Origin of the sequence: Pseudomonas sp. NUPR-001, assembly GCF_052147955.1 — a bacterium.
Classification (GTDB): Bacteria; Pseudomonadota; Gammaproteobacteria; order Pseudomonadales; family Pseudomonadaceae; genus Aquipseudomonas.
Map to the genome: position 1 here is coordinate 1980006 of NZ_CP197353.1, position 922746 is coordinate 2902751.

The following is a 922746-nucleotide window of genomic DNA, read 5'->3' on the forward strand; positions in this document are numbered from 1 at the left end:
TTGCGTTTGTTGCACCGCCGACCACTTATCAGTCGTCCAGCGGTAAAACCGTTGCGGCGGGTGATGTAGACCTGTTGGTGCGGGCGTTGTCGATGGGCAAGCTGCACCACGCGATGATGGGTACGGCTGCTGTGGCCATCGGTACTGCTGCAGCCGTGCCTGGCACGCTGGTGAACCTGGCGGCCGGTGGTGGTGAGCGCAGCGCAGTGCGCTTCGGTCACCCGTCAGGCACCCTGCGTGTGGGGGCTGAGGCGCGTCAGGTGAACGGTGAGTGGACGGTGACCAAGGCGATCATGAGCCGCAGTGCTCGCGTGCTGATGGAAGGGTGGGTGCGGGTGCCTGGTGATGCGTTCTGACCGGTAGGAGCGGGCTTGCCCCGCGATTGCGGTGTGTCAGTCGCATTGCTTCGCGGGGCAAGCCCGCTCCCACAGGTAGTGCAAAACAGTTGCTCCCACAAGAGCTAAAAAAAACCCCGCCAATTGGCGGGGTTTTTTTTACGCTAGGTCAGCTTAGGCTTGAACAACCGGGATCTTGGCGTTCGCAGCAGCTTCACGGAACTCGGCGATCTGGTCGAAGCTCAGGTAGCGGTAAACGTCGGCAGCCATGCTGTCGATGTTCTTCGCGTATTCCATGTACTCTTCGACGGTTGGCAGTTTGCCCAGGATCGAGGCAACAGCCGCCAGCTCGGCAGAGGCCAGGTAGACGTTGGTGGCGTCACCCAGGCGGTTCGGGAAGTTACGGGTCGAGGTGGAAACCACGGTCGAACCGGTCTGCACACGTGCCTGGTTACCCATGCACAGCGAGCAGCCTGGCATTTCCATGCGGGCGCCAGCTTTGCCGTAGATGCCGTAGTAGCCTTCTTCGGTCAGCTGGTGAGCGTCCATCTTGGTTGGCGGAGCCAGCCACAGACGGGTAGGGATGCCACCTTTGACCTTGTCCAGCAGCTTACCGGCAGCGCGGAAGTGACCGATGTTGGTCATGCACGAACCGATGAACACTTCGTCGATCTTCTCGCCCTGTACGGTCGACAGCAGACGCGCGTCGTCCGGGTCGTTCGGCGCGCAGAGCACAGGCTCTTTGACGTCGGCCAGGTCGATTTCGATGATCTCGGCGTATTCGGCATCCTTGTCGGCTTCCAGCAGCACTGGGTTGGCCAGCCAGGCTTCCATCGCCTGAGCGCGACGCTCCAGGGTACGTGGGTCGCCGTAGCCTTCGCTGATCATCCAGCGCAGCAGGGTGATGTTCGACTGCAGGTACTCGGCAATAGCCTTCTCAGGCAGCTTGATCGAGCAACCGGCGGCGGAACGTTCAGCCGAGGCGTCGGACAGTTCGAAGGCTTGTTCGACGGTCAGTTCGTCGAGGCCTTCGATTTCCAGGATGCGGCCGGAGAAGGCGTTGATCTTGCCTTTCTTCTCGACGGTCAGCAGGCCTTTCTGGATGGCGTAGTAAGGGATGGCGTGTACCAGGTCACGCAGGGTGATGCCTGGTTGCAGTTTGCCCTTGAAGCGCACCAGTACCGACTCCGGCATGTCCAGTGGCATCACGCCAGTGGCTGCGGCGAAGGCGACCAGGCCGGAACCGGCCGGGAAGGAGATGCCGATCGGGAAGCGGGTGTGCGAGTCACCACCGGTACCGACGGTGTCCGGCAGCAGCATGCGGTTCAGCCAGCTGTGGATGATACCGTCGCCTGGGCGCAGGGAAACACCGCCACGGGTGCGGATGAAGTCTGGCAGGGTGTGGTGGGTGTTGACGTCGATTGGCTTCGGATAGGCTGCAGTGTGGCAGAACGACTGCATCACCAGGTCAGCAGAGAAGCCCAGGCACGCCAGGTCTTTCAGTTCGTCACGGGTCATCGGACCGGTGGTGTCCTGCGAGCCGACGGTGGTCATCTTCGGTTCGCAGTAGGTGCCAGGACGTACGCCTTTGCCTTCTGGCAGACCGCAAGCCTTGCCGACCATTTTCTGCGCCAGGCTGTAGCCCTTGCCGGTGTCGACCGGGGCTTCAGGCAGCTTGAACAGATCGGTTGGGCCCAGGCCCAGCTCGGCACGGGCTTTTTCGGTCAGGCCACGGCCGACGATCAGCGGGATACGGCCGCCAGCGCGGACTTCGTCGAGCAGTACTTCGGTTTTCAGCGCGAAGCTGGTGACCAGCTCATCGCTGCCGTGACGACGGACTTCACCTTTGTACGGGTAGACGTCGATGACATCGCCCATGGCCAGGTCGGTGCAGTCGAATTCGATCGGCAGGGCGCCGGCGTCTTCCATGGTGTTGTAGAAGATCGGAGCGATCTTGGTGCCGAAGCAGAAACCGCCGCCGCGCTTGTTCGGCACGTACGGGATGTCGTCGCCGAAGAACCACAGTACCGAGTTGGTCGCGGATTTACGCGAAGAACCGGTACCGACCACGTCACCAACATAGGCAACTGGGAAGCCTTTGGCTTTGACTTCTTCGATCTGCTTGAGCGGGCCAACCGAGCCAGGTTGCTCAGGGTTGATGCCGTCACGGGCCATTTTCAGCATGGCCAGGGCGTGCAGCGGGATGTCAGGGCGCGACCAGGCGTCCGGGGCAGGGGACAGGTCGTCGGTGTTGGTTTCGCCTGGCACCTTGAAAACGGTCAGGGTGTACTTCTGCTCGATGGCCGGGCGGGCGGTGAACCACTCGCCAGCAGCCCAGGATTCCAGCACGGCCTTGGCGTGAACGTTGCCGGCCTTGGCTTTTTCAGCCACGTCGTGGAACGCATCGAACATCAGCAGGGTGTGCTTCAGTTGCTCGGCAGCGACGGCGCCCAGTTCGGCATCGTCCAGCAGCTCGACCAGGGTGGCAATGTTGTAGCCGCCCTGCATGGTGCCCAGCAATTCGGTGGCGCGTTTGCGGTCGATCAGTGGCGATTTGGTTTCGCCCTTGGCGACGGCAGAGAGGAAGCCGGCCTTGACGTAGGCAGCTTCGTCCACTCCTGGTGGAACGCGGTTGGTGATCAGGTCGACGAGGAAGGCTTCTTCGCCAGCAGGCGGGTTCTTCAGCAGCTCGACCAGGCCTGCGGTTTGTTCGGCGTTAAGCGGCTGGGGCACGATGCCCAGGGCGGCACGCTCTTCGATGTGTTTGCGGTAGGCTTCAAGCACAGTTATTACCCTCATCAGTGGTCCCAAATGGGTGTCCGGGACGCTCATCCAGAATTTTCGGCACCCCTGCGCAATACGGCTTTTTGGGCCGCGTAGCCAGGGTTGCAGGAAATCCTTACAGAAGCTGCTTTCAAAGTTTTACGCCTGTAGAACGGAGGCTGATGAGGGCTGGCGCGGGACATGCGACGGGCGAATATCCCGGGCCAACGCCGTTCTACCGGATGAACTGTGCTCGTGACGCTTTGAAAACAGCTTCTAACGGACATTGGCGCCTTAAAAAGGCCGGATGATTCTACGGTAAAAACTCGATAAAGGTAAGGCGGGGCAGATGACTTTAGCGGGTGACCCCCGTTAGACAAAGGGCTAACATGACAGCCTGTTCCATCGTCCAGTTGTTGATTTTTTCATGTCCAATCAGTCAATTAAAACGCCTTGTGTCGGCCTCTGCTCCACGGTTTACGGGGACTTGGTGTGCCGTGGCTGCAAGCGTTTTCACCATGAAGTGATCAACTGGAACGGCTATAACGAAGACGAAAAGCGAGCCGTGTGGCTGCGCCTTGAGCAATTGCTGGTGCAGGTCATGGTGGCCAAACTTGAGGTCTTTGATGCCGCGCGCCTGCGTCATCAACTTGAACAGCGCACCATCCGCTTTGTGCCGCACCAGTCCGAGTATTGCTGGGCTTATCAGCTGATCGCCCGTGGCGCACGGGTTATCCGTGATCTGGAAGCCTACGGCATGGTGTTGCTGCCGGAATTTCGTGACTGGGAGTTACCGCAGTTGCGAGATGCCATTGATCGGGAATTTTTCTTGCTGTCCGAGGCTCACTACCAGCGTTATATCGCGCCGGGGTTTCTCAAGGATGCTTTGGGTTGAAAGCATCGCGGGGCAAGCCCGCTCCTACAGGCGCTTGTAGGAGCGGGCTTGCCCCGCGAGCAAATCTTCAACCTTGCGCCAGTTCCGTCAGGTGCACTTTCGCCTCTTCCGACTTAAGCACCAGCACATCGCATTCAAGCGAATCAAGCACCACCTCGGCGGTATTGCCAATCAGCGCCCCGGAGATCCCGGTGCGGGCCACCGTGCCGATCACTGTCACCACCGCGTCGTACTTGCTGGCGGTGTAGGGGATCAGCACATCCGCCGGGCCTTCGGCGACATGCAGGCGTTCATCGTTGATATCGAACTCGGCCTGGAACGCCGCGCATTCTTCGCGGTAGCGCTGTTCGATGGTTTCCTTCAATTGATAGACCGGATCGGCTGCCGACAGCATCGGTGAAGGGTGGGCGCTGATCACGTGGAGATTGCCCTTGGCCAGGTTGGCGATTTCATAGCCGTGGTCGATGATGTTTTTGTGCAGCAGGCGGTGCGCTTCGTCATGGTTGCCGACATCCACCGCCGCCAGGATCACCCCGCCAGTCCAGGGACGTTCAGTCTTGACCATCAACACCGCGCAAGGGCATTGACGCAGTAATTTCCAGTCCGACGGGGTGAGCAGGGCCTTTTTCAACGGGTTGTCCGGGCGGTGCTCCTTGATCACCAGCTCGCAGCCTTCGGCTTGCTGCACGTCGACGATCGATTCGTGCAAGGTATCGTGCCAGGCCTGCTCGTAGGTCACGTTGTCGAAGCCGTCATCATGCAGCTGACTGCAGAGCAGGCTTAGCAGGGCGCTGTGGTCGTGCTTTCTGTCGCACATCAGCAGGTGCAGGCGTGCGCCGGTGGCGCCGGCGATCAGTTTGGCCCGGGTTAGCGCACGGCTGTGAGCGTGTTCGGGGTCGAGTACCACCAGGATGCTGCGGACGGCTTGCATGAGCGTGAACTCCCTTCAGAAATGACGACCGATGTCTGACTATAGTCGGCGCCAAGTGCAATGGGCGTTGATATGTATCAAGCATAGATCACTGGTGATCGCCGCTGCTGCCGGTATAATCGCCGGCCTTGCCGTTTGCCCTGCCTGTTTGTGAGCCTATGCACCTTATTCCCGAAATCGATGCGTTCCTTGCTTGCCGTACTCCCGATGCCTGGGTCCAGGCGGCGCTTGCCGATCAGGAAACCCTGCTGATTGACCACAAAAACTGTGAGTTCAAGGCTGCCAGCACGGCACTGAGCCTGATGGCCAAGTACAACACGCACCTGGACCTGATCAACATGATGTCGCGCCTGGCCCGTGAAGAGCTGGTGCACCATGAGCAGGTGTTGCGCCTGATGAAACGGCGCAAAATCGCCCTGCGCCCGCTTTCGGCCGGGCGCTATGCCTCTGGCTTGCGCCGGGTGGTACGTACTCACGAGCCGGTGAAACTGGTGGATACCTTGGTGGTTGGTGCCTTCATCGAAGCGCGCAGCTGTGAGCGCTTTGCTGCCCTGGTGCCGCATCTGGACGAAGAACTCGGCAAGTTCTACCACGGCCTGCTCAACAGCGAGGCGCGGCATTATCAGGGGTACCTGAAGCTGGCTCATCAATACGGTGATGCGGCTGATATCGAGCGGGTGGTGGAGAAGGTCAGGGCGGTCGAGGCTGAGCTGATTACTACCCCGGACGAAGAGTTCCGCTTCCACAGTGGTGTTCCTGCTTGAGTTGATCGGGGGGCAAGCCCGCTCCTACAGGTTGGCACCACAGCAGGTCGGAGCAACTGCCTTGCACCACCTGTGGGAGCGGGCTTGCCCCGCGATCCTGTTCCAATTTCCTCAGACAAACCAGTCAGTGCAACCCCGCCGCCTTGCACGCCTCGACAAAAGTCGCGCCGTTTTTGTCCATGGCGTCCTTGACGATCTGGTTGGCTTTTACCAAAGCCGGGCTTGGCTTGGCCCACTGCTCTGGCGGCAGTGGCTGTGACCAGGCCTGCACCTGTTCCGGCAAGGTTGGGCGGCCTACGCGATGGCCCCATTCGGCGAACATGTAAGGCATTTTCCAGAACACCACGACCCGACGTATGTACCAGAAGCGTAAGGGCCATGGGCTGCGTTTGGGGTAGCCATACCGTTCCCGTTCTTTGGCAGACAGGTCGGCGCCGACGTCGTTCATATGGCACCTTCTGCGTGCATCCTTACGTTCGAGCTCGAAGGTATGCAGTCCTTCGTAGGGCTTGAGCCGGTCGCCAGTCGCGATGAGTCCCATGGCGACAAGCAGCGGGCTGGGTGTATCCACCAACTGCCCGTCTTCCATGTAGTTGCGGATCGCCGCCCACATCCCGAGGGAATGGGCATCACTGGGTTGCCCCATCAGCAGGAACTGCACTTTGTCCTGTTCCTCGTCCTCCAGGCCCATGCCAAAGGTGTACTGGCGGGTGGCGCCGTAGCTGGTGACGCCCTGGGTGGTGGCGACCCAGGCGACCACGCTTTCCCAGGGGACGATCAGCACGCGATGGGTTTTGCCATCGACGTAACAGACTTCGCGACGTTGGCGGTTGAAGCGGACGGGGTAGGTTTTGGCGGCTTCGTGGACGCTGGAAATCATTCCGTATAAATAAGCACCGAATGGGAGAATGCCGAGAAGGGCTGTTGTGGTGAAAGTCAGTAAAGCATCACCGATAATGTCGAAGAACTTTCGGTCGATTTCAGGAGGGCTTAAAGCGACGAGCAAGATGCAAATAAGGACCGGTGCGATAAACGCCGTGAACAAGAGCATCCAGATTCCTGTGGCGAATATTTTTCCTTGCTCAACCATCCCCCAATTACTGCCGCCCAGCTCTAGATAAGTGTCGTTCATCTCTGAAAAGTTACGGCGCGATGACTGCACTTGCCCGGTGTAAACCGGCAGGGGCGACAGGAACAGGGTTTCATTCAATCCCCTGACCCGGATCTCACCGGCGCAGGGCCGCTGACTGCGAATGTCCTGTTCAGGTTCAGTGCTGGTGAGTTTGTTCTGGCGTTTGAACAGTTTCCTAAGCATTGTCTTTGACCAACCCCGCCGCCTTGCAGGCCTCGACAAAGGTCGCGCCGTTTTTGTCCATGGCGTCCTTGACGATCTGGTTGGCTTTTACCAAAGCCGGGCTTGGCTTGGCCCACCGCTCCGGTGGTAGCGGCTGTGACCAGGCCTGCACTTGTTCTGGCAAAGTTGGGCGGCCTACACGATGACCCCATTCGGCGAGCATGTAGGGCATCTTCCAGAACACCACGACCCGGCGCATGTACCAGAAGCGCAAGGGCCAGTGCGACCGCTTGGAATAGCCGTAGCGCTCCCGCTCCTCGTCGGTTAAATGGTCGCCGCCATCATCCAGGGCGCCCAGCCCGCGAGCGTCCTCGCGTTCGACATAGAACGTATGCAGCCCCTCGTAAGGTTTGAGTCGATCTTCACTTGGAGTCAGCCCTGCCAAGGCAAGTATTGGGTTAGGCGCATCCACCAGTTGCCCGTCTTCCATGTAATTGCGGATCGCCGCCCACATCCCGAGGGAATGGGCATCGCTGGGTTGCCCCATCAACAGGAACTGCAATTTGTCTTGTTCCTCGTCCTCCAGGCCCATGCCAAAGGTGTATTGGCGGGTGGCGCCGTAGCTGGTGACACCCTGGGTGGTGGCGACCCAGGCGACCACGCTTTCCCAGGGGACGATCAGCACGCGATGGGTTTTGCCATCGACGTAACAGACTTCGCGGCGTTGGCGGTTGAAGCGGACGGGGTAGGTTTTGGCGGCTTCGTGGACGCTGGAAATCATTCCGTATAAATAAGCACCGACCGGGAGCAGGCCGAGTAGGGCTGTTGTAGAGAAAACCAGTAAAGCATCACCGATGATGTCAAAGAACTTTCGGTCGATTCCCGGAGGGCTAAAAGCGACGAGCCAGAGGCAAGCAACAACAGGAACTACAAATGCAATAAATAAAAGTAGCCAAATCCCTGTGGCGAATATTTTTCCTTGCTCAACCATCCCCCAATTACTACCGCCCAGCTCCAGATAAGTATCGTTCATCTCTGAAAAGTTACGGCGCGATGACTGCACCTGCCCGGTGTAAACCGGCAGGGGCGACAGGAACAGGGTTTCATTCAATCCCCTGACCCGGATCTCACCGGCGCAGGGCCGCTGACTGCGAATGTCCTGTTCAGGTTCAGTGCTGGTGAGTTTGTTCTGGCGTTTGAATAGCTTCTTAATCATCGATCGCCACCAACTCTTCTTGTTTGAAAAGCCAGAAAGGCGCTTTGCCCGTCCCAGGAGGCATGTGCTCTACCGATTCGAGTCGATAGGTGCCTTTGGTTTTGATCTCCACGGCATAGGCGCGGGTGATGTACAAGTTACGCAAGACAAAAGTGGTGTAATGGAGCAGGTCGCGTTCAGCTTCCAGCTGGTAGGCGATGGTGAAGGCCAGGGCAAAATCGGAAGTTTGCTGGGAGTCGTAGATCGGAAGGTGCAGGGTGAGTGCCTCTGCTCCTTTACTGGCAACGATACAGCGCGTGCCCCATATGGCGGAGCTTTCTTTCCAGCGCAGTGGCGGCAGGCCGGGATTGTAGGGCTGGTATATGTATTTCTCACGGCCCTGTTCGTAAGCCTGCAACTGCAACTGGCGTCGATCCATCTCATTGGTGCTGATACCGGGTAGCACCAGCTTCAGATAAGTCTGCTTGTCATCGCGGATCAGTTCACAGCTCGGTTTCTGTACGACCTTGGCCAGTTCGCTCCATTCGTCTTGCAGAGTGCGCTGCCTGGATTTATTACCCCAGTTACTGGCTTCGACCCACGCTTGCAGGTCATCCAGGTTGAAGTAGTTGTATAAACCCTCACCCAGCAGTTGCAGGGCGGTGGCAATCAGGCCTATCAGATTGGCGCGTGCGCTGATGGCCAGCAGCCGTGGGCTAGCCTCGGCCCATGCAAGAGCGCGCAGCTCCGCCGGCGTTTGCAGAACGTTCTTGACAATGGAGCCGGTGTGTTTAGCTGCCCAGGCATTGGTGCCAACCAATATCCCATCGCCGGTTATTTGCAGTGTGGAGGCACTTAGTGCCTTGTAATTGCCTGTGGCCAAGGCTTTACCCCATTGCTGCGAGTGTTTGCCCAAGTCGAACAGGGCGGCGACCCCGCCAGTTGTAAATGCAAAGTAGCCTGCAATACCGCTCCAGCGACCTAATCGGCTCATGGAATGTAATTTGCCGGCAGCACTTTCCATTTGTTTGATATGAGCTAGAAAAATCGTAAGGGAAAGTCCTTGCACCGCAGCAAATCCAGCGGCCGAAAGGCCCACGAAAGACTCAGCAAAAGTCCACCAGTCAGATCGCGAAGCAGTTGTTTTACTAGCAATTGTGCTGACCGCCTCAATAAACTTCAGCCCCTGAATCACAAACAACGTCAACGCGATCCCGTCACCCTTCGACGTCACGACCCCTATCATTGGTTTGTTAAAGGTCCCAGTTGCCCGAAAATCCCGCGCCGTCTTGCTCATCTCTGCACGCAATTGCGGATCCAGGCCATCAATCACTGTGCCAATTTGCGCCGGACTGACGCCTCCGACGGTCAAGGCACCTGCCAGTCTGTCTTCCAGGGGTAGCAATGCGGACTTCAGCAGGTTGATACGCTGGTTATAAGGTGCTTCGCTGCCCGGCAGAGAGATGCCTGAGGATTGCTGCCGCAGCTCACGATTACGCAGTCGGTAGGTTTCGTTGAGCTGACTGCGCAGCTTCATCGACTGGTCACGGACCTCATTGAATGCCGTCAATTCTGCTACCGAGGCCGCGCGCAAGGTCAGGCCTTTGCGGGAAAACTCACGCAGCAGCTGCAACCGCGCTGGGGCTTCGGCATGGCGAATGTAGTCGTTTGGGTCAATGTTCTGCGCTTGTTTGAAGGTGTTGTGAGCTCTTTCCAGTCGATCAGCAATCTTCAATTGATACGCCGGGATATAGGCCCCTTCCAGCATGCTCTGCAATCCCACGAACTGGGTATTGAGCCGGGTGTAATTGGGCAGGCGCTTGGCCATCAAACTGTGGAACTGATTGCTCAGGACATTGATGCCACCCAGGCTGTCCGGGGCTGACAGCACGTTGATGGTGAACTGGCTCAGTTCGGCCAGTTTTTTCGCCACGTCGGTTTGTTCGGCCACGGTCAGGGTGTCGAGCCCCGGGACCACTGTCAGCAGGTTGCTCTTCAGGTAGGTCGCCAGTTTTTCCGTGGCGGGTTGGTCGGCGCACATCGCTGCCACGCACACGAACTCGGTTTCCAGGCGGTGCTGGATCTGTTCGTCGAGGGTGAAGTCGTAATACCAGGCGGCGCGGTGAAATAGCCCGGCGGTGAACAGTGTGAGGCGGTCTTCGCGGATGTTCTGCAGGCGCGTATGCCAGTGGCTGAGCAGGTTTTGCTCGGTCAGGACAAAGGCTTCCATCGCGGGGCGGTCGACCAGGTCGTCGATACCGCGCTGGCCGATTTCGCTGCCGTGCAACGCGTGCCAGCTCTGCATGCTGAGGGCGTTGAGGGTGCTCCGGTGTTTTTCATACAGCGCCTGCCCGAGGGCATCCTTCATTTCGATGAAGGCCAAGGCGTAGGGGTTGACGAGCGCCGCGCGGCGCCAATGTTCATCGGGGCCGAAGATGCCTGGATCCTTGTGGTCGCGACGGGCCTGCAGAAAGATGTAGATGCTCGTTTGTTGCCGCTCGTTGGTGTCGTCGCGCAGCGCCCGCACCGCAGGATCGGTTTTACTCAAGGCATTCAGGCGCGAGGCGTTGACGTCGTACAAGGACTGGATGTATGTGCCACTGAGGTACTTGGCCTGACGGCGGTCATCGGCACTCCACTGTTCGATCCAGTCCGCCACTTTCAACTGCGCGGCGGCCAGGTCGCGCATCACGCCAATGTCATCGCGCAGCACCAGGAACAGGTAATCATCCTGGTAGGCGCCGAGCACTGTGCTGGTCAGCGTTTCAATCGCGGTGTCGGCAAACAGGGGTTGGTCTTCCCAGTGGTAGGCCTGTTTTTCCTCGGGATGAACGCCGTCGGGGAAGGCTTTGGACGGTGGCAACTGGGTGACGCCAGCGGCGTCAGGTACCTGGGCGTTTTCTGCCACCTCGGCCAGCCATTTTTCGGCCTGCACTTGGCTCAGCAAGTTGGCGCCGCCACGGCGCGGGCAGGCGGCCTGCAGGTCGATGCGCTGCATCAGCTGTTGGCGATCGGCCTTGGACTTGAGCACTTGCGCGCATTTGAAGGCCGTCCACTGAATTTCCGAATAACAGGCGTACAGGGTGTGGCTGCGGGGGAACACCAGGTGTGGCTCACCCACCGCGGTGGTGCGGGTGTCGGCGCCGACCTCGCTGCTGTGCCAGAGCAGCTTGCTGATCTGGCCGTTCTCGACGCTGTACTCATGCAGGTAACCGCTGCTGCCGTCGACGATGTACAGGTAACCATCGCGCAGCAGGCGGATGCCCAGCGGCTGGCTGTTGATGTTCAGCGGCATGCTCAGCTCGCTGGCCGGGTCGAGGTGTTCGACCAGCCCGTAGCGCAGCGGCAACAATTGCAGCTTGCTGTTCATCAACGGGCAGGCGCCGAGGGGCGAGCGTACGTCCTTGGCGCTTTTGGCCATGGCGGCGGTGTTGGCGTTTACTTTGAGGGGTTGTTGTGCAGTCATGACAGGCTTCCTTGGCGCTCAGTGGCCCGGCGTTCGGCCAGTTCGGCAGCACGCTTGACCCGGGTCAGTGGGGTGTCTGGCGTCGATTGGGTCAGCAGTTGGACGATGTCTTCGCTGATGGGTTGACCGGCCAGATAGCCGTGAACATTTGCGTAGAGGGTCAGCTCCTGGTCCGAGCAAAAGCCGAGTTGATAGGCTTCCTCCATCATGCTGTGCACAGACTGACGACGCTCAGCCGCTGTCTGCGTTGCCAGGAAAGCCGGGAAGTGCAGGTGCAAGTGCTCACTCACGGCAGAAACAGCAGTGCGAAACTCGACGTTGCCGAGCGCGGTAAGCTCCTCGTCGGTCAGGCGATAGCGCTTGGGTTCGGCGTTGGCCTGAGCGGCTTGGGTGTATTGCCACCAGCAGCCCTGCACGCCATCCGGCAGGCAGACGTGGCTGACAGGGCCGAACCAGCGGGCGCTGTGCGCCTGTTCGGCCATGGCGAACAGTGGCTGCATGACCGCAGGGTCAGCAATGCGCGGCATCACTTCGACGCCCTCAGCCTGTTCCACGCTGAGCAAATGACGCCAATGCTTGCACAGCGTGAACGCCTCGACGTCACTGAACAGCAGATAGCCCCATTCGCGGGCAGCGTGTTGTTGAAAGTGCGCCAGCAGCGGGTCGTCGCGGCCGTTAAGGACGACCAGGCAAGGGGAGATTTCACACAGCTCATGCCAGCGTGTGTGTCGGTACAGGCAATAAACTGAGTTGCTCCAAGGGTGCAGATGTTGCTGCAGGCCCGGCAGGCTGACACCGTCCAGAAGCAGGTAGGCGGGCGTTGCCCAGGGCAGATCGTGCGGCAGGGGCGGCATCTCATGCATGGCTTTGCTCCTGTTGTGCTTGCACAGCCTGGCACACGACACAGAGCGACTTTTTGTTCAGCAGGGCCACGTACTGCGTTTGCGCCAGCACGGGTGCCCGCAGTTCTGCCAGTTCTGCAGGCAGTGCTTGCCTTACGGCGAGACCGGCCAGCGCAGCCCCGCCGATCTGGATTTCGGTGCTGCTGAAAATCCCGCCGGGGCCGATGACGATATGCTGGCCACCGCCGTGCAAACTGATGCTGCCCTCGGCGCTCAGAACCACATGGGCTCCGGCCTTGATATGCACTTGCTGACCGGCATCGATCACCAGCGTTTGCCCGACCTGGGTATGACTGCTGTCGGCGACGTGCAGGTAGTCGTTGGCTTGCAGCTCGGCTTTACGGTCGCCGGTCACTGTGTGCTGTTCTTCAGCTTCGAGCATTACGATGCTGTTGCCCTTGATGGTTGCCCGCCGCTCGTTACCAACTTCCAGACGGCTGTCGTTCTCGATTTTTTGCTCCATATCGCGCTGGGCACGCAGGTAGATCAGCTCCTGACCGCAGCGGTCTTCGATCGACAGTTCGTTGTAGCCGCTGCTGTCCGGCGTGCTGCGGCTGCGCAACACGCTCTTGGTCTTGTTGGCGGGCAAAGGGTAGGGCGTTGGTGTGAGCTTGTTGGCAATGCAACCGCTGATCAGCGGCTGGTCGGGGTCGCCCTCCAGATAGGTCACCAGCACTTCCATGCCGATGCGTGGCACCGTCACTGCGCCAAACCCCGGACCCGCCCAGCTGGAGGCCACCCGCAACCAGCAACTGCTCTTTTCGCTGTTCAGTTCGGCGCGGTCCCAGTGGAACTCGACTTTGACCCGGCCGTATTCATCACAATAGATTTCTTCACCTTCCGGGCCGGTGACCCGGGCGGTCTGGCAGGTCAACTGCGCAGGACGTTTGACCAGCGGCGGGCGGTAGAACACGTCCCACGGTGTGGCGCTGAAGCGGTTGCGGTAGCCCTGGCTGAAACCGTCTTCGGGCAAGTTTTCGATGTTGGCCGACTCTTCCAGCACCTGCGGCTGTTTACCTTCGTGGCTGACACTGAGCAACAGCCACAGGTCGTTGTAGGCTTTGCGCGGGTGCTCGCTCAGTTCGAAAAAGTGGCCGCTGCGCAGCAAGGGCTGGTCGCTGCTGCCTTCGGCCAATTGATAGTCGGTGCGGTGCCGTTCCAACGCCTGACGAGCAAGCTGTTTGCTGCGTTCTTCGCTTTCGTTGGGGACCGGGTAGTGGTAGTCCTCAAGGGCCGGGCTGAAGTCGGCGCTGGCCTGTTTCTCCAGCAAACGGCTGGGACGCTGAAAATCATAGGTGCGTTGGGTCACCTTGTTGGTACGGGTGCTGAAGCGCTGGCTGAACTGGCTGACCACTGGGTGCTCGGCGACCATACCGGCCCCTTGCCGAAAAGGCGTTGCACTGAGCTTGGGGAAAAACGTCTGGTGGTCGCTGAACTCCAGGTGGTGGCCCTGGGGGCTGTGCTGGTGAAACCAGGCAATGCCCTCTTCGCTGCAGAGCCTTGATACAAAGCTGAAATCCGACTCCGCATACTGCGTGCAGTATTCACGTTCGCTGCAGTTGCTGACATGAAACGTGAAGGCATCGGCCTGAATGCCGTGCCCTTGCAGCACCTCGGTGATGATCTGCGGCACCGTCTTCTGCTGGAAGATCCGCTGCTGACGACTGAACTGCAGGTAGTGCAGCGCGGGTACCAGGGTCAGTTGATAGTGGGTCAGGCGGGTACCGGGTTCGCCGATCAAAACATCTTCGATGTGGCCGTGAATGCCTTCGCCATTGTCGCCAAAGCGCAGGAATGCCGGCTGGCCAATCAGGCTGTCGAGGTCGAAGTCTGGGTGCTCGCTGACCAGATCAACGGTAATCGCATACAGCTGGCTGATGGCTTCGGTACCGTGAAAGGCCAGGACTTTGAAGTCGTTGCGGACGGAGGGAATCAGTAGATCGAACTGCGCGCTGCTGGCTGAAGTGGGCATAGGTTTTTCCTTAAACGGGTGAGAAAAACAACCCGGAAAGCTACCCAGTTTTCGTTTGGAAATATGTCAGACGCTTCTGAAAATGTGGGGGCGGCGGTGCGGCGATCTGGCTTGCCCCGCGATAGCGAGGTGGATGACAAATCGCTATCGCGAGGCAAGCCCGCTCCTGCCGGTGGTGGGGTAGTTTGGTGAAAATACAAAGCAAGCTAATTAATGCTTTGCCGTTGGCTGCCTAAGCAGTAACATAATGTTACTTACTGCCTAAGCAGGTATCTCCGCTCATGCCCCATTTCACCCCCGAAAACTTCCAGACCTGCACCATCGGCATGCTCCTTGGCCGTGCTGCGCTGGTCAAAGACCGCATTCTCGACAGCCACCTGCAGGCCTTCGGTGTGACTGCCGCGCAGTTCAAGGTGTTGATCATCGTCGCTCAGTACGGGGTCGATACCCCCGCTGAACTGTGCCGCTATCTGGCGCTGGACAGCGGTTCGATGACGCGAATGCTCGATCGCCTCGAGCAGAAAGACCTGATCGTGCGGCGGCGCTGCCCTGATGATCGGCGCCAAGTGCGCCTGGGCCTGAGCGAGGAGGGGCAGAAGCTCGCCGACCAGCTGCCACAGATAGGTGCGTCGGCCATGAACGAGTTGGTTGGCGTACTCGCCGCCGACGAACTGGCGACTCTGGAGCAGCTGTTGGGCAAGGTGCTGCTCGCCGCCGGTGACACCCTGACAGCCATGCGCATAGGTGCAAAATGAGCGCCACAGACGAAAACGCCAACACGGCGCAAGACCTCAACAACAGCCGCAAACGCAAAACCTGGCTGCTCGGCCTGGCGCTGCTGGTCGCGCTGGGCGGTGCTGGGGTGTGGGCCTGGCACGAGCTGTACGGGCGCTGGAGTGAAGAAACCGACGACGCCTACGTTAACGGTAACGTGGTGGAAATCACCCCGTTGGTGACCGGTACCGTGGTCAGCATCGGCGCTGACGATGGTGACCTGGTGCATGCCGGTCAGGTGCTGATCGCCTTCGACCCCAGCGATGCCGAAGTCGGCCTGCAGGCCGCTCAGGCCCAGTTGGCCCGTGCCGTGCGTCAGGTGCGCGGGCTGTACAGCAATGTCGATGGCATGAAGGCCCAGGTCGCGGCGCGTCAGGCCGAGCAGACCAAAGCCCTGGAAAACTACAACCGGCGCAAAACCCTGGCCGCGAGCGGTGCGATTTCGCTGGAGGAGTTGTCCCACGCCCGTGACGATCTGTCTTCAGCGCAGAATGCGTTGCTCAGCGCCAGGCAGCAGCTCAATACCACCACGGCGCTGGTCGATGACACGGTGGTGTCTTCCCATCCGCAGGTGATGGCCGCCGCCGCCGAGTTGCGTCAGGCCTATCTGGCCGCGTCGCGCACCACCCTGGTGGCGCCGGTGACTGGCTATGTGGCCAAGCGTACCGTGCAGCTGGGGCAGCGTCTTGAGCCGGGTACGGCGACCATGGCAGTGATTCCGCTTGATCAGCTGTGGATCGACGCCAATTTCAAGGAAACGCAGTTGCGCAATATGCGTATTGGCCAGCCGGTGGATATCGTTGCCGACCTGTACGGCAATGAGGTCAAGTACAACGGCACCATCGACAGCCTGGGCGCAGGCACCGGCAGTGCGTTCGCGCTGTTGCCGGCACAGAACGCCACCGGCAACTGGATCAAGATCGTTCAGCGTGTGCCGGTGCGTATTCATATCAATGCGCAGCAACTGGCCGCTCATCCGTTGCGTATTGGTCTTTCGACCCAGGTGACGGTGGATCTGCACGATCAGAGTGGTCCGGTATTGGCTCAGGTGCCACCACAGCAAGCGTCGTTCGCCACGCAAGTCTATGACCGTCAATTGGTCGAGGCCGATGCCATGATTGCGCGGCTGATCCACGACAACAGCGAAGGCCCCAGCAAGACGGCGCAGCGATGAGCAGCAACGCCTCATTCAGCCCGCCGAGCCTGCTGCTGACCACCATCGGGCTGTCGTTGGCGACTTTCATGCAGGTGCTCGACACCACCATTGCCAACGTCGCCTTGCCGACCATTGCCGGCAACTTGGGGGTGAGTGTCGAGCAGGGCACCTGGGTCATCACCTCGTTCGCGGTCAGCAATGCCATTGCCTTGCCGCTCACTGGCTGGCTGAGTCGACGCTTTGGCGAGGTGAAGCTGTTTATCTGGGCGACACTGCTGTTCGTGCTGGCGTCGTTCCTGTGCGGCATCGCGCGTTCGATGCCCGAGTTGGTGGGCTTTCGCGTGCTGCAAGGCATTGTTGCCGGGCCGTTGTACCCGATGACCCAGACTTTGCTGATCGCCGTATACCCACCAGCCAAGCGCGGCATGGCCCTGGCATTGCTGGCCATGGTAACGGTGGTGGCGCCGATTGCCGGGCCGATTCTGGGCGGCTGGATCACTGACAGTTACAGCTGGCCGTGGATTTTCTTCATCAACGTACCGATCGGCCTGTTCGCGGCAGCAGTGGTGCGCCAACAGATGCGCGCGCGGCCGGTGAGTACGGCGCGCCAGCCCATGGACTATATCGGCTTGCTGACCTTGATCATCGGCGTTGGTGCCCTGCAGATTGTGCTCGATAAAGGCAACGATCTGGACTGGTTCGAGTCGAGTTTCATCGTGATCGGCAGCCTGATCTCGGTGGTGTTCCTGGCCGTCTTCATCATCTGGGAGCTGACTGACAAGCACCCGGTGGTCAACCTGCGCCTGTTTGTGCACCGCAATTTTCGCATTGGCACCATTGTGCTGGTGTTCGGTTACGCCGGATTTTTCGGGATTAACCTGATCCTGCCGCAATGGCTGCAGACGCAGATGGGCTACACCGCTACCTGGGCCGGGCTGGCAGTGGCGCCGATAGGGCTGTTGCCGGTGCTGATGTCGCCGTTTGTCGGTAAGTATGCCCACAGGTTCGACCTGCGTTTATTGGCCGGGTTGGCGTTTCTGGCGATCGGCACCAGTTGCTTCATGCGCGCAGGCTTCACCCATGAAGTGGACTTCCAGCATGTTGCTCTGGTGCAGTTGTTCATGGGGATTGGTGTGGCGCTGTTCTTCATGCCGACTTTGAGCATCTTGCTGTCGGACCTGCCGCCCCATCAGATTGCTGACGGTTCAGGACTGGCAACTTTTTTGCGTACGCTGGGCGGTAGCTTCGCGGCGTCGCTGACCACCTGGATCTGGATTCGCCGGGCTGATCAGCATCATGCCTACCTGAGTGAAAGTATCAGCACCTATGAGACTGCCACCCGTGAAGCGCTCAATCATCTGGGCGGTGCCAGCGCACAGTCTTATGCGCAGTTGGAGCAGATGCTCAACAGTCAGGCCTACATGATGTCGACGGTGGACTATTTCACCCTGATGGGCTGGGTGTTTGCCGGTTTGATTTTGCTGGTGTGGCTGGCCAAGCCGCCGTTTGCGGCCAAGGCGGGTCCGGCGTCAGCAGGGCATTGAGCAGTGGGAGCGGGCTTGCCCCGCGATTGCGGTCTGTCAGGCACACCGCATCGCGGGGCAAGTCGGGTCGCCGCACCGCCGCTCCTACAGAAAGGCAAAAGGCTGCAACTGAAACCCTTGCTCATCCACCTGCAAGGCCCAACCCTGACGATCCCAGTCCCCCAGCACGATTCGCCGTGCCGGTTGCTCATCGATCATCAGTTTGTGAATGGCCGGGCGATGAGTATGCCCATGCACCAATGTGCGCACGCCATACTCCGCCATGATCCGCGGCACTTCCTCCGGGGTCACGTCGACGATGTCGTTGGCTTTCATCCGTGTTTGGGCCCGGCTTTCACTGCGCAGCTTGCGTGCCAGCTTTTGCCGGGTACTCAACGGCAGGTGACGCAGAATCCACAGGCTCACCGGGTTGCGCAGATAGCGGCGCATTTTCATGTAGCCGATGTCCAGGGTGCACAGGCTGTCGCCATGCATCAGCAACACCGACTCACCCCCCAGGCGTACCACGCTGGGGTCGGCCAGTAGGGTGGCGCCTGCGGCTTGGCAAAACGCTTCGCCAATCAGGAAGTCGCGGTTGCCATGCATCAGGTAGACCTGTGTGCCGCTGTCGCTCAAGGCGCGCAGGGCCTGGCAGATTCCGCGCTGGAACGGGGTCATGGCATCGTCGCCGATCCACGCCTCGAAAAAGTCACCGAGGATGTACAGGGCTTCGGCATGCCGAGCCCGACCTTCGAGCAGATCTAGAAACGCCCGGGTAATGTCCGGGCGTTCTTCTTGCAGGTGCAGATCAGAGATCAGCAGTATCACTCAACGATCTCGGCTTTCTCGATGATCACGTCTTCAACCGGTACGTCCTGGTGGCCAGCTTTGGAGCCGGTGGCGACTTTCTTGATGCTGTCGACCACGTCAGTACCTTCGGTGACTTTACCGAACACGGCGTAGCCCCAACCCTGCACGTTTTTGCTGCTGTGGTTGAGGAAAGTGTTGTCGGTGACGTTGATGAAGAACTGCGCCGAGGCCGAATGCGGCTCCATGGTACGGGCCATGGCGATGGTGTACTTGTCGTTGCTCAGGCCGTTGTCCGCTTCGTTCTGGATGCTTGGGCGCTTGTCTTTCTTTTCTTTCATGCCTGGCTCGAAACCGCCGCCCTGGATCATGAAGTTGCCGATGACGCGGTGGAATACGGTGTTGCTGTAGTGGCCAGCGTTGACGTATTCGATGAAGTTGGCCACGGTGATCGGGGCTTTTTCGGCATTCAGTTCGATAACGATGTCGCCGTGATTGGTGCTCAGTTTGACTTTGGACATGCTGGAATTCGCTCTTTCAAGGCATTCGAAAATGGGGTCGCGCAGGTTCGCGATACACACCTGACGCACAGTCTACAGCCCGCGATACGTAATTCGCGGCAGTTTTTTCGCGTTGCCTGCCGAATATCGCGCCAGTTTGTCGGCCCGAAGCTGTCGGCAGCTCGACCGCTTCGGCTATGATAAGCGCTTTGATTCAGTCGGCCTACCCAGGCCGTGTACCGGTATTCAAGGATCCTATGAGCAAGCCCACTGCCGACACCGCTGCCAACGCCGCTGCCAAAGGTGCCCCCGCTGTCCCTGCGAACTTCCTGCGCCCGATCGTGCAGGCTGACCTGGACTCGGGCAAGCACAGCAGCATCGTCACCCGTTTCCCGCCAGAGCCTAACGGTTACCTGCACATCGGCCATGCCAAGTCGATTTGTGTGAACTTTGGCCTGGCCCAGGAATTCGGCGGCGCCTGTCACCTGCGTTTCGATGACACCAACCCGGCCAAAGAAGACCAGGAGTACATCGACGCCATCCAGAGCGATGTGAAGTGGCTGGGCTTTCAGTGGACCGGCCCGGTGCGCTATGCCTCCGAGTATTTCGACCAGTTGCACGACTGGGCGGTAGACCTGATCAAGTCGGGAAATGCCTACGTCTGCGACCTGACCCCGGAGCAGGCCAAGGAATACCGTGGCAACCTGACCGAGGCGGGCAAGAACAGCCCGTTCCGTGAGCGCAGCGTCGAGGAAAACCTCGACCTGTTCGCGCGGATGAAAGCCGGTGAGTTCAAAGACGGTGAGCGCGTGCTGCGGGCCAAGATCGACATGGCCTCGCCGAACATGAACCTGCGCGACCCGATCCTCTATCGCATTCGTCATGCCCACCACCACCAGACCGGTGATAAGTGGTGCATCTACCCCAACTACGACTTCACCCATGGTCAGTCGGATGCCATCGAAGGCATTACCCACTCCATTTGCACCCTGGAGTTCGAAGGCCATCGTCCGCTGTACGAATGGTTCCTGGAGCACCTGCCGGTACCGGCCAAGCCGCGCCAGTACGAGTTCAGCCGCCTGAACCTGAACTACACCATCACCAGCAAGCGCAAATTGAAGCAACTGGTCGATGAGCAGCACGTCAATGGTTGGGACGATCCGCGCATGTCGACCCTGTCGGGTTTCCGTCGCCGCGGCTACACCCCGGCCTCGATCCGCAACTTCTGCGAAATGATCGGCACCAACCGCTCTGACGGTGTGGTCGACATGTCGATGCTCGAATTCAGCATCCGTGACGATCTCGACCGCACCGCACCCCGCGCCATGTGCGTGCTGCGTCCGTTGAAGGTGGTTATCACCAACTACCCGGAAGGTCAGGTCGAAAACCTCGAACTGCCGCGTCACCCGAAAGAAGACATGGGTGTGCGTGCACTGCCGTTCGCCCGTGAAATCTACATCGACCGCGACGACTTCATGGAAGAACCGCCAAAAGGCTACAAGCGTCTGGAGCCGGCCGGTGAAGTGCGCCTGCGTGGCAGCTACGTGATCCGTGCCGACGAGGCGATCAAAGATGCTGACGGCAACATCGTCGAGCTGCGTTGCTCCTACGACCCGGACACCCTGGGCAAGAACCCGGAAGGCCGCAAGGTCAAGGGTGTGATCCACTGGGTGCCGGCTGAGGCCAGCGTTGAGTGCGAAGTGCGCCTGTACGACCGTCTGTTCCGCTCGGCCAACCCCGAGAAGACCGAAGACGGCGGCAGCTTCCTCGACAACATCAATCCCGATTCGCTGCAGGTGCTGACTGGTTGTCGTGCGGAACCTTCTCTGGGCCAGGCCCAACCAGAAGACCGCTTCCAGTTCGAGCGCGAAGGCTACTTCTGCGCCGACCTGAAAGATTCCCAGCCGGGTCGCCCGGTATTCAACCGGACTGTGACCCTGCGCGATTCGTGGGGCAGCTGAGGAACGCTCGTGCTTAGCATTTACAACACACTTAGCAAGACCAAAGAGGTTTTCAAACCGCTCGACGGCAACAAGGTACGGATGTACGTCTGCGGCATGACCGTGTACGACTTCTGCCACCTGGGCCATGGCCGCAGCATGGTGGCGTTCGACCTGGTCACCCGTTGGTTGCGTTACAGCGGCTACGACCTGACTTATGTGCGCAACATCACCGACATCGATGACAAGATCATCAACCGGGCCAACGAAAACGGCGAATCGTTCGAAGCGCTGACCGCGCGCATGATCGATGCGATGCACGAGGATGAGCGCCGTCTGAACATCCTGCCGCCAGATCAGGAGCCGCGTGCCACCGACCATATCGCTGGCATGCACGCGATGATCCAGACCCTGATCGACAAGGGGTATGCCTACGCGCCGGGTAACGGCGACGTGTACTACCGGGTCGGCAAGTTCGTCGGTTACGGCAAGCTGTCACGGAAAAAGATCGAAGACCTGCGCATCGGTGCGCGTATCGAGGTCGACGAAGCCAAGCAGGATCCACTCGATTTCGTCCTCTGGAAGGGCGTCAAGCCGGGTGAGCCGAGCTGGGAGTCGCCGTGGGGCCCAGGCCGTCCGGGCTGGCACATCGAGTGCTCGGTGATGTCCACCTGCTGCCTGGGTGAGAGCTTCGATATTCATGGCGGTGGCAACGACCTGGAGTTCCCGCACCACGAGAACGAGATCGCCCAGAGCGAGGCCGCGACCGGCAAGCAGTACGCCAATTCGTGGATGCACTGCGGCATGATTCGCATCAATGGCGAGAAGATGTCCAAGTCCTTGAACAACTTCTTCACCATTCGCGATGTGCTCGACAAGTACCACCCTGAAGTGGTGCGTTACCTGCTGGTGTCGAGCCACTACCGCAGCTCGATCAACTACTCCGAAGACAGCCTGCGCGAGTCCAAGGGTGCCCTGGAGCGCTTCTACCATGCCCTGCGTGGTTTGCCGCGGGTCGAGGCCAAGGGCGGCGAGACGTATGTCGAGCGCTTTACCGTGGCGATGAACGACGACTTCGGTACGCCGGAAGCCTGCGCGGTGCTGTTCGACCTGGTGCGTGAGATCAACCGTCTGCGTGACAGCGAACCTGAAACCGCCGCTGGCCTGGCAGGGCGCCTGCGTGAGCTGGCGGGCTTGCTCGGTGTGCTGCAACTGGACGCCGACGACTTCCTGCGCGCGGGTGCTGAAGGCAAGGTTGATGCGGCTGAGGTCGAGGCCTTGATTCAGGCGCGTTTGCAAGCGCGAGCGGACAAGAATTGGGCCGAATCGGATCGCATTCGTGACCAGATCACCGCCATGGGAGTAGTGCTGGAAGACAGTAAAGGCGCTACCACCTGGCGTCTGGCTGACTGACCTTTCGCGGGGCAAGCCCGCTCCCACAGAACCGGTGGGAGCGGGCTTGCCCCGCGATTTATTTGCCCTAACTGACTACTCCAGTCCTGCAGTGCAACACCAACCTCGCGCCACCCAGCTCACTGGCTCCTACCTCCAGCACAAACCCATGCAGGTCAGCGATCGCCACAACGATCGACAGCCCTAGCCCGAATCCTGAATGCCGATGGCCTTCCTCGCTGCGGTAAAAACGCTTCAGCACGGCGTCCCGCTCGTCAGCGGGAATCCCAGGGCCGCTGTCTTCCACCGCAATCTTCAGCACGCCTGCCTCATTGTTGGCGTGCATGCGCACCTGGCCGCCCGCCGGGGTGAACTTGATGGCATTGCTCAGCAGGTTGGACAGTGCCTCGAACAACAGTTCGCGATCACCATGAAGCGCTGGCAGTTGTGCTGGCAGGTCAAGATCCAGGCGGATGTCGCCATCTTCAGCCAGCGGCAAGTAAAAGTCGTGCATTTCCATCAGTAGAGCATGAGGGTCAAGTTCGACGAACCCGGCGCGGCGCTGACGATTCTCCAGTTCACTGATGCGCAGCAAACCACGAAAGCGCGCCATCAACGTATCGGTTTCACCAATTGCCTGCTCCAGCGCTTGCGCTTGGGGTGAGTCGTCTCCGGCCTGCTGGCGGATGCGGTACAACTGGGCGCGCAGGCGGGTCAGTGGCGTGCGCAGGTCATGGGCGATGTTGTCACAGACCCCCTTGACCTCATGCATCAGCCGCTCGATGCGGTCGAGCATGGCGTTGACGATGGCGGCGAGCATGTCCAGCTCATCGCGGCGCTGCGACAACGGCAGGCGCTGGGTCAGGTCGCCGGCGACGATCTGTTCGGCAGTGGCCTGAATGGCGCGGATGCGCTTGAGGGGGCGGCGGCGCAGCAAATACCAGCCAGCGATGCCGGGGATGATGGTCAGCGACAGCCCCCAGAGCAGGGCATGCAGAATGATCCGGGTGACGACAAACAGCGAGCCGTTATCGCGTACCAGCACCAACCAGCGACCATCGCGCACCTTGATCGCCACCGCGTCACAGCTGTCGCGCGGCAGGTGCGGGTCGTCGGCATCCAGGCAGCGGCCCAACTCGTGGATCTTGCCGTCCAGACCGAGGTCGGTCGGAACCTGGCGAATCTGTCCGCCCAAAGGGTTGAACTGAGCGTCGAACAGGCCATAGGCATCGAAGCTGCGTTCTTCGAAGGCCTGGCTGGCGATCAGCGCGTCGTCCAGCTGTTTGCCACTCATGTGCGCGAACAGGTGCTGACGCTGCAGCAACGAGTGGCGGGTGAGTTTGTTCAGGTAGCCCGACACTTCAAAGTACAGCACCCCCATGAGGATGCTGCTCCAGGCCACAAAGAGAAAACTGTACAGCGCCAACAGGCGGCTGGTTGATGAACTCCACCCTTTAGACGGGTTCGGCAATGGCATAGCCCGAGCCCCGCACGGTCCGAATCAGCGGGGTTTGGCCAGCGGCATCGATTTTCTTGCGCAAACGGCCGATATGCACGTCGATCAGGTTGGTACCGGGGTCGAAGTGATAGCCCCAAACCTCCTCGAAAATCATCATCCGGGTGATTACCTGACCGGCATGGCGCATGAGGAATTCCAGCAGCTTGTATTCGGTGGGCAGCAGGTTCAGCGACTGTTCGCCACGCTTGGCCTCGTGGCTGATCAAGTCCAGTTCCAGATCCGCCACCTGCAGGCGGGTCTGCGCCATGGGCACGCTGTTGCGTCGCAGCAGCACTTCCACGCGGGCCGCCATTTCGTCGGAAGCGAACGGCTTGGTCAGGTAATCATCGCCGCCGGCACGCAGGCCGCGGACCCGTTCGTCGACATCCGACAGCGCACTGATCATCAGGATCGGCGTGGTGATCTTCAGGTTGCGCAGGGTGGTGACGATGGTCAGGCCGTCAAGCTCGGGGAGCATACGGTCAAGGGTGATGAGGTCGTAGCCTCCGGCGATAGCCTTGGCCAGGCCTTCACGGCCGTTGTCGGCCCAATCCACTTCCAGACCATGGCTGGAAAGCTCGGCGACGATCTCCTGAGCGGTCACGGCGTCGTCTTCGATAGTCAGTACGCGGGGCATGCTATTACCTGGGCGGCGGGTAGAGACTTGATTGTGCCAAAGAATAGGCGGTGCCCGGGTTAAAGAAAAATTCATCTTTGTAGCCATCGCGGGGCAAGCCGGCTCCTACAGTAGGAGCGGGCTTGCCCCGCGATGTGGTTACATCAAACCTTGACGATCCAGCCCGCCGGGCCTTCGATGTCGCCGCTCTGGATGCCAGTCAGCTCGTTGTAGAGCTTCTGGGTCACCGGGCCGACTTCGCTTTCGCTGTAGAACACGTGCAGTTTGCCGTTGTATTCGATACCGCCGATCGGGGTGATCACCGCCGCAGTGCCACAAGCGCCGGCTTCGCTGAACTGGCCGATCTTGTCGATCAGTACATCACCTTCGATCACTTCCAGGCCCAGGCGCGATTGCGCCAGTTCCATCAGCGACAGACGGGTGATGCCCGGCAGTACCGATGGCGATTTCGGGGTGATGAACTTGTTGTCCGGGGTAATCCCGAAGAAGTTGGCCGAACCGACTTCCTCGATCTTGGTGTGGGTCAGCGGGTCGAGGTAGATGGCGTCGGCGAAGTTGGCTTTCTTCGCTTCGGCGCCCGGCTGCAGGCTGGCGGCGTAGTTGCCACCGACCTTGGCCGCACCGGTACCTTGCGGGGCCGCGCGGTCGAAGCTGGAAATCTGGAAGTTGTGCGGCTTCATGCCGCCCTTGAAGTACGAGCCGACCGGGATGGCGAAGATCGAGAAAATGAATTCCGGTGCGGTGCGCACGCCGATGTTGTCGCCCACGCCGATCACGAATGGACGCAGGTACAGGGCACCTTTGCCGTGTGGCGGTACAAAGCGTTCGTTGGCCTTGACCACTTGCTTGCAGGCCTCGATGAAGGCTTCGGTCGACACTTGCGGCATCAGCAGGCGGGCACAGCTGCGCTGCATGCGCTGGGCGTTCTGGTCAGGGCGGAACAGGTTGATCGAACCGTCCTTGCAACGATAGGCCTTCAGGCCTTCGAAGCACTGCTGGCCATAGTGCAGGGCGGTCGAGCCTTCGCTGATGTGCAGCACGTTGTCTTCAGTCAGGGTGCCCTGGTCCCACTCGCCGTTGCGGAAGTAGGAAAGGTAGCGCTTGTCGGTCTTGATGTAGTCGAAGCCCAGCTTGTCCCAGTTAATGCTTTCGTTACTCATGGCACCCTCGAATCGGTTTGCATATGCCTGCATGCTCAGGCGTGTGTTATTGCGCACGCAGCCACGATAATACATCCCGTGCGGATCGGGAACGCCCAGTCATAGATTGGACCTTAGTTGCAGGCAAAATCTTCATGAAAGCGCCAGCGCAGTGCCCTGGCGCGTGATTTTCACAAGATTTTCAGGGTGATGATTGCTGTTGGTGCACGGCTCGTTTAAATTGCGATTAATTCTCAGTCGCGTATTTATTGCTATGTCCGTTTCCAGTGCTGCCCCCGTGTCGAGGTTGACGATCGGTGCCCTCTACAGTGATCACCATCGCTGGCTGGTGGGCTGGCTGCGTTCGCGCCTGGGCTGCTCGCAGCAGGCGGCGGACCTGGCGCAGGACACGTTCGTGCGCTTGCTGGTGGCCGATCGCGCCCAGCGTCTGCAAGCGCCCCTGCAGGAGCCTCGGCACTTTCTGGTGACCGTGGCCCGGCGCGTGATGGTCGACAGCTTCCGCCGTCGCGCGGTGGAGCAGGCGTATTTGCAGACGCTGGCCGAGCAGCCGGAAATCCTTGTGCCTTCGCCGGAAGATCAGCTCATGCTGATCCAGGCCCTGCAGGCGATCGATGCCATGCTCGACGGCGTGGGCGCGCGGGCCAAGCGGGCGTTTTTGCTGTCGCAACTGCAAGGCCTGGATTACAAGGCCATTGCCAGTGAGCTGGGCGTGTCGGTCAGCTCGGTGACCAAGTACGTCGCCCGGGCGACCGAACACTGCTTGTTGTATGCGCTGGAGCACGGCTTGTGATCACTGCCGAGCAACGCCAGGCCCTGAGTGAAGCGGCAGACTGGTATGCCCGGCAGAACGTGCCAGGGCACAACCCGCAACTGCGTGTGCAGTGGCAGCACTGGAAGCAATGCAGCGAGGTCAACGCTTGGGCCTGGCAGCGGGTAGAACGGCTGCAGGCGCAACTGGGCGGTGTCGACGGCGCGCTGGCCGGCGAAGTGTTGGCCCGTGCCACGCGTGCACCGCTCGATCGGCGCACCCTTTTGCGCTGCCTGTTGCTGGGCGTGGGCGCAGGGGCGCTGGGGTTGGGCGGCTATCAGCAGGCGCCGGTATGGCTCGCCGATGCGCGTACCGAGCGGGGGCAGCGGCGAACCCTGACCTTGGCCGATGGCAGCCGGGTAACCCTCAACACCTCGAGCGCCGTCGATGTGCAGTTCGATGCGCAGATGCGCTGCGTCGTCATGCGTCAGGGTGAAGTGTTGATCGAAACCGCCAAGGATTCCCGACCGTTCTATGTGCGCAGCGCCGAAGGCCAGATGCAGGCGTTGGGTACGCGCTTCATCGTCCGCCAACACCCGGGCATCACCGACCTGGCGGTGTTGGAGCATGCGGTGGCGGTCACCACCGGTGGCACCCATGCCAAACAGCGGATCGAGGCCGGGCAGGGGGTGCGTTTCGATCAGCAAGGCATCGTTGACCTGCGCGTGTTGCGAAGCGGTGAAGGGGAGTGGGTCAAGGGCCACCTGCTGATCGACGGCTGGCGTCTGGATCGTCTGCTGGCAGAGTTAGGCCGCTATCGGCCGGGCTATCTGGGCTGTGCCGAGGAGGTTGCTCATCTGCAACTGTCAGGCAGCTTCCCGTTGGACAACACCGATCAGGCACTGGCCGCTATCGCCCGCGCGGTACCCGTGGACATTCGCCAGCACACCCGCTTTTGGACCCGTGTAATGCCACGCGCTTGAGGCGGATAAAAAAACTTGCCCGGGCGTTGTCGATTTCTCGCGGTTGATACGACTCCCATGAACAAGATTAATTCTCGTTCATCTTTTGCAACAGGAGTCAGCATGTCCCGCGCCACTCATCCCCCTGTCACCCGGCCGCATCAGGCATTCATGAAAAAGCCATTGGTCGTGGCATTGCTTGGTGTTGCACTGCTGGCTCATGGCAGTGTGCTGCAGCCATTGCTCAGTAGCAGCGGGCAGGCGGGTGCTGCAGAGCAGCAGCGCCATTATCAGATTGGCGCCGGGGCGTTGGGCGAAGTGCTCAGCCGCTTTGCCGGTGACGCGGGCGTGGTGTTGTCGTTCGACAGCAGCCTTACGGCGGGCCGTCAGAGCCCGGGGCTGGTGGGCAGCTACAGTGTGGACCAGGGCTTCGCCCTGTTGCTTGGCGGCAACGGCCTGGTGGCGGTGCGCAATGCCGATGGCAGTTATTCGCTGGTGGTCAGCGGTGACGGGCAAGCGATGGAGTTGGGGGCGATCAGCATCTCCGGCAAGGCGCCGGGTTCGACCACCGAAGGCACTGGGTTGTACACCACCTATTCGTCGAGCAGCTCGACCCGCCTCAACCTTACCCCCAAAGAGACCCCGCAATCGCTGAGTGTGATCACCCGCCAGCGCCTGGATGACCAGAAGCTGAACGACCTGACGGAAGTGATGGAGGCCACCACCGGTATTACCGTGACCCGAGTCGGCGTTGGCGCAGAGAATGACACCTACTGGTCGCGCGGCTTTCAGATCAACAACTTCGAGATCGACGGCGTGCCGACGGCGTCACGCCTGGACATCACTACGCAGAACACTGCGATGTATGACCGGGTCGAAATCGTACGTGGTGCGACCGGCCTGATCAGCGGCTCCGGCACGCCCTCGGCTACCGTCAACCTGATTCGCAAGCGCCCGACTGATGAGCCGCAACTGAGCTTCACTTCCGAGGCCGGTAGCTGGGATCGCTATGGTGTGGGCATGGATGTTTCCGGTCGCCTGACCGAAAGCGGCAACGTGCGCGGCCGTTTGGTGCTCGATTACAAAGACCAGGCTTCCTGGGTCGATCACCTGAAAAGCGAGGGGCAACTGGTCTACGGCATCACCGAGTTCGACCTCAGCGAATCGACCTTGCTGACCCTGGGTTTCAGCTATGTGAAGAACAATGTCGAACGCCCGCTACGCACCGGTTTCCAGACCTTTTTCAGTGATGGCAGCCGCACCGATTTCGGCCGTTCGGCCAACAGTGCGCCCGACTGGGCCTATAACGACCGGGCCATGACCAACCTGTTCGCCTCGATCGAACAGCAGTTCGATAACGGTTGGAATGCCAAGCTGGAAGTTGGTCATTCGCAGAACGAATTCGACGAACTGATCAACTACATGAACGGCTCGATCGACCGCGAAACAGGCAGCGGCGCGTTCCTGTACCCCAACCGCTGGTCGGGCAAGCCGCGTCAGGATAACGTCGACGCCTACCTGACCGGCCCCTTCAGCCTGTTCGGTCGCGAGCATGAGTTGATCACCGGTCTGACCCTGTCGCGTTACCGCGAGAATACCCCCAACCATGGTGGCTGGTTCGGCCCCTGGACCGGCTACGACGGCACCATCGACAACATTTACACCTGGGATGGTGAAGGCCCGCGTCCCGATACCACCCCCATTGGCAAAACCTACATCGAAGAGAAACAGTACGCGGCCTACATGACCGGGCGCTTTAACCTCACCGATGCCACCCACCTGATTGTTGGCGGGCGGGTCACCGACTGGAAGCGCACCAACGATGTACGCACCTACGCCGACCCGGCCAGTGACAGCAAAGATGAAGAAACCCGCAATGGTGTATTCCTGCCCTACACCGGCCTGGTCTACGACTTGACCGACCAGTGGTCGGCGTACGCCAGCTACACCAAGATTTTCAACCCGCAGTACTACGGGATTGAAGACGTCAACGGCAAACCGCTGGATCCACAGGAAGGTACCGGCTACGAAGTAGGGGTCAAGGGCAGCTTCAATGAAGACCGGCTCAATGCCAGCCTGGCCCTGTTCAAGCTCGATCAGGACAACCTGGCGGTTTATGTACAGGACAACTATTACAAGGCTGAGCAAGGCACCACCACCAAAGGGGTGGAACTTGAGCTCAGTGGTGAGTTGAGTGAGGGTTGGCAGGCGTCGGCAGGCTATGCCTACAGCGTCAGTACCGACAGCGACGACAAGCGCATCGTGACGCAGATTCCGCGTCATGGTCTGAAGGCCTTCACCAGCTACCGCTTGCCAGGCGCCTGGGATCGATTGACTGTCGGTGGCGGGGTGAACTGGCAAAGCAAGACGGGTCAGGACCTGCATAACCACACTCAGGGCAGCTACGCCCTGACCAACCTGATGGCGCGTTACCAGATCGACGAACACCTGAGCGCCTCGCTCAACGTCAACAACCTGTTTGACCGTGAGTACTACAGCTTTGCCGACAGCTGGAGCGTGTACGGCGCGCCGCGCAATTTCATGGCCAGCCTGAAGTACACCTACTGACCAACGGTATACCAGCGGGCATTGACCGGCTGGTCAGCGCGGAGCAGTATAAAGCCATCAAGGTTTGCCTGCTGACCTCGATGCGTACCACGACCACCGCCAATCGCGATTCGGGTACCGATGATTCACCTTAAGGCAGTAGGTAAAACAAGGCCCCGTCCAGCAATGGACGGGGCCTTGTCTATTTAGGCCTTCGCCGATTCAGCCTTCAATCTGCTGACAAAAGCGCAGCCGGTTGCCAAACGGATCGGCGATCTCCATCTGTAACCCCCAGCCAACCCTAACGGCTTCAGGGCGCGAATAGCCGTAGCGCTTGGCGACCAGTTCGTTCTGCAGGGCGATGATGTCTTCGACCCGGGCAAATACCGTCGAGCCGGGTGTCGCGTCGCCGTGATGCTCACTCAAGTGCAGGATCAACCCGTCACGGTGCACTTGAGCATAGAGAGGCAGCTCAGGCTCGAAACGATGTTCCCAATCCAGTGTGAAACCGAGGAAGTCCAGGTAGAACTCCTTGGCTTTATCAACCGAAAAAATGCGCAGAACTGGAATGGCAGGGGCGAGGTGCATTCAGAGGATTCCATGTAGGAGCGGGCTTGTCCCGCGAAACAATACAACTGAAAACCCTCAATCACTAGGCAGGCCTGCATCTTATCCATGCCGTAGCGCAATATTGCTTTAAACCCAATGTCAGGGTTTCATGGTGCCCACTGCGCGGTTTCGCGTGAATGGCGTGCAATGAGACTTGATATGAAAACCCGTTTTAAACAATGTGATGTGCCTGAACTGCGTATGCCCAGCATCAACCAACAGTCGTCGGTGGTGAGCGCATGATTGAAGTCACTGAAGTTTCCATTGCCCAGCTGCGAGCTGCGCTCGAGTCTGGCCAGACCACGGCGGTCGAGCTGGTGCAGGCTTATCTTGCCCGCATCGAAGCCTATGACGGCCCGGCAACTGCTACCGCGCTCAACGCCGTGGTGGTGCGCAACCCTGAGGCGCTGGCAGAAGCCCAGGCTTCCGACGCGCGGCGCGCCAAAGGCGAAACCCTGGGGCCGCTGGATGGCATTCCTTACACCGCCAAGGACAGCTACCTGGTCAAAGGGCTCACCGCCGCCTCCGGTAGCCCGGCATTTGCCGAGCTGGTTGCCTACCGCGATGCTTTCACCATCGAGCGTCTGCGCGCGGCTGGGGCCATCTGTCTGGGCAAAACCAATATGCCGCCGATGGCCAATGGCGGGATGCAGCGCGGCGTGTATGGCCGCGCTGAAAGCCCGTACAACGCCGACTACCTCACAGCACCGTTTGCCTCGGGTTCTTCCAACGGCGCCGGTACTGCCACTGCCGCCAGCTTCTCGGCGTTCGGCCTGGCGGAAGAAACCTGGTCGAGCGGGCGCGGTCCGGCATCCAACAATGGCCTGTGTGCCTACACGCCTTCGCGTGGAGTGATCTCGGTGCGTGGCAACTGGCCACTGACGCCGACCATGGACGTGGTCGTGCCTTTCGCCCGGACCATGGCCGACCTGCTGGAAGTGCTCGACGTGGTGGTCGCCGAAGACCCCGATACCCGTGGCGACCTGTGGCGCATGCAGCCCTGGGTGCCGATTCCGAGCGTTGCCTCGGTGCGTCCGGCGTCCTACCTGGAGCTGGCAGCCGGTGCTGCAGCCTTGGCAGGCAAGCGCCTGGGTATCCCGCGCATGTACATCAATGCCGACCCCGAAGCAGGCACCAGCGAAGCGCCCGGTATTGGCGGGCCGACCGGCCAGCGTATCAACACCCGGCCGACCGTGATTGCCCTCTGGGAAGCCGCACGCAACGCGTTGGAAGCTGCAGGCGCTGAAGTCATCGATGTAGATTTCCCGCTGGTGTCCAATTGCGAAGGTGATCGCCCTGGCGCGCCGACCGTGTTCAACCGTGGCCTGGTGTCCAAGGAATTCCTCCACCATGAGCTGTGGGACCTGACCGCCTGGGCCTTCGATGATTTTCTCCAGGCCAACGGCGACCCTAAATTGAACCGTCTGGTCGATGTCGACGGGCCGAAGATCTTCCCGCACGACCCTGGCACCCTGCCAAACCGTGAGGGCGATCTGGCTGCGGGCATGGACGAGTACGTGCGCATGGCCGAGCGTGGCATTACCCCGTGGGACCAGATCAGCACCGTACCGGACGGCCTGCGCGGGCTGGAGAAAACCCGACGCATTGACCTCGAGGAGTGGATGGATCGCCTCGGGCTCGATGCCGTGCTGTTCCCGACCGTCGCTGATGTGGCACCGGCCAATTCCGACGTTGACCCGGCGTCGGCGGATATTGCCTGGAGCAACGGCGTCTGGGTTGCCAATGGCAACCTGGCCATTCGTCATCTGGGTGTACCGACGGTCACCGTACCGATGGGCGTGATGGCTGATATCGGCATGCCGGTCGGCCTGACCTTTGCCGGCCGGGCGTATGACGATTCGTCGCTGCTGCGCCTGGCGGCGGGGTTTGAGGCGACTGGCTCCAAGCGTCTGGTGCCACCGCGTACGCCGCCATTGGTCGCGAAGTAAGCAAAGCGGGCGGGGCAGGCTCCTGCATCCGGCCCTGCCGGTGGGAGCAGGCTTGCCCCGCGATTTGCTATGCCGCGCCAGATCGCGGGGCAAGCCCGCTCCCACCGAGTTAGGGGCAATCGGTGAAAAGCAAAATATGTTGGGTGCGCGAATGCTGCGACAGAACTGTCGTGGACGTAGATTGGAATAGAAGAAGAAAATGGCAGGGGCGGCTGGATTCGAACCAACGCATGGCAGGATCAAAACCTGCTGCCTTACCGCTTGGCGACGCCCCTGTAGCTGTAGCGACGAGTGTCTGGCACTCGTTTGAATAGAGGTTATTCACTGCCGTTGCAGGAATGTGCGGAAATTTACCAACTTTTCTGCCGTCTGGGAAGAGCCAAATCACATAAATTGTTTTTAAAACAGCCGGTTACTGTTGCTGCCGGTCAGGCATCATAGTGTTTACCCCATCCAGCAGGAATTTTTTCATGGCCAACCACGACATTACCTTCGTTCCAGACCCTGACCCGGAGTCGATCTCCAGCGATGTTACCGGCTTCGGCGGCATACTGGTTTCGACTCAGATTCCGACCCGTGCCGATGGCAGCCTGGAGCTGGGCGATATCACCTTGCAGAGTGAATGCACCCTGCAAGCGCTGAAAGTGGCCCTGGAGCGTGCCGGCAGTTCCATGGACCGAGTATTGCACTTGACCATTTACCTCACCGACATGGCAGATCGTGCCGCGTTCAACGAGGTTTACCAGCGTTTCTTCGCCAAACCGTGGCCAGTGCGCGCAGCGGTTGGCGTGGCCTCGCTGGCGGTTGAAGGCATGCGCGTGGAAGTAACGGCAATGGCCGCCAAAGCCTGAACCCTTGTGGGAGCGGGCTTGCCCCGCGATTGCGGTGTGTCAGCCAGAGAGCATCGCGGGGCAAGCCCGCTCCTACAGGCGGTTTCGCGCTACAATGCGCGCCTTGACCGTGACAAGCCTGACTAAAAAAACATGTCCTTACCCAAGCATCACCTGGAACTGCTCAGCCCTGCCCGCGATGTGGCCATCGCCCGCGAGGCCATTCTGCATGGCGCCGACGCCATCTATATCGGTGGCCCAAGCTTCGGCGCCCGCCACAACGCCTGCAACGAGGTGAGCGATATCGCTCAGTTGGTGGAGTTTGCCCGGCGCTACCATGCCCGGGTGTTCACCACCATCAACACCATCCTCCACGACAACGAACTGGAGCCGGCGCGCAAGCTGATTCACCAGCTGTACGATGCCGGTGTCGATGCGCTGATCGTCCAGGATCTGGGGGTGATGGAGCTGGATATCCCGCCGATCGAGCTGCATGCCAGTACCCAGACCGATATCCGCACCCTGGCGCGGGCCAAGTTTCTCGATCAGGCCGGTTTCTCGCAACTGGTGCTGGCGCGTGAGCTGAACCTCAAGGAAATCCGCGCCATCGCCGATGAAACCGATGCCGCCATCGAGTTCTTCATCCATGGTGCGCTGTGCGTGGCGTTCTCCGGTCAGTGCAATATTTCCCACGCCCAGACCGGCCGCAGTGCCAACCGTGGCGACTGCTCGCAGGCCTGCCGCCTGCCGTACACCCTCAAAGACGAGAAGGGTGGGGTGATTGCCTACGAAAAACACCTGCTGTCGATGAAAGACAACAACCAGAGCGCCAACATCCGCGCCCTGGTCGAAGCCGGTGTGCGTTCGTTCAAAATTGAAGGGCGCTACAAGGACATGGGCTATGTGAAGAACATCACCGCCTATTACCGCCAGCGCCTGGATGAAGTGCTCGAAGACCGTCCGGACCTGGCCCGCGCGTCCAGCGGCCGTACCGCGCACTTCTTCGTGCCGGACCCAGACAAAACCTTCCACCGCGGCAGCACCGACTACTTCGTCAGCGAGCGCAAGATCGACATCGGTGCCTTCGACTCGCCGACCTTTACCGGTCTGCCGGTAGGTGTGGTAGAGAAAGTCGGCAAGCGCGACCTGCAGGTGGTCACTCATGAGCCGCTGTCCAACGGCGATGGCCTCAACGTGCTGGTCAAGCGTGAAGTCGTGGGTTTCCGCGCCAACATCGCCGAGCCCAAGGGCGAGTTCGATGAAGACGGCGAAAAGCGCTACCGCTACCGGGTCGAGCCCAACGAGATGCCCAAGGGTATGCATCAATTGCGCCCTAACCATCCGCTGAGCCGCAACCTCGACCACAACTGGCAGCAAGCGCTGCAGAAGACCTCTGCCGAGCGGCGCATTGGCCTGAAATGGTCGGCCAGCCTGCGTGAAGATCGCCTGCAACTGACCGCTACCAGTGAAGAGGGCGTCAGCGCCAGTGTCAGCCTGGACGGCCCGTTCGGCGCGGCCAACAAGCCTGAGCAGGCACTGGAACAGCTGCGTGACTTGCTGGGGCAACTGGGCACCACCCAGTACCACGCCACCGACATCAAGCTGGATGCGCCACAGGCGTACTTCATTCCCAATTCACAGCTCAAGGCGCTGCGCCGTGAAGTGATCGAGGCGCTGACCACTGCCCGCGTCGAGGCCCATCCTCGGGGCAGCCGCAAGGCCGAAAGCAACCCGCCACCGGTGTACCCGGAGTCGCACCTGTCGTTCCTGGCCAACGTCTACAACCAGAAGGCGCGCGATTTCTATCACCGTCACGGCGTCAAGCTGATCGACGCGGCGTTCGAAGCCCACGAAGAGAAGGGCGAAGTGCCGGTGATGATCACCAAGCACTGCCTGCGCTTCTCCTTCAACCTGTGCCCTAAACAGGCCAAGGGCGTCACCGGGGTGCGCACCAAGGTGGCACCGATGCAGCTGATTCACGGTGATGAAGTGCTGACGTTGAAGTTCGACTGCAAGCCGTGCGAGATGCATATCATCGGCAAGATGAAAGGCCACATCTTCGACCTGCCACAGCCAGGCAGCCAACCGGTGGTGGGCCATATCAGCCCGGAAGACCTGCTGAAAACCATCCCGCGCGCACCGCACTGAGTGAGCACGAGCGCGACGTCACGGCGTCGCGCTCAGCCGCGCAATTCCATGCCGGCCTTGTCCAGCAACCAGCTGCGAAACGCCTGCAGCGCAGGCAGCGCCTGGTTGCGCGGTGGGTACACCAGGTAGTAACTGCGGGCGCTGGCAAAGGGCGGGGTGGGGCTGCTCAGCTCGCCGCTGGCCAGTTCGTCACTGATCAGAATGCGTGGCACCAGGCCGATGCCAATGTCGGCGCGCACGGCCTGGATCAAATGCGAGGTCAACTCGAAGCTCGGCCCCAGGCGCATGGCCTGGTGCGCCAGGCCGTGGTGGGTGAACCATTCACCCCAGGCATTGGCATTGTTGGCGACACTCAACAGCACTTGCTGGCTGATGGCTTTCGGGGTCCAGGCGGGCAGGCTGGCGGCCAGGGTCGGTGACAGGATCACGCTCAATTCTTCTGCGTGCAGGCGGTGGCAGATCAGTCCCTGCAGTTCATGGGTGGCAACGACGATGGCGGCATCGATGCCGCTGGTGGCGAAGTCCACCGGTTCAATCCGTGAATTGATGTGCACCAGTACTTCGGGATGGCTGCGGTAAAACGCGTGCAGTCGTGGCAGCAGCCATTTCGAGCCGAAGGTCGGCAGCGTTGCCAGGCGCAAACTGCCGCCACCGGCCTGGTGGGCAATGGCGTGCAAGGTGGCGCTGCGCACACGGCCGAGGGCCTCGCTGATTTCCCGTTGGTACAGGCGGCCGACCTCGGTGAGTTTGACTGTGCGGCCTTCGCGGCGGAACAACGTCACCCCCAATTGCTGCTCCAGCGCCTGCACCTGACGGCTGACAGCGCTCTGGGTCAGGGCCAGTTCCACGGCGGCGCGGGTGTAGCTTTCATGGCGCGCCGCGGCTTCAAATGCCAGCAGCAAGGACATCGACGGGGTGAGATTGCGGTAATTCATTCGTAAAAGTCATCAAAGGCTGCGGGAATATCCGTTTGTGCCTGGCGCCAGGCTGCGGGATCATTGGCATCATCCACTACCTGGCCGTGTACTGACCATACCGTTTCAGCAAGTATTCCTGATTAGCCTGACATAAATGAGGCCATCCCCCGATGATCGCCCGATTGACCGGCACTGCACCGGCCACGCTGTACCCTGATTTCCTCGAAGCCCTGCGCGCTGCCGGTTTCCGTGGCCAGCTCAGTGCCGACTACGCCACCCGCACCGTACTGGCCACCGACAACTCGATCTACCAACGCCTGCCGCAAGCGGCGGTGTTCCCGCAGGACGCCGACGATGTGGCGCGAGTTGCGACGCTGATGGCCGAGCCGCGTTTCAAAGACGTCAAGCTCACGCCGCGTGGCGGCGGTACCGGTACCAACGGCCAGTCGCTGACCGACGGCATCGTCGTCGACCTGTCGCGGCACATGAACAGCATCCTTGAAATCAACGTTGAAGAGCGCTGGGTACGGGTTCAGGCCGGTGTGGTCAAAGACCAGCTCAATGCCGCGCTCAAGCCCCATGGCTTGTTCTTCGCCCCGGAACTGTCGACCTCCAACCGCGCCACCGTTGGCGGCATGATCAACACCGACGCCAGCGGCCAGGGCAGTTGCACCTACGGTAAAACCCGCGATCACGTGCTCGAACTGCACAGTGTGCTGCTGGGCGGCCAGCGCCTGCACACCCGGCCATTGAGCGACGCTGAACTGGAGCACGCTTGCGCTGAACCTGGCCGCGCCGGTGAGGTGTACCGCACCGCCCGGCAGATCCAGGAGACCCAGGCCGAACTGATCGAGCAAACCTTCCCCAAGCTCAACCGCTGCCTGACCGGTTACGACCTGGCGCACCTGCGTGACGAACAAGGCCGTTTCAACCTCAACAGCGTGCTGTGTGGCGCCGAGGGCTCGCTGGGCTACGTGGTCGAGGCCAAGCTCAATGTGCTGCCGATACCCAAGTATGCAGTGCTGGTCAACGTGCGTTACACCAGCTTCATGGACGCACTGCGCGACGCCAACGCGTTGATGGCGCACAAGCCGCTGTCGATTGAAACGGTAGACTCCAAGGTGTTGATGCTGGCGATGAAAGACATCGTCTGGCACAGCGTCGCCGAGTATTTTCCGGCCGATGCCGAGCGCCCGACCCTGGGTATCAACCTGGTGGAGTTCTGCGGTGACGACCCGGCTGAAGTCAATGCGCGGGTGCAAGCCTTTGTCGCCCACCTGCAGGCCGACAAAGGCGTCGAGCGTCTGGGGCACACCCTGGCCGAAGGTGCTGAAGCGGTAACGCGGGTCTACACCATGCGCAAGCGCTCGGTGGGCCTGCTGGGTAACGTCGAAGGTGAAGTGCGGCCGCAGCCGTTCGTCGAAGATACCGCAGTACCGCCAGAGCAACTGGCGGACTACATCGCCGACTTCCGCGCCTTGCTCGATGGCTATGGCCTGGCCTACGGTATGTTCGGTCACGTCGATGCCGGCGTGCTCCATGTGCGCCCGGCGCTGGACATGAAAGACCCGGCCCAGGCCGCGCTGGTCAAACCGATTTCCGATGCCGTGGCTGCCCTGACCCTGCGTTACGGTGGTCTGCTCTGGGGTGAGCATGGCAAAGGCCTGCGCTCGGAATATGTGCCGGAATACTTCGGTGAACTGTACCCGTCGCTGCAAGCGCTCAAGGGCGCCTTCGACCCGCACAACCAACTCAACCCCGGCAAAATCTGCACCCCGCCCGATAGCGCCCAGGGCCTGATCAAGGTCAACGAAGCGCCGATGCGTGGCGACTTCGACCGCCAGATCGACGAGCGCGTGTGGCAGAGTTTCGGCAGTGCCGTGCACTGCAACGGCAACGGCGCCTGCTACAACTACGACCCCAACGACGCCATGTGCCCGTCGTGGAAAGCCACCCGTGAACGTCAGCACTCGCCCAAGGGCCGTGCCTCGCTGATCCGCGAATGGCTGCGCTTGCAAGGCGCCGCCAACGTCGATGTGCTGGCCACCGCCCAGGGCAAGCTCAACTGGCTCAAAGGCCTGCCGGCGCGGCTGCGCAACAACCTGGCGCGCAACAAGGGGGAAGCGGACTTCTCTCACGAGGTGTACGACGCCATGGCCGGTTGCCTGGCCTGCAAGTCGTGCGCGGGGCAGTGCCCGATCAAGGTCAACGTGCCGGAATTCCGCTCGCGCTTCCTCGAGCTGTACCACGGGCGTTACCAGCGGCCGTTGCGCGACTACCTGATCGGCTCGCTGGAGTTCAGCATTCCGTATCTGGCCTACGCTCCCGGTGTGTACAACGCGGTGATGGGCTCGAAATGGGTGAGCAAGCTGCTTGAGCGCCATGTCGGCATGCTCGACAGCCCGCTGATCAGCCGTTACAACTTCCAGGCCACCCTGACGCGCTGCAACGTGCGCGTGGCCAGCATTCCGGCCTTGCGTGAGCTGACCCCGGCGCAGCGCGAACGCAGCATCGTGCTGGTTCAGGATGCCTTCACCCGTTACTTCGAAACCCCGGTGCTGGCGGCGTTCATCGACCTGGCCTATCGCCTCGGGCATCGCGTCTACCTGGCCCCCTACAGTGCCAACGGCAAGCCACTGCACGTGCAGGGCTTCCTCGGTGCTTTCAACAAGGCGGCGATTCGCAATGCCCGTGAGCTCAGTGCCTTGGCGGAATGCGGTGTGCCGCTGGTGGGGCTGGACCCGGCCATGACCCTGGTGTATCGCCAGGAGTACCTGAAGGTTCCGGATCTGGGGGCATGCCCGAAGGTATTGCTGCCTCAAGAGTGGTTAATGGAGGTACTGCCTGAACAACCGACCCGGGCAACCACGACCTACCGTTTGATGGCGCACTGCACAGAGAAAACCAACGTCCCGGCAAGCACGCGGCAGTGGGAACAGGTGTTTAGCCGCCTGGGCCTGAAACTGACCACCGAAGCTACGGGTTGCTGCGGGATGTCCGGTACCTATGGTCACGAGGCCCGTAACCAGGCCACCTCGAAGACCATCTTCGAACAGTCCTGGGCGACCAAGCTGGACAAGGAAGGCGAAGCCTTGGCTACCGGCTACTCGTGCCGCAGCCAGGTCAAACGCCAGGCCGACCGCACCTTGCGCCATCCGTTGGAAGTGCTGCTGCAACAGCTGAGCAGCTAGCCTGTAGGAGCGGGCTTGCCCCGCGATGCGGTGTGTCTGATAAACCGCGATCGCGGGGCAAGCCCGCTCCTACCAAGGTCAAGCCTGGAAGGTCACGTAGACCTTCTTGCAGGTGGTGACAACTTCCCAGATCCCGGTGAAGCCCGCCGGAATGACGAAGCGATCACCGGCCTGAACCACTTTCACATGGCCGTTCTGGTCATGAATCAGCGATTGGCCACTGAGGATTTCGCAGTACTCATCTTCGCTGTACACCACCTGCCAGCGCCCCGGCTGGCTTTCCCAGATACCGGCATTGAACTGGCCATTGGCACTGCAAAACTGATTGTGTGCCGATTGCTCAGGATGGCCGCTGATCAAGCGTTCAGGCCTGGGCAGGTAGCGTTCGCCAGGGGTGTTGTAGGTGAAGTCAGCAATGTCTTTTATCAGCATCACACATCCCTCAGAGTTTGATCCAGGTGGCCTTCAGCTCGGTGTATTTGTCGAACGCGTGCAGCGACTTGTCGCGGCCATTGCCCGACTGTTTGAAGCCGCCGAACGGCGCGGTCATGTCACCACCGTCATACTGGTTGACCCAGACACTGCCCGCACGCAGCGCCTTGGCGGTGCGGTGCGCTTTGCTCAAGTCGGCCGTCCAGATGCCCGCCGCCAGGCCATAGGGCGTGTCGTTGGCAATCCGGATCGCTTCTTCGCAGTCCTCGAAGCTGATCACCGCCAATACCGGGCCAAAGATTTCTTCCTGGGCAATGCGCATGTCATTGCGAACATTGGTAAACACGGCTGGCTGCAGGTAATTGCCACCGGTTTCTTCCAGCACCTGGTGGCCGCCGTAGGCGCGGGTCGCGCCTTCGTCTTCGCCGATCTGGATGTACTTGAGCACGCTGCGCAGGTGCTGGGTATCGACCAGCGCACCGACCTTGGTGGCCGGGTCCAGTGGATGACCAGGCTGCCAGTTTTCCAACTCGGCAATGACCATGGCGGTGAAGCGCTCTTTGATCGAGGCTTCAACCAGCAGACGTGAACCTGCAGTGCAGACTTCTCCCTGGTTGAAGGCAATGGCGCTGGCTGCCGCCCGTGCCGCCGCCTGCAGGTCGGGGGCGTCGGCGAAGACGATGTTCGGGCTTTTGCCACCGGCTTCCAGCCACACCCGTTTCATGTTGGATTCGCCAGCAAACATCAGCAGTTGCTTGGCCACGCCGGTTGAACCGGTGAACACCAGGGCGTCGATGTCCATGTGCGTTGCCAGGGCCTTGCCGACCACCTGGCCGCGGCCCGGCAAGACGTTGAACACCCCGGCAGGAATACCGGCGTCTACGGCCAACTGGGCCAAACGGATGGCAGTCAGCGGCGACTTGTCGGACGGTTTGAGAATCACCGAGTTGCCAGCCGCCAGGGCCGGGCCGAGTTTCCAGCAGGTCATGATCAGCGGAAAATTCCACGGCACGATAGCTGCTACCACACCGATCGGTTCGCGGGTAATCAGCCCGAGTTCGTCGTCGGCGGTGTTGGCCACTTCGTCGTAGATTTTGTCGATGGCCTCGCCATTCCAGCGAATCGCGCGCGCAGCGCCGGGGACGTCGACACTCAGCGAGTCGCTGATCGGCTTGCCCATGTCCAGGGTTTCCAGCAGCGCCAGGTGCTGGATATCAGCCTCGATCAGTTCGGCGAACTTGAGCATGACGCGTTTGCGCTCCACCGGTGAGCGCCGTGACCAGACGCCTGAGTCGAACGCCTGGCGCGCAGCCTTGACGGCAATCTGCGCATCTTGCGCATCGCACTGGGCGATATGCCCGAGCAGGCGGCCGTCAATCGGACTGATGCGTTCAGCACTGGCGCCAGCGCGCGCGGCGCAGTACTCACCATTGATAAAAGCGCGGGTCTCGGCGCTGAGCGCGTCGGCGCGGGCGATCCAATCATGCAGTTGCAAGGGCATAGAGAATTCCTGTGGTTTTTATTTTGCGCAAAATATGCTGGCGTTGAGCTGCTGATTCAGCATATAAATTTGCAAGATTCTGCGCAATGCAACGATTAAAAAATAAAAAATCTACACATGCGCAAAAATCTGACTTAGCATTTGCTCATTCCTGCCTATAAAAATCACAAAACGAGGGCGATGAAGATGGAACAGGTTTCCATAGGCGCACAGCCACACGCGGTACTGGCAAAAACCATTCGCTGGTGGGACGGGGTGGCGATCACCCTGAGCTTGCCGGCGGCGTTGTTCGTAGGGCTTGGCTACTCAATCGGCGCGATTGGAGCCTGGGCCGCGATTGTCTTGTGGGCGGTGATTGCCGCCGTGGCGGTATTGCACAACTGGCTGTATTCGGAGATGGGCGCAATGTTTGCGGAGAAGTCCGGCGGCATTGCCCTTTACGCCAACGAGGCGTGGAGCAAGCGCGTGCCCAGCTTCGGTCCGCTGGCCACCTATGCCTACTGGTTCGCCTGGGCCACCGCCCCGGCCATCTGGGGGCTGGCGGTGGCGCAGATCCTCTCGGAGCAGTTCTGGCCCGATGTCACGTTCAGCTATGACCTGGGCATTGTCTCGCTGGGTTTGCCGCAGTTCATCGCCTTGGGGGTGGCGCTGTTGTCCTGGGCCTTGAGCATGATCCAGCTGCGTTTCACCATGGTGATCCTCACCGTGGCCGGGGTGTTGCTGATGATTCCGGTGCTGATTTTCGGCAGCAGCTTTTTCACCTTTGAGGCCTGGTCGACCAGCAGTTTCACCTGGCGTACCGGCGAGGGCATCAGCGGTGTGCGCACGGTGTTGGCCTGGTTGTTCATCATGGCCTGGTCGGCGTATGCGGTAGAGGCGTCGGCTTCGTTCATTCCCGAGTTTCGTGACACCGTCAGCGACACCCGCAAGGCGTTGCGCATTGCTGCGCTGATCCTGCTGCTGGTGTTTACCCTGACGCCGTTGGGCCTGGCCGGGCTGCTCGGCGAGCAAGTACTGATCGACAAACCCTACGGTTTTCTCCAGGCCGGCGCGCAGGTGCTGTTTGGTGGTGGCGCGGCGCTGATTACCCTGGTGCTGATTGCCGGCATCCTGGTGCTCTCGGTGATGGGCACGGCCGATGCGGGCAGGGCGCTGTACCAGAGTTCACGTGATGGCCTGACCGTGCGTCAGTTCGGCACCCTCAACCGCGCCGGTGTCCCGGCTCGGGCCGTCACCGTGCAGTTGCTGATCAACGTGTTGCTGGTGTTGCTGGTGGGCAACCCGCTGGCGGTGATCGTTGCCGGTAATGTTGGCTACATTCTTGCTCACTTGCTGGCGGTTTCCGGTTACGTAGTCCTGCGTCGCGACCGGCCGGATGCGCCGCGTCCGATTCGCCTGTCTCGGCGCTGGACAAGCATTGCTATCGCTTTGGCCCTGTTCGACGCCTTGATTCTGCTGGTGGGCATGACCAGTGCTGCGATTACCGGCTATGGCGGCCTCAAGGAAGTGCTGATTGCCGTCGCGGTGCTGGCCATCTCGCAAGCGCTGTTCTGGTTGCGTCGTGTGCAAGACCGCAACGCCGGCCAAACCCACGCCGTTCACAAAGCGCCCTGACTGACTAAAACTTCTCCCGAAAAGGAACATCCCCATGACGCAGCTAACGTGCGCCGTGCGTACTTTCTTGTGCCTTGTTTTTGCTTCGGCCAGCGTCCTGCTGCCTTGGTCGCAGGCTCAGGCCATCACCCTCAGCGAGGCGTTCAGCCTGCAGTTGGACGTCAGCGCGCTCAGTGATTACCGCTCCCGCGGTATCTCCCAGACGCAAGGCGATCCGGCCCTGCAGGGCGCGGCCACGCTGATGCACAGCAGTGGTGCGTACCTCGGGGCCTGGAGCTCCAACGTCGACTTTGGCTATGGCAGCAGCACGCGCCAGGAGCTGGATTACTACCTGGGGTACTACTGGCAGATCAGCGATGACATCGCCCTGGACGTCGCCTATTACGATTACACCTACCCACGGCAGAGCGACCTGAACTACAGCGAGTATTACGCGCAGTTGTCGGCGTATGGCGTGAGCCTGGGCGGCTATTACTCGGACGACATCGCTGGCGATCAAAGCATGCTGTACAGCTACCTGGGTTACACCGCGGCGCTGCCGTTGGACGTGGCGCTCGACCTGCGTTACGGCCATGCCGATTACAAAGACCCGATCTGGATATCGGCTTCCGGCAGCACGCGCAACAGTTATGACGAGTGGGAGGTGAAGCTGAGCAAGGAACTGTTCGCCCTGACCTGGTCGCTGAGCTACATCGACACCGACCTGTCGGCGGCCGAGTGCGCCAACTACATGGGTTTTGATGATGTGTGCTCGGCGACCGTGGTGGCTGCAGTGAGTGCGTCGTTCTGACGGTGCCTTCCCGGGGTGTCCTGGCACCCCGGGTATTGCGCCAAGCAATGGGAGTCGTGGTGATGGGGTTTGAACCTAAGGTGCAGCAAGCGCACGACGAGGTCGATCAGTTGCTGGCTGCCTGGCAACTTGAAAAGCAGGTGTGGCAGACGCTGCTGCTGACCCTGACGGAAGGCACTTGGGAGCTGGAAGTGGTCAATGGCGACCCGCGCCATCCGCGCAATCAGATGCGCTGGAGCGACCCGTTCTGCAGTTTGTTGGGCTACAGCCGCACGGAATTTCCCGATGGCTGGGACAGCTATACACGGGTCACTCACCCGCAGGACATGCCGCGGGTGATGCAGTCATTCAATGCACTGCTCACCAGCACTGATCCACAGGCCGGGTATGTGGTGGAGTACCGCATGCAGCACAAAAGCCACGGCATGCTCTGGTTTCGTGAGCGCACCCGCTGTTTGCGCAATGAGCGCGGCCAGTTGTTGCGCATTGTCGGCGCCGTACGCTGCATTGCCGATGAAAAAAATGCCGAGGCGGCGCGCGCGCGTGAGCAGGCCTCGATCCAGGCCACCTATGGGCAAATTGCGCAACTGGTGGCAGTGATCAAAGGCATTGCCGACCAGACCAACCTGTTGGCCCTCAATGCTGCAATCGAGGCGGCACGGGCGGGCGAGCAGGGCAGGGGCTTCTCGGTGGTGGCCGACGAGGTCAAACAACTGGCACGGCGCACCCGCAACGCAACCCAGGAAATTCAGGACATGCTGCATAAAAGCCGGGAAAAACTCACCAGCGGATCGCCTCGCTAGCACGTCGACAGATCATGTAGGGCCGGGGCAAGGGCGGTATTTTTGCGCTGACGCTTATCTGTTAGCCTTGGTTTTTTGCGCGGCGATGTTTCCCGTCGGGCACTGCCATCGAGAACCCCTATGCCAATTACATCCCTCGACCCTCTGGACATGGACATTGTCCGCGAGCTGCAAGAAGACGGTCGTCGCGCGTTTCGCGAAGTGGCCCGCAACCTGTCGGTGCCTGAGGCCACGGTGCGTACCCGGGTCAAGCGCCTGCAGGATCAGGGCATTCTGCAAATCCTGGCGTTCACCAACCCGGCCAAGCTGGGCGAAGCCAAGCTGGCGCTGATGTTCGTCAACGTCAGCCCGCAGGATCATGATCGGGTGGTCGATACCCTGGGGCGCTGGCCTGAGGTCAGTTACTTGTCGACCACCATGGGTACTGCCGATATCTGCGTACAGGTGCTGTGCAGTGACAACGACAGCCTGTGGCGCCTGAAGCAGCGCATTCGCTCGCTGCCCGGCACCGAAGAAGTGCGCATGATGCAGGAAGTCAAAGTGCACAAGATCCGCTTCACCATCCCCGGCGGCGAGATCGACCTCTAACCTGTAGGAGCGGGCTTGCCCCGCGATAGCGATCTGTCTGTCACATCGCTTCGCGGGGCAAGCCCGCTCCTACCGGGATACCCCCCAACCCTCCCTTGTCTTTGATGCCCTGCACAGGTGCGTCCGGCTTTGCCGTGCGCTGCGCAAACCCGCGATCCTAATGGGTTTTCACTCGCACCATGCGCACCAAAATTCATCATGTGTTGCGCAAAGTAATTTTAGTTGTAAAAAAATGATGATTTTGCGCAATGTTCGTGGTTAATATTGACTCGTCGCAAGCAGTTATAAAAATAAAGCGGATGAGGTGTTTGCCATGCAACAGTGCCCTACTGGCGGTGAGCCGCAGGTTGAGTTCGAGAAGTCCATTCGCTGGTGGGATGGTGTCGCCATTACCCTCAGCTTGCCCGCTGCGTTGTTTGTCGGTCTGGGCTACTCCATTGGCGCCATTGGTGCCTGGGCCGCCATGGCCCTGTGGGCGCTGATTGCGGTCATCGCCGCGCTGCACAACTGGGTGTACTCGGAAATGGGGGCGATGTTCAGCCACAAGTCCGGCGGCATTGCCTTGTACGCCAACGAGGCCTGGAGCCAGCGCTTTCCGTCCTTGGGCCCACTGGCCACCTACGCATACTGGTTTGCCTGGGCCACCGCACCGGCGATCTGGGGCCTGGCGATTTCGCAGATTGTCACCGAGCAGTTCTGGCCAGACGCGCGCTTCACCCTCGACCTGGGTCTGCTCCAACTCGACTTGCCGCAGTTGATTGCCCTCGGCGTGGCCCTGGTGTCCTGGGCCTTGAGCATGATTGAACTGCGTTTCACCATGATCCTGATTACCCTGGCCGGTGTGTTGCTGATGATCCCCGTGGTGATCTTCGGCAGCGCCTCGTTCTTCGCTGCGCCCTGGAGCAGTGCGTCGTTCAGTTGGCACCTGGGCAGCGGCGTCGAAGGCTTGCGCAATGCGTTGGCCTGGTTGTTCGTGATGGCCTGGTCGGCGTATTCGGTCGAGGCCGCAGCCTCCTTCATTCCGGAATACCGCAACACCGTCAGCGATACCCGCAAGGCGTTGCGCGTGTCGGCGCTGATTCTGCTGCTGGTGTTCACCCTGGCCCCCCTGGGCCTGGTCGGCCTGCTCGGCGAGCAGACGCTGATCAACCAACCCAATGGTTTTCTGCAAACCGCAGCGAATGTACTGCTCGGCGGCGGGGCGGCATTGATCACCGTGTTGCTGATCGCCGGCGTCATGGTGCTGGCAATCATGGGCACTGCCGACGCTGCACGTGCCCTGTACCAAAGCGCCAGGGACGGGCTCACCGTGCGCCAGTTCGGTGTTCTCAACAAGCGCGGCGTACCGGCACGAGCGGTGACTTTGCAACTGGCCGTCAACATCGCCCTGGTGCTGTTTGTCGGTAACGCCCTGGCGGTGATTGTCGCCGGCAACGTCGGCTATGTGCTCGCCCATCTGCTGGCGGTCAGCGGTTTCGTCATGCTGCGCAAGGATCGTCCGCAGGCGCCGCGGCCCATTCGCCTGTCGCAGCGCTGGGTTGTGATCGCTGCGGCCCTGGCGTTGTTCGATGGCCTGATTCTGCTGGTCGGCATCACCAGCGCATCGGTCACCGGTTACGGCGGTTACAAGGAAGTGGCCATCGCCATCGCAGTCCTGGCGGTCTCCCAGCTGATGTACCGCTGGCGTCAGCACCAGGACCGCGCTGCGCCACTGGCACTCGGTAGCCAGTACTCCTGAGCGGCGTTGTAACCCCGCAACGCACGACCTTACTTTGATAGAAGGACCCTCCCATGAGTCATTCCAGCTCATATGGCATCGCTTGGCCAAAAAACAGCCCGGTGGCGGTTTCGCTGACCTTCGACGTGGACGCTGAAGCCGGTTTGCTGGGCGACAGCCCGACCTTCGCCAGGCGCCTGACCAGCCTGTCCGAAGGCCGTTTCAGCGTGACCCGCGGTGTGCCACGGATTCTTGAAATGCTGGCGCGGCACCAGATCAAGGCGTCGTTTTTTGTCCCCGGCTACACCGCCCAGCAGCACCCGGGGTTGATCGAGACCCTGCTCAAGGACGGCCACGAAGTTGGCCATCACGGTCACATGCACCTGCGCAGTGACAAGGTTTCGGCCCAGCAGCAAGTGGATGAAATGGGCCTCGGCCTGGAAGCCCTGGCCCGCGCCGGTGCACCGAAACCTGCCGGTTACCGCTCTTCGTCCTGGGAGCTGACCCCGGAGACTTTCGACCTGGTGATCGATAACGGCTTTAGCTACGACTCCAGCTGCATGGGCGATGACCGCCCGTACATCGAGACCTTCAACGGCCGCTCGATCATCGAACTGCCCGTGCATTGGTCGCTGGATGACTGGCCGATGTTCGGCTGGAGCATCGACAACGGCGGCAACTTCACCCACCCGCGCACCCTCAGCGAGGTGTGGCTGGCGGAGTACGAATCGGTGCGCCGCGAAGGCCGCCATACCAGTTTCACCATGCACCCGGAAGTCATTGGCCGTGCGGCGCGCTTTGCCCAGCTGGAGCGTTTTGTCGAGCGACTGGTGAGCGATGGCGATGTCTGGTTCGCCCGTCTGGATGAAGTCGCCCGGCATGTGGCGCCACACTTGGAGCAGCAACGATGAGCTATCAATTTCGCTCGACCCTGACCGATCCTTACGGCCGTGGCCGCGAGTTTGGCGAGTGCCACAGCGCGCAGATCCGCGCTTCGGTACAGGCCTACCGCGGCCTGTTCGAACGCACTGCTGGCGCTACCGTTGACCTGTTGGCGCTGGGCACAGAAGCCCTGCAACAGATTGCCGCGTTCGCACCGCCCCTGCACGAAGAAATCCGCGGCATGGCCGAGGGCAGTGGCATCGATGTGCGTGAGATCGGCGCGATCAACGCCCGTACGGAAGTGCTCGCTTACCTCAGTCGCCAGCGCAGCGCGGGCGCCGGTGAAAACCTGCGCGGCGAGTGCTCGACCATCGCCTATGTCGATCCTGCCGCCGCCGCGCCCGTCACCTTGCAAACCTGGGACTGGTACTCGCAATTCGCCGGCCAATGGCTGGTCTGGGAAATCCCCCATGGCAATGGTCGTGTCACTACTACCGTCACCGAGTACGGCATCGTCGGCAAGATCGGTGTGAACAAACATGGCCTCGGCGTGCATTTCAACATTCTTCACCACCGTAGCGACGGCGCGCGGATCGGGGTGCCGGTGCATGTCGCCTCGCGCTGGCTGCTCGACAGCACATCCGACTTCAACGATGCCTTGCAACTGTTGGCCGCTGCCGACTTCTCGGCGTCCAGCTCGCTGACGGTGCTGGCCTCCAAAGCCGGGGAGGCGGCCGCAGTTTCGGTGGAGATCTACCCCGAAGGCCCGGCCTTTGTGTTCCCCGATGAACACGGCCTGCTGCTGCACACCAACCATTTTCTCGACCCCAAGGCGGCGCAGGGCGACACCGAGTGGGGCGTTTACCCCGACACCCTGGTGCGCCATCAGGTGCTCAAGCGCCGCCTGGGTGGCCGGACCGGCCTGAGTGTCGAGCAGTTGCTCACGGCCATGAACAGCCATCTCGGCAGCACCGGCGCCCTGTGTTGCCACCCGGACCCGGCGTTGCACAGCGATCAGTACCAAACCCTGGTCACCGTCGCTATCGACGTCGCGGCCGGCACCCTCAACGCTTTGGCCGGTGGCCCCTGCGCCCACCTCAAGGCCCAGTGAAACAACCTTCGCAAACCCGCATCAGGAGCTCGTCATGCTGAAACTCAAACGCGTCGACAACATGGACATCCTCACCAACAACGTACAGGAGCTGGTGGATTTCTATCACGGCATCCTCGGCCTGGGCTTTTTCCTGCCCTACGTGGCCGAAGAGCGTTGGGCTGCCATCGATTGCGGCAACCTGACCCTGTACATCTTCCACACCGAGCACCAGGGCCAGGTCGAGCGCCGCACCGCGGTCAACCTGGAAGACGCCCCGGGTTTCGACTCCTTTGCCTTTGAAGTCGAGAACCTGGATGAAGCCATCGCCTACCTGGACGGCAAGGTGCAATGGGTCACCGCCCAGCCGATCGCCTGGCAGCACCCGAACGGCACGCACTACCGCTACCGCCCGATGTTCGACCCGCAGGGCAACATGCTCTACGTCACCGAACCGCACAAAGTCGGCGTTTGAGAGGGGGTGCAACCATGAGCGTTTCTGCAGAACACGCCAAGCAGGCGCCGCAAGCGGTACTCGAGCTGGCTGAAGCCGCACAGAAATTTACCGGCCGTGTGGCCTTGGTCACCGGTGCCGGTCGCGGTGCCGGTCGCGCCCATGCCCGACTGCTGGCCGCCCGTGGCGCCACGGTGGTGGTCAACGATATCGATGAGGATGTCGCCCGGGCCACGGCGGCCGATATCTGCGAAGCCGGTGGCAAGGCCATTGCCCTGGCTGCGGATATCACCCAGAAGGTCGCCGCCGAAGCACTGGTTCGCCAGACCGTGGCGCAGTTGGGCCAGCTCGACATCCTCGTGCACAACGCCGGGATGATCTATTCGCTGACCGGCCTGGAAGCCACCGACGACGACAACTTCAACCAGTTGCTGGCGATCAATGTGCATGCGCCGTTGTACCTGACCCGTGCGGCGCTGCCAGCGCTGCGCAACAGCAAGGCGCCGCGGGTGATCTTCATCAACTCGCAGTGGGGGCAGGTGCCTGATGGCCATTCCTACGCCTACATGGTGTCGAAAACCGCGCAGTTGGGGCTGATGAAAACCCTGGCCAAAGAGTTTGTCGGCGAGGGCATTTTGGTCAACGCCATCACCCCGGGCGCCATTCTCACGCGCATGGTGCCAGAGGAATACGTCGAGGGCGAGAAAGCCAACATCCCCTTGGGGCGACTGGTTCACCCGGAAGAAATTGCGGCAGCGGTGGCCTTTCTGGCCAGCGATGAAGCGGCCTTCATTAGCGGCCAGGTGCTGGCGGTCAATGGTGGTGCGCTGGTGGTGGGTATTTAAGTTAACGGCTTTGGTGAGGACATAATAATGACCCATAAAATGACTCAACGTCAGCGTGCTGAAGCGGCCATGCGTCGGCAGTGGTTCCCGGTGGCGCGCAGTGTCGACCTGGCAACACCACAATCGGCGACCCTGCTCGGCCAGCGTCTGGTGGTGTATCGCACCGAGTCCGGCCAGGCGGTGGTGCAAGATGCACGCTGCCCGCACCGCGGCGCCGACTTTGCCTTGGGCAAGGTCCACGGTGAAAGCATTGCCTGCCCGTATCACGGCTGGCGTTTCGCGGCCGAAGACGGCAAGTGCAGCCACATTCCGTCGCTGGAAGACCAATGCAAGATTCCACCCCAGGCGTCGATCAAGACTTACCCGGTGGTGGAGCGCTTCGCGCATATCTGGACCGCCCTGGAAGACCCGATCCAGCCGATGTACGACCCGCTGCAATGGCAAGGCCTGGACTTCGAATGGCTGGCGGCCGAGCCGCTGCTGTCACCTACCGGGGTAGCGGTGGCGGTGGAAAACTTCCGCGACGTGGCGCATTTCCCGTTCGTCCACGAAGTGTCGATGGGGCCGACGCCGCATGTGGTCGAGCCGCTTAACGTCCGCCGCGAAGGCCTGGATATCGTCATGCAGCGGCCCTTGCACGCCGGTGAAGGCGAGTGGGCCAACGACGGCGATTGCCTGATGTACTACCACTGCGCCGCGCCGGGTTTCTCCAGCATCACCTACGACTATGAGCGCCTGGGCAAGCGTATCGTGGCCGGCTTCCCGTCACCGGTGGCCTATGACGATGTGAAGATCTTCTGGGGTGTGGCCAACCATCGCGAGTTCAAAGGCGCTGACTTGGAAGAAAACCTGCGCATCGAGGAAATGGTGTACCTCGAAGACATGCCGATTGCCGCCGGGATCTTCCCGCGTGAAATCGACTGGGACGGCATCTTTGTCGAGCATTCGGTGCCGGCCGACCTGTTCACCTTGAACTACCGCCGCGCCTTCCGCGCCTTCATGGACCTGGCCGTCCCCGAAGGTAGTGCAGCCCCGGCCGGGCAGTGGAGCCCGGTATGAGCCGCGCAGGTGAACAACGCAGCGTATTGATCAGCGGCATGCGCCTTGAGGCTGAAGGGGTGATGTCGCTGGAGCTGCGGGCCGACGACGGGCAACCGTTGCCGGCCTGGGAGGCCGGTGCGCACATTGATGTGCACCTGCCGTCGGGCAGCGTGCGCCAATACTCCCTGTGTGGTGATCCGCATGATACGCAATACCTGCGCATTGCCGTGCTGCGTGAAGACAAGGGACGCGGTGGCTCAAGGGAAGTGCACGACAGCCTGCGCGTCGGTCTGTCGATCCGTATCAGCACGCCGCGCAATGCTTTTGCGCTGGCGCCGGCCGAGGCTTACCAGTTTGTCGCCGGGGGGATCGGTATTACCCCGATCCTGCCGATGATCCTGGCCGCGCAGCGCGCCGGTAAACCCTGGCATCTGGTGTATGGCGGCCGCTCGCGGCGCTCGATGGCGTTTCTCGAAAAACTCTTGCCGTATGCCAGCGAGCAGGTGCAGATCCTTCCGGCCGATGAATGTGGCCTGCTGGATCTGCAGCGTATCGCCGAACGTGCGGCGGCCGGCGCCGAAACCTACAGCTGTGGCCCGGGCGTGCTGCTTGACGCCTTGACCGAGGTTTTCCAGGCACAGGAACTGGCGCCGCGTTTGCATCTGGAGCGCTTCAGCGCAGCGCCGTTGCCGGTGAACAGCGCGGCGGGGGAGCTGACCGTGGTACTGGCGCGCAGTGGCCGGGAAATTGCCGTAGCGTCCGATTGCTCGATCATGAATGCACTGCGCGCCAGCGGCGTCGATGTGCCGTCCTCGTGCGAGCAGGGTGTGTGCGGCATGTGCGAGACGCGGGTACTGGAAGGCGACGTCGACCACCGCGATATGTTGCTGACGGCCGCCGAGCAGGCTTGCAACAACGTCATGATGGTCTGTGTATCCAGAGCCAAAAGCGCAAAGCTGGTGCTCGATCTGTAATTTTTGACTCAAGGTAGGAGCGGGCTTGCCCCGAGATTGCGGTTTGTCTGCCACATCGCATCGCGGGGCAAGCCCGCTCCCACCCCATCCCACCCCCCAACCCCTTCATAAATCATCTGTCTTGGCATGAGGATTCCTGTCTCTATGCTTTCAATCTGTATTCTCGAAACCGACGCATTGCGCCCCGAGTTGGTGGCCGACTTTCACAGCTACGGTCAGATGTTCAAGCGACTCTTTGAGCAGCAACCGGTGCCTGCACGCTTTGAAGTCTTCAACGTCGTGGAAGGCCACTATCCGGCCCCGGCACAATCCTTTGATGCTTACCTGGTCACTGGCAGCAAAGCCGATGCCTTCGGCGACGCCTCCTGGATTGTGCAGTTGCGCGCCTATCTGCTGGCCCGTTACCAAGCCGGGGATACGCTGCTGGGCATCTGTTTCGGCCACCAACTGCTGGCGTTGTTGCTCGGTGGCAGCTGTGGGCGGGCGCCACAGGGCTGGGGGTTGGGTGTGCATCGCTATGCGCTGGCGGCGCCGCAGGCGTGGATGACTCCCGCCGCGGCAACGTTCAGTGTGCTGGTGTCGCATCAAGACCAGGTCAGCCAACTGCCGCCGGGCGCAACGCTCCTGGCCAGCAGTGCATTCTGCCCGTTGGCCGCTTATTGCGTCGGTGATCAGGTGTTGTGCTTTCAGGGCCACCCGGAGTTTGTCGAGGACTACGCCGGCGCGCTGATGACCTTGCGTCGCGACCAGCATGAGCCCGTCTTGTATGAAAGCGCCCAGGCCAGCCTGGCAAGCGGTCACGACGGTGCATTGATCGCGCAGTGGATGATGCAATTTGTAGCCCTGCGCGTCGCTGCAACGGTGTAGTAAAGGCGTTACAACCAGCGGCTGTCGCGGGTGAAGCCAATGGTGATCCAGCGGTCAGGCCCTTCGCGGCCGATGCCGCTGGCAATCTCACCGCGCACCTCATCCAGTTGGTGGACGGTCCAGACGTTCATGCTTTCCGGAATCTGGATATGGATCTCGACAAACAGCCCGCGACCGATCTGCACCGCCGAATGGCTGAAGGCCTCGAAGCCGTAGCGTTGGCTCATGCGCGTCATCAGCGTACTGACCTGTTGATCCAGTTCGCTGGGGGTGATCTTCAATACTTGCCGCAGCGCTTTGATCACCGCCTTGGCCGGGCCTGGCATCAGCGCGATCGACAGCACCGCAAGAATGCCGGGGTCGATGTACGGCGTGAGGTAAGCGTAAGCGCTGCCTTGCAAGGCATAGCCAATCAGAAAGGCGGCCAACAATGACGCGGTGATGGAAAACGACATCCACCAGCTTTCTACATCCAGTGCAATCAGCTCGGAATTGACCTTACGGTTACCCCGCAGGGTGTAGCGGTGCATCAAGGCGCAAATGGCTGCAGTAACCGCCGAATAGGCAATCGCACTGTCGAACACCAGCTCATGACCGCCGTGCACCAAGGCGCTGACGGCATTGGCAAAGGCATACACACAGAGCATCAGCAAGACACTGCCATTGAGGGTCAACACCAAGGGCTCGATATGCCAGTAACCGGTCTGGAATCGGCGGCCGACGCCTTTGGCCAACAAGCGGGCAACCAGCAACGACAGGAACGCCATGCTCGAATCGATGGCATTGAACAGGCCATCGAAAACAATCGACTGAGAGCGGCAATACAAACCAAAGCCGATGCCGCTGGCGGCCATCAAGGCAGTGACCAGGATCGACACCTTGAGCAGGTGTTGCTCATATTTCTGGGGGCACAGAGACGGGGATTTCGGATGGGATAGCATGGCAGGCACGGCACTTTGTTGTGGCTTTTGTAGCCACAATGCTAAGGGCGGTGATTGCGCGTGTAAATGTTTATTCTGGTTTGTGTTGCGCAAAATAAACAAAAATAAATTTAATTGTTAATTTTGCGCAGATTTTATTGTCGCTTGCCGCTCTCAGCGCTTCAGCATCAAATCATGCAAAACACCAAACCTCAGCCCCGGCTCAGACGGCATCATCTCGGTAATGCCAAACGCTTTGAATGCCGCTAGGGTAATGGCCAGCCCCGCTGGCAGCACGCTATGACGATGCGGCTGTAGCCCTGCCAGACGCGTGCAGTCTACGTGACCGGCCTGTTGCAGGACGATCGACAGACGCAGCAGGCCACGGTAGGTGATCCCGCCTTCGCCGCAGTCGTTCAAGGCGTTGGCCCTGAGTACTTTGGCCAGCATGCGCGCGGTACCCGACGAGCCGATAGCTTGCTGCCAGCCCAGGTGACGGTAGCGGCGGGCGACCTTTTCAAACTGCAAGGTGGCCGTGCGTTCAGCGTCGAGCATGGCTTGGGCGCACACGCGACCTTCGGGGAAGAAGCGCGTGCTCCAGGTGCCGCTGCCAATGGTCAGGCTTTCGCTGAGCAGGGCTTGTTCGCCCCGGCCCAGGATCAGTTCGGTAGAACCACCGCCGATGTCCACCACCAGGCGCATGGTGTCGGCAGCCGGAATGCGATGGCTGACGCCGGTGTACACCAGCTTGGCTTCTTCTTCACCGGAGATCACCTCGATGGGAAAGCCCAGGTGGCGTTGCGCGTCGCTTAAAAACAGCCTGGCGTTGGCCGCTTCACGCACGGCACTGGTGGCCACCGCGCGGACACGTCCGGGCTCGAAACCACGCAGTTTTTTGCCAAAGCGTGCCAGTGCCTGCCAGCCGCGATCCAGTGCCAGCTCATCGAGGGCACCGCCCTGCAGGCCTTCAGCCAGGCGCACCGGCTCGCGCAAGGATTTCACCTCTTCGATGACCCATTGGCGGTTCCGTTTGACCGGCTGGCCGATCATCATGCGAAACGCATTCGACCCCAGGTCAACGGCTGCAAACAGGGAGGTGTCGCTTTTCATCGAGTGGTCCTTGCTCAATCATCAGGTGCGATGATTTTCCACTCGATTGATGACGCGAAGATGACAGGCTGTGGGAACACGTCCTGTGTGGGAGCGGGCTTGCCCCGCGATGGCGGCGTGACAGGAAGACCGCTATCGCGGGGCAAGCCCGCGCCTACCGTAGGTGTTAGAGGGGGGAGATTGTCCCGAGTGCACCGATGCCAATGGCCAGCACCAGAAAACCAACGACGAAAAGCGCAAGCTTGCCCATATGAACTCCGAATTGACCAGAAAAGAGGCAACAGGCGCCGCAGATCACTCAGCTACCTGATCAGGCACGCGGTGGAAGCGGCCTTGTAGGGCCTTCATTGTCGGAGTGTCAGGGTTTTCGTTACAGATGCAGATGGTCGAGAAAAAAGCGTATCAGATGAAAAACACCCCACGCTGAGCTGCCAGCGTGGGGCGTTTTTCTCGGTGCTGCTGTGTTTACCTCAGGTCAAAACGGTCCAGGTTCATGACCTTGGTCCAGGCGGCAACGAAATCCCTGACGAACTTGTCGTTGGCATCGCTGCTGCCGTACACCTCGGCCAGCGCTCGCAGTTGTGCATGCGAGCCAAACACCAGGTCGACACGGCTGCCGCTCCATTTCAGCTCGCCGGTTTTGCGGTCGCGGGCTTCATAGCTGTCGTTGGCGCTGGAGGTCGGTTTCCACTCCACGCTCATGTCCAGCAGGTTTTTGAAGAAGTCGTTGGTCAACTGCCCAGGCCGATGGGTGAACACCCCTTGCGCATTCTGGCCAACGTTGTTGCCCAGCACCCGCAGACCACCGATCAGCACCGTCATTTCTGGCGCGGTGAGGGTCAGCAACTGCGCCTTGTCGACCAGCAGTGCTTCGGCTTTGACCTTGACTCCGGCTTTGACGTAGTTGCGAAAGCCATCGGCAGCCGGTTCCAGCAACGCGAAGGACTCGACATCGGTTTGCGCTTGCGAGGCATCGGTGCGACCGGGAGAGAAGGGCACCACCAGGTTGTGGCCGGCGCTTTTCGCCGCTTGTTCCACGCCTGCGTTGCCCGCCAGCACGATCAGGTCGGCCAGGGAGATTTTCTTGCCGCCGCCCTGGGCGTTGAAGTCGTTCTGGATGCCTTGCAGCTTGCTCAGCACTTCTGCCAGTTGCGCAGGCTGGTTGGCTTCCCAGTCTTTTTGCGGCGCCAGCCGCAGACGACCACCGTTGGCCCCTCCGCGTTTATCCGAACCACGGAAGCTCGATGCGGCCGCCCAGGCGGTCGACACCAGTTGCGCCACCGACAGCCCCGAGGCCAGGACCTTGGCTTTGAGCGCCGCGACATCGGCGTCACCGACCAGGGCATGATCGACCGCCGGGATCGGGTCTTGCCACAGTAGCTCTTCGTTGGGCATTTCCGGGCCAAGGTAGCGCGACAACGGACCCATGTCGCGGTGGATCAGTTTGTACCAGGCACGGGCGAAGGCGTCCGCCAGTTGATCGGGGTTGTCTTTGAAGCGTCGGGCGATGGGCTCGTAGATCGGGTCGAAACGCAACGCCAGGTCGGCGGTCAGCATCCGCGGTTCCTGTTTTTTCGACGGGTCGAATGCGTGCGGAATCTGCCCTGCGCCAGCGCCGCCTTTGGGGCGCCACTGGTGGGCGCCGGCCGGGCTCTTGGTGAGTTCCCACTCAAAGCCGAACATGTTTTCCAGGTACTCGTTGCTCCATTGCGTCGGCGTCGAGGTCCAGGTCACTTCCAGGCCGCTGGTGATCGCGTCGGGGCCTTTGCCGCTGCCGAATTTGTTGCGCCAACCCAGGCCTTGTTCCTCCAGGCCGGCCGCTTCCGGTTCGGCGCCGACGTTATCGGCCGGGCCGGCACCGTGGGTTTTGCCGAAGGCGTGACCGCCGGCAATCAGCGCCACGGTTTCTTCGTCGTTCATGGCCATGCGGCCAAAGGTGTCGCGGATGTCTTTACCGGAAGCAATCGGGTCCGGGTTGCCTTCAGGGCCCTCGGGGTTAACGTAGATCAGGCCCATCTGCACCGCGGCCAACGGGTTTTCCAGGTTGCGTTCACCGGAGCCGGTGCGACTTTCCTGTTGGCTGGAAGAGGGTTCGGCCACCAGCGGTACATCGCCCGGCGGCTGTGCTTTGCCATAACGGGTGTCGCCGCCCAGCCAGACGGTTTCCGAGCCCCAGTACACGTCTTCATCCGGCTCCCACACATCGGCGCGGCCACCGGAGAAACCGAAGGTCTTGAAGCCCATGGACTCCAGCGCCACGTTGCCGGTGAGCACGATCAGGTCGGCCCAGGAGATGTTCTTGCCGTACTTCTGCTTGATCGGCCACAGCAGGCGCCGGGCCTTGTCGAGGCTGACGTTGTCGGGCCAGCTATTGAGCGGGGCGAAGCGTTGCTGGCCGGAGCCGGCGCCGCCACGACCATCACCGATACGGTAGGTCCCGGCGCTGTGCCAGGCCATCCGGATGAACAACGGGCCGTAGTGGCCGAAGTCGGCGGGCCACCAGTCCTGGGAGTCGGTCATCAGCGCCCGCAGGTCTTGCTTGAGAGCGGCGAAGTCGAGGCTTTTGAACGCGGCGGCGTAGTCGAAGTCCTCGTCCATGGGATCGGAGAGGCAGGAGTGTTGGTGCAGGATCTTCAGGTTCAGCTGGTCGGGCCACCAATCACGGTTGGTGGTGCCACCGCCAGCAGCATGGTTGAACGGGCATTTTGACTCGTTTGACATGACTGTTTCACCTCTGGATGGACTCACCCCACAATCCGACCCGTTTCAACCACTGGGTAGAGATGAGTGAAATCAATGACATAGGTTCAAGGCCAGCGGTTCGATCAACGAATCGGGGATGGCCATCACGGACGGTTCAGCGTAGCGGCAATCTCGTTATCGGACAGGTGGAGCACGGCGGGAGCGACGGCTATAGCCGCTGTGTTAGCGCCCTCCCAGAAACCATCCGGCCGGATCAGTGCAGCGATAAATATAGGCTAGACGTGGCGAAGAGCGAGGGCTAATAGCGCCAGTATTGCGGGCTGATAGACAGACTCTTTCAGGCGCGGGCAGGCGACAAGCAAATATGACTAAGCGTGGCAACACTGCTATTCCTAGGCTCTGTACGAAAAGTTTTGTAGGAGCAACTGTCTTGCACCACCTGTGGGAGCGGGCTTGCCCCGCGAATTCAAGCTTTGCTGCCGCGTTTCGGCAGATCGCGGGGCAAGCCCGCTCCCACAACGATGTAGTACTTTTCGTATAAAACTTAAGCGTTGATGCTTTGGGATAACCGTTGATGCTGGTCGTCGAACAGTTACGCAAATCGTTCCCCACTGCCCAGGGCCCGTTGCCGGTGCTGCAGGGCGTCGACTTGTGTCTGGCGCGAGGCAGTAGCCTGGCGCTGATGGGCGAATCCGGCAGCGGTAAAAGCACCTTGCTGCATTTGCTGGCGGGGCTGGACTGCGCCGACAGCGGCAGCATCCTGATCGACGGTGAACCGCTCGACGGTCGTTCGGAATCGGCCCTGGCGCGCTGGCGCCGGGAAGGTATCGGCCTGGTGTTTCAACATTACAACCTGATCAGCAGCCTCAACGTCGCGGCCAATCTCGCTTTTCAGGCCAGGCTGGCCGGACGTCACGACCCCCAGTGGCTGGATTACCTCACTCAGCAGTTGGGCCTGATGCCGCTGTTGCAGCGTTATCCGGAGCAACTGTCTGGTGGCCAGCAACAGCGTGTGGCGATCGGCCGTGCGCTGGCTGCACGCCCGGCGTTGCTGCTGGCCGATGAACCGACCGGCAGCCTCGATGAAGCCAGCAGTGATGAAGTCTTGGCGCTGATGCTGCAATTGGTTGGCGAAGCCGGCAGTAGTGTATTGCTGGTCACTCACAGTCCGCGTTTGGCCGCACGACTGCAGCGGCGCTGCGTGTTGCATGCCGGCCGTGTGCAAGCCGGGCCGGTTTGATGAACGCGCTACGGCTGACCTTGCAGGCGTTGCTCAGCTACTGGCAACGCCACCGTCTGCAGTGCTTCAGCATCCTCACCGGCTTGTGGCTGGCCACCGCGTTATGGACTGGTGTGCAGGCATTGAACAGCCAGGCACGTACGGACTACGCCCGCGCTAGTGCATTGTTGAGCGGCCCAGCACACGCGCAACTGGTCGCGCGTGACGGGCAGCGCTTCGATCAGTCGCTGTACCTGCACCTGCGCAAGCTCGGCTGGGCGGTGTCGCCAGTGCTGGAAGGGCGCTTGCGTGTGGCTGGCAAGCAGCCGGTGACGGTGCGCCTGATCGGCATCGAGCCGCTGAGCCTGGCACCCGCCACGCAGATTGCCGGTACGCAGGTGTCCGACTTCGCTGTAGCAGCGTTCATCAACCCGCCGGGGCAAGCCTGGGTCGGCCCGGACACCTTGCGGCAATTGGGGGGCAGAACTGGCGAGCCAGTCCTCAGCAGTGAGGGGCAAGCGTTGCCGCCGTTGCTGCTGCAGGCGCAGTTGGCGCCGGGCATCATTGTCGTGGATATCGGCCATGCGCAACGCTTGCTCAACGCTCCGGGGCAACTGTCGCGGTTGTTGTTGGCGGACAACAAATCGCCGTTGCCCGCAGCGATTGCCATGCAATTGGAACGTCAGCCATCCAGCGATGACGGTAGCCTGCAGCGCCTGACCGAGAGTTTTCACCTCAACCTCTCAGCCCTTGGCTTGTTGGCCTTTGTGGTCGGGCTGTTTATCGCCCATGCGGCCATTGGTCTGGCGCTGGAGCAACGCCGTGGCCTGATTCGCACTTTGCGTGCCTGTGGGATCAGCCGGGGCACGCTGCTCGGCGGCCTGGCCTTGGAACTGGGTGTGTTTGCCGTGTTGGGCGGTGTGCTTGGCGTGGTCAGCGGCTACCTGTTGGCGGCGATGCTGCTGCCCGATTTTTCCGCCAGCCTGCGAGGCCTGTACGGCGCACAAGTGGCCGGGCAGTTGAGCCTGCCGGGCAGCTGGTGGTTGACCGGTGTGATGGTGAGCGTGCTGGGTGCACTGCTTGCTGGGGTCAGCAGTGTACTGCGTGCCGCGCGGTTGCCACTGCTAGCACTGGCCCAGCCGCAGGCCTGGCGCTTGGCCCAGGGGCCGTGGTTGCGGCGCCAGGCGCTGGTGGCGGGGTTGTTGCTGTTAGTCGCGTTTGCCTGTTGGCGATTCGGTAACGGTCTGCCCAGTGCCTTCCTGATGCTCGCCGCGCTACTGCTGGCCGCTGCGCTGCTGTTGCCGGGTACGCTTGAGCTCGCCCTGGCCGCAGGGGCGCGTGGCCGTCGTCGGCCGTTGACGCAATGGTTCATTGCCGATTGCCGGCAGCAATTGCCGGCCTTGAGCCTGGCGCTGATGGCCTTGCTGCTGGCCCTGGCTGCCAGTGTCGGCGTCGGCAGCATGACCGAGGGTTTTCGCAAAACGTTCACCATATGGATCGATCAGCGCCTGGCCGCCGACCTTTACGTGACGCCGCGCGACAGTGAGCAGGGCCTGCAAATCAGTGACTGGTTGCGTCAGCAACCGGACGTTACCGCGGTGCTGCCCAGCTGGAGTCTGGAGCTGCGCGTGCAAGGCTGGCCGGTGCAGGTGCAGGGCATCGTCGATTATCCCGGCTACCGCACCCGCTGGCCGCTATTGGAGCGCAGCGCACAGGCCTGGGCGCAGTTGGCCAGCGGTGAGGGGCTGATGCTCAGTGAGCAACTGGCCCGACGTTTGGCGGTGAAGGTGGGCGAGCGCCTTGCGCTACCGCTTGAGCCTGCGCAACACATGACGGTGGTGGGTATCTACGCGGACTATGGCAACCCCAAGGGGCATGTGCTGGTCAATGCCGACTGGCTGCGCGGGCATCGGCCAGTGGCGGCGCTGGGCGCTATCAGCGTCAATCTGCCTGCCGAGCGGGTGCCGCTGCTCAAGGCGCAGCTGCAGTCGCGTTTTGCGCTGGATGACAGCCGCGTTGTCGAGCAAAGCACTTTGAAACGCTGGTCCACCGAGGTTTTCAGCCGTACCTTTGCCGCCACCTCGGCGCTCAACAGCCTGACCCTCGGGGTTGCCGGTATCGCCTTGTTCATCAGCCTGCTGAGCCTGGGGCAGCAGCGTCTGGGGCAGTTGGCGCCGCTGTGGGCACTGGGGGTGCAGCGGCGGCAACTGGTCTGGCTGGCGTTGGGGCAAACGTTGATGTTGAGCACCCTCACGGTGGTGCTGGCGATACCCTTGGGGGTGTTGCTCGCCTGGTGCCTGGTGGCTGTGGTCAATGTGCAGGCTTTTGGCTGGCGCTTGCCGTTGCAGGTGTTCCCCGGGCAGTTGCTGCAGTTGGCCGTGCTCGGGGTGGTGACCAGCCTGCTGGCCAGTGTCTGGCCGTTGTGGCAACTGGCGCGGCGTCAGCCGGGCGAACTGCTGAGGCAATTTGCCGATGAGAGCTGAAACTTGCGGGTTGCTGAGCCTGTTGCTGCTGGTCGGGTGTGATCAACCTGAGTCGCCTGGCAACGGCTTTGCCGGGCTTGGTCAGCAGGCCAATACGTTCGCGCAGGTAACGCGTAATCAGCCCTTGGTTTTTCCTCGTGACCATGGCCCGCACAACGGTTTTCGTATCGAGTGGTGGTACATCACCGCCAACCTGCAAGACGCCCAGGGGCGCGCCTGGGGCGCGCAATGGACCTTGTTCCGCTCGGCACTGCGCAGTGGCGCGGAAACCGCCGGCTGGGACAGTCCCAACCTGTGGCTGGGGCATGCCGCGCTGACCGGACCGGGCGGCCACCAGTCCAGTGAAACGGCGGCGCGTGGCGGGGTGGGGCAGGCGGGTGTCGAAGCGCAGCCGTTTCGGGCCTGGATAAACGACTGGTCGCTGCAGGGGGACGATGGCATCGAGCACCTGCAGATGAGCGCGGGTGGTCAGGGCTTTGCCTACCGTCTGAACCTGCGTAGCGGCGGCCCGCTGGTGTTGCACGGTGATCAGGGTTACAGCGAAAAATCTGGCCAGGGTCAGGCGTCTTACTATTACAGCCAACCGTTTTACCGGGTCAGTGGCGAGGTTGAGCGTGATGGACAACGAGTTGCCGTCACCGGCAATGCCTGGCTCGACCGCGAATGGAGCAGCCAACCGCTGGCGGCCGGGCAGTCGGGGTGGGACTGGTTTTCCCTGCATCTGGACAGTGGCGCAAAAGTGATGCTGTTTCGCGTACGTGAGGCCAAGGGCAGGGGGTATTACGCTGGCACTTGGGTTGATGCTGCTGGGAAAAGCCAGGCGCTCAAAGGGGAGCAGATAGAGCTGCAGCCGCTGGCCTGGACCCCCCAGGAAAACGGCAAGCAGCTGCCGACGCGCTGGCGGGTGCAGGTGCCCTTGCATGAGCTGGATGTGCAACTGGATGCCGTGGAGCCCAAGGCCTGGATGAACACCCGTTTCCCTTACTGGGAGGGACCGGTGCACATCAGCGGCAGCGTCGCCGGCACCGGCTACCTGGAAATGACCGGCTACTGACTACCCTCGGTAGGAGCGGGCTTGCCCCGCGATGCGATGTGACTGGAAGCTCGCTATCGCGTGGCAAGCCCGCTCCTACCAGGGTGGTCATTGCAGCAGTGCAGCGGCTGTGAGCAGTTCGTACAGGCCTTCAGGGACCAACCGCCCCTCGGTGCCGAAGCTTGAGCTATCACGCCAGGTCGCTGTGAACGCGGCACCATCGGACTCATGACCCATCAGCCAGGGCTGCTCGTACAGGCTCGGGTCGCTGAACTGTGCATCGTATACCTGAACAAACTCATGCCCCGGTTTGCCCGCGTAGGTGAAGATGCTTTCTAGAGTGCCGAGTAGTCGCAGCGCCTCGATCGGCTGGTTCAGCTCTTCCTGCACCTCCCTGACAATCGCATCCGCGCTGCGCTCACCGAATTCGATGCCGCCGCCGAGAGGGCGAAACAGGGTCTGCTGTGACTCGGAGTCGTAGAACGAGTTGACCAGAATCTTTCCTTGATGATGAAAAACACACAGGGCAAGGCCACGAATGCGGTGCTCTGACATGCAGCAAATTCCATTTGAGAGTGAAGGGCGCGCGACGATACGCCTGAGGCTGCCAATAGGCAATTGCCAGCGGCTCGGTGCAGTCAGTCGCTGTCATTGTTATGGCGTCAGAAATATATACCCATGATAAACAAAGGAATTTATACTCCGCCCGCTTCTGGCGTGGCACTTGGCCATCAAGCCGGCACGAAGCCCCGCATGGAAGCGCATTCACCTCGATTTTTAAGGAAGAAAAGTGGCTGTCGTCAATCTACAAAAAACACTTATCGCACTCGCCATCACTGCAGCAGCGCAATCGGTTTCTGCTCAAACCCTGTCGCTGACCAACGCCGGTATCCAGGTCGACAACGCTTCCTATGCCGACCACGTTGAGGTCAACGGTTCGTTCACCACGACCAACAGTGACCTGGACGCTATCGAATTCAACAGCGTTTCGTTCGACAAAGACCTGATCATCAATGCCACCGTCAATGCCAACGGCACCAACGCCGATGGCCTGGACCTGTCGCAAGCAGGCGAGGACGAAATCCCTTCGTCGTTCGGCCCGGCCACCGAGATTTTCGGCAACCTGGTGAACAAGGGCAGTATTTCGGTAAGCGGCGATGGCGTCTCGGCCATGCTGGTTGACCCGGCCATTATTCACGGCAATCTGGTCAACGAAGGCACCCTGAGCGTCAAGGGCAATGAGTTTGAGGGTGACGGTATCCGTGCCCTGGAATTCTCCGGCCAATCGGAGCTGCACGGCGATCTGATCAACGCCAGCAGCGGCCAGATCCTGGCCAGCGGTGAGAACGCCAAAGGCATTCTGCTTGAAGGCGGTGAGATTGATGGCAAGCTGATCAACAACGGCCTGATTCACGTCAGCGGCGAGAACGCCACGGCGCTGGACGCCACCTCCAATGAATACCAGTGGGGCGGTACGTTCTACAGCGACCGTGTCGATGTCGGTGGTATTGAAAACAACGGTCGCATTATTGCCAGCGGCGCCGATGCCGTCGGCGTAGCGCTCGATGGTGTCAGCTTCACCTCGTCGTCTGCCCAGTTTGTAAACACCGGCCTGATTCAGGCCACTGATGCCGCCATCGAAATCGGTGGCTTCGACCTCGATGGTGAGGGCCAGGGCGGTGCACTGACGATCGTCAACCGTGGCACCATCGTTTCTGAAGACGAGGCCATCGACGCTTCTGAGGCTTCTGATACCGTCGTTCTGGATTGGCAGGGCGGCGCCATCACCGGCAACCTGATCGATCTGGATCGTGTGTATGTCACCGGCGATGCCGTGTTCAAAGGCACCAACACCGATGCCGATGGCTACAATATCCGCATGTACGAAAACGGCCCGGTGATGGTCGGTAGCGAAGGTACTGCAGGTCATCTGCAACTGGCCAACCCGCACACTTCGCTGCAGGGCGAGCTGGTCGTTGCCAATGGTTCTTCGCTGGACTTGAACCTCAGCAGCGCAACCGACGCCGGCAAGGCTGTGTTGAACGTTGAGGGTAAAGCCACCTTCCAGAAAGGTTCGCAAATCACCCTGGCTGCCCAGGGCAACGATTTCACCGCCAAGGGCAGCACCTACACCCTGATCGATGCCGACGCGCTGGATAACCAGACCGAAGCCGGCAAGCTGGTCAGCAGCCGTTCCTCGTTGCTGAACGTCGACACCTATGTGGTCGAGGGCAATCAGGTGGTTGCCACTGTCACCGGCAAATCGTCTTCGCAAGTGGGCGAGGTGATCGAGAGCATCGGCGGTTCGGGCAACGCCCAGCGCGCCGCTTCGGCCTTCAGCAGTGTGGCCACTGAACTGGCCAGCCTGAACCCGCAGGACAAAGTGTTCCAGGCATACGTCAATGCCTCGCAGGACGCCGAAGCCCTGCGCACCCTGGCTGAGCAACTGACTCCTGAAGTCAACGGCGGCGCAACTCAGGCGGCCACCACCGGCCAGACCCTGATCAGCAACGTCACCAGCGGTCGTACCTCGGCGGCGCGCGGCATGTCCTCGGGTGAAGGCTTCAAGGAAGCCGGAGTCTGGGTACAAACCCTGTACAGCGATGCCAGTCAGGACCTGCGTGACAATGTCGTTGGCTACAACGCTCACAGCCGCGGTATTGCCGTAGGCGCCGACGGCAAGCTCAACGACCAGCTGACCCTGGGTGTGGCGTACAGCTACCTGAACACCGACGTGAACGGCAAGAGCGGCGACAAAACCAAGGTCGATGGTCATGCCTTCACCCTGTACGGCGGCTTTGAGCAAGGTAACTACTTTGTCGACGGCAGCCTGACCTATGGTCTCAACAGCAACGACAGCAAGCGCAGCATTGCCGACACCACGGCCAAGGCCGATTACGACAGCACGCTGTTCGGGGTGAACCTGGTCGGTGGTTACACCTACCGCGTGTCGCCGTCGATGCTGGTCGAGCCGCGCATCGCTGCCCGCTACAGCCGTGTTGATATCGACGGCTACCGTGAAAAAGGCAGCTCTGCTGCACTGAAGGTCGAAGAGCAGCGCTTTGAAGTGGCTGAACTGGGTGCGGGTCTGCGTGTTGCCGGCAACTTCCCGCTGGGCAGCGGCACGCTTGAGCCACAAGCTCAGGTCATGACCTATCACGACTTTATCGGCGACCGCGTCAGCAGCACCTCGACCTTCGTTTCCGGTAACACCCCGTTCGTGACCAGCGGTGCCAGTGCGGTACGCAACAGCTACGAAGCGGGTATCGGTGCGGACTATCACCTGGGTGCTGTGACCCTGGGTCTGAACTACGACTACGTCGGCAAGTCTGACTTTGATGCCAACACCGTCACGGCCAAAGTGCGTTACGACTTCTGATGGCCATTGCAAAGCTCAGCCTGCTCCGGTGGGCTGGGGTTTGCCTGCGAGGCACGGCACTGTTGATCAGTGCCGTGCTCAGCGGCTGCCAATCCCCACAACAGGCGTTGCAGGCCTTGGCCGCTGCCCATGGGCAGCGTCTGCAGGTATTGGCCACTGAGCCTTTTCCGTTGGCGATGGTCAGCCCCCTCACATCCCAGCCCCCGGCGCGATTACGCGTCTATCTGGAAGGCGATGGCCGTGCCTGGGCTACCGCCACACAACCAAGTCTCGACCCCAGCCCCCGGCACCTGCTGGTGGCGCAATTGGCGCTGGATGACCCGACACCCGCGGTCTATCTTGCCCGCCCTTGTCAGTTCGTCAGCGCGCCGCACTGTACACCGGCGATGTGGACCGATCGGCGCTTCTCCGAAGCGGTCGTTGCCAGCATGAGCCAGGCACTGGACCTGCTCAAAACGCGTTATCACAACCACGACTTTGAACTGGTGGGCTACTCGGGTGGTGCCGCTGTGGCGCTGCTGTTGGCGGCCCGCCGTGATGATATTGCCCACGTGCAGACACTGGCGGGTAACCTCAGCCCGGCACAGTGGGTGCGCCTGCAGCAGCTCGCACCACTACGCGGTTCACTCGAACCGCTGGACTATCGCCAGCGCCTGGCGTTGATCCCACAGCGCCATTTGTTTGGTGCTGATGACCGGGTGATTCCACCGGCAATCGAAGGCTATTACCGTCAGCAACTGGGGCCTGGTGCCTGCCTGGAAACCGCGGTAATAGCAGGTGTCAGCCATGAGAGCGGCTGGCAGCAGGCTTGGCAGCACTGGCGCGCACAACCGGTCGCTTGCGCGCCAAAGTTTAGCGCCGACTGATCTGAGCGTTAGAAAAGCAGGGTCTTACTACCGTTCCTTCCGTGCCACCTTACGCCTCGAATGGAGCGAGACCCGGATGTCTCACGCCTGGGAAGGCTTGGTTGATCCCGGTGTCTTGAGTGATTTGTCATCACCCTTGGACAGTAGGAGATAACAATAATGATCAAGACTCTGAAATTCGCAGCGCTGGTAACGGGGTTAGCAGCTGCCAGTCACGGCCTTGCGGCCGATCTCACCATCGTATCGTTCGGTGGCGCCAACAAAGAGGCCCAGGTAAAGGCCTTCTACAAACCCTGGCAGCAAGCCAGCGGCAGCAAGATTATTTCCGGGGAATACAACGGTGAAATGGCCAAGGTCAAGGCCATGGTCGACACCCGCAGCGTGTCGTGGGACGCGGTGGAAGTGGAGTCTGCCGAGCTGGCCCGCGGTTGTGATGAGGGTATGTTCGAAACCCTCGACCCGGCACAGATCGGCCTCGACAGCAAAGACTTTGTCCCGGGTGCGATCCAGCCCTGCGGTATTGGCTTCCTGGTTTACTCGACGGTGTTGGCCTACAACGCCAGCAAGCTCAAAGAGGCCCCCACCGGCTGGAAAGACTTCTGGGATGTCGAGCGTTTCCCCGGTAAGCGCGGGCTGCGCAAGCTGGCCAAGTCGACCCTGGAATTCGCCCTGATTGCCGACGGCGTGGCGCCGGGCGAGGTGTACACCCTGCTGGCCACCGAGGCCGGTCAGGATCGCGCGTTCGCCAAACTCGACCAGATCAAACCGCACATTCAATGGTGGGAAGCCGGTGCCCAGCCACCGCAGTATCTGGCGGCAGGGGATGTGGTGATGAGCTCGGTGTACAACGGGCGTCTTTCGGCAGAGCAGCGCAAAACCTACGACCTGAAAATCGTCTGGTCTGGTGGGCTGTACGAGTTCGACTCGTGGGCGATTCCCCGTGGCGCTTCGCGTCAGGAGAAAACCCGCGAATTCATTGCCTTCTCGCTTGAGCCGCAGCAGCAGAAGAGCTTCGCCGAGCACATCGACTACGGCGCCGCCAACCTGCAGGCGATGGGCCTGCTCGACAAGGCACGCATCGCCGAGCTGCCCACCGCACCTGAAAACCTGGCCCAGCAAGTGCCGGTAGATGCACTGTTCTGGGCCGATCATGGCGAGCACCTGGAGCAGCGCTTCAACGCCTGGGCCTCGCGCTAACCCCCCTCGGTAGGAGCGGGCTTGCCCCGCGATGGCGATCTATCAGTCACATCGCATCGCGGGGCAAGCCCGCTCCTACAGTGGCATTCTGTATTCGATTACGCCGGGCTTTTCGGCAATCCAGTCGTACAGCCGTTGGGCGGTCTGGTTGCTCTGCTGGGTGTGCCAGTAAAGCCGCCCACAGTGGTTTTCCCGCGCTTGGCCTTGCACGTATTCGATCAGCTGTTTGCCGATCATCTGGCCGCGTACGCTCGGGCACACGTAGAGATCTTCCAGGTAGCAGAAATCGTTCTGGCTCCAGGTCGAACGGTGAAACACGAAGTGGACGAAACCGAAGATGTTCTCAGCATTTGCAGCCACCGCGCAGTGCACCGGTTCGCGGCTGTCGAAGAACCGTTCCCAGGTTGTCCTGGTGGTCTGCGTGTCGATTTCCACTTTATAGAACGCTTGGTACTGCGCCCAATATTCGCACCATGTGGCGAAGTCTTTTTGCGCTACTGGGCGCACCGATAAAACCTGTTGTACGGCAGTCATATTCACTCCTTGTTGACGTTGAAAAGGCTGATCGGGAGCGGTTTTATAACGTGGTAATGGCCTGTATAAGCCATCCACTTATCAAGATAAGGGCAGACCACTTTTCTGGCGTCGGAGCGCTTTTTAACGCAGCCCAGGGCGGATAGAATCGAGCGGCTTTCATCATCGGGCAGAGCGCATGGCAATCGCATTCGAGCTGGACACGTTGAAGATGCGCATCAACGATGCGCAGTTTCAGCAGCTGGATTTGCACCAGCGTATTCAACGGGCGTTGCGTGCGCTGATCCTGGAAGGTGCCCTGCGGCCCGGTACAAAGCTGCCAGCAACCCGGGCATTGGCGACATCGCTCGGGGTCGCTCGCGATACGATCGAAAATGCCTATGTGCAACTGCATCGCGATGGTTTCATCGTGCGCCGCGCAGGATCAGGCAGTTACGTCTGCGACAGCCTGGGCCCGGCGTTACGCGGCGCAGCCCGGCAGCGCTTCAAGGCGCACGAGGTGCAGCACAGGCACGCTGCGCCTGGTGACGGTCTTAGCCAACGTGGGCGAATGATCTTCGAGACGGGTGGCGTCAGCGACCAGCAGCAGGTCAAGGCATTCGCCACTGGCTTGCCGGAAACCCGCAACTTTCCGATTGAGGTGTGGGAGCGCCTGCAGCGTCAGGTGGTGAAAGACTATCGCGCGCAGATTCTGCTGCACGGCGACTCGCAAGGTGCAGAACCGCTGCGCAAGTCGATTGCCACCTACCTGAACCTTGAGCGCGGCGCGCGATGCTCGCCTGAGCAGATAGTGATTTTGAGCAGCACCCGCCAGGCCCTGTTTCTGTGTGCGCAGTTGCTGGTCGATAGCGGCAAGCCGATCCTTATGGAAAACCCGGGGTATTACGGCGCCCGCAAGGCGTTCCAGACGGCTGAAACCAGGGTCTTGCCGATTGCCGTCGACGCCTCGGGGCTGCGCACCGATCTCCTGCACGCCGACCGCAGTGGCGCCCCTTGCGTTTACGTGACGCCATCGCATCAATACCCCACCGGCGTCACACTGTCTCTGGAACGCCGACTGGCGTTGATCGCCTGGGCGGCGCAGAAGGGCAAGTGGATCATCGAGGATGACTACGACAGCGAGTTTCACTATGAAGGGCAGCCCACGGCCTGTGTGCAGGGCCTGGATAACGACCAGCGCACGCTGTACGTCGGCACCTTCAGCAAAACCCTTTTTCCAGGCTTGCGCATGGGCTACATCGTGCTGCCCCCTGAACTGATCAAACCCTTCACCTATGCCCGCAGCATGATGGATGGTCATACCCCGCAGACACTGCAATTGACCCTGGCGCGGTTCATGGAGGACGGGCATTACAACGCGCATGTCCGGGCCATGCGCAAACTCTACGCTGAGCGCCGAGCTGTTTTGCTCGATGCGATTGCCAGGTACCTGGGGGGCATCGTCACGGCCCTGCGTCCACCTGGGGGCTTGCAGATTCCCTGTTTGCTGCATGCCGGGTGGTCAGAACAAGAAACGATCACCAAGGCTGCCAGAGCCGGCATCAAGCTGTCCGGGCTCAGCCGTCTTTACGCCGGCGATGAGCCGAAAGAGGGCTGGTTGCTGGGTTACGCGTCGTTGACGGCGCATGAGATCGAGTCGGCGGTGATACGTCTTGCCCAAGTGCTGCGGTCATAACCGGACTGTCAGTTGCCGGGTTCAGGTTCAACGATATCCAGCTCGCCCAGTATCGTCAGCAAAGCATCGACCTTGGGCAGCAGCTGTTTGCGCCGTGGCCAGAGCAACGTCAGCGCCAGGCCGGCGGGTTGCAGTTCAGGCAAGACAATTTCCAGCTCACCGCGCTTCAGTTGTTCGTGTATCAACCAGGTTGGCATTTGAGCCACACCCAGCCCGGCGCACACCGCCTGGACTTGTGCATCCACATCGCCCAAGGCCATCCGGAACGGTACCGATCGCCAACTTGAATGGCCATCTGCGGTGGTGAATTGCCAGGGCTTGGTGCTGCCATCGACGCGCTCATAAAGGATGGCCCGATGCTGCAGCAGCGCTTCCACACTGTCGGGTTTACCAGCTTTGGCCAGGTAGGCCGGGGATGCACAGAACACCATGGCCTCACGTCCCAGCTGACGACACGCCAACGAGGCGGGCAGCTCATCTGTGCCACCGATGCGTACCGCCACATCGACGCCTTCTTCAAACACATCAACAAAGCGGTCTGAGAAGGTCAGGCTCAACTCCACCTCAGGGTGCATCTGGCAAAACGCGATCAGACGCGGCATCACACACAAGCGGCCGTAGGTACTGGGCAGTGCCAGGCGCAGGCGCCCGGAGGGGATGCTGCGCTGGGCGGCCAGCACCGATTCCGCTTCAGCCAGCTCTTCGAGAATTCGCATGCAGGTCTGGTAGTAAGCCTGGCCGGCATCGGTCAGGGTCAAGCGCCGGGTGGTGCGTTCAAGCAGTTGCGAACCCAGCCTTGCCTCCAGGCGACTGACACTTTTGCTGACTGCAGAACCCGTCACATGCAGCTGTTCTGAGGCAGCTGTAAAGCTGCCCCGGTCGACGCTGGTGACAAACGGGATGATGTCCTTGAGGCGTTGATCATGCATCAATTGATGAATCCAGTTCGTTAATCATGTGAATTAATGCCAGAAATCAGAAATTGATTCTCCAGTAGTCTACTCATCAATACCGATCTGGAGAAACCAGCATGCAGAAAAAAGCCTTGATCGTAGGTATCAGTGGGGTGATTGGCCGTGCTCTGGCAGAAAAGCTGATGCACGAGGGATGGCAGGTGTACGGCCTGTCGCGTGGTCGCGCAGCCGTACCGCAAGGCTGCACCAGCCTGGTGGCCGACCTGACTGATGCGCCAGTGGTCAGCGAGGCACTCAATGCGATTAAACCGGATGCACTGTTCTTCAGCGTCTGGGCCCGCCAGGAGAATGAAAGCGCCAATATTCGGGTCAACCGTGCCATGGTCAGGCATGTGATCGATGCGCTTGGCGACCGGCTGCTGGGTGCCCACGTCGCGCTGATTACCGGCCTCAAGCATTACCTTGGGCCTTTTGAAGCCTATGGCCAAGGCGTTGTGCCCGTCACGCCGTTCCGCGAGGAGCAAGGCCGCCAACCGGTCGATAATTTCTACTACGCGCAGGAAGACGAACTGTTTGCCGGTGCCGAAAAATATGGTTATCGCTGGAGCGTGCATCGTCCTCACACCATCATCGGTTACGCCTTGGGCAATGCGATGAACATGGGCCAGACCCTGGCGGTGTACGCCACGTTGTGCCGCGAGAATGGCTGGCCATTCATCTTCCCGGGCTCGGCAGAGCAATGGCATGGGGTGTCCGATGTGACCAGCGCCAACCTGCTGGCCGAGCAATTGCTCTGGGCTGCACACAGCCCGGCAGCGGCGAACCAGGATTTCAATGCCGTCAACGGCGATGTGTTTCGCTGGAGCTGGCTGTGGCCGCGCCTGGCCGCGTACTTTGGTATCGCGTGGCAGGGTTATTCGAGCCAGATAATGCCGTTGGAAGGGCGGATGCAAGGCGCAGAGGCGGCCTGGACGGCGATTGCCAACAGGTATCAGCTTCGGGAGCCGGACATTAGCAAACTGGTTTCCTGGTGGCATACCGATGCCGATCTGGGGCGGCCCATGGAGGCGTTTACCGACATGAGCAAAAGCCGCAAGGCCGGCTTTAGCGGTTACTGCAGCAGCCTTGATGCATTCACCCAGCTGTTCGACAGGTTGAAGCAGGAAAGGATCATCCCGGATGCCGGTTAGGTTGCAGCTAGGAATAGCTCCATCTGTGGGAGCGGGCTTGCCCCGCGATTGCGATCTGTCAGCCAAATCGCATCGCGGGGCAAGCCCGCTCCTACAGCGAGTGTGATCAAGGGCTATTAGCGCGTGCACGGCATGATGTCGATGTGCTACAACTCGCGGCTTTCAGATGCCCTTTTCGCCAGGAAGTAACGTGATGAGCTCTACGGAATTGATCGACTTTGTTACCGCCGATTCGCTGACCAGCCTGCTGCAAGACGCCGGCTGCCGGGTTAACCGCAGTGGCCAGGGTGGGGTGGAGCAATTGCTCACGGCCAGCCAGGGCATCGGCTTCAGCCTGCGCTTTGGCAACCCAGGCCTGGAGGCGGGGCGCTATCTGGATTTCATCTACAGCTGCGCCCTGCACATTCAGGGGCAATTGCCCGAGGGGCTGGTCAATCAATGGAACGCCTCGCGCCGCTTCGCCCGGCTGTCGGTGCAGGGCGGCTTCCTGGTGATGGAAATGGACGTGGTGGTCGCCGACGGCGTCAGTCACAAGAGCCTGTTGGGGAGCCTGGTGCTGTGGGATCGCCTGCTGCAGGAAGTGGTGACTTATCTGCGTGATTACAAGCACACGGCCGCCGACGTGGCGCCGGCTGCAGCGGAAGCTACTTCGTGAGTCGTCGCGTGATCCTGGCCAGCCTGGGTGTGCTGGCCGTAGCGGTCGCGGCAGCGTTGGTTTTGCGTCCTGGTAAGGCACCGGAGGCTAGCGTGACAGCGGCCACTGCTCCGGGCAGCGAAGCCGTGGCGCGGCTGGGCGATCAGCAGGTAGATGCCAACGACCTGAACGCGCTGTTTGAGCAGTTGCCCGAGGCGTCGCGCCAGCAATTGCGCGGCGACCGTGCAGCACTGGAAACCTGGCTGCGCGCACGCCTTGCCGAAAAGGCCCTGTACCAACAGGCCGAGGCGGCAGGCTGGTCGCAACGCCCGGAGGTGCAGGCGCAGACCCGTGCGGCGGTCGAGCAGATCGTGTTGCGCGGCTACCTGAGCTCGTTGACCCAGGCACCGCAGGACTATCCGAGCGAGCAGGCGCTCAAGCAGGCCTATGAGGCCAGCAAGGCGACGCTGCAGGTGCCGGCGGTGTATCGGGTGAGCCAGATTTTCCTTAGCGTGCCAGACGAGCAGGCAACACAAAGCGTGCGCAATCAGGCTCAGGCCTTGAGCAAGCGCGCCCACGCGGCCGGTGCCGATTTTGCCGAGTTGGCCCGTACCTATTCGCAAGACCCGGGCAGTGCCGCACGCGGTGGCGATATCGGGCCACAGCCGCTGGCGCAACTGTTGCCGGAAGTGCGTGGTGTAGTGCCGCAACTCAAGGTCGGCGAAGTCAGCGAACCGCTGCAGAGCACGTTGGGCTTCCACATCATCAAACTCACTGAAACGCAGCCGGCACGGCTCGCCACGTTCGATGAAGTCAGTGGCCAGCTACGCGAGGCGCTGCGAGCGCAGCGCCAGGAACAATCGGCCAAGCAGGTGGTGGATGAAGTGCTCAGCCGTTCGACCTTGAGCATCGACGGCGCTGCACTGAACAAAGCACTCGAAGCGCAACGCTGACTCTCCCGGCCACCGGGCCGATTTCCCGCGAAATATCTGCATAAACAGGGGGGCAACCCCCTGTTCAGATAGTGGCTATTTGATGTAAAAAGGCCACCTTATAAAAATTCCCATTGCCAAGGCCAAGCTTTTCGACTGTCGCAGATTTGCCCAGCGTGCGTTTTGCGGTGGCTGTCTGCGTGTTCAAGGATGAATCGCCAAGCCACATCTGGAGTCGTGTGTGGACAGTCAAACCCCTTCCGTTCTGCGGGCACGTCGTAATCCGTTGTCCCTGGCCGTCAGCCTGGCCACCCTTGGCATTATCGCAAGCCTGAGCAGCGCACCTGCATCTGCCGGTTGCACGCCGTTCTTTCCGCTTGACGGTGCAACCGTGACCTGTAACAACACCGACCAGCAGAGCTACTTCAGCTCGGCCAGCAATCTCACGGTCAATATTGCGCTAGGTTCCATTCTCAGTTCGGCGCTAGATGGCGTACCGGTCATCCAACTGAGCGGCAACAACACCAACATTGCCAACAACGGGGACATCTCTCCGACCCGCAGCGGGCAGCGGACGCAGTTGACCACCGGTTTGAGGGTCGGTAATGCCAACGCGCAGAACATCTCCATCCTCAACAATGCCTCCGGCTGGATTTCCGGCACCAGTGGCAACCTCGGCAGCTCCATTGTCAACCTTGACGGCATGGCGATTGATGCACGGGCTGGCGCCGGTGGCAAGGTAACCATCGTCAACAACGGCACGATCCACGCCGACCGGATCGTCGGGGCAACGCTGGATGCGGCCGACATGCCGAACGTGGCGGTGCACGGTGGGGCCCAGGTCGAGATGACCAATACCAACCAGCTCTACGGCCGGGTGGCGTTCGAAGCGTCGACGCAGGGCAATACCTTTACCAACAGCGGAATGCTGGTGGGCAGCCTGTCCATGGGCGCGGGCAGCAGCAATACCTTCAACGCCATTACCGGTTCCATGGTGTCCACTGGCGGTGCCATGAGCACGCACTCGGTGACGGTCGCCTCCAACCCCAATCTGGTGTTCGCCGCGCCCGGCATCGTCGATGGGGGCGCCGGTGGCAGCAACACCCTGTCGCTGCAGAACGCCATCGGCGGCGGCTCGGGCATCGCTGGCAGCGGGACGATCTCGGCGGCGAACTACATCAACTTCAGCAATCTGCTGGTGAAAAGCGGTACCTGGCAAGTCAACGGGGCACTGCTGACCGGTGCCAACAATAGCGCGAGCCTCACCGGCGGGAAGCTGCGGGTGAACAATAACGCAGTGTTCGGTAATGCTAACGTCAGTGTCGATGGCGCCACTCTGGCCACCAGCGGCGTGGCGGTTACCCTGGCAAACGCGATTACCCTGGGTGCCAACGGCATGACAGTCGATACCGGCAGCGCTGAGTACCTGACGCTGGAGGGGACAATCACTGGCACCGATAGCAGCGCGACGCTGATCAAGAACGGTGTGGGTGAATTGACGCTCAAGGGCGCCAACAGCTATGCCGGAGGTACTCAGTTGTCGGCTGGCAGCCTTATCGTCGGTAATAATCAGGCACTGGGCTATGGGCCGTTGACCGTTTCCGGTGCGGCCACCCTCGCCAGTAGCCAGTCGGTTGTGCTGAACAACTTCGTCAACCTCAACAGCAACTTGACTGTGACCGGTGCCAATGACCTGAGCTTGAACGGCCCCATCTTCGGTGCGGGGGGCAAGCTGATCAAGGCTGGCAGCGGTAATCTGACGCTGGCAGCACCCGTTTTCAGCATGTACGAAATCGAGCTCGACAGTGGCTCCCTGACCTTGTCAAACATCGCTGGCCCGATGAGCAATAACCCGCTCACCGTCACCGGCAATAGCCGTCTTATGATTGAAGGTTTCTCGCCGCTCTACCAAAACAGGCTTGCGATCAACAGCGGTGCCACGCTCGACTTCAACACCCCTCAGCTTGTGCAAATGCTAGGGGTTATTTCCGGTGCCGGTGGTCTGACCAAGACGGGTGTGGGTGAGTTACTGCTGTACCAGAACAACACCTTCTCCGGCCTGGTAGACGTGCAGGCGGGTCGGCTCACAAGCCTTGCCTTGAATGGGTTGGGCATTAACTCCAGCCTAAATATCGCCAGCGGTGCCAGTGTCAACCTGGGCACAGAGACCACGATCAATGCGTTGAGCGGCAGCGGCGAGCTGTTGAGTAACGGTACCCTCAGCGTTGGCAGTGGTAATGCCAGCTCTACCTTCACCGGTACTATCGTTGACTCCAGCACTACTACGCTGAACAAGGTCGGCAGCGGAACCCTGACCTTGGGCGGCAATTCCAGCTTAAACGGCAACCTTCTGGTCAGCGGCGGTGGCCTGCACCTGAACACCGGTGCCAGCGTGGCGAGCAACCTGGTTATCGTCGACAACGGTGCCCGCATCAGTGGTACGGGGGCTTTCACCGGCAATGTGAACATCAACAGTGGCGGTCGCCTGCAGGTGGGTTCGGGTGGCACGTTGTCGGTTGGCAGCCTGAACCTGGGCAGCGGCAGCATTGTCGACTTTGCCCTCGGCGCGCCGTCGCTGACGCCGCTGATCAGCGTCAGCAACAACTTGGTGGTCAATGGCGCGCAGTTCAATTTCAGCGACTTGCCGGACATCGACAACGGCACCTATCGCCTGATCAGCTCTAGCAGTCCGCTGGCCACCGCGACTGTAGTGCTCGGCTCCTTGCCAAGCGGTTTCCTGCCAGGCGAGATCACCCTGCAACTCATAGGTGGAGACTTCAACCTCATCGTCAACTCGCAGTCCCTGCTCAACCAGTACTGGGATGGTGGCGGCACTCACGGCAACGGCGTGGTCGACGGCGGCAGCGGGGTATGGAACAGTCTTGACAGCAACTGGACCAAGGCCAGTGGCAACCCGATCAACACCTGGAAAGGCGTTTCGGCGGTGTTCCAGGGCAACGCCGGCCAGGTGCTTATTGAAGGAAATCAGTCGGCCAGCAGCCTGCAGTTCAAGACCGACGGCTACACCCTCAGCTCAGCGGTGGGCGGGCAGCTCAGCCTGGTCAATGGCAGCGGCGGCTCGACCCTGGTGAACCTCGACTCCGGCGTTTCGACCCTGATCGACGCGCAGGTCGGCGGTACCGGCACGCTGGAAAAAACCGGCGCCGGGACTTTGGTGCTGGCCGGCAACAACAGCTACAGCGGCGGCACCGCGCTGAGCGCCGGAACCCTGACCGTGCGTCGTGACACGGCGCTGGGCAGCGGCGCCCTGAGCCTTGCCAGTGGCACTACGCTGCGCGCCGATAGCGCCGATGTACAACTGAGCAATGCAGTGTCGCTCAACGGTGCGGCCAATATTACCGTCGATAGCGGTCGCACCCTGAGCCTCAACGGTGCGCTCGCAGGTGCCGGTGACCTGTTCAAGCTCGGGAGCGGCAGCCTGGTACTCAATGGCAACAACAGTCGGTCGGGCACTACCTGGCTGAACAACGGTGGCCTGGTACTGGGCAGCAATACCGCACTGGGCTCGGGTTCGCTCAACACCCTCGACAACACCACCCTGGACAGCGGTCTGGCCGGCGTGCAGGTCGGCAACAATGTGGCGATCAGCGACAACCTGACCGTCCTCGGTAGCCGCGACCTGGCGCTCACCGGCACGGTGTCCGGCATCGGCACCCTGATCAAGAACGGTGGCAGCACGCTGAACCTGACGGGCGCCAACACCCTGAACGGCTCGCTCATGCTCAACCAGGGCACACTGCGCCTGGGGCAGAATACGTCGCTGGGCAATACCCTCTTGGTTGTTGGCGGCGTCTCCACGCTGCAATCGACGGCAAACATCGCGGTCAACAACGCCGTGGTGCTCAACGCCGACCTGACCGTGAGCGGCAGCAACGACCTGAGCTTGGCTGGCCCGATTTTTGGCGCTAGTGGGCTGGTCAAAGACGGCAGCGGCAAACTGGCCCTGACCGGACCCAATGCCTACCTGGGCCAGACCCACCTGAAGGCCGGTGCCCTGGAACTGGGCAACGCCCAGGCGCTGGGGCTCGGGCGTTTGACTGTCACCGGTGCTGGCGCATTGCAAAGCACCAGTGCCCTGACCCTCGGCAACGCTGTCGACATCAGCGGCGAGTTGACTGTACAGGGCAGCAACAACCTGACCCTGGCCGGCTTCCTCACGGGCAGCGGCGACCTGATCAAGACCGGCAGCGGCACCCTGACGCTGAGCGGCGGCGATGGTTTCCTCGGTGACTACACCATCAACAGCGGCCGTCTGCTCAGCACCTCTGCCATCGCCCTTGGCGAGCCGGGCGCGATCAACGTCGCGAGCGGTGCGACCTTGCAACTGGCTGCCGGGGCCAGCAGCGGCCAGCTCAACGGCGCCGGTAACGTGCAGCTCGACGGCGGCCAGTTGCGCCTCGGTGCGGGCACCTTCAGTGGCGTGCTCAGTGGTAACGGCGACCTCTACAAACAAGGCAACGGCACACTACTGCTCAGCGGCAACAGCGCGCTGGGCGGTGCGACCACGGTCGCTGGCGGAATCCTGCGGGTGAACGGCAGCCTGGGCAACGGCAGTGTTGCCGTGCAAAACGGCGCGACCCTGAGCGGTAACGGCACCTTGGGCGGGGCAGTGAGCGTGGCCAACGGCGGCCACCTCAATGTCACCAGCGGCTCGGTATTGAGTCTGGGCGCGCTGGCGCTTAGCAGCGGCTCGCACCTCGATGCGGCGCTGGGCGCTGCGACGCCGGGGGCGGCAGGCCTGGTCGATGTCGAGGGTAATCTGACCCTCGACGGTCAACTCAATATCAGCGATACCGGCGGTTTCGGTATTGGCGTCTACCGCCTGTTCGACTACGGCGGCGCGCTGGTTGATAACGGCCTGGAATTGGCGACCTTGCCTGCCGGTGTTCCGCTCAACGAGCTGGAGGTGCAGACCAGCCTCGCCAATCAGGTCAACCTGGTGGTCGGTGGCGCCACCGATATCCGCTTCTGGGATGGCAGCGAGCTGAGCGGCAACGGTAGCATCGAAGGTGGCACTGGTGTCTGGAATGGCAGCCACAGCAACTGGACCACGGTCAACGCCGGCCTCAATGGCGCCTGGAACAGCAGCTTCGCGGTGTTCGGCGGCGCGCCAGGCACCGTCAGCGTGGACGGCGTACAGAGCGTCACCGGTCTGCAATTTATCAGCGATGGTTACCACCTGGTCGACGGTACCGCAGGGCAGCTGCAACTGGTCAACAGCAGCAGCGGTTATACCTTCGTGCGTGTCGACAGCGGCAGTACTGCCACGCTCGATGTGAGCCTGGGCGGCAGCGGCATTCTGAGTAAAATCGACAGCGGTACCCTGGTGCTCAATGGCGTTAACACTTACCTCGGCGGCACCCGTCTGAATGGCGGTACCCTGGTGCTTGGCAATAATGCGGCGTTGGGTAGCAGCAGCTTAAGCATTCAGGATGGCACCACCCTGGACAGCAACCGTGCCGTGGACCTGGGCAACCAGCTGGTGCTCAACGGTAACCTGAACCTGGCGGGCAGCCATGACGTGGCGTTGAACGGCCAGGTGATCGGCAACGGCGGGCTGGTCAAGAATGGAAGCAGTACCCTGACGCTTGGCCAGGCCAACAGCTACGACGGCACCACCTGGCTCAATGCCGGCAAGCTGGTGCTGGCTGATGCAGGTGGTCTGGGCAGCAGCCAGCTGAGCGTGGACGCAGCGGCGAGCTTCGATACCAGCAGTGCCATGACCGTCAGCAACGCGGTCGACGTCAGCGGCAACCTGACCCTCGACGGCAGCCACGATCTGACCTTGAGTGGCGTGCTCAGCGGCACTGGCACCTTGGTCAAGCAAGGCAGCAGCGTGCTCGACCTGAGTGGCAACAACACCTTCAGTGGTCTGTACCAGATCGACAATGGTCGCCTGAACGTACTGGGCAGCAATCTGTCGGGCATCGCGCAGGTCGCCGTCGGCGCGGCCGGTAGCCTCGGCATTGGCGTCAGCAGCACACTGAGCCAGCTTGACGGACAGGGCGCCATCGTTCTGGCCAACAACAGCTCGCTCAGCCTGGGGGGCGGTAGCTATGCCGGCGCCATCAGCGGCAACGGCACCCTGGTCAAGACCAGCAACAACAGCCTGACCCTGAGTGGCAACAGCACTATCAGCGGCAGCACCTACGTCACCCAAGGCAGCCTGTTGGTGAGCGGGCAGGGCGTGCTCAGCACGTCCTTGCTGAGCGTCGGCAGCAGTGCCAGCCTCGGCGGCAACGGCAGCATCGACGGCGCGGTGAACATTGCCGATGGCGGTCATGTGTTGGTCAGCAGCGGTAATACGCTGACCACCGGCAACCTGACCCTCAATGCCGACAGCAATCTCGATGCCGCGCTCGGCGCCGCCGTACCGGGCGCTGCCGGTCTGCTCAAAGTCAATGGCGATCTGGTGCTCGACGGCAAACTCAACGTCACCGACATCGGCGGCTTTGGCCTGGGCGTGTATCGCCTGATCGATTACACCGGCAACCTGAGCAACAACGGCATGTTGCTCGGCAATGTCCCTGCGGGCGACTTGCAATTGCAGACTAGCATCGGCAATCAGGTCAACCTGCTGGTCACCACACCCGGCACCAACGTGCAGTTCTGGGACGGTGCCCAGCAGCTTGCCAACGGCGCCATCGATGGCGGCAGCGGCACCTGGGGGACCGGCAGCAACTGGACCAACGTCGATGGTTCGGCGAACCAGCCATGGGCCAACAGCTTCGCGGTGTTCCAAGGGGCGGCAGGCAGCGTGACGGTCAACGGCGAACAAACGGTGACCGGCATGCAATTCGCCAGCAGTGGCTATCGCTTGCAGAACGGCAGCGCCGGTTCGGTGAAACTGGTCAACGGCGCGCAGGGATATGCGGCGCTGCGGGTCGATCCGAATGCCACCGCCACCCTCGACGTGGCCCTCACCGGCAACGGCACACTGGCCAAGTTTGATACCGGTACGCTGGTTCTCAATGGTGCCAACAGCTACACCGGCGGTACCCAGCTCAACGGCGGCACGCTGGTAGTCGGCAACAGTGCTGCGCTAGGCAGCGGCAGCCTGACGGCCGCAGGTGGCACTACGCTGGACAACAGCAGCGCGCTGACCCTGGGCAATGCCATTACCCTCAACGGCGCACTGACCCTGGCTGGCAGTCACGATCTCGGTTTGAGTGGCGTGATCAGCGGCAGCGGTTCGTTGATCAAGCAAGGTGCGACGACGCTGACCTTGAGCGGCGACAACACCTTCAGCGGGGCGCTGAACATCCTCGACGGCAACCTGATCCTGGTGGGCAACAACGCTCTGGGCAACGCCAGCCTGAACGTCAGCAACAGCGCCGCGGTCAGCGTCGGCGGCAGCACGCTGCTGGACGCCCTGAGCGGCAGCGGCGATCTTGCCCTGGTGTCGGGCAGCCAGTTGCAGGTGGGCAGCAACAATGCCAGCAGCGTCTATGAAGGCAGCCTCAACGGTGCGGGCAGTCTGATCAAGGCCGGCAGCGGCAAGCTGGTGCTCAATGGCCAGTCCAGCGTTGGCGGCAGTACCCAGGTCAACGCCGGCAGCCTGATCGTTGGCGGCGCGGCGGGCAGCAGCGCGAGCCTGGCCAGCAATGTTCAGGTCGGCAATGGTGCGCTGCTCGGCGGGCACGGCAACATCCACGGGCGCGTTGACCTCGCCCGCGGTGCCACGCTCAATCCCGGCAATTCCATCGGCACCCTGCGGGTCGACGGTGACGTCAACCTGGCTGCGGGCTCGACCCTGGAAATCGAAGCCAACCCCGATGGCCGTTCAGATCGGTTGGTTTCCACCGGCACTGTCAGCCTCGGCGGCGCCAGCCTCAAGGTGCTCGCAGGAGCGGGCGACTGGGCGCCGAGCACGCGCTACGGCATCATCCAGGCCGCCGCGCTCAACGGTACCTTCGCCGATGTCAGCAGCAACCTGGCCTTCCTCAGCCCCGAGCTGGCCTATTCGGCAACCGGTGTGCAACTGACCCTGGAACGCAACGACGTCAGCTTCGTTTCGGTGGGCCGTACCTTCAACCAACGCGCGGCCGCCAGCGGCGTCGAGTCGTTGGCCAGCGGCAACCTCTACAACGCCATCAGCGCGCTGACCGTCGAACAGGCGCAAGCCGCCTACGACAGCCTGTCCGGCGAACTGCACGCCAGCACCCAGGGCGCGCTGTTCGATGACAGCCGCTATGTGCGTGACACCATTGGCCAGCGCCTGCGCGCGGTTCAAGGCCAGGCCGCCGCCGACGGCGTGCTGCACACCGACGCCGACAGCGGCATCACCTTCTGGCTGCAAGGCTATGGTGGCTGGGGCGACAGCCGTGGCAACAGCAACACGGCGGACATGGACCACAACAGCAGCGGCACCTTGCTCGGCGTTGACCTGCCGGTTGGCGAGCACTGGCGTGTAGGTGTGGCCGCAGGCTATGGCAACAGCAAGCTGGACGTCGATGCGCGCAATTCCTCGGCCGATATCGACAGCACCTCGCTGAGCCTGTTCGCTGCCGGTCAATGGGATGCGATCAACCTGCGCCTGGGCGCCTCGCACGCCTGGAGCGACATTGACAGCAGCCGTCACGTGCAGGCTGGCACCATTGCCGAGCATGACAAGGCCAGCTATGACGCCAAGACCACGCAGATGTACGGCGAACTGGGTTATGCGATCTCCGCAGGCGACTTCAACGTCGAGCCGTTTGTGGGCCTGGCGCACGTCAAGGTGGACAGCGACAGCTTCACCGAACACGGCGGCAGCACGGCATTGCGTGGCGAAGGCGAGAAGGACGAGTTGACCTACAGCACGCTCGGCCTGCATGCCTCGACGCCGTTGACCACGGTCGCGTCGGTACCGCTCGCGCTGCAAGGCACGCTCGGCTGGCAGCATGCCTTTGACGACCTCGATGCACAGCGCCAGCTGTCGTTCGCCGGTAGTCAGGCCTTCACCGTCAAGGGCACGCCATTGGCCCAGGACACCGCCGTGGTGCAACTGGGTGTGACCGCGCAGGTCGCCAGCGGCACCACCGTGGACCTTGGGTACTCCGGACAGTTCGGTGACGGCTATAAGGACAACGGTGTGCGTCTGGGCTTGAACGTGAGCTTCTAAGTGCTATGCGAAAGCCCGCTGTTACCAACAGCGGGCTTTCGCACACATCGCCCCCCGTCGTTAGTTATTCCGCCGCGCCGTGCGCCTGGCGACGCCGGCCACGCTGACCGGTGTCAGCGGGCGACCAACCACCGCCTGGGCGTCAGGTATAAAGCTATGTACGCCCGGAATCGACAGCGCCTGGCCCACCTCCAGCGCGCACATCAGCACCAAGCCGGTCAGCAGGAAACCGCACGATTTCAGCAAGAGGTTCATTTGACTTTTCCTCGCACAAAATTGCTGGGCAAGTCCTCGGTGTTGGGAAGGTCTTTGAGCTCGATTTTCTTCGCGTTCGTCGAGTTGTTGAAAACGAAATCATCGGGCGCAACGCCATCGCCACTTTTCCAGTCACTCAACTGAATACTGTACTGCGGGCTTCCGGTAATTTTTTTCGAGGTGATGGAGTACCGGCACGGGTAGGGCTTATCGCCTTGGGCGATCCATATTTGCCAGTCCACCTCTTTTTTTCTGAACGCCAGGTGATCGCACTCAACGCCACCGATCACACCGCTGCCCAGGTCTTTGATGTTGTTCACGCCGTCCATCAATTGCGCTTGCGGGTTGGACATGAACAAGTCTGCGCCGGGAAGCGGCCGGTCGTATTTTTCTCTCAGCACGTCGAGCAAATGGTCGAGGGTGCCCGGCACCTCCACCTGTGCGTAAATATTCTTGCCCTTGCCGAGCAGGGTCAGTGTTTTGCCATCAAACAGCATCTCGACGTCGGCAAAGCCACTGGTGCGCGAGTTGCGGATTTTATCGGGCCGGCTGATCACCACAGCGCCGGAGCCTGCCAGGGCAAGTCGCTGTTGATCCTTGGTCACCACTTCCAGAATCGTGTCGTAGCTGAACGATAGGTTCTTTTGCGCAGACATGTAGTCGGACATGTTCTTAAGCAATTGCTTCGCGTAGGCCTCATCGGCCTGCGTGGCAGTCGACAGGCACAGTCCGATGATCAAACTGACCGCTGTTACAGACACCTTGGCTGAACAGGGCTTGAGGTACTGTCGGAGGATGGTGTTCATGAGGGCACCGCTTCGGGTTTGCGGATAAGTAACTCTAGCCCTCGCCCAGAACGCCAGGCTGCTTATTCTCCGACCGCTCATCTGAGGATGCGCGAGCGTCGCCTGGTCAGGATTCTGCTGATAGCTACGGGTGATGATCCGCCGCGAAATCGGCTTCAGTGCGCGCCTGCAAACGCCCCGTGCGACAGGCTAGCTGGAAGCGTTCGAAGTCGTCTTCGTTCTGCTTGGCGTAGCCTTGGGCGTATTGGTACAGCGCATCGGCCAGGGCATCGCTCTTACCGATGTAACCACTGATATACGGGGCGCAGCCTGAAGCTTTGGCGTGGGCATGCGCCAGGGCGCGCCCGCAGGCTCTGGCGTAGTCGCAAAAGGTCTGGTCGTCGAACACTTCCAGTTCGGCCGAAATCTTCATGTCGCGCAATTGGCGTACGTAGAAGTGACGACCGCTCGGGCCGGTGGTCCAGCCAAGGAACAGATCGCTGGCCGCCTGCATCAAGCGTTGCCCTTCAACGACCCGCTGGCCTTGATGCTTGACCCGTAAGCGGGTGTCTAGGTAGTTGGCGATCACCGAGCGGCGCGCTTCCTTGAACTGCAGAAACAGCGGCGCTTGCTGATCGTCGGTGAACAGGCCGACCAGGCAGCGGGTACCGACACTGCCGACACCCACCACTTTGAAGGCCAGGTCATGGATGTGAAAGCGTGAGAACAGCTCGCGGCGGTCAGCCTGCAACGTGGTTCGATACTCACGCAAACATTTGTTCAGGTACTTGCGCCAGTCTGGCAAACGCAGCCAGTCATCATCGATGTCGAGCAGCGTGCTGCTGCCATGCAGATGGAAAATCTCTGGCAAATCGTCGCGAATGATCAGGCGACCCTTGGCGTCGCGGTCGGTGATTTTCGGCAGCAGTTCGGCATGGTTGCGTCGTTCGGCTTTGGCAATGGCGCGGTCTACATGCTCGAGCGCACTTTTGCTTGCCTGGCTGCGTAAAACATCGAAGTCGATGGCGTCGTACCAGGTGTCCAGCGCGCTTTGTTCGGCGCATTCCAAAAGCGCGTCCTGATAGGTGCGTACCACCTGGCGGCAAACGGTCTCTGCCACTGAAGCGCTATGACGCAGGTCGCGGGCAGCCACCAGAAAACTCGCCACCAGGCGTTTCAGATCCCACTCCCAGGGGCCGGGATGGGTTTCGTCAAAGTCATTGACGCTGAACAGCAGGTTGCGCTCCGGAGTGGCGAAACCGCCAAAGTTCATCAGGTGGCAATCGCCACAGATTGGCGACACCAGGCCCATGTTCGTTGTGGTTGAAAGGTCGTGCGCCTGCAGCAAGGCATTGCCGCGGTAGAAGGTGAACGGCGACACCAGCATGCGCCCGTAGCGCAAGGCGACCAGCGACTCGACGCGGCCCTCACTTGACGCCTTGATCAGCGGGATCGGATTGCGCTTGACCTTGCCCAGCGCCGCCTGAGCGCTGCGTGGGCACTTCTTACGCGCCGCCTTGCCTTGCCTGAAACGATCGTTGAGCGTGGTCATCAGGACACTCCGCCGAGGCTGTTCACCCGGTAGGAGCGGGCTTGCCCCGCGATTGCGGTGTGTCTGATAAACCGCAATCGCGGGGCAAGCCCGCTCCTACCGGCTATTCGTCAATATCCAACTGCAAGTTGTAGTACTTGCTCTGGTCCGGGGTAAAGGTCACGACCATTCCGGTACGGCTGCAGTTGAGGGTCAGCTCTGCCGTAGTGTCGATCTGCAGGTCTTCACCGCGCAAGCCTTGCCACTGCGCAAGGTATTTGAGTGAGCCGAATTTTTCCCGCTTCTTCAAGGTCCGTTCTACACCACCTTTCCAACCCAGTACCGGCAACTCGCCGGCAAGGCAGCGTTGGGCGATTTCGGGGTGCTTCAGTGCACGTTCGCGACCAATTTCCCAGCAGCGGATCAGACCGTTGTCCGGGCCCTGCCAGGTGTCGATCCAGGTGAGCGTCGGGCGCAGTTCGAGGTGGATCGGGCGATGGACAATACGGCTCATACAGCCTCCCTGGCTGTTTGTTTTTGTAGGGGGTAGCGGATGCTACTAATTGGCCACTATTGGTGTCCAGCGCTGAGTACACACAGATACTGTCGACGCCAGATTGCAGGGTAGACCAAGCACAGGCATTTTCCCGCAACGCAAGTGCGGATCGTTGTTCACGGGCTGAGTAACTACGGTGCATGTAAAAGGGGGAGCAAAACGATTTGTACAGCCGGCTCAGTAGAACTGTCCTCTTGCAGAGGTCGGTGAGTGTCAGATTTCGGCAGTTCGATAACGAACACACGCTGATCGCTAACACCTCCCAACCGGCTCAATAGCTGGCGAACTTCGTGGGCTCGGTAGTTTACAAGGTCACGTTTGCGCGCAGACGCCGCTGAATTATCCAAGACACCAAAAATCAATACCCCAGCCGTGGGATCTGCCCGAAGTTTTTCCAGCGTGCTGGCAATGACAGCCAGCGCTTCGTTCGTCAGGCCAGACATGTCGGCCTCCAGGCTAACCGGGGTTAGCGTAGAGGGGCGCAGAGCGGGGATAGTGCCTTCAGTTGCAAATTCTGATGGCCGTTGTGGGGCGTTTACTGCGGATGAAAATACGGCAATGCTCACCAGGGTAAAAAGCCCGATCAGTAACACCATATTGATGGTGGTACGAATTCGGAAGTGCAGGCGGGTGAAGGCAGACCAGTTACCGATATCTGTCAGGATCTCATGGCGAATGTAGTACGCCTCTTTGTCTTTCTCCTCCCCAGTTCGTTGATAGAGCTCCCAGGCGTCGTCCGCGCGTGACTCCAGTTCTTCAAGGGTATTGATACCCGCAGGTAGTAGCTGATGCTTGTACCTTTCGAATTCTTTTCTGAGCGCCGAGAGTTCACGGCGTGTATATCGTTCCTGGCCATCCAGGTTGAAGTTCTGGTGTAGCGCTTCAGGGTAAGAAAGATCCGGCTGCAGGGACCGTAATAACAGGCGTAAGGCAATAGCAACAAGGGTGATAGTCAGGAGCAGGCTGATGGAAGCGACCCACCATTGTGTGGAAAACACCGCGAGTGCTCCATAGCCTGAGAACGGCGTCCCCGCCATCATCACACCGGCAATGCTGCCAAACACCAGGATCAACGTCTTGACGTTATCACGCAGGTTGGCTTTAGCCGTGATATAGGCGTCTGCGGTGGCCATAGGAAACCTTCGGATTACTCTGAGGGCATTTGCAGCAAGCGGATGCCAGTCAAACCGTTTTGCTGATCTCTAAGTGCTTCCTGAAGCGTTTCCAGTTGTTCTGGAAGTTGCAAGGCGTTTCGATCAATGCCGATGTCAAGAACATAGGGTTGGTTGTGGCCGCCGGTTAACCGGTACTGTTCATTGGCCAAGATCTGCTCAAGGTTGCTTTTTGACATATTGGCTATGTCACTGAGCGCGACAACGGCTTGTGTATCCATGTTGCTGCAATCGAATAGCTCAGGTAAGTCATCTTCGTCCAGATCATTGACGGTGAAGATCCCGATAACAGAGGGGCGTACCCGTGGGCGACCAATATCAGACGTTTTGTCTCCGCCCATTTGCTGGCTAACCGATCCGTTTGCGCCCGGAGAGGTAATGACGTCAGTCACCTTTGGTGGAAGGGGCACCTCGAGTGTTTCGCCATTGCACTGGATTCTGATGGTGTCGTAACGGGTAAAGGAATATTTGATCGTCATCGCAACACCCATTTGTCTCGGACATTATGAGTATTTGAATGGACAGATAATGGCAGACTGCCCTTGGTGCTTGTATTTAAGGCAAGCATGAAGGGAGTGGAAGTCAAGCCAGAGGCAGCCCGTCAATGATCAGACGGGCTGTTTTGGCTAGATTGAATTGTTATTGATGTAATAGGTAAAGTTTCAGCGTTTATCGCTGCACGGCCCAGTAGTCATGCAACGCCCGCGCAGCCGGCTCGATCGCCGCCACACGTTGACGGTGCAACACCACATCCAGATCTACCGGCAGTTCGAAATTGTCCTGCTCGGCGCAGTCGGTGATTTTCTGCAGTTGCAGGGCCAGGCCTTCGGGCAACTGCGGCCAGTTGCTGATCGACACACCACGCACATAGCCAAAGCACCATTCCTCGGCCAGGGTCAGCGGTTGGCCGTTGTGTTCGGTCTGGTCGAAGCGCGCACTGAAGGCGCCAGAGTCATTGGCCAGTTGGCTGGCCAGGTTGTTGAGGTGCTTGATGCTCAGGTCGATGAATTGCCGGCATTCTTCGGGGCTTTCCCATTGTGGCGTCTGGCCGCCCCAGATGGCCGGGAACCACTCGCTGATATCGAGCTGCGCGGGGCCCGAAACCAGTGCCGTGCAGAAGCCATCCAGCTCAGACATGTTGAGCACCGAGTGGTCGTCGCCGTACTTGAGCAGGGTGTCGTCGATGAACGTCAGCTCGCTGGCGGTGAGGGGGGCGATGGGCATGGAGGGGCTCCTTGGCGGGGTAGGCGGGCAAAAAGGCGGGGAGGATGGCCCTTTGCAGCAGATTTTTCCAGTGCTCGGTGCGCGTTGCCAGTGGAAGTTTAATTTTCTGTCAGCCTCATTCGTTCTCTTGGGTAGCCACCGTACGCACGCTGTGCCGCGGGCCCATTCAATTCAGGAGACAGGCAATGACATCCGTATTCGATCGCGACGACATCGTGTTCCAGGTAGTGGTCAACCACGAAGAACAGTATTCCATCTGGCCTGACTATAAGGCAGTACCGGCCGGCTGGCGCACCGTTGGCAAGCGTGGCCTGAAGAAGGAATGCCTGGCTTACATCGACGAAGTCTGGACCGACATGCGCCCGCTGAGCCTGCGCCAGAAAATGGCCGAAACCGCAGCATCGCACTGAGGGCCGCGGGGTGTCGTCACTGACCTTGTTGTGCCTGCCGTATTCGGGCGCCAGCGCCATGGTCTACAGCCGCTGGCGCCGCACGTTACCGGCGTGGATCAACGTGCGCCCTGTGGAGTTGCCCGGGCGTGGTGCGCGCCTGGGCGAGCCGCTGCACACCGATATGCACGCCTTGGCCCGGCAGTTGGCCAGTGAGCAGCGTCTGGCTGCCCACCAGCCGTATGCCTTGCTCGGCCACAGCCTTGGAGCACTCGTGGCGTTTGAGCTGGCCCATGAGCTGCAGGCGTTGGGCTGCCCGTCGCCACTGGCGCTATTTGCCTGCGGCACGGCGGCGCCGACACGCCGCGAAGACTACGACGGTGAGCTGTGGCGCGAGCCAAGAAGTGACGCCGCGCTGATCGAGGAGTTGCGCAGGCTCAAAGGCACCCCGGAAGAGGTCCTGGCCAATCAGGAACTGATGAGCCTGACCTTGCCGGTACTGCGTGCCGATTTTCTGCTGTGCGGCCGTTATGCCTATCGCCAACGCCCGGCCTTGCATTGCCCGCTGCATGTGTTGAGCGGCGAAGAGGATCGTGCCACAGAGACGCAGTTGCTGGCCTGGCGCCGCGAGACGCTGGGTGATTTTTCCCTGGAGACCTTTCCCGGCGGTCACTTCTTCCTCCATGAACATGAAGCGCGCGTGCTCGGTGTGCTCAGTGCCGCACTGGAGCCCCATCGAATGTCGGCCTGATCCTGTCTTGACGTGACCGCCAGCGCTGGGCGAGCCTTGGTGGCTCAATCACGACGCAGGTGCAGGGAATGTTGATCAAGGCGAACCAGGCCAGCTTGCTGGTCATCGATGTACAGGAAAAACTCATTGGTGCCGTCAGCGACCCGGCCGGCACGCTGGCGCGCACTCGCTGGCTGATGGCTGCCACCGCTGAGCTGGGGCTGCCGACGGTGATTTCCGAGCAATACCCCAAAGGTCTCGGCCCGACAGTCGCGGCGCTCAAGGAGGCATCGCCCGATGCCCGGATCGTGGAGAAACTGCACTTTTCCTGCGTCAGCGCCGAGTGCCTGCCGGCGTCCTTGCTGGCCCGTGAACAGGTGATCGTCTGTGGGATGGAAACCCATATCTGTGTGTTGCAAACCGTGCTCGGCCTGCGCGAATTGGGTAAGCAGGTATTCGTGGTCGAAGATGCCTGTGATTGCCGCGGTGCTCACAACCAGGCCGCAGGCATTGCGCGGATGCGTGACGCTGGCGCGCAGATCGTTACCCGCGAAATGGTGGTGTTCGAGCTGATGGAAATCTCGAGCCACGAACAATTTCGGCACATCAGCAAGACCTACATGGTTGGCGAACAACCCTGAACCGCCGAGGGTATTACATGCACGTCAGAGGTTTGCTGCTGGGCGTCGCCGTGCTGTTGACGGTACAAGGCTGCGTGACGCAGCGCGAGGCACCAGAAACCGATCCGGCCAAGGTGCAGGCGCAGATCCTGCGCTTGTTGCCTGCCGCCACCAAAGACCGTGAAGGCTGGGCGCGGGACATCCAGACCGCCTTCACCGCGCAGAAGATCACCCCGAGCCGCTCCAACCTGTGCGCCGTGCTGGCCGTGACCGAGCAGGAGTCGACCTTTCAGGCCGACCCGCAGGTGCCCGGCCTGGGTCGTATCGCCCGCCAGGAGATCGACCGCCGGGCTGCCAGCCTGCACATTCCCCAGATGCTGGTAAATGGCGCCCTGCAGACCCGCTCACCGAACGGCAAAACTTACAGTGAACGGCTGGCGGCGGTGCGCAGTGAAAAGCAGCTCAGTGCGATTTTCGATGACCTGATCGGCAGTGTGCCGATGGGCCGCACCTTGCTCGGCGACCTCAACCCGGTACGTACCGGCGGGCCGATGCAGGTCAGCATCGCCTTTGCCGAGCGCAACGCCCGTGACTATCCCTATAGCCATCAAGGCACGATTCGCCAGGAAGTGTTCAGCCGCCGTGGCGGCATGTACTTCGGCATCGCTCACTTGCTGGGTTACCCCAGTCATTACGAGCGCCAGTTGTACCGCTTCGCCGATTTCAACGCAGGCTGGTATGCCAGCCGCAATGCCGCGTTCCAGAGTGCCTTGAGCCGGGCCAGTGGGGTGCAGTTGGCGCTGGATGGCGACTTGATCGCGCCGGGGGCGATCCTGCCGGGCAACACCGAGAAAGCCGCGCGGCGACTGGGTGAAACGCTAGGCCTGCGTAACCCGAGCATTCGCGACCAGCTGGAGAAGGGTGACAGCCTGGAATTCGAAGACACCAAGTTGTACAGCGGCGTCTATGCCCTGGCGGAAGGCAAGCGGGGCAAGCCGTTGCCCCGTGCGCAATTGCCGGGGATCGAGCTGAAAAGCCCGAAGATCACCCGCAAACTGACCACGGCCTGGTTTGCCAACCGCGTTGATGAGCGATATCAGCGCTGCATGAAACGGTAGGGCTGTAGGAGCGGGCTTGCCCCGCGATTGCGGTTTATCGGACACACCGCATCGCGGGGCGAGCCCGCTCCCACAACAAGCCCCCCACAAGAAGACAGTTGTTCCCACCACCTTAGGTGAATACGGACGCATTTTCGGAAGCGTCTGACATCTTTCCCAATTAGAACTGGGTACTTTTTCCGGGTTGTTTTCCTCACCCGTTTAAGGAAAAACGTATGCCCATTTCGGCCAACCGCGCGCCTTTCAAATTATCAATTCCATCCGTCCGTAATGACTTCAAGGTCCTGGCCTTTCACGGCACCGAGGCCATCAGCCAGTTGTATGCGATTACGGTCGAGCTGGTCAGCGAGCACCCTGACTTCGATCTCGAGAGCCTGCTCGGCCAACCGGCGTTCCTTCAGTTTGGCGCCAGTGGCGAAGGCCTCCACGGCCACATCGAAGATGTCCTGGCCGGCGAGTCTGGCACTCGCCTGACCCGTTATCAACTGACCCTCGTACCCGCGCTGCACTACTTGCAGCTCAGCTACACCCCGCGGATCTTCCAGCAACTGACGGTGCCGCAGATCATCACCCAGGTACTGCAGGGCCACGGCATTCAGGCCGACGCCTTCACCTTCAATGTCAGCACCTGCAGCGAACGTGAATACTGCACTCAATACTTCGAAAATGACTATCAGTTTATTTTGCGCTTGTGCAGCGAAGAGGGCATTGCCTGGCATCACCTGCATAGCCCAGAGGGGCATCACCTGGTGTTCAGCGACCACCAGACCTTCTTCCCCAGGCTCGGCGCCACGCCCTACCGGCAAGGCGCCGGCAGGGTCGCCGAACACCCGGTGGTCAGCCAGTTCACCCACGGCCTCAGTAGCCGCACCAACACGGTGACGCAGCGCGCCTATGACTTCGAGCGCCCCAGCCGCCTGCTGGAAAAACAGGCCCGCGCCGACGTCGGCCCGGCCCTTGAAGACTATCGCTACCCAGCACCCAACGAAACCGAAGAACGCAGCAAACAGCTTGCCCGCCTGGCCCTGGAACGGCACCGTGTCGACTACGCGTCGGGCGAAGGCAGCAGCGACCAAGCGCAACTGCGCAGCGGTCACTTTTTCGACCTTACCGAGCATCCGCGCAAGGCCTGCAACAACCTCTGGCTGTTGCTCAGCGTCAGCCATGAAGGCAAGCAGCCCCAGGTGCTGGAGGAGTCGGCCAGCATCGATAGCCCGCCGAGCAAAGACGGCTTCAGCCAGGGCTACCGCAATCGCTTCAATGTCATCCCCTGGGATGTGTTCTACCGCCCACCACTGGTCAAGCGCCCGGCACAACTGGTCGCCCAGACCGCCCGGGTGACCGGGCCCGAGGGTGAAGAAATCTATTGCGACGAGTACGGCCGGGTGAAGGTCGAGCTGCACTGGGACCGCGCCGAGTTGAACAGCGACAAGAGCAGTTGCTGGCTGCGGGTGGCGTCGGGTTGGGCGGGCGCGGGTTATGGCGCGGTCACTGTGCCGCGCATCGGCATGGAAGTGCTGGTGACCTACCTGGAAGGCGACCCCGACCAGCCGCTGATCAGCGGGTGCATTGCCAATAAGCTCACAGCAACGCCTTATCCCTTGCCCGCCAACAAGACCAAGACCGTGTTGCGTAGCCGCAGCACGCCCGGCAGTGGCGGCTTCAACGAATTGTCGATCGACGACCGCAGTGGCCAGGAACTGATCTACCTGCGTGCCCAGCGCGACCTGGAACAAAAGATCGAGCACGACAGCCGCCTGGACGTCGGCAACGACTGGCGGGAAACCATCAAGGGCAACAGCATTTCAGTGCTCGAAGCTGAGGAACAGCGCACGGTGAGCGGCGACCGCAAGGTCGAACTCAAGGCCGACGATCACCTGCATGTCGGTCAGAGTAGCTACACCCAGGTCGGGCAAACGCTGGTGATTGAAGCCGGTCAACAGGTTCACTTTACTGCGGACCGCGATGTGGTGCTCGATGCGGGGGGCGGCCTCAGTCTGAGCGGCGGCGGGCAGCATATCGTCCTCGGCCCCGGCGGTATCTTCAGCAGCACCGAGATTCAACTCGGAGGTGCGCCCATCATCGGCACCGCAGCGGCACCGAAGTTGCCCGGCGAGCTTGACGGGCTAGCGACACCGCCGTCGCTAGAGACCTCGTCGCAGGGCAAAGCACTGGTGCGAAATGAGCCCTGGTGCGAAATCTGTGAACAGAAGACGCAGGACAACGCTCAGTGACTAGCGCTCCCCAAGCCAATTACCTGTTGATCGATGGTGCCTTGCGTGCCGATGCGCTGGCCAGTCTTTACGCCCTCGCCGAGCCGGTTGAGATCGAACCGCTGTACCTGGGTACCCGCTGGACCGAACTGAAGCACCTGGGCCCATTGTTGGTTGCGGTTGCAGATTCATCCACGCTGATCGGCGAAACCTGGCAACGCGCTGGCCAGCAGGCTGACGCCAGCCTGTTGTACAGCCAGGCGCCGCTGCGCGCGGTAGCCGATCATTTGCGACGTTTCATTGCACCTGCCGATGCACAGGGCAACAAGGGCTTGCTGCGCTTGGCCGATCCCTTGGTGGCGCGGCATTGGCTAGGCAGTTATCAAGACGCGCAGCGGGATGCTGTGCTCGGCCCGATTCAAGCCTGGCACTTGCCGCCAACACCACATGCCTGGGTGCTCGATGCGCCCCCTGAGTGGCTGACATTCACACGCTCGGCAGCGTCCCCAACATGGGTGGATGAATACGCCCGGTTCGCCGACGCACAAATGCAGGCGCTGGATCAGGCCGCGCGCTGGCGCTTCAAAGAGCGGTTGCACCAACGGCTCCAACACAGTCATTCCCAGCCACTGGCGCGCATCGAGAACGCCCGGTTGTCGCGCTGGCTCGATGAGCGTGTGGAAGAAGCACAGGCCTGGGGGCTGGTCAGCCAGCGCAGCCTCGCGATCTGGGTCGAGTACAGCCTGCGTTGGGGCGAGGGCTTTGCCCAGAACCTTCAATCGCCTTACCAGCGATGGCTGGCGCGTACCCCCAGTGCGCTGAAGCTCGCCCCGGAACTGCATATCCAGCAAATGGATAGCGACTGCCTGCACCTCACCGTGAACAAGGACGTGCAATGAATACTGCCGTAACAGAAGCCGAACTGAACCAGGCCCGGCGCAACCAGGAATTCACCAACGCGCCGCTGGGCATCGGCAAATGCGCCTTCCGCCACCCCGAAGTGTCGATTTTCCCAGTGCGCTATGCACTGGACGAATCACCGCACAGCAAAGGCAGCAACCAAGGGCCCAACCCGCTGCCCAAGGGCTGGACAGGCAAACTTCCCGCGCTGCACACCCGCAGCTACACCCTGCGCCAGTTGCGCGATGGCTGGCTGTACGTGTGGAACAGCAGCGACCAGACCTTCCATGAATACCAGGTCAGCGGTGAGCGTTTCACCCGCCACCTGTGGACCGACGTCCAGCTGTATCAGGATGCCCGCCACAACCCGAGCGAAACCCAGCCGTACCTGCTGTACCCGCGGCGCAGCCAGTTGCGCATCGCCTACTCGCCGGTGCAATGGACCTGGCGGATGTGCGAACTGATGCGCAGCAACCCTGCCGCCCAAAGCCGGTGGATGCGCGCGCTTGATCTGCCGGCGTATTGTGCCAGCGGCAAAACCGAGCATGGCGGCGATATTACTGAGCTGGGCAATGACGTCGCGGATATTTACGTCTTCGGCGCCAGCGCACCAACCTTCACCAGCACACTGTTGCCGACCACCGCCGGCGAGCCGGGCCAGCCGTACAAACCGGCGTTCGAAGAAGCCTTGGTGCGCGGTCGGGTGCCTGAGCAGGACACCGCGCTGTACATCGCCCTGGACGACCCGTTGGCCCTGATCGACGACCTGAGCATGAACCTGTCCGGTCGCCTGCAGGAACAGCAGCAGTTCGACAGCGTGCACCAAGCCAGCCTGGAAAGCGCCCTGGCCGTCGAGCGCTTGTGCGGCTTTGATACCGAAGCCTTTTTCCCCAAGACCCTGCACGACCCGCTGCAGCGCCAGGCCTACAGCGACGACCTGTACCGCCTGCTGGGCACCTTTGACGAGCTTGAACGCGCCAAGGACATGGTCCCGGCCGAGGAGGAACAGCTGGTGATGATGGGCGCGGCCAAGGAAGTCAGCGCCGCCCAGGCCCGCTTCAAGCAGACTTGGGGGCATCTGCCGGCCCACGCGGATTGGCAAGCCGCCCTGGAAGAATGGAACGCCAAGCGCTTATGGCGCGAAGACGTGCGCTTTGATGACCTGCGTCGTTACCTGAGCGAGGTCCGCGTCGAGGCGCAACAACTGCAAGCGCATTGCCAGCGCAGCGAAGCCGACCTGCTCACCTGGCTCAATCGCCTCAGCCCCAGCGCCGAAGCGGTGTACCACGACACCTGCAATCGCGAGCAGGCCCGCCAGTTGCTGGAAACCGCGCACATGCTCTACACCTTGCTCGGCAATGGCCAGCAAGGGCAACAGTGGCTGTGCCAGCAGGCCGAGCGCCCGAGCACCCTGTTTGGCCTGGCACTGTTCAACTTCAACGCGGAACTGGCCAGCCTGATCCGCACCCTGTCGCACAACTTCACCACCTACGGCACCCTTGACGACCAGGGCCGTCAAGGCGATGGCAGCAGCGGGGCGCTGACGCCGTCTTCGTCAGGCGACGCCACCAGCATGACCACCCGCGTCAATGAACTGAAAGCGGTGTTCGACCTCGAAAGCGTGCGCAGCAGCCGGCTGTACCAGACCCTGAGCAGTGTCACCCGCGAAGCCATGAGTAGCCTGATCGAGGTCGCCAACCACCAGGCCCGCGAGGCCTGGCACGGCCTGAGCGGCTTGCTGCTGCCGGCGATGAAACAGCACACGGCCTTTGCGCTCGTCGCGACCCAGGTGCTGATCTCCACGGAAATCGCCAGCACCACCCAACTGCTGTTCAACCCCGCCTACCCACGCGCGTTCCAGGCCTGGTTGCTGCACGTGCAAGCCCTGAATAACCAGATCGCGGGCGTCAAACGTGTGCTGCACACTCCCGGTCGGGTGCACGACCAGCGCGCCGCGCGTCGATCGCTGCAGATCCTTGAACAACAGCGGCAAGCGCGGTTCCTCGAACGTCCCATCCAGATCATCGCCAAAGCTTCGGGCAGTACCCGCTTGGAGGTCAGCTTGTGGCAAATCAACCACTGGTTCGAAAACCTCGGCCAGAACGAAGTGACGGCACAACTGAAACTGCTGGGCACGCGTGAATACCTGACGCGGACCAAAACCTGGATGGCGCAGAACCTCGGCAGTGCCCTGCCGACGGTGCTGGTGGGCCTGAACGCGTGGAACCTGTGGAGCAGTGCCCAACAGGCGCAAAACGACGGGCAGTTCACTGCGGATGAATGGCGCGTGATGGGGGCGAATGCGGCGTATGCGGGGAATGCGCTGGCGGCGTTGTGGGTTGGGCCGGCTTGGAGTCGGGCGGGGGGGATGGTTGGGAAGTTGAGCGATGAAACGCGGAAAGTTGCCCAGGCAAGCTACTCGGCATGGCTTGCAAAGTACAAAGCTGCCTCCGCAGGGAGCGCCCAAGCTGCGACGGCAAACGAATTTGCTACGGTGTCGAAAGGTCTGATTTTACGCACGGTGACGTGGGCTGCGCTGGGGGCTGTTGCGGCGGGTCTTGAGGCGTGGCAGATCTCCGAAGACATTGGCAGAGCCACCAGTGAGGAAGAGGAAAAATTGCTCACATGGAAGCTTCGCATTGTTAAAGGAATGGGGCTTGTTTCCACGGGCCAATTAATCGGTGCAGGCCTCGGCTATTGGTTGAGTTTCTCCTGGGTAATGTCGACGCCAGTGACGATCATTATTGCGCTGCTGGGTATTGCCTATTTTCTGGTCTCAATGGCCGCCAACCGTTTCAAGCGCGAGGGCCTGCGTTTGTGGCTGTACCGTTGCAGTTGGGGGCGTGGGTCAATCCCAGAATGGCGGGGTGACGGCAATCATCTCAAGCAGATGCACGCGTTGCTGGAAACCTTGCAACGCCCGACGGTAGTGGGAAGAGCCTTTTATAAAGACGGTGAGCGTGCCCTCAGGAGGTGGCTGGGCTTCTGGGTGCAGATTCAAGTGCCGACAGCGTTGGCCGGTAAAGAGTTGACCCTACAACCGACGGTCGTGAACCGGTGGACGTTGGAAGAAAACCTCACGGACTTCGAGCACAACAGGTTTTACGATCAGTTTCTAAATGGCCATTGGGTCGATCCGAAGCTACTGGGAGAGTTGCCCAGTGTTCCGGGCAACAGCCTGAGCTTATCCGACTTCACTTACACCCCGCAGGATCAACACCGCCTATGGCAAGTTTGGATCAATGATCCGACGGATAATCCGCTTCTCGAGATGGAGGTTAAATACCCGTCCGGTGTGTGGCAGGGCTCAAGCGGCCACAGTTACATGTTCCGGTTGGCACTGAAATGGGCGGCGAGTGAAGCAGACCGAGTCAAGTCTGCCGTAAGCGGGGAACTGCGGGAAAAAGATTCTGTTGTGATTTATAGTCAGTCCAGCAAATTAACGAAGCTGGTAGTCCCTAACTCAAGTGGTGGTTGAGCAATAATATGTTAAGTTTCAATAAGCCACTCGAGCTGCCGTCGCAGCTTGAGTGGAAGTTTGCGCATGAGCCAGAGCTGTTGGGCTGGACGATTCGGGCGCGTGATTATAATACGGTTGTGGCTAATGGCATGTTTGCTTTTATGTCTGTGCTGATAGTGTTTGGGGCTTATAGTGTGTATTCGATGCCGGCTCCAGGCGAGGGGGTGTTGTTCAGGATTGTAGTGGCTTTTTGTTTTTATTTGATCATAACTTGTGCAGTTCTTAGTATGACTCATCAAAAAGTGAATTTTGCCTATCGAATTTCTGGCTCTGGAGTTGAGTATTGTGTTTGGAAGGATTTTCCGGAGTGGGCTTTAACATTTTTAAAATGGCTTACAGGGATAACGGCGGTCATTTTTCTTTTCATAGCGACTATCGATCCTTCATTTTTGTTGGGTGCGTTGTTAGGTCCAGGGGGGATGGGGTTGACGTACCTTTCGATGGCGCACTCAAAAAATTACCGGGAAATGCATACCCGATACCATCACTATGCATTTAAATGGGCGGATTTTACGCAGCTTGCCATTGCAAGCAATCGAGAGGTGGTCGATTTGAAATACGCAATAACCATGGAAGGAGATGACTTTGAAACCCGTTGGAGTTTGAACATTTTTTGCAGGAGAAAGCAGAAAGAAAAAGTAGCGGAGATCATAAGGCCTTATCTTTCTCCGGACGTTCCTTTCATCAGGGCCAAGGTCAACGTTCCGCTCAGTACTGATTGACGGAACAAACACTCCAAATGGGTACGCCAGGAAGGCGACTGATTTCTGGGTGCAGATTCAAGTACCGGCAGCGTTGGCCGGTAAAGAGTTGACCCTGCAACCGACGGTCGTGAACCGGTGGACATCGGAAGAAAACCTCACGGACTTCGAGCACAACAGGTTCTACGATCAGTTTCTAAATGGCCATTGGGTCGATCCGAAGCTACTCGGTGAGCTACCCAATGTTCCGGGCAGCAGCCTGCGCTTAACCGACTTCACTTACACCCCGCAGGATCAACACCGCCTATGGCAAGTTTGGATCAATGATCCAACGGATAACCCGCTTCTTGAGCTGGAGGTTAAATACCCGTCCGGTGTGTGGCAGGGCTCAAGCGGTCACAGTTACATGTTCCGGTTGGCGCTGAAGTGGGCGGCGAGTGAGGCTGACCGAGTCAGCGATGCCGTTAGTGGGGAGTTGCGAGAAACAGACTGTGTTGTGATCTATGGCCCGTGCAGCAAGCTGTTGAAGTTGTCAGTCCCCAATTCAAGTGATGGTTGAGTTTAAACATGTTCATTTTTAATAAGCCCCTTGAGCTACCGCCGCAGCTGGAGTGGAAGTTTGCGCATGAGCCTGAGTTGATGGCGTGGACGATTAAGGCGCGGAATTACAATATATTTGTGGCTAACGGCATGTTTTTGTTTATGGCTATTTTTATATTGGGGTGTGCATTCGTTATGTACTCTGTGTATGAGGGAATGGATCAGCCGTGGCGAACGTTGTCATGCGTTTTTTTTTATACTCTTATGTTGTCTGTGACTTCATCTATGACCCATCAACGTATAAGTTGCGTCTATCGACTTACTGAGTCCGGGTTGGAGCACTGTGAGTGGAAGGATTTTCCAAAATGGGCGTTGACATTTCTGAAGTGGTTAACTGGTGTGGCGGCGGTTGTTTTTGTTTTCATGGCGACCATTGACCCATTATTTCTACTCGGCGCGCTAATAGGGCCGGGAGGGATAGGCTTGACGTATCTTTTGATGGCAAACTCAAAAGAGTACCAGGAGCTGCAAACTGAATATCACCACTTTGCATTTAAGTGGGCTGATATAGAGCGGCTCGCTGTTGTGACCAATAGAGAGATCGTAGAGTTCAAGTATGGCGTCGTCTTGAAGGGTAAGGACCATATTACACATGGCGGGGTTAATGTGTTTTGTAAAAGAAATAAAAAAACAGAGGTGGCTGATCTTATTAGGTCTTATCTTTCTCCAGATATACCGTTCATCAAAACCAAGGCTGACGTACCGCAGTATTAATTGAAGAGGCGATGCTGCCACTGAAAGCAGGGGAGGGCCTTTATCTAATGGCGGTGGCTGTACGCTGCGGAAGTGGCTGGATCTGTGCGCTTCTGGCATCGCCTCGCGGGGCAAGCCCGCTCCTACCTGTAGGAGCGGGCTTGCCCCGCGAGGCGATAAACGGGCCAAACCCGCGTCTACCAATGGACTCAGGTTTTGCGGGTGACCAGCGCGTTGACGACTTGCTCGATACCGGCCTTGAGCCCGGCAACGGTGTCTGGCGCACCGGTGTCGATCACCACCAGCCTGGCGCCCGATGCCGTGATCACATCCAGTACGGCCTGGCTTGGCTGTTTATGGTGCAGCACCAAGGCCACGTCCTGGCCTTTGAGCTCATCGCCCAGGCGTTTCAGGGCAGCAGCATCCCATTGATCGTCGGCCACGCGCGGGTGATCGATCAAGTCCAGGTTCAGGCCGCTGATCAGGTAGTCCAGGCGTTCGGAGAGGTTGACCACGCTGAGGTTGTCGGCGTCGGCCAGGCGCGACTCGCTGCTGGCGCTCAGCTCCAGCAACTGGCGTTTGAAGGTGGCCAGGTTGGCCTGGATCTTCGGCTGTTCGCTCGGGCTCAGGCGGCCGAGGTCGTTGGCCAGTACGTCGGCCATGCGTCCAAGGTTGCTGGGGTTGAGCCAGGGGTAGGCGGCAAAGGCGTTGTTGCCTTGCACGGCGATCCCCGGCAGTGCGCCGTCTACCGGGCGCGCGGCGTCGATTTCAACGATGCGGATGTTGCTGCGTCGCGCTACCGGGTACAGCGGGTCGTCGCTCCAGATCGAACGCAGGGCAATTACCGCATCGGCCTGGCTTGCGGCCTTTTGCAGGCTCGCAGCACCACGACCGCTGAAGTACGACGGCTGCCGCGACGCGGGAATGTTGGCCGGCGCGGCGCGCTGCAGGGTGACCGAGGTGCCGTCGAGCAGGGCGCTGGCCAGGGCGTGGGTGACCGGCAGTGAAGCCAGTACGGTAACGCCGGCGTGTTGCTGTACCGCTGTCGGTGGGGGCTGGGCCACGCTCAAGGCGGGCAGGGTGGCCAGCGCCAGGGCCAGGCACAGGTGTTTGAGTTCGAAGGTCATGCCGGGTTTCCTTGCAGGCGTGGAACAAGGCCGCGGGCCAGGGCGGCGAGGGCGAAGCAGCAGCCGGCGACGAGGATGATCGCCGCGCCCGAAGGCACCGGCAGGTCAAAGACGATCGGCAGCAAGATGCCCACTAGGGTGCTCAGGGTGGCGATCACTACCGAGGCCCAGAAGAAACCTTTGAGCGACTGGCTGATCAGGCGCGCCGCCGCCGCCGGAATCACCAGCAGGGCGCCGACCAGAATCGCACCAATGACTTTCACCGCCGCGACGGTGACCAGGGTCACCAGCACCACAAACAGGTAGTCCAGGCTCTTCACCGCCACCCCGCGTACCGCTGCCAATTGCGGGTTGAAGCTGGCGAGCATGATGCGGTTGTACAACGGCAGGGCCAGGGACAGCACCAGCGTACCGACAATGCCGAGTACCAGCAGGTCCTGGCCGCTGACAGTGAGCACCGAGCCGAACAGTACGTTTTCGAGGATGTGCACGTTGATCTTGCCGGCCAGCATCAGCAGCAGGCTGGCGCCCAGGGCCAGGGACACCGAGAGGAACACGCCGATCAGGGTGTCGGGTGACAGCCCGGTACGGTTGCGCAAAAAGTTCAGCAGGATGCCGAACAGCAGGCAGTAGCCGAACAGGCTGCCGTAGGGGCCGGTGTAGGGTTCACCGAGCAGGATGCCGATGGCCACGCCGGTCAGCGCGGCGTGGCCAACAGCTTCGGAGAAGAAGGCAAAGCGCTTGACCACCACCAGGGTGCCGAGCCCGCCAAGCACCGGGCCGATCATCAAGCCCGCCAGCAAGGCGTTGACCACAAAGCCATAGGCCAGGGCTTCAGGCAGGTAGCCAGCGCTGGCCCAGCCCTGGATCAGCAGGCGAATTTCTTCGTAGTTCATCAGGCGATGCTCTCGCTGCGGGGATGGATGGAGAACAGGCTGAGCAGGCGCTCCGGTGTCAGCGCTTGTTGCGGTGGGGCATCGAACAGCACCCGGCGGCTGAGTCCGGTGACCTTGTCGGCCAAGCGCGCCACGGCTTGCAGGTCATGCTCGATCCACAGCACCGTGGTGCCAGCGGCGCGCCAGTCCAGCAGCAGGCGTTCGAACACCTGGATGCCGGCTTCGTCGAGTGCCGACATCGGTTCATCCAGTACCAGCAATTGCGGAGCCGGGATCAGGCCCTGAGCCAGCAGCACACGCTGGCGTTCACCGCCCGACAGCGCGCCCATGCGCCGTTTGCGTTTGTCGAGCATGCCGACCCGCTCCAGCGCCGCATCGATGGCTGGGGCCACCTTGCGCGATAGGCCTAAAAACGCCGGGCGCCGCTGGCACATGGCAGCCATGAAGTCATCGACAGTCATGGGCAGGCCGCGGTCGAACTCCAGGGCCTGGGGCACGTAGCCGATGACTTGGGTATCGCCCGGCCAGGTCAAGGTCAGTTGACCCTGATGGGGCATCTGGCCGAGCAGGGTTTTCACCAGCGAACTCTTGCCGCCACCGTTGGGGCCGACCAAGGCATGCACGCTGCCAGCGGCGACCTTGAAGCTGACCTGATCGAGAATGCGCGTACGGCCCAGGGTCAGGTCGATGGCGGCGAATTCGATACCTGGCCCGCGGGCCTGGGTAATGACGGTTTCAGCCACGGTCATGCCTTGGACTCCTTGATCGCCCGCACCACGGTGTCGAGGTTGCGCTTCATCTCGACCTCGTATTTTTCCTTGCTGTAGTCGCCGTAGGAGATGTGGGTCAGCGGGTAGATCTTCACCCCAGACTCACGCTGGATGGTTTCGACGTAGGCCGAAGGGAAATCCATCTCCGAGAAAATCACTTTCACGTCCAGGGCTTTGAGCTGGTCGATGGTTTTCTTCAGCTGGCTCGGGCTGGGTTCGATGCCGTGGGCCGGCTCGACCACAGCGGTGACTTCCAGGCCGAATTCACGCACCAGGTAGTCGTAGGCGGCGTGAATGGTAGCAACGCGAAATTCCGCCCCGGGTGCTTCGGTGACCTGGGCCAGGGCGTCGGCGCGCAGCTTGCGCAGGCGCTTGGCGTAGGCGCGGGCGTTCTGGCTGTAGTACTTGGCGTTGTCCGGGTCGAGCTTGCCCAGCTCGCGGGCGATGTTGTTGACCTGGGCGATGCTGGCACTGATCGACAGGAAGGTGTGCGGGTTGACTACCTTGCCCGCACCGCGCGCCGCTACCCCGGTGGCCGCCAGCAGCGGCACGTTGGTGTTGGATTCGATCACGGTGATCTGCGGCTTTTCGCTGGCGGCGATCATGCGGTCGGCAAAGTCATCGTGACCGATGCCGTTGAGCACCACCACGTCGAGGCTGCCGATGCGCTTGATGTCTTCGGCGCGCGGCTCGTAGGCGTGGGGGTTGAAACCGGCCGGAATCAATGGCACCACCTCGGCTTTGTCGCCGACGATGTTGCTCACGTAGCTGTAGTACGGGTGCAGGGTGATGCCGATGCGCAGCGGTTTGCCCTGGCTGTCAGCCTGGGCCAGCACGGGCAGGGTACAGGCAAGCAACACAGTCAAAAGACGACGGGCGAGGCGGGAGCGAAACATGGGGCGTCCTTGGGTCAGTGGCGATGCTGGCGGGTGACGCCGGCGTCATAGTGGGCGGCGATCTGCTGCCAACCGGCGCCGATCAGGGCGGTAGGGGAGAGGTCGGTGGGTACGCTGGCGTCAGCTTTGCGCTGCAGCCAGACGTCGGCAGCGCCGTCATGGGCGGCAGGCACCAGCAGCAGGAAGCTACCCGCCACCGTGGCTGACTGGCTCAGGCCCAGGTAGGCCTGTTCGCCCAGGCGCTGCCACTGGTGTTCACCTCGGCTGGCGCTGCTGGCGTCCACAACGAACGGCGGGAAGCCTTCTTCGGCCAGCACAGCAACGTCGAGCAGGCCTGGCTGTTCTTCGCGGCGCAGCTGGATTTCTTCGAACGCCACCCGCAGGTCGGCGTACACACCTTGTTCGGCCGCGTTGAGGTCACGGCGGGCATCGAGCTGGTGGGCTTCGATGCTGACTTCGTCGTGACGCTCGCCGCGCAGGGCGACAATGCCGGCAGCCACAGCCAGAATCAGCAGGCTGACCAGCAGCACATACAGGGTTTCATGCCCGGCACCGGCCGGGCGTACCACTTGCACCCGGCTCATTGCTCGATATCTGCGTAGTCGATTTCCACCACGTGGCCGGGGCCGGCGTCGAACAGCACGTAGAACTCGCCTTCAGGGCGCTTGAAGGTCAGTTTGGAGTTCTCGCCAAGCTTGCCCGGCACAAGGATTTCTTCGTTGTAGCCGATCACGTCGAGGGTCACGCCCGGTGCGCCGCTGCCATCGGAAAAACCGCCGGTGCATTCGATCTGCCCGCCGTCGATCGGCTTGCATTCGCACATCGGGTTGTGCGCCAGCGCCGGGCTTGCCGCACCCAGCAACAACGGCAGCAGGAGCAGCCTGCGGGCCTTGGACATCATGATTTGCCTCCTTGTTGTTTCAGCCAGGCGACGGTGGCCGGCGATGCCTTGCTCAGGGGGATCGACACTTGTTGCATGCTGCCGTCCCAGCCTTCGAAGGTCAGCCACAGATCGGCGTCGGGGGATGTCTTGACCGGGATGTTGACCACGCCGGTCATGCGATACGGGGTGCCGGAGAACAATGCACCGGCGGCGCGTAGGCTGCGCGGCTTGCCCACCCGCAGGTACACCGCCTTGACGTCGGTGCAAGTGCTGCACAGGGCAATCTTGAACTGTTTGAAGTAGCCGGCCGGGCCGTCGGAGCGCGGTGCTTCGTCGAAGCGCTCGGCAATCTGCACGCTCCACTTGCCGGCCGTCAGCTCACCCAGCTCGCGCTCGCCCAGGCCGATTTCGCCGCGGTTCATCGAGGCTTCATGCAGGTACTTGGGCATCAGCCCGAGCGGTATCAGCAACAGCAGAATGTTCAGGTGAAAGCGCCATTTGAGCCACCACCGCCGCAGCGGGCTTTGCTCGATCACTGCTGCCTTGCTCATAGGCTGGCCTCCGAAGGCGATGGGCTGGTCGCGGTGTCCTTGCGTGGGGTACGCGCTTCACGCTTGAGCGCGGCAGCGGTGGCCTGGGCGGTGCGTTTGGTCCAGATCAACAGGCCGCTGAACACCATCATGCACAGCAAAATGCCGAAGAACGCCCAGATCAGCTTGACCCACAAGCCACCGAAGTCGCCGGTGTGCAGGGGGCGCATGGACTCGGTGACAAACTCCAGGGTCGAGCGGTCGCCGACCATGAACGAAGCCTCGACCTTGTTGTTGAACGGGTTGACGTTGACGGTCTCGAACATCAATGGATACCAGCCGCGCCCGCCCATGTAGTAGTGCGAATAGGCATTGCCCGGCAGGCTGATGAACGACACCTCAAGGCCCGGGAACTGCTGCATGGCGGCGCGCTCGGCGTCATCCAGGCTCAGGCGCGGCGGTACTTCGCCGTTGGCGGTGCGCGGCACGTCTTCGCGGGAAATCGCCGGTACGATCGGTTCGCTGGAAATGGTCACGTGGTTATCGGCCAGAATCGCCTGGATCAGAAACCAGATGCCGGTGACGGAAATGGTGGCGATAAACCAGATCGACCAGATGCCGCTCAGGCGATGGAAGTCGCCCCAGAAGATTCGCGCGCCTTGGCCCAGGCGCAGGGTCGGCTTGAGAAAGCCCTTCCAGAAACGCTTGTACACCACCAGCCCGGTGACCAGCGAAGCCAGCATCGGCAGGCCGAGCAGCGACACCAAATACCAGCCCCAGCTGTAGCCGTTGGTGAACGGCACCAGCCACCAGCCGTGCAGGGCACGGGTGAAGGCCTCGAAATCGAAGGTCGGGCTCTTGCCCTGGATCACTCCGGTGTAGGGGTTCACATACAGGATGGGCGAGGTGCCATCCGGGTAGGTGACGCTGGCGGTGAGGGCGAAATGGTCTTCGCCGGGGCGGCTGATGTAGTTCACCGCCAGGTCTGGCTCGGCCTTGAGCATGGCGTCGTAGGCTTGCTGGTAGCTCAGCAGGGGGCTGTCATCGCTGGGCTTGTTGGCACGCACATCCGGGTTGGCCAGCCACACGATCTCCTGGCTCAGTACCGCCAGGGTGCCGGTGACGCAAACGATCAGGACGAAGAACCAGATGGGCAGCGCTAGCCAGCTGTGCACCAGGAACCAGAGTTTTGAGCGGGACTTTTTCGACATGAGTACAGGTCTTGTTTCGAAAAAAATGGGGGCGATGCAAAGCATCACCCAGGCGTCGAGCACGGTAGGTGGTCGGTGTTGTTCTCTATATAGGACGAATGAGAATCGAAAACCTGCTAGTCAAAATGCAAAAAAATATTTCAAAGCGTCTGGCCCGGGGGTTTGCACAAGGGCTAAATCCATCGAATTGAGTTTCGTTCCTATCTGCATACGAGTGCTCCAGGCACTACGCGTGAACAAGAAGGAAGAAACCCAGCATGAAACCCGAAGACGCCGACAAGCTAGCCCGTCGCTTTATTGCCTTGCCGCTGGAAAAGCGCCGAGTGTTCCTGCAGGCCTTGGGCCGGGAAGGGGTGGACTTCGCCATGCTGCCGATTCCGGCCGGTGTCGACAGCCCGCAACGCGCGTTGCCGTCGTACGCCCAGCAGCGCATGGGCCTGCTGTGGTTGCTCGACCCGCAGGGCGCCGCCTACAACCTGCCCGGTGCGGTGCGTTTGCAGGGCGAGCTTAACGTCGAAGCGCTGAAGGCGGCCTTCGAAGCGCTGGTGGCACGGCATGAACCGCTGCGCACCTTGTTCAGCCTCGATGATGGCGTTTGGGCTCAGTGCCTGCAGCCTGCCGGGCCACTGGCGCTGGTTCGTCATGATTTCGCCGATTTGGCCGAGCGCGACACTCTCCTCGCCGAGTGCATGGGCGAGCAGGCGCGCCTGCCGTTCGACCTGCACAAGGGGCCGCTGCTGCGCGTGTGCCTGGTGCGCATGGCCGCGCAGGAGCATGTGCTGCTGGTGACCTTGCACCATATCGTCGCCGATGGCTGGTCGATGAATGTGCTGATCGACGAGTTCAGCCGCCTCTACGCCCAGTGTGTGGCCGGTGCTGCGCCGCAGTTGCCGGCACTGCCGATCCAGTACGCCGACTATGCCCTGTGGCAGCGCAGTTGGCTGGAATCGGGCGAGTTGCAGCGCCAGCTGGAATACTGGACGGCGCAGTTGGGTGACGAACAGCCGGTATTGGAGCTGCCCACCGATTTTCCGCGCCCGGCCAGCCCCAGCTATTGCGGAGTTCGCCTGGAGTTCGCCATTGCGCCTGCGTTGACCCAGCGCCTGCGCAGCCTGGCTCAGCAGCAGGGCGTGACCCTGTTCATGCTGTTGCTGGCGTCCTTCCACACCTTGCTGCACCGCTACACCGGTCAGTGCGACATCCGCGTCGGCGTGCCGGTGGCCGGGCGCAACAAGGCCGAGACCGAGGGGCTGATCGGCCTGTTCGTCAATACCCAGGTGTTGCGTGCGCAGCCCGCCAGTGACTTGCCGTTTACCGCGCTGCTGGCCCAGGTCAAGGCCGCCGTGCTTGGCGCCCAGGCGCACCAGGAGCTGCCTTTCGAACGCTTGGTCAACGCCCTGCAGCAGGAACGTGACACCAGCCATTCGCCGCTGTTTCAGGTGCTGTATAACCACCAGCCCGTTGTGGCCGATGTCGAGCAGTTGCACATCGTTGACGGCCTCAAGGCCTCACGGCTGGAGCTGGGTGGGCGCACCACGCAGTTCGACCTGGCCCTGGATACCCTGGAAAAATCCGGCGCCCTGCATGCGGCACTGACTTACGCCTGCGACCTGTTCGAGCATGCCAGTATCGAGCAACTGCGCGGCCATTGGCTGAACCTGCTGCACGGCATCGTCGATCAGCCGCAGGCGCGTCTTGGTGACCTGCCGCTGCTCAGCGGCGAAGAGCGTCAGCGCCAGCTGCTGGACTGGAACAACACGGCCCACACCTATGCCGACGGCCCCTGCGTGCATTGGCTGATCGAAGCCCAGGCCGTACGCACTCCGGATGCTCCGGCGCTGGTGTTTGCCGCAGAGCAGTTGAGCTATGCCCAGCTCAACGCCCGTGCCAACCGCCTGGCACATCGGTTGATCGAGGCGGGTGTCGGGCCGGAAGTGCTGGTCGGCATTGCCCTGGAGCGCTCATTGGAAATGGTCGTAGGGCTGTTGGCCATCCTCAAGGCTGGCGGTGGCTATGTTCCTTTCGACCCAGACTACCCGGCCGAGCGGCTGGCCTATATGGTCGAAGACAGTGGCGTACAGCTGCTGCTGACTCACTCGGCGTTGCGCGAGCGTCTGCCGCAGCAGGCCGATCTGCAGGCATTGTGCCTGGACACGCTCGACACCGCAGGTTACCGCGACAGCAACCCGGCGCATGGCAACAGCGCACACAACCTCGCTTACGTGATCTACACCTCTGGCTCCACGGGTCGCCCGAAAGGTGCGGGCAACAGTCATGGGGCGTTGTTCAACCGCCTGGCCTGGATGCAGCAGGCTTATGCCTTGAGCGCAACTGACAGCGTGCTGCAGAAAACCCCGTTCAGCTTCGACGTTTCGGTGTGGGAGTTCTTCTGGCCGCTGATGGTCGGCGCGCGCCTGGTGGTGGCGCAGCCGGGCGCCCACCGCGACCCGCAGCAACTGATCCGGACCATTGTCGAGCAGCGCATCAGTACCTTGCACTTTGTGCCATCGATGCTGCAGGCATTCATTCATGAACCGGGTGTCGAAGCTTGTAGCAGCCTGCAACGCATCGTCTGCAGTGGCGAGGCGTTGCCTGCCGATGCCCAGGCTCAGGTGTTTGCCCGTTTGCCGCAGGCCGGGCTGTTCAACCTCTATGGCCCCACCGAAGCGGCGATCGACGTCACCCACTGGACCTGTGTGGACGATGGCCGCCACAGCGTGCCGATTGGCCGTCCGATTGCCAACCTGCGTACCCATATTCTCGACGCCGAACTCAACCCGGTGCCGACGGGCGCGGCGGGGGAGTTGTACCTGGGCGGTGTCGGCCTGGCGCGTGGTTACCACCGCCGCCCGGCGTTGACCGCCGAGCGTTTCGTGGTCGATCCCTTTGGCTCGGGTGAGCGCCTGTACCGCACTGGCGATCTGGCCCGCTACCGTCAGGATGGCGTGATCGACTACCTCGGGCGCCTGGACCATCAGGTGAAAATCCGTGGCCTGCGTATTGAGCTGGGTGAAATCGAGGCTGGCTTGCTGGCCCACCCGGCGGTCAAGGAAGCGGTGGTGCTGGCTCAGGACAACAAACAGTTGGTCGCCTATCTGGTGCTCAGCCAGGCCAGCGCGGATGCCCAGGCGATTAACAGCGAACTGCAGGCGCAACTGCTCACGCACCTTCCGGCGTTCATGGTGCCGGGGTTTTTCTTGCACCTGGAGCGCCTGCCGGTTACCGCCAACGGCAAGCTCGATCGCAAGGCATTGCCCCGCGCGGGTGCTGTACGTCAGCAGCGCTTCGAGGCACCGTGCAACGAGCGCCAGAAACTGCTCGCGCAGATCTGGCAACAGCTGCTGAACGTTGAAACAGTGGGGCTGGACGACAATTTCTTTGCCCTGGGCGGCGATTCGATCATCGCCATTCAGCTGGTCAGCCGCGCCCGCCAGGCCGGGCTGCGCCTGACCCCGGCCGATGTCTTCAAGTATCAAACCCTGCGCAGCCTGGCAGCCGCGGTCGAGCTTGCGCCGCAGGTGCTGATCGAGCAGGGGCCGCTGCACGGTGAGGTGGCCCTGACCCCGATCCAGCATTGGTTTTTCGAGCAGGCCATACCGCAACGCCAGCACTGGAACCAAGGGGTGCTGCTGACCCCGCGCCAACCCCTCGACGCGGCCGTGCTGGAAGCGGCCTTGCAGGCACTGGTGGTGCAGCATGACGCTTTGCGTCTGCGTTATCGTCAAGTCGATGGTCAGTGGCAGCAGGCGCATGCCGAGGCGGTGCCGTTGACGCTGTGGCGGCGTCAGGCCAGCTCGGTGCAAGCATTGCGCGAGCACTGCGATGCCGCCCAAACCAGCCTCGACCTCGAACATGGCCCGCTGGCCTGTGCGCTGTTGGTCGACATGGCCGACGGCAGTCAGCGCCTGCTGCTGGCCGTGCATCACCTGGTGGTGGACGGCGTGTCCTGGCGGGTGCTGCTCGAAGACCTGCAACAGGCTTACCGCCAACAGGCCTTGCCGCCGAAAACCAGCGCTTACCAGCATTGGGCCGCACGCCTGCGTGATTACCTGCCACGCGCCGAAGCGCAACTGCCGTTCTGGCATGCCCAGCAAGCGGCTGCCCTGCCACACGATCACGCGCACGGCCGCTGCGTGAATGCCAGCGCCTGCTCACGCACCTGGCGCCTTGATGCGGCGCGCACCCGGCAACTGCTGCAAGGCGCGCCGCAAGCCTATCGCACTCAGGTCAACGATCTGCTGCTGACCGCCCTCGGGCGCGCGGTGTGTGGCTGGAGCGCTCAGGCCGATTGCCTGGTGCTGCTCGAAGGCCATGGCCGTGAAGCCTTGTTCGACGACGTCGATCTGAGCCGCACGGTCGGTTGGTTCACCAGCCTGTTCCCGCTGCGCCTGAGCCCGCTGGGCGAGGTGGGCGCAGCGTTGAAAGCGGTGAAAGAGCAACTGCGTGCGGTGCCAGACAAAGGTATCGGCTACGGCGTGCTGCGCTACCTGGGGGCTGCGCCGCTACCGGCCCAGACCGGCATTCTGTTCAATTACCTCGGTCAGCTCGACCAGCAGTTCAGTGACGACGCGCTGTTTGTCCCGGCCAGCGAAGGCAGTGGCCGCGCCCAGGACCCGCTGGCACCGTTGGCCAGCGCGTTGAGCCTGGAAGGGCAGGTGTTCGACGGCGAGCTGCTACTGGAATGGCGTTACTGTGGCGAAACCTTCGAGGCCTCGACCATCGAGCGTCTGGTTGAGGCCTACGCGCTGGAACTGACGGCTTTGCTCGATCATTGCCTGACCCCGGGTCTGGCCGGTGTGACGCCGTCGGACTTCCCCCTGGCAGGCCTCGATCAACAGCAGCTCGACGCCCTGAATCTCGAGTGGGCGACGGTCGAAGACCTCTATCCGTTGTCGCCGTTGCAGCAGGGCATGCTCTTTCACAGCCTGTACGAAACGCAGGCCGGCGCCTACATCAACCAGTTGCAGGTGCGCATCGACGGGCTCGATGTCGAGCGTTTCCGCGCCAGCTGGCAGGCTGCCCTGGCGCGCCATGAAGTGCTGCGCAGCCGCTACTACTGGGAAGGCCTGGAGCAACCGCTGCAGGCCATTGCCCGGCGAGTTGAGGTGCCGCTGCGGGTGCTGCCGGGCAGCGGGCAGTCGCTTGCGGCCATGGCTGAACAACAGCGCAGCGAAGCGTTTGAGCTGAGCAGCGCGCCGTTGCTGCGCCTGCTGCTGGTTCAACTCGGCCCGGACAGCTACCAGTTGATCTACACCAGCCACCACATCCTCATGGACGGCTGGAGCAACGCCCAGTTGCTGGGCGAAGTGCTGCAGCACTATGCCGGGCAGGTGCCTGCCGGCCATGCCGGACGCTACGCCGACTACTTGGGCTGGCTGCAACAGCGCGACGCAGCGCAGGATCAGGCGTTCTGGCAGGCCCAGGTCGAGGGGCTGGAGTCGCCAACCCTGCTGGCCGAAACCCTGCCGCGGGAGGCAACTGCGGTGGGCTATGGCGAGCTGAAGCAGGTACTGGATAGTGCCTTCAGCCAGCGTCTGAATGACTTCGCCCGTGAGCAACAGGTAACCGTCAACACCCTGTTCCAGGCGGCCTGGGCGTTGCTTCTGCAGCGCTACAGCAACCAGGCGCATGTCGCGTTCGGCGCGACTGTGGCCGGGCGGCCAGCGCAGTTGCCGGGCATCGAGCAGCAGGTCGGCCTGTTCATCAATACTTTGCCGGTGGTTTGCGCACCACGGCCAACCCTGAGCGTTGCCGCCTGGTTGCAGGAAGTCCAGGCATTGAACCAGCGTCTGCGCGACTACGAGCACACTCCGCTGCTCGACATTCAGCGCTGGGCCGGGCAGCAGGGCGCGTTGTTCGACACCTTGCTGGTGTTCGAGAATTTCCCGGTGGCCGAAGCACTCAAGCAGGGTGCGCCCGCAGGCCTGCGATTCTCCTCGGTGAGCAATCACGAACAGACCAGTTACCCGCTGACGTTGGGTATCGAGCAGCACGCCAGCCTCGACCTGACCTTCAGCCACGACCACCAGCACTTCAGCGCGGCGCAGGTTGCTCAGCTGTGCGATGGCCTGATCGGTCTGCTGCAGCAGTTCGTCGCTAACCCACAGCAGCCGTTGGCGAGCCTTGGCCTGCTCACCGCGCAGGCACAGCGCGAGCGTCTGGCGCTGTGCGGTTCGGCTGATGACCAGGCGGACAGTGCGCTGCTGGTACACCAGCGCTTCGAGCGTCAGGCCGCTGCCACACCAGAGGCACTGGCGCTGATCAGCGCTGACCAGCAGTACACCTACGGCCAACTCAACGCCCGCGCCAACCGCCTGGCGCACCGCTTGCGTGAATGCGGTGTCGGCCCCGGCCAGCGCGTGGGGCTGGCGGTGCGCCGTGGCCCGCTGATGATTACCAGCCTGCTGGCGGTGCTCAAGGCCGGTGCCGCCTATGTGCCGCTTGACCCGGATTACCCGGCCGAGCGCCTCGCCTACATGATCGAAGACAGCGCCCTGAGCCTGCTGCTGATGCAGCCTGGCCTGGTGCAGGTGTCAGCGGGTGTTGCCTGCTTGCTGCTGGATGCGGGTGACGACTGGCTGGCCGAGTATCCGCAACACAACCCGAAGAACCTGGCCGCAGCCGGTGATCTGGCCTACCTGATCTACACCTCTGGCTCCACCGGCCTGCCCAAGGGCGTGTCGATCGAGCACGCGGCGTTGCGTGAGTTCTGCGTGATCGCCGCCGACTACTCGCAACTCAGCGCTGAGGATCGGGTGTTGCAGTTCGCCACGTTCAGCTTCGACGGTTTCGTCGAACAGTGCTACCCGCCGCTGTGCGTGGGGGCCTGCCTGGTGCTGCGCGGCGACGAACTGTGGGACACCGCCACCCTGTACCAGCAGATCATTGCCCATGGCGTCACGCTTGCCGACTTGCCCGCTGCCTATTGGTTCCTGTTGGCCCAGGATTGGGCGACCAGCGCGCCGCGCAGCGCTGGGCGACTGCGTCAGGTACACGTGGGCGGCGAGGCGATGTCGGCCGAAGGCCTCAAGCTCTGGCACGCTGCCGGGCTCGGGCATGTGCGTCTGCTCAACACCTACGGGCCGACCGAGGCGACGGTGGTGTCCAGCACCCACCTCTGTACCCTGGCGGACAGTCAGGGCGCGATCCCCATCGGCCGTGCGCTGCCGGGCCGTGCGCTGTACATTCTTGACGGGCATGGCCAGCTGGCGCCAACCGGGCTGGCTGGCGAGTTGTGCATCGCCGCAGAGGCGGGGCTGGCGCGCAACTACCACGGGCGGGCAGCGCTGACGGCTGAACGCTTTGTGCCTGATCCTTTCGCCAGCCGCCCAGGCGCGCGCCTGTACCGCAGTGGCGACCTGGCGCGAGCGCGGGCTGACGGGGTGGTGGAGTACATTGGCCGCGCCGACCACCAGGTGAAAATCCGTGGCTTCCGCGTCGAGCTCGGTGAGCTGGAAGCGCACCTGCAAGCCTTGCCGATGATTCGCGAAGCCGCAGTGCTGGTGCATGACAGCGCCACCGGCAAGCAATTGATCGGCTATGCCGTGCCGGTCGTGGCAACGCAAACCAGTGCTGAACTGACTGCCGAAGTGCGCCAGGCCCTGCGTGCGCAACTGCCCGATTACATGCTGCCGAGTCAGGTACTGGCGTTGCCAGCGCTACCGCTCAACCGCAACGGCAAGCTCGACCGCAAGGCCCTGCCAGCACCGGAGCCGATGGTGGCGGGCAACAGCGAGCCGCTGCGTGGCGAGCTGGAGCAGCGCATCGGGCAGATCTGGCAGCAGGTGCTGCGGGTCGAGGGCCTGGGGCGCGAGGACAACTTCTTTGAGCTGGGCGGACACTCTTTGCTGGCCACCCAGATCGTTTCCCAACTGCGTCAACAGCTGGGGCTGAGCGTGCCGCTGCGCAGCCTGTTCGAACACCCGCGGCTGTGCGACTTCGCCGCGCAGGTGCAGGCACTGGCCGGGCAGGGCGCTGCGCTGGCGCGACCGCCCATGCAACGTGTCGAGAGCGCAGGGCGCAAGCCGCTGTCTTTTGCTCAGCAGCGCCTGTGGTTCCTCTGGAGCCTGGAACCGCTCAGCTCGATGTACAACATGCCCGGCGCCTTGCGCTTGCGCGGCGCCCTCGACCACGCTGCCTTGCAGCGTGCTTTCGAGGTGCTGGTAGAGCGTCACGAAGTGCTGCGCAGCACCTACCACGAAGCCGACGGCAGTACCTGGCAGCAGGTGCGCGATGACCTGCCGCTGACCCTGCGCCATACCGACCTGCGTGGCCTCGGCGATGCCGAAGCGGCTGCCCGTGCACTGGCCCGTGAAGAAGTGGCGCAGCCGTTCGACCTGGCCAATGGCCCGCTGCTGCGCGTGCACCTGCTGCAGCTGGCGGATGACGATCATGTGTTGCTGCTGACCCTGCACCACATCGTCGCCGACGATGGCTCGTTCCGGGTGCTGATCGACGAGTTCGTCAGCCTCTATCCGGCGCTGAGCCAAGGGGCCGAGCCGACATTGCCGGGCCTGACCTTGCACTATGCCGACTTCGCAAGCTGGCAGCGTCAGTGGCTGGAGCAGGGCGGCGAGCTGCAGCGTCAACTGCAGTACTGGCAGGCGCGCCTGGGTGAACAGCCAAGCGTGCTGGAACTGCCGCAGGACCCGAACGCCGCGCCATCCGCCGACGGCCAGGGCGGCAATAGCCACTTCACCTTCAGCGCCGAGCAGAGCGCGCAGTTGCGCCAGTTCGCCCGCCAGCGCAACCAGTCGCTGTTCAGTGTGCTGCTGGCGGCGTTCAACGTGGTGCTGCAGCAGCGCACCGGCGAGCATCGCCTGCGCATCGGCACCGACATCGCCAACCGCAACCATGCCGAGCTTGAGCGCATGGTCGGCTTCTTCGTCAACCAGCTGGTGTTGCAGGTGGATGTGGACGCCGGGCTCTCGGTGCCGCAGTTGCTTCAGCGCTGCCGTGAAGCGGTGGTTGAAGCCTCCGATCACCAGGACCTGCCGTTCGAACGCCTGGTCGAGGCCTTGCGCCTGACACGGCGCAGCGGGCGTTCGCCGCTGTTCTCGATCAAGTTGATCCACCAGGAGGGCGTCGGCCGTCTGCCGTCGATGGGGGGCCTGCAGGTCGAGGATTTTCCTTCCGGGCGTCAGGCCGCCGAGCTGGATCTGGTGGTGGCGTTCTACAACGACGAACAGCACCTGCACCTGAGCTTCGAATACCCACCGGAGCGCTTTGCTGCCGCCACCTTGGAGGCGATGTTCGAACAGCTACGTGCGGTGCTGCAGGCGCTGCTCGACGGTGCCGGCGCGTTGCACGAACTGAGCAGCGCCGCCGAACGGGTCTGGCGCGAGCATCAGGCGCAGCAGAGCAGCCAGCGTGCCGAGCGCCTCAAGGGCCTGCATCCGATCAAGCGGCGGCGCTCCGGCGCTGCCCTGTAATCCGTCTATTCACCGTTTTTGCTGGCGGCTCCGCTGAGCCGCCACGGCCTAGTTCCAGGAGGGGTTATGTCTGCAACATCAACGCCATCGCGACCCATGCGCGGCGCGCGCAAGAGCATTTCCACCGATTCGACCAGCCTGGTCAGCTTCCGGCCATTGTTCGAGCACGGCGGCTTGCCGTTGCTGTGCACGCCGAATGTGCCGGGGGTCAATCTGATCGAGTGGTCGGCGCAGAACCGCGATCTGATCCAGCAGCAGTTGCACAACGGTGCGTCGATTCTGTTCCGTGGTTTCGACGTGGCCGACATCGACCAGTTCAACCGTTGCATCGATGCGATTTCCGGTGGCGCCCTGCAGTACCTGTTCCGCGCTTCGCCGCGCACCCAGATCACCGGGCAGTTCAATATCTACAGCTCCACCGACTACCCGTCCGGCGAGCGGATTTTTCCGCACAACGAGCACTCCTACTCGCCAGTGTTTCCGTTGCACCTGTACTTCTATTGCGACACACCGTCAGAAACCGGTGGCGAGACGCCGCTGGGCGATACTCGCCAGATCCTTTCGCGGATCGATCCAGACGTGCGCGACGCCTTTGCCCGCAAGGGCATTCTGTATGTGCGCAACTATGGCGACGGCATGGGCCTGCCCTGGCAAACCGTGTTCCAGAGCGAAGTGCGCAGCGAAGTCGAAGCCTACTGCGCGCAGATCGGTGTTGAAGCCGAATGGAAATCGGGCAACCGCCTGCGCACCCGCCAGCGCGGCCCGGCCATGGTCCGCCACCCGCAGACCGGCGAGCGCGTGTGGTTCAACCACGCCACCTTCTTCAATGCCCTGACCTTGCCCGACAGCATCCGCGACAACCTGCTGCGCGAGTTCGGCCCGCTGGACTTGCCACAGAACACCTTCTTCGGTGACGGCACGCCGATTCCCGATGACGTGGTGCGCCACCTGCAGCAGATTTACCGCGACGTCATGGTCGAGTTCGCCTGGCAAAAAGGCGACGTGGTGCTGCTCGACAACATCCTCACCGTTCACGCGCGCAATGCCTTCACTGGCCGCCGGAAAATTCTCACCGCCATGGCCATCGCGCAGAAAAGCGCCGAGCTGGCACTCGATCAAGGAGCCTCTGCATGACCACTTCCAACCCTAGCGGTGAGATCTTCCAGACCTCGGCCCAGCAGGCGCTGGCACTGACAGCACAGGGCGCCGCCGAGCGTCCCGGTCAGGCGTGGGTACTGCTTAGCCTGGCGCAGCTTGCGGATACCACGACCCTGACCCAGGCACTGCGCACCCTCGGTCAGCGCCATGAAGTGCTGCGCACGGTCTACCGCCGTTTGCCGGGCATGAGCTGGCCGGTGCAGGCGGTGCTGAGCGAAGCGCCGGTGCGTACCCATGCCAGCGCCGACCAGCACCAGGCCCTGGCCTGGGCCTGCGAGCAGGTGGCGGGTACGGAGGAGGTGAGCCTTGCCGTCAGCACGGTGGCCGGTCCGCAGCCAGCTGTGCTGCTGCTCGGCGTTGCCGCCAGCTTCGACCGCAGCACTTTGCTGGCGCTGGCCAACGAACTGCGCGCGCTGTGCGAAGGCCGCACGCTGGCCGACAATGAAGAAGAACTGCAATACGTCGACTTCGCCGCCTGGCAGCAAGAGCTGCGCGAAGAAGCGCTCGGCCGCCAGGGCGCGGCCTTCTGGCAGGAGCGTGTGCGCGGCTATCAACTGCCGCATCGTTTGGCGTTCGAAACGGCCAGCGAACCGGGCCTGGCCCGCCATCGTGCCCAGGCGCCCTCGACCCTGGCCAGCCAGGACCCGACCCGCACGCTGACCTTGTGGGCTGCCTTCCTGGCGCGTATCAGCCAGCAGGACCGCGTGTTGCTGGGCGTCGCGGTAGACGGTCGCAATGAAGAACTGGAAGGTGCCTATGGCGCTTACGCCCGCAGTTTGCCGGTGGCGTTCGACAACCGCCGCAGTGCCAGCCTCGATGAACTGAGCACCGAAGTGGCCGCGAGCCTTGAGCAATCGCGCTCCTGGCAAGACTGCCTCAATGAGTTCGAACTGGGCCTGTGCCGCTATGGCTTTGCGGTGCGCAACGACGCCTTGAGCACGGGTGTGCTGGCGCTGGAAGTCGAGGCACCTGCTGAGTTGCTGCGTCTGCAGTTGACGCCGGGGCAGGCCACCCTGGATGCCCGCGCCGATGCCTTCGAACCGGCCGCACTGCAGGTGCTGCTGGGGCAGTTCCTGATCTTCGCCGACCAGGCCCTGAAGGCGCCCACGCAGGACTTGGGCCAAGCCACGCTGCTGGATGATGCCAGCCGCGAGGCGCTGCTGACGGCATTCAACCAGCGGGCTGCTGCATTGCCGCAGGCGCGCACCCTGCATTCGCTGTTTGCCGAGCAGGCCCGGCAACACCCGCAGCGCATTGCCTTGAGCGTGGCGGGTGAGCGCTTGACCTACGCCGAGCTGGATTGCTTGTCCAACCAGGTGGCCAATACCTTGCGGGCGCAGGGCGCCGGGGCCGATCAGGTGGTGGCGGTGTACGGTCAGCGCAGCCGCGAACTGGTGGTGGCCTTGCTGGGGATTCTCAAGGCCGGTGCTGCCTACCTGCCGCTGGACCCGAATTACCCGGCCGAGCGCCTGGCGTTCATGCTCGCCGATGCGCGGGCCACGCAGCTGTTGACCAGCATGCCGTTGCCGGTCGCCTGGCAGCAGGTGCCCGCATTGAGCGTCACCTCACTGCAAGCCGGCAGCGCGGTGTGGTCGGCCAGTGAACAAGCGCTGGACGCAGGCACCGAGGCAGGCAATCTGGCTTACGTGATCTACACCTCCGGCTCCACCGGCAAGCCCAAGGGGGTAATGGTCAGCCACGCCAATGCCGTGGCCTCGACCCTGGCCCGTGGCCGCTTCTACCGCGAGCCGCTGACGAACTTCCTGATGCTCTCGTCGTTCTCCTTCGACAGCTCGGTGGCTGGGGTGTTCTGGGCCTTGAGCCAGGGCGCGACGCTGACCTTGCCGGATGAGCACAATCACAAAGATCCCCAGCAATTGGCGGCGCTAATCGCCAGCGAAGGCGTGTCGCACTACCTGACCCTGCCGTCGTTTCACGCGCAGATTCTGGAGTACCTCGACGCGCCGTCGCTGCGCTGCGTGATCGTCGCCGGTGAAGCCTGCGCCACAGAGGTGCTGCAACGTCACAGCGAGCGCCTGCCCGGGGTTGCGCTGGTCAACGAATATGGCCCGAGTGAAGCCACGGTATGGTCCACCGCAGCCTACCTCGACCCGCTCGATCGTCACGGCATTGCCATTGGCAAGCCCATCGACGGCCTGCGCGTGCACCTGCTCGATGCGCAGCTGGAGCCTGTGGCGGTCGGCCTTGAGGGCGAGCTGCACGTGGCTGGCGCTGGCCTGTGCCGTGGTTACCTGCAGCGTCCGGCGCTGACTGCCGAGCGCTTTGTCCCCGACCCGTTCGCCCGCGAACCGGGCCAGCGCCTGTACCGCAGTGGCGACCTGGCGCGCTACCGCATCGACGGCCAGATCGATTACCTGGGGCGGATCGACCAGCAAGTGAAAATCCGTGGTTTTCGCATCGAACTGGGCGAAATCGAGAACGCCCTGCGCGGCGGCCGCGGGGTCGAGGATGCGCTGGTGATCGCCCGTGATACACCAGCGGGTAAACAATTGCTCGCCTTCGTCGTTTCTACTCAGGAAGGCCATGAACAACTTGGCCTGGACCTGCACAGCCACCTGTCCCAGACGCTGCCCGAGCACATGCTGCCGGCGCGTATCCGGGTACTGGAACGCTTCCCGCAGACCCCTAACGGCAAGCTCGACCGCAATGCCCTGTTGGCCCTGGACAGCCGCCGCAGCCAGTACATCGCACCACGTACCGAGCTGGAGCAGACCCTGGCCGCGATCTGGGCCGAGGCCCTGCAGGTGGAAAAAGTCGGCGTGCACGACAGCTTCTTCGAGCTGGGCGGCCATTCCCTGTTGGCAACCGCGATCCGTACCCGGATTCAGGAAGCCCTGGGCCTGACCATTCCACTGCGGGTGTTCTTCGAGGGCGAAACCCTCGAACGCCTGGCAGAAGAAATTCAAGCATTGCGTGAGCAAGCCGGTAAACAGCACAACACAGTGGACTCCCTGGAGGCGCTGTTCGACGAGGTTGAAGCACTATGAATGCGGTACCGGACAGAATGCTGGCGCTGGCGCAGCGCTTTTCAGGGATGTCGGTCGAAGCCCGGCAAGCCTTGCAAGGCAAAATGCGTGAGCAGGGCCTGAGCCTGGAAGCCTTGCCGATTCCGCCACGCGCGGCCGGCCTCGATGTGCTCCCGGCGTCTTATGCCCAGCAACGGCTGTGGTTCATCTGGCAATTGGAACCCCAGGCCAGCGCCTACAATCTGACCGGTGCCTTCCGCTTGCGTGGCGCGCTTGACCGTGCCGCGCTGGAACACACCCTGGCCGCGCTGCTGGCGCGCCATGAAGTACTGCGCACCACCTTCCGCCTTGACGGAGACAGCGTGCAGCAGGTGATCCATGCCCGCATGGCGTGCCCGCTGGTGCAGGTCGATGCCGACCCGGCCGGCCTGCAAGACGCCATCGCGGTGGCCGCCCAGGCGCCGTTCGACCTCGAGCACGGGCCATTGCTGCGTGCCCGCCTGATTCGTCTGGGCGAACAAGAGCATGTGCTGGTGCTGACGCTGCATCACATCGTCACCGATGGCGCTTCGCTGCCGATCCTGATCGAAGAATTCACCCGCCATTACGCCGCCTTCGCCAGCGGTCAGGTGCCGCACTTTGCGGCGTTGCCGATCCAGTACGCCGATTATGCGCAGTGGCAACGGCTGTGGCTGGAGGCGGGCGAGGGCGAGCGCCAACTGCAGTACTGGCGTGAACAGCTGGGCGACGAGCATCCGCTGTTGACCCTGCCGCTGGACCACAAGCGTCCGCCAGTGAGCAGCCAGCAGGGCGCGAGCGTCGCGCTGCAGGTGCCAGCGACCGTGCTTGACGGCCTGCGCGGGGTGGCCCGTGACCAGGGCTGCACCGTGTTCGTGGTGTTGCTGGCCTCGTTGCATGCCTTGTTGCATCGCTGCAGCGGTGAGCGCGACATCCGCGTCGGTGTGCCGATTGCCAACCGCACGCGCAAGGACGTGCAAGATCTGCTCGGCTTTTTCATCAACACCCAGGTGCTGCGCAGCCAGCCTGAAGCGCATCAGCCGTTCAGCAGCCTGGTCGAGGCGCTCAAGCACGCTGCGATTGGCGCTCAAAGCCATCAGGATGTGCCGTTCGAACAGCTGGTCGATGCCCTGCAAACGCAGCGCAGCCTGAACCAGAGCCCGCTGTTTCAAGTGATGTTCAACCACCAGCAGGCTGCTGCCGATAACGTCGGGCGCTGGCAGTTGCAAGGGCTGGAGGTGGAAGTGCTGGGCTGGGAAGAGCGCAGCAGCAAGTTCGACCTGATGCTCGATACCGTCGAGCAGGCCGATGGCCTGAGCGCCGCGTTCACCTTTGCCACCGACCTGTTTGAAGCGGCCACCATCGAACGCATGGGCCGGCATTGGCTCAATCTGCTGCGCAGCGTAGTGCGTGACCGGCATGCTGCGCTGGGCGATCTGTCGCTGCTCGATGCCGATGAACAGGCAGCGACACTGGCGCAGTGGAACCCTGCAGCAATGCATTACGCGCCGGGCGCGTGCCTGCACCAACGTATCGAGCAGCAAGCCGCACAGCGCCCTGAGGCCACGGCGGTGGTCTGCGAAGGCCAGCGCCTGAGCTACGGCGAGCTGAACCGCCAGGCCAACCAACTGGCCTGGCGCTTGCGTGAACGCGGCGTCGGCCCCGACGTGCTGGTCGGTATCGCTTTGCCACGCTCGGCGCAGATGCTGGTCGGCTTGCTGGCGATCCTCAAGGCGGGCGGTGCCTACGTGCCGCTGGACCCGGACTACCCGCAGGAGCGTCTGGCCTACCTGATCGAAGACAGCGGTACGCGCCTGGTGATCAGCCAGTCCGATCTGATCGAACGCTTGCCATTGCCTGAGGGCGTGCACACCCTGTTGCTGGATGAATCCACCGAGTGGCTGGCGGCCGCCCCGCAGCATGACTTGCCGAATCTCACCCGTATCGACAACCTGGCTTACGTCATCTATACCTCCGGCTCCACTGGCAAGCCCAAGGGCACCTTGCTGCCGCATGCCAACGTCTTGCGCCTGTTCGACGCCACCCAGCAATGGTTCGCCTTCGACCAGCACGATGTCTGGAGCCTGTTCCATTCCTATGCCTTCGACTTCTCGGTGTGGGAGATTTTTGGTGCGTTGCTGTATGGCGGCACGCTGGTGGTGGTGCCGTACGCGGTCAGCCGCTCGCCGCAGGATTTCCATCGCTTGCTGCGCGAGGAGGGCGTGACGGTGCTGAACCAGACGCCATCGGCCTTCCGTGCGCTGATCGAGGTGGCTTGTGCTGCCCGTGATCAAGGGCCGTTGGCCCTGCGCACCGTGGTGTTTGGCGGTGAAGCGCTGGAGGTCAATGACCTGCGTCCGTGGTTCGAGGCCTTTGGCGACCGCCAGCCGCAACTGGTGAATATGTACGGCATCACCGAAACCACCGTGCATGTGAGCTACCGGCCCTTGAGCCTGGCCGACCTTGATGCCGGCAACAGCAGCCCGCTTGGCCTGCCGATCGACGACCTTAGCTGGTACTTGCTCGACAGCCGTCTCAACCCGGTGGCCAAGGGCTGCGTTGGTGAGCTGTATGTCGGTGGCGCGGGCCTGGCCCGTGGTTATCACCAGCGTCCGGACCTGACCGCGACACGCTTTATCGCCGACCCGTTCGCCACGGTGCCGGGCGCGCGCTTGTACCGCACCGGCGACCTGGCGCGCTACAGCGCCGATGGCAGCCTGGAGTACATCGGTCGTATCGACCATCAGGTGAAGATCCGCGGGTTCCGTATCGAACTGGGCGAGATTCAGCGTTGCCTGCAGAACCATCCGCAGGTGGCCCAGGCCCTGGTGCTGGTGCACGAAGCCAATGGCAGCAAACAGCTGGTTGGCTATCTGGTGGCCAAGGCCGGGGTCGAGGCCGGTAGCAGTACTTTCCGGCAGGGCTTGCGCGATTTCCTGCGCGCGGAACTGCCCGACTATATGGTTCCGGCGCACCTGATGCCGCTGGACGCCTGGCCGCTGACCAGCAACGGCAAACTTGATCGCAAGGCCTTGCCGCTGCCGGGCGCAGAGCGGGTACACAGCGCCTGGCAGGCGCCGCAGAATGCCCTGCAGGCCGAGCTGGTCAGGCTCTGGGAAGAAGTACTCAAACGCGCGCCCATTGGCATTGACGATAACTTCTTCGAGCTGGGCGGCGACTCGATCATCTCCATCCAGTTGGTCAGCCGTGCGCGGCAAAGCGGTATTCGCTTCAGCCCCAAAGACCTGTTCCAGCACCAGACTGTGCAAAGCCTGGCCCGGGTGGCGGTGCGCAGCGGTGCCGTGCAGGCCAGCCAAGGCCCGGTGCACGGCGCCGCGCCGCTCACGCCGATTCAGCACTGGTTCTTCGAGCAGCCAATCGCGCAGCGCGCGCACTGGAACCAGTCGGTGCTGCTCACCGTGCGCCAACGCCTCGATGCGCAGCGCCTGGGTGAAGCCTTGGCTGCGGTGCTGCAGCAGCACGATGCCTTACGCCTGCGTTTTACCTACGCAGATGGTCAATGGCATCAACAGCACGCCAGCGATGCCGGTGAGCAAGCGCTGGTGCAAGTCGCCCAGGCGGCCGATGCCGACGCCTTGCTTGCCCTGTGCAACCAGGCCCAGGCCAGCCTCGACCTGAGCCAGGGGCCGCTGCTGCGTGCCTTACTGGTGGACATGGCCGACGGCAGTCAGCGCTTGCTGCTGGTGGTGCATCATTTGGTGGTCGATGGCGTGTCGTGGCGGGTGCTGCTTGAAGACTTGCAGTTGGCCAGTCAGCAGCAGCCCCTGGCGGCCAAGACCAGCAGTTATCAGCACTGGGCGCAGCGCCTGCAACAGTATGCACAGAGCCCCGCGCTGCTGGCCGAGGCGACGTACTGGCATGAACAGTACCGCGAGGTGCAGCCACGCCTGCCGAGCCGGGCGGTGGACACACCGGCCGCCGAGCAGATCCTCGCGGTGGAAACAGCCCTCGATGCCGACAGCACCCGCCAATTGCTGCAACAGGCCCCGGCGGCCTATCGCACGCAGATCAATGACCTGCTGCTGACCGCGCTGGCGCAGGTGATCTGCGCCTGGACCGGTCAGGCGTCAACGCTGGTGCAGCTTGAAGGCCATGGCCGCGAGGAGCTGTTCGACGACACAGACCTGAGCCGTACGGTTGGTTGGTTCACGTCGATCTTCCCGGTCAAGCTGACCCCGGCCGTTGAACCGGGGGCAAGCCTCAAAGGCATCAAGGAACAACTGCGAGCGGTGCCGCACAAGGGCATCGGTTTCGCCATTCTGCGCTACCTGGCGGATCAAGGTCTGGCGGCACTGCCGGCACCGGCGATCACCTTCAACTACATGGGCCAGTTCGACAGCAGCTTCGACGCCCAGGCCGCGTGGCAACCGGCGCTGGAAAGCGGCGGCAACGAGCAGGCACCGGGCAGCACGGTGCTCGAAGGGCTGAGCATCAACGGTCAGGTCTACGAAGGCCAACTGCGCCTGAGTTGGTCGTTCGACCCGCGCCGTTTCGAGGTCGCGCAGGTGCAGGCGCTGGCCGATGCCTACGCTCAGGCTCTGCGCGCACTGATCGCCCACTGCCTGGCCAGCGACGGCGGGCTGACCCCGTCTGACGTGCCGTTGGCCAGGCTCAGCCAGCAGCAGTTGGATAACCTCGCGCTGCCTGCCAGTGCCATCGAAGACCTGTACCCGCTGTCGCCGATGCAGCAGGGCATGCTGTTCCACAGCCTGTACGACGAGGAGCCCGGTGCCTATGTGCATCAGTTGCGCCTGGATGTCGAGGGCTTGCAACTGGAGGCGCTGCGTCAGGCCTGGCAGGCCACGCTGGACGCCCATGACACGCTGCGCGCCAGCTTCCTCTGGGGCGATCGCTACAAGCAACCGCTGCAGTTGATTCGCCGTCAGGTCGAACTGCCGCTGCTGCTGGCTGACTTCCAGGGTCAGCCGCGCAGCGCCCTGGACGCTTTCGCCGAGGCCGATCGCCAGCGCGGTTTTGACCTGGCCGCAGCACCGCTGCTGCGGGTCAATGTGTTGCGTACCGATGCCCAGCGCTACCACCTGATCGTCACCCACCACCACATTCTGCTCGACGGCTGGAGCACCTCGCAGTTGCTCGGCGAAGTCATGCAGCGCTACGCCGGCATAACCCCGGCCGCTGCCGCTGGGCGCTATCACGATTACATGGCCTGGCTCGCCGCCCAGGACCCACAAGCGGCGGAGGCCTTCTGGAAAACCCAGCTGGGTGAACTGCAAGAGCCGACGCTGCTGGCCAACTGCACGCAAGGCGTCGCCGCCGCTGGTTTCGGTGAGTACTTCCAGGTGCTCGACCAGGCCGCCAGCGAGCGCCTCGGCCAGTTCGCCCGCCAACACAAGGTCACCCTCAACAGCCTGCTGCAGGCGGCCTGGCTGTTGCTGTTGCAGCGCTACAGCGGACAGGACTGCGTGGCCTTCGGCGCCACCGTCGCCGGGCGCCCGGTGGAACTGCCGGGTATCGAGCAGCAACTGGGCCTGTTCATCAACACCTTGCCGGTGATTGCCAGCCCGCACCCGCAGCAGTGTGTGGTGCAGTGGGTGCAGGCGATCCAGGCGCAGAACCTGAGCCTGCGCGAGTTCGAGCACACGCCGCTGGCCGAGGTGCAGCGCCTGGCCGGGCAGGGCAACCTGTTCGACACCTTGCTGGTGTTCGAGAACTACCCGCTGGCCGAAGCCCTGCAACAGGGGCCGGACACCGGCCTGCGCATCCTCGACGTCGAAGGCCGCGAACAGACGCACTTCCCGCTGACCATTTCGGCCGACTTCGGCGCGCGCCTGTCGCTGCGTTACAACTACGCCCACGCCGCCTTCAGCGATGACTTCATTGCCCGTGTGCACCAGCACCTGTGCAACTTGCTGCTGGCCATGGCCGCAGCGCCGGAGGAGCTGCTCGGCCGCCTGGAGCTGCTGGCAGCGCCGGAGCGTGAGCAGCAACTGCAGAGCTGGAACGCTACTGCCGTGGCTTACCCGGCCATGCAGCCCGTGCAGCGCCTGTTCGAGCTACAGGCCGAACGCACCCCGCACGCGCCAGCCCTGGTGTTCGGCGACCAGCAACTGAGCTATGCCGAACTCAACCAGCGCGCCAACCGCCTGGCACGGCGCCTGCGCGAGCAGGGGGTCGGCCCTGAGGTGCTGGTGGGGATTGCCGCCGAGCGCTCGCTGGAGCTGGTGATTGGCTTGCTCGCCATCCTCAAGGCCGGCGGCGCCTACGTGCCGCTGGACCCGGACTACCCGGACGAGCGCCTGGCCTACATGATCGAGGACAGCGGCATCAACCTGCTGCTGACCCACAGTGATCTGCGCGAGCGCTTGCCTCTGCAGGCCGGGGTGCAGGTGCTGTGCCTGGATCAGCTGGACCTGAGCCACGGCGATGACGCCAACCTGGCGCTGATGCTGGACGGCGCCGGGCTGGCCTACATGATCTACACCTCGGGCTCTACCGGGCGACCCAAGGGCGCTGCCAACCGCCACGATGCCTTGTACAACCGCCTGGTGTGGATGCAGGCGGCGTACCCGATCGGTGCTGGCGACACGGTGCTGCAGAAAACCCCATTCAGTTTTGACGTGTCGGTGTGGGAGTTCTTCTGGCCGCTGATGGTCGGTGCGCGTCTGGCGCTCGCCGAACCGGGGGCGCACCGCGATCCGGCAGCCTTGGTGGCGTTGATCAAGCGTCATCAGGTCAGCACCCTGCACTTTGTGCCGTCGATGCTGCAGGCCTTTGTCCGCGACGACGGCGTGGCCAGCTGCGCCAGCCTGCGTCAGGTGATCTGCAGCGGCGAGGCGCTGCCAGCCGAACTGCAACGCCAGCTGTTGCGCGTGCTGCCGTGGGCCGCGCTGTACAACTTGTACGGCCCGACCGAGGCGGCAATTGACGTCACCCATTGGACCTGCCGCGACGATGGCAGCCACAGCGTACCGATCGGCCAACCGATCGCCAACCTGCAAACCTATGTGCTGGACAGCAGCTTGCAACTGCAGGCGGCAGGCTGTATCGGCGAGCTGTACCTGGGCGGTGTCGGGCTGGCCCGTGGTTACCACCGGCGCCCAGGGCTGACCGCCGAGCGCTTTGTCGCTTCGCCGTTCGCTGCCGGTGAGCGTTTGTATCGCACCGGCGACCTGGCCCGTTACCGCGCCGATGGCGTAATCGAATACGTCGGGCGCATCGACCACCAAGTGAAAATTCGCGGCCTGCGCATCGAACTGGGTGAAATCGAGGCGGCACTGCTGGAGCAACCGGGAGTTGGCGAAGCGGTGGTGCTGGCACTGGACATCGGCAAAAGCAAGCAACTGGTGGCCTACCTGGTGCCGCATGCGCACGGCTATTCGCTCGATGCCTTGAAGGCGGCCCTGGCAGAACGCCTGCCCGAGCACATGCAACCGGCACAATTGATCGAACTGGAGGCGATGCCGGTCACCGCCAACGGCAAACTTGATCGGCGTCGCCTGCCGGTCCCGCAGGTGCGCAGCCAACAGGGCAGTGCGCCACGTACGGCGCTGGAGGCGAGCCTGCTGGCGATCTGGCAGGCGCTGTTCGAACGTCAGGACATCGGCATCGAAGACGACTTCTTCGAACTGGGCGGTGACTCCATCGTCTCGATTCAGGCCGTGGGTCTGGCACGCAAGCTGGGCCTGGCGATCACTCCGAAACAGGTATTCAGCCACCCGACCATCGCCGCGCTGGCGCAGGTTGCCGGGCAGGCTGAGGCGGAACCTGCTCCCGCTCCGGCACTCGCCTCGGTGACACTCGACAGCGCGCAGCTGCAGGCCCTGGGCCTGAGCGCCGAACAGGTGGAAGACGCGTATCCGCTGTCGCCGATGCAGCAGGGCATGCTGTTCCACTCGCTGCAGGACGGTGACGACGGCCTGTACGTCAACCAGATCGAAGTCGGTGTGGTCGGTGCCGACCCAGAGCGCATGCAGGCAGCATGGCAGGCAGTGGCCACCCAGCATGCGATCCTGCGCACGGCGTTCCTCTGGGAGGGCGAGAAAGAGCCGCTGCAGGTGGTGCTGCGCGACGCGCCGGCGCTGCTGACGCTGCTCGACTGGCGCGAGCGCGACGACACTGCCCAGGCGCTGCGCGAGCTGGCCGACAGCGAGCGCGCAAACGACTTCAGCCTCGGCCGTGCACCGCTGCTGCGCGTGCTGCTGGTGCGCACCGACGCGGCACGCTACCGGCTAATCTGGACTTACCACCACATCCTCATGGACGGCTGGAGCGTCTCGCGACTGATCGGCGACGTGTTGCGACACTACAGTGGCGAAGCGTTGCCGCCGGTGGCCGAATACCGCCACTACATCGGTTGGCTCAAGCAGCAGGACCCGGCCCGCAGCGAAGCGTTCTGGAAGGCTCGCCTGGCTGAGCTGGAAGGCCCGACCCATCTGGCCCGCGCGCTGCCGGTGAAGGCACCGGGTGAAGGCTACCGTGCGCTGTACACCCAGCTCGATGGCGACCAGACCGCACGCCTGACGCAGTTCGCGCAAAGCCAGCGGGTCACCCTCAACACCCTGGTACAGGCGGCCTGGCTGCTGTTGCTGCAGCGCTACAGCGGCCAGCGCACGGTGACCTTTGGCGCCACCGTGTCGGGCCGCCCGGAAACCCTGGAAGGTTCCGAGCAGATGCTCGGCCTGTTCATCAATACCTTGCCGGTGGTCAGCACGGTGCCGACGGAGCAAGCGGTGGGTGACTGGCTGCGCGAGGTGCAGGCCTACAACCTGCAGATCCGCGACCATCAGCACACCCCGCTCAGTGATATCCAACGCTGGGCCGGGCAGGGCGGGCAGGCGCTATTCGACAGCATCATCGTGTTCGAGAACCAGCCGGTGGACCGCACCCTGCGCGAGTGGGACGGCGAGTCGCTGCGCTTTGAAGACGTTTCTGACTTCGGCCTGACCAGCTTTGCCATGGACTTGATGGTCAGCGTCGATGATGGCGGCTTGCGCATCGAATACATGCACCAGTGCGAGCAGTTCGACCTGGCCACCGTGGAGCAGTTGCGCGGGCATATGGAAAGCCTGATGCAGCGCCTGTGTGACGACCCTGCGCAGGCGGTCGGCTGCCTGGGTTTGGTGGCAGGTCAGCCGCTGCAATTGCAAGCGGCTCCAGCGCCGCAGCCAGCGATCCCGGTGCACCGCTTGATCGCGCGGCGTGCCCAAACTCAGCCAACGCACCCGGCCCTGGTGCTGGGAGACGACGTGCTCGACTACGCCACGCTCGAGCGCCGTGCCAATGCCCTGGCCGTGCAATTGCGCGCACTGGGTGTCGGTGCGGAAACCGTGGTCGGCGTGTTCATGGAGCGCTCGCTGGAGCTGGTGGTGTCGCTGCTGGCCGTGCTTAAAAGTGGCGGCGCCTACGTGCCGCTGGACCCGGACTACCCGGCCGAACGCCTGCGCTACATGATGGCCGATGCTGGCATGAGCGTGCTGCTTACCCAGCAGCGGTTGCAGGCGCGGGTCAGTGTCGAGGCCTCGGTGGAGTGCCTGGCGGTGGATCAACTGGATCTGGGCACAGACGTTGATGCTTCGGTCCTGCCAGAGGTCGACGCTCAGGGGCTGGCGTATCTGATCTACACCTCGGGTTCCACCGGCAAGCCGAAGAGCGTGGCCGTTTCCCATGGCCCGATCAGCATGCATGTGCAGGCGATCGCCGCACTGTACGAGATGGACAGCAACGAGCGCGAACTGCACTTCATGTCGTTTGCCTTCGATGGCGCCCATGAGCGCTGGATGACCGCGCTGATCAGTGGCTCGACCCTGGTGATCCGTGACAACAGCCTGTGGACGGCCGAGCAGACGCTTGAGGTGCTCGCCCGCCAGCGCATCACCGTGGCCTGTTTCCCTCCAGCCTACCTGCTGGAATTGGCCGAACACGCCGAATCCCTTGGTGTGGCGCCGCCGGTGCGAGTCTATTGCTTTGGCGGTGATGCGGTGCCTGATGCGACCTTCGAACGGGTCAAACGCAGCCTGGCGCCGAAGTACCTGGTCAACGGCTACGGCCCAACCGAAACCGTGGTCACCCCGCTGCTGTGGAAGACCCCACTGGCGGGCAGTTGCGAAGCCATGTACGCACCGATCGGTAAAGCAGTCGGTGTGCGTACCTTGTACGTCCTCGATGGCGATCTCAATCCGTTGCCGACAGGCTTCGTCGGTGAGTTGTACATCGGCGCTGAAGGCGTCGCTCGCGGCTACCATCAGCATCGCCAGCAAACCGCCGAACGCTTCATCGCCGACCCGTATGGCGAGCCGGGTTCACGTTTGTACCGCACCGGCGACCTGGTGCGCATGCGCAGTGATGGTGTGGTGGATTACGTTGGCCGGGTCGATCATCAGGTCAAAGTGCGGGGCTTCCGCATCGAGCTGGGCGAGATCGAGGCACGGCTGCGCGAGCAGGCGGGTATCAAGGATGCCCTGGTGGTGGTGCGCGACAGCGCGCAAGGCCGTCAGTTGATCGGTTACGTGGTTGCCGCTGCCGAGGCCGGGCTTGACCGCCGCCTGTTGCAAGCCCTGCGCGAGAGCCTGCCGGACTACATGGTGCCCGCCCAAGTGGTGGTGATGGCGCAGTTCCCGCTGACCCCCAACGGCAAGCTGGACCGAAAAGCACTGCCCGATCCGGACTTCGCTGCCCGTGAGCACGTCGCCCCAGGCACGCCGCTGCAAGCAGCGCTGGTGCAGATCTGGCAGCAGGTGCTGGGCATCGAGCAGGTCGGTATCACCGACAACTTCTTCGAGCTGGGCGGCGACTCGCTGCGCACCTTGAAGGTGATCTCGCGGGTGCGGGCGATGCCAGAGCTGGGCTTCGAGCTGAAGCTGCGCGACATGATGGCCAAGCCCACCATTGCAGATCTCACAGCCGAGCAGCCCCACACCGCGCAAGCGCCGCAGGCCCTGTTGCTGCTCAATCAGCCGGTGGCCGACAGCGCGCCGTTGTTCTGCCTGCATGCCGGTTTCGGCACCGTGTTCGACTACGAGCCACTGGCGCGGCGCCTGGAAGGGCAGCGTACGGTGTATGGCGTGCAGTGCCGGATGTTGCTGGACCGCCAGTGGCAGGACCGCTCGCTGGAACAGATGGCCCTCGATTACACCGCTACCATCCGCGCCAAGCAGGCGCAGGGCCCGTATCACCTGGCCGGCTGGTCGCTCGGCGGTGCCCTCGCGGTGCTGGTGGCCCGGGCGCTGGAGGCTCAGGGCCAGGCGGTACGCTGGCTGGGCTTGATCGACAGCTATGTGCCGCTGGAAACACAGCACGGCGACGACGATTGGCGCGCGGATCTGCAAGCTTTCCTCTGCGCCACCCTGGGCATGGACGCGGCGGCCGTAGAGCCGGTGCTGGCAGGGCATCAGCGCATCGACGCGCAGCAGGTGCCCGAGCTGATCGCCGGGGTGATTCAGCGTCAGCCTGATCAGGCGGGAGGCTATGCCTTGCTGGGGGCTGAAGAACTGGTGCACACCTTTGTCGTCAGCGAACGCCTCAAACAGCTGTCGCGTGAGCTGGCAGCGTTGCCGCAGGTGCGCGCGCCGTTACGCTGCTGGTGGGCCAGCGGCAACCCGACTGCCGAGCGTGCCGCGCTGGAAGCGCAGCAAACGCGCATCGTGCAAACCCAGGTGGTGCAGGCCAGCCATTACGACATCCTGCATCAGGCAGACTGCCTGCAAGGGCTGTTGGCGAGCCTGGAAACCGAGGTGGTTACCGAAGGCTGAGCCGTCGATTCGGCACGTTGCAGTAAATAGCCACGCTCGACTTACGTTAGTGAGTCGAGCGTGGTTTTTTCTGGAGGCCGAACAATGCCATTGCACCCCGATATTGAAGGATTTCTCGAACTGGTCGAACTGGGTCGTCTGACCGGCAAGAGCCAGCCCATGCACGAGCTTACGCCGAAGGAAGCTCGGCGGCAGTTCGACAACACCTCGTTGCTGCTCGACAGCACGCCGGTGGGGCAGTTGGAGGTCACGCAACTGATCATTCCCAGCCGTGACGGCCAGCAACTGGCAGCGCGCTGTTACCAGCGTGCGGTAGCCGAGTTGGCGCCGCGCCCGGTGCTGCTGTACTTCCACGGCGGTGGTTATGTGGTCGGCAGCCTGGATTCCCATGACACCTTGTGCCGACGTTTGGCCTTGGCCGGTGATTTTGCGGTGGTGTCGGCGGATTACCGCCTGGCACCGGAACACAAGTTCCCGACCGCCTTCAACGATGCCGAAGATGTGGCGTTGTGGCTGCTGAGCGAGGGCGCCCGGCATGGGCTGGATGCGGCACGGGTGGCGTTGGCCGGTGACAGCGTGGGAGGCAGCCTGGTGGCGGCGCTGGCGATGCGTGCGGCGTTGATGCCGCAGCAGTTGCCCTTGCAGCCGCGCGTGCAGGTGCTGCTGTATCCGGTACTCGATGCGGCGCAGGAGCGGCCGTCGCTGGAGCGCTTTGCTGAAGGGTATCTGTTGGAGAAGGAATCGTTGCGTTGGTTTTACCAGTTGTACGAGCGTGAGGTGGCGGATCGGCTCGACTGGCGCTTTTCACCGATCTACGCGCCGCTTCCGGGCCAACTGGCGCCGACGTTGTTGTGGTTGGCCGAGTACGACCCGTTGCTGGATGAAGGGCTGGCGTATGCCGAACGGCTGCGGAGGGCGGGGTTGGAAATCAGCTGCGAGGTCAAGGCCGGGATGACCCATGACTTTGCCCGCATGGGCGAGGTGGTGGGCGAGGTGCCGGGGATGTTGGTGACGTTGGCAGGGTTGATTGGCGAGCGGTTGCGGGGCTGAAACAGCATCGCGGGGCAAGCCCGCTCCCACCGGTTCGGTAGGAGCGGGCTTGCCCCGCGATGGGGACGCCAAATCAGTACGAAGCGCGCAAGGTCAGGGTCAGGTTACGTGGATCGCCATAGAAGTTCGAACCCCAGGCACTGTCGACGCGGTCGTAGTACTTGCGGTCAAAGATGTTGTTGGCCGTCAGGGTAGAGCTCAGGTTCTCGTTGAACTTGTAGCCGACCTGGGCCGTGGAAACGGCATAGCCAGGCTGCACGAAGTCAACACCACTGCGGGTGTAGGAGGTCTCGCTGACCACCCGGGTACCACCGGCCACATGGAAGCCCTTCAGTGCACCGTCGAGGAATTCGTACTTGGTCCACAGGTTGAAGTTGTGCTTCGGTGTGATGGTGCTGAACTGGCTGCCCTTTTCCACGTTGTTGGTGGTGTCGTCTTCCAGCAACTTGGTCATGGTGAAGGCGTAACCGGTGACGATGCTCCAGTTGTCGGTCAGGTTGCCGGTCAGCTCGGTTTCCCAGCCCTGGCTACGCGCCTTGCCGCTGGCTTCGTAACCGTTCACGCCGTTCCACTGCGAGCGGTTTTCGTCGAAGATCTGGAACATTGCCAGCGACGCATTCAGGCGGCCATCGAGCAGCTCCTGTTTCAGGCCCACTTCATATTGTTTGCCCTTGTGCGGGCCAACCATCGAATTGCCGGTGGCGTCGGTATCGCTCTGCGGTTTGAACACCTCGGTGTAGCTGGCATAGGCCGACAGGTCCGGGGTCAGCTTGTAGGTGATGGCACCATACGGAATGACCTTGGCATTGATTTCGGTAGATGGCTCGCCGAAGTTCTGGAAGAAGGTGTTGTGGTTTTTGGCGTCGGCATCGAACCAGGTGGTGCGCGCACCGAGGATCACGTCCAGCTCGTCGGTGATGTTGAGCTTGGTACGGCCATAGACGCCGTATTGATGGCTCTTGGAATAGTTGAACTGGGTATGCGGCATGTCCAGGTGCGGCAGGTTGTTGGCGCCATCGATGCCGGTGGGAAAGCTGTCTGCCCAGCCATCCTGGTTGATGTCGACCGAGCCGTAGGTGAACGCTTTGTCCAGGTGCTGGTATTCGCCACCGAGGGTGAACTCGTGGGTACGACCGGCAAAGGTGAATGGCCGGGTGACGAAGCTGTCCAGGCCCAGGGTTTTGATCCGGGTGTAATAGGAATACATCGACGACTCGGCCAGGTTGGTTGCTGGGTCGACGACCCAGGTGGTCCAGCTGAACTGGCGGTTCGGTGTGCGCGCGTCGCGGTAGGTCAGCGAGGTTTTCCACTGGCCGCCGTCATCCAGCGCATGGTCGAGTTCGGAGAACGCCTCCCAGGTCTCTTCCTTCATCTGGTTCCACTTGGCATCGACATAACGCGAGCGCGACACGTCGAGCAGGGTGCCGTCGGCATAGGCGGGCAGGCCGAACGCCGGGGTGGAGTTGTTCTTCTGGTAGGCGCCGCCGAACGCCAGGGTGGTGTCCGGGTTCAGGTCCATTTCCAGGCGACCGTAGAACATCGGGCGCTCGTTCTGCACGTAGTCGACGTACGATTTGTTGTTCTCGTAGGCGGCGACGGCGCGGCCGCGAACGGTACCAGCGTCGTTCAGCGGGCCGGTGACGTCGATCATGCTGCGGTAGTGGTCGTAGGAACCGGCACCGAGCTCGCCATTGAGGGCGAACTTGTTCAGGGCGCGTTTACGGACCAGGTTGATGGTACCGGCGGGTTCACCGGAACCGGCATACAGGCCGCCCGGGCCGCGCAGCACTTCGACGCGGTCGTACATGGCCAGGTCGAAACTGGTGGCCATGTCGCCCTGGCCGGTGATCTGCGAAACGCCATCGACCTGCACCTGGTCAACCAGGAAACCGCGCATGTACACGTCGTTGAGGCTGGAGCCGGTGTTGTAGGTCTTGATGGTAGCGCCGGTGACCTGGCGCATCGCGTCCTGCAGGTTGTTCATGTTCTGGTCATCCATGCGCTGACGGGTGACCACGGTCACCGACTGCGGGATGTCTTTGAGGCGCTCGGTGCCTTTGCCAATGGTCACGGCCTGGGCCGCATACGAGTGCGTGCCTTCAGACATGGCGCTGTAAGCCTTGCCGTCGATCTGGACGTTCCCCAACTCCAGAGCGTCGCCGCTCGACGGGCCTTGCAGGGTGACCTGAGTGCCGTCGAGGGTGTAGCGAATGCCAGTGCCCTGCAGCAGCATGCGCAGTGCCTGTTGCGGCTCGTAACGGCCGTTGATCGCCGTGGAGCGTTTGCCGCTCACGGTGTCCGGGCTGAAGAGGATCTGCAGGTTGCTCTGCTGACCCAGTGCCTGCAAGGCCGAACCCAGTGGCTGCGACGGGATGTTCAGGTTGATTTCCTGCGCCTGGACGATGGCTGCGCAGGGCAGCATAAGGGCCAGGGCCAGCGGTGACAGCGTGTGTTTGACAGACATCGCGTTTCCTTTGAAGGAACTTATTTTAAGTGAATGAGAGTTGTTCGTGTTTAAGAGACGCATCGCCTGGTAAAAACCGGAAAAACTTTTTCACTGCCAGGTGAAATCGCGCGCCTGAGGGCTCAGGCGCGTTCGGTCAGAGGATGGAGCTGGCCACCACGGACCTCGATCAATTGGTCGGCGAGGTCGAAGTAGCGGTCGTCGTGGGAGATGACGATGACGGTTTTGCCCTGGCGTTTGAGGTCAGGCAGCAGCTCGGTGTAGAACACCTTGCGAAAGGCCGGGTCCTGGTCGGCGGCCCATTCGTCGAACACTAGCACCGGGCGTTCGTCGAGCCAGGCATGCAGCAGCGCCAGGCGTTTGCGTTGGCCGGTCGAAAGGTCGGTGGTGCTCAGGGCGCCATCGCGGATGGTCACTTTATGCGCCAGCTCCAGGCGCTCCAGGTAGGCCTGGGTGTGCTCCGGCAGCACGCCTTTACGCTCGAGCAATTCCTGGAACAGGAAAAAGTCGGCGAACACCGTGGTGAACAACTGGCGGTAGTCGTCGCGCTGATCGGCACCGACCTCGCGGCCATTGAGCAGTACCTCGCCGGCCTGCGGTGAGTACAGGCCCAGCAGCAGTTTGATCAGGGTGGTTTTGCCGCTGCCGTTGTGGCCGACGATAAACAGCAGTTCACCCGGTTCGACCTTGAGGTTGAACGGGCCTATGGTAAACGGCGGCAAACCGTCGACGCTGGGGAAGGCATAGGCAACGTCGCGCAGCTCCAGGCTGTGCAGGGCCTGGCGCGGTGCGGTCTCGCGGTCGGGCAGCAGGAACGGCTCGGGGGTGGAGAAGCTGGCGTTCATCTCGGCAATGCGCTTGAGCGCCACGCTGTTGCGGCTGATCAGCGGCAGCAGGCTGAGTACCGATTCCATCGGGCCTTTCATGAACAGCAGGGTCATGACGAAGCCGCTGAGCACATCGGCCGGCACCGCAGTGCCCCAGGTTTGCACGGCCAGGCACAAGCCGATGACGATGAAAAACAGCAGCGAGCCAAAGGTGCTGGCGCTGAGGAAGATGTTCACCGAGCGAATCTGCAGCGCGGCGATGCGCTGCACCGTCGGCACCACCTGCTGCTGGTACAGGTTGCGGCGACGCTGGCGGTGCATGCGCAGTTCCTTGGCGCCCTCGGCCATGCTGCGGTAGTACTTCTGCAGCTGGTCTTCCTCTTCACGCGCTGCCTCGAAACCGCTCATGCCGTAGCCGCGCGCCACGTACTGGGCAATGCAACCGAGCACCACAGCGGTGGCGGTGATCAGGAACAGCGACAGGTCGAGTAATGCCAGGTAGCCGAGGCAACCGAGGGTCACGGTCAGCGACACAATCAACTGCGGCAGCCCGAAGGTGAAGTCGCTGACGGTGTCGATGTCGTGGGTCAGCACCGGGATCAAGCGGTGGCTGCGGTAGCGCTCCAGTTGCTCGATCGGCGCGCACAGCACCTTGCCGCCCAACGAAATACGCAGGCGCGCAATCACGTGCTGGCCGACATAGTTGGTGCCGATGTTCGAAGCGATCGCGCAGCCCAGCGCCAGGGCGCAGAGCCCGGCAAAGCCGAGCATCACCGCACTGCCGATGGTGTCGCCGCTGTGCATCAGCGCGTTGATCCGGGCCAGCAGCGCGGTGACGCTCAGGCCACCGACAATGCCCAGCACAATGGATATCGCCAGCATTGGCAGCAGCGGGCGCAGGATCGCCAGCAGTTCACGGGAAGTAGCCTTGGTCGAACTCATGAAACGTCCTCGAATACGGGCGCGGAGGCGCTCAGGCGCCGGTCATTGCCGCGGCTTCACGCAGCGCGGGACGCTGGCTCGACAGCGCCTGGTACAACGACTGGCCGATCTCGTTGGCGCGCATTGGCAGCACCGAGAGCAAGGTGTCGCTCAGACCGTGGGAGTTCTCGCAGAAGCCTTGCAGGTAGACCGCTGCCTGCAGGTCGTCGCTGGCCAGGGCGCGGTAGTCGCGGTCGACCACGAAGTCGTGCAGGTGCTGTTGCAGCGGCGCCAGCAGCTCGCGGTGCGAGCGACGCTCGTAGCCGGTGGCGAGGATTACCGCGTCGTAGCGGTGGGTCTGCAACTGGTGGGTGGCGAGGTCTTGCAGGGTCAGTTCGATGCCTTGTGCGGTGGCGGTGGCGCTGTCCACCTGGCGACGGCAGAGCACGGCGTGACGGAACTGATGCGCGACTTTCTGGCGGTAGAGAATGCCGTAGATGCGCTCGAGCAGGTCGATATCGACCACCGAGTAGTTGGTGTTGTGGTACTCGTCGATCAGCTTCTTGCGCTCAGCCTGCGACTGGTTGAACACCAGGTCGGTGTATTCCGGGGCGAACACCTCGTTGACGAACGGGCTATCGTCGGCAGGCTTGAGGGCCGAGGCACGCACGATCATGTCGACCTTCACCGACGGGTAGCTGTCGTTGAGGTCGATGAACGCTTCGGCGGCGCTCTGCCCGGAACCGATAATAGCGATGCGCATCGGCTTGCCTTCGGCGCAGGGCAGGGCTGCCAGGCTGCTCAGGTAGCGCGAATGGTGGAACACTCGTGGGTCGCCTTTGAACGCGGCGAAGGTGGCGGGTACTTTCGGGGTGCCGCCGGTGCCGACCACCACAGAGCGGGTCAGGCGCCGTTGCTCCTGGCCGTTGCCGTCACGCGAGATCAACGCCAGGTGCTTGATGCGGCCGGCGTCCAGCACCGGCTCGATGCGCAGCACTTCTTCGCCATACACCGCCTGGGTGGCGAAATGGTCGGCGGCCCAGCGCAGGTAGTCGTTGTACTCCAGGCGGCAAGGGTAGAAGGTGCCGAGGTTGATGAAGTCGACCAGGCGCTGCTTCTGGTGCAGGTAATTGACGAAGCTGTAGGGGCTGGTGGGGTTGCGCAGGGACACCAGGTCTTTGAGGAAGGAAATCTGCAATTCGCTTTGCGTGGCCAGGGTGTTGCCGTGCCAGCGGTAGTCGCGCTGTTTGTCGATGAACAGCGCATCGAGGGCGTAGCCGTTGGTTTCGGCCAGTTCTTCCAGGGCAATGGCCAGGGCCAGGTTGGAGGGGCCGAAGCCTACGCCGATCAGGTCGTGGAGGGTTTCGCGGGTGCGGTTCTGGCTCATGGGGCAATTCCTCGGGTTGTCGGAGGTGGGGCGCCTGGCGGCGCCCGGGTCCTGCACACGTACACCGATAGAACGAGCCGTCAGCCGTGGAATTTAGCGTTGTTGTCAGCGTGCAATTCGCGCACGACGCGGAAACTGATCCAGTCGCCGCGATCTTCAGGGTAGGTTTGGTTGCGATTGGCGGAACGCGAGAACACCGGTGCCTCGCCCCAGTCATTACCGCGCAATTGCATCAGTTCGCAGTGAGGTTCTTTCCAGGCGCTGCCATCGCTGGGTGCGCCGACGTAACTGTCGTGGTAGCAGTCGGCGGTCCATTCGTAGACGTTGCCATGCATGTCGTACACCCCGAAGGCGTTGGGCGCAAAGCTGCCTACCGGGGCGGTGTAGCTGAAGCCGTCCTTAGGGCCGTAGACGTTGGCGTGCTGGCTGATTTCGTAGTCGGCGCCCGGGTCCATGGGGAACGGGAAGGGGCCGGTGCTGCCGGCACGGGCGGCATATTCGCGCTCGGCCTCGCTGATCATCCGGTAGGTGTGGCCGGTTTTTTTCGACAGCCAGGCCACATAGCCCTCGATGTCTTTGTAGCTCATGCACACGGCAGGGTGACGGTCGGCGGTTTTCGGGTCGATCTTGTAGCTGGGGATGCTGTTGGTGCAGCGTCGGCCAGGGCGGTCGTCGCCGTCGGCAATCACCGTGCCGGTCTGTTTCAGGTACGCCTGCCATTCACCGGCGGTGACATGAAAACGGCTGATGGCGAAGGTGTCGCTGAACGTCACCAGGTGCATCGGGCCCTCGTCGGGCTGACGCCCGACTTCGTTGTCCGGACTGCCCATCTGGAAGCTACCGGCGGGTAGCACGACCATTTCCGGGCAGTCTTTGCAGTCTTTGAACACCTCGCCGGGCTTGTGCTCGTGAGCGGCATAGGCGGGGGTGGCGAGCAGGCAGCCGAGCAGGCCCAGCAGTGCCAACGGGCGTGACAGGTTCATGGACATCGTGCGGTTCCTTGCGTTGATGGGTTCATAATTTTTTTTGCAGCAGGGCAAGGGCGCGATCGATTTCCTGCTCGTTGTTCAGCAGCCCCGGCGCGGTGCGGATCACCGGGCCGGCATCGCGATAGACGGCATCGACCATCACCTTGTTTTCGATCAGGTAGTTGGCATACGGGTCCTGGTCTTCCTGCTTTTTGACCCGGAAGAAGGTGAAGCCGGCCGAATGCTCGCTGCTGAGCGGGGTCACCAGCTGCAACTGCGGCAGGTCCAGCACCCGTTGTTTGAAGTAGTCGTTGAGCTGATGAATACGCGCTTGCACATCGGCCTTGCCCAGTTGCAGGTGCAGCTCGAAGGCCTTGCCCACCGACCAGCGATGTTCAAAGCTGTGGTAGCCGCCAGGGGTCATGATGGTGGCGAAGTCTTCGTCTTCGGAGAAGGTGGCAAAGGTCGGCACCAGGTGGGCTGGCATTTTTTCCGTGGCGGCGCAGATCAGCCCGGTGCCGCGCGGGCCGAACATCCACTTGTGGGTGCCGGCGATAAAGTAGTCGCAATTCAGCTCGGCAAAGCGCATGTTCTCGACGCCAAAGCCATGCACACCGTCGACCACGAAGATGATGCGGCTCTGTTCGTCACGGTTGCGGTTGTGCTTGCGCACCAGCTCGCCGATCTGGCCAATGGGCAATTTGACGCCGCTGCCTGAGTGCACCCAGGTCATGCCCAGCACGCGGGTTTCGGGGCGGATGGCCTGGTCAATAGTGCTTAGCACCTGGTCGGTGGAGATGTTCCATGGGTCATCGAACAGGCGCAGTTTGCGTACCTTGGTGCCCTGGCGCTTTTCGCGCAGGTCGAAGGTGGTGTTGGCCGAATAGTGTTCGTGTTCGGTGGTGAGGATTTCCTGATGTGCGGCCAGCTGCAGGCCGCCATAGATCATGCCCAGGCCTTCGGTGGTGCTGCCGGTCAGGGCGATCTGCCGGGGTTTGACCTCCAGGTAGCGGGCCGCCCAGTCGCGTACTTCGGCTTCACGCTTCCATTCCGACTGGCTGTGCCAGTCCATCCACTTGGCCGGGTTGCGGTCCAGCTCGGCGCGGTAATGGTCGATGCTGTCCTGCACCGGTTTCGGGTGGGTGGTGATCAGAAAGTTGGAGAAATGAATCACCTCAGGCGTCTGCGGGAACAGTTGGCGCAGGTTGCGCCACTTGTCTGCGCCGTTCAGCGGCAGTGCAGGGTTTGCGGCCAGGGCCTGGGGTAGCAAAGGCAGGCTGGCCGCGAGCAGGCCTGCGTGTTTCAAAAAGGTACGGCGATGGGTCATGAAAGGGCGTCCAGATCAAGGCTGAGTGGTGCTGGCGACAGGGTGTGCGGCTTTCTGTACCTGCTCCCAGACGCGCAGGAAGTTCCCGGCCCAGAGCTTGGCAATATCGGCTTCGGAATAGCCGCGGGTGAGCAGTTCGGCGGTGACGTTGCGGATTTCGCTGACATCCTTCCAACCATTGACGCCGCCGCCGTCGTTGAAATCGGAGCTGATGCCGACATGGTCGATGCCGACCTTTTTCACCGTGTAGTCGATGGCGTCGGCAAAGTCTTTGAGGGTAGCTTTCGGTTCTTCGTCGACGATGCCGTACAGGCTGCCGGCGTATTCGCCAAAGCGCGACTCAGGCCAGATGGCGATTACCGCATCGCCCGGCATCAGCGCGTTGGCCAGGCCTTGCAGCGGTTGCAGGTCGAACTTGGCGCGCATGGCTTCGAGCTTGTCCAGGGTTGGCTTGCTCAAGGGCTTGAGGTAGGTGCCGAAGGCCACCACCTGGATCACGCCGCCACTGTCTTTGATCAGCTGCATTTCTTTGTCGCTGAGGTTGCGCGGAATATCTACCAGTGCGCGCGGCGCCGAGTGTGAGGCAACCATCGGGGTACGGCTGAGGCGGGCGACATCCTCCAGCGCCAGGGTCGACATCTGCGAGACATCGATGATCACGCCCAGCGCGTTGAGGCGCTTGACCGCTTGTTCGCCCAGCGGTGACAGGCCGCCGAGGGCATCGGCGGTGTCGTTGAAAAATGGCAGCGGCCGCGAGGAGTCGGCCCAGTCGTTGTTGCCGGTGTAGCTGAAACCGAACATGCGCATGCCACGCGCTGTCCACAGGTCCAGCTGCGACAAGTCGTGGCCCAGCGGGTAGGCGTTGAGCATGCTGATGAAGATCGCGAACTTGCCTTCGCCGTTGAGTCGACGGAAATCGTCCGGGGTGTAGGCGATCCCCACCTGGTTGGGGAAGTCGCGGACCATGTTGCTGATGATCTTGTAACGCACTTCCTGCTGATGCCGAGCTTCGTCGACAAAGCCAGGGGTCGGGCGGTGCGGGGCATTGGGGCCGTTCCACAGCTCTGGCCAGCCGAACAGGGTGAGGGCCGCGCCGGACAGGCGGCCTTTACCGGCTTTGACCAGATCGAACTGGCCTGGCCCGTCCTTGTCGATTTCGTTACCGGCGCTGCCCAGGTCCAGTGGCACGGTGACATGGCTGTCGAACGACAGCATGTGCTCGTGCAGGGCGTTGGCTTGCTCAACGATCTTGCCCGGGTAGCCGGCGTTCTGTTGGGTGTAGAAATAACCGGTTGCGGCGGCGCCCACGGCGACTGCCAGAACAAGGGGCAAGCCGATATACAAGGCTTTGCGGGAACGGGGCTTAGTCTTGGTCATTGCCATCTCAACGCTGAGCGGATTGGAACGGCTTGCCCGGCGCGTGGGGGTGCCAGGGGCAAAGCTCGGGTATCAGGAGGGACGAGTGGCGGGGCGCCAAATTTAGGTGAGGCTAACGTCCGCCGGTAGGCGCGGGCTTGACCCGCGATGGCATTCGTCCTGTCACACCGCATCGCGGGACAAGCCCGCTCCTACACTCAAGTTGCGCGAGTGCTGGCCGATAAACAGGCAAACCCATCGATCAACAGGAAGATCAGCGTATGGTTGGCATCACTGCCGTTTCGAACATTGGCGCCGCTGCGAACAGCGCGACCCTCGGGACCGTCAGCATCAATGGCGGCCTACAGAACCCAGCGGTGCCGGCAGAAGGCGAAGCGGGCACTTCGCCGCTGAGCTTTTCCGGTATTCAAGACGGAAAAAAAGCCCAGTCCAGCGCCGCCAGCGAAAGCAGTGAGAGCTCCGAGCCGGCTCATATCCAGCAACTGCGCAAGATGATCGAGAAACTGAAAAAGCAATTGGCCGAACAGCAGAAACAATTGCAGTCGATCATGACCAGCAAGATGGAAGCGACCGCCAAGGCGACCGCGGTTGCTGCTGCGCAATCAGCGGTCAGTACCACCATGGGCGCACTCATGACAGCCACCGCGCAACTGGCCGAAGCCCTGTTGAAAGGTGGTGGCGGTGGTGCGGGCAGCATGGTCAGCACCAGCGCGTGAAGGGCGGTGGGCCTGGCGCCGCGCGCACAGGCCCTGGTGTTCAGTCGGCAGGACGGTTCTGGCTACGGTCGGATTTGTAGCGCATGGCCACGGCAGGCGCCGGTTTGGTGCTGCCGGTTTCTAGCCATTGGCGCATCCGGCTGGCGTCGGCGAAGTGGGTGTACTTGCCGAAGGCATCGAGAATCACCATCGCCACCGGACGATTGTCCATTTTCGTCAGCAGCACCAGACAGTGGCCGGCATCGTTGGTAAAGCCGGTTTTGGTCAGGTCGATGTCCCAATTGCTTTTGTTGACCAGGTGGTCGGTGTTACGAAAACCCAGGGTGTAGTTGGGTTTGCTGAACGCCACCGTCCGCTCGCGGGTGGTGCTCAATGCGCGCAACATCGGGTAATTGCGCGCAGCCATCAGCAGTTTGCCCAGATCGCGGGCGGTCGAGACGTTGCTGGCCGACAGCCCGGTGGGTTCGACGTAACGGGTGTTGCTCATCCCCAAGGCTTTGGCTTTCGCGTTCATGGCCTTGATAAAGGCGTTGTAGCCACCTGGGTAGTTGTGAGCCAAAGTCGAAGCGGCGCGGTTTTCCGACGACATCAACGTGATCTGCAGGGTTTCCAGGCGGCTGAGCTGGCTGCCCAGGCGGACCCGCGAATACACGCCTTTCATTTCCTTGTTCTGGGCGATGGTCATGGTGAGCATTTCATCCATGTTCTGCTTGGCGTCGAGCACCACCATGCCGGTCATCAGCTTGGTCACCGAGGCGATAGGCAGCACCCGGTCGGCATTGTTGGAGTACAGCACTTTGTTGGTCTGCAGATCGATCAGCAGAGCAGCGCCGGAGGCCAGGTGCAACTTGGCAGGATCACGTTGCACTTGGGCAGGGGGTTGCGCAGCAGTGGCCGTAGGGACAGTCGCGGTACTGGTGAGCAACAGCAGCAGGCTTAGAATCGAAAGGGAGGTTTTCACGTCGAGGCTCACTAAAAGTTGGTATTTCGTTGGCTGTGCAAGGGTTTTCCCCCAAAAAAACGCTCGCATTCTGGAGTATGGCCTAGAGTCTGTCGATTGGCCTGTGATCGTTGGGGCAAAGATGAAGGAAATTTAATGCTGTACCTGGACAGAATGCCCGAGCTGCCCAGCAATGAATGCCAGGTGCATGCCTGGCATGAGGCACATCGTGGCATAGGCGTGTCGGCAGTCGTACTGAAGGTGCGGGCGAAGAAAAAACAGCCTGATGATTTTGAAGGTCAAATTTAGTGTTGGGGGCATGCAAATAGCCAAGAGCTATTCGGCGGGGGACTTTTATTTGCTTTTGAAGTCTGGGATGGTTGTATCTGGCGTTGCCAGAGAGGGCACGAAACCAGTGCCCTTCTTTGTGGCTTTGTTAGTTTTGCGCCTGTGTAGGCCGGTGATTCATGAGAATGTCTTGCTTGCGTTTAGCTTCTGGCAAGTCATTGATGCAGTAGTTTATGTAGTAAACGTGGAAAATGAATGTGTAAAACGCATTCATGCGAAGATCAATTTTATGCTCGTTAAGAGCGTATTCTTGAAGCGACGATCTTGCTTTGAAACTCCAGACGATATAGAGCACCGCGCTGGAAATTGTCAAAATGCCAGAAATAATATCAAACGCTTCCTCGCCGGTGCTGGCCAGCACGCCGCTAAGGCCAACGCAAACAGCCAGCCAGATAATGTAGGCGTCGTCTACAATCGGTTTTTTAGTAATGGATGCGATCGTTGGGGAATTTTGTACAGCCATAGTATTGAATAAATTCCGCCGGTGGCGATTGTCAAAAGCACAAGATTTAAAGTTTTTGTGTCTATGGTGTCTTTCAGTTCGGTTATTGACGACATGAAGCTTCCTTACTATTGTGGTTGATAAATGGGGCGAATCTAGTTTCTATTTCTAACCATTTATAAGTGCACGATACCGTTTTGCCATTATGGTGTCCACCCGTTGAGTTCGTTAACCCCGTCCGCTCCTCGAGTTTCGTGTGAAGCCGGATTCGGGGCTTGTCGCTCCAATCGGGTTTGGGGGAAGTCTCCTTACTTGCTTTGGCAACTAGAGCGTCTAGGGCAGCATTGCAGTGTCCCGCAACCAGTGCGTGAGATCGGCATCGCAAACAGAGTGGGAGCGGGCTTGCCCCGCGATAGAGGCTTGCTTGCTACATCGTTTCGCGGGGCAAGCCCGCTCCTACCGAGATAAGCTCGTCAGGCACCTCCCCTCGCTTCGATAGGTGCTTGTGGCTTACAGCAGTTGGCCAATAAAAAGCCCCACCAAAAGGCGGGGCAAGGGCTGTGCGGAGCAACGCACGATGAATCTGGTGGGCCTTTTACGCGTGAAGGCTGTGGTCTTGCAGTTGGCAAGCCAGGGACTGCGCGGCGCTCAGGGAGGTCAAAGGCCCGGAAATGGTTTCGCCATTGCGAGTCAGGTACCACACCACCAGCAGGCCCAGTTCTCTGAACGGGGCAGGAACGGCGCTGCCGATGACGGACATGATGGTGATAGGGGTCATGGGACTCTCCTGCGATTCATGGGGCTACCTTACGTCGCGTCGCTGGCGGTTTGAAATCGACCGAGGTGATAGTGCTCATCACTGATATCGACCCGGCGGTGCATAATGCGCAATCGATTGCGAAGGAGAATCCAGTGCCCCACGTTCCCAGCAAAGACACCGTTCTGTGCATTTCCCTGGCCGGTCGCCCCGGCACCTTTGGTGTGCGCTTTCACAACCACCTGTATCAACAGCTGGGCCTGGACTTCTACTACAAGGCCATGACCACTCACGACCTGCCGGCTGCGGTGGCCGGGATACGCGCGCTGGGCATTCGTGGCTGTGGCGTGTCGATGCCGTACAAAGAGGCTTGTATGGCATTGGTCGACGAGATCGACCCGTCGGCGGCGGCCATTGCCTCGATCAACACCCTGGTCAACGACGGCGGCCAGCTCAAGGCCTACAACACCGACTACCTGGCCGTACGTCAGTTGCTGGAGCAGCATCAACTGGCGCCAGACACCGCGTTTGCCCTGCGTGGCAGTGGCGGCATGGCCAAGGCGGTGGCTTGTGCGTTGCGTGATGCTGGCTTTACGCAGGGCATCATTGTTGCGCGCAATGAACAGGCCGGGCGGCAACTGGCTGACAGTTGTGAGTATCGTTGGCAGGCTGAACTGGGTGATCTGTGCCCACCCATGCTGATCAACGTGACACCGATTGGCATGGCCGGCGGCATTGAGGCTGAACAGCTGGCGTTCAGTCGTGAGGCGATTGCTGCGGCACAGGTGGTGTTCGATGTGGTGGCGATGCCAGCCAGGACACCGTTGATCATCGAGTCCGAAGGGCAGGGCAAGGTGGTGATCACGGGATTGGAAGTGATTGCTTTGCAGGCCTTGGAACAGTTTGTGCTGTATACCGGTGTACGGCCTACGCCCGAGCAGGTGGCGCAGGCGGTAGATTTCGCCCGCGCCTAGCGAGCAGCTCCTGTGGCAACTGACTTGTTCAGTGGGAGCAACTGTCTTGATCATCCTGTGTGGGAGCGGGTTTATCGAGGCGTCGAACTGAACTGGTCAAGTAATCCTGGACACCCGTTAAGGTTTACGCCGCCAGCTTCTCTGCCTCGACCGGCGACCGGTATCCGTTGTAGCTGTGAGGCCTAGTGGTGTTGTAGCGGGTGATAAAGCGCTGCACATCCATTCGGGCCTCATGCTCCGAGTCGTAGCCATCTTCGGGTACCCACTCAGATTTCAGGCTTCCAAAAAACCGCTCCATCGGGGCGTTGTCCCAGCACTCGCCTTTACGGCTCATGCTCTGCCGGTGCCCATGCTCGCGCAGCTCATTTCTGAACTTGTGGCTGGTGTACTGACAGCCTTGGTCAGAGTGAAATAGCACACCCTTGGGGCGTCCGCGCAGCTCGGTTGCCATGCGTAAGGCCGCGCAGGTCAGTTCAGCATCCGAGATCATCGAGAACGACCAGCCGACAATCCGCCGTGCAAACAAGTCCAAGACAGCCGCGAAGTACAGCCAGCGCTTACCAGCCTTGATGTACGTTACATCTCCGCACCAGACCTCATTTGTCGCCCGCACATCGAATTGCCGTTTGAGCTCGTGCGGTGCGGTCAGGGCTTCAACGCCTGAAGATTTGTATTTGTGGCGTCTGCGTTGACGGCTGCTGATCCCAGCTTCTTGCATCAGGCGGCGCGCCTTGAAGCGGCCGACTGGGTGTCCACTGGCTTGCAGCATCTTGGCCAAGGTGCGCGAACCTGCCGCCCCTCTCGACTCACGATGATGTCTGATCAACTGGGCCTTGAGTTTTTCCCGTCCGGGGTAACGCCGGTCCTTACGCTGGCGCCAGCAGTAGAAACTGCTGCGGCTGACCCCAAGCACCCGACAACACTCATTAACGCCGTATTGCTCACCCAGCTCATCGATCAACGCGAGTGATCTTTGGCGTCCAAAAGCAGGAGAGCGCTGGCCTTTTTTAGGATTTCGATATCCCGGTCTTTCTGCTTGAGCAGGGCTTTGAGCCGTTGGATTTCCTGCTGGTCTGCCGTTATTGCCTTGGCACCCACAGGGGTTAAGCCTTGACGCTCCTGGCGCAGTTGATCGACCCAACGACGCAACGCTGTAGGGCCAATGCCTAAACTGGCACAGACCTGTGGAACTGATTGGCCTTCGTCCAGCACCATGCTGGCCGCCTGTAGCTTGAAGTCACTCGAGTAAGAATTACGCATATCCAAACACCTCAGGTTTGGGCGCCATCATAGCGCCCGATTGAGGTGTCCAGGATCATTAGGCCAGTTCAAACCGCCACGAACACGGGCGGAGCCCGTGCCATCCACCGCAGTGTTTGCTTCGCGGGTAAATCGGGTCGCCGCACCGCCGCTCCCACAGATAGGGCAGCAGGTCTTGGCAAGCGGCCTGACGGATTCCGCCTTGGGTAACGGGGTTAGTTCAGTCATCAAAAGATATCAAGAGCAGCGACTACAGTGATACAGGATGCTTCCTGTGTGGTCCTGGGATATTTCCTACATAACGTATCTGTGAAATACGATATAAATAGAAAAATTAAGTTATTTACTGAATAGAAGAAATGTCGGCCAGCGAACAACTGGTTTTTCCTCTGTCCTCGTTCCCTGCAAATAACCGTTGATGATCGCAACGGTCGCAGACGCCTCTTGGTGATTTTCAACGCTACGGACTTGTTCGAAGGGTCTTTAGGTGTCTTGTGTGGAGGTTAAATGGATCGGTTTGTCGAAGTGTCCCTGTCTTTTCCCGTTATTATTTTTAGCTTCGTTCTATGCGTTGCTATTATTTATTGGGTTGTCGCTATCTTCGGCGTCGCTGAAGTTGAGTCGTATAATGTCGACGCCGATGGAGTATTCGATGGATTAGGCGGGTTGTTGATGAGGGCTGGACTTGATGGCGTTCCTCTTACCATAGCATTCACCCTGGTATCACTGTTTGCATGGTTGGGGATTTACCTTCTCGATATATATTTCCTAGAACACATTCCATCGGGAATTGTATCTTTGATTGCTGGTCTCAGCGCTTCCGCTGTAGCGGCGGTTGTAGGAACGTTCATTGCAGGATTACTGCTTAAACCATTGCGCCCACTGTTCAAGAAGATCGCTGCACCCACCGCAAAATCAATAATCGGTCACATCGCAACTGTTCGAAGCGGTTCGGTTACCGGCGAAGAGGGTGTGGTCATTCTTGAAGATGGTGGCGCTGGCATGATCCTCAACGTCCGCACAATGAACGGCGCAACTTTCCTCCGCGGTGACCGGGTGGCGCTACTGGAGTATCAAGCGGAGAGAAACTGCTACATCGTTATTGGCGAAGAAGACTTCAATCGTTAAGACGACCCTGACTAATACTGCTTAGGAAAAATACACTATGAATGATTTAATTGCTCCATTCTTCATTGGGATCGTGGTGGTTGTTGTCTTGCTGGTTGGCTCGCTCGTCATGTTCAAGGCTTTTTATCGCAAGGTTGACCAAGGCATTGCCCTGATCGTGAACGACCTTTCATCCCACCCAAAGGTCCATTTCACCGGCGCGATGGTCTATCCGATCATCTATCGTGCTGAGGAGATGCCTCTGCGTCTGGTCCCAATTGAACTGTCACGCCGGGCTAATGAAGGCCTGATCTGCCAAGACAACCTACGCGCCGACATCGATGTTGTGTTCTACGTTCGCGTGAATGAAAGTGCAGATGACGTACTGAAAGTTGCAAAGGCTGTTGGTGTTCAACGAGCGTCTGATCCTAGGGCGATTCGTGAGCTGTTTCAGGCCAAGTTCAGTGAAGCCCTCAAGTCGGTCGGGCGTCAGCACGACTTGCTGGATCTGTTTCAGAACCGCCTTAAATTTCGCGACGATATTGTCACGGCCATCGGTAAAGACTTGAATGGCTACGCGCTGGAGGACGTCGCAATTGACCATCTCGAGCAAACTCCGCGTGAACATCTTGACCCCAACAACATCATTGATGCCCAAGGCATCAAGACCATTGTGGAGTTAACTTCTGCGCAGAACATCAATACTAATGAAATTGAGCGAACGCGTGATCTGAAGATCAAAGAGCAGAACGTTGACTCCAAAGAGAAAGAGCTGGAGCTTGATCGTCGTCAGGCTGAAGCTCAGGCGAAATCCAAGCAGGAAATCGCCGAGTTGCAAGCGCGCGCTGAGTCGGCCTCTGCGATCGTAGTGCAAGAGACTCGCCTCGCAACCCGCCAAGCCGAGGTCGACACCGACACCAAGATCCAAGTGGCAGAGGAGGGCCAGACCCGTGAGGTGGAGTTGGCCTCGGCCTCTCGCCGCGCTGCCGTTGTTGTTGTCGAGGAAGGTGTGAACAAGGCTCGCTTGTTGGCAGAGGTCGAAAGCAAGCGTGAAGTGCAGTCCCGGCAGATCGATGCCGATGGCGAGGTCGAGAAGAAGAAAACCGAGATTGCGGAAGTCGTTCGTGAACGAATTGCGATCGACAAGACGGTTGCGATTGAAGAAGAAGCCATCAACGAAGTTCGTGAAGTCAGCGCGGCCGACCGGCTGCGCCAGGTCCGTGTGATTGAAGCTGAAGCTAAAGCACAAGAAAGCAAGGTTTCCACGGTTGCAATGGCCGAGGCCGAAGCTGAGTCGGCAGAGTACCGTGCACGTGCAGTGACCACCACGGCCGAAGCTAAAGCTCAAGAAAGCAAGGTTGCGACGGTTGCAATAGCCAAGGCCGAAGCTGAGTCGGCAGAGCACCTTGCACGTGCAGTGACCACCACGGCCGAAGCTGAACTGGATGCAGCGCAGAAAGGTGCTGAGGCCAAGAAAGCAATCGCGCAGGGCGTCGAGGCTGAAGCTGCTGCCCCAGGCCTGGCCGAGGCCAAGGTTCGTGTCGCAAGTGCCGAGGCTATCAAGGCAGTGGGTACTGCAGAAGCTGAGGTCACCGAACTTCGAATGGCATCCGAAGCTCGCGGCCGTACTGCCTTGGGTGAGGCCAACGCAGCAGCCACCAAAGCTGAAGGTCTTGCTGAGTCAGCGGTGATTGAGTCGCGCTACACCGCAGAGGCGAAAGGTCTAACTGAGAAGTTCCAGGCCCTCAATAGTCTCAGCCAGGAGGCGCGCGCTCACGAAGAGTTCCGCATGGAACTGCAATCCACTCAAGAACAAGTGCTTGCTCAGGTTGCTGTGTCAAAAGACATCGCTCAGGAAAGCGCTGCCGTCCTGGCGGCGGCTTTGGAAGGTGCCAAGGTCGAGATCATCGGCGGTTCGGCTACCAACGTGTCCGAGCAACTTGCGGCCGGCCTGGGTATCGGCAAATTGTTCGATGGCATGGGCCGTAGTCCTATTGTGCAGGGCGCCATTGGTGCGCTGGCTAGCCGTGGTGCGGCTACGAAGCCTCCAGTGGCCCCTCGCTCCGAGCCTAAAGCAGCGTCCTAGGCGTGTCTCACTCCCGGTTCGCCGGGAGGTTTTATTTTCTCTATCGGATGTGGCATGCCCTCGACTTGAGCGGACATACCCCTTCCAATTCAGCCGAACAGGTCAGGGGCACATATGTCGGATCTCCAAAGCCAAACCGCCACACCCGCTGCTCTGGATAAAGCAGTCGCGCAAGGTGGTGCCTATGAGGTGCTGAATAAGCGACTCAAGGATCAAGGGCAGCGTCTCACGGTGGCGGCCGACACGTTGAATACACAGCGGTTGGCAGAGTTTGGCGAAACCCAGATGAAAGTTCTGGGCAGGGTCCGAATCCGGACTGAGAACAACTGCACTGCCCGCGACATTGTACGGGTGGGTGACAGCCTGCTGTTCGGCTACAACGTCTTCATTGGTCTGAAGCAAGATACGGCCGTTGGCGACGTTTTTTCTTTGTACAAACTGTCCGGCACCGAGGCCGGATACGAGGCTGAGCCAGCTCCGATCGCTGATTCGTTCCTTAACCAGCCAGCATTCGTTCGAGACTTCACTGAACTCTACACCTACTACAAGAGCACCAAGCTCCTGCAGCTGGCTGTTCGTGACGAGAAACTCCTCGCAAGCTTCCAGATCGGCGAAAAGCTAACTGACATCCGTGTGTTCCGCTGGGCTATTACCGAGGCCGGTACCAAAGTCACGTACATTGATAGCCGTGGTGCGCAGGATATGTCGCTTCCGGCTCAGTTTGACTTTGAATGGCAGAAGTCCAGCCGCGATAGGGTTGTGACCGGAAAGCATGGCCACATCAACATTCTTGACACCGTATTCGTCGATACCATCGGTGGCGACCTCACCATCAAGATTGAGAACAACACGCAGGCTGGTGAGGGCATCTACTCGGAGCCCGTCAACGATCCCAATCAATCGTTGAGTGACGGTCAGTTTGAGTATGCGAGGTTAGGAAGCCTGCTCCTCCTCAAAATTCTTCCCTATCGGGAAACCGAATGGCGATACATCGTCTTCAATACGGTGACCCGTAAGGCATTGCGCATTGACGCAATTGGCCAGGCCTGCCTGCAGCTTCCAGAAGACCATGGGATTATCTTCCCGGGCGGTTACTACCTTCAGAATGGTGACCATAAAACCTTCGACCAGGATATGAAAGGCATGCGCTTTAAGCGCTCCGCTCGAAGCCCCAATGGTGAAGACGTTCAATATTCGTTCTATGAGCCCGTGCACGGCAGATCTGCGCTGTTGACCTACAACATGATCACCCGAAGTCTGCAGAATCCTCTGCTCGGTCATGGATACGCGCGTCTGGAGGATGGCCGAATGGTCATTTTCTCTGCTGAAGGAGTTGAACCCACTCGCGTTCACCCTATGGTTGTGTGGGCGACACCGTTCTACACAGATGAGTTTGCGGCTAGCCAGGCCCCTCGTGACGGTTTCATCGGCAGAATTGGCAATGCCGATCTTGTCCGTGGCATCTCAGACCTTCATGAACTCGTGCGTGACATTGAAACCCCGGCTGTGAGTGTGCAGCGGTATAGCAAGCTGTGTCAGAGCACCAGAAAGATTCTCGATGCCTATCACTGGCTGAACTCATCGGAGGTCCAGGGTCTTGGTTCACTACTGCATGACGTGTCTGAGACCAGCGAGCAGATCCTCGACGAGTTTGAGAAGGTTCAAAGCATTCGCCGTCAATCGGATGCGGCTCTGGCAGACGCTGTCACCGCACAGAAGAAACTTCTGCTACGGGTTCGGTCGGGAGGTTGGAAGGCGGTTCAAGAATACGTCGAAGCGCTCAACGACCTCGGTAGGCACCGTGGCCACCTCCTGACCATCCGGGATCTGCGCTACATCGACACCGCTCAGGTCGACTCGATGGAGAGTGAGCTGCTGTTGGCACAAGACCAGGTGGGCACCAGCACTGCTACGTTCCTGGCAAGCCCTGCCGCTCTAAAGCCATTTTCTACCCAGCTTGAGACCCTCGAAACTCAGGCGTTGGCAGCTCGAACCGTTGTACAGATCAAAGAGCCGCTTGAGGGGCTGGCCAAGATGGCCAGTGACCTCGACATGCTCTCGAAGCTGATGGCCTCACTGAAGATCGATGATGCCACCCAGCGCACTGAGATCGTCGACGCAATTTCTGAAGTTTACTCACGATTGAACCAGGTGAGAGCGAAGGCCGACAAACTCCGCAAGAGCATTGGTTCTGCCGAAGCAGTCGCCCAGTTCGGCGCGCAGTTCAAGCTGTTCGGGCAAGCCATTACTAACGCCCTGCAGCTTGCAACAGATCCGGAGCGCTGTGATGACAATCTGTCCAGGCTCACTGTCCAGCTCGAGGAACTAGAAAGCCAATTCGCAGAGCATGAAGAGTTTCTGACCAGCATCCTGGACAAGCGTCAGGAGATGATCGAGACCTTCGAGTCACACAAGCAAAGCCTGTTGGATGAGCGGAGTCGGCGAGCTCAGGCAGTGGTCGAGGCATCATCCCGGATCCTTGAGAGTCTCCCACGGCGCGTTGCGCGGCTAGAGGGTATGGAAGCGCTCAATGCATTCTTTGCCTCCGACCCCCTTATCCTCAAAATCAAGGATATGGCCAGCCGCCTTCGTCAGCTCAAGGACTCCGTTAAAGCAGACGACGTCGAATCTCAGCTTAAGGCCGCCCGGGATCAAGCGGTTCGGTCGCTGCGTGACAATACCGAGCTTTTTGACGAGGGCGGGAATGTAATCAAGCTTGGGCCTCGGCACCGCTTCAGCGTCAACACCCAAGACCTTGATCTCACCCTGATGCCCCGCGGGGATACCCTTAACTTGCACTTGACCGGCACGGACTTCATGGAGCCGCTGGACAATGCAGCGTTGCTGGAATTAAGGCCATTCTGGACGTCCAGCGTCGAGTCAGAGTCCTCCACGCTGTATCGAGGAGAATATCTGGCTGGCCAGGTGCTGGAAGCCGCTGATGCTGGCCGTGATGGTTTGAAGATCGAAACGCTTGAGTTCCTGATTCAGTCTCCCGATGATTTGACTAAAGCTATTCGCGATTTTGCAGCCCCGCGATACAAGGAAGGCTACCAGAGGGGGATTCATGATCATGATGCTGCCTTGATCCTGGCCCACTTGCTTCCCTTGCGCGTTGCTGCCGGCAACCTTCGGTATGGCCCAGACGCTCGCGCACTTGCAGCCTTGGCTTGGGCGAGAGTGCTTGACACGGATGCACATAGTGCCAGGCAATGGTGTGAGCTGTCCCGTTCCGCTCGCCAGATTCGCAAGGCCTTTGGTACATCCGATAGTTTTGCCGATGTGATACCGGTGATCGTGGCCTGGCTGAAGGTATTCCTGGTAGAACAAGCGATTCCTGCGACCGACTTTGTATGCGCTCAAGCTGCTGAGTATCTGGCTGAAACCCTCGTTTCAACTGATGGCTCTGTCACGTTTAGCTCATATGCCAAAGTACTTCACGATCAGCTGAAGGCGCACTTGGAGAAGACTGATACCTGGAAGGATTACAACGGCACGATCGAAGCCCTGAATGGGGAGATTGGAGCAGCATTTTCTCTATCCATCCGCTGGTTTACCGGGTTTGTGGGTAGTGATCCTGCGATTGCCCATTTGAAAGCCTTTATCAGGGAGGCCGCAGTAATTTCGCTGTTGCCCGATGATTTGCGGCAGTTCAGTGATGTCGAATATCGTGCTCAGGTGACCGGCCTGCTGGGTGAGCACGAGCTACTGCAGGGCGGTGCCTTAGCGGTTGGCGTGGACGACTTCAGTGAGCGCTTTGCTCGACACACGACTGAATTCCTGCCGCAATTGCAAAAGTACAAAGCGTTGCGCCAGTCCATCCTTCAGGCAGAGAAGGCGAGCCTGCGTCTCTCTGAGTTCAAGGCACGTCCTCTGAGCTCATTCGTAAGGAATAAGCTGATCAACGATGTGTACCTTTCGGTCATCGGGGATAATTTGGCCAAGCAGATGGGTGCCGTCGGCGAGAACAAGCGAACCGACCTGATGGGCATGCTGTTGCTCATTTCCCCACCTGGGTACGGAAAAACCACGCTGATGGAGTATGTGGCCAGCCGTTTGGGTCTGATCTTCATGAAGATCAACGGTCCAGCCCTTGGTCATGAAGTCCGGTCCCTGGATCCGGCTCAAGCCCCTGATGCAACCTCTCGCCAAGAGCTCGAAAAGCTCAACCTCGGCCTGCGCATGGGCAACAACGTCATGTTGTATGTGGACGACATTCAGCACACAAACCCCGAGTTCTTGCAGAAATTCATCTCTCTGTGCGACGGCACTCGGCGAATTGAGGGCGTGTGGAAGGGTGTCACCAACACCTATGACATGCGCGGCAAAAAATTCTGCGTTGTGATGTCAGGTAACCCGTACACGGAAACTGGCGAGGTGTTCAAAATCCCTGACATGCTGGCCAACAGAGCAGATATCTACAACCTTGGTGACACCCTCGGCGGGATGGAAGACACCTTCGCGTTGAGCTACATCGAAAACGCGCTGACATCCAACGCGGTGCTCGCTCCGCTGTCCACCCGTGACATGAAAGACCTCTACCTGTTTGTCGATAATGCTCAGGGCAAGGCATTCACCGCCAGCGACCTGAGCCATGCCTACAGCTCGGCCGAGGTGAGTGAAATCACGGACGTGCTTCACCGTCTGCTTCAAATCCGCGATGTGGTCATGGCGGTCAACAAGCAGTACATCGCAAGTGCGGCTCAAGCTGACAAATACCGTACCGAGCCGCCATTCAAGCTTCAGGGCAGCTATCGGAACATGAACAAGATGGCTGAGAAAGTCTCGGCCGTGATGAACGCCCAGGAGTTGCTGCAGGTGGTTGCAGATCACTACCAAGGCGAGTCTCAACTTTTGTCCGCCGGCTCCGAAGAGAACCTGCTGAAGCTTCAAGAGATCCGCGGTTTGCTCACCCCAGACCAGGCCTCTCGTTGGGCCCAGATCAAGCGCGACTTCCAGCGCAGCAAAGCGATGGGGGGTGATGAAGACGTAGGCGGACGGGTTGTTGCCCAGCTCCACGACATTGGAGAGAGCCTGAGAGCGCTTGGCTCGACCTCCAAGCCTGGCGTCGACGCCCACGAAAACCACTTCACTATCTAACAGCACATTTGTGGCAGGAGTTCTCAGGTGACCATTTGGAAAAAGCTCGTTACCGCCTTGCGTGGTGGTGCATCGGAAGTTGGCGAGGCCATCGTCGATGTAAATGCAATTCGCATCCTGGAGCAAGAGCAGCGCGATGCTGATGCTGCGGTACTGAAAGCACGTAACAGCCTGATAGAAATCAAGGCCAAGCACAAAATGTCCCTGCAGCGCCTGGAGGCCTACGGCTCTGATATCTCCAGCTGGGAAAACAAGGCCATGGCAGCCCTGAACAAGGGGGCCGAAGATCTGGCTGTCGAGTGCGCCAATAAGGTTGCCGAGATCGAAGGTTTGCGTGATCAGGAGAAAATCCTGGCTAATCAGTTCGGCAAGCAAGTTGAGATGCTCCACGCTCAGGTTACCAAGGCTGACACTCAGATCAAGGGACTGAAGCAGCAGATTGAAATGACCAAAGCGCGTGAGGTTGTCCAGAAAGCTCGTGGTGCTACCGCCACTGCTACTTCCGGTGCGAGCAGTAAGGTTGCCACCGCAGTAGATTCCTTAACCCGCATCAAGCAGCGTCAGGACGAGCAAGACGCCCGTATGGAAGCGGCTGAAGAAATGGCGGATGCAGCCAATGGCGGCGATCTGGATCGCCGCCTGCAAGAGGCAGGTATCGGTACCAAGCCCAATGCCGGTGGCGATGTTCTGGCCCGCCTGAAGGCAAAGAAGAGCAACAGCGCGCAGTAATACCCTGCGGGTAAGACGGCCGGGACCTGGCCCTGCGGGCTAGGTTCTGAGGTGCGGGAGCGGCGGTGTGCCTGCCTGACTTGTGTAGCGATGAAAAGGTTGTCAGTTACATCCTGTCGCGGGGCAAGCCCGCTCCCACAGTTCTTGGTGAGGGGCTCTACTCCAGCGCTGCCAAGCGCTCTTCCAAGGCGGCAATCCGCGCCTCCAGAGCTTCGATACGCTCCAGCGACACCGAACCACCAGCACTGCGCTCCGGCCCTTGCTGGCGTGCAGCAAGGATGGCGTCGATTTCTGCCGGATCACCCAAGGCATGGGTGTAGCGGTCTTCGCGCTGCCCGGCCTGACGCGGCAGGTGCAAGGCAAAGCCGCGGGCGATCAAGCGCTCCAGCTGATGCAGCACCTGCTCGGCGTCTTCAAACTCGTGCATGCGGCTGCTGCGGGTCAACAGTTCGTTGATGGTTTGCGGACCGCGCAGGAACATCAAACCCAACAGCGTCACTTGCGCCGGTACCAGCTCGAGTGCCTTGTCCACGCGCTGCTCCCAGCGGTCGGCACGGCTGCCCATCTGCAGACGGGTCAGGCCTTGGCCTTCAAGGGCGCGCAGGGCCTGGCCGACCTGGCCTTGGCTGAGGTTCATCACCGGCTCACGGCTGGTTTTCTGGTTGCAGGCCAGCACCAGGGCGTTGAGGGTCAGCGGATACGTTTCCGGGCTGGTGGCCTGTTTTTCGATGAGGGAGCCGAGCACACGGATTTCGGTGCTGTTGAAGCGGGCTTCGGAGGAGGATTCGATAGCGTCGGACATGGCCCTGTCTCTGTGCAATGTAAGGCCTCTAGCCTAGGTGCGCGACAGGGTAAAACACAAGCAGCCGGTGCAGGACGCACCGGCTGCGGGTCAACTTCAGGCAGCTTTGCGCTCTTCGCCCATGCACGCGGCGGCGGTGAACAGCACGTCGGTGGAGGAGTTCAGCGCAGTTTCTGCCGAATCCTGCAGTACGCCGATGATGAAACCTACGGCAACAACTTGCATGGCGATTTCACTCGGAATACCGAACAGGCTGCATGCCAGCGGGATCAACAGCAGCGAGCCACCGGCAACACCCGAGGCACCACAGGCACAGACAGCAGCCACCACGCTGAGCAGGATCGCCGTAGGGATGTCGACGGCGATGCCCAGGGTGTGAACGGCGGCCAGGGTCAATACGGTGATCGTGGTTGCAGCACCGGCCATGTTGATGGTTGCGCCCAGTGGAATCGATACCGAATAGGTATCTTCATGCAGGCCCAAACGCTCGCTCAAGGCCAAGTTGACCGGAATGTTGGCGGCCGAGCTGCGGGTAAAGAATGCGGTGATGCCGCTCTCGCGCAGGCACAGGAACACCAGCGGGTACGGGTTGCGGCGGATTTTCCAGAACACGATCAGCGGATTGACCACCAGCGCCACGAACAGCATGCAGCCGATCAGTACGGCCAGCAGGTGCAGGTAGCCGAGCAGGGCGTCGAGGCCAGACTGCGCCAGGGTCGAGGCGACCAGGCCGAAAATACCCAGCGGGGCGAAGCGAATCACCACTCGCACGATCAGGGTTACGCCGTTGGACAGGTCTTCGACCACGGTGCGCGTGGTTTGCCCGGCGTTGCGAATGGCCACGCCGAGGCCGATGGCCCAGGCCAGAATGCCAATGAAGTTGGCGTTCATCAGGGCGCTGATCGGGTTGTCGACCACGCTGAGCAGCAAGCTTTGCAGCACTTCGGTGATGCCGCCCGGTGCGCTCAGGGCGACGTCCGAGGTGCTCAAGGCCAGGCTCGACGGGAACAGCATGCTGGCAACCACCGCAACCACCGCCGCCGCGAAGGTGCCGAGCAGGTACAGCACCAGGATCGGGCGAATATGGGTTTCGGTGCCGTGTTTATGGTTGGCGATAGACGCCATGACCAGAATAAAGACCAGGATCGGCGCCACTGCTTTCAGGGCGGAGACGAAAACCTTGCCGACAAAGCCCAGGCTCAAGGCAACGTCGGGGGCGATCAGGGCCAGGGCGATACCGGCCACCAGGCCGATCATGATCTGTAGTACCAGGCTGGTACGGTTCAAGAGTTTCAGAACAGGTGTCATGTCGGGTGTTTCTCAGTCTTGTAGAGGGCAGTCAGCCCATTGCCACGCCGGAAAATAAGGGGCGTCAGGCGATCAGGGGCATGAAAGGGGCGCGACTTTAGCACAGCGCGTCACACTTGGTCCTTGCCCTGTGTCAGACGGTAGGGTGGGGGTGTAGTATGCGCGCCCCTTGTAAACGGCCTGGCGCCGTCGATGTCTAGAACGCTGGAGTGTAGATGTTATTGCCGATTCTGTTGCTGGCGGCGGCCGGCTTCACTGTGTTGACCACCGAGTTTGTGATTGTCGGGTTGTTGCCGGGGATCGCCCGTGACTTGGCGGTCAGTGTGCCCCAGGCCGGGCTGCTGGTGACGCTGTTTGCCTTTGCCGTGGCCTGCTTCGGCCCGTTTCTGACCGCCTGGTGCGCGCGTTTCGAGCGCAAGCGCCTGTTTGTCGGGGTGCTGTTGCTGTTTGCCGCCTGTAATGCCCTGGCGGCGTTGGCGCCAAACATCTATGTGATGGCGGTGGCGCGGCTATTGCCAGCCTTGGGCTTGCCGGTGTTCTGGGCGCTGGCCAGTGAAACGGCAGTGGACATTGTCGGGCCCGCGTACGCCGGGCGGGCGATTGCCAAAATCAGCTTTGGCGTGGTGTGTGCCACGGTGTTCGGTATTCCGGTCGGCACGTTGGTGGGCGATGCGTTGGGCTGGCGGGCGGCGTTCGCCTTGCTGGCCGTGCTGGCACTGGCCAAAGCGTTGCTGCTGTACCGCTACCTGCCGCATACGCCGCGGCAAAGCCAGGCCACTTCGCTGCGCGGGCAGTTTGGGGTGCTGCGCAGCCGCCTGTTGCAGGGGCATGTGCTGCTCTCGGTGCTGGTGTTCAGCGGCATGTTCACCGCTTACACCTACCTGGCGGACATCCTGGAACGCCTGGCCGGGTTCGATGGGACGCGGGTGGGCTGGTACTTGATGGGCTTCGGCGCGGTGGGGCTGATCGGCAACAGCCTGGGCGGGCGTGCCGTCGATCGCCAGCCATTGCTGGCTTCTGCCGGCTTTTGCGCGTTGCTGCTGGTCGGGCTGATTGTTTTGGTACCCAGCATTCATTCAACCTACGGTCTGATCGCTGCGCTGGCCCTTTGGGGGCTGAGCCAGGCGGCGCTGTTTCTGGTCAGCCACGTTCGCCTGATCAAGGCGGCCCCGCAGGCACCAGCCTTTGCCGCCTCATTGAACATCGCCGGTGGCAACCTGGGCATTGGCCTTGGGGCAATCATTGGCGGCCGGGTGATCGATACTGTCGGCCTGGCCGGGCTTGGTTACGCCGCGGCCGTATTGATCGGTGCTTCGGTGATACTGGCGCTGGCATTGATGCGCATGCGCAGCGCCACGGTTACCAGTTGAACAGTTGGCGGCGGGCGCCTTCGGTGATCGCGATGATGCCGGGGTGTTTGACCTTGCGTTCCACCGAAATGGCGTAGAACGACTCGATCACCGCGTCGGTCTCGCCGATTCGTTCTACGCCGTACTGGCGGCAGACTTCATCGGCAATCACGCTGGGGCCGATGAAGATACCGCTGCCGGACTGGCCGAACGCCTGCATCAGGGCGCTGTCATCGAATTCACCGACGATGCGCGGCTGAATCTGCTGCTCGGCAAACCAGCGTAGCAGACGGCTGCGCACCACGGTTTCCTGGCCGGGAATCAGCAGCGGGGCGTGTTGCAGACAGGCGGGAAAGTCCTTGCCCAGTTCCGCCGCCAGCGCCGGGGTGGCGAAAAAGCTGATGCCGCACTCACCCAGGCGCTGGCTGTAGCCCTTGATGTCGAGGTGGCTGGGCATGGGGCTGTCGGAGATCACCAGGTCCAGGCGCTGAATCGCAAGGTCAGCCAGCAGGCGTTCGAGTTTGTCTTCACGGCAACTCAGGCGCAGGGCGTCTTCCATGGCCATGGTTGGTGCCAGCAGGCGGTAAACGATGGATTTGGGCACCACATCGGCCACCCCGACCCGAAACAGAATCTGCTGTTCATCCGGGCGAGTGCGCAGCATTGCCTCCAGTTCACCGCCAATCTGAAACATTTGCTCGGCATACGTCAGCGCCTGGCGACCACTTTCAGTCAGTTCCAGTTGGCGCCCAACCCGGCGAAACAGTTCGATGCCATAGGTCTGCTCAAGCAGGCTGATTTGTCCGCTGATGGTCTGTGGCGTCAGGTTCAGTTGCTCGCCGGCCCGCACGATGCTGCCGGTGCGCGCCACCACCCAGAAGTAATGCAGCTGTCGGTAGTTGAGCATGGCGTTTCCCGAATCGAAAAAACCGAAGTATAACTGCTGAAAATACGAATTTTCCTGATGTATCGAGATATTTAGAATCCCCAGCCATCACGGTGCCACTGACTGGGCGCTGATCATCGATACGGAGAACCACAGATGCTGTACCTGAAATCCATCGGAACACCCCTGGTGTTATTGTTGGCCCTGTTTGCCATGAGCGGCTGCGAGCAGGCGGAGAAGTCTGCCCAGCAGGTGCTCAACCAGGCGGCAGAGTCTGCCAAGGAAGCCATCGATAAAACCAACGAAGCTGCCCAGCAGGCCCTGAGCGAAGCCACGGGTTCGGAGGGCGAAAAGGCCGCTAAACCCGAACGCGACGACAGCAGCAAAGAAATCTGACCCACCCCTTACCTCGATGCAGGAATGATTCATGGAATACTTGTTGGAACTCGCTGCAAGCCCGACCGCCTGGGTAGCCCTGGCCACCCTGGTGGCCATGGAGATCGTGCTGGGCATCGATAACCTGATTTTCATCTCTATCCTGACCAACAAGTTGCCCGAGGAATACCGCTCCAAGGCGCGTCGTATCGGTATCAGCATGGCGCTGGTGATGCGCTTGGGTCTGCTCAGCACCATCGCCTGGATCGTGCAACTGACCGAACCTGTGTTTGAGGTGTTTGACCATGCGTTCTCGTGGAAAGACATGATCCTGATTGCCGGTGGCCTGTTCCTGCTGTGGAAGGCGACCACTGAAATCCACGAAAGCGTCGACCCGCGTGCCAAGGAAGAAGCCAAGGCGAGCTCCACCGTCACCCTGGGCTTCGCGGCTGCGATTGGTCAGATCCTGTTGCTGGACATCGTCTTCTCGATCGACAGCATCATCACCGCCGTGGGCATGACCGAGCACCTGCCGATCATGATCATTGCTGTAGTAAGTGCTGTAATCGTGATGCTGGTGGCGGCCGACCCGCTGGCCAAGTTCATCAACGACAACCCGACCGTGGTGATGTTGGCCCTGGGCTTCCTGATCATGATCGGTATGACCCTGATCGCCGAAGGCTTCGGCGCCCACGTACCGAAAGGTTATGTGTATGCGGCGATGGCGTTCTCTACTGCGATCGAAGCGCTGAACATCATGGCGCGCCGGGCGCGGATCAAGCGCGAAGCGGCTGAGGGTTGATGTAAATCGCGGGGCAAGCCCGCTCCCACAGGGGGAACCTGGTGGGAGCGGGCTTGCCCCGCGATGCTTTTAACGATCAATCAATGCGCTTGAGCATGCCGACGGCTACGCCGCGTCGGTACTGCCTCGGTGGTTTTTTTCGGCAAGGTATGGTGCGGGTGGTGGCGGCGGGCAATCCGCAGCACGCCCCACAGCATGGCGGCGGCGACGCTTAGCCAGGCGCCTACCAGCATGAGAATGGCCATTGTCAGGCTCATGTATGCCTCCTCAGGTCCCTGGCCAGCCCTAGATGCTGGCCACGCGGACACCCCTAGAGTCTAGCCCACGCCAAGTTGCAGGCTATTGACCGATAGTCTAGCCCTTTGCACTGCTTTGTTCTAAGACGCCTTCGCTCTATACCCACGCGGCTTGCCGGCCTATGATCGCACCCCAGGGCCGGGCGCTGTCTGCCGGGCATCAGCACAAGCGAGTGTTCATGCTGCCACTGTCTATCACGTTTTCTGCAATTGCCCCGCAGCGCCTGCTGGTGGCCTGTACATTGGCCCTGGCCTTGGCCGGTTGTGCGAGCCAGCCTCCCGCGCCGATCAAAGGCCTGGCGCAACGGGTGGAAATCGGTTCAGTACCCTTCTATCGCGGCAATGCCAACCAGAGCGCGCCGATGGCCCTGGCGGCGATCCTGTCGCAACAGGGCGTGCGCATTACCCCAGGCTTGCTCGAACAACCCCTGGGCCTACCGCAGGGTATCGACAAACTGCAGAGCGCAATGCAGGACGTTGCCCGCCAGTACGGCATGGTGGTTTATCCGCTGGAGCCAAAGCTCAACGCCTTGCTGATCCAGGTGGCCGCAGGCAACCCAGTGTTGCTGCGTTTCGAGGAAGGGGCGGGGTTCTGGGGTGAGCCGCGTTATGCCTTGCTGGTCGGCTACGACCGTTACAAGCAGCGGGTGTTGCTGCGGGCAGGAAACAATCGACGGCTGCTGATGGATTTTGACGACTTCACATCAGCCTGGAACAAGCAGGGGAGTTGGGCAGTGCTGGTGCAGCAGCCGGGCCAGTTGCCGGCTGAAGTTGACCGTCAGCGTTGGCTGAAGGCGGCCAATGACCTGGCCCAGGCGGGCCAGGAACAAGCGGCCCGCCAGGCCGTCAGTGCCCTGGGGCAGTGACGGCGCGGGCGAGTAGCGCTTAGAAGCCCAGACGGTCGCGCAGGCTGTAGTACCAGGCACCGAGGGCGCTGAACGGTACGCGCAGCATCTGGCCACCCGGGAACGGGTAGTGCGGCAGTTCGGCAAAGGCGTCGAAGCGCTCGGCCTGACCGCGCAGGGCCTCGGCCAGCACCTTGCCCGCCAGATGGGTGTAGGTGACGCCGTGGCCACTGCAACCCTGGGAGTAGTAGATGTTGTCGCCCAAACGGCCAACCTGCGGCAGACGCGACAGGGTCAGCAGGAAGTTACCGGTCCAGGCGTAATCGATTTTCACGTCTTTGAGCTGCGGGAAAGCCTTGAGCATCTTCGGACGGATGATCGCTTCGATGTTCGCCGGGTCACGCGCGCCGTACACCACGCCACCGCCGAAAATCAGGCGTTTGTCGCTGGTCAGGCGGTAGTAGTCGAGCAGGTAGTTGCAGTCTTCGACGCAGTAGTCTTGTGGCAGCAGGCTGCGTGCCAGTTCTTCGCCCAGCGGCTCGGTGGTGATCACCTGGGTGCCGCACGGCATGGACTTGGCAGCCAGCTCTGGTACCAAGCCGCCAAGGTAGGCGTTACCGGCAACGATGACGAACTTGGCGCGTACTTTACCTTGTGGGGTGTGGACCACCGGGTTGGCACCGCGCTCGATGCGTACGGCTGGCGATTGCTCATAGATCTTGCCGCCCAGCGACTCGACCGCAGCGGCTTCGCCCAGGGCCAGGTTCAGCGGGTGGATGTGGCCGCCGCTCATGTCGAGCATACCGCCCAGGTACTGGTCGCAATTGACCACTTCACGGATGCGCTTCTGGTCCATCAGTTCCAGCTGGGTGTGGCCGAAACGTTCCCACAGGCGCTTTTGCGACTCCAGGTGACCCATTTGCTTGGCGGTCAGGGCGGCGAACACGCCACCGTCTTTGAGGTCGCACTGGATGTTGTACTTGGCGACGCGGTCACGAATGATGCGACCACCTTCGAAGGCCATCTGACCGAGCAGTTGTGCCTGCTTGGGGCCGACAGTGCGCTCGATGACATCGATGTCACGGCTGTAGCTGTTAACGATCTGGCCACCGTTACGGCCAGAGGCACCGAAACCGACTTTGGCGGCTTCCAGTACGGTCACGCTGAAGCCATTCTCCAGCAGGAACAAAGCGCTGGACAGACCGGTATAGCCGGCGCCGATCACGCAGACATCGGTCTGTACCTCTTCCTGCAGCGCCGGGCGCGGCGGTACCGGATTGGCCGATGCGGCGTAGTAGGACTGAGGGTAGGGGGTATTGGCCATGCTGCGAAACCTCTGTTTTATATTTTTTACGACTGTACCGATGCTATCAATAATAATAAACACCCGCTAGTCGTCTGTTGAAAATCCTTTACTCCGGCTTTTCACAAATATTTTTAAGATTCAGTGGCTTAGCGTGAAAAAAAGAGTTGACACGATTTGTTGAATCCGTAGAATGCCGCCTCACAGCAGGCACATAGCTCAGTTGGTTAGAGCACCACCTTGACATGGTGGGGGTCGTTGGTTCGAGTCCAATTGTGCCTACCAAATCAAATCCGCCCCTGCTGGCGGTACCAAAAAGGCGATCCGAAAGGGTCGCCTTTTTTGGTTTCCCCTGTGGGAGCGGGCTTGCCCCTCTCTCAAGGACCGGCTATCCGAAGAACAGCCTGTATAGACAGCACCGCTAGAATTAACAGGGGGATAACTTTCATGCGTATTGCTTGTAAGGAGTCCTACAATGAAGATGCTATCTTCACTGGCGCTGGTGATGGCAGCCGGATGGATCTCAGGTTGTGCTACAGGGCCTGATCATCAACGGGTCAGCCTCCCGCTGAATGCAACTCAGGACAACGCCGGGCAGATCGCTCATGCCAGCCTGGTGGCGATGGGCAGCAAGACGGAAATCCGGATCGCTGTCAGTGGTGTGCCTGATTCAACGACAATTCCTGCTCGTCTCTACACCTACCTCTACGCGGGCGGGTGCGGCGGTCTGAGTGAAAAGCCAGCTTACTCGATGAATCAAACCGTGCGGTCAGATCTCCATGGCTCTGGCATGGAGTTGGTGAAGGTCGCACCCTTGTCACTCGATAGTCTGCGCTCGGGCAACTTTGCCCTGGTGGTGCGCGGTAGTGCTGCAGACGGCAATCACGACTTGTTTTGTGCCAATGTGATCTAACCCCGGTGGGAGCGGGCTTGCCCCGCGATGCGATGTGACTGGCACACTGCAATCGCGGGTCAAGCCCGCTCCTACCGAAGCGTTAAGCGTTGCGCTTGACCACCAGGGTGAGGATGTCGTAACTGGCGCACAGCTCGCCGTTCTGGTTGGTCACTTCAACGTCCCAGGCCACTACACCTTGTGGCTCGCCTTTCGGACTGACTTTGCCCTGGTCAATCTTGCGTTTGCAGGTCAGGCGCGCCTGGATGGTGTCGCCGATGCCCACCGGGGTGATGAAGCGCAGGGTGTCCAGGCCGTAGTTGGCCAGCACCGGGCCAACGCCAGGGGAGACGAACAGGCCGGCAGCCGCTGACAACACGAAGTAGCCGTGGGCGATACGCTTGCCGAACTGCGAGTCCTTGGCGGCGATGTCGTCGAAGTGCATGTAGAAGTGGTCACCCGACAGGCAACCAAAGTTGACCAGGTCTGCCTCTGTCACGGTGCGACGGTGGGTCAACAGCGATTCACCAATCTGCAGGTCTTCGAAGTGACGACGGAACGGGTGTACTTCGCTTTCGTAAACCTTGGCACCGCGTACATATTCACCGGTAACCGCCATCAGCATGCTCGGCGAACCCTGGACCGCGGTGCGCTGCAGGTAGTGCTTGACTGCACGCAGACCGCCAAGCTCTTCGCCGCCGCCCGCACGGCCCGGGCCGCCGTGTTTGAGTTGCGGCAGTGGTGAGCCGTGGCCGGTGGATTCGGCGGCCGATTCGCGATCGAGGATGTGCAGACGACCATGCAGCGCTGCAGCGGCAGGCACCACTTTGGCGGCAACGCGTGGGTCTTTGGTGATCAGGCTGGCAACCAGGCTGCCTTTGCCGCGGGCGGCCAGGGCAATGGCTTCGTCGAGGTCGTCGTAGCCCATCAAGGTGCTGACCGGGCCGAACGCTTCGATGTCGTGCGCACCACCTTCGGCGTGCGGGTCACGGCTGCGCAGCAGGGTCGGGGCGAAGAACGCACCTTCGTTGACGCCATCGCCGCGCGGGGCGAAGCCGTCGCGGGCACCGAACAGCAAGTCACTCGATTGCAGCAGGGCTTCGACGCGCTCGGCGACGTCAGCCTGTTGGGCGTGCGAGGCCAGTGCGCCCATGCGCACGCCTTCTACCGACGGGTCACCGACCACAACCTTGGCCAGGCGATCGCGCAGGCGCTCGGCAACGGCGTCGAGGTGTTTGGCTGGCACGATGGCGCGGCGAATCGCGGTGCACTTCTGCCCGGCCTTGGTGGTCATTTCACGGGCGACTTCTTTGACGAACAGGTCGAACTCTTCGTCGTCCGGGGTGACTTCCGGCGCCAGGATCGCACAGTTCAGCGAGTCGGCTTCGGCGTTGAACGGTACAGAATTGCGTACCAGGTTGGCGTTGACGCGCAGCTTGGCGGCAGTGTCGGCGGAACCGGTGAAGGTCACCACGTCCTGGCCCTGCAGGCGGTCGAGCAGGTCGCCGGTGCCGCCGATGATCAGTTGCAGGCTACCGGCGGGCAGCAGGCCGGATTCGTCCATCAGGCGCACGGCCGCTTCGGCCAGGTAGCTGGTGGCGGAGGCCGGTTTGACGATGCACGGCATGCCGGCGAGGAAGCTTGGTGCGAACTTTTCCAACATGCCCCAAATCGGGAAGTTGAAGGCGTTGATGTGCACCGCCAGGCCGCCGCGCGGCACCAGGATGTGGCTGCCGGCAAAGGTGTTGCCCTTGCTCAGGGGAATGACCGGGCCTTCATGCACGACGTTGCCGGACGGCAGCTCACGGCTGCCGACGCTGGCGTAGGCGAACAGGGTGCCGGCGCCGCCTTCGATGTCGATCCAGCTGTCGGCACGGGTCGCACCGCTGTGGTGGGACAGCGCGTACAGCTGTTCCTTGCGCTCGAGCAGGAACTTGCCGAGGGCCTTGAGGCGCGCCGCGCGCTGCTGGAAGTCCATCGCCATCAGTTCGGCGATGCCGCGCTGACGGGCATGGGCGACGGCTTCGGCGAAGTCCAGGGTTTCTTCGTGGGTGCAGGCCAGCGGCTGGCCGTTGATCGCGCTGCGCAGCGACTGGGCACCGTGCTGGCCGATCCAGCGGCCACCGATGAAGCTTTGCAGGGTAGGGGTGTTGATCATTACAAACTCTCCAAGGTGTCGGGGTGGCCGCACCGCAAGCCCTACCAGAGGGCCAGGGTGTAGCCGAGAATCAGGCGGTTCTCGTCAACGTCGGTGGTCAGCCCGTTGCCGGAGCGGAAGGTGACGTTGCGCCAGCGCAGGCTCACGTTCTTGAGCGGGCCGCTTTGCACGACGTAAGCGATGTCGCTGTCGCGTTCCCACTCTTCGCCGTGATCGCCGCCGCTGGTTCGGGCGTTGCTGCCGTCGACGTAGCGGGTCATGAAGCTCAGGCCCGGTACGCCGAGGGCGGCGAAGTCGTAGTCGTACCGCAGTTGCCAGGCGTCTTCCTCGGCACGGGTGAAGGTGTTGAAGGTCACCAGGTTGACCGAGTAGGGGTCGCCGCCGTTGAGGAACGGGAAGGCACTGTCGCCGGACATGCGCTGCCCGGCCACGCTGAAACGATGGCCGCCGTGGCTGAGGCTGAGCATGCCGTTGAAGTTGCGGTTATCGACGACCCCCGCGCGGCGCTGGCCGTCTTCACTGCTGTCGAAGTAACGCAGGTCGCTGCGCAGGCTGAAGCCGCCGCCCAGGGGCAGGGTGTGGATCAGGCCGACGAAGTGCTGGCGGTAGATGTCTTCCAGCTTGCCGTAGTAGTAGCTGACGGCAAGTTGCGGGTTGATCGCGTAGCTGCCGCCGGCAAAGTCGAAGGCATCGCTGGTGGCGGCGCCGTAGCCGATGTCATCGCGGCCGGAAGAATCGCGCAGGTTGACGCGGGTCAGGCGGCCACCGTTGAGGGTCAGGCCGTCGAACTCTTGCGAGGTGAGCATGCCACCCTGGAAGGTCGACGCCAGCAGGCGGGTGTCGTTATAGGTAACCACCGGCAGCAGCGGCTGCAGGGTGCCGACCCGCAGCACGCTTTTGGAAGCACGCAGTTTGCCAGTCAGGCCCAGCTCGCTGTAGTCGTCCACCGGTTCGTGGCTGTTCGGGCCGAAAGGCAGCAAGCCGGTGCCACGCCGGTCGCGGCTGGAGTCCAGTTTGATACCCAGTTGGCCGATGGCGTCGACGCCTACGCCAACAGCACCTTCAGTGAAGCCGGACTCAAGCCGTGCGGTAAAGCCTTGCCCCCATTCCGCGGCCTTGGCCTGCGGCGCGCCGCTTTGGCGGAAGTCGCGGTTCAGGTAATGGTTGCGCAGCTCCAGGGTGCCTTTGCTGTCTTTGATGAAGTCAGCCATGGCCAGCGGTGAGATGGCCAGGCCAAGCGCCGCCAGCAGCGGCGCAGGGGAACGGAAATCGATCATTGTTTTTATGCTTCCGTTGAATCAGTGGCGGCTGGCGGCGGCTGCGCCGATGCCGGTCATCGAACGAATGAACTGGGCCAGGTAACGGCCGCGTTCGGCTTCTGCGCGAGGCGAACGGTCGGTGACCGAGAACGCCCAGGCACCGAGGAATGCCAGGGTCATGGAGAACAAGGCCGGGTTCGAATAGGGGAAGAGTGCGTGCTCGTGGTGCAGCACACCGACCCAGACCACCGGGCTCAGCACCAGCAAGATCACCGCAGAGGCCAGGCCAACCAGGCTGCCAGCGACCGCGCCACGGGTGGTCAGGCCTTTCCAGAACATCGATAGGAACAGCACTGGGAAGTTGACCGAGGCGGCGATGGCCAGCACCAGGCCGGACAGGAAGGCAATGTTCTGCGTCTCGAACAGCAGGCCGAGAATCACCGCCAGCACACCGATGACCAGGGTGGCGATGCGCGACATGCGCATTTCTTCGCGCTCACTGGCCTGGCCTTTGCGGATCACGCAGGCATACAGGTCGTGGGCCACCGCCGAAGCGCCAGACAGCGCCAGGCCAGCGACCACGGCGAGGATGGTGGCGAAGGCCACCGCCGAGATGAAGCCGAGGAACAGGCTGCCACCTACGGCCTGGGCCAGGTGCACAGCGACCATGTTGCCGCCGCCGATAATGGCGCCGTTGACGTCGCGGAAGCTCGTGTCGGTACCGACGATAACGATGGCGCCAAAGCCGATGGCAATCAGCAGTACATAGAAATAGCCGATGAAACCGGTGGCATACAGCACGCTCTTGCGCGCTTCGCGAGCGTCCTTGACGGTGAAGAAGCGCATCAGGATGTGCGGCAGGCCGGCGGTGCCGAACATCATGCCGACCGCCAGCGAAATGGTATCGATCGGGTTACCCAGCAAACCGCCGGGGGCCATGATCGCCTGACCTTTGGCATGCACGGCAGCAGCACCAGCGAACATCGCTTCGGTGCTGAAGTTGAAGTGCTTGAGCACCGCGTAAGCCATGAACGTGGCGCCCGACAGCAGCATCACCGCTTTGATGATCTGTACCCAGGTGGTGGCGAGCATGCCGCCGAAGGTCACATAGAAGACGATCAGCACGCCAACCAGCAAGACCGCCTGCAGGTAGCTGATGCCGAACAGCAGTTCGATCAGCTTGCCGGCACCGACCATCTGTGCCATCAGGTACATCAGCGCGACGATCAAGGTGCCGACGGCGGCAACGATGCGGATCGGGCTTTGTTCCAGGCGATAGGAGACCACATCGGCGAAGGTGTACTTGCCGAGGTTGCGCAGGCGTTCGGCGATCAGGAACAGGATGATCGGCCAGGCGGCGACCACACCCAGGGAGTACAGCAGGCCATCGTAACCGGCCATGAAAATCATCGCCGAGATGCCCAGGAATGAAGCGGCGCTGATCATGTCACCGGCAATTGCCAGGCCGTTCTGCAGGCCGCTGATGCCGCCGCCTGCGGTGTAGAAGTCACTGGCCGAGCGGGTGCGCAGGGCGGCCCAGCGTGTGATACCAAGGGTGAGCAGGACGAAGACCAGGAACATGCCAATGGCGTTCCAGTTCAAAGGTCGCGCAACGGTTTCGCCGGCCAGGGCAGCACCGCTGGACACCAGGCCTGTGGTCAGCAACACGAGCGAAGAGCGTTTCATGCCTGGCTCTCCTGCTGCAGTTTCGCGACCAGCGGGTCGAGCACCTGGTTGGTCTGCTGCACGTAGAAAGCAGTGAGCGCGAACGACAGCACAATCACCGCCACGGCCACCGGAATGCCGAGGCTGGTGGCGCCACCGCTAAGCGACTGGCTGAGCACGCCGGGAGCAAAGGCCATCACCAGCACGAAACCGTAATAAATGGCCAACATCGCCAGGGTCAGTGTCCAGGTCAGACGCTGCTTGCGCCGCACCAACTGGATGAAGTCCGGATGCTGCCGGAGACGTTCGTGGTCTTGTAGGTTCATGCGTTCACGCTCTCTTTTTATGATTGTTGAGACAGTGTGTTCGGGGCACAGCACATTGCGGCCTGTGCAGGCGCCGCCACTGGGCAGCGCCTGCACAGGCGGTGGCGCTTACAGCTGGTCGAAGTCGAGGACCACCTTGTCGCTGATCGGGAAGGCCTGGCAGGACAGCACGTAGCCGGCCGCCACTTCGTAGTCTTCCAGGGCGAAGTTGCTGTCCATTTCTACTTCGCCTTCGATCACCTTGCACTTGCAGGTCGAGCACACCCCGGCCTTGCACGAGTAGGGCAGTTCGGCGCCGTGTTCGTTACCGGCGTCGAGCACGCTGGCACTGTTGCGCGCCAGCTCGAACGACAGCTCGCGACCGTCGCTGATCACGGTGATCTGGCTCTTGGCGCTGTCGATCTGGGCGGCGGCCTGGCGTGCTTCGCGCTTGTGCGTGCTGCCCACGGCGGCGAACAGTTCGAAATGAATGCGCTCGGCCGGCATGCCGTTGGCCTTGAGCTGATCACGCACGGTTTCGGTCATGGCCTGCGGGCCGCAGATGAAGGCGGCGTCGAGGGCCTTGACGTCGAGCCAGCGGCTGAACAGTTGGGCGCACTTGTCGGCGTCGATGCGGCCGTTGTAGAGGTCAACGTCCTGCTGCTCGCGGCTGAAGATGAAGATCAGGTTGAGGCGTTGCAGGTAACGGTTTTTCAGGTCTTCGAGCTGTTCGCGAAACAGCGCCGAGTTGCTCGAACGGTTGCCGTAGAGCAGGGTGAAGCTGCTGTGCGGTTCGCGTTCCAGAGTGGTTTTGATGATCGACAGAATTGGCGTGATGCCGCTGCCGGCGGCCACTGCCAGGTAGTGGCCCTGGTGTGCCGGGTCGAGCGGCACGTAGAAGTGTCCGGACGGTGGCATCACTTCCAGGCTCTGGCCGGCCTTGAGGCTGTCGTTGGCGTAGGCCGAGAACAGCCCGCCGGGCACGCGCTTGATGGCGACGCGCAGTTCACCGTCGTTGACTCCGGTGCAGATCGAGTAGGAGCGGCGCACTTCCTGGCCTTCAAGTTGGGTGCGCATCACCAGGTGCTGGCCCTGGGTAAAGCTGAAATCGTTGGCCAGTTCGGCCGGTACGTCGAAGGCGATCGACACCGCGTCGCGGGTCTCCGGGCGTACTTCTTTAATCTTCAGGCTATGGAACTTGCTCATTTTTTTGTCTCCGGCAGCACGCTGCTCAGATGCACTTGAAGTAGTCAAAAGGCTCACGGCACTCGATGCAGCGGTACAGCGCCTTGCAGGCGGTGGAGCCGAATTCGCTGAGGCGTTCGGTGTGTGCGCTGCCGCATTGCGGGCAGCACACTTCATAGCGTTCACCCAGCAGGCTGCGCTTGCTGGCGCTGCCGGCCGGCGGGGCGATGCCGTAGGCGCGCAGGCGCTCGCGGCCGCTGTCGCTGATCCAGTCGGTGGTCCACGCCGGGGTCAGCCGGCGCTCCAGTTGCGGTGCGGCGAAGCCCGCTTGTTCCAGCGCTGTGGCGATGTCTTGCTCGATCACCTCGGTGGCCGGGCAGCCGGAGTAGGTCGGTGTGACCACCACATGCAGGTGGCCGCCTTGCCAGTCGAGGCCGCGGACGATGCCGAGCTCGACCACGCTGACCACCGGCACTTCCGGGTCCATCACCGCGTCGAGCACGGCCCAGGCCTGCGCCAGGTCGTTGGCCTGGAGCGGGCGCGCGCCGCGGTCGCTGGTAATCAGATCACCAGGTTGCATCGGGATAAGCTCGCGGCAGGAACTGCATCTCAGCCAGGAGGATGCCGAGGTGTTCGCTGTGCAGGCCACGACGGCCGCTCAGGTAGAAGTAACTGGCCGCTGGCGGTACCGGCAGGGTGGCACGGGCGAACACATCGGCGACCTTGGCGCGCCAGGCACTGGCAACCTCGTCTGCTGCTGCCGCGACACCGGCCTCGGCCAGGCGTTGCTCGACGTCGTCGCCGTTGACCAGCTCGACGCTGAAACGCCATACCTGGTCGATGGCCGCCAGCATGCGCTTGTGGCTTTCTTCGGTGCCATCACCCAGGCGCTCGACCCACTCGCCGGAGCGGCGCAGGTGGTAGGTGACTTCCTTCAGGGCCTTGGCGGCGATACCGGCGATGCGTTCATCGCTGGAGCTGCTCAGGGCGTGCAGCACCTGGAAATGCCAGGCGTCGTAGAGGAACTGTTTGACGATGGTGACCGCGTAGTCGCCGTTGGGTTGTTCGACCAGCAGCAGGTTGCGGTAAGCGCGCTCGTCACGGCGGTATGCCAGATCGTCGGCGTCGCGGCCGTCAGCCAGCAGCTCGGCGGCGTAGTCCAGCCAGTTGCGCGCCTGGCCGACCAGGTCGAGGCCGACGTTCATCAGCGCCAGTTCTTCTTCCAGTGCCGGGGCTTTGCCGCACCATTCGCACAGGCGCTGGCCCTGGATCAGGGCGCTGTCGCCAAGGCGCAGCAGGTATTGAATGAGGTCATCGTGTTGGTTCATGGCTATGGCCTCACATGTGCCCGACTTCAGCCGGCAGCTCGTAGAAGCTGGCGTGGCGGTAGACCTTGTCTTCCGACGGTACGAACAGCGGGTCTTTTTCGTCTGGCGACGAGGCGGTGATCAGCGCCGACGGCACCACCCACAGGCTCACACCTTCGTTGCGGCGGGTGTACAGCTCGCGCGCGTTTTCGATGGCCATCGCCGGGTCAGCAGCATGTACGCTGCCGACGTGCTTGTGATTGAGGCCGTGCTTGCTGCGCACGAACACTTCGAACAGGGTCCATTCGGACATGGCGGGACTCTCCAGATCAGGGGCGGTTCAAGCGGCGTCGCGCTTGGCTTGTTGTTGTTTTTTGCGGGCGTGGGCGACAGCGGCTTCGCGCACCCAGGCACCGTCCTCGATGGCCTTGCGGCGGGTGGCGACGCGTTCGGCGTTGCACGGGCCGTTGCCTTTGAGCACTTCGTAGAATTCTTCCCACTGGATGGCGCCGAAGTCGTAATGACCGCGTTCTTCGTTCCACTTCAGGTCCGGGTCTGGCGCGGTGCAGCCCAGCAGTTCCAGTTGCGGAATGGTCTGGTCGACGAAACGCTGGCGCAGCTCATCGTTGCCCTGGCGTTTGATTTTCCAGGCCATCGACTGGGCGCTGTTAGGCGAGTGTTCGTCGCTGGGGCCGAACATCATCAGCGCTGGCCACCACAGGCGGTTGATTGCGTCCTGGACCATGTCCTTCTGCGCCTGGGTGCCTTCTTGCATCATGGTCAGCAGCAGTTGGTAGCCCTGGCGCTGGTGAAAGCTCTCTTCCTTGCAGATACGGATCATCGCCCGCGAGTAGGGGCCGTAGGAGGTGCGCTGCAGCACCACCTGGTTGACGATTGCCGCGCCGTCGACCAGCCAGCCCACCGCACCCATGTCGGCCCAGCTCAGGGTTGGGTAGTTGAAGATGCTCGAATATTTGGCTTTGCCGCTGTGCAGCTTGGCGATTTCTTCGTCGCGGTCGGCGCCGAGGGTTTCCATTGCGCTGTACAGGTACAGGCCGTGGCCGGCTTCGTCCTGGATCTTGGCCATCAGCTGCAGCTTGCGCTTGAGGGTTGGCGCGCGAGTGACCCAGTTACCTTCCGGCAGCATGCCGACGATTTCCGAGTGAGCGTGCTGGGAGATCTGGCGGATCAGCGTCTGCCGGTAGGCGTCGGGCATCCAGTTCTTCGCTTCGATCTTGATCTCGGCGTCGATCTTCTCTTGGAAGGCGCGCTCCTCGGGCGACATCTCATCCAGCGCTTTGACCCGCTTAACGCCGGTCTCAACCAGTTGTGCGTACATGCTGTGTCTCCAGCCTTTTATAGGTTTGTCGGGAGGCCTTGGCCATGGCTGTATTTTTAAATGATACAAAAACAAATATCAAACAAAAAATTGTGTGTCGCATAATATTTTTGTATCACATCGCCGGTGGGAGCGGGCTTGCCCCGCGATCGCGGTTTGTCAGGCACACCGCATCGCGGGGCAAGCCCGCTCCCACCGGGCAAAAAAAAAGCCCCGCCGAGGCGGGGCTGAAAGAGGAGTGGGTCGAGCTCAGGCGCGTTTGTCGTAGACGTGGCAGGCCTTGCCTTCCGAGCGCTTCAGGCTATGGCAAGGCTGGATCAGCACGCGCGCGCTGATACCGATGTAGGTCTTGATCTGCTTGCTCAGTTCATTGCCAATCAGCTTTTGCTGGTCGGCATCCAGGCCTTGCAGGTCATGCTTGAGCTCAACGTGGACGTCCATGCCGTCGAGGTTGCCATTGCGATACAGATGTATCTCGTAGTTCTCTGAAAGCTGTTTTATTTTAAGTACCTGCTCCTCGATCTGCGTCGGGAACACGTTGACTCCGCGGATGATCAGCATGTCGTCGCTGCGTCCGGTGATCTTGTCGATCCGGCGCATCGGCCGTGCCGTGCCCGGCAGCAGGCGGGTGAGGTCGCGGGTGCGGTAGCGGATCATCGGCAGCGCTTCTTTGCTCAGCGAGGTGAACACCAGCTCGCCGTATTCGCCGTCGGGCAGTACCGCGCCGGTGACCGGGTCGATGATTTCCGGGTAGAAATGGTCTTCCCAGACGGTCGGGCCGTCTTTGCTCTCGGCGCATTCCATGGCCACGCCCGGGCCCATGATTTCCGACAGGCCGTAGATGTCCAGGGCAGTGATGCCCATGCGCTCTTCAACGGCCCGGCGCAGCTCGGCGGTCCAGGGTTCGGCGCCGAAGATGCCCAGGCGCAGCGCCAGTTTGTGCGGGTCGAGGCCCTGGCGCTCGATCTCGTCGGCGATGTTGAGCATGTACGACGGGGTGACCATGATGATGTCCGGCTGGAAATCACGGATCAGCTGGACCTGCTTCTCGGTCTGGCCGCCCGACATCGGAATTACCGTGCAACCCAGGCGCTCGGCACCGTAGTGCGCGCCCAGGCCACCGGTGAATAGGCCGTAGCCGTAGGAAATCTGCACCTTGTCGCCACGGCGGCCGCCGGCGGCGCGGATCGAACGGGCGACGACGTTGGCCCAGGTGTTGATGTCATTCTGGGTGTAACCGACCACTGTCGGTTTGCCGGTAGTGCCGCTGGAGGCATGCAGGCGCACGACTTCTTCCATTGGCACGGCGAACATGCCGTACGGGTAGTTGTCGCGCAGGTCGTTCTTGCCGGTGAAGGGGAACTTGGCGAGGTCTTCCAGCGACTTCAGGTCGTCCGGGTGCAGGCCCAGGCTGTCGAAGCGCTGCTTGTACAGCGGTACATTCTCATAGGCGTGCTTGAGGCTCCAGCGCAGGCGATCGAGCTGGTGCTGGCGCAATTGATCGATGCTCGCAGTTTCCATCGGATCAAGCAGGGACGTGTTGATAAGCATATTCATGGCTTCACTCGAATTGTTTTTGTGCAGGGCCCGCACGCAGGCCTTTGAGTGCTGATGAGCAGAATAACCCCAGGTGGCTGAAGTGTCAGAGCCGCTCGATAATCAGTGCAATCCCTTGACCAACGCCGATGCACATGGTGCACAGTGCATAACGGCCTTGGCGTTCTTCCAGTTCGTGCAGCGCGGTGGTGACCAGGCGCGCGCCGCTCATGCCCAGCGGGTGACCGAGGGCGATGGCGCCGCCGTTCGGGTTGACCCGCGCGTCGTCGTCGGCCAGGCCGAGTTCACGCAATACCGCCAGTCCCTGGGCGGCGAAGGCTTCGTTGAGTTCGATGACGTCCATATCGGCCAGGCTCAGGCCGGCCAGTTCCAGTACCTTGCGCGTGGCCGGCACCGGGCCGATGCCCATCAGCCGCGGCTCGACGCCGGCAGTGGCCATCGCCACCACCCGGCCACGGGCCTTGAGGCCATGGCGGGCGGCGGCTTGCGGGCTGGCCAGCAGGAGCGCGCAGGCGCCATCGTTGACCCCCGAGGCATTGCCTGCGGTGACGCTGCCGCCCTGGCGGAACGGCGTACCAAGCCTGGCCAGTTGCTCCAGGGTGGTGTCGCCGCGTGGGTGTTCGTCGTGCTCGACACGTTTGGCCGGGCCTTTGCGCTGAGGGATTTCTACCGCCACGATTTCCTTGGCCAGGCGGCCGTTGGCTTGCGCGGCGGCGGCCTTTTGCTGACTGCGCAGGGCGAAGGCATCCTGGTCGGCACGCGAGACATTGAAGTGGGCGGCGACATTCTCTGCGGTCTCGGGCATCGAGTCGATGCCGAATTGCTCCTGCATCAGCGGGTTGACGAAGCGCCAGCCAATGGTGGTATCAAAAATCTCTGCGCTACGGCCGAAGGCTTGTTCGGACTTGCCCATGACGAACGGCGCGCGCGACATCGATTCAACCCCGCCCGCGATCATCAGCCCGGCTTCGCCACAGCGGATGGCACGGGCGGCGCTGCCGATGGCGTCCAGACCGGAACCGCACAGGCGGTTGAGGGTGGTGCCCGGCACGCTGATGGGCAGGCCGGCCAGCAGCGAGGCCATGTGCGCAACGTTGCGGTTGTCTTCACCGGCCTGGTTGGCGCAGCCGTAGATCACGTCGTCGATGGCGCTCCAGTCCAGCTGCGGGTGGCGCTGCTGCAGGGCCTTGAGCGGAACCGCACCGAGGTCATCGGCACGCACGCTGGACAGGGCGCCAGCGTATCGGCCGATCGGGGTACGGATGGCGTCGATGATCAGAGCATCATTCATTTACGGTCTCCTGTGCCAGCACGGTGCCGCGCACTTTGTAGGACTTGCCACGGAACAGGGCGATCAACTGGCCGCGCTGGTTTTCAATGCGTACGTCGTAGTTGCCGGTGCGCCCGCTGCGGCTCAGTTCGCGGGCGTACGCGGTGAGGGTGTCGCCCAACTGCGCCGGGGCGACGTAATCGATGCTGCAGCCGATGGCCACGCAGGCGTCGTTGTAACTGTTGCAGGCGAAGGCAAACGCCGAATCGGCGAGGGCAAACAGGTAGCCGCCGTGGCAGGTGCCATGGCCTTGAATCATGTCTTCGCGCACGCTCATGCCCAGTGTGGTCTGGCCGGGGGCTACCGACAGCAGGCGGATACCCAGGCGTTGGCTGGCGGTATCGCGCTCAAACATGGTTTCGGCGCAGCGGGTGGCGAGGTCCAAGGCTTGGTGATTAGTCATGGAAGCGTCTCCCTTCGGCGACCAGGCGGCGCAGCAGCAGGGAAGGGCGATAGCGCTCTTCGCCGTAGCTGGCTTGCAGGTTTTCCAGGGTGCGCAGCACGCCGGACAGGCCGATGCTGTCGGCCCAGGCCAGTGGCCCCTGGGGATAATTGACCCCGGCGCGCATCGCCAGGTCGATGTCGGCGGCACTGCCGACGCCTTGCAGTACGGCATCAGCGCCTTCGTTGGCGAGCATGGCTACGCTGCGCAGCACGGCCAGGCCGGGCAGGTCGGCGAGCTGACTGACCTTGAGGCCCGCGCGCTGCAGCAAGGCCACGGCTTGGTCGCGGGCGTTGTCGGACGTGTCGGCGGCGCAGGCGATGGCCAGGCGGCTGGCCTTGGCATAGTCCAGCGCCAGGTCGATCAGTACCAGGTTGCGCAAGCCGTCATCCTGAGCACGCTGGCTGGCCAGGCGTCCGTCAGACAGCGCCAGCACGGCATCGCCAACTCGCAAGAGGCCGCAGCCGTCACGGCGAACCACGCTGACGCCTGCGTCCTGCAGGCGTTGGATCAGCGCCTCGGCGACACCCAGGCTGCCTTCTACTACCAGGCTGTTTACCGCAGCGCTGCTGCTCAGTTCGACTGGCTGCGGACGCTCGGCGCCTTCGGCGTAGTTATAGAAGCCATGACCACTCTTGCGACCGAGACGACCGGCGTCCACCAGCTCCTTCTGGATCAGCGAGGGCTGGAAGCGGAAGTCGCCGTAATAGGCTGCGAATACCGAACAGGTCACCGCGTAGTTGACGTCATGACCGATCAGGTCGGTCAGTTCGAAGGCGCCCATGCGAAAGCCGCCAGCGTCACGCAGCAGGGCATCGAGGGTCGCGCAGTCGGCGGCACCTTCCTGCAGCAGGCGCAGGCTTTCGGCATAGAACGGCCGGGCCACGCGGTTAACGATGAAGCCCGGGGTGGATTTGGTGTGCACCGGCTGTTTGCCCCAGGCGCGCGCGGTAGCGTACAGGCGCTCGGCCAGTGCCCGTGGCGTGGCCAGGCCAGAAACGATCTCGACCAGCGCCATCAGCGGCGCCGGGTTGAAGAAGTGCATGCCGATGACCCGCTCGGGGTGGGCAAGGCCCGCCGCCAGGCTGGTGATCGACAGTGACGAGGTGTTGCTGGCAAAGATGCACTCGGCGCTGCACAGCGCCTCCAGCTGGCGCAGCAGGCCACGCTTGACCTCAAGGTTCTCGACGATCGCCTCGATCACCAGACCGGCGTCGGCCAGTGCCTCGATCGCGTCGGCCGGCTGCAGACGGGCCACGGTGGCGGCGCGCGCCTCGGCACTGAGTTTGCCTTTCTCTACCAGCTTGCCGAGCTGGCGGTCGATGCCGTCGATGGCCTGGGCGGCGGCGCCGGGGCGGGCGTCATGCAGTTTTACCGGGTGCCCGGCCTGCGCTGCCACTTGAGCGATGCCCGCGCCCATGGCGCCGGCACCGATCACCGCGACGACGGTACTGAGGTTGAGTGCGCTCATGACTTAGCGTCCCTTGAAGGTGGGGGTGCGTTTGGCCATGAATGCGCTGACACCTTCGCGGTAGTCTTCGCTGCGTCCGGCCAGGCGCTGCAGGTCGCGCTCAAGGTCGAGCTGCTCATCGAAGCTGTTGCTCAGGCTGGCGTTCAGGCTGCGCTTGATCAGCGCCAGGCCGTAGGTTGGCTGGGTGGCCAGATGGCGCGCGAGCTTGAGTGCTTCAGCGCGCAGTTCGGCATCGTCCACCACTCGGTAGATCAACCCCCATTGCTCGGCCTGTTCGGCGCTCAGGCGCTCGCCGAGCATCATCAGCGCTTTGGCGCGGGCGTTGCCGACCAGGCGTGGCAGGGTCCAGGTTCCACCGGAATCAGGGATCAGGCCAATCTTGCAGAAGGCCTGGATAAAGCTTGCCGAGCGTGCGGCCAGTACCAGGTCGCAGGCCAGCGGAATGTTGGCACCGGCGCCAGCGGCAACGCCGTTGACCGCGCAGATTACCGGCATTGGCAAATCACGCAGGGCACGGATCAGCGGGTTGTAGAACTGCTCGATGGATTGACCGAGGTCTGGTGCGTCGGCACCCGGGGCGACATTACGGTCGCTGAGGTCCTGGCCGGCACAGAAGCCACGGCCTTCGCCGGTCAGCAGCAGCACACGCACCTCAGGATTGTGCCGCACCTGTTTGAGCGCTTCGCGCACTTCAGTGTGCATCAGCGTGTTGAAGCTATTGAGTTGTTCCGGGCGGTTGAGGCTCAGGCTGGCAACGCCGTCCTCGATGGCAAACAGAATGTGCTGGAAATTCATGGCTGGGGCGCTCTAGGGATAACCAGGGAAGGGGCGGCCAGGCTTACTGGCCGGTGAATTCGGGGCGGCGCTTGGCCTGGAAGGCGGCGATGCCTTCGTTGCGGTCGGCAGTGCCGGCCAGCACGGTGAAAGCGTGGCGCTCGAAGCGCAGGCCGCTGGCCAGGTCAGTGTCCTGTGCCTTGAGCAGCGCTTCCTTGGCCAGGCGCACGGCCAACGGTGCCTTCTGGGCAATCACCCGGGCGATGGCGATAGCACGGTCAACCGTGAATTCAGGTTGGGTCACTTCGCTGATCAGGCCGGCACGCTGGGCAAAGCGCGCATCGATGGCCTCGCCGGTGAGCACCATTTGCATGGCCAGCGACTTGCCGACTGCGCGCAGCAAACGTTGGGTGCCGCCAGCGCCGGGCATGATGCCGAGGTTGATTTCCGGCTGGCCGAAACGCGCATCTTCACCGGCGATAAGGATGTCGGCGTGCATCGCCAGCTCGCAGCCACCGCCCAGGCAGAAGCCGTTGACCGCAGCGATCAGCGGCTTGGAGAAAGCGGCGATGCGCTGCCAGTGGGCAACGCGCGGGTCATTGAGGATGCCGACCAGGTCGCGTTCGGCCATTTCCTTAATGTCGGCACCAGCGGCGAAGGCTTTGCGACTGCCGGTGATGACCACGGCGCGGGTCTCGGGATCGCGTTCGGCCTGTTCCAACTCCAGCGCCAGTTCACCGAGCAGCTCGGTGTTCAGGGCGTTCAGCGCTTCCGGGCGCTGCAGGGTGATCAGGCGGACGCCCGCTTCAGGGGCAAGGACGGCAAGGGTGCGAGGCATCGAACGCTCCTCAGGCTGCACGCACGGCTTGGTTAGCCGGCTCGTTATTGGGTGTCGCAGCGCGTTGGCGCAGCGCCGTCGGGGGCGCCTGCCAGGCTGCATTTTTTCGAGTATACGCACAAAGCGATACAAAACAACAACCAAAAATATCAATAGCGTGTCTTATTGTGCGCTGTCATGGCATGCCGTGGTGGGTAGGAGAGGTGCTCGACGCCTTGCTAAAGTGGCGTTCTAGCAGGCTTTTTTCCGGGTTTTAGGCGGATTCATCGACTTGATGCAAAATTCCGATACAAGATTTCTTTACATCTAGCAAAAAAAGCGTTGTGATACAGAAAAACAAATTACGCGTATCGCTTTCTGTAGCTTTTCGCCCTTGTCGTGTGTTTTTCGAGGAATTGACTCATGTCGTCCACTGCTACCCATGCCGCGCTGGAACTGTTCGACCACCACCGCGAGACGCTCGACCGCGCGCTGCAGGCAATTGCCGAGCGCGGCTACTGGTCGCCGTACAGCGAACAGCTCAAGCACTATCCTGCTGCAGCCGTCGAAGGTGCACAGGCGGCATTCGAGGCCTTGCTCAATCGACCGTTCGCCTTGCACGGCCCGGCGGCGGTGAGTGAGGTTGGCGGCGAGCGTTCGCCCTATGGCTTTGACCTTGGGGTGCGCTACGCCCAGTACGACGCCGAGCAGTTGCTGGCGCGTCAGCAGCAGGCGCTGCCGGCCTGGCGCGATGCTGGCCCGCAGGCGCGGGTTGGCGCGTGCCTGGAGATCCTCCAGCGCCTCAATACCCTGAGCCCGACCCTGGCCCATGCGGTGATGCACACCACTGGTCAGGCGTTCATGATGGCCTTCCAGGCCGGTGGCGCGCATGCCCAGGACCGTGGCCTGGAGGCCGTAGCCTATGCCTGGCGGGCGATGGCCGAGGTGCCGCAGGCGGCGCAGTGGGTCAAGCCGCAGGGCAAACTCGATCCGCTGCAATTGGACAAGCGCTGGCACATCGTGCCGCGTGGCCTGTCGCTGGTGGTCGCCTGTTCGACCTTCCCGACCTGGAACACCTACCCGGGCCTTTTCGCCAGCCTGGCCACCGGCAACCCGGTGCTGGTCAAGGCGCACCCGGCAGCAATCCTGCCGGTGGCGATGAGCGTCAACGTGGCACAAGAGGTGCTCGCCGAGCTGGGCTTCGACCCGGCGCTGGTCAGCCTGGTGGTCGATACCCCGCAAGCGCCTGTGGCACAGCAGTTGGCGCTGGATCCGCGGGTCAAGCTGGTCGACTTCACCGGCGCCAATGCCTTCGGTGAGTGGCTTGAGCGCAACGCGCTGCAGGCCCAGGTCTTCACCGAGAAGGCCGGGATCAACACGGTGATCATCGACAGCACCGCCAACTTCAAGGCCGTGGCCAAGAACCTGGCGTTCTCCCTCAGCCTGTATTCCGGGCAGATGTGCACCACCCCGCAGGCTATTTATGTGCCGCGCGGCGGCATCCGCAATGGCGATGAACAGCTGAGCTTCGCGCAAGTGGCCGAGGCCTTGGCGGCAGCGATCACAGGCTTTCTCGCCGACAATGACCGCGCCTGTGCGGTCCTCGGCGCTATCCAGTCTGAGGCGACTGCTGCGCGTATCGACAGTTGCCGCGCGCTCGGCGAGGTAGTGCTCGACAGCGAAGTGCGCGAGCATCCGCAATTCCCGGCTGCGCGGGTGCACACGCCGCTGCTGCTGAAAGTTGATGCGGCGCAGCGCGATGCCTATTCACAAGAGCGCTTCGGCCCGATCGCCTTCATCATCGCCACCGACGACAGCGCGCACAGCTTGCAACTGGCCCGCGAAGTGATCGCCAGCCAGGGCGCCATGACCCTGGGCGTGTACTCCACCGACGAAGGCTTCCTCGCCGAGGCCGAAACACTGGCGCAGGACGTTGCCGTGGCGCTGTCGGTAAACCTTGACGGCGGTGTGTTGGTCAACCAGTCGGCGGCCTTCAGCGACTTCCATGCCACCGGTGGCAACCCGGCGGCCAATGCTTCGATCAGCGATGGCGCGTTCGTCAGCCGCCGTTTCGTTATCGTCCAGAGCCGCCGTCACGCGGCCCAATGAGTGCATTGTCATGACTTGCTATAGCCTTGACGGCCTGACCCCGGTGGTCCATCCCAGCGCCTATGTGCACCCCTCGGCGGTGCTGATTGGTGACGTGATTATTGGTCCTGGTTGCTACGTTGGCCCGTTGGCCAGCCTGCGCGGTGACTTCGGGCGCATTGTTCTGGAAGAGGGCGCCAATATTCAGGACACCTGCGTGATGCACGGTTTTCCCGAAAGCGACACGGTGGTGGGGCGCAACGGTCATATCGGCCATGGCGCGGTACTGCATGGCTGCCGCATCGGTGACGATGTGCTGGTCGGGATGAACGCGGTGGTCATGGATAACGCGCAGATCGGCGCGCGCTCGTTCGTGGCCGCCACCACCTTCGTCAAAGCCGGCTTCACCTGCGACGCGCAGTCGCTGGTGCTCGGCTCGCCGGCGGCGGTCAAGCGACGCCTCAGCGACGAGGAGGTGGCCTGGAAGCTCGCGGGTACTGAGGAATACCAGCGTCTGGCCCAGCGCTGTGCGCAGGGGCTGGTGGCTTGCGAGCCGTTGCCAGAGGTTGAAGCGGGCCGTCCGCGGATCAGTGCCAGCACCTTGCGACCCAAGGGGGCCGGGCAATGAGCCGAGCGCTGAAGGCCAGCGCCGATGGCCAGGCCTGGCGCTCAGGGGGTATATTTCGCAGCAACTCCATGCCCGGTCTTGTCATGACGTCTCTTGCGCCCCTCAATCAGTTGATTACCCGTTTCCAACAGCAGACCCCGCTGCGTGCCAGTTCGCTGATCATCACCCTCTACGGTGATGCCATCGAACCGCACGGCGGCACGGTATGGCTCGGTAGCCTGATCCAGTTGCTCGAGCCCATCGGTATCAACGAGCGGCTGATTCGTACCTCGATTTTTCGCCTGACCAAAGAAGGCTGGTTGAGCGCCGAGAAGGTTGGCCGGCGCAGCTATTACAGCCTCACCGGCACCGGTCGGCGGCGTTTCGAGAAGGCGTTCAAGCGGGTTTACAGTTCCGCACTGCCGGCCTGGGATGGTTCCTGGACCCTGGCACTGCTGACGCAACTGCCGCAAGACAAGCGCAAACAAGTGCGCGAAGAACTGGAGTGGCAAGGTTTTGGTGCAATTTCACCGGTAATGCTCGCCTGTCCGCGCTGCGACCGCGTCGATGTCACCGCGACCCTGCAAGACCTGGACGTACTGGAAGACACCATCCTGTTCGAAACTGCCGCCCAGGATGTACTGGCCTCAAAGGCCCTGCGCATGCAGGTGCGCGAGAGCTGGAACATCGAAGCGCTGGCGGCGCAGTACAGCGAGTTCATCCAGCTGTTCCGGCCCTTGTGGCAGGCGCTGCGCGAGCAGGACAGCTTGCAGCCGATGGACTGCTTCCTGGCCCGAACCTTGCTCATTCATGAATACCGCAAGCTGCTGTTGCGTGATCCACAGTTGCCTGACGAACTGTTGCCCGGCGACTGGGAAGGGCGTGCGGCGCGGCAACTGTGCCGCAATATCTACCGTCTGGTGTGTGTCAAAGGCGAAGAGCACCTGAGCAGCGCGCTGGAAACCGCCGACGGCCCGCTACCGGAGGTCGGAGAAAGTTTCTATCGGCGCTTCGGTGGGCTTAAATAGACAACTGGTTGTGTAAGAATCACGTGAAAATGCAATAATCTGGGCGCGCCAGAATGGGCGCCCGGCAAATAATAAAAATATCAGTGAGGCCTGTAACATCATGATGACTGCAAATGCACTCAGGGCAGACCGTTTTGATGAATGGCTGCAGAACATCAATCAGGCCTGCGGCCGTTTCTGCGCCCAGACCCTGGGGCCTGACTTTGCCGGCTCGGTAAAGGAGCACAAGGCCGGTGCGCTCAAGGCCAGTTTCGTCGATGTTACTCAGGCCCGCCTCTATCGCACCGGGCGCGAGGTCGAGCAAAGCGAGAACCGGCACTTTTTCGCCGCGTTTCAGTTGCAGGGCCAGGCGGTCATGGAGCAGGGCGGCAACCGCGTCATGCTGTCGCCTGGCGACATCACCCTGATCGACGCGACCTTGCCCAGCGACTTCACTTACAGTGACAACTCCCGCCAATTGTCGTTGATCCTGCCGCGGCACCTGGTCGAGCACAGTCAGCGTTTCAGCAACATTCGCTGCGCACAGCGCATCGATGCCCGTTCGCCCATCGCCTTGCTGGCCAACCGTCTGGTGCTGGAAGCCACCCGCCACGACAGCCTCAGCCTGCAGGAAAGCGAAGCGACCCTGGAGGCGATCATCAGCCTGTTGCGCCCGGTGATTGGCAGCACCGAAGCGGATCCGGACGTGCATGAGCGGCTGTTTCGCAAAACCATTGCCTTCATCGATGAACACATCCGCAATGAGGAGCTGTGCCCGGAACTGTTGGCGCGAGAGGTTGGCGTGTCGGTGCGCGGCTTGTACCGGATGTTCTCGAAAAAGGGCCTGGTGGTGGCGCAGTACATCAAGAACCGCCGCCTGGACTTCTGTGCCGAGTCCCTGCGTCATGGTGGAGCGGAGCAGAAGCTCTCTGCCTTGGGGTATGCCTGGGGTTTCTCTGACGCCAGCTACTTCTCTACCGCCTTCAAAGCCCGCTTTGGCGTAGCGCCGGGCGAGTACCGCAAGCGTTACCAGCACTGATTCACGGGCTGCCCCATCTCCGCCCTGAAGTGCACTACACACCTGCATCCGGCACGGTGGGAGCGGGCTTGCCCCGCGATTTGCTGTATCGCGCCAGATCGCGGGGCAAGCCCGCTCCCACCGGGCCGGTACGGCCACCCCAGCCAATGAGTTGCCAGTCGTGTTGGCAGTACAACCAATACGACTGGCAGGCAGAAAAAAACCTTCATTGACCACTCCGGTTTAAATCGACATGTCAAAAGCCAACGATCCGCCTTGAGCGGTCGCAGGCTTCCCCGTGGCAGGAGACTCAGCGGGCAATGTGGATGCTCAGGTCAGAGGTTTCAGTTCCATGCATAACAACAAGATTCGCCAGTGCCTGGCTGGCTTTACCGTGCTAGCGCTGTTCCAGGTGGCTCAGGTGCAGGCTGCGGCCTGTGTGCCTGCCGCCGTGGAAACCGGCAGCAAACTGTTCGCCAGGGACTGCTCGGTGTGCCATGCGGTCAAGGAAGGCGTGACCGGCATGATGGGGGTCAACCTCCATGGTGTGGCAGGCCGCACCTCGGGCACTTTCCCCGGTTTCAGCTACTCGCAGGCGATGAAAGACAAGGCCGTCGCGTGGAAAGCCGAAACCCTTCAAGCCTTCATCACCCAGCCACAGGCCTACGTGCCAGGTACCTACATGCCTTACATGGGCATGGCTTCCGCTGACGAAAGCGCCGCAGTTGCCTGCTTCCTGACCCAGAAGTGATCGGTCGGATCGGTTCAATGAATGATGAGGAATGAGTATGAGCAAGGTTGATGTACTGCCGCAGGTCGCGGCGTTTCTGCAGCGTCGGCACGGGTGCTTCATCGATGGTCAGTGGGTGGTGCCTGAAGGCAGCAGCTCGCCGGTACTGAACCCGGCAACCGGCGAAACCATCGCCCAAGTGGCTGACGCCAGCGCCGAGCTGGTCGACCGTGCGGTGCAGTCGGCACGCAAGGCGCACGAAACACGAGTCTGGTCGGGGCTGCGCCCGGCTGATCGCGAGCGCATTCTGCTGCGCTTCACCGCCCTGGTCGAAGAACACGGCGAAGAACTGGCGCAACTGGAAACCCTGTGCCAAGGCAAATCGATCAACATGGCGCGGATGCTGGATGTCAACGCTACCGTTGAGTTCATGCGCTACATGTCCGGCTGGGCCACCAAGATCGAAGGGCAGACCCTCGACGTCTCCATCCCGCTGCCCGAAGGCGCACGCTACACCGCCTTTGCCCGCCGCGAGCCGGTGGGAGTGGTTGCCGGTATCGTGCCGTGGAACTTCCCGCTGATGATCACCACCTGGAAGCTCATGCCCGCGCTGGCCACCGGCTGCACGGTGGTGATCAAGCCGTCGCCGGAAACCCCGCTGACGGCCCTGCGCCTGGTCGAGCTGGCCATTGAGGCCGGTGTGCCTGCTGGTGTGTTCAACCTGGTGACCGGTGCAGGCAACGTCGGCCAGGCACTGGCCTCACACAAGAACATCGACAAGGTGTCGTTCACCGGTTCCACCGCGGTGGGCAAGATCGTCGGCGGCGTTGCCGTGCAGAACATGACCCGCTTTGCTCTGGAGCTGGGTGGCAAGAACCCGATGATCATTCTGGCCGATGCCGATATCGACAAAGCCGTGCAAGGTGCGCTGCTGGGTGGCCTACTCAACAACGGCCAGGTGTGCGCGGCTGCTTCGCGTTTCTACGTGCACCGCTCGCGTTACGACGACTTCGTGGCCGGTCTGGCGGCGGCGGTGTCCGGCATGCCGATCGGTGCTGGCATGGACACTACTGCGGTGGTTAACCCACTGGTCTCGCGCAAGCAGCAGCAGAGCGTGCTCAAGCACATCGAAACCGCCAAACAAGAAGGTGCGCGCGTGGTTGCCGGTGGCGAGCTGGTCGACAGTGCCGGCTTCTATGTACAGCCTACCGTGCTTGCCGATGTTGACCACAGCATGGCGGTGTCTCGTGCTGAAGTGTTCGGTCCGGTGCTCTCGGTGATTCCGTTCGATGACGAGGAACAGGCCATTGCCATGGCCAACGACAGCGAATACGGCCTGGCGGCCAGCCTGTGGACCAACGACCTGACCAAGGCGATGAACCTGGTGCCGCGTATCGAAGCCGGTACCGTCTGGGTCAACGCCCATGTGCTGCTCGACCCGAACATGCCGTTTGGTGGGGTCAAACAGTCGGGTATGGGGCGTGAGTTTGGCCGCAGTGTGGTTGAGGCTTATACCGAAATTAAATCGGTGTGCATCGCGCACTGATTGTTGAATGCTCTTTTGCGGCAGGCCTTGGGCCTGCCTTTTTTTTGCGGGGCTTTTCACGGATTGTCGGGGGGAAGGGTTGGTTTTGGCGTTGAGGGCTGTGGGCTTATCCATTTGGAGGGGTGGCTGTGCTGGCCCTACCGGTGGGAGCGGGCTTGACCCGCGATGCGATGTGACTGAATAGCCGCAATCGCGGGGCAAGCCCGCTCCCACCGTGCCAGGTTTTCCGTTTCGCTATTTGAAAGCTGCATCAGGTTTGTTTCTGTGCAGCCAATTCAGCCTCACGCTCGGCGATGGCGATTTCCAATTCGGGGGAGCGCTTGGCCCACTGTTCGGGCGGCAGTGGTTTGGACCACTCGATGATGGCGGGGTAGGTCAGGCTTGGAGGCGGGTTCAGTTTCCAGCGCTCAATAACGTCTATAAGTAGCGTGTTGAAAATGAAAATCCCGCAGAAACCTTCCCAAATCAGGGTGATGAACCAGCCCCTTAACTTTGCAGCCTTGACGAGGTCGTCCAGGTACGTCCCCCATATACCTTTAGATCTGTCGAAGCGTGCAGTCAGATCTTCAACGGCGTCCGGTCCAACTTCCATGTAACTGCGGATGCACTCCCACAACGCCATGGCGGTGGTGCCGCCACCACAGTTGAAGCCCATTGAATAATGTTTGTGTTCGTCCTTGGCCTGCGGGTCGGGGTTCTCAAAGCCGATGACCAATAAGCCCATCGTGACTTTACCCCCCTGACTGACCGACGAATGTTGCGTCGCCGCTGCTGTCACGCTCTCCCAGGGGACAATCCAGTACTCGCCATCCGCCTGCGGTATGCACACTTCGCGGCGTTGTCGATTGAAACGCATTGGTAAAGGCGTTTCGCGGCACAGACCCTGGATCAAAAGAAAAGTAGGAATACCAGTAATACAAGCCCCCAAAATCAGCGCGTCAGGGTCGTTGAAGAAATAGGCCAGCCCCAAAAACAGCATCACCATTGGCCATAGCACCATTACTGCCGAACCGATGTTGTAATTGCTGATATCAAGAAATACCTCGTTCTTGCGCCAAATGATGTTGAGCACATCAGAAGGTTTTCTGCCCGTAGGAATAGGCAGCGGGGCCAAATAGTCATTGCGCGAAAATAAACGTTTTTTCGTCGTACCTGCTGGTGGCGTACTCATGTGTTGTCCTTGGGTTGCAGGTAATGGGCACCGGGAAGGCCTGCGCCGAGCTCGAATTTCGGCATCTGGTCCAGTTCTGGAGTCGGGTCGTTCAGGGTAAAGGCCACGCCCCGCTCACCGCCGATAAAGGTTCCGGCACCCAGCAGTGCGGTTAGGGGGGTGCGGTACCACAGACGCAGGGATAGGGTGCGCGGTTTTGATCCCAGGACACCCCATTCGGTGTTGAAAGGACCACTGAGGCGCAAGCCTTCGCCGTCTTTGGCCGGTATCCAGCTACAGGTGCTGCTGGGCAACCAGTGCGGTGTCATGTTCCGCCAAGGCTTGGCCTCTCGGTGTTCGCTGGGCGGGCGGTGTTTGGTCAAGTAATCGGAGAGCTGGCTATCCCATGGATCCCCCATCAGGCTCAGCCGCAGGTAGGCGCTACCGGGCTCGGCCCCGGGCAAGTCGATGGTCAGGGAATCGATGGTGCTTTCGCCGCCCAACCCCAAGGGACTAGGGTAAAAGCCCATGTCCAAGTGACCCTTTATGCTGACTTGAACGCAATCGTCATGGCGCTTGTCCCCACGGTGGGAGCGGGCTTGACCCGCGATGCGATGTGACTGAAGAGCCGCTATCGAGGGGCAAGCCCGCTCCCACCGAGCCAGGTTTTCCGTTTCGCTATTGTTTCCGCCGGGGCACACTGAAGGCTGCATCAGGTTTGTTTCTGTGCCGTCCGCGCAGCCAATTCAGCCTCACGCTTGGCGATGGCGATTTCCAATTCAGGGGAGCGCTTGGCCCACTGTTCGGGCGGCAGTGGTTTGGACCATTCGATGATGGCGGGGTGGGTCAGATCAGGCGGATGCGACAACTTTAAGTACTGTAGTTTTTCCGCGAGGTATGTCCCCAGCATCGTAATACAGAATATTCCCCACATAACCTGCAGCAGATTCCCCTTGCGTAAATCGGTGATGATCGAACCGATCTGCGTTTCTTCGTAGGGTGCAATACCTACTCGGCTGTCAGGTACTGCATCTGGTCCTATTTCCATGTAGCTGCGGATACACTCCCATAGCGCCATGGCGTCGGTACCACCGCCACAGCTGAAGCCCATTGAAAAATGTTTGTGATCGTCTTTGGCCTGCGGGTCGGGGTTTTCAAAACCGATGACCAATAAACCCATTGTGTTTCTACCTGCTTGACTCACCGACGAATGTTGCGTCGCTGCTGCCGTCACGCTTTCCCAAGGGACGATCCAGTACTCGCCATCCGCCAGCTGTACGCACACTTCACGGCGTTGCCGATTGAAACGCACGGGTAAAGGCGTTTCGCGGCACAGGCCCTGGATCAAAAACAAGGTGGGAACTCCAACGATGATAATTGCCCCCCCCAGCATTAGAGGGTCAGGTGTGATGTAGTACATCAGTGCAAACAGCATCACCATTGGCCATAGCACCATCACTGCCGAACCGATGCTGTAGTTGCCAATATCGATATATGCCTTGTTCTTGCGCCAAATGGTGTTGAGCATGTCACAGGGCTTTTCGCCGGTAGGAATGGGCAGCGGGGCCAAATAGTCATTGCGCGAAAACAAGCGTTTTTTCGTGGTACCTGCTGGTGGCGTACTCATGTGTTGTCCTTGGGTTGCAGGTAATGGGCACCGGGGAGGCCTGCGCCGAGCTCGAATTTCGGCATCTGGTCCAGTTCTGGAGTCGGGTCGTTGCGCAGGGCAACGACGCCTGAGTGGTCATTCAGGGTGAAGGCCACGCCCCGCTCACCGCCGATAAAGGTTCCGGCGCCCAGCAGTGCGGTTAGGGGGTTGCGGTACCACAGACGCAGGGAGACGGTGCGCGGTTTCGATCCCAGGACACCCCATTCGGTGTTGAAGGGACCACTGAGGCGCAAGCCTTGGCCGTCTTTGGCCGGTATCCAGCTACAGGTGCTGCTGGGCAACCAGTGCGGTGTCATGTTCCGCCAAGGCCTGGCCTCTCGGTGTTCGCTGGGCGGGCGGTGTTTGGTCAAGTAATCGGAGAGCTGGCTATCCCAAGGATCCCCCATCAGGCTCAGCCGCAGGTAGGCGCTACCGGGCTCGGCCCCGGGCAAGTCGATGGTCAGGGAGTCGATGGTGCTTTCGCCGCCCAACCCCAAGGGACTAGAGTGAAAGCCCATGTCCAAGTGGCTCTTCATGCTGACTTGAACGCTATCGTCATGGCGCTTGTCCCCACGGTGGGAGCGGGCTTGACCCGCGATGCGATGTGACTGAAGAGCCGCTATCGCGGGGCAAGCTGAACTGGTCAAGTAATCCTGGACACCCGTTAAGGTTTACGCCGCCAGCTTCTCTGCCTCGACCGGCGACCGGTATCCGTTGTAGCTGTGAGGCCTAGTGGTGTTGTAGCGGGTGATAAAGCGCTGCACATCCATTCGGGCCTCATGCTCCGAGTCGTAGCCATCTTCGGGTACCCACTCAGATTTCAGGCTTCCAAAAAACCGCTCCATCGGGGCGTTGTCCCAGCACTCGCCTTTACGGCTCATGCTCTGCCGGTGCCCATGCTCGCGCAGCTCATTTCTGAACTTGTGGCTGGTGTACTGACAGCCTTGGTCAGAGTGAAATAGCACACCCTTGGGGCGTCCGCGCAGCTCGGTTGCCATGCGTAAGGCCGCGCAGGTCAGTTCAGCATCCGAGATCATCGAGAACGACCAGCCGACAATCCGCCGTGCAAACAAGTCCAAGACAGCCGCGAAGTACAGCCAGCGCTTACCAGCCTTGATGTACGTTACATCTCCGCACCAGACCTCATTTGTCGCCCGCACATCGAATTGCCGTTTGAGCTCGTGCGGTGCGGTCAGGGCTTCAACGCCTGAAGATTTGTATTTGTGGCGTCTGCGTTGACGGCTGCTGATCCCAGCTTCTTGCATCAGGCGGCGCGCCTTGAAGCGGCCGACTGGGTGTCCACTGGCTTGCAGCATCTTGGCCAAGGTGCGCGAACCTGCCGCCCCTCTCGACTCACGATGATGTCTGATCAACTGGGCCTTGAGTTTTTCCCGTCCGGGGTAACGCCGGTCCTTACGCTGGCGCCAGCAGTAGAAACTGCTGCGGCTGACCCCAAGCACCCGACAACACTCATTAACGCCGTATTGCTCACCCAGCTCATCGATCAACGCGAGTGATCTTTGGCGTCCAAAAGCAGGAGAGCGCTGGCCTTTTTTAGGATTTCGATATCCCGGTCTTTCTGCTTGAGCAGGGCTTTGAGCCGTTGGATTTCCTGCTGGTCTGCCGTTATTGCCTTGGCACCCACAGGGGTTAAGCCTTGACGCTCCTGGCGCAGTTGATCGACCCAACGACGCAACGCTGTAGGGCCAATGCCTAAACTGGCACAGACCTGTGGAACTGATTGGCCTTCGTCCAGCACCATGCTGGCCGCCTGTAGCTTGAAGTCACTCGAGTAAGAATTACGCATATCCAAACACCTCAGGTTTGGGCGCCATCATAGCGCCCGATTGAGGTGTCCAGGATCATTAGGCCAGTTCAAGCCCGCTCCCACCGAGCCAGGTTTTCCGTTTCGCTATTTGAAAGCTGCATCAGGTTTGTTTCTGTGCCGCCAGTGCAGCCAATTCAGCCTCACGCTCGGCGATGGCGATTTCCAATTCAGGGGAGCGCTTGGCCCACTGTTCGGGCGGCAGTGGTTTGGACCACTCGATGATGGCGGGGTAGGTCAGGCTTGGAGGTGGGTTCAGTTTCCAGCGCTCAATAACGTCTATAAGTAGCGTGTTGAAAATGAAAATTCCGCAGAAACCTTCCCAAATAAGAGTGATGAACCAGCCCCTTAACTTTGCAGCCTTGACAAGGTCGTCCAGGTAGGTCGCCCATATACCTTTAGATCTGTCGAAGCGTGCAGTCAGATCTTCAACGGCGTCCGGTCCAACTTCCATGTAACTGCGGATGCACTCCCACAACGCCATGGCGGTGGTGCCGCCACCACAGTTGAAGCCCATTGAATAATGTTTGTGTTCGTCCTTGGCCTGCGGGTCGGGGTTCTCAAAGCCGATGACCAATAAGCCCATGGTATTTTTACCCGCTTGGCTTACCGACGAGTGTTGTGTCGCTGCGGCCGTCACGCTTTCCCACGGGACAATCCAGTACTCGCCATCCGCCTGAGGTACGCACACTTCGCGGCGTTGTCGATTGAAACGCACGGGTAGAGGGGTGTCGCGGAAAAGCCCCAATATAAACAAAAATACACCGGGGGCCATAATAATTGCACCCATTATCAAAGTAACTTGACTGTCGTCAGTATTGAAGTTTCGGGTGAAGTAAGCGATGGTTAAGAACAGCATTACCATCGGCCACATCACTAGCACTGCCGAACCGATGTTGTAATTGCTGATATCAAGAAATACCTCGTTCTTGCGCCAAATGATGTTAAGCACATCAGAAGGCTTTCTACCCGTAGGAATAGGCAACGGGGCCAAATAGTCATTACGCGAAAACAAACGTTTTTTCGTGGTACCTGCTGGTGGCGTACTCATGTGTTGTCCTTGGGTTGCAGGTAATGGGCACCGGGAAGGCCTGCGCCGAGCTCGAATTTCGGCATCTGGTCCAGTTCTGGAGTTGGGTCGTTGCGCAGGGCAACGACGCCTGCGTGGTCATTCAGGGTGAAGGCCACGCCCCGTTCACCACCGATAAAGGTTCCGGCGCCCAGCAGTGCGGTTAAGGGGTTGCGGTACCACAGACGCAGGGAGACGGTGCGCGGTTTTGATCCCAGGACACCCCATTCGGTGTTGAAGGGACCACTGAGGCGCAAGCCTTGGCCGTCTTTGGCCGGTATCCAGCTACAGGTGCTGCTGGGCAACCAGTGCGGTGTCATGTTCCGCCAAGGCCTGGCCTCTCGGTGTTCGCTGGGCGGGCGGTGTTTGGTCAAATAGTCGGAGAGCTGGCTATCCCATGGATCACCCATCAGGCTAAGTCGCAGGTAGGCGCTAGCGGGCTCGGCCCCAGGCAAGTCGATGGTCAGGGAGTCGATAGTGCTTTCGCCGCCCAACCCCAAGGGACTAGGGTAAAAGCCCATGTCCAAGTGGCTCTTCATGCTCACCCGGGGGGTATAGAGGATGTTGTACAGGTGGTTGAGTTCGGCTTGTTGGGCTTTGGCTGGAATAGGCCCCAGATTGCCTGCCCGCAGTTTTGACCAGCAACAGCCGCTGAGGAAATTCTGCGTCGGTGTTTGTTGAAACAACCAGGTGATCAGGTACAGCACGCCCAGCGCGACGATGATCCAGTTCAGCGGGCCCATGAACAGTGAATAGCGCATGATGGCAACTTCAACTTCCACTAAACCGGCTAAGGCTTTGCCCGTCTGCACTACTCCCAATAGTGCCTGAGCCCCATAGGCCGCTATCTGGCCCCCGACCACGGTCTGACGCATCTCTAGCCATGGGTCGACCCGAGTCTGGGCACTTTCTAGCTGACCTTTCAGGGACTGGAATTCTGCAAATGCTGCACGGGCGGATAATCCACCAATCACCCCACCAAACAGGGTCAGGGTGGGGGTCGGAGCTGAACGAAATAGGAAGCGATCTTTTCCAAGCCCCTTGCGCACCTGATTATCAATCACCGCCGTCAGCGCGGCAGCGGTATACAAAGTCGTGGAAACAGTGTCTTTAACACGCTGATCGTCCATCCCCTCCAAAGCCCCAGCCTGACTCAGGTAATTACTCGCATTCAGCGAATTCAGCAGCAAAACCAACAGTGGCACCACCCCACCGCTATTGGTCACAAAGGGGGAACCAGCAATCCGCTTCACGTGCCCGCCACCAATCGCTTTCCCGGTATCACGCGCCCAGCGGGTCAACCCTTCGGCGTTTTCCCCGAGCAACCGCCAGAGCCGTCGGCCACCCTCGGTCACTGACTGCAAACGCGTGCCGCTGCCCAGGCGCTCAACGATGAACACGCCGAGCCAGGCGCTGCTGAAGGCGTTGCCGTCTTTGAGCAACAGCAAGGCCGCCGCCAGGCGGTTGACCAACACGCTCCACGAATGGGGGGCGTGTTGGGCCATGTTTGCCAGGTCGTCCAGAATCAACTTGCCCAGTGGCGCCAGGACTTGGCGGGTGGCGTCGAGGTTTTCGGCGGCCAGCGCTGTCAGCAGTTCGCCCAGGCGTGTGGAGGTGTTGAGGGCGGCATCGAGCGAGGGCGTCCAGGCACGGAACAGGTGAGTGAGGGCACCACCATCGGCAGCACGCACGTAGTCGGCGTATTGTTCGGCGCCATGGGTGCGGATGCACTGGGCGGTCAGGCAGGCGGTGGCCAGTTGGGTCAGCCATTGGCGGTGGTCGCGGTCGTGGTAGTCGACAAACCAGGTGCCGTTGTTTGAGCGCTTGAGGAATACGCCCCGGTCACGATACAGGGCGGTATGGCGTTGTTCGACATGCTGGAAATGCGCGGGCGCGGTGGTATCAAGCCAGGTGTTCATCGCCTCGAGGTCGATGTATTCAGCGACCTTGTCGCTGAGGAAATCGTTATCGAGGTTTGCCTGTTTTTTCTCGCGGTATTGGCGCACCAGTTCTTGCGCGTCGTAGTACAGATCTGCCGGAATAAAGGCCCTCACCGGTGCAAGGATTGCGGCAATGCGCGCATCGCGGGCATCGGCTTCAGCCTGGGTGGGGTGACCACCGTAACGGCGCGCCTGGGTTTCCGCTTTAAGTTCAGCGTCCAGTTGGTGCTGGCGATCCCGGGCGTCGAGCATGACCTTGCCCTGTTCAGGCGTGAGGCTGAAGCCGCGGCCCCTGTAGCTGTAGTTGAGCGTACCCGCCAGTTCAGCACCGTCTTCGCTGACCAGGCTGCGCACAAACCCGCCGACGCTCAGGCGCAGGTTGTTGTCGCCGACCCACTGTTCGTGTCGCGCTTCCACCCACTCTTGCTCATGGTTGATATCACGCAGTACGCCGAGGTCGTCGTCCAGGCAGGCAAACACCGGGTACCAGCCTTTGGCCTGGGCCTGGGCGCTTTCCAGCCAGTCCCGGGTGCTTTGCCCCTGCCATGCTTCGGCACTCCACTGGCCCGGCGCCTCGTCACTGGCCTCGGGGTGTTGGTGGATGAAATTTTCCCGTTCACGGGCGCGGTGCATCGCCTTGGTGTAGGCATCGATAGTGGCGGTGGTGGGTTCTTTCATGACCGCCGCCCCCAGCGCGGCGGTGTCGTCATCACCGTTTTTGTAATCGGCCTTCAACGCGCGGGCGTAGGTGGTGGGGATCAGTTCGGCGATGACCTGATCGGCGCAGCTCAGCGGTGGGCAGTGCGGCGCCTGCAGCTCGTTGGCCACCGTGCGCAAGGCGATGCGGCGCATGTGCGTGTTGCGCAGGGCATTGCTGGTGCTTAACGCCTCGCACTGTTCCAGGGGCAGGGGGTATTCGCAGTAGAGCATCCAGGCGTCATGGACTTTTGCCAGGGCCAACCCCGCCAGGGTGCCTTCGATCAAGCGGGTGTCGTCTTCGTCCAGCGTTTGTTCGCTGAGCAAACCGTTCTGCCCGACGGCATAGCGCTTGAGCGGGCCCTGGTGTTGCCACAGGTAGAGAAAGCCGCTGCGCAAGCGGCGAGCCGCCAAGGGATGGCTGCGGGTGGTAACGCCGGGGGTGCAACTGGGGTGGGCTGCGGGTTCTTCGGCCAGGGCATAGCGCACCGGGACCACGAACAGGTCAGGTTTACTGGCAAGGCAGGGCGTGATGTAGCTGTTGATATCTTCGTGGGGCAGCGCTTTGGCGGCGCGGTCGGCCTGAGCCAATCGGTCGACCATTGCCAGTTTTTCTGCACTCATGCGATCAGTTCCTTCTCGGTGAGCAGTTGGCGTTGAAGCTCGGCACTTAGGTTGTCGAGACGTTGTGCAGGCAATACGCCTTTCTTGTCCAAGATCCGGCGGTAAACCGCGTGGTCTGCCGCGTTAGGGAATTCGTCGCCTAGCACGGCGCGAAGGTTGGCCCAACACGTGACTTGATCGACGGCGCTGTAGCCGTGGCGCTCAGCGCTGCACTGACAATCCAAAGCCCACTGCTGTTGTGCAGCGAGATCCAGGCCTTGCAGACGCTGGGGAACGTATTGCTGGCAATGCTCGATCAGTTGCTCGGTCAGGCGCTGGCGTTTGGCACCGTTCAAATGCGCCACCTGTTCGGGGGAAAGGAATAGCCAAGGCTTATCCCTGTACTGCGCGATGGGCTGCTCAGGGCTTTCCTGGCGAATGATCCCGCCGGGGTACAGCGACTCCGGCAATGAAATCAGGCGGATCGGCCCCATCAACCGATCCCGCTCCCGGGGTTCCAGGCCTGCCAGCCATAGGTGCGTGATTCGGGGGTCGTAGTAACGAAAGAACACGCTGACGTCACCCTCGACGCGGACGTGAACCAGGCTGCGCAGGTGCTGCATTAGCACTGACTCTTTCGCCTCGGACTCCAGCCAAATACCCGACGTCTCATTCCACTCCTGGGCAAAATGCAGTGCTAGCGGGCTGCCCGGAATAACCGGCACCAACACCGGGCTCACCGCCAGCAGCGCGCGGTACGCCGTGTGTTGATACAGCGATTGATACGGTGTACTGCCGGTAAGCGCCAGCAGGCGGCCCGGCAGGTTATCGATCAGGGCACCATCGAGCAGTAGATAAGCCTGATTCATGGGTTCGGCTCCGCCAATTTTTGACAGGCGGCACAGAAAGGGGCGGCTTGCTGAGCGGTTTGTATCAATGTCGCTTGTTGGTCAACCAGCGACAACGCAGGCGGCGCCTCGGTGGCTATCGGTGCAACTGGCAAAGCCTGCTCTACGGGAGTCCCCAAAATCGGCGCGCCACCCAGAACGATGGGTACGCTACTGAAAACACCCCCAGGCCCGATCACAATGTGCTGACCACCACCGTTCAAACTGATGCTGGCCCCGGCATCGAGCACCACCTGGGCTCCGGCCTTGAGGTGCACTTGCTGACCGGCATCGGTCACCAGCGTTTGCCCGACCTGGGAATGACTGCTGTTGGCGACGTGCAGGTAGTCGTTGGCTTGCAGCTCGACTTTACGGTCGCCGCTCACCCTGTGCTGCTCTTCAGCTTCGAGCATCACGATGCTGTTGCCCTTGATGGTTGCCCGCCGCTCGTTACCGACTTCCAGGCGGCTGTCGTTCTCGATCTTTTGCGCCATATCGCGCTGGGCCCGCAGGTAGATCAGCTCCTGACCGCTGCGGTCTTCGATCGACAGTTCGTTGTAGCCGCTGCTGTTGGGCGTGCTGCGGCTGCGCAACACGGTCTTGGTCTTGTTGGCGGGCAAAGGGTAGGGCGTTGGTGTGAGCTTGTTGGCAATGCAGCCGCTGATCAGCGGCTGGTCGGGGTCGCCCTCCAGATAGGTCACCAGCACTTCCATGCCGATGCGCGGCACCGTCACTGCGCCAAACCCCGGACCCGCCCAGTTGGAGGCCACCCGCAACCAGCAACTGCTTTTGTCGCTGTTCAGCTCGGCACGGTCCCAGTGGAACTCGACTTTCACCCGGCCGAATTCATCGCAGTAGATTTCTTCGCCCTCGGGGCCGGTGACGCGTGCGGTCTGGCTGACCAACACCGCTTCACGGGTGACCAGCGGCGGTCGGTAGAACACGTCCCAGGGAATGGTGCTGAAACTGTTGCGATAGCCTTGGCTGAAGCCGTCTTCGGTTTGCCCGCCGCTGTTGGCTGACTCCTCAAACACCTGCGGCTGCTTGCCTTCGTGGGTCACGCTGAGCAGCAGCCACAAGTTGTTGCAGGCTTTGCGCGGGTGTTCGATCAGGTCGAAAAAATGACCGCTGCGCAACTCGGGTTGATCGCTTGTTCCTTCGACCAGTTGGTAGTCGATCCGGTGCCGCTCCAAGGCTTGGCGGGCCAGCCGTTTGCTGTGCTCTTCAGTGTTGAAGGGTATGGGGTAGCGGTAGTCTTCAAGGACAGGGCTGAAGTCGGCGCTGGATTGGCTTTCCAGTAACCGGCTCGGGCGTTTAAGGTCATAGTCGCGGTGAGTGACGCGGCTGGTACGTGTGCTGAGGCGTTGGGAGAACCGGTTGACCACTGGGTGCTCGGCCACCCTGCCGCTGTCCTGCTGAAAAGGCGTCGCCCCGAGTTTGGGGAAGAAGGTCTGATGGTCGGTGAACACCAGTTGGTGGCCATCGCAGCTATGCTCGTGGTGCCAGGCAATGCCTTCTTCGCTGCATAGCCTCTGGATGAAGTCAAAGTCAGAGGCATCGTCATACTGCGTGCAGTATTCGCGTTCCGGGCTGGGGCTGACATGGAAGGTAAAAGCATCGGCCTGAATGCCATGCTCCTGGAGCACCTGGGTAATAATCTGCGGCACGCTCAGTTGCTGGAAAATCCGCTGGTTGTGGCTGAACTGCAGGTAATGCAGGGCCGGGACCAGGGTGAGGTGATAGCGGGTCAGGCGTGTGCCCGGCTCACTGATCTGGGCGTTTTCGATCTGGCCGTGGAGGCCTTCGCCGTTGCGGCCGAATTGCAGGAAGGCGGGTTGGCCGAGCAGGCTTTCGATAGCGAAGTTGGCGTATTCACTGACCAACTCCACCTGAATCGCGTACAGGGAACTGATGGTTTCAGTGCCGTGGAAGCCCAGGACCTTGAAGTCGTTGCGAACTGAAGGGATTTCTAGCGTAAAGTGCGCAGTGTTGGCAGGCATGTGTTTTTCCTTAAACGGGAAGAAAATCAACCCGGAAACACTACCTGGCTCTGCTGGGAGATGATGTCAGACGCTTCCGAAAATGCGTCGGCATTTATCGATGGTGGGGGCTACTGATTGGAGGCCTTGCCCGAGTGACCGTTGACCAAGAGGCCAGCGCGCCGCCACTGGGCAAGACTGTTGCTCTACCGTGTGAGTGTGGATTACAGGTCCAGCACCAGGCGTGCTGAACGTGCGCGCGACACGCAGAGCATGATGCTTTGCTGTGCGGCTTTTTCGTCATCGCTCAAGTACTGGTCGAAGTGCTCGGCTTCACCTTCCAGGATGGCGGTTTCGCAGGTGCCACACACACCTTCACGGCACAGGCACTCGACCTTGGCAGCCTTGGATTTCTCGATGGCCTGAAGAATGCTCATGCCTTCTTCTACCTGCAGCTCAATACCTGATTGCGCCAGTACCACGGTGAAGGCAGCACCGCTCACCGGTGCGGCGGCGAACTGTTCCCAATGCACGCGCTGCTCGGCAATACCGGCCTTGGCGGCCGTGGCGATCACGGCATCGATCAACGGCTTGGGCCCGCACACGTACAGGTGAGCATCGTCAGCCAGGTTGGCGCACAGGGCGCTCAGGTCAAGCTTGCGATCCAGGCTGTCGATGTAGAAGTGGGTGTTGTCGGCATGTGGGCCGCTGGCCAGTTGCTCCTGGAACGCACCGTGCTCCGGCGCGCGGAAGGCGTAGTGCAGTTCGTAGCCGGTGGCGCCGCCTTCGAGCTCGTGCAACTGGGCCAGGAACGGGGTGATGCCGATGCCGCCTGCGATCAACACATGGCGACCGGCAGTGGGGTCGAGGGCGAACAGGTTGTTGGGCGAGGAGATGGTCAAGCGGGTGCCAACCTGCACCTGCTGGTGCATGAACGCCGAACCGCCTTTGGACTGCTCTTCCAGGCGCACACCGATCTGGTAGCTGCGGGTGTCGCGCGGGTCGCTCATTAGCGAGTAAGCATTGCTGAGCTGGCTGCCATCAGCGCCCTGCATCTGTACGATGACATGGCTGCCGCCGGTGAAGGCGGGCATTGGCGCGCCGTCTTCGCGGGCCAGGGTGAAGCGCTTGATCAGCGGCGTAGCCTGTTCGACTGCGGTTACCTGGACGCTGAACATTTCATATTTGTTGGCCATGATTCACCTCGACTGCAAGGGCGCGCGGCAGGCCCTGCCGCGTCCCGAAACCCGTGTTCGCTCAAACGGCGAGGCACAGGTATTTGATTTCCAGATAATCTTCGATGCCGTATTTGGAGCCTTCACGGCCCAGGCCCGATTGCTTGATGCCACCGAACGGCGCGACCTCGTTGGAGATCAAGCCGGTGTTGACGCCGACCATGCCGTACTCCAGTTGCTCGGCGACCTTGAACACCCGGGCGATATCACGGCTGTAGAAGTAGGCGGCGAGGCCGTACTGGGTGGCGTTGGCCAGGGCGATGACTTCGGCGTCGCTGCTAAAGCGCACCAGCGCTGCCACCGGGCCGAAGATTTCCTCTTCCAGCAGTTCCATGCCCGGGCCGATATTGGCCAGCACGGTCGGCTCGAAGAAGTTGCCACCCAAGGCATGCGCCTGGCCGCCAAGGACCAGTTCGGCGCCTTTGCCGACGGCGTCGTCGATCAGGCTGCGCACCTTGGCCACTGCCTTGTCGCTGATCAGCGGACCGATCTGCGTGCCTTCGGCGCTGCCATGGCCGACGCCCAGTTGCTGCACACGCTCAATGAAGCGTTGGCTGAACTGGTCGTACACGCTGTCGTGGATGTAGAAGCGGTTAACGCACACGCAGGTCTGACCGGCGTTGCGGTACTTGGCGATCAGTGCGCCTTCGACTGCCGCCTCGATGTCGGCATCGTCAAAGACAATGAACGGCGCGTTGCCGCCCAGTTCCAGGCTGACTTTCTTGATGGTTTCAGCGCACTGGCCCATCAATAGGCGACCCACTGGCGTGGAACCGGTGAAGCTCAGCTTGCGGACCGAAGGGTGGCCCGTGAACTGCGCGCCAATTGCCGGTGCATCACCGGTTACTACGCTGAACACGCCGGCCGGTACGCCGGCACGTTCGGCCAGTTCAGCCAGGGCCAGGGCGCAGTAGGGCGTTTCGTTGGCGGGTTTGACCACGATGGTGCAGCCGGCGGCCAGGGCAGGGGCGACCTTGCGGGTAATCATCGCTGCCGGGAAGTTCCACGGCGTGATGGCGGCGCACACGCCGATGCCTTGCTTGATTACCAGCAGACGCTTGTCATTGGCCGGGCTTGGAATCACGTCGCCGTAGATGCGTTTGCCTTCTTCGGCGAACCACTCGACGAACGATGCGGCATAGCGAATTTCGCCCAGGGCTTCGTGCAGCGGTTTGCCCTGTTCGAAGGTCATCAGGCGTGCCAGGTCCTGCTCGTGTTCGAGCAGCAGTTCGAACCAGCGGCGTAGAATCTGCGCACGTTCTTTGGCGGTGCGCGCGCGCCAGTCGCCCAAGGCGGCTTCGGCCGCTTCGATGGCGCGGACCGCTTCGGCACCAGCCATCAGCGGCACGCTGCCGAGCACTTCACCGTTGGCCGGGTCGGTGACCGCCAGGCTGCGGCCATCATCGGCGTCGCACCAGCGTCCGGCGATGTACGCCTGCTGGCGGAACAGCTTATTGTCATTGAGTTTCACGCAAGGCACTCCGAAGGCCGCCGCAGGCTGTGAAGCCTGCGGCGCGGGTTATCAGTCGTTGAGGTGGGCGACGGCGATCAGGTTGTGGAAGTGGGCGATGCCGTGCTCGCTCATGCCGCTGCGCTCACGGTCAGCCATGATCCGGCCCTGGCCACGGTAACCGCGGGACTTGAGGCCCTTCTGCACGCTTTCGACCAGACGCAGGTCTTCAGGGCGGAACACTTCGCGGTACCAGTCGATCAGCTTCTGCTGCTCTTCGGTGATGTCCTTGTTGAGGAAGTAGATGTCGTAGTGCTGCAGGGTGGTTTCAGCGTCAACCGGGAACTCGTAGATCACGGTCATGAAGTTCGCTCCTGGCGGCACGTTGAACATGGTGCACGGCCAGGCCCAGAAACCGGCGAAGGAGGGGTCTTTGACGTCTTCGTCGAACTTGAACGACTGCTCCGATGGCTTGGCCAGACCGTACTGCAAGGTCCAGTTGCCGAACATGGTGTGGCTGTACTGGCCAACGTCGACCGAGTCGGAGAAACCAGGGTGAGCCGGAGCGCAGTGGTAGCACTCGAGGTAGTTGTCGACGATCGATTTCCAGTTGGCTGGCGTGTCGCTGACAAAACGCGCGGCCAGGTGCAAGTCGTCGATCACTGCGCAGGCTTCACGCATACGCTTTTGCAGACCTGGCAACTGGTCTTCTACCGAGCCTGCTTCCATGTCCATGTTGATGAAGATAAAGCCTGCGTACTCTTCGACGCGCAGTTGCACCAGCGACGAGTTCTCTTTGTCGAAGTTCACCACGTTGTCGCAGTTACGGGCGTGGGCCAGGTCGCCATCGAGCTTGAAGGTCCAGGCGTGGTAAGGGCAGGTAATGACGTTCTTGGCCTTGCCGTTGCCGCTGAGCAGCTGGTGACCACGGTGCGGGCACACGTTGTAGAAAGCGCGCAGCACGCTGTCGCGACCGCGCACAACGATGATGCTCTCGCCGATCACTTCGCGGGTGATGTAGGCGTTGTTTTCTGCCACTTCACTGCGGTGGCCGACGCAGATCCAGCTGCGCGCGAAGATGTTTTCTTTCTCGTGCTCGAACACTGCCGCTTGGGTGTAGAAGCTGGCAGGGATGGTGAACGCCTCTTCGGCGTTGGCGCAGAAATCGGCGGGCAGGCGTTTGAAGTCATTCATGATCAGGTCTCACAAGCTCGGTTTTTTAGTTATCAGTTAACGTGTATCTATCAGTTAACAAGCAAGGCAAAAAAATTTGTCTGGTGGGAGCGGGCTTGCCCCGCGATGCGTCATGGCTGACACACCGCGATCGCGGGGCAACCCCGCTCCTACAGCGGGTGTTTAGTGCACGGCAGCAGCGCTGCGTGGGGCCTGGTGTTGCGGCTCCTCACCGGCCATACGCGCCGCTTCTTCTTCAATGCGGTAGGCCGGTACCTGGCCGTAGTCCTGGATCATCCACTTGAAGAAGCCATAGATCTTCACCAGCAGGATCACCATGAACGGGATCGCGGTCAGCACCACAGCGGTTTTCATGGTCGACAACGAGGCCTTGGCAAACAGCATGGCCAGCGGCACCAGGGTCAGCACCACACACCAGAACAGGCGATGGGTTGGCGTCGGGTCGTCGCCTTCGCTGAGGTTACGGGTGCTGGTCGCGGCTACCGCATAGGCGGCAGCGTCCATGTGCGATGCACAGAAGATCGCCATGATGAACAGGTACACGCCAAGGAACACCTGGCCCCACGGCAAGGCAAGCAACAGGTGGGTCACGGCCGACTCACCGCCTTGTTCGCTGAGCATTTTCGGCACGTCCACGGCACCGCTGATGAACTGGTGCATGCTGTAGCTTTCCAGGGCGCCGAAGAAGAACCAGCAACCGAAGCTACCACCGAGCAGCAGGGCGAAGACCACTTCCTTGATCTGCCGGCCGCGCGATACGCGGGTCACGAACATCGCCACGCCTGGAGCGTAGGACACCCACCAGAGCCAGTAGAACACGGTCCAGTTACGGGTGAAGGCACCGTCGCCGGCCGGGTCGGTGAACAGGCTCATGTGCACGTAGTTCTGGATCATCAGACCCACGGCATTGGCGGTGTTGTTGATGGTGAACTGGGTCGGGCCGACCAGCAGCACCACCGCTGCAAACACCAGTGCGCCGATGCACACCATTTTGCTCAAGCGCTGCAGGCCGCCATCAATACCGATGTAGGAACTGAGCGAGAACATGATTGCCACCGCACCGATCACCATCAACTGCACGGTGAAAGTGTCCGGGGTGCCGGCCAGGTCATGCAGGCCGCGGGTCAGGGTCGAGGCGGTGAGGGCCAGCGATACGGTCAGGGCACCCATCATGGTCAGCAGGAAGATCAGGTCGACGGTACGGCCGACAGGGCCAGTGGCCTTGAAGCCGGTAACCGCTTCAACGATCGAGGCCAGGTTCAGGCCGCTTTTCTTGCGGACATGGAAGTGATACGCCATCGCCAGCGACGCCAGGGCGTAGATCGACCAGGCACTGACGCCCCAGTGGAAGAACGAGTAGCTGATACTGTACTCAAGCGCCTTGGGCGTCGCCGCGGCGATGTTCAGGCCAGGGGTCTGGTAGTAGTAAGCCCATTCCATCACCCCCCAGTACAGGGTCGAGGACCCCATGCCGGCGCAGATGAACATGAACACCCAGGTCGCCGTGGCGTACTCGGGTTTACCACTGCCAAGGCGGATGTTGCCGTATTTGCTGAAGGCCAGGTACAGCACAGCCAGGGAACTACCGAACACCAGCACTTGAACGCTGGTGCCAAAGGTGCGGGTAGACAATTCGAACAACTGGTTAGCGGCGCTTTCAGCTTCGCTAGGGAATACAGCAAGGCCTATTACAGTGAGCAGCACGGCAATCAAACTCACAGCAATCAGGAACACATCAATCTTTTTATTTTTGTGCGACATCATCGTCTCCTGGACGTTGGCGTACTTATCTATACCCGGCAGGCGTTCCGGGGTGTTGCGGTGTAGCTCCTTCCTTGGTTTGTTAACTTAGGGTTAACGTGAATCTTTTGGTTAACAGATTCTGCATTCAATCGTTGCCGCTCGCAAGAGGGAAGGGGCCGGTTTGTCAGACAATTCTGATAATCGGCCCCCACTCATCACGCTTCGATCAATGCAGTGATCGCCTGACCCACTTCCTGGGTCGACTTGCTGCCACCCATGTCGCGGGTGGTGTTGCCGCTGGCAATGACTTGCTCAATGGCCTTGAGAATGTCGTCATGCGCGGCGCGATAGCGCGGGTCACTGCCGTCATTGCCGAGGAATTCGAGCATCAGCGCACCGGACCAGATCATCGCGATCGGGTTGGCGATGTTCTTGCCGAAGATGTCCGGGGCCGAGCCGTGCACCGGTTCGAACAGCGACGGGAACTTGCGCTCGGGGTTGAGGTTGGCCGATGGCGCGATGCCGATGGTGCCAGCGCAGGCCGGGCCGAGGTCGGAGAGGATGTCGCCGAACAGGTTCGACGCCACCACCACATCGAAGCGCTCCGGCTGCAGCACGAAGCGGGCGCAGAGAATATCAATGTGCTGCTTGTCCCAGCTGATTTCCGGATAATTGGCAGCCATGGCGGCGGTGCGCTCGTCCCAGTACGGCATGCTCACGGCCATGCCGTTGGACTTGGTGGCCGAGGTTACGTGCTTGCGCTCGCGGGTTTGCGCCACATCGAAGGCGTACTTGAGGATGCGATCGACACCACGGCGGGTGAACACCGACTCCTGCAGGACGAACTCGTTTTCGGTGCCTTCGAACATGCGTCCGCCCAGCGACGAGTACTCGCCTTCGGTGTTCTCGCGGATCACCACGAAGTCGATATCACCGGGCTCGCGACCGGCCAATGGGCACGGCACGCCGGGGAACAGGCGCACCGGGCGGATGTTTACATACTGGTCGAAGTCGCGGCGGAACTTGAGCAGCGAGCCCCACAGGGAGATGTGGTCCGGGACCTTGTCTGGCCAACCGACGGCACCAAAGTACAAGGCGTCGAAGCCCTTGAGCTGCTCGAACCAGTCGTCTGGCATCATCTTGCCGTGGGCCAGGTAGTAGTCGCAGCTGGCCCATTCGAAGAATTCAAAGCTGATATCCAGGCCATGCTTGCGGGCAGCGGCCTCGACCACGCGGATACCTTCAGGAAGTACTTCGATGCCGATGCCGTCGCCAGGGATCGCAGCGATTTTGAATGTCTTGCTCATGAGGGGCGCACTCGTTGTCTAGGGAACAGGTGCGGCTCATGCTATAAGGGCTTGATTCAGAGATAATCTCGCCATTCATAGATTCTTAGTGCACAAAACGTGAATAATCTACCGAGCCTCGACGACCTCAATATTTTCTTGCAAGTGGCCAAGCGTGCCAGCTTCGCCGCCGTGGCCGACGAACTGGGCATGTCGGCGGCGTTCATCAGCAAGCGCATTCGTGTGCTTGAACAAACGCTGGAGGTGCGCTTGCTGCACCGCACCACCCGGCGGGTGACGGTGAGCGAGGAGGGCGAGCGGGTCTACCAGTGGGCGCAGCAGATTTTCGATGCTGTGCAGCGTATGGGCGATGACATCAGCTCGCAGCACCGCGAACCAGCCGGGCAACTGCGGATTGCCAGCAGCCTGGGCCTGGGGCGGCGGTTCGTGGCGCCAGCCTTGTCGGAGCTGGCCGAGCGTTATCCGCGCCTGGACATTCGCCTGGATGTGCATGATCGGTTGGTCGACCTGATCGAAGAAGGCGTGGACCTGGATATCCGCGTAGGCAACGTGATTGCCCCTAACCTGATTGCCAAGCCGTTGGCCCGCAACCGCCGGGTGCTGTGCGCCTCACCGGCGTACCTGGCGCGGCGTGGTACGCCGAAAGTGCTGGCTGAGCTGGCCAGTCATGATTGCCTGGTGATCAAAGAGCGCGACCACCCCTTTGGGATCTGGCAACTGGAAGGGCCCACGGGTGAAGAGAGTGTGCGCGTCACTGGCAGCCTGTCGAGCAACCATGGTGAAGTGGCACACCAATGGTGCCTGGATGGGCGCGGGATATTGCTGCGCTCATGGTGGGATGTGCATGACAGCCTGGCCGATGGACGCCTGGTGCAGGTGTTGGCCGACTACCATCAACCGGCGGATATCTGGGCGGTGTACACCTCGCCGCTGGCCAGTTCGGCCAAGGTGCGGGTGGCGGTGGAGTTCTTCCGTCAATATTTTGCCGAGCGCTACACCCTGCCCGCTCCTACAAACCGCGCCTCCGGTGGGAGCAGCTTGCCCCGCGATCGCGGTTAGTCAGGCACATCGCCTCGCGGGGCAAGCCCGCTCCTACAAACCGCGCCTCCGGTGGGAGCGGGCTTGCCCCGCGATCGCGGTTAGTCAGGCACATCGCTTCGCGGGTCAAGCCCGCGCCTACGGCGAGATCTTTAGCCAGGGCCAACGGGACTGGTAACTTTTGGCTTTTTGCTCAAACAGATCCGGCTGCGGGTTTTTCGGGTTGATGCGCAACAGTCCGTGTTCAATGTCTTCCAGGCCATACGGCGCATACACCTCGCCACTGGCAACATCCAACCCGATACAGGTACCGGCAATCAGGTAACGATCAACGCCATCCCTGGCCGAAAGCAACTGCGGATAAGGCCGACCAAAACGCGCTGTGTACCAAAGGTGCACGCGCGCCTGGTTCTTGACCTCGATATTCACCTCAAGGTCTTGAAACAGCTTTTGCGCCGCCTGAATCACCTCGTTCTCGGCTTCCCAGGACAAGTCATTGTCGAAGTAAAAAACGTCGTAATCCTTGATGCCCCACGCCGTGGGCAATTGCGCCTGATGGTTCCACACTGCCTGAAACAGGCAGCCCGCAGTGAGCAGGCACTGGTCCACGCCCAACGCTGGCAGACGTGCAGTAAGCTCGGCGTTTATCGGGTTGCTCATGGCAATGCTGAGCAGGCCTTCGGCGGTCAGTGTCATGCAGGGTTTCCTTGACTGCCAGTCAGCGCGGCGTGGGTCTTGAGTTCCTCTTCGATGAAGGCCTCGATCATCGCCCGGTACACCCGTTCAACTACCTGCGGATTGGCGCCGGTTTGCACGGCGATACCCCGCACCTTGGCGATCACCTGCTCGACCCGGGCCGGGGCGCGGACATCGGCGCTGCTGCGCTTGAAGGAGGCGGCCTGGTTCACCAGATGACCACGACGGGCCAGCAAGACGACCAGGTCGCGGTCGATGCAGTCGATGTGCTGGCGCACCTCGTCAATGGATTTGCACTGTACGTCCATGTGAAACCTCTCCTGAGTGTGTGGGGCAATGCAGCCGCCATGCTACCCGGATCAACCCTTCAACGCTGCTTCAATCCCGGCAATATCGATCTTGCCCATCTCCATCATCGCTTCGAACGCGCGCTTGGCCGCAGCTTTGTCAGGATGGGTGATAGCCGCCGTCAGTGCCCGTGGTGTGATCTGCCAGGACAGGCCCCACTTGTCCTTGCACCAACCACAGACACTTTCTTCGCCACCGTTGCCGACGATGGCATTCCATAAGCGATCGGTTTCGGCTTGATCATCGGTCGCGACCTGAAAGGAGAAGGCTTCGCTGTGTTTGAACACTGGCCCGCCGTTCAGGCCCAGGCAGGGAATGCCCATGACCGTGAACTCTACGGTCAATACATCGCCTTGCTTGCCTGAAGGGTAGTCGCCAGGGGCAGGGTGCACCGCCACCACGGCGCTGTCCGGGAAGGTTTGAGCGTAAAAAGTTGCCGCGTCCAGGGCGTCACCCTCGAACCACAGGCAAATGGTGTTCTTGCTGGTCATGGTCAGTCTCCGCAGTCGGGACGGGGACTGTCAGTGTAGTCGCTGGCAAATGGGCCTCCTTGCCCGTGTTCAGCTTCAGGCAATCAGCTCGACTTTACCGGTAGCCAGACGATAGACACCGCCGACTATTTTCAGGGTGCCTTTGCCCAGCGCATCGGTGATCAGCGGCGTAGCGCCTTTAAGGCGCTGCACCGAGTCTTTGACGCTTTGAGCCGTGGCGTTTGCCAGCAGATCGCCGGGTTGGTTGACCACCTTTTCGATAGAGGGTTTGAGCGCCTCGGTCAGTTTCGGGATGTGCCCGGGGAATACGGTGTGATCTTTCAACGCTTTGATCCCGGCATCGACAGCGCCACAGCTCTCATGGCCCAGCACTAGAATCAACGGCGCGCCGAGCACTGCCACGGCGTATTCCAGGCTGGCCAGGCCTTCGTCGGTGACAAAATTGCCGGCCACGCGGATGGCGAAAAGATCACCGCGTGCCGTGTCGAAGGCATACTCCGGCGCGATCCGTGAGTCGGAGCAACTGAGCACCGCGACGAACGGGTTCTGCCCGGAGACCAAGGCTTCGCGCTCATCCTTGAAATCGTGGGTGTCTGAGTTGCCGCTTACGTAGCGCTCATTACCAGCAAGCAAACGCTGCAACGCCTGGTCGGGGTTGATCGCGTTCTGGGGTTTAGGGGGCGTTGAGGTTTTCTCCGCAGCCAAGGCAAGCCGGTCAGGCAGCGCGCCGGCCAGCAGCAAGGCGCTGGTGCCAATCCCTGCGATACGAAGAAATCCACGACGGTCGGTTGTATTGGATGAGGAAGTTGAATCGCATGATTTACACATGATGGTGTGTACTCAGGTCAACTCGGTGGGAGTAACTACTGTTGGGAACCCGGTGCGTTGATGCGCTCGCCGCACCGGGACCCTGAAGTTTAGTAGAGCGCTGCCACTATGTTTTTTGTGCCGCGCTGACGGGCTGATCACCTGCTTGGGCCGACGTTTTTGCCGAAGCCGGTTTCAACCGTGAAACCCCGAACAGCACCAAGGCCAGGCCGATCATCTGGTAGACCGATACCTCCTCACTGAGCAAGGCCCAGGATGCCAGCACCGTGAGTACCGGCCCCAGATTACCGATCGCCGCGGTGTGGGTGGCGCCCATGCGTTGAATCGCCAAGGCCACCCAATAGATCGGCAACACGGTCGAAAACACAGCCATCAGCGCGGCATACAGCCAGACTGATCCCGGCAACTGCGCAACCCGGGTGAAATCGGCGACCAGCACATAGTGCGTCAGCACCATCAGCGAAGAAGCACCGCCTGCCAACCCTGCCAGGCGCATCGAGCTCATACGCTTGAGCATGACCCCGGTGCCTGAGTAATACAGGGCGTAGGTGACCGCACTGGCGAACACCCAGGCAGCGCCGAGCACCACCTGCCCACCCAGCCCGGCGACACTGACGTCGTGCACAAAGGCGATGCCCAGGCCCAAATAGCACAAGCCCATCGCCAACAGGGTGCGCGGGGTAGGGCGCTCACGCAGTGCAATGGCCTGGAACACCAGCACCAGTGTGGGGTAGGTAAACAGAATCAGGCGTTCCAGCCCGGCGCTGATGTACTGCAGCCCATAGAAATCGAACAGGCTCGCCAAGTAATAGCCGAACAACCCCAAGAGCATTACTCGCAGGCCATCGCCGAGGCTCAGTGGCGCACTTTTCGGGTCGCGGCTGGCCCATACCAGCCAGGCAAACAGCGGCAGCGCCAAGCCCATGCGCATCGCCAGCAGGGTAATCGCATCGACCTGGCTGGCCGCATACGACAACTTGACGAAAATCGCCTTGAAGCTGAAACCCAACGCCGACAACACCGCAAACAGGCTGCCGTTGTGCACGCAGCGCTGGAGCAACCCACGTAATGTATTCATCAGCAGCTCAATAGAGGGGAATAGACTGGCGTTATTCTAAAGTGAAGGCAGTTGGCGCAGAATCGCATTTATCAGAACGAAGCCTTCGCCAAAAGAGAAGCCCTGTGCACTTTGATCTCGCCGATTTGCGCCTGCTGGTTGCGATCTCCACCTCCGGCAGCCTGAGCAAGGCCGCTGCCAGCATTCCGGTCGCGGTCTCCGCCGCCAGCACCCGCCTGCGCCTGTTCGAGGAGCGCTGCGGTTTTGCAGTATTCACCCGCAAAGCCGACGGCATGCAACTGACGCCGGCCGGCCGCCTGGTGCTGGAAGCGGCGAGCAGCGTGCTGGGCGAGGCACAGAAGCTCAACGACACCCTCAAAGAGCTGACCGGTCGGCGCCGTATTACTTTGCGCCTGGCCGCCACCACCGTCACCACCAGCAGCCTGTTGCCCGCCGTGCTGGGCGCGTTCCTGGCCGATTACCCGGAAGTGGATTTGCAACTGACCGAGTACAGAAGCGCAGACGTCATGCGTGCAGTGCTCACGGGTGAATGCGAAATCGGTGTGTATGACGGCAGCGTCATCAGCGATGGGGTGTTGTCGTTGCCATTTCGCAGCGAACGCCTGGTGATGCTGGTGCCCACCGGTCACCCGCTGGCGGAACGCGAACACACGCAGCTGCGTGACGCCTTGGGCTATCCCTTCATCGGCATGCCGGCCGAGCGGGCCATGCAGCGTTTTGTCGAAGAGCGGGCGATGAAACTGGCGATGCCGTTGCAGATACGCGTGCGCGCCCCCAGCTTCGAAGCCATCGCCCAACTGGTTGCCCAGCGTGCCGGCATCGCCATGCTGCCGCAAACCACGGCGCTGCGTATGGAACAGGAGCTACCGGTACGCATGGTATTGCTCGAAGAGCGCTGGGCAACGCTTGAGCTGCGCCTGTGCATCAAGGGCTGGGAGTCGCTGAGTACGCATGGTCGTCAGTTGGTGAGCTTCTTGTCGGATGAGCAACAGCGGCCGACCTGACACAACCTGCGGCTATTGCTTCAAATAGGCCGTTGGCACCGTCTGAACTCGCCGCGTTGTTTCTTGTTCAAGGGAAAGTCCTTTTTCATGGAATGTCAGTGTGTTGATTTCACCAGCGGGTCAGACGTTCGTTAGCGACGAACGCCTTGATGTGCTGGACAAAGCGCTCATGAAACTTCGACATTTTTTTCTGTGGCGGCAACAACATGGCGAAGTCCATTTCAATGGCCGGTTCAAAGCGTCTGAAGACAATACCCTGTCCCTGATACTCCCGGGCGCTGATGACATCCACCAGGGCTACCCCAGTCCCTTGCTCGACAAACTTGCACATCGCCGTGGACAGCTGGGTTTCCACATTCAACTGACGCTCTACCGCGTGCGCGGCAAAGATGGCATCGATGTGTTGCCGAGACGCCACCGTTTGCGGGAACGAGATGAACGCCTCGCCTTCCAGGTCTTCCGGAACGATCACCTCCTTGGCCGCCAGGCGATGCGCAACCGGCAGTGCGCAGAGCAGATACGAGGTAATGAGCTTCTCACCCCAAGGGCTGGCGTAGGCGTTGGGTTGGGCGATGAAGCCTATGTCGCAGCGTTCGCCGACGATGGCGTCGACGACTTCTCGCGACGACTGCACCACCAGGCTGACCTGCGCCTGTTCATGGGTCTGCAAAAAGGCATTGATCGCGCGTGGCATGAACGACAACCCCAATGCCGGAACGCAGGCAATCTGCAATGAGCCTCGGGTGAGGTTGGCGATCTCTCGCGCGGTGCGTGCGATGCGCTCGACACCGAGCAACGAGCGCTGGACTTCCTCATACAGCACCAGGGCTTCTGCGGTGGGTTGCAAGCGGCCCTTGGTGCGTTCGAACAGCGCAAAGCCGATGTTTTCTTCCAGCGACAGGATCAGCCGCGTGGCGGCAGGCTGCGAGATATGCAGCATTTCGGCGGCGCGCGTCACGGTCTGGCCGAGCATCACCGCACGAAAGGCTTCCAGCTGACGAAGGTTCACTCAAGGACTCCATAACAAAAAGACATGGCTTACCCAAAATAAAGCATTTTTCAGCGCAGCATAAGCGCCCTAGCATCTGAAAAAACAAACGTTCTATCCCGATTTCCGGCATCTGCAGATGTCTTGCTGACCCGGAAGCAGATGAAGCAGGCCTTATGCAAAAATGTGATTTCACCGTTGTCGGTGGCGGTCTGGTGGGTATGGCCATCGCCTACGGCCTTTCAAGGCAGGGGCTAAGCGTCCAAGTGCTGGATGAAGGCGACACTGCGTTCAGGGCTTCGCGTGGCAATTTCGGTCTGCTCTGGGTGCAGGGCAAGGGTTACAAAATGGCGCCCTATACCGGTTGGACGCGCGCGTCCGTGGCGCTGTGGCCGGAGCTGGCGGCCATGCTGCTGGCCGACACTGGCATTGAGGTTCATCTCAAGCAACCTGGTGGCTTTCAGCTGTGCCTTTCCGATGCGGAACTGGCTGAAGAGGTCCACATGCTGCGCTCGATTCAGACGGCGCAGGGGGGGGAGTATCCCTTCGATGTGCTTGAGGGCGCAGAGCTGCGCAAGCGTCTGCCTGGCGTTGGCTCAGGCGTGGTCGGTGCTTGCTACTCGCCGATGGATGGCCACGTCAATCCGCTGAAATTGCTCCATGCCTTGCACGCCGCCTGCAAGCGGCGGGGGGTACAGATTCTCAACGGACGCAAGGTCACTGGCATCAGCCCGCTGGCGAGCGGTTACAGGATTGAGACCAATGAGGGGCCAGCCACGTCTGCGCGTTTGGTGCTGGCCGCCGGGCTTGGCAACAAGCCGCTTGCCGCGATGCTTGGGCATCAGGTGCCGATTGAGTCGAGCCGCGGACAGATTCTGATTACCGAACGGATGCAGGCGTTTCTCCATCATCCGACCACTTATGTGCGCCAGACCGATGAAGGCACGGTTCAACTGGGCGATTCGGCGGAGCGTGTGGGGCTCGATGACCGCACCAGCGCCTCGGTCATGGCACTCATTGCCGCCCGTGCCGTCACCTGCTTCCCGTTACTGGAAAACGTCCGCTTGGTCCGCGCCTGGGGCGCCTTGCGCGTTCTGAGTCCGGATGGCGCACCAATCTATGAAGAGCTGGACAACGCGCCCGGCTGTTACCTGGTGTCTTGCCACAGCGGCGTGACCCTGGCGGCGGCGCATGCCTTGAAACTGGCTCGCTGGATTGCCGGGACCGAGCCTGTTGCGCAAGTGAGCGCCTTCACCCTCAGTCGTTTTTCCCCTGCACAGGACCTTGCACATGTCAGCTGACAGCCTTTTTACCCAGCTGCCGCGTGAGCAGGGGGTGAGTGATATTGAGTTTGATGGCCAGCGCGTGTCGGTGCCCGCCGGGATCTCGTTAGCGGCGGCACTGCTGGTCAGCGGTGTCAGAAACTGCCGCCGCACGCCGGTCAGCGACAGCCCCCGTGCGCCGTATTGCCTGATGGGCGTGTGTTTCGAATGCCTGGTGGAGGTCGACGGCGTGCCGAATTGTCAGGCCTGCATGATCACCGTGCAGAGCGGGATGCGGGTATTCAGCCAACACGGTGCGCGTGCTGTGCCAGCCGGTGCAATGAATGAGGGTAGCGACAATGAGTGCTGATACGGTCGACCTGTTGATCATTGGTGCAGGCCCGGCAGGCATGAGTGCCGCGGTGCAAGCGATGCGCCATGGCTTGTCGGTGACGGTGCTCGATGAGCAGCCCGCGCCGGGCGGGCAAATCTATCGCAATGTCCAGCACACCGATGCGTCTCAACGCGCCGTGCTCGGACCTGACTATGAAGACGGTCTGCGTCTGGCCGATGAATTTCTGGCCTCTGGCGCCCGCTACATCAAGGGCGCGTCAGTCTGGTTGGTTGATGAGCATAAGCACACGCACTACGTGCTCGACGGCCAGGCCTACGTGATCAAGCCCCGATGCTTGCTGATCGCCACCGGGGCCTATGAACGGCCAATGCCGGTGCCGGGCTGGACATTGCCAGGGGTGATGACGGCCGGCGCCGGGCAGATCCTGCTGAAAAACGCCGCACTGTTGCCGGCTAAACCGGTGGTGCTGGCTGGGTGTGGGCCGTTGCTGTATCTGCTGGCGGTGCAATACCTCAATGCCGGTGCGAACGTCGCAGCACTGGTCGACACCTCGACCCGCGCGGATATGTTGCGCGCCTGGAAGCACGTACCGCGCGCACTTAAAGGCTGGCCAGACCTGCTCAAAGGGCTGTCGCTGCTCAACCGTTTGCGTCGTGCCGGCGTTAAACACTATCGCGGTGCACACGCATTGCGGATTGAAGGGCAGGCGCGTGCACAAGCGCTGTCGTTCGTGAATGCCAGTGGCGAGCAGCGTATCGAAGCCGAACTGATTCTGCTGCACCAAGGTGTGGTTCCCAATACGCAGATCAGTTGGTCTTTGCGCCTGGAGCACCAGTGGAATGAAGCCCAGTTGTGCTGGCAGGCAACCCGCGATCGCTGGGGCGAAACCAGCCTGCCAGGGGTGTTCATCGCCGGTGACGGCGGGGCTATCAGCGGCGCCTTGGCGGCGGCGCTGCAAGGACGGTTGGCTGCGCTGGCGGTTGCGCAACAGTTGCAGCGCCTGAGTACCGACCTGTTCGAGCGTCAGGCACAGCCGCTGCAGGCTGCTTTGAGTCGCCACCTGGCAGCGCGGCCACTGATCGATGCGATTTATCGCCCCCTGGTGCAAACCCGCATTCCTGCCGACGAGGTCATCGTCTGTCGCTGTGAGGAAGTGACGGCCGGCGAAGTGCGCCGCTATGTCGAGCTGGGGTGTCAGGGCCCGAATCAAACCAAAGCCTTTGGCCGTTGCGGCATGGGCCCCTGCCAGGGTCGGCTGTGTGGCCTGACCGTGACGCAAATCATTGCCGATCAACGCAACGTACCGGCGGCGAGTGTTGGCTACTACCGCATCCGCCCGCCGATCAAGCCAGTGACCCTCGGTCAACTGGCCAGTGAATCCACCCTTGGCTGATCAGGAGTTGTCATGAGCACAATCGAACGGCTGCAAAGAACCCCGCGCCTTAGCCGGGCCGTTACACACAACGGGCTGGTATGGCTGAGCGGGATTGTCGCGACGGATTTCAATGAAGACATCGCAGGCCAGACCCGGCAAGTGCTGGCGCGCCTGGACGAGCTGCTGGAAACGGCCGGGACGTCGAAGTCGCGACTGTTGAACGTGCAAATCTGGTTGAAAGACATGGTCGGCGATTTTGCCGGAATGAACGATGAGTGGAGCCAGTGGGTAGCCCCCGGAGCAGAACCTGCGCGTGCAACCGCAGGCGTTTCGTTTGATGACGACAATATCCGCATCGAAATCGTTGCGGTGGCGGCGCAGTAATCAATAGTTGCTGCATTTCAACAGCTCAATGTACTGATAAAAATAAAGCGTTCTGGAGCAATGTATGAAATTGAAAACGGGTCTTTCGGTGGTGGCTTGGCTGTCGGTGTTTGCGCTGTTCACGAATGCCCATGCCAGTGAACGAGAGCTGCGCATTGGCATTGAAGCGGCGTACCCGCCGTTCGCCTATAAAACCCCTGACAACAAGCTGGTCGGCTTTGACTATGACATCGGCGAAGCGTTGTGTGCCAAGCTGCAGGCGAAGTGCAAGTGGATCGAAATAGAATTTGATGGCTTGATTCCATCGCTGAAGGTTCGAAAAATCGATGCCGCTATCTCATCGGTGTCTATTACCGAAGAACGGCTGAAATCGGTCGATTTCACCACCAGCTATTACCGTCTGCCCGCCCGCGTGGTCACCCGCAAAGATAGCGGCATCACCCAGGTTCCCGCTGATTTGGCCGGCAAACGCATCGGTGTGCAGCGCGCCACCAACTTTGACCGCTACGCAACCGAGCGCTTCGAGTCGTCAGGGGCGCAGATCGTCAAATACGGCAGCCAGAACGAGGTGTTCCTGGACCTGCTCTCCGGGCGTCTGGATGCGGCCCTGGCAGGCTCGGTTGCCATCGAGGAAGGGCTGTTGAAAGTATCGGGTGGCGCAGACTATCAATTCGTTGGCGAGCCCTTTACCGAAGAAAAGTACTTTGGCACGGGCGCAGGTATTGCCGTACGTAAAAAGGATCCTTTGGCTACCGAGTTGAACCAGGCATTGGCAGCTATTCATGCGGATGGGACTTATGATGCGATTCGCAAAAAATACTTCCAGTACGACATTTCCGGCACGCCTTGATGAGGTCGAGCTGCAAGCGTTGAAGTACTTGTTTGATGATGAGTCTTGTCTGGCAGGGTGGTGTGTTGAGCGTGAACACTTTGTGGTGCAGGCGCGTGAACTCACCACAACGGGTTTCTATTCAATCATCAAATGCACACTGCCGGGCAAAATCGTCAGCGCCTCAAGGGAAATCAGCAAAACATTCAAGTACCCCTCATTGGCCAAGGGTGGGGCGTATGTGTGCTGGATCGAGCACGACGCTACCCTGTGCCTGGAGGGCTTTGCAGAACGAAGCTGGCCAAAGGCGCTTACGCCTTTGGCCCTGCAGTAAGCCAGCACTTGGTAGGAGCGGGCTCAGTAACTCATGCCGTCTTCGATCGCGATGCCTTTGGCGCGCATCTGGGTGATCAGGCCGCCGCGCACCGTGGGCACGTTGAGCAACGACTGGCGCCGCACCGCGGCCACTTCCTCGCCGGTGTAGGGTTGGTAGTGTTCGGGCAGGCTGCTGCCAGCAATGCCGTCTTTGCGCATCAGCCAGTTGATGAGCATGGCCAGTTGTTCATCGTTGAGTGCCGACTGAGCCATGCCCGGCACCCGCACGAGGAACTCTCGTCCACCGTCAACCTTGAGGAAGTTGCCAACGAAGTCCTTCATGCGCGGCACATCATTGGCCCGGGAGCCGCTGCCGTCGCCAAGGTGGCAGCCCGCGCATTGCAACTGGTAGTTCACCGCGTTGCTGTAGCCCGCCTCGGCGATCGGCGTTTGCACGGCCTCGTTGCCCGGGGCGTGCTTCTGGTTCGGATTGGGGATGGCGCGCGCCATGGCAAGCGGGGCTGCCAGGGCGCAGGTCAGACCGACGATCAGTAATGAGCGCATGGTCCGGGCCATCTCAGATCGCGACGCCGCGGATGATCGACACGGTGCAATGGTAGATGTGCGATTTGGCCGCCAGGCACCAGTTCACGTCGTTGTTGTTGAACGGGCGATAGGCCGGCTCCTCACTGTCGTTGCGGGTACAGGCGCACTGGTTGCAGCTGTGCTTACCGCAGCAGTCGTTATAGGAAATGATGTAGTCCTTGCCATCGGCCGGGTTGCGGCAGGTGCCGATCCAGGTGACCTGGGAGGCTTCGGTGCCAGGTGGGCAGGCGTTCACGCTACCGCCGCAGCAGGAGCACAGAAAGCCGTCGACCGAGCAATAACGCCAGTAGTCGCAGCTGTTCGGATCTCCCGGGTCACCTGCCATCGGCTTGTCGGCGGCCAGTGCCTTGCTGGTACGGTCGATCGGCAACAGCACGGGCAGGGCGGCACCGGCAATCATCAGCGAGCCGAGGCGGCCGAGTAGTTTGCGTCGCGAGGTGGTGTCGGCGACGTGGCGGGCGGAGCGCTCGAACAGGCGGTCGAGGAGTTTCATGGGGCTCTCCTTTCGTTATCGTTATGCGTGGGAGTGGGGCGTGCTGTGATCATGCGCATGCGCGTGGTCATGACCGTGCAGGTACTGCTGCAGGGTGGCGCTGCCCAGGTGCTCGGCTTCGAACAGGCTGTCGAGGTGTTCACGGGAGTTGACCAGGCCTTTGGCACGCAGCACACCGTGCTGGTCGATCAGCGCGGCATAAGGCAGCTTGCCGATCTGGTAGGTCATGCCGATTTCCGGGCCGACCACGTAGGTGGCGTCTTCGAGTTTGTGTTCCTGGATCAGCTTTTGCTGAGCGTCCATGTCGCCGTCACTGACGAACACCACGTCGAGGCGGTTGGCCTGGTCTTTGGCAATCGACTTGATCGCTGGCAGCAGCGATTTGCAGATCGGGCAGGTTGGCGAGAGGAAGAACAGCAGTTGGGCTTTCTCACCGGCGTAGCCGAAGTTGACCGGGCGGCCGTTGCGGTCAGCGGCGGTGACTTGTGGCGCCGGTTCGTTGACCGCGACGCCTTTGTCGACCATCAGCGCGCCGGCCGGGGCCAGACGCGAGTGCAGTACACCGATCTGACGGACCAGGCCCATGACGGCGAAAGACAAGGCGATCAGCAGCGCCCAGAGCAGGATGTTGGAGACGATCAAGCCTTCCATAATTCACCTTCCAATAAGTTTGAACAGACGAGGGCCGTTGGCCAGCAGGCCTTCGGCAGCAGCGTAAACAAGCAGCAGAACGGTGCTCGCGGCGATCACCACGAAGCCGTCGAAAAAGCCAAGATCGCGGGCCTGTGGGGCAATGCCGGCAACCAGCGCCAGCGCCACCAGCACGCTGTTACGGGCCAGCAGCACCGGGCGCAGCGGTTGCGCCTGATCGGGGCCGGAGCAGCCGCAGTCGATGTCGGCGCGGCCACGCCACAGGTTGATGCCGATGGCGGCGGCGTACAGCGCCAGCAAGGCGGCGGCCAGCAGCGCAGCGCTCGGCCGGCTGGCCGGAACCAGCAAGGCGAACGCCACGCCGATTTCCACCAGCGGCAGGCCACGGGCAATCAGCTTGAGCAGCACCTTCGGCAGCAACTGGTAGTCTTCCAGTTGCCCAGCGAAGCGGGCCGGCGCGCGGACTTTGTGGGTCGCGGCGCTGGCCAGGATCACCGCAACGGTGATCGCGCTGGCGAGAATGTAGATCGGGTCGATAAGCATGGGCTCACCTCGCTCAGTGACTGAGAATCTGCGTGGCGGTTTTATGCAGCTTTTCCATGGTGCCGGTGTGTTTGTTGCTCTTGAGGTCGAAGATATCCATGCCGCCGCCGACGTTGATGCCCAGCAGCAGCGGGTTGGCATCGCTGGTAGCCTGCAGGCTCCAGATCGGCGCGCCTTCAGTGCTCAGGGTGGCGATCTTCTTCTGGGTTTTCAGGTCGAAGGCCCAGATGGTGTTGCTCGGGTCTTCCCACTTCATCGCTTCGTGGGCGTCGTGCATCAGCACATACAGGCGGTCGAGTTTCGGCGCCACCGCCATCAGCTGCCAGCCACCCGGCGCCCAACCAGCCTTGCGTTCTTCATCGCTGACCAGTGACCAGGTCGGCAGGATCTTCGCTTCCTGGCCAGACAGGTCGAGGGTGTGCACAGTGCCGGTGGTGCTGGTGAAGTAGAAAGTGTCACCGACGTTCACCGCACGCTCGACCAGTTTCTCCGCGTTCGGGTCGAAGAACTTGGTCTGGGTACGGGCGGTTTCCTTGCCGTCGTCGCCGAGGGTCAGCAGCTGGATGCTGCCGTCGCCGCACAGCGAGGCGATGCGGCGTTTGCCCACCGGGTAGCTGAGCACGCAGCCGGGAATGGCGATTTCGCCGACCACAGCCTTGGCTTGGGCGTCGACCACGGTGATCGAGGTCGAGGGGGTGAAGTTGTAGATATAGACGAAACGGTCGTCGGCGCTGGTGGACAGGCCGAAACGCTGCGTCAGCGATTCAGAGCGTTTGGAAGGAATCTGCACTTCCCAGTCCGGCGACAGCGTCGAGGTGTTCCATGCGGTCAGCACGTCGGTGCGGGTGCCACGGGTGCCGCGCGAATAGAAGATGTCAGCGCTGTACAGCAGCTTGCCGTCACGGCTCAGGGTTGAGGGCGCGGCGAAGCCGGTGCTGACCATGCCGAGGAAACGCTTCTGATCCGGGTCAATCACGATCACGCGACCGGCGACGAAACTGTCGAACTCAACGTCGATCATGTAGGCGCGGTGCGGCGAAGGCGGCGAGGGCAGCACGGTCTGGCCGATGCCGGTGTCGGCGGGCAACTCGGCCAGGGCGGTGTGCAGGCCGGCGAGTGACACACCAAGAGCCAGTGTGGTTTGAGCAAGGATCCTGGTTATTCGCATCAGGGGGGGCTCCCTTAATTATTGGATTTAGCGGGTCGCGAAGGCATCGACAGGGTTCACTGGCCTAGTCTGCCCTGAGGGCGTGCAGGGGACATTGCTGTGTCTGCCAACCCGTTGTGTGCCTGTGCCAGTCCGCAACCGCTGCCTGTCACTGGCCGTTGGCCGGGCGGGCAGGGGCTGCGGACTGCACAGCGGGGAAGGTGCCTCAAATGCGGAAACTGTCCACCAGGTGCTTGAGGCGGGCGGCCTGCTGTTCCAGGTCGGCGCAGGCACGCAGGGTGGCGTTGAGGTTTTCCACGCCTTCCTGGTTGAGGAGGTTGATTTCGGTGATATCCATGTTCAGGGCCTCGATCACCGAGGTTTGTTCTTCGGTGGCGGTGGCGACCGACTGGTTCATTCCATCAATATCACCAATACGCTGGGTCACGCTGCCGAGGCGATCACCGGCCTGATTGGCGATTACCACGCTGTCGGCACTGTGGCACTGGCTTTCGCTCATGGTCGTGACCGAGTCGCGGGCATCCACCTGCAGGCCCTCGATCATGCTCTGGATTTCCTGTGCCGAAGTTTGTGTGCGATAGGCCAGGCTACGCACCTCGTCGGCGACCACGGCAAAGCCGCGCCCGGCTTCACCGGCCCGTGCTGCCTCGATGGCGGCGTTGAGGGCGAGCAGGTTGGTCTGTGCAGAAATGGCCTTGATCACTTCAAGGATCTGACCGATGTCGACGGTCTTGCTGTTGAGCGTTTCGATCGTGCTGCTGGAGGCGCTGATTTTGCTCGACAGCTGGTGCATCGAGGCGATGGTTCTGGCCAATACCTGGCTGCCTTCTTCGGCGAGCTGGCGTACGTCAGAGGCCTGATGCGAGGCGTCGGCGGCGTTGCGCGCTATTTCCTGGGCGGCCGCGCCGAGCTGGTTGATCGCGGCGGCGACGCTGTTGGTGCGGCTGGCCTGTTCGTCGGAGTTGGCCATCGACGAGTTGGACGCGTTGACCACCTGAGTGGCTACCTCGTTGAGCTGGCGTGTGGCCGAAGACACTTCTCGGATCGAGCTGTGGATGCGCTCGACGAAATGGTTGAACGCTCTGGCTAACTGGCCGATCTCATCGCGCGACTGCACGTTCAGGCGGCGGGTCAGGTCGCCGTCTCCTTGGGCAATGTCTTCGAGCATGTGCGTCAGGCTCTGCAACGGCCGGGTGATACGCAGGGCCGCCAGCCAGATCAGCAGTACGCCAAGCAGCGCCGCACCGCCGCCGAGCAGCAGTTCAAGGTTGGTGGTGTGCTCGCGTTGCTGGTCAAGGGCGTGCTCCAGGCGTTGCACTGGTGCCAGGAGGACCTGCTGCGGTACGCCCACCAGAATGCCCCAGGGCGCGGCGCCGTCGATCGGCTGCAGCGGTTCGAGTACCTTGATCTGCGTCGGGTCGGCGAACACCTTGGCCTGCTGGCGCTGCAAGGCGCCCATGACCTCGTCGGCAGCGCTACCCAATACCTGGTTCAAGCGTTGGCCGAGTTGGCTGGCATCCTGGCTGTGCGCCGCCATCACCCCGCTGGGGCTGATGATGCTGATTCTGCCGTTGCCGTCGAACAAGCCACGGCTGCTGCTTTCGCTGCTCTGTTGCAGGGCGGCGAGGTTGATGTCGAGGCCGATAACGGCGATGACTTTGCCGTTTTCCAGCAGCGGGAAGGCAATGCTGGTGACCAGTTTGCGGGTGCCGGAGGCTTCATCGAAGTAGGGTTCGAGCACACACGCAGCCCGGCGTTCGCGGGCGCAGGTATAGAAGGCGTTGTACGGGCTGCCGCTGGGACCGGGTTGGGTGTTGGCCAGCAGGCCCTCGTCGCCGATCACCGCTTGCAGCTCGCCGGGAGTGCTCTGCACCCAGTACAGGGCGAAGCGTCCGGCTTCATTGCTGCCCAGCTCGGCCTGACTGGCGAACTGGCGGTCCTCGCCGTCCAGGGCGTTGGCTTCGAAAATGACATACAGCCCGAGCAGGTCGGGCTTGTCGATCAGGGCCTGGCGCAGTTGCCGGGTCATTTCCTGGCGCAGTTGTTGCGGCGCCAGTTCACCGTGTTGCGCACGTTGGCGCAAATACAGCAGGTAGCGTGACAGGCCCTGGCCGTATTCATGGGTCTGCATAAAGGTGCGTTGCACCTGCAAGGCCTGCACTTTGGCCAGCGCCTGCATGTGACGCTCGGCGGCACTGGCGAGCATGCTGCTACTGGCCTGTTTGACCTGCTCGCTGCTTTGTCCGGCCTGATACAGCGACAGCCCCACCAAAAGGGCGACGATCAGTAACAGGCAAAGGCTGGCGAGCAGGGTGATCTTGTTCTGGATAGTCAGGAGACTGCGGCGCATGACAGGGACTCAGATCGGGATGCATCCAGGGCGGGTGACGGCAGCGCCATCACCCGCAAGGCTTCAGAAGAAGGTGGCGAACACCAGCTGGCCGTAGAGGTTGTTGTCGTTGCTGCCCAACTGAGTGCCGCCTTGCTCGGCGCTCTTGTCCGGTTGGTAGAGGCCGATCAGCGGCATCACCATCAGGTGCTCGTTGACGGTCCATTCCGCATACAGGTCGAATTCTTGGCCGTCGGTGTTGCCCAGGTCACGGTCGATGGTGTCGAAGTTGAACCACAGTGCACCCACATTCAGGTTTTCCAGCGGCGACACGGTGAATCCGACTTTCTGGATGCGCGAGTTGCTGTTGAACGGACCGGCGTAGTTGCCTGCAACTTCACCCTGGAACCAGGTGCCAAAACCGCGGCTCAGGCCGTAGAACAGGGTGTCGTAGCCTTCCGAGAAGCGGCTGTAGCGATAGCTGAGGTTTGGCTTCCAGGCGACGTCGGCGAAGGTCCAGCCGGCCTCCAGGTACCAGGCGTCTTCGGTGGCGGTGTGCGGTTTGTCCTGATGGGCGTATTCGCCGGAAAGGAACAGGTTTTCCACCCCGGCATTGCCGTTGGCGCGCAGGCTGTAGGTCTTCATGCCGTCGCGTTCCAGTTGCGCTGGCGAGGCGTACTGCTCATCGACATCGGTGGTGCCGATGTAGGTCAGGCCAACGGTACCAGCCTCGGCCACGTGCTCGAGGGTGGCGACGTGCATTTCGGTCTTGGCCTGGGCACGGTTGTCCGATTTGAGCCACATCAGGTCGCTGCGCCAGCCTTCCTTGCCACCCAGACGCAGCACGGCAGTCTGGTCGAAGCTCTTGCGCGCAGCCAGGTAGTAGGCACCACCGCGGTTGAACTCGCCATCGGCCAGACCTTTACCGATGTTCAGCGAGTCGCCCTGAATCAGAAAGCCATCGCCGACACTGACGTTCTGGCGACCGAATGACAGGTCGACACCATCTTCGCCCAGGGCTTGAAACAGGTTGCCGGAACGCCAGCCGAGGTAGGCGTCTTCGATCTTGGTGGTGCGCTCGGAGCCATCGCTGAACCCGGCGGCATCGCCGTCACCCCAGGTGCCGGAACTGAGCAGGGCGAAGGCACCGTAGGCGCTACCGGCACCGCCCAGGCCCTGGTCGCCACTGAGGCCGTACTTGATGTAACCCTCGCGCCACGACGACGAGCCAGGCGCCAGGCGCCCGGAAGTCGCGTAGTTTTCCTCACTATGGAACACACCGAACACCGCTTCGAGGTTGGCGTTCAGGTGGCTGTTGTCATCGGCGTACAGCTCATAGGCACCCACCTGGGTGGCGGCGCTGACCAGCAAAGCGAGCGTTGAGAGGTGAAGCAAGGGCGACTTGTACATGGACGGGGTTCCGTTCTTATTAGTGTCGGCGAGCAACTCGAATGAGTAGCTCCGGATACTAAGTCGTCGCTGCGCGCCGTCCTTGTGCCTGCTTGCCATCTGTTTGCGTGTGTCTGCCAGATTGTGCCCCGGGCCCACACGGGCGGTTTATGCCTGGCCTAAAGCTGCTGATTTTTTTGGTTTTTTTATAAGATTTCGCTTTACGACAGGTACATACCTGCGTAATATGCGCCCCACAGCAGGCACATAGCTCAGTTGGTTAGAGCACCACCTTGACATGGTGGGGGTCGTTGGTTCGAGTCCAATTGTGCCTACCAAATCTCGACAAAAAGGGCGATCCGCAAGGATCGCCCTTTTTGCATTTGGGCACTGTAGGAGCGGGCTTGCCCCGCGATTGCGGTTTGTCTGACTCACCGCATCGCGGGGCAAGCCCGCTCCTACACGCCCGCGTCTCAATCGGCAAAACCATGGAAACTCGCGAAACCTGCCAAGGCTTCGCGCGGCGTCTTCAAGCTGTTTTCCGCCGCATCCCGTACTTCATGCCCCAAGGCGATACCGCACACCAACAGTTGCTCGGCAGGCAGCGGCACATGTGCACGCACAACCTGGTGGTATCCGGCGAAGGCAGCCTGGGCACAGGTATGCAGGCCGCGGGCCCTGGCTGCCAGCATAAAGGTCTGAACGAACATCCCCAGATCCAGAAAGCTGCCAGCGCCGAGGCGGCGGTCGAGGCTGATCAACAGGCCAACCGGCGCGTCGAAGAAGCTGAAGTTGCGCAGTTCCTGGCGGCGGCGTGCGGCGTTGTCGTCGCGTACGATCCCCAGGGTTTCGTAGAGTTCGAAGCCCACGTCACGGCGTCGCGCCTGGTAGGGTTCGAACCAGTGCTCGGGGTAATAGGCATACTCGGGTTGCGCTGCACCGGCATCGGCTACGTGGCGCAAAATGTCGCTGCACAGTGCCTGCTTGCGCTGGCCGGTAACGACCTGCACCTGCCACGGTTGGGTGTTGCTGCCACTGGGCGCGCGGGCGGCCAGCTCAAGCAGTTGCTCGATGGTCGAGCGCGGCACTGGCCACGGCTGAAAACGGCGGACAGATTTGCGCGAGCGAATCGCGGCGTCAACGTGCATGGTGGTAAGTCCTTGGGCTCAGTGTTTGTTGTCGCTCAAGTGTTCGCGACGGATGCCGAACAGTAGCAACAGCGTGCCGATGATCAGCGTGATCGCGATCATGTCGAAGGCCAGGTACAAGCTACCGGTGGCCGATTTGATCGCGCCGACTGCCGCCTGACTGACCACACCTGCCAGGCCGCCGATGCAACTGATCACGGCAATGCCGATGGCGGCGCTGGACGGTGTCAGCAGGGCCGGAGGAATGGTCCAGAACAGCGACACCGCCGACAGCGCTGCGGCTGCGCCCACGCTCATCAGGATCACCGATGCAAGCAGATGGCCCTGGGCCGGTCCCAGCAGCAGGAAGCACAGGGCACTGAGCAACACCGTGAGTGCGACATGCCAGCGGCGTTCCAGGCGACGGTCGGAACTGCGCGCCAGCACATACATGCCGACAATCGCCCCGGCGTAAGGCAGGCTGGAGATCAGGCCGATCTGCTTCAGATCCTCGACGCCAAAGCTGCGGATCAGGGTCGGCATCCAGTACGACACGGTGTTCGAGCCACTGTAGATACAGAAGAACACCAGGCCGGCAATGTACACCCGTGGTTGGCGCAACACATCGATCAGGCGTGCCGGCGCGGCTCCGGCGCCTGCTTGCTGTGACAGGGTCGCAGCGATCACCGATTTTTCGCGGTCGTTGAGCCAGCGCGCGTCCGCCGGGCGGTCTGCCAGGCAGCACCACACCAGAATGCCCAGCAGGATCGCCGGGATGCCCTCAAGCACGAACAGCGCCTGCCAGTCCTTGAGCCCCAGCCAACCATCGAAGTGGCTCATGATCCAGCCCGCCAGCGGGCCGCTGATCATCCCGGCGCTCATCGCCGCCATCAGCAGTACGGCGGTGATGCGCGCCCGCCAGGCAGCCGGGAACCAAAAGGTGAGGTAAAGAATCATCCCGGGGAAGAACCCGGCTTCCGCCACCCCCAGGCAAAAGCGCGCAACAATCAACTGGGTAGGCGTGGTGACGCAGGCTGTGGCCACGGTCACCAGGCCCCAGAGAATCATAATGCGGCCCAGGGTGGCCCGTGCCCCGACCCGTTGCATGTACATATTGCTCGGCACTTCGAAGAGGATATAGCCGAGGTAGAAGATGCCCGCGCCGATGCCGTAGGCCGCGTCGGTCAGGGCGATGTCTTCAGCCATGCGCAGTTTGGCGAAGGCGACGTTGGCACGGTCGATGGTGTTGATCACATAGCCCAGAAACAGCAGCGGCAGCAGGCGCCAGAGGGCCTTGCGCAATACGGCGTCGGCTTCGGCGGTGGACGGTGGGGCAAACGACAGGACCTGCTCGGATGGTGATGACATTGACGGTCTCCGTGGCGTGGGCGCTTGTTTTTGTTGTGCGCCAATGTGCGAGGGTTCTGGGACCTTAGGGCAAACGCGCAAGAAATGTCCCTACCCGAGTAGGGGGGCGCGGCATACCAGCGGTGTGGGTAGAGTCTGAACAGACAATCCGCGCCGCCCGCCGGCGGTGCCCCTTTAAGATGAGGCGATGCCGTGACCCGTAGATTCACTGTTCTGAATGCGCCCGGCCGCCGCATGGATGGCGGTGTGCTGTTTGGTTCTACGCCGCAACAGGTGTGGTCGGACTGGATAAGGCCCGATCATCAGAACCAGGTCGAGCTGCCTTCGCGTGCCTTGTTGGTGCAACAAGAGGGACGCAATATTTTGCTGCTCGCCGGTGCCGACATACTGCTTGCGCCGCTGCCCACGACCTGTCGCTGCCAGCAGCACCGGCATGGTTTGCTTGAGGGGCTGGCCAGGCTGGGGCTGAGCGAGAACGACATTCATGTTGTGCTGCTCAGCCATTTGCATGCACTGCTGCCTGCGGATATGCAGGCGGCCGCTGCCGACGGAGAGCTGCCGCGGCTGCTGTTTCCGCGGGCGCGTTATCTGGTTGGCGCGCGCCACTGGCATCGGGCGAACAATCCGCATCCGCGTGACCGGCGGTTGTTCGTACCGCAGATACTCGGTCGTTTGCAGGGCAGTGAACGGCTGGACCTGGTTGAGGGTGGGTCTTGTGAGCAGTTGGGGGAGGGCTGGCGCCTGCACCTGAGCGATGGTCATACGCCTGGGCAGTTGTTGCCAGAGATCGATTCGCCTTCAGGCCCGTTGATTTTCGCTGGTGATTTGGTGCCGGGGACCCATTGGTTGCAGCTGGATGTGGCCAGTGCTCATGCACGCAATCCTGAGTGCCTGGTGGAGGAGAAGGAGCAGTTGCTCGATCATCTGATCGCCCGTCGCGGCAGGATGGTGCTGGCCCGTGATCCGCGGGTGGCGATGATTCGCGTGTGTCGGGATCGGCAGTCACGTTATCAGCCGTACGATGAGCATGCTTCGTTGCTTCGCCTTGAAGCTTAGCTATTGGCTTTGAGCCCTTTCGCGGCGCAAGGCCGCTCCCACATCTTCTGTAGGAGCGGCCTTGCGCCGCGACAAGCAGCCCAGTCCCATGCTGGGCATCACCCGCTTAGCGTTGCGACAGAGACGGGGTGGCGCTGACTTTTTCCATGCGCGTGGTGTCCATCAGCACCAGGCCGAAGGCCATGCCATACATCAGGCGACCTTGGCGGTCGACTTTCACTGGTGCGTACATACCATTGAACAGCGGGTCGCTGCCCGAGGCGATTTCCAGTGCGGTTTCGCCGGTGTCCAGATCCAGACCAATGTGGTAACCCTGACCCGGATGTTTGGCGTAGAAACCGTTGATGATCGCCATGCGGCTACCCCCGCTGATCATCGGTACCACCGAGATCGAGCTGACATCGCTGCGTGCCCATTCGGCCGCCCAAGCGTCCTTGTCGCTGTCCCACTTGAGCATGGCCACACCCTGGGGCATCGGCCGGGTTACGCCATTGAGCAGGGTCACGTAGTAGTTGGACTTGGCCAGGCTGGCCTTGGGCTGGGCCGGAATGTTGTTGACCACGAAGGCGTGTTGGCCATACACCGCCACCGATTGCTCGGACTGCACGGTGTCGATGCCTTTCCCGACTTCCACTGTTTTCTGGTCGGCGATGCGCGCCGACAGGGTACCGGGTTTCTGTTTCCAGCCTGCCGGAATGCCGTCACGCCAGAAGGCCACCAGGCGCATCTTTTTCGCCCCGTCAGTGATCACCACCAGTTTGTCTTCGTCGGCGCCGAAGCCCATCAGCGTCGGGGTCGAGCCGGTGCCATCGGCAATCTTCACGGCATCGAAGCGTACGCCACGATCATAGGCTGCTTTCCACGCACCGCTGTTTTCGTCTGCATGGATCTTGCCGTTGGCGTCCACCACCAGGCGGTACATGTTCTGGTTCGAGGCCACGTAAACGGCGCCGCCGTTAAGCTCGGGGCCGGTGGCAAAGCTGTTGAGGAACAGCTCGTCGCTCCCTTCAAGGCGGTAACTGTCGATCAGTTCCAGGGTGTTGCGGTCCAGGGTGGCGACGGCACCGCCCATGGTGTTGACCACCAGGAAACCGTTGGCGGTCATGCCCATGCCGAAGGTCACGTCTGCCGGGATACCCAACGCAGTCTTGACCTTGGCATCGTTGAACAGCTCAGCGGGCAACTTCACCTCATGGCTGAGCTTCATCTTCGAGAGCGGGTCTTTCGGATCGTTCTGGTCGATACGGAACACTTTGCGCCCGCTGGCACCAATGAAGGCATTGTCGCGGGTCAGCAATGAGTAGATCGCGCCGCCCAGAACCTGGTCGGTGGTCGCCGTCAACATGCGGTTGGGTTGGCTCTGCATGTACGTCAGCAGGCCCTGCTCGTCGCCAGCTTCAAGCAGCTTGCGGGTGTCTGCAGCCTGCTTCAGGCGCTGCTCAGGGCTGATCGGCTGGTAGTTGGGCAGGTTCATCGGCACATCGACACGGGCGATTTCGGTGAACTGGAAGTTGTCTTCAATTTTCAGCTTGCGCAGCGAGAAACCGGCCCAGTACCAGTAGACATCCGTACCGTTTACCTTGTCGTAGTACTGAATCAGGCTGGCCGACTCATTCGGCACAACCCGATAGGAGTCTGGGGTGACCTTGTACGAGCCACGGGCCACGCTGATGTCGGTGCTATCCGATGCAGCGTCGTTCCAGTGCGTCTGGTTGTTGTAAGACTGTGCCAGGTATGGATTGGCCGGCGCCTGTTGGCCTTCGGCGCTGGCCAGCAGGGGGAGGGCGAGGCAGGTCGCCAGGACGGTCAGGCGGGAGCAAGCAGCGTTCATCTTGATTGTTCTCTTGTTGTCGATGGAGGGCCCGGTACTTGGCGTACGAAGGGGCTTCTGCACATTGCCAAGGGGACCCTATAAATGTTCAAGCTGTAGGTCGCCACCCGTGGTGGGGGGCGCTTTAATCGGCCCCGCGCGCCGTTATCAATGCTAGAATCCGCCGCTTGCATTGAGGAGATAAGCGCGTGCGCAAAATCGCGGTGGTAATGGCTGTGCTGGCCCTGGCCGGTTGTGAAAATGAAGTCGAAGGCGTGCACAAGCAGATTGCCGAGCAACTGCCCAACCCGAAAACGGCCAAATTCGGCAACGTGCGAATCGACAAGCTGGGTGCGATCTGCGGCCAGGTCCGCAGCAAAGACGACAGCGGCACTTTCTTGCCTTACCGCAGCTACGTGGCCATCAAGCAGGCCGACGGCTACCAGATCACCCTCGCCGACAAGGGCAGCAACCTGCAGATTCGCGAACACTGCGGCGGTGCCGATCTGCAGCGCCGTGCCGATGCGCTGGCCGAGCAACCGGCCCCTGAAGGCTGGGACGTGGAAATAGTCCAGGGCCCGAATATGGGCGCACTGAGCGACATGACCGCACGCCTGATCGAAAAACAGATCCCGTCTTCGGTGGAGTACCGCGACGGCAAACCTGTGGTGCTGCTGGGCCCGTTCCCGAGCAAAGCCGATGCCGAAGCCCGCCAGGCCGACGTGATGGCGCGTCTGGGCACTGACTCCATCGTCATTCAGCACGGCGCTACCCGCTAGCCAGCGCCTTCGCTTGCCCCGTACACTCACGGCTCACCTCAAGGAGAGCCGTGATGAAGGATTCATCCCCCGCCATAACCTTGCAGCGCGCCACCGAACAGCACATTGACGGGCTGGTTGCGCTGTACAGCGACCCCAGTGTCTCCCGCCAGGCCTTGCAGTTGCCCTATCAAACCCAAGAGAACTGGCGTAAGCGCCTGGGCCCTGGGGTGGACTACGAGCGCTTGTTGTCGCTGGTCGCCCTGCATCAGGGGGAGGTGATCGGCAATTGCTCGCTGGAGCAGAATCCCCGGATACGCCGTAGCCATTGCGGCAGCATCGGCATGGGAGTGGCCGCAGCCTGGCAGGGGCAGGGGGTCGGCAGCCGCTTGTTGGCCGCGGTGCTTGAAGTGGCAGACAACTGGATGGGGCTGCAGCGTATCGAACTGACGGTGTTCACCGACAATCAACCGGCGCTGGCCCTGTACAAGCGCCAAGGCTTTGAAGTCGAAGGTCAATTGCTTGACTATGCTTTGCGTGACGGGGTGTTTGTCGATGTCTACAGCATGGCGCGCCTGAAGCGCCGGCAGCGATAACCAGGAGGGCCTTATGTCTACGCTGGAGCGGGCCATTGCGGTGGCGGCCAGGGCGCATGAAGGACAGCAGGACAAGGGCGGCAGCGCTTACATTCTGCATCCGTTGCGGGTCATGTTGCGGGTTTCAACGGTCGAACAGCGCATTGTTGCGGTGTTGCACGATGTGCTCGAAGACTCCGCCATCACCTTGTCGGATCTGGCGCGAGAAGGCTTTGCCCTGAAGATTCTCGCCGCCGTGCAGGCCTTGAGCCGCCGTGAAGAGGAAAGTTACGAGGCGTTTGTCATTCGCCTGGGGGATGACCCATTGGCGCGGGAGGTGAAACTGGCCGACCTTGCCGACAACAGCGATCTTTCGCGCATCGCCATGCCGGGCCCAGAAGACATGGCCCGACTGGCTCGTTACTAACAGGCCAGCGCCTATCTGCAGGCGCTGAGCCGTTGAGGTTGTTCAGGCAATGCGTTGCTTTGGCTTGCCGGGGCCAGTCAGCAACTTCGGTTACTTGCAGTTGCCTGCTTTACGATATCCCGCCGCTTGCGCTTCAACTTCCGATGCAAAAGTGACCTGGTTCTTCGCCGAAACTTGCGCGTAGCCAGGGCAACCAGAAGCTAAGTGATAGACGTGGCTTTTCTGGTTACCAATGATCAAACCGCTTGTGCCTGCACTTGCCAGGGTGGCTTGGCTTGCTGCTCGTGCAGGGCTGGCGGCAATGTTGCTGACAACGCCGTCACCCACTGGTTTGTAGCCTTGCGTCCAGTGCCGCTCGCCGGTTACGAACGGGTTGGAATGCCCCATGACTGCCGCGATGCGCCGATTGCGTTCTTTTTCCCAGGCGGAAACCGGATGCTGTTTGTCCCAGGCCATCAGTAGCTGTTGCTGCTGTCGAGACATGTTCAGTTTGTATCGGTCGAACATGTAGAACGTGGTTCTGGCGACCAACCCTTTGACCTCATCGCGCGGCTCGGCGGCGCGTTGATTGAAGTCGACCCGGGTGGTGCATTGGCCATACTGAGGCGCGACCCCAGAGGCCATGCCGTAGTTGAAATTGCTGCGGTCGCCATTCACTTCGCCCACCGAAGGGTAGAGGTTGAACAGGTTGGCTTCCATGGCGCGAAATACCGGGTCTTTGTCCACGCAGTTTTCGCGGCCGCCGCTTTTCCAGCATTGACGTTGGTTGCCGAGCGTCCAGGCAGGAACAATATGTTCCCACTCAGTGCGCTCGGCACGATTCTGTTGTTTACGGGTCTGGTAACCGCAGGATTCAGGGTCAATGCGGCCACCCGATTTCCCCACCCACGTCCACTTGCAGCCGCAGTACAACTCACCCAGCGCACTGTTGGCCTGGTCGAGGTAGATTTTTTGTTTAGCGACGACTTTGGCTTCGGAGAAAGTTGCCGGAGGGGTGGCGAAGGCAGCGGAAATAACAGAAAAGGCGAGTGTTAGCGCGCAAAGCAGTTTCTTCATAAAAGACGTTTCAAACTCAGGTGGCGGATGCTGCGCACGCTCTCCACCTCAGTGGGTGGAAAGCGAAGTTCGGGGTCGTTATCGATGAGCCGAATGTGCGGTGTGTAAGAAGGGGGGCTCAATCTTCCTTGGGTACAACCCAGAAGATCTGCACGCCGCCATCATCGCGATAGGCGAGGGTGACGTTGTCGTTTTCGGCGATTTCTTCCAGCAAAGTCGCCCAATCATCAGGAGACTCCTGCTCCAGGCGAAAAATCAGCGCGGCGCGGGCCTTTTGTGCGGTCGGTGAGTTGATGATTTTCTGGATGCGAATACCCAGTTGCTCGTAACTGCTGACAGGAGCGGAGGTGCTGGCCACGAAATGTTCCTTATTTTGCTGTATGCGCATACAGTATTTCACTGTAAGCAAAATCGCAACAGCTTGTCGGTGAAACAGCGCATGAGACCGCGAACTGTGCAGATTGCTGCAGCGTATTTAGCTTTTTTTAACGAGGACGCGGGGCTGCTAGTTTTATTTCCTACTGCGGAAGAGAGTGTTTTCGCCAGGCAGGGCTGAGCCTCTGCGGAATATCCGCTAAGGTTGCTCTGACGGTGAATGTTCGGAAATCCGAATGCCACCTACAGTGGGGGGTTCGGTTTTTGCTGCGTTTTGACGATAATTCAGACGCGCAACTTCCAGAGTGTTTCCGGTTGTTAATTTGACAAAGTCTGGTTGCCTTCGCATAGTTGGCTGATGCAAACGTTTGCGACCCGATAAAAATCATAAAATCCGGAGTAAACCCATGAAATTGCCATTCGCAGGACGCCTCCTGGCGATTGCTGTACTGTCTTCGCTCTCGCTTGCCATGCCCTTGTCCCAGGCCGTGGCTGAAGAAAAACCCAAAGTCGCGCTGGTGATGAAGTCCCTTGCCAACGAGTTCTTCCTGACCATGGAAGACGGCGCCAAGGCCTACCAGAAAGAACACGCCGGTGAATTCGATCTGGTGTCCAACGGCATCAAGGACGAAACCGACTCAGGCAATCAGATCCGTATCGTTGAGCAAATGATTGTCTCCGGCGTTAACGCGCTGGTTATTGCACCGGCCGATTCCAAGGCCTTGGTACCGGTGGTGAAAAAGGCCATGGATGCCGGTATCACCGTGGTCAACATCGACAACCGTCTGGACCCTGACGTGCTCAAAAGCAAGCACCTCAGCGTGCCCTTCGTAGGCCCTGACAACCGCAAAGGTGCACGCCTGGTGGGTGAGTACCTGGCCAAAAAACTCAAGGCCGGTGACGAGGTGGGGATTATCGAAGGCGTTTCGACCACCACCAACGCCCAACAACGCACCGCCGGTTTCAAGGATGCGATGGAGGCGGCGCAGGTCAAGATCGTTTCGCTGCAATCAGGCGACTGGGAAATTGCCAAGGGCAATGCCGTCGCAGCCTCGATGCTCAATGCCCATCCTGAAATCAAGGCACTGCTGGCCGGTAACGACAGCATGGCGCTGGGTGCCGTCTCGGCGGTGCGCGCGGCGGGCAAAACCGGCCAGGTCCAGGTGGTGGGTTACGACAACATCAATGCCATCAAGCCGATGCTTAATGACGGTCGCGTGCTCGCCACGGCCGACCAGTACGCGGCCAAACAGGCAGTGTTCGGTATCGAGGCGGCGTTGAAGATGCTCAAGGGCGAAAAACCTGAAGTGGATGCCGACAACGTTATCCAGACCCCGGTTGAGTTAGTGACCAAACAGTAGTCGCACGGTGTGCGCTAGCCTGCGGGCAGGCGCCAGGAGATCAGGCAATGTCAGCGACTGCGGATGTCGTACTTTCAGTCAGCGCGATCGGCAAGACCTACGCCCAGCCGGTGCTCGGCGACATCGACCTGAGCCTGTACTGCGGCGAAGTGCTGGCCCTGACCGGCGAGAACGGCGCGGGCAAAAGTACCCTGTCGAAAATTATCGGTGGCCTGGAGTCTCCCACCACCGGGCAGATGCACTATCAGGGGCAGGCATACCGGCCTGGCAGCCGCGCTGCGGCCGAGCGGCTGGGTGTGCGCATGGTCATGCAGGAGCTCAACCTGTTGCCGACCCTGACCGTGGCCGAGAACCTGTTTCTCGATAACCTGCCCAGTCGCGGCGGCTGGATCAACCGCAAGCGTCTTCGCCAGTTGGCCCAGGCGGCCATGGCCCAGGTTGGCCTGGAGGCGATCGACCCCGACACGCCGGTGGGCGAGCTGGGCATCGGTCATCAGCAGATGGTCGAGATTGCCCGCAACCTGATCGGCGATTGCCATGTGCTGATCTTCGATGAGCCTACCGCCATGCTCACCGCTCGCGAGGTTGAGCTGCTGTTTACCCAGATCGAACGCCTGCAGCAGCGCGGAGTGGCCATCGTCTACATTTCCCACCGCCTGGAAGAACTCAAGCGCATCGCCCAACGCATCGCAGTACTGCGCGACGGCAAGCTGGTGTGTGTCGAGCCTATGGCCCGTTACACCAGCGCGCAGCTGGTCAATCTGATGGTGGGGCGCGAACTGGCCGAGCATATCGACCTGGGGCAGCGTCAGATCGGCGCGCCGCTGCTCAAAGTCAACGGCCTGAGCCGTGGCGATAAAGTGCGTGACGTGTCGTTTACTGTGCGCAGTGGCGAAATCTTCGGTATTTCCGGCTTGATCGGCGCTGGTCGTACCGAGCTGCTGCGCTTGATCTACGGTGCCGACCGCGCTGACAGCGGCAGCATCGAACTGGGCAATCCGTTGCGCCCGGTACGGGTCGATTCGCCGGTGGCGGCGGTGCGCGAAGGTATCGCACTGATCACCGAAGACCGCAAGGGCGAGGGCTTGCTGTTGTCGCAATCGATCAGCGCCAACATCGCCCTGGGTAACCTTGCTGCCATTTCCCGTGCCGGGGTACTCAACAGTCAGGCTGAGCGTGAACTGGCCCAACGTCAGATCGGCGCCATGCGCATTCGTAGTTCCAGCGCCGAGCAGATCGTCGGCGAGCTGTCGGGTGGCAACCAGCAGAAAGTGGTGATCGGCCGCTGGCTGGAGCGCGACTGTGCGGTGCTGCTGTTTGATGAACCTACGCGGGGCATCGACGTCGGTGCCAAATTCGATATTTACGGCTTGCTCGCCGAACTGGCGCGCCAGGGCAAGGCGCTGGTGGTGGTCTCCAGTGACCTGCGCGAGTTGATGCTGATCTGTGACCGTATCGCTGTGCTCAGTGCCGGGCGCCTGATCGACACCTTTGAGCGTGAGCACTGGACACAGGACCAACTACTGGCCGCGGCCTTCGCCGGCTATCAGAAACGTGACGCGTTGCTGCATGAAGCGGCACCCAGGATGACGCCATGAAAACCCCACCACTGGACAGCACCGTCCCTAACGCCAAACGCAGTGGCAGCTACTACGGGCTGGGTACCTACCTGGGCCTGGCCGGTGCCTTGCTGGCGATGATTGTGCTGTTCTCGCTGCTGAGCAGCCATTTCCTGTCGTACGCCACCTTCAGCACCCTGGCCAATCAGATTCCCGACCTGATGGTCCTGGCAGTGGGGATGACCTTCGTGCTGATCATCGGTGGCATCGACCTCTCGGTAGGTTCGGTGCTGGCCCTGGCGGCGTCGGCGGTCAGCGTGGCGATCCTCGGCTGGGGCTGGAGCGTGCTGCCCGCCGCCTTGCTGGGCATGGGTGTAGCGGCGCTGGCCGGGAGCATTACGGGCTCGATTACCGTGGCCTGGCGGATTCCGTCGTTCATCGTCTCGCTGGGCGTGCTGGAAATGGCCCGTGGCCTGGCCTACCAACTGACCGACTCGCGTACCGCCTATATCGGCGATGCCTTTGCCTGGCTCTCCAACCCCTTGGCCTTTGGAGTGTCGCCCTCGTTTCTCATTGCCTTGCTGGTGATCATCGTCGCGCAACTGGTGCTGACCCGCACAGTCTTCGGCCGCTACCTGATCGGTATCGGTACCAACGAAGAAGCGGTGCGCCTGGCCGGTATCGATCCGCGTCCGTACAAGATCATGGTGTTTTCACTGATGGGGCTGTTGGCCGGCCTGGCCGCACTGTTCCAGATTTCCCGCCTGGAGGCCGCCGACCCTAACGCCGGTTCGGGCCTGGAGTTGCAGGTCATCGCTGCAGTGGTGATTGGCGGTACCAGCCTGATGGGCGGGCGTGGCTCGGTCATCAGCACCTTCTTCGGCGTCCTGATTATTTCGGTGCTGGCCGCAGGCCTCGCCCAGATCGGCGCGTCAGAACCGACCAAACGCATTATTACCGGGGCGGTCATCGTTATCGCCGTGGTCCTCGACACCTACCGTAGCCGACGTGCAAGTCGGCGGAACTGAACCATGGCAACCATCAAAGACGTCGCAGCACTGGCGGGCATTTCTTACACCACCGTCTCCCATGTGCTCAACAAAACCCGGCCAGTCAGCGAACAAGTACGCTTGAAAGTCGAGGCCGCCATCGCTGAGCTCGACTACGTTCCTAGCGCCGTGGCCCGCTCACTCAAGGCACGTAGTACCGCAACCATCGGCCTGTTGGTACCCAATAGCGTCAACCCGTATTTCGCCGAGCTGGCTCGCGGCATCGAAGATGCCTGTGAGCGCAACGGCTATTGCGTGATTCTGTGCAACTCGGATGACAACCCGCAAAAGCAGCGTAGTTACCTGCGTGTGTTGCTGGAAAAACGCATCGATGGCTTGATCGTCGCCTCGGTTGGTGAAGACAGCGACCTGCAGGGCAGCCTGGCCAGCGTGCGCACGCCGATGGTCATCGTGGACCGTGCCCTGGAAGGTGTGGAAGCTGATCTGGTGAGCATCGATCATGAGCAGGGTGCCTACCTGGCGACCCGTCATTTGTTGGAGCTGGGGCATCGGGACATCGCCTGTATCGGCGGCCCGGCCAGCACCAGTACCGCGCAACTGCGTCTGGCCGGTTTTCAGCGCGCCCTGGCCGAAGCCGGTATCAGCGTGCCTGACCACCATATCGTCAACAGTGACTTCACCAGCCTCGGTGGCTACGGCGCCGCTGCACAGCTGCTGGATGGCGAGCGGCCGACGGCGATCTTTGCTGGCAACGACATGATCGGCATCGGCGTGCTGCGCGCTGCCGCCGAGCGCAATATTTGCGTTCCTGGCGAGTTGTCGGTGATCGGTTTCGACGACATCCAGCTCAGCCGCTACGTGTTCCCGGCACTGACCACCGTCGGCCAATCCATTCGCGAACTGGGTGAGAGCGCTGCAGCGCTGCTGCTGTCGCGCATCGCCCAGCCACTGCGAGGCGCGCCGGAGCAGCGTATCGTTGCACCGAAGATCGTGCTGCGCGAATCCACTGCACCACGCCCGGACCTGTTCAATGATTACCGCTGAGGGTCAAGCAGCCATGCGAGCCAACGTCGTGGTGGTGGGTAGCCTCAACATGGATTTGGTGGCGCGCGCCCAGCGGCTGCCGCGGGCTGGCGAGACTCTGGCAGGCGAATCGTTCGCCACCGTACCGGGCGGTAAAGGCGCCAACCAAGCGGTGGCGGCGGCGCGTCTGGGTGCCACAGTGGCGATGATCGGCAACGTCGGCGATGACGCCTATGGGCAGCAGTTGCGTCAGGCCTTGCTCGACGAACAGATCGACTGTCAGGGCGTCGCTGTTTGCCCTGGCGAATCCAGCGGTTTGGCGTTGATCGTAGTGGATGCCAGTAGCCAAAATTCGATCGTCATCATCCCCGGCGGTAACGGTCAGTTGCGCCCTGAGTCAGTGCAGGCGTTCGATGCCTTGCTGCAAGGCGCCGAGGTGATCATCTGCCAGTTGGAGGTGCCTGCGCCGACGGTGGCCTATACCTTGGAGCGAGGTCGTGCGCTGGGTAAAACGGTGATCCTCAACCCCGCACCGTGCACAGGCCCATTGCCATTGAGCTGGTGCAGCGCTATCGATTACCTGATCCCCAATGAAAGCGAAGCGCAGGCGCTGACTGGGCTCCCCGTAATCGACTTGACCAGCGCCGAGGTTGCTGCCAGCCACTTGCGCGGCCTCGGGGTTAAAAACGTGATTATCACGCTCGGTGCGCAAGGTGCCTTATACGCCGATGCCCAAGGTTTTCGGCACTTTCCGGCACCTCAAGTGCAACCGCTGGACACCACTGCAGCAGGCGATACCTTTGTCGGTGGCTTTGCCGCTGCTTTGGCGCGTGGAGAAGAGCAGGGCGCAGCGGTTGCCTTTGGCCAGCGCGCGGCGGCACTGTCGGTTACCCGCGCTGGCGCCCAGCCATCCATTCCTTACCTGGCCGAGTTGCAGCCATGAAAAAGACGCCGTTGCTCAATATCGCGCTGTCACGGGTGATCGCCTCACTAGGGCATGGTGACATTCTGGTGATTGGTGATGCCGGCCTACCGGTGCCGGTCGGCGTCGAACTGATCGACCTGGCGCTGACCGCGGGAGTGCCGGACTTTGCCAGCGTACTGCGAACAGTGTTGAGCGAGATGCAGGTGGAAAGTCATGTGCTGGCCGATGAAATATTCAAAGCCAACCCTCGGGGTTTGACTGTTATCGAGCAGTATCACGCGCATGGCCAGCTCGGAGTTCGCAACCTGCTCAGCCATGCCGAATTCAAACAGCTCAGTCGCGGCGCCCGCGCGGTGGTGCGCACGGGTGAGTGCCAGCCCTACAGCAACATCGTCTTGATCGCTGGTGTTACGTTCTAGACGCTTGATCACCTGGGGCGCTGCTGTGGGTGTCAGGGAGCCGCTCAGCTAAACGTTTGCCTAAAGGAATAAGGAGTGCAGCTGATGGCTGTGTTGTTGGCAGGTGCCGCCCAGGTGGCGCCGCTCGATCTGATCATCGACACCGACCCCGGTGCTGACGACGTAGTGGCCTTGTTGCTGGCCATGGCTTCGGCTGAGGAGCTGAACATACGCGCCATCACCACGGTGGCCGGCAATGTAAGGTTGGACAAGACCTCGCGTAATGCGCGGCTGGCCAGGGAGTGGGGCGGGCGTGAGGAGATCCCGGTGTACGCAGGGGCCGCCAGGCCGTTACTGCGCTCGCCCGTTTATGCCGAAAACGTTCACGGTGGCGAAGGCTTGCCAGGGGTTGCAGTGCACGAGCCCGCACAGGGCCTGGCCGAAGGCAGTGCTGTGCAGTACCTGGTGGATACGTTAAGCACCGCTGAGTCACACAGCATCACCCTGGCCATACTTGGCCCGCAGACCAACCTCGCCCTCGCCTTGATTCGGGCGCCGGCTATCCTTCGTGGTATCAAAGAAGTGGTGGTGATGGGCGGCGCCCATGTCAACGCTGGCAATATCACCCCGGTGGCCGAGTTCAACCTGTATGCCGATGCGGAAGCCGCTGAGGTGGTGCTCAGTAGCGGCGTCAAACTGACCTACCTGCCGCTGGACGTTACCCATAAGGTACTGACCAGCGACGCCCGCCTCGCGCAACTGGCGGCCGTGAACAACCAGGCCAGCAGGCGGGTGGTCGATATCCTCAATGCCTACATCAAGGCTGACATGCAGCGCTATGGCATGCCGGGTGGCCCGGTGCACGACGCCAGTGTGATCGCCTACCTGATCAAGCCGTCGCTGTTCAGCGGGCGCCGGGTTGAATTGCAGGTGGACCGCCGTGCAGGCATGACCTACGGCCAGACGTTGGTTAACGAGTACACGTCAACTGAACAGCCTGGCAATGTTGTCTGGATCGAAGAGGCCGACGCCCAGGGCGTGTTTGACTTGCTCAGTACGCGGCTTGCGTGTCTGAAGTAGTGTGTGCGTAGCGTTCAAACACCTGCTCGACGAAACTGCGCGCCGCTTCGTTGCCCAGGTCTTTGACCAGCAGATCGACGGCAATCAGCATCAACTCTTCAGCGCTGGCGGGGCTGTAGGCACTCTGACCTTCGGGCCATTTGACCTTGATATCGGCATCAATGATGTGGCTTGTCATGAGCTGTACCGGAATAAAACTACGCGCATTGTGGATTCAAACGCCGGCCTTGGCATTTGAAGGGGAGGCTTGATTGCACTCTGCCCAAGTCTGCAGTAAATCATGCCGATGCCTGGTGAGGCACTGCTACTTAGGCATAAGCGCAAGGCTCATGGCAAACTAACGGTTTCCAGCAAGGTGGAACAGTGCGGTGCAGATCGATTTGAACAACCCTGAACAGTTCACCCTGGACGCTGTGCGCCGCTTGCTCGGCACTGGCAATAACGGGGTGCACAATCAACTGCGGGTCAGTCGTGGTGGTATCGCCTGGCTGTCGCAGGTGGTGGGGAGTCGCGAGTTGGACGGCCTGGCCTTTCGTCTGGAAACCTGGGCGGCGGGTTCCGGTTGTGTCGGCGCCCAAGCGGCGGCGGACGAGCGCTGGGTGCAGCAAGTATTCAGTGCATTGCAGGCCAACTGGCCGAGCCCGTCGAGTGATTACATCGATCTTTACTGAGTGTCGAGCAAGCCGGTGCAAAATCCGGTGACGATTGCACTTTTACCTGAGTGCGCTGGCTCAGGCAGACTTGACCGGTTTTGCAACAAATTATCAGCGAGGCTGTCAGATAGGCAGCAGCATTCCCGAATTCAAAGGAGGATCCATGTTCCGTGCATCATTGATGAGCCTGTTGGCGGTGGCCGTACTGGCTGGCTGCAGCAACACCGGTGGTTCGTCGTCGGCGCCAGCGTCTGTGGCTGACAACGATGGCCGCTGCCAGGCAAGCGGCGCTGAGTTCGCCATTGGCAAGCAAGCCACTCCGGCGTTGGTCGAGCAAGCGCGCAAGGCCAGCGGTTCGCAAATCGCGCATGCCTTGGGGCCACGTGATGCGATGACCATGGACTACCGTTCCGAGCGTCTGAACCTGCACACCGATGCTCAAGGTGTTGTCATCCGCGTCAACTGCGGCTGACCGATGTAGGAGCGGGCTTGCCCCGCGATAGCGATCTGTCTGTTACATCGCTTCGCGGGGCAAGCCCGCTCCTACAGGCACAAAAAAACCCGCCACATGGGCGGGTTTTTTTATTCGGTCAGAGATTACTCTGGACGAACTTGTGCAGCCTGCATGCCCTTCTGGCCTTTTTCGGCAACGAAGGAAACGGTCTGGCCTTCCTTCAGGCTTTTGAAACCGTCGGTTTCGATAGCCTTGAAGTGAACGAACAGGTCGTCACCGCCACCTTGTGGAGTGATGAAGCCGAAGCCTTTTTCATCGTTGAACCATTTTACGGTGCCGGTTTGGCGATTAGACATGGGTGTATCTCCAGAAACATGATTTTCAGTAGTGCGGTGTTGCCGAGGCCAACAGGGTGCACGCCGACCATCATAGTCTAATTATGGGCTTGTAGCCCCTTTTACCTTCGCAGATTGCTGATCTGGAGCAAATTAGCGATGGATAACGGGCGCAAAGCCTTAGTTTTTCGGCTTGCAAGCCGCTGCAATTTTTTCTTGAGCACGCTTCATTGTGTTGGCATCAACACCATCGGTGCTGTCCAGATCCTTGATTTCAGCATCGCTGAACTCTTTTTCCAGCACTCTGCCGGCACAGCTGCAGTGCTGTTCGGCCACGGCCTTGGTCATGGTTTTTTGCTGTGCTTGCGCTTGACTGACGCAGGTGGCCTGGTAATCGGCGGGTAGCGTGCCAGCATTGGCGCTCAGCGGCAGCAGCAGGGCAGAAGCGGCCGCCAGGGCCAGAAGAGACTGAAGTCGCATAACCAAACACTCCTTGGGGTTTAGTCTCACAAGAGTAGGATGCTTCACAAAGTCAGAGCGGAAAATTTCCCTCCAAGTTCCCCGCAATCGCCGCAAAGCTTTGTGCTAGCATGCTTGGCTTGAGTTCGCCGCAGACGCTGCTTGCAGCTTTCTGCTTAAAACTCACAACTTTTTACTATTCCAGTCACTCTGGTTCGTTCCCTGGCAGGCTTTCGCGCTTCTGCCACTGTGAGGCAGGCTTTGCATGTGCAAAGACAGGGGCGGATCGCGTACTGGCTCATCCCAACCCACGTGACCTTTGGTAGGGGTCACCACTAGGAGAGGAGGCGCCATGCCCGTTATTACTCTTCCCGATGGCAGTCAACGTTCGTTCGACGACGCCGTAACCGTTGCTCAGGTAGCCGCATCCATTGGTGCCGGTCTGGCCAAAGCCACCGTCGCTGGTAAAGTCGACGGCAAGCTGGTCGACGCCTGCGACCTGATCGAACACGATGCCCGTCTGCAAATCATCACCCCCAAGGACGAAGAGGGGCTGGAGATCATCCGTCACTCGTGCGCCCACCTGGTCGGCCATGCCGTCAAGCAGCTGTACCCGACGGCGAAAATGGTCATCGGCCCGGTCATCGACGAAGGCTTCTATTACGACATCGCCTACGAGCGTCCTTTCACGCCTGACGACATGGCGGCGATCGAGCAGCGCATGCAGCAGTTGATCGAAACCGAATACGATGTCATCAAAAAGGTCACCCCGCGTGCCGAAGTGATCGAAGTGTTCAAGGCCCGTGGCGAAGACTACAAGCTGCGCCTGGTCGAAGACATGCCGGATGAACAGGCCATGGGCCTGTACTACCACGAAGAATACGTCGACATGTGCCGCGGTCCGCACGTGCCGAACACCCGTTTCCTCAAATCGTTCAAGCTGACCAAGCTGTCCGGCGCCTACTGGCGCGGTGATGCCAAGAACGAGCAGTTGCAGCGCGTCTACGGCACCGCTTGGGCCGACAAGAAGCAGCTGGCTGCCTACATTCAGCGCATCGAAGAAGCGGAAAAACGCGATCACCGTAAAATCGGCAAGCGCCTGGGCCTGTTCCACCTCCAGGAAGAAGCGCCGGGCATGGTGTTCTGGCACCCCAATGGCTGGACCCTGTACCAGGTGCTTGAGCAATACATGCGCAAGGTGCAGCGTGACAACGGTTACCTGGAGATCAAGACTCCGCAGGTTGTTGACCGTTCGCTGTGGGAAAAGTCTGGCCACTGGGCCAACTACGCCGACAACATGTTCACCACTCAGTCGGAAAACCGCGACTACGCCATCAAGCCAATGAACTGCCCATGCCACGTGCAGGTGTTCAATCAGGGCCTGAAGAGCTACCGCGAGCTGCCGCTGCGTCTGGCCGAGTTCGGTGCCTGCCACCGTAACGAGCCATCGGGTGCCTTGCACGGCATCATGCGCGTACGTGGCTTCACGCAAGACGACGCGCACATCTTCTGTACTGAAGAGCAGATGCAGTCCGAGTCCGCTGCGTTCATCAAACTGACCATGGATGTCTACGCCGACTTCGGCTTCAAAGACATCGAAATGAAGCTGTCGACCCGCCCTGAAAAGCGCGTGGGCTCTGATGAGCTGTGGGATCGCGCTGAGGCTGCCTTGGCTTCCGCTCTCGATAGCGCCGGCCTGCCTTACGACCTGCAGCCGGGTGAAGGTGCATTCTACGGTCCGAAGATCGAGTTCTCGCTCAAGGACTGCCTGGGCCGCGTTTGGCAGTGTGGTACCCTGCAGCTGGACTTCAACCTGCCGATTCGTCTCGGTGCGGAGTTCGTCTCCGAAGACAACGGCCGCAAGCATCCAGTCATGCTGCACCGCGCCATCCTCGGTTCGTTCGAACGTTTCGTCGGAATTCTGATCGAGCACTACGAAGGTGCATTCCCGGCCTGGCTGGCGCCAATGCAGGCGGTGGTCATGAATATCACCGACAAACAGGCTGAATTTGCTCAGCAAGTCGAAAAAACTCTGGCCGAAAGCGGTTTCCGTGCCAAGTCTGACTTGAGAAATGAGAAAATTGGCTTTAAGATCCGCGAGCATACCTTGCTCAAGGTTCCTTATCTCCTGGTTATCGGGGATCGGGAAGTCGAAACGCAAACTGTCGCTGTGCGTACCCGTGAAGGTGCTGACCTGGGCTCCATGCCCGTCGCCCAGTTCGCGGAATTGCTCGCGCAAGCGGTTTCCCGGCGTGGTCGCCAAGATTCGGAGTAATTACTATTAAGCGTGATATGAGAAACGATAAACGAGCTGTACCGAAAGCCCCGATCAACGAGAATATCTCGGCACGCGAGGTTCGGTTAATTGGCGCTGACGGTGAGCAGTTGGGCATCGTCTCGATCGAAGAAGCGCTTCGTATCGCTGAAGAAGCGAAGCTGGATCTGGTAGAAATTTCTGCTGACGCCGTACCTCCTGTCTGCAAAGTACTCGACTACGGCAAAAGCCTGTTCGAGAAGAAAAAGCAGCAGGCTGCGGCGAAGAAGAACCAGAAAGTAATCCAGATTAAAGAAATCAAGTTTCGTCCAGGGACGGAGGAAGGGGATTACCAGGTAAAACTACGCAACCTGGTACGTTTCCTTACTGATGGGGACAAGACCAAAATCTCTCTGAGATTCCGTGGTCGCGAGATGGCCCACCAGGAGCTGGGCATGGAACTGTTGAAGCGGATCGAAGCTGATCTTGCCGAATACGGTACCGTTGAACAGCATCCAAAGATGGAAGGACGCCAGCTTTTGATGGTCATCGCCCCCAAGAAAAAGAAATAACCACCAGGGCACGGCAGGCCTTGCGGTTATGTTTATCAATTGAATGCGGAGTATCCGAACATGCCAAAAATGAAAACCAAAAGCGGTGCAGCCAAGCGTTTCTTGAAAACTGCTAACGGCATCAAGCACAAGCACGCTTTTAAGAGCCACATCCTGACCAAAATGTCGACCAAGCGTAAGCGTCAACTTCGTGGTAGCAGCTTGCTGAACCCGTCGGACGTTGCAAAAGTCGAGCGCATGCTGCGCCTTCGTTAATTTTTGGTTAAAGATAGAGGAAGTTACTCATGGCTCGTGTAAAGCGTGGCGTCATCGCTCGTAAGCGTCACAAGAAAATTCTGAAACTGGCTAAAGGCTACTACGGCGCACGCTCGCGCGTATTCCGTGTTGCCAAGCAAGCGGTCATCAAGGCAGGCCAATACGCCTACCGCGACCGTCGTCAGAAAAAACGTCAGTTCCGCGCTCTGTGGATCGCTCGTATCAACGCTGGTGCGCGTATCAACGGTCTGTCCTACAGCCGTCTGATCGCTGGCCTGAAAAAAGCGTCGATCGAAATCGACCGTAAGGTTCTGGCTGATCTGGCAGTGAACGAAAAAGCGGCGTTTGCTGCGATTGTCGAGAAAGCTAAAGCCTCGCTGGCTTAAGTACCCCGACAATCATCCGGCGTCATTTCCGGCGCCGGGTGTTAACGTCTTAATAGGGGAAGAGCCTGCGCTCTTCCCCTATTTTGTATCTGGAGTCTGTACATGGAAAACCTGGACGCGCTGGTCTCCCAAGCCCTGGAGGCCGTGGAACGCGCTGAAGACATCAATGCCCTGGAACAGATCCGGGTTCAATTCCTTGGCAAGAAAGGCGAACTGACCCAGGTGATGAAGACCCTGGGCAACCTGCCTGCCGAAGAGCGGCCAAAAGTTGGCGCGCTGATCAACGACGCCAAGGAACGCGTCACCGAGGTGCTCAACGCGCGCAAAGCGGCTTTTGAAGAAGCCGAGCTCAGCGCCCGTCTGGCTGCCGAGTGCATTGATGTGACCCTGCCGGGCCGTGGCCAGACCTCCGGTGGTCTGCATCCGATCACCCGCACCCTGGAGCGCATCGAGCAGTTCTTCACCCATATCGGCTACGGCATTGCCGAAGGCCCAGAGGTCGAAGACGACTACCACAACTTCGAAGCCCTCAACATTCCCGGCCACCACCCGGCCCGGGCAATGCATGACACCTTCTACTTCAATGCCAACATGCTGCTGCGTACCCACACCTCGCCGGTGCAGGTACGGACCATGGAGTCCAGCCAGCCGCCGATCCGCATTGTTTGCCCGGGCCGCGTGTATCGCTGCGACTCGGACTTGACCCACTCGCCGATGTTCCACCAGGTCGAAGGCCTGCTGATCGATCGCGACATTAATTTCGCCGACCTCAAAGGCACCATCGAAGAATTCCTGCGGGTGTTCTTCGAAAAGGAACTGGCGGTACGTTTCCGTCCGTCCTTCTTCCCCTTCACCGAGCCATCGGCTGAAGTCGACATCCAGTGCGTGATGTGCAGCGGCAAAGGCTGCCGCGTGTGCAAGCAAACGGGCTGGCTGGAAGTCATGGGTTGCGGCATGGTTCACCCGAACGTGCTGCGCATGTCTGGTATCGACCCTGAAGAGTTCCAGGGCTTTGCCTTCGGCATGGGCGCCGAGCGCCTGGCCATGCTGCGTTACGGCGTCAACGATTTGCGCCTGTTCTTCGACAACGACTTGCGGTTCCTTGCGCAATTTCGCTAGGTCGCGCACCCGTAACGAATCTTTCAGGAGAGCAGGATGAAATTCAGTGAAAAATGGCTGCGCGGTTGGGTCAACCCGCAGGTATCCCGAGATGAGCTGGTTGCTCGTCTTTCCATGGCCGGCCTTGAAGTCGACAGCGTCACCCCAGCTGCCGGTCAGTTCAGTGGCATCGTCGTGGGCGAAGTGCTGAGCACCGAACAACACCCAGACGCCGACAAGCTGCGTGTGTGCCAGGTCAGCAACGGCAGCGAGACCTTCCAGGTAGTGTGCGGCGCACCTAACGTGCGCCCTGGCCTGAAGATCCCGTTCGCGATGATCGGCGCCGAACTGCCGGGCGACTTCAAAATCAAGAAGGCCAAGCTGCGTGGCGTTGAATCCAACGGCATGCTGTGCTCGGCTGCCGAGCTGCAAATCAGCGAAGAAAACGATGGTCTGCTGGAACTGGCCGCCGATGCGCCAGTGGGCGAAGACATTCGCGTGTATCTGGATCTGGACGACGCCAGCATCGAGGTCGACCTGACCCCGAACCGTGGTGACTGCCTGTCGCTGGCTGGCCTGGCGCGCGAAGTGGGTGCCCTGTACGCAGAACCCGTGACTCGCCCTCAGGTGCCTGCCATCGCTGCCGTACACGATGAAGTGCGCCCGGTTGAAGTACTGGCGCCGGCGGCTTGCCCACGTTACTTGGGTCGTGTTATCCGCAACGTCGACCTGTCGCGCCCAACCCCGCTGTGGATGGTTGAGCGCCTGCGCCGTGCTGACGTGCGCAGCATCGACGCTGCCGTCGACATCACCAACTACGTGATGCTCGAGCTGGGTCAGCCGCTGCACGCTTTTGACCTCGCGGAAATCAACGGCGGCATCCGCGTGCGCATGGCCGAGGAGGGCGAGAAGCTCGTTCTGCTCGACGGTCAGGAAGTGGCGCTGCGCAGCGACACCCTGGTCATCGCCGACCACACTCGTGCCCTGGCGATTGCCGGCGTCATGGGTGGTGAGCACAGTGGTGTGTCGACCAAGACCCGCGACATCTTCCTCGAAAGCGCCTTCTTCGAGCCGATTTCCGTGGCTGGCAAGGCCCGTTCCTACGGCCTGCACACCGATGCCTCGCACCGCTATGAGCGTGGCGTAGACTCGCAGCTGGCCCGCGAAGCCATGGAGCGCGCCACTGGCCTGCTGCTGGACATCGTCGGCGGCGAAGCTGGCCCGGTGATTGAAACCGTCAGCGAGCAGCACCTGCCTAAGGTCGCGCCGGTCACCCTGCGTTCCGAGCGTATCAACCAGATGCTCGGCATGGACATGGACACCGCCGAAGTCGAGCGCCTGCTCAACGCCCTGGGTCTGAAAACCAGCGGTGAAGCCGGACAATGGCAGGTCGAAGTACCAAGCCATCGCTTCGACATCAGCCTGGAAGTCGACCTGATCGAAGAGCTGGCCCGTCTGTACGGCTATAACCGCTTGCCTGTGCGTTACCCGCAAGCACGCCTGGCCCCACAGGCCAAGGCCGAAGCGCGCGGCGAACTGCCAGCACTGCGTCGTCTGCTGGTTGCCCGCGGTTACCAGGAAGCGATCACCTACAGCTTCATCGACCCGAAACTGTTCGAACTGTTCAGCCCGGGCGTCGAGCCGCTGTTGCTGGCCAACCCGATCTCCAGCGACATGGCCGCGATGCGCGCCTCGCTGTGGCCGGGCTTGGTCAAGTCGCTGCAGCACAACCTCAACCGTCAGCAAGACCGCGTACGCCTGTTCGAAAGCGGCCTGCGTTTTGTTGGTCAGCTTGAAGGCCTCAAGCAGCAGCCGATGCTCGCGGGTGTAGTGTGTGGCAGCCGTCTGCCGGAAGGCTGGGCCAATGGCCGCGACACCATCGACTTCTTCGATGTCAAAGCCGACGTCGAAGCGCTGTTGGGCTTCTCCGGCTCCCTGGCCGAATTCAGCTTCGTCCCAGGTCAACACCCGGCGCTGCATCCGGGCCAAACCGCGCGCATCGAGCGTGACGGCCGTGAAGTCGGCTTCCTGGGTGCCATCCATCCAGAGCTGGCCAAGACCCTCGGCCTTGATCGTCCGGTATTCGTCTTCGAGCTGGTACTGGGTGAAGTGGCTGAAGGCCGCCTGCCGAAATTCAGCGAACTGTCGAAATTCCCGGAAGTGCGTCGTGACCTGGCTTTGGTCGCAGGACGTGATGTTGCTTCGAGTTCGGTGCTTGAAGTAATTCGTGACAATGCAGGCGAATGGCTTACAGACCTCAGGCTGTTTGATGTTTATCAGGGTAAAGGTATTGATCCTGATAGAAAAAGCCTTGCCGTAGGCTTGACCTGGCAGCATCCGTCGCGCACTCTTAATGACGAAGAGGTGAATACTGCAACGCAAAATATCCTCACCTCGCTTGAACAAAGGTTGAACACCACGTTAAGGAAATAGCGTATGGGTGCTCTGACGAAAGCTGAGATGGCCGAACGGCTGTACGAGGAGCTGGGCCTGAACAAGCGTGAAGCCAAGGAATTGGTTGAGCTGTTCTTTGAGGAAATCAGGCACGCTCTCGAAGACAACGAGCAGGTCAAATTGTCCGGATTCGGCAATTTTGACTTGCGAGACAAACGCCAGCGGCCGGGCCGCAACCCCAAAACCGGGGAAGAGATCCCGATCACGGCGCGTCGAGTCGTCACCTTTCGTCCAGGGCAAAAGTTGAAAGCCCGAGTTGAGGCCTATGCTGGAACCAAGTCATAACGACGAGCTTCCGCCGATTCCAGGCAAACGCTACTTCACCATCGGTGAAGTGAGTGAGCTTTGCGCGGTAAAACCGCACGTGCTTCGCTACTGGGAGCAGGAATTTCCGCAACTCAACCCGGTGAAGCGCCGCGGTAACCGGCGGTACTATCAGCGCCAGGACGTGCTGATGATCCGCCAGATCCGCGCGCTGCTATACGACCAAGGCTTCACCATCGGCGGGGCGCGATTGCGCCTCTCTGGCGATGAAGCCAAGGACGACACTACCCAGTACAAACAACTGATCCGGCAGATGATTGTCGAGTTGGAAGACGTGCTGGTGGTGCTGAAGAAGTAACCCATATCGGGCCGGGAATTCTGGAAAAAATGCTTCCATAATTCAAAAGGTTAGGGTACATTCTTCAACGTTCTCAGTAACTAGGAGAACATGCTTCAAGCCCAGTCGGGGCGTAGCGCAGCCCGGTAGCGCACTTGCATGGGGTGCAAGGGGTCGAGTGTTCGAATCACTCCGTCCCGACCATTATTTACTGAGTAAAATCAGGCACTTAAGCCGGTTATCTAAACCGGCTTTTTTGTGAGTGCGCAAAACTTGCGCAAAACTATCCGGCGAAATCGCCAATATCCAGGTCGGCTTCGACCTCGGACCACACCACATCCTCGTGCCCTTTTTGGTAGTTTCTGGTCATCCCCTCCGTGGTATGTCCGGTAATCTTCTGCCCGTCTTTGCCTGCTCGTTTGTACAGTGCAGGGAGAGGGCGCGCACTTCATGAAACCCCAGCATCCCTCGCATCAACGCCCATGACAGCCAGAAAAGTCCGGCACAGCAGGCCGAGGAATACGCACGCCAGCGCCAGGAGCGGCTGCTGGAGATCCAGCAGGTTCGCACTCTACAAGCGCATCTCTGAGATGACGCAGATCGGCGATCTCGCAAGTATGAATCATGGGGAACCAGTGAGCACAACGCTGGACTGCTTGCCAATCACGGCAAGGGCTATTCCTGCTGGATGTACGGAAATCCGCGCCGATCTGGCGAACTAACTATGCAAGAAAAGCGGGCGAACTTACTCCATATCGAATGGCAATCCAGAACCCGGCCATTGAGCCGGGCTTTTGCTTTGTGAATTGACAATCATCCTTCAACTGCAGGTTGCTTGTGGATTTTTTTGCACGTGGAAGAGTTGTAGATTTCCACCATGAGTTCGTGAGCCTCTTGGCTGTCGAGCTTATCAAGTCCCAACTTCTCTCTTCCTTCTAGAGCTATTTTTTTGATCTCTTCAGCATTCGGTAAAAAACCGGTGCTACGAGTAAATTCCTGCGCATAACTGGTAATTTCGTAGAGCGCCTGGCTTTGCGAGAGCCTTTGCGCAGATAGGTTGCACTTAATGATTTCCAGGTAGTCGTCTTCGTTATTGGAGCAGCCCGAGATTACTGCTGCCATAACCCCTAACATGAATGGCTTTTTCAATCTGCGTCCTTGATTCGAATTGCTGCTTGAGATACGAATGATCTCAGAGTGCTATCGGGCTTGTGAAGGTCTTGCCGTGGTGAACTGACCTCCTCGGCGTGCTCCGGTGCACATGGAAGATGCGATTCTCGGAAGGAGGGAAAGACTGCGTACCTATTCAGGATCTAGGCATTGATCGGGGCTTTTCTGTTTTCGGCTCTGGACTGCCTCGGAAAGGTAGACATCCCCGGCCTTTGATTTGAGCATAGGAGGAAGTCTATGAGTACCCAGCGATACACACCGGAATTCAGGCGGAAGCCGTCATGCAGGTGGTTGAACGCGGCTATTCAGTCGCGGAAATTGCCGCACGCCTCGGCGTCTCGACTCACAGCCTCTACAAATGGGTGAGCGCCGTCACCCCTGATAAATCAGAAAAGCAGGCAAGTGAATTGCTCGAGGCCAAGAGTGAATTCCCGCGATTATGGGCCCAAATGCGCCGCCTTGAAGAAGATCGGGATATCTAAAAAAAGCCGCGCAGTACTTTGCCAGCGAGCCCGAGTGAAGTGCCACTTCATGAACGAGCATCATCATCAGTATGCAATTATCACGATCTGCAGGGTATTGCGGATCGCTCGTGCCGGGTTCTACAAATGGCTGCACAAGCCCGTTTCTGAGCACGATCAGGAAAACGACCGCTTGCTGAAACTGATCCGCGATTCCTATGCGGCTAGCCGAGGGGTTTACGGTGCTCTGTGCGTCTATGCCTACAGGCAGTCGATTGCTGCGAGCGCCGAGTTAGGCACCGTATCTACAGGGGCTCCAAGGCTCATACACGCATGGGGTGTTGGTACGCTGTAAGGGATTCCAATCGCGTACCGAATTACGTACGGCTGAACAGGCTCTGTTCAAATAGACTTCATTGTGCCGCCGCATTTGCATGGTGACTCGTGCCGATCTGTTGCGAGTCCTGCGAATGGAAGGCATCAGAGAACATCGGAATCAAAACGTCTCCACCGTGCTCATTCAGGTGGTCGTCATCGACATAGATTGGTGTGCCATTGTGATCTCCATAGCACTTCCCATCGTTGCAGAGATAAGGGAGCGGGTTTAGAATTTTAGCGCCACATTTTTTGCTTGCAGCATCTTGCGCCTCCCACACAAAGTGGTTCCGTTGCATGTACTCTTCCATGCTTATGAACACACGCTTGTTATTGCCGGGGATGAAGGCTCTCCTAGCCATGGTTTTAGGTACGCTTATTTTAAGCTCCGGAAACGGCCGAACCAGGTACACAGGTCTTGTTTTCGCAAATTCGCACGCTGTAGTAATAATACCTTCTCGCATCTTGGCGAGTAGCTCTGGCGCACTTGGAGGGTAAGGTTTGTCTATATAAAATGTGGGGGTAGACACCTCGGACTTGCGGTCTGGCTCATTTGGACCGAACAGATAGCTCGACCAGCGATTGACGATGATGATTGGCACGTTGGTTGGCAGGGTTTTTTGCTTTGCTACAGCCAAGCTCAGGAATTCGCTGCACGTATTTTTGGGGTCGGTAATAAGCTTTAGACCAAGGATTGTCGCGCAGCTATGTAGCTCCCAATCCAATACATTCAAGCTTTTGCTGGGGAGTGATCGCTCCACTGCACGCACGATAGATGCTGCATGACTATCACCAATTACAATTGCACCTAGCTCATTGCCCCCATATGTGCATTGGGAGTTTATAATTTTATTTTTGCTGGCGTTCACAAAGCACTCTCTAAGTCTCGGGTTTCTTAGAGAACTATCTTGAAAGATTCGGCTGCTATTGATGGCGACTGGGCGGCTAGGTACACCGTCATTGTTTTTGACTAGCTGACTCGGGGTCAAGATGAGGACGGTAGCGGCTACGATCGTTAAGTAGGCAATTTTTGTGGTGCTGATTTCTAGGATGTTTTTGGATTTTAACTCTATTGCGCTGTAAGAGATATGGCCAAGTAAAAGGGTGATGAGCAAGCCTGCGGTGGTGGCTCCTACATCTTGACGAAGCTCGAGGTATACGAGCGCAGCAGCTATTGGCCAATGCCAAAGGTAGAGGGAATAGGAACGATCTCCGAGCCATTGGAGTACCGTGAGGTTGGTTAGGGGCGAGGCTTGATTTGCGGCTGCAATTACACAGGACGTACCTAGCGCTGGAATAAGTGCATACCAACCGGGCCACACATCGCTAGGAGAGATAAAGGCGATCGAATATGTAATCAGGGCGAAGCCAAGAAATGCAGTGCATTTGGTTGCAGTGCTAGACGTGGGGAGTCGCGTTGAAACTAGGAACACCAAGCCGCCGAGCAACATTTCCCACGCGCGCATTGGTAGTAGGTAGAAGGAGGCAGACGGGTAGGTGGAGGAGAGGGTTATAGAAGCGAGCAGCGAAGCGATGGCCACGGTAGATAGCACAACCAATGCGCTCAATCGGCCAGGTCTAAACTTCCATACAACCATCAAGATCAAGGGTAGAACTAAGTAAAATTGCCACTCGACAGAAAGTGACCAAGTGTGAAGTAACCATTTGTCGTAAGATGAAATGTCGAAGTATCCCGACTCCTTCCAGAATGTTGAGTTGGAGCTGAAGGTGAGTGCAGATATTACATGGTGTGCTAGGGTTTTGTATTCGCTTTGGGCTAGCGTAAACCAGCCGATAACCAATAGCGTTGTGCATAAGGCTAAAAGTGCCGGTAAGATTCTTTTGGCTCGAGCTAGGTAGAATTTGACTAGAGAAAGGCTGCGGCTTTCGAGTCCGGTGACGATGATAGAAGTCATCAAAAAACCAGATATCACGAAAAACACATCAACACCGACAAAGCCGCCTGTGAAACCTGGCACTCCGAAGTGGTAGAGAATTACAGCTACAACAGCCCAAGCTCTTAGACCGTTGATGTCAGTTCGGAACGCGCGTACATCGCGATTATTATGCGTCTGGCTCACAGATACCAATCCAAATAGGTGACGTGCGCTACGGTGCCCGCCAAGAAGGCGAAAAATTCTACAGGTAATGCTGCCATTCGGGCAGTGCGCGGGCCCGTGATGGTGAGCCACTTAGGCTTGGATAGGTCTCACTTGGTCGGTTAGTGAGCGGGTGGGCTAGGGAAGGTTGGCAGCACCACTCTCGGTTGTTTGGGGTAGCGATCAGTGCCGCTCAGGCGCAGATTTTTCAGGGAGATGAACTGTAGTAATTGGAATCACCAAAGTCGGCAGAGCGCCGGAGGAGGGGTGGTAACGCCGCGTGAGATTTGCGTGACTCTGCGTGACATTTGAGAGCGCCTATAGGCAGTCGATTGCAGCGAGCGCCAAGTTAGACACCGTATTTACAGGGGCTCCAAGGCTCCTGCACGCATGGGGTGCAAGGGGTCGAGTGTTCGAATCACTCCGTCCCGACCATATATTTCAACGACTTAGCCACCTTTGGGTGGCTTTTTCGTTTCTGCGTGTACCAACACGGCGAGTGACTTGGACGCACAGTTCAGGATCCCTATAGAGGAATACGCTGAAGTGGGAGCATGGGCACATTCCGTCGCCCCGTAAGAACTTTAGTGCTGATATTGAATCATATGGCTCATCAACCATCGCCCTCGGAGGCGTTCGAATAATGAGCAAACCCTTTGTAGCTGTCTTTGCATGTGCGCTTGCGCTAGGAGCAACGGCGCTCCTGCCTGCGGACTTTTCTCCTATAGGTTCAGCCTATGCGAAAGACGGTGGCCATGGTGGCGGTCATGGCGGCGGGCACGGAGGAGGACGGGGCGGTCAGGGCGGCAAAGGGGATGGTTTTGGCGGAGATCATGCGGGTAAGGCATCTCGAGACCATGGAGTAAGCGGTAATCACTACGGTAGCGCTCGGAATAACGATAGTGGTCATGGCTCCGCCACGTCTGGTATCGCCCACTCCAAGGACACTCGCGGCCTGTCAAAATCGACTGCCATTTCTCGAACTACGCCAGGCGATCATAATTCCAAAGGGTTGAGCAATGCAGTTAGCTCGTCCTCAAAGAATGACCGTTGATACGCCTATTTCTATTGTCCACCGGATGTAGAGTAATCCAGCCCAGCCCCGCGCTGGGCTTTTTGCTTCAGGCTAGTCTGATCTCCCTGCCTGACTTTGGCCGTAGTGTTCGAAGCAGTCCCTCCCGATTATTCCTCTGCTGCTGATGAGCGGAACTTTCCTCGTCAATACCGTCTACATTGCAGGACATACCCTTTTCTGAGAGAACGGAAATGATCAGATCCAAGTCGGTGATCGCTGTGTTCACCAGCCTTGTACTCCTTACGGGTTCTACTGCTGCGCTGGCTGATCCAGGTAATAGCAACGGCAAGGGTAACTCACAGAAAGCTCAAGCTCACGGGGGGCAAGCAAAAGCCAAGGGCCCGGATCGAAGTGACTGGAGCCATGGCCCCAGTGTTGATCGCGGCAATGTTCTGGGTGTGCTGTCGAGCTACCGTGACTATTGGAGCCCAGGCGCGGCACTGCCTCCAGGTATTCAGAAAAACCTGGCCCGAGGCAAGCCGCTACCACCCGGCATTGCGAAGAAGCTCGACGGGCGGTTGCTGGGGCATTTACCGCATTACGAAGGCTATGAGTGGCAGCAAGCTGGGGTGGATTTGATTCTGGTCGCTATTGCTACCGGCATCATTTATGAAGTGCTCAGTGGGGCGCTGGATTAAGGTGAGCGTGCCATTGTGTTTATGCTGGCGGTAGGAGCGGGCTTGACCCGCGATACAACGACGCCGGTAGACCGCAATCACGGTCAGGCCCGCTCCTAGCGTATTGTCGGTGAGGCATGTACCTGTATCGCTGGGCGCCTACGGGCTGACTTAGCCGCCTGTTTCGCCTAGGCAAGGGCTTTTGCCAAGCGCGACCGCCGCACTAATAGCCGCTCGGGCTTGAGGGCTGTTCTTCCAGCAAGTAGACCCCAATGCAGCTGAGGCTTGAGCCAGGATGTCACTGACATCTGCCCTACCAAGCTCAGCCAGCGAGTCGATACCCATTTGCTCAAGTCGGGTAATCACGGTTGGGCCCACCCCCTTGAGGGCGAGCAGTGCGGCGCGTTCTTGCGGTGGAAATGGCATTGTTGGAATCCTTTTCTGGCCAATAAGCCTGTGCAAGGTTGCCTCAAACTGGCAAGCACCTCAACACAGGCGGTAGGGGCCACCTCCGGTTTAGCGGGAATTCTGCGCAGACTTAAGCAAGGCCTGAAACTTCTCGGCGAATTCATTACGCCCTTCCTGCGCATAGGTGTTGAGGTGGCTCCGGTCATTATTGAAGTCAGCGGTGCAGCGTTGGAAGGTCTGATTGACCCAGTACTTCATTTGTTCGGGGTGTTGTTGCATCTGTACGCTGTTGCTGTAGAGCAGTGTTTGATACAGCCGCATGGCCTTGTCAGCGTCGGAATAGATGATAGAGGCGATGATGAACGAGGTTTCCATTTCGCTGCTACCAGCCTCGTCATATTTCACGCCTTTAGCCGTCGAAAATTCGCGAAGCGCGCCGACCACAGCTGCGCAATTGGCGTATTGGTCCGCCTTGGCGCCGACACGAGGACGCTGGGGTGCTACGGGTAGGTGTTCGATCATGGGTTGTTTTGGTTGGGCAGCCAGGTTGGCGGGAATGTTCTTGCCGTTGACCCGTTCGATCGACATCAGAAAACTGGCGCTGTCACTGCGCACCAGGGAGAGAAGGTTATCGAGGCCTTGTATTGCCGGCTGCAACTGCACGGTGTTGCACATCGACTGCAGCAGGTTGCGGTCGTTGCGCAGGTCTTGCTGGGCTGCCTGGCGTAAGGCAGTTACGCGGGCAGGTGTGGCTTGTGGTTCGATGTATTGCGGCTTTATGTCTTGCAGTGTCGAGGCTACAAGTGTGGGGTAGAGAAACACCATCGAGGCGCCGCAGGTTTCGTTGTTGGGCTCAAGCTCGTGGTTCATCAACGCAGCGGTGGTGCGCGTTCGAAAATCCTTGATGTCTTTGTAGCCGAGGCTGTTGGAGGAGTACGCAGGCAGGTTGGGGAAGCCAATCTCTTTGACGGCATTGATATAGGTGTCGCTGAGCCGGGACAAGTCGTTGAAGTTGTCGTTGGCAGATCCTGGTTGAACAGAACCAAGGGACTGAAAGTTCTTGATGTCACTCAACTGCTCGATCAGTGCGTTGTAAGAGGCCAGTTCGCTGCCATCAGTCACTTCCTCCCCGAACGATCCGTATTCATTGTCCGCAAAAGCCCCAGCAATAGTGCATGAAGCGGCGAGCAACAACGCACCAACTACCTGTTTTGTCACCACGAAGCGTCCCTTAGTGCCAGCCTTGGCACGTTGAAAAGTCAGTGTCTCGCTCAGTCACCAAGGCCAACAAAGAGGCTGGCCTTGGTGCCTCCCCACAGTAGGGATCGACGTGGGGCAGAGAAACTTGAGTACTGACCTTCAACAAACCCTGTAACCGAAGTGCATCAGAACTTGCTGCGAACGGTCAGCATGAAATTGCGCGGATCGCCATAGAAGTTGTTGTAAGCCGAGGTACCCACTGTCGAGTAATACTTCTTGTCGAACAGGTTGTTGGCGTTGAGCGTGGCTGACCAGTTTTTATCGATCTGGTAATCCAAGCTCGCGCTCCAGAGGGTGTAGCCCGACTGCAGGAACTTGTAGTTGACCGGGTCGCCGTCGAACTGGCCGGTGCTGGGGTTGAACGGCGACACCGTGCCTTGCTTGGAGGTGGCGCTCTGGCTGATCGCACCGAGGCCCAGTTTCCAGTCGTGCAGTTCGCCTGGCAGTTGATAAGTGCCCCAGACTTTGAGCAGGTGCTTGGGGGTGACGCCTTCGAAGGTGCTGCGGCCTTCGTCGGCGTTTTTGGCTTCGAGGCGGTTGTAGGTGTAGCCGGCCATCAGCTGTAGGCCCCTGGCAACTTCTCCGCTGATTTCAGCATCGAAGCCCTTGCTCACCACCTGGCCGGCGTTGAAGTAGCAACAGGTGGCCTCGCTGCCGATCGGACCAGTACCCAGCTCGTCATACACGGCGTTGTTTTCCTGCTCGATGCGGTAGACCGCGAACGAGGTGTCCATGCGTCCATCGAGCAGTTGGCCCTTGAGGCCGATCTCGTAGTTTTTCGACGTGGCGGGGTCGAGCTGGGTGCCGGTGGTGTCGGTGAAACCTGCCTGCGGGGTGAAGGTTTCGGCGTAGCTGGTGTAGGCGGTCCACGCGTTGTTCAGGTCGTAGGTCAGGCCAGCATAGGGGGTGAACACGCCGCGTTTGTGTTCGGTAGACGGGCGCGACGACGGCGCGTTGGCGAAGTCTTGTTTGTTCTGGTAGCTATAGTCGGAAAGACGGCCGCCAAGGATCAGTTTCAGCTCGTCGCTCAGCGCCAGGCGGGTCATGCCATAGGCTGAACGGCGGATCTCGGGCAGGTCCTGGCGTTTGGTCGGTGTGCTTCCCAGATCATCCGGCGGGTTGCGATCGCTCAGGTCCACCGGGATGCCCTGAATCCGCCCGGTGCGCTGGATGACGGTGCCGACAGTGTGGCTGTAGTCGACGCCAAACAGCACATCGTGGTGTAAGTCGAACGCGTCAAAGCCGCCTTTGACGTAGCTGTTGGCGGTTTTGCGCACGCTGCCGCCCTTGTTCGGAAACTGGTGCCAGTTCGGCCCGGTGCCGGTCAGCGGGTCGACGCCACCAAAGTAGTACAGGCCAGCGGAGTCGCGGTCGATATCGACGTAATTCAGGTCGGTGCTCAACGACCAGTCGGCGTTGAAGGTGTGCTCAACCCTGGTGTACAGCTGGGTGGTTTTTTCCCGCACCGTGTTCCAGTCGGCGGTATAGGCGGTGTGACGCGGCAGGTTCAAGTCGTCGCCATTGGTGTAGCGCGGCAAACCGGCGAAGTAGGGCACGCCATCATTGTCCTGGTAACTGCCGCCCACGCTTAAGGTTGTGTCGGCCGCCAGGTCGAACTCCAACGATCCGTAGGTCAGCGAGTTCTGCGTATCGACGTAGTCCATGAACGACTTGCTGTCCTGGTAGGCCATGCCCAGCCGCCCGCGAATGTCGCCGCTGGCAACCAACGGGCCGGTCAGGTCGAACTCGGTACGGTAGTTGTCCCAGCTGCCGGCCGAGGCCGAGAACGTCAACTGGTTATCGCGCAAGGCGCGTTTGCGCACCAGGTTGATGGTACCGCCGGGGTCGCCAGTGCTGGAATACAAGCCATCGACGCCGCGCAGGAATTCAACGCGATCGTACTGAGCCATATCGAGCTGGCTCAGCGAGCCGTAACCGGCGATCGAGGTGGTCAAGGGCGCGCCACCGTCGATGGTGGTGTTGGAGACGGCGAAACCGCGGGAGAAAAAGTTGCTTTCGTTGCCCATGGCCGCTTGGGATATGCCGCCTTTTTGTAGCGAGACGCCGGTCATTTTGCTCATGACATCGGTCAGGTTGTTGAGGTTCTGATCCTCGATGCGCTGGCGGGTGATGACCGACACCGAATGCGGCACTTCGCGTAGCGACGTCGCCACTTTGCTACCGACGGTCGTGGCGTTGACGCTGTAGCTTTTGGCGTCGGCTTGCAGGCTCTGGCTCTGGATGGTGGTTGCGCCCAGCTCAACTGAACCCCGGCTGTGCTGATTACCGATCAGCAGGTAGACGCCGTTGGCCTGGCGTACCGCCTGCAGTCCACTGCCGGCGAGCAGCAGTGCAAAGCCCTGATCGACGCTGTAATTGCCTTGCAGGCCTTGCGAGCGCAGCCCTTGGGTACTGGCACCATCGAACGACAGTGTCACCCCGGAGCGGCTGGCAAACTGGCTCAGGGTTTCGGTCAAGGTACCGGCGGCGATGTTATAGGTCCGCGCCTGGCTGCTTACCTGCTCGGCAAGCGAAACTCCAGGCCAGATGATGGCCGCACCTAACGAGAGGTGAACTGTCAGGGCGAATGCTCTGTGCGCCCGCTGCTTGTTGCTCATGTTTCCCTTCCCTAAAACATTCAGTTGCTCAGATGGAAGGGAGAGCCGAATGGGCCTGCACAAAAGTGCACATTCATGCGAAAAATAATCAGTCGCGCGCAGCCACCGTCACCCAGTAGCGGCTGCGGCGGTGCACGTCGAGGGGGAAAGCGCTTTGCAGCGCAGTCAGGGCCAGGTCGGTATCGGTGATCGAGAAGGCACCGGAAACCTTCAGCGCCGCCACGGCGGGATCGCAGAACAGCAAGCCCGGGCGATAACGCGACAGCTGAGCAAGCAGTGTGTCCAGGCGCTGGTTGATGGCGATCAGGCTGCCTTCCTGCCAGGCCCCCACCGAAGCGTCATTGCTGCGCACGTTGCCGATGCCCGTCGGCCCTACGCTGACCCGTTGACCGGCTTGCAGATGCACAGGCTGCGATAAGCCTGCCGACACCCGCACGGCCTTTTCCTGCACCGCCACTTCGCTGCCCTGATCATCGACGCTGACGATGAAGCGAGTACCCAGAGCAAGGACCCGACCAAAACGGGTGTCGACCATGAAGGGACGGGCAGAGGGATCGGCGGCGGTGCTGATTGCCAGCTGGCCGCGGTGTAACACCAACAGTCGTTGCTGCTCGTCGATGTGCACGTCAACAGCACTGTCGGTATCGAGCATCATCCGGCTACCATCCGCCAGTGTGAAGCTACGGCGCTCGCCTACGGAGGTGCGGTGGCTTGCCGTCCATACCTGGCGCATTTCACTGCGCCAGCCCAGCGTTGCAAAGGCACCGCCACCGAGCAGCATGGCCAGGCCGTAGAGGACTTGTCGGCGCGCGCGTCCGGCGCCCAACAGTGTCGAGGAGGCCAGCTGTCGGGGCAGGTGGCCGAGGGTGTTGCTCACCGCCTGCATGCGTTGCCAGGCCTGTTGGTGCAAGGGGTTGCTGTCGTACCAGCGCTGCCATTGGACCTGTTCGTCATCGCTGGCGGTGCCCGAAGATAGCTGCGCGTACCACCGGGCAGCGGCGCGGATGGCCTCGCGTTGAGCGGCTGAAGGCGTCTGGCTCACTCGCTCAATTCCCACTGCAACAGGCAGATATGCTCCATGGCTTTGGCCATGTGGTTGTTCACCGTACGCAGGGAAATGCCAAGCTGGTTGGCGATCTGCGGGTAGGTCAGGCCATCGAGTTGCGACAGGATGAACACTTGTCGAACCCGGGCACCGAGGCCAGCGAGCAAGCGGTCCAGTTCAACCAGTGTTTCGAACAGCATCGCTTGCGCTTCGGCGCTGGGTACTTGTGATACGGGCAGGCTGGCCAGGGTTTCGAGATAAGCCTGTTCCAGTGAGCGGCGGCGGAACAGGTCGATCATCAGGCCTTTGGCAACGGTGGTCAGGTACACGCGCGGCTCGCGGATATCCAAGGCGTTACGCGCCTTGATGATTTTGACGAAGGTATCTTGTACCAGGTCGGCGGCATCGCAGTGATTGGCCATGCGCTTGCGCAACCAGCCGCGCAGCCATGAGCTGTGTTCAGCATAAAGATCGCCGACAGCGGCGGGCAGGGCGGAGGACTCGGCCGACATGATGCAGGGCTCAAATGGGAATTGATCGCATTATTATTTATTCATGCGGACCTTGGCAACGGGTAGGAGCGGGCTTGCCCCGCGATTACGGTTTTCGCTCAGATCACATCGCGGGGCAAGCCCGCTCCCACAGATGATGCAAGACAGCCTTTACCGGGGGCGCTAGTTGTTAACGCGCTTGGCTATGTCGATTAGGCGCAACGGTTCTCTTGAAGGCCTGTAAGCGTACTAGCCTGAATGGATGGAAAAGAGTCTGTATCCATGAACACCATCCTAGCGACGGATTATCTGGTAATCGGCGCAGGGGCCACTGCGATGGCCTTTGTCGATACTTTGCTTGATGAATCCGATGCCCATGTCCTGATGGTCGATCGCCACGCCCAGCCTGGCGGGCACTGGAACGATACGTACGCGTTTGTCCGCTTGCATCAGCCGTCTGCTTTCTACGGGGTTAACTCGCGCGAACTTGGCTCAGGCCGAAAGGACGACTCCGAATGGGGCGGCGGCTTGTATGAGTTGGCGACGGGTGCCGAAATTGTCAGTTACTTCGACCAGTTGATGCACCAGCGCTTCTTGCCGTCTGGGCGGGTGCATTATTTGCCGATGCACAACTACCAGGGGGATCGTACGGAGAGCCATTGTGTTAGCTCGATGCTTTCCGGCCAAAGCAATGCAGTGCAGGTGCGCAAAAAAGTAGTGGATGCAACGATCGCCCAGACCGCCGTACCTTCCACCCACCCACCGCGTTACCAGGTAGCGCCGGGCGTGCGCTGCATTCCGTTGAACGACCTGATCAGAGTAGGGCAGCCCTATCCGAAATACGTAGTGGTAGGGGGCGGCAAGACCGGCATCGATGCCTGTTTGTGGCTGCTGCACAATGGCGTGCCACCGACACAGATTCAATGGATCATCCCCAACGATTGCTGGTTTCTCGACCGCGCCAATATTCAGCCGGGTCTGGAAAATGTAGTGCGCACAATCGGCAGCCTTGCCAACCAGTTCGAGGCAATTGGCGCTGCCGACTCGATTGCCGACCTGTTCCTCAGGCTTGAACGTGCGGGTGAACTGCTGCGCCTCGACGAATCTGTGGTTCCCACAGCCTTTCGTGCGGCGACCATCACCCAGGCTGAATTGAATGCACTGCGGCGCATACATGATGTTGTGCGTTTGGGCCGGGTAGTCGCTATTGAGGCCGGTAGCATATCCCTCGAGCACGGCAGCATCGGCGCAAATCCCGATGCCCTCTACGTTGACTGCAGCGCCAGCGCGGTACCGGTGATTGCTGAAGGCAGTCTGAAAGCCTTTGATGGCAAGCGCATCAATTTATTGACGGTCAGCAGTTACCAGATCTTGTTCAGCGCCGCGCTTATCGCTTATGTGGAATGTCACCTCACTGATGAAGTGCAGATGAACCAACTGTGCGGGTTTGTCCCTCCGCCTCGCTCACCGCAAGACTGGCTGAAAATGTGGGCCGCGTACCTCGATAATCAACGGCAATGGAAACACCATGCCGGGTTGTCCAGTTGGCTGGCGCGGTGCCATTTGCATCTGTTACCCACCGTCATGAAAGCCCTGCAAGAGGGCGATCCGCAAAAACTGGCGGTTTTGAATCGATTCGCTCAAACCCGCCGACAAGCCTTGGACAATCTACCCAGGCTCTTGCAGGCGGTGGCGGATTCAGCGCACAGGCCTTGAGCAATCATTTTGCTGCTACGCTTTGCTCACTAATCATTACTCGTGCGTTCACTTTTGTTTAAAGGTAGATGCCAGCATGTTGACTTTTGTATGTTGCGTCGAATACGGCCGTCTCGAACAACAAACACTGCTAATGGTGGAGTCGCTGAGGGCATTTGGCGGCAACCTCTCATCGTCGAGAGTGCTAGCGGTCAAAGGACGGCGGGGACCGGCGCTGGCACCCTCGACGCTTCGAGCATTCGAGCGACTGAATGTAGAGTTTGTTGACGCCAAAGACGGCGAGAATCTGCATCCCTGGCTCAACTACACAAACAAGGTAGTTGCCGTTCAAATCGCCGAGCGGCTGGCTAAAACAGACACTATTGCATGGATAGACAGCGATATTTTCGTACTGGGCGAGCCCAATGGCCTGTTGTTGAACGGTGAAGAGGCGTTCAGCGCCAGGCGCGAATGGTTGCCGCCGGCAATGTTCAAAGGTGACGCGCACTATGAGCCCTATTGGCGCGGCGTCTGCCAGGTGCTCGGCACTTCTCTGGACGATGTACCATGGCTCGCCACCGATGGCCGACGCGCAGAGCAGCTGGCTTACTTTAATTCCGGCCTGTTCTCGTGGAAACGCGGCAGTGGTCTCGCTGATGCCTATTATTCAGCTTTTTCGACGCTGCTGCGGAGCAAACTGGCGACACCAGAAGGACAGTTTTTTACCGCAGACCAAGTGATCCTAAGCCCGATTGTCGCCCGTCTGGGCCTGAAGTGGCGTGAGTTGACGCCTGATCAGCACAACATGGTGTTTCAAGGCTTGATCAGCGGTCCTGCTGCTGCGCCCTCCATGGCTAAATCATCCATCGTGCACTATTCCCGATCCATGGAGCATCCACATCGCGAGGAGTTTTTGCAAAGACTGGTTATCGAGCGTCCAGAATTTGCGAACTGGCTGACAAACTACTTGGCGGCTCATGAACAAAATGACTCCGGTTCCATGAGTACGAACAAGATAGTTGCAAAAATATTGCGTTTAGCACGAGGAATGCAATACCGGCTCTATGATCGATCAACGATCCGCTCAGCCTCCGGGAAAGCCCAATGACGCCGGGCACCTGACAGAGGGAGAGGCAGCCATCATGGCGCTGAACGAAAGTCAGGCGCTGTTAAAGCAGTTCGCTATGACGTTTAGACGCAACTGTTCTCTTGAACGACCCCAAACGCACTAGCCTGATTGGATAAAGCGCTGAGTCCATCGTGGTCAGCGCATATTCATGATCACTACTCCAACGCTGTTGCAAGCCATGGCAGGTTCAACGTAATCGCCTTTAGCAATCGCGCTGGTTTGCTCTCTTGATATCCATTTTTGCAGGGGGACATCGGAGGGTTCTTGCATGAAACGTTCAGCAGAAGTAGTGGCGTTCAAGTCGATCTTAAGCGGTTTTATCCCCTCGTTATTCATTGGCCTTTTCCTAATCGGTTGTGCACACAATCCTGATATCCGCATGGGGCAAGACAACACCTCGGGCACCACCGTGAACAATCCTTCCAGTTATCTGGGGTGTGTGCAGAGTGAGCTACCCAAAGGCGCCAAGGTCTATACGCAGCAGGAAAACAACGCGCTTCAACTCTTCGTCGATAGCACCGACCCCAACCAGGCCACGGGGCTTGTTGAAATCAAAAGCAGTGGTGTAGAGCACCACTATTCGGCTTATCAACGCGATGCCTGGTACGACCACGGTCGCCTGCTGGATGCGGCGCTCATGTGCTCCAGAGCCTAGGGAGGACCGGCAGTAAAGCACGACGATATCGGCCAACCGCGTGCTTCCAGCCCAGCCTTGCGCTGGGCTTTTTATGCCCACAGATTCGGGGCTGAGCAATCTGTGCGGCAGGGTGGCAGATTGTGACTATAGTCATTTCTTAAATAAGGCCAGAGAGGGTGCTATGCCTTCGATTGAGTTGTCGTCACCGCAGAGCCTGCGTAAGCGGGTGATCGGGGCAGGAGCGTTAAATATCGTAGCTATTCTGGCCTCCCAGCTGATACGGCTGGGTGGCAATCTGGTCATTACCCGATTGCTGGTGCCGGAAATGTTTGGGGTAATGGCGATTGCCACCACTGTTTCGGTGCTGCTGCTGTTGCTGTCTGATGTTGGACTACGGCAAAACATTATCCAGAGCCCACGGGGCGACGATCCGCTGTTTCTCAATACCGTGTGGTCTGTGCAGATCATTCGCGGGTTTGGCTTGTTTTTCATCATGCAGTTGCTGGCGCTCGGTAGCTGGTTCACCCAGCACATTGGCTTGTGGCCGGCGCATTCCACCTATGCGGTTCCAGAGTTGCCGCTGGTGTTGGCGATCACCGGCTTATTCGCGATTTTTCACGGCTTTCAGTCGACCAAAGTCGATGTCGCCGTTCGCGCCTTCCAACAAAAGCGAGTGGTGCTTGCGGAACTGATCGTGCAGCTTGTTGGCCTGGTGGTAATGCTGGTGGCGGGCTATCTGACGCGCTCCATCTGGGCGCTGGTGGCATCGGGGCTGGTCAGCACATTCGTGTTTACCATTCTCAGCCATGCCATGTTCCAGGGCCCCAACAACCGCTTGCAATGGGACCCGGCAGCTTGGCGCGAGATGCTCGCTTATGGCCGCTGGATCCTGTTGTCGTCCGCCGTCGGTGTGCTAGCCATGCAGGGCGACCGGATCTGGTTCGGCGGCAGCATGACGGTGGCGGAGCTTGGGGTTTATTCCATTGCCGTGAGTATGCTGGCCACGTTCCAGTCAAGTTTGCAGCGCCTGGCGGGGGCTGTGGTGTTGCCCGCCTTCAGTGAAGCAACCCGGGCAGACGACAAAGAACGTTTGCGCACGCTGTACTTCAATTTCAGGTTGGTGTTCGACTTTCTGTCGCTGTTTACCTGTGGGTTTCTGCTTGCCGCCAGCCCGTTGATCATCGGTTGGCTGTACGACGCACGCTATGCCGGCGCGGGCAACATGATGGCGATCCTTTCGCTGTCGTTCTTTACCTTGCGCTACAGCCTGGCACATCAGGTCTGGCTGGCTCTTGGCCTGACCAAGTACGTGGCCATCGACAACATCATTCGGGTGGTGTCGCTGTTCACCTTAATGCCGTTGCTGTTGGCGATCGGTGGGGTGACCTGGGCGTTGTGGGGCGTTGCCTTGCATACCTACACAACGCTGTTCCTTATTTTCAAGGTCAATCGCCAGTTGGGGCTATTGGACTGGAAGCGCGAACTGGTGGTGTTGCCTTCGCTGGCGATTGGTGCCTGCGCTGGGTGGGTGATAACCAGGCTGTTTGCCTGACCACGTTCAAGGAATGATTCCTATACTGCAACCAAACTGCTCTTAACGCCTGCGCAGAGGACCTGACGGATGAATGTGATCGACTACTTCGATCGAGCAAGAATCATCAATATCTCGTCAAGAAAGGACCGTCGTATAGAAACAACCGAGGATTTCACTCGCAACGGCTTTCACATTGATAACGACAAAACCGCTTTTTTTGAGGCCGTCACCCCTACTGAGTTGGAGGGCTTTCCGAGTCTTGGCGCCAGAGGCTGCTTTATGAGCCATCTCGGCATCATGGAAGAGGCCGTCCGTTCAAACCTGAACAACATCCTGATCATGGAAGACGACATTCAGTTTTCCAAGTGCATCGCCACTTATGGAAAACAGGCCGTCGCCGCGCTGGAAGGGATGGACTGGGACATCGTCTACTTCGGCCACCCGTTCGACGGCGATTCAAGCTCACCCGCCTGGAAAGTGGTCGATCAGCCGGTGCACCTGAGCCATTTCTATGCAGTAAACGGCCGGTGCATCGAGCGGCTGAGGGACTTTCTGCTGCAACTGCTGCAACGCCCGCCTGGGCATCCTGATGGCGGGCCGATGCATTACGATGCGGCGCTCAATACCCTAATCCACAGTCAAAAAGACGTGCGGGCGTATTACTTTACCTGGAACCTTGGTTATCAACGGCCTTCGCGGACGGACCTGCATGACCTGTCGTTCATGGACAGGTCGGCGTTGCTGCGACCGCTGATGACCCTGCTACGAAGGTTAAAGGCCAGAGGCCTGCGGGCTATCCGCTAGCGTGTAATCTGCGCCCTCGATGAGCAAGTGCAGCGGCAGGTGGGGCGGCGTATCAATCGATGAAACCTCGATAGCACCCACCACGAGAGGCTGGCGTGGGTGCACGGTGATCGATTCCTCCGCCAGCCTTTTGACCATTCTCGCGTGGTTCATTGCGATTTCATTGAGCGTTGACACGTTACATCTCCGATGACTGAGCAGGCGCTTGGTAAGTGCCCTTAAACGTTAATTTTGTTCGCGGCTGCGTCAGAATTACGTCTTTTCGGGCTGCTGGGGGCCGCTTGTGCAAGCGTCACGCCAGAAGAGATGGAAATTTGACTGTCGAGGATGAAAATGCGACGAGTGGACACTGACCCCCTTAGCTACTGGCAAAAAGCCGGTGTGCGTTAAGTGTTCGAATGATCAGAGTAGACGGCTGCGAAAAATCCATAAGTTGCATTGGCTTATCACAATTTTTTGAGTGTTTATTTCTACAGCGCCTGAATTCGAGCGTCTGGTATTAATAAATATCGTCGTTTGGCTCTATTTTTGTATGGCTGATATTTTTGTCAGTAGACAGCATTCCTGATTGATGCATCCAACATCGGAAGTGTGTTTTCTGTTCTCGCGACCTGATAAAAATGCCAGTAGAAAACAGCGTTCGGTAAGTATTCAATCAGTGCCACCTGTATGTTCAATGAAGAGGGTGGTAATCATGACGTTATCAGAAAAAGATGTAGCAAAGGATATGCGTGCGACGGCCAGCCCCAAGGCGTTGAAAGTCCTTGGCGCCCGTTCTGATCGCAGTACCTACGCAACATCGAGATCGCCTCGTCACCTGAGTGCTTTTAATGCAAAAGGCGAACCGTTGAAAGCTCAGTGGCAATACATCGGAGACAATACCTGGGAAAACGAAGAACGTTTTCTGGACAGTAAACCGCATTTGATCTTGGAAGTACGCTTTGGTGAAGACAGGTTGTACCTCAATCCAGCCAATATCATTGGCAACGGTACTGCTGGTGAGAGTGACGACAAAATGGGCAATGGTGCTTTCGTTGCGCTTCGCGATGATGGCCGCGTGGTTGGGTGGGGCACCCCAAGCTTTGGCGGTCAGGTGAGTGATGCGGTGAAGGCGCTGTCTGATGTTGTCGAGGTGAGTAGTACCACCAGTGCTTTTGCCGTACGTAGGCGTACTGGCCAGGTACATGCCTGGGGTAAGTGGGGCAATGAAGAATTTGGCGGCGATATGCGCGACGTACCGTCACAACAGTCTTTTACCTCGGTGATTGGCGGCGGCGATGTATTTATTGCTCTGAATGAAGCAAGCATGGTCGCTTGGGGTCATCCAAATTGGGGAGGTCAGATTCCCTCAGAGTATGCGGATCTGACTAACATCAAAAAGGTGGCGCTCGGCTCTACCTCCGTGACGGTTTTATATTCGCCGGACGAGAAAAAAGGGTCGGTTGTGGGTTGGGGGGAGTACGTTGACTTACCGGACGCGATCAAAGGTCTGATTAACATTGTTGATATCAAAAGCAGCTCAAAGGGCTTTGCTGCACTGTGTCGCGACCTCACGGTTGATGGAAAGGTCGTCGCTTGGGGGGACGAGAGTGCCGGTGGTGTGGTCAGCAAAGAGGTCGACCAGCTAACAGACATCGACGAGATCTTCTGCGCCAACCCCCAGGCTTTTGTGGTCAAACAGAAGAAGGAGGAATCCACACGTTTCTATGCGTGGGGTGATCAGTATTTTGGTGGGGAGATTCCGGAGGAGATAAAGCCCCTGGAGAATGTTGTTGAGATGGCCTCCACCGAGGGCGCATTCGCTGCGGTCAAATCCGATGGCTCGGTAGTTGCCTGGGGTAATAGCGGGGTGAACGGCTTCAAGGATGGGGGAAAAGTGCCGGCTGATATTGCTGCGCTCACCGACATTGTGCAGGTGACAGGCTCAGCGCATGCATTCGCCGTGTTGCGCCGCAACGGCCAGGTAAGGGTTTGGGGCGACTGGAGGTTAGGTGGCGATACCAAAGACGTTGATACTGAGCTTTACAACATTCAGGCGATTTACCGCAACGCCCATGGCTTCGTTGCCTTGAGGGAAGATCGCCGGGTGATTGCCTGGGGGTATCCGGACGCTGGCGGTGATCTTTCGGCAGTGCGTGGGGAGTTGGATGGCTGTGTGAGCTACCTTGCGACAGAGGAAGCGGTGAAAGAAGCGATTCGGAACAGTAAAGAAGTGGCTCGAGCATGATGAGCTGACAGTAGCTGTCCAGGTAACCCACGCTGAACGGCAATACCTTTCAGCGTGGGTGGGTATCGCTGGAGGGTTGCGTTAGAACGCCAGGGTGAAACCGGCGTAGAAGGTCCGGCTCAGCTCGATGTAGTCGCTGTCACGCGCGGCCGAGTCGCGTTTGGTGTCGCCGAGGTTTTTCACGCCGCCGTTCAGGCTCAATTGCGGGGTCAGTTGATACTGGCTGCCGAGGTTGACCAGGTGATAGGCGGCGCTGTCGACGTCGGTGTTGTTGATGGTGTTACGCAACACCTGGCTGCCGATGTACTGGTAGCCCAGTTGCGCCTGCCAGCGTTGGTTCACTTGCCAGTTAAGGTCGGCGTTGCCGGTATGTTTCGGCACCTGGCGCAGCTCTTCACCGGTGTCGCGGTCTTCGGCTTCGGTGTAGGTGTAGTTGGCGGTCAGCTTCAGGCTGTCGCTCAGTTGCGTGGTGGAGAACAGTTCGACACCCTGGGTGCGGGCGCTGCTGACGTTGTAGTAGGTCAGCACCGAAGGCGTGTGGCCACGTCGCCAGCCGTCGGCGAGGATCATGTCCTTGATGTCGTTGTAGAACAGGTTGGCACCCAGTTCGAGCGTTTCGCTCTGGTACATCGTGCCGATTTCGTAGGACGTTGCAGTTTCCGGCTTCAGGTCCGGGTTACCGGCCACCACACAGCGCCCGCGGCAGGCGGCAATCGCATAGCTGGGGTCGGACTGGCTGATGCTCGGGGCCTTGAACGCCTTGCCGACACCGCCTTTGACCACCCATTCATCGGTCAGTGAATACACCGCGTAGGCCCGTGGGCTGAACTCGGAGCCGAACGACTTGTGATCATCCAGGCGCCCGCCGAGGGTCAGGCGCAGGTCGCCGAGACCGATCTCGTCTTGCAGGTAGAGGGCGCGCTGGAAGTCAGTGCTCTCGCCATTGTTGAGGTTCTGGTTGTGCTCCAGCACGGTGTGGCGATACTCGGCGCCAGCCGTCAACAGGTGGTTATCGAGTTCGCCGCTGATCTGACCGTCGACAGTCTGGTTACGCTGACGGACATCACCGACCATGCCGCGCAGGCTGGTGGTCAGTTGCGAGTCGTCGTTGAGGTTGACCTGTTCGTGGTAGTAGCGCAGGCGGGTGTTGCCACCTTCCAGCTGGGCGTTGTGGGTCAGGCCAAAAGTGAAGCGTTCCATTTCCTGCTGGTTACGCGGGAAGTTGACGCCGGAGTTGTTCCACACACCGTCGCGCTGGTCGTTGCGGGCGCTGAAGTCCATCTCCAGGTCCTGGCTGTCGTCGATCAACCAGATCAGGTTGGACATCAGCGCCCAGTTCTGCCGCTGCTCGCGGGCGTGGGCGCGGTCGTCCGAGGTCATGCTCGACTTCCACGCGGCTTGGTCACTGCCATCGAGCAACAGGTTGGCGAGCAGGCGGTCCTTGATCAGCGGCCCGGCGGTGTAGATCGTGCTGTTGTGCACATCACCGCCCTCGCCAGACGGGGTGTGATGGTAGCTGTAGCTCAGCGAGCCCTCGGCCTCGTTGCCCGGGCGGCGCAGGATCACGTTGATCACCCCACCCATGGCGTCAGCGCCATACAGCGATGACATCGGGCCACGGATGACTTCAATACGCTCCACCGCATTCAGGGGAATGGCTGAGAGGTCGAAGTCGTTGGCGTAGTTGCTGGTCAGGGCGTCACGCGAGTTGATGCGCCGGCCATTGACCAGCAGCAGGGTGTAGTCGGAGTCGAGGCCGCGCATCTTGATCTTGTGGCGACCGTAGGTGGACGACGCAGCGATGCTCACACCGGGGACCTTGGCCACGGCTTCAGACAGGTCCAGCGCCTGCATCTGCTGCAGTTGCTCGCGATTGATCACACTGACGCTGGCCGGCGCGGTGAGTTCACTGTGCGCGGTCTGGGTGGCGGTGATCACCATGTTGTCCAGGTTCAGGGCGGTGCTGTTGGCGGGCTCCAGCGCCCAGATCTGCGTGCCGACCTGACGGGCCTTCAGCCCGCTGTCTTGCAGCAGGCGATCGAGTGCCTGTTTGACTTCGTATTCACCACTGAGGGCGGGTGCCTGCTTGCCTGCCAGCAGCGAAGGATCGAGGGGCAGGGTGATGCCGGCTTGCTGGGCGAACTGGCTGAGTGCGTCTTCCAGCGTTGCCGCCTGAACGTTGTAGGTTGATGCAGTGCTGGCAGCCAACGTGCTGGTACCTGGCAGACACAGTGCCCCTGCGGCCAGGGCAGCGTTGAGCACGAGCGCGAGGCGGTGTTTGCGATGTTGCATGAACGTGAAGCTCCTTCGAAAACGGTGTGTTTTTCTCGTTTGTCGAAGGACGCGCGCAAACCCGTAATCGTCGACGTAAAAAAATTCAGGCGGGCACGATTCGCGCCCACAGGCGGGTCAGGCGCTGGGTTTTTACTGGCAGCGAGGCGCTGAGCACATCCAGCGTGCGCTCGATATCGTCGAGCTGGAAAACGCCCGACACTGGCAGGTTGGCAATCTCGGCGGCGCACTGCAGCCAACCGTGGCGATAGCGCGCCAATTCCTCGACCAACTGCGCCAGGGCCATGCGCTTGACCACCAAGCGTCCCTGCACCCAGGTGCCAGGGGTCATGTGGGTGTCCGTCAGGGCCTGCAAGCCGTGTGCATTGGCCAGCCATTGCTGCCCCGCGCTCACGCGGGTCACAGCATGGTCGGCAATGCGCACATCGGCATGGCCTTCCAGCAGTGCCAGGCGCTGCTGTTGGCCCAGGCGCTGCAGGTCGAAACGGGCAGCACGGGTGTGCAGCAACAGTTCACCACTGCGCACCTGCAAGGGCGCAAGCCCTGGTGCGCGATGGGCGATTTGGATCTGGCCGTGCTGCAGGCCGACATCAAAGCCTGAGCGATCAATAGCGCTGTCGGTGTTGAGCCACAGCTGGGTGTGTTCGCTCAGGTTGATATGGCGGCGCTGGCCGACAGCGGTAGCAAAAGCGGCGGGTGCTGGGGGTGGAGTATCGAGCAACAGCCAGCTGGCACCGAACAGACCAAGCAGTTTCAGGGCATTGCGTCGGGAAACCGGCGAGCGCTGCGCATCGTTCAAGGCCTGGCTAACAATGCGGGCCTGGGCCGTCGGTAACTCGAACGCGCCCTCACTGGCCTGCAATGCCTGCCAGGCGGCTTCATGTTCGGGGCTTGCGCTACGCCAGTGGCAACAGGCCTGCCACAAATCGTGTGGCGCTTCACCAGAGCGCAGGCGCACCATCCAGGTGATGGCTTGTTCCAGCGCATCGTCATTCACTTGGCTGGCGCTCATGGCAGTTGCGCCTGGTAGCAGTGGCGGATGGCGGTTGCCATGTATTTTTCCACCGAACTCAAACACACCCCAAGCTGCGCGGCGATATCACGGTAGGCCATGCCCTCCAGACGCGAGAGCAAATACGCCGTGCGTACTTTACGCGGTAAGCCATCGAGCAGGGCATCGATGCGCACCAGGGTTTCAAGCAACAGCAGACGCTCTTCAGGGGAGATTTCGAATGCTTCCGGTTGGCTGGCGAGCACCTGCAAGTAAGCCTGTTCCAGGCGTTGGCGGCGCAAGCGATCGACCATCAAGCCCTTGGCCACCGTGGTCAACCAGGCTCTGGGCTGTTGCAGATCATCGCCCGCGCCTGGGCGGCCAAGCAGTTGCACGAAGGTGTCCTGCATCAGGTCTGCCGCGGTTTCGCGATGCTGCAGACGCTTACGCAGCCAGTTCAGCAGCCAGGCGTGATGATCGGTGTAGAGGTCGTGTAGTTGCTGACGACGCGCAGAGGACAAGGCTAGGGGCACCGAAACTCCTTGGTGCAGGCATGCTAATGAAAACGAGTCTCATTATGAATGTTATCGCCCTGCTTTGTCCAAGCCTTGATGGCACTGTCGCTCCTACAGCCGGACGATTTTGAACGTGGCGGTGGCCGTTGCCAGGATATTGTCGTTAGTGTCTTTGAGCATGCCGCAGGTGTACCAGTACTTACGCCCGCGCTTGACCAGTTTGCCAACGCCGATGATAGGGCCCGGCTTGGCGGGTTGCTTGAAGCAGGTGTTCAGCTTGACGGTCAGCGCTACCTGATTTTGTTCCAGGTTGGCATACACCGCAGGGCCCATGGTGTCGTCCAGCATGGCGGTAATCATACCGCCTTGAATCATCCCCAATGGGTTGGTGAGGGCGGCAGGTGCGTTGAACGAAACTTCGATTTGCCGGTGTTTATCTTCGTATTCGATGAACGACCATCCGAGCAAGTCGGCCGCGTTGGGTAGCGGGAGCTTGCCCTCTAGCATCCGCCAGAACAGATTTTCCCGGTCCATGTGTAGCCCCTCTGTTGTTCATGGGTGATGCCCGGTAAGCAGGGCCAAGACAAAGCCCGCAATCGTCAGCAGCGCTACCAGTACCCCAGCCAGCCACGGTGTTTTGGCACCGGTTTGCCGGTGCACGTGGGCACTGACAGCAATGACCGGCGCTATCATCAGCAGACAGAATCCTTGAAACCCCAGTAGTTGCAGGAGTCCGGGGGACTCAAAGAACACCAGGTAAAGAAACATCAGCGCCGCGCAGGTTGCCGCCAGCCAGGCCCAGCCGACGATTCTCATGAATGCCAGCATGAGCAGCTGGACGCGAGGGTCCAGCTCACTCCAGGGACGGGCTACGGCTTGGCTGTGATAAGGCATGAACTGCGCGCGGGTCAGGTAGATCGTCGCGAAGGCTGCGACGACTGAAAAGGCCAACAGGTAGGCGCTTAAAGCGAGCCAGGTTAACAGGGTCATCGCCAGACTCCGGTTAGGGTTGAGCGTGCTGGCCTATAGTGGTTCGTGCGGGCAGGGCGGTCTACTGGCAGAAATATCAGGTGCAGTAGGAGCAGGCTTGTTGTGGGAGCGGGCTTGCCCCGCGAGGCAGTGTGACTGGTACACCGCAATCGCGGGGCAAGCCCGCTCCCACAGGCGGTGCAAGACAATTCCCCCCCACCGGTCGTCAGTAAACGCCACCTCCCGTGGTGGGCAGCGGTGCGTCTTTGAAGGCGCTGACGAGCGTCTGCAAACCGCGCATCAGTACGGTGGTGTCTACGCCAACGGCGACAAAGCGCGCGCCCAGCTCGATATAGCGACGCGCCAGCGCTTGGTCGGCACTGAGAATCCCGGCCGCCTTGCCAGCCTTCTGAATGCGCACGATGGCATCTTCAATGGCCGCTTGCACTTCAGGATGCCCGGGGTTACCCCGATGGCCCATGGCGGCGCTGAGGTCGGCCGGGCCGATGAACACGCCATCAACCCCATCAACCGCGGCAATCTCATCGAGGCTGGCCAAGCCTGCAAGGTTTTCGATTTGCACCAGCAGGCACATCTGCTCGTCCGCCTGGTCCAGGTAGCCAGGGATGCTGTTCCAGCGCGAGGCGCGGGCCAGGGCGCTGCCGACGCCACGGACACCGTTGGGCGGGTAATGAATGGCGCGCACCAGCTCACGGGCTTGCTCGGCGCTTTCGACCATCGGCACCAGCAAGGTCTGCGCACCGATATCGAGGATCTGCTTGATCAGCGCCGTATCACCGACTACCGGGCGAATGATGGCTTGCGCGGCGTAAGGCGCTACGGCCTGCAGTTGGCCGAGCATACCGCGCAAGTCATTGGGCGCGTGTTCGCCGTCGATCAGCAGCCAGTCGAAACCGGCATTGGCCGCCAGTTCCGCACAGTAGGGGTCGGCCAGGCCTAGCCACAATCCGATCTGCGCCTCGCCGGACTGCAAGCGTTGTTTGAAGGTGTTGAGGGGCATTTGCATAACGGCACTTCTCGCAGGGTGGCTCAGACGAAGCGGCAGGCGATGCTGCCGAGCATGTCGTAGTCGACGTGGAAGGTGTCGCCGGGGCTGGCCGCGACCGGACGGGTGAAGGAGCCGCCGAGAATGATCTGCCCAGGCTCGAGGGTGACGTCGTAAGGCGCCAGTTTGTTCGCCAGCCACGCCACCCCTTTAGCCGGGTGGTTGAGCACCGCAGCGGACACCCCGGACTCTTCGATCACGCCGTTGCGATAGAGCACCGCCGGTACCTTGCGCAGGTCGATCTCGGTCGGGCGTACCGCACGGCCACCCATGACCACACCGGCATTGGCGGCGTTGTCGGAGATGGTGTCGAAGACTTTGCGTGTGGCTTTGCTCTGCGGGTCGATCTGCTGGATGCGCGCGTCGATGATTTCCAGCGCCGGGATCACCCACTCGGTGGCGTCGAGCACGTCAAACACGGTGACGTTCGGCCCTTTCAGCGGCTTGCCGAGAATGAACGCCAGCTCGACTTCTACGCGCGGCACGATGAAGCGCTCGAACGGAATGTCGCTGCCTTCATCGAACAGCATGTCATCGAGCAGGGCGCCGTAGTCCGGCTCGGTGATGTTCGACGACACCTGCATGGCGCGCGAAGTCAGGCCGATCTTGTGGCCGACCAGCTTGCGCCCGCCCTTGATCTTCGCGGCAACCCAGGCGCGCTGGATGGCGTAGGCATCGTCAATGGTGATCTCGGGGTAGTCGAGGGAGAACTGGCGTACCTGTTCCCGCGAGCGTTCGGCGGTGTCGAGGCGGGCAGCGGCCTGTTGGATGAGCGTGGCGTCAAGCATGGGAAACCTCAAAGCGTCTTGTTGAACAGGGGATGCAGGCTGCTGTGTTTACCGTCGTAGACCTGGCCTGGGCTTTCATCGATCTGCAGGGTGATGCCCAGCGGGCGTTGCTGCAGGAGGGTGTCGAGGTGGGCGCGCAGCACTGCCAACAGGCTGTCGCCCACCGCCTGGTGCACGGCGGACGTGCGTCCGGCGCCCATGCGCAGGTTGGCGTAGAGAAATCCGTAGTCGCCCTTGCCGTCGGCCACCGCGCAGTGCGTCGCCGGGTAGGCCAGGACACGGGTGCCGCCAGTGGGGAATACGGCTTTGCCACTTTCGTCACGCTGTTGCAGCATGCTGTCGGCCAGGGCCTGGCACAGGCCGGGCATATCGACCTGCTGTTCGAGATCAGGGGTGTAGAGCAGTACCAAGTGGGGCATGGTGACTATCCTGCGAAATGATCAGCCGGCTCACCGTTCGCCAGTGCGCGAACGGTGATCCTGTAGGGCTTGGGTCAGAGACGGCTGGCGGAGGCCACACCGCTCGGGTTGGAGGCCTGCGCCGGCGGCAGGCTGCTGCCGTCTTGCGGGGTGACCGGGAACACCGCGTTGATTTGCCCGGTGCCGGAAGCGGCGAAGTACGGGGTCAGCACTTCGGCTTTGGCGTCGTACTGCGACCAGCCCAGCGCCCCCAGGAGCATGGCGGTGTCATGCATGAAGCCTTCGCCGTGACCTTTGGCGGCGTATTCCGGCAGCATCGCGCAGAATGCCTCCCACTCAGCGTTTTCCCACATCTGAATGACGCGTTCGTCGAGGTTCTGCAGAAACGGGCTCCAGATCTTCGTGGCGAATTCCGGCGCCTGGCCGTTCTGGGCAAAACGGTGAGACAACGAGCCGCTAGCCAGAAACGCCACGGTGCCGTCGTACTGATCTTCGACCGCCTTGCGCATGGCCCAGCCGAGGCGTGCGCTGTCGTTCAGGTAGTGCGACGTGCACAGCGACGACACCGAGACCACCTTGAAGTGCTGGTCGGCGTTCATGTAGCGCATCGGCACCAGGGTGCCGTACTCCGGTGCCAGAGTGGTGGCATCGTGGGCCATGGTTTCGACGCCAAACTGGTTACAGGCCTCGGCGAGAATCTTGCCCAGTTGCGGATTGCCGGGGAACTCGTACTCCATGTTGCTGATGAAGTGCGGCAACTCGTTGCTGGTGTACAGGCCCTTGAAGTGCGGGGCGCAGTTGATGTGGTAATTGGCGTTCACCAGCCAGTGGGTGTCGAACACCACAAGGGTATCGACGCCCAGCTCACGGCAACGCCGGCTGATTTCGATATGGCCGTCGATGGCCGCCTTGCGAAAGCCCTGGCGCGGGCCGGGCAATTCGGACAGGTACATCGAGGGGACGTGGGTGACTTTGGCTGCCAGAGCAAGCTTGCCCATGGTACTTCTCCTAGCGTGGCCCCACAGGGCCTGGTTCTTGTGATTGGTCTGCACGCAGGAAACTGGCGACCCTTACCGGGTTATAAACCTGGTCGGGTCACTCTTGCGAGTGCAACCTCACACGCCCCAACGCGGAATGTGGTGGCTGCCCATGGAAATGCACACGTTCTTGATTTCGGCGAACACTTCAAAGCTGTATTCGCCGCCTTCACGACCGGTACCCGAACCTTTCACGCCCCCGAATGGCTGACGCAGGTCGCGCACGTTCTGGCTGTTGATGAACACCATGCCGGCTTCGATACCGCGGGCCAGGCGGTGGGCCTTGCCGATGTCCTGGGTCCAGATGTACGAGGCCAGGCCGTATTCGGTGTCGTTGGCCAGGCGCAGGGCTTCGGCTTCGTCCTTGAACTTGATCAGGCACACCACCGGGCCGAAGATTTCCTCCTGGGCGATGCGCATGCGGTTGTCGACATCGGCGAACACGGTCGGCTGAATGAACTGACCTTTGGCCAGGTGCGCGGGCAAGTTGGCCGGGCGTTCCAGGCCACCGGCGAGCAGGTTGGCGCCTTCCTCGATACCGATCTTGATGTAGCCGGTGACCTTGTCGTAGTGGGCCTGGGTGATCATCGAACCGACCTGGGTTTTCGGGTCGGTCGGGTCGCCGACAATCAGGCGTTTGGCGCGGGCGGCAAACTCGGCGACGAATTGGTCGTAGACCGTTTCCTGAATGAAGATGCGGCTGCCCGCCGTGCAACGCTCGCCGTTCAGCGAGAAGATCGTGAACAGCGCGGCGTCGAGGGCGCGATCAAGGTCGGCGTCGTCGAAAATCAGCACCGGCGACTTACCGCCCAGTTCCATCGAGTATTTTTTCAGGCCGGCAGACTGCATGATCTTGCGGCCGGTGGCGGTGCCGCCAGTGAACGAGATGGCGCGTACGTCAGGGTGGCGCACCAGCGCGTCACCGGCCGTTGCGCCGTAGCCTTGCACCACGTTCAGCACCCCCGGCGGGATACCGGCTTCAAGTGCCAGGCGGCCCAGCTCATTGGCGGTCAGCGGCGACAGCTCACTCATCTTCAACACGGCGGTGTTGCCCAGCGCCAGGCATGGCGCGGTTTTCCAGGTGGCGGTCATGAACGGTACGTTCCACGGCGACACCAGGCCACACACACCCACTGGCTGATACAGGGTGTAGTTGAGCATCTGGTCGTCGACCGGGTAGCTGTGGCCGTCCATGCGTGTGCAGACTTCAGCGAAGAAATCGAAGTTGTGCGACGCACGCGGGATCAGCACGTTGCGGGTCTGGTGGATCGGCAAGCCGGTGTCGAGGGTTTCCAGTTCGGCCAGTTGCGGCACGTTCTGGTCTATCAGTTCACCGAGTTTGCGCATCAATTTTGCGCGTTCCTTGGCCGGGGTGTTGGCCCACTTCGGGAAGGCTTCCTTGGCAGCGGCCACTGCCAGGTTGATCTCCTCGGCCGTGCCGCTGGCCACTTCACCAATGGCTTCGCCGGTGGCCGGGTTGTAGTTGGTGAAGGTGTCTTTGCTCTCGACTTCGCGGCCGTTGATCCAATGCTTGATCATGCTGTGTGTCTCTCGTGTTCTGGGGTTAGCCGCGCGCGGCAAAGAATTGGCTTTCACTGACGATGCGGTTGACCAGACGGCCCACGCCTTCGACTTCCACCACCACTTCATCGCCAGGCACGACATCGGCCAGGCCTTCGGGCGTACCGGTGGCGATCATGTCGCCCGGCTGCAGGGTCATGAAGCTGGAGAAGTATTCGATCAGGTAGGGGATGTCGAAGATCATGTCGGCAGTGCTGCCTTGCTGTTTCAACTCGCCGTTGATCCAGGTGCGCAGGGTGAGCTTCGACGGATCGGGTACGTCGGCGGCATCGACGATCCACGGGCCGACCGGGGTGGTGCAGTCACGGTTCTTAACCCGCAGGTTGGGCCGGTAGTAGTTTTCCAGATAGTCGCGAATGGCGTAGTCGTTGCACACGGTGTAACCGGCCAGGTAGTTCAGGGCATCCTCGCGCTTGACGTTGCGCGCCGGCTTGCCGATCACCGCCACCAGTTCGCACTCGTAGTGCATGTACTTGACGTCGTCCGGGCGCCAGGTGACCTGGTTGTGGCCGGTGTAGGTGCCGGGTGACTTGATGAATGCCAGAGGCTCGGTCGGTGCCTTGAATGCAAGTTCTGCGGCATGGTCGGCGTAGTTCAGGCCCAGAGCGAACATGCTGCCTTCGGCCGGCGGCAGCCATTGCACCTGGTCTTCGCCGAGCAGACGGCCGTCGGGCAGGCGAACGGCGTTGTCGGCTTCAACGGTGACGGCATACACCTGGTTTTCGTAGCGGATGCGGGCGTGTTTCATCGGTTTCTCCTTATTCCGCGACGATGGTGTTGGTCAGGCGGCCGAGGCCACTGATGTCGACGACCACCTGGTCGCCGGGTTGCACATCGACCCGGCCTTCCGGGGTGCCAGTGATCAGCACATCGCCGGCGTGCAGGGTCATGAACTCGCTGAGCTCGGCAATTAATTGGGGAATGCTGCGCACGAAGTTGGCGGTGGTGTTCTCCTGACGCACCTGGCCGTTGACCAGCAGGCTCAGGGTCAGGTTGTGCGCATCGGCCACGTCGCTCACTGGGATGACTTCGTCGCTCAAGGCGCAGAAACCATCACGGCACTTGGCTTTCACCGCCGGGCGGTAGTAGCTGTCTTCCGGCAGGCTGAATTCGTTGACGATCAGGTAGCCGGCTACATGGTCGAAGGCCTGCTCGACGCTGACGCGGCTGGCGTCTTTGCCGATCACCACACCGAGCGCCGGGCCGGGCTGCAAGCGCTCGCCGCTGGGCGCAACCACCGCCTGGCCATCGCCATTGCGGGTGTTGGGGGTTTTGATGAACAGCACCGGTTTGACCGGTGGTTGCTGGTACGGCGGCTGATTGAACTCGGGCAAACGGCTTTGCAGCAGGCCCTGGTAGTTCAAGGCAATGCCAAACAGGCTGCCGTTGGCGATTTCGCTGGTGGCGCGACGCATGCTTCACTCCTGGATCGGGCGGGGCAGACCCCGTTGATAGCGTTGGGCGATGCTCTGCGGGGAGGGCAGTCGCCGGGAGATTGTTAACATGCTAATGTTATAATTAATATGTTAACGATGGTCAAGCCATGGATGACATCGCAGCTCGCAATTGCCGGTTTGCGTCGCTTCAAGGTTGTTGTTTAAATCATTCACTGTTTCCTTTATTTGGCCGGAGAGCCGATCCCGTTATGCCTGTACCTCGTCCCTCACTGACATTGACCCTGTTGCAAGCGCGTGAAGCGGCCATGGGGTTCTTTCGCCCCTCGCTCAACCAGCACGGCCTGACCGAGCAGCAATGGCGAATCATTCGCATCCTGCGCCAGAACGGAGAGCTGGAGAGCTATCAGCTGGCCGAGCAGGCCTGCATCCTCAAACCGAGCATGACCGGCGTGCTGACGCGCATGGAGCGTGATGGCCTGGTGCGCCGCTGGCGATCGCCGCAGGATCAGCGCCGCGTGCATGTGGGGCTGACGGAGAAGGGCCAGCAGTGCTTTGTGTCCATGAGTGAAGACATGGAACGCAATTACCAGCGCATCCTTGAGCAATTCGGCGAAGACAAGCTGCAGTTGCTGCTTGGCCTGCTCGATGAGTTGAAGCAGATCAAGTACTGATGGCAGCCCGGCCGCCCATCCCCAACATCCACATCGGCCAGGCCTACGACCAGCGCTACGCCGATGCCCAGGTGCACTACGAGGCACTGGGTAAGCTGGCGGACTTTTTCGGCCGGAACATGCCGGTGCACCGGCACGACCGTTTTTTCCAGGTGCATTACGTCAAGAGTGGCACGGTCAGGGTGTACCTCGACGACCAACGTTACCTGCAGGAAGGGCCGATGTTCTTCCTGACGCCGCCGACCGTTGCCCATGCCTTTGTCACCGATGCGCAAAGTGATGGTCATGTGCTGACGGTCAGCCAGCAGTTGGTCTGGCCGCTGCTGGAAGAGAGCGTTGGCCTGGCAGCGGGGGCGCGCATTGCGCCGATCTGTGTGGCCGTGGGCGATCTTGATGAGGCGTATGCCGATGAGGTGGCGCGGCTGAACCTGTTGTTCGATCAATTGCGCAGTGAGTTCGCCGCCAGCCAGCCTGGGCGGGCGTTGAGCCTGGAGGCGCTGACGCGGTTGATTTTCATCAGCCTGCTGCGCCTGTCAGCGCGGTCGTTGACGGCGCAAGCGTCGCGCAGCGAAGACTTGCAGATTTTTCAGCGTTTCAATTTGCAGATCGAGGCGCACTACCTTGAGCATTTACCGCTCAGCCAGTACGCACAATTGCTGGGGGTGACCGAGGCGCGGCTCAATGATGTCTGTCGGCGCATCGCCGATATGCCTTCCAAGCGCCTGGTGTTCGAACGGCTGATGCAGGAGGCCAAGCGCCTGCTGCTGTTTACCGGCAGCACGGTAAACGAAATCTGCTATCAACTTGGCTTCAAAGACCCGGCGTACTTCAGCCGGTTTTTCACCCGCCATGCTGGCGTGACACCCGGCGAGTACCGCTTGCGCAGCCGAACCCTGTGAAATTGCTGTCCGGTGGGAGCGGGCTTGCCCCGCGATAGCGATTTGTCAGTCACATCGCATCGCGGGGCAAGCCCGCTCCTACACATCACATCAGCGGCAGGGTATAGCCGATGATGATGCGGTTCTCATCGATATCCGAGGTCAAACCGGCGCTGGAGCGGAAGGTGGCGTTGCGCAGGCGGATGTTGAGGTTTTTGAAGGTGCCGGACTGAAAGGCGTAGACCAGGTCGGTGTCACGTTCCCATTCTTTACCGCCACTGACTCTCGCTGTTTCAATGTTGCGGCCGTTGACGTAGCGGGTCATGAAAGACAGTCCGGGTACGCCAAGCGCAGCGAAGTCGTAGTCGTAACGGGCTTGCCAGGCATCGGTCTCGGCTTTGGTGAAGGTGTTGACCGTCACCAGGTTGACCGAGTACGGGTCAAGGCCCGGAAAGGCAAAGTCGCCATCACCGGACAGGCTCTGGTAACCCGCGCCGAACTTGTGCGCGCCGATGCCCAGGGTCAGCATGCCGTTGAAGAAGCGGTTGTCGATACGGCCGGCATCCACGCGCCCGGCGCTGCGATAGCGATGGTCGCCGCTTTCACCGGTGTCGAAGTAGCGCAGGTCGGTTTTCAGGGTAACGCCCTCGGCCAGGGTGGCGCTGTGCACCAGACCGGCAAAGTGCTGCTGATAGATGTTGTCCATCTGCGCGTAGTAATAGCTGACGATCAGGCTCGGGTTGAGCGCGTAGCTGCCGCCCGCCAGGTCAAGGTGCGCGCTTTCGACGCCGTTGTAGTTCATCTCGTCATTGCTCGACGAGTCGCGCTGGTTGATCTTTTCCAGGCGCCCGGCGTTGAGAGTCAGGCCGCCGATTTCCTGTGAGTTGAGCAGGGTCCCGGCGTAAGTGGAGGAGAGCAGGCGCGTGTCGTTGTAGGCCGCTACCGGCAGTTGCGGCTGCAAGGTGCCGACTTTCAATACGCTTTTCGACAGCCGCACTTTGGCGGTCAACCCCAGTTCACTGTAGGTGTCTTCCGGTTCCAGGCTCTCGGCGCCGTAGGCCAGCAGGCCGGTGCCGCGACGGTCACGGCTGGAGTCCAGCTTGATCGCCGTTTCACCGATAGCGTCCAGGCCAAAGCCAAGGGTGCCTTCGGTGAACCCTGACTCAACCCGCGCGGTAAAGCCTTGCGCCCATTCCTCGGCCTTGGCCTGGGGCGCGTTGCTTTGGCGAAAATCGCGGTTCATGTACATGTTGCGGGCTTCGAGGCTGGCTTTGGTGTCGCTGAAGAAGTCGGCAGTTGCCACCTGGCTGAAGCCGCAGGCGGTACCGAACAGGCAGACGAGTGCCGGGGTAGTGCGGGGCATCCTGATCATTGTTCTTGTCTCTAGGATTGGTGTTGGCGTGTCGAAACGGCATTGGGTCCTTGGGCCGTGCCCATATCATGTAGCCATATTGTTAAGTTATTAACAATAGTATTTTTCATGAGACGAAAAGATCTAAAAGGCCTTTTTTTGCCTTTTTTAATCGATAAATCATTGAAATTAAACGACTAAGAAGATTTTTTTGACGCAGCGTAGCGAGCGCTGAATCCCGCAGCCTGCTCGCATAGTGGTTGACAATCTCAGCCAAAAAATTAACTTATTAACGTATTGCGCTTCCTCAGAGCTATCGCGCCAGCGTGGCCACAACAACAACACGGAGCTAACACCATGAAAACAATGACAATTGCTGCCCTGTGCCTGGCCATGGCGGGCGCGGCGTCGGCTCAGGCTGAAACCGTCACCCTCAAGATTGCCCACTTCCTGCCTTCGACCTCCAACGCTCAGGCCAACATCATTGAACCGTGGTGCGAGCAGTTGCGTCAGGAGTCCAACGACCGCATCAAGTGCCAGCTGTACCCTTCGATGCAGTTGGGCGGGACTCCGGCCAAGCTGGCCGACATGGCGCGCAACGGTGTGGCGGATATCGTCTGGACGGCGCCTGCCTATTCGGCCGGTAAATTCCCACGTGTCGAGGCGCTGGAGCTGCCTTTCGTCCTGCCTTATGGCGGCAAGGCCGGTAACGAGATCATCTGGAAGTTCTACGAGCAGTACGCCCAAGACGACTTCAAGGGCTACAAGGTGCTGGTGGTACACGGCGATGGCGGTATGAGCCTGCACACCCGTGGCAAAGCCGTGCAGACCCTGGCCGACCTCAAGGGCCTGAAACTGCGGGCGTCGAGCCGTACCGCAGCGAAAACCGTCGAGAGCCTTGAGGCTACCCCGGTGAGCATGCCGCCGGCACAGATGACCGAAGCGATTTCCAAAGGTGTGGTCGACGGCGCCCTGGCCGCCTGGGAAGTGGTGCCGGCAACCAAGCTGGACGAAGTTACCCAGTATCACAGCGTCACCCCGGCCGGGCAGCCGGCCTTCGGTTACACCGTGCTGGCCATGCTGATGAACCAGCGCAAATTCGACAGCCTGCCGGCCGATTTGCAGGCAATCATCGAGCGCAACAGCGGTAAGGCGTTGTCGGAGCGTTTTGCCACGGCCTGGGACAAAGCTTCGGATGCAGCCTATGCCGCCACGCCGGCAGCGGGGCTGGTGAACATCGATGCCAAGGCCTACAGCGAAATGCAGGCGTCTTCGGCAGGGGCGGTGCAGCAGTGGATCAAGGAAGCTAACGACAAAGGCCTGGATGGCAACGCGCTGGTGCAGGATGTACGCAGCCTTTCCGGCCTGGCGCAGTAATCGCCATGCAAGAATCTTTGACCATAGAGTTTGATGCTGAACAGCATCGTGGCTGGGCGCGCCGCACCTTGTTGTGGCTGACCCAGGGTTTTGCCATGGCCGGTGGCGTGCTGTTGATCGGCTTGATTGCCATGTCGATGGTGTCGATTGTCGGGCGCAAGCTGTTCTCCGTGCCGGTGCGCGGTGACATGGAGCTGGTCGAGGTCGGGGCGGCGATTGCCATCGCCGCGTTCCTGCCCCTGTGCGAGCTGCGCGGCACCCACATCAAGGTCGACGCGCTGACCTCCTGGCTGCCTGCACGGGTGCGCGACACCCTGGATTGCATCGGCCACCTGCTGTGCTGCGCCGCCGCCTGGATTCTGGCCTGGCGCACCTGGCTGCAGATGCTGGAAAGCCGTGAGTTCGGTGACAGCACCACGCTGTTGTCGTTTCCGCTGTGGATTCCCTTGTTGCTCATCGTACCGAGCCTGGTGCTGTTGGGTTTGTGCGCCCTGGCGCGGGTGCAGGACATCTGTCGTAAAGCCGGGAGGCAGGCATGAGCGGTCTGGTATTGGGGCTGATCGCCCTGGGCATCACTACGACCTTGTTGTTACTGCGGGTGCATATCGGCGTGACCATGCTGGTCGGTGGCGCGGCGTGCTTCTGGGCAATCAACGACGGTGACCTGTCGAGCCTGTTGTACACCCTCAACTCGTTGGCCTACTCGCGCTTGTCCAACTACGACCTGGCGGTGATCCCGTTGTTCGTGATGATGGGCCAGTTCGCTACCCACGGTGGTTTGTCGCGCTCGATCTTCCGCTGTGCGGCGGCGTTCATCGGCCATTGGAAAGGCGGGATGGGGCTGTCGGCCATTGGCGCCTGCGCAGGGTTCGGCGCCATTTGCGGCTCGTCGCTGGCGACGGCGGCAACCATGAGCCACGTGGCGTTGCCGGAACTGCGTCGGCACAACTATTCCGGACGTCTGGCCACAGCGACCGTCGCCGCAGGCGGCACGCTGGGTATTCTGATTCCCCCGTCGGTGCCGCTGATCATTTATGCGGTACTGACCCAGGAGTCGATTGCCAAGCTGTTCGTTGCGGCCATCGTTCCGGGCGTAGTGGCGATTGTCGGTTACATGATCGTGCTGCGCATCATGGTCTCGCGTGACGAGAGCCAGGCGACCGTATCGCCCAAGGCCTCGGCGGTCGAGCGGGTCAAGGCGCTGGTCAGTGTATCGCCGGTCATTGGTGTGTTCCTGGTGGTGATCGTCGGCATCTACGGTGGCTGGGCCAACCCAACCGAAGCAGCGTCCATCGGTGCCGCTGCCTGTGGTGTGCTGGCGGTCTGGCAGGGCGGTATGCGCTGGAGCGGCTTCCGCGCCAGCATGCTCGGTACCGCTGAAACCACGGCGATGATCTTCCTTGTGCTGCTGGGCGCCGACCTGCTCAACTCGGGCCTGGCGCTGACCCAGATGCCGGGCGAGCTGGCGGCCTGGGTGATTGGCAGTGGTCTGGCGCCGATGCTGGTATTGCTGATCATCCTCGGTTTGTACCTGCTGCTCGGTTGCGTCATGGATTCGCTGGCGATGATCCTGCTGACCATTCCGATCTTCTACCCGATGATCATGGGCCTGGACTTTTTCGGCATGAGTGAGACGGACAAGTCGATCTGGTTCGGGATTCTCGCGCTGATGGTGGTGGAGATCGGGCTGATCCATCCGCCGCTGGGCATGAACCTGTTCATCGTGCAGCGTACGGCCGGGGATGTGCCGTATGGTGAAACGGCCAAAGGGATCGTGCCGTTCCTGTGCTCTGACCTGTTGCGTATTGCCTTGCTGGTAGCCTTCCCGGGGCTGAGCCTCTGGTTGTTGGCGTTTTAGCGTTTATCGCGGGGCAAGCCCGCTCCTACACGTTTCTTGTGGGAGCGGGCTTGCCCCGCGATTCCCGGAGTCCCCATGCCCCCTCGCTTGATTGTTCTACTCGCCGCCCTGGTGGCCTTCGGGCCACTGTCGATTGACATGTACCTGCCCAGCCTGCCGTTGATTGCCACCGATCTGGGGGCCAGTCAGCAGCAGATTCAACTGACCATCAGCCTGTTCCTCGCCGGTTTCAGCCTCGGCATGCTGTTCTATGGGCCGCTGTCCGACCGCTTTGGCCGACGCAAGCTGTTGCTGGCCGGGATTGTCTTGTACATGCTCGCCAGCATCGGTTGCGCGTTGGCCAGCGGTCCCGGTCAGCTGATCGGCTGGCGCCTGATGCAGGCGTTGGGCGGTGCCGCGGCGTCGGTGCTGGCGCGGGTCATTGTCCGCGACCTGTTCCCGCTCAACGACGCCGCACGGGTGCTGTCGTTGATGCAGCAGGTGACCATGATCGCCACCCTGGTAGCGCCGCTGCTGGGCAGCTACCTGATGCTGCTGAGCGGTTGGCGTGTGCTGTTTCTGGTGTTGTTCGGCTTTGCCGGTCTGTGCCTGCTGCTGGTGCTGCGCTACATCCCGGAAACTCATCCACCGCAGGCGCGCGGCGCTTCGCTGCTGAGTGTTTTCAAGGCCTATGCCGACATCGCCCGCAGCCCGCAGGCGCTGGGTTACATCCTGTGCATGGGCCTGACCTTCGCCGGTATGTTTGCCTTTATCACCGCCTCGCCGTTTGTCTATATCGAGTATTTTGGCGTTTCCGCCCAGCACTACGCCTGGCTGTTTGCCCTGAACATTGCCGGAATCATGAGCATGAGCTTTCTCAATGCGCGTTTGGTTCGGCGTTTGGGTTCGCAGCGTATGCTCGGTTTCGGTGCCACGCTGGCAGCCGGCTCAGGGATGGCCTTGCTGCTGTGTGCCGGTGCTGGCGTAGGCGGCCTGCCAGCGCTGGTGCTGTGTGTGTTGCTGTTTGTCAGCATTACCGGCCTGGTCGCGGCCAACTGCCTGGCCTGCCTGATGGCGATTTTCCCGCGTCAGGCCGGGGCAGCAGCGGGCTTGGCGGTGGCCATGCAGTTTGGCCTGGGCACCGTGGCCAGTGCCCTGGTCGGTGCTTTGTACGACGGCAGCCCCTGGCCGATGGCGCTGGTGGTGGGCAGCGCCGGTATCGGAGCGTTTCTGGCTTACCGCCTTAGCCGTGGCTGAGGGCAGGGCGGCGTACTGCCCAGGCACAGTAGACCAGCAGTAGCGCCCCGGCGCCGAGCAACACCATCGGGGCGCCCAGCCGCGCGGCGACCAGCCCGGCCAGCAGGCCGCCGATGGCGTCAAAACCGAAACGTGTCGATGTGTACAGCGCCACCACCCGGCCCCGTAGCGCTTCCGGTGCCTGGCTCTGCAGCAAGATGTTGGTGCCGACGTTGCACAGGGTGATGCCAAAGCCAAGTGCGGCCATGGCCAATAGCGACAACCACAGCTGGGTACTGACCGCGAACACCAGCATGGCCACTGCACTGCTGGCTGCACTGGCAAGAATCAAGCGCACCAGCGGAGTTGTGCTGCGATGCCCGGCCAGGACCACACTGGCCGCCAATGAGCCGAGCCCGGCAGCTCCCCATAACCAGCCGAGGGTGCGTGCGTCACCGGCGAAAATGTCACGGGCAAACACCGGCAGCAGCACCACATAGGTCGATGCGGTGAGGTTGATCACCATCACGCTGAGCATCAGTTGCTTCACCTGCGGGCTGTCCAGGGCATAGCGCAGGCCTTCGCGGAACACATTGGCAAATGAGCCGCTGGCGCGTGCCGTGGGCAGTTGGCGGACACAGGCAAGGCCGATCACCAGGGCCAGATAGGACACGGCATTGAGGCTGAAGCACACCGCTTCGCTGATCACCGCCAACAGCAATCCGGCCAGCGGCGGGCCGATGAAGCGCGACAGGGTGAACAGCATGGCGTTGAGGGCGAGGGCGTTGGGCAGGTCCTGACGGTCGTCGACGAACTGACTGAGCAACGACTGGCGCAACGGTGTATCTACGGCATTCAACACACCCAGCAAAGCGGCCATGAACACAATCAGGGTTGGCCCGATCAGTTCGCTGGCGGTCAAACCGGCGAGCACCAGCGCCTGCACCGCGAGTGCAGTTTCGACCATGATCAGCAGGCGCCGCTTGTCATGCCGGTCGATCCAGGCACCGGCAAACGGCCCGACCAGCAATTGTGGAATCAACGCGGCGAAGGTGGTCAGGCCGAGCAGGGCGACCGAGTCGGTCAGCCGGTAAATCAACCAGCTCAAGGCCACCTGCTGGATCCAGGTCCCGAGGGTGGAAATCGCGTGGCCAAAAAAGTACAGGCGGAAATTGCGGTGGCGCAGAGCGCGCAGGGAGCTGGGCCAATGACGCATGACAGAGAACGGCTCCGGTGCCGGGAGGGGGCGTTATGGTACTGGTTTCGTTGTCTTGTTAACAATTTTTCTGAGACACCCACACCTTCTGGTAGGAGCGGGCTTGCCCCGCGATCCGATGTGACAGGCAAACCACTATCGCGGGGCAAGCCCGCTCCTACCGGAGGGGGCTAGAAAGCCATGGAAAGTGCAATGCAGAGTCCGAAATGTCCATTTTTAGCGCTGTTCGGGCTGCGCATAATCCTCCTCAGAACTAAGCGAATTTCTAACAACAAGGTCGCTAACAATGAAAAAGCCAACGCCCCTCTTTGATGCCCTCAAGGAGATCCTCCCTGCCATCGCCGCCAATGCCGCGCAAGCCGAGCAGGACCGCATGGTCCCGGCCGAAAACATTGCCATGCTCAAAGGCCTTGGCCTGCACCGCGCCTTCCAGCCCAAGCCTTACGGCGGCCTGGAAATGTCGCTGCCGGATTTCTGTGACTGCATCGCCTTGCTCGCCGGTGCCTGTGCCAGTACCGCCTGGGCCATGAGCCTGCTGTGCACCCATAGCCATCAGCTGGCGATGTTCCCCAAGCAGTTGCAGGATGAAATCTGGGGCGCCAACCCGGATGCCACGGCCAGCAGTTCGATTGCGCCGTTCGGCAAAGTCGAGGAGGTCGAGGGTGGCGTCATGTTCAGCGGCCAGATGGGCTGGAGCAGTGGCAGCGATCACGCCGAATGGGCCATCGTCGGTTGCCGCCGGGTGAATGCCGAAGGGGCGCTGGACTACTGCTTCGCGGTGCTGCCACGCAGCGACTACCAGATTCAGGATGATTGGTACGCCGTCGGCATGAAGGGCAGCGGTACCAAAACCCTGTCGATCGGCAACGTGTTCGTCCCTGAGCACCGCATCCAGAAAGCCAAGGACATGATGGAAGGCAAGTCCGCCGGTTTTGGTTTGTACCCGGACAGCAAGATCTTCTACAGCCCTTATCGGCCGTACTTTGCCAGTGGCTTCGCGACCATCAGCCTGGGTATTGCCGAGCGCATGCTGGAGGCGTTCAAGGAGAAAACCCGCAACCGCGTGCGCGCCTACACCGGGGTCAATGTCGGGGCCGCTACACCGGCCTTGATGCGCCTGGCCGAATCCACCCATCAGGTGGCTGCCGCCCGGGCCTTCCTGGAAAAAACCTGGCGCGATCATGCCGAACATGGCGAGCGTCATGAGTACCCGAGCCGTGAAACCCTGGCGTTCTGGCGGACCAACCAGGGCTATGCGGTAAAAATGTGCGTTCAGGCCGTCGATCGCCTGTTCGAAGCCGCCGGTGGCACGGCCTGGATGGAGAGCAACGAGCTGCAGCGCTTGTGGCGCGATTCGCACATGACTGCCGCGCATGCCTACACTGACTACGACGTCTGCGCGCAAATCCTTGGGCGGGAATTGATGGGGCTGGAACCCGATCCGAGCATGGTCTGACGGCCTGTACTCTTTCTCGAATCGACCTGCCGGGTGCGCCCGGCACTGAGGACATCATGAGCAACCAACAAGAAGCGGGCTTCGATCCGCGTGCGTTTCGCCGTGCCTTGGGCAACTTCGCTACCGGTGTGACGATCATGACCGCCGCCGTCGGCGGTCGCAAAGTCGGCGTCACCGCCAACAGCTTCAACTCGGTTTCACTGGAGCCAGCACTGATTCTCTGGAGCATCGACAAACGCTCCACCAGCTACGACGTGTTCCACGATGCCAGTCACTTCGCCGTGAACATCCTGGCGGCGGATCAGATTGACCTGTCCAATCAGTTCGCCCGGCCCAAGGACGACAAGTTTGCCGGTGTCGACCACCAGGAAGGGGCGGGAGGGGCGCCGTTGTTCAGCGACTGCGCAGCGCGTTTTCAATGTGAAATGCACCAGCAGGTCGATGGTGGTGATCATTGGATTCTGATTGGCAAGGTCATCGCCTTTGACGACTTCGGCCGCTCGCCGTTGCTCTATCACCAGGGCGCCTACTCGTCGGTGCTGCCGCACCCGCGGCTGACGTCGCGTCCTGAAGGCGGTGGCAAGAGTGCCTTCCAGGGACGCCTGAGCCATAACCTCTACTACCTGATGACCCAGGCCGTACGCAGCTACCAGGCCGACTACCAGCCACGGCAGCTGGCTACCGGCCTGCGCACCAGTGAAGCGCGCATGCTCATGGTGCTGGAGAACGATAGCGGCCTGGACATGACCGGACTGCAGCGTGAAGTGGCGATGCCCATGCGTGAGATCGAACAGTCGGTCGACATGCTCAAGCGCAAAGGCCTGGTCGAAGACCGTGCGGCTGGCTGCTTCGGCCTGACGGCCGCCGGTGTCGAACAGACCGAAGCGTTGTGGGACATTGCCTGCGAACAGCAGACTCGAGTGTTTGCCGATTGCTCGCCGGAGCAGATCGAGACCTTCAAGCGCATGCTCAAACAGGTAATTGGCACCTGCTAAAGGCGTACCTCGGTGGGAGCGGCGGTGCGGCGATCCGACTTGCCCCGCGAAGCAGGCACTGCGGTGAATGGCACGGGCTTCGCCCGTGTTCGCGGGGCAAGCCCGCTCCCACCTGGGTGGTCACACCTTGAAGGTGGCCATCAAGCCTTGCTGGTGATTGGCCAGGCGGTTCAACGCCTGGCTGATCTGCGCCGACTCCTGTGCCTGCTCAGACAACGATTCGGTCACATCACGAATACTCGCCACATTACGGTTCACTTCTTCAGCCACCGCACTTTGCTCTTCGGCCGCCGAAGCAATCTGCAGGTTCATGTCGGTGATCACCGCCACCGCATCGCCAATCCGTTGCAATGCCGGTACCGCCTGTTCGGCCTGGGCCACGCTGCCCTGAGCCTGGCGGTGACTGCTGTGCATCGAACCGACCACCTCGCGTGTACCTTGTTGCAGGCCTTCGATCACGGTGCGAATCTCCTCGACCGAATCCTGGGTACGCTTGGCCAGGCTGCGCACTTCATCGGCCACCACCGCAAAACCGCGCCCGGCCTCGCCGGCGCGTGCCGCTTCAATGGCGGCATTCAAGGCCAGCAGGTTGGTTTGCTCGGCAATCGCGCGAATCACTTCAAGCACTGAGCCGATCTGCTCGCTACGGCTGGCCAGCTGTTGTACTTCTTCCATCCCCGCGTTCATTTCACAGGCCAGCTGTTCGATGGCGCGGCTGGTGGTGCGGATCAGTTCCAGGCCTTCGCGGGTGGCCAGGTCGGCACCGCGTGCCGCTTCGGCAGCTTGCGCTGCGTTGCGGGCGACGTCCTGGGCGGTAGCGCTCATCTCTTGCGAGGCAGTGGCCACCTGGTCGACTTCGCGGTATTGCTGCTGCATGCCGGCGCTGGTCTGGCTGGCAATTGCGGCCGACTGGTCAGCGGTGCCGCGTGCATCCTGTACCGAGGCTTTGACGTCGGCGATCACCGGTTGCAGCTTGTCGAGGAAGCGGTTGAACCAACTGACCAGTTCACCCAGTTCATCCTTGCCGACGTAGTCCAGGCGGCGGGTCAGGTCGCCTTCGCCACTGGCAATGTCTTTGAGCATCGCTGCCACGCCGAGGATCGGCCGGGTCACTCCGCGTGCGGTCATCCAGATCACGATCAGGCCCAGCACCACAGCACCCAGGGCCATCAGCAAACTGTTGAGGTTGGCGCTGTTGCTATGCGCATCAAGGCGTGTGGTGAGCTCAAGGGCGGGCGCTTGCAGCACCTGCTCAGGGACTTCCAGCAACACGCTCCACGGCTGCGCGCCCGGCACCGGGGCAAACGACTGGCTGACCTGAAGCATGCCATTGTCGTTCACTTCAGCCGCCTTGCCCGCGCGCATCTGTTGCGCCAGGGCACTGGCTTGCTGGCCGAACACCTCTTCGATTTTTTTGCTCAGCTGCTTGCCGTCGCGGCTGTGCCCGGCCAGCAGGCCAGCGGGGCTGACGATACTGACCTGGCCGTTGCCGTCGAACAGGTCCTGGCGGCCGTCCAGGCTCAATTGCTGCAGGTTGTCGAGGCTGATATCCAGGCCCATCACGCCAATCACTTTGCCGTCTTGCTTGAGCGGGATGGCGATGCTGGTCATCAGCGGCGTGCGGTCGCCGACGGTGTCGAAGTAAGGGTCGATAACACAGGCTTCGCCGCTTTCCAGCGGGCAGGTTAGCCAGCGGTTGTAAGCGAAACCGTTAGCGCCAAGGCTGGTATCGGCCAGCATCGACTCTGGCATGGCCTCCGACTCCAGCTGGCCCGGTTGCGGTTGCGACCAGTACAGCGAGAAACGTCCGCTTTCATTGCTGCCGAGCGCTGCTTGATCGATGAAGGCTGCGTCCTTGCCATCTAGCGCACCGGGTAGAAACACCAGGTACAGGCCCAGCAGTTCCGGGTTCTCTGCCAGTGCCGTCCGGGCTTGCTCGGTGAGCTGCTGACGCAGGTTATCGCCACCCTGGGTCTTGAGCACCATCATCAGGTGAGAGACGCCATTGCCATACAGGTAGGCGTCCTTGAAGTAGCGTTGGATGCGCACCGCTTGCAGTTGCGCATAGGTTTGCAAGCGCAGGCGCGCGTTCTGCTCAAGCATCTGCGTGCTGGCGCTGTTCACCAATGCCGCGCTGCGACTGGACTGAAACAGCGCTGCCGCCATCAGCACCCCCACGATGGTCAACAGGCACAAGCCGGCGAGCAGGGTGATCTTCCATTGAATGAGCAGGCGGCGCAGCAGCATGGTGACGTCCTTGTAGTTTTAAGGGTAGTGGACAGTAAAAGGCCCATCGAAATCGACGGGCCATTGGTCATGGTAGTTACTCGGCAATGAAACTCGGTGGCGCAACCTTGAAGGCTTTGGTCAGGTAGGCCAGGTACAGCACCCCTAACGCCGCCCACACGCCGCCAAACAGTAGCGAGTGTTCATCAAGGTCCAGCCAGAGGATGGCGATGATGCAAAAGCCAATGGTCGGGACCATTAGGTACTTGAACTTGTCGAGCAAGGTCTTGTTGCGGCCTTCACGCATGTAGCAGTGCACGATGACCGAAAGGTTCACAAAGCTGAAGGCGACCAGCGCACCGAAGTTGATCACCGAAGTGGCGGTCACCAGGTCGAAGAAAATCGCCGACAGTGAGATGAACCCGACAATCACAATGTTGATCGCTGGGGTTTTCCACTTGCCGTGCAGGCGGCCGAAGTAGCGTTTGGGGATGACGTTGTCGCGGCCCATCACATACAGCAGGCGCGACACGCTGGCTTGCGAGGCCAGGCCGGAGGCCAGGGTGTTGATGAAGGTGCAGCAGATGAAAATCGACTGGAACAGCTTGCCGCCGACATACAGGGCGATTTCCGGCAGGGCGGCTTCGTGATCCTGGAAGCGGTCCATGTTGGGGAAAAACGACTGGATGTAGAACGACACGACGATGAACACCAGGCCACCGATCAGGGCAATCAGGAAGATCGCGCGGGGGATGACTTTCTCTGCGTTTTCGGTTTCTTCCGACAGGGTGGTGACCGCATCGAAGCCCAGGAACGAGAAGCACAGAATGGTGGCGCCAGCGACCAGGGCATTGAGGTGGGTGTCCTCACCGGCGAACGGCAACAGGCTCCACGAGGTGCCCAGACCTTCGCCGTTGTGCAGACCGCGAATGGTCAGGTAGATAAACACGCCGATGATGACCGCCTGAATGGCGACGAACAGGGTGTTGAAGTTGGCCACCAGGGTGATGCTGCGGATGTTGATCAGGCTCATGATGGTGACAAAGCCCACCACCCAGGCCCAGGCCGGCACTTCCGGGAACATCACCGACAGGTAGAGTTTGGCCAGCAAGGCGTTGACCATCGGCAGCAGCAGGTAGTCGAGCAGCGACGACCAGCCGACCAGAAAGCCGACATGCGGGTTGATCGCCCGGCGGGTATAGGTATAGGCCGAACCGGATTCGGGGAAGCGCCGCACCAGGGTGCCGTAGCTCACCGCCGTGAAGAGGATGCCGAGCAGGGCCAGCACATAGGCGCTTGGCACATGACCATCGGTGATGCCGGAGACAATGCCGAAGGTATCGAACACGGTCATTGGCGCGATGTAGGCCAGGCCGATGATGACCACCTGCCAGAGTTTCAGAGACTTTTTGAATTGGCTGCCGGCAGCGCTGGTGCTGTTACTGTGCATGCTGAGCGTGCTCCTGAGTCCGGAAGGAGCGGGCGCTTGCAATCGCTGTCTGGCGGGGTGAAACGGTGAGAACGGGTCCTTTGTTCTGCTGCTTAGGTGCGCGTGAAGAGACTGGCATCATGAATGGCACTTGCCCGTATGTATTTGGAATTATTCTTTTTTTGCAGCGGTGAGGCAGAGGGAAAATAGAAAGTGTGATGTGGTGTGTCAATTAAATTCTGACAAATTGTTACTGGATTGTGTCGGGCTTGCGCCCGTTATCGTGCATTAGGTGCTCTAAACCAAAGGTCTTGGCGTTATTCGGATTTCATTGGATGTCGAATAAATTTGACACAGATATCGGTCTTTTTTTGTGGGAGCGGGCTTGCCCCGCGATGCGATGTGACTGAAGGATTGCGATCGCGGGTCAAGTCGCATCGCCGCCCCTACAACAAGGTTGCCTGCAGGGCTTCGAGAAACACCGCTTCAGCGCGGCTCATGCGTTGCTCGCGGTTCCACAGCAGGTGAATGTCGACATCGGCAATGCCCTCATGCGGTGGCAAGGGCCAGAGCAAGCCCGCTGCAACGTCCTCAGCCACCACGTGGGCGGGCAGGCAGCCAACACCGTACCCGGCAATGACCAAGCGGCGCACTTCTTCAAGGCTCGGTGAAGTGGCAACGATGCGCCCACTGAAGCCCTGTTGGTCACGGAAAATGGTCAGCGGCGAGAGCATGCCGCCAATCTGGTCACTGGCAAAACTGACGAAGTTTTCCCGCTGCAGGTCGCCCTCGGCAACGTCCTGTTTGCCGAACAATCCATGGTGTTTGCCACAGAAAAAGGCGTAGCGCTGGCGCAGGAACAGGCGCTGTTCCAGGCGCGGCTGAGGGCGGCGGTTGAGGCTCAGGCCAAGGGTCGCGGTTTTTTCCTGCAGGGCGCTGACGATGTCGGAACTGCGCATCACGTCGATTTCCAGATCAACCCGTGGATGCTGGCGGTGGAAGTCGGCGAGGAAGCTGTCGAACCGTTCGCAGGCGATCCGGCTGATCATCAGCAGGCGCACTTTGCCGATCACTTCGTCGGCCGGTTGCTCCAGCACACCACTGACCTGAGACATTTGCCCGTAGATTTCACCTGCCAGGTGGAAAATCTGCTCGCCCACTTCGGTTAGCGCAAAGCGTGGGCCGCGGCGGGCGATGAGCTGGCGCCCCAGTTGTTCTTCCAGACGCTTGAGCGCCTGGCTCACCGCCGGTTGCGTCAGGTGCAGGCGCGCGGCAGCCCGGCTGATACTCAGCTCCTGGCCGATGACGCGAAAGGTGCGCAGCAGGTTCCAGTCCAGACGGTCGTTGAGCAAGCGGTCAGGCATGGCAGGGTCCTGGGGTTTAAATATAAGGGCGGTTAATAGTGTGAATAATAAATAGAAAATTGACTAATCATAGCCTGCAGACGAAAAATCGTGGTCATACAGGCGTCATCGAGAACGCCCGAACGCACCGTTCCCTCCTGCCAGAAAAATAATCAAAGGAGCCTGACCCATGACGCCTACCGCATCGCCCCAGCCTCGCCGGGCTGCCGCTGCCGCCTTTATCGGAACCATGATCGAGTGGTACGACTTTTACATTTATGCCACCGCCGCCGCTTTGGTGTTCGGCGCCTTGTTCTTCCCCTCCGACGACAAACTGTTCAGCACCATGGCCGCTTTCGGCACCTTCGCCGTGGGCTTTTTCGCCCGGCCCCTGGGCGGCATTGTGTTTGGCCATATTGGCGACCGTATCGGGCGCAAGAAATCCTTGGTGATTACCCTGTTGATGATGGGCGTGGTCACCGTGTGCATTGGCTTGTTGCCGACCTATGCACAGATTGGTGCCACGGCGCCGGTGTTGTTGATTCTGCTGCGTATCGTCCAGGGCATTGCCGTAGGTGGTGAATGGGGCGGGGCGGTGCTGATGGCCGGTGAGCACGCACCCAAGGGCCGCCGTAACTTCTTTGCCTCGTTCGCCCAGTTGGGCAGCCCGGCGGGCTTGATCCTGTCGCTGCTGGCCTTCAGCGCCGTCACCCGCCTGCCCGAGGAAGACCTGATGAGCTGGGGCTGGCGCTTGCCGTTCCTGGCCAGTGCACTGTTGCTGCTGGTGGGCCTGGCGATTCGCCTGGGGGTCAATGAATCACCAGAATTCCTCGCCAGCCGTGAACAGGCCAGCAAGGCCAAGCGCAAAGAGCAGGCACCGGTGATGGAAGTACTGCGTACCGCCTGGCGCCCGCTGCTGCTGTGTATCGGCGCCAATACCCTGGGCATCGCCGGGGTGTATTTCACCAACACCTTCATGATTGCCTACAGCACCCAGCAACTGGCCTTGCCACGCTCGTTGATTCTCGAGTGCCTGTTCGTGGTGGCGATCATTCAGTTCTGCATCCAGCCGCTGGCGGCCTGGGTGGCAGAGAAGATCGGCGCCACGCGCTTCCTCTGCCTGGTGTCGCTGCTGGCCATGGCCTCGCCGTACCCGATGTTCGTGCTGGTCAGTTCCGGCCAGGCGCCGCTGATCATTGTCGGTATCGCCCTGGCGGTGGTGTGCATGGCGTCGTTCTATGCGGTGATCGCCGGTTACGTCAGCGGCATGTTCGAGACCCGCGTGCGCTACACCGCGATCTCCATGGCCTATCAGGTGTGCGGTGCGATTGCCGGTGGCCTGACGCCCTTGGTCGGCACGTGGCTGGCGCACAAGTTTGTTGGCCAGTGGTGGCCGATGGCGCTGTTCTACAGCGTGATTGCTGCCATCTCGTTGCTTTGCGTACTGGCCCTGGCGCGCCGCCACGCCGCCGCCCACCGCCTGGAAATGGCCTGATCTGTCAATGAATACTGGAGTAGTTGCGATGTTGAAAAGCAACGGCGAACGCCTGTGGGCGAGCCTGATGGCCATGGCCGAAATCGGTGCGACGGCCCGTGGCGGCAGCTGCCGCCTGGCCTTGAGTGAAGAAGACAAAGCCGGACGTGAACTGTTTGCCCACTGGTGCCGCGAAGCAGGCATGACGCTGAGCGTTGACCCGATTGGCAACCTCTTCGCCCGCCGCCCAGGCAGCGACCCGCAGGCCGCCCCGGTGATGATCGGCAGCCACCTCGACACCCAGCCTGAGGGTGGGCGTTTCGACGGTGTCTACGGTGTGCTGGCCGGGCTTGAGGTGGTGCGCTGCCTCAATGACCTGCAGATCCAGACGCGCAAGCCGCTGGAAGTGGCGGTGTGGACCAACGAAGAGGGTGCGCGTTTCACCCCGGCGATGTTCGGCTCGGCGGTGTTCACCGGCACGATGAAACTTGAAGACGCCCTGGCGGTGCGCGATGCCGAGGGTGTCAGCGTTGCCGAGGCGTTGCAGCGCACCGGCTATGCCGGCACGCGGCCTTTGGGCGGTGCGGTGGATGCCTATTTCGAAGCGCACATCGAGCAGGGCCCGATTCTTGAAGACAACGCCAAGAGCATTGGTGTGGTCAGCGGTGGCCAGGCCATTCGTTGGCTCGACGTGCAGGTCGAAGGCATGGCTGCGCACGCCGGCACCACGCCGATGCCGCTGCGCAAAGATGCCCTGTATGGCGCCGCGCCGATGATCCAGGCAATTGAACAGTTGGCCAGTGAATTTGCCCCCCAAGGGCTGACCACGGTGGGCGAACTGAGCATCAGCAAGTCGTCGCGCAACACCATTCCCGGGCGCGTGCAGTTCACCGTCGACCTGCGTCATCACCGCGACACGGCCATTGCCGACATGGAACAGCAGGTCACTAGCCGCCTGCACGCTATCGCTGCCCAGCGTGGCCTGAACGTCAGCATCAGCCGCCACTGGGTCAGCCCGGCAACGCCGTTCGATAGCGCGTGTGTGGCTGCGGTGCAGGCGGCAGTCGATGGCCTGGGTTACGCCCAGCAATCGATTGTCAGCGGCGCTGGACACGACGCTATTCTGCTGGCGCGCTACTGCCCGACAGCGATGGTGTTCATCCCCTGTGTCGGCGGCTTGAGCCATAACGAAGCCGAAGATGTGCTGCCCGAGGACGTACGCCAAGGCGCCGATGTGCTGCTCAACGCCGTGTTGGCCCGTGCCGGTCGTGTCGAATAAGGAGAAATCCATGCGTTGCTATTTCCACCCGGAACAACTTCTGCACCATCCGCGCAGCTACTACTCGCGCGGCCAGATGCGCACACCTCAGGAAGTGCCCGAGCGAGCTCAACGTCTGCTACAGGCCGCGCATAGCATGGGTTTTGACATCGTCCAGCCAAACGATGCCGGCCTGCAGCCACTGCTGGCGGTACATGGCGCGGCCTACCTGAGCTTTCTCCAGGAGGCGCACCAGCGCTGGAAGGAGATCCCCGAAGACTGGGGCGATGAGGTGATGTCGAACATCTTCGTGCCTGAGCCCAACGCCTTGCGTGGCGTGCTGGCCCAGGCGGCCCGTTACCTTGCCGATGGCAGTTGCCCGGTGGGCGAGCAGACCTGGCGTTCGGCCTACTGGTCAGCGCAAAGCGCAGTGGCGGGGGCCAAGGCCCTGCTTGACGGTGAACCTGCGGCCTATGCCTTGTGCCGCCCGCCAGGGCATCACGCCCGCGCGGAAGCGGCGGGTGGTTTCTGCTACCTGAACAACGCCGCGATCGCCGCCCAGGTACTGCGCGAACGCTACAGCCGTGTGGCCGTGCTCGACACCGACATGCATCACGGCCAGGGCATTCAGGAAATCTTCTACGAACGAGACGATGTGCTGTACGTCTCGGTGCATGGCGACCCCACCAACTTCTACCCGGCGGTCGCGGGTTTTGCCGAAGAGCGTGGCCAGGGTGCGGGTGAGGGCTACAACCTCAACCTGCCGATGGCGCATGGTGCCAGTGAGGCAGACTTCCTCAGCCAGCTGGACGTAGCCCTGGCAGCAGTGACCGGTTTCGGCGCCGAGGTGCTGGTGTTGTCGCTGGGCTTCGACATCTACGAACTGGACCCGCAAAGCAAGGTTGCGGTCACCCGTGACGGCTTTGCTGCCTTGGGCGAGCGGATTCGTGGCCTGGGCGTACCGTGCCTGATCGTCCAGGAGGGCGGTTACCACCTGGAAAGCCTGGAAGACAATGCCCGCGCATTTTTTGCCCGGTAGGAGCGGGCTTGCCCCGCGATAGCGATCTGTCTGTCACATCGCATCGCGGGGCAAGCCCGCTCCTACTGGCGGTTTCAGTCGTGGTTGATGACTTGGTTTCGGCCGCCTGTTTTTGCGGCGTACAGGCGCCGGTCTGCCGTGGCGACCAGGTCTTCCAGGCCCTCGCAGCCATCGCTGCGCAATTCCGCCACGCCGATGGAAACCGTCAGGTGAACCTCCAGTGACGGCGCACCGGCCAGCAGCGTGCCCGCTTCGGGCACGCAGACTGACTGTGCGGTAGCGACTCGCAAGCGCTCGGCGATTTGCGTGGCATCGGCCAACGTGGTGTCAGGCATCAGTACACAGAACTCTTCACCGCCATAGCGCACCACCAGGTCTTGCGGGCGCACCAGCGCCCGGCACAAGGTGGCCAGGTGTTTGATCACCTCGTCACCGGCACTGTGGCCCCAGGTGTCGTTGATGTTCTTGAAGCGGTCGATGTCGAGCATCCACAACGCCACCGGCTGATCGTCGCGCAGACGCCGGAGCAAACCGCCGAAGTCCGATTGCAAGCGCCGGCGGTTGGCCAGTTGGGTCAGGCCATCGACCAGGCCCATCTCACGCAATTGACGGTTCAGGCGCAGTTGGCCTTTGAACAGGCGATCAACGATGTACAGGGTGAAAAACATCAACAACGCCAGCAGCAACCAGATCGCAAAGAACAGCACGTCGATCTGCTGGTTCACCGCCGTGCGCAAGTCGCCAGTGCTGATGTAGTTGACCAGCATCAGGTCAATGCCTTGCAGTTCACGGAACTGCAAGTAACCCTCTTCGAGTTTCAGCGTGCCATGGTCGCGCTGAAACAGCATCGGCACGGTGATGCGCACCTTGGAGGCCGGTAGGCTCGACAGCCAGTCTTCACTGGGCGATTTGAACACCTGGTCACTGGAAGCAACCAGCTTGCCTTCATCGTCGATCAGGGCATGCTGTTCGTCACTGCGCGTGGACTGGTAGAGAAAGCTCTGAAACTTGGTCTGCGGTACGTCGTAGATCAGTGCGCCGCGCATCACGGCATTGAGGTACACCGGCGTGCTCAGCAGCACATGCGGCATGGTGCCGAGGTTGCTGTCGGGCAACGGATAGAAAGCGATGTCGAGGTCTTCGATATTGGCCCGGTTCAGTTCCATCAGCGGCGAACTGGTGAATTTGCGCAGAATCGGCTCCAGTTGCTCATCCCTGAGCGCAGGGTAGGCGACTACCACGCCGGAGGTGGCGAGGAACATGATCCGCGCCAGGACGGGCTCACTCTGAATCTGCGCGGGCAGCAGCTGGCTCATGACCCGTGACAAGTGCAGGTCTTCTTGCAACTGCTGGGGGTCGCGGCTCAGACCGGGGATGTCTGCCGCCGTGGCATCGCTGATGGCGCGCACCGGCGCATCGGACTTCGGCACCGCCAGCCCCCAGAGCGGTTGCTGGCTGTTGCGCAGGGCCGAGGTGATGACGTCGGTGTGGCGCACTTGCGGCTGGCTGTGCGCTTCGATCAACATCCGCTCGGCGATGTTGCGCAAAAATTGCAGCTGGTTTTTACCACTGAATACCACCGTTTCGATGGCCAGCGCCTGCAGCTGCAGACCATGCTCGCGCACTTGCAATTCGTGTTGTTGCAGCTGGTAGTACTGGCGCCCGGCAAGCACCAGGGTGATGGCAAAGGCGATGAGAAAACACAGGATCACCATGCGCCGTGGGCGTGCGCAGGCTTGCGGAAGAAAACGCCGGGGTTTCGGTGTGGCGGGCGATTGCGACATCAGAGGTTCCAACGGCAAATGAGCCGTGATTATAGATCCTGTTGGCGCAGTCGAAGGGTAGAAGCGGCGTGCTGTTGCCGTGGTGCAGCAGCACGCCAGCGTATTACTTGAGGGTTTTCAGGTACGCAATCAGGTTGCGCCGGGCCTGGGCGTCGGCTTGTCCTGGGAACATCATCATGTTGCCTGGTACCACCGTGGCCGGGCCTGTCAGCCAGCGGTCGAGGTTGGCGTCATCCCAGCGCAGCTGGCTGCCTTTGAGTGCTGCCGAGTAGTTGAAGCCCGCAACTTGGGCGCTAGCACTGCCGGCCACGCCATGCAGGCTTGGGCCCATCAGGTGTTTGCCGGCTTCGGTGCTGTGGCAGAAACCACATTGGCCATTGAACAGGGCTTTGCCCTGGGTGGCGTCACCTTCGGCCAGGCACAGCGGGGCAGCCAGCAGCAAGGCGCAGGCAGTGAGCAGGTGTTTGTCGATCATCGGTGTTCCTGTCAACGAAAGTCGCCCGCCAGGTGCAACCTGGCGGGCTAGCAAGGGCTTAGAACGGGTTGTTCAAGTCGATCCCGGATTTGCCCGGGGCGAGGATGTTGTTCGGGTCCAGTGCGCGTTTGATCGCGTGCTCGACCTTGCGTTTGACCGGGCCATAGCTCTGCGCAACGCGCTCCTGGAACGCGGTGTTGACGCGGTACACGGCGTAGCCGTTTTGCTCGAACACATCCAGCAGCTCGGCAAAACAAGCGTTGGCGCGTTGGGTTTCTTCCGGGTTGCTGCGGTCGTACAGCACGTCGATGACATGGTGCATGTCGCGCCAGCCGACGATGAACTCACCGACGTAGTCCAGGCCGTGTTTGTTGAGGATCTTTTTCGCCAGCGCTTGCTGTTTGTCGCACTCGCTGCCGCGTGCCTGGCTGACCGGCGCAAACCACATCGAACCACCACCGCCACGCCAGTTGTACAGGCCGAATTCCTGCAAGTTAGGCACGCCTGACATCAGCTGTGCGCGGTACTTGAACGGCTGGGTTTCACCGGCTTCTTCCTGGGTGACGATACGGCCCTTGCCCAATTGCTTGAGGGCTCCAGTGACGATCTGCCAGTTCACATCGACCTGTTCCTGGGTGCCGTAGAGGGCGGCGTAGACGTTCCAGGCGCCGAGGTTTTTGTCTTTCTGGATCTGCTTGAGGATCGCGTCGGAGGTGGCACCCGGCTCGCTGGTGTAATCACTGCGGCGGGTATTGCAGGTCGACGCTTCCCACAGCACACCGGCGATCACCACCGAGTTGGGGATCACCTGGGCGATGCGCAGCGGGCGGATGAATTCAACGATCTCGGCAATGTCCGACGGGTTGTCGAACTTGATTTCGAAAGGTTTGAACACCGGTGGCTTGGGCATCAGCCAGAAACCCATCTTGGTGCAAATACCGTAGTTGGCCTGGGTGAACATGCCGTCCAGGGTTGGGCCGTAGCCCCACTTGAACACCTGCCAGGCGTTGTCGCCTTTGACCCCGCCCATGCCGGTGCGGTAGACGTCGCCATTGGCCAACACCACTTCCATGCCGCACTGCATGAGGAAGTGTTCGCCATAAGGGGTGTAACCCACACCGCGGTCCATGGTGTTGCCCAGCGGTCCGGCAATCGCCGAAGGCGCCGAGAACGACAGCATCAGCGGCAGCTTGTGCTCCTGGATGTAGTCGTAAAGCTGCTGGTAGGTCACCCCCGGCTCGACCAGCGCGGTGCACAGTTCAGGGTCGACATGCAGGATCTTGTTCATTTTTTTCAGGTCAAGAATCACCTGGCCGCGTTGGCCCGGTGCGGCCGATCCGTAACCGAAGTTACGCCCGGTGGAGATGGTCCACACCGGGATCTTGAACTGGTTGCAGATCTTCACCACGCCTTGCACCTGTTCCACCGTGGTCGCGGTGACGGCAGCGGCGGGGGCATGTTCGGCGTTGTCCACGGCCATCATGATCTTGTTGTAAGGGATCAGCTGTTCATCCTTGACCAGCACATTGTCCTCGCCCAGCAGGGCACGGAACTGGGCAAGGGCTTGCTCGAAGTGGGCAGCATCGACGCCGCGAGGCAGCAAGGGAGTGGCAGTTGCTTGGCTCATGTTGGAATCCTTCAGACGTGGATCGAGAACGACACGTAGGTGCCGGTCAGTGCCGGTGCGCGGCGGGCAATCAGCGGGGCCTGGCCGGTGTCGGTGCTGCCCAGCACCGCCAGGGCGTAACCCAGGGTGGCGGCCCATTGGTCACCGCCCTGGCGATTGGCCGAGGTCAGCTGCAAGGCCGGCGCCGGGCTGTGCAGGCGCTGCTCGTGCAGCTCGAAGCCATGGCCGCAGCGGTTGAGCTGCTGCCCCAGGTGCAAGGCGCAGCCGTGTGCGGTCTGGGCACTGAGCAGGCGATGACGGGAGTGCCCGGCACTGGCGCTGTGTTGGCCGAGCCACTGGACGCGCGCGCCGGCGCTGCGCGCCAGGTCGATGATCAGCGCGGCGCTGGCATCGTCGACCAGGCCGATCAGGCGCTGGGGCTGGCCGCTGCTCAGGCGTTGTTGCAGGCCTTGTAGCTGCGCCAGGTCCAGGCCGCTGGCCATGATCTGTAGCTCAGGGGTAGCCGGGCTGGCCTGCAGGCCGTGGACGAAGGCACTGCGGGCAACCTGCGCGCTGACAATCGCCAGGCTCGCAGCGTGCGGCTGGCTTGATGGGCCCAGCACGCTATTGGCCAGGCTCAGGCTGGAGCTGCCCAGGGCAGCACCGGCCAGGCCGCCCAGGGCCATGCCCTTGAGCAGCGAACGACGTTCGACATTCATCATCACACTGCCCTCAGGGTTTGGCCGCTGGCGCAGGCGATTTGGAAATGTACTCGGCCATCTGGCGCAAGGCGTTGTCGTCGATGAACGAGGCCGGGAAGGCGGGCATGGCACGAAAGCCGTTGCGTACCACGGCGCTGATGTACTCAGGTGGCAATTGCCGGCCGGTGATCTGCGGGCCGACCTGGCCTTCATGGCAATGGCCGCAGACTTTGGCATAGACATTTTCACCGCCTTTCCACACGCCATCGCCATCGGCGGCGGCCGTGCCGGCAAGCACAATCAACGGTAGGGCAAGGCAACTGGTGATGGTCCGTCGCACAGCCTGGGGCTTGGGCAGTAGGGACATTGCGGACTCCTTATTGTTATCGGGTGTAGGCGTAGCAATCAGAACGGGTAGTGACGCGGTTGGTGTTGCACGCTGATCCAGTGATCAGTGGTGAACTCGTCGATGGCCCAGTCGCCGTTGAAACGGCCCAGGCCCGAGTTTTTCTCGCCGCCGAATGGCGCGTTGGGTTCGTCGTTGACCGGGATGTCGTTGATGTGGGTCATGCCGACATGCAGGCGCTGGGCGAACTGCACGCCACGCTCCAGGCTGGCGCTGAACACTGCGCTGGACAGCCCGTATTCACTGCGATTGGCCAGCTCCAGGGCATGTTCGGCATCGCGTGCGGCCTGGATCCCCACCAACGGACCGAAGATCTCTTCGTGAGCGATGTCCATATCGGCGCTGACATTGCCGAACACATGCGGTGGCAGCACATTGCCCTGGGCCTCGCCACCGAGCAGCAGTTGGGCGCCTTCGGCGTGTGCCGTGGCAATTTTTTCCTGCAGACCGGCCAACTGGCGGGCGTTGATCACCGGGCCGATCACCGTGCCAGGCAGGCTCGGGTCGCCGCAGGGCAGGGCTTTGACCCGCTCGACAAAGCGCTGGGTGAAGGCTTCGAGCAGCGGCTGTTCAACGATGATGCGGTTGACCGCCATGCAGATCTGGCCCTGGTGCAGGAACTTGCCCACCACCGCGGCATTGACCGCCTGTTCCACATCGGCATCGGCCAGCACCACGAACGGGCTGTTGCCGCCCAGTTCCAGCGCTAAATGCTTGAGGTGCTCACCGCCGCTGGCGATGCGGCCGATGTTGCGACCGACCTGGGTGGAGCCGGTGAACGAAATGAAGGCTGGCACCGGGTGCTCGACAAACGCATCGCCGATCTCGGCACCGGCACCCACCACCACGCTCAACGCCCCGGCGGGCAAGCCGGCTTCTTCGAAGATGCGCGCCAGCAGCAGACCGCCGCTGACCGGGGTGTCGCTGGCCGGTTTGACCACCACGGTGTTGCCCAGGGCCAAGGCCGGTGCCAGGGAGCGTGCGGTCAGGTGCAAGGGGAAGTTCCACGGGCTGATCACCCCGATCACCCCCAGCGGCTTGCGGTACACACGGCTTTCTTTGCCGGGCACATTGGAGTTGACGATACGCCCGTGCACGCGGCTGGGCAGGCTCGCCGACTCGAGGGTGATGGCGCGGGCGGCGCCCCATTCGATCTGGGCTTTGATCCGCGTGCTGCCGGATTCGCGGATGATCCAGTCAATGATCTCTTCGCGGCGTTCATCGAAAATGTGTACGGCTTGGAGCATCACCTGGCTGCGTGCTGCAGGCGACTGCGCGGCCCATTCGGTCTGGACCTGATGCGCACGGTGGTAGGCCGCGTCGAGGTCGTCACGGTTGGCCAAGGGGATCTCCAGCAGCTGTTGCTGGTTGTACGGGTCGAGCACCGTCAGCGAACGCTCGGCGCTGCCCGCACGCCATTGTCCGGCCAACGGCTGCAGGTGAAGATTCTGGTAGGCAGGGCGGGTAGGGGTCATCGGCTTCTCTCTTGTTGTGTCGAAAGGGTTTCGATGAACAGCCCATAACAACTATCGTGCCACCTCCGGCTTTGTGTAGAAAAACCAATAAAAACAAATAGATATGGATATTTTGTGATTCGAGCACAGCAATGTGCAGAGAGCAGGTGCGAATTTTTATGCAGAGAAGTCGCCGATTGCAGAAAGCTCGACGTTGGCCGGCGATTGCAAAATCCGGGCGGTAATCGGCCACTAAGGCAGTTCAGGGCGGCCCTAGGCTGACTGGCTAATTGACCCGGCGGCAGTGGGGGGCATACTGCAGGCTTAACTTCTGCCGTTGATATTGCCTATGACAACTACAAAGCCTGGCAAAGCTGGCCGCGCCGTGGATGAAGACTTTTTCAAACAGGTATTGGGCCGTCAGAAAAGCCTGATCGTCGACCGTACCAGCCAGTTCGGCAGTAGCGGACTGCCCTCGGCCGAACAACTGGCGCAGTCGGTGGCCTTTGCTCCGCAAGACGGCAGTATCTGGTTGTGTGGCCAGCGCATGATGCTGCTGCAAGGCTCAGCCTTCGGCGCAATCCGCCGCGAACTGATCGAGGCGCTGGGCCTGGACAAGGCCCGCGGTCTGCTTACCCGCATCGGCTGGCAAGCCGGTGCCCGCGATGCCGCGCAGGTCAGCGAGCAATGGCCCGAGGGTGATCACGCCAGCCTCTACAGCGCAGGGCCACGCCTGCACATGCTCGAAGGCATGGTCAATGTCGAGGTGGTGCGCTTCGAGATCGATTCAAGCGTTGGTCATTTCTACTCGGAGTTTCTCTGGCACAACTCGCTGGAAGTGGATGAGCACATCGCCGCCTATGGCCTGGGTGGCGAGCCCGCCTGCTGGATGGAGATCGGCTATGCCAGTGGTTATGCCTCCTCGCTGCTCGGTCGCCTGGTGGTGTTTCGTGAGCTGCAGTGCCGGGCGATGGGCCATGCCGCCTGCCGGATCGTCGGCAAGCCGGCCGAGCAGTGGGAAGACATCGATGTCGATCTGGCCTACCTCGACCCTGGTGACTTTCTCAGCCGCAGCACCTATACCTCGGCGGTCGATACCCGGGTGGCAGAGCTGGAGGTGCCGACCGATGCCAAACAGTTGGTGGGGATTTCCGCCAGCTTCGTCGCCGCCAGCCAGTTGTTGCAGCGGGTGGCGCCGACCCAGGCGACGGTGTTGCTGACCGGCGAGTCGGGGGTGGGCAAAGAGTTGTTCGCACACACGCTGCACCAGGCCAGCCGCCGTCAGCACATCCCGATGGTGGCGCTGAACTGTGCAACGCTGCCGGAAAACCTCATCGAAGCCGAGCTGTTCGGGGTTGAGCGCGGCGCCTTTACCGGCGCCGAGCGTTCGCGCCCGGGGCGTTTCGAACGGGCCAATGGCGGGACGCTGTTTCTCGATGAAATCGGCACCTTGAGCCTGCATGCCCAGAGCAAGATCCTGCGCGCCTTGCAGGAAGGCGAGATCGAGCGGGTCGGTGGCACCTCGGCGATTCAGGTTGATGTGCGGGTGATTGCCGCCACCAACCTGGACTTGCGCCGCGAGGTCGAAGCCGGGCGTTTTCGTGAAGACCTGTTCTATCGCCTGAACGTCTTCCCTATTCACTTGCCACCGCTGCGCGAGCGCCGTGAAGACATCCCGTTACTGATGAGCTACTTCCTGCATCGCTTCAGTCAACGCCATGGCCGCCAACTGGCGGGATTCAGCATGCGCCTGGTCAATGCGCTGCTGACCTACCGTTTCCCTGGCAATATCCGCGAATTGCAGAACCTGGTGGAGCGTGGAGTGATCGCCGCCAGCGATGGAGAGGTGATCGATGTGGTGCACCTGGCGGAAGCGGGAGCGTCATTGATGGAGTCGGCCATCGGTTTGACCGGTGAGGGGCGTCTGGCCGTCGAAACGGCGCAACCGCAGGCACGCCCGCCAGTCACTGAAGATGCGCCGGAATCAGCGGATGCCAGTGCGCCTGAGCTGGCCAGCCTGCAGGCGTTCTTTGCCGGGCAGGAGCGGGTGCTGGGCACGTCGCTGGAGGACATTGAACGGCGCCTGGTGCGCCTGGCGCTGGAGCGCTCGGGTGGTAATGTCACGGCAGCGGCGCAGATGCTCGGTATGAGCCGTGCGCAGGTCAGCTACCGGCTCAAGGGGAGCTGACCTGTACCACCGGTTACCGGTTACAGTGCTGTGGTGAATTTGAGCCAGTAGGTTTGCCCCTCGGCGCGGTTACGTACGCCGGATTCGTCTTGCCATTTGGCGCTGAACATCCAGCCTTGCTTGCTGCTGTACTGCACGGCGGGACCGATGGAGAACGAGCGGCCGCGGTTGCCGTCGGTGGCGTCGACCAGGGCCGCCGCTGAGCAGTCGGCAGCGCTGCACTTGTCGTCGCTGACCTGCTGATAGGCGTGGCCGCCGACGCCGATCACCCAGCCGTTGCCCAGGCCCCAGCCGAGGGTGTAGTCGGCGTGCAATTCGCGGCCTGACTGGTAGTTGGTGGCGCGGTTTTCGAAGTTGTAGTCGTACATCAGGCGCACATCGGCATTCAGGCCGGCCGGGTCCAGGTAGGTCATCGCCAGCACACCTTGCACGGTGTAGTAGTTGTTGCCGAGGTTGATCAGGTCGTCCTCGTCGTATTCGCTGGCGGTGGGCAGGACGAAATCGACACCGGTGGCGATGTGCAGTTTTTCACTGGGATGAAAGCCGATCACCGGCCCCAGGTGCGCATCACCGATGCCGCGCTTGTGATCGTGCGGGCCACCTTTGACGTTCAGGCGCATGTCGTTCAACGGCAGCAGGGCATGGAAGCCCAGATCGCCGCCGAGTACTTTCTGTTCGGTTACCCAGACAAAACGTGGGACCAGGGTGGTAACGCGCAGGTCGATATCGGCAGCCTTGGCGCCACTGTTGTCGCGCAGACTGTCGGCCAGGTAGTTGCCGACGAAAATCTGGCCGTAGGTACCCGGTGGCGGCAGGATACCCATGCCGTAAATCTCGATACCCATGGGCCATGAGGAAATACCGCCTTCAGTGGCCTGCGCCTGCCAGGCAGAGGCGCACAGCAACAGACTGGTAGCGAGGTGCAGCGGGGCGTGTTTGAACATGAGAGGGTCAACCTTATTGTTATGGGGCTGGCGCCGTGCAGCGACGCCTGGGCAGCCTCTCTCAAAATGCGTGCCAGGATTTAAAGCGTTATATATCAATAGGTTGCGTTTGTTGTTGGTTGGGGCTGGTGGTCGGGCGGAGGGAATTGTTAAGAAATTTCTGCAGGTTGCGGAAAAGTCAGAATCTTTTTCGCGGGGCAAGCCCGCTCCCACCGGCCGCTGTGGGAGCGGGCTTGCCCCGCGATCAGGAGACACCGGCCTGGCGAAAGGCATTCGGCGTCTGCCCGCACAGGCGCCGGAAGAACCGCGAAAAATAAGTCGGGTCACTGAAACCCAGGCTGTCGGATAGCTGGCTGATGGTCATGTTGGTGTAAATCAGGCTGCGCCGGGCTTCGAGCAGTACGCGCTGGTGAATGATCTGCAGCGCAGTCTGCCCGGCCAGTTCCCGGCACAGTGTGTTCAGTTGCACAGTGGAAATACCCAGACGATGGGCAAACAACTCGACCGACAGGTGTTCGCGGTAATGCTGCTCGACCAGTTTGATAAAGCGCGCCAGCAGTTGCTGGTTGCGTTCGTCGCGATTGCCCGACGGGCTGATGGCCTGGCTGCGACGGCTGATCCAGACCATCAGCGACGTCACCAGTGAGTGCAACAGCAAGTCACGCGCCGGGGCGCTGCCTTCGTATTCCTGATGCAGCACACGGATGAGCGTGTACAAGGTGCGCTGGTCGGCGCCCAGGCGATAGCAGCCAGCCGAGGCCAGCACGGTCAGCGGTGCACCGAGTTGTGCTTCCAGTTGCGCAACCAGCGGGGCGCCGAGGGTCAGTACATAGCCATCGATGTCTTCGGAAAACTGAAAACCGTGCACGGTCATCGGTGGAATGACCTGAATCGCCGCTTCGCGCACCACACTGCGTCGGCCTTCCAGCTCGATCTGTGCCTGACCGCGCCGCACGTACAGCAATTGGAACAGATCGGCATGCCGGTGCGGCTTGATTTCCCAGTGGTGCAGGCTGCTTCGTTTGGGGATCGATTCGCAGTGCAGCAGGTCAGGCGTTGGCCAGGCCTGGCTTTCGCCGTACAGCTTGAACACCGGGATTTTCGGCAGGCTGGAGCGTTTCATGATGGGCAATCCAGGGAGACTGAAGCAATTGACGGCTTGTCCGATAATCGAACCAAATTTATAAAAGTGCAATTTATCGGCGGAATATCACCTTTTTATCCGGTTTTTGTCAGCAAAAATGCAGGGGCACATAACAACAATAGCTGCCGGCACGCTCAGCTCCAAGCGCCTGCAGCCCCTAGCGAGACGAAAACAATGAAAACTCAGGTAGCCATTATCGGCGCCGGGCCTTCGGGCCTTCTGCTTGGCCAACTGCTGCACAAGGCCGGTATCGACAACGTCATCATCGAGCGCCAGACCCCCGACTACGTACTCGGCCGCATCCGCGCCGGGGTGCTGGAACAAGGCACCGTCGACCTGCTGCGCGAAGCCGGGGTGTCCGACCGCATGGACGCCGAAGGCCTGGTACACGATGGCGTGGAACTGCTGGTCGGTGGCAAACGCATTCGTGTCGACCTCAAGGCGCTGACCGGCGGCAAGACCGTCATGGTCTACGGCCAGACCGAAGTCACCCGTGACCTGATGGACGCCCGTGCGGCCAGTGGCGCACCGATCATTTATGCCGCCGACAATGTTCAGCCGCACGAGATGAAGGGCGAGCAGCCCTACGTCACCTATGAGAAAGATGGCCAGACCCACCGCATCGATTGCGACTACATCGCCGGTTGCGATGGCTTCCACGGTGTGGCGCGCAAGAGCATTCCAGAGTCGGTACTCACCCACTATGAGCGCGTTTACCCCTTCGGCTGGCTGGGCCTGTTGTCTGACACCCCACCAGTCAACCACGAACTGATCTATGCCCATCACGAGCGTGGCTTCGTGCTGTGCAGCCAGCGCTCGCTGACGCGTAGCCGTTACTACCTGCAGGTGCCGCTGACCGACCATGTTGATGACTGGTCTGATGAGCGCTTCTGGAATGAGCTCAAGGCGCGCTTGCCTGAAGAGGTTGGCCAGCGTCTGGTGACCGGCCCGGCCCTGGAAAAGAGCATCGCGCCGCTGCGCAGCTATGTGGTCGAGCCGATGCAGTACGGCAAGCTGTTCCTGGTCGGCGACGCCGCCCATATCGTCCCGCCAACCGGCGCCAAAGGCCTGAACCTGGCGGCTTCGGACGTTTGCTACCTGTACCGCATCCTGGTCAAGGTCTATCGCGAAGGCCGGACCGACTTACTCGACACCTACTCCGAGCTGGCCTTGCGCCGCGTGTGGAAAGGCGAGCGCTTCAGCTGGTTCATGACCAACCTGCTGCACGACTTCGGTGAGCAAAAAGACGCCTGGGACCAGAAGATGCAGCAGGCTGACCGAGAGTACTTCTTCAACTCGCACGCAGGTCTGGTCAACATCGCCGAGAACTACGTGGGCCTGCCGTTCGAAGCCATCGAATAAGCGAAGGAGGGTGGAGCATGGGAGTGTTCGACTGGAAACACTGGGTGGTTCTGCTGGTTGTGGTGGTGTTGGTGTTTGGCAGCAAGCGCCTGAAAACCCTGGGTAGCGACCTGGGCGAGTCGATCAAGGGATTCCGGCGCTCGGTGAACGCTGACGAAGCGCCGCAACCGCCAGCCAAGATCGATCAGGGGTGAGGCCTATCGCGGGGAAGTGGGAGCGGGCTTGCCCCGCGATGCATTCTCCAGAATCTTCACCATCGCCGAATAGCCCCGGGCCCGCGCATGGGCCAACGGCGTCACCCCGTCCTTGTCGGTAATGTTCACATCGGCCCCGGCTTGCACCAGCATCTCGACGATCTGCACATGCCGCGGGCCGCCATCACTGAGGACGATGGCTTCCATCAGTGCCGTCCAGTGCAGGCGGTTCAGGTGATTCACATCGACACCTGCCTCAATCAACGTGCGCACGGTGTCGACGTGCCCGCGCTCGGCTGCCGGGATCAAGGCCGTGCCACCGTAGCGGTTGGTGCTTTTGAGGTCGGCACCATGAGCCAGGGTCAGCTCGAGGATCTGGTTCAAGCCTCGCGCGCCGGCATACAGGTACGGGCTGTCGTCAATGTTGTCCTTGGCATTGACGTCGGCACCCGCCTCGATCAACACCCGTGCAGCGTCCACCTGATTGCGCTGGGTCGCCAGCAGCAGGGGCGTGCGGCCTCGTGCGTCCCGGGCTTCGAGTGCAGCACCTTGGGCAAGCAGGTTGCGGATGCGTTCGGCGTTGCCGCTCTCTGCCGCTTCCCTCAGCTGGCTTTCCAGTACTGCGCCTTCAGCGCTGGCAGTCAGTGAGGTCATCATGGCCAGCATGAATGCAAGCAAGACCTTGAAGTGTGCCAGGCGCATCCGCTTGTCTCCGTTTGTTGTCGAGTGGTTGGCGGCATGATAGAAATCGTACTTCCTATTTAGAAGTTAAATATTTACATGGATATCAGTGTAAAACCGAATAGGTCGTTGTTCGATCTGGACCTGCTTCGGGCGATTGTCGTGGTGGCCGATTGCGGCAGCTTTACCACCGCCGCCGCACGCCTGCATTCCACGCAGTCGACCGTGAGCCAGAAGGTGCGGCGCCTGGAAGACATGGTGGGCCATCGCTTGCTGGTGCGGGGCAATCGCGATGTATTGCCCACCGATGCCGGCCAGACCCTGCTCGGCTACGCCCGGCACATGCTAGCGCTGAACGACCAGATGCTTGAAGCCCTGGCCGGTGCCACGGTGGGAGTGACGGTGCGCTTGGGCGTACCGGAAGATTTTGTTGGCGGGCGCACCACCAATGCGCTGTCGGCGTTCAACCGCAAGTACCAGCAGGTCAAGCTGGAGGTCACCAGCGGCCTGTGTCGTGACTTGAGCCAGAGCTACGACAACGGTGAGCTGGACCTGGTGCTGCTCAAGCAGCGGCGTAACAGCCGCGAAGGCGTCGCCTGCTGGCCGGAAGAGCTGCAGTGGATCGACAGTGCCAGCACTCCTTCGATCGACCTCGATCCGATCCCCTTGGTGACCTTTCCACCTCGCGGCCTGTACCGCGATGACATGATCAACGCCATCGAAAGCATGGGCCGGCGCTGGCGTATCAGTTTCACCAGTTCCAGCCTCAGTGGCATCCAGGCGGCGGTCGCCGATGGCATGGGCATCAGCCTGCTGCCGCCCCGTGCGGCTACTCGCGAACACGCGGTATTGGGTACGCAGAACGGCCTGCCAGTGATCGACAGCTACGAGATTGTTATCGTCCATCGTCCCACCGCCGACCCGATGGTCAAGGAACTTGCCGGGGTGTTGGCCGGGTTGCTGCAGGCCCATGAGGTGTAGTCATTCGTCGGGCGCTGCTCGCAGCCCCTGGCGCTCGGCAACTGCGCGCAAGGTGCGTAGCGACACCATCGGCGCATCGATGACGAACTGATTGGCCAGCCATGAAGGAATATCGCCGGCCGGTTCGGCCTCCAGTTGGTAAGTCACCTCAGTGAGCTGCTCACCCTTGGCGATCAGGGTCCAGAGGCCTTTGAGCTGAGTGACGCGGATCAGCCCGGGCTGGCGCTCGACTTTACCGGAAACGGCGCTGAGGTGACGGATTAGGCCGTCATCGGTACGTTCAGTCTGCACTTGAATCACCATGTCGCGGGGGCTGGCCGGCCAGGGTAGCTCAGTGGTCAGGTACACCCAGGTGCTGTCGCCTTCGACGTCCAGCAGGCGCATGCTTTTGCAGCCATACAGCCATTTGCAGGCCACCCGCAGATTTTCCTGCAGATCACTCAAGGTGCGCACATCGGTCTTGATCAGGGTGACGCCGCGAAAGCGTTGATACTTCGAGCCCGGCACGTCATCCAGGTACACCTGAATGCCATCTTCGTCCTTTGCCAGGTGCCAGGCCTCAGCGTGGGCGATGCCAGTGAGCAACATGAGCAGCAGCGCGCTGTACAGGTACCGAGGCTTCATCGCACAGGCTCCACAGCCACCGACAAGTGCAAACAGCATAGGCCGGTGGGAGCGGGCTTGCCCCGCGATCCCTCTTCACTGACACACTGCGATCGCGGGGCAAGCCCGCTCCCACCAGCAAAAAGCCCGCCGGTGAGGGCGGGCTTTTTTGTGCCACTTAGCGCTGAGGGTTCAGCACCAGGTTCATGTGACGGTTTACATCTTTGTACAGCAGGTAGCGGAACGGGCCTGGGCCGCCGGAGTAGCAGGCTTGCGGGCAGAAGGCGCGCAGCCACATGAAGTCACCGGCTTCGACTTCAACCCAGTCCTGGTTCAGGCGGTACACCGCTTTACCTTCCAGAACGTACAGGCCGTGTTCCATCACGTGAGTTTCCGCAAACGGAATCACGCCGCCTGGCTGGAAGGTCACGATGTTGACGTGCATGTCGTGGCGCATGTCGGCCATGTCGACGAAGCGCGTGGTGACCCAGGCGCCGTCGGTGCCTGGCATCGGGATCGGCTCGATGTCTTTCTCGTTGGTAACGAACGCTTCCGGCAGCGCCAGACCTTCAACCACCTGGTAGTGCTTGCGGATCCAGTGGAAGGTGACGTTTTTGCCGCTGTTGTTGCGCAGGCTCCACTCGGCAGCCGGCGGAATGAAGGCGTAGCCGCCTTCTTTCAGGGTGTAAGGCTTGCCTTGCAGGGTGATATCGACTTCGCCTTCGACAACGAACAGTACCGCTTCGGCGTTCTTGTCCAGCTCAGGACGCTCGCTGCCGCCTTCTGGCGCCAGTTCGACGATGTACTGCGAGAAGGTTTCCGAGAAGCCGGTCAGCGGACGGGCGATAACCCACATGCGCATCTTGTCCCAGAACGGCAGGTGGCTGGTGACGATGTCACGCATCACGCCTTTAGGGATCACGGCATAGGCTTCGGTAAACATGGCACGGTCTGTCAGCAGCTCGGTTTGAGCTGGGTGCCCACCGTGAGGGGCGTAGTAAGAAGATTTAGACATGGACAGTCTCGACTTGTTGTTGTGTCCCCGTGCCTGGCAGCGCCGGCTGGCTCTGCGGGGGGAGGCATGGACACGATATAGACAAGGCTGTGCCATCCACAAATTAAATGTTGAAATACCCGGTATTTGATTAGTGAATGCTTACAGGGCTGAATTCGCCTACCCTACGCCGCATCAACACTTAACCTACACCGAGGTCACTCGTGAAATACCTGATCGCCCTGTTTTTCAGCGTGTCGTCGTTGCTGGCCCAGGCCGTCGAAGTTGGCGACCGCCTGGAGCCCTGGACCTTGCTCGACCAGCATGACCAGGCCTACAGCCTCAATGACCAGACCCGTATCTTGCTGGTGGCACGTAACATGGACGGTGCCAAGCTGGTTAAAGCGGCCCTGGCCGATCGTCCCAAGGGCTACCTGGAAGCGCGCAACGCCGTGTTTGTCGCCGACATCCAGCGTATGCCGGCGCTGATCTCGAAACTCTTCGCCATCCCGGCCATGCGTGACTACAGCTACCGCGTGCTGCTCGACCGCGAGGGCAGTGTGGCCGCGCGCTATGCCGGTGCCGAAGACAAGGTACTGTGGTTGCAACTGGACAAAGGACAGGTCGTCAGCCAGCGAGAGTTCGCCTCAGCCGACGAACTGCGCCAAGCCCTGGAACAAAACTAACCTGTAGGAGCGGCGGTGCGGCGACCCGACTTGCCCCGCGATTCTATGTGTCTGACACACTGCAATCGCGAGGCAAGTTGGGTCGCCGCCGCTCCTACCGAATCGCTACCTGCAGAGTCGATTTCACCCGCTCCAGCACCACAATGGTCCGAAACCACTTCACGTTCGGGTTGTCATGGAACAACCGCTGCGTCAGGGCCTGAAATTCACTCATGCTCGCCACGGTCAGCACCAGCATGAAGTCGGCATCGCCGGTGACGTAATAGCACTGCTGGATCTCAGGCCCGCAAAAGGCCTGCTTCATCACTTCAAGGTCAGCCGACTGGGTACGGTCGGCATGCACCTCGACCATCAAAGTAATCACCTGGCCCACTTTTTCCGGGTCGACCACCGCCACATTGGCCTGGATCACCCCGGCGTTTTCAAGCCGCTGGATGCGCCGCTGCACCGATGCGCTGGAGAGATGCACCTGCTCGGCCAGCTCGCGCAGGGGCATGCTGTTGTCCTGTTGCAAAAGGTTGAGCAACGCGAGATCGAAGTCATCCAGGGCAGGCTTCATGTGCAAAAATTTCTCATTTTTGGGGTGAAAATCGAGGGCACTTTTCAGGCGTGACGCAATAAATTATCACCTCTCCAAGCCCTCCCGTGAAGGACAACGCAATGCGCCAGCCCACCACCGCCAATGCCTCTCTGGGCGTCGTGCTCAACGTCCTGGCATCGCTGCTGTTTGCCGTGATGTACGCCTATACCCATCTGCTTGAGCCATTGGGCGGTGAAGAGATCTACGGTTGGCGAATATTGCTGACGGTACCCTGCCTGACCTTGATGGTGCTGGCCAGCGGTCACTGGCACGAAGTGCGCCGGTTGTTTCAGCGGCTGTTCGAGGAACGCCTGTTCTGGGCGGTGCGCCTGGTGTCGGCGGCGCTGCTGGGGGTGCAGCTGTGGTTGTTCATGTGGGCACCGATCAATGGTTATGGCCTTGATGTTTCCTTAGGCTATTTCCTCATGCCGCTGACCATGGTGGTGGTCGGTCGGCTGGCCTTCAATGACAGCATCAGCCGCCTGCAGTTGCTGGCCTGTGCGCTGGCGGCCGTGGGCATCATCAACCAGATTGCGATTGCCAAGGCGATTACCTGGCCGGTACTGGTCGTGGGGCTGGGCTATCCCTTGTATTTTTGGCTGCGTCGGGTCAGTGACAGCAACAACATGGGCGGGCTGTGGTTCGACATGAGCCTGAGCCTGCCGGTCAGCCTGTGGCTGGTGGTCAAAGGTGGGGTGGTGCTCAGCGTTGCAGCCAGTGGTTCAAATTTGCCGTGGCTGGTGTTGGGGTTGGGGGCGATCAGTGCCTCGGCGTTGGCCTTGCAAGCGCTGTCGGGGCCACGCCTTAACCTGACCCTGTTCGGCTTGCTGGTTTACGTTGAGCCAATCTTCTTGGTACTGGCGTCGATCCTGTTGGGTGAGAGCATTGCTGCGGCGCAATGGCCTACCTACATCGCCATCTGGCTGGCAATGCTGGTGTTGATGGTGGAGGGTGGCCTGAACCTCAACAGCAACCGCCGAGGTTATTCGCCCAGCCGCTGCTCACGGGAAGGCGGATAGCCGAAATAAGCGCTGTAGCACTTGCTGAAGTGCGACACCGAAACAAAGCCGCAGGCAATCGCCACGTCCATCAGCGGCAAGTCCGAGTACTGCAACAGGCGCCGGCTTTTGGTGATGCGCAGTTCCATGTAATAGCGACTGGGTGAGGTGCCCAGTTGTGCCTGGAACAGGCGGTCGATCTGGCGTCTTGAGCGGCCACTGTAGCTGGCCAACTGATCCAGGCTCAGGGTTTCTTCCAGGTTGTTTTCCATCAACTCGACAATGGTACGCAGCGGCGCGCTCATGGACTTTTTCGAGCTGCTATCGACCCGCCGGAAACGCGCGCCGGAGAACGCCAGAATCTCTTCGACGCCAGCTGCCAACGCTTCGCCCTGTTGCAGCTTGAGCAGCGCCAGCATCAACTCCAGCGCGCCGTTGGGGCTGGCTGCGGTCAAGCGGTCGCGGTCCAGTACATAGCTCGCAGGCGTGATGGTGCTTTGCGTACTGCGCTCGGCCAGGCTGGCCCGTTGTTCGGGGTGGATGGTGCAGCTGTACCCGGCCAGTACACCGGCGCGGCCAAGAAAATACGCACCGTTCCATAGCCCGCCCAGGGCCAGGCCGTGACTGGCGGCGTCGCCAAGCAGGCGGTCCAGCTCCGGGTACTTCAGCGGTGTGCGCAAGCCTCCGCACACCACCAGCATGTCCAGGTTATCCAGGCTGCTGCGCGCCAGCCCGGCGGCATAGACTTCCAGCCCGAGGTCGCTGATGACCCGTTCGCTGCCCAACGACAGCGGGGTAATCACGAACAGCTCGTTCTGCAACAGGTTGGCCGTCACCAGCACATCCATGGCCACGGTAAAGCTGGCCATGGAGAAGTTCTCCAACAGCAAAAAACCGACCCGATAGGCCGGTGACGTGGAGGCCTGCGGGTGCTTGAGGTTCAGCATGTTGCTGGTACTGGTTTTCTGGCTGAAGTGGCGGGGGGTGGGCAATGTCGGCTCCGCTGGGCATTAAAGGGCTAAAGCATGCGCCGTTGATCATGCCTGACATCTGCGGGGATGCGAATACACTGACGGCTGATCCAGCCACACACGTCATCAGGGAGATCTACATGTCGGTACAAGGGTTGATTGAAAAGGGATTGAGGTATGCGCAGGCAGACTATGTGTCGATTGCCGAACGCGAGCGGTTTGACGTCAAGCCCAAGGAGGACCAGATCAAATGCGCGTTGTACCGCTCGTTTTGCGAGGCGGGTTATCTGGTGCATGTTGAGGCGAGCTACCAACGTAATCGTGGCCGGTGCGACCTGTACGCAGTCTGTGGTACTAGTAAGACCCGGGTAGCCATTGAAATCAAAACGGCCTGGGCAGGTAACGGTTGGACCAACAAGCCAGGCGAGCAGCAAAGCGCCTGGGAAGCCGACATACAGAAGATCAAGGGCGCTGAGGGCACGCAATGGGCTGACAGCGGGTATTTCATCCTGTGCTTCGCCTATGAGCGTGGCAGCGCTCATGAACACAGGCTACGCGAACGAATGCTGGGCCTTGGCGGTCAATGCATGCCGGCCTTCGCCCTGGCTGACTGGAATGGGCTCAACGAAGCGCAGTTTTGCCTGGTAAACGTATTCGGTGACTGAAACCGCTCCTAATCACAGAGTCGTGACATGCCTTCATCTCACCTCGACCCGCTCCGCCGCGAGATTGAACAGCGCCAGGTCGCTCCAGCCCCGGCGCCCTGGCAACTCAAGGCGCAGTTGACCGTCGCCGGCTTGCTTGAGGTCGGCTTCGACCATGACAGCGAGCTGTTGCTAGTCGCCTCCAGCTCCGGGCGCAGTGTGATCGATTGCCAGAGCGGGGCGAAGGTTGCCCGCGACCGCACCGACAACCTCGGCAGTGATCGTTACCTGCAAACCCGTGGTATCGGTCCGCTGCACGAGCGGGTCATCCATATGGCCGGAATCAACGGCGGCGGCCTGCCGTTGGCCACCGCAGATGGCTGGATGGTCGAGGACATCACCCTGGCATGGCCCGAACAGCACCTGTTGTTGGTGGAGCCGGGGTCGTGGCTGCACGGTGCGCGTTACAACCGGCCCGCGCTGTTTCACAAGCTGGCGGTGGAGTTGGAGGTGAGGGCGTTTGGCTTTTCCTACACCGGCTTGAGCCTGGTGATTGCCACTGCCGGCGACTTGCTGGTGTATGGACGTTGCGCTAAATCCTTGTCGACTTGAACGTCTGACCCCGCGTTGGCACGCCCCTCGTCAGTTTTCCGCGCAATTTTTCCCACTTAGTGGGAATCCTGTTTCACCCTTTGGGAAAACCCTGTGCACCATGTTCACAAGGAGCCCATATGAACTACAACACGCCCACCGATCGCTTGCTGCAGATTCTCGTTGCCCTTGGCCAAGCCAATGAAGCCGTGTCGGCCAAGGAACTGAGCCTGCAACTGGAACAACCGTTGAGCAGCACCTACCGGCACCTGAAAACCCTGCTGCGCTGGGGCCTGGCCGAAGACAACGGCCATGGCCGCTATTTGCCGGGGCCAGCCTGTTTGCAGTTGGCCAACCGCTTCGATCGCGAGGCGCTGCTGGTGTCACAGGCGTTGCCCGAACTCAAGCGTCTGGCGGAGTTGAGCCGGGAGAGCGTGGCACTGATGGTGCCCAGCAACGGCCAGGCGATTTGCATCGAGCTGATCGACAGCCCGCAACCGTTGCGTTGCTGCTATCAAAAAGGCCTGGCCCAGCCCCTGCTGGTCGGTGCTTCGGCGCGGGTGCTGCTTGCCCATATGGCGCCTGAACGCAGTGAAGCGATCCTGCAGGAGCAGGGCGTTGAGGCAGACGCTATTGAAGCGTACCAGCAGAGCTTCCTGCCCATTCGCGCCCAGGGCTACGCCGTCAGCCTGGGCGAGATCGATGAGGGCATCTGGGGCGTCAGCGCCCCGGTGCTCGACAGCCGTAACCGCCTGCACGGCGCAATCAGCCTGATGGCACCCGCCTTTCGCGCCGAGCAAAACAGCGAACGTCTGACCCGCTGGACGCGCGAAGTCGCCCTGCGCGTAGGCGCGCGGCTGGACTGAATTTACCTGGAGTACCCCGCATGACTACACAACTCGCCATGCCCGAGTGGCAAGGCCGTATCGACGCAAACGAAGGAGCGTCGGCGCTGCGCTGGCACCAGTGGGTGCAGCCCTATCGCAACACGCAGCCCACGGGCAGCGCCTTGCTAGGCCTTGCCTGCGACGAAGGGGTCAGCCGCAATCAGGGCCGCAGCGGTGCTCGCCAGGGCCCTCTGGCCTTGCGCAAGGCCTTGGCCAACCTGGCCTGGCGCGGCCAGCGACCGGTGTACGACAGCGGCGATATCGCCTGCGACGGCAATGATCTGGAAGGGGCGCAGCTGACCTACGCCGAGCGCGTCTGCCAATTGCTCGACCAGGGTCATTTGCCGTTGGGCCTGGGTGGTGGTCATGAAATCGCTTATGCCAGCTTTCTCGGCCTGGCCATGCACCTGCGCCAGCAGCCAGCGCCGCCGCGTATCGGCATTCTCAACTTCGATGCCCACTTCGACTTGCGTCACGCCGCGCAAAGCAGCTCTGGCACGCCGTTCCGGCAAATTGCCGAGTACTGCCAGCAGGCCGGCTGGGCCTTCGACTATTGCTGCCTGGGCGTGAGTGAACTGAACAACACGCAGGCACTGTTTGACCAGGCCCAACGCCTGAATGTGCGCTATCGCCTCGACCGCCAGATGCAGCCGTGGAACGTTCCGGCCATCGAGGCATTTGTCGCCGAGTTTCTGAGTGGCATCGATCACCTGTACATGACCGTCTGCCTCGATGTGCTGCCAGCCAGCCAGGCACCCGGCGTCAGCGCGCCGTCAGCTCACGGCGTCGATCTGATGGTGGTCGAGCATCTGGTCCGCCAGGCCAAGGCCAGCGGCAAGTTGCGCATGGCCGACATCGCCGAACTGAACCCAAGCCTCGATCAGGACCAGCGCACCGCCCGTATCGGCGCACGGCTGCTGGCCTGCCTGGTCGATTGAACCTTTCCCCTAATAATCCAAGTATAAAAACAAGAGTGCTTATCCATGCTGACCCTGCAACTCGATGCATTGACCACCGTCGCTTTGGCGCTTGTGCTGCTGGCGATGGGTGCGCAACTGAAAAAACACAGTTACTGGCTGCGCCAACTCTGTGTACCGGCCCCGGTGATCGGCGGCTTTGGCTTTGCCCTGGTGGTGTGGTTCCTGCGTAACCAGCAGTGGCTGGACATCAAACTCGACACCGCCATGCAAACCCCGTTGATGGTGGCGTTCTTCACCACCGTTGGCCTGGGCGGTAGCCTTGGCCTGCTGCGTCAGGGCGGCAAGATCCTGTTCATCTACCTGGGCGCTTGCTGGGGCCTGGCCCTGGTGCAGAACCTGGTGGGCGTCGGCATGGCCAAGGCGTTGGGCATCGACCCGCTGCTGGGGATCATGGCCGGTGCGGTGTCGCTTGAAGGTGGTTTTGGTGCGGCTGCCGCCTTCGGGCCGATTGCCGAGAGCCTCGGTACTGCGGGCGCCACCACGGCGGCACTGGCTTCGGCGACCTTCGGCATGATCGCCGGTGGTTTGCTCGGCAGCCCGCTGGCGCGCTACTTGATCGACCGTAAAAAGCTGGTGGTCAAGGCCGATCAGGACGTCACCCTGCAAGCGCTGGGCAAAGCCAATGAAACGCTGAGCGTGCCCCTGGATGCGGCGGTGCTGTTGCGCCTGCTGACCTGCATGCTGGTGATCATGGTGCTGGGCTTCTGGATCGGTAACGCCCTGAATGAGCACCTGGGCATCGTCCTGCCGGTGTACGTCGGCGCGATGTTTGTCGCCATCATCCTGCGCAACTTCAACGACCGTGCGCGGGTCATCGACATTCCTGACAACGCGGTCAGCACCGTGGGCGATATCAGCCTGGGCATGTTCCTGACCATGGCGATGATGAGCCTGAAGTTCTGGGAACTGGAGCAGTTGGGCCTGCCTTTGCTGGTGATTCTGGTGGTGCAGGTGGTGATCATGGTGTTGCTGTGCATCTTCGTGCTGTTCCGCCTGTTCGGTGGCAACTACGATGCTGCGGTGCTGTGCGCCGGCTACATGGGCCACGGCCTGGGCGCCACCCCCAATGCGGTGGCGAACATGGGCGCGATCTGTGACCACTACAAAGTGTTCTCCTACAAGGCCTTTATCATCGTGCCGCTGTGTGGCGCGGTGCTGATCGACATCGTTGCCTTGCCGTTGATTACCTGGTTCATCAACGCCTTTGCCTGATTGGCTGAATGCAATCGCGGGGCAAGCCCGCTCCCACCAGGGCACACTACGCCCGGTGGGAGCGGGCTTGCCCCGCGAAGCGATGTGTCCGATAGAAAGGGCCAAAACCGGGCCCGCACGACCACTGACTTGGCGAAAAGCGTTTTTCTCCCTTTCGATAACTATCGAGGAAGGGCACAATGCGTGTCCTTTTTTTGGCCGGCCTGGCCGGGGGCCTCGAAATGATCAAAACGCCGTACTACCTCATCGACAAAACCAAGCTGCTGCGCAACATGGAGAAGATCGCCTACGTGCGGGAAAACTCCGGCGCCAAGGCGCTGCTGGCACTCAAGTGCTTCGCCACCTGGTCGGTCTTCGACCTGATGCAGCAGTACATGGACGGCACCACGTCCTCTTCGCTCTACGAGCTCAAGCTGGGCCGTCAGAAGTTCGCTGGTGAAGCGCACGCCTACAGCGTGGCCTGGGCCGACGACGAAATCGGCGAGATGGTCGAAAACTGCGACAAGATCATCTTCAACTCCATCGGCCAGTTGCAGCGCTTTGCCGAACAGACCGAAGGCACTGTGCGTGGCCTGCGCGTCAACCCGCAAGTGAGCAGCTCCGACTACCTGCTGGCCGACCCGGCACGCCCGTTCAGCCGCCTGGGCGAATGGGATCCGGTGAAGGTCGAGGAAGTCATCGGGCAGATCTCCGGCTTCATGTTCCACAACAACTGCGAGAACGGCGATTTCAACCTGTTCGACCAGATGCTCGGCACCATCGAAGAACGTTTCGGCCACCTGTTGCACAAGGTCGAGTGGGTGAGCCTGGGCGGCGGTATCCACTTTACCGGTGAAGACTACGCGCTGGACGCCTTCTGTGCGCGCCTGAAGGCGTTTTCCGAGCAATACGGCGTTCAGGTCTACCTGGAGCCGGGCGAAGCGGCCATCACCCAGAGCGCCTCGCTGGAAGTCACCGTGCTCGACACCCTGTACAACGGCAAGCACCTGGCCGTGGTCGACAGCTCCATCGAAGCGCACATGCTCGACCTGCTGATCTACCGCCTCAACGCCAAGCTGGCACCAAGCGCGGGCGAGCACACCTACATGGTCTGCGGCAAGTCGTGCCTGGCCGGGGACATCTTCGGCGAATACCAATTTGATCGTCCGCTGGCCATCGGCGATCGGCTGTCGTTTGTTGACGCAGCGGGTTACACCATGGTCAAGAAAAACTGGTTCAACGGCCTGAAAATGCCGTCCATCGTAGTGAAACAACTCGACGGTAGTGTTGAGGTGGTTCGCGAGTTTGGTTTCGAAGACTACTTGTCCAGCCTGTCTTGAGCTGGCAGTAAAGGAGAGATAGAGAAATTGAAGAAGAACGTTCTTATCATTGGTGCAGGAGGTGTCGCCAAGGTGGTGGCCCACAAGTGCGCGCAGCACAACGACGAACTCGGTCGTATTGCCATCGCGTCGCGCAACATCTCCAAATGCCAGGCCATCATCGACAGCGTCATTGCCAAGGGCAGCCTCAAGCAGCCTGCTGAAATCAAGGCATTTGCGCTGAACGCTCTGGACGTCGAAGCGACCAAAGCACTGATCCGCGAAACCGAATCGCAGATCGTCATCAACGTTGGCTCTGCCTTCCTGAACATGTCGGTGCTGCGTGCCTGCATCGATACCGGCGTGGCCTACCTGGACACCGCCATCCACGAAGAGCCGGGCAAAATCTGCGAAACCCCGCCGTGGTACGGCAACTACGAGTGGAAACACCTCGAAGAGTGCCAGCAGAAGAACATTACCGCCATTCTCGGCGTAGGCTTCGACCCAGGTGTGGTCAACGCTTATGCAGCATTGGCGCAACAACAGTATTTTGACCGCATTGATTCGATCGACATCCTCGACGTCAATGCCGGTTCACATGGCAAATACTTTGCCACCAACTTCGACCCGGAAATCAACTTCCGTGAGTTCACCGGACAGGTATGGAGCTGGCAGAACAGCCAGTGGACCAGCAACACCATGTTCGAAGTCAAGCGTACCGACGACTTGCCGGTAGTGGGTTCGCAGAACCTGTACCTGACTGGCCACGACGAAGTGCACTCGCTGTCGAAGAACCTCGACGTGCCGAACGTGCGTTTCTGGATGAGCTTCGGTGAGCACTACATCAACGTGTTTACCGTGCTGAAAAACCTTGGCCTGCTCAGCGAGCAGCCGGTGAAAACCGCCGAGGGCCTGGAAGTCGTGCCGCTCAAAGTGGTCAAGGCAGTACTGCCAGATCCATCCTCGCTGGCGCCGGGCTACACCGGCAAGACCTGCATCGGTGATCTGGTCAAAGGCACTAAAGATGGCCAGCCTCGTGAGATCTTCATCTACAACGTCGCTGACCATGAAGAAGCCTACGCCGAGACCGACAGCCAGGGCATCTCCTACACCGCAGGCGTACCGCCGGTAGCGGCAGCCTTGCTGGTTGCGCGTGGTGAGTGGGATGTACAGCGCATGGCCAACGTTGAAGAACTGCCGGCTGAGCCGTTCCTCAAGGCACTGGACGTGATGGGCCTGCCGACTCGCATCAAAGACGAGAACGGCGACCGTCCCTGGAACTGATAGTTCTTCAGTTCACAGGTGGTGACCAAGCGGGATTGACGCAGAGACTGCGTCAATCCCGTTTTTTTGCATTCGCCAGTGGGAGCGGGCTTGCCCCGCGATGCGATATGGCTGACACACCGCGCCTACAGGTGGCGTACCGCCCCCAGGGTCACCATGCCAGCCAGGCCCAACAGACAAATGATCCCCACCGCATAGGCAATCGTGCGCCAGGGCTGCCAGCGCGCCAGGTAGGTCACGGTATGCATCACCCGGGCAGCGGTGAACACCACCATCAACCCGACGGTAAGGGTGAACGGTGGGTAGTACACCAGGCACAGAGCACCAAGGACAAAAAACACCGGGATGCTTTCAAGGTCGTTGGCCCAGGCCTGCGCCGCGCGGCTGACTTGTGGCAGCTCTTGCGCGCTGGCCGGGCGCCCGACAAAACTGGCGTCTTCGGCGTTTTTGAAGGTTCGGCGGCTGATGCGGTAATAGCCCTGGTAACAGGAAATCGCCAGCATCTTCAAAAAGAGTACGACGACACACAAGGCAAAGACACTCATCAAATCGTGCATGTTCATTCCATTGACAGCGGGGGGCGTGATCATCGCCCAACCCGCTGTGCCACGTACAGCCCTTGCCTCAGTCGTGATGAATATCGCGGTCCTTGGTTTCCGGCAGGAAGAAGATGCCGAGGATGGCCGTCATCACCGCGATCACGATCGGGTACCACAGCCCGTAGTAGATATCGCCGGTAGCCGCCACCATGGCAAACGCCACGGTCGGCAGGAAACCACCGAACCAGCCGTTACCAATGTGGTAGGGCAGTGACATCGAAGTGTAGCGAATGCGCGTCGGGAACAACTCCACCAGCCAGGCGGCAATCGGGCCGTAGACCATGGTCACGTAGATCACCAGGATGGTCAGCAGCAGCAACACCATCGGGTAGTTGGTTTTGCTCGGGTCGGCTTTTTCCGGGTAACCGGCGTCTTTCAGGGCGGTGGTGAGGGTGGCGACGAAGGCATCATTCTGGGTTTTGAAGTCGGCGGCAGGCATGCCGGTGCCTTCGAAACTCTGCAGGACTTTATCGCCGATGCGGATCTGCGCGACGCTGCCCGGCTCAGCCTTCATGTTTTCGTAAGGAATCGCGCGCTTGGCCAACACGCTTTTCGCCAGGTCGCAGGAGCTGGTGAATTTGGCCTTGCCCACCGGGTCGAACTGGAACGAGCACTGGTTGGGATCGGCGATCACCGTGACCGGGTTTTTCTCCTGGGCAAGGAACACATCGGGGTTACCGTACTCGGTCAATGCCTTGAAGATCGGGAAGTAGGTGAGGGCGGCGATGATACAGCCGGCCATGATGATGCCCTTGCGCCCGATGCGATCAGACAAACTGCCGAACAGGATGAAGAACGGCGTACCGATCAACAGCGAACCGGCAATCAGCAGGTTGGCGGTTTGCGGGTCGATCTTGAGCATCTGCAGCAGGAAGAACAGCGCGTAGAACTGCCCGGTGTACCACACCACCGCCTGGCCGGCGGTGCCGCCGAGCAGGGCCATGATCACCACTTTAAGGTTGTCCCAGCGGGCGAAGGATTCGGTCAGCGGCGCCTTGGAGGCTTTGCCTTCGGCCTTCATCTTCATGAACACCGGCGACTCGCTCAGTTGCAGGCGGATGTACACCGAAACAATCAGCAACAAGATCGACAGCAGAAACGGAATACGCCAGCCCCAGGCTTCGAAGGCTTCGGTGCCCAGAATCGTGCGGCAGGTCAGGATCACCAGCAACGACAGGAACAGGCCGAGGGTCGCGGTGGTTTGAATCCATGAAGTGAAGTAGCCGCGCTTGCCTTGCGGGGCGTGTTCGGCCACATAGGTTGCCGCGCCGCCGTACTCACCGCCCAGGGCCAGGCCCTGGAGCAGGCGCAGGGTGATCAGAATGATCGGCGCCGCTACCCCGATGGTGGCGTAGCTGGGTAGCAAACCGACAATCGCGGTCGACACACCCATGATCACAATGGTGATCAGAAAGGTGTATTTGCGCCCGATCATATCGCCCAGGCGGCCGAACACAATGGCGCCGAATGGCCGTACGGCAAAGCCTGCGGCAAAGGCGAGGAGGGCAAAGATGAACGCGGTGGTTTCGTTGACGCCGGCGAAGAAGTGCTTGGCGATGATCGCGGCGAGTGAGCCATACAGGTAGAAGTCGTACCATTCGAACACGGTGCCCAGGGACGAGGCAAAAATTACCTTGCGCTCTTCTTTGGTAATCCCGCGGTTGGGCGTGCTGCCGCTGGACGTACTGTCGATTGCCGCCATGACTGTTCTCCGACTTGTTTTAATAGGCCGGAGCACCTACTCGAATTACCGCACCCTGGCCCTGGGGTTCGCGGTCTTGCATTACTGCAAGGTTGTTTGAAGCATAATCAGCTTTTTGCAGATATCCACTGACTTGCCCCGCGATCGCGGTGGGACTGACACACCGCGATCGCGGGGCAAGCCCGCGCCTACCAGGGGGATGTTTAGAAGCTGTAGTCGATGGTTGCCAAGTACGAGCGCGGTTCACCCATCAGCCACTGCTCGCCACTGTGGGCAGTCGCGGCGTAGCGGCGATCGAGCAGGTTGTTCAACTGCAGGCCCAGGCGCACATCGGGCAGTACCTGCCAGCCGAGGTTGGCATCGACCACGGTGAAGCCCGGGACGGTCTGGGTGTTGGCGGTGTCGGCATAACGCGCATCAACGTAACGCACGCCCATGCCGGCATCGACACCGTAGCCCAGGCCTTTGTTCAGCCACAGGTTGGCAGTGCGTCGCGGTACGTTGCCTGGACGGTTACCCGCACGCGAGACCGACTGGCCGTTGACCGTTTGCTCGAAGTCATCGTATTTGGCGCGCACCACCGAGGCGTTGGCCGACACTTGCCATTGGTTGGCCAGGGCCAGTTCCAGGGTTGCTTCTATACCGTCGGAGGTCTGTTGTCCGGCTTGTTCCTTCTGGTGGGTCACCGGGTTGTCGACCAAGAGTTTCTTCTTGACGATGTGATAGGCCGCCAGTGTCCACTCACCACGGCCGTCCCAGAACAGCTGCTTGATGCCGAACTCGGTTTGCCTGGCTTCTGTCAGGTCGAAATTTTGCTGGCTGGGGCTGAGAGTCACCAGGTCGCTGACGCCATCTTCACTGGTGGAGTACTGCCCGTACAGCGACAGCTCGTCGGTCATGGCAAACACCAGGCCGGCACGCCAGTTACCACCGCTGAGGCTGCGGTCGCTGCGGCTGTCGTTGACCAGATTGTCACGGTCGATGTGGTTCTGATCACGGCGCACGCCGGTCACCAGCGACCAGCGCTCAGACAGCTGCGTGCGGTTTTCCGCGAACAGGGCGAAGGTGCGGGTAGTGCTCTGGGACTGCGGGCGGGTCGGGCTGGCGCTGTGGAAGTCGCCGGGTGCCGGGTTCCACGGGTCGATAGAATCACCGCCGATGTCGTTGTACGGCGAGTTGCTGTTGATGCCGAAACGAATACGGTTGTACTCGGCGCCCACCACGGTTTTGCTGTTCAGGCCTAACAGGTTGTGGTCGAAGGTAAAGCTCTGGCGGTCGCCGATTTGTTCCTGGTCGTGCTTGATCTCCAGGTAGCTGCCACGTTGCAGTTGCCCCAGGCTGCTGTCCCAGGTGTAGTCCTCGGCGTTGCGCCAGTGTCGGCGGCTTTTCAGGTAGTACAGCTGGTTGCTGGCGCTGATCGAGTCACTCAGGGTCCAGTCGCTGTTCAGGCGAGTCCACTCATCGTGGTAGCGCTGCACGTCGTTCTGTACGTTGTAGTTCTTCTTGCGCAGGCTGTCGCGGTAGTGGCCGTCGATCAGCGGGGTGCCGAAGTAGTTCATCGGCTCGGCGTCGCCACGCTCGTGGGCGAGGGTAAAGCTGAGGCTGTCGCTGGCGTCGAAGCGCAGGGCGGCGCTCATCGCCAGGTTCTTCGAATCGCCGCGATCCACCCAGCCGTTGCTCGCCTGTTGGTTGAGGGTAAGGCGGTAGCTCAGGCGTTCACTCAACGAACCACCACTGTCCAGGCCCAGTTGTTGGCGGTCGTAGGAACCGTAGCCGAGGCGCAGGTGGTTGTGGATCTCGCCCAGAAACGGTTTTTTCGGGATCACGTTGATCACTGCACCGGTGGCGCCTTCACCGTAGAGCACCGACGCCGGGCCGCGGATGATGTCGATTCGTTCGACCATCCAGGGATCGACCGGAAAGGTCTGGGTACCAGCACCGGTGTACATGCGCGAGCCGTCGAACAAGGTCATCACCGAACCGTGGCCTTGAAATCCACGGGCCGAGAACGCGGTGTTGCCGTTGCCTGGCGTTGCCACCGAGGTGATGCCCGGCGAGCGGCTGACGGCGTCTTGCACGGTCTGGTTGTTGCGCCCTTCGATCTGTTCGGCGCTGATACTGCTGGTGCTGGCCGGGGTGTCCATGGCGCTGAGGTTCAGGCGCGAGCCGGCCGGCAATGGCGTGGCCAGGCTGATCGCTTGGTTGTCGCTGGTGCTGGTAATGGCCGTCGATGGCAGGGCCAGGGTGCCGGTTTCTGCGGCGAAGGTCGGCAAGGAGAATGCCAGGCAGGGGGCCAGGGCATTGGCCGCCAGGGTGTGAAGCTTGGAGTTACGGGACATGTCGTTCCACAATCTTTGGAAGGAATGAATCCCGGAGGGAACAACGCATGAAGGAATTGCGCGCGCAGGCGCCCGCAAACCGGCCTGCGCCCGCCCACCGCGGGGTTGCCAAACAAAGCTTCAGGCCGGTCTCCGGGCTTGCGAGGGTCATGAAGGCCTTCACCTTCCCATGCCGGAGCACAGTGGTGTATCGAAGGCTTCGCTCGCTTACCGTTGCGGGGGCAGCGCCGGACTAGTCACTTTGAGTGATGCACCGGCTTCCCGTTTCACCCTGCGCACGGCGGCGCAGGACACCTGAAACTGGCGCGCATCTGAACATTGAAAGCCTTTGCAGTCAATGAGTTGCGCTTAAGTCTGTGGGAGCGGGCTTGCCCCGCGATAGCGATCTACCTGACACCGCAATCGCGGGGCAAGCCCGCTCCTACCGGAATAATCAGCGGCCGCGTTTGCGCGACACCACCGCCTCGATGTTCTTGCGCCCGATCAGCATCGGCTGCTGCGGTTGTTCCAGCCACTTGTACATGATCAGGCAATCCACCAGGCCCAGACGCGCATGCCGGTAGGCGCGCGGCAGGCGCCCGACCACGTCGAAACCGAGCTTTTGCCACAAGCCCACCGCCACCTCGTTACTGGCGACCACCGAGTTGAACTGCATGGCGAGAAAACCCTGCTCACGCGCCAGACGCTGCGAGTGCTCGCACATCAAGCGAGCCACACCGCGGCCGCGCGCAGCCTCGCTGACCATGTAGCCGCAATTGCTCACATGGCTGCCGGGGCCTGCGGCATTGGCCTTGAGAAAGTACGAGCCCAGGAGCTGGTCATCCTCTTCGGCCACCAGCGTATGCAGCGGTGATTCCAGCCACAGCTGACGCGCCTGTTCCTGGCTCATGGCTGGGTCGAAGGCATAGGTTTCGCGGGCCGCGACAATGGCCTGGAAGGTGGGCCAGAAACGTTCGAAGTCGGCGGCGGTCATGGGGCGGATGTGAATCATGGCGGTTCCTGGCAGGGTGAACCGCAAGTCTGAAAGCGTTAATGCCGGCATGCAACTGTTTGTGCATGCCGGCACGGCTGGCGCTACTGCTCGACCTTACCCACGGCATCCAGCGCTCGCGCCGAGTACACCAGTGCGGCGCCGGCATTCATGGCGACGGCGACACCCAGCGCTTCGGCGATTTCCTCACGGCTGGCCCCGTGTTTGACGGCTTGCGCCGAGTGCACCGCAATGCAGCCGTCGCAGCGGGTAGTGACCGCCACCGCCAGCGAGATCAGCTCACGGGTCTTGGCATCCAGGTGGTTGGTTTTGGCCCCGGCGCCGCTGGCGGTAATATAACCGTTGACGGTGTCAGGGGACAGTTGCTTGAGGTCGCCGATACCGGCCATCAACTGCTTACGGTAGGCGTCCCAGTCCATCATGCTCATCGTTTTCACCTTGTGCGGTTGGCAACATGAACAGTGAAGCTAGTTTTTTTCTCTGTGGGGCGCCGTTGGTCGTTGGGCGCAGTTAATCAGTACTTTGGTGGGGGGCGGGTACAGCAAGAGGATGTGGAACGGGGTGGGGTGCGCCGCGATAGCGTGCAGATCAGATGTAGATGAACAGCAACAGCAACGCCGCCACCACTGCCCATTTTTCCAGGTAGTAGCGTGTGCGATTACGCTTTTTCAGCGCCTTGCCACGCTGACGAATCTTGTAGATGCGGGTGAACAGACGGTTGATGCCGCCGGTTTTGTCACCGGCATCGTTCGGCGCAGCCGCGGCGGCCATGACGTTGCGGCTGAACCAGCGGTTGAAGGCGGTGGCCCAGCGGTATTTGAGCGGGCGCTCGACGTCGCAGAACAGGATGATGCGGTTGTGTTCGGTGTGGTTGGCGGCGTAGTGAATATAGGTTTCATCGAAAATCACCCCTTCACCGTCACGCCAGGCGTAATTCTCGCCATCCACGCAGATGTAGCAGGCATCGTCGTTAGGCGTGTCCAGGCCCAAGTGGTAGCGGTAGGAGCCGGCATACGGGTCGCGGTGGCGTACCAGCTTCGAGCCTGGCGGCAGGGTGGCGAACATCGCCGCTTTGACCGTACCAATGCCTTGCAGCAATTCGGTGGTGCGCGGGCAGAGCTTCATCGCCGAAGGGTGGCTTTCGCCGTACCACTTCAAATAAAAACGCTTCCAGCCGCTCTTGAAGAAGGAGTTGAAACCGACGTCGTCGTAGTTCTGCGAGCTTTTGATTTCGCCGACATGCAGCAGTTGCTGGGCTTCGGCGCGAATCTCTTGCCAGTTGTCCTGCAGTGGCTTGAGTTCAGGAAAGGACTCAACCGGCAGATAGGGCTTGGCCGGCAGTTTGGAGAACAAGTAGAGGAACGCGTTGACCGGGGCGAGGAAGCTGGAATGGTCCCCCAGTTGACGGGTGATCTTGTGCCGGACCTTGCCGCGAAAATGCACGAAGGCAATCGAACAGACAAACAGCAGAACGAGGAAGATTTTCATGGGCGGATACTTGTCGGTGTGGCGATGCGCCATGGCATGAGCTCGCCAGCATAAACAATCATGGCCGGGGTTTGTACTAAATGTTACGCGATCCGTGTCCGACATTAGTCCCACGCGCAAAGGTTTGCGCTGCGTGATTTTTACGGCAAATGTAGTCCGGGCCCATTGCCTTGCGGCAGACTGAGCATTACCACCAGCGAGAAGGAGGACAGGGCATGGTGCAAGGCATTCGCGAAACGGGCGAGCCGTTCAAGCGGCTGTTTTTCGCCCTCGATTGCACCGCGGATCAGCGCCGGGCGCTGGCCCAGTGGCGCAGCGAACTGAGGATGGAAAAAGGGCGACCTGTGCCGTCGGCGAACTTTCACCTGACCTTGATGTTTCTCGGTTCGGTGGATACCGCTCAACTGCCGGCAATCCTGGCTGCCGCAGGCGCCGTCAAGGTGCCTGGCCAGAGCATTACGGTAGCCCTCGACCGTCTTGAGGTATGGCGTTCGGCCAAGGCCTTGGTGCTGGCCCCCAGTGAGACCCCGGTAGCGCTGCGGCAGTTGGTCTACAGCCTGCAACAGGCGCTGCTGCCGCTGGGATTTTCCGAGGCGCCACGAGAGTATCGGCCACACCTGACCCTGGCCCGCGACTATCAGGGGCCGCCCCCGGAGGCGCTGGTGGCGGCGGACTTTGTTTTGCGTGCCCGTCACTTCACCTTGTACGAATCACGCAAGGGGCGTTACTGGCCGCTGGCGCAGTACTCGGTAGGAGCGGGCTAGCCCCGCGATGCGTTGTGACTGACACAGCGCTATCGTGGGGCAAGCCCGCTCCCACAACTTGGCCGTTAGACGATAGGAATCAGCGGGTCGGCTGCCGCCAGGGCGGTGGCGCGGTCGGCCGCTGGTGGGTAGATCCACACGGAGTTGATCTGGGTCTTGAGCTCTTTGGCTTCTTTACGCAGCAGTTTTACCTGACGGTCCCAGCCTTCGGTGTACACCGCACCCCAGGCGCCCAGGTCCAGGCAGGTGACGTACTTGGGCTGGCTGTAAGGCACCGGCTCGACACCGAGCAGGTCCGCCGCCACGTTGTTGCCACTGTGACGCCCGAGGACAATGGCGTGCTGGCAGGACATCACGGCGAAGTTGCCCTCGTCATCGGTGGCGGCGTAGGCCACATCACCGGTGGCATACACATGCTCCTGGCCTTTGACCTTGAGGTTGCGGTCTACATGCAGGCGCCCTTGTGCATCACGTTCAGCGGGCACTTGCGTGGTCAGCGCGCTGGCGCGAACGCCCACGGTCCAGATCACGGTGTTGGCCTCGATCCGCTGGCCATCGGCGAGGGTTACGCCGTTGGCGTCTACGCTCGCCACCGAGGCATTGACGCGCCACTCCACGCCCAGCGCTTCGGACGCTTCGATGATCGTCGGGCTGATGCCTTCGCCCAGCGCCGCACCAATCTTGGCGCCACGGTCAACGATGATCACCCGGATGTTGGCGTCGTTACCGAGGATTGCACGCAGGCGGCCAGGCATTTCGGTTGCGGTTTCGATGCCGGTGAAACCACCGCCAGCCACCACCACGGTGTTGCGTGCCGCTGAGACGGGCAGGCTGGCCAGCGACTTCAGGTGCTGTTCCAGGCGCGCTGCCGATTCGATCTGGTCCACATCGAAGGCGTGCTGCTCAAGGCCGTCGATGTCAGGACGGAACACGCCGCTGCCAGCGGCCATTACCAGGCGGTCATAGGCAATGTCGCTGCGCAGGCCCTGGGCGTCGGTGTAGCTGACGCGCTTGCCGGCTACGTCGATCTGCTCGGCAGCGCCCTGGATAAAGGTGACACCCACGGCGTTGAACAGCTCGGCCAGCGGCGCTTTCATTTGATGCACTTCAGGCTCGTAGAAGCGTGGACGGATGCGCAGTTCGGCTTGTGGCGCCAGGACGCTGATGGCGACATCGCTGCGGCCATGTTGATCCAGCAGGCGGGCGGCGCTCAGCGCGCTCCAGACCCCACCAAAACCTGCGCCGACAATCAGAATGTGCTGTTTCATTTAGCTGCTCCACAGTGAAAAGAGGGTGACGGTGCGTGGCCGCAAAGCAAGGCTGGTCAGCGCCGAACAACTACGACTCTATTGGTCGTAGTTGTTCGGCGCAAGTATTTTTTTCTGTCGATCCCCGCAGCGATCCGGCTAACCTTGCTCAGGCGCCGCTCTATTTCTGGGTTTCTTTGCTGAGTTAAGGGCTGTGGTGCACCGCTGAAAGCCGACACACGGTAGGTGCTGGAGACGGCTGGATTTCGAAAAGTCGTTAAAGACTGATATTATTGCGATAAAGTTAGTCGGAGATAGACATGTCACTGTACAGCGCTGGGGTGGAGTACGGCATCCATTGCCTGGCCTTCCTGGTTGATGACCTGGGCGACAGCCGTGAAGCCAGTGTGCGCGACCTGGCGGAGTTGCAAGGCGTGCCTCAAGAGTACCTGGCCAAGGTCTTTACCAAGCTGGCCAAGGCCGGCCTGGTGGTCGCCACTGAAGGCCTGCGCGGCGGGTTCCGGTTGGCGCGGCCTGCCGACGAGATCAGCGTGCTGGACATTGTCACGGCCATCGACGGGCGCAAGATGATCTTCGAGTGCCGCGATGTACGGGATCGCTGTGCGCTGTTTGACGGCTCGCCACCGAGCTGGGCGCAGGAGGGCACCTGTTCGATTCATGCGGTGATGCTCACTGCGCAAAAGCGCATGGAGGAGGCGCTGGCCCAGCAAACCATCCTCGACATTGCCCGACGCGTGGGCCGCAAGGCGCCGCCGGAATTCGCTACGCAAGTGGCCGACTGGATGAGCGATCGCCGCGCGGGCAAGCCAGCGGGGGATATTTCGCTGCTGGAGGTGCCCTGATCGGCTTGGCGACCTGATTTATGCTGTTTGATTGCTATCGCGGGGCAAGCCCGCTCCTACCGTCGGGTGCGTTAGCGCGCGGTGCCGTTGCGCGGTTTGTAGAATAGAAAGTCACTGGTCTCGGTGGTCTTCACATAGGCCCGCGCCCAATCGGGCGAAACGTGGCGGTCATGGAAGTACAGCGCACCACGGGTGCGGTCATCGAGTTGGCGGTTCAGCGCTTTGCGCGCGATTTCCTTGGCAATGGCATAGCGGTTTTCTTCTTGAACCGTGTCGGAGCGCCCGTCACACCACCACGAAAACTGGCAATTGCCGCTCTCGGAACCCTGCTTGACCACGCCGCACACAGTGTCTGGAAAGCCCTCATGACCCAGTCGGTTCATCACCACACTGGCAACCGCTTCCATGTCTGGCGCCTTGCCGCCTTTGGATTCCCAATAGATGCTGCGTGCCATGCAGGTGATGGCGTCGTCCAGGGCTGCCGCTCCGGCGGGGTCCACGGCCTGGACTTCACTCTGGGTGATGGCTTTACTCTTGGGGGCAGGTGGGGCATCGGGTTGTGCGGCGGCCTTGTGTTCCAGTACTTGGGCTTTGTCTTCGGCCACCTGCGCCTTGGGTTCGGCGGCAAGGGTCAGGGGCGCTGAGCAGGCCAGCAGCAGGCAAGTGACAATCGTTGGCAGGCGCATGGCAAACCTTCTTCAGGTAAGGGAGTTAGCACTTCCCGTTACAGGGTCGACCACGCAGCGCTCAAAACATTCCAGCTGTTCGACGACGGGCGATTTCGCGCATCATAGGCGCCGTCCATTCACGGGAGATCTTCATGCGTGTCCTGTCATCCGCTCTGTGCTTTGTCAGCTTGCCGCTGGCCCTGTTGGCGACCACCGTTCAGGCCAGTGAGCCGTCGCAATTGATCGATTCGATCAACAGCTACCGTAGCCAGGCCCAGCGCTGTGGCGGGCAGGCCTCGCTGGAGCTGCCGCCACTGGCCAGTGATCCGCGTCTGGTGCTGCCAGCGTCCGGAAGTGTGGACTTGCGCAGTGCATTGTCACAGGCCAATTACCCGATGGTGAACGTCCAGGCCATCACCCTCAATGGCCCCCGCGATGCCCAGGCGGCAATGAAAGCGGTGCAGGAAAGCTTCTGTCAGGTAGTGCTCGATCCGCAATTCGTGGATGTCGGTGTCAGTCAGGAGGGGCGTGATTGGCGCATCGTGCTGGCGCGGCCACTGCTGGCCGGGAAGCTCGGCGATTGGCAGGCTGAGGGCCAGAAGCTGCTGACCCTGATCAACGGTGCCCGCAGCCAGCAGCGTCAATGCGGCGGTCAGGCGTTTGCCGCGGCAACGCCGCTGGCCTGGAATGCGACCCTGGCCGGTGCCGCCGAAACGCACACCCGGGCCATGGCCAATCAGAACTTTCTCGACCACGTGGACCGTGACGGACGCACACCCGGCGACCGCGCGGAACTGGCGGGCTATGCCGGGCAGCAGACCGGCGAGAACATCGCGGCCGGGCAAGACACGCCACGCAAGGTGGTTGACGGCTGGCTGGCCAGCCCTGGCCATTGCGCCAACCTGATGAATCCGCAGTTCACCGAGCTGGGCGCTGCCTATGCGGTCGATCCTAAAAGCGACGCCGGGATCTACTGGACCGCGATGTTCGGCGCCCCCTGAGTACCTTGCTCAGTTGTCGTGCAGTCCGGTGCGCTTGAGCAATTGCTTGCAGCGCTCGGACAGGTGCACCACACGCAGGTGCTTGCCGTTGTTGCTGTAACGCTCGCGCAGGGTCTTGAGCGCGGTGATCGCTGAGTAGTCGACGAAATTCAGGTGCTGGCAATCGAGGGTCACCTGAGCCGGGTCGTTGGCCGGGTCGAACTGGTTGAGAAAGGGCGTGGTCGAGGCAAAGAACAAGGTGCCGTGCACCCGGTAGAGTTTGCTGCCATCCTGTTCCAGGTGGCTGTCGGCGTACAGTTCACGGGCTTGTTGCCAGGCAAAATTGAGCGCGGCGATAACGATGCCGAACAGTACGGCAGTGGCGAGGTCGGTGAACACGGTGACCAGCGTCACCGCAATGATCGCCAACATGTCGTTGAGCGGCACCTTGTGCAGCACCCGCAGCGAAGCCCAGGAAAAGGTCTGCTGCGCCACCACGAACATCACCCCGACCAGTGCCGCCAGCGGAATGCGTTCGATCAGTGGCGAGAGGAACAGCACAAACATCAGGATCATCATCCCGGCCACTACCCCGGACAGACGGCCACGGCCACCGGAGCTGAGGTTGATGGCGGTCTGGCCGATCATCGCGCAACCACCCATGCCGCCGAACACACCTGAGGTCATGTTGGCCACGCCCAGGGCCACGCATTCGCGATTGGGGTAGCCGCGGCTCTCGGTGATCTCATCGGTGAGGTTGAGGGTCAGCAGGGTTTCCAACAGGCCCACCAGCGCCATCAGCAGTGCGTAGGGCGCGATAATCTGCAGCGTTTCAAGGTTCCATGGGACATCCGGCCAAGCCAGTGCCGGCAGGCCGCCAGCGATGTGGGCAAGATCGCCCAGGGTGCGGGTCGGCAGATCGAGCAGATACACCCCGACACCCACGCCGAGAATCGCAATCAGCGCCGGAGGCACGCTGCGGGTCAGGCGCGGCAGCACATAAACCACCGCCATGGTCAGCGCCACCAGGCCTAGCATCACGTACAGGGCCGAGCCGCTGAGCCAGGCGCCGTCGTGTTTGAAGTGCTCAAGTTGCGCCAGGGCGATAATGATCGCCAGGCCGTTGACGAAGCCGAGCATCACTGAGTACGGCACCATGCGCACCAGCTTGCCCAGGCGCAGTACGCCGAAAGCAATCATGATCAGGCCACCGAGCAGCACAGTCGCCAACAGGTACTGCACGCCGTGCTGGACCACCAGCGCAACGATCACCACCGCCATGGAGCCAGCGGCGCCGGAAATCATCCCCGGGCGACCGCCGAGCAAGGCGGTCAGTGTGCAGATGATAAAGGCACCATACAAACCCATCAGTGGATTGAGGTGCGCCACCAGGGCAAAGGCGATGCACTCGGGCACCAGGGCAAAGGAGGTCGTGAGCCCGGCCAGGACATCGGCGCGCAGGGAAGTTGCTTTCATGGAAGGAGAGGCTGCCAGCGGAAAAAGGGCTAGGATGCTACGGAAGTTCGCGGCAGTGAGCCAGTCTTCATAGGGAGATGAAGCAGTGAAATGTGTAGTTGTTACACAACATAGAAGTGAATTCCCGCAACCCCCGGTCAGTGCAGTGGTTGGGTGCCGTTACAGGTGTTGCTGGCGCTGTCGCGGGACACGTAGCAGCGACGTGCCCCGCAACAGCGAATCCGAATCAGGCCATCGCCGCCAGCATCAACTCCAGGTTTTGCACCGCAGCGCCTGAGGCACCCTTGCCCAGGTTGTCGAACACCGCCGTCAGCAGCACCTGGCCATAGGCCTCATTGGCAAACACCGCCAGGCGCAGGTTGTTGCTGTCATTCAGGGCCTGCGGATCGAGCATGGGCGCCGTTTCGCCATGCTCGAGCGCTGCCACTTCAACGTAGCGCGAGCCGTGATAGTGCTGCTTCAGGCAATCATGCAACTGCGCCGCACTGACCCCGGTCGGCAGTAGCCGCGTCTGCAGGGCGATGGTCAAGGCGATGCCCTGGCGGTAACTGCCATAACTGGGCACGAATACCGGACGCTCGGACAAGCCGGCATGCGCCTGGATTTCCGGAACATGCTTGTGATCCAGGTTCAACCCGTACACCAGCACCCCCTGGCTGGCTGGCACACCCGGCGTTTCGTGGCGTTCAACCGCCGCCCGGCCGCCACCGGAGTAGCCTGACACCGCGTTGATGGTCAGTGGGTAGTCAGCCGGCAGCAGCCCGGCGCCGAGCAACGGCCGCAACAAGGCAATGGCACCGGTCGGGTAGCAACCCGGATTGCTCACACGCTTGGCCTGGGCAATGCGCTCGGCCTGGTGTTCGTCCAGTTCCGGCAAGCCGTACACCCAGCCGGCGCTGGTACGGTGTGCGGAGCTGGCATCGATGACCCGCACCTTGGGGTTGCTGATCGCCGCGACCGCCTGGCGTGCGGCGTCGTCGGGCAGGCACAGAATCGCCACATCGGCACTGTTGATCGCTTCGCTGCGACGCTGCGGGTCTTTGCGCTGGTTGTCGGGCAGGGTGAGCAAACGCAGGTCAGTACGCCCATTCAGGCGGGCGTGGATCTGCAGGCCGGTGGTGCCTTGGTCGCCATCGATAAAGACAAGAGGCTGGTGCATGGTGTTCTCAACGGATCGGTACAGGAAGTGCCTATGCTCGCGCTGTTCTGGACGAAAGAAAATTTGAATATCATGATGCTGATATTCATAAATACTGAATGACATAGACCATGCGTGAAATCAGCCTCGACCGCCTGCGCACCCTGGTGGTAATTGCCGACCTGGGTTCGTTTGCCCAGGCTGCCCGTGCGCTTAACCTGGCACCACCCACGGTCAGCCTGCACATTGCCGACCTGGAGGCGCGAGTCGGCGCCGCGTTGTTGTCGCGCAAGCGCGGACAGATTCATCCCACCGCGATTGGTGAAACCCTGCTTGAACGAGCGCGGCGCTTGTTGGCCGATGCCGAGCAGGCGCTGGATGAAGTGCAACGTCAGGTACAAGGACTCAGTGGCCGCGTGCGTCTGGGCGCATCAACCGGTGCCATCGCGCATTTACTGCCGCAGGCGCTGGACACGTTGGGCGTGCGTCATCCCGGCATTGATGTGCAGGTACAGGTACTGACCTCGCGTGAATCCCTGGCGCGTCTGCAAGACGGTACCCTGGACCTGGGCTTGGTGGCCTTGCCGCAGGCGCCCGTCAAAGGTGTGCAGATTCAGCCCTGGCGCCGCGATCCGATCATGGCGTTTATCCCCAGCAGTTGGGCGCCGCCGTCGCGTATCACCCCTGCCTGGCTGGCCAGCCGGGCGCTGATTCTCAATGACAGCAGTACGCAGCTGTCACGGGTGACGGGTGACTGGTTTGCCACGGCAGGCCTGCAACCGGAGGCGCGGATTCAGCTCAACTACAACGACGCGATCAAGAGCCTGGTGGCGGCTGGCTACGGCGCGACCTTGTTGCCCCATGAAGCCAGCTCGCCGGAACCTGACCCGCGCCTGTGCATGCGCCCGTTGCGCCCGGGGTTGTGGCGGCATCTGGGGATTGCCAGCCGACACGGGCAGGTCGAACAGAGCACGGCGTTTGTTTTGCAGGTACTGCTAGGCCTGGAGAGCTGCACGCCGGTAGGAGCGGGCTTGCCCCGCGATGCGATGTAACGTGACGATCGCAATCGCGGGGGATCAGGATCAAACCGTGAAGAGGCGTACGGCCGTACCACGCTGCTGCCAGCCCCGCTCACCCAAGCGCTCCTGAACAACCGCCTGGGCCTTGCGTTGCAACTGATCGAGGTGGCGGTCGCGTTGTTTCTCGGCATCGACCATGGCCCGCTTGCCATGCTGTTTGAGCAAATAGCTGTGGATCTGCTGCACCTCCAGGGTGCGGTAGATCGGTGCGGTATCGAGCATTACCACCGCACCTGCGCTGCTGTGATCGCGAGTATTCATCAGCACTTGCGGTCCGCGTGCGGCGATAACGGTAAAGCCCATGGCTTCGAAGCAGCCGACCTTGCCCGGCGTACACGCCAGTTCTGCATGGGGGTAGCGCTCGGTCATGGCGGCCAGCAAGGCGCGGGCGATGCCCTGGCGGCGCTGCTGGCTGTGCACGGCGAGGTAGGCCACGCTGCAGGCCTGGGGATCGTCTTGCACGGGCAGGTAGAGGAGAAAGCCGCTGACGTTCTGCGGGTTCTGTTGGTCGTTGGCTACCAGCAATTCAACCTGCAGGTCGCCAGAACCGCCCATAGCCTCGAGGTAGCGGTGTACCTCGAAGCCGATGGCGTATTGGTACAGGCTGTACAGCGGGTTGCTCGGCGGCAGGCCGAGCGCGCTGATGTCGGTCAGGTTATCAACCACTAGTTGCAGGATCTGGCTCTTGATCGACTCCTCGGGTGGGGCGACAAAATGGCTGAGGGCGAACATGAGGGCAAACTCCGCTGACTGGCTTGGCGGGCCAGTTTACAGGGCCGGTTGCGGTGGGGCTATCGTGGGGCAAGTCGGGTCGCCGCACCGCCGCTTCTGCCAGTAGTGTTACCCCTGCTTTTTAATGATCGCGTCTGCTATGCTCGCTGGCGCTTCGGCGTATTTGGTGAACTCCATGGTGTAGCTGGCCCGGCCCTGGGTCATCGAGCGCATCTGCGTGGAATAGCCAAACATCTCGCCCAACGGTACTTCCGCCCGCACTATTTTGCCCGCCGGGGTTTCGCCACCTTCCTGGATCATCCCGCGGCGCCGACTCAGGTCACCCATGATGTCGCCCTGGTACTCTTCCGGGGTCACCACCTCGACTTTCATCACTGGCTCCAGCAGTACCGCGCCGCCTTTTTGCGCCAGTTGCTTGGTGGCCATCGACGCCGCGACTTTGAAGGCCATTTCGTTGGAGTCGACGTCGTGGTACGAACCATCGAATACGGTGGCCTTGAGGCCGATCAGCGGGTACCCGGCGAGGACGCCGTTGTGCATCTGTTCTTCAATGCCTTTCTGAATGGCTGGGATGTACTCACGCGGGACCACGCCGCCGACCACTTCATTGACGAACTCCAGGCCTTCCTTACCTTCGTCGCCCGGTGCGAAGCGAATCCAGCAGTGGCCGTACTGACCACGGCCACCCGATTGGCGGACGAACTTGCCTTCGATCTCGCAGGTGTTGCGGATTTTCTCGCGGTACGCCACTTGGGGTTTGCCAATGTTGGCCTCGACCCCGAACTCGCGTTTCATCCGGTCGACGATGATGTCCAGGTGCAACTCACCCATTCCCGAGATGATGGTTTGCGCGGTTTCCTCATCGGTACGCACCCGGAAGGACGGGTCTTCCTGCGCCAGCTTGCTCAAGGCGATGCCCATTTTTTCCTGGTCGGCCTTGGTTTTCGGCTCTACCGCCACCGAGATCACCGGGTCGGGGAAGTCCATGCGCTCCAGGACGATCGGCTTATTGATGTCGCACAGGGTGTCGCCGGTGGTCACATCTTTCATGCCGATCAACGCTGCGATATCACCGGCGCACACGGCTTTAATCTCGGCACGTTGGTTGGCATGCATCTGCACCATGCGGCCCACCCGTTCCTTTTTGCCTTTGACCGAATTGAGCACCGCATCACCGGAACTGAGCACCCCGGAATAGACACGGGCGAAGGTCAGGGTGCCGACGAAGGGGTCGGTGGCAATCTTGAACGCCAGGGCTGAGAAGGGTTCGTTGTCGTCGGCGTGACGTTCCAGGTGTTTGTCTTCGTGGTCGGGGTCGGTGCCGTTGATCGCCGGGATTTCCGATGGCGCAGGCAAGTAGTCGATCACCGCATCGAGCATCAGCGGCACGCCCTTGTTCTTGAACGAGGAACCGCAAATGGCCGGGACGATTTCATTGGCAAGGGTGCGTTGGCGCAGCCCGGCCTTGATCTGTTCGTTGCTCAGTTCCTGGCCATCGAGGTAAAGCTCCATGAATTCGTCATTGGCCTCGGCGGCGGCCTCGATCATGTGCGCGCGCCATTCGTTGGCCAGGTCCAGCAATTCGGCGGGGATCTCTTCTTCGCGGTAGCTGGTGCCCTGGTCGTCTTCGTTCCAGTAGATGGCCTTCATTTTCACCAGGTCGATCTGGCCTTTGAAGTTTTCCTCGGCGCCAATCGCCAGCTGGATCGGCACCGGATGGTGGCCCAGACGCTGGTCGATCTGTTTGACCACCCGCAGAAAGTCGGCGCCCTGGCGGTCCATCTTGTTGACATAGGCCAGGCGCGGCACATGGTATTTGTTGGCTTGGCGCCAGACCGTCTCGGACTGTGGCTCGACACCATCGGCGCCGCTGAACACCACCACTGCGCCGTCGAGCACGCGCAACGAGCGTTCTACTTCAATGGTGAAATCGACGTGGCCGGGGGTGTCGATGATGTTGAAGCGGTATTTGTCCGGGAACTGCTTGGTCGAGCCCTGCCAGAAGGCGGTGGTGGCTGCCGAGGTGATGGTGATCCCGCGTTCCTGTTCCTGGGCCATCCAGTCCATGGTCGCGGCGCCGTCGTGCACCTCGCCCATCTTGTGGTTGACCCCGGTGTAGAACAGGATGCGTTCGGTGGTGGTGGTCTTGCCGGCGTCAACATGGGCAACGATGCCGAGGTTGCGGTACAGCTCGATGGGGGTGGTGCGCGCCATGATGGGTCACCTGTAGCCGATGCGTAAGTCGAAGAGGCGGGTATTCCCAAGGTAGCAGAAGTGCGCTGTTCTGCACGTGAGCGCATGGATGAAGGAGGATCATCTGTCGGCCTCGAAAGCATCGGTTGTCATGCACCCGGCGCCTGACGCTTAATCGCGCTATTCGCTTGCCAATGGAGTATCACAATGCCGCTGGAAAAACCTGTAAGTGCCTGGTGTCAGAGCCACCCGCTGATTGCCGACCTGGTGGCGTTACGCCCAACCCGTTGGTTCAATCCTCAGCTTGCAGCCACAGCACAAGCCCTGGGCGATGTGCCGCTGAGCCAGCAGGATGTGCGCGAGGCCAGTGAGCGTTTGCAGCGTTTTGCTCCGTTCATCCGGTCGGCGTTTCCCCAGACAGCCGACAGCAACGGCATTATCGAGTCGCCAGTATTGCCGTTACCGGCCATGCAGGCGCTATTGCAAGCCGAGCTTCAATTCGCCGAAGGCGGCGCGTTGTGGCTGAAAGCCGACAACCTGTTACCGATTTCCGGGTCGATCAAGGCACGTGGCGGCATTTATGAAGTGCTCAAGCACGCCGAAGACCTGGCACTGGCGGGCGGCTTGCTGCAGCCGGGCGATGATTACGCCAAGCTCGACAGCGATGCGGCACGGGCATTTTTTGGCCAGTACAGCATTGCTGTAGGTTCTACCGGCAACCTGGGCTTGTCGATTGGCATCATCAGTGCGCGCCTGGGCTTCAAGGCCACGGTGCATATGTCGGCCGATGCCCGCCAATGGAAAAAGGATCGCTTGCGTGCCCATGGCGTTGAGGTGCGTGAATACAGCGCCGACTACAGCGTGGCGGTGGAGCAGGGGCGTCGCGAAGCTGAAGCCGACCCGCTTTGCCACTTCGTCGACGACGAAAATTCGCGCAACCTGTTCCTTGGTTATGCGGTGGCGGCCGAGCGTCTGCAGCGTCAGTTGCAAGAGCAAGGTATCCAGGTGGATGCCGAGCATCCGTTGTTCGTCTATCTGCCCTGCGGTGTAGGCGGAGGCCCGGGCGGTGTGGCATTTGGCTTGAAGCTGGTTTTTGGCGACGCGGTGCACTGCCTGTTTGCCGAGCCGACCCATTCGCCGTGCATGTTCCTTGGTGTGTATACCGGGCTGCACGATGAGGTGTCGGTGTACGACTTCGGCATCGATAACCAGACCGCTGCCGACGGCCTGGCGGTGGGGCGGCCATCGGGCTTTGTCGGGCGAGCCATGCAGCGCTTGATCGACGGCTACTACACCGTGGACGACGCCACCCTGTACCGTTTGCTGGCGCAGTTGCAGGCTTGCGAAGGCCATGCCCTTGAACCGTCGGCGCTGGCGGGCATGCCCGGCATGTTGCAGGTACTGCAGGAACAACAAGGCTACCGCCAGCGCCTGGGTCTGACGCCCGCGCGCATGGCCCGCGCCACTCATCTGGTGTGGGGCACGGGAGGCAGTATGGTGCCGGCGGCAGAAATGGACGCTTACCTGGCCAAAGGCCGCAGCATGATGGCCGGGCACTGATCATGCTCAACCTGCCACCGCGCCTGGGGCCGCGTCTGACCGGGGCGCACCTTAGCAACCTGCACACCTTTGCCGTGGCCGCACGGCATTTGAGCTTCAGGCTGGCGGCCGAGGAGTTGTACCTGACTGCCAGTGCGGTCAGCCACCGTATCGCAAAGCTTGAACAACTGCTGGAGCAACGCTTGTTCGAGCGCCTGACCCGGCGCATCCGCCTGACGGCCGAGGGTGAGCGTCTGTATCAGTTGGTGCAGGGGATGCTCGAAGAGCTTGAGCAGGCGCTGCAGCCGCAGTCTGCCAGCAGCCTCAGCGGTGCACTGACCCTGTACGTGCGGCCGTCCATGGCCCAGTGCTGGCTGGTGCCGAAGTTGGCCGATTTCCAGCAACGCTATCCGCAGATCAGCCTGGATATCCGCACCGGTAACGAAGCGGTGGACTTCCGCGCCCGCCACATTGACCTGGCGCTGCTGTATGGGGAGGGCGTGTTCCCGGGGCTCAGCAGTGAGTTGCTGATGCCTGAGCACGTTGCGCCGGTGTGCAGTCCTTGGTATGCCGAGCGTCATGGCCTGATCAACGCGCCGCAGCAGTTGCAACACTGCACCCTGCTGCACGATGCCCTGGCCTGGGAGCATGCCGCCTATGATGCCGAGTGGCAGCATTGGGCCGGGGCGCACAGCGTGCAGGCGCATCTGCCCAGTGGCGGCCTGACCTTTGACCGTGCTGACCTGTGTGCGCTCGCCGCGAGCCAACATGTGGGCGTGGCCATGGGCCGACAGCGATTGGTGCAGCCGCTGATCGAGCAAGGTCAGTTGATCCTGCCGTTTGCTGATTTTCAGGCCGCAGGGCAGGGCTATTACCTGGTCTATCCGGCGCGTGAGGCGATACCGCTGCGCCTGCAGGTGATGATCGAGTGGCTGCGTGAGGTTAGCCGCCAGTCATGTTCATGAAGCGCAGGATCTGCACTTCGCCATGAACATCGAAGTGATGCTGATAGGGCTTCAGGGCCATGGCATCGCGAATCGCTTGGTCCAGACGTGCAGAGTCGCCGGGGTGGGCGCGCAGCACCTGCTTGAGGTCGCTGGCGTGTTCGTTGCCCAGGCACAGCAGCAAACGTCCCTCGACCGTTAGCCGCACCCGGTTGCAGCTGGCGCAAAAATTATGGCTGTGCGGCGAGATGAAGCCGATGCGGATCTGCGGTGCTTCGGCCAGGCGCCAATAGCGTGAAGGGCCCTGGGTGGATTCCGCCGACTCGATCAAGGTGAACTGCTCGGCAATGCGTGCGCGCACTTCATCGCTTGAGCAGTAGGACTCGCTGCGCTGGTGCTCGCTGATGGTGCCCAGGGGCATTTCCTCGATGAAGGAAATGTCCAGCTCACGGTCGATGGCAAAGCGCACCAGATCGTTCACTTCACTGTCGTTGCGGCCTTTGAGCACCACGCAATTGAGCTTGGTACGCCGAAAGCCCGCCGCGCGGGCGGCGTCGATGCCGGCAATCACTTGTTCAAGGTCGCCGGTTCGGGTGAGGGAGTTGAAGCGTTGCGGGTCAAGGCTGTCGAGGCTGATGTTCAGGCGCGACAAACCGGCATCGAACAACGGCTTGGCCAGGCGCCCGAGCTGGGAGCCATTGCTGGTCATGCACAACTCGCGCAAGCCCGGCAACGCTGCGACCTTGGCGCACAGCTCGACAATACCGTTGCGTACCAGTGGCTCACCACCGGTCAGGCGGATTTTGCGGGTGCCCATACTGACGAAACGTTCGGCCACCTGGTACAGCTCTTCGAGGGTCAGGATGCGCTGGCGCGGCAAAAACTGCATGTCTTCGCTCATGCAATACACGCAACGAAAATCGCAGCGATCGGTCACTGATATGCGCAGATAGTCAATCTTGCGATTGAATCCGTCGATCAATGCCGAATGGCCCGCGTTGTCGTTCGAGGGTGTTTGCAAGGCGTGTACACAGGCTGGTGATTTTCATCGAGCATAGGGAGGCGTCGCAAGAGGGTCAAATTGCTTTTAGTGACCATTCGATAAGCGTCGTCTATCGGTATCAATCCCGTCGTTTTTAGCGCGCTTGATGAAATCGCACAGATCCGTCGGCGAGTGCACCAGGCTTATGGTTATGATGTTGCGAAATATTACAGAGCTGGGTGAGGAACATGCCGCTAAAGGATTTGCTGTTGGCACTGGTGGTCATCGTTGTCTGGGGACTTAACTTTGTGGTGATCAAGGTCGGCCTGGACGGCTTGCCGCCGATGCTGCTGGGGGCCCTGCGCTTTGCCTTGGTGGCGTTTCCGGCGGTGTTTCTGATCAAGCGCCCGCAATTGCCCTGGCGTTGGCTGATCGCCTACGGCGTGACCATTTCCCTGGGGCAATTCGCCTTCCTGTTTGAGGCGATGAACAACGGTATGCCACCGGGGTTGGCCTCGTTGGTGCTGCAGTCGCAAGCATTTTTCACCTTGTTTTTTGCTGCGATTTTCCTGGGCGAGCGACTGCGTGTGGCCAGTGTCGTCGGGCTGCTGGTCGCGGCCGGGGGGCTGGCGCTGATCGGTAGTGAGAACAGCGCCCAGGTGCCGTTGTTTGCCTTGCTGCTGACCTTGTGTGCTGCGTCGATGTGGGCCATGGGCAATATCATCACCCGGCGTTTCGGCAACATCGACCTGGTGGCCCTAGTGATCTGGGGCGGGCTGATTCCACCGCTGCCGTTTTTTGCCCTGTCCTGGTGCATGGATGGGCCGCAGGTGATCGAAACTGCCCTGCGCGGCATCAGCTGGAGCTCGATCCTGTCGCTGATCTACCTGGCATTTATTGCCACCATGCTCGGCTACAGCCTGTGGGGCCGCTTGTTGTCTCGTTACCCGGCGGGCAAGGTGGCGCCGTTTTCGCTGCTGGTGCCGGTGGTGGGCCTGAGCTCATCGGCGCTGCTGCTCGACGAGCGCCTGACCGCACTGCAGGGCTGGGGCGCGTTGTTGGTCATGGGCGGCTTGCTGATCAATGTATTCGGGTCGCGTTTGCTGGCGTCGCGTAGCGCTGCACAGGGCAGTGCCTGAGCCCGCCAGGCGCTGATCGAAGTATCTGCCACGGTGACTTGAGCCAGGCACACAATCTGCAAGTACCCAGCCCGACCGGTTGATCCACTGGTCGGGCTTTTTGCTTTTTGTCCGGTCGGTCCGTAAATGACCGGCTAGTCTCAAGGTCACTTGGTTCGGTATCTCACTGGGCAATCACCTGTTTGCCAGTACCGGACCGCCATAAAAGGGAGCAGGGGCATGAGTGAATCCTACTTTGAGGATGAAGGTGATGAATTTCCGGTGAACAGTCAGGTGCGGTGTGGTCAGGCGGCTTTTCGCCTGGGCTTCGCCCACATGACCCAGAACGAAGCCGACAACGCTAAACCGTGTCACTTACAACGCGCCAAGAAGGGCCGCTTCATGCCCAGGTATCCGGTTAAAAAGTGAACCGGTTCACATCACCCCGCCATCTGTTGCGGGGTTTTTTCTGCATTGATTGACCTCGCTCAACGCTTGAGGGATGGGCGCTCGCATGGAGTGCGCTTGTATGCGTTACTTATCCGGATGCATTCACTACAGGGGGGTAAACGATGCGAATCAGGGAAGAAACTTACTGGGAGTGGGCAGACCCACAGCTACATAGTCGTAGCCACGATGAATTGCTCAGTGATGGCAGCAGCATCGATGTACAGGTCAGGCTATCGCGCACCGGCGCCACGCAGTTGTTCCTGGGCGTGTACGCCAGCCATGGCAAGGCGATGGTCGAGGAGTACTACAAAAACCGTCCGGGTGAGTCGATGACCCGGGCGATGGTCTGGGGCGTAGACCGGGCCCGGGCTTTACTCACCGGTGGGCTGCCTGTGGCGCAGCCAGCGTTGCGGCGTCAGGCCTGAGCGTGACGGTTGCGGCTGGCCTGGACAATGCGCTGGGCCGGCACGCGCAACTGGCGGAGCAGGTAGTCGGCAAATTCTGCCGAGTAGTTTTGCAGGCTGATGGCTTGGGCCATGCACTGCAGCCAGATTTCACTGTGCGATTCGTCGATCGGCCATTGGGCATGGAATGCCGGAATGGCGATCGGTCCGTAGCGTTCGCTGAACAGTCTGGGGCCGCCCAGCCAGCCACTGAGAAAGCAGGCCAGTTTGTCGCGTGAACTGTCGAGGTTGTCCGGGTGCATCTGACGGACTGGGCGGGCGTCTGGGCGCTGGTCCATCAATCGGTAGAAATCATCGACCAGTTGGCGTAAACCCTCGATGCCGCCTGCGGCCTGATAAGAGGCATCACCGGTGCCGAATGCCGGGCTGTTCATGGGCAGTCTCGCTTGGACAAAACGCGATTGTAGCTACTGTTGGTGCCAATAGAACAAGGTTCTTTAGTGGTGGAGGGAGTTTGTGGCGCAAGGCCGTTTCCAACCAAAATAGGGAAGGGTTGGCTTTGGCTTTGGCTTTGGCTTTGAGGGCTGTGGGCTTATCCATTTGCTGGGGGGCTTTGCTGGCCCCTTCCGCCCTTACGGCGGCTTACTTTTTTCTTGGAAAAAGTAAGCAAAACCGCTGGCTCCTGCATCCGGCCCTACGCTGCGCTTCGGGTCCCCTCGCTCCGGCGACTTCCAGGCCCGCGCGGCCTACGACTTGCTACGCAAGTCTACATCTCGCGCCTTCGGCTACGCCGAAGGGTGCTGCGCACCTGGCCCTCCAGTCACCTACACTCGGCCTCCTGAAGTCGCTAAGTTACGGGCGGCGCCCGGGCTGGCGTTAGCTTCGCTAGTGGCGGCTTGGATGACCTGTACGCTTGTGGCTTGTGGCTTGTGGCTTGTGGCTTGTGGCTTGTGGCTTGTGGCTTGTGGCTTGTTGTTTTGCTTTTGCTTTGTGCGCGCGTTAGTTCAAACGCCGCGATCTGCGACTTCAGAAGGCTGAGTGTAGGTGACTGGAGGGCCAGGTGCGTTAGCACCCTTCGGCGTAGCCGAAGGCGCGAGATGTAGACTTGCGTAGCAAGTCGTAGGCCGCGCGGGCCTGGAAGTCGCCGGAGCGAGGGGACCCGAAGCGCAGCGTAGGGCCGGATGCAGGAGCCAGCGGTTTTGCCTCCTTTTTCCAAGAAAAAAGGAGGCCGCCGTAAGGGCGGAAGGGGCCGGCCCAGCCTCCCCAACAAATGGATAAGCCCATAGCCCTCAAAGCCAAAGCCAATTATTCCCCGACAATCCGTGAAGAGCCAAAAAAAGCCCAGTGCTCGCACACTGGGCTTTGCATATCGTCAATCAGGGTTTCAGCAGAGGCGATCGATGACCGCTACGCCGGGCTGGTTTTGCAGCGCCGCCCACTCACTTTGCAGGGTCTGCAGAACACGTCCGACATACTGGGTGTCGGCGGCAGCTTTCTTGCCGACATAGCCCTGGCCACGGCGGTACATCTTCAACCGGGCACGCATGTTCGGTGTGCGTTGCTCGAACTGTGCTTCGTCGGTCAGCGAGCCCAGTTTGTCCAGGCGTACTTCACCGGCTTCGCAGACCCAGAGGATGTGGCTGTCGAGCGTGTCTTTACGCGCAGCGAACAGTTGGGCCAATTCGTCGACAGTTGGTTGATTGTTCAGATTCATCATAAAGCCCCCTAAACCATTGGTAGTTGAGTTCAAACTCGGCGCACGTCATGTAGCGTTGAAAGAAAGCTGCTACAGCAGCGTCACAACTGGGGGCTTTTACACGCTGCCTTTTGGGCAGTACCCATCCGCATACAGCTCATGGATCCTTCGAGCTGCCTGGAACACCCTTGCCAGTGTCCCCGATCGGGGAGACGGCCTCATCATGCAAGGGCCGACGAACGGCGTCAATAGGTTTTGTAGTGATTTTTTTATTGCACTACATCTTGTCCGACAATACTCGATTTCAGGGCTGTTGATGCGTGTCAGTCCAGGCGTCAGGCAACTGTCCGATCATGTTCGTTCATGTATTGCAGGGAGAGGCCCATGAGTTCGTCGGCAAGTACACCGGGTGCACAATCCACCCGGGTCAAGATTCCGATTGGTTTGTTGCTGGGGATAGCAGCCCTGGTGGGCGTGTTGCTGCTGCCGTTGCCGGCTGACTTGCCGGTTGCCGGGCATCGCATCCTGGCGATTCTGGCCTTTGCGGTGGTGGTGTGGATCAGCGAGGCGGTGTCGTACGAAGCCAGTGCGATCATGATCACTTCGTTGATGGCGTTTCTGCTCGGTACGGCGCCGACGGTGGCCGACCCTTCGGTGACCTATGGATCTTCGGCAGCCATCAGCCTGGCGTTGACCGGCTTCTCTAACAGTGCCCTGGCGCTGGTGGTGGGGGCGCTGTTCATTGCCGCCGCCATGACCCACACCGGGCTGGACCGGCGCATCGCGCTGGTGACGCTGTCCAGTGTCGGGGTCAGTACCCGGCGCATTTTGATCGGTGCGGTGGCGGTGACCATTCTGCTTAGCCTGGTAGTGCCGAGCGCTACCGCCCGCAGTGCTTGCGTGGTGCCGATCATGATGGGAGTGATTGCCGCTTTTGGCGTCGACAAGCGTTCGAACATCGCCGCCGGGATCATGATCATCGTGGCCCAGGGCACCAGCATCTGGAACATCGGCATTCAAACCGCGGCAGCGCAAAACCTGCTGACCGTGGGCTTCATGGACAAGATGCTCGGTGCAAGGGTGTCGTGGATCGACTGGCTGATCGCCGGGGCGCCGTGGGCGGTGATCATGTCGGTGGTGCTGATTGTGATTGTGTTGAAGCTGTTGCCTCCGGAAAGTGACAGCATCCCCGGTGGTAAAGCTGCGGTCAGCAAAACCCTGGCCGAGTTGGGGCCAATGAGCGGGGCGCAGAAGCGTTTGCTCGGGGTTTCGTTGCTGTTGCTGCTGGCCTGGGCCACCGAGGGTAAGTTGCACGCCTTCGACACCACCTCGACCACTTATGCCGGGCTGGTGATCCTGTTGCTGCCGCGCATCGGGGTGATGACCTGGAAAGATGTGCAGGCGCGGATTCCCTGGGGCACGGTGATTGTCTTCGGGGTCGGTATCAGCCTGGGCACTACCTTGCTGACTACCCAGGCCGGGCAGTGGCTGGGGGCGCAGGTGGTGGCCAATACCGGGCTCGATCAGCTGGGGACGTTGGGCGTGTTTTCGATCCTGGCGGCGTTTCTGATTCTGATCCACCTCGGCTTTGCCAGTGCCACGGCGCTGACGTCGGCCCTGTTACCGATTCTGATCGCGGTGCTGCAGACCTTGCCGGGTGATTTCAGCCGCCTGGGTATGACCATGGCCCTGGGCTTTGTGGTCAGCTATGGCTTTATCCTGCCGATCAACGCCCCGCAGAACATGGTGTGCCTGGGGACCGAGACCTTCAGTGCCAAACAGTTCGCCCGGGTCGGAATCCTGGTGACGGTGATCGGCTACCTGCTGATGCTGGTGTTTGCCGCCACCTGGTGGCACTGGTTGGGCTGGATGTAGGAACGGGCTTGCCCCGCGATGCGATGTGACTGACAGATCGCTATCGTGGGGCAAGCCCGCTCCAACAGGGTGATAGGGTCAGAAGTTCGCCGGGGTGTTGGCGCTGATGATTTCCGCTTCGTCCTGGCCGATGTTCTTGAAGCTATGGGGCAGGGTGGTCGGAAAGTAGTAGCCATCCCCGGAGTTGAGGATGCTGACCTGGCCATCAACGCGCAGTTCGATGGTGCCACGGGTCACCAGGCCACACTCTTCGCCTTCAGCATGCACAATCGGCTCGTCGCCGGAGTCGGCACCTGGCGCGTACAATTCACGCAGCATGCGCATCTGCCGACCTTCGACGCTGGCGCCCACCAGCAGCAAACGCAGGCCGCTGTTGCCCAGGTCAGGCTGTTCGGTGGAGCGGAACACGAAACGCTCCTCGCGCGGCGGCTCGTCGAAGCTGAAGAACTCCGCCAGGGTCATGGGGATACCTTCAAGCAGCTTTTTCAGGGAACTGACCGAGGGGCTGACGCGGTTCTGCTCGATCTGTGAAATCGTCGAGTTGGTCAGCCCACTGCGGCGGGCCAGCTCCCGCTGGGAGAGTTTGTTGCGTTCACGCACCAGTTTGAGTCGTGTCCCCGTGTCCATAGCCGCCTTATATATCGAAAATTTTTTGGCGGAGCATTAAAGCACATTCCGTGATGCTTTAGCGGCCCGCCTGTGCGGATCGATGAGACGGCTGTGGCCATAGCCCGACCAGCAGCAGAAGCACAGCCACCAGCAGGTACGGCAGGCGCGGGTCAACGGCGTAAATCAAGGTGCCCGCCAAGGGGCCGATGACTACGCCCAGGCCTTGCGCTGCGCCAATGGAACCGGCGGTGGCACCTTGCTCGGAGGCGTCCATGGCGTTGGCGGCCAGGGCGGAAAAGGCGGGGAACACCCAGCCCATGCCGCAGGCCGAGACAAAAAAGCTGGCCCACAGCATCGGCGCGCTGGCGGCAAAGGCTGCGGCGGCAAAGGCCAGGGCCGAGAGGCTGGCGCCGACGCGGATCATCCGCAGTGGCGGCCACTGCAGTTTGCGCACCAGCAACTGCGCCAGGATCAGCGCCACACCGACCATGGTTAGGGCGATGCCTGCGGTTTGTGCAGCGTCTGCCGGGTTCATGCCCAGGCGATCGAGGGCAAAGAAACCGACGGTAATCTGCGCCACAGACACGCTGAGCATGGCCACGAACGCTACCAGCAGCGGCCGGCGCAACCGTGGATCGGCCAGGCGCACCGGGCGCGGGGCTTGCTTGAGGTGCAGCTCCTGGCGTTTGAGTTTGCGCAACAGTATGACGAACGCCAGCATCGGCAACAGCGCCATCACGTAGAACGGCAGGCTCAAGCTGTAGCGCGCCAGCAGCGCCGCCAGCGCCGGGCCAAGCACCAGGCCAACGGCGTTGGCCGCACCCAGCGAGGCCAGGGTGCGGGCGCGCTGCTGGGGCGGGACGTTGTCGGCAATCAGTGCCGCACCACCCACCGGCAGGGCGGCGTAGAAGGCGCCGATCAGGCCACGGCCGATCATCAGGCCAACGAATGCCAGGGTCGCGCTGGGCAGCAGGTGCAAGGCGCTGTCGATGAACAGGCACAGGGCCCAGTACGCCAGGCTAAAGCCTGCGGTACCCAGCAACAGTACGCGGCGTCGGCCGAGGCGGTCGCTGGCCTGGCCCCAGGGCCGCGCCAGCAACATCCAGATCACCCCAGCGACCGTCACTGCCGCCCCGGCCTGCCAGGTCGCCAGGCCAAGGGTGCGGGCAATCGGGCCGATCAGCGAGACGAACGCCATCATCGCCATGGTGCAGGCCATGTTGGCGATCAGCAGCGGGCGCAGGTCAAAACGCTGCTCGGTGGTGTCGGGCGCGGCGAGTGGGGTTGGGTCCTGTGCGCTGTTCATGGCTATCCAAGGCTGTAGAGGCAAGCCTGGCATTGTGCCGCAGGGGCCAGGCAAACTGAACGAAACCGGCGCAAATAATTCGCAATTACGCGTTTTTGGCTGCTGTCTGATGAAGGTCAGGTATGCTGGCGTTTTGATGATTAGCCAACTGCAGAGGATGGCGTTGAGCATGGGTGGGGCGCGGGATACGGGAGCAAACCAGGTCGCTGACGACAGTGCGGCGTTGGCCAATACGCAGGCAGGCCATGACGCCGCCCTCTCTTCGGCTGATGAAGACGGTCTGGATCGTTTATCGCTTGCCCGCTCGATGTATCGCACCATCAAGGCCACGCCTGCGGGGTATTCGACGCGCATTGGCCTGTACGGCGAGTGGGGGGCGGGCAAGACCACCGTGCTGAACTTCCTCAGCGAGATCGCGCATCGCCACGATGATGTAGTGGTGCACATTTCCGCCTGGCGCGCGGTCGATGCAGACAGCTTCGTCAGCTCGCTGAGCGAGAAAATGCGCGACAAGATCAAAGCCTTGAAGATTCCGGTACCCCGTTACCAGAAATGGAAACAATGGCTGTCCAGGCTGTCGTCCGGAACGGCGAGCGTGTCCCAGGCGACAGGGCAGGCCGCCGGCAAGATCGACAACGATCTGGGCACCCTGGTAACCATGGGTGCGGCCTTGACCGGCTCGGTTGCCAACCTGGTGCAGCAGCGACTGAGCCTCGATGTGGCTGACCTTGAGCAGTTGCGCGTGCTGCTTGAGGCTCATCAGGTGATTGTGTTCATCGATGACCTCGACCGGGCCGACCCGGTGATCTTGCCGAAAACCCTGATGGCCTTGCGCGAATACCTCGACTTGCCCGGCTTTGCCTTTGTTCTGGCGTTCGACAAGGCCATCATCACCCAGTCGTTACAGGCTTATTCGCAGGCGTTTGCCTCGTCGCGCCAGGCATTTCTCGACAAGATCATCGATTTCGAATTTTCGCTCGACGCGTTGGCGCACAACCTCTCCACCCGTTTTGCTGCCCAGACTCTGGCGCAGTACTGCGCCTTTATTCCGCTGAAGGACCGAGAAGCCGCAGCCGAGTGGTTCCCCGACAACCCTCGGCTGACCCGTACCCTGGCCCGCGAGTTGGGCAGCCTGAAAGACGTCGCGCTGCGCCACGGCCCGGACGAGCTGCGCTGGGAGGCGATCATTCTGCAGACCCTGTTGCGCCGTGAGGCGCCGGAATGCGCGCGGATTGTCGAAGCAAAGTTGCTGGGGCGCGGCGCATCGGCGTTGCCAATGGCGTTCAGTCAGGCGCAAAAGAGCGACGCGATGGCGCTTCTCTCCAACGCAATCGCGGCCTCAGGTTTTCAGCCGGAGAGTGAGGCGTTTGGCCGTTACACCCGACTGGTGATCAAGCTGCAGGGGCTGCGTACCTTCGATACTGCGGAACGAATCCGTGCTGAGATGTTCAGCACCCGCGCGCCCAGTTTCACTCAGAAGGAGCTGCTGGAGCTGATCGCGCGTTGGGACCAGTCCCGGGACGCTCGTCACCTGACTGAGGCGTTGCAATTTGCCAGCGAAGCGGCCTGTACGGACCGGCTACAGGCCGCTATCGCGCTGATGAACCTGACATTGGCGCATTACGACCGCTGTATCCAGCGCATCTCTGAGCAGAAGGCTACGGCTCAGCGTCACCGCTGTGTGCAGGAGGCAGAACAGACTGCGCGGTTTCTCGGGGGGTTACTGCAAGCAGATGATCAGGACGCGCTGTACCGCGCCAGCACGCAGGCTAGCCTGTGCAATCGAATGCTTGAGCTGTTCAGGAGTAACGCAGCGCGCGAGTTCAAGCCGGACGAGCTTTGGTTGCGCTGTATCGAAGGCAGGATGCTGCTGGACATGGCGGTACGTTGCGAGGACCCGGTTGCGCTGTTCTACCGCTGCAAAAAACAGTACGAGGTAAAAGAACGCGGTCCGCAAAGCATGCCGCCATTGGTCGGGCAAGTGTATGCGCTTACGGCCCCTGCTGCGATTGCAGACCTGCTCACGCTGTTTACCGTCACCAATGCCATTCATCTGTGCAGTTTTGAGGACGCTTCATCGCCACGCCTGGAGATGTTGCGCAGCACAGGTTCAATGCTTTATTGCGCACCGCACAAGCAAGCCCTGCTGGCAGTGCTTGAAGGTGATGAAGACCGTGAGCAGCATTACGTACGGGCCAAAAATGCCCTCGACTACCTGAGTCTGCAGCTCGACAGAAACGCTGATCTGCCGGAGTTCTTTGCGGCTCATCCCGAGGTACTGAGCAGTTGCTGGCGCCTGGTGATCGGCGAGCAATGGCTTCAGGACACCCATGAAACGCTGCAGTGGATGTACAGCCGGCTACAGCAACGAGGCATTCATGTAGCCGGCTTGCCGGAGCCGCCTGGCAGGCAGGTTGAGACCGCTGGTTAATCGTGCCCGGAGCACATGCTGCGCAACACGCCGTCACGTCGAACCAGGGCATGCACCAGTGCCGCGCCCAGATGCACCAGCACCGTCGCGAACAGCAGATAGGCCAGCCAGCCATGGGCCTGACGCAGCCGGGCATACAGCGTCAGGTCATGCTCGACGATGGCAGGCAACTGCAGGGGCAGCGGGTAACCACCGGCCGAGAGCATGGCCCAGCCAATCACCGGCATGGCCAGCATCAGGGCATACAACAGCAGGTGCGAGGCGCCAGCGGCCAGGCGTTGCACGGCCGGAAGATCGGCAGGCAGCGGTGGATGTGGCACCGTCAGGCGCACGCCGATGCGCACCAGCACCAATACCAGCAAGGCCAGGCCAATCGCCTTGTGCAGGCTGAGCAGCCAGGTGTGGCGGGGGGACAGGTCGGCGATCATGCTGACGCCAACGAACAGCATCGCCACGATCAGCACCGCCATCAACCAATGCAGCAGGCGCGCCAACGGATGGAAAGCAACAGGTACGGTGCTCATGGTCGTGCTCCCAACGAGGCCGCTTCGCGGCTGCGGCGATTGAAGGATTCCGAGTAGGCTGCCGAGCGGGCGGCAAGGATCGGATCGGCAGAAGGTTGGATGCCGGTAGGCAAGATCAGCGGGTCGAAGTTGAGGTCACGGCAGGCGCCTTGTTCGGGGCCGTCGACTGCGTCGATGACCAGCGTGCCGGCATCGACCGTACTCCGCGCCGCGGGCCACGGCTGGCTCGGGTCATCGACTGGATCGCCGGGCTCTGCGAGGGTCAGGCGCAAGGTCCAGCGCAAGGGCCCTTGTTGCAGGCGATGGTGCAGATCGTGCTGCAGGTAGTCACGGTCGTCGACCTGGCCCGGCAAGGCGGCGAACGGCGTTTGTGGCACCAGGCTCCAGCGTACATAGCGGGTATCGCCATTCTGATTGACTAGGGCAAAGGCATTGATGCTGTTGTAGCTGGAGTTGGCAAAGCTGTCGGGGGCTTTGTAGTCCTTGGCCCATTGGCGAAAGGCCGCGCTTTCCGGGTGCGCGGCGAAGAACGCCTGGACCCGCGCAGGGTCCGGCTTGCCGGTGGCTGGATCTGGGGTCATGGCCAGTACTTGCTGGTAGAACGCCTCGGGTGTTGCCACCGCCAGTACGGGCGGGGTGTTCATGCCGGTTCGCCAGACCTGGCCATCGTCGCTGCTCAACTGCAGCGCCAGGCTGCGGGTCGGCACACTGGTGTCGGCCGTGTAGGGGTTGCTGCCACCAATGGCGAAACGACCGATCACCGGAACGTTCTGTTGGCTGAACACCCGGGCGCTGGACAGACTGCGGGCTTCACCGCTGCTGAGAAAGTGGCCGCTCACGCACAAACCCTTGGCGTGGTTCTTACGGTAGCCGGGGTAATGCCCAGCCTGGGCTTCGAACGTATCGATGATGGTTTTCGGGGTCAGGCGCTGGGTGCCGATCCAGCCGGCGGCATAGGCAAAGCTGGCGGCCAGGGCGCCCAGGCCGAGGCCAATGGCAGCCAGGCGCAGGGTACGCGAACGACCGTGTAACGGAGTGCTCATGGCGGCGATCCGGGTCAGTGAATGAGCCGGTACGACGCTTGGCGAAAACTTTTATTCCGGCGTCATGGAATAAATTTTTCTCTGCAGCGTCTGCCTCGTACACTGATCGCTTACAGGCCAAGGCCCTGGCAATGAATGAACTTGATGATGAGCAATTGCGTGAGATGCTCGAACGCCTGCGCCGTTTCGCCCTGTGGCTGACCCGCGAGGCGAGCAGCGCTGATGACCTGGTTCAGGCCACGCTCGAACGCGCGCTCAGCCGCCGAGGCCAGCAACGTGAGCACGACAGCCTGCGGGCCTGGCTGTTCTCCATACTTTATCGTCTGTTTATCGATGCCAAACGCCGCGAGCGTCGGCATGCGCGCTGGCTGGCCTGGTTCGGGCGCGGCGAGGAGGCGGGCAATGCCACTGAAGATATCGTCGTGGCGCAGTCTGGTCTGGCGCAGTTTGCCCGTTTGCCTACCGAACAACGCGCGTTGCTATTGCTGGTCAGTGTCGAGGGCCTGAGCTACAAGGAGGCGGCCCAGGCCTTGGGGGTGCCGATAGGTACGGTGATGTCGCGCTTGTCGCGGGCTCGCGCGGCGTTGCGCGAACTGGCCGAGGGCAGCAGCACGGCCCCGGTGTTGCGGAGGTTGAAATGAGTCAGTTGATTCCGTCCGAAGACGAACTGCATGCCTATGTCGATGAGCGCCTGGCGCCCGAACGTCGCCGTGCAGTAGCGCTGTACCTGGCGGCCAACCCCGAGCAGGCCCAGCGGGTCGAAGGCTGGCGCCAGGATGCCCGGCAATTGCGTGCGGCCCTGTCGGGCTTTGCCGCGCAGGCGCCCAACCCACAGTTGGACCCGGCCCATGTGCGTCGGCAATTGCGTCAGCGCAGGCAACGGCGCTGGGCCAATGCCGCCGTGCTGTTGCTGACCCTGGGAATCGGCGGGCTCGGTGGCTGGCAAGTGCGTGAAGCCAGCCTGCTGGCCAATAACCTGCCGATGGCCGATGCCGTGCAAGCCCACCGGCTGTTTGCCGACGCCAACGCCCTGGACCTCAGCGCACGTGACCCGGCACGGCTGCAGGCCTGGCTGGGCGCGCATTTTCGTCATGTCGGCACGCTGCCAGACCTGTCCGCCTACGGATTTACACCGCTGGGCGCGCGCTTGCTGAGCAACGAGCAAGGCCCGGCGGCCTTGTTGGTGTTTGAAGACGCCCAAGGTCAGCGGGTCAGCCTGTTTTTGCGCTCGCCGGGTGAGCATTTTGCGCGCATGCCCAGTGGCGAACGCACGGATGGGCAGTTGCAGGCACGTTACTGGTCCCGTGGCGACTACAACTACGCCTTGATCAGCGCCGCTTCTGATCAGCGCAGCGCACAGTTGCGCAATGCCCTGGGCATTGCCTTGTAGCCGCTCGCCCGTGGCAGGCGTAAGCTCGAAACTGTTTGACCCGGCAGTTCGTTCCATCACCTGTGAGGTAAGGCGAAATGAAGCGCAAGCAAGGTTTGGTAGTGGCAGCGCTGGTGCTGCTGGCCGGCCAAAGCGCGCTGGCCTCGGCACCGGAAGTGAAGGATGCGCGTCTGGTTGCCCATGAGCAGGCAGTGCAGGCCTATGCGGCAAGAACTGGCAAGACCGTCCCGGCTGTTCAGGAGTATCGCTATGGCACATCGCTGGATGTTGCCCGGCTGATCGAACAGACCCCGTTGGCCCGCAGCTGCGACGCGGCGCCAATGCTAATGACCTATGAGGATTCGTCCGGGCAACTGGTAACCCTGCGTTATCAGCTCGAAGGGCAATGTCCGCGCTTTCAGGCCACGCGTTGATGTACCGACGGCAGCGGCGAGGGGGCGCCGCTGCACCCTCGTGACGATTAAACAGGGCAGATTTGCGCATACTGCTTGGCTTGCACAGGGGTATTAAATAGAATCAATCGCATTTGATTCTTTTCCCGTGCAGGTGCGTTGAGATGAATGAAGCGGTGGCCCTTTCCGAGCAGAGGCTTCACGGTCTTTACCGTGACCACCGCAGTTGGCTGGAAAACTGGCTGCACCGGCGCCTGGGCAATCGCTGGGATGCTGCCGACCTGAGCCAGGACACCTTTGTGCGGGTGCTGGCCAGCCCCCAGGTGCTTGACGAGCTGCGCGAGCCGCGGGCATATCTGCTCACCGTGGGCAAACGCTTGCTGGTCAATTTCTACAAACGACGCAGCCTTGAGCAGGCCTACCTTGAGGCGCTGGCCAACTTGCCCGAGGCTTTGGTGCCGTCCCCGGAGCAGCGCTGGCTGTTGCTGGAAACCCTGCAAGCACTGGATGAATTGCTCGATGGCCTGGCGCCGCAGGTGCGGCGGGCATTCCTCTGGTCACAACTTGAAGGCCTCGGCTACGCGCAGATTGGCGAGCGTTTGCAGGTCAGTGAACGCACGGTCAAACGCTACATGGCCCAGGCCTACGAGCACTGCTTGCTGGCCGAGCTATGAACCGCAGCGGACATCCCGAAGCGCGCCAGCTGGCCCGCGCTGCCGCCGCCTGGCTGGCCCTGCTTGACTCGGGCCGGGCCAGTGCCGCCGACCTGCAACGGCTTGAACAATGGCGCGCGGCCGATCCTCGCCACGAGCAGCTCTGGCAACGTGCCCAAGGCTTGCGCCAGCGCTTTGCCGAGGTGCCGCAGGCCGTGGCGTTGGCCAGCCTCGACCGACCGCACGGCAATCGCCGCACCTTGCTCAAGCGTGGGCTGGCCTTGGCGTTGCTGTTGCCTGGCAGCTGGATGCTCAGCCAACAGTTGCCGTTGGCGGTGTGGCGCGCCGATTTGCGCACCGTTGTGGGTGAGCGGCGAGGAGTACGCCTGGCTGACGGCAGCCTGCTGCAGTTGAACACGGCGACGGCAGTGGACCTGGATATGACTGTCCATCGCCTGAGCCTGATCGAGGGTGAAATAGCCCTTAGCGTTAACCGCGCCCAGGGCATCGATGTCGACTTTGGTCTGGGTCGGGTGAGCACCGGCCAGGCACACATTTGTGTACGTCGCGAGGCCGACAGCTGCCGGATATCGGTGCTGTATGGCACGGTGCAGGTGCAGCCTGCGCAAGGGATGGCGCTGATGCTGCACTATGGTGACCAATTGACGTTGTACGCCGATGGCAGTGGTGCCATGGGGCGTTTCGATCCGCACCTGCCTGATTGGCGTGACGGCGTGTTGACTGCCAATAACCAGCCGTTGGCGGAATTTCTGCGCGAAGTTGACCGCTATCGGCCGGGGATTCTGCGGTGGGAGCCAGCGTTGGAATCGCTCAAGGTTACCGGCACCTTCCAGCTGAACGACACCGATCGCATCCTCGACTTGTTGGCTGCGAGCCTGCCGATCAAAGTGCAGTCGCGCAGTCGGTACTGGGTCACTTTGCTGCCTGCTTGATTGGCGGTGGGAGCGGGCTTGCCCCGCGATAGCGATTTGTCTGTCATATCGCATCGCGGGGCAAGCCCGCTCCTACATTAGGGTTATGCGCGCCAGACGGGGTGCAGGGCTTGGTCCAGTGCCCAATGACCTTGTCCAGCCTGCAGGCGCACGCCACCCACCCAGCGCTCAGGGGCTTGCTGATCCAGCCAGTTGGCCTGACCTGCCAGCACCCGCTCACCCAGGGCGGTCAAGGTTAAGGGCCGTCGCGCCCATTCCAGTTCCGGCTGCGCTTCGCTGATCAACGGTGTCGGCGAGTCAATCAGCGGTCGCAGTACCGCGTGGAACATCAAGTCGCCGAGAAAGGGCAGCGGTTCACGTTTGCCCATCAATTCAGCAAATACCCGACCTAGGGGTACCTCACCGAACTCAGCGATGATCTGCAACGACAGCCGCTCAGTTAATGACAAGCCATCGTCCAGCCCCGGCAGCTCCTGCAGTTGACGCAACAACGCCGGCGCCAGCAGCGGCAGGCACAGATCCTGGCGGTGCGCCAAGCGTGCCCAGGCTTCAGGCGAGGGCGCACAGTAGGCTGCCCAGGCCTGCCGCGCCAGTTGCACCATCGCTTCAGTCACTGGCTGACGTTGCGGCCACAGCCAGGCAAGCAGATCCGGTGCCAGTTGGCCGATGCCAATAAAACGCTGCACGCCGGGCACCTGAGCGGTCTGGATCAACTCCAGCTGTTGCGGCCCGCGATCCAGACTCGACAACAGACGTATCAGAAACAGTTGGTCATAAGCGTCCGCTTCGCACCAGAGCACCGCCCGTGGGCAGTCTTCCAGCAAGGGCAGTTGGTTGTATTCGTCTGCCATCTTGCGCTGCACATCGGCGCGCTTGAGGCCGTAAGCCTGGCTGATGTAATCGACGCGCATGGCCTGGTATTGCGCAGGCGGTAAATCGCGCACCGGGCCCATGCACAACGGATCGGTGAACATGTGGAATGCACCGGTAAAGCCTGCCAGTTGCAGGCTGTGCTGGATGTCGCTGCCGCAACGCCAATGCTGGGTGCGTGCTTCGTCGTCGGCGATGAACTGCGGATGGCGGGCAGCAAAGTCGACCGCATCGATATGCGCCTTGAGCTTGGGCCAGCTTTTAAAGCCCAGGTCGCGAGCGATCAGCCGTTGCGCATCGGCCAGGCGTGGTTCAGTCGAGGTTGGTAGCAGTGCTTGTTGCTCAGGCGCGCTGCCTGAGCGCAGGCGCTGGAGTAATTCCTTGGCACGCTTGCGCTGTTGTTCAAGGTTGATGCGCCCATCATGGGAAGGGGAGGACAGTCGAGCAGGCATACGAACTCCTTGTGCGAGCCTTGTCCGCTGTCAGGCCGGGAGTCGTAGAGAGAAATCCTGGGAGTCGTGTCCTGGGCGCAGCCCTTTCCGCGGACGGGAGGCGTGGATAGCGCCGGCTGCGACTATAGCCTGCAGCGTGCGCACAAGGCAATCGGCCTGCTGCCGAGTCTTGAGTCAAGGCAGGCTCCCCCTCAGCGCACGCGGCGATGATTCGCAGGGAGCCTGGTATTGATCAGGTGTTGTCCTTGATCGTCTTGCTCGAACCGTTGGTTTTCACCGAGGCGATGCCCGCATCACGCGATTGCGCGGTAGCGTACATCTGGCTGCTGCCGATGACCTGGTGATTGGCAGCCTTGAGGTTGAAATGGAACTTGCCGTTGCTGGCTTCTTTTTTCTCATAGCGCTCATCCGCAGCGCTATTGGTCTGGACCGAAGCAATGCCGTTTTCGGCAGAGGCTTTGGTCTTGTACAACTCGCTGGTAAGAATGATCTCGCCATTGCCCGCTTTGAGGGTAAAGCGGTACTGACCGTCACTGCTGTTGCTCAACTCAAACCATCCTGCCATGGGAACTCCTGTCTTCGCAGATAAGCCTGGGTGCGCTGCTTGCGTGCTCGCTTGCAGTGACGAATCAGTATGGTGGGCTTTAGGCGCTTGTCCAATGCCCGATTGTCACACCCTCAGCGCTGTGCCAACGCATGCTGGACGCACTGCTCATAGTAGGTTTGCTTGATGGCGGCAGGCTTGAGACGTGAGCGGCTGTTGTAGGTTTGCTCGGTAATGCCCATGGCCGTCATGCGCATCCAGGGCTTGGGGAATTTGCGCACCTGCAGTTTTTTACGCGCCGAATACAAGGTCACACCATTGAGCTTGGATTGTTGTGCGCCGGCAGCGATATCCGATCCCCAACTGCACACATAGCGGTCATTCTTGGCCAAGGTCTTGGCCTGGGTACCCAGGGAGAAAACGGCGAAAAAAAACGCTGCAAGGGTCAGTCCATAAGCCCGCATAGTGTCAACCTAAGCTGTTGAAAGGAAAGCGAGTTTGCCAACATGCGGAAGGCTCGGGGGCCAGCAATTTGCCTTTTTTGCGCTGCGCTGTTCACCGCGCAGCAATAGCAGAGGTTGCGTAGGGAGGTAACGACTGGATACTATTCGGAACAATTCTCACTTACACCTTTTTGGCGGCGTTCATGTCTGCGGTCGAGCCAACTTTTCAGCGCGCCATTCACCAACTGTACAGCGAACACCACGGCTGGTTGTTCAGCTGGTTACGCCGCAAACTGCGCTGCCCGCAAAATGCCGCCGACACTGCCCACGACACCTTCCTGCGGATTCTCGGTTCGCGTGACTCAGTGGCGGCGATCCGTGAGCCGCGGGCGTTTCTCAGTACCACCGCACGCCGCTTGATCATCGATAAAGCACGGCGCCAGCATATTGAAGATGCGTACCTGCGCGAGTTGGCGCTGACGGTCGATGCGCTGGAGGGGTACCAGTCGCCTGAACAGATACTTGCCACCCTCGAAGCCCTGGAGCAGATCGCCTTTGTGCTTGAGGGGCTGCCTCCCAAGGTGCGCCAGGCCTTTGTCGACTATTACCTGGATGAACTGACCCAGGTGCAGATCGCACAGCGCCTTGAGGTCTCCGAACGCATGGTGCGCAAGTACCTGCTGCAGGCCCTGATGCACTGCAATCAGGCCCTGGACGTGTGAAGCGATGAACAGCGAGGACAGCGTCGAAGCCCAGGCTGCCGAATGGGTGCTGCGCATGAGTGAGGGCCCGTTGACGGCGCAGGAGCGTCAGGCCTTCGAGCACTGGCGTCAGCGCGACAGCCGTCATCAGGCCACCTTCGAACGAATCAGCAGTGTGGTCGCACAGTTGCACAGTTTGCGTACGCAACGGGCGCCGGCCCGGGCTGCGCTGCAGATGCCGGGCAAACGGCGGATCAGAAGCCGTCATCTGTTAGGTATCGGCGTGTTGCTGGCCAGTCTCGGCGTAGTGCAGAGCCTCAGCGGTTTTCGTGCCGACGACCTGTTTGCTGACCTGCATACCTCGCCGGGCGAGTGGCAGTCGCAGACGCTGGAAGATGGTTCGCGCATTACCCTGTTCGGCAACAGTGCGATCGACCTGCAGTTCGAGGGTGGTCAACGGCGTATTCAACTGCGCCGCGGCCAAGTGTTGGTGGATGTCGCGCACGACACCTCGCGGCCGTTTGTGGTCAGCACCGCCGAAGGCAGTTTCACCGCCTTGGGGACGCGTTTTGTCGTGAGCCGCGGGGAAGGGCAGAGTGAACTGAGCATGTTGCAGTCCACCGTCGCGGTGCGCAGTGCCGACCGCAGCCAGGCGTTGGAGGTACACGGCGGCGGGCGCGCCTGGGTGCGCGAAGATGCCGTGGGGCGCCTGCCCGACATCGATCCGGCCAGCCTCGAGCAGGCCTGGCAGCGCCATCAGCTGGTGGTCGAGGGCATGCCACTGCCGCAAGTGCTGCAGGCACTGGGGCGTCAACGCCAGGGTCATCTGCAGTTCGACGCCAGCCAGTTGGCTGATCTTAACGTCTCTGCGGTATTGCCGCTGGATGATACCGACCGGGCCTTGCAGCTATTGGCGCAGGCTTTGCCGATCCGTGTGCAGCAGTACACCGGCTGGTGGACACGCATCGAACGCACAACTACTGAAAAATAATCATTCCTATTGGTTCCGCATTGTCAGGCTGGCCCGTCAAGCAAAGGGCCAACATGATTAAAACAGGAGCCGTTTCCCCATGCGTCGATTTGCTGACCCGCAGGCCTTGAGCCCCATTGCCCTGTGCATCCACCTGGCCTGTGCCGGTGTTGCCATGGCCATGCCGCAACTGGCCACGGCCCAGTCCCAGCAGCACTACGATATTGCCCCAGGCTCACTGAGCAGCACCCTCAACCGCTTTGCACAGCAAGCCGGGGTGGCGCTGGTGTTCCAGGCCGAAGATCTGGTCGGACGCAGCAGCCAAGGCCTGACCGGTAGCTACACGGTGGACGAAGGCTTTGCCGCCTTGCTCGACGGCAGTGGTTATCGCATCAGCCACAGTGCCAGTGGCTATGTGTTGCAGCCGGTGGTTGATACCCAGGCCGGGCAAACCCTTGAGCTGGGCGTCACCACGGTGGCTGGCCAAGGCATGGGGGAGAGCACCGAGAACACCGGCAGCTATGCGCCCGGTTTGATCAGCGTCGGTTCGAAGTCGCCCACCAGCCTGCGCGAGACCCCTCAATCAGTGTCGGTGGTGACCCGCCAACTGATCGAAGACCAGCAACTGACCGACATCAACGAAGCAATGAGGGTCACGCCTGGGGTGATCACCCAGAGCACCACCTTCCGCATTCAGGATTTCATCTCTCGCGGTTTCTCGATCCAGAACCTGCAAATCGATGGCGCGGCCCCGCAGGCGCTGGGCACGGCGATGGGCTCGTTCTATTCCTCGAACATTTTCGACCTCGCCGAGTTCGACCACGTTGAAGTGTTGCGTGGCTCGGCAGCGTTGTTCGGCGGTTCGGGTGACCCGGGCGGCATCATCAACCTGGTGCGCAAACGGCCGATGGCCTACAACCAGCTCAAGCTGAGTCTCAGCGCTGGCAGTTGGGACAACTACCGTCAGGAGCTGGACATCACCGGCCCCATGGGCTGGGACGGGCGCCTGCGCGGACGGCTGGTGGTGGCCAACACCGACCGGCAGTACTTCGTCGACAAGCGCAGCACCGAAAAGCCCCTGGTGTACGGGGTGATGGAAGCCGACGTCAGCGACGATGACATGTTCACCTTCGGTGTGCGCTACAACAAATCCCATGAGAACGGCACGCAAAGCTCGGTACCGCGCTACAGCAACGGTGCCGACCTGGGACTGCCGCGCCACACCGGTCTGACCCAGAACTGGGCCTACGCCGACACCACGGCGCGCGAGTACTTTGCCAAGTACGACCACCGTTTCAACGACGACTGGAAGCTCAACCTGTCGTACACCAACATCTGGGACGTGTCGTGGTTCAAAACCGCCAGCACCCTTAATGCGGTAGACCCCAACACCAACACCGGGGTGGTCTGGTACGGCACCCAAAGCCGCCAGGAAAACGAACAGCACCTGTACGACGTCAACCTGGCGGGTAACTTCCAGGCCTTTGGCCTGGACCATCAACTGGTGCTCGGCGCCGACTACCAACGCATCGACAGCCGCTGGCTGGGCACCGCGCCGCACGACGGCGCCCGTGGTCCGGTGGATGTCTTCGATCCAGATTCCACGCCGTGGCAAGAGCCGGCCGACCACACCGACTACAGCCGCGACTACGACCCCAACGCCCAGCGCCAGTACGGTCTGTATTCCAGCTTGCGCCTGCAGTTGGCCGAGCCGTTGCACCTGATCCTCGGTGCGCGCGCGCAGCGCTATCACTTCACCCAGACCTACCAGACCCGCAACGGTACGCAATGGAGCACGGTCTCCGACGTCGATCAGCGCATCGGCACCAAAGTCACGCCGTTCGGCGGCATGGTCTATGACTTGAACGATCAGTGGTCGGCCTACGCCAGCTACTCGGAAATCTACAAGCCACAGTCCAACAAACTCTCTGGCCCGCAACCGGGCAGCCCGCTTGAGCCGATGACCGGCAAAACCTATGAAACCGGTCTCAAAGGCGAGCTGCTGGACGGCGCCCTGAACACCAACTTCGCGTTGTACTACACCACCCGTGAAGACGAAGCGGTACGCGACCCGGCTTACATCGACAGCAGCAACCTGTTCGCCGGCAGTTGCTGTTACCTGAGCAGTGGCAAGGTGGTCAGCAAGGGCATCGACATAGAGGCATCGGGCGAACTGCTGCCGGACTGGACGCTGATCGGTGGCTATACCTTCAACCTCAATCGCAACCGCAGTGCCGACGCGCCACTGAGCACGGTGATGCCCAAGCACCTGTTCAAGCTCTATACTACCTACCGTTTGCCGGGCGTGTTGCAAGACTTCAAGGTCGGTGGTGGCGTGCAGGTGCAGAGCGCGACGTATGTGTCGGGTACCACCACCCGCTTCAACGCCGATGGCAGTGTCGCGCAGCGTGATGTGCCGTTCGACTTCAGCCAGGGCGGTTACGCCACCTGGAGTGCGTTGGTCGACTACAAACTCGACGAACACTGGGACCTGACCCTCAACGGCAACAACCTGTTCGACAAGAAGTACTACCAGACGGTCGGCACTTCGACCTATGGCAACTACTACGGCGATCCGCGCAACTTCATGCTGACCCTGCGCGGTACTTACTGACCGGGGAGGGCGGTGACCGGTCAGCTGTGAGCGGTTGCGGTGTGGGCCAAGCGGGCCTAAGGTCCAAGCGAGGCGTTGTCTGGAGCGGATGCACTGGCGCTCCAGCACCCACCGCGGTTGCGAGGTGTCCCATGCCCAGTAATTCCCGCCCGGCTGTGCTCGAACTGATCGGCAACACCCCCCTGGTGCGTGTCAGTCGTTTCGATACCGGCCCTTGTACCTTGTTCCTCAAGCTCGAATCGCAGAACCCCGGCGGTTCGATCAAAGACCGCATCGGCCTGGCCATGATTGATGCCGCCGAACGCGATGGCCGCTTGCGTCCCGGCGGCACCATCGTCGAAGCCACTGCTGGCAACACTGGCCTGGGCCTGGCCCTGGTCGGTCGGGCCAAGGGTTATCGGGTGGTGCTGGTGGTGCCCGACAAAATGTCCACCGAGAAGGTCCTGCACCTCAAGGCCATGGGCGCCGAAGTGCATATCACCCGCTCGGATGTCGGCAAAGGTCACCCGGAGTATTACCAGGACGTGGCAGCACGCCTGACCACCGAAATTCCCCAGGCGTTCTTCGCCGATCAGTTCAACAACCCGGCCAACCCGCTGGCCCACGAGTGCAGCACTGCGCCGGAAATCTGGGCGCAGATGCAGCACGACGTCGACGCGATCGTGGTTGGCGTCGGCTCGGCCGGCACGCTGACCGGTTTGACCCGTTTCTTTCGCCGGGTACAACCGGACCTGGCCATGGTGCTGGCCGACCCGGTTGGCTCAGTAGTGGCCGAGTACAGCCGCAGTGGCGCCCTGGGCACGCCCGGGAGCTGGGCGGTGGAGGGCATCGGCGAAGACTTCATCCCGTCGATCGCCGACTTGTCCAGCGTACGCCAGGCCTATTCGGTCAGTGACGAAGACAGCTTCGAGCATGCCCGCCAGTTGCTGCGCGCCGAAGGTATCCTCGGCGGCTCCTCGACTGGCACGTTGTTGGCTGCCGCCCTGCGGTACTGCCGCGAGCAAACCGAGCCCAAACGCGTGGTCAGCTTTGTTTGCGACACCGGCACCCGCTATTTGTCGAAGGTCTACAACGATCAATGGATGACCGATCAGGGCCTATTGCAGTTCAAGCACTACGGCGACTTGCGTGACCTGATCGCCCGGCGCTTTGAAGATGGCCGAGTGATCAGCGTCGGCCCCGGCGATACGTTGCTCACCGCCTTCCAGCGCATGCGCCTGGCGGATGTCTCGCAATTGCCGGTGCTCGAAGACGGGCAACGGCTGGTCGGGGTGATCGATGAGTCGGACATCCTCGTCGGCATGCACGCCGACCCTACGCACTTCAGCCTGCCGGTGGCCAGCGCCATGACCGACAAGCTGCAAACCCTGCCACCCAGTGCCAGCCTGTCTACACTGCAAGCGGAACTCGACCGTGGACTGGTGGCGATCATTGCTGATGCCCAGGGCTTCTATGGCCTGATTACCCGTGTCGACATGCTCAACCACCTGCGCAGGTCTTTGCCATGAGCCAATCCGACGAACGCAGTTTCGCCACGCGCGTGATCCATGCCGGGCAAACCCCCGACCCTTCCACTGGGGCGTTGATGCCGCCGATCTATGCCAACTCCACCTATGCCCAGCAAAGCCCCGGGGTGCACAAAGGCCTGGATTATGGCCGCTCGCACAACCCCACGCGCTGGGCGCTGGAGCGGTGTGTTGCCGACCTTGAAGGCGGCACCCAGGCATTTGCCTTCGCTTCCGGGCTTGCCACCATCGCCAACGTCCTGGAACTGCTGGATGCCGGGGCGCACATCGTTTCTGGCAATGACCTGTACGGCGGCACCTTCCGCCTGTTCGAGCGGGTACGGCGGCGCAGCGCCGGGCATCGCTTCAGCTTTGTCGACCTGAGTGACCTGGAGGTGTTCGAAGCGGCATTGCAAGACGACACGCAAATGGTCTGGGTCGAAACCCCGAGCAATCCGTTGCTCAGCCTCACCGACCTGAGCGCGGTGGCCGAGATCTGCCGTCAGCGCGGCATTCTCTGTGTGGCCGACAACACCTTTGCCAGCCCTTGGGTACAGCGCCCGCTGGAGCTGGGCTTCGACATCGTCGTGCACTCGACCACCAAGTACCTCAATGGTCACTCCGATGTCATCGGCGGGATCGCCGTGGTGGGTAACCCCGAACTGGCCGAGCGCCTGGGCTTTTTGCAGAATGCGGTGGGTGCGATTGCCGGGCCGTTCGACGCCTTCCTGACCTTGCGCGGGGTGAAAACCCTGGCCTTGCGCATGGAGCGTCACTGCAGCAATGCGCTGGAACTGGCCCATTGGTTGGAGCGTCAGCCGCAAGTGGCGCGGGTGTATTACCCAGGGCTGGTCTCACATCCCCAGCACGGCCTGGCACGGCGGCAGATGCACGGCTTTGGCGGAATGATCTCGCTGGACCTCAACACTGACCTGGCCGGTGCCCGGCGTTTTCTGGAAAGCGTCGGTATATTCGCCCTGGCCGAAAGCCTTGGCGGGGTGGAAAGCCTGATCGAGCACCCGGCGATCATGACCCATGCCAGCATTCCTGCCGAAACCCGCGCGCAATTGGGGATTGGCGATGCGCTGGTGCGGTTGTCGGTTGGGGTGGAAGACGTCGAAGACCTGCGCGCCGACCTGGCCCAGGCCCTGGCCAGAATCTAATTCACCTGGTGGGAGATACTGTCTTGCACCACCTGTAGGAGCGGGCTTGCCCCGCGATGCGGTGAGTCAGGCAAACCGCAATCGCGGGGCAAGTCGGATCGCCGCCCCGCCGCCCCTACAGCTGGAATTGATCACCGGATTTGTAAACAATAGCGCCCGCGAAAAAAGCGCTACCCGTTTACTGATCGAGACTGCCATGCCTGCCACGCCCTTCACTGTCGAAGTGTTGCAAACCAGCCCGGAACAAGCCGAGTTGATCCGCAACCTGTACCAGTTCTATGCCTATGAATCTTCAGACTGGGAGCAAGAAGATGTCGAAGTGGATGGCCGCTTCTATATCCACGAGGAGCATCTGCTGCGTTACTGGCAGGAGCCAGAGTGGAGCGCCAACCTGATTCTGGTCGACGGCTTCATTGCCGGCTTCCTGCTGATCGAGGGAAGCGAGTTTGCCGATCTCAACGCTCTGGAACTGGCCGACCTGTTCATTCTCAAGCGCTACCGGCGCAAAGGCATTGGCCGCGCCGTGGCCAGTCAGGTGTTGCTCAGCGGCGAGCGCGACTGGCTGGTGCGCTTCTATGACCAGGACGAAACCGCCCAGGCTTTCTGGCGCGCGGTGTTGGACAACTTGCCCCGGCCGGTGCGCAACCTTGAACTGGATGATGAGCCCGAACTGGTCAGCTACCTGGTGACCCGCGCGCTGCATTGATTCTTGCCAAGCCTGACAGGCTCATGTTCCATTGGGGCGCCATTCGCTATCAGGAGCCAGTCGAGCATGAGCTTATCGTCAGTCCGGGCCTTCTTTGCCCAGCACGCCCCGCAGATTCCCGTGATGGAGTTGCAAACCAGCACCGCCACCGTGGCGTTGGCCGCTGAAGTGCTTGGTGTTGAGCCGGGGCAGATTGCCAAAACCCTGTCGCTACGGGTCGGTGACGAGGTGATCTTGCTGGTTGCCCGCGGCGATGCTCGGCTGGATAACCGCAAGTACAAGCAACACTTCGGCGTCAAAGCCCGCATGCTGGATGCCTCGCAGGTCGAAGAGCAGACCGGACACCCGGTCGGCGGCGTCTGTCCGTTTGGTCTGGCGCGGCCACTGCAGGTGTATTGCGATGTTTCGCTCAAGGATTTTCCGCTGGTGTTTCCGGCAGGCGGGGCGGCCAATGCTGCCGTGCGTATCGAGCCTGAACAGCTGGCTGCGTTGGTGAATGCGCAGTGGGTCGACGTGGTTGTCGGCGAGCAAACCTTGGCTTGATATCTCGGTAGGAGCGGGCTTGCCCCGCGATTGCGGTTTGCCTGTTTCACTGCTATCGCGGGGCAAGCCCGCTCCCACAGCAAGCCCGCTCCTACAGATGCGCCATTCGTCGCAACAGCCGGGGAGGGCTGTTGACGGCAATGGCCGCTTGTTTGATTATCAACCAATCGCATGCGATTTAATCGTTAGCGATAATAATCAACACTTCGAAGGAATACCCCATGAGCAAGATCGACAAAGTCCTGGTAACCGGCAAAACCCACACCACCCTCAGCGTTGCTGGCAGCACCGCACGTGGCCTGGATATCCAGCTGTCGTCGCCAGGCGCCAGCAAGCCAGCCCATGTCTTCAACGCTATCCAGCCACACCCGACTGCAGAGCAGTTGTTCTCAGGAGCCTGGTCGGCGTGCTACATCGCCGCGCTGGAGCTGGTTGCCAAGGAAATGAACGTGGCGCTGCCCGCCGGCCTTGCGGTTGAGATCGAAGTCGATCTTGGCCAGACCGGCAAAGACTACCTGCTGCAGGCGCGCTTGACCGCCCATCTGCCAGGTCTGGACCCGGAAGTCGCCGATGCCCTGGTGCATGCCGCCGACCAGGTATGCCCGTACTCCAAAGCCACACGCGGCAACATTGCCGTAACCTTGAAGGCCGTCACTGCGTGACTTGACTTCGCGGTACAGGGACGAGACGATCAGCTAGGTCGCACGCGATTTAATCGCGCAAACCTTAAAGCACCAACGGCCAGGTCAGCGCACCTGGCCGTTGCGCGTTGCGCTCCAACCAACCGAGGAATCGCCCATGAAGCCTACCGACCCGGCACGGCCTGCAGAGCTGAAGCTTTCCGAGTTTCTGTGTTTTGCCGTGTATTCGACTAACCTCGCGTTCGGCAAGGCCTACAAACCGAAGCTTGAGCGTCTGGGCTTGACCTACACCCAATACATCACCCTGGTTGCCTTGTGGGAGCAGGACGACCAGACCGTCGGCAGCCTGGGTGAAAAGTTGTTCCTGGAATCCAACACCCTGACCCCGATCCTGAAAAAGCTTGAAGGCATGGGTTATGTACAACGCCAGCGCGACCCCGAGGATGAGCGTCAGGTACGCATCCGCCTGACTGCGGGCGGCCGGCAGCTGGCTGACGAACGTTCGGACGTGGACCTGTTCGCCGCCACCGGCCTGACCGAGCAAGAGTTCTCGCAAATCCAGGGCGCGGTGGTGAAGCTGCGCGATAACCTGATCCGCTCGTTACAGGACCGCGAGTGAAGGGCAGCAGTGCCATGAAAATAATTGCCCGCAGGCTGTCCCCTTTTTTCCGCTCGATTGTCATCAAGGGCAAGTGAATCCATAAGAGTGCGCACCATGCCCGCAGTGACACGCCGCCCGATGCATCTTGCGTCTTCGTTTTCCTATTCCTCGTTGTGCCTGAGCCTGATGCTCGGCTTCGGCGCAATGGCGCCACAAGCGGCGCTGGCCGAGCGCGAACAACGCAGCTATAAAGTGCCCGCAAGCGATCTGGGTTCAGCGTTGATTCGCTTCGCAAGTCAGGCAGGGGTCAGTGTCTCGGTGGAGCCGGGGTTGGTGAGTGGGCGCCGCAGCGCCGGGCTGTCAGGCACGTACAGTGTCGATGAGGGCTTTGCCCGCTTGCTGCAGGGCAGCGGCCTGCAACTGCAGCCGGTGAGTACCGATGCCTATACCCTGGTACCAGTGCCACAGGGGTCAAATGCCCTGGAGATCGCACCAACCAGCATCCTCAGCCATACCAGCAGCGACCTGGACGGCGAGCGCTATGCCGGTGGCCAGGTGGCGCGTCGGGGGTCGCAGGGCTTGCTGGGCTCGCGGGATTTCATGGAAACCCCGTTCAGCATGACCACCTACACCAGCGAGGCGGTGCAGAACCAACAGGCGCGCACCCTCGGCGAGCTGATCGCCAGCGACCCCTCGGTTCGCGCGACCAACCCCGCTGGCGGGCGCTTCGAGCAGTTCACCATCCGTGGTTTCAGCCTGTTTAACAGCGATGTCGCCTACAACGGCTTGTACGGCGTGCTGCCAACCTATTCGATAGACATGGAAATGGCCGACCGCGTTGATGTGATCAAAGGGCCGAGCCAGTTGATCAACGGCATTTCGCCGCGAGGCAGTGTCGGTGGTGGTATCAACGTGGTGCCCAAACGTGCAGGTGACACGCCGATCACCGAGTTTACCGGTAGCTACGTGTCCGACAGCCAGGTCGGAGGCGCGGTGGATGTTGGCCGCCGCTTCGGTGATCAGCAGCAGTTCGGCGTGCGTTTCAACGGCGTCAAACAGTCGGGCGACACCGAATGGGACCATCAACAGGTCAGCCGTGAGCTGGCCGTAGTGGGTCTGGACTTTCGCGGCGAACGCGTGCGCCTGTCCGCCGATATTGGCCACAGCGAGCGCGACACTGACGCTCCCCAGGAGCGGGTGATCGTTGGCGCCAAAGCCAAGGTCCCGGACGCCGACGATGTGCGACGCAACTATGCCCAGGCCTGGAGTAAAGCGCGCACCAACGATACCTTCGGCACGCTCAATGCCGAATACGACCTCAGTGATTCGTTGCTGGCCTATGCGGCGGTCGGCGCGCGCAGCAGTAACCATGATTTTTTGCGTCACAACGTACCGGTGTCCAACGATGCGGGGGACTTCATCGTTCAGCCGCGCGATTTTACCCGTGATGAGAACGTCAAAACCGCCACAGCGGGCCTGCGCAACTGGTTCCACACCGGCGCGGTCAGCCACGAAGTGAACCTGGCGGCCAACTATTACTACATGGATTTCGAGAACGGCGGGGCGCGCTATGCCTCGGCGCCCAGCAACCTGTACAACCCGCGCCCCACGCCGACGCCAGGAACGCCAACACGCGAGGACGACAAGGCCTATACCGAGAACCGCTTCAGCAGTGTGGCACTGGCCGATACCCTCGGCTTTTTCGATGACCGTGTGCTGTTGACCCTCGGTGCCCGCTGGCAGCGGGTGCAGGTCGATGACTGGAGCAACGATGTCAAAGGCGCCACCGCCTACGATGAGGAGAAGGTTTCGCCCTCAGGCGGGATTCTGTTCAAGGCCACCGACAAGCTCTCCCTGTACGCCAACTACATGGAAGGTTTGAGCCAGGGCAAGATCGCGCCTTCGACCGCGATCAACGAAGACCAGATCTTCCCGCCGTTCATCAGCCGCCAGGTAGAGGTCGGAGCCAAATACGACCTGGGCCGCTTTGCCTTGACCGCTGCCGCGTTTCGCATCAAGCAACCGGCCTACGAGACCAACGCTACCACGCGGGTGTTTGGCCCCAGCGGCAAGCGCGAGAACAAAGGGGTTGAACTGACGGTATTCGGTGAACCCGTGGCAGGGTTTCGTCTGCTGGGTGGGCTGATGTACATCGACAGCGAGCTGAGCGGTACCGTGGGTGGCATTTTCGATGGCAATCGCGCCCCGGCAACGCCGGAGTACAACGTCAACCTCGGGGCCGAGTGGGATGTGCCGGAGATTGCCGGATTGACCTTGACCACCCGCGGTATCCACTCCAGCTCGCAGTACCTGGATCAGGCCAACAGCAAGCAGATTGACGGTTGGGAGCGCTTTGATGCCGGGGCGCGGTATGCCTTCAAGGTCGACGGCAAGGCCATTACCCTGCGCGCCAGTGTCGAGAACCTGCTCGACGAACGTTACTGGGCCTCGGCGGGTGCTTCCGACGACAGCGAAGCCGGGCTGACGCTGTCTACCCCGAGGACCTATCTGCTCTCGGCAAGCCTGGGCTTTTAAGGCTCTTCACGGGGCGTCGGGGAAAGGGCTAGGTTTGGCTTTGGCTTTGGCTTTGGCTTTGGCTTTGGCTTTGGGGGCTTATCCAATTCTTGTGGTGGCTGGGCTGGCCCTTTCCGCCCTTACGGCGGCCTCCTTTTTTCTTGGAAAAAGGAGGCAAAACCGCTGGCTCCTGCATTCGGCCCTACGCTTCGCTCCGGGTCCCCTCGGCTCCGGCGACTTCCAGGCCCGCGCGGCCTACGACTTGCTACGCAAGTCTACATCTCGCGCCTTCGGCTACGCCGAAGGGTGCTAACGCACCTGGCCCTCCAGTCACCTCCACTCGGCCTTCTGAAGTCGCTAAGTTACGGGCAGCGCCTGGGCTGGCGTTAGCTTCGCTAGTGTCGGTTGGGGTGGCTTGTCGTTTTGCTTTTGCTTTTGCTTTGCGTGCGCGTTAGTTCAGGCGCCGCGGTTTGCGACTTCAGGAGGCTGAGTGGAGGTATTGCGTAGTGAGGTGACGGGCAGGAGCCCGTCAAGCGCTTCGGGCCATGGATGGCCCGTTAGCGCGGTCCTCGCGGGAGCAATGCCGGAGGGAAGGAACCCGAAGCGCAGCGTAGGGCCGGATGCAGGAGCGAGCGGCTTTGCCTACTTTGCCCAAGAGCAAAGTAGGCCGCCGTAAGGGCGGAAGGGGCCAGTGGTGCCACCCCAGCAATTGGATAAGCCCACAGCCTCAAAGCCAAAGCCTTGACCCGCCACCGGGGTTGGCTATCGTTTTGTAAAGGTGCCGGGTCTCGCGACCCCACACCGCGTTCGGCCTATGGTTTGCCACAAGCCTCAGAGGTACCGGTATGTCTTACAAAGACGACTTCTCCAACGCTCAAGGGTGGTCGGCGGTCGATGTAAGCACCCGCCTCAATACAACGGCTGGTAAAACCTTTCTGGCATTCTTGCGCAGCCAGGGCGTCGATACCCTGATCCGATACTACGCCAGTTCCGTCAGGGCCAAGACCCTGACCGCTGCCGAAGCCAAAATGTTATGCAAAGAAGGCTTCGCGCTGTTGCCGGTGTATCAGGACAGCAGCCGCAAGATCGAACATTTCTCTACCCAGCAAGGCATCGACAACGCCAAAAGCGCCATGGAGTTTGCCAAGCTGGTCGGCCAACCCAAGGGCAAAGGCAGCACCATTCTGTTCGCCGTCGATGCCGACTACCGGGCCAGTGAAATCGATGGGCCGATACTCGATTATTTCCAGGCAGTTAAAAACCAGATAGGCGGGGCCTTCAACATTGGCGCCTATGGCAGCGGGGCGGTGCTGTCCAAGCTGTTGGCGGAGGGGTTGATCAGTGTGCCGTGGATCTCGATGTCACGGCTGTTTACCGGCACCGAAGGGTTTTTCTATACCGGGCGCTGGGCCATGCGTCAGGTGCCGCCTGATCTGACCCACGAGGCCTCGGGCATTGGCTACGACCGCAATATCATCAAAGTATCCCGGCAAGCGCTGGGGGCCTTTGTGGTGGACGAGCTGGGCCATGGTTCACCGGCCTGGGACGAAGATTTGGACGCCACTTTGGGTGGCAATCCGCAGGCGGTGGTCGACGAGCAGCCGGTACTGGCCGGCGAGCGCTTTGTCACCACCGAAGGGGTACGCCTGCGCGAGGCACCCAACAGCACCATCCTGCGTGACCTGACCATCGGTGAGAAGGTCGCTGATCTGGGGCCTTCGACCGAGGCCGGGTGGCGCAAGGTCAGGATCGGCATGGAGGAGGGCGTGATATTCGGCAAGTACCTGCGCGAGCCAGTACGCCCCGAGATCGAAGCATTGCTGCGCGCTGCGCTAAACGAATGGCTGCGTTTCGACAAGGGCCAGGCCGATGAGCGCGCCGCCCCGTATTACACCTATGTGCGGGAAATGTGGGCAGCGATTGGCGAGCCTTACGACGGCCGCAGCCGCTACGCCAATGGCGAGGAAGTGCCATGGTCTGCGGCCTTTATTTCCTGGGTGGTGCGCAAGGCCGGGCCTGCCTACGCCAACTTCGCGTTCGCCTCGGGCCACTCGGTGTTCGTCAACAACGCGATCAAGGCGCGCATTACCGAGCGTCTGGACAAACCGTTCTGGGGCTATCGCATCAACGAACAGAAGCCGGAGTTGGGCGACATCATCCAGCGCAACCGCAGCTCGGGCAACTTTACCTACAGCTATGCAGAAAACCACGCCAGCTACATCAGCCACTCCGACATTGTCGTGGAAGTGACCCCGGACGTGGTGCGGGTATTGGGCGGCAATGTCAGTGACACGGTGATGATGAGTGGCGATCTGCAGGAGTACCAGGTGGATGCCGATGGCTTCATAGCGCCGGGCCAACGGGTGATTGCCCTGCTCAAGAACCGGGCTGGCCTGATTCGTTGATCTGTGTGGGTAAGGGGTGCCAGGCGCTCGGCGCTCACGGAAAGCTGCGCGCAAAAGCAGCTACGCTGCTACGCAGGGAAGCAATCAAGTGGCAGGGGTTATGAGTGAAACGCGTCTGGTATCCATTGGCCTGCGTGGCCTGATTCTCGTTCTGGTGCTGATGGCCGTACTGGCAACCTTGTGCAACAGCTTGTGGGTGGCTTACGGGGTGCAACGCGATGCCCTGGTGCATTCGGCACTTCAGGCCAACCAGGCCTATGCCTCGAAGGTGGCCTCCGGAATTGACCAGTTCCTCAAATCGGCACACAACCGTTTGCGCTATAGCAGCCAGCGTCTTGGCCGCCATTTTGCTGATCCGCAGGTGCTTGCGGAAGAAGCCGAGCGCCTGCAGGCAGAAGACAACGCCTTCAACGCAGTGCTTATCGTGGCTGCCGACGGCAAAGCCGTGCAAATCTACCCGCCCCAGGAGCAGATCATCGGTAGCACGTTGGGCAAGGATGAAGTGGTCCAGGCGTTGCGTGAACAGCGCCCGATGGTCAGCCATGCTTACGTGAGTGCAGCGGGCAATCTGATCGTGTTTATCTCGCAGCCGGTATTCAACCCTGACGGTGAATATCTCGGTCTGATTGGTGCATCGATCTACCTGCGTCAGCGGGGCATCTTGCACACGCTGATCAGCAACCACTTTCTTCAAGACGCTGGTTTCGCGTTTGTCACCGATGAAAACCGTCGTCTGTTGTACCACTCCGACCGCATCAGAATCGGCGAGGTGTTGGGCCAGAGCGCAACCGTCGATGCCGCCATACGTGGCGAGCACGGGCCGATGGAGGCCATCAACTACAAGGGCATTCCCATGCTCGCCGGTTACGCCCAGGTGCCGGATGTCAACTGGGCGGTGGTTGCGCAACAGCCGCGAGCGCAGGCGCTGGCCCCGCTCGGGCAATTGCTGCGCGACATGCTGGTTAACATCATTCCTGCCGGTGTGCTGGGGCTGGTGGCGATCTGGCTGGCGACCCTGCTGATCTCTCGACCCTTGCGGCAACTGGCAGTCAACGCCGAACAGTTGGCGGCACCACAGACACCGGAGCGGTTGCAGGGCATCAAGGCATGGTACGCCGAAGCTGCTGCCATTCGCCGGGCGCTGCTCACCGGGGTGCAGTTAACGCAACAGAAGCTCGGCCACCTGAGCCACCAGGCACAGAGTGACCCGCTGACGGGTCTGGCCAACCGTCGCGCCATGAATGATGCGTTGCAAGCGCTTACGCAGGCGCAACTGGATTATGCGGTGCTGGCACTGGACATCGATTTCTTCAAGCGGGTCAACGACACCTTCGGCCATGATGTCGGCGATCAGACCCTCAAGCAGGTGGCCACGGTCATTGCCCGCAACTCACGGGACAACGACCTGGCCTGTCGTGCAGGCGGTGAGGAGTTCACGCTGATCTTGCCGGAAACCGACCTGCAGGCTGCCAGTGATATCGCCGAACGCATTCGCCAGAGCATTGCAACCACCCAGATTGTGCCGTCCGGCTCGCTGACCATTTCTATCGGGGTGGCCTGCCGTAGTGACGACACGCCCACTCCGGAGGCGATCCTCAAGCGCGCCGACGAGCGCCTCTATCTGGCTAAGCAAACCGGCCGTAACCGCGTGGTGGCCGGCTGAAGGTCAGCCGGTCAGACGCTCCACTGTCCGGCTGCGCCGGGCATCGAGGCTGCTCAGGGGATTGCCCAGGCGCGTCGGTGACTCACCGGTGAGCTGGCTCAGCAGGGCGATGAGCTCCTCACCGTACACCGTGCCCTGCTCATGCAGCAGCTGCGCCACGGCGCTCAACTCGGCCCAGTAGCGACGTACCAGACAACCCGCACGCGCGATGGCCAGGGGTTCGGCATCCAGTACCTTACGGGCCGGCAGCAGGGTGATCAACTCCATCGCGCGCTGACGGTCACCGGCACCACTGCGGGTAATGCAGCGTTCCGAGGGACTATGCCGGTAGATCGCCTCGGCCACCGGACCGGCCAGGCAATGGATCAGGTCGCGTTCAATCGCTTCGACCATCGACGGCAGGTACTCGGCAATACCAGGGGGTTCGAAGGCTGGCAGCGGCACCAGGTACTCAGCTTCGACCAGGCCCTTGACCTGCAACAGATTGCCGCGCAGGTCGGCCATTGGTCCGAGCAGCGCTTCGGCACGGGTGCGCACGGTGACACGCTTGATGCGCTGGCCATTCCACCAGAACGCCAGAACATGGCCGGCTTCATGGAAGGCGGTGCAGCGCGGGCGCGTGTTCATGATCCAGGCCTCATTCGTGCTGGAAGCTTTTACACGATCTGCCTGCGGCCTGTACTTCGTACAAGAGATTTTTACTATCAGGGTGCAAGAGCGCCGCTATTACCGATCAGTGCACAGGTTTAGTGGGAGATACTGTGGGAGCGGGCTTGCCCCGCGATGCGGTGTGCCAGACAGACCGCTATCGCGGGGCAAGCCCGCTCCTACAGTGGGTGGTGCATACAGGCGGCGAGGTCTTCGAGGAAGGCGTCGAGGATCGGTGGCGATACACCGCGCCGGGTAATGACATCGAACGGTGAGGTCAAGTCCAGGGTGTTGGCGCCCAGACGGCACATTTCACCGGTTTTCACCCATTGCTCGGCAAAATGCACCGGCAGAAAACCGACGTAAGCCCCGGAAATGATCAGGATCGCCGCTGCCTCGATGTTCTCCACGGTGGCCGCTGCTTTGCTCACGCCCAGCTGTTGCAGGTCGTACTGGTCCATATAGCCGCGCACCACGATGCGACTGCTGCGCACTTGCTCAAGCAGGCGCCCGTTCGCCGCCGTGCTGGCGTACAACGGGTGGCGGCGGCCACAGTACAGGCCCAGCGCTTCCTCATACAGCGGCAGGTACGACAGCCCCGGTACGTGCAGGGGAAAGTGGCCGATAGCCAGGTGCAGGCGCCCGTCGAGCACGCGCTCTTCCAGTTCCGCCGGGGCGCCAATGTAGATGTGCAAGTGCGCGTCGTGGCCTCGGGAAACAAAGCGCTGGGTGGTACGCGGCAGCGGTGAGGCGGGGTCGGTCAGGGTCGAGTCGATGATGCCCAGGTTGAGCTTGCCGCTGATGTGCTGTTTGAGTACATCGGCGTCCATGCAAAAGCTTTCCACGGCGCTGAGCAGGCGTAAGGTCGCTTCGTGGATGGCGATGCCTTGCTCCGTAAGACGAAAGCCACTGCGCCCGCGTTGGCAAAGCTTGACCCCGAGGCGGGTTTCCAGGTGGGTCATTTGCTCGCTGATGGTCGATTGACCGGCGTTGAGTGCCGCCTGCGCCGCAGAAAAACCGCCGCACTTGACGATGGTGGTAAACACCCGGAGCAGTTTCAGATCGACATCGTGGAGCTGGATCACCCTCACCTCCTGTCCGTACCTCACATCGCGGGGGCTGATATGAATTGTCGGACAATGTTTTTTTCGCAAGCTAACCATGAGCGTGTGGCGTCCGCAATCCTTGGCGATTGAAAAACACCGGCCATGCCGCCGGCCTTCGCCAATTCACGCGCACGCATACGGATACTTCGGCTGCGCCGATGTATGCATCTGCACTTGCGCATTTTTCCCCTGCCGGACTGCGACCATAGTGGCTGCAACGGTGGTCGAGCAGTCGCCCCGTCTCCTGACCAGAACAATAATTGGAGAAACTCGAACATGGCTAAGCACGGTTATGAATCCGGCCGCTTGAACCTGCCCTTCGTGGGCCATTGCACCTTCGCCAAGTCGCCGATTTGCACCGACTGGAATGCGATCGATGCCGACGTGGCGATTCTCGGTGCCCCCAACGACATGGGTACCCAATGGCGCTCCGGCGCACGTTTTGGGCCACGTGGCATCCGTGAGGCATCGACGCTGTTCTCCTTCGGTCATGCCGGTGCTTACGACTTCGAAGATGACGTCACCTACCTGACTGAAGATCAGCTGCGCATGGTTGACGTTGGCGATGCCGACATTGTCCACACCGACCAGGCCAGCAGTAACGCCAACATCGAGTTTGCCGTGCGCCAGATCCTCGCCGCAGGCGCCATGCCGGTGGTACTGGGCGGTGACCACTCGATCCACGCCCCGGTGATCAAGGCCTTCGAAGGCCGCGGCCCGATCCATATCGTGCATTTCGACGCGCACCTGGACTTCGTCGACGAACGCCATGGCGTGCGTTACGGCCACGGCAGCCCGCTGCGTCGCGCCTCGGAACTCGACCACATCGTTGGCATGACCCAGATGGGTATCCGCAACGTGTCGTCCTCCAACCGCGACGACTACGATGCCGCCCGCGAAGCTGGCTCGCAGATTCTCTCGGTGCGCGACGTACGTCGTCTGGGCTGTGAAGGGGTGCTGGCGAAGATCCCGGAAGGCCGCGACTACTACATCACTATCGACATTGACGGCTTCGACCCGTCGATTGCCCCCGGTACCGGTACCCCGAGCCATGGCGGCTTCCAGTACTACGAAGTGCTGGAAATCATCCAGGCCCTGGCCAAACGCAGTCAGGGCCGGATCGTCGGCATGGACCTGGTGGAAGTGGCGCCAGCCTACGACCCGGCCGGTGTCACCTCGATCCTCGCTGCGCAACTGCTGATGAACAGCATTGGTTTCATCTTCCATGCGCGCGCCCGCGCTCGTTGATCCGGAGTACCTACCGTGGACGATAAGGTAAAAGCCTATCTGCAGGCGTATGGCGTGTGCGAAGCCACCCAGCGCTTTCTCTCCAAAGCGCAGCGCATGTTCATCGGCGGCGCCTGGCTGGAGGCCAGTGATGGCGCCAGCGCCGAGGTCATCGAGCCTTCCACCGAGCGCGTGCTGACGCGTATTCCGATGGGCACCGCAGATGATCTGGACCGCGCCGTGCGTGCCGCACGGGCGCAGTTCGACGGCGGCCCGTGGAGCCAGCTGAAACCGTTGGAGCGTGAACGCCTGATTCACCGCCTGGCCGACCTGGTCGAGGCCAACGCTGAAGAATTGGCAGAAATCGAATCGATCGACATGGGCAAGTCGGTTGCCCAGGCGCGTGCGGTCGATATTCAGGGCACCGTCGATACCCTGCGTTACTTCGCCGGCTGGGCCACCAAGATCCATGGCCGTACGGTCGAGCCTTCGCTGCCAGGCAATTACCTGGCCTACACCCGCAAGGAAGCGGTGGGTGTGGTCGGGGCGATTGTGCCGTGGAACTTCCCGCTGCAAACCATGGCCTGGAAGCTCGGGGCGGCGTTAGCTACCGGCTGTACGGTAGTGGTCAAACCGGCGGAACTGACGTCGCTGTCAGCCCTGCGTTTTGCCGAACTGGTGCAAGCGTCTGGTATTCCTGATGGCGTGCTGAACATCGTCACCGGACGCGGCAGCGTGGTCGGCACGGCGATGTCCAGCCACCCGGGCATCGACAAGCTGAGCTTCACCGGCTCCACGCCAGTGGGCTGCTCGGTGGGCAAGGCGGCCATGGATCAGATGAAACGCCTGACCCTCGAGCTGGGCGGCAAGTCGCCGGTGATCGTCTTCGCCGATGCCGACATCGAGGCGGCGGCGATTGCCGTGGCCAATGGCGTGTTCTTCAACTCCGGGCAGGTATGCGATGCCGGTACCCGCGCCTACGTCGAGCGCAGCGTCTACCCGCAGTTTCTCGAAGCGTTGGCGCGCTACACGGCAACCCTGAAGGTCGCTCCGGGCCTGGATCCGGACTGCTTCATCAGCCCGATGGTGTCGCGTCAGCAACAGCAGCGGGTGCTGGAATACATCGCGCAGGGCAAGGCTGAAGGCGCACACGTGTACTACGGCGGCGAGCCTGTCGAAGGCCCTGGCTTCTTCGTGCAGCCGACGATCTTTGCCGATTGCGATAACAGCATGCGCATCGTCCGCGAAGAGATCTTCGGCCCGGTGCTGGTGACGCAAGCGTTCGACACCCAGGAGCAGGCTGAAGCGCTGGCCAATGACTCGGCGTTCGGCCTGGCCGCGGCGATCTACTCCAACGACCTGGGCAAGGTCCATGGGCTGATCCCACGCCTGCGCGCCGGCACCGTGTACGTCAATGCCCACAGCACCCTCGACCCGTCCATGCCGTTTGGTGGCTACAAACAGTCCGGCTACGGCAAAGACTTGGGCGCCGAGCAACTGGAGTTTCTGCTGGAGACCAAGGCGGTCTGGATCACCTTGCCCTGAGGTACAGGGCCCACCCGCGGCGCTGACGGTTGGCGAGCGACGCGGGTGGCTGGATGCATCGTATTTCAATAACAAGAACCTATCGAGGTGATGCCCATGAACAGCCAAGTGGATGCAGAGCGTGCGCAAGATCTGGAACGGCGCCTGTGCGCCTATGAACAACTGGAGCGGCGAGGGGACTGGCAAGGTGCGTTGACGCTGGTCGATTGTGTGGCGCTGCTGTTGCTGACGGCGGTGATGGTCGGTGGCGCCTTGCTGCTCGGAGGCCAGCCATGAAGCCGAGCAGAGAACAAGAGTTTCGCCTGAGCGCCGAGCGCGGCGACACCCCGTTGTTGCCCAGTGAGCGGGTCTGGGGTTTCTGGGGCTACGCCTATGCCAACTCGGCGTTGGCCGTGGCCACCTGGGTGTTTTTGATCGGCGGCGCCACGGCGCTGTTCGTCGGGCCGTTGCAAGGCATCAGCGCCATTGTCATCGGCAACATCATCGGCGTGATTCTTGCGGCGTCTTCCACTTGCCTGCCCTGTGGCAAGTACGGCGTCGAGCAGTTCACCTTCTTGCGCAGCATGTTCGGCCACAACGGCAGCCGCCTGGTCTACATCCTCTCGGTGGTGGTGCTGACCATGGGCTGGCTGGCGGTGCTCGGGCTGATGTGCGGGCGGGCGCTGGACAACCTGGAAACCCTGGTGCAGCACAGCCAGCCTGACGGCGATGGCTGGCTGGTGACGGCGGGTGCCTTGCTGGCGATTGTGCTGGCAGCGCTGGTGGCCATGCGTGGCCCGGACATGATCCGGCGCCTGAGTGCATTGATCGCACCCAGCCTGATTCTGGTGATGCTGGCGCTGATGTACTTCATCTCCCAGCGTTACAGCTTCGCCCAGTTGCTGGCCATGCCGGCCCTGCAACCACCGTTCGCCGATCAGCGCATCAACTTCATGATCGCGGTAGAGATCAACATCGCTGCGGGCTTCTCCTGGTGGCCCTACATCGGCAACCTGTCGCGCCTGTGCAGCAACCAGCGCACTGCGTTCTGGCCCAACCTGGTGGGGATCTTCGGCGCCGCTTCGCTGGGTGAGACGGTCAGCCTGTTTGCCGCTTCGACCCTGGGCAGCAGCGACCCTACCGCCTGGATGCGCCTGGCTGGCGGCATGACCTTTGGCGTGATCGCCCTGAGCTTCCTGGCGCTGGCCAACCTGACCGGGATGGTCAACATCCTCTACACCGCCGTGATCGGCCTGCGGCAGATGGCCGGCGAGCGCCTGCGCAGTGTGCGCTGGGGTGTGCTGATCGGGCTGTTCTGCGTGATTCCGATCGTCATCGTGCTGTGCTTTCCCGGCATTTACGATGGCTTTTTCATCTTCCTGGTGTGGACCTCGGCACTCAACAGCGCCCTGGCGGGGATCGGTATCGCCGATTACTTCTTCCTGCGCCACCAACGCCTGAACCTGCGCCACCTGTATGCCGCGCCTGAAACCTCGCCCGTGCGCTTCTACAAGGGCTTCAACCCGATTGCCCTGGTGGCATTGGCAGCGGGCTTCGCCATCTACGTGCTGGTGTTCAACCCGCAGACCCTGGCCAACACCACCTTCTTCACCTTCGTCAGCGCTTCGCTGCCGTCTTGCCTGCTGGCGGGGCTGGTGCATTACGGGCTGACCCGACTGCTGGCAACGCGCCCGGGCTGGGGCAGCTACCCCAAGGGCAATGACCGCAACATCGGGGCTGTAGGCCTCGGCGCAAAGGACTAGAACAATGAACAACAAACGTTACGACTACATCATTATCGGCGCCGGCTCTGCGGGCTGTGTACTGGCCAATCGGCTGACTGAAGACGCGGGCACCTCGGTGCTGGTGCTGGAGTTCGGTGGCAGCGACCGCAGCGTGCTGATCCAGATGCCCAGTGCCTTTTCATTGCCGATGAACACCAAGAAGTACAACTGGCGCTACGAAACCGATGCCGAGCCACACCTCGACGGCCGACGCCTGCACTGCCCGCGCGGCAAAGTGCTGGGCGGTTCGTCGTCGATCAATGGCCTGGTGTACATCCGTGGCCATGCCTGTGACTTCGATGAATGGCAAAGCCTGGGCGCGAAGAACTGGGACTACCGGCATTGCCTGCCGTATTTCAAACGCGCCGAAGGCTACAAGTTCGGTGGCGATGACTATCGCGGCGGCGCCGGCCCGCTGGCCACCAACAACGGCAACAACATGCAGAACCCGTTGTACGGCGCCTGGGTAGAGGCGGGGGCCGAAGCCGGCTACATCAAGACCGACGACTGCAACGGCTACATGCAGGAAGGGTTCGGCGCCATGCACATGACGGTCAAGGATGGCGTGCGCTGGTCCACCGCCAATGCTTACCTGCGCCCAGCCATGAGCCGTCCCAACCTGACGGTCATCACCCATGCCATGACCCGGCGCATTCTGCTCGATGGCAAGCGCGCCGTGGGCGTGGAATACGATGAAGGCGGCCAGCCCCACAAGGTGTATTGCAACCGTGAAGTGCTGGTGTCCTCCGGCCCGATTGGCTCGCCGCACCTGTTGCAGCGCTCGGGCATCGGCCCGGAGGCCGTGCTCAAACAAGCCGGTATCGAAGTGCGCCATCACCTGCCGGGTGTCGGCGAGAACCTGCAGGACCACTCGGAGATCTACATCCAGTACGCCTGCAAGGAACCGGTCACCCTCAACGGCAAGATGAGCTTGCTGGGCAAAGCAATGATCGGCTTGCGCTGGTTGTTGTTCAAAGACGGCCTGGGTGCCAGCAACCATTTCGAAGCCGGTGGTTTCATTCGCTCGGCCAAGGGCCTGCGCTGGCCGGACATTCAGTTCCACTTCCTGCCAGCAGCCATGCGTTATGACGGCGACAAACCGTTCAAAGGCCATGGCTTCATGGTGCTGACCGGGCCGAACAAACCCAAGAGCCGTGGCCATGTGCGCGCACTGTCGGCCGACCCGTATCAGCATCCGCAGATTCGCTTCAACTACCTGGAGAGCGAAGAGGACCGCGAAGGCTTCCGGCGTTGCGTGCGCCTGACCCGGGAGATCATCGCGCAACCGGCCATGGACCGATTCCGCGGTGAAGAGCTGGCACCGGGGCCGCAGGTGCAGACCGACGCAGAAATCGACGCCTTTGTGCGCGCCAACATGGAAAGCACCATGCACCCTTGCGGTTCTTGCCGCATGGGCGAAGACGACATGGCGGTGGTCGATTCGGCATTGCGGGTACGTGGCCTGCAGGGTTTGCGGGTGATCGACTCGTCGGTCTTCCCCACCGAGCCTAACGGCAACCTCAATGCACCGACCATCATGCTCGCCGAGCGTGCGGCAGACCTGGTGCGCGGACGTGAGCCGCTGGCGCCTGCCGACGTGCCGGTGGGCATGGTTGGTGACTGGCAAGAGCAGCAACGCAGTCGCGCACCGATGCGTTGAAACTGTAGGAGCGGGCTTGCCCCGCGATGCGATATGGCTGAACGATCGCTATCGCGGGGCAAGCCCGCTCCTACAGGATGTGCGGACTGATTGCGCTCCATCGTAACGAAATCGTTCCATGGCGGCGAAAGGCAGCACTGCCGATGCCTGCGCGCAGTTTTTCCCCTTGAATAGCCGCTAACAGTGGAGTGACTTCATTACACCTCAACACCTACAAATCAGCGTAAAGCAGCGGTTTTAGCGCTATTGCCTGACTGGCATAGTCCTTGCTCTTTTCCTTGCGTTCGGCCGGATTAGCAAGTTGTTTGTTCGGTTTAGATGTTTGAACTTGTGATGTTATAAAAACAATTAAACTAGCAAGGTAAAAGATATGAAAAGTTTGCCTCAAGGCCACTGTCCGCCAGACGGTGACGCGCATGAACTGCAACGCAATCTGAGCAACCGTCATATTCAGTTGATTGCCATCGGTGGTGCTATCGGTACCGGACTGTTCATGGGTTCCGGTAAAACCATCAGTCTCGCTGGACCCTCGATTATATTCGTCTACATGATCATCGGCTTTATGCTGTTCTTTGTCATGCGGGCCATGGGCGAATTACTGCTTTCCAACCTCAAGTACAAATCCTTTATCGATTTCTCTACCGACTTGCTCGGACCCTGGGCCGGTTTTTTTACCGGCTGGACTTACTGGTTCTGCTGGATTGTCACCGGCATTGCCGACGTTATTGCCATCTCCGCTTACGCCCAGTTCTGGTTCCCGGACATTCCCCTGTGGATGCCAGCCATCAGTTGTGTCGGCCTGCTGCTGGCGCTCAACCTGGTGACGGTGAAGATGTTCGGCGAACTGGAGTTCTGGTTCGCGATGATCAAGATCATCGCCATCTGCGCGTTGGTCTGCACTGGGCTGTACATGGTGGTCGCGGCCTATCAGTCGCCCAGTGGCAACGTCGCCTCGCTGGCCAACCTGTGGAATGACGGCGGCATGTTCCCCCACGGCGCCATGGGCTTTTTTGCCGGCTTCCAGATTGCCGTGTTTGCCTTCGTTGGTATCGAGTTGGTAGGCACCACCGCCGCTGAAACCAAGAACCCGGAGCGCAACCTGCCACGGGCGATCAACTCCATTCCGCTGCGCATCATTGTTTTTTATGTATTGGCACTGATCGCCATCATGGCCGTGACGCCGTGGCGCGAAGTCGTGGCCAACAAGAGCCCGTTTGTTGAACTGTTCGTGTTGGCAGGCTTGCCGGCTGCAGCAGGGATTATCAACTTCGTGGTACTCACTTCGGCGGCATCATCGGCTAACAGTGGGGTGTTTTCCACCAGCCGCATGCTCTACGGCCTGGCGGTGGATGGCGATGCCCCTGGCAAGTTCGGTGCGCTGTCCAAGCGTGCGGTGCCGTCCAATGGTTTGATCTTTTCCTGCATTTGCCTGCTGGCGGGGGCGCTGGTGATTTACCTGGTGCCGAACATGATCGAGGCCTTCACCTTGATCACCACGGTGTCGGCGATCCTGTTCATGTTTGTCTGGTCGATGATCCTGCTGTCGTACCTGGCCTACCGCAAAAAGCGCGACACCTTGCACCGCGCCTCGAAATACAAGATGCCTGGCGGTATCGCCATGGCTTGGGTCTGCCTGGTGTTCTTTGCCTTCATCCTAGCGCTGCTGGCGCTGGAAGACGACACCCGCAAGGCGTTGTTCCTGGTCCCGCTGTGGTTTGTGGTGCTGGGCTTGTCGTACCGCTCTATTCGCCAGAAACGGCTGGAGAATGTGCAGTTGTCACTGAAAACCGATTGATCACCCCGTTGATGATTTAACCCAAGGGGGACGGTGCTGCGCGCCGTCCCCCTGTCGTCTTTTGACAAGGAGAGAGCGGCGATGCGAATCCACGTCACCTTCATAGACCGCGTTGGTATCACCCAGGAAATTCTCGCGTTGCTGGGGGCGCGTAACCTCAACCTCGACGCGGTGGAGATGATCCCGCCCAACGTCTATATCGACGCCCCGGCGCTGTCACAACGGGTGCTCGACGAACTGCACGACGCCTTGTTGCGCGTGGAGGGTGTGCAGGCCGTGGAGCTGGTCGATTTCCTCCCCGGCCAGCGTCGGCGTTTGCAGCTTGAAGCCCTGCTGGCGGCGATGAGCGATCCGGTGCTGGCCGTCGACCCCAACGGCCATGTGCTGTTGGCCAACCCCACGCTGGTCAATCTGGTCGGGCGCGAGCCAGCCGGTGAGCCGCTGTCCAGGCTGTTCAGCGAACCTGACCTGGCGCAGAACCTGATCACCAAGGGCTTTCGCCTGCCGATGTGTGAAGTGAGCTTTCAGGGCCAGGCCCTGTTGCTGGAGGCCACCCCGATCAGTGGCGGTGCCGATGCCTTGGTCGGTGGCCTGCTGACGTTGTATCCGCCCAGCCGTATAGGCGAGCGCCTGGCCTCGCTGCTGCATGAGCATGCCGAGGGCGGTGATGCACTGCTCGGTGAGTCGGCGGCGCTCAAGGAACTCAAGGCGCGCCTGCACAAGGTCGCAAGCCTTGAGGCGCCGCTGCTGATCCAGGGCGAAACCGGCACCGGCAAGGAGCTGGTGGCGCGTGCCTGCCATGCCCTCAGCGCCCGCCGCGATGCGTCGTTCCTGGCGCTGAACTGTGCAGCCTTGCCGGAAAGCCTGGCCGAGAGTGAACTGTTCGGCTACTCGGCAGGCGCCTTCACCGGCGCCCAGCGCGGCGGCAAACCCGGGCTGCTGGAACTGGCTGACGGTGGCACGGTGTTTCTTGACGAAGTGGGTGAGATGTCGCCGTACCTGCAGGCCAAGCTGCTGCGCTTTCTCAACGACGGCAGCTTCCGCCGTGTCGGCGGGGAGGGTGAAGTCCGGGTCAATGTCCGGGTGCTGTGTGCGACCCACCGCAACCTGGAAAACATGGTGCTCGACGGCAGTTTTCGTGAGGACCTGTATTACCGCCTCAACGTCTTGAACGTGATGGTTCCGCCGTTGCGTGAGCGCGGTCAGGACATCCTCCTGCTGGCCGAGCATTTTCTGCGTCAGGCCTGCACGCAGATACAGCGCTCACCGTGTCGCCTGGCGTTGGCCACCCATCCGTTGCTGCTGGGCAATCGCTGGTCGGGCAACGTGCGGCAATTGCAGAACGTGATCTTCCGGGCCGCGGCGATCAGTGAGGGCGAGGTGATCGATTGCGATGACCTGGAACTGGCCGGCACCGCCCTGAGCGGTCGCCAGGCCGACGCCGAAGAAGTGACCAGCCTTGAGGCGGCGGTGCAGGGCTTCGAAAAATCGCTGCTGGAGAAGTTCTACGCCAACTATCCTTCGACCCGGCAATTGGCACTGCGTCTGCAAACCTCGCACACCGCCATCGGCCAGCGTCTGCGCAAGTACGGCATTGCCAATCGACCGGCGTAATTGCCTGGTGCGATAACGCTCCACTGGAGTGATTGTGCTCCAGTAGGGCGTGAGCCGCGCAGTCATTGAGTGTGCCTGCAAGCTGCTGTGTTTAACCCTGGAGTGCGGAGCGTTTTCGCTCCAGGGAAGGCCCACGGGAAAAGCCGAAAAAACCACTCAAAGCATTGAAATATAAGCGTTTTATTAAGTTGGCACCGCTCTTGCTCTTGTTCTGTTAGTCCCGCGTCAGGGCCCACCTAATAACAAGAGGAAGATCCATGAGCATTCTGCGTTTTACCCCCGAACACGAATGGCTGCGTTTGGAAGAGAGCGGTGAACTGACCGTAGGCATCACCAGCTTTGCTCAGGAAGCGCTCGGTGATGTGGTGTTCGTGCAACTGCCCGAGCTGGGCCAGTACGGTGAAGGGCACGAGGTGGCTGTGCTGGAGTCGGTGAAGGCCGCCAGCAACATCAGCATGCCGCTGGCCGGCGAAGTGGTGGCGGTCAACCAAGCGCTGGCCGACGACCCCGAACTGGTCAACGCCTCGCCCATGCAGGCAGGTTGGTTCTTCCGCATTCAGGTCGCCAACCCGGCTGACCTCGATACCTTGATGGACCAGGAAGGCTACGACCGCTTCCTGGCCGACAACGCCTGAGCCAGGGTACCGACATGACCACAGCAACCACTGCGCTGGGCACCGACAACGAGTTCATTGCCCGCCACATCGGCCCGCGTGAGGGCGATATCGACGCCATGCTGGCGTTGATCGGCCATGACACACTCGACAGCCTGATCGACAGCGTCATCCCCGACAGCATCAAGGGCACCAGCGTGCTTGAGCTGTCCAAAGGGCAGGGTGAGCAACAAGCGTTGGCCGCGATCAAAGCCATTGCGGCGAAGAACCAGCTGTTTCGCAACCACATCGGCCAAGGCTATTACCCTTGCCATACGCCGACACCGATCCTGCGCAACCTGCTGGAAAACCCGGCCTGGTACACCGCTTACACGCCGTACCAGCCGGAGATTTCCCAGGGTCGCCTGGAGGCGCTGCTGAATTTCCAGACCTTGATCAGCGACCTGACCGGGATGGAAATCGCCAACGCTTCGTTGCTCGATGAAGCCACCGCTGCCGCCGAAGCCATGACCTTCTGCAAGCGCCTGGCCAAGAGCAAGGCCCCGGCGTTTTTCGCCTCCCGGCACTGCCATCCACAAACCCTCGATGTGCTGCGTACCCGTGCCGAGCCGCTGGGTATTGAAGTAGTTGTCGGTGATGAAGCGGAACTGGAACAACAGGGCCTGGACGGCTATTTCGGCCTGTTGCTGCAGTATCCGGCCAGCACCGGCGCGATCGTTGATCACCGCGCCCTGGTCGAGCGTGCCCATGCCGCCGGCGCGCTGGTGGCGGTAGCCGCTGACCTGCTGGCGCTGACGCTGTTGAGCGCACCGGGAGAGTTCGGCGCCGACGTAGTGCTCGGCAGCGCGCAACGTTTTGGCGTGCCGCTGGGCTTTGGTGGCCCGCATGCCGCCTTCTTTGCCACCCGTGACAGCTTCAAGCGCGATATGCCCGGGCGTCTGGTCGGGGTATCGATTGACCGCTTCGGCAAGCCGGCCTTGCGCCTGGCCATGCAGACCCGCGAGCAACACATCCGCCGCGAGAAGGCCACCAGTAACATCTGCACCGCGCAGGTGCTGCTGGCCAACATCGCCAGTATGTACGCGGTGTACCACGGTCCGCAGGGGTTGGCGCAGATTGCCCGTCGCGTGCATCGCCTGACCGCGATTCTGGTGCAGGGCCTGCAGCAGCTCGGCCACACGGTTGAGCAGCAACACTTCTTCGACACCGTCAGCGTTGTTTGCGCCCAGCCTGTGGCTGATGTGCTGGCAGCCGCCAACAGCGCACGCCTGAACCTGCGGGTGCTCGATCAGCAGCGTGTCGGCCTGTCACTGGACGAAACCTGCGAGCAGGCCAGTGTCGAGGCGCTGTGGCAGGTGTTCGCCGCACCTGGTCAGGCACTCCCGGACTTTACCGCGCTGGCCGCCAGCAGCGGCGACTACCTGCCGTCGCCGCTGTTGCGTCAGAGCGCGTTCCTGCAACACGAGGTGTTCAACCGCTACCACTCGGAAACCGAGTTGATGCGTTACCTGCGCCGCCTGGCCGACAAAGACCTGGCCCTGGACCGCACCATGATCGCGCTGGGCTCCTGCACCATGAAGCTCAACGCCGCCAGCGAGATGATCCCGATCACCTGGCCAGAGTTCGGCGCCTTGCATCCGTTCGCGCCCGCCGAGCAGTCGCAGGGTTACCAGCAACTGACCGACGAGCTGGAGGCCATGCTCTGCGCCGCCACCGGCTACGACGCCATGTCGCTGCAGCCCAACGCCGGTTCCCAGGGCGAGTACGCCGGGCTGCTGGCCATCCGTGCCTACCACGCCAGCCGTGGCGAGGCGGGGCGTGATGTTTGCCTGATTCCGTCTTCGGCGCATGGCACCAACCCGGCCACGGCGCAGATGGCTGGCATGCGTGTGGTGGTGGTCAATTGTGACGAGCGCGGCAACGTCGATGTCGCCGACCTTCAGGGCAAGGCCGAACAGCACAAGGATCAGCTGGCGGCACTGATGATCACCTACCCCTCGACCCACGGTGTGTTCGAGGACCGCATTACCGAAATCTGCGACATCATCCATGCCAACGGCGGCCAGGTGTACCTGGACGGCGCCAACATGAACGCCATGGTCGGCCTCTGCGCACCGGGCAAGTTCGGTGGCGACGTGTCGCACCTGAACCTGCACAAAACCTTCTGCATTCCCCACGGTGGTGGCGGCCCGGGTGTTGGCCCGATCGGCGTCAAGGCGCACCTGGCGCCGTTCCTCCCCGGGCACGCGCACATGCAGCGCCAGGAAGGCGCGGTCAGTGCGGCGCCGTACGGCAGTGCCAGCATTCTGCCGATCACCTGGATGTACATCCGCATGATGGGGGGCGAAGGGCTCAAGCGTGCCTCGCAGTTGGCGATCCTCAGTGCCAACTACATTGCCCGTCGCCTGGAGGAGCACTACCCGGTGCTGTACACCGGCGAGAACGGCCTGGTCGCCCACGAGTGCATTCTCGACCTGCGTCCGCTCAAAGACAGCAGCGGCATCAGCGTCGAGGACGTCGCCAAGCGCCTGATCGACTTCGGCTTCCATGCGCCGACCATGTCGTTCCCGGTGGCTGGCACCTTGATGGTCGAGCCGACTGAGAGTGAAGCGAAGGAAGAGCTGGACCGCTTCTGCGACGCGATGATCAGCATCCGCGAAGAAATCCGCGCGGTGGAAAACGGCACCCTCGACAAACTCGACAACCCACTGAAAAACGCACCGCATACCGCCAGCGAGCTGGTGGGCGAGTGGAACCATAGCTACAGCCGTGAGTTGGCGGTGTATCCGCAGGCGGCGTTGCGCGAGAGCAAGTACTGGCCGCCGGTGGGGCGCGTAGACAACGTCTACGGCGACCGCAACCTGGCCTGTGCCTGCCCGCCGATGTCGATTTACCAAGACGCTTGACGCTAGTCGGTAGGAGCGGGCTTGCCCCGCGATAGCAATCTGTCTGCCCATCGCAATCGCGGGGCAAGCCCGCTCCTACAGGGTTAAACACTAACAATAAGGATTTGCGCGCATGTTTCATAAAAGCCTGACCCTCTCCGATTTCGACCCTGAGCTGTCGGTTGCCATCCGCCGCGAGGCACAGCGCCAGGAAGACCACATCGAGCTGATCGCCTCGGAAAACTACACCAGCCCGCAGGTGATGCAGGCACAGGGCACCGAACTGACCAACAAGTACGCCGAGGGCTACCCCGGCAAGCGCTACTACGGCGGCTGCGAGCATGTCGATGTGGTTGAACAACTAGCCATCGACCGCGCCAAGGCGCTGTTCGGTGCCGGTTACGCCAACGTCCAGCCGCACTCCGGCTCACAGGCCAACGCCGCGGTCTACCTGGCACTGCTGCAGGCAGGCGATACCCTGCTGGGCATGAGCCTGGCGCACGGCGGTCACCTCACCCACGGTGCCAAGGTCAGTTCTTCTGGCAAGCTGTACAACGCGGTGCAGTACGGCATCGACGCCAACGGCCTGATCGACTACGACGAGGTCGAGCGCCTGGCCGTCGAGCACCAGCCAAAGATGATCGTGGCGGGCTTTTCGGCCTATTCGAAAACCCTGGATTTCCCGCGCTTCCGTGCCATCGCCGACAAGGTCGGGGCTTACCTGTTCGTTGACATGGCCCACGTTGCTGGCCTGGTGGCGGCAGGCTTGTACCCGAACCCACTGCCTTACGCGGATGTGGTCACCACCACCACGCACAAGACTCTGCGCGGCCCACGCGGCGGCCTGATTCTGGCCAAAGCCGACCCGGACCTGGAGAAGAAGCTCAACTCGGCAGTGTTCCCAGGCGGGCAGGGCGGGCCGCTGATGCATGTCATCGCCGCCAAGGCGGTGTGCTTCAAGGAAGCCTTGCAGCCGGAGTTCAAGGACTACCAGTACCAGGTGATCAAGAACGCCCAGGCCATGGCCGAGATCTTCCGCCAGCGCGGTTATGACGTGGTCTCCGGCGGTACCGACAACCACCTGTTCCTGGTCAGCCTGATCCGCCAGGGCATTACCGGCAAAGACGCCGATGCCGCCCTGGGCCGTGCGCACATCACCGTCAACAAGAACGCGGTGCCGAACGATCCGCAATCGCCGTTCGTGACCTCGGGCCTGCGCATCGGCACCCCGGCGGTGACCACCCGTGGCATGCAGGTGCCGGAATGCCGTGCATTGGCGACCTGGATCTGCGACATCCTCGACCACCTGGGCGATGCCGATGTCGAGGCGCAGGTAGCCAAGCAAGTCGCAGAGCTGTGCGCGCTGTTCCCGGTCTACCCGGCCTGACCTTGAGTTCGATCTGCGGAGGCACCTATGTCGCTAAGCGTTTTTGATCTGTTCAAGGTGGGCATCGGCCCCTCCAGCTCGCACACGGTCGGGCCGATGCGGGCAGCGGCACGCTTTGTCGAAGGGCTCAGGGCCGAGGGTGTGCTGGAGCGGGTGGACAGCGTGCGCGCCGAGCTGTACGGCTCGCTCGGCGCCACTGGCAAGGGCCATGGCAGTGACAAAGCCGTGCTGCTGGGGCTCGAAGGCGAGCATCCGGACACGGTCGATACCTCGGCGGTGGCCGAGCGTCTGGCGGCCATCCGCCAGAGCGGGACCTTGCGCCTGCTCGGCGAGCAGCCGATCCGCTTCGTCGAGAAAGACCACCTGGCGATGATCCGCAAACCCTTGCCCTATCATCCCAACGGCATGATTCTGCGCGCCTTCGATGCCTATGGCTTGCAGTTGCGCAGCCGTGAGTACTACTCGGTGGGCGGTGGCTTTGTGGTCGACGAGGAGGCGATCGGTGCTGACCGCATCGTTGAAGACCGCACGCCGTTGCGCTTCCCGTTTCTGAGCGGCCGCGAACTGCTGGCGCAATGTACTCAGCATGGCCTGTCGATCAGCCAGTTGATGGCCGAGAACGAAACCGCCTGGCGCAGCCCGGAACAGACGCGCGAGGGTTTACTGCATATCTGGCAGGTGATGCAGGGCTGTGTTCAGGCCGGGTGTCGCACTGAGGGCATCATGCCCGGCGGCCTCAAGGTCAAGCGCCGTGCCGCAGCGTTGCATCGTCAGCTTAGCGCCAACCCGGAAGCCAACCTGCGCGACAGCCTGTCGGTGCTCGACTGGGTCAACCTCTATGCCCTGGCGGTGAACGAGGAAAATGCCAGTGGCGGGCGAGTGGTCACCGCGCCCACCAACGGTGCGGCCGGCATCATCCCGGCGGTGCTGCACTACTACACGCGTTTTGTACCGGGTGCCAATGATGACGGGGTGGTGCGCTTTCTGCTCACCGCTGCGGCGATCGGCATTCTGTACAAAGAAAACGCCTCGATCTCCGGCGCTGAAGTGGGCTGCCAAGGGGAAGTCGGCGTGGCCTGTTCAATGGCCGCCGGTGCCTTGTGTGAAGTGCTCGGCGGCAGCGTGCAGCAAGTGGAAAACGCCGCCGAAATCGGCATGGAGCACAACCTCGGGCTGACCTGCGACCCGATTGGCGGCCTGGTTCAAGTGCCGTGTATCGAGCGCAACGCCATGGGCTCGATCAAAGCCATCAACGCCGCCCGCATGGCACTGCGCGGCGATGGGCAGCACTTTGTCTCCCTCGACAAAGTGATCCGCACCATGCGCCAGACCGGCGCCGACATGAAAAGCAAATACAAAGAGACGGCCCGCGGCGGGCTGGCCGTCAACATCATCGAATGCTAGGAGTTACCCATGTCCACAGAACAACTACAACAAACGCCACTGCATGGTTTACATCTGGAACTGGGCGCGCGCATGGTGCCGTTCGCCGGTTACGCAATGCCGGTCCAATACCCGCTGGGCGTGCTCAAGGAACACCTGCACACCCGTGAACAGGCCGGGCTGTTCGACGTCTCGCACATGGGCCAGATTCGCCTGCGCGGTGCCGGTGCTGCCAAAGCCCTGGAAAGCCTGGTACCGGTCGATATCCTCGACTTGCCGGTGGGCATGCAGCGCTATGCGCTGTTCACCAACGACGACGGCGGCATTCTCGATGACCTGATGGTTGCCAATCTGGGTAACGATGAACTGTTTCTGGTGGTCAACGCCGGCTGCAAGGATCAGGACCTCACCCACCTCAAACAGCATCTGGAAGGGCTGTGCGAAGTCGAATCACTGTTCGACAGCCGCGCCTTGCTCGCCCTGCAAGGGCCTTCCGCCGCCAAGGTACTGGCGCGCCTGGCACCGCAAGTGCAGGCCATGACCTTCATGCAGTTTGCCTCGGTGCGCTTGCTCGGCGTCGACTGCTACGTCAGCCGCTCCGGCTACACCGGTGAGGACGGTTACGAAATCTCGGTGCCGGTGCAGGCTGCGCAAATGCTGGCGCGTTCGCTGCTGGCCGAGCCGGAGGTCGAAGCCATCGGCCTGGGCGCGCGTGACTCGTTGCGTTTGGAAGCCGGCTTGTGCCTGTACGGGCATGACATGGAACAGGGCACTACACCGATCGAAGCGAGCCTGGCCTGGGCGATTTCCAAAGTCCGCCGCGCCGACGGTGAGCGTGCCGGTGGTTTCCCCGGTGCCGAGCGCATTCTGGGGCAGCAGCGCGACGGTGTCGCCAGCAAGCGCGTCGGCCTGTTGCCCAAGGAGCGTATTCCGGTACGTGAGGGGACAGTGATTGTCGATGCCCAGGGGCAGGAGATTGGCCGGGTCACCAGCGGCGGTTTTGGCCCCAGCCTGGGCGGGCCACTGGCGATGGGCTACGTGCACAACGCATTCGCGGCGCTGGACACTGAAGTCTTCGCCCTGGTGCGTGGCAAACAGGTACCGATGCAGGTAGCCCGTACACCGTTCGTTGCCCAACGTTACTACCGCGGCTGAAGGCCAGGAGCATGAGCATGAACCCAAGCCTGCCTGTCGCCACTCGCCCTCAGCCTTTGCAGGCCGGGGTAAAACTGCGCGGTGCCGAGAAGGTCGCGCGCATCCCGGTGAAGATCCTGCCCACCGAAGACATCCCGCGCAAACCCGACTGGATCCGGGTCGAAATCCCGACCTCGCCCGAGGTCGCCCGAGTCAAGGCGTTACTGCGTAAACACAAGCTGCACAGTGTCTGCGAAGAAGCGGCTTGTCCGAACCTGGGCGAGTGTTTTTCCGGTGGCACGGCGACGTTCATGATCATGGGTGATATTTGCACGCGCCGTTGCCCGTTCTGCGATGTCGGGCACGGTCGGCCGAAACCGCTGGACCGTGATGAACCGAAGAACCTGGCGATTGCCATCGCCGAGTTGCGCCTCAAGTACGTGGTGATTACCTCGGTTGACCGTGACGACTTGCGTGACGGCGGCGCCCAGCATTTTGTCGACTGCTTGCGCGAGATCCGCCAACGCTCGCCCGGCACCCAACTGGAAACCCTGGTGCCGGATTACCGTGGGCGCATGGAGGTGGCGCTGGCGATCACCGAGCAAGCACCACCGGATGTGTTCAACCACAACCTGGAAACCGTGCCGCGCCTGTACAAGGCGGCGCGGCCCGGTTCGGACTTTGAGTGGTCGCTGGACTTGCTGGAGAACTTCAAGCGCCGCGTGCCGGGGGTGCCGACCAAGTCCGGGCTGATGCTGGGCCTGGGCGAAACCGATGATGAAGTGCTCGAGGTGATGCAGCGCATGCGCGAGCACCAGGTCGACATGCTGACCCTGGGGCAGTACCTGCAACCTTCGCGCAGCCACCTGCCGGTGCAGCGCTTTGTGCATCCGGATACCTTTGCCTGGTTTGCCGAGCAGGCGTTGGCGATGGGCTTCAAGAACGTTGCGTCCGGGCCGCTGGTGCGCTCGTCTTACCATGCCGATCAGCAGGCGGGGCAAGTGGCGCTGTAAGGGGGAGGGCGGTTTATTGGTTCTTCACGGGTTGTCGGGGAAGGATTGGGATTGGTTTGAGGCAGTGGGCTTATCCATTTGCTGTGGTGGATGGACTGGATCCTGCATCCGGCCCTTCCGGTGGGAGCGGGCTTGCCCCGCGATTTGCTGTATTGCGCCAGATCGCGGGGCAAGCCCGCTCCCACCGTGACAAGCCCTCCAGTCACTTCCACTCGGCCTCCTGAAGTCGCTAAGTTACGGTTGTGGGGGCTTGTCGCTTTGCTTTTGCTTTGTGTGCGCGTTAGCGCGGTCCTCGCGGGAGCAATGCCGGAGGGAAGGCACCCGGAGCGAAGCGTAGGGCCGGATGCAGGAGCGAGCGGTTTTGCCTACTTTGCCCAAGAGCAAAGTAGGCCGCCGTAAGGGCGGAAGGGGCCAGTGGTGCCCCCACAGCAATTGGATAAGCTCCCAGCCCTCAAAGCCAAAGCCAAAGCCAAAGCCAAAGCCAAAGCCAATCCTGCCCCGAAAATCCGTAAAGAACCCGTTTATTCGCCGTGGTTATAGGCACGTAGCCAACGTGTCTAGCGCCTCGTAGGCTAGTGCTTGCCAGCGGGCAAAACGGGGCGTTAGCTAGTCGCAGGCGCGACCGCGCATAACAAGCAGGTGCAGACCATGAGCACACCCCTGGATTTGAATGCCTTGAAAGCACGCCAGCAGGCGGCGTGGGCCAGCGGCGACTACGCGGTGATCGGCACGACCTTGCAACTGGTCGGCGAACGCCTGGCTGAAGCCTGCGACTTGCGCTGGGACGAACGGGTGCTGGACGTCGCCGCCGGTAACGGCAACGCCACCCTGGCGGCGGCCCGGCGTGGTTGTCAGGTGGTCTCCACCGATTACGTTGGCGAACTGCTCAAACGCGGTGAAGAACGTGCCAAGGCAGAGCACCTGAGCGTGGTGTTTCAAACCGCCGATGTCGAAGCGCTGCCGTTCTCCGATGGTGCCTTCGACGCAGTCATTTCAACCTTTGGCGTGATGTTTGCCCCCGACCATGCGCAGTCGGCGCGGGAGCTTGGTCGGGTGTGTCGCTCCGGTGGCCGCATCGGTCTGGCCAACTGGACGCCACAAGGCTTCATCGGGCAAATGTTCAAAACCCTGGGCAAGCATGTGCCGCCACCGGCGGGTGCGCTACCGCCTTCGCGCTGGGGTGATGAAGAACAACTGCAGCAGTTGTTCGCGGACAGCGCTGCGCGGATCGACGTCAACCGCCAGCACTTCAACTTTCGCTACCGTTCTGCGGCGCATTTTATCGAGGTGTTCAGGACCTGGTATGGCCCGGTGCATAAAGCCTTTGCCTCGCTGGGCGGTGACGAAGCCGCAGCCCTGGAGCGCGACCTGACCCAGTTGCTCAACGACAACAATGTCGCCGGCCCCTCATCACTGGTGGTGCCCAGCGAATATCTGGAAGTCGTCATCACCCGCCGGTAGGAGCGGGCTTGCCCCGCGATCGCGGTGTGTCTGTCATATCGCATCGCGGGGCAAGCCCGCTCCCACAGTGTCAGCTCCCACTTGCTATGATGCGGCCTCTGGGACCACCAACCGAGGTTGTGCATGTCATTGTCAGTCAACACCGAAGTGCTCTGGATCGATACGCCGCAGGGCCGCCTGGCGTGTAGCCGCTGGTTCCCCGCCGATAACCCAGGCAAGCCGCCTATCGTGTTGTTCCACGACTCACTGGGCTGTGTTGCACTGTGGCGGGATTTCCCCCAGCAGCTGTGCCAGGCCAGCGGTCGTGAGGTGATTGCCTATGACCGGCTAGGCTTTGGTCAGTCCGATGCCTTCCCTGGCGCGCTGCCTTCGACGTTTATCAACGATGAAGCGGTCAATGCTTTCGCCCACCTCAAGCGCGTCCTGCAGATCGACAGCTTTGTCGCCTTGGGCCATAGCGTCGGCGGGGCGATGGCTGCCGCCTGCGCCTCGCGCTACCGGCAGGACTGCCTGGCGCTGATTACCATCGCCGCCCAGGCGTTTGTCGAGGAGCGCACGCTGCAAGGGATCCGCGATGCCAAGGTTCAGTTCCAGAACCCCGAGCACATGGCACGCCTGAGCAAATACCACGGTGACAAAGCCCCCTGGGTACTCAACGCCTGGACCGAGACCTGGCTGGCACCCACCTTCGCCGACTGGACCCTGGAGCGCTTGGTCGGTGCCATTGACTGCCCGACGCTGGTACTGCACGGCGAGCATGACGAGTACGGCTCAACGCTGCATCCGCAGCGCATTGCCCAACTCGCCAATGGTCCGAGCGAATGCCTGATTCTCGACGGCTGCTATCACGTGCCGCATCGTGAGGCACCTGAAGCCGTGTTGGCGCCTGTCAGTCGTTTCCTGGGCGCTGAGCGCTGAGGGTGTCCTGCGCCTGTGCGGCGGGGTTTCGTTCTTGTTCAAGGCTGGCCGAAGCCAGCTCAAGTGCACCCCGTCCGCCGCGGCGCAGGCAGGCCAGCAACGACAACCAGGGAATGTCGGTGATGCGCACCTGCGAACTCGGCATGGCGCGCACCTCGCCGGCCGTGCCACCGGCCGGGCCACCATCGGGCAGGTACACCAGTAGCCAGTCGCCGTGGCTTTCCAGCACCAGGGCGAAGCGAAAACCTTCACCTTCGCTGATCATGCCGACCTTGGCGCCTTCGATGTCGTCCAGACCGGCGAAGCGGGCGGTGGCATCCTTGAGCAACTGGTAGCCGGGCAGGTTGCCAAGTAGCCGGTCTTCCAGGGTTCGCAGCACCTGGGTGGCGATCCGCGTCTTGGCCAGTAGGCCGGCGAGAAAGCAGAACAGCCCAAGCAACAGCACGGCGGCGAAGGTCACTGAGGTCGCGCCGAAAACGCTGAAGCCGTCGAACAGCGGCACGACCTTTTGCACCGGTCCCTTGAGCAGGTGGATGGCCTTTTCAACCAGCACGAAAATCAGCACCAGCGGCAGTATGAGCAGCAAACCACCTGCGATTGTGGTTTTGATGAAGCTGAACATGACGCCTCCTGCGCAGAGTGCTCTGCTGGTCAGTGGGACAACGCTTTCACTGGGTTTTCAGTTGCTGGTATGACTTGGCCATGTCAGAGGCCCAGACATTGAGCACGGCCCTGAAGTCTTTGGGTTGCATGGCCTGCGAGGAATTGTCGAGGTCGGCCCCGGCACCTTTGCGCACCACTTCGGCCACGACCTTGTTGTTGGTGCTGTCGATGAATACCGCTTCGGTCGACAGGCTGGTGTCCTGGTCACGAATGCCGGTTGCGGCACTGACGCCAGCGGCGACCAGGGCGATCGGAATCACTTCGTAAGGGCGCAGGCTTTTCGTTGAGGCGCTGACGGCGGTGATCGCCGGCCGTACCACCAGCGTCTGCGGCCCGGGACCGTCGGCCAGTGGCAGCTCTTTGGCAAAGGCCGTTTTCAATGCCTGGTCGTAATACTGGGTAATGCCGTTCAGGGTATTGGCGGGGAGTTTTTCAGTGGGTTGCGGCTTTGGGTAAAGCTGGCTGGGCTCGATGTAGACACTCTTGAACTGATTGACGTTGACCCCGGGCTCAATCCAGCGCATGACCTCAGCGCCTGAGGGCGACGTTGCTTCTTTGAGGAGGCTGTAGTCTTTCAGAAAACCGGAGTATTGCTCCGGTTCAACGTAGTTACTGGCACACCCCGAGAGCGCCAGGGTAACCACACAGAGTGTTGCGCCAAGCGATTTGACCTGCATAGGTATTCTCCAGTGTTGACCGCTGTAACGAGAAGGTGCGCTGCCGATGATCGGTGCTAGCTGACATAAAGGTAGTAGGTCTTATTCAATAGTCGAGTACGGGTAACTAGCTCAAGGCCATCATCGCTGTGATTGCCATCAGGGCAGCGCTGCCACTAGAATGCTAATACTTCCTATTTGCATGAGTAGCCTTCGCAATGCCAAGCCGCGAGCCGTCCCTGCAGGTCCGGGTGGGCGACCTATACAGTGAGCAGCACCACTGGCTGAAGGGTTGGTTAAGGAACCGGGTGGCCTGTAACCATCTGGCGGCAGACCTGGTGCAGGATGTCTTCGTCAGAATCCTCGGCAGCTCCGATGCGGTACAAAAGCTGGAAGCGGTGCGCGAACCCCGGGGGTATCTGGCGACCATCGCCCGACGGCTGATGATCGATCACTTTCGCCGCGCTCGCCTGGAGCGGGCCTGGTTGCAGGTCCTGAGCGAGCAGCCGGAGGCAGTGGACATTTCTGCCGAAGAGCGCATCGTCCTGCTCGATACCCTGTACGAACTCGATGCGATGCTCGCCAGCCTCGGCGACAAGGTGCGCCAGGCGTTCCTGCTCTCGCAACTGGACGGCATGACTTACAAAGCGATTGCCCAGACCCTGGACATCTCGGTGGTCACCGTCAATCGCTACATTGGCAAAGCCATGCAGCATTGCATCCTCTATTCGCTGCAGCACGGTATCTGAGCATGGCCGCGCTTTCCCCGGAGCAACTGGCGTGCATCGAGCAAGCCGCGCAGTGGTACAGCCGCCTCAACGATGAAGCAGTGACCGCCGCCGAGCGCGACGCCTGGCAACGCTGGTTGCACGCCGCGCCCCTCAATGCCTGGGCCTGGGAGAGGGCTGAGCAGTTGATGCAGCAGTGGCGGCAACTGCCGGGGCCCATGGCATCGCAGACCCTGGCGGTGGCCCGGCACGCCCGAACGCACAACAGGCGCAGCGTGCTCAAGGGCATCACCTTGTTGCTTGGCGCTGGCAGCTTGAGCGTCGGCGGCTATCAGCAGGTAGTGAACGGGCCGTGGTTCGCGGACTTTCACAGCGCGATTGGCGAGCGCTTGCCGGTGCGTTTGGCGGACGGCACGCAATTGTTGCTCAACACCGACAGCGCGGTGGATGTGCGTTATGACGGCAGCCACTGTGCGATCACCCTGCGCCAAGGCGAGATCATGGTCAGCAGTGCCAGCCCGGCGCCTGGCGCTTGGCTCAGTGTGCAGACGCGCCACGGCCTGATCAGCACCGCCGCCAGCCGCTTCACGGTGCGTGATATGGGCGCCGCCTCCAGGGTCATGACCCTGGCGCAACAGGTGCGTGTCAGCCCTGCACAAGGGGTTGAGCAGGAACTGGGACAAGGCCTGAGTTGTGTGTTCGATGAACGCAGCGTGCAGGCGACGGTTGCCCTGGACTATGCCGCCAGCGCCTGGACACGTGGCTTGCTGATCGCCAACGACCAGCCGCTGGGTGAGTTCCTGGCCCAGCTGGGGCGTTACAACCGCGGTTGGCTACGCTGCGATCCTGCAGTGGCCGGCTTGCGTATCAGCGGCACCTTCGAACTGGACAATTTCGAGCAAATCCTGCGTGCCCTGGCCAGCAGCCTGCCGGTGCGGGTCGAGCAACGGACACGCTTCTGGATCACCGTCAGCCCTGCCTGACGCCCCCGGCAAAAATAATTTCGTGCGAATGATATTAATTGCCTCTCTCGTTCGACTTTAAGGAAGTGGCCTGACGGTCGGGTCTGGATATTATGAGAGAGCACTTTTCATGCACTGTTCGCGTTCGTTTACAGCACGTTGGTCAACGCCCTTGCGCAATAACCTTGGCCGCGCCCTGATCTGTTCGGCGGTGTTGCTGCCGGTGTTGGCGGCACCGGCGCAGGGGCGGGCTGCTGACCTGCATCGCTATCAACTGGAGCACGGTGACCTGGGGTCGGTGCTGACCCGCTTTGCCGGTGAAGCGGGGATCGTGCTGTCGTTCGATGCCAACCTGACCCGTGGCCTGCGCAGTGCCGGGCTCAACGGCAGCTACGATGCCGACAGCGGCCTGCGCCAGTTGCTGGCCGGGACCGGCTTACAGGCGTTGCGTGAAAGCGATGGGCGATACACGCTGATTGCCGTTGGTAATACCGAAGGTGCGCTGGAGCTGGATGCCACCAAAGTCAGTGGCCAGTCGTTGGGCATGACCACCGAAGGTACTGGCTCTTACACCGCCGGAGCGGTGTCGATTGGCAAAATGCCGCAGTCGATCAAAGACACCCCGCAAAGCGTCAGCGTCATCACCCGCCAGCGCATGGAAGATCAGCACCTGACTACCATGAACGATGTGCTGACCCAGACCACCGGCGTTACCGCCTACCAGGGCAGCATGACCAACTCGCGCTACCTGGCGCGCGGCTTTGAAATCACCAATTTCCGCCTCGATGGCGGGGCACCGGTGGGGGTCAGTGCCTTCGCCTGGAAAGACCTCGACATGGCCATCTATGACCACGTCGAAATCCTGCGCGGTGCCGACGGCCTGTATTCGGGCAATGGCGAGCCTGGCGGCAGCGTCAACCTGGTGCGCAAGCGCCCGACTGCCTTTAACCAGTTCCTGGTGACCCAGTCGATCGGCAGCTGGGACAACTACCGCACCGAGCTGGACGTCAGCGGCCCGTTGGGTTTCGACGGCAAGCTGCGTGGCCGGAGCGTCATCGTCTATCAGGATCGCAATTCCTATATCGACAAGTTCGACGCTGATCGCCAACTGTTCCACGGCGTACTGGAGGCCGACCTGACCGACAGCACCACCGTCACGGTCGGCTACACCCATGACCGGCTCAATTCCTCCGACCAGGCCTATGGCCTGCCGCGCTACAGCAACGGCGACGACCTGGACCTGCCGCGCAGCACCTTCCTGGCGGGCAATCACGACTACAAGAACCGCCGTGGTGACAACGTCTATGCGCGGATCGAGGAGCGCCTCAACGACGACTGGACTGCGACCCTGGATGCCATCTACGCCAAGAACCAGCAGGATCGCGACTACTACAACTTCTACGGGTCCATCGACCCACTGACCGGCACCGGCTCGACGGCCGTCTGGGCGCGCCAGGATGAAGTCTACCGGGACCGCTCGATCGACTTCTCGCTCAAGGGGGGCTTTGACCTGCTCGGTGGTCGCCACGATGCGGTGCTGGGTTACACCTGGCAGAACTCCAAGCAAGACATCGTCAGTTATGCCTCGGGTAGCCGGGTGTCAGCGGGTGACATCTTTGTCTTCGATCCCAATGATTTCCCGTCGCGCAAAGACAACGAATTCCACAACGGCACCTTGCCAACCTACATCAAGCAGAACGGCTTCTACGGCTCGCTGCGCCTGCAGCTTGCTGACCCACTGCACCTGATTCTCGGCGGGCGTTACAACGACTACTACTACCGGTTCGACAACACCCGCTACAACGCCAGCGGCGCGCAAACCTCCAGCAGTTCGACGGTCTACAGCGACGACAACGTGTTCACTCCGTTCGCCGCGCTGACCTATCGCCTGACCGATGAATGGACTGCCTATACCAGCATTGCCGAGATCTACAAGTCTCAGGCCAGCAGTCTCAAAGGGCCTAACCCGGGCTCCTCGCCGCTGGACCCGATTGAAGGGCGCGCCTATGAACTCGGCATCAAGGGAGCGTTGTTCGACGGTCGTTTGAATACCACCACCGCGCTGTACTACACCCGTCGCGAAGGTGAAGCCGTGCGCGATACCCGCTACCCTCCGTCGATGGCGGGGCAGGGCGCATCGTGCTGCTGGCTGGATGACGGCAAGGTCACCAGTAAAGGCGTTGAGTTCGAAGCCAGCGGGCAGATTACCGAGCGCCTGGAAGGCACCTTCGGCTACACCTACAACCACAACGTCGCCAGTAACACCGGCTCGACCACCACCACGACCCTGAGCCTGACACCCAAGCACTTGGGCAAGGCCTTCCTGACCTACCGCATGCCCGGTGCTCTGGAGAACCTGCGCGTCGGTGCCGGTGTCACGGCGCAGAGCGCCAGCTATGTGTCGGAGGGCAATATCGACTTTTCCCAGCCGGGTTATGCGGTCTACAACGCCTTTGCCGAGTATCGCCTGAACCAGCACTGGAGCCTGGCCCTGAACGGCAACAACCTGGCTGACAAGAAGTACTACTCGACGATCGGCACCGCCGAGTACGCCAACTTCTACGGTGATCCACGCAACATGGTCCTTTCGTTGCGCGGCACGTATTGAGGCGAGGGCAGCACTATCCGGCGTGCTGTGGCGGCGCGGCGCCGAGGGTGCGGTCAACCAGGCGGATGTTGTTGCGTCCGCCTCGTTTGGAGGCATACAGCGCTGCATCGCCTTGCTCGATTAGTGCCGCCAGGCTGGCCGGCGGTTGATCGAACAAGGTGGCACCAATGCTCAGTGACACCGCTTCGGGGGTGGCGAAGGTCTGCGCGGCGGCCGATTGGAACTGCTCACGCAGCGCGCTACCCAGGGCGATTGCGCGTGCGTGGGAGGTACTGCTGAGCAAAATGACGAATTCGTCACCGCCCAGCCTGGCCGCCAGCGCGCCTTCGGGCAGCTGCGCACGAATCATTTCGCTCAGGGTCATCAACAGGCGGTCGCCGGCCAGGTGGCCGTGCAGGTCGTTGACGCCTTTGAAGTTGTCGATATCGATCAGCAGCAAGGCCCCTGGGCGTGCACTGGACACGTCTTTGAACAACTGCGGCGCCCGCACTTCCAGGGCGCGGCGGTTGTACAGGGCGGTCAGCGGGTCTCGTGCGGCCAGGCGGGCGATACGCTCCTCACGGCGGTGCCGCTCGCTGCCGGGCATCGACAGGGCGATCAGCATGATTGCCATGGCACCTTCAACCAGGGAAATCTGGATGATCTCGCCTTGCAGCGCCGCCAGGTCGATCAACGTGCCTGGCACCACCGCCGTCACGGCTTTGGCCAGGTAGAACAAGCCATGGGCCAACAGCACATAGCGCAGTTGCACCGCGCCAACGCTAAGCGATTTGCCGTGCGGCGCGAGTAACCAACTGGCCCGGAGTGAAAGCACCGCCACCAACAGCGAGTTGGCCAGCAGCATGGCCTTCGACCACCACGGCGCGTTGGGCAGCAACAGCAACACCAGCCAGGCGATGAACACCAGGTACCAGGCGGGTTTCAAACGCACCTCGGTGAAGCGTGCAACGCCCAGCAGAAACAGCCAATGCGCAATCACCAACAAGCCGTTGGCGAACCAGATGCCTATCAGTAAAAAGCCATTCATGCGCAGCAGGGCGAGGGTCGAGCCGACGCTGATGGTCGCAAAGCCTGCGCTCCAGAACAGCAGCGAGGGTTCACGAATACTGCGCCACTCGATCGCCAGGTAAAGCGCGGCGGCAGCAGCCAGGGCCACAGAGATTGCCAACATCGTTGGAGGGTCGAGCACCATAGGCTGTTTGACTCGCGAAATAGGCGCTTGATTGTAATCGCTTGAGGCGATTTTTTCCGCGTTCTGCGTGGCTATTGAGCGACCAATAGCAGCGATTGCGGCACAGCGCTTTGCGGGTGTTGGGGCTCTTGCAGCGAAGTCAGGGTAAACCCGGCCATGTCCAGGGCATTGAGCCAGCTCGACAAGGTGCGAAAGTACCACGGCATCGGCTGCCATTGGCCGTTGAGCCCGCTGAAATGCTCTTCGCGCCAGCCGTCTTGATAGTTGCCGTCCGCCACCGCCCACGGGTGCAAGGTTTGAATCACCAGTGCGCCGCCAGGGGCGAGCAAAGCGTGCAGGGCGCTGAGCAGCGGGATGATGTCTTGATGCAGCAGGGCGAAATTGGCGCAGATCAAATCGTAGTCACGGCCGATGTCCACGCTTGCGGCCACCAGTTGCTCATAACTGGCCAGATGTACCGGCGCGGCACCTGCAGCCCGCGCCGCGTCAACCAGGGTGGCCTCACCGTCGACCCCGACCGCGTCAATGCCGCGGGCCGCCAGCGCCCGCAGCAACCAGCCTTCGCCGCAGCCGAGGTCGAGCACGCGTGTCGGCTGGCGGCCGAGCACCGCCAGCAGGATGGCCTGGTCGGTGACCTGCAGGCGACTGTCGATCGCGCCCTGGCGCACCGCGTCGATCCAGGACTGCGCATTGTGCTGCCAGCTCTGTACAAGGGAGGTTTCCGGGTTGGGCATGTGGCCATCCGAAGTTGGAGGGTGAGCTTGAAGGATAGGACAATCGCAGCAGCGGCTGTCACGCGAAAGCACAAGACTTCCTGGCGAAAAGCCGGATAATGGCGGCCAAATTGTTTTGCTGCTTATGATGGTATTCCCGCATGGAAATCAAGGTTAATTTTCTCGACAACCTCCGACTTGAAGCCAAGTTCGATGACTTCACGGTGGTCGCCGATCAACCTATCCGCTACAAGGGCGACGGTTCGGCCCCTGGGCCGTTCGATTATTTCCTGGCGTCTTCGGCGCTGTGCGCGGCGTACTTCGTCAAGCTGTATTGCCAAACGCGTGACATCCCCACCGAAAATATTCGTTTGGCGCAGAACAACATTGTTGATCCAGAAGACCGCTACAAGCAGATCTTCAAGATTCAAGTGGAGTTGCCAGCCGACATCAGCGCCAAGGATCGCCAGGGCATTCTGCGCTCCATCGAGCGCTGCACGGTGAAAAAGGTGGTGCAGACCGGGCCAGAGTTTGTCATCGAAGAAGTCGACAACCTGGACGCCAACGCCCAGGCCCTGCTGATGCTCGATTCGGCCTCGGACAAAAGCACTTACATTGCTGGCAAGGACCTGCCACTGGAGCAGACCATCGCCAATATGTCGGCGATCATGGCCGACTTGGGCATGAAAATCGAAGTCGCTTCGTGGCGCAATATCGTCCCCAACGTCTGGTCGCTGCACATCCGCGACGCGCAATCGCCGATGTGCTTCACCAACGGCAAGGGTTCTACCAAGGAAAGCGCCCTGGCTTCGGCGCTGGGTGAGTTCATCGAGCGACTGAACTGCAACTTCTTCTACAACGACCAGTTCTGGGGTGAAGACATTGCCAACGCGCCGTTCGTCCATTACCCCGAAGAGCGCTGGTTCAAGCCTGGCCGCAAAGATGAACTGCCGGCAGAAATCCTCGACGCCTATTGCCTGAAGATCTACAACGCCGACGGCGAACTGCGCGGTTCGCACCTGTACGACACCAACTCGGGCAATGAAGCGCGCGGCATCTGTTCGCTGCCGTACGTGCGCCAGTCCGATGGCGAGGTGGTGTATTTCCCCTCCAACCTGATCGAAAACCTCTACCTCAGCAACGGCATGAGCGCCGGCAACACCCTGGCCGAGGCGCAGGTGCAATGTTTGTCGGAAATCTTCGAACGCGCGGTCAAACGCGAAATTCTCGAGGGCGAGTTTGCCCTGCCGGATGTACCGCAAGAAGTTCTGGCGAAGTACCCCAGCATCCTCGCGGGTATTCAGGGCCTGGAAGCGCAGGGTTTCCCGGTGCTGGTCAAGGATGCCTCGTTGGGCGGTGAATTCCCGGTAATGTGCGTGACCTTGATGAACCCGCGTACCGGTGGGGTCTTTGCCTCGTTCGGTGCGCACCCAAGCTTTGAAGTGGCGCTGGAACGCAGCCTGACCGAGTTGCTCCAGGGGCGCAGCTTCGAAGGCCTGAACGATTTGCCGCAACCGACCTTTGCCGGCTACGCGGTGACCGAGCCGAACAACTTCGTCGAGCACTTCATCGACTCCAGCGGTGTGGTGTCGTGGCGCTTCTTCAGTGCCAGCGCCGATTTCGAGTTTGTCGAGTGGGACTTCTCCGGCCACGGCGAAGACTCCAATGTCCAGGAAGCCGCAACCTTGTTCGGTATTCTCGAGAGCATGGGCAAAGAAGCCTACATGGCGGTGTACGAGCACCTCGGCGCCACCGCTTGCCGGATTCTGGTGCCGGGTTATTCGGAAATCTATCCGATCGAAGACCTGATCTGGGACAACACCAACAAAGCGCTGTTCTTCCGCGAAGACATTCTCAACCTGCACCGCCTGAACGACAGCGAACTGCGTGCCTTGGTCGAGCGCCTGGAAGAGAGCGAACTGGATGACTACACCGACATCAAGACGCTGATCGGCATCGAATTCGATGACAACACCGCCTGGGGCCAGCTAACGATCCTGGAACTCAAACTGCTGATCTACCTGGCCCTCAAGCAATACGAAGACGCCAAAGACCGGGTGGAAACCTTCCTGCAGTTCAATGACAACACCGTTGAGCGTGGCTTGTTCTACCAGGCCTTGAACGTGGTGCTGGAGGTGGAGATCGACGACGACATGGTCATCGAAGACTACGAAGTCAACTTCCGCCGCATGTTCGGCAACGAGCGCATGGATGCGGCGCTGGGCTCGGTAGACGGCAGCGTACGTTTCTATGGCCTGACGCCGACCAGCATGAAGCTCGAAGGTCTGGACCGCCACCTACGCCTGATCGACAGCTACAAAAAACTGCACCAGGCACGGGCCACCAAACGGTAGGAGCGGGCTTGCCCCGCGAAGCGATGTAATAGACAAACCGCAATCCAAGGGCAAACCCAGTCACCACACCGCGACACCCACAACCGTCACTTACACTCAGCGAGCACCACCTTGCAGGTATTGGGGGTGCCGCCGGAGCGGCCGGCGTAGCGTATGCAGTTGTTCAAGGACTTCTGCCGCGCCATCTGCAGCGTGGCGCCCCAGGCCAGGCCACCTTCGCCTGCCGTCGGCAGGGCTTTGGCGAAACAGCTGGAACCTGCGCGTGAGCTTGAGTAATAGGTCGGCTTCGGTTTGCTTGAGCACCCCGCAGCCACGGCCAGGCAGAGGGCAAGCAGGCAAGGCACTAGCCGTGTTGAGCCTGTGAACGCTGGTTTGCCGATCATCCTGCATCCCCTCTGCAAAGCCGTGTTGCCGATCAGCTACGGATGAAGGCGAGCAGGTCGGCGTTGATGGTGTCTGCGTGGGTGGTGGGCATGCCGTGGGGGAACCCTTTGTAGGTTTTCAAGGTGCCGTTGCTGAGCAGTTTAGCCGAGAGCACGCCTGAGTTTTCGTAGGGCACGATCTGGTCGTCATCGCCATGCATCACCAGCACGGGCAGGGTAATGGCCTTCAGGTCGGCGGTGAAGTCGGTTTGCGAGAAAGCGACAATACCGTCGTAGTGCGCCTTGGCGCAGCCCATCATGCCCTGGCGCCACCAATTCCAGATCACCCCTTGTGAAGGCGCTGCGCCTGGGCGGTTGTAGCCGTAGAACGGCCCGGCCGGAATGTCGTGGTAGAACTGCGCGCGGTTGGCCGCCAGTTGCGCCTGCAGGTCGTCGAACACCGCCTTGGGCAGGCCGCCGGGGTTGCTATCGGTTTTTACCATCAGCGGCGGCACGGCGCCGAGGATCGCCGCTTTGCTGGCGCGTTCCTGGCCGTGACGGGCGAGGTAGTGCACCACTTCACCGCCACCGGTGGAGTGGCCGACATGCACCGCGCCTTGCACACCAAGGTGCTTGACCACCGCGGCCACGTCGTCGGCGTAATGGTCCATGTCGTGGCCATCCCAGACCTGGCTGGACCGTCCGTGGCCGCGCCGGTCGTGGGCGATCACCCGATAGCCCTGGGCGAGGAAAAACAGCATCTGTGCGTCCCAGTCATCGGCGCTCAGTGGCCAGCCATGGTGAAAGAAAATCACCGGGGCATCACGCGGGCCCCAGTCTTTGTAGAAGATTTCAACGCCGTCTTTGCTGGTAACGAATGCCATGCTCAGTGCTCCTCAGTGACGTGGGAACTGCGTGAACCTGCTGCGTATTTTCAATGCCCGGTGGAAGGCAATCTTTGAGCATAGGTCAACTGGTGGCCTGACGACGCACCTGTTCGAACACTGGCTTGTGGGAGCGGGCTTGCCCCGCGATAGCGATCTCCCTGTTACATCGCATCGCGGGGCAAGCCCGCTCCTACAGACGCAGCAACCGATCGGTCTGTTCTTGCTGATCACGACCGCGCTCGATCAGCCAGCGCTGAAAGCTGCGGCACTGGCTGCGGTGGAAGCTGTTGTGGTTCCAGGTCATGTAATACGAAGCCGGCATCGGTAAAGCGCGCGCGCAGGGGATCACCAGGCGGCCGTTAGCGATGTCGCGGCTGATCATCGAATACTGCGCCAGAACGATGCCTTGCCCTTCGATCGCCGCCTCAATAGCCATCGAGGACAGCGAATAGATCCGATAATTACCGATGCTCTCCTGAGTTTCGCCAGCCTCGGCAAACCATTGTTCCCACGATGGCGGTGAGTCGAACTTGGGCCGCCAGTCGATGGTAATCAGCGGGTACGCCAGCAACGCCTGTGGGGCAACCACGTCGGCCAGCACGGCAGGGCTGCAGGCGGGCACCACGCAATCGCGAAACAGCTCGATGGTGAGCTGGTCATCGTGGATACCTTCGCCGTAGCTCAAACGAAAATCCACGCCGTTGGCCTGCGCTTCCGACGGTTCGGTGTGCGTACCGTCGAGGTACACGCTCAACTGCGGATGCTGCAGTTGCCAGTCGGCCACCAGCGGCGCCAGCCATTTCGACAACAGCGAGGGCAGGGCGCTGATGTACAGGCTGTTGGCGTTCTTCGAGCGCTCCAGCTCGGCGTAGGCGGCGCGCAGGCGTTCGAAGGCCTGGCTGCAGCCTTCATGAAAACGCTGGCCCGCCGCATTCAGGCGCAGGCGCTGGCCTTCCTTGGCGGTCAGGTTCAAGCCCACCGCTTCTTCAAGAATTTTCATTTGCTGGCTGACAGCGCCTGCGGAAATACCCAGGCGTTTGGCCGCCTGAGTGATGCCGCCGCACAAGCCAACGGCTTCGAACACTTCCAGGGCACGCAACGGGGGGAGGTGGCTCATGAGCGCTCTCGACAGGCCTGAGGAAGGGCTATTTGTAGTTTAGAAATACTTAACAAATCAACAGAAAAGCCCATCTATTCTTTTGTTCGGTCCAGGCTTAGGCTTTTTCTCAAGAAGCCAAGGCTTCGCATAACAAAAAGAGGAGCTACATGCCATGTTCTTGAGAAACGCCTGGTACGCCGCCGCCTGGGACAGTGAAGTGAAGCAGGCCCTGCATGCAACCGTAGTGCTTGGCGAAGCCATCGTGCTGTACCGCAAGGGCGACGGCACGGTAGTGGCCTTGGAAGACGCCTGCCCGCACCGCAAACTGCCACTGTCGATGGGGCGCCTGCACGGTGACGTCGTGGAGTGTGGCTACCACGGGCTGACCTTCGATGGTGCTGGCAGCTGCGTGAAAGCCGCCTGCGTGTCGCGTATTCCGCAAGTGGCCAAGGTGCGCAGCTACCCGGTGCACGAACGCTATGGCCTGGTTTGGCTGTGGATGGGCGAGGCGGCGCTGGCCGACCCTGGCAAGCTGCTGGAGATCGCCGAGTGGGATGACCCGAACTGGGGCGTCAACCGCGGCGACTCGATGACCATCGAGTGCAACTACCTGTACATGACCGACAACCTGCTCGATCCCTCGCATGTCGCCTGGGTACACCAGAGCACCTTCGGTACTTCGGCGTGCGAGTCCGAACCGCTGAAAACCGTGGTCAACGATGACGGTGTGGTGGTGTCGCGCTGGCTCTACGACATCGATGTGGCGCCGTTCTACCAGCAATACCTGAAGTTCGAGGGGCGCTGCGACCGCCTGCAGTACTACGAAGTGCGCTACCCGGCGCACGCCATCATCAAAGGCGTGCACACCCCGGCCGGCCACGGCGGCGATGGCGCCCCGGCGCACCCGCAGGCGTTCTTGATGGACTCTTACAACTTCATGACCCCGGTCGATGAACACCGCACCCGCTATTACTGGTTCCAGTTGCGTAACTTCGACGCTGATGACGAAAACGTTTCGCGCCAGTTTGCCGCCGATGTGCGCCGTGCCTTCGAAGAAGACCGGGTGATCCTCGCGGCGGTGCATGCCGGGATGAAAAACCGCCAGAGTGCCAACATCGACCTGGCCATCGACGCCGGCCCCTTGCGCTTTCGCCGCGGCATGGAGCAGCGGATCCGCGAGGAACAGGCCTCTGCGGCCAACCTGATCACTACCCTTGAGGTCAACGCCCATGCTTGAAGCCATTCCGGCCGCGAAGGGCTTCGCGCGCTTTGAGGTGACCAGGAAGGTGCAAGAGAGTGCGTCGATCACCTCGTTCGTGCTCGAACCTGCAATCGACACCGGGCGCGTGGCGTTTCGCCCCGGGCAGTTCATTGTCGTGCGTATTCCTCAGGCCGAGGGGCCGCAGTTGCTGCGGGCCTACAGCCTGTCGAGCGACCCCGACGATGCCGCGCAGCTGCGCATTTCGGTCAAGCACGAACGCGCCCCGGCAAACGCCCCCGAGGTGCCGGCCGGTGTCGGCTCAAGCTTTCTGCATGAGGCGGTGCAGGTCGGTGAGCAGCTGGAGATTGCCGGCCCTGCGGGTAACTTCTTTCTTGATGAAAGCAGCGAACGCCCGGTGCTGCTGTTCAGCGGTGGGGTTGGCCTGACGCCGATGGTGAGCATGCTTCACCGCCTGGCCCATAGTTCACGGCCGGTGTATTTCATCCATGCCTGCGAGAACGGTGCGGTGCATGCCTTGCGCGATGAGGTGCTGGCGTTGGCGGGCGCGCGTGCCGGGATCACGGTGCATTTCTGCTACCGCCTGCCGAGCGAGCACGACCTGCAACAGGCGCATCACCACAGCAGTGGCCTGATCACCCGGCAGACATTGCAGGCGCTGCTACCGCTGGATGACTACGACGTATACCTGTGCGGGCCGCGGCCGTTCATGCAAGCGAACTGGCGTTTGCTGCGTGAGCTGGGCATCGACAAGGCGCGGATCCGCTACGAGTTCTTTGGCCCGGCGACGATCCTCGATGAAGACGAAAGCCCAGCCGCAGCCCCGCTCATAGTGCCTCAGGCAGGCACTGCGCTGAGCGTGCGCTTCGAGCCTGGCGGACCCAGCGTGACCTGGGATGACGCCTGCCCCTCGCTGCTCGATTGCGCCGAACAGGCCGGGCTGACGCCAGCGTTCAGCTGCCGTGCCGGGCTGTGCAACAGCTGCCTGACACCGCTGCTCAGCGGAACGGTCGAGTACAGCGAAGCGCCACTGATGACTCCCGAGCCCGGCCAGGTGCTGCTGTGTTGTGCGCGGCCCACCTCAGCGGTGGTACTGGGATTGAACAGCCAATAACGGCGCAGGCTGCGCTACTCATACCCCAATCAACCAAGGACCAACGGCCTATCGAACCACCTTTACCCCTGATGTGCCTTGCCTCGCGTGCCCTATACCGTGCCTCGCACCGGAGAATTAAAAGATGAACAACAAAAAAACACGATTCGCCGCCTGCTCGCTGATGATGATGCTTGCCAGCTTTTCGCTGAGCACCCACGCCAAGGAGTGGAACACCCTGCAGATCGCCACCGAAGGCGTCTATGAACCGTGGAACCGCACCTTGCCCGATGGCTCCTTCGATGGCTTCGAGCCGGAAATGGCCAAGGTCTTGTGCGAACGCATGAAGACCGACTGCACGATCGTCGCCCAGGATTGGGACGGCCTGATCCCCGGGCTCAAGGCCGGTAAATTCGATGTGGTCATGGATGCCCTGGCGATCAGTGCCGAGCGGCGCAAGGTCATCGATTTTTCGCGGCCTTACACCAAGGCACCGGCCACTTTTATCGCCCTGCAATCGAACGGCATTGACCTGGGGCGCGGCACCTTGCACCTGCGCGGCAAGCCGGAGCTGGACACGCCCGCTGTCGATGATTTGCGCAACCGTCTCAAAGGCAAGTTGATCGGTATTGTCAGCGGCACGGTGTACAGCAAATTCATTCGTGACCAGTTCGGCCAGGTGGCGACCATCCGCGAATACAAAACCCCGCCCGAGCCGCTGATGGACCTGAAAAACGGTCGGGTCGATGTGGTGTTCGAAGACCTCGGCTTTCTCTCCGGCGAGCTGCAGCGCGGCAACGACAGTGGCCTGGTGCTGGTCGGCCCGGCGATCAACGGGCCGATCTGGGGCGAGGGCGAGGCCTTCGGCATCCGCCCGGGCGAGCCGGAGCTCAAAGCCAAACTGGACGCCGCAATCGATTCGATGATCGCCGACGGCACCATCAGTGAATTGAGCCGCAAGTGGTTCAAGCACGACTTCACCCCGCCTACTGAGTAGATCCACAAGCCGTCCGGCGTCCTCGATGACGCCGGATGCTGACAGGCCGCTCACGCAGCCGCGTGGGCCGGCCGTTCTCTGACGGGCTTAGAGGCGGGACGACGGTGATCGACTTGATTGGTTTTGGCGCAAAGGGGTGGGGCAGCGTATTGCTGTTGGCGGCGCTGATGACGGTATTGGTGACCGTGGCGGCGTTGCTGATCGGCGCTGTACTCGGCGCAATGGTGGCGGCCGCCAAACTGCACGGCAACGGCTTGCTGCGCATGCTGGGCGAGGGCTACACCACGGTGTTCCGGGGCATTCCGGAATTGCTGGTGATCTATTTGTTCTTTTATGGCGGCTCAGCGTTGGTGAGCAGTGTCGGCGGGTTGTTCGGTGCCGAAGGCTTTATCAGTATGCCGGCGTTCCTGGTCGGGGCGCTGGCGGTGGGGGTGGTGTCTGGCGCCTATCAGGCCGAGGTGTACCGTGGTGCTTTCCAGGCGGTGTCGCGCAGTGAACTGGAAGCGGCGAAAGCGATCGGCATGCCCGTGATGCTGCGCTTTCGGCGGATCATCGCGCCGCAGATCCTGCGCTTTGCCCTGCCAGGCATCGGCGGTGTGTGGCAGATCAGCCTGAAAGACTCGGCACTGATCTCGGTAACCGGGCTGGTCGAGTTGATGCGCGCCAGCCGTGTTGCTGCGGCCTCCACCGGGCAGTTCGTGTTGTTCTTCATGACCGGCTGCGCGCTGTACCTGGTGCTGACGGGTATTTCCAACCTGATGTTCTCCCGTGCCGAACTGCGCGTGGGCAGAACCTTCCGCCGTGGCTGAACAGGGGACAGAGCATGTCTATTGATATCGCATTCATTGGCGACACCCTGGTGCAACTGCTGCGCGCGCTGCCGGTCACGCTGTTGCTGTTCGCCGCCTCGGTTGCCATCGGTACGCTGCTGGCCATGCTGGTGGTGTGGCTGCGGGTCTGCGAGGTTGCGTTGCTGCGGCACCTGGCGCGGGTTTACATCTTCCTGTTTCGCGGTTCGCCGCTGCTGATCCAGATGTTCTTGCTGTACTACGGCCTGAGCCAGTTCCCGGAGGTGCGCCAGAGTCCCTTCTGGCCGCTGCTGCGTGACCCGCTCAACTGCGCGGTGATCGCCCTGGCGCTGTGTACTGCCGGCTACATGGCGGAGATCTTTCGTGGTGGCTTGCTGGCCGTGCCGCCACAGCAGATCGAAGCCGGGCGCGCCGCCGGGATGTCGGGCGGGTTGCTGGCCCGCCGGATCATTATCCCGATTGCCCTGCGCAGCTGCCTGCCAGCCTATTCGACCGAGATCATCCTGATGATGAAGGCGACATCGCTGGCCAGCCTGGTCACGGTCTATGAAGTCTCGGGGGTCGCCCAGCGGATCATCGCCGAAACCTATCGCACGCTGGAGGTGTTCCTCTGCGCAGCGCTGATCTACCTGGTTCTGAACTTTCTGATTGTCCGCACACTGGCGTGGCTTGAACGCAGGCTGTCGCCGCAACAACCGCTCAGCGCCAATCCAACAACAAAAAAGTACGCGCTCAGCGTACCTAGAGGGTAAGTGGCATGACGACAAGTAACGATCCGGTGCTGCAGGTCAAACACCTGCGCAAATCCTTCGGCAACCTCGAAGTGCTCAAGGGCATCTCGCTGGACGCCCATGAGGGGGACGTGGTGTCGATTCTTGGCGCCAGCGGCTCAGGCAAGAGTACTTTCCTGCGCTGCATCAACCTGCTGGAAATCCCCGATGCCGGTGATATCCAGGTGGCGGGCGAGCAGGTGGCGTTCAAGCGTGGCCGCCATCGCTTGCGGGTGCCGGCCGACCGGCGCCAGGTGGACCGCATACGCCCGGAACTGGGCATGGTGTTCCAGAGCTTTGGCTTGTGGTCGCACCTGACCGTGCTGGAGAACGTGATTGAAGGCCCGGTGTATGTGCAAAAGCGCCGGCGTGCCGAGTGCATCGACGAGGCCGAGGCGCTGCTGGAAAAGGTCGGCATGGCCGACAAGCGCAACCACTACCCGGCGTTTCTGTCCGGCGGTCAGCAACAGCGCGTGGCCATTGCCCGCACCCTGGCGATGCGACCGCGGGTGATCCTGTTCGACGAGCCCACTTCGGCGCTCGACCCGGAGCTGGTGGGCGAAGTGCTGAAGGTTATGCGCGCGCTCGCCGAGGAGGGCCGCACCATGCTGGTGGTGACCCATGAAATGGGCTTTGCCCGCAATGTCTCCAACCGCGTGGTGTTCATGAACCAGGGGCTGATCGAGTCCCAGGGCACACCCCAAGAGATGTTCCAGGAACAGCGTTCGGAGCGCTTTAGCCGCTTCATTCTCAGCCACGCCTGAACGCACTGATCCCGTCGATTTTTCGCCTGTTCGCTAACGGGGCAGGCGTTCTACGCCCAAAAAAAGTCCATGAGCAGAGAGAGCACCGCAATGCCTATTCACCCAAAAGACCTCACCACCGTGGTACTGGACGACGCCAAGCCTTCCATCGAAGCGTTCATCGCGGTGGCCCGCTATGGCGCCAAGGTGAGTTTCTCCGACGCCTACCGTGCCCGGGTGACGCGTTCGCGTCAGTTGATCGAGCGCTTTCTTGAGGAAAACCGCCTGGTCTATGGCGTGACCACCGGCTTTGGCGACAACGTTCGCCATGTCATCTCCCCGCAGGATGCGCAAACCCTGCAGGTCAACATCGTGCGTTCCCACGCGGTGTCGGTGGGTGAGCCGCTGAACCGCGAGCAGGTGCGTGCGGTGCAGTTGATGATCTTGCTGAGCCTGGGCAAGGGTTACTCCGGCGTGCGCATGGCCTTGCTCGAACAGATCGCCGGGCTGCTCAACAACGACGTCGTGCCGTTTGCGCCGGGTGAAGGTTCGGTCGGTTATCTTGGCCCGGAAGGCCACCTGGCCCTGGTGCTGATCGGAGAAGGCCAGGCCAGCGTTGCCGGTGGCGACTGGGTAGACGGTGCAACCGCCTTGCGTCAGGTCGGTATGCAGCCGATCAGCCTGCAGTGCAAGGAAGGCCTGGCGATGCTCAACGGCACCACCTCGGTGACTGCGATCGCCACCCTGGCCCAGTACAACGCCAACCAGGCGGCACAGGCTGCGGATATTGCTGCGGCGATCTCGCTGCAGGCGCTCAAGGGCACCATTCGTGCCTTCGACCCGCGCTACCACAGCGTCAAGGCCCATGACACGCAGGCGCAGACTGCCCGTTACATCAAGCAGCTGTTGGCCGACAGCCAGTTGATCGAGGAGAACATCGACTACCGCCTGCAAGACACCTACAGCCTGCGCGCCATTCCCCAGGTGCATGGCGCGTCGAAGCAGTTCATCGCTTATGCCCAGGCGTGCATCGACAACGAGATCGCTTCGTCCGGCGACAACCCGGTGATCTACCCGACCGGTGAGGACGACGGCGTAGCCATCTCCGGGGCGAACTTCGATGGCTCTTACGTCGGTATGGCCGCCGACACCCTGTGCAACGCCATGACCAACCTGGCGAAGATTTCCGAGCGGCGTACCGACCGCATGGTCAACTCGCACTTCAGCGAAATGCCCGCGTTTCTGGTGCGCAACCCCGGGCTCAACAACGGCTACATGATCATCCAGTACACCGCCGCCGGGCTGCTGGGGGAGATGAAGGTGCTGTCGCAGCCTGCAACCATCGACAGCGTGTCGACCTGCGGTAACCAGGAAGACCCGGTGAGCTTCGCCTACAACGCCGCGATCAAGGCCTATCAGGTGTCGCGCAAGCTGGAATCGGTGTTGGCGATTGAAGTGCTGGTCGGTTGCCAGGCCCTGGATTTCCATGCGCTGGACAAAGCCTCCAGCGCCACCCGGGCTCTCTATGACCTGGTACGCAGCCGTGTGCCAGTGGCCAATGAAGACCGTGCGTTCTACCCCGACATCGTCGCGGTCACCGAGCAACTGCGCTCCGGTGAGCTGTTGGCCTGTCTAGACCGTGTGCTGGCCAATCAGTAATTGAAGACTTATCACCCCGTTGAATAAAACAAGGAACAGAACCATGGCTGTGTTTACCCACGTTACTGTCGGCACCAACGACTTGCGCAAAGCCCGTGCTTTCTATGATGAGGTGCTCGGCCAGTTCGGCATGCAGCGCCTGGCCGATCTGGGTGACAACGGGTCGATCTGGGGTATCGATACCCCTTCGTTCTTCGTGCTGAAACCGGCCAATGGGCAGCCTGCCAGTGTTGGCAATGGTGTGACGGTGAGTTTCCAGGCGCCTGACCGTGCAAGCATCGATGCGGCGCACCTGAGCGCCTTGGCCCTTGGTGGAAAGGATGAAGGCCGCCCAGGCGCGCGCGACTGGAAAGCGCATGCCTATGCAGCGTACTTCCGCGATCTGGATGGCAACAAAATCGCCGCCTATTGCTTCAACGCCAATCAAGGTAACTCAGCGTAGTTTGGCGCCGGAATCACCCAGTGATTCCGGCGCCAAACCCGTGCTCAGGCCTGCAACGCCAGTTGCATGCCGGCCAGCTTGATGCAGGTTTCTTCGTATTCACTGGCCGGGTCCGAGCAGTGCACGATGCCACAGCCAGCGAACAACCGCGCCTGCTCGCCATTCAACAACGCCGAGCGCAAGCCGACGATGAACTCACCATTGCCGCGCGCATCCAGCCAGCCGAGCGGTGCGGCATACCAACCGCGGTCGAAACCTTCGAAACGGCGGATATGCTCCATGGCCTGCTGGCGTTCGTGGCCGCCGACGGCGGGGGTAGGGTGCAGGGTTGCGACCACTTGCAACAGGCTGCTCTGCGCGTGCAACTGGCCTTCAATCACGGTGCTCAGGTGTTGTACCCGACTCAGCCGCTGTATCGACGGTGCGGGCGGGACCTGCAGCTGGCTGACCCACGGGGCCAGGTCGTTCTCGATGATCTGCACCACCACCGCATGTTCGTCACGGTTTTTCGCGCAATCCATCAGGGCCTGTGCCAACTGTGCGTCTTGCTCTGGTGCGGGGTCGCGGCGGATGGTGCCGGCCAGTGCCAGGGTCTGCAGATGGCCGTCGTGCAGTTTGACCAGGCGCTCTGGTGAAGCACCGAGGAAACAGCTCTGCTGTCGGCGGAAGGCGAACAGGTACGCCGAGGGGTCGTTGCTGGCCAGGCGCGTCAGGGTGCGGCCAGGGCTGACGGCGTGGCTGAACTCACTGATGACTTCTCGCGCCAATACCACCTTTTTCATCGAGGTCTGCCGCAGCGCGTCCAGTGCATGGACGATTTTGCTTTCCCAGCAGGCGCGTGGCAGGAACTGGTCGCGGGTATGCTGCGGCGCCTGAGCCGTGAGCGGCGGCGACAGGTAGCGATCCATCAACGCGTTCCATTCATTGATGACCTGCTCGCAACGCAGGCGGGCGTTGTCCGCGGCGTCGATGCGCTGCTGGCACACTAACCAGCAGCCGTCATCGTCGCGTATCAGCAGCAGGCTCATCAGCCGCATCGAGGCATCGCCAAAACCCTGCCAGGCACTGCTGGCGCTGGCCTGATGATCGAAGCGAAAGCCGCCGCACAGGGTCGGTGGCTGCGGCCCGGCGATCACCGCGCTGTGCAACCACTGCTGCCATTGCCGGTCCACCGCTGCGAAGCGCTGCTCGCCAGCGCCACTCAGCTCTGCGGCCACGCCCCAGCCGAACAGGCTCTTGCCGCCATCGGCGGCGCGCCAGAACACGCTGTCGGTGTCGGGCCGGTCGACACGGCAGAATAACGCCAGCAAGTCCATGTCGTTGATCGCCAGGGCGTAGCTGGCCAGCACTGGCGTGCCGAGTCTGGCGGCACGTTCGCGGGCCTGTTCGAACACCTGGGTCAGCGCTTGGGCGTGGGGCTCCAGCGGTGTAAAGGCGTTCATGCCGGCGCTCTCGTGGCGCGCCAGTGCCGTACTTGCTGGCTGATGTACCAGTGGATGATTTGTGCGAACAAGGTCTCGACAAAGTGCGCTTCAAGCCCGGCCTCTTCGGCCCATTGGCGCCGCTGCGGGAGCATCTGCGCGACGCGTTCGGGGGCGGCGATGCTGCTTTCAGTCGGCTTGAAGCGCGCCGCAGCTTTGACGTAGGCCATGCGCTGGCGCATGAGTTCGATGATCTGGTGGTCCAGTGTATCGATGGCGACACGAATGTCCGCCAGGCCTTCACAAGCGTCAGGGGTTTTCATCAGCAGGGTTCCTAAAGGGCAGGGGAGGTGAGCGGGCGGCGGCCCAGCAGGGTGTTCGACACTGCGTCGAGGACTGCCTGGCGTTGCTCGATCAGGTAGAAGTGGTTGCCTTGCCAGCGCTGCAGGTGCAGTGGCTGGAGGCTGGCGGCTTGCCAGGCCAGGGCTTCGTCGAGATCGATCTCCGGGTCTTGTTCGGGGTAGAACACCGCGATCCGAGCGTTCAACGCCGTTGGCTGCGGGCAGCCGTAGGTTTCGACAATGCGGTAGTCGTTGCGCAGGCTGGGCAGGAACAGCTCGCGCAGGCCCGGGTCTTCGAGCAGCGGATTGGGGCGGTTGGCGAGGCGCCGGACATCATCGAGCAGGGCGTCGTCCGGACCACTGTGCAACTGCCCGCCACGCTGGCGTTGCGGGGCCGGGTGGGCGGAAATGAACAGGTGCTCGACGCTGATTGCCTGTTGCTCCAGGCGCGTTGCCACTTCGTAAGCCACCGCCGCGCCGAGGCTGTGGCCGAACAACGCCAGGGGGCGGTCGGCATACCCTTGCAGGGCCTGGCAGGCCGCTTCGGCAAGGCTGTGCATGTCGCTCAGGCAGGGTTCGTTGAAGCGGTCTTCACGCCCCGGGTACTGAATGGCCAACAGGTCGATGTCGCCGGGCAGGCTGCTGGCCCAGTCACGGAAAAAACTCGCGCTACCGCCCGCATGGGCGAAACACACCAGGCGCCAGCGTGGCATCGGCGACAGGCGCAAGGGGCGTACCCAGCGCTCGCCCTGGGCCAGCAGGTCAGCGATCACGAGGCAGTGCTCCCACGCTGGGCATCGAGCCACGCCAGGCGCAGGCGTTCGCGCAAGTCCTTGCGGCTGACCTTGCCAACCCCGGTCTGCGGGAACTGCGGCACAAACTCGATACGGTCCGGCACTTTGAACGCGGCCAGGCCCTGGCTGCGCAGGTGCTGTTTCAGACCAAACGCCGATGGCGCCGGATCGCGGGCGACGATAAAGGCGCAGGTGGACTCGCCCAGCAGCGCATCGGGCATCGCCACCAGGGCGGCGTCATGCACCTGCGGATGATTGATCAGCAGGTTTTCCACTTCCTCGGCAGCCACTTTTTCGCCGCCGCGGTTGATCTGGTCCTTGTCGCGTCCCTCGACCACCAGGTAGCCCTCGGGCGTGCGCCGTACGCGGTCGCCACTGCAATAGAAGCCATCCGCGGTGAACGCCTTGGCATTGTGTTCGGGCAGGCGGTAGTAGCCACGAATGGTGTAAGGCCCGCGCACCTGCAGCTCGCCGACTTCACCGTCGGCCACCGGCTGCCCGTGCTCATCGACGATGCGCACTTCGTCGTCGGCGCACAGCGGGCGGCCCTGGGTGTGCAGGATCAGCGCCTGCGGGTCATCCAGGCGGGTGTAGCACAGCAGCCCCTCGGCCATGCCCAGTACTTGCTGCAAGGCGCAGCCAAGCACCGGTGTGACGCGCGCGGCGGCGGTGCTGAGCAATTTCGCGCCGCCAACCTGCAGCACGCGTAGGCTCGACAGGTCAGCCTGGCGCTGGCTCTGGGCATCGAGCCAGAGCATTGCCAGCGGTGGCACCAGCGCGGTGAACGTGACTCGCTCGCGGCTGATCAGGGCAAAGCAAGTGTCCGGGTCGGAGCGCTGGGTACACACCACCCGGCCACCGGCCAACAGGGTGCCGATCACCCCGGGGCAGCACAGGGTGAAGTTGTGCGCCATGGGCAGGGCAGTCAGGTATACCGTGTGCGCGTCCAGCCCGCATACGGCGCTGCTGGCGCGCACGTTATAGAGGTACTCAGCGTGGCGCCGGGGAATCAGCTTGGGCGTGCCGGTGGTGCCGCCTGAAAGCTGGAAGCAGGCTACTGCCCCGGCGCTGCCTGCGTCATGTTCAAGCGGCTCGCTGCGGTACAGCGTGCTCAGGGTGGTGAATTCTTCGCTGTTGCCCTCGATCACCACGTGCTGCAGGTGCGGGTTGGCTGCGACTAATTGGCGCGCCATCTGCCGGCAGTCAAAGCCTTCCAACTGCTCGCAGCCGATGTACGCCGAGGCCTGGGCGAAGGCGCAAAAGCCACCGATCTCATGCTGGCGATGCGCGGGCAGGGCGAGGATCGGCCGGGCGCCGAGGCGAAACAGGGCGAAGCACACTTCGATGAAGGCGCTGCCGTTAGGCAGGTGCACCACCACGTTGTCAGCGGCCTTGATCCCCAGTGCCTGCAGGCCACCAGCCAGGCGTCGGCAGCGTTCTGCCAGGCTGCGGTAGTTCAGGTGCAGGGGGCCGTCGGTAATCGCAATCGCCGAGGGGTTGCGGGCTGCGGCGGCGTCCAGGGCCTGGGTGAACGTCTGGTCTTGCCAGTAGCCGGCTTGACGGTAGCGCTCGATGAACGCTGCCGGCCAGTCAGGTGCATCTCCCAAGGCGTCTGGAGTGCGGGTTGCACAGAGCAATGACATGGAATCCCCTCAATGTAGAAATAGTTCGCTACATATGGCTAAATGAGATCTATTATCATTGTCTTTTCGCTCTGGCATCTCAACGCGAAGGCTTTCGGTAGCGCGGCTTTTTCATTAGATGAAATGCGCAACGGCTTCAAACAGGGAGGTTTACGGATTAAATGCCTCCCGTAATTTCAGGTCAGGCCCCGCGTAATGGCCTCAGGATTAAGGGAAAACCCAATGACTATTACGATCATCGCCCCAACTCAGCACGAAACGCAGGCCGAGCCCAAGGGCAACCAACCCGGTACGGTCTACCTGGAACCGCACATGACCCTGGTCACAGGCACGCTGTGGTCTGAGAGCGAAGAGTGGGTCGAAGACCCGCTGGAGCGCGGTCTCAAGTTGATTCTGGTGCAGAGCGGCGAGCTGTCTTGCCGGATTCCCGGGCATGCCGAGCAATCGATCCGCGGCCCGAGCCTGTGCACCATCGTCAATGACGGCGAGTTCACCTCTGCGCAGATCTACGGCACCTCGACGCCGCTGCGCTACACCATCGTGCAACTGGACCTGGAGTCGCTGGACCGGCACCTGGGCATGGCCCCACGCAAACTGTTGGCCAGCAGTGGTGGCGACCCTTACATGATGGTGCGCCCGGCACCGCGGGCAATGCAGGCACTGGCCACGCAAATTGCCACCTGCCCGATGCAGGGCCCGAGCCGCTCGCTGTACCTGGGCGGCAAGGCCCTGGAGTTGACGGCGCTGAGTGCGCAGTTCCTGCTTAACGAGCGCGGGCAGCCAGAACAGAAGCTGCGCATTACCGCTTCGGATGTCGAGCGCGTGCACGCCGCGCGCGATCGTCTGGTGCGTTCGCTGCTCGAGCCGCCGAGCTTGAATGAACTGGCCAGCCATGTCGGCATGAGCCCACGCAAACTCACCGCCGGGTTTCGCAAGGTCTATGGCACCAGTGTGTTTGGCTACCTGCACGAACATCGCCTCAGCGAAGCGCATCGCATGCTCAGTGATGAAGAGAGCAATGTGTCTACCGTTGCCTACGGTGTGGGCTACAGCCCGGCGCATTTCTCGATTGCCTTTCGCAAGCGTTACGGCGTTTCGCCCAGTGAGATCCGCTGATCAGGCCAGCGCTGGGCGTCACTGTCTCTGAATCGAATGAAAAGGCCTGTGCATCTAAAGCCCTGAACGCTTTCTGAAAATCTGTTTGAGATAAAGTCTTATTTGACAATGGCTTGCATCTTTGTGGGCCGTGCAGACTTTATTTTGACCGGTCACAGGAAGCTTTTCATGAGCGAGCTGACAACAGCAGACACGACCTTGGCGACCCCACTTCGCACCTGGTTGATCGAACACCTCGCGCAGCTACTGGGCGCGAGCGTGGCGGAAATCGACACCCTAGGCGACGAGGAAAATCTGCTTGGTTGCGGGTTGGATTCGATCCGCCTGATGTACCTGCAGGAGCGCCTGCGCAGTCACGGATTACACATCGATTTCGCCCAGCTCAGTGCCCAGCCGTGCCTCGCCGCGTGGCTGGCGTTGCTGCACGGGCAGACCCTGCGCAGCGCGGTGGCAACGGCAATCGTACCGACGGCCGTGCCCGAGGAAAGCTTTGAACTCAGTGCGGTGCAGCAAGCCTACTGGCTGGGGCGTGGCGCGGCTGAAGTGCTGGGCAATATCAGTTGTCACGCCTGGCTGGAATTCGATTGCCGCGGCATCGACCCACAGCGCCTTGAGTCCGCCGTACGTCTGCTGCAGGCCCGGCATCCGATGCTGCGGGCCAGCTTCAATGACGGTCGCCAGCGCATTCTGCCGTCGTCGACGCAGCCGCTGTTCGACCTGCAGGACTGGCGCCAACAGTCCCCACACGCCGCCCAACACGCCTGGGAAACACTGCGCCATTGGCGCTCGCACCAGTGCCTGGCGGTAGAGGCCGGGCAGGTGATGCTGGTGGGTCTGGTGCAGTTCCCCGAAGGCCGCGACCGGGTTTGGCTCAGTGTTGATTTGCTGGCTGCCGACGTCGAGAGCCTGCGCCTGCTGATGGCCGAACTTGGCCAGGCCTACCAGGCGCCAGCGTCACTGGCACCAGCGCCGACCTTGCACTTTGCCGATTACCTCAAGCGTCGCCAGCAGCGCCGTGCCCAGGCCTACGCCGTGGACCGCGAGTACTGGTGCCAGCGCCTGGCGCAGTTGCCCGATGGCCCGGCGTTGCCCCTGGCCTGTGCGCCCGAGTCGATCCGCGAACCGCGTTTCAGTCGCCAGGCCTATGTGCTCAGCACCGCGGAAGCCGAACGCCTGCAAGCCCAGGCCAGCCACCACGGGCTGACCTTGTCCTGCGTGTTTGCCACGGCTTTCAATGCCGTATTGGCGCGTTGGAGTACGCACTCGACGTTCTTGCTCAACGTACCGTTGTTCGACCGTCACGACGACCAACAGCCAGTCGATCAGGTGATTGCCGACTTCACCACCTTGCTGCTGGTGGAGTATCAGGATGCGCCGCAGTTGCCGTTCGCCGAAGCGGTACAACGCTTTCAGCGCAGCCTGCACACGGCCATCGACCATTCGGCCTTTCCTGCCCTTGAGGTGTTGCGCGAAGCACGGCGCCAGGGGCATCCACGTGCGGCGCCGGTGGTGTTTTCCAGCAACCTGAGTGAGTCGGCGTTTGTCCCGGCGAGCTTTCGCGAGGTGTTTGGCGACCTGCACGACATGCTCTCGCAAACCCCGCAGGTGTGGCTCGATCACCAGCTCTACCGGGTCGAAGACGGTGTGTTGCTGGCCTGGGACAGCATCACCGAGCTGTTTGCCGAAGGTGTGCTCGAGGCGATGTTCCAAGCCTACATCGAACTGCTGCAGCGCCTCGCCGACAGTGACTGGAACCTGGCGCAGCCGGTGTTGCTGCCGCTTGCGCAGCAGGCCCGACGCGCGCGCCAGAACAGCGTGCCAGCGTTGGCGACGGGGCGTGGGTTGCTTGAGGACTTTTTCCGCCACAGTGAGCAGTACAGGGATGACCTGGCGTTGATCTGCGGCGAGCAGCGCTGCACCTACGGCGAACTGGCCACGCGTTCACTGCGGGTCGCCGCCGGGCTGCTGGAGGCCGGCATGCGTCAGGGCGAGGCGGTGGAAATCTGCCTGCCACGCGGCATCGAGCAGATTGTTGCGGTGTTTGGCGTGCTCGCGGCAGGGGGTTGCTACGTCCCGGTCGACACCGCACAACCCCCGGCACGTCGGCGCCTGATCGAAGCATCGGCAGGCATCAGCCTGGTGATTACCGAGCACGCGCCAAGCGCCAGCGCTGACAGCCCGGCGTTGCGCTGGCTGGACCTGACGCAGCTGCAGCAGTCGGCGCCGCTGGCAGCGCCGCGTGCCGTCGCCGCGCAGTCGAGCGCCTACGTGATCTACACCTCGGGCTCCACTGGCGTGCCCAAGGGTGTCGAGGTCAGCCATGCTGCGGCGATCAACACCCTCGATGCGCTGCAGGCAGAACTTAAGGTCAACCCAGGCGATTGCATGCTGGCAGTGTCGGCCCTGGATTTCGACCTGTCGGTGTACGATCTGTTTGGCGTGCTGGGGCAGGGCGCACGCCTGGTGTTGCTGCAGCCTGAAGAAACCCGCGACGCTGCACGCTGGGCGCAGTTGATTGCCGAGCACCGGGTGAGCCTGTGGAACTCGGCCCCGGCGCTGCTGGAAATGGCCCTGGGCATTGCCGCTGGCGACTGTCGCTATCACAGCCTGCGGGCGGTGTTGCTCTCCGGTGACTGGATTGCCCTGGACCTCGCCGCACGCCTGCGCCAGCACGCCACGCCGCAGTGCCGGGTGTACGGCCTGGGCGGCGCCACCGAGGCCGGGATCTGGTCGAACCTGCACAGCATCGATGAGGTGCCGAGCCACTGGCCGTCGATTCCCTATGGCAAGCCCCTGGCTGGCCAGGCTTATCGAGTGGTGGATGCTGACGGCCGTGATGTCCCCGACCAGGTGGTGGGGCAACTGCTGATTGGCGGTGCCAGCCTGGCGCGGGGTTACCGCAATGATCCGCAACTGACCGCCCAGCGCTTTCGCAGTGACGAGCGTGGCCGCTGGTACCACACCGGCGACCGTGGGCGCTTCTGGGGCGATGGCACCATCGAGTTTCTTGGGCGGATCGACCAGCAGGTCAAAGTACGCGGGCAACGTATCGAACTGGGCGAGATCGAGGCGGCGCTCAGTGCCCATCCGCTGGTCGAGAGTGCCTGCGCCGCGGTCTTGCCCGGCGCGGTTGCCAGGCTTGGCGCAGTGTTGGTGATGAGCGCGCCGGTGGTCGATGCAACTGAAGGTGCGCTGCAAGGGCCGTCACTGCTGGAAGACACCCTGCAGGCTGAAGTGCGCGTCACGCAAGCGTTGCTGCAACGCGTGCTGCAAGGGCCGCCGCTGCCGGAACATGCGCTACTCGACACCTGGCGTCAGTGGCTGCACCACCAACCTGATACGGCGTTGAGCTTGGCTGACGCCCTGGCGCAACTGGGCTGGCGTGAAACCGACCTGCAGGCGATGGTTGCCTCGCTGCAGGTGCTGCTGGCCAGCGAAGGCGGTGCTTCCGAGCTGCTGTTCGACCCGTTGCTGGCGCCGCAGGCCATGGCCCTGAACTTGCCGGCCGGGCGTCAGCTGCTGGATGCGCTGAGCCTTGCCTTGCAGCCCAGCAATGCAGAAGACGGGCCGCTGAAGCTGGCGGTGCTGGATGTCCGCGGCGGGCAGTTGCTGGATCAATGGCTCGCGCACCTGGACCCAGGCGCGTTGCACATCACGGTGTTCGACAGCAGCCCGGGCCTGTTGGCCGCGGTTGGCGAAAAGCACCCGCGTATCACCCGCCAGTTATTGGCCGACGGCCTGCTACCCGCCGAACACTGGTCGCAGTACGACGTGGTAATCAGCTTTGCTGCCTTGCACAGCTATGCGCAACCCGCTGACTGCCTGCAGTTGGCCCAGGGGCTGCTGAAGCCGAACGGCCGCCTGTTGCTGGCCGATCTGCTGCGTGAATCGCCGCTGGGGCTGATCAGCGCGGCATTGCTCGACAGCCGTCCGCCGCTGTTACCCGATCCCGCGCAGATGGCCCGGCTCTTGGCGCAGGGCGGCTTTGCCGAGCTGCAGTGCCTGTGGCAGAACCCGGCGATGGTGCTGGTCAGTGCCAAGGCCGCAAGCGCTGCGCTGAACCGCGACACCCTGCAGCAGTGGCTGCAGCAGCGCTTACCGCAGGCGATGCAGCCCGAACACCTGGCCTGTCTGCCGCGCCTTGCACTGAATGCCAACGGCAAGGTCGACCGTGCGCGCCTGCAGACGGCCTTGAGCGAGGCGGTGCAGCGTCAGCAGCCAGCGAGCAGTGATGACGGCGACTTGAGCCCGGCCCTGCAACCGCTGGCCGCTTGTTGGGAGGCCGTCTTGGGACGCCCGGTGCGCAGCAACCAAGGCAGCTTTTTCAGCCTCGGTGGCGACAGCTTGCTGGCCACCCGCTTGCTGGCCCGTGTGCGTGAACAACTGGGCGTCAGCCTGCGCATGAGTGATTTCTATCTGCAGCCCACCTTGCAGGGCATGGCCGCGCTGCTCGCATGCAGTGCTGATCTTGAGGAGGGCGTGCTATGAGCCTGGATGATGTGTTGCACATTTGCCGTGAACGCCAGATCGAACTCTGGGCAACGGCAGGCAAACTGCATTTTCGCGCACCGCAGGGTGCACTCGACCCGGTCTTGGCCGAGCGTATTCGCAGCCAGCGTGAAGCGTTGATGGCGCATCTGTCGTCGCGCGCCAGCTGGCGCTCGCAACCTGAACAGGCGCTGCAGCCCTTTGCCCTGAGTGCAGTGCAGGGCGCCTATGTGCTGGGGCGCAACCCGGCGTTCGACTACGGTGGCACGGCCTGCCACCTGTATGTCGAATACCCGTGGCCGGCTAACGTCGACTGCGAGCAACTGAACCAGGCCTGGAACGCTTTGGTACAGCGCCACCCGATGTTGCGCGCGGTGGTGCAAGACAACAGCCGCCAGTGCGTACAGGCCCAGGTGCCGCGCCAACAGCTGCCGCTGCATGACTTGCGTCAGGCCACCCGCGAGGCGTTCGAAGCCCACCTGCAGCAGGTGCGTGAACGCCTCGATCATGCCTGTCATGCCCTGGACCAGTGGCCGATTCTGCTACCCGAGCTGAGCCTGGGCGCCGAACGGACGGTACTGCACTGTTCGGTGGATTTCACCCTGCTCGACTACGCCAGCCTGCAATTGCTGCTGGTGGAACTGACCCAGCGCTACCTGGAGCCGACACGCCAGTGGCCGGAACTGGAAGCGACGTTCCGCGACTACCTGGTGCATGAGCAAGAGGCCCGCAAAGGTGCGGACTGGCAGCGCGACAAGGACTGGTGGCTGGCGCGCCTGGACAGCCTGCCTGGGCGCCCGGACTTGCCCCTGAGCGATGATGCTGGCATCCGTTCCACGCGCTTCGAGCATCACCATGGCACCTTGAGCACCACGCAGTGGAACAGCCTGTGTGCCACGGCCAGTGCCCAGGGCCTGAGTGCCGCGGGCGTGACTCTGGCAGCATTCGCCGAGGTGATCGGGCGTTGGAGCCAGAGCGCCGATTTTTGCCTGAACCTCACCGTACTCAACCGGCCGAATCTGCACCCCGAATTGGGCCAGGTGGTGGGCGACTTCACCGCCTTGAGCCTGCTCGCAGTGCAGGGCGGCAAGGGTGCGGACTTCATTCAGCGGGCGCGGCGCATCGGCGCACAGTTGTTCGAAGACCTCGACCACAGCCGTTTTACCGGGGTCGATGTGTTGCGCGAACTGGCGCGGGAGCAGGGGCGCGGTGCGGACCTGATGCCGGTAGTGTTCACCAGTGGTATCGGTAGCGTCGAGCGCCTGCTGGGAGAAACCGCGCGGCTGTTGCATCCGCCCAGCTACATGATCAGCCAGACGCCTCAGGTGTGGATCGATTGTCAGGTCAGCGATCAGTACGGCGGCTTGCAGATTGGCTGGGACGTGCGCGTCGGCGTGCTGCCCGAGGGCATGGCCGCGCAGATGTTCGCGGCCTACCTCAGCCTGTTGCAACGTCTGGCCGAGGATGCACACCTGTGGCAGGCCAGCGGCGATATCGTCCTCCCGCAACAGCAGGCGCCGCGCTTGCACGGTGAAGTTGCGCGCGCCTGCAACATCGCCAGCGGCTTTGCCCAGCAGGCTTTGCGCACGCCGGATGCGCGAGTGATCAGCGACCGTGACGGCCACTACAGTTACCGCCAGGTGGCGCAGCGGGCTGCAGCCGTGCGTGCAGCGTTGGAAGCAATGGGCCTGGCGCCAGGGGCGCGGGTGGCGGTGATGCTGCCGAAAAGCGCCTGGCAACTGATGGCGGTGCTGGGCATCAACCAGATGGGCGCTGCCTATGTGCCGGTAGACATCCGCCAACCGGTCCTGCGCCGCGAAGCGATTTTGCGCGATGCTGGCATTGCTGCGGTTATCTGCCTTGAAGACGAAGCATTGCCGACGGCCCTGGACTTGCCACGCATTGCCATCGACAGCCTGCTTGCCGACACTCACTGGCCGCCCCGCGAGCCGTGCGCTGTGCTCGCCGATGACCTGGCTTACATCATCTATACCTCCGGCTCCACCGGCACACCCAAGGGGGTGATGCTCAGCCATGGTGCGGTGGTCAATACCCTGGACGACATCAACCAGCGCTACGGCGTCAACGCAGCCGACCGGGTGCTGGGCCTGGCGGAGTTGAGTTTCGACCTGTCGGTGTACGATTTTTTCGGCGCGACAGCGGTGGGCGCGCAAGTGGTGCTGCCAGACCCGGAACGAGGCGCCGACCCTTCACACTGGGCGCAGCTGATGCGCGAGCACGGCGTGACCTTGTGGAATTCGGTACCGGCCCAGGGGCAGATGTTGATGGATTACCTGGAGACGGAACCGGCAACGCTGCCCGGACCGCGCTGTGTGATGTGGTCGGGCGACTGGATCCCGACCACCTTGCCGACCCGCTGGTGGCAGCGCTGGCCTGACAGCCAGTTGTTCAGCCTGGGCGGTGCGACCGAAGCGGCGATCTGGTCGGTGGAGCATCCGATCCGTCCTGCCGACACACAGTTGCCGAGCATTCCCTATGGCCGCGCACTCAAGGGCCAGACCCTCGAAGTGCTCGACAGCTTCGGCCGGCAGTGCCCGCTGGGGGTCCGTGGCGAGATTCACATCGGCGGCCTGGGCCTGGCCCTGGGCTATGCCGAAGACCCGCAGCGTACTGCCGAACGCTTTATCACCCATGCCAGCGGACGGCGCTTGTACCGTACCGGCGATCAGGGGCGCTACCTGAACGAAGACGGTCTGATCGAGTTTCTCGGGCGTCAGGACGATCAGGTCAAAATCCGTGGGCATCGCATCGAACTGGCAGAAATTGATGCTGGCTGGCTTGCCCATCCAAAGCTGGCCGCCAGCACCACGGTGGTGGTGGGCGAACGTCATGAGCGCGCGTTGTGCAGTTTTGTCACTGTGCACAGCGCAGCGCCAGACAGACAACGCGTCTACGCAGAATTGTCAGCGGTTACCGCGGCGGCGCGCCAAACCCTGGAACAGGCAGATTTCGGTCCACGCAAGCAGATTCAGGCAGCGCTGTCGGCACTCGACCACGCGGCCGAGGTGTCGCTGCTGCACTGGCTGGCGGGCAGTGGCTTGCTGGGCCGCGAACAGCCGCTGGAGTTTATCCCGCTGTGTCAGGCGCTCAAGCTGCAGCCCGGGCAGCATCGCCTGTTACAACATTGGTTGACGTTGTTGACCGACAGCGCCTACCTGCAACGCCACAGCACAGGTTGGCGCTGCCTGGTGGAGCCGGGCGATTTCGATCAGACCGGGGCCTGGGCGCACTTTGCCGCGCTGGCGCCGGCAGCGCTGTGGCCTGAAGCCCTGGTGGACTACCTGCAAAGCAGCGCCACGCAACTGGCCGCGCAACTGCAGGGCCAGTTGAGCCCGGCAAGCCTGATGTTTCCGCAAGGCTCGGCACATATCGCCGAGGCCATGTACAGCCGTGGCGTGCATGCCCAGGTCTTGCACCAGGCCATGGCCGAGGCGATCGGCGCCATCGTTGGCCGTGAGCGTCAGCGCAGCTGGCGGATTCTTGAAGTCGGCGCCGGCACGGGTGCGGCCAGTGCCTCGATCATTCCGGCGCTGGCGCCGTTGGCCGCGGCCGGTGTGCAGATTGACTACCTGTTCTCCGATGTTTCCAGCTACTTCCTCAACGCCGCACGTGAGCGCTACGCCGCTTACCCGTGGGTGCGCTTTATGCACTTTGACATGAACAAACCGGCCTGCGAGCAAGGGCTGCAGGCCGGTTCTGTCGATCTGCTGCTCAGTTCCGGGGCGCTGAACAACGCCCTGGATACTCCGCGCCTGCTCAGTGAACTGCGCCAGTTGCTGCAGGCCGATGCCTGGCTGGTGATCCAGGAACTGACCCGCGAACACCGCGAAATCAGCATCAGCCAGAGCCTGATGATGGAGACCCCCGAGGACTTGCGCGCGGCCAATGGTCAGTTGTTCGTGCACACCCGGCAGTGGCTGGACTGGCTCAACAGCGAAGCAGGGGACGCTGCCCAGTCGCTGGCCTCGTCCAGCAGTGTGCTGGCGCTGCTGGGCTACGACGTGTTGGTGGCGCGGATGAAAACTGACCGGCCGCGGTTGTCTGCCCAGGCCTTGCTCGCCTTCATAGCCGAGCGCGTGCCGCGCTACATGGTGCCGTCGCAGGTGCGGGTGCTGGAGCGCCTGCCGGTAACGGCCAATGGCAAGATCGACCGGCGCGCCTTGACCCTCTTGGCGCAACAGCGTCAGGTGGAGGCGGTACGCCAGGTCACGGTCGAGGTCGGCGATGCATTGGTCCAGCGCCTGATCGGCCACTGGCAACGGGTGCTTGATTGCGACGGGTTGTCGGCGGATCAGGACTTCTTCGCTGCCGGTGGCGACTCGCTGCTGATTGCACAATTGATTGCCGGCCTGCGCGAGCAGGAACCTCTGGCCCGCGAACATCCCTTTGACCGCCTGCTGCGCTGGGCGCTGAGCCAGCCGACGCCGGCGGGCCTGGCGCAGCGTTTGCGCACTGAATCGAGCAGCGCGCCAGCGGCACCTGCTGCGCGCGAAGCAGTGACGTGGGAGGCGACCAGCCGAGCGCCGTTGGCCGGACGTCGGTCAGTGGATGCGCTTAGCGTGCTGGCCGATGGTGAAGGTATCGCCCGGGTGCTGGTGCATGAAGGCCTCGGCACGCTGTTGCCTTATCGCGGGTTGATTGCCGAGCTGGCGGGTAGTGGTCCGTTGCTGGGTTTGGCGGTACACGACAGCGAAGACTACCTGCGCCTGCCCGCACAGCACGTGAATACGACCTTGGGTAAACGCTATGCCCAGGCCTTGTGGGACAGCGGCCGACGCCGCTTCGACCTTCTCGGCTACTGCTCTGGCGGGCTGGTGACCCTGGAGCTGGCCAAGGCCTTGCTGCAGTTGGGGGCCGACGTGCGTCAGCTGGACATTGTCTCCAGCTACCGCATTCCGTATCGGGTCGACGATGAATTACTGATTCTGCACAGCTTCGCCGCCACCTTGGGCCTGGACGCCGAAGCCCTCGGCCTGCCGTCTGCCGAGCTGCTGCAGGCAGCGCTGACCCAGGTGTTGCAGGACTCACCGCAGCACCTGACGGCGGGCAGCCTGAGTGCGTTGTTGCCGAACGTCGACGCGGTGCTGCTCAAGTCGCGGGTGCTGGCCGCTGCCAGCGGCATTGCCGACGAGCAGTTGTACCGGGTATTTGCCCATTCGGTACGGGCCAGTCATTACAGCGACGGTGCCCCGTATGCCGGGGCGCTACGGCTGTTTGTGCCGAGTGTTGGCAACCCGCTGATTGCCGATCACCAGGCCAGCTTACGCCACTGGTGGCAAGCGGCATCGCTGGCCCCGCTGACCGTGCAGACCCTGCACGCCAACCACTTCGATTGCCTGAACACCGGGCTCAGTCGTTACTTGCTGGAGGCGTCACGCCCATGAGCACCCCTGTTAAAACCCTGGTAGTGGGTTCGCGATTTGGCCAGTTCTACGCCGCTGGCGTGTCCGCCGCCGAGCACCTTGAACTGGTGGGCGTGCTGGGCCAGGGCAGTGGCCGTTCACAGGCGTTGGCCCGGCATCTGCAAGTACCGTGTTTCAACGCCCTCGAGCAGGTGCCCGACGACACCCGCCTGGCCTGCGTCGCGGTGGGCGGTGCTGCGCGCGGCGAGCAAGGCCCGGCGTTGGCGCAAGCGCTGATGGCCCGTGGCATCGATGTGTTGATCGAGCATCCGCTGTTGCCGCAGGAGTGGCAAGCGCTGCTGCGCTGCGCGGCGCAGTTGCAACGGCGTTGCCTGCTCAACAGTTTTTATCCGCAACTGCCATGTGTGGCGCAGTTCATCGAACTGGGTCAGCGCTTGCATCGTCAGCAGGGTATTCGCCACATCGAGGTCAACTGCGCGGTGCAGGTCAGCTTCGCGACCCTGGAGGTAGTGGCGGCGCTGCTGGAATCGGTAGGGCCGTGGTCGCTGGACAACATCGCCCCGGCCTTGTCGCCGTGGCGCGATATCAGTCTGGTGATGGCGGAGGTGCCGCTGTCGCTGCGCGTGCTCAACGAACTGACTGCGGCAGATGACGGGCGCATGCAGTTTTTGCAGCGCATCAGCCTGGCCACCGACAGCGGTACGTTGCTGCTTGCCTCGCCGCAGGGGCCACTGCTATGGATGCCGGCTGTGCGGGCACCGGCTGAGAACAGCGAAGGCCTGTTTGATTTCAGCGGCGCGGCATTGCCGTGCGCAGAAGTGCTGCTGAACGCCAGCAGCGACTGGGCGCAGGTGTACCGCCAGGTCTGGCCGCAGGCCGCAGCCCGTGCCCTGCAGCCGTTAATGGATGGCAAGGGCCTGGCGCGTCTGCAACAGCGCAGCCTGGAGGTGGTCGGGCTGTGGCAGCAGATCACCGCCGCCCTCGGTTTTCCCGAAACGCCTGCCCAGGCGTTGCCTGCAGCCAGCCTGGCGCAGGCGCTGGACGGTTACCGATGAGCCTGCTGGGGCCTGAGTTACGCGCACTGTTGCAGCCGTTTCAGCGACGCTTGTGGCTGGCGGTGGCACTGCAGGCGGTCGCTGGGATCAGTTCGCTGCTGCCGCTGGTGGCTTTGGCACAACTGGCACCCAGCCTGCAGCAGGCGCCGCCGCTGGCGCCAGCGGTGTTTGGCTGGGTGGTGGTGGCGGTACTTGGCGCGGTGCTGTGGTTATCAGGCCAGACCCTGGCCTTGCACCTGACCCACGAGGTTGACGCCGACCTTTGTGATCGCCTGCGGGTGCGCCTGGCCGAGCACCTGCAACGCTTGCCGCTGGGCTGGTTCGCACGCCTGGGGCCGGATGCTGTCAGCCGTTACGCCGAGCAGGATGTACGGGCGCTGCATCAACTGGTGGCGCATGCGCCCACCGACCTGGTCAACCTGCTGCTGATCCCGCTGGCGACCCTGGGGTACCTGCTGTACAGCGACAGCACCCTGGCGCTTTGGTGCCTGCTGCCGCTGGGGTTGGGTGCGCTGGGCTACTGGCGCCTGGCGTCGGCGCACTATCGCGCTGACGTGGAACAGCGCAATGCGGCGATCCAGCGGTTGTTCAGCGACTACGGCGAATTCGCCGCCAACCTGGGGCTGGTGCGGCAATTTCCGGGGGCGGGGATCGACCAGCGCATGCACCAGGCCGTGCAGCAGTTCGATCAGCGTTTCAGCCACTGGGTGAGTCGCGCCGGGCATATGGCGGCGTTGATCCAGGTGTTGCTCAGCGCACCGTGGCTGCTGGCCTGGGTGGTGTTGGGCGCCTTGTTGTTGGGCGTCAACGAGTTGGGCGCAGCGCAACTGTGCGCGTTTGTGTTGTTGGTCCGTGCGATGGCGGCACCGGTGCTGGCCCTGGGGCACGGCTTCGATGCGCTCAACAATGCCCGGGTCAGCGCCCAACGCCTGCAGGCGCTGTTGAGTACCGCACCGCTGGCCGAGCCCAGTGCGCCGCAAAGCCCCAAGGACGCCAGCGTGGAATTGCGCGATGTGTACTTCGCCCACGGCGTGCAACAGGTGCTGACGGCGATCAACCTGCGCTTGCAACCCGGCACCACCACGGCGCTGGTGGGGCCGTCGGGCGCAGGTAAAAGCACGTTGGCCGGCTTGATTGCGCGGTTCATGGACGTAGACCGCGGGCAGGTGCTGGTTGGCGGGGTGGATGTCCGGCACATCGCCAGCCAGCGATTGCAGCAGCAGTTGGCGCTGGTGTTTCAGCACAGCGCGGCGCTGCGCCTGTCGCTGGCGCAGAACATTGCCCTGTACCGGCCTGAAGCAAGCCTGGCGCAGATCCGTCAGGCGGCGCAGGCCGCGTGTCTGGACCCATGGATCATGGCCTTGCCCAACGGCTATGCGAGTGTTGCTGGCGATGACGTGCAACTAAGTGGTGGCGAGCTGCAACGGTTGGCCATCGCCCGTGCGTTGCTGTCGAGTGCGCCGATCATGCTGCTGGATGAGCCGACCTCAGCGCTCGATCCGCAGACCGAGCGGGCGTTGCGCGCCGCCTTGTTTGACCAGGCGGTGGGGCGTACCCGGCTGATCGTTGCGCACCGGCTGGAAACCATCCGCCACGCCGAGCAGATCCTGGTGCTGTGTGACGGCCGGATTGTGCAGCGCGGATGCCATCAGGATTTGCTGGCCACGGAGGGCCTTTACCGTCAGTTGTGGCGCGAACAGCTGCCGCGCGTTGATCAATTGGAGCCTCTGTTATGAGCTTTTTTTCGCCCCTGCGGCATTTGCCGGACGCCACTCGCCGCGTGCTGCGTGGCGCCTTGACCTGGATGGTGCTGGCCGCCGTGCTCGACGGACTGGCGGGGTTGGCGTTGGTGCCGCTGATACTGGCCTGGTTCGACGGCGCGCCTGCCGACGTGTTGCGCAGCGCAGGGCTGTTGTTGGGGCTGACGCTGCTCCACGCACTAATAAGCTACGCCGCGCAACGTCGTGGCTACCTGGCCGGTGCAAGCCTGGCGGCGGGCCTGGTAGGGCGTTTGCTGACGCATTTGCCACGCCTGCCCATGACGCGGCAACGCGACTTGCACGGGTTGGTGCGCGGGCCGGTGTTCAACAGCATGGGGATTCCCGCGCACCTGTTGGCGCCGTTGATCAGCGCCCTGGTCACGCCGACGGTGGTGGTGCTCGGCTTAGGCCTGATCGAGTGGCGTCTGGCAGGGGTGTTGGCGCTGGCCTACCTGCCGTTGTTCGCCTTGTTGCGCTGGGCCGGGCAGCGCAGCCTGGCGCTGGAGCACCAGCGCCAGGCGGTGGATCGTCACGCCGGACAATTGCTGCAGACTTTCGCCGAGCAGCAAGCGCTGTTTCGCAGCGCCGGTAAGGCCAGTCAGGTCCAGGCCGCCTTGCACGAGGCGCTGCATCAACAGCATCAAGCCACGCGCTTGCTCAACCGTCGCGCATTGCCCGCCAGCCTGGGCTTTGTCGGCGCGCTGCAGTTGCTGTTCGCACTGGTACTGGTTGGTGGTGTACTGGCGGTGGCGGGTGGTTATCTGCAAGGGCCGCTGTTGGTCGCGGTGCTGGTGTTACTGGTGCGCTTTATCGAGCCGCTGTCGCAACTGGCGCAACTGGATCAGGCCTTGCGCATGGCCTGGCAGGCGTTGTCGCAGGTGCTGGCCGTGTTGGGCAGCGCCACGCTGCACAGCCCTGAGCCTGGCCTGCAGCCACGCGATGCCAGCCTGCAGTGCCAGGCCTTGAACGGCTACGGCGACAACGGTGAACACCTGCTCAAGGACCTCGACGTACAGTGTGCTGCGGGCAGTTTCACGGCCATTGTCGGCCCTTCGGGGGCTGGCAAAAGCACGCTGTTGGCATTGCTCGGCCGACGCATGGACCCGCAGGCTGGCGAGGTGCGCCTGGGGCAGGTGGACATTCGCCAATTGAGCGAGCACACCCTTGCCACTCACCTGGCCCAGGTGTTCCAGCACAGCGGCCTGTTTGCCGGCAGCCTGTTGTGGAACGTCAGCATGGCGCGGCCCGAGGCCACTGCGGCGCAATTGCTGCAGGCCGCTGAAGCCGCGGCGCTGGACGAGGTGCTCGACAACCTGCCCGATGGCTGGCTCAGCGAAGTCGGCCCGGGGGGCGCGTTGCTCTCTGGTGGTCAACGCCAACGGGTGGGCTTGGCGCGGGCGCTGCTGTCACCCGCGCCGGTTCTGCTGCTGGACGAGCCCACCGCCAACCTTGATGCGCGCAGTGAAGCGCGGGTCAGTCGCAGCCTGCGCGCGTTGCAGGGTCGACGCACGCTGGTGCTGGTGTCGCACAACCCGGCGCTGGTGCGCGATGCCGATCAGATTCTGGTGCTTGAAGGTGGTCGCTTGAGCGGCTGCGGCAGCCATGAACAACTGCTGGCCACGCACCCCTGGTATGGGCAATTCGTTGCGCAACAGCGCATCGACGGTTAAGTGCATTTGTGCCGGGCAGCCATTGAAAAAGTCATTAAATCGAAAAAACCTACCCGGCATTTACAGGATACTAATGAGAATTATTATCGAAATTGGGGCGGGGCGATGTTTCACCAGCACGTAACAAAGGCGAAAAGGGGTTCCAAGTACAGCCGGGCGCACATGGGGATGGTCCTGGTACTCGGCTTGAGCCCTCTGGCGCAGGCCATTGCTGCCGAAAGCGGCACGGGTTCACTGCACCTGAGCAACATCGAGATCACCGGTGAGGACAGTTCAGGTGCGGTGCTTGATCCGGGCGTTACCACCATTGGCAAACTGCCGCTGAAACTGCGGGAAACACCGCAATCGGTGAGCGTGATTGACCATGAGCGCATCGAACAGCAGAACCTGTTCAGCCTCGATGAGGTGATGCAGCAAGCCACCGGAGTCACCGTGCAGCCGTTCCAGTTGTTGACCACCGCGTACTACGTGCGCGGCTTCAAGGTCGACTCCTTCGAACTTGACGGCGTGCCCGCCATGCTCGGTGGCACGGCCAGTTCGCCGCAGGACATGGCGGTGTATGAGCGGGTCGAGATCCTGCGCGGCTCCAACGGTTTGCTGCATGGCAGTGGCAACCCGGCCGCCACCGTCAACCTGGTGCGCAAGCGCCCGCAAAAGGAGTTTGCTGCCAGCACCACCCTCAGCGGCGGTAGCTGGGATCGCTACCGGGGTGAGGTGGACGTTGGCGGGCCGTTGACCGAGAGCGGCAATGTGCGGGGGCGCATGGTGGCGGCCTATGAAGACCGCGATTACTTCTACGACATCGGCGAGCAGGAAACCCAACTGCTGTACGGCATCAGCGAGTTCGACCTGAGCCCCGACACCCTGCTGACCGTGGGCGCGCAGTACCAGACCATCGATTCGGTGACCAACATGGCCGGGGTGCCCATGGCCAAGGACGGCTCGAACCTGGACCTGTCGCGCTCCACTTACCTGGACGTCGACTGGGACCGCTTCAAGTGGACCACGCGCCGGGTGTTTGGCTCGCTGGAACAGCAGTTGGCGCATGGCTGGAGGGCTAAGCTTGCGGCGGAGTACCAGGATGCCGACTCCAGCCTGCTGTATGCCGGCTCCTTCGGCGCCATTGACCCGGTGACCGGCGACGGTGGCCGCCTGATGGGCGCGGCCTACAAGTTCGACAGCACCCAGAAAAGCCTGGATGCCTCGGTCAACGGGCCGTTCTCGTTGTTCGGCCGTAGCCATGAGTTGCTGCTGGGCAGCAACTACAGCCAGGGCAAAACCGAACAGCACACGGCACCGTTCACCACGCCGTTGAACGTGCCGGTGAATGTCTATCGCTGGGACCCGCACAGCGTACCGAAGCCAGGCATCGGTACGTACACCTCGCCGGGCTCTACCACCACCACGTCCAAGGGCGTCTATGCGCTGACCCGCTTCAAACTGCTCGATCCGCTGACCCTGGTGGTCGGTGGCCGTGCCAGCTGGTGGGAGCAGGATGCGCCCAGCGATCGCTTCAAACCCGGGCGCGAGATCACGCCTTATGGCGGGTTGATCTGGGACTTCACCCAGGACTGGTCGTGGTACGTCAGCTACGCCGAGGTGTTCCAACCGCAGACCAAGCAAACCTGGAGTGGCGAGCTGCTTAAACCGGTGGAAGGCAAAACCTACGAGACTGGGGTTAAAGGCGAGTTGATGGACGGCCGCCTGAACCTGTCGCTGGCGGCGTTTCGCATCGACCTGGAAAACAACCCGCAGGTCGACCCCGATCACCCGGGTGTCGGGCCCACCACCTATTACATCAGCGGCGGCAAAGTGCGCAGCCAGGGCTTCGAACTGGAAAGCACCGGCTACATAACGCCGGACTGGAGCCTGTTCGCTGGCTACACCTACACCACCACCGAGTACCTCAAGGACACCCGCAACGGTTCGGGCGAGGAGTATGCCGAATTCACCCCGCGGCACATGCTGCGACTCTGGAGCCAATATCAATTGCCTTGGCAGGAGCGGCGCTGGAGCGTGGGCGCCGGGGTGCAGGCGCAGAGTGACTTCTCGACGCAATCGGGCACGGTGACCATGGAGCAGGGCGGCTATGCGCTGCTCAATGCGCGGGTTGCCTATCGCATCGACGAGCACTGGACGGCCTCGGTCAACGGCAACAACCTGGCCGACCGCAAGTATTACCAGAGCCTGTCCAACCCCAACTGGAACAACCGTTACGGCGAGCCACGCAGCTTCAACATGACCCTGCGAGGCACGTTCTGATGACCACGCCGGGCCTCGGGCCATGGCCGGTGCGTATTGCGTTGGCCTTGGCGGGCAGTGTCCTCAGCAGCCTGCAGTTGGCGGTGCTGGTGGCCCGGCATTACCCCTGGGGCGGCGGGCTGGAGCGGCTCTACGCTGCTATCTTCCTCGGCTTGGGGTTGCTGGTATCGGTGCTGCTCTGGGCACTGCTGGCACCCACCCGTAAACAGGTGGCTTACCGTGCTGGTGCCTGCTTGCTGTTGTTCACGCCGTGGCTGCTGTGGGACGGAGCCGGGTCATGATGGGCGCACCACGGGCGCTGGTGCAGCGCGTGCATGCTGGCGCCGGCGGGGTTTTTGGCGTGTTGCTGTTCATCATTCTGTTCACTGGCGCCTGGAGCATGGCCCATCAAGACTTGCGCACCTGGTTTCGTGGACCGATGGCGCAGGCCCCTGGGCCTATGCTGCCGTTGTCGCATTGGCTGCAGGTGGCAACGGCCAATGGCCTGCCCCTTGAGTCGTTGCAGATCCGCCTGCCCGACACTGCCTACCCGGTGGTGGAACTGTGCGCCTCGGCTAAAAATTGCAGCCTGATGCTGGACCCGGTGACGGGGCAGTCGCTGCCGTTGGCCAGTGCCGCCGACATCATGTTCGAACTGCACAAAAGCCTGTTTATCGGTTTCCCCGGGCGGATGCTGATCAGCCTGCTCGGGGTGGTGTTGTTGCTGCTGATCTGGGCCGGCAGTGCGCTGCACAGCGGGCGCTGGCAAGACCTCAAGCGCCTGCGCCGGGACCGTGGTACTCGGGTCCTGGCCCATGACCTGCACAGCTTGATCGGCCGTTGGACCTGGCCTTGGTTGCTGCTGTTCGGGGTGACGGGGGCGATGTCTGGCCTCGGTGCACTCGGCACCTTGAACCTGGCCGGACAGGCGTTTCCGGGGGCGCCACAGCAAGCGTTCATGCAGTTGCTCGGCGCGCCTCCACAGATCACTCCTCAGCCCGGTACTTCGCAGACGCTGGTGCTCGATCAACTGCTGCGAAACGACGCGCAGGCACACCCAGGCTTTATCGCCCAGAGCGTCACCCTGCATCGCTGGGGTGAACCCGGGGCCTGGGTGGAAGTCGCCGGGATCGAGCAGGGCCTGCCGAGCACTGCGGTGTTCGAGCGGCACACCTACCGTGGTGATAACGGCCAGGCGCTGGGAGTTCACAGCGCCAGTGGACGCGGTTTCTGGTTGCAGGCGTTTATTGCCGTGCAACCGCTGCACTTTGCCGATTACCGCTGGCTGCCTTACGCCGGATCAACCTTGCGTGCACTGCATTTCGGCATGGCCTTGGCGGCGGCGATGCTGGTGCTGAGCGGCCTGTACCTGTGGTTGGAGCGTCGGCGCATCAAGCAGGGCGGTGCCTGGCAGGTACTGTTGCGGCTGGTGGTGGGCGGCGCCGGTGGCCTGCTGACGGCCACCGCGCTGTTGCTGTGTGGCGGGGCGTTGAGCGCTTTGGGGCTATTCGTCCCCAGCGGGTTGGCCTGGTTGTTCTGGGGCAGTTGGGGCGCCAGCGTGCTGCTGGCCTGTGTCATGCCAGCTCAACGGCAACCACTGCCGCTGCTGTTGACCCTGGCGGGTCTGGGCTATCTGGCGGCGGCTGCCCTGCACCTGGGCGGCAGCCTGCTGCAGGGCAACCTGAACGTCTGGCCGATCGACCTGGTGCTGCTGCTCAGTGCTGCCGGTCTGTTGTGGGCGGTGCGCCGCCTGAGTGTTTTCACGCGTACGGCAGCGGCTGCCGACGCCACTGTTGTTTGATTGGAGAGTCACATGCTGGAACTGTTGAAACATTGGCGAATGGTGCTGACGTTTGCGTTGTTGTACCTCTCCCAGGGCATGTGCTTCGGCATTGCCATGGACGCCTTGCCGACCCTGCTGCGCCATGATGGCGCGGCCCTCGATGCCTTGGCGTTCCTGCCGTTGGTGGGGCTGCCGTGGGTGATCAAGTTCATCTGGGCACCGCAAGTCGACAACCGCTGGAACGCGCGCCTGGGACGGCGGCGCAGCTGGATCATGCCCATGCAGTTGCTGGTGCTGCTGTGCATCGTCACGTTGGCGAGTATCGGCCTGAGCGTTGAAACCGCAGGCTGGGCGGTGGGTCTGTTGATCGTCGCCTCGTTTGCCAGTGCCACCCAGGACATCGCCACCGACGGCATGGCCGCCGAGTACTTCAGCGCCAACCTGTTGGCGCGGATCAATGCGATTCAGGTCGGCGGCACCATGGTCGGCTTCTTTGTCGGCGGAGCCGGGGGCTTGTTGCTCAGCGGCTACCTGGGGCAATCGACAGCCTTTGCCCTATTGGCACTGCTGCCATTGGCAAGCCTGCTGTGTGTTGGCCTTATGCCTGCCGCAGTGGCCAGGGAAAAGCAGCCAGATGTACCGCACGCCAGCCTGCTGCGCTTCATCAAACGGCCCAAGGCCCTGGCGCTGGTGCTGTTGGCGTTGCTCAGCGCGATGACCTCGGTTTCAGGCTTTGGCCTGTCAAAACTGTTTCTCAACGATGCCGGCTGGTCGTTGCAGGCGATCGGACAATTGGGCATCAGCGGCGGGGTGATCACCGTTGTCCTGGGCTGCGGCGGCGGGGCATGGCTGATCCGCGTGCTGGGCTTGTGGCCAGCGTTCATGCTGGCGGTGGGCATGGCGGCATTGGCAGCACTGCTGTGGCTGCTGCAGGCCGCTGGCGTGCTGGCGGCTCAAACAGAACTGATCTGGCTGGCAGTGGGGTTGGGGTCATTCGCGACTGGGGCCAGTTCGGTCGCGATCATGACCGCCTCGATGACCTTTGCCGGGCAAAGTGATCAGGCGGGCACCGACATGACCGCAGTACAAAGCACCCGCGATCTGGGGGAGATGCTGTCGTCCTCGCTGTTGCTCGGGTTGACGGCTCAGGTGGGTTACAGTGGAGGATTTCTGGCCGGGGTACTGATGGCGATGGCAGCCTTGCTGGTTGCGTTGAACCTGGCGCGCCATTCGCAGGTACGCAGTGCAGCCCTGTAGGAGCGGGCTTGCCCCGCGATGCGCTGAGCAAACCCACTCCCAAGCCGATTAGAAGTCGTACTTCAAGCCAAAGGTAGCGTTACGCGGGGTACCGTAGTAACTGCTGCCAGCGGTGTTGGTGTAGTACTCCTTGTCGAGCAGGTTATTGACGTTGACGGTGGCGCTCAACTGGCGGGTGATCGGGTAGCGCGCCATCAGGTCGACCACGGCGTAGTCTTCCTGGGTGAAGCGCACACGGCTCGGGCCCTGGTTGTTGCTGTAGATCTCGCTCTGCCAGTTCACCCCGCCGCCCACGGTCAGGCCGTTGCCGACGCTGCGCAAGGTGTAGGTGGTGAATAGCTTGAAGGTGTTCTGCGGCACGTTGGTGTTGAGCTTGTTGCCGTTGGCGTCCTGCACGATGTTGCGGCTGAAGCTGGCGCTGGCTTGCCAGTCGCGGGCCAGCTCACCGGACAGTTCCAGTTCGAAGCCACGGGTCTTGGTGCCGGATTCGGCGCGGTAAGCGAAGCCGCCACCAGGCACCGGAACGTTGGGCTGGATGAGTACCGCCAGGTTGTCTTGCTTGATCTCGTACAGGGCCAGGCCGAAGTTCAGGCGCTCGTCGAAGAACGAGGCCTTGCTGCCCACTTCGTAGCCATCGCCTTCGAGTGGGTCGATGTATTGGCCGTTGATGTCCTTGTTGCTTTGCGGTTTGAAAATGCTGGTGTAGCTGGCATACACCGACCAGTTCTGGTCGAGGTCGTAGACCACCCCGGCAAACGGCGTGACCACCCCGGTTTCCTTGCGGCGCACGTCTTCGTCAGGTGTGGCGTCGTAGTAGTCGGTCTTGACCGTGTTTTTCCAGTCGTTGACGCGGGCACCGAGAATCAGCGACAGATCGTCGGTCAGGCGCAGGCGCGTGCTGCCATAGGCTGCGGTCTGGTCTTCCTGATAGTCGATGCGGCTGGTGGCGGGTAGCGGTGGCTTGCCGGGGGTGTCGCCATCCCAGGTGTAGATGTTCTCAATGGCATTGCTCCAGTTGTCGAACCACCACAACGGATAGCCATTGGTGCGGAATTCGGTGTGCTGGCGGGTGTAGCCGATCACCGCGTCGTGCTCCAGGCCCCACAGGTCGAAGTTACCGGCGATGTTCAGGTCAACGCTGGTTTGCACAGGCTTTGCTTCCCAGCGCCCGGCCCACAGGTTGACCCCGGCGCCGGTTGCCGGATCAGGGTTGCCGCCGGCGGCATAGCCGAGCACTTCGTCGTATTCGTAACGGTCGTGGTTCAGTGTCAGCTTGGCTTTCCAGCGCTCGTTGAGGTTGTGCTCAAGGGTGGCGAAACCGGTGGTGAACTGGCGATCGGAGTAAGCCCAGCTGGCAGCGGCGGAATCCGAGCGCGACCATTTGGCCCGCGAGCCGTCCTTGTTGAACAGCGGCAAGCCGCTGCGCGCGTGGTCGTCGGCATCGTGGGACTGCGAGTCCATACCGAAGGTAAACAGTGTGTCGGGGCTCAGGTCGGCTTCGATGATGCCGTAGAACACTTTCTTGCGCTCGTTGAAGCGGTCGATGTACGACTCGTTGTCCTGGTAGGCGCCGACCACCCGGCCACGCAGGGTGCCGGCGTCGTTCAGCGGGCCGCTGGCGTCTACCTCGGTGCGCTGATAATTCCATGAGCCGACCGAGCTGGAAATGCTGCTCTGGAACTCGGCTGTCGGGCGCTTGCGGATCAGGTTCACCGTGGCGCCGGGGGTGCCCACGCCGTTGGTCAGGCCGGTGGCGCCGCGGATGATCTCGACGCGGTCGTACAGGGCCATGTCGTTGCTCTGCGCCACGGACTTGTAGTTGCTGTCCAGGCGTTGCAGGCCATCGACCTGGTAGTTCTCCACGGCAAAGCCGCGCGAGTAGATCTGGCTGGAGTCGGAGCCCGCGTTACCCCCCTGGTTGACGCTCAGGCCCGGGGCCTGTTTGACCACGTCGAGCAACTGGGTGAGGTTCTGGTCTTCCATGCGCTGTTGGGTCATCACGCTGACCGATTGCGGGGTTTCGCGAATCGACAGCGGCAGCTTGGTGGCGCTGGCGGTTGAGCCGGTGGTGTAAGAGCCCGTGCCTTCGGTGGTGGCGCCCAGGCCTGAACTGTTGATGCTGGTGGCACCGAGCTCCAGGGCGTCCCCGCTCGGTTGGCTGACGATCAGGGTGTTGCCGCTTTGCTGGTAGCTCAGGCCGCTACCGGCGAGCAGGCGCGACAGCGCGTCGTGCGGCTCCAACTGGCCGCTCAGCGCGGGTGCCTGGCGGCCTTGTACCAGGCTGCTGTCGACGGCAATGGTCAGCCCGGCGGCTTCGCCGAGCTGGCGCAGCGAGGTGGCCAGCGGCTGCGCCGGCAGGTCGAGATCGATCGGCGCGGCCACAGCCTGCGCGGCCAGAATCAGGGCCACTGCGGCCGACAGGGCACGCAGGGTCGGTTGCATCGTCATGCAGAACATCCTTCTTGTGTTTAATTGCTCTAGCACTAACGCGGCAGGGTGGTTTTACCCTGATGTTGTGATTGCGAATTATTTGCGATGCCGACGAGCGGTCGTTCAGTGGGAGCGGGCTTGCCCCGCGAAGCAGGCACTGCGGTGAATGGCACGGGCTTCGCCCGTGTTCGCGGGACAAGCCCGCTCCCACCCACAGAGGGCCGCGAAGTGGGCAAAACCTAGCGGGGCTGCAGGATGGTGGCGTCCGCTTCGTTGCGCAGGCGCACCGCTACGACCTGAGGCAGCGCCTGCAGGAACCCCTCGATATCGTTGAGTTGCACCACAGCGCTAACGCGCGGGCTCTGGCCGGTAGCGGCCTGCACCGGCAACTGACGGTAGCGCGACAGGCTGGCGGCGACCTCTGCCAGGTCGGCCTGGTCGAACACCAGGCTGCCGTTCTGGAACGAGAATGCATCACTGGCCGCACGTGGCAGGCGTTGCAGGCGTCCGTCTGCGCCTACCTCGGCGACCTGGCCGGCTTCCAGCACCAGGCTTTCACCGGGCCGCGAGAGGCTGTCTACCTGCACCTGGCCGTGGTCAACGCTGACCCGCAGGCGGTCCGGCAAACGGTTGAGGACAAAGCGCGTACCCAGCACCCGTACTCTGGCCAGGCCGCTGTCGATGATGAACGGCCGCTGCGGCTGACGTGCCACGGCGAAGATCGCCTCGCCGCGCATCAGTTCGACCAGACGCTGCTCGGCGTTGTAGTGCAGGTGCAGGTGGGTATCGGCATCGAGTGTCAGTTCAGTGCCGTCCCGCAGTTGCTGCACCTGCCGTTCGCCAATAGCGGTGTGCAGTTCGAGGTCCAGTGGGCCGTAGCGGTGGGCCTGCCAGCCGAACGCGCTAGCGAGTGTCAGCACCACGGCCAGGGCGCCACCTTGCAGCAGGCGACGGCGCTGGCGCCGACGCTGCTGTTCCATGGCTTGGGCCAACGCTTCGGTGCGTGGGGTGGAGGCGAAGTCGCCCCACAGTTCGAGCAGCGCCTGGTATTCGGCCGCATGGTGTGGATCGGCGGCCAGCCAGGCGTCGAACTGCCTGCGTTCAGGGTGCTCGCCAGCGTCGTTGTGCAGGCGCGCAAACCACAGCGCCGCTTGCTCGCGGGCATCGCTCATGAACGCAGCAAGTCGCGGGCGTTGCGCAGGCTGACCAGAGCGCGGGCCATGTGACGCTCGACCATGTTCAGGCTGATATCCAGTTGCTGGGCGATCTCTTTTTGCGCATAGCCCTCGATGCGCGCCAGCCAGAACACCTCACGGCAGCGTGCCGGCAGGCAATCGAGGATGCGTTGCAGGGCGATCAGCCGTTGCTGGATGTCCAGCAGGTGTTCATTACTCGGCGCGACATGCTCGTCGCCGGTTTCCTCATGGTACTCAGGCAGCGGCTGCAAACGGGCGTTGCGGCGAAAATGGTCGATCAACACCGACTGCGCCACCTGCCTGAGGTAGGCGTTGGGCTGGGTCAAGGGCTGCGGGTGCTGAGCCAAGGCGAAGCGCAGCAGGGCGTCGTGCAGCACGTCATAGGCGCGCTGCACGCAGCGGGTCTGGCGACTGAGGCTGAGCAGCAAGTCGTTATAGGCCCAGCGCAGGTCGATGTCCTGCCAGTTCAGCGACGGGCTTGTGGAAATTGACGGGGAGGAGAGGGCAATCGACACGATCGGGCTGCTCTTTGACACGACCGGATTAGTCGCGTCAGGCAGCATAAATAGTTGTCAATCGTATGTAAATAAGAAGTATTGCTATTTATGTTTGTGATTGGCGGCCCTCTTCAAGATGCCAGCACGATACCGCTGACCGTTGCGCCGTCAGCGTCAGCGCAGGTGTTGGCACCGCCCTCAGACAAGTAGCGCGCAGGCGGCTTGCCCATGGCCTTGCGGAACATGGTGACGAAGCCGCTGGCACTTTCATAACCCAGCGCCAGCGCTACCGCCTGCACGCTTTCGCCCCTGGTCAGGCGTTGCAGCGAAAGCACGATATGCAGCTGGCGGCGCCAGCGGCCGAAACTCATGCCGACCTCCTGCAGCAACAAGCGGCTCATGCTGCGCTCACTCATGCCGATGTGTTTGCACCATTGGCTCATTGAGGCTTTGCTCGATGGATCGGCCAACAGCCCTTGCGCCAATTCACGCAGGCGGCGGTCTTGCGGCATGGGCAAGTGCAGGAATTCGATCGGCGCCTCACGCAATTCATCCAGCAACACCGCGCTCAGGCGCGCTTCGGGGCCGTCTTCGGCGTACAGCGGGGCAAAGCCTGTGGCTTTGAGCAATAGCTCGCGCAGCAGCGGCGACACCGCCAGCGTGCAACAGACGCTGGGCAAACCTTCGACCGCATCGGGTTCAACAAACAGGCAATAGCACTCGGTTTCTCCCGAGCCGCGGGTCGAGTGCAGCAGGTTGCCCGGAATCCACACTGCGCATTGCGGCGGCACGATCCATACACCGGTCTGCACCTCGCAGTTAAGGATTCCGCGCACCGAATAAATCAGCTGCGCCTTGCGATGCTGGTGCGGTGCGTGTTCCCAATCCTTGTCAACCCGCGAGGTATTCAACGCGGTGACCTTGCGCGCAATGCTGTCGATGTCCCAGGTAATCATCGGATCGTCAGCGGTAACGGGTTCCACGAACGCTTCCTATGTGGCAGTTAGCAGCACTTGGCCGAAATGAAAAATAGTGTGGCCTGATTGTGCAATGACGTAAACCGCTGCGGTTGGATATCGTGCCGTTGCGTTACCGGCACCCTCATTTGAGCAGGGTGCAGATTATTCAATGCAGAGGACAGGTCACATGGTTATAGATTGCGCACACTTTCCACTGGTCTGGATGCAGATTGGCACCACTGTTATCAACACCGGCGATGAAGGGTTCGTTGCCTTTGAAGGGCTGCTGGCACGCGCTGAACCCTTCGTGCTGCTGGACGAACAACGCGCGGACCCGCCAGCGCAACAAAACAGCCAGGATGAGCAAAAACAGTTGGCGCTGTGGATGAACCGCCACAAAAGCGCCTTGCGCACCTTCGTCAAAGGGCAAATCCACATCGAACCCGACACCAGCAAGCAGCAGGCAGCGACATTGTTTGCGGTCAAGTTCGAGTATTTCTGGGGCTATCCGTTGTTTGTGGTGGCCAGCAGGGAAGAGGGGGTGGAACTGGCGCAGAAACTTCTGGCGCAATGAGCAGCGAGGGCTAACGACCATGGGGATTGTTGCTATCAACGCGGTCGAGATCGATCCGGCCGATGGTTCGGCCGCCGTCCTCCGCGAGCGTCTGCAGGCGCTGCTGCAGACCCTGCAGCACAGCTGCGACTGCGCGGCTTATCGGCTGACCTGCGGCAGCGATCCTGGCGGCACCTGGTCGCTCACCGGGTATTGGTATTCGACCGAGCGGATGCAGGCCCACTTCACCTTGCCATGCCTGGCCGAGCTGTTCGAGCTGACGGCGCAGCGGCTGGTGAAGGGGCTGCGGTTCAGGACGTTTTCGGCGGATGATCCGCATTCGTTTGCTGTTGTGCAGGGGCAGTAATGTCGGTGGGCTTCGCGGGGCAAGCCCGCGCCTACAGGGAGTGATGGCACTTTGTACAATGGCGGTTGGAAATGTTTGAATGTGCACCGCTATTTTGAAAATGGACCTTTCTCTGATGCACATGCTTCGTCGTTCTGCCTTTGCGTTCCTGCTTGCCGTTTCTTCTGCTCCCGCCGTTGCCGACTTCAGTTTTGGTCGCAGTGACGAGGCAATGGTAGGGCTCGGCAAGGCTTATGGTTACCTGCTCGGTCAGGACTACACGCTCAAACGCATCGCCACGTTGTATCCCGCGTTGCAGGCACCGGTGAAAGGCGCAGAGCATGGGTTTGCCGCCGCCTATGGCAGTTCGATCAAGGACACGCTGGCCACAGAAATCAGCGCCGCAGTCGGCAGCGAGGCCTTTGGCCAGATCGCCACGCGCATGGAGTCATCCGTGGTGCAGCAGATCAACACGGCACGTCTCACGCAAGATCAAGCCGTCAAGTTCATTGCCGAGGTCAACAGCCGAGCCAAAGGCGAGGTAGATGCAAGCGTGCGGCCGTTTTTGCTTGCCGCCCGCTACAAAGATCAGCCCGCGAGAGAGTTCTCGGCCAAACAGCGCCAGCGTTTCGATACTCAGGGGCATCCGAAATCCCTCGGCTTGAACCTGACATTGGACGTACCGGTGTCGTGGGTCGGCGCAGAGGGCGAACGCCCGCACATTGTGCAAAAGTGGCAAAGCATGGCCGGCTTCGGCCAGCAGATGATTACCCTCGATATCCGCAACACCGGCGCCAAAGTGACCCCGCAGGAGATCAAAGCGCAGGTCGATGGCGAGGGTATCAAGAGCCTGACCCCGCCGGACAGCACGTTCATCAATGGCGGGGCGCAGACAGTCGAGACGTTGCCGGGCTACTGGCTGGATTTCAGTGGCGAGTTTGAGCGGGCCGGTGTCAAGATCTACCAGGTTGCCCGGCTCAATGCGTTTTTTATCGGTGAGCAAGCCTTCCTGGTCAGTTGCGCGACAACGGTGGGGCTGGCCGACAAAGCGCAAGCGGATAAAGACTTTGTCAAACTCCAGGCCCTGTGCCCGCTGGTGGTCAACAGCATTGTCGTGAAAGACCGCTGGTAGGCGTGGCGGTGCGGCGACCCTACTTCAAGTAATGGTGAACGTGAAAAATGGATCTGCATTCGATTCTGGCTTTTACCCTGGTAGCAGCGATTGCCATCGCAAGCCCCGGGCCTGCGACCTTGATGGCCATCAACAACAGCCTGGCCTACGGGCCGCGTTACGCCATCTGGTCATCGATCGGCAATGCGTGCGGGCTGTTCTGCCTGTCGGCAGCGGCGATGTTGGGAATGGGCGCGCTGCTGGCAAGCTCCGAGTGGATGTTCAACGCGGTGAAGATTTTGGGCGCGGGCTATCTGTTCTACCTGGGGGCCAGGCAGTTGTTCAAGAAAAGCCCGGCACTGGCCAGTGAAGTACAGGTGGACGGACACGCCATCAGGCCGTCGCGTTGGAAACTGTACAAATCGGCGTTTCTGACGGCAGCGACCAACCCCAAGGCGACGATGTTTTTTACCGCCTTGTTTCCACAATTCATTGACCAGAACGCGGCGCTGTTGCCGCAGTTTCTGCTGTTGACGGTGATTTTCATGGGACTGTCACTGACTTCATTGAGCCTGTATGCCGCCATTGCGTCCCGAGCCAAAGGCATGCTGACCCGGCCTGCGTTCTCGGTGTGGGTCAGTAGGGTGGTCGGTTCGACGTTCATCGGCTTCGGCACCGCCATTCTCGCGATGCGCCGGCCTGTTTCTTAGTCTCTGTACAAAACGTTTTGTGGGAGCGGGCTTGCCCCGCGAATTCAGGCCTTGCTGTCGCGTTGCGGCAGATCGCGGGGCAAGTCGGGTCGCCGCACCGCCGCTCCTACCGGGTAATTCGTTCCCGTATTGCCTTGCCCCCCCTTTGACGAGGGGGCAGCTGTTCACCAAAAGTAGGCAGCATTCAGCTCATGTGTGCACACGATTGCACGATGACTGAGGCTGCGATGTGACGGCAAAAAACCACCTTCCCGAATTTCCGCTCACGGCCACTGCCCGTTCGAGCGGTCGGCCTACAGCCCGGCATTTAGCTGAGCAACTGGGCGTGGCCACCTCTACCGTCACGCGCGCCTTCGACGCAGATTCGCGTATCTCGGCCAAACTGCGCTCGCGCATCCTGGCGCTGGCCGACGAGCTGGGCTACCGCCCCAACGCCATTGCCCGCTCGCTGAACCGGCGGCGCACAGGGATCGTGGCGCTGGTGATGGGCGACATGAGCAATCCGTTCTACCCCGCAGTACTTGAGGCGTTCTCCCAGCAGTTGCGCGCATCAGGTCAGCAACTGTTGCTGTTCGTGGTCCCGGCAGGCGCTGATGCCGACACCCTGATGCCGCAAGTACTGCAATACCAGGTCGACGGCATTGTGGTCACGGCAGCGAAGTTGTCTTCACACATGTCCGAACTCTGCGCGCGCCAGGGGGTTGCCCTGGTGTTTCTCAACCGCCGCGTTGAAGACCCGACCGTCTGGTCTGTGTGCTGCGACAACCAGCGCATGGCCGCCGCGGTGGCCGACTACCTGGTTCAACAAAATCGCCACGCCTGCGCCTTCATCAGCGGTGACCTGCAAAGCTCGACGACCGCTGACCGTCTGCTCGGCTTCGAGCAGGGCCTGGCAGTGCATGGCCAACGTGTGGTCGCGCAGTGCCATGGCGGCTACAGCTACGAAGGCGGACGTGCCGCTGCCGCGCAGCTGTTCTGCGCCGGGCAGCCGGCCATCGACGCGGTGTTCTGTGCCAACGACCAGATGGCCCTTGGTGTATTGAGCTATCTGCGCTTGAACACCAGCCTGCGTGTGCCCGAAGACGTCGCGGTGGTCGGCTTCGATGACATCTGCGCCGCAAGCTACCCGGAGCACGCCCTCACCACCGTGCACCAGCCTATAGAACAGATGATCGCCTGCGTCATTCGCTTGCTCGGCGAAGGCCACCCGCCAGGCAACACGCCAGCGCTGTGCGAGATCCCCGGGCATCTGGTGCTTCGCGCCACAGCCTAGCGCCACACCCCTGCAGGTCAATAACAACAAAAAACATCAGGAGACAGGCATGAACCTCAGCGAAACCCCAGACGACCGCAAGCTTTATCGAAAAATCGCGTGGCGCATCATGCCATTGCTGATCGCCGCCTATGTTGTGGCGTTTCTTGATCGCATCAACGTCGGCTACGCACAGCTGCAGATGAAGGAGACACTGGCGTTCAGCGACGCGGTGTATGCGCTAGGCGCCGGTATCTTCTTCATTGGCTACTTGTTGTTCGAGGTGCCCAGCAACCTGATGCTGGAGAAGATCGGCGTGCGCAAAACGCTGTTGCGCATCATGGTGTGCTGGGGCGTGGTGGCCATGGCCATGATGTTCGTGCAGACACCTGCGCAATTCTATGTTCTGCGTTTTCTGCTGGGCGCCTTCGAAGCCGGTTTCACCCCCGGGGCCTTGCTCTACCTGACCTTCTGGTACCCACCCGCGCGGCGTGCAGGGATGATCGCGGTGTTCCTGCTCGGGGCCATTTTCGCCAGCTTGATCGCCGGGCCGCTGTCGGGAGCGATCATGAAGTTCCTTGACGGCTTCAATGGCTGGCACGGCTGGCAATGGTTGTTTCTGGTGCAAGGCCTCCCAGCCCCGCTCCTGGGACTGCTGGCCTGGCGAGTGCTGGTCGATGGGCCTGAACAGGCGAAATGGCTGACCAGTGAAGAGAAGAACCGTCTGCGCGCGCAATTGGACGCCGAGCAGCACTCATCGCTCAAGGCCAGCCATGGCTCCGTGCGCGACCTGCTCGTCGACTCCAGGTTCTGGGCGTTGTCGCTGGTTTACGTGCTGATGGTTGCCGGCACCTATGCCATGGCCTTCTGGACCCCGACATTGATTCGCAGCTGGGGCGTCGCCGATCTGATGCACGTCGGCCTCTACGCCACCCTGCCACAGCTGTTCGCTATCGCCGGCGTGCTCCTGCTCAGCCGCAGTTCAGACCGTTTCGGCGAGCGCCGCTGGCATTTCTCCAGCGGCGCATTGGTGGCGGTCTGCGGCCTGGCAATCATGGTGTTGGCCCAGGGCCAACTGGGCGCCTCGCTGCTCGGTCTGTGCCTGGCCATGTTGGGCATCGCCTCGGTAACGCCGGTGTTCTTCGCGCTGCTCTCTGAATACCTGCCACGCGCCTCGGTAGCAGTGGGCATTGCCCTGGTCAGCAGCATCGGCAACCTCGGCGGCGCGATCATTCCTTCGCTCACCAGCGCCCTGAACACCGCCAGCGGTGGGACCAGCTACAGCTTCTACCTGCTCATGAGCCTGTACCTGGTTGCCAGCGCCATTGTGTTGCGGGTCGCCCGGCCCGCGCTATCGACCTACCAATCCGCCTGAAATACACCCTGTGCATCCCTTAGGAGAACACTCGTGATTCAACACCTCAAAAAGGGTCGCCCGGCCCAGGCCAAAGCCAGCGACCAGGCGCAGATCCGCAGCACCGTCGAGGGCATCCTCAGCGCTATCGAGCAACGCGGCGATAGCGCCGTGCGCGAATATTCCGAGAAGTTCGACGCCTGGTCGCCCCCCAGCCTGCGCCTGAGCCAGGAGCAGATCGACGCCTGCATCGCCAGCCTGCCCGAACAAACCCTTGAAGACATCAGGTTCGCCCAGGCACAAATTCGCCGTTTCGCCGAGATCCAGAAGGCCTCGATGCACGACGTTGAAGTTGAAACCCTGCCGGGCGTGGTGCTCGGTCATCGCAACATCCCGGTGAACTCGGTCGGCTGCTACATCCCCGGTGGCAAATACCCGCTGATCGCCAGCGCGCACATGAGCGTACTGACGGCCAAGGTGGCCGGCGTCAAGCGCGTGATTGCCTGTGCTCCGCCTTTTGCAGGCAAGCCCTGCGCCGAGATCGTGGCAGCCATGCACCTGGCGGGTGCCGACGAAATCTACTGCCTGGGCGGTGTGCAGGCAGTGGCAGCAATGGCCATCGGTACCGAAAGCATCGACGCGGTCGACATGCTCGTCGGCCCCGGCAATGCCTACGTGGCAGAAGCCAAGCGGCAACTGTTCGGCCGCGTCGGTATCGACCTGTTCGCCGGCCCGACCGAAACGCTGGTGATCTGTGATGACACGGTGGACGCCGAACTGGTGGCCGTCGACTTGCTCGGCCAGGCCGAACATGGTCCAACGTCCCCGGCCTATTGCGTCACCACCAGCAAAACCATTGCCGAACAACTGCCAGGCGCGATCGAGCAGGTGCTGGCACGCCTGGACACTGCCGCCGTAGCGAGCGTGGCCTGGAACGACTTTGGTGAGATCTACCTGTGCGACAGCGATGAAGAAGCGCTGGAAGTCGCCGAACGCCTGTGCTCGGAGCACGTGCAGGTCATGACCCGTGACCCGAGCTGGTATCACCAACGCATGACCCGCTACGGCGCACTGTTCCTTGGTCATCGGACCAATGTCAGCTACGGCGACAAGGTCATCGGCACCAACCACACCTTGCCGACCATGGGCGCGGGCCGTTACACCGGCGGGCTGTGGGTGGGCAAGTTCATCAAGACCCACACCTACCAACGCGTATTGACCGACGAAGCCTGCGTGATGATCGGCAACTACTGCTCACGGCTGTGTGGCTATGAGCATATGTCCGGGCATAAGGAGCAGGCAGACATCCGCGTGCGCCGCATGAAGCAGGAGGCCTGAAGGTATGAGCAAGCCCGTACCGCAACAGCGCAGCGCCTACCCTTACTTGCGCGACATCACCACACGCTGGATGGACAACGACGTCTACGGCCACGTCAACAACGTGATTTATTACAGCTGGTTCGACACCGTGGTCAACGGCTGGCTGTTGGAACAACACCTGCTGGACCTTGATCAGTGCCCGACCATTGGCCTGGTGGTCGATACCCAGTGCAGCTATTTTTCCTCGATTTCCTTCCCTGACCTGGTGCGTGGCGGCCTGCGCGTGGCCAGCATCGGCCGCTCGAGCGTGCGCTACGAAGTAGGGCTGTTCGTCAACGACAACAGCCAGGCCTCGGCACAGGGCCATTTTATCCATGTCTACGTCGACCGCGTGACACGCCGACCAGTGCCGCTGCCGGAGCCTTTGCGTCGTGCGCTGCAATGCATTCAGGTGCAACAGGTGGAGACAGCGTCATGAACGCGTTCAGCAATCGGGTAGCGGTGATCACCGGTGCCGCCTCAGGCTTGGGCAAGGCATTCGCCGAGAGGGGCGCGGCGCTTGGTATGAAACTGGTGCTGGCCGACCTGCAGCACGAAGCGCTGGAGGCCACCGTGGCCCAGTTGCGCGCTGGCGGTGCGACAGTGATTGGCCTGCACGCCGATGTCTCACAAGCAGGCCAGATCCAGGCACTGGCCGATGCCGCCATCGCAGCGTTCGGTGCCGTGCATGTGCTGTTCAATAATGCCGGGGTGCTCGCTGGCGGCCTTGTGTGGGAGAGCAGTGAGAAGGATTGGGACTGGATACTGGGCGTCAACGTGCGCAGCGTTATCAGCGGCGTGCGCATTTTCACGCCGTTGATGCTGGCGGCGGCCGCCCAAGACCCCGACTATCAAGGGCACATCATCAACACCGCGTCGATGGCCGGTTTGCTCAACGCGCCTAGCCTGGGTGCCTATAACCTCAGCAAGCACGCGGTGGTGTCGCTCAGCGAAACGCTCTATCAGGACCTCGCCCTGATGACCACCCAGGTGCATTGCTCGGTGCTCTGCCCGTACTTCGTGGCGACCGCTATCAGTGCCTCTGCGCGCCATCGTCCGCTCGACCTGGTGAATGCCGAGGGCCAAACGCGCTCTCAGGCAGCGGCTCAGGCGCAAAACCAGAAAGCGACCGGCGCGGCCAAAGTCAGTGCCGAGCAGATCGCAGAACTCACCTTCGAGGCCATCGGCCAGCGCCGCTTTTATATCTATTCGCACCCACACGCCATGGCTTCGGTGCGCGATCGTTTCGACGCGATTGTCGAGCAGCGTAATCCACCCGATCCCTTCGCAGACAAACCGACACTGCGCGCGCAATTGCTTGAAGGGCTGCGCGGCTGAACCCGCCGCCTCTGCAGTTAACGTCGCAATAAGGAGACCGCTCATGATGCAACGCATGAAACGCCTGGTCATGGCAGGTATTACCGCTGTTGTGCTTGGCGCCCCCATGGCGCATGCGCAGACGGCCAAACCCAACATCCTGGTGATCTGGGGCGATGACATCGGCTGGCAGAACGTGAGCGCCTACGGCATGGGCACCATGGGCTACACCACGCCGAACATCGACCAGATCGGCCAGCAAGGCATCCGTTTTACCGACCACTACGGCCAGCCGTCCTGCACGGCCGGGCGCGCGGCCTTTATCACCGGTCAGTACCCCATCCGTTCAGGCATGACCACCGTCGGCCAGCCCGGCGACAAGCTCGGCCTGCAGGCTGCCTCGCCAAGCCTTGCCGAAGTGATGAAGGATGCCGGCTACCGTACCGGCCAGTTCGGCAAGAACCACTTAGGCGACAACAACCCCAACCTGCCCACCGTGCATGGCTTCGACGAGTTCTTTGGCAACCTCTACCACCTCAATACCGAGGAGCAAAGTGAGTACACCGATTATCAGAACTTCGCCAAGCAGTATCCGGGCGGGCCGCAGGCCTACGCGAAGAAGTTCGCCACCCGTGGCGTGCTGCACAGTTTCGCCAGCGACCAAGAGAACTCGACGGTCGATCCACGCTTTGGTGTGGTCGGCAAACAGACGATCGAAGACACCGGACCGCTGACCATCCAGCGCATGCAGGACTTCGACGGCGCCGAAGTGATCCCCCATGCCATGGCCTTCATGCGCAAAGCCAAGAACGATGACAAGCCATTCTTCGTCTGGGTCAACACCAGCCGCATGCACCTGTACACCCACCTCAACGACACCTGGAAACATGCCGCCGCCAGGTACACCCACGAGGGCGATACCCAAGGCAGCGGCATGCTGCAGCACGACCACGACATTGGCGTGCTGCTGGATTTTCTCAAACAAAGCGGCCTGGATCAGAACACCATCGTCTGGTATTCCACCGACAACGGCCCGGAGCACTCATCCTGGCCCCACGGTGCGACAACGCCGTTCCGTGGAGAAAAAATGACAACCTACGAAGGCGGTGTACGTGTGCCTTCGATGTTGCGCTGGCCGGGGGTCATCAAGCCGGGGCAGATCAAGAACGGCATACAGGCGCACCAGGACATGTTCACCAGCCTGGCAGCCGCAGCCGGTGTAACGGATGTGGCAGAGCGCATGAAAGTGCAGAAAAAGCAGTACATCGACGGCATCAATAACCTCGACTACTGGACCGGCAAAGCCCCCGACAGCGCGCGCACCAGCCTGTTTTATTACATCGAGAGCAAGTTGACCGCCGTGCGCATGGGGCCGTGGAAGCTGCACTTCTCGACCAAAGAAGACTACTACGCGCCGATCAAGCCGCTGTTTGCCCCTTTGATGTTCAACCTGCGCAGCGACCCGTTCGAAAGCTACGACAGCAATGACGCCTACGGCCATATGATCCAGAAGTCGTCGTGGATCGCAGCACCGATGGGCGAGTTGATTGGCGCGCACCTGAAAACCCTTGCCGAGTATCCGCCAGTGCAAGCCGCCAAGTCGTTCGATCGCTCGAACCTGGTTCAGGATTTCCTCAAAAGCCGGCAGTAGACCAAGCCTTCCAACGAGCAGGAGCCACACGATGAAAGAAGCTGTAATCCTTTCCACCGCCCGCACGCCGATCGCCAAGGCCTTTCGCGGTGCCTTCAACGTCACCACCTCGCCGACCATGGCCAGCTTCGCGATTCGCGCCGCCGTCGAGCGCGCCGGTATCGAAGCCGGAGAAATCGAAGACCTGGTGATGGGTACCGGCATGCCCGCAGGAACTGCGGGTTGGAACCTGGGACGCATGAGCGCTTTGGCGGCAGGCCTGCCGCTGACCGTCAGCGGCCAGACCCTGGATCGCCAGTGCGCATCGGGCTTGATGGCCATCGCCACTGCCGCCAAGCAAATCATGGTCGACGGCATGCAGGTGACCCTGGGTGCCGGCCAGGAACACATCAGCCTGGTGCAGAACCGGCACATGCATTGGGTCGACAGCCAGCATGACGACAGCGTCCTGCGCCACGTACCCCAGGCTTACATGCCGATGCTGCAAACCGCCGAGTGGGTGGCCCAGCGCTACGGCATCAGCCGCGAAGCGCAAGACCACTACAGCCTGCAATCACAACAACGCACCGCTGCCGCGCAACAGGCAGGTGTGTTCAGCGATGAAATAGTGCCGGTCACTGTGAGCAAGCAGGTGGTTGACAAAGCCAGCGGTGCGATCAGCCATGAACAGGTAAGCCTGAGCCTGGATGAAGGCAACCGCCCACACACCCAGATTGACGACTTGAGCCGGCTCAAGCCCGTGATCGAAGGCGGCAGTATCACCGCCGGCAATGCCAGTCAGTTGTCTGACGGCGCGAGTGCCTGCGTACTGATGGACGCGCGCCTGGCCGAACAGCGCAACCTGCAGCCCCTGGGCCTGTACCGCGGTATCGCCGTGGCCGGCCTGGCGCCGGAAGAAATGGGCATCGGCCCGGCACTGGCGGTACCGAAGCTCCTGAAACAGCACGGCCTGAGCGTCGATGACATCGGCCTTTGGGAACTCAACGAAGCCTTTGCCTGCCAGGTGCTTTACTGTCGCGACAAACTGGGCATCGACAACGACCGGCTCAACGTCAACGGCGGTGCCATCTCCATCGGCCACCCCTATGGCATGAGCGGCGCGCGCATGGTGGGTCATGCCTTGCTCGAAGGCAAACGCCGTGCAGTCAAGTACGTGGTGGTGACCATGTGCGTCGGGGGAGGGATGGGCGCCGCTGGCTTGTTCGAAGTCGTGTGATGCATGCCGCTATTCTGGCGGGGCCGCTTCGATGAAGGTCGAGCTATCTTGCACAGAAGCAAGCCCCGTCAAGTACGTCGCATTGAGGCCACGCCTGCACATTTGGACGATCTGCACGATAACGTTGACGATCAGATCCCAGGGCGCTCATGGCGGCGTCCACTATGTCTCCAGGGTTGATCAAGCCCCAACCAACTTACCGGAGACTCACCATGACGCGTATTACTGCCCTGAACTCGGAACAGGCTCCCGAGTCCTCTCGTCGCCATTTGGAGGGCCTGCACAAAGCGTTCGGTGTTGTGCCGAACGTGTTTGCCACGATGGCTCATTCGCCCGCCGCATTGGGTGGTTACCTGGCCCTTTCTCAGGCGCTGCAGAAGTCGACATTGACTTCCCGTGAGCGAGAGGCCGTTGCCTTGGCCGTTTCGCAGGTCAATGGTTGCGACTACTGCCTCGCGGCGCACGTTTTGTTTGCCGGTAAAGCCGGCCTGGATGCGAGCGACATCACACGTGCTCGTGAGGGGCGCCTGGATGCGGTGGTGGTGTTGGCTCGCCAGGTTGTCGAATTGCGAGGGCGCGTCACCGAACGTGATTTGCATGACGCCCGCGAGGCAGGTTTGAGCGACGCCAAGATCGTCGACGTCATTGCCCTGGTCGCGACTACCACCTTCACCAACTATCTCAACAACGTGGCCAACACTGAACTGGACTTTCCCGCCGTGGATTGATGCGCCTGGCAGATAAACCACGGCAGGCGCTGGCCGCTGCAATTTCGCAGTGGCCATACCACTGTGCTGTAACAAATCCATGCCTAGCCACTCAGTCAATTGACCCTCCTTTGCAATCCAGGAATTTACTATGACCCCGTCCGCACTTGCTGGCCTGCTGCGCAGTGACATTGAAATCAAGTTCACCCGTTGGGCGCTCGTTGTGATTTTTGCCCTGTTCGGCTACGCCAAATGGTTCCCCTACGAGGCACAAGCGCTGCAGCCCTTGATTGGCAACAGCCCGATCCTGGGATGGATGCACACCGTGTTCGGTGTTCAAGGTGCCAGCTACGCACTGGGCGTTGCGGAATGGTCGATAGGGCTGGGCCTGGTGCTCGGTGCCTGGTTTGCAAGGATTTCAGTGCTGGCATCGGCGGGGTCCGTGGCGACGTACTTGACTACTCTTACCTTGATTTTCTCCACGCCCGGTGCCTGGGAGGCGTCGGCGGGCGGGTTTCCTGCCATGGGCGGCGCGACGGGTTTCCTGCTCAAGGACGTGGTGTTGCTGGCGGCTTCACTCGTGCTCCTCAAACACAGCCTGCTGCGCGTTTTTCGAGTGCCGCAGCACGCCCCGGCTGTCGCCTGAGCCGTTGATCGGGCGGGTGAGGTGACTGTGCTATTTGCCTTGATTCTGGCGCTGCTGATTGGCTGGACAGCGCAGCGCATGGGGTTGTGCCTGGTCAGAGCCTGCGAGCTGTTGCTGCAAGGGCGACCGACGTTATTTGTGGCACTGCTGTCGTGCGGTCTGTTCGGGCTGCTGCTTGCACCGCTGTATGAGCGGCTCGGCATCAGCCAGCCATTGTTTTCGCCGGGTATCGGCTATTGGCCGCTGCTGACTGGCGGCCTGCTGTTCGGTGTCGCCTCGGTTTTGAACGGCGGCTGCAGCCTCGGCACCTTGACTCGAATCACCCGCGGTGACCTCAACCTGACGCTGACCATTGTCGGCTGGGTGCTCGGTATCCTGTTGTGGCACCGCCTCAATCGGCAGCCTGAATACAAGATCGATCGCTTGCCGGAGATCTCCAGTCTCCATTACGGGCTGACCCTGGGTATTTTGCTGTTGGTATTGCTGGTGCTGGTGCGGGCTCACGGCGATCGACGCCTGGTGTTGGCCAGCATGCTGCTGGGTACCTTGACCCGTGCGCTTTACAGCCTTGAACCTTTATGGACACCCAGTGATTTTTTCTACGATCTGGCGCAATGGGTGTGGACGCCGGGTCAATGGTTGATCAGTGGCCAGCGCCTGGCGGTGTTTGCGGCACTGCTGCTGGGCATGCTTGGCTTTACTGTGTACCGCAAGACCTTCAGATGGCAAGCAATCCGGTTGGCCGCATCGAGTCGACATTTGCTGTCGGGAGTACTGATGGGCGGTGGCGCCTCCATGATGCTGGGGGGTAACGATTCACAGATGCTGCTGGTGTTTCCAACCCTCAACGTTGTTTCGAGCCTGCCTTTATTGGCGATTGTCGTGGGCATCCTTGCAGCCCTGGGTGTCAGGCGTTGTTGTCGCCCCCCCACTTGAACTGTGCAACGAGGAGCTTCATGAGCACTCTCGACATCGTCCTGAATCATTTCAACCTTCACGCGGCCACCTACCATCAAGGTGGCTTTTGCGGTACGTCAGCGTACAGCGGCCAGGTACCGTGCGGGTATATCCATTTGCTGCGGGCAGGGCGTGTCACTTTCGAGGATAAAGCCAGGCGGGTGTTCCACCTCGAAGAGCCCGGGTTGATGTTGATTGTACGGCCCAATGCCTATCGGCTTAGCGCGTTACAAGACGGCGGGGCTGAACTGGTCTGCGCGACCCTGCAGTTTGACGGCGGCATCGACAATCCGTTGTCCCGCGCTCTCCCGGACTACATCATCAGGCCGTTGCGCGAACTCCCGAGCCTGAGTGGTTGCCTTGACTGGATATTCCAGGAGGCGACAGGCCAGGAGGCGGCGCGCGAGCTGGTGCTCAATCGCTTGTTCGAGCTGATGGTCATTCAATTGCTGCGCCACATCATGACCCGGCGCGAGCTGCCTTGCGGGCTGATGGCTGGCTTGGCAGACATACGCCTGTCCCGGGCCCTCAACCAGATCCACGAAGCCCCCCAGAAGAGCTGGTCGGTTGCGGCGCTTGCCAACATCGCGGGTATGTCGCGAGCCAGCTTCGCAGCGCATTTTCGTCAAGTGGTGGGGTTTTCCCCGGCGGACTACCTGCTGGAGTGGCGTGTGAGCCTGGCGCAAAAGCGCTTGCGTGAAGGTCGGCCTATTGCCTTGATCGCCGATGAGGTGGGCTACGAGAGCCCATCGGCGTTGGCCAGGGCTTTTCGGCGCAAGGTAGGCAGCAGTCCCAGCCAATGGCTACAGCAGGTAGTCATCCAGGCGTGAGTACTGGACGTACTGTTGTGCATTGCAGACGCGCTGCCGCCGAGGCAGCAACGTGGCTCCCTAGAATTGCGCCATGCCTGTGAAACAGGACATTCACTGAATTGGGGAGTACCACCATGCAACGCCTTTTAAAGGCAACAGCCTTATTGATTGCAGGCACTGTCACCGCGACTGCTTTTGCTGAAGAGGGTGCCGAGCACCTTCGCGCGTACCACGCCCAGGCCAATGCCATGAGCCTCGCCGAGCACACCTATAGCCACTATGTGGATGACAAAGGGAAGATCAGTTTGCCGGTCGACTTTCGCAAGACCTGGAGCCACCTTGGTTCTTGGGTAGTGGGTGACAAACAGGCACCTGGCTTTGGCTTCCACGATGTCTACACGCAGCCCGAGGTTGTCGAGGCCTACCGCGCAACCGGTGAGTTTCCGGATGGGGCGGTACTGGTCAAGGAGATTCGCAACGTAGAACAAGGCGCTCAAACGACAGGTTTGGCACAGTGGGCCGGGCAGACTTCGGTGTGGTTCGTGATGGTCAAAGATCGCCAGCAGCGTTTCCAAAGCAATACCCATTGGGCCGAAGGGTGGGGCTGGGCACTGTTTGAAGCCAAGGCACCCAAGATCAATGTCTCGAAAGGTTTCCAGACGACGTGCCTGGGTTGCCATGTACCCGCCAAAGCGTCGGATTGGGTATTCTCCCGCGGGTATCCCACGCTGTTGAAGTTACCGCAATGACGGATGCAGCCGCTCATATTGAAAATGGCTCTTCACGGATTGTCGGGGGGAAGGGTTGGATTTTGCTTTTGCTTTTGCTTTGAGGGCTGTGGGCTTATCCATTTGATGGGGTGGCTGGGCTGGCACCTTCCGCCTTTACGGCGGCTTACTTTTTTCTTGGAAAAAGTAAGCAAAACCGCTGGCTCCTGCATCCGGCCCTACCGGTGGGAGCGGGCTTGCCCCGCGATTTGCTGTATCGCGCCAGATCGCGGGGCAAGCCCGCTCCCACCGTGACAAGCCCTCCAGTCACCTCCACTCGGCCTCCTGAAGTCGCTAAGTTACGGGCGGCGCCCGGGCTGGTGTTAGCTTCGCTAGTGGCGGCTTGGATGGTCTGTACGCTTGTGGCTTGTTGTTTTGCTCTTGCTTTGTGCGCGCGTTAGTTCAGGCGCCACGGTCTGCGACTTCAGGAGGCTGAGTGTAGGTGACTGGAGGGCCAGGTGCGTTAGCACCCTTCGGCGTAGCCGAAGGCGCGAGATGTAGACTTGCGTAGCAAGTCGTAGGCCGCGCGGGCCTGGAAGTCGCCGGAGCGAGGGGACCCGGAGCGAAGCGTAGGGCCGGATGCAGGAGCGAGCGGTTTTGCCTACTTTGCCCAAGAGCAAAGTAGGCCGCCGTAAGGGCGGAAGGGGCCAGCCCAGCCACCCCATCAAATGGATAAGCCCCCAGCCCTCAAAGCCAAAGCCAAAACCAATCCTGCCCCCGATCAGCGCCGAAAGAGATTTGGTCAACCCCGCCGGTAGAATCCGAAACCTTTGATCCGTAGCTTTTGAAGTTCTAACGTTGCATTGGCGCAAGCGGGCCTACGAACATCACCTTCAGTCGATCACGGCCAATGACACGTGCTAACTCCGCGATCACGCAATACATGAAGATCAACGTGATGAGCAGAATCTGTATTGCCCAAAAGCGTGGCCAGTTCATTGAAGACCACAGCAGCGAATTCGCATCCACGAGGCTGGGTGCTTCCTTCCAGTATTCGTACAGACGCTCCAAGTAGTGCACAACCAGCGCGACCACTGCATACATCAGCGTCTTCCAGGTTACATTCCAAATCAACGGTTTGTCAGGAAAGCGGTTAATGAAGGGCAGCATATCCGCGACCAATACCGATTTGCCGAGGATCATGGATGCGATCAGTACTGAAGCCGAGACGGGAAGATCAACCCCCGAGCCCTTGATCATCAGCCCGCGAATAAGGGCCACAATATGCAAAATGATGAAAAAGAAGATCGTGGGCGGAAGGACTTTCATGAATTCATGTTTGAGCTTGTGTATCAGCGTGCTCATAGTGATGCCCTTCAATTGAGGTTAGCGTGGCTTCGCCGGGACAAATAGAGGCTGGGTATCCAATCCAGGGTTGTCACCGTTGTATTAAACAAAGAGGCAAGCCACCGACTTATTGCCAATGGCTTGCCGAGATGCAATCAAGCATCAGTAGGCACGTTAGGGCGTGACGATTGGGAACCAGAAGTCGAAGTTGTCCATGTAGCTCATCAACTCCTCAAGCTTGCCTTCGTTGCCGTTGATCTTCACGTCGCCCTTGCTGACAGCATCCTTGAGCGTGGTCTGCTTGAGCATGATGTTGTTCAAGGTGTCACGGGTCAGGGTGATGGTCGCATCGGCGTCTTTGGCTTGCATGCCTTCGGTGTGGTTGAGTACACCGTTGACCATCTCCAGCGTGTACTTCTGCTTGAGGTCAGTGAAGTCCAGGTTCAGGGTGATGTGCTTGTCGCCCACCTCAGGCCCTTTCAAACGCATGGCCAGGAAGTCGAAGAACAGGTCCAGGTCCATCGCCTTGACGGTGTCGGGGCTGGCGGTGTCTGGCGTTGGCAGCTTCTGCACGCCGTTGCGCAGTTCTTGGGCACCGGTCAGGTAGAAGTTGCGCCATGGGCCGCTCTCGGCCTGGTAACCCAGTTGCTCCAGCGTGTCGGCTTGCAGGTTCTTCGCCGCCTGGTTGCTCGGGTCGGCGAAGACTACATGGTTGACCACCTCGGCCACCCAGCGGTAATCACCCTTGTCGTAGTATTCCTTGGCCTTTTTCAGCACGGCATCGGCACCGCCCATCATGTCGACGTAGCGCTTGGCCTGTTCATCCGGTGGCAGCTCCCACAAGGTCGCAGGGTTGCCGATGAACCAGCCCAGGTGCAGCACGTAGGTGGCCTTGACGTTGTGGTTCAACGAGCCGTAGTAGCCGCGGTTGGAGAAGCGGTTGGCAATCGACTTGGGCAGTTTCACCTGCTCGGCGATTTCGGTCATGGTGTACCCCTTGTTGGCCAGACGCAGGGTTTCGTCGTTGATGTAGCGGTACATGTCACGCTGCGACGACAGCTGATCTTTGACTTCCTTATTGCCCCAGACCGGCCAGTGGTGCATGGCGTACATCACCTGGACGTCGTCGCCCCACATCTTCAGCGCCTCGTTGAGGTACTTGGACCACGGCAGTGGCTCGCGGATCTTCGCGCCACGCAACGAGTAGGTGTTGTGCAGGGTATGGGTGGAGTCTTCGGCCGTGTTCAGGGCCTTTTTCTCCTTGATGTAATAGAGCATCTCGGCCGGCGCCTCACTGCCCGGCGCGTAGAGGAACTCGTAGGTGAGGCCGTCGATTACATGGGTCTCGCCGGTTTTTTCGATGATGTCGGTCGGCGGGATCAGGGTCACGGTACCGGCGGAGGTGGTGGTCCCCAGGCCCGCGCCCAACTGGCCGGTTTCGTTCGGCGGCAGCAGGTTACCGTACATGTAGCTGGCGCGACGGCTCATGGCGGTACCGGCCATGACGTTCTCGGCCACCGCATGCTCAAGGAAACCTTTGGGAGCGTAGATCTTGACCTTGCCGGCCTTGACGTCGTTCTCGTCGACAACGCCGCGCACGCCGCCGTAGTGGTCGACGTGACTGTGGGTGTAGATCACCGCCACCACCGGCTTTTTCGGGCGGTGCTTGAAGTACAGCTCCAGCGCAGCCTTGGCGGTTTCACTGGAAATCAGTGGGTCGAAGACGGTAATGCCGTCCTTGCCCTCGACGATGGTCATGTTCGACAGGTCGTAGTTACGCACCTGGTAGATGCCATCGGTAACTTCGAACAGGCCGGAGATGTTGATCAGTTGCGACTGACGCCAGAGGCTTGGGTTGGTGGAGGCCGGTGCCGTTTCACCTTCCTTGATAAAACCGTATTTGTTCGGGTCCCAGATCATGTTGCCGCTGGGGCCTTTGATCGGCTCGGACGGCAGCGGGGCGATGAAGCCCTTGTGCGCCAGCTCGAACGAGGTTTTATCGTTGAACGGCAATTCCTTGAGCAGCGCGTCGTTGGCCGCCTTGGTGGCCTCGGTGGCGGGCTTGGGCGCTTCGGCGGCCCAGGCGTGGTTGCTCATGGCGATGGCAGCGGCGAGCAGGACCGAGGTGCTGAGTTTCCAGATTCCGGCTGATGCGTTGTCAGCCCGTAGGGTCGAGGGTTGGACGATCGCTTTCATTTCAAACTCCTTGTTCAACGATGCGCTGTACCCTTGCAGGTAACCGCCAGCGCTCTGCACTGTACTCACAGTGCAGAAGGTTGGGGATCTACAGTGGGGTCGCGATTGCGACCTATTTCTTCAGCGCCTCGAACGACTTGACCATGTCACGTGCCCAGCCATCGATCACTGCCTTGGCATCGTTGGCACTCATGACCTGGGAGGAGTTGTCCAGCTCGGCGCCCGCGCCTTTGCGTACCACCTGAGCGACCACTTCGTTGCTGCCGCCATCAAGGAACGCCGCTTCGGTGGCGATGCTGGTGTCCTGATCGCGGATACCTGTGGCCGCGCTGACGCCGGCGGCTACCAGGGCAATCGGGATCACTTCATACGGTTGCAGGCCCTTGGTCTTGGCGCTGACCGCAGTGATCGCCGGACGTACCACCAACACCCGTGGCCCGGGGCCGCTGGCAAGCGGTAGTGCCTTGGCGAACTGGGTTTTCAGCGATTGATCGTAATACGTGGTGATGCCGTTCAGGGTTTTCTGCGGCACCTTCTCGGTGGGTTGCGGTTTTGGATACAACTGGCTTGGTTCAATAAACACGCTGGTGAACTGGCTGGCGTTCACGCCTGGTTTGATCCAGCGCATCACTGCTTCGCCAGAGGGCGACTTTTCTTCTTTGAGCAATTGGTAGCTTTTCAGGAACCCGGAGTACTCCTCGGGTGCTACGTATTTACTGCTGCAACCTGCCATCCCTAATGTGGCCAGGCACAATACGACCGCTAGCGGCTTCAACTTCATGGTGTAACTCCTTGTGGTCAATCCCGTACAGAATCAGGTCGAGACGGTGTTATCCGATTCAAAAACGCCAGGTCGCGCCGCCACCAATAATGTGTAGCGCGGCATCCTTGTAGGTTCCGGAGAGGGTGGTTCCGGAACGCGACTTGGTCTGTTCGTCGTCCATGTCTCCCAACCACACGAGGGTGTAAGCGACGTGCAGATCGAGACCTTCTTCAAGCTGGTAATTGACCCCGGTCGCGAAACGCCAGGCTTCGCCCATGGGGTTGTCAACGGTGCGGTCTTTGTCGTCTACCGCCGAGCTGTCATAGCCCAGGCCCATGCTCCAGCGCAGTTGTTTGGTGGCCTGGTACTGCGCCCCGAGCGAGGCGTGCCAGGTGTCTTTGTACTGGCGGTCTACCGTGCGGTCGACACCGGCGGCATTGGCATCGACCTCTACGCCGATCTGGCCGAAGTCGCTCCATTCTTGCCAGCCCAGGCTGCCGAGCAACTTCCATTGCGGATCGAGCTGATGTGCCACGCTCAACAGCACGGTCTGCGGGACATTCATGTCCAGCTCCAGTGAGTCGACGTCGAGGCGGCGCAGGGCGGCATTGATGATCGGGTTACTGACGTTGCGCACGTCCGGGCTGTCTTCAAACTCCAACTTGACCTTGCTGGTGTAGGCCAGACCGACTTGCGTGCGCTCGTCGAACTTGTAGAGCAAACCAAGGTTGACCCCGGTGCCTATGTCGGTGTCTTTGTATTCCAGTTGCCCATCCGGGCTGTCGCGCAGGCCGAGCAGGTTATTGTTGATGGCAACTTCGTCGCGGTAGTAACCGTACACAATGCGTGGGCCGATACCGACCGAAAGTTGGTCGGTGAACTGGTGAGCAATAGTTGGCTGAAAGGACACGCCGATCACCGCAGTTTCCTGGCTGAAGTAACGGCCGGCCCAGTCATCGTCATAATCCAGCGCCAGGCCAAAGTTGCCGTACATGCCAAAGCCAACGGCCGAACGCTCATCGAGCTGATGGCTGATAAACAGGCTCGAGCCCGGCAGCCACTGCAGGGCATTGCCGCCCTCGTTGCCGTCGAACTGGTTGTTGTCATCACGAGAAAAGCGAATGTGACCAAGAATCACCTGGGCATTGGCGCTGACTTGTGTGCCCTTGAGTTCGGTGATCCCGGCCGGGTTGCTCATCAGTACACTGGGGTCGGTAGCGAGTGCGGCAGCGCCTGCGTTGGCCAATCCGGCGCCTTCCTGGCCGGCCTCATAGATGAACAGGCCACCGGCGTTAGCATTCAGACTCAACAGTCCCAGCCCCGAACTGAAAACTGCCGCACACCAGATACGCGCGCTACGTGTACACGTGTTACTCATCGAGCTTCCCCTGCTGAATGTAAAAATTGCAGCACTTCCAAGGCATGGGCGCCCGATGGTTTTTGCTATTGTCTTGATATCATCAAGTACTGTTTAACGGTACGCCCAGCCCAACTACGACTAGCAAGAGCCTAGTAGTGATCGTGCAGAGCGCAACTTCAAGTGTGAGGAAAATGCGTTTCATTGCTCATTTCCCCACCGTAGGAGCGGGCTTGCCCCGCGATACCATGTGACTGATACACCGCAATCGCGAGAACAAGTCACATCACCGCCCCACAAGTTCAATGGCTGTGTTCCGCCCCCTCTTTGTGCGCATGCGTTTTAGCCGCAGGGCTGCTGTGCTGCCCTTCATGGTTGTGCATCGTGCTTTCCCCGCCACCGTGCTGATGGCCACCGCTGCTGGCTACCAGGGTTTGGTATTGCTCGGCATTCATCTGCGGCAGTTGCTCTAGGAACGCGACAACCCCCCAGATGTACTGATCCCCCATGCTCTTGCCCCAGGCCGGCATGCCGGTGGCCTTGATCCCGTGTTTGATGGTCCAGAAGGCAACGGCGGGGTTGTCGCCTGCGCCGACTTTGGCGAGGTTGGGCGGTGCCGGATACAGCGCCTGGCTGAGCTCGGTCTTTTCGACCCCGGGGGCGAGGTGACAGCCAATGCACATGGCGTTGTAGTTACCGGCGCCGGTGCGAATCAGCGCTTCATCTTTTAGATTCGGTACCTCGATATCGCGTGCACGCACCGCGATAGAACGATCCCGCGCCATGGCGAGGAAGGCATGCACGGCCGGAAAGTGCGGGTCATCAGCGCCGACATTGACCAGGCCGAAATACGCGCCGCCCAACACGGCCGCACTGCCTACGGCGCCTGCTACCACGAGTGTTGTTATTGTTTTTTTCATGTCAGGCTCTCAAAACCACATGCGGATACCGGCAACGAAACGCGCTTCATCGACATCGTCACCTTCGTCACGAATCAGGTCGGCGGTTTTGCCATAGGAACGGCTCCAGGTGACGCCGATGTAAGGTGCGAACTGACGCACGATCTCATAGCGCAGGCGCAGCCCGACCTCGGTGTTGGCGAGGCCGGAACCCACGCCGCGTTCGGGGTCGTTCTTGCCATAGAAATTGGCTTCGGCCATTGGCTGGAGGATCAGGCGATTGGTCAGCAGAATGTCGTATTCGCCTTCCAGGCGCGCGGCAGACTGGCCATTCTCGCCAATGAACGCAGTGGCTTCAGCTTCGAAGCTGTACAGCGCCATGCCTTGCACACCGAACGCTGCCCAGGTCTGCGGTGACTCAGGTTTGAAGTCCTGGCGTACGCCCGCGACCACATCCCACCAGGGACCGATGGCCCGCCCGTACAGCAGCTGCAGCTCCGCGTCCTCGGTCACGCCATTGGTGCGCTCACCCTCGGAGCGCATCCACAGGCGGTTGATGTCGCCACCCATCCACCCCGAAGCGTCCCAGGCCAGGGTGCTACCTTCGTCGGCATCCTGATATTCAAGCTGGTCGAGCAACAAGAAGCCGTTGATGGCGCTGTCGTGAACCTGGTGACCCGCCAGCGGCGGAAACGCGGCGTTGCGGTCGGCGTCGGTCAGTAGCGGAATCGGCGTGCGACTGGCTTTGGTGGGGGTATCAACCGCGCCGTGGTTCATGTTCGAATGATCCATGGCGCTGTGATCCATCCCTTGCATGCTGCCATGGCCCATCGCTGCATGGTCCATTTGTTCCGCCGCGAAGCCTGGCGCTGCAGCCAGTGTGCTGAAGGCCACCGTCAACGCCAGCAGCGACGGTCGTGTCAGGCTATTGACCATCTTTCCCTGCCTTAGCGTTGTCGCTGCCCTGTGATTCCATCATTTTGCTGTGGTCCATGCCCTGCATCGAGCCATGGTCCATTCCTTTCATGGCGTCATGGTTCATGCCCTTCATCGCGCCATGATCCATGCCTTGATGATTCATCCCTTGGGCTTGCTTACCCTGGGCGCCGGCTTTTGCTTCAGTCGCATGTTGCGAATGCTGCTGATGATTTTCGTCCGACCAGGTCGAAGGGGCATACACAGCCATCAGGCCTGCCATGGCGGCGGTGAAGAAAAAGGCGCTTGGTTTGATTGCTTTGCTCATGTCGATTCTCCAGTTCATTCGTCTACGCGGACTTCTCGGAACATGCCCATTTCCATGTGTAACAACAGGTGGCAGTGAAAGGCCCAACGGCCCAAAGCGTCCGCTGTCACGCGGTAGCTTCGTTTCGAGCCGGGCGGCATATCGATGGTGTGTTTACGCACCATGAAGTTACCGTCTTCATCTTCCAGGTCGCTCCACATGCCATGCAGGTGGATGGGGTGGGCCATCATGGTGTCGTTGACCAGGGTGAGACGCAGACGCTCGCCATACTTGAGGCGCAGGGGCTCGGCGTCTGAGAATTTGATGCCGTCGAACGACCAGGAGAACTTCTCCATGTGCCCGGTGAGGTGAAGCTCGAGGGTACGCCCCGGGGTGCGTCCGTCCGGGTCCATAAAGGTGCTGCGCAGGTCGGCATAGGTCAGTACGCGACGGCCATTGTTGCGCAGCCCCATTCCCGGATCGTTCAACTTGGCTATCGGGGTCATGGTTTGCATGTCGACCAGGGGGTTGTCGGTCTCGGACGCCGGGTGAGTCTGCATCCCGCTATTCATGCTGCCCATGCCGGCCATGCTGCTGTGGTCCATGCCGGCCATGCTGCCGTGATCCATGCCGGCCATCTTGCTGTGATCCATACCCGCCATGCCGCCATGGTCCATCCCGCCCGAGCTGCCGTGGTCCATGCCCATATCGCTCATCGCGATCAGCGGACGCGGGTCAATGGCCGGTACCGGCGCTTGCAGACCTTCACGCACGGCCAGCGTGCCCCTGGAGTAGCCGGTGCGGTCCATGCTCTGGGCGAAAATGGTGTAGGCCTGTGCGTCGTCCGGCTCGACGATGACATCGTAGGTTTCCGCTACCGCGATGCGGAACTCATCGACTTTCACCGGTTTGACGTGCTGTCCGTCGGCGGCGACGACGGTCATTTTCAGGCCAGGAATGCGCACATCGAAGTAGGTCATGGCCGACGCGTTGATAAAGCGCAGGCGGAGCTTTTCGCCGGGCTTGAAGAGCCCCGTCCAGTTGCTGTCCGGGGCCTGGCCGTTCATGAGGTAGGTGTAGGTGTAGCCACTGACGTCGGCCAGGTCGGTCGGGCTCATTTTCATCTCGGCCCAGGCTTTGCGGTCTGCGAGTGCCGCCGACCAGCCCATCTCGCTGACGTCGTTGACGAAGTCGCCAACGGTGCGTTTGTGCAGGTTGTAGTAATCCGATTGCTTCTTGAGTTTGGACAGCACCCTGGCAGGGTCTTCATCGGTCCAGTCGCTGAGCAGCACGACATAGTCGCGATCGTAAGTGAACGGCTCGGGCTCCTTGGCATCGATGACCAGCGCACCGTACACCCCGATCTGCTCCTGCAGCCCGGAATGACTGTGGTACCAGTAGGTGCCGTTTTGCTGAACCTTGAACCTGTATTCATACAGGCCATCGGGGGCGATGCCGTGGAAGCTCAGGCCCGGCACACCGTCCATGTTCGCCGGCAGAATAATGCCGTGCCAATGAATCGAGGTGTCCTCTTGCAGGCGGTTGCGAACCCGCAGGGTGACGGTGTCACCTTCGCGCCAACGCAGAACCGGGCCGGGCAGGGAGCCGTTGATCGCCATTGCCGTACGAGCGGCGCCGGTGATGTTGACCGGCAGCTCACCGATGTACAGATCAAAATCAGTGCCTGTCAGCACATTCGCCTGGCCCGGGCTGGTCACCGCCCAGACCGGCGTGCGCCACAGGCCCAATCCACCCAATAATCCAGTAGCGGCCAGGCCTTTGACGAAGGTTCGTCTCGTGGTTGTGCTGTGCATGCCGTAGTGTCCAGTCAGTCAGGTAATTCGCTGATATCCAGGGCTGCTCGACGTCGCAGGTCCCGGTTTCCTTGGGGTTGCCCCAAGCCTTGTGAGCCCCGAGGGCTGCAGGCTTGGGGCCACCTTAGCGAGCCTGCGCTTTCAAACAGCTGAGCCCGACATTACAGTTCTGTAAGGTGCTCGCGCCGGTTTGCCTGACAGCTATCTGATGCCCACATTACTTTTGTGTCAGGTTCTGGTTAGGTGGTTTTTTTGCTGCACACTGGGGGCTGTACACCTTTGGGGGCGGAGCACATGAAACTACTGGTCGCTGAGGATGAGCCGAAAACCGGGGCCTATTTGCAGCAGGGCCTTACGGAGGCAGGTTTCGTTGTAGATCGCGTCCTCACCGGCATCGATGCCCTTCAATACGCGCTGAGCGAAAGCTACGACCTGCTGATTCTCGACGTGATGATGCCCGGGCTGGATGGCTGGGAAGTGCTGCGCTTGGTGCGTGCGGCGGGCAAAGAGGTGCCGGTGTTGTTCCTGACTGCACGCGATGGCGTGGAGGACCGGGTGAAAGGGCTTGAGCTGGGCGCCGATGACTATCTGATCAAGCCCTTTGCCTTCTCGGAACTGTTGGCGCGGGTGCGAACCCTGTTGCGGCGCGGCAGCGGCTCATCAACGCAAACCACCATGAAGATGGCCGACCTTGAAGTCGATCTGCTCAAGCGCCGTGCGACCCGCAACGGCAAGCGAATCGACCTGACCGCCAAGGAGTTCTCACTGCTTGAGCTGCTGATGCGCCGTCGCGGTGAAGTCCTGCCCAAGTCACTGATCGCCTCCCAGGTGTGGGACATGAATTTTGACAGCGACACCAACGTCATCGAAGTGGCGATACGGCGGCTGCGGGCCAAAATCGATGATGACTTCGCGCCGAAGCTGATCCACACCGCCCGCGGCATGGGCTACATGATGGATGTTGCTGAGTGATGTTGGCCCGGTCTTCGCTGGCCAAGCGTTTGACCCTGATGATCATGTTTGCGGTGATCGCGGTACTGGTGGTGGCGGGCATCAGCTTCAACATGCTGGCCCAGCGTCACTTTCGCATGCTCGATGAACAGGCGCTGACCGAGAAGCTGACGTCGGCCACCCACATGCTCTCGATCCAGGCCCCTGGCGCGCGGCTGCAAGCGCTGCAACCGCAACTGCGCGCATTGCTGGGTGCACACCAGGACCTGAGTGCGGTCATTCTCGATGCACAGGGCACTGTACTGTTTGCAGAAGCCGATGCCTTGCCGATCCCTGAGCGTTTCAAGCGTGCTGACAAGCAAACCCTGTGGGATTGGCAAGACGGTGCGCGCAACTTTCGCGGCGTCACCGCTCACGTCCAGATCCAGGGCGTGCCAGGCCCTGTTACCGTCATGCTGATGCTCGACATCACCAGCCATGCGCATTTCTTTGCAACCCTGCAGCGATGGTTTGCAATCGGTCTGGTGATCAGCGCCTTGGTCAGTGCCGGCCTGGGCTGGTTGGTCGCCAAGAGTGGGCTGCGTCCGGTTCAGCAGATCACCAGGGTTGCGACGTCCATGTCGGCCAGGTCACTGCAAGAGCGTATCCCCCTGGAGCCTGTGCCCCTTGAGCTGCAAGAACTGATCTTGTCGTTCAACGCCATGCTTGCACGCCTGGAGGATGCCTTTGTGCGCCTGTCCAACTTCTCGGCCGACATCGCCCATGAGCTGCGCACCCCGGTCAGCAACCTGCTGACGCACACCGAGGTGGTGCTGTCGAAGAAGCGCGATCCGGATGCGTACGAGGAAAACCTGTACTCGAATTTGGAAGACCTCAAACGCATGTCGCGGATGATCGACGACATGCTGTTTCTCGCCAAGTCCGACAACGGCCTGATCATGCCCGAGCAAGTCGAGATCAAACTTGAAGAGCGGGTGTCCAGGCTGTTCGACTACTACCAGTTGCTGGCTGAGGATCGCGACATACGGTTAACCCTTGAAGGTGAAGGCAGTGTCCGTGGCGACCGGCTGATGATCGACCGGGCTGTTTCCAACATTCTTTCCAATGCCTTGCGTTACACCGCGCAAGGCAACGAGATAGCGGCGCGCATCGAGCAAAGCGCCGATAACGTGACCCTCGCCATCAGCAACGGCGGCGCCAGCATCGACCCGCAGCACATCAACCGGATTTTTGATCGCTTCTACCGGGTCGACCGGGCCAGGCGGGAAGGGGCACCCAGTAATGCGGGGCTGGGGCTGGCCATAACGCGATCCATCGTTGAGGCGCACCAAGGCAAGATCTGGTGCACCTCGATTGAGGGCATGACCACGTTTCACCTTGTTTTTCCGGCGCTATCGCGGGGCAGGGTGATTGCCCTAGGCATCTGACCGAGGTAGGAGCAGGCTTGCCCCGCGAATGCGGTCTGTCAGTCACGTCGCTTCGCGGGGCAAGCCCGCTCCTACAGGAGATAGGGTTGCAGGTCTTGGTGGGCTTGATCTTCGAGCAGGCCGACGGTGACTTCAATGCCGGCCTGGCGCAGTAGTTCGATACCTGCGCCGTTGTTGCGCGGATCAGGGTCGAGCATCGCCACATGCACACGGGCAACCCCTGCATTCACCAGCGCCAAGGCACATGATGGCGTTCGGCCTGCGAAGGAGCAGGGCTCCAGCGTGACATAAGCCGTTAGCTCATCGAGCCCTTTCTCCAGCTGGGACAGCGCCATCGCTTCGGCATGATAGCTTCCCGGCGCTTGTGTGTAGCCACTGGCGATCACGGCACCATGGCGGACGATGACACAGCCTACTGGCGGGTTAGGCAGGCAATTGGGGAGTGCGCGTCTTCCCTGGTCTAGCGCCTGGCTCATCAGCAGTTTGTCTTGTTGCGCGCGGGGAAACGACATACCGGGTCCTTGGCAGTGAAGTGGTGTCGACAGCATACAGTGCCAGCGTCCCGCGATGGCCGGAAACGACGGCCCGCGTGGTATGGTGACACCCCGATCGCGGGGCAAGCCCGCTCCTACCGGATGATGTATGTTCGATGAATATTTGAAACGCTGGGCGCTCACCCAGGACGGTGACGCGTTCACCTCGCTGAACGGCCATCTGCTGCCGGTTCGCCAACACGGTGTGGCGGCGATGCTGAAAGTCTCGCAACAACCCGAGGAACAAGCAGGCAGTCTGCTCATGGCCTGGTGGGCGGGAGAGGGGGCGGCGCCAGTGTTGGCCCAGGATGGCGAGGCCTTGCTGATGGTGCGTGCGCAAGGCTCAAACTCGCTGTTGCGCATGGTTGAAGGCGGCCAGGACGATCAGGCCACGCGTATCCTCTGTGCCGTGGCGGCCCGCTTGCATGCACCTCGCAGCAAACCCTTGCCTGCCTTGGTGCCGCTGGAGCAATGGTTCGATTCGTTGTGGCGTGCGGCCGCCAGCCAGGGAGGCCTGCTGGCGCACAGTGCCGCCACCGCCCGTGAACTGTTGGCCGCGCCGCGCGATGTCGCGGTATTACATGGCGACATCCACCATGAAAACGTGCTGGATTTCGGCCCGTCTGGCTGGCTGGCGATTGACCCCAAAGGGTTATATGGCGAGCGGGGTTTTGATTACGCCAACCTGTTCTGCAATCCTGATGGCGAAAGCGCGCTTGCACCGGGGTGTTTCGCGCGCAGGGTTGAGAGCGTTGCCCAGGTTTCTGGCATCGATCGCAAAAGACTGCTGCAATGGATACTTGCCTGGACAGGCTTGTCGATAGCCTGGAAGCTTGAAGACCAGATTGAGATCGGCCATACCCTCGCTGTAGCGCAACTGGCCGCAGCACTGTAGGAGCGGGCTTGCCCCGCGATCACGAAGCGCCAGACACACCACAATCGCGGGGCAAGCCCGCTCCCACCTGAGTAACACCCATGACACCCATTTTTCGCCAGGCAGTACCCGCTGACACCGACCGCTGCTTCCACATCGAAACGATCGCCTACGAGGGCGACGAAGCGGCAACCCACGCCAAGATTGCCACCCGCATCGCCCAGTACCCACAAGGCTTCCTGGTCATGGAGCTGGAGGGCGAAATCGTCGGCTTCATCAACAGCGGCTGTGCCCATGAAGTGCTGATGTCTGACGAAGCGTTCAAAGAGCTGATAGGCCACGATGCGAACGCTGTCAACGTGGTGATCATGTCGGTGGTCCTCGATCCTGCCCACCAGGGCAAAGGCTATTCCAGCCTGCTGATGCGTCAGTTCATCGCGCGCATGCGCGGCATGGGCAAGAAAACCATTCACCTGATGTGCAAAGAGCGGCACATCGACCTCTACAAACACTTTGGCTATCGCTACGTGAAGCCGTCCCCCTCCGAGCATGGCGGGATGGCGTGGCACGAGATGATCATGGAACTGTAGACAACCGGCACTATCGACTCGGTTCTTGCTTGCCGACAGCGCGATGTCCCGGTTGTTTTGCTTTGGCTGTCAGCGTGACCCAGGCCACACCGCTCAAGGTGACCAACGCCGACAACCCGGCACCCCAGGAAATATGTTCGCCGAGCAGCAAGACGCCGAGTACCGCGCTCAGCAGCGGTACCGAGAGCTGTACCGCACCGGCGCTAATCGCCGTCATGCGCCCACGAACCCAGTACCAGATCGCATAGCCAATCGCAGAAGCCAGGCTGCCAGACAGCAGGGCATAGGTCATGCCCCACCTATCGACACTCAGGTGATCGTGCTGCACCCACATCAGCAGCAACGCCAGCGGCACGGCCCAGAGAAAACTGGTTGCGGTGTTGGCGATCGGCGAGTCGCAAGCACGCCCAAGCACCGAAAAACCGCCCCAGGCGAACCCGGCCACCGCCATCAGCGCCGCCGCTGACCACGCTGGCGTCGAGGCGGAAGGCGCAAGAAACGCGGCCATGCCGCCCAGTGCAACCAGCACGCCGAGCAGGTTGGTTCGTTCGCCGTTGCCGTAGCCGTAAGCGATCATCAACAGTTGCGCCGAAGCGAACAGCACCAGTGCGCCTGCGCCGGTACTGATATCGCGATAGGCAAAGGAGAACGCTGCCACATAGGTAAACAGCAACACCGCCGACCACAACCCCGATGGCGTGAACTTCAGCCTTACGCCCTGCAGCAGCGCAATCAGCAGCAGGGTCAGTGCCCCGGAAATCACCCGGATCGCGGTGAATGATGCTGCGTCAATCGTCGTGGTCTGGAAGGCCGCTCGCGTCAGCAATGAGTTGGCTGCAAACGCCAGCATGGCGAGGCTGGTCAGCAACACCACGAGCAGCAGACGCTTCTCTGTGTTATTCATACGCGCACCTTTTTTATTGTTGAAGTGGTGAGTCAGTCAAGACTATGCGAAATGTGACTTCGCCTGATCTCATCCTTTGGTAGGTCTTAGTGGCGTTCGAGGCAGACTGATGACGTTGGTAATGGAAAACCTGACTCGCTTTGAGCGTATTGAATGCTCGATGGTCAATGCCAGTGGCGCCCGTTACCCCAAGCACACTCATGAAGAGTACGTGATCAGCGCGAACCTCAGCGGGCTGGAGCGGATCTGGTTCAACGGCAAGCAGCAACAGGTGCTATCCGGCGAGGTGACGCTTTACAACCCGATGACCGTGCAGGCATCGGAGTTCTGCGGCACAGGCGCGCAATTCATCAGTGTGCATCTGGATGCGCAGCAAGTGCACAGCATCTTTGACCAGACCAGCAGCGCCAATGACCTGCCCACGTTCGAGGAGGGCGTGCTCCGTGATGGTGCGCTGTTTCGTTCGATCCTCGCGTTGAATGAGCAGTTGGACTCCAGCGGTCGAGACGAAGCGTTACTGGTGCTGTTCAGTGAGCTGGCGCGTTTTCGTACCACGCCAGCAACTACCGATGAGCCAGTGCGCCTGGCGCAGTTGATCCGTTTCATGAAGGACAATCTGTACGAAGCGATTGAACTGGAAGACCTCTGCGCCGAAGCCAATCTGTCCAGGTTCCATCTGGTGCGCAGCTTCAAGGCCCTGAAAAGCCTGCCCCCTATGCAGTATTTCAAGCAACTGCGCCTGATCGAAGCACGTCGGCGTCTGCGCCTTGGCCATGCACCGGCACGTATCGCTGTCGAGCTGGGTTTCTTTGACCAGGCGCATTTGAGCAATGCCTTTCGCAACGTGATGGGCACTACGCCGTCGAACTACAGGTCGGGAATGGGGTAGAGTGCCGCCCACTTATCAATCGTTGTTTGAGCAATGAATCGTCCGCTATTTGTTTCCCTGGATGGGCCCAAAGGTACCGGCAAAACCACCCTGTTGGAGGCCGTTACCAAAGCGCTGAGGGCTGACAACCACAAGGTGATCCGGCTCTGCGAGAGAAAAAGCGATCCCAACCGTGCTGAAACCATGGCGCTGGTCAACGCTTTCGTCAGAAATCCCAGCTGGGAACTGGAACTGAGGGTTTGTGAGCGCTTTGCGCACAGCCGTGCCTGGATTTCCCGGCATGTGCTGCCTAAGCAGCCAACCGATAGCATTGTCCTGATCGATCGCTGGTACCCGTCGGATGCCGCGTTTCGGCGGCTGGTGCCGTTTGCAGACATTCTTCAGCTGAACATTGATCACAATGTGCAAGTGCCAGACCTGCATGTCGGGGTTGTCACCGACCCTGACGTTTCCTGGGCCAGGGCGGCGGCACGCTCACGTGGGCTGAGCAGTACGGTGATGCACAAGCTGCAAGAGCATGTCGCCTGTACCGAGGCGTTCGAGCGGGCGGTCGCTGATCAGGGCTGGGTGTTATGCCGTAATGAAGGATCGATTGAAGCGGCGACGCGGCAAGTGGTGTCTGAGATCTATACCGCAGCGGGTAGGAGCGGGCTTGCCCCGCGATTGCGGTGAATCAGAACCAGCGCGATCGCGGGGCAGTTGGCGGTCTTTCGCTATGCTCATCGCACTGAGAGCGTGTTAGCAGGGAGGAAGGCCAATGGCCACTGCACTTCTCGTGGACCCGACACCGATCGTGCGCAGTGCCTTGCGGGATCTGCTGGAAAATATGGGGCACACTCGTATTGACGAGGCGGTGGACATCCCCTCGGCGCTGACGCTTGCCCGTGAACATCACCCGGAACTGGTGATCCTCGAAATGGCCCTGCCAGGGGCCGGTGGGCTTGACCTGCTGCGCCGCTTGCGGGCCCGCGATCCGGCGCAGAAACTGCTGGTGTACAGCCGCCAGAACCCCGAACATTTTGCGCCGCTGTGCTTTCAGGCCGGCGCCAGTGGTTTTGTCAGTAAAGACGAGGACCTTGGCGGGCTGCGCAAGGCGATTGTCGATGTGCTGGCCGGGCGCGCGCATTTCGCCCGCCATTACATGCAGCCGGGCAGTGGCGGGGAGCTGGCGAGTTTGACGCCCCGCGAATTGGCGGTGTTGCAGTTGATCGCCGAGGGGCACTCCAATTTGCGCATCGCCGATCAGTTGCGCATCAGTTTCAAGACGGTGAGTACCTATAAGGGCAAGCTGCTGGAGAAACTGCACGTGAGGTCCAACGTCGAACTGGCGGAAATCGCCCGGCGCAACGGTCTGGTAGCGGGGCAGGAGAGCGGCTCCGGTGCCCTGGCAGCGCAGGAACTGCCGCTGGAACTAGGCCTGTTGCGCGGCCTGGTGGACGCTGCGCCCAATCCCATGTTCGTGCGCACCATCGAGGGCCGGTTGCTGTTCTGTAACCAGCGCTTTCTTGACTACTACCACATCACCGCAGAGGAGGCGCTGAACTCGGGACACGCCGATGCCCGCTGGTTTCCGCCTGCGCTGCGCCAGAAAGTTGCCGAGTCGTTCCCGCGGCTGGTCAACGACGGCGTTCCGATTGCGGTGACCAACCGCGTGGAGGTGTTCGGCGTACCGCGCCTGCTGCACTACTGGATGGTGCCTTACCGCGACTCGAACGGTCAGCCTGCAGGCATGCTCGGGGGGTTGCAGGACATCACGGTCAATGAAGAACACCTGATCGAGCTGCGCGACCAGGCACTGGCTGCGCAAGCACAACTGCACCAACGCAGTGAATTTTACCTGTCATCGCTCGGCGAACTGGCCGAGCGCCTGGCAGATATGGGCCTGCATCCGGCAACGCCAGGGCTGGCCGACCTCACCGCGCGTCTGGCGCGGCTGCGGCGTATCTGTGACCTTGAAGATAGCCACGCAGCACGATTGCCCATGACCTGTGAGCTGCGGGCCTTGGTCGAGCGCTGCCTGATCGGGCATCAGGCCACCTTGTTCGGTACCTCCAGCCTCAACACCGATCGGGTCTGGGTGGATGCGCAGGTGTTCTCGGAATGGATGACCAGTGCCCTGGCCCTGTTTCGCGCCGGCAATGATGCGCCGATTACGCTGCGCCTGGACACGGCCGCTCTGGAGCACGGACGCCTTGCCGCGCATCTGCAGATACACGGGCGGATGGCAGCGCAAAGCATCATCGACCGGCGTCATGCCGAGCGCCTGGCAGAGCACCTTGAGGGGCGCTTCAGCTATGCGTGCGAGGCGGGCGACGTCACCGTTTCGCTTAAACTCGAACTGCTCATGGCCAGTGTCGAGTGACTATCGAATTACTCTGATGGCACGGCCTGAAGGACTCTGAGTTCGCTCCGAACCACCCCGCCCTAGCATGAGTGCAACCCGATTAGTTACGGAGTTGCACCATGAAATCCACTTCGAAATCGTCTTCAAAGCGCCGTCCAGGCGCACTGTCCACCCTCGTCATTGCGCTGTTGATGGCCAGTGGCTCAGTTCTCGCCGCGCCAGCGGCGGTGCCGCAGAAACCGGCGCAGCCATTGGTGATGCTGGCCCACCAGCAATTGCTCGAAGGCAACCTTGCCGGCGCCCAGAGCGTGTTGCGCGAAGCGGGCGCCAAAGGGCAGGGCGGTACCCGTGCTTTGGCAGAGCAGGCCTTTCTGGAAGACGCCTACGGCCGCCATATGCGCGCCCGGCAGTTTTACGACGCCCTGAAGGGCAGTGACCAGCAGGCGGTGATCGCGGTGCCTTCAGCCGTGAACCTGACCGCTCTGGCGCGCTTCGAACAGGCCCGCATCGCGTTCGCCGATATTCAGAAAAGCTCGCCCAGCCCTCAGGTACAAGCTTATGCCGGCCTGTGGCGCCTGTGGCTGGGCGCACGTACTGCAAGCGATGCCGGACTCACGCCAGAAGCGGCCAAGGCACGGGTACAGAAGCTTGCCCGCAGCATCAAACCGGCCACGGCTGAACAACGCGCCCTGGTGGCCCTGTACCAGGGCAAAACCGATAGCTCGGCAGTGCTTGCCGAAATCGACGCCCTGCAGGTTCCCGAGGCGACCAAGCGCGATCTGCGCACCGAAGTCGGCTTGTTCGCTGGCGCCTACCTCGACTATGTCCGCCAGGACCATCAGGGCGCACTGCGCATCTACCAGCTTGCGCTTGAGCAATCGCGCCCCGCAGCCATGGAGCGGCAACTGCTGATCCAGACCAGCCGCGCCCTGCAACTGTCTTCTCGCTGAATTTCCCTACCCATGCCAGGGCGATCCCCTGGAAGGAGCCTTATCATGAACAGAATTTATCGTGTGGTCTGGTCTAAGGTCCAACAATGCTGGTGTGTAGCCAGTGAATTCGCCCGGCATTCGGGTAAGGGCGGCCGCGCACTGGCGCTCGTGTCACTGGGCGCGCTGAGTGGATTGTTCCTGGGTGACGCCGTCGCCGCAGGCGGTTCAAACTACGAGAAAGGCATCGCCGGAAACGGCGGCCTGTACGTCAACGACAGCACCGATTCAGGCTGCGTGTTCGTCCACGATACCGGCGTGAGCGGTGACCAGGGCTGGAAGTACGATGGTAACAACAGCAATTGCAAGGCCGGCGACAGGGCTACCCAAACCGGCCGCGTGCTGTTCTACGGCACCGGCAGCCAGGCCGATGGCAGCAACTCGCTGACCCTGGGCAACGAACTGTATGTCAACGGTGGCCGCATCGGCTTGAACAACAAGATCGATGGCACCAACTCCCTGGCCATCGGTAACGTTGCCAGCGATGCGTTGGGTAACCCCATGGGTACACGTGCCGTTGCCGTGGATTCGGTGGCAATCGGCAATAACGCCATCGCCAGCAAGCAGAACGCGATGGCACTGGGCACTGCTGCCCAGGCGCTGGCCCAGGACAGCGTGGCCTTGGGCGCAGGCTCGGTTGCGGGTACCGCGGCTGGCGTACTCGGTTTCATTCCTAATGGCGGCAACCCGGCCCAGGCCAACGCGATCAGCGCTACCACCAGTACCTTGGGCGCGATCGCCGTCGGTGATGCCGGCAGTGGCAAGTTCCGCCAGATCACCGCAGTGGCTGCCGGCACCCAGGACAGCGACGCGGTGAACGTGGCCCAGCTCAGAGGCGTGACCGAGATGCCGATCACCTTCACCGGCAATGCTGGCTCGGTAGAGAAAAAACTCGGTGATACCCTGGCCATTGAAGGCGCGGCCACCACGGCAGGCAACTACTCGGGCTCCAACCTGAAAACCGAGGTGGACGCCTACGGCAACCTGCAATTGCAGATGGCCGATAACCCGGTGTTCGATTCGGTGACCACCGGCAACACCACGATGAGCACCTACGGCCTGACCATCACCGGCGGCCCGAGCGTAACCATGTACGGTATCGATGCGGGCGACCACAAGATCATCAACGTGGCGCCAGGCGATATCAGTGACAGTTCTACCGATGCGGTCAATGGTTCGCAGCTGAACACGACCAACCAGCAGGTGGAGCAAAACAGCAACATCGTCAACAACCTCAATTACAACATCAACAACGGCTCGATCGGCCCAGTACAGCGCAGCGGCACCGACCAGCTGTCGCTGATTGCATCGGGTGGTGATGCCTATACACCGGGCAACGCACAAGTGCTGACCAACGTTGCGGCCGGCGCCGTCAACAGTGTCTCGGTTGATGCGATCAATGGCTCGCAGCTGCACGAGACCAACCAACGGGTGGACGCCAATACCACCAACATCACCAACCTCGATGGCCGGGTGACCAACGTTGAAGGCGACGTCACCAACCTGGGTGCCCACATCGACAACATCTACACCACCGGCACCAAGTACTTCCATGCCAACTCCACCGGTACCGATTCGTCTGCCACTGGCGTGGACTCGGTAGCGATTGGCATGGGGGCGGTTTCCAGCCATGACGGCAGCGTCGCCCTGGGCGCCGGGTCTGTCGCCAACGGCAGCACCCTTGGGCATCAGGCCTATCTGGTGGGCGGCACTGCCACGGGCGAAGTCAACCTCGGCGACCGTCGCGTGACTGGCCTGTCGGCCGGTGCCGATGATACCGATGCGGTCAACGTCGCCCAGCTTAAGCAAGTGTCGAGCGCTGCCACTGAAGGGTCGGTGAAATACGACCTCAATGGTGATAGCAGCATCAACTACAACAACATCACCCTGGGTGGAACCACCTACAACAGCGTGACCAAAACCGGCGGAACCAAGATCACCAACGTCGCCCGCGGCGAAAACGACAGCGATGCGGTGAACATGTCCCAGCTCAACGAGACCAATACCCAGGTCACCAACATCGATGGCCGGGTGACCAACGTTGAAGGTGACGTCAGCAATCTGGGCGACCACATCGATAACATCTACGCCACCGGCACCAAGTACTTCCATGCCAACTCCACCGGTACCGATTCCTCTGCCACTGGCGCGGACTCGGTAGCGATCGGCATGGGGGCGGTATCCAGCCATGACGGCAGCGTCGCCTTGGGCGCCGGGTCTGTCGCCAACGGCAGCACCCTTGGGCATCAGGCCTATCTGGTAGGTGGTACTGCCACGGGCGAAGTCAACCTCGGCGACCGCCGCGTGACTGGCCTGTCGGCCGGTGCCGATGATACCGACGCGGTCAACGTCGCTCAGCTCAAGAAGGTCACGAGCGCTTCCACCGAAGGGTCGGTGAAGTACGACCTCAATGGTGATGGCAGCATCAACTACAACAACATCACCTTGGGTGGACCTACCTATAACAGCGTGACCAAGACTGGCGGCACCAAGATCACCAACGTCGCTCGCGGCGAAAACGACAGCGATGCGGTGAACATGTCCCAGCTCAACGAGACCAATGCCCAGGTCACCAACATCGATGGCCGTGTCACCACGGTCGAGGGCAGCATCACCAGCATCAACAATGGCGGCGGCATCAAGTATTTCCACGCCAATTCCAGCAAACCCGACTCGGTCGCCAGTGGCGCTGACGCTGTTGCTGTCGGGCCAAGCGCACAGGCCAGTGGCAAGGGTGCTATCGCCGTGGGCAACGGCGCCAGTGCCAGCGCCGATGGCAGCGTGGCTCTGGGGCAGGGCGCCAGCGACAACGGTCGTGGTGCGGAACACTACACCGGCAAGTACTCCAAGGCTGCCAACGCCAGCGTCGGTACCGTCTCGGTGGGCAATGCCGCGACCGGTGAAACCCGCACTATCAGCAACCTTGCCGATGGCAAAGAGGCCACCGATGCCGTCAACCTGCGCCAGCTTGATGGCGCCGTGGTGGAGTCCAAGCAGTACACCGACAACTCCATCAGCAACATCAACACCAAGGTCGCCAACGTCACCACCAATGTCAGCAACCTCGACAACCGGGTGACGCATGTCGAGGGCGACGTGAGCAAGGTACAGAACGGCACCGATGGCATGTTCCAAGTGAACAACACCAGTCGCTTGCCGAAACCGAAAGCGAGCGGCAAAGACGCGGTGGCTGGCGGCGCAGGGGCTCAGGCGGTGGGCAACAACAGCACCGCTATCGGCAGCAACGCCAAAGCCAAGGGCGCCAACTCGGTCGCGATCGGCGCCAAGTCGGTAGCCGATCGGGCCAATAGCGTCTCGGTTGGCAGCGCTGGAAACGAACGGCAGATCACCAACGTGGCCGCTGGTAGCGCAGCGACCGATGCGGTGAACGTCAGCCAATTGCAGCGCAGCATGGGCGACATCTCGAACTCCTTCTACGACTACACCGATGCCCGCTACGACGCATTGCGCCACGACCTGAAAAAGCAGGACGACATCCTCAGCTCGGGTATTGCCGGTGCGATGGCCATGGCCACCTTGCCACAGCCTTATGCGCCTGGCGCCAGCATGGCGACCGTCGGGCTCGGCAACTTCCGTGGCCAAGGGGCGCTGGCAGTCGGTGTTTCGAAGATTACCGACAACGGCAAATGGGTAATGAAGCTGCAAGGCAGCACCACCAGCCAGGGTGAGACTGGCGTTGCGGTGGGTGTCGGTTACCAGTGGTGAGTTTTTCCATCAAGGCCCGGTTCTGCCGGGCCCTACCGAGGAGATAGACATGAGCACTTTCCATAACACCGCGGTACGTACACTGATCATGAGCTGCGCCGGCCTGCTGTTGGCAGCCTGTGGCACCCTCAGCCAAGTAGACGACCAGGGTCACAGCGCCGAACCGAAGTTTCCTGCAGTCAGTGAGTCGTATCGCCCGCAAGGTAGCTACGTGAATCTTGAGAACCTGGCGAACGTTCAACCGGGCATGAGCAAGGCGCAGTTGTACGAGCTGTTAGGTGCCCCACATTTCCACGAAGGCCTGTTCGGCGTTCGCGAGTGGGACTACATCCTGCGCTTTCGTCGCGCTGGCCAGGCTGATCGGGTGTGTCAGTACAAGGTGCTGTTTGACAAGGACATGAAAGCCCAAAGCTTCCTGTTTTCGCCGGCCGATTGCCTTGACCCGCTCAAGCCGCTGGCAACCTCCGTGATCAACCAGGGTAAGGAGTGAATCATGACGACTTCCAGTAAATGGCTGACTGCCATGCTGTTGCCGCTCTGCCTGCTGGCTGGCTGCAACAACACTGCACAGAACGCTACCGCCCAGATGAAACCTGCCACCCTGAGCATCCTGGAGTACCCGGCATTGCCTGTGATCCGTAACGCGGTGTTCAGCATGTCACCGCTGGTGGATGGCAAGCGCAACCCAGCGGTCATGCAGCATATTTGCGGCTTGGCACGTGGCGAGATGCAGCAGGCTGAAGTTGACCGTTTCGTTGGCGCCAGTGGCGAAACGAGCGAAGACCTGAAGAGCAAGGGCGGTGTTACTGCGCTGCTGGTCAACGGTAATCGCCAGGCCCAGGAAGTTGCCTGCGCCGCGTTCCTGGCGACGGCACCGTTGATCCAGGCCGATGGTCGCGACTTCATTGCCGAGCAGAAAAGTGCTGATGGCACACTTCAGGTCGACAAGCGTCGTCTGCAAGAGGTCATGGCGTTTCGCATGGCCTTGGCCCGCACCGATGCCGAATACTTCACGCTGATCGCGAAAAAGCTGCAGCAGACTCCCGGCTTGACCTCTGCTGAGTACCAAAGCAGAACCCGTGAACTGTTCTCCGAGCTGGCACCGGCCTACCTCAAACGCGCCAAGGAACAGATGCCGCTGCCCGGTACGCAATACGACGTCAAGCGCCTGGATGCAGAGCGCTTTGCCTTCGGCACGTCCAATGGCGGTGAGTATGCGTACGGTAACGATGGTATGTCGCTGCGCCAGGACAACATCATCTGGTATGGCGAGGGTCAACTGATGGGGCAACATCAGATGCTGCAGATTGCCTACTACCCGCAAGAAGTGGTCAACCGCATCCATTAGCAATGTAGGAGCGGGCTTGCCCCGCGATCGTGGTGGTTCTGATACACCGCGATCGCGGGGCAAGCCCGCGCCTACCGGGTGCTAGGCAACAGGCAACTGGAAACTCCAGGCTTGCGCTGGAACCAACCGACAGAATGGCCCGCCAAGTGTTGCATTGTGATGCGCGACAATATCCTCAGCCCTCATCTGCGCGGTGTCAGAGCAGGTATGACCATCGGCAATGAGTACCGCGTCGAATCCAAGATCTCGCGCAGCACGGCATGTGCTGTCAACGCAGTACTGAGTCTTCATTCCGGTCACGACTACGCCGGTGGCACCGCAAGCGCGCAAGCGGGCTTCCAGCTCGGTAGACGCGAAGGCATTTGGCCGATGTTTTTCGAACACTGTTTCATCGCCTTGCAACATCAACTCGGGTGCAATTTCCGTTAGCGGGCTCCCCGACTCGATAGGTGATCCGGCTGGCCCGATGTGGCGTGCGATAAAAATCGCCGCGCCAGCACTGCGCGCCTTCACCATCAGTCCATTGACTGTCTCCAGTAGTGCTTCGCAGCGCCACGGCTTTTCCGGACCGTGAACCAGTCCGACCTGGATGTCGAGTACCAATAAGGCATACATGGGCGCATCTCCTTGCGTTTGAGCCATCAATGAACAGTAGGGGCGGGCTTGCCCCGCGATAGCGGTGTGACAGGTAGATCGCTATCGCGGGGCAAGCCCGCTCCTACAGGGGGTCCTTTAAATCAACAAGTTAACTGCATCAAACAGCTCTCGATCCTCTGGCTTCGACGAGCGCGCTCGGCGCCTCACCACCTGCAACAAACACTCGACAAAACACTGCGCCGCCGTTCCCAGCTGGGTATTTCTCGGCGTAACAATCCCGATCGTGTCGGTGGCAAAAGTTTCCTCCAGGTCCAGCCGCGCCACCCGCTCGCGGTAGATCGGCACGGTCAGCATCGGCTCGGGGCAGTAGCTGAGCATGTCTGTCTGTTCAATCAGCGACAGCATCAACTGCAACGACTGCGCACGCTGCACCTGTTCAACCGGGATCTGCGCGTTGTGTTGCCAGAACAGTTCAGTCATGAAGTCGTCGTGGCCGGTGTCGGGGTAGTTGACCACCCAGTCCTGATCCAGCAGTTCATGGATGCTGCGGCACGCTTGTTTCGGATGCCCGCTGCGGGCGATCACCGCCATCTGGTAGGAAAGCAGCGGATCACAGGCAAATTCCGGGCGCGGCAGCAGGGCGGAGACCAGGCCGATGGCAAACTCCATGGTGCCTTCGCGCAGGCGCGGCAGGGTGACGGCCATCAGGCCTTCGAAGATCTCCAGGCGTACTTTCGGCATGCGTTGGCGAAACAGCTGCACCACTTCCGGCAGCAACGCCATGCCCATCCACGGCGAGATGCCGAAGCGCAGGTGGCCTTCGGTCTGGCCTTTGAGGTGGGTCAGTTCCCGTTGCGCCAGTTCCAGTTGCCCGAGCATTTGCCGGGCGTGGGTCAGCAGTGAGCGGCCGTACAGGGTCAGGCCCACGCCACTGGCGTTGCGCACCAGCAGCGGCAGTTGCAGGTGCGCCTCCAGTTCGCGCAGGGCTTTGGAAATGGCGGTTTGCGAGACGTCAAGCGTACGCGCGGCGGCGCGGATGCTGCCGCAATCGGCAATCGCCACCAGTGCCTGAAGTTGATGCAGCTTCATGGTTTCCCTTGTGTGTAAGCGTAAACCTTTGGTTGTCAGCGCAACCGAATTGCGGACTTCCGGGGCTTCGCAGCGCCACCCTATGATCTGCGCAGCATGCCCAGCCCTGGGAAAAACAACAATAGGAAACGCCATGAGTCATCCCGCCGTGCTCCCCGGTATTGAGGCGATCGAAGCCGAAATGATCGCCCTGCGCCGTCACCTGCATGCTCACCCGGAGCTGAGCTTTGAAGAGTTCGCCACCAGTGAGCTGATTGCCACAAAACTTCAGGAATGGGGTTATGAGGTGCACCGTGGCATCGGTCAGACCGGTGTGGTCGGCCGCCTGCAACGTGGAACCGGGCGCAAGGCGATCGGGCTGCGCGCCGACATGGACGCTTTGCCGATTACCGAGCAGACCGGCTTGCCCTACGCCAGCAAGCATGCGGGCAAGATGCACGCCTGTGGGCATGACGGGCACAGCGCAATACTGCTGGCGGCGGCCAAGTACCTGGCGCAGCACGGTGACTTCGATGGCACGCTGACGCTGATTTTCCAGCCAGCCGAGGAGGGTGACGGCGGCGCCCGGCGCATGCTCGAAGATGGCCTGTTCGAGCGCTTCCCCTGTGATGCGGTATATGCCCTGCACAACATGCCAGGGCTGCCAGTCGGCACACTGGCGTTTCGCAGCGGGCCGTTCATGGCCTCGACTGACACGGTCAGCATTCAGGTGCATGGCGTCGGTGGGCATGGGGCGATGCCGCACAAGGCGGTTGATGCGGTGTTGGCCGGTGCGGCGATTGTCATGGCGCTGCAGAGTGTGGTGGCGCGTAATGTCGATCCGCTCGATTGCGCGGTGGTGACCGTGGGAGCGATTCATGCCGGAACCGCTGCCAACGTAATTCCCGAGCACTGCGAACTGCAGTTGAGCGTGCGTGCGCTCACGCTAACGGTGCGTGACCAGCTGATCGAACGCATCACCGCGATTGCCCAGGCGCAGGCGGCCAGCTTTGGCGCCAGTGCCCGGGTGCTGGTGGATGAAGCGCAGCGCTTCCCGCCGCTGGTCAATCATGAGCAGCCCACGGCCTTTGCACGCCAGGTGGCGCTGGACTGGTTGGGCAGCGATGGGGTGATCAGCGACAGCAAGCCGCTGACCGGCAGCGAAGACTTTGCCGTGATGCTCCAGCACTGCCCCGGCAGCTACCTGTTGATCGGCAATGGCGACGGCGAGGGGGGCTGCATGGTGCATCACCCCGGTTACGACTTCAACGACGACTGCCTGGCCCTGGGCGCCAGCTACTGGGTGCGTCTGGTCGAATCCTATCTGGTCTGAATTTCACCGCCTGCCGGTCGCGCAGCCGTGAGTGCTGCGGGCCAGAGGAGTTGTCATGTCTGTTACCGTTATGCAGGCGGCGCCTGCCGCCGTTGTGCGCCCGCCGATCAGTGCCCGGGCGATTGCCGCGATCACCGTTGGTTCGGCGCTGGAGTTCTTCGAGTTCTCGGTGTTCAGCTTTTTCGCCACGCTGATCGGCCGTCAGTATTTCCCGGCGCAGAGTGAGATCAGCCAGCTGTTGCTGGCGCTGGCGACGTTCGGCCTGGGTTTTGTGATGCGCCCGTTGGGTGGGGTGATCATTGGTGCTTATGCCGACCGTGTCGGCCGTCGCCCGGCGATGTTACTGACCTTGAGCCTCATGGCCATCGGCTCGGCGCTGCTGGCCTGCACGCCAACCTATGCGCAAATCGGCCTGGCAGCGCCGCTGATGATTGTCGCTGCACGCCTGGTGCAAGGCTTTGCCATTGGCGGCGAAGTGGGGGCGTCGACGGCGATGCTGATGGAGTACGCAGGCGACCACAACCGCGGCTTTTACGGCAGCTGGCAGTTCTTCAGCCAGGGCTTGAGCTTTCTGTTGGGCTCGCTGGTGAGCCTGGCGCTGACCCTGAGCCTGAGTGCCGAAGCCCTGGAAAGCTGGGGCTGGCGCATGCCGTTCCTGCTCGGTCTGCTGATTCTGCCGCTAGGTGTGTACATTCGCCGCCACTTGCAGGAAACCGCAGAGCAAGAAGCACCGGGCGAAGTACGGACGCCAGCGCTGAAGCTGATCTTTACCCGATACCGCCGTGTGCTGGTTGCCGGTGTACTGATGACCATTGGCGGCACTGCCAGCAGCTACATCGTGCTCGACTACATGACCAACTACAGCGTCGCCGTGCTCAAGCTGCCGATGTCCATGGGCATCGGCGCCTCATGCCTGGGCGCTTTGGTGCAGATCGTGCTGTCGCTGTGGGCGGGCAAACTCAGTGACCGCATTGGCCGACGCCGCACCATCGTGCTCGGCAGTATTCCGATGCTGCTGTTGATCTACCCGGCATTCGTGCTGATGACCCATTACCCGACGCTGCTCGCCTTGCTGTCGGTATCGCTGGTGTGCACGTTCTTTCTGGTGCTGATCACCGGGCCGTCGGTGGTGATGCTCACCGAGCTGTTCCCGCGGGCCATTCGCGCCTCCGGGCTGTCGATTGTGTACTGCCTGGGCGTGTCGATCTTCGGCGGCTTCGCGCAGTTCTTTGCCACCGGCCTGATCAGCCTCACCGGTGACAGCCATGCTCCGGCGTTCTACGTGATGCTCTGCGTAAGCGCCACCCTGGCCGGACTCTCGCTGGTCAAGGAGACCGCCGGCCAACCGTTGAACTGAGCCGTCTGCAAAAGGCGGTTGAACAATAACAACAAGCGCTCAAAGCGCCCCTTGCGATGGATAACTGCATGACCTTTCTCTCGACTTCGCGGCCGTTGGCGGTTGCCTGCGTGGCTGTTTTTCCGCTGCTGGCAACGGCGGCTGAACACGGCTTTATCGAAGACAGCGAGCTGACCCTGAGCACCCGCTCGGTGATCCTCAATAACCAGATCAAAGGCGACGGTCATGACCGCCGCCCGCATAACCGACGCGACCCGCGCGATGTGTCGCTGGGATTGAAAGCCAATTTTGCCTCCGGCTTCACCCAAGGCACGCTGGGCCTGGGCGTTGATGCCTTTGCCTACAGTGGCTTCAAGCTCGATGGTGGCGACGGCCATGCCGGCTACGGCACCGTTCAGATGAACAAACACGGCGAAGCCCAGCGCAGTTTTGGCAGGGCCGGTGCGCTGATCAAGGCGCGCTATGCGCAAAGCCAGCTGCGCTATGGGCAGATGCAGGTGACCAACCCGGTGTTCGCCACCTCCGACACCCGCGTATTCCCCAGCACCGCCACCGGTTTTTTGCTGAGTAGCCAGGACATCGCCGGGCTACTGCTTGAAGGCGGGCACTTCACCGCCGGCACCGAGCCGTCTTCGACCAGCAGCAAAGGCGGGCTGTGGGCCAACTACGCCAACATCGAAACGCGCGCGGTGGATTTTGCCGGTGGGCGCTATGCGTTGAATGATCACTGGTCGATGAGCACCTATGGCGCTGACTTCGAAGACCTGTGGCACCAGTATTACCTGGGCAGCACCTACAGCTGGACCCTCGACCGCGCGTCGCGGATCGACCTGGATGTGAACGGCTACCGCACCAACGACGCAGGCCAGGCCCTGGCCGGTGACATCGATACCACGGCGTTCTCCACCCAGGTTGCCTATACCTGGCTCAACCACAAGGTCAGCCTTGGCTTTCAGCGGATCATCGGCGACACCCCGTTCGACTACATCGGCTTTGGCAACAACGGCTCTGGCGCCTTCGGCAACTCGATCTACTTGAGCAACCCGGTCATGGCCTCGGACTTCAACGGCCCCAACGAAAAGTCCTGGCAACTGCGCTACGACCTGGACATGACGCCCTACGGCGTGCCGGGTTTGAGCTTCATGGGTCGCTACGTGTACGGCTACGACATCAGCACCTCCCCCAATCCCAACTTCCAGGCCTGGTCGGCGGCTGACGATGCACAGCATCAGGAACTCGACCTGGAAGCCCGCTACGTGGTGCAGAGCGGCAGCGCCAAAGGCATGAAAGTGCGCCTGCGCGAGGGTTACCACAACGCCATGCGCGGTCAGCCAGACGGCGACATCAGCATGCACATGATCATCGTCGAATGGCCGCTGCGCCTCTTCTAAGCGTAATGCCCAGGGTGACCTGCGCGGCGGGTCACCTCAGCCAATCAGTAAAAATCCGACAACAACAATACTTCAGCGGAGCTTCAACCATGCGAATCAAACCTGCCTGTTTATCCTTCAGTCTTTTGAGTGTGCTGGTCGCCTCGGCGAGCCAGGCGGCCCAGACCGACTGGGTCGAAGCCGCAGTGACGGCGGTCAACCCGCAAGTGATCGAGTGGCGCCACGACATCCACCAGCACCCGGAGCTGGGCAACATGGAGCTGCGCACCTCGGCGCTGGTGGCCAAGCAGCTGCGTGCAGCGGGTATTGAGGTACGTACCGGTGTTGGCAAGACCGGCGTGGTGGGCGTGCTCAAAGGCGGCAAGCCCGGCCCGGTGATTGCCCTGCGTGCCGACATGGATGCCTTGCCGGTAGAAGAAATGACCGGCCTGCCGTTCGCCAGCAAGGCGCAAGGTGTGCGCTTGGGCAAAACTGTGCCCGTGATGCATGCTTGTGGTCACGATACCCACACCGCCATGCTGCTGGGCGCGGCCAAGGTACTGGCCGAGCACCGCGAGCAGGTCGCCGGTACCGTGGTGTTCCTGTTCCAGCCAGCGGAGGAGGGCGCGGCAGATGCCGACGACTTCGACACCCAGAGCGTGGCCGGCGCCCGCGCCATGATTCGCGACGGCGCGCTCGACTCGCCGAAGGTAGAAGCCGTGTTTGGCGTGCATGTCATGGCCGGCTACCCGACCGGGCATCTGTATTACAAAGACGGCCCGGTGCTGAACAGCGATGACGAATTCCGCATCACCGTCAGCGGCAACCAGACCCACGGATCCGCACCCTGGACCGGCACCGACCCGATTGTCGCCAGCGCACAGATCGTCAACGGCCTGCAGACCCTGGTAAGCCGACGCACTGACCTGACCAAGGGCATGGGCGTGATCAGCGTGGGTTCGATCAATGGCGGCACTGCCAGCAACATCATTCCGCAGTCGGTGGTAATGACCGGGACCATCCGTTCCAACCACCCGGACATCCGCGCTGGCATCCTCGAGAAAATGCCGTCGATGGTTGAAAGCATCGCCAGCAGCTACGCGACCAAAGCCAGCCTGCAGTTGGTGCCGTATGCGCCGGTAACCGTGAACAACCCGGCCCTGACCCAGGCCATGCTGCCCGCCCTGGAAAAAGCCGCGCCCGGCAAAGTAGAGCGCCTGCCCGCATCGCTGTCGCCCAGCGAAGACTTTGCCTTCTACGCACAGAAAGTGCCGGGCCTGTTTGTATTCCTCGGCGCCACGCCTGTGGGCGAAGACATGAGCAAGGTGGCCAACAACCACAGCCCGTACTTCGTCGCCGATGACGCTACCCTGGCGACCGGCGTGAAAGCACACGTGCAGTTCGTGCTCAATTACCCGGAGCGCGATAGCGGGGCTTGATCAGCCGTTATCGAGAATCTGCGCAATCGTCTGTGCAAATGCCTGAGGCTGTTCAAGCATCATCAGATGGCCAGCTTCAGGCATGAGACTGCGCATGTAATTCCCACTATGAGGCAAGCTCTGAAAAGGCCGAACTATCAGGCTTGCGTCAGCCAGCACATTGAGAATACTTTTCATTCAATGTTAGACTTTTCTCCTGTCGAGGGTGCACTGGATTTAAGGCGAATGTCGCAAGATCGCGAAGACCTGTTAGCTGCGTTCATGGAGAATCGCGAAGCGCTCCACGGCTACTTGGTTCGTCAGTTTGGAAACACCAATCTTGCCGAAGACATCGCCCAGGAAACCTGGCTACGCGTCGCAAGCCGCGCACTGAACCAACACATCGGCAACCCCCGCGCCTATATATTCCGCATTGCCCGTAACCTTGGCCTGGATATACGTCGCCGTCAGGCATTGGGCATTGAGGTACAGGCCGATCCCGAGATCGTCGAGCAAGTGCCAGCGCACAGCATTGACCCCTTACACTCGGTGCAGCTAAGCAAACAGCTGCAGCGACTGGTCACGGTTGTCGAGAACCTGCCGCCGCGTTGCCGCGAGGTATTTATCCTTTGCCGTCTTGAAGGACTGGACCACCAGCAGGTGGCCGAGCGCTTGAACATCTCAAAGAGCACTGTGGTCTCGCAGATGGTTAAGGCGCTGAAATGCATTGAGCAGGCAATGCAATGAAAGGACCGGTAGACTATCGGCCTCCCAACGGCCCGTCAGTACCTTCGCGCATGTCCGGACAAGACATACCAAGCCCTCTCGACCAGGCGCTGGAATGGTGCGTGCGCTTGCACGACACGAGCGCGACCGAGGATGATCGCCAGGCGTTCGAGCGCTGGTTGGCAGCGGATTGTTCTCACCCGCCAGCCTGGCAGCGAGCATGCCAGGTATGGGGGGGCACCACGCTCATCGCCCGGGCTTATGCCAACGCTAATCCCACGGCACCGCGTCGCAGAGCTGCCACGGCCTGGGTAGGTTGGGCCAGTGCTGCTGCACTATTGCTAGGGGTGACGTTGGTTGCGCTCGGCCCTGAACGATGGGCTGACTACCGGACCACCGTGGCGCAGACGCGCAGTTGGCAACTGGATGACGGCTCGACCCTGCAACTCGCACCGCAAACCTCACTGGATGTGAAGTACAGCGCGGGTGAGCGGCGAATTCGGCTGTACCGGGGCGAGGCCTGGTTCAAGGTCGCGGCCAACCCCGAGCGGCCCTTCATCGTCGAGGCAGGAGACAGCAGCCTTCGTGCTTTGGGTACCGCATTCGATGTGCGCTTTGATGGCGACCAGGGCCAGGTGGTGGTGACCGAGCACGCGGTCAGGCTGACGCATAACGGCAAGCAGGCAGATGTTGAAGAAGGCCAAGCGCTGAGCTTCGGCCACGCCGGCCTGAGCACTAGCCAAGCCATCAATGTGAGTCAGCAGCTTTCCTGGCGAGAACAGCGCCTAGTCTTCAAAGACACGCCATTGCCTCAGGTCATCGAGCAGTTACAGCGCTATTCCGAGGCTCACTTGCTCATGAGTGATAAGGCTCTCCAGGAGCTGTCGGTGACGGCCGCGTTCGATGCCCGCAATCCGGTACAGGCTCTGGATAGTCTACAAGTGATCCTGCCGCTTCGAATCACCACTGTCGGCCCTTGGCTCACACTGATCCGCGTCGACGAAAAAAAAGTCGAAAAAAAATAGATCAGGCATCGTTGTCTTTTCTTCGCCGTCCGTCATAAGGCTTATCGCAAACGGGAATGATTTGCGAATAACGCTGCCAATACGACGGAATCCACTACCCAATGTTCAATAGCCCCCTGCGCCTGGCGTCCGATACGCCAGTGCTCGTACGCTTCAAACCCTTGGTGCTTGTTGGTGCCTTGGGCTGCTTGGCCGCATTGCCCGAGGCGATCTTGGCGCAACCCAGCAGCATCACGCAGTCAACGGACCGCCAATACAGCATTGAAGCCCAGGCACTGGATGCGGCGATCCTGGAGTGGTCGGCCATTAGCGGTATCCAGTTGTTCGCCGACGGTCAATTGACCCGCGACCTGACATCGACAGCGGTGCGTGGCTACTACACGCCTGCCGCGGCCCTGACGCAATTGCTCCGGGGGACAGGGCTGAACTTCACCCTAGCGCAAAATAACCAGGCCTATCTGTACAAACAGGAGGGCGAAGGCAGCGCCGTCAAGCTCGACGCGACCACCATCGAGAGCCAAGGGCTAGGCAACACTACTGAGAACACCGGTTCTTACACAACTGGCACCACCATCGTCGGCAGCAAAGTCGCCCAGTCAATCAAGGAAGTCCCTCACTCGGTATCCGTGGTTACTCGCCAACGCATCGAGGACCAAAACCTCACCACGCTGACCGACGCACTGGACAAGACCACGGGTGTCACCCTGCAGAAGAACGGTGCCTCCGGCTCTTCGCTGGGCAACGACACTAACTTTTTCTCTCGTGGCTTCGCTGTGTCGAACATTCAGTTCGACGGTGGCGCGCCCATGGACACGTCGATTTCCGGCTATGGCTCGATCAGCCAGTTGGATCTGGCGCAATATGACCATGTCGAGTTTCTTCGTGGGGTCGACGGACTCTATTCCGGCAGCGGCAACCCGGGCGGCAGTATTAACCTGGTGCGCAAGCGCGCCCTGGACCACAACCAACTCAAGTTCTCCACCTCGGCCGGTAGTTGGGACACCTATCGTACCGAACTCGACGCCACCGGTCCTCTCACCCAGGCCGGCAACATTCGGGGCAGGCTGGGCATGGCCTACCAGAACAACAAGTTCTTCTACGACGTGGCCAATATGGAGAAGCATCTATTCTACGGATCGCTAGAGTTCGACCTGAGTCCCAATACCCTACTCACCATCGGCGGTAGTTACCAGGAAAGCGAAGGTATCTCCAACTTCGGCGGCCTGCCGCGCTACAAGAACGGCGACGACATCGGCTTATCGCGCAAAACTGCGTTCGTCACCACCTGGGACACCGTGCACGACAAGACCAAACAGGCCTACCTCAAGCTCGATCACAACTTCAACGAGGACTGGGTCTGGACCAGCGACCTGACTTACATGGACATGGATCGCGACGCCAACTCGCTGTTCGCCAACGGCGCGGTCGATCCAGTCACCTTGCAGGGCCCAATATGGCTGCACTTCCCAGCCAAGACGGGCCTGGAGCGCAAAGGAATAAACAGCTACTTCAAAGGCGGCTTCGACATGTTCGACTTGCGTCACGACGTGTTGCTAGGCGCCGACTACTCCCATGCCGATGGCTATACCGTGCAGCGCTGGGGCAACGACAACTTCCTCCCGGTCAATATCTTCGACCTCGAACGCCCAGCCGACCTGGGGAGCCTGCCGAACAAGACCGATGACAACACGACCGAGAAGTACGGCTATTACGGCATGACTCGTCTGTCGCTGAGCGACAGCACCAAGCTGATACTCGGCGCCCGTGTTGCAACCTACAAATACCGAGACGTGGAAGTCTTCTTTGACGACTTCGGCAACGTACTGGACGACCCAGCCCCGTACCATCGCCGGTTCAAAGAAAAAGGCGTGACCACGCCTTACGCAGGGCTGACGTATGACCTGACCACGCAATGGACCACCTACGTCAGTTACGCCGAGACCTACAAGCCGCAGTTCCTTCAGCAGGCATACCCGAACCAGACTCTGGACGCGGCTACATCGAAGAATTATGAGGTCGGCCTCAAAGGCCTGATCTTCGATGACAAGGTCAACACCAGCTTCGCGGTCTACCGTATCGAGCAGGAGGGCGCCGCTATCCAAGACCCGCGCTACCCGTTGGCGTTCGGCGCGTATAACTGCTGTTTCTTGAACCAAGGGAAAGTGATCAGCGAGGGCTTCGACGCCGAGATCAGCGGTGAAGTGCTGACAGGGCTCGAGCTCTTCGCCGGCTATACCTATAACCACACCATCGACAAAGCCAATGACGACAGTCGCGCCATTTACGCGGCGGTCACGCCCAAGCATCTGTTCAAACTGTGGGGCACCTACCGTCTGCCAGGCGATTTGGAGAAGTGGAAAGCGGGCATGGGTGTCACCGCACAAAGCAGCAACGGCCGCAGTGGCACAGTGAACGCCTTCAACCCGGATAGCGGGCAGTACGACGGTGCCGCCGAAGCGTTCAAGTTTATCCAAGCCGGCTACGCCATCTGGAGTTCGAGCCTGGAGTACCAGATCGATAAAAACTGGTCAGCGACCGTCAATGCCAACAATATCTTCGACAAGAAGTACTACCAGACCGTCGGCACCTCCGCGAACGGCAACTTCTACGGTGAACCGCGCAACTTTACGCTCACCCTGCGCGCCAGCTACTGACCCGGTCAGATAGCAGCCGGTCATCAGAGGCCGCTCTGGGGGGGATTAGAGGCTCGGTGGGAGCGGGCTTGCCCCGCGATGCGATATGACAGGGAGATCGCTATCGCGGGGCAAGCCCGCCCCCACAGCGGGTACCAGGTGTTCCCACCTTACTCGGACATCCCCGCTATCACCCAGCCAAGCGAGGCTGGCAGCATCGGCCCATGCCCCAGGCCATCGAAGCGTTTGAAGGTGACGTTCAGCCCCGGCACAGTCGCCAGGTTTTCACCCAATTCGCGCGCTGGACGCTCGGCATCGCCTTGGCTTGGCCCCCGTGGCTGTGAAGGTTCCTCACCACCGCGCATCAGCAGCAGGTGCGCATGCGTGTTGCCCAGCCGCTGCTGTAAGCCTGCAGCTTCCTGCACGATTGCGCCGTCATGCCACCATAGCGAAGGGCTGGCGGCCGCGTAGGTGCTGAACTCATGTGGGCGGGTGAACAGCGCGTGCAGCACCGCAAGCCCTCCGTAGGAGTGGCCCCAGAGTGTTTGCCGGCTGTTATCGATCCGCGCAACGTTGGCCACCATCGGGCGCATGCGTTGACTCAGCAAGTCGAAAAACTCATCCACGCCACCACTGGGCTGTCCGGTCAGCGGGTCGAGTTGTTCGCTTTTCCCAGGCAAGCGTGGGGTGTAGTCGTAGGTGCGTGCACTGCGCTCGATGCGCTGGTCGGTTTCATAGCCCACGGCAACCAGCAGCGGTGCCTGGCCTTTGGCGAGGGTGTGCAATTGCTCGGGGCTCAAGGCGCCGATGGCGGCATTGCCGTCGAGCATCCACAGCACCGGGTAGCCTGCAGCGGGGGCGGGGCGGTCGGGGCGGCCAACCCACAGCTGATAGTGACGCTTGCCGTCGGCAGAGTTCAGATGCAGGGACGTGAAGAAATACGCCAGTTCCTGATGCTGCAACAGGCTGGTGTCCATCTTCTGCTCGTGCACCGGCTGCGCCTGAGTAAGGCCGCACGTCACTAAGCTCAGTGCCCACGCCAATAGTAAGGGGGTCTTGTTCATGTGGCGTTCTCGTTGTGGCTTCATGCCAAGGCACCGACTGATCGTGAGGCAGGCGGTGCGTTAACAGCTTAGAAGGACGCAGTCAGGCTGGTGTAGAACGTGCGACCTGGTTCGTTGTAGGTGGCAGCGCCAGCGCCTTCGATGCCGTTGACGCCTTGAGCGTTGCCGGCCCGGAACAAGCGTTTGTCGAACAGGTTGTCCATCCCGGTGGTCAGGCTCAGGTTCTTGGTTATGGCGTAGGTACCGCTGATACCCACCAACGCGTAGGGCGAAAGCTGGTCGTTGGCACTGCCGGTTACCCGATCACCATGATAGTCGTACTTTTTCGGTGTCTGCTTGCCGTACCACGCGACGCTCAATTGCATCGACAGATCTTCGTTGGCCTGCCAGTCGAGCATCGAGTTGAGGGTGTAGTCCGGCGTCACCGACAGCGTTTCGCCCGTGGTTTTGTTTTTCGATTGCAGCATGTACGTCAGGTTGTTGCTCCAGGTCAGCTGCGCGCTCAGCGGAATGGTCAAAGTGCCTTCCAGTCCCTCTACCAGGGCCTTGGGAATGTTCTCCCACTGATAGACCGCAGCGTTGGCGTTGGCGCCTGTGCCACCGCTGGCACTGCCGACAGGGCTTAGCCCCGAGTCGATTTTGTTTTTGTAGTCGTTGCGAAAGTACGTCAGCCCGGCGACCCAGCCGTTGTGCTTGAACTCGATCCCCAGCTCTTTGTTGACGCTGGTTTCGGCATCGAGGTTTTCGTTGCCCTGCAGGTAGCAACTGGTGGTTTGGCCGTAGCAGCCCTGGCCTCGGCTGTAGAGCAGGTAATCGGGGTTGAGCTGGTACAGGTTCGGCGCTTTGTAGGCGCGCGCGATACCGGCCTTGAGGGTCAGGGTGTCTGTCAGCGCATGCGACAGGTTGAGCGAGGGGCTCCAGTTGTCGCCGACGATGCTGTGATGGTCAAAGCGCAGGCCCGGGGTGAGCATGGTGCCGGGCAACAGTTCGATGTTGTCCTCGGCAAACAACGAGACGATCTGCGCCTGCGAAGTGGTGTCGCGGCCGCTGCTGGCCAGGCCATCGACGGCGCCGCCTTCGCTGGTTGACTGGGTGTTGGCGCTTGGGTCATCGAGCTTTTGCTGGCTCCACTCGGCGCCCAGTGTCAGGGTCTGGTCGCGCCAGGCGTGCAGTGGCAGATTAAGCTCGCCATGTGCCGTGAGGTCGCGCAGGGTCGAGGTGTAGAAGTCGGTGCTGCTGAAGATACCTTCGGTGCCGCCGGCCAAGCCTTCGTTAATGCGCGAATTGCGGGTTTTCTCGTATTGCAGGTAGGCCATGGAGCTGCCGAAGTCCCAGTCACCGTTGTGGGTGAGGGCGTAGCTTTCGCGGTACAGCCGGTTGGTTTCCTTGCCGAGCATGCTTTTTACGTTGGCATTGGAGTTGGTGTTCTGCGTGTCGCCGGTATAGATGTTGCCCTGACGGCTGAAGCCTGCTTCAAATGCCAGGCTCTGTTCCGGGCTCAGGCGCCAGGTCAGTTGGCCATTGAGGTCTTTGTTGCGTACGCCTTCGCGGCCCGCTGGGAGGGTGCCGGCCTGGTTGCCGGTGCGCGCCGACTCATGGCCCTGGTTGATGTCCCAGTCATCCGCGTCAGTCTTGGCCACGTTGCCGTACACGCGATAGCTGAGGTTGTCGGTGAGCGGCCCGTTGAGGCCGAAACTCATGCGTTTGGTCGCGCCTTCGTCACCGTGCTGGGGGAAGTTCTGGTAAACCGTGGCGTTGCCGTGGGTTCCGCTGGTCGCCTGTTTGGTGATGATGTTCACCACCCCACCCATGGCCCCGGAGCCGTAGCGTGCGGCTGCCGGGCCGCGAATCACTTCGATGCGCTCGACCTGGTCGGCCGGTACCCAGTTGGTATCGCCGCGCGAATCGCGCTCACCCCGCCAGCCGTAGCGCACCGAGCTGCGGCTGCTGACAGGTTTGCCGTCGACCAGAACCAAGGTGTTCTCCGGGCCCATGCCGCGAATGTCGATCTGGCGGTTGTTGCCGCGCTGGCCGCTGGTGGAGTTACCGGTCAGGTTGACCCCAGGCATGGTGCGGATGATCTGCGACAGGTCATTGGCCGGAGGGCGTTTCTTGATGTCTTCTGCGGTGATCACCGACACGCCAGGGGCCTGTTTGGTCTCTTCCAGCGCTGTGGCCACCACATTCTGGCTTTCCAGCTCGACGGGTTGTGACGCAGTGGTGGCAGCCTGCACAGCATTGGCCAGCAGGCAGCTGGTCAGCAGCAGAAAAGGGGCGAGGGGCAGCGAACGGGGCGACATCTTCGATCTCCGGAACATCGTGCGGAAGGTAAGAGGTCGCAGATGATAGTCAGTCTTATTTGAGAGTAAAGCTCATTAACTTTCTAAACATTTGTCGCTTGCTGGCAACACGATATGCAGGCACAAACCTGGTTGCGCATTGCTGGCCCACAGGCGCCCGCCTTGCAGTTCGATGCCGCGCCGGGCGATGGCCAGCCCCAGGCCGAAACCCGCACCGCTGTCGGCCAGGCGCTGATAGGGCGCGAAAACACGCTCCAGATCGGCCTCGGGCACGCCCGGGCCCTGGTCGCGCAGACGCAGGTGCCAGTGATCGCCTTCGCGCCAACCGTCGAGGCTGATCACACCGCTGGGCGGTGAATGGCGGATGGCGTTGCGCAACAGGTTTTCCATGGCTTGAGCCAGGCTGTTCAGGTGGGCCTGCACCTGGCAGTCGGTGCCAAGCGTGCAGGGCAGGCGGGTGTGCGCCCAGCCGCTTTCGAAGCAGGCGTCTTCGCACAGCGCTTCCCAGACCGAAAGCACCAGCACCGGTTCTGTGGGCAACTGCGGGTGTTGGGTGTCCATCCAAGCCAAGTCGAGGGTGTCGACCAACAGCTTTTGCATATCGTCCACTTCACGGCCCAAGCGCTCACGCAGTTGCTCGGGCGGCAAGTGGCTGTCATGGGCGATGCGCAGCCGCGCCAGTGGTGTACGCAGTTCGTGAGACAAGGTGCGCAACAGTAAACGTTGCTGTTCAAGGCTCTGGCGCAGGCGCCTGGCCATGTGTTCGAACGCCTGAGCCAGCTCGCCCAGTTCGTCGCGCCGCTCTTGTAAGGGCAGGCCCGGGCTCTCGAGGTCGTCGGCGCGCAGGGCATCGGCGCGCGAGCGCAAGCGGTTCAGCGGCACCACCAACTGACGGTACAGGGCCAGGCCCAACAGCAAGGCGAGCAACGTAGGCGCTACCCCGTGAGTGATGATATGGGTCCAGGGTGTCAGGCCGGTGGGTAGCAGACGTTCAGGCAACTGGATGACCAGGCGGCCATCGGCTGGCCGCTCGGGAAACTCGATACTGACGTACGGCAGCTCATCTTGCAGGCGTCGGCTCATCGGCCAATCGAGCTTGCGCATGAAGGTCAGATGTCCAGCTTCCTCGGCGCTCAGCGCGGTGTTGCCAAGGCTCTCCAGGCGCGGGCCGACCACGGCCACCCAGGTATTTTCGGCGCGTTGCAGTTGATTGCGATAGGCCTCGACACCGGCAGCGCCATCGTTGTGCCAAGCGGCCTCGGCTTGCTGTGCATAGCGCGCCAGGTACTGCTGATCTGCCGGGCTGAGAAAGTACGTGCTGCGCTCGACCGACAAGCCCCAGGTCCAGATCAACCACGTCAGCAGCAGACAAAAGCCAACCTGCAACGCCGCCAGCTTCCACAGCAGGGGGTGACGACGCATCAGGACATCTGCGCGTCGACCAGGATATAACCCTGGCCACGCACCGCTTGGATCTGCAAATGCTGCGCGCCGATATCGGCCAGCTTACGCCGCAGATTGCACACGTGCACGTCCAGGCCACGGTCCAGGCTGGTAAAGGCGCGGTGCAGCACCGTCTGATAGAGAAAGGCCTTGCTCAAGGCTTCCCCGGGATGGGCGCGCAAGGTGGCAAACAAACGGTACTCGGAACCGGTAAGCCCGGCGCTGCGACCTTGATGCACAAGATCCTGGGCATTCTGGTCGAGGGTCAATCCAGCGTCGTTGCTGGCTTGGGCCTGGCGTCTGTCCAGGGCAACACGGCGCAACAGCGCATCGACCCGCGCATCAAGCTCGGCGAGGCTGAACGGCTTGGGCAAGTAGTCATCTGCGCCACGGGTAAAACCACTGATACGGTCCTGCTCGGCGCCCAGTGCCGACATCAACATCACCGGCACCGACTGATCGCGACGCAGCTCGTCCAACAGGCGCAGGCCATCGACGCCCGGCAGCATGATGTCTAGCAGCAGCAAATCAAAACCACCCCGCTGCACCGCACTCAACGCCTGAGTGCCGGTTTCGCAGGCAGTGACGGTAAAGCCTCGGCGCTGGAAGTGACGTTCCAGGTCTTGACGCAGGTACGGATCGTCTTCAGCAAGGAGCAACGTGGGCGACACAGGAGGGCCTTTAATGAGAATTGGTTGCAAATACGAATGATCCCACTGCGGGCAGGGGGATGGCAATACCAGGGGGGCTTTGGACGAGGTGCCGGACCGGTGCGTACACGGGGGAAGTGCGGGATATCCACTGCGGTGCCTGCTTGGCAACAGGGTCTGCAGTGATGGGTGTTTTCTGCCTGCCGTTAACGGCTGCTATCGGCCAGAAGCAGTCGGTAGACAGGTTCGTGGCAAATTGGTAGCGTCTCGTTGTTGCGCTGAATCTTTACCGCGTCGAACTCGCGGTCATCCATGTAGCTTTTCTCTTTGGGCTATGTCGCGTTTGCTGCGACTCCCTCCTAGCTAAGCCAGGGTTTATGGGACGACAAAGAACGTATACGACATTGCTGTAGTGTCTTAATGCGACAGTAATGTCGCCCAATAGTAGCTAGGCTTCATTATGAAGAGCTTTCTTCTCGCTGCAGCGAAACTCACCACAGGCCTCTTCCTTGCAGGTTTAGCTCTCGCGATTTCGATCGTGCTTTTCTCCTGGGCAACCGATAGCTACAGGAGCAGCCAGGCCAAGCAGTACGAGACCATTAAGGAGTGGTCAGCAGACCTCAGCACGAATCTCGGCTTACAACTTCAGGCTAAAACAAAGGTTGTGTCCGGGAAGCTTTTGTTATCCGTAGATGTCGTCGGATATCCAGCCTACCTATCGGACCCTCGTTTGGCTGAACGAAACCAGAAAGCACAACTCATCATCTACTTCGTCGACTTGGATGGCTTCAGAGTCTTCAGCAAACCAATCGAGCTTTCCGAATTTAGTGGCATCGTAGGCGCGAAGGGCGAGAAACTTGGCCTTCGAACCCAACTGCAAGAATATGTCTCAATCGAGGACTACAAGAGGTTTCAGCATCTTCAGGTCGAATGGACCCTGGAAACCAAGGTGCCGCCAGACCTTGCGCTCGATGTAAAAGAAGATCAGAGTCGCCTTGATCACTGCGCTCCCAGCATATCGCGAGCAGAACGGCTCAAACGCCTATCAAGACACGGAGAGTTACGACAAACAAGCTCCGGCTCTTATTCTGCTGGCTCTCGATCCGTGCATTTTTTCCACGATGGAACACTACTAAATTGTGAATAAAGAGCTTCTGGCGCTGGTCCAGCGGTGGGCAACAATCGGCCAAGAGTGTACGTGTAACCAACACGACTCTTTAGTCGCTGCTCAATTAACAGTTGCTCCAAAAACAAAGCTTCGCACAAAAGCACACACCCACCAGCCTCTTCAAGGCAGGACATTTGAATCCAGAATATTATACTGAATCGTAGGCTGTGGCGTTTCTACTTTCCAGTCCAACTCCTCAGAAATCATTAGAGTATTATACCATTCATTAAAGTAGGCATTCGCCAGTTCCTCACTCTCGATAAACAGTCCATTCTCCAGCGAAAGAGTCGCATTTACGGACATGTTAAATGATCCCGTCCATACCGCATAAGGTTTAGGCGGGTAGCCACAATCTTCCGGCTTTAGGAAAACTAAAAACTTATGATGCATTAGAGGGTGTACTTTACCAGTTAAGCGACGATACCCAACACATCGAATAGCTATGTCGGCAATCTCACCCCCATCATCCAAATATTCCAACGTACTCTTTTGAAATTCACCATATGAGTAGGGCGCCAACGCCTTCAGTAATGCATATTTTTGACGAACCGTTTTGTATGAGGTTGGTGTGTGATCGACATCCGGCCGCAGAAAATCCTCTTTTTGTAGAACGATAGAGCATCCTCCATTCAGTTTCGCCAATGCATCAAGCACTGCATAACTGGTTAACCAAGCAACACACCCAACAACTGCTTCTGATGATGATATCTTACGGACAATAACTTTCTCGATTTCACGAAAATGGGCCTCAACGAGAGAAACATTTTTGACAGTGACAGAGTTATCAGATTGCGAAACACGCTCTGGCCGGATGTTGTTTGTATCAGTCATCCTAAATTTTAGGCTCTTGAGATCCATATCAATCAACTTATTTGCTCCTATGTTACGGCCACTAACGAGTCATCGACTGGATGATATCTACACCGATCTAGCCAGTCTCTTTTGAGAGAAATTCGAAATGCTAACGCATTTAACGCTTAGCTATACCATAGCCAAAGCCATAACGCACGATTTACTCCACGATTGACACATTATGCGCCGTTTTAAATGGGGGTGATTTAACGGAAAAGAAACAAGGTAACACTTGTCGCTGTACGAAAATAGAGTCAAAAACAGCATACGGAACAAGTCAGTGAGACCATCGCTCGGTACTTGATGGATAAGAATCCATGATTCAGCTATCGCGTTGCTTTTAACAGTTTTGGCCTATCGCCACCGACAGCTATTGGCCGGTAATTGCCCTTCGCGAAAGTCAGCTTTGGGTCGATAGCTGCCAGTCAATATTTACTGCTACCGGCCAATTGCTAACTTTCGCTTTACGTCGCAATCGACCAAAACCAGTCATCAAGTAAAAATTTGGTCCGATTGCGTGTACCTAAGACATGCATTATTTGTTCGGACGATATCCGTATTCCCAAATCAACGTTCTGCTTTTTTTCGGCACCAGCCAGGAGGTGAAATATTAGCTTTCTCAATTAGGTCTTGGAATTTTTCCTCCAGCTTCTTGAATGTTGAATTTAAGTCCGAACCGGCCTTTGTCGACGCCGCCTGGTAGGCCAACTCCAAGCTCGAAAAACCCTGTATTAATCTATGGCACTCACTTTGATGAGCATCGCATTTTAAAACTGAATGCAGCCCCATAAGCGCGGCAGAAACAAGAGCAAGGACACCACCTATCACATCCCAATGAGCACCAAATAGCTCTGGTTTGCTGAGAACCGTTGCTCCTGCCAAAGCAGAGAGTAGCGTGCTGCCACCCACCATCAGCCATCTAACCGGTGTCAAAATATCAAGCCAGTACTGATGGGCCCTCATCTCAGCTTGGCATCGCTGCACACGCTCGGAGCATAGTAGTCGCTGGCTATTCTCTAAGTCGTCCATAAAATTACCGGGTAATTTTTATTTTAATCAGTTGTGATTATCTTAGTTCATCTTAAGAGGCTGTCGAGCAAGCAGTTTAGATGGGAGCTCATTAAATTGATTGTGGATTTAAAGTTGGCTTGACCAGCGAGGCGCACTATTGGCAGTAATCGGCCAATTTTTACCGATGCCGATAGGCAGCGAAGGGGCGGAAGCGGTCGCTCATTAATGGCTGCTTTTGGCCGATTTATGCCGATTTCCAATGGCAGCATGTAGTCGTCCAGTCGGGCCGCATCTGCGGCCCTGTTATACCCTCGTGCGCTTAACGCACCGAAGCTTGTTCCGCCTGCACCGCACGACGCACTACCGCCGCGGTTGCCGAACGGGCTTCGACTTCATCCAACACCGCTTCCACCAGTGCCAGGCTCATTTCCAGCGATTGCTCTGTTGCCCACAACAACCCGCGTACCTCGGCATTGACCCTGTCACAGGCGTGGGCGTTGGTTTGAAAGGCGCTTTTGAGCAGGACGCAGGCATGCACCAGGGCATCTTCGGAGGAGACGCCGGCGCGCACGGCGAACAGTGGATCGTGGCTGCCGTTGCAGGTGCCGAAGGTGGTGCTGGTTTGGGTGGTGGAGGGTGGGGGATCGGGGACAATTTTTGTCATGGTGGAACTCCTTGATTGGTGGAGCCGCCACGTATCGCTACCAAACGATTGGGTGGCGGCTGTGCGCAGGTTGGTAGACCGGGAATCAAGGAACCCAGCGCGCACGAGTGCGCCCCACGCACAGCCGCCATAACACGAAACAGCGGGCACAAAAAAAGCGCCAACTGCTCGGATAGGACGCTTGTGCGCCTTGATTATCTTCCGGGCTACCAAACCCGGTCGCTGGATTGACAGCGACGCTGGCAGGGTAACGGTCTTGGGGGCGGGATTCAAGTAGGAGCGGGCTTGCCCCGCGATGCGATGTGACTGACAGATTGCTATCGCGGGGCAAGCCCGCTCCTACCGATTTGAGGTCGTAGGTTGAGGCTGCTATTGCCCCGCGATTCGCTTGACCAGCGCAGCATGACCGCTGGCATCGTCGCTGCGGGAAATGACCTGGATGACTGCCATGCGATCACCAGAACCTGCGATAAAGGTGCTGTTCAAGGTTTTACCGCCACCCAGGGTCGCGGTACTGTCGACTTGTCGCACACCCAGGCCGTTGCGGCTAAGGCGCGACTCGCCGGTTTGTCGAAAGTCCGGCAGCCCGGCGCTCTGGCGTTCGACGAAACCACTGACGGCGCCGTCGAGGAAGGCATCGTCGTTGTCGCCGGGGCGAGACGCTTCGGGGAGCGGTTTTTCGATCACCATGACCACACGCTTTTCCTGCGCATTGGCGTACAGCGTCCCCACGGCGTCTTCGCCTTCGCTGCGCTGCTCATCAGCGCTCAGCGGGCTGGCATCGTAGCCTGCTGGTAGGTTGAAGCTGAACTTGCCACCGAGTACCGCGACCTTCACTTCAGGTTTCGGCTGGGTGGTGGGTTTACTGGCGGCCTGCAGATTCGACAGGCCCAACAGGCCGACAACGGCCAGGGTCAGGGTCAGCGTCAGGGTTCTGGTGTTGAAAATCGACATACAGCCTCTCGAGGGGCAGGGCAGGGTGGATAGCTTCACATAAACCTGCTTGTGATCGTCAACGGCCCTTGATGAAGGGCCGTTGACGGTCGACGCTAGTTCACCATCACCTCGTCCACTGCCTGCTCGAGGGTGCTGACCGTGCGTTCGATATTGTGCAGCTTTTCAAGTCCGAACAGCCCAATACGGAAGGTCTGGAAGTCGGCCGGCTCGTCGCATTGCAACGGTACGCCAGCAGCGATCTGCAGACCGCGGGCGGCAAATTTCTTGCCGCTCTTGATGTCGGCATCATCGGTGTAGCTCACCACCACGCCAGGGGCCTGAAAGCCGGCGGCGGCCACGCTTTTGATGCCTTTGCCGGTCAACAGGGCGCGCACCCGATCGCCCAGCGTCTGTTGTTCGCCACGGAGTTTGTCGAAACCGTAGGCCTGCATCTCTTTGATCACTTCGTTGAATCGCGCGAGGGCGTCGCTGGGCATGGTTGCATGGTAGGCATGTCCGCCCTGTTCGTAGGCCTGCATGATCTGCAGCCATTTTTTCAGGTCGCAGGCAAAGCTGCTGCTCTGTGTCTGCTCGATGCGCGCCAGGGCCAACTCGCTGAACATCACCAGGGCGCAGCAAGGGGAGGCGCTCCAGCCTTTCTGCGGTGCGCTGATCAGCAGGTCGACTGCGCATTTGTGCATATCAACCCAAATCGTGCCTGAGGCGATGCAGTCCAGCACGAACAGGCCACCCACCGCATGCACGGCGTCACCGATGGCCCGCAGGTAGTCATCGGGCAGGATGATCCCTGATGAGGTTTCAACGTGGGGAGCGAAGACAATCTGCGGCTTCTGTGCCTCAATGGCTGCCAGCACTTCGTCCAGAGGCGGTGGAGCATAGGCGGCCTGACGACCCGCTTCGACCGGTCGCGCTTTGAGCACCGTGGTGGCCGCTGGGATGTTGCCCATTTCGAGGATCTGGCTCCAGCGATAACTGAACCAGCCGTTGCGAATCACCAGGCAGTGCTGGCCGGTGGCAAACTGACGCGCCACCGCCTCCATGCCGAACGTGCCGCTACCCGGGACCACTGCAACAGCCTGGGCGTTGTAGACCTGTTTGAGGGTCTTGGAAATGTTGTTCATCACGCCTTGAAATGACTGCGACATGTGGTTGAGCGAGCGGTCGGTGTAGACCACCGAGTACTCGACCAGCCCCTCAGGATCGATACTGGGGTAGAGCTTTGACATGGTGTGACTCCTTTGGCAGAGATTTCCTTGGTATCGACCCTGCCTCAAGCCTTGGCAAATGACAAGATTGCCTGGGGGGATTGTGTACACCTCCTGGCATCTCGCAGGTTCAGAACGTCTTGCTGACCGAGGCCACCACGGTGGCCGAGCAGACATCCTTGAAGCCCAGATAGCTGGCGCATTCGCTCTCGGAAAGGTCGGTGTCGATGTAGCTGACCGACCAATCAAGCGACAGCAGCGTGCGGGTCAGCTTCACTTCCCATTCATGGTAGTCGTCACGGCTGGCACCGTCATTGCTGAACCAGCTTGGGTCCTTGTAGTCGTTGCGCCCATAGCGCACCCGTAGTTCGGTGTCGTATGGCAACAGGGTGGTATAGCCCACATAGCTGTAGAGCATCGACTGGTCGCCGTTGAAGTTGTCTGAATAATTGCCACCCAGCAATACACCCCAGGCGTGCAGTTCGGCATGGTATTCGCCGTAGTTGAAGTCGCCCTGGCGCGGGTACACGTATTTGATGTACGAGGTGTCGAGGGTGACATCGTCGTTGATTTGCCAGAAGTAGCCGGCGTAGTAGTCCAGCTCCTGGCGCGTGCTGCTGCCGAAACCGAAGTCGACGTTCGAGCTCCATACGCCGGCGTACAGGCCGCTGGAGTGAGCCAGGGTCACAGAGCCCTGCAGGGCCGGATCGTTCTGGGTCTGGGAGATGCCACGGGTGCGGTAGTCGCTGAACAGACCAGCCTTGGCCTCGAGGCTGAGGTCGTCGTTGAGGGTGATGGCATGGGCCAGCGGGGTGCAGATGAGCAGGCCGCCTGCGATAAGGTTGCGTACGGTCATTCGATACGTTCCAATTATTATTGTTGTTGTGCACGGTGAAGCAGGTGTGGCTTTGGCGGGCAAATCCGCACCCACAGGGATTTGTGTTGCGCCTGCGGGGGCGGGTTTGCCCGTGCAGCAGTCAGCGCTGGTAGATCTGCTTGCCGGCGAACCAGGTCTGCAGCACCTGGGTGTCACGCAGCGCCTCGGGGGCGACGCTGAACACATCGCGGTCGAGGACGATCATGTCGGCCTGCTTGCCAGCCTTCAGTGAGCCGACCTGCTGTTCCAGGCGCATGGCGCGGGCGGCATTGAGGGTGTAGGCCTGGAACATGGTTTCCCGGTCGATGGCCTCGTCAGCATTGAGCACGCCCTTGGGGCCCTTGCGGCTCACTGCCTGATAGATCGCCTTCCATGGCTCTGGGGTGGTGATCGGCCAGTCGCTGGCGCCGGCGATGGTCGCACCGGCCTTGTACAGAGAATGGGCCGGGTAGCTGTGGGCGAAGGCATGCGCGTCGACATACGGTTTGACCAGATCGAGGTTAGTCTCGTCGGCACTGGCCCAGTACAACTGCATCGAAGCGATCACATCGAGTTGCTTGAAGCGCGGATAGTCCTGAGCGCTGACCATTTGCAAGTGGGTGATCGAATGGGGAACGCCGCTGTGACGTGCGCGTCGAGCCTGTTCCACGCCGTTGAGTGCCTCGCGCACGGCGCGATCGCCGATGGCATGCACATGCACCAGCCAGCCACGAGCGTCGGCGGCATCGACCAGTTCACCGAAGTGCTTCGGGTCCAGCAGCAGTTCGCCGCGTTGGCCGGAGTTCTTGTAGGGCTCGAGCATCGCCGCGCTCTGCGCCGGCATTTCGGCGACGCCGTCGGCGAATACCTTGATGCCGGGCAGGGTGAGGTTGCGCACGCCGAGGAACTGCTGGCGTACCTTGTCCAGCGCATCCAGGTCGGTCGGGCGGGCCTTGGCGTCGGCCATCAGCAACGCGGCGATGTGGGCCGTCAACTCACCCCGCTCGGAGAGGTCCTTGTAGACCGGTAACACGCCCAGCGAGTCGTTCTTCACATCCGCGCCGGGCAGTTCGTTGGCCAGCGGATCCATCCAGCCGGTAATGCCGAGCTGCCTGGAGTAGTCCAGGGCCATCCGCCCGGCGGTCATCAGGGTGTCGTGGGACAGCGGCGGCAGCAGGTCGGTCACCGGGTAGTAGCTGGCGTCAGCCAGAAATCCGTTGGGCGTGCCGTCCTGGTGTTGGCCAATGGTGCTGCGCGCTTCGGCGGGCAACGCCGCAATGGTCTTGGCATCGATCTTGGCGCGCTTGAGCAGGGCCTGGTTGGCCCAGCCGGTGTGCATGTCGTTGGCGGCCAGCAGGATTGGCTGTTCGGCCCATTCGCCCTGGTTGAAGCGCTGCTCCAGGGCCGGGATGTCATCCCAGTAGGTCCCCGGCACGCCACCGACGGCCAGGAATTCGCCACGCACTGCCTTGCCATCTTTGCGCCACGCGCGCAGGCGCTGTTCCAGTTCATCAAGGGGGATCTGCTCACCCATCAGGTTGGCCAACTCCAGTTGCAGGCCGCCTTTGATGGCATGGGAGTGGGAGTCGAGCATGCCTGGCATCAGCACCTTGCCGCCCAGGTCGATGACCCGGGTGCCGTCGGCCTTCAGGCCCAGCACAGCCTGGTCCGAGCCCACGGCGACGATCTTCTCGCCCTCGATCGCCAGCGCCTGCTGCAGCGGCTGGCCCGGCTCGGCGGTGTAGACCTTGGCGTTGTGAAAGATCACGTCCACTGCCGCGAAGCTGTGCAGGGAGGTACAGGCCAGGCCCGCGCTGATCGCCATCTTCAGAAGGTGGTTCATTCGATGCCTCGTTGTTGTTGTGATGGAGCCGCAGCCTAGTCAAAGCGCAAGGCCGGTTAAATGCGACGACAGGCACAACTTTTTTCGCGATCAGGAAACAATCTCTGGCTTACGATTGCCTCGGTGCAAGCCACAGGCTGCACGCTGCCTATTCAAATCCGCGCCGTTTGCGGGCTTGATAAAAGGGCGTGGATACTCTCACGCTCCCCTCCATTGCCTCGCTTGTGCCGAACAGGAAGAAACCATGGACAAAATGACGGCCCTGACCATATTCGTCGCCGCCGCCGAGCACGGCAGCTTCAGCCGAGCGGCCGAGCAGTTGGGCAAGACGCCCTCGGCCATCACCAAGGCCGTTGCCCACCTGGAAGCCGAGCTTGGGGTGCGCTTGTTTGAGCGCACCACCCGGCGCATGGCGCTCACCGAGGCCGGCAGCCTGTACCTGGAAGGCGCGCGCCAGGCCTTGATGCACCTGCAGCTGGTGACCGAGGAGGTGGAGCAGTTGCAAAACGAGCTGCGTGGCACCCTGCGCATCACCGCGCCGCCATCGTTTGGCCCGGCGTTTCTCAACCAGGTGTGCTTTCGCTTCATGCGCGAACACCCGCAGGTGCGTTTGGAGGTCAACCTTAACGACGCCAACGAAGACCTGATCGACGGCGGTTACGACCTGTCGCTGCGCGATGGCCCCACCGACCAGCCGGAGCTGATCGCCCAGCCACTGATCGAGAACCGCGTGATCCTCTGTGCCAGCCCCGACTACCTGGCCGGCCGTGGCGAGGCCATCACCTTGGAGAACTACGCCCAGCACGACTGGCTGCTGCTGCGCCACCCTCTGCTCAACCGCAGCTTCTGGTGGGTCGAGCACCAGGGCCAGACCTTGCGCGTGCGCCAGCCCACGCCTCGGCTGGTGAGCGATAACTTCGACTTCCTGCTCGCCTGCTTGCTCGATGGTCATGGCCTGCAGTTCGTGCCCACCTGGTGCGCCGCGCCGTATCTGGCCACGGGGCAATTGGTGGAGGTGCTGCCCGACTATTGGCGGGCGTTGAGCGCCTTCGGACCCTGGGTGCACGTGCTGTACCTGCCCCATCGCCGCAGCACGCGCAAGGTGCAAGCCTTCATCGCCTTACTGCGCGAGCAATTGCGCAGCCAGGGGTTGTAGTCGAGGCGGGTAGGGGAGGCAATTGTTCCGCTCAGGCACAAAAGTTGTGCAGGTTGTGGCGATGATCGAGCGGGGGAGGCTCGCTAGGCTAGCGGTGGTTGCCTGAATCCAGTGTCCGCATTCTTTCCAGAACTGCAACGATGCCTCGAGCCTTCTGTACCAGGAGTTCCCCGCAGTGAAGATCCATACCCTAGTCACCGATGTCCGCACGCCCGTCGAACGGGGTCGCCAGATCGGCGAGCGCTTTGCCGAGCAGATCCGCCACACCACCCAGCGCTATCTGGATTTCTTCCCGCGGGTGGGGGTGTCCCTGCGTGAAGCGCAGCGTATCGGCGAAAACAGCCTGGCAGCCCTGCAAGCCTGGAGCCCGAACCTGGCGGCCGAGGTGATCGGTATGGCCCGCGGCGTCGACCTGCCGTTGTGGCAGCTGGCAAGCCTGAACGCCCGCACCGAGGTCCTGGCCGCACGCACCCGTCACAGCGAATGCTCCACCACCGTGCATGCGCCGCGCGGCCCACGCGCGCCGCAGACCCTGCAAACCTGGGACTGGCACGACAGCCTCTGCCCCCACGGCCTGATGCTGGCGCTGCATACCGAGCGTGGCATGAACGTCAAACTGTTCTGCGAATTCGGCATGCTCGCCAAGCTGGGCGTGAACAGCGCAGGCCTGGGCCTGCATTTCAACATTCTCCACCACACCAGCGACAACGACAGCGGGGGTGTGCCGGTGCACGCCATTGCCCGTCGTCTGCTCGAAGACGCCAGCAGCGTAGAGGAAGCTATCGAGCTGGCCCGTTCGGCGCGGGTCAGCGCCTCCACCGTGCTCACCGTGTTCTCTCGCGAAGACAGCAGCCCGCGCGCCGTCAGCATCGAACTGAGCCCAGAGCGCACGGCGCTGGTGCTACCGCGTGAAGACGGCTGGTTGCTGCACACCAACCACTTCCTCGACCCGCAACTGAGCCTGGGCGAACAGGTCGCTGACCGCGCCGACACCCAGTGCCGCCTGGGTCACCTGGAACAGGTGATCGGCCAGATGGGCAGCGCCGACCTGCGCGCCCGTGCCGAAGCCATGTGCGGCGCGCAGGGTGACAGCGCACCGATCTGCTTCCACCCGGACATGGCCATGCCTGATACCGAGCGTTGGGAAACCCTGCTGAGCGTGGGGATCGATACCGAGCGCTGTTTGTTGGAATACGTGGCGGGCACGCCGCTGCAACTGGCCAAGGCTGGCTTCGAACGCTTCTGAGCCCACCCGGTGCCGCCAGAACAAGGCGGCGCCCGCTGACAATGAGAATAACAACAATGCATGCGGAACATTCCAACCCTGCGTCGTCCCGGTCTGCGTTGCGGACCTTTTGCGTCTCCGGCATGGGCACTGCGCTGGAGTTCTATGATTTCATCATCTACGGCACTGCGGCTGCGCTGGTGTTTCCCCAGGTGTTCTTTCCCCAGATGGACCACCTGACCGCGACCTTGGTGGCCTTCAGCGCCTTTGGCGCAGGCTTCTTCGCCCGTCCGCTGGGTGGTTTGGTGTTCGGCCACTACGGTGACCGCATCGGTCGCCAAAAGGTGCTGGTCGCGACCTTGTTGCTCATGGGCCTGAGCACCTTCCTCATCGGTTGCTTGCCAAGCCATGCCAGCATCGGCGTCGCTGCGCCGATCCTGCTGGTGCTGTTGCGCCTGATCCAGGGCTTTGCCGCCGGAGGCGAATGGGGCGGTGCCGCGCTGTTCGGCATCGAAGCGGCGCCGCCGGGCAGGCGAGGGCTGTGGGGCAGCTTCACCAGCATGGGCATCGGTATCGGAGGGATTCTCGGCGCTGCGGTGTTCGCCATCGTCAGCGCCGCCTTCAACGACAACCTGGTGGACTTTGCCTGGCGTATCCCGTTCTGGCTCGGTGGTGCCTTGGTGCTGATCGGCCTGTACGCACGGCTGAAGGCACCGACACCGGTTGCCGCGCCGGCAGTCAAGCCGGTCCGAGCTCCGCTGGCCGAGGCCTTGCGTCAGCGTCCACGTCAGTTGCTGCTGTGCACCGGGATTGCCTTCGGCTACTGCACTATTGCCTACATCGGCAGCACCTTCTTCCTGACCTACGCCACCCAAGTAGGCTTCGGCAGCACCCAGGCGTTGATCTTCGACCTGACCTTGTCGATCGCCATCGTGTTCTCCGCGCCGCTGTTCGGCTACCTGTCCGACCGTCTGGGCCGGCGCACGGTGATGGTGTTCGGGGCGGTGGTCATGGCGCTCGGGCTGTTCGCTTTCTTCGAGCTGGTCGGCATGAAGAGCTTCGGCATCGCTTTGTTCGCCTACAGCCTCACAGGCCTGTTGATGGGCGCGACCCAAGGGCCGATCCCGGCGTTCCTGGGCGAGCAGTTTCCACGCAGCATGCGCTACTCGGGGATCTCCTTCAGTTACCAGATCGGCGCGGCGCTGGGTGGGGGCACCGCATCGAGTATCGCCACGGCGATCCTTATCCTCACTGACCACAACCCGCTGGGTGTGGCGATGTATGGAGCTGTGGCACTGACATTAGTCGCAGTGTGCTCATTGAAGCTACGGGAGACATCGCGGTTGAGCATGGCGAAAATCGATGAAGAAGCTGATGGTGGTGCAGGTGCAAGCGAAGTTGCTGCGACGCTAATGGGCATTGGCGACAAACAATAGAAGCCGCTTCACATCGCGGCGGATCTAAGTTGGCGACTTTGCAAAAACTGACTCGGTGGGAGCGGGCTTGCCCCGCGATGCGGTGTGTCTGGAGGGCCGCCATCGCGGGGCAAGGCCGCTCCCACCGAGCAATAACGTGATCAACGGAGGGGCCTTGTAGCGGTGGCGCTACAGGGCGTTCGCAAAACGCTCGCCACACAAACAGCGTCAGTTCTGCGCCATCCGAAAGCACAGGTTCACGGTCGTTCCCTTGTTTTTGCCGGTGGCCAGGCTTGCGTGACCACCAAAGCGCTGCATGATCAATTTCACCAACATCAAACCGATTCCAAAGCCTCCCTGTTTGATCGCGCAACGGGGCCGAAACAGTGCTTTCTGTTGGGCAGCGGTCAATCCCTTGCCGGTGTCCTGTACGGTGATGTTCAACCGCTTGAACGAGCGTTGATTGATGGTTATGTACAAAATCCCGCCGTCTGGCATCGCATCTATCGCATTGGATACCAGGCTGTCCAATATTTGAACGAGCAACCGGTGATGACCGGTGACCGGCAAGGTGCGGGTGGCTGAAAACTCAACATGTACATTGGCGTTGCTTAATGGCAGTTCAAGATTTCGCAAAGTCTCAAGCACTGCGTCTACCGGATCGACTTTACCGATTTCACCCTTCAGCGAAGTGGACGCCACATGCAGTTCCTTGATCCAGTCTGACATGCAGTCGACCTGGTTGATGATGTCCCCGATGTTTTTGCAGGCCGCTTGAGTGCCGATCTCCAGGGCCAGTTCTGCACTGGAACGGACCGCGGCGAGCGGGTTGCGTAAGTTGTGAGCCACAACGCTGGACACGTCGTTAAGCAAGGCGGCCATTTCGTGGTCGATGTTCTTCTGAGTCCTCGAAGGAAACAGGTTGCCAAGCCTACCGGTAAAGGAGAGGAGACCAAGGTAGATCAACGCTGCGCCAATCGAGCAGGCCAACCACATCACCAGGTAACCTGATCGAGTGTTGGTCAGCCAACCGGGGTGTTCGGTATAGAACTCGACCACTGAGGGCACTTCTCCGGCCTTGTTGACGAGCGGGATGTAATGCTCGATAAACAGGTTGCTTGGCTTTCGAATGAACTGCTGTTCTTTGCGACTTTCTTTTACCTGGTGGTAGCTTGCAACGACGCCACCCTTACCGGACTCAGTGCTCTCAAGTTCGTCGTTGTCTGGGAATTGCTGGCCGATCAGTTTTGAGTTGCTGGACCAGATAATGACTTTGTCGGGTGCATAAACATTGATTAACAACGTATCCGACTGTTTGGCAATGTTGCTCAGGCTCTGAAAAAACAGATTTCGTGATTTCTGACGATTGATCCGGGTTTCCTGCGGCAAGCCGCTGTCTGCACGCGAGTCCAGCAGGTCGCTTGTCTGATATCCCGGCAGCCCCGTGCTACCCGTATCCACTGCGCCCAAGGCCTGTATGAACTTGGCCGTGAGGGCGGTACTTTGTTCGGTGCTGATACTGACAATCACGCTGGTGGCAACCAGCCCAACCAAGGCGGCCACCGCAATGATGCGGGCTCCGATGGGAAGCGAGGGCCTTCGGATGACGTTGAGTTTCGCCCAAAGCGAAGCGCGTTGATGCCGACCGGCGTTTTCGATCGCCGAGGTTGGTAGGTTAGTCTCGTGAGTTTGCTGCATGAGCTTCACACCTCGAGATTGTGAAAGAACACTCTGCACTGCAGTTCAGATCATGGAACAAGCACGCACCATGCCAGGCTCGATAGCCCCTGGCGCTTGGGTTGGGGCTCCGGCGCGCTAAAGGTGGCACCCAAAAAGCACCCTCATTTGGGGGTTGATTGGGTTTATGACACCCAAATGAGGGTGTTTTGGGGCGGGCGGGGAAGTGGGGTATCCAATGCCCGGCAATCCACCCGCTCAGGTTTGAAGTGGGAGCGGGCTTGCCCCGCGATGCGATGTGACTGACAGATCGCCATCGCGGGGCAAGCCCGCTCCTACCGCGTTGTGGCCGGGGCGAGATGCTTCGTCGGCCAGACGGTCATGGCGAATCGCCTTGAGGGGGCTATCGTTGCTTGTCTGGGCAACGACTACCGACTGAGGGAGGCGCCATGAACACCAGTGATTTACTCGAACAACTACTTCAGGCCGGGCAGGGCTCGCAAGCGCGCCAAGGCAGCGGCGGCATGTCCGCGCAAGACGGCCTGGGCGGTTTGGGCGGCTTGCTCGGTGGTCTGCTTGGCGGTGGTGGTGGCGGAGCAATGGGCGGCGGTGGTGGCCTTGGTGGTTTACTCGGCGGCCTGTTGGGTGGCGCGGGTGGCGGCAGTGCTGGCGGCTATACCCAGGGGCGCTCAGCAGGTGGCACCAATTACGCGGCCCTGGCGTCGTTGGGCATGATGGCGTTCCAGGCCTATCAAAGCTGGCAGCGTAGCCACGCAGCAGCGCCGCAACAGGCGGTGCGTACGGTCGACCAATTGTCCGGCCCCGAGGCCGAGGATCACAGCCATGCCATCTTGCGCGCGCTGATTGCCGCCGCCAAGGCTGACGGTCGCATTGACAAGCAAGAAGAACAGTTGATTTACGCTGAAATCAAACGTCACACCGACGACCCGCAACTGCAGCAATGGCTGGACGATGAAGTCAGCAAGCCCCTCGATGCTGCTGACGTTGCGCAGTCGGCCCAGGACCCGGCCATGGCCGCGGAAATGTACCTGGCCAGCGTGATGCTGGTGGATGACCAGCAGGACGCCGAGCGGGCCTACCTTGATGAACTGGCTGGCGCACTGCAAATCGATCCGACCTTGCAGGTACATCTGGAGCAGCAGGCCAAGGGCGGCGCTTGACCGGGCTGAGAGGCCTGCGCTTAGTCCCCCTTGTGTGTCCGGGGCCGAGAGGTCAATTGCGAGCGCGGCGTCAAGATGGCCAAGGCAACCGCCACGATGAAGAGCGCTGGCACGTCACCTGCCAAGTGCCCCATTTGCTCCGGCTGTGTGGCCGCCTGGACGGCCATGATTGCTCCGTGTACAGCGCTAGACCACACGGTGAACCAGATCAGGCTCAGATTGGCTAATGGATCACGTGCGGCCAGGATCAAGAACACGCCAAGTGTGGCGTAGATGCCAACGATCATCATCGGGTAGTCCGAGTGACCGACGTGCCAGGCCCAGCCGGATGGCCAGAACAACATAAGTGGGTAGAGAGCAAGGCACGCGAGGCCAGCCAAAACGAGAACGACGCGCAAATACCTGAGGCGACCGACTACGCTCATAGCGGGATCCTCCTGGGGCCTGACGCTAAAAGACCCCGAGTGGGGGTGATATCGCCCAATCTGCTCAATCAGTTCCGACAGTAGACCAAGCATAGCTACTGATTTGCCATTGCTCCGTCCACCGGCTGCTTTGGGTTGCAGCCGTGTGGTGCGCCACTAGCACACCCAATTGCTGCAACTCACGCACAGGAGTCACCCCATGAACATCGACCTCAGCGCACGCACCGCTATCATCAGCGGCTCTACCGGCGGTATTGGCCTAGCCATCGCCCGTGGTCTGGCGCGTGCCCATGCTGACGTAGTCATCGCTGGCCGTAGCCAGACATCGCTGGATGCCGCCCTGGCCGAACTGCGTGCCCAAGCCGGGCGAGGCCAGGTACAGGGCGTCGTCGCCGACCTGGGCACCGCCGCGGGTGTCGAAACGCTGATCGCCGCCCACCCCAAGGCCGACATCCTGGTCAACAACCTGGGCATCTACGACGATGTCGACTTCTTTGAAGTAGCCGATAGCGAATGGGTCCGCTTTTACGAAATCAACGTACTGTCGGGCGTGCGTCTGGCTCGCCACTACGCCCCGGGAATGGTGGAAAAGGGCTGGGGCAGGATCCTGTTCATCTCTTCGGAATCGGGCATCGCCATCCCGGCCGACATGATCAACTACGGCGTGACCAAGAGCGCCAACCTTGCCGTATCGCACGGTCTGGCCAAGCGTCTTGCAGGTACCGGCGTCACCGTCAATGCTGTGCTGCCCGGGCCGACTCTAAGCGAGGGCGTCGCCAGCATGGTGGCCGAAGCCGCCAAGGCCTCCGGTCGCAGCATCCGCGAAGAGGCTGACCATTTCGTGCGCAACGCCCGCCCGAGTTCGATTATCCAGCGCGTTGCCGACGTCGACGAAGTCGCCCACATGGTGGTCTACCTCGCGTCCCCTTACTCTTCCGCCACCACCGGCGCAGCCCTGCGGGTCGACGGTGGTGTGGTCGACAGCCTTGCGATCTGAATCCAGCGTGTATGAACACAAGGGGCGCATAGCGGCCTTTCATTAAAGGCAGCAATTGGCCAGGAGCAGAGATTGATTTTCTACCGCTAGAGAAGGCGCTTGCGCCCACAGGCTTCCAGGGCAAAATCCAGGAAACTGCGGTGCTTGGGGGCATCCTGCGGTCCGGGGCGTAGAGCATATGCGGAAGCCAATCAGCAAGTCGGCAAGATTGTGGTCACCGTTTGATTGGCCCCGTAAAGGGCTGAAAGCTTGAACTCTCGGCCCTGTTTTTACGCCAGCCGATCGTCTCCTTTTGGCCGTGAGCTGCCAGTCAACAATGACCGCTTCCGGCCATAAGCGGACTTTCACCGGTGGGAGCGGGCTTGCCCCGCGATGGCGACCTTCCAGACACACTGCATCGCGGGGCAAGCCCGCTCCCACCGAGCCTAGCGCTCTAGGCTGGGTGGCGCAGACCTTTCAATCGTTGCATTGCCCACTGCGCATCGTCGAGAACGTCATCAAAAATGGCTTCCACTGACTGTACGGCATTGGCAAACACTACTGATGGGCCATAGTCGAGCATGCCAAGACTACTGTCACCCGTCAGGTATGCCTGAGTGGTGAGTGTCCCCATTACATGGGGTCGGTAGTCTTCGAAGTCGCTAGTCCCCGTCGCATCCAAAGCGGCAACTGCTTTTGCGCTTTTGTTGTGCAGAACCCGGTGATGCTGCTGTAGGCCGGTCTTCACTACAACGCTATCAGTACCATCACTCTGGACAAGTAAATCCTTGTATTGGCGGTGAATCCACAACTCCTCCGAAACCAACATTCGAGAGCCCATCAAGACAGCGTCTGCCCCCATCATCAGGGTCGCAGCCAGTTGGCGACCTGTTCCTATTCCTCCACCGATGACCAGTGGAATGGAAATCTCTTTCGACGCGTGGGGCGCCTGAACCATGCTGCTGATCCCATAGGTGCCTGGATGTCCTCCACAGTCATTGCCGACGACGATGACTGCATCCACACCAAGCCGTGCAGCTGATCGTGCGTAACGGACAGCGGGGACTTTGTGCAGGACTTTGATACCCGCTTCCCGCAGTGCTGGAAGAATACTTTCGGGACTTGCACCAGACGTTTCGACGCAGAGGACTTCTTCCTCGGCAAGAATTTTCACTTGTTCTTGTAGGCGCTCAGCCGCCTTGGTTTGACTTGAGAGGTAGAGATTCACGCCGAACCTCTTGCCAGAAGTCAGGTCACGGCACATCCGAAGTTGTTCACGAAACTCGCCCGGATCGGGAAAGCCAGCAGCAACGATAAACCCCATCCCACCGGCGTTGACTACCGCCGCGACATAGCTTGCGTCCGAGACACCAGGCCCCATTCCTCCGCAAAGAATAGGGTGACGAATGCCAAGCATTTCAGTAATGCGGGTTTTGAACATCGGGCTTCGCATAGTGGCTCTCCAGTTCATTGACGCCATAAGGCGGACAAGCCGATCCGGGCAAAGGAAGTCGATTCCACACGGCGGAACCACACACCACCGGAAGGCTACAGCCTTATAGCTGAACAATTGTTCAGTAGTAAAGCTATAGGGGAGCGATTGAGCGTACTGGGTCTCAGGATGGCCCTCTTCGTGAGGTTTGTATGGCGTAGAGACGGCCAGCGAAAGACGGCTAATCAATGCAGTGATTGCCGTTGGCGACAGTTCACAAGACCCGCCGGGCTTTCCCCTCATTATGCTTTGCTGCTCTATCGCCTGTGAAAAAACGTGCTAGCGAAACCGCTTGATTGTCGTTGGCCAGTCACTAGCCTCGACAACAGCGTATTCGCTTCACGCCAACAAGGCAGGAGAGCACTGATGAGCGCCCGTAGCAATGTGGTGATACTGAGCTTTGACCGGGCGTCAGCTGCATTGCGCGACGGCCTTTCGGTCGCTCAGCGCATTGGTGACACCCTCTGGGTGGCCAACGACGAGACCACCAGCCTGGAACGCCTGACCCTCCACGAGACAGCACCCGGTGAGGAGGTGATCTGCGACGCGCATCAATCCTTCCCGCTCATGGCATACCTCGACCTGCCCATACCGGAGTCGGACGACGAGATCGATATTGAAGGCCTGGCCTACGACCAGGACAGCGGATACCTCTGGGTGGTGGGCTCGCACAGCCTCAAACGCAAAAAGGCCGACCCCGACAAGCCTGCGCAAAAGAACATCAAACGGCTGTCGACGATCGAGGCAGACGGCAATCGCTTTCTGTTGGCGCGTATTCCTGTGGTGCAGCAGCACGACCGCCCTGAACTGGCCTGGGTGGTGGATGCCGATGGGCGTTCGGCGGCGCAGTTGCGTGGCAATGCGCTTGGCAACGACCTGACGGCGGAAATTGCCAGGGATGATCAGCTTCGGGACTTTCTGCGTATCCCGGGTAAAGACAACGGGTTCGATATCGAAGGGCTGGCGGTGATCGGTTCGCGGCTGCTGTTGGGCTTGCGCGGGCCGGTGCTGCGCGGGTGGACGGTGATGTTGGAGATCGAGCCGGAACTGGATGGCAACTCGGTGGATACGCTGGTGCTGAAGAAAATCGGCGAGGATGGGCGCCGCTATCGCAAGCATTTCTTCTCGCTCAATGGACTGGGAGTGCGGGACCTGTGCGTGAGTGGCGACGATCTGTTGATTCTGGCGGGGCCAACCATGGACCTGGACGGGCCGGTGACGGTGTTTCGTTGGCGAGGTGGTTTCGCTTCTGATGAACAACAGGTGGTCTTTGCCGAGCAGTTGGAGACAGTGCTGCAGGTGCCTTTCGGGCAAGGGGACGATCATGCTGAGGGGATGTGTTTGTTCGGGCCGAGTGAGCAGGGCGGGGAGGTGGTGTTGATTGTTTATGATTCGGTGGCAGATGGCCGTAAACGGGGTGAGCGGAGTGTAGAAGGGGACTTGTTTATCTTGGAATAGTCCTTCGTATTCCTCAGGCAATCCACCTTAACAATTGTTAATGCTGCCCTTCAGCGTTCCTGCCCAGAATGAGGAAAACAATAATCAGCAGGAACCCCGCATGACCCCTTCACCCCACTGTGCGACATCTGTCTATGCGCTTTTTCAGGCCTCGGCCCAGGCTTTCGGCGAACGCCCCGCGCTGACCTACCTCAGCAATCTGGAGCCACGTCAGACGCTTACCGTCAGCTACAACGAGCTGCTGTCGAACATCAATCGCGCGGCGCGCCTGATTCTGGATCTGGCCGGGACGCGTAAGCCAGTTGTCACGCTGCTGCTGCCCAACATTCCTCAAAGCCAGTACCTGCTGTGGGCCGCTGCCAGCGTCGGTGTCGCTAACCCGATCAACCCGCTGCTCAACGAGGATGCGCTGTACAACCTGATGCTCAAGGCCGAGACCAATCTGATCTTCGTGCTGGGCCCCGCGATCGATCCTGACCTTTGGCAAAAAGCGATCAATGTATCCAGGCGCCTGCCGAACACGCCCACTTGCATTTCGGTCATGGCGCCAGGCGGAGCGTTCTGTTTTGACGCAGAGCTTGAAGGCTACAGCGCTGACGAACTGGAGCCTGCCTTGCAGCCCCAGGCCGATGATATCGCCGCCTACTTTCATACCGGCGGCACCACAGGGTTGCCTAAACTGGCCTGCCACACCCATGCCAATCAGTTGGCGGCGGCGTATGCCTACCGGCGTTGCATGCAAGCCAGCGTCACTGACGTAGCGCTCAACGGCTTGCCGCTGTTCCATGTGGCAGGGGCGCTGGTCAACAGTCTGGGCGGTTTGGCAAGCGGCTTGAATATGCTATTGCCGACCCTTTCGGGTTTTCGCAATCCCGAGGTTATTCGACGTCACTGGCAATTGGTCGAGCAGTACGGCATCACCATCAGCGGCGGCATACCGACTTCGGTTGCAGCCATGCTCGATGTGCCGGTGGCTGGTCATGACATCAGCTCGTTGCGTTTCATGATTTCCGGCGGCGCGCCCGTACCTGCGGCGCTCTGCGAGCAGTTGCGCGAAACCACTGGGTTGAACCTGTACCAGGCTTACGGCATGACTGAGGCGGCGGGTGTGATTACCTTGCCCAATCTGCAGTGTCCCTCCCTGCCAGGCAGTGCCGGCCACGTGAGCGGGGCGATGGAAGTGAAGATCGCCAGCAACGGCGAGATCTGTGTGCGCGGGCCGATGGTCTTCCCTGGGTACTTGGGCCAATCTGAAAACCCGCTGGAAGATGGCTGGCTGCGTACCGGAGACCTGGGCCGCGTAGATGAGCTGGGTAATCTGTTTATCACTGGGCGTGCCAAGGACTTGATCATTCGCAGCGGTCACAACATCGACCCGGCGCTGATCGAGCAGTGCCTTGAGGCTCACCCACAGGTGTTGCTCGCCGCCGCCGTCGGTATGCCGGATGAATATGCCGGTGAGTTGCCGGTAGCCTTCGTGCAACTACGCAAAGGCAGTGAGGTGAATGTCGAGGAGCTGCGTCAGTACGCGTTCGACAACATTGCCGAGCGCCCGGCTTGCCCGAAACAGGTGTTTCTGGTCGACGCGCTGCCCGTTACGGCAGTGGGGAAAATCATCAAGCACCGGCTGCGTGAACTGGCTGCGACCTATGCCTATAGCGAGCGCATCCGGCAACGGTGCGGCGATCTCTCGGGTGTCGAGGTGAACCAACAAGGCGATGGCAGCCTGGCGCTCAACCTCGACAACGTGCCTGCTGAACACCAACGTTGGTGTGCAGAGCAGGCTGAACGTTTGGGGATTCGTGCACGGATGTCAGCGTTAGCAGCTCACTGAAAGGCACGGAATGCGAAAGGGCGGCCGCTGTGATTCAGCCGCCCAGTTTGCGTTTGATTCGCGAAAATGAAACGGCGTCCATGCTCAGGTAGCTGGCCAGCTGGTACTGCGGCACCCGCGACAGCAGCCAGCGCTCATGCTCCAACAGCCAGCGATAGCGCTCCTCGCTATTACAGGTCAGCAACAAGGCCTCTCGTACTTCATTGCGCAACATGATCTCGCGGGTGATGGTGTTGAGCATGCCCTGCAACTGCACACTGCCGTCATGCTGCTGCGTCAACACGTTCAGCGGCACCGCCACCAGGCAACCAGCCTCCAGCACCTCGATGTTGTAGGTGCAAGGTTGTTGCCGCAGAAAAGCACTCAGCGAGCCAACCATGTCACCTTCGTGAAAGAACGCTTTGTTCCACTGCTTTCCTTCCGGGGATGAGTAGTAATAACGCACCAGGCCCGACAGAATGATGAAAAAGTGCGTGGGCGATTCGCCGGCACGCACGAGGTGTTGGTCGCGGGCAACGTCGCGCAGTTCAAGCACCTGCAACAGACGCTGCAAAGGCTCAGGCTCGCTCACGCCGTAGCGGTGGAGAACGGACTTGAACAGCTCAAGCGCGTTCGCGTCGAGAAGGGTTTTCACGGTGATTCTCGCGACTCGGGGAGTTGTCGTGGGCGGTTCCAAAACGCTCTGAAGACACGCAAGGCAAGCCCCCGAAGCCGGTGGGACATCAGTTATGCCAGCGCTTCGTTGTGTGCCTCTCGAAACAGCATAGCCACGCATTCAGCGGTCAAGGCCGGTTCTGTTTCACCCTCGATTTCAAGTTGGGCCAGCAGGATCAGCAGCGTACGCCCCTCATCCTTGGCTTCGGCCGAATGCACGGTAGCGCGTGCCCGCACACGTGAGCCGGCACGTACCGGGTTCTTGAAACGTACGTTGGTGACGCCGGCATTGACCAGGCTACTGACGCCGGCAGGCACGATGCCCATCTGCATCATCAGGCCGCCGAGCAACGACAGGTTGAGAAAGCCATGGGCAATGGTGGTGCCGAACGGGCTCTGTTCTTTACAACGCGCCTCATCGACGTGTATCCACTGGCGGTCTTCGGTGCAGCGGGCAAATTCGTTGATGCGGGCCTGGTCGACCGTGGCCCATTCAGAAACGCCCAATTCCTTGCCCACGAAGTGATGCAGGTCGTCGTAGTGGTAAAGCGGTGTCATACAGCGCACTCCAAAGCGGTGGCATCTTCAAGAATCATGCTGGCGCCTTTCTCGCCAATCATGGTGACGGGTTGGTTGGTATTGCCGTTGACCAGAGTGGGCATGATCGATGCGTCGATCACGCGCAGCCCCTCCAGGCCATGCACACGCAAGCGTGCATCGACCACCGCCATTGCATCGCTGGCCGGGCCCATTTTGCAGCTGCCCACCGGGTGGTAGGCCGTCTCGACGTTCTGCCGCACCCAGTTCTCGATCTGCTCATCGCTTTGCACATGCGGCCCAGGATTCACCTCGCACTCGTTGTGCACCGCGAGGCCTGGTTGGGTGGCGATCTTGCGCATCATCTTGATACCCAGCACCAGTCGCTGAAGGTCTCGGGGGTGGCTCAGGTAGTTGGGGTCAATCAACGGTGGCGCCAGTGGATCACTGCTGCGCAAACCAACCCGACCACGGGAGAGCGGGCGCCCATCGTTGATCGCCATCGAGTAGCCATAACCGGATGCCGACAGCTTCATGTCGCGCCCATGGTCGCGGTACATGATCGGTGCACAATGCAGCTGCATGTCGGGCAGGGTTTCTTGTGGCAACGAGCGCACAAAGGCGCCCGCCTCGATCACATTGCTAGTGAGCATGCCGCGGCGGCCGAAGATGAACTGGAACATGGCCTGTACACCTTGGAGCAGTGACGAAGGGTGCAAGGAGATGCCGCGACGGGTGTGGGTACGCACGTTGATCACCACGGCAAGGTGGTCCTGCAGGTTCTGACCGACGCCCTCAAGCGCGTGGCGAACCGGGATGCCATGCTTTTCCAGCTCTGCACGTGGGCCGATACCAGACAACATCAGCAGTTGCGGAGACTGGAAGGCGCCACCGCTGAGTATGACCTCGCCGGTGGCCCGCGCTTCACGCACTTGGCCGTTGTGCCGGTACTCCACACCTACTGCACGCGTGCCGTCCAACAGCACGCGGGTGGCATGGGCGCCGGTGATGATCTGCAGGTTTTCCCTGTCTTGCGCGGGAGTCAGGTACGCCCGGGCGTTGCTGCAACGGCGGCCGTCTTTTTGATAAGTGCGCTGCAGGCAGGCGCCTTCTTGATTGGCGCCGTTAGGGTCGGCGCTGCGCGGCAGCCCTGCCTGGGTGCAGGCCTCAAGAAAGGCGTGGCCGTAGGTGCTGGTCCAGCGCCGCTCGGAAATATTCAGCGGTCCACCCTTGCCATGGTACGGCGCGTCAGCAGGTTGGCTGGCAGGCTCGAAGTTTTCCGACTTCTTGAAAAACGGCAGAACTTCGCTAAAGCTCCAGCCCGTGCACCCCAGACGCTCCCACTCATCGTAGTCCCACGGCTGACCACGGGTGTTCACCGCCATATTGATACTGCTCGAACCACCGAGGCAGCGCCCACGCGGTTGAAACAAGCGGCGGTTGGCCAATTCAGCTTGCGGCTCGGTTTCGAACAGCCAGTTGTAGCGACTGCTGCGCATCAACGCCACGGTGCCAGCCGGAATCGCCACCAGCGGGTTCCAACGACCGCTCGGGCCTGCTTCCAACAGCAGCACGCGATTACTTGCGCACTCACTTAAACGGTTTGCCAACACCGACCCGGCCGACCCGCCACCGACAATTATGTAATCCCACTCGTTGCTGTTCATTACTGATGTCACCTTTGTAATTGTTGTGGTGTCGCGTCAATCGAACAGGTCTGGATCGCTGTGGGTGATCTGATCCCACAGCGGTCGTGCCTGGAACCAGCCGGCATACGGCGAGCCGACCTGCGCGCGCACGCCCAGTGCGGTTTGGTGATCGATCAGCTTGGGGTTGCCAGCCGCCATGGCCAGCAACTGCGCCTGGCAGGAGCGTTCCAGGGTGATGAACCACCAGATGGCCTCGGCCACCGTCTGGCCCACGGTCAGCAGGCCGTGGTTCTGCAGGATCACGGCCTTGTTTTTGCCCAGTGCCTCACCGATGCGCTGGCCCTCATCCTGGGCCGTGGCAACACCGCCGAATTCGCTGTACAGGCCATGGTCCTCGTAGAAGGCGCAGGCGTCCTGTGTGATCGGCGCAAGCTTGATGCCCAGGCTGGAAAACGCCTTGCCATGCAACGAGTGCGCGTGTGCAGCGGCCAAGGCGTCAGGACGGGCAGCGTGCACATGGGAGTGGATGACCAAGGCGGCGCGGTTGACCGCGTACTGGCCTTGGACAACGTGACCCTCATGGTCGACCAGGACCAGGTCTGAAGCACGAATGCGGCTGAAGCTCTTGCCGAACGGGTTCACCCAGAACCACTCGGACGGCCGCTCAGGGTCACGCACGGTGATGTGCCCGGCGACACCTTCGGAAAAGCCGAAACGACCAAAAAGCCGCAAGCCAGCGGCGAGTTGCTCTTTGCGGTATTGGCGTTCTTCGGCAAGGGTGTCGAAGCTCGGCGGCTGTGGAATCTGGACACCTTCAGGGCAGGGGCCAAACAGGGCATTAACCAAGGCTGCAGGTAGTTCTTTTGTCATTGTTATAGGCTCCAGCGGCGCGATTCGATGGCGCCAATGCAGGTTCAGGAGTGCTGAAATTAAACAAAAATCGATCAATTAACTTGACTATTAGCGAATCGAAACCTGACTATTTACGAATATTTTTAGGCGGCGCAGGGCGCTGGCAGGTGATGAGCTAATGAACTATTTCGTGCGCAGTGGCTCGCTTCTGGGATTTTCCGAACTGGTCCGAGAGCTGGGGCAAGAGCCTGAGCGTCTGTTGCGCGAAGCCGGTTTGAGTCAGGCAGTGATGCACTCGCCTGACCTGTACATCCCCTATGTGGCGATGGCGCAGGTGCTGCATCTGGCCGCCTTGCGCTGCAAGGCCCCCGACTTTGGCGTGCGCCTGGGTAATCGCCAGGGATTGGAAGTGCTTGGCGCGCTCGGCTCGTGCCTGTGCATCCAGGCCACCGTCGGTGACGCCATGCAGTTGCTGCAGAGGAACATGGACTTCCATGCGCGGGGGCTGCTCTGGGAAATCAGCACGAGCGCGTCGCGGGTGGATATCCACTTGAGGTTTGCCTTTGCCGCGGAAGTGGATTGCGAACAACTGAATGCGTTGACGCTGGCGGTGTTCACTCAAGGTATCAGCCAACTGCACAATGCTGATGTGCCGCCGCTTGAAGTCGGGTTGCAGATGGCCAAACCTGCCCATCACAACGTCTACCAACAGGCATTGCGCGGCACCGTGCGCTATGAACAGGCGACCAACCTCTTGAGCTACCCCGCGGCCTTGTTGGAGCAGCCGGTGGTGGTTGAGCAGCGCTGGCGCAATCACCTGACGCGACAATGGCGCAGCGGTTGGCAGCGCTTGGCCCCCATCAGCCTGGCCGACCAGGTAGAAAGCGCCATTGATGCCTTGCTGCCAACCGGGGAGTGCAACCTGGCCATGGTCGCGACGCTGGTAGAAATGCACCCGCGCAGCCTGCAACAGCGCCTCAAGGCACAAGGCAGCAGCTTTGCGCACACGCTCAAAGCGGCGCGCATGCGCTTGGCCAAGCATCACCTCACCAGCAGTTCCATCGACTTGACCACCCTGGCGCTCAACTTGGGCTTTGCCGACCTCACGGCGTTCAGCCGTGCGTTCAAACAATGGACCGGCGAGTCGCCACGCCGGTGGCGACAGCTGGCCGATAGCGCGGACGCTGAAGCCCACTGACGGCAGGTCAGCAGCTCTCAGCTCTTCATGCGAATCATCAGGTTGAGGATTTTTTCGACTTTCTTACCGTAGGGCGGCAGCATCATGTTGATCGCCCGGATCGGGCCCTGGTACAGCACTGGGCGCAGCTTGGAGAAGGTCAGGAAGCCTTCGTAACCGTGGTAGTGGCCCATGCCGCTGTTCCCGATGCCACCAAACGGCAGGCTGTGCACGCTGACATGCAACAGGCTGTCGTTGATGGTCACGCCCCCGGACAAGGTGTTGTAGATGTACCAATCGGCCAGGCTACGTTCATTGGTGTAGGCGTAGAACGCCAGCGGGCGAGGGCGGTTGTTGATGTAGTCGGTGACTTCCTCACGGGTGCAGTAGGTCTTGATCGGCAGAATCGGACCGAAGATCTCGCGCTGCATCAGCTCCATGTCTTCGGTTGGATTGAGCACGATCACCGGTGCCATGATCCGCCGACCGGCATCAGGCGTCTGCGATTCGACCAGATTGACCAGCGTGGCGCCCTTGGCCTTGGCATCGTCCAACGCCGCCTGCAGGCGGTCGTAGGAACGTTGATCGATCACGGCGGTGTAATCGCCATTGTTGATGATCGGGTAGTGCTTGGCGCAGTAAGCCTTGGCTGCGGCGACAAATGCGTTGACCTGACGCTCCGGCAAAAACAGGTAATCCACATTGGTGCAGATTTGCCCGGCGTTGAACGTCTTGGCCCACAGAATACGTTGGGCCGCTTTCTCGATTGGAAAATCTGGCGCGACTACAGCGGGCGACTTGCCGCCCAGCTCAAGGGTTACTGGTGTCAGGTTCTGTGCGGCGTTGGCCATTACCGCTTTACCGGTGGCCGGCGAGCCGGTGAAGAAAATATGGTCGAACTTCAGTGCAGTGAAGGCCGGGCCACGGCCACCACCGTCTTCGAAAAACACCAGTTTGCCTGCCGGGAAATAGCGCGGCGCCAGGGCTTTGAGCAAGCTCGCCAAGTGATTGGAGTTCTCCGACATCTTCACCATTGCGCTGTTGCCAGCGGCGAAAATACTGGTCAGTGGGTGAAAGGCCATGGCGATCGGAAAGTTCCACGGCACCACCACACCGACCACACCGATCGGCTGCGGGATCAGACGCGCGCGCGCCAGCGGCAACTGCATCGGGTCAACGTGGCGTTTTTGTGGCTTCATCCACTTCTTCACCCGCTTGATGGTGTCGTGCAAGCCATCCAGGGTCACCGCGATCTCGGCAAAGGTCGTTTCAAACCGCGAACGGCAACCGTAATCCTTGTTCACCGCTTCGATCAGCGCCTCGCGGTTGTCGGCCACCAGCCGCACCAACGCCTTGAGGTCGGTCACACGTTGAATAGCGTCCGGGCAGCGGTTGGCCTCGAAGTGCGCGCGCTGGCCCTCCAGGCATTGCAGGAACTCAGCGGGGATATCGACGATCGCGTTCATGGGGTCTCACTCGAAGTATGCAGGCAAGCAATGGGGCTGTTATTGGATTGGACGAGCTGCGACAGCAATGAGTGGTTACGCGCCGAGTAGCAGCGCCGCTGGGAACCGTTGGACCCTGACAGTGTGTTTCAACCACTTTTGCTGATCAGGCTTCAAAACTATATAAAAAGTCCGTTGAAAACCTGACCATTCACGAACGCCAACTTGACTATTTGCGAGGGGCGGGATGCAGGGTGCGGTAGGAGCGGGCTTGCCCCGCGATGGCCAGAGGCATCAACCCATTACGGGCCGCCATCCAAACGTTTCGAAGCCGTTCCGTAATTACCAAGCTGATAGATCGCAATGTTCTTGACGCCAAACGTGAAACTCTCGAATGGCTGCAGTTCAAGTGCCTTGAGCCAGTCGAGTGGCGCAACGCCGATCGTCACGTGTGGGTTGAATTTGGCACCGGTCTGGTTGGGGATGAACGTGTCGACATACTCGAACAGGGCAGGGGGAAAGGCTGCGCCAGACGTGTCGGGAACGAAGGCTGAGGCATCGCCACCTTTGACAGCATACTGACCCGCACCCTCGATTACCGCGTTCTGCAACATGCGCAAACGTTCGGTTGGCTGAATGACGATACCGGCCAAGCCGACCTGGCCATTGGGTATATGGTAGAGCCCCGTTGCTGTCATTTGCAGGCGATCAAGTTCGAACGCTGACTTCACGCTGTCAACGGCCGCCACGACCTTTGGCAGGTCGGTTTGCGCAATGTACAGCTGGAGCAGGGTGATGTGCGGGGCGTGCTCGGCATCCAGTTCGAACCCTTCCGGGCTTTGCTCACGCATCAAGCCATTCCATTTCCCGGCCACCTCGACCATTTTTGCGTCAGGCTGGATGAGGATGTCGATGGCGATCAGGTCGTCACGAGCATTGGCTGACGATACAGTCAGCAACAGCGCTGTCAGTACCAGTGTTTTCTTCAAGAAAGTCGTCAGCATCGCCATTCCTCCTACGCTGGCTGACTCATTGCAGAGCAGGGTCGCTCTGATGAGTGAAAGTAAGCGTAGCCGAGGCATATTTATCCCGGGCGGTTCCTTACCACTGGCGAGATCGGCCGATCGCAGCGGGTCGCAAACGACTGCTCTGGATCGCTGCTTCCGACCCAAAGCCGTCGGTGGATTAGCGGCTCGGTGGGAGCGGGCTTGCCCCGCGATGCGGTGTGTCTGGAGGGCCGCCATCGCGGGGCAAGCCCGCTCCCACCGGCGAAAGTCCGCTTCTGGCCCAGACCGTGTAAAAACGTTGGCATCGTCCTTGCTGTGATTTGATGGATTCAAAATCAGCGGGGGACGCCAATGAAGCGCTTTATCCAGGGAGAGCACCGAGGGCAAAGCACACTGCTTCCCGAGAGCTTGGATGACTACGTGGCGGACACCAACCCGGTGCGGGTGGTCGATGTTTTCGTCGATGAACTCGACCTTGGCCTACTGGGTTTCGAGGGTGTCGTCCCGGCGGAAACCGGCAGACCCGCCTACCATCCTGCTGACCTGCTGAAGATCTACATCTACGGTTACCTCAACCGTATCCAGTCCAGTCGACGTCTCGAACGCGAGAGTCAGCGCAACGTTGAGTTGATGTGGCTGACCGGACGTTTGATGCCGGACTTCAAGACCATCGCCAACTTCCGCAAGGATAACGGCAAGGCAATCCGCGGCGTCTGTCGGCAGTTCGTGGTGCTGTGCCAGCAACTTGGCCTGTTCTCTGAAGCGCTGGTAGCCATTGATGGCAGCAAGTTCAAGGCGGTCAACAACCGTGACCGCAATTTCACCAGCGCCAAGCTTCAGCGGCGAATGGAGGAGATCGAGTCCAGCATCAACCGTTACCTGACCGCACTGGATACCGCTGATCGCCAGGAACCGGCCGTGGCGCAGGTCAAAGCCGAACGCCTCCACGACAAGATTGCGACCTTGAAAACTAAGCTGCGGGAGCTCAAGGAAGTCGAGGTACAGCTCAACGAAACACCGGATAAACAGATCTCCCTGACCGATCCCGATGCCCGCTCAATGAAGACCCGGGGCAGCGGAATAGTCGGCTACAACGTGCAGGCGGCGGTCGACGCGAAGCACCACCTGATCGTGACCCACGAGGTCACGAACGACGGGGTCGATCGAGACCAACTGAGCTCCATGGCCAAGCAAGCGCGAGAGGCCATGGGTGTCGAGGAACTCTCGGCGGTCGCAGACAGAGGGTATTTCAAAGGCGAAGAAATCCTGGCGTGCCATGAGGCTGGAATCACCGTTTTCGTGCCCAAGACGCTGACCTCGGGAGCGACAGCGGCTGGTCGCTTCGGCAAAGGTGATTTCATCTATGACGCAGCCAAGAACGAGTATCGATGCCCGGCTGGGCAAAGCCTGATCTGGCGGTTCTCAAGCGTCGAAAAAGGGCTGAAACTGCACCGCTACTGGAGTTCGCATTGCCAGGGTTGTGCGTTGAAAGAGCACTGTACGCCTAGCTCAGAGCGCCGAGTGAGCCGATGGGAGCATGAGGCAGTGCTCGAAGCGATGCAGAGTCGCCTGGATCAAGCGCCTGAAATGATGCGAATCCGCCGTCAGACGGTCGAGCACCCGTTCGGCACGCTGAAGAGCTGGATGGGCGCCACCCACTTCCTCACCAAGACTCTCGACCGAGTGAGTACCGAGATGAGCCTGCATGTGCTCGCCTACAATCTCAAACGCGTGTTGAACGTGCTGGGCAGCGGTGCCCTGATGGCAGCGATGAAGGCCTGAGGCCTGTTCTACGACTCGTACCGCCCTCCAGCAGGCGTACTGAAGCCGAAAGTGCCATAGCAACCAGAATTATCGATTGCGCCTGATTGGGCCTCCGACGGCCTCCTAGACGCTGAGAAAATCCCCGGAAGTTGATGGTCATCGTTTGCTGCGTTTTTACACGGTCTGGGCCGATTTCTGCCTGCCCCTTACGCCAAGCATAAATCCGCCAGAATCTACCCATCCCGGCAATCCCCAAATCACCTTCCAACAATGCAGAACACCCGCTACGGGCGGCGCTTCCATGCACAATGCATGACGGTTTATTTTGCAGTTGTTACAAGATGTTGAATTCAAAGGTGTTGTGAATCGCAGCGTTTTGGCACAGGCCATGCACCCGAATAACTGGACATTCCAGGTTTACCGCGGGAGCTCACACACAATGAATACATCAACAGAATCCCACCTCACTGCCCTCGCGGCAGCGGAGCGTCGTTCCGGTGTTTCATGGGCGGCTATATTCGCGGGCGCGGCGGGTGCGGCGGCGTTGTCGCTGATATTGGTTTTGCTCGGTTTCGGGCTTGGCTTCTCGGCCGTTTCTCCGTGGCCTGGTGATGGGGTGAGTGCCAAGGGCCTGGGCATTTCGACGATTGTCTGGCTGGCGGCAACCCAGATTATCGCGTCCGGCCTGGGTGGCTATCTGGCCGGACGGCTGCGGGTCAAATGGGCGAGTGTGCACGGCGATGAGGTGTACTTTCGCGATACCGCCCACGGCTTTCTGGCATGGGCCGTGGCAACCCTGGTAACGGCAACGCTGATGGTCGGCGTAGCCAGTCATAACGTCGGTGCGGGTGTTAAGGCCGGTACCGAGGTTGTGGCGGGTGCAGCAGGTGGCATCACCTCCGCTGCGACGGCTACCGCAGGCACCGCGGGCAGCAGCCCCTATGACTACTTTGTCGACACCCTGTTTCGCAGTGACAGCGCTTTAGCGGTCAATGAAGATGCGGGCGAGGCAGCGGTGACCCGGATCATGGTGCGCACGTTGAGCAACGACGGGCAACTTAGTCCTGAAGACCGCGCCTACGTGGCGCAATTGGTCAGTCAACGTACCAACCTGACGCCGGCTCAAGCCGAGCAGCGCGTCGATACCGTGTTCGCCCAGGCGCGCCAGGCCATGGACGACGCCAAGAGGGCTGCCCGCGAAGCGGCCGATGCCGCCAGTAAAGCCGCCGCCGTATCGGCGCTATGGATGTTTATCGCGTTGTTGTGCGGGGCGTTTTTTGCCAGCCTCGCCGCCACCTATGGAGGGCGTCGTCGCGATGCCGTCATCCTGAGCGATGACCTTGTAAGCGCACGGGTTCATTGAACCGAGGAGAACTATCATGCGTTCCTTACTGCTGTTTATGCTGGGTGTGCCGATTCCTGTGATCATCCTGATCGCGTTGTTCATGCATTGATGAGTGGGTTACGCACGGCCCCGGCAAACGGGGCCGATGTGTCGTGTAAGCAATCAGGCCTACGCTTCACTTGGGAACTCCGGCAGCCCGTACGTCAACGCGGGTTCCAAGGTCAGCGACAAGGGGTATAACTATCAGAAGAAGACGGGGCATCGAGAACAGGCCCTCCAACGCTAGCGCTCGGGCCAGGCAGGTCTGATCGGCGCCTGCGGCGCGGAGCGATACGATGAGTGCCAGAGAGTGGCGATGGGCTCGCAAACACCTGCTTGGCTGTATTGGACTGGCCTTGCTGTCCGCGCCACTGGGCGTCAGTGCCCTGTCCAAATGCCAGGCCAGTGACGGCGCCATCAGCCAGCCACGGCTTGTACGCAACGACACCCCGGGCGCGATGCGGGTTCGGGTGTTCACCTTCATCCACAAGGGTGTTCGTCAATACGTGAGCCGCCGCCCCGTCGGGATCTCCGCGCGGGTCGATGTGCTTGATCTCTATTACATCAAGGGCTGTTACCTGTGCATGGCGGCGAAGGACTTCAAGGTCACCTCACTGCAACTGGACACCCGATCCTATCGTCGCGAGATCGAAGCCGCTGCGGATCGTTATGGTGTCGACAGGGCGTTGGTGCGGGCGGTGATCCATGCCGAGTCGGCGTTTCGCCCCAACGTGATTTCTGTCGCAGGCGCCCAGGGGCTGATGCAATTGATGCCCGCCACCGCCGAGCGCTTCGCCGTGGATAATCCGTTCGACGCACGCCAGAACATTTCTGGCGGCGTGCGCTACCTGGCCTGGCTGCTCAAGCGCTTCAACGGCAACCAGATGCTGGCGCTGGCAGGTTACAACGCCGGCGAAGCCTCGGTAGTCGAGTACAACGGGATACCTCCCTACGCCGAGACACAATCCTACGTCAACCTCGTACAGTCCTTGACCGAGCGCTACCGCAATCATCGCTAGCACTGCAGGGCGCACATCCGGTAGGAGCGGGCTTGCCCCGCGATAGTTTGACGCAAACAGTGGAGTGTCATTCAATGCCTGCCACTGTCGAAATCAGGAGATACCGTGCTTAGAACTGTTGCGGACATGGACCTGCGCCTGCTGCGTATTTTCTCCGCTGTGGTCAAATGCGGAGGCTTCACGGCTGCTCAGGCGGAACTGAACATGAGCCAGTCCAATATCAGCACGCATATCTCGGGCCTGGAAAAACGCCTCGGCTACCGTATCTGTGAGCGCGGCAAGGGCGGTTTCCGACTCACGGAAAAAGGTGAGCGCATTCTTCAGGCCGCCAATGCCTTGTTTGACGCGGTCGATGTTTTTCGTGACCAGGCACAGGACCTCTCCGGCCGGCTGGTCGGCGATTTGTACCTGGGCCTGGCCGACAACATTGCCACGTTGCCGGCCGCCCGTATCGATGCAGCCATTGCTCGGTTCTACCAGCGCGACCACGACATGCACCTGCACATCTTCGTCAACTCACCCACCGAGTTGGAGCTGGCTGTGATCGATGGGCAGCTCGATCTGGCGATTTCCTATTTCAGCCGGCCACTGCCAACCCTGGCTTACCAGCCGCTGTATGTCGAAGAAGTGGGTGTTTTTTGCGGGAGCAGGCATCCCTTGTTCGGTGTTGCGCAGCCGGAACTTGAAGCGCTTCAGGCCAGTGACTGGATCAAACATGGTTTCTTGCCGGTCGACCAGGTGCTGCCGATCACGCCGCAGCGTGCCTCAGCGACTGCCCATCATATGGAAGCGGTGGTGCACGCGGTGCTGGCAGGCACGCACCTGGGGTACTTGCCCAGCCATTACGCCCAACCCTGGTTGAACAGCGGCCAGATGCGCGCACTGCACGCTGACACGCTGCGTTATGAAGTGCCGCACAGCATGGTGACCCCCATAGGTCGTCCCCAGAGTGAGGCGGTCAGTGCCTTCATTGAAGATTTACTGACCGAACACGCCCTGGGGAACGCCTGACGCTGATCGATCAGCTCAGGCAGCGGGTCACGTGCTTGACTGATTGATAGGCCGACAAGCCCCAGGGGCCGAGTTCGCGACCAATACCGCTGCCTTTGCTGCCGCCCCAGGAGGTTTCAACGAACACCGCTTGTATCGAGTTGATCCAGACGTGGCCAACCTCCAGGGCCGCTGCGACGCGTTCGGCCCGGGCCAGATCGGCGCTGACCACCGTGGCCACCAGTCCGTACTGACTGTCATTGGCCAGTGCCACGGCCTGGGCTTCGCTGGTGAAACGATGGGTGCACAGTACCGGTCCGAAGATTTCCTCGCACCACAGTGCGCTGTCCAGCGGCACATCGGTGTACACCGTCGGGCTGACGAACCAGCCGGGCATTTGCAACGCATATCCGCCGGTCAGGCAATGCAGGCCTTCTGCGCGCGCCTGCTCGAAACACGCCATCACTTTGGCGAACTGTGTGTCGCTGGTGAGAGGCCCCATGTCGACTTCGTCGTTGGCCGGGTTGCCCACGCGCATTTTTTCCAGGGCATTCTTCAGGCGTGCGAGCAAGCGGTCGGCGATGCTGTCTTGCACCAGCAGGCGCGAGGTCGCCGAGCACATCTGCCCGGCATTCCAGCAAATCCCGGCGATGATCCAGTCCACGGCCTGATCCAGGTCACAATCGTCGAACACCAGGATGGCGGACTTGCCACCGAGCTCCAGGGTCAGCGGGCGGCAGAAGTCGGCCGCGCTGCGCATGACGGCGCTGCCGGTTTTCGTGCTGCCGGTGAACGACAACTTATCGATGCCCGGGTGAGTGCTGATGGCAACGCCCGTCTCGGCAGCACCACCAACGATGTTCAGCACGCCCCGAGGCAGGCCGATGTCGTCGGCGATCTCGCCATACACCTGCTCGATCAAGGGGGTCACTTCCGATGGTTTGAGCACCACGGTGCAACCTGCCGCCAGGGCCGGGGCCAGTTTCCAGGCGCTGGTCACCAGCGGGAAGTTCCACGGCACGATCAAGCCGACCACGCCAATGGCTTCCAGGCGGGTGTGCGCACGAAAGCCTGGCACCGGCAGGGCAACTTCACTGTGCTGGCGTGAGTCCAGCTGGTCGGCGAGCCCGGCGTAGTAGGTGAAGGTGGCGACGGCATCGTCGACATCGACGCTGGCTTCATGCCGTGGCTTACCGTTGTTCTGCATTTGCAGGGTGATCAGGTTGTCACGGCGCTGCTCAAGCTGTTCGGCAAACCTTCGCAGGTACGTGGCCCGCTGCGCGGCGCTCAGCGCCTGCCAGCAGGGCAATGCCGTGCGTGCGGCACGGACCGCCTGATCCACCTGCACCGGGCTGCAACTGTGCAGTTGGGCGAAGGGTTGCGCCAGGGAAGGGTCGTAGGCAATCACCAGCTGATCGCCTTGCCCCGCCACCCACTGACCGTCGATGTAGTGGGGCTGGCTCATTGCTGTACCCCCGGCAGTTCACCGAGCACGGCATTGCGGAAAATCTGGCTGTACTCGTTCGCCGTCAGCGGCCGCGCATTGGTGTCGGAGGAGGAGATGTCCGCCAAGGCCTGCTCACCGACCCAGGCCTCGTCCGTAAGGTCGAGACCAATTTCCGCCAGGCTGTGGGGAATGCCCAGTTGCTTGCGCAAGCCAAGTACCCAGCTGAGGAAACCGTGAAAATCGGGCTGCTCCAATTCCAGATAGCGTGCCAGGCGGCCGATGCTTTCGCTGATGACCGAGTGATTGGCCACCAGCACGTAAGGCAGCAGAATCGCATTCAGCAGTCCGTGGTGTTTGTGGTAGCGGGCCCCCAAGGGGTGGGCAAGTGCATGCACACCGCCCAGGCCTTTCTGGAACGCCACTGCCGCCATGGCCGACGCGACCAGCATTCCCTCGCGGGCGGCCAGGTCTTGGCCATCGCGGGTGGCATTGGCCAAGTGCTCGCGCACCAGGCGGATCCCTTCGACGGCGATACCGCTGGACATCGGGTGGTACAGGGGGGAGCAGAAGGCTTCGATGTGATGCGTCAGGGCATCCATGCCGGTGGCTGCCGTCAGTGCGGTGGGCAGTCCACGGGTCAGCACGGGGTCGAGCAACACACAGGCAGGCAACAGTTGCGGGTGGCTGACCACGCGCTTGATCTGCCGCACAGTGTCGGTCAATACGGCTTCGCGCCCCAACTCGGAACCGGTACCGGCGGTGGTCGGCAGCGCAATCAACGGTGCCAGCCCCAGCGCCGGGAAGTCGGCCAGGGTAGGGTAGTCTTCAATGATCCGCGACCACTGGAAACGCTCGAGACCCTCGGCGTCGCGCGCCGCCAGGCAGATGCCCTTGGCGGCGTCCATGGCGCTGCCGCCGCCCAGGGCGATGAGTGAGTCATGGTTGCCGGCCTTGAACGCTGCGACGCCGCGTTCAACGTCTGCAAGGCTGGGGTTGGCTTCGATGCCGGAGAACACGGCAAAGGCGATCTCGGCTTGCTGAAGATGATCGGTCAGCAGGGCCATGGGTTCCAGGGGCAGCATCCCCGGGTCGGTGACCAGCAGAGGGTTGCGCATGCCAAGCAGCGCGCAGCGCTGGGCCAGGGTGTCGAGCGCGCCGACACCACAAAAGATCTCAGTGGGGTAGTTCCAGTAGTGAAGCGTGGCAGACATACAGATGCTCCATAGCAAGCCGTGAGCTGGAGGCGTGTTACAGCCTCCAACCGTCAAAGAGGGGGTGCCCGGCAGGCACCAGAAGGGATCAGTCAGCCAGCGCAGCGCGCTGGTAGGGCTTGGCCAGGACCATATAGAGAAGGCCCAGTACCGCCAGGGTCGAGAACACCAGGATCACCGCCCACACCTGGAACCAGGGCGCGCCGGGTGGGGCCAGCGCTTCGCGCGGCCAGGCGACGTTGATGCTTTCGAAGACCAGCCAGACAAATGCCAGCAGGTTGATCAGCAACCCCCAACGGCCGAGGCTGAAAACCCCGGCTTCGGTTTTCCACCTGCCGCCCAGGCGCGCCAGCAGTGCGCAGGTAATCACGATCAGAAAGACTACGAAGAAGCCTCCGCTGCCAAAGGCGATCAGGGTGCCCACGGCGGTTGCGTTCAAGCCCAGCGCCAGGCCGAAGCTGGCGAACAGCGTGCTGAACAACATCGCGGCCAGCGGTACTTTGCGTTTGTCGACGCGTCGCAGCAATGCCGAGGCGGGGAGGATCGCGTCACGGGCCATACCGAACACGGCGCGGCCCAGGTAGGTCTGTACCGACACGACGCAGGCGATGAAGGCAACCAGCACGACACCGACGAACGGACGCTCGGCCCAAGCGCCGAAAGCATCGACGACGGCGGGCGTCACCGGGTCGACCACCTGGCCTGAGACCATCGCAGCGGTATCGGTATACGACAGAGTGACGGCGAACGCCGTGAGCATTACGGTCAGGCCGACCAGAATCATCGAGCGCAAGATCGCCCGCGGGGTTGAGGTGCGCGCGTCAGCGGTTTCTTCGGAAACCTGTGAGCAGGCATCAAAGCCCAGGAACGCCCAGCCACCGACGGCCATGGCGGTGAGAAAGCCGGGCAGGTAGGAGCCATCAGCCGATGGGGTCGCAGTTACGCCTTCGAATAGCATGGACAGCGAATGATTGCGGAAAAACAGCAGTAACAGCGTACCGATGCCGATGGAGGCAATCGCCTCGGCGACGATGCCCGCGTTTACAAAGTGCTTGAGCGGATTGATGCCCAGCAGGTTCACCGCGAGCCCGAGCAATAACAGTGCCCCGCCACAGGCCACCTGGGCATTGGCGCTCGGGGCTTCACCGGTGAGGAACAGCCACAGCCAGAAGCCACCCAGATAAGCGACCGTGGTCAATGAGGCCAGGGCCGAGGCCAGGTACATAAAGCCGGTGAACCAGGCCCAGCGATCGCCCGCCAGGCGCTTGACCCACTGGTAACAGCCGCCGGCGAGCGGGTACTGCGAGGAAAGCTCGGCATACACCAGCGCCACCAGCAATTGCAGCACCAGGCACAATGGCACGATCCAGACCCACGAGGCCCCGGCGTTCATGGCACCGAGCGACATGACCGAGTAGATCCCGACGACCGGAGATACGGTTGCAAAGCCAACGGAGAAAGACGACCACAGCGACAGGCCGCGGTGCAGTTCCTGTTTGTATCCCTGGCGCTGAAGCAGATGTTCGTCAGTGCTGTTATGGAGGTTGGGTTCCATCATCTTGCACCTCGTGCTGGCGCGCAGGACATTACCGATGATGAGCGCGCTGGAAGGCCCGCACCGCATGTAAGAGTGTATTTCATAGGGAGTCCTGAGTCGGCAGGTCAATTTATTTTTGGAGGGCCTTTTGGGGAAAAGGCTTACCGACGTTACGTGCCCATTGGTCACGAGCCGACTCAGTCTAAAGCGACCAAACATTCGAAAGAATTCACATATTGTGAAGCTGGCATCAGAAAACTCAGATGTTTGCTCGGTGGGAGCGGGCTTGCCCCGCGATGCCAGGTGCCTGACAGGTCGCTATCGCGGGGCAAGCCCGCTCCTACCGGCCCCCCTCAAGCGTACGACGCGGTTCTTTACCAACCCCGTCTCGCAAGCAATCGTTGCACTGGAGCAACGCCCGGGTGGCGCGAGCTATGACGACTTGCAACATCTGTTGTCGGGCCGTCGCGGCCTGGAAGGACTGGAGTCGGGTGATGTCGAGGGTGGTCTGATCTGTGCCAGTCAGGTAATCGGATTGGTTGACGATATCCCGAGTTGCGCCGAATTGGTGACACGCATGGTTGCAGAATGCCGGGGAGGGCTGCAGCAGGCGTTGCGTCGATTCGACTGCTGATCGGCGGCGCTGGTAGGAGCGGGCTTGCCCCGCGATAGCGATCTCCCTGTTACATCGCATCGCGGGGCAAGCCCGCTCCTACCACCACCGCCAGCAAGCCCAGGCAGGCGATCAGGGTAACGAGGCTCGCCGTGGCAATCGCCAGCGCAGACACCGCCACCCGCTCGCTGGCGTGCAACAGTTGCTGGCGGCGCCGCGCCGCGTAAAGCGCTGCGGCCGCAGCCGCGCTCAGCAATACGCAAGCCAGCAGCATCACCGGCAGGTGCTGGCTGTGCCAGCCTTCACGCAAGGCCAGCAGCGCGTTCGCCAGCACCGCCAAGGCGGTACGGTTCCACGCCAAGGCTGTGCGTTCGGCCTGCAGCCCAGGATCACGCAGCAGGTTCATCCACGTACCACCAGCAGCAGGGCGATGGTGGCTGCGATGCCCAATCCTGCGCTGGCCAGCAATGCAATGGCTGCCGTACCTGGCAGGCGGCGGGCATGGCGCATGGCGATTTCATTGGCCCGCCAGCGTAGGTAGGCCGTCGCGCACAGCACCGCGGCGAGGATGCCAAACGCCACGGCGAGGCCTTCGATGACCACTGGCGGGCCCAGTTTGCTGGCGAACTGGTCGAGCAACAAGCCACCGGCCAGCAAGCCGAGTGCGGTACGAATCCAGGCCAGGAAGGTGCGTTCATTGGCCAGGGAAAAACGGTAGTCCGGCTCTTCACCCTCGAGCCGCCATTGCGGTTCGCGCATGGCTATTCCTCTGTGATGGGCCGTGACCTGGCGGCCACGGCGAGTCGATGCAGGTTACTTACGGGGAAGGGCGATCAGCAGCACCAGCGCACCGAACAAGGTGATCAGGCCAAGGATGGTCAGGCCCGGGTAGATGCTGCCGGTACTGGTTTTCATCCAGCCCACCAGCGTCGGGCTGACGAAGGCACCAATACCTCCCAGGCTGGTAATCAGGGCAATGCCACTGGCTTTGCTGCTGGCGGTGAGGAAGGACTGCGGGATCGTCCAGAACACCACAAAGCAACCATAGGACGCCGCCGCGGCGAGCGACAGCAGGGCAATCGCCAGGGGCAGGTTATGCGCCACCAGTGGTAGCAGGGCGAAGCACACGGCGATCACCAGGCTGCAAACGGCCAGGTGCCAGCGGCGCTCCATTCTCAGGTCCGAGCTGTAGCCGACCACGTAGGTACCGACTGCACCGGCCAGAAATACGGCACTGGACAGCAGGCCGACCTGCAGCAGGTCGCTCACCCCGACATCGCGGATGATGGTCGGCGCCCAGAAGCCGATGGCATTGAACGACACCAGCACGCAGAAATAGCCAACCATCCCGACGTACAGTTTGGGGTTGGCCAGTGCCTCGCGCAGGCCGTGGCCAGAGCCGCTTTGCCGACTGACCTGTTCGGCAGCCAGGTCGCCCTGCAAGATCGATTTTTCCCGATCGCTGAGCCAGTTGGCCTCTTCAGGGCGGTCGCACAGGTAGTAGAACGCGACCACGCCCAGCGCTACCGCTGGCAGGCCTTCGAGCAGGAACAACCACTGCCAGCCATGCAGCCCGTGCAGCCCGGCCATGTGCACCATGATCCAGGTCGAAACCGGCCCGCCAATGATGCCGGCGGTGGCCGCGCCCATCATGAAGTAGCCGGTAACCCGGCCGCGGCGGGAGGCGGGGAACCAGTAGGTCAGGTAGAGGATCACGCCGGGGAAGAACCCGGCTTCTGCAGCGCCGAGCAAGAAGCGCATCACGTAAAACTGCATCGGCGTGTTGACGAACATCATGGCACTGGAGATCAGGCCCCAGAGGATCATGATGCGCAACAAGGTGCGGCGCGCGCCGATGCGCTGCATCCACAGGTTGCTGGGTACTTCGAACAGCACGTAACCGACGAAGAACAAGCCAGCACCCAGCCCGTAGGCCGCTTCGGAAAAACCCAGGTCGCTCATGAACTGCAGCTTGGCGTAACTGATGTTGGCACGGTCCAGATAGGACACGATGTAACAGATGATCAAAAACGGCATCAGGCGAAACGCGATCTTGCGGTAGGTACTTTCCACTTCGTGGGCGGCATACGCTTCGGAGAACGCGTGGGTAGGCTGAGAAATGTTCATGGAATCCTCGCTGACTGCAACTATGAAGTCGTTACACAGGACGGCCGCCGCAAGCAGCCTTCAGGGTGGCTGAGACGGCCAGCGTCATGAACCGACGAGGGCGTGCGCCGCTGCAGCATGAGGCTGCGTTGCAGAGGCCTTGGGCTTTATCAGCGCATCACCGGCTTTCACACCATTGCCTGCAGTCATCACGAACAGTGGGTTGATATCCAGCTCTTGGACCGTGTCTTTCAAGTCGATGGCCATCGCCGACAGGCGCAGCAAGGTATCGACCAGAGACTCGAGGTCTGCCTTGGGGCGGCCGCGGGCGCCATCGAGGATGGCAAAGGCGCGTAGCTCGCGGACCATCGCCTGCGCCTCCGAGCGGGTGATCGGCGCCAGGCGGAAACTCACGTCTTTCCACACTTCAGCAAAAATCCCGCCGAATCCTACCATCACTGCCGGCCCGAACAGCGGATCGTTGTTGATACCGAGGATCATCTCAATGCCCCCGGCCACCATTTCCTGGACCAGCACACCATCAACAGCGGCTGCGGCATTGAAGTGTTGGGCATTGGCGATGATCTGATCGTAGGCCGAGGCGATGTCCGCGTCTCCCTGAACCCCCACGCGCACGCCGCCCGCTTCGGTTTTGTGCGGGATATCGGACGACTGAATTTTCAGCACCACCGGACCGTGCAGGGCAGTAGCGATACGTACGGCTTGTTCAGCATCGGTTGCCAGGCCTTCGCGGGTGACGCCGATGCCGTAGGCGGCCAGGACTTTCTTCGCCTCGAACTCGGTCAGGTCACTGTGACGAGGGTGCAGCGCCGCGCGTACCTCGGGCTTGCTGAGCACCAATGGCTGTTCATTCAGTACCTCGGCGAGCTGGCTGCGTGCCTGGGCGAATGCCCACAACGCGCTGGCACCACGGGCGCAGCGCACGGGCGACTGATAGCGCGGGATGCCGGCCTGGTCGAGAATGTCGTAGGCGTCGCCGACGCTGGCCGGGTCGGCGTTCCAGGCCACCAAGATGGGGATTTCGCGGGCCTTGGCGATGCGCACGATCTCTTCGGCCAGCTCCACTGCCAGCTTGCCACTGGCGGCTGCCAGCGCGAGGCCGATCATGTCGACATTCGGGTCGTCGGCCAATGCTTCCAGGGTTACCCGCAGCAGGTTGGCGTCGTTGAGCAGGCTGGCCGTGACATCCAGCGGGTTGGCCACCGCAGCAAACGAGGGCAGCACCGCTTTGAGCTTCGCCACGGTAGGCGCCGCCAGCGTTGGCAGTTGTAGATGACCGTCGGCAGCACCATCGGCCATGGCAATCCCGGCGCCGCCGGATATGGTGACCACAGCCAGGCGATTGCCTTTGGGCAGGCGGCGAGACAGCAAGGCTTTGCTGCAATCGGCCAGGTCGCCGACGTCATTGACCTCGATGATGCCGCTCTGGCGGAACGCGGCGCGGTACAAGGCCATCGAACCACCCAGGTTAGCGGTGTGGGAGGCAGCGGCCCTGGCCCCGGCTTCGGAGGTGCCGACTTTCCACACCAGCAACGGTTTACCGGCGATCAGCGCCCGGCGGCCAATCGACAGCAAGCGCCCGGCGTCCTGGAAGCCCTCGACGTAACCGGCGATCACGTGGGTGTCAGGGTCGTCGATCATCGCCTCCATGAAATCCAGCGAGGTGGTGACGGACTCGTTGCCGGTGGACACATAATGCCGAAAGCCGATGCCTTCCTGACTGGCCAGCATCACGATCGAGTTGCCAAACGCGCCGCTTTGCGAGGTGAGGCTCAGGTGGCCTTTCGGGTAAGTGAGGCCATACGGTGCACCGAAGCCGACATGGATGCCCTCGCTGATGTTCATGTAGCCCTGGCAGTTGGGGCCGGTCACCTGCATGCCAAAGCACTGGGCGATGGCGGTGATTTCCCGCTGCACCCGGGCGCCGTCTTCACCGGCTTCGGCAAAGCCGGAGGAGAGGATAACGGCGAAGCGGCAGCCGATTTTCCCCAGTTCGCTGAGTACACCGGTCACCCGTTGCGCGCCGACAGCGATCACTGCTACATCGGGCGTTTGCGGGAGTGACGCGACATCGGGGTAGCAGGGGTAGCCAGCCACTTCGGTGTAGCGTGGGTTGACCGGTAGAATCTGTCCGGGAAAATTCTTTGCCAGCAGATGGGCGATGGGCTGCCCGCTGATTGAAGACAGGTCTTGGGAGGCGCCGATCACGGCAATGCTGCGTGGATTGAAAAACAGCTCGAAACGGGACATGGGGCAATTCCTGTAGCAGAGAAAGTGGGCGCGTGCCCGACTCAGCGGTGGGCCGCCAGCACGTGCTTGGCAATGTTCAGCTGGTGGATCTGGCTGGTGCCTTCATACAGGCGGAACAGCCGCACATCCCGGTACCAGCGCTCAATCGCGGAATGGTCGGCGATGTATCCAGCCCCGCCGAACATCTGCACACAGCGGTCGGCGACCCGTCCGCACATCTCCGTGGCGTAGTACTTGCACATCGAGGCTTCGAGCACCACGTCCTCGCCGCGATCACGCTTACGAGCGGTTTCGAGGATCATCGAGCGGGCGGCGTAGATCTCGGTCTGGCAGTCGGCGATCATCGCTTGAACCAACTGCATGTTGGCGACCGGCTGGCCAAACTGCACACGGCTACTGGTGTGCTCGATGGCCATCTGCAGCATGCGGATAGCCGGGCCGGTCGACAGCGCGGCGAGGTGGATACGCTGCTTGTTGAGGGTCTTCATCACGGTCTTGAAACCGTTGCCTTCTACCCCGCCAATCAGGTTAGCGGCGGGCACTCGGCAATTGTCGAAGTACACCGCACTGACCGGCGAACCGGCCTGGCCCATCTTGCGATAGGGCGCGCCGACGCTCAGGCCGGGGGTGTTGCGTTCGACGATGAATGCCGAGACGCCTTTTGCACCCTGGCTGCCCGGTTCGGTGCGGGCAGTCACGGTGAAGACGTCGGCGATCGGGGCGTTGGTGATGTAGCACTTCTGGCCATTGAGGATATAGCTGTCACCGTCGCGTTGCGCGCTGGTCAGCACATGGGTGGCCTCGGAACCGGCCTCGGGCTCGGTGACCGCCAGCGAGGCAGTCCATTCACCGCTGGCCAGACGTGGCAGATAACGCTGCTTCTGCGCGTCAGTGCCGTCGGCGACGATACCTTCCGAGCCGATGCCGGTGTTGGTGCCGACGCGGGCGCGGAACGCTACAGAGCATTGCGACAGCTCGAAGGCTGCCAGCGCCAGTTCCTCGGTGCTCAGGCCGGCGCCGCCATAGGCTTCGGGGATGCTCCAGCCAAAGAAGCCGTTATCGCGCATGTGCTGCACCAGCTCTGGCGGCACTTCGTCGTGTTGCTCGACGTGCGCCTCCATGGGAATCGCTTTGCTGCTGACGAAACGGCGTACGGTGTTCAAGAACACGTCCAGCACCTGTTGATCGCGGATCATGGTTGCCTCCTGTTTTGTTTTTATGAGGTCTGCAGGGGCATATGGCGCTTTATCCGATCGTCAAACAAGTAATGTTCGGCTCTGCAGAACACTGTTTGAATAGTTGGAACATTGCTGGCACGCTGACTTCAGAGTTCATGGTTTCTGGAGGTGGAAAGTGGCGACCTATGACGGTTCAGACGACTGGCACTCGCCAGCCAAGCCTTACCTCGCCGAGGAGTTTGCCGATGATCGGCAATTTGCGGCGACCCTGGCCCGTGGGCTGGAGATCCTGCATTGCTTCAGCGCTCGCGATACCCAGCTTGGCAATGCCGAACTGTCGGTGCGCACCGGAATGCCCAAGGCCACGATTTCGCGCTTTACCTATACGTTGGTGCGTTTGGGCTACTTGCGTATCAACCGCTTGAACAACAAGTACCAGTTGGGCTCGGCGGTGCTGTCCCTGGGCTATCCGTTGCTCGCCAGCCTTAATATCCGCCAGATTGCCCGGCCATTCATGAAAGAGCTGGCTGACCATATCCGTGGTTCGGTGTCGTTGGGTATGCGTGACCGGCTCAATGTGGTGTACCTGGAAAGTAGCCGCAGCTCCGCACCGATGAGTCACCCGCCGGATGTCGGCTTGAGTTACCCGGTGGCGCGCACGGCTATGGGCCGGGCGTTTCTGGCGGGTGCCTCGCGTGAAGAGCGCACGGCGTTGCTCAACGAAATCAAAGTGCGCACCCCGGAGGACTGGGCGACGTTTCAGGGGCGCATCGAACAGAGCATTCAGGATGTTCATGCACGGGGATTTTGTGTGTCGTACGGCGATTTGCGCCGTGAGATTCACGCCGTTGCGGTGCCAATGCGGCCGATGGCGGATGGTGAGATTCTGGTGTTCAACTGTGGCGTCTCGGCGTTTTTGCTGAACGAGGGGCAGCTGCAGAACGATATCGGCCCACGGCTGGTATCCATGGTGCGCAGCATTGAAGGGATGATGGGGGTGTTCTGAATCAGGGTGGGAACGGCGGTGCGGCGACCCTACCAGGTCAGGGGTTTGCCCAGAATCTGGTGCGCGGATGCCGTTGGTGTTACAGCTGGTTTTCCTTTTGTTGGGTGTCCAGGTAGCTGTTGGCGTTGGCGTAGGAAATCAATTTTTGCACCGATGCATCCACAACAGCAGTTGGTGGGTAGTAGTTGATAGGCAGTCTGTGATTGCCCAACCAATGACCCTTCAGGAGTACACCTCATGAACATCACGTCCGCTTGCTTCCTGTTCAGCGCTTGCCTGGTACTCGCGTTACCCTCCGCCCATGCCCAAATGGGTGTTCCGGATGCGATCAAAGTACCCGACGGCCACGCCATTAGCCTGGAAACCGTTGGCGTCGGTGATATCACCTACGAGTGCCGTGACAAAGCCAATGCGCCCGGTCAGACCGAATGGTTTTTTGTCGGTCCCAAGGCAGTGCTCAACGACCGTAGCGGCAAGCCTGTGGGGAATTATTTCGGCCCGCCGGCCACCTGGCAGGCCAAGGATGGTTCGACAGTAACAGGCACCCAGCTTGCCGTGGCCCCCGCAGCCAAGGGGGATTTGCCGTATCAACTGGTCAAGGCCAACCCCGCGCAAGGCAGCGGCGCCATGCAAGGGGTCAGCTACATTCAGCGCCTTGCGACCCGTGGTGGGGTCGCGCCTTCGATGGACTGCACTGCGCAGAACAAAGGTGCTCAGCAGGTGGTCAAGTACCAAGCCGACTACGTATTCTGGACCGCCAAGTGAAGGTCGCCTGAGCAGACGCCCTGCAATTGATCATCTACGCTCCTAGGCGAGTCCCTGCGCGACAGGCAGGGGCGTCGTCCGGGGCTCATGACAAAGGAATGACCGTCCATTGAATTCGCCTGTTGCTCCTTTTGACTTCGAGGGTTGTCTAGCGGCGTGTGCGCAGGGCGACCGCCGCGCTTTACAGGCGCTGTATGAACATGAAGGGGCACGCTTGCTGGGCGTCGCCCGGCGCATTGCGCGCGACCAGGGCACGGCTGAAGATATCGTTCATGACGCCTTCATCAAGATTTGGACGCGTGCCGACAGCTTTGAGCCGGCACGCGGTTCTGCGCGCGGCTGGATTTACAGTATCACCCGGCATCTGGCGCTGAACTTCGTGCGCGACCGCCGAAGAGAAACTCTTCTGGACGAAACCGCTATTAGCGAATTACTGCCGCTGCCTGTGGAGGTTGACGAGCTGCACCTGTGGTCTGGTTCAACGAAGATCTACCGCTGCCTTGAGCGTCTGCAGCCGGCACCGCAGCGCTGTATTTTGCATGCTTATGTCGACGGCTGTAGCAATGCCGAGATTGCCACCTTGTTAGGTGCGCCACTGGGCACGGTAAAAGCCTGGATCAAACGCAGTCTCAAGGCCTTGCGGGAGTGCATGGCATGAAGCGCAACGCTGGCGATGAATACGCCGAAGACCTGGATGACCTGGCGGCGGAGTATGTGCTGGGGACTTTGAGCGGTGATCAACGTGCTGCCCTGCGTGAACGGCTGGAAAAAGAGCCAGCGTTACGTGCCGCTGTCGATGCCTGGGAAGCCCGCCTGTTGGCATTGACCGCGCAAGCGCAGCCGATCGAACCCAGCAGCCGCTTGTGGGGCCGGATCGAACGTAGTCTTGAAGCGCTTTACCCCGGCAAACAGCGGCCTGACAGTGGGTGGCAACGACTGGGCCTGTGGCAAGGGCTGAGCGCCGTCGGGCTGGCCGCCAGCTTGCTGCTGGCAGTGGCCCTGTTCACCCAGGCACCACCGGCAACCACGTATCTGGTCGTGCTGGTCGCGCCGACGGGGCAGGCTCCGGGCTGGGTGGTGCAAGCCAATGATGCGCGCATGATCGAACTGATTCCCCTTGGCCAGGACGATGTGCCTGAAGGCATGACACTGCAGTTCTGGACCAAGGCAGAGCAGTGGCGCGCACCTGTTTCCCTGGGGCTGGTCAAACCGGGTGAGCCCTATCGCGTGCCGATAGGCAGCCTTCCACCGCTTGAGCCGAATCAGCTGTTTGAACTGACGCTGGAGAAAGCCGGCGGGTCGGCAAGTGGCCGCCCAACAGGGCCTGTGAAGTTCATTGGTCGTGCCGTGAAGGTGATTTGAGCAGTGCCATTGCGTGAGGCAATGCAATGACGTGCACGGCATCGTATCAGGTGAAGAATATCCCCTTGACCTTCCTGCGATGGCAAACCTCACGCTGCGCTCTGTCGACGTGCAACGCTTGCCAACAACGTTGCACCTCAGCCTGACTACCGACTCAATGGCTCCAGAGAATTATGCAAACAACAGTTCAGCTCAGTCCTCGTGAAAATGCGCTTTCCTACCTGGGTGCATTTGTCTTGATTGTCTTGATGGTCGGCGCGGCCGCTTTTTGGTCGGATCCTGAAGTAGTGCTGCCGGAAATCGCCGCGATGGCGGTGGCATTGTGGGCATACCGGGATCAGCGCTGGATGCGCCATCCGGAGAAGATTTTTCTCTGGCCGTCTTTGACCGCGCTGATGGGCTTTGGCATCAACGTTCTGTCCATACCCTATGCCGGCAAGCTGGTGTTAGCCCTGGTTCTGATGCTGGCGTTCTTCGTGGTGGCGCGTTACAGCCTGGCGCCCGCCTTGGCGACTGGGTTTTTACCCATTGTGACCAACGCGGTGGAGTGGTCTTTCGTACTCTCTATCGTGTTGACCAGCGCCATTCTGATGGCCGGTGTGGTGCTGCTGCGCATGAAGACCTCAGCCGATCGGCAGAGCAACGTGGACTATCGGATGATGGGCACCTATGTGTGCATCATGCTGCTTTGGTTGGCGCTGGCGGTGTTCGGTGGCCATCCGCATATGGCGCTGATCCCGCCAGTAGCTGTTGTTATCTATGAGTCGCTGCAGATGGGCATGTACAACGGCAAGATGATGGTCAAGCAAGTGCTGGTACTAACGGCGTCTGCGGCTATCGGTGTGATTCTGTACGCCGTTGTCCAGAACTGGGTGTTGGTGGTGGCACTGGACATGGTGATTGTCTTCTTGCTGCTGCATAGCCTGAAGATGCGTATGCCCGCAGCCTATGCCTTTCCCTTGCTGGCGTTTGTCTTTCCGCAGGAGTCGGTGCAACTGCTGCCGGTTGCGACACTGGCCAACTCGGCATTTTCGCTGGGGTTGGTGTTGCTGATTCGCAGAAGGTTTGTGGGCGTGGGTTTGCCTCGCGATGTGAGGTGATTGATACGCCGCAATCGCGGGGCAAGCCCGCTCCTACCTGTCGTTCGGGGGTTTCGTTGACGAATTGATTGGCGTCACTGGTGGCAATCCGTGGTCATAGAGTAACGGGGGCGTTGATACGCAGGAGGTCACTATGACGCGGGCTATCTGGAAGGGTGCAATCAGCTTTGGGCTGGTGCACATCCCTGTTTCGCTCAACACGGCAGTGCGCACCGGGCGTGTGGATTTCGACTGGCTCGATAAGCGCAGCATGGACCCGGTGGGCTACAAACGGGTGAATAAGGTCACCGGCAAGGACATCGACAAGGACAACGTCGTCAAGGGCGTGGAATACGAGAAGGGCCGCTACGTGGTGATCAGCGAGGAAGAGATCCGCAATGCGCGTCCCGAAGCGACGCAGACCATCGACATCTTCTCCTTCGTCGAGGCCGGTGACATTCCCCTGCAGCACTTCGATACACCTTACTACCTGAGTCCCGACCGCGGTGGCGGAAAGGTTTACGCCTTGCTGCGCGAAACCCTGGAAAGCACTGGCAAGGTAGCCCTGGCCACCGTCGTGCTACACACCCGCCAGCATTTGGCGTTGCTGCGTTCGCTGGAGCAGGCGCTGGTGCTGATCACCCTGCGTTGGCCCGAGGAAGTACGCGGCCTGGAATCGCTGGAGCTGGACAAGAGCGTAACCGCCGCCAAACTCGACAAGCGTGAGCTGGACATGGCCAAGCGCCTGGTCAAAGACATGAGTGGAGCGTGGTCCCCGCAGGCATACCACGATGTCTTTCGCCAAACCATTCTCGACCTGGTGGAAGAGAAAGCCAGCAAGGGCAAGATCGAGACGGTGGATAAAGGACAGCGCGCCGGCGCGGACATTATCGATCTCACCGAGCTGCTCAAACGTAGCCTGAGGGGAAAGGCGTAGGCGGAAACAACGGTATTGCTCATCCTGTGGCAACTGTTTTGCACCCTCTGTGGGAGCGGGCTTGCCCCGCGAAGCGACATGCCTGACAAACCGCAATCGCGGGGCAAGCCCGCTCCTACCGGTGTTGGCCAGCTCCCAGTTGCTTGTGCATGCGCACGGTGATCGACTGGCGGACTTTAGGTAGTTCGGCCCAAGGATCGTCGATCGCCGCCAGCCGCTCCTGCAGGTTGCCGATGTGCCATTGGTTGGCACCTTTGAGCTCAAGCAATTCTTCGCGCCAGATCGGCACCGAAACCGGCAGGCCTTCACGAGCCCGCAGCGAGTAGGCGGCCACGGTGGTCGCGCCCTTGCTGTTGCGCAGGTAGTCGATGAAGATCCGCCCAACCCGGTTTTTCGGCCCGGATACCGCGCTCAGACGCTCCGGGAACAGCGCCGCCAGGTAGTTGACGATGGCGTGGCTGAAATCCTTCACCTCATCCCATCCAGCCCGCCGGGTGAGCGGTATCACCAGGTGCATGCCCTTGCCGCCACTGGTCTTGAGAAATGCCTTCAGGCCCAACTCATCAAGCAAGGTAAGCGTGAGCTGGGTGGCTTCGAGCATGGCCCTCCACGGCAGCGCGGGGTCGGGGTCGAGGTCGAGGATGAAACGGTCGGGCTTGTCGAAGTTGGTGTCGGTGGCGTTCCAGGTATGCAGTTCGAGCATGTTCATTTGCACCGCGCCGAGCAGGCTCTCGGTGTTATTGAACAGCATGGCCGGTTGTCCGGCCTGGGTTTTGCTGTAGCTGACCAACTTGGGGATGTGCAGCTGGCTGGCGTTTTTCTGGAAGAACAGTTCGCCACCCAGGCCGTCCGGTGCGCGGACCAGCGCCACGGGCCGGTGCTTGAGCTGCGGTAGCAGCCAATGGGCGACCCGGGCGTAATACTCGGTGACCTGGCGCTTGGTGATGCCGCTGGTGGCATCGATGACGCGCTCCGGGTGGGTCAGGTGCAGGTTGCCCATTGGCAGCTCCTGGCCTTTGGTTGCGGGCTTGGCCGGCTGTGTTCGCTCAAGACCGATGGCGGTGGCCGGCTTATCGTCACGCAAGCCATGGAACACCGCGTGGCGCACACTACCTTCGCGGGTTATCTGGGCGTAGGCCACTTCGGCCAGCAACGCTGGTTTGAGCCAGTGCACACCCCGCACCTCGGCGCCGCTCGGTGGTTTGGCCAATGGTGGGGCGTCGATGTGCAGCGGCTGCAGGCGGGCAAAAATGTTGTCCAACGTGGTGGCGCTGAAGCCTGTGCCCACCTTGCCCGCATAGCGCAACTGACCGCTTTCGCTGTCGTGCAAGGCCAGCAGCAGGGCGCCGAAGCTGTTGCGGCTGCCCTTGGGGTCGGTGTAACCGACGATCACGAACTCCTGGCGCTGCTTGCATTTGAGCTTGATCCAATCACTGCTGCGTCGGCCCACATAGGGACTGTCGGCCCGCTTGCCGATCAGTCCCTCGAGCCCCAGGCGGCAGGCACTGTCGAGCAGCGACTCAGCCGTCTGATCGAAATCGGCAGAGAACCTCAGAATCGGCGACTCATGCTGGCCGAGCAGCTGTGCCAGAGTGCTTCGCCGCTGCTGCAGCGGCACCTGGCGTAAGTCTTGGCCGCCCAGGTAGGGCAGGTCGAACAGGTAATACACGAGGTGCTCGTCGTGCCCGCTGTCGAAGGCGTTCTGCAAGGCCTGGAAGTCGGCCACGCCATGCTCGTCTACCACCACCATCTCACCGTCCAGCCAGGCCGAATCCAGCTGCAGCGCCTTCAGCGCGGCGACCTGATGAGGCATCTTCGCGCTCCAATCATGACCATTGCGGGTGAACAGGCGCACGTCGTCGTTGTCGATGCGGGCCAGGATACGGTAGCCGTCGAACTTGACCTCGTAGCGCCAGTCACCGCCGGGAGGTGAGTCGACCAAGGTGGCCAGTTGCGGCTGCAGGCATTTCGGTAGATCGCGGGTGCTGCTTTTTACGCTGCGCTGGCGGGCTGGGGCTGGGGCTGGGGCTGCGGCCTTGGCGGCGTGGCGGGGCACTAGCGTGCGATCACTCAGGACACTGTCCGGTAGTGCCTCGACGATGCTGTACTGGGTTTCGCTGCGAGCCTGTTCATCGTCGGACTTGACCAGCATCCACTGCTCCTGCTTGCCGGCCAGGCGGGTACGGAACAGGTTCCAGAAGCCCGTCAGTTTCTCGCCTTGCAGGCGAAAGCGCAGTTTGCCTTTGGCATAGGCTGCGCGTGGGTCGCCTTCAGGTTCCCAGATGCCACGGTCCCAGACGATCACGTCACCGGCACCGTAATGGCCTTGCGGAATATGGCCTTCGAAGTTGGCATAGTCGAGTGGGTGGTCCTCCACATGCACCGCCAGACGGCGGACCTTGGGGTCGAGCGACGGCCCTTTGGGAAGCGCCCAGCTTTTCAGGGTGCCGTCCAGTTCCAGGCGCAAGTCGTAGTGCAGGTGGCTGGCGTCGTGCTTCTGGATGCAGTACTGCAGCGCATGGGGCTGAGGCGCGCGGCCACGCTTGCCAGCGGGCTCGGGCGTGGCATCGAAATCGCGCTTGCGCTGGTACTCCTGCAAGGGCTTGGTCATGACTGGCTCCGAAGCGATTCAGGGTCTTTGAGTTGTGAGGCGACAGGGCTGTGCGTAGTTCAAAAAAGTGCATGGCACACCCGAACCAGCCACTCAGGAAGAAACGTTGAATCAATTCCCCTGCTGGGTAGTCGACCGAATGAAGCCGCACTGGGCTGTTCGGTATTACTCGACGATCAGCCAAGAACGGACAACATCGGTTCTGAAAATGACGGGAGAAAAAAGATGAACGAACAACAGTGTTCCTGCCCCCAATGTTCCTGCTCCGTGGACGCGAATGCCGTGGTTCAGGATGGTCGGGCGTATTGCTGCGAGGCGTGCGCGAGCGGACACCGCAACGGTGAGCCGTGCCGCATGGCCGACTGCACCTGCGGCGACACGGGCCAGCCGAAAACAAGCACTGAGCGAGACTTTTCCGGTGAGTGATGCGCGATCACTTTGAGGTGCTCGCCGGGGGCTCAGTGAGTTGGCCAAGTGCCGTTGTTGCGCTCGCAGTCACTGCGCGCCTGGCCGAGGCCGAGCGGTCAGGGCGCAGCGCCCAGCTCGGTGAGGAAATCGCCAAATCCACCCCGTGCCCGGCTGTCGCTGCGACTGCTGGTCGAGACACTGTTGCGCGCGGTCCAGACGATCCGCGCGCCGCTTTGTTGCAGGTCATTAACCAACTGCACATCTTCGTGCAGCGCCAGTGGCCGAAAGCCGCCGACCCGTTGATACGCTTGGGCGCAGACGCCAAGATTGGCCCCATGGATGTGCCGATGTCCCTCCTGCATCTGGTAGTGCGCCAGGTAGCGCTGGCGCAGGGACGCGTCCTGGTGAGGCTGCCAATGTTCGATATGCACCGAGCCACAGACTACATCGGCGGCAAACGCCAGCTGACAGCTGAGCCAGTGCGCCGGTACGCGGCTGTCGGCGTCGGTGCAGGCCAGCCAGCGTGCCCCTTGGGCTAGCATGAGTGCAGCACCGGCGCGACGGGCCGCGCCGACGTTACGCAGTTGGACCGTAAGAATCTCCACGTGATGGGCTTTGGCCACGCACGCGCTGGCATCGTTGCAGTCGTCCAATACCACCAGTACCCGCACCGGTTCGCCCGCCGACGCGGTACATTCGGCGGCGATTCGCAGGGCCTTCAGGCAAGGCCCGAGGTACTCGGCCTCATTATGCGCAGGGACGATAACGGCGATCATTCACAGGGTTCCTCCAGATCGATCGCACGGGGTTGGCAGCCCCAGTACTCGAGCAGAAAGTCCGGTTCCTCGTGGCGCAGCAGGCGAAACAGCGGCAGTTGCCGCTCTATCAACAGGTGCACGGCACGGCCATCGAGCTCGCAACCTTTGATCGGGTGCAGCCAATGGCAGGCCAGCAGTGCACCATCGGGGGTGAGGCTGGCCAACGACAGTTTCAACACCTGCAGCCACCGGTCGAGATCCAGGTAGTAGCCGATCTCGCTGAGCACGATGAGGTCGAAGCAGCCGCCAGGCCAGTCTTCCGGCAAGTGCCCTTGGGTCACGCGAACATGCGGCCACTGGCTCAGGCGTCGAGAGGCCAGTTGCACCGCCGCCGGCACCAGGTCCTGGCACAGCAGGCTGTCGCAACGTCCGGCCAGCTCGGCGCTGAGTTCGCCATTGGCGCAAGCCGGTTCGAACACCCGCGCGTAGCGCTGGCGGGGCAGGCTGGCCATGATCAGGTTGCGCTTGCGTTTCTCGTACCAGCGCGTGCGAAAGGCCCACGGGTCGTCGTTGCCGACGAACAGCTGCTCGAAATAGCGCGCGTCCCGGCTCACACGAATACCAGTTCGAAAGGCTGCAGGAGGCGCTCCAGGGTGCAAGCCGACAGGACCGGCGGGTGCTTTTCATCGGCACGCACCTGACTCACATGGGCATGAATCGCCTGCCGTTTGCGCACCTGGCCGACACGGTCGAGTGGCAATTTATAGGCCCGTTTCCAGGGCAGACGTGGGTCGTCCGGGTGGGCCCAATCCCAGGCCCACACCGGTGCTTCCATCAGCAGGCAGTCGCAGGCTCGGCAGGCCACAGCACAGGCACGTGCCACTGCCTCATGGTCGCAATGGCCGTCGCCACGCCAGGTGGTGAGCACCCGGTCGCCAGCGTGCAGAAGGTGCATGAGGTGCATTGCGAGCAGCTCTTCATCAGCGGACACCTGGCTGTCGGGCATACACAACCGTACCCAGTGCAGGCGTTCTATGTTCAAGCCCAGGTAGGTCAAGGCTTCGCGGCTCTCTTGCGGGCGTTGCCGGCGCAAGGCCTCGCGTGTCCACACGCGGGAGCCGGGATGACTGGCCTCGCCATCGGTCACGGCTACCATCAGCAGGTCCTGTTCGCGGCCGGCAAAGCACGGCAGCAGGCTGCCGCCGATCAGGATCTCGTCGTCCGGATGCGGCGCAACCACCACCAGTCGACGGGTCGAGTGCATCAGCGCGAAGGGGTCGAGCAGCGGCACGTCGGCCAGTTGCCGACTGGTTCGCAGTTCGCAGGCGGGGATGGCGGTTGGGAGGGGACTCATAGCGGCCAGTCTCCTGCTTGCATCTCGGCCACCTGCCGACCCAGCTCGGCCAGATCGCGCTCGGCGTGGCTCTGGCGCAGGAACACCGGCAGGTCGGCACTGAGCCGGGCAAAGTGGCTGTTGCAACAATAAGGCGTTGCGCCCAGCGCACGGCCCACATGGCTGATCACTGCATTCACCGCCTGTTCCACCTGGGCTCGCAGCCTGCGCACCGGCAAGTTAGCGTCACTGTCCGGCTGGGCATCGATCCAGGCGGCGCACGCGCGCAGGGCTGTAGCGGCGCCGCACAAGGCCGCAACGACCGCCCCCAGGTGGGCGAAGGCATGGGCATCGGCATGGGGGCGCCGACAATGTTCGCGCAGGTAGTCGGCCAGCGCTTGGGCCGCGCCATACCAGCAGGCAGCGATGCCGCCACCGCCATGCCAGAACCCGGGGCGCGACAGGTATTGCCCAGGCCTGCCGACCAGCATCGCCGGGGTCTGCTTGAACTGGATTTTGACACTGGCGGTGATCCCCATGCCGACTGCCTGCCAGTCTTCGGTGACCAGGCGCAGGCTCGGATCGGCTAGCTCGATCGCCACCAGTTGCTGCCGGCCGTCTTCGTCCCAGGCGCTCAGCAGGGCCCGGTCGATCTGTAAAGCGCCGGAGCACCAGGCCTTGCAGCCCTCCAGGAAAACTCGCTGGCCATCTCGAGCGGCAATCAGGGTGCGTGCATTCGGTGGCTCGGCGGCCCACACACCCCAGAGTCCACTGCTGGCCGGTTGAGCGCCCGTGCATTCGGCGATGATTGCCTGCGCGTCGGTGTGGCCTTCATAGAGCTTGGCCAGGGCCAGGTCGCAGCCAGCAACTCGCGCCAGGGTCTGCCAGCGTTGCAGGGTATGGCCATGACCGGGCAGCGGCAGCAAGTCGAGCTGGTTGGCCTGCAGCAACTGCATCAGGGCCAGCAATTGGGTATCAAGGTTCAAACGTTGCGGGCGTTGGGCGAAGTCGCCTAACAGACGGTCGAGGTGGCCCTGGTCGCAGTTCTGGACGATGCTCATGGGGTGCTGGTCTCCGTTGGCCGCGGCGATTTCCGAGCAGGCAAACACGGGAGGAAAAACAAAACCCGGCCGTGTGGCCGGGTTTTGCGCTGTCAGCGCCTGTCATCGGACAGCGGGGTCTGCTCGTCTGCTTCCGGCGGCATCCGTTCTCCTGGATCGATCCAGTCTTCGGGGCGTTCCCTGTCAGGCTTTTTCAACGGGTCGTATTTGTTGGGATCATCAGGATCCAGTTGCGGATTGTCCGGATCCTGTTGTGGACGGGACGGGTCGGAGCCTTGTGGTTGGTCCCGGAAACTTGAGTCGGTAGACATACACACCTCACCAGTGAGGGTCCAGTTGATCTGGGCCGTACAGGTTCGAGGCCGAAAAGTTGGGGCGCGTGCACTCGAACAGATGAGTGGTAGAGGGATTGTGCCGTGCGTGTTTTCAGACGGCGCCCATCCAGCTTTCTTATCACTGCTTAGAGTTGGTCTTGCGCACTGGAAAGTGCTAACGGGTGGCTTGAAATGCCGGGTGATACGCCACGCTACCTGTTGGAACGTCACCCGCAAATGCCAGCGCCTGAAAGTACTCCTGAGGCACTCCGGGCAGCGTCAGGCCTGGGTGGCACGTGAAGCCGAAGCGGCTGTAGTAGCGAGGATCTCCCAGTACCACACAACCTGCACTGCCGAGCCGCTGCAGCTCGGCCAGGGCAGCCTTCATCAACGCCGAACCAACGCCCTGGCCTTGGCGATCGGGACACACCGAGATCGGGCCGAGGCCAAACCAACCCGTTGCACCGGACGAAATCCGTACTGGAGAAAGCGCGACATGGCCGATGATGTTGTCGTGCTCTACCGCCACCAGGGAGACGGTCAACTGACCGCAACGTCGCAGGTCATTGATAATGAAGTGTTCGGTGTGGCTTGAGTGCGCTTCGTTCTTGAACGCCGCTTCAGTCAGGCGGGTGATGGTGTCGAAGTCTTGGGGTTGCTCATTGCGGATTGTAATGTTCACGTTGATGTTTTCTTTGGTATCCAGGTCGATGAGGCTGCGAAGCGCCTTGAACAACGGGTCGGCATCGGTGTATTGCTTGCCGTAGGTCAGGTTGAAGGGGTAGTCGAACCCTTGCGGGTTTTTGCCCTGGTTGTGCTGAAGCAATGTCTCCAGTTTATCGAGTGCCTTGACTGCTTTGGCTTCTGGCGACAGTGCATGTTCATAGTCATCCCACAGCGCCAGTATCTCAGCTTTTAACGGTTCATCCACGGCATCGGTCAAGCGCAGCAAGTCGCTGCGCTCCTGCTGACTCTTGTTGGGAAACGATGCTTTGTGGATGGCGGGAACGTCGCCGCTGATGGCTTCGCCCAGGTCGTGAATGATGCACATCTTGAGTATTTTCAGCAGATCGAGGCCGCTGAGTTGATCGCCGAAAACCAGCGCCATCAGGCACAGGCGCCAGCTGTGTTCTGCAGTGCTTTCGGTACGCCCGGTAGAGGTATGGGCGCTTCTGAGCACGTCCTTGAGTTTCTCCGCCTCGCGTAGAAACGCGAGACGTCCTTTGAGCTTTTCGATATCCATAAACCCGCTGACTCCGTCGGTCCGTACTGCCTGGTTGGCCGTTCAGGTCAGGCTAGGCCTGAAGGGGCTGCGCGTCCACGCATAAAATATGCGTATCAAAGGGCGCGTGCTCAGTCAGAGGGTTTCTACCAAGCGTGCTGCGGTGCCGTCCGAGAGGGGGATACGTGTCCAGCGACACAGGCTCTGGCTGATCGGCACGATGTCAGAGTCATTGTGGCCGGTCGCAAACTCCAGCGCGGGCGGTGCAATGACTTCTCGCCATCCCGCCTCATCCAGGCTCAATTCCATGCTGATGATTTCGGGTGTTGCGAAGCGCCACAGAGAGCGCCCCTGCAGGGCACTGATCGGGCTGGCGAACTCTGCTGCGCGAGCGGGGGAGCACGCCAGCAGGCGATGAGTCAGATCACAGATCAGGTGAACAGGCCGCGAACTTTCCCTGACCAGCCGCGCCAACGCTTGATCAGCGGCGGCATCAAGACGCGTGGCCAGCAGTTGCTCAAGTTGCGCTTGGGCCAAGGGGTTCATGGCCTGTACGCCACTTTCCCAGCGCGAAATGGTTGTTTGGGTGACCCTGAACAACTGCGCCGCATGGGATTGTTTGACGCGGTGCAACACACGCCATCTCCTGAGCGCAATGCCGGGTAACGCAGGCTTTGGCAACATGTCAGGCATTTCGGGCTCCCGGACAGTGATGGAGTTGCGAGTGTGGTTGACTCGGGGCTGTTCAGCAAAGGCCTCACCGGTACACCTGAGAGGCCAAATCCACCCTAGAGGCTGTCTGGGTCACCAAAAAACATCTGAATCCGCGAACGCAACCAACGCTCGCCCGGGTCGTTGTCTTGCGAACCACGCCAGGCCATGTGCAGTTCAAAACTCGACACTTCCAGTGGCGGGTCTTCGGCACGCAAGCCACCTGCTGCGGTCAGCGCCTCGGCGGTGTAGTCGGGCACGGTGGCGAGGATGTCGGTGCCGCTGAGCAGGCTGCCCAAACCATTGAACTGCGGCACTGCCAGGACCACATGGCGTTTGCGCCCGAGTTTTTCGAGGATTTCATCCATAAAGCCGCCCAGGTCGCCAGCGAACGACACCAGCGCATGGGGACGGGCGCAGAAGTCGTCGAGGCTGAGGCTGCCGGGCATGCTGTCGGCGCGCAGTACTTTCGGTTTGCTGCGGCGCAACACCTTGCGCTTGGCGTTGGCAGGCAAGTCGTTGGTCCAGCTGACGCCCACCGAGATCTCGCCGCTGGCCAGCAGGGCCGGCATCAACAGGTAATTGACCCGCCGCACCACCAGGACAATGCCCGGGGCTTCGGCGCGGATGCGCTTGAGCAACTGCGGCAGCAGGGCGAATTCGGCATCGTCGGACAGGCCGATGCGGAACACCGTGGTGCTGGTGGCCGGGTCGAAATCGGCGGCGCGGCTTACGGCGGTAGAGATCGAGTCGAGGGCCGGGGACAGCAGGGCGAAGATTTCCACGGCGCGCGCCGAGGGTTCCATGCTGCGGCCCGTGCGCACGAACAACGGGTCGTCAAACAGGTTGCGCAGGCGCGACAGCGCGGCGCTGATGGCCGGTTGGCCAAGGAACAGCTTTTCCGCCGCGCGGGTCACGCTACGTTCGTGCATCAACGTCTCGAAGACGATCAGCAGGTTCAGGTCGACGCGGCGCAAGTCGTTACGGTTCATCGGCTCAACTTCACTGGACGTGTGGGGCAGGGGTGAATCTTACGGGTAAAGGCTGTTACCCTGCACCGCATAATTTGCTGCCAGTGGCAGTACCATCAATCAATGACAAGCATGTTGACTATTAATGGCCACGGATGGTCTAACCGCAAAAGCCCGGATAGAGTTCAGGGTATTAGAGGTTCACTAGGCGAGGTTTGCGATGTCCCGCATGATCCGTTTCCATAAATTCGGCCCGGCCGAGGTGCTCAAGATCGAAGAGCAGGTCGCGCCGCAGCCGGCTGCCGGCGAGGTGCAGATTCGCGTTCAGGCGATTGGCATCAGTTGGTACGACGTGCTCTGGCGCCAGAACCTGGCGCCGTCCCAGGCACGCTTGCCGGCGGGGATGGGTCATGAAATGGCGGGCGTGGTGCTTGCCGTGGGCGAGGGCGTCGACGACCTGGCAGTGGGGGATGCGGTGGCCAGCTTTCCTGCCGCCAGCGCCAACGACTACCCGGTGTACGGCGAAATCATCGTGCTGCCGCGCAATGCCGTAACCCGCTATCCGCAGCACCTCACGCCGATCGAAGCCAGCGTGCATTACACGCCGATGCTGATTGCCTACTTCGCCTATGTCGACCTGGCCCGGGCCAAAGCCGGGCAGACCGCGCTGGTCACCGATGCCAGCCACTGTGCCGGGCCGGCGTTTGTGCAGATGGGCAAGGCCCTGGGGCTGAAGGTGTTCGCCGCCACCAAAGAGGCGGACGAGCGTGACTATCTGCTCTCGCTAGGCGCAGACAAGGTCATCGTCACCGAAGAGCAAGACCTGCTTATGCAGATCAACAAGTACACCGAGAACCGTGGTGTCGACATGGTGCTCGATGGCCTGGGTGGCCCGCAAATGTCGCTGCTCGGCGATGTCCTGGCGCCACGTGGCAGCCTGGTGCTGTACGGCTTGCAGGGCGGTAATCAAACGCCGTTTCCGGCCTGTGCCGCGTTTCAGAAGAACATTCAGTTCTTCGTCCACTGTATTGGCAACTTCACGGGCAAGCCAGAGCTGGGCATCAGCCAGGACCAGGTAGCCTTGCAGCGGGCGCTGCGTGACATCAACCAGTTCACCACCGACAAACTGCTGACGCCGCAGATCATCAAGGTCTATCCCCTCGAACGTGTGGTTGAAGCGCATCGCTATATGGACGAGTGCCCTTGCGGTGGGCGGCTGGTGCTGGAAGTGGCCCAGGACTGAGCGAATGATTGAACAACAGACCCGAGCAATGCTCGGGTTTGTTTTGTCTGGGACTTAAGCGTGCTGGTGTGCCTTCGCCCTGATGGCGCGTGGTTGTCGCAAACCCTCCCGATAACCTGCCGGATCGACATTTCCCCAAATACATTTTTGTCATTTCAAACAATTGTTCGGTCTGCGCAATGCGGATGACTGGGTTATTTTAAGTTGGCCGCGGTTGTTGTTTTTTGCATGTTCTATGTGCCGATGATTCTCAGTTCTGAACGGTTTTTTTTCAGTGTTCTGTATCTTTTATTCAGCGACTAACTGCCGATAATGGCCTGAAGTTTGTGTGCTCAGGGAGTGAGCTGGGTTGAAGGGGTCTGTGTGGTTGAAGCCCCAGCAAACGTAGCTGTTCGGCGGTGTGCCAGGTTGGCGCGACGTATTCATAAACTTACGTAGGAACTTGTAGGAAAGTTCTTAGGATAATAGGTGGGTCCTTATCTCTGGCGATTGAGTAACGGTGCAGGAGCAATGTTATTCAGGTAGTCGTAACTGAATTCAGGTGGGCGTTATGGGCAATATTCACGATCAGGCCATGCAGTATATATATCAGCAAGTATTGCAGCGGTTACTTGAACATTTGTCGCAGGCGCAGAAGGCCTCGCTACAGTTGTTGATACAGCGGCTGATTGTGACCGCCGGAGGCGGGGAACGGATCAGGGATTTGCGCTTGATGTTTGTGCTCGATACCAGCCCGCACAGTGCCCAGGCCCTGGCGTGTCTGCGTGCAGCACAGTTGAGCATTGCTGCACGTTCTCCCGGCACGTTTCAGCTACGGGTTGCCACGGTCCGCCAGGCAGGGATGAGCGATACGGCGGTGGCCAATATCGAAAGCACGTTCTCGCGCTTGTTCATGCATGACGACCCACGCATCGATTTGCTCGTACTCGATGCCGGCCAGCTGATGCCTTATGACCATCGCCGCCCGACCTCCGATGACCAGCGTCAGTCAGAGCGTCAGGAATGGTTGCTGCGCGGGCATCTGACCACAGAGGGACCATGCGCGGTGAATTTTGCCAGCCATGGCTGCTGGCAACTGGCGGAGTTGGCACTTCAGGCGCTGCGCTGGAAAGGCGGCGTAGATGCGATCATCTGTGCCGAGCGCCTGGTCGATCGTCGGCGCTACCTGGCCTGGAGCCGACGTTCGCTGCGCAATGCCGACTTACTCGGTGTTCGTCCGATTCACAGTTGTGCCACCTCGTTGCTCGAAGGCATGAGCGAGCTGCGCACGCGCTATCTTGACCTGTTGCAGGGGCAGGGTCCGGCTGTTCAACCACCAACAGCGGCCGATGCCGATGCTGACCACCGGCCCGCGTTACGGTTTATCCCGATCGATGACCTGGTATTCGATAGCGACGCTTGCCAGGGTGATCGATTGAACCGCTTCCTGTTGTACCGTTTTGACGAGCACGCGTTTTCCTCCGAGCGCTCAGGAACGGCCAATCCGTTGCTGTTGGCGCACCTGCAAGGGCTGCGCGCCGAATTTGTCGACAACACGCGTTACCGCATGGGTATCGATGAATATCTGCAGCAAACCCGTAGGCTGATGCGCTGCAAGGGGGTGTCGGCAGCCCGGCAGGCACGTTTGCTCAATGCCTGGCAACCCGCTGCGCTTGAGCAACGGCGCGCCGAGGCCAATGATTTTGCCCAGCGAGCCTATGGTCTGAGTGAAACACAACTGGTGTGCCAGCTGTTCAGCCCGTTTGTAGGGCAAGGGCAAAAGCTGGAGCTGTTCCTGCGCCGCTGCCATCCGGGTATGCTGGTTGCGCTGCCTTATTTGCTCAAGGCTCTGCGCGGACAACCGGCGCCTGAACCGGTAGTACAGTGGCTGGTGGACATCAGCGGTTTGCCGCTTGAGATGTTGCAAAGCCTCTACAGTCGCCAGCCGTTGACGCAGCGCCCGGCCGATTGCCTGCTGGCCAGCTTGCAGGTCCGCGGCGCCGACCTGCGTCATCTGCAGGCGTGGGCGGCGAGTGACATTCAGTTCGAGGGCTCGCAGGTCGGCGTTCGTAGATGAAGCGTCACACGAAAACCAGCGAGTTCGCCTACCAGGCGGTGTATCGCTACCTGGTGGAACTGATTGCGCAGATGCCGCCTGGTAGTTACAGCAAATTACCTTCGCTGCGCGATCTGGCCCAGCGCTTGAAAGTGTCGATTTCGACGGTGCAGTACGCCTATTCATTGCTTGAGCACGAGGGGCGCGTGCAGTCAGTGCCCAAGTCGGGCTATTTTGCCAAGGGTGGCACGCAGATGCCCCAAGCGCTGTATGCCGAAGACATGGTGCAAGATCTGCAGCAGCACGCGAGCAGCCCCCAGATGCTGGCGTTCAGTGGTGTGCAATCCTTGCCGTCGCTGGAGGCGAGCCTGTTGGGCGTCGAGCGCCAATTGTTGCGTCAGAACCCAAGGCCTGGCGGCTGCGCCCACCCCTGTGGCGATCTGGAATTGCGTACCGCACTGGCGGCGCGCTATACCCGCTCCGTGCAGCAGTACTGGAATGCCGAGGATGTCTACCTGGCGCTGGATCTGCACTCCTTGTTCGAGACCTTGCTGGCTGCGCTGGAGTTGCACGGCTGTACGATTGCAGTCAGCACACCCTGTTCCTGGCGTTTGCTGAGGGTGTTGCAGGCCAACGGGTTGCGGGTCATTGAACTGCCACTGGGCAATGACGGTGCACTGGATCTTGATCGCTTTGCCAGCGTACTCAAGCGTGAGCCGGTGCGCATGGTCATGCTTGCTGCGCGTTTGAACAGCCCTCACGGCAGCCTTCAACCGCTGGCACAGCACCAGGCGATTGCACAGTTGTTGAGCGAGCATGGGGTATGGCTGCTGGAGAATGATCTGGAAAGCGAGTACTGCTTCGCCGCTACGCCCCAGACCCTCTTGCGCGAAAGTGTCGATCCGCAGCGCTTGCTGGTGTTTTCATCATTGGAGCGCACGGTGGGCGCCGAAGCACCTTATGCCTATGTGCTGGCTCGCCATTGCCCGCGGCATTTGCACCGTCAGTTCATGGCCCGCGGCTTTCGCTTGCCACCGTTGCGTCAGCAAGCGGTGGCTCGCCTGTATGCCAAGGGGCGGATTGACGTTCACTTGGAGCATGCGCGGCTGCGGCTTCAGGAACGCATCAGCTATCTGTACCGGCAGATGCAGGTGCAGCTGGGGCCGCATCTGCATTTCGAGATGCCTGAAGGTGGTACCACCATCTGGGCGCAAGCCCATACAGCGCTGGATGTCCGCCCGCTGTTTCACCGCATGCTCGATCAGGGCTTGGTAATCGCCCCTGGCGAACTGTTTAGCCTGCAGGGCGACTATCGTCAGCACCTGCGCCTGGGGTGGCCGCCGTCTGCACACAATGATCTGCAGGCGGGTTTGAGCGTGTTGCGAGAAGCATTGCAACTGGCTTAGAACACCAGCAGGTAGCGCAGGGTCAACTGATCGCCCTCGTTGCGATTTCGCGCGCCGGACTCACTGTAGTAGTTGGCGAACACCGTGTGCGCTCCGCTGCTATAGCGCACGCCAGGGCCGAAGCCGAATACCTGTTCCTTGGAGTCTTTCTGGCGATGGCCGTCGATGCGGTCGGCACTGATTTGCTTGAGGTGGTAGCCAGCCAGGCCTACGCGCCAATGCTCGTCCAGTGCGTAGGAAGCGGCAAAGTTACTGTGCACGGCTTCGCCGGGTTGAGTGTCGCTGGCTTGCAGGTACTCGGCCGGGCTGTCGTTGCGGCTGTTCCAGGCGTAGTGCAGACGGCCGCTGAACTCAAGGCGATCGCTGGCCAGCCAGGTGAACGCGTAGTGCGGGTTGAAGGTCCAGACATTGCTGCCGGTATTGATCTGCGCGCTCTTGTCGTAGTCGCCGGTGGGCAAGGTGAAGACGAAGTTCAAGCGCTGCCAGAAGGGACGGCCGAACAGCGTCACCGGGTCCCACTGCAACAGCAGCGGGCTGACCACCAGGTCGCCCTGGCGGGTACGGGTACCTTGCGGGCCGCCGTCGATGTCCAGGTCCAGGTGAACGATTGGCAACAGCACCTCCGCCCCCCAATAGGCCCCAGCGATACGTTGCTCGCTGATATAGGCAAAGTGCGGCACCACGCTAGCGCTACGTACCCGTTGCTTGCCGGGTACCGAATGGCCGCCCGCGTCTACGGCCTGGTTGCTGCGGTTGTACTGCACAGGCAGTTCAAACAGCATGCCGGGTTGGGTGATGCCGTCCAGAAAGCTGGTATTGCCCAGCGCCAAGGGCGGCAGGCTGACGCTGTCGGCGTGGGCCTGCAGGCTGATCAGCGGCCAGAGCAGGCCGAGGGTGGGCAAGTGTCGTGCACGCATGAATGAGTCTCTAGTCGGACGTTGATCAAAGCAGGTTGGAGAGGGAGTCGAGAATCATCCGGCTCTTCAGAGCTTTTCCCCAGAAGCAAGTGCCGAGCCGAATCGAATAGCCGATGACTTTAGTGGGTTTTAACGGGGGGCGTAATCCGTGTTGCCGGGCTTCTGCGTTCCATTTATGGAACGGTGGGAGCGGGCTTGCCCCGCGATCCGTCCTCGACGGGAATGCGGCCATCCCGTTGCGGCAGCGGTGCTTGGTGTTGATTGGGGGGTGTCAGTTGCATTGCATCGCGGGGCAAGCCCGCTCCTACCGGGGGGTAGGGTGTCAGTCGCTCAGGCGTTCGTGCTTGAGGACGTTGCGGGTGGTGGTCTCGTAGTGCTCGCTGAGCAAGGCGCACGCTCGTTCTACGTCTCGGTCCAGGGCCGCTTCGAGCAAGGCCCGGTGTTCTCCCGGTACGTCACGGTCGACGCTGCCGGCGTAGAGCATCGACAACTGCCGGTAACGGGCAGTCTGGTCGCGAAGCATGCCGCTAAAGCGCATCAGCCAGGGCGAGTCGCAGGCTGAGAGCAGGGCGGTATGGAAGGCTTCATGCGCCTGTTCCCAATCCGGGCGCAGCATTCTTTCCGGGCCTTCAACCACCGGCAGGCGCTCCAGGCGGTGGTGGCAGGCGATCAGGCGACTTTCCCAGTCCAGATCGCCCTGGGTGATGGACAGGCGCAGCGTCTGGCACTCGATCAGCAAGCGCGTGCGGGTGATGTCGCGGATTTCGGCAGCGGAAATCTGGCCAACGCTGAAGCCCTTCTGCTCGGTCGCCACCACAAACCCCGTGGCGGCCAGACGTGACAGTGCTTCGCGTAGCGGGATCACCCCGGCGTCATAAGACTCGGCGAGTTCCTTCAGCCGCAGCTTGCTGCCCGGCGGCAAACGCCCGGTGATGATGTCTTGCCGAACCCGAATCTCAAGCTGGGAAGCCATGGTGCGCTTGTCGGCGCCAGTGGCCGACTCCATCCAGCGTTCAGGTTGATTCATAGCAGACTCCCAGCGTGCTTCAGCGGTGTGCAGCCATCATACACACAGCGATCTTTGTAGAAAATCTGATAGAAAATATATTTTATTGTTGACGGTATATTTGTTTGAGCTTAGTTTTTAGCCATGCCGTCGTGCCTGACGGTGACCAAACAACAGAAGAAGAGGTCACGATCCATGCGTTATGTGTCTTTCAAACACCAAGGCCGCGCGGTGCTCGGCGTGCGTACCCCTGAAGGCGTCAAGGTGCTGGGGGAAGAAACTCTGGAGTCGTTGCTGGCGCGCGGTGTGGACCTGACCACCCATGGTGCAGCGGCTCAGGGGTCGGTCGTTGAAATCGGCGAGCAGGACTACCTGCCGCTGATGCGCAAACCCGGCAAGATCATCTGTGTTGGCCTCAACTATGCCGACCACACCAAAGAATCGCCCTACGCGCAGCCTGACTACCCGACCCTGTTTCCCCGTTTTGCCAGCAGCCTGACCGCCCACAACAAGCCGCTGGTGCGCCCGCGGGTGTCCGACACCCTGGACTACGAAGGCGAGATGGCGGTGGTGCTCAAGCAAGGCGGGCGGCATATTGCCAAGGACAAGGCGCTGGACTGCGTGGCCGGATATGCCCTGTTCAACGAAGGCTCGGTGCGTGACTATCAATTCAAGTCGCCGCAGTGGACCGTAGGTAAAAACTTCGATGACACCGGCGCCTTCGGCCCTGATCTGGTCACCGCCGACGAGTTGCCAGCGGGAGGCAAGGGCTTGCTGCTGCAGACCCGGGTCAACGGCAAGGTGGTGCAGTCGGCCAATACCGAAGACATGCTGTTCGACGTCGCCACCATCATCGCGACCCTGAGCGAGGCGGTCACCCTGGAGGCGGGTGACGTGATCGTCAGCGGCACCCCGGCCGGTGTCGGTTTCGGCATGAAACCGCCGGTCTACCTCAAGGCCGGCGATGTGGTGGAAGTGTCTATCGAAGGCATCGGTGTGCTGGTCAACCCGGTGGTCGACGAAGCCTGAGCCGGCCCCTTACCGCCGCACCAGAGAAGCCCCTGTCCCGGGGCTTCGACAACAACAAGACGAGGGAAACGATCATGAATATCACGCGTCGTGGTGTGCATTCGATCGATCATTACGCGCTGTTCGTGCCGTCGTTGCAGCAAGGCAGGCATTTCTTCGAACACTTCGGCCTGGATGTCCGCGAGCAGGACGGGCAGTTGCAGCTGCATGCCGGCGACGGCCATCTTTGGGCTCGCCTGCTGCCGGGCGCGAGCAAGTCGCTGGCGTGGATCAGCTTCAATTGCTTCGAGGCCGACTTCGCGGCACTGCGAGAGCAGGTCGCCCGCAGTGGCGCGCTGTTCACCCATGGCGATGGCCACGGCTTCTGGTTCCGCGATCCGGACGGCAACCTGTTGCAGGTCAAGGTTGGCCGCAAAACCATGCCAGACACCCGCCCCGAACCGCCGCTCAGCGTGCGTGGCGTGCGCGCGGTCGGTAGCCGCGACACGGTAAGCCAGGTGCGCCCGCAACGCCTGGCCCATGTGCTGCTGTTTTCTCCCAATGTGTCGCGGGCCGTGGATTTCTATGAGCAGGCGCTGGGGCTGCAGCTGTCTGATCGCTCCCAGGACATCATCGCCTTCACCCACGCCCCGCACGGCTGTGACCATCATCTGGTGGCCTTTGCCAAAAGTACCGCCAAAGGCTTTCACCATGCGGCCTGGGAAGTCTCGAGCATCGACGAAGTGGGTAACGGCGCCCAGCAGATGATGCGCGCTGGCTACATCGAAGGCTGGGGCACCGGTCGTCATTGCCTGGGGTCGAACTTTTTCCACTATGTCCGCGATCCCTGGGGGTCGTTCAGCGAGTTCTCCACGGAGATGGATTTCATCGAGGCTGGCAGCGTGTGGCCAGCGGGTGACTTCCCGGCCGAGAGTTCGCTGTACCTGTGGGGGCCTGACGTTCCCGACTACTTCATCCAGAACACCGAGGCGAGCGGCTGAGCGCCACGCCAGCTGCACCCTGACGCCCATTTCATGCGCTTTCACCGCTTGCCTCCGGCAGGCGGCGCGGGATCGGCTTGCCTGCTGATCCTGGCGAGCGGGGCCTGGGCTTTGCGTTTCCAAGAATAAGAGTACGGAGTACGACCATGAAGTCGCAAAACACCTGCGAAACCATCGAGGTTCCTGTTCTGATCGTAGGGGGCGGCCCATCCGGCCTTACCGCCTCCTTGTTGCTGTCGCGTTATGGCATTCGAAACCTGTTGGTCAACAAGTACCGCTGGACGGCCAACAGTCCACGTGCGCACATCACCAATCAGCGCACCATGGAAGTGTTTCGCGACGCCGGTGTCGAGCCGCAGGTGGTTGCGGCTGCCAGCCCTCACGAACTGATGGCCAACAACGTTTGGGCAACCGGCTTCAGCGGCCAGGAGCTGGGGCGTTTGCTCACCTGGGGCAATGCCATTGAGCGCAAGTCAGACTATGAACTGGCCAGCCCCTCGGCGATGTGCAACATCCCCCAGCATCTGATGGAACCGATTCTGGCCAACGAGGCACTGCGCGCCGGCAGTGAGATGCGCTTCAACCATGAGCTGCTGGATTTCACCCAGGATGCCGACGGGGTGACGGCGCGCATACTCGATCGCGGCACCGGGCGCGAGTTCAACGTCCGCGCGCAGTACATGATCGGTGCCGACGGCGCCCGCAGCCGAGTGATGGAGCTACTGGGCATCCCGCTGCACGGCGAGATGGGCCTGGGCTGCGCGGTGAATGTCTGGCTGCGCGCCGACCTGCGACGCTTCTGTGAAAGCCGCCCCGGGGTGTTGTACTGGATGGTGCAGCCTGGCAACGACTATTGGGTTGGCAGTGGCACCTTTATTTGCGTACGGCCCTGGGACGAGTGGGTGATGCTGTTCATGTACGACCCGGCACAGGGCGAGCCTGACCTGAGCGAGGCGGCGGTGATCGAGCGCGCCCGGCGGGTTATCGGTGACGACGAGTTCCCGGTGGAAGTACTGGCGACCAGCAAGTGGCAGATCAACCACGTGGTTGCCGAACGCTATTCCCAAGGCCGGGTGTTCTGCTGTGGTGATGCTGTGCACCGCCATCCGCCGGCCAACGGCCTGGGCACCAACACCTCGGTGCAGGACGCCTACAACCTGGCCTGGAAGTTGGCCATGACCCTCAAGGGCGAAGCCGGGCCAGGTTTGCTCGACAGCTACAGCCAGGAACGTCAGCCGGTGGGCCGCCAAGTGGTAGACCGGGCCATGGCCAGCGTGCGCAACATGCTGCCGATTTCCAACGCGCTGGGGTTCAAGCCAGGGCAGAGCGAGGCCGAGGGCTGGGCGAGCCTGAACGAACTGAACGCGGACACTGCTGCTGGTCGTGAACGGCGTGCGGCGCTGGAACAGGCTATCCAGTTGCAGCACTACCAGTTCAATTGCCACGGCGTCGAGCTCGGCCAACGCTATGCCAGCGCTGCAGTCCAGGGCGATGGCAGCGAAGCACCGGCCTACACCCGCGACCCTGAACTGTACTACCACCCGACCACCTGGCCCGGTGCGCATTTACCCCATGCCTGGCTGCATGACCGCAGCGGGCGCAAGCTGTCGACCCTCGATATCTGCGGCCACGGGCGCATGACCTTGCTCACCGGCCACGGTGGCGATGCCTGGTGCCAGGCCGCCGTATCGGCAGCCCGTGAACTGGGTATCGATCTGCAAGTGCGACGCATTGGCCTGGGCCTGGACTACAGCGACAGCTACGGCGACTGGGCGCGCCAGCGTTGGGTCGCAGAGGACGGCTGCGTACTGGTACGTCCTGACCATCATGTCGCCTGGCGTGCGCAAAGCGCGTCACCGGCTGCCGATGTGGACGTGCTCCAGGCATTGAAGGCCGTCCTGGCCCGCAACTGAGTTTCCCTTTCCTCATGAGCCACTTCCGTCAGGCCGGTAACGGCCTGGCTGGAGCGTACCTTCCTGCAGCCTTGGGCATCAGGAAGGGGCTCGCCTGTGCGCTGAAAACAACAACAAGAGGCAGCTATGTTGAAGAAAGTGATGATATGTATGGGGGCGGGCGTACTTGCCGCCGCTACCTTGACTGCAAGGGCCGAGGTGGAAGAACCGGGCGAGGGCGCGCTGGCGCGCTGGCTGCTGGGCCCGGAGCTGGAGCGCGATCACGGTATTCGAATTTCCGGGCTGCTGGATGTCGGTTATGCCCGCAACAACCGCTCGACCCACGATGAGCGCGAAGACGGCCTGAGCAACATGCCATTGACCGGCTTTTCTGATGAAGGCTTTGAACTGGCGTCGCTGCACCTGTTTATCGACAAACCGCTGGTGGCCAATGTGGTGCCACGGGTGACGCCCTTGCCGGGGCCCAAACCCGAAGCGCTGTCGTTCGGTTTCAGCATCGAGACCTTGTATGGGCGCAACGCCCAGTTTGCCCGGACCTATGGCTGGGACATGCACTGGCCGGCCAACTCGCCGGGCGATGACGACGCAGAACAGGCCAAGCGTGACCGCGAAAAATTCGTCGCCACGCCCAACCTGTTCGCCTCGGTGTACCTGCCTTACGGCCCGGGCGTCAGCCTGATCGCCGGGATCTTCGGCCCGGCGCTGGGCTATGAGATCCCGCCGAACATTCGTGAGGCGCGCAACCCTTTTGCCAGCAAAACCTACGCCTTCGTATCCGAGCCCAGCACCGTGGCCGGGGTATTGGCCAGCACTCGCCTGTACAACGGCGAAAGCGGCCTGCTCGGCGCCGAGCTGGGCGTGGTGCAAGGGCGCAACAACCTGCGCGACAACAACCACGGCAAGTCGGTGCTCGGCGCCTTGCGCTGGCGCACCGCAGATATGCAGACCTGGGTCGACTACGAGTTCATGGTCGGCGATGAACAGAACCATAACGTGGATGACGTGCAGGCGCCCACTGCGCGGCTGATCTCGGCTGACGGCCAGTTGCGCCAGCAACACTCGTTGAATGCCTGGCATGCCTTCGACAGCCAGTGGTCCATGGGCGGCGAGCTGGTGTATGGCCGCCAGGCTGGGGATGGCAAGGCCGGCACTGTCGACATCGTCACCGGCCCGGGCTTCGACGGCGCGTCCTGGTGGGGTATCAATGGCGTGGTGACCTACCAGTACCGCAAGGACCTGGCGTTCTCCGCCCGCGGCGAACATTTCCGCGATCGCGATGCTTTCGTGCTGTTTCCCACCAGCAGTGCCCGTGGTGATTTCAATGCGCTGACGGTCGGTCTGCGCTGGGACGCCACGCGCCATATCAGCATCCGCCCGGAGCTGCGCTACGACTGGTTCGAGCCGCTTGCCCATGACCGCATCTACGGCAATGGCCGTGACCGTACCCAGCTGACCGCCCTGGTCGAAGCCCTGGTGTATTTCTGAGCTGACTGTTCCGCCCCTTCTGGTAACTCGACGTTAATCCCATCCATGCCCATGGCGGCAGAGGAGTACCTGTATGTTCGATAAACAGTACGAATGGAAGGCTGTAGCGTTATTGGCCATTGGTTTTGGCCTGGTGGGCCTGGACCGCTTCATCATCTTGCCGCTGTACCCGGTGATGATGCGTGACTTGGGCCTGGACTATCAGGACCTGGGCAACATTTCCGCTGCCCTGGCGTTGGCCTGGGGGCTTTCTTCGATCTTCATGGGACGCCTGTCAGACCGTATCGGCCGGCGCAAGATCATCATCCCCTCGGTCATTCTGTTTTCCTTGCTGGCCGGTTTTTCCGGACTGGCCACCGGTGTCGGCGCGCTGCTGCTGATTCGTGCGGTGATGGGGGTGGCTGAAGGGGCGTTCACGCCAACTTCCATTGCCGCCACGGCCGAGGCTTCGCACCCGTCGAGGCTGGGCATGAACATTGGCATCCAGCAGGCGTTCTTCCCGCTGCTGGGGCTGGGCCTGGCACCGATTATCGCTACCCAGCTGCTGTTGGTCGTACCGTCGTGGCGCTGGGTCTTCGTGTTGGTGTCGGTGCCGGGTTTCTTCCTCGCCTGGGCGCTGTACAAGGTGCTGCGCGAGCCGATCACCGAGGGGGCGGTGAAGGACGCTGGCCACGGTATCGGTGCAGACTGGCGTGCGGTACTGCGCTACCGCAACGTCCAGCTCAACCTGGCCGGGATGTTCTGCATGCTGACGTGCCTGTTCGTCAGCTCGGTGATGCTGCCCAATTACCTGACCGACTACCTGCAACTGGGCATGCAGCAAATGGGCTTTGTCATGTCGGCCATTGGTTTCGGCGGCTTCTGCGGCATGTTGCTGATGCCGACCTTGTCCGACCGCCTGGGACGCAAGCCGGTGGCGTTGATTTCTTGTGTGGCCACCGCCGGTGCACTGTGGCTGATGATCCACACCGGTGCCGAACCGATGAAGCTGTTCCTGCTGCTGTTCGCCACCACCTTTTTCAACTTCAGCATGATCTGCATGATCGTCGGCCCGCTGACCAGCGAGTCGGTGCCGCCGGCCCTGCTTTCCACGGCTACCGGCCTGGTGGTGGGTATTGGTGAGGTCTTCGGTGGCGGTGTGGCACCGGCGCTGGCGGGCTACATTGCCCAGCATTACGGCATTGAAAAGACCTTGTACCTTGCACTGACCGGCGCAGTGCTCGGATTGGTGGTGGCGGCCAGCCTGCGCGAGACCGCCCCGGCCAGCGCGCGGGTCAAGGAAACGGCCCCGACAGAGCTGTCCTGAGCGCGGGAATCCGACGAAGGCCCGGCGCGGCGGTTGCCAACAGGGTGGATCTGTATGTATAACCAGTGCCATTGATAGCTGTCAGTAGCCTGCCGTGATTGCCCACTCTGTTGACGACCCGTTCTACTACCTGCACAACTTCGAGCAAGTGCTGCAGTGGATCGCGCTGCGTTATGACGACCTGCTCGACGATGGCGAGCAGGCCTTTATCCAGCAGTTTCTGCAACAGCCGCGCGCCTCACGGGCGTTGTTGGTGCGGATGGTGATGCGCAAGGGCCAGTTGTTCCGCCCCAGTAAGCTCAGCTACGCGGAAATCGGCGCGCCGCTGCCAGCGTTGCAACCCTTGCTGGAACGCGGCTGGGTCACTGACGACAGCCCCTTGAGCCTGGAGCAGCTGTTTCAGGTGTTGCGCAAGGACGAAATCGCCAGTGGTTTTGCCGCGCAACTGCAGCGGCCGAAGGCGGCCAAGCGCGAGCTTTTCGCTGAACTGCAGGCGCTTGAGCTACCGTCGCAACCCTGGAACGCCTGGTTGCCGGGGTTTGCCGAGCCGATTGTCACTCTGCAGTTGCAAGCATTGTGCGACCGCTTTCGCCTGTTGTTTTTTGGCAACCTGTATCAGGACTGGTCGGAGTTCGTGCTGGCCGACCTCGGCGTGCTGCGCTATGAGCAGGTGGCCTTCAGCGATCAATCGCGGGCCTTGCGTCAACGGGCCGACGTTGACCTGGCGTTGCTGCTGCACCATTGCGCCGAGCTGCTGGAGCAGGGCGCGCCGGTGTTGCAGGTGCTGGCTCAGGTCGAGGCGCTGCACAGCGACAACCCGTGGCTGATGCGTCGTCGTTCGCGACTGCTGTTCCAGCTCGGCCAGTATTGCGAGCGCCTCGGCGAGTGGCAGCTGGCGTTGCAGGTTTACCTGAGCAGCGATCACCCGCAAACGAGGATTCGCCGCATACGCGTGCTTGAACGCAGTGAGCAGTGGGAGCAGGCCCATGCCCTGGCCCAGCAGGTTGCGCAGAGTACTCCCGGCCCGATCGAAGTCCAGGCCCTGGCGCGCATGCTGCCGCGTCTGCAGCGCAAGTTGGGTGGGCCTGCACAAGCGCGGCGCAGCAAAGCCGTAACGGGCCTGATCGACCTGCAGTTGCCGGCCGAGCAAGCGGCGTTAGGGGTGGAACAGGCCGTGCAGTTGCACCTGGAGCAGCAGGGTGGGCAGGTGCATTACGTTGAAAACACCCTGTTCAACAGCCTGTTTGGCCTGTTGTGTTGGGAGGCGATCTTTGCTCCGGTTGCGGGTGCCTTTTTCCACCCGTTCCAGAGCGCTCCCCAGGACCTGCACGATCCCGAGTTCCAGACGCGCCGCAGCGAGCTGTTCGACGACTGCCTGGCGCAGCTCGACGATGGCCGCTACCAACAGACCATCCGCCGCCATTTCGTCAGCAAGCAGGGGCTGCAGTCGCCGTTCGTATACTGGCAGGTGCTCAGCGAAACCTTGCTCGATCAAGCCCTGGCCTGCCTGCCCGCCGAACACCTCAAGCAGTGCTTCAAACGCTTGCTCGAAGACATCCAGAGCAACCGCGCCGGTATGCCCGACCTGATCCAGTTTTGGCCCGAACAGCAGCGCTATCGGATGATCGAGGTCAAAGGGCCAGGGGATCGCCTGCAGGATAACCAACTGCGCTGGATCGACTTCTGTGCCAGCCACGGGCTGCCGGTCGAGGTCTGTCATGTAAGCTGGATTACCCCGGCGCCATGAGTTATCGCGTTGCGGTTCGGGCGTTATGCGAGTTCAGCGCCAAAGCGGGCGACCTGGACTTGCGCTTTACCCCGTCGCCCACCGCCCAGGAGGGCATCAGCGGCCATCAACGGGTGGTTGCCCGGCGTGGGCCGGAGTATGAAGCGGAAGTCAGCCTGGAAGGGCAGTTCGGCGCCTTGCAGGTGCGCGGCCGCGCCGATGGCTACGACCCGCAGCTCAATCGCCTGGAAGAGATCAAAACCTACCGGGGCGACCTGGCGCGCCAGCCTGATAATCACCGCCAGTTGCACTGGGCCCAGGCCAAAGTCTACGGCTGGTTGCTTTGCCAGCAGCGGCAGTTGGTCGAGATCAACCTGGCGCTGGTGTACCTGGATGTCGACAGTGACACCCAGACCCTGATTGAACAGCGCTGCAGCGCGGCAACACTCGAAGCGTTCTTCAACAGCCAGTGCCGGATTTTTCTGCACTGGGCTGAACAGCAACTGCAGCGCATTGCCCTGCGCGACGCCGGGCTCAAGGCGCTGGCCTTTCCCTATGGTCAGATGCGCCTGGGTCAGCGCGATCTGGCCGAAACCGTGTACAAGGCCGTCAGCACCGGGCGTTGCCTGATGACCCAGGCCACCACCGGCATTGGCAAAACCTTGGGTACCGTGTTTCCGTTGCTCAAGGCCATGGTGCCGCAGCGCCTGGACAAGATTTTCTTCCTTACCGCGAAAACCCCAGGGCGGGCGCTGGCGCTGGAAGCGTTGCAACAGGTGCAGCGCACGGCGCCTGAGCTGGCCTTGCGCAGCCTGGAGTTGGTGGCGCGCGACAAGGCCTGCGAGCATCCGGACGCAGCCTGTCATGGCGAAGCCTGCCCGTTGGCCAAAGGGTTCTACGATCGTTTGCCCGCCGCGCGCCAGGCCGCTCAGGCGCTGACCCTGCTCGACAAGGCCGCCTTGCGTGAGGTCGCCCTGGCGCATCAGGTCTGCCCGTATTACCTGGGGCAGGAGATGGCGCGTTGGGTCGATGTGCTGGTGGCCGACTACAACTATTACTTTGACCAGAGCGCCTTGCTGCATGGCCTTACTCAGGTCAACCAATGGCGCGTGGCAGTGTTGGTAGACGAAGCCCACAACCTGGTCGAGCGGGCGCGGCAGATGTACAGCGCCAGCCTCGATCAATGGCAGTTGCAGGCGTTGCGGCGCAGCAAGCCGGCCGGCATGGGCAGCGCCCTGGACCGCCTGAATCGGCAATGGAATGCCCTGCACAATGCGCAGCTCGCACCTTACCGGGTCGCCGACGGCTTGCCTGAGGCGTTCCTCAAGGCCTTGCAGCAGTGTGTCGGGCTGATCCAGGAGCAACTTAACCAGCACCCGGTCGGGCTTGCGCCAGCGCTGTTGCAGTTTTTCTTTGATGCGCTGCAGTTCATCCGCGTCAGTGAGTTATTCGATGAGCACTTTCTGTTCGACATCAGCAAGCGCGCCGGGCCTGGCAAACGCAGTCTGTCGACCCTGTGCCTGCGCAATGTGGTGCCCGCCGCGCAGATTGCGCCGCGCATGCGCAATGCAGTCAGCGTCACGCTGTTTTCTGCAACCTTGAGCCCCAGGCGCTATTACGCTGACCTGCTGGGGATGCCAACCGACACCGCCTGGTTGGAGGTGGCGTCGCCCTTTGCTGCGGAGCAATTGTGCGTGCAGGTGGTCAGCGATGTGTCGACGCGCTTTCAACACCGCGCCGCCTCAGTGGCACCGATCACTGAGCTTATTGCCCGGCAATACACCGCCGAGCCCGGCAACTACCTTGCGTTTTTCAGCAGCTTCGAATACCTGCAGCAGGTGGCCGATGCGCTTGAACGTGACTACCCGCTGATACCGCAGTGGCGTCAGACGCCCGGCATGGATGAGCCGCAGCGCCAGGCGTTTTTGCAACGCTTTCAACCTTTGGGTTGCGGGGTTGGTTTCGCGGTGCTGGGCGGTGCCTTTGCCGAAGGCGTCGATCTGCCAGGCACGCGCCTGATCGGTGCTTTTGTCGCGACCCTGGGGCTGCCGCAGGTCAACCCGGTGAACGAGCAGATCAAGCAGCGTATGCACCAGCTGTTTGCTGCCGGATTTGACTACACCTACCTGTACCCCGGCGTGCAGAAAGTCATTCAGGCCGCTGGCCGGGTGATTCGCGGCGCCGACGACAGGGGTATGGTAATGCTGATCGACGACCGCTTTGCCGAGCCGCGGGTGCAAGGGATGTTTCCGGCCTGGTGGGCCACGCAGCAGAAATAATCGCGGCGTGGTGGAGCATTGACGTCGCGTGCTTGTCAAAGTGCCAGTAAACTGCGTGTTTTGATTACCCTGAACATCCTTTCTTGAGGTTTTGCATGAAGCTCAGTCCTTTGGCAGGCAAACCGGCGCCAGCCTCCGTGCTGGTAGACATTCCGCGCCTGTTGACCGCCTATTACACCGGCCAACCTGACGCCAGCGTTGCCAGTCAGCGCGTCGCGTTCGGCACCTCCGGGCACCGGGGCAGTTCGCTGGACCTGAGTTTCAACGAGCATCATGTGTTGGCGATCAGCCAGGCTATCTGCCTGTACCGTCAGACCAAGGGTATCGACGGTCCGCTGTTCATCGGCGCTGACACCCACGCGCTGTCCACCCCGGCGGCGGCTAGTGCCTTGCAGGTGCTGGCGGCCAACGGTGTTGAAGTGATGCTGTCCAAAGACGACGAGTACACCCCGACCCCGGCAGTGTCCCACGCGATCATCTGCTACAACTGCGGGCGAAGCAGCGGCCTGGCCGACGGCATTGTCATTACCCCGTCGCACAACCCGCCGCAAAGCGGTGGTTTCAAGTACAACCCGCCCAATGGTGGCCCGGCCGACAGCGACGTGACCAAGTGGATCGAGACCAAGGCCAACGAACTGCTGGCTGCCGGCCTTGAAGGCGTCAAGTACATGGCCCACGAGCAGGCCCTGCAGGCCAGTACCACGCACCGTCATGACTACGTCAGCAGCTATGTTGCCGACCTGGAAAACGTCATCGACTTCGACGTGATCCGCAGCGCCAACCTGCGCCTGGGTGTTGATCCGTTGGGCGGCGCGGGCGTGCGCTACTGGTCGGCGATTGCCGAGCACTACAAATTGAACCTGGAAGTGGTCAACACCGAGGTCGATCCGACCTTCCGCTTCATGAGCGTCGATTGGGATGGCCAGATCCGCATGGACCCATCCTCGCCGTATGCCATGCAGGGCCTGATTGGCCTGCGTGAGCGCTTTGACGTGGCCTTCGCCTGCGACCCGGACCACGACCGCCACGGCATCGTCACCCCGAATGGCCTGTTGGCACCGAACAACTACCTGGCGGTGGCGATCGACTACCTGTTCCAGCACCGTCCACAGTGGCGCACTGATGCTGCGGTCGGCAAGACCGTGGTCAGCAGTGGCCTGATCGACCGCGTCACCGCGCGCCTGGGGCGGCGTTTGTATGAAGTGCCGGTCGGCTTCAAGTTCTTCGCCGATGGTTTGTTCGACGGCAGCCTGGGCTTTGGCGGTGAGGAAAGCGCCGGTGCTTCGTTCCTGCGCAAAGATGGCAGTGTCTGGACCACCGACAAAGACGGCCTGATTCCGGCACTGCTGGCGGCGGAGATCACTGCCCGTACCGGTCGCGATCCGAGCCAGGCGTATGCCGAACTGACCGCTGCGTTGGGCGAGCCTTTTGCTACCCGTGTCGAGGCCAAGGCCAATGCGCAACAGAAGGCGTTGCTCAGCAAGCTGGCACCGGAGCAGGTTAAGTCGACCGAGTTGGCTGGTGAGCCGATCGAGCAGATCCTCAGCCATGCGCCGGGCAACAACCAGGCGATTGGTGGGTTGAAGGTGATGACCGCCAACGGCTGGTTCGCGGCGCGGCCTTCGGGCACTGAGGATATCTACAAGATCTACGCAGAGAGCTTCGTTGACGAAGCGCACCTGCAGCGTCTGGTGGCTGAAGCCCAGGCGTTGGTGGATGCAGCGATTGCTTGATCAGCTGAAATGAATCGCGGGGCAAGCCCGCTCCTACCCGGTAGGAGCGGGCTTGCCCCGCGATCAATCAGGCTACATCAACCAAAACAATCTCACTGTCTTGCAGCGCAGTCACCGTGAGCACCTGCTCATCCTCAATCGCCAAGCCATCGCGGGCTTCAACCCGGACACCGTTGACTTCGATCAGGCCTTTGGCCGGCACCAGATAACCACGGCGCCCGGCTTCAAAGCGGTACTCGGCGCTTTCACCGGCCTGCAAGGTCGCCGCCACCAGGCGGGCATCGGCGCGGATGCGCAGGCTGTCTTCATCGCCCTCACGACCGCTGGCCAGGGTCACGAAACCTTCGCCACGCTCGCCTTTGGGAAAAGGCCGCGAACCCCACGACGGCGCTTGTCCGACGCGCTCAGGCACGATCCAGATCTGGAAAATCCGCGTATCGACCTTTTCCAGGTTGTATTCACTGTGGGTGATGCCGGTGCCTGCACTCATGACCTGTACATCACCGGCCTCGGTGCGGCCCTTGTTGCCCAGGTTGTCCTGATGGCTGATGGCGCCTTCACGCACATAAGTGATGATTTCCATGTCGCGGTGCGGGTGTGGCGGGAAGCCACTGCCGGCAGCGATCAAGTCGTCGTTCCAGACCCGCAGGTTGCCCCAATGCATCCGTTGCGGGTCGTAGTATTCGGCAAAGGAGAAATGGTGATGGGCATCGAGCCAACCATGGTTGGCATGGCCAAGGCTCTTGAAAGGGCGCAGTTGCAGCATGATGGGCTCTCCTGGTGATTCAGTTGATGGGAGGATGATCGCTGAAATCATTATCGAAAATAAGCGTAAATTTCGGCTGATTTTAATCTGATTTGTTGATGTATTAAGTTGGGGTGATTTGTGCGCTTCATCGTCTAATTAGCTGATCTGCAAGCATTCAGCTGGTGATTTTTCTTCGATGGAGCGAACATGGGCGCAGGTTTTTTCGTTTTGGAGTAGGTGTGTCTGAACAGCGTCCCAAGCTACCCCCGGAGTTGACTCCACCTGCACAACTGCCCTGGATCAGACGCCTGGCCGCGCGCCTGCTTGGCCGTGGTTTGAGCCGGCTGCAGGCACAGCACCGTGACTCATGGTTTCAGGGGCACGCCAGCGGTCAGCGCACCGGCCACGCCGATGGTGTGCGTGAAGGTTACGAAGAAGGGCGGGTAGACGGCTATGAAGCCGGGCGCCAGGTCTTGGTCATCCGTGACACGCGCCCTGATGGCCACGGTGTGCCGGGGCAGGACAACGGCTTGTTTGACGACTGGCGGCTGCCGTTGACGGCCGAATTGAAAAAGCGTTTCAAGGCTGACGTCGCCTTGCGCTTGCCGGCGCAGGCGCAGCCCAGCGCGGCGCAGTGGAAGATGATCTTCAGTGATACGCCGTCTACCTGTGTGATTGCCGGGGCAGGGGCTGGCAAGTCGACCTCGCTGGTGCTGCGTATCCTGCTGCTGCGCCATTACCTGGGGTACGAGCTGGACGCCATGACCGTGGTGACCTTCACCCGTGAGTCGCGCAAAGACTTTATCGCCCGGCTGTTGCAGGTATTCAGCCTGTGGCAAGTGGCGCTCAATCCTGCCCAGGCCCGTGAGCTGGTGCGCACCTTCCATTCACGGATTCTGCCGCTGGTGCGCAGCCTGCCGGGCTTCAACCAGGTGCGGGCGTTCGAGACCCTGGGCAGTGACCTGCCCGGTGGCAGCGAAGCCAATGCCGAGAGCAACCCTTTTGATTTGCGCATCAACGACGCCCAGCGTCAGCAGCTCAACCTGTGTTACCGCGACCTGCTCAACAGCAGCCCGCGCTTTGCCGAACTGATTGCGGGCTTGCGCCGTGAGGCGGTGCAGCTCAAGGCACTCGATCGCGATCACCCGGACGTGCAGAAGCGTGTCGCCGTGACCCAGCTCTCGGCCAGCCGTGACGAAGAGCTGTGCGACACTCTGGAAGACCTCTGGTTTGCCGCCGGTGCCTGGCCGATCAAGGGCATCGAGCCAAGCCGCGAAACGGTCGAGATCAATGGCAGCCGCTTCCATTTCCACGGCCACATCGCCGAACTCGATGCCTGGGTGGTACTGGGTTTCGATCCGGGTGAAAACCAGCAGTACAAGCGCCCCGGGGCCAAGTTGCCGGTCTGGGCGGAGTGGGTGATCAAACGCACCCTGTTTCAAGCTTTCTGCGATAAGCCTGTGATTTGGTTGGAAAACTATGCCGCCGCCAAGCGCTTGACCGCCTCATTGGCAGGCGATGCGGTCGCCGGGCCAGGCTTTGATTACAAGGTCAAGGGAGAGCTCTCGGCAGTGCCGTTACTCGATGCCTTTGTCGGCGCAGCTGGCTTTATCGAGAACCTCGGGCTTGATGTAAACCCAGCCGTCGGCGCCATGAGCTTCCCGCCAGGCGACAGCGATGCGGCGTTCTTCGAAGCCCTGGCACTGTACTGGAAGGCGTTGGAAGCGCACTTGCTCGCTCAGTCGCCACCGATCATGAGCTACAACCGCATGTTCGCCCTGTTCGGTGAAAACAACCCGGAGAACCTGCGCCTGCTGCCAGACCCGCTGTTGCGGCCGCTGGCGCACTTGATGATCGACGAATTCCAGGATGTCTCACCGCAGATCGTCTCCTGGCTGCGCGCCTGCCTGCGGGAAATCCGCAGGCGTGGCCCGGCCATGAACGTCGGGCGTGTGGCCCAGCATTCTTCGCTGCTGTGCGTCGGCGATGACTGGCAGTCGATCTATGGCTGGCGTGGCAGTTCACCGAAGTACTTCATGGAGTTCACCAAGGAGTTCCCCGCGCCAAGCAACACCCGGGTGATGCTGGCGGACAACTACCGCAGTCACCAATACATCATCGATGCGGCCGAACATATCGTGAAGCCGGCGCCTGCGATCACAGGCAAGAAGGCCAAGGCCTGTGGCCCGGCGGCGGAGCAACCGCTGCCGGTCAAAGTGCTTGAACGCGACGAAGCGGCGTTGGCGCAAACGCTGATGGAACACTATCGACGCGGTGAAACCGTGATGATGTTGTTTCGAAAAAGTAGCGATAAGTTATTGATATCAGAGCATATCAAGCCATTGGTCAATCACGAGGCCGGGCTGCCTGCGGATCAGCGGCGGTTCCGCCAATTGACCTACCACAGTGCCAAGGGACTGCAGGCCGACGCGGTGTTCATGCTCGGCGATTGCCAGCACCTGACCAGCTCACCCTACAAGAACCAGGTCTATCGTCAGGCCGGGCTGGGCCGCGCCGGTGATCCGCTGGCGTTCGACACCGCCCAGAAAGATGAAGTACTGCGTCTGGCGTATGTGGCGATTACCCGTGCGGCCAGGCATTGCTACTGGTATGTGGAGAACCCCACGGGGGAGGCAGCCAACCTGCCGCGGGCTTCGAGCCAGGTCGATGGGCGCAAGGTGTTTTTCGAGGACGGGCGCTAGGCGTGGGCGTGCCCTGCGATGGGAGTGTGGCTATCACATCGCATCGCAGGGCAAACACGCTACAGTGATTCGCGGCTGCTACGGCCATCGACAAGGCGCGCGATGCCCAGCGGGTTGGCGTTCTGCAGGGCTTCGGGCAACAGCTCATCCGGGCAATTCTGGTAGCACACCGGGCGCAGAAAGCGTTCGATCGCCAGGCTACCGACCGAGGTCCCACGCGCGTCCGAAGTGGCCGGGTATGGCCCGCCATGTACCATCGCATCGCAGACTTCGACGCCTGTCGGGTAACCGTTGAACAGCACACGGCCAACTTTCTGTTCCAGCAGCGGCAGCACATCAGCGTGGCTTTGCAGGTCTGAGGGTTCGCCAATCAATGTTGCTGTCAGCTGGCCGTGCAGGCCGTTGAGTGCCTGAAGCAGTTCGTAGCGGTCGGCCACTTCCACCAGCACGGTGGCCGGGCCGAAGACCTCTTCCTGCAACACAGGGTCGGCCTCGATCAACAGGCTGGCATCGGCTCGCAATAATTGAGGTTGTGCCTGGCGCGGTTGTAGCGCCTGGCCGCTGAGGTGGGTGATGCCCGGATGAGCTAGCAATGCCGTTACGCCGTTGTGGTAGCTGGCCAGGGTCTGGGCATTGAGCATGGTTTGTGGCGGTTGCTCGGCCAACTGTGCTGCCAAGTGGACGGTGAAGGCACTGAAGGCCGGCGAGCGTACACCGATGACCAAGCCCGGTTTGGTACAGAACTGCCCGCAGCCGAGTAGCACTGAAGCGGCCAATTCAGCGGCGATCCGTTCACCGCGCAGGGCCAGTGCCTGGGGCAGCAGCAGGACCGGGTTGATGCTGCTCATCTCGGCGAACACCGGGATCGGCTGGGGCCGGGCGGCGGCCATGTCACACAGCGCGCGTCCGCCTTTGAGCGAGCCGGTAAAGCCGACCGCCTGGATTGCAGGGTGCTTGACCAACGCTGCGCCGACACCCGCGCCGTAGATCATGTTGAACACGCCCTTGGGCATGCCGGTCAGTTCGGCGGCGCGGATAATTGCATCAGCAACCTGTTCGGCACTGGCCATGTGGCCGCTGTGCGCCTTGAACACCACTGGGCAGCCAGCGGCAAGTGCGGCGGCGGTGTCGCCGCCAGCGGTAGAAAAGGCCAGGGGGAAGTTACTTGCACCGAATACCGCCACCGGCCCCACGCCAAGTCGATACTGACGAATGTCGGCGCGCGGCAATGGCTGTCGGTCTGGTTGGGCGCGGTCGATCCGCGCCGCGAGAAAATCACCACGGCGCAGCACCTGGGCGAACAGGCGCAGTTGTCCGCTGGTGCGTCCACGCTCACCTAGAATGCGTGCGTTGGGCAGGGCGGTTTCGCGGGTTACCAGCTCGATGAAATCGCTGCCCAGCGCGTCCAGTTGTGCGGCGATGGCCTCAAGAAAGTGTGCTCGGCGCTCCGCCGACAGGTTGCGAAACGTCGGGTAGGCCTGTGCCGCGGCCTGCGCGGCAGCGTCCACTTCGCCAGGGGTGGCTTGATAGAAGGGGTACGGCAATGCTTCACCGCTGCTGGCGTCGTGACTGTACAGGGTGACAGTGCCGGCGGCGCTGCGCGCGCCACCGATGTAGTTGTGGCCGATGATGTCCGGCATGCAAAGCTCCAGGTCAAAGGTGCGGTCAGGCCAGCGAACGGCCGGGCTCCACCGGGGAGCACCGGCCCGATCTTCACTCAGAGGCCGACATCCGGCAGTTGCGGGCGGTTGGTCAGGGCTTTGGCCATGATCTGCTCGACATACACTCGGTCGGCTTCCGGCAGCGCCAGGCGCGGTGGGCGGGTCAAGGCGCTGCCGCGGCCGGCGATGGCTTCGCACAGCTTGATGCATTGCACCAGGTCAGCACGGGCGTCCAGGTGCAGGATCGGCATCAGCCATTCATAGATCGGCATGGCTTCGGCGAAGCGCCCGGCCTTGGCCAGGCGGAAGATTGTTTCGCCCTCTTTGGGGAACACGTTGGACATGCCCGAGACCCAGCCTTGCGCACCGACAGCAATGCTTTCCAGGACCACGTCATCGAGGCCAGCGAACAGCACGAAGCGGTCACCCACTTCATTACGCACGTCGATGAAGCGGCGGGTGTCGCCGGAGGAATCTTTAAAGCACACCACGTTGTCGCAGTCAGCCAGGGAAATCAGGATGTCCGGGGTGACGTCGTTCTTGTAGATCGGCGGGTTGTTGTAAACCATCAGTGGCACGTCGGTGTGTTTGGCCACGTAGCGGAAATGCTCGGCGGTCTCGAACGGTTTCGAGCCGTACACCAGCGCCGGCATCAGCATTACCCCGTCTACGCCCACCTGGCGTACCGAGTTGGCGACTTTCGCCGCTTGCACGCTGGTGAACTCCGCTACGCCGCAGATCACCGGGACGCGGCCGCGCGAGGCATCGACAGCGACCTCGGTGACGGCAATTTTCTCTTCGGCGCTTAGCGAGGTGTTTTCGCCCACCGACCCGCAGACGACCAGCCCCGAGACGCCGTCGCGGATGACGTTGGAGATCACCTCGTGAGTCTTCTCCAGGTTAATCGAGAAGTCTTCGTTGAATTGTGTGGTCACTGCGGGAAAGACACCGCTCCAGTTGATGTACTTGCTCATGTTGTTCTCCGGTGGGTTATTGTATTTCGTATACGATATTTTAAGTGACAATACTCGACCAGCCGTTTTTTCGCTGTTTGCCACTCGTTTTAAGGGTTTGGTTTTAAATCAGTGGGTTAGCGTTCAAGCGCCGGGCCAGGTGTCCGACAGCCGGTAGCCTTGTGGCCAGGGATCGCTCGGATCGAGCAGCAATTGATGGGTGCCGGTGATCCAGGCACGCCCGGAAATACACGGATAGATGGCCGGGCGTCCGGCGATATCGGTTTGTGATTCGATGCGGCAGTTAAACGTCGAGCCGATAATCGAGCGGCCGATGAAGTGGTCGCCGACCTTCAGCAAGCCTTTGGCCTGCATCACCGCCATGCGCGCCGAGCAACCGGTACCGCAGGGGGAGCGGTCGATCTTGCCGGGGCGGATGACCACCGCGTTGGTGCTCGTGGCGACACCGTTCTGGTACTCGATAGGGGCGGCTATCTGGCAAAAGGAAATGTGCGACCAGTCCGGATTCAGGGGGTGATGAAATCCCAACTGTTCGTTGGCCGCCTGGGTGATTTTCAGACCGATCTCGACGATCTCCCTGGCTTCGTCGGGGCGTATGGCAAAGCCCAGCTGACGGGCATCGGCAATAACAAAACTGTCGCCGCCGTAGGCCGTGTCGACCTTGAGTGAGCCGTAACCTTCGACTTCGATCCAGGCATCGAGGCGATCGGCGAACGACGGCACGTTTTTCACTTCTACCCGTTGCACCTTGCCATCGCGGCATTCAGCGACAGCTTCGATCAGCCCGCCTGGCGCTTCGAGAACCAGGCGGGTTTCGGGTTCGGTCATGGGCAGGATACCGCTGTCGAGCAGCACGGTTGCCACACACAGTGAATTGGAGCCTGACATCGGCGGGGTGTCGGCGGGCTCCATGATGATCCAGGCCATCTGTGCCCGTGGGTCTTTGGCGGGCACCAGCAGGTTAACGTGGCGGAACACCCCACCGCGTGGCTCGTTGAGGACGAAGTTGCGCAAGCTGTCGTCACGGGCAATCCAGCGCGACTGTTCCCAGACGGTGGCGCCCGGCGGCGGGGCGACGCCCCCGACAATAACGTCGCCGACTTCACCTTCGGCATGGCAATTGACGACATGGATGATTTTCGATGAGCGCATTGAAGAACTCCTGCTGTGGGTGGTGGCTTATTTCACCGATTTCAGGAACGCCGCCGTCTCCGGCTGCAAGGGGCTTCCAATGACCTGATCCGGCGCGCCGATTTCATGCACCAGGCCGTTACGGAAGAACGCCACGCGGTCCGACACGTCCCGGGCAAAACGTATTTCATGGGTCACCAGCACCATGGTCATGCCGTCCTCGGCGAGCATGCGCATGGTGTCCAGTACTTCGCCGACCAATTGCGGGTCGAGCGCTGAGGTGGCCTCGTCGAACAGCATGTAGTCCGGCGACATCGCCAGCGCCCGGGCAATCGCCATACGCTGCTGCTGACCGCCAGACAATTTGCCGGGAAACGTCTTGAGTTTGTCGCCCAGGCCAACGTGGGTCAGTTGCTTGACCGCCAACTCCTCGGCGTGTTCCTTGCTTTTGCCCAGGACCTTGCGCGGTGCAAGCATCACGTTTTCCAACACCGTCAGGTGCGGGAAGGCGTTCCATTGCTGGAACACGATGCCGATTTTCTGTCGCAAGCGGTTGAGGTCGGTGGCACGGTGGTGGACCTCGACGCCGTCGACCCGGATGCTGCCTTTCTGGATCGGTTCCAGGCCGTTGATGCACATCAGCAACGTCGACTTGCCTGAGCCCGAGCCGCCGATGATCGACACCACTTCACCTTTGTCCACGGTGAGGCTCACGCCCTTGACCACCTCGAGGTTGCCGAAGGATTTGTGTACGTTCTCGATCTCAATCATTTTCCTGCCACCTTCTTTCCAGTCGGGCGCCCAGGCGGGCTACCACCAGGCTCATGACGTAGTAAATGAGGCCCGCGATGCACAGCACCAGCAGGGGTTCCTGAATCCGCGTAACGATGGTTTGCGAGGCGCGCAGCAGTTCAACAATGCCGATCCACATCACCAGTGCGGTGTCTTTCATGACCCCTAGCACCAGGTTCAGCCAGCCCGGAAAGGCCACCCGAGTCGCCATCGGCAGGACGATCCAGCGCAAGTCTTGCAGGTAGCTCATGCCCAGTGAGCGGCTGGCCCGGCGCACACTCAACGACACCGCCAGCACTCCGCCACGGACGATTTCGGTGAAGTAGGCCGCGGTGTACACGCCGAGCACGATGCAGCCGACGGTAAAGGCGCTGAGGTTCAGCCCAACGATGCTCTTGAACGAGTTGAACAGCACAAACTGGATCAGCAATGGCACGCTGCGAAACACATCCAGCAGCCATGCCAGCGGCAGGCTGGTGCGTGGCCACAGCGCCCGCACCAGGCCGAATACCAGCCCGGCGAAGGTGCCCAGCATGATGGCCCAGAACGTTAGCTGCAGCGTGACCCAGGCCCCGTCGAGCAGGAACACCAAGTCGTTCCAGGTAAAACCGGTCGAAAGCATGGCGAACTCCTCAGTAACGGAACAGTCGCCAGGCCATCAGCCGGGCTACCGCGACAATTGCCTTGGCGATCACGTAGTACAGCGCTGCTGCCAGGGCGAAGTATTCGAAGGTGCGGAACGTCTTGACGTTGTAGTCCTGGGTCACCCCGGTGAGGTCGTTGTTCAGACCTACGATCACCCCCAGTGAAGTCATCAGCACTGCCCAGACCATCTGATTAGTCAGTGGGTAGAACACCACCCGCAGCAACTGCGGAATGATGACCATCCGGTAGGCCTGGAAGGCGCTCATGCCTAACGAGCGCGCCGCACGCATCTGCGTTCCCGGCACGGCTTTGAGGCCGCCACGAAAGTTCTCCGCCAGGTACCCCGCATTGTTGAAGGTGATTCCCGCCAGCAGGGCGACCCATGAACTGACATGCAAGCCCATCGAACCGAGGCCGAAGTACAGGATGTAGATCTGGAACAACGACGGTGTGTTACGCGCAATCGATACCCACGCATCGGCAACGCCACGCAGCAGCGGTTGCTTGCCAGCGCGCATCACAGTCAGGGCCAGGGCAATCAGCACCCCGAAAATCATCGACAGCGCGGCGGTTTCGAAGGTTACCCAGGCCCCAGTCAGCATGTCTGGCAACGCGCGCAGGGCTGAGCGCCACTGGAAGGTGTAGTCAAACATGCGTGGTTTTCTCCTTGCAGATGGCCGGTTGCAACCAGCTTGGCAAGCGGCCGCTGGCTTGACCGCTGCAGGCCGACGCGACGCATTCGGCGAGGCTGGCGAAATGCACTGCGCGCCCGCTCAGGCCAGGGCCGTAGTGAGCGTATTTGCCGGAGTTGGTCATCAGTGTGCGTGCAGCGGGCGGAATCACCGGTTCACCCAGCATGCACCAACAGGTGTCGGTCACCAGGGTCACGCCGAAGCGTTCAAGTCCGCTGATGTATCCGGCAGCGCGTGCCTGTTCGAGCACGGTGCGACCGCAAGTGATTGCCAGCACGACGTCGGGGTGTTTGTGGCGGTTGCGGCACAATCGCTCAAGTGTCGCGAACTCGCTGAGGGAAAAGTGTGGGTTGCCCAGCGACACTACATCGACACGTGATTCGCGGGCGCTGTTGAGTTCGCGCCAACTGCGCAGCAGGTCGCTCAACTGCAGGTGCTCGCTGGCCAGGGGTACCCCGGGTTCAACGACCTGGGTGGGGTCCAACGCTTCGGCGGTGACGCCGGCGATGTGAAAAAGCGGCGCGGCAGAGGTGGTTGCAAAGGCGGCGCCGAAGGCTTTGAGGTCGTCCAGACTCGGTTGAGCCTGCTCCAGCCCGCGCACCAGGGGAATTCGCCAGCCGCTCAGGGCGCCGATGTGGTACCCGAGCAATGGGTAGAAACTGTCGTCCAGCGTACCCAGGGGCGGCAGCTCGACAATCAACTGCGCCTTGCGCTGGCTGTCCAGATGGCAACCGATGCGAGGTGCACGGCCGGTGAGGGCGATGCAGATGTCGAGGTAGTCGGGGTACTTGAGTGTGCGAGCACCGAGCACACTGTTGGCGTAGACCACGGCATTGGATTCGGCCCACACCACGTGTTCGCCCAGCTTCGGCGCACTGTCCAGCAGGTAAGGGGCGCAGGTAAAGCTCAGTTGTGCACCCATGGCCATATAGGCATCGCCCAGGGCACTGGCAGGTTCACCGAGCGCGGGGTCAATTCCCAGTTCGCGCCAGCGACGTTGATCGACGGAGATGGCGTTGAGCGTGGTCGGTACCCGTACCTTCGCCCCCCATTGCAGCAACTGCTGGGCAAAACGCAGGCTGGCGGGGCCGGTGTAGATGCAGCCGTCGATGTGCGCCTGACTGACGTCGAGCAACTGCTCGGCGCCTTGCAGCTCGGCCATGCGCAGCACAATCTGCATCGCCAACTGTGCGGCCCGGCCATGGTCACCGTCCAGCAATGCCTGATCGTCCGCGCTGAGACTGAGGCCGGTGCTGCGCGGCGCGTTGCCGTGTGTCGGCGAGCAGGCCTGCCAGGGTTGTTCAGGCGTCTGGGCGTACAGGTTCAGATGCTGCCCTTCGACCCGCGCATACCCCTTGCGGGGTAACCCGGCAAAGGCCTCCTCGCCGATGCACAGCACCGGCAGGGAACGCTGGAACAGTGCCTGTGCGACCAGCACGCCGAGGGTCAGAATCTCGTCGGCTTCGGCCAGCACCAGTGCCGCGGGTGCGTGGCCATTGCTGATCAACTCCATCATCACGCTGCTGCCAGTGCAGGAGCCGCGTCCACTGGGAATGGCCAGTATGCGCCCGGCAATGCACTGGCCGCTCAGGGGATGATGGCGGTCGATCACTTCGCCGCTGAACGGGTCGACCCCGCCCCAGAAACTCAACCCGGTGTCGGCGAACAGCAGTTCGCCCTGGGCTGCGCCCTCGACCAGGCTGCGCCCGGTCAAGGGGTTGGGAGTGCTGGTCATACTGCGCACCTCAGTAGTAGACCTGGGGCACGGTCAGGTCGGTCGGGGCGATGTCGGTGCCCACCCACTTGGTGAACAGTTCTTTGTAGCGCCCGGTGCGTACTTGCTGGTTGACGAACAGGTCGAGGTAACGCAGCAGACCGTACTCGTTGCGTTTGGCGCCCAACGACACGTAATCGATCACATACGGCGCGTTGCCGGCGACTTTGAGGTTCTTGTACTTGCCCGACTTGAGGGTCGCGGCGGCGACGGTGTTGGTCACTACCGTGGCGTCGATGTGGCCCTGGGCTACCGCCAGCAGGGTATCGTTTTGCGACTGGTAGGCGCGGAAGCTGCCGTTGCCCCAATTCTTCACATCTTTTTCCAGGGCAATGGCTTCGTAGGTGCCACTGGTATTGCCCAGCGCCTTGCCTTTGAGGTCATCGAAGCTGTTGATGCCGGTGTTGTCGCGGGTCAGCACGACCATCTGGAACGCGAAGTACGGTACCGTCAGGCCGACCGTCTTGGCCCGTTCCAGCGTGTCGGAGGTGGACGCGACGATAACGTCGGCACGGCCGGAAATCAGCGCCGGAATGCGGTCGGGGAAGGGGGTTTCGACGACTTCTGGTTCGACACCGAGGATTTTCGCCAGGTCGTTGCAGTAGTCCACATCGAAGCCTGCGGGTTTGTTGGCTTCGTCACGAAACCCCATCGGCGGGAAGTCTAGGGTGACTGCGCATCGCAGTTTGCCAGAGCCGATGATGTCGTCGAGTTTGTCGGCCTGGGCGTTAGCGATAAAGGTGGTACTGAGAACAGCGCTGAGGGCTACGGCAAATGTGCAGTTTTTCATAGAGGCCTCGTGTCGTGTGGGTGCTGTTAGATATCGTATTGAAGATTTCGTATACGATATTTGTTATAGCAATGGATGTGCCTGTTTTCGACTTTCAGGAGCAATTAAATGTCAGCCCGTGGGCTAGGGCGGCTGTCGGAAAGGCGCTTGGTTGCCTGAGGTTTATCCTCAACAGGCGAGTGCCGGGCTGGTGTTACAAATCGGAGCACTGTCGACGCGGGGCGCCCGGTAACGGAACACTCAGTGTTGGCTGTCGCGGAACTGGCTCGGGGAAATCCCGGTGAGGGCGCGGAACTGGCGGCTGAAGGCACTGTGGTCGGTGTAGCCGCAACGCAGGGCAATTTCGGTGATCGGCAGGCTGAGGTCTTGCAGCAAGCGCGAGGCTTCTTCGAGCCGCGCCTTGTGGATCATCTGCCGTGGCGTGAGCTGGAAGATGCGCTTGCACTGGCGCTCCAGTTGCGCGACGGAAAGCCCAGCGATGGCAGTCAGTTCGGCAAGGCTGATGGGGCGGGCGAAATGGCTGCGGATGTGGGTATCAACGGCGGCGAGTTTAGCAAACGCCGGGTGATTGGACTGTGGCAGTTGCAGGTCGCGGGAGATACCGGCGAGGCCAACGATGTTGCCGTCGCCATCTTTGAGCGCACGCTTGTGGGTCAGGCACCAGATCGGCTGGTTGCCGAAATAAAGGTGCAGTTCCAGCTGGTCGACCAGCTCTTGGCCACTGCTCAGTACGCGGCGGTCCTGTTCGGTGTAGAGCGGGCCGAAGCGCGCGGGGAAGACGTGCTCGGCAGTCAGCCCGAGCAGTTGTTCACCGTGCTGGCGGCCGCAGCGCCGGGCCAGGGTGTGGTTGACGAAGGCGTAGCGCGCCTCGCAGTCCTTGATGAAGAACACGACATCGTTGAGGGTGTCGAGCAGCGGCGCAATGCTGCGCAGACCGCAGAGCAACGTCGGCAGATCACAGGGCGCGAATTGGTTGAGCGTGGCGTGCATTCACTGACGTTCCGGGGGCGACCAGCATGATCATAGTGCGCCCCCGTTCTTGCGCTCAAGCGTCGTGTGATTGCTCCAGGCACAGCAGGGTTTCGATCCGTGCCGGGCTGAAGGGCGGGCGTGGTGCTGGCGTTTGCCAACCGAACAGGTGCGCGGTCGCCGCGGCACAGACCCTGCCCTGGCAGGCGCCCATCCCACAGCGGCTGGCAAGCTTGGCATCGCGCCAGTTGCGGTGGCCGGCGAGGGCGGCGTAGGGGACGTCTTCACAGCGGCACACCAGGGTCTCGGGCGTCGCAAGCTGCGACAGTGCCGGGTCGAGTGTGAAGGCGCGGTTCAGCACCTTGGCAAATGCATGCCAGCGGTTGCGGCGGCGCCACAAGGACTGCACCTGGCGACGATCGCCAACCGCCGCATAACCGGCAATGGCGCCCTCCACCAAGGCGCGCTCACTGCCACCGAATCCTGTGCATTCACCGGCGGCGTAAATGCCGGGCTGTGATGTCTGCTGCCAGCAATCGACATGCACCGCCTGATCAGCCACAGTACAGCCCAAGGCCTGAGCGAGCTGGGTGTTGGGAATCAGGCCGAAACCGCAGGCCAAGCGTTCACAGGCGAGCTCCACCACCTTGCCATTGAGTTTCAGCCGCACACCTTCCAGGCGTTCGGTACCCAGTGCGGCCAGGACGTGGCTGGCCGTGCGGTAGCGCCGATCGAACAGGCTGGCCGCTTGCAGCAGTTTGCCCGGCCAGCGCGGCAACTGTGTGGCGAAACCGGCGACGGCGCGCGCTGAAGCCTGTTCGGCGATCTGCACCACCTGGGCACCCATGTGTTTGGCGGTGGCGGCGCTGGCCAACAGCAGGGGGCCGCTACCGGCGATGACAATACGCTGATCGCTCACTGGCATGCCGGCCTTGATCAGTGCCTGCAGTCCCCCTGCGCCAGTGACTCCGGGTAGCGTCCAGCCGGGAAACGGTAGCAACAGTTCGCGGGCTCCCGTGCACAGAATCAGCCGGTCGTAGCGGATCTGCCAACCACGCTCGGCATCTTCCACCAGCAAGGCATCTGAGGCCGATCGGGCGATCACCCGGGTGCCGCTGTAGCAGTACACATTGGCACAGGCCAAGACCTGCTCGCGCATCCGGCGGGCGGCAACGGGCAGCGAGGCCTGCGGGCCGTCTCGCCAGATCTGGCCGCCCACTTGCGGGTTGTCGTCGAGCAGGATGATGCGCGTGGCTGCAGGCGCGGCGGCCAGTGCCGCCGCCAGCCCGGCGGGGCCGGCGCCGATAATCAACAGGTTGGTGTGTTCGCTCATGGCCATGTCTGCACCTGCATGCCCTCACGGCACAGGGTTTGGCACGCCAGTCGCCGGTGACCATCGACAGTCACCCGGCACTCCTGGCAAATGCCCATGCCGCACAGCGGTGCGCGCCGCTGGCCGGCCACCGAGGTGCGTGAGCAGCCGTCGCCGCCGAGCGTCAGTGCGGCGGCCACACTGGTGCCGTCGAGCACTTGCAGCGGGCGGCCATTGAGGATCAGTTCAGGCATGGGCGAGTGCTCCTAGGAAACGCGCTGGCAGATAAGCGTGGGCCGCCAACGGCGGCGTTTCGTTGAACAGCTGTGCGCACAGCAAATCAGCGCTGGCCGGGGCGGTGGTGACGCCCAGCCCCTCGTGGCCCACTGCAAGCCACAGGCCTTGGTGGTGCGGGTGACGGCCCACCAGGGGTAGACCATCGGGGCTGGCGGCGCGAAAGCCGGTCCAGGCGCGAATGGCATTCAACTGTGCCAGGTCCGGCATGTACTCGGTTGCGCGTTTGAGCATGCGCGCAAGCATCCAGCCTTCTACAGCCGGGTCGAGGGTGCCGAATTGGCGTGAGGCGCCAATGAACAACTGGCCGGTCGGGCGCGGTTGAATATTGCAGGCTGTGGACGGGCCACTGGCGTTATGGGCGCTGGTCACGTAGCCCAGTTCCACCAGGGTATGGGTCACACTGCCGGGGTAACGATCGGTGATCAGCAGGTGGCCTTTCTTGGCTTCAATCGGCAGTTCCGGACACAACTCAGTGGCCTGGATGCCGTTGGCCAGAACGACCGCATCGGCGCGTAACCACGTGCCGTCTTCCAGGCACACACGATTGTCTTGTACGGCACAGACCTTTGCCTGGCGCTGTTCGATGCGCGGCGACTGCAGCATCCATTGGGCAGTGGCCGGGGCGTAAAGAATGCCGTCACCTGTGATCAATAGACCACCGGCAAGGCCCTCGCGCAGCGCCGGTTCGCGCTGGCGCAGGGCGCCGCCGGCTACCAGCTCACAGGCCACCCCCTGTGCTTGCAGCACGCTGAACTTGTGTTCGGCCACGGCCATTTCTTCAGCGTTGGCGGCCAGCCAGAGGGTGCCGTTGTTACGGTAGGCGCAGGCCTCGGGCAAGTGCACCGCCAGTTCACGCCAGCGTTGCAGCGAGTATTGGCTTAACGCCAGTTCCGCAGCATTGTCATCAAGTACCAGCAGGTGGCCCATCCCTGCGGCGGTGGCGCTGTGCAGCCCGGCATCCAGTACCAGTACGCGCAGCCCCCGTGCGGCCAGTGCTTGCGCGCAAGCGGCGCCGATGATTCCGGCACCGATCACGATCAAATCGGCTGCGGCGTCAACGCTCACAAGCCAATACCCCATGCGAACGGATCATCTTCCTGCAGGATCAGCGTGGCTTCGGCGCTGATGTGCGCGCGGCCGCGAATGGTCGGTATGATGCGCTCACCGTCGCGCTCGTAGGTACCTTCAAACTGACTGCCAATGACACTCGCCTGACGCCACACGTGACCGGGTTGTAGCTTACCGTCGGCCGCCAGGCAGGCGAGCTTGGCGCTGGTGCCTGTGCCGCAGGGGGAGCGGTCGTAAGCCTTACCAGGGCACAGGACAAAGTTGCGGCTGTCGGCCTGCGGGTCGTCGGCGAATAGTTCGATATGGTCGATCAGGCCACCGTCTTCGCCACGAAAGCCCTGATCGTCGAGGGCTTGTTGCACGGCGTAGGTGTAGGCGCTGAGGGCATCGATGTTATCGCCTGCCAGTGCCAGGCCGTGGTCGGCAATCAGGAAGAACCAGTTTCCGCCCCAGGCCACGTCGCCAACCACCCGACCAATACCCGGCACCTCAAGGGCCAGGTCTTTGCGGTAACGGTAAGCAGGCACGTTGCGCACACTCACCGAGTGGTCGTCGTGCAAGGTCGCCTGTACGGTGCCGACCGGGGTTTCGATGTCATGCACGCCAGGCCCGATCCGGCCCAGATGCGCCAGTGATACCACCAGGCCGATGGTGCCGTGGCCGCACATGCCCAGGTAGCCGGTGTTGTTGAAGAAAATCACCCCGGCACATGCCTTGGGATCTACCGGTTCGCACAGTAACGCGCCAACCAGCACGTCGCTGCCGCGCGGTTCCAGGATGCACGCGGTACGCCATTGATCGTGGTGTTGCGCCAGTTGCCGACGGCGTTCGGCCATGGTGCCGCTGCCTAGGTCGGGAAAGCCGTCAGTGACCAGGCGGGTGGGTTCGCCGCCGGTGTGGGAGTCGATCACGGTGATGCGTTTCATAGGCAGGCCGGGTCCGTTCGGGGAGGTGAACGACAGCGTGGCCTGTTCCCGGGGGGTAGGCTTGATGCCTTTATGCTGTGTGAATGACGAAATCAGCACAGAGGGGCAACGCGCGGGCTTGGCCCGCGCCTACCGTGTGTGGGGGAGGTGCTCGAAGAGGGTCTTGCAAACGCCGGCAATGTGCTCGTCGAGCAACGCAACGGCACGTTCGACATCTTTGGCCCGGCAGGCGTCGAGGATCGCGCGGTGCTCGTGATCTGCGCGCTCCTTGCCCGCTGACAGGCTCATCTGCATACGCAGGTAACGCTCCAGTTTGTCGTTCACTGAACGGATCATGTTCACCAGAAATGGTCGCTGCGCCGGTTCGTACAGGCAGGCGTGCAGTTCCCAGTTGAGTTCGGCCCAGCGCCCAACGTCGTTCTCGCCGACGAATTCCTGGCAGATACGCTCGGCGCGGGTGAACGTCGCTTCGGTCATGTTCGGAATGGCCAGGCGAAGGGCTTTGTCTTCGAGCAGCATGCGCACTTCGAACATCTGCGCCAGCTCAGGTTCAGACAGGCGTGTGACCATCGCACCGCGATTGCGCTGGAACATCACCAATCCTTCGGCCTCCAGGCGCTTGAGCGCCTCGCGCACCGGGATTTTGCTGACGTTGAACTGGCGGGCGATGTCGTCCTGACGGATGGCCTCATCTTCAGCGAAGTGCCCGGCGATGATTGCATCACGCAGATGGCGGGTGATGATTTCCGAGGTCGAAGGCGTGTTGCCCAAGTCCGGGGCGTTGAGGCGAGGTACGGTCACGGCGGTGTCGTCCGAAATGATTTGTGGATATGGTATACGAAACTGACGATTTCCGGTGCCGTAGTTGCCCGGCGGTTGGGCGCTGATTGTCAGGTTGTCATCGCGGGGCAAGCCAGCGCCTACAGAGCGCTGCGGCGTTATGACTGGCCCCGCGAACGGGCATTATTTGCGGGCTTCCAGGATCAGGTTGAAGGGCGTCTGGGTTGCCCGTCGGAACTGGCGGAAGCCGGCTTCTTCAAACACGGCACGCAGGCGCGCTTCGCCCGCTTGTGCCCCCAGGCCCAGGCCGACTTCCTGCGACAGCGAGTTGGGCGTGCAGATGAAGGTGGACGCGGCATAGAACAGACGGCCCACCGGTGTGCAGTTGGCATCCAGACTGTCACCGGCGTAAGGCTCGACCAGCAGTACGCTGCCATCGGCCTTCAGTGCCTTGTAGGCATGCCGCGCAGCACCCACCGGGTCGCCCATGTCGTGCAGGCAGTCGAAGTAGCAGATCAGGTCGTAGTCATGCTCGGGAAAATCTTTGGCGCTGGCTTTGACGAACTGCGCGCGCTCGCTCACGCCGGCTTCGCTGGCGCGTTGGCTGGCCACGGTGATCGAGGGCGCATGGTAGTCATAGCCGATGAACCGTGAAGCGGGGAAGGCCTGGGCCATGATCACCGTGGAGGCGCCGTGACCACAGCCAACATCGGCGACTTTGGCTCCGGCGGTGAGTTTGTCGACCACACCTGTGAGTGTCGGCAGCCACTGGCTGACCAGGTTGGCACGGTAGCCTGGGCGGAAAAAGCGTTCAGTACCGCTGAACATGCACGGATGATGATCGCCCCAGGGCAGGGCGCCGTCGCCGCGGATGGCCGCCACCAGTTTGTCTTTGTCGTGATACAGCGCGGCAATCACCGACGCGCCGCCGGCGGCATACACCGGCGAGTCTTCGATGGCCAGGGCCATGGCCTGCTCCTCGGGCAGGCGAAACTGGCCATTGTGGTGTTCCATGTAGCCCGATGCGGCCTGGGCGCTGAGCCACTCACGCAGCAGTCTGGCATTGCAGCCGGTCTTGTCGGCGAGTTGTTCGGGGGTAATGAACTGGCTGTCGGCCATCGCCCGGTACAGGCCCAGTTCATCACCGAGGATCAGGTTGGCGAGCAGGGCAGCAGCGCCCATGTCGTTTACCAGCTTTCCCATGAAATCTTGCAGCTTGGCTTCGTCCATTGCGTGTGCTCCTGTGCGAAGTCCAACGTCAACGGGGTCGCCACGGGTGCGGCGACCTCGGCCATGTCTTGGGGGCAATTGTTAAGTTTAGTTCAGCGCGCCTGGCCGGAGGCGCGTTCGCGCAGGGCTTTGCTGACCTTGGCCTGGATCTCGTAGGCCGGTGCTTCGACTGCGTCGAAGTCGCGTGAGTAGCGCCGGGCGAACTCTGCCACGCCCCATTGCTGGTACTGCTGCACATGGTGCAGTTCGTGGGCCCAGAGGGCGACGTTATCTTCAGCGTCGGCCTGGTTGCGAAACACGATGATGTCGATCAGGGTCACGGCATTCACATCAGGGTTCTGCAGCAGCGCGTTGGCGCTGTCCAGCGCTTGCTGGTCGCCTACCTTGTAGCGTGCGGCATCCAGCACCTGGAAGTCGTAGTAGGGCTCAAGCTGGGCACGGATGTGCAGCGGGATTGGTAGCACATCGCTGGCCGCTGCAGTGTCGCGGGCCTGCTGCAGGGCGACGGCCAGCGAGCTGCTGGCCATACGCCCGAGGTCGTCAAGCATGATGCCCGCCTGGCCTGGGTCAATCGGCGAGCAGATGCAACTGCCCAGGCAGATCTCATACTGGCCCACCGGGCAGGCCGCAAGGGTTGGCAGTGGCGCGAGCAGGGCAAGGCCAAGCAACAGCGCGTTACGGCCTCTCATGCAAGGCTCCGGCAAGGAATTCACGGGAGGCGCTGAGCACTTCCTGCTGGCTCGATTCGTTGGCCAGCATGCGCGCGATCACCAGCGCACCCACACACTGGCTGAGCAGCGCCCAGGCCAGGTCGGCATCGTCGAGGGTTTCGGCCCAGGCGCGTTGCAGGGTGCGCAGCCAGTGTTCAGCTTCTTCACGCACTGCCACCGGCGCCTGAGCAATCTCGGCACCGAGGGCCGGAATGGCACAGCCGCCTTCAGGGTTGTGCACGTGCGCCAGGCTCAGGTACTGGTCCAGGCAGCGTTCCAGGCGTTGGCGGTTCATCGGCTGTTGGGCCATGGGGCTGAGCGACAGCTCGCGGCGCACCACCTCTGTGAACAGGTCATCCTTGGAGGGGAAGTGGTTGTAGAAGGCGCCGCCGGTCAGGCCGATGGCTTTCATCAACCCGGCCACGCCGGTGGCATTGAAGCCGCCACGCTTGGCCAGGGCGCCGCTGCTTTCCAGCAGCTTTTGCCGGGTTTGCTCTTTATGGGTGGTGGAGTAACGCACGCCGACCTGCTCCGTATCACTGGCTTGACGAAGCCTGGATCATAGCATAGCGTTCGTTTACTAAATGATCGTTTACCAATGGAGGCGATGGATGACTCAGAACAACAAAGTGGTGTTGGTGGTGGGCGCCGGTGATGCAACGGGCGGTGCGATTGCCAAGCGTTTTGCCAGGGAGGGTTATATCGCCTGTGTCACCCGACGCAGCGCCGACAAGCTGCAGCCGCTGGTGGACGAGATTCGCGCCGAGGGCTTTGAAGCCCATGGTTTCGCCTCCGATGCGCGCAAGGAAGACGAGGTCAGCGCGCTGGTCGAGCAGATCGAAAGCACCCTTGGCCCGATTGAGGCGTTTGTCTTCAACATCGGGGCCAACGTGCCGTGCAGCATTCTCGATGAGACCGCGCGCAAGTACTTCAAGATCTGGGAGATGGCCTGCTTCGCCGGTTTCCTGACCGCCCAGGCCGTCGCCCGGCGCATGGTGACCCGTGAGCGCGGCACGATTCTGTTTACCGGCGCCACTGCCGGCTTGCGCGGCGCTGCCGGTTTTGCCGCGTTTGCCGGGGCCAAGCACGGCATCCGCGCACTGGCACAGAGCATGGCCCGTGAGCTGGGGCCGCGTAACATCCATGTCGCCCATGTGGTGGTAGACGGCGCTATCGATACCGCGTTCATCCGTGACAGCTTCCCCGAGCGTTACGCGCTCAAAGACCAGGATGGCATTCTCGACCCTGCGCACATTGCTGACAGCTACTGGTTCCTGCATGCCCAGCCACGGGATGCCTGGACCTTCGAGCTCGACCTGCGGCCGTGGATCGAACGCTGGTAAGCCTTTCATCACAACAAGGACATTGATCGATGAGCAAGACCGTTGAGTTTTTCTTTGACCTCGGCAGCCCGGCCAGCTACCTGGCCTGGACCCAGTTGCCGAGCCTGTGCGAGCGCCTTGATGCGCAGCTGGTGTATCGGCCGATGTTGCTGGGCGGGGTGTTCCAGGCGACCGGCAATGCTTCACCGGCGATGGTGCCGGCCAAGGCACGCTATGTGTTCGCCGACTTTCAACGCTACGCCAAACGTTATGGCGTGACCCTGGCATTTCCACCGGGCTTTCCGATCAACACCCTGCACCTGATGCGCGGCACCCTGGCGGTGCAGCTGTTCCAGCCTGAGCGTTTCGACGCCTACCTCAATGCCGTATTCCCGGCGATGTGGGCGCAGCAGCGCAACCTCGCAGCGCCGGAGGAATTGGCGGCGGTGCTGCAGCAGGCGGGTTTCGATCCGCAGCAGTACCTGGCGTGGAGCGCCGACCCGCAGGTCAAGGCGGCACTCAAGGAGGCCACCGAAGAAGCCGTGCGCCGCGGCGCCTTTGGCGCACCGACGTTTTTTGTCGGCGAGCAGATGTTCTTCGGGCAGGACCGTCTGGAGTTTGTCAGCGAGGCGTTGGCCTGAAGCGGTAACGGCAAGTGTGACGGTTTTATTTTCACTAACTGTATGGTCGGGTCGAAGCAGCGCTCCGTTAGGCTCTGTCTGAAAAGCCTTGAGACTCGGTGATGCTGCGTTGAAAACAGCCTCGGAATGCTCATTTTCAACCCGTAAACTCCGCTTCCTCGGCTGTTTTCGCCTTGCCTGACCTTCGTCTCAATGCTTTTCAGACAGACCCTAGTGTCATGACAGCCCTGTAACTGTTGGAACACCCGCCATGCTCAGCTCACTCGACCTGATAACCGCTTTCGTGTTGTTCGCTTTTGTCTCCTCGATCACTCCGGGGCCCAACAACACCATGTTGCTGGCCTCCGGGGTGAACTTCGGGGTGCGTCGCTCTATTCCGCATGCACTGGGTATCAGTGTCGGTTTCATGGTCATGGTGCTGGCAGTGGGTTTTGGCCTGGGTGAAGTGTTCAAGGCTTACCCGCCGATCTACACCGTGCTGCGTTATGTCGGTGCCGCCTACTTGCTGTACCTGGCGTGGAAAATTGCCACCTCCGGACCTTTGTCGGTGAGCAATCCTGAAAGTCGTAAACCCTTGGGTTTCTGGGGGGCGGCGGCGTTCCAGTGGGTCAATCCCAAAGCCTGGGTGATGGCGGTGGGGGCTATCACCACCTACACGCCAGCCCAGGGCTATGTCACCAACGTGATTGTCATCGCCACGGTGTTCGCCTTGGTCAACCTGCCCAGCGTGTGCGTCTGGGTGATGTTTGGCAGCGCACTGCGCAGCGTGCTGCAGAACCCGCGTTGGTTGATGCTGTTCAATGTCTTGATGGCGGCATTGCTGGTGATTTCGCTTTACCCGTTGCTGTTTGTAGAATCGAGCTTTTCCTGAATGAGTGCGCTGGCACATGCAGTTGATTCCCTGGTCCCACGACACAAGTGCCGGCTTCACCTTACGCGGTTGGCGCACCGCCGCCAGCGGTAAACCGCTGCTGCATTTTCTTCACGGCAATGGCTTTTGTTGCCTGGCGTACCAGCCGCTGCTGGCACGTCTGGCCGAGCACTTCGACCTGTGGCTGTGCGATGTGCAAGGCCATGGCGACAGTGACCATGGCGGCCCGTTTCAAGGCTGGAACCGTACCGCAGAACTGGCAATTGAAGCGTTCGAGGCCGGCCGTGCAGAGTATCCGGATGTGCCGCGCTTTGCCGTCGGCCACAGTTTTGGCGGTGTACTGACGGCGCTGATGCTGGCGCAACAACCGCAATTGTTTCAACGTGCCGTGTTGCTCGACCCGGTGCTGTTCAGTCGCTCGATGATGGGCATCATGGGCGCCGCCGCGTTAGTGGGCCTGCACCGTCGTCACGCCCTGGCGCGCAAGGCCGCCACGCGCCGCAGTCACTGGCCTGATCGCAGTGCGGCACGCGCCTCGCTGGAAGGCCGCGGCATCTTCAAGGGCTGGAGCGAGTCGGCGCTGCAGTCCTATATCGACCACGCCATCGGTGATTGCGGGGAAGGCGTGGTGCTCAAATGCCGCCCCAGCCGCGAGGTCGAGATCTTCAGCTCGTTTCCCCGGCGCATGTGGGCATCGCTGACCCAGGTGCAAACACCGACCCTGGTGCTGTATGGCGAGCACACCTATCCCTTCGTACCGCAGTCGGTGCAGCGCTGGGCACAGAGCAATCGGCAGGTGACAGCGCTGCAGGTGGCGGGTGGGCATTGTTTTATGCAGGAAGATCCTGCGTCCTGCAGTGAGCAGGTGCAGGCGTTCTTGCTGGCGCAGTGATCGTCAGGGCCGGGCAGGGGGGCTGGTTAGTCAGCAGCCTGCCCGGCACTTCAAGCAATATCGCTAGCCGCAAACTCGGCTGCAAGAAAGTCCAGCAAACTGCGCACCCCCGGCAGCAGCCCGCGCCGCGAGGCGAACACGGTGTGGACCAGGCCGCACTCCGGTGCCCAGTCGGGGGTGACGCGCACCAGTTTGCCGCTGGCCAGTTCGTCGCGCACTACCACCAGCGGCACATGCACCACACCAACCCCGGCCAGCGCCGCCTGACGTAGCACCATCAGGTCATCGGTGACCAGCCGCGGCTGGTAGCGCACGCTGGCTCGGACCTCGTCCGGCCCGACCAACTCCCAGTGATAGTCACGCTGCGGTTTGCCCCAGTGCATGCTGGGCAGGGCTGCCAGGTCGGCCGGTACCGGGCGCGCCGGCAGGCGCTCACGCAGCGCTGGCGCAGCGACCAGGCACTGGGTGCTGTGGGCCAGGGTTTTCATCACCAGGTCGCTGCTCTCCAGCGGTGGTACCCGCACGCGCAAGGCGATGTCGATGCCTTCCTGAATCAGATCGACTTGACGGTTGGTGCTTTCGATGTGCAATTGCACCAGCGGGCACTGGACCATGAAGCGCGTCAGCATGTCGCCGACCCAGAAGTTCAGCAGCGCCGTGGGGCAGCTCAGGCGCACGATGCCTTGCGGTTCGGCACGGTTACGCTCGATCAGTTCGGCGGCGCTTTCGGCTTCGACCAGCATCGCCACGCAATGACGGTAATACGCCTGGCCGATTTCGGTTACCGAAAAGTGCCGGGTCGAGCGCTGGATCAGGCGCACGCCAAGGCGTTCTTCCAGCCCGGCAATGCGCCGGCTGAGTTTTGATTTGGGCATGTCCAGGGCGCGGCCAGCAGGGGCAAAGCCGCCGTGATCGACTACCTGGGCGAAATAGTAAAGGTCGTTGAGGTCTTCCATCAGTGTTCTCCATATGGAACGCTGAGGGCAGTTTAACCGATCTACCGCCGATGTCGTTGCGCTCGTATGGTTATAGCCATCCACGAGAGGAGACATCTCATGAAAAAGATCCAAGGCGTTTACAGCAGCCCCAACCCGCACTGGGTCGGCGATGGCTTCCCGGTTCGCAGCCTGTTCACCTATGACAACTTGGCCCAGCACATCAGCCCGTTCCTGCTGCTCGACTATGCCGGTCCGCATGATTTCACCCCGACCAGCGCCCGTCGTGGCGTTGGTCAGCACCCACACCGCGGTTTTGAAACGGTGACGATCGTCTACCAGGGCGAAGTGGAGCACCGCGATTCGACCGGTGCCGGTGGCCTGATCGGCCCGGGCGATGTGCAGTGGATGACCGCAGCCAACGGCATCCTGCATGAAGAGTTCCATTCGCCAGCCTTCGCCGCCAAGGGCGGCACCCTGGAGATGGTGCAGTTGTGGGTCAACCTGCCGGCCAAAGACAAATTGGCGCCTGCCGGTTACCAGACCCTGCTGAGCAGCGATATTCCGCTTGTGCCCTTGGGCGCGGGTAGCGGTTCGCTGCGGGTCATTGCTGGTGAGTATCGCGGCCATAAAGGCCCGGCACAGACCTTCACGCCGATGGATGTCTGGGACGTGCAGCTCAAACCTGGCGCACCGGTGCGTTTGCCCAGCGCTGCAGGGCGTAGCACGGCACTGGTGGTGCTGCGCGGCAAGCTGCTGGTCAATGGCGAGCGGGCGGTAGGGCCGGCGCAACTGGTGCTGTTCGATCGTGCCGGTGACGAGGTGGTGCTGGAAGCGCAAACCGAAGTGTCGGTGCTGCTGCTCAGTGGTGAGCCATTGGACGAGCCGATCGTTGGCTATGGCCCCTTCGTGATGAACAGCGAAGCCGAAATTGCCGAAGCCTTCGACGACTTTCACGCCGGCCGTTTTGGCCAGATGAGTGGGGCGGGCGGCGCGCGTCACGACAACTAGTCTGATAACCCCGAAGGCCGTCTTTTGGGCGGCCGCTACCTTAGGCTGCGAGCACAACTTGCAGCCCGACCTCAAGGAGAATGTGTCATGAGTACATTTGCCAACGTTGCCAACTTCAATGGCCAGGTCCCGCGTATCGACCCTGATAACGCCGCGATGCTGCTGATCGACCATCAGAGCGGCCTGTTCCAGACGGTCAAGGACATGCCGATGACCGAGCTGCGGGCCAATGCCGTCACCCTGGCCAAGATCGCTAGCCTGGCCAACATTCCAGTCATCACCACTGCGTCGGTGCCTCAAGGTCCCAACGGCCCACTGATTCCGGAAATCCACGAAGCGGCACCTCATGCCAAGTACGTGGCACGCAAAGGTGAAATCAACGCCTGGGACAATGACGAATTCGTCAAGGCAGTCGAGGCCACCGGCAAGAAGCAACTGATTATCGCCGGCACCATCACCAGTGTGTGCATGGCCTTCCCGAGCATCAGTGCGGCCAACGCTGGTTACCAGGTGTTCGCGGTGATCGATGCCAGCGGCACCTATTCGAAGATGGCGCAGGAGATCACCCTGGCGCGCATCATGCAGGCCGGCGTGGTACCGATGGACACCGCCGCGGTGTGCTCGGAAGTACAGCGCACCTGGAACCGTGCCGACGCACAACAGTGGGCTGAGGCCTATAGTGCAGTATTCCCGCACTACCAGTTACTGATTGAAAGCTACCTCAAGGCACAGCAGGTAGTCACTGAGCAAGAACAACTCGATTCCACTCGCTGATTCACCCTTACCGGTGCTTCAGAGCACCGGTTTACCAACGCAAGGAGTTAGACCATGAGCAAACCCTACGTTCGTCTGGACAAGGACAACGCCGCAGTCCTGCTGGTTGACCATCAGACCGGTCTGCTGTCGCTGGTGCGTGATATCGACCCGGACAAATTCAAGAACAACGTGCTGGCCGTCGGTGACCTGGCCAAGTACTTCAAACTGCCAACCATCCTCACCACCAGCTTCGAAACCGGCCCTAATGGCCCGCTGGTGCCAGAGCTCAAGGCACAGTTCCCGGACGCGCCGTACATTGCCCGTCCTGGCCAGATCAACGCCTGGGACAACGAAGACTTCGTCAAAGCCGTCAAGGCCACTGGCAAGAAGCAACTGATCATCGCCGGCGTGGTGACTGAAGTGTGCGTAGCCTTCCCGGCGCTGTCGGCCCTGGCAGAAGGCTTCGATGTGTTCGTGGTGACTGATGCCTCCGGTACCTTCAACGCACTGACCCGTGACTCGGCCTGGGATCGCATGTCGCAAGCGGGCGCGCAATTGATGACCTGGTTCGGTCTGGCCTGCGAGCTGCACCGCGACTGGCGTAACGACATCGAAGGCCTGGGTACCTTGTTCTCCAACCACATCCCGGACTACCGTAACCTGATCACCAGCTACAACACCCTCACCAACGGTAAATAACACCGGGCTGTGACCGCCGGCCGGGCTGCCTGTGCAGCCCGGCTGTCGTCGTTTCTATGGCATCGCAGCAGCCTTCAGGCGATGATTGCGCAATGAACCACGTTCCTGCCCTGTACGGTTACCGGCGCAGTGTGCGCAGCGGCCAGCCGTTGTCCTTTTGGTTGAGCTATCAACCGCCGTTGCACTGGCCTTCGCTGCTGGGGTTTTTGTCTGCCCGCTGTATTGCCGGTATCGAAACGGTGCAGGCTGGGGTGTACACGCGCACGGTGGTGCTGCAGGGGCGCCACGCGCTCATTCAGGTTCGCCAGGCGCGTGGGCAGCGTTTGAAGTTGACTGTTTTCGGTGTGCCGTCAGCAGCGCTGCCGGGCTTGATCGCCAACGTACGCAGGGTGTTCGATCTCGATGCCCCCTTGGCGCCGATCGAGGCGCATCTGCGCCGCGATCCGTTGCTGGCCAGACTGATCGCAGCGCGTCCGGGGTTGCGTGTGCCGCAGGGCTGGGACGCTTTCGAACAGGCCATGCGCACGGTGCTGGGTCAGCAAATCAGTGTTGCCGGGGCGATGACCCTGGCCGCTCGCCTGGTACAGCGTTATGGCCAGCCGCTGTCTTCGCCGGTCGGTGATGTGGCGGGCCTGACCCATGTGTTTCCCACACCAGCTGCGTTGGTCGAGGAAGATCTCAGCGTGTTGGGCATGCCGCGTTCGCGCGCCAGAACCCTATCGACCCTGGCGCGCGCCTTGCTGGACGACCCGCAATTGCTCACCCCCAACGCGGACCTGGCGCAGTGGGTGCAGCGCTTGTGCCAATTGCCCGGTATCGGCCCGTGGAGCGCGCAATACCTGGCGCTGCGTCAGCTAGGCGCCAGCGATGCCATGCCGGTGAGCGATCTGGTCTTGATCAAGGCGTTACGTCTGCTTGAAGGCCCCGATGCGCAATTGGCCGAGCGCGCGCGGGCCTGGAGCCCGTGGCGTGCCTACGCTGCCCAACACCTGTGGACGTCGTTGAGTTGAATCAACGTGACGGGCGCCACTTCACTTCGGTGATGCCATAACGCTCTGCCAGGGGCTGGCTGATTTTTTTCACCTTTTCGCGCCCGTAACGACCGATACGGCCCACCCCCGCGTCGCAACTTGCCCAGTGCCAGGCCTCGGCATTGTCCATGGATTCGGCGCGAATAATGAACGACTTGGGTTCACCGTGCAGGGCGTAGTCGATGACGAAAAGTTTTGCGTTATTCATAAGGCTTAACACTTCCTCTGAGCGCAGTGAGCAGAATCCTTCCTTCCATGGTGGTAATGAGTTGTGCAGGGCCGAGAAAATTCAATCGGATTGCAATCGCCGTTCATCTGCCGTGTGCCAGCCTGACTTGAACTTCATCGTGCCAGGCAGGCTCAGCTGAGGTATCTCCCAGGCTGATTGCTGCGCTGCATGAGGTAAACGGCGCAACATCAGTAATTTCAATTGGCCGCCAAGGCGTGCTCGGTAGTTACTGAGCAGCTGAGTCAGTCACCCATGAGGACTGCACCATGTCATTGATTGGCGTTTCCAATCTTGAGTTGTGCCAGCTGTTGGAGCAGGCGTTTTTGCCTGATCGCTGCGTGGTGGCCTGCACAGACGATGAGCATCTGACCATTCAATTGGGGCAGGGCGACAACATGAGCAACTGTTACACCGTCAGTGGTGTGCGCATCCACAGCCTGACCAGTTGTCACGAGTTGGCGGCATTGGTGGCGCAGGTGCGCGAGGAACAGCGTCTGGGGCATGCCCAGACACCGTTCGGCTCATAACTGATGGGGTGAGCGAGGAAAGGCTACCAGCGCTCAGAAACGCTCATCGCGGATTGCCGGCAGGGTCAGTTCTCGGACAAAACTCGCCGACGACAGGCTCAAGGCCATACGCACCACCTGAACCACATCGTGTACCGGGATCAGCTCGCCGTTACCCTGCTGCGCCGCGACTTCGCGCGGGCTGGTCAAGGGGTCGTCGGTGTTCAGGTAGCCCAGGTTCAGGCAGGTGACGCCCAGGTTATGCTGGCGGTAGCCTTCACGCAGGGCGTCGGCAATGCCGCGCAGGGCGAACTTCGAGGCGCCGAAGGCCACTTCCGGACGGCCGCTTTGGGTCAGACCGGAGGTCGAACCGGTGAGGATGATCCGCGGTCGGTTGCTTTGCAACAACGTTGGTAGCAGGCGCTTGATCAACAGCAGTGGGGCGCTGATGTTGCAGCTGACAATGGCTTCGATCTGCGCGTCGTCATCGCTGAGAAAGTCATAAGCAGCGGTGAAGGCCTGGGCTTCCCAGATGCCCAGGTTGTAGATCAGCGTGTCCAGTGCTTGGCCGTCCAGGGCCTGCTGCAGCTGCGTTACCGCTTGCCTGGGCTGGGCAAGGTCGGCCTCGATCCACTGCACCTGCACACCCGCTTGGCTTACCAGGCCTTCGGGGCGCTGGCGTGACACGCCGATCAGTGTGTCACCCGCATCGCCCAATCCCTCGATCAACGCCCGACCCAAGCCTTTACTGGCGCCTACCACCATGGTTTTCATCGCCTGTCTCCTGACCTGGCTTGCTGTAGAAAGCGAGCATGCCAACAGAAGGGCGAGGGCTTGGCAAAAGGGCGATTGTATCTGGGTGTGTATTTTTGGCGTTTACACCAGATAGCGCCGGAACCACGCTAACGTGCGCTCCCAGGCGAGCTTCGCTGCCGCCTCGTCGTAACGTGGTGTGGTGTCGTTATGAAAGCCATGATTGGCCCCCGGGTAGAAATAGGCTTCGTAGGTTTTACCGGCGGCCTTCAGCGCTTGCTCATACGCGGGCCAGCCTTCGTTGATACGGGTGTCCAACTCGCCGTAGTGCAACAGCAGTGGCGCCTTGATTTTCGGCACATCCTTGGCCTCGGGCTGGCGCCCATAAAACGGCACGGCTGCTGCGAGCTCGGGGTAGGCCACCGCTGCCGCATTGGCCACACCGCCGCCGTAGCAAAAGCCGGTGATCCCGACTTTGTCGGTGGTGGCATCGTTTTTCATCAGCCATTCGAGGGCGGCGAAGAAGTCGTTCATGAGCTTTTCCGGATCGACCCCGGCCTGCAGTTCGCGGCCTTTATCGTCATCGCCGGGGTAACCGCCCACCGAACTCAAGCCGTCGGGTGCCAAAGCAACAAAGCCGGCCTTGGCCAGGCGTCGGGCGACATCTTCGATGTAGGGATTGAGCCCACGGTTTTCATGCACCACCACTACGCCCGGGAGTTTGCCTTCGGCCTTGGCGGGGCGTACCAGATAGCCACGCACCTGACCATGACCTTTGGGCGATGGGTAGTTGATATAGGCGGCGAGAATCTCCGGATCGTTGGCCGGTACCTGTACCGCCAGTGCGTAGTTCGGGCTCAAGGAGGCGAGCAGGGCACTGGCGCTCATCCCGGCCAGGGTGAAGGCCGCGGCGCGGTCGAGAAACTCACGGCGATTGATGCGGCCGTGGGCATAGAAATCGTAGAGTTCCAGCAGTTCAGGGGCGAAGTCTTTGGCGGTGAGACGTGGCATGGGCGTGTGCTCTGAAGAACCGGGTCTGGTTCATTAAAGCACTGTAGGAGCGGTGGTGTGGTGATATGACATAAACCGCTATCGCGGTGCAAGCCCGCTCCTACGGGGCCGCGGGCAGGAGGAAATCAATCATTGCTCTGACGCGTAACGGGATATGCCGCGCATGCGGGTAGATGAGCATGAACGGTCGGGAGGTGCCGCCGTAGTCGCGCAGCACCTCCAGCAGTTGCCCGCTGTCCAGTTCCTGTTGCACGGTGAAGCGATAGGCCTGCATCAGCCCGGCTCCGCTTTTCACCAGGGTTCCCGTGGCGAGAAAGTCTTCCAGGCAGGTGTAGCTGCCGCGGGTGGGGACTTCCACGGTGTTGCCATCAATGCGAAATGACCAGGTGCTGTCTCGACCGCTGCTGGGCAGTTGGAATTGGATGCACTCGTGGTCGCACAAGTCCTGCGGTGTTTTTGGCGTGCCTGCCCGGCTTAAGTACTCGGGTGTTGCTACCACCACCAGCTCGGCCTCTTCCAGGCGCCGGGCTATCAGGTTGGAGTCGGCAGGTGCGCGCCCGCGGATTGCCAGGTCGAAGCCGTCGTCGGCAAAGTCGATGTTGCGATTGCTGACGTGGACGTCGATGCGCACCTGCGGATAGCGTTGGCGAAACAGCGCCAGGCGCGGCAGCAATCGGTAGTGCGCATACGGCGTCGGCATGCTGATGCGCAGCAACCCGGAAGGCTCCATCTGTGATCCGGTGATCTCACGTTCGGCATCCACCAGTTGCGTTAGCGCCTGACGGCACTGTTCGAAGTAACGCCGCCCTGCGTCGGTCAAACGCACCTGGCGGGTGGTGCGCACGAACAACCGCACCCCCAGGCGCTCTTCCAGCCGCGCAATCGAACGGCTGACCGCTGCGGGCGTTACGCCTGCCTCGGCGGCCGCGGCAGTGAAGCTGCTGGTTTCAGCGGCCAGGCAGAACAGCTCGATACTGCCCAGTTGCACATCGTCGAAAAGGCGCGTCATGGGGGCTCTATTGATTACATGGAGTATCTATTCAAGTTCCATGCGCAGTATTTTTCAAGTGCGGATTGCCAATTACAGTGAGCTCCAGTTACCCGGCTTACCGCCGGGCCCTTTGGAGGACTTGATCATGCACAGCAGCAAAACAGTAATCGTCACGGGCGCTTCCAGTGGTCTGGGCTTTGCTATCGCCAAGGCTTACCTGGAGCGCGGCGACAATGTGGTGGGCAATGCGCGCACCCTGGCGCGTTTGCAGGAGGCGGCAGACAAACTCGGCAATCCACCGAATTTTCTCTTGGTAGCAGGCGACATCTCCCTGCCGGAAACGGCCGAGAAGCTGTTTGCGCAGGCGATTGAAGCCTTCGGCAAGGTCGATGTGCTGGTCAGCAATGCCGGGATTTTCATTGCCAAGCCGGTGACCGATTACACCCCGAGTGACCTCCAGGCCATGGTCGACACCAACCTCAAAGGGTTTGTCTATCCGGCCCAGGCAGCCGCACGGCATATGAGTGGCAATGGCGCGGGGCAGATCATTGCCATCACCGCCTCGATTGCCTTGCAACCGAACCGCAAGGTGCCAGCGCTGTTGCCGGTGCTGATCAAAGGCGGCTTGAACCAAGCGGTACGGGCGCTGGCACTGGAGCTTGCACCGGCACAGGTACAGGTCAACGCCGTGGCCCCGGGGATCATTGATACCCCGCTGCATGGCGACGATCCGCAGGCCCGCGCGGCACTCAAGGCCCTGGCCCCGACCGGGCAGATCGGTACCCCTGAAGATGTGGTCGATGCGGTGCTGTACCTGAGCGACGCTCGTTTCGTCACCGGTACCGTTATCGCCGTGGACGGTGGTTCAGCCACCGGTGTCTGGTAAGCAAGCGGAGCATACAGTCATGCCTTATGTGCATATTCGTGTCACCCAGGAAGGCGTCAGCGCGGCGCAGAAGCGCGCGCTGATCGAAGGCACCACCGCGTTGTTGCATCAGGTGCTGAACAAACCACCGGCCTCGACCTTTGTGGTGATCGAGGAGGTGCCGACCGACAATTGGGGCGTTGGTGGTGAAACGGTGACGGCGCTGCGTCAACGGGGCCAGTAAGTTCGCCGGGTGCCCGGGTTAGGTTACAACGGCAAGGCATACAGCGAGAACTGGCGCCTGATCGCTTTGCTCGTACCGCCCAGGTAGGTGGTATAGCCTTGCTCGATTTCCCCCGAGCGATACATCGCGCTGATCACCGTATCCACCAGCAGGCGGAAGTCTTCGTCGGCGCGGGGGACGACCATCGCTACTGGCGCGTAATCGTAGGTACGTTCGACCAGCATCAGGTCCTGCTGGTCATTACGCGCCAGCTGGTTTTTCAGCAGCATGCGTTCCGAGAAGAAGGCGTCGGCCTTGCCTTGGGCAACGGCTTCAAGCCCGGCGTTGTTGTTGGCGACGGCAATCACCGTGGCGATGACACCCAATGCCTGTAGTTGCCGATGTACCCATTGTTCGGTGACACCGCCGGTGACGACGGCAAACGTCTGGTTGCTCAGGCCGCGGTTGAGCGTTGCCCGCCAGGTGGGGCCGGTGTGCGCCGGTTTGCCGTTGAGCACTTTGAGCAGCGGCTCGGGCGCGTCTTTGCGTACCACGGCGCTGACCCCGGCGGTGTAGATCGGTATGGAAAAACTCACCTGTTGCCGCCGCTGCACGCTGGCCACGGTGGGGGTGCAGAGCAGATCGACCTGCCCGGAACTGACGGCGCTGATCTCATCGGCCAGCGCCACCGGTTGAAAGCGTACCTTCAGATCAGGGCGCGCCAGCGTCAGCTTGACCTGTTCGGCTACCTTCAGGCACAGGTCGATGGCGTAGCCTTTGGCGGTGTCACCGTCCTGCACGCTGAAGGGGGCAAAGTCGGCCAGGTAACCCAGGGTCAGGGTATCGCTGCTGCGCACGCGCTCCAGCGTGTTGGCCGTGGCCAGCGCAGGGAGCAGGGTAATCAGGCACGCCAGGCGCGCAAAGGTGGTGTTCATGTCAGCCCCCGTTCAAGGCAGTTCGGGGCGTTCAGCCGCTGCCTGCTGAATAATGAAACGCTTGGCCACAAAGCCATACAGCAAGTAACCGAACGCCAGCACCAGGGCGCCGTTCAGCACCGCCTCCATGCCGCAGGCGTACAAGGCGTACAACGAGTAGCCCACCGCCACCAGCAGCACCAGGGTGTTGCGGCTGTACACCGCCGGGCTGACCCGGGCTTTGTGCATGATCGCCAGCAGGCCAGTCAACGCCGTGACGTAGGGGATCAGGTTGGTCACCGCCGCCAGGCTGACCAGCTTGCTGAACTGGGCGCTGGCATTGGGCGAAATGGTCGACAGGGCCATGACGGTTTGCAGCACGCCGCAGACCACCATGCCCAGGATCGGCGCATTCAGCGCACTGACCCGGGAGAACAGGCTGGGGAACATGCCTTGGTCGGCCGTCATTTTAGCCGTTTGCGCCAGGGTGAACTGCCAGCCCAGCAGTGAGCCGACACAGGCCATGACCGCCAGTACCATGATGATGTTGCCAATCAACGGCGAAAACATTTTCGCGTACACCAGGGCAAACGGCGCTGAGGCATTGGCCAGCTCCAGGTTGGGGACGATGCCCTGGATCACCGTGGTCGACAGCACGTACACCACTGCCGCGCCGAGGGTGCCAAACAGGCAGGCCAGAGGCACATTGCGTTTGGGGTTCTCCACCGCATCGAATGCTTGCGCCGCTGACTCCATGCCCAGAAATGCCCAGAGGGTCAACGGGATGGTCTTGCCGATGGCTTCCCAGATCGGCAAGTCGTTAGGGTTCCAGGCCTGGATGAACACGTTGCGGTCAAACCAGAACCAGCCGATCACACTCAAGCCCGCTACCGGGATGATCACGCCCCAGACTGATATTGCCCCGATCCTGCCGGTAATCGCCGGGCCGCCGAAGTTGGCGACAATCGTTAACCAGATCAAACCGATGGTGCCGATGCACAACGCGACAGCACTGCTGCCCAGCCACGGCATGAAGGCCGTCATGTAGCCCACCGCCGAGATGGCCACGGCGACATTGGCGATGGCCAGCGACAGAAAGTACAGGTAGGAGCAGAGAAAGAAACCTGACTTGGCGTGGGCTTCTTCGGTATACGCCGAGAGCCCGCCGGAGCGTGAACAGTACACTCCGCACTGGGTAAAGCTGTAGGCGATGGCCATGGAACCGATGGCCGTCACCACCCAGGACAGCAGCGAAACCGCACCTAATTGCGCCATGCTGGTGGGCAGCATGATGATGCCCGAGCCCATCATGTTGACGGCCACCAGGGTAGTGAGCCCGACCAGTGTCATTTTCTTGCCTGAGCCGGCCATAGCCGCCCCCTATGTGATCCATGGCTTATTGGGTATAGGCCATTTCAGGGAACTTGGGTGAAGCGCTGAGTATCTTAGCTGGGTAGGTACTCGATTTCCGGAGGCACCATCATGCGTCGTTTACTGATCGCTACTTCGCTTGTTCTGTGCATGCCCATGGGGGCGGCTCTGGCTGATGTGGATGCCAAAGACGTCGCGACCTCGGCAGGTATATCCGCTTCGTTGTATTCCACCTTCAAGGATGACAAACGCATCATCCCGGCGCGTGACGAGGCGTCTTCGTTCATTGCCAGCGGTGGCGCGATCCGCGGTGTGTACCTGGAGTCGATGCTGCAGCGTGTGCGCCAGGAACACCCGGGCATACAAGCCAGCGATGAAGACATTGCCATGGCAATCCTCACCGGGGACCAGTGGGGCGACGCACGCTGACCGGTGGGAGCGGGCTTGCCCCGCGATTGCGATATGTCAGGAATATCGCAATCGCGGGGCAAGCCCGCTCCCACCAGATGTTGGTTCAAGGGAATTGCACCGTTGTGCTTTCGCGCCACAGCACGTAGCGGTCTTTGCCGCCATGCTTGGCCTGGTACAAGGCTTCGTCGGCCTTGACCAGGGCGTTGGTCAGGTTGTCGTCGTCGAGGATCCGGGTCAGGCCGATGCTGATGGTCACCGGGTATTCGGCGGTGTCTTCCCGCACGCGCTTGCACAGGGCATCTACGCGCTGTTCCGCAGCGAGCTGGTCCATACCCCACAAGTAGATGACAAACTCCTCCCCCCCCAACCGTGCGTACTCGAACTCGGTCATCGAGGCCTTGATGTTGGCCGCTGTGCGCTTGAGCACCACGTCGCCGATGTCGTGGCCGAAGCGGTCGTTGACCTTCTTGAAGTTGTCGATATCGATCATCGCCAGGTAACGGCTCTGCGTGTCGTCTTCCTGCAAATGGGTCTGTGCCTTGGCCATGAACGAGCGGCGGTTGGGGATCTCGGTCAGGACGTCGATGTAAGCCTGGTCCAGCAGGACCTTGGACATGTAGAAGTTGTACAACTTGGCGCGGCGCATTTTCAAATAGGTGTAGATGATCAGGCCGTTGAGGAACACGCCGTAGCACAGGAACATCAGGCCGCGCAGGTCGAATAGGTGCATGCCGGGCACCCGGAAGGGGTGCAGGTTGACCCAGGTGACGATCAGCACGGCGAAAAATGACCAGCGTCGCACCGGTAACACCGAGACGCTATACAACACGCTGGAGGCTCCCAGTACCAGCCAGGCCGGGCGTAAGTTAACCGGCAGGCCGTCGATCACCAGGCGCATGGCCAGGGTGATGACAGTGATGAACACCAGGTTGAGGATGTCGAAGTGCCCGGCCTTGCGGGTGAACGCGAGGATGATGGTCAGGCACACCATGACGGTGATGAAGGCCATGGATATCCAGGTGAAGTCCTGTTGGCCCAGGTAGCTGACAATCAGGTCGAACAGCAACCAGATGCCGATGCTGACGGCAAAGATCAGCAGGCAGAAAGAGTGCAGGTTCTCAAAATCATGCTGGCGGAACTCGCGGCGCAATGCGGGGGGGGCGATGTTTCTTCGCACTTGTTGTTCGATGGTCTTGTACATAGCGGCCTTGCTGATCCAATGAGTACTTGATGCGTCTCAGTTGCCGTCCAAGGTTAGCAGGCCCTTGGCCCACGGCCGGTAACGCAATGAGAATACCGCTGCCGGGTGGCAGTGGGTGGGGCGCTGCACGCTGGCGGCGACGGCGCGGAACGGCTGGCCGGGCGCGCTGGTTTGGCGGAAGGCCTCCTGCACGAGGCCGATGGAGCAGGGCAGTGCGCTGAGGTATTGCTGACGGATCCACGGCGTCAAGCGTTGGGTGCCCGCACCGTCCTGCCACCAGACCTGCGACGGTATGCCGCCCAGTTGTTGCAGCCAACCAGCGTTGGCGGCAGGGCTCATGCGTCCACTGCTGAAGGCGCTGATGTGCAGCGGCGCATCGAGGCGTTGCTGGAAGGCCTGCAGTTGGCTGTACAACGCCTGGCGCCGCAGTGGGTCGCTGAAATGCACGTCGTCCAGTTCCATCGGCAGGTACCATCCGGCGACCGGCAGCTTCCAGTCACGCTGCAGTGTGGCGTGCTGGGTCAGCGAGCGGCCCAATTGGGCTTTCCAGTAGGCGGCAAGGCCGGGGCTGTCCAGGGCATCGATGCGTTGATAGTAGGCGGCGTCCATGTACAGCCCCAGGACCAACTGCAAGCCTTGCTCATGGGCGCTGCGCAGGCTGTTGGCGAGCCAGCCGTCGGCACCGCCGAAGTCGCTGTCGCCATAGGCCGTCCACTGCACAATCAGGGTTTTCCCCCCTTGGGCGCTGGTGGCTTGCCACAACGCCTGCCATTGCGCCTGGCTCAGCGATGCGTCGCGATTCAGCGGTTGGTAGAATACACGCTCGTCGGCGTGCGCCGACAGGCTCAGGGCAAGCAATATCAGGCTGATCCATCTGCGCATCAGAAATTCATCTCCACACCGAGCAGCATGCCGTTGGCGCGCTCATACAGATTGCCGCCCAGCGATTGCTGATATTCGGCGCGCACCTTGAGCGAGCCGCGGTAGGCGTTGTAGCGGTCGTCATCGAACCACCACTGCCAGCGCAGGCCGAGCCCGGTGCGCAGGTCCTGGCGCCAGTCGTTGCTCGGGTCTTGGCTTGAGAACTCCAGAAAGCCGTAGGGCATCAGGGTTTGTGGTGAGCTGCTGGGCAGCTTCCAGACGTGCCCTTGCTGGTAGCGCGACAGCCATTGGTGGTCACCGGCACGGGTCCACCAGGCCGCGTCGAGGTAGAGGAAGCGTTCATTCCACTGGCGCTCATCGATACGCCAGTCGTTGCGCCAGTCACCCTGGTCGAGGAACGAGGCGGTGGCGCGCAGCAGCAAGTCGTTGCTCGACTCGGCGTTGCCGCGCAAATCCCCCCAGTTGTCAGCCACTTTGCTCGGGCTGAGCAACTGGCCCAGGCTCAGGCCGTTGTAGTGGGCGTCGTCAATCTGGCGCTGGTGATAAAGCTCGGCGTACAGGTTCAGGTTGGCCTGGCCCAGCGGCTTGTAGCGCAGGCCGACGCCGGTGCCCATGCTTTGCGCATAGTCGCTGCGGCTCTGGCCGCCGAACAACACGCGCCCATACACCGACAGGGTGCTGCCGTTACGACTGGGTTCTTCGCCGAGGGCGTGGTCCCACATGGCCAACTGCACGTTCTGCGAGGCGGCGCGGCGGTCTTCACGGTTGTCGCGGAAGTTGTCGTTGGTTGAAATACCGGCCGGCGACCAGGTGCTGGCCAAGGTGATGCTGTCACGCCGCGACAGGCTTTCGTGGGCGCGGCGTTGGCGGTACTTGCGCGCCTGCAGGCTGCCGTATTCGTCATCGCCATCGACCAGGTCCTGCTCTACGTCGATCACCCGGCGCAGCTCCTTGCGTGCCGCCGCGCTGTCTTCGACTTCGTCGTAACGCAGCGCCAGGGTTTCACCGAGGCGGTAGTCCTCAGGGAAATCGTGGGTGGCGCGTTGCAGCGGGGGAATCGACTGGCGGCGTACCGCGGGATCGTCAGAACCGGCCAGGCGCATACCGTAGTCGGCCTGGTAGCGAGGGTTGGCGGGCTCCAGGCGTACCGCTTCAGCAAGCCAGAGCAGGCTCAGTTGCGTATCGCCGGCATGTTGCGCGGTCGTCGAGGCGTTGTAGTAGTGATCGGCACGTGGTTGCAGTTGCAGGGCCTGGCGCTGATAGTTCAGCGCCGCCGGGTAATCGCCCTGACGTTCGGCAATGGCGGCACCAAGGGCGAAGTCATCGGCGCTGCGGTGCGCTGCCTTGCTCCAATGCACACTGGCGCGCTGCGGGTCGTTGGCGTTCAGCGCGCTGCGCGCAGCGGTGAGGCGGGCGTTGTCGGTCCACTGGCTGTCGCTGAGACTGTTCCAGATCGGCTGCGCTGCCTGCGAGTCACCGGCCGCTTCCAGGGCATAGGCCAGCGGCAGGCGGCTGCCGCTGTCACCCAGGCGCTCGGCGGCCTGATAGTAGGCCACCGCTTCACCGGGGCGCTCAGGCATTGCGCAGCGGCCCAGGGCGCGCAGTTGACCGACTTCGGTTGGCGTCGCGGGAATAGCCTGGCGTACTGCAGCACATTCGCCTGCCTCGGCCAGGCGCCCCAGCAGCAGGGCACGGTTGGCGGCATCCACGCGCGGTATCAGGCTGCTCATGCGCTGCACCTGCAACGGCGCGTCGGCCTGGCTATAGAGCCCGGCCAGACGCTGCAGCAACGGCATCGGCAAGCGTCCCAGGCGCCGGTCGTAGGCCTGTTCGAGTAACTGCCGGACATGTGCCTGGCGACCGGCTTTGAGTTCAAGAAAAGTCGCTTGCTCAAGGGCGTCGAGGTCGCCGGTCTGACGATACAGCTGCTCCCACAGCTGCGCCGAGCCGCCACTGGCACCGTGCAAACGCTGGTTGAGTACCAGCCAGGTTTTCGGATCGTCTTCGGCACGGCACTGGCGCAGTTGCTGGCGGGCAAGCGCCTGGTCGTGGCGCGACAGCCATTCGGCAGTCTCCAGGCAGGGGCGATTCAGTTCGTTGCTCAGGCGTTGTACCTGTGCACTGTCATTGCCCTGCCGGGCCAGTTCCCACAGCTGTTGACGCTGCGCAGGCTGCTTGAGGTCGTCTTCGGGCAGGGATTGCAGCCAGCGCTGGGCCATTTGCCGGTGATCGAGGGCGATGGCACGGTTGGCCATGGCCAGGCGCGTCTGGCGGGCGATGTCGGCGGACGGCGGATGCTCAAGCAGTTGCTGCAATGGTGCTTCATCCAGACGCTGCACATAGGCATTGGCCAGACGTTGCCAGTCCTGGCTGGCGAGTTGACCGCGTGCAGCCAAAGGTGCCAGGGCTTCGATGGTCTGGCTCCAGTCATGCAACTGCTCGGCCCAGGTGGCGCGGGCCAGGCGCAGGACTTTGTCGTCGCCTTTGGCTGGCAGTTGGTTGAGCCAGTCCAGGGCTGTGCTGGCGCCCGTGTGTTTTGCCAGGCTCAGGCTATAGGCCTGCCACAGGCGAATACGTGCATTCAGCACGCTGTTGGCGATCCAGTTTTCCACTTGGCTGGCCGCGGGTGGATCCTGTTCGATCCAGGCCAGGCGCAGTTCCAGCAAGCTGTCGGCGCTGCTGTTCTGTTCGGCCACTTGCTCGGCCTCGCGGTAGCGCTGCTGGTGAACCAGTGCCTGAACCAGCAGGGCCCGCGCTTCGTCGTTGTTGGGTACCCGCTCCAGCAAGTGGCGGGTCAGGCGTTCGACTTCTTGCCAGTTGTTGTTCTTCGCCTCGCGGTAGCTGCGCTCCATATACGGATAGCTGCGATAACGTTCGAAATCACTGAGTGGGGCAGCCAGGCTTTGGGCGGTATACAGCGATAACAACAGGCAAGCAAAGGTCAGCGGAGGGCGCAGGCTCATGCCACCTCCCGGGTCAGTGCATAGGCCGCTTGCTGTTCCTGGGCCTGCTCGGCGAGGGCCTCTTGCAACACCTCTTCGGTAATGATGCCGCGGGCGACCAGGTGCTCACCCAATGATTGCTGCTCGGGGTTGAAATCGATCAGCGCTTGGTTGAACAGGGTCGGCGGCACCTTGCCGCGCACTTGTAAAAGGGTGCCGAGCATCACCTGGTGACGGCTGACGCGTTCAAGCAGGGCGGCATCATCCTGATGCCGATTGAGCACCGCGAGCATCTGCCGGGTTTCCTCTTTTTGCCAAGGGCTGGGGTAGTTGTAACGGATGCCGAGGGTGACCCGCCCTTGCGGCGCCAGGCGGTAGGTCACCGGGCGTTTGAGCTGACGGCTGATCACCCCCAGTGACACCTGGCTGACCGGCGTTTCGCTGGCCAGGATCAAGGTTTGTTGGTCTTCGGCCACTGGCAGCACGCCATAGTGCACCGCCAGGCTGCGCGGCATCTTCGCGATCAACTGCGGATCGATCTTGAACGGGTTGAGCGGTGCCCAGGGCAGGTCCAGTTGTTCGGCCAGGGCCTCTACCAACTGCTCGCTGTTGAGCCAGCCGCGCAACAGCAGTTCGCGGCCCAGACGCCGACGCAGGGGGTTGGTGATCGCCTCTTGCAACTGCGCTTCGGTGATCAGCCCCTTGTCGATCAGGCGCTGGCCCAGCGGTATGCGCATCGGCGAGGCCAGGGCGGGGAATTCGTGGGTGGTCTTATCCCAGGCCACGCGCCGCGAGTCACCCATTTCCATGACCTGGCGCAGGGCGCGCAGGTTGGCGAAGAAGTTGACGAAGTTGCTCCACATCATCCGCGGCGCAGACAGCAAGCCTTCGACGATGCCGTAATAGCGGGTGACAAAGAAGCCACGCTGGAACAGGCGGTTGACCAGCATCAGGCCGTTGAGCCACAGCAGCGCGGTGAGCAGCGGGCTGTCGGCGAGAATCGATTGAAAGTGCCAGCTGTTGGGCGCAATGACCGTGACCAGCCACATCGCCAGCAGCACCAGGAACAACAGGTTGACCAGAAAGCTCAGCAGGTAGGCGAACAAGCCGCGCCGATCGCGCCAGAGGAAGTAGTTGAGCGCCCCCCGACGGCTCCAGCCGAGGTTGCGGGTGCCCTGAAAGACGATGCCGACGATCCAGCGTGATTTTTGCCGTATCGCGTGTTGCCAGTCCCGCGGGAAGTGCTCGCGCACACAAATCACCTGGGCAAACTCACGGCTCATGCCCAGGCGCCAGTCGCGTTTGAGCGCCAGCTGCGGGTCGGTCATCGAGTAGCGGGCGAAAATGCACTTCATGCCTTTTTGTTTCAGGCGAAAACCGATGTCGTAGTCTTCGGTCAGGCTTTGCACGTCGAAGGCAATGCCGTCGCCGTCGGCCAGCAAGGCGCCGATGGCCCGGCGGCTGAAGCAGGTGCCGACCCCGGCGCTGGGCACCTGGCCGGTCAGCGCTTCGCGCACGATCACATCCTTGCCATGGTTCTCGGCGAACTCGTCGACATAATGGCCCGCGGTGAACCCTCGCCACTGGGGGGCGAAGGGGTAGACCGGGATCTGGATCATGTCCTTGTTCGGCAGCAGGTAGTTGTACAGACGCAGCTCCATCGGCGAGATGACGTCTTCGGCGTCATGCAGAATGAAACCGGCGAATTCAATTTTCGCGTCGCTCTGAAAGCGCAGGATCGCGTCGATGATGTTGTTCAGGCAGTCGGCTTTGCTGGTCGGGCCGGGGCGCGCGCAGACGACCTTATGCACGTTCGGGTAGTGCAGGCAAACGGCGTCGACGTCGGCTTGGGTTTGCGGGTCGTTGGGGTAGGTGCCGACGAAAATCTGGTAGTTCTCGTAGTCGATGGTCGACGCCGCCAGGCGCGCCATTTCGCCGACCACGCCGACTTCGTTCCAGGCCGGCACCATGATTGCCAATGGTTGTTCCGGCGCTTCGAACAAGCGCTTCTCGTCGGCTTTTTCGTACTTGTCGTAAATACGAAAACGCCGGATCAGCTTACGCCCCCAATAAACGACATCGATGAACAGGTCATCCAGGCCCAGCAGAAACATCAGACTGGCCAGGGTGATCGCCAGCAGCTTGAGACCGAACAGCACATAGGTGAGGAAATCGACAAAGGCCAGACTCATGAGGCGCTGCGCTCGCTGGCGTTTTCCTCGAGCCAGCGGCTCAGTCGTTCAGCGATACGTTCGCTGGCATGGCCATCGCCATAGGGGGTGAACACCCGGCTCATCTGTTTATAGACCTGCGGGTCGTCGAGCAGCAGGCTGGTTTCCTTGACGATCCGTTCGGTTTGGGTACCAACCAGTTTGACCGTGCCGCCTTCGAGCACCGAGTGGCGCTCCGTGACCTTGCGTAACACCAGCAGTGGTTTGCCCAAGGCAGGTGCTTCCTCCTGAATCCCGCCGGAGTCGGTGATGATCAGGTAGGCGCGGTTCATCAGCCAGACAAAGTGCTGATAGTCCTGAGGGGCGATCAGCAGAATATTCGATTGGTGCGACAGCACCGCGTACACCGCTTTCTGCACTTGCGGATTGAGGTGTACCGGGTAGACGAACTGTACGTCCGGGTAGCGCAGGGCCAACTCGGCCAGGGCCAGGCAGATGCGTTCAAAACCCTGGCCGAAGTTCTCCCGGCGATGGCCGGTGATCAGCACCAGGCGCTGGTCATCGCGCAGTTGCGCCAAGGGCGAGTCAGGGGCGGGTTTCCAATGGCTGTGGGTCAGGTAGTCGCGCATCCACAGCAGGGCATCGATGACCGTGTTGCCGGTGACTTCGATCTGCTCCAGCACCACACCTTCACGCAACAGGTTGTCCCGGGCGCGGTTGGTGGGCGGGAAGTGCAAATCGGCAATCACCCCGGTCAGGCGCCGGTTGGCTTCTTCGGGCCAGGGTGCCTTGAGGCTGCCACTGCGCAACCCGGCTTCGACGTGAGCAATGGGAATCTGGCGGTTGAAGGCGGCGAGGGCAGCGATAAAACTGGTGGTGGTGTCGCCATGCACCAGGACGATATCGGGCTGGATACGGGCGTAGGTGGCATCCAGTTGCTCAAGCAATTGCTGTGACAGGCCGTTGAGGGTCTGGTTCTGGGTCATCACGTGCAGGTCTTCATCGACGCTCAGGCCGAAGTCCCGCAGCACCTGCTGGAGCATTTCCCGGTGCTGGCCGGTGGAGCAGATGTTCAGCTCGATGTCAGGCCACTGTCGCAGTACCTGGGCCAGCGGCGCCATCTTGATCGCTTCAGGACGTGTGCCAAACACCATCATGACTGTATATGCCATTGTCCCGCTCCTCGCCCCATCCATTAGTTCGAAGTTGTACGTGTTTGCGGTCTTGCAGGGTTTAGATACAAGCAGCAGAAGGCAGGGTTGTCCAATTCGCAGGACTGAATATTGACGCCAATCAGGCTTGGCTGTTGTCAGACCCGATGGCTTGACTTTACCTGCAGGGCTGCGCTAGTTTCGCTGGCATGAATACCTTCCTGCAGTTGCCCGCGCACAGCATTATTACCGCCATTATCGTTTTGGCGGGCTAGCGAGCACTTGCACCGAACCCGCCCTGGAGGCGGGTTCTTTCTCTCTCTCCTGGGCACTTTAAAAAACCAGGAGTCACTGATGACCAGCCTTGCCGTTAGCCCTCGCACACCGTCCGCGTCGCCGAACCTGCTGTCCGATTACGTGCGGCGCATTCTTGCTGCACCGGTGTACGACCTGGCGATCGAGACGCCGCTGCAACTGGCGCCCGCATTGTCCCAGTCCTTGGCTAACCAGGTGCTGCTCAAGCGCGAAGACCTGCAGCCGACGTTCTCGTTCAAGATCCGCGGCGCCTACAACCGCCTCAGCCGCTTGAGCCCGGCCCAGCGTGCCCGCGGCGTCATCACCGCCTCAGCTGGCAACCATGCCCAGGGCGTGGCCCTGGCAGCACGCGAACTGGGTATGCGCGCGACCATCGTCATGCCCACTACAACACCTGAGTTGAAAGTGGCCGGCGTACGCTCGCGCGGCGGCGAAGTGGTGCTGCACGGTGACAGCTTTCCCCATGCCCTGGCCCACGCGCTGAAACTGGCGGACAGTGAAGGGGCAACCTTCGTGCCGCCGTTTGACGACCCGGATGTGATCGCCGGACAGGGCACGGTGGCCATGGAAATCCTCCGCCAGCAGCCGGGTGCGCTGGATGCGATCTTCGTTCCGGTGGGTGGTGGCGGCCTGATTGCCGGGATCGCGGCGTACGTCAAATACCTGCGCCCTGAAGTGAAAGTGATCGGAGTCGAACCGCAGGATTCCAATTGCCTGCAGGCCGCCATGCGGGCCGGCGAGCGGGTGGTGTTGCCGCAGGTCGGCAGCTTTGCCGAAGGCGTGGCGGTGGCGCAGATCGGTGCGCATTGCTTTGAGCTGTGCCGCCACTATGTGGATGAGGTCATCACCGTCAGCAACGATGAACTGTGCGCAGCGATCAAGGACATCTACGACGATACCCGTTCGATCACCGAGCCGTCCGGCGCGTTGGCGGTGGCGGGAATCAAAAAGTACGTGGCCCGTGAAGGCGTCAGCGGCCAGACCCTGGTCGCCATCGACTCAGGTGCCAACGTCAACTTCGACCGCCTGCGCCATGTTGCCGAACGCGCAGAGCTGGGCGAGCAACGCGAGGCGATCATCGCCGTGACCATCCCCGAGCAGCCGGGCAGTTTCCGCGCCTTTTGCCAGGCCCTGGGCAAGCGGCAGATCACCGAGTTCAACTACCGCTACTACCCGGGCAAAGAAGCGCGGCTGTTCGTTGGCGTGCAGACCCACCCGCAGCACGATCCGCGGGATCGCCTGCTGGCCAGCCTGAGCGCTCAGGGCTACGAGGTACTCGACCTGACCGACAACGAACTGGCCAAGCTGCACGTACGCCATACCGTGGGTGGGCATGCCGGGCCGGGTGCGAATGAACGGGTGCTGCGCTTCGAATTTCCCGAGCGTCCGGGAGCTTTGCTGGGCTTTTTGGAGCGTTTGGGCAAGCGCTGGAACATCAGCCTGTTCCACTACCGTAACCATGGTGCGGCGGACGCCCGGGTGTTCGCCGCGCTGGAGGTGCCTGAAGACGAGCAGGCCAGTTTGCCTGCCGCCCTGGATGCAATGGGTTATCGCTACTGGGACGAAACTGACAACCCGGCCTATCGACTGTTCCTCGGCTGAGCAAGATTTGCCCCAGATCAACACGGGGCAGGGCGTAGAGGCGGATCCTGACGGCAATGGAAATTTGCATGAGGGTTTCGCCATGAGCAGCACGTTTTTTATCCCTGCCGTCAACATCATGGGCATCGACTGCCTCGACGAGGCGATGGCGGCCATCGCCGGCTACGGATTGCGCAAGGCACTGATTGTCACCGACACCGGGCTGGCCAAGGCCGGGGTCGCCGAGCGTATCGCCGAACTGCTGGCGATGCGTGACATTGACTCATCGATTTTTGACGGCGCCAAACCTAACCCGAGCATCGCCAACGTCGAACAGGGACTGGCGCAGTTGCAGCGTGAACGCTGCGACTGTGTGATCTCCCTGGGCGGCGGCTCGCCGCATGACTGCGCCAAGGGTATTGCCCTGTGCGCCACCAACGGTGGCAAGATCAGCGACTACGAGGGCGTTGATCGTTCGGCCAAGCCGCAACTGCCGCTGATCGCAATCAACACCACGGCCGGTACCGCCAGCGAAATGACGCGCTTTTGCATCATCACCGACGAAGCGCGCCACGTGAAAATGGCCATCGTCGACCGTAACGTTACCCCATTGCTGTCGGTCAACGACCCGGCGCTGATGGCTGCCATGCCCAAATGCCTGACCGCCGCTACCGGTATGGATGCGCTGACCCACGCCATCGAAGCCTATGTGTCTACGGCAGCGACGCCGATCACCGATGCCTGTGCAATCAAGGCCATCGAGCTGATCAGTCAGAGCCTGCGTCAGGCGGTTGCCGAGGGCAGTGACATGCAGGCGCGCGAAAGCATGGCCTATGCCCAGTTCCTCGCCGGTATGGCCTTCAACAATGCTTCGCTGGGCTACGTGCATGCCATGGCGCACCAGTTGGGCGGGTTCTACGACTTGCCGCATGGCGTGTGCAACGCCGTGTTGTTGCCGCATGTTCAGCGTTTCAACGCCAAGGTCAGTGCTGCGCGCCTGCGTGATGTGGCCAAGGCCATGGGCGTAGACGTCAGTGGGCTGAGTGCAGAGCAGGGCAGTGAGGCAGCCATTGCTGCGATTGAGCAACTGTCGCGGGATATCGATATTCCTGCTGGTCTGGCGGTGTTGGGGGCCAAAGAGGCGGATATACCGGTCTTGGCCAGCAACGCCCTGAAGGATGCGTGCGGCCTGACCAACCCTCGGGAGGCCAGCCAGGCGGAGATTGAAGCGATTTTCAAGGCTGCCCTGTAACGCCGTAGGAGCGGGCTTGCCCCGCGAAGCGATGTGACTGACAAATCGCTATCGCGGGGCAAGCCCGCTCCCACACAGCCCGCTCCTACCGGGTCAGACCACTAGCGACAAGAGCATGATAAAGATGATGCCGACCACCGAGAGGATGGTCTCCATCATGCTCCAGGTCTTGAAGGTCTCTGCCACGGTCATGTTGAAGTACTGCTTCACCAGCCAGAAGCCAGCATCGTTGACGTGCGAAAGAATCAACGAGCCAGCGCCTGTCGCCAGCACCAGTAGTTCACGGTTGACGCCCGGAATCATGCCGATCACCGGGGCGACAATCCCGGCACCGGTAATGGTCGCCACGGTCGCCGAGCCGGTGGCGATACGAATTACCGCCGCTACCAGCCAGGCCAGCAGGATCGGCGAAATCTGCGCCTGCACGGCCATCTGGCCAATGACGTTACCCACCCCGGTGTCCACCAACATCTGTTTGAAGCCACCACCGGCACCGACGATCAAAATGATCGCCGCCGTTGGCGCCAGGCTCTGGTCGAGCAGTTTCATGATCTGCTGGCGCGAGAAGCCGCGCGCAGCACCAAAGGTGTAGAAGGCCAACAGCAACGCCGCGAGCAGGGCGGTGATCGGGTGGCCGATCAGGTCCATCCATTGCCGCACAATGTGCTCAGCCGGCAGCACCACGTCGGCGAAGGTTTTCAGCAACATCAGAAACACCGGCAGCAGCACGGTGATCAGCGTGATACTGAAACTCGGCAGGTTTTTCTGATCGGACTCGCGGGCAATCTGATCCATCAGTTCCTGCGAGGGTGAGCCCGGGATATAACGCGAGATGAAGTTGCCATACAGCGGCCCGGCAATGATTGCGGTGGGCAGGGCGATGATCAGGCCATAGAAAATGGTCTTGCCAATATCAGCATTGAAAATGCCAATCGCCAGCAACGGTCCCGGATGCGGTGGCACCAGGCCGTGAACCACCGACAACCCGGCCAGCAACGGTATGCCGATCTTGATCAGCGACACCCCGGAACGTCGGGCGACGATGAACACCAGCGGAATCAACAGCACAAAACCGATTTCGAAGAACAGCGGAATGCCTACCAGAAACGCGGCGAACATCATCGCCCAGTGGACCTTCTGTTTGCCAAAAGCGCGAATCAGCGTTTGCGCGATCTGATCGGCCCCGCCTGAATCGGCCATCAGCTTGCCGAGCATGGTGCCGAGCGCCAGGACAATGCCGACAAACCCCAGCACGCCGCCAAAGCCGTCCTGGAAGGATTTCATGACTTTGGCCACGGGCATGCCCGAGGTCAGGCCGAGGAAACCGGCGGCCAGGGTCAAGGCGACGAAGGGGTGGACTTTGAAATGGGTGATCAGCAGCACCAGGCCGATGATGGTGACCACTGCATCGAGCAGCAGGTAGGTATCAGTTGCCAAACCAAACATGGTTCAGTGCCTCGTTTTGTCATTGTTGTGGGCGTAACGTTTACAGCAATCAGTGCTTGAGACAGCGCTATCTTTGGTGAGCCGGAAAACCGCCTGGTCAGGCCGTTCGCGCCAGCACCGGCTCACCGCAGGGCTTTAGCCACAGATCGACCTGGATCGCCAGTTGTTCGACCGGCAAGGTGGCGTCCAGCGGTAAGGTCAGGGCTTCGCCATTGGGGCGCTCAAGGGTGGCGAACTGGCTGGCGATCAGGCTGGCCGGCATGAAGTGCCCGGGGCGGGCAAGGACCCGGCGGCTGGCTTCTTCAGGGGTCAGGTCAAGGAACACGAAGCCCAGGTCGGGCACGGCGTGGCGCAAGGTGTCGCGGTAGCGCTTTTTCAGGGCAGAGCAGGTGAGGATCGGCCGTTCGCCGTGCTTGAGGGTGGCTTGCAGTTCTTCACCCAGACGAATCAGCCAACCGGCACGGTCGTCATCGTCCAAGGGTATACCGGCACTCATTTTCTGAATGTTGGCGGTCGGGTGGAAATCATCGCCTTCAATCAGGCGACCGCCGCTTAAGCCGGCAATGGCGGCACCAACGTAGCTTTTGCCGCAGCCTGCTACGCCCATGACCACGATCGCGGAGAGGGGTGGGTTCATCGGTACCTCCTGCAGGGCAAGATAGCGCTATCTTTGCACGAGGCTGCTTACGCCTCGGACGCGTCTTACCCGGATGTTATTGATCTTGTATTCAGCAGTGTGGGTGCTCATTTCAGCTCACCTGCAGTTATGCATTGCCTGTGCTCTGAGACAGCGCTACCTTAGTGCCCGTTCCCCATTCTTTGCAAGTCGAAAATAAAATTCCCCATGACCCGCATCGGCTCTCGTACTACCGGTCGTCCCACTCTGGCTGAAGTGGCCAGGCTTTCCGGGGTTTCCCCGATCACTGCTTCGCGTGCCTTGCGCGGTGTCAGCACGGTGGCGCCCGAGCTGGTCGAGAAGGTCAAGCAGGCCGCAACAGCCTTGGGTTATGTGGCCAACCCGGCCGCGCGGGCACTGGCCTCGGCGCAGAGCGAGTCGATCGTGGTGCTGATTCCGTCGCTGTCCAACCAGTTGTTCATCGAGACCCTGGAGGCGGTGCATGAAGTTATGCGCCCGCGTGGGCTCGAGGTGTTGATCGGTAACTATCACTACGATATCGCCGAAGAAGAGAACCTGATCCGTAACTACCTGGCCTACCAGCCGCGCGGCATGCTGCTCACCGGTTTCGACCGCAGCGAGGCGTCCAAGCAGATGCTCAGCGCCAGTGGCGTCCCGTGTGTGCACATGATGGAGCTGGGGCAGGCGGAGCAGGGCATGTCGGTGGGGTTTTCCCAGCAGCAGGCCGGTGCGGCGGCGGCGCATCATTTGCTTGAGCGGGGTTGCCAGCGCTTGGGCTTTATCGCTGCGCAGCTCGATCCGCGGGTGATGCAGCGGGCCGAAGGTTTCACTCAAGCCCTGGTTGCGGCTGGCCGCTATGCCAGTGAGCTGCAACTGCTGTCGCCACAGCCGTCATCGATTGCCTTGGGCGGTGAATTGTTCAGGCAGTTACTGGCGCAACAGGGCGATGTCGACGGGATTTTCTTCTGTAACGACGACCTGGCCCAAGGTGCCATTCTTGAAGCCCTGCGCCTGGGGGTTAAGGTGCCGGAGCAGGTGGCGATGGTTGGTTTCAACGACCTTCCGGCTTCGGCACACATGGTGCCGCGTCTGACTTCGATCCGTACCCCGCGTGCAGCCATTGGCCGTTGCGCGGCGCAGGCATTGCTGGGCTTGCTCGATGGTAAGCGGAGGACTGCGCACAATCAGGACTTGGGGTTCGAATTGGTGGTGCGTGAAAGCAGCTAAATCCTGGTAGGAGCGGGCTTGCCCCGCGAGGCGATGTGACTGATAAATCGCTATCGCGGGGCAAGCCCGCTCCTACAGCAAGCAATCGGCTTGCGCGGCGTCAACGGCAATCTATGCTCAGCAACACCTGGGCGTGGAGGGCGTTTTATGTTCGATTTTCATCGCAAGTCGGATTTGGCAGAGATTGAGCAGTGCAATCGGGCTCTGGCAGGCATCAACGCCAAACTCGCCGCCATCAGCCGCTCTATGGCGATGATCGAGTTCAGCCCGGACGGGATTATTCTGGACGCCAACGATAACTTCTGTAAGGTCACCGGCTACAGCCTTGAGCAGATTCGCGGTAAGCACCACCGGATTTTTTGTGACAAGGATTACGCCAATAGCGACGCGTACCGGCAGTTATGGCACGGGCTGGCACGCGGCGAAGCACGCAGCGGCACGTTCGAACGGGTTGATCAGCAAGGTCGCCAGTTGTGGCTGGAAGCCAGCTACATGCCGGTGCTGGGGCCCGGGCAAGAAGTGGTCAGCGTGATAAAAGTGGCGTCCGATATCACCACGCGGGTAAAAGACGAGCATGAAAGTGACAGCCTGATCAAAGCCATCAGTCGTTCAATGGCGGTTATCGAGTTCACCCCGCAAGGTAAAGTGATCAAGGCCAACCAGAACTTTCTCGACACCATGCGTTATCGTCACGACGAGATCGTCGGCCAGCATCACAGCCTGTTTTGCCACAAGAGTGAAAGTGAATCGGCGGCTTACAAGGCGTTCTGGGCTTCACTCAACCGCGGCGAATACCATTCCCATCGCTTCGAACGGGTCAACAAGCTAGGGCAGATGGTTTACCTCGAAGCCTCGTACAACCCGATCTTTGACACCCGCGGCCAACTTTACAAGGTTGTGAAGTTTGCCAGTGACATCACCTCCCAGGTCTGCACCCAGCAAACCGCCGCCGAGGCCGCCCATACCACCTCGATGCAGAATGATGCCTGTGCCCGCAAAGGTTCTCAGGTGGTGCAACAAACCGTGCAGGTCATTGAGGAAATTTCGTGCAACCTCAACGCGGCCGCACGCAGTATCGATGCGGTGAGCAAGCAGTCGGAGGTCATCGGCCAGATTGTTCAGACCATCCGCGGGATCGCCGACCAGACCAACCTCCTGGCCCTCAATGCCGCTATCGAAGCGGCGCGCGCGGGTGAGCACGGACGAGGTTTTGCGGTGGTGGCCGATGAAGTACGCAACCTGGCGGCACGTACCAGTCAGGCAACCCTGGAAATTGTCGAAGTGGTGCGTCAGAACCACGACCTGTCGTTGACCGCTGTGGCCAGCATGCAGTCGAGCTTGAGTCGCACTGGCATCGGCGTGGAACTGGCCAATGAAGCCGGCGAGGTGATCCTCGAGATACAGCAGGGTGCGCAACATGTGGTAGACGCCATCAGCCAGATCAACTCGACCTTGCAGTTGCACTGAGCGCATTGAAGGGCACGCGCAGTAGCGCCAGCCTGGCTACTGCGTGGCGGGTTGGCGCAATTGCTGGTCCAGGTTCAGCAAGCTTTGTTCCAGCGTGTCTAGCAGAGCCTTGAGATGGTTGTCGCTGGCATCGCCGAGGCTGGCTTGCTCCAGCGCTTCGCAGTTGCGCACTACACCGCGTGCCTTGAGCATTTTCGCCCCACCTTTGATCCGATGGGCGAGCGCGCGCAGCCCCTCGCGCGAAGGGTTCGGGCCCAAGGCGCGCAAGGCATTGAGGTCTTCGTGGTTGCTGCGCGCCAGCTCGTCGATCAACCGACGTATCAGATTGGGATCATCCTTGGTCAGGTACTTCAGGTTGTCGATGTCAAAGCCACTGGCGTGAGCGTCTTCAACTGTATTTGGCAGAAGTTCGGGTTGGGTGATATCGGCTTGCAGGTGACGGCGTAGTTCAGCCAGGCCGATCGGTTTGAACAGACAGTCGTTCATGCCGCTGGCCAGGCATTGTTCTCGCTCCTGGGCCTGGGCGTTGGCGGTCAGGCCAAGAATCAGGCAGGGCGTTTTTTGCTGCTGGTGCTCCAGGGCGCGGATCTGGCGGGCCAGTTGATGGCCGTCCATGCCGGGCATATGACAATCGGTGATCACCGTATCGAACTGACCTTGCTGCCACAGCGTCAATGCTTGCTGGCCGTCGCTGGCTTGGCTGACCCGGTGACCCAGCATACTGAGCTGACGCTCAATCAGCATCAGGTTGGCAGGGTAGTCGTCGACCACCAGAATCGACTGTGCCGCCATGCTGCCCTCTGCGCTGGCCGGTTTGCTGGACATCTCTGGGATTGGCTCGGCCAGCGGTAAGGTCAGCGTAACCCGGACGCAGGTGCCCTGGTGCAGGGTGCTGTGCAGGGTTAATTGCCCGCCCATCAGTTCACATAGGGTCCGGCTGATCATCAGGCCCAGGCCGGTACCCTGGCGTTCTGTCTGCGCACCGACCTGGGAAAAATGCTGGAACAGGCGTTGCTGGTCTTGCGCGCTGATGCCAATGCCCGTGTCTTCGACCGTAAGCGTGGTGCGCAGCCGGCCTGGCGCATCGGCGTCGAGTCGCAGGCTCACCGTGATACGGCCTTGCTCGGTGAATTTGATCGCGTTGCTGATCAGATTCGACAGGATCTGCTTGAGCCGCAGCGCGTCCACCGTTACCAGGCTCGAGCCTGCTGGCACGTCGCTGGTCAGGACCAGGCCTTTGAGTCTGGCGTTGCCTTCGAACACCCGAACGGTGGCATTGACCAGGGCAACCAGGTCGGTCGCTTGCGGCGCCAGGGTCATGCGCCCGGATTCGATACGGGCGATATCCAGAATGTCACCGATCAGTTCGAGCAGGCCGTTGGCTGACTCAAAAGCCACTTGTAGGGCGTTGCGGTCGGCGCGGCCTTGTTCAGCATCTTTGACGGCCAGCTCGAGCAGGCCGATGACGGCGTTCATGGGCGTGCGGATTTCATGGCTCATGGTCGCCAGGAAGGTACTTTTGGCCCGGCTGGCGTCCTCGGCTTGCTCTTTGGCCAGACGCAGTTCTTCAAGCAGACGCTTGCTGAAAGCCAGCTCATGTTGCAGGGCCTGTTCGGCGTCGCTACGTTCACGGATCAGCCGGCGCAGGTAGCGGTTCCAGAAAATCACTGCCGCGATCAGCCCGGCTGCACCCAGCAGGATCTGCAGGATCAACCCACGGTCGTTGTACCAGAGGCTGTCGCTGATCAGCGCGTTGGTGCGCCAGCGGCCGGTCAGCTCGGCCATTTCGTCGGGCGGGATGCTGAGCAGCACCTTGTTGAGTATCGAATGCAGCAGCTTGGCGTCACGGGCGACGGCAAACGAGGCAACGCCGGGTTGGTCGCCGTAGATCGAGGCGATCTGCAGGCGGTCTTTGAACATACGGCTGACGAAGTAATCGGCATTGGTTTGCGTACTGAGTGCAACATCGGCCTTGCCTTGGGCCACAGCCTCCATCATTGACAATGGATCATCGACTTCAACCAGGGTCATCTGCGGAAAGCGTTGGCGCAGTTCTTCTTTGATCGGTACGAAGTCGCGTATCGAGGCCATGCGCACGCCGCTGAGGTGGGCACTGCTGCGCAGGTCATGGTTATCGCTGCGGGTGACCAGAACCCGCGGTGTAACCAGGTAGGGGCGGGTGAAACGCAACGTGCGCTCACGCTCCAGGGTGGGTGGCAGCGCCGCAGCAATATCGGCCTGGCCTTGTTCGACCAGTTGAATCATCTGTGCCACGGTGTCGGCGGTTTGAATGTCGAACTTCAGGCCAGTACGCAGACCAATCTGCTCGAGGACATCGGCGGCGATACCGCGAAACTGCTTCTGGTCATCGTAAAAGGTGATGGGTGCAAAATAGGTGTTGACCGCCACACGGACTTTGGGGTGTTGCTCGATCCAGGTGCGTTCGGCAGCACTCAGGCTCAAGTTGCCGCGATTGAGCAGGCTGCGTGTGCTTCCGCTGGTCCAGCGGCGCAGGATGTTCAGACGATCATTGTCGCCGATACGGTCCAGGGCCTGATTGACCAGACGCAGCAGTGTCGGGTTGTCGCGGGACGCGGCAAAGGCGAAGGTGCCGCGCAAGTCCTTGATGAAGTGCTCGATCTGCACGCTGTCGCGGAAAACACGGGTAATCAGGTAGTCACTGCTCAGCGCATCGCCAAGAAAAGCATCGGCCTGGCCCAGCGACACGGCCGACAAACCGGCCAGATTGGAGTTGTACAGTTGCAGCTGCGCCTGCGGGTACAACGCGCTCACCGCCGAAGTGGGCAGGTAATGATCGACCATTGCCAGGCGTAGCCCTTGCAGCTTGTCGTTAAGCCCCAGGGTTTTGCCTGCGCCGATGGCGATTACCGCCTGATCATCGGTGTAGGGGTGGCTCAGCACCAATTGCGCGTCGGCCGCCTCGAAGGCATTGGAACTGCCGAGCAGGTCGATCTTGCCTTCATGCAGTGCAGCAATCGCCTGGCTGCGGTGAGCAAAGCGCCTGACCTTGATGGGAATGCCCAACAATTCGCTGATCAGTCCGGCGTAGTCGGCAGTCAGGCCTTCATAGCCGTGATCGCTGATGTTGATATCGAACGGCGGGTAGTCCGGCACGGTGGTACCGAGTATCAGGTGCTGTTCGTGCCTGAGCCAGTTGCGGTCTTCGGCCGACAGCGTCAGCGCGGCGCTGCTGCTGATCGAACGGGCCAATAACTGGCGCTGCTCACCGACATCAATCGCCTGGGCGGGAAGTGCCTGCAGGCTCAGCAGGCAGCTAAGTGCAATGCACCTGAATGGCTTCATGGTGGCTTAAATGTCATGACGTTCTGACAGGTGGATCAGTTCAACCAGCGATTTGATCTCCAGCTTTTCCAAAATTCGGGTTTTGTAGGTGCTGACGGTTTTCGCACTCAAGTGCATACGCTCGGCGATCACATTGTTTGACCACCCTTCAACCAGCAGGCGTAACACCGCGAATTCCTGGTCAGACAGTTTCTCCAGGCGCTGCTGTTCGCTGAGTAACGGGCCGCTTTGTGTCGACAGTTCAGGAAAGATCGAGTAACCCTTGATCATGGCTTTGAGTGCAAATATCAATGCCTCGAGGTCTTCGTCCTTGCGCACGAAGGCTGAAGCTCCGCCGTCAAGGCAGCGCCGGGCAAACAGTTCGGGGGGTTGTCCGCTGAGCACCAGGATGCGTGGAGGCGGTTCAAGCATACGCAATCGCTTCATTACACTCAGGCCGTCAATACCCGGCAAGCCGATATCGAGGATCACGACATCAGGACGCAATTGCCGCGCCACCTGCGTTGCCACCTCACCATCATGCACTTCACCAATGACATGGAAGCGTTCACGTTCGAGCAACATGCGCAAGGCAAAGCGTACGGTAGCGTGGTCATCAACAATCAAGACCGAGGTCAATGTTCAGCTCCTTGTCGAGTATGTAAGCAAATTCCTGAATCATTCAGGAGTGCGCCTGGTGGCAGGATGGGAAAGGCGCAAACGATACGTCGATTCAAGGAACGATAGTACGGGGAACGTGATCGTGTTGAATTAATGCATGGCTTTTGAAGTAAATTCCTACATTTAAGCGGGGCATTCAGGGTGAAGCCAGGCGCGGCCGCAAGCCATCGAGCGGCGCGCCACAGTGGCTTAGTTAGAATGAAGTGGTAATGGACGCGTAATAGGCTCGTCCGGCTTCGTTATAGGTCAGGGCGCCGGCTTCATCGGCGTTACCTTCGCGATACAGGCGCTTGTCAAACAGGTTGTTGACGCCTATCCGCACGTTCAGGTTTTTATTGAAGGCGTAGCCGCTGCTGATACCCATCAACCCATAGGGGTCAACCTCTTTGCGGACCTTCGGATCAAGCGCTTCGTTGGCCCGGGCGTTGTAGCTGGGGGCCTCCTGCTTGCCATAGTAGGTGCCATTGAGCTGGAACGAGAGCTTGTCGGTGGCATTCCAGTCCAGGGTGGAGTTGACCGTGTACTCGGGGATGATACTCAGCGGTTCGCCGGTGTTCTTGTCTTCGGAGTCGATCATGTAGGTGAAGTTGGTGTTCCAGTCCAGGCTGGGGGTGAGCGCAATGAACAGGTTGCCTTCCACGCCTTGCACCAACGCCTTGCCGGTGTTCTCCCAGCGCAGGATGCGACGGCCGTTGGGCAGGCGGAACAAGGCCTGGTTACCAGCTTCGATCTTGTTCTTGTAGTCGTTGCGAAAGTAGGTGGCGCTGGTGCGCCAGTTACCTTTGTCGTACGCCAGGCCCAGCTCTTTGTTGACACTGGTTTCCGGGTCGAGGTTGGCGTTGCCCAACAGGTAGCAGCCACCGATGTTGGTCTCGCTGCTGTTGCAGCCACCGCCACGGCTGTAGAGCAGGTAGTTGGGGTTGGCCTGGTACAGGTTCGGGGTTTTGTAGGCGCGGGCGATGCCGCCCTTGAGGCTCAGCGCTTCAGTGATTTGATACGAGGCGTTCAGGCTCGGGCTCCAGTTGCTGCCGAAGTCTTCGTGATGGTCATAGCGCACACCCGGGGTGATCACGGTGTTTTGCCCGACTTCGATGTTGTCCTCGACGTACAGGGCAAAGCTGCGGGCGGTGGATTTGGTTTGGGTGCGGTCGAAGCCAGGCAGTTCGGCACCGGGATCGTAGCTTTGTGGACGCAGCGAACCGGGGTCGTTGAGCGACTCGTAGAGGTACTCGCCGCCCAGGGTCAGCACCTGCTCGAAACCGCTACTCAGCGGCAGATTGATTTCACCGCTGGCGCGCGTATTGCGCAGGCGCGATTCAAAGCGCCCGGCGCCACCCGACGGGGCGCCTTCGCCCCAACCGGCGAGGCCTTCGTTGAGGCGGTCGTTGCGGGTCAAGTCATACGACAGCGATGCAGTTGAAGTGCCCCAGTCATAGTCGCCGCGATGGGTCGCGGCGAAACTGGAGCGCTGCATAACGTTGGTTTCCTTGCCAACCTGGCTTTCAACGAACTCGCCACCCGCGTTGAGCATGGTGTCACCGGCAAAGATGTTGCCCTGACGGCTGTAGCTCGATTCCAGCTCAAGGATATTGGCCGGATCGATTTTCCAGCTCAGCAGGCCGTTGATGTCTTTGTTGCGCACGCCTTCACGGCCGGCCATCAAGGATTCTTCATAGGCCTGGTGTGCCGAGTTGATGCTCATGTCATCGGCGTCGGTTTTGTTCAGGTTGGCGTAGACGCGAAAGGCCAGGCTATCGGTCAGTGGTCCGCTGAGGCTGAAGTTGACGCGTTTGCCAGTGCCTTCGGCATCGTCTTCGGGGAACAGCGTGTACAGGGTCATGGCTCCGCGCAGTTGCTCGGTCGGGCGCTTGGTGATGATGTTTACCACCCCGCCCATGGCCCCGGAGCCGTAGCGTGCGGCGGCCGGCCCGCGCAGGATCTCGATGCGCTCGACTTCTTCAGCCGGTACCCAGTTGGTTTCGCCACGGGTGTCACGGTCGCCACTCCAGCCATAGCGCACGGCGTTGCGCGAGGTCGAAGGCTTGCCGTCGATCAGGATCAAGGTGTTTTCCGGGCCCATACCGCGCAGGTCGATCTGGCGGTTGTTACCCCGGGCGCCGCTGCTACTGTTGCCCGTGAGATTGACCCCGGGCTCGCGGCGGATGATGTCCGACAGGTCATTGACCGGTGGGCGCCGCTGGATGTCTTCAGCGGTAATGATCGAGACCCCGGGCGCTTGTTTGAGCTCTTCTTCGGCGGTGCCCAACACGCGGGTATTTTCCAGCTCGATGGCCTGCCGGCTGCCGGCAACCGGCAGGTCGGTTGGTTGAATCTGAACTTCATCAGGCTGCGGCTGCAGTTCGGCTGCGTAGAGACTCGGGGAGCCCAGTGTTGCCAGCAAGGCAATACTCAAGGGGCTGAGGGTGAAGCGCGACGCCATGTCAAAAATCTCCTTGAACAAAGGGTGAGCGGGGCGTGCAGCAGGCAGCCCTCGCTTCAGGCGTCGAGAATGATAAGGATTAGCATTTGCGTGTAAAGCCTTCGAAGCGAAAATAAAATATTAACGATTCGGCGGCGCAGGCTCTAAATCGGAGGTGGGAGCGGGCCGGATGCAGGAGCCAGCGATGTCTCCGGTCCATACACCAAGAAAAAGGACCACAGCCACCCCCATCGGTGACTGTGGCCAAGCGGGAAAAAGCGCGGAGAAGGAGAACGTCGGGAAAATCCGTGTTACTGCTGCAATACCGTGGCCTGGTTGCCCATACCAAACTGCTGAACAGTCGCGTTCATACTGGCACCGCTCTGATCAACCGACGCCTGGTTGCCCGAGCCACCCTGGGTCACGTAGGCGACGTTGACACCATCGGTCTGCTTGATGATGGCGCTGTTGTTGTCACCGTACAGTTGCCAGGTGGAGCTCTGGTTGCCAGTGCCGGACTGGTCCAGCTTGACGCTGTTGTCCATGCCGGCGCTGGAACCGGTGGCGTAGTTGCTGGTGCCGCGTTGATCGGCAATCAGCAGGTTGTCGGAACCGTTCTGTTCAAAGTACAGCTCGTTGTTGTTGGTGGTCTGGGTCAATTCCACGGTGTTGCGTTCGCCGTTCTGGCTCAGGTTGGCCAATTGATTCATGCCCTCCTGGGTGAGGTTGGTGCTGTTGCCGGTGCCGCTCTGGGTGATGACCGCGCCCTGGCTGCTGCCGAACTGGCCACCGGCTTTGTCGCCTTTCCAGTTGCTGGCCAGTACCTTGTTGCCGATACCGCTGGAGCTTACTTCCAGCACGTGGTTGTCACCGGTCTGGTAGGTGAAGCTGACGTTGCCGGAGCCCGACTGGGTGAGGGTTGCCAGCGAACCGGTCGATTCGTACTGGTCGGCATAGATGGCGTTGACGTCACCGGTCTGGAAGATGCTGGCTTTGTTGTTTTCACCAAAGCTTTGGTCGATGACGCTTTCGTTGGTCAGGCCATTCTGGGTGACGGCGGCCCGGCTGTCAGCCTGGGTGTCCTGCCAGATTTCCGTGGAGTTGGAGGAGCCGTTCTGATCGATGGAAAGGATGCCGCCCTGGCCTTCGCGTTGGTCACCGTAGGCCCAGTTGCTGTCACCGTTCTGATGGATGCCGATCTGGCCGTCGTTGTGGTTGATGTGTTCGGCAGCGCTGTAGTTGTTGGTACCGGTCTGCACGCTCAGGGCGTTGTTGGCGTTACCACCGTTGAACTGTTCGACGAAGGCCCGGTTGTCGTTACCGTATTGCTGGGTGGTGCCCTGGCTGCCGGTCTGGCTGTCTTGGTAGACGAAGGTAAAGTTGCCGCTGCCTTCCTGGGTTTGTTGCACGGTGTTTTCAGTACCCAGCGACTGGCTGGCATGGGTGTTGTTCAGCGAGCCTTGCGATTGTTGGTTGATCTGGCTGCCGAATTCGTACAACTGCTCGGCATAGCCGGCGTTGTATTCGCCATTGGTGCTTTGTTCAATTCTACTGTTGCCACCCTCTTGCTTGGCGGCGTGGTTGTTGCCGGTGCCGACCTGGTTTTGCGTGGTGCTGCTGAGGGGCGCGGCGGTCTGTTTGACTTCGGCGATGTTCTCGGTGCCGGACTGGTTCTGGGTCGACAGGCTGCTGTCAGCCATGGCCTGACCGGCAAGGCACAGAACAATGGCGGCGCTTAAGGGAGCGAGCTTGAACATGGTGGTGCCTCCAGGTTTAACGGTATTGGTTGACTTGCACACGCTGGCCATTGCCTGCCTGAACTACGGAGCTCTGAAGCCCCGAGCCGGTCTGGACGATGCTGGCGTTGTTGCTGTTGCCGTATTGCTCGATGTTTGCGCGGTTGTTGCTGCCGCTCTGAGCAATCGAGGCACTGTTGCCATAGCCTTGTTGGTTGATGGTGGCCATCAGGTCGTTGCCTTGTTGCAGGATGTACGCCTCTTGTGAGCCACCGGACTGCACGATGCGGCCGAGCAGGGTTTGCCCGTCCTGGCCGATGGCGGCGCGGTTGGACTGCCCGTTCTGTTCGATCTGCGCCTGCTGCCCGGTGTTGCCGGGTAGTGGTTGCAGGGACAGCGGTTCATCGAGGTCGCCACCGGGGCCGAGGTCGGCGTTGTCCATCAAGTCGTCGGCCATGGCGGCCTGACCGATGAGGGTCAGGCAGAGCAGCAAGGTGGTCAGGCGCGCCATGGTCATGTCTCCTGCGTTTACTGCACGGTTACCGGTACGGTACGGACGGTGCCCTGGCTACTGCGGATGGTCGCCGACGGTGCTGCGGTCGGGATCACCGTGGTGCTGTTGCTCACCGTCAAGCGCCAGCGCCCAGTCAGCGGTACCGTGGTACTGCCGAGGGTGACCAGCCCGGTCGGGGTGGTGACCTGTACGGTGATGGTGTTGCCAGTGGTCACCGACGAGGTACCGGAGACGTCCCAGTTGTAACGGTTGTTGGAGCGCGCCGTGACGGTTGCCGCAGTGACCGCGAAGGTCTCTGCGGCAGGCCGTGGCGACACCTGTACGGTGACGGTGGCCGGTGCCGACAGGGCGCCGAGGCTGTCGCGGGCGATGTAGGTGAAGGTGGTTGAGAACGCCGCCGTGACGGAGGCCGGTGGGGTGTAGGTGATCTGACTGCCATCGGTGGTCACGGTGCCGCGTCCGGGTGCCGGCTGGGTGACACTGGCGACTGCCAGAGGGGTGTTGCCTTCGGGGTCTGTATCGTTGAGCAAGACGTTGATCGGCAGTGCGACACCCAGGGTGGCAGCAGTGTCGGCGTTGGCGACGGGCGCCTGGTTTGGCGCGACGTTGACGGTTACGGTCGTAACCTGCGACTTCATCCCTTTGTTGTCCTGGGCACGGTAGGTGAAGGTCGCGGTCATTGGCGCGTTGACCACCGCGGGTGGGGTGTAGACCACTGCGGTGCTGCCGCTCATGGCGACGGTACCCTGGCCGGTGGTGGGTTGGGTGAGGTCGCTGATGCTCAGTGGTACGTTGTTGTCCGGGTCGCTGTCGTTGCTCAGCAGGTTCAGGGTCAGCGGCACGCCGAAGCTGGTGCTGCCCTGGTCGGCTTGAGTCACGGGCGCCTGGTTTTCCGCTTCGACCGGGGCATTGCCGACGATCACTACCGCTTCAGTGTCGCTGCCACCGGCGGCGGACTTGACGGTGACAGTAGCGGGTGGCTGGGTCAGGTCATTGACCGTCAGGGTTTGCACGGTGCCGGACTTGGACAGGCGGCCATAGCCCTGGGCGACCAGGTCTGGGACCTGTACTTCGTCGCTGGAACTGGCTTCGATGCGCAGGCGTTTGTTGGCCCAGTCGTAGCGCGCGGTGGTGACCTTGACCACGTCGCTGAGTTTGCGCGAGAGCGCGGTGGGGCGGTTCACGCCGGTCGGGTCGGTGGCGGTAACCACAATCACCGGAGGCGGTGCGGCGTTGCTCAGGTGGTTGGCGAAGAACAGGCCGTTGTTATCGGCGAGCAAGTTGAACTGGCAAGGCGAAGGCGGTGTGCCCGGCACCAGCGCCAGAGTTTCGCGGAAGCACAGGGTGGCAGTGTTCGGTGCCTTGGCGAACACTTCTACCCGAGTGCCTGCGGAGGTGCGCCGGTAGCTGGCACGTTCCAGTTCTGCAGCAACCTGGCTACGTGCGTCGAGGACTTTGCCGGACACGGTGAACAGGTTGGTCTGGATGGTCCCGGCCGGGCCCTGGATACGCACGAAGTTGGTGTTGAACGGGCTACCGATAACCGCTTCAGTCAAGTTCGGGTCGCCGATGAAGCTTTCAGTGGCGCCGGTGTCCGGGTTGATTTCGGTGTAGGGGCCGCCGACGCCGCGCAGGAACGGGCCGACTGCACCATTGAGCGGGCCGCTGAAAACCCCCGGTGCTCCGATGCCGACGTCGCGGGTGATGTTGATCGCGCGCCGCCCCGGGGTGGTGACGTTAACGGTCTCGACCCCATAAGGGTGGGTGATCACGTAAGTACCGGCTTGCGGAACAGAGACCCGGATACGGATACGGGCGAAACTTTGCTGGTCGCCATCGACCGGGTTTTCGGCGGCGAACGCCGCTTCCAGACCGGCGACATACACGTCCAGTTCATAGCCGCTGTTGCCTACCTCCGGAATCGAGGTTTCCGCCAGGTACCAGAACATCTCTGGTGGCCAGTTGTCCGGGAACACCAATGGCAGTGCATCGTCATACACGCCCGGCTCAGGCAGCAGGGTGCACATGTAAGCTGGCGGTACCGAAACCGGTACCCGCGAGCTTGCTGCCCTTGACTGGCACAGCTCCATCGACAGGTCATTGTGGTCCTGGTACCACATCGGGTAACGCCCGGTGGCCAGGGTATAAGGGCCGGGATCGACCGCTTTGAGGCCGGCCCAGGCACTGCCGGCCAGCGAGAGGGAAAGCCCGGCTGCGCACAGCGCCAGGCGTGGCCAGTTATTCATGCTGCCTCCTGCTACGGGACGTGGCGTAATGATGTTCATGGCACGAGCACCACTTCTTCGCTGTCGCTACCGCCATTGGCGCTGGTCACCGTGACCGTGGCCGGCGGGATTGGCGAGAGCCCGGTGGTGAGCGTCTTGACCGCGCCATTGCCGCTCAGGGTGCCAATGGCCGCGCCGTTGCCGGTGCTGGCAATCAGCGCTGGTGGACTGGTTTCGTCACTGGTCGAGGCGACCAGGGTCAGTTGGCCGGACGCCAGGCTGAACTCGGCGCGCTGGATTACCACCAGGTCGGTCAGCGGCAGGGTCAGGGTGGTCGGCGTGCTGCTGGGAATCGCCAGTTGGTTGTCGGCAGTCACTTGCAGGTTTAGCGGCAACGCCGGGTTCAGCGCCGACTGGGCGTACCAGGCACCGGTGGTATTGGCTTCGGTGAGGTTCAGGTTCGGGGTCTGGCTGATCAGCGTTGCAGTACCTGGAGGCGGTGGCGCCTGCACGAAGACATCTTGCTGGGCGCGCAAATTGCCGTCTTCGCTGTGGCGCGAATAGGTGCTGCGCTGGGCAATTACCGGGGTTGGCCGCACCACCTCCGAGAGCTTGCCGGACACCGAGAACAGTGTGGTGCGCAGGTCCAGGCCGTTTGGCCCTTCGATGCGCACGAAGTTGGTGTTGAACGGGCTGCCGGTTACCGCTTCGTTGAGGTTAGGGTCGCCGATGAAGCGTTCACTGGCACCGGTTTGCGGGTTGGTTTCGGTGTACGGGCCACCTACGCCACGCAGGAACGGGCCGACATCGCCTTTGAGTGCACCGGTGTAGTTTTTCTGCCCGCCGATACCGATATCACGGGTCATGTTGATTGCGCGGCGACCTGCCACCGGTACATCGAAGACTTCGACACCGTAGGGGTGGGTGACGATGTAGGTGCCGGCCGTTGGCACATCGACGCGGATACGCACCCGGGCGAAGCTGACCTGGTCGCCTTCTACGACGTCTTCAGCGGCGAAAGCAGCCTCAATGGCAGTGCCGTAGCTCAGGTCGATGCCACGCGCCGCATCGACAATGGCGGCGTCGGCAGTGAACCAGAACGTCTCGTCGGGGTAGTTGGTGGGGAAGCTGATCGGCTTGGTGTCATCGAACACCCCAGGCGCCGGGTTCAGCACACACATGTACGAGGGCGCACCGGGTGCTCCGGCGACCCGCGAGCTGACCGCCTTGGTCAGACACAGGTCAAGCACCCGGCCGTGGGTGTCCTGATACCAGGCGGCAAAACCGCCGGTGGCCGGCAGGTAAGGGCCGGGGTCGACTTCAAACAACGCGGCCTGGGCCGGCGCCTGAATCAGGCCTGCCAGAATCAGCAAAGCCAGTGGGTGGGGCGTTGGACGGTGCATGAGTGTTCCCTCTTGCAGTGGGGCCCAGGGGCTTGGGTCGTCTGCACAAGGCTCGGCAACTTCCATACCAATATGGCGAAACCCTTATGGGGCCTGGCTTGCAGGAGAATTTGGCGATTTTCAGGGTAATAAATGGCGGGGCCGATGCCCCAGGGTTGGGGGCGATTGGGGGCTGCGCGCGGGGCAACTGAAGGTAACTGGGCTATAACCTAAGAAGTCATTGGCCAGGAGTTCGCGATGGACCTGCAATCACGCCTGGATACACCCCTCATGCACGATGCCTCGAACAGCGAAGCGCCTGTGAAACGTCCCTTCAATTTGTTGCGTTGGTATGCCTTTGTCAGCCTGGCGATCATTCTTTCAGTGGCCGTTGGCCTGGGATTGATCTCCAGCCGTTTCGTCATCAATGAAAGTGTCGAGCGTGACGCGCTGCTCACTGCGCAGTTCATCCAGTCGATTGCTTCGGCCGAAGTACGCCACGTCTCCATCCCCAATGTCCGAACCATGGGCGAGTTGCTGGACCCGCGTCTGGATCAGAGTTTTCCGGACGTCTCGCCGCAAGCGCGGCGCGATGCCCGCGGCGAGTTCCTCGACCATATCGCGCACTTGCCCGACATGCTGCTGGCCAATATCTATGCCCCGGATCGCACGGTGATCTGGTCCAGCAACCCGGCCCTGGTTGGGCGGATGATCGAGTCGGACGAAGACCTTGATCATGCCTTTGAAAACAAAGTACGGGTGTCGGCCAGCTATCACGATGTTGATCAAGCACGCGCCGAACAGAAATTCATCACCCCGCCCGAGCATTTGTTTATCGAGAACTACATCCCCTTGTTTGATGCCGACGGCGAGAATGTCACCGCCATGGTCGAAATCTATAAAGAACCACGTGATTTGATCACGCGCATTGAAAGCGGTTTGCTGATGATCTGGCTGGCCGTCGCGGTCGGTGCGGCGCTGGTCTATGGCGGTTTGTACTGGCTGATGTACCGGGCCAATCGCCATTTGCAGCAGCAGCAAAAACGCCTGATCAACAACGAAACCTTTGTTGCTTTGGGCGAGATGTCTTCGGCAGTGGCGCACAGCTTGCGCAACCCGCTGGCCAGCATTCGCTCCAGTGCCGAGCTGGCCCAGGAGATCGAAGAGGGGCCGGCGCAGAAGAACATCGGTGACATCATCAGTCAGGTCGATCGCATGTCGCACTGGGTGCGGCAATTGTTGCAGTCGTTGCGGCCACTCAATGATGAGGCTCAGGCGGTAGAGCTCGATCGCGTGCTGCAAGACAGCGTGCAAGCGTTCTCGCTGCAGCTCAAACGCCATGGCGTGCAGGTACAGATCGATGCGCTGGGTAATGCCCAGGTATTGAGCCAGCCAGTGTTGCTCGGGCAGATCTTCAACAGCCTGATCGCCAACGCCCTGGAAGCCATGAACGACGGCGGCACGCTGCGCATCGAACTGATTCATCGCAACCGCAAAAACTTGACGTTGCGCTTTTGCGACAGTGGCAAGGGGATGAGCGAGGAGCAGCAACGCATGGCGTTCAAACCGTTCTACACCACCAAGCAGGGCGGGCTGGGGGTAGGGCTGGTATTGGTCAAGCGCATCATGGAGCGCTTCGGTGGCAGCGTGCGGCTGAGCAGCCGGGAGGGCAAGGGCACCTGCGTGCAGTTGAACTTTCGTGTGGCGCGCGAGCCGGTACAGGGTTGAAGGCCCGAATGTGGGGGGATTGTTCCCCCACTTTTGCTAGACGATATGCCGAGAAATCTTTGCTAAGTCATTGAAAATAAGCATGTACATATCTTGAAACAGTTTTGGCTGGGTAATTGCAAATCGACATTACCGGTCTGCCAACACTGGGTGAGAGATCATGAACAAGCGACTGCATTACCCCCTTTGCCTGAGTACCGCTTTGACAGTGCTGCTGGCGGCACAAGTACCCGCCAGCCCGATCGATGATGTCGATCCGCCGGAGCCGAGCGACCCGTCGGCCTACAGCGATGTACCGACGGACCCTGCGGCGGCCTTGAACAACCTGTTGACCCTGCCGGAAGCCAATGTCGGCGCCTTTGACCTGCCTGACGAGGTTGAGGGCGACCGTAGTACACCACGCCAGGAAAACGCCAGGCCGCCGGCGTTGCAGACCTCATTCAATTACCCTACCAACGGCGCGCCGAGCCCGATGTTCGGTGCTCAGCCGTTCAGTCAGCAACTGTTGCTGTTCGAAGAGTTCGGCCCGACCCGCCTGGACCCTACCACCCCGTCGAGCCTGCAGGTGTTTCCTGCCCCGACCACTGGGCCAGCGCCCCAGCAAGACCCACAAAGCATCGCCCGCAGTGCCCCCAGCGGGCCACTGCTCGATGCCTTCCTCAAAGAGCCGGGGCTGACCCCGTTTCCCAGTCAGTACGCCAACGTGGTCGATCGCAACCCCTGGCAAACGCAGATCGAGATGTTCCTGAACCGCCATATCGGCGCCTCGGCCGAAGGGCGGCCGCCGGGAAAAGGCTGGTCGCACCAGCGCTGGAACGAGTTTTACCCGCAGGCGGCGTACAAGACCGTGCAGGCCGGGGCGCGAATCAACGGCGGGCTGCGTGACGCCATGCAAATGCACCATTACAGCGTTGGCGAGTTCGGCCCGGGCGGGTTGTATAACAACACCGCCGGGCAGGCCAATACCCAGGGCACGACCAAGGGGGTCGACACCCGCTTTCACCCCAATATGCCGTTGCAGGATCACAAGTCGTTGTGGACCTTCGACGGCACCCTGCCGGCCAAACTGCTGATGGTGCGTTACGGCCAACCGTTGCTGATGCGTCACTACAACGCCTTGCCAATCGATCCTGCCGCCAACCACGGTTTTGGCTTGCACACCATCAGTACGCACGAACACAACGGCCACTCGCCGGCCGAAAGTGACGGTTACGCCAATGCCTTCTTCTTTCCCGGGCAGTACTACGACTACCGCTGGCCGCTGCAACTGGCCGGTTACGACAGCATCAATACCCGCGCCGAAGACCCGCGTGCAGCGTTCCCCTGCACCCCGGGTGAAAAGCTCTGGGTCAACGATGCCGAGCCCGGGCTCAAGACCTGTAACAACGGCAGTATCCGCATTCGTGGCGACTGGCGCGAAACCATGAGCACCCATTGGTTCCATGACCATATGCTCGATTTCACCGCGCAGAACGTCTACAAGGGCAACGCGGCGATGATGAACTACTACAGCGCGCTGGACCGCGGTAATGAAGCCTTTGAAGACGGCGTCAACCTGCGTCTGCCCAGTGGGTCGGCGTTGTCCTGGGGTAACCGCGACTACGACGTCAACCTGCTGATCGCCGACAAGGCCTGGGGCCAGGACGGCCAGTTGTGGTTCAACCCGTTCAACACCGACGGCTTTCTCGGTGACCAGGTGCTGATCAACTGGCAGTACAAGCCCTTCCTTGACGTGCGCGCGCGCAGCTACCGCCTGCGGATTCTCAATGGCTCGGTGTCGCGCTATTTCAAACTGGCCATGGTGCGTGAAATCAAAGGCTCGGGTGGCGAGTTCCCCGGCCCCAAAGGTTCCGGCGTGTCCTATGCGCGGGTACCGTTTCACATGATCGCCAACGACGGCAACATCATGGAGCACTCGGTGCCGTTTGACGGCAGCATGGACCTCGATGGTGACGGTGACCGGCAGAACCACAATGCGATTCTGCCGACTCAGGGGATTGCCGAACGCTTCGACATCATCGTCAACTTTGCGAAAAACGGCATCAAACCGGGCGACAAACTGTTCCTGATCAACCTCAAGGCGCACGACACCGGCAAAGGCCCGAAAGAGGACATCCCGCTGGCCGATGTGTTGTCGGAGAAGTACCTGGCGGTGATCAAGCAGACCAGCAAAGGCCCGCAGTGGGACAAGGGCGACCCGGCGGTGGGCAAGGTCTTGCAGTTCAATGTCAAAGCCTACAGTGGCCAGGACCTGGCCATGGACCCGGCGGCCTACGAACCGGCGAAACCGGGCAAGGCTGAAGGCAAAGTGATGATCCCGCTGAAGCTGCACCGCGATGCACCGGCTGATCAGGCGCGCCTGGCTCAGGCCCGGCACCGGACCTTTATCTTCGGGCGCTCCGATGGCACTGACCAGGTGCCGTGGACGATCAAGTCCGATGGTGGCCTGGGCTACAACATGGACCCACGCCGACTCAGCGCCGCGCCGCAACTGGCCAGCGGGCCAACGGATGCTGGCTACGCCGGTGTCGGTACCCTGGAGGTGTGGAAGATCCAGAACGGCGGCAATGGCTGGAGTCACCCGGTGCATGTGCACTTTGAGGAGGGCATCATCCTCAGCCGCGGCGGCAAGGCGCCACCGGAATGGGAAAAATGGGCGCGCAAGGACGTCTACCGTATCGGCAACGAGAACGATGGCCTGGACAACGTCGAGGTGGCAATCAACTTCCGCGAGTTTGCCGGTACCTACATGGAGCACTGTCACAACACCCAGCATGAGGACAACTCCATGCTGCTGCGCTGGGACATTGACCACCCCGGCCAACTGCAGTTGATGCCCACACCTTTACCCAGCTGGGATGGCGTCAAGTACATCAACTCCGCTGCGCTGCCGACCTGGCGTAGTGGTGATGGCAAAGGCCCGCAAGTCCAATTAAGCAAATAGCCAACGGGGGTGATCATGCGGCGATTGACTGTCTGGCTTGGTACCGTCGTGCTGTGCTGGGCCCTCCAGGGCCTGGCGCAGGAGGCCACGCCTTGGGGCGCAGGGTATTTTCCCAACACCGCACTGACCGATCAGGACGGTCAAGAAGTGCACTTTTTTGATGACCTGATCAAAGACAAAGTGGTGGTGATCAACTTCATCTTCACCGGCTGCGGCGACTCCTGTCCGCTGGAAACCGCACGCTTGCGCCAGGTCCAGCAACTGTTGGGCGATCGGGTGGGGCGTGATGTGTTTTTCTACTCGATCAGCATTGACCCGCTCAGTGATACCCCCGAGGTGCTCAAGGCCTACGCGGCACGCTTCAAGGTTGGGCCAGGCTGGCGCTTCCTGACCGGCGACAAAGACCAGATCGACGAACTGCGCCGCCGTCTGGGGCTGTTCATCGAAGGGGTCGACAATGGCCGCAGCCGCGACCACAACCTCAGCCTGATTGTCGGCAATCAGGCCACTGGGCGCTGGATGAAGGCTTCACCGTTTGAAAACCCCTGGATCCTCGCCGATCAACTGGCCAACAGCCTGCAGAACTGGAAAACCCCCAGCAGCGAGCAAAGCTATGCCCTGGCCCCGGAGATTCGCCCACCCAGCAGTGGTGAGGAGTTGTTCAGAACCCGTTGTGCGGCCTGCCACAGCCTAGGCCCGGAGGATGGCCAGGGCACCGGTATGCGCAGCGTTGGCCCAGACCTGCTGGGCGTCACCCAACGCCGCGAGCGGGCCTGGCTCAGCCGCTGGATTCGTGAGCCCGATCGCATGCTGGCCGAGCGTGAGGCAGTGGCCGTGGCGCTGTACGAGCAGTACAACCGCGTGGCCATGCCCAACCTGCGTTTGAATCATCAGGATGCTGACAATTTGATTGAATTCCTCGAGCAGGAAAGCCGGCGTCAAGGGGCGCAGGAACAAGCCCGCGCAGGGCAGGCTGGGGGTACTGCTGCACAGTAGAGGCAAAATACTATCAGTGGGCCAGCAACCATTAGAATTGATTTGAAACACCTGCACCTGGCTGGGCTATAAGTTTTAAATAAAAAACAGCCCGCCAGGAAACCCCCGATGCAGGTGCTGAACACGAAACAGGCCGATGAGGGCCGCGACACCCCAGCTGGAACGGATCGGACCTTGCGCGAATTCAACTTGCTGCGCTGGTTTTCGGTGGTCAGTCTGTTGATCATTGCCTCGGTGGCGGTGGGCCTGGGCTATGTTTCGACGCAGTTCGTGGTCAACGACAGCGTCGAGCGCGATGCCATGCTCACTGCCCAGTTCATCCAGGCGATGGCCAAGGCCGAGGTGCGCCATTCGCAAATCCCGCCCGGCACCACCATGGCGCAATTGCTGGATCCGCGTATGGACAAACAGCACCCGGGGGTCAGCGCCGACCTCGCGGCGTCCACTCGTATCGAGTTTCTCGACCACGTCGAGCACCTGCCAGACACCTTGCTGACCAACGTCTACGCCCTGGACCGGACCATTGTCTGGTCGACCAACCCGTTGCTGATTGGCCAGAAGATTGTCGGTGACGACGACCTCGATGAGTCGTTCAACTCGCAAGTGCCGGTGTCAGCCAGCTACCACAAAGCCGATGAAGAACGTGAGGAACAGAAGTTTCAACGCGAGCCCGAGTACCTGTTCATCGAGAACTACATCCCCATGTTCGATGACAGCGGCACCAAAGTGCTGTCGATGGTGGAGGTGTACAAAGAGCCTCAGGACCTGATCCGGCGTATTCAGCGTGGCTATGTGCTGATCTGGACCTCAACCCTGCTGGGCGGCGCCCTGATCTACTTTGGCTTGTTCTGGATTGTGCGTCGCGCGGCGAGCCTGTTGCAGGCCCAGCAAGCGAAGCTGGTGGCCAGTGAAACCTTTGTGGCCCTGGGCGAGATGTCTTCGGCGGTGGCCCACAGTTTGCGTAACCCCCTGGCAACCATCCGCTCCAGCGCCGAGCTGGCGCAGGACATTGCCAGCGAACGCTCGCAGAAAAATATTGGCGACATCATCAGTCAGGTTGACCGTATGTCGCGTTGGGTCCGTGAGCTACTGGTGTCATTGCGGCCATTGAAGGACGATGCCGAAGCGGTTGACCTCAGCGCAGCGGTTGAAGATGCCTGCAGCGCCTACGCCCAGCAGATCGAGCGCAACAAGGTGCAATTGCAGGTCAGTGCGCCGCCTTCGGTATGGGTGGTGAGCCAACCGGTGTTACTCACGCAGATCCTCAATAGCCTGTTTTCCAACGCGCTTGAGGCCATGCCAGGGGGCGGGCGGCTGACCCTGGAAGTGCGTGAGTTGCAGGAGCAGAACGAAGTCCAGCTAACCTTGACCGATACCGGCAAGGGCATGAGCCAGCAGCAGGAACGCATGGTTTTCAAGCCTTTTTTCACCACCAAGCAGGGTGGCCTGGGCGTCGGTCTGGTGTTGGTCAAACGAATAATGGAGCGTTTCGGCGGTGCGGTCAGCCTGACCAGCCGCGAAGAGGAAGGAACCCGCGTAAGCCTGACTTTCAATGTTGCAGCGGGAGGGGATCATGGAGCACAGCATCCTGGTGGTGGAGGATGATGAAATCCTGGCGGAAAATATTCAGACTTATCTGGAACGCAAGGGTTTTGAGGTCACCGTCTGCCATAGTGCCGAACAAGCGCTGGAGCAACTGTCGCAGTGTCAACCCGATGCGGTGTTGACCGACAACTCGTTGCCGGGCATGAGCGGTCATGAACTGATCAAGGCGTTAGCGGAGCGTGCGCCAGAGCTTAAGGTGATCATGATGACTGGCTATGGCAACGTCGAAGATGCCGTACTGGCGATGAAGGAGGGGGCTTTTCATTACCTGACCAAACCGGTGGTGCTGGCCGAGCTCAAGCTGATGCTCGACAAGGCCCTGGCCACTGAGCGCATGGAGCGCACGCTGACGTTCTACCAGGAGCGCGAAGCGCACAAATTCGGTGGCCAATCGCTGATCGGCGAGTCGCCAGCCATGCTTGGCCTCAAGCACACGCTGACGCAATTGCTCAATGCTGAGCAGCGCATGTCCAGTGGTGACCTGCCACCGGTGTTGGTCGAAGGCGAAACCGGTACCGGCAAGGAACTGGTGGCACGTGCCCTGCATTACGACGGTGCTCGCAGCAAGGGGCCGTTCATTGAATTCAACTGCGCTTCGATTCCGGCCAACCTGTTGGAAGCTGAGCTGTTCGGTCATGAAAAGGGCGCCTTTACCGACGCCAAAGACCGGCGGGTCGGGCTGGTGGAGGCGGCGGATGGCGGCACCCTGTTTCTCGACGAGATCGGCGAAATGGACCTGCTGCTGCAGGCCAAGCTGCTGAAACTGCTGGAAGACCGCACGATTCGCCGCATCGGTGCGGTCAAGGAGCGCAAGGTTGACTTGCGCATCATCAGCGCGACCAACTGCAACCTCGAGCAAATGGTGCAGCAGGGCAAGTTTCGTCGCGACTTGTTCTTTCGTCTGCGCATCATCTCGATCAAGGTGCCCAGGTTGTATGCCCGAGGTGAAGACATCCTGTTACTGGCCCGGCATTTTCTCGCCCTGCACGGCAAGCGCTACGGTAAAACGCATTTGTATTTCAGCCCCGAGGCCGAGGAACTGCTGCTCAATTACAGTTGGCCGGGCAACGTGCGCGAGCTGCGCAACATGCTTGAGCAAACTGTGTTGCTTGCGCCGAGCGAAGAAATTGCGCCGCACCAGCTCAATGTCTGCATGAGTCTGGTCGATGAACCCTTTGAGCTGCCGACAGCGGTGTTGCCCCATGAAATCAATGGCACCGGGGATGTCCCTACGTCTACCAGCCTGCCTGAGGTGGAGCGGGAAATGGTGCGTAAAATGCTCGACCGCACGGATTGGAACGTCACCAAGTCGGCCCGCCTGCTGGGGCTGAGCCGTGACATGTTGCGTTACCGCATCGAGAAGCTCGGGCTGAGCCGGCCAGATAAACGTCAGTGGTAAGTGCCTGCGGCCGCCCTCGGTATGCGCCGAGGGGGCCGCGATCACTCACGGCCGCGCATGAAGAAGCCTGCCACGTACTTGCGGAAGGTTTCCAGGCTTTTGAAGTCGGCATAGCGCTTGAAGGTTTCGCCTTCAGGTTCTGGCCCCAGCGGTTGTGCCGTCAGCGACACCGACAGGACGCGGTCCTGGTCGGCGCTGAGCACCAACGCATCGGTGCCCTGGCCGCCAATCACCGGGCGGCGCAGGATCACCTTCACGCCTTTGCTGGCCATCCAGTCGATCAGCGAAATGAGCATCTTTAGCGGCTCACGTTCTTCATCACGGTACACCGGGAAAAAATGCCCGCGTGACAACACCGGGACGCTGGCAACATGAATCAGCTCATAGAACTGGCTGCCGGCGCTGGCCGGTGAATAGATGGCCAGGGCCAGCAATGGCCCGGAGGTTTTACTGCCGCCCCACAACAGGTGGTGGCCCTGGAAATCGAATCCGTCATCGCTGCGATCGTTGTAGACCTTGCGTGCCTTGAACTGACTGACGCAGTCGAGCATCAGGCCATAGCGGCGATGGTTGCCGAAGGCACTGGAGTCGCGCAGACGTGCCTTGAGCATCATCATGTGCTTCATGTCCAGGCGGGTTTCCAGGTAGTTGCTGGCAGGTACCCGCTCAATCAACGGATAACGGCTGGCGACACTGCGCAGTTCGGCAAATTGCCCGCTGAGGTCTTTCTTCAGGTGCGTGGCATAGACGTTCAAGCCACCGGCTTCGACCCAGGTCAGCAGCAATGACAGCAAGCGCTGTTGTTCGCGTTTCTCGCCACCTTCAGCCGGTTCGCCCGTGGTGCCTGCAGCGCTGCGGCGAAAGTCGCTGAGCAGGCGCAACGGGGTGTCGGGAGGCAACCAGGCGGCTGGCGCAACGTCGGTGTCTTGCGGGCGGGCAGTTTCCCGCTCGTCTTTGATGAAGGCGCAGTCAGGCGCATGCTCGGCGGTGCCGGGGTTATTCTTCAAGAACAGCGTGCCGGTGTTGCCATTGAGATTGACATTGAGCACCGGCAACGCGCGCGGCTGGCAATCGCAGGCCAGCCAATGCCCGTCGGCGCGAATCTTCAGCAGCAACTGATTGGCCTGCAACAGGCGCGGACCTGCCAGCGTGCCCTGGACGAAGCCACTCAGCAGTTCATCCTCGGCAGGCGTCAGGGTGCGCACCAGCACGGCATTTTTTTCAATAATTCGCATGGCAGTCCTTAGCGGCAAGCTTCAAGCTGCAAGCGCAGTTGTACACGTGCTTGCAGCTTGCAGCTTAACGCTTTCAACTTCCAGCAAACAGCTTGGCAGCGCGGGCGCGGATTTCTTCTACCGAGACATCCTCGACGTGCGAGGAGATGAACCAGAGATTGCCGAACGGGTCTTTCAGGGTGCCACTGCGGTCACCGTAGAACTGGTTCTCCACGGCCCTGAGTTCGGTAGCGCCGGCCTTGATGGCCTGGGCAAAACGGGCATCGACATCCTCGACATACAGGTGCAGGCCGATGGCCGCGCCGCCGAGCGACTGGCTGCTGACCAGGCCGCCTTCCATATCGCACGGGTCGGCCAGCATCAGCGACGAATCACCGATTTTCAACTCGGCATGGCCGATACGGCCATCCGGTCCTTCCAGTCGGAACATCTCGACTGCGCCGAACGCAGCTTTGTAGAACTCGATGGCCTTACCGGCATCTTTGATGCCCAGGTAAGGGGTGATGCTGTGTTGTCCTTCGGGGATTGGTTTGACGGCCATTTTGTAGATCCTCCTTAGCGCGCCGCGAAGTGGAGGGCGCGAAACTGTATATTTGTACAGTTTCGCGGGTTCGGCAAATCAAAATCCGCGGCGCTGGACGGACGGCAGTCAGAAGATGTAATCGGTGGTCAGGAAACTTGAGTCACGGTTGCGGATGATCTCGCTGATCAACTGCTTGTTGGCCTCCTGGAATTTGGTGGCCACCAAGGTGCGGATCGAGAACACGCGCAATGCGTCATGCACGGACAAGGTGCCTTCGGCGGAGTTCTTGCGGCCGTTGAACGGGTAGGTGTCGGGCCCGCGCTGGCATTGGGCGTTGAGGTTGATACGCCCGACCTGGTTGGCGAAGGTGTCGACCAGGCGTCCGACTTCGGCTGGGTTGGTGCCAAAAATACTCAACTGCTGACCGAAGTCGGAGTCCAGCACATAGTCGATGACGGTGCTCAGGTCGCGGTAGGGCACCACCGGCACCACAGGGCCGAACTGTTCTTCCTGGTACACACGCATCTGCGCGCTGACCGGGTAGAGCAGGGCGGGGTAGAAGAACGAGCCACGGCTGCTGCCGCCCCCCTCATTGAGCACCCGCGCGCCTTTTTCCACCGCGTCGGCGACCAGGCCGTTGAGGTAGTCGATTTTGCCGGCTTCGGGCAGTGGCGTCAGGCTCACACCCGGCTCCCAGGGCATGCCTGGTTTGAGCGCGGCCAGCTTGCGCTGGAATTTGTCGAGAAAGGCCGCTACCACCTGCTCGTGGACGAACAGAATCTTCAACGCTGTGCAACGCTGGCCGTTGAACGACAGGGCACCGGTGACGGCTTCGCTGACGGCGTTGTCCAGATCGACTTCCGGCAACACAATCCCCGGGTTTTTGGCGTCCAGACCGAGGGCGGCGCGCAGCCGATGTGGCCGTGGGTGAAGTTTTTTCAGGTCGCTGGCGGCCTTGTTGGTACCGATAAAGGCGAACACATCAATCTTGCCGCTGGCCATCAAGGCGCTGACGGTTTCGCGGCCGCGGCCATAGATAACGTTGATCACCCCGGCCGGAAAACTGTCGCGGAACGCTTCCAGCAGCGGACGAATCAACAGCACGCCGAACTTGGCCGGTTTGAATACCACGGTGTTGCCCATGATCAGGGCCGGAATCAAGGTGGTGAAGGTTTCGTTCAGCGGGTAGTTGTACGGCCCCATGCACAACGCCACACCCAGCGGTGCGCGGCGGATCTGGCCGAGGGTGTCCTGCTCGAGCTCGAAGCGGCTGGAGCGCCGGTCGAGTTCCTTGAGGGCATTGATGGTGTCGACGATGTAGTCGCAGGTGCGGTCGAACTCTTTCTCCGAGTCTTTGAGGTTTTTGCCGATTTCCCACATCAGCAGTTTGACCACGGCCTCACGTTGTTCACGCATTTTTTTCAGAAAGGTTTCGACATGCTGGATACGCTCGGCGACCCGCATGGTTGGCCATAGGCCGCGACCTTTGTCATAGGCGTGTACCGCCGCATCGAGGGCGGTGAGGGCGGTGTCGGCATCGAGCAGTGGTGCACTGCCGAGGATCACTTGCCGTTCCTCATTGCCCTCTTTGAGCCAGACCGGGCTGCGTACCGTCGCCAGTGGCCCGTCCCAACGTTCTAACTGGCCATTCACCAGGTACTCGCGTTGCTCCAGAGGCTCGCCCAGGCGGTAGGCCTCGGGGATCTCGTTGGCAGTGGGAAACAGCGAATCGAGCAGACGGTCCATGGGCGCAGCACCTCTTTTTCTGTGATGGGTGAAACGTTTCAGTTCGAGCATAACGCCAGCCTGCTAAAAAAAGCCAGCCTCACTCAATATTGTTCCGTGAATGCCGATAAAGCAGTAATCCGCCGCGAATAATGGACCTATGAGCTCGAGAATTCTCGCCCTTGGTAATAAATGGGTCCTGCCTGCGTCCCTGGGCATCACCCTCAATCGCTTGTTGCCGATCGGCTTTGCGCTGATTGGCATTGGCTTTTCCGTGGCCCTGGGGCGTCTGGATGTGCAGCGCCAGGAAAGCGAATTGGTGGCCAACGCGGCGGCGCGGCTCTCGGGTGTGCGCGCGGCGCTGGAAGCACAGTTGCGTTCGGCGTTTGGTGAAACCGAAGGCATTGCGCAGTTGCTCAGCGCCGACGGGCAGATCAGTTCCGAGCACTTTCGTGACATGGCGCGTCAGGCGATGGCCTCGGTGCCGCATATCCGCCACGTTTCCCTGGCCCCGGGCGATGTGATTGCCGATGTCTACCCGTTGACTGGCAACCGCAGTGTCATCGGCCTTGACTACCGGCGGTTGCCCGACCAATACCCCATGCTGCAACGTGCGCGCGACCATTACAGTCCGGTGCTGGCCGGCCCGGTGCAGCTGTATCAGGGCGGGCGCGGGCTGATCTACCGGCGACCGGTGTTTCTCAAGGGACACAAGGGCGTGAAGATGTACTGGGGCAATGTCTCGATCGTTGCCGACATTGACCGCTTGCTCAGTGCCGCTGGCCTGGATCTGGACCCAGGGTTCGAGATGGCGCTGCGTGGCGCGGATGGTCAGGGTTCGGCGGGCGGAATGATCTGGGGTGACCCGAACCTGTTCGACGAACATGCCGTCACCGTGAATGTCGATGTGCCGGGCGGGCTCTGGCAACTGGCCGCGCGCCCGTTGGGTGGCTGGCCGTCGATGAGCCTGTTCGCCTCGCCGCTGTTTCTGTTTGCCTTGACCTGCACCGGCTTGTTCAGTGTGTTCGTCGCTCAGCTCAACCGCAGCAATCGCCTGATTCATTTGCGCAACCATGAACTCAAACAATCGCAGGCGCAATTGGAGCGGCTCGCGCATTTTGACTTGATCACCGGCCTGCCTAACCGGGTGTTGTTCAATCAGCGCCTGACACAGGCGATCGGTGGCGACAAGCCGTTGGCGGTGCTGGTGCTGGACATCGACGGCTTCAAACAGGTCAATGACAGCCTTGGGCATCCGATGGGCGATCTGTTGCTGCAACAGGCCACGGCGCGTTTCGTGCAATTGGTCGATGATCAGGATGGCCTGTGCCGCCTGGGTGGCGATGAGTTTGCCTTCTTTCTAACCGGTGCCGAACAGGTGTGTATCGAGCAGGTGCAAGGCCTGTTGCAAGCGCTGCAGCTGCCGTTCGAACTCAACGGTAACGCCGCATTGGTCACCGGCAGCATTGGCCTGGCCTGGTGCCCCGAACATGGTCAGAGCAGCGATCGTTTGCTGCGCCATGCCGACACCGCCATGTACGCGGCCAAAGAGAGCGGGCGCAATGCCTGGCGCTTGTATCACCCCGACATGACCCTGCGCTTGCAGGCACAGCTGTCGTTGGAGCACAACCTGCGCAGGGCCCTGAAAAGCAATGAGTTCGAGTTGTGGTACCAACCCAAGATCGATTTGTTCAGTGGCCGCGTCAAAGGCGCTGAAGCGCTGTTACGTTGGCGCGACCCGCAGCATGGCCTGGTGTCGCCGGCGCAGTTCATTCCGCTGGCCGAACGCACGGGGCTGATCATCCCCTTGGGTGAAAAAGTGCTCGATCTTGCCTGCGCACAGATCGCCGCCTGGCGTGCCGCCGACTGTTTGCCGGGACCGGTGGCAATCAACGTTGCGGCCTTGCAGATTGAGCGCAGTGACTATGTAGCCAGCCTGTCGCAGATGCTTAAACGCTACGATTTGCCCGCTAACCTGCTGGAGGTGGAAATCACCGAAAGCCTGCTGATGGAAAGCCAGCAACAGGCCTGCGCGGCCCTGGCGCAATTGCAGGCCATGGGGGTGGCGACTGCCGTGGACGACTTCGGCACTGGCTACTCATCGCTGGCTTATTTGAAGTCCTTACCCATCGATCATTTGAAAATCGATCGGGCTTTCATCAAGGACTTGCCCGGTGATGATGACGCGGTGGCCATTACCCGCGCAATCATCGACTTGGGGCACGCCCTGGGCTTTCGCATCACTGCCGAAGGCATCGAGACCCTGGCTCAGTATCAGTTCCTGCGCAATGCCGGATGTGATCAGGGCCAGGGCTTTTTGATGGGGCGACCGATGCCTGCCGAGGCGCTGCAGGCCTGGTTACAGGATCACCAGACCTGGCAGCTGCAACCCTGCAACTGACGATGCTCGAGGCTGCGCTCAATCCAGCGGCAATTGCAGCAAGTGATCGCCGCCCAGGTCCACGGCCCGGGCAAAATAGTCGGCGTCCCGATCCATACGCTCCAGGCGTGCCCACACAGCCGCTTGCGCGCCTTGCGGGTCGGCGATGTAGTCATCCTCTTCGAGCAACGAGCACAGGTCGCGGCGGAAATCCAACGGCAGGCGCTCCCACAGTGCACGCTGCACGGCGCTGATACCCTCCAACAATTCATCGTAGTCACTGTCGGCCAGCATCAGGTCCACACCGTTTTCCATGTAGTAGGTGGTGATCTGCTCTCGCATTGCAGGGCTCAGCGCGTCGCTGAGCAGGCGCATGGCCGCCCCGTGGGCACGCGGTATATGAAAGTTTCGCGGCAGTGACTGGAATTGATTGTCTTCCAGATTGATCAGCGTTGGCGCTTCGAGTGTTGCGATGCCTTCAGGGAGCTGGGTGAGGCTACAGTTGGCCAGGTGCAGGGAGCGCAATCTAGGCATGGCGTACAGACTGGGCGACTCGATCAAGGGATTGCTGGATAAGTCGAGCATGTCCAGATTTTGCAGGCGGTTCAGGGCAACCTGGTTCCAGGCATCCCAGGTGATGCGGTTACCCTCCAGGTCCAGCCAATTCAGCTCTTGTGGGCTGGCGACCTGTGGAATGCGCGAGAAGCGGCAATTGCGCAGGTAAAGGCAGCTCAGTTGCGGGAAGCGCTCAAGGAACTCGGCCGGCAACGAACTCAGCGCCGGGTTGCCGCTCAGGTCGACGGTTTGCACGTGCTGGAAGTCATCGGGCAAGGCCAGCTCAAGGATGTCCACGTCTTCCAGTTCAAGGTGCGCCAGATCGAGCTGGAATAACTGCTCGGCGTTGAATGCCGCCTGGGTCGAGATACGTCGCCAGGCGTTCGTGATGGTCCTGATAGCGCGTTGCCGCCGGGGGAGGTTCCCGGCCCAAAGCCGCAAGTCACGGTGCAAGGCTTCCAGGCGGTCTTCCAGCGCCTGCAATTCCACAGAGATGAAGCGGGTTTCCCGCTGCCACTGTGAAAAGAGTTGCTGGATTTGTTGGTCGCCGGCATTTGGGAACAGCCGCCGGTAACGTGCGATCAGGGAACTGCGCAAGTGCGGTGCTGAGTTAGCAGGGGGCGTTGGGTCTAAGGGTGCACCGCCACGCAGCCCTGTCTGCTTGGGCCAGCCGTTGCTAGGCTTGAACAGTCGGTGTGTCCATAGCTTGCGGTCGGTATTGATAGTTTTGAGCAGGCGCAAGCGCAGCGTCTCACCGGCCGATTGCTCAAGGCCCATACTTTGGCGCAGCTTGGCCGGCAACGTGCGTGCGATTGCCGTGCACAGGTCAGTAGTGCTCTCGCCGGGACGCGGTGTGTCGTAACTGAAGGGTTCATAGCCTTCGGCGCTTTTGATCAGCACCCGCCGCGTTGTTGCGTCGTTGGTTCCCGCCTCGGCGAGCACTGGCCCCTCTGCGCTACCGGCGCGCAACTCCAGGCGCAGGCTGGAAGGCCAGCCCGGCAAGCGCCGCATTGCCAGCAGGGCAAGTCGTTCAGTATCGCGGCCAGACAAACGAGGGAGCGCCAGGCCTTCGAGTGCGCGTGCCAAAGGCAGGTCACTGGAGAGTTGTTCAGCGGCGTGTTGCAGCCAGGCCGGAAGTGCCGTCTGGCCGTCCAGCGCCAGCAGCTCACTCGGGCTCAGGGGCGCGAGCAAACGCCTGGCCATCGACAGGCTGATGCGTGGGTACTGTGCGATCAATCGCGCCTGCGCGGTGCTGGCAGGGAGTGAGCCGTTGTACAGCTGTTCGAACAGTGCTTCGGTATCTGCTCCCGGGGTGTTGCCAAGGGCACGTTGCACCTGACCTTCAATCGACATGCGTTGCAGTGTGTCGGCCAGCAAAGTTGGTATCCGGTCATTGGCCAGGTGTATATAGCGCAGTTGCTCGGCGCTGATGCCGCTGATACGCATGGCCTGTTTAAGTTGCTCGTCGTTGAACCCTTCCAGGCGGTGATCCAGGCGCCTTACCAAGGTTGCTGGGGACCAGTGCTGCGGCAGTTCATGCTCTGCGCGCCAACTGCCCTCATCGTTGTGCTCAAGGCGTGGCTGATAGGCTTGCGCATCGGTTGGATGGGCGATGCGCCAGCGCTGCAGGTCGGCGTCAAAACGTTGTTCGTACCATGCGCCGTCCATGCGGATGTAATAACGGCCCTGGTAGCGGTACTGACCCTGGGCGTTAGCCTTGAGGCTTTCTGGCAACTGCACCGGGCTTCGGTACGCTGCGAGGTCCGGCTTCCACAGGCGCGGGTTGCCGTCGGGGAGCGTGACGGGATCGAGGTTTTCCATCAGCGTGCTGTTGAACAGCTTGGGCAAATATTTGCCGGCGACATGCACGCCGCCGATCACTGCCAGGTTCAGGCCAATCACTTTCAGGTGGCGCATCGCCAGCTGGCGGTCACCCACGCTCCATGCCTGGTAGCCCTCGTAGGCTTCATCGAGCAGTTGGTAGGCGATGACGTAGATCATCAGCGCGCCGACGGCGGGAATGAACATGCCGGCCAGCATCAGGGTGTTGACGCTGACGCTTTCCCAGAGTGCCAGGCGCCGTTTACGTTCCTGCTCGTCGACCTCGGCAGTAGGCACTGCTATCTGGCGTGCTTCAGCCTTGAGGCGAGCAAGCGCATCCTGGTGCAGAAAATCGTATAGCTGTCCGTCGATGGCGACCTTGGCCAGGCGCAGGTCCGCCTCGTTTCGCAAAGGCCAGCGTTGATCATCGGGCGTATGGTCATCGGCGTCGAGGTTCTGGTGCAAACGGCTGAGGAAGGTGGCTTGCTGGTCGTGCGGCATGTAGGCGAGAAAACGCTGGCGCACCTCAGCCGACAACAAAGCGTCGCGCAGATGGTCGTGCAGAGTAAGCAGGCTATCGAACTGCTGCAGCTCAGCGTCCTGGCCGGGCAAGTAGAGAAGCAAACCCGCGTGATCCAGATCGATAACCAGGGTCTCGTGCAAGACAATACCGAACACGCTCAGTTGGCTACAACTGCGCGCCGAGGTGTCGTCGCTAAGCATGGCTTGCACGGAGTCCAGAGCTGCTCCGTTGATACGTAGACGCAGGTAGGCAATATCTGCCGCCAGGCGCAGGCGGTCCTGGTGCACCTTGGTGATCAAGGTTGCGATGTGCGCTGGGGCCAGATGCGTGCTGAGGTGATCCTGGTAAAGCTGGCCAAGGTCGAGTTCGCGGCAGGTGCGTGCGAATGCCTCGGGGGCCAGGCTTAGCGGCGTGATCTGATAGGTCTCGGAGTCAAGGGTGATGTCTACCCGTGTTTCACTGTCGCCCAGAGGCGACTTGCCGATCACTTTGGTTTTCTCCACCTGTATGTTGCCGGCCAGCGCCAGGGCGCTTTCGCGGCTGAACTGCACATCCTCTTCGAAATTGTGTAACGCCGCTTCGAGCAGGCTGCGGCATTCGCTACTGCTGACGTAGGTTTCCCAGGTGAACAGGTGGTGGATATGGATCAGTTCAGTGGTCCGCAGTGAGGCGGAAAACTGATGCTGGCTCAGCAATGCGTGCGCCAGCAAAGGTTCGGCAAATTCAGCAATGTTTTTCAACCCTTTCAATGCGCGAGCCAAGGTCCGTTGTGAGTGCATCAAGCGAGCCTGGCTGGCTTGAACTGCCTCGCGCAGATCGGGGGCGGCATTGGCAAACCAGGCGGCTTGTTCGTCCAGCGTGCCTTGAGCAGGCACAACCGCGTCGAGCAGGCGATGCCACAACGAAGGGACAGCGTGTTGGGCCCAGGGGGGTAACTGGCGCTGCAGGAAGTGATGGTGCGGGTTTTCCAGGGCGATCGAGGGCATGTTGGGTGCTCCTGTTTGAAGGGCACTCAGGAAGCAGGATGTAACCCTGGCAGCGGTGGTACATAGTTGTTTACGCTGGGTGCTGGCTTGCCCGCCAGGCGTTAACGAGGAGGAACTTCCGATAGAGACGCAGGCTCGTACAGATCAGGCTTGCAAGGAAAATTGACGCCATAAAATTAATGGCCAAATGCCGCAATTTGTGTCTTGCAAAGTGGTTGCCTTGGATCTTTAATTGTTACTGAATGTGATAAAGCTAGATTGCCAATAAAGTCTTATTTATCAGGCGTATAAGCGTGAAATTCGAGTTGCACCCTGATGTTTTTCTGAGCTGCCCACCAGACAACAGCAAAGGACGTCGAAGAAGAAATGAAAGAGAACTTGGCGGTACTAGCCCGGAAATACATTTCACCTTCAATGCGCTACGAGATCAGACGCGTTTCAGGCCGGTTACAAGAGGTGCTGGCCCGTTCGTGCTTTTGGCGCTGGGAGATTGCCAGGTTCAGGTTGCAGCAGCAAAGCCCATACGAATTTCTCTATATCGGCAGAAAGCAGCGGCGAGAAATGGCCAAGCTGTTGATTGGCGGCAAGCATCTGGACAAGGCCGCAGCGCCAGAGATTGCGGCCCAGGCCACAGCTGACACCTCCAATCATGTGGTGGTGGTCAGTGAAATGCCCACCTCCGGGGCGTTGAACGTACCGCATTACTTGAGCGCAGTGGTGCCGCTGGGGCGTTCGCTGGAAGATATCACCTCGCGCTACGACAGCGAGCTGCGCCGTAGCATTCGCAAGAACCGGCCGCTGTATTCCATGCGCAGGACGGTGTCGGACGAAGAAATCGCGATGGCCGACGAGTTCATGCTTCGGCCGTATGTCACCGCCCGGCAGGGTATCCATGCCGTGCAGTTTCCCACCGAAGAAGTGTTTCGCCTGGCCAAGACGGTCGGACGCCTCGACTTGATTATGCAGGGCGATGAAATCGTTGCCTGTCACCTGGGTTGTGAAATAACACGAGAAGGCAAACGCTATTGGAGCACCCTGCGTTTTGGTTACCGTGAAGCTATTTTTTCGGACGCTAAAAAACTACGGGAAGTTAATTCCATTACTACTTTCATGGCACTGGAGTGGGCGCTGGAGCAGGGCTACGACTATTACGATATCGGACTTTGCCTGGCGCGTCCGGATGATGGCTTATTGAAGTGGAAGCGCCGACGCGGGGGTGATATCGATTCGCTGGGTAACAGTGCGTTCATGTTCGTGCGACTGCCCAAAACAGGCACTGCAAAATTTCTGTGGGAAACGCCGTTGTTTGCGGTTGAAGGCAACAAGTTGACCTTGCATCTTGGCCTGCCGGATGGGCCCAGCGATGAAGAATTCGCCAGTCGTTACCATGAAATGGTATTTGGCGGCTTGCACAAGATTTATATATACGGCGCGAAAACTTCGGGTGAAGGGTTTCTTGAAACATTGCGAAGTCGCTACGCCAACTTACAATCTCCGCCGGCAATGGAACGGATTCTATCCAGCTAAATAGCGTTCGTTGCTGAACTCACTATTGCGCTGCGCCTGGTAATTGGCCCCGCTTTAAAGGAGGGCGCCTCATGGGTAGTAATGTCTCGAATTTCAGCAATTTACCGGCTACTGACTCAAGCAAATGGACACTTGCCGCTTATAAGTACCTGGCCAGAAAGCGCTTAACTGGTAGTGTCGGCGTTGACTTAAAACATATCGCCGCAAAAAGCTGGGAAATTGCCCCGGGCGAGACATCGATTTCGCCACCGGCATTTTATTTGCCCAATCAGCTGGAGCGCGTAACAGGTTGGGAGGCGAAACGTTTTTTTCCGTTTGTACACCCCGCGCAGACCATGCAAGGCGGTCTGAAGTTAGAAGAGGGGCCGACACGCGGTTATTTGATCAAAAACGTGTGGATGGTCGATGGCGCGCTGTACAAAGGCAATGCCAGCCATTGGGTGTCGTTGCGGCCCAGCAACTTCCCACCGATTCTGGTGGAGAACGAGATCGAGCGCGCGGCGGTGTACTGCACGAAAAATGGCAATACCTGGTTCGGTACCTGGTTGATGGAAGATTGTGTGACCTATGCGCTGGCCTGTAATGAAGGTGTTCCGGTGACCACTGCGCCGTCGGCGAGGTATCCGCTATTCACCCAGGCGCCTGATTACGAAGACTTGCTGGACATGCGCCCGTATCGCCTGCGCAGTGCGTTTTTCCACGAAGTGGTGCTGTTTGACGACATGAGCAACAATCGCAGCAGGCACCAACGCTACCGGGCCATGGGCGACAAGCTGCGCTCACAGGTGCGCTATGAGTCGCACCCCGGGGTATTCCTGTTGCGCGGCGGCGATGGCGATTTGCGCTTTTTGCGCAATGAACTGCAGATTGCCGAACACCTGCATAAAACTCGGGGGTTTCGCATTGTTGACCCGCTCAGAACCGAGGTGCCAGCCATTGTCGCCGCCTGTGCCGGCGCCAGGATGGTGGTGGGGGTAGAGGGTAGCCAGCTGGTTCATGGGGTCAATGTCCTGGAGTCAGGTGGCGCGTTATTGACGCTGCAGCCGCCCAACCGCTTCGTCAGTTACTACAAATACCTGACCGATCGTGACCATCAGCATTTCGGTTTTGTCGTCGGTACGCCAGACGGCGATGGTTTTACTATCGATATCGACGAAGTCGAGCGGACCCTTGACTTGTTTCCCTGCTGAGGGTGCAAAGGGTTGCCTGTAGCAGGGGCGGTGCTGCGGCAAATCACGGGATGCGAATTAAACGCATTGGTGTTCGTTCTCTCAGCAATGAAACACATTGCACTCTCGATTGTGACATTCAAGTTTCCGGGAATGTTCTCTGAACCTCTGATTCTGATTATTTTTCACCCCTGTCAAACTCGCTGAAAAAAGCTGTTGGGCAGCCGCAAATACCCATCCTAGAGCGTTCGTCACCCGTGGTACAAGCAACGCAAAAGCTGAGTGACGACAATTTGACGAGGTGGATAGGCATCCATTGAGATTTATTATGGTGTCGGATCATTGACGTAGTGTCACAGTGCCCATAAGCTCCAAATATCAACGACAGAATCTTCCGCCCGACTAACGTTTTTATCCTCTTTGCTGGAGGGGATTATGCGCTCGACACTGTTCATCAAGTCTATTTTTCTGTTTGTACTGTTGAGCGGTGCCGCCGGGGCTGCCGACTCGTTCGTGAATAAAACGAGCGTTGTGTCGAGTACCACGGCAGGGTGGTTATTTGCGTTTGCAGTGATTGGTTTTATTGCAGTGGCCAATCGGCGCAAAGTGTAAGTGAACATTGTTCTCGAGCGTTACCATTGCAACTAATGCGAAAGGTGTATGTGCACTTCCTGAAGGGTACCGACGTCAGGCTTGCCAGCACCTTGTTAAATCCCAAGCCATTGCTATATTGCAAATGCCAACAGCCATAAGGCAGCAGCGCTGCAGGGGGCGGTTGGGGCGTCACGGTGAAAGGCCTGCAGGACGATCAGGCCATAACAGTCGGTAGTGTGGGCTGTGAAGTGGAGCGAGAGGTTGTGCGTTGTTCTCATTCAGTGCTCTTTGTAGGCCACTTGGCCGGAGGGATCCCATGGTGCGTTTGTTGTTTTCTACGCTCTGCGTACTGATGGTCTGGTCCGGTGCGAGCACTGCCAATGAAAAAGGCACGGCTTATCTGCTTAGCCCCGGTGACAAAGTGATGGTTTCGGTCTGGGGCGAAGAAAGCCTGCGCCAGGAAACCACCGTCCTTCCTGATGGCAGTATTACCTTTCCGTTGGCAGGCACCGTTGATGTTGCCGGGCTGGATGCCAGCACTGCGGCCAAGGAGGTCGCCGAAAAGCTTGAAAAATTCCTACCTGATCCGAACGTCAGCGTTGTTGTCACCAGCATCGCCGGTAACCTCGTCTATGTGCAGGGCAAGGTGATCAAACCAGGCCCAGTGCAGATGGCAGGCCCGACGGCGGTTCTTCAGGCCCTGAGCATGTCAGGCGGCCTGGACAAATTCGCGGATGAAAGCGCCATCAAAGTGGTGCGTCGCAACGGCGATCGTCAACAGATACTGCCGGTGCGCTACAAGGATTTGGTCTCCGGACATGACATGTCCACCAACATCCAACTTCAGGCCGGCGATACGTTGGTCGTACCTTGACTGGGCCTGAAGTTTCGACACCGCGAGTGGCGCGCCTACGAATCACCAGTGTTGCAACGGCAATGTTGATCTTGCCGTACCCGCACGGGGCTCAGGCGGCCATCTGGCATTCCTCGGTGGCGGTGCCGACCACGGTTGAGTACGACAGCAATCCTTTGCTGTTGACCTCGGACGAGAAGGGCGTCACCAACACCATTATCGCGCCTGACTACAGCCTGGTCGGGACGTACGATCGCGATGAGTTGCGCTTTGGTCTGGGCCTGCACGTGCTGCGCTCGTCCGACACCGACATTGTCTCGGACCGTGAAGACCCGAATGTCAGCCTGGGCTGGCAGCGTAAAACCGAGCGAGGCGGTTACGGTCTGCTGGCGCAGTACATCGAGAGCTCGACACTGTCGGGCACCGTGCTGGACACCGGTGTGGTGACCACCGACGGCACGCAGAAGATGTACTCGGTGGCGGGCAACTGGAGCCACGCGCTCACCGAGCGCACCACCCTGGACAACGAGACCCGGTACAGCCGTGCCCGCTACGACATCGACTCGCTGACCGACTACAGCGAACTGTCGAGTGTCGTGACCTTGACCTACGCCTGGAGCGAGCGCACGGCGTTCTTCACCGGCATTGGTGTCAGGCGTTACGAGCCTGATGATGACAGCACCTCGTCGGCGGTGAACAACTACACGCCGACGGTCGGGGTGAAGTACCAGTTCTCCGAGCGCCTGGAAGGCGTTGCGCATGTGGGCATGAACAAAGCCTCCGGCGATGATGGCGGTGAGCGTGGCGAAGGGGGGCTATCCCTGCGCTACCTTGGTGATCGCGCAGACGCCAGCATCAGCGCCGAGCGCAGCACCGTCGCCAACGCCGAGGGCGGTTTCGCCGAGATCGATCAGGTGCGTGGTACCTGGAGTTATGCGGTGAACGAGACCAGTCGCGTCGGCCTCGAAGCGTCATGGCAAGACAGTAAAGGGCAAACGCCCAATACCTATCAGTCGTACAGCGTATGGGCCAGCCGCGAGCTCTCGCCTTTTTGGGATCTGCGCCTATCGTTGATGTACAAGGAACGCCAGCAAGACGGCTTACCCGATGCTGTAGGAACAGTCGTTGGATTGACGCTGACCTACAGACTTCCCGACCTCTGAATTTCGGCAGTGTGGCCTCTATGAAATCTGAATACGAGATGTCCCTCAACGATTACATAGCCATTATCAAGGACCGAGCCCTGCTGTTGGGTTTGAGCATCGTGGTCATCCTCGCGGTGACCGTGGTGGTCGCGGTGACCGTCCCCCCCATCTATCAATCGACCGGCACCATTCTGGTGGAGTCGCAGCAGATTTCCCCGGACCTGGTGTCTGCGAACAACAACACCTTTGCCGATGAGCGCATCGAGATCATTCGCCAGCGCGTCATGACCCGCGAGAATCTGCTGCGCATTGTCGACAAGTACCAGCTGTTTACCGAGAAGGGCAGGCGCTTCAGCGACTCGGACAAGATTGACCTGATGCGCAACTCGATTGTGGTGGCCTCGCTCAGCACTTACGTCAAGGGGCGTGGCGAGGCGACGGTGGCGTTCAACGTGTCGTTCGAGCACAAGCGTCCGGAAGTCGCCAAGGAGGTGGCCAATGAACTGGTCACCTTGTTCCTCAACGAAAACCTCAAGCAACGCACCGAGCGCGCCAACGAAACCACGGTGTTCCTGACCCAGGAAGCGAACAAGCTCGGTGCCGAGCTGGCTAGCCTGGAAAACCAGTTGGCCGACTTTAAGCAGACCCACGCCAATGCCTTGCCCGAACATCAGGCACTGCGCATGAGTATGTTGTCGCGTTCGGAACTTGAGTTCCGCGAAGTCGATCGCGACTACAAAACCGCGCAAGAGGAACTGCGCTACCTGGAGCTGGAGCTGTCGGCGGCCAATGCTGGCCTGGCCACCAAGACCGAAAGTGCCCGAAGTGCGGGTGCCGATCTGCCGCAGGACTTGCCAAGCCTGAAGGCGGAGTACACGCGGCTGCTGAGCAAATACAAGGACGCGCACCCGGATGTGGTGGCGGTCAAACGCAAGATCGATGCACTCGAAGCCTCCGGTGGCCGTGCTGTCGCCGGGGCGTCGGTGAACCTCGACGTTGCCCGGGTCAGAACCCGGATCGGTGCTGCGCAGGAACGCATCGCCTCGCTGGCTGAGCAGAAGCGCGAGCTGGTGAAGAAGATGGAAGGCTACGAGGCAGAAATTCTCGAGGCCCCGCAGGTTGAGCGTGGTCTGGTGACCCTGATGCGTGACCACGACAATGCGCGCAAAAAATACGAAGAGATTCGCGCCAAGGAAATGGGCGCGAAAATCACCGAAAGCCTGGAGCAAGAGAACAAGGCCGAACGCTTTGTGCTGCTCGAGCCACCGCTGATGCCAGAGAAGCCGGTGAAGCCGAACCGCAAGAAAATCGTCGCCCTGGGCTTGGTGCTGGCGCCTGCCGGTGCCGGTGCGCTGGTGATGTTGCTGGAAATGATCAAGTCGCGCATTCGTGGCGTCGGCGCCCTGGAGAGCGTGCTGGGTAAACGGGTGCTGGTCGCCGTTCCGTACATTTCCACCCAGGCCGAACTGGCGCAGCGCAAGAAGTGGCGCAAGCTGATGGTTGTCGCTGCGCTGGTGTTGTTTGCGATATTTCTGGTGATCCTGCACATGTTCTACATGCCGTTGGATCTTCTGCTATTTAAAGCATTAGCTCGGTTTGAATAGGGACGGCAGCGATGGACAGGATCACACCGGCGATTGGAAAAAACATTCATCAGGTTAGCGCCGTTACCCCGGAGGTGCCGCAGGCTGCGCCTGCGAGTGAGCAGCCTGAGGTGCTGGGACAGTTCGATTACGTGAAAACCAGGGTCGTGCCGCTGCGTGCCGAGCACCTGGAGCGCAATCGCATTGTCGCGTTCAACAAGAACTCGAACATGAGTTGGGCTTTCGATCTGCTGCGCACTCAGGTACTGCAGACCATGGAAGAGAATGGCTGGCGCACGCTGGCCATTACCTCGCCGACACCCGAAGCAGGCAAGACAGTGCTGGCGATCAACCTGGCCATGAGTATTGCCCACCACACCACCAAGACCGCGTTGCTGGTGGACTTCGATTTGCGTCGTCCTCGTGTCGGTGCAAGCCTGGGCCTGCCAATGGAAAAGTCGCTCAATGAGCTGCTGGCCAATAGTGCCAGCCTGGAAGAGGTGCTGGTCAACCCGACCCTCCCGCGCTTTGTGGTGCTACCGACCCGACAACCAGTGCCGTTGTCGACCGAGGTGCTGTCTTCGCCCAAGGTCAACAACCTGATCAACGACCTGCGTGAGCGTTATGACTCGCGTATCTGCATTTTCGATCTGCCGCCGTTGTTGAGCTCTGACGACGCCATCACCGTGCTGCCGAAGTTCGACTGTGTGCTGCTGGTAGTGGCCAACGGCGTGAACAACAAGAAAGAGATCGAAGACTGCCTGTATCATCTGGCTGGGGCCAACGTGATCGGCACGGTGCTGAACAAGGCCGAAGTACAGCCGCGTTCTTACTATTGACCGGTAGGAGCGGGCTTGCCCCGCGATTGCGATGTGGCTGACACATCGCATCGCGGGGCAAGCCCGCTCCTACCAAGGGTATTTCAGTTCCCAGCGCCAGGCGTGGGCAACGATCTGTTCCAGAGACGCGAACTGCGGTTGCCAGCCCAGCACGGCCTTGGCCTTGCTGGCATCGGCCACCAGCCTTGGCGGGTCGCCAGCGCGGCGCGGCGCATCGCTGACCATGATCTGGCAACCGGTCACGCTGCACGCTGCATCGATCACTTGCTGCACTGAAAAACCCTGACCGTTGCCAAGGTTGAAGCACGTACTGGCTCCGCCTGCCAGCAAGTAGTCCACGGCCAGCGAATGCGCCGATACCAGGTCGGCAACGTGAATATAGTCACGGATGCAGGTGCCGTCGGGTGTCGGGTAGTCACGACCGAAGACGGTGATCGAGGCACGGCGGCCGGAAGCGGCTTGCAGTATCAGCGGCAGCAGGTGGGTTTCCGGTTCGTGGCATTCGCCCAATTGACCTTCCGGGTCTGCACCGGCGGCATTGAAGTAACGCAAGCACACTGACTTCAGCCCGTGCGCATGGTCGAAATCTTCCAGCATCTGCTCCACCATCCATTTGCTGCGCCCGTAGGGGTTGATGGGGGCCTTGGGGTGCGCTTCATCGATCGGTACATACTGCGGGTCGCCATACACCGCTGCGGTGGACGAAAAGATCAACCGGCTGATGCCAGCACGGACCATAGCCTGCAGCAGGGTCAGGGTGGCCGCCACATTGTTCTGGTAGTACTTGCCGGGGTCTGAGACCGACTCGCCGACCTGGATGAACGAGGCAAAATGGAACACCGCATCGAACGGGTACTCGGCGAACAGCGCATCGAGGGCGTGCGCATCGGCGATGTTCAGTTCGACCCATTTGATCTGCGGACCTGTAGGGCAGGTGTCGGCCACCACCACTTCGTGGCCGTTGTCCATGAGGTGCTTGACCATGTGCGAGCCGATATAGCCTGCGCCACCGATAACCAAAAACTTCATCCAACCCTCCTGGAATCTGTCGAGCTACAGACGCCGGGCGGCGTCTGTGGGCAATCTGTGAATCAGGTGCTGCCGTGCGTGATGAAGCGGTGGCGGTATAGGCCTTTCCTGAGGGTAGATGGCGATATGCCCTATTTCAAGAACAGCCAATTGGACATTTGTTGCGGCTCGAAGGTGAGGGTGTAGTACCCGTCCTGGTAAGCCGTCGGTAGTGCTTTGAGTGGCCCTTGGCGGGTGTAGCTGAACAGTTTCAGGCCCGCGGGTGCCTTGATCTTCAACGTGCCTTCGAGGGGTTCGACATGAAATGGGGTCTGGCCGTTTTCTTTGGCAATCGCGCGGGTGCCGAGGGAAATCAACAGGTCGCGCGACTGGCTCAATGGCTTGGCATCCAGTGATTGCACGACGACGCTGGCATACGGCGTTTTCACCTGGACCTGTATGTCACCCAGGTTGACCGGCTTGCCGCCGAGCCAGCCGGTGGCGGCTTGTGTCAGCGGGGTGTCGATGGTGTAGAGGCCTTGTTGCCAGTTGCGCTTGAGTTCGCCGGTATCGACTGTGGATTCGCTGGCGTTCGCCTCCAGTAACGACTGCTCAGGGTCAGTGAATGTCTGGGCTGTGGCGGCGAGGGTGCTTGGCTTGAGCCACGCCAGTTGCGGCGTAGCGGGCATGGCGATCTGCAATTTGCCTTTTTCCATGGCGGTACGCAGCAGCACTGAATTGCTCGGGGTGATCTCACGGTTGAACAGGGTTTCTGCGCTCGGGGCGAAGACGTATTGGCTGGTCGCCTCGCGGACATCTCCACGCCGGTAGAGCAAGGCCGCGGCGGGCAGGGTGGCCAGCAGCCCCGGGTCGTTATAAGCATGCCAGTTGCTGGCTGACACGTATTCGCTGGCGAAGGTTTCCTGGCTGTAGGCATATTGCATCATGGCATCCCAGCCCTGATGGCTGGCGGTGCCGGCAACATAGAGCGGCAGCGAATGGCGGTCCGGTGTCGGGAAGGGTTCGGCGTTCCACTCGGTGACGGTCATCGGCATGCCCGCCACCTGCGCCGCCGCCAGCCAGTTGATCATGCCGTCGCTGCTCAGCGGATTCTTCTCCAGTTGCCCTACGCCGCCGTAGCTGTGGGCGTCGATCACATCACCGGCAGTCAGTGCCGGCAAGGAACTCAGGCCATTGCCGCCCCAGGTGCTGGTGGTGGCGATCGGCACCTTGACGCCCAGGCTGCGCAGGTGTTCGATCATATCGACGTTGAAGCGCCGCTCCAGGTCGTTGAGAAACAGCTTCGACGGGCCGTGCTCCCAAGAGCGCCAGGTTTGCTCCTTGGGCAAGTCGTGGCGGGCGGCATAGGCCTTGGCTTCGTCCATGTACAGGCGGTTGTGCTTGGGCACGCCTTTATCGGGCAACAGAGCGTTGCCGAAGTGATGGGTGATGTCGTTTTCGTTGGTGATCAACACCGCGGCAATCGCCGGGTCGTCCTTGTAGGCAAGGCCGGTATAGGCGTTCACATGGGTCAGGTAATCTGCGGCAAAGCGTTTCATCGCTTGCTGGATGGTTAAGTTCACATAGGCGTAGCCCTTGAGTTCGACCCGTTTGACCGGATCGTCGTCCTTGGCGTTGGCGTTTGCCAGTTCATCGAAGCCGTAGATGTTGTCGTTGGCGGTCAATGAGCGCTGTACGTGCATGTCCAGCCAGACGTAAATGCCTTCGTCTTTGAGGCACTTGATCCACCAGTCGATCTTGCGCAGCGCCTCGGCATCCAGGCGCTGGGTGTCGTGCACCACCTGGCCGTCGCCAAAGATGTTCGGCAGCACCCAGGCCGAGTCGTGGTGGTGCAGGCGCACGAGGTTGAAGCCCAGGGCCGAGAGGCGCTTGGCTTGTTGTTTGATTTCCTCATCGGAGCTGCGGAAGATCGCGTAGGCCGACAGGTTGGTGCCCCAGAAGCGTGCCGGTGTGTTGTCGGCAAACAGCAGCCGTTCGCCGTCAGCTTTGACAAAGCCGCGTTTGCCCGCCGGCTTTTCTGCGGCATTGAGAAACGACAGGTCAACCGGAGAGGTTCGCCAGTCGAGCTGATCGTCTGGCCATGAATCAGGCTTGGCCAGGCCGAAACGCTCGCTGACCGTTGGGCTCAGGGCAATGTCGCCGGTCAGGTTCATCACCGCTTTGATCTGCTGACGGCCAGCGGCAATGCTGTCTTTGTAGAAGAATGCACGCACTTCATCGGTGTTGCCGCGTTCGAAATACACCTTCGCCAGTGGCGGCTCAAAGCGCATCTCGACGCGTGGGCCCTGGGCATTTTTACCCCACGACCAACCGCGATTGTCGGGTAACAACACCGGATCACCCATTTCCCCGGCGATCAACCCTGGATCGAAATTGAAAACGATACCGCCGCCGATGATATCCGCCTGCCGGCTGTGTGCGTTGAGGTCGAAATTCCAGCTCATCGTCTGTGCTGACTGCTTCTGGATATCGGCATTCAGATCAAATTCCAGCGCTTTGTTGCTGCCCGACAGGCTGTAGCGATAGGGGGCCTCGACCTTGAAGGTGACCGGCATCCACGTCCATCCCCAGTTGGCGCCCCAAAAATCGAACGTGGAAATCATTGCCTGGCCGCCGCCGCGGGTGAGGACAGGCAGGCCATTGCGTTCATCGACGCTGACACGCCAGTCACTGGCCATGCAGGTGAACGACAACAGCATCAGGCTAACAAGTGCCGAGCCTCGAATACCGAGGCGTGAAGTGCATCCATTCATTGGCATTACCTGGGTTGAAGGGCAGTGCGGGCGGAGCTTGCGGCCGGGCTGTACCTGAGCGTGCGGACCATCTGCGCATAGGCCACGCCCAGGCCGCCGATCGACCAGTACACCACGGGAATAACGGTGATGCTGCTGACGGTGAAAATAATCACCATGATGCCGACCAGTGTGGCCAGCAACGCTCGCCCGAGCTGTCGTTGTTCGTCGTCTTTGTCGGGAACCAGCAGCATGCTCTTGCGGATTGCCAGCAGGATAGTGACGAAGAACGCCACGAACAGCGTCATGCCCACCAGGCCAATCCGTAGTGCCAGGCCGATATAGGTGTTAACGATGTCGATAATGCCGCCGCCTTGCATCATCGACTGCATTTCCGGGGTGTTGCGAAAATCGAATGAACCGAACAACGGATTGCGCTGAATGACAATCCACGAGTTGTCGAGCAAACGCTCGCGGTAGGTGATGTTCTCCTTCTCAAGGTTGCCAATGAACGGCAGCATGTCGAGGATCTTTTCGCCGCCGGGCAGTACGCTCAGCAGCGGCAGCGAAAGCACGCCGACCAGCGCCAGCAGGCCCAGGCGCTTGACGGCGCTTTTGCCCGTGGCGACAAAGATGACAACGATAATCGCGGCGCCGATCCAGGGGCCACGTGACAACGGCACGACCAGCCCGGCGGCCAGCAGCAGGGCACCGAGGCAGCGATGCAGCGGGTTGCGCACATAGCCCTGAACGAACAGGAACAAACCAATCGCCACGCTCATCACGTAACCGAGGACAATCGCCTGCCCGGTGGTGGCGCTGGCACGCAATGAGCCGCCGCGGCTCAGGTAGCCGGACATTTCCCATTGCACGCCCATGGCTTCGAGCAGCCCGTTGTACAGCAACCAATGGCGCATGAACTCGGCGACACCGATCAGCGCCAGGACGAACGAGGCGAGCACGAACGCCAGCAAGGCATCCTTGAAGTCGCTGATGGTTTTCAGGGCGCGGCTGGCAACGTAATACGGCAAGAACACATCGACATACAGGTACAACACCTGGCGCAAGGTGTCGGTGATCGAGGTGTCGCGCAAGTACAACAGGATCATCAGCACTAGGCTTGCGGCCAGCACGCGGTCGGGCCAGGTGCGGCCAAAGGGCAGGGTATCGCTGCGTCTGCGCACGCTCAGGGCGACGGGCAGTAGCACACACAGGGTCAGCAGGCGGACGTGGTTCACATCCACCAGGTAATTGATCAGGCCGAAACCGGAGACCGGCACCATGGCCGGCGGAATGAGGAACAGCAATATGAAGAACAGCGCCATGGGATTGCGTTCACGGCGCCTGGCAAGGGTCAGCAGCACTGCAGCAGCGGCGGCGTACACCCAGAAGCTGTGAGACACAAATGCCACGATGGTCAAGACGAACCACAGATTGCGCCGCCGCTTGAAGTCGCTTAACGCAATCAGGTCGGTTGCCGGCCGCCGGGCCATGGCGAAGACCACGCCAGCCACAAGCAGAATGACGACAAGCGCACGTAAATGTTCAGGCATCGGCTATGGGCACCTATCCATGGGTGGATGACGGCTAGCATCATGGCTAAATGAAACTATAGTGACTTCTAGCCATTCAGTCAGGGATTGATTACATGACGGCGATTGATGTGTCACCACCTGCCAGCCTTCGCAAACGCGCCATTGGCGCCGGGGTCTGGAACCTGATTTCGCTGGTGGCGTCGCAAGCGATGCGCCTGGGCGGCAACCTGATCATCGCTCGCCTGCTGGTACCGGAAATGTTTGGTGTGATGGTCATCGCCACCACGCTGCTGGTACTCCTTCATTTGCTATCCGACGTGGGGTTGCGGCAAAACATCATCCAGAGCCAACGGGGTGACGACCCGCTGTTCCTCAACACCGCCTGGACAGTGCAACTGGTGCGCAGCGTCATACTGTTTGCCGTGGTCCAATTGATTGCGCTGGGGATGTGGCTGAGCCAGGCTGCGCAGCTGTGGCCCGCCGATTCCACCTACGCGGCGCCCGAACTGCCTTTGGTCATGGCAATCACTGGTATTTCGGCAATCATCTCCGGGTTGCAATCAACAAACATAGACGTCGCAGTGCGTTCTTTCCAACTCAAGCGTGTGGTGCTGATCGAATTGACGTCGCAGGTCGCCGGCCTGGTAGCGATGCTGGTGATCGGCTACCTGACCCGCTCGATCTGGGCGTTGGTGGTCGCCGGGCTGGTCGCCGCGCTGGTCGGCACTGTCCTTAGTCACGTAGCGCTGCACGGGCCAGGAAACCGTGTGCACTGGGACCGATCTGCTGCAGCCGAACTGGTTGCCTTTGGCCGCTGGATCCTGCTGTCGTCGATCGTTGGGGTACTGGCCATGTACGGCGACCGAATTGTTTTTGGCGCCAGCATGACGGCGGCGGAGCTGGGCGTTTACTCCATTGCCATCCTGATTCTCAACTCCATTCAAATGGGGCTGATGCGCCTGGTGGTGGGCGTGTCCTTGCCGGTATTCAGCGAAGCGGCGAGGGAAGGCGACAGCGAGCGCCTGAAAAGTCTCTATCATCGTTTCAGGCTGCTGGCTGACTTGGGCCTGTTGTTTATCGGTGGAGGGTTCCTGACCGCGAGCCCGATGCTCATCAACTGGCTGTACGATGAACGCTACGCTGGCGCCGGCCCAATGCTGGCTATACTGTCGTTATCGTTCTTCACCTTGCGCTATACCTTGGCTCACCAGGTCTGGATTGCCTTGGGACACACCAAGTACCAGGCCATGGATAACGTGATCCGGCTGGTTTCATTGTGGGTATTGCTACCGCTGTTGCTGACCATTGGGGGCGTGAACCTGGCGATCTGGGGCGTGGCGCTGCATACCTTCCCGACGCTGGTGCTGATTGTTTACGTCAACTGCAAACTCGGCTTCTTCGACCTCAAGCGTGAACTTGTCGTGCTGCCGATGATGGCGGTCGGCGCGCTGTGTGGACTGTTGGCGACGCGTTTCTTTGAATGGCTTTGATGTCTGGATAACTAGAACGACAAAGGTCTTGAGATCATGGGGAAGCTGCAGTTTTGTACTCCGCTGTTGAATCGCAGAGGCTTTCTGGGTCGGTGTGTCCTGTTGAGTGTAGGCGGGGCAGTGTTCGGCCTTTGCGGCGAGGCTGCGCGCAAACCTGTTGAACCTGAAACGGCCGGGTTTGTCCTGATCAACGGCTGGGTGTTGCCCGCTGAGCATTTTCGGAAAGCTCACGCATGATCAAGGACTATCAGGCGCAAAAAGCGCTGCGCGACAGCTATGACGTGTGCATCGTCGGTGCCGGGCCGGCCGGTATTACCCTGGCCTTGCAACTCGCACAGGCCGGCTGGCAGGTGGTGCTGATCGAGGGCGGTGGGCACGAATATTCGTCGCATTCGCAAGCGCTCTATGAGTGCGAGTCGACGGGTATTGATATGTTTCCCCATGAAACGCGCCTGCGCTATCTGGGCGGTACCTCCAATCACTGGGCCGGTCGCTGCCGTCCTTTTGAAGCGTCTGATTTTGCCGTTCCCCCGCCCGGCGAGTTGCCAGGCTGGCCGATCGACTATGCGCAGATCGAGCGCTATCTGCCTGCGGCCATGGCGATCGTCGACTTGCCGCAAGGTGCCGATTTCAAAGCGATAAACGTCGGCCTCAAGGGCGGGGAGTTCGATGCTGACCGCTTCCTGCTCAGCCCGCCGACACGTTTCGCGCAAAAGTATGCAACGGCCCTGGAGCAGACGCCGGGGCTGGATGTCTTCATCAATTGCAACTGCGTCGATCTGCAGTTCGATGAAGCCTCAGGGCATCTGACCGGTGTGCTGGTGTCTGACTACGAGCAGAATCGTGAACCGCTGCAGGCCAGTTACTTCGTACTGGCTACCGGGGCCATCGAGAATGCCCGGCAACTGCTCAACAGCGAATCGCTGGCAGACGCCGGCGTGATACGCAAGGAAGGGCTGGTTGGCGGGTGTTTCATGGAGCACCTGAACATCGAAATGGGCACCTTTATCCTCAGCAACGGCCAGGACACCGAGACTCGACAGTACTTCACCACCGATGCCTTTGTGGCGGAATACCAGGCAGGCAAAGGCAATGTCCTGGCTGAGGTGCTGTCGCAGGTTCGAACCTACGGCAGAACCGCGCAAGTGAAAAACTTCCTGGAAAACCTCGCCTGCGAAATGGGCGTTGCCAGCAAGATTGAATTCATCGCCAAGTTCAGTTGCCCGGGCGACGGCGTGCTCAGCACGCTGATCGAGCAGTTCCCCAGCCTGCAAAGCCGTGTTTCGCTACTCGACGAGAAAGACGCGCTGGGCGTGGCCAAGGTCAATGTCCATTGGGCGCTCAGCGATGGCGACCGACACACCATCAAGTGCATCGGCAGCGAAATGGCCAAGCAATTTGCTGCGATGGGATTGGGGTACGTCAAGCTCAACGACTTTGTCTACGACACGCAGCTCCCCCTGAAAATGGCGCCCCATGCCCACCACATGGGCACCACGCGGATGGCCGCTTCAGCAGAACACGGTGTGGTCGATGCGGACTGCAAGGTGTTTGGCACCGAGAACCTGTATGTCGCGGGCAGCAGCATTTTTGCCACTGGTGGCGCCTCAAACCCGACCATGCCGCTGCTGCAATTCGCGCTACGGCTGGCCGATCACCTCAATGACAAGATGAAGGCAGCGAACAGCCAGGCGGTGTGAGTCGTGCGGGATCAGGCTGGCGCTTCGACGGGCTGGCAGCTGCACGGTAGTAGCGGGTGAGTGCGGTTCGGTCAGCGCCTACAAGAATGAGACCGAATGCCACTCAGGGACAGTTCAGGGTGCTTTATTTGCGAGGGTAGCAGTATGTTTGGATGGATGCGGAGTGCTATGACGCAGTATGTCTACTCAACCGGGCGAGGAGGCTCAACCTACAGAAAGTTCTGCAAACCTGATGCGGGGGAATGGGGCAAGTACTTGAGCCGCTGGGGCAATTTTCACTCGGTGGGCACCAACGTTTTTATCAACCCCGGTTGCAATATCACGGACCCGAGGATGGTGCGTCTGGGCAACCAGGTCGGGTTGTCGGATTGCACCCTGATTGGCCACGATGCGGTCGTGCTCTTGCTGGGTTACCTGTATGACAAGCACCTCGACTCGGTAGGCTATATCGATGTGCGTGACAATTGTTATATCGGTCATGGTGCGATTGTCATGCCGCGGGTAACCATCGGCCCCAACTCGATTGTCGCCGCCGGCGCTATCGTCACTAAAGATGTACCACCGGGCACCGTGGTCGCGGGTAATCCGGCCAAGGTCATCTGTAGTACCGATGAGCTGTTCAAACGGGTTGAGGAACGCTGCGAGGCCTACCCGTGGAAAGACTTGCTCAAGCAACGCAAGGGTCTTTACGACGCTGAACTGGAACCGAAACTCGAAGCGTACAGACGCCAGTATTTTTTCGGGGAATGACACCATGCAGAGCAAGCCTGTCGATGTGCTGGTCGTCAATTTCAATACCGCGGGTTTGCTGCAGCCGATGTTTGACGCGTTGCGCCAGGCCAATGGCGAACAGCTGGCGAGTTATCTGGTGGTCGACAACGCCTCGGTCGACAACTCGCTGGAGCGTCTGGCCGAGGTGTGCCCCGAAGCATTCTTGCTGAGCAACAAGAACAACGTCGGCTTTGGCCGTGCCAACAATCAATTGCTCGACCATCTGCAAGGCAAGTATGCCTTGCTGCTTAACACCGATGCGTTTGTTGCGGACGACACCCTGGGTAAAACCATTGCCTATATGGATGAGCACCCGGAGTGTGGTGTGCTGGGGGTGCGTCTGGTCGGGCGCGACGGTGACCTGCAACCCTGTTGCCGCTACTTTCCGACACCGTTCAACATCTTCCTGTCACGCACCGGGCTCGACCGCTTTTTCCCGGGGCTGCAAATGGTCGACGAGATGGACTGGGACCATGCCTCGGTCCGTGAATGTGACTGGCTGCCCGGCTGCTTTTATCTGGTACGCCGCGAGGTGCTCGAACAGGTGGGCTTGTTCGATCCACGTTACTTCCTATATTTCGAGGAAGTGGACCATTGCAAGCGGGTCAAGGAGGCGGGCTGGAAAGTGGTGTACTACCCGCATACCACCGTGGTGCACATTGGTGGAGAAAGTTCCAAGGCGGTGACTGAACTGGAGGCCGCCAGCCGGCAGATCTCTACCTATCAAATCGAAAGCGAGCTGTTGTACTTCCGTAAGCATCACGGCCTGTCCGGGCTGTTGTTGCATCTGTTTCTGGTGAGTCTGGGTGATGGCGTGCTGGCCCTCAAGGCGCTGCTCAAAGGGCGCGGCTGGGCAGCGATCAAGGCCTGCTGGCGGCACAGCCGCGCGACCTGGTCGTTGTTGTTCGCAACTCGGTTCGCCAGTCAACCCACACGGTAGGTGAAGCCATGTTCGACAATATTCGTGCGGATTTACGGGCCCACGGTGGTGACTGGGGAGCCCAGGGCTTCTGGGCGTTGCTGGTGTATCGCTTCGGCCGCTGGCGCTACGGCGTGCGCTCGGCGCTGCTGCGCAAACTGTGCTCGCTGGTCTACAAAATACTGTTCAAGTTTGTCCAGATCATCACCGGTATTGAACTGCCGTGCGAGGTGGAGATCGGCCGCAACTTTGTCATCGACCATTTTGGCGGCATTGTCATCAGTGGCTATGCCAAGTTCGGTGATGACTGCCGTATCCGTAACGGTGTGGTGGTTGGCCTGAAGAACGTCAATGAACCGATCGCGCCGGTGTTTGGCAACAATGTCGATATCGGTGCCGGGGCCAAAGTGCTGGGCAACATTCGCATCGGCAACAACGTGGTGATCGGTTCCAACGCCGTGGTACTGATCGATGTGCCGGACAACTGCCTGGCGGTGGGTGTGCCGGCGACGATCAAGACGAAAAAGCACAGCGAAGCAGTGCAGTACTCATGAGTCAGCTGATTGGCCACGGTGGCCAATCGGTGGGGCCGTTGAACAGTGTTGAGCGAGGCGCAGGGTGACAGGCATCGGCGTAGTGGTGATTGGTCGCAACGAAGGCCAACGGCTGGAACGCTGCCTGGCCTCGTTGGCGGGGCAGGCGGACAAACTGGTGTATGTGGACTCCGGCTCCACCGACGGCTCTGTGCGCATGGCGCAGGCACGCGGGGTTGAGGTGGTGGCGTTGGACATGGCCCGGCCGTTTACCGCCGCGCGGGCACGCAACGAAGGCTTTGCCTGTTTGCAGCAGGTGTTGCCGGCGATGCGTTACGTGCAGTTTGTCGACGGTGATTGCGAAGTGGATGCCGACTGGCTGTCGACCGCGCAAGCCTTTCTCGACGCCCATCCGCAGGTTGCCGTGGTGTGCGGGCGTCGGCGTGAGCGCTTTCCGCAGCGCTCGGTATACAACTTGTTGTGTGATTTGGAATGGGACACGCCGGTCGGCCAGGCCAAAGCCTGTGGCGGTGATGCGCTGATGCGCGCCGACGCCTTTGCCGCCATGTCCGGGTACCGTGCCGACCTTATCGCCGGGGAAGAGCCTGAACTGTGTGTGCGCTTGCGCGCCAATGGCTGGCAGGTCTGGCGCCTGGCCGATGAAATGACCCTGCATGATGCCGGCATGACCCGCTTCAGCCAATGGTGGCAACGCAGCCTGCGCACCGGCTATGCCTTTGCCGAAGGTGCGTTCTTACATGGCGCGGCGCCGGAGCGGCATTGGCAGCGCGAGTCGCGCCGAGCCTGGCTCTGGGGCCTGGGTATCCCGCTGGCGATTGTCTTGGCCACGGCGCTGCTGGGCAGTTGGGGTTTGTTGTTGCTGTTGATTTACCCGTTACAGGCGCTGCGTCTGGCCCGTCGCGGTGATCGCTCGACACGCGAGAACTGGCTGCAGGCGGTGTTTCTGGTGCTGGGGAAATTCCCCGAAATGCTCGGGCAGGTGAAGTTCCTATTGAACCGACTCGGTGCCGGCAAGGCGGTTTTGATCGAGTACAAGTGAGATGCCTATGATTTATCGATCGATAGCGAAAAGTGTACTCACCTTGCATCCCGGCTATTCGTTGCGGGCGTTGAACAACAAATTCAAGTTGATGGTGCTGATTACCAGGGAGTGGTCTGACCTGACCGCCTTTTTACGGCGTATGTCGAACACCCTGGGTAACGACGGTTTTGAAAAACTTGGCATCGACAGCATTGGCGTGGTGCATTGGCCCTACATCAGCAAAAGCTGGAATGCCGATGAGCGGCTCGAAGCAGTGGCGTCGCACTATGAAGTGGTTGCCAAGCAGTTCCCGCCGCTGTTGCTGCTAGGGCGCGAACAGCACATGACCTTGTGTGACTTGTCGCGCTATTCCAGCGGTTGCACCCTGGTACTGGACCGGCCGATCTGGTTCCAGCGCGAAGGCGAGCTGGTGCTGAACATTTTTCAGGGTGAGGTACGCGTAGCGTCACTGGCCTTCACCTTGCGCCAGACGGAAACCGGGCTGTGTGTGTTCATCGGTGCGGTTCAGGGCATTCACAAAGGCATCGACAGCGAACGCTCACTGGCGATCTATCGCGACCTGACCAAGGACTTTGAAGGGTTACGCCCCAGAAGCTTTCTGATCGAAGCGGTCAAGTGCGTTGCCCGAGTCGTCGACGCGCAGACTATTTACGCCGTCAGTGATGCCTGCCGCCACCATCGGCATCACTATTTTGGCGTGGAAAAAGCCCAGGAACTGACGGCCAATTACGATGCTATCTGGCTGGAACATGGCGCCATTCCATCGACGCGCGAGGATTTTTTCAGCTTCCCCCTCACTTCATCGATGCGCTCGATGGAAGACATCGCGCCGAAAAAACGCGCCATGTACCGCCGGCGTCAGGCGTTGCTGGATGAGGTGTTTGGCCATATCGAGGCGGCGCTTGCGGCCAATGGCGAACAACAAAAAACCGCCTGAGCCAGGGCATTCATTACGCGGGTATTCAGTCGGGTTCCTATGCGAATTGCTTATTTCATCAATCAGTATCCCAAGGTCAGCCATAGCTTCATTCGCCGCGAAATTCTGGCCTTGGAGCGCCAGGGTGTGGACATTCAACGCATTGCCCTGCGCGGCTGGGACGCCGAGCTGCACGACGCCGAAGACCTGGAGGAGCGGGAGAAAACCCGCTACGTGCTGCAAGGCGGTATCAAGGGCCTGTTAAAGCCGGTACTGCAGGTGCTGCGTGCGCAACCACGGCGCTTTTTCGCCACCCTGTGGCTGGCCCTGCGTATGGGCTGGAGGGGCGATCGCCCCTGGCCTTATCATCTGGTATACGTCGCCGAGGCGTGCCAAGTGCTGGAGTGGATGCAGGCGTTTGGCGCCGAGCATGTGCACGCGCATTTCGGCACCAACTCCACCGAGGTGGTGATGTTGGCCAACGCCCTCGGCGGACCGGCCTACAGCTTTACCGTGCACGGTCCGGAAGAGTTCGATAAGCCGCAGTTCCTCTACCTGGGCGAAAAGGTCCAGCGGGCGGCGTTTGTTGCGGCGGTCAGCTCTTATGGTCGCAGTCAACTGTTCCGCTGGGTCGACCACGGTCACTGGGCAAAAGTCAAAGTCGTGCATTGCGGCCTGGAGCGCTCGTTTCATCAGGTTGATGCGGTTGCTGCACCCAGCGCGCCGCGGCTGGTGTGCGTAGGGCGCCTGTGCGAGCAAAAGGGCCAGCTTCTGCTGCTGGAAGCCGCGCGCAGGCTGGCTGCTCAAGGCGTACCGTTCGAAATCGTCCTGGCTGGTGATGGCGAGATGCGCGCGGACATCGAGGCGCTGATTGCCCGGCATGGCTTGCAGGCACAGGTGCGTATCACCGGCTGGATCAGCAGCGCGCAGGTGCGCGAAGAAATTCTCGCTGCGCGGGCCTTGGTGCTGCCGAGTTTTGCTGAGGGGCTGCCGGTGGTCATCATGGAAGCCATGGCCTTGCGCCGTCCGGTGCTGACCACCTATGTGGCAGGTATTCCGGAACTGGTGCGCGAAGGGGAGAGCGGCTGGCTATTTCCAGCCGGGGCCGTAGAGGAACTGGCCGTGGCCATGGCCGACTGCCTCGAACAACCGGCCGAGGCGCTGCAGCGCATGGGCGAAGCGGCCTATCAGCGCGTGTTGCAACGGCACGATATCGATACCGAAGCGGCCAAACTGGCCAGTTACTTCAAGGCATTGGCATGATGACCCTACTGACCTGGATGCTCAGTGCACTGGCATTGCTTGCGCTGTTGCCGGTGCTGGTGCTGTTCGCCCAGGTCGTGCTGGCCTGCCTGCCCAGCCGCGCGGCCGCACCGGTAAGCGCGCCGCGCCCGCGCCTGGCGGTGTTGGTGCCGGCCCATAACGAGTCCGCACTGATCGGCGCGACGCTGGCCAGCATTGCTGCGCAACTGATTGAAGGTGATCGGCTGCTGGTGGTGGCAGACAACTGTGATGACGACACTGCCGATCTGGCTCGCCTGGCAGGGGCCGAAGTCATTGGGCGCTACGATGAGCACTTGCGTGGTAAAGGCTATGCGCTGGACTTCGGCGTGCGCCATCTGGCGGCAGATGCACCGCAGGTGGTGATCATCGTCGATGCCGATTGCCAAGTAGGCGAGGGCGCCATTGACCTACTGGCCCGGCGCTGTATCGAGGCTGAGCGGCCAGTGCAAGCCCTCTACCTGATGCGTGCGCCGCAAGGCACGGGGCTGAAGGTGCAGATTGCCGAGTTCGCCTGGCGGGTGAAAAACCTCGTCCGCCCGCTGGGGTGGGCACGATTGGGCTTGCCTTGCCAATTGATGGGCTCGGGCATGGCGTTTGTCTGGCGCGACCTGGTGCTGGCCGACCTGGCCAACGGTCACCTGGTGGAAGACTTGAAGCTGGGCCTGGATTTCTGTCGCAGCGCCAAGCCACCCTTGTTTTGCCCGCAGGCCCAGGTGATCAGTTATTTCCCGGCTAATGATGAAGGTCTCAGTAGTCAGCGCACGCGTTGGGAGCACGGCCATTTGGGCGTGCTGCTGGCCGAGGTGCCAAGGCTGCTTGGGGCCTCGGTTGCCCGGCGTAACGGCAAACTGCTGGCCATGACCCTGGACCTGCTGGTACCGCCATTGGCGTTACTGACCCTGGCGTTGCTGGCCCTGTTCGTGGTGTCGTGGCTCGCCTTCTTGCTGTTCAAGGTATCAGCCCCGGCGCAGATCGCGACGGCAGCGATGGCCCTGTTGGGTGTCGCTGTGCTGCTGGCCTGGAGTCGTTTCTCACGCGAGCTGATCGCTTTTTCGGTGCTGATGTATGCACCCTTCTATGCGATGAAAAAGATCCCCCTGTATGTGGGCTTTCTGCTCAAACGCCAGGTTGAATGGGTGCGCTCGAAACGGGATGACCGCTGATGGACAACGTGACAGGACAACAGCGCTGGAAAGCCATTATCACCAAGTTGCGCGTGGTGCATGACAGTAGCGATGAGCAGGGCTTGATTGGCGCATTGTCGGCGCCACGCTCGGCAACGGTGCTGGGCTTCGTCAATGCCCATGCCATGAACCTGGTGGCCGGAAATGCCGACTATGGCAACGCACTGATGGCAGCCGATGTGTTGCTGCGTGATGGTTCCGGTATGGCCATTCTGTTTCGCCGCATCGGCCTGGCCCCCGGGCTGAACATGAACGGCACCGACTTGATTCCCAAGATACTGGCGGCGTTCAAGGGGCGGCGGGTGGCGTTCTGGGGCACCCAGGAGCCTTTCCTGAGCCAGGCCGCTCAGCGCAGCGAAGCCTTGTTCGGCGTACAGGTGGTATCGGTTGAGCATGGTTTTGCCGAGGCAGACACCTACATCGAGCTGGCGCAGCACCTGCAGCCGGAGTTGATTGTGCTGGGAATGGGTATGCCCAAGCAGGAGGCCATTGCTGCCAGGCTGGCGGCCGGTGGTGGGCCGTGCCTGATTATCTGTGGTGGGGCGATCCTGGATTTTCTTGGCGGCAAGGTCACGCGTGCGCCGCAGTGGTTGCGTCGATTGGGTGCTGAGTGGCTGTTCCGCTTGGTGAGGGAGCCAAAGCGCCTGTTCATGCGTTATGTGGTTGGCAATCCGTTGTTTCTGTTGCGCACCCTGCGTTGCACCAAGGCGACGATGGGCGGGGCGGCGCGCAGTTCCCGGAGCGCGTGAATCGGCCAAAAGCTATGGCAAGAGTGAATCAAACCGCCCACTCGGCTGGGTGCTGCTACAGTGATATCAAACGCCCTTGAGCAGTGAACACTAGATCGGGCGAGCTACGGTATCCCGCTTTCGGCGCCTGGGGTGTGTGGCGACTTCACTTGTCTGTTTGATTCAAAAGAGACATCCGTCGAGCTGACTCGTCGGGGTCTGAGCACACTATTGTTTGGCGTTGCAGTGTCAAACGGTGGTTTTTGTAGTCGTTGATCGTTGGGTTTTGATCGATTGTGTTTGAAAGGAAGGCGTTTGGTATCTCAAATTGATGAGGTCTGAGAATGGTTTTCGAACCCAGAAGCAGTCGTTCTCTACTCCAGCGAAGAAGCAGCGTCAGTAACGCCATTCAGGCGGGCCTCGACGGTATTGCGGTGACGGGTGTCGCCTGGTATCTGATCGTTGACCAGATCGGCTATATCACCTCCGACTACGTCATCATGCTGCTGTTGTTGATTGGCGCCCTGGCGGTCATCTATGACCACTATGCCATTTACCGCAGCAACGTCGGCCTCTCGATCAAGGCGTTCAGGTTGTTCAAGGCCTGGTCGGCAACCTTCTGTTTTCTGATGGTCATGGCGTTCCTGACGAAAACCAGCGAGAACTATTCACGGATGCTGGTCGGGCAGTTGTTTGTCATTGGCTACTTCGTGCAGCTGTTTTTGCATTTTGCTGTGCGCGAAGTGCAAAAGCGCTTCATGGCCAACGCTTACCGGATGGAAAACGCGTTGATCATCGGCGCAGGCGACCTGGCGAACTTTCTGCATCAGAAGATCAGTAACAACCCCTGGTTCGGCGAGCGTATTGTCGGTTGCGTGTTGCTCGATGAAGGGCAAGAGCGCGATAAAGAACACGCAGATGCCAAGCAACGCCTGTCGATACTTGGACACATTTCCGACCTTGATGAGATTGTTGCCCAGCATGGCATCCGTACCGTGTACCTGGTGACGCCGCTGGGTGGCTCTGAAGTGATCAACGAGGTGTACCTGAAGTTACTCGACAAGTGCATTTCGGTTAACTGGGTGCCCGACATCTTTTCGCTGCGCCTGATCAATCACAGTGTCCGCGAAATCGCCGGCATTCCGGTGCTGACCTTGTCTGAAACACCGCTGACCGGGATGAGCCTGTTCCTCAAGAACCTGGAAGACCGGGTGCTGGCAGCGCTGATCCTGCTGTTTATCTCACCAGTGTTGTTGCTGGTTGCACTGGCGATCAAGCTCGACAGCCCGGGGCCTGTGTTTTTCCGTCAGGAACGCATGGGCTGGACCGGCGAGTCTTTCCGTATCTGGAAATTTCGCAGCATGGTGGTTCATCAGCCGCAAGATGGAGTGGTCAAACAAGCGCAGAAGAATGACCCGCGCCTGACCCGGGTCGGCGCTTTCATTCGCCGTACCAGCCTGGATGAACTGCCGCAGCTGTTCAATGTGCTGACCGGAGAGATGTCCCTGGTCGGGCCGCGACCGCATGCGATGCAGCACGATACCCTGTACTCGCAGGATATCGTCGACTATTTCGCCCGCCACAACATCAAGCCTGGCATGACGGGCCTGGCGCAGGTGCGGGGGTTCCGGGGCGAAACCAAAGACATCGAGCAAATGATCCAACGGGTGGACTCGGATATCGAGTACATCAACAACTGGTCGTTGTGGCTCGACTTCGTGATTCTGGTGCGTACCTTGAATGCCTTTACGGGGAAGCAGGCTTACTAGAGCTATTGCGCCGCTGCATGCAAGGCGCGAAAGCTTTCAGCTTCTTCCACCAGCCAATCATGCACCGCCCGAGCGCTCGGGTGCGTGAGGCCGCCTGGCGGGTAAAGCAGCACGTAGCGTTTATGGTTGGCGATTGGCAGCCCGAACGGCACGATCAGCGTGCCGCGTTCCAGCTCGTCATTGAGCAGGGTGCGCCGGGCAATGGCCACGCCAATACCGGCAATGGCCGCTTCAATGGTCAAGTGGTTGCGGTTGAAGGTATGCCCGCGCCGCACATCCAGGCCACTGGCACCAATGCCTTCGAGGTAGAACTCCCATTCAGCGTATTCCGAACTGCCGCGCCAGGCGGTGATGTCGTGCAGCAAGGGAAAGTGCGCCAGGTCGTTCGGCCCATGCAGCGGCGGGCGGCCACGCAGCAGGGCAGGTGAGCAGACCGGGAATATCTGCTCATCGAGCAGCGGCGTCGAGTGCATGCCGGGGTAGCTGCCGTCGTTAAGGTCGATGGCCAGGTCGAAGTCGCCTTCACGTAAGGCCTGGCTGCTGTCTTCGGCCACCAGCCGCAGCTGGATGTCCGGGTAGCGCTGTTGCAGGCGCGGCAGGCGCGGGGTCAGCCATTTGGCCAGAAACGAGGGGATCGAACGCAAACGCAGGGTGCCGCGGATTTCACCGGCGTCCAGGCGCAACAGCTCGGCGTCGATGCTGCCATAAGCTTCGCTGACCGTTTGCGCCAGGCGTTGGCCCTCGGCACTGAGCTCGACGCCGCGGGCACGACGCAGGAACAGACGAAAGCCCAGGCGCTCTTCCAGTTGTCGGATTTGTTGGCTCACCGCGCCCGGCGTGATGTGCAGTTCTTCGGCGCAGCGGGTGAACGACAGGTGCCGCGCCGCACAGGAAAATACATGCAGCCAGACATACATCTGGCCATTCAACTGTCGTCTCATCGTTTAGTTCTGCTAAAGGCTTGCTTAGAAAGTTTCGTTGGTCAACGCCGAAGTCGCCGGGCAGTATCGCGCAACTTCGCGACACCCTTCAATTTTTTCAAAACGCTTCAGCGTGGCATTCGTCGCCTGAGCGTGCAGGCATTAGTATGGCTATCAGTGTTTTTGACCTTTTCAAAATTGGCATCGGGCCTTCAAGCTCGCATACCGTAGGCCCGATGCGGGCGGCTGCGACCTTCGCCCAGACCTTGCGTGGGCAAGGCCTGTTGGCGCAGGTCAGCCGTGTAGAGGTTCGCCTGTATGGCTCGTTGTCGGCGACTGGCGTCGGTCACGCCACCGACCGTGCCTGCCTGCTGGGATTGATGGGCGAGTGGCCCGACCAGATTGACCCGCAGCGCATCGACCCGCTGATCAGCCAATTGCAGGACAGCCAGGTGCTGTTGCTCGACGGTCATCATCCTGTCGCTTTCGACTGCGCGCGTGACCTGCTGTTGCTGGACGAGAGCCTGCCGTACCACCCCAATGCCATGACCCTGGAGGCCAGCAGCGCCACCGGTTCGTTGTTGCAGCAGACCTATTACTCGGTCGGTGGCGGTTTTATCGTTGAAGCGGCGCAAATCGGTGCTGCCAGCACCGGTGCTGCAGAAGTAAAGCTGCCGTATGACTTCAACAGCGGCGCCGAGCTGCTGGCCTTGTGCAAACAGCACCAGTTGCGCGTCAGCGAACTGATGATGGCCAACGAGCAGGCCTGGCGCCCTGAAGCCGAGGTGCGCAGCGGCTTGCTCAAGCTGTGGGCGGCGATGCGTGAGTGCGTGGACAACGGATTGCGCAACGAAGGCATCCTGCCCGGCGGGCTGAAGGTCAAACGTCGGGCGGCCAAGTTGCATCGCAGCCTGCAAGAGCTGGGTAAACCCAACGTCATCGGCTCGACCCTCAGTGCCATGGAGTGGGTCAACCTGTTTGCCCTGGCGGTCAACGAAGAAAACGCTGCGGGCGGGCGCATGGTCACCGCACCCACCAACGGCGCGGCGGGGATCATCCCTGCAGTGCTGCACTACTACATGAAATTCAACCCCGAGGCCTGCGACAACGACGTCGTCGATTTCCTGCTCAGCGCCGCGGCGGTGGGCATCCTGTGCAAGAAAAACGCCTCGATTTCCGGCGCCGAAGTGGGTTGCCAGGGCGAAGTCGGCTCGGCCTGTTCCATGGCCGCAGCGGGGCTTGCCGAGGTGCTGGGGGCTACGCCGATGCAGCTGGAAAATGCGGCGGAAATTGCCCTGGAACACAACCTTGGCCTGACCTGTGACCCGGTCGGCGGCCTGGTTCAAGTGCCGTGCATCGAGCGCAACGCAATTGCTGCAGTCAAGGCCATCAATGCTGTGCAAATGGCTCTGCGTGGCGATGGCGAACACTTCATTTCCCTGGACCGGGTGATCCGCACCATGCGCGATACCGGTGCCGACATGCATGCCAACTACAAGGAGACTTCGCGCGGCGGCCTGGCGGTCGCCTTTGTTGAGTGTTGAGGCAGGGTAGGAGCGGGCTTGCCCCGCGATTGCGGAGCATCAGGCATACCGCGATCGCGGGGCAAGCCCGCGCCTACAGAGAAGCGACAAAAACAACTACAAGGCAATTTCGATGACTGATGTAAACACCACCACCCACCCGGGTGTGGGCACGCCTGCGCGTGCAGACAGCAAATCCTGGAACCGTCACGACACCACCTGGCTGTTGGGCCTGTACGGCACCGCGATCGGCGCCGGCACCTTGTTCCTGCCGATCAACGCCGGCGTAGGGGGCTTCTGGCCGCTGCTGGTCCTGGCGCTGCTGGCGTTCCCCATGACCTTCTACGCTCACCGCGGCCTGACCCGCTTCGTGCTGTCCGGCAAGCGCGGCAGCAGCGAAGACATCACCGAAGTGGTTGAAGAGCACTTCGGTGTCGGTGCCGGCAAGCTGATCACCTTGCTGTACTTCTTTGCCATTTTCCCGATTCTGCTGGTGTACAGCGTGGCGCTGACCAACACCCTGGGCAGTTTCATCGAGCATCAGTTGCACATGACGCCACCGCCGCGCGCCTTGCTGGCGTTGCTGCTGATCTGCGGTCTGATGATCGTGGTCCGCTGTGGCCAGGCGATCATCGTCAAGGTCATGAGCCTGTTGGTCTATCCCTTCGTTGCCGCGCTGTTGTTGCTGGCGCTGAGCCTGATTCCCAACTGGAACGGCGCGTTTTTCGCCCAGGCCGCCGAGGGCATGCCGCTGGACCTGTTTCTGAAAACCTTGTGGCTGGCGATTCCGGTCATGGTGTTCTCGTTCAACCATTCGCCGATCATCTCGGCCTTTGCCGTCGACCAGAAACACCGCTACGGCGAGCAGGCTGAACAGAAAAGCAGCCGTATTCTGGCCAGTGCGCATGTGATGATGGTGCTCACGGTGATGTTCTTCTGCTTCAGTTGCGTACTGGCGTTGAGCCCTGCGGATCTGGCGGCCGCCAAGCACGAGAACATTTCGATCCTGTCGTACCTGGCCAACCACTTCCAGACCCCGGTGATCGCCTTTGTTGCGCCACTGATTGCATTGGTGGCGATCACCAAGTCGTTCCTTGGTCACTACATCGGTGCCAGCGAAGGCTTCCAGGGCATCATCGTGAAAAACCTGCGCGGCCGCGGCAAGCAACTGCCCGCCAAGCGTCTGGAGCAACTGACAGCGTTGTTCATGGTGCTGACCTGCTGGGTGGTGGCCACGCTCAACCCGAGCATCCTCGGTATGATCGAGAGCATCGGCGGGCCAATCATTGCGTGTCTGTTGTTCCTGATGCCGATGTACGCCATACACAAGGTGCCGTCGCTGCGTAAATATTCGGGCAAGGCTTCCAATGTCTTTGTGGTGCTGATTGGCCTGATCACTTTGTCGGCCATCGTCTACTCGTTCTTTGCCTGAAGCAGCTGCAAATGGGCGGCTGTTCTGATGGCAGAACACTGCAAGCTGTGATTGCGACTTTCGCCGTGCCGGGTCTGACGCTAGTGTAAAGACAGTAGCGCCAGGCCCTGTCGGCCTGGCAATCGCAGAGGAAGCCCCCGCAGATGACCGATTCGACCGTCCACGCCGAGCTGGGAGAGATCCCTTACAGCGTCAATTTGTCCGCAGGCGTGAACCAGTGGCTGGCCGATGAAAGCCAGGCACTGGGGGGCCGTGATACCGGCCCCAACCCTCATCAACTCCTGCTCTCCGCCCTGGGCGCCTGCACGGCGATCACCTTGTCGATGTATGCCCGGCGCAAGGAGTGGCCGCTGCAGCATGTGCATGTGTTGCTGGATATCACCAAAGAAGAGAAAACCGCGCCCGCGCGCACCGAGATCAAACGTGTCATCGAACTGCACGGTGATCTTGATGCGGCGCAGCGTGAGCGCCTGCTGGGCGTGGCCAATGCCTGCCCGGTGCACAAGCTGCTCAGCGGCAGTATTGTCATCGACAGTCAACTGAGCGACTGACACGATTGGCGGTTGAGCAAACCCAGGTTGCGGCGCCGTGTGCGCCGCCTGATTGAGCTGGCGACAAGGGGTCTGAATCGGTAACGTGGTAGCAGGATTGTGTTAGACGCTCATGGAACGACACCTGCTATTGACCTTTAAGTACCTGAGTATGGACACCAAGAAAGCCTCAAACTTTACCTATCAGGCGGTGTATCGCTACCTCGTCGAACTGATAGAAGCCAGTGACCCGCAAATTGAGCAGCGATTACCGTCATTACGGCAATTGGCATTGCGTCTAAATGTTTCAGTTTCTTCGACCAAATACGCCTATTCCTTGCTCGAGGATGAAGGGCGAATCTATGCCAGGCCCAAGTACGGTTACTTCACCCGCGCGATGCCTGGCACACTGAAAGGTGAAGAGTCGCCCAACCTGCTCGATAGCGTGTTCACCAACGCCCGCCAACCCGGGATGCTGGCCTTGAGCAGTGATGCCCCGGCCATGTTGCTGTCGCTGGAAAGGCCGTTGCTGATGATCGAACGCGAACTGGCGCGCCAGTATCCGCGCTCCCATGCACCGCTGTACCAGCCTTTTGGCGAGCCGGAGTTGCGCAGTGTGCTGGCTGACCGCTACACCTGTTCCACGCACAGCTACTGGCAGGCGGAACATGTGTACATCGGCTCCGACCTGCGCAGCGTACTGGAAACCGCCTTGAGTGCGTTGCAGCTCGAGGGCAGTGTGGCGCTGGTGGAATCGCCATGTTCCTGGGCGGTATTGCGCCAACTGCAGGCAGCCAGAATCCGCGTCATCGAGGTTGCGTTGGGCGAAAATGGCCGTTTCGATCTGTGCGCGCTGGAGCGCACCTTGCGCCAGGAGCCGGTGCGTCTGGTGGTGCTGTCTTCAACCATGAGCATTCCGCATGGCGGGCTGATGCCGGCGCAAGACAAGCAACAGATCTGTCGCTGGCTGGCAGAACGTGACATCTGGTTGTTCGAAAACGATAGCTATGGCGAATTCTGCTTTTCCCCGGAGGCCAGCCGCTTTCGTGATTTTGCCGATCCGCAGAAGCTTTTGGTGTTTTCAACGTTCGACAAGATCATCGGCTCGGAGGCACCGTTCGGCTATCTGCTGTGTCGGCGCCACATCCCGCAGTTGCATCGGTTGTTCCTGGAGCGCGCCTTTCGCTTGTCACCGATTCGCCAGAAGGCCATCGCCAAGTTGTTCAGTACTCGACGCATTGACCAGCACCTGATCGCATTGCGGGCGCAGTTGCACCAGCGCATGCGTTGCATGAAGGGCTTGCTGCTGGAGCACACCGATGATCAGTTTCGCATCACCGAACCGCACGGCGGCGCCACCTTTTGGCTAGAGTCTGCACGCTCGGTAGACATGCGCCAGGTGTTTGACCGCTTGTTGGCCCAGCGTGTGGTCATTGCGCCTGGGGAGATTTTCAGCCTGCAAGGTGCCTGGCGGCATCACCTGCGACTGAGCTACACCCTGGACTGGTCCAAGGATATCCCCCAGGCGTTACAGCGGTTGGCTCAGGCTACTGCCCAAGCCAGTTAAACCCCATAGCAATGGCGGTTCTCAGGAAAACGACCATTGCGCACTTCGTCGGCGTACTGGCTGCACGCATTGCGAATGACTGCACCGACGTCGGCGTAACGTTTGACGAAGCGCGGCACCTGCTCGCCACCGAGGCCCAACAGGTCTTCGGTCACCAGCACCTGGCCGTCGCAGGCCGGTGACGCGCCGATACCGATGGTCGGCACCTTGCTGTCGCGGGTGATCTGACGGGCGACGCCTTCGGCCACGCCCTCGAGCAGGACGCTGAACGCGCCCGCAGCGATGGTGGCATGGGCGTCTTCGCTGATGCTTGCAGCACTTTCGGCGCTCAGCCCCTGGGCCTTGAAGCCGCCCATGATGTTGACGAACTGTGGCATCAGCCCGACGTGGGCCATGACCGGAATGCCGCGCGCAACGAGAAACTCCACAGTGCTCGCCAAGGCGCTGTTGGCCTCCAGCTTGACCGCGTCACAACCGGTGCGCGAGAGCACCTGGGCGCAGTTGCGAAATGCTTGCTCATGCGATTCCTGATAGCTGCCGAAGGGCATGTCGGCGATAACGCAGGCCGAGCGCGTGCAGTCGACCACCGCCCGGGTATGGGCGATGGTTTCTTCCAGTTGCATTCCTAAGGTCGAAGCGCGGCCGTAGCCGACCATCGCAGTGGAGTCACCGACCAGGATGAAATCGACGATCGGGTCGATCAACATGGCAATCGAGCTTGTGTATGCCGTCAAAGAGACGATCTTCTGCTGGCCTTTCATGGCGACCAGTTGGGGAACCGTCATGCGCTTGGTTCGGATAGGTGTGCTCATCAGTGTTTTCCTGTGATGTGGGCTCGCCCGGTCAAGGGCTGCCGTGGGTTACAAGCAGTTTTTCTCCCATACACGCCAGGCCTGGTGGTCCTGGCGAATTCGGTCGGCGCTCGGGTGCAGCAGGAACACCGCACCCGGCGAGCTGTTGAGGTCGATGGTCGGCGCTGTCTGGCGCCCGTCGCTGAAACGAAAGCGTGCGCTGTGATAGCTGCTCAGGGTGTCCAGTTGCGTGCGCACCGCATCGAGATTGAACGGTAGGGCGCGGCGGCTGATCAGGTTCAGCGTGCAGCAATGCTTGAGCAGGCGATAACGTTGCGCCAGGCTGGCAAGCGCTTGCGGCTGCAAGTATTTGAGGCAGGTCAGGGCGACCTGGTCGTTGCCGGTGGCGGCGTGCAGTGCTTCGGGGTTGGCCAGGCCCGACAGGCGTGCGCCGGTTTCCAGCAAGCGCGGCCCCTGGGCGGTGAGGATCACTTCGGTGTGCGCCGGGCCATGGGCGATGGCCAGGGCGTCGAGTACGCCTTTGACATACTCGATCAGCAGGTCCAGCTCTGCGGTATCGGCAGGCAGCAGCTGTTCACGGTCATAGATTTTGCGCCCGTCTTCACTCAAGGTCTTGCTGCTTTTCCAGGCGTCGGTGATCCAGTGCTGACCCTCATGACTGACACTGTTGATGATGTACTCGTCGCCCTCCAGGTACTCCTGCAGCAACACTGCGTGGTTGTTGCACATCATCAGGTTGGTGGCGCCCAGAATGCAGGCGATGGCGTGCTGCAGTTGCTCGATATCGCGGCAGATGAACACATTGTCGGAGCCCGCGCTGTCGAGTGGTTTGACCACCACAGGGTGGGCGCCGCGTGCCTGGAACCAGGCCACTGCCTGTTCGCTTGAGGCGGTGCGCAGCTGCGCGGCGGTTGCCAGCCCGGCGTTGGCCACCTGTTCTGCCATCAGCGATTTGTCGCGGCGGGCCGCTGAGTATTCGGGGTCATTGCCGGGCAGCTCAAGCGCGGCGGCGAGGCGGTCGGCAAGTTCCACACCGAACTCGCTGCCGGTCACTATCGCGGCCGGCCGCTGGCCCTTCAATTGCTTCACCAGGGCCTCAAAGCCCAAGGCCTGGAGGTTGTAATGGGCCTGGAAAAGATCCTGCGGGCAACTGGCGGCAAAGGCTTGGGGCATATCGCTGCGCGAGCTCACGTGCAGCAGCGGCCGGTGTACGGCCAGGGCCCGGGCCAGTAACGCGCCGGTTGAGTAAGCATCGACCAGCACCAGGGGGGCTGAGTTCGAGTCAATGCAAGGGTTGGTCATAGCGATTCACCGTGTAATGCAACATTTCAAACAATTGCTCGGAGCGAATGCCCGGGCCGGTTGTCGACAGGCCGCAGCTTGGCGGCAGTGGCAGGTCGCCGACATTGCCCCAGCGCAGCGCCCCGTAGGGGTCGATATGGGTGGTGGCGCGCCCGGGGTTGTCCGGGTGCAAGCAGTAGGGGATATCCAGCAAGCCTCTGGCAAACGCCTGCATCAGGGCGACGGCCAGATCGTTGTGCAGGTTGCGCACCTGCTCGACCAATAGCCGCGCCTCGAACAGCACTTCCTCGTAGTACGCCGTGCTGGCCGGGTTGTCGTCACTGGGTGGCTCATGGGCAGCCGTTGCGGCCATGTTGAGAGCGTCGAGGTTGTCTTGAACGCTAGGGATCTGCCGAGACTCGGCGACGGTCTTAACGATCAACCGCTCGCAGCCTGCAGCCTTCGCCAGCCGTGCGCTGTCGCAGATCAGGCGGCGGGCGCCATGCTCGCTGGTCGGGAACACCCCCATGTAGGTGTACACCACCACATGCCAGTGAATACCGTCGAGGTAGTCTGCGGCCAGTTCGCGCAGGGCTCGTAGCGCCCCCAGGTCTTGCGCCATGCTGGTGCCTTGGGCGTAGCTGAGTGAAACGCTAGTGATGCCATGCTGACGGAAGAACAAGGCTTCCAGCAGGCTCATGGCAACCAGCAGCGAAGGCGGGCACAGCTGCCCCAGCAAGCAACCGCCAAAGCTTTCGATATGGCCATAGGCGCTGGCGTCGGCGAGGATCCGGCAACTCTCGGCCCAGGCCTCGATGGCGTGGGCCAGTGGCAGTCGGCTGTAGGGCATGCAGTACGACACCGGGCCGCCTTCAGTGGCGTCCAGGCCCAAGGCCGCCATGCGCTTGAAGATCGCTTGCGGTTGCGCGGTGCCGTGGCGTATCTGGATCGGAAACTGCGCACTGTAGAGCCCCTGCAACAGCCCCTGCACCGCCTGCAGCGAATGCGTGACGATGGGAAAACCGTTGAGCGGGCTGCCGGTGTTCAGGCACTGCAGGGCGCTCTGGTAGTCACCCACCCGGGTGTAGCTGTCCAGGGTGATCGTGCCCAGCGTCGTGCACGGCAGTGCGGAGACCGCTGACAACCCTGCACGCATCTGCTCGACGGCGCCAAACCCCATGCGTGGCTGCACCACCAGTTGACCCTGGCTGCGGGCGTGTTCAATGAAGCGTTGAAAGTAACCGGCGTGGACGCAAGGCATGGGTCAACGTCCCGAAACCAGTTCGACCACTTGCGCACCTGACACCGGGTCCTGGTGGGTGATTCGTCCTTTGTGCGGGTCACCGGCACGCACCCGCGCGATCAGGCTGCGGTCACTGTTGAAATCGATCAGGTCATGAGCATACAGGCTGCGCACGGCAGTCAACGGCAAGCCACTGACCTGGTTCAGCCACAGGCTCAAGGCCGGGTCTTCGAGGTCGCCGGCCAGCACCTGATGCAGGCGCTGCACGTCACCCAGGCGCTGCGGATGGCACAGGGTGATATACCGCGACAACGCGCGGCCGCGGTCGACAAACGGGGCGAACTGCAAGCAGATGAGCTGGCATTCATCCAGGCCAAAGGCCTCAGCGGCAAAGCGGTTGGCCAAGGCCCGGCGTGCGTCCTTGCCCTGCGCGTCGCGGTAGGGCGCCAAGGCCAGCTGGATCAGGCGCTCGGGCATCTCTTTTTTGTGCATCAGCGCCTTAGCCAGCTCCAGGTACTCGTCGATGCCCTGGTGGTAGCTGCGACCTTGCACGTATTGCGCTTTGAGGCCACGAAAATGCGCCATCAACATGGGGTTGGCACAGTCTGATTCAGTGAAGCTGAATGCCAGTTCTTCGAAGCGGAAATCGAGAAACTCGGTGATCAGTTCCCAATGGTCATCCACCCGGTAGCTGACCAGATCGTAGATGCTGATGAATTGCGGGTCGGCGCTGGCACTGCCGCTGGCCACGCGACGTTCGGCACGCTGCTGATCGAAGCCTTCACCGAACAGTTCGACAAAGTAATGCTGGGCCACGCCATCGAGGGCTTGCAGCAAGCCACGAAAGCCTTCGCGCCGGCAGGTGGCTACATCCAGGCCCAGGCGCTCGGCCAGGCGCATGATCCAGGTGAAGTAGTGCTTTTGCTCCTTGCGTGAGTCACCGGTAACCACGGCGTTGACCCCGCCTTGCCACCAGGCGGCGCGACCATAGAAGTCGGCGACGGCCAGGTTGCAACTGTTGCAGAACGTCGGGCGGCCGTCGCCAGCGGTGCGGTGGCCGTTCATCAGTACGTCGAAGCGGTTGATGTCACGCACGGCCTGCGGAAATGGCAGGGTGCGTTCGAACGGGCGGATCTGCTGATGGTCGACCACCAGCACTTCCACGCGCTCATCGTCATACAGGTTCAGGGCCCGGTAGACGCGGTCGATGTTAGCCATCACCGCATCCGGCACACCGGCGTGGCGCATGTTGGCGATGCGCAACTGGAAGGTCTGGCCGTGGAGCACATTCAACTGCAACTGCACGGCGCGAATCAGTGACACCGTGTAGGAGCTGTCTTTGCCACCGCCATAGGCAACCAGCAGTTTGTAAGCGGGCAGGGCATCGATGCCACCGGCTGCCGCGATCAGGCGCTCGCCCAGTGTTACCACGGCACTGCGGTCTACCGCACTGAGGTAGCGATTGAGTTTGCCCAGCAGCACGGCATCGGTTGCAGGTAAGGTGACGGCGATATTCATAGCGGTTCCGCCTGGAATTGAAAGTGTGTGATGACGTGCTGGATATCGCGTTCGATGTCGGCTTCGCTGGCATCGGTGAAAATAAACCGGCCGCTGTGCAGGGCGTCATAGCTGCCGCCTGCCTCCAGCACCTGGCCTGGTTCTGGCAGCAGTGCACGCCACAAGCTCGGTACGGCAGGGGTGGGCGCTTGCGCCTGGATAACCCGGCACGGCAGTTGCGCCGGTTTCGGGATCACCAGCCAACCGCCGCTCAGGTCCTGGCCCGGAGCTGGCGACGGCACCGGCGTGCCGACCAGGCGTTTGAGCCAGTGCTCATACAGGTTGACGCCAAACACCTTGTTGATCAGGTGCGGCACTTCACTGCCACCCACTCGGCCGCCGACTTCCAGAAACACGATGTCGCCCTCGGCGGTGACGAAGACCTCCAGATGAAAAGCGCTGTCGCTCAGTCGCAAGGCTTGCAGGCAGCGCTTGCTGAAGGCTTCGAGCCGCGTGCGCAGTGCTGAGCGCTGGAGGATGACCGATCCCAGCGGCTGGCTGCTGGCGAATTCCAGGCAACTGTTGACGTAGCGTGACACCACCTGAAAGGGCACTTGGCAGAGGGCGTCGGTGAAGCCGTCAATGTGGTAGACCTGCCCGGTAATGAAGGCTTCTATTTCGTAGCGCTCCAGCACCACCTCTGCCAGCAGCGTGCGCAGCGTCTGGGCGTCAGGCACCTTGGCGACGCCGATACTGGCCGCGCCGTCCAGCGGTTTGATGATCACCGGATAGCCGACCGATTCGGCAAACGCCAGCGCCTGCTCAATCGACTGGCAGCGGCTGAATGCGGGGACTGCCACGCCCTGGGCCTGCAACACTTCCTTCATCCGCGCTTTGTCGCGGTACGCCGCCACTTGCTCGGGGCCGTGGCCGGGGATGTTCAGGGTTTTGCGTACCTGAGCCGCAATCTCCAGGGTGAACTCGGAAAGCGCGATCAGCAGATCGACCGGCCCGACCTTGGCGATGACCTCGCTCACCGCCGCCAACAACTGCTCATAGCGGTTGACGTCGTCAACCTGGACCCAATGAGCGATCTGCTCACGGGGCGCCAGCACGCCTTCAGCACCGGGGCCGTCGACGACGTAACTGATGCGGTGTTGTTGATGGTCGAAGAAATGTTCGTACTGGGTCAGCTCATTGTCCCAGCGTGTCTGATCATGGAAGCGTGGCCAGCGGTTGACGATGACGATGTGCATGGCAAAGATCCTTAAAAGTGGGGAAGGGCTGGCTTCAGGTGCGCAAGGCCTGCAGGTCGGCAGCCGGCACGAGTGCCGGCACGGCGAACTCCAGGCGACTCAAGTAGGTTTCGAAGGCGGCGATGGCGTCGTCTTCGATGAAGACTTGATCGAAGCCTGCGGCCAGCAATTCCTGGCGCACGGCTAGCGTCTGTGCTTGCGAAGTCGTCAGCTTGCCGCCGATCACACAGGGCAGTTTTGGGTAGTGCTGGCGGACCTCGCGGATCAACGCCAGCCCCTGGTAATGGCCATGACCGTTGACGCTGCTGATCACCAGCAACTGTGTCTGCCCTTGCGCCAGTGCCTGCAAAATGCTGTGAACCGGTGTGCAACTGCCGAGGTTCTTGACCTGCAGGCCATGTTCGCCCAGCCACAGCTGCAGGTAGACCAGGTTCCACATGTGCGCGTCGGACTCGACAGTAGCCAGCAAACAGCGGTGTGCGCCTTTCATGTATTCGCCTCCATGGCATAAGGGGGGATTTCAAGTGCCGCGCGAAAGCGGCGGGTCGTGAGCAGCAGCAGCCAGGTGCCGGGCACGCTGAGCAAAATGGCCAGCGCCAGAATCAGCGCCTGGGCACCATAGGCGTGACCAATGCTGGCGGTCAGCAGGCCGCCCAGCGGGTAGGACAGCAGGTTGACCAGATAGAACGGGCCCATGACTTTGCCCAGATGCTCACGGGCAATAGCCTTGATGCGCTGCGTGCGGTTGAACACGTTGAACAGCGCGCAGCCCGACATGGCCAGCACGAAGCTGACGGCATACATCCACACGCCGCTGGCGATGCCCATGCACAACAGCCCCAGGCACAGCAGGGCGAAGCCCCAGGCGCCAAGCCGATAGATGCTCATGTGCCGCAGCAGCCGCGGCACTAGCAGAAAGTTGGCAATGCCCAGCGCACCGGCGCCAGCGTTCATCAGACCAAACACCCCGTCGGGGGCCTGAAATACACCGCTGATCAGGAACGCGTTGGCGCTCAACACGCAGGCGAAGGCCAGGTTGATGGTGAAGTTCAGCGCTGCCAGCGACAGCACCGGCGGATTGCTCAGCAGCAGGCGCCAGCCCAGCTTCAGCTCGTCGAACAGCGCGGCAGGTGGCTTTTGTGCCGCCTGGTTGGGCATGTGCTGCCAGCACTGCGCGGCCGTGGCAAAGGCCAGCGCTGCCAGCGCCAACAGCACCAGTTTGGAGGTGTAGAACGCCAGTAACGCTGCCAGTGCCGGGCCCAGGGCCATGGCCAGCAGTTCGATGTTCTGCACTAACGACTGGGTATGTGCCAGGCGTTGCGGCGCGGCAATCAGCGGCACGCTTTTCTCTACCGCCATGCGCACCGGCGCCATCAGCAGCGACAGGACGATGCCGTTGAGGGCCAACGCCCAGAGGGTCAGGCCAGGGCTGTACCAACACAGCAGCACGGTCAACCCGAGGCTGGCGGCACGTGCGTTATTGGCCTGACGAAACAGCAAGCGCCCGCCAAAGCGATCGGCCAGCAGGCCGGCGAACGGGTAGGCGAGCAAGGCCGGCAGCCACTCCAGGGCAAACACCACCCCGGAGAGGCGTACGCTGCCCGACAGCTGGTACACCAACAACGGCACCGCAAACAGCACCGTCTGTTCGGCCAGCAGGGCGCACAGCAAGCCGCCACCAAATCGCCGTAGCGTGCGGCTGTCACGCATGCTGGTGATCCAGCTGTGCTTCAAGTGCGCGCAAACGAGGCAACACATGGCGGCAAAAGCCACGCATCTCGTCGCGGGTTGGCCAGCCGGAGAAAATGAACTCGCTGACGCCGACTTTCTTGTACTCGATCAGGTATTCGGCGACTTCCTGGTAGCTACCCACCACACACAGTGCCGGGCCGCCGCGATAGGCCACGGCACCCGACCAGAGCATCGGTGAAAGCCAGTCGTGCTCGGCGCCTTCGGCCAGGCGGAACGAGGTTTTAACCGCTTCGGAGTCGCAACGGGCAACAAAGTTGCGTACCCATTCGCGGTGTTGCTCGTCGGGGTTTTGCATCATCTGCTCAACCGCCGCCAAGGCTTCTTCACGGGTTTCGCGGGCCAGGATGTGCATGCGAATACCCACCGAGCAGCCGCGCTCGAGTACGCTGCGGCTGGCGGCAGCGATGCCTTCGGGGGTGTCGCCGTAACGCAGCCAGCAATCGCTGTGCGACACCGCAATGTCTTGCGCAATTGCCGAAGCTCCACTGAGATAAATCTGCGGCCGCTCATGGTCTTTGTAGGGCAGCCCCAATTGCGCTTGCTCGATGCGGTAGTGATCGCCTTGATGGCTCAGCGGGCTTTCGCCTTTCCAGAAGCGGTGGAGAATGTCGAGGAATTCCCGGGTGCGCTCGTAGCGGCCGTCGTGAGCGACAAAGTCGCCGTAAAAGGCTTGTTCATCCGGCGAGATGCCGGCGACCAGGTTCAAGGCAATCCGCTTGTCAGACATCCATGACACGGTGTTGACGATCTGGGTGAACAGCGTCGGCGGCAGCAGGCCTGGGCGGTAGGCGAGGATGAACTTGACCCGGCTGGTCTCGCGCACCAGCGCACCGATCATCGGCAGCGGATCGGGCATGTGATAGCTGATGCCCATTAGCAGCGAATCGATCCCCAACTCGTCGGCTTCCTGGGCGAAGTCGACGATTCCAGCAAAGTCCAGCGCCCCGGTGTTGTACTTCTCGCTGGCCTTCTGTTGGCCACTGTCGAGGGACGAGCACCAGTGAATACGTAGAGCGGGCATGGGATTACTCCAGGCGAAGTCCGTCGCCTGCCGCAGGGCGGCAGGTGAGAGAGAGGTGGACAAGGGGAAGGGTCAGAACAGGAAGTTGCTACCGACAGTGCGATCGAACAGCGCGACATCGCGGATATGGCGTTTACCGCAGATGAACTTCAGGAACCGTTCGATGCCCAGGCCGCCGCCTGCGCTTGGGTGCAGCAGCCCGCGCCGGGCGAACTCAAGGTAGTTGGCAAACGGACCCAGATCCATGCTCAGCTCCTGCATACGGTAGAGAATCTGCTCGTACTCGAATTCGCGTTCGGCACCCGACAGCGCCTCACCGTACCCGTCGGGGTAAATCAGATCGTAATTGTTGTACTTGCCGCGCGTGCCAGGCGTCTCGCGGTCATAGAACTCGCGTTTGTAGTTGGTCACGAAGAACGGGGTGTGCGCCTTGGCCGACATGATTTTTTCGAAATCGTCGCCGTACTCTGCCCGTAACTCATCTGAGCTGTACACCGGGAAAGCGGTGCTGTAGTGCGGGAGCTGCCGCCCCAGCTGTGCCAGCTGCGGGGCACAGTGCTGGCTCACTTCGGCCAGGGTGTACTTGATCAGGCCTTCGATCAGGGCCATGGCTTGGTGCATATCGCCATGACGGATTTCGAAGTCGAACTGAGAGAACTCCAGCAGATGGTTGACCGAGTCTTTGATCTCGGGCTTCTCCAGGCGAATGTTCGGCGCGACGATGAAGATCCGTTCGTGATCATTGGCGGTCAACGCCAATTGCTTGTGGAAGATCATGCTGGCCGTCAGCTTCAGGCGACGTTCCTGGTACTGAAGCTCGGCTGGGTACACCGCATGATTCAACGGGTCGGTGATCGGCGACATGAGGATGGGCAACAGCTGTTTGAAGTCGCGCTCGAGCAGGTACTGCTGCAAAGCCTGGAGCATTCGGCCGCGAATAATGGCTATTGCACCTACGTCTGGGTGCGAAAAATCGTCGAATTTACGCTGAACTTCTTCCATGTTGCGCTCAATGTTCGAGAGGTGGGGAGCGCCCGATTATTGGTGAAAGCGGTGAAAACTCAATGTACAGATTTTCGCTAAAAAGCGACCCAGCGCCTCGTTTGTGTTGCCCCTTGTAATCATTGCGCAGAGCATTGGCGGGTCGTTGCCAGTGCTATCAGGGCCTGTGCTGCGATCGCTGCGACACGGTTGAGTCGCTGTCGTATCCCAGGATCTGTGCAAAGAGGCGTTATGACGGCCCCCGTTGATCTGCGTCGTTTCTCCCGCTCCGACTACAAGACGTTGGGCCTGGCGGCCTTGGGCGGCGCCCTGGAAATTTACGACTTCATCATCTTCGTGTTCTTTGCGCTGACGCTCAGTGAACTGTTCTTTCCCGCGCAGATGCCGGAATGGTTGCGTCTGCTGCAAAGCTTTGGAATTTTTGTAACGGGTTATCTGGCACGGCCCCTGGGCGGCATTCTCATGGCCCATTTTGCTGACCGCCTGGGGCGCAAGCGGATGTTCAGCCTGAGCATCCTGATGATGGCGTTGCCCTGCCTGCTGATTGGCGTGATGCCCACCTACGAACAGATCGGTTACTGGGCACCCCTGCTGTTGTTGCTGCTGCGTGTACTGCAAGGCGCAGCAGTGGGGGGCGAAGTGCCCAGTGCCTGGGTCTTTGTGGCTGAGCATGCGCCTGCCGGTCATCGCGGTTATGCGCTGGGCATCCTGCAGGCAGGACTGACCTTCGGCTACCTGCTGGGGGCATTGATGGCCACCTGGCTGGCGCGCACCTACAGCCCGGCCGAGATCCTTGATTACGCCTGGCGAATTCCCTTCCTTCTGGGCGGCGTGTTTGGCCTGGTGGGGGTATGGCTGCGGCGCTGGCTCAGCGAAACACCCGTGTTCATTGCCCTGCAGCAACGACGAGAAATCGATCCGCAATTGCCGCTGCGCAGGGTGGTGCGTGAGCATCGCCGCGCGATCGTGCCGGCCATGTTGCTGACCTGCGTGTTGACCTCGGCGGTGGTCGTGCTGGTGGTGGTAACCCCCACGGTGATGCAAAAAAGCTTTGCCATCAGTGCCAGTCAGACCTTTGCCCTCAGTAGCCTTGGCATAGTGTTTCTGAACATCGGCTGCGTGCTCGCCGGCATGCTGGCTGACCGCATCGGCGCCTGGCGTGCGCTGATGCTCTACAGCGTTTTGCTGCCACTGGGGGTGACGTTGCTGTATGCCTGCCTGGTCAGCGGCAGCTCACTGGTCAGCCTGGCATACGCGCTGGCGGGGTTGAGCTGCGGCGTGGTCGGTGTGGTGCCATCGCTGATGGTGGGACTGTTCCCGCCGCGTGTGCGGGTCTCGGGCATTTCCCTGACCTACAACATGGCTTATGCGCTGTGGGCCAGCATCACGCCGTTGACGCTTATTGCGCTCATGCCCTGGAGTGCCTGGTCTTGCGTGGCATTCAGCCTGCTCATGGGCGCTGTTGGTGTGTGCACAGCGTGGATGTACGGCAGCAACAAAAGTGCTCGCCCGGCGGACATGGAGGTCTTATGCCCTTAACTCACAGGAACAGCGTCGGTGATCTGCATGATTACTCGGCAACGCAGCTGCTGGCGCTGTTTGCCAATAAAGCCTTGTCACCCCTGGAATACTACGAGCACCTGCTGAGCCATATCGAGCATTGCGAGCCTTACCTGCACGCGCTGTGCGCTTTCGATCCGCAGCAAGTGCGCGACCAGGCGCGGGCGTCCACGCAACGCTGGAGTCAAGGCCGCCCGCAGGGGCTGCTGGACGGTTTGCCGGTGACGATCAAAGAGCTGATCGCCACCCAAGGCGACGCAATCGGCCTGGGCTGCGCGGCTACCGTGGCGGTCCCCGAACTGGTTGATGCGCCGCCAGCAGCACGCATGCGTGAAGAGGGGGCGATCATCCTGGGCAAAACCACTGTGCCTGATTTCGGCATGTTGTCCTCCGGCTTGTCGAGCCTGTACGGGCTGACCCGCAACCCATGGGACCTGAGCAATAATCCGGGTGGCTCAAGTGCGGGGGCTGCTGCAGCGGCAGCAGCAGGCTACGGACCTCTGCATATCGGCACCGACATTGGTGGCTCAATACGCTTGCCTGCGGCCTGGTGTGGGCTGGTGGGCTTCAAGCCGACATTGGGGCGCGTGCCGGTCGATCCGTACTACACCGGCCGTTGTGCCGGCCCGATGACCCGTAATCTGGATGATTGCGCGCTGATGATGCGCTACCTGAGCCGGCCCGATGCCCGCGACGCCACCAGCTTGCCGCCGATAGACTGTGACTGGGGGCTGAACACCCAGTCGGTTCAAGGCTTGCGGGTCGGCTTGATTACGGATCCGGGTGTTGGCCTGCAGCCCTGCGAGCAAACACTGGCGGCGGTAGGTGATGCCGCACGCGTGTTCGAGCGTCACGGAGCCCAGGTCAGGGAGGCCGCACCGGTCATGAACAGGGCGCTACTGCGCGGTCTCGACCACTTTTGGCGGGCACGTCAATGGAGCCAGTTGCAAACCCTGGCCCCGCACCGATTGGAGCAGGTGTTGCCGTACATTCGCGAGTGGGCCGAGGGTGCGCAGGTACTGACCGCGCAGCAGGCGGTAGAAGGCTTCAACCAGACCTTCGAGATTCGCCGTCGCGCCGCGGCATTGTTCAGTGAGTTCGACCTGTTGATTTCGCCCACCAATCAAGTCAACGCCTTCCCGGCCTATTGGGCATCACCGACCAACGATCCTGCGCTGCCGTTCGAACACATCGCCTTCACCGTACCGTGGAACATGGGCGAACAGCCGGCGCTGTCGATCAACTGCGGTTTCACTGACCAAGGGATGCCCATCGGCCTGCAACTGGTGGGGCCACGCTTTGCCGACCACTGGTTGCTGCAAATGGCCAAGACCTATGAGCACTGGCGTGGGCCGATCAACAACTGGCCCAGGTTGCCAGCTTTGTAACTGACCAACGCCGGGGCGTCGTCAGTCCTTGACCAACGCCCGCAACGCCGCCTTCGCTTCGGGGGTATGCAGGCGTTCGATGAACAGCAACCCTTCACGCTGCACACAGGCTTCAAGCTCTGCCCGGTGGGCGTCCTTGAGCAAACGCTTGCTGATCCGCAGGGCTTCCTGCGGTAACGCCTGCAGGCGCTGGGCCAATTGCTGGGCGGCGGCAAGGCACTGCTCGCCGTCTTCGTGCAGTTCGTTGGCCAGGCCCCACTGCACGGCCTGTTCGCCACTGAGCAGTTCATTGCACAACAGCAAGCGCGCCGCACGCGCGTGCCCCAGCAGGCGGGGCAACAACAGGCTGGAGCCGAACTCCGGGCACAGGCCCAGCGGCACGAAGGGCATGCGCAGTTTGGCACTGCGGCTGACCAGCACCTGGTCGCAGTGCAACAGCAGGGTCGTGCCAATGCCGATGGCCGCGCCGCTGACCGCGGCAATCAGCGGTTTGTCCAGGGCCAGGACGATGCGCATCAGGCGAAACACCGGGCTGTCCATGTCGCTGGGCGGGTTGTCGAGAAAATCCTTGAGGTCGTTACCGGCGCTGAAGCACTGCGCGCCACCGGTGATGACAATCACATCGACCTGCGGGTCGCCACTGGCGGCCTGCAGCATATCGCCGAACAGGCTGTACAGGGCGTTGTTCATGGCGTTGAGTTTGTCTGGCCGGTTGAAGGTCAGGGTCAGTACGCCGTTGTGCAGGTCGCGGGTAATCGGGTCGTTCATGGCAAGCCTTTATTGTTGTTGTGCCGGGAATGTGTGCAAAGCAGGTCAGAAGGTCGGCGGCGTAATCACCCAGATCACCACGGCATCGACCTCGCCAGGGTTGCCATAGCGGTGCGGCTCCTGGCTGGAAAAGCTGAAGCTGTCACCTTCGCTGAGCTGGAAGTAACGATCGCCGACCCACAGCTCGAAACTGCCCGAGAGCAGGTAGCCGGCTTCTTCGCCGTCGTGGCTGTAACTCTGCTGGCTGTAGGTGCCAGGCGGGAAGCGTGAATGGAGCATTTCCAGTTCGCGGTTCGGTTGCGGGCTGAGCAACTGGTCAACGATGCCGTCTTCGTAGTGCACGCTCAGGCGGCTGTTTTTTCGCACGACATAGCCGTTGTCGGCAGGGTCGGTGCTGGTTTCGCTGGCGAAGAACCACTGGATGGTGACGCCCAGGCTGCGGGCGATGTTGAACAGCGCCGGAATCGACGGGTACGACAGGTTGCGCTCCAACTGGCTGATGTAGCCAGCCGTCAGTTCGCTCTGCTGGGCCAGCTCGGCCAGGGTCATGCCGCGGCGCTTGCGCAGGCCGCGGATGCGCGTGCCGAGAAACTGCGGGGCGGTGGCGCCTTCCTGGCTGGGAACGGCGCCGCCGGGCGGCATCTTGCTATTGTTGCTCATGGGGTGCTCCGGACCGCACGCTGCAAAGCCCCGGAGTATAAACAGGCTCACAGCGTCCAGGCGACTTTCAATCCTTCGTAAATGGCTTCTTCGGCAGTACGTGGCGCCAGGCAATCGCCGATGCGTTTGACGTCCACCAGGCCGCTGAGCGCCTGCGCCAAATCGTCGACCGGCTGATGACCCTGGCACAGGACCAGGGTGTCGATGTCTTCAAAGATCATCGGCTCGCCGCTGGCGGTGTGTTGCAGGTACACGGTGCTGTCATCGCTGCCATAGAGGCGGGCGTAGGGGGTAATCGGGATGCCGAGCTTATGCAGCTCACCGGCCATCTGGTCGCGCACGTACAGCGGCAGGCTCTCGCCGCAGTGGGTGCCATTGACGGCCAACTGCACCTGATGCCCATTGCGCACCAGGCGCTCGGCAATGCCCGGGCCGATCCAGTCGCAACGCCAGTCCACCACCAGCACCGAGCGTCCGAGCGTGACCTCGTCGCGTAGCACCTGCCAGGCATCGACTACCTGCAGATCACCCGCGCGCTCGAAGCTTGGCCAGTAGGGCTCGGCACCGGTGGCGACGATAACCAGATCGGGCTTTTCGCGCTCCACCAGGGCGCGGTCGACCCGGGTATTGCGCACCACCTCGACCCCAGCCAACTGCATTTCGCGCTGCAGGTTGGTGCTGGCGCCGCCGAACTCGGCGCGGCGCGGCAGCAATTGGGCGAGCAGCACCTGACCGCCGAGTTGCGCGCTGGCTTCGTACAGGGTTACCTGATGACCGCGCGCCGCCGCCACCGCCGCCGCCTTCATACCTGCCGGGCCACCTCCGGCGACCAGAATGCGTTTGCGCGCAGACGCGGACTGCAGGTGGCCGAACTGTTGTTCACGCCCGGTCTCCGGGTGCTGGATACAGGAAATCGGCAGGCCGCGGTGGAAGTGACCGATACAGGCCTGATTGCAGGCGATGCAGGCGCGCACGTCTTCAGCACGGCCACTATCGGTTTTGTTGGGCATCTGCGGGTCGCAGATCAGCGCGCGGGTCATGCCGCAGACATCGGCCTGGCCACGGGCCAGGATCAACTCGGCCTCCTGTGGTTGATTGATGCGCCCGGTCACGAACAGCGGAATCGACAGGCTGGCCTTGAAGGTGCCGGCCTCACGGGCCAGGTACGCCGCTTCGATAGCCATCGGCGGCACGATATGCACGGCGCCGCCCAGCGAGGCCGAGGTACCGGCAACGATATGGACGTAGTCGAGTTCCTGTTGCAGCACCTGCACGGCGGCCAGCGATTCGTCCTCGGTCAGGCCTTCGGCATCGCGCTCATCGGCACTGATGCGCAGGCCGATGATGAACTCAGGCGTGGTGGCGGCGCGCACGGCGGCAATGACTTCACGCACAAAACGCAGGCGCTGTTCCAGCCCGCCGTTGTAGCCATCGCTGCGGCGATTGACCCTGGGGTTGATGAACTGCGCCGGCAGATAGCCGTGACTGGCGACCACTTCGACGCCATCCAGCCCGGCCTGGTGCAGGCGCCGGGCAGCATCGGCATAGCCTTGCACGATCTCGTCGATCATCACCTGATCGAGGGCGCGCGGCATCACCCGAAAGCGTTCATTGGGCACTGCCGAGGCGGAATAGGCCACGGCCAGCAGGCCATCGCTGGACTCCATGATTTCCCGCCCGGGGTGGAAGATCTGCGACAGCACCACCGTGCCGTGGGCATGGCAGGTCTCGGCCAACTGACGGTAGCCCTCGATGCAGGCATCGTCGGTGGCCATCAGCACATGCGAGGTGTAGCGCGCGCTGTCGTGCACCCCGGCCACCTGCAGCACGATCAGGCCAACGCCGCCCTCGGCACGGGCTTTGTGGTAGGCGATCAAGCGCTCATTGACCAGGTTGTCGGTGGGAATCGAGGTGTCGTGACCGCTGGACATGATGCGGTTCTTCAGGCGTTTGCCACGGATGTACAGCGGTTCGAACAGGTGCGTGAAGGTCGACATGCTGTGCAGGCTCCAGCGGGTTGTTGTTTTTATATTTTCTATAGAAGTGTACCGACAGTAAAAAATCAACTTGTTTTTTTACTGGGCCTTGGCTAGCTTTCGATTCACCCCGAGTCCTGGGGTGCACCTCACAACAACAAGAAAACGGACCGCGCCCGGCGCGGTACCAGCATGAGGAATCACTGATGACATCGAACCTGCTCAAACGGTCTGCCTGGCTGCTCGCCCTTGCCCTTGGCAGTGCCCAGGCCGCGCCCGATATGGTGGTCGTGGCCTACGGCGGCGCTGGCCAGAAAGCCCAGGATGCGGCGATCTTTCAGCCGTTCAGTGCCCAGGACGGCAGCAAACTGATCCAGAGTGAATACAACGGTGAAATGGCGCGGATCAAAGTGATGGTCGACACCGGCAACGTCGATTGGGACCTGGTGATGATCGAAGCCCCGGATTTGATGCGCGGCTGTGAAGAGGGCATGTACGAACGGCTTGACTGGGCCAAGCTTGGCCGCGCCGAACAGCTGATCCCCGATGCTGCCCAGGAATGCGGCTCGGCGGTGCTGGTGTGGAGCGTGGCGATTGCCTACGACCGCAACAAACTGGCCCAGGCACCCGCCTCATGGGCCGACTTCTGGGACGTGCAGAAAATTCCTGGCAAGCGCGGCCTGCGCAAGCGTGCGGTCTATAACCTGGAATTTGCCCTGATGGCCGACGGCGTCAAGGCCGAAGACGTTTACAGCGTATTGGCCACGCCACAGGGCGTTGACCGCGCGTTTGCCAAACTCACTGAACTCAAACCTTACATCCAGTGGTGGGAAGCCGGCGCGCAACCGGCGCAGTGGCTCAGCGCTGGCGACGTGGTCATGACCTCGACCTACAGTGGCCGGATCGCCGTCGCCGCGCAGGAGGGCAGCCCGCTGGCCGTGGTGTGGCCGGGTAGCCTGTACGGCATGGACTACTGGGCGATCATCAAAGGCTCGCGGCATGTCGACCAGGCCAAGCGCCTGATCGCCTATGCCAACCAGCCCGACACCCAGGTGCGCTACGTCAATCAGATCCCTTACGGACCGACCAACACCGAAGCGGCAGCAGCGCTTGATCCGAAGCTCGCCAACTGGGTGCCGACCTCCAAACAGAACCTTGAAGGCGCTTTGGCGATGAACGTCGAATTCTGGGTGGATCACGGCGACGAACTCGAAGAACGCTTTAACGCCTGGGCCAGTAAGTAATCCAGTGTGGCTGGACACCGGCACGTGTCCAGCCCTATTGTCTGCCCGGCCATTTGCCTGAGTACAACAACAATGACTCCGACTGAAACCGAACTGCGTCTGCGCCAGGAACTGGCGGCCTGCTACCGGCTGATCGCGCACTTTCGCATGACCGACCTGATTTTCACCCATATCTCGGTGCGTATTCCTGGCCCCGAACATCACTTTCTGATCAATCCCTACGGCTTGATGTTCGATGAAATCACTGCCTCCAAGCTGGTCAAGATCGACCTGCAGGGCAATGCCGTGGAACCCTCTGAGTACCCGGTCAATCCGGCCGGCTTCGTGATTCACAGCGCCATTCACAGCGCCCGCGAAGACGCCCAGTGCGTGCTGCACACCCACACCAAGGCCGGGTGTGCGGTGGCCGCGCTCAAGTGCGGGCTGCTGCCGGTCAACCAGATTTCCATGGAGTTTTTCGGCAAGGTCGCTTACCACGACTACGAAGGGATTGCGCTGGACATGGACGAGCAACAACGTCTGGTGCGCGACCTGGGCGACAAGCCGGTGCTGATGCTGCGTAACCATGGCTTGCTGACCGTAGGCGAAAGCGTCAGCCAGGCGTTCCTGCGCATGTATTATCTGGAAAAAGCCTGTGAAATTCAGCTGGCAGCGCAAGCCGCTGGCGAAATAATCCTGCCGCCCGATGCGGTCTGTGCCCATACCGAGCAGCAATTCAACGAGCCTGCACGGCCGCTCAAAGAAGGCGAACTGAGCGATCCGGATGGCATGCAGTTGGCGTGGGCGGCGTTGCTGCGCCTGGTGCAACGCGTGGCGCCGGATTATCGCGACTAAGCGGGAGTTGTTGTACAGTTGTTCAACAGCATCGCAGGGCAAGCCCGCTCCTACCGGTAGGCGCGGGCTTGCCCCGCGAAAACCCTCTCACCAACGAGACCGCAAATGAGCCAGGAAGCCCGTTTCAGCCGCATGATCCCCGAGTTACGCAAGGCCAACCTGGTCGAAGCGACCCTGGTGTGCCTGAAACGTCACGGCTTCCAGGGCGCCTCGATCCGCAAGATCTCGGCTGAGGCAGGGGTGTCGGTGGGGCTGATCAGCCACCACTATTCGGGCAAGGATGAACTGGTCGCCGAAGCCTACATGGCGGTCACCGGACGGGTCATGGGCCTGATTCGCGACGCCATGGCCCAGGCCGCCCCCAATGCCCGCGAACGCCTCTCGGCATTTTTCCGCGCCTCGTTCTGCGCCGAGCTGCTCGATCCGCAGTTGCTCGATGCCTGGTTGGCGTTCTGGGGCGCGGTGAAAACCGCCGAGGCGATCAACCAGGTGCACGATCACTCCTACGGCGAGTACCGCAACGAGCTGGGCCGTCTGCTCGGCGCCTTGGCCGAAGAGGAGGGCTGGCAAGGCTTTGACAATGATCTGGCGGCCATCAGCCTGAGTGCCTTGCTTGACGGTTTGTGGCTGGAATCGGGGCTTAACCCCGGCACCTTCACCCCGGATCAGGGCGTGCAGATCTGCGAGGCCTGGGTCGATGGCCTGCAAGCCGGTGGGCGCCGGCGTTTCACCCAGACCGAGGGCTGTTGATCGGTCGTTCAGTAATAGGTACGCTGCTGTCGCGGGTTAAAAAACAACGACTATAAGAGACAACACGCAATGACGCCTCGGGTACTGATCGTCGATGACGATCCGCTTATTCGCGACTTGCTGCACGCCTACCTGTCTCAGGAAGGCTACGACGTTCACTGTGCCGACACCGCCGAACAGGCCGAGCAGTTTCTTGCCAGCCACACCGTCGACCTGGTGATGCTCGACATCCGCCTGCCGGGCAAAGACGGCCTGACCCTGACCCGTGAGCTGCGGGTGCGTTCGGAAGTCGGCATCATCCTCATCACCGGGCGCAACGACGACATCGATCGCATCGTCGGCCTGGAGTGCGGTGCCGACGACTATGTGATCAAACCCCTCAATCCCCGTGAGCTGGTGTCGCGCGCCAAAAACCTGGTGCGCCGCGTGCGCCATGCCCAGGCTTCGCGGCCGCCCGCAACCAGCCAGCATGCACTGAAACAGTTCGCCGACTGGGCGCTGGACAGCGACCGCCGCCGCCTGATTGACCCGCAAGGCAGTGAAACCCTGCTGACCCATGGCGAGTTCCAGTTGCTCAGTGTGTTTCTGCGCAACAGTGGCCACACCCTCAGCCGCGATCAGTTGATGGACCAGATCCGCAACCGTGAATGGGTGCCCAACGACCGCTCCATCGACGTGCTGGTCGGGCGTTTACGGCGCAAGTTGCACGACGACCCGGCCGAGCCACAACTGATCATCACCATCCACGGCGCCGGGTACCTGTTTACCGCCAGCGTGGCGGCCTGAGCCGCATGCGCGGTTGGCTGGGCCTGATGCTGGTGCTGCTGGCCTCGTTTTCGCAGGCCGCCGAGCGTATCCGCTATTGCGACTACCCGGTGTATCCGCCGGTGTCCTGGAGCGACGGCAAGCAAGTGCGTGGCCTGGCGCCGACGGTGGTCCGTGAATTGTTCGCCCGCCTGGGTTACGAGGTTGAAATGGTGGTATTGGGCAACTGGAAGCGCTGCCTGATGGATGCTGCCGAAGGCCGGGTAGACGTGGTGCTGGCTTACAACAGTGACCAGCGTGACCAAGGCATGCGCTTTTCCAGGGTGCCGGTGTTGCGCGAGGAGGTGGCCGTGTTCATCAATCGCCAGCGACCGATTCGCTTCGAACGCCTGCAGGACCTGGCCGGTTACCGTGGCGGCCTGCTGTTTGGCGAAAGCTACGGTCCGGCCTTCGATGCCTTTGTGGCCGAGCATCAGAACATCGAATGGGTGTCCTCCAGCCAGCAGAACTTCGGCAAGCTGATGCGTGGGCGCATCGACTTTGTCATTCAGGAGCGCCGCACCGGGCAACTGTTCCTCGAACGCCTGCCCGGCGCCGAGGCTATCCAGGCCTTGCCTGCGGCCTTGAGCGTCGATTACCTGCGGGTCGCCGTCTCGCGTCATTCACCCTTGAGTCAGCGCATGGCCGATATCGATGAGCAGTTGCAACGCATGACCGACAGCGGTGAGATCGAGCGCTGGTTGCACCAGAGCGAAGTGACCTACCGCGACATGATCAACCTACCGGCTGATGCAAGATGATCCGCCTGCATGCCGAGGGCCTGCTCAGGCGCCTGTTGCTGTTCATTCTGTTGTTCAGCCTGTGCTTTACCGTGCTGGCCAGTACCGTGCAGCTGTACTTCGAATACCGCCGGGAGATGCGCGATATCGATGCGCGCATGGCGTTGATTCGGGTGGGCTACCTGGCCAGTCTTGAGCGCAGCCTCTGGGACCTCAACCAAGAGCAGATCAGCGTGCAGTTGCGCGGTCTGGTGGACTTTTCCGATGTCGCACGGGTGCGCCTGAGCAGCGCGGATTTCAATCTGCTGCAAGGCGAGGCCAACCCGCCCGGGCCGCTGCGCATCGAGCGCTTTGCCCTGGATTTTCAGCCGCCGTCGGGGCCGTTGCGCCACCTCGGTGAGCTTGAGGTCAGCATCGACCTGGGCGCCGTGCACCGGCGCCTGTTCGCCACCGGGCTGACCAGCCTGTTGTGGATGAGTGTGTTCTTGTGTGGCTTGGCCGTGGCCTTGTCGGGGTTGTTCTATCGCCTGGTCACGCGTCATTTGCAGGTGATGGCCGAGTTTGCCCGCCGCGTGGGTGCCGGCGACTGGCAGGAACCGCTGCGCCTGGACAAGCGTCGCGGTGCGCGCTTTGACGAAATCGACACTGTCGCCCATGCCCTGGACGACATGCGCCGAGCGATTCTCAGCGATATCGAGCGCCGCGAAGTGGATCGCCTGGCCTTGCAGGACAAGCGCGATGAGCTGCAGAAGATGGTCGAGCGGCGCACCGCCAGCCTGTTGCGCGCTAAAGAGGAGGCCGAGTCAGCCAACCTCGCCAAGTCGCGGTTTTTGGCGACCATGAGTCATGAACTGCGCACGCCGCTTAACGGCATGCTCGGCATGGCTGAACTGCTGCATGACGCCGGGCTGCAGGGTCAGGATCGGAAGCGGCTGGAAGCGTTGGTCAAAGCCGGAGAAGGGCTGCTGAGCATTCTTAATGAAGTGCTGTATTTCGCCCGTCTCGAAGAAGGCGAGAGCCGCCCGGAAGCGGTGAGTTTTTCGTTGCGCCAGTTGTGTGAAGAAGTCATGACCCTGCTTGCGCCCAAGGCCGAGGCCAACGCCAGCCGTCTGGACTGCCAGATCGACCCGCGACTTGCCGACTGGCAACACGGTGCCGAACAGTATCTGCGCCAGGTGTTGAGCAACCTGCTGGCCAACGCCATCAAGTTCACCGAAGGCGGGCAGGTCAGCGTGCGGGTCGAGGTGCAGGCTGAGCATGATGAGCGGCAGCAGGTGCGGGTCAGCGTCAGCGACAACGGCATCGGTATTGCCGAAGCGATGCAGGCGAAAATTTTCGAGCGCTTTACCCAGGCCAGCGAGGCCGTCGCCCGGCGTTACGGCGGCACCGGTTTGGGGTTGGCGATCAGCAAGCATCTGGTTGAGCAACTGAACGGCCGTATTGGCCTGCACAGCGTCGAGGGGCAGGGCAGTTGTTTCTGGTTCGAGCTTGACCTGGCCCGCGGTCAACCGCTGGTGCAGGCGATTGCGGCGGCGCCGCAGGTTGCAGCGCTGGATATCCTGGTGGTTGAAGATGTGGCGTTGAACCGCGAGGTGGTCAGCGGCCTGCTGCTGCGCGACGGTCACCGCGTGTGGCTGGCCGAGGCGGCTGAACAGGGCCTGGCGATGTGCCGCGAACAGCGCTTCGACCTGCTGTTGCTGGACGTGCATTTACCGGGCATCAGCGGTGTTGAACTGTGTCGGCAGATCCGCAGCGGACCGGGGCCGAACCAGCAGGTGCGGATGCTGGCATTGACCGCCAGTGTGCAACCGGCATTGGTGCAGAGCTGCCTCGAGGCAGGCATGCAGGGTGTTTTGGCCAAACCCTTGAAACTCGACAGTTTGCGGCAGGCGCTGGCCGCAGAAGAGGGCTTGGCCGCAACGGTGGCAGAAGCGTCGGAACTGGACCAGTCGTTGTTGCAAACCCACCGTCAGTTACTGGGCGAAGAGAAGGTGCAGGGCTTGCTTGGCGTACTGCAGGCGTTGATTGTCCAGCACCGCAGTGCACTGGCCGAAGCCATGCAGGCCGGCGATTGCACCGAGATCGGCCATCTGGCGCATCGCCTGGCAGGCAGCAGCGATTCGCTGGGGTTCTGTGGCCTGGCGCGGGTGTTGCGCGCGCTGGAAGACGCTGCCCGAGCCCGCGACCTGCAGGCCGTCGAAGGCTTGCAAGAACGGTTACAGGTACAACTGCAGCGGGCCTTGCAGGCCCTGGAAGGCTTGATCCAGCGCTGATGTACAAAAAAGTTACGACTTTTTACATCTTTGATCGTTACGTACAACGCCACCTTACATCGCTTTCCAATAATCGACGCTAACCGCACTGCACGCGGTCTTCGAAGCTTATTGGAGATAATAATAATGAACTGCCGTAAAGCTCAGCCGTCCCCGCGTTACCGTTTCTCCCTCTCGCCCATCCGTCACTGCTGAGGTGCCGACATGAGCGAATCAAGCGAACGTAAAGGCATCCACCTGACCCGCGCCCTGAAGAGCCGACACATCTTCATGCTGTCGCTGGGCGGGGTGATCGGCACCGGGTTGTTCATGGGCTCGGGGGTCACCATCAACCAGGGCGGGCCGCTGGGTGCGATCCTTGCCTATCTGGTGGCCGGTTTCCTGATGTACCTGGTGATGGTCTGCCTGGGCGAGCTGTCGGTGCAGATGCCGGTGTCCGGTTCATTCCAGGCCCATGCCACCAAATACATTGGCCCGGCGACGGGGTTCATGATCGGCTGGGTGTACTGGATGAGCTGGGCGACCACCGTCGGCCTGGAGTTCACCGCAGCTGGCATGCTGATGGTGCGCTGGTTCCCGGAGGTACCGATCTGGTACTGGTCGGCACTGTTCGTGGTGGTGCTGTTCGGCCTCAATGCCCTGGCCACGCGTGCTTTCGGTGAGGCGGAGTACTGGTTCTCGGGGATCAAAGTCGCCGCGATCCTCGGCTTTATCATCGTGGGCGTGTTGGTGATTTTCGGTGCCATCCCACTGAGCAGTGGTGCACCGGCACCGATGATGAGCAACCTGATCGGCGATTCGCTGTTCCCCAATGGCTTGTCGGCTGTGTTCGCAGTGATGATGACCGTGGTCTACGCCTTCCAGGGCTGCGAGATCATGGGCGTGGCCGCCGGTGAAACCGACCAGCCGGAAAAGAGCATCCCGCGTGCCGTGCGCAACGTGGTGTTCCGCGTGTTGATCTTCTATGTGCTGGCTATCGTCGTGCTGTCGGCCATCGTGCCTTGGCAGCAGGCTGGCCTGATGGAAAGCCCGTTTGTGCAAGTGTTCGACATGGTCGGCATTCCGTACGCGGCCGACCTGATGAACTTCGTCATCCTCACTGCGATTCTGTCGGTGGGCAACTCAGGGTTGTACGCCTCGACGCGTATTCTCTGGGCGATGTCGAAAACCGGCATGGCGCCCAAGAGCCTGTCGCCGCTGAGCAAACGTGGCGTACCGCTGCGCGCGCTGAGCATCACCCTGTGCTTTGCCCTGGTGTCGCTGATGACCAGCTTCATTGCCGCAGACACCTTGTTCATGGTGCTGATGGCGGTAAGCGGCATGTCTGGCACTGTGACCTGGATCGTTATCGCCTTGGCTCAGTATCGCTTCCGTAAAGCGTTCTTGCGTGAAGGTGGTCAACTGGCTGACCTGAAGTACCGGGCCCCGCTGTACCCGCTGGTGCCGCTGCTGTGCATCACCCTGTGCAGCTCGCTGTTTGTGTTCCTGGCACTGGATGAAACGCAACGGCCATCGTTGTACTGGGGCTTTGGCTTCATTGCCGTGTGCTATGCGGCGTACTTCATGATTAATCGTAAGCGTCAGGTGGTGTTGGCGCCTTCGGTGTAATCCTCCACACATCGCATCGCGGGGCAAGCCCGCTCCTACCTGCCGGATTGCACAAGGCAGGTAGGAGCGGGCTTGCCCCGCGATTGCGTTCTGTAGACGCAGTTGTGCGAAGTTGTAACAGCGATCTTTAAAGTCAAAATCAAAATATTTAAAAAGCCATATAAAACAATTAGATACATGCATTTTCTCATCTGTTACACAAGATCTCCCCGCCGATTGTCTCCTTGCTGAACACTCGTTTAGTATCAGCTCAAGTCCTACCCCTCACGCCAACCAGAATAATTCGAGGCCTTCCATGACTACTTCCACGTCACTGCTGAGCACGGTCGAAGCCGGTGTTGCCTGGATCACGCTCAATCGCCCGGAACAGCGCAATGCGCTGGATATCCCCAGCCTGAAAAACCTGCATGCCTTGTTGGACGCCTACAACACCGACCCGGCGGTGCGGGTGGTGGTGCTGACCGGCAGCGGGCGCAGTTTTTGTGCCGGGGCAGATCTGGCCGAATGGGCCGAGGCCGAAGCCCGTGGCGCACTGGAAAGCTATGGCTGGACAGAAACCGCGCACGCCCTGATGCAGCGCCTGCATAGTCTGGAAAAGCCAACCATTGCTGCGATCAACGGCACCGCCGTCGGTGCCGGGATGGACCTGAGCCTGTGCTGCGATCTGCGCGTGGCAGCGGCGTCTGCGCGGTTCAAGGCGGGCTACACCAGCATGGCCTACAGCCCCGATGCCGGTGCCAGCTGGCACTTGCCGCGATTGATCGGCAGCGAGCAGGCCAAGCGCTTGCTGTTTCTTGATGAACTGTGGGGCGCCGAGCGGGCGCTGGCTGCCGGTCTGGTCGGCGAAGTGTGCGCCGATGACCAACTGCTGGCCGTCACCGCCGAACTGGCCGCGCGCCTGGCCAATGGCCCGACCTTCGCGTTTGCCCAGACCAAGCGCCTGATCTGCGACGGCGCCCAGCGCACCCTCGGCGAGCAGCTGCAGGCTGAACTGGCGGCAGGTCTGCTGTGCGGGCGCAGTGAGGATGGCGCCGAAGCATTGCGCGCTTCGGTGGAAAAGCGCGCTGCAAAATTCGTTGGCAAATAAATACTTACACGACCTTCTTCAGGAACATTCCATGAATTTCCAACTGACCCAAGAACAAGAAATGTTGGTGGAAGCGGTACGCAGTTTTGTCGCCAAGGAGTTGCTGCCTCACGAAGAGGCAGTGGACCGCGCTGACGAAGTGTCGCCAGAGTTGGCCGCGCAGATCCGTGGCAAGGCCATCGCGGCAGGTTTTTATGCCTTCAACATGCCTGAGGAAGTCGGCGGCGGCGGGCTCGATTACCTGTCCCAGGCGCTGATCGAACGTGAGCTGTCGAAGGTGTCGTGGGCGGTGCATGTGTTTGTCGCGCGTCCGTCGAAGATCCTCATGGCCTGTAAGGGGGAGCAGATCAACGACTACCTGCTGCCGTGCATCCAGGGTGAGAAGGTGGACTGCTTCGCCTTGACCGAACCGGGTGCCGGTTCCGATGCCAACGCGATCAAAACCCGCGCTGTGCGTGAAGGTGATGACTTCGTCCTCAACGGCAGCAAACACTTCATCAGCCATGCCGGGCACGCTGATTTCGCCATCGTCTTTGCCGTTACCGACACCTATGAACACAACGGCCGCAAGCGCAACGCCGTCACCGCTTTCCTGGTCGACCGTGGCACCCCCGGCATGACCATCCGCCGCGGGCCGAAGTGTGTGAGCAACCGCGGTTACCACACCTATGAACTGTTCTTCGATGATTGCCGCGTACCCGCCAGCAAAGTCCTGGGCGAAGTCGGCAAGGGCTGGGAAGTGGCCAACGCCTGGCTCACGGCCGGGCGAGTGATGGTTGCCGCCAACTGTGTAGGGCAGGCCCAGCGGGCGCTGGACGTCTCGCTGCAGTGGGCCGCCGATCGCAAGCAATTCGGCCAGCCGATCGGTACCTATCAGGGCGTGTCGTTCAAGCTTGCCGACATGGCCACGCAGATCCGCGCTGCTGAACTGCTGACCCTGCACACCGCCTGGAAGATGGATCAGGGCAGCATGACCGATGGTGAAGCCGGTATGGCCAAGCTGTTCGCCAGTGAGGTGCTGGGCAAGGTCGCCGACGAAGCGGTGCAGATTTTCGGCGGCATGGGCCTGATGGACGAAGGCCCGGTAGAGCGGATCTGGCGCAATGCGCGGATCGAGCGGATCTGGGAAGGCACTTCGGAGATCCAGCGGCACATCATTTCCCGTGAACTGTTGCGCCCTCTGTTGCGTTGATCGGGCTGGAGAATAGTTATGTCGCAGTCGATTCGTGACAATCTCAAACGCATGCTGGCACCGCGTCACCTGGCATTTGTCGGTGGCCGCAGCATGGCACGGGCGCTCAAGCGCTGTGCTGAAGGCGGCTACCAAGGCCAGATGTGGCTGGTGAACCCGCAGCACGACAGCCTCGACGGTGTGCCATGTGTACGCAGTGTTGCTGAGCTGCCCTGTGGCCCGGACGCAGTATTCATCGCCACCAATCGCGAGCTGACGCTGACCTGTGTCGCGGAGCTTGCGGCCATCGATGCTGGCGGGGCGATCTGCTATGCCTCAGGCTTTGCCGAAGCCGGTGAGCAGGGCCAGGCCCTGCAGCAGCAACTGCTCAAAGCCGCCGGGCACATGGCCTTGCTCGGCCCCAACTGCTACGGCCTGCTTGATTACCTGCACAACAGCGCCTTGTGGCCGGTCGCCCATGGTGGCAAGACCGTAGACAAAGGTGTGGCGATCCTCACCCAAAGCGGCAACTTCGCCTACAACCTGTCGATGAGCGATCGTTCATTGCCGGTGGCGTATATGGCGTCGGTCGGCAACCAGGCGCAGCTGGGCATTGCCGAGCTGATGGATGTGTTGCTCGATGAACCACGGGTCACCGCTATCGGCCTGCACCTTGAGGGCCTGAAGAATGTCCCCGGTTTTGCCCGTGCTGCGCACAAGGCGCTGGAGAAGGGCATTCCGATCATCGCCCTGAAAACTGGCGTGTCGCAGATCGGCGCCGAGCTGGCCCTGAGTCATACCAGCTCGTTGTCTGGCTCCGATGCTCTGTATGACAGCCTGTTCCAGCGCCTGGGGGTGATCCGCGTCAGCGGCCCGGTCAGTTTCGCCGAGACCCTCAAGGCCGCTGCCTGCGGCAACCTGCCCAAGGGCCGTAGCCTGATTGCCCTGGCCTGTTCCGGCGGCGATGCCGGGTTGATCGCCGACTACGCCGAACGCAATGAGCTGAGCCTGCCTGCACTGCAAGGCGATCAGGTCGATGAACTGGCACAGGTGCTGCCGGCCTACGCCAACCTGGTGAACCCGCTGGACTTCACCACGGCGATCTGGGGTGACGGCGCAGCCCTCGAACGCATGCTCGACAGTGCCCTGCGCAGCGAGGCCGATGCGGCCATGCTGGTGCTCGACTATCCGGCTGAGTTCACCGGCGAGCGCAAGGAATGTGACCTGCTGCTTGAGCTGTACAGCGCTGCGCTCAAACGCCATGGCAAGGTCGGCTTTGTGACCTCGGCTTTCCCCGAACTGCTCCCGGCCAGCGCCCGTGAGCGTTTGCATGCCCAGGGCATCGCCGCGCTGCAGGGCGTTGAAGATGGGCTGGCGGCCTGGGGTCGAATTGCCGCTTATCACCACCAGCGTGAAACACTGCTGGCGCTGGGTGAATCGGCATTGCTGCCGTTGTGCCCACAGGCACTGGACGGTGACAGTCAGTTGCTCAACGAATGGCAGTCCAAGCAGGCTTTGCAAGCGTTTGGCCTGAGCATTCCGGCAGGTGCCTTGAGTACGCCGGAACAGGCCGTGCAGGCCGCTGAGGCGGTCGGCTACCCCTTGGTGCTCAAAGCCGTCAGCGCGCAACTGCCGCACAAGACCGAAGCCGGTGCCGTGGCCCTGAACCTCAAGGATGCTCAGGCGGTGGATACTGCGCTGCAGCAGATGCGGGCGCGGATAGCGGCGTACGCGCCGCAGGTGCCATTCGAACAGGTGCTGCTCGAACCGATGGCCAGTGCGCCGCTGGCGGAGCTGATTGTTGGCATCAAGCGTGAAAACGACTTCGGCCTGGCGCTGGTGATCGGTGCCGGCGGGATTCTGGTCGAGCTGCTCAAAGACAGCAAAACCCTGCTGCTACCGACCACCGACGGCGCGATCCGCGCTGCCGTGCTGGGCCTGCGCAGCGCCAGTTTGCTACAGGGCTTCCGTGGGCGTGAAAGCGCCGACCTCGACGCCTTGGTAGCGGCGATCCGCGCGGTGGCCGACTACGCCTGTGAAAACGCCGGGCACCTGCTGGAACTGGATGTGAACCCCTTAATGGTCGGTGCCCACGGCACCACCGCAGTCGATGCCTTGATTCGGCTCGGCCAGGCGTCAGGAGAACAGCATGCATAACACCCCATTGACCGGCGGCCAGGCCCTGGTCCGCTTGTTGGCCAACTATGGTGTCGACACCGTGTTCGGCATTCCCGGTGTGCACACCCTAGAGCTGTACCGCGGGCTGCCCGGCAGCGGTATTCGCCATGTCCTGACCCGGCATGAGCAGGGGGCCGGATTCATGGCCGACGGTTACGCACGGGTCAGCGGCAAGCCGGGCGTGTGCTTTGTCATCACCGGCCCGGGCGTCACCAACGCCGCCACCGCCATTGGCCAGGCCTACGCCGACTCGATCCCGATGCTGGTGATTTCCAGCGTCAACCACACCGCCAGCCTGGGCAAGGGCTGGGGCTGCCTGCACGAGACCCAGGACCAGCGCGCCATGACCGCGCCGATCACGGCATTTTCCGCCGTGGCTTTGAGCGCTGAAGATTTGCCGGAACTGATCGCCCGCGCTTACGCGGTGTTCGACAGTGAACGCCCACGTCCCGTGCATATTTCTGTGCCACTGGATGTACTGGCGGCGCCGGTCAAACGTGACTGGAGCAGCGAAGTGGTACGTCGCCCCGGCCGTGGCCTGCCGGCCAGCACCGTGCTGGAGCAAGCGGCAGCCCGGCTGGCCGCAGCCAAGCGGCCGATGATCATCGCCGGTGGCGGTGCGCTGCAGGCCGCCGAGGTGTTGCAGCAGCTCAGCAAGCGTCTGGCGGCGCCGCTGTTCACCAGTGTCGCCGGCAAAGGCCTGCTGGCCCCGCAAGCACCGCTGAATGCCGGTGCCAGCCTGTGTGTCGAGCCCGGCTGGAAACTGATCGCCGAAGCGGATGTGCTACTGGCAGTCGGCACCGAAATGGCCGATACCGATTTCTGGCGCGAGCGTTTGCCACTGACCGGTGAGCTGCTGCGGGTGGATATCGACCCGCGCAAGTTCAACGACTTCTATCCCTGCGCCATTGCCTTGCACGGCGATGCGCGCCTGACTGTCGCCGCCTTGCTTGAACACTTGCCGGATATCAACCGTGACAGCGAGAGCGCAGTCGCTGCGGTCAGTGCCCTGCATCAGGCGGTCAAGGCCGGGCACGGCCCGCTGCAGACGATTCACCAGGCAATCCTTGATCGGGTGGCCGCCGAGTTGCCTGACAACGCGTTCATCAGCACCGACATGACCCAACTGGCCTACACCGGCAACTACGCCTTCGCCAGCCGTGCACCGCGCAGCTGGCTGCACCCCACCGGTTACGGCACCTTGGGCTATGGCCTGCCTGCGGGCATCGGCGGCATGTTTGCCAGCGCAGACCGCCCGGGCCTGGTGTTGGTCGGTGACGGCGGTTTTCTCTACACCGCACAGGAACTGGCAACGGCGGTTGAAGAGCTCGACCGTCCGCTGGTGGTACTGCTGTGGAACAACGATGCGTTGGGGCAGATCCGCGACGACATGCTCAACCTCGACATCGAGCCGATTGGCGTACTGCCGCGCAACCCGGACTTCGCCGGCCTGGGCCGCGCCTTTGGCTGCACCGTGGCGCAACCGCGCAGCCTCGACGAACTGCAGCAGGAACTGCGCGCCGGCTTTGCCCGCAACAGCGTGACCCTGATCGAGCTCAAGCATGCCTGCGCTCGTTGATGTCCATCCTGTCCATCCATATTCAGGAAGCTTGCCATGCGCTTTTCCGACTTGACCCAACGTATTGCCGGTGACGGCGCCGCCGCCTGGGATATTCACTACCGGGCCCTGGACCTGCAGGCGCAAGGCCAGGACATTCTCTTGCTGTCGGTGGGCGACCCGGACTTCGACACCCCCGCACCGATCGTGCAGGCGGCCATCGACAGCCTCAACAACGGCCACACCCACTATGCCGATGTCCGCGGCAAACTGGCCCTGCGCCAGGCCATAGCCAACCGGCACCAGCAGCGCAGCGGGCAGGCGGTCAGTGCCGATCAGGTCACGGTGCTGGCCGGTGCCCAGTGCGCGTTGTTCTGCGTTGCGCAATGCCTGCTCAATCCGGGTGACGAGGTCATCGTTGCCGAACCGATGTATGTCACCTACGAAGCGGTATTCGGCGCCTGTGGCGCCACCGTGGTGCCCGTGCCGGTGCGCTCGGAGCACGGTTTTCGCGTGCGCCCCGAGGACGTCGCCGCACGCATCACCCCGCGTACCCGCGCACTGGCCCTGAACAGCCCGCACAACCCTTCGGGTGCCAGCTTGCCCCGTGGCACCTGGGAAGCGCTGGCCGAGCTGTGCATCGCCCACGACCTGTGGCTGATTTCCGATGAGGTCTACAGCGAGCTGCTGTTCGAAGGCGAACACATCAGCCCGGCCAGCCTGCCGGGAATGCCCGAGCGCACGGCGACCTTGAACAGCCTGTCCAAGTCCCATGCCATGACCGGTTGGCGGGTCGGCTGGGTCGTGGGCTCGTCAGCACTGGCCACGCACCTGGAAAACCTCGCGTTGTGCATGCTCTACGGTTCGCCCGACTTCATTCAGGACGCCGCCGTAGTGGCGCTGGAGCAACAACTGCCTGAACTGGACGCCATGCGTGAAGCCTACCGCCAGCGCCGTGACCTGGTCTGTGACAGCCTGGCGGATCGCCCTGGCTTGCGCGCGTTGAAACCCGATGGCGGCATGTTCGTGATGGTCGATATACGTGAGACCGGCCTCAGTGCCCAAGCGTTTTCCAACCGCTTGCTGGACCATTACGGCGTGTCGGTGCTGGCCGGCGAGGCGTTCGGCCCGAGTGCGGCAGGGCATATCCGCCTGGGCCTGGTACTGGCCGAGGCGCCGCTGCGCGAGGCGTGCCAGCGCATTGCCCGCTGTGCTGCGGAACTGATGGAGGCCAAGACCCATGCGTGACTATGCACGGTTGTTCATCGACGGCAGTTGGCAGGTGCCATCGGGGCAGGGCATGGCCGAGGTCATCGACCCGGCCAGTGAGACTGTCACCGGGCGCGTGCCGCTGGGTGACGAACAGGACGTCAACCGCGCTGTCGCGGCGGCGCGTCAGGCCTTCGCCGCCTGGTCGCGCACGCCCTCGAGCGTACGCGCCGGCTACATCAAGGCCCTGGTTGCGCAACTGCAGGCACGCGCCGAAGAAATGGCCAGTGTCATCACCGCCGAACTGGGCATGCCGGTGCAGTGGTGCCGTAGCGTACAGGTCGACGGCCCGATTGCCGGCCTTGCGCAGTACAGCGAACTGGCGGGCTTGATGGATGAGGTCCGTGAAGTCGGCAACTCCCTGGTGTACCGCGAAGCGGTGGGCGTTTGCGCGTTCATCAACCCATGGAACTACCCGCTGCACCAACTGATCGGCAAACTGGCCCCGGCGCTGGCCGCAGGCTGCACCGTGGTGGTCAAGCCCAGCCAGGAAACGCCGCTGCATGCCTTCCTGTTGGCCGAAATGATCGAAGCCATTGGCTTGCCGGCCGGGGTGTTCAACCTCGTCAGTGGCCCGGGCTCGAAAGTGGGTGAGGCCCTGGCTCGGCATCCGCAGGTCGACATGGTCTCGTTCACCGGCTCAACCGGCGCGGGCGTACGCGTGGCCCAGGCGGCTGCGCCGACGGTCAAACGGGTGTGCCTGGAACTGGGCGGCAAGTCGCCGCTACTGATTACCGCCGATGCCGACCTCGACGCCGCCGTGCGCTACGGCGTGCAAGACGTGATGATCAACTCCGGACAGACCTGCACCGCCTTGACCCGCATGCTGCTGCCTGCCAGCCGCTACGACGAGGCGGTCGAAATCGCCAAGGACGAAGTTAGCAAGCTGGTTATGGGCGACCCGCAAGACCCGCAGAGCTTTCTCGGGCCGATGTGCTCGGCAGCGCAGCGGCGCACCGTGCAGGACTACATTCGCATTGGTCAGGAGGAGGGTGCGCGTTTGCTTTGTGGCGGTGACACAGCGCCAGGCTTTGAACGTGGCTTCTATGTACAGCCGACGCTGTTTGCCGATGTCGACAACCACATGCGCATCGCCCAGGAAGAAATCTTCGGCCCGGTGCTGTGCCTGATCCGTTATGACGATGAGGCCCAGGCCATCGATTTGGCCAACGACTCACCCTTTGGCTTGTCCAGCGCAGTGTGGGCGGCGGATCGTCAGCGAGCTTTGCCATTGGCGCGGCAACTGCGTGCTGGGCAATGTTTCCTCAACGGTGCGGCGTTCAATTACCAGGCACCGTTTGGCGGTTACAAACAGTCAGGTAACGGCCGTGAGTGGGGCGAAGAGGGGTTGGCCGAGTTCATTGAGATCAAGGCTGTGCAGATTTGATCGGCCAATAAACTGTTCAGGCCTGTAGGAGCGGGCTTGCCCCGCGATAGCGATCTGTCAGCCATATCGCCTCGCGGGGCAAGCCCGCTCCTACTTAGGCCTGGTCGGCTTGCTCCAGTGGTTTGTCGAAAGCCACGAACAACTGGTCGGCGGTGATCGCGCCCAGGTCCAGGCGCATGTTGGCTTCGAGCATGGCGAACAGGCGGGTGAACACTTCAAATACCTTGCAGTGGTCTTCCAGGCCGGAAAACGGGTTGTCGATTTTTTCTGCAATCAACGAACTTTCCTGCACTGCGTCATACACCTCGCGCAGGGTAATTTCGCTGGCCGGGCGGGCCAGGGTCAAGCCGCCGTGGGCGCCACGCCAGGATTTGAGGATGTTGGCCTTGACCATCAGCGAGACCAGGCTGCGCACGCGGGTGGGGTGCGTCTTCACCCATTTGGCGATGGTCTCGGTGCGCAGTTTCTGCGGCGCATTGGCGGCCACGAACGAGAGTATGTATGAGGCGGTGATCAGGCGGGTTGACTGGCTCATGCTCTGCAGAATCCTTTGAAAATGTCCCTGTAGGAGCGGGCTTGCCCCGCGATTGCGGTGTAACCGTCATAGCGTATCGCGGGGCAAGCCCGCTCCTACAAAAAAAGCGCCTTGGAGGGGCTTGGCAGCGGTATGGGATTGAGTCTAATGTAATTGTCACGATGACAAATACAAATATTTGCAGCATCGATGCGTGCGAAGTCGGCTGAATCCTTTTCTCTGCGCTTCAACAGGGGCAATGCCATGAGCGATAACAACAACAAAATTACTCAAGCGATGCACGACGCTGGCTTGCCGCGTCGCGATTTTCTCAAGTACAGCGCCACCGCCGCCGCAGTGGCCGGGGCGTTTTCCCTAGGCTTGCCAATGCGCGGCTGGGCCGAGGAGGCCACCCCGAAAGCCGGTGGCGTGCTGCGCATGGGCCTGGCCGGTGGCAGCACCACTGACTCCCTCGATCCGGGAACCTGGGCCGACACCTTCACCTTTGTCGGTTTCTCGGCGGTGTACAACACCCTCAGCGAAATCGCCGTGGATGGCAGTGCCATCCCGGAGCTGGCCGAGCGTTGGGAGTTGAGCCCGGACGCGCGCATCTGGACCTTCTTCCTGCGCCAGGGCGTGACCTTCCACAACGGCAAGACCCTCGATGCCCAGGACGTGGTCGCCTCGATCCAGCATCACCTGGGCGACAGCTCCACCTCGGCGGCCAAGACGGTGCTGGGTGATGTTGCTCAGGTTCGCGCTGAAGGCAACAACACCGTGGTCTTCGAACTGCATTCGGGTAACGTCGACTTCGCCTACGTGGTGGCCGACTATCACTTGGCAATCGTGCCCGCCAAAGACGGTAAAGCCGACTGGCAGGCCGGTGTCGGCACCGGTGGCTATCGCCTCAAGGGCTTCGAGCCGGGCGTGCGCATGGATCTGGAACGCAGCCCGGATTACTGGAAAGCCGGCAGGGCACACTTTGCCAGCGCCGAGTTGCTGGCCATTGCCGATGGCGCGGCACGGGTCAATGCCCTGGTCACCGGCCAGGTCGATGTGATCAACAAGGTCGATCTGAAAACCGTGGCCTTGCTCAAGCGCAACCCGAACCTGGCGATCGAGGAAACCAAAGGCGCCCAGCACTACACCTTCCCGATGGCAACCAATAGCGTGCAGTTCCAGGACAACAACATCCGCCTGGCGCTCAAGCACGCGATCAACCGCGAAACCTTGCTGGCTTCGGTGCTCTACGGCTACGGCCAGATTGGCAACGACCATCCGATCCAGCCCGGCAGTCGCTTTATCAATAGCGCACTGGAGCAGCGCAGCTACGACCCGGACAAGGCGCGCTTCTACCTGCGTCAGGCGGGCGTCGATGCACTCAAGGTGCGCCTGCAGGCCTCCGATGCCGCGTACACCGGCGCGGTGGATGCCTCGGTGCTGTTCAAGGAGCAGGCGCGCCTGGCCGGCATCGATATCGATGTGGTGCGTGAACCTGCCGACGGCTACTTCACCAATGTGTGGATGAAGCAGCCGTTCACCGCGTCGTTCTTCTACAGCAGCCTGACCGCCGACCGCATGTTCAGCATCGGTTACGCCAAAGGCGCGGCATGGAACGAGACGCACTGGGACAACCCACGCTTCAACCAGTTGCTCACTGCTGCCCGCGGTGAAATGAACGCGCCGTTGCGCCAGGAAATGTACAACGAAATGCAGGCCCTGTGCCGCGACGACGGTGGTGCCATCGTGCCGCTGTTCGCCAGCTCCGTGGCGGCCCGCTCCAAGCGCGTCACCCATGGCGGCACCACCGCGCCGTATGGCGAGCTCGATGGTCTGCGGCTGATTGAGCGCTGGTGGCAAGCCTGAGGCTGACGCTGCACTACCACCTTTCGTTGTGCCTGTTCGAGGAACTGTCCGGTGAATAGTCTTTACAAACTGCTGATGCAGCGCCTGGCCCTGGGCCTGTTGTCGCTGTGTGCGGTGTCGGTGATCATCTTTCTGGCGGTCAGTTTGCTGCCTGGTGACGTGGCCCAGGCCATGCTTGGCCAGGCTGCCATGCCTGAAACCGTGGCGGCATTGCGCAGCCAACTGGGTATCGATGTGCCGGCGCTGACCCGCTTTGGCCACTGGGCCTGGCAACTGTTGCACGGTGATCTGGGCTTGTCGCTGGCCAACCAGCGGCCGATTGCCGACCTGATCGGCGCGCGCCTGGGCAACACCTTCAGCCTGGCGCTGTTGGCCGCGCTGGTGTCGGTGCCGCTGGCGTTGCTGTTGGGCATGCTCGCTGCGCTCTACCGCAACAGCTGGTTCGACCGCCTGCTCAACACCAGTGCCTTGAGTGCGGTGTCGTTTCCGGAGTTCTTCGTTGCTTACCTGTTGATCCTGGTGTTTGCGGTGAAGCTCAACTGGTTGCCGAGCATCTCCAACCTGGCACCCGGTGCCAGTTTTGCCGAGGTGCTGGAGCGCTCGCTGCTGCCGGTGCTGACCCTGAGCCTGGTTGTGGTTGCGCAGATGATGCGCATGACCCGCGCGGCACTGATCAACCTGCTGGCCAGTCCGTATATCGAAATGGCCCGGCTCAAGGGCATCAGCCCGGCGCGGATCATCTTTCACCATGCCTTGCCCAACGCCCTGGCGCCGATCATCAACGTGGTCGCGCTCAACCTGGCTTATCTGGTAGTCGGCGTGGTGGTGGTCGAGGTGGTGTTCGTTTATCCGGGGCTGGGGCAGTTGCTGGTCGATTCGGTGGCCAAGCGCGACATCCCGGTGGTGCAGGCCTGCAGCCTGATTTTTGCCGCCACCTACATCCTGCTCAATACCACGGCGGATGTGCTGTCGATTGCCAGCAACCCACGCCTGATGCATCCGAAGGGGTAAGCCATGAGCCTGTTTAACGCATTACACCGTGCGCCGTTGAGCGCCAAGTTCGGTCTGCTGGTGATTGCGCTGTACGTACTGGTCGCAGTGTTCGCGCCGGTACTGGCGCCGTACGGCGAGACCCAGGTGGTCGGCGAGGGCTTTGCGCCCTGGGGCGGCGAGTTCTTGCTGGGCACCGATAACCTTGGGCGCGACATGTTCAGCCGTCTGGTCTACGGCGCGCGCAACACCCTCGGTATTGCTTTCCTGACCACCGTCCTGGCCTTTGCCTTGGGTGGCTTCTGTGGTCTGGTGGCAGCCATCAAGGGCGGCTGGATCGATCAAGGCCTGTCGCGCCTGGTGGACATTCTGATGGCCATCCCGCAATTGATCTTCGCCTTGCTGATTCTCAGCGTGGTCGGCACCACCGCGACCTCGCTGGTGTTGGTGATTGCGCTGCTCGATGCCACCCGGGTGTTTCGTCTGTCCCGGGCAGTGGCGATGACCGTGGTGGTTCAGGACTATGTCGAGGCCGCGCGGCTGCGTGGGGAAGGGCTGTGGTGGCTGGTCACTCGCGAGGTGCTGCCCAACGCTGCGGCGCCGCTGATCGCCGAATTCGGCCTGCGCTTTTGCTTCGTGTTTCTGTTCATCAGCGCGCTGTCGTTCCTCGGCCTGGGCATTCAGCCGCCTACCGCCGACTGGGGCAGCATGGTGCGCGATAACGCGGTATTGATCACCTTCGGGGACATCAGTCCGCTGTTGCCGGCGCTGGCGGTGGCGTTGATCACCGTGAGTGTGAATTTTGTCGTGGACTGGGTGCTGCATGCATCCAGCGGCCTCAAGGAGTGCTGAGCATGCCCGCGCTGATTAATGAAAAACCGCTGCTGGAAATCCGTGATCTGCACATCGAAGGGCACTACGAAAACGCCTGGCACCCGCTGATCAAAGGTATCGACCTGACCCTGCAACGCGGTGAGGTACTGGGCCTGATCGGCGAGTCGGGGGCGGGCAAGTCGACCCTGGGCCTCGCGTCGATGGGCTATGTGCGTGATGGCTGCCGGATCACCGGCGGGTCGGTGCGCTTCGATGGCCTGGAACTGGTCGGCGCCCGTGCTGAAACCTTGCGCAAGCTGCGAGGCCTGCGCATTGCCTATGTCGCACAGAGCGCTGCCGCGTCGTTCAACCCGGCGCACCGGTTGATCGACCAGCATGTTGAAACCGCGGTGAAGAACGGCGGTATCGACCGCGCCCAGGCCCAAGCCGAAGCGGTGCAACTGTACCGTGTGCTGCGCTTGCCCAACCCCGAGCAGATCGGTCAGCGCTACCCGCATCAGCTGTCAGGCGGGCAGTTGCAACGGGTGATGACGGCGATGGCCATGGCCTGCCACCCGGATTTGATCATCTTCGACGAGCCCACCACGGCGCTGGACGTGACCACCCAGATTGAAGTGCTGGCGGCCATCCGTGATGCGGTCAAGACCTATGGCAGCGCCGCCTTGTACATCAGCCACGACCTGGCGGTGGTGGCGCAGATGGCTGATCGCATCATGGTCCTGCGCCATGGCACGTTGGTGGAGGAGGCCGACACCCGGCGCATGCTTGATGCGCCCCAGCAGGACTACACCAAGTCGCTGTGGGCGGTACGCAGCTTTCGCACCGAACCCAAACCGTGCCCGGCGCAAACCCTACCGCTGCTGGAAGTGCGCCAGGCCTGCGCCAGTTACGGGCAGCAGCCGGTGCTGCACGATGTTTCACTGAAACTGCACCGCGGCCAGACCCTGGCGGTGATCGGTGAGTCGGGCAGTGGCAAGAGCTCCACGGCGCGCTTGATCACCGGCCTGTTGCCGCCGACGGCGGGGCAGGTGCTGTATGACGGTGAGGCATTGCCGGCCGATTTCCGCCGTCGCAGTAAGGAGCAGTTGCGGCGCATCCAGATGATCTACCAGATTCCCGACACCGCGCTCAATCCACGCCAGCGCATCGTCGACATCATCGGCCGGCCGCTGAGCTTCTACCTCGGGCTCAAGGGTCAGGCCCTGCGCAAGCGCGTGGCCGAGCTGCTGGAGATGATCGAGCTGGACCCTGCGGTGTACATGGAGCGCCAACCACGCGAACTGTCGGGCGGGCAAAAACAGCGGATCTGCATTGCCCGAGCGTTGGCGGCGGAGCCACAACTGATCATCTGCGACGAAGTGACCTCGGCGCTTGATCAACTGGTGGCTGAAGGCGTGCTCAAACTGCTCAACCGCATTCAGCAGCAGCTGGGGGTGGCTTACCTGTTTATCACTCATGACGTGGCCACGGTGCGCGCCATCGCCGATGAAGTGCTGGTGATGCAACGCGGGCGGGTGGTCGACCACGGCAGCCGCGACGCCATCTTCAGCCCGCCGCACCGCGACTACACCGGGCTGTTGTTTTCCTCGGAGCCGGAAATGGACCCTGACTGGCTCAATCGCCTGCTGGCCAGCCGCGCTGCCGCTTCTACGTTGCAACCTGTTTAAGGAATACCTTGATGAATGTCTTGATCGTTCATGCTCATCCCGAGCCGCAATCCTTCACCGCGGCGCTGCGTGACACCGCCATACACACTTTCGAAGCCCAGGGCCATCAAGTGCAGGTCAGTGACCTGTATGCGATGAACTGGAACCCGGTGGCCAGTGCCGACGATTTCGCCACGCGGGAAAACCCGGAGTATCTGGTGTACGCCCTGGAGCAGCGCCTGGGGGTCAAGAGCGGCTCGATTGCCGCTGACATCCAGCAGGAACTGGACAAGCTGCTGTGGGCTGACCTGGTGGTGCTGAACTTCCCGATTTTCTGGTTCTCGGCGCCGGCCATGCTCAAGGGCTGGATCGACCGGGTGCTGGTGTCCGGGGTGTGCTATGGCGGCAAACGCTTCTACGACCAGGGCGGCCTGGCGGGCAAAAAGGCCCTGGTGACCGTCACCCTCGGCGGGCGCGAACACATGTTTGGCGAAAGGGCGATTCATGGGCCGCTGGAGGACATGCTGCGGCCGATCCTGCGTGGCACCCTGGCGTATGTCGGCTTTGAGGTGCTGGAACCGTTTGTGGCCTGGCATGTGCCGTATATCAGCGATGAAGCGCGTCAGGACTTTTTGCGCAGTTACCAGCAGCGCTTGCAGCATCTTGCCGATGATCAGCCACTGCAGTTTCCGCGGTTGTCGCAGTTCGATGAGGCGTTGTATCCGTTGGCTTGATGGGTAATTGATGGATTATCGCGGGGCAAGCCCGCTCCCACCCAGAATCACAATCTCTGTGGGAGCGGGCTTGCCCCGCGATGTTTTTCAGCCACCTACCCATTCGGGTTATGGCCGCCCAGGCACAATCACTTGATAGTAAGTCCATCGGCTCACCCTGAGCATTCACACGACGGAGTTGCTAATGCGCAAGGCACTGAAGGTGATGTGCAGTGTAATGTTGGCGTCCACCGCAGCGGCCACCCTGGCCGCTGAAGTGGACACCGGCAACACACTCAGGTTGTACAACTGGACAGACTATATCGGTGAAACCACCCTGGCCGATTTCGAGAAGGCCACGGGAATCAAGGTGATCTACGACACCTTCGATGGTTACGAAACCGTGCAGACCAAACTGCTCACCGGCCGCTCTGGCTACGATCTGGTCATGCTCAACGCTTCGCTGGTGCCGCCGCTGATCAAAGCCGGGGTGTTCCAGCCCCTGGATAAACAACAACTGCCCAGCTGGCACAACCTCGACACCCAGGTGGTGCAGGCGCTGCAAGGTTATGACCCGGGCCTGAAATACTCGGCGCCCTATACCTGGGGCAGCAACGGCGTCACCTACAACGTCGACAAGATCAAAGCGCGCATGCCCGATGCGCCGATCGGCTCGCTGGCAATGCTGTTCGATCCGAAGATCGTTTCGCGCTTCGCCGATTGCGGTGTGACCCTGATGGATGCACCCACCGAGGTGATTCCGCTGGCCCTCAAGTACCTCGGCAAAGACCCCCGCAGCGCCGCACCCGCCGACCTCAAGGCCGCCGAAAAACTGCTGTTGGACATTCGCCCCTACATCAAGAAATTCGACTCGGTGAACTACCTCACCAGCCTGCCCAACGGCGATGTGTGCATGGCGCTGACCTGGTCGGGCGACTACGCCATCGCCCAGGCCCGCGCCGAGGAAGCGAAGAAAGACATCAAGTTGTCGTTCTTCATTCCCAAAGAAGGTTCGTTGATCTGGTTCGACAACCTGTACCTGCCCAAGGATGCCCCGCACAGCGCCAATGCCCATCGCTTCGTCGAGTTTCTGCTGCAGCCACAGAACATGGCTCAAGTGACCAACTTCATCCGCTACGCCAACAGCAATGCGGCAGCCAACAGCTTCGTCCAGGCCGATATCCGTAACGACCCGGCGATCTACCCCGATAACGCCACCCGCGAGCGTCTGTTTGCCCAGAAAACCCAGGATGCCCGTGATATGCGCGCGATCACCCGGGTCTGGAGCACGGTCAAGACCGGTTACTGATTGTCCTCAATTCCCATCGCCAAGGAACCCACCATGGCTACGTCAAACAACGCTGTCGCACTGCCTTTTAACAATGATCCACGGGTGGAGGCCGACAAGGCCCACTACATGCACGGTTACCACATGTTCGACGAGCATCGCGAACAAGGTGCGCTGAACATCGTGGAGGGCGAGGGCGCGTACATTCGTGACACCGAAGGCAACCGCTTCCTCGACGCCGTCGGCGGCATGTGGTGCACCAATATTGGCCTGGGCCGTGAAGAAATGGCCCTGGCGATTGCCGATCAGGTGCGCAAACTGGCCTATTCCAACCCGTTCTCGGACATGGCCAACACGGTCGCCATCGAACTGTGCGCAAAGCTCGCGCAACTGGCGCCGGGCGATCTTGACCATGTGTTCCTCACCACCGGCGGCTCGACCGCCGTCGATACCGCCTACCGCCTGATCCAGTACTACCAGAACTGCCGGGGCAAACCGCACAAGAAGCACATCATTGCCCGCTACAACGCCTACCATGGCTCCACCACCCTGACCATGTCGATCGGCAACAAGGCAGCGGACCGGGTGCCGGAGTTCGACTACGCCCACGACTTGATCCACCACGTCTCCAACCCCAACCCCTACCGGGCGCCGGATGATATGGATGAAGCCGAGTTCCTCGACTATCTCGTGGCCGAGTTCGAAGACAAGATCCTCTCGCTTGGCGCGGACAACGTCGCGGCGTTCTTTGCCGAGCCGATCATGGGTTCCGGCGGGGTAATCATTCCGCCCAAGGATTACTTCCTGCGCATGTGGCAGGTGTGCCAGACCTACGACATCCTCTTTGTTGCCGACGAAGTGGTGACCTCCTTTGGCCGCCTCGGCACCTTTTTCGCCAGTGAAGAGCTGTTCGGCGTGCAGCCAGATCTTATCACCACCGCCAAAGGCCTGACCTCGGCGTATCTGCCGCTGGGGGCCTGCATCTTCTCTGACCGAATCTGGAAGGTCATCGCCGAGCCGGGCAAGGGGCGCTGCTTCACCCACGGTTTCACTTACAGCGGTCATCCGGTGTGCTGTACCGCTGCACTGAAGAACATCGAGATCATCGAGCGGGAGAACCTGCTGGCCCATGTCAACGACGTGGGTAGCTACCTGGAGCAACGTTTGCAAAGCCTGCGCGATTTGCCGTTGGTGGGCGACGTGCGCTGCATGAAGCTGATGGCCTGTGTCGAGTTTGTGGCCAACAAACGCAGCAAGGCCTTGTTTGCCGATGCGGTGAACATCGGTGAACGCATTCACCGCCGCGCCCAGGACAAAGGCTTGCTGGTACGGCCGATCATGCACCTGAACGTGATGTCACCGCCGTTGATCATCACCCATGCGCAGGTGGACGAGATTGTCGAGGTGTTGCGTCAGTGCATCGTTGAAACTGCGCAGGAGTTGCGGCGTGAAGGGTTGTATGGGGGGGATTGATTTTATCGCGGGGCAAGCCCGCTCCTACAGACCGGTAGGGGCGGGCTGGACCGGTGAAATCGGCTTCAAACAGCTGCAGCTGCGCTCGCCAGCCGGTAGACTGCGGGGCATGAGCCAAACATCCTCCGAGACCCCCATTCACCTGACTTTCGCCGCCCTGCAGCAGTGGCACAGCGCGCTGCAGCAGGCGTTTGCCTACAGTGAATCGCCGCAGGCCCTTGAGTACCTGGCCGCGGCGATCAGTCAGCTGGTGGCCGTCGAGTCAATGATGATCAGCCTCGAATGCCAAGGCCAGGCACCACGTTTGCTGTACCAACAGGGCATCCCTGAACAGCACCGCGACGCCATCCTCAATCGCTACTTCGCGGCTGGCTACCTGCTCGATCCGTTCTGTCTGGCGGTGGAAAGCGGCTTGGCCGAAGGTTTCTACCACTTGCAGGACATTGCCCCCGACCACTTTTTCGACAGCGACTACTACAAGACCTATTACCTGGGTACCGGTTGCAGCGAAGACAGTTACTTCATTGCCGATATCGGCGATTCGCGGAAAATTTCCCTGAGCCTGTTTCAAGGCTGCAGCGGCGCCTGCCTGAGTGGTGAACAGGTAAGCCTGTTGCGGGCGGTCGAGCCGGTGGTTCGCGAGCTGCTGGTACGGTTCGCCCGTCACGGGCTGACGCAAAGCAGCGGCGAGGCGGGAGGCAACAGCATTCAGGCGGCGTTCGACAGCTTCGGCTGTCAGCTCCTTACCGACCGTGAGCGGGAAGTGGCGCACATGATTCTGCGTGGCCACTCGGCCAAGTCCACGGCCAGCGAACTGGGAATTTCACCGGAAACCGTGCGCATGCACCGCAAAAACCTCTACCTCAAGCTGGAGATCAACTCGCAGTCTGAACTGTTTGCGCGCTTTATTGACTGGCTGCGCCGTGCGTCAGGCTAACCACCCCTGGCGGGCAGGCGCTGGATAATAGAGGCGCCACGGGCTGATCCGCAGCCCGACAGGAGCGCGGCGATGGATGAGCATGCAGTGCTGAGCCTGGGGTTGAGTGCCTTGCACCGCGACGGCTTTGTGTTGTTGCCCGGCGTGCTTGAGCCCCGGCAAGTTACAGCCTTACAAGCGGCGATCGGTTCACTGACGCCGATGCACTGGGATTACAACGGCCTGCTGGAACACTACAAATGTGTGTTCAACCGCGATCCATTTTGGCTGACCTACCTCGATCTGCCGGGAGTTATCGAGCTGGCGGAGGCAGCCCTGGGTGAAGACTGTCATATCATCGGCCAAACCGCCTGGCGCAGCCATCCGGGTTATCAGGGCATGCCGTTGCATCTGGATTACCTGGTCATGGCATTGCCGGAGTCGCTGCTGGCAGACCCGGCCTTCGAGTTACCCATGCAAGTCTGCACGGTTCAGTTCTACCTCGACGATATTGATGCCGACCTGTGCCCGACCCGGGTGTTGCCCGGCAGCCATCGGGCCGGGCGCAAGCCTGCACCCGGGGAGCAGCAGTGGCACGGCGAGACGGCGCAGAGCATTCTGTGCCGGGCCGGGGACGCGCTGATGTTTCGCTGTGAACTCTGGCATGGCGGCAGCGACAACCGCAGCACCGACCGCAGCCGCTCGATGCTGCAGGTGCACTACGGCCGACGCATGGTTGCGCAGAAGTTTTCGCCGTACCTGCACTGGCAGTTCAACCCGGCGGTGCTCGCCGCTGCAACCGCGCGTCAACGGCGCCTGCTGGGCGAGCATGCCGAGGCTGAATACGACTGATCGTCAGGCCACGGCCTTGACCGCCAATACGTTGCACAGGGTGTGATCGAGCACATGCTCGGTGGTGCTGCCGGTCAGGCGTTCAAGCAGCTTACGCGGGTGATTGCCCATCACCAGCACATCGGTGCGGCTGTGGGCGACGAAATCGGCGATGCTGCGGGTGATCGGCGCCGACAAGAAGTGCTGACGCTCCACCGGCACCGCGTGACGCGCGGCCAGTTGTTCAAACACCTTGTGGATCGACTTGCGCACATCGCTGCCAAAGCCCGGCACGGTTACGGTACCGGCGCCAAAATCGGCCATGTGCGTATGCGCGCTGTCGCACACATGCAGCAGGTGCAGTTCGGCGTTGCATTGGCGGGCCAGGTCGCTGGCGGCCTGGATGACGGTTTCGTTGAGGTCGTTGTGTGGGTGGTCGGGGTGGGTCGGATCGACGGCAGCCACGACAATGCGCGGCAGCGGGCAATGCACGGCGGAGACAAAGTGCATCGGGCATGGGCATTCACGCAGTAGCTGCCAATCCAGCGGGGTGAACAGCAGGCGTTTGAACGCCGGTTCGTGCTGGACGTCCTTGATCAGCAAGTCGGGCTCGATCTCGTTGACCTGAGCCAGAATGGCGCCGACCAGATCGCGGGTCAGGGTGACCTCGGTGCTGACCCGGATGCCGTTTTCATGCAACAGGGTGGCTTCGTCGGCGAGCCACTGGCGGCTGTCTTCGACGCGGGACTGGTTGCGGTGCTCGTCGCCGCTGAGCAGGCCAAGGGTATCGAGCTCCTCGACCACGGCACTGATATGCAAGGTGGCACCGGTGGCATGCGCCAGGGCGGCAGCGCGCTCCAGTGCCGGGGTGTGACGCATATCGGCGCCGACGATCAGGAACAGGCGTTGGTACTGGCTCATGGTGCACCTCCGGTTGCGTTGCCTTGCCAGCCCCCGACCTAGAGTTTAGCCCATTGCCCGTAACGCCAACGCCAGCCTGACCTGACCGCCGGTCACTCAGCCACGGCGGTCCAGCCACACGGTTTGTGCGTTGCAGAATTCACGCACACCAAAGTGCGAGAGCTCGCGGCCAAAGCCACTCTTTTTCACCCCGCCAAAGGTCACCCGTGGGTCAGAGGCGCACACGCCGTTGATGAACACACCGCCAGTGTCCAGTTCCTTGGTCAGTTGCGCGGCCAGTTCCAGGTTCTGGGTGTATATGGTTGAGGCCAGGCCGAATTCGCTGTCGTTGGCCAGTTGCAGGGCGTGGCCAGCGTCGCGGGCGGTGATGATCGAGGCGACCGGCCCGAACAGCTCCTGACGGAACGAGGTCATCTGATCGGTGACATCGGCCAGTACGGTCGGGGCGTAGTAGTTACCTGCGCCTTCGACTTTGTGGCCACCAAGCAGCAGGGTGGCGCCTTCGGCAAGGGTGGCCTGGACTTGCTCATCGAGCTCGTCGCGCAGGTCGAACCGTGCCATCGGGCCCAGGTAGGTCTGTTCCGACAGCGGATTACCCATCACCAACTGGCGCGTGGCTTCGACGAACTTCTCGGTGAAGGCCTGGACCACGCCTTGCTCGACGATCAAGCGCTTTGCGGCAGCGCAGACTTGCCCGGTGTTGGCAAAACGGCCAATCACTGCAGCCCGGACCGCTTCGTCTAGGTTGGCGTCGTTGAGGACGATGAACGGGTCGGAGCCACCCAGTTCCAGTACGCATTTTTTCAGCGCAGCACCAGCCTGGGCGCCGATGGCCATGCCGGCACGCACGCTGCCGGTCAGGGTCACGGCGGCGATGCGTGGGTCTTTGATGGCCTGGGAAACGCCGTCGGGGGTCACGTTGATGACCTCGAACACGCCCGTCGGCAGTCCGGCCTGTTTGATGACGTCGAGCAGCAGGTAGGCGCTGCCCATGACGTTCGGGGCGTGCTTGAGCACGTAGGTGTTGCCGGCGATCAGGGCCGGCACCGCGCCACGCAGCACCTGCCAGACCGGGAAGTTCCACGGCATCACCGCCAGAATCGGGCCCAGCGGACGGTATTCGATGCGTGCAGTGCCGTTGTCGACCAGGGTCGATTCGGCGTTGAGCATGCCAGGGCCCTGGGCGGCGTACCACTCACACAGCTGAGCGCATTTTTCCACTTCACCACGGGCCTGAGCCAGCGGTTTGCCCATTTCCAGGGTGATCATCTGGGCCATGGCGGCGGCGTTGTTACGGATCGCGCTGGCTAGGCCGAGGATTAGTTGCGCGCGGTCGCTGACCGCGGTACGGCGCCATTTTGCGTAACCGGCGCTAGCGCGCGTCAGCGCCGCATCCAGGTCGTCTTCAGACTGGTAGGGGTAGTGACCAATGGCTTCACCATTGGCGGGGTTGATCGACACAGCGTGGGTGTGGCTGGAGAACGCGGTCATGGCACTGTCCTGCAAGAAGAGGGGAATGGCGCCAGAGTAGAGGGCTGTGCATGTTGTGGAAACTGAATAATAATGAGCCTTTCATTCACGTTTGGAGAATGCTGTGGACCTGGTTCAGCTGGAAATCTTCAAGGCCGTGGCCGAGCACGGCAGCATCAGCGTTGCCGCCCAGCATATCCATCGGGTGCCGTCGAACCTCACCACCCGGATCAAGCAGCTGGAAAGCGACCTGGGCGTTGACTTGTTCATTCGCGAAAAGAGCCGCCTGCGCCTTTCGCCTGCCGGCTGGAATTTTCTCGATTACACCCGGCGCATTCTGGCCCTGGTTGAAGAGGCACGGGTGACCGTTGCCGGTGAAGAGCCGCAGGGGCCGTTTTCCCTCGGTTCGCTGGAAAGCACCGCAGCGGTGCGCATTCCGGCGCTGCTGGCGGCCTATAACCAGCAGTACAACAAGGTTGAACTGGACCTTTCCACCGGGCCATCCGGGGCGATGATCGAGGGTGTGCTGTCTGGGCGGCTGGTGGCGGCGTTCGTCGACGGCCCGGTACTGCACCCCACCCTCGACGGGGTGCCGGTGTTCGAAGAAGAAATGGTGTTAATTGCGCCGCTGAACCATACACCGATCAGCCGTGCCCAGGATGTCAATGGCGAGAGCATTTATGCCTTTCGTGCCAACTGTTCCTACCGCCACCACTTTGAACGCTGGTTCAGTACCGATGCCGCCGTGCCGGGCAAGATCCACGAGATGGAGTCTTATCACGGCATGCTCGCCTGCGTCAGCGCCGGCGCCGGTTTGGCATTGATGCCGCGCAGCATGCTGGAGAGCATGCCGGGGTGCGCCACGGTGAGTGTCTGGCCGTTGTCGGCAGACTTTCGCTACCTGCATACCTGGCTGGTGTGGCGGCGCGGTACGGTGTCGCAGAACCTGTCGAGTTTCGTCCAGTTGTTGCAGGCCCGCCAGCAGGCATAACGCGGGGTCGGCAGGCAGCGAAAAACGCAGTGGCTGAGCAGGGATTGTCTAGACTTCTTGCATCATCTCCCCACCCTGCGACCTGGAGCTGCCATGCTTGATTACTTTGCATTAGGCGTGTTGATCTTCGCTGGACTGGTGCTGTTCTACGGCATCATTGTGCTTCACGACATTCCCTACGAAATTGCCGTACACCGTAATCATCCGCACCAGGACGCCATTCACGCCACCGGCTGGGTGAGCCTGTTCACCCTGCATGCGTTATGGCCGTTCCTGTGGATCTGGGCCATGCTCTACCGCGAAGATCGCGGCTGGGGCATCGGTGGCAGCGGCCAGCTCAGCCATGCTTCGGTCAACGAATTACAGGTTCAGTTGCTGGAGCTGCAACAACGGGTCGCGCACCTGGAGGCCAGCCAGGGCAAGCCCGGCGAGCCACGGCATGATGCAGGCGGAGGAATCTAGCTTATGGACTTGCTGCTGATTCTGACTTACGCCGCCATCTGTATTGCCATCTTCAAGATCTTCCGCATTCCCCTGAACAAGTGGACGGTGCCGACTGCCGTGCTGGGTGGGATGATTATTGTTGGCGCGTTGATCTTTACCATGAACTACAACCATCCCTATTCAGAGGTGGCGCGTTCTTACTTCGTTTCGGTGCCGGTGATCCCGGTGGTCACCGGCAAGGTCGTCGAGGTGCCGGTGCTGGGCAACCAGGCGCTGGAGAAGGGCGATGTGCTGTTCCGTATCGACCCTGCGCCGTTCGAGTACAAACTCAAGTCGCTGCAGGCGCAACACATTGCCGCCAAGGGGGACCTGTACCGGATCAACGAGTTGATCAAGCGTAACTTTGGCACCCGCCGCGAACAGGAATCGGCCATCGCCCGGGTCGATGACCTGCAGGCGCAGATCGACAACGCCCAGTTCGAACTCGACAACACCGTGGTACGTGCGCCCAGCAAAGGCTTCGTTACCCATGTTTCGCTACGCGCCGGGATGATGGCCAGCCGGTTGCCGCTACGGCCGTCGATGGTGTTCATTCCCCAGGAAAGCCATTACTTCGCCGCGTGGATGCGCCAGAACAGTTTGCTGCGCCTGGTGGCCGGTGACGAGGCAGAAGTGGCCTTCGACGGCATTCCCGGCAAAGTGTTCAAGGGTCAGGTCAAGAGTGTCATTACGGTGATCGCCGAAGGCCAGATTCAGCCTTCCGGCAACTTGATCGGTTTCACCGGCTCGCCGCCACCTGGGCGGGTGCCGGTGATCATCGAAATCACCGACCCCGACTTCGTCCAGTACAGTGCGCAGATGCCCGGTGGCGCCTACGGTCAGGCGGCGGTCTACAGCAAGCACTTCGAGCATATCGGCATGATGCGCAAGATCCTTTTGCGCATGGCAGCCTGGATGAACTACATCTTCCCGTTCCATTGATCAGCGCCACGCTGAGCGCAGGCCCACCTGCGTTCAGCGCTGTTCTTGCTCAGGCACGCTTTGCTCGGCGGGCTGGGCCACCCAGGACATGAACAGTTCATAACCCACCGCCAGCAATACCGGGCCGATGAACAGGCCGATGATGCCGTTGGTCAACATGCCACCCAGTGCACCAATCAGTACAACCGGCATCGGTACGGCAACGCCACGCCCGAGCAGCAGCGGTTTGAGCACGTTGTCCGAGAGCCCGGCGAGTATCGTCCAGATCGCAAAAATGACCGTGCTGACGCCCACACCGTCATGGGCAAACACATAGATCACCACCGGCAAGGTAATCAGCAGTACCGGCAGTTGGGTAATGCCCAGCAACAACACCATCAGCGCCAGCACCCCGGCACCGGGCACCCCCATGACCACCAGGCCAATGCCGATCAACAGCATCTGAATGAAGGCGATGCCGACCACCCCCTGGGCCACCGCACGAATGGTCGCGGTGCACAGCTCGGCCAATTGCGGGCCACGTTCAGGGCCGGAGATACGCGTGGCAATGGCCACGCCGGTGCGGTGGCCGTTGGCGCCTTTGGCCATGATCAAACCCGCCACGATCAGCGCGACAATAAACACCAGAATGCCTGAGCCGACACCGGCCAGTTGCGTGAGCAGGGTTTTGCTCACGCCTTTCAAATGCGGTGCTACCTGCGACAAGGCCCAGCTCAAATCCGTGCTGGCGTGTGACCAGATGCCATACAACGGGCCGCCAATCACTGGCCAGTCCTGCACGTTTGCCGGCGGAGGAGGGATTTCCACGGCCTGATTTTCGAAGGTATGAATGCCCAGCTTGACCGAATCGGCCACCGAGGCGCCGAGCAGGCTCAACGGCCCGATCAGGCAGGCCAGGCCGATCAGCACCAGGATGACCGAGGCCCAGCCGGGGCGATCTCCCAGCAAGCTGCCCAGGCGTTGATTGAGCGGGTAAAGGGTAATGGCCAGAATCACCGCCCAGAGCATCAGGCTAAGAAATGGCTGGAAGATCTCGAAGCAGAACATCACCAGTGCCGCAATCAGTCCGGCGCGGATCAACACATCGAGCAAGGCTCGGGTGCTGCCCAACTGAATGGGTTTTTGTTCGCTCATACAGGTTGCCCTCGCTCAAAGATAACTTAATGCCCGCTAGGGCAGGTGCGGCTTCCGCTGCGCGCTGCCTGGTTGACCTGTTCGGTGAAGCGCTTGAGGTTTTGCTGGTGGGCCAGCACCAGTTCTTCGATGCTCGCGCCGGCCGGGGTCTGGATCACGCTACGGCAGGTGAGCAGGGGGCTGTCGTTACCGTTGGCGCCGCGTAGGCGCCACTGCGCTTCGAACAGCGCGTACTGGCCCGGTACCGAGTCAAAACGCTGCACGTCAACCCGCAAGCCCAGGCGAGATGGCGTACCCGCGCTGAACTGATTGACCAGCGCGTTCTGCAGCTCATCGGCGAGGCTCGCCCCCCACCATTCGGTTTCCAGGATCGCCAGGCTGCTGTTGCTCTGGCGCACCACCACCTGCGGTCGATCGACCTGGGGCGGCACGCTGATGCGCTCCAGCTGAATATCGACGCTGCTGGCCGACGCCGGTTGTTGCGGGATCAAGGTGTGGTAGTGGATCGGGTCGCTGCGGCACGCCGCCAGCAGCAAGGCCAGGCTCAGCAGGGCGAATTTTGAAACGTGCGCCATGGTCATGTGCTCCTGCGGTCAATTGCGCGAAGGGGTCAAGTTATCAGCCGGTGCATCCTTGGGCCTGCCACGCAGCAAGGACTCGGGATTGCGGCCCAGGTAATCGGCCAGCTCGCGCAGTGAACGCGACATGCGCCCCAGCTCGTCCAGGGTCTGAGTCAGTTGCTCACGTTGCGGCGAGTCGTCGGCCAGCGTCGAGTTGGCGCTCTGCAGGGTTTTGCTGACTTCCTGCAGCGTGCCCTGAACGCCCGGCAGGGTGCGGCTGTTGAACTGCTGCAAGCCTTTGCGCAATTCCACCAGGTTGGCGTCGAGGTTGTTGGCGATGCGCTCGATCGGCAGGCGGTTGATGCGCTCGACCATGGCCTGGAACTGTTCCTGCAATTGTTCCAGGCTGCCCGGTACGGTAGGGATGGTGATCGGTCGTGCAGTCGGATCGAAGGCTACCTTTGGTGCTTTCGGGTCGAAATCCAGAGAGATGTACAGTTGCCCGGTGATCAGGTTGCCACTACGGGCCTGAGCGCGCAGGCCATTTTCGACGAACATGGCCAGCAACTGCGCGGCGCGCTGTTCATCGTTGGGGTCGTGATCAAGCGCCTTGAGCAGCTTGGTATGGGCTTTACCCAGGCGCTGAGGGTAAATGACGATGCCGACATTGAGTGGGAAATTGCGCTTCTCGGCATCGAAGTCGAGGTTCACCGACACCACTTCGCCGATCTCCACGCCTTGGAATTCTACCGGCGCCCCGGGTTTCAGGCCGCGCAGGGATTCGTCAAAACGCAGGACCAGGTATTGGGCGCGGCCTTTGGGCGGCGCCAGCGCGGTCTTTTCGTCTTCAAACAGCTCGAAGACTTTGTCTTCCGCCGCCACCTGGTCATCGGGATTGTACTGCGGGGCGCGGAAGGCAATCCCGCCCACCAGCAATGACGACAGCGATTCGGTGCGTACGGCAAAACCGTTGGCGCCGGCTTCCAGGTCAATGCCGCTGGCATTCCAGAACCGCGTGTTGTCGGTCACAAAGGCGTCGTTGGGCGATTGCACGAATACCTCGATGTCGACGGTTTTACCGTCTTTGGCCAACTGATAAGAGACCACCTGGCCGACCGAGATCTTGCGGTAGTACACCGGTGAACCGATACCCAGTGAGCCCAGATCGCTGGTACGCAGGGTAAAGCGTTTACCCGGTTCGCCGTAGGTAATCGGTGGTGGCATCTCAAGCCCGGTAAAGGACTTGGCGCGGCTGTGCGACTGCCCGGCATCGGCGCCGATGAAGTCGCCCGAGAGCAAGGTGTCGAAGCCGGAAATACCGCCCGCGCCGATGCGCGCACGCACCACCCAGAAGGTTGAATCCTCGCGGGTGAAGTTTTCCGCCTGTTTGTTCAACTTGACCGTGGCGACCACGCTTTTCTGATCGCCGCTCAATTCCACCGTGGTCACATGGCCGATCACCACGTTGCGGTATTTGACTTCGGTTTTATTGGCGGTCAGGCCTTCGCCGGTCTTGAAGGAGATCTGGATGGTGGGCCCCTGTTGCAACCAGTCGTGAACCACCAGGGAAATACCGACCAGCACCGCGATAATCGGCACGATCCACACCAGCGATACACTAAAACGTCGGGTTTTGACTGTTGATGCGCCTGGCACCGGCGGCTCTTCAGTGGCTGCTGACTTCATCCGTGCGCTCCTCGGGTTGACGGCTTTCCCAGATCATTCGGGGGTCGAAACTCATGGCGGCCAGCATGGTGAACACCACCACCAGGCCGAAAAACAGAATGCCCGGGCGCGGTTCGATGTCGCCCAGGGCCTGAAACTTGACCAGCGCCGCGACCAGGGCCACGACGATCACATCGAGCATTGACCAATAGCCGATCAGCTCGACGAAACGATAGAGCTTGGAACGCTCTCTCTGCGCCCAGTCGCTGCCGCGTTGAACGGTGACCAGCAACATGCCGAGGGCGACGAATTTGGTCGCCGGTACGGCGATACTGGCGATGAAGATGATCAGGGCGATGTCCCAGGCACCGTGCGACCAGAACTCGATAACGCCGCTCATGATGGTGCTGTCTTCGCCACTGCCAAGCATCTTGGTGTTCATCACCGGTAGCAGGTTGGCCGGTATATAGAACACCAGCGCAGCAATCAGGTAGGCCCAGGTGCGGGTCAGCGAATTCGGTTTGCGTGCATGCATCGGCGCACCGCAGCGCTCGCAATGATGCACCTCGTGGCTGGCATCACAGGCCTTGCCGCAGGCGTGGCAGAGCATCAACTTGAGCTCGGAGGCGAGTGGCGGGCGGTTCATGGCAAGGTGTCCCACAGTTCACGGATATCGCGGCCGGCCACGCGGATAATCACCAGGCTCAGCGCCGCCAGGGCAATCAGGCCGATACCAGGCAGTACATCGAGCAGGCCGGCCAGTTTGAACACCGCGACCATCGCACCGAGCAGGCACACTTCGAGCATGCTCCACGGGCGCAGGGTCTCCAGCCAGCGCATGCACAGGCGAAAGCCCGGTGAACGCTGGCCGGCCAGGGCAAAACACAGCACCCAGATCAACAGCAGCAACTGGAAAATCGGCGCGATGATGATCGACACCGCTGCCACCAGGGCTATAAAGGTGATCGGGCCGTCGGCCAGGGCACGCACCGAGTCCCAGAGCGTGGCACTGTTGGACAGGCCTTTGAGGCTGATGCTCATGACCGGATAGAAGTTGGCCAGCAGCCACAGCACCCCGGCGGTGATGCTCAGGGCCAGGCGTTGTTGCAGGGTCATGCCGTTATAGCGTTGCAGCACAGCGCCACATCGTTGACACACCGCCTTTTGGTGTTTGACCAAAGGCACCTTGTGATACACGCAGTCACAATGTTCGCAAATAATCAGCTGATCGGTATCCAGCATAGAGCGCGCTCAGGCTGCGGGCGGAGACTAGGTCAATATAGTCGGCGTCTGAGTGGCACACGGTTTTTTTTGACGCCTGTAGGAGCGGGCTTGCCCCGCGATAACGATCTGTCTGTCACACCGCATCGCGGGGCAAGCCCGCTCCCACAGGGGAGGTACATATGTGGTAACGATTGCCGGGGCAGTCGCCGCGGCTCAGGGCTAAGCTTTTCCTTTGCTCTCGTGCTTATCCAGGAGCACTGCCATGCTCATGCGTCGTGACTTTCTCACCGCCAGTGCCACGCTCGCCGCCGGGCTCGGCTGCCTGAGCCTGGCCGGGCCGGGGTTTGCCGAGGGTGGCAGCATGCTCAGCCGCAAGATCCCCTCCAGTGGCCAGGCGCTGGCGGTCATCGGTGCGGGCACCTCCGGCAGCTTTGAAGTAGACGCCGATTCCCCACAGTTCCAGCAGCTCAAGCAGGTGCTCAAGGTGTTCTTCGACGGGGGCGGTCAGGTGATCGACACCTCACCCAACTATGGCGGCGCCGATGCCGTACTGGGCCAATTGCTGGAGGAGGGCGGCTGGCGCAGCAAGACCTTTCTGGCCACCAAGATCGCCGCAGACAGCCGCGCCGCCGCCGAAGCGCAATGGGCCGGCACCTTGCGCAGCCTGCGCACCGACAAGGTCGAGTTGCTGCAGGTGCACAACCTGCGCGACTGGCAGCGCCAGCTGCCTTACGCCCGCGAACTCAAGGCCCAAGGGCTGACCCGCTATGTCGGGGTGACCCACTACATCAACAGCGGTCTGGACGAACTGGAGCGGATCCTGCGTCAAGAAGCATTGGACTTCATCCAGATCCATTACTCGGTCAATGCCCCCGACGCTGCCCGCACGGTATTGCCACTGGCCCAGGACAAAGGCGTCGCGGTGCTGATCAATCGCGCCTTCGATGACGGTCGACTGTTCGCCAGGGTCAAAGATCAGGCGTTACCGCCATGGGCAGCGGAGCTGGGCATTGGCAGTTGGGCGCAGTTGTTCCTCAAGTTCGCCATTAGCCATCCGGCGGTGACGGCGGTGATTCCGGCCACCAGCCGTCCAGACCGGCAACTTGATCAGCTCAAGGCGGGCAGCGGGCCGTTGCTCAGTGATGCCCAGCGCAAACAATTGATCGCGCAGTTCGCCTGAGCGCCCATGGCGATCCAGAGTACGCGCCTGTTCAACATCCGCAGCGGTGAAATGCCGATCGTCGTCGCCGGGCTGAGCTTGTTTTTCCTGCTGTTTACCGGCTATTTCATGCTGCGTCCGGTGCGTGAAACCATGGGCGTGGCGGGCGGCGTCGACAACCTGCAGTGGCTGTTCACCGGCACTTTTGTCCTGACCCTGATCGCCTTGCCCCTGTTTGGCTGGCTGGCCTCCAAGGTGCAACGTCGACGCATCCTGCCTTGGACCTACGGCTTTCTGGCCAGCAACCTGCTGCTCTTCGCTGCGCTGTTTGCGCAATGGCCAGACAACCTGTGGAGCGCTCGGGCCTTTTACATCTGGTTGTCGATGTTCAACCTGTTGAGCATTTCCCTGGCCTGGAGTGTGCTGGCCGATGTGCTTTCCAGCGAGCAGGCCAAGCGCCTGTTCGGCCTGCTGGCGGGCGGTGCGAGCCTGGGCGGGTTGGTTGGGCCGTTGCTGGGCACGTTGCTGGTCGGGGTGATCGGCCATGCTGGCCTGGTGCTGCTCGCCACAATGTGTCTGTTGGGTTGTGTGTGTGCTGCGAGCTACTTACAGCGCTTCAGGGACCGCCACCCACTGCCTACAGACACCGAGCTGCCCCGTTCGCGGCCGTTGGGCGGCAACCCGTTTTCCGGTGCCAGCGAAGTGTTTCGCTCGCCCTATCTGTTGGGCATCGCGTTGTTTGTGGTCTTGCTCGCCAGTGTCAGCACCTTCCTGTATTTCGAGCAGGCGCGTCTGGTGGCGCAGCATTTCAGCAGCCGTACCGAGCAGACCCAGGTGTTTGGCTTGATTGACAGCGTGGTGCAGTTTTTGTCGATCCTCACTCAGGTGTTCATCACCGGGCACCTGGCCCGCAAGCTTGGGGTCGGTATTTTACTGGTGGCGGTGCCGCTGTTGATGGCGGTCGGCTTTCTCTGGTTGGCGGTGGCGCCGTTGTTTGCCGTGTTCGTGGTGGTGATGGTGTTGCGCCGTGTGGGTGAATACGCCCTGGTGCGACCGGGGCGGGAGATGCTCTATACCGTGGTGGAGCCGGAACATAAGTACAAAGCCAAGAACTTTACCGACACCGTGGTGTACCGCGGCGGCGATGCACTCAGTGGCTGGCTCAAACGTGGGCTCGACCTGCTCGGCGAGCATCCGGCACTGGCGATGTTCATCGGTGCTGCGATTGCGCTGCTCTGGGCCCTGACCGGCGCGTGGCTGGGGCGTGTGCAGCGCCGCCGTGAGGGGACCTAGTGGGAGCGGGCTTGTTGTGGGGGCAGGCTTGTTGTGGGAGCGGGCTTGCCCCGCGATAGATTGGGCCTGACAGATCGCTATCGCGGGGCAAGCCCGCTCCTACACAGAGCCCGGGAGCATCATCGCTGCTGCTCGGCACGCCAGACCGCCGGCGGTTTGCCGAATTGGGCAGTGAACCAGCGGGTGAACGAGCTGGGCATGGAATAGCCGAGCATGTCCGAAATCCTCCCCAGCGAGTAACCGGGGTTGCGCAGGTAGCGAATCACCAGGTCGCGGCGCACGCTGTTGAGCAGCTCGCTGAAGCGCGTGCCGTCGGCTTCCAGGCGCCGTTGCAAGGTGCGCACATTCAAGCCCTGGGTCTGGGCGATATGCTCGGGCGTGGCCTTGCCCATGGGCAACAGCAGGTAGATTGCCTTGCGCACTTCAAAGGCCAGTGAGTGTTCATTTTTGCCACGCAGGGAGTTCAGGTAGCGCTCGGCGTTGCGCGCCAAGGCCTGGTTGCCCAGCGGGTTGGCGGCGTCGAGGTTGGCGGCGGGGCAGGCAATGCCATTGAACTCGCAGCCAAATTCGACCTTGCAGCCAAACACCCGGCGGTGCACCGACAGGTCGCTTGGCGCCTCGTGACTAAAACACACGTACAGCGGGTGCCAGTGTGCGCCAAGCAGGGCTGCGCAAAAACGATGGACAATACCGATCACCAGCTCGATGGACTGGCGATTCTGCGTGCCGGTTTCGGTGATCAGTTCCTGGCGGATGATCACGGTCTTGTCGGCTTCTTCGATGAAAATCGCTACGCAATCATTGAGCAGGTGCCGGTACTGCACAATTACGTTCAGCGCATCCCGCAGGGTGTGCTGGTGGCTGAGCAGCAGGCTGACCTCACCAAAGTCGGCCAGGTGACGCAGCTCGGCCATGCGCAGCCCGAGGGTGTCGCAGCGACTGAGCTGGGCGGTGTGCTCCAGCAGCTGGACGGCGCTGTGGGCAGGGATGTGCTGGGTGCAATCGTTGACAATGGCCGGGTCCAGGCCGGCTTGCTTTAGCAATTGCTCGCCATCGAGCTGCAGGTGACGGGTGACTTCCAGGTAGTTGGTCAGCACGGCGGAACGGGCTAGTAGAGTCATGGCGTAGAGCGCCTCCATTTGCTGACAACTGACATCAAACACGCACGGCGCTCACTTATAGTCGCTTCGCCAGCCGATCTGAAGGGCGCGTCATCAAATGAGAAATGAATGGCGCTGAAAGTGAAGCGCAGCCCCGGGGCGAAACTTACTGTGCAAGCATCGACCAGAAGCAGGAAGTCCTTCCGTGGTGAAAACAAAAATAATTCCACCGGCGCACAATGCCTACAGCTACCCATTGCTGATCAAAAGCCTGTTGCTCTCCGGTGCGCGTAACGCCCCCGAGCAGGAAATCGTCTACGCCAACCGTTTGCGCTACAGCTATCGCACCCTTAACCAGCGCATCCGCCAACTGGCTAACGCGTTGACCGCCGCCGGGGTCAAGGCCGGCGATACGGTAGCGGTGATGGACTGGGACAGCCATCGCTACCTGGAATGCTTCTTTGCCGTGCCGATGATCGGCGCAGTGCTGCACACGGTGAACATTCGGTTGTCGCCGGAGCAGATCATCTACACCATGAACCACGCCGAAGACGACCTGGTGCTGGTACACGATGACTTCCTGCCGATGCTTGAGCCGATTGCCGATCAGCTGACCACGGTCAAAGGTTACATCCAGCTCAGTGACGATGGCCCAGCCGCGACCTGCCTGCCAGTGCTCGGCGAGTACGAAGCGCTGCTGGCCGCTGCCGCGCCTGAGTTCGACTTCCCGGACTTCGATGAGCAGTCGGTGGCCACGCTGTTCTACACCTCCGGTACCACCGGCAACCCGAAAGGCGTGTACTTTTCCCATCGGCAACTGGTGTTGCACACCCTCAATGCGGTTGGCACCCTTGGTGCGTACAACGGCTTGCCGTTGCTGCGTTCGGACGATGTCTACATGCCGATCACGCCGATGTTCCATGTGCACGCCTGGGGCGTGCCGTACGTCGCCACGCTGATGGGGATCAAGCAGGTTTATCCTGGCCGTTACGAGCCCAACAGCCTGGTCAGGTTGTTCCGCGACGAGCAGGTCAGCTTCTCCCACTGTGTGCCGACCATTTTGCAGATGATCCTCGACTGCGACGAAGCGGCCAGCACCAACCTGGGCGGCTGGAAGATGCTGCTTGGCGGCAGCGCCTTGACCCACGGCCTGGCCAGTCAGGCGACCGCGCGGGGCATGCAAATCCATTGCGGCTACGGCATGTCGGAGACCTGCCCGATACTGTGCACCACCTATTTGCGTGACGCCGACTCCCAGCGCCCGGCGCTGGAGCAGGTGGCCGCGCGAATCAAGACCGGTGTGCCGGGGGCGATGGTCGACCTGAAAATCATCGACGCCAACGGCAAGGCGCTGCCCCATGACGGCGTGGCGCAGGGCGAAATCGTGGTGCGCGCACCCTGGCTGACCCAGGGCTACTTGAAAGAGCCGGAGCAGGGTGAGCAACTGTGGGAAGACGGCTGGCTGCATACCGGTGACATTGCCTCCATCGACGCCCTGGGCGTGGTGGAGATCAAGGACCGGATCAAAGACGTGATCAAGACCGGTGGTGAGTGGATCAGCTCGCTGGAGCTGGAAACGCTGATCAGCGAACACCCGGCGGTCGCCTCGGTGGCGGTGGTCGGCGTGCCTGACCCGCAGTGGGGCGAGCGCCCGGTGGCGTTGGTGATCTGCTCGGCCACTGAGCAGGTGGATGCCGGTACGCTTAAGGCTCACCTGCATCAATACGTTGAAAGTGGCCGGATCAACAAGTGGGCGATTCCGCGCGAGATCCGCTTCGTCAGCGACATTCCGAAAACCAGTGTCGGCAAGATCAACAAAAAGCTGATCCGCGAAAACGAACTGGCGGTGTAAGCCGCCAAGGCCTCACTGACTCAGTGGGGCCTTGGCCGTGCCGTCGGTCGGCTGACGCAGACGCCGCCACAGCGTGGTGCGGCTGACGCCGAGACGACGCGCGGCTTCATTCAAGTCGCCCTGACAATGACTGACCACCTGACGTGCGTGCGCCTGCTCGGCGGCTTTGCCGTGCTGGCGCAAGTGAGCTGCCTCGGCGGCGGGTTCGGCTTCGGGCGCTGTTGAGTGTGCGAACAGCTCAGGGAACAGCACGCTTAAGCTGACGTTGGCATCGTTGCCCTGCAATTGCTCGGCGCACACGGCGGCACGCTCGACAATGTTTTCCAGTTCTCGAATGTTGCCCGGCCAGTTGTGGCGTTGCAGGTAAGGCATCAAGGGCTGCAGTACCTGTAGCTTCGATGGGCTAACGCCTGCCTGGCGCGCAAGCAAGGCGTTGGCCAGCAGCGCGACGTCTTGCGGCCGTTCACGCAGCGGCGGCACCAGCAGGCGCAGGATATTCAGGCGGTAATACAGGTCCTGGCGAAAGTCGCCTTGTTCGATGCGCCTTTGCAGGTCGCAGTGGGTGGCGGCGATCACCCGGATGTCCACTGGCGTCGGTTCGCTGGCGCCCAGGCGCAGCACTTCACGCTCTTGCAGCACCCGCAGCAAGCGGGTTTGCAGGGACACCGGCATATCGCCGATTTCATCGAGAAACAGCGTGCCGCTGTGGGCGCTTTCAATCAGGCCGACCCGGCCCCCTTTGCGTGAACCGGTGAACGCGCCTTCTTCATAGCCAAACAGTTCGCTTTCCAGCAGCGAGGCGGGGAAGGCTGCGCAGTTGATGGCGACGAAGGGGGCATGTTGGCGATTGCTGGCGTTGTGAATGCTCTGCGCCAGCAGTTCTTTGCCGGTACCGCTTTCACCGGTGATCAACACGGTCGAGTCGGTTTGCGCATAGCTTTGGGCCAGGCGCACGGTGGCGCGAAACGCCGGGGCCTGGCCAAGGATCTGCTCGAAGCGATAGCGTGCGATGAACTGCCGGGGCCGCGCCTGGATGCGGATGCGTCGCTCGTTGCGTTGAATGACATTGGTTTCCTGACAGGTAATCACCAGCCCGTCGGCCACACCGTCTTCAACGATCGCGGTGACGCTGGCCGCCAGGGTTTTGCCGCCGATACTCAGCAGTTGACTGTCGTCGTGCTCGCCACGCTGCTGCAAGGCGGCCAGTGGCAACGCCGGCATGACCACGCTGATCGGTTGGCCCAACGCCCAGTCGGCGCTGACCTCAAGCAGCGCCGCCATGCGCGGGTTGATCGACTGCACCAGCGCGTTGCCGTCCAGGGCAATCACGCCATCGGAAAGGTTGCGCAGTACGGCGCTCAGGCGTTGTTGCTGCAGCAGGCTTTGCGCGCGGCTGCGGCACAGCGACAGGGCATTGTCGAGGGTGCGGCGGATGCTGTCGCTGTTGAGTGCCAGCAGGCCCTGAACCCCGGCCTCAGTGGCCAGTTGCACGATGGTCGAGGAACCGACGATGACCTGGTAACCCTCGGCGGCCAGGCGCTGTACCTGCTGGCGCGCTTCGTTGAAGGAAGTGTAGGTGGCCTCGCGCACGGCCACGGTAAACAGCGAATGCAGCGCCGCCAGCTCCGGGTGGGCGTGACGAAAGCTCAGAATGCCGACCTTGGTGGCCTTGGATTTGGCCAGGTCGAGGGCGCGGACCAGGTCGAACTCGCCCATGTGAATCGACAGCACCGAGGTGCTGAGGTGCTGGCGCAAATAGTCAGCAGTGGCACCGGAGCAGATGAGCATGTCGGCGCGTTGCTGCTGTTCCAGGGCCCGGGCGGTGTCCAGCAACTGGGCCAGGGGGGTATCGACAATCTCGATGTGTGCACGGTTGGCGTAGTCGCCGGCCACCTGTTCGATAAGGCGCGCCATCGGGCTGGGGCCGTGGCTGGGGCGGCGGTGGCTGAGCAGGGCGATGATTCTTGGGCGGTAGGATGTTTCAGGCATGTGGGGGGGCCCTCGGGTGGGGATTTCGCGGCGCAAGGCCGCTCCTACGGTCTTGCGCTGCGAAAGAGCCCGGGGTTATAGCGGGTTGACCAGATGGCCGCCGTCCACGGACAGGATGCTGCCGGTCATGAACGCACCGGCTTCGCTGGCCAGTAGCAGCAGAGGGCCATTGAGTTCATCCAGTTGGCCGAGGCGGCGCATCGGTACCCGGTCGCGGATGTAGCCCTGACCGGCGTCACTGTCGAAGTAGTCGTTGTTCATCTCGGTCTTGAAGTAGCCAGGGGCAATCGCGTTGACCCGGATACGGTGGCGGGCCAGTTCCAGGGCCATGGCCTTGGTCAATTGCACCACGCCAGCCTTGGCCGTGCAGTAGTGGCTCAGGCCCTGGCCGACGCGCAGGCCGAGGATCGAGGCGATGTTGATGATGCTGCCGCCGCGCCCGGCCTTGATCAGACGCTGGCTGGCGCACTGGGCAACGCGGAACACGCCGTCAAGGTTGGTCGAGAGCATGCGCTGCCAGTCGTCCTCGGACAGTTCGGTGAAGCGGCCGGGGTCGCCAATCCCGGCGTTGTTGATCACCACATCAATGGTGCCAAAGCGTTCCTCGGCCAGGTCGAAGGCCTGCTCGACGCTGTCGCGCCGGGTAACGTCCAGGGCAACCGCGAGGGTTTCGCCGCCTTGTTGCAGGCTTGCGAGCAGTTGCTGCAGGCGATCGACGCGGCGTGCAGCAACCACAACGTTGGCGCCCGCCTGATGGGCAACCGCAGCGAAATGCGCACCGAGGCCGCTGGAGGCGCCGGTGACCAGCACGGTCTTGCCGGCCAGTGAAAAGGTCGTGTCGAGCATTGTGCTTATCTTCCTCTCAGAGCACTTCAAACAGGCCGGCAGCACCCATGCCACCGCCGACGCACATGGTCACCACCACGTATTTCACCCCACGTCGTTTGCCTTCGAGCAGGGCATGGCCAACCATCCGCGCGCCGCTCATGCCGTACGGATGGCCGATGGCGATGGCGCCGCCGTTGACGTTAAGGCGCTCAGGGTCGATGCCCAGCGTCTGCTGGCAGTACAACACCTGGCAGGCGAAGGCTTCGTTGAGTTCCCACAAGCCAATATCGTCAACCTTGAGGCCGTGTTGCCGGAGCAGCTTGGGCACCGCCAGCACCGGGCCAATGCCCATTTCTTCCGGCGCTAGGCCTGCCACGGCGATACCGCGGTACAGGCCCAGCGGCGCAAGATTGCGCTGCTCGGCCAGGCGCGCGTCCATCAGTACGCAGGCACTGGCACCGTCCGACAGCTGGCTGGCGTTACCGGCGGTGATGCAGCCGCCTTCAACGACCGGTTTGAGGCCTGCCAGGTCTTGCAGCTGGGTCTGCGGGCGGTTGCCCTCGTCCTGGCTCAGGGTGACTTGCTCCAGGCGTTCTTCGCCAGTGGCTTTATCGATGATTTTCTTGATTGCCGTGACCGGTACGATCTCGTCCGCGAACAGCCCGGCCTGCTGCGCCGCCGCCGTGCGTTGCTGCGAGGTCAGGGCATAGGCGTCCTGCGCTTCACGGCTGATGGCGTAGCGGCGGGCGACAATTTCGGCGGTTTGCAACATTGGCATGTAGGCGTGGGCGGCGTTGAGTTCGACCTGTTCGTCGCGCTCGGCCATGGCCCAGTCCATGTTGCGCGCCTGCACCAGGCTGATGTGTTCCTGGCCGGCACCGATGGTCACCTGCATGCCGTCGACCATGATCTGTTTCGCCGCTGTGGCGATGGCCATCAGGCCTGAGGCGCATTGGCGGTCGAGGGTCTGGCCGCTGACGCTGTAGGGCAGGCCGCTGGCCAGCGCCGCCATGCGTCCGAGGTTCCAGCCAGCGGTGCCGGCAGGCATGGCGGTGCCGATGATCAGGTCGTCGATTTCAGCGGCTTCGATCCCGGCGCGGGCCACTGCGGCACGAATCGCATGGCTGGCCATGCTCGGCGCTTTGAGGTTATTGAAAGCACCACGGAAGGCTTTGGCGATCGGGGTGCGTGCGGTGGAAAGAATCACGGCGTCTTGCATGATCTGCTCCTGTGTTCAGCGTTGGGCGATAAGGGTGTGCTGCTGGGCTACCAGGCGTTCGAGCAACGGCGCTGGCTGCAACCACATCTGGCCATAAGCCCCGAGGGTTTGACGGTAGTGCACAATGCCCGCCAGCACCCGCTCCAGGCCCAGTTGCTCGGCATAGTGCAGCGGGCCACCGCGCCAGGCCGGGAAGCCGTAGCCGTTGGTCCATACCAAGTCGACATCGCCGCTGCGCAAGGCAATGCCCTCATCCAGCAACTGCACGCCTTCGTTGATCAACATGAACAGGCAGCGGTCATGGATCTCTTCGTTGCTGATCGGCCGCCGGGTAATGCCCAGCTCGGCAGCAAGACGCTCGGCAATCTGCACCACTTCCGGATCGTCCAGACGCTCGCGGCCTTCGTAGCGGTAAAAGCCGCGGCCGCTTTTCTGGCCATGCCGATCAAGGCTGCACAGTTCGTCGGCGAGGCGGAAGTAGCTGGGGTCATGGGCGATGTGCTCACGTCGTGCCTGGCGCACCTGATAACCGATATCGATCCCGGCCAGGTCGTACATGGCAAATACGCCCATGGCCAGGCCCAGGCCGGTCAGTACCGCGTCAACCTGGGCGGGCGTGGCGCCTTCAAGTACCAGGCGATGGGCTTCGCGGGCATAAGGTTCGAGCATGCGGTTGCCGATAAAGCCGAAGCACACGCCAGACACCACCGGTAATTTGTCGATGCGTTTGGCGATGTTCAAGGTGGTTGCCAGTACGTCTGCCGCCGTGGCGCTGCCGCGTACTACTTCGAGCAGGCGCATGATATTGGCCGGGCTGAAGAAGTGCAGCCCCACCACGTCCTGCGGGCGGCGGGTAACGGCGGCGATCTGATCGACGTCCAGCGTCGAGGTGTTGCTGGCAAGGATGGCGCCGGGTTTGCACACTTCATCGAGGGTGCGGAACACCTGTTGCTTGACGCTGAGGTTTTCGAACACCGCCTCGATCACCAGATCCGCCTCAGCCAGATCGGCATATTCCAGGGTGCCGTGCAGCAGGGCCATGCGCTGTTCCAGTTGCGTCTGGCTGATCTTGCCGCGCTGGCGGCTGCTTTCGTAGTTTTTGCGGATCTGCGCCAGGCCGCGGTCCAAGGCCTGCGACGACTGCTCCAGCAGGGTCACGGCAATGCCGGCATTGACGAAGTTCATGGCAATCCCGCCGCCCATGGTCCCGGCGCCGACCACCGCCACCTGGCGGATGTTGCGCAGCGGTGTGCTGCGGTCGATGCCGGGAATTTTCAGCGCCTCGTTTTTGGCGAAGAACTGGTGACGCAGGGCTCGCGCCTGAGGGCTTTCCAGCGCCTGACGAAACAGCGCCTGTTCTTGCGCCAAGCCTTCTGGCAAGTCGAGTTCGCAGGCCGCTCGCACAGCCTCCAGGACCCATTGCGGCGCCGTTTGCCCTGGCTTGCGGGCCTGCAGGTGCGCGTGCTGCTGGTGGAAAAAGTCTGGCGATGGCGCCGGTAGCGCTGCGTTGCCGTTGGTCCTCACCGGTGCATGGGCCGCAACGCTGTCTGCCAATAGCTCGCGCGCGTAGCGGCAGGCGCTGCTCAGCAGTGCTTCACGCTGTTCCACCAGGCAGTCGATCAGCCCCAGTTCATGGCCACGTTGGGCACTGATCGGCTGGCCGCTGAGCATCATCTCCAGCGCCGCCGCCACGCCGATCACCCGTGGCAAGCGCTGCGTGCCGCCGGCACCGGGGATGACCCCAAGAGTAACCTCCGGCAGACCCAGGCGTGCGCTGGCCACGGCCACCCGGTGGCTGCACACCAGCGCCAGTTCCAGGCCGCCGCCCAGGGCCACGCCATCGATGGCGGCAATCAGCGGTTTGTCGATGTGTGCCAGCGTCGGCAGCAGCTCGGGCAGGGCCGGTGCCTGCCAGGTCAGCGGGCTGCCGAACTCGCTGATGTCGGCGCCGGCGCTGAACGGCAGGTCGAGGCCATAGAGGACAATGGCGCGCACCTGCGGATCGTTGGCGGCAGTGCGGCAGGCCTCGGCCAGGGCCTGGCGCAGCGCGTGGCCCAGGGCATTGACGGGGGCGCTGGCGAGGCCGATCAGGGCCAGCTCCTGGTCACGGTGATAGTCGATCAACTGTGGCATGGGGTACCTCGAATCAATAGGGTGACGGGCAAGTGTCAGCGGGCAAAGGCGCTGTCGCTGATGTTCATCAGGTTGGCGCTGCCGCTTTCGATCAGCGTGCGGTGCAGTGAAGCCCTGGGCAGCAGGCGTTGCAGGTAGAAACGTGCGGTTTCACCCTTGCCTTGATAGAACCCGTGTTCATCGCTACCACTGGCCAGGGCCTGTTCGGCGATACAGGCGGCGCGCAGCCAGTAGTAGCCCAGCACCACGTAGCCGCTGAGCATCAGATAATCAAAGGCGCTGGCGCCCACCAGGTTGGCGTCGTCGTGGTGACGCGCCTGCAGCTCGGCGCTGACCTGGCGCCAGGACTCGACCTGAATGAGCAGGGGTTGCGCCAGGTCTTGTGGCACGCCGGCGGCACTGGCGAAGTGCTGGATTTCATCGAGCAGTTGCGTCAGGGCCTGGCCGTTGTCGGCGAATACTTTGCGGGTCAGCAGGTCGATGCCCTGAATGGCGTTGGTGCCTTCGTAGATCGTGGTAATCCGCACGTCGCGTGCAATCTGCTCCATCCCCGACTCGTGGATGTAGCCGTGCCCGCCGAATACCTGAATGCCCAGCTGCGCAGCCTCGTTACCGGCTTCGCTGAGAAAGCCCTTGGCAATCGGTGTCAGCAGCGCCAGGCGCCGGGCGGCGGCGCCTTGCTCAGCCGCTGTCGCGCCATGGTGCAGGCGGTCGACGTCTTGCGCGCAGGCGTAGGTGAGCATGCGGCCACCTTCGGCAAAGGCTTTCTGGGTGAGCAACATACGCCGCACATCGGGGTGGCCGATGATCGGGTCAGCGGCCTGCTCAGGCTGCAGACGCGGGTTGGCGCGCATCTGCAGGCGTTCACGGGCATAGCGCACGGCGCCCTGGAAGGCCGACTCGGCGTGGGCCTGGGCTTGCTGGGCAACGGCCAGGCGCGATTCATTGATAAAGGTAAACATGGCGTTGATGCCGCGGTTCGCCTCACCGAGCAGGTGACCACAGGCCTCGTCGAAGTTGAGCACACAGGTGGCGTTACCGTGCAGGCCCATTTTCGCTTCAATGGCACCGCAGCTGACACCGTTGGCTGCGCCCGGTTGGCCCTGGGCGCTGAGCTGGCGCTTGCTCACGGCAAACAGGGAAATGCCTTTGATACCGGGCGCGGCCCCGTCGATGCGCGCCAGCACCAGGTGCACGATGTTTTCGGCCAGGTCGTGTTCACCGGCAGAAATGAACATCTTGCTGCCGCTGATCCGGTAGCTGCCATCGGCCTGGGGCACGGCGCGGGTGCGCAGCAAACCAAGGTCAGAGCCGCAGTGTGGTTCGGTCAGGCACATGGTGCCGGTCCAGCGTCCGGCGATCAGCGCAGGCAGTAAACGTTGCTTGAGTTCGTTATCGGCGTGGGCGCTGAGGGTGCTGATGGCGCCACTGGTGAGGTTGGCGTACATGCTCCAGGCATGGTTGGCACTGCAGAGCATTTCATGAATGACAAACCCCAGGGTCGGCGGCAGGCCTTGGCCACCGTAGGAGGGGTCTTTGTCCAGGCCCAACCAGCCGTTGTCGGCGAATTGGCTAAAGGCGGCGGCGAAGCCTGGCGGGGTCGTCACCTGACCGTCGTGCAGGCGGCAGCCCTGTACATCACCCACGGCGTTCAACGGTGCCAGTTGTTGCTCGGCAAACTTGGCGCCTTCTTCGGCAATGGCATCGAAGGTGCTGGGGTCGAGTGCTTCGCAATCGACCAGGTGCTGGTAGTGGCTGCCGAGGTCGAGCAGTTCATGGGCGACGAAGGCAATGTCGCGTAGTGGGGCCTGATAGGCGGGCATGCGGCGCTCCGGTGTGGATTGGCGATGCCCTGTTGTAGCAACTGGCGCGGTGGCCAGCGTCCACCCCGGGGTTGAATGGTGGGTGGAAACTACCTGGGGTGGAGGTGGAGGTCAGTCCAGCAGGCCAAGCGCCTGGGCCATGCGCCGGGCGCTGTCGCGATCGGCGACATCGAGCTTGCGGAACAGGTTGTTGATGTGGGTTTTGACGGTACTGAGGCTGATGAACAGCGTTTCGGCGATCTGTTGGTTGGTTTGCCCACGGGCCAAACGCTGGAGCACTGCCAGTTCACGTTTGGACAACGGCACGATCAGGGCAGGGTGGGTCTGCTCGTTGCTGGTCAGCCTGCGGCCGAACAGCTGCTGCAGCCGTTCGCGCGCGGGGGGCGGTTCAGTCAACTGCAGTTGTTCGCGGACCTGTGGCAGCAACAGGTGCTGCAACGACTCCAGGGTGGCTTGCCCTTCGTAGTGCAACAGCTGGCCAAAACCGTGGCGGCTGGCCAGTTGCAAAGCCTGCTCCAGGCACAGGAGTGCCGCGTCGCGGGCATTGCGGTCCTGTTCCAGCGCCGTTTCCAGCAGCAGCGTGTCGAGCAGCAAGCGCTGATTGGCTTGGGCTTGCGCCTGTTCTTTGAGGTTGGCGTGAATCTGCCAGGCTTTGCGATGTTGGCCCAGATGGCGCTGCACCCAGGCGTAGGCCAGCCATTCTTCCGGCAGCAAGTGCTCGCCGTAGCGGGCGAAGCAGCTGTGCCACTCATCCAGCCAGGCGAGCAGAAAGGCCTGGTCATCCTCACGCACGGCCAGCCGTGCGCGCCAGGCGCTGGCCAGGCGGTACAGCAGAAACAGGCTGTACTGGCGGGTCATGCGCCTGACCTCATCCCAACGTGCCTTGGCCAACTGCGTATCACCCTGGGCCCAGTACAGGCAGGCCTGATGGTGGAACACCCGCGCCAGTGCCGCGCAATGGGGAAAGCCCAGGGCCAGAGTTTCGGCCTGGTTCAGGCACTGGCGTGCCTGCGCCAGTTGATTGCCTTGCAGCAACACCAGACCTTGGCCCAGGTGATGGAACAGGCTGTAGAAAATCCCCGAGCTGCTGTTCTGGTGCTCGTTGGCCATGTTCACAAAGCGTTGCCAGGCCTGTTCGCCCTTGCCTTGGGCCAGTTCGATCTGGCCTAGCAGCAGTTGCAGCAGATGGGTGTAGCCACTCAAGCCAAACGCTTGTAACTCGCTCAAGGCCTGTTGACCCTCGGCTTCAGCCTCATTCAGGCAGCCCAGGGCGTATAGGCAACTGGCCCGGTCAAAATGCAACACCGAACGCGCTGCGTTGGCTTCAGGTACTTGCTGCAGGGCACGATCGGCGATACGCAGGCTGTGCATCAGGTTGCCACCCAGGCAGGCCAGACGGGTGCGCAAAAACGCCAGGGTTTGCTGCACCCGCTGCGGATGACGCGCTGGCGCCCGTTGGCGCAGCAGGCCTTGCAGACGCCGCAGGCACTGACGTGCATGAGCCACGTCATTGGTGACGATGACGATCGAGGCCTCGGTGGTGGCCAGGGTCAGGCTGTCGTTGCCGGTGTGTCCGGCCACGTCGGCGAGAAAGTCGACCAGGGTGTTGATCTTGCCTTCGCGCAGCAGCTCGAAGGCATGCCGCTCGACAATCGACTGCACCGCGTCAAAGTCCTTGGCGCGAACAAACTGGTGCAGCGCTTCGGTGACCTGACGCTGCGCCAGCAACCACTGCGCTGCCTGTTGATGTAACTGGCGTAGTTGCTGCGGATCGCGTTGTTCCAGACGCTGGTAAAGGCTACTACGCAGCACCGGGTGATAGCGGAACTCACGGTGCTCACCGGCGCGGGTCTCGATGAACAGGTCCAGGCGTTGCAACTGCCGGACCTGCTCGCGCACATTGGGGCTGCCACTAAGCTCGTGGGCCAACTCAAGGTCGAAGGCAGGCACCACCGAAGTCCGCTCCAGCAGGCGCAGCAGCTCGGGCTTGAGCTGGCGCAGACGCTCTTCCTCAAGGAACTGACGGGCATGGACAAGGGACTGCAGGGTAATCGCGCGCAAGTCGCTGGGGGCCTGCCCGCTGGCGGTGGCCTGGCTATAGGCGTTGAGCCACAACAACACGCCGCTGATCCAGCCTTCGCTGCCAGCACGCAACTGGTAAATCGCATCGGCGCTCAGTTGTACAGTGCGGCGGGCGGCCAGTTGCCGGGTTTCTTCGCTGTCCAGCGCCAGCTCGTGAGCGCTGATCTGCAGCAGTCTGGCATCACGGCGCAGGTGAGCCAAGGCTAATCGCGGAGGGCCTTCGCTGGCGGCCAGCAAGCGCAGATTGGCCAGCGGATACAGCAGCAGTTGCTCAAGGTACTGGCAGGCTTGGGGCGCGTGCAGCAGGTGCAGGTCGTCCAGCAGCAGGGTCAGCGGTTCAGGCAGGCGTTCCAGGTACTGCTGAATGTCGCGCCACAGGCGCTGCGCGTCGATTGGCGCGGTGCTTGCGGGCATGCCCAGCGCCGCCTGCAGGTGCAGCAGCAGGCTGAGCGGCTGATTGTCAGCGGCGCTTAGGCGCAGCCAGGCGCTGGTTGCGGCCTGGCGGCGGGCGAACTGGCTGAGCAGGATACTTTTGCCATAGCCCACGGGAGCCTGAAGCAGGACGAAGCAGCCGCCATCAACCGCCTGAGTCAAACGCTCGATCAGGCGCTCGCGAGTCAGGGCCCGGGCAGGTTCAGCGGGCATGCGCAGTTGGTTGGGCTGAAGCACGGGCAGGGCCATCACATTGTGGTTCCTTGCAGGCAAACAGGGGCTGTGGCGTGAGCTCGGTCGAGCGCGCTCATCCTAGCCGAGAGCGGCGTCACGATGGAAACTTCTGCGTAGCGCAGTGGCGGTTCAGGCTTGAAATCGGGCGTTCATACCTGCAATGCAAGGCTTCAAAACTGCAACAAGGAGCGCGTGTTGAAACGCCAAGGTCTTCGTGAATCGTGTGTAAGTGATTGTTAATAAAGACTTAAGTTAAAAATTTCAGTGCGTGGCATCGATCTTGCTCCCGAGCCTGACAGCAATCAATCGGCGAGATCGAGTCCACTATGCCAAGTAGCAATTCCTTGCGGCGTGACAACGCCCGAATCGACATCGCAGAGGCCCACGAGGCGCTGGCCGTGTACTTCAGCGCCCAGCTTGATGGCCAGCCGGTGGTTATTGAACGCAGTGAGCGGCTGTCTGGGGGCGCCATCCAGGAAAACTGGCTGCTGCAGGCGCGGGTGCATGACGGCCAGCAAGCCAGTCGCCAGCGCTGGGTGTTGCGTACCGATGCCGCCTCGGCAGTGGCGGCAAGCATGAGCCGTGAGCAGGAGTTCGCAGTGCTGCGCCGCGTTCATCAGGCCGGGGTCAAGGTGCCCGCGCCGTTGTGGCTGTGTCAGGACCTGCAGGTGATCGGCCGGGTGTTTTTCGTCATGCAGGCCTTGGAGGGGAGTGCCAGTGGCTTTGCCCTGAGCACTGCTGCGTTTACCGACGAGCAGCGCCGTGGGCTGTGCCACACACTGGGTGCCAACCTGGCCCGTCTGCATCAAATCACCCCGCCACAGGCGGGGCTTGAGTTTTTGCCCGCGCCCGTGGCAGACCCGGTGCAGAGCAGCATCGAGCACTATCGTGGCTTTCTCGACACCTTGCCTGAGCGCCACCCGGTGCTGGAGTGGGGCTTGCGCTGGTGCGAGCTGAACAAGCCCGACGCCCTGGCGCCTTGCCTGATCCATCGCGACTACCGCACCGGTAACTACCTGGTAGACGACGGTGCCCTGACCGGCGTGCTGGACTGGGAGTTCGCCGGCTGGGGCGATCCGCGCGAAGACCTGGGCTGGTTTTCGGCGCGTTGTTGGCGCTTCGCCCGCGCAGACCTTGCCGCCGGTGGCATCGGCGCGCTGGACGACTTCCTTGCCGGCTACCGCAGCGTCAGCGCGCTGGAACTGAGCGCTGCGGCGTTGCGTTTCTGGCAAGTGCTGGCCCACCTGCGCTGGGCGGTGATTGCCCTGCAGCAGCATCAGCGCCACCGCTCGGGTCAGCAGCGCTCGCTGGAGCTGGTGCTGACCGGGCGCCTGGTGCCCACCCTGGAACACGAGATTCTGGCCCTGACCGGAGGGATGAGCGCATGAGTACGTCTGATACGTGTGATCTGCTGGCCTGTGCCCGTGAGCTGCTGCTGTCGCAGCTGCTGCCGGTACTGCCACCACAGCAACACTACGACGCGCGGATGATCGCCAACGCACTGGCGATTGCCGGGCGCGACATTGAACGTTCGCAGGCTTGTGCCGAGGCGCACAGCAATGCCTTGAATGCCGTACTGGCCCTGCAAGGGCTGCCACCAGTGCCACTGGCGCAGGCGCAAGCACTGATCACTGAGCAGATCCGCAGTGGCGTATATGACGCCAGTTGCGCGGCGCAGCATGGCCTGTTGCAGGCGCTGCAGATCAGTACGGCCGAGCGTCTGAAAATCAACAACCCCAAGGTACTGCGCGATGAATGACAGCCCTGCGAACGGCGTGCGCCGCCGTCGTTGCTACCTGGTTCGTCATGGGCATGTGAGCTATTTCGACGCGAATGGGCGGCCGCTGGATCCGCGCAACGTCCCACTGTCGAGCAAGGGGATTGCGCAAGCGCAGGCGTTGGCCCAGGCGCTGCGCGAGGTGCCGTTCGACCGCGCCCTGTGCTCGGACTACCCGCGAGCCCGGCAGACCCTGGACCAACTGCTGGTCGGGCGTCCCCAGCCGGTGCAGATGCTCAGCGACTTGCGCGAGATTCGCGCTGGCCGCCTGCGTGATATCCCAGAACCTGCGCTGCAGCAGGAAGTCACCGAGGCCTATGCGCTGGCCGCCGGGGAGGGCGCGGCATTTCTGCGCGGTGAAGGCTGGCAGGCGTTTCAGGCCCGCATCCTGGCGCAGTTCAACGCACTGCTGGCAGACCCCGACTGGAGCAGCGCCTTGATCGTCAGCCACGACGCGGTCAACCGCATCCTCCTGGCCTGGGCCAGCGGTGCCGGCTTGCACGGGCTTGCAGCGTTCGAACAGGACCATGCCTGCCTCAATGTGCTGGATATCGACATGCACGGCCCGCGTGTGCTGCGTGCGCTGATCCGCACGCAGAACTTCACGCCCTATGACCCCGCCAAGATTGCCATCGAGCAGACCGTCATGGAGCACCTCTACAGCGCCATCGACCCACGTCGCCTGCACGCCTGACTGCGGCCCATAACCCAAGGAATATGACCATGAATTTTCAACTCCCTGCCGAACTGCTGGCCCTGCAAGCCAAGGTTCGCCGTTTTGTCACCGAAGAAATCGTGCCGATGGAGCGCGACCCGCGGCAAACCCCGCACGGCCCCAACGCTGAGTTGCGCCAGGCCCTGGTAGAGAAAGCCCGCGCCCACGGCCTGTTGACCCCGCACGCTTCAAAAGAGCTGGGCGGCTTGGGGCTGAGCCACCTTGAAAAAGCCGTCATTTTTGAAGAGGCCGCGTATTCGCCGCTGGGGCCGATCGCCCTGAACATCCATGCGCCGGACGAAGGCAATATCCACCTGCTGGAACTGGTGGCCACGCCTGAGCAGAAGCAGCGTTGGTTGCTGCCCATGGTTCAGGGTCACATTCGCTCCTGCTTCGCCATGACCGAGCCGAGCCCCGGCGCTGGCTCCGACCCATCGATGCTCAGCACCACCGCGGTTCGCGATGGCGACGACTACCTGATCAATGGCCACAAGTGGTTTATCACCGGCGCCGAGGGCGCCAGCGTTGCGATCATCATGGCGCGCATGGAAGACGGCAGTGCAACCCTGTTCCTGACCGACACCGACCAGCCCGGCTTCATCCTCGAACGCATGATGGATTCGCTCGACAGCTGCTTTGCCGGCGGCCATGCAGTGCTGCGTCTGGAGAATCTGCGGGTACCGGCAAGCAACGTGCTGGGGGAGGTGGGCAAGGGCTTTCGTTATGCGCAACTGCGCCTGGCACCGGCGCGCCTGACACACTGCATGCGCTGGCTTGGCCAGGCCCGCCGCGCCCACGAGGTGGCGTGCACCTACGCCAGCCAGCGCCAGTCGTTCGGCAAGGTACTGGGCGAACACCAGGGGGTAGGCTTCATGCTGGCCGACAACGAAATGGACCTGCACAGCACACGCCTGACCATCTGGCATTGCGCCTGGGTGCTGGATCAGGGTGAGCGCGGCAACGTCGAGTCGAGCATGGCCAAAGTGATCAGCTCCGAAAGCATCTGGCGGGTGATCGACCGTTGCGTGCAGGTGCTGGGCGGGCAGGGCGTTACCGGCGAGAGCATCGTTGAGCGGATCTTCCGCGATGCGCGCAGTTTTCGCATCTACGACGGCCCTAATGAGGTGCATCGCATGAGCCTGGCCAAGAAGGTATTGGCGCGTTTTGAGCAGAAAAATCAGCAATAACAAGACGTTGGGTGATATCAAGGCGCGCCGTTGCCACTCGCTACGGTGCGTTGATACCTCCTGAGTATAGTTGAATATTCAATTGATATTGGACGTAAATACGACAATGTGCAAAGCTCGGCAAGGCTAATAAAAACAACAGTCCGGGGCATCTATCGATGCTCGGACGCTTTGCCTTTGGAAGCTTGCCATGACACATGCTGCGATCGAACGCATTGACACCCTGATTGTCGATCTACCCACCATCCGCCCGCACAAGCTGGCCATGCATACCATGCAGGCGCAGACCCTGGTGATCATCAAGCTGCGCTGCGCCGATGGGGTGGAAGGCATCGGTGAGTCCACCACCATCGGTGGCCTGGCCTATGGCTACGAAAGCCCGGAAAGCATCAAACAGAACATCGACTCGCACCTGGCACCCGCCCTGATCGGCATGGACGCCAGCAACATCAACGCCGCCATGCTCAAGCTGGAGAAGATTGCCAAAGGCAATACCTTCGCCAAATCCGGCCTGGAAACCGCCTTGCTCGATGCCCAGGGCAAACGCCTGGGGTTGCCGGTCAGTGAGCTGCTTGGCGGTCGCGTCCGCGACAGCCTGGAAGTGGCCTGGACCCTGGCGTCTGGCGACACCGCGCGCGACATCGCCGAAGCCGAACAGATGCTAGAACAGCGCCGTCACCGCATCTTCAAACTGAAGATTGGTGCCAACCCGGTCGACGCTGACCTGGCCCATGTCATCGCCATCAAAAAAGCCTTGGGCAACCAGGCCAGCGTGCGCGTCGACGTTAACCAGTACTGGAACATTTCCCAGGCCGTGCGTGCCTGCCGGGTGCTTGGCGATAACGGCATCGACCTGATCGAACAGCCGATTTCGCGCAATAACCGCGCCGGGCAAGTGCACCTGAACCAGGTCAGCAGCGCGCCGATCATGGCCGACGAGTCGATCGAATGCGTTGAAGATGCGCTGAGCCTGGTGATCGACGGCGCTGCCAGCGTCTTCGCCTTGAAGATTGCCAAGAATGGCGGGCCGCGTGCGGTGTTGCGCACCGCGCAGATCGCCGAGGCCGCCGGTGTGGCCCTGTACGGCGGCACCATGCTTGAGGGCAGCGTCGGCACCCTGGCGTCGGCGCATGCCTTTATCACCCTGAATCAGCTGACCTGGGGCACCGAACTGTTCGGGCCGCTGCTGCTGACCGAAGAAATCGTCACCGAAGCGCCGGTGTATCGCGATTTCCACCTGCATGTACCCCGTACCCCTGGCTTGGGGCTGACGCTGGACGAAGCACGTCTGGCGCGTTTCGCTCGCCGTTGATAGAGGCAAACAGCATGCTTTTCCACGTGAAGATGACGGTAAAACTCCCCCTCGACATGCCTGCCGATACGGCCGCAGCGCTCAAGGCCGATGAAAAGGCCCTGGCGCAACGCCTGCAGCAAGAGGGCACCTGGCGCCACCTGTGGCGAATCGCCGGGCACTACGCAAACTACAGCGTGTTCGATGTGCCCAGTGTCGAAGCGCTGCATGACACCCTCATGCAACTGCCGCTGTTCCCCTACATGGACATTGAGATCGATGGGCTGTGTCGCCATCCGTCCTCGATCCATGCTGACGATCGCTGATCACATCCAACAACAATAATGTCAGGTGATAACTATGACCGTGAAAATTTCCCACACTGCTGATGTGCAGAACTTCTTCAAGGAAGTCGCCGGGATCGACAACGACCAAGGCAACCAGCGCTTCAAGCAGATCATCCTGCGTATTATTCAGGATGCTGCGCGGCTGATCGAAGACCTGGAAATCAGCGACGACGAGTTCTGGAAAGCCGTGGACTACCTCAACCGCATGGGCAGCAACCAGGAAGCCGGGCTGCTGGTGGCGGGGTTGGGTATCGAGCACTTCCTCGACCTGCTGCAAGACGCTAAAGATGCCCAGGCCGGGCTCAGCGGCGGTACCCCGCGGACCATTGAAGGGCCGCTGTATGTCGCCGGTGCACCGTTGTCCGAAGGCGAGGCACGCATGGATGACGGCAGCGACCCGGGTACTGCATTGTTCCTGCACGGGCGCGTCGTCGATGCCCAGGGTCATCCGATTGCCGGGGCCACGGTTGACGTCTGGCATGCCAGCACCAAGGGTACCTACTCCTACTTCGACGGTAGCCAGTCTGAATACAACCTGCGTCGACGCATCGTCACCGACGCAACGGGTAGCTATCGTGCGCGCAGCATTGTGCCTTGTGGTTATGGCTGCCCGCCCAGCGGCACCACGCAAGAAGTGCTGAACCAGCTGGGTCGCCATGGCCAGCGCCCGGCGCATATCCACTTCTTCATCTCTGCACCGGGCTACCGTCACCTGACCACGCAAATCAACTTCGAGGGTGATCAATACCTCTGGGACGACTTTGCTTACGCCACCCGTGATGGCCTGGTCGGGCGTTTGAACTTCATCGAGGATGCGCAGGCGGCGCAGGCCCGTGGGCTGGAGGTGGCGAACTTTGCCGATCTGGAATTCAGCTTCCAGCTGCAGGATGCCCAGGACGCGGCGGCCACCGAACGCAGCCAGCGCCCGCGTGCGTTGCAGGCACCGTTGTAGGCGCTGGCTGTCGGTGGGAGCGGGCTTGCCCCGCGATGGCGGTCTGTCTGACACACCACCGACCGGTGGGAGCGGGCTTGTCCCGCGATGGCGGTCTGTCTGTTACGCCGTCTCGCGGGGCAAGCCCGCTCCTACGCCAACGGTGAGAAAGCGGCGGGCAGATAGACCACTGAGTTCATTTCCTGCAGTTGCGGCGCGGAGTTCTCCGGCGGCCAAACACCGTCTTTGACTGCGCGCGTACGCACGTCCAGGCGTTGTTCAAGGCTGGCGTAGGGCCAGATGTGCAGGTAGCGGGGTACGCGGCCACTGGTTGCATAGAACGCGGCATACACCGCTGAGTACCCCTCTGCGGTACGCGCCCCCACGGCCTTTTGCCAGCCTTGCAGGGTCGGTTCCAGCCCCGACGGCACCAGGTTGTATTCGCGCAGTTCGTAGAACGGACCGTGCTTGCCGGCCGGCAGCGGCTGCACGAAGGGGAACCGGCAGTAGTCATCAATGTGCTGGTGCAGCAGGTACTCGCCGACGCCCAGGCCATCCGCCGCCAACAGCAGGCGCTGGCGTTCGGCATCGCGGATTTCGCTTGAGGCAAAGCTGCGCAGTATCGCAATGGTGTTCTGCGGGCCGATCTCGGACACCCAGCAGCCGACCAATTCGACGCCTTCAAGCGCCTGCCCCAAGGCTGTCTGTAGTTTGGGCAAAGCCTGTGCCGGGGTGCGAACGCGCAGGGTCAGGCGGATCAACTCGTACAGTTGATGGCTCATGGGTCATTCCTCTTGGAGTGCGAGTGTAGGGAGCGTGATCTTGGTGCGCTGTTACAGCGGTGCAATCATCGCTGGAGTGTGAATGGTTTGCTAGTAAATACGTGAAATAAAGCGTGAATAATCATCTATTCACGGGTCGGAGTTTTTAACCGTTTCGCCAGATTCTATGGATTTAAGTCAGTAAAAACAGTGACTTATATCTGATTATCAACAGCCTGTGGCGTTTTAAGTGACCAGATAAATGGCATTTTCAAGCGTGAATAATCCATTGACTATTCACGTAAATAAATGCACATTGACGCCACGGCACAAAAACAAAAAAGGTACTCGATCATGCCGACTCATCCCGCTTGTCCCTCCCTGTCTGACGTCTTTGTACAGGCGTCAGCATCCGCAGCACCGTCCCGCGGTCATGCTGCTAGCGCGAGGAATTGTTCTCTCGCCTGCCCATTGCTCATTGCCCTTAAACCGTGACTGAAGACGGAGTTTCTCTATGAATCCGCTTAGCGTATCGGCCACCGCACCTGCGTCTGCGCTTGCTACTGGTCCTGCCTTTGAAGCGCTGCTTGACGGTGTTCGCGATCGTGCCCGCCTGGGTGAATTTGATCGTCAACGCCACATCTCCCGTGATGTGATCGATGCGTTCAAGGCGCAGGGTGTGTATCGCGCTCTGGTGCCGCGGCGTTTTGGTGGCAGCGAGTGCTCGCCAGCGCAGTTCTGCGAAATGATCGAGCGCATCTCCCATGCCGATGGCTCGGCCGGCTGGGTAGCCAGCTTTGGCATGAGCCCTGTGTACCTGGCAGCCTTGCCGCTGGAGACCATCGCGCAGGTCTACGCCAATGGCCCGGACGTGGTCTTTGCCGGCGGAATTTTCCCGCCGCAACCTGCCGAGGTGGTGCCCGGTGGTTTCAAGGTCAAAGGGCGCTGGAAGTATTCCAGCGGCTCGATGGGCGCCGACATTGTGGGCGTGGGCATTGCCCCGAAAAACGGTGACGCCTTTGACCTGCCACGTATTGCGGTGATGCCGCAGTCCAAGGTGCGCATCGACGAAACCTGGGAAACCGTTGGCCTGCTGGGCACCGGCAGCCATGACCTGGTGATCGACGATGTGGTGGTGCCGGAGCAGTGGACGTTCGTCCGCGGCGGCGCAAGCAACCTCGATGAGCCGTTCTTCCGCTATCCCTCGCTGTCGTTTGCCACCCAGGTGCTTTCGGTGGTCGGGCTGGGCGTGGCACGCGCTGCACTGGACGAGCTGGCGGGCATGGCCAGCGGCAGAATCTCGGTGACCGGGGCGCCTGCACTGGCTGACCGCCCGCTGGCGCAAGTCGATATCGCCAAGGCCGAAGCGGCGTTGCGCTCGGCGCGGGCTTTCTTCTACGAGGCGATTGATCAGGCCTGGGATCACGTGCTGGCCGGCAACCCGGTACCGGCAGCCACCACCAACTTGCTGCGTTTGTCTTCAACCCATGCCACCCGTGTCGCCGCCGATGTCGCGCGTACCGCGCAGATGCTCTCGGGCATGACCGGTGTGTACAACGAAAGCCCGCTGGCCCGCTGCGTCAATGACGCGCAGGTGGTGACGCAGCACGCGTTTATGGGCGACGTGACTTATCAGAATGCCGGGGCAATCTTCTTCGGCAAACAACCGCTTCCTGGCTATATCTAATTACCGAGGTTTTGTCATGAGTGAAAATAAAGCATTGCGCGTGCTGTTTTGCATGGGCATCAACCAGAACTTCTTCGATGCGCCACGTGAAGAGCAACTTCAAGTGTGGGCGGCATTCAGTGAAATGTGGAATGGCATACATGATCTGCCTGGCGTCGAAGTACTGGGCAACATGGATGACGACAAAAGCATGGTTGGCCCTTCCGACGGTTTTCCCTGGACCACGTACTTGCTGGCCGATGTGCCGAACATCGAAACCGTGCATGCCGCCTGCAACCTGTTTCGGGTAACTCCGGTGGGCGAGGGCACTTACAAACTGTGGCGCTACGCCAAAGTTGAAGCACGTGTGGGCCGCGAGCTGATTATTCAGCGTGCTTGATTGACGGCAACTTAGCCGGTTACTGCGCACTACTGCATTTAAAACAACAAGGTACCGCTGTTGCGATGGTCAATTGCAGCAGGTGGGCAACTGTTGCCGGTATTCAGGCCGGCAAGGAGATACCGTGAGTAATTTGATCCCCGCCGTAAACCTGGCGGTTGACCCTGCCGAGCTGGTGCAGGCTGACCGTGTTCACACCTCGCTGTACACCGATCCGGCATTGTTCGATGCCGAACTGGAAAAGATTTTCTACAGCACCTGGGTATGGGTCGCACACGAAAGCGAAGTGCCGGAAGCCGGTAACTACAAGACCACCTACGTCGGCAAGCAGCCGGTGATCGTGGTGCGTGATCGCAAGAAGAACATCAACGTGTTGCTCAACCGTTGCCGCCACCGCGGCGCTACGGTGTGCGAACACAAGAAAGGCAAAACCGCCAGTTTCGTCTGCCCGTATCACGGCTGGGGTTACGCCCTGGACGGTTCGCTGCGTGGAATTCCGCACCCGGAAAGCTACGCCGATTGCATCGACAAGTCTGAGCTGCCGCTGGTCAGCCTGCGCGTGGAAACCTACGCCGGCATGGTGTTTGCCACGTTCAAAGACGACATCGAACCGCTGAGCGACTTCCTCGGTGCGGCGAAAAAGTGGATCGACCTGTTCATGAAGCAGGGCGCGGGCTACGGCATCAAGGTGCCGGGCGAACACCGCTTCCGCTTCCCGGGCAACTGGAAGATCCAGCTGGAAAACACCACCGACGCCTACCACTTCCCGCTGGTGCACAAGAGCTTCTTGTCCTCGGTCGATGAGCAGACCCTGGAACTGTTCGATTTCGTCGAGGGGCCAGGCTACGTCGAAGACCTCGGCAACGGCCACAGCGTGATGGTGATGATCCCTGATCTGGTCGACCTGGAAGCCGATCTCGACAAGCCGATTCCAGAGCGCTTCGAGGCGCTGGCCGCCGAGCTGCGTGACGAAGGCATCGAAGAACAGCAGGTGCGCCGCATCGTGCGCGCCGTGGGTGGTTCGGGCTTCAACCTCAACCTGTTCCCCAACATTGCCTGCTCGATGGCGTTCTTCCGCGTGCTGCAGCCGATCTCGGTCAACGAAACCGAAATCCATCACTCGGTGATCACCATGGACGGCGGCCCGGCGGTCGCCAACCGTTACCGCCTGCGTCTGCATGAGCACTTCCAGGGCCCGATGGGTTTTGGCACCCCGGACGACTCCGAAGCCTGGGAGCGGGTGCAGAAGGGCGCCAATGCCGGTGAAGAGCTGTGGATCATGCTCAACCGCGGGCTGGCCGGTGAAAAGCGCAGTGAAGATGGCCTGGTGTCCGACGTGAGTGCCGAAACCGGCATGCGTGCGGCCTACCAGCAGTGGAAAAAGATGATGTCGGCTTGAGTGTGGAGAACCTTATGAACCTGCAATTGCTGCAAGAAGTCACCGCTTTCATCTGGCAGGAAGGCGACATGCTCGACCACGGCGAATACGACGCCTGGCTCAACCTGTGGACCGAGAAAGGGACCTACATCATCCCGATCAACACCAAGGAAACCGACTTCGAAAACACCCTGAACTACGCCTACGACGACCATCACATGCGCAAGCTGCGGGTCCAGCGTCTGATCGGCGGCGAGTCGATCTCCACCAGCCCGCAACCGCGCACCGTGCGGACGCTGTCGCGGTTTCGCGTGCTGGTCGATGACGGCATGAACCTGACCGTACGCTGCGCGCAGAACGTGCGCGAGTTCCGCAAGGAAAGCCTCAAGCACTACAGCGCCGACCTGACCTACACGTTGGTGCGCAGCGAAGGCAGTTTCAAGATCCAGCGCAAGCTGATTAGCCTGATCAACAGCGACGATACCCTCGCCGGTATCGGATACATCCTTTAAAGGAGCCGTGCGATGAACCACGTGGCATTGGTGACCGGCGCAGGGCAGGGCCTGGGTCAGACGTTTTGTGCGCAGTTGCTGGCAGCCGGCTATCAGGTGGTGGTCACTGACCGCAGCCTGGAGGCCGCACAAGCCTCGGCAAAAGCGCTCGATCCAACCGGCGAGCTGACCTTGGCCGTGCAACTGGATGTTGGCAACAAGGCGGATTTTGAACAGGCGTTGAGCCAAGTGCTGGCGCGTTTCGGCGCGCTGCATGTGGTGGTCAACAACGCGGCAGTCACCAAAACCACGCCGCTGATGCAGATCAGCCCCGAAGAATTCGACGCGGTGGTCGGCCTGAACCTGCGCAGCATCTTTCTTGGCTGCCAGGTGTTGGGCGCCTACCTGGCCGAGGCCGGTTACGGGCGGATCATCAACATGGCCTCGCTTGCCGGGCAGAACGGCGGCACTGCCACCGGGGCGCACTATGCAGCGAGCAAGGGCGCGATCCTGACCCTGACCAAGATTTTTGCCAAGGAGTTCGCCAGCCGCGGGGTGACGGTCAACGCCATCGCCCCGGGGCCGATCGATTCCCCGGCCGTACATGCCGCCGTACCCGCCGACAAACGCGATGCGCTGCGCACCAACATTCCGGTGCAACGCTTTGGCGATGCAGGTTTTCTCGGTGATCTGATCGTTCAGCTGGCGCGCCCAGAGGCCTACTTCACCACCGGGGCGACCTGGGATGTGAACGGCGGCCTGTTCATGCGCTGAGCTGACACTGGGCCGCTGCGGCGGCCCTCCTGACTACATGGGGCAATTGCCATGACTGAAGCACTTTTGAACGTAGTGGTGCGCAAGCGCGAACTGCAAGGGGACGGCGTCGTCGTTCTCGACCTGGCCAGCACCGATGGCTCGCCGCTGCCGGCGTTTGACGCCGGCGCGCATGTTGATATTCACCTGGCTCCCGGCCTGGTGCGGCAGTACTCGCTGTGCAGCAACCCCGGCGACGTCAGCACGTACCGCCTGGGCATTCTCAAGGACCCTGCGTCGCGCGGCGGCTCGCTGGCCGCGCATGAGTCCCTGAACGAGGGCCAACAGGTGCAGATCAGCGCACCGCGCAACCTGTTCCCGCTGGCCGAAAACGCACAGCGCACCTTGCTGTTGGGCGGTGGTATCGGCGTCACGCCGATGATCGCCATGGCCTACACCCTGCATCAGCGCGGTGAGCCTTTCGAGCTGCACTATTGCGGGCGTGCCCGTCAGCGCAGTGCATTTCTGGAGGAGCTGGGCAGCGCCCCGTTCGCTGCGCAGGTGGTCACCCACTTCGACGACGAAGCGGATGAGCAGAAACTCGACCTGCCTGCAGTGCTGGGGCGCGGTCAGGCGGGCGTGCACATGTACACCTGCGGCCCTTCCGGTTTTATGGACTGGGTGATCAACGGTGCGCGAGAGCAAGGCTACGCCGAAGACCATATCCATAAAGAGTATTTCCAGGTCGAGGTCGATGCCAGCGGCGCCAGCTTCGAAGTGGTCGCTGCGCGCAGTGGCAAAACCGTGGAAATCGCCGAGGGTCAGTCAATTCTCGATGCCCTGGCCAAGGTCGGTATCAAGATTGAAAAGTCCTGTGAACAAGGGGTGTGCGGCACGTGCCTGTGCGACGTCCTGGAAGGTGAGCCTGATCACCGTGATGTGTACCTGACCGACGAAGAAAAAGCCGGCAACGACCAGATTCTGGTGTGTTGCTCGCGTGCCAAGTCAAAAACGCTCGTGCTGGACATTTGAGGAGAACAAGCATGGTCGACGTATCCAGCTTCCGTAATGCAATGGCGCTGTTGGGTGGTGCGGTATCGGTCATCACCACCGATGGTGTTGCCGGTCGCTTTGGCTTCACCGCTTCGGCCGTGTGCAGCGTAACCGACTCGCCGCCCACGCTGTTGGTGTGCATGAACCGCGCGTCACAATCCAACGCGCAGTTTCAAGCCAACGCAGTGGTGTGTGTGAACGTCTTGACGGGCGCTCATCAGGAACAGTCGGGGGTTTTTGCCAACAAGGCGCTGAGTATGGACGAGCGTTTTGCATCTGCCTCATGGACCACGCTGGAAAGCGGTGCACCGGTGATGCTCGATGCGCTGGTGAACTTCGACTGCCGGATTGCCCAAGTGCATGAAGTGGGTTCGCACAGCATCTTTTACTGCGAAGTCCAGGCCATTCGCCATGGCGGCGCAGATGAGGGCCTGGTGTATTTCAACCGTGCCTACCATCGCCTTGGCCAAGCCTCCAAGGCCGTGTAGGAGCGGGCTTGCCCCGCGATGCGATGTAGCTGATACACCGCGATCGCGGGGCAAGCGCGCTCCCGCCGCTTAGAAGCTTTCCAGATTGTGGAATACGGTTTCCAGGGTTTTGTTGAAGCGCTCGACCTGGCTCTCAGTGAGGCCGACAAAGCTGCGCTTGAACAGCTCGCTGGTCACACCCTGCATGCGCTCGATGGTGGCCAGCCCCAAGGGCGTAATGCACACCTGGGTCACCCGGCCGTCTTCGGCGCTTGGTGCAGTGTCGACCAGCCCGTCTTCCTTCATGCGGTAAACGATCTTGGTGATGGTCGACAGCTTGGCGATGGCGTGGGTGGAAATCTCGGAAATGCTCGACTGGCCGTTCTGATTGAGGATCCACAGTACCCGCCAGCGGGCAACATCGAGGTCAACCTTTTTCAGCAGCCGTTCCATGTTCTGGGTGTACTGGCCGTGTACGCGCGCCAACCAGTAAAACGGAAAATCTTCTTTGCGGAAGTCTTCGCTGGAGGGGTCGTAACGGCTGTGGCGCTTCTTGCTCGGGCTCATAAGTGACTGGCTGAAGTAAGTGAGCCCCAATAATAGACTTTTCCCGTAATGAGAACACCCTGAAATTGGCTGCGACCAAAGCGCGCAGGCCGTTGTGGCGCATGGTTGTGCAGATTTCATCGCAGAAAGCATTGGGTAAAGCATGAATATTCAGTTGACTATTCACGTAACGAAACGCAATTTTAAACACTGTCGGCGCAGCCTGCGCCTCCTGTGAAGTGAGGTTTCAATGGCAATTGTGGTTGAGTCTTTGAACATGGGCGGCTCAGGCCCCAGCGTGATGGTGAAGGACACCATCGACATTGCCGGCCTGCCGACCCGCGCATCGAGCCGGGCGCTGGAGCAGGCCGCGCCGGCCAAACAACATGCCGAAGTGGTGCGCCGGGTGCTGGAAGCCGGTTGCCGAATCACCGGGAAAACCAGTTTGCATGAGTTGGCCTTTGGCACCACCGGGATCAATCACTACACCGGAACCGCCGTCAACCCACGCTTTCCGGCGTTGATTCCCGGTGGTTCCTCCAGCGGTTCGGCGGCAGCGGTGGCGGCGGGGCTGGCCGATTTCAGCCTGGGCACCGACACCGGTGGTTCGGTACGCGTGCCAGCCTGTTGCTGCGGCGTGTTCGGCTTCAAGCCAACCTTTGGCCGTGTCAGTCGCGAGGGCGTTATGCCGGCTGCCACTACGCTGGATTGTGTAGGGCCGTTTGCGGCCTCGCTGCCGATGCTGATCCAGGCGATGGCCATCATTGATCCAAGTTTTCACCCGACCAGTCCCCCGGCAGAGGTCAGAGTCGGGGTACTCAAGGTGCCTGCAAGCGCAGCGGTCAATGATGTCGTCCAGGCGGCACTGAGCGCCAGCGGCCAGGCGCTGGAGACAATGGAGTGCGACGCGTTCGAAGCGGCTTACAGCGCCGGCATGGTGATCATCAACCGCGAAACCTATGCCGCTTGCGGGCATTTGCTCGCTACCGGTCTGGTAGGTGCTGATATTGCCGGACGCCTGCAGGCGGCTGGCACCATGACCGACGCCGCCGTGGCCGAGGCTGAGCGGATACGTGAACAGTTCAGCGCACAAGTCGATGCCGCGCTGCAACGCTGTGATGTGCTGGCACTGCCGACCATGCCTGATTTCCCACTGCCGGTTGCCGAAGCTGCCGACACCCGTGCGGTGCTGGGCATGACCGCACTGGTGCGGCCGTTCAACCTGTCCGGGCACCCGGCGCTGAGCATACCGCTGGCCAGCCGTCAGGGATTGCCGGTGGGCTTGCAACTGGTGGCTGCCAAGGGGGCGGACGAAGCCTTGCTGGCGGCCGCCACGCTGCTGTTGCAGCGCATCCATGAACAGGCGAGCAGCCCGGCGAGCGGAGTGCAGGTATGAACGAGATCCAACAACTGCAGGCACGCCTGGCGGTCTTCGAAGCGCAGCAAGCTGTGCGCGCTTGTATGAACCGCTACATGGCCTTGTGCGATGCGCTGGATGCCAACACGCCGCTGGAGGAGCTGGCCGGCCTGTTCACCCGTGATGCGGTGTGGGAGGGCAAGGGCGCCAAATACGCAAAAAGCTTTGGTGGTTACCGTGGCCGTGAGGCCATCCGCGCGATGTTCGCCAGCTACATGCAACCGCCCGCGCACTTTGCCTTGAACGTGCATTTTCTCACCAGCGAGCTGATCAGCGTGGAGGCAGAGCAGGCCAGCGGCAGCTGGATCATGTTGCAGACCAGCACCTTCGCCAACCAGGCCTCGCACCTGAATGCGGCGCGCCTGACGGTGCGCTTCGCGGTCGAAGAGGGCCAATGGCGCATGGCGCACTTCCAGACCGAGAACCTGTTCGGGCGGCCGGTCAGTGCCTGGAACAGTGACGCGCCGTTGCCGGTGCCCACGGCCTCCACTCAACCCGTGCAAGCTGCGCAGTAGCACTTCCCGTCAAGCAGCGGGGCGGCGGACCTTCACGCGTTCGTCGCGCCCCGCAAAATCCGGCCCTACGGCGCTAAATGCGGCCAATTTGGGATAGCCGCCAGACTGGGCGAAGCCTAGCATCCTCTTCAGCCTGAAGGTCATAACAATAATGTGCCGTGGCGCACTGCGTGCAAGCGCGGCACGGTGTTCATCCCCGCAAAGTCTGCCTCATAAAACAAGGTATAAAAACATGAGCGAATTTCTGCGCGACAGTTCCTCGACGGAACTGCGGCGTGGCAGCCTTGGTGTTGCCATGATCATCTTCTTCGTACTCTCGGCGGCCAGCCCGCTCAGCGTACTGGCGGGTGGTTTCCCCATTGGCATGATGCTGGGTAATGGCGCGGGAACGCCGGCTTTATTGATCGCCACGCTGGTGGTGTTGCTGTGCTTTGCAGCCGGCTACACGCGCATGGCCGGGCACATCACCCATGCCGGTGGTTTCTACGCCTTGATTTCCCGTGGCTTGGGCGGCCTGGCCGGCGGCGCCGCAGGAATGCTGGCGATGGTCGCCTATAACGTGCTGCAGGCCGGCATGTATGGCCTGTTCGGCGCCATTGTCGCCGGCACCCTGGCTGAGGTGTTCGCCATCAACCTGCCGTGGTGGGTTTGTTCTGCCGTCGCCCTGGGGCTGATTGCCTGCCTGGGGTATCGCAACATCGACCTGTCGGCGAAGGTCCTGTCGATCACCGTGATCGCCGAGTACCTTGCAGTGCTGATACTCGATATCGCGATTCTGAGCAGCGGCGGCGCACAGGGCATTAACGCCGACGCGTTCACCCCCGCGCACATCAGCAGCGGTAACCCGTCGATTGGCCTGCTGTTCTGCTTCGCCGCCTTCATCGGCTTTGAAGCCTCCACGCTGTACAGCGAAGAAGCCAAAGATGCCAAGCGCACCATTCCCAAGGCCACCTACCTCTCGGTCCTGCTGATTGGCGGCTTCTATACCCTGTCGCTGTGGGCCATGGTGGTCGGCGCGGGGGCCGATGACCTGGTGTCGACCCTGCAGGCACTGCAAGACCCGACCACCTTTCTCTACACGCTGTCTGACCAGTATGTGGGTGTGGGCTTGACCACCGCGATTCGCTTGCTGTTTGTGGCCAGCCTGTTTGCCGGTTTGCTGGCCTTCCACAACGCCGCCGCTCGCTACTTCTTCGCCATTGGCCGTGACGGCTTGCTGCCGCAGAAGCTCGGTACCACCCACCGCAAGCACCAAAGCCCGCACCTGGGCTCTGGCCTGCAGTCGCTGATTGCAGCCAGCATCCTGGCTGTGTTTGCCTTGGCCGGTGCCGATCCGGTGCTGCAACTGTTCTCCTGGTTCTCCAACGTGGCCACCTTGTGCCTGATTCTGTTGATGGTGCTGACCTCGCTGGCGGTCATCGGCTTCTTCAAGAGCAACCCGCAACTGGCCGACAGCAGGCTCAAGTGTTTCATCCTGCCGGCGCTTTCTGGCGTGGCACTGCTGGCCGTGTTGATCACCGCAGTCATCCACTTCGATGTGCTGACCGGTGCCAGTACCACGCTGTCGTTGGCCCTGTGCACGATTGTGCCGGTGGCCGCACTGCTGGGTATGGCGCTCGCTTTACGGTTGCGCAGCACCGCTCCGGTTCGCTTCAACGGCCTGGGCAATCACTCCGCCTGAGTGGAGGGCGATGGCGGCCCAGGCAGTGGGCCGCTTTGCAGTCAGTCGATGAGTGGTTGCCGGGCGAAGGATGGTTGGCCTGCCGCTTGCTTACAACTTGTTACAAGTACATAACAGGTAGTAACAATGGCGATGTTTGCCCAGATGAAAAGCTTTGACGACGTACATTTGCATGCCGGTGCAATCGTGGGATGGCAACAAACCTACGATCAGTTGAGCACCGGTCACGTGCAGACAGTGCTCAAACACGTCACCGGCGAGCGTTTCCAGATCTTTCAAGAATCATTGAACAAGCGTGTAGCCCAGCGGGGCGTAGCGCCGTTGGGGCGGTTGTGCCTGGCAATGCCCAAGTGTGGTGCAGACCTGGCAGTGTTTCAGGGTAAAAGCCTGGGAACTGAAAGTGTCACGCTTCTTCACAGTGGCCAGGAGTTTTTTGTGCAAGCAGCCGAAGGCATGGACTTGCTGGCCATCACCGTTGAGGCCGCCCGTCTGGAAAATCTGGCGGCCAGGGAGTTTTCCGACAGCGAAATGCGTCGGCTGGGCAAGGTCTCGCGCCTAGAGCTGCGCCGCGAAGTGTTGCACACCGTGCGCAAGCGTCTGGAAGATGTGGTGATGGCGGCGCTGCAGGATCAACACCTGCCGGAAAACCTGCTGGAAGACTTGACCCTGGAGTGCATGCTTGACCTGCTCGACCATCGGGTTGAAGGCGACGAGGGGCGTTCCGGCAATCACGTGGTCAGCGCTTATCTGGTCAAGCAAAGTCAGGAGTTGGCCCTGGCGCACCATGATGAACCAATCTCGGTGCTGGAGTTGTGCGAGCGACTGAACGTCAGTCGGCGCACATTGCAACGCAGTTTTCAGAGCGTGACCGGTTTACGCCCGGTGGAATACTTGCGTTCGGTCAGGCTCAACGCTGCCCGCCGACGCTTGCGCAGCACCTGTGCCAACCAAGTCACCGTGGCGCGCATCGCCAGTGATTTTGGCTTCACCCATTTGGGGCATTTTGCTGGCTACTACAAAGCGTTGTTTGGTGAGCACCCGTCGGAAACACCACGCCACTGACTTCAGGCCGCCGCTTGCCGGGACTGCAGGAGGCGCTGGCTGTAAGCCCCTTGAGTGATCTGCCGCTGATACTCATGGGGCGTGGTACTGACCAGTTGCTTGAAGTCGCGCAAAAAATGCGACTGATCGGTAAAGCCCAGCTCCATCGCCAACTCGGTAAATGACAACGCCTGCTCTGTATTGATGGAGTTCAGCGCCGCCTGGCAACGGATGATTCGGCAGAATGCCTTGGGTGTCATCCCGGTATCCTGGGTGAACTGCCGATGCAGGGTGCGGGTGGTGTAGCCGCTCAAGGCTTCAAGTTGCTGAACACGGATATCGCCTTTGTGCTGCAGCACGGTCTGGATGATCGACGCGGTCAGCTCAGAGGTTTTGCGCAAGGCGTCGGGTACCAGATAGCGGTTGAACAGGTTCATCTGTTCGCTAAGCACCGGCGTTTTCAACACTTCTTCGAAAAACGCCTGAGCGTGCGGGGTGACCTCCAACAGGTTCAACTCCTGCTCGGTCAGTTCTTGCGCCAGCGCGTTGATAAAACCCGGGATCACCCCCGGGGTAAAGCGCACACCAAAGTAATGATGGTTTTCCAGAAGTTCTACTCGCCGGGCTTGCAGGGGTGTGCCACAGACACGTGCGGTGGGCCGATCAGCATCGCAGTCGACAACAATATCCACGCAGCCATCGGGAATCGCCAACATCACATTGCTTGATTGCGCAACATCCAGTGCATAGAAATGCGAAATCGCCGGATGACTGGCGGCGATCACTGAATAGTGTGATGAATTCAATACGAACCAAGGTTGTTCAAATGTATTGGTGGCAGGCGAGGGTATATGCGCTTTTTTCATAACGGCGGTCTGCTGCTGATGATCTTATTATTGTGCAATGGCCGTGCCGATTAAATCGGCTGAAGTCGGCCGTTCATGTCCGAAATGTACAATACCGCGAAAACCGGCTCCGTATACTGGAACCCATGTTGAAAGAGCAACCCGAGCCTATTGGCTTGAGGGGAGGGCGTGTCCGTGTGCGCCCGGCGATTGTATCATTTCAGTCTGAGAAAAATGATGTCCAATAATACAAAAATCGATTTTATCTACCTTTCTGAACAAGACATGATTCGCGCCGGTGTTACCGACATGGCCGGTTGCGTCGATACAATGGAAGAGATGTTTGGCCTGCTGTACGAAGGTGACTATCGTATGGCTGGGCCTAATAATGACTCGCACGGGGCAATGGTTACGTTTCCGGAAAGTTCGCCGTTTCCGAAGATGCCAAAACCAACCGCCGACCGTCGTTTGATGGCCATGCCAGCCTATTTGGGCGGTAACTTCTGCACGGCCGGGGTGAAGTGGTACGGCTCCAACATTGCCAACCGCGATAAAGGCCTGCCGCGCTCGATTCTTATGTTCACCTTGAACGATCCCGATACCGGCGCACCCTTGGCGCACATGTCGGCCAACTTGCTTTCGGCCTACCGCACCGGCGCGATTCCGGGGGTTGGCGCACGCCATCTGGCCCGCAAGGATTCAAGGGTTGTCGGCCTTCTTGGCCCCGGCGTCATGGGCAAAACCACCCTGGCCGCCTTCGTTGCAGTCTGCCCGCAGATTGATACGATCAAAATTAAAGGGCGTGGCCAGAAGAGCCTTGATGACTTCATTTCGTGGCTTGAAGACACCTATCCGCAGATCGTCAATATTCATGTAGTGGATACCCTTGAAGAAGTCGTACGCGACTCGGACCTGGTCACTTACTGCAGTTCCGGTGCAACCGGAGACCCTGAAACTTACCCGGTCGTTAAACGCGAATGGGTCAAGCCTGGTGCTTTTATGGCCATGCCGGCAAGTTGCCGCCTGGATGATGGCATGGAGCAATCTGATATTCGCAAAGTGCTGGATAATACCGGGCTTTATCATGCCTGGTATGAAGAATTGCCGAAGCCTGCACATAACTGCGTGCCCGTTATCGGTGTGCGTTTTATGGATATGCTGGCAGAAGGAAAGTTGACCGCCGAAGAACTTGAGGATATTGGCAAGATCATCGCCGGTGATGCACCTGGGCGTAACAATGATGAAGAAATCATCATTATGTCGGTAGGCGGAATGCCGGTTGAAGACGTTGCCTGGGGCACTGTTGTATACCGCAATGCCATCGAAAAAGGCATTGGCGTGAAGTTGAACCTGTGGGAAACCCCAGTGCTCAGCTAATACACTTTTAAGAGACTCAAGGAGTAGTAAGGCATGACCGAAATTATCAAGGTTAAAACCGGTTCTAAGTACGAGGAAATGGGCAGCTACTCGCGTTTGGTGGCGGTCGATAACTGGATTTACGTATCCAACACCGCTGGGCGTCACCCCGAGACCAAGTTGATTTCCGACGATGTTGTCGAACAAACCCATCAGGTGTTCGCCAACATTGAAGCGGCGCTCAAGGCCGTGGATTCCAGCCTGGCCGATGTGATTTGTTCGCGGGTGTTTATTCAAAACCCGGAGGATGTTGCCAGCGTCATGACCTTGATCGGCGAGAAGTTCCGCGGCATCGATCCGGCCAGTACCGTTACCTGCCCACCGCTGGGTTCGACGGTCTACAAAGTCGAGGTTGAAGTGACTGCGTACCGTAATGCCTCGCGAGCCAATGTGCTGCGCGTCAACCTGGCGCAGTAATCGCTCCGTCATAAAACCGTGTAAGTCGAGTCTTTGTCATGGCACCTACTATTGCCTCTGTGCACACTTCAAGCGTATTTCCGTCGTCCACCTCGGTTGTCATCATTGGCGGGGGAATCATAGGTTTGACCGCGGCGTTATCGCTGGCCGAGCGCAATATTCCGGTAGTACTCCTTGAGAAAGGCCGACTGGCGGGAGAACAGTCTTCACGCAACCTTGGCTGGGTGCGCAAAACCAGTCGTCATGCCGAAGATATTCCGTTGGCGCAGGCGTCTGATCGTTTATGGGCGCAAATGCCGGAGCGCGTCGGTGCGGATGTGGGTTACCGCCAGGCCGGCATCATGTTTGTCGGCCGTACTGAAACACAGATGGCCATGCATGAAGGCTGGCTCAAGTCGGTTGAGTCACTGTCGCTGGATTCGCACTTGCTCAGCAAGCGTGAAATCGAACAATTGGTACCGGGCGGTAAGGGCGACTGGGCGGGTGGCATTTATACGCCTTCGGATGGTCGTGCCGAGCCGACGCTGGCGTCCAGTGCAATTGCCAAGGCAGCTATCGCCAAAGGCGCAATCATTGTTGAACACTGCGCTGTGCGTACGCTGGTGACGGCGGCTGGCAAGGTCAGCGGTGTGGTCACCGAGAAAGGCGAAATCCGTTGTGAGCAGGTGCTGCTGGCGGGTGGTGCCTGGTCGCGGCGTTTTCTCGGCAACCACGGTATTGCGTTGCCGACCCTGCCGTTGGTGTGTTCGGTATTGCGTACCAAACCGATGCAGGGCCCGACCGACATTGCGGTCGGTGCGCCGGACTTCTCGTTCCGCAAGCACAAGGATGGCGGCTACATCATCACCCAACGCGGCAAATTGGATGCCTTCCTGACCCTCGACCATTTGCTGCTGGGCCGCCGTTATCTGCCAGCGTTCCGTGCACAACGCGACTTTCTCCAGGTGTCGATGGGCAAGCCGTTCTTCCAGGACCTGGCCCAAGCGCGGCGTTGGAAAAGCACCAGCGTTACCCCGTTTGAACGCATGCGGGTGCAAGACCCAAGCGCCAACACTTCGCTGAACAATGACGCGATGAACAACCTCAAGGCTGCTTGGCCGGTGTTTGAGCAGGCCCAGATCGAACAGGCCTGGGCAGGCACCATCGACGTCACGCCAGATTCGATTCCGGTGATCGGGCCGGTCGCGCGAATTGCCGGCTTGACCCTGGCCACCGGTTTTTCTGGTCATGGTTTCGGAACATCTCCGGCAGCCGGGCAACTGGCGGCCGATCTGGTATCCGGCCATACCCCGATCATCGACCCCACCCCGTATCGCTACAGCCGCTTCGCTTTGTAGGAGCGGGCTTGCCCCGCGATCGCGGTAAGACAGACAAATCGTAATCGCGGGGCAAGCCCACCACCTATTTACCGCGCAGGCGTAGTAGAGGAAGCGTATTAGAAGTAAAGTCACGGTGAGCCGGTCGTACTTCGCCTGCAGCAGCATCTTGCTGTGCGCAGGCACGCTGGAGTGAGAGATGCCGCGACATATACCAATAATAAACGCTACCGACCCCGTGCACACTTCGCGCATGGTCCGCCTGAAACTGATCAGCGAAGGCGCCTTGCCGCAAGGCATGCTGCGTGAAGAGATCGATGCGTCCTGGCGGCGCAGCCTCGAACATGGCCTGAACTGCCTGGAGGCGGAACAGGTGCAGTTCAACGTGCGCCACCGCTTGCAGGAGTTGCTCGACGGCAACCGCCTGCTGATCGACGCCGCGACCCCGGAAATGGAATACCTGGTCACCCGCCACGGCAACAACGCCATCATCATCCTCGGCGATGCGCAGGCCAATATCCTCGCCGTCGGCGGGCAGACCGACGAACTCAATCAAGTCGGCCTGCGCGACTTGCACCCCGGCAGTTGCTGGAGCGAGTCGAGCCGTGGCACCAACGCCATCGGCACTGCGGTGGTGGAAGGGCGGCCGACCTTGATCAACTGCGGCGAGCATTACCTCGATCGCCTGAGCCCATTTTCCTGTACCTCGGTGCCGCTGCGTGACCCTCTGGGTCAGGTCGTTGGCGTGCTTGACCTGACCCGCGAAGGGGTCATGGCACAACCGCAGGACAACCTTTCGACCCTGATTCTGGCCGCCAGCAATATCGAAAGCCGCATGTTCGGTTTGTGCTATCCCGAGCAGTTGGTGTTGTCCTTCCACAGTCGCCCGCAGTACCTGGGCAGTGCCTGGCACGGGCTGCTGGCCCTGAGTCTGGATGGTGAAGTGCTAGCGGCCAACGAGCGTGCCTGCGAGTTGTTGCAGCTCAAGCGCCCGGCCTTGATTGGCCGACGCTGCAGCGACCTGATGGGTGAACGCACCTCGGCGTTCCTTACCCGTTTGTGGACCGACCGGGTCAGCAGTGTGCAAACCGCCAAGGGCGAATTCTTCTTCCGTGCCGTGCACCTGCCACGCCGCGCCGGCATCGGGACTGCGCAGCCGGGCGGCAAAGTCTTACCAACCCCAAAAGCGCTCGAACTGGAATCACTGGCGGGCCGCGACGCACGCCTGGCCCGCGCACTGCGCATGGCGCGGCGTGGCTTGAACAATGATTTGCCGGTGTTGCTGCTCGGCGAAACCGGTACCGGCAAGGAGGTGGTGGCGCGTGCCCTGCATCAGTCCAGCCCGCGTGCCGACAAGCCGTTTGTGGCGGTCAACTGCGCGGCCATTCCGGAAGGGCTGATCGAGTCCGAACTGTTTGGCTACCGCGAGGGTGCGTTCACCGGTTCGCGGCGCGGCGGTATGGTCGGGCGTCTGGCCCAGGCCCACGGCGGCACACTGTTCCTCGATGAAATCGGCGACATGCCGCTGGCCTTGCAGGCGCGTTTGCTCCGGGTCTTGCAGGAACGGCGGGTGGCGCCGCTGGGGGGCGGTGACGAGCAGGACATCGACGTCGCGGTCATCTGCGCCACCCACCGTGACCTGAAACGGCTGGTGCTCGATCAGCATTTTCGCGAAGACCTCTACTACCGCATCAATGGCGTCAGCCTGCAGCTCCCGGCGCTGCGTGACCGCGACGACCTCAACGAGGTGATCGACAGCCTGCTGAGCAAGTTCGGCGCCGAGCGGGTCAGCCTCGACAAGGGCTTGCGGGAGCTGCTTGGCAATTTCGACTGGCCGGGCAACATCCGCCAGCTGGAAATGGTCTTGCGCTCGGCGTTGGCCATGCGTGAGCCCGGTGAGCAAGTGCTGAGCCTGGAGCATCTGACCGATTGCCTGCTGGATGAGCTCAGCGCCAGCGCACCGCAAAGCGGCAGCATTCGCGAAAACGAGGTAGAACTGATCCGCGGGGCGTTGGCACGCCATCAAGGCAACGTCTCGGCCGCCGCCGATGCCCTGGGGATCAGCCGCGCCACGCTGTATCGAAAACTCAAGCAACTGCGCGATTAAGGGGCGGTGGATGGGTGGTATGTTTCTCAGGCTGATCAACGCCTCTGACCCGGACTTGATGCGCCGCGCCCTGGCCTGGTTGTACGGCTTCGTACGCCCGCACTGGCGCGCGATTGCCGCACTGTTGGGCTTGTCGCTTGCGGCGTCACTGTTGGTGTTGCTGCAACCCTGGCTGGTCAAGACCCTGATCGATCAAGGCTTGCTGGCCAAGGACTTCGACGTGCTCTGGCACATGGCGTCGATCATGATCGCGGTGGGCATCGTCGGCATGTTGCTGGGCGGCATCAACCGCTACCTGCACACACGTCTGTCCGGGCGCATTCTGTTTGCCTTGCGTGATGACCTCTATCGTCACTTGCAGCAACTTTCCCCGGCCTTCTACGGGCGCAAACGCATCGGTGACATTCTGTCGCGACTGGATGGCGATGTCGCCGAAATTCAACGCTTCGCCGTGGATTCCCTGTTCGCGGCAGTGTCCAGCGTGATTGGCTTGATCGGCGCGGTAACCTTGATGTTGATGCTGTCGTGGCAACTGTCGTTGCTGCTGGCGTTGCTGATTCCCATCGAAGTGCTGTGGTTGCGCTGGATGCGGCGCAAGGTCGAGCGCGAGGTGCGCAATCTGCGTGAGCGCTCTGCCGATGTTTCGTCGTTCATGGTCGAGACCCTGCCAGCGATGAAGTTCATTCAAGCGGCCGGGCAGCAGCAACGCGAGTCGGCGCGCCTCGACCACCTCGGCAAAGGCTACATGGGCCAGTTGCTGCGGGTGCAAATCACGGAATTCTTCACCCAGGCGGTGCCAGGCACGCTCACCTCGCTGTGCCGTGCCTGTGCTTTTCTGGTTGGCGGCTACTGGGTGATTCAGGGCACTTGGCAATTGGGTGCGCTGATCGCTTTTTCCACCTATCTGGGCATGGCGGTCGGGCCGGTGCAGAGCCTGCTTGGCCTGTACGTGGCGGTGCAGCGCATGGCAGTGAGCCTTGGCCGGGTGATGGAACTGCAGCAGGAACCGGTCAGCGTCAAACAGCCTGCGGTGCCTGTACCCGCCGGGCAAGGCCCCGGCGAATTGCGCCTGGAGGCCGTGCACTTTGCCCACGAGCAGCGCCTGGGCATGGTGCTGGCGGGTGTCGATATCTGCATTCCGGCCGGTGTGAAGGTGGCCATCAGTGGCGCCTCGGGTGTCGGCAAATCGACCCTGATCGACCTGCTGCAGCGGTTCTACGACCCGGACCAGGGGCGCATCCTGCTCGATGGTGTGGATTTGCGTGAGCTGGATTTGTTGGCGCTGCGCAAGTGCATCGCCGTGGTCAGCCAGGACATTGTCTTGTTTCGCGGCACCCTGGCGCAGAACCTGGCCTACAGCGTGCCCGAGGCCAGCCGTGAAGACCTTGAGCGGGTCGTGCGCCTGACGCGTCTGGAGAGCTTGGTCGAAGCCTTGCCGCTGGGCCTGGACGGTATCCTCGGTGAGCGAGGCCAGCAGCTGTCGGGCGGGCAGAAACAACGCATCGCCATTGCCCGCGCCTTGCTGCAGAACCCACGGGTACTGGTGCTCGATGAAGCAACCTCGGCGGTGGATGAGGCCACCGAACGGGAAGTGATCGCCGCCATCGACCAGCTGTTCGCCGGGCGCACACGGATACTCATCAGCCATCGCACCAGCACCCTGGCCGACGCCGAGTTGCACCTGCACCTGGAGCAAGGGCGCCTGCAGGCGGTCTGGCAGGAGTCGCTGCGCCATGGTGAATAACGTGCGGGTGGGCGTGATCGATTCCGGCTGCTCTGAGCTTCAGGCCCCGCGTGTGGACGTTGGCCGGCGCTTCTGGCTGGATCAGGGTGTGCTCTGTGAAGGGGATGTGCAGGACGACGTGCTCGGCCACGGCAGCGCGGTGCTTGAACAGTTGCTGAGCCAGGCTGAAGGTGTATCGGTAACCATCGCGCAGGTGTTCGACAGCCGTGGCGCTACCTCGGTGCTGCAGGTCAGCGCGGCGTTGTTGTGGCTGGTGGAGCAGGGCGTGCAGGTGATCAACCTGAGCCTGGGGCTGAGCCAGGATCGCCCGGTGCTGCGCCAGGCCTGTGCACAGGCGCAGGCGGCCGGGGTGATCCTGTGTGCGTCGAGCCCGGCGCGGGGTGGTCCGGTCTATCCGGCCAGCTACCCCGGGGTGGTGCGCATCACCGGTGATGCCCGCTGTACCAGTGGGCAGTGGTCGTGGCTGAACACGGCGCAGGCCGAGTTCGGTGCGGCGGTCGGGGCGCGGGCCGGGTCAGCCGGTGCCAGTCTCGGCTGTGCAGCGTTGAGCGGGCAGATTTGCGCCTATCTGGCTGAACACCCAGGGGCTGATCGCGAGCAGGTGCTGGCGTATCTGCGTGAAAACGCTACCTACTTTGGCCCTGAGCGCCGTGGAGTCGATCATGCCTGAGCCGCGTATCCTGATTCTTGGTGCTGGCCCGGCCGGTGCTGCGTGCGCCATTGGCCTGCGGCGTCTGGGGTATGGCGTCGAGATAGTCGCTGACTGGCGCCGTTTCGATGCCGTGGAAGGCGTGTCACAGCGGGTGCTGGAGGGCTTGCGCCATGCTGGGTTGAGCAACGCCCTGGAGCAGGCTGCGATACCGGCCCGGCGCCGTGTGCGCTGGAACGGTGTGGATCAGCAGCTTAATGAGGAGTGTCTGCTGGATCGGCGCTTGTTCGATCGTGCGTTGCGCGATGACCTGAAGCAGGCCGGTGTCGAAGTGATCGAGGGGCGGGTGGGTGGCGTTGACAGTGACGCGCAAGGACACCGCGTGGTGCTGGACGGTGGCCAGGTGCTGCACGCAGATTTCCTTGTCGAAGCCCGTGGTCGTCAGGCGCCGTTAGCCAGCGACCGGCTGCGGGGCCCGGAAAGCGTCAGCCTGCTCAACCTCTGGCAAGGCGCTGAAGGTGAGCCGTTCTCGGCGGTGGAAAGCCTGGAGGATGGCTGGGCGTGGATGGCACGTTTGGCCGATGGCCGTTGCTATTGGCAAATCAGCCTCGACGTGAGCACCAGCAACCTGCCGGGCAAGGCCCGCTTGCCGGAGTACTGTGCCCAGCGCCGGCGCGAGTCGGCACTGGTGAGCGAATTGTTTGGTGCCGATGCCTGGCAAGCGGCGACGGTGCATGCACGCAGCAGCACGGCGATCCTCGCCGGTGAATGCAGCGGCGACAACTGGCTGCGCGTGGGGGATGCGGCGATGGCGGTCGATCCGTTGTCCGGCAACGGAATCTTCCAGTCGTTGTCGTCTGCCTTGCAGGCGCCGGCGGTGATCAACACCTTGCTGCGCCGTCCTGAGCATCGGGCGTTGGCCCGGGGGTTTCATCAGCAACGTATTGAACAGCTGTTCTTGCGTTTCGCCCGTATCGGCCGGGACTTCTATGCCCAGGAACAGGACAAGGCCGGGCAGCCATTCTGGCAGCGTCGTCAGGCCTGGCCAGACCTGCAGCCGATACACCTGCCGAGTGATTATCGCCAGTTGCAGGTGCAACAGCGGCCGGTGGTGCGTGATGCCTTCATCGAACCTGCCGAGGTGGTCGTCAGCCCAGACCAGCCCTTGGGTATCTGGCACCTGCAGGGTGTGCCCCTGGCACCGCTGGTGCGCGGCCTGCAGGCTGGGAGCACGCTGGATCAGCTATTGGCTGGCCGGTCGGCATCAGAGCAGATCATGCTGCGCAGCTGGCTGGTCGCGCAGGGTTACCCTCGGTAGGAGCGGGCTTGCCCCGCGATCGCGTTGTGTCTGATGAAACGCAATCGCGGGGCAAGCCCGCTCCTACCGGGTGGTTTACAGTTTGATTAGCACCGACTTGAGTTCGGTGTAGTGCTCGATGGCTGCCGCGCCCATCTCGCGGCCTACGCCCGACAGCTTGTAGCCCCCGAACGGCAGCGCCGGATCAAGGGCGCTGTGGCAGTTGACCCACACCGAACCCGACTTGATCCGCGGGATCATGCGGTGCACGGCGCCAAGGTCGTTGGACCAGATGCTTGCGCCCAGGCCATACGGGTTGTCGTTGGCCAGGCCAATCACTTCATCGATGTCATCAAATGGCATGGCCACCAGCACCGGGCCGAAGATTTCTTCCTGAACCAGACGGTGGCGTTGGTCGACGTCAACGATGACCGTAGGTTTGACGAAATAACCCGGGCCAAAACCTTCACCGCCACAGGCCACCGTGGCGCCAAGTTCACGGCCCAGGTTGATGTAGCCGGTGACCCGGTCCTGCTGCTTGGCGGAAATCAGCGGGCCCATCTGTACCTTAGGGTCCAGGCCGTTACCCAGGGTCATGCCGTTGGCAATCGCGGCGATGTCGGCAACCACGTTGTCAAAATGCTTGCGGTGCACATACAGCCGCGAACCTGCGCAGCACACTTGGCCCTGGTTGAAGAAGATCGCCGTGGCGGCACCGGCAGCGGCTTCTTGCAGGTTGGCGTCGGGCATGACGATGGTCGGCGACTTGCCACCCAATTCGAGGGTGACGCGGGTCATGTTTTCCATCGCCGCCTTGCCGATCTGTTTGCCGACTTCGGTGGAACCGGTGAAGGTCAGTTTGTCGACGCCAGGGTGACGGGTGAGGGCGGCGCCGGCATTCAGACCGGTTCCGGTGATGACGTTGAACACTCCATCCGGGTAGCCCGCCTCTTGCACCAGTTCGGCCAGTTTCAACGCGGTCAGCGGGGTTTCATCGGCAGGTTTGAGCACCACGGTACAGCCGGTGGCCAGTGCCGGGCCAAGTTTCCAACAGGCCAGCAGCAGTGGGAAGTTCCAGGCGACGATGGCGCCGACCACGCCGATCGCTTCGCGGCGGATGAAGCCATGGAACTGGTCGTTGGGCATCAGCGGCAAGGAAGGCTCTACTGTTGTGCCTTCAATTTTGGTCGCCCAGCCAGCCATGTAACGCAGGAAGTCGATCGCCAGCTGCACGTCCATGACTTTCGCCACCGCTGCGCTTTTGCCGTTGTTCAGGCATTCCAGTTCAGCCAGTTCCTGTGCGTCACGCTCCATCAGCTCGGCCAGGCGCCACAACAGGTTCTGCCGTTCACGCGGGCGCATGCGGCTCCAGGGTGAATCATCGAATGCAAGGCGTGCTGCCTTGACGGCACGATCGACATCCTCGCTGTCGGCGCATGGCACTTCCCCCAGCACTTCGCCGGTGGCCGGGTTGCGAAAGCTCATGGTCTGACCGCTTTGCGCATCTTGCCAGTCGGCGCCGATGCGCATTTTCAGTTTGCGGTCGAGAAAAGCCTGGGTACGAGGGAGGATGGGCAGTGTCGAAAGCATGGAGGCAGCGCCTTTTGTCATTGGAGGTGCAGAGCACTTTCGCAACCACCATGCCAGATTCGAAAAACGTACTTAAAGTATTGATATAAAAGCGTTATTTATAGGTCGTGAAGCGCCGCAGCGCAGGCTGTGCTGTAGCACTTTGAGACGCCATGAGACGCGCGTGAAACAGTGCGCCACTGGCCTAAGCTTGCTAGGTGCGCGAGCGGTGTCTCAAGGTGCTACAGGCTGTCGCAAATTTAGACGCCGGATGTGGATCCCATCCCCACCCACCGCTTGCCTTGCTTGACTCAAGTTGTTGAAATCAAAGGCTTTACCAAGATTGGCACAGATTCTGTATCAGCCATTCGCAGATTCACCTACGGCACCCAGCGTGCAAGAACGATAAGAACAACACCGTGGAGGTCTGACCTTGAGAATGACTCGACTCCGGCGGCATACGAACAGCCTGGCGCTGATCGTCTCCGCCTTGCTGTGTACCCAGGCACAGGCCGCAGAGCCCGGCGCCGCACTGCTGCAAACCAAGTGCATGGGCTGTCACATTGCCGAAGGCAACGATACCTACAGTCGCATCAGCCACCAGCGCAAAACCCCCGAAGGCTGGCTGATGAGCATTGGCCGTATGCAGGTCATGCATGGCTTGCAGATCAGCGATGATGATCGCCGCACCCTGGTCAAATACCTGGCCGACCGCCAAGGGCTGGCACCCAGCGAAACCGAAGGTGTGCGCTACGCCATGGAACGCCGCCTGAACACGGTCGAGCAGTTCGACGAAAAACTCAGCCAGACCTGTGGCCGTTGCCACTCCGGTGCGCGGGTAGCGTTGCAGCGTCGCCCGGCCAAAGAATGGGAACACCTGGTCAACTTCCACCTCGGCCAATGGCCGTCGCTTGAGTATCAGGCGCTGTCGCGTGACCGTGACTGGCTGGATATCGCCTTGAAGGAAATGGTTCCCGAGCTGGCCAAGCGTTTCCCGCTGGACAGCGCCGCCTGGGCCGACTGGCAAAAAGCACGGCCCAAGGCCGAAGTGCTGGTGGGGCAGTGGGCTTTCAGTGGTCATATGCTGACCAAGGGCGATGTCCGCGGCGCAATGACCGTCACCGGCGCGCAAGGCGACGGCGCATTCAAGGTTGAAGTCAAAGGCCAGTATGCCGACGGCTCGCCGTTCCAGGGCAGCGGCTCGGCAATTCTCTACAACGGCTTTGAATGGCGCGGCAACGTGCAGATCGGTGATACCACCATGCGCCAGGTGTTTGCCGCAGTGGATGGCGAGATGAAAGGGCGCATGTTCGAGGCCGAGCATGACGAACGCGGCCTGGACTTCACCGCTGTCAAAGACGGCAAGGCGCGGTTGCTGGCCGTGCAGCCTTCGTTTATCAAGGCCGGCAGCGAAGCGGAGCTGACCCTGGTCGGCAGCGGTTTGTCCGGTACGGCCAGCTTTGGCCCGGGTATCGAAGTGGTCGAAGTGCTGCAGTCAAGCGCCAACCAGGTGCGGGTCAAGGCTCGTGCCGCCGCCGATGCTGCGCCTGGGGTGCGCGAAGTCAGCCAGGGTGCCTTGAAAGGCGTGAGCCTGACCGTCTACGACAAAGTCGAAGAGGTCAAGGTGGTGCCCGCGTTCTCGATTGCGCGGATCGGCGAGAACGGCGGCAGTACGCCGAAAGTGCAGGGCCGTTTCGAGGCCGAGGCCTGGGGCAAAGATGCCAAGGGCCAGCCGTTGCGCATTGGCTACCTGCCAGCGCAGTGGTCGGTCGAACCCTTCAACGAAAAGGCCAAGGAAGACGAAGACGTCAAGTTCGCCGGGCAGATGCTGGACAACGGCATCTTCATGCCCGGTGGTGCCGGGCCTAACCCCGAGCGCCGGATGATGACCAACAACGCTGGCAATCTGAAAGTGATTGCCAAACTTGAGGACGGCGGACAGCAGGGTGAGGGCCACCTGATCGTTACCGTCCAGCGCTGGAACAACCCACCGCTGCCGTAATCGGCCGCGGGCTGTGCGGGCGCTGAGGCGCCCGGATTCCAACGTTGTTCGGGATACACATCGGGAGGTCGCCATGGGCGCACTATTGAATCTGGTCGAGCGCAACCTGCATGAAGTGCAGGTGGATGCCGCTCGCATGCTGTTCCATATACCCAGCAGTTCGCTGTTTGCTACAGATGCCGTCACCGGCGGGATCATCGATACCTTGCGTGAGCAAGGCTGTTCGCCTGAGGAATTGGTGCATCGCCTTGAGGCGCGTTTTACCGGCCAAGACGTTGAAGAAACCCTGCGTGAGCTGATTGCCCTGGAGCTGGTCAGCGACGGCTCGCCGCTGACACCGGAAATCGGCGTCACCCGCGTCGAGCGCACGGCCTTGAACACTGTGGTGCTGAACGTCAACACCGGCTGCAACTTAAGCTGCAGTTACTGCTACAAGGAAGACCTCGACAAGCCCTCGGCCGGCAAGAAGATGAGCGCCGCCACCGCGGAATCCTCGGTGGAAATGCTGCTCAAGGAATCGCCGGACGAGAGCCGTTACACCGTGGTGTTCTTCGGCGGTGAGCCGCTGTCGAACCGGCCACTGATCGAGCACATGGTGGCGTATTGCGAACGGCGCTTTGCCGAAGCGGGCAAGCAGGTCGAATTCGTCATGACCACCAACGCCACGCTGCTCACCGAGGAGATTGTCGACTGGCTCAACGCCCATCGCTTTGGCCTGTCGGTGAGCATCGACGGGCCGAAGACCGTGCACGACCGCAACCGTATTACCGTGGGCGGGCAGGGCACCTACGATGTGGTACGGCGCAAGGCCGACATGCTGCTGTCGCGCTATGACAGCCGCCCGGTCGGTGCGCGCGTCACCCTGACGCGTGGCATTACTGATGTCGAAACGATCTGGAATCACCTGTTCAACGAGCTGGGGTTTGCCGAGGTCGGTTTCGCCCCGGTGACCTCCGGTGACATGGCCGATTTCAACCTGACCGCGGATGAGTTGGTGGAGGTCTTTGCCAACATGAAGGCCTTGGGACGGCGTTATCTGGAGGCCGCGCTGGAGCACCGCAACATCGGTTTCTCCAACCTGCACCAGCTGATCACCGACATCCATGAAGGCCACAAAAAGGCCCTGCCGTGCGGTGCCGGCCTGAAGATGCTGGCGGTCGATCACAAGGGCGAACTGAACCTCTGCCACCGCTTCACCGGCTCCAGCCTGCCGACCTTCGGCAACGTGCACACCGGGGTGAAACAGGTTGAGCTCAACGACTTTCTGTCACAGCGCCTGGATCGTAGAGGCACCGGTTGCGATACCTGCCGGATCCGCAACCTGTGCTCCGGCGGCTGCTACCACGAAAGTTACGCGCGCTACGGCGACCCCACCCATCCGACCTACCACTACTGTGAGCTGATGCGCGACTGGGTCGACTTCGGCATCGAAGTCTACAGCCGCATCATGGCCGCTAACCCGGCGTTCATCAGCCGCTACATCACCCCGCGGAAGGCGCACTGACATGAAACACCTCAAGCCGCTGAACAACAAAGCGCAAATTCTTGAGCAAGCCGTTGCCCAGGACCGAGTCGAGGAAGTCGTGGCCATGAGCGCCGTCGCCGGGTGCACGGCAACCACCGACCCGGGCTGGGAAGTGGATGCCTTCGGGGGTGTCAGCTCGCTGTGCCAGCCGATGGAAGCTGACCTCTATGGCTGTTCTGATCCGTGCTGGTGGCCGGCCCAGGTGCCGGACATGATGAGTACCTATCAGGACTGGAACGCGCAAGCCACCAACTCCAAAGACGACTGGCGCAACCTGGGCACTGTGTTTCCTAAAGACAAGTGACCGGCCGACAAGAATAACAAGGGGACATCGCATGAAACCTGGAGTTTTCGCCAAACTGGCGTTCACCGTCGCCGCCTGTGCCAGTAGCCTGGGCGCCTGGGCTGCCGACAACAGCGGGGCTGCGCTGCAGGCCGGCCACGAGTACATGATTGCCACCAACTACCCGAACAACCTGCACGTCATTGATCTGGCCCGCGACGAGGTGTTCAAAAGCTGCAAGTTGCCGGACGCCTTTGGCCCCGGCACGGCAATGATGGCGCCCGACAACCGCACCGCGTACCTGCTCAACAACCATTTCGGTGACCTCTACGGCATCGACCTGGACAGCTGCAAAACCGTGTTCCATGCCAACCTGTCCAGCAACCCGGGTGAGGTGGCGCGTTCGATGTTCTCGTTCGCCATCAGCCCGGATGGCAAGGAGTTGTATGCCACGGTCAACCCGACCCAGCGTTTGAATGATCACTACGTGGTCAAGCCACCCCGCCTGGAAGTGTTCAAGGCAGCCGACGGCGTCGGTGCGAAACCGGTACGTAGCTTTCCGATGCCACGCCAGGTGTACCTGATGCGTGCCGCCGATGACGGCAGCTTGTACGTGGCCGGCCCGGATATCTACAAAATGGATGTCAACACCGGCAAGTACGAAGTTGCCATGGCGCTGCGCAACTGGCAGCGCCCGGGCTTCAGCGCACCGGACGTGCTGTACTTCTGGCCCCACCAGACCGCCCAGCACGACTTCACCATGCTCTACACCGTGGCCAAGTTCACAGACGACAAGCAGGATCCGGCTACTGCCGAACCGATGTACGGCTACCTGAGCATCGACCTGAAAACCGGCAAGAGTCACTACCAGGAGTTCGCCTCGCTGACCGAGCTGTATTTCACCGGCTTGCGCTCGCCACAGGACCCGAACCAGATGTATGGCGTGCTCAACCGTCTGGCGCGCTACGACATCAAGGAGCGCAAGCTGATCAAGGCCGCCAATCTGGAGCACACGTATTACTGTGTGGCCTTCAACAAGCAAGGCAGCAAGCTCTACCTCGCCGGCACCTTCAACGACATTGCCGTGTTCGATCCGCAGAGCCTGGAGAAGGTCAAGAACATCCAGTTGCCGGGCGGTGACATGTCGATTACCACCACCCAGGTGTTTGTCAGGTAAACAGACCAGCGCGGCTTGCTGCCCGTGCGGCAAGCCGTTGCTTCGCAGTACCACAACAATAAGAGAACAGCATGAATGCGTTGAGCCATACCCAAGGGCAACAGGAACCGGCGTTGCTCACGCTGTGCATCGGCGAGGCCTTCGACCTCACCGTGTCACGCTTTGCCCAGCGTGAGGCGCTGGTGGTCCGTCATCAAGGGCTGCGCTACAGCTGGCAGGCATTGGGCGCAGAAGTCGAGCGCCTGGCCCGCGCCTTGCTGGCCCTGGGGCTGCAGCGCGGTGATCGCCTGGGGATCTGGGCACCCAACTGTGCACAGTGGTGCATCACTCAGTTTGCCAGTGCAAAAATTGGCGTCATCCTCGTCAATATCAACCCGGCTTACCGCAGTAACGAGTTGGCCTATGCCCTCAGCCAGTCGGGTTGCCGTTGGATCATCTGCGCCGATGCTTTCAAAACGTCGGACTATCACGCCATGCTGCTGGATCTGGTGCCGGAGCTGGCGACCAGCACGCCGGGCGAGCTGGCCTGCGCGCAGCTGCCTGAGCTACGTGGGGTGATCAGCCTGGCCAGTACGCCACCCAAAGGCCTGCTGGCCTGGCAGGCGCTGCTGGCACGGGCGCAGGAGGTCAGCCTGGATACCTTGGCGACGCGGCAGGCCAGCCTGCACTGCGATGAGCCGATCAATATCCAGTACACCTCGGGGACCACCGGTTTCCCCAAAGGCGCGACCCTCAGCCACTACAACATTCTCAACAACGGGTACCTGGTCGGCGAAAGCCTCGGCCTCACCGAGCACGACCGCCTTGTCGTACCGGTGCCGCTGTATCACTGCTTCGGCATGGTCATGGCCAACCTCGGCTGCATGACCCACGGCGCCACCCTGATTTACCCCGGCGATGCCTTCGATCCGCTGACCACCCTGCAGGCGGTGGCCGAAGAGCGGGCCACGGCGCTGTATGGGGTGCCGACCATGTTCATTGCCGAACTGGATCATCCGCTGCGCCACACCTTCGACCTGTCCAGCCTGCGCACCGGGATCATGGCGGGCGCCAACTGCCCGATCGAAGTCATGCGCCGGGTGATCGATGAAATGCACATGAGTGAAGTGCAGATCGCCTATGGCATGACCGAGACCAGCCCGGTGTCGTTGCAGACTGGCCCTGACGACGACCTAGAACTGCGGGTGACCACAGTTGGTCGTACCCAGCCGCACCTGCACAGCAAGATCATCGACAGTGCCGGTAACAGTGTGCCGCGTGGCGAAGTCGGTGAACTGTGCACCCGTGGCTACAGCGTCATGCTCGGCTACTGGAACAATCCGCAGGCCACTGCCGACAGTATCGATGCAGAGGGCTGGATGCACACCGGCGACCTGGCGAGCATGGATAAGCAGGGTTATGTGCGCATCGTCGGGCGCAGCAAGGACATGATCATCCGCGGCGGCGAGAACATCTACCCGCGTGAGCTGGAGGAGTTTTTCGCCACCCACCCAGCGGTCGCTGATGTGCAGGTGATCGGGGTGCCGTGCAGCCGCTACGGTGAAGAAATCGTCGCCTGGATCAGGCTGCACCCGGGAGCAGTCGCCGATGAGGCGCAACTGCGCGAGTGGGCCAAGGCACGCATCGCGCATTTCAAGGTGCCGCGCTATTTTCGTTTCGTGGAACAGTTCCCGATGACTGTAACCGGGAAAGTGCAGAAGTTTCGCATGCGCGAGATCAGCGTTGAGGAGTTGCAGCTACCGTAGGAGCGGGCTTGCCCCGCGATAGCGATTTGTCAGTCACAGCGCAATCGCGGGGCAAGCCCGCTCCTACAGAGGCCAGCAGCTCGCCACGGGTGATCGCCGTGGCGACCCGCTCCAGGGCTTCGGCGTCCTCATTGATCAGTTCCGCCAGGTTCATGGCGCGGAACCTGAGCTTGGCGGTCGGCGCCAGTTTGCTCAGTTCCAGCAGCAACTCTGCCGTCGCCTCGGCATTGAACGCTGCGGTACGGACGGTGTGCAGCACGTAGCGGGTAGTGAGTTTCATCAGTGCATCTCCCCTGCGTGCGCAAGGTACGCCTTGCGCACGGTCAATCAGGCTCAGAACAGCTTCAGGAAGTTCAGGTACAGGCGCGGTGCCTTGCCGTTGTCGTCGTCCAGCTCCTCGGCCGAGACTTTGTGGGTCAGGGGGAAGGCCAGTTCCGGCGATATGTAGGTGTCCTTGAACACCTGGAAGTGCACACCCACACCAGCCGATGACAGGCTTTCAGTACCCGTCCAGCTGGGGTCTTCGCTCCAGACTTTGCCGAAGTCCCAGTAGGTGTAGTACTGGGTCGGCACCGTCCAGTTGCCGACGGTATGCTGGCGGTTGTACTGCAGCTCGGCCTTGGTAGCGAAGCCGCGGTCACCGGTGATTTCCGAAGGGTCGTAGCCACGGCCGAACTCGCTGCCGCCCACCCCGAACTGCTCGGGGCTGAGCAATGCCTGACCGAACGAGGTTTGTGCGGTCAGCGCCAGGTACAGGTTCAGGCCCTCCATCAGTTGCGAGAGGTCCTGCATACGCTGGGCATCGACCTGCAGCTTGGTGAAGTCAGTGCGACCGCCCTCACGCGAAGGGTTGGCGCGGCCTTCATCGCTGGCGCCAAGGATATCCAGGCCCTTGCTGACTTCGGCCTTGAGCAGGTTCTTGCCGCCATAGCGGTCGGCAAAGTCGTAGCTGGCACCCAGGCGCAGTGCGCGGATACGGTCATCGCTTGACGGTGGGTTGTCGGGATCGTCCAGGTATTCGGATTTGCCGTTGAAGTAGGTCAATGCCAATGAGGTCTTGAACGTTTCGTCGCGCTGGCGAATCCACGGCCGGGTAATACGCACGGCCAGGGTGTCGCCCGAGCTGTTGGCGTTGAGGAACGAGAAGGTGTCGGCGTGCCCTTCGTTATGCTGGGCAAGCACACTGAGCACGTCGCCTTTGGCACCGACGGGCAGCTCGTACTGGCCTTCGAAGAACGACATCTTGTTGCCTTCGATCGACTTACCGGCACGGATGCCCAGATGGTCGCCGTTGCCACTGAGGTCATTGATACCGAAACCGCCGTAGGCCTGCCAAGGGCCGAAGTAGCGGCTGTCACGGTTGTCGAAGCCGATGAAGCCTTCATATTTGCGCTGCTCGTTCTGCACCGTCAGGTCGGTGCCGCTGGCCACCGGTGAGGCGGAAAGCACGGCGCGGCTGTCGTTGCCGGAAACGTCGTTCATCAGCAGCAGGTTGCGTTCCAGCGTGGCACTTTTGGGCGGAACCTCCTGGCGAATGTTATCGGCATAGCGCTCCAGGGCTTTATTGGTCGGCCCTTTGAACTGTACGTCGTTGACCTTGCCCTCGAACACTTGAATGACCAGACGGCCGTCCTCCAGGCGCTGTTGTGGTACGTAGGCGCGAGCCAGCAGAAAGCCTGCCTTGCGGTAGCGCTGGGTGATCTGGGCGGCCACCGCGTTGACTTCGGCCAGGCTCACCTGGCGACCTTGCAGGCCGCGCACGAGGCTGTTGAAGGTACCGCTGGGGTAGCTGTCGGCACCGCGCACCACCACCTGGTTGACCTTGAAGCGTCGGCTATCGCCAGGTGCCGCTTGCATCTCGGCCGGTTGTTGCTCGGGCTCAGGCGTCACCACCGCGTCAGGTAATTGCAGGGTGCCAGGCATCTGCAGGGTAGGGGTGCGGCTGCCATCGGGGTTGGGCAGTTCAATCCGGCCCGGGTCGAGTTGACCGCGTGGCCCGGCATCGGCTGGACCTGCCAGCACCAGCAGGGCGGAACAAACGGCCAGGGTTACCGCCTTGAAGCGGCCAGGAAAGCATTTCATGATTATTTCTCTCCCTTGGCAGGGGTGGTGAGTTCGTGCGGTATGACGCTGCGGTTCCAGTCAGGAACGATGAACCTGCCGTCTTTGAGCAGGCCGTTGGCGTAGGTCAGCACGTCGCTGAGTTCAGGGGTGGTACTGACCTTGTCGCCGTAGGCGCGCGGTTTGCAGATCAGTTGCACGGCGTAGGTGCGGATTACCGCAGGCGATACCGAGTAGTTGGCAGAGACTGCCGAGGGCGACTCCAGCGCCGTGCAACGCACGTTGCCCGGGGCCTGGGCGGCCATGGGCACCGGACCTTGCGGCAAGGCCGGAGCCACAGGCTTGACAGGGTCGGCAGGGTCCACAGGCGCGGGCGGGGCAGGCGGCACGGGTGGCGCAGGCGGGTCGATCACTGGACCGGTAATGGTCAGCGTGCCGTCCTTGAACACCACGTTGTAGTTGGCGCCGGCACTGAAGCTTTGCCCCTGACCAATGCCGTAGGCACCCGGGGCCTCGCCGGGGTTGCGCAGCAGGCTGCCTTTGGCAACGTCGGCGCGGTCGCCGTTTTTCATTCCGCTGACCGAGTAGGTCAGGCGTGGGTCGACCTGGCCCTGCAGTTTGCTTTTGTCGTGCGCGGTTACCAGCAAGGGCGCCGGGGTGATCTGCAGGTTGCCGTCGTGGAACACCAGGGTGTAGTTGCTGCTGGTCAGCGCCAGGTTGCCCTGGCCAATGGCGTAACCCTCGGGACGCACGTTTTCGCCAGCCTGGCGCTGCAGGTCGCGACCGTTGAGCACCGCTGCGGCGCTGTCACCGTTCTTCAAGCCGCTGAGCGAATAGCTCAGTGCCGGGTCGGCATTGCCATAGACCTTGCTCTTGTCATGGGCATTGACCTGCAACGTCGCCGGGGTGATGTGCAGCAGGTCTGACTCGTAGCTGATGCGGTAGTTGCCGGAAAGGCTGCCGACACTGCCCTGGCCGATGGTGTAGTCACCCACGTTCGACCCGGGAGCACGGTTGAGCGCACCGCCAACCAGGGTATCGGCCTGTTCGCCGAACTTCTGCCCGCTGACCTGATAGCTCAAGGCCGGGTCGGCGTCGCCATACACCTTGGTTTTTTCGTCCGCTTTGACCTTGAGTTCGGCCGGCTGCACGATCAGCGTGCCGGCCTTGTTGTCCAGGCCATAGCGGCCTTGGGCGCGGGTATCCTGGCTGACCTGATTGGTGATGGCATAGCCATCGGCCTTGACGTCGCTTTGCGCCGTGGCCTGGGTCGTTGGAGTACCGACCGCGGTGCCGCTGCGGTCGAGTTGTTGATTGACATAGTCGTCGACGCCCTTCACCACCTGGGCGTTGCTGTCGTACTCGGTGCGGGCACTGAGCGTAGGGTTGGCGTCACCGTATTCGCGGGTTGCGTCGTTGGCCGTGACGGTCACCTTGGCGGCGGCCGCGTTGCTGATAATCACCCCCGGCTCGTTGGTTTTGTCTACCGTTTCATAGAAGTGCACCCGGGCGCGCTCCAGGGTCTGCTCGCCGCCTTTGAGCGCGGGGCCATTGGAGTCGGCTTTCTGCAGCCAGGGCGTGTCGTTGATCAGGTTGGCGATCAGTGCCTGCACGCTGTCGTACTTGCCGCCGAGGTTTAGCACCAGTTGCTGGCTACTGCCATCCTGGGCGTTGTGCTGGATCTCTTTCTGGTCTTGGGCACCCGGAATATAGGCGTAGGGCTCCACACCCCAGCCTGGCTCATGCAGGGTGGAAACCACTTGCAGGCCACCGTTGGCACCAAAGGCAAACCCGACCGGGGCGCTGCTGACCACTGGCGATCCACCCGGATCGGTGCGGGTCACTTTCACCAGGCTGCCATTGTTGACATCGGGCGCGATGTTCCAGGCAACTCCGGCGCTGTCGGTAAAGCTCAGGCCGTTAACCAGATAGTCCGAGCTGTCGAGGTAGTTGAGCAGTACTGCCGGATCGAGTTCGCGGTACCCCCCCTTGCCGTCAGGCGTGACGAAACCGGTGGCTTCGAACACCAGATAGTCGAATGAGGCGCCATTCTCGGCCTTGAGGTTGACCGTCTGGGTGCCCGGTCCATAGGACACGTTGGGGTTGGCCACCACATCCTGAAAGCCGCGGTATTCCAGTTGCTGTGCGGTTACCCCGGACAGCTGTTCGGCGGAATACGGCGAAGCCACAGTGCCAGTGGTGGTGATGCCGCTGGCGTTGGTCTGGTTGAAGCGGAACACGCCGTTGCTGGCTTTGCCTGCCAGCACACCGGCGTAGTTGAGGTTGCTTTCCATGCGCACACTGGCACCTTCCATGGCCACTTGCTGGCCCATCAGTGCGGTGCCGGATTGCTGGATGATCGATGCGACGTTGGAGGTTTTCAGCCAGGCGATACCCTGGCCGACGTCGATGATGGCGCGCTGGGCGTAGTCGGCACCGGTGTTGTTCAGGCGGATGTCGCCGGTGGCGGCGATAAACAGGTTGCCGTCTTTAAGCAAGATCGGGGCGTTGATGTACACCGAACCACTGTCACTGGACAGGTCGCTACCGCTGTAGCCCACGCCTTGTTTGGGGTTGCCGGCGGAGATCAGTGCCAGGGTGTGTTTGCCAGTGCCGTCCTGACCGATGTTGGTGGCAATGATCGCGGTGTTGACATTGATGCGCTGGCTCGCCGACACCTCGACGTCACCACTGGCCAGGCCATTGACGATAGCCTGCGCCGATACGTTCCACAGGTCGGCGGTGTTGGGGCCCTGGGTAATACCGCCGCTTACGCCGGTGCCCGGGTCGGCGCTGGCATCGGCGACGATGTTGACGGTTTCAGGGTCCAACAGCCATTTACCGGCCACTTTGCCGGAGGTATCGACCTTGGCCTCGTTGCTCACCTGCAACTGCTTGCCGGAAGTTTCGATCAGGCCGCCGCGTTCTGCGCCCTTGACGCTGGCGCTGCCGGCGAAGCGGGTCTGGCCATCGGACCAGACCACCACCTGGCCGCCGTCGCGTTTGCCCTCGGCCTTGAGCTGGGCACCTTGGGCCACCGTGGTACGTTTGGCAGCAGGCTCACTGCCTTTACCCTGCAAGCTGCCGCCCACCAGGACTTTACCGCCGTTGCCCTGGCTGCCGGAGGCGTCCAGCCTGGCCGTGCTGGCCAGGTTGACTTCATCACCGAGGGCCTTGATGGAGCCGCCGCTGCTGCCCTTGGCGCTGAGGCTGCCGCTGACGTTGGTCTGCGCTGCACTGCCCAGGACAATGGTGCCGCCTTGCTCGCTGACGCCATCGGCAATCACATTGCCGCCGACGTTGATCACCGAGTCCAGATGCCGGGCCGCGCGCTCGGCGCTCATGGCTACCACGCCGTTACCGACCTCGATTTGCCCGCTGTTGTGCACGCCGCCTTTGACATCGGCGTTGACACTGTCGCGCTCGCCCGGCTCACCGCCGACCGCGATGCTCAGCAGGCCATCACCGTGGAAGTCCAGGGTCGCCTGCGGGCCGGTAGCCAACTGCACGGTGCCTTTGCGCGCCTGGATCACACCGTGGTTTTCAACTTGCGCGCCGAGCAGGGCAACCATGCCGTTGTCGTGCACGGTGATATGCCCTTCGTTGCGCACCAGGCCTTTGAGCTGGATATCCAGTTTGCCGCTGGCGGCGAACTCCTTGGCCTGTTTGTCGGTGACAAAACCGGCGCTGGCCACCAGGGCACTGGCGGACACATGGGCGTTAGGGCCGAGCCAGATACCATTGGGGTTAACCAGGATCAGTTGGCCATTGGAAGTGATGGTGCCGTAGATCTTCGAGGGGTCGCCGCCGATCACCCGGTTCAAGGTGACCGAGCGGCCGTCGGGTTGTTTGAAGGTGATGCGGTTGTCGGGGCCGACATTGAAGCGTTGCCAGTCGATGGCGGTACGCGGACCGGAAGTCTGGACTTCCATGTTCGCACCGCTCTGGCTGATGCTGGCGCCACCGCTGACCACCTGGCCGCCTTGCGGAAGGCCGCTGGCGCTGGCGGTGGTGGCCAGGGCAATGGCGATGCACAGACAGCTCAAGCGCAGTCCATGACCACCCGGTGCACGATGTTTCATTGCAGTTCTCCCAGAGGATTAATCTGGGAGCAATCATTCGCCTGTGCCCCTGGGCGAGATAAGCGTGCAATCCTGAAAGCGCTTGTAGTGCGTTCCTGAACCTACAGCGGGTGGTTACTGGCCACGGGCATGCGCAGTTGCAGGGTGATTTCCAGCGTTTGCTGCGGGGTGATGACCAGTGCGAGCTCGGCCCCCAGCAGCCGCGCGAGCTGCTGCGCCAGTTGCCAGCGGATGCTCGGTGCTTCGCCGTCGCGCTGGGCGCTCAAGGGGCCGACAATGCGCAGGTGCCAGGGCGTCTGCTGGATACCCTGCGGCGGTGACTCGGCATACAGGTCCAGGCTGGAAACGCCCAGGCTTTTCGCGTGCAGCAGCAAACTGCGCAGCAACTGCACGTAGCGCTCGGCGTCTATCCAGCCCCAGCAAGCGGGGAGCGCACAGTGCAGTTGGGTGGCGGGCAACGAACCCTCAGGCGCCTGCTCCAGCAGGGTCTGAGTCAAGCCGCGCAGGTCACTGACGAATGAGTTCGGCGAGGCGAGCCCTTGCTCCAGTTGCACCAGCTCGGCCAACAGCTCGACACCTTCCTGCAAGCGGTAGAGCAGTGTTTTGCCTGCGTCGTCGAGTGAGTGCCGCTCAGGGCTGTCGAGCATCTCCTTCAGTCGGGACAGGTTATACGCCGCATTTGTGCAGTATTCGATCAGGTATTGGCCGCGGCGATTACGCAGGGTTTGGGCATGCGTCATCTGCTCTTGCAGGCGCTCCAGGGCTTTGTGCTGTTCGCCGATATCCACCGACGTGCACAGCATGCCGACAAAGCTGTTATCGGCAGCGATGACCGGCAAGCCGCTGTGTTTGATCACTCGTCGTTCGCCTTTGACCCTGATGGACAGCACCAGCATGTATGGGATGCGTTTTTCCACGGCCGCGCTGTAGGTTTTGTAGGCGTAATCATAATGCTCCAGCTCCACCAGCCCCGCATCCACCGTGCGGCTCCCGAGCAATTGCGAGACGCTTGAGTCGAAGTAATGTGCGAATGCCTGGTTTGCCGCCACGATTCGAGCATTGGCGTCGCGCAGGCACACCGGATAGGGGATTTGATCAAACAACGTGTTGAACTGTTGATCGGTAGAGCTTGCAGGCGTTTCTGGTGCGTTGACCTGTGCCCCGGCGGCTGTCACCAGGCCATGTTGCGCCGCCAGGCGCAGCAGCTCGACCAGCGAATGGGTATTGGTTTTCTCCAGCAACCTGGCCTTGTAGGTGCTGACCGTGCGGTCGCTGATGGCCAGCTCGCCGGCAATATCCTTGACCCGCATGCCATCGGCCAAATAGTGCAACACGGTGATTTCGCGGGCGGTAAAGCGTTCGTTGAACCCTTCGGCATCATCACTGGTGGTGCTTTCTGCCCTCATGGCGCTGGCGTTGAAGTAAGTCTTGCCGGACAAGGCCTTGGCCACGGCATCGGCAAGCAGGTTCAGCGCATCGTATTTGCTCACAAACCCCACCGCGCCAGCCGCCAGGCACAAATGCTCGTAGACGTCTGCCGGAAAGGCGGTAAACACCAGAATGCGGGTGTTGCGTTGGTGCGCGATCAGGCGACGGATCACATCGAGGCCGCCCAGGCGTGGGATGTCCAGATCGAGCACGATCAGGTCTGGCTGCAGGCGGCGCACCATCTCCAGGCCTTCAACACCGTTGGTGGCGGCGCCGACGATGACATGGCCGGCCCGTTCGAGTTCGGCGCGTATGCCTGCCTGGCTGCTGGGTTGCTGGTCAATGATTGCAACGGCACTCATTGGCGGATCCTTGCTGAAGGGAGACAGACAGCAAGGATAGTACGCACATTGCCAAGACCACCGTCTTGGCAGGGGTGAAGCGTTAGTGGCGCCGCTCGTACTTCTGTGTCACCCACACCAGGCTTTTCTCTTCCTCTTCTTCCAGAGCTTTGGCGAGCGCCTGTCCGGGATTGCGGGGGTGGGTCTTGACCGTGCCATGGCGGTGTTTGAACACGGCCTGCCAGGCAACGCGGAAGCTGTTCATGGTCGATTGTCTCCAAACGGTTGCGGGCTATCGTTGCATTACGACAGTGGGGCAACAATCAGGGAATCATGAAAGCCCTGTAGTGCAAGCACTACAACCCCGGTCTGGCTGCCGGTAGGAGCGGGCTTGCCCCGCGAGACGATATACCTGGCACCCTAATAACAAGGCAACTTGAGTTGATCGTTAGTAGTTCATTGTTATAAAAATAATTCAAAAATAATATTGGATGCGTTTACATATTGCCTGTATAAATTTCGCTGATTAGCGTGAGGGACTTAGTTATGAGTATCCAGCGCGAAACATGGCGAAGCCGTATTCGTAAGTTTGGCATGCAGCACTATTTTTGGGTGCTGTTTATTATGTTCATGGTGTCACCTGTTTCTTACTCGGGTGACTGTATCCCGATGTGCGAAGGTGGCAAACAAAACTGCCTGGCAGGCTGCGTAGGCGACCCGAACAAGGCCGCCGCCTGCAAAAATGTCTGCAACAGCGTCTACGATTGCCCCACCCATTGCGCCAACCAGAAAGTGCCAGGCGGCGGGCAAACCCAGTCTGCACCGAAAAGCCCTGTCACTGAGTGCAGTAGCAATTGCAGTCAGCAGTATTCGCAGTGTTTCACGACCTGTCAGGGGAACAAGGCGTGTTACGACTCTTGCGGTCAAATATTCAAGAGCTGTGGTAATTCCTGTATAGGCTTGCAGGGCAATAAACCTTCAGGTTCGGGGGGGAGTGCGCAGTCTCAGGGGCAATCGACTACGCAGGAAGTGCTTAATAAAGTTGATGATTTGAATAATGCGATTCAAGGGTTGTTTGGGAACGGTAAATAGTAACTCATCATGGGTTGTTGGGTGGGAAGGAGGGTGGTTTTGGCTTTTTGGGCTGGGGGTTTATCCAATTGGTGAGGTGGCTCCACTGGCCCCTTCCGCCCTTACGGCGGCCTACTTTGCCCAAGAGCAAAGTAGGCCGCCGTAAGGGCGGAAGGGGCCAGTGGAGCCACCCCACCAAACGGATAAGCTCCCAGCTCCAGAAGCCAAAAACAGCAAGCCACAAGTCAGTACTTCCCAAATCTGTGCCACTGCACCTGCCTGTAAACGCCCGCCAAAGCCCCACTCCTCAAGCCTCACAGTTTTTTGCTTGCCAACAACCACAAAAATCATAATTTCGCTGTTTCCAGCCTTTGCACAGAATGCGCCCAACACCCACCCACGGTGATCCCCGTGGGAAAACTCAGTAGGGCGCAGCGATGACCAACAATAAAACCGTAATAGACACGCTTGTAGTGGGTGCCGGGCAAGCCGGTGTGGCCATGAGCGAACACTTGAGCCGACTCGGCGTGCCGCACCTGGTTCTGGAACGCAACCGTATCGCCGAAGCCTGGCGCACCGGTCGCTGGGATTCGCTGGTTGCCAACGGCCCGGCCTGGCACGACCGCTTCCCTGGCCTTGAGTTCGAGGGCCTGGACCCGGATGCCTTTGCTGGCAAAGACCAGGTAGCCGACTACTTCGAAGCCTATGCAGAAAAATTCAATGCACCGATACGCACCGGCGTCGAAGTTACCCAGGTACAACGCAACGTCGGGCGCCCGGGTTTCACCGTTGAAACCTCCGAGGGCGTGATCGAGGCCAGCAATGTGGTGGTCGCCACCGGCCCGTTCCAGCGTCCGCTGATCCCTGCCATTGCCCCGGCAGACGGCGCCATTACCCAGATGCACTCGGCGCACTACCGTAACCCTGAGCAACTGGCTGAAGGCGCGGTGCTGGTGGTGGGCGCCGGTTCATCCGGTGTGCAGATCGCTGATGAACTGCAGCGCGCCGGCAAGCAGGTGTACCTCTCGGTTGGCGCCCACGACCGTCCGCCGCGTGCCTATCGCAATCGCGACTTCTGCTGGTGGCTGGGCGTGCTCGGCCTGTGGGATGCCGAGGGCGTGCAACCGGGCAAAGAGCACGTGACCATCGCCGTCAGCGGTGCACGTGGTGGCCATACCGTGGACTTCCGCCGCCTGGCACAACAGGGTGTGACCCTGGTGGGCCTGACCAAGGCATTCAACAACGGTGTGGTGAGCTTTCAAGCAGACCTGGCCGAGAACATCGCCCGCGGTGATGAAAACTACCTGGCCTTGCTCGATGCCGCCGACGCCTATATCGCCGCCAACGGCCTGGACCTGCCAGCAGAGCCGGAAGCGCGGATCATGCTCCCAGACCCTGACTGCATCAGCCAGCCGATCCTCGAACTGGACCTGGCCAAGGCCGGTATCACTACGGTGATCTGGGCCACCGGCTACTCGGTCGACTACGACTGGCTCAAGGTCAATGCCTTCAAGGCCGATGGCAAGCCACAGCACCAGCGTGGGGTGTCCAGCGAAGCGGGCGTCTACTTTGTCGGCCTGCCATGGCTGGCCCGGCGTGGTTCGGCGTTTATCTGGGGCGTGTGGCACGACGCCCGGCATATCGCCGAGCACATCATCAAGCAGCGCGCTTATTTCGACTACCGCGATGCCTCGCAACGTCAGGCCGAACGGCCCGAAACCCACCTTCAATCCGCCAGCCTCATGGGAGCCCGCTGATGCCTACTCATACCCGCATTCGCATGTTCAACACCAAAGACACCTACCCGAACCAGTCCCTGGACAACGACCTGTGCCAGGCGGTACGTGCCGGCAATACCGTTTACGTGCGCGGCCAGGTCGGTACCGATTTCAACGGCCAACTGGTGGGCCTGGGTGATCCACGGGCGCAAGCCGAACAAGCCATGCGCAACGTCAAGCAACTGCTTGAGGAGGCCGGCAGTGACTTGAGCCACATCGTCAAGACCACCACCTACCTGATTGACCCACGCTACCGCGAGCCGGTGTACCAGGAGGTTGGCAAGTGGCTCAAGGGGGTGTTCCCGATCTCCACTGGCCTTGTTGTCAGTGCCCTGGGCCAGCCGCAGTGGCTGATGGAAATCGACGTGATTGCGGTCATCCCTGAATAAGGAGCGTGCCATGACCTTTTCCATCGTGGGTCGCTGTGCTGAAACCGGTCAACTGGGCATCGCCATCAGCTCATCGAGCATTGCCGTGGGTGCCCGTTGCCCGTGGCTGCGCTCCGGTGTCGGCGCGGTGTCGAGCCAGAACATTACTTTGCCGGCCCTGGGCCCGCAGGTGCTCGATGCCCTGGCCGAAGGGCTGGCACCGCATCAGGCGCTGGACCATGCGCTGACCCGCAACGGCTACAGCCAGTACCGCCAGGTCGCGGTAGTGGATGCCCAAGGGCGTACTGCGGTGTTCAGTGGCAACCATGCGCTGGGTACCCACAACGCACTGGCAGGTGAGCAATGCGTCGCTGCGGGCAACCTCTTGGCCAACAGTGGCGTGATCGAGCGGATGGTTGCGGCGTTCGAGGGCAGTGAAGGCTGCCTCGCCGCACGCTTGCTGAACGCGCTGCAAGCCGGACAGGACGCGGGCGGCGAAGCGGGCGCGGTGCATTCGGCGGCGCTGTCGGTGGTCGGTGATCTGCTCTGGCCCATCGTCGATCTGCGGGTCGACTGGGCAGATGAAAACCCGATCGGTGAACTACACAAGCTCTGGGCTGCCTATGAGCCACAGTTGCAGGACTACCTGACCCGCGCGCTGAACCCAACCCTGGCCCCGAGCTATGGAGTGCCGGGCGATGAGTGAGTTGCGCAGCCGCGCCTTGCTAGCAAAGCTGATTGGCTTTGCCACGGTCAGTCGCGACTCGAACCTGCAGCTGATCGCCTTCGTGCAGGATTACCTGCAAGGCCTGGGGGTGAGCTGCACGCTGATCTACAACACCGAGCGCAGCAAGGCCAACCTGCTGGCCAGTATTGGCCCGGCAGTGGAGGGCGGGGTGGTGCTGTCGGGGCATACCGACGTGGTGCCGGTGGACGGTCAGGCCTGGACGGTCGAACCGTTCGCCCTCAGCGAGCGCGACGGCAAGTTGTATGGGCGCGGCACGGCCGACATGAAAGGCTACCTGGCCTCGGTTTTGGCAGCGGTGCCGGTGTTTCTTGCCAGCCCCTTGCAGCGCCCCGTGCACCTGGCGTTCTCGTATGACGAGGAAGTCGGTTGCCTGGGCGTACGCAGCCTGCTCGAGGCGTTGCCGCACAGTATCGCCAAACCCGCCCTGTGCCTGATTGGCGAACCGACCGAGCTGAAGCCGGTGCTCGGCCACAAAGGCAAGCTGGCCATGCGTTGCCACGTCAAAGGTGCAGCGTGCCATTCGGCCTATGCGCCGTATGGCGTGAATGCCATCGAACAGGCGGCTCGGCTGATTGCGCGCCTCGGCGAGATTGGTCAGCGCCTGGCGGCGCCAGAACACCACGACGAGCGCTTCGATCCGGCGTTTTCCACGGTCCAGGTCGGGGTGATCGAGGGCGGTACGGCGCTCAACATCGTGCCGCAGGACTGCCGCTTTGACTTTGAAGTGCGTGCTTTGCCAGCGTTCGAACCACAAGCGGTGGTTGATGAATTGCACCACTACGCCCAGCACACGCTGCTGCCAGCGATGCAGGTGGTCAAACCAGATACAGCGATTCGCTTCGAGCCGATTTCAGCCTACCCGGGCTTGGCCACCGACCGCGAAAGTGCCGCCGCACAACTGCTGGCGCAGCTGTGTGAGCGCGACGACTTCAGCACCGTGGCGTTTGGCACCGAGGGTGGCTTGTTCGATCAGGCCGGGATCCCGGCAGTGGTCTGCGGCCCGGGCAGCATGGATCAGGGGCACAAGCCGGACGAGTTCGTCAGCGTCGCGCAAATGGCGGCCTGTGACCGCCTGATGGACCGTTTGGCCGCTTACCTCTGCACACATCAATAATGACAAAAGAGCCTGCGATGAACGATTTCAACGACTGGACCCGCCTTGCACAGCAGCAACGACTGATCGACACCGCGTTGATCGATGGCGAACCGTGCCTGGCGCAGAACGATGCGCGCCTGGAAGTGATCAACCCGGCCACTAACCGCGTGCTGGCCCGTGTGGTTGCCTGCGCAGAGGCCGAAGTCGACCAGGCAGTGCGCAGTGCCCGTCGCGCCTTCGAACAGGGGCCTTGGGCGAAGATGGCACCCGGCGAGCGCAAGGCGGTGTTGCTGCGCCTGTCGCAACTGATGCTGGAACACCGTGACGAACTGGCCTTGCTCGATTCGCTGAGCATGGGCAAACCGGTGATGGATGCCTGGAACATCGACGTGCCGGGCGCCGCCCATGTGTTCGCCTGGTACGGCGAAAGCCTCGACAAGCTTTACGATCAAGTGGCGCCCACGGCCAGCAATGCCCTGGCGACGATTACCCGTGTACCGCTGGGGGTGATCGGTGCCGTGGTGCCGTGGAACTTCCCGCTGGACATGGCGGCCTGGAAACTGGCCCCGGCGCTGGCCGCTGGGAACAGCGTGGTGCTGAAACCGGCCGAGCAATCGCCGTTTTCCGCCCTGCGTCTGGCCGAACTGGCCCTGCAAGCCGGGATTCCGGCGGGTGTGCTCAACGTGGTGCCGGGCCTGGGTGAGGAAGCCGGTCGTGCCCTGGGCCTGCACATGGATGTGGATGCGCTGGTGTTTACCGGCTCCACCGAAGTGGGCAAGTACTTCATGCAGTACGCGGCGCAATCCAACCTCAAGCAGGTGTGGCTGGAATGCGGCGGCAAAAGTCCGAACCTGGTGTTTGCCGATTGCCAGGACCTGGACCTGGCGGCCGAGAAGGCTGCGTTTGGCATCTTCTTCAATCAGGGCGAAGTGTGTTCGGCCAACTCGCGTTTGTTGGTCGAGCGCTCAATTGCCGACGACTTTATCCAGCGCCTGATCGCCAAGGCTGGCAAATGGCAGCCGGGTAACCCACTGAACCCGGCCAGCAGCGCTGGCGCCATTGTCGATGCGCGTCAAAGCCAACGGATCATGCAGTACATCGAGCAGGCCCAGGGAGAGGGCGCACAGTTGGTGTGCGGCGGCCGTCAGTTGAGTTTCGACGGTTCGGACAACTTCATCGAACCGACGATTTTCACCGGTGTAACGGCCGACATGACCCTGGCCCGCGAAGAGGTGTTCGGTCCGGTACTGGCGGTCAGCGTGTTCGATGACGAAGACCAGGCCGTGGCGATGGCCAATGATCACATCTATGGCCTGGCCGCTTCGGTATGGACGGATGACCTCAATCGCGCCCATCGCGTGGCGCGGCGCCTGAATGCCGGCACGGTGTCGGTCAATACCGTCGATGCCCTGGATGTCACGGTGCCGTTTGGTGGCGGCAAGCAATCCGGGTTCGGGCGTGACTTGTCGCTGCACTCGTTTGACAAGTACACGCAGCTGAAAACTACCTGGATTCAGCTGCGCGGGTGACGGATTGATCGCGGGGCAAGCCCGCTCCTACAAGGAGCGGGCTTGCCCCGCGAATACAAACAACGCGGTTCTTGCACATAAATCTAATAAGCGGAGCAAGCGATGAACAGTAATGCAAGCGTGTCCACCGGCGCCTTGGCGCCACCTGACAGTCGCAAGAAATTGGGCCTGACCGCGTTGTTGGCGGTGGCGATCGGCCTGGTGGTGTCGCAAGGTGTCATGGTGTTGATGCTGCAAGGCGTCGGTATCGCCGGCCCAGGCTTCATTGTGCCGTTGGCACTGGCCTGGCTGTTGGCCTTGAGTTATGCCTGCTCGTTCTCCGAGCTGGCCTTGATGATCCCGCGCGCAGGCAGCCTGAGCAGCTACACGGAAGTGGCCATCGGGCAATTCCCGGCGATCCTTGCGACGTTCTCGGGTTATGTGGTGGTGGCGATGTTCGCCTTGTCGGCAGAGCTGCTGCTGATGGAGTTCATCATCGACAAGGTCTACCCGCACTCGCTGCCACCGCTGACCGTGGCCCTGGGTGTGCTGGGCCTGTTCACCGTGCTCAACCTGTTCAACATCGACATCTTCGCCCGCCTGCAGACGGCGCTGGCGGTGGTGATGGTGGTGGTGCTGCTGGTCATGGGCCTGAGTGCGATGAACAGCGATATTGTTTCACCCAATCCGCAGCTGTTTGACGTCGCCAACTGGAACCCGTTGGGCCTGGGCGTGATTGCGCTGACGGCGATGGCGGTGTGGGGCTTTGTCGGTGCTGAGTTTGTCTGCCCGCTGGTGGAAGAAACCCGCCGCCCGCAGCGCAACATCCCAGGTTCGATGATGATTGGCTTGACCGTGATCTTCGTGATCATCGCCCTGTATTGCCTGGGTGCCTTGCTCACCGTGCCGCAGGCCGAACTGGCCAGCAACGGTTTGCCGCACTACCTGTTCGCCACCACCGTGTTTGGTGAAACGGGCCAGGTGTTCCTGGTGACCGCAGCCATTACCGCCACCTGCAGTACCCTCAACAGCTCGCTGGCCGCCATTCCGCGCATGTTGTTCGGCATGGCGCAAAACGGCCAGGCATTCGGTGTGCTCAAACTGCAAGGCAAGCGCAGCGGCGCCCCTTGGGTGGCGGTGCTGTTCGTCTCGGCGATCACCGGCTTGCCACTGCTGCTGATGCATGACCATCCCGATGCCATCAACCAACTGTTGCTGGCTGCTGCGCTGGCCTGGTTGCTCGCCTACATCATTACCCACATCAACGTAATCGCACTGCGCCGCCGCTACCCGCAGGCCGCCCGGCCATTCCGCACGCCGTTTTACCCGCTGCCGCAAGTATTTGGCATCGCCGGCATGCTCTTTGCGATCTGGCACGTGTCGCCAAGCCCGGACATGACCTTTGCCATTTTCGCGTATGCCGGCCTGGTGCTGCTGGTGGTGTCGATCATCGCCGTGCTGTGGATCAAGTGCGTGATGCGCAAGCCGCTGTTCCAGCCAGAACCGCTGTCCTGCGTACTCGGCACCCTCAACGATAAAAACCCGCAAGGAGACTCGCAATGACCGCTCAAGTGAAACCCGACCGTAGCACCCGTGACTATCAAGCCCTGGATGCCGCGCACCACATTCATGCGTTTCTCGACCAGAAAGCCCTGAACGAGGAAGGTCCGCGGGTGATCGTGCGTGGCGAAGGCCTGGCACTGTGGGACAACGATGGCAAACGCTACCTGGACGGCATGTCGGGGTTGTGGTGCACGAACCTCGGCTACGGTCGCAAGGACCTGGCGGCCGCCGCCAGCCAGCAACTGGAGCAACTGCCGTACTACAACATGTTCTTCCACACCACCCACCCGGCGGTGGTAGAGCTTTCGGAGTTGCTGTTCAGCCTGCTGCCTGGTCATTACAGCCACGCGATCTACACCAACTCCGGCTCTGAGGCCAACGAGGTGTTGATCCGTACGGTGCGCCGTTACTGGCAGATTCTTGGCCAGCCACAGAAGAAGATCATGATCGGCCGCTGGAACGGCTACCACGGCTCGACCCTCGGCGCCACGGCGTTGGGCGGCATGAAGTTCATGCATGACATGGGCGGGGTGATTCCCGATGTCGCGCACATCGACGAGCCGTACTGGTTCGCCCATGAAGGTGACCTGACCCCGGCCGAGTTCGGTTTGCGCGCAGCCCGCCAGCTGGAAGAGAAAATCCTCGAGCTGGGTGCCGAGAACGTTGCCGCCTTCGTTGCCGAACCGTTCCAGGGCGCTGGCGGGATGATTTTCCCGCCCGAAAGCTACTGGCCGGAAATTCAACGTATCTGCCGCAAATACGATGTGTTGCTGTGTGCCGATGAAGTGATCGGTGGCTTCGGCCGCACTGGCGAATGGTTCGCCCACCAGCATTTCGGCTTCGAACCCGACACCCTGTCGATCGCCAAAGGCCTGACCAGCGGCTACATCCCCATGGGCGGCCTGGTCCTGTCCAAGCGTATGGCTCAGGTGTTGGTAGAGCAGGGCGGGGTGTTCGCTCACGGCCTGACCTATTCCGGACACCCGGTGGCTGCTGCGGTGGCGATTGCCAACCTCAAGGCCCTGCGTGATGAAGGCATTGTTGCCCAGGTCAAGCAAGACACCGGCCCGTACCTGCAGCGCTGCCTGCGCGAAGTGTTCGGCAACCACCCGCTGATTGGTGAAGTGCAGGGCACGGGCCTGGTCGCCGCGTTGCAGTTCGCCGAAGACAAAGTCAGCCGCAAACGCTTTGCCAATGAGAACGACATGGCCTGGCGTTGCCGCACCATCGGCTTTGAAGAAGGCCTGATCATTCGCTCGACCCTGGGCCGGATGATCATGGCCCCGGCGCTGGTTGCGGGCAAAGCCGAGATCGATGAGCTGGTCGACAAGACCCGAATCGCCGTAGACCGCACTGCGCGCGAATTCGGCGTGCTGTAAGTCCCTTCGCCGGCTCGCAGGGGCGAGCCGGCTTTGCTGAGGAACAGATCCATGTCCAGATCCTTGCGTTGCAGTGTTCCCTTTGCCCTGGCCTTGTTGTGCGGCGCCGTGCAGGCCGCGCCACAGAGCCTTACCGTGATCTCATTTGGCGGTGCGACCAAACAGGCCCAGGACAAGGCCTATTTCCAACCCTTCAACGCCAGCGGCGCAGGACGCGTGGTGGCCGGTGAATACAACGGTGAACTGTCGAAAATCAAAGCCATGGTCGATGTTGGCCATACCAGCTGGGATGTGGTCGAAGTCGAAAGCCCGGAGTTGCTGCGTGGCTGTGATGAAGGCTTGTTCGAGCGCCTGGACCCGGCTCGGTTCGGCGATGCCGCGCAGTTCGTGCCCGGCACCTTGAGCGAGTGCGGTGTGGCCACTTACGTGTGGTCGATGGTCATGGCTTACGACCACGACAAACTGGCCAAGGCACCGACCTCCTGGGCCGACTTCTGGAACGTCAGCGAATACCCCGGCAAGCGCGGCTTGCGCAAGGGCGCCAAGTACACCCTGGAAATCGCCTTGCTCGCCGATGGCGTCAAGCCAGACCAGTTGTACCAGGTACTGGCGACTCCGGAGGGGGTGAGCCGGGCGTTTGCCAAACTGGATCAGATCAAGGGCAACATCCAGTGGTGGGAAGCGGGCGCACAACCGGCGCAGTGGTTGATTGCCGGGGATGTGGTGATGAGCGCGGCGTACAACGGGCGCATCGCTTCGGCGCAAAAAGAGGGGATGAAGCTTGGGATCGTCTGGCCGCAAAGCCTGTACGACCCGGAATACTGGGCGGTGGTCAAAGGCACACCGAACAAGGCGTTGGCGGAGCAGTTCATTGCCTTTGCCAGCCAGCCGCAGGCGCAAAAGGTGTTCTCTGAAGAGATTCCGTACGGGCCGGTGCATCGCGATGCGCTGAAACTGTTGCCGGAAGAGGTGCAACAACAGCTACCGACGGCGCAGGCCAACCTGGCCGAGGCGCAGGCAGTGGATGCGGCGTTCTGGGTGGACCATGGTGAGGAACTGGAGCAGCGTTTCAACGCCTGGGCCGCGCGCTAAAGCGCCCGTAGGAGCGGGCTTGCCCCGCGAAGCGGTGTGCCAGTCACATCGCATCGCGGGGCAAGTCGGATCGCCGCACCGCCGCTCCTACAGTGGTTAGTTCAGCCAGGCGGTGAACTGTTCTTTGCAGTAGTCGACAAACAGCTGCGCAGGCTTGGTCAGCTGCGCACGCTTCAACCAGCCAGCCACCAAGCCGGAACCGGTGACGTCTTCCAACAGTTCCACACACACCAATGGCTGACCATCGTAAGTCGTGGTGGTCTGCGGGCGGGTCACCAGTACGGCAAAGCCAAACCCCTGACCAACCATGCCACGTACCATTTCGATCGAAGGCGAGCTAAAGATAATGTTCGGGCTTAACCCAAGCTCTTCGAAAATGCTCACAAAGTAAGTACGGCTCGGTTGCACATCAAGCAGGATCATCGGTTCCAGCGCCAGGTCACGCAATGACACCTGCGCCTGCTCGGCAAAGCGGTGACCGGCCGGTAGCAAGGCATAGGGCCGCTGCGGCGCCATCAGTGCTTCGGTTTCAATGGTGCTGTCCAGGTCGTGATCGTAGAAGATAGCCAAGTCAAAGCGCCCACCAGTCAAGCCTTGCACCAACTCCTGTTGCTCGCCGTCCTGCAGGCGGATCTCCACCCCGGGAAAGCGTTCGCGAAAGCCTTTGATCAGGCGCGGCAGGTAGAGTGGGGCAACGGTCTCGAAACAGCCGATGTCGATCTGCCCGCTGACCACATCGTTGTCGGCCAGGGCGTTCTGTTCGAACTCCCGGGCCATGCGCAACAGCGCCTGGGCCTTGCGGTAGAAACGCGCACCACCCGGGGTCAGCGATACCCCCTGGGCGTGATGGCGAATGAACAGCTGTACGCCGAAACTGTCTTCCAGGCCTTTGATTGCCGTTGAAATCGACGGTTGCGCAATGTACAGCTTGCGCGACGCCTCAGCGACGCTGCCGCACTCTACGGTGGTGACGAAATACTTCAACTGACGCAAGGTATAGGACGCCACAGTGCACCTCTGGCTGATTATTTTGCTACAGGGTACCCCTTTGGCTGCCAGCGGCTGCAGCGGATTTTGCTTGGCACTGAGCATATTTTCACTGTGCAGCCGCTTACCCGCGAATGTTAGTCGGGTACCAACTCCTGGACCTGCCAGCGCACCGAACTGACGCCTTTTTCCAGGCTCACGCGGCTGACCAGGCGTTCCAGCTGGGTTGGCGCCTCCGGACTGCCGAGCAGCTCGGCGCGCACTTCCAGTTTGGCCGGGTTGGCCAGGTCTTCGCTGTGCAACGACTGCAGGCGCAGGCCGCCACTGCCAAAGCTGTGCAGCATCAGGCTGCGCACCTGGATTTCGTCTTCGGCGCGGCAGGTGATGCGCACTTCAAAACGCTGTTCGGCTTCAGTGGCCGGCAGCACCTCTTGCTGGTTGAGGCGCTGGGCGATGTCGCGCAGCAAGATGTTGGCGCACAGCACCACGCAGGTGCCAACCGCCGCCTCCAGCAACAGTCCCATGCTGCACAGCACACCAACGGCGGCGGTGCACCAGAGTGTGGCTGCTGTGTTCAGACCGCGGACATTCAGGCCATCACGCATGATCACTCCGCCGCCGAGAAAGCCGATACCCGACACCACATACGCAGCGATACGTGAAGCATCGCTGGCGGCCATGCCCGGTACCGCCTGGGTCATCAACACGAACAAGCAGGCGCCAGTGCTGACCAGGGCGTTGGTGCGCAGGCCGGTGAGGCGCTGGCGCAGTTGACGTTCAGCGCCGATCAGGGCGCCCAGTAGCAGCGCGACACTCACGCGCAGGAGAAATACTTTCCAATCCATGACAAACCTCGAATCCACGGCACAGCGCCGCCAGGCATCGACCACGGGCCGATGCAGGGATAAATAAAAGGATTGCGCAGGGTCGCAGGCCAGCGCCGCAAACGTAGCGTGCAAGGCGTGCAGGAAGGGAGCGGGAAGCGTTGCATCCGCAGCGGGATGCGCGGCACCACTGACTACCATGAACGGCAGGGCAGTGGCAGAGGAAGTCTGCTGAACTAGCGTGCCGTACGAACCTGTCGCAATCGACTAGAGCAACTGTCCAAAGCAGGACTCCTGTATAGGCATGCAAAAATGCGGGCGAGAAACTAACGTTGAAAAGCGACAGGGTCAAGGCTGTTTTCGTGACAATTGCGCTAAAACCCCGCTGCAGCGCGACTGTTCCGTCTGTGCAACGCTGTAACGTGCGCACGCCGCTACCCCAATGTGGCTGCTGCCGCTAAGGTGAAGCTCCACAGCGTGGTGAGGGAGCGCAATGCAACCGCTGATCAACTATTTCAAAATGGTTCTGCACCCAGGGCGCGATACGCTTTTTTTCGCCCTGCGAACCATTGTTGCCTGCTTGCTGACTTTGTACCTGGCGTTCATTTTCGACCTCGACCAGCCCAAGTGGTCGATCATGGCGGTGTTTATCGTCAGTCAGCCGCTGGGCGGCATGACCTTGCAGCGCAGTTTTGCGCAAGTGGTCGGCACCACCGTTGGCGCGGCGGTCGCGGTGCTGATCATGGCGCTGTTCCCCCAGGCGCCATTGCCCTTTATCGTCACCCTGGCGCTGTGGCTGGCCCTGTGTACCGCCGGTGGCACTTTGCTGCGCTACACCAGTTCCCACGCCTTCGTACTCAGCGGCTTCACCGCTGTAGTGGTGGCGATGCTGGCGATCCCCGAGCAGGACAACACGTTGATGCTGGCCATCACTCGGGTCACCGAAACCTTGCTGGCGGTGGCCTGTGTTTGCGCCGTCAGCCTGGTCAGTGCGCGGCCACAAGCGGTCACCAACGGCTACTTTGGCAAAGTCGACAACCTGATCAAACTGATGGCCGCGCATGCGGCTGCGGCCATTCGTGGCGAGGAAACGCCGCAGGCCTTCAGCCAGCGGCAGATGCAGATTCTCGGTGAAATCAGCGCCCTGGAAGGGCTGCGCCGCCACCTGTACTTCGATGCGCCACACCTGCGCAGCGCCAACGGCTTGGTGCAGTTGTTGGGTAACCAACTGGTACTGCTCAGTTCGCGCCTGACGGTGCTGCGTAACCAGAAGCGCATGATCGCCGAGCGCTGGCAGGGGGCTTACCCGGACTTCATCAACCGGCTGCTCAGCGACGAGCTGGCCTTTCTCGAACAACTGGCGCAACAGGGCCGGGCGATGCCTGCCAGTGCCCGGGCGCACTTCAGCGCCCTGCAACGACGCTTTGACCAGGCCGCGCTGCAAGCCGAGCAACTGGCACCGGATCTACCGCCGACCTTACGCTCGCTGGCCTGGGCGCTGCGTTGGGAGCAGGCGCGGTTGTTGGAACAACTGGCCGAAATGCTCGAACTGAGCGATGCCATTCAGGAAGGCCGCGCCGGTGATTGTGTGTACCGCGAAGCGCGCTCCAATCCGTTGCACCTGGATTTTCGCCTGGCGGCGATGAACGCCAGCCGCGCCTTTCTGGCCTTGCTGGTGGGCGGGTTGATCTGGATCGAGACCGCCTGGGACGGTGCCCGTGCCACGGTGATTCTGGTGGGCATTCTGTGCTCGCTGATGGCGACCTTCCCGCGCCCGCTGATAGCGGCGCAAAACTACATGCGCGGCCTGGTCATGGCCGTGCTGGTATCGGCGCTGTACCAGTTCTGGCTGATTCCGCAGGTGGTCGATTTCGAGATGCTGGCGTTGCTGCTGCTGCCGTTGCTGTACGTGGTTGCTGTCGGGCTGTCGACACCGATGACTGCCGGTATCGGCATGGGCCTGGGGCTGTCCAGCTTCTTGCTGTTCGGGCCACAGAATATTGGCGCCTGGCAGAACACCGCGATCCAGTGGTTCGAGTTTGCCGGTGCCTACCTGTGTGGTGGTGTGCTCTCGCTGCTGGTGTATGCCTGGCTGTTTCCGTTCAACCCGCAGTTACGCATCGAGCGGCTGTTTCGGGAAACCCGTGAGCAGGTCTATGCCTTGCTCAAGGGGCCGACCTCCGATGCCCGCCAGTTTGCCTTCGAGAGCCGCATGGTCGACCGCCTGACCCTGATCCTCGGCCTGCTGCCGGCCACCCAGGATGCACGCTCCAAGGCGTTGTTCGAGGTCAACCTGGCCTGTATGGCCCTCGGTGTGGCGTTGCGTCAACTGCAGGAACAGAGCCGGGCCAACCTGTTGCTCTCGGACAGCACCCGCGAGCGTTTGGAACAGGTGCTGCGCAGCACTGGCCGTTATGTTGCCGGGCGCACCCAGGGACAATTGCCAACGCTACTCGACACCCTGCAAACCCTGGGTGAAGAACTCGATGCCCTGCACAGCGCGCAGTTTCAGGCTGCGCCGGAGCAGCTGCGTTCGCTGTTTCGTATTCGTGTCGCGTTGCTGGTGATTGCCGGCTTTTTGCGCCATTACAGTGCTTACCTTGACCCTGCCGCCGAAGGAGCGCCTGTCCTTGCCCATTGATTTTGAAGTTGGTGGTGTCTACCTGCCGCCCATTGCCCAGGCGCTGTTGCTGGCCATGCCGCTGTTGTTCGTGCTGCTGTGGCTGTTGCAGCCCCTGGGCGTGATGCAGCGAGTGTGGCACCCGGCGTTGTTCGAAGGGGCGCTGTACAGCTGCATCTGCGCCTTGATCATTCTGTACATGGGGAGCTGAAACGGTGAAGAAATTTGTTGCCCAGGCATCGACCCTGGCAATCGTCGCGCTGGCATTGCTGCTCGGCTGGTTTGCCTGGGAGCATTACACCCGCGCGCCCTGGACCCGCGATGCCCGGGTGCGGGCCGATGTGGTGACATTGTCGGCCGAAGTCTCCGGGCGCATCACCGAACTTCGCGTGGCAGACAACCAGCACGTCAACAAAGGTGACCTGCTGCTGGAGATCGACCCGGCACGCTACGCCCTGGCCGTGGAGCATGCACGCCGCGCCGTGGAGGTCGCTCAGGCCAACGAAGGTTTGGCACAGGCGCAGATTGTTTCCAGCCAGGCATTGCTCAAACAGCGTCAGAGCGAAGAGCAACGGCGCCGTACCCTGAAACAGGGTTTTGCGATTTCCGGCGAAGAATGGGAAAAAGCCAGCACCGACGTGGCAGTGGCCCAGGCCGACCTGATGCGTGGGCAATCCGACTTGAGCCTGGCCCTGGCCAACAGTCGACTCGCCAGTGCCGCGCTGACCCAGGCCGAGCTGGACCTTGAACGCACACGTATGTATGCGCCGGTCAGTGGTTATGTGACCAACCTGCTGACCCGCCAGGGCGATTACGCCAGCAGTGGCGTGGCCTTGCTGGCACTGGTCGACAGCGCTTCGTTCTACGTCAGTGGCTATTTCGAAGAAACCAAACTGCCACGTATCCATCCCGGCAGCCCGGTGCAGATCGCGTTGATGAGCGGCGAACAATTCGAAGGCAAGGTACAAAGTATCGCCTACGCCATTACCGACCGTGAGAACGCGCCGGGCAGTCGCCTGCTGGCCAACGTCAATCCTAGCTACACCTGGGTCAAGCTGGCCCAGCGCGTGCCAGTGCGCATCGAGATCGATCCGGACTACGTCGGCAAAGGCAATTTGCGTGCAGGCACCACCGCCACCGTGACCGTGCGCGAAACCGCGCCCTGATGAAAAGGGCTGGGGTGCGGGCGGGCTTGGTGGTAGGCTTTTGCGCCTTCATGCCAACCCTTCGCCGGGCAGTCTGCTGCGATGATCCTCAACCTTGCTGTATTTCTCTGCACCCTGACGGCCATGGAGGGCGTTGGCTACCTGGCGCATCGCTACATCATGCACGGCTGGGGCTGGTTCCTGCACCGCTCGCACCATGAACCGCAGCTGGGTGCCCTGGAAACCAACGATATCTACCTGCTGGCGCTGGCGTTGATCGCCTTTGCGCTGGTCGCCATCGGCCGCGCCGGGCATGCGCCGTTGCAGTGGGTGGGGGCAGGGGTGGCGGCGTTCGGCGTGCTCTACGTCATCGTCCATGACGGCATCGTGCACCGCCACTGGCCGTTCAAGCCCCAGCCGCGCAACCGCTACCTCAAACGCTTGTACAAAGCCCACCTGCTGCACCATGCGCTCAAAGGGCGAGACAACAGCGTATCGTTCGGCTTTCTCTATGCCCCGCCGATGCACCGCCTGAAGCAGCAACTGCGCAAGCGTATAGGAGCGGGCTTGCCCCGCGATAGTGATACACCCGTCACACCGAATCGCGGGGCAAGCCCGCTCCCACTGTGGCGGCGTTGTGGCCGCGGCTTACCCACCAGCCGAAAGCGCCTGCGGTAAAGAACATGATCAAACTGTACAACGCGGCCGGTATAGCCATGGTCGAGTTGTTGAGCAAGGTCGGCGCCAGGGCCAAAGCAATCGCCAGAGTACCGTTGTGAATACCGATCTCCATGCCGATGGCAATCGCCTGGCGCTTGGGGATCTGCAGCAGGCGCGGCAGCCAATAACCGATGCCCAGGCTCAGCAGGTTGAACAACAACGCCGCGCCACCGACGACCGGGGCATAGTCGACAACGGTCTGCCAGTCTTTGACCAACGCCAGCACCACGGTAAACACCAGAAACAGTGCGGCGATGATCTTCATCGGGCGTTCCATGCGTGCGGCAAACCCGTGCGCCAGGCGGCGGATCAGCATGCCGATGGCCACCGGCACCAGGACAATCGCAAACACCTGCAACACCTTGGCAAATTGCAGCGGAATCGCCTGGTCGGCGGTCATGAAGTGCGCCAGCGACAGGTTGACCAGCAACGGCATGGTCAGAATCGCGATCAGTGAATTGACCGCCGTCAGGGTCACATTCAGGGCCACATCCCCATGCGCCAGATGGCTGAACAGGTTGGCGGTGGTACCGCCAGGCGAGGCGGCCAGCAGCATCAAGCCCACCGCCAGCGCTGGCGCCAGGCCAAAGCCTTTGGCGATCAGGAAACAAATAAAGGGCAGCAGCAGGATCTGGCACGCCAGGCCAATAATCACCGGCTTGGGAAACTTCACTACCCGGGCAAAATCGGCCAGGGTCAGGGTCAGCCCCAAACCGAGCATGATAAAGCCCAAGGCAAGCGGCAAAAACGCACTGAGCAGCGGTGATGCAGTCATATCGAAAGCTCGCGTGAAAGACGATGAACGGCAGTGTAGGCGAGGTTTTCCGTGTGTGTGGTGTAAGCGATTCTCACTCCGCGAAGCCTTGCCCCTGTGGCAAGCCGCCGCGCTTGTCGCCCTTGTCCTCAGGCAGTAGCATTCGCGCTTTACTCAAGGATCAGACTCCCGATGCAGTTCCAGCCAGGCATTCTCGCCGCTCCCGTTCCCGCACAAGCCCGTCACCTGTTTTTCAGCCTGCACACCCCGAGCGAACTGCCAGCAGTGCTCGACGTCGTGCAGCAGCAAGTGGATGGCAGCCGTGTGGTGGCCGGTTTCGGCGCGCCGCTGGTGCAGGCATTGGGCCGCAGCATCGAAGGCCTGCGCGCATTTCCGCAACTGACCGCCGCAGTCGATAACCCGTGCACCCAGCACGACCTGTGGCTGTGGCTGCGTGGCGATGACCGCGGTGATCTGTGGTTGCTGAGCCAGCGCCTGGAAAAGCTGCTGGCCCCGGCCTTCAGCCTAGTGGAAGCCACCGATGCATTCCGCCACAAAAGCGGTTTTGACCTGACCGGCTATGAAGACGGCACGGAAAACCCGGTAGAAGACGCCGCCGTAGAGGCCGCTGTGCTGAAATCGGAGGTTCCGGGCCTGAACGGTTCGAGCTTCGCCGCGTTCCAGTTGTGGCGTCATGACCTGGACAGCTTCAAGGCACTGCCGCAAGCCGAGCAAGACGACATCATTGGCCGCCGCCACGCGGACAACGAAGAACTCGACGACGCGCCGGCGTCGGCGCACGTCAAGCGTACGGCGCAGGAAAGCTTCGACCCCGAGGCGTTCATTGTCCGCCGCTCCATGCCGTGGGCTGACCAGCGGGGTGCCGGGCTGGCATTTCTGGCCTTTGGTTATTCCTTCGATGCCTTCGAAGTGCAACTGCGGCGCATGAGTGGCCTGGAAGACGGCGTAGTGGATGCACTGTACCGCTTTAGCCGGCCGCTGACCGGTGGCTACTACTGGTGCCCGCCGCTGGGTGCGCAAGGGCTGGACCTGAGTGCATTGCTGGGCTGATTCCGTGTAGGAGCGGGCTTGAACTGGCCTAATGATCCTGGACACCTCAATCGGGCGCTATGATGGCGCCCAAACCTGAGGTGTTTGGATATGCGTAATTCTTACTCGAGTGACTTCAAGCTACAGGCGGCCAGCATGGTGCTGGACGAAGGCCAATCAGTTCCACAGGTCTGTGCCAGTTTAGGCATTGGCCCTACAGCGTTGCGTCGTTGGGTCGATCAACTGCGCCAGGAGCGTCAAGGCTTAACCCCTGTGGGTGCCAAGGCAATAACGGCAGACCAGCAGGAAATCCAACGGCTCAAAGCCCTGCTCAAGCAGAAAGACCGGGATATCGAAATCCTAAAAAAGGCCAGCGCTCTCCTGCTTTTGGACGCCAAAGATCACTCGCGTTGATCGATGAGCTGGGTGAGCAATACGGCGTTAATGAGTGTTGTCGGGTGCTTGGGGTCAGCCGCAGCAGTTTCTACTGCTGGCGCCAGCGTAAGGACCGGCGTTACCCCGGACGGGAAAAACTCAAGGCCCAGTTGATCAGACATCATCGTGAGTCGAGAGGGGCGGCAGGTTCGCGCACCTTGGCCAAGATGCTGCAAGCCAGTGGACACCCAGTCGGCCGCTTCAAGGCGCGCCGCCTGATGCAAGAAGCTGGGATCAGCAGCCGTCAACGCAGACGCCACAAATACAAATCTTCAGGCGTTGAAGCCCTGACCGCACCGCACGAGCTCAAACGGCAATTCGATGTGCGGGCGACAAATGAGGTCTGGTGCGGAGATGTAACGTACATCAAGGCTGGTAAGCGCTGGCTGTACTTCGCGGCTGTCTTGGACTTGTTTGCACGGCGGATTGTCGGCTGGTCGTTCTCGATGATCTCGGATGCTGAACTGACCTGCGCGGCCTTACGCATGGCAACCGAGCTGCGCGGACGCCCCAAGGGTGTGCTATTTCACTCTGACCAAGGCTGTCAGTACACCAGCCACAAGTTCAGAAATGAGCTGCGCGAGCATGGGCACCGGCAGAGCATGAGCCGTAAAGGCGAGTGCTGGGACAACGCCCCGATGGAGCGGTTTTTTGGAAGCCTGAAATCTGAGTGGGTACCCGAAGATGGCTACGACTCGGAGCATGAGGCCCGAATGGATGTGCAGCGCTTTATCACCCGCTACAACACCACTAGGCCTCACAGCTACAACGGATACCGGTCGCCGGTCGAGGCAGAGAAGCTGGCGGCGTAAACCTTAACGGGTGTCCAGGATTACTTGACCAGTTCAGCTTGCCCCGCGATAGCGGTGCAAGCCCGCCCCCACAGGTTAAAGTGTAAGAAAATTTTACGCAGATTTTACGGAGTCTCGGAACACACACAGGGATACTGACAAGCGTTTTCAGGCCCTTCCGTTCCGAGACGTTCTACCGTGAGCCAAGCCGCAACTTCCGCAACACCCCATTCCCCCGTAAAGACTTCGTCACTGAGCCTGTTGATCGCCGCCGTTGGCGTGGTCTATGGCGACATCGGCACCAGTCCGCTGTACACCCTCAAGGAAGTCTTCGCCGGCCATTACGGCGTGCAGGCCAACCATGACGGTGTGCTGGGCATTCTGTCGCTGGTGTTCTGGTCGTTGATCTGGGTGGTGACCCTCAAGTACGTGCTGTTCGTGTTGCGTGCCGACAACCAGGGCGAGGGCGGCATCATGGCCCTGACCGCGTTGGCACGGCGTGCAGCAGCGCCTTTTCCACGCCTGAGTCGGGTGCTGGTGCTGCTGGGCTTGTTCGGCGCTGCGCTGTTCTACGGCGACAGCATGATCACCCCGGCGATCTCGGTGCTGTCGGCGGTTGAAGGCCTGCAGTTGGCGTTCGACGGCATTGAACACTGGGTGGTGCCGATTGCCCTGGTGGTGCTGGTGGGGCTGTTCCTGATCCAGAAACACGGCACGGCGCGCATTGGCATCTTGTTCGGGCCGGTCATGGTGCTGTGGTTCAGTGTGCTCGGGGCGTTGGGCATCTATGGCATCGTTCAGCGTCCGGAAGTGCTGCTGGCACTCAATCCGGCCTGGGCGGTGCAGTTCTTTTTGGTGCACCCGGGCATTGGTGTGGCGATTCTGGGGGCGGTGGTGCTGGCCTTGACCGGTGCCGAGGCGCTGTATGCCGACATGGGCCACTTTGGCCGCAAGCCGATTGCCCGCGCCTGGTTCCTGCTGGTGTTGCCGGGTCTGGTGTTGAACTACTTCGGTCAGGGCGCGCTGATCCTCGGTAACCCGGAGGCGGTGCGCAACCCGTTCTACCTGCTGGCACCGAGCTGGGCGCTGTTGCCGATGGTCGGGCTCGCCACCCTGGCAACCATCATCGCTTCCCAGGCGGTGATCTCCGGGGCCTTTTCGCTGACCCGCCAGGCGATTCAGCTTGGCTATGTGCCGCGCATGTTCATCCAGCACACCTCCAGCCAGGAGCAAGGGCAGATCTACATCGGCACGGTGAACTGGGCGTTGATGGTCGGGGTGGTGCTGCTGGTGCTCGGCTTCGAGTCGTCCAGTGCCCTGGCGGCGGCTTACGGGGTAGCGGTGACCGGCACCATGCTGATCACCACCTTGTTGTCGGCAGCGGTAGTGTTGCTGTTGTGGAAAGCGCCACGCTGGCTGGCGGTTCCGCTGTTGCTCGGCTTTTTGCTGGTCGATGGCCTGTACTTTGCCGCTAACGCACCGAAGATCTTCCAGGGCGGCGCCTTCCCGGTGATTGCCGGTATCGTGCTGTTCGTGCTGATGACCACCTGGAAGCGTGGGCGCAAGATTATCGTCGAGCGTCTGGATGAGTCGGCGCTGCCGCTGCCGTTGTTCATCAGCAGTATTGCCGCGCAACCGCCGCATCGCGTTCAGGGCACGGCCGTGTTCCTGACGGCCCGTAGCGATGCGGTTCCCCATGCGCTGTTGCACAATCTGCTGCATAACCAGGTGCTGCATGAGCGCGTGGTGCTGTTGACAGTGGTGTCGCAAGACCGCCCGCGGGTGCCGGTGGCTGAGCGCTTCGAGGTGCAGGACTTTGGTGATGGCTTCTACCGGGTCAACCTTAACTTCGGTTTTATCGAGGAGCCTGACGTACCGGCGGCGCTGCAACTGTGCCATGTACCGGCACTGGATTTCAGCCCGATGGGCACCACCTACTTTTTGAGCCGCGAGACGGTGATTCCGACCAAGCGCATTGGCATGGCGCGGTGGCGCGAAGCGCTGTTTGCGTTCTTGCTGAAGAACGCCAACAGCAACCTCAAGTACTTCAACTTGCCGCTCAATCGGGTGATTGAGTTGGGTACACAAGTCGAAATGTAAGCACCCTTCTGTAGGAGCGGGCTTGCCCCGCGATTACGGTGTGTCAGACACACCACAATCGCGGGGCAAGCCCGCTCCCACAGAAGGGTGCAAGGTGCAGGCGTTACCCTGCTACAGGTTGCATCGACACCTGTGCGTTGCGGCGCACCAAGCGGTACATCGTGCTGGCTACCAGAAAGCCCACCAGCGCCAGTCCCATCATGGTCATGAACACATAGTTGTACCCCTGTTGGCCGGGGAAGTGGTCAAGGATCGCACCGTAGCCGACATAGGCGAACATGCCCGGCGCATAGCCGATCAGGCAGCCAATCCCGAAGGCAGAGCCGGTGATGTGCGGGGCAATACCCACTTCGCCCATCGGCGCCCAGAACACCCCACGCATCGAGAAGACGATGAAGGCGAACGACAGCGTCGCGGCCATGCCGGCGTAGATGTAGCCCGGGCTCTTGGGCACCATGAGGATGATCAGCATCATCGGCAACAGCGCCAGGAACGCCCATTTCAGGTAACGGCTGGGGCTTTTGCAGTACTTGTCGGCTATGAAACCACCCGCCGGGCCGCCGAGGATCTTCAGCATGTATTGGTTGATGATGCCGTAGGCGCCAACCAGGGCAACCGGCAAGCCGTAGACTTCCTTGAGGTAGGGGATGAAGTAGGTCAAACCGCAGTACACGATGTAGACCATGAACACGTTGCAACTGACTACCCAGATCGCCGGCACCTTGATGGCTTCCATCAGGTTGGCCAACGGGTTTTTCTTCACCGTGGTGCTGGCTGCGGTCTGGTTGCCCCTGAGCAGGAACCAGGTCAGCACGCCTGCGCCGATGTCGATCAGCGAATAGAACAGGATGGCCGCCTTCAGGCCAGCTTCGGCAGCACCCATGACAATGAACACGCCCAGCGCTGAAAACGCGACCAGGGTGTCGATCACCCCGCGGCCACCTTCGAGCAGGCCGAACAGGCGGCCTTGTTCCTGGTCGTTGCCCAGGCCGCGGATGGCTTTGAGCAGTGCTGGCCAGTAGATGCAGTCGGCGCACACGGCCAGCAGGCAAAAGACGATCATCAGGCTGCTGAACGGCGGAAAGGTCGCCAGGTAGAGGCCCAGTGCGCCGGTGCCGAGCAAGCCCAGGGGGATCAGTTTGCGCGTGTCAAAGCGGTCGGCGAGCATGCCGCCGACCACGAACAGGCCAGTGGCGATGATTGCGTTGGCACTGAGCAGCAGACCGATTTCGGTATGGGACAAGCCCATGAACGTCTGCATCGGTACATAGAAGGCGTCCTTGAGGTTGGCCAGCTTGTAGATGGTGCCGCCACCGAGGATCAGGATGAGGAATTTGAACCATTTGGCCTTGTCGTGTGCAGTCATTGTTATTCTCCAGGCGTAGTGGGTAGTGGCGACGTCACACGCTCGCGGGTGTGGCCAAGTGCAGTTCAGCGAGGCTGCGCAGCTCGGCGAGCAGGCCTTTGACGTAGCTCACCTGGTTGTTGGCCCAGCGCTGTTCGCCAGCCAGCATCTGCTCCAGGGTGAAGCCGGCGGGCAGCGGCGTGTCGCTCATTTCGCGGTAGGCGATGAAGGGATCGGCAGGCTCGTCGGACTGGCGGAACGCCGGGGCGATGTAGTGGTTTTCCTGTTCGAGGATGAAGGCGATCACTTGTGGCTGCTGTTCACCGAGCATCAGCAACTCGAAGACCATGCGCGCGCTGGGCAGGTCGTCTTCAGCGCTGCCTTGCAGCACGCCGTAATGGCCGAAGCCTGAGGCTTCCGGCACCACGCGCACGCCTTTGAGGTGCACCTGGCGGATGTGCGGCGCAAGGTTGTGCAGTGCCGCCAGCGGTTGCTCGCAGGCATTGATCATGTTGCCGAAGTCGAACAGGGCATGCAGGCGCGGATGGTTGGCTTGGCGCAGCAGTTGGGCAATTTCGTCGCTTTTGAGCTCTTCGTGTTGTTCGAAGTCGAAGTACAGGTCGTGGGCGTCGGCCTGATGCGCGAGGTACAACAGATCGCCGCCGATCCGGTCCATGACCTGCGACAGCGTGCCTTCATAGCGCGAATACACGCGGATATTGCGCGTGCCAATCGCCTTGGCCACGGCGATCACCGCATCAACGTCCGGCTTCAGCGTGCTACTGATTTCCAGGTGCACGTCGAGCTCCAGTTGCCGGGCCTTGTCGGCAAAGGTGCGCAACTGCTCGGCATTCATCTGCGACAGGCTGTTGTGCTCACCGTCGAGCATATGCAGGCTCAAACCCTTGAGCTCGTGACGGTAGGCGAAGTCGAGCAGGTCGAACGGCGTCAGCCGCCCGTGGGTGAGGTTGGTCAGTAACGGATAGGCATGGGCGAACAGGCGAACCTGGTCGAGTCGCTCGATCAGGCGGGTGGCCAGTTCGCGGGTCAACAGCACCGGCGCTGCGGCGCCTTGGGTCTTGTTATCGAGCAACCGGGTGAAGCGTTCTTGGATAGCATTCATTCGAGTCGTTCCTGGTGCGGGCACCGGTTCTACCGGCGCGTTCTTTATCGCGCCGGCGGGGAACTCTCGATAGATCCATTACGAAGCAAATGATAAGGCCACTGGCCGCTGTCTAGACCGGCTGCCCCAGCGCCTTGAGGGCCTGAACCAGGGCCTGGACCTTGGTTTCGGCCTCGGCCTGCGCGGTACCGGCAAAGCCGAGCAACAGCGCAGGCGGCAGGTAGCGCTGCAGGCAGTAATCGCTCAGGGCGTAGGTGTGCACGCCGTGCCCCGCCAGTTGCCGGGCGATGTCCTGGTCGTCGAGGTGCGCTGGCAGCCAGGCGATCAGGTGCATGCCGGCCTCAACTGGGGTAATGCGCAGGAAGTGGCCAAGGCGGCGTTCAAGCACCCCCACCAGGCAGCTCTGGCGCGCCTGGTACAGCGCGCGCATGCGGCGGATATGGCCGATAAAGTGGCCTTCGCTCATGAAATCGGCGGTCACCGCCTGCAACAGGGTCGGCGGGCTGCGGTCCAGCACCGCGCGCAGGGTGCAAAACGGCTCGACCAGCGCCGGCGGCAGAACCACATAACCCAGGCGCAGCGACGGAAACAGCACTTTGCTGAAGGTGCCGACATAGATCACCCGGTCGCTCTGGTCCATGGCGTACAGCGCCGGCAATTGCCGACCGCTGTAGCGCAGTTCGCTGTCGCAGTCGTCTTCGATGACCCAGCGCTGATGGGCGGCGGCCCAGTCGATCAACTGCAGGCGTCGGGCATGGCTGAGGGTGACCCCCAACGGATGCTGGCGCGAAGGGGTGGTGAATACCAGGCACGCCTCAGGACATTCAGCAATGCCTTGCTGCACATCGATGCCTTGCTCATCGATGCGCACCGGTGTGACCCGGCAGCCGTGGGCCTGGAAGGCGATGCGCGCAGCAATGTGGCCCGGGTCTTCCATCCACACCGGGTCATCCGGGTTCAACAGCAGCATGGCCAACAAGTTGAAAGCTTGTTGCGCACCCGAGACGATCACCACCTGCTCGGCACTGCAGTCGATACCACGGGCATCAAAGACATATTCGGCAATGGCCTGACGCAAAGCCTGTAGCCCCTGCAGTTCGCCATAGCCGAGCATGTCCTTGCTGGGTTTTTGGCTGTGGCGGGCGAGCAGGCGCTTCCACAGGTGCTGGGGGAAGGCTTCGAAGGCGCCGTGGCTGGGCAGGAACGAAGTAGGGGTGTCGGCACTGTAGTGTGCATACGACACCCCGCGAAAATGATGGCTGCGCAGGGACAGCATCGATTGGCTCAGGTCTGACAGTTGCGGCGGCGCTGGAGGAGGTGGCTCGGTGTGCCCTGAGCGTTCCCACTCGTCGCCCACGTAGGTCCCGGCCCCGGTGCGTGACACCAGAAAGCCTTCGGCGATCAATTGATCGAAGGCATTGAGCAGGGTGATGCGCGAGAGCTTCAGCTCCTGGCTCAGGGTGCGTGTCGACGGCAGGCGAATGCCCCCTTGCAGGCGGCCGGTAAGGATCTGCTTGCGGATCTGCAGGTACAACTGACGGTACAGCGGGGTGGCGCTGTCGCGGTCGAGTTCAATCGCTGCAAGGAGCAAACCGGCCGGGGATTTCATCGCGTGACTCTCAGCAGTGGTGGAAAGGCTCGCGCATCATACAGGCAGCCACCGCAGTGGGAGCGGCGGTGCGGCGATCCGACTTGCCCCGCGATTGCGGTGTGTCAGTACCGCCGCTATCGCGGGGCAAGCCCGCTCCTACAAGCGTTGTCACGAAATGAAAACGCCTTGTCGCCGGATGCGAAGCACCCCCAAAGCGTAAGGCTTATTGTCCACTCAACCTGTACTGACGCAGTGCATCAAGAACAAGAGTGGAGTGACAAGAATGTCCAAAGTCGTACGATTTTACGAGACCGGTGGTCCCGAAGTATTGCGCTATGAAGACGCCGAAGTCGGCGAGCCAGGCCCAGGCCAGGTCCGCCTGCGCCAGGTCGCAGTTGGCCTGAACTACGCCGACACCTATTTCCGCAACGGCACCTACCCGATTCCGATGCCCAACGGCATGGGCGTGGAAGCGGCCGGCGTGGTGCAGGCGGTAGGCGAGGGGGTCACCAACGTCGCGGTCGGTGACCGGGTCACTTACACCGGGTTTCTCAACACCCTGGGTGCGTATTGCACCGAGCGCCTGATTGGCGCAGCTGCACTGATCAAACTGCCGGAAACCATCGCCTTTGAAACCGCAGCGGCGATGACCATGCGCGGCCTGACCTCGGCCTACCTGATGCGCCGCATTTACGACTTCAAGCCGGGTGACAGCATTTTGCTGCACGCCGCCGCCGGTGGCGTTGGCCTGATCGTGTCGCAGTGGGCGCGCCTGCTGGGGCTGAATGTGATCGGCACGGTCTCCACCGATGCCAAGGCGGAAGTGGCGCGCGCCCATGGCTGCACCCACACCATCAACTACAGCCACGAAGACGTGGCCAAGCGTGTGCGTGAGCTGACCGACGGTGTCGGCGTCAACGTGGTGTTCGACAGCGTTGGCAAGAGCACCTTCATGGCCTCGCTCGATTCCCTCAAGCGTCGCGGCCTGATGGTGTGCGTCGGTACTGCCTCGGGCACCATCCCGCCGTTCGATCCGCAGATTCTGGCGATGAAGGGCTCGCTGCACCTGACCCGCCCGGCGCTGGCCGACTACATCGCCGATCCGGCAGAGAAAGCCGACTTGGCCGGTGAACTGTTTGATCACGTCAGCAGCGGTCGTATCAAGATCGAGATCAATCAGCACTACGCCCTGCAGGATGCCGTTCAGGCCCATCGCGACCTGGAAGCACGGAAAACCACCGGTTCGTCGATCTTCGTCATCTGAAGAGGGTTGCAGCATGCATATCGAACAATTGACCTGCGCCATTGGCGCTGAGGTTTCCGGGGTAAACCTGGCCGATGCTGTGCACGATGACGACCTCTTCGACCAGATCCGTGCGCAGTTGCTCAAGCACCGCGTGCTGTTCCTGCGCGATCAGAACTTCAGCCGCGCCGAACATGTGGCCTTTGCCCGGCGTTTCGGCGATCTGGAGGACCACCCGGTGGCCGGTAGCGATCCGGAGCACCCGGGCCTGGTACAGATCTACAAGCGCCCGGACCAGCCCGCCGACCGCTACGAAAATGCCTGGCACACCGATGCCACCTGGCGCGAAGCACCGCCGATGGGCTGCGTGTTGCGCTGCGTGGAATGCCCGCCAGTAGGGGGCGACACCATGTGGGCGAACATGGTGCTGGCCTACCAGAACCTGCCGGATGAGGTGAAGCAGAAGATTGAAGGCCTGCGCGCCCGGCACAGCATCGAGGCCAGCTTTGGCGCGGCGATGCCGATCGAAAAGCGCCTGGCGCTCAAGGCCCAGTACCCCGACGCCGAACACCCGGTGGTGCGTACCCACCCGGAAACCGGCGAGCAGGTGCTGTTCGTCAACGCCTTCACCACCCATTTCACCAACTTCCACACCCCGCAACGGGTGCGTTTCGGCCAGGACGCCAACCCCGGTGCCGGCGAGTTGCTGCGCTACCTGATCAGCCAGGCCTACTTGCCCGAGTACCAGGTGCGTTGGCGCTGGAAGCCTAACAGCGTAGCGATCTGGGACAACCGCAGCACCCAACACTACGCGGTCATGGACTACCCGCCGTGCCACCGCAAGATGGAGCGCGCCGGCATCAAGGGTGACCTGACCTTCTAAGGCCGGACCAGCAGTACCCCAGCGCCGCAAAGCGCAGCCAAGACAATAACAATACCGAGGACTGAAACATGCAATTCTTCGACGATTCGTTGCACCCGGAAAACATGGATAAGGTGGTGATTACCGTGGCCCCGTATGGCCCGGAATGGATGCCTGAGGATTTCCCCGAAGACATTCCGCTGACCATGGACGAGCAGGTGCAAAAGGCCGTTGACTGCTATGAAGCCGGGGCCACTGTGCTCCATCTGCATGTGCGCGAACTGGACGGTAAGGGCTCCAAACGCCTGTCCAAATTCAACGAATTGATTGCCGGTGTGCGTGAAGCCGTACCGGAGATGATTATCCAGGTGGGCGGTTCGATCTCGTTCGCCCCGGAAAGTGACGGCGAAGCGGCCAAGTGGCTGTCGGACGATACCCGGCACATGCTTGCCGATCTGACGCCCAAGCCTGATCAGGTCACTGTGGCGATCAACACCACGCAAATGAACATCATGGAACTGCTGTATCCGGAGTACCTGGAAGGTACCTCGCTGGCCAATCCAGCATTCCAGGCCGCCTACAGCGAAATGACCGTACCGGCAGGCCCAGCCTGGGTACGTGAGCACCTGCGCCGTCTGCAAGACGCCAAGATTCAGCCACACTTCCAGTTGACCGGCATGCATGCCCTGGAAACCCTTGAGCGCATCGTGCGCCGTGGCGACTACATGGGCCCGCTGAACCTGACCTGGATCGGCATCGGTGGTGGTTTTGACGGCCCGAACCCGTTCAACTTCTTCAACTTCATTCACCGCGCGCCAGATGGCTGCACCTTGACCTCGGAATCGCTGCTCAAAAACGTGCTGCCGTTCAACGCCATGGCTATGGCCATGGGCCTGCACGCACGCTGCGGCAACGAAGACACCATCATCGACCATCAAGGCAAGCGCTTCAGCTCGGTGCAGCAGATTCAGCAGACCGTGCGCATTGCCCATGAACTGGGTCGTGAAGTGGCCAACGGTAAAGAAGCACGTGCGATTTATCGCATTGGTGAGCAGTACAGCAGCATCGAGGAAACACTCAAAGCCAACGGCATGGCACCGAACCGCCAGCCTGGCCAGAAGGGTGTACCGCAGCGCGGCTGATGGGGCAGGGTCGGCCCGAGACGGCGGTGCCGACCCACTCAATCGCAACGTTGTCAGTCAGGCTTCCGATAACAACAAGACTTACGCCAGACAACCGAGGAGGCACTATGGCCGCCTATATCGCCAGCGCCGCAGATGATGGTGTTGACACTTCCCAAGGCATTCCGCGGCGCTATGCCTGGATTGTCTTCGCTTTGACGTTTGGCCTGCTGATTTCCGACTACATGTCGCGTCAGGTCCTCAATGCGGTTTTCCCGCTGCTCAAGGGCGAATGGGCCCTGACCGACAGCCAGCTGGGCCTGCTCAGTGGCATCGTCGCCTTGATGGTCGGCTTGCTGACCTTTCCGCTGTCGTTGCTGGCCGACCGCTTTGGCCGGGTCAAAAGCCTGGTGCTGATGGCCGTGCTGTGGAGCCTGGCGACCTTGGGCTGCGCCCTGGCGGAAAACTACCAACAAATGTTTATTGCCCGCTTTCTGGTGGGTGTCGGCGAAGCCGCCTATGGCAGCGTCGGCATCGCCGTGGTCGTTGCGGTATTCCCCCGCGACATGCGCGCCACTTTGGCCGGTGCGTTCATGGCCGGTGGCATGTTCGGCTCGGTCCTGGGCATGGCCCTGGGCGGGGTGATGGCGCAGCACCTTGGCTGGCGCTGGGCGTTTGCCGGCATGGCGTTTTTCGGCCTGCTGCTGGCCTTGCTCTACCCGCTGCTGGTCAAGGAAGCGAAGATTTCGCCAAAACGCGGCACCACCCCCTGCAAGGCGGAGCGCCCACTGCGCACCTTGTACAGCAGCCGCTCGGTGATTGCGGCGTATGTCGCCAGTGGCCTGCAGCTGTTCGTCGGCGGCACGGTGATCGTGTGGATGCCCAGTTACCTCAACCGATATTACGCCATGGGCACCGACCAGGCTGGCGTGCTCGCGGCCATCATCGTGTTGTGCAGCGGCATCGGTACGATTATCTGCGCCATGCTCTGCGACCGCCTGGGCCGTCAGCGCCCGGACCGTAAAATCAGCCTGGCGATCGGTTATTGCCTGGGCAGCTGTCTGTTGCTGTCGGCGGCTTTTGCCTTGCCTGCAGGCACCGCGCAATTGGTGCTGATCTGCCTGGGCATGATGATCGCTGTGGGCACCAACGGCCCCTCCAGCGCCATGGTCGCCAACCTGACCCACGCCTCGGTGCATGGCACCGCCTTCGCCACCTTGACCCTGGCCAACAACCTGCTGGGCCTGGCCACCGGTCCGCTGATTACCGGCCGGGTGTCCGACCTGATCGGCCTGCAGGCAGCATTCCAGCTGGTGCCGTTGATCAGTATCGCCGCTGCGGCGGTGTTCTTTATTGCCAAGCGCCATTACCACAGCGACATGGCTCGTCTGGCCGGCCAGCAGCACACAACGCCTGGCGCGGCGCAGATTCAGGAGATAAAACCGTGAAACCCGTGTTGTCCATCGAAGTGTTTTTCGACTTCATTTGCCCGTGGTGCCTGATTGGTCAGCGCCATTTACAGGTAGCGCTTGAGCAACTGCGCGAAGAACTGCCGACGCTGCAGGTCACCCAGCACTGGCGTGGCGTGCAACTGCTGCCGGACATGCCCAGGACCGGCCAGCCGTTCGAAGCGTTCTACCGCAAGCGTCTGGGCAGCGAAGCCGCCGTGCGCCAGCGCCAGGCACAAGTGCGTGGCGCCGCCGAAGCCGCCGGTGTGAGCATCGACTTTGCGCGCATCAGCCGTATGCCCAACACCGCCGATGCCCACCGCTTGCTGCAGCGTGCGGCCAGTATGGGCAACGCGCAGCTTACTGAAGCGCTGCTGGCTGAGCTGTTTGCTGCTTACTTTCAACACGGCAAAGACCTCGGCGATCCGGTGACCTTGCTGCACATCGCCAAGACCTGTGGTTTGAACCCGGCGCAGGTCGCCGATTGCCTGCGTGGTGACGCCAGCCCGTTCGTCACCTTCAGCGATGCGGCAATGAACGGCGTGCCGTGCTTCCGTTTCAACGATCGATTGACCGTCAGCGGCGCGCAGCCTGCCGCCGTGCTGCTTGAAGTCATGCGTGAGGCGCTGGGTGCGGCGGTACCGGCATGAGCAATCGCTACCCTGTGCCGGCGGCCAAAGTACCGCCACGCAACAGCCGGGTGCTGTTGAGCTTTGCCGACAAGAGCCTGGCCCTGTTCAACGTCGCCGATCAGTTCTACGCCATCGATGACAGCTGCCCGCATCAGGGCGCGTCGTTGTGCGGTGGGCGCCTGGAAGGGCGGGTGATCCAGTGTTGCGCCCATGGCCTGCGTTTCGACCTGGCCAGCGGCTATCTGCTCAATTCCACGGCGCTGAAAGTCGCCAATTACCCGGTCGAGCGTGAGGGCGAGCAGCTGTATATCGTTCTCGACGCCGAGGAGTCAGGGCAATGAGTACCCTTGCAATCAGCGCTGCCAACCAGCGCATCCGCACATTGGCACCGGGCTTTATGGTCAGCCTGATCGCTGCCGGCGCCGCGACCTTTCTCAGCGAGCATTACCAGGCGCCGGTGATGTTGTTTGCCCTGTTGCTGGGCATGGCCTTGAACTTCCTCGCCGCCGACGGGCCGTGCAAAGCCGGGATCGAATTTACCGCGCGTACAGTGCTGCGTGTCGGAGTTGCGCTGCTGGGGATGCGCATTACCCTGGAGCAGATCGCCAGCCTGGGCTGGAAGCCTGTTGCACTGGTGATCATCATCGTTGTGGTGACCATCAGTGTCTCGATGGTGGTGGCCAAGGCGCTGGGCTTCAACCGCCTGTTCGGCATGCTGACCGGTGGTGCGACAGCCATCTGTGGCGCGTCGGCGGCGTTGGCGCTGGCGGCGGCGTTGCCCGCGCACAAACAGAAAGAGCATGCCACGCTGTTTACCGTGATCGGTGTGTCGGCGCTGTCGACCCTGGCGATGATTCTTTATCCGATGATTGCCGGTTGGCTGCATCTTTCTCCTGCTCAGGCCGGGGTGTTCCTCGGTGCGACCATCCACGATGTGGCGCAGGTGGTGGGGGCGGGCTACAGCATGTCCACCGAGACCGGTGATATCGCCACCGTGGTGAAACTGATGCGGGTGGCGATGTTGCTGCCAGTGATTGTCGTTGCCGCGATGATCACCCGCCGCGCTGGCGATGATGCCTCGGGGCAGCGGCCACCGTTGTTGCCCTGGTTTGCGGTGGGCTTTGTGCTGCTGGCCTGCTTGAACAGCACCGGTTGGGTGCCAACCCTGGTACAAAGCGGCGTCAACGACCTGTCACGCTGGTGCCTGGTGGTGGCCATCAGCGCCCTGGGGATGAAGACGCAGCTCAAGGAACTGGCCAAGGTGGGCTTCAAGCCGATTGCCTTGATGCTGGGCGAGACAGTGTTCCTGGTACTGCTGGTGCTGGCATTGATGCACTGGGGCCTGTAGGAGCGGGCTTGCCCCGCGATGCGATGTGACTGACACACCGCAATCGCGGGGCAAGCCCGCTCCCACAGATCGGTTAGCGCGGTGTGTTCAGATGCTGTGCGCGCCAGGTGGCAGGCGGCATGCCGAACTGGGCAATGAACCAGCGGGTGAACGAGCTTGGCATCGAGTAGCCGAGCATGTCGGCAATACGCCCCAGCGAGTAGCTGGGGTTTTCCAGATAGCGGATCACCAGGTCGCGGCGCACGCTGTTGATCAGGTCACTGAAGGTTATGCCGCATTCCTCCAGCCGCCGCTGCAGGGTACGCACGTTCATGCCCTGGGTTTGCGCGACCTGCTCGATGGTGGCGCGGCCCATGGGCAGCAGCAGGTAGATGATCTTGCGCATCTCCAGCTCCAGCGACTGCTTGCCGCCTGCCTGCAGGGTGTCCAGGTAGCGCTGGGCCAGGCGCGCCATGGCCTGGTTGGCCAGCGGGTTGGCTGCATCGAGGTCCGCGGCCGGGCAGACGATGCCGTTGAATTCACTGCCAAACTCCAGCTTGCAGCCGAAAATCCGCCGGTGAATGGCCAGGTCGGCCGGGGCGCTGTGGGTGAAATTGGCGCTGATCGGGTGCCAGTGGGCACCGAGCAATGCCGCACACAAGCGGCGTAACACACCAATGGCCAGTTCCGTCGCCTGACGGCTGCCTTGCGGCCGCTCGCTGACCACTTCCTCACGGATAATCACGGTTTTTCCGGCGTCTTCGATGTGGATGGCCAAGGCATCGTTGAGCAGATGACGGTACTGCACGATCACCTGCAGGGCGTCACGCAGGGTGCGCTGGTGGCTGAGCAGCAGGCTGATCTCGCCAAAATCGGACAACTGGCGCAATTCGGCCATGCGCAAGCCGAAGGTTTCGCAGCCGCTGACCCGCGCCGACTCTTCCAGCAGGGTAATGACCGAGGATACGGCGATACGTTGGTTGGGGTCTTCGAGCAGCGCGGCGCTGATGCCCACCTGAGCGAGCAGGGCCTGAGGATTGAGGCCCAGGTGACGTGACACCTCGAGGTAATTGGTCAAGCTTGCAGCACGGACAAGGGCGGTCATTTTATTGTTTTCCACGCGTTCTCATTAGGCGTCCCGCTTCTGTGGCGGGTCGCTTTTTATAGCCTGACTGTCGTGAAATGAAAAGCTGGTTATGGCCGCCGAGGCCGAATATTTCACCGGCATAAGCTTAGCCACTCCCAGCTCTTGGAGCGGCCTTGCCCCGCGCTTGCGATTCCATCAGCCCAACGTCACGCACACCCTCAATCACCTCCTCACCGGGCGACTGCGTAGCCAGGATATCCACTCCAATAGTTCGGTGTGTCCCTGCTGCTCCATGGTTGTCAAAAACGCCTTGGTCCAGCGCCTGCTGGCTAATCCGCAAAGACCCGTGCGTCGGCGCAACTCAGCGCTGCTCTCGCCATCGATCAGCCCCTGGGCAAAGGTCAACCAGTGCTGCGGATAACCCATCCGGTGCAGCAACGTACCACGGAGCAAACTCACCGTTTTGTAACAGCCCGGGCAGTAAAAATCCGGACGTCGCTGATTGATCCGATACATATCCGGTGAGCCACAGTGCGGACAGTCTGCGTGTGCTGTGGTCAGAAAATACGAGATGCCACCCAGGAACGCCTGGGCCTGAGCGGCGACATGCGCAGGGGGTTGCAGGGAAGTTCGATCCTGTTGCGCAGACCAACAGTGGTACAGCGCTGGAAACTCTTTGGCCATTAACTCACTAAAGGACTCGGCCCAGTTGCTGGCGGCTCCTCTGCTAAAGCCCATGGCGTCGGCCATCGCTTGCGTAGACCAACCGGCTAACAGGTAGTGGCCAAAGGCAGACCACAGGTGCATGCGCCCAATACTGAAAAGCGGGTGTTTTGCCTTGCCGTTGCACATTTTGCAGCGGAACGAAGCCCGAAGCATGTTTGCACTGGTGACTCGCTTGAGGTGCGGGTAAGCGCAGTACGGGCACTTTTCCGGGGTCCAGTCAGGTAGCTCGTGCAAATAGCGGATGAAGGCATCCGCCTGGCCGTGGAGCTCTGCGGGCAGACGCAGGAGATAGTCGGGTAGCGCCTGGGTTTTGGGTATCGAGGCTGTGATTTCTTTATTACTGTTTTTCACTCAACACTTTCCTTTGTTTTCACATTCCAGGTCTACAAGACGCGTGGTGGGGCCGTTGGCTTTCAAACGGTCGGTAACAAGGCTTGGCCAGAGATTGCGGGAGCGGCGTTTGGCGATGCTGTAGGTGAACTCGTGAATTCGATCCTTAGGGTAGAACAAGGGTTCAAGTATCAGCATTACTACATCATCGAAGCCCAAGTAATTTTTACCTCCTGCATCTTTCTTTGCCTGCTTTATCCGTGCGAGGGTATGTTTAAAGCTGTCGCTCATTTTGAAACGCGCGGCCAGTTGGCTTTTTACAAACGCATCTGACTCGCTGTGATTACCGTGTTCATCGAAATAAGGGCCATTGTTCATGTAGGCGCGGATGTATTCCCAGAATCCTTTTTGTAGAGCCAGTGATTTTCCGAAAGGGGTACCGAGGCTAATCATCAAGGCTGTTTCAGGCTGCCCAAATTTCCACACGCGAATTTCAAGCGATGCGCTTTGCATACTGCCCATTTGGGCGCCGACCAGTTGAAATTCATTCGCCACTGCAGTAATACCATCCCACGGGGCGTGGAACAGTGCACCGTCGTGATCGAAATACACTTCCTGGGTGCGGCGGTTGAATAAGATGGGGAGAGGCAGGGGGCGCAAGGTTTCCCACAGAAATGGCAGCAGAAATAAACTAATACCGAAGGCAAGCGTGATAGGGTCGAAAACACCTCGCATCGCCAGCATCAAGGTAAGAACGACCATTACACAGCCAACTAGCCCGCCTATGCCTGTCAGCATTCCTCGGTAAGAATCATCAGGTGCTTGTAAGGCAAGATAATGCTCAGTGTGCTCATCGACGATAAACAACTCCATCGGTTCTTCGCCCGTCGACTTGTCAGCCTCAAGTATTGCTGTGGACGTGTCGGGTATTGAGCTTCCCTTGTCAGTGTTTTTCACTTATTTGCTTCCCAGCTTTCAGCTTCCAGGTCAACAAGGCGCGTAGTGGGGCCGTCGGCTTTCAAACGTTCAGTAACAAGGCTTGGCCAGCGATTGCGGGAGCGGCGTTTGGCGATGCTGTAGGTGAATTCGTGGATGCGATCCTGAGGGTAGAGCATTGGCTCGAATATCAGCATCGCGACATCATCGGCACCCAAGTAATTTTTACCTCCTGCAACTTTCTTTGCCTGCTTTATCCGTGCGAGGGTATGTTTAAAGCTATCGCTCATTTTGAAACGCGTGGCCAGTTGGCTTTTTACAAACGCATCCGATTCGCTGTGATTACCGTGCTCATCGAAGTAAGGGCCGTTGTTCATATAGGCACGGATGTATTCCCAGAAACCTTTTTGCAAGGCCAGCGATTTTCCGAAAGGGGCACCGAGGCTAATCATCAAAGCGGTTTCCGGCTTGCCGAACTTCCACACTCGAATCTCAAGCGAAGCGTTTTGCAGGCTGCCTATTTGGGCGCCGACCAGTTGAAATTCATGAGCCACGGCGGTAATGCCATCCCACGGAGCGTGGAAGAGTTCGCCGTCGTGATCGAAATACACTTCACGGGTGCGCCGGTTGAACAAGATGGGGAGAGGCAGGGGGCGTAGGGTTTCCCACAGGAATGGAACCAAAAACAAAGGCATGCCTATGGAAAACAACATATAGACCATATCAAGTTTGCCTTGCAATGCGCCTATAAGGCCAAGACCGAGCATTACAAGGCCACCCCACCCACCTAATACGCCTGTCAGCATGCCTCGCTCAGAATCACCTGCTGCTTGCAAGGTCAAATAATGTTCGGTGTGCTCATCGACGGTAAACAACTCCATCGGTTGTTCCCCCGTCGACTTGTCAGCCTCAAGTATTGCTGTGGACGTGTCAGGTATTGAGCTTCCCTTGTCAGTGTTTTTCACTTATTTGCTTCCCAGCTTTCAGCTTCCAGGTCAACAAGGCGCGTAGTGGGGCCGTCGGCTTTTAAACGTTCAGTAACAAGGCTTGGCCAACGATTGCGGGAGCGGCGTTTGGCAATGCTATAGGTGAGTTCGTGGATGCGATCCTTAGGGTAGAGCATTGGCTCGATTATCAGCATCGCGACATCATCGGCGCCCAAGTAATTTTTACCTCCTGCATCTTTTTTTGCCTGCTTTATCCGTGCGAGGGTATGTTTAAAGCTGTCGCTCATTTTGAAACGCGCGGCCAGTTGGCTTTTTACAAACGCATCTGACTCGCTGTGATTACCGTGTTCATCGAAATAAGGGCCATTGTTCATGTAGGCGCGGATGTATTCCCAGAACCCTTTTTGTAGTGCCAGTGTTTTTCCGAAGGGTGCACCGAGGCTAATCATCAAGGCTGTTTCAGGCTGCCCAAATTTCCACACGCGAATTTCAAGCGATGCGCTTTGCATACTGCCCATTTGGGCGCCGACCAGTTGGAATTCATTCGCCACTGCGGTAATGCCATCCCACGGGGCGTGGAACAGTTCTCCGTCGAGATCGAAACACACTTCACGGGTGCGGCGGTTGAATAAGATGGGGAGAGGCAGGGGGCGTAAGACTTCCCAAAGAAACGGCACCAAAAGCAAAGGTATACCTAAGGAAAACGCTATATGGGTAACATCAAACTTTGCTTGTAGAGCTCCGATAAGGCCAAGCCCAATCATTCCACAACCACCTATCCCACCTAGAACACCCGTCAGCCGGCCTCGATCAAAGTCACCGCCTGTTTGTATTGTCAGATAGTGTTCGGTGTGCTCATCGACGATAAACAACTCCATCGGTTGTTCCCCCGTAGATTTATGCGCTTCCAGTATTACCGTGGACGAGTCGTTATGTTGGGGTTGTTCTGAGGTATTCATATCCATGCCCGTTCCATGATTTTCAGCACAGGCAGCGTCAGCCCTTCTTGTGGCGAATAGATCAATTCACCCTCGATACGCCGCAAGTCTCGAACGCCATCCTCATGGTATACGCGGCGATAAGGGGTGATGCCGGCCGCGACAGGAATGCGCGTGCCGCTATGGGGAGCAAAGTCTTCCCCCGTCCATTCGACTTTTCTGATTTCGTCGGGGTAGTAGCCGAGCGTATCGCCCCACACTTCCTGCCCGCTGAAGTGAATCATGTCATCGGTCAACGACACCTGTTCACCGGGCAAATTCAGGATCAGGTACGTGGAGGTGAATGTCCCTTGATAAGGGTGGATTTCTCTCAGCCGGTGCGCATCAAAGCTGACGGGAAACAGAATGGGATACAGCTTGTCCATCGACAGGCTATAGCTGTTTGACCAGGTGGTGTCCGGGCTAATACCAAAGCGACCGCGTTTCACCCATTGTTCCAGTGGCGAGTCTGTCGTATAGAGACGGGCAATTAGCCCACCTACGATTAGCGCCGTGAGACCTAACAGCTTGGCCATGAGGTGTGGCACTACGTTGACCCCTCGGGCGATAGCCGCAGCATCTCCTACGATCACGGCGGCCCGTGCGGCGCGGAATGCCCGAAATGCCTGGACCTGAAGGCTGATACTGGCCAGCGAAGCGCCGCTCAATGCCAAGTTAATAGCCATGGTGTCAAAGTCGCCCGCTTCGTAGGCTTCAAACGCGTCGACCCCATAAAGCACGACGTCGAATGCCAAAACCACGCTTTGTGCCAACGCCGTGTCGGCGGCTCGTTCCAGAGCTTTGACCAAAAGCAACCGCGATGAAATGGACGTCCCACCGCTTTGCCGGACGGCTGATGTCCAATTAACTTCGGCCACTCGTTGGAATACCGAAGCAGTTGCTGCACCAACGCCTAATAGAGCACCAGCTGCACTAACTCCGCTTTTGTAGGTCGGCTTGTTATAAAACTCACTCCCCGCCCAAACAAAATTCGCCCCCGCCACCAATGCCACCAAACTCTTGACCGGCGCCTTACTCAACGCCCCCTTCACATCAAACACGCCGCCCAGATCGGCGTTCGCGGCGAGGTTGACCGGCAATGGCGGCAGCTTGGTGTTCGCCGGTACCAGGTGCATGAACGGGATACTTTCACTCACCGCACTGGCCAATGGCGCCGCCTTGAGTCTGGCAGGCAGCGTTTTGCGGGTGCCGATCTGGTCGCTGTACCACTCGCCCAATTGCCGCGGGGTGACAGCCAAAGTCTGGATGCGCTGACCGCTGCGGGCCAAGGCGGCGGTCATGTAGATGCGCCCGGCAGTGCTGGCGGCATTTTCCGCTTGGTGCAAGTGCATGCCAGCAGCCGGTGCGAGGGCTAGAAACAAGGCCTCCTGGCTGGAGGCCGGGGCATGTTGAGCGAGCTTTTCAGCGGCGTTGTTAAGCCCCGCTGCATAAGCCACGGCCTTGGCCAGTTGGGTGATGCCGTCTTTGAGTGCAGTGCCATCGTCGCGGGTTGCATTAGCCAAATCGACGAGGCTTTTTATTTCGCCAATGCCCAGCCGCTTGGGTAAGCCCAGCAATGCCCAGAGTAACCAGGGTTTGCCTGGCGCGTTTCCCTCAAGGTTCGAGGTGATGGCCTTGGCACCGATGCTGGTAGTGGCCGGCCCCAGGCAGGCAGTAGCGAAATGCACTTCCAGCGCTTCGCGAGTGGCCGGGACGATCAGGTCGAAGTGACCGCAGGCGGTGTCCATCGTGGACGGGCCACTGCCCCCTAACGTGTTGAACCAGTCGACCCACAGTTGCGCCAGGCGGCGCATATCGATGCTGTAGTGATGTTCTTGCCGGCCCTGGTCTTGCCAGACGTAGTTCAGCTCTTCATAACGGGTGATCTCGCGCCATTGATCTCGCAGTTGCCTGTCGCTCTCCATCATTGACTGCAAGACGCCGGCAATGGCCCAGTCTTCAGCGTGGTGTTCCTGATAATTGTCAAACCCCGCTTTACGGGCGCGCATGAGCGCGGCGAGGTCAAGCAGTACGCCCCATGCGTCATCGATCACCACGTAAGTTTGCTGTTCGCAACGCGACATCTGCCGGAGCACTTTCGGCCACTCGGGTGCGTGTTCGGTTGCCGGTTCGCTGCTCCAACCGTAGAGGTTTGGATCGCGGTATTCGCCAATTTGCTCTTTGATCGCGCCGATCTGGCCACTGAAGGGCGCCACACCCGGCACAAAGGTACGCATGATGCGCTGGCGCACAGCCGGGTCTTGTTTGGCCGCCTGGTACTGCGACTCACTCCAGCGCACTGGCGACCACACCAATCCGGCGGGCACGCCCGCCCTGAGCAGCAAGTGCGGTTGGCTGCGGGTATCGATCACCCGGCCGGCACGTTTCGTTTGGGTGAGCAGAGCGGCTTCGACCTGATACTCAACTAGTTTGCCTGGCGAGCTTTGCCACACGTACAGCCAACCGTCGCGCAGCAAGCGGGAGGTGTAGTTCAGCGTTTGCCCGCTCAAGTCTGGATGGCGCGGGCCAAGTTCCGGAAACTGACCACTCAGTGGCGGCAGATCATAAGCGCTGGTATCGATAGCCGCAGTGGGGCCCAAGGCGTAGCGCAACGGCAATACCGCCGCGAGGAGCGGGCACGTGCCGTAGGGGGCTTGATCGTGTGGGGTCATGAGAACTGCTCCGTGTTGGCCGGTAAGCTCAGTGCGTGCATGAGTGCGTCGGGTAGGGTGATTTGTGCTGTCAGGCCCTTGTCCGCGGGAGCGGCATCACGCTCGGGCGCGTCGTTGTTCCAGGCGCACACCGAGACGCCGTCATGGCGTAACCAGACGCTGTCGACGCCATACCAGAAGCCCGCAGGCCAATGGGCGCCCGCCAGACGTGCGCGATCAAGCACGGCGCCATCGGCCAGGCGTAACCAGTACTCGCCTTGCTGTTCATCAAAAACGCGTAAACGCCGTTGCAGGATTGCCCGCAGTTGTCTGGCGCTTTGCCCAGAGGCCAGCCATACGCCGTGCTGCAAATCGTCACCGCCCCACCATGCGCGATGGCTGGCACTGCCGCGTGAGGCATCGAGTAAAAACGGGCCGGAGCCAGCAATGGCTTCGTAGAAAGTACCGTTGAACAAAGGCCAAGGATTGTCGGAGCCGTAGTGTTGGCTGAGCCAGTGAACAGCATCGTCGTACTGCGCACCGTCAAGCAGAAGGAGGCCTTTGTCCGGGATCGTCAGGGTCATGCTGGGTCTTCCTCGCTTTTCGACGCGTGTTGGGCGGCATCACAGACCGGACAGATGCCGGAGGTCGCCTGACGGAAAACTGCGTCTTGCTTGAGCAGCGCTTCCAGAGGGAGGGGGTCGGCGCTGGTTGTCTGAGCGCCTTCAGGCATTGACAGCACGGCTGGCATCGCGGCTACCGGTGTGCCGCCCTGGACGATCGGAACGCTGCTGAAAATCCCCCTGGGGCCGATGACGATATGCTGGCCACCGCCTTGCAAACTGATGTTGCCCTCGGCGTTGACGACCACATGGGCACCGGCCTTGATGTGCACTTGCTGCCCTGCATCGATCACCAGCGTTTGCCCGACCTGGGTGTGGCTGCTGTCGGTGATGTGCAGGTAGTCGTTGGCTTTAAGCTCGACCTTGCGGTCAGCCGTCACCGTGAGCTGGTCTGCGGCTTCGAGCACCGAAATGCTGTTACCCCTGATGGTTTCCCAGCGTTCGTTGCCGACTTCCAGGCGGCTGTCGTTTTCGATTTTCTGCTCCATGTCGCGCTGGGCTCGCAGGTAGATCAGCTCCTGGCCGCTGCGGTCTTCGATCGACAGTTCGTTGTAGCCGCTGCTGTCCGGCGTGCTGCGGCTGCGCAACACGGTCTTGGTCTTGTTGGCGGGCAAGGGGTAGGGCGTTGGCGTGAGCTTGTTGGCAATGCAGCCGCTGATCAGCGGTTGGTCGGGGTCGCCCTCCAGATAGGTGACCAGCACTTCCATGCCGATGCGTGGCACCGTCACCGCGCCGAACCCTTCGCCTGCCCAATTGGAAGCCACCCGCAGCCAGCAACTGCTTTTGTCGCTGTTCAGTTCGGCGCGGTCCCAGTGGAATTCGACTTTGACCCGGCCGTATTCATCGCAGTAGATCTCTTCGCCTTCCGGGCCAGTGACCCGGGCGGTCTGGTAGGTCAACTGCGCGGGACGCTTGATCAGCGGCGGACGGTAGAACACGTCCCAGGGGATAGCGCGGAAGTGGTTGCGGTAGCCCTGGCTGAAACCGCCTTCGGGCAGGTTTTCGATGCTGGCCGATTCTTCCAACACCTGCGGCTGCTTGCCTTCGTGAGTCACACTGAGCAACAGCCACAAGTCGTTGTACGATTTGCGCGGATGCTCGCTCAGCTCGAAAAAATGGCCGCTGCGCAGCAGGGATTGGTCGCTGTGGCCTTCGGCCAATTGGTAGTCGGTGCGGTGCCGCTCCAGCGCCTGGCGAGCAAGCTGTTTGCTGCGTTCTTCGCTTTCGTCGGGGGCTGGGTAGCGGTAGTCCTCAAGGGCCGGGCTGAAGTCGGCGCGGGCCTGTTTTTCCAGCAAACGGCTGGGGCGCTGGAAGTCATAGGCGCGTTGGGTCACTTTATTGTTGCGGGTGCTGAAGCGCTGGCTGAAGCGGCTGACCACCGGGTGCTCGGCGGCCATGCCAGTACCTTGCCGATAGGGGGTTGCACCGAGTTTGGGGAAGAAGGTCTGGTGGTCGCTGAACACCAGATGATGACCTTCCGGGCTGTGCTGGTGATGCCAGGCAATGCCTTCTTCACTGCACAAACGCAAAATCAGTTGGTAGTCGTTTTCGAAATATTGGGTACAGTACTCACGTTCGCTGCAGTTGCTGACGTGAAAGCTGAAGGTATCCGCTTGAATGCCGTGGCTCTGCAGCACCTCGGCGATGATCTGCGGCACGCTCATGTGCTGGAAAATCCGCTGTTGGCGGCTGAACTGCAGGTAATGCAGCGCCGGTACCAGGGTCAGCTGATAGTGGGTCAGGCGGGTGCCGGGCTCGCCGATCAGGACATCTTCGATGTGGCCGTGAATGCCTTCGCCATTCTCGCCAAAGCGCAGGAATGCCGGCAGGCCAATCAGGCTGTCGAGGTCGACGTTTCTGCGCTCGCTGACCAGGTCAACGGTAATCGCATACAGCTGGCTGATGGCTTCGGTGCCGTGAAAGGCCAGGACTTTGAAGTCGTTGCGGACGGAGGGGATTGTCAGCTCAAAACGCGCGTCGTTGGCGAAGGTAGGCATGGGTTTGTTTTTCCACGGGTAGAAAATAGGCGTGGAAAACTTACCCAATGTTTTTTTGGAAAGATGTCAGACGCGTCCGAAAATGCGTCGGTATTTGCCAAACTGGTGGGGGCGGGGTTGTTGTAGGAGCGGGCTTGCCCCGCGAGGCGATGTGGCTGACAGAGCGCTATCGCGGGGCAAGCCCGCTCCTACAGGTGGTGTAAGACAGTTGCCCACCGACGGCTGCCCGTGGCCCTGTCATCAAATGAAAAGTCACTGACGCTCAATGTAAAGCACCCGGGGGGAGGGGTGATTACTGTGACTCTCGAAGCGCTCACCTGAGTCGGTGAGCTGACTGTCTTGAGCATAGGTGCTGATGTGGAAAGATTGCATACCGCCGCTACCGTTCTGATCGTCCCTGGCCTGCGTGACCATGTCGCCGAGCATTGGCAGACCCTGTTGCAAGCCAAGCTGGCCAAAGTTCGCGCCGTACCGCCGCTGCAGGTCAATGGCCTTGACTGCAACGCCCGGGTCGAGGCGATCCAGCGCGAGCTGGAACAGATCGACGGTGACGTGCTGCTGGTGGCGCACAGCGCCGGTGTGTTGATGGTGGCCCACTGGGCCGCGCGCTATAACCGGCCGATCAAGGGCGCCTTACTCGCCGCACCACCGGATCTGCAGGCCGAGTGGCCCGCTGCTTACCCAAGCCCGGACAGTCTGCGTGCCCACGGCTGGGCACCGCTACCGATTACCCCCTTGCCGTTCCCGAGCATTGTTGCCGCCAGCAGCAATGACCACCTGGCCAGCCTCGACGCCGTTACGGCGATGGCCGAAGGCTGGGGCAGCCAGCTTGAGCTGCTGGGCGCCGTTGGCCACTTGAACCCGGCAGCCGGCTTCGGCCCATGGCCGCAGGCGGAAACCTTCATTCAAACCCTGGACCGTTAATCCTGCCATCGCGCATGGACGCTTGACCAACGCCCGCAACCGACGGGCGGCGAAAACAACAATAACAATACGTGGAGTCATCGTAATGCCAAAACACCGCATGTTCTGCGCTGTGCCGTCGCAGCGTTGCCTGCTTGCCTGCGCCATCAGCTTGCTCGCCTTGCCCGGCGCCCAGGCGTTTGAAGTCGATACCGGTAATGAAGACTGGGCGGTACGCCTGGACAATACCGTCAAGTACAACTACGGCGTACGCACCGAAAGTGCCGACAAGCGCATGTTGGCCACGCCGAACAACAACGACGGCGACTACAACTTCCGCAAGGCTGGCACCAACATCACCAACCGCGTCGACCTGTTGACCGAACTGGACGTGATCTACCAGGGCAACATGGGCTTTCGCGTCAGCGCCGCCAGCTGGTACGACAAGGCTTACGACAACACCGGCTCCAATTCCAACCCGTTCGTCAACGGCAATGGTGACAGCTCTGGCATCAACCCAAGCCTCAATGGCCTGCCCGGTACCGGCACGCCCTTGGGCAGCCCGCACCTGAGCAACTATGCCCAACGCTATTACAGCGGCCCGTCGGGCGAAGTGCTCGACGCCTTCGTGTTCATGCGCACGGAAATCGGCGACAGCTCGGAACTGAGCGGCAAGCTCGGCCAACACAACCTGTTCTGGGGTGAAACCCTGCTCAACCCGGTGCACTCGCTCAGCTATGGTCAGTCCGGCCTGGACCTTGCCAAGCTGGCGGCCTCGCCCGGCACCGAAGCCAAAGAACTGTTTGTGCCGCGTAATCAGCTGTCCACCTCGTTTCTGCTGAATGAAGAGCTGACCGTCGGCGCCCAGTACTTCTTCGATTGGGATGCAGCGCGGTTGCCGGAAGCGGGCACCTACTACGGTGGCTCGGACGTGGTGGGCGAGGGCGCCCAGAGCTTTCTGCTCGGCCATACCGGCACGCCCGGACTGATCCCGGTACGCGGTGCGTTGACCAGCATTCGTCGCGGCGACGACCTGACCCCGGACAAACGCGGTGATTGGGGCGTCATGGCCAAGTGGTCGCCTGAATGGCTGGGTGGCACCCTGGGCTTCTACTACCGCAAAACCTCGGAAATTCTCCCGCAGGCCTGGCTCGATGCCCGTGGCCTGACCGTATCACGCGGCCCCTTCGGCACACCGCCAGGCAGCCTCCAGGGTGCGGTCGGCAACCTGTACAACTCGTTGCAATCGACTACCTACCAGTTCGCCTACGCCGACAACATCGACGTGTATGGCTTGAGCCTGTCCAAAGACGTCGCAGGCATCAGCGTCGGTAGCGACCTGAACATTCGTCACAACATGCCACTGGCGAGCATTCCGGCCATCGTCAGCGCCCCCGGACAAGGTGGCCTGGGCGGTGGTTTCGGTTTGCTGCCACCGCGCTTGCCAAGCAGCGGCGTGATCTACGACGTGCCCAGCGACGGCGACGGCCTGAGCGCCACCGGCCAGACCCTGCACTGGACCCTCAACGGCCTGATGACCATCGGCGATACGCCGCTGTTCGACAGCGCCAGCCTGCTCGGCGAGCTGTTCTACAGCAACCTGCTGAAACTCGATGGCCATAACGAGGCCTTGTACAAAGGCAAAAGCAGCTACCGCGGTATCGACAAACCGACCCGCGATAACTGGGGTATTGCCGTCAACTTCACCCCGACCTGGTACCAGGTCATGCCTGGCGTTGACCTGAGCATGCCGCTGTCGATCAACGTCGGACTCGATGGCGTCTCACCCGTGCAGGGTGGCGGCGCCGAGGACACTGGTAACTACGCGGTGGGCGTCAGCGCTGCGGTGTACAACCAGTATTTCGTCGACCTCAAGTACGTCGACAGCTTTGGCAAGACACAGTCGTGCAACGACGGCCAAACCGATGGCGCGGCACCCAATGCCCTGGACGGTGAGCAGGATTACACCTGCTACGGCGGCGGCTACTCGTCCTTCTCGGGTGGCGGTGCCACCACCGAGGACCGTGGCGCGCTGTACCTGACGGTTAAAACCACTTTTTAAAGTCACGTCTTCCTTCAGACATTACGCAGGAAAACAAACATCATGAACTACGTGAAAACCCTGCTGGCCACCTGCCTGTCACTGGCCGCCCTCAGCAACGCCCATGCGGCTGTTTCCCCTGACCAGGCTGCTCGCCTGGGCACCAGCCTGACTGCCATTGGCGCCGAATCGGCCGCCAACGCCGACGGCTCGATTCCCGCTTACAAGGGTGGCCTGGTAACAGCACCGGCCGGTTTCAAAAGCGGCGACAGCATGCGCCCGGACCCGTTTGCCAATGAAAAACCGCTGCTGGTGATCAATGGCAAGAACGCCGACCAGTTCAAAGGTCAGTTGACTGCCACGACCCAAGAGTTGCTCAAGCGTTACCCAAGCTTCCAGGTGGATGTCTACCCGACCCACCGTACCGTGGCGTTGCCACAAGCGGTGCTGGACAACACCCGCAAGAACGCCGTTGGCGCCCGCAGCCAGGAAGGCGGTAGCGCACTCGATAACGTACTGCCGGGCATTCCGTTCCCGATTCCGCAGACCGGCGCTGAAGCCATGTGGAACTTCCTGCTGCGCTACCAGGGTGTCAGCCTGGCCGCTAAGTATGACTCCTGGAACGTTGACGCCGCGGGCGTGCCGACCCTGTCGACCACGGGCCAGGCCAACATCAGCTACCCGATCTACGAGGACATGAATAAAACCATCGGTGCCAAAGACACCTATTACCAGATGAAGCTGATGTACACCGGCCCCGCCCGCCGTGCCGGTGAAGCGATGATGCTGCGCGATGCCGCCAACCCGCTGGTGCAGCCACGCAGTGCCTGGGTGTACCTGCCGGGCCAACGCCGGGTCAAGCTGGCGCCGAACCTGGCCTACGACACACCAAACCCCGGCACCTCGGGCTCCGGTACCTACGATGACGTGTTCGTCTTCAACGGCGCCCTGGACCGTTACGACTGGAACCTGGTAGGCAAGCAGGAAATGTATGTGCCGTACAACACCTACAAGCTGACCTACAACACCGACATCAAGCAATTGATCACCCCTAACCACCTGGCCCCGCAGTTCGTGCGCTGGGAAAAACACCGGGTGTGGGTGGTCGAGGGCAAACTCAAGGATGGCGCCCGTCACATCTACCACAAGCGTCGCTTCTACCTCGACGAAGACAGCTGGGTAGCACTGGCCTCTGACCAGTACGACGCCCGCGGTCAACTGTACCGTGGCTCGTTCGCCTTCCTCAGCCAGAGCTACGACAAACAGACCCCGGATTCCACCCCGTTCATGATCTACGACTTGATCGGTGGCACCTACAACCTCAACGGTGTGGTCGGCGCTTACGGCGGCATCCGCTACATCGACCCGCTGTCGAAAACCCAGTGGTCGCCGGAGTCGCTGGCCGGTGCCGGTATTCGCTGAGAACGGCAACAGGGTAGGTACGGCCTGGCATCGCTGTGATGCCGGGCCGTTGGTTGAGCAGCCTGCTGCGTGCAGCGGCGATCCGGAGGACCGGGTATGTATGTTCTAAAACGCTACACCGCGTTGATGCTGACGTGGGTTGCCCTTCAGGGTGTGGCACACGCTGCGCCTTACACGGATGTGCTGGATCTGCCGGCCGCCCCTAGCGCGCTGGCAACCGTCAGTGCCTTGCGTGATGTGACCCGCGCCGGCGATCGCCTGGTGGCGGTCGGCCCTCGCGGGCACATTCTGTTTTCCGACGACAACGGCGGGCACTGGCAGCAGGCCCAGGTCCCGGCCAGCGCCGACCTGAACGCGGTCAGTTTCCCCAGCGCCGACAAAGGCTGGGCGGTCGGTAACGACGGCATCATTCTGCACAGCACTGACGGTGGTGCCAGCTGGCAAAAACAGCTGGACGGACGTGTGCTGGGCGAGCAAGTGCTGGCCTATTACCAGGCCCAGAGCAAGGCACTGCCCAGCGATGAACGCTGGCCAACCTTGATTGCCGAGAGCGAACGCCTGGTCCAGGAGGGCGCTGACAAACCGCTGCTGGATGTGTGGTTCGCGGACGATCAGAACGGCTTCGCGGTCGGCGTGTTCAATTTGCTGTTGCACACCACCGACGGCGGTCAGCACTGGACCCCGTGGCTGGAGCGCAGCGATAACCCGCAGGCGTTGCACTTGACCAGCCTGGCGAGCATTGACGGTGTGCTGTACATCACCGGCGAGCAAGGCCTGCTGCTGCAATTGGCCGACGATGGCCAGCACTTCACCCAGCTGACCACGCCGTCCCGCGGGACCTTCTTTGGCGTGATTGGCAAGCCCGGCGTGCTCCTGGCCTATGGCTTGCGTGGACATCTGTGGCGCAGCACCGACAAGGGCCAACAGTGGCAACCCGTCACGACCGACCTTGGTACCAGCATTACCGCTGGTGGCCTGGACCGTAACGGCCAGCTCTGGCTGTTGAGCCAGGCCGGCGATGTGCTGCACAGCCGCGACGACGGCGCAAGCTTCGTGACCGTCAAGCAAGCGGCACGAACCCCGGTCAGCGCCGCGACCTTCGATACCGCCAGCGGCCTGGTGCTGGTAGGTGAGCGTGGCGTGCGCACACTTGCCGCTGAATAACTGCCGTCCCCATAACAAGAGAAAAACCTGATGGCTAACATCAAGCAAGACACCTTGCCGGTGATCCGCACCCTGGAAGAATTCGACCGACGCTCCGGCAACTGGCTGGAGCGCCTGGTGTTCAACCATCGACTGCCGTTCATGCTGTTGATGCTGCTGGCGACCGTACTCCTCGTCTACATGGCGCTGACGCGCCTGGAACTGCGGCCCAGCTTCGAGAAGATGATTCCGCAAAGCCACCCCTACATCCAGAACTACCTGGAGAACCGCCAATCGCTGCGCGGGCTGGGTAACTCGTTGCGGGTGGTGGTGGAAAACACCGAGGGCGATATTTTCGACCCGGCCTACCTGCAAACCCTGCGGCAAATCAACGATGAGCTGTTCCTCAGCCAGGGCGTAGACCGCGCCTGGATGAAGTCGCTGTGGAGCCCGGCGGTGCGCTGGACCGAAGTGACTGAAGAGGGCTTTCAGGGCGGCCCGGTGATGCCTGACAGCTATCAGGGGTCGGCCGCTGACATCGAGCAGCTGCGCCAGAACATCGAGCGCGCCAACATTGTCGGCAGCCTGGTCGCACGCGACTTCAAATCGAGCATGCTGATCGTGCCGCTGCTCGACCAGGACTCGGCGACCGGCCGCGGCATCGATTACTACGCGTTCTCGCAAAAGCTCGAACAACTGCGCAGCCAATTCCAGGCGCAGGGCCCGTACAAGATTCATGTGATCGGCTTTGCCAAGCTGATGGGCGACCTGATCGACGGCCTGATGCAGGTCATGCTGTTCTTTGCCCTGGCGGTGGTCACCACCCTGGTGATCATCTACCTCTACACCCGCTGTGTACGCAGCACCTTGCTGGTGGTGGTGTGTTCGTTGACGGCGGTGGTCTGGCAACTGGGCATCGTCGCCTGGCTGGGTTATGCCATCGACCCGTATTCGATCCTGGTGCCGTTCCTGATATTTGCCATCGGCGTGTCGCACGCCGCGCAGAAAATGAACGGCATCATGCAGGACATCGGTCGCGGCACCCATCGCCAGGTGGCCGCGCGTTACACCTTCCGCCGCTTGTTCATCGCTGGCGTCACCGCACTGCTGGCCGATGCCGTGGGCTTTGCCGTGCTGATGCTGATCGACATTCCGGTGATCCAGGACCTGGCGATCACCGCCAGTATTGGTGTGGCGGTGCTGATTTTTACCTCGCTGTTGCTGATGCCGGTGGCGCTGTCGTATGTCGGCGTTGGCCGCAAGGCCGCAGAACGTGCCCTGCGCATCGACTCACGCGCCGCTGAGCACCGTGGTTTCGGCAAACTCTGGGACCTGCTTGACCGCTTTACCACGCGCAAGTGGGCCACTGCGGCGCTGCTGGTGGCGGGGTTGTTGGGGGCAGGGGGCTTTGCCCTGAGCCTGCAGCTGAAAATTGGTGACCTCGACAGTGGTGCGCCGGAGTTGCATGCCGACTCGCGCTACAACCTTGATAACAGCTACATCACCGGGCACTACGCGCTGTCCAGCGACACCTTCGCAGTGATGATCAAAACCGCGCCTGAAGGCTGCTTGCGTTACCAGACGCTGGTGCTGGCCGACCGCCTGGCGTGGGAGCTGCAGCAGGATGCCGGGGTGCAGACGACTGTGTCGCTGACCAACGCCGTGCGCCAGATTACCGCAGGCACCTATGAGGGCAACCCCAAACTCAACAGCATCCAGCGTAACCAGGACGTGCTCAATTACGCGGCGCAACAGGCTTCGGTCAACGCCGCAGAATTGTTCAACAATGACTGCTCGCTGATGCCGGTGATTGCTTACCTCACCGACCACAAGGCCGAGACGCTGGATCGCGTGGTGGCGGTAGCCGAGCGCTTTGCCCAGGCCAACAGCAGTGAAGATCGCCAGTTCCTGCTGGCTGCCGGCAGTGCCGGTATCGAGGCGGCCACCAACATCGTGGTGCGCGACGCCAACCGCACCATGTTGCTGCTGGTGTACCTGGCGGTGACGCTGTTCTGCCTGATTACCTTCCGCAGCTGGCGCGCCACCGTCGTGGCCGTGGTACCGCTGATCCTCACCTCGATCCTCTGCGAGGCGCTGATGGTGATGATGGGCATTGGCGTCAAAGTCGCGACCTTGCCGGTGATCGCCCTGGGCGTGGGGATTGGTGTGGACTACGCGCTGTACCTGCTCAGCGTGCAGTTGCACTACCAGCGCAAAGGCATGCCGCTGTCCGAAGCCTATGAAAATGCCGTGGCCTTTACCGGTCGGGTGGTTGGCCTGGTCGGCATCACCCTGGCGGCGGGCGTCGTGGGGTGGGCCTGGTCGCCGATCAAGTTCCAGGCCGACATGGGCATCCTGCTGACCTTCATGTTCCTGTGGAACATGCTCGGCGCGCTGATCCTCATTCCGGCGTTGTCGTATTTCCTCCTGCCGGGTCACAAAACCCAGGCAGATGCCACCAGCACCGCCACCGGCGGCGAGCTGAAACACACCACCCAAGAAGTAGAGTGTTCGCAAAATGTCTGATTACCTTCCACCGCTGCGCGACATGGATTTCCTGTTCAACGAGGTGTTCGACATCCCGGCCGTCTGGTCGCGGATTCCGGCGCTGGCTGAACATATCGATGCCGACACCGCCAAAGCCATTCTCGAACAGGCCGGTAAAGTCATCGCCCAGGTGGTCGCGCCGCTCAACCGCAGCGGCGACGAGCAGGGTTGCCGTTGGGACGCAGGCCGGGTCATCACCCCGGAGGGCTTCACGCAGGCCTATCGCACCTATGCCGAGGATGGCTGGGTAGGGGTGACCGGCGAGGTGGCGTACGGTGGCATGGGCATGCCGAAAGTGATCGGCGCGCAAGTCGAAGAAATGCTCAACGCCGCCAACCTGTCGTTTGGCCTGTACCCTATGCTGACGGCAGGGGCCTGTCTGTCGCTGCTCAACCATGCCAGCGAAGCCCTCAAGGCCCAGTACCTGCCTGCCATGTATGAAGGGCGCTGGGCAGGCTCGATGTGCCTGACCGAACCGCATGCCGGCACTGACCTCGGCCTGATCCGTACCCGCGCCGAAGCGCAGGCCGATGGCAGCTACCGGGTCAGCGGCACCAAGATCTTCATCACTGGCGGCGAGCAAGACCTGTCAGAAAACATCATTCACTTGGTGCTGGCCAAGCTGCCGGATGCCCCGGCAGGCGCCAAAGGCATCTCGTTGTTCCTGGTGCCGAAGATCATGGTCAATGACGACGGCTCGCTCGCTCAGGCCAACGCCGTGAGCTGCGGGTCGATCGAGCACAAGATGGGCATCAAGGCGTCGGCCACCTGCGTGATGAACTTTGATGGCGCCACCGGCTATCTGGTCGGCGACCTGAACAAGGGCTTGAACGCCATGTTCACCATGATGAACTACGAACGCCTGGGCGTTGGTATCCAGGGCCTGGCGCTGGGCGAGCGTTCGTACCAGAACGCCATCGAGTATGCCCGAGAACGCCTGCAAAGCCGCGCGCCCACAGGCCCGGTGGCTGCCGCGCAAGCTGCCGACCCGATCATCGTGCACCCGGATGTGCGGCGCATGCTGCTGACCATGAAGACCTTGAACGAAGGCGGGCGGGCGTTCTCCACCTACGTCGCCCTGCAGCTGGACCTGGCCAAGTACAGCGAAGACGCTGACGAGCGTCGCAGCGCGCAGGCGCAAGTGGCACTGCTGACGCCGGTGGCCAAGGCGTTCATGACCGACATGGGCCTGGAGACGACCGTTCATGGCCAACAAGTGTTTGGCGGCCACGGTTACATTCGCGAGTGGGGCCAGGAACAACTGATTCGCGACTGCCGAATTACCCAGATCTACGAAGGTACCAACGGCATTCAGGCCATGGACCTGGTCGGGCGCAAAGTGCTCGGTGACGGCGGCCAGGCGTATGCCGCGCTGTCGGCGCAGATCAAAGCGTTCGCCCAGTCGCTTGCGCCTTCCCGCGCCGAATTCGCCACGCCGTTGCTGGCCGCTGTCGACAACCTCGACCAACTGACCGCCTGGGTACTCGACCGTGCCCAGGGTAACCCACGGGAAATCGGCGCGGCCGCCGTGGAGTACCTGCATGTGTTTGGCTACACCCTGTATGCCTACCTGTGGGCACAGATGGCCGATGTGGCCGTGGCGCACACGGACGATAGCTTCTACGCCAGCAAACTGGGCACGGCACGTTTCTACTTTGCCCGGCTGCTGCCGCGTATCCACTCCCTGAGTGCCAGTGTACGGGCGGGCAGTGACAGCTTGTTCCTGCTCGACGCCGAGCAACTGTAAAGCACCGCGGACCTTGCTGTAGGAGCGGGCTTGCCCCGCGATGCGATGTGGCTGGCAAACCGCAATCGCGGGGCAAGGCCCGCTCCCACCGGGCCCTAGGGCCTTTGCTGGCCCCAGGGATATTCAGTAAACTTGCGCCCGCCAGCCGGCTTGCCGGTGGAATCATGGACGATAAGGGTGTAGTGGTGATGACTGAAACTGAAACGTTGTGCAAATCCTGCAAGCAACCCGTTGAGGCGGACGCCAAGACGTGCCCTGCCTGCGGTGAAGAGCACCCGGCGGTCAACACGCGCAAACAGTTGAAGGTGATTGCCATCGCCGGTGTGGTATTGCTCGCAAGTTTTGCCCTGTTGTCGGACTGGAACTACACCCCTGCTGCCCTGCAACCCATTTTCGACGAGACCGGCCCGCGTGAGGCGGTGTACGTCGACGGCGCCCAGATTAAATACCGGCGAACCTTGGGGCTCACGCCCAAACAGTATGCCGAGCGCCTCAACGCGAAGCTCAAAGCCCTCGGCATGTCTTATGTTGTCGACCCCGAGAACATAGACCGGGGCGAGGCCGTGGACTTTTTCGAAGCCGAAATCGGCCCGTTCGTCTTCCTGATCGGCACAATGTCAAATTACGGCGACCAGCTCTACGACCTCGACATCTACGCCACCGGCGATGGTAACCGCAGCTCCGGCGAAGAGATTCAGGCGATTGCCGCCGCGGCATTGGCTTCGACGTCGCCGGCCGTCGACGAAGCGGAAATTATCCGGCGTCTACCTGACATGGTGTTCAAGGAGCAACCGTTCCGCCACGGCTCTGTCGAGTTCAAAGCCGCGATGTCGCCATTGGGTATTTCGGTGTTCTCGGTCAGGCCCCTTATCGAAGACTGAAGCCTGCATATCCGGCGCCGAGCATAACTGGCGGCCCAGTTAAATCGCCTCTGACGTGAAATGAAAAAATTCTGACGTCAAACGCCAAGCTTCAAGCGCGCAAATCTCCAACACTTGCAGCAAACAAAAACACTGCAATCGGCCGGTGCCGGGTGTAGGAGACTGCCATGCGCTTGATGATTTGCCTGTTCCTGGTTGTGCTACTGGGTGTGACTTTTGCGGCCGCAGACCGCGAGCGGTATACCGTCAGAAACGACACAACGGCGCAAGCGATGATGCCGAGCGGCATCGGTGATCTCTTCAGCCGATTTTGAGCGCTGTGCTGATGGCAGCCCACTCCTCGGAAGAAGGACCTGACAACAATGACATCGGGTATGCGTGTTAAACGCTGGTTGCGCATTGGCGCCTTGGCAATCGCCGCTCAGTGCACGGCCGTGCTGGCAGTTGCTGCGGAAAAACCGAACATTCTGGTGATCTTTGGCGATGACATCGGCATCACCAATATCAGCAAATACAGCCACGGGATGATGGCGTACAAAACGCCCAGCATCGATCGCCTGGCCAACGAAGGGATGATGTTCACTGACTACTACGGTGAACAAAGCTGCACGGCGGGGCGCGCGGCGTTTATCACCGGGCAACATCCGGTGCGTACTGGCCTGACCAAAGTGGGCATTCCCGGCTCGCCGGTGGGCATCCAGAAAGCCGACCCGACCCTGGCGGAACTGCTCAAGCCGCTGGGCTACATGACCGGCCAGTTCGGCAAAAACCACCTGGGCGACCGCGACGAGTTTCTGCCGACCAACCATGGTTTCGACGAGTTCTTCGGTAACCTCTATCACCTCAATGCCGAAGAGGGGCCTGAAGACCCGGACTGGACCAAAGACCCGGCCATCGACAAACAGTTGCGTCCACGCGGGGTCATCCACAGCAGCGCCGACGGCAAGGTCGAAGATGTCGGGGCGCTCAACAGCAAACGCATGGAGACGATCGACGAGGAGTTCCTGCAGGCCTCGCAAAGCTTCATCGACAAGGCAGTCAAGGCGGATAAACCGTTCTTCGTCTGGTTCAACTCCAGCCGCATGCACTACTACACGCACATCAGCGATAAAGCGGCGGGCAAGTCCGGGCAGGGCTTCTATAACGACGGCATGGTGGAACATGACGGGCATGTCGGGCAGTTGCTCAAACAGCTCGATGATCTGGGCATCGCCGACAACACCATCGTGCTCTACACCACCGACAACGGGGTGCACTTCAACCAGTGGCCCGATGCGGGCATTACCCCCTTCCGTGGCGAGAAGAACACCAACTGGGAAGGTGGTTTCCGGGTGCCGGCTGTCGTGCGCTGGCCCAACCACATCAAGGCCGGCTCGATCTCCAATGAAATCATGTCGGCTCAGGACTGGCTGCCAACGCTGATGGCAGCAGCCGGTGTCGACGATATCAAAGAGCAGTTGCTCAAGGGCTATTCGGCAGGTGGCAAGCAGTTCAACGTGCATCTGGATGGCTACAACTTCCTGCCTTACCTGCAAAGCCAGACCGAGAAAGGACCGCGCAACGATTTCTATTACTTCAGCGATGACGGAAAACTGCTGGGCATGCGCGACGGCGATTGGAAAGTGGTGTTCGCCGAGCAGCGTGCAAAGCGCTTCGACGTGTGGCGCGATCCGTTCGTCGATCTGCGGGCGCCCAAGGTGTTCAATCTGCGGCGTGACCCGTTCGAGCGCGCTGACACCGACTCGAACAGTTACAACGTCTGGTGGGACAAGAAGGTGGCTGTGGTTGCATTGCCCGCGATGGTTCGGGTGCAGCAATTCCTCGCGACCTTCAAGGCGTACCCGCCGCGGCAACGCCCGGCCACCTTCACGGTGGATCAGATGATGGAGAAGTTCATGCGCTACCAGCAGCAGTAGTTCAATCGTTGTGAGTACAAGGCCCGTCAGCACTGCTGCACGGGCCTTGTGTGCTTCTGGCTGGCTGCTTTTCTGTCGCAGGAGTGAGCCTGCATTCAGTGAGGGCATTGACGTCAAATGACAATCACGTGACGGCAAATGACAATTTTTCAGCAGAGTGGCCCCGCAGTATTGCGTCCAGGCAAATCGATTGCCCCGAACTGGCCCATGAGGAATAACAACAATGCCAATGCCGATTCCGGTCTTTGACCACCATGAACTGCTGACCCTCAACACCAACGAACTGCCGATCTACGAGAACGCCCTGGCACCGCACTTCCCAGGCGTCGATGTGCAGCCCCTGTACCTCGACCCGAACCTGGGGATATGGACACTGCGGGTGATTTTCCAGCCGGGCGTGCGCCTGCCTTGCCACTACCACACAGGCCCAGTGCACCTGTTCACGCTGTCTGGCAAGTGGAACTACGTCGAGTACCCGGATCAGCCGCAGACCGCCGGTAGCTACCTGTACGAGCCCGGTGGATCGATCCACACCTTCAGTGTGCCAGCCGACAACAGCGGCCCGACCGATACCTTTATGGTCGTCTATGGCGCCAACATCAACTTCGACCAGGACGGCAATTTCGTCAATGTCATGGACGCCACCGACATCATGCAGATCATCGATCGCCTGGTGAAGGAGCGCGGCCTGGAACCTGCCCGCTACATTCGCCCCGGCCATGCAGGCTACACCCTCGGCTGATCAGCCACACGCGGGCGCTGCGGCGCCCGTCGTTCCCTCTTTTGTGGAGAGCGCTCGATGAGCCATGCGTGCATACCGGTCGGCAGCCAGGGGCAAACACCTGAGGTGCCGCGATCGGTCTTTATCACCGGAGCCAGCGGCTTCATTGGCCAGGCCCTGGTACGTCGCTACCGGGCGCTGGGGGCACAAGTGCGGGGCATGGACCTGCGCGCCGACCCGGCAAACGATGTGGTCGCCGGCGACCTGACGCGCCCTGAAGTGTGGGCCGCCCATGCCCGCGGCTGCGAACTGTTCATCAACACGGCTGCCGTGGTGTCGTTGGCGGCTTCCTGGACGCTGTACCGCGAAGTGTCGGTGCGCGGCGTGCGTAACTGCCTGGATGTCGCGATCGCCAGCGGCGCCAAGCGCTTCGTGCAATTTTCCTCGATCGCCGCACTGGGCTGGAACTACCCCGACCAGGCGGACGAGCACTGTGACGTCGTCATCGGTGACGACTATCGCTATGGCGTTGCCAAAGGTGCGAGCGAGCATGTGGTGCTGGCCGCGCACGCGGCGGGCGAAATCGAATGCACCATCGTACGCCCGGGCGATGTCTACGGCCCAGGCTCTCGCGCCTGGTTGAGCGAGCCCTTGAAAATGGCCAAGGCCGGTGCGCTGATTCTGCCCAACGGCGGTTCAGGCCGCTGGACCCCGGTGTACATCGACGACCTGTTGGACGGCGTCATGCTGGCGGCCGGTTTGCCGCAGGCACGCGGGCAGATCTTCCACATCAGTGCCAAAGAGTCGGTGAGTTGCCAGGAGTTTTTCTGCAATCACTGGCGCTGGGCCAAGCGTTCCGGTTCGCCGCGCAGCTTGCCGCTGTGGCTCGCCGTGTCGTTAAGCCGGGGCATCTGGCGCATTAACCGACTGCTCAAACGCCAGGACGAAGTGACCCCGGACATCATGTACATGTTCGCCCGTACCGGCGGTATTTCCATCGAAAAGGCGCGGCGTTTGCTCGGTTATGAGCCCAAGGTCAGCTTGAACGAAGGGTTGCAGCGCTCCGAGCAGTGGCTGCGTGATGTGGGTCAACTCGTCTGATATCTGCGCTGCCTTACACGGCAGCACGCTGGAATGGGAGAAGAGGCATGAAAGCCGTTGTCATGCGTGACAAGCAGTTGCTGGTCGAGTCGATCAGCGCGCCCGAACCTGGGCATGGGGAAGTACTGGTCAAGACATTGGCCTGTGGTATCTGTGGTTCGGACCTGCACATGTTTCATCATTGCCAGCAGGTGCTGGCCAACTTCAAGCGCGGCAATATTCCGATTAGCTTCGACGATGGCCAGGACGTGGTGTTTGGCCACGAGTACTGCGCCGAAATTCTTGACCATGGCCCGGGCAGCGACAAGCGCCTCAAGGTCGGTACCCGTGTTTGTTCGTTGCCGTTCGTGATCAGCGCACAGCACTTCGATCATATCGGCTTTTCCAACCGCTACCCGGGTGGCTACGGTGAGCAGATGGTACTGGCCGAGCAACTGCTGCTGCCGGTGCCGGGTGACCTGCCAGCCGACATTGCCTCACTGACCGAGCCGCTGACGGTAGCCGCCCACGCGGTGAACCGCGCCAGGCTCGATGGCAGTGAAGTGCCGGTAGTGATTGGCTGCGGCCCGATCGGCCTGGCGATGATCGCAATCCTCAAGTCCCGTGGCATCGGCCCAGTTGTTGCGGCGGACTTTTCCGCCGGGCGTCGGGCACTGGCGGAAAAAATGGGCGCGGACGTCGTGGTCAACCCGGCCGAACAGTCGCCTTACCAGTCATGGCTGCAGGTGGCCGCGCCAGCGGGTTACGACATCAACGGGCCAATGGCGTTGCTGGGGCTGGGCTTGCAACCCAGACCCTGTGTGGTGTTCGAGTGCGTGGGGGTACCGGGCCTGATCCAGCAGGTGATCCAGAACGCACCACCGCGTTCGCGGTTGATCGTGGTCGGCGTGTGCATGGAAAGCGACCGGATCGAGCCGCTGATCGGCATTGGCAAGGAAATGAACGTGCATTTTTCCTTTGGCTACAGCGCCGAGGAGTTCGCCCACACCCTGCACGCCCTGGCCGATGAAACGCTGGACGCGACCGCCATGATCACCGGTCACGTGACCCTGGACGGTGTAGTCGAAGCCTTCGATCAGCTGGCTCAGCCGGACCAGCACGCCAAGATAATCATCCGCTACGACTGACCCACTCGGCGTCAGCGCGTCAGCCAGTCAGCGGCTGACGCGCCCGCAGTTGTGCCCGCCGTTCGCGCGGCGGCATGCCGTACCAACGACGGCAGGCCCGATTGAACGAGCTTTGCTCGGCATAGCCAAGCAGGCCGGCAATCTGCGCCATGGGCATTTGCGCCTCGGCCAGGTACAGATCGGCCAGTTCCTTGCGCGCGTCCTCGACGATGTCCTCGAACACCGCATCCTGCTCCTCCAGGCGGCGCTGCAATGAACGTTCGCGCATGCCCAACTGCTCGGCGATCAGCGGCAGGGCGCAGCGCTGGGTCGGCAGCAGGCGCCTGATCGCGTCCTCGACCTGGCTGCGTACATCCAGTGGGTTGGCCGCGCCCATGTTGCTCACGTAATCCATCATTGTGTCGTGCAGCAGCTTGTTGTGCTGATCGATTGGCTTGCTCAGGTGCTCTGGCAGCAACACCAGGGCATTGTGCGTTTGTCCAAAATGCATGCGTGCGCCGAAAAAACGTTGATACCGGCTCTGCGGCAAGCGCGCCTCGGTGCGCGACAACACCGCGTGGGGGCGGAACCCCGGCCCGTAGAGCATTTGCACCGTCTTGAACATGACCCCCAGCGATAGCTCGATGACCTGCCGTTGGCGCGGGGCAGGGCGCAGGCGCAGTTCATAGATCAGATGGGGGTGTTGCGGGTCGGTCTCGGTATCCAGGTGCACCTGCACGCCCGGGCTGTAGGTGTGCAGAAAGCGCACGATTTCGCTCAAGGCCTCGCCGACATTGCGGGCGTTCTGCCCGACCACGGCGAGCGGCCCGAGAATCATGATGCTCTGGCGTTCAGCCAGGCTCAGGCCAAAGTCGACGCATTGCAGGCGTTCGGCACAGTGTTCCAGCAAGTTGATCATGGCGCGGTAGGGCATGACCGCGGAACTGTGTTCGAGCAACGCAGGGTCGATCTGCAGCTGTCTCAGCAGTTCATCGGGGTCGCCGCCCAGGTCTCGCACCAGTTGCGTGAACCCGGTCAATGAGGTGGTTTTGATCAAGGCTGTCATGGTGGTGAGTGTTCTTGTTGTTATCGAGGTACCGCCACGTGAGGGGGCAGTACGTTCAAGGCACAGGTGCCGTAATGAAAGCATCCTGACCTTGTTGATCTTGCCTCGACAGCATAATTCGTGCGCTGACAGTTAAAGACAAAATTCTGACGTAAACGGACAAATGGTTTTGTCTGGCCACTGGGCATGCTCTCTCCACCCAACAAGAACGCTCACCCGGCGGGCCAGATCGGCACGACACGGAAAGGGCGATGCCGGAGACCTGCATGCACTATAACGCTAAGTACCTCACCCCCCTTGCCCTTGCTATTGCCTGCGCGTCGGCGGGCACTGCGCAGGCGTTGCCCTTCCAGCTGGAGAACGGTTGGGAAGGCGAGTGGAACACCACCTTGTCGGTTGGCTCGCAGTGGCGTGCCGAAGATCAGGATTCCGCGCTGTACAGCGCTGCCAACGGCGCGCTGCGTGGCAAGTCCGGCGGCACCGGCGGCTCGGTGGATGGCGGTAACCTGAACTACGACAAGGGCGATCGCTTTTCGTCCATTGCCAAGTTTGTCACCGATGTGTCGCTGCGCAACGGCGACATGGGCGGTCTGCTGCGCGTCAAAGGCTGGTACGACCAGGCACTCAAGGATGAAGACGTCAATTTCGGCAGCGCCTCCAACGGCTACCGCAAGAAACCGCTGAACGACGATGGCTACGCCGACCTGCAGAAGTTCAGCGGTGTCTATCTGCTTGATGCCTATCTGTACGACACCTACTACTTCAACGAAACACCGGTTCAGGTTCGCTTGGGTCGGCAAGTCGTGAACTGGGGGGAGAGTGCCTTTATCCAGGGCATCAACCAGATCAACCCACTGGATGTACCGGCACTGCGCCGACCCGGCACAGAACTGAAAGAAGCGCTGATTCCGGTGTGGATGGGCTACCTGAACATTGGTTTGCCTGCGGGCATTTCGATGGAAGCGTTCTACCAGCTCAAGTACGAAAGCACTGCCATCGAAGGCTGCGGCCATTACTGGTCGGTGACCGAAAGCGCAATCGGCCAGGACTTCGGCGACTGCCAACTGGGCACCTTCCTGGGCGGCACCAACCCATCGTCGCCCGACAAGATTGCCGCCGGTGCCTATCTGCCTGAGGTCAAGGGCGAAGATCCGCACGACAGCGGCCAGTGGGGCGTTGCCTTGCGCCTGCCGGTCGATGCGCTGGATGGTGAGGTGGGCCTTTACTACCTGAACTACCACTCGCGAACCCCTTACCTGGGGATGCGCAGCACCAGTTCAGCGGCGCTCTCGGAGTTTCCCAACGCCGGTACGCCCGGTGCTATTGCACGCAATTCGGCCGGCCAGTTCGTTGGCCCAAGCTGGGAATATCCAGAAGACATTCGCCTGTTCGGCCTGAGTTTCACCACCACAATGGGCGGCTGGTCGATTGGCTCGGAGCTGAGCTACTCGCCTAATCAGCCCGCTCAGATCAATGGCGCCGACCTGCTCAATGGCGCCCTGGCGGGTATTGGGCCTGCGGCCGACCTGCTTCAACAGGTCAAGGTGGCCAGCTCGCCATTCACCGCCGGTTGGGATCGCTATGAAAAGACCCAGTTCCAGCTCAACGGCGTCAACGTGTTCCCCAATGTGCTCAAGGCAGACAACCTGACGGTGATCGCCGAGGTTGGCATGCAGTGGAACAACGTGCCGCAAGGCGAAGATGACCGCCGCTATGGCCGTGGCTTTATCTATGGCCTGGGCTCCAGCGCAACCTTGCCGGCCGGCGGCGATACCTGCACCTCACCGATGCCCAGCCTGCGCAACTCAAGCCCAGCCGGTTGCAAGAACGACGGCTATGTCACCGACTTTGCCTGGGGTTACCGGCTGCGCGGACAGCTCGATTACAACAACTTTCTGGGTACCAGTTTCACCGCTTCGCCCTATGCCTTCCTCGGTCAGGACGTTGATGGTGTGTCCATGGATGGTCAGTTCAACGAAGGCCGTATCACCTCTGCACTGGGTATCACCTTCGATTACAACAAGCAGCACAAACTCGACTTCAGCTACGTCAGCTTTGACAACAGCGCCGAGTACGACCCGCTGCATGATCGCGACTTCTATGCCGCCAGCTACAGCTACAGCTTCTGACAGAACAATAAGAGGTTAATCCGATGAAAAACACACTTCGTGCCGCCCGCCTGAGCGGTCTGGCAGGTGCCGTGCTGCTCGCCCTGAGTGCTCAGGCGTTCGCCCAGATCACTGCCGATCAAGCCGCACGCCTGGGCCAGGACCTGACCCCGCTAGGGGGCGAGATGGCCGGTAATGCCGATGGATCGATTCCCGCGTACAGCGGTGGGCTGGCGCAGCCTCCCGCTGGCTGGAGCGCGAGCCAGGGCTACCTTGACCCGTTCGCTACGGAAAAGCCGTTGTTCACCATCACTGCCGCCAACCTGGCCCAGTACAAGGACAAGATCACCCCGGGTATGCAGGCGCTGTTGGCCAAGTACCCCACCTTCAAGATGCCGGTGTACCCGACACACCGTACCGCGATGGTGCCGGCAAGCATCGCGGCGAAGGTGAAGCAAGAGGCGGTTAACGTTCAGCTCAATGGCTTTGGGGTGAGCAACCTGAACGGCACCACCACGCCGTTCCCGATTCCGAAAAATGGCCTGGAAGCCATCTGGAACCACAACCTGCGCTACCTGGGTGGCGGTTTACAGCGCACCTACGCCTCGTTCCCGGTGCGTGGCAGTGGTGACTTCTACACCGTGCGTATCCAGGAAAACCGGGTGTTCGACACCAACATGGACAAGCAGTCGGAGAACCGCCTGCTCAATTATTCGGCGCGCTTCATCTCCCCGGCAACCTTGGCCGGTACGGTGCAACTGGTGCATGAGCCTATCGACCAAGTGAAGGAAGTGCGCTCGGCGTGGATCTACAACGTCGGCCAACGCCGCGTGCGCCGCGCACCAGACCTGGCCTACGACAACGTCAACGACGGCACCGAAGGCCTGCGCGTGACCGACGACTTTGACGGCTACAACGGCGCACCTGACCGCTTCGACTGGAAACTGGTCGGCAAGCAGGAAATGTATGTGCCGTACAACGACTACAAGTTGGGCGACAAGGCGGTCAAGTACAAGGACATCCTCACCCCCAACACGCCAAACCCCGACTTGATGCGCTACGAGCTGCACCGTGTCTGGGTGGTCGAGGGCACCCTGCGCAAAGACGCCAAGCACGTGTACGGCAAACGCACCCTGTACCTCGACGAAGACTCCTGGACGGTACTGGCCAGTGATGCCTACGACACCCGTGGCACGCTGTGGCGCGTGGGTGTGCATCCCCTGGTGCAGTTTTACGATGCGCAGGTGCCGTGGTACCGCGCCAACATCTGGCACGACTTGAGCAATGGCAGTTACTACCTGGCCGGGCTTGCCAACGAAGAAACCCAACCCTGGAGCTTCGGCAGCAAGGGACGCTTCGTTGACCTTCAGCCTGATGCCCTGCGCCGCATGGGCAAGTAAATCGCCTCTGCCACTCTTGAACCCGCCACTGCCTTTCAATCGGGAGGCAGTCGGCCTGCCGGGAATCCGCCTTATGTCTCTACACCCCCTGACGGCGCTGGCGGGCTTGTGCCTGCTTGCCGCCCACGCCCATGCACAACCCCCGGCACTGGATTACCCCATCCGCCCGGACCGGGTCCTGCTGCTTAACCTGACCGATACCGGCAAAAGCCTGGTGGCGGTTGGCGAGCGCGGCGTCGTGCTGCGTGCTGATGCGCTCGCGACACACTGGTCCAGCCTGCGCACGGGCACCACTCGCACCCTGTCCGGTGTTGCCTTCGTCGATCCTCAGGTCGGCGTTGCCGTAGGACACGGCGGCACCTTGCTGCGTACCGTCGATGGCGGTGCCAGTTGGGACAGCCTCGAGGTCGACAGCAATGGCGACGCACTGCTGGGCGTAGCCGCACTGGGTAACGGCCGCCTGGCCGCCTGGGGGGCTTTCGGGCTCTACCTGTTGTCCAAGGACAACGGCGCGAGCTGGACGCGTGTGCCGGTGATCGACAGCGATTTCGACCGGCACATTTCCCAGGTTATTGCCCTGGCCAATGGTGACTGGCTGCTGGTGGGGGAGAGCGGCACCCTGGCGCGCTCCAGCGATCAGGGTGAAAGCTGGCAGGCAATGGAAAGCCCCTACGCAGGCAGCCTGTTTGGCGCCTTGCAGCTCAAGGACGGCGGCCTGCTGATCTACGGCATGCGCGGCAATCTCTGGTATTCCGGCGATGCCGGCAACACCTGGAGCCAACGCCAAACCAACACCACCTTTGCGTTCAACGGTGCGCTTGAGCAAAAGTCCGGGCGCGTTCTGGTGATGGGCAACAGTGGGCTGCTGCTGGCCAGCGATGACCAGGGCCAGCACTTTCTGCCACAACCGTCCACCCACTTCAGCCTGTCCCGTGCAGTCGAGCTGGGCGATGGAACACTGCTGGCGGTCGGTGATCGTGGCGTGACGATTATTGGCCAAGGGCAGAACTGAGCATGAGTAAGCACGAAAACATCATCAGCGACGCCGAGCACCTGGCCCGGCGAGATTTTGCCCACGGCCTCGTCGGCAAGGTGTCCTATGGCATATTCCACCAGCGCAAGCCGCTGCTGGTGCTGTTCATCCTCATTACCCTGGTGCTGGGCTACAGTGCCACGCGCCTGAAGGTTGAAGCGGGCTTCTTCAAAATGATCCCGTTGCATCACGCCTACATGCAAACCTTCCTTGAGTACCAGAAAGATTTCGGCGGCGCCAACAAGGTGCTGGTGGCGGTAAAGAGTCACCAGGGCGAAATCTTCAGCCCTGAAGCCATGGCGGTGCTGCGCAAGGTGTCTGATGAAGTGTTCTTCATCAATGGCGTCGAGCGCAGCTCGGTGACCTCGTTGTTCACCTCCAACGTACGCTACACCGAGGTGGTGGAGGACGGTTTCACCGGCGGCAACCTGGTGGACTCCAGTTACGCCGGCACCCCGGAACAGATCGCCCAGGTGCGCGAGCGTACGCTCAAGTCCGACTGGGTCGGGCGTATCGTCTCCAGCGACCTGTCTTCGGCAATGGTGGTGGCCAACCTGCAGGAAGTGGACCCGATCTCCGGCAAGCGTTTGGACCTGCAAGAGGTGGCGAAAAAGCTCGAGCAGATCCGTCAGGACAACCAGAATTCGGGTGTCAGCATCCATATCATCGGCTTTGCCAAATCCATCGGTGACATCGCCGAAGGCGCTTCCGGCGTGCTGGTGTTTTTCATCGTGGCCTTCGTGATCACGGCGTTGCTGCTGTTCTGGTATTCGGGCTCGCTGATGCTCACCGGCTGGGCCCTGATCTGTGCAGTGGTGCCGGTGGTCTGGCTGCTCGGCTTGCTGCCGCTGCTGCACTTGACGCTGGACCCGATGTCGATTCTGGTGCCGTTTCTGATCTTCTCCATCGGCGTGTCCCACGCGGTGCAGATGACCAACGCCTGGAAACTGGAGACTCTCAACGGTGCCGACGGTGTAACGGCGTCGCGTAACTGCTTCCAGAAGCTGTTTATCCCTGGCGCAGTGGCGCTGCTGGCCAATGCCCTGGGTTTTGTGGTGATCGCCCTGGTGGACATCGAAATGGTCCGCGAACTGGCCATCACCGCAACCCTCGGGGTGTCGGTGATGATCGTCACCAACAAGATGCTGCTGCCCATCCTGCTGTCGTTCATGCGCTTGTCCGCCGCCGATGCGCAGAAACTGCGCGGCAAGGAAACGCTCGGCGCTGGGCTGTGGGAGCGCCTGGGGGTGCTGGCGACCCGTCGTGGTGGCGCTGTCGCCCTGGTGTGTGCCGCGCTGCTGCTGGGCCTGGGCCTGCTTGCCGCGCGTGACCTGCATGTTGGCGACATGGGGGCCGGGGTACCGGAGCTGCGTTCGGACTCGCGCTACAACCAGGATGTCGCAGTGATCACCCGCGACTTCGCCATCGGCGTCGATTTGCTACAGGTGATCGTCAAGGCCAAGGGCGACGAAGAAACCCCTTGCGTGAAGCGCGAAGTGCTCGACCCGATTGCTGAACTGGAGCTGTATCTGCGTCAGGACAACGGCGTGTCGTCAGTGCGCAGCCTGGCCGGCTTTGTCGCTAACATCACCCAGGCCTATGCCGAGACTGACCTGAAGTGGCGCGTACTGCCCGAGTCCACCGCGCAAATTGCCCAGGGTGTCGGCTTTGCCACCCGCGTTGGTACCGAGTACATGAACAGTGCCTGCAACGCGATCCCGGTGTCGATCTACACCCGCGACCACCAGGCCGACACCATCAGCGCGCTGATGGACAAGATCAAGTCATTCAAAGCCGCCAACGACAATGACCAGGTGAGTTTCCAGCTGGCCTCGGGCAACGTCGGGGTCATGGCCGCCACCAACGAGGTGGTGCATGCCGGCGACAAACTGGTGAACGGCGCACTGTTCGCCTCGGTGGCGCTGCTGTGCCTGTGGATGTTCCGCTCCTGGCGCATCACCCTCTGCGTGATCTTGCCGCTGGCGTTGGTCACGGTGCTGTGCAACGCGCTGATGGCCTTGCTGGGCATTGGGGTGAAGGTCAACACACTGCCGGTGGTGGCCTTGGGTGTGGGGGTTGGCGTGGACTACGGCATCTACCTGTTCGAACGCATCAAGCATGAGATGCATGAGCGCGGCATGAACCTGCGCGACGCCTTCGTCGAGGCGCTCAAACAGCGTGGAACCGCCTCGGTGTTCACCGCCGTGACCATGACCCTGTCCATCGCCACCTGGGCCTTCTCTTCACTCAAGTTCCAGGCCGACATGGGCATCCTGCTGGCCTTCATGTTCCTGGTCAATTTGCTGGGCGCCATCTTGCTGCTCCCGGCGCTGGCGGCCTGGCTGCTGCGGCCGCAGCGGGTAGCCCGCGGATAACAATCCGGCGATCATCGACCCTGTCGGCGTTTTTGCCGAGCACCTGGCCCGAGGCATGGGCCAGGTTTTTTTCAGTGAAAGCGCTCAGTAGTACACCCCGACATTGACCATCATGGCCGAGCTGCCCAGCAGCACCATTTCGCCGCCCACGCGACCGGCCTGTACGCCCAGCGAAGGAATGATCGCCGGGGCGACGCCATAACGATTGAAGGGAATCTTGTCGCGGTAGTCGCCGCGGTAACCCTGCAATAAGCCACCGGTTGCCTTGAGATAGAACGGCGTTGAATCACTGTCAAAGCGCTTGCCGACGTAGGCGTACTGGGTGCGTTGACGGAACGAATTGCGGAAAGTGGCACCGCCTGCGACCTTGCCGCCCTGGCCCTGGTACTCCAGGCCGATCAGGTCCTGGTTGTTGTTGTGCTCAGGGTCTGGGTGAAAATGCGTGGTGTAGGCGCTGTTTTGCAGGTACCAGTCGTAGGACTCTTTGGCTTCAAGCAGCAGCGGCGCAGCCAACAGGCCGAGGGCAATCAGCAGTCGAGAGGCTTTCATCGTGCAACCGTCCTGGTTTGGGGACCGTTTCTGAAGATGCCCCCATTCTAGGTAGTGTTGGCTGAACACAGGCTGTCTGATTCTGTGGTTGAAGCTTGCTCACTTTTTCACGAACACCGCCCAGGAAGGCGAGGAGTCGATAATCTGCTCGTCAAATTCGATCTGGACCTGGCCTGGGCCAAAGCTGCTGATGGCTTTTAGGGTCAAGCCGCCCTGGACGATAACCTTGGCATCTTGTGGCAGGCGCGACAGGGTTGCAATCAACTCAGCCACGGTTTTTGGGGTCGACATCGGGAGCATCCTCTAAAAAATCGAGGAGGGATACTTGCCTATTAGCGGGGCTGCATTCAAGTAGAAAAAGCCCTTGCCGAAGGTTGGCAAGGGCTTTTGCGCTGAGCTGTCACACCTCGGGTGGTGTGCCTTCAGCGTTTGCTACCACAGCTTCAATCTGGATTAACGCATCGCCCGGCAGTTGCGCCACGCCCACGGTTCTGCGTGCCGGAACACCGTTTGCAAAGAAGGCGGTATACACCTCGTCAACCGCAGCGATGTCGTCGATGTGTTTAAGGAAGAGGTTGATCTTGACCACATCATCCATCGAATGATTGATGCTCTCTACGATGGTTTTGATGTTCTTCAGGCACTGGCCGGCTTGCTCTTTGATACCACCGGCTACCCGTTCCCCGGTTTTCGAGTCTATCGGCAATTGCGCTGAAAGGTGGTTGTAATGAGAAAAAGCCACGGTCTGCGTGGACAGCGCATGCTTCGGTGCGTTGGGCGTCGTGTTGGCTTTTATGACAATGCCGTGGCGGTCTTCCACTGCCTGTGGTGGCGTGCCATCACCGTGTGAAACAACCGCTTCGATTTGCACCAGTGCATCCAGCGGCAGGGCGGCAACTGCAACGATGCTCCGGGCGGGTACATAGCCCACGGTCCTGGCAATGGCCGAGTCGGGGAAAAACCGTTTATACACCTCATCGACCGCCTCGGTGTCTGAGAGGTGCCTGACAAAGACGGTGATTTTGACGATGTCATCAAACGGCACATCAATGCTTTCCAAAATGGCCTTGATGTTTTCCAGGCACTGCTCGGTTTGCTGTTTTACCCCGCCCGCCACCAATTTCCCCGTGCTTGGATCAATCGGCAGTTGAGCGGACAGGTTGTTGTAATGTGAGAACGCCACCGACTGCGTCGAGTCAGGGTCTGTCGGGGCATTTTTGCTGTTGCTTGCCACCTTGATCAGGTCGCCGGCCTGAGGGGCGTTGGGGATCGTGCCTTCGCCGTTGGAAACCAGCGCTTCCACTTGCACCAGGGCATTGAGCGGCAGGGCGGCCACTACAACGGTGGTCAGGGCCGGCACATAGGTGGGGAAGTAGCTTTTGTACACCTCGATGACCGCATCGCGATCTGCGAGGTTCTTGAGGAATATCGAGATCCTGACCACGTCGTCCATCACATGGCCGATGCTTTCCAATATGGCCTTGATATTGCTGAAACACTGCTGCGCTTGTGCTTTCGCACCGCCGGCAACGATGTCACCCGAGGCCGGGTCGATGGGCAATTGCGCGGACAGGTTGTTGTAGTGAGAGAAGGCGACGGATTGAGAGTAGGGGCCTGTTCCTTGCGGCGCGCGCTCTGTGTTCCTTGCCAGGACTTCGTTATAACCAACCATGATAGTAGTCCCCTGTGTTGCTGGATGAGTGGGTCGTGTGGCAAACGCGTGAGGGGTTCCGTTATTCGCGCGTGCCACGGCTTATCCGGACGACGGACATTGAGTCCACACGGGTACAGGCAGGGTGAAGGGTGAGGCAGTTGTTTGAATCGGATTCAAGTGTAGCGGCCAGTGCGCGTTACGCCACAGGTTGATGTCGCCCACTGCTGAGCTGGGCGACAGGCTCGAAACAACCTTCTCTTTACGACGAACAGGTGATGTGCAGGTCAGTCGCGTGCGGCATCCCGTCCGCGCCAGCGGGTGAACACGCCACTGCAGCGCAATACGGTGCGCTCGCCCACCATGAGCAGGCAGTCGGCGTTGACCAGGCTTGTGCCGACCTTGAGCACTTGTACATGCGCCTCAAGCCAGTCACCCTCACGCACGCCATTCAGGTAGTCGGCGCACAGGCTGACGGTGATCGGTGGCGTTTCGCTCTGCATGCAGCGCCGCAAAATCAACCCGAAGGCGGTATCGGCAAAGGTCGCGAGAAAACCGCCATGGGCAATGCGCACGGAGTTCAGGTGCTCGGGCATGATCCGCACGCCGAGGACCGGCTGCTCCTCGTGCAGATGGAAGCCGCCGCAGTGCCTGACGAAGCCGTGGGGCGCGTTGACCAGGCTGAAACCGGGCGGGACCTGGCTGACACTGCAGTGCGTAGCGCTCATCAGTTCACGCTCCTGTGTTTGTTTTCCCAGTACGGTGTGCGCAGTTCGCGCTTGAGGATCTTGCCGGCACTGGACAGCGGCAGTGTGTCGCGAAATTCCACGCTTTTGGGGCACTTGTAGTTGGCAATAGCATCCCGGCAATGGTTGCGCACCTCGTCCAGGGTCAGGGTGAAACCTGGCTTTTGCACCACCACCGCATGTACCGACTCGCCCCATTGCTCATGGGGAACCCCGATCACTGCGCACATCAGTACCGCCGGATGCCGGGCAATCACATTCTCGACTTCAGCCGAGTACACGTTCTCGCCACCGCTGACGATCATGTCCTTGAGCCGGTCAACGATGTAGAGGTAACCCTGGTCATCCATGTAGGCACCGTCGCCGGTCCACAACCAGCCGTCGCGCAATGCCTTGGCGGTTTCCTGAGGCTTGTTCCAGTAGCCCTGCATGATGTTCGGGCCGCGCACGATGATTTCACCCACGGTGCCGCGCGGCACTTCCTGGCCTTGCGGGTCGACGATTTTTACGTTCACCCCCAGCCCGCCGCGCCCAACCGAACGGCTCAGACCACTGGCGCGTGCCGCCGCACTGTGGTTCTCGGGTGGATTGGTAGAGACGATCGGGCAGGCCTCCGTCAAACCGTAGGAATGCGACAACTTGAGGTCCGGCAGTGCCGCCAGCACGCGTTCGACTATCTCGCCAGCAGTCGGTGAGGCACCGTAGGTCAGGCGTTGCAGGCTGCTGAGGTCGTGCTCGGCGAAGTTCGGGTGCTCCAGCAGGGCCTGGATCATGGTGGGTACCAGAATGGCGTCGGTGATGCGCTCGCGTTCGATAGTGGCCAGCACCTGTGCCGGGTCGAAGGTCGGCAGCACCACGAAAGAACCCCCGGCAATAAAGCCCGACACCACCCGCGCCAGCCCGGCGATATGGAACAGCGGCATCACGAACAGATCACGGTTTTCGCTGCCCTGAGGATATTCCGCCATGCGCTGGATGCACGCCGACCAGAGGTTGAGATGGCTCTGCATGACCCCCTTGGGAAAGCCCGTGGTGCCCCCGGTGTACATGATGCAGGCAAGGTCTTCACCGCCGCGCCCGGCATCGGCGACCGCTGCACTGGCGGCGATCAGTTGCTCCTGGTCCAGCATGCCCTGCGGCGCCTGGCCTTCGCCGATATAAATGACAACTGGTGCACGACGGGCGCTGGCGCGGATACCCGGCACCAGGGGCAAAAAGTGATCGTCGACAAACAGGATGCCGGTGTCGCAATCATCCAGGGAATAGACGATTTCCGGCACCGCCCAGCGGATGTTGACCGGGTTGAGCGCGCCGCCGCCCCACCAGGTGGCCATCATGCATTCGATGTAGCGGTCGCTGTTCAATGCCAAGGTGCTGACGCGGTCGCCAGGCACCATGCCCAGTTGCTGCAGCGCCCCGGCCAGGCGGGCAACGCGTTGACCAAACTCGGAAAACGTACGACGTCGCGCGCCGCAGATGGTGACGACGCTGTCGGGCGTCTGCTGCAGCGCACGCTGCAGTCCTTGTGTCAGATACATGATCGAGGTTCCCTGATTGTTGTTGTGTAGTGGGACTGGGCGTGGTGTCAGCAGAGGCGGCGCGCCTGCTCCGCTTCCTGCAGTTCACGCCAGGCAATCTTGCCGGTGGCTGACTTTGGCAAGCTGTCGACAATGTCCAGCAGGCGTGGGGCCTTATAGGTGGCCATGTTGTCCTTGCACCAGGCGAGCAATTCCTCGGCAGTCGACGTCGCCCCGGCCTTGAGGGCGATCACCGCCTTGACCGTTTCCCCGCGCTGCTCGTCAGGCACGGCGATCACGCAGGCCTCATGAATGGCCGGGTGTTCATTGAGCATGGCTTCCACTTCTGCCGGCCAGACTTTGTAGCCTGAGGCATTGATCATGCGTTTGAGGCGGTCACGCATGAACAGGTAGCCGTCTTCGTCGAAGCTCGCCAGATCACCGGTACGCAAGAAGCGCTTGCCGTCGATGACGATGAAGCTGTCGGCATTCGCCTCGGGATTGTTCCAGTAGCCGAGCATCACCTGTGCGCCGTGCACCACGATCTCGCCAACTTCGCCCTGGGCCAGCACCTTTTGTGTGTGCGGATCGATGATGCGCGCGTCGACGCCGTAGGTTGGAATCCCAAGGCAGCCACGCTTGGGCTTGCCAAGCGGATTGGTGCAGAGGAACGACGCGGTTTCGGTCAGGCCGTAGCCTTCGAGGTAGTCGATCCCGTAGCGTGCCTTGAGCAACTGGTTGATGTGCAATGGTGTGGCCGCGCCACCGCCGCCGATCATCTTCAGGCTGCTGAAATCGCGCAATTCGATGCCCGGTTGGGCGAAGAAGTCCACCAGCATCGCCGGCAGCGCCGCCCAGAAGGTCACGCGATGACGTTCCATCAGGATCGCCGCGACTTCGCGATCCCAGCGCGGCATGACCACGATGGTGCCGCCGACAAACAGCGGGCCGTTGATGTTGGTCTGCAGGCCGAGCAAATGGAACAACGGCGCCACCGCCAGGCAGGTGGTATGGGTGGTCATTTGCCGCCAGTTGGCCGAGCCCACCGACGCGCTCAGGACCGTGCGGTGAGTGTGCGCACAGGCCTTGGGCTTGCCGGTGGTGCCGGAGGTGTAGGGCAGCATACTCAGGTCGTCCGGGCCGGCCTGGTGTGGCGCCGGCTGGCGTGCCTGGCTCAATGCGTCCTGCCAGCGTACGGCACCGTCCGCCAGTGCTTGCGGCGATGAGCGTTCGCGCACCCAGTCTGGAACGGTCAACCCGGCGTCGTCCTCGCCCAGGGCGTCGCCGTAGGCATGAACGATCAGGTGCTGCAGGCAAGTAGTGCCCAGCAGCGGGGCGATCTGCCCGACCAGTTCCTGGGCAACGAAGGCGGCCACTGCACCGCTGTCCCTGACAATATGCTCCAGTTCGTCCTGCAGTAGCATCGCGTTGACCGGCACCAGCACCGCGTCGGCCCGCAGAATGGCGTAGTAGGCGACGATGAACTGCGGGCAATTCTGGCTGTACACCACCACACGATCACCCCGTTTGACCGCGCAAACCTGCTGCAGGTAGCCGGCCATGTGTTCCACATCGCGCAACAATTGCGCGTAACTGTACGAGGCGCCGTAGAACTGGATGGCGGCCTTGGACGGGTAACGCCGCGCGGAGACTTCCAGGTTGTAGTACACGCTGGTCTCGGGGATCTGCACACTGGCCGTCGGCACGAGCGTCGCGTGTTGCGCGTTCAGACCGAGGGCGCCGGTCGGCCGCTCGATCGCATGGGCCGGGGTAGGGTGCGGGTGGTGATGGATCACGGGTGCCTCCTGTGGCGACCTGATGCCGATTGGCCGCTCCTTGTTATTGTTCAAATGTCAGCGCAGCAGGTGAGTGACAGGGACCGCTGTTGCCTGCCAGTAGAGCAATGCAGGGCAACGCAACCGCCACCCGAGTCGGGTGGCAGGGTAGGGATACACATTCGGTGGCAACAGGCGTTAAGCTGAAAAGACGACCGAGAACCTCGGCGCCACTCACTACACTTTCGGATTGGCCCATGAACAATAACAACTGGCCCGCCGCATCTACTGGTGACACAGCTTTCTCCACCGTCGACGCCAGCAAACTGCAGCCGCCACGCAGCACCGGCAACCTGATTGCCCGTGAGCAACTGCGAACGCGCCTGCTTGCCGCCCGCCAGCAACGCTGCGTTGTGTTGCGCGGCCCGGCCGGCTGCGGCAAAACCAGTACCTTGCTGGCCTGGCGGCAGCAATTGCTGCCGCTGGGGTACGACTTCGCCTGGCTGACCCTGACCCAGGAAGACAATGAGCTTGCCCGCTTCCTCGATTACCTGATTGCCAGCATCGCCCGCGTCGGTGACAGCATGGCGCGTGAGGCGTCGCAACTGGAGGGGCGTGGCATCGACGCTGAGGCGGTAGAGCGCACGATCATCACCTTGGTGCGGGGCATCGCCAATCACCGCCGTGAATTGGTGCTGGTGCTGGACGACCTGCACAGCCTTACCGATCTGGGTATCCACGAAGCCCTGCAATGGCTGCTGGACTATGCACCCGCCAATCTGCACCTGGTGCTGGCCTCGCGCAGCGTCGTGCCACTCTCGCTGGCCCGCCTGCGTAGCCAGGCCATGACCCTGGAACTGGATTTTCGCGATCTGCGCTTCAGCCTGGAGGAAAGCGAGCGCTTCTTGCAGACCCAACTGGGCGCCATCAGCCACAACGAAGCCCGTCAACTGTACGAGCAAACCGACGGTTGGGTGGCCGGGTTGCAACTGCTGTGCGTGAGCCGCAAGCGCCCCCGCCAGAGCCAGACGGCACCGGCGCAGTTGCGCGACACTCAGGCTTTCGAGGCGTTTTTCGGCAACAACGTCCTGGCGCAACTGATGCCCGGCGACGTTGATCAACTGGTACACATGGCCGTGTGCAACCGCTTCTGCGCCGCCCTGTGTGCCGCCCTTACCGGTCAGCCGGAAGCGTTGGGCGATGCCAACATACTGCTGACGCGTCTGGAGAGCGACAACCTGTTTCTGATCCCGGTGGAAGGCTATGGTCCTGAACGCTGGTTTCGCTTTCACCCACTGCTGCGAGAAATCCTGCTCAAGCGCTTTGCCACCCGCAGCGAAGAAGAACAAGGCATTGTGCATGCCCGGGCGTGGAGCTGGTTTCGTGACCGCGATCAACTGGACGAAGCGGTGCGCCACGCGGTGCTCGGGGGCCAGGGTGCGGCGGCGGCGCGTCTGGTCGAGGCGCAAGCCGAGCGCCTGTATGCCCATGGCGACCTGCGTCTGCTGGTGAATCTGGTGCGCCGGTTGCCGGCCAAGCAAGTAGGGCTAAGCCCGGCGCTGAGGATTCTGATGGCGCGCCTGCACATTTTCGCCCAGGACTTCTCTGCCGCCGAAGCGCTGATCGAGGAGCTCTGGCACAGCGTACCGCTCAGTGACGTCGCCGCGCGTTTTCGCCTGGTGCTGCTGCGCGCCACGCTGGCGGTGCAGCGCGACGATATTGACAGCGCCTTGAGTGTGCTGCCGCAAATGCTGCACCCGCCCAAGGAGGCCAACGCCGTGATGGTGGGTGGGGGCATCAACATCTGTTCCTGGCTGTACATGCACCAGGGCCAATACGAATTGGCGCGACGCATCCAGATGGAGCGTCCGCTGCTGATTGTCGATGGTGCCCCCCTGACCGGCACCGCCGGTGGCAGTCTGCAGGGGCGCTGCCTGATCGGCTTGAGCCTGGCCATGCAGGGGCAGATCACTCAGGCAGAGCGCGTCTATCGCGAAGTGCTGCAGGAGGCCGAACACGGCGGCAAATCATGCGCGGACGCCTATTATCTGGCTGGCGCGTTGCTTGGCCAGGTGCTCTATGAAACCAACGAAGTGCAGGCCGCCTTTGATCTGTTGAGCGGCTGGCTGGACATTCTGGAGCGCATCTCGATCCCCGATTCGGTGCTGCGCGTATTCGGCATCCTGGCGTCGGCACAATGGGCGCTGGGCCATCACCAGGAAGCCTTTGCCTACCTGGAGCGCCTGCATGAGTACGGCCGCAAGCTGGGGCTGGACCGGTTGATTGCCTACAGCCTGGTGTGGCGGGTGCACTGGCACCTGTTGCTGGGCGAGCAAGTGGCGACCGAAAGCTGCATGGCGCAACTGGCGGCCGTTTATGCGCGTCATCCACAGGTGGAAAACAGTCCGCTGAGCGAAATCCATATGCTTGCCCAGCACGCCGAGGCACGCCTGCAGGCGGCCCGTGGTGATCTCAAGGGCGCTTCGCTGCGCCTGGGGCAACTGCTCACCTGGTGCGAGAACCATGGCCGTCATGGGCTGGCTGCGCGAATTATGATTTTCGGGGCGTTCATCGATCGGCGTCTTGGTCAGGAGCAGGCGGCCCGGGACAAAGTCATCGAAGCCTTGCGTCGCGGACATCGCTTCGGGTTGATCCGCAGCCTGATCGATGCCCATGCCGATGCGCTTGACATGATCATCGAGCTGGTCGCCCAGGAGCCGCTCGATCCGGTCCTGGCGTTCTACGTCGAGCGCCTTGTGGCCACCCGTCCTGTTGCAAGGGTGGACGTCGAGGTCGCGCCGGAGCAAACGCCACGGCAATCGGCTGGCCAGGGCATTGAATGCTTGAGTGAACGGGAACTCGAGGTCATGCGCCTGTTGGCCCAGGCCCTGCCGAACAAGAAAATTGCGCGTGCCCTGGGACTTTCACCGGAAACCGTGAAATGGCACCTCAGCCACATCTACAGCAAACTGGCTGTCAGCAGTCGTGACGAGGCCGTGGCCCGTATGCGCGATCACCAATCCGCCACTGGTGCCGTTTAAACCGCAAAAGCCGACAACCGTTGGAGTGGCTAGCACCCGTTGAAATACGGGCGCTAGCCTTGGGGATTACTGCAGGTTACCCGCCACCGCAATGGTCTGGGCGGTGATGTAGTTCGACTCGGGCGAGCAGAACAGGTAGACCGCATCGGCCGCTTCCTGCGGTGTGCCCGCGCGACCCAAGGGGTTGCGCTGGGCGTGGGACTTGGCGATTTCCGGGCTGACACCGACGCGGATGTCGCGCCCGTCGATGCTGACCGTTGCACCGGCGTGGGCGTCGGCGCGGGTCATGCGGGTCTCGATGAAACCGAAGGCCACAGCGTTGACGTTGACCTTGAAACGCCCCCATTCGCGGGCCAGGGAACGGGTCATGCCGCCGACACCGGCCTTGGCCGAGGCGTAGTTCATTTGCCCGGGGTTGCCATTGAGCGCCGACACCGAGGAGATGTTCACCACCTTGCGAAACACCTCCAGACCTTCGGCCGCTTCAGCTTGCGCCTGCGCCTTGATGATCGGGTAGGCCGCGCGCAGGATGCGGAAGGGCGCGGTCAGGTGGCAATCAAGGATCGCGTACCACTGCTCGTCGGTCATCTTCTGGATCACGTCGTCCCAGGTGTAACCGGCGTTGTTGACGATGATATCGATGCCCTTGTAGTGGTCCATCGCGGTCTTGATGTAGCGCTCGGCGAAATCCGGAGCGCTGACGTTGCCATGGCAGACCGCCGCTTCACCACCCATCTGGCGAATCAGCTCTGCGGTTTCGTGAGCCGGGTCGGCGTCCAGATCGTTGATCACGATCCGCGCACCTTCGCTGGCCAGTTTCAATGCGATGCACTGGCCGATGCCGCGGCCGGAACCGGTGACCAATGCGACTTTGCCGTCAAGTTTTGCCATGTTGCGGACTCCTGAAAAATAGCTGCGCTTACAGCGCAATCACGGCATCGCCGAGGATCTTGATATCGCCGTATTGGCTGGTGGTCTGGATGTGCAGGCGAATGCGTCGCTCGCCATCGACCTCGAACTTGTCCACGACCTTGCCGGTGCAGGTAACCTGGTGGCCGAGGTGAGTGATACCGAGAAAGCGCACGCCAAATTCACGCAACTGACGCTGGTCGACCCATTGGGTCAACAGGCGACCGAGGTAGGCCATCGACAGCATGCCGTGGGCGAACACATCGGGCATCCCGGCCTTGCGGGCATAGTCGGTGTCGATGTGAATCGCGTTGTGATCGCCCGAAGCACCGGCGAACAGCGCCAGGGTGGTGCGGTTGATCGCTGGCAGGGTCAGCGGCGGCAGCTCATCGCCGATGTGAATGGTTGCAAGACTGATTGCGTTCATAGAGGGCTCCGTTCTGGTTTTTCAGCCGTTGCGCTGAACAAGTACGTCGCGCAGGTCGGCCACGTGCTCGCCGCGCTGATTGGTCACGCGGGTTTCCCGCACCACAAACTCCAGGGCGCCGCCCTTTTTGTCGTAGATGTCGGCGATTCGCACTTCAAAACACAGGGTGTCGCCAGCGTGCGCCATGCGGTGGTAACGGAAGGTCTCCTCACCGTGCAGGATGCGTGAAGACACTATCCCCAGCTCGTCACGCCAGGCGTTGGAGGGCGCCTGGAATGCCAGCGAGAACAGAAAGGTCGGCGGCAGTGGCAAGTCGGGATAACCGGCGTCACGGGCTGCCTGCTGCTGAAAGTAAATCGGGTTGGTTTCCCCGGTGGCCTTGGCGAAGAATCTCAATTGCGAGGCTTCGGCTACGGCGTGAAAGGTCGGCAGCTGTTTGCCGATGTGCTTTTTATCGATCATGTGCAAGGGCTCCTGTCGCTATCCGGCGGTTCAGTTCTTTTTGAACACGGTGACCACACCCGCGCCACCCAGGCCAAGGTTGTGTTGCACGGCAATGCGTGCACCCTCGACCTGGCGCTGTTCGGCCGTACCACGCAGCTGGTGGGTCAGCTCATAGCACTGCGCAAGGCCGGTAGCGCCCAGTGGGTGGCCCTTGGAAAGCAAACCTCCGGACGGATTGACGACCCATTGGCCGCCATACGTGTTGTCACCATCACTCACCAGCATTTCAGCGCCACCCTCAGGGCACAGCCCCAGGGCTTCGTAGGTCAGCAGTTCGTTTTGCGCGAAGCAGTCGTGCAACTCGATGACGTTGATGTCATACGGTTCAATGCCGGCTTGTTCATAGGCAATCTTTGCCGCCAGGCGGGTGACGTCAAAGCCGACCACGCGGATCATGTCGCGGCTGTCGTAGGTGCTGGGGGTGTCGGTAGCCAGGGCTTGTCCTGCGATCATCACGTCGGTGCGCAAACCGTGCTTTTTGGCGAAGGCTTCGGACACCACGATGGCCGCCGCGCTACCACAGGTAGGCGGGCACGCCATCAAACGGGTCAGCACGCCGTCCCACAACATCGGTGCGGCCATGACTTCGTCGCTGCTGACGATGTTGCGAAACACCGCCAACGGGTTACGCGCCGCGTGTTGGCTGGCCTTGGCGCGAATCTTGGCGAAGGTCTCCAGTTTGGTTCCGTACTTTTCCATGTGCGCGCGGCCCGCGCCGGCGAACTGGCGGATGGCGTTGGGCATGTCCGGCATGCCGACCAGCTCGTCGACCAGCGTGTTGGCGCGTTCAAGCGCACCAGGACGATCGGTCCAGACCGATTTCAGCGAACCGGGGTTCATCTGTTCGAAGCCGAAGGCCAGTGCACAATCCACCGCGCCGCTTTGTACGGCCTGACGCGCCAGAAACAGGGCAGAGGAACCGGTGGCACAGTTGTTATTGACGTTGAGCACCGGGATGCCGGTCATGCCCACGCGGTACAGCGCTTTCTGTCCGCAGGTCGAATCGCCATAGACGTAGCCAGCGTACGCCTGCTGGATATCGCTGTAATCCAGGCCCGCGTCGGCCAGGGCCAGGCGAATCGCCTGTTCGCCCATGACGTCGTAGGTCTCGCTGGTACCGGGTTTTTTGAACGGGATCATGCCGACGCCGGCAACGAATACGTTAGTGCTCACGGGGTGTTTTCCTTGTTGTTGTGGGTTCAGAGCTTGCGAGCGATCAGTTCGCGCATCACTTCACTGGTGCCGCCATATATGCGGGTCACACGCGAATCGACAAAAGCGCGCGCTACCGGGTACTCAAGCATGTAGCCGTAGCCGCCATGCAGCTGGACCATGTCGTCCAGGGCCTTGCCCAGGGTTTCGGTGGCGTAGAGCTTGGCGATCGCCGCTTCTTCGAGCGTGAGGCGCCGGCGCATGTGTTCGCCCAGGTAGTGGTCGATCATCAGGCGCACGGCGACGGCCTGTGCCTTGATGTCCACCAGCTTGAATTTGGTGTTCTGAAAGTCCCAGACCGTCTGATCGAACGCTTTGCGTTCCTTGACGTAAGCCAGGGTTTGTTCCAGCGCGGTTTCCAGGCGGGCGGCAGCGGAAACGGCAATGCAGAACCGCTCCTGGGGCAATTCGCCCATCAGGTAGCTAAAGCCCATGCCTTCTTCGCCCAGGCGATTGCTGACCGGTACCCGTACGTTGTCGAAGTACAGCTCGGCGGTGTCCTGGGCATGCTGGCCGAGCTTTTCCAGTTTGCGGCCACGTTGAAAGCCCGGGCGGTCGGCTTCGACGGCAATCAGGCTGATGCCTTTGGCACCAGCGGCGGGGTCGGTTTTGCACACCACAATGATCAGGTCGGCGGTCAGGCCATTGCTGATGAAGGTCTTGCTGCCGTTGATCACGTATTCGTCGCCATCACGAATAGCGGTGGTACGCACGGCCTTGAGGTCGCTGCCGGTATTGGGCTCGGTCATCGCGATGGCCAGAATGATCTCACCCGAACAGGCGCCTGGCAGCCATTTGCGTTTTTGCTCCTCGCTGCCGCAGCGATTGATGTACGGCGCGATGATGTCCGAGTGCATGCCCATGCCATTGCCGGACAGGTCGGCACGGGTGAACTCTTCGGCGTACACCGCGCTATGCCCGAAATCGCCACCACCACCGCCGTATTCGGTAGGGATGGTGATCCCCAGCAGGCCTTCGCGCCCGGCTTTCAGCCAGGTTTCCCGATCCCACTGGCCGGCTTTGTTCCACGCCGCTTGGCGAGGCACGCACTCACGCTCGAAAAAGCGTCGTGCGGTGGTGCGAAACATCTCATGGTCGTCGCGGTAGACCGTTCGGGCGATGTGCACAGGAGACTCCTTGATGGTGTGGGCGGACAGTCTGCGTCGGGCCCTGTTGTTGTGTTGGTCAGGCAAAAAGTGCATCTGCATGCTTGTGGTCTACGGTAGGACCGAGGCGCTGAGCGAACGCCACCCACGGCGGGTGGCGGGCATTCGCTCAGGCCTTGTTCATGCGCTCCCAGTCAAAGGGCGCAGGCTCGCCTTGCAGGAAGCAGGAAACGGCGCGGGCGTGATAAGGCGCAGTCGACACCACAGCCTGGGCGTGGCATTCCAGTTCAGCGAGGGTGGCGTAGGGTGTTTCGAAACTCTTGTTCAGCAGGCTTTTGCTCAGTGCCAGTACTTCACGGGGGCTGTCGGCGAAGCGGCGGGCAAACGCCATGGCGCTGGCCTGTAGATCTTCGGGTTCGTACACCGCATGAACGATGCCCAGTGTCTTGGCTTCGGAAACGCTGACGCGGCGCGCGGTGAACATCAGTTCCTTGGCCATCTGCATGCCCACCACCCTTGGCAGCATGTACAGCGCGCCCGAATCCGGCACCAGGCCGACCTTGGCAAACGACATGCAAAACGATGCTCGACTGGATGCCAGGACAAAGTCGGCGGCCAGCGAAATGGCGAAACCGGCGCCGTAGGCCGGGCCGTCGACGGCGGCGATCACCGGGATCTCCAGATTGCGCAAGCGTTCCATCCACACATGCACTGCTTGCAGGCGTCGGCGCATGGCGTCGGCGGAGTTGAGTTCCGGGTCGGTGCTGCTCTGGCGTTCCTTGAGCGACTTCAGATCGCCGCCGGCGCAGAAGCTTCCACCTGAACCGGTGATCACCAGGGCGCGAATGCTGCGATCCGCTTGTACGCGATCGAGCATCTCGGTGTAGTCCTTGCGTAACTCCATGGTCAGGGCGTTGCGCGAGGCCGGGTTCTGGTGCGAGAACTCGGCGACACCGTCGTTGATTAAAAGCTGCGATTCGCGCAACGGGATGCGTTCGGTGGGCATGGCGGTGATCTCGTGTCAGTGACGGTTGAAGCGCCATGCTCTGACTTCACCGATTGTCCAGCGCCACCCAGGGTGGGTGGATCAAGCTCAAATAGTGGATGTGCTGGTTTCGCTGACCTCTTGCCAGTAGGAGCGGGCTTGCCCCGCGATAGCGGTGTGTCAGTCACAGCGCATCGCGGGGCAAGCCCGCTCCCACCGGTTTTGGCTTTCCATGCGCGATGGATCAGGCGCCGCAGTTTTGCTTACTTTCCCCAAGAGGAAAGTAAGCCGCCGTAAAGGCGGAAGGGGCCATTACAGCCCTCACATCAAATGGATAAGCCCACAGCCCCCAAAGCCAACATAACCGCCACCCGACGCGGGTGGTCGAGCGCAGAGACTGCGTTGCTCTACTTGTGTGCACTGGCGCCGGGCACCACGACCCGGCGTATTACAACAAGTAGAAGGGTAAGCAGATGGGCGTGCTCAGCGGCATTCGTGTAGTGGAATTCGAAGCGATAGGCCCCGCGCCGTTCGGCACGATGTTGCTGGCCGACATGGGGGCCGATGTGGTGCGTATCGACCGCGCGGCGGCGGCGGGTGATCTGGGGCCTAAGCTGGAAGGGCCGCGTATCGATATCTGCGGTCGCAACCGGCGCTCGGTCACCCTGGATCTCAAGCGCCCTGAAGGTGTCTCGGCAGCGCTGGAGTTGATCGAGCGCGCCGATGTGCTGATCGAAGGTTTGCGTCCCGGCGCCATGGAGCGTCTCGGGTTGGGCCCCGAGGTGGCGTTGGCACGCAATCCGCGCCTGGTGTACGGACGCATGACCGGCTGGGGGCAGACCGGTCCGTTGTCGCAACGCGCCGGGCATGACCTCAACTACATCGCACTGAGCGGCGTGCTGTCCGGTATCGGTCCCTTGGGTGGGCGACCGCTACCACCGCTCAACGTGGTGGGCGACTACGGTGGAGGCGGCATGTTGCTGGCCGTGGGGGTATTGGCCGCGCTGCTCAATGTGCAGCGCGGCGGAGCAGGGCAGGTGGTGGATGCCGCGATGACCGAAGGGGCCGCGCAACTGGGCTCGGTGATTTGGGGCTTGCTCGCCAGCGGTAACTGGCACGAGCAACGCGGCAGCAACCTGTTGGATGGCGGCGCACCCTGGTACGACACCTATTGCACGCTCGATAACCACTACATGGCCATCGGCCCGGTGGAGTCGCGGTTCTACACGGAACTGCTGGTCAAGCTCGGCCTGTCCGAGGCCGGGTTGCCCAGGCAACACGACAAAGCCGGGTGGCCGCGCCTGCGTGAAGCCTTCACCGAGGCCTTCGGCAAGCACACACGCGAGCACTGGTGCCAGGTGTTCGAAGGCAGTGACGCCTGTGTCGCGCCGGTGCTTGGCTTTGCTGAAGCCCCCGATCATCCGCACAGCCAGGCACGCGGCAGCTTTATCGAAGTGGCCGGCGTGGTACAGCCGGTTCCAGCTCCACGCTTTCTTGGCACACCGTCGGCGCAACCGAGGCCAGCACCGCGACGCGGTGAGCACGGTGGCGAGGCCTTGCGCGACTGGGGCTTTGACGCCGCTGCGATTGAACGCCTGCGGGCACAAGGCCTGGATTTTCAGTCCGAGTGCTGAATCACCGATCACTCCCAATCCGTATTGAACCGATCAGTCGAGACCATCATGTCCCATGCCTACATTGTTTCCCCCTTGCGTACGCCCATCGGCAAGTTCGGCGGTGGGCTGTCGCCGCTGACGGCAGCTCAGCTGGCGGCGCAGGTCATTCGTGCGGTGATCGAGCGATCCGGCGTGCCGCAGCAACGGATCGACGAAGTCATCGTCGCCCAGTCCTATCAGTCCAGCGAGGCGCCGTGCATGGGTCGGTATGCCGCGTCGCTGGCCGGTCTGCCTGACGAAGTGCCCGGTTATACCGTGGACCGGCGTTGCGGCTCCGGCCTGCAAGCGGTCATCGATGCGGCGATGCAGATTGAAACCGGCGTGGCCGACTGCGTGATGGTCGCGGGCGTCGAGAGCATGAGCAACATCGAGTACTACAGCACCCACATGCGCTGGGGCGCACGCCTGGGCGATGTGACCCTGCATGATCGCCTGGATCGGGGCCGCGCCAACTCGCAACCGGTAAGCCGTTACGGCGAATGTTCCGGTGCTGCCGAAACCGCGGAAAACCTGGTTAACGACTACGACATCAGCCGTGAAGCCGCTGACCTGTGGGCGGTGCGCAGTCATCAACGTGCCGCAGCGGCTTGGCGCGATGGGCTTTTCGACAAGGAGCTGCTGCCGGTCGAAGTGCCGCAGCGCAAAGGCCCGCCGCTGTTGATCAGCCGTGACGAAGGCATACGTGAAGACGCAAACCTCGAGGCGATGGCCAGGCTCCCGACCTTGCTCAAGGGCGGCACCGTGACCGCCGGCAACGCCAGTCAACAGAACGATGCCGCTGCCGGTTGCCTGGTGGTGTCCGAGCGCTTTCTCAACGCGCACGGCCTGGTGCCGATGGCGCGGCTGGCGGGGTGGGCCTCGGCGGGTTGCCACCCGTTGCGTATGGGCATCGGCCCGGTACCCGCCGTGGCACGTCTGTTACCACGCCTGGGCCTGAGCCTGGCGGACATGGACCTGATCGAAGTCAACGAAGCCTTCGCCGGCCAGGTGCTGGCGGTGTTGCGTGAGTGGGGGCTGGAAGACGACCCGCGGATCAACGTCAACGGTTCGGGCATTTCACTGGGGCACCCGATCGGCGCCACCGGAATTCGCATCCTCACCTCGATGCTTCACGAAATGGAGCGTCGCGACGCCCGTTACGGCCTGGAAACCATGTGCATCGGCGGTGGCCAGGGCCTGGCTGCAGTGTTCGAACGCCTCTGATCTGATCGACAAGGAATACCCATGAACATCACTACTCAAGACACCACGCCTGCGCCGAGCGAACAGCCGTGGCGTGATCGCAATGGCCGCACGGTATTGCTCGCGTGTCGGCGCAAAGGCCATGAAGGCTTGCACTTCCCGCCGTTGCCAGCGACTTCACCACTTTTTGCCGAGTGCGAGCTGATCGAGCTCGACTCAACACCAATGCTGTACAGCTACACCGTGGTGCATTCCAGCCCGAAGGCCAACAAGGCGCCACAAGCGCTGGGCCTGGCGGATTTTCCCGAAGGACTGCGGGTGTTTGCGCGCCTGGACTATCCCCAGGGGCGTTCGCCACGCATCGGCGAAGCGCTGCGTCTGTGCGTCAGCGACACGCCAACCGGCCCGATCTATAGCTTTGCACCGTTGAATCAGGAGTCTGTGGCATGAACAAACCCGTCTACATCGCCGGGGTCGCCATGACGCCGTTCGGCCGCCACAACGCTTCGATGCAAGACTTGGCGCAAACCGCTGTGCTCGGTGCAGTGGCCGATGCCGGCATCGAGCTCGGGTCGGTGCAATCGATCTACTCGTGCAACGTGTTCGGCGGCATGGTCCTGGGCCAAGTGCTGATGCGCGACCTGGGGCTATCGGGCTTGCCGATCTACAACGTCGAGAACGCCTGCGCCAGTGGCGCCAGCGGCGTGCACCTGGCGTGCCACGCCCTGCAGGCCGGGATCTACGACACCGTGCTGGTGTTCGGTGTCGAGCAACTCACCGCCCTGGGCGGTGGCACCATCCCGTTGCAACGCAATGACTACATGACCGACCTGTATGTGCGTGCCGGCATGGCTTTGCCGGCCATCTACGCGATGCGTGCCACCCGTTACCTGCACGAGTTCGGTGTCGGCGCCGAAGACCTTGGCGCGGTGGCGGTGAAAAACCGCAGCCACGGCGCGCTCAACCCCTATGCACAAACGCGCACCACGGTGTCGATCGACGAAGTGATGAACTCGCGCATAGTCTTCGACCCACTGACGTTGCTGCAATGCTGCCCATCGGCGGTGGATGGCGCCGCCGCACTGGTGCTGACCACACGTCAGCCATCACGCCGGGCAAAGCCGGTGAAGGTGCTGGCGTCGGTGATTCAGTCGGGCCGTTGTGAAACCGGCAGCGATGACATCCTCGCGGCTGAAATCACCGCCCGCGCCGCGAACCTGGCCTACCAGCAGGCGGGCGTCACCGCGGCGGACCTGGACCTGGTCGAGCTGCACGATGCGTTCACCATCGCCGAACTTATCTATTACGACGCGCTTGGCTTGTGCAAGCGCGGCGAGGCCCACGAACTGCTGCGCAGTGGTGCCACCCGCCTGGGCGGTGAGGTGGTGGTCAACCCCAGCGGCGGCCTGCTTGCCAAAGGCCATCCGCTGGGCGCCACCGGCGTCGCGCAGATGGTAGAGGCGGTATGGCAACTGGAAGGTCGCGCTGGCGACCGCCAGGTTCACGACGCCTCGCTGGCCCTGACCCAATGCACGGGCGGCGGTATCGCTGGGGTCGATCACGCGGCATCTGCCGTTCACATTCTGGGACGTTGAGGAATATCTAAATGAATAACCATGTAGCTATCGTTACCGGCGGCGCCCAGGGCATTGGCCAGGGCCTGACTCAGGCGCTGTTGCGCGAAGGGTACGCCGTCGCCATGTTTGACCTGAACAGCCAGGCCATGGAAGCGCAGATCGCGCAATCCGGTGAATACGCCGATCGCTTGATGGGCATTTGCGTCGACGTGACCTCCAGCGAACAGGTCAATGCTGCAGTGGCCCAGGTCACGGCACGCTGGAAGACCCCGGATCTGTTGGTCAACAACGCCGGGATGGCCCGCGACAAACGCATCGTCAACCTGACCGAGCAAGACTGGGACCTGGTGATCGACGTCAACCTGAAATCGCAGTTTCTGTGCGTTAAAGCGGTTGTGCCGGGGATGATCGAGCAGGGCTTTGGGCGTATCGTCAACATCTCTTCGCGCGCCTGGCTCGGTGCGTTCGGCCAGGCCAACTATTCGGCGGCCAAGGGCGGCGTGGTCAGCTTGACCCGTTCGCTGGCCATCGAATTGGCAAAGCACGGCATTACCGCCAACGTAGTAGCGCCGGGGGCCATCGACACGCCGATTCTGGCGCCGCTTTCCGCTGAGCAACGTGCCCGGATCATGTCGACGATTCCGGTTGGCCGCATCGGTACGCCGGACGACATCGCCCAGGCCGTGCTGATGTTCGCCAGCGCCAAGTCTTCCTACATCACCGGCCAGACCTTGTACGTCTGTGGCGGTCGCTCACTGTCGAGTCCAAGCGTGTAGCCCACGGGAGTTCCTGCATGGCCATTCAATTCAAGATCATCGACCACGTCGCGCTCATCACGCTGGACGCACCTGACTCACACAACGCGCTGACCATCGGTGACCTGATGCACCTGCGCAAATCGCTGGTGGCCTGTCAGGACGACAGCCAGATCCGTGTGATCGTGATCACCGGGGCGGGCGAACGGGCGTTTTGCTCCGGGGCGAACCTCAAGGCAACGCTGCCACCGGCGACGGATTTCATCAGTGGCGCCCTGAAAAGCCGTGAAACCGAGGCCGAGGAGGGTGGTTACACACGCCTGCTCGACCTCAGCGACCTGGACGTATGGAAACCGGTGATCGCCGCCATCAACGGCTATTGCCTGGGCGGTGGCCTGGAGTTGGCCCTGCAGTGCGACCTGCGTATTGCCGCTGAAGGCGCATCGTTTGCACTGCCTGAAGCCAAGGTGGCCAGCATTCCGGCAGTGGGTGGCGTGCAGTACCTGCTGCGCGCAGTACCGGCGGCGCAGGCGATGAAAATGGCCCTGACCGGCGAGCGTATCAGCGCCGAAGAAGCCTTGCGCATAGGGTTGATCAGTGACCTGGTGCCACCCGGGCAGCTGTTGCCGTTCGCGCTGGAGCTGGCACAGCGCATCGCTGGCAACGGCCCACTCGCGGTGCAGTCGATCAAGCAACTGGCGGTGCAAACCGCCCATCTGGCGCCGCGTGACTTTGTTGCCCAGTCGAATCTGCACTGGGGCTTGTTGCGCGACAGCAAGGACCGCATCGAGGGGCGCATGGCGTTCGCGCAAAAGCGTCCACCGAAGTACAGCGGCGCCTGATCTCTTCCTGTTTATCGTGAGAAACCCAGCATGAATTTTGCCCTGACCGAATCCCAGGAAATGATGATCGATGCCGCCAAACGCATGGTGCGCGATCAAATTGACCCGGTACTTGCCAAACACCCGGTGGACCGGCCACTGCCTAAAGCGGCGATGCTGCAGATCTATGCCGCGCTGGCCGAACTGGGCATCACCGCACCTCGCTTGCCGGTCGAAGCCGGGGGCGGTGGTCTGCAGATGCTCGACTACGGGCTGATCGTCGAGCAGTTGCCGGCCATCGTCGCGCTGTCGCTGATTTCCCATGAAGGCACGGTGGCGCGGATCTACTCCGGCTGCCCGCCCGAGATCAGCCAGCGCTACCTGCCGGACCTGATCGCCGGACGCAAGATCGCTTGCACGGCCAACTCCGAAGTCAATGCCGGCTCTGACTCCAATGCGGTGAAGACGCGCATCCGCGTGGAGGGCGACAGCGCCTTTATCACCGGACGCAAACTGTGGATCACCAACGCCTCGATCTGCGATGTGCTCAACGTGTCGTGCACCCTGGGTAACGACGAGCGCGGCAGACCGTTGGCGCAACGCGCACTGGTCGACCGCAGTCAGTCGGAAGTCGATGTGCGCGAAATCGGCGTCACCGGTCTGCAGCAAGGGCACTTGAGTGAAGTGGTGTTCGAAGAAACCCGGATTCCCCTCAGCCACCTCATTGGCGAAGCGGGCGACGCGGCGAAAACTCTCACGGTCGGCTGGAACGGCAACCGTCCGCTGATCGGCCTGATGTGCGTGCACTTGGCGCAAAAAGCCTTCGACATGGCCGTGGAATATACCAAGGTCCGTGAACAGTTCGGCAAACCGCTGGCGGCCCATCAGCTGGTGCAGCAAGACCTGGCTGACATCGAAACCCAGATCGTCACCTCGCGGCTGCTCTGCTATCAGGCCCTCGATGCCATGGATCGCGGGCTGCGCGCCAACGGCAGCTCGGCAATGGCCAAGCGCTACGCGACGACCGCCTGTGAGCGGGCGATCAACTTGGCGATCCAGATTCACGGCGGCATGGGCATCACCGAAGAACTGGGCATCGAGCGCCTGTGGCGCGACGCGCGCATGTTCCAGGTACCCGATGGCATGAACGGCATTCTGGCGTTGATCCAGGGCCGCGAGATCACCGGCATCAGCGCGTTCCGCTGAGCAAGCTGCAACACCCCCGACAACAACAAGAAGCGGAGTCCGCAATGAGTGAACAGATGATGGAAGGCAAGGTGGTTATCGTCACCGGCGCCGGTCGTGGCATCGGCCGTGAGATGGCCCTGCAGATGGCCCGCAACGGCGCCCGGGTGGTGGTCAACGATGTTGGTGTTTCGGTGACCGGGGAGGCCCAGGACGAAGACCCGGCCCAGGACGTGGTCGATCTGATCAAGGCCGAGGGCGGCGAGGCCATCGTCAACCGCGACAGCGTAGCGCAGTGGTCCAGCGCCAGTCGCCTGGTCGAGGCCGCCGTCGACACCTACGGCCGACTGGACAGCGTGGTGAACAACGCCGGTATCTTGCGCGACCGGATCTTCCATCAAATGACCCCGGAAGAGTTCGAAGCGGTGATTCAGGTACACCTGTTCGGAACCTTCAATGTCAGCCGTGCCGCTGCCACGCATTTTCGTGCCCAGCAAAGTGGCGCGTTCGTGCACATGACCTCCACCTCGGGGCTGGTCGGCAACATCGGCCAGGCTAACTATGCGGCAGCGAAGCTGGGGATCGTTGGGCTGTCGAAGTCGATTGCCCTGGACATGGCGCGTTATGGCATTCGTTCCAATTGCATCTCGCCATTCGCCTGGAGCCGCATGGTCGGCTCGATTCCGTCGGACGATCCGGCACAGGCCGCGCGTGTGGAAAAAATCAAAAGCATGACCCCGGCGCCCATCGCTGCACTGGCGGTATTCCTCGCCAGTGATGCCGCCGCCAGCGTCAATGGGCAGATCTTCACCATGCGCCGCAACGAGATTTTCCTGATGAACCAACCACGTCCGGTGCGTTCGCTGCACCGTGCCGAAGGCTGGACCGCGAAGGCGCTGGCCGAACACATGCTGCCGGCATTCACCCCATCATTCTTGCCACTGGAAGTGTCCGCCGACGTGTTTGGCTGGGATCCGGTCTGAGGAGCGCATCATGGATTACACCTTGCCATCTGAGTGGGTCGCGTTTGGCGATGCCCTGATCCGTTTCATCGACCGTGAGGTCGAGCCACTGGAACAACAGCACCAGGGGTTGCTGTCCAGCGAGCGCACCGTCTACACCGAAGACGGGCGCTATGCACCTGAACTGACCGTGTTGCGCCGCCGCGTGCGCATGTTGTCCGCCGAGGCCGGCTTCTACACCGCGCTGAGCGACGAGTCGCTGGGCGGCAGCGGGTTGGGCGCGCAAGCGGCGGTTTACATTCAGGAGCGCCTTAACGCGCATGTTGGGCCGTCGCGGCATTTGATCCAGACCGTGGTGTTGCCTTCGCCGTTCACCAATGGCTTGTCGCCGGTGCTCAAGCACCTGGACCCGGCAGTGCTGGCGCTGTACCACGAACAGATCGCCAATGGTGACAAGACCCTGTGTTTTGGCCTGAGCGAGCCTGATGCCGGCTCCGATGTGTTCGCCATGCGCACCCGCGCTGTGCGTGACGGTGACGATTGGCTGATCACCGGCACCAAGCAGTGGATCACCAACGCGCCGTATGCCGACTACGCGATGATATTTGCCGTGACCGACGAGGAACAGGCCCGTGCCGGGCGTGGCGGCATTACCGGCTTTTTCGTGCCGACGCAAACAACCGGCTTCTCGGTGCCGAGCACTATACCGGTGATGGGCCACTTGGGCGCAGACATCGGTATCGTCTCACTGGATCAGGTACGGGTGCCGGACAACCATCGTCTCGGCCCGGTGGATCGCGGTTTGAGCGTGGCGCTCGACGGTGTTAACGCCGGTCGCCTGAGCATGGCCGCGTCTTGCCTGGGGCTGGCACGTTGGGCGCTGGACCAGGCGCTGGAGTACGCCAAGGTGCGCAAGACCTTTGGCAAACCGATAGCCGAGCACCAGTCGGTGCAGAACATGCTGGCCGAGTGCGCGATGGATATCTATGCCAGCAAAACGATGATCCAGCACTGTGCATGGCTGGTGGACCAGAACCAGCAGGCGACCAAGGAAGTATCGATCGTCAAGGCGTCCGCCACCGAGATGCTGTGCCGGGTCATGGACCGTTGCATGCAGGTGCATGGCGGCATGGGGCTGACCAATGAACTGCGGCTGGAAGAGGGTTTCCGCTTCGCCCGCATCATGCGCATTCCGGATGGTACCTCGGAAATTCAACGCCGGACCATTGCCCGTCGCTTGCTCGGGGGCGATACCGCGTTCTGAACTCGTTAAGTTCTGTGGTAGGAGCGGGCTTGCCCCGCGATTGCGGCTTGCCCGTCACATCGTATCGCGGGGCAAGCCCGCTCCCACACCGGATGATCATGACAGTTGCCCACCGAAGGCCAGCTAGCCGCCCCGCACACGGTGTCACCTTGGGTAACGCCCCGCGCTGAACCGCAAAATCTGCGGATGAAAACAAGCCGATAAACCGCGCAGCAAATCACCCATTCGGGTGTAAGGGACTCGCTGGGGCATGGCTAGCATGAGCTCTCCAACACATCCCTAACCGGAGAAACCGCATGAGAAAAACAACAATGCGCGGAGTCTTCCAGCCAAGTCTGCTGGCAGTAGCTGTGACCGTATACGCAAGCAATCAGGCTCACGCCATTGATTTCAACATCGGCGAAATCAAGGGGCAGTTCGACTCGTCCCTGTCGATCGGTACCAGTTGGGCTACCGCCAATCCTGACAAGAAGTTCATCTCCAACTTCAACTCCCTGGGTGAAAAGGGCGAGGCCGCTTCGCGCACCGTCGATGATGGCCGTCTGAACTTCTCCAAGGGCGACACTTTTTCGAAGATCTTCAAAGGCGTGCATGACCTGGAGCTGAAGTACGGCGACAGCGGAGCCTTTGTGCGCGGCAAGTATTGGTATGACTTCGAATTGATGGATGACCATCAGTCGTTCTACGACATCGATGACAGCGGGCGCGATCGCGCCGCCAAGTCGTCCGGTGCGATGTTTCTGGACAGCTTTGTCTACCACAACTACAGCATCGCCGATCTGGTCGGCAACGTGCGCCTGGGGAACCAGGTGGTGAGTTGGGGTGAGAGCACCTTCATCGGTAACTCGATCAACAGCATCAACCCGATTGACGTGGCGGCGCTGCGTCGCCCAGGAGCGGAGGTCAAGGAAGGCCTGATTCCCGTCAACATGTTCTATATGTCCCAGGGCCTGAGCGAGAACATTACCGCTGAAGCGTTCTACCAGTTGGACTGGAAGAAATCGGTGGTGGAAAACTGCGGCACATTCTTTGGCAGTGACGGCGTCGCCCAAGGCTGCGATGACCGCTTGGTGGTGGCCGGCCTCGACCTGCCGCCAGGCGTGGCACAGAACACCGGTGGCCTGGCAGCCGTCGCCGCCGGTAGGGACAACGCCTTCATCCCCCGGCTCAAGGACAACGACGCCCGTGACAGCGGCCAATACGGCCTGGCCCTGCGCTGGTTCGTGCCCGAAGTCAATGACACCGAGTTCGGCGCCTATGCGATGAACTACCACAGCCGTAACCCGTTCCTGAGCATCAACCAGATGACCAGCACGGCAGGTGGCCTGGCCTCGGCGCGCAGTGCCCGGTACTTCATCGATTATCCGGAAGACATCCGCCTGTACGGCCTGAGCTTCCAGACCAACGTCGGCGGCACGTCGCTGGGCGGCGAAGTCAGCTACCGGCCGAACATGCCGTTGCAACTGAACACCGCTGACCTGTTGTCTGCCGCGACCTTCAGCGCCACGTCACCGCTGATCAGCAGCGGTTTTGCCGGGCGCAACCTGGGCGCCGAGGTGAACGGCTACAAACGGATGCCGGTAACCCAGGCGCAAGTCACCGCCACGCAGTTCTTCGATCAAGTCATGGGCGCCAGTCGCCTGACCCTGGTGGCGGAGGTGGGTTACAACCACATCAACGGCCTGGGCAAGGCTGACGGCTCTGACCTGCGTTTCGGTCGAAGCCCTGCTTTCGGCTCCGGCGAACTGCCGGGCGCTGCCGGTCTGGCAGCCTGTCGCGGCACCGCAGTCGGCTTGCCAACGGCCAGCAACCCGGCGCAAGAGTGCAACGACGATGGCTTCTACACCAGCAACAGTTGGGGCTATCGGGCACGCGCCAAGCTGGATTACCCGAACGTTGTCGCTGGCATCAACCTCTCGCCATCGCTGGCCTGGTCCCACGATGTGCAAGGTTACGGTCCGAACTTCGACGAAGGCTCCAAGGCCGTCAGCCTGGGCCTGGATGCCGACTACCAGAACGCTTACACCGCCAGCCTCAGTTACACCAACTACTTTGGCGGCGATTTCAATACCAACGTTGACCGCGATTACGTTGCGCTCAGCTTTGGCGTGAACTTCTGATGCACATCTGGCGGAGGAGCCTGACGATGAAAACAACAAAAGTACTGCGCGTTGGTGTATTGAGCCTGTCATTGCTGGCTAGCGGTGTGATGGCGGCTGTGTCACCCCAGGAAGCGGAACAATTGGGCACGACCTTGACGCCATTGGGCGGTCAGAAGGCTGGCAACGCCGATGGCAGCATCCCGGCCTGGAACGGCGGTCTGAAACCGGGCGCCGGGGCGTATAACAACGGCTTTTTAAGCGATCCATTCGCAGCGGAAAAGCCTTTGTTCGTGATCACGGCGGCCAATGCCGCGCAGTACAAGGACAAGCTCAGCGCCGGGCAAATGGCGATGTTCCAGCGCTACGCCGATACCTACAAGATTCCCGTGTACCCCACTCACCGCACCGCGGCGTCGCCCCAGCACATCTATGACCTGGCGAAAAAGAGTGCCGTGACCACCGGACTGTCGGCCGATGGCAACGCCTTGCTCAATTTCTCTGAAACCCGCTATTACCCGTTCCCGATCCCCAAGAGCGGTATCGAGGTGCTGTGGAACCACACCACCCGTTATCGCGGCCAGAACTTCCAGCGCACCAGCGCGCAGATCACGCCACAGGCCAACGGCTCCTACAGCGTGGTGCAGATGGAAGACGAAATGGCCGCGCCGCAGTACATGCAGGGAGTCGGCAAGGGTCAGGCCGACAACGTCATCTACTACTACAAGCAGCGGGTGACTGGCCCGGCGCGTCTGGCGGGCAACGTGCTGCTGGTGCACGAAACCATCGACCAGGTCAACGAGCCGCGCATGGCCTGGCAGTACAACGCCGGTCAGCGCCGGGTTCGCCGGGCGCCGCAAGTGGCTTACGACGGCCCGGGGACGGCGGCCGATGGCATGCGCACGTCGGACAACGGCGATCTGTTCAACGGTGCACCGGACCGCTACGACTGGAAGCTGATCGGCAAGAAGGAAATGTACATTCCGTACAACAACTACAAGCTGCAATCGCCCAAGCTCAAGTACGACGACATCATCAAACCCGGGCATATCAATCAGGACCTGACCCGCTATGAACTGCACCGGGTGTGGGAAGTGGAAGCGACGCTCAAACAAGGTGCGCGCAACATCTACGCCAAGCGCCATATGTACTTCGACGAGGACACCTGGGCGCTGGTCGAAGTCGACCACTACGACGGCCGTGGCCAGCTGTGGCGTGTCGGTGAAGGCTTCCAGATGAATGACTACGAAAATGGCATTGCCTCTTATGCCATGCAATCGATCTATGACCTGACCGCCGGCCGCTACATCGTGCTGAACCTGCTGAACGAGTCGCCCAAAGGCATCCAGTACGGCATTCAGGCGTCGATGAATGACTTTACCCCCGCCGCCTTGCGCAACGACGGCATTCGCTGATTCCGTTGCCTGAAACAACAACACCCTGCTCGCAGGGTGTTGTGCCAAACCCCGCCGGTCAACCCAATCCTCTGCCACCTGATGCGGGTGGTCCGCGCAAAGCCCGCCTGTACAACCATTGGTTCAATGCGGTTTTCTCATTGAACGAGGTCTGTTATGCAGGGTCTTGGGCTCAACACAATCGCGGTGCGCAATCCTGGCCTGTCGCTCTCCAGGCTACCCACGGACTACTTGTCACGGCCTCGTCTGGTCGAGTTGCTCACCGAGCGCAAGCGCTTGCGGCTGCTGAGTGCACCGGCGGGATATGGCAAAACCGCGCTGCTGAGCCAGTTCATGGAAAGTCACGCACCCGGCGAGCAGCAGGCCTGGGTCGATTGTTGCGGGCAGCCGCAAGCATTGGTCAGCCTCTGCGCGGTTGTCGCCCAGGCGCTTGGCTTGGCACCCGACACCACGCCTGAAGCACTGTTGGAACACTTTGAGACTCGCGTGGCAGCGTTCTGGCTGGTGCTTGACGACCTGGCAGCAGACAACCCAATCGAGCTCAATAGTTGGATTGAGCAACTGCTTGCCGTGCGTAACAGCTCGATCCAGGTGCTGGTCAGCTGTCGCCAGCGCCCGGACTGGAATCTACCGCGACTGGTACTGGAAGGCGAACTGCTGGAATTGAACACCGCGCAGTTGGCGCTCACCCGTGATGAATTCGAAGCGCTGATCAACCAGCTGCGCCACAAGACCAATACCCGTTGCAGGGAGGCGTTGTGGGCTGAAACCCAGGGCTGGTGCGCCGGGGTGCGCCTGCTGTTGTCGCGGCCGATGCACAGCGTAACGCCGGACTTCAGCTCGGCACCGGTGCTGCGCGACTACCTGCACTACGAGCTGCTGACACGTCTGGATGCCGACGAGCGCGAGGTGCTGTTCGGCTTGGCGCACCTGTCGAAAGTCTGTGTGCAACTGTGTGACCAACTGTGGGAAGAGCAGCGCGGCGGTCAGGTACTTGAGCGCTTGTTGCGTTGCCAGGCGTTTATCGTTCCGGTCGATGGCCAGGCGCACTGGTATCGCTTGCTGCCCGCCGTGGCCCATGCGTTGCAAGACCAATTGCACGCGGCGACCTTGAATCGCTTGCGCCTGCGTTCGTGTCAGCTGTTGAGCTCACTGGGCCTTTTTGACGATGCCATCGAGCAGGCGCTCAGTGCAGAGCAACCAGAAGTGGCGGCCAGCTACATGGAACGTCTGCGCCTGACCTGGTTGCTCAGCGATCGCCACCTGGATCGATTGATGATCTGGCGTGATCGCTTGCCAGCGTACTTGCTGGAGAGCAGCCCGCGGCTGATCTATCTGTGTGCCCGGGCCTTGCTGTTCAGTGGTCGACTGGATGAAGCCGAACACTGCCTGCAGCAGTTGCGCCAATTTCTGCCAATGGCCGATCCCAGCCGAAACCACCGCTTGCTGGCGAACTGGCAAGCGTTGTACGGCAGCCTGCAAGCAATGCGTGGCAACACACGCCAGGCGCGCCTGCACTGTGAGGCCGCGCGCGAGGGCTTGAATGCCCAGGACTGGCTGTCGGTGCTGTTGTGCCTATCGACCCTGGCGCGGATAGCCATGATCGAGGGCGACCTGCCCGAATCGCGCAAGCTGCTGGAGGCGGCGGTCGAACTGGCACGTCGTCAGGGCAGCCGGGACGCCGAGGTGCTGGTCAACACGGATCGTATCCGTCTGAAAATGCTCGAAGGGCAACCCGGTATGGCCGAGGCTTTGCTGGACAAGGAACTGGAGTATGTAACCGGCAACACTGGCCAGCCCAATCCATTGCTTGGGCGCTTGCTGTTTCTCAAGGGCGAGTTACTGTTGCTGCAAGGTTCAGAGCGTGCGGCCGAGCAAGTGCTGCAAACCGGCCTGGTGCAGGTACGAGATTGCTCCGCGCCGTTCATTTTGTTCGGCTACCTGATGCTGTCGGAACTGGCTGCACGTCGTGGGCGGTATGAAGACGCCCAATGGCTGCTGCACGAAGCGGAGCGGCGCATGCATTGGGGCAAGATCCATTCGGCGTGCTACAGCAGCGCCATCGCCTTGCAGAACGCGCGCATTCTGGCGCATGAGCAGCGTTGGGAGCCGTTGTTGCAGGTCAGCCAGGCACTTGATGCCTATCTTCAGGAGCCGGCAGCCAACTCACCGCCATTGCTGATGCCTTCTTTGCGTCAACGCAATCAGTTGTTGCTGGCACAGGCTGCCTATCAGACCGGCGAGGTTGATCGGGCAGTTCGCAAGTTGCGCACCTTGCTGGTGGAATGTGAGCAGGTGGGTTTCATCACCTTGGCCAGCGAAGCCCGGCAATGCTTGATACGCATTGCCGGGGACACTGAACAATCGGTCCAAGTGCTGGCCGACTCAGACGCGCAGGTGAGGGCGCCTGCCAGTCAGGGCTCGAACTATCAAGATGAGCTGACACCGCGGGAAGTCTCGGTGCTCAAACTACTGGCCGAAGGCATGTCGGTACGAGAGGTGGGGAATAGCCTGTTTATTTCGGTGAACACGGTGAAAACCCACGCCAAGAACATCAACGTCAAACTCGGCGCCTGCCGCCGTACCCAGGCCATCAACAGCGCGAAATCCATGGGCATACTTGCCTGAAACAGGTGGGGGCGCCCGCCACCTGATCCGGGTGGCGCTGCTGCAGGGACGATGGTCAACCATGGACTCAACCCATAACTGACAACAAAAGCAGAGGTTGAGATGAGCGCTATTGAGCATCCCAGTGGTGTCGATATCCGTGCGATCCTGGTACGGCAACGAGCGGCCTTCCTGGCCAGTGAACCTTATAGTGTCGAACAGCGCTGTGAGTTGATCGAGCGCGCCATCGGCCTGTTGCGTGATAACGAACAAGCCATCGTCGATGCGCTGTCCGCTGACTTCGGTCAGCGCAGCCCGACCTTTTCACGCGGCAGCGAAGTGCTTTCGCCGCTGGCCACGCTCAAGCAGACCCAGGCCGAGTTGAAGGAGTGGATGCGCCCCGAGACGCGTCAAGCGCGCAGCGGTGAAGCCTGGGTTCAATACCAGCCTCTGGGTGTGGTGGGCATCGTCACCGCCTGGAACGTACCGGGCAACATGGTCTTCAAAGGCCTGGCCGGGGCTTTGGCCGCTGGCAACCGGGTGATGATCAAGCCGTCTGAGTTCAACCCGCATACCTCGGCGCTGATTGCCCGCTTGATCAGCTCGGTCTATAGCGAAGACGAAGTCGCCGTGATCACCGGTGGGCCAGAAGTTGCCCAGGCCTTCTGCAGTCAACCCTTCGATCATCTGCTCTTTACCGGCGCGACCAGCATCGGTAAGCACGTACTGCGAGCGGCAGCGGAAAATCTGGTACCGGTGACCCTCGAACTCGGTGGCAAATCACCGACCATCATCTCGCGCAGCGCAGACTTCCAGACCGCGGTCGGCAAAATCATCCTTGGCAAACTGATGAACGCCGGGCAGCTGTGTGTGGCGCCGGACTATGTGTTCGTACCGAAAGAGTCCATGGACGACTTCATCAAGGTCGCCAGTGCCGCCGTCGCCAAGTGGTTCCCGCAGCTCAAGGACAACCCGGAGTACACCTCGATCATCAACCAACGGCATGTTGAGCGTTTGCAGGGCTACCTCGACGAGGCCAGGGAGGCCGGGGTCGAACTGATCGAACTGAACCCGGCAGGTGAAGACTTCAGCCAGGCGGCGCACAACAAAATGGTGCCGACCCTGTTGCGCGACCCCGGTGACCAGTTGCAGGTCATGCAAGACGAAATCTTCGGGCCATTGCTGCCGATCAAACCCTACGAATCCATTACCGATGTTATCGCCTACATCAACGCACGCCCGCGTCCGCTGGGCCTGTACTACTTCGGCAACGACGCCGCCGAGCAAGCGCTGGTGCTCAACCGAACCTGCTCCGGTGGCGTGACGCTCAACGACGTGATGCACCACGCCGGGCTAGAAAGCCTGCCGTTCGGTGGGGTCGGCCACAGTGGCATGGGCGCCTATCACGGCATCGACGGATTCCGCACCTTCAGCCATGCCAAGGCCGTTTACCGTCCTGCGGTCTGACCGCCCTTAACCCTTGTGCCTAACGTATTGAGAGAAATGTCATGAAAGCTGCCGTTTTCCATCAGGTTGGTTCCCCCTTGGTCATCGAGGACGTGGGCATCAGCAAGCCTGGCCCGCGTGAAGTGCTGATCCGCACCAAGGCTGTGGGTGTCTGCCATTCCGACTTGCATGTGATTGAGGGGGCGTTTCCGTTCCCTGGCCCCATCGTGTTGGGGCACGAAGCCGCCGGTGTGGTCGAGCAGGTGGGCTCAGAAGTGCGCTCGGTCAAGCCCGGTGACCACGTGGTCACCTGCCTGACGGTGTTTTGTGGCCATTGCGAGCACTGCGTCACCGGCCATCTGGCGCGTTGTGTATCACCGGAAACCAAGCGCGACAAAGACGAAGAGTCGCGCCTGACCTATGTGCAAAAACCGATGCCGCAATTCGCCAACCTGTCGGCGTATGCCGAGCAGATGCTGGTGCATGAGAACGCCTGTGTGGCGATTCGTCGCGACATGCCCCTGGACCGCGCCGCATTGCTTGGCTGCGCGGTCACCACGGGCACCGGGGCAGTATTCAACACCGCCAAAGTGCGCCCGGGTGAAACCGTCGCGGTCATCGGCTGCGGCGGGATCGGCCTGGCCGCCATCAACGGTGCGGCATTGGCTGGGGCAGGGCGGATCATCGCCATTGACATGCTCGACTCGAAACTGGAGTTGGCCAAGCAATTCGGCGCCACCGACCTGGTCAATGCCAAGGACGGCGATGCGGCAAAAATGGTACTGGAGCTGACCCGTGGCGGCGTCCATCACGCCTTCGAATGCATCGGTCTGAAACAGACGGCCGAACAGGCCTTCGCCATGCTGGCTCGGGGCGGTACCGCGACCATTATCGGCATGATCAAACCCGGCCTGAAAATCGAACTCGACCCTTATCAGTTGCTGCACGAGCGTCGTGTCCAGGGTTCGTTGATGGGCTCCAACCGCTTCCCGGTAGACATGCCGCGACTGGTGGACTTCTACATGGCCGGAAAGCTCAAGCTCGACGAAATGATCGCCCAGCGCATCAAGCTCGAACAGATCAACGAGGCCTTCGACGAACTGCGCCGTGGCGAACTCGCACGCTCGGTGATCGTCTTCAACGACTAACCACCCAACCCCTGTAGGAGTGAGCAAGCTCGCTCCTACATACGCCCCTACCTGGAGTTGATTGATGGACATAGATTTCACGCCGCACGAGCTGGCGTTTCGTGAGGAGGTGCGCGGCTTTCTTCGGGATCACCTGCCTGCTGAATTCGCCCAGCGTATCCAGCAAGGCAAGCGCTTGAGCAAAGCGCATCAGATTGAATGGATGCGCATCCTGAACAAGCAGGGCTGGTTGGCGCCGGGTTGGCCAGAGGAGTACGGCGGTACCGGCTGGAACGCCGTGCAAAAGCACCTGTTCGAAGAAGAATGCAATGCCCATGGCGCACCGCGTGTGGTGGCGTTTGGGGTAAAAATGGTTGCCCCGGTGCTGATCAAGTTTGGTACCGCCGAGCAAAAGCAGCGCTTCCTGCCGCGTATTTTGAGCAGTGAAGACTGGTGGTGCCAAGGCTATTCCGAGCCCGGCGCCGGGTCGGACCTGGCCGCATTGAAGACCCGTGCCGTGCGTGATGGCGAGCATTATGTGGTCAATGGCCAGAAAATCTGGACGACCCTGGCGCACTTCGCCGACTGGATGTTCTGCCTGGTACGAACCGATTCTGAGGCCCAGCAACAGCGCGGTATCTCGTTCTTGCTGATCGACATGAAAACCCCGGGCATTACCATCCGGCCCATCATCACCCTGGACGGTGAGCATGAAGTCAACGAGGTGTTCTTCGACAACGTGCGTGTACCGGTAGAGAACCTCGTCGGTCGTGAAAACGAAGGCTGGACCTGCGCCAAGTATCTGCTGACCCATGAGCGCACCAGCATCGGTGGCATCGCTCAGAGCAAAGCACTGCTGCAACGCCTCAAGTACATCGCCACTGAACAAGTACGCGATGGCCGACCACTGATTGAAGACACGCTGTTCCGCGCCCAGATCGCCGAAGTGGAAATGCAACTGATGGCCGCCGAAATGAGCAATTTGCGCACCTTGGCCGCCGCCCGCGATGGTGGTGCGCCGGGAGCGGAAAGCTCGATCCTGAAGATCAAGGGTACCGAGATTCGCCAGGCCATTACCTACCTGATCAGCAAGGCTGTGGGGCCGTATGCCATGCCATTCATTGAGGATGAGCTGGGCTATAGCGACGAGGCGCTGCTGTACACCGAGTACAGCAGCACGGCCACCTATCAGTACCTGGACGCACGAAAAGCCTCGATTTATGGCGGCTCCAACGAGATCCAGAAAAACATCATCGCCAAAATGATTCTTGAACTGTAAGGGGGCCCCACCATGGACTTCAAACTGACCGAAGAGCAGTTGATGCTGCAGGAAACCGCAGCGCGCCTGGTGCGTGACACCTATGGCTTTGAACAGCGTGAGCAGTTCAGTAAAAGCGAAGCCGGTTTCAGCCCCACCTTCATGCAACAATTGGGCGAGCTGGGACTCTGTGCTGTGCCATTTGCCGAACGTTATGGCGGATTTGGCGGCAGTGGTGTGGACACCATGCTGATCAGCACCGAGCTGGGACGTGGGTTGTGCCTGGAGCCTTTCCTGCATTCCATCGTCTTCGCCGGGGGGCTGATCAGCCAACTGGGCAGCGAAGCGCAGAAAGAAACGCTGCTGCCAGCACTCGGCAGCGCCAGTTTGCAGATGGCCGTGGCGCTGGATGAGCCGCAGAGCCACTACCAATTGCACGATGTACAGACCGTTGCCCAGCCTGTTGCCGGAGGCTGGAAGCTTGACGGGCGCAAATCGGTGGTTGTCGGCGGCCAAAGCGCCGGCCTGATCATTGTCTCGGCCCGCACCAACCACGAAGCCCGTGACGAGGAGGGCATCAGCTTGTTCCTGCTCGACCCGCACACGCCTGGCGTACACCTGCGCTCGTTTGCAACCATCGACGGGCGCAGAGCCTGTGACCTACAGCTGGATGCGGTATTTGTCGAACACAGCGCGGTTCTGGGTGAAGTAGGGGAGGCATTGCCTGCCTTGCGTTATCAGCAAGGTCGCAGCATCGCCGCGCAATGCGCCGAGGCGGTCGGCAGCATGGAAGCGTCGTGCAAGCTGACCCTCGAATACCTGAAGACCCGAAAGCAATTCGGCCAGCCGATCGGCAAGTTTCAGGCATTGCAGCACCGCATGGTGGACATGCAGATCGAACTCGACCAGGCCACGTCAATGACCTTGCTTGCAGCCTGTGTAGCCGATCAGGCAGACAGTGACGAGCGTAGCCGGGTATTGGCGGCGGCCAAATTCATCGTCAGTCGTGCGAGTCGGTTTATTGCCGATCAAGGCATTCAGCTGCACGGGGGCATTGGACTGACGTGGGAGTACGTCCTGTCGCATCATGCCAAGCACCTGCTGATGGTGGCTCGACAGTTTGGCGATGATGATCATCACTTGCAGGCCTACGCGAAACTGATGCAGGTCGCTTGAGTCACGACAGCGGGGAAGGTGTTGGCGCTCAAGTTTGCGCCATTATAACTACACTAAATAGTTATTTAGTGTAGTTATAATTTAAAGCTATTAATTGGGAAGGGTAGCTCATCCTTCCAGGCACGCATAGTCGGTACGTGTAATGAGTAACAAGCCCCGAAAACCAGGGACTCCAGCTATCTGAGGCGGCGATCTAAATGGGTCATTTCCGAGCAGGATGCTTAAAAACGCTCCTAATTAACTGAAATCTGCTGAGGTACCAGCTGCCTGACACGCGTTGCCCAAGTCAACGCGGCGATTGGTATGGAGTTCCGACTCAAAACCTTCATTTCTGTACCTGACCAGCATCAAGGTACATCCTGCGATGTCTACAAGCTCGGCGTTTTAGCGTTGACGGCAGTTCACCAGCATTGGCGAAGCGCGAACAAAACCAGTCGTATTTTGTTGGCGCTGTTTCATGCGCTGGCCGAAGTGATTCGTCGTAGCTTGGCTTTGGGTAACCAGGAAGATTCCTTGGAGAGATACCGCGATGTGTTTTGTTTACCAACAGTCGGTATCCGTATGAGTCGAACCGCTGGAAATTTTCCGATCCAGCGCTGATGAGATTGCTGTGGTGGATGCTGGCTATCGTGGTCGGTTTTCACAAGGAGCAAGGCTCGCAAAATCCAATTATCCTGGATTACAGTGCCGAGGTACCGACGAGAGATGCAGGCAAGCGATTGAGGGCTGAGCCAGGCTTCAAATCTGTCCACCCAAGGCCCCCAAGCCCACATAGGATGTTACGCATAATGTATATTATGTTAAATCCTGTTTTATGTCGTAAGGGTTCAGGTGTCAGCGTTTCCTAATGATCGGACGAAAATTTTCTGAATCTGGACGCTCGAACCGTAGGAAATTCAAGACCTTGTCCTGACCTTCATGATTCCGTGTCCATCTGGATCGTTTCTTGATACTGGACGCCCTTTGCGCGGAAATTTGAAGCATCCAAACCTCCAGTCGTTTAATCGTACTCTTTCTAAATGGGTTGTCTAACATCCTCCTATCGGCGCATCGTCAGCATCCGACAAACGACTAACCACATCCGTGAAGCTCGCCCGGCTACACTTATCTTGAACTCACAAAAAGTGCATTTCTCATGGACTGGACGTCAGACCCGTTCCCAATTTTCCCCATGATGTCGACGTTCGTCCGCTGCTTAAACGAAGGCATGGATTTCCCGGCAAATGTCCATGTACAGCGACGGTTATCCGATGTCGACCCATCCTGCCTGCCAGTCGAAATGTGTCGTCACGCCGCGGACTTCATCATTGAGTCAATGCAGACCAAGCCAACACCTTGGGCTAGTCGATACTTGGACTACACATCTGTGCTACAGATGGCGCTGAACTGGAGTTTTCTGATTGATCGGCGGCCCATGACGGAATGGGATAACGAGAGCCTTACGCGATTTTTGCACTTCATAAAGCAGCCTGACGACAATTGGATCAGTCAGAGTACGGCTGGATGTCGCTTCCTGTTCAGAGGCCATCCGATTCTCACAAAGCAGCCCATTAACCCGGCATGGCGCCCATGCTATCGACCCGTCCCTGAGGCTCCGATCGTCAGCACAGTCATGCGCAAGGTACACGGTATCACCTTTCATTTTCTCAATTATTTGTGGCGTATCCGCGTTCGGAAGGAGCCGGCTCCGGTCATGGCTAAGACTCCGGAAACCCCGGCAGATAAGGGCATGGCCGCTGCAAATCTGTCGCATAAGGAAATGGATTGGCTTTTCGCACACCTCGAGTACTGGCGCCATACCAGCCCCGAATACGAGATGTGCCGATTCATGTTAGCTGTAGCGAGATTTACGACTATTCCACTGGCTAGATTATGCCGGGACGGTCAGTATGTAGGTTTGCTAAGCCAATTTATGACTTATACACGGTCGGCCAAGCTTGGTGATCCGCCTGGCTGTAGCCATTGGGTATTCATTGACAACCCAGGAGCGCCTCTAGAAACAGAGCGCCCGCTTTGCCCTCAATTCATTCCGATTTTGAACGACTTTGTTGAATCTCGAGGACTGACGACCAAAGATGCGCTTCCTGATGTTTGCACGCTGCAAGAAAATCGGAAGTCGAATGGCATGACTGCTGGCAGTGCCCATGGCGTGATTCAACGGCATCGGGCGGCTATTGCGAATGCCGCAAGGAATGATGAGATGCTGCCAGATGCACCACAAACTGCAGCTAAACTCGCCCAGTTGACGTTCAGCCAGGTACGTCGTTCGGCGCGCGCAAATCTGGAGCTCGCAGGTAAAAAGCCGAATATTACCTAGATGGTGTCCGTGATATTCCCCGGTTAGTTGTTGCACTCGTTTTGAGGGCACCCTTCTCTTCTTTTGCCTTATCAAGGTAGCGATTTGCGAGCGAGTTTCTCTCCAGCAGAGTTTCAACGATTGCGGAATGATGTTAAATTGCCACGCCTGATGCGAGGAATGCCCAAGGAGTGTTTCGTGAGGAATGGTTTGCTGGTTTCTTGTATGGCTCTTTCCCTTACGGGATGTGGAGATGGTGGCGAAGCCTACAGAAAGCAGGCGGAGAGTCTTCGTGAAGATGTTAGTTCTCTGCAAGCACAGATTGCAGCTGCGAAAACCAGGATCACTCAGCTCGAACAGGAAAATAAGACTCTCAAAGAGACACCGGCAGTGTTCTTAGCCCAGGTAAGAAAAGCTGTGGATGCAGGGGACGAGACGACCGCGAAAACAGCCTTGGCATCGTTAACCTCCCGCTACGCCGACTCCGCTGAAGCCACGATCGGAAATGGCCTTTTGCAGAAAATGGTCAAGGATCGCGAAGCTAAGGAACAAGAAGAGCGCCGGCTGGCGGCTCTAGGAATGAAAGCAATCCCAGTCAAAGGCTCGTTCACCGCGGACGACAGCGCCGTCTCGCTTCAGTCTGCTCAAGTGGCCGGCCAATGGAGCTTCAACGACCACGGGGATGAGTATGAGTACCGATCAGCTGAGCGTGGATCTCGGTACATCACCGCGAAGGTGACCTACTCGTCCAAGAGCAAAGATCCCCGCCTGGCCCCTCTGATCGTTTACGCATCAAACGGTGGTGAGCTTAAGCGGCTTGGTGTCATGGGCTTTGAGTTCGTTAGCTGGAGTAGCTATGCAACCTTCCTGGGTAACTACCACGACGACGCTAACGATTTTGCTCACAAGCCAAGCATCCGCTTCTCTATGGGGCTGCAAGTCCCAAATGACTCAATAATCAAGCCGCTGTACATTGTTGCCTCCTCTTCAGGTTGCGCAGATCGTCGCTCGGATCGATTCGGCAGGCCGCCAGTGAGCTACGCGACCTACAGCTGCGACCAGGCAGCTCCCGATGTGCTTCGAGCAACAGACTTTAAAGAAGGCCGGTTCGGCATCGTTAAGCGCATCGATTGATTCTGAGATAGGACTCTCATCCCATGAAAAAGGCTGTAATCGCAGGGGGTATCGCCCTACTCTGCTTGGTCGTTTACACCCAGATCACAATCTTCGCAGTACCGCCAATTGGAGCGGTACCTGAGGGAAGGACAGTCATCATGCTCCGCCTCAACAAGACGAATTTCATCGATAGCGCTGATGCGATGTGCGTGCGTATCCAGGGCTATGTGAACCTGCTTTGCCGCGGCATGACGATGGGAGCTGTGGTGAACGCTACCACCATCATTGCGCGTCTGCCCTACTCCGAAACCATCTACAAGATCAGTACAGGTGGTAACACCTACGATCGGTAACCTCGCGGATGTCAGGCTCAGTTTTTAAGCCCGATTACCAGCGCGGTTCTGAACCGTTGTCCACCGTTAGCACTGCATAGCGGTGGCGTGGGATCATCAAGGGATGTCTATTCCTAGGCGATCCTTGAGCACCTGCTTACCATAGGCTTTTCCGAGTTCAAGCATGATTGCCAGGCTCGCTCCTCCGGCTTTCTCAGCCCCAGCCTTGGTAAGGCGCCAGACCTCGTTGTCCCTTATGGTGTCGAGGTATTCGTGACCACTGATAGTTAGACGTTTGGGTCTCCAGTCGAACCTGCTCATGGAGCTGAGATCCTGAGCTACAAGCAGGCCGGCTTCATCAAGCAGCATCACGTGGTATGCGATCACTTCCTCTCCGTGCCCCTCACTAGAAAGGTTTATCCAAGAGCGTGGTGATTTGTCGCTCGCCTCGACTGCTAGCAAAATTTCTCGAACCAATTCTTTGTTCAATCTCATCGCGTTCTCTCTGTACGATCATCCCGATCAGCCGGTCTCTTCGAGCCCGAATTCCCGATAGGTCAGTCCTAAGCCCAAGTGAGGGCATCCATGCCCTACCTAGAAGACCGAGTGGCCTACATTCCCGCACCGTCATGGACATATTCAAACGTCCAGTCAGCAAGGCCTTCACAGCCATGAGCCAGGTAGTCTGGTGGTGTTACTACTCTTGGGTCAGTCCCCACTGACAGTGCGGTAAGGCCTGCACTCTGAGCCGATGGGGGTAAACCGTCCCACCAGGAGATTCGGATAGCATGATTCTCACAGGCCAGTGAAAGCCGCATCAGCATATCCTCAAGCTTTGCACCCTGGATAAACCCTTCCTGCATGGACTCACGCACCCACTGACAAGATTGGTCGCTCGACACATGCCACGCGAGCACGTACGCCCAACCGTCCTGCGTGGGAGCGGTAAAGAATGTCAGTAAGTCGAGCGCCTCGGCCTCTGGCCCCAGATCCTGGAGCTTGCGACCAAGAAAGTCATAATCTGGGAAGAGTAGTCCTGAGGCCTGAACCGAGCATGGTGAGCTCGACCGAAATGCGATAAACCGAAACTGCGCGAAATTGCCTTGTGAAATTGCCGCATCGCAGATGAGTTTGTGTCGGTGGAGTTGTTGAAAACCAAATGCCTGTCCTTGAGCTGAGTCCAGCAGCAGTTGGCGGTTTGCCTGAGGTACGCCAGGGTGATCAATCATCGCTGCTAGAGAGCGTGCGGCGTTTTCTTTCACGAAGTACTCGCGACAAATGCTGCGGTACACATAGAGAGCAATCTGTTCGTGATCGAATGCCAGCGGTCTGTCATCGATTGGTGCGAACAACCTGTTGTCGTGGTGCTTGCACATGCCACGGAAGGTGGACACCTTATTGATGCCTACTTTCTTCAGTTGAGGCTTACCCCCGGTGGATTTCAACGTGGTGAGATCGGCGGACAGTTGGTAGACATGACCCTGTTCTACGATCAGGTTTAGCTGACCACCCTTCTGAATTGAGTGCGCGGAGATGATGGCGTCGCAGCGGGCCCCATTGTCGTAGTGGAGGCACCGCCCCCTGTTGCGCTGCTGCGCCATTGCTGTCTGATGCGCATGAGTGAAGGACATGTCGGTCTCTACTGGGGTGGGAACTGGAGTAGCATTGTTTTGGCATTGCTAGCGATGTCTAGGGTGCCATTAAACTGCGTCGGAGAGTCGAGTTCGATCAGACCCGTGTGCTGGATTTCAGGATTCAAGAGCCAAAGCCCAAACGCGGTCACTGCTAAGGCTGTTGCCCTCATTCACAGGCTCGGCGTAGTCGCTCTGCGAAGAGCGGCAGGAAAAGCGCGGATTCAGCTACCTGCCACCAGACCTGGTTCTCATGCTCGTCGGTGGTTGCCAGCAGATCGTGAGCCAGAAAAACTTCAAATCCCGCCCGGGCGACCTTGTCCTCAGCGCTGAATTCGTAAAGCCCCCCTTGGACAAGCAGCTTCTTGACGATCAGGGGCAATAACCAAGCCGAGAAAATTAGGTGGTTATGGCGAGGCCAGATGCTTCCCTTCTCACCATTTGCGGGGCCATGAGCTGCGGCGTTTCGAGCGGCACAGAAATCGTGAACCCAGGCGTCGAGCGGGCGATTGACGTTTTTGTCCCAGTGCTTGCGCCACCACGACTCGTCCAGGTTTCCTTTATGCCAAGTGGGCGGGTTCGGTAGCTCATCGAAGTGCTCGTTGATGGCCCTGCGGAAGGCAGCTTTTTCATGCGGGACGTTGAGCAGCGTGTCTACGGCAACCCTCATCAGGATCAGCTCGGATCGCTCATCCATGGATGGGGCATCGGTATTGGCCCTGAGAAATGACACGATCGCCTCGTCTATGCGTTCCTTTAGTTCCCCGTCAGGTAGCTTGAGCAGTGCTTCGAGCAGTGGCGTGTCGATCGAGATCCCCGCGCGATTGTCGACGTGGTACGGCCGAATGAACTTGAGCCCTCCACTCCCCGCCAGCATGTTTCGCGTTCCACCGTCACGCCGGCGGGTGGTCGTGCAGGAGTGAGCCGGTGAGGCAATATCAAACCTCTGCGCGACGACCTGGAGTGTGTCGGCGTTGTAGTACTTGAACGCTGAGCATAGCGATCGGCCTGCCAAGGCGGAGAACGCAAGATAGGAACTCTGCACCAAGCGCTGCTGGATCTGAGCGTCCGAAACCTCCATGCCAGGTGTGTCATCGTTCCAGATGACAAGCGCTGCCTGATGGACTGGATGAGAGGGCTGAGAACCGAATCCCCGGTCGCCGTAGTTGCCCAAGACACCATCGAAAGCTGCCTGCGGGATGCCCAGAAGCTCGCCAGGTAGTCGCCCCCGCTCGTAAGGCATCAAGCACATGTCAGCGATCCGCAGCTCTTCAGCAGCCGCTACCCACGGCAGAAAGAACACTACTGCCATAGCCGCCCTCCCTTCACTTTGTCATCGGCTGAATGATCTTAACCCACCGAGGAATGATCAACTGGGTCTGATGCCTCCCTCTGCACTGGGCGTCTCGTGATGTCTTGTCGAAGGCGAAGCAG

At 61.2% G+C, this 922746-nt stretch carries 768 protein-coding genes, 4 tRNA genes, 11 pseudogenes and 1 riboswitch (1 of these 784 cut by a window edge); of the genes and pseudogenes, 435 read left to right on the forward strand and 348 right to left on the reverse strand.

The window, feature by feature from the left end:
* Nucleotides 1-356, forward strand: partial view of a 2-methylaconitate cis-trans isomerase PrpF gene (prpF, locus tag ACP6KB_RS09170; RefSeq protein WP_442113412.1) — the 3' end only. It extends 835 nt beyond the left edge of the window; 356 of the gene's 1191 nt are visible here — the last part of the coding sequence; its start codon lies off the left edge, out of view; the stop codon is at nucleotides 354-356.
* Between the two features lie 153 nt (nucleotides 357-509).
* Here the strand turns inward: prpF and acnB are convergent, their stop codons facing one another.
* Nucleotides 510-3119 carry a bifunctional aconitate hydratase 2/2-methylisocitrate dehydratase gene (acnB, locus tag ACP6KB_RS09175; RefSeq protein WP_442114283.1) on the reverse strand — a complete coding sequence of 870 codons (2610 nt, stop codon included), beginning with the start codon at nucleotides 3117-3119 and terminating at the stop codon, nucleotides 510-512.
* Between the two features lie 406 nt (nucleotides 3120-3525).
* On the opposite strand from acnB, the gene ACP6KB_RS09180 reads away from it, so the two are divergent.
* Nucleotides 3526-3993, forward strand: coding sequence for a DUF1289 domain-containing protein (locus ACP6KB_RS09180; RefSeq protein ID WP_442113413.1), 468 nt, complete (start codon nucleotides 3526-3528; stop codon nucleotides 3991-3993).
* 67 nt (nucleotides 3994-4060) lie between these two features.
* Here the strand turns inward: ACP6KB_RS09180 and ACP6KB_RS09185 are convergent, their stop codons facing one another.
* Entirely contained in the window at nucleotides 4061-4924 is an 864-nt protein-coding gene (locus ACP6KB_RS09185) for a universal stress protein (RefSeq protein ID WP_442113414.1), read from the reverse strand.
* 158 nt (nucleotides 4925-5082) lie between these two features.
* Here ACP6KB_RS09185 and ACP6KB_RS09190 point away from each other — a divergent pair, with 158 nt between their 5' ends.
* Nucleotides 5083-5688, forward strand: a complete 606-nt coding sequence (locus ACP6KB_RS09190) for a tRNA-(ms[2]io[6]A)-hydroxylase (protein WP_442113415.1) — start codon at nucleotides 5083-5085, stop codon at nucleotides 5686-5688.
* 124 nt (nucleotides 5689-5812) lie between these two features.
* Here the strand turns inward: ACP6KB_RS09190 and ACP6KB_RS09195 are convergent, their stop codons facing one another.
* Genes ACP6KB_RS09195 through ACP6KB_RS09215 form a run of 5 tightly spaced genes read right to left on the reverse strand, consistent with a single transcriptional unit; the run spans nucleotide 5813 to nucleotide 14517 of the window.
* Entirely contained in the window at nucleotides 5813-7003 is a 1191-nt protein-coding gene (locus tag ACP6KB_RS09195) for a hypothetical protein (protein WP_442113416.1), read from the reverse strand.
* A complete protein-coding gene (locus ACP6KB_RS09200) occupies nucleotides 6996-8198 on the reverse strand; it encodes a hypothetical protein (RefSeq protein ID WP_442113417.1) in 1203 nt (400 codons plus the stop codon). Before ACP6KB_RS09200 ends, ACP6KB_RS09195 begins: the two co-directional genes overlap by 8 nt.
* Entirely contained in the window at nucleotides 8191-11643 is a 3453-nt protein-coding gene (locus ACP6KB_RS09205) for a toxin VasX (RefSeq protein ID WP_442113418.1), read from the reverse strand. The genes ACP6KB_RS09200 and ACP6KB_RS09205 overlap by 8 nt, the downstream gene beginning before the upstream one ends.
* Nucleotides 11640-12506 (reverse strand): DUF4123 domain-containing protein, encoded by an 867-nt coding sequence (locus tag ACP6KB_RS09210; protein WP_442113419.1) that lies wholly within the window; start codon nucleotides 12504-12506, stop codon nucleotides 11640-11642. Before ACP6KB_RS09210 ends, ACP6KB_RS09205 begins: the two co-directional genes overlap by 4 nt.
* Nucleotides 12499-14517, reverse strand: a complete 2019-nt coding sequence (locus ACP6KB_RS09215) for a type VI secretion system Vgr family protein (RefSeq protein WP_442113420.1) — start codon at nucleotides 14515-14517, stop codon at nucleotides 12499-12501. Before ACP6KB_RS09215 ends, ACP6KB_RS09210 begins: the two co-directional genes overlap by 8 nt.
* A gap of 281 nt (nucleotides 14518-14798) precedes the next feature.
* On the opposite strand from ACP6KB_RS09215, the gene ACP6KB_RS09220 reads away from it, so the two are divergent.
* The 3 genes from ACP6KB_RS09220 to ACP6KB_RS09230 are packed head-to-tail and all read left to right on the forward strand — an operon-like array spanning nucleotide 14799 to nucleotide 17991.
* Entirely contained in the window at nucleotides 14799-15272 is a 474-nt protein-coding gene (locus tag ACP6KB_RS09220) for a MarR family winged helix-turn-helix transcriptional regulator (RefSeq protein ID WP_442113421.1), read from the forward strand.
* Nucleotides 15269-16465: an HlyD family secretion protein gene (locus ACP6KB_RS09225; protein WP_442113422.1), complete on the forward strand. Its 1197-nt coding sequence runs from the start codon at nucleotides 15269-15271 to the stop codon at nucleotides 16463-16465. The genes ACP6KB_RS09220 and ACP6KB_RS09225 overlap by 4 nt, the downstream gene beginning before the upstream one ends.
* Nucleotides 16462-17991 carry a DHA2 family efflux MFS transporter permease subunit gene (locus tag ACP6KB_RS09230; protein WP_442113423.1) on the forward strand — a complete coding sequence of 510 codons (1530 nt, stop codon included), beginning with the start codon at nucleotides 16462-16464 and terminating at the stop codon, nucleotides 17989-17991. The genes ACP6KB_RS09225 and ACP6KB_RS09230 overlap by 4 nt, the downstream gene beginning before the upstream one ends.
* Nucleotides 17992-18075: 84 nt before the next feature.
* On the opposite strand, the gene ACP6KB_RS09235 is transcribed toward ACP6KB_RS09230, so the two are convergent.
* Both ACP6KB_RS09235 and ACP6KB_RS09240 read right to left on the reverse strand, forming a co-directional pair.
* The gene (locus ACP6KB_RS09235) at nucleotides 18076-18798 is read right to left on the reverse strand and encodes a UDP-2,3-diacylglucosamine diphosphatase (RefSeq protein ID WP_442113424.1); all 723 of its coding nucleotides are present in this window, start codon (nucleotides 18796-18798) and stop codon (nucleotides 18076-18078) included.
* On the reverse strand, nucleotides 18795-19298 hold the full coding sequence (locus ACP6KB_RS09240; RefSeq protein ID WP_442113425.1) for a peptidylprolyl isomerase: 504 nt from the start codon (nucleotides 19296-19298) through the stop codon (nucleotides 18795-18797). The genes ACP6KB_RS09235 and ACP6KB_RS09240 overlap by 4 nt, the downstream gene beginning before the upstream one ends.
* 236 nt (nucleotides 19299-19534) lie before the next feature.
* Between ACP6KB_RS09240 and ACP6KB_RS09245 the strand changes: the two genes are divergently transcribed.
* Together ACP6KB_RS09245 and cysS are read left to right on the forward strand one after the other, a co-directional pair.
* Complete coding sequence (locus ACP6KB_RS09245) at nucleotides 19535-21238, forward strand: glutamine--tRNA ligase/YqeY domain fusion protein (protein ID WP_442113426.1); 1704 nt, start codon at nucleotides 19535-19537, stop codon at nucleotides 21236-21238.
* Nucleotides 21239-21247: 9 nt separating this feature from the next.
* Nucleotides 21248-22630, forward strand: a complete 1383-nt coding sequence (gene cysS, locus ACP6KB_RS09250; RefSeq protein ID WP_442113427.1) for a cysteine--tRNA ligase — start codon at nucleotides 21248-21250, stop codon at nucleotides 22628-22630.
* A gap of 67 nt (nucleotides 22631-22697) precedes the next feature.
* On the opposite strand, the gene ACP6KB_RS09255 is transcribed toward cysS, so the two are convergent.
* From ACP6KB_RS09255 to ACP6KB_RS09265, 3 genes are all read right to left on the reverse strand, one after another.
* Nucleotides 22698-24086: a sensor histidine kinase gene (locus tag ACP6KB_RS09255; protein WP_442113428.1), complete on the reverse strand. Its 1389-nt coding sequence runs from the start codon at nucleotides 24084-24086 to the stop codon at nucleotides 22698-22700.
* On the reverse strand, nucleotides 24064-24744 hold the full coding sequence (locus ACP6KB_RS09260) for a response regulator transcription factor (protein ID WP_442113429.1): 681 nt from the start codon (nucleotides 24742-24744) through the stop codon (nucleotides 24064-24066). The genes ACP6KB_RS09255 and ACP6KB_RS09260 overlap by 23 nt, the downstream gene beginning before the upstream one ends.
* 143 nt (nucleotides 24745-24887) lie before the next feature.
* Nucleotides 24888-25904 (reverse strand): branched-chain amino acid aminotransferase, encoded by a 1017-nt coding sequence (locus ACP6KB_RS09265; RefSeq protein WP_442113430.1) that lies wholly within the window; start codon nucleotides 25902-25904, stop codon nucleotides 24888-24890.
* A 253-nt stretch (nucleotides 25905-26157) separates the two neighbouring features.
* On the opposite strand from ACP6KB_RS09265, the gene ACP6KB_RS09270 reads away from it, so the two are divergent.
* The 3 genes from ACP6KB_RS09270 (at nucleotide 26158) to ACP6KB_RS09280 (ending at nucleotide 30182) form a co-directional block, all read left to right on the forward strand.
* Nucleotides 26158-26694, forward strand: a complete 537-nt coding sequence (locus tag ACP6KB_RS09270; protein ID WP_442113431.1) for a sigma-70 family RNA polymerase sigma factor — start codon at nucleotides 26158-26160, stop codon at nucleotides 26692-26694.
* Nucleotides 26691-27635: a FecR domain-containing protein gene (locus ACP6KB_RS09275; RefSeq protein WP_442113432.1), complete on the forward strand. Its 945-nt coding sequence runs from the start codon at nucleotides 26691-26693 to the stop codon at nucleotides 27633-27635. Before ACP6KB_RS09270 ends, ACP6KB_RS09275 begins: the two co-directional genes overlap by 4 nt.
* Before the next feature lie 150 nt (nucleotides 27636-27785).
* Nucleotides 27786-30182 carry a TonB-dependent siderophore receptor gene (locus ACP6KB_RS09280; protein ID WP_442114284.1) on the forward strand — a complete coding sequence of 799 codons (2397 nt, stop codon included), beginning with the start codon at nucleotides 27786-27788 and terminating at the stop codon, nucleotides 30180-30182.
* A gap of 201 nt (nucleotides 30183-30383) precedes the next feature.
* Here the strand turns inward: ACP6KB_RS09280 and ACP6KB_RS09285 are convergent, their stop codons facing one another.
* Nucleotides 30384-30749 (reverse strand): glyoxalase superfamily protein, encoded by a 366-nt coding sequence (locus ACP6KB_RS09285; RefSeq protein WP_442113433.1) that lies wholly within the window; start codon nucleotides 30747-30749, stop codon nucleotides 30384-30386.
* A gap of 260 nt (nucleotides 30750-31009) precedes the next feature.
* Between ACP6KB_RS09285 and ACP6KB_RS09290 the strand changes: the two genes are divergently transcribed.
* Complete coding sequence (locus ACP6KB_RS09290; RefSeq protein ID WP_442113434.1) at nucleotides 31010-32719, forward strand: amidase; 1710 nt, start codon at nucleotides 31010-31012, stop codon at nucleotides 32717-32719.
* Between the two features lie 200 nt (nucleotides 32720-32919).
* Here the strand turns inward: ACP6KB_RS09290 and ACP6KB_RS09295 are convergent.
* Nucleotides 32920-32994: transfer RNA gene (locus ACP6KB_RS09295), tRNA-Gln, on the reverse strand.
* A 195-nt stretch (nucleotides 32995-33189) separates the two neighbouring features.
* On the opposite strand from ACP6KB_RS09295, the gene ACP6KB_RS09300 reads away from it, so the two are divergent.
* Both ACP6KB_RS09300 and ACP6KB_RS09305 read left to right on the forward strand, forming a co-directional pair.
* A complete protein-coding gene (locus ACP6KB_RS09300) occupies nucleotides 33190-33570 on the forward strand; it encodes a RidA family protein (protein WP_442113435.1) in 381 nt (126 codons plus the stop codon).
* Nucleotides 33571-33702: 132 nt separating this feature from the next.
* On the forward strand, nucleotides 33703-35697 hold the full coding sequence (locus ACP6KB_RS09305; RefSeq protein WP_442113436.1) for a peptidase U32 family protein: 1995 nt from the start codon (nucleotides 33703-33705) through the stop codon (nucleotides 35695-35697).
* A 32-nt stretch (nucleotides 35698-35729) separates the two neighbouring features.
* On the opposite strand, the gene ACP6KB_RS09310 is transcribed toward ACP6KB_RS09305, so the two are convergent.
* Entirely contained in the window at nucleotides 35730-36632 is a 903-nt protein-coding gene (locus ACP6KB_RS09310) for a LysR substrate-binding domain-containing protein (protein ID WP_442113437.1), read from the reverse strand.
* A 152-nt stretch (nucleotides 36633-36784) separates the two neighbouring features.
* Between ACP6KB_RS09310 and ydiJ the strand changes: the two genes are divergently transcribed.
* Nucleotides 36785-39805 (forward strand): D-2-hydroxyglutarate dehydrogenase YdiJ, encoded by a 3021-nt coding sequence (gene ydiJ / locus ACP6KB_RS09315; protein WP_442113438.1) that lies wholly within the window; start codon nucleotides 36785-36787, stop codon nucleotides 39803-39805.
* A gap of 78 nt (nucleotides 39806-39883) precedes the next feature.
* On the opposite strand, the gene ACP6KB_RS09320 is transcribed toward ydiJ, so the two are convergent.
* The gene (locus ACP6KB_RS09320) at nucleotides 39884-40237 is read right to left on the reverse strand and encodes a cupin domain-containing protein (protein WP_442113439.1); all 354 of its coding nucleotides are present in this window, start codon (nucleotides 40235-40237) and stop codon (nucleotides 39884-39886) included.
* Nucleotides 40238-40247: 10 nt separating this feature from the next.
* Nucleotides 40248-41738, reverse strand: coding sequence for an aldehyde dehydrogenase (locus ACP6KB_RS09325; RefSeq protein WP_442113440.1), 1491 nt, complete (start codon nucleotides 41736-41738; stop codon nucleotides 40248-40250).
* A 186-nt stretch (nucleotides 41739-41924) separates the two neighbouring features.
* Here ACP6KB_RS09325 and ACP6KB_RS09330 point away from each other — a divergent pair, with 186 nt between their 5' ends.
* The 13 genes and pseudogenes from ACP6KB_RS09330 to ACP6KB_RS09390 all read left to right on the forward strand — a co-directional run bounded on the left by ACP6KB_RS09330 (nucleotide 41925) and on the right by ACP6KB_RS09390 (nucleotide 53403).
* Nucleotides 41925-43352: an APC family permease gene (locus ACP6KB_RS09330; RefSeq protein ID WP_442113441.1), complete on the forward strand. Its 1428-nt coding sequence runs from the start codon at nucleotides 41925-41927 to the stop codon at nucleotides 43350-43352.
* 34 nt (nucleotides 43353-43386) lie between these two features.
* Nucleotides 43387-44142, forward strand: coding sequence for a TorF family putative porin (locus ACP6KB_RS09335; protein ID WP_442113442.1), 756 nt, complete (start codon nucleotides 43387-43389; stop codon nucleotides 44140-44142).
* 227 nt (nucleotides 44143-44369) lie between these two features.
* Nucleotides 44370-44627: pseudogene (locus ACP6KB_RS09340) on the forward strand (PAS domain-containing protein); the annotation flags it as partial.
* 111 nt (nucleotides 44628-44738) lie between these two features.
* Nucleotides 44739-44871, forward strand: a pseudogene (locus ACP6KB_RS09345) (methyl-accepting chemotaxis protein); the annotation flags it as partial.
* A gap of 194 nt (nucleotides 44872-45065) precedes the next feature.
* On the forward strand, nucleotides 45066-45533 hold the full coding sequence (locus tag ACP6KB_RS09350) for an Lrp/AsnC family transcriptional regulator (RefSeq protein WP_442113443.1): 468 nt from the start codon (nucleotides 45066-45068) through the stop codon (nucleotides 45531-45533).
* A gap of 313 nt (nucleotides 45534-45846) precedes the next feature.
* Nucleotides 45847-47271 carry an APC family permease gene (locus ACP6KB_RS09355; protein WP_442113444.1) on the forward strand — a complete coding sequence of 475 codons (1425 nt, stop codon included), beginning with the start codon at nucleotides 45847-45849 and terminating at the stop codon, nucleotides 47269-47271.
* A gap of 53 nt (nucleotides 47272-47324) precedes the next feature.
* Nucleotides 47325-48161: a polysaccharide deacetylase family protein gene (locus ACP6KB_RS09360; RefSeq protein WP_442113445.1), complete on the forward strand. Its 837-nt coding sequence runs from the start codon at nucleotides 47325-47327 to the stop codon at nucleotides 48159-48161.
* Nucleotides 48158-49243 carry a C45 family autoproteolytic acyltransferase/hydolase gene (locus tag ACP6KB_RS09365; RefSeq protein WP_442113446.1) on the forward strand — a complete coding sequence of 362 codons (1086 nt, stop codon included), beginning with the start codon at nucleotides 48158-48160 and terminating at the stop codon, nucleotides 49241-49243. Before ACP6KB_RS09360 ends, ACP6KB_RS09365 begins: the two co-directional genes overlap by 4 nt.
* A gap of 34 nt (nucleotides 49244-49277) precedes the next feature.
* Nucleotides 49278-49697, forward strand: a complete 420-nt coding sequence (locus ACP6KB_RS09370; RefSeq protein WP_442113447.1) for a VOC family protein — start codon at nucleotides 49278-49280, stop codon at nucleotides 49695-49697.
* Nucleotides 49698-49711: 14 nt separating this feature from the next.
* Nucleotides 49712-50521, forward strand: a complete 810-nt coding sequence (locus tag ACP6KB_RS09375) for an SDR family NAD(P)-dependent oxidoreductase (protein WP_442113448.1) — start codon at nucleotides 49712-49714, stop codon at nucleotides 50519-50521.
* 27 nt (nucleotides 50522-50548) lie between these two features.
* Entirely contained in the window at nucleotides 50549-51580 is a 1032-nt protein-coding gene (locus tag ACP6KB_RS09380) for a Rieske 2Fe-2S domain-containing protein (RefSeq protein ID WP_442113449.1), read from the forward strand.
* On the forward strand, nucleotides 51577-52536 hold the full coding sequence (locus ACP6KB_RS09385) for a PDR/VanB family oxidoreductase (RefSeq protein WP_442113450.1): 960 nt from the start codon (nucleotides 51577-51579) through the stop codon (nucleotides 52534-52536). Before ACP6KB_RS09380 ends, ACP6KB_RS09385 begins: the two co-directional genes overlap by 4 nt.
* Before the next feature lie 144 nt (nucleotides 52537-52680).
* Complete coding sequence (locus ACP6KB_RS09390) at nucleotides 52681-53403, forward strand: amidotransferase (RefSeq protein ID WP_442113451.1); 723 nt, start codon at nucleotides 52681-52683, stop codon at nucleotides 53401-53403.
* An 8-nt stretch (nucleotides 53404-53411) separates the two neighbouring features.
* Here ACP6KB_RS09390 and ACP6KB_RS09395 read toward each other — a convergent pair whose 3' ends face one another.
* The 3 genes from ACP6KB_RS09395 to katG all read right to left on the reverse strand — a co-directional run bounded on the left by ACP6KB_RS09395 (nucleotide 53412) and on the right by katG (nucleotide 58154).
* The gene (locus ACP6KB_RS09395; RefSeq protein WP_442113452.1) at nucleotides 53412-54344 is read right to left on the reverse strand and encodes a cation diffusion facilitator family transporter; all 933 of its coding nucleotides are present in this window, start codon (nucleotides 54342-54344) and stop codon (nucleotides 53412-53414) included.
* A gap of 153 nt (nucleotides 54345-54497) precedes the next feature.
* Nucleotides 54498-55433 carry a Ppx/GppA phosphatase family protein gene (locus ACP6KB_RS09400; RefSeq protein WP_442113453.1) on the reverse strand — a complete coding sequence of 312 codons (936 nt, stop codon included), beginning with the start codon at nucleotides 55431-55433 and terminating at the stop codon, nucleotides 54498-54500.
* A gap of 465 nt (nucleotides 55434-55898) precedes the next feature.
* Nucleotides 55899-58154 (reverse strand): catalase/peroxidase HPI, encoded by a 2256-nt coding sequence (gene katG, locus ACP6KB_RS09405; protein WP_442113454.1) that lies wholly within the window; start codon nucleotides 58152-58154, stop codon nucleotides 55899-55901.
* A gap of 556 nt (nucleotides 58155-58710) precedes the next feature.
* Here katG and ACP6KB_RS09410 point away from each other — a divergent pair.
* The 3 genes from ACP6KB_RS09410 to ACP6KB_RS09420 are packed head-to-tail and all read left to right on the forward strand — an operon-like array spanning nucleotide 58711 to nucleotide 62892.
* Nucleotides 58711-59376 (forward strand): ABC transporter ATP-binding protein, encoded by a 666-nt coding sequence (locus ACP6KB_RS09410; RefSeq protein ID WP_442113455.1) that lies wholly within the window; start codon nucleotides 58711-58713, stop codon nucleotides 59374-59376.
* Nucleotides 59376-61838, forward strand: coding sequence for an FtsX-like permease family protein (locus ACP6KB_RS09415; protein WP_442113456.1), 2463 nt, complete (start codon nucleotides 59376-59378; stop codon nucleotides 61836-61838). The genes ACP6KB_RS09410 and ACP6KB_RS09415 overlap by 1 nt, the downstream gene beginning before the upstream one ends.
* Complete coding sequence (locus ACP6KB_RS09420; protein WP_442113457.1) at nucleotides 61828-62892, forward strand: lipocalin-like domain-containing protein; 1065 nt, start codon at nucleotides 61828-61830, stop codon at nucleotides 62890-62892. Before ACP6KB_RS09415 ends, ACP6KB_RS09420 begins: the two co-directional genes overlap by 11 nt.
* Before the next feature lie 87 nt (nucleotides 62893-62979).
* Here the strand turns inward: ACP6KB_RS09420 and ACP6KB_RS09425 are convergent, their stop codons facing one another.
* Entirely contained in the window at nucleotides 62980-63426 is a 447-nt protein-coding gene (locus ACP6KB_RS09425; RefSeq protein WP_442113458.1) for an NUDIX hydrolase, read from the reverse strand.
* A gap of 235 nt (nucleotides 63427-63661) precedes the next feature.
* Here ACP6KB_RS09425 and ACP6KB_RS09430 point away from each other — a divergent pair, with 235 nt between their 5' ends.
* From ACP6KB_RS09430 to ACP6KB_RS09440, 3 genes are all read left to right on the forward strand, one after another.
* Nucleotides 63662-66250: an autotransporter domain-containing protein gene (locus ACP6KB_RS09430; protein WP_442113459.1), complete on the forward strand. Its 2589-nt coding sequence runs from the start codon at nucleotides 63662-63664 to the stop codon at nucleotides 66248-66250.
* Nucleotides 66250-67116: an alpha/beta hydrolase gene (locus ACP6KB_RS09435; RefSeq protein WP_442113460.1), complete on the forward strand. Its 867-nt coding sequence runs from the start codon at nucleotides 66250-66252 to the stop codon at nucleotides 67114-67116. Before ACP6KB_RS09430 ends, ACP6KB_RS09435 begins: the two co-directional genes overlap by 1 nt.
* A gap of 159 nt (nucleotides 67117-67275) precedes the next feature.
* A complete protein-coding gene (locus tag ACP6KB_RS09440; RefSeq protein ID WP_442113461.1) occupies nucleotides 67276-68313 on the forward strand; it encodes an ABC transporter substrate-binding protein in 1038 nt (345 codons plus the stop codon).
* A gap of 75 nt (nucleotides 68314-68388) precedes the next feature.
* On the opposite strand, the gene ACP6KB_RS09445 is transcribed toward ACP6KB_RS09440, so the two are convergent.
* Complete coding sequence (locus tag ACP6KB_RS09445) at nucleotides 68389-68847, reverse strand: GNAT family N-acetyltransferase (RefSeq protein WP_442113462.1); 459 nt, start codon at nucleotides 68845-68847, stop codon at nucleotides 68389-68391.
* Nucleotides 68848-69025: 178 nt separating this feature from the next.
* Here ACP6KB_RS09445 and pdxR (ACP6KB_RS09450) point away from each other — a divergent pair, with 178 nt between their 5' ends.
* A complete protein-coding gene (pdxR, locus tag ACP6KB_RS09450) occupies nucleotides 69026-70522 on the forward strand; it encodes a MocR-like pyridoxine biosynthesis transcription factor PdxR (RefSeq protein WP_442113463.1) in 1497 nt (498 codons plus the stop codon).
* A gap of 8 nt (nucleotides 70523-70530) precedes the next feature.
* Here pdxR (ACP6KB_RS09450) and ACP6KB_RS09455 read toward each other — a convergent pair whose 3' ends face one another.
* Nucleotides 70531-71451, reverse strand: a complete 921-nt coding sequence (locus ACP6KB_RS09455; RefSeq protein WP_442113464.1) for a LysR family transcriptional regulator — start codon at nucleotides 71449-71451, stop codon at nucleotides 70531-70533.
* Between the two features lie 101 nt (nucleotides 71452-71552).
* On the opposite strand from ACP6KB_RS09455, the gene ACP6KB_RS09460 reads away from it, so the two are divergent.
* The 4 genes from ACP6KB_RS09460 (at nucleotide 71553) to ACP6KB_RS09475 (ending at nucleotide 83316) form a co-directional block, all read left to right on the forward strand.
* Entirely contained in the window at nucleotides 71553-72626 is a 1074-nt protein-coding gene (locus tag ACP6KB_RS09460) for an SDR family oxidoreductase (protein ID WP_442113465.1), read from the forward strand.
* A 193-nt stretch (nucleotides 72627-72819) separates the two neighbouring features.
* Nucleotides 72820-73281, forward strand: a complete 462-nt coding sequence (locus tag ACP6KB_RS09465; protein ID WP_442113466.1) for a YbjN domain-containing protein — start codon at nucleotides 72820-72822, stop codon at nucleotides 73279-73281.
* Nucleotides 73278-74213 (forward strand): peptidylprolyl isomerase, encoded by a 936-nt coding sequence (locus ACP6KB_RS09470; RefSeq protein WP_442113467.1) that lies wholly within the window; start codon nucleotides 73278-73280, stop codon nucleotides 74211-74213. Before ACP6KB_RS09465 ends, ACP6KB_RS09470 begins: the two co-directional genes overlap by 4 nt.
* 220 nt (nucleotides 74214-74433) lie before the next feature.
* Nucleotides 74434-83316 (forward strand): autotransporter-associated beta strand repeat-containing protein, encoded by an 8883-nt coding sequence (locus ACP6KB_RS09475; RefSeq protein WP_442113468.1) that lies wholly within the window; start codon nucleotides 74434-74436, stop codon nucleotides 83314-83316.
* 60 nt (nucleotides 83317-83376) lie between these two features.
* Here ACP6KB_RS09475 and ACP6KB_RS09480 read toward each other — a convergent pair whose 3' ends face one another.
* From ACP6KB_RS09480 to ACP6KB_RS09510, 7 genes are all read right to left on the reverse strand, one after another.
* Complete coding sequence (locus ACP6KB_RS09480; RefSeq protein WP_442113469.1) at nucleotides 83377-83571, reverse strand: hypothetical protein; 195 nt, start codon at nucleotides 83569-83571, stop codon at nucleotides 83377-83379.
* Nucleotides 83568-84377, reverse strand: a complete 810-nt coding sequence (locus tag ACP6KB_RS09485) for a DUF2092 domain-containing protein (RefSeq protein WP_442113470.1) — start codon at nucleotides 84375-84377, stop codon at nucleotides 83568-83570. The genes ACP6KB_RS09480 and ACP6KB_RS09485 overlap by 4 nt, the downstream gene beginning before the upstream one ends.
* A 124-nt stretch (nucleotides 84378-84501) precedes the next feature.
* On the reverse strand, nucleotides 84502-85908 hold the full coding sequence (locus ACP6KB_RS09490) for a DUF2252 domain-containing protein (protein ID WP_442113471.1): 1407 nt from the start codon (nucleotides 85906-85908) through the stop codon (nucleotides 84502-84504).
* A gap of 103 nt (nucleotides 85909-86011) precedes the next feature.
* Nucleotides 86012-86401 (reverse strand): hypothetical protein, encoded by a 390-nt coding sequence (locus ACP6KB_RS09495; protein ID WP_442113472.1) that lies wholly within the window; start codon nucleotides 86399-86401, stop codon nucleotides 86012-86014.
* A 173-nt stretch (nucleotides 86402-86574) separates the two neighbouring features.
* Nucleotides 86575-87576, reverse strand: a complete 1002-nt coding sequence (locus tag ACP6KB_RS09500) for a hypothetical protein (protein WP_442113473.1) — start codon at nucleotides 87574-87576, stop codon at nucleotides 86575-86577.
* Between the two features lie 14 nt (nucleotides 87577-87590).
* Entirely contained in the window at nucleotides 87591-88094 is a 504-nt protein-coding gene (locus ACP6KB_RS09505) for a hypothetical protein (protein WP_442113474.1), read from the reverse strand.
* A gap of 190 nt (nucleotides 88095-88284) precedes the next feature.
* Nucleotides 88285-88839 carry a UPF0149 family protein gene (locus tag ACP6KB_RS09510; protein WP_442113475.1) on the reverse strand — a complete coding sequence of 185 codons (555 nt, stop codon included), beginning with the start codon at nucleotides 88837-88839 and terminating at the stop codon, nucleotides 88285-88287.
* 185 nt (nucleotides 88840-89024) lie between these two features.
* Here ACP6KB_RS09510 and ACP6KB_RS09515 point away from each other — a divergent pair, with 185 nt between their 5' ends.
* From ACP6KB_RS09515 to ACP6KB_RS09560, 10 genes are all read left to right on the forward strand, one after another.
* Nucleotides 89025-89249 (forward strand): MbtH family protein, encoded by a 225-nt coding sequence (locus ACP6KB_RS09515; RefSeq protein ID WP_442113476.1) that lies wholly within the window; start codon nucleotides 89025-89027, stop codon nucleotides 89247-89249.
* 10 nt (nucleotides 89250-89259) lie between these two features.
* On the forward strand, nucleotides 89260-89979 hold the full coding sequence (locus ACP6KB_RS09520) for a thioesterase II family protein (protein WP_442113477.1): 720 nt from the start codon (nucleotides 89260-89262) through the stop codon (nucleotides 89977-89979).
* A 68-nt stretch (nucleotides 89980-90047) separates the two neighbouring features.
* Nucleotides 90048-90599, forward strand: coding sequence for a hydrolase (locus ACP6KB_RS09525; RefSeq protein WP_442113478.1), 552 nt, complete (start codon nucleotides 90048-90050; stop codon nucleotides 90597-90599).
* A 17-nt stretch (nucleotides 90600-90616) separates the two neighbouring features.
* The gene (locus ACP6KB_RS09530) at nucleotides 90617-91696 is read left to right on the forward strand and encodes a DUF1615 domain-containing protein (protein ID WP_442113479.1); all 1080 of its coding nucleotides are present in this window, start codon (nucleotides 90617-90619) and stop codon (nucleotides 91694-91696) included.
* 215 nt (nucleotides 91697-91911) lie between these two features.
* Nucleotides 91912-93930 carry a type VI secretion system Vgr family protein gene (locus tag ACP6KB_RS09535; protein ID WP_442113480.1) on the forward strand — a complete coding sequence of 673 codons (2019 nt, stop codon included), beginning with the start codon at nucleotides 91912-91914 and terminating at the stop codon, nucleotides 93928-93930.
* Complete coding sequence (locus ACP6KB_RS09540) at nucleotides 93927-94808, forward strand: DUF4123 domain-containing protein (protein ID WP_442113481.1); 882 nt, start codon at nucleotides 93927-93929, stop codon at nucleotides 94806-94808. The genes ACP6KB_RS09535 and ACP6KB_RS09540 overlap by 4 nt, the downstream gene beginning before the upstream one ends.
* Nucleotides 94805-98287: a T6SS effector BTH_I2691 family protein gene (locus ACP6KB_RS09545; protein WP_442113482.1), complete on the forward strand. Its 3483-nt coding sequence runs from the start codon at nucleotides 94805-94807 to the stop codon at nucleotides 98285-98287. The genes ACP6KB_RS09540 and ACP6KB_RS09545 overlap by 4 nt, the downstream gene beginning before the upstream one ends.
* A gap of 8 nt (nucleotides 98288-98295) precedes the next feature.
* Nucleotides 98296-99051 (forward strand): hypothetical protein, encoded by a 756-nt coding sequence (locus tag ACP6KB_RS09550; protein ID WP_442113483.1) that lies wholly within the window; start codon nucleotides 98296-98298, stop codon nucleotides 99049-99051.
* 49 nt (nucleotides 99052-99100) lie between these two features.
* Entirely contained in the window at nucleotides 99101-99589 is a 489-nt protein-coding gene (locus ACP6KB_RS09555) for a hypothetical protein (protein ID WP_442113484.1), read from the forward strand.
* Nucleotides 99590-99597: 8 nt separating this feature from the next.
* Entirely contained in the window at nucleotides 99598-100344 is a 747-nt protein-coding gene (locus ACP6KB_RS09560) for a hypothetical protein (RefSeq protein WP_442113485.1), read from the forward strand.
* A 188-nt stretch (nucleotides 100345-100532) separates the two neighbouring features.
* Here ACP6KB_RS09560 and ACP6KB_RS09565 read toward each other — a convergent pair whose 3' ends face one another.
* From ACP6KB_RS09565 to ACP6KB_RS09600, 8 genes are read right to left on the reverse strand one after another with little or no spacing between them, the layout of a single operon-like run.
* Nucleotides 100533-101450 carry a metal ABC transporter solute-binding protein, Zn/Mn family gene (locus ACP6KB_RS09565; protein ID WP_442113486.1) on the reverse strand — a complete coding sequence of 306 codons (918 nt, stop codon included), beginning with the start codon at nucleotides 101448-101450 and terminating at the stop codon, nucleotides 100533-100535.
* Entirely contained in the window at nucleotides 101447-102346 is a 900-nt protein-coding gene (locus tag ACP6KB_RS09570; RefSeq protein WP_442113487.1) for a metal ABC transporter permease, read from the reverse strand. Before ACP6KB_RS09570 ends, ACP6KB_RS09565 begins: the two co-directional genes overlap by 4 nt.
* On the reverse strand, nucleotides 102346-103095 hold the full coding sequence (locus tag ACP6KB_RS09575; protein ID WP_442113488.1) for a metal ABC transporter ATP-binding protein: 750 nt from the start codon (nucleotides 103093-103095) through the stop codon (nucleotides 102346-102348). Before ACP6KB_RS09575 ends, ACP6KB_RS09570 begins: the two co-directional genes overlap by 1 nt.
* Nucleotides 103092-104012: a metal ABC transporter substrate-binding protein gene (locus tag ACP6KB_RS09580; RefSeq protein WP_442113489.1), complete on the reverse strand. Its 921-nt coding sequence runs from the start codon at nucleotides 104010-104012 to the stop codon at nucleotides 103092-103094. The genes ACP6KB_RS09575 and ACP6KB_RS09580 overlap by 4 nt, the downstream gene beginning before the upstream one ends.
* A gap of 14 nt (nucleotides 104013-104026) precedes the next feature.
* Nucleotides 104027-104596, reverse strand: coding sequence for a DUF6162 family protein (locus ACP6KB_RS09585; protein WP_442113490.1), 570 nt, complete (start codon nucleotides 104594-104596; stop codon nucleotides 104027-104029).
* Nucleotides 104593-104913: a hypothetical protein gene (locus ACP6KB_RS09590; RefSeq protein ID WP_442113491.1), complete on the reverse strand. Its 321-nt coding sequence runs from the start codon at nucleotides 104911-104913 to the stop codon at nucleotides 104593-104595. The genes ACP6KB_RS09585 and ACP6KB_RS09590 overlap by 4 nt, the downstream gene beginning before the upstream one ends.
* The gene (locus ACP6KB_RS09595) at nucleotides 104910-105446 is read right to left on the reverse strand and encodes a thiamine pyrophosphate-binding protein (RefSeq protein ID WP_442113492.1); all 537 of its coding nucleotides are present in this window, start codon (nucleotides 105444-105446) and stop codon (nucleotides 104910-104912) included. The genes ACP6KB_RS09590 and ACP6KB_RS09595 overlap by 4 nt, the downstream gene beginning before the upstream one ends.
* Nucleotides 105443-106636, reverse strand: a complete 1194-nt coding sequence (locus ACP6KB_RS09600; RefSeq protein ID WP_442113493.1) for a PepSY-associated TM helix domain-containing protein — start codon at nucleotides 106634-106636, stop codon at nucleotides 105443-105445. The genes ACP6KB_RS09595 and ACP6KB_RS09600 overlap by 4 nt, the downstream gene beginning before the upstream one ends.
* A 257-nt stretch (nucleotides 106637-106893) precedes the next feature.
* Here ACP6KB_RS09600 and ACP6KB_RS09605 point away from each other — a divergent pair, with 257 nt between their 5' ends.
* The 5 genes from ACP6KB_RS09605 to ACP6KB_RS09625 all read left to right on the forward strand — a co-directional run bounded on the left by ACP6KB_RS09605 (nucleotide 106894) and on the right by ACP6KB_RS09625 (nucleotide 133009).
* The gene (locus ACP6KB_RS09605; protein WP_442113494.1) at nucleotides 106894-116067 is read left to right on the forward strand and encodes an amino acid adenylation domain-containing protein; all 9174 of its coding nucleotides are present in this window, start codon (nucleotides 106894-106896) and stop codon (nucleotides 116065-116067) included.
* A gap of 66 nt (nucleotides 116068-116133) precedes the next feature.
* Complete coding sequence (locus tag ACP6KB_RS09610) at nucleotides 116134-117201, forward strand: TauD/TfdA family dioxygenase (RefSeq protein ID WP_442113495.1); 1068 nt, start codon at nucleotides 116134-116136, stop codon at nucleotides 117199-117201.
* Nucleotides 117198-120233 carry a non-ribosomal peptide synthetase gene (locus ACP6KB_RS09615; protein ID WP_442113496.1) on the forward strand — a complete coding sequence of 1012 codons (3036 nt, stop codon included), beginning with the start codon at nucleotides 117198-117200 and terminating at the stop codon, nucleotides 120231-120233. The genes ACP6KB_RS09610 and ACP6KB_RS09615 overlap by 4 nt, the downstream gene beginning before the upstream one ends.
* Nucleotides 120230-131959 (forward strand): amino acid adenylation domain-containing protein, encoded by an 11730-nt coding sequence (locus ACP6KB_RS09620; RefSeq protein ID WP_442113497.1) that lies wholly within the window; start codon nucleotides 120230-120232, stop codon nucleotides 131957-131959. The genes ACP6KB_RS09615 and ACP6KB_RS09620 overlap by 4 nt, the downstream gene beginning before the upstream one ends.
* 84 nt (nucleotides 131960-132043) lie before the next feature.
* Complete coding sequence (locus ACP6KB_RS09625) at nucleotides 132044-133009, forward strand: alpha/beta hydrolase (protein ID WP_442113498.1); 966 nt, start codon at nucleotides 132044-132046, stop codon at nucleotides 133007-133009.
* A gap of 73 nt (nucleotides 133010-133082) precedes the next feature.
* Here the strand turns inward: ACP6KB_RS09625 and ACP6KB_RS09630 are convergent, their stop codons facing one another.
* The 6 genes from ACP6KB_RS09630 to pvdM all read right to left on the reverse strand — a co-directional run bounded on the left by ACP6KB_RS09630 (nucleotide 133083) and on the right by pvdM (nucleotide 142280).
* Nucleotides 133083-135473, reverse strand: a complete 2391-nt coding sequence (locus tag ACP6KB_RS09630) for a TonB-dependent siderophore receptor (RefSeq protein ID WP_442113499.1) — start codon at nucleotides 135471-135473, stop codon at nucleotides 133083-133085.
* 122 nt (nucleotides 135474-135595) lie between these two features.
* Complete coding sequence (locus ACP6KB_RS09635; protein WP_442113500.1) at nucleotides 135596-137242, reverse strand: cyclic peptide export ABC transporter; 1647 nt, start codon at nucleotides 137240-137242, stop codon at nucleotides 135596-135598.
* Nucleotides 137243-137273: 31 nt separating this feature from the next.
* On the reverse strand, nucleotides 137274-138608 hold the full coding sequence (locus ACP6KB_RS09640) for a lysine N(6)-hydroxylase/L-ornithine N(5)-oxygenase family protein (RefSeq protein WP_442113501.1): 1335 nt from the start codon (nucleotides 138606-138608) through the stop codon (nucleotides 137274-137276).
* Nucleotides 138609-138688: 80 nt separating this feature from the next.
* Nucleotides 138689-139591 (reverse strand): dihydropyoverdine dehydrogenase, encoded by a 903-nt coding sequence (pvdO, locus tag ACP6KB_RS09645; RefSeq protein ID WP_442114285.1) that lies wholly within the window; start codon nucleotides 139589-139591, stop codon nucleotides 138689-138691.
* Nucleotides 139592-139622: 31 nt separating this feature from the next.
* Nucleotides 139623-140903, reverse strand: coding sequence for a pyoverdine-tailoring periplasmic protein PvdN (gene pvdN / locus ACP6KB_RS09650; protein ID WP_442113502.1), 1281 nt, complete (start codon nucleotides 140901-140903; stop codon nucleotides 139623-139625).
* A gap of 15 nt (nucleotides 140904-140918) precedes the next feature.
* Entirely contained in the window at nucleotides 140919-142280 is a 1362-nt protein-coding gene (gene pvdM / locus ACP6KB_RS09655) for a pyoverdine-tailoring dipeptidase-like protein PvdM (RefSeq protein WP_442113503.1), read from the reverse strand.
* Nucleotides 142281-142540: 260 nt separating this feature from the next.
* On the opposite strand from pvdM, the gene ACP6KB_RS09660 reads away from it, so the two are divergent.
* Entirely contained in the window at nucleotides 142541-142996 is a 456-nt protein-coding gene (locus tag ACP6KB_RS09660) for a hypothetical protein (RefSeq protein WP_442113504.1), read from the forward strand.
* Between the two features lie 40 nt (nucleotides 142997-143036).
* Here ACP6KB_RS09660 and pbpG read toward each other — a convergent pair whose 3' ends face one another.
* Nucleotides 143037-143957, reverse strand: a complete 921-nt coding sequence (gene pbpG / locus ACP6KB_RS09665; protein ID WP_442113505.1) for a D-alanyl-D-alanine endopeptidase — start codon at nucleotides 143955-143957, stop codon at nucleotides 143037-143039.
* A gap of 135 nt (nucleotides 143958-144092) precedes the next feature.
* Here pbpG and ACP6KB_RS09670 point away from each other — a divergent pair, with 135 nt between their 5' ends.
* A complete protein-coding gene (locus ACP6KB_RS09670; RefSeq protein WP_442113506.1) occupies nucleotides 144093-144245 on the forward strand; it encodes a hypothetical protein in 153 nt (50 codons plus the stop codon).
* Nucleotides 144223-144759: a hypothetical protein gene (locus tag ACP6KB_RS09675; protein ID WP_442113507.1), complete on the forward strand. Its 537-nt coding sequence runs from the start codon at nucleotides 144223-144225 to the stop codon at nucleotides 144757-144759. The genes ACP6KB_RS09670 and ACP6KB_RS09675 overlap by 23 nt, the downstream gene beginning before the upstream one ends.
* A gap of 562 nt (nucleotides 144760-145321) precedes the next feature.
* Here the strand turns inward: ACP6KB_RS09675 and ACP6KB_RS09680 are convergent.
* The gene (locus tag ACP6KB_RS09680) at nucleotides 145322-145504 is read right to left on the reverse strand and encodes a hypothetical protein (protein WP_442113508.1); all 183 of its coding nucleotides are present in this window, start codon (nucleotides 145502-145504) and stop codon (nucleotides 145322-145324) included.
* A 134-nt stretch (nucleotides 145505-145638) separates the two neighbouring features.
* Here ACP6KB_RS09680 and ACP6KB_RS09685 point away from each other — a divergent pair, with 134 nt between their 5' ends.
* On the forward strand, nucleotides 145639-146457 hold the full coding sequence (locus tag ACP6KB_RS09685; protein WP_442113509.1) for a shikimate 5-dehydrogenase: 819 nt from the start codon (nucleotides 145639-145641) through the stop codon (nucleotides 146455-146457).
* A 124-nt stretch (nucleotides 146458-146581) separates the two neighbouring features.
* Here the strand turns inward: ACP6KB_RS09685 and ACP6KB_RS09690 are convergent, their stop codons facing one another.
* Both ACP6KB_RS09690 and ACP6KB_RS09695 read right to left on the reverse strand, forming a co-directional pair.
* On the reverse strand, nucleotides 146582-147418 hold the full coding sequence (locus tag ACP6KB_RS09690) for an IS3 family transposase (protein WP_442107850.1): 837 nt from the start codon (nucleotides 147416-147418) through the stop codon (nucleotides 146582-146584).
* The gene (locus ACP6KB_RS09695) at nucleotides 147415-147717 is read right to left on the reverse strand and encodes a transposase (RefSeq protein ID WP_442107852.1); all 303 of its coding nucleotides are present in this window, start codon (nucleotides 147715-147717) and stop codon (nucleotides 147415-147417) included. The genes ACP6KB_RS09690 and ACP6KB_RS09695 overlap by 4 nt, the downstream gene beginning before the upstream one ends.
* A gap of 507 nt (nucleotides 147718-148224) precedes the next feature.
* On the opposite strand from ACP6KB_RS09695, the gene ACP6KB_RS09700 reads away from it, so the two are divergent.
* The 4 genes from ACP6KB_RS09700 (at nucleotide 148225) to ACP6KB_RS09715 (ending at nucleotide 156739) form a co-directional block, all read left to right on the forward strand.
* Entirely contained in the window at nucleotides 148225-148845 is a 621-nt protein-coding gene (locus ACP6KB_RS09700; RefSeq protein WP_442113510.1) for a hypothetical protein, read from the forward strand.
* Between the two features lie 37 nt (nucleotides 148846-148882).
* Entirely contained in the window at nucleotides 148883-150910 is a 2028-nt protein-coding gene (locus ACP6KB_RS09705) for an SPFH domain-containing protein (protein ID WP_442113511.1), read from the forward strand.
* Between the two features lie 114 nt (nucleotides 150911-151024).
* Complete coding sequence (locus tag ACP6KB_RS09710; RefSeq protein ID WP_442113512.1) at nucleotides 151025-156010, forward strand: DNA repair ATPase; 4986 nt, start codon at nucleotides 151025-151027, stop codon at nucleotides 156008-156010.
* Between the two features lie 27 nt (nucleotides 156011-156037).
* Nucleotides 156038-156739, forward strand: coding sequence for a PspA/IM30 family protein (locus tag ACP6KB_RS09715; RefSeq protein WP_442113513.1), 702 nt, complete (start codon nucleotides 156038-156040; stop codon nucleotides 156737-156739).
* 157 nt (nucleotides 156740-156896) lie between these two features.
* Here the strand turns inward: ACP6KB_RS09715 and ACP6KB_RS09720 are convergent, their stop codons facing one another.
* Both ACP6KB_RS09720 and sstT read right to left on the reverse strand, forming a co-directional pair.
* Nucleotides 156897-157541 (reverse strand): YceH family protein, encoded by a 645-nt coding sequence (locus tag ACP6KB_RS09720; RefSeq protein ID WP_442113514.1) that lies wholly within the window; start codon nucleotides 157539-157541, stop codon nucleotides 156897-156899.
* Between the two features lie 96 nt (nucleotides 157542-157637).
* A complete protein-coding gene (gene sstT, locus ACP6KB_RS09725; protein ID WP_442113515.1) occupies nucleotides 157638-158849 on the reverse strand; it encodes a serine/threonine transporter SstT in 1212 nt (403 codons plus the stop codon).
* A 215-nt stretch (nucleotides 158850-159064) separates the two neighbouring features.
* On the opposite strand from sstT, the gene ACP6KB_RS09730 reads away from it, so the two are divergent.
* On the forward strand, nucleotides 159065-160219 hold the full coding sequence (locus ACP6KB_RS09730) for an MFS transporter (protein WP_442113516.1): 1155 nt from the start codon (nucleotides 159065-159067) through the stop codon (nucleotides 160217-160219).
* Here ACP6KB_RS09730 and nhaR read toward each other — a convergent pair.
* A complete protein-coding gene (nhaR, locus tag ACP6KB_RS09735; RefSeq protein ID WP_442113517.1) occupies nucleotides 160209-161105 on the reverse strand; it encodes a transcriptional activator NhaR in 897 nt (298 codons plus the stop codon). The genes ACP6KB_RS09730 and nhaR overlap by 11 nt on opposite strands.
* A 135-nt stretch (nucleotides 161106-161240) precedes the next feature.
* Here nhaR and ACP6KB_RS09740 point away from each other — a divergent pair, with 135 nt between their 5' ends.
* Nucleotides 161241-161480: a hypothetical protein gene (locus ACP6KB_RS09740; RefSeq protein WP_442113518.1), complete on the forward strand. Its 240-nt coding sequence runs from the start codon at nucleotides 161241-161243 to the stop codon at nucleotides 161478-161480.
* Nucleotides 161481-161511: 31 nt separating this feature from the next.
* Complete coding sequence (locus ACP6KB_RS09745; protein ID WP_442113519.1) at nucleotides 161512-162261, forward strand: TerC family protein; 750 nt, start codon at nucleotides 161512-161514, stop codon at nucleotides 162259-162261.
* 80 nt (nucleotides 162262-162341) lie between these two features.
* Here the strand turns inward: ACP6KB_RS09745 and ACP6KB_RS09750 are convergent, their stop codons facing one another.
* Nucleotides 162342-162518: a hypothetical protein gene (locus ACP6KB_RS09750; protein WP_165957359.1), complete on the reverse strand. Its 177-nt coding sequence runs from the start codon at nucleotides 162516-162518 to the stop codon at nucleotides 162342-162344.
* A gap of 161 nt (nucleotides 162519-162679) precedes the next feature.
* On the opposite strand from ACP6KB_RS09750, the gene ACP6KB_RS09755 reads away from it, so the two are divergent.
* On the forward strand, nucleotides 162680-163423 hold the full coding sequence (locus ACP6KB_RS09755; protein WP_442113520.1) for a peptidase C39 family protein: 744 nt from the start codon (nucleotides 162680-162682) through the stop codon (nucleotides 163421-163423).
* A gap of 19 nt (nucleotides 163424-163442) precedes the next feature.
* Here the strand turns inward: ACP6KB_RS09755 and ACP6KB_RS09760 are convergent, their stop codons facing one another.
* The gene (locus ACP6KB_RS09760; protein ID WP_442113521.1) at nucleotides 163443-164726 is read right to left on the reverse strand and encodes an NAD(P)/FAD-dependent oxidoreductase; all 1284 of its coding nucleotides are present in this window, start codon (nucleotides 164724-164726) and stop codon (nucleotides 163443-163445) included.
* A gap of 187 nt (nucleotides 164727-164913) precedes the next feature.
* On the opposite strand from ACP6KB_RS09760, the gene ACP6KB_RS09765 reads away from it, so the two are divergent.
* Nucleotides 164914-164990, forward strand: a tRNA-Val gene (locus ACP6KB_RS09765).
* 190 nt (nucleotides 164991-165180) lie between these two features.
* Nucleotides 165181-165618, forward strand: a complete 438-nt coding sequence (locus ACP6KB_RS09770) for a hypothetical protein (RefSeq protein ID WP_442113522.1) — start codon at nucleotides 165181-165183, stop codon at nucleotides 165616-165618.
* Between the two features lie 82 nt (nucleotides 165619-165700).
* Here ACP6KB_RS09770 and paaZ read toward each other — a convergent pair whose 3' ends face one another.
* The 15 genes from paaZ to paaF all read right to left on the reverse strand — a co-directional run bounded on the left by paaZ (nucleotide 165701) and on the right by paaF (nucleotide 181227).
* The gene (paaZ, locus tag ACP6KB_RS09775) at nucleotides 165701-167755 is read right to left on the reverse strand and encodes a phenylacetic acid degradation bifunctional protein PaaZ (protein WP_442113523.1); all 2055 of its coding nucleotides are present in this window, start codon (nucleotides 167753-167755) and stop codon (nucleotides 165701-165703) included.
* Between the two features lie 41 nt (nucleotides 167756-167796).
* A complete protein-coding gene (locus tag ACP6KB_RS09780; protein ID WP_442113524.1) occupies nucleotides 167797-169032 on the reverse strand; it encodes an OprD family porin in 1236 nt (411 codons plus the stop codon).
* A 21-nt stretch (nucleotides 169033-169053) separates the two neighbouring features.
* Complete coding sequence (locus ACP6KB_RS09785; RefSeq protein ID WP_442113525.1) at nucleotides 169054-170700, reverse strand: cation acetate symporter; 1647 nt, start codon at nucleotides 170698-170700, stop codon at nucleotides 169054-169056.
* Nucleotides 170697-171005 carry a DUF485 domain-containing protein gene (locus ACP6KB_RS09790; protein ID WP_442113526.1) on the reverse strand — a complete coding sequence of 103 codons (309 nt, stop codon included), beginning with the start codon at nucleotides 171003-171005 and terminating at the stop codon, nucleotides 170697-170699. Before ACP6KB_RS09790 ends, ACP6KB_RS09785 begins: the two co-directional genes overlap by 4 nt.
* A gap of 108 nt (nucleotides 171006-171113) precedes the next feature.
* Entirely contained in the window at nucleotides 171114-172190 is a 1077-nt protein-coding gene (paaE, locus tag ACP6KB_RS09795; RefSeq protein WP_442113527.1) for a 1,2-phenylacetyl-CoA epoxidase subunit PaaE, read from the reverse strand.
* Nucleotides 172191-172215: 25 nt separating this feature from the next.
* Nucleotides 172216-172749, reverse strand: a complete 534-nt coding sequence (gene paaD / locus ACP6KB_RS09800; protein ID WP_442113528.1) for a 1,2-phenylacetyl-CoA epoxidase subunit PaaD — start codon at nucleotides 172747-172749, stop codon at nucleotides 172216-172218.
* Nucleotides 172736-173497, reverse strand: coding sequence for a 1,2-phenylacetyl-CoA epoxidase subunit PaaC (paaC, locus tag ACP6KB_RS09805; RefSeq protein ID WP_442113529.1), 762 nt, complete (start codon nucleotides 173495-173497; stop codon nucleotides 172736-172738). Before paaC ends, paaD begins: the two co-directional genes overlap by 14 nt.
* Before the next feature lie 10 nt (nucleotides 173498-173507).
* Nucleotides 173508-173789: a 1,2-phenylacetyl-CoA epoxidase subunit PaaB gene (gene paaB / locus ACP6KB_RS09810; protein WP_133216060.1), complete on the reverse strand. Its 282-nt coding sequence runs from the start codon at nucleotides 173787-173789 to the stop codon at nucleotides 173508-173510.
* A 27-nt stretch (nucleotides 173790-173816) separates the two neighbouring features.
* Nucleotides 173817-174815, reverse strand: a complete 999-nt coding sequence (gene paaA, locus ACP6KB_RS09815) for a 1,2-phenylacetyl-CoA epoxidase subunit PaaA (protein WP_442113530.1) — start codon at nucleotides 174813-174815, stop codon at nucleotides 173817-173819.
* A gap of 249 nt (nucleotides 174816-175064) precedes the next feature.
* Complete coding sequence (gene paaK, locus ACP6KB_RS09820; protein ID WP_442113531.1) at nucleotides 175065-176372, reverse strand: phenylacetate--CoA ligase PaaK; 1308 nt, start codon at nucleotides 176370-176372, stop codon at nucleotides 175065-175067.
* 85 nt (nucleotides 176373-176457) lie between these two features.
* A complete protein-coding gene (gene pcaF / locus ACP6KB_RS09825) occupies nucleotides 176458-177663 on the reverse strand; it encodes a 3-oxoadipyl-CoA thiolase (protein WP_442113532.1) in 1206 nt (401 codons plus the stop codon).
* On the reverse strand, nucleotides 177656-178105 hold the full coding sequence (paaI, locus tag ACP6KB_RS09830; RefSeq protein WP_442113533.1) for a hydroxyphenylacetyl-CoA thioesterase PaaI: 450 nt from the start codon (nucleotides 178103-178105) through the stop codon (nucleotides 177656-177658). The genes pcaF and paaI overlap by 8 nt, the downstream gene beginning before the upstream one ends.
* The gene (gene paaH, locus ACP6KB_RS09835) at nucleotides 178098-179615 is read right to left on the reverse strand and encodes a 3-hydroxyacyl-CoA dehydrogenase PaaH (RefSeq protein WP_442113534.1); all 1518 of its coding nucleotides are present in this window, start codon (nucleotides 179613-179615) and stop codon (nucleotides 178098-178100) included. Before paaH ends, paaI begins: the two co-directional genes overlap by 8 nt.
* Before the next feature lie 3 nt (nucleotides 179616-179618).
* Nucleotides 179619-180410 (reverse strand): 2-(1,2-epoxy-1,2-dihydrophenyl)acetyl-CoA isomerase PaaG, encoded by a 792-nt coding sequence (gene paaG / locus ACP6KB_RS09840; RefSeq protein WP_442113535.1) that lies wholly within the window; start codon nucleotides 180408-180410, stop codon nucleotides 179619-179621.
* 43 nt (nucleotides 180411-180453) lie between these two features.
* Nucleotides 180454-181227 (reverse strand): 2,3-dehydroadipyl-CoA hydratase PaaF, encoded by a 774-nt coding sequence (gene paaF / locus ACP6KB_RS09845; protein ID WP_442113536.1) that lies wholly within the window; start codon nucleotides 181225-181227, stop codon nucleotides 180454-180456.
* A 402-nt stretch (nucleotides 181228-181629) separates the two neighbouring features.
* Between paaF and paaN the strand changes: the two genes are divergently transcribed.
* From paaN to ACP6KB_RS09875, 6 genes are all read left to right on the forward strand, one after another.
* The gene (paaN, locus tag ACP6KB_RS09850; protein WP_442113537.1) at nucleotides 181630-183315 is read left to right on the forward strand and encodes a phenylacetic acid degradation protein PaaN; all 1686 of its coding nucleotides are present in this window, start codon (nucleotides 181630-181632) and stop codon (nucleotides 183313-183315) included.
* A gap of 10 nt (nucleotides 183316-183325) precedes the next feature.
* Complete coding sequence (paaY, locus tag ACP6KB_RS09855) at nucleotides 183326-183922, forward strand: phenylacetic acid degradation protein PaaY (protein WP_442113538.1); 597 nt, start codon at nucleotides 183326-183328, stop codon at nucleotides 183920-183922.
* Between the two features lie 83 nt (nucleotides 183923-184005).
* Nucleotides 184006-184929, forward strand: coding sequence for a phenylacetic acid degradation operon negative regulatory protein PaaX (paaX, locus tag ACP6KB_RS09860; RefSeq protein WP_442114286.1), 924 nt, complete (start codon nucleotides 184006-184008; stop codon nucleotides 184927-184929).
* Between the two features lie 100 nt (nucleotides 184930-185029).
* Nucleotides 185030-185947, forward strand: coding sequence for a transcriptional regulator FeaR (gene feaR / locus ACP6KB_RS09865; protein ID WP_442113539.1), 918 nt, complete (start codon nucleotides 185030-185032; stop codon nucleotides 185945-185947).
* A gap of 331 nt (nucleotides 185948-186278) precedes the next feature.
* Nucleotides 186279-186677: a c-type cytochrome gene (locus ACP6KB_RS09870; protein WP_442113540.1), complete on the forward strand. Its 399-nt coding sequence runs from the start codon at nucleotides 186279-186281 to the stop codon at nucleotides 186675-186677.
* A 37-nt stretch (nucleotides 186678-186714) separates the two neighbouring features.
* Complete coding sequence (locus ACP6KB_RS09875; protein ID WP_442113541.1) at nucleotides 186715-188202, forward strand: aldehyde dehydrogenase family protein; 1488 nt, start codon at nucleotides 186715-186717, stop codon at nucleotides 188200-188202.
* 250 nt (nucleotides 188203-188452) lie between these two features.
* Here ACP6KB_RS09875 and ACP6KB_RS09880 read toward each other — a convergent pair whose 3' ends face one another.
* The 15 genes from ACP6KB_RS09880 to ACP6KB_RS09950 all read right to left on the reverse strand — a co-directional run bounded on the left by ACP6KB_RS09880 (nucleotide 188453) and on the right by ACP6KB_RS09950 (nucleotide 206928).
* Nucleotides 188453-189373 (reverse strand): hypothetical protein, encoded by a 921-nt coding sequence (locus tag ACP6KB_RS09880; protein ID WP_442113542.1) that lies wholly within the window; start codon nucleotides 189371-189373, stop codon nucleotides 188453-188455.
* A complete protein-coding gene (locus ACP6KB_RS09885) occupies nucleotides 189370-189882 on the reverse strand; it encodes a hypothetical protein (RefSeq protein ID WP_442113543.1) in 513 nt (170 codons plus the stop codon). The genes ACP6KB_RS09880 and ACP6KB_RS09885 overlap by 4 nt, the downstream gene beginning before the upstream one ends.
* Nucleotides 189883-190064: 182 nt before the next feature.
* A complete protein-coding gene (locus tag ACP6KB_RS09890) occupies nucleotides 190065-190979 on the reverse strand; it encodes a hypothetical protein (protein WP_442113544.1) in 915 nt (304 codons plus the stop codon).
* Nucleotides 190976-191536 (reverse strand): hypothetical protein, encoded by a 561-nt coding sequence (locus ACP6KB_RS09895; RefSeq protein ID WP_442113545.1) that lies wholly within the window; start codon nucleotides 191534-191536, stop codon nucleotides 190976-190978. The genes ACP6KB_RS09890 and ACP6KB_RS09895 overlap by 4 nt, the downstream gene beginning before the upstream one ends.
* Before the next feature lie 135 nt (nucleotides 191537-191671).
* Nucleotides 191672-192508, reverse strand: coding sequence for an IS3 family transposase (locus ACP6KB_RS09900; protein WP_442107850.1), 837 nt, complete (start codon nucleotides 192506-192508; stop codon nucleotides 191672-191674).
* Nucleotides 192505-192807, reverse strand: a complete 303-nt coding sequence (locus ACP6KB_RS09905) for a transposase (RefSeq protein ID WP_442107852.1) — start codon at nucleotides 192805-192807, stop codon at nucleotides 192505-192507. Before ACP6KB_RS09905 ends, ACP6KB_RS09900 begins: the two co-directional genes overlap by 4 nt.
* A 121-nt stretch (nucleotides 192808-192928) precedes the next feature.
* Entirely contained in the window at nucleotides 192929-193876 is a 948-nt protein-coding gene (locus tag ACP6KB_RS09910; RefSeq protein ID WP_442113546.1) for a hypothetical protein, read from the reverse strand.
* Entirely contained in the window at nucleotides 193873-197154 is a 3282-nt protein-coding gene (locus ACP6KB_RS09915) for a toxin VasX (RefSeq protein ID WP_442113547.1), read from the reverse strand. Before ACP6KB_RS09915 ends, ACP6KB_RS09910 begins: the two co-directional genes overlap by 4 nt.
* Nucleotides 197151-198002, reverse strand: coding sequence for a DUF4123 domain-containing protein (locus tag ACP6KB_RS09920; RefSeq protein ID WP_442113548.1), 852 nt, complete (start codon nucleotides 198000-198002; stop codon nucleotides 197151-197153). The genes ACP6KB_RS09915 and ACP6KB_RS09920 overlap by 4 nt, the downstream gene beginning before the upstream one ends.
* Nucleotides 197999-200020, reverse strand: a complete 2022-nt coding sequence (locus ACP6KB_RS09925) for a type VI secretion system Vgr family protein (protein WP_442113549.1) — start codon at nucleotides 200018-200020, stop codon at nucleotides 197999-198001. The genes ACP6KB_RS09920 and ACP6KB_RS09925 overlap by 4 nt, the downstream gene beginning before the upstream one ends.
* 203 nt (nucleotides 200021-200223) lie before the next feature.
* Nucleotides 200224-201195, reverse strand: a complete 972-nt coding sequence (locus ACP6KB_RS09930; RefSeq protein ID WP_442113550.1) for a PDR/VanB family oxidoreductase — start codon at nucleotides 201193-201195, stop codon at nucleotides 200224-200226.
* 61 nt (nucleotides 201196-201256) lie between these two features.
* The gene (locus ACP6KB_RS09935; RefSeq protein ID WP_442113551.1) at nucleotides 201257-202705 is read right to left on the reverse strand and encodes an NAD-dependent succinate-semialdehyde dehydrogenase; all 1449 of its coding nucleotides are present in this window, start codon (nucleotides 202703-202705) and stop codon (nucleotides 201257-201259) included.
* 51 nt (nucleotides 202706-202756) lie between these two features.
* Nucleotides 202757-203878, reverse strand: coding sequence for an aromatic ring-hydroxylating oxygenase subunit alpha (locus ACP6KB_RS09940; protein WP_442113552.1), 1122 nt, complete (start codon nucleotides 203876-203878; stop codon nucleotides 202757-202759).
* 162 nt (nucleotides 203879-204040) lie between these two features.
* On the reverse strand, nucleotides 204041-205639 hold the full coding sequence (locus tag ACP6KB_RS09945) for a BCCT family transporter (protein ID WP_442113553.1): 1599 nt from the start codon (nucleotides 205637-205639) through the stop codon (nucleotides 204041-204043).
* Nucleotides 205640-205836: 197 nt separating this feature from the next.
* On the reverse strand, nucleotides 205837-206928 hold the full coding sequence (locus ACP6KB_RS09950; RefSeq protein ID WP_442113554.1) for a tartrate dehydrogenase: 1092 nt from the start codon (nucleotides 206926-206928) through the stop codon (nucleotides 205837-205839).
* 99 nt (nucleotides 206929-207027) lie between these two features.
* Between ACP6KB_RS09950 and ACP6KB_RS09955 the strand changes: the two genes are divergently transcribed.
* On the forward strand, nucleotides 207028-207987 hold the full coding sequence (locus ACP6KB_RS09955) for a LysR substrate-binding domain-containing protein (RefSeq protein WP_442113555.1): 960 nt from the start codon (nucleotides 207028-207030) through the stop codon (nucleotides 207985-207987).
* Nucleotides 207988-208104: 117 nt separating this feature from the next.
* Here the strand turns inward: ACP6KB_RS09955 and ACP6KB_RS09960 are convergent, their stop codons facing one another.
* The 5 genes from ACP6KB_RS09960 to ACP6KB_RS09980 all read right to left on the reverse strand — a co-directional run bounded on the left by ACP6KB_RS09960 (nucleotide 208105) and on the right by ACP6KB_RS09980 (nucleotide 211407).
* Complete coding sequence (locus tag ACP6KB_RS09960) at nucleotides 208105-208662, reverse strand: nucleotidyltransferase family protein (protein ID WP_442113556.1); 558 nt, start codon at nucleotides 208660-208662, stop codon at nucleotides 208105-208107.
* Nucleotides 208659-208970 carry a chorismate mutase gene (locus ACP6KB_RS09965; protein WP_442113557.1) on the reverse strand — a complete coding sequence of 104 codons (312 nt, stop codon included), beginning with the start codon at nucleotides 208968-208970 and terminating at the stop codon, nucleotides 208659-208661. The genes ACP6KB_RS09960 and ACP6KB_RS09965 overlap by 4 nt, the downstream gene beginning before the upstream one ends.
* 51 nt (nucleotides 208971-209021) lie before the next feature.
* Nucleotides 209022-209501, reverse strand: coding sequence for a VOC family protein (locus ACP6KB_RS09970; RefSeq protein ID WP_442113558.1), 480 nt, complete (start codon nucleotides 209499-209501; stop codon nucleotides 209022-209024).
* 75 nt (nucleotides 209502-209576) lie between these two features.
* On the reverse strand, nucleotides 209577-210329 hold the full coding sequence (locus tag ACP6KB_RS09975; protein WP_442113559.1) for a carbonic anhydrase: 753 nt from the start codon (nucleotides 210327-210329) through the stop codon (nucleotides 209577-209579).
* A 106-nt stretch (nucleotides 210330-210435) separates the two neighbouring features.
* The gene (locus tag ACP6KB_RS09980) at nucleotides 210436-211407 is read right to left on the reverse strand and encodes a DMT family transporter (RefSeq protein ID WP_442113560.1); all 972 of its coding nucleotides are present in this window, start codon (nucleotides 211405-211407) and stop codon (nucleotides 210436-210438) included.
* 104 nt (nucleotides 211408-211511) lie between these two features.
* On the opposite strand from ACP6KB_RS09980, the gene ACP6KB_RS09985 reads away from it, so the two are divergent.
* Complete coding sequence (locus tag ACP6KB_RS09985; protein ID WP_442113561.1) at nucleotides 211512-212411, forward strand: LysR substrate-binding domain-containing protein; 900 nt, start codon at nucleotides 211512-211514, stop codon at nucleotides 212409-212411.
* 109 nt (nucleotides 212412-212520) lie between these two features.
* On the opposite strand, the gene ACP6KB_RS09990 is transcribed toward ACP6KB_RS09985, so the two are convergent.
* On the reverse strand, nucleotides 212521-213420 hold the full coding sequence (locus ACP6KB_RS09990; protein ID WP_442113562.1) for a LysR substrate-binding domain-containing protein: 900 nt from the start codon (nucleotides 213418-213420) through the stop codon (nucleotides 212521-212523).
* A 155-nt stretch (nucleotides 213421-213575) separates the two neighbouring features.
* On the opposite strand from ACP6KB_RS09990, the gene ACP6KB_RS09995 reads away from it, so the two are divergent.
* The 6 genes from ACP6KB_RS09995 (at nucleotide 213576) to ACP6KB_RS10020 (ending at nucleotide 217938) form a co-directional block, all read left to right on the forward strand.
* A complete protein-coding gene (locus ACP6KB_RS09995) occupies nucleotides 213576-214700 on the forward strand; it encodes an NAD(P)/FAD-dependent oxidoreductase (RefSeq protein ID WP_442113563.1) in 1125 nt (374 codons plus the stop codon).
* Entirely contained in the window at nucleotides 214690-215031 is a 342-nt protein-coding gene (locus ACP6KB_RS10000; protein ID WP_442113564.1) for a (2Fe-2S)-binding protein, read from the forward strand. Before ACP6KB_RS09995 ends, ACP6KB_RS10000 begins: the two co-directional genes overlap by 11 nt.
* A complete protein-coding gene (locus ACP6KB_RS10005; protein WP_442113565.1) occupies nucleotides 215021-216409 on the forward strand; it encodes an FAD-dependent oxidoreductase in 1389 nt (462 codons plus the stop codon). The genes ACP6KB_RS10000 and ACP6KB_RS10005 overlap by 11 nt, the downstream gene beginning before the upstream one ends.
* 12 nt (nucleotides 216410-216421) lie before the next feature.
* The gene (locus ACP6KB_RS10010; protein WP_442113566.1) at nucleotides 216422-216775 is read left to right on the forward strand and encodes a RidA family protein; all 354 of its coding nucleotides are present in this window, start codon (nucleotides 216422-216424) and stop codon (nucleotides 216773-216775) included.
* Between the two features lie 64 nt (nucleotides 216776-216839).
* Nucleotides 216840-217625, forward strand: coding sequence for a transporter substrate-binding domain-containing protein (locus tag ACP6KB_RS10015; protein WP_442113567.1), 786 nt, complete (start codon nucleotides 216840-216842; stop codon nucleotides 217623-217625).
* Nucleotides 217573-217938 carry a hypothetical protein gene (locus ACP6KB_RS10020; RefSeq protein WP_442113568.1) on the forward strand — a complete coding sequence of 122 codons (366 nt, stop codon included), beginning with the start codon at nucleotides 217573-217575 and terminating at the stop codon, nucleotides 217936-217938. Before ACP6KB_RS10015 ends, ACP6KB_RS10020 begins: the two co-directional genes overlap by 53 nt.
* A 23-nt stretch (nucleotides 217939-217961) precedes the next feature.
* Here the strand turns inward: ACP6KB_RS10020 and ACP6KB_RS10025 are convergent, their stop codons facing one another.
* The 8 genes and pseudogenes from ACP6KB_RS10025 to ACP6KB_RS10060 form a co-directional block, all read right to left on the reverse strand.
* Nucleotides 217962-218483 carry a cytochrome C gene (locus ACP6KB_RS10025; protein ID WP_442113569.1) on the reverse strand — a complete coding sequence of 174 codons (522 nt, stop codon included), beginning with the start codon at nucleotides 218481-218483 and terminating at the stop codon, nucleotides 217962-217964.
* Nucleotides 218484-218496: 13 nt separating this feature from the next.
* On the reverse strand, nucleotides 218497-219018 hold the full coding sequence (locus ACP6KB_RS10030; protein ID WP_442113570.1) for a methylamine dehydrogenase light chain: 522 nt from the start codon (nucleotides 219016-219018) through the stop codon (nucleotides 218497-218499).
* Nucleotides 219019-219039: 21 nt separating this feature from the next.
* Nucleotides 219040-219669, reverse strand: coding sequence for a methylamine dehydrogenase accessory protein MauD (mauD, locus tag ACP6KB_RS10035; RefSeq protein ID WP_442113571.1), 630 nt, complete (start codon nucleotides 219667-219669; stop codon nucleotides 219040-219042).
* A gap of 3 nt (nucleotides 219670-219672) precedes the next feature.
* Nucleotides 219673-220212: a MauE/DoxX family redox-associated membrane protein gene (locus ACP6KB_RS10040; RefSeq protein ID WP_442113572.1), complete on the reverse strand. Its 540-nt coding sequence runs from the start codon at nucleotides 220210-220212 to the stop codon at nucleotides 219673-219675.
* A gap of 13 nt (nucleotides 220213-220225) precedes the next feature.
* Nucleotides 220226-221380: an amine dehydrogenase large subunit gene (locus ACP6KB_RS10045; protein WP_442113573.1), complete on the reverse strand. Its 1155-nt coding sequence runs from the start codon at nucleotides 221378-221380 to the stop codon at nucleotides 220226-220228.
* 205 nt (nucleotides 221381-221585) lie between these two features.
* A complete protein-coding gene (locus ACP6KB_RS10050) occupies nucleotides 221586-222350 on the reverse strand; it encodes a methyl-accepting chemotaxis protein (protein ID WP_442114287.1) in 765 nt (254 codons plus the stop codon).
* A gap of 93 nt (nucleotides 222351-222443) precedes the next feature.
* Nucleotides 222444-223730: pseudogene (locus ACP6KB_RS10055) on the reverse strand (HAMP domain-containing protein); the annotation flags it as partial.
* A 63-nt stretch (nucleotides 223731-223793) separates the two neighbouring features.
* Entirely contained in the window at nucleotides 223794-225119 is a 1326-nt protein-coding gene (locus tag ACP6KB_RS10060) for a hypothetical protein (RefSeq protein WP_442113574.1), read from the reverse strand.
* A gap of 240 nt (nucleotides 225120-225359) precedes the next feature.
* On the opposite strand from ACP6KB_RS10060, the gene ACP6KB_RS10065 reads away from it, so the two are divergent.
* Nucleotides 225360-225436 (forward strand) — tRNA-Val (locus ACP6KB_RS10065).
* 135 nt (nucleotides 225437-225571) lie between these two features.
* On the opposite strand, the gene ACP6KB_RS10070 is transcribed toward ACP6KB_RS10065, so the two are convergent.
* Together ACP6KB_RS10070 and ACP6KB_RS10075 are read right to left on the reverse strand one after the other, a co-directional pair.
* On the reverse strand, nucleotides 225572-226246 hold the full coding sequence (locus ACP6KB_RS10070; RefSeq protein WP_442113575.1) for a nitroreductase: 675 nt from the start codon (nucleotides 226244-226246) through the stop codon (nucleotides 225572-225574).
* Nucleotides 226247-226264: 18 nt separating this feature from the next.
* Entirely contained in the window at nucleotides 226265-227593 is a 1329-nt protein-coding gene (locus ACP6KB_RS10075; RefSeq protein ID WP_442113576.1) for an MFS transporter, read from the reverse strand.
* 192 nt (nucleotides 227594-227785) lie between these two features.
* Between ACP6KB_RS10075 and ACP6KB_RS10080 the strand changes: the two genes are divergently transcribed.
* A complete protein-coding gene (locus tag ACP6KB_RS10080) occupies nucleotides 227786-228649 on the forward strand; it encodes an MBL fold metallo-hydrolase (protein ID WP_442113577.1) in 864 nt (287 codons plus the stop codon).
* 106 nt (nucleotides 228650-228755) lie between these two features.
* On the opposite strand, the gene ACP6KB_RS10085 is transcribed toward ACP6KB_RS10080, so the two are convergent.
* Nucleotides 228756-230480 carry a hypothetical protein gene (locus ACP6KB_RS10085; RefSeq protein ID WP_442113578.1) on the reverse strand — a complete coding sequence of 575 codons (1725 nt, stop codon included), beginning with the start codon at nucleotides 230478-230480 and terminating at the stop codon, nucleotides 228756-228758.
* Nucleotides 230481-230668: 188 nt separating this feature from the next.
* On the opposite strand from ACP6KB_RS10085, the gene ACP6KB_RS10090 reads away from it, so the two are divergent.
* The 3 genes from ACP6KB_RS10090 to ACP6KB_RS10100 are packed head-to-tail and all read left to right on the forward strand — an operon-like array spanning nucleotide 230669 to nucleotide 232219.
* Nucleotides 230669-231238 carry an SPOR domain-containing protein gene (locus ACP6KB_RS10090; protein ID WP_442113579.1) on the forward strand — a complete coding sequence of 190 codons (570 nt, stop codon included), beginning with the start codon at nucleotides 230669-230671 and terminating at the stop codon, nucleotides 231236-231238.
* A gap of 53 nt (nucleotides 231239-231291) precedes the next feature.
* Nucleotides 231292-231813 (forward strand): GNAT family N-acetyltransferase, encoded by a 522-nt coding sequence (locus ACP6KB_RS10095; protein ID WP_442113580.1) that lies wholly within the window; start codon nucleotides 231292-231294, stop codon nucleotides 231811-231813.
* Between the two features lie 13 nt (nucleotides 231814-231826).
* Nucleotides 231827-232219 carry a GTP pyrophosphokinase gene (locus ACP6KB_RS10100; RefSeq protein WP_442113581.1) on the forward strand — a complete coding sequence of 131 codons (393 nt, stop codon included), beginning with the start codon at nucleotides 231827-231829 and terminating at the stop codon, nucleotides 232217-232219.
* 90 nt (nucleotides 232220-232309) lie between these two features.
* Here ACP6KB_RS10100 and ACP6KB_RS10105 read toward each other — a convergent pair whose 3' ends face one another.
* Both ACP6KB_RS10105 and ACP6KB_RS10110 read right to left on the reverse strand, forming a co-directional pair.
* Nucleotides 232310-233275 carry an endonuclease gene (locus ACP6KB_RS10105; protein ID WP_442113582.1) on the reverse strand — a complete coding sequence of 322 codons (966 nt, stop codon included), beginning with the start codon at nucleotides 233273-233275 and terminating at the stop codon, nucleotides 232310-232312.
* 118 nt (nucleotides 233276-233393) lie between these two features.
* On the reverse strand, nucleotides 233394-233663 hold the full coding sequence (locus tag ACP6KB_RS10110) for a DUF1654 domain-containing protein (protein WP_442113583.1): 270 nt from the start codon (nucleotides 233661-233663) through the stop codon (nucleotides 233394-233396).
* Between the two features lie 394 nt (nucleotides 233664-234057).
* Here ACP6KB_RS10110 and ACP6KB_RS10115 point away from each other — a divergent pair, with 394 nt between their 5' ends.
* The 7 genes from ACP6KB_RS10115 to ACP6KB_RS10145 all read left to right on the forward strand — a co-directional run bounded on the left by ACP6KB_RS10115 (nucleotide 234058) and on the right by ACP6KB_RS10145 (nucleotide 241006).
* Nucleotides 234058-235011 (forward strand): sugar ABC transporter substrate-binding protein, encoded by a 954-nt coding sequence (locus ACP6KB_RS10115; protein WP_442113584.1) that lies wholly within the window; start codon nucleotides 234058-234060, stop codon nucleotides 235009-235011.
* Between the two features lie 47 nt (nucleotides 235012-235058).
* Nucleotides 235059-236609 (forward strand): sugar ABC transporter ATP-binding protein, encoded by a 1551-nt coding sequence (locus ACP6KB_RS10120; protein ID WP_442113585.1) that lies wholly within the window; start codon nucleotides 235059-235061, stop codon nucleotides 236607-236609.
* Nucleotides 236606-237598, forward strand: a complete 993-nt coding sequence (locus ACP6KB_RS10125; RefSeq protein ID WP_442113586.1) for an ABC transporter permease — start codon at nucleotides 236606-236608, stop codon at nucleotides 237596-237598. The genes ACP6KB_RS10120 and ACP6KB_RS10125 overlap by 4 nt, the downstream gene beginning before the upstream one ends.
* 3 nt (nucleotides 237599-237601) lie before the next feature.
* Complete coding sequence (locus tag ACP6KB_RS10130; RefSeq protein ID WP_442113587.1) at nucleotides 237602-238624, forward strand: LacI family DNA-binding transcriptional regulator; 1023 nt, start codon at nucleotides 237602-237604, stop codon at nucleotides 238622-238624.
* Nucleotides 238625-238637: 13 nt separating this feature from the next.
* Entirely contained in the window at nucleotides 238638-239546 is a 909-nt protein-coding gene (gene rbsK / locus ACP6KB_RS10135) for a ribokinase (protein ID WP_442113588.1), read from the forward strand.
* Nucleotides 239543-239947, forward strand: coding sequence for a D-ribose pyranase (gene rbsD / locus ACP6KB_RS10140; RefSeq protein ID WP_442113589.1), 405 nt, complete (start codon nucleotides 239543-239545; stop codon nucleotides 239945-239947). Before rbsK ends, rbsD begins: the two co-directional genes overlap by 4 nt.
* Before the next feature lie 84 nt (nucleotides 239948-240031).
* Nucleotides 240032-241006: a nucleoside hydrolase gene (locus ACP6KB_RS10145; RefSeq protein WP_442113590.1), complete on the forward strand. Its 975-nt coding sequence runs from the start codon at nucleotides 240032-240034 to the stop codon at nucleotides 241004-241006.
* Here ACP6KB_RS10145 and ACP6KB_RS10150 read toward each other — a convergent pair.
* Nucleotides 240978-241184, reverse strand: coding sequence for a hypothetical protein (locus ACP6KB_RS10150; protein WP_442113591.1), 207 nt, complete (start codon nucleotides 241182-241184; stop codon nucleotides 240978-240980). The two genes, ACP6KB_RS10145 and ACP6KB_RS10150, sit on opposite strands and share 29 nt — an antisense overlap.
* Before the next feature lie 190 nt (nucleotides 241185-241374).
* On the opposite strand from ACP6KB_RS10150, the gene ACP6KB_RS10155 reads away from it, so the two are divergent.
* Together ACP6KB_RS10155 and ACP6KB_RS10160 are read left to right on the forward strand one after the other, a co-directional pair.
* Nucleotides 241375-241677, forward strand: coding sequence for a hypothetical protein (locus ACP6KB_RS10155; RefSeq protein ID WP_442113592.1), 303 nt, complete (start codon nucleotides 241375-241377; stop codon nucleotides 241675-241677).
* 145 nt (nucleotides 241678-241822) lie between these two features.
* A complete protein-coding gene (locus ACP6KB_RS10160) occupies nucleotides 241823-242131 on the forward strand; it encodes an I78 family peptidase inhibitor (protein WP_442113593.1) in 309 nt (102 codons plus the stop codon).
* Nucleotides 242132-242256: 125 nt separating this feature from the next.
* On the opposite strand, the gene ACP6KB_RS10165 is transcribed toward ACP6KB_RS10160, so the two are convergent.
* Both ACP6KB_RS10165 and ACP6KB_RS10170 read right to left on the reverse strand, forming a co-directional pair.
* Nucleotides 242257-242469 (reverse strand): cold-shock protein, encoded by a 213-nt coding sequence (locus tag ACP6KB_RS10165; RefSeq protein ID WP_007956027.1) that lies wholly within the window; start codon nucleotides 242467-242469, stop codon nucleotides 242257-242259.
* A 159-nt stretch (nucleotides 242470-242628) separates the two neighbouring features.
* Nucleotides 242629-242928 (reverse strand): hypothetical protein, encoded by a 300-nt coding sequence (locus tag ACP6KB_RS10170; protein WP_442113594.1) that lies wholly within the window; start codon nucleotides 242926-242928, stop codon nucleotides 242629-242631.
* 331 nt (nucleotides 242929-243259) lie between these two features.
* On the opposite strand from ACP6KB_RS10170, the gene thrS reads away from it, so the two are divergent.
* The 9 genes from thrS (at nucleotide 243260) to ACP6KB_RS10215 (ending at nucleotide 250731) form a co-directional block, all read left to right on the forward strand.
* Nucleotides 243260-245182 carry a threonine--tRNA ligase gene (gene thrS / locus ACP6KB_RS10175; protein WP_442113595.1) on the forward strand — a complete coding sequence of 641 codons (1923 nt, stop codon included), beginning with the start codon at nucleotides 243260-243262 and terminating at the stop codon, nucleotides 245180-245182.
* Entirely contained in the window at nucleotides 245182-245733 is a 552-nt protein-coding gene (infC, locus tag ACP6KB_RS10180) for a translation initiation factor IF-3 (protein ID WP_197875203.1), read from the forward strand. Before thrS ends, infC begins: the two co-directional genes overlap by 1 nt.
* Nucleotides 245734-245793: 60 nt before the next feature.
* Complete coding sequence (gene rpmI, locus ACP6KB_RS10185; RefSeq protein WP_045194535.1) at nucleotides 245794-245988, forward strand: 50S ribosomal protein L35; 195 nt, start codon at nucleotides 245794-245796, stop codon at nucleotides 245986-245988.
* A 29-nt stretch (nucleotides 245989-246017) separates the two neighbouring features.
* A complete protein-coding gene (gene rplT / locus ACP6KB_RS10190) occupies nucleotides 246018-246374 on the forward strand; it encodes a 50S ribosomal protein L20 (RefSeq protein WP_010222414.1) in 357 nt (118 codons plus the stop codon).
* A 102-nt stretch (nucleotides 246375-246476) separates the two neighbouring features.
* A complete protein-coding gene (gene pheS, locus ACP6KB_RS10195) occupies nucleotides 246477-247493 on the forward strand; it encodes a phenylalanine--tRNA ligase subunit alpha (RefSeq protein WP_133216125.1) in 1017 nt (338 codons plus the stop codon).
* 36 nt (nucleotides 247494-247529) lie between these two features.
* Nucleotides 247530-249905, forward strand: a complete 2376-nt coding sequence (pheT, locus tag ACP6KB_RS10200) for a phenylalanine--tRNA ligase subunit beta (protein WP_442113596.1) — start codon at nucleotides 247530-247532, stop codon at nucleotides 249903-249905.
* Nucleotides 249906-249908: 3 nt separating this feature from the next.
* Nucleotides 249909-250211, forward strand: coding sequence for an integration host factor subunit alpha (gene ihfA, locus ACP6KB_RS10205; protein WP_002553164.1), 303 nt, complete (start codon nucleotides 249909-249911; stop codon nucleotides 250209-250211).
* Nucleotides 250192-250548: a MerR family transcriptional regulator gene (locus ACP6KB_RS10210; protein WP_010222411.1), complete on the forward strand. Its 357-nt coding sequence runs from the start codon at nucleotides 250192-250194 to the stop codon at nucleotides 250546-250548. The genes ihfA and ACP6KB_RS10210 overlap by 20 nt, the downstream gene beginning before the upstream one ends.
* 106 nt (nucleotides 250549-250654) lie before the next feature.
* Nucleotides 250655-250731 (forward strand) — tRNA-Pro (locus ACP6KB_RS10215).
* A 609-nt stretch (nucleotides 250732-251340) separates the two neighbouring features.
* Here ACP6KB_RS10215 and ACP6KB_RS10220 read toward each other — a convergent pair.
* Entirely contained in the window at nucleotides 251341-251676 is a 336-nt protein-coding gene (locus ACP6KB_RS10220) for a hypothetical protein (RefSeq protein WP_442113597.1), read from the reverse strand.
* A 258-nt stretch (nucleotides 251677-251934) separates the two neighbouring features.
* Here ACP6KB_RS10220 and ACP6KB_RS10225 point away from each other — a divergent pair.
* Nucleotides 251935-252402 (forward strand): annotated as a pseudogene (locus tag ACP6KB_RS10225) (transposase); the annotation flags it as partial.
* A 169-nt stretch (nucleotides 252403-252571) separates the two neighbouring features.
* On the opposite strand, the gene ACP6KB_RS10230 reads toward ACP6KB_RS10225, so the two are convergent.
* Together ACP6KB_RS10230 and ACP6KB_RS10235 are read right to left on the reverse strand one after the other, a co-directional pair.
* Nucleotides 252572-254614 (reverse strand): acyltransferase family protein, encoded by a 2043-nt coding sequence (locus ACP6KB_RS10230; protein ID WP_442113598.1) that lies wholly within the window; start codon nucleotides 254612-254614, stop codon nucleotides 252572-252574.
* 748 nt (nucleotides 254615-255362) lie between these two features.
* Nucleotides 255363-255542, reverse strand: coding sequence for a hypothetical protein (locus tag ACP6KB_RS10235; RefSeq protein WP_442114399.1), 180 nt, complete (start codon nucleotides 255540-255542; stop codon nucleotides 255363-255365).
* Between ACP6KB_RS10235 and ACP6KB_RS10240 the strand changes: the two are divergent.
* Nucleotides 255528-255686 (forward strand): annotated as a pseudogene (locus ACP6KB_RS10240) (hypothetical protein); the annotation flags it as partial. The gene ACP6KB_RS10235 and the pseudogene ACP6KB_RS10240 overlap by 15 nt on opposite strands.
* A gap of 212 nt (nucleotides 255687-255898) precedes the next feature.
* Entirely contained in the window at nucleotides 255899-256345 is a 447-nt protein-coding gene (locus ACP6KB_RS10245) for an anti-virulence regulator CigR family protein (RefSeq protein WP_442113599.1), read from the forward strand.
* A 150-nt stretch (nucleotides 256346-256495) separates the two neighbouring features.
* Here ACP6KB_RS10245 and ACP6KB_RS10250 read toward each other — a convergent pair whose 3' ends face one another.
* The 5 genes from ACP6KB_RS10250 to ACP6KB_RS10270 form a co-directional block, all read right to left on the reverse strand.
* A complete protein-coding gene (locus ACP6KB_RS10250; protein WP_442113600.1) occupies nucleotides 256496-256750 on the reverse strand; it encodes a helix-hairpin-helix domain-containing protein in 255 nt (84 codons plus the stop codon).
* Nucleotides 256751-256840: 90 nt separating this feature from the next.
* Nucleotides 256841-257854, reverse strand: coding sequence for a hypothetical protein (locus tag ACP6KB_RS10255; protein WP_442113601.1), 1014 nt, complete (start codon nucleotides 257852-257854; stop codon nucleotides 256841-256843).
* 263 nt (nucleotides 257855-258117) lie between these two features.
* A complete protein-coding gene (locus tag ACP6KB_RS10260; RefSeq protein ID WP_442113602.1) occupies nucleotides 258118-260610 on the reverse strand; it encodes a TonB-dependent siderophore receptor in 2493 nt (830 codons plus the stop codon).
* Nucleotides 260611-260698: 88 nt separating this feature from the next.
* A complete protein-coding gene (locus tag ACP6KB_RS10265) occupies nucleotides 260699-261652 on the reverse strand; it encodes a FecR domain-containing protein (RefSeq protein WP_442113603.1) in 954 nt (317 codons plus the stop codon).
* A complete protein-coding gene (locus ACP6KB_RS10270; protein WP_442113604.1) occupies nucleotides 261649-262167 on the reverse strand; it encodes a sigma-70 family RNA polymerase sigma factor in 519 nt (172 codons plus the stop codon). Before ACP6KB_RS10270 ends, ACP6KB_RS10265 begins: the two co-directional genes overlap by 4 nt.
* Before the next feature lie 261 nt (nucleotides 262168-262428).
* Here ACP6KB_RS10270 and ACP6KB_RS10275 point away from each other — a divergent pair, with 261 nt between their 5' ends.
* The 6 genes from ACP6KB_RS10275 to ACP6KB_RS10300 all read left to right on the forward strand — a co-directional run bounded on the left by ACP6KB_RS10275 (nucleotide 262429) and on the right by ACP6KB_RS10300 (nucleotide 270172).
* Nucleotides 262429-263862, forward strand: coding sequence for an NAD(P)-binding protein (locus ACP6KB_RS10275; RefSeq protein ID WP_442113605.1), 1434 nt, complete (start codon nucleotides 262429-262431; stop codon nucleotides 263860-263862).
* A 76-nt stretch (nucleotides 263863-263938) separates the two neighbouring features.
* Nucleotides 263939-264949: a hypothetical protein gene (locus tag ACP6KB_RS10280; protein ID WP_442113606.1), complete on the forward strand. Its 1011-nt coding sequence runs from the start codon at nucleotides 263939-263941 to the stop codon at nucleotides 264947-264949.
* A gap of 289 nt (nucleotides 264950-265238) precedes the next feature.
* A complete protein-coding gene (locus ACP6KB_RS10285) occupies nucleotides 265239-265625 on the forward strand; it encodes a hypothetical protein (protein WP_442113607.1) in 387 nt (128 codons plus the stop codon).
* Nucleotides 265626-265788: 163 nt separating this feature from the next.
* Nucleotides 265789-267159, forward strand: coding sequence for an oligosaccharide flippase family protein (locus ACP6KB_RS10290; protein ID WP_442113608.1), 1371 nt, complete (start codon nucleotides 265789-265791; stop codon nucleotides 267157-267159).
* A gap of 69 nt (nucleotides 267160-267228) precedes the next feature.
* Nucleotides 267229-267945 carry a glycosyltransferase family 25 protein gene (locus ACP6KB_RS10295; RefSeq protein WP_442113609.1) on the forward strand — a complete coding sequence of 239 codons (717 nt, stop codon included), beginning with the start codon at nucleotides 267229-267231 and terminating at the stop codon, nucleotides 267943-267945.
* Nucleotides 267946-268639: 694 nt separating this feature from the next.
* Nucleotides 268640-270172 carry an RCC1 domain-containing protein gene (locus ACP6KB_RS10300; protein WP_442113610.1) on the forward strand — a complete coding sequence of 511 codons (1533 nt, stop codon included), beginning with the start codon at nucleotides 268640-268642 and terminating at the stop codon, nucleotides 270170-270172.
* A gap of 81 nt (nucleotides 270173-270253) precedes the next feature.
* Here the strand turns inward: ACP6KB_RS10300 and ACP6KB_RS10305 are convergent, their stop codons facing one another.
* The 12 genes from ACP6KB_RS10305 to ACP6KB_RS10360 form a co-directional block, all read right to left on the reverse strand.
* On the reverse strand, nucleotides 270254-272464 hold the full coding sequence (locus ACP6KB_RS10305; RefSeq protein WP_442113611.1) for a TonB-dependent receptor domain-containing protein: 2211 nt from the start codon (nucleotides 272462-272464) through the stop codon (nucleotides 270254-270256).
* An 85-nt stretch (nucleotides 272465-272549) separates the two neighbouring features.
* Complete coding sequence (locus tag ACP6KB_RS10310) at nucleotides 272550-273476, reverse strand: DUF4880 domain-containing protein (protein WP_442113612.1); 927 nt, start codon at nucleotides 273474-273476, stop codon at nucleotides 272550-272552.
* A complete protein-coding gene (locus ACP6KB_RS10315) occupies nucleotides 273473-273988 on the reverse strand; it encodes a sigma-70 family RNA polymerase sigma factor (protein ID WP_442113613.1) in 516 nt (171 codons plus the stop codon). Before ACP6KB_RS10315 ends, ACP6KB_RS10310 begins: the two co-directional genes overlap by 4 nt.
* Nucleotides 273989-274081: 93 nt before the next feature.
* Complete coding sequence (locus ACP6KB_RS10320) at nucleotides 274082-274504, reverse strand: PaaI family thioesterase (protein WP_442113614.1); 423 nt, start codon at nucleotides 274502-274504, stop codon at nucleotides 274082-274084.
* An 18-nt stretch (nucleotides 274505-274522) separates the two neighbouring features.
* On the reverse strand, nucleotides 274523-274960 hold the full coding sequence (locus tag ACP6KB_RS10325; RefSeq protein WP_442113615.1) for a hypothetical protein: 438 nt from the start codon (nucleotides 274958-274960) through the stop codon (nucleotides 274523-274525).
* Nucleotides 274961-275165: 205 nt separating this feature from the next.
* Nucleotides 275166-275966 (reverse strand): 4-hydroxy-2-oxoheptanedioate aldolase, encoded by an 801-nt coding sequence (hpaI, locus tag ACP6KB_RS10330; RefSeq protein WP_442113616.1) that lies wholly within the window; start codon nucleotides 275964-275966, stop codon nucleotides 275166-275168.
* Between the two features lie 23 nt (nucleotides 275967-275989).
* Nucleotides 275990-276793: a 2-oxo-hept-4-ene-1,7-dioate hydratase gene (gene hpaH / locus ACP6KB_RS10335; RefSeq protein WP_442113617.1), complete on the reverse strand. Its 804-nt coding sequence runs from the start codon at nucleotides 276791-276793 to the stop codon at nucleotides 275990-275992.
* 8 nt (nucleotides 276794-276801) lie between these two features.
* Complete coding sequence (locus ACP6KB_RS10340) at nucleotides 276802-277212, reverse strand: 5-carboxymethyl-2-hydroxymuconate isomerase (RefSeq protein WP_442113618.1); 411 nt, start codon at nucleotides 277210-277212, stop codon at nucleotides 276802-276804.
* Nucleotides 277213-277286: 74 nt separating this feature from the next.
* A complete protein-coding gene (gene hpaD, locus ACP6KB_RS10345) occupies nucleotides 277287-278210 on the reverse strand; it encodes a 3,4-dihydroxyphenylacetate 2,3-dioxygenase (RefSeq protein ID WP_442113619.1) in 924 nt (307 codons plus the stop codon).
* Nucleotides 278211-278327: 117 nt separating this feature from the next.
* Nucleotides 278328-279788 carry a 5-carboxymethyl-2-hydroxymuconate semialdehyde dehydrogenase gene (gene hpaE, locus ACP6KB_RS10350; protein ID WP_442113620.1) on the reverse strand — a complete coding sequence of 487 codons (1461 nt, stop codon included), beginning with the start codon at nucleotides 279786-279788 and terminating at the stop codon, nucleotides 278328-278330.
* Nucleotides 279789-279813: 25 nt separating this feature from the next.
* Entirely contained in the window at nucleotides 279814-280578 is a 765-nt protein-coding gene (locus ACP6KB_RS10355) for a fumarylacetoacetate hydrolase family protein (protein ID WP_442113621.1), read from the reverse strand.
* A 10-nt stretch (nucleotides 280579-280588) separates the two neighbouring features.
* Nucleotides 280589-281245 (reverse strand): fumarylacetoacetate hydrolase family protein, encoded by a 657-nt coding sequence (locus tag ACP6KB_RS10360; protein WP_442113622.1) that lies wholly within the window; start codon nucleotides 281243-281245, stop codon nucleotides 280589-280591.
* Between the two features lie 230 nt (nucleotides 281246-281475).
* Here ACP6KB_RS10360 and hpaR point away from each other — a divergent pair, with 230 nt between their 5' ends.
* Together hpaR and hpaA are read left to right on the forward strand one after the other, a co-directional pair.
* Nucleotides 281476-281898, forward strand: a complete 423-nt coding sequence (hpaR, locus tag ACP6KB_RS10365; protein WP_442113623.1) for a homoprotocatechuate degradation operon regulator HpaR — start codon at nucleotides 281476-281478, stop codon at nucleotides 281896-281898.
* Entirely contained in the window at nucleotides 281898-282797 is a 900-nt protein-coding gene (gene hpaA / locus ACP6KB_RS10370) for a 4-hydroxyphenylacetate catabolism regulatory protein HpaA (RefSeq protein WP_442113624.1), read from the forward strand. Before hpaR ends, hpaA begins: the two co-directional genes overlap by 1 nt.
* Nucleotides 282798-282882: 85 nt before the next feature.
* On the opposite strand, the gene ACP6KB_RS10375 is transcribed toward hpaA, so the two are convergent.
* A complete protein-coding gene (locus tag ACP6KB_RS10375; protein ID WP_442114288.1) occupies nucleotides 282883-284139 on the reverse strand; it encodes an OprD family porin in 1257 nt (418 codons plus the stop codon).
* A 345-nt stretch (nucleotides 284140-284484) separates the two neighbouring features.
* Here ACP6KB_RS10375 and ACP6KB_RS10380 point away from each other — a divergent pair, with 345 nt between their 5' ends.
* From ACP6KB_RS10380 to ACP6KB_RS10395, 4 genes are all read left to right on the forward strand, one after another.
* Nucleotides 284485-285504, forward strand: coding sequence for a TRAP transporter substrate-binding protein (locus ACP6KB_RS10380; protein ID WP_442113625.1), 1020 nt, complete (start codon nucleotides 284485-284487; stop codon nucleotides 285502-285504).
* 5 nt (nucleotides 285505-285509) lie between these two features.
* Nucleotides 285510-286043, forward strand: coding sequence for a TRAP transporter small permease (locus ACP6KB_RS10385; RefSeq protein ID WP_442113626.1), 534 nt, complete (start codon nucleotides 285510-285512; stop codon nucleotides 286041-286043).
* A complete protein-coding gene (locus tag ACP6KB_RS10390; protein WP_442113627.1) occupies nucleotides 286040-287362 on the forward strand; it encodes a TRAP transporter large permease in 1323 nt (440 codons plus the stop codon). Before ACP6KB_RS10385 ends, ACP6KB_RS10390 begins: the two co-directional genes overlap by 4 nt.
* 75 nt (nucleotides 287363-287437) lie before the next feature.
* Nucleotides 287438-288598 (forward strand): Bcr/CflA family multidrug efflux MFS transporter, encoded by a 1161-nt coding sequence (locus tag ACP6KB_RS10395; protein ID WP_442113628.1) that lies wholly within the window; start codon nucleotides 287438-287440, stop codon nucleotides 288596-288598.
* On the opposite strand, the gene ACP6KB_RS10400 is transcribed toward ACP6KB_RS10395, so the two are convergent.
* Nucleotides 288585-289793, reverse strand: a complete 1209-nt coding sequence (locus ACP6KB_RS10400) for an MFS transporter (protein WP_442113629.1) — start codon at nucleotides 289791-289793, stop codon at nucleotides 288585-288587. The two genes, ACP6KB_RS10395 and ACP6KB_RS10400, sit on opposite strands and share 14 nt — an antisense overlap.
* A gap of 286 nt (nucleotides 289794-290079) precedes the next feature.
* On the opposite strand from ACP6KB_RS10400, the gene ACP6KB_RS10405 reads away from it, so the two are divergent.
* On the forward strand, nucleotides 290080-291249 hold the full coding sequence (locus ACP6KB_RS10405; protein ID WP_442113630.1) for a p-hydroxyphenylacetate 3-hydroxylase oxygenase component: 1170 nt from the start codon (nucleotides 290080-290082) through the stop codon (nucleotides 291247-291249).
* A gap of 56 nt (nucleotides 291250-291305) precedes the next feature.
* Nucleotides 291306-292244 carry a p-hydroxyphenylacetate 3-hydroxylase reductase component gene (locus ACP6KB_RS10410; protein ID WP_442113631.1) on the forward strand — a complete coding sequence of 313 codons (939 nt, stop codon included), beginning with the start codon at nucleotides 291306-291308 and terminating at the stop codon, nucleotides 292242-292244.
* Between the two features lie 120 nt (nucleotides 292245-292364).
* On the opposite strand, the gene ACP6KB_RS10415 is transcribed toward ACP6KB_RS10410, so the two are convergent.
* The 4 genes and pseudogenes from ACP6KB_RS10415 to ACP6KB_RS10430 all read right to left on the reverse strand — a co-directional run bounded on the left by ACP6KB_RS10415 (nucleotide 292365) and on the right by ACP6KB_RS10430 (nucleotide 297263).
* Nucleotides 292365-293120, reverse strand: a complete 756-nt coding sequence (locus ACP6KB_RS10415) for a methyl-accepting chemotaxis protein (protein WP_442114289.1) — start codon at nucleotides 293118-293120, stop codon at nucleotides 292365-292367.
* A gap of 102 nt (nucleotides 293121-293222) precedes the next feature.
* Nucleotides 293223-294491, reverse strand: a pseudogene (locus ACP6KB_RS10420) (PDC sensor domain-containing protein); the annotation flags it as partial.
* Between the two features lie 76 nt (nucleotides 294492-294567).
* On the reverse strand, nucleotides 294568-295920 hold the full coding sequence (locus ACP6KB_RS10425) for an APC family permease (RefSeq protein ID WP_442113632.1): 1353 nt from the start codon (nucleotides 295918-295920) through the stop codon (nucleotides 294568-294570).
* Nucleotides 295921-296345: 425 nt separating this feature from the next.
* Complete coding sequence (locus tag ACP6KB_RS10430) at nucleotides 296346-297263, reverse strand: LysR family transcriptional regulator (RefSeq protein WP_442113633.1); 918 nt, start codon at nucleotides 297261-297263, stop codon at nucleotides 296346-296348.
* A 169-nt stretch (nucleotides 297264-297432) separates the two neighbouring features.
* Between ACP6KB_RS10430 and ACP6KB_RS10435 the strand changes: the two genes are divergently transcribed.
* Genes ACP6KB_RS10435 through ACP6KB_RS10445 form a run of 3 tightly spaced genes read left to right on the forward strand, consistent with a single transcriptional unit; the run spans nucleotide 297433 to nucleotide 301013 of the window.
* Entirely contained in the window at nucleotides 297433-298737 is a 1305-nt protein-coding gene (locus ACP6KB_RS10435; RefSeq protein WP_442113634.1) for an MFS transporter, read from the forward strand.
* A gap of 28 nt (nucleotides 298738-298765) precedes the next feature.
* A complete protein-coding gene (locus tag ACP6KB_RS10440) occupies nucleotides 298766-299995 on the forward strand; it encodes a Zn-dependent hydrolase (RefSeq protein ID WP_442113635.1) in 1230 nt (409 codons plus the stop codon).
* A gap of 10 nt (nucleotides 299996-300005) precedes the next feature.
* Nucleotides 300006-301013: a histone deacetylase family protein gene (locus ACP6KB_RS10445; RefSeq protein ID WP_442113636.1), complete on the forward strand. Its 1008-nt coding sequence runs from the start codon at nucleotides 300006-300008 to the stop codon at nucleotides 301011-301013.
* 74 nt (nucleotides 301014-301087) lie between these two features.
* Here the strand turns inward: ACP6KB_RS10445 and ACP6KB_RS10450 are convergent, their stop codons facing one another.
* The 6 genes from ACP6KB_RS10450 to ACP6KB_RS10475 form a co-directional block, all read right to left on the reverse strand.
* Nucleotides 301088-302797: a diguanylate cyclase gene (locus tag ACP6KB_RS10450; protein ID WP_442113637.1), complete on the reverse strand. Its 1710-nt coding sequence runs from the start codon at nucleotides 302795-302797 to the stop codon at nucleotides 301088-301090.
* Between the two features lie 103 nt (nucleotides 302798-302900).
* Nucleotides 302901-303272, reverse strand: coding sequence for a c-type cytochrome (locus ACP6KB_RS10455; protein WP_442113638.1), 372 nt, complete (start codon nucleotides 303270-303272; stop codon nucleotides 302901-302903).
* 58 nt (nucleotides 303273-303330) lie between these two features.
* Entirely contained in the window at nucleotides 303331-304899 is a 1569-nt protein-coding gene (locus ACP6KB_RS10460; protein WP_442113639.1) for an FAD-binding oxidoreductase, read from the reverse strand.
* Between the two features lie 11 nt (nucleotides 304900-304910).
* A complete protein-coding gene (locus ACP6KB_RS10465) occupies nucleotides 304911-305600 on the reverse strand; it encodes a hypothetical protein (RefSeq protein ID WP_442113640.1) in 690 nt (229 codons plus the stop codon).
* A gap of 10 nt (nucleotides 305601-305610) precedes the next feature.
* On the reverse strand, nucleotides 305611-305946 hold the full coding sequence (locus ACP6KB_RS10470) for a c-type cytochrome (protein ID WP_442113641.1): 336 nt from the start codon (nucleotides 305944-305946) through the stop codon (nucleotides 305611-305613).
* 38 nt (nucleotides 305947-305984) lie between these two features.
* Nucleotides 305985-307460, reverse strand: coding sequence for an aldehyde dehydrogenase family protein (locus tag ACP6KB_RS10475; protein WP_442113642.1), 1476 nt, complete (start codon nucleotides 307458-307460; stop codon nucleotides 305985-305987).
* A 328-nt stretch (nucleotides 307461-307788) separates the two neighbouring features.
* Between ACP6KB_RS10475 and ACP6KB_RS10480 the strand changes: the two genes are divergently transcribed.
* Nucleotides 307789-309627, forward strand: a complete 1839-nt coding sequence (locus ACP6KB_RS10480) for a sigma 54-interacting transcriptional regulator (protein WP_442113643.1) — start codon at nucleotides 307789-307791, stop codon at nucleotides 309625-309627.
* Between the two features lie 20 nt (nucleotides 309628-309647).
* Here the strand turns inward: ACP6KB_RS10480 and ACP6KB_RS10485 are convergent, their stop codons facing one another.
* Together ACP6KB_RS10485 and ACP6KB_RS10490 are read right to left on the reverse strand one after the other, a co-directional pair.
* Nucleotides 309648-310571, reverse strand: coding sequence for a SphA family protein (locus ACP6KB_RS10485; protein ID WP_442113644.1), 924 nt, complete (start codon nucleotides 310569-310571; stop codon nucleotides 309648-309650).
* A 244-nt stretch (nucleotides 310572-310815) separates the two neighbouring features.
* A complete protein-coding gene (locus ACP6KB_RS10490) occupies nucleotides 310816-311694 on the reverse strand; it encodes a helix-turn-helix domain-containing protein (RefSeq protein WP_442113645.1) in 879 nt (292 codons plus the stop codon).
* Between the two features lie 195 nt (nucleotides 311695-311889).
* Here ACP6KB_RS10490 and pobA point away from each other — a divergent pair, with 195 nt between their 5' ends.
* Together pobA and tatA are read left to right on the forward strand one after the other, a co-directional pair.
* Nucleotides 311890-313077 carry a 4-hydroxybenzoate 3-monooxygenase gene (gene pobA, locus ACP6KB_RS10495; protein ID WP_442113646.1) on the forward strand — a complete coding sequence of 396 codons (1188 nt, stop codon included), beginning with the start codon at nucleotides 311890-311892 and terminating at the stop codon, nucleotides 313075-313077.
* Nucleotides 313078-313094: 17 nt separating this feature from the next.
* Nucleotides 313095-313271 (forward strand): twin-arginine translocase TatA/TatE family subunit, encoded by a 177-nt coding sequence (gene tatA, locus ACP6KB_RS10500; protein WP_442113647.1) that lies wholly within the window; start codon nucleotides 313095-313097, stop codon nucleotides 313269-313271.
* A 3-nt stretch (nucleotides 313272-313274) separates the two neighbouring features.
* Here the strand turns inward: tatA and ACP6KB_RS10505 are convergent, their stop codons facing one another.
* Nucleotides 313275-313937, reverse strand: a complete 663-nt coding sequence (locus ACP6KB_RS10505) for an ankyrin repeat domain-containing protein (RefSeq protein WP_442114290.1) — start codon at nucleotides 313935-313937, stop codon at nucleotides 313275-313277.
* 114 nt (nucleotides 313938-314051) lie between these two features.
* Between ACP6KB_RS10505 and ACP6KB_RS10510 the strand changes: the two genes are divergently transcribed.
* Nucleotides 314052-314933, forward strand: coding sequence for a LysR substrate-binding domain-containing protein (locus tag ACP6KB_RS10510; RefSeq protein ID WP_442113648.1), 882 nt, complete (start codon nucleotides 314052-314054; stop codon nucleotides 314931-314933).
* Here the strand turns inward: ACP6KB_RS10510 and ACP6KB_RS10515 are convergent, their stop codons facing one another.
* Nucleotides 314934-315557: an START domain-containing protein gene (locus tag ACP6KB_RS10515; RefSeq protein ID WP_442113649.1), complete on the reverse strand. Its 624-nt coding sequence runs from the start codon at nucleotides 315555-315557 to the stop codon at nucleotides 314934-314936.
* Between the two features lie 157 nt (nucleotides 315558-315714).
* On the reverse strand, nucleotides 315715-316551 hold the full coding sequence (locus ACP6KB_RS10520) for a bifunctional allantoicase/(S)-ureidoglycine aminohydrolase (RefSeq protein WP_133212404.1): 837 nt from the start codon (nucleotides 316549-316551) through the stop codon (nucleotides 315715-315717).
* Between the two features lie 203 nt (nucleotides 316552-316754).
* Between ACP6KB_RS10520 and ACP6KB_RS10525 the strand changes: the two genes are divergently transcribed.
* A complete protein-coding gene (locus tag ACP6KB_RS10525; protein ID WP_442113650.1) occupies nucleotides 316755-317216 on the forward strand; it encodes an FAD/FMN-containing dehydrogenase in 462 nt (153 codons plus the stop codon).
* A gap of 94 nt (nucleotides 317217-317310) precedes the next feature.
* Here the strand turns inward: ACP6KB_RS10525 and ACP6KB_RS10530 are convergent, their stop codons facing one another.
* Entirely contained in the window at nucleotides 317311-317775 is a 465-nt protein-coding gene (locus ACP6KB_RS10530) for an Lrp/AsnC family transcriptional regulator (RefSeq protein ID WP_442113651.1), read from the reverse strand.
* 101 nt (nucleotides 317776-317876) lie between these two features.
* Here ACP6KB_RS10530 and rarD point away from each other — a divergent pair, with 101 nt between their 5' ends.
* Nucleotides 317877-318815, forward strand: a complete 939-nt coding sequence (gene rarD / locus ACP6KB_RS10535) for an EamA family transporter RarD (protein WP_442113652.1) — start codon at nucleotides 317877-317879, stop codon at nucleotides 318813-318815.
* Here the strand turns inward: rarD and ACP6KB_RS10540 are convergent.
* Nucleotides 318779-319786, reverse strand: coding sequence for a GlxA family transcriptional regulator (locus ACP6KB_RS10540; protein ID WP_442113653.1), 1008 nt, complete (start codon nucleotides 319784-319786; stop codon nucleotides 318779-318781). The genes rarD and ACP6KB_RS10540 overlap by 37 nt on opposite strands.
* Here ACP6KB_RS10540 and ACP6KB_RS10545 point away from each other — a divergent pair.
* From ACP6KB_RS10545 to ACP6KB_RS10575, 7 genes are all read left to right on the forward strand, one after another.
* Nucleotides 319786-320430 (forward strand): hypothetical protein, encoded by a 645-nt coding sequence (locus ACP6KB_RS10545; protein WP_442113654.1) that lies wholly within the window; start codon nucleotides 319786-319788, stop codon nucleotides 320428-320430. The two genes, ACP6KB_RS10540 and ACP6KB_RS10545, sit on opposite strands and share 1 nt — an antisense overlap.
* Before the next feature lie 27 nt (nucleotides 320431-320457).
* The gene (locus ACP6KB_RS10550; RefSeq protein WP_442113655.1) at nucleotides 320458-321021 is read left to right on the forward strand and encodes a hypothetical protein; all 564 of its coding nucleotides are present in this window, start codon (nucleotides 320458-320460) and stop codon (nucleotides 321019-321021) included.
* Nucleotides 321022-321140: 119 nt separating this feature from the next.
* The gene (locus ACP6KB_RS10555; RefSeq protein WP_442113656.1) at nucleotides 321141-321866 is read left to right on the forward strand and encodes an IclR family transcriptional regulator; all 726 of its coding nucleotides are present in this window, start codon (nucleotides 321141-321143) and stop codon (nucleotides 321864-321866) included.
* 20 nt (nucleotides 321867-321886) lie between these two features.
* A complete protein-coding gene (gene hutG, locus ACP6KB_RS10560; protein ID WP_442113657.1) occupies nucleotides 321887-322825 on the forward strand; it encodes a formimidoylglutamase in 939 nt (312 codons plus the stop codon).
* A gap of 45 nt (nucleotides 322826-322870) precedes the next feature.
* The gene (gltS, locus tag ACP6KB_RS10565) at nucleotides 322871-324079 is read left to right on the forward strand and encodes a sodium/glutamate symporter (RefSeq protein WP_442113658.1); all 1209 of its coding nucleotides are present in this window, start codon (nucleotides 322871-322873) and stop codon (nucleotides 324077-324079) included.
* Nucleotides 324080-324300: 221 nt separating this feature from the next.
* Nucleotides 324301-325398, forward strand: a complete 1098-nt coding sequence (locus ACP6KB_RS10570; RefSeq protein ID WP_442114291.1) for a carboxynorspermidine decarboxylase — start codon at nucleotides 324301-324303, stop codon at nucleotides 325396-325398.
* 27 nt (nucleotides 325399-325425) lie between these two features.
* Complete coding sequence (locus tag ACP6KB_RS10575; RefSeq protein ID WP_442113659.1) at nucleotides 325426-326661, forward strand: saccharopine dehydrogenase family protein; 1236 nt, start codon at nucleotides 325426-325428, stop codon at nucleotides 326659-326661.
* Between the two features lie 125 nt (nucleotides 326662-326786).
* Here the strand turns inward: ACP6KB_RS10575 and ACP6KB_RS10580 are convergent, their stop codons facing one another.
* The 6 genes from ACP6KB_RS10580 to lpxO all read right to left on the reverse strand — a co-directional run bounded on the left by ACP6KB_RS10580 (nucleotide 326787) and on the right by lpxO (nucleotide 333780).
* Entirely contained in the window at nucleotides 326787-327218 is a 432-nt protein-coding gene (locus ACP6KB_RS10580; protein WP_442113660.1) for an MAPEG family protein, read from the reverse strand.
* Between the two features lie 67 nt (nucleotides 327219-327285).
* The gene (locus ACP6KB_RS10585) at nucleotides 327286-328962 is read right to left on the reverse strand and encodes an MFS transporter (protein ID WP_442113661.1); all 1677 of its coding nucleotides are present in this window, start codon (nucleotides 328960-328962) and stop codon (nucleotides 327286-327288) included.
* 203 nt (nucleotides 328963-329165) lie between these two features.
* On the reverse strand, nucleotides 329166-331301 hold the full coding sequence (locus ACP6KB_RS10590) for a TonB-dependent receptor (protein WP_442113662.1): 2136 nt from the start codon (nucleotides 331299-331301) through the stop codon (nucleotides 329166-329168).
* A gap of 106 nt (nucleotides 331302-331407) precedes the next feature.
* A riboswitch (cobalamin riboswitch) is annotated at nucleotides 331408-331614 on the reverse strand.
* Between the two features lie 120 nt (nucleotides 331615-331734).
* Complete coding sequence (locus tag ACP6KB_RS10595) at nucleotides 331735-332292, reverse strand: GNAT family N-acetyltransferase (protein ID WP_442113663.1); 558 nt, start codon at nucleotides 332290-332292, stop codon at nucleotides 331735-331737.
* A gap of 83 nt (nucleotides 332293-332375) precedes the next feature.
* Nucleotides 332376-332720 (reverse strand): carboxymuconolactone decarboxylase family protein, encoded by a 345-nt coding sequence (locus ACP6KB_RS10600; protein ID WP_442113664.1) that lies wholly within the window; start codon nucleotides 332718-332720, stop codon nucleotides 332376-332378.
* Nucleotides 332721-332880: 160 nt separating this feature from the next.
* Entirely contained in the window at nucleotides 332881-333780 is a 900-nt protein-coding gene (gene lpxO, locus ACP6KB_RS10605; RefSeq protein WP_442114292.1) for a lipid A hydroxylase LpxO, read from the reverse strand.
* Nucleotides 333781-333995: 215 nt separating this feature from the next.
* Between lpxO and thpR the strand changes: the two genes are divergently transcribed.
* Entirely contained in the window at nucleotides 333996-334544 is a 549-nt protein-coding gene (gene thpR / locus ACP6KB_RS10610) for an RNA 2',3'-cyclic phosphodiesterase (RefSeq protein ID WP_442113665.1), read from the forward strand.
* A 65-nt stretch (nucleotides 334545-334609) separates the two neighbouring features.
* Here thpR and ACP6KB_RS10615 read toward each other — a convergent pair whose 3' ends face one another.
* A complete protein-coding gene (locus tag ACP6KB_RS10615) occupies nucleotides 334610-335812 on the reverse strand; it encodes an NAD(P)/FAD-dependent oxidoreductase (protein ID WP_442113666.1) in 1203 nt (400 codons plus the stop codon).
* 299 nt (nucleotides 335813-336111) lie between these two features.
* Between ACP6KB_RS10615 and ACP6KB_RS10620 the strand changes: the two genes are divergently transcribed.
* Nucleotides 336112-336654, forward strand: coding sequence for an RrF2 family transcriptional regulator (locus ACP6KB_RS10620; RefSeq protein WP_442113667.1), 543 nt, complete (start codon nucleotides 336112-336114; stop codon nucleotides 336652-336654).
* Between the two features lie 71 nt (nucleotides 336655-336725).
* On the opposite strand, the gene ACP6KB_RS10625 is transcribed toward ACP6KB_RS10620, so the two are convergent.
* Entirely contained in the window at nucleotides 336726-337340 is a 615-nt protein-coding gene (locus tag ACP6KB_RS10625; protein WP_442113668.1) for a cell wall hydrolase, read from the reverse strand.
* A 134-nt stretch (nucleotides 337341-337474) separates the two neighbouring features.
* Here ACP6KB_RS10625 and ACP6KB_RS10630 point away from each other — a divergent pair, with 134 nt between their 5' ends.
* Complete coding sequence (locus tag ACP6KB_RS10630) at nucleotides 337475-338323, forward strand: CAP domain-containing protein (RefSeq protein ID WP_442113669.1); 849 nt, start codon at nucleotides 337475-337477, stop codon at nucleotides 338321-338323.
* A gap of 9 nt (nucleotides 338324-338332) precedes the next feature.
* Here the strand turns inward: ACP6KB_RS10630 and ACP6KB_RS10635 are convergent, their stop codons facing one another.
* Both ACP6KB_RS10635 and argC read right to left on the reverse strand, forming a co-directional pair.
* Entirely contained in the window at nucleotides 338333-339778 is a 1446-nt protein-coding gene (locus ACP6KB_RS10635) for a SulP family inorganic anion transporter (RefSeq protein ID WP_442113670.1), read from the reverse strand.
* A 226-nt stretch (nucleotides 339779-340004) separates the two neighbouring features.
* Entirely contained in the window at nucleotides 340005-340937 is a 933-nt protein-coding gene (gene argC / locus ACP6KB_RS10640) for an N-acetyl-gamma-glutamyl-phosphate reductase (RefSeq protein WP_442113671.1), read from the reverse strand.
* 110 nt (nucleotides 340938-341047) lie between these two features.
* On the opposite strand from argC, the gene ACP6KB_RS10645 reads away from it, so the two are divergent.
* Nucleotides 341048-341968 (forward strand): LysR family transcriptional regulator, encoded by a 921-nt coding sequence (locus tag ACP6KB_RS10645; protein ID WP_442113672.1) that lies wholly within the window; start codon nucleotides 341048-341050, stop codon nucleotides 341966-341968.
* 30 nt (nucleotides 341969-341998) lie between these two features.
* Here ACP6KB_RS10645 and ACP6KB_RS10650 read toward each other — a convergent pair whose 3' ends face one another.
* Entirely contained in the window at nucleotides 341999-342727 is a 729-nt protein-coding gene (locus tag ACP6KB_RS10650; protein ID WP_442113673.1) for a GNAT family N-acetyltransferase, read from the reverse strand.
* Between the two features lie 108 nt (nucleotides 342728-342835).
* Entirely contained in the window at nucleotides 342836-344941 is a 2106-nt protein-coding gene (gene fusA, locus ACP6KB_RS10655; RefSeq protein WP_442113674.1) for an elongation factor G, read from the reverse strand.
* A gap of 186 nt (nucleotides 344942-345127) precedes the next feature.
* Between fusA and dsdA the strand changes: the two genes are divergently transcribed.
* Both dsdA and dsdC read left to right on the forward strand, forming a co-directional pair.
* Nucleotides 345128-346480, forward strand: a complete 1353-nt coding sequence (gene dsdA / locus ACP6KB_RS10660; protein ID WP_442113675.1) for a D-serine ammonia-lyase — start codon at nucleotides 345128-345130, stop codon at nucleotides 346478-346480.
* A gap of 2 nt (nucleotides 346481-346482) precedes the next feature.
* Nucleotides 346483-347424 carry a DNA-binding transcriptional regulator DsdC gene (gene dsdC / locus ACP6KB_RS10665; protein WP_442113676.1) on the forward strand — a complete coding sequence of 314 codons (942 nt, stop codon included), beginning with the start codon at nucleotides 346483-346485 and terminating at the stop codon, nucleotides 347422-347424.
* On the opposite strand, the gene moaA is transcribed toward dsdC, so the two are convergent.
* Nucleotides 347402-348424, reverse strand: coding sequence for a GTP 3',8-cyclase MoaA (moaA, locus tag ACP6KB_RS10670; RefSeq protein ID WP_442113677.1), 1023 nt, complete (start codon nucleotides 348422-348424; stop codon nucleotides 347402-347404). The genes dsdC and moaA overlap by 23 nt on opposite strands.
* A 209-nt stretch (nucleotides 348425-348633) precedes the next feature.
* Here moaA and ACP6KB_RS10675 point away from each other — a divergent pair, with 209 nt between their 5' ends.
* From ACP6KB_RS10675 to ACP6KB_RS10685, 3 genes are all read left to right on the forward strand, one after another.
* On the forward strand, nucleotides 348634-349524 hold the full coding sequence (locus tag ACP6KB_RS10675; RefSeq protein ID WP_442113678.1) for an EamA family transporter: 891 nt from the start codon (nucleotides 348634-348636) through the stop codon (nucleotides 349522-349524).
* A 219-nt stretch (nucleotides 349525-349743) separates the two neighbouring features.
* Entirely contained in the window at nucleotides 349744-349932 is a 189-nt protein-coding gene (locus ACP6KB_RS10680) for a hypothetical protein (RefSeq protein ID WP_442113679.1), read from the forward strand.
* A 143-nt stretch (nucleotides 349933-350075) separates the two neighbouring features.
* On the forward strand, nucleotides 350076-350378 hold the full coding sequence (locus ACP6KB_RS10685; protein ID WP_442113680.1) for a hypothetical protein: 303 nt from the start codon (nucleotides 350076-350078) through the stop codon (nucleotides 350376-350378).
* On the opposite strand, the gene ACP6KB_RS10690 is transcribed toward ACP6KB_RS10685, so the two are convergent.
* Nucleotides 350369-350791 carry a group II truncated hemoglobin gene (locus ACP6KB_RS10690; RefSeq protein ID WP_442113681.1) on the reverse strand — a complete coding sequence of 141 codons (423 nt, stop codon included), beginning with the start codon at nucleotides 350789-350791 and terminating at the stop codon, nucleotides 350369-350371. The genes ACP6KB_RS10685 and ACP6KB_RS10690 overlap by 10 nt on opposite strands.
* A gap of 950 nt (nucleotides 350792-351741) precedes the next feature.
* Nucleotides 351742-352074, reverse strand: a complete 333-nt coding sequence (locus ACP6KB_RS10695) for a hypothetical protein (RefSeq protein WP_442113682.1) — start codon at nucleotides 352072-352074, stop codon at nucleotides 351742-351744.
* Between the two features lie 363 nt (nucleotides 352075-352437).
* On the opposite strand from ACP6KB_RS10695, the gene ACP6KB_RS10700 reads away from it, so the two are divergent.
* A complete protein-coding gene (locus ACP6KB_RS10700) occupies nucleotides 352438-353928 on the forward strand; it encodes a DASS family sodium-coupled anion symporter (protein WP_442113683.1) in 1491 nt (496 codons plus the stop codon).
* A 78-nt stretch (nucleotides 353929-354006) separates the two neighbouring features.
* Here ACP6KB_RS10700 and ACP6KB_RS10705 read toward each other — a convergent pair whose 3' ends face one another.
* Nucleotides 354007-354555 carry a cupin domain-containing protein gene (locus ACP6KB_RS10705; RefSeq protein ID WP_442113684.1) on the reverse strand — a complete coding sequence of 183 codons (549 nt, stop codon included), beginning with the start codon at nucleotides 354553-354555 and terminating at the stop codon, nucleotides 354007-354009.
* A 58-nt stretch (nucleotides 354556-354613) separates the two neighbouring features.
* Nucleotides 354614-355843 (reverse strand): MFS transporter, encoded by a 1230-nt coding sequence (locus ACP6KB_RS10710; RefSeq protein WP_442113685.1) that lies wholly within the window; start codon nucleotides 355841-355843, stop codon nucleotides 354614-354616.
* A gap of 136 nt (nucleotides 355844-355979) precedes the next feature.
* Here ACP6KB_RS10710 and ACP6KB_RS10715 point away from each other — a divergent pair, with 136 nt between their 5' ends.
* The gene (locus ACP6KB_RS10715) at nucleotides 355980-358274 is read left to right on the forward strand and encodes a KAP family P-loop NTPase fold protein (RefSeq protein ID WP_442113686.1); all 2295 of its coding nucleotides are present in this window, start codon (nucleotides 355980-355982) and stop codon (nucleotides 358272-358274) included.
* Here ACP6KB_RS10715 and ACP6KB_RS10720 read toward each other — a convergent pair.
* Nucleotides 358271-358798 (reverse strand): cytochrome b, encoded by a 528-nt coding sequence (locus tag ACP6KB_RS10720; protein WP_442113687.1) that lies wholly within the window; start codon nucleotides 358796-358798, stop codon nucleotides 358271-358273. The two genes, ACP6KB_RS10715 and ACP6KB_RS10720, sit on opposite strands and share 4 nt — an antisense overlap.
* Nucleotides 358795-359841 (reverse strand): catalase family peroxidase, encoded by a 1047-nt coding sequence (locus ACP6KB_RS10725; protein ID WP_442113688.1) that lies wholly within the window; start codon nucleotides 359839-359841, stop codon nucleotides 358795-358797. Before ACP6KB_RS10725 ends, ACP6KB_RS10720 begins: the two co-directional genes overlap by 4 nt.
* Before the next feature lie 131 nt (nucleotides 359842-359972).
* Here ACP6KB_RS10725 and ACP6KB_RS10730 point away from each other — a divergent pair, with 131 nt between their 5' ends.
* The 5 genes from ACP6KB_RS10730 to ACP6KB_RS10750 all read left to right on the forward strand — a co-directional run bounded on the left by ACP6KB_RS10730 (nucleotide 359973) and on the right by ACP6KB_RS10750 (nucleotide 363229).
* Nucleotides 359973-360482: a sigma-70 family RNA polymerase sigma factor gene (locus ACP6KB_RS10730; protein WP_442113689.1), complete on the forward strand. Its 510-nt coding sequence runs from the start codon at nucleotides 359973-359975 to the stop codon at nucleotides 360480-360482.
* Nucleotides 360479-361231: an anti-sigma factor family protein gene (locus ACP6KB_RS10735; protein ID WP_442113690.1), complete on the forward strand. Its 753-nt coding sequence runs from the start codon at nucleotides 360479-360481 to the stop codon at nucleotides 361229-361231. The genes ACP6KB_RS10730 and ACP6KB_RS10735 overlap by 4 nt, the downstream gene beginning before the upstream one ends.
* A 77-nt stretch (nucleotides 361232-361308) precedes the next feature.
* Nucleotides 361309-361644: a DUF2790 domain-containing protein gene (locus tag ACP6KB_RS10740; RefSeq protein WP_442113691.1), complete on the forward strand. Its 336-nt coding sequence runs from the start codon at nucleotides 361309-361311 to the stop codon at nucleotides 361642-361644.
* A 143-nt stretch (nucleotides 361645-361787) separates the two neighbouring features.
* Entirely contained in the window at nucleotides 361788-362297 is a 510-nt protein-coding gene (locus tag ACP6KB_RS10745; RefSeq protein WP_442113692.1) for a sigma-70 family RNA polymerase sigma factor, read from the forward strand.
* Nucleotides 362294-363229 carry a DUF4880 domain-containing protein gene (locus ACP6KB_RS10750; protein ID WP_442113693.1) on the forward strand — a complete coding sequence of 312 codons (936 nt, stop codon included), beginning with the start codon at nucleotides 362294-362296 and terminating at the stop codon, nucleotides 363227-363229. The genes ACP6KB_RS10745 and ACP6KB_RS10750 overlap by 4 nt, the downstream gene beginning before the upstream one ends.
* A gap of 83 nt (nucleotides 363230-363312) precedes the next feature.
* On the opposite strand, the gene ACP6KB_RS10755 is transcribed toward ACP6KB_RS10750, so the two are convergent.
* The 3 genes from ACP6KB_RS10755 to ACP6KB_RS10765 form a co-directional block, all read right to left on the reverse strand.
* Nucleotides 363313-364551 (reverse strand): DUF1835 domain-containing protein, encoded by a 1239-nt coding sequence (locus tag ACP6KB_RS10755; RefSeq protein WP_442113694.1) that lies wholly within the window; start codon nucleotides 364549-364551, stop codon nucleotides 363313-363315.
* A gap of 232 nt (nucleotides 364552-364783) precedes the next feature.
* On the reverse strand, nucleotides 364784-365116 hold the full coding sequence (locus ACP6KB_RS10760; RefSeq protein WP_442113695.1) for a YegP family protein: 333 nt from the start codon (nucleotides 365114-365116) through the stop codon (nucleotides 364784-364786).
* A gap of 113 nt (nucleotides 365117-365229) precedes the next feature.
* The gene (locus tag ACP6KB_RS10765) at nucleotides 365230-365559 is read right to left on the reverse strand and encodes a hypothetical protein (protein WP_442113696.1); all 330 of its coding nucleotides are present in this window, start codon (nucleotides 365557-365559) and stop codon (nucleotides 365230-365232) included.
* 182 nt (nucleotides 365560-365741) lie between these two features.
* On the opposite strand from ACP6KB_RS10765, the gene ACP6KB_RS10770 reads away from it, so the two are divergent.
* From ACP6KB_RS10770 to ACP6KB_RS10825, 12 genes are all read left to right on the forward strand, one after another.
* Complete coding sequence (locus ACP6KB_RS10770) at nucleotides 365742-366260, forward strand: sigma-70 family RNA polymerase sigma factor (RefSeq protein WP_442113697.1); 519 nt, start codon at nucleotides 365742-365744, stop codon at nucleotides 366258-366260.
* 4 nt (nucleotides 366261-366264) lie between these two features.
* The gene (locus ACP6KB_RS10775) at nucleotides 366265-367230 is read left to right on the forward strand and encodes a FecR family protein (protein WP_442113698.1); all 966 of its coding nucleotides are present in this window, start codon (nucleotides 366265-366267) and stop codon (nucleotides 367228-367230) included.
* Nucleotides 367231-367309: 79 nt separating this feature from the next.
* Nucleotides 367310-369823, forward strand: a complete 2514-nt coding sequence (locus ACP6KB_RS10780) for a TonB-dependent siderophore receptor (RefSeq protein ID WP_442113699.1) — start codon at nucleotides 367310-367312, stop codon at nucleotides 369821-369823.
* Between the two features lie 131 nt (nucleotides 369824-369954).
* Nucleotides 369955-371331, forward strand: a complete 1377-nt coding sequence (locus tag ACP6KB_RS10785) for a pyridoxal-phosphate dependent enzyme (protein ID WP_442113700.1) — start codon at nucleotides 369955-369957, stop codon at nucleotides 371329-371331.
* Nucleotides 371328-372491: a trans-sulfuration enzyme family protein gene (locus ACP6KB_RS10790; protein ID WP_442113701.1), complete on the forward strand. Its 1164-nt coding sequence runs from the start codon at nucleotides 371328-371330 to the stop codon at nucleotides 372489-372491. Before ACP6KB_RS10785 ends, ACP6KB_RS10790 begins: the two co-directional genes overlap by 4 nt.
* Nucleotides 372492-372687: 196 nt before the next feature.
* Entirely contained in the window at nucleotides 372688-373197 is a 510-nt protein-coding gene (locus ACP6KB_RS10795; protein ID WP_442113702.1) for a GNAT family N-acetyltransferase, read from the forward strand.
* A gap of 66 nt (nucleotides 373198-373263) precedes the next feature.
* Complete coding sequence (locus ACP6KB_RS10800; protein WP_442113703.1) at nucleotides 373264-373740, forward strand: YbaK/EbsC family protein; 477 nt, start codon at nucleotides 373264-373266, stop codon at nucleotides 373738-373740.
* Nucleotides 373741-373961: 221 nt separating this feature from the next.
* The gene (locus tag ACP6KB_RS10805) at nucleotides 373962-374402 is read left to right on the forward strand and encodes an Ohr family peroxiredoxin (RefSeq protein ID WP_442113704.1); all 441 of its coding nucleotides are present in this window, start codon (nucleotides 373962-373964) and stop codon (nucleotides 374400-374402) included.
* Nucleotides 374403-374538: 136 nt separating this feature from the next.
* A complete protein-coding gene (locus ACP6KB_RS10810) occupies nucleotides 374539-375000 on the forward strand; it encodes a MarR family winged helix-turn-helix transcriptional regulator (RefSeq protein WP_442113705.1) in 462 nt (153 codons plus the stop codon).
* 96 nt (nucleotides 375001-375096) lie between these two features.
* The gene (locus ACP6KB_RS10815) at nucleotides 375097-377517 is read left to right on the forward strand and encodes a TonB-dependent siderophore receptor (protein ID WP_442113706.1); all 2421 of its coding nucleotides are present in this window, start codon (nucleotides 375097-375099) and stop codon (nucleotides 377515-377517) included.
* Nucleotides 377518-378341: 824 nt separating this feature from the next.
* Nucleotides 378342-379901: a DUF2272 domain-containing protein gene (locus ACP6KB_RS10820; protein ID WP_442113707.1), complete on the forward strand. Its 1560-nt coding sequence runs from the start codon at nucleotides 378342-378344 to the stop codon at nucleotides 379899-379901.
* A gap of 100 nt (nucleotides 379902-380001) precedes the next feature.
* Entirely contained in the window at nucleotides 380002-381564 is a 1563-nt protein-coding gene (locus ACP6KB_RS10825) for a diguanylate cyclase (protein ID WP_442113708.1), read from the forward strand.
* A gap of 3 nt (nucleotides 381565-381567) precedes the next feature.
* Here ACP6KB_RS10825 and ACP6KB_RS10830 read toward each other — a convergent pair whose 3' ends face one another.
* Both ACP6KB_RS10830 and ACP6KB_RS10835 read right to left on the reverse strand, forming a co-directional pair.
* Nucleotides 381568-382191: a hypothetical protein gene (locus ACP6KB_RS10830; protein WP_442113709.1), complete on the reverse strand. Its 624-nt coding sequence runs from the start codon at nucleotides 382189-382191 to the stop codon at nucleotides 381568-381570.
* A gap of 200 nt (nucleotides 382192-382391) precedes the next feature.
* The gene (locus ACP6KB_RS10835; RefSeq protein WP_442113710.1) at nucleotides 382392-383297 is read right to left on the reverse strand and encodes a LysR family transcriptional regulator; all 906 of its coding nucleotides are present in this window, start codon (nucleotides 383295-383297) and stop codon (nucleotides 382392-382394) included.
* Between the two features lie 297 nt (nucleotides 383298-383594).
* Here ACP6KB_RS10835 and speB point away from each other — a divergent pair, with 297 nt between their 5' ends.
* The 15 genes from speB (at nucleotide 383595) to ACP6KB_RS10910 (ending at nucleotide 403717) form a co-directional block, all read left to right on the forward strand.
* Complete coding sequence (gene speB, locus ACP6KB_RS10840; protein WP_442113711.1) at nucleotides 383595-384566, forward strand: agmatinase; 972 nt, start codon at nucleotides 383595-383597, stop codon at nucleotides 384564-384566.
* Between the two features lie 15 nt (nucleotides 384567-384581).
* Nucleotides 384582-386090: an aldehyde dehydrogenase family protein gene (locus ACP6KB_RS10845; RefSeq protein WP_442113712.1), complete on the forward strand. Its 1509-nt coding sequence runs from the start codon at nucleotides 384582-384584 to the stop codon at nucleotides 386088-386090.
* A 96-nt stretch (nucleotides 386091-386186) separates the two neighbouring features.
* The gene (locus ACP6KB_RS10850; RefSeq protein WP_442113713.1) at nucleotides 386187-386366 is read left to right on the forward strand and encodes a hypothetical protein; all 180 of its coding nucleotides are present in this window, start codon (nucleotides 386187-386189) and stop codon (nucleotides 386364-386366) included.
* Complete coding sequence (locus tag ACP6KB_RS10855) at nucleotides 386363-387832, forward strand: purine-cytosine permease family protein (RefSeq protein ID WP_442113714.1); 1470 nt, start codon at nucleotides 386363-386365, stop codon at nucleotides 387830-387832. The genes ACP6KB_RS10850 and ACP6KB_RS10855 overlap by 4 nt, the downstream gene beginning before the upstream one ends.
* A gap of 4 nt (nucleotides 387833-387836) precedes the next feature.
* Nucleotides 387837-389513 carry a choline dehydrogenase gene (gene betA, locus ACP6KB_RS10860; protein WP_442113715.1) on the forward strand — a complete coding sequence of 559 codons (1677 nt, stop codon included), beginning with the start codon at nucleotides 387837-387839 and terminating at the stop codon, nucleotides 389511-389513.
* A gap of 370 nt (nucleotides 389514-389883) precedes the next feature.
* Entirely contained in the window at nucleotides 389884-391308 is a 1425-nt protein-coding gene (gene cycA, locus ACP6KB_RS10865) for a D-serine/D-alanine/glycine transporter (RefSeq protein WP_442113716.1), read from the forward strand.
* Nucleotides 391309-391389: 81 nt separating this feature from the next.
* Nucleotides 391390-392922 (forward strand): sigma 54-interacting transcriptional regulator, encoded by a 1533-nt coding sequence (locus ACP6KB_RS10870; protein ID WP_442113717.1) that lies wholly within the window; start codon nucleotides 391390-391392, stop codon nucleotides 392920-392922.
* Between the two features lie 257 nt (nucleotides 392923-393179).
* Nucleotides 393180-393557, forward strand: coding sequence for a glycine cleavage system protein GcvH (gene gcvH / locus ACP6KB_RS10875; RefSeq protein WP_442113718.1), 378 nt, complete (start codon nucleotides 393180-393182; stop codon nucleotides 393555-393557).
* Nucleotides 393558-393571: 14 nt separating this feature from the next.
* On the forward strand, nucleotides 393572-396442 hold the full coding sequence (gene gcvP, locus ACP6KB_RS10880; RefSeq protein WP_442113719.1) for an aminomethyl-transferring glycine dehydrogenase: 2871 nt from the start codon (nucleotides 393572-393574) through the stop codon (nucleotides 396440-396442).
* 112 nt (nucleotides 396443-396554) lie between these two features.
* Nucleotides 396555-397808: a serine hydroxymethyltransferase gene (gene glyA, locus ACP6KB_RS10885; RefSeq protein WP_442113720.1), complete on the forward strand. Its 1254-nt coding sequence runs from the start codon at nucleotides 396555-396557 to the stop codon at nucleotides 397806-397808.
* A gap of 27 nt (nucleotides 397809-397835) precedes the next feature.
* Nucleotides 397836-399212 carry an L-serine ammonia-lyase gene (locus tag ACP6KB_RS10890; protein WP_442113721.1) on the forward strand — a complete coding sequence of 459 codons (1377 nt, stop codon included), beginning with the start codon at nucleotides 397836-397838 and terminating at the stop codon, nucleotides 399210-399212.
* A gap of 9 nt (nucleotides 399213-399221) precedes the next feature.
* Entirely contained in the window at nucleotides 399222-400346 is a 1125-nt protein-coding gene (gcvT, locus tag ACP6KB_RS10895) for a glycine cleavage system aminomethyltransferase GcvT (RefSeq protein WP_442113722.1), read from the forward strand.
* A 17-nt stretch (nucleotides 400347-400363) separates the two neighbouring features.
* Nucleotides 400364-401338: a lipoyl synthase gene (lipA, locus tag ACP6KB_RS10900; protein WP_442113723.1), complete on the forward strand. Its 975-nt coding sequence runs from the start codon at nucleotides 400364-400366 to the stop codon at nucleotides 401336-401338.
* Between the two features lie 648 nt (nucleotides 401339-401986).
* Entirely contained in the window at nucleotides 401987-402799 is an 813-nt protein-coding gene (locus ACP6KB_RS10905) for a class I SAM-dependent methyltransferase (RefSeq protein WP_442113724.1), read from the forward strand.
* Nucleotides 402800-402922: 123 nt separating this feature from the next.
* Nucleotides 402923-403717, forward strand: coding sequence for an alpha/beta fold hydrolase (locus tag ACP6KB_RS10910; RefSeq protein WP_442113725.1), 795 nt, complete (start codon nucleotides 402923-402925; stop codon nucleotides 403715-403717).
* Here the strand turns inward: ACP6KB_RS10910 and ACP6KB_RS10915 are convergent.
* Both ACP6KB_RS10915 and ACP6KB_RS10920 read right to left on the reverse strand, forming a co-directional pair.
* On the reverse strand, nucleotides 403689-404339 hold the full coding sequence (locus ACP6KB_RS10915) for a hypothetical protein (protein ID WP_442113726.1): 651 nt from the start codon (nucleotides 404337-404339) through the stop codon (nucleotides 403689-403691). The genes ACP6KB_RS10910 and ACP6KB_RS10915 overlap by 29 nt on opposite strands.
* 46 nt (nucleotides 404340-404385) lie before the next feature.
* Nucleotides 404386-405057: a DUF3313 domain-containing protein gene (locus ACP6KB_RS10920; protein WP_442113727.1), complete on the reverse strand. Its 672-nt coding sequence runs from the start codon at nucleotides 405055-405057 to the stop codon at nucleotides 404386-404388.
* A gap of 197 nt (nucleotides 405058-405254) precedes the next feature.
* Between ACP6KB_RS10920 and ACP6KB_RS10925 the strand changes: the two genes are divergently transcribed.
* From ACP6KB_RS10925 to ACP6KB_RS10935, 3 genes are all read left to right on the forward strand, one after another.
* A complete protein-coding gene (locus ACP6KB_RS10925; RefSeq protein WP_442113728.1) occupies nucleotides 405255-405785 on the forward strand; it encodes a sigma-70 family RNA polymerase sigma factor in 531 nt (176 codons plus the stop codon).
* 2 nt (nucleotides 405786-405787) lie between these two features.
* Complete coding sequence (locus tag ACP6KB_RS10930; RefSeq protein ID WP_442113729.1) at nucleotides 405788-406747, forward strand: FecR domain-containing protein; 960 nt, start codon at nucleotides 405788-405790, stop codon at nucleotides 406745-406747.
* Between the two features lie 109 nt (nucleotides 406748-406856).
* Nucleotides 406857-409334, forward strand: a complete 2478-nt coding sequence (locus ACP6KB_RS10935; protein ID WP_442113730.1) for a TonB-dependent siderophore receptor — start codon at nucleotides 406857-406859, stop codon at nucleotides 409332-409334.
* Between the two features lie 13 nt (nucleotides 409335-409347).
* Here ACP6KB_RS10935 and ACP6KB_RS10940 read toward each other — a convergent pair whose 3' ends face one another.
* Together ACP6KB_RS10940 and ACP6KB_RS10945 are read right to left on the reverse strand one after the other, a co-directional pair.
* Complete coding sequence (locus ACP6KB_RS10940) at nucleotides 409348-410526, reverse strand: GGDEF domain-containing protein (RefSeq protein ID WP_442113731.1); 1179 nt, start codon at nucleotides 410524-410526, stop codon at nucleotides 409348-409350.
* A gap of 71 nt (nucleotides 410527-410597) precedes the next feature.
* Nucleotides 410598-411260 (reverse strand): class I SAM-dependent methyltransferase, encoded by a 663-nt coding sequence (locus ACP6KB_RS10945; RefSeq protein ID WP_442113732.1) that lies wholly within the window; start codon nucleotides 411258-411260, stop codon nucleotides 410598-410600.
* Nucleotides 411261-411400: 140 nt separating this feature from the next.
* Between ACP6KB_RS10945 and ACP6KB_RS10950 the strand changes: the two genes are divergently transcribed.
* Entirely contained in the window at nucleotides 411401-413593 is a 2193-nt protein-coding gene (locus tag ACP6KB_RS10950) for an OsmC domain/YcaO domain-containing protein (protein ID WP_442113733.1), read from the forward strand.
* Nucleotides 413594-413679: 86 nt separating this feature from the next.
* Here ACP6KB_RS10950 and ACP6KB_RS10955 read toward each other — a convergent pair whose 3' ends face one another.
* The 3 genes from ACP6KB_RS10955 to ACP6KB_RS10965 all read right to left on the reverse strand — a co-directional run bounded on the left by ACP6KB_RS10955 (nucleotide 413680) and on the right by ACP6KB_RS10965 (nucleotide 415959).
* Nucleotides 413680-413976: a hypothetical protein gene (locus ACP6KB_RS10955; protein ID WP_442113734.1), complete on the reverse strand. Its 297-nt coding sequence runs from the start codon at nucleotides 413974-413976 to the stop codon at nucleotides 413680-413682.
* A gap of 32 nt (nucleotides 413977-414008) precedes the next feature.
* Nucleotides 414009-414839 carry an alpha/beta fold hydrolase gene (locus ACP6KB_RS10960; RefSeq protein ID WP_442113735.1) on the reverse strand — a complete coding sequence of 277 codons (831 nt, stop codon included), beginning with the start codon at nucleotides 414837-414839 and terminating at the stop codon, nucleotides 414009-414011.
* Between the two features lie 193 nt (nucleotides 414840-415032).
* Nucleotides 415033-415959 carry a LysR substrate-binding domain-containing protein gene (locus tag ACP6KB_RS10965; RefSeq protein ID WP_442113736.1) on the reverse strand — a complete coding sequence of 309 codons (927 nt, stop codon included), beginning with the start codon at nucleotides 415957-415959 and terminating at the stop codon, nucleotides 415033-415035.
* Between the two features lie 154 nt (nucleotides 415960-416113).
* Here ACP6KB_RS10965 and ACP6KB_RS10970 point away from each other — a divergent pair, with 154 nt between their 5' ends.
* From ACP6KB_RS10970 to ACP6KB_RS11005, 8 genes are all read left to right on the forward strand, one after another.
* Nucleotides 416114-417178: an aromatic ring-hydroxylating dioxygenase subunit alpha gene (locus ACP6KB_RS10970; RefSeq protein ID WP_442113737.1), complete on the forward strand. Its 1065-nt coding sequence runs from the start codon at nucleotides 416114-416116 to the stop codon at nucleotides 417176-417178.
* On the forward strand, nucleotides 417171-418274 hold the full coding sequence (locus ACP6KB_RS10975) for an FAD-binding oxidoreductase (RefSeq protein WP_442113738.1): 1104 nt from the start codon (nucleotides 417171-417173) through the stop codon (nucleotides 418272-418274). Before ACP6KB_RS10970 ends, ACP6KB_RS10975 begins: the two co-directional genes overlap by 8 nt.
* Before the next feature lie 124 nt (nucleotides 418275-418398).
* On the forward strand, nucleotides 418399-419250 hold the full coding sequence (locus tag ACP6KB_RS10980; RefSeq protein WP_442113739.1) for a transporter substrate-binding domain-containing protein: 852 nt from the start codon (nucleotides 418399-418401) through the stop codon (nucleotides 419248-419250).
* Between the two features lie 104 nt (nucleotides 419251-419354).
* Complete coding sequence (locus tag ACP6KB_RS10985; RefSeq protein ID WP_442113740.1) at nucleotides 419355-420059, forward strand: ABC transporter permease; 705 nt, start codon at nucleotides 419355-419357, stop codon at nucleotides 420057-420059.
* A gap of 14 nt (nucleotides 420060-420073) precedes the next feature.
* The gene (locus ACP6KB_RS10990) at nucleotides 420074-420811 is read left to right on the forward strand and encodes an ABC transporter permease (protein ID WP_442113741.1); all 738 of its coding nucleotides are present in this window, start codon (nucleotides 420074-420076) and stop codon (nucleotides 420809-420811) included.
* A 5-nt stretch (nucleotides 420812-420816) separates the two neighbouring features.
* Nucleotides 420817-421593: an ABC transporter ATP-binding protein gene (locus ACP6KB_RS10995; RefSeq protein WP_442113742.1), complete on the forward strand. Its 777-nt coding sequence runs from the start codon at nucleotides 420817-420819 to the stop codon at nucleotides 421591-421593.
* A 90-nt stretch (nucleotides 421594-421683) separates the two neighbouring features.
* Nucleotides 421684-423231, forward strand: a complete 1548-nt coding sequence (locus tag ACP6KB_RS11000; RefSeq protein ID WP_442113743.1) for an HAL/PAL/TAL family ammonia-lyase — start codon at nucleotides 421684-421686, stop codon at nucleotides 423229-423231.
* Between the two features lie 43 nt (nucleotides 423232-423274).
* Nucleotides 423275-423673 carry a VOC family protein gene (locus tag ACP6KB_RS11005; protein WP_442113744.1) on the forward strand — a complete coding sequence of 133 codons (399 nt, stop codon included), beginning with the start codon at nucleotides 423275-423277 and terminating at the stop codon, nucleotides 423671-423673.
* Nucleotides 423674-423717: 44 nt separating this feature from the next.
* Here ACP6KB_RS11005 and ACP6KB_RS11010 read toward each other — a convergent pair whose 3' ends face one another.
* The 4 genes from ACP6KB_RS11010 to ACP6KB_RS11025 are packed head-to-tail and all read right to left on the reverse strand — an operon-like array spanning nucleotide 423718 to nucleotide 427872.
* The gene (locus ACP6KB_RS11010) at nucleotides 423718-425115 is read right to left on the reverse strand and encodes an isochorismate synthase (protein ID WP_442113745.1); all 1398 of its coding nucleotides are present in this window, start codon (nucleotides 425113-425115) and stop codon (nucleotides 423718-423720) included.
* A complete protein-coding gene (locus ACP6KB_RS11015) occupies nucleotides 425112-425417 on the reverse strand; it encodes an isochorismate lyase (RefSeq protein ID WP_442113746.1) in 306 nt (101 codons plus the stop codon). Before ACP6KB_RS11015 ends, ACP6KB_RS11010 begins: the two co-directional genes overlap by 4 nt.
* A gap of 11 nt (nucleotides 425418-425428) precedes the next feature.
* Nucleotides 425429-426208 (reverse strand): thioesterase II family protein, encoded by a 780-nt coding sequence (locus tag ACP6KB_RS11020; protein ID WP_442113747.1) that lies wholly within the window; start codon nucleotides 426206-426208, stop codon nucleotides 425429-425431.
* Entirely contained in the window at nucleotides 426205-427872 is a 1668-nt protein-coding gene (locus tag ACP6KB_RS11025; protein WP_442113748.1) for a (2,3-dihydroxybenzoyl)adenylate synthase, read from the reverse strand. The genes ACP6KB_RS11020 and ACP6KB_RS11025 overlap by 4 nt, the downstream gene beginning before the upstream one ends.
* Nucleotides 427873-428094: 222 nt before the next feature.
* On the opposite strand from ACP6KB_RS11025, the gene ACP6KB_RS11030 reads away from it, so the two are divergent.
* The 10 genes from ACP6KB_RS11030 to ACP6KB_RS11075 all read left to right on the forward strand — a co-directional run bounded on the left by ACP6KB_RS11030 (nucleotide 428095) and on the right by ACP6KB_RS11075 (nucleotide 448626).
* Complete coding sequence (locus ACP6KB_RS11030; RefSeq protein ID WP_442113749.1) at nucleotides 428095-428988, forward strand: helix-turn-helix transcriptional regulator; 894 nt, start codon at nucleotides 428095-428097, stop codon at nucleotides 428986-428988.
* Nucleotides 428989-429156: 168 nt separating this feature from the next.
* Nucleotides 429157-433476, forward strand: a complete 4320-nt coding sequence (locus ACP6KB_RS11035; protein ID WP_442113750.1) for an amino acid adenylation domain-containing protein — start codon at nucleotides 429157-429159, stop codon at nucleotides 433474-433476.
* Entirely contained in the window at nucleotides 433473-438881 is a 5409-nt protein-coding gene (locus ACP6KB_RS11040) for an amino acid adenylation domain-containing protein (protein WP_442113751.1), read from the forward strand. Before ACP6KB_RS11035 ends, ACP6KB_RS11040 begins: the two co-directional genes overlap by 4 nt.
* Nucleotides 438878-439915: a Gfo/Idh/MocA family oxidoreductase gene (locus ACP6KB_RS11045; protein WP_442113752.1), complete on the forward strand. Its 1038-nt coding sequence runs from the start codon at nucleotides 438878-438880 to the stop codon at nucleotides 439913-439915. The genes ACP6KB_RS11040 and ACP6KB_RS11045 overlap by 4 nt, the downstream gene beginning before the upstream one ends.
* Nucleotides 439912-441651, forward strand: a complete 1740-nt coding sequence (locus ACP6KB_RS11050; RefSeq protein WP_442113753.1) for an ABC transporter ATP-binding protein — start codon at nucleotides 439912-439914, stop codon at nucleotides 441649-441651. Before ACP6KB_RS11045 ends, ACP6KB_RS11050 begins: the two co-directional genes overlap by 4 nt.
* A complete protein-coding gene (locus ACP6KB_RS11055) occupies nucleotides 441648-443345 on the forward strand; it encodes an ABC transporter ATP-binding protein (RefSeq protein ID WP_442113754.1) in 1698 nt (565 codons plus the stop codon). Before ACP6KB_RS11050 ends, ACP6KB_RS11055 begins: the two co-directional genes overlap by 4 nt.
* Nucleotides 443346-443507: 162 nt before the next feature.
* Nucleotides 443508-445607: a TonB-dependent siderophore receptor gene (locus ACP6KB_RS11060; RefSeq protein ID WP_442113755.1), complete on the forward strand. Its 2100-nt coding sequence runs from the start codon at nucleotides 443508-443510 to the stop codon at nucleotides 445605-445607.
* Nucleotides 445607-445888 (forward strand): hypothetical protein, encoded by a 282-nt coding sequence (locus ACP6KB_RS11065; protein ID WP_442113756.1) that lies wholly within the window; start codon nucleotides 445607-445609, stop codon nucleotides 445886-445888. The genes ACP6KB_RS11060 and ACP6KB_RS11065 overlap by 1 nt, the downstream gene beginning before the upstream one ends.
* A complete protein-coding gene (locus ACP6KB_RS11070) occupies nucleotides 445885-447387 on the forward strand; it encodes a PepSY-associated TM helix domain-containing protein (protein ID WP_442113757.1) in 1503 nt (500 codons plus the stop codon). The genes ACP6KB_RS11065 and ACP6KB_RS11070 overlap by 4 nt, the downstream gene beginning before the upstream one ends.
* Before the next feature lie 12 nt (nucleotides 447388-447399).
* A complete protein-coding gene (locus ACP6KB_RS11075) occupies nucleotides 447400-448626 on the forward strand; it encodes a RhtX/FptX family siderophore transporter (protein ID WP_442113758.1) in 1227 nt (408 codons plus the stop codon).
* 48 nt (nucleotides 448627-448674) lie between these two features.
* On the opposite strand, the gene ACP6KB_RS11080 is transcribed toward ACP6KB_RS11075, so the two are convergent.
* The 4 genes from ACP6KB_RS11080 to ACP6KB_RS11095 all read right to left on the reverse strand — a co-directional run bounded on the left by ACP6KB_RS11080 (nucleotide 448675) and on the right by ACP6KB_RS11095 (nucleotide 453732).
* Nucleotides 448675-451074, reverse strand: a complete 2400-nt coding sequence (locus ACP6KB_RS11080) for a TonB-dependent siderophore receptor (protein WP_442113759.1) — start codon at nucleotides 451072-451074, stop codon at nucleotides 448675-448677.
* 221 nt (nucleotides 451075-451295) lie between these two features.
* Nucleotides 451296-452228, reverse strand: a complete 933-nt coding sequence (locus ACP6KB_RS11085; RefSeq protein ID WP_442113760.1) for a FecR family protein — start codon at nucleotides 452226-452228, stop codon at nucleotides 451296-451298.
* Nucleotides 452225-452767, reverse strand: a complete 543-nt coding sequence (locus ACP6KB_RS11090) for an RNA polymerase sigma factor (protein WP_442113761.1) — start codon at nucleotides 452765-452767, stop codon at nucleotides 452225-452227. The genes ACP6KB_RS11085 and ACP6KB_RS11090 overlap by 4 nt, the downstream gene beginning before the upstream one ends.
* A gap of 113 nt (nucleotides 452768-452880) precedes the next feature.
* Nucleotides 452881-453732: an AraC family transcriptional regulator gene (locus tag ACP6KB_RS11095; RefSeq protein WP_442113762.1), complete on the reverse strand. Its 852-nt coding sequence runs from the start codon at nucleotides 453730-453732 to the stop codon at nucleotides 452881-452883.
* A 163-nt stretch (nucleotides 453733-453895) separates the two neighbouring features.
* Here ACP6KB_RS11095 and ACP6KB_RS11100 point away from each other — a divergent pair, with 163 nt between their 5' ends.
* The 16 genes from ACP6KB_RS11100 to ACP6KB_RS11175 all read left to right on the forward strand — a co-directional run bounded on the left by ACP6KB_RS11100 (nucleotide 453896) and on the right by ACP6KB_RS11175 (nucleotide 468448).
* Nucleotides 453896-454282, forward strand: a complete 387-nt coding sequence (locus tag ACP6KB_RS11100; RefSeq protein WP_442113763.1) for a hypothetical protein — start codon at nucleotides 453896-453898, stop codon at nucleotides 454280-454282.
* A gap of 19 nt (nucleotides 454283-454301) precedes the next feature.
* Nucleotides 454302-454628: a hypothetical protein gene (locus ACP6KB_RS11105; RefSeq protein WP_442113764.1), complete on the forward strand. Its 327-nt coding sequence runs from the start codon at nucleotides 454302-454304 to the stop codon at nucleotides 454626-454628.
* Nucleotides 454629-454743: 115 nt separating this feature from the next.
* Nucleotides 454744-455739: a hypothetical protein gene (locus ACP6KB_RS11110; RefSeq protein ID WP_442113765.1), complete on the forward strand. Its 996-nt coding sequence runs from the start codon at nucleotides 454744-454746 to the stop codon at nucleotides 455737-455739.
* Between the two features lie 47 nt (nucleotides 455740-455786).
* A complete protein-coding gene (locus tag ACP6KB_RS11115; protein WP_442113766.1) occupies nucleotides 455787-456428 on the forward strand; it encodes a LysE family translocator in 642 nt (213 codons plus the stop codon).
* A gap of 229 nt (nucleotides 456429-456657) precedes the next feature.
* A complete protein-coding gene (locus ACP6KB_RS11120) occupies nucleotides 456658-457701 on the forward strand; it encodes a LacI family DNA-binding transcriptional regulator (RefSeq protein ID WP_442113767.1) in 1044 nt (347 codons plus the stop codon).
* A gap of 49 nt (nucleotides 457702-457750) precedes the next feature.
* Nucleotides 457751-459055: an MFS transporter gene (locus ACP6KB_RS11125; protein WP_442113768.1), complete on the forward strand. Its 1305-nt coding sequence runs from the start codon at nucleotides 457751-457753 to the stop codon at nucleotides 459053-459055.
* 33 nt (nucleotides 459056-459088) lie between these two features.
* Nucleotides 459089-460372: a histidinol dehydrogenase gene (gene hisD, locus ACP6KB_RS11130; protein ID WP_442113769.1), complete on the forward strand. Its 1284-nt coding sequence runs from the start codon at nucleotides 459089-459091 to the stop codon at nucleotides 460370-460372.
* Between the two features lie 4 nt (nucleotides 460373-460376).
* Entirely contained in the window at nucleotides 460377-460832 is a 456-nt protein-coding gene (locus ACP6KB_RS11135; RefSeq protein ID WP_442113770.1) for an acyl-CoA thioesterase, read from the forward strand.
* Nucleotides 460829-461731, forward strand: coding sequence for an SDR family oxidoreductase (locus tag ACP6KB_RS11140; protein ID WP_442113771.1), 903 nt, complete (start codon nucleotides 460829-460831; stop codon nucleotides 461729-461731). The genes ACP6KB_RS11135 and ACP6KB_RS11140 overlap by 4 nt, the downstream gene beginning before the upstream one ends.
* A gap of 43 nt (nucleotides 461732-461774) precedes the next feature.
* Complete coding sequence (locus ACP6KB_RS11145; RefSeq protein ID WP_442113772.1) at nucleotides 461775-463361, forward strand: arylsulfatase; 1587 nt, start codon at nucleotides 461775-461777, stop codon at nucleotides 463359-463361.
* 31 nt (nucleotides 463362-463392) lie between these two features.
* On the forward strand, nucleotides 463393-464577 hold the full coding sequence (locus ACP6KB_RS11150) for an acetyl-CoA C-acyltransferase (RefSeq protein WP_442113773.1): 1185 nt from the start codon (nucleotides 463393-463395) through the stop codon (nucleotides 464575-464577).
* 212 nt (nucleotides 464578-464789) lie between these two features.
* The gene (locus tag ACP6KB_RS11155; protein WP_442113774.1) at nucleotides 464790-465305 is read left to right on the forward strand and encodes a carboxymuconolactone decarboxylase family protein; all 516 of its coding nucleotides are present in this window, start codon (nucleotides 464790-464792) and stop codon (nucleotides 465303-465305) included.
* A gap of 130 nt (nucleotides 465306-465435) precedes the next feature.
* Nucleotides 465436-465930, forward strand: coding sequence for a YkgB family protein (locus ACP6KB_RS11160; protein ID WP_442113775.1), 495 nt, complete (start codon nucleotides 465436-465438; stop codon nucleotides 465928-465930).
* 21 nt (nucleotides 465931-465951) lie between these two features.
* Entirely contained in the window at nucleotides 465952-466866 is a 915-nt protein-coding gene (locus ACP6KB_RS11165; protein ID WP_442113776.1) for a YeeE/YedE thiosulfate transporter family protein, read from the forward strand.
* Between the two features lie 20 nt (nucleotides 466867-466886).
* Nucleotides 466887-467717: a cupin domain-containing protein gene (locus ACP6KB_RS11170; protein WP_442113777.1), complete on the forward strand. Its 831-nt coding sequence runs from the start codon at nucleotides 466887-466889 to the stop codon at nucleotides 467715-467717.
* Between the two features lie 116 nt (nucleotides 467718-467833).
* On the forward strand, nucleotides 467834-468448 hold the full coding sequence (locus ACP6KB_RS11175; protein ID WP_442113778.1) for a cytochrome P460 family protein: 615 nt from the start codon (nucleotides 467834-467836) through the stop codon (nucleotides 468446-468448).
* 810 nt (nucleotides 468449-469258) lie between these two features.
* On the opposite strand, the gene ACP6KB_RS11180 is transcribed toward ACP6KB_RS11175, so the two are convergent.
* From ACP6KB_RS11180 to ACP6KB_RS11215, 8 genes and pseudogenes are all read right to left on the reverse strand, one after another.
* Nucleotides 469259-469771, reverse strand: coding sequence for a hypothetical protein (locus ACP6KB_RS11180; RefSeq protein ID WP_442113779.1), 513 nt, complete (start codon nucleotides 469769-469771; stop codon nucleotides 469259-469261).
* 156 nt (nucleotides 469772-469927) lie between these two features.
* A complete protein-coding gene (locus ACP6KB_RS11185) occupies nucleotides 469928-471949 on the reverse strand; it encodes an alkyl/aryl-sulfatase (protein WP_442113780.1) in 2022 nt (673 codons plus the stop codon).
* A gap of 112 nt (nucleotides 471950-472061) precedes the next feature.
* A complete protein-coding gene (locus ACP6KB_RS11190) occupies nucleotides 472062-472730 on the reverse strand; it encodes a DUF3313 domain-containing protein (RefSeq protein ID WP_442113781.1) in 669 nt (222 codons plus the stop codon).
* A gap of 58 nt (nucleotides 472731-472788) precedes the next feature.
* Nucleotides 472789-474090, reverse strand: a complete 1302-nt coding sequence (locus ACP6KB_RS11195; protein ID WP_442113782.1) for an OmpP1/FadL family transporter — start codon at nucleotides 474088-474090, stop codon at nucleotides 472789-472791.
* Nucleotides 474091-474374: 284 nt separating this feature from the next.
* A pseudogene (locus ACP6KB_RS11200) lies at nucleotides 474375-474989 on the reverse strand (c-type cytochrome); the annotation flags it as partial.
* Nucleotides 474990-474998: 9 nt separating this feature from the next.
* Entirely contained in the window at nucleotides 474999-475904 is a 906-nt protein-coding gene (locus tag ACP6KB_RS11205; RefSeq protein ID WP_442113783.1) for a copper resistance protein B, read from the reverse strand.
* Entirely contained in the window at nucleotides 475894-476211 is a 318-nt protein-coding gene (locus tag ACP6KB_RS11210; RefSeq protein WP_442113784.1) for a hypothetical protein, read from the reverse strand. The genes ACP6KB_RS11205 and ACP6KB_RS11210 overlap by 11 nt, the downstream gene beginning before the upstream one ends.
* A 14-nt stretch (nucleotides 476212-476225) precedes the next feature.
* Complete coding sequence (locus ACP6KB_RS11215) at nucleotides 476226-478004, reverse strand: copper resistance system multicopper oxidase (protein ID WP_442113785.1); 1779 nt, start codon at nucleotides 478002-478004, stop codon at nucleotides 476226-476228.
* A 294-nt stretch (nucleotides 478005-478298) separates the two neighbouring features.
* Between ACP6KB_RS11215 and ACP6KB_RS11220 the strand changes: the two genes are divergently transcribed.
* Both ACP6KB_RS11220 and ACP6KB_RS11225 read left to right on the forward strand, forming a co-directional pair.
* Nucleotides 478299-478976 carry a heavy metal response regulator transcription factor gene (locus ACP6KB_RS11220; protein WP_442113786.1) on the forward strand — a complete coding sequence of 226 codons (678 nt, stop codon included), beginning with the start codon at nucleotides 478299-478301 and terminating at the stop codon, nucleotides 478974-478976.
* Nucleotides 478976-480382 carry a heavy metal sensor histidine kinase gene (locus ACP6KB_RS11225; protein WP_442114293.1) on the forward strand — a complete coding sequence of 469 codons (1407 nt, stop codon included), beginning with the start codon at nucleotides 478976-478978 and terminating at the stop codon, nucleotides 480380-480382. The genes ACP6KB_RS11220 and ACP6KB_RS11225 overlap by 1 nt, the downstream gene beginning before the upstream one ends.
* A 71-nt stretch (nucleotides 480383-480453) precedes the next feature.
* Here ACP6KB_RS11225 and ACP6KB_RS11230 read toward each other — a convergent pair whose 3' ends face one another.
* Nucleotides 480454-480894: a bifunctional diaminohydroxyphosphoribosylaminopyrimidine deaminase/5-amino-6-(5-phosphoribosylamino)uracil reductase RibD gene (locus tag ACP6KB_RS11230; RefSeq protein WP_442113787.1), complete on the reverse strand. Its 441-nt coding sequence runs from the start codon at nucleotides 480892-480894 to the stop codon at nucleotides 480454-480456.
* A gap of 130 nt (nucleotides 480895-481024) precedes the next feature.
* Here ACP6KB_RS11230 and ACP6KB_RS11235 point away from each other — a divergent pair, with 130 nt between their 5' ends.
* The gene (locus ACP6KB_RS11235; RefSeq protein WP_442113788.1) at nucleotides 481025-481810 is read left to right on the forward strand and encodes an aminoglycoside phosphotransferase family protein; all 786 of its coding nucleotides are present in this window, start codon (nucleotides 481025-481027) and stop codon (nucleotides 481808-481810) included.
* A gap of 80 nt (nucleotides 481811-481890) precedes the next feature.
* On the forward strand, nucleotides 481891-482379 hold the full coding sequence (locus ACP6KB_RS11240) for a GNAT family N-acetyltransferase (protein WP_442113789.1): 489 nt from the start codon (nucleotides 481891-481893) through the stop codon (nucleotides 482377-482379).
* A gap of 10 nt (nucleotides 482380-482389) precedes the next feature.
* On the opposite strand, the gene ACP6KB_RS11245 is transcribed toward ACP6KB_RS11240, so the two are convergent.
* The gene (locus tag ACP6KB_RS11245; protein ID WP_442113790.1) at nucleotides 482390-483283 is read right to left on the reverse strand and encodes a DMT family transporter; all 894 of its coding nucleotides are present in this window, start codon (nucleotides 483281-483283) and stop codon (nucleotides 482390-482392) included.
* Between the two features lie 109 nt (nucleotides 483284-483392).
* On the opposite strand from ACP6KB_RS11245, the gene ACP6KB_RS11250 reads away from it, so the two are divergent.
* From ACP6KB_RS11250 to ACP6KB_RS11280, 7 genes are all read left to right on the forward strand, one after another.
* The gene (locus ACP6KB_RS11250; protein WP_442113791.1) at nucleotides 483393-484172 is read left to right on the forward strand and encodes an AraC family transcriptional regulator; all 780 of its coding nucleotides are present in this window, start codon (nucleotides 483393-483395) and stop codon (nucleotides 484170-484172) included.
* Between the two features lie 33 nt (nucleotides 484173-484205).
* Entirely contained in the window at nucleotides 484206-484844 is a 639-nt protein-coding gene (locus ACP6KB_RS11255) for a dTMP kinase (protein ID WP_442113792.1), read from the forward strand.
* Between the two features lie 85 nt (nucleotides 484845-484929).
* Nucleotides 484930-486534 (forward strand): response regulator, encoded by a 1605-nt coding sequence (locus ACP6KB_RS11260; protein ID WP_442113793.1) that lies wholly within the window; start codon nucleotides 484930-484932, stop codon nucleotides 486532-486534.
* 101 nt (nucleotides 486535-486635) lie between these two features.
* Complete coding sequence (locus tag ACP6KB_RS11265) at nucleotides 486636-487466, forward strand: hypothetical protein (protein WP_442113794.1); 831 nt, start codon at nucleotides 486636-486638, stop codon at nucleotides 487464-487466.
* A gap of 45 nt (nucleotides 487467-487511) precedes the next feature.
* Complete coding sequence (locus tag ACP6KB_RS11270; protein ID WP_442113795.1) at nucleotides 487512-491231, forward strand: YadA-like family protein; 3720 nt, start codon at nucleotides 487512-487514, stop codon at nucleotides 491229-491231.
* Nucleotides 491232-491280: 49 nt separating this feature from the next.
* Nucleotides 491281-491721 carry an outer membrane protein assembly factor BamE gene (locus tag ACP6KB_RS11275; RefSeq protein WP_442113796.1) on the forward strand — a complete coding sequence of 147 codons (441 nt, stop codon included), beginning with the start codon at nucleotides 491281-491283 and terminating at the stop codon, nucleotides 491719-491721.
* Between the two features lie 3 nt (nucleotides 491722-491724).
* Nucleotides 491725-492579: a hypothetical protein gene (locus tag ACP6KB_RS11280; protein ID WP_442113797.1), complete on the forward strand. Its 855-nt coding sequence runs from the start codon at nucleotides 491725-491727 to the stop codon at nucleotides 492577-492579.
* A gap of 81 nt (nucleotides 492580-492660) precedes the next feature.
* Here ACP6KB_RS11280 and ACP6KB_RS11285 read toward each other — a convergent pair whose 3' ends face one another.
* Together ACP6KB_RS11285 and ACP6KB_RS11290 are read right to left on the reverse strand one after the other, a co-directional pair.
* Entirely contained in the window at nucleotides 492661-493194 is a 534-nt protein-coding gene (locus ACP6KB_RS11285) for a cysteine hydrolase family protein (protein ID WP_442113798.1), read from the reverse strand.
* Nucleotides 493195-493311: 117 nt separating this feature from the next.
* Nucleotides 493312-494265 (reverse strand): LysR family transcriptional regulator, encoded by a 954-nt coding sequence (locus tag ACP6KB_RS11290; protein ID WP_442113799.1) that lies wholly within the window; start codon nucleotides 494263-494265, stop codon nucleotides 493312-493314.
* Between the two features lie 133 nt (nucleotides 494266-494398).
* Here ACP6KB_RS11290 and ACP6KB_RS11295 point away from each other — a divergent pair, with 133 nt between their 5' ends.
* From ACP6KB_RS11295 to ACP6KB_RS11325, 7 genes are all read left to right on the forward strand, one after another.
* Nucleotides 494399-495577 carry a M20 aminoacylase family protein gene (locus tag ACP6KB_RS11295; protein ID WP_442113800.1) on the forward strand — a complete coding sequence of 393 codons (1179 nt, stop codon included), beginning with the start codon at nucleotides 494399-494401 and terminating at the stop codon, nucleotides 495575-495577.
* 55 nt (nucleotides 495578-495632) lie between these two features.
* Complete coding sequence (locus ACP6KB_RS11300) at nucleotides 495633-496934, forward strand: MFS transporter (protein ID WP_442113801.1); 1302 nt, start codon at nucleotides 495633-495635, stop codon at nucleotides 496932-496934.
* A 68-nt stretch (nucleotides 496935-497002) separates the two neighbouring features.
* Nucleotides 497003-498325 (forward strand): OprD family outer membrane porin, encoded by a 1323-nt coding sequence (locus ACP6KB_RS11305; RefSeq protein ID WP_442113802.1) that lies wholly within the window; start codon nucleotides 497003-497005, stop codon nucleotides 498323-498325.
* An 89-nt stretch (nucleotides 498326-498414) separates the two neighbouring features.
* Nucleotides 498415-499743: an amidohydrolase gene (locus tag ACP6KB_RS11310; RefSeq protein ID WP_442113803.1), complete on the forward strand. Its 1329-nt coding sequence runs from the start codon at nucleotides 498415-498417 to the stop codon at nucleotides 499741-499743.
* A 108-nt stretch (nucleotides 499744-499851) separates the two neighbouring features.
* Entirely contained in the window at nucleotides 499852-500469 is a 618-nt protein-coding gene (locus tag ACP6KB_RS11315) for an RNA polymerase sigma factor (RefSeq protein WP_442113804.1), read from the forward strand.
* On the forward strand, nucleotides 500466-501473 hold the full coding sequence (locus ACP6KB_RS11320) for a FecR family protein (RefSeq protein ID WP_442113805.1): 1008 nt from the start codon (nucleotides 500466-500468) through the stop codon (nucleotides 501471-501473). Before ACP6KB_RS11315 ends, ACP6KB_RS11320 begins: the two co-directional genes overlap by 4 nt.
* Nucleotides 501474-501574: 101 nt before the next feature.
* Nucleotides 501575-504127 carry a TonB-dependent siderophore receptor gene (locus tag ACP6KB_RS11325; protein ID WP_442113806.1) on the forward strand — a complete coding sequence of 851 codons (2553 nt, stop codon included), beginning with the start codon at nucleotides 501575-501577 and terminating at the stop codon, nucleotides 504125-504127.
* A 149-nt stretch (nucleotides 504128-504276) separates the two neighbouring features.
* Here ACP6KB_RS11325 and ACP6KB_RS11330 read toward each other — a convergent pair whose 3' ends face one another.
* The 4 genes from ACP6KB_RS11330 to ACP6KB_RS11345 form a co-directional block, all read right to left on the reverse strand.
* Nucleotides 504277-505170 carry an alpha/beta hydrolase gene (locus tag ACP6KB_RS11330; protein WP_442113807.1) on the reverse strand — a complete coding sequence of 298 codons (894 nt, stop codon included), beginning with the start codon at nucleotides 505168-505170 and terminating at the stop codon, nucleotides 504277-504279.
* Nucleotides 505171-505238: 68 nt separating this feature from the next.
* On the reverse strand, nucleotides 505239-507470 hold the full coding sequence (locus tag ACP6KB_RS11335) for a TonB-dependent siderophore receptor (RefSeq protein WP_442113808.1): 2232 nt from the start codon (nucleotides 507468-507470) through the stop codon (nucleotides 505239-505241).
* A 75-nt stretch (nucleotides 507471-507545) separates the two neighbouring features.
* Nucleotides 507546-508892, reverse strand: a complete 1347-nt coding sequence (locus tag ACP6KB_RS11340; protein ID WP_442113809.1) for a HAMP domain-containing sensor histidine kinase — start codon at nucleotides 508890-508892, stop codon at nucleotides 507546-507548.
* Nucleotides 508892-509584, reverse strand: coding sequence for a response regulator transcription factor (locus ACP6KB_RS11345; protein WP_442113810.1), 693 nt, complete (start codon nucleotides 509582-509584; stop codon nucleotides 508892-508894). Before ACP6KB_RS11345 ends, ACP6KB_RS11340 begins: the two co-directional genes overlap by 1 nt.
* Before the next feature lie 439 nt (nucleotides 509585-510023).
* Here ACP6KB_RS11345 and ACP6KB_RS11350 point away from each other — a divergent pair, with 439 nt between their 5' ends.
* Nucleotides 510024-510710: a hypothetical protein gene (locus ACP6KB_RS11350; RefSeq protein ID WP_442113811.1), complete on the forward strand. Its 687-nt coding sequence runs from the start codon at nucleotides 510024-510026 to the stop codon at nucleotides 510708-510710.
* Between the two features lie 141 nt (nucleotides 510711-510851).
* Here the strand turns inward: ACP6KB_RS11350 and ACP6KB_RS11355 are convergent, their stop codons facing one another.
* The 7 genes from ACP6KB_RS11355 to ACP6KB_RS11385 form a co-directional block, all read right to left on the reverse strand.
* On the reverse strand, nucleotides 510852-511598 hold the full coding sequence (locus ACP6KB_RS11355; RefSeq protein WP_442113812.1) for a hypothetical protein: 747 nt from the start codon (nucleotides 511596-511598) through the stop codon (nucleotides 510852-510854).
* Between the two features lie 552 nt (nucleotides 511599-512150).
* On the reverse strand, nucleotides 512151-512612 hold the full coding sequence (locus ACP6KB_RS11360) for a hypothetical protein (protein ID WP_442113813.1): 462 nt from the start codon (nucleotides 512610-512612) through the stop codon (nucleotides 512151-512153).
* 301 nt (nucleotides 512613-512913) lie between these two features.
* A complete protein-coding gene (locus ACP6KB_RS11365) occupies nucleotides 512914-513258 on the reverse strand; it encodes a DUF6124 family protein (RefSeq protein WP_442113814.1) in 345 nt (114 codons plus the stop codon).
* Nucleotides 513259-513627: 369 nt separating this feature from the next.
* On the reverse strand, nucleotides 513628-514212 hold the full coding sequence (locus tag ACP6KB_RS11370) for a hypothetical protein (RefSeq protein ID WP_442113815.1): 585 nt from the start codon (nucleotides 514210-514212) through the stop codon (nucleotides 513628-513630).
* A gap of 95 nt (nucleotides 514213-514307) precedes the next feature.
* Entirely contained in the window at nucleotides 514308-515441 is a 1134-nt protein-coding gene (locus ACP6KB_RS11375; protein ID WP_442113816.1) for an aminotransferase class V-fold PLP-dependent enzyme, read from the reverse strand.
* Between the two features lie 109 nt (nucleotides 515442-515550).
* Nucleotides 515551-516276, reverse strand: coding sequence for a TorF family putative porin (locus ACP6KB_RS11380; protein WP_442113817.1), 726 nt, complete (start codon nucleotides 516274-516276; stop codon nucleotides 515551-515553).
* A gap of 121 nt (nucleotides 516277-516397) precedes the next feature.
* A complete protein-coding gene (locus ACP6KB_RS11385) occupies nucleotides 516398-518119 on the reverse strand; it encodes an amidohydrolase (RefSeq protein WP_442113818.1) in 1722 nt (573 codons plus the stop codon).
* Nucleotides 518120-518363: 244 nt separating this feature from the next.
* On the opposite strand from ACP6KB_RS11385, the gene ACP6KB_RS11390 reads away from it, so the two are divergent.
* From ACP6KB_RS11390 to ACP6KB_RS11400, 3 genes are all read left to right on the forward strand, one after another.
* On the forward strand, nucleotides 518364-519275 hold the full coding sequence (locus tag ACP6KB_RS11390) for a LysR family transcriptional regulator (protein ID WP_442113819.1): 912 nt from the start codon (nucleotides 518364-518366) through the stop codon (nucleotides 519273-519275).
* 175 nt (nucleotides 519276-519450) lie between these two features.
* Nucleotides 519451-520521, forward strand: coding sequence for a C45 family autoproteolytic acyltransferase/hydolase (locus ACP6KB_RS11395; protein WP_442113820.1), 1071 nt, complete (start codon nucleotides 519451-519453; stop codon nucleotides 520519-520521).
* A gap of 56 nt (nucleotides 520522-520577) precedes the next feature.
* Nucleotides 520578-521936 carry an MFS transporter gene (locus tag ACP6KB_RS11400; RefSeq protein WP_442113821.1) on the forward strand — a complete coding sequence of 453 codons (1359 nt, stop codon included), beginning with the start codon at nucleotides 520578-520580 and terminating at the stop codon, nucleotides 521934-521936.
* Between the two features lie 207 nt (nucleotides 521937-522143).
* Here ACP6KB_RS11400 and ACP6KB_RS11405 read toward each other — a convergent pair whose 3' ends face one another.
* Complete coding sequence (locus ACP6KB_RS11405; protein WP_442113822.1) at nucleotides 522144-523613, reverse strand: sensor histidine kinase; 1470 nt, start codon at nucleotides 523611-523613, stop codon at nucleotides 522144-522146.
* 428 nt (nucleotides 523614-524041) lie between these two features.
* Here ACP6KB_RS11405 and ACP6KB_RS11410 point away from each other — a divergent pair, with 428 nt between their 5' ends.
* Complete coding sequence (locus ACP6KB_RS11410; RefSeq protein ID WP_442113823.1) at nucleotides 524042-524773, forward strand: tellurite resistance TerB family protein; 732 nt, start codon at nucleotides 524042-524044, stop codon at nucleotides 524771-524773.
* Between the two features lie 20 nt (nucleotides 524774-524793).
* On the opposite strand, the gene ACP6KB_RS11415 is transcribed toward ACP6KB_RS11410, so the two are convergent.
* Nucleotides 524794-525198 (reverse strand): DUF6632 domain-containing protein, encoded by a 405-nt coding sequence (locus ACP6KB_RS11415; RefSeq protein WP_442113824.1) that lies wholly within the window; start codon nucleotides 525196-525198, stop codon nucleotides 524794-524796.
* Between the two features lie 199 nt (nucleotides 525199-525397).
* Between ACP6KB_RS11415 and ACP6KB_RS11420 the strand changes: the two genes are divergently transcribed.
* Nucleotides 525398-526195, forward strand: coding sequence for an SDR family NAD(P)-dependent oxidoreductase (locus ACP6KB_RS11420; protein WP_442113825.1), 798 nt, complete (start codon nucleotides 525398-525400; stop codon nucleotides 526193-526195).
* A 433-nt stretch (nucleotides 526196-526628) separates the two neighbouring features.
* Here the strand turns inward: ACP6KB_RS11420 and ACP6KB_RS11425 are convergent, their stop codons facing one another.
* Nucleotides 526629-527627 carry an NAD(P)H-dependent flavin oxidoreductase gene (locus ACP6KB_RS11425; protein WP_442113826.1) on the reverse strand — a complete coding sequence of 333 codons (999 nt, stop codon included), beginning with the start codon at nucleotides 527625-527627 and terminating at the stop codon, nucleotides 526629-526631.
* A 405-nt stretch (nucleotides 527628-528032) separates the two neighbouring features.
* Between ACP6KB_RS11425 and ACP6KB_RS11430 the strand changes: the two genes are divergently transcribed.
* Both ACP6KB_RS11430 and ACP6KB_RS11435 read left to right on the forward strand, forming a co-directional pair.
* Nucleotides 528033-529124 carry a DUF3616 domain-containing protein gene (locus ACP6KB_RS11430; protein WP_442113827.1) on the forward strand — a complete coding sequence of 364 codons (1092 nt, stop codon included), beginning with the start codon at nucleotides 528033-528035 and terminating at the stop codon, nucleotides 529122-529124.
* Between the two features lie 100 nt (nucleotides 529125-529224).
* Entirely contained in the window at nucleotides 529225-530958 is a 1734-nt protein-coding gene (locus ACP6KB_RS11435) for an AMP-binding protein (RefSeq protein ID WP_442113828.1), read from the forward strand.
* A 34-nt stretch (nucleotides 530959-530992) separates the two neighbouring features.
* On the opposite strand, the gene ACP6KB_RS11440 is transcribed toward ACP6KB_RS11435, so the two are convergent.
* The 4 genes from ACP6KB_RS11440 to ACP6KB_RS11455 all read right to left on the reverse strand — a co-directional run bounded on the left by ACP6KB_RS11440 (nucleotide 530993) and on the right by ACP6KB_RS11455 (nucleotide 534668).
* Nucleotides 530993-531592: a Crp/Fnr family transcriptional regulator gene (locus ACP6KB_RS11440; protein WP_442113829.1), complete on the reverse strand. Its 600-nt coding sequence runs from the start codon at nucleotides 531590-531592 to the stop codon at nucleotides 530993-530995.
* A 92-nt stretch (nucleotides 531593-531684) separates the two neighbouring features.
* Complete coding sequence (locus tag ACP6KB_RS11445; RefSeq protein ID WP_442113830.1) at nucleotides 531685-532170, reverse strand: MaoC family dehydratase; 486 nt, start codon at nucleotides 532168-532170, stop codon at nucleotides 531685-531687.
* Nucleotides 532167-533816: a GMC family oxidoreductase gene (locus ACP6KB_RS11450; RefSeq protein ID WP_442113831.1), complete on the reverse strand. Its 1650-nt coding sequence runs from the start codon at nucleotides 533814-533816 to the stop codon at nucleotides 532167-532169. The genes ACP6KB_RS11445 and ACP6KB_RS11450 overlap by 4 nt, the downstream gene beginning before the upstream one ends.
* A gap of 36 nt (nucleotides 533817-533852) precedes the next feature.
* Nucleotides 533853-534668: a class II aldolase/adducin family protein gene (locus ACP6KB_RS11455; RefSeq protein WP_442113832.1), complete on the reverse strand. Its 816-nt coding sequence runs from the start codon at nucleotides 534666-534668 to the stop codon at nucleotides 533853-533855.
* A 160-nt stretch (nucleotides 534669-534828) separates the two neighbouring features.
* On the opposite strand from ACP6KB_RS11455, the gene ACP6KB_RS11460 reads away from it, so the two are divergent.
* Entirely contained in the window at nucleotides 534829-535848 is a 1020-nt protein-coding gene (locus ACP6KB_RS11460) for an AraC family transcriptional regulator ligand-binding domain-containing protein (RefSeq protein ID WP_442113833.1), read from the forward strand.
* Nucleotides 535849-535865: 17 nt separating this feature from the next.
* Here ACP6KB_RS11460 and ACP6KB_RS11465 read toward each other — a convergent pair whose 3' ends face one another.
* Nucleotides 535866-537293 carry a coniferyl aldehyde dehydrogenase gene (locus tag ACP6KB_RS11465; RefSeq protein ID WP_442113834.1) on the reverse strand — a complete coding sequence of 476 codons (1428 nt, stop codon included), beginning with the start codon at nucleotides 537291-537293 and terminating at the stop codon, nucleotides 535866-535868.
* 281 nt (nucleotides 537294-537574) lie between these two features.
* Nucleotides 537575-538282, reverse strand: coding sequence for a 2'-5' RNA ligase family protein (locus ACP6KB_RS11470; RefSeq protein WP_442113835.1), 708 nt, complete (start codon nucleotides 538280-538282; stop codon nucleotides 537575-537577).
* 348 nt (nucleotides 538283-538630) lie between these two features.
* Here ACP6KB_RS11470 and ACP6KB_RS11475 point away from each other — a divergent pair, with 348 nt between their 5' ends.
* The 4 genes from ACP6KB_RS11475 (at nucleotide 538631) to ACP6KB_RS11490 (ending at nucleotide 543457) form a co-directional block, all read left to right on the forward strand.
* The gene (locus ACP6KB_RS11475; RefSeq protein WP_023098450.1) at nucleotides 538631-540061 is read left to right on the forward strand and encodes an IS1182-like element ISPa7 family transposase; all 1431 of its coding nucleotides are present in this window, start codon (nucleotides 538631-538633) and stop codon (nucleotides 540059-540061) included.
* A gap of 421 nt (nucleotides 540062-540482) precedes the next feature.
* The gene (locus tag ACP6KB_RS11480; RefSeq protein ID WP_442113836.1) at nucleotides 540483-541406 is read left to right on the forward strand and encodes a hypothetical protein; all 924 of its coding nucleotides are present in this window, start codon (nucleotides 540483-540485) and stop codon (nucleotides 541404-541406) included.
* Nucleotides 541407-541723: 317 nt separating this feature from the next.
* Nucleotides 541724-542446 carry a lytic transglycosylase domain-containing protein gene (locus ACP6KB_RS11485; protein WP_442113837.1) on the forward strand — a complete coding sequence of 241 codons (723 nt, stop codon included), beginning with the start codon at nucleotides 541724-541726 and terminating at the stop codon, nucleotides 542444-542446.
* Between the two features lie 105 nt (nucleotides 542447-542551).
* A complete protein-coding gene (locus tag ACP6KB_RS11490) occupies nucleotides 542552-543457 on the forward strand; it encodes a LysR family transcriptional regulator (RefSeq protein ID WP_442113838.1) in 906 nt (301 codons plus the stop codon).
* A 10-nt stretch (nucleotides 543458-543467) separates the two neighbouring features.
* Here ACP6KB_RS11490 and ACP6KB_RS11495 read toward each other — a convergent pair whose 3' ends face one another.
* From ACP6KB_RS11495 to ACP6KB_RS11505, 3 genes are all read right to left on the reverse strand, one after another.
* A complete protein-coding gene (locus ACP6KB_RS11495; RefSeq protein WP_442113839.1) occupies nucleotides 543468-544901 on the reverse strand; it encodes an aldehyde dehydrogenase family protein in 1434 nt (477 codons plus the stop codon).
* Nucleotides 544898-546094: an iron-containing alcohol dehydrogenase gene (locus ACP6KB_RS11500; RefSeq protein WP_442113840.1), complete on the reverse strand. Its 1197-nt coding sequence runs from the start codon at nucleotides 546092-546094 to the stop codon at nucleotides 544898-544900. The genes ACP6KB_RS11495 and ACP6KB_RS11500 overlap by 4 nt, the downstream gene beginning before the upstream one ends.
* 88 nt (nucleotides 546095-546182) lie before the next feature.
* On the reverse strand, nucleotides 546183-547649 hold the full coding sequence (locus ACP6KB_RS11505; protein WP_442114294.1) for an APC family permease: 1467 nt from the start codon (nucleotides 547647-547649) through the stop codon (nucleotides 546183-546185).
* A gap of 424 nt (nucleotides 547650-548073) precedes the next feature.
* Here ACP6KB_RS11505 and ACP6KB_RS11510 point away from each other — a divergent pair, with 424 nt between their 5' ends.
* Nucleotides 548074-548265, forward strand: a complete 192-nt coding sequence (locus ACP6KB_RS11510; RefSeq protein WP_442113841.1) for a hypothetical protein — start codon at nucleotides 548074-548076, stop codon at nucleotides 548263-548265.
* A 49-nt stretch (nucleotides 548266-548314) separates the two neighbouring features.
* Here the strand turns inward: ACP6KB_RS11510 and ACP6KB_RS11515 are convergent, their stop codons facing one another.
* The 5 genes from ACP6KB_RS11515 to ACP6KB_RS11535 form a co-directional block, all read right to left on the reverse strand.
* Nucleotides 548315-548650: a DUF202 domain-containing protein gene (locus ACP6KB_RS11515; protein WP_442113842.1), complete on the reverse strand. Its 336-nt coding sequence runs from the start codon at nucleotides 548648-548650 to the stop codon at nucleotides 548315-548317.
* Nucleotides 548647-549003 (reverse strand): YidH family protein, encoded by a 357-nt coding sequence (locus ACP6KB_RS11520; protein ID WP_442113843.1) that lies wholly within the window; start codon nucleotides 549001-549003, stop codon nucleotides 548647-548649. Before ACP6KB_RS11520 ends, ACP6KB_RS11515 begins: the two co-directional genes overlap by 4 nt.
* A gap of 54 nt (nucleotides 549004-549057) precedes the next feature.
* Nucleotides 549058-550371, reverse strand: coding sequence for an MFS transporter (locus ACP6KB_RS11525; protein WP_442113844.1), 1314 nt, complete (start codon nucleotides 550369-550371; stop codon nucleotides 549058-549060).
* 84 nt (nucleotides 550372-550455) lie between these two features.
* The gene (locus tag ACP6KB_RS11530) at nucleotides 550456-552621 is read right to left on the reverse strand and encodes an acetate--CoA ligase family protein (protein WP_442113845.1); all 2166 of its coding nucleotides are present in this window, start codon (nucleotides 552619-552621) and stop codon (nucleotides 550456-550458) included.
* Between the two features lie 41 nt (nucleotides 552622-552662).
* Nucleotides 552663-553817, reverse strand: a complete 1155-nt coding sequence (locus ACP6KB_RS11535; protein ID WP_442113846.1) for an acyl-CoA dehydrogenase family protein — start codon at nucleotides 553815-553817, stop codon at nucleotides 552663-552665.
* A gap of 157 nt (nucleotides 553818-553974) precedes the next feature.
* On the opposite strand from ACP6KB_RS11535, the gene ACP6KB_RS11540 reads away from it, so the two are divergent.
* The 6 genes from ACP6KB_RS11540 (at nucleotide 553975) to ku (ending at nucleotide 558948) form a co-directional block, all read left to right on the forward strand.
* On the forward strand, nucleotides 553975-554805 hold the full coding sequence (locus ACP6KB_RS11540) for an IclR family transcriptional regulator (protein ID WP_442113847.1): 831 nt from the start codon (nucleotides 553975-553977) through the stop codon (nucleotides 554803-554805).
* Between the two features lie 237 nt (nucleotides 554806-555042).
* Nucleotides 555043-555570, forward strand: coding sequence for a DUF3455 domain-containing protein (locus ACP6KB_RS11545; RefSeq protein ID WP_442113848.1), 528 nt, complete (start codon nucleotides 555043-555045; stop codon nucleotides 555568-555570).
* Nucleotides 555571-555679: 109 nt separating this feature from the next.
* On the forward strand, nucleotides 555680-556228 hold the full coding sequence (locus ACP6KB_RS11550; protein ID WP_442113849.1) for a sigma-70 family RNA polymerase sigma factor: 549 nt from the start codon (nucleotides 555680-555682) through the stop codon (nucleotides 556226-556228).
* Entirely contained in the window at nucleotides 556225-556932 is a 708-nt protein-coding gene (locus ACP6KB_RS11555) for an anti-sigma factor (RefSeq protein WP_442113850.1), read from the forward strand. Before ACP6KB_RS11550 ends, ACP6KB_RS11555 begins: the two co-directional genes overlap by 4 nt.
* Nucleotides 556933-557105: 173 nt before the next feature.
* Nucleotides 557106-558032, forward strand: coding sequence for a hypothetical protein (locus ACP6KB_RS11560; protein WP_442113851.1), 927 nt, complete (start codon nucleotides 557106-557108; stop codon nucleotides 558030-558032).
* Between the two features lie 133 nt (nucleotides 558033-558165).
* Nucleotides 558166-558948 (forward strand): non-homologous end joining protein Ku, encoded by a 783-nt coding sequence (gene ku, locus ACP6KB_RS11565; RefSeq protein WP_442113852.1) that lies wholly within the window; start codon nucleotides 558166-558168, stop codon nucleotides 558946-558948.
* 115 nt (nucleotides 558949-559063) lie between these two features.
* On the opposite strand, the gene ligD is transcribed toward ku, so the two are convergent.
* The gene (gene ligD / locus ACP6KB_RS11570) at nucleotides 559064-561559 is read right to left on the reverse strand and encodes a DNA ligase D (RefSeq protein WP_442113853.1); all 2496 of its coding nucleotides are present in this window, start codon (nucleotides 561557-561559) and stop codon (nucleotides 559064-559066) included.
* A 225-nt stretch (nucleotides 561560-561784) separates the two neighbouring features.
* Here ligD and ACP6KB_RS11575 point away from each other — a divergent pair.
* Nucleotides 561785-562001 (forward strand): annotated as a pseudogene (locus ACP6KB_RS11575) (metallothionein).
* 82 nt (nucleotides 562002-562083) lie between these two features.
* Here the strand turns inward: ACP6KB_RS11575 and ACP6KB_RS11580 are convergent.
* The 9 genes and pseudogenes from ACP6KB_RS11580 to ACP6KB_RS11620 form a co-directional block, all read right to left on the reverse strand.
* Nucleotides 562084-562743, reverse strand: a complete 660-nt coding sequence (locus ACP6KB_RS11580; RefSeq protein WP_442113854.1) for a glycosyltransferase — start codon at nucleotides 562741-562743, stop codon at nucleotides 562084-562086.
* Nucleotides 562740-563339 carry an SAM-dependent methyltransferase gene (locus tag ACP6KB_RS11585; RefSeq protein ID WP_442113855.1) on the reverse strand — a complete coding sequence of 200 codons (600 nt, stop codon included), beginning with the start codon at nucleotides 563337-563339 and terminating at the stop codon, nucleotides 562740-562742. The genes ACP6KB_RS11580 and ACP6KB_RS11585 overlap by 4 nt, the downstream gene beginning before the upstream one ends.
* Nucleotides 563336-564079 (reverse strand): PIG-L deacetylase family protein, encoded by a 744-nt coding sequence (locus ACP6KB_RS11590; protein ID WP_442113856.1) that lies wholly within the window; start codon nucleotides 564077-564079, stop codon nucleotides 563336-563338. Before ACP6KB_RS11590 ends, ACP6KB_RS11585 begins: the two co-directional genes overlap by 4 nt.
* Nucleotides 564076-565119, reverse strand: coding sequence for an acyl-CoA dehydrogenase (locus ACP6KB_RS11595; protein WP_442113857.1), 1044 nt, complete (start codon nucleotides 565117-565119; stop codon nucleotides 564076-564078). Before ACP6KB_RS11595 ends, ACP6KB_RS11590 begins: the two co-directional genes overlap by 4 nt.
* Nucleotides 565120-565211: 92 nt before the next feature.
* On the reverse strand, nucleotides 565212-565430 hold the full coding sequence (locus ACP6KB_RS11600; protein WP_442113858.1) for a hypothetical protein: 219 nt from the start codon (nucleotides 565428-565430) through the stop codon (nucleotides 565212-565214).
* 178 nt (nucleotides 565431-565608) lie between these two features.
* Nucleotides 565609-566115 carry a GNAT family N-acetyltransferase gene (locus tag ACP6KB_RS11605; RefSeq protein WP_442114295.1) on the reverse strand — a complete coding sequence of 169 codons (507 nt, stop codon included), beginning with the start codon at nucleotides 566113-566115 and terminating at the stop codon, nucleotides 565609-565611.
* Nucleotides 566116-566676, reverse strand: a pseudogene (locus ACP6KB_RS11610) (HD domain-containing protein); the annotation flags it as partial. It lies immediately after the preceding gene.
* A gap of 114 nt (nucleotides 566677-566790) precedes the next feature.
* Nucleotides 566791-567348, reverse strand: coding sequence for a transcriptional regulator (locus ACP6KB_RS11615; RefSeq protein ID WP_442113859.1), 558 nt, complete (start codon nucleotides 567346-567348; stop codon nucleotides 566791-566793).
* Nucleotides 567349-567443: 95 nt separating this feature from the next.
* A complete protein-coding gene (locus tag ACP6KB_RS11620) occupies nucleotides 567444-568358 on the reverse strand; it encodes a LysR family transcriptional regulator (RefSeq protein ID WP_442113860.1) in 915 nt (304 codons plus the stop codon).
* A gap of 199 nt (nucleotides 568359-568557) precedes the next feature.
* On the opposite strand from ACP6KB_RS11620, the gene ACP6KB_RS11625 reads away from it, so the two are divergent.
* The 3 genes from ACP6KB_RS11625 (at nucleotide 568558) to ACP6KB_RS11635 (ending at nucleotide 573021) form a co-directional block, all read left to right on the forward strand.
* Nucleotides 568558-569580, forward strand: a complete 1023-nt coding sequence (locus ACP6KB_RS11625; protein WP_442113861.1) for a zinc-dependent alcohol dehydrogenase family protein — start codon at nucleotides 568558-568560, stop codon at nucleotides 569578-569580.
* 712 nt (nucleotides 569581-570292) lie between these two features.
* Nucleotides 570293-571636, forward strand: coding sequence for a hypothetical protein (locus ACP6KB_RS11630; RefSeq protein ID WP_442113862.1), 1344 nt, complete (start codon nucleotides 570293-570295; stop codon nucleotides 571634-571636).
* The gene (locus ACP6KB_RS11635) at nucleotides 571633-573021 is read left to right on the forward strand and encodes an aminotransferase-like domain-containing protein (RefSeq protein WP_442113863.1); all 1389 of its coding nucleotides are present in this window, start codon (nucleotides 571633-571635) and stop codon (nucleotides 573019-573021) included. Before ACP6KB_RS11630 ends, ACP6KB_RS11635 begins: the two co-directional genes overlap by 4 nt.
* On the opposite strand, the gene ACP6KB_RS11640 is transcribed toward ACP6KB_RS11635, so the two are convergent.
* Both ACP6KB_RS11640 and ACP6KB_RS11645 read right to left on the reverse strand, forming a co-directional pair.
* Nucleotides 573018-573938, reverse strand: coding sequence for a SphA family protein (locus ACP6KB_RS11640; RefSeq protein ID WP_442113864.1), 921 nt, complete (start codon nucleotides 573936-573938; stop codon nucleotides 573018-573020). The genes ACP6KB_RS11635 and ACP6KB_RS11640 overlap by 4 nt on opposite strands.
* A gap of 322 nt (nucleotides 573939-574260) precedes the next feature.
* A complete protein-coding gene (locus ACP6KB_RS11645; RefSeq protein WP_442113865.1) occupies nucleotides 574261-574965 on the reverse strand; it encodes a GntR family transcriptional regulator in 705 nt (234 codons plus the stop codon).
* A gap of 174 nt (nucleotides 574966-575139) precedes the next feature.
* On the opposite strand from ACP6KB_RS11645, the gene ACP6KB_RS11650 reads away from it, so the two are divergent.
* From ACP6KB_RS11650 to pgm, 8 genes are all read left to right on the forward strand, one after another.
* Nucleotides 575140-575973, forward strand: a complete 834-nt coding sequence (locus ACP6KB_RS11650; RefSeq protein ID WP_442113866.1) for a fumarylacetoacetate hydrolase family protein — start codon at nucleotides 575140-575142, stop codon at nucleotides 575971-575973.
* Nucleotides 575974-576047: 74 nt separating this feature from the next.
* Nucleotides 576048-576953 carry a VOC family protein gene (locus tag ACP6KB_RS11655; protein ID WP_442113867.1) on the forward strand — a complete coding sequence of 302 codons (906 nt, stop codon included), beginning with the start codon at nucleotides 576048-576050 and terminating at the stop codon, nucleotides 576951-576953.
* 146 nt (nucleotides 576954-577099) lie between these two features.
* Nucleotides 577100-578866, forward strand: coding sequence for an FAD-dependent monooxygenase (locus ACP6KB_RS11660; RefSeq protein ID WP_442113868.1), 1767 nt, complete (start codon nucleotides 577100-577102; stop codon nucleotides 578864-578866).
* 126 nt (nucleotides 578867-578992) lie between these two features.
* Nucleotides 578993-580351, forward strand: coding sequence for an outer membrane beta-barrel protein (locus ACP6KB_RS11665; protein WP_442113869.1), 1359 nt, complete (start codon nucleotides 578993-578995; stop codon nucleotides 580349-580351).
* Nucleotides 580352-580424: 73 nt separating this feature from the next.
* Complete coding sequence (locus tag ACP6KB_RS11670) at nucleotides 580425-581657, forward strand: MFS transporter (RefSeq protein WP_442113870.1); 1233 nt, start codon at nucleotides 580425-580427, stop codon at nucleotides 581655-581657.
* 94 nt (nucleotides 581658-581751) lie between these two features.
* Nucleotides 581752-583404: a VRR-NUC domain-containing protein gene (locus ACP6KB_RS11675; protein ID WP_442113871.1), complete on the forward strand. Its 1653-nt coding sequence runs from the start codon at nucleotides 581752-581754 to the stop codon at nucleotides 583402-583404.
* The gene (locus ACP6KB_RS11680) at nucleotides 583401-585662 is read left to right on the forward strand and encodes an ATP-dependent DNA helicase (protein ID WP_442113872.1); all 2262 of its coding nucleotides are present in this window, start codon (nucleotides 583401-583403) and stop codon (nucleotides 585660-585662) included. The genes ACP6KB_RS11675 and ACP6KB_RS11680 overlap by 4 nt, the downstream gene beginning before the upstream one ends.
* A 95-nt stretch (nucleotides 585663-585757) precedes the next feature.
* A complete protein-coding gene (pgm, locus tag ACP6KB_RS11685) occupies nucleotides 585758-587395 on the forward strand; it encodes a phosphoglucomutase (alpha-D-glucose-1,6-bisphosphate-dependent) (protein WP_442113873.1) in 1638 nt (545 codons plus the stop codon).
* A gap of 67 nt (nucleotides 587396-587462) precedes the next feature.
* On the opposite strand, the gene ACP6KB_RS11690 is transcribed toward pgm, so the two are convergent.
* Nucleotides 587463-588161, reverse strand: a complete 699-nt coding sequence (locus ACP6KB_RS11690; RefSeq protein ID WP_442113874.1) for a pirin family protein — start codon at nucleotides 588159-588161, stop codon at nucleotides 587463-587465.
* Nucleotides 588162-588382: 221 nt separating this feature from the next.
* Between ACP6KB_RS11690 and ACP6KB_RS11695 the strand changes: the two genes are divergently transcribed.
* Nucleotides 588383-590845, forward strand: a complete 2463-nt coding sequence (locus tag ACP6KB_RS11695; protein ID WP_442113875.1) for a UvrD-helicase domain-containing protein — start codon at nucleotides 588383-588385, stop codon at nucleotides 590843-590845.
* Nucleotides 590846-590904: 59 nt separating this feature from the next.
* Here ACP6KB_RS11695 and ACP6KB_RS11700 read toward each other — a convergent pair whose 3' ends face one another.
* The 17 genes from ACP6KB_RS11700 to ACP6KB_RS11780 all read right to left on the reverse strand — a co-directional run bounded on the left by ACP6KB_RS11700 (nucleotide 590905) and on the right by ACP6KB_RS11780 (nucleotide 607116).
* Nucleotides 590905-592485, reverse strand: a complete 1581-nt coding sequence (locus ACP6KB_RS11700) for an aldehyde dehydrogenase (NADP(+)) (protein ID WP_442113876.1) — start codon at nucleotides 592483-592485, stop codon at nucleotides 590905-590907.
* Nucleotides 592486-592562: 77 nt separating this feature from the next.
* Nucleotides 592563-593480 carry a dihydrodipicolinate synthase family protein gene (locus ACP6KB_RS11705; protein ID WP_442113877.1) on the reverse strand — a complete coding sequence of 306 codons (918 nt, stop codon included), beginning with the start codon at nucleotides 593478-593480 and terminating at the stop codon, nucleotides 592563-592565.
* 123 nt (nucleotides 593481-593603) lie between these two features.
* Nucleotides 593604-594632 carry a trans-3-hydroxy-L-proline dehydratase gene (locus ACP6KB_RS11710; protein ID WP_442113878.1) on the reverse strand — a complete coding sequence of 343 codons (1029 nt, stop codon included), beginning with the start codon at nucleotides 594630-594632 and terminating at the stop codon, nucleotides 593604-593606.
* A 27-nt stretch (nucleotides 594633-594659) separates the two neighbouring features.
* Complete coding sequence (locus tag ACP6KB_RS11715; RefSeq protein ID WP_442113879.1) at nucleotides 594660-595382, reverse strand: amino acid ABC transporter ATP-binding protein; 723 nt, start codon at nucleotides 595380-595382, stop codon at nucleotides 594660-594662.
* A complete protein-coding gene (locus tag ACP6KB_RS11720; RefSeq protein ID WP_442113880.1) occupies nucleotides 595375-596025 on the reverse strand; it encodes an amino acid ABC transporter permease in 651 nt (216 codons plus the stop codon). The genes ACP6KB_RS11715 and ACP6KB_RS11720 overlap by 8 nt, the downstream gene beginning before the upstream one ends.
* 10 nt (nucleotides 596026-596035) lie before the next feature.
* Nucleotides 596036-596701 (reverse strand): amino acid ABC transporter permease, encoded by a 666-nt coding sequence (locus tag ACP6KB_RS11725; RefSeq protein WP_442113881.1) that lies wholly within the window; start codon nucleotides 596699-596701, stop codon nucleotides 596036-596038.
* Nucleotides 596694-598475 carry a cis-3-hydroxy-L-proline dehydratase gene (gene lhpI, locus ACP6KB_RS11730; protein WP_442113882.1) on the reverse strand — a complete coding sequence of 594 codons (1782 nt, stop codon included), beginning with the start codon at nucleotides 598473-598475 and terminating at the stop codon, nucleotides 596694-596696. The genes ACP6KB_RS11725 and lhpI overlap by 8 nt, the downstream gene beginning before the upstream one ends.
* A gap of 10 nt (nucleotides 598476-598485) precedes the next feature.
* Complete coding sequence (locus ACP6KB_RS11735) at nucleotides 598486-599304, reverse strand: ABC transporter substrate-binding protein (RefSeq protein ID WP_442113883.1); 819 nt, start codon at nucleotides 599302-599304, stop codon at nucleotides 598486-598488.
* A 240-nt stretch (nucleotides 599305-599544) separates the two neighbouring features.
* A complete protein-coding gene (locus ACP6KB_RS11740; RefSeq protein ID WP_442113884.1) occupies nucleotides 599545-600294 on the reverse strand; it encodes a helix-turn-helix domain-containing protein in 750 nt (249 codons plus the stop codon).
* 55 nt (nucleotides 600295-600349) lie between these two features.
* The gene (locus ACP6KB_RS11745) at nucleotides 600350-601606 is read right to left on the reverse strand and encodes an FAD-dependent oxidoreductase (RefSeq protein ID WP_442113885.1); all 1257 of its coding nucleotides are present in this window, start codon (nucleotides 601604-601606) and stop codon (nucleotides 600350-600352) included.
* Nucleotides 601603-601839, reverse strand: a complete 237-nt coding sequence (locus tag ACP6KB_RS11750; RefSeq protein WP_442113886.1) for a (2Fe-2S)-binding protein — start codon at nucleotides 601837-601839, stop codon at nucleotides 601603-601605. The genes ACP6KB_RS11745 and ACP6KB_RS11750 overlap by 4 nt, the downstream gene beginning before the upstream one ends.
* Nucleotides 601832-602947: an NAD(P)/FAD-dependent oxidoreductase gene (locus ACP6KB_RS11755; RefSeq protein WP_442113887.1), complete on the reverse strand. Its 1116-nt coding sequence runs from the start codon at nucleotides 602945-602947 to the stop codon at nucleotides 601832-601834. Before ACP6KB_RS11755 ends, ACP6KB_RS11750 begins: the two co-directional genes overlap by 8 nt.
* On the reverse strand, nucleotides 602944-603876 hold the full coding sequence (locus ACP6KB_RS11760; protein WP_442113888.1) for a 4-hydroxyproline epimerase: 933 nt from the start codon (nucleotides 603874-603876) through the stop codon (nucleotides 602944-602946). Before ACP6KB_RS11760 ends, ACP6KB_RS11755 begins: the two co-directional genes overlap by 4 nt.
* A 129-nt stretch (nucleotides 603877-604005) precedes the next feature.
* Entirely contained in the window at nucleotides 604006-604677 is a 672-nt protein-coding gene (locus tag ACP6KB_RS11765; RefSeq protein WP_442113889.1) for a GntR family transcriptional regulator, read from the reverse strand.
* 162 nt (nucleotides 604678-604839) lie between these two features.
* Nucleotides 604840-605886 carry a class I SAM-dependent methyltransferase gene (locus ACP6KB_RS11770; RefSeq protein WP_442113890.1) on the reverse strand — a complete coding sequence of 349 codons (1047 nt, stop codon included), beginning with the start codon at nucleotides 605884-605886 and terminating at the stop codon, nucleotides 604840-604842.
* 92 nt (nucleotides 605887-605978) lie between these two features.
* A complete protein-coding gene (locus ACP6KB_RS11775; RefSeq protein WP_442113891.1) occupies nucleotides 605979-606575 on the reverse strand; it encodes an eCIS core domain-containing protein in 597 nt (198 codons plus the stop codon).
* On the reverse strand, nucleotides 606562-607116 hold the full coding sequence (locus tag ACP6KB_RS11780; RefSeq protein ID WP_442113892.1) for a TetR/AcrR family transcriptional regulator: 555 nt from the start codon (nucleotides 607114-607116) through the stop codon (nucleotides 606562-606564). Before ACP6KB_RS11780 ends, ACP6KB_RS11775 begins: the two co-directional genes overlap by 14 nt.
* Before the next feature lie 91 nt (nucleotides 607117-607207).
* Here ACP6KB_RS11780 and ACP6KB_RS11785 point away from each other — a divergent pair, with 91 nt between their 5' ends.
* The 4 genes from ACP6KB_RS11785 (at nucleotide 607208) to ACP6KB_RS11800 (ending at nucleotide 610322) form a co-directional block, all read left to right on the forward strand.
* Nucleotides 607208-607939, forward strand: coding sequence for an SDR family oxidoreductase (locus ACP6KB_RS11785; RefSeq protein ID WP_442113893.1), 732 nt, complete (start codon nucleotides 607208-607210; stop codon nucleotides 607937-607939).
* Between the two features lie 29 nt (nucleotides 607940-607968).
* Entirely contained in the window at nucleotides 607969-608559 is a 591-nt protein-coding gene (locus tag ACP6KB_RS11790; RefSeq protein ID WP_442113894.1) for a 2-hydroxychromene-2-carboxylate isomerase, read from the forward strand.
* Nucleotides 608560-608809: 250 nt separating this feature from the next.
* Nucleotides 608810-609430: a LysE family translocator gene (locus tag ACP6KB_RS11795; protein WP_442113895.1), complete on the forward strand. Its 621-nt coding sequence runs from the start codon at nucleotides 608810-608812 to the stop codon at nucleotides 609428-609430.
* 16 nt (nucleotides 609431-609446) lie between these two features.
* Entirely contained in the window at nucleotides 609447-610322 is an 876-nt protein-coding gene (locus ACP6KB_RS11800) for an alpha/beta fold hydrolase (protein WP_442113896.1), read from the forward strand.
* A gap of 50 nt (nucleotides 610323-610372) precedes the next feature.
* Here the strand turns inward: ACP6KB_RS11800 and ACP6KB_RS11805 are convergent, their stop codons facing one another.
* A complete protein-coding gene (locus ACP6KB_RS11805; protein ID WP_442113897.1) occupies nucleotides 610373-611278 on the reverse strand; it encodes a LysR family transcriptional regulator in 906 nt (301 codons plus the stop codon).
* Between the two features lie 99 nt (nucleotides 611279-611377).
* On the opposite strand from ACP6KB_RS11805, the gene ACP6KB_RS11810 reads away from it, so the two are divergent.
* The 4 genes from ACP6KB_RS11810 (at nucleotide 611378) to ACP6KB_RS11825 (ending at nucleotide 614733) form a co-directional block, all read left to right on the forward strand.
* Nucleotides 611378-612268, forward strand: coding sequence for a pirin family protein (locus tag ACP6KB_RS11810; protein WP_442113898.1), 891 nt, complete (start codon nucleotides 611378-611380; stop codon nucleotides 612266-612268).
* Nucleotides 612269-612355: 87 nt separating this feature from the next.
* Entirely contained in the window at nucleotides 612356-613042 is a 687-nt protein-coding gene (locus tag ACP6KB_RS11815; protein ID WP_442113899.1) for a hydrolase, read from the forward strand.
* A gap of 54 nt (nucleotides 613043-613096) precedes the next feature.
* Nucleotides 613097-613723 (forward strand): isochorismate family cysteine hydrolase YcaC, encoded by a 627-nt coding sequence (ycaC, locus tag ACP6KB_RS11820; protein ID WP_442113900.1) that lies wholly within the window; start codon nucleotides 613097-613099, stop codon nucleotides 613721-613723.
* A gap of 92 nt (nucleotides 613724-613815) precedes the next feature.
* Nucleotides 613816-614733 (forward strand): DNA-3-methyladenine glycosylase family protein, encoded by a 918-nt coding sequence (locus ACP6KB_RS11825; RefSeq protein ID WP_442113901.1) that lies wholly within the window; start codon nucleotides 613816-613818, stop codon nucleotides 614731-614733.
* Nucleotide 614734: 1 nt separating this feature from the next.
* On the opposite strand, the gene ACP6KB_RS11830 is transcribed toward ACP6KB_RS11825, so the two are convergent.
* Nucleotides 614735-614962: a DUF6555 family protein gene (locus tag ACP6KB_RS11830; protein WP_442113902.1), complete on the reverse strand. Its 228-nt coding sequence runs from the start codon at nucleotides 614960-614962 to the stop codon at nucleotides 614735-614737.
* A 287-nt stretch (nucleotides 614963-615249) separates the two neighbouring features.
* Here ACP6KB_RS11830 and ACP6KB_RS11835 point away from each other — a divergent pair, with 287 nt between their 5' ends.
* On the forward strand, nucleotides 615250-615510 hold the full coding sequence (locus ACP6KB_RS11835) for a DUF1652 domain-containing protein (RefSeq protein ID WP_442113903.1): 261 nt from the start codon (nucleotides 615250-615252) through the stop codon (nucleotides 615508-615510).
* A gap of 33 nt (nucleotides 615511-615543) precedes the next feature.
* Here ACP6KB_RS11835 and ACP6KB_RS11840 read toward each other — a convergent pair whose 3' ends face one another.
* The 3 genes from ACP6KB_RS11840 to ACP6KB_RS11850 form a co-directional block, all read right to left on the reverse strand.
* The gene (locus tag ACP6KB_RS11840; protein ID WP_442113904.1) at nucleotides 615544-616263 is read right to left on the reverse strand and encodes an SDR family NAD(P)-dependent oxidoreductase; all 720 of its coding nucleotides are present in this window, start codon (nucleotides 616261-616263) and stop codon (nucleotides 615544-615546) included.
* A 102-nt stretch (nucleotides 616264-616365) separates the two neighbouring features.
* Complete coding sequence (yghX, locus tag ACP6KB_RS11845; protein WP_442113905.1) at nucleotides 616366-617253, reverse strand: YghX family hydrolase; 888 nt, start codon at nucleotides 617251-617253, stop codon at nucleotides 616366-616368.
* A gap of 100 nt (nucleotides 617254-617353) precedes the next feature.
* Complete coding sequence (locus tag ACP6KB_RS11850) at nucleotides 617354-618262, reverse strand: LysR family transcriptional regulator (RefSeq protein ID WP_442113906.1); 909 nt, start codon at nucleotides 618260-618262, stop codon at nucleotides 617354-617356.
* 127 nt (nucleotides 618263-618389) lie between these two features.
* Here ACP6KB_RS11850 and ACP6KB_RS11855 point away from each other — a divergent pair, with 127 nt between their 5' ends.
* Together ACP6KB_RS11855 and ACP6KB_RS11860 are read left to right on the forward strand one after the other, a co-directional pair.
* Nucleotides 618390-619130 (forward strand): SDR family NAD(P)-dependent oxidoreductase, encoded by a 741-nt coding sequence (locus ACP6KB_RS11855; protein WP_442113907.1) that lies wholly within the window; start codon nucleotides 618390-618392, stop codon nucleotides 619128-619130.
* Between the two features lie 19 nt (nucleotides 619131-619149).
* Nucleotides 619150-619353, forward strand: coding sequence for a tautomerase family protein (locus ACP6KB_RS11860; RefSeq protein WP_442113908.1), 204 nt, complete (start codon nucleotides 619150-619152; stop codon nucleotides 619351-619353).
* 23 nt (nucleotides 619354-619376) lie between these two features.
* Here ACP6KB_RS11860 and ACP6KB_RS11865 read toward each other — a convergent pair whose 3' ends face one another.
* A complete protein-coding gene (locus tag ACP6KB_RS11865) occupies nucleotides 619377-620267 on the reverse strand; it encodes an amino acid ABC transporter substrate-binding protein (RefSeq protein ID WP_442113909.1) in 891 nt (296 codons plus the stop codon).
* Between the two features lie 12 nt (nucleotides 620268-620279).
* Nucleotides 620280-621617: a putrescine-ornithine antiporter gene (gene potE / locus ACP6KB_RS11870; protein ID WP_442113910.1), complete on the reverse strand. Its 1338-nt coding sequence runs from the start codon at nucleotides 621615-621617 to the stop codon at nucleotides 620280-620282.
* Nucleotides 621618-621728: 111 nt separating this feature from the next.
* Here potE and ACP6KB_RS11875 point away from each other — a divergent pair, with 111 nt between their 5' ends.
* Nucleotides 621729-622046, forward strand: a complete 318-nt coding sequence (locus ACP6KB_RS11875) for a DUF2388 domain-containing protein (protein WP_442113911.1) — start codon at nucleotides 621729-621731, stop codon at nucleotides 622044-622046.
* Nucleotides 622047-622131: 85 nt separating this feature from the next.
* On the opposite strand, the gene ACP6KB_RS11880 is transcribed toward ACP6KB_RS11875, so the two are convergent.
* The 5 genes from ACP6KB_RS11880 to wecB are packed head-to-tail and all read right to left on the reverse strand — an operon-like array spanning nucleotide 622132 to nucleotide 630396.
* Entirely contained in the window at nucleotides 622132-623229 is a 1098-nt protein-coding gene (locus ACP6KB_RS11880) for a GGDEF domain-containing protein (protein WP_442113912.1), read from the reverse strand.
* A gap of 36 nt (nucleotides 623230-623265) precedes the next feature.
* Complete coding sequence (locus ACP6KB_RS11885; RefSeq protein WP_442113913.1) at nucleotides 623266-624111, reverse strand: DUF4434 family protein; 846 nt, start codon at nucleotides 624109-624111, stop codon at nucleotides 623266-623268.
* The gene (locus ACP6KB_RS11890; RefSeq protein ID WP_442113914.1) at nucleotides 624111-627074 is read right to left on the reverse strand and encodes an NfrA family protein; all 2964 of its coding nucleotides are present in this window, start codon (nucleotides 627072-627074) and stop codon (nucleotides 624111-624113) included. Before ACP6KB_RS11890 ends, ACP6KB_RS11885 begins: the two co-directional genes overlap by 1 nt.
* Entirely contained in the window at nucleotides 627071-629245 is a 2175-nt protein-coding gene (nfrB, locus tag ACP6KB_RS11895) for a cyclic di-3',5'-guanylate-activated glycosyltransferase NfrB (protein ID WP_442113915.1), read from the reverse strand. The genes ACP6KB_RS11890 and nfrB overlap by 4 nt, the downstream gene beginning before the upstream one ends.
* Entirely contained in the window at nucleotides 629242-630396 is a 1155-nt protein-coding gene (wecB, locus tag ACP6KB_RS11900) for a non-hydrolyzing UDP-N-acetylglucosamine 2-epimerase (RefSeq protein ID WP_442113916.1), read from the reverse strand. The genes nfrB and wecB overlap by 4 nt, the downstream gene beginning before the upstream one ends.
* A gap of 333 nt (nucleotides 630397-630729) precedes the next feature.
* Here wecB and ilvA point away from each other — a divergent pair, with 333 nt between their 5' ends.
* Both ilvA and yiaY read left to right on the forward strand, forming a co-directional pair.
* Nucleotides 630730-632292: a threonine ammonia-lyase, biosynthetic gene (ilvA, locus tag ACP6KB_RS11905; protein WP_442113917.1), complete on the forward strand. Its 1563-nt coding sequence runs from the start codon at nucleotides 630730-630732 to the stop codon at nucleotides 632290-632292.
* An 82-nt stretch (nucleotides 632293-632374) separates the two neighbouring features.
* A complete protein-coding gene (yiaY, locus tag ACP6KB_RS11910) occupies nucleotides 632375-633523 on the forward strand; it encodes an L-threonine dehydrogenase (protein ID WP_442113918.1) in 1149 nt (382 codons plus the stop codon).
* A 93-nt stretch (nucleotides 633524-633616) separates the two neighbouring features.
* Here yiaY and ACP6KB_RS11915 read toward each other — a convergent pair whose 3' ends face one another.
* The gene (locus tag ACP6KB_RS11915) at nucleotides 633617-634969 is read right to left on the reverse strand and encodes a GntP family permease (RefSeq protein ID WP_442113919.1); all 1353 of its coding nucleotides are present in this window, start codon (nucleotides 634967-634969) and stop codon (nucleotides 633617-633619) included.
* Between the two features lie 97 nt (nucleotides 634970-635066).
* Nucleotides 635067-635606 carry a gluconokinase gene (locus tag ACP6KB_RS11920; protein WP_442113920.1) on the reverse strand — a complete coding sequence of 180 codons (540 nt, stop codon included), beginning with the start codon at nucleotides 635604-635606 and terminating at the stop codon, nucleotides 635067-635069.
* Between the two features lie 207 nt (nucleotides 635607-635813).
* Here ACP6KB_RS11920 and ACP6KB_RS11925 point away from each other — a divergent pair, with 207 nt between their 5' ends.
* From ACP6KB_RS11925 to ACP6KB_RS11935, 3 genes and pseudogenes are all read left to right on the forward strand, one after another.
* Complete coding sequence (locus ACP6KB_RS11925) at nucleotides 635814-636833, forward strand: LacI family DNA-binding transcriptional regulator (protein ID WP_442113921.1); 1020 nt, start codon at nucleotides 635814-635816, stop codon at nucleotides 636831-636833.
* Between the two features lie 252 nt (nucleotides 636834-637085).
* Nucleotides 637086-637763: pseudogene (locus ACP6KB_RS11930) on the forward strand (PAS domain-containing protein); the annotation flags it as partial.
* Nucleotides 637764-637871: 108 nt separating this feature from the next.
* Nucleotides 637872-638300: pseudogene (locus ACP6KB_RS11935) on the forward strand (methyl-accepting chemotaxis protein); the annotation flags it as partial.
* 36 nt (nucleotides 638301-638336) lie between these two features.
* Here the strand turns inward: ACP6KB_RS11935 and ACP6KB_RS11940 are convergent.
* The 7 genes from ACP6KB_RS11940 to ACP6KB_RS11970 form a co-directional block, all read right to left on the reverse strand.
* Nucleotides 638337-641624 carry a transporter substrate-binding domain-containing protein gene (locus ACP6KB_RS11940; protein WP_442113922.1) on the reverse strand — a complete coding sequence of 1096 codons (3288 nt, stop codon included), beginning with the start codon at nucleotides 641622-641624 and terminating at the stop codon, nucleotides 638337-638339.
* Nucleotides 641625-641630: 6 nt separating this feature from the next.
* Nucleotides 641631-642242: a response regulator gene (locus ACP6KB_RS11945; RefSeq protein WP_442113923.1), complete on the reverse strand. Its 612-nt coding sequence runs from the start codon at nucleotides 642240-642242 to the stop codon at nucleotides 641631-641633.
* Nucleotides 642243-642477: 235 nt separating this feature from the next.
* On the reverse strand, nucleotides 642478-644724 hold the full coding sequence (locus ACP6KB_RS11950; protein ID WP_442113924.1) for a FepA family TonB-dependent siderophore receptor: 2247 nt from the start codon (nucleotides 644722-644724) through the stop codon (nucleotides 642478-642480).
* A gap of 290 nt (nucleotides 644725-645014) precedes the next feature.
* Nucleotides 645015-646460 (reverse strand): curlin, encoded by a 1446-nt coding sequence (locus ACP6KB_RS11955; RefSeq protein ID WP_442113925.1) that lies wholly within the window; start codon nucleotides 646458-646460, stop codon nucleotides 645015-645017.
* Nucleotides 646461-646476: 16 nt separating this feature from the next.
* Entirely contained in the window at nucleotides 646477-646950 is a 474-nt protein-coding gene (locus ACP6KB_RS11960; RefSeq protein WP_442113926.1) for a curlin, read from the reverse strand.
* Nucleotides 646951-646967: 17 nt separating this feature from the next.
* Entirely contained in the window at nucleotides 646968-649199 is a 2232-nt protein-coding gene (locus tag ACP6KB_RS11965; protein ID WP_442113927.1) for an Ig-like domain-containing protein, read from the reverse strand.
* Between the two features lie 35 nt (nucleotides 649200-649234).
* Complete coding sequence (locus ACP6KB_RS11970) at nucleotides 649235-650581, reverse strand: hypothetical protein (protein ID WP_442113928.1); 1347 nt, start codon at nucleotides 650579-650581, stop codon at nucleotides 649235-649237.
* A gap of 237 nt (nucleotides 650582-650818) precedes the next feature.
* Here ACP6KB_RS11970 and ACP6KB_RS11975 point away from each other — a divergent pair, with 237 nt between their 5' ends.
* The 5 genes from ACP6KB_RS11975 to ACP6KB_RS11995 all read left to right on the forward strand — a co-directional run bounded on the left by ACP6KB_RS11975 (nucleotide 650819) and on the right by ACP6KB_RS11995 (nucleotide 659232).
* The gene (locus ACP6KB_RS11975) at nucleotides 650819-652288 is read left to right on the forward strand and encodes a sensor histidine kinase (RefSeq protein ID WP_442113929.1); all 1470 of its coding nucleotides are present in this window, start codon (nucleotides 650819-650821) and stop codon (nucleotides 652286-652288) included.
* Nucleotides 652289-652448: 160 nt separating this feature from the next.
* The gene (locus ACP6KB_RS11980) at nucleotides 652449-655232 is read left to right on the forward strand and encodes a multicopper oxidase domain-containing protein (RefSeq protein WP_442113930.1); all 2784 of its coding nucleotides are present in this window, start codon (nucleotides 652449-652451) and stop codon (nucleotides 655230-655232) included.
* Nucleotides 655233-655247: 15 nt separating this feature from the next.
* Complete coding sequence (locus tag ACP6KB_RS11985; protein ID WP_442113931.1) at nucleotides 655248-656228, forward strand: SCO family protein; 981 nt, start codon at nucleotides 655248-655250, stop codon at nucleotides 656226-656228.
* 108 nt (nucleotides 656229-656336) lie between these two features.
* On the forward strand, nucleotides 656337-657833 hold the full coding sequence (locus ACP6KB_RS11990; RefSeq protein WP_442113932.1) for a sensor histidine kinase: 1497 nt from the start codon (nucleotides 656337-656339) through the stop codon (nucleotides 657831-657833).
* Nucleotides 657802-659232 carry a sigma-54-dependent transcriptional regulator gene (locus ACP6KB_RS11995; protein ID WP_442113933.1) on the forward strand — a complete coding sequence of 477 codons (1431 nt, stop codon included), beginning with the start codon at nucleotides 657802-657804 and terminating at the stop codon, nucleotides 659230-659232. The genes ACP6KB_RS11990 and ACP6KB_RS11995 overlap by 32 nt, the downstream gene beginning before the upstream one ends.
* 41 nt (nucleotides 659233-659273) lie before the next feature.
* Here the strand turns inward: ACP6KB_RS11995 and ACP6KB_RS12000 are convergent, their stop codons facing one another.
* From ACP6KB_RS12000 to ACP6KB_RS12010, 3 genes are all read right to left on the reverse strand, one after another.
* Complete coding sequence (locus ACP6KB_RS12000; RefSeq protein WP_442113934.1) at nucleotides 659274-660467, reverse strand: hypothetical protein; 1194 nt, start codon at nucleotides 660465-660467, stop codon at nucleotides 659274-659276.
* A 73-nt stretch (nucleotides 660468-660540) separates the two neighbouring features.
* Nucleotides 660541-661008: a VOC family protein gene (locus ACP6KB_RS12005; protein ID WP_442113935.1), complete on the reverse strand. Its 468-nt coding sequence runs from the start codon at nucleotides 661006-661008 to the stop codon at nucleotides 660541-660543.
* Nucleotides 661009-661116: 108 nt separating this feature from the next.
* Nucleotides 661117-662736 carry an NADP-dependent glyceraldehyde-3-phosphate dehydrogenase gene (locus ACP6KB_RS12010; RefSeq protein WP_442113936.1) on the reverse strand — a complete coding sequence of 540 codons (1620 nt, stop codon included), beginning with the start codon at nucleotides 662734-662736 and terminating at the stop codon, nucleotides 661117-661119.
* A 139-nt stretch (nucleotides 662737-662875) separates the two neighbouring features.
* On the opposite strand from ACP6KB_RS12010, the gene ACP6KB_RS12015 reads away from it, so the two are divergent.
* Nucleotides 662876-665116 (forward strand): putative bifunctional diguanylate cyclase/phosphodiesterase, encoded by a 2241-nt coding sequence (locus tag ACP6KB_RS12015; protein ID WP_442113937.1) that lies wholly within the window; start codon nucleotides 662876-662878, stop codon nucleotides 665114-665116.
* Between the two features lie 18 nt (nucleotides 665117-665134).
* On the opposite strand, the gene ACP6KB_RS12020 is transcribed toward ACP6KB_RS12015, so the two are convergent.
* Nucleotides 665135-668980 (reverse strand): dermonecrotic toxin domain-containing protein, encoded by a 3846-nt coding sequence (locus ACP6KB_RS12020; protein WP_442113938.1) that lies wholly within the window; start codon nucleotides 668978-668980, stop codon nucleotides 665135-665137.
* Between the two features lie 366 nt (nucleotides 668981-669346).
* Between ACP6KB_RS12020 and ACP6KB_RS12025 the strand changes: the two genes are divergently transcribed.
* The 7 genes from ACP6KB_RS12025 to ACP6KB_RS12055 all read left to right on the forward strand — a co-directional run bounded on the left by ACP6KB_RS12025 (nucleotide 669347) and on the right by ACP6KB_RS12055 (nucleotide 676690).
* Nucleotides 669347-670507, forward strand: a complete 1161-nt coding sequence (locus ACP6KB_RS12025) for a hypothetical protein (protein WP_442113939.1) — start codon at nucleotides 669347-669349, stop codon at nucleotides 670505-670507.
* 71 nt (nucleotides 670508-670578) lie between these two features.
* A complete protein-coding gene (locus ACP6KB_RS12030) occupies nucleotides 670579-671697 on the forward strand; it encodes a glycosyltransferase 61 family protein (RefSeq protein ID WP_442113940.1) in 1119 nt (372 codons plus the stop codon).
* Between the two features lie 414 nt (nucleotides 671698-672111).
* Nucleotides 672112-672288, forward strand: a complete 177-nt coding sequence (eppA, locus tag ACP6KB_RS12035; RefSeq protein ID WP_165957318.1) for an EPS-associated small membrane protein EppA — start codon at nucleotides 672112-672114, stop codon at nucleotides 672286-672288.
* Nucleotides 672289-672586: 298 nt separating this feature from the next.
* Nucleotides 672587-673144 (forward strand): polysaccharide biosynthesis/export family protein, encoded by a 558-nt coding sequence (locus tag ACP6KB_RS12040; protein WP_442113941.1) that lies wholly within the window; start codon nucleotides 672587-672589, stop codon nucleotides 673142-673144.
* A 26-nt stretch (nucleotides 673145-673170) separates the two neighbouring features.
* Complete coding sequence (locus ACP6KB_RS12045; RefSeq protein WP_442113942.1) at nucleotides 673171-674286, forward strand: hypothetical protein; 1116 nt, start codon at nucleotides 673171-673173, stop codon at nucleotides 674284-674286.
* Between the two features lie 20 nt (nucleotides 674287-674306).
* A complete protein-coding gene (locus tag ACP6KB_RS12050; protein WP_442113943.1) occupies nucleotides 674307-675872 on the forward strand; it encodes a GumC family protein in 1566 nt (521 codons plus the stop codon).
* Nucleotides 675873-675883: 11 nt separating this feature from the next.
* On the forward strand, nucleotides 675884-676690 hold the full coding sequence (locus ACP6KB_RS12055; protein WP_442113944.1) for a CpsD/CapB family tyrosine-protein kinase: 807 nt from the start codon (nucleotides 675884-675886) through the stop codon (nucleotides 676688-676690).
* A 69-nt stretch (nucleotides 676691-676759) separates the two neighbouring features.
* On the opposite strand, the gene galE is transcribed toward ACP6KB_RS12055, so the two are convergent.
* The 3 genes from galE to ACP6KB_RS12070 all read right to left on the reverse strand — a co-directional run bounded on the left by galE (nucleotide 676760) and on the right by ACP6KB_RS12070 (nucleotide 682004).
* Nucleotides 676760-677719 (reverse strand): UDP-glucose 4-epimerase GalE, encoded by a 960-nt coding sequence (gene galE / locus ACP6KB_RS12060; protein ID WP_442113945.1) that lies wholly within the window; start codon nucleotides 677717-677719, stop codon nucleotides 676760-676762.
* A 131-nt stretch (nucleotides 677720-677850) separates the two neighbouring features.
* The gene (locus ACP6KB_RS12065) at nucleotides 677851-680472 is read right to left on the reverse strand and encodes a cellulase family glycosylhydrolase (protein WP_442113946.1); all 2622 of its coding nucleotides are present in this window, start codon (nucleotides 680470-680472) and stop codon (nucleotides 677851-677853) included.
* A 5-nt stretch (nucleotides 680473-680477) separates the two neighbouring features.
* On the reverse strand, nucleotides 680478-682004 hold the full coding sequence (locus ACP6KB_RS12070) for an O-antigen ligase family protein (protein WP_442113947.1): 1527 nt from the start codon (nucleotides 682002-682004) through the stop codon (nucleotides 680478-680480).
* A gap of 95 nt (nucleotides 682005-682099) precedes the next feature.
* Here ACP6KB_RS12070 and ACP6KB_RS12075 point away from each other — a divergent pair, with 95 nt between their 5' ends.
* From ACP6KB_RS12075 to ACP6KB_RS12125, 11 genes are all read left to right on the forward strand, one after another.
* Nucleotides 682100-683476, forward strand: coding sequence for an oligosaccharide flippase family protein (locus ACP6KB_RS12075; protein ID WP_442113948.1), 1377 nt, complete (start codon nucleotides 682100-682102; stop codon nucleotides 683474-683476).
* A gap of 233 nt (nucleotides 683477-683709) precedes the next feature.
* Nucleotides 683710-685176 (forward strand): FAD-dependent oxidoreductase, encoded by a 1467-nt coding sequence (locus ACP6KB_RS12080; protein ID WP_442113949.1) that lies wholly within the window; start codon nucleotides 683710-683712, stop codon nucleotides 685174-685176.
* A 144-nt stretch (nucleotides 685177-685320) separates the two neighbouring features.
* Nucleotides 685321-685926, forward strand: coding sequence for an acyltransferase (locus tag ACP6KB_RS12085; protein WP_442113950.1), 606 nt, complete (start codon nucleotides 685321-685323; stop codon nucleotides 685924-685926).
* A gap of 4 nt (nucleotides 685927-685930) precedes the next feature.
* A complete protein-coding gene (locus tag ACP6KB_RS12090) occupies nucleotides 685931-686887 on the forward strand; it encodes a glycosyltransferase family 2 protein (protein WP_442113951.1) in 957 nt (318 codons plus the stop codon).
* Nucleotides 686888-686895: 8 nt separating this feature from the next.
* On the forward strand, nucleotides 686896-687420 hold the full coding sequence (locus tag ACP6KB_RS12095) for a serine O-acetyltransferase (protein ID WP_442113952.1): 525 nt from the start codon (nucleotides 686896-686898) through the stop codon (nucleotides 687418-687420).
* A 64-nt stretch (nucleotides 687421-687484) separates the two neighbouring features.
* Complete coding sequence (locus tag ACP6KB_RS12100; protein ID WP_442113953.1) at nucleotides 687485-688459, forward strand: glycosyltransferase family 2 protein; 975 nt, start codon at nucleotides 687485-687487, stop codon at nucleotides 688457-688459.
* A gap of 7 nt (nucleotides 688460-688466) precedes the next feature.
* Nucleotides 688467-689399 (forward strand): DUF535 family protein, encoded by a 933-nt coding sequence (locus ACP6KB_RS12105; RefSeq protein WP_442113954.1) that lies wholly within the window; start codon nucleotides 688467-688469, stop codon nucleotides 689397-689399.
* 39 nt (nucleotides 689400-689438) lie between these two features.
* Entirely contained in the window at nucleotides 689439-690641 is a 1203-nt protein-coding gene (locus ACP6KB_RS12110) for a glycosyltransferase (protein ID WP_442113955.1), read from the forward strand.
* Nucleotides 690638-691825, forward strand: a complete 1188-nt coding sequence (locus ACP6KB_RS12115) for a glycosyltransferase family 2 protein (protein WP_442113956.1) — start codon at nucleotides 690638-690640, stop codon at nucleotides 691823-691825. The genes ACP6KB_RS12110 and ACP6KB_RS12115 overlap by 4 nt, the downstream gene beginning before the upstream one ends.
* Nucleotides 691825-692595: a WecB/TagA/CpsF family glycosyltransferase gene (locus tag ACP6KB_RS12120; protein ID WP_442113957.1), complete on the forward strand. Its 771-nt coding sequence runs from the start codon at nucleotides 691825-691827 to the stop codon at nucleotides 692593-692595. Before ACP6KB_RS12115 ends, ACP6KB_RS12120 begins: the two co-directional genes overlap by 1 nt.
* 323 nt (nucleotides 692596-692918) lie before the next feature.
* Nucleotides 692919-694343, forward strand: a complete 1425-nt coding sequence (locus tag ACP6KB_RS12125) for an undecaprenyl-phosphate glucose phosphotransferase (protein ID WP_442113958.1) — start codon at nucleotides 692919-692921, stop codon at nucleotides 694341-694343.
* 2 nt (nucleotides 694344-694345) lie between these two features.
* On the opposite strand, the gene ACP6KB_RS12130 is transcribed toward ACP6KB_RS12125, so the two are convergent.
* Nucleotides 694346-695284 carry a LysR substrate-binding domain-containing protein gene (locus ACP6KB_RS12130; RefSeq protein ID WP_442113959.1) on the reverse strand — a complete coding sequence of 313 codons (939 nt, stop codon included), beginning with the start codon at nucleotides 695282-695284 and terminating at the stop codon, nucleotides 694346-694348.
* 146 nt (nucleotides 695285-695430) lie between these two features.
* Here ACP6KB_RS12130 and ACP6KB_RS12135 point away from each other — a divergent pair, with 146 nt between their 5' ends.
* From ACP6KB_RS12135 to ACP6KB_RS12150, 4 genes are all read left to right on the forward strand, one after another.
* Nucleotides 695431-696807 carry an L-serine ammonia-lyase gene (locus ACP6KB_RS12135; protein ID WP_442113960.1) on the forward strand — a complete coding sequence of 459 codons (1377 nt, stop codon included), beginning with the start codon at nucleotides 695431-695433 and terminating at the stop codon, nucleotides 696805-696807.
* Nucleotides 696808-696919: 112 nt separating this feature from the next.
* Nucleotides 696920-698218, forward strand: coding sequence for a serine/threonine transporter (locus tag ACP6KB_RS12140; RefSeq protein WP_442113961.1), 1299 nt, complete (start codon nucleotides 696920-696922; stop codon nucleotides 698216-698218).
* A 143-nt stretch (nucleotides 698219-698361) separates the two neighbouring features.
* Nucleotides 698362-698769 carry an OsmC family protein gene (locus ACP6KB_RS12145; protein ID WP_442113962.1) on the forward strand — a complete coding sequence of 136 codons (408 nt, stop codon included), beginning with the start codon at nucleotides 698362-698364 and terminating at the stop codon, nucleotides 698767-698769.
* Nucleotides 698770-698920: 151 nt separating this feature from the next.
* Entirely contained in the window at nucleotides 698921-700315 is a 1395-nt protein-coding gene (locus tag ACP6KB_RS12150) for an aminotransferase-like domain-containing protein (RefSeq protein ID WP_442114296.1), read from the forward strand.
* Here the strand turns inward: ACP6KB_RS12150 and panB are convergent.
* The 9 genes from panB to ACP6KB_RS12195 all read right to left on the reverse strand — a co-directional run bounded on the left by panB (nucleotide 700312) and on the right by ACP6KB_RS12195 (nucleotide 710179).
* Nucleotides 700312-701127 (reverse strand): 3-methyl-2-oxobutanoate hydroxymethyltransferase, encoded by an 816-nt coding sequence (gene panB, locus ACP6KB_RS12155; RefSeq protein WP_442113963.1) that lies wholly within the window; start codon nucleotides 701125-701127, stop codon nucleotides 700312-700314. The two genes, ACP6KB_RS12150 and panB, sit on opposite strands and share 4 nt — an antisense overlap.
* A gap of 48 nt (nucleotides 701128-701175) precedes the next feature.
* Nucleotides 701176-702429, reverse strand: a complete 1254-nt coding sequence (locus tag ACP6KB_RS12160) for an ATP-grasp domain-containing protein (protein WP_442113964.1) — start codon at nucleotides 702427-702429, stop codon at nucleotides 701176-701178.
* The gene (locus ACP6KB_RS12165; protein WP_442113965.1) at nucleotides 702410-703669 is read right to left on the reverse strand and encodes a methylaspartate mutase; all 1260 of its coding nucleotides are present in this window, start codon (nucleotides 703667-703669) and stop codon (nucleotides 702410-702412) included. The genes ACP6KB_RS12160 and ACP6KB_RS12165 overlap by 20 nt, the downstream gene beginning before the upstream one ends.
* A gap of 3 nt (nucleotides 703670-703672) precedes the next feature.
* Complete coding sequence (locus tag ACP6KB_RS12170; protein WP_442113966.1) at nucleotides 703673-705169, reverse strand: hypothetical protein; 1497 nt, start codon at nucleotides 705167-705169, stop codon at nucleotides 703673-703675.
* Nucleotides 705166-706404: an ATP-grasp domain-containing protein gene (locus tag ACP6KB_RS12175; RefSeq protein ID WP_442113967.1), complete on the reverse strand. Its 1239-nt coding sequence runs from the start codon at nucleotides 706402-706404 to the stop codon at nucleotides 705166-705168. The genes ACP6KB_RS12170 and ACP6KB_RS12175 overlap by 4 nt, the downstream gene beginning before the upstream one ends.
* 34 nt (nucleotides 706405-706438) lie before the next feature.
* On the reverse strand, nucleotides 706439-706894 hold the full coding sequence (locus tag ACP6KB_RS12180; protein WP_442113968.1) for a cobalamin B12-binding domain-containing protein: 456 nt from the start codon (nucleotides 706892-706894) through the stop codon (nucleotides 706439-706441).
* A complete protein-coding gene (locus ACP6KB_RS12185; RefSeq protein WP_442113969.1) occupies nucleotides 706891-708114 on the reverse strand; it encodes an MFS transporter in 1224 nt (407 codons plus the stop codon). The genes ACP6KB_RS12180 and ACP6KB_RS12185 overlap by 4 nt, the downstream gene beginning before the upstream one ends.
* Nucleotides 708107-709177 (reverse strand): LLM class flavin-dependent oxidoreductase, encoded by a 1071-nt coding sequence (locus tag ACP6KB_RS12190; RefSeq protein ID WP_442113970.1) that lies wholly within the window; start codon nucleotides 709175-709177, stop codon nucleotides 708107-708109. Before ACP6KB_RS12190 ends, ACP6KB_RS12185 begins: the two co-directional genes overlap by 8 nt.
* A 72-nt stretch (nucleotides 709178-709249) precedes the next feature.
* Nucleotides 709250-710179 (reverse strand): asparagine synthetase A, encoded by a 930-nt coding sequence (locus ACP6KB_RS12195; RefSeq protein ID WP_442113971.1) that lies wholly within the window; start codon nucleotides 710177-710179, stop codon nucleotides 709250-709252.
* 231 nt (nucleotides 710180-710410) lie between these two features.
* Here ACP6KB_RS12195 and ACP6KB_RS12200 point away from each other — a divergent pair, with 231 nt between their 5' ends.
* The gene (locus ACP6KB_RS12200) at nucleotides 710411-711718 is read left to right on the forward strand and encodes an MFS transporter (RefSeq protein ID WP_442113972.1); all 1308 of its coding nucleotides are present in this window, start codon (nucleotides 710411-710413) and stop codon (nucleotides 711716-711718) included.
* Complete coding sequence (locus ACP6KB_RS12205; RefSeq protein WP_442113973.1) at nucleotides 711709-713127, forward strand: amidase; 1419 nt, start codon at nucleotides 711709-711711, stop codon at nucleotides 713125-713127. The genes ACP6KB_RS12200 and ACP6KB_RS12205 overlap by 10 nt, the downstream gene beginning before the upstream one ends.
* 21 nt (nucleotides 713128-713148) lie before the next feature.
* Here ACP6KB_RS12205 and ACP6KB_RS12210 read toward each other — a convergent pair whose 3' ends face one another.
* The 3 genes from ACP6KB_RS12210 to ACP6KB_RS12220 all read right to left on the reverse strand — a co-directional run bounded on the left by ACP6KB_RS12210 (nucleotide 713149) and on the right by ACP6KB_RS12220 (nucleotide 716552).
* On the reverse strand, nucleotides 713149-713895 hold the full coding sequence (locus tag ACP6KB_RS12210; protein WP_442113974.1) for an enoyl-CoA hydratase: 747 nt from the start codon (nucleotides 713893-713895) through the stop codon (nucleotides 713149-713151).
* A gap of 45 nt (nucleotides 713896-713940) precedes the next feature.
* Nucleotides 713941-714537 (reverse strand): cupin domain-containing protein, encoded by a 597-nt coding sequence (locus ACP6KB_RS12215; protein WP_442114297.1) that lies wholly within the window; start codon nucleotides 714535-714537, stop codon nucleotides 713941-713943.
* 65 nt (nucleotides 714538-714602) lie between these two features.
* Nucleotides 714603-716552, reverse strand: coding sequence for an oxidoreductase (locus tag ACP6KB_RS12220; RefSeq protein ID WP_442113975.1), 1950 nt, complete (start codon nucleotides 716550-716552; stop codon nucleotides 714603-714605).
* Nucleotides 716553-716737: 185 nt separating this feature from the next.
* Between ACP6KB_RS12220 and ACP6KB_RS12225 the strand changes: the two genes are divergently transcribed.
* The 13 genes from ACP6KB_RS12225 to ACP6KB_RS12285 all read left to right on the forward strand — a co-directional run bounded on the left by ACP6KB_RS12225 (nucleotide 716738) and on the right by ACP6KB_RS12285 (nucleotide 733434).
* On the forward strand, nucleotides 716738-717775 hold the full coding sequence (locus ACP6KB_RS12225) for an ABC transporter substrate-binding protein (RefSeq protein WP_442113976.1): 1038 nt from the start codon (nucleotides 716738-716740) through the stop codon (nucleotides 717773-717775).
* A 72-nt stretch (nucleotides 717776-717847) separates the two neighbouring features.
* Complete coding sequence (locus ACP6KB_RS12230; protein ID WP_442113977.1) at nucleotides 717848-718609, forward strand: class II aldolase/adducin family protein; 762 nt, start codon at nucleotides 717848-717850, stop codon at nucleotides 718607-718609.
* A 105-nt stretch (nucleotides 718610-718714) separates the two neighbouring features.
* The gene (locus ACP6KB_RS12235) at nucleotides 718715-719359 is read left to right on the forward strand and encodes a TetR family transcriptional regulator C-terminal domain-containing protein (RefSeq protein ID WP_442113978.1); all 645 of its coding nucleotides are present in this window, start codon (nucleotides 718715-718717) and stop codon (nucleotides 719357-719359) included.
* 69 nt (nucleotides 719360-719428) lie between these two features.
* The gene (locus ACP6KB_RS12240; RefSeq protein ID WP_442113979.1) at nucleotides 719429-720145 is read left to right on the forward strand and encodes a response regulator; all 717 of its coding nucleotides are present in this window, start codon (nucleotides 719429-719431) and stop codon (nucleotides 720143-720145) included.
* Between the two features lie 5 nt (nucleotides 720146-720150).
* On the forward strand, nucleotides 720151-720924 hold the full coding sequence (locus ACP6KB_RS12245; RefSeq protein ID WP_442113980.1) for a substrate-binding periplasmic protein: 774 nt from the start codon (nucleotides 720151-720153) through the stop codon (nucleotides 720922-720924).
* The gene (locus ACP6KB_RS12250) at nucleotides 720921-723176 is read left to right on the forward strand and encodes an ATP-binding protein (RefSeq protein WP_442113981.1); all 2256 of its coding nucleotides are present in this window, start codon (nucleotides 720921-720923) and stop codon (nucleotides 723174-723176) included. The genes ACP6KB_RS12245 and ACP6KB_RS12250 overlap by 4 nt, the downstream gene beginning before the upstream one ends.
* A gap of 204 nt (nucleotides 723177-723380) precedes the next feature.
* Entirely contained in the window at nucleotides 723381-724784 is a 1404-nt protein-coding gene (locus ACP6KB_RS12255) for an amino acid permease (protein WP_442113982.1), read from the forward strand.
* 295 nt (nucleotides 724785-725079) lie between these two features.
* Entirely contained in the window at nucleotides 725080-725871 is a 792-nt protein-coding gene (locus ACP6KB_RS12260; RefSeq protein ID WP_442113983.1) for an enoyl-CoA hydratase/isomerase family protein, read from the forward strand.
* 31 nt (nucleotides 725872-725902) lie between these two features.
* Nucleotides 725903-727063, forward strand: a complete 1161-nt coding sequence (locus tag ACP6KB_RS12265; RefSeq protein ID WP_197876778.1) for an acyl-CoA dehydrogenase family protein — start codon at nucleotides 725903-725905, stop codon at nucleotides 727061-727063.
* Between the two features lie 18 nt (nucleotides 727064-727081).
* The gene (locus tag ACP6KB_RS12270) at nucleotides 727082-729199 is read left to right on the forward strand and encodes an acetate--CoA ligase family protein (RefSeq protein WP_442113984.1); all 2118 of its coding nucleotides are present in this window, start codon (nucleotides 727082-727084) and stop codon (nucleotides 729197-729199) included.
* The gene (locus ACP6KB_RS12275) at nucleotides 729192-730799 is read left to right on the forward strand and encodes a 5-guanidino-2-oxopentanoate decarboxylase (RefSeq protein ID WP_442113985.1); all 1608 of its coding nucleotides are present in this window, start codon (nucleotides 729192-729194) and stop codon (nucleotides 730797-730799) included. The genes ACP6KB_RS12270 and ACP6KB_RS12275 overlap by 8 nt, the downstream gene beginning before the upstream one ends.
* 36 nt (nucleotides 730800-730835) lie before the next feature.
* Complete coding sequence (locus tag ACP6KB_RS12280) at nucleotides 730836-732026, forward strand: pyridoxal phosphate-dependent aminotransferase (RefSeq protein WP_442113986.1); 1191 nt, start codon at nucleotides 730836-730838, stop codon at nucleotides 732024-732026.
* Nucleotides 732019-733434: an aldehyde dehydrogenase family protein gene (locus ACP6KB_RS12285; protein WP_442113987.1), complete on the forward strand. Its 1416-nt coding sequence runs from the start codon at nucleotides 732019-732021 to the stop codon at nucleotides 733432-733434. The genes ACP6KB_RS12280 and ACP6KB_RS12285 overlap by 8 nt, the downstream gene beginning before the upstream one ends.
* 94 nt (nucleotides 733435-733528) lie before the next feature.
* Here the strand turns inward: ACP6KB_RS12285 and ACP6KB_RS12290 are convergent, their stop codons facing one another.
* Nucleotides 733529-733969, reverse strand: a complete 441-nt coding sequence (locus ACP6KB_RS12290; protein ID WP_442113988.1) for an Rrf2 family transcriptional regulator — start codon at nucleotides 733967-733969, stop codon at nucleotides 733529-733531.
* Between the two features lie 243 nt (nucleotides 733970-734212).
* Here ACP6KB_RS12290 and ACP6KB_RS12295 point away from each other — a divergent pair, with 243 nt between their 5' ends.
* From ACP6KB_RS12295 to ACP6KB_RS12335, 9 genes are all read left to right on the forward strand, one after another.
* Nucleotides 734213-735814, forward strand: coding sequence for an ABC transporter substrate-binding protein (locus tag ACP6KB_RS12295; protein WP_442113989.1), 1602 nt, complete (start codon nucleotides 734213-734215; stop codon nucleotides 735812-735814).
* Between the two features lie 51 nt (nucleotides 735815-735865).
* Nucleotides 735866-736825, forward strand: coding sequence for an ABC transporter permease (locus ACP6KB_RS12300; protein ID WP_442113990.1), 960 nt, complete (start codon nucleotides 735866-735868; stop codon nucleotides 736823-736825).
* Nucleotides 736826-736828: 3 nt separating this feature from the next.
* Entirely contained in the window at nucleotides 736829-737656 is an 828-nt protein-coding gene (locus ACP6KB_RS12305) for an ABC transporter permease (protein WP_442113991.1), read from the forward strand.
* Nucleotides 737657-737658: 2 nt separating this feature from the next.
* On the forward strand, nucleotides 737659-739305 hold the full coding sequence (locus ACP6KB_RS12310; protein WP_442113992.1) for an ABC transporter ATP-binding protein: 1647 nt from the start codon (nucleotides 737659-737661) through the stop codon (nucleotides 739303-739305).
* An 11-nt stretch (nucleotides 739306-739316) separates the two neighbouring features.
* Nucleotides 739317-740018 (forward strand): NAD(P)H-dependent oxidoreductase, encoded by a 702-nt coding sequence (locus tag ACP6KB_RS12315; RefSeq protein WP_442113993.1) that lies wholly within the window; start codon nucleotides 739317-739319, stop codon nucleotides 740016-740018.
* A 184-nt stretch (nucleotides 740019-740202) separates the two neighbouring features.
* A complete protein-coding gene (locus ACP6KB_RS12320; RefSeq protein ID WP_442113994.1) occupies nucleotides 740203-741306 on the forward strand; it encodes a polyamine ABC transporter substrate-binding protein in 1104 nt (367 codons plus the stop codon).
* A gap of 33 nt (nucleotides 741307-741339) precedes the next feature.
* Entirely contained in the window at nucleotides 741340-742758 is a 1419-nt protein-coding gene (locus tag ACP6KB_RS12325) for an aminotransferase (RefSeq protein WP_442113995.1), read from the forward strand.
* A 109-nt stretch (nucleotides 742759-742867) separates the two neighbouring features.
* Complete coding sequence (locus tag ACP6KB_RS12330; RefSeq protein WP_442113996.1) at nucleotides 742868-743695, forward strand: response regulator transcription factor; 828 nt, start codon at nucleotides 742868-742870, stop codon at nucleotides 743693-743695.
* A gap of 72 nt (nucleotides 743696-743767) precedes the next feature.
* Nucleotides 743768-744526 carry a phytanoyl-CoA dioxygenase family protein gene (locus tag ACP6KB_RS12335; RefSeq protein WP_442113997.1) on the forward strand — a complete coding sequence of 253 codons (759 nt, stop codon included), beginning with the start codon at nucleotides 743768-743770 and terminating at the stop codon, nucleotides 744524-744526.
* 3 nt (nucleotides 744527-744529) lie between these two features.
* On the opposite strand, the gene ACP6KB_RS12340 is transcribed toward ACP6KB_RS12335, so the two are convergent.
* Together ACP6KB_RS12340 and ACP6KB_RS12345 are read right to left on the reverse strand one after the other, a co-directional pair.
* Nucleotides 744530-745426 carry a universal stress protein gene (locus tag ACP6KB_RS12340; RefSeq protein ID WP_442113998.1) on the reverse strand — a complete coding sequence of 299 codons (897 nt, stop codon included), beginning with the start codon at nucleotides 745424-745426 and terminating at the stop codon, nucleotides 744530-744532.
* 96 nt (nucleotides 745427-745522) lie between these two features.
* Complete coding sequence (locus ACP6KB_RS12345; RefSeq protein WP_442113999.1) at nucleotides 745523-746917, reverse strand: aldehyde dehydrogenase family protein; 1395 nt, start codon at nucleotides 746915-746917, stop codon at nucleotides 745523-745525.
* A gap of 103 nt (nucleotides 746918-747020) precedes the next feature.
* Here ACP6KB_RS12345 and ptrR point away from each other — a divergent pair, with 103 nt between their 5' ends.
* The 3 genes from ptrR to ACP6KB_RS12360 all read left to right on the forward strand — a co-directional run bounded on the left by ptrR (nucleotide 747021) and on the right by ACP6KB_RS12360 (nucleotide 749312).
* A complete protein-coding gene (gene ptrR, locus ACP6KB_RS12350; RefSeq protein ID WP_442114000.1) occupies nucleotides 747021-747887 on the forward strand; it encodes a putrescine utilization regulator PtrR in 867 nt (288 codons plus the stop codon).
* 93 nt (nucleotides 747888-747980) lie between these two features.
* A complete protein-coding gene (locus tag ACP6KB_RS12355) occupies nucleotides 747981-748349 on the forward strand; it encodes a DUF3302 domain-containing protein (RefSeq protein WP_442114001.1) in 369 nt (122 codons plus the stop codon).
* A 3-nt stretch (nucleotides 748350-748352) separates the two neighbouring features.
* Nucleotides 748353-749312 (forward strand): HlyD family secretion protein, encoded by a 960-nt coding sequence (locus ACP6KB_RS12360; protein ID WP_442114002.1) that lies wholly within the window; start codon nucleotides 748353-748355, stop codon nucleotides 749310-749312.
* A gap of 33 nt (nucleotides 749313-749345) precedes the next feature.
* Here the strand turns inward: ACP6KB_RS12360 and ACP6KB_RS12365 are convergent, their stop codons facing one another.
* The 5 genes from ACP6KB_RS12365 to ACP6KB_RS12385 are packed head-to-tail and all read right to left on the reverse strand — an operon-like array spanning nucleotide 749346 to nucleotide 753913.
* Nucleotides 749346-750446, reverse strand: coding sequence for an AI-2E family transporter (locus ACP6KB_RS12365; protein ID WP_442114003.1), 1101 nt, complete (start codon nucleotides 750444-750446; stop codon nucleotides 749346-749348).
* 26 nt (nucleotides 750447-750472) lie between these two features.
* Entirely contained in the window at nucleotides 750473-751021 is a 549-nt protein-coding gene (locus tag ACP6KB_RS12370) for a PqiC family protein (protein ID WP_442114004.1), read from the reverse strand.
* Between the two features lie 18 nt (nucleotides 751022-751039).
* Nucleotides 751040-752692 (reverse strand): PqiB family protein, encoded by a 1653-nt coding sequence (locus ACP6KB_RS12375; protein WP_442114005.1) that lies wholly within the window; start codon nucleotides 752690-752692, stop codon nucleotides 751040-751042.
* Nucleotides 752673-753317: a paraquat-inducible protein A gene (locus ACP6KB_RS12380; RefSeq protein ID WP_442114006.1), complete on the reverse strand. Its 645-nt coding sequence runs from the start codon at nucleotides 753315-753317 to the stop codon at nucleotides 752673-752675. Before ACP6KB_RS12380 ends, ACP6KB_RS12375 begins: the two co-directional genes overlap by 20 nt.
* A complete protein-coding gene (locus ACP6KB_RS12385) occupies nucleotides 753314-753913 on the reverse strand; it encodes a paraquat-inducible protein A (protein ID WP_442114007.1) in 600 nt (199 codons plus the stop codon). Before ACP6KB_RS12385 ends, ACP6KB_RS12380 begins: the two co-directional genes overlap by 4 nt.
* Before the next feature lie 244 nt (nucleotides 753914-754157).
* On the opposite strand from ACP6KB_RS12385, the gene ACP6KB_RS12390 reads away from it, so the two are divergent.
* Entirely contained in the window at nucleotides 754158-755075 is a 918-nt protein-coding gene (locus tag ACP6KB_RS12390) for an aldo/keto reductase (protein WP_442114008.1), read from the forward strand.
* A 6-nt stretch (nucleotides 755076-755081) separates the two neighbouring features.
* On the forward strand, nucleotides 755082-756347 hold the full coding sequence (locus tag ACP6KB_RS12395) for an NTP/NDP exchange transporter (protein WP_442114009.1): 1266 nt from the start codon (nucleotides 755082-755084) through the stop codon (nucleotides 756345-756347).
* A 119-nt stretch (nucleotides 756348-756466) separates the two neighbouring features.
* Here the strand turns inward: ACP6KB_RS12395 and ACP6KB_RS12400 are convergent, their stop codons facing one another.
* Complete coding sequence (locus ACP6KB_RS12400; RefSeq protein WP_442114010.1) at nucleotides 756467-757468, reverse strand: AraC family transcriptional regulator; 1002 nt, start codon at nucleotides 757466-757468, stop codon at nucleotides 756467-756469.
* Between the two features lie 184 nt (nucleotides 757469-757652).
* On the opposite strand from ACP6KB_RS12400, the gene ACP6KB_RS12405 reads away from it, so the two are divergent.
* Nucleotides 757653-759299 carry a fatty acid--CoA ligase gene (locus ACP6KB_RS12405; RefSeq protein ID WP_442114011.1) on the forward strand — a complete coding sequence of 549 codons (1647 nt, stop codon included), beginning with the start codon at nucleotides 757653-757655 and terminating at the stop codon, nucleotides 759297-759299.
* 12 nt (nucleotides 759300-759311) lie between these two features.
* On the opposite strand, the gene prpR is transcribed toward ACP6KB_RS12405, so the two are convergent.
* The 6 genes from prpR to ACP6KB_RS12435 all read right to left on the reverse strand — a co-directional run bounded on the left by prpR (nucleotide 759312) and on the right by ACP6KB_RS12435 (nucleotide 770054).
* Nucleotides 759312-761288, reverse strand: coding sequence for a propionate catabolism operon regulatory protein PrpR (gene prpR / locus ACP6KB_RS12410; protein WP_442114012.1), 1977 nt, complete (start codon nucleotides 761286-761288; stop codon nucleotides 759312-759314).
* 75 nt (nucleotides 761289-761363) lie between these two features.
* On the reverse strand, nucleotides 761364-762134 hold the full coding sequence (locus ACP6KB_RS12415; RefSeq protein ID WP_442114013.1) for an SDR family NAD(P)-dependent oxidoreductase: 771 nt from the start codon (nucleotides 762132-762134) through the stop codon (nucleotides 761364-761366).
* 16 nt (nucleotides 762135-762150) lie between these two features.
* A complete protein-coding gene (locus ACP6KB_RS12420; protein ID WP_442114014.1) occupies nucleotides 762151-763335 on the reverse strand; it encodes an acetyl-CoA C-acyltransferase in 1185 nt (394 codons plus the stop codon).
* Nucleotides 763336-763350: 15 nt separating this feature from the next.
* Nucleotides 763351-765468 carry a 3-hydroxyacyl-CoA dehydrogenase NAD-binding domain-containing protein gene (locus ACP6KB_RS12425; protein WP_442114015.1) on the reverse strand — a complete coding sequence of 706 codons (2118 nt, stop codon included), beginning with the start codon at nucleotides 765466-765468 and terminating at the stop codon, nucleotides 763351-763353.
* Between the two features lie 35 nt (nucleotides 765469-765503).
* A complete protein-coding gene (locus ACP6KB_RS12430) occupies nucleotides 765504-767291 on the reverse strand; it encodes an acyl-CoA dehydrogenase C-terminal domain-containing protein (RefSeq protein ID WP_442114016.1) in 1788 nt (595 codons plus the stop codon).
* A gap of 111 nt (nucleotides 767292-767402) precedes the next feature.
* Complete coding sequence (locus ACP6KB_RS12435; RefSeq protein ID WP_442114017.1) at nucleotides 767403-770054, reverse strand: LuxR C-terminal-related transcriptional regulator; 2652 nt, start codon at nucleotides 770052-770054, stop codon at nucleotides 767403-767405.
* Nucleotides 770055-770365: 311 nt separating this feature from the next.
* Here ACP6KB_RS12435 and ACP6KB_RS12440 point away from each other — a divergent pair, with 311 nt between their 5' ends.
* From ACP6KB_RS12440 to catA, 7 genes are all read left to right on the forward strand, one after another.
* On the forward strand, nucleotides 770366-771427 hold the full coding sequence (locus tag ACP6KB_RS12440; RefSeq protein ID WP_442114018.1) for a phosphotransferase family protein: 1062 nt from the start codon (nucleotides 770366-770368) through the stop codon (nucleotides 771425-771427).
* Nucleotides 771424-771798, forward strand: coding sequence for a DUF6285 domain-containing protein (locus ACP6KB_RS12445; RefSeq protein ID WP_442114019.1), 375 nt, complete (start codon nucleotides 771424-771426; stop codon nucleotides 771796-771798). The genes ACP6KB_RS12440 and ACP6KB_RS12445 overlap by 4 nt, the downstream gene beginning before the upstream one ends.
* A complete protein-coding gene (locus ACP6KB_RS12450) occupies nucleotides 771791-772510 on the forward strand; it encodes a histidine phosphatase family protein (RefSeq protein WP_442114020.1) in 720 nt (239 codons plus the stop codon). The genes ACP6KB_RS12445 and ACP6KB_RS12450 overlap by 8 nt, the downstream gene beginning before the upstream one ends.
* A gap of 29 nt (nucleotides 772511-772539) precedes the next feature.
* Nucleotides 772540-773718 carry an acyl-CoA dehydrogenase family protein gene (locus ACP6KB_RS12455; RefSeq protein ID WP_442114021.1) on the forward strand — a complete coding sequence of 393 codons (1179 nt, stop codon included), beginning with the start codon at nucleotides 772540-772542 and terminating at the stop codon, nucleotides 773716-773718.
* A 190-nt stretch (nucleotides 773719-773908) separates the two neighbouring features.
* The gene (locus ACP6KB_RS12460; RefSeq protein ID WP_442114022.1) at nucleotides 773909-775030 is read left to right on the forward strand and encodes a muconate cycloisomerase family protein; all 1122 of its coding nucleotides are present in this window, start codon (nucleotides 773909-773911) and stop codon (nucleotides 775028-775030) included.
* A gap of 14 nt (nucleotides 775031-775044) precedes the next feature.
* On the forward strand, nucleotides 775045-775335 hold the full coding sequence (gene catC, locus ACP6KB_RS12465) for a muconolactone Delta-isomerase (protein WP_442114023.1): 291 nt from the start codon (nucleotides 775045-775047) through the stop codon (nucleotides 775333-775335).
* A gap of 34 nt (nucleotides 775336-775369) precedes the next feature.
* The gene (gene catA / locus ACP6KB_RS12470) at nucleotides 775370-776308 is read left to right on the forward strand and encodes a catechol 1,2-dioxygenase (RefSeq protein ID WP_442114024.1); all 939 of its coding nucleotides are present in this window, start codon (nucleotides 775370-775372) and stop codon (nucleotides 776306-776308) included.
* Between the two features lie 131 nt (nucleotides 776309-776439).
* Here the strand turns inward: catA and ACP6KB_RS12475 are convergent, their stop codons facing one another.
* Nucleotides 776440-777069: an NIPSNAP family protein gene (locus tag ACP6KB_RS12475; RefSeq protein WP_442114025.1), complete on the reverse strand. Its 630-nt coding sequence runs from the start codon at nucleotides 777067-777069 to the stop codon at nucleotides 776440-776442.
* A 493-nt stretch (nucleotides 777070-777562) separates the two neighbouring features.
* On the opposite strand from ACP6KB_RS12475, the gene iacA reads away from it, so the two are divergent.
* From iacA to ACP6KB_RS12510, 7 genes are all read left to right on the forward strand, one after another.
* Nucleotides 777563-778735, forward strand: a complete 1173-nt coding sequence (gene iacA / locus ACP6KB_RS12480; protein ID WP_442114026.1) for an indole-3-acetate monooxygenase — start codon at nucleotides 777563-777565, stop codon at nucleotides 778733-778735.
* Between the two features lie 16 nt (nucleotides 778736-778751).
* Entirely contained in the window at nucleotides 778752-779114 is a 363-nt protein-coding gene (locus ACP6KB_RS12485; protein ID WP_442114027.1) for an IacB protein, read from the forward strand.
* A 124-nt stretch (nucleotides 779115-779238) separates the two neighbouring features.
* A complete protein-coding gene (locus ACP6KB_RS12490) occupies nucleotides 779239-780513 on the forward strand; it encodes an aromatic ring-hydroxylating oxygenase subunit alpha (RefSeq protein WP_442114028.1) in 1275 nt (424 codons plus the stop codon).
* A gap of 14 nt (nucleotides 780514-780527) precedes the next feature.
* The gene (locus ACP6KB_RS12495) at nucleotides 780528-781004 is read left to right on the forward strand and encodes an aromatic-ring-hydroxylating dioxygenase subunit beta (RefSeq protein ID WP_442114029.1); all 477 of its coding nucleotides are present in this window, start codon (nucleotides 780528-780530) and stop codon (nucleotides 781002-781004) included.
* A 12-nt stretch (nucleotides 781005-781016) separates the two neighbouring features.
* On the forward strand, nucleotides 781017-781757 hold the full coding sequence (locus ACP6KB_RS12500) for an SDR family NAD(P)-dependent oxidoreductase (protein WP_442114030.1): 741 nt from the start codon (nucleotides 781017-781019) through the stop codon (nucleotides 781755-781757).
* 51 nt (nucleotides 781758-781808) lie between these two features.
* Nucleotides 781809-782768, forward strand: coding sequence for a PDR/VanB family oxidoreductase (locus tag ACP6KB_RS12505; protein ID WP_442114031.1), 960 nt, complete (start codon nucleotides 781809-781811; stop codon nucleotides 782766-782768).
* Between the two features lie 11 nt (nucleotides 782769-782779).
* Nucleotides 782780-783277 carry a flavin reductase gene (locus ACP6KB_RS12510; protein WP_442114032.1) on the forward strand — a complete coding sequence of 166 codons (498 nt, stop codon included), beginning with the start codon at nucleotides 782780-782782 and terminating at the stop codon, nucleotides 783275-783277.
* 69 nt (nucleotides 783278-783346) lie between these two features.
* Here the strand turns inward: ACP6KB_RS12510 and ACP6KB_RS12515 are convergent, their stop codons facing one another.
* Nucleotides 783347-783823, reverse strand: coding sequence for a MarR family winged helix-turn-helix transcriptional regulator (locus ACP6KB_RS12515; RefSeq protein ID WP_442114033.1), 477 nt, complete (start codon nucleotides 783821-783823; stop codon nucleotides 783347-783349).
* A gap of 229 nt (nucleotides 783824-784052) precedes the next feature.
* On the opposite strand from ACP6KB_RS12515, the gene ACP6KB_RS12520 reads away from it, so the two are divergent.
* The 4 genes from ACP6KB_RS12520 to ACP6KB_RS12535 all read left to right on the forward strand — a co-directional run bounded on the left by ACP6KB_RS12520 (nucleotide 784053) and on the right by ACP6KB_RS12535 (nucleotide 788477).
* A complete protein-coding gene (locus ACP6KB_RS12520) occupies nucleotides 784053-785198 on the forward strand; it encodes an amidase (RefSeq protein ID WP_442114034.1) in 1146 nt (381 codons plus the stop codon).
* Nucleotides 785195-785734, forward strand: coding sequence for a nuclear transport factor 2 family protein (locus ACP6KB_RS12525; RefSeq protein WP_442114035.1), 540 nt, complete (start codon nucleotides 785195-785197; stop codon nucleotides 785732-785734). Before ACP6KB_RS12520 ends, ACP6KB_RS12525 begins: the two co-directional genes overlap by 4 nt.
* Before the next feature lie 232 nt (nucleotides 785735-785966).
* Nucleotides 785967-787415 carry an APC family permease gene (locus tag ACP6KB_RS12530; RefSeq protein WP_442114036.1) on the forward strand — a complete coding sequence of 483 codons (1449 nt, stop codon included), beginning with the start codon at nucleotides 785967-785969 and terminating at the stop codon, nucleotides 787413-787415.
* Nucleotides 787416-787541: 126 nt separating this feature from the next.
* Nucleotides 787542-788477: a helix-turn-helix domain-containing protein gene (locus ACP6KB_RS12535; protein WP_442114037.1), complete on the forward strand. Its 936-nt coding sequence runs from the start codon at nucleotides 787542-787544 to the stop codon at nucleotides 788475-788477.
* A gap of 2 nt (nucleotides 788478-788479) precedes the next feature.
* On the opposite strand, the gene ACP6KB_RS12540 is transcribed toward ACP6KB_RS12535, so the two are convergent.
* The gene (locus ACP6KB_RS12540; protein ID WP_442114038.1) at nucleotides 788480-789322 is read right to left on the reverse strand and encodes a helix-turn-helix domain-containing protein; all 843 of its coding nucleotides are present in this window, start codon (nucleotides 789320-789322) and stop codon (nucleotides 788480-788482) included.
* Nucleotides 789323-789538: 216 nt separating this feature from the next.
* On the opposite strand from ACP6KB_RS12540, the gene ACP6KB_RS12545 reads away from it, so the two are divergent.
* The 7 genes from ACP6KB_RS12545 to qhpG all read left to right on the forward strand — a co-directional run bounded on the left by ACP6KB_RS12545 (nucleotide 789539) and on the right by qhpG (nucleotide 798268).
* Nucleotides 789539-790678, forward strand: coding sequence for a tyramine oxidase subunit B (locus tag ACP6KB_RS12545; RefSeq protein ID WP_442114298.1), 1140 nt, complete (start codon nucleotides 789539-789541; stop codon nucleotides 790676-790678).
* A 33-nt stretch (nucleotides 790679-790711) separates the two neighbouring features.
* Nucleotides 790712-791134, forward strand: a complete 423-nt coding sequence (locus tag ACP6KB_RS12550) for a RidA family protein (protein ID WP_442114039.1) — start codon at nucleotides 790712-790714, stop codon at nucleotides 791132-791134.
* Nucleotides 791135-791172: 38 nt separating this feature from the next.
* Nucleotides 791173-792471, forward strand: coding sequence for an NAD(P)/FAD-dependent oxidoreductase (locus tag ACP6KB_RS12555; protein ID WP_442114040.1), 1299 nt, complete (start codon nucleotides 791173-791175; stop codon nucleotides 792469-792471).
* Between the two features lie 178 nt (nucleotides 792472-792649).
* Nucleotides 792650-794557 (forward strand): sigma-54-dependent Fis family transcriptional regulator, encoded by a 1908-nt coding sequence (locus ACP6KB_RS12560; protein WP_442114041.1) that lies wholly within the window; start codon nucleotides 792650-792652, stop codon nucleotides 794555-794557.
* Between the two features lie 10 nt (nucleotides 794558-794567).
* Nucleotides 794568-796301: an ABC transporter ATP-binding protein gene (locus tag ACP6KB_RS12565; RefSeq protein WP_442114042.1), complete on the forward strand. Its 1734-nt coding sequence runs from the start codon at nucleotides 794568-794570 to the stop codon at nucleotides 796299-796301.
* Entirely contained in the window at nucleotides 796291-796971 is a 681-nt protein-coding gene (qhpE, locus tag ACP6KB_RS12570) for a subtilisin-like serine protease QhpE (protein WP_442114043.1), read from the forward strand. Before ACP6KB_RS12565 ends, qhpE begins: the two co-directional genes overlap by 11 nt.
* Complete coding sequence (gene qhpG / locus ACP6KB_RS12575) at nucleotides 796964-798268, forward strand: flavin-dependent monooxygenase QhpG (RefSeq protein WP_442114044.1); 1305 nt, start codon at nucleotides 796964-796966, stop codon at nucleotides 798266-798268. Before qhpE ends, qhpG begins: the two co-directional genes overlap by 8 nt.
* 75 nt (nucleotides 798269-798343) lie before the next feature.
* Here qhpG and ACP6KB_RS12580 read toward each other — a convergent pair whose 3' ends face one another.
* Complete coding sequence (locus tag ACP6KB_RS12580) at nucleotides 798344-799837, reverse strand: aldehyde dehydrogenase family protein (protein ID WP_442114045.1); 1494 nt, start codon at nucleotides 799835-799837, stop codon at nucleotides 798344-798346.
* Between the two features lie 412 nt (nucleotides 799838-800249).
* On the opposite strand from ACP6KB_RS12580, the gene peaA reads away from it, so the two are divergent.
* The 5 genes from peaA (at nucleotide 800250) to ACP6KB_RS12605 (ending at nucleotide 806548) form a co-directional block, all read left to right on the forward strand.
* Nucleotides 800250-801818 carry a quinohemoprotein amine dehydrogenase subunit alpha gene (gene peaA / locus ACP6KB_RS12585; RefSeq protein WP_442114046.1) on the forward strand — a complete coding sequence of 523 codons (1569 nt, stop codon included), beginning with the start codon at nucleotides 800250-800252 and terminating at the stop codon, nucleotides 801816-801818.
* 73 nt (nucleotides 801819-801891) lie between these two features.
* On the forward strand, nucleotides 801892-803322 hold the full coding sequence (gene peaB / locus ACP6KB_RS12590; protein ID WP_442114047.1) for a quinohemoprotein amine dehydrogenase maturation protein: 1431 nt from the start codon (nucleotides 801892-801894) through the stop codon (nucleotides 803320-803322).
* 1 nt (nucleotide 803323) lies between these two features.
* Entirely contained in the window at nucleotides 803324-803647 is a 324-nt protein-coding gene (qhpC, locus tag ACP6KB_RS12595; RefSeq protein WP_442114048.1) for a quinohemoprotein amine dehydrogenase subunit gamma, read from the forward strand.
* Between the two features lie 31 nt (nucleotides 803648-803678).
* A complete protein-coding gene (peaD, locus tag ACP6KB_RS12600) occupies nucleotides 803679-804803 on the forward strand; it encodes a quinohemoprotein amine dehydrogenase subunit beta (protein ID WP_442114049.1) in 1125 nt (374 codons plus the stop codon).
* 71 nt (nucleotides 804804-804874) lie between these two features.
* On the forward strand, nucleotides 804875-806548 hold the full coding sequence (locus tag ACP6KB_RS12605; protein ID WP_442114050.1) for an AMP-binding protein: 1674 nt from the start codon (nucleotides 804875-804877) through the stop codon (nucleotides 806546-806548).
* Here the strand turns inward: ACP6KB_RS12605 and ACP6KB_RS12610 are convergent.
* From ACP6KB_RS12610 to ACP6KB_RS12630, 5 genes are all read right to left on the reverse strand, one after another.
* Entirely contained in the window at nucleotides 806520-806828 is a 309-nt protein-coding gene (locus ACP6KB_RS12610) for a hypothetical protein (RefSeq protein ID WP_442114051.1), read from the reverse strand. The two genes, ACP6KB_RS12605 and ACP6KB_RS12610, sit on opposite strands and share 29 nt — an antisense overlap.
* 53 nt (nucleotides 806829-806881) lie before the next feature.
* Entirely contained in the window at nucleotides 806882-808630 is a 1749-nt protein-coding gene (locus ACP6KB_RS12615; RefSeq protein ID WP_442114052.1) for a ShlB/FhaC/HecB family hemolysin secretion/activation protein, read from the reverse strand.
* A gap of 2 nt (nucleotides 808631-808632) precedes the next feature.
* Entirely contained in the window at nucleotides 808633-812691 is a 4059-nt protein-coding gene (locus tag ACP6KB_RS12620; protein WP_442114053.1) for an MBG domain-containing protein, read from the reverse strand.
* Between the two features lie 101 nt (nucleotides 812692-812792).
* Nucleotides 812793-814481 carry a response regulator gene (locus ACP6KB_RS12625; RefSeq protein WP_442114054.1) on the reverse strand — a complete coding sequence of 563 codons (1689 nt, stop codon included), beginning with the start codon at nucleotides 814479-814481 and terminating at the stop codon, nucleotides 812793-812795.
* A gap of 82 nt (nucleotides 814482-814563) precedes the next feature.
* Nucleotides 814564-814725, reverse strand: a complete 162-nt coding sequence (locus tag ACP6KB_RS12630; RefSeq protein WP_442114055.1) for a hypothetical protein — start codon at nucleotides 814723-814725, stop codon at nucleotides 814564-814566.
* 281 nt (nucleotides 814726-815006) lie between these two features.
* Between ACP6KB_RS12630 and ACP6KB_RS12635 the strand changes: the two genes are divergently transcribed.
* The 9 genes from ACP6KB_RS12635 (at nucleotide 815007) to ACP6KB_RS12675 (ending at nucleotide 825063) form a co-directional block, all read left to right on the forward strand.
* Nucleotides 815007-815552 carry a hypothetical protein gene (locus tag ACP6KB_RS12635; RefSeq protein WP_442114056.1) on the forward strand — a complete coding sequence of 182 codons (546 nt, stop codon included), beginning with the start codon at nucleotides 815007-815009 and terminating at the stop codon, nucleotides 815550-815552.
* Nucleotides 815553-815968: 416 nt separating this feature from the next.
* A complete protein-coding gene (locus ACP6KB_RS12640; RefSeq protein ID WP_442114057.1) occupies nucleotides 815969-817288 on the forward strand; it encodes a flavin-containing monooxygenase in 1320 nt (439 codons plus the stop codon).
* Entirely contained in the window at nucleotides 817288-817698 is a 411-nt protein-coding gene (locus tag ACP6KB_RS12645) for a RidA family protein (RefSeq protein WP_007924833.1), read from the forward strand. Before ACP6KB_RS12640 ends, ACP6KB_RS12645 begins: the two co-directional genes overlap by 1 nt.
* A gap of 10 nt (nucleotides 817699-817708) precedes the next feature.
* Nucleotides 817709-818383 (forward strand): DUF1028 domain-containing protein, encoded by a 675-nt coding sequence (locus ACP6KB_RS12650; protein WP_442114058.1) that lies wholly within the window; start codon nucleotides 817709-817711, stop codon nucleotides 818381-818383.
* Nucleotides 818376-819539 (forward strand): acetylornithine deacetylase, encoded by a 1164-nt coding sequence (gene argE / locus ACP6KB_RS12655; RefSeq protein ID WP_442114059.1) that lies wholly within the window; start codon nucleotides 818376-818378, stop codon nucleotides 819537-819539. The genes ACP6KB_RS12650 and argE overlap by 8 nt, the downstream gene beginning before the upstream one ends.
* Nucleotides 819540-819556: 17 nt before the next feature.
* Entirely contained in the window at nucleotides 819557-821050 is a 1494-nt protein-coding gene (locus tag ACP6KB_RS12660; RefSeq protein ID WP_442114060.1) for an aldehyde dehydrogenase, read from the forward strand.
* A gap of 102 nt (nucleotides 821051-821152) precedes the next feature.
* Nucleotides 821153-822592: an APC family permease gene (locus ACP6KB_RS12665; protein ID WP_442114061.1), complete on the forward strand. Its 1440-nt coding sequence runs from the start codon at nucleotides 821153-821155 to the stop codon at nucleotides 822590-822592.
* A complete protein-coding gene (locus tag ACP6KB_RS12670; RefSeq protein WP_442114062.1) occupies nucleotides 822589-823971 on the forward strand; it encodes an aspartate aminotransferase family protein in 1383 nt (460 codons plus the stop codon). Before ACP6KB_RS12665 ends, ACP6KB_RS12670 begins: the two co-directional genes overlap by 4 nt.
* A 51-nt stretch (nucleotides 823972-824022) precedes the next feature.
* Nucleotides 824023-825063 carry an ABC transporter substrate-binding protein gene (locus ACP6KB_RS12675; RefSeq protein ID WP_442114063.1) on the forward strand — a complete coding sequence of 347 codons (1041 nt, stop codon included), beginning with the start codon at nucleotides 824023-824025 and terminating at the stop codon, nucleotides 825061-825063.
* 96 nt (nucleotides 825064-825159) lie between these two features.
* On the opposite strand, the gene ACP6KB_RS12680 is transcribed toward ACP6KB_RS12675, so the two are convergent.
* On the reverse strand, nucleotides 825160-826071 hold the full coding sequence (locus tag ACP6KB_RS12680) for a LysR family transcriptional regulator (protein ID WP_442114064.1): 912 nt from the start codon (nucleotides 826069-826071) through the stop codon (nucleotides 825160-825162).
* 116 nt (nucleotides 826072-826187) lie between these two features.
* The gene (locus ACP6KB_RS12685; RefSeq protein ID WP_442114065.1) at nucleotides 826188-826895 is read right to left on the reverse strand and encodes an MgtC/SapB family protein; all 708 of its coding nucleotides are present in this window, start codon (nucleotides 826893-826895) and stop codon (nucleotides 826188-826190) included.
* Nucleotides 826896-827367: 472 nt separating this feature from the next.
* Here ACP6KB_RS12685 and ACP6KB_RS12690 point away from each other — a divergent pair, with 472 nt between their 5' ends.
* The 4 genes from ACP6KB_RS12690 to ACP6KB_RS12705 all read left to right on the forward strand — a co-directional run bounded on the left by ACP6KB_RS12690 (nucleotide 827368) and on the right by ACP6KB_RS12705 (nucleotide 831317).
* Nucleotides 827368-829515 (forward strand): FUSC family protein, encoded by a 2148-nt coding sequence (locus tag ACP6KB_RS12690; protein ID WP_442114066.1) that lies wholly within the window; start codon nucleotides 827368-827370, stop codon nucleotides 829513-829515.
* On the forward strand, nucleotides 829505-829705 hold the full coding sequence (locus ACP6KB_RS12695) for a DUF1656 domain-containing protein (RefSeq protein ID WP_442114067.1): 201 nt from the start codon (nucleotides 829505-829507) through the stop codon (nucleotides 829703-829705). Before ACP6KB_RS12690 ends, ACP6KB_RS12695 begins: the two co-directional genes overlap by 11 nt.
* Before the next feature lie 4 nt (nucleotides 829706-829709).
* Nucleotides 829710-830660, forward strand: a complete 951-nt coding sequence (locus ACP6KB_RS12700) for an HlyD family efflux transporter periplasmic adaptor subunit (RefSeq protein WP_442114068.1) — start codon at nucleotides 829710-829712, stop codon at nucleotides 830658-830660.
* An 81-nt stretch (nucleotides 830661-830741) separates the two neighbouring features.
* Nucleotides 830742-831317 (forward strand): sterol desaturase family protein, encoded by a 576-nt coding sequence (locus tag ACP6KB_RS12705; RefSeq protein ID WP_442114069.1) that lies wholly within the window; start codon nucleotides 830742-830744, stop codon nucleotides 831315-831317.
* Here the strand turns inward: ACP6KB_RS12705 and ACP6KB_RS12710 are convergent.
* The gene (locus ACP6KB_RS12710; RefSeq protein WP_442114070.1) at nucleotides 831232-832134 is read right to left on the reverse strand and encodes a bile acid:sodium symporter family protein; all 903 of its coding nucleotides are present in this window, start codon (nucleotides 832132-832134) and stop codon (nucleotides 831232-831234) included. The two genes, ACP6KB_RS12705 and ACP6KB_RS12710, sit on opposite strands and share 86 nt — an antisense overlap.
* Nucleotides 832135-832305: 171 nt before the next feature.
* On the opposite strand from ACP6KB_RS12710, the gene ACP6KB_RS12715 reads away from it, so the two are divergent.
* The 3 genes from ACP6KB_RS12715 (at nucleotide 832306) to ACP6KB_RS12725 (ending at nucleotide 836489) form a co-directional block, all read left to right on the forward strand.
* The gene (locus tag ACP6KB_RS12715) at nucleotides 832306-833184 is read left to right on the forward strand and encodes a Dyp-type peroxidase (RefSeq protein WP_442114071.1); all 879 of its coding nucleotides are present in this window, start codon (nucleotides 832306-832308) and stop codon (nucleotides 833182-833184) included.
* 90 nt (nucleotides 833185-833274) lie between these two features.
* A protein-coding gene (locus ACP6KB_RS12720; protein WP_442108379.1) for an IS3 family transposase occupies nucleotides 833275-834410 on the forward strand; the annotation gives its coding sequence in 2 pieces (ribosomal slippage) (nucleotides 833275-833548 and nucleotides 833548-834410; 1137 coding nt in all).
* A gap of 177 nt (nucleotides 834411-834587) precedes the next feature.
* Nucleotides 834588-836489, forward strand: a complete 1902-nt coding sequence (locus ACP6KB_RS12725; RefSeq protein WP_442114072.1) for a potassium transporter Kup — start codon at nucleotides 834588-834590, stop codon at nucleotides 836487-836489.
* A gap of 103 nt (nucleotides 836490-836592) precedes the next feature.
* Here the strand turns inward: ACP6KB_RS12725 and ACP6KB_RS12730 are convergent, their stop codons facing one another.
* From ACP6KB_RS12730 to pdxR (ACP6KB_RS12740), 3 genes are all read right to left on the reverse strand, one after another.
* Nucleotides 836593-837855 carry an MFS transporter gene (locus ACP6KB_RS12730; RefSeq protein ID WP_442114073.1) on the reverse strand — a complete coding sequence of 421 codons (1263 nt, stop codon included), beginning with the start codon at nucleotides 837853-837855 and terminating at the stop codon, nucleotides 836593-836595.
* A 34-nt stretch (nucleotides 837856-837889) separates the two neighbouring features.
* A complete protein-coding gene (locus tag ACP6KB_RS12735) occupies nucleotides 837890-838957 on the reverse strand; it encodes a sugar phosphate isomerase/epimerase family protein (protein WP_442114074.1) in 1068 nt (355 codons plus the stop codon).
* A 112-nt stretch (nucleotides 838958-839069) separates the two neighbouring features.
* Nucleotides 839070-840566 (reverse strand): MocR-like pyridoxine biosynthesis transcription factor PdxR, encoded by a 1497-nt coding sequence (gene pdxR, locus ACP6KB_RS12740; RefSeq protein ID WP_442114075.1) that lies wholly within the window; start codon nucleotides 840564-840566, stop codon nucleotides 839070-839072.
* 265 nt (nucleotides 840567-840831) lie between these two features.
* Between pdxR (ACP6KB_RS12740) and ACP6KB_RS12745 the strand changes: the two genes are divergently transcribed.
* From ACP6KB_RS12745 to ACP6KB_RS12775, 7 genes are all read left to right on the forward strand, one after another.
* Nucleotides 840832-841812 carry a quinone oxidoreductase family protein gene (locus ACP6KB_RS12745; RefSeq protein ID WP_442114076.1) on the forward strand — a complete coding sequence of 327 codons (981 nt, stop codon included), beginning with the start codon at nucleotides 840832-840834 and terminating at the stop codon, nucleotides 841810-841812.
* Between the two features lie 13 nt (nucleotides 841813-841825).
* The gene (locus ACP6KB_RS12750; protein ID WP_442114077.1) at nucleotides 841826-842674 is read left to right on the forward strand and encodes a TauD/TfdA dioxygenase family protein; all 849 of its coding nucleotides are present in this window, start codon (nucleotides 841826-841828) and stop codon (nucleotides 842672-842674) included.
* A 68-nt stretch (nucleotides 842675-842742) separates the two neighbouring features.
* The gene (locus ACP6KB_RS12755; RefSeq protein ID WP_442114078.1) at nucleotides 842743-843795 is read left to right on the forward strand and encodes a 3-keto-5-aminohexanoate cleavage protein; all 1053 of its coding nucleotides are present in this window, start codon (nucleotides 842743-842745) and stop codon (nucleotides 843793-843795) included.
* Between the two features lie 107 nt (nucleotides 843796-843902).
* On the forward strand, nucleotides 843903-845222 hold the full coding sequence (locus tag ACP6KB_RS12760; RefSeq protein WP_442114079.1) for an MFS transporter: 1320 nt from the start codon (nucleotides 843903-843905) through the stop codon (nucleotides 845220-845222).
* Nucleotides 845219-845872, forward strand: a complete 654-nt coding sequence (locus tag ACP6KB_RS12765; protein ID WP_442114080.1) for a DsbA family oxidoreductase — start codon at nucleotides 845219-845221, stop codon at nucleotides 845870-845872. Before ACP6KB_RS12760 ends, ACP6KB_RS12765 begins: the two co-directional genes overlap by 4 nt.
* A complete protein-coding gene (locus ACP6KB_RS12770; RefSeq protein WP_442114081.1) occupies nucleotides 845869-846195 on the forward strand; it encodes a Rieske (2Fe-2S) protein in 327 nt (108 codons plus the stop codon). Before ACP6KB_RS12765 ends, ACP6KB_RS12770 begins: the two co-directional genes overlap by 4 nt.
* Nucleotides 846192-847202: a YeiH family protein gene (locus ACP6KB_RS12775; RefSeq protein WP_442114082.1), complete on the forward strand. Its 1011-nt coding sequence runs from the start codon at nucleotides 846192-846194 to the stop codon at nucleotides 847200-847202. Before ACP6KB_RS12770 ends, ACP6KB_RS12775 begins: the two co-directional genes overlap by 4 nt.
* Nucleotides 847203-847275: 73 nt before the next feature.
* Here the strand turns inward: ACP6KB_RS12775 and ACP6KB_RS12780 are convergent, their stop codons facing one another.
* From ACP6KB_RS12780 to ACP6KB_RS12815, 8 genes are all read right to left on the reverse strand, one after another.
* Nucleotides 847276-848286 carry an AraC family transcriptional regulator gene (locus ACP6KB_RS12780; RefSeq protein ID WP_442114083.1) on the reverse strand — a complete coding sequence of 337 codons (1011 nt, stop codon included), beginning with the start codon at nucleotides 848284-848286 and terminating at the stop codon, nucleotides 847276-847278.
* 204 nt (nucleotides 848287-848490) lie between these two features.
* A complete protein-coding gene (locus tag ACP6KB_RS12785) occupies nucleotides 848491-849345 on the reverse strand; it encodes a hypothetical protein (protein ID WP_442114084.1) in 855 nt (284 codons plus the stop codon).
* Nucleotides 849346-850281: a hypothetical protein gene (locus ACP6KB_RS12790; protein ID WP_442114085.1), complete on the reverse strand. Its 936-nt coding sequence runs from the start codon at nucleotides 850279-850281 to the stop codon at nucleotides 849346-849348.
* Complete coding sequence (locus ACP6KB_RS12795; RefSeq protein WP_442114086.1) at nucleotides 850278-851225, reverse strand: hypothetical protein; 948 nt, start codon at nucleotides 851223-851225, stop codon at nucleotides 850278-850280. The genes ACP6KB_RS12790 and ACP6KB_RS12795 overlap by 4 nt, the downstream gene beginning before the upstream one ends.
* Nucleotides 851222-852172: a hypothetical protein gene (locus tag ACP6KB_RS12800; protein WP_442114087.1), complete on the reverse strand. Its 951-nt coding sequence runs from the start codon at nucleotides 852170-852172 to the stop codon at nucleotides 851222-851224. The genes ACP6KB_RS12795 and ACP6KB_RS12800 overlap by 4 nt, the downstream gene beginning before the upstream one ends.
* A complete protein-coding gene (locus ACP6KB_RS12805) occupies nucleotides 852163-854856 on the reverse strand; it encodes a toxin VasX (protein ID WP_442114088.1) in 2694 nt (897 codons plus the stop codon). Before ACP6KB_RS12805 ends, ACP6KB_RS12800 begins: the two co-directional genes overlap by 10 nt.
* Nucleotides 854853-855419 carry a DUF4123 domain-containing protein gene (locus ACP6KB_RS12810; protein WP_442114089.1) on the reverse strand — a complete coding sequence of 189 codons (567 nt, stop codon included), beginning with the start codon at nucleotides 855417-855419 and terminating at the stop codon, nucleotides 854853-854855. The genes ACP6KB_RS12805 and ACP6KB_RS12810 overlap by 4 nt, the downstream gene beginning before the upstream one ends.
* Nucleotides 855416-857455, reverse strand: a complete 2040-nt coding sequence (locus ACP6KB_RS12815; protein ID WP_442114090.1) for a type VI secretion system Vgr family protein — start codon at nucleotides 857453-857455, stop codon at nucleotides 855416-855418. Before ACP6KB_RS12815 ends, ACP6KB_RS12810 begins: the two co-directional genes overlap by 4 nt.
* A 357-nt stretch (nucleotides 857456-857812) precedes the next feature.
* On the opposite strand from ACP6KB_RS12815, the gene ACP6KB_RS12820 reads away from it, so the two are divergent.
* The 12 genes from ACP6KB_RS12820 to ACP6KB_RS12875 all read left to right on the forward strand — a co-directional run bounded on the left by ACP6KB_RS12820 (nucleotide 857813) and on the right by ACP6KB_RS12875 (nucleotide 873004).
* Nucleotides 857813-858379, forward strand: coding sequence for an RBBP9/YdeN family alpha/beta hydrolase (locus ACP6KB_RS12820; protein WP_442114091.1), 567 nt, complete (start codon nucleotides 857813-857815; stop codon nucleotides 858377-858379).
* A gap of 85 nt (nucleotides 858380-858464) precedes the next feature.
* On the forward strand, nucleotides 858465-860420 hold the full coding sequence (locus ACP6KB_RS12825; RefSeq protein ID WP_442114092.1) for a DUF1302 domain-containing protein: 1956 nt from the start codon (nucleotides 858465-858467) through the stop codon (nucleotides 860418-860420).
* Between the two features lie 42 nt (nucleotides 860421-860462).
* On the forward strand, nucleotides 860463-861821 hold the full coding sequence (locus tag ACP6KB_RS12830; RefSeq protein WP_442114093.1) for a DUF1329 domain-containing protein: 1359 nt from the start codon (nucleotides 860463-860465) through the stop codon (nucleotides 861819-861821).
* Nucleotides 861822-861917: 96 nt separating this feature from the next.
* Nucleotides 861918-862985, forward strand: a complete 1068-nt coding sequence (locus ACP6KB_RS12835) for a WD40/YVTN/BNR-like repeat-containing protein (RefSeq protein ID WP_442114094.1) — start codon at nucleotides 861918-861920, stop codon at nucleotides 862983-862985.
* A gap of 30 nt (nucleotides 862986-863015) precedes the next feature.
* Entirely contained in the window at nucleotides 863016-865490 is a 2475-nt protein-coding gene (locus tag ACP6KB_RS12840; RefSeq protein ID WP_442114095.1) for an efflux RND transporter permease subunit, read from the forward strand.
* Complete coding sequence (locus tag ACP6KB_RS12845; RefSeq protein WP_442114096.1) at nucleotides 865483-867258, forward strand: acyl-CoA dehydrogenase C-terminal domain-containing protein; 1776 nt, start codon at nucleotides 865483-865485, stop codon at nucleotides 867256-867258. The genes ACP6KB_RS12840 and ACP6KB_RS12845 overlap by 8 nt, the downstream gene beginning before the upstream one ends.
* 164 nt (nucleotides 867259-867422) lie before the next feature.
* Nucleotides 867423-868139: a hypothetical protein gene (locus tag ACP6KB_RS12850; protein WP_442114097.1), complete on the forward strand. Its 717-nt coding sequence runs from the start codon at nucleotides 867423-867425 to the stop codon at nucleotides 868137-868139.
* Nucleotides 868140-868306: 167 nt separating this feature from the next.
* Complete coding sequence (locus tag ACP6KB_RS12855; RefSeq protein WP_442114098.1) at nucleotides 868307-868453, forward strand: hypothetical protein; 147 nt, start codon at nucleotides 868307-868309, stop codon at nucleotides 868451-868453.
* A gap of 60 nt (nucleotides 868454-868513) precedes the next feature.
* Nucleotides 868514-870055 carry an arylsulfatase gene (locus ACP6KB_RS12860; protein ID WP_442114099.1) on the forward strand — a complete coding sequence of 514 codons (1542 nt, stop codon included), beginning with the start codon at nucleotides 868514-868516 and terminating at the stop codon, nucleotides 870053-870055.
* A 223-nt stretch (nucleotides 870056-870278) separates the two neighbouring features.
* Nucleotides 870279-870797, forward strand: a complete 519-nt coding sequence (locus tag ACP6KB_RS12865; protein WP_442114100.1) for a 2,4'-dihydroxyacetophenone dioxygenase family protein — start codon at nucleotides 870279-870281, stop codon at nucleotides 870795-870797.
* A 57-nt stretch (nucleotides 870798-870854) separates the two neighbouring features.
* Nucleotides 870855-871877 (forward strand): NAD-dependent epimerase/dehydratase family protein, encoded by a 1023-nt coding sequence (locus ACP6KB_RS12870; RefSeq protein WP_442114101.1) that lies wholly within the window; start codon nucleotides 870855-870857, stop codon nucleotides 871875-871877.
* Nucleotides 871878-871924: 47 nt separating this feature from the next.
* Entirely contained in the window at nucleotides 871925-873004 is a 1080-nt protein-coding gene (locus ACP6KB_RS12875; RefSeq protein WP_442114102.1) for a zinc-binding dehydrogenase, read from the forward strand.
* 19 nt (nucleotides 873005-873023) lie between these two features.
* Here the strand turns inward: ACP6KB_RS12875 and ACP6KB_RS12880 are convergent, their stop codons facing one another.
* On the reverse strand, nucleotides 873024-874049 hold the full coding sequence (locus tag ACP6KB_RS12880; RefSeq protein WP_442114103.1) for an AraC family transcriptional regulator: 1026 nt from the start codon (nucleotides 874047-874049) through the stop codon (nucleotides 873024-873026).
* 266 nt (nucleotides 874050-874315) lie between these two features.
* On the opposite strand from ACP6KB_RS12880, the gene ACP6KB_RS12885 reads away from it, so the two are divergent.
* The 4 genes from ACP6KB_RS12885 to ACP6KB_RS12900 all read left to right on the forward strand — a co-directional run bounded on the left by ACP6KB_RS12885 (nucleotide 874316) and on the right by ACP6KB_RS12900 (nucleotide 880965).
* Nucleotides 874316-876178, forward strand: coding sequence for a DUF1302 domain-containing protein (locus ACP6KB_RS12885; protein WP_442114104.1), 1863 nt, complete (start codon nucleotides 874316-874318; stop codon nucleotides 876176-876178).
* Between the two features lie 23 nt (nucleotides 876179-876201).
* Nucleotides 876202-877557, forward strand: coding sequence for a DUF1329 domain-containing protein (locus ACP6KB_RS12890; RefSeq protein WP_442114105.1), 1356 nt, complete (start codon nucleotides 876202-876204; stop codon nucleotides 877555-877557).
* A 73-nt stretch (nucleotides 877558-877630) separates the two neighbouring features.
* Nucleotides 877631-878569, forward strand: a complete 939-nt coding sequence (locus tag ACP6KB_RS12895) for a YCF48-related protein (RefSeq protein ID WP_442114106.1) — start codon at nucleotides 877631-877633, stop codon at nucleotides 878567-878569.
* 2 nt (nucleotides 878570-878571) lie between these two features.
* Nucleotides 878572-880965, forward strand: coding sequence for an efflux RND transporter permease subunit (locus ACP6KB_RS12900; protein WP_442114107.1), 2394 nt, complete (start codon nucleotides 878572-878574; stop codon nucleotides 880963-880965).
* Between the two features lie 84 nt (nucleotides 880966-881049).
* Here ACP6KB_RS12900 and ACP6KB_RS12905 read toward each other — a convergent pair whose 3' ends face one another.
* The 6 genes from ACP6KB_RS12905 to ACP6KB_RS12930 all read right to left on the reverse strand — a co-directional run bounded on the left by ACP6KB_RS12905 (nucleotide 881050) and on the right by ACP6KB_RS12930 (nucleotide 887224).
* Entirely contained in the window at nucleotides 881050-881514 is a 465-nt protein-coding gene (locus ACP6KB_RS12905; protein ID WP_442114108.1) for a sn-glycerol-3-phosphate transporter, read from the reverse strand.
* Between the two features lie 99 nt (nucleotides 881515-881613).
* Nucleotides 881614-881805, reverse strand: a complete 192-nt coding sequence (locus ACP6KB_RS12910; protein ID WP_442114109.1) for a hypothetical protein — start codon at nucleotides 881803-881805, stop codon at nucleotides 881614-881616.
* 109 nt (nucleotides 881806-881914) lie between these two features.
* Nucleotides 881915-883186: a RidA family protein gene (locus ACP6KB_RS12915; protein ID WP_442114110.1), complete on the reverse strand. Its 1272-nt coding sequence runs from the start codon at nucleotides 883184-883186 to the stop codon at nucleotides 881915-881917.
* A gap of 266 nt (nucleotides 883187-883452) precedes the next feature.
* On the reverse strand, nucleotides 883453-883893 hold the full coding sequence (locus tag ACP6KB_RS12920) for a PaaI family thioesterase (protein ID WP_442114111.1): 441 nt from the start codon (nucleotides 883891-883893) through the stop codon (nucleotides 883453-883455).
* Nucleotides 883893-885449 carry an acyl-CoA synthetase gene (locus tag ACP6KB_RS12925; RefSeq protein ID WP_442114112.1) on the reverse strand — a complete coding sequence of 519 codons (1557 nt, stop codon included), beginning with the start codon at nucleotides 885447-885449 and terminating at the stop codon, nucleotides 883893-883895. Before ACP6KB_RS12925 ends, ACP6KB_RS12920 begins: the two co-directional genes overlap by 1 nt.
* A 47-nt stretch (nucleotides 885450-885496) precedes the next feature.
* Nucleotides 885497-887224 (reverse strand): long-chain fatty acid--CoA ligase, encoded by a 1728-nt coding sequence (locus ACP6KB_RS12930; RefSeq protein ID WP_442114113.1) that lies wholly within the window; start codon nucleotides 887222-887224, stop codon nucleotides 885497-885499.
* Nucleotides 887225-887460: 236 nt separating this feature from the next.
* On the opposite strand from ACP6KB_RS12930, the gene ACP6KB_RS12935 reads away from it, so the two are divergent.
* Nucleotides 887461-890244 (forward strand): LuxR C-terminal-related transcriptional regulator, encoded by a 2784-nt coding sequence (locus ACP6KB_RS12935; protein WP_442114114.1) that lies wholly within the window; start codon nucleotides 887461-887463, stop codon nucleotides 890242-890244.
* Between the two features lie 66 nt (nucleotides 890245-890310).
* Here ACP6KB_RS12935 and ACP6KB_RS12940 read toward each other — a convergent pair whose 3' ends face one another.
* The 6 genes from ACP6KB_RS12940 to ACP6KB_RS12965 all read right to left on the reverse strand — a co-directional run bounded on the left by ACP6KB_RS12940 (nucleotide 890311) and on the right by ACP6KB_RS12965 (nucleotide 895408).
* Nucleotides 890311-891135, reverse strand: a complete 825-nt coding sequence (locus tag ACP6KB_RS12940) for an SDR family NAD(P)-dependent oxidoreductase (RefSeq protein ID WP_442114115.1) — start codon at nucleotides 891133-891135, stop codon at nucleotides 890311-890313.
* Between the two features lie 28 nt (nucleotides 891136-891163).
* Nucleotides 891164-891580, reverse strand: a complete 417-nt coding sequence (locus tag ACP6KB_RS12945; RefSeq protein ID WP_442114116.1) for a MaoC family dehydratase — start codon at nucleotides 891578-891580, stop codon at nucleotides 891164-891166.
* Between the two features lie 21 nt (nucleotides 891581-891601).
* Nucleotides 891602-892042: a MaoC family dehydratase N-terminal domain-containing protein gene (locus ACP6KB_RS12950; protein WP_442114117.1), complete on the reverse strand. Its 441-nt coding sequence runs from the start codon at nucleotides 892040-892042 to the stop codon at nucleotides 891602-891604.
* A gap of 30 nt (nucleotides 892043-892072) precedes the next feature.
* Nucleotides 892073-893257: a lipid-transfer protein gene (locus ACP6KB_RS12955; RefSeq protein WP_442114118.1), complete on the reverse strand. Its 1185-nt coding sequence runs from the start codon at nucleotides 893255-893257 to the stop codon at nucleotides 892073-892075.
* Between the two features lie 26 nt (nucleotides 893258-893283).
* Nucleotides 893284-894384: an acyl-CoA dehydrogenase family protein gene (locus ACP6KB_RS12960; protein WP_442114299.1), complete on the reverse strand. Its 1101-nt coding sequence runs from the start codon at nucleotides 894382-894384 to the stop codon at nucleotides 893284-893286.
* Between the two features lie 187 nt (nucleotides 894385-894571).
* The gene (locus ACP6KB_RS12965) at nucleotides 894572-895408 is read right to left on the reverse strand and encodes an enoyl-CoA hydratase/isomerase family protein (RefSeq protein ID WP_442114119.1); all 837 of its coding nucleotides are present in this window, start codon (nucleotides 895406-895408) and stop codon (nucleotides 894572-894574) included.
* Nucleotides 895409-895860: 452 nt separating this feature from the next.
* On the opposite strand from ACP6KB_RS12965, the gene ACP6KB_RS12970 reads away from it, so the two are divergent.
* The 20 genes from ACP6KB_RS12970 (at nucleotide 895861) to ACP6KB_RS13065 (ending at nucleotide 919702) form a co-directional block, all read left to right on the forward strand.
* Complete coding sequence (locus tag ACP6KB_RS12970) at nucleotides 895861-897021, forward strand: CaiB/BaiF CoA transferase family protein (RefSeq protein ID WP_442114120.1); 1161 nt, start codon at nucleotides 895861-895863, stop codon at nucleotides 897019-897021.
* A gap of 48 nt (nucleotides 897022-897069) precedes the next feature.
* Nucleotides 897070-898266, forward strand: coding sequence for an acetyl-CoA C-acetyltransferase (locus ACP6KB_RS12975; protein WP_442114121.1), 1197 nt, complete (start codon nucleotides 897070-897072; stop codon nucleotides 898264-898266).
* 21 nt (nucleotides 898267-898287) lie between these two features.
* A complete protein-coding gene (locus ACP6KB_RS12980; RefSeq protein WP_442114122.1) occupies nucleotides 898288-898695 on the forward strand; it encodes a Zn-ribbon domain-containing OB-fold protein in 408 nt (135 codons plus the stop codon).
* Complete coding sequence (locus tag ACP6KB_RS12985; RefSeq protein ID WP_442114123.1) at nucleotides 898692-899840, forward strand: thiolase family protein; 1149 nt, start codon at nucleotides 898692-898694, stop codon at nucleotides 899838-899840. Before ACP6KB_RS12980 ends, ACP6KB_RS12985 begins: the two co-directional genes overlap by 4 nt.
* An 11-nt stretch (nucleotides 899841-899851) precedes the next feature.
* The gene (locus tag ACP6KB_RS12990) at nucleotides 899852-900598 is read left to right on the forward strand and encodes an SDR family oxidoreductase (protein ID WP_442114124.1); all 747 of its coding nucleotides are present in this window, start codon (nucleotides 899852-899854) and stop codon (nucleotides 900596-900598) included.
* Nucleotides 900599-900615: 17 nt separating this feature from the next.
* Complete coding sequence (locus ACP6KB_RS12995; RefSeq protein WP_442114125.1) at nucleotides 900616-901419, forward strand: enoyl-CoA hydratase/isomerase family protein; 804 nt, start codon at nucleotides 900616-900618, stop codon at nucleotides 901417-901419.
* Nucleotides 901420-901449: 30 nt separating this feature from the next.
* Nucleotides 901450-902604 carry an acyl-CoA dehydrogenase family protein gene (locus ACP6KB_RS13000; protein ID WP_442114126.1) on the forward strand — a complete coding sequence of 385 codons (1155 nt, stop codon included), beginning with the start codon at nucleotides 901450-901452 and terminating at the stop codon, nucleotides 902602-902604.
* A 44-nt stretch (nucleotides 902605-902648) separates the two neighbouring features.
* On the forward strand, nucleotides 902649-903566 hold the full coding sequence (locus ACP6KB_RS13005) for an SDR family NAD(P)-dependent oxidoreductase (protein ID WP_442114127.1): 918 nt from the start codon (nucleotides 902649-902651) through the stop codon (nucleotides 903564-903566).
* Between the two features lie 10 nt (nucleotides 903567-903576).
* Nucleotides 903577-904809 carry an acyl-CoA dehydrogenase family protein gene (locus tag ACP6KB_RS13010; protein ID WP_442114128.1) on the forward strand — a complete coding sequence of 411 codons (1233 nt, stop codon included), beginning with the start codon at nucleotides 903577-903579 and terminating at the stop codon, nucleotides 904807-904809.
* Nucleotides 904810-905105: 296 nt separating this feature from the next.
* Nucleotides 905106-906929 (forward strand): DUF1302 domain-containing protein, encoded by a 1824-nt coding sequence (locus ACP6KB_RS13015; protein ID WP_442114129.1) that lies wholly within the window; start codon nucleotides 905106-905108, stop codon nucleotides 906927-906929.
* Between the two features lie 26 nt (nucleotides 906930-906955).
* Nucleotides 906956-908323 (forward strand): DUF1329 domain-containing protein, encoded by a 1368-nt coding sequence (locus ACP6KB_RS13020; RefSeq protein WP_442114130.1) that lies wholly within the window; start codon nucleotides 906956-906958, stop codon nucleotides 908321-908323.
* Between the two features lie 156 nt (nucleotides 908324-908479).
* A complete protein-coding gene (locus ACP6KB_RS13025; protein ID WP_442114131.1) occupies nucleotides 908480-910951 on the forward strand; it encodes a LuxR C-terminal-related transcriptional regulator in 2472 nt (823 codons plus the stop codon).
* A gap of 102 nt (nucleotides 910952-911053) precedes the next feature.
* Nucleotides 911054-912397: a coniferyl aldehyde dehydrogenase gene (locus ACP6KB_RS13030; RefSeq protein ID WP_442114132.1), complete on the forward strand. Its 1344-nt coding sequence runs from the start codon at nucleotides 911054-911056 to the stop codon at nucleotides 912395-912397.
* 41 nt (nucleotides 912398-912438) lie between these two features.
* Nucleotides 912439-913524 carry a Zn-dependent alcohol dehydrogenase gene (locus ACP6KB_RS13035; RefSeq protein ID WP_442114133.1) on the forward strand — a complete coding sequence of 362 codons (1086 nt, stop codon included), beginning with the start codon at nucleotides 912439-912441 and terminating at the stop codon, nucleotides 913522-913524.
* Between the two features lie 64 nt (nucleotides 913525-913588).
* On the forward strand, nucleotides 913589-914782 hold the full coding sequence (locus ACP6KB_RS13040; protein WP_442114134.1) for an acyl-CoA dehydrogenase family protein: 1194 nt from the start codon (nucleotides 913589-913591) through the stop codon (nucleotides 914780-914782).
* 12 nt (nucleotides 914783-914794) lie between these two features.
* On the forward strand, nucleotides 914795-915937 hold the full coding sequence (locus ACP6KB_RS13045) for an acyl-CoA dehydrogenase family protein (RefSeq protein WP_442114135.1): 1143 nt from the start codon (nucleotides 914795-914797) through the stop codon (nucleotides 915935-915937).
* A 303-nt stretch (nucleotides 915938-916240) separates the two neighbouring features.
* Nucleotides 916241-916537 (forward strand): hypothetical protein, encoded by a 297-nt coding sequence (locus tag ACP6KB_RS13050; protein WP_442114136.1) that lies wholly within the window; start codon nucleotides 916241-916243, stop codon nucleotides 916535-916537.
* A gap of 1093 nt (nucleotides 916538-917630) precedes the next feature.
* Nucleotides 917631-918254, forward strand: coding sequence for a hypothetical protein (locus ACP6KB_RS13055; RefSeq protein WP_442114137.1), 624 nt, complete (start codon nucleotides 917631-917633; stop codon nucleotides 918252-918254).
* A 177-nt stretch (nucleotides 918255-918431) separates the two neighbouring features.
* Entirely contained in the window at nucleotides 918432-919367 is a 936-nt protein-coding gene (locus tag ACP6KB_RS13060) for a hypothetical protein (protein ID WP_442114138.1), read from the forward strand.
* A 140-nt stretch (nucleotides 919368-919507) separates the two neighbouring features.
* Nucleotides 919508-919702 carry a hypothetical protein gene (locus ACP6KB_RS13065; protein WP_442114139.1) on the forward strand — a complete coding sequence of 65 codons (195 nt, stop codon included), beginning with the start codon at nucleotides 919508-919510 and terminating at the stop codon, nucleotides 919700-919702.
* A 96-nt stretch (nucleotides 919703-919798) separates the two neighbouring features.
* Here ACP6KB_RS13065 and ACP6KB_RS13070 read toward each other — a convergent pair whose 3' ends face one another.
* The 3 genes from ACP6KB_RS13070 to ACP6KB_RS13080 form a co-directional block, all read right to left on the reverse strand.
* The gene (locus ACP6KB_RS13070) at nucleotides 919799-920176 is read right to left on the reverse strand and encodes a DUF2513 domain-containing protein (protein WP_442114140.1); all 378 of its coding nucleotides are present in this window, start codon (nucleotides 920174-920176) and stop codon (nucleotides 919799-919801) included.
* A 116-nt stretch (nucleotides 920177-920292) separates the two neighbouring features.
* Nucleotides 920293-921312: a hypothetical protein gene (locus tag ACP6KB_RS13075; protein WP_442114141.1), complete on the reverse strand. Its 1020-nt coding sequence runs from the start codon at nucleotides 921310-921312 to the stop codon at nucleotides 920293-920295.
* Nucleotides 921313-921481: 169 nt separating this feature from the next.
* Nucleotides 921482-922624: a hypothetical protein gene (locus ACP6KB_RS13080; RefSeq protein WP_442114142.1), complete on the reverse strand. Its 1143-nt coding sequence runs from the start codon at nucleotides 922622-922624 to the stop codon at nucleotides 921482-921484.
* Nucleotides 922625-922746 lie beyond the last annotated feature (122 nt).

Excerpts from the sequence above, each read along its gene's own strand:
- sstT (WP_442113515.1), bottom strand. The coding sequence starts at position 158,849 with ATGACACCTGTTCTGAAACTCTTGAACCGTACCAGCCTGGTACTACAG.
- hpaH (WP_442113617.1), bottom strand. The coding sequence starts at position 276,793 with ATGCTTGACGCCACGCTCATCCAACAGGCCGCTGCCCGCCTCGACACC.
- potE (WP_442113910.1), bottom strand. The coding sequence starts at position 621,617 with ATGGCCGGCTCAGGCAAGAAAATGACACTGGTCGGGCTCACTACCCTG.
- ACP6KB_RS11500 (WP_442113840.1), bottom strand. The coding sequence starts at position 546,094 with ATGTCTGCCACGCTTCACTACTGGAACTACCCCACTGAGATCTTTTGT.
- ACP6KB_RS11175 (WP_442113778.1), top strand. The coding sequence starts at position 467,834 with ATGCAACGCCTTTTAAAGGCAACAGCCTTATTGATTGCAGGCACTGTC.
- ACP6KB_RS12760 (WP_442114079.1), top strand. The coding sequence starts at position 843,903 with ATGGCCGCCTATATCGCCAGCGCCGCAGATGATGGTGTTGACACTTCC.
- ACP6KB_RS09975 (WP_442113559.1), bottom strand. The coding sequence starts at position 210,329 with ATGTGTAAATCATGCGATTCAACTTCCTCATCCAATACAACCGACCGT.
- ACP6KB_RS09460 (WP_442113465.1), top strand. The coding sequence starts at position 71,553 with ATGCAGAAAAAAGCCTTGATCGTAGGTATCAGTGGGGTGATTGGCCGT.
- ACP6KB_RS11365 (WP_442113814.1), bottom strand. The coding sequence starts at position 513,258 with ATGACAAAAATTGTCCCCGATCCCCCACCCTCCACCACCCAAACCAGC.
- ACP6KB_RS09310 (WP_442113437.1), bottom strand. The coding sequence starts at position 36,632 with ATGAATTACCGCAATCTCACCCCGTCGATGTCCTTGCTGCTGGCATTT.
- ACP6KB_RS10740 (WP_442113691.1), top strand. The coding sequence starts at position 361,309 with ATGAAGCGCAAGCAAGGTTTGGTAGTGGCAGCGCTGGTGCTGCTGGCC.
- ACP6KB_RS10425 (WP_442113632.1), bottom strand. The coding sequence starts at position 295,920 with ATGCACAGTAACAGCACCAGCGCTGCCGGCAGCCAATTCAAAAAGTCT.
- ACP6KB_RS09600 (WP_442113493.1), bottom strand. The coding sequence starts at position 106,636 with ATGTCGAAAAAGTCCCGCTCAAAACTCTGGTTCCTGGTGCACAGCTGG.
- ACP6KB_RS12250 (WP_442113981.1), top strand. The coding sequence starts at position 720,921 with ATGATCCGCCTGCATGCCGAGGGCCTGCTCAGGCGCCTGTTGCTGTTC.
- ACP6KB_RS11015 (WP_442113746.1), bottom strand. The coding sequence starts at position 425,417 with ATGAAAACCCCTGACGCTTGTGAAGGCCTGGCGGACATTCGTGTCGCC.
- ACP6KB_RS12240 (WP_442113979.1), top strand. The coding sequence starts at position 719,429 with ATGACGCCTCGGGTACTGATCGTCGATGACGATCCGCTTATTCGCGAC.
- ACP6KB_RS12105 (WP_442113954.1), top strand. The coding sequence starts at position 688,467 with ATGATTTATCGATCGATAGCGAAAAGTGTACTCACCTTGCATCCCGGC.
- paaC (WP_442113529.1), bottom strand. The coding sequence starts at position 173,497 with ATGAACCAACACGATGACCTCATTCAATACCTGCTGCGCCTTGGCGAC.
- ACP6KB_RS12865 (WP_442114100.1), top strand. The coding sequence starts at position 870,279 with ATGCCAATGCCGATTCCGGTCTTTGACCACCATGAACTGCTGACCCTC.
- ACP6KB_RS09410 (WP_442113455.1), top strand. The coding sequence starts at position 58,711 with ATGCTGGTCGTCGAACAGTTACGCAAATCGTTCCCCACTGCCCAGGGC.
- ACP6KB_RS10100 (WP_442113581.1), top strand. The coding sequence starts at position 231,827 with ATGTCTACGCTGGAGCGGGCCATTGCGGTGGCGGCCAGGGCGCATGAA.
- ACP6KB_RS10935 (WP_442113730.1), top strand. The coding sequence starts at position 406,857 with ATGCACTGTTCGCGTTCGTTTACAGCACGTTGGTCAACGCCCTTGCGC.
- rplT (WP_010222414.1), top strand. The coding sequence starts at position 246,018 with ATGGCTCGTGTAAAGCGTGGCGTCATCGCTCGTAAGCGTCACAAGAAA.
- ACP6KB_RS12620 (WP_442114053.1), bottom strand. The coding sequence starts at position 812,691 with ATGAAACATCGTGCACCGGGTGGTCATGGACTGCGCTTGAGCTGTCTG.
- ku (WP_442113852.1), top strand. The coding sequence starts at position 558,166 with ATGACGCGGGCTATCTGGAAGGGTGCAATCAGCTTTGGGCTGGTGCAC.
- ACP6KB_RS11420 (WP_442113825.1), top strand. The coding sequence starts at position 525,398 with ATGAACATCGACCTCAGCGCACGCACCGCTATCATCAGCGGCTCTACC.
- ACP6KB_RS11215 (WP_442113785.1), bottom strand. The coding sequence starts at position 478,004 with ATGCACAGCACAACCACGAGACGAACCTTCGTCAAAGGCCTGGCCGCT.
- ACP6KB_RS11660 (WP_442113868.1), top strand. The coding sequence starts at position 577,100 with ATGAAGTCGCAAAACACCTGCGAAACCATCGAGGTTCCTGTTCTGATC.
- ACP6KB_RS11885 (WP_442113913.1), bottom strand. The coding sequence starts at position 624,111 with ATGCGCAGATGGATCAGCCTGATATTGCTTGCCCTGAGCCTGTCGGCG.
- paaB (WP_133216060.1), bottom strand. The coding sequence starts at position 173,789 with ATGTCCGAATGGACCCTGTTCGAAGTGTTCGTGCGCAGCAAGCACGGC.
- ACP6KB_RS10965 (WP_442113736.1), bottom strand. The coding sequence starts at position 415,959 with ATGAGCCACCTCCCCCCGTTGCGTGCCCTGGAAGTGTTCGAAGCCGTT.
- ACP6KB_RS10545 (WP_442113654.1), top strand. The coding sequence starts at position 319,786 with ATGTCGGCTCCGCTGGGCATTAAAGGGCTAAAGCATGCGCCGTTGATC.
- ACP6KB_RS11350 (WP_442113811.1), top strand. The coding sequence starts at position 510,024 with ATGAAGAGCTTTCTTCTCGCTGCAGCGAAACTCACCACAGGCCTCTTC.
- ACP6KB_RS09620 (WP_442113497.1), top strand. The coding sequence starts at position 120,230 with ATGAATGCGGTACCGGACAGAATGCTGGCGCTGGCGCAGCGCTTTTCA.
- ACP6KB_RS11655 (WP_442113867.1), top strand. The coding sequence starts at position 576,048 with ATGAATATCACGCGTCGTGGTGTGCATTCGATCGATCATTACGCGCTG.
- ACP6KB_RS12160 (WP_442113964.1), bottom strand. The coding sequence starts at position 702,429 with ATGACCAACCCTTGCATTGACTCGAACTCAGCCCCCCTGGTGCTGGTC.
- rarD (WP_442113652.1), top strand. The coding sequence starts at position 317,877 with ATGCGCCAGCCCACCACCGCCAATGCCTCTCTGGGCGTCGTGCTCAAC.
- paaZ (WP_442113523.1), bottom strand. The coding sequence starts at position 167,755 with ATGATCAACACCCCTACCCTGCAAAGCTTCATCGGTGGCCGCTGGATC.
- ACP6KB_RS09240 (WP_442113425.1), bottom strand. The coding sequence starts at position 19,298 with ATGTCCAAAGTCAAACTGAGCACCAATCACGGCGACATCGTTATCGAA.
- ACP6KB_RS09425 (WP_442113458.1), bottom strand. The coding sequence starts at position 63,426 with ATGTCAGAGCACCGCATTCGTGGCCTTGCCCTGTGTGTTTTTCATCAT.
- ACP6KB_RS09185 (WP_442113414.1), bottom strand. The coding sequence starts at position 4,924 with ATGCAAGCCGTCCGCAGCATCCTGGTGGTACTCGACCCCGAACACGCT.
- ilvA (WP_442113917.1), top strand. The coding sequence starts at position 630,730 with ATGACCAGCCTTGCCGTTAGCCCTCGCACACCGTCCGCGTCGCCGAAC.
- ACP6KB_RS09895 (WP_442113545.1), bottom strand. The coding sequence starts at position 191,536 with ATGAAGAGCCACTTGGACATGGGCTTTCACTCTAGTCCCTTGGGGTTG.
- ACP6KB_RS11245 (WP_442113790.1), bottom strand. The coding sequence starts at position 483,283 with ATGAATAACACAGAGAAGCGTCTGCTGCTCGTGGTGTTGCTGACCAGC.
- ACP6KB_RS11045 (WP_442113752.1), top strand. The coding sequence starts at position 438,878 with ATGAGCACCCCTGTTAAAACCCTGGTAGTGGGTTCGCGATTTGGCCAG.
- ACP6KB_RS10955 (WP_442113734.1), bottom strand. The coding sequence starts at position 413,976 with ATGATCGGCAAACCAGCGTTCACAGGCTCAACACGGCTAGTGCCTTGC.
- ACP6KB_RS10160 (WP_442113593.1), top strand. The coding sequence starts at position 241,823 with ATGTTCCGTGCATCATTGATGAGCCTGTTGGCGGTGGCCGTACTGGCT.
- ACP6KB_RS10385 (WP_442113626.1), top strand. The coding sequence starts at position 285,510 with ATGCAAGAATCTTTGACCATAGAGTTTGATGCTGAACAGCATCGTGGC.
- ACP6KB_RS11495 (WP_442113839.1), bottom strand. The coding sequence starts at position 544,901 with ATGAGCCAGCCCCACTACATCGACGGTCAGTGGGTGGCGGGGCAAGGC.
- ACP6KB_RS09440 (WP_442113461.1), top strand. The coding sequence starts at position 67,276 with ATGATCAAGACTCTGAAATTCGCAGCGCTGGTAACGGGGTTAGCAGCT.
- ACP6KB_RS11160 (WP_442113775.1), top strand. The coding sequence starts at position 465,436 with ATGACCCCGTCCGCACTTGCTGGCCTGCTGCGCAGTGACATTGAAATC.
- ACP6KB_RS09890 (WP_442113544.1), bottom strand. The coding sequence starts at position 190,979 with ATGAGTACGCCACCAGCAGGTACCACGAAAAAACGCTTGTTTTCGCGC.
- ACP6KB_RS11600 (WP_442113858.1), bottom strand. The coding sequence starts at position 565,430 with ATGTCTACCGACTCAAGTTTCCGGGACCAACCACAAGGCTCCGACCCG.
- ACP6KB_RS10325 (WP_442113615.1), bottom strand. The coding sequence starts at position 274,960 with ATGACCCTGTTAACCTGGCTCGCTTTAAGCGCCTACCTGTTGGCCTTT.
- ACP6KB_RS12750 (WP_442114077.1), top strand. The coding sequence starts at position 841,826 with ATGCATATCGAACAATTGACCTGCGCCATTGGCGCTGAGGTTTCCGGG.
- ACP6KB_RS12200 (WP_442113972.1), top strand. The coding sequence starts at position 710,411 with ATGACGGCCCCCGTTGATCTGCGTCGTTTCTCCCGCTCCGACTACAAG.
- ACP6KB_RS11525 (WP_442113844.1), bottom strand. The coding sequence starts at position 550,371 with ATGAACATTTCTCAGCCTACCCACGCGTTCTCCGAAGCGTATGCCGCC.
- ACP6KB_RS10555 (WP_442113656.1), top strand. The coding sequence starts at position 321,141 with ATGAACTACAACACGCCCACCGATCGCTTGCTGCAGATTCTCGTTGCC.
- betA (WP_442113715.1), top strand. The coding sequence starts at position 387,837 with ATGAACAACAAACGTTACGACTACATCATTATCGGCGCCGGCTCTGCG.
- ACP6KB_RS11700 (WP_442113876.1), bottom strand. The coding sequence starts at position 592,485 with ATGCCGGACATCATCGGCCACAACTACATCGGTGGCGCGCGCAGCGCC.
- ACP6KB_RS09355 (WP_442113444.1), top strand. The coding sequence starts at position 45,847 with ATGCAACAGTGCCCTACTGGCGGTGAGCCGCAGGTTGAGTTCGAGAAG.
- ACP6KB_RS09535 (WP_442113480.1), top strand. The coding sequence starts at position 91,912 with ATGCCCATTTCGGCCAACCGCGCGCCTTTCAAATTATCAATTCCATCC.
- ACP6KB_RS09550 (WP_442113483.1), top strand. The coding sequence starts at position 98,296 with ATGTTAAGTTTCAATAAGCCACTCGAGCTGCCGTCGCAGCTTGAGTGG.
- ACP6KB_RS11400 (WP_442113821.1), top strand. The coding sequence starts at position 520,578 with ATGCATGCGGAACATTCCAACCCTGCGTCGTCCCGGTCTGCGTTGCGG.
- ACP6KB_RS13045 (WP_442114135.1), top strand. The coding sequence starts at position 914,795 with ATGGACTTCAAACTGACCGAAGAGCAGTTGATGCTGCAGGAAACCGCA.
- ACP6KB_RS10905 (WP_442113724.1), top strand. The coding sequence starts at position 401,987 with ATGAGCACACCCCTGGATTTGAATGCCTTGAAAGCACGCCAGCAGGCG.
- ACP6KB_RS09920 (WP_442113548.1), bottom strand. The coding sequence starts at position 198,002 with ATGAATCAGGCTTATCTACTGCTCGATGGTGCCCTGATCGATAACCTG.
- rbsD (WP_442113589.1), top strand. The coding sequence starts at position 239,543 with ATGAAAAAGACGCCGTTGCTCAATATCGCGCTGTCACGGGTGATCGCC.
- ACP6KB_RS13015 (WP_442114129.1), top strand. The coding sequence starts at position 905,106 with ATGAGAAAAACAACAATGCGCGGAGTCTTCCAGCCAAGTCTGCTGGCA.
- ACP6KB_RS09575 (WP_442113488.1), bottom strand. The coding sequence starts at position 103,095 with ATGACCGTGGCTGAAACCGTCATTACCCAGGCCCGCGGGCCAGGTATC.
- ACP6KB_RS11530 (WP_442113845.1), bottom strand. The coding sequence starts at position 552,621 with ATGTCCCGTTTCGAGCTGTTTTTCAATCCACGCAGCATTGCCGTGATC.
- ACP6KB_RS10765 (WP_442113696.1), bottom strand. The coding sequence starts at position 365,559 with ATGCGGGCTTATGGACTGACCCTTGCAGCGTTTTTTTTCGCCGTTTTC.
- ACP6KB_RS12560 (WP_442114041.1), top strand. The coding sequence starts at position 792,650 with ATGCCGCGACATATACCAATAATAAACGCTACCGACCCCGTGCACACT.
- ACP6KB_RS09700 (WP_442113510.1), top strand. The coding sequence starts at position 148,225 with ATGGATCGGTTTGTCGAAGTGTCCCTGTCTTTTCCCGTTATTATTTTT.
- ACP6KB_RS11505 (WP_442114294.1), bottom strand. The coding sequence starts at position 547,649 with ATGGAACCCAACCTCCATAACAGCACTGACGAACATCTGCTTCAGCGC.
- pdxR (WP_442114075.1), bottom strand. The coding sequence starts at position 840,566 with ATGAAATCCCCGGCCGGTTTGCTCCTTGCAGCGATTGAACTCGACCGC.
- wecB (WP_442113916.1), bottom strand. The coding sequence starts at position 630,396 with ATGGCATATACAGTCATGATGGTGTTTGGCACACGTCCTGAAGCGATC.
- ACP6KB_RS12230 (WP_442113977.1), top strand. The coding sequence starts at position 717,848 with ATGACTCCGACTGAAACCGAACTGCGTCTGCGCCAGGAACTGGCGGCC.
- ACP6KB_RS11005 (WP_442113744.1), top strand. The coding sequence starts at position 423,275 with ATGGCTGTGTTTACCCACGTTACTGTCGGCACCAACGACTTGCGCAAA.
- ACP6KB_RS09505 (WP_442113474.1), bottom strand. The coding sequence starts at position 88,094 with ATGACGATCAAATATTCCTTTACCCGTTACGACACCATCAGAATCCAG.
- paaK (WP_442113531.1), bottom strand. The coding sequence starts at position 176,372 with ATGAATATGCTTATCAACACGTCCCTGCTTGATCCGATGGAAACTGCG.
- ACP6KB_RS11590 (WP_442113856.1), bottom strand. The coding sequence starts at position 564,079 with ATGAGTCCCCTCCCAACCGCCATCCCCGCCTGCGAACTGCGAACCAGT.
- ACP6KB_RS12385 (WP_442114007.1), bottom strand. The coding sequence starts at position 753,913 with ATGCTGGATACCGATCAGCTGATTATTTGCGAACATTGTGACTGCGTG.
- ACP6KB_RS10795 (WP_442113702.1), top strand. The coding sequence starts at position 372,688 with ATGCCTGCCACGCCCTTCACTGTCGAAGTGTTGCAAACCAGCCCGGAA.
- ACP6KB_RS09595 (WP_442113492.1), bottom strand. The coding sequence starts at position 105,446 with ATGAGCAAGGCAGCAGTGATCGAGCAAAGCCCGCTGCGGCGGTGGTGG.
- ACP6KB_RS11260 (WP_442113793.1), top strand. The coding sequence starts at position 484,930 with ATGGCCACTGCACTTCTCGTGGACCCGACACCGATCGTGCGCAGTGCC.
- ACP6KB_RS12825 (WP_442114092.1), top strand. The coding sequence starts at position 858,465 with ATGCCAAAACACCGCATGTTCTGCGCTGTGCCGTCGCAGCGTTGCCTG.
- ACP6KB_RS12605 (WP_442114050.1), top strand. The coding sequence starts at position 804,875 with ATGAATGCGTTGAGCCATACCCAAGGGCAACAGGAACCGGCGTTGCTC.
- ACP6KB_RS11805 (WP_442113897.1), bottom strand. The coding sequence starts at position 611,278 with ATGGAAGACCTCAACGACCTTTACTATTTCGCCCAGGTAGTCGATCAC.
- ACP6KB_RS09565 (WP_442113486.1), bottom strand. The coding sequence starts at position 101,450 with ATGACCTTCGAACTCAAACACCTGTGCCTGGCCCTGGCGCTGGCCACC.
- ACP6KB_RS10945 (WP_442113732.1), bottom strand. The coding sequence starts at position 411,260 with ATGCCCAACCCGGAAACCTCCCTTGTACAGAGCTGGCAGCACAATGCG.
- ACP6KB_RS09880 (WP_442113542.1), bottom strand. The coding sequence starts at position 189,373 with ATGAGTACGCCACCAGCAGGTACGACGAAAAAACGTTTATTTTCGCGC.
- ACP6KB_RS11925 (WP_442113921.1), top strand. The coding sequence starts at position 635,814 with ATGACCCGCATCGGCTCTCGTACTACCGGTCGTCCCACTCTGGCTGAA.
- glyA (WP_442113720.1), top strand. The coding sequence starts at position 396,555 with ATGTTTCATAAAAGCCTGACCCTCTCCGATTTCGACCCTGAGCTGTCG.
- qhpG (WP_442114044.1), top strand. The coding sequence starts at position 796,964 with ATGCCTGAGCCGCGTATCCTGATTCTTGGTGCTGGCCCGGCCGGTGCT.
- ACP6KB_RS12115 (WP_442113956.1), top strand. The coding sequence starts at position 690,638 with ATGATGACCCTACTGACCTGGATGCTCAGTGCACTGGCATTGCTTGCG.
- ACP6KB_RS10165 (WP_007956027.1), bottom strand. The coding sequence starts at position 242,469 with ATGTCTAATCGCCAAACCGGCACCGTAAAATGGTTCAACGATGAAAAA.
- ACP6KB_RS11360 (WP_442113813.1), bottom strand. The coding sequence starts at position 512,612 with ATGGACGACTTAGAGAATAGCCAGCGACTACTATGCTCCGAGCGTGTG.
- ACP6KB_RS11335 (WP_442113808.1), bottom strand. The coding sequence starts at position 507,470 with ATGTCGCCCCGTTCGCTGCCCCTCGCCCCTTTTCTGCTGCTGACCAGC.
- ACP6KB_RS11250 (WP_442113791.1), top strand. The coding sequence starts at position 483,393 with ATGACGTTGGTAATGGAAAACCTGACTCGCTTTGAGCGTATTGAATGC.
- ACP6KB_RS11290 (WP_442113799.1), bottom strand. The coding sequence starts at position 494,265 with ATGAAGCTGCATCAACTTCAGGCACTGGTGGCGATTGCCGATTGCGGC.
- ACP6KB_RS11380 (WP_442113817.1), bottom strand. The coding sequence starts at position 516,276 with ATGACCGTACGCAACCTTATCGCAGGCGGCCTGCTCATCTGCACCCCG.
- nhaR (WP_442113517.1), bottom strand. The coding sequence starts at position 161,105 with ATGCTCAACTACCGACAGCTGCATTACTTCTGGGTGGTGGCGCGCACC.
- ACP6KB_RS12095 (WP_442113952.1), top strand. The coding sequence starts at position 686,896 with ATGTTCGACAATATTCGTGCGGATTTACGGGCCCACGGTGGTGACTGG.
- ACP6KB_RS12395 (WP_442114009.1), top strand. The coding sequence starts at position 755,082 with ATGGCGATCCAGAGTACGCGCCTGTTCAACATCCGCAGCGGTGAAATG.
- ACP6KB_RS10805 (WP_442113704.1), top strand. The coding sequence starts at position 373,962 with ATGAGCAAGATCGACAAAGTCCTGGTAACCGGCAAAACCCACACCACC.
- ACP6KB_RS11100 (WP_442113763.1), top strand. The coding sequence starts at position 453,896 with ATGGTTATAGATTGCGCACACTTTCCACTGGTCTGGATGCAGATTGGC.
- ACP6KB_RS10125 (WP_442113586.1), top strand. The coding sequence starts at position 236,606 with ATGAAAACCCCACCACTGGACAGCACCGTCCCTAACGCCAAACGCAGT.
- ACP6KB_RS09970 (WP_442113558.1), bottom strand. The coding sequence starts at position 209,501 with ATGACCAGCAAGAACACCATTTGCCTGTGGTTCGAGGGTGACGCCCTG.
- ACP6KB_RS10400 (WP_442113629.1), bottom strand. The coding sequence starts at position 289,793 with ATGCGTCATTGGCCCAGCTCCCTGCGCGCTCTGCGCCACCGCAATTTC.
- ACP6KB_RS11485 (WP_442113837.1), top strand. The coding sequence starts at position 541,724 with ATGAGTGCCAGAGAGTGGCGATGGGCTCGCAAACACCTGCTTGGCTGT.
- ACP6KB_RS12535 (WP_442114037.1), top strand. The coding sequence starts at position 787,542 with ATGGCGATGTTTGCCCAGATGAAAAGCTTTGACGACGTACATTTGCAT.
- ACP6KB_RS10005 (WP_442113565.1), top strand. The coding sequence starts at position 215,021 with ATGAGTGCTGATACGGTCGACCTGTTGATCATTGGTGCAGGCCCGGCA.
- ACP6KB_RS09180 (WP_442113413.1), top strand. The coding sequence starts at position 3,526 with ATGTCCAATCAGTCAATTAAAACGCCTTGTGTCGGCCTCTGCTCCACG.
- ACP6KB_RS11635 (WP_442113863.1), top strand. The coding sequence starts at position 571,633 with ATGAAGCGTCACACGAAAACCAGCGAGTTCGCCTACCAGGCGGTGTAT.
- ACP6KB_RS12920 (WP_442114111.1), bottom strand. The coding sequence starts at position 883,893 with ATGAGCGCTACGCACTGCAGTGTCAGCCAGGTCCCGCCCGGTTTCAGC.
- ACP6KB_RS12205 (WP_442113973.1), top strand. The coding sequence starts at position 711,709 with ATGCCCTTAACTCACAGGAACAGCGTCGGTGATCTGCATGATTACTCG.
- ACP6KB_RS09305 (WP_442113436.1), top strand. The coding sequence starts at position 33,703 with ATGTCCTTACCCAAGCATCACCTGGAACTGCTCAGCCCTGCCCGCGAT.
- ACP6KB_RS11750 (WP_442113886.1), bottom strand. The coding sequence starts at position 601,839 with ATGCCTGAACTGATCCTCAATGGCCGCCCGCTGCAAGTGCTCGACGGC.
- ACP6KB_RS11710 (WP_442113878.1), bottom strand. The coding sequence starts at position 594,632 with ATGCGCTCATCGAAAATCATCCATGTCGTCAATTGCCATGCCGAAGGT.
- ACP6KB_RS12390 (WP_442114008.1), top strand. The coding sequence starts at position 754,158 with ATGCTCATGCGTCGTGACTTTCTCACCGCCAGTGCCACGCTCGCCGCC.
- ACP6KB_RS11155 (WP_442113774.1), top strand. The coding sequence starts at position 464,790 with ATGACGCGTATTACTGCCCTGAACTCGGAACAGGCTCCCGAGTCCTCT.
- ACP6KB_RS11145 (WP_442113772.1), top strand. The coding sequence starts at position 461,775 with ATGATGCAACGCATGAAACGCCTGGTCATGGCAGGTATTACCGCTGTT.
- ACP6KB_RS12705 (WP_442114069.1), top strand. The coding sequence starts at position 830,742 with ATGATCCTCAACCTTGCTGTATTTCTCTGCACCCTGACGGCCATGGAG.
- ACP6KB_RS10305 (WP_442113611.1), bottom strand. The coding sequence starts at position 272,464 with ATGCAACATCGCAAACACCGCCTCGCGCTCGTGCTCAACGCTGCCCTG.
- ACP6KB_RS11960 (WP_442113926.1), bottom strand. The coding sequence starts at position 646,950 with ATGGCGCGCCTGACCACCTTGCTGCTCTGCCTGACCCTCATCGGTCAG.
- ACP6KB_RS10130 (WP_442113587.1), top strand. The coding sequence starts at position 237,602 with ATGGCAACCATCAAAGACGTCGCAGCACTGGCGGGCATTTCTTACACC.
- ACP6KB_RS11150 (WP_442113773.1), top strand. The coding sequence starts at position 463,393 with ATGAAAGAAGCTGTAATCCTTTCCACCGCCCGCACGCCGATCGCCAAG.
- ACP6KB_RS10915 (WP_442113726.1), bottom strand. The coding sequence starts at position 404,339 with ATGTTCAGCTTCATCAAAACCACAATCGCAGGTGGTTTGCTGCTCATA.
- ACP6KB_RS12555 (WP_442114040.1), top strand. The coding sequence starts at position 791,173 with ATGGCACCTACTATTGCCTCTGTGCACACTTCAAGCGTATTTCCGTCG.
- ACP6KB_RS10490 (WP_442113645.1), bottom strand. The coding sequence starts at position 311,694 with ATGAAACGCTCCAGCCTGCCGAAAATCCCGGTGTTCAAGCTGTACGGC.
- ACP6KB_RS11300 (WP_442113801.1), top strand. The coding sequence starts at position 495,633 with ATGTCTGTTACCGTTATGCAGGCGGCGCCTGCCGCCGTTGTGCGCCCG.
- ACP6KB_RS10615 (WP_442113666.1), bottom strand. The coding sequence starts at position 335,812 with ATGAAACAGCACATTCTGATTGTCGGCGCAGGTTTTGGTGGGGTCTGG.
- ACP6KB_RS10045 (WP_442113573.1), bottom strand. The coding sequence starts at position 221,380 with ATGCGAATAACCAGGATCCTTGCTCAAACCACACTGGCTCTTGGTGTG.
- ACP6KB_RS09755 (WP_442113520.1), top strand. The coding sequence starts at position 162,680 with ATGATCGCACCCCAGGGCCGGGCGCTGTCTGCCGGGCATCAGCACAAG.
- ACP6KB_RS11940 (WP_442113922.1), bottom strand. The coding sequence starts at position 641,624 with ATGAAGCCATTCAGGTGCATTGCACTTAGCTGCCTGCTGAGCCTGCAG.
- ACP6KB_RS10415 (WP_442114289.1), bottom strand. The coding sequence starts at position 293,120 with ATGCAGCAGCAATACCGCGAAGTCGACCAGGTGGCCACTGCCTCGCAA.
- ACP6KB_RS09375 (WP_442113448.1), top strand. The coding sequence starts at position 49,712 with ATGAGCGTTTCTGCAGAACACGCCAAGCAGGCGCCGCAAGCGGTACTC.
- ACP6KB_RS10455 (WP_442113638.1), bottom strand. The coding sequence starts at position 303,272 with ATGATCGACAAACACCTGCTCACTGCCTGCGCCTTGCTGCTGGCTGCC.
- ACP6KB_RS12610 (WP_442114051.1), bottom strand. The coding sequence starts at position 806,828 with ATGAAACTCACTACCCGCTACGTGCTGCACACCGTCCGTACCGCAGCG.
- hpaR (WP_442113623.1), top strand. The coding sequence starts at position 281,476 with ATGCCTGTACCTCGTCCCTCACTGACATTGACCCTGTTGCAAGCGCGT.
- ACP6KB_RS10250 (WP_442113600.1), bottom strand. The coding sequence starts at position 256,750 with ATGCCATTTCCACCGCAAGAACGCGCCGCACTGCTCGCCCTCAAGGGG.
- ACP6KB_RS09320 (WP_442113439.1), bottom strand. The coding sequence starts at position 40,237 with ATGCTGATAAAAGACATTGCTGACTTCACCTACAACACCCCTGGCGAA.
- ACP6KB_RS11860 (WP_442113908.1), top strand. The coding sequence starts at position 619,150 with ATGCCTTATGTGCATATTCGTGTCACCCAGGAAGGCGTCAGCGCGGCG.
- ACP6KB_RS12860 (WP_442114099.1), top strand. The coding sequence starts at position 868,514 with ATGCGTGTTAAACGCTGGTTGCGCATTGGCGCCTTGGCAATCGCCGCT.
- ACP6KB_RS09290 (WP_442113434.1), top strand. The coding sequence starts at position 31,010 with ATGATTGAAGTCACTGAAGTTTCCATTGCCCAGCTGCGAGCTGCGCTC.
- ACP6KB_RS12380 (WP_442114006.1), bottom strand. The coding sequence starts at position 753,317 with ATGAACCGCCCGCCACTCGCCTCCGAGCTCAAGTTGATGCTCTGCCAC.
- ACP6KB_RS11220 (WP_442113786.1), top strand. The coding sequence starts at position 478,299 with ATGAAACTACTGGTCGCTGAGGATGAGCCGAAAACCGGGGCCTATTTG.
- ACP6KB_RS09590 (WP_442113491.1), bottom strand. The coding sequence starts at position 104,913 with ATGATGTCCAAGGCCCGCAGGCTGCTCCTGCTGCCGTTGTTGCTGGGT.
- hpaD (WP_442113619.1), bottom strand. The coding sequence starts at position 278,210 with ATGGGCAAGCTTGCTCTGGCAGCCAAAGTCACCCACGTCCCCTCGATG.
- ACP6KB_RS11035 (WP_442113750.1), top strand. The coding sequence starts at position 429,157 with ATGAGCGAGCTGACAACAGCAGACACGACCTTGGCGACCCCACTTCGC.
- tatA (WP_442113647.1), top strand. The coding sequence starts at position 313,095 with ATGGGAGTGTTCGACTGGAAACACTGGGTGGTTCTGCTGGTTGTGGTG.
- ACP6KB_RS12505 (WP_442114031.1), top strand. The coding sequence starts at position 781,809 with ATGACTGAAGCACTTTTGAACGTAGTGGTGCGCAAGCGCGAACTGCAA.
- ACP6KB_RS12830 (WP_442114093.1), top strand. The coding sequence starts at position 860,463 with ATGAACTACGTGAAAACCCTGCTGGCCACCTGCCTGTCACTGGCCGCC.
- ACP6KB_RS10750 (WP_442113693.1), top strand. The coding sequence starts at position 362,294 with ATGAACCGCAGCGGACATCCCGAAGCGCGCCAGCTGGCCCGCGCTGCC.
- ACP6KB_RS12320 (WP_442113994.1), top strand. The coding sequence starts at position 740,203 with ATGCGCAAGGCACTGAAGGTGATGTGCAGTGTAATGTTGGCGTCCACC.
- ACP6KB_RS10855 (WP_442113714.1), top strand. The coding sequence starts at position 386,363 with ATGAAGCCGAGCAGAGAACAAGAGTTTCGCCTGAGCGCCGAGCGCGGC.
- ACP6KB_RS11450 (WP_442113831.1), bottom strand. The coding sequence starts at position 533,816 with ATGAACAGCAACGAGTGGGATTACATAATTGTCGGTGGCGGGTCGGCC.
- catC (WP_442114023.1), top strand. The coding sequence starts at position 775,045 with ATGCTTTTCCACGTGAAGATGACGGTAAAACTCCCCCTCGACATGCCT.
- peaD (WP_442114049.1), top strand. The coding sequence starts at position 803,679 with ATGAAACCTGGAGTTTTCGCCAAACTGGCGTTCACCGTCGCCGCCTGT.
- ACP6KB_RS11125 (WP_442113768.1), top strand. The coding sequence starts at position 457,751 with ATGAACCTCAGCGAAACCCCAGACGACCGCAAGCTTTATCGAAAAATC.
- ACP6KB_RS12070 (WP_442113947.1), bottom strand. The coding sequence starts at position 682,004 with ATGCCTGAACATTTACGTGCGCTTGTCGTCATTCTGCTTGTGGCTGGC.
- ACP6KB_RS11745 (WP_442113885.1), bottom strand. The coding sequence starts at position 601,606 with ATGAGCGAACACACCAACCTGTTGATTATCGGCGCCGGCCCCGCCGGG.
- ACP6KB_RS09330 (WP_442113441.1), top strand. The coding sequence starts at position 41,925 with ATGGAACAGGTTTCCATAGGCGCACAGCCACACGCGGTACTGGCAAAA.
- ACP6KB_RS11225 (WP_442114293.1), top strand. The coding sequence starts at position 478,976 with ATGTTGGCCCGGTCTTCGCTGGCCAAGCGTTTGACCCTGATGATCATG.
- ACP6KB_RS11105 (WP_442113764.1), top strand. The coding sequence starts at position 454,302 with ATGGGGATTGTTGCTATCAACGCGGTCGAGATCGATCCGGCCGATGGT.
- yghX (WP_442113905.1), bottom strand. The coding sequence starts at position 617,253 with ATGCCACGTCTCACCGCCAAAGACTTCGCCCCTGAACTGCTGGAACTC.
- ACP6KB_RS11180 (WP_442113779.1), bottom strand. The coding sequence starts at position 469,771 with ATGAGCACGCTGATACACAAGCTCAAACATGAATTCATGAAAGTCCTT.
- paaH (WP_442113534.1), bottom strand. The coding sequence starts at position 179,615 with ATGAGCGCACTCAACCTCAGTACCGTCGTCGCGGTGATCGGTGCCGGC.
- ACP6KB_RS11785 (WP_442113893.1), top strand. The coding sequence starts at position 607,208 with ATGACTCAGAACAACAAAGTGGTGTTGGTGGTGGGCGCCGGTGATGCA.
- mauD (WP_442113571.1), bottom strand. The coding sequence starts at position 219,669 with ATGGAAGGCTTGATCGTCTCCAACATCCTGCTCTGGGCGCTGCTGATC.
- ACP6KB_RS10570 (WP_442114291.1), top strand. The coding sequence starts at position 324,301 with ATGATCAAAACGCCGTACTACCTCATCGACAAAACCAAGCTGCTGCGC.
- ACP6KB_RS12085 (WP_442113950.1), top strand. The coding sequence starts at position 685,321 with ATGTTTGGATGGATGCGGAGTGCTATGACGCAGTATGTCTACTCAACC.
- ACP6KB_RS11760 (WP_442113888.1), bottom strand. The coding sequence starts at position 603,876 with ATGAAACGCATCACCGTGATCGACTCCCACACCGGCGGCGAACCCACC.
- ACP6KB_RS10800 (WP_442113703.1), top strand. The coding sequence starts at position 373,264 with ATGAGCTTATCGTCAGTCCGGGCCTTCTTTGCCCAGCACGCCCCGCAG.
- ACP6KB_RS12915 (WP_442114110.1), bottom strand. The coding sequence starts at position 883,186 with ATGGTTGGTTATAACGAAGTCCTGGCAAGGAACACAGAGCGCGCGCCG.
- ACP6KB_RS11795 (WP_442113895.1), top strand. The coding sequence starts at position 608,810 with ATGCTCAGCTCACTCGACCTGATAACCGCTTTCGTGTTGTTCGCTTTT.
- ACP6KB_RS09390 (WP_442113451.1), top strand. The coding sequence starts at position 52,681 with ATGCTTTCAATCTGTATTCTCGAAACCGACGCATTGCGCCCCGAGTTG.
- ACP6KB_RS11205 (WP_442113783.1), bottom strand. The coding sequence starts at position 475,904 with ATGGTCAATAGCCTGACACGACCGTCGCTGCTGGCGTTGACGGTGGCC.
- ACP6KB_RS09280 (WP_442114284.1), top strand. The coding sequence starts at position 27,786 with ATGAAAAAGCCATTGGTCGTGGCATTGCTTGGTGTTGCACTGCTGGCT.
- ACP6KB_RS10340 (WP_442113618.1), bottom strand. The coding sequence starts at position 277,212 with ATGCCCCACTTGGTACTGCTCTACACCCCTGATCTCGAACAGCAGGTC.
- ACP6KB_RS09190 (WP_442113415.1), top strand. The coding sequence starts at position 5,083 with ATGCACCTTATTCCCGAAATCGATGCGTTCCTTGCTTGCCGTACTCCC.
- ACP6KB_RS09335 (WP_442113442.1), top strand. The coding sequence starts at position 43,387 with ATGACGCAGCTAACGTGCGCCGTGCGTACTTTCTTGTGCCTTGTTTTT.
- ACP6KB_RS12950 (WP_442114117.1), bottom strand. The coding sequence starts at position 892,042 with ATGATCGATAAAAAGCACATCGGCAAACAGCTGCCGACCTTTCACGCC.
- ACP6KB_RS10975 (WP_442113738.1), top strand. The coding sequence starts at position 417,171 with ATGCTTGAAGCCATTCCGGCCGCGAAGGGCTTCGCGCGCTTTGAGGTG.
- ACP6KB_RS10070 (WP_442113575.1), bottom strand. The coding sequence starts at position 226,246 with ATGCACGTTGACGCCGCGATTCGCTCGCGCAAATCTGTCCGCCGTTTT.
- ACP6KB_RS09260 (WP_442113429.1), bottom strand. The coding sequence starts at position 24,744 with ATGCCCCGCGTACTGACTATCGAAGACGACGCCGTGACCGCTCAGGAG.
- ACP6KB_RS12175 (WP_442113967.1), bottom strand. The coding sequence starts at position 706,404 with ATGCACATCGTCATCGTCAACCGCTGGCCACGCTTCCATGATCAGACA.
- ACP6KB_RS11235 (WP_442113788.1), top strand. The coding sequence starts at position 481,025 with ATGTTCGATGAATATTTGAAACGCTGGGCGCTCACCCAGGACGGTGAC.
- ACP6KB_RS12355 (WP_442114001.1), top strand. The coding sequence starts at position 747,981 with ATGCTTGATTACTTTGCATTAGGCGTGTTGATCTTCGCTGGACTGGTG.
- ACP6KB_RS11825 (WP_442113901.1), top strand. The coding sequence starts at position 613,816 with ATGAACCACGTTCCTGCCCTGTACGGTTACCGGCGCAGTGTGCGCAGC.
- cycA (WP_442113716.1), top strand. The coding sequence starts at position 389,884 with ATGAAAAGTTTGCCTCAAGGCCACTGTCCGCCAGACGGTGACGCGCAT.
- ACP6KB_RS12990 (WP_442114124.1), top strand. The coding sequence starts at position 899,852 with ATGAATAACCATGTAGCTATCGTTACCGGCGGCGCCCAGGGCATTGGC.
- ACP6KB_RS11810 (WP_442113898.1), top strand. The coding sequence starts at position 611,378 with ATGAAAAAGATCCAAGGCGTTTACAGCAGCCCCAACCCGCACTGGGTC.
- ACP6KB_RS12510 (WP_442114032.1), top strand. The coding sequence starts at position 782,780 with ATGGTCGACGTATCCAGCTTCCGTAATGCAATGGCGCTGTTGGGTGGT.
- ACP6KB_RS11275 (WP_442113796.1), top strand. The coding sequence starts at position 491,281 with ATGAGCACTTTCCATAACACCGCGGTACGTACACTGATCATGAGCTGC.
- ACP6KB_RS12500 (WP_442114030.1), top strand. The coding sequence starts at position 781,017 with ATGAACCACGTGGCATTGGTGACCGGCGCAGGGCAGGGCCTGGGTCAG.
- dsdA (WP_442113675.1), top strand. The coding sequence starts at position 345,128 with ATGCCGCTGGAAAAACCTGTAAGTGCCTGGTGTCAGAGCCACCCGCTG.
- ACP6KB_RS12905 (WP_442114108.1), bottom strand. The coding sequence starts at position 881,514 with ATGAAAGCCTCTCGACTGCTGATTGCCCTCGGCCTGTTGGCTGCGCCG.
- ACP6KB_RS09195 (WP_442113416.1), bottom strand. The coding sequence starts at position 7,003 with ATGCTTAGGAAACTGTTCAAACGCCAGAACAAACTCACCAGCACTGAA.
- ACP6KB_RS12330 (WP_442113996.1), top strand. The coding sequence starts at position 742,868 with ATGAGCCAAACATCCTCCGAGACCCCCATTCACCTGACTTTCGCCGCC.
- ACP6KB_RS10270 (WP_442113604.1), bottom strand. The coding sequence starts at position 262,167 with ATGTCGGCCGAGTCCTCCGCCCTGCCCGCCGCTGTCGGCGATCTTTAT.
- ACP6KB_RS11240 (WP_442113789.1), top strand. The coding sequence starts at position 481,891 with ATGACACCCATTTTTCGCCAGGCAGTACCCGCTGACACCGACCGCTGC.
- ACP6KB_RS09270 (WP_442113431.1), top strand. The coding sequence starts at position 26,158 with ATGTCCGTTTCCAGTGCTGCCCCCGTGTCGAGGTTGACGATCGGTGCC.
- ACP6KB_RS10520 (WP_133212404.1), bottom strand. The coding sequence starts at position 316,551 with ATGTCTAAATCTTCTTACTACGCCCCTCACGGTGGGCACCCAGCTCAA.
- ACP6KB_RS11830 (WP_442113902.1), bottom strand. The coding sequence starts at position 614,962 with ATGAATAACGCAAAACTTTTCGTCATCGACTACGCCCTGCACGGTGAA.
- ACP6KB_RS10485 (WP_442113644.1), bottom strand. The coding sequence starts at position 310,571 with ATGTTCAAACACGCCCCGCTGCACCTCGCTACCAGTCTGTTGCTGTGC.
- ACP6KB_RS11210 (WP_442113784.1), bottom strand. The coding sequence starts at position 476,211 with ATGAGCAAAGCAATCAAACCAAGCGCCTTTTTCTTCACCGCCGCCATG.
- ACP6KB_RS09515 (WP_442113476.1), top strand. The coding sequence starts at position 89,025 with ATGACATCCGTATTCGATCGCGACGACATCGTGTTCCAGGTAGTGGTC.
- ACP6KB_RS09950 (WP_442113554.1), bottom strand. The coding sequence starts at position 206,928 with ATGAGCAAGACATTCAAAATCGCTGCGATCCCTGGCGACGGCATCGGC.
- ACP6KB_RS11965 (WP_442113927.1), bottom strand. The coding sequence starts at position 649,199 with ATGAATAACTGGCCACGCCTGGCGCTGTGCGCAGCCGGGCTTTCCCTC.
- ACP6KB_RS09325 (WP_442113440.1), bottom strand. The coding sequence starts at position 41,738 with ATGCCCTTGCAACTGCATGATTGGATCGCCCGCGCCGACGCGCTCAGC.
- ACP6KB_RS11375 (WP_442113816.1), bottom strand. The coding sequence starts at position 515,441 with ATGTCAAAGCTCTACCCCAGTATCGATCCTGAGGGGCTGGTCGAGTAC.
- ACP6KB_RS12530 (WP_442114036.1), top strand. The coding sequence starts at position 785,967 with ATGAGCGAATTTCTGCGCGACAGTTCCTCGACGGAACTGCGGCGTGGC.
- ACP6KB_RS09680 (WP_442113508.1), bottom strand. The coding sequence starts at position 145,504 with ATGACCCCTATCACCATCATGTCCGTCATCGGCAGCGCCGTTCCTGCC.
- ACP6KB_RS11470 (WP_442113835.1), bottom strand. The coding sequence starts at position 538,282 with ATGGCGATGCTGACGACTTTCTTGAAGAAAACACTGGTACTGACAGCG.
- ACP6KB_RS12805 (WP_442114088.1), bottom strand. The coding sequence starts at position 854,856 with ATGACCCCACACGATCAAGCCCCCTACGGCACGTGCCCGCTCCTCGCG.
- ACP6KB_RS12675 (WP_442114063.1), top strand. The coding sequence starts at position 824,023 with ATGTCCAGATCCTTGCGTTGCAGTGTTCCCTTTGCCCTGGCCTTGTTG.
- ACP6KB_RS10890 (WP_442113721.1), top strand. The coding sequence starts at position 397,836 with ATGTCGCTAAGCGTTTTTGATCTGTTCAAGGTGGGCATCGGCCCCTCC.
- ACP6KB_RS12615 (WP_442114052.1), bottom strand. The coding sequence starts at position 808,630 with ATGAAATGCTTTCCTGGCCGCTTCAAGGCGGTAACCCTGGCCGTTTGT.
- ACP6KB_RS11480 (WP_442113836.1), top strand. The coding sequence starts at position 540,483 with ATGAATACATCAACAGAATCCCACCTCACTGCCCTCGCGGCAGCGGAG.
- ACP6KB_RS12630 (WP_442114055.1), bottom strand. The coding sequence starts at position 814,725 with ATGAACAGCTTCCGCGTTGCCTGGCAGGCCGTGTTCAAACACCGCCAT.
- argC (WP_442113671.1), bottom strand. The coding sequence starts at position 340,937 with ATGCACCAGCCTCTTGTCTTTATCGATGGCGACCAAGGCACCACCGGC.
- pcaF (WP_442113532.1), bottom strand. The coding sequence starts at position 177,663 with ATGAATGATGCTCTGATCATCGACGCCATCCGTACCCCGATCGGCCGA.
- ACP6KB_RS12305 (WP_442113991.1), top strand. The coding sequence starts at position 736,829 with ATGAGCCTGTTTAACGCATTACACCGTGCGCCGTTGAGCGCCAAGTTC.
- ACP6KB_RS09980 (WP_442113560.1), bottom strand. The coding sequence starts at position 211,407 with ATGAATACATTACGTGGGTTGCTCCAGCGCTGCGTGCACAACGGCAGC.
- ACP6KB_RS09740 (WP_442113518.1), top strand. The coding sequence starts at position 161,241 with ATGCTGTACCTGAAATCCATCGGAACACCCCTGGTGTTATTGTTGGCC.
- rbsK (WP_442113588.1), top strand. The coding sequence starts at position 238,638 with ATGCGAGCCAACGTCGTGGTGGTGGGTAGCCTCAACATGGATTTGGTG.
- paaY (WP_442113538.1), top strand. The coding sequence starts at position 183,326 with ATGACTTGCTATAGCCTTGACGGCCTGACCCCGGTGGTCCATCCCAGC.
- ACP6KB_RS11645 (WP_442113865.1), bottom strand. The coding sequence starts at position 574,965 with ATGAATCAACCTGAACGCTGGATGGAGTCGGCCACTGGCGCCGACAAG.
- ACP6KB_RS12690 (WP_442114066.1), top strand. The coding sequence starts at position 827,368 with ATGCAACCGCTGATCAACTATTTCAAAATGGTTCTGCACCCAGGGCGC.
- ACP6KB_RS13000 (WP_442114126.1), top strand. The coding sequence starts at position 901,450 with ATGAATTTTGCCCTGACCGAATCCCAGGAAATGATGATCGATGCCGCC.
- ACP6KB_RS12265 (WP_197876778.1), top strand. The coding sequence starts at position 725,903 with ATGAATTTCCAACTGACCCAAGAACAAGAAATGTTGGTGGAAGCGGTA.
- ACP6KB_RS12810 (WP_442114089.1), bottom strand. The coding sequence starts at position 855,419 with ATGACCCTGACGATCCCGGACAAAGGCCTCCTTCTGCTTGACGGTGCG.
- ACP6KB_RS09445 (WP_442113462.1), bottom strand. The coding sequence starts at position 68,847 with ATGACTGCCGTACAACAGGTTTTATCGGTGCGCCCAGTAGCGCAAAAA.
- panB (WP_442113963.1), bottom strand. The coding sequence starts at position 701,127 with ATGAGCACACCTATCCGAACCAAGCGCATGACGGTTCCCCAACTGGTC.
- ACP6KB_RS11545 (WP_442113848.1), top strand. The coding sequence starts at position 555,043 with ATGAACATCACGTCCGCTTGCTTCCTGTTCAGCGCTTGCCTGGTACTC.
- ACP6KB_RS10105 (WP_442113582.1), bottom strand. The coding sequence starts at position 233,275 with ATGAAGAAACTGCTTTGCGCGCTAACACTCGCCTTTTCTGTTATTTCC.
- ACP6KB_RS13065 (WP_442114139.1), top strand. The coding sequence starts at position 919,508 with ATGCTCCGCCTCAACAAGACGAATTTCATCGATAGCGCTGATGCGATG.
- ACP6KB_RS11855 (WP_442113907.1), top strand. The coding sequence starts at position 618,390 with ATGCACAGCAGCAAAACAGTAATCGTCACGGGCGCTTCCAGTGGTCTG.
- ACP6KB_RS09525 (WP_442113478.1), top strand. The coding sequence starts at position 90,048 with ATGTTGATCAAGGCGAACCAGGCCAGCTTGCTGGTCATCGATGTACAG.
- ycaC (WP_442113900.1), top strand. The coding sequence starts at position 613,097 with ATGAGCAAACCCTACGTTCGTCTGGACAAGGACAACGCCGCAGTCCTG.
- ACP6KB_RS12710 (WP_442114070.1), bottom strand. The coding sequence starts at position 832,134 with ATGACTGCATCACCGCTGCTCAGTGCGTTTTTGCCGCTTGCCTTGGGC.
- ACP6KB_RS12580 (WP_442114045.1), bottom strand. The coding sequence starts at position 799,837 with ATGCTTTCGACACTGCCCATCCTCCCTCGTACCCAGGCTTTTCTCGAC.
- gcvH (WP_442113718.1), top strand. The coding sequence starts at position 393,180 with ATGAGCATTCTGCGTTTTACCCCCGAACACGAATGGCTGCGTTTGGAA.
- ACP6KB_RS09560 (WP_442113485.1), top strand. The coding sequence starts at position 99,598 with ATGTTCATTTTTAATAAGCCCCTTGAGCTACCGCCGCAGCTGGAGTGG.
- ACP6KB_RS09255 (WP_442113428.1), bottom strand. The coding sequence starts at position 24,086 with ATGCCATTGCCGAACCCGTCTAAAGGGTGGAGTTCATCAACCAGCCGC.
- ACP6KB_RS10025 (WP_442113569.1), bottom strand. The coding sequence starts at position 218,483 with ATGCGCTCATTACTGATCGTCGGTCTGACCTGCGCCCTGGCAGCCCCG.
- ACP6KB_RS12850 (WP_442114097.1), top strand. The coding sequence starts at position 867,423 with ATGGACGATAAGGGTGTAGTGGTGATGACTGAAACTGAAACGTTGTGC.
- ACP6KB_RS12870 (WP_442114101.1), top strand. The coding sequence starts at position 870,855 with ATGAGCCATGCGTGCATACCGGTCGGCAGCCAGGGGCAAACACCTGAG.
- ACP6KB_RS12730 (WP_442114073.1), bottom strand. The coding sequence starts at position 837,855 with ATGACTGCACACGACAAGGCCAAATGGTTCAAATTCCTCATCCTGATC.
- ACP6KB_RS09750 (WP_165957359.1), bottom strand. The coding sequence starts at position 162,518 with ATGAGCCTGACAATGGCCATTCTCATGCTGGTAGGCGCCTGGCTAAGC.
- ACP6KB_RS09415 (WP_442113456.1), top strand. The coding sequence starts at position 59,376 with ATGAACGCGCTACGGCTGACCTTGCAGGCGTTGCTCAGCTACTGGCAA.
- ACP6KB_RS11315 (WP_442113804.1), top strand. The coding sequence starts at position 499,852 with ATGAGGCAAGCTCTGAAAAGGCCGAACTATCAGGCTTGCGTCAGCCAG.
- ACP6KB_RS12055 (WP_442113944.1), top strand. The coding sequence starts at position 675,884 with ATGGACAGGATCACACCGGCGATTGGAAAAAACATTCATCAGGTTAGC.
- ACP6KB_RS11875 (WP_442113911.1), top strand. The coding sequence starts at position 621,729 with ATGCGTCGTTTACTGATCGCTACTTCGCTTGTTCTGTGCATGCCCATG.
- ACP6KB_RS10095 (WP_442113580.1), top strand. The coding sequence starts at position 231,292 with ATGAAGGATTCATCCCCCGCCATAACCTTGCAGCGCGCCACCGAACAG.
- ACP6KB_RS11410 (WP_442113823.1), top strand. The coding sequence starts at position 524,042 with ATGAACACCAGTGATTTACTCGAACAACTACTTCAGGCCGGGCAGGGC.
- ACP6KB_RS10715 (WP_442113686.1), top strand. The coding sequence starts at position 355,980 with ATGATTAGCCAACTGCAGAGGATGGCGTTGAGCATGGGTGGGGCGCGG.
- ACP6KB_RS10745 (WP_442113692.1), top strand. The coding sequence starts at position 361,788 with ATGAATGAAGCGGTGGCCCTTTCCGAGCAGAGGCTTCACGGTCTTTAC.
- ihfA (WP_002553164.1), top strand. The coding sequence starts at position 249,909 with ATGGGTGCTCTGACGAAAGCTGAGATGGCCGAACGGCTGTACGAGGAG.
- ACP6KB_RS11195 (WP_442113782.1), bottom strand. The coding sequence starts at position 474,090 with ATGAGTAACACGTGTACACGTAGCGCGCGTATCTGGTGTGCGGCAGTT.
- ACP6KB_RS11790 (WP_442113894.1), top strand. The coding sequence starts at position 607,969 with ATGAGCAAGACCGTTGAGTTTTTCTTTGACCTCGGCAGCCCGGCCAGC.
- ACP6KB_RS09705 (WP_442113511.1), top strand. The coding sequence starts at position 148,883 with ATGAATGATTTAATTGCTCCATTCTTCATTGGGATCGTGGTGGTTGTT.
- pheS (WP_133216125.1), top strand. The coding sequence starts at position 246,477 with ATGGAAAACCTGGACGCGCTGGTCTCCCAAGCCCTGGAGGCCGTGGAA.
- ACP6KB_RS09585 (WP_442113490.1), bottom strand. The coding sequence starts at position 104,596 with ATGAGCCGGGTGCAAGTGGTACGCCCGGCCGGTGCCGGGCATGAAACC.
- ACP6KB_RS12135 (WP_442113960.1), top strand. The coding sequence starts at position 695,431 with ATGGCTATCAGTGTTTTTGACCTTTTCAAAATTGGCATCGGGCCTTCA.
- ACP6KB_RS11415 (WP_442113824.1), bottom strand. The coding sequence starts at position 525,198 with ATGAGCGTAGTCGGTCGCCTCAGGTATTTGCGCGTCGTTCTCGTTTTG.
- ACP6KB_RS11775 (WP_442113891.1), bottom strand. The coding sequence starts at position 606,575 with ATGAGAGGCCGTAACGCGCTGTTGCTTGGCCTTGCCCTGCTCGCGCCA.
- ACP6KB_RS13035 (WP_442114133.1), top strand. The coding sequence starts at position 912,439 with ATGAAAGCTGCCGTTTTCCATCAGGTTGGTTCCCCCTTGGTCATCGAG.
- ACP6KB_RS10585 (WP_442113661.1), bottom strand. The coding sequence starts at position 328,962 with ATGGCGGCAATCGACAGTACGTCCAGCGGCAGCACGCCCAACCGCGGG.
- ACP6KB_RS13075 (WP_442114141.1), bottom strand. The coding sequence starts at position 921,312 with ATGTCCTTCACTCATGCGCATCAGACAGCAATGGCGCAGCAGCGCAAC.
- ACP6KB_RS12195 (WP_442113971.1), bottom strand. The coding sequence starts at position 710,179 with ATGGAAGAAGTTCAGCGTAAATTCGACGATTTTTCGCACCCAGACGTA.
- ACP6KB_RS11650 (WP_442113866.1), top strand. The coding sequence starts at position 575,140 with ATGCGTTATGTGTCTTTCAAACACCAAGGCCGCGCGGTGCTCGGCGTG.
- ACP6KB_RS12980 (WP_442114122.1), top strand. The coding sequence starts at position 898,288 with ATGAACATCACTACTCAAGACACCACGCCTGCGCCGAGCGAACAGCCG.
- ACP6KB_RS12075 (WP_442113948.1), top strand. The coding sequence starts at position 682,100 with ATGACGGCGATTGATGTGTCACCACCTGCCAGCCTTCGCAAACGCGCC.
- ACP6KB_RS12840 (WP_442114095.1), top strand. The coding sequence starts at position 863,016 with ATGGCTAACATCAAGCAAGACACCTTGCCGGTGATCCGCACCCTGGAA.
- ACP6KB_RS12360 (WP_442114002.1), top strand. The coding sequence starts at position 748,353 with ATGGACTTGCTGCTGATTCTGACTTACGCCGCCATCTGTATTGCCATC.
- catA (WP_442114024.1), top strand. The coding sequence starts at position 775,370 with ATGACCGTGAAAATTTCCCACACTGCTGATGTGCAGAACTTCTTCAAG.
- ACP6KB_RS11370 (WP_442113815.1), bottom strand. The coding sequence starts at position 514,212 with ATGTCGATTTTCAACACCAGAACCCTGACGCTGACCCTGACCCTGGCC.
- ACP6KB_RS10465 (WP_442113640.1), bottom strand. The coding sequence starts at position 305,600 with ATGATGAATGTCGAACGTCGTTCGCTGCTCAAGGGCATGGCCCTGGGC.
- ACP6KB_RS11330 (WP_442113807.1), bottom strand. The coding sequence starts at position 505,170 with ATGAACAAGACCCCCTTACTATTGGCGTGGGCACTGAGCTTAGTGACG.
- ACP6KB_RS11880 (WP_442113912.1), bottom strand. The coding sequence starts at position 623,229 with ATGTACAAGACCATCGAACAACAAGTGCGAAGAAACATCGCCCCCCCC.
- ACP6KB_RS12895 (WP_442114106.1), top strand. The coding sequence starts at position 877,631 with ATGTCTCTACACCCCCTGACGGCGCTGGCGGGCTTGTGCCTGCTTGCC.
- ACP6KB_RS12020 (WP_442113938.1), bottom strand. The coding sequence starts at position 668,980 with ATGCCCTCGATCGCCCTGGAAAACCCGCACCATCACTTCCTGCAGCGC.
- ACP6KB_RS12225 (WP_442113976.1), top strand. The coding sequence starts at position 716,738 with ATGACATCGAACCTGCTCAAACGGTCTGCCTGGCTGCTCGCCCTTGCC.
- ACP6KB_RS10725 (WP_442113688.1), bottom strand. The coding sequence starts at position 359,841 with ATGAGCACTCCGTTACACGGTCGTTCGCGTACCCTGCGCCTGGCTGCC.
- ACP6KB_RS10920 (WP_442113727.1), bottom strand. The coding sequence starts at position 405,057 with ATGCAGGTCAAATCGCTTGGCGCAACACTCTGTGTGGTTACCCTGGCG.
- ACP6KB_RS12815 (WP_442114090.1), bottom strand. The coding sequence starts at position 857,455 with ATGCCTACCTTCGCCAACGACGCGCGTTTTGAGCTGACAATCCCCTCC.
- ACP6KB_RS12170 (WP_442113966.1), bottom strand. The coding sequence starts at position 705,169 with ATGAATATCGCCGTCACCTTACCTGCAACCGATGCCGTGCTGCTGGGC.
- ACP6KB_RS11985 (WP_442113931.1), top strand. The coding sequence starts at position 655,248 with ATGCGGCGATTGACTGTCTGGCTTGGTACCGTCGTGCTGTGCTGGGCC.
- ACP6KB_RS10825 (WP_442113708.1), top strand. The coding sequence starts at position 380,002 with ATGAGTGAAACGCGTCTGGTATCCATTGGCCTGCGTGGCCTGATTCTC.
- ACP6KB_RS12370 (WP_442114004.1), bottom strand. The coding sequence starts at position 751,021 with ATGGCGCACGTTTCAAAATTCGCCCTGCTGAGCCTGGCCTTGCTGCTG.
- ACP6KB_RS09200 (WP_442113417.1), bottom strand. The coding sequence starts at position 8,198 with ATGATTAAGAAGCTATTCAAACGCCAGAACAAACTCACCAGCACTGAA.
- ACP6KB_RS11915 (WP_442113919.1), bottom strand. The coding sequence starts at position 634,969 with ATGTTTGGTTTGGCAACTGATACCTACCTGCTGCTCGATGCAGTGGTC.
- iacA (WP_442114026.1), top strand. The coding sequence starts at position 777,563 with ATGAATCCGCTTAGCGTATCGGCCACCGCACCTGCGTCTGCGCTTGCT.
- ACP6KB_RS11010 (WP_442113745.1), bottom strand. The coding sequence starts at position 425,115 with ATGAACGCCTTTACACCGCTGGAGCCCCACGCCCAAGCGCTGACCCAG.
- ACP6KB_RS12685 (WP_442114065.1), bottom strand. The coding sequence starts at position 826,895 with ATGGATTGGAAAGTATTTCTCCTGCGCGTGAGTGTCGCGCTGCTACTG.
- ACP6KB_RS11405 (WP_442113822.1), bottom strand. The coding sequence starts at position 523,613 with ATGCAGCAAACTCACGAGACTAACCTACCAACCTCGGCGATCGAAAAC.
- ACP6KB_RS10245 (WP_442113599.1), top strand. The coding sequence starts at position 255,899 with ATGATCAGATCCAAGTCGGTGATCGCTGTGTTCACCAGCCTTGTACTC.
- ACP6KB_RS10460 (WP_442113639.1), bottom strand. The coding sequence starts at position 304,899 with ATGAGCCAAGCAACTGCCACTCCCTTGCTGCCTCGCGGCGTCGATGCT.
- ACP6KB_RS11890 (WP_442113914.1), bottom strand. The coding sequence starts at position 627,074 with ATGAGCCTGCGCCCTCCGCTGACCTTTGCTTGCCTGTTGTTATCGCTG.
- ACP6KB_RS10295 (WP_442113609.1), top strand. The coding sequence starts at position 267,229 with ATGAATGTGATCGACTACTTCGATCGAGCAAGAATCATCAATATCTCG.
- ACP6KB_RS11625 (WP_442113861.1), top strand. The coding sequence starts at position 568,558 with ATGTCCCGCATGATCCGTTTCCATAAATTCGGCCCGGCCGAGGTGCTC.
- ACP6KB_RS10510 (WP_442113648.1), top strand. The coding sequence starts at position 314,052 with ATGGATATCAGTGTAAAACCGAATAGGTCGTTGTTCGATCTGGACCTG.
- ACP6KB_RS12000 (WP_442113934.1), bottom strand. The coding sequence starts at position 660,467 with ATGCGAATTATTGAAAAAAATGCCGTGCTGGTGCGCACCCTGACGCCT.
- ACP6KB_RS12665 (WP_442114061.1), top strand. The coding sequence starts at position 821,153 with ATGAACAGTAATGCAAGCGTGTCCACCGGCGCCTTGGCGCCACCTGAC.
- ACP6KB_RS10910 (WP_442113725.1), top strand. The coding sequence starts at position 402,923 with ATGTCATTGTCAGTCAACACCGAAGTGCTCTGGATCGATACGCCGCAG.
- ACP6KB_RS09395 (WP_442113452.1), bottom strand. The coding sequence starts at position 54,344 with ATGCTATCCCATCCGAAATCCCCGTCTCTGTGCCCCCAGAAATATGAG.
- ACP6KB_RS09400 (WP_442113453.1), bottom strand. The coding sequence starts at position 55,433 with ATGAAAAGCGACACCTCCCTGTTTGCAGCCGTTGACCTGGGGTCGAAT.
- ACP6KB_RS12415 (WP_442114013.1), bottom strand. The coding sequence starts at position 762,134 with ATGCTCGACACGACCTTTTCACTGGCCGGCAAGACCGTGCTGGTCACC.
- ACP6KB_RS10380 (WP_442113625.1), top strand. The coding sequence starts at position 284,485 with ATGAAAACAATGACAATTGCTGCCCTGTGCCTGGCCATGGCGGGCGCG.
- ACP6KB_RS11190 (WP_442113781.1), bottom strand. The coding sequence starts at position 472,730 with ATGAAGTTGAAGCCGCTAGCGGTCGTATTGTGCCTGGCCACATTAGGG.
- ACP6KB_RS10120 (WP_442113585.1), top strand. The coding sequence starts at position 235,059 with ATGTCAGCGACTGCGGATGTCGTACTTTCAGTCAGCGCGATCGGCAAG.
- pvdM (WP_442113503.1), bottom strand. The coding sequence starts at position 142,280 with ATGACCAAGACTAAGCCCCGTTCCCGCAAAGCCTTGTATATCGGCTTG.
- ACP6KB_RS11265 (WP_442113794.1), top strand. The coding sequence starts at position 486,636 with ATGAAATCCACTTCGAAATCGTCTTCAAAGCGCCGTCCAGGCGCACTG.
- ACP6KB_RS09465 (WP_442113466.1), top strand. The coding sequence starts at position 72,820 with ATGAGCTCTACGGAATTGATCGACTTTGTTACCGCCGATTCGCTGACC.
- ACP6KB_RS10830 (WP_442113709.1), bottom strand. The coding sequence starts at position 382,191 with ATGAACACGCGCCCGCGCTGCACCGCCTTCCATGAAGCCGGCCATGTT.
- pvdO (WP_442114285.1), bottom strand. The coding sequence starts at position 139,591 with ATGAACCTGTCACGCCCGTTGGCACTGCTGGGCCTGCTCGGCTGCCTG.
- ACP6KB_RS12080 (WP_442113949.1), top strand. The coding sequence starts at position 683,710 with ATGATCAAGGACTATCAGGCGCAAAAAGCGCTGCGCGACAGCTATGAC.
- gcvP (WP_442113719.1), top strand. The coding sequence starts at position 393,572 with ATGACCACAGCAACCACTGCGCTGGGCACCGACAACGAGTTCATTGCC.
- ACP6KB_RS09570 (WP_442113487.1), bottom strand. The coding sequence starts at position 102,346 with ATGAACTACGAAGAAATTCGCCTGCTGATCCAGGGCTGGGCCAGCGCT.
- ACP6KB_RS10355 (WP_442113621.1), bottom strand. The coding sequence starts at position 280,578 with ATGAAACACGCCCGCATCCGCTACGAAAACCAGGTGTATGCCGTCACC.
- ACP6KB_RS11690 (WP_442113874.1), bottom strand. The coding sequence starts at position 588,161 with ATGCTGCAACTGCGCCCTTTCAAGAGCCTTGGCCATGCCAACCATGGT.
- ACP6KB_RS12425 (WP_442114015.1), bottom strand. The coding sequence starts at position 765,468 with ATGCCACAGTTGATCGACTATCACCGTGACCAGGAGCTGGCCCTGATC.
- ACP6KB_RS10780 (WP_442113699.1), top strand. The coding sequence starts at position 367,310 with ATGCGTCGATTTGCTGACCCGCAGGCCTTGAGCCCCATTGCCCTGTGC.
- ACP6KB_RS10235 (WP_442114399.1), bottom strand. The coding sequence starts at position 255,542 with ATGACCACTATCGTTATTCCGAGCGCTACCGTAGTGATTACCGCTTAC.
- ACP6KB_RS10530 (WP_442113651.1), bottom strand. The coding sequence starts at position 317,775 with ATGAAGCCTGCCCTGGATGACTTCGATCTCGCGTTGCTCAACCTTTTG.
- ACP6KB_RS12015 (WP_442113937.1), top strand. The coding sequence starts at position 662,876 with ATGAGCTCGAGAATTCTCGCCCTTGGTAATAAATGGGTCCTGCCTGCG.
- ACP6KB_RS09930 (WP_442113550.1), bottom strand. The coding sequence starts at position 201,195 with ATGGCCAACAAATATGAAATGTTCAGCGTCCAGGTAACCGCAGTCGAA.
- ACP6KB_RS09530 (WP_442113479.1), top strand. The coding sequence starts at position 90,617 with ATGCACGTCAGAGGTTTGCTGCTGGGCGTCGCCGTGCTGTTGACGGTA.
- ACP6KB_RS10785 (WP_442113700.1), top strand. The coding sequence starts at position 369,955 with ATGCCCAGTAATTCCCGCCCGGCTGTGCTCGAACTGATCGGCAACACC.
- ACP6KB_RS12900 (WP_442114107.1), top strand. The coding sequence starts at position 878,572 with ATGAGTAAGCACGAAAACATCATCAGCGACGCCGAGCACCTGGCCCGG.
- ACP6KB_RS12010 (WP_442113936.1), bottom strand. The coding sequence starts at position 662,736 with ATGGACCGTCTGCTCGATTCGCTGTTTCCCACTGCCAACGAGATCCCC.
- ACP6KB_RS10960 (WP_442113735.1), bottom strand. The coding sequence starts at position 414,839 with ATGGCATTCGTTACCAGCAAAGACGGCGTTGAAATCTTCTACAAAGAC.
- ACP6KB_RS12210 (WP_442113974.1), bottom strand. The coding sequence starts at position 713,895 with ATGAACGACCCGATTACCCGCGACCTGCACAACGGCGTACTGACCCTG.
- ACP6KB_RS12995 (WP_442114125.1), top strand. The coding sequence starts at position 900,616 with ATGGCCATTCAATTCAAGATCATCGACCACGTCGCGCTCATCACGCTG.
- ACP6KB_RS11980 (WP_442113930.1), top strand. The coding sequence starts at position 652,449 with ATGAACAAGCGACTGCATTACCCCCTTTGCCTGAGTACCGCTTTGACA.
- ACP6KB_RS13020 (WP_442114130.1), top strand. The coding sequence starts at position 906,956 with ATGAAAACAACAAAAGTACTGCGCGTTGGTGTATTGAGCCTGTCATTG.
- ACP6KB_RS10410 (WP_442113631.1), top strand. The coding sequence starts at position 291,306 with ATGAGCAACCAACAAGAAGCGGGCTTCGATCCGCGTGCGTTTCGCCGT.
- ACP6KB_RS09420 (WP_442113457.1), top strand. The coding sequence starts at position 61,828 with ATGAGAGCTGAAACTTGCGGGTTGCTGAGCCTGTTGCTGCTGGTCGGG.
- ACP6KB_RS13030 (WP_442114132.1), top strand. The coding sequence starts at position 911,054 with ATGAGCGCTATTGAGCATCCCAGTGGTGTCGATATCCGTGCGATCCTG.
- ACP6KB_RS10280 (WP_442113606.1), top strand. The coding sequence starts at position 263,939 with ATGTTGACTTTTGTATGTTGCGTCGAATACGGCCGTCTCGAACAACAA.
- ACP6KB_RS10685 (WP_442113680.1), top strand. The coding sequence starts at position 350,076 with ATGCGAATCAGGGAAGAAACTTACTGGGAGTGGGCAGACCCACAGCTA.
- ACP6KB_RS10995 (WP_442113742.1), top strand. The coding sequence starts at position 420,817 with ATGACGACAAGTAACGATCCGGTGCTGCAGGTCAAACACCTGCGCAAA.
- ACP6KB_RS10210 (WP_010222411.1), top strand. The coding sequence starts at position 250,192 with ATGCTGGAACCAAGTCATAACGACGAGCTTCCGCCGATTCCAGGCAAA.
- hpaI (WP_442113616.1), bottom strand. The coding sequence starts at position 275,966 with ATGCAAATGCCCCTCAACACCTTCAAACAACGCTTGCAGTCCGGCGAG.
- ACP6KB_RS10075 (WP_442113576.1), bottom strand. The coding sequence starts at position 227,593 with ATGTCATCACCATCCGAGCAGGTCCTGTCGTTTGCCCCACCGTCCACC.
- ACP6KB_RS10950 (WP_442113733.1), top strand. The coding sequence starts at position 411,401 with ATGGAAATCAAGGTTAATTTTCTCGACAACCTCCGACTTGAAGCCAAG.
- ACP6KB_RS10310 (WP_442113612.1), bottom strand. The coding sequence starts at position 273,476 with ATGAGCGCCAGCCAAGTGAATGACGATGCGCTGGAACAAGCCATCACC.
- ACP6KB_RS12245 (WP_442113980.1), top strand. The coding sequence starts at position 720,151 with ATGCGCGGTTGGCTGGGCCTGATGCTGGTGCTGCTGGCCTCGTTTTCG.
- ACP6KB_RS10170 (WP_442113594.1), bottom strand. The coding sequence starts at position 242,928 with ATGCGACTTCAGTCTCTTCTGGCCCTGGCGGCCGCTTCTGCCCTGCTG.
- ACP6KB_RS10600 (WP_442113664.1), bottom strand. The coding sequence starts at position 332,720 with ATGAGCATGATGGACTGGGACGCCTACCGTAAGCAGTTGATGGCCGGT.
- ACP6KB_RS09365 (WP_442113446.1), top strand. The coding sequence starts at position 48,158 with ATGAGCTATCAATTTCGCTCGACCCTGACCGATCCTTACGGCCGTGGC.
- ACP6KB_RS11520 (WP_442113843.1), bottom strand. The coding sequence starts at position 549,003 with ATGCGCGAACCGCAATGGCGGCTCGAGGGTGAAGAGCCGGACTACCGT.
- feaR (WP_442113539.1), top strand. The coding sequence starts at position 185,030 with ATGATGACTGCAAATGCACTCAGGGCAGACCGTTTTGATGAATGGCTG.
- ACP6KB_RS12875 (WP_442114102.1), top strand. The coding sequence starts at position 871,925 with ATGAAAGCCGTTGTCATGCGTGACAAGCAGTTGCTGGTCGAGTCGATC.
- ACP6KB_RS10390 (WP_442113627.1), top strand. The coding sequence starts at position 286,040 with ATGAGCGGTCTGGTATTGGGGCTGATCGCCCTGGGCATCACTACGACC.
- ACP6KB_RS09960 (WP_442113556.1), bottom strand. The coding sequence starts at position 208,662 with ATGACACTGACCGCCGAAGGCCTGCTCAGCATTGCCATGAGCAACCCG.
- ACP6KB_RS10320 (WP_442113614.1), bottom strand. The coding sequence starts at position 274,504 with ATGGACCGGGAAAATCTGTTCTGGCGGATGCTAGAGGGCAAGCTCCCG.
- ACP6KB_RS11800 (WP_442113896.1), top strand. The coding sequence starts at position 609,447 with ATGCAGTTGATTCCCTGGTCCCACGACACAAGTGCCGGCTTCACCTTA.
- ACP6KB_RS11085 (WP_442113760.1), bottom strand. The coding sequence starts at position 452,228 with ATGAGCGATGCCCGCGAGCAAGCGGCGCTGTGGTTTGCGCGCCTGCAC.
- ACP6KB_RS10775 (WP_442113698.1), top strand. The coding sequence starts at position 366,265 with ATGAACAGCGAGGACAGCGTCGAAGCCCAGGCTGCCGAATGGGTGCTG.
- ACP6KB_RS12520 (WP_442114034.1), top strand. The coding sequence starts at position 784,053 with ATGGCAATTGTGGTTGAGTCTTTGAACATGGGCGGCTCAGGCCCCAGC.
- ACP6KB_RS11630 (WP_442113862.1), top strand. The coding sequence starts at position 570,293 with ATGTTTGTGCTCGATACCAGCCCGCACAGTGCCCAGGCCCTGGCGTGT.
- ACP6KB_RS10980 (WP_442113739.1), top strand. The coding sequence starts at position 418,399 with ATGAACAACAAAAAAACACGATTCGCCGCCTGCTCGCTGATGATGATG.
- ACP6KB_RS11715 (WP_442113879.1), bottom strand. The coding sequence starts at position 595,382 with ATGATTGAGATCGAGAACGTACACAAATCCTTCGGCAACCTCGAGGTG.
- ACP6KB_RS10850 (WP_442113713.1), top strand. The coding sequence starts at position 386,187 with ATGAACAGCCAAGTGGATGCAGAGCGTGCGCAAGATCTGGAACGGCGC.
- ACP6KB_RS11735 (WP_442113883.1), bottom strand. The coding sequence starts at position 599,304 with ATGAAAAACTGCACATTTGCCGTAGCCCTCAGCGCTGTTCTCAGTACC.
- ACP6KB_RS10480 (WP_442113643.1), top strand. The coding sequence starts at position 307,789 with ATGACAACTACAAAGCCTGGCAAAGCTGGCCGCGCCGTGGATGAAGAC.
- ACP6KB_RS11720 (WP_442113880.1), bottom strand. The coding sequence starts at position 596,025 with ATGCTTTCGACCGGTTTTACCTGGAACGACTTGGTGTTCCTGCTCGAC.
- ACP6KB_RS10630 (WP_442113669.1), top strand. The coding sequence starts at position 337,475 with ATGCGTGTCCTGTCATCCGCTCTGTGCTTTGTCAGCTTGCCGCTGGCC.
- ACP6KB_RS12345 (WP_442113999.1), bottom strand. The coding sequence starts at position 746,917 with ATGACCGCGTTCTCCAGCCACACCCACGCTGTGTCGATCAACCCCGCC.
- qhpE (WP_442114043.1), top strand. The coding sequence starts at position 796,291 with ATGGTGAATAACGTGCGGGTGGGCGTGATCGATTCCGGCTGCTCTGAG.
- ACP6KB_RS09370 (WP_442113447.1), top strand. The coding sequence starts at position 49,278 with ATGCTGAAACTCAAACGCGTCGACAACATGGACATCCTCACCAACAAC.
- ACP6KB_RS09220 (WP_442113421.1), top strand. The coding sequence starts at position 14,799 with ATGCCCCATTTCACCCCCGAAAACTTCCAGACCTGCACCATCGGCATG.
- pvdN (WP_442113502.1), bottom strand. The coding sequence starts at position 140,903 with ATGACCCATCGCCGTACCTTTTTGAAACACGCAGGCCTGCTCGCGGCC.
- ACP6KB_RS12940 (WP_442114115.1), bottom strand. The coding sequence starts at position 891,135 with ATGGCAAAACTTGACGGCAAAGTCGCATTGGTCACCGGTTCCGGCCGC.
- ACP6KB_RS09225 (WP_442113422.1), top strand. The coding sequence starts at position 15,269 with ATGAGCGCCACAGACGAAAACGCCAACACGGCGCAAGACCTCAACAAC.
- ACP6KB_RS12645 (WP_007924833.1), top strand. The coding sequence starts at position 817,288 with ATGCCTACTCATACCCGCATTCGCATGTTCAACACCAAAGACACCTAC.
- ACP6KB_RS11065 (WP_442113756.1), top strand. The coding sequence starts at position 445,607 with ATGACCACGCCGGGCCTCGGGCCATGGCCGGTGCGTATTGCGTTGGCC.
- hutG (WP_442113657.1), top strand. The coding sequence starts at position 321,887 with ATGACTACACAACTCGCCATGCCCGAGTGGCAAGGCCGTATCGACGCA.
- ACP6KB_RS12515 (WP_442114033.1), bottom strand. The coding sequence starts at position 783,823 with ATGAGCCCGAGCAAGAAGCGCCACAGCCGTTACGACCCCTCCAGCGAA.
- ACP6KB_RS09500 (WP_442113473.1), bottom strand. The coding sequence starts at position 87,576 with ATGGCCACCGCAGACGCCTATATCACGGCTAAAGCCAACCTGCGTGAT.
- ACP6KB_RS09300 (WP_442113435.1), top strand. The coding sequence starts at position 33,190 with ATGGCCAACCACGACATTACCTTCGTTCCAGACCCTGACCCGGAGTCG.
- ACP6KB_RS12545 (WP_442114298.1), top strand. The coding sequence starts at position 789,539 with ATGTCCAATAATACAAAAATCGATTTTATCTACCTTTCTGAACAAGAC.
- ACP6KB_RS12090 (WP_442113951.1), top strand. The coding sequence starts at position 685,931 with ATGCAGAGCAAGCCTGTCGATGTGCTGGTCGTCAATTTCAATACCGCG.
- ACP6KB_RS11080 (WP_442113759.1), bottom strand. The coding sequence starts at position 451,074 with ATGACGATGCAACCGACCCTGCGTGCCCTGTCGGCCGCAGTGGCCCTG.
- ACP6KB_RS11325 (WP_442113806.1), top strand. The coding sequence starts at position 501,575 with ATGTTCAATAGCCCCCTGCGCCTGGCGTCCGATACGCCAGTGCTCGTA.
- ACP6KB_RS11170 (WP_442113777.1), top strand. The coding sequence starts at position 466,887 with ATGAGCACTCTCGACATCGTCCTGAATCATTTCAACCTTCACGCGGCC.
- ACP6KB_RS13040 (WP_442114134.1), top strand. The coding sequence starts at position 913,589 with ATGGACATAGATTTCACGCCGCACGAGCTGGCGTTTCGTGAGGAGGTG.
- ACP6KB_RS10870 (WP_442113717.1), top strand. The coding sequence starts at position 391,390 with ATGCGAATCCACGTCACCTTCATAGACCGCGTTGGTATCACCCAGGAA.
- gltS (WP_442113658.1), top strand. The coding sequence starts at position 322,871 with ATGCTGACCCTGCAACTCGATGCATTGACCACCGTCGCTTTGGCGCTT.
- ACP6KB_RS10290 (WP_442113608.1), top strand. The coding sequence starts at position 265,789 with ATGCCTTCGATTGAGTTGTCGTCACCGCAGAGCCTGCGTAAGCGGGTG.
- ACP6KB_RS11255 (WP_442113792.1), top strand. The coding sequence starts at position 484,206 with ATGAATCGTCCGCTATTTGTTTCCCTGGATGGGCCCAAAGGTACCGGC.
- ACP6KB_RS11865 (WP_442113909.1), bottom strand. The coding sequence starts at position 620,267 with ATGAACACCACCTTTGCGCGCCTGGCGTGCCTGATTACCCTGCTCCCT.
- ACP6KB_RS12190 (WP_442113970.1), bottom strand. The coding sequence starts at position 709,177 with ATGCCCGCTCTACGTATTCACTGGTGCTCGTCCCTCGACAGTGGCCAA.
- ACP6KB_RS10705 (WP_442113684.1), bottom strand. The coding sequence starts at position 354,555 with ATGGACACGGGGACACGACTCAAACTGGTGCGTGAACGCAACAAACTC.
- ACP6KB_RS12880 (WP_442114103.1), bottom strand. The coding sequence starts at position 874,049 with ATGACAGCCTTGATCAAAACCACCTCATTGACCGGGTTCACGCAACTG.
- ACP6KB_RS09675 (WP_442113507.1), top strand. The coding sequence starts at position 144,223 with ATGATTTTGAAGGTCAAATTTAGTGTTGGGGGCATGCAAATAGCCAAG.
- paaA (WP_442113530.1), bottom strand. The coding sequence starts at position 174,815 with ATGTACGCACAACTGGTTGAGACCGGCGTTAAGCGGGTCAAAGCGCTG.
- ACP6KB_RS10620 (WP_442113667.1), top strand. The coding sequence starts at position 336,112 with ATGTCACTGTACAGCGCTGGGGTGGAGTACGGCATCCATTGCCTGGCC.
- ACP6KB_RS10755 (WP_442113694.1), bottom strand. The coding sequence starts at position 364,551 with ATGCCTGCTCGACTGTCCTCCCCTTCCCATGATGGGCGCATCAACCTT.
- ACP6KB_RS11950 (WP_442113924.1), bottom strand. The coding sequence starts at position 644,724 with ATGGCGTCGCGCTTCACCCTCAGCCCCTTGAGTATTGCCTTGCTGGCA.
- ACP6KB_RS11000 (WP_442113743.1), top strand. The coding sequence starts at position 421,684 with ATGCCTATTCACCCAAAAGACCTCACCACCGTGGTACTGGACGACGCC.
- ACP6KB_RS10085 (WP_442113578.1), bottom strand. The coding sequence starts at position 230,480 with ATGAACGCTGCTTGCTCCCGCCTGACCGTCCTGGCGACCTGCCTCGCC.
- ACP6KB_RS10590 (WP_442113662.1), bottom strand. The coding sequence starts at position 331,301 with ATGTCCCGTAACTCCAAGCTTCACACCCTGGCGGCCAATGCCCTGGCC.
- ACP6KB_RS12365 (WP_442114003.1), bottom strand. The coding sequence starts at position 750,446 with ATGAGCGAACAAAAACCCATTCAGTTGGGCAGCACCCGAGCCTTGCTC.
- ACP6KB_RS12125 (WP_442113958.1), top strand. The coding sequence starts at position 692,919 with ATGGTTTTCGAACCCAGAAGCAGTCGTTCTCTACTCCAGCGAAGAAGC.
- ACP6KB_RS09640 (WP_442113501.1), bottom strand. The coding sequence starts at position 138,608 with ATGAGCCAGAACCGCACCCGCGAAACCCTCCACGACCTGATCGGCGTA.
- ACP6KB_RS09745 (WP_442113519.1), top strand. The coding sequence starts at position 161,512 with ATGGAATACTTGTTGGAACTCGCTGCAAGCCCGACCGCCTGGGTAGCC.
- ACP6KB_RS11110 (WP_442113765.1), top strand. The coding sequence starts at position 454,744 with ATGCACATGCTTCGTCGTTCTGCCTTTGCGTTCCTGCTTGCCGTTTCT.
- ACP6KB_RS11840 (WP_442113904.1), bottom strand. The coding sequence starts at position 616,263 with ATGAAAACCATGGTGGTAGGCGCCAGTAAAGGCTTGGGTCGGGCGTTG.
- ACP6KB_RS09350 (WP_442113443.1), top strand. The coding sequence starts at position 45,066 with ATGCCAATTACATCCCTCGACCCTCTGGACATGGACATTGTCCGCGAG.
- ACP6KB_RS10050 (WP_442114287.1), bottom strand. The coding sequence starts at position 222,350 with ATGGCCAACTCCGACGAACAGGCCAGCCGCACCAACAGCGTCGCCGCC.
- ACP6KB_RS10695 (WP_442113682.1), bottom strand. The coding sequence starts at position 352,074 with ATGATGAATCTGAACAATCAACCAACTGTCGACGAATTGGCCCAACTG.
- ACP6KB_RS12985 (WP_442114123.1), top strand. The coding sequence starts at position 898,692 with ATGAACAAACCCGTCTACATCGCCGGGGTCGCCATGACGCCGTTCGGC.
- ACP6KB_RS12770 (WP_442114081.1), top strand. The coding sequence starts at position 845,869 with ATGAGCAATCGCTACCCTGTGCCGGCGGCCAAAGTACCGCCACGCAAC.
- ACP6KB_RS12925 (WP_442114112.1), bottom strand. The coding sequence starts at position 885,449 with ATGTATCTGACACAAGGACTGCAGCGTGCGCTGCAGCAGACGCCCGAC.
- ACP6KB_RS10150 (WP_442113591.1), bottom strand. The coding sequence starts at position 241,184 with ATGACAAGCCACATCATTGATGCCGATATCAAGGTCAAATGGCCCGAA.
- ACP6KB_RS10515 (WP_442113649.1), bottom strand. The coding sequence starts at position 315,557 with ATGAAGCCTCGGTACCTGTACAGCGCGCTGCTGCTCATGTTGCTCACT.
- ACP6KB_RS12050 (WP_442113943.1), top strand. The coding sequence starts at position 674,307 with ATGAAATCTGAATACGAGATGTCCCTCAACGATTACATAGCCATTATC.
- ACP6KB_RS09435 (WP_442113460.1), top strand. The coding sequence starts at position 66,250 with ATGGCCATTGCAAAGCTCAGCCTGCTCCGGTGGGCTGGGGTTTGCCTG.
- ACP6KB_RS09360 (WP_442113445.1), top strand. The coding sequence starts at position 47,325 with ATGAGTCATTCCAGCTCATATGGCATCGCTTGGCCAAAAAACAGCCCG.
- ACP6KB_RS09245 (WP_442113426.1), top strand. The coding sequence starts at position 19,535 with ATGAGCAAGCCCACTGCCGACACCGCTGCCAACGCCGCTGCCAAAGGT.
- ACP6KB_RS10470 (WP_442113641.1), bottom strand. The coding sequence starts at position 305,946 with ATGTCCCTACTGCCCAAGCCCCAGGCTGTGCGACGGACCATCACCAGT.
- ACP6KB_RS11135 (WP_442113770.1), top strand. The coding sequence starts at position 460,377 with ATGAGCAAGCCCGTACCGCAACAGCGCAGCGCCTACCCTTACTTGCGC.
- peaB (WP_442114047.1), top strand. The coding sequence starts at position 801,892 with ATGGGCGCACTATTGAATCTGGTCGAGCGCAACCTGCATGAAGTGCAG.
- ACP6KB_RS11340 (WP_442113809.1), bottom strand. The coding sequence starts at position 508,892 with ATGCGTCGTCACCCCCTGCTGTGGAAGCTGGCGGCGTTGCAGGTTGGC.
- ACP6KB_RS12025 (WP_442113939.1), top strand. The coding sequence starts at position 669,347 with ATGAAAGAGAACTTGGCGGTACTAGCCCGGAAATACATTTCACCTTCA.
- ACP6KB_RS12735 (WP_442114074.1), bottom strand. The coding sequence starts at position 838,957 with ATGAATGCTATCCAAGAACGCTTCACCCGGTTGCTCGATAACAAGACC.
- pheT (WP_442113596.1), top strand. The coding sequence starts at position 247,530 with ATGAAATTCAGTGAAAAATGGCTGCGCGGTTGGGTCAACCCGCAGGTA.
- ACP6KB_RS11445 (WP_442113830.1), bottom strand. The coding sequence starts at position 532,170 with ATGACACCGCTTTACCACTACGACGACCTGCATCACTTCGTGGGCAAG.
- ACP6KB_RS11425 (WP_442113826.1), bottom strand. The coding sequence starts at position 527,627 with ATGCGAAGCCCGATGTTCAAAACCCGCATTACTGAAATGCTTGGCATT.
- ACP6KB_RS12845 (WP_442114096.1), top strand. The coding sequence starts at position 865,483 with ATGTCTGATTACCTTCCACCGCTGCGCGACATGGATTTCCTGTTCAAC.
- ACP6KB_RS09790 (WP_442113526.1), bottom strand. The coding sequence starts at position 171,005 with ATGAACCTACAAGACCACGAACGTCTCCGGCAGCATCCGGACTTCATC.
- ACP6KB_RS11055 (WP_442113754.1), top strand. The coding sequence starts at position 441,648 with ATGAGCTTTTTTTCGCCCCTGCGGCATTTGCCGGACGCCACTCGCCGC.
- ACP6KB_RS12275 (WP_442113985.1), top strand. The coding sequence starts at position 729,192 with ATGCATAACACCCCATTGACCGGCGGCCAGGCCCTGGTCCGCTTGTTG.
- ACP6KB_RS12235 (WP_442113978.1), top strand. The coding sequence starts at position 718,715 with ATGAGCCAGGAAGCCCGTTTCAGCCGCATGATCCCCGAGTTACGCAAG.
- ACP6KB_RS11835 (WP_442113903.1), top strand. The coding sequence starts at position 615,250 with ATGTCATTGATTGGCGTTTCCAATCTTGAGTTGTGCCAGCTGTTGGAG.
- ACP6KB_RS11740 (WP_442113884.1), bottom strand. The coding sequence starts at position 600,294 with ATGCACGCCACGCTCAACCAATTCGCGCCCTGTGATCTGCCGACGTTG.
- ACP6KB_RS11320 (WP_442113805.1), top strand. The coding sequence starts at position 500,466 with ATGAAAGGACCGGTAGACTATCGGCCTCCCAACGGCCCGTCAGTACCT.
- ACP6KB_RS10680 (WP_442113679.1), top strand. The coding sequence starts at position 349,744 with ATGAGTGAATCCTACTTTGAGGATGAAGGTGATGAATTTCCGGTGAAC.
- ACP6KB_RS10110 (WP_442113583.1), bottom strand. The coding sequence starts at position 233,663 with ATGCGCATACAGCAAAATAAGGAACATTTCGTGGCCAGCACCTCCGCT.
- ACP6KB_RS09495 (WP_442113472.1), bottom strand. The coding sequence starts at position 86,401 with ATGAGCCGTATTGTCCATCGCCCGATCCACCTCGAACTGCGCCCGACG.
- ACP6KB_RS12215 (WP_442114297.1), bottom strand. The coding sequence starts at position 714,537 with ATGCCGCCCGGCGGCGCCGTTCCCAGCCAGGAAGGCGCCACCGCCCCG.
- ACP6KB_RS11955 (WP_442113925.1), bottom strand. The coding sequence starts at position 646,460 with ATGTTCAAGCTCGCTCCCTTAAGCGCCGCCATTGTTCTGTGCCTTGCC.
- ACP6KB_RS12935 (WP_442114114.1), top strand. The coding sequence starts at position 887,461 with ATGAACAATAACAACTGGCCCGCCGCATCTACTGGTGACACAGCTTTC.
- ACP6KB_RS09910 (WP_442113546.1), bottom strand. The coding sequence starts at position 193,876 with ATGAGTACGCCACCAGCAGGTACCACGAAAAAACGTTTGTTTTCGCGT.
- ACP6KB_RS12745 (WP_442114076.1), top strand. The coding sequence starts at position 840,832 with ATGTCCAAAGTCGTACGATTTTACGAGACCGGTGGTCCCGAAGTATTG.
- ACP6KB_RS12130 (WP_442113959.1), bottom strand. The coding sequence starts at position 695,284 with ATGAGACGACAGTTGAATGGCCAGATGTATGTCTGGCTGCATGTATTT.
- ACP6KB_RS09615 (WP_442113496.1), top strand. The coding sequence starts at position 117,198 with ATGACCACTTCCAACCCTAGCGGTGAGATCTTCCAGACCTCGGCCCAG.
- ACP6KB_RS09870 (WP_442113540.1), top strand. The coding sequence starts at position 186,279 with ATGCATAACAACAAGATTCGCCAGTGCCTGGCTGGCTTTACCGTGCTA.
- ACP6KB_RS10060 (WP_442113574.1), bottom strand. The coding sequence starts at position 225,119 with ATGTACAAGTCGCCCTTGCTTCACCTCTCAACGCTCGCTTTGCTGGTC.
- ACP6KB_RS09485 (WP_442113470.1), bottom strand. The coding sequence starts at position 84,377 with ATGAACACCATCCTCCGACAGTACCTCAAGCCCTGTTCAGCCAAGGTG.
- speB (WP_442113711.1), top strand. The coding sequence starts at position 383,595 with ATGGCTAAGCACGGTTATGAATCCGGCCGCTTGAACCTGCCCTTCGTG.
- ACP6KB_RS11560 (WP_442113851.1), top strand. The coding sequence starts at position 557,106 with ATGCAAACAACAGTTCAGCTCAGTCCTCGTGAAAATGCGCTTTCCTAC.
- ACP6KB_RS11975 (WP_442113929.1), top strand. The coding sequence starts at position 650,819 with ATGGACCTGCAATCACGCCTGGATACACCCCTCATGCACGATGCCTCG.
- ACP6KB_RS12965 (WP_442114119.1), bottom strand. The coding sequence starts at position 895,408 with ATGCCCACCGAACGCATCCCGTTGCGCGAATCGCAGCTTTTAATCAAC.
- ACP6KB_RS10030 (WP_442113570.1), bottom strand. The coding sequence starts at position 219,018 with ATGAAACTCCTCGACCGCCTGTTCGAGCGCTCCGCCCGCCACGTCGCC.
- ACP6KB_RS10000 (WP_442113564.1), top strand. The coding sequence starts at position 214,690 with ATGTCAGCTGACAGCCTTTTTACCCAGCTGCCGCGTGAGCAGGGGGTG.
- ACP6KB_RS11025 (WP_442113748.1), bottom strand. The coding sequence starts at position 427,872 with ATGTCATTGCTCTGTGCAACCCGCACTCCAGACGCCTTGGGAGATGCA.
- ACP6KB_RS10970 (WP_442113737.1), top strand. The coding sequence starts at position 416,114 with ATGTTCTTGAGAAACGCCTGGTACGCCGCCGCCTGGGACAGTGAAGTG.
- ACP6KB_RS10990 (WP_442113741.1), top strand. The coding sequence starts at position 420,074 with ATGTCTATTGATATCGCATTCATTGGCGACACCCTGGTGCAACTGCTG.
- ACP6KB_RS12150 (WP_442114296.1), top strand. The coding sequence starts at position 698,921 with ATGGACACCAAGAAAGCCTCAAACTTTACCTATCAGGCGGTGTATCGC.
- ACP6KB_RS10145 (WP_442113590.1), top strand. The coding sequence starts at position 240,032 with ATGGCTGTGTTGTTGGCAGGTGCCGCCCAGGTGGCGCCGCTCGATCTG.
- nfrB (WP_442113915.1), bottom strand. The coding sequence starts at position 629,245 with ATGAGTCTGGCCTTTGTCGATTTCCTCACCTATGTGCTGTTCGGTCTC.
- yiaY (WP_442113918.1), top strand. The coding sequence starts at position 632,375 with ATGAGCAGCACGTTTTTTATCCCTGCCGTCAACATCATGGGCATCGAC.
- thrS (WP_442113595.1), top strand. The coding sequence starts at position 243,260 with ATGCCCGTTATTACTCTTCCCGATGGCAGTCAACGTTCGTTCGACGAC.
- dsdC (WP_442113676.1), top strand. The coding sequence starts at position 346,483 with ATGCTCAACCTGCCACCGCGCCTGGGGCCGCGTCTGACCGGGGCGCAC.
- ACP6KB_RS10760 (WP_442113695.1), bottom strand. The coding sequence starts at position 365,116 with ATGGCAGGATGGTTTGAGTTGAGCAACAGCAGTGACGGTCAGTACCGC.
- ACP6KB_RS10445 (WP_442113636.1), top strand. The coding sequence starts at position 300,006 with ATGCGTTGCTATTTCCACCCGGAACAACTTCTGCACCATCCGCGCAGC.
- ACP6KB_RS12140 (WP_442113961.1), top strand. The coding sequence starts at position 696,920 with ATGACTGATGTAAACACCACCACCCACCCGGGTGTGGGCACGCCTGCG.
- paaF (WP_442113536.1), bottom strand. The coding sequence starts at position 181,227 with ATGCCTCGCACCCTTGCCGTCCTTGCCCCTGAAGCGGGCGTCCGCCTG.
- ACP6KB_RS10395 (WP_442113628.1), top strand. The coding sequence starts at position 287,438 with ATGCCCCCTCGCTTGATTGTTCTACTCGCCGCCCTGGTGGCCTTCGGG.
- ACP6KB_RS11460 (WP_442113833.1), top strand. The coding sequence starts at position 534,829 with ATGAACTATTTCGTGCGCAGTGGCTCGCTTCTGGGATTTTCCGAACTG.
- ACP6KB_RS11230 (WP_442113787.1), bottom strand. The coding sequence starts at position 480,894 with ATGTCGTTTCCCCGCGCGCAACAAGACAAACTGCTGATGAGCCAGGCG.
- paaE (WP_442113527.1), bottom strand. The coding sequence starts at position 172,190 with ATGAGCAAGTTCCATAGCCTGAAGATTAAAGAAGTACGCCCGGAGACC.
- ACP6KB_RS09925 (WP_442113549.1), bottom strand. The coding sequence starts at position 200,020 with ATGCCTGCCAACACTGCGCACTTTACGCTAGAAATCCCTTCAGTTCGC.
- ACP6KB_RS12180 (WP_442113968.1), bottom strand. The coding sequence starts at position 706,894 with ATGAAAGGCGCACACCGCTGTTTGCTGGCTACTGTCGAGTCCGACGCG.
- lipA (WP_442113723.1), top strand. The coding sequence starts at position 400,364 with ATGAACCCAAGCCTGCCTGTCGCCACTCGCCCTCAGCCTTTGCAGGCC.
- ACP6KB_RS09205 (WP_442113418.1), bottom strand. The coding sequence starts at position 11,643 with ATGACTGCACAACAACCCCTCAAAGTAAACGCCAACACCGCCGCCATG.
- ACP6KB_RS12260 (WP_442113983.1), top strand. The coding sequence starts at position 725,080 with ATGACTACTTCCACGTCACTGCTGAGCACGGTCGAAGCCGGTGTTGCC.
- fusA (WP_442113674.1), bottom strand. The coding sequence starts at position 344,941 with ATGGCGCGCACCACCCCCATCGAGCTGTACCGCAACCTCGGCATCGTT.
- ACP6KB_RS11995 (WP_442113933.1), top strand. The coding sequence starts at position 657,802 with ATGGAGCACAGCATCCTGGTGGTGGAGGATGATGAAATCCTGGCGGAA.
- ACP6KB_RS11140 (WP_442113771.1), top strand. The coding sequence starts at position 460,829 with ATGAACGCGTTCAGCAATCGGGTAGCGGTGATCACCGGTGCCGCCTCA.
- ACP6KB_RS12400 (WP_442114010.1), bottom strand. The coding sequence starts at position 757,468 with ATGACTCTACTAGCCCGTTCCGCCGTGCTGACCAACTACCTGGAAGTC.
- ACP6KB_RS12715 (WP_442114071.1), top strand. The coding sequence starts at position 832,306 with ATGCAGTTCCAGCCAGGCATTCTCGCCGCTCCCGTTCCCGCACAAGCC.
- ACP6KB_RS09230 (WP_442113423.1), top strand. The coding sequence starts at position 16,462 with ATGAGCAGCAACGCCTCATTCAGCCCGCCGAGCCTGCTGCTGACCACC.
- ACP6KB_RS10625 (WP_442113668.1), bottom strand. The coding sequence starts at position 337,340 with ATGCGCCTGCCAACGATTGTCACTTGCCTGCTGCTGGCCTGCTCAGCG.
- ACP6KB_RS09695 (WP_442107852.1), bottom strand. The coding sequence starts at position 147,717 with ATGCGTAATTCTTACTCGAGTGACTTCAAGCTACAGGCGGCCAGCATG.
- ACP6KB_RS11595 (WP_442113857.1), bottom strand. The coding sequence starts at position 565,119 with ATGAGCATCGTCCAGAACTGCGACCAGGGCCACCTCGACCGTCTGTTA.
- katG (WP_442113454.1), bottom strand. The coding sequence starts at position 58,154 with ATGTCAAACGAGTCAAAATGCCCGTTCAACCATGCTGCTGGCGGTGGC.
- ACP6KB_RS12970 (WP_442114120.1), top strand. The coding sequence starts at position 895,861 with ATGGGCGTGCTCAGCGGCATTCGTGTAGTGGAATTCGAAGCGATAGGC.
- ACP6KB_RS12775 (WP_442114082.1), top strand. The coding sequence starts at position 846,192 with ATGAGTACCCTTGCAATCAGCGCTGCCAACCAGCGCATCCGCACATTG.
- ACP6KB_RS11665 (WP_442113869.1), top strand. The coding sequence starts at position 578,993 with ATGTTGAAGAAAGTGATGATATGTATGGGGGCGGGCGTACTTGCCGCC.
- ACP6KB_RS12270 (WP_442113984.1), top strand. The coding sequence starts at position 727,082 with ATGTCGCAGTCGATTCGTGACAATCTCAAACGCATGCTGGCACCGCGT.
- ACP6KB_RS09770 (WP_442113522.1), top strand. The coding sequence starts at position 165,181 with ATGAAGATGCTATCTTCACTGGCGCTGGTGATGGCAGCCGGATGGATC.
- ACP6KB_RS10940 (WP_442113731.1), bottom strand. The coding sequence starts at position 410,526 with ATGGTGCTCGACCCTCCAACGATGTTGGCAATCTCTGTGGCCCTGGCT.
- ACP6KB_RS10020 (WP_442113568.1), top strand. The coding sequence starts at position 217,573 with ATGATGCGATTCGCAAAAAATACTTCCAGTACGACATTTCCGGCACGC.
- ACP6KB_RS12910 (WP_442114109.1), bottom strand. The coding sequence starts at position 881,805 with ATGTCGACCCCAAAAACCGTGGCTGAGTTGATTGCAACCCTGTCGCGC.
- ligD (WP_442113853.1), bottom strand. The coding sequence starts at position 561,559 with ATGACCAAGCCCTTGCAGGAGTACCAGCGCAAGCGCGATTTCGATGCC.
- thpR (WP_442113665.1), top strand. The coding sequence starts at position 333,996 with ATGGTGCAAGGCATTCGCGAAACGGGCGAGCCGTTCAAGCGGCTGTTT.
- ACP6KB_RS12650 (WP_442114058.1), top strand. The coding sequence starts at position 817,709 with ATGACCTTTTCCATCGTGGGTCGCTGTGCTGAAACCGGTCAACTGGGC.
- paaG (WP_442113535.1), bottom strand. The coding sequence starts at position 180,410 with ATGAATTTCCAGCACATTCTGTTTGCCATCGAGGACGGCGTTGCCAGC.
- ACP6KB_RS12945 (WP_442114116.1), bottom strand. The coding sequence starts at position 891,580 with ATGAACGCAATCAGTCTTGCAACCATTCACATCGGCGATGAGCTGCCG.
- ACP6KB_RS10505 (WP_442114290.1), bottom strand. The coding sequence starts at position 313,937 with ATGCTGGCCATGATGACCTCACTGACTGCCAGCGCTGAAGGCGCAGTA.
- ACP6KB_RS09915 (WP_442113547.1), bottom strand. The coding sequence starts at position 197,154 with ATGAGTGCAGAAAAACTGGCAATGGTCGACCGATTGGCTCAGGCCGAC.
- ACP6KB_RS11465 (WP_442113834.1), bottom strand. The coding sequence starts at position 537,293 with ATGAACGCGATCGTCGATATCCCCGCTGAGTTCCTGCAATGCCTGGAG.
- ACP6KB_RS11770 (WP_442113890.1), bottom strand. The coding sequence starts at position 605,886 with ATGGACGAAGCCAAGCTGCAAGATTTCATGGGAAAGCTGGTAAACGAC.
- ACP6KB_RS10405 (WP_442113630.1), top strand. The coding sequence starts at position 290,080 with ATGAAAAAGCCAACGCCCCTCTTTGATGCCCTCAAGGAGATCCTCCCT.
- ACP6KB_RS13070 (WP_442114140.1), bottom strand. The coding sequence starts at position 920,176 with ATGAGATTGAACAAAGAATTGGTTCGAGAAATTTTGCTAGCAGTCGAG.
- ACP6KB_RS11030 (WP_442113749.1), top strand. The coding sequence starts at position 428,095 with ATGACTATTACGATCATCGCCCCAACTCAGCACGAAACGCAGGCCGAG.
- ACP6KB_RS09875 (WP_442113541.1), top strand. The coding sequence starts at position 186,715 with ATGAGCAAGGTTGATGTACTGCCGCAGGTCGCGGCGTTTCTGCAGCGT.
- ACP6KB_RS09670 (WP_442113506.1), top strand. The coding sequence starts at position 144,093 with ATGCTGTACCTGGACAGAATGCCCGAGCTGCCCAGCAATGAATGCCAG.
- ACP6KB_RS10700 (WP_442113683.1), top strand. The coding sequence starts at position 352,438 with ATGAGTTCGTCGGCAAGTACACCGGGTGCACAATCCACCCGGGTCAAG.
- ACP6KB_RS12420 (WP_442114014.1), bottom strand. The coding sequence starts at position 763,335 with ATGCAAGACGCCGTGATTCTTTCCACCGCACGCACCCCGATCGCCAAA.
- ACP6KB_RS12495 (WP_442114029.1), top strand. The coding sequence starts at position 780,528 with ATGAACCTGCAATTGCTGCAAGAAGTCACCGCTTTCATCTGGCAGGAA.
- ACP6KB_RS10010 (WP_442113566.1), top strand. The coding sequence starts at position 216,422 with ATGAGCACAATCGAACGGCTGCAAAGAACCCCGCGCCTTAGCCGGGCC.
- gcvT (WP_442113722.1), top strand. The coding sequence starts at position 399,222 with ATGTCCACAGAACAACTACAACAAACGCCACTGCATGGTTTACATCTG.
- ACP6KB_RS13050 (WP_442114136.1), top strand. The coding sequence starts at position 916,241 with ATGGAGTTCCGACTCAAAACCTTCATTTCTGTACCTGACCAGCATCAA.
- ACP6KB_RS10360 (WP_442113622.1), bottom strand. The coding sequence starts at position 281,245 with ATGCGTCGCGCCACCAGCGAAATCGCCAACGGCAGCCTGTTTGGCATT.
- ACP6KB_RS10925 (WP_442113728.1), top strand. The coding sequence starts at position 405,255 with ATGCCAAGCCGCGAGCCGTCCCTGCAGGTCCGGGTGGGCGACCTATAC.
- ACP6KB_RS12285 (WP_442113987.1), top strand. The coding sequence starts at position 732,019 with ATGCGTGACTATGCACGGTTGTTCATCGACGGCAGTTGGCAGGTGCCA.
- ACP6KB_RS10645 (WP_442113672.1), top strand. The coding sequence starts at position 341,048 with ATGCGTGAAATCAGCCTCGACCGCCTGCGCACCCTGGTGGTAATTGCC.
- ACP6KB_RS09630 (WP_442113499.1), bottom strand. The coding sequence starts at position 135,473 with ATGTCTGTCAAACACACGCTGTCACCGCTGGCCCTGGCCCTTATGCTG.
- paaD (WP_442113528.1), bottom strand. The coding sequence starts at position 172,749 with ATGCAACCTGGTGATCTGATTACCAGCGACCGCGGCGCGCGCCCGCTC.
- ACP6KB_RS09490 (WP_442113471.1), bottom strand. The coding sequence starts at position 85,908 with ATGACCACGCTCAACGATCGTTTCAGGCAAGGCAAGGCGGCGCGTAAG.
- ACP6KB_RS10375 (WP_442114288.1), bottom strand. The coding sequence starts at position 284,139 with ATGCCCCGCACTACCCCGGCACTCGTCTGCCTGTTCGGTACCGCCTGC.
- ACP6KB_RS10710 (WP_442113685.1), bottom strand. The coding sequence starts at position 355,843 with ATGAACAGCGCACAGGACCCAACCCCACTCGCCGCGCCCGACACCACC.
- ACP6KB_RS09785 (WP_442113525.1), bottom strand. The coding sequence starts at position 170,700 with ATGAAACGCTCTTCGCTCGTGTTGCTGACCACAGGCCTGGTGTCCAGC.
- ACP6KB_RS09610 (WP_442113495.1), top strand. The coding sequence starts at position 116,134 with ATGTCTGCAACATCAACGCCATCGCGACCCATGCGCGGCGCGCGCAAG.
- ACP6KB_RS09285 (WP_442113433.1), bottom strand. The coding sequence starts at position 30,749 with ATGCACCTCGCCCCTGCCATTCCAGTTCTGCGCATTTTTTCGGTTGAT.
- galE (WP_442113945.1), bottom strand. The coding sequence starts at position 677,719 with ATGAAGTTTTTGGTTATCGGTGGCGCAGGCTATATCGGCTCGCACATG.
- ACP6KB_RS09605 (WP_442113494.1), top strand. The coding sequence starts at position 106,894 with ATGAAACCCGAAGACGCCGACAAGCTAGCCCGTCGCTTTATTGCCTTG.
- ACP6KB_RS12885 (WP_442114104.1), top strand. The coding sequence starts at position 874,316 with ATGCACTATAACGCTAAGTACCTCACCCCCCTTGCCCTTGCTATTGCC.
- ACP6KB_RS11060 (WP_442113755.1), top strand. The coding sequence starts at position 443,508 with ATGGGGATGGTCCTGGTACTCGGCTTGAGCCCTCTGGCGCAGGCCATT.
- ACP6KB_RS12335 (WP_442113997.1), top strand. The coding sequence starts at position 743,768 with ATGGATGAGCATGCAGTGCTGAGCCTGGGGTTGAGTGCCTTGCACCGC.
- ACP6KB_RS09995 (WP_442113563.1), top strand. The coding sequence starts at position 213,576 with ATGCAAAAATGTGATTTCACCGTTGTCGGTGGCGGTCTGGTGGGTATG.
- ACP6KB_RS12635 (WP_442114056.1), top strand. The coding sequence starts at position 815,007 with ATGAGTATCCAGCGCGAAACATGGCGAAGCCGTATTCGTAAGTTTGGC.
- ACP6KB_RS12460 (WP_442114022.1), top strand. The coding sequence starts at position 773,909 with ATGACACATGCTGCGATCGAACGCATTGACACCCTGATTGTCGATCTA.
- ACP6KB_RS12855 (WP_442114098.1), top strand. The coding sequence starts at position 868,307 with ATGCGCTTGATGATTTGCCTGTTCCTGGTTGTGCTACTGGGTGTGACT.
- ACP6KB_RS10810 (WP_442113705.1), top strand. The coding sequence starts at position 374,539 with ATGAAGCCTACCGACCCGGCACGGCCTGCAGAGCTGAAGCTTTCCGAG.
- ACP6KB_RS11815 (WP_442113899.1), top strand. The coding sequence starts at position 612,356 with ATGAGTACATTTGCCAACGTTGCCAACTTCAATGGCCAGGTCCCGCGT.
- ACP6KB_RS12435 (WP_442114017.1), bottom strand. The coding sequence starts at position 770,054 with ATGGCCCTGCCCGTGCTTCAGCCCAACCAACTGCGCATGCCCGCTGAA.
- ACP6KB_RS09945 (WP_442113553.1), bottom strand. The coding sequence starts at position 205,639 with ATGTCGCACAAAAATAAAAAGATTGATGTGTTCCTGATTGCTGTGAGT.
- ACP6KB_RS13005 (WP_442114127.1), top strand. The coding sequence starts at position 902,649 with ATGAGTGAACAGATGATGGAAGGCAAGGTGGTTATCGTCACCGGCGCC.
- ACP6KB_RS09580 (WP_442113489.1), bottom strand. The coding sequence starts at position 104,012 with ATGTTTCGCTCCCGCCTCGCCCGTCGTCTTTTGACTGTGTTGCTTGCC.
- pobA (WP_442113646.1), top strand. The coding sequence starts at position 311,890 with ATGAAAACTCAGGTAGCCATTATCGGCGCCGGGCCTTCGGGCCTTCTG.
- ACP6KB_RS11390 (WP_442113819.1), top strand. The coding sequence starts at position 518,364 with ATGGACAAAATGACGGCCCTGACCATATTCGTCGCCGCCGCCGAGCAC.
- paaI (WP_442113533.1), bottom strand. The coding sequence starts at position 178,105 with ATGACTAATCACCAAGCCTTGGACCTCGCCACCCGCTGCGCCGAAACC.
- paaN (WP_442113537.1), top strand. The coding sequence starts at position 181,630 with ATGTCGTCCACTGCTACCCATGCCGCGCTGGAACTGTTCGACCACCAC.
- ACP6KB_RS11185 (WP_442113780.1), bottom strand. The coding sequence starts at position 471,949 with ATGAAAGCGATCGTCCAACCCTCGACCCTACGGGCTGACAACGCATCA.
- ACP6KB_RS10735 (WP_442113690.1), top strand. The coding sequence starts at position 360,479 with ATGAGTCAGTTGATTCCGTCCGAAGACGAACTGCATGCCTATGTCGAT.
- ACP6KB_RS12890 (WP_442114105.1), top strand. The coding sequence starts at position 876,202 with ATGAAAAACACACTTCGTGCCGCCCGCCTGAGCGGTCTGGCAGGTGCC.
- ACP6KB_RS11270 (WP_442113795.1), top strand. The coding sequence starts at position 487,512 with ATGAACAGAATTTATCGTGTGGTCTGGTCTAAGGTCCAACAATGCTGG.
- lpxO (WP_442114292.1), bottom strand. The coding sequence starts at position 333,780 with ATGAAAATCTTCCTCGTTCTGCTGTTTGTCTGTTCGATTGCCTTCGTG.
- ACP6KB_RS12165 (WP_442113965.1), bottom strand. The coding sequence starts at position 703,669 with ATGCCTTGCGTCCACGCCGGTTACTTTCAACGCTTCATTGAACACGCC.
- ACP6KB_RS11990 (WP_442113932.1), top strand. The coding sequence starts at position 656,337 with ATGCAGGTGCTGAACACGAAACAGGCCGATGAGGGCCGCGACACCCCA.
- ACP6KB_RS10040 (WP_442113572.1), bottom strand. The coding sequence starts at position 220,212 with ATGCTTATCGACCCGATCTACATTCTCGCCAGCGCGATCACCGTTGCG.
- ACP6KB_RS09510 (WP_442113475.1), bottom strand. The coding sequence starts at position 88,839 with ATGCCCATCGCCCCCCTCACCGCCAGCGAGCTGACGTTCATCGACGAC.
- ACP6KB_RS12375 (WP_442114005.1), bottom strand. The coding sequence starts at position 752,692 with ATGAAGTCAGCAGCCACTGAAGAGCCGCCGGTGCCAGGCGCATCAACA.
- ACP6KB_RS12835 (WP_442114094.1), top strand. The coding sequence starts at position 861,918 with ATGTATGTTCTAAAACGCTACACCGCGTTGATGCTGACGTGGGTTGCC.
- ACP6KB_RS11670 (WP_442113870.1), top strand. The coding sequence starts at position 580,425 with ATGTTCGATAAACAGTACGAATGGAAGGCTGTAGCGTTATTGGCCATT.
- ACP6KB_RS11555 (WP_442113850.1), top strand. The coding sequence starts at position 556,225 with ATGAAGCGCAACGCTGGCGATGAATACGCCGAAGACCTGGATGACCTG.
- ACP6KB_RS12065 (WP_442113946.1), bottom strand. The coding sequence starts at position 680,472 with ATGAATGGATGCACTTCACGCCTCGGTATTCGAGGCTCGGCACTTGTT.
- ACP6KB_RS12780 (WP_442114083.1), bottom strand. The coding sequence starts at position 848,286 with ATGACCGCCCTTGTCCGTGCTGCAAGCTTGACCAATTACCTCGAGGTG.
- ACP6KB_RS09730 (WP_442113516.1), top strand. The coding sequence starts at position 159,065 with ATGTTATTGCCGATTCTGTTGCTGGCGGCGGCCGGCTTCACTGTGTTG.
- ACP6KB_RS09210 (WP_442113419.1), bottom strand. The coding sequence starts at position 12,506 with ATGCATGAGATGCCGCCCCTGCCGCACGATCTGCCCTGGGCAACGCCC.
- ACP6KB_RS11920 (WP_442113920.1), bottom strand. The coding sequence starts at position 635,606 with ATGAACCCACCCCTCTCCGCGATCGTGGTCATGGGCGTAGCAGGCTGC.
- ACP6KB_RS12540 (WP_442114038.1), bottom strand. The coding sequence starts at position 789,322 with ATGAAAAAAGCGCATATACCCTCGCCTGCCACCAATACATTTGAACAA.
- ACP6KB_RS12485 (WP_442114027.1), top strand. The coding sequence starts at position 778,752 with ATGAGTGAAAATAAAGCATTGCGCGTGCTGTTTTGCATGGGCATCAAC.
- ACP6KB_RS12280 (WP_442113986.1), top strand. The coding sequence starts at position 730,836 with ATGCGCTTTTCCGACTTGACCCAACGTATTGCCGGTGACGGCGCCGCC.
- ACP6KB_RS10595 (WP_442113663.1), bottom strand. The coding sequence starts at position 332,292 with ATGATTCACATCCGCCCCATGACCGCCGCCGACTTCGAACGTTTCTGG.
- ACP6KB_RS12625 (WP_442114054.1), bottom strand. The coding sequence starts at position 814,481 with ATGAGTGCCGTTGCAATCATTGACCAGCAACCCAGCAGCCAGGCAGGC.
- prpR (WP_442114012.1), bottom strand. The coding sequence starts at position 761,288 with ATGCCTGAAACATCCTACCGCCCAAGAATCATCGCCCTGCTCAGCCAC.
- ACP6KB_RS09905 (WP_442107852.1), bottom strand. The coding sequence starts at position 192,807 with ATGCGTAATTCTTACTCGAGTGACTTCAAGCTACAGGCGGCCAGCATG.
- ACP6KB_RS09455 (WP_442113464.1), bottom strand. The coding sequence starts at position 71,451 with ATGCATGATCAACGCCTCAAGGACATCATCCCGTTTGTCACCAGCGTC.
- ACP6KB_RS11615 (WP_442113859.1), bottom strand. The coding sequence starts at position 567,348 with ATGCCTGACATGTTGCCAAAGCCTGCGTTACCCGGCATTGCGCTCAGG.
- ACP6KB_RS12660 (WP_442114060.1), top strand. The coding sequence starts at position 819,557 with ATGAACGATTTCAACGACTGGACCCGCCTTGCACAGCAGCAACGACTG.
- ACP6KB_RS09480 (WP_442113469.1), bottom strand. The coding sequence starts at position 83,571 with ATGAACCTCTTGCTGAAATCGTGCGGTTTCCTGCTGACCGGCTTGGTG.
- ACP6KB_RS11040 (WP_442113751.1), top strand. The coding sequence starts at position 433,473 with ATGAGCCTGGATGATGTGTTGCACATTTGCCGTGAACGCCAGATCGAA.
- ACP6KB_RS13010 (WP_442114128.1), top strand. The coding sequence starts at position 903,577 with ATGGATTACACCTTGCCATCTGAGTGGGTCGCGTTTGGCGATGCCCTG.
- ACP6KB_RS11050 (WP_442113753.1), top strand. The coding sequence starts at position 439,912 with ATGAGCCTGCTGGGGCCTGAGTTACGCGCACTGTTGCAGCCGTTTCAG.
- ACP6KB_RS12315 (WP_442113993.1), top strand. The coding sequence starts at position 739,317 with ATGAATGTCTTGATCGTTCATGCTCATCCCGAGCCGCAATCCTTCACC.
- ACP6KB_RS11580 (WP_442113854.1), bottom strand. The coding sequence starts at position 562,743 with ATGATCGCCGTTATCGTCCCTGCGCATAATGAGGCCGAGTACCTCGGG.
- ydiJ (WP_442113438.1), top strand. The coding sequence starts at position 36,785 with ATGATCGCCCGATTGACCGGCACTGCACCGGCCACGCTGTACCCTGAT.
- ACP6KB_RS10550 (WP_442113655.1), top strand. The coding sequence starts at position 320,458 with ATGCCTTCATCTCACCTCGACCCGCTCCGCCGCGAGATTGAACAGCGC.
- ACP6KB_RS13055 (WP_442114137.1), top strand. The coding sequence starts at position 917,631 with ATGGCTAAGACTCCGGAAACCCCGGCAGATAAGGGCATGGCCGCTGCA.
- ACP6KB_RS09215 (WP_442113420.1), bottom strand. The coding sequence starts at position 14,517 with ATGCCCACTTCAGCCAGCAGCGCGCAGTTCGATCTACTGATTCCCTCC.
- ACP6KB_RS09940 (WP_442113552.1), bottom strand. The coding sequence starts at position 203,878 with ATGAATGACTTCAAACGCCTGCCCGCCGATTTCTGCGCCAACGCCGAA.
- ACP6KB_RS10820 (WP_442113707.1), top strand. The coding sequence starts at position 378,342 with ATGTCTTACAAAGACGACTTCTCCAACGCTCAAGGGTGGTCGGCGGTC.
- argE (WP_442114059.1), top strand. The coding sequence starts at position 818,376 with ATGAGTGAGTTGCGCAGCCGCGCCTTGCTAGCAAAGCTGATTGGCTTT.
- ACP6KB_RS10580 (WP_442113660.1), bottom strand. The coding sequence starts at position 327,218 with ATGCACGATTTGATGAGTGTCTTTGCCTTGTGTGTCGTCGTACTCTTT.
- ACP6KB_RS12120 (WP_442113957.1), top strand. The coding sequence starts at position 691,825 with ATGGACAACGTGACAGGACAACAGCGCTGGAAAGCCATTATCACCAAG.
- ACP6KB_RS10115 (WP_442113584.1), top strand. The coding sequence starts at position 234,058 with ATGAAATTGCCATTCGCAGGACGCCTCCTGGCGATTGCTGTACTGTCT.
- ACP6KB_RS11970 (WP_442113928.1), bottom strand. The coding sequence starts at position 650,581 with ATGCACCGTCCAACGCCCCACCCACTGGCTTTGCTGATTCTGGCAGGC.
- ACP6KB_RS11455 (WP_442113832.1), bottom strand. The coding sequence starts at position 534,668 with ATGACAAAAGAACTACCTGCAGCCTTGGTTAATGCCCTGTTTGGCCCC.
- rpmI (WP_045194535.1), top strand. The coding sequence starts at position 245,794 with ATGCCAAAAATGAAAACCAAAAGCGGTGCAGCCAAGCGTTTCTTGAAA.
- ACP6KB_RS12290 (WP_442113988.1), bottom strand. The coding sequence starts at position 733,969 with ATGAGCCAGTCAACCCGCCTGATCACCGCCTCATACATACTCTCGTTC.
- ACP6KB_RS12960 (WP_442114299.1), bottom strand. The coding sequence starts at position 894,384 with ATGTTTCGCACCACCGCACGACGCTTTTTCGAGCGTGAGTGCGTGCCT.
- ACP6KB_RS09635 (WP_442113500.1), bottom strand. The coding sequence starts at position 137,242 with ATGAGTTCGACCAAGGCTACTTCCCGTGAACTGCTGGCGATCCTGCGC.
- ACP6KB_RS09380 (WP_442113449.1), top strand. The coding sequence starts at position 50,549 with ATGACCCATAAAATGACTCAACGTCAGCGTGCTGAAGCGGCCATGCGT.
- ACP6KB_RS09780 (WP_442113524.1), bottom strand. The coding sequence starts at position 169,032 with ATGATCGATTTCCGTTCCCCTGCGCCGCTGCTGGCGGCGCTTGGCCTG.
- ACP6KB_RS11305 (WP_442113802.1), top strand. The coding sequence starts at position 497,003 with ATGACCTTTCTCTCGACTTCGCGGCCGTTGGCGGTTGCCTGCGTGGCT.
- ACP6KB_RS09710 (WP_442113512.1), top strand. The coding sequence starts at position 151,025 with ATGTCGGATCTCCAAAGCCAAACCGCCACACCCGCTGCTCTGGATAAA.
- ACP6KB_RS12670 (WP_442114062.1), top strand. The coding sequence starts at position 822,589 with ATGACCGCTCAAGTGAAACCCGACCGTAGCACCCGTGACTATCAAGCC.
- eppA (WP_165957318.1), top strand. The coding sequence starts at position 672,112 with ATGCGCTCGACACTGTTCATCAAGTCTATTTTTCTGTTTGTACTGTTG.
- ACP6KB_RS10790 (WP_442113701.1), top strand. The coding sequence starts at position 371,328 with ATGAGCCAATCCGACGAACGCAGTTTCGCCACGCGCGTGATCCATGCC.
- ACP6KB_RS12450 (WP_442114020.1), top strand. The coding sequence starts at position 771,791 with ATGAATGACAGCCCTGCGAACGGCGTGCGCCGCCGTCGTTGCTACCTG.
- ACP6KB_RS10260 (WP_442113602.1), bottom strand. The coding sequence starts at position 260,610 with ATGAGCAACAAGCAGCGGGCGCACAGAGCATTCGCCCTGACAGTTCAC.
- ACP6KB_RS12975 (WP_442114121.1), top strand. The coding sequence starts at position 897,070 with ATGTCCCATGCCTACATTGTTTCCCCCTTGCGTACGCCCATCGGCAAG.
- ACP6KB_RS09720 (WP_442113514.1), bottom strand. The coding sequence starts at position 157,541 with ATGTCCGACGCTATCGAATCCTCCTCCGAAGCCCGCTTCAACAGCACC.
- pdxR (WP_442113463.1), top strand. The coding sequence starts at position 69,026 with ATGGCAATCGCATTCGAGCTGGACACGTTGAAGATGCGCATCAACGAT.
- ACP6KB_RS10770 (WP_442113697.1), top strand. The coding sequence starts at position 365,742 with ATGTCTGCGGTCGAGCCAACTTTTCAGCGCGCCATTCACCAACTGTAC.
- ACP6KB_RS12475 (WP_442114025.1), bottom strand. The coding sequence starts at position 777,069 with ATGAGCCATCAACTGTACGAGTTGATCCGCCTGACCCTGCGCGTTCGC.
- ACP6KB_RS12110 (WP_442113955.1), top strand. The coding sequence starts at position 689,439 with ATGCGAATTGCTTATTTCATCAATCAGTATCCCAAGGTCAGCCATAGC.
- ACP6KB_RS09760 (WP_442113521.1), bottom strand. The coding sequence starts at position 164,726 with ATGGCCAATACCCCCTACCCTCAGTCCTACTACGCCGCATCGGCCAAT.
- ACP6KB_RS13080 (WP_442114142.1), bottom strand. The coding sequence starts at position 922,624 with ATGGCAGTAGTGTTCTTTCTGCCGTGGGTAGCGGCTGCTGAAGAGCTG.
- ACP6KB_RS10015 (WP_442113567.1), top strand. The coding sequence starts at position 216,840 with ATGAAATTGAAAACGGGTCTTTCGGTGGTGGCTTGGCTGTCGGTGTTT.
- ACP6KB_RS11075 (WP_442113758.1), top strand. The coding sequence starts at position 447,400 with ATGCTGGAACTGTTGAAACATTGGCGAATGGTGCTGACGTTTGCGTTG.
- hpaA (WP_442113624.1), top strand. The coding sequence starts at position 281,898 with ATGGCAGCCCGGCCGCCCATCCCCAACATCCACATCGGCCAGGCCTAC.
- ACP6KB_RS11280 (WP_442113797.1), top strand. The coding sequence starts at position 491,725 with ATGACGACTTCCAGTAAATGGCTGACTGCCATGCTGTTGCCGCTCTGC.
- ACP6KB_RS10440 (WP_442113635.1), top strand. The coding sequence starts at position 298,766 with ATGTTGAAAAGCAACGGCGAACGCCTGTGGGCGAGCCTGATGGCCATG.
- ACP6KB_RS12455 (WP_442114021.1), top strand. The coding sequence starts at position 772,540 with ATGAATTTTCAACTCCCTGCCGAACTGCTGGCCCTGCAAGCCAAGGTT.
- ACP6KB_RS12445 (WP_442114019.1), top strand. The coding sequence starts at position 771,424 with ATGAGTACGTCTGATACGTGTGATCTGCTGGCCTGTGCCCGTGAGCTG.
- qhpC (WP_442114048.1), top strand. The coding sequence starts at position 803,324 with ATGAAACACCTCAAGCCGCTGAACAACAAAGCGCAAATTCTTGAGCAA.
- ACP6KB_RS12325 (WP_442113995.1), top strand. The coding sequence starts at position 741,340 with ATGGCTACGTCAAACAACGCTGTCGCACTGCCTTTTAACAATGATCCA.
- ACP6KB_RS11295 (WP_442113800.1), top strand. The coding sequence starts at position 494,399 with ATGAGTCATCCCGCCGTGCTCCCCGGTATTGAGGCGATCGAAGCCGAA.
- ACP6KB_RS12565 (WP_442114042.1), top strand. The coding sequence starts at position 794,568 with ATGGGTGGTATGTTTCTCAGGCTGATCAACGCCTCTGACCCGGACTTG.
- ACP6KB_RS09965 (WP_442113557.1), bottom strand. The coding sequence starts at position 208,970 with ATGGACGTACAGTGCAAATCCATTGACGAGGTGCGCCAGCACATCGAC.
- ACP6KB_RS09385 (WP_442113450.1), top strand. The coding sequence starts at position 51,577 with ATGAGCCGCGCAGGTGAACAACGCAGCGTATTGATCAGCGGCATGCGC.
- ACP6KB_RS09625 (WP_442113498.1), top strand. The coding sequence starts at position 132,044 with ATGCCATTGCACCCCGATATTGAAGGATTTCTCGAACTGGTCGAACTG.
- pgm (WP_442113873.1), top strand. The coding sequence starts at position 585,758 with ATGAAGCTCAGTCCTTTGGCAGGCAAACCGGCGCCAGCCTCCGTGCTG.
- ACP6KB_RS11435 (WP_442113828.1), top strand. The coding sequence starts at position 529,225 with ATGACCCCTTCACCCCACTGTGCGACATCTGTCTATGCGCTTTTTCAG.
- ACP6KB_RS11285 (WP_442113798.1), bottom strand. The coding sequence starts at position 493,194 with ATGTATGCCTTATTGGTACTCGACATCCAGGTCGGACTGGTTCACGGT.
- ACP6KB_RS12295 (WP_442113989.1), top strand. The coding sequence starts at position 734,213 with ATGAGCGATAACAACAACAAAATTACTCAAGCGATGCACGACGCTGGC.
- ACP6KB_RS12255 (WP_442113982.1), top strand. The coding sequence starts at position 723,381 with ATGAGCGAATCAAGCGAACGTAAAGGCATCCACCTGACCCGCGCCCTG.
- ACP6KB_RS11515 (WP_442113842.1), bottom strand. The coding sequence starts at position 548,650 with ATGAACCTGCTGCGTGATCCTGGGCTGCAGGCCGAACGCACAGCCTTG.
- ACP6KB_RS12640 (WP_442114057.1), top strand. The coding sequence starts at position 815,969 with ATGACCAACAATAAAACCGTAATAGACACGCTTGTAGTGGGTGCCGGG.
- ACP6KB_RS11115 (WP_442113766.1), top strand. The coding sequence starts at position 455,787 with ATGGATCTGCATTCGATTCTGGCTTTTACCCTGGTAGCAGCGATTGCC.
- ACP6KB_RS11535 (WP_442113846.1), bottom strand. The coding sequence starts at position 553,817 with ATGATCCGCGATCAACAGGTGCTGGACGTGTTCTTGAACACCGTACGC.
- ACP6KB_RS12310 (WP_442113992.1), top strand. The coding sequence starts at position 737,659 with ATGCCCGCGCTGATTAATGAAAAACCGCTGCTGGAAATCCGTGATCTG.
- ACP6KB_RS11620 (WP_442113860.1), bottom strand. The coding sequence starts at position 568,358 with ATGAACCGTAACGACTTGCGCCGCGTCGACCTGAACCTGCTGATCGTC.
- ACP6KB_RS12800 (WP_442114087.1), bottom strand. The coding sequence starts at position 852,172 with ATGGATATGAATACCTCAGAACAACCCCAACATAACGACTCGTCCACG.
- ACP6KB_RS12030 (WP_442113940.1), top strand. The coding sequence starts at position 670,579 with ATGGGTAGTAATGTCTCGAATTTCAGCAATTTACCGGCTACTGACTCA.
- ACP6KB_RS12525 (WP_442114035.1), top strand. The coding sequence starts at position 785,195 with ATGAACGAGATCCAACAACTGCAGGCACGCCTGGCGGTCTTCGAAGCG.
- ACP6KB_RS10285 (WP_442113607.1), top strand. The coding sequence starts at position 265,239 with ATGAAACGTTCAGCAGAAGTAGTGGCGTTCAAGTCGATCTTAAGCGGT.
- ACP6KB_RS11725 (WP_442113881.1), bottom strand. The coding sequence starts at position 596,701 with ATGTTTGACTACACCTTCCAGTGGCGCTCAGCCCTGCGCGCGTTGCCA.
- ACP6KB_RS12755 (WP_442114078.1), top strand. The coding sequence starts at position 842,743 with ATGCAATTCTTCGACGATTCGTTGCACCCGGAAAACATGGATAAGGTG.
- ACP6KB_RS09660 (WP_442113504.1), top strand. The coding sequence starts at position 142,541 with ATGGTTGGCATCACTGCCGTTTCGAACATTGGCGCCGCTGCGAACAGC.
- ACP6KB_RS10690 (WP_442113681.1), bottom strand. The coding sequence starts at position 350,791 with ATGAACAGCCCGGCATTCGGCACCGGTGATGCCTCTTATCAGGCCGCA.
- ACP6KB_RS10930 (WP_442113729.1), top strand. The coding sequence starts at position 405,788 with ATGGCCGCGCTTTCCCCGGAGCAACTGGCGTGCATCGAGCAAGCCGCG.
- ACP6KB_RS12005 (WP_442113935.1), bottom strand. The coding sequence starts at position 661,008 with ATGGCCGTCAAACCAATCCCCGAAGGACAACACAGCATCACCCCTTAC.
- ACP6KB_RS09265 (WP_442113430.1), bottom strand. The coding sequence starts at position 25,904 with ATGAGTAACGAAAGCATTAACTGGGACAAGCTGGGCTTCGACTACATC.
- ACP6KB_RS10675 (WP_442113678.1), top strand. The coding sequence starts at position 348,634 with ATGCCGCTAAAGGATTTGCTGTTGGCACTGGTGGTCATCGTTGTCTGG.
- ACP6KB_RS11850 (WP_442113906.1), bottom strand. The coding sequence starts at position 618,262 with ATGACGCGCCTTTTCGACGATGTGCAACTGGGCAGTATCGAGCTGTTC.
- ACP6KB_RS10275 (WP_442113605.1), top strand. The coding sequence starts at position 262,429 with ATGAACACCATCCTAGCGACGGATTATCTGGTAATCGGCGCAGGGGCC.
- ACP6KB_RS11705 (WP_442113877.1), bottom strand. The coding sequence starts at position 593,480 with ATGAGCAAGTACATCAACTGGAGCGGTGTCTTTCCCGCAGTGACCACA.
- ACP6KB_RS11310 (WP_442113803.1), top strand. The coding sequence starts at position 498,415 with ATGCGAATCAAACCTGCCTGTTTATCCTTCAGTCTTTTGAGTGTGCTG.
- ACP6KB_RS10815 (WP_442113706.1), top strand. The coding sequence starts at position 375,097 with ATGCCCGCAGTGACACGCCGCCCGATGCATCTTGCGTCTTCGTTTTCC.
- ACP6KB_RS12040 (WP_442113941.1), top strand. The coding sequence starts at position 672,587 with ATGGTGCGTTTGTTGTTTTCTACGCTCTGCGTACTGATGGTCTGGTCC.
- hpaE (WP_442113620.1), bottom strand. The coding sequence starts at position 279,788 with ATGATCAAGCATTGGATCAACGGCCGCGAAGTCGAGAGCAAAGACACC.
- ACP6KB_RS10635 (WP_442113670.1), bottom strand. The coding sequence starts at position 339,778 with ATGAAAGCAACTTCCCTGCGCGCCGATGTCCTGGCCGGGCTCACGACC.
- ACP6KB_RS10300 (WP_442113610.1), top strand. The coding sequence starts at position 268,640 with ATGACGTTATCAGAAAAAGATGTAGCAAAGGATATGCGTGCGACGGCC.
- ACP6KB_RS12145 (WP_442113962.1), top strand. The coding sequence starts at position 698,362 with ATGACCGATTCGACCGTCCACGCCGAGCTGGGAGAGATCCCTTACAGC.
- ACP6KB_RS10450 (WP_442113637.1), bottom strand. The coding sequence starts at position 302,797 with ATGTCGCAATCGCCCGCCACACCGAAACCCCGGCGTTTTCTTCCGCAA.
- paaX (WP_442114286.1), top strand. The coding sequence starts at position 184,006 with ATGACGTCTCTTGCGCCCCTCAATCAGTTGATTACCCGTTTCCAACAG.
- ACP6KB_RS10435 (WP_442113634.1), top strand. The coding sequence starts at position 297,433 with ATGACGCCTACCGCATCGCCCCAGCCTCGCCGGGCTGCCGCTGCCGCC.
- ACP6KB_RS09885 (WP_442113543.1), bottom strand. The coding sequence starts at position 189,882 with ATGGGCTTTTACCCTAGTCCCTTGGGGTTGGGCGGCGAAAGCACCATC.
- ACP6KB_RS10730 (WP_442113689.1), top strand. The coding sequence starts at position 359,973 with ATGAATGAACTTGATGATGAGCAATTGCGTGAGATGCTCGAACGCCTG.
- ACP6KB_RS10475 (WP_442113642.1), bottom strand. The coding sequence starts at position 307,460 with ATGACCCCTACCCGCCCTGCCTACCAGAATCTTCACCTGCAGCCGTTG.
- ACP6KB_RS11680 (WP_442113872.1), top strand. The coding sequence starts at position 583,401 with ATGAGTTATCGCGTTGCGGTTCGGGCGTTATGCGAGTTCAGCGCCAAA.
- ACP6KB_RS12550 (WP_442114039.1), top strand. The coding sequence starts at position 790,712 with ATGACCGAAATTATCAAGGTTAAAACCGGTTCTAAGTACGAGGAAATG.
- ACP6KB_RS11475 (WP_023098450.1), top strand. The coding sequence starts at position 538,631 with ATGAAGCGCTTTATCCAGGGAGAGCACCGAGGGCAAAGCACACTGCTT.
- ACP6KB_RS11430 (WP_442113827.1), top strand. The coding sequence starts at position 528,033 with ATGAGCGCCCGTAGCAATGTGGTGATACTGAGCTTTGACCGGGCGTCA.
- ACP6KB_RS13025 (WP_442114131.1), top strand. The coding sequence starts at position 908,480 with ATGCAGGGTCTTGGGCTCAACACAATCGCGGTGCGCAATCCTGGCCTG.
- ACP6KB_RS12440 (WP_442114018.1), top strand. The coding sequence starts at position 770,366 with ATGCCAAGTAGCAATTCCTTGCGGCGTGACAACGCCCGAATCGACATC.
- ACP6KB_RS12340 (WP_442113998.1), bottom strand. The coding sequence starts at position 745,426 with ATGAGCCAGTACCAACGCCTGTTCCTGATCGTCGGCGCCGATATGCGT.
- ACP6KB_RS10650 (WP_442113673.1), bottom strand. The coding sequence starts at position 342,727 with ATGTTCGCCCTCAGCCATTTTGTCGCCCCACCCGAGGAGTCGATCAAG.
- ACP6KB_RS09545 (WP_442113482.1), top strand. The coding sequence starts at position 94,805 with ATGAATACTGCCGTAACAGAAGCCGAACTGAACCAGGCCCGGCGCAAC.
- ACP6KB_RS12220 (WP_442113975.1), bottom strand. The coding sequence starts at position 716,552 with ATGTCGACCTTCACGCACCTGTTCGAACCGCTGTACATCCGTGGCAAA.
- ACP6KB_RS10430 (WP_442113633.1), bottom strand. The coding sequence starts at position 297,263 with ATGCCTGACCGCTTGCTCAACGACCGTCTGGACTGGAACCTGCTGCGC.
- ACP6KB_RS11385 (WP_442113818.1), bottom strand. The coding sequence starts at position 518,119 with ATGAACCACCTTCTGAAGATGGCGATCAGCGCGGGCCTGGCCTGTACC.
- lhpI (WP_442113882.1), bottom strand. The coding sequence starts at position 598,475 with ATGACCAGCACTCCCAACCCCTTGACCGGGCGCAGCCTGGTCGAGGGC.
- ACP6KB_RS10720 (WP_442113687.1), bottom strand. The coding sequence starts at position 358,798 with ATGAGCACCGTACCTGTTGCTTTCCATCCGTTGGCGCGCCTGCTGCAT.
- ACP6KB_RS12185 (WP_442113969.1), bottom strand. The coding sequence starts at position 708,114 with ATGCGTGACAGCCGCACGCTACGGCGATTTGGTGGCGGCTTGCTGTGC.
- ACP6KB_RS11640 (WP_442113864.1), bottom strand. The coding sequence starts at position 573,938 with ATGCGTGCACGACACTTGCCCACCCTCGGCCTGCTCTGGCCGCTGATC.
- ACP6KB_RS12430 (WP_442114016.1), bottom strand. The coding sequence starts at position 767,291 with ATGCCCGCCTATCAGGCCCCACTACGCGACATTGCCTTCGTCGCCCAT.
- ACP6KB_RS11070 (WP_442113757.1), top strand. The coding sequence starts at position 445,885 with ATGATGGGCGCACCACGGGCGCTGGTGCAGCGCGTGCATGCTGGCGCC.